825 protein-coding genes, 8 tRNA genes, 3 other RNA genes, 8 pseudogenes and 1 riboswitch (2 of these 845 only partly in view) are annotated in these 917108 nt (G+C 71.7%); of the genes and pseudogenes, 340 read left to right on the top strand and 504 right to left on the bottom strand.

What is annotated here, in order from left to right; genetic code table 11:
- Nucleotides 1-480: the 3' portion of a DUF2716 domain-containing protein gene (locus Actob_RS36535; protein WP_284922450.1), read on the top strand. 21 nt of this gene lie to the left of the window's left edge; only the last 480 of its 501 coding nucleotides appear in the window; its start codon lies beyond the left edge, outside the window; it ends in the stop codon at nt 478-480.
- 19 nt (nt 481-499) lie between these two features.
- Here Actob_RS36535 and Actob_RS36540 read toward each other — a convergent pair whose 3' ends face one another.
- Together Actob_RS36540 and Actob_RS36545 are read right to left on the bottom strand one after the other, a co-directional pair.
- Nucleotides 500-1060: an antibiotic biosynthesis monooxygenase gene (locus tag Actob_RS36540; RefSeq protein WP_284916517.1), complete on the bottom strand. Its 561-nt coding sequence runs from the start codon at nt 1058-1060 to the stop codon at nt 500-502.
- A gap of 49 nt (nt 1061-1109) precedes the next feature.
- Entirely contained in the window at nt 1110-1529 is a 420-nt protein-coding gene (locus tag Actob_RS36545; RefSeq protein ID WP_284916519.1) for a hypothetical protein, read from the bottom strand.
- On the opposite strand from Actob_RS36545, the gene Actob_RS36550 reads away from it, so the two are divergent.
- Nucleotides 1516-2370, top strand: a complete 855-nt coding sequence (locus Actob_RS36550) for a beta propeller repeat protein (protein ID WP_284916520.1) — start codon at nt 1516-1518, stop codon at nt 2368-2370. The two genes, Actob_RS36545 and Actob_RS36550, sit on opposite strands and share 14 nt — an antisense overlap.
- Before the next feature lie 193 nt (nt 2371-2563).
- Here the strand turns inward: Actob_RS36550 and Actob_RS36555 are convergent, their stop codons facing one another.
- Complete coding sequence (locus Actob_RS36555; protein ID WP_284916521.1) at nt 2564-3202, bottom strand: LuxR C-terminal-related transcriptional regulator; 639 nt, start codon at nt 3200-3202, stop codon at nt 2564-2566.
- The gene (locus tag Actob_RS36560) at nt 3154-4440 is read right to left on the bottom strand and encodes a sensor histidine kinase (RefSeq protein ID WP_284916522.1); all 1287 of its coding nucleotides are present in this window, start codon (nt 4438-4440) and stop codon (nt 3154-3156) included. The genes Actob_RS36555 and Actob_RS36560 overlap by 49 nt, the downstream gene beginning before the upstream one ends.
- Before the next feature lie 109 nt (nt 4441-4549).
- On the opposite strand from Actob_RS36560, the gene Actob_RS36565 reads away from it, so the two are divergent.
- Nucleotides 4550-5551: a fatty acid desaturase family protein gene (locus Actob_RS36565; RefSeq protein WP_284916523.1), complete on the top strand. Its 1002-nt coding sequence runs from the start codon at nt 4550-4552 to the stop codon at nt 5549-5551.
- Between the two features lie 53 nt (nt 5552-5604).
- On the opposite strand, the gene Actob_RS36570 is transcribed toward Actob_RS36565, so the two are convergent.
- Nucleotides 5605-6015: a hypothetical protein gene (locus Actob_RS36570; RefSeq protein WP_284916525.1), complete on the bottom strand. Its 411-nt coding sequence runs from the start codon at nt 6013-6015 to the stop codon at nt 5605-5607.
- A 400-nt stretch (nt 6016-6415) separates the two neighbouring features.
- On the opposite strand from Actob_RS36570, the gene Actob_RS36575 reads away from it, so the two are divergent.
- From Actob_RS36575 to Actob_RS36610, 8 genes are all read left to right on the top strand, one after another.
- Entirely contained in the window at nt 6416-11002 is a 4587-nt protein-coding gene (locus Actob_RS36575) for a type I polyketide synthase (protein WP_284916527.1), read from the top strand.
- 14 nt (nt 11003-11016) lie between these two features.
- Nucleotides 11017-13239 carry an MMPL family transporter gene (locus Actob_RS36580; RefSeq protein WP_284916528.1) on the top strand — a complete coding sequence of 741 codons (2223 nt, stop codon included), beginning with the start codon at nt 11017-11019 and terminating at the stop codon, nt 13237-13239.
- A 161-nt stretch (nt 13240-13400) separates the two neighbouring features.
- Nucleotides 13401-14285: a CDP-alcohol phosphatidyltransferase family protein gene (locus tag Actob_RS36585; RefSeq protein WP_284916529.1), complete on the top strand. Its 885-nt coding sequence runs from the start codon at nt 13401-13403 to the stop codon at nt 14283-14285.
- 81 nt (nt 14286-14366) lie between these two features.
- Nucleotides 14367-16046, top strand: coding sequence for an AMP-binding protein (locus tag Actob_RS36590; protein WP_284916530.1), 1680 nt, complete (start codon nt 14367-14369; stop codon nt 16044-16046).
- Nucleotides 16047-16067: 21 nt separating this feature from the next.
- On the top strand, nt 16068-17690 hold the full coding sequence (locus Actob_RS36595; protein WP_284916531.1) for a glycosyltransferase family 39 protein: 1623 nt from the start codon (nt 16068-16070) through the stop codon (nt 17688-17690).
- Nucleotides 17691-17735: 45 nt separating this feature from the next.
- Nucleotides 17736-19382 carry a GMC oxidoreductase gene (locus Actob_RS36600; RefSeq protein ID WP_284916532.1) on the top strand — a complete coding sequence of 549 codons (1647 nt, stop codon included), beginning with the start codon at nt 17736-17738 and terminating at the stop codon, nt 19380-19382.
- A 564-nt stretch (nt 19383-19946) separates the two neighbouring features.
- Nucleotides 19947-20294 carry a histone-like nucleoid-structuring protein Lsr2 gene (locus Actob_RS36605; protein ID WP_284916533.1) on the top strand — a complete coding sequence of 116 codons (348 nt, stop codon included), beginning with the start codon at nt 19947-19949 and terminating at the stop codon, nt 20292-20294.
- A gap of 696 nt (nt 20295-20990) precedes the next feature.
- Nucleotides 20991-22070: an NAD-dependent epimerase/dehydratase family protein gene (locus tag Actob_RS36610; protein ID WP_284916534.1), complete on the top strand. Its 1080-nt coding sequence runs from the start codon at nt 20991-20993 to the stop codon at nt 22068-22070.
- Nucleotides 22071-22090: 20 nt separating this feature from the next.
- Here the strand turns inward: Actob_RS36610 and Actob_RS36615 are convergent, their stop codons facing one another.
- A complete protein-coding gene (locus Actob_RS36615) occupies nt 22091-25114 on the bottom strand; it encodes a putative bifunctional diguanylate cyclase/phosphodiesterase (RefSeq protein WP_284916535.1) in 3024 nt (1007 codons plus the stop codon).
- Between the two features lie 80 nt (nt 25115-25194).
- On the opposite strand from Actob_RS36615, the gene Actob_RS36620 reads away from it, so the two are divergent.
- Complete coding sequence (locus Actob_RS36620; RefSeq protein WP_284916536.1) at nt 25195-25824, top strand: class I SAM-dependent methyltransferase; 630 nt, start codon at nt 25195-25197, stop codon at nt 25822-25824.
- On the opposite strand, the gene Actob_RS36625 is transcribed toward Actob_RS36620, so the two are convergent.
- The 4 genes from Actob_RS36625 to Actob_RS36640 form a co-directional block, all read right to left on the bottom strand.
- Entirely contained in the window at nt 25817-26533 is a 717-nt protein-coding gene (locus Actob_RS36625) for an HAD family hydrolase (protein ID WP_284916537.1), read from the bottom strand. The two genes, Actob_RS36620 and Actob_RS36625, sit on opposite strands and share 8 nt — an antisense overlap.
- On the bottom strand, nt 26530-27282 hold the full coding sequence (locus tag Actob_RS36630) for an ROK family protein (protein ID WP_284916538.1): 753 nt from the start codon (nt 27280-27282) through the stop codon (nt 26530-26532). The genes Actob_RS36625 and Actob_RS36630 overlap by 4 nt, the downstream gene beginning before the upstream one ends.
- Before the next feature lie 57 nt (nt 27283-27339).
- A complete protein-coding gene (gene bioD / locus Actob_RS36635; RefSeq protein WP_284922451.1) occupies nt 27340-28062 on the bottom strand; it encodes a dethiobiotin synthase in 723 nt (240 codons plus the stop codon).
- Between the two features lie 395 nt (nt 28063-28457).
- On the bottom strand, nt 28458-29594 hold the full coding sequence (locus Actob_RS36640) for an 8-amino-7-oxononanoate synthase (RefSeq protein ID WP_284916539.1): 1137 nt from the start codon (nt 29592-29594) through the stop codon (nt 28458-28460).
- Between the two features lie 85 nt (nt 29595-29679).
- On the opposite strand from Actob_RS36640, the gene bioB reads away from it, so the two are divergent.
- Nucleotides 29680-30675 (top strand): biotin synthase BioB, encoded by a 996-nt coding sequence (bioB, locus tag Actob_RS36645; protein WP_284916540.1) that lies wholly within the window; start codon nt 29680-29682, stop codon nt 30673-30675.
- A complete protein-coding gene (gene bsaP, locus Actob_RS36650) occupies nt 30675-30851 on the top strand; it encodes a biotin synthase auxiliary protein BsaP (protein ID WP_284916542.1) in 177 nt (58 codons plus the stop codon). The genes bioB and bsaP overlap by 1 nt, the downstream gene beginning before the upstream one ends.
- 52 nt (nt 30852-30903) lie before the next feature.
- Here bsaP and Actob_RS36655 read toward each other — a convergent pair whose 3' ends face one another.
- Together Actob_RS36655 and Actob_RS36660 are read right to left on the bottom strand one after the other, a co-directional pair.
- Nucleotides 30904-31947, bottom strand: a complete 1044-nt coding sequence (locus Actob_RS36655) for a GNAT family N-acetyltransferase (protein ID WP_284916544.1) — start codon at nt 31945-31947, stop codon at nt 30904-30906.
- A gap of 88 nt (nt 31948-32035) precedes the next feature.
- On the bottom strand, nt 32036-32746 hold the full coding sequence (locus Actob_RS36660) for an ACT domain-containing protein (RefSeq protein ID WP_284916546.1): 711 nt from the start codon (nt 32744-32746) through the stop codon (nt 32036-32038).
- A 2155-nt stretch (nt 32747-34901) separates the two neighbouring features.
- Here Actob_RS36660 and Actob_RS36665 point away from each other — a divergent pair.
- The 13 genes from Actob_RS36665 to Actob_RS36725 all read left to right on the top strand — a co-directional run bounded on the left by Actob_RS36665 (nt 34902) and on the right by Actob_RS36725 (nt 49736).
- Complete coding sequence (locus Actob_RS36665; RefSeq protein ID WP_407653736.1) at nt 34902-35606, top strand: pyrimidine reductase family protein; 705 nt, start codon at nt 34902-34904, stop codon at nt 35604-35606.
- A gap of 145 nt (nt 35607-35751) precedes the next feature.
- Entirely contained in the window at nt 35752-37539 is a 1788-nt protein-coding gene (locus tag Actob_RS36670; protein ID WP_284916547.1) for an ATP-binding protein, read from the top strand.
- A 15-nt stretch (nt 37540-37554) separates the two neighbouring features.
- Nucleotides 37555-38703 carry an exonuclease SbcCD subunit D gene (locus Actob_RS36675; RefSeq protein ID WP_284916548.1) on the top strand — a complete coding sequence of 383 codons (1149 nt, stop codon included), beginning with the start codon at nt 37555-37557 and terminating at the stop codon, nt 38701-38703.
- Nucleotides 38700-41198, top strand: coding sequence for an AAA family ATPase (locus Actob_RS36680; protein WP_284916549.1), 2499 nt, complete (start codon nt 38700-38702; stop codon nt 41196-41198). Before Actob_RS36675 ends, Actob_RS36680 begins: the two co-directional genes overlap by 4 nt.
- Nucleotides 41195-42163 carry a hypothetical protein gene (locus Actob_RS36685; RefSeq protein WP_284916550.1) on the top strand — a complete coding sequence of 323 codons (969 nt, stop codon included), beginning with the start codon at nt 41195-41197 and terminating at the stop codon, nt 42161-42163. Before Actob_RS36680 ends, Actob_RS36685 begins: the two co-directional genes overlap by 4 nt.
- A gap of 628 nt (nt 42164-42791) precedes the next feature.
- Nucleotides 42792-43472 carry a sigma-70 family RNA polymerase sigma factor gene (locus tag Actob_RS36690; RefSeq protein WP_284916552.1) on the top strand — a complete coding sequence of 227 codons (681 nt, stop codon included), beginning with the start codon at nt 42792-42794 and terminating at the stop codon, nt 43470-43472.
- A complete protein-coding gene (locus Actob_RS36695) occupies nt 43469-44239 on the top strand; it encodes an anti-sigma factor family protein (protein ID WP_284916553.1) in 771 nt (256 codons plus the stop codon). The genes Actob_RS36690 and Actob_RS36695 overlap by 4 nt, the downstream gene beginning before the upstream one ends.
- A 224-nt stretch (nt 44240-44463) precedes the next feature.
- Nucleotides 44464-45150, top strand: coding sequence for a hypothetical protein (locus Actob_RS36700; RefSeq protein WP_284916554.1), 687 nt, complete (start codon nt 44464-44466; stop codon nt 45148-45150).
- 11 nt (nt 45151-45161) lie between these two features.
- Nucleotides 45162-45926, top strand: coding sequence for a DUF4142 domain-containing protein (locus tag Actob_RS36705; RefSeq protein WP_328518401.1), 765 nt, complete (start codon nt 45162-45164; stop codon nt 45924-45926).
- 46 nt (nt 45927-45972) lie between these two features.
- Nucleotides 45973-47169 carry a Pecanex-like protein 1 gene (locus Actob_RS36710; RefSeq protein ID WP_284916555.1) on the top strand — a complete coding sequence of 399 codons (1197 nt, stop codon included), beginning with the start codon at nt 45973-45975 and terminating at the stop codon, nt 47167-47169.
- Nucleotides 47170-47461: 292 nt separating this feature from the next.
- Nucleotides 47462-48358, top strand: a complete 897-nt coding sequence (locus Actob_RS36715) for a DNA-3-methyladenine glycosylase family protein (protein ID WP_284922454.1) — start codon at nt 47462-47464, stop codon at nt 48356-48358.
- Between the two features lie 78 nt (nt 48359-48436).
- A complete protein-coding gene (locus tag Actob_RS36720) occupies nt 48437-49336 on the top strand; it encodes a diacylglycerol/lipid kinase family protein (protein ID WP_284916556.1) in 900 nt (299 codons plus the stop codon).
- 178 nt (nt 49337-49514) lie between these two features.
- Complete coding sequence (locus Actob_RS36725; RefSeq protein WP_284916559.1) at nt 49515-49736, top strand: hypothetical protein; 222 nt, start codon at nt 49515-49517, stop codon at nt 49734-49736.
- 698 nt (nt 49737-50434) lie between these two features.
- Here the strand turns inward: Actob_RS36725 and Actob_RS36730 are convergent.
- On the bottom strand, nt 50435-51541 hold the full coding sequence (locus Actob_RS36730; RefSeq protein WP_284916560.1) for an MBL fold metallo-hydrolase: 1107 nt from the start codon (nt 51539-51541) through the stop codon (nt 50435-50437).
- Between the two features lie 148 nt (nt 51542-51689).
- Here Actob_RS36730 and Actob_RS36735 point away from each other — a divergent pair, with 148 nt between their 5' ends.
- Together Actob_RS36735 and Actob_RS36740 are read left to right on the top strand one after the other, a co-directional pair.
- The gene (locus tag Actob_RS36735; RefSeq protein WP_407653737.1) at nt 51690-52208 is read left to right on the top strand and encodes an LURP-one-related/scramblase family protein; all 519 of its coding nucleotides are present in this window, start codon (nt 51690-51692) and stop codon (nt 52206-52208) included.
- Nucleotides 52209-52218: 10 nt separating this feature from the next.
- A complete protein-coding gene (locus tag Actob_RS36740) occupies nt 52219-53685 on the top strand; it encodes a deoxyguanosinetriphosphate triphosphohydrolase family protein (RefSeq protein WP_284916562.1) in 1467 nt (488 codons plus the stop codon).
- 4 nt (nt 53686-53689) lie between these two features.
- Here Actob_RS36740 and Actob_RS36745 read toward each other — a convergent pair whose 3' ends face one another.
- The 3 genes and pseudogenes from Actob_RS36745 to Actob_RS36755 form a co-directional block, all read right to left on the bottom strand.
- A complete protein-coding gene (locus Actob_RS36745; protein ID WP_407653738.1) occupies nt 53690-54298 on the bottom strand; it encodes a TetR/AcrR family transcriptional regulator in 609 nt (202 codons plus the stop codon).
- Nucleotides 54256-55560, bottom strand: a pseudogene (locus Actob_RS36750) (methyltransferase family protein). Before Actob_RS36750 ends, Actob_RS36745 begins: the two are co-directional and overlap by 43 nt.
- Nucleotides 55557-56432 (bottom strand): hypothetical protein, encoded by an 876-nt coding sequence (locus tag Actob_RS36755; protein ID WP_284922455.1) that lies wholly within the window; start codon nt 56430-56432, stop codon nt 55557-55559. Before Actob_RS36755 ends, Actob_RS36750 begins: the two are co-directional and overlap by 4 nt.
- Before the next feature lie 173 nt (nt 56433-56605).
- Between Actob_RS36755 and Actob_RS36760 the strand changes: the two genes are divergently transcribed.
- The 6 genes from Actob_RS36760 (at nt 56606) to Actob_RS36785 (ending at nt 61301) form a co-directional block, all read left to right on the top strand.
- Entirely contained in the window at nt 56606-57160 is a 555-nt protein-coding gene (locus tag Actob_RS36760; RefSeq protein WP_284916565.1) for a hypothetical protein, read from the top strand.
- A gap of 4 nt (nt 57161-57164) precedes the next feature.
- Nucleotides 57165-57887, top strand: coding sequence for a HipA family kinase (locus Actob_RS36765; protein ID WP_284916566.1), 723 nt, complete (start codon nt 57165-57167; stop codon nt 57885-57887).
- Nucleotides 57884-58255, top strand: coding sequence for a DUF3037 domain-containing protein (locus Actob_RS36770; protein ID WP_284916567.1), 372 nt, complete (start codon nt 57884-57886; stop codon nt 58253-58255). The genes Actob_RS36765 and Actob_RS36770 overlap by 4 nt, the downstream gene beginning before the upstream one ends.
- Nucleotides 58256-58289: 34 nt before the next feature.
- A complete protein-coding gene (locus Actob_RS36775) occupies nt 58290-58445 on the top strand; it encodes a hypothetical protein (protein WP_284916568.1) in 156 nt (51 codons plus the stop codon).
- Between the two features lie 155 nt (nt 58446-58600).
- Nucleotides 58601-59668: an ATP-dependent DNA ligase gene (locus Actob_RS36780; protein ID WP_284916569.1), complete on the top strand. Its 1068-nt coding sequence runs from the start codon at nt 58601-58603 to the stop codon at nt 59666-59668.
- Nucleotides 59669-59774: 106 nt separating this feature from the next.
- Nucleotides 59775-61301, top strand: a complete 1527-nt coding sequence (locus Actob_RS36785; RefSeq protein ID WP_284922456.1) for an alpha/beta hydrolase — start codon at nt 59775-59777, stop codon at nt 61299-61301.
- Here the strand turns inward: Actob_RS36785 and Actob_RS36790 are convergent.
- The gene (locus Actob_RS36790; RefSeq protein WP_284916570.1) at nt 61252-61707 is read right to left on the bottom strand and encodes a potassium channel family protein; all 456 of its coding nucleotides are present in this window, start codon (nt 61705-61707) and stop codon (nt 61252-61254) included. The genes Actob_RS36785 and Actob_RS36790 overlap by 50 nt on opposite strands.
- Nucleotides 61708-61762: 55 nt before the next feature.
- Between Actob_RS36790 and Actob_RS36795 the strand changes: the two genes are divergently transcribed.
- Both Actob_RS36795 and Actob_RS36800 read left to right on the top strand, forming a co-directional pair.
- On the top strand, nt 61763-62224 hold the full coding sequence (locus Actob_RS36795) for a GNAT family N-acetyltransferase (RefSeq protein WP_284916571.1): 462 nt from the start codon (nt 61763-61765) through the stop codon (nt 62222-62224).
- Nucleotides 62225-62372: 148 nt separating this feature from the next.
- On the top strand, nt 62373-64103 hold the full coding sequence (locus Actob_RS36800) for a serine/threonine-protein kinase (RefSeq protein ID WP_284916572.1): 1731 nt from the start codon (nt 62373-62375) through the stop codon (nt 64101-64103).
- 1 nt (nt 64104) lies between these two features.
- On the opposite strand, the gene ligD is transcribed toward Actob_RS36800, so the two are convergent.
- The 3 genes from ligD to Actob_RS36815 all read right to left on the bottom strand — a co-directional run bounded on the left by ligD (nt 64105) and on the right by Actob_RS36815 (nt 66310).
- The gene (gene ligD, locus Actob_RS36805) at nt 64105-65130 is read right to left on the bottom strand and encodes a non-homologous end-joining DNA ligase (RefSeq protein ID WP_284916573.1); all 1026 of its coding nucleotides are present in this window, start codon (nt 65128-65130) and stop codon (nt 64105-64107) included.
- Nucleotides 65131-65205: 75 nt separating this feature from the next.
- On the bottom strand, nt 65206-65724 hold the full coding sequence (locus Actob_RS36810) for an LPXTG cell wall anchor domain-containing protein (RefSeq protein ID WP_284916574.1): 519 nt from the start codon (nt 65722-65724) through the stop codon (nt 65206-65208).
- 100 nt (nt 65725-65824) lie between these two features.
- The gene (locus Actob_RS36815; protein WP_284916575.1) at nt 65825-66310 is read right to left on the bottom strand and encodes a hypothetical protein; all 486 of its coding nucleotides are present in this window, start codon (nt 66308-66310) and stop codon (nt 65825-65827) included.
- 63 nt (nt 66311-66373) lie between these two features.
- Between Actob_RS36815 and msrB the strand changes: the two genes are divergently transcribed.
- Entirely contained in the window at nt 66374-66778 is a 405-nt protein-coding gene (msrB, locus tag Actob_RS36820; protein ID WP_284916576.1) for a peptide-methionine (R)-S-oxide reductase MsrB, read from the top strand.
- 3 nt (nt 66779-66781) lie between these two features.
- Here the strand turns inward: msrB and Actob_RS36825 are convergent, their stop codons facing one another.
- The 5 genes from Actob_RS36825 to Actob_RS36845 all read right to left on the bottom strand — a co-directional run bounded on the left by Actob_RS36825 (nt 66782) and on the right by Actob_RS36845 (nt 70017).
- Nucleotides 66782-67756: a glycosyltransferase family 2 protein gene (locus tag Actob_RS36825; protein ID WP_284916577.1), complete on the bottom strand. Its 975-nt coding sequence runs from the start codon at nt 67754-67756 to the stop codon at nt 66782-66784.
- A 65-nt stretch (nt 67757-67821) separates the two neighbouring features.
- Nucleotides 67822-68313 carry a dihydrofolate reductase gene (locus Actob_RS36830; RefSeq protein WP_284916579.1) on the bottom strand — a complete coding sequence of 164 codons (492 nt, stop codon included), beginning with the start codon at nt 68311-68313 and terminating at the stop codon, nt 67822-67824.
- Nucleotides 68310-69107: a thymidylate synthase gene (locus Actob_RS36835; RefSeq protein WP_284916580.1), complete on the bottom strand. Its 798-nt coding sequence runs from the start codon at nt 69105-69107 to the stop codon at nt 68310-68312. Before Actob_RS36835 ends, Actob_RS36830 begins: the two co-directional genes overlap by 4 nt.
- Before the next feature lie 13 nt (nt 69108-69120).
- Nucleotides 69121-69726 (bottom strand): NAD(P)H:quinone oxidoreductase, encoded by a 606-nt coding sequence (gene wrbA / locus Actob_RS36840; RefSeq protein WP_284916581.1) that lies wholly within the window; start codon nt 69724-69726, stop codon nt 69121-69123.
- Nucleotides 69727-69762: 36 nt separating this feature from the next.
- Nucleotides 69763-70017, bottom strand: a complete 255-nt coding sequence (locus Actob_RS36845; protein ID WP_284916582.1) for an isoamylase early set domain-containing protein — start codon at nt 70015-70017, stop codon at nt 69763-69765.
- An 82-nt stretch (nt 70018-70099) separates the two neighbouring features.
- Here Actob_RS36845 and Actob_RS36850 point away from each other — a divergent pair, with 82 nt between their 5' ends.
- Nucleotides 70100-70546, top strand: a complete 447-nt coding sequence (locus Actob_RS36850) for a GNAT family N-acetyltransferase (protein ID WP_284916583.1) — start codon at nt 70100-70102, stop codon at nt 70544-70546.
- A 50-nt stretch (nt 70547-70596) separates the two neighbouring features.
- Here Actob_RS36850 and hemQ read toward each other — a convergent pair whose 3' ends face one another.
- From hemQ to hemE, 3 genes are read right to left on the bottom strand one after another with little or no spacing between them, the layout of a single operon-like run.
- A complete protein-coding gene (gene hemQ, locus Actob_RS36855; protein ID WP_284916584.1) occupies nt 70597-71298 on the bottom strand; it encodes a hydrogen peroxide-dependent heme synthase in 702 nt (233 codons plus the stop codon).
- A complete protein-coding gene (hemG, locus tag Actob_RS36860) occupies nt 71295-72689 on the bottom strand; it encodes a protoporphyrinogen oxidase (RefSeq protein ID WP_284916585.1) in 1395 nt (464 codons plus the stop codon). Before hemG ends, hemQ begins: the two co-directional genes overlap by 4 nt.
- A 56-nt stretch (nt 72690-72745) precedes the next feature.
- Entirely contained in the window at nt 72746-73780 is a 1035-nt protein-coding gene (gene hemE / locus Actob_RS36865) for a uroporphyrinogen decarboxylase (protein WP_328518402.1), read from the bottom strand.
- 81 nt (nt 73781-73861) lie between these two features.
- Between hemE and Actob_RS36870 the strand changes: the two genes are divergently transcribed.
- Nucleotides 73862-74431: a DUF3000 domain-containing protein gene (locus Actob_RS36870; protein ID WP_284916586.1), complete on the top strand. Its 570-nt coding sequence runs from the start codon at nt 73862-73864 to the stop codon at nt 74429-74431.
- Nucleotides 74432-75154: 723 nt separating this feature from the next.
- Here Actob_RS36870 and Actob_RS36875 read toward each other — a convergent pair.
- A complete protein-coding gene (locus tag Actob_RS36875; RefSeq protein WP_284916587.1) occupies nt 75155-76279 on the bottom strand; it encodes a S1C family serine protease in 1125 nt (374 codons plus the stop codon).
- A gap of 146 nt (nt 76280-76425) precedes the next feature.
- Between Actob_RS36875 and Actob_RS36880 the strand changes: the two genes are divergently transcribed.
- The 4 genes from Actob_RS36880 to Actob_RS36895 all read left to right on the top strand — a co-directional run bounded on the left by Actob_RS36880 (nt 76426) and on the right by Actob_RS36895 (nt 82068).
- A complete protein-coding gene (locus Actob_RS36880; protein WP_407653480.1) occupies nt 76426-77718 on the top strand; it encodes a ribonuclease D in 1293 nt (430 codons plus the stop codon).
- Between the two features lie 118 nt (nt 77719-77836).
- Complete coding sequence (locus Actob_RS36885; protein ID WP_284916589.1) at nt 77837-79033, top strand: thiolase family protein; 1197 nt, start codon at nt 77837-77839, stop codon at nt 79031-79033.
- Nucleotides 79030-81093 carry a 3-hydroxyacyl-CoA dehydrogenase NAD-binding domain-containing protein gene (locus Actob_RS36890; RefSeq protein ID WP_284916590.1) on the top strand — a complete coding sequence of 688 codons (2064 nt, stop codon included), beginning with the start codon at nt 79030-79032 and terminating at the stop codon, nt 81091-81093. Before Actob_RS36885 ends, Actob_RS36890 begins: the two co-directional genes overlap by 4 nt.
- Nucleotides 81094-81198: 105 nt before the next feature.
- Nucleotides 81199-82068 (top strand): hypothetical protein, encoded by an 870-nt coding sequence (locus Actob_RS36895; protein ID WP_284916591.1) that lies wholly within the window; start codon nt 81199-81201, stop codon nt 82066-82068.
- Here the strand turns inward: Actob_RS36895 and Actob_RS36900 are convergent.
- The 6 genes from Actob_RS36900 to dxs all read right to left on the bottom strand — a co-directional run bounded on the left by Actob_RS36900 (nt 82065) and on the right by dxs (nt 90053).
- Nucleotides 82065-83240 (bottom strand): sensor histidine kinase, encoded by a 1176-nt coding sequence (locus Actob_RS36900; protein ID WP_284922457.1) that lies wholly within the window; start codon nt 83238-83240, stop codon nt 82065-82067. The genes Actob_RS36895 and Actob_RS36900 overlap by 4 nt on opposite strands.
- 41 nt (nt 83241-83281) lie before the next feature.
- Nucleotides 83282-83944: a response regulator transcription factor gene (locus Actob_RS36905; protein ID WP_284916592.1), complete on the bottom strand. Its 663-nt coding sequence runs from the start codon at nt 83942-83944 to the stop codon at nt 83282-83284.
- A gap of 35 nt (nt 83945-83979) precedes the next feature.
- Nucleotides 83980-85266: an outer membrane protein assembly factor BamB family protein gene (locus tag Actob_RS36910; RefSeq protein WP_284916593.1), complete on the bottom strand. Its 1287-nt coding sequence runs from the start codon at nt 85264-85266 to the stop codon at nt 83980-83982.
- Between the two features lie 70 nt (nt 85267-85336).
- Nucleotides 85337-86692 (bottom strand): outer membrane protein assembly factor BamB family protein, encoded by a 1356-nt coding sequence (locus tag Actob_RS36915; protein WP_284916596.1) that lies wholly within the window; start codon nt 86690-86692, stop codon nt 85337-85339.
- Nucleotides 86693-86717: 25 nt separating this feature from the next.
- Nucleotides 86718-88025: an outer membrane protein assembly factor BamB family protein gene (locus Actob_RS36920; RefSeq protein ID WP_284916597.1), complete on the bottom strand. Its 1308-nt coding sequence runs from the start codon at nt 88023-88025 to the stop codon at nt 86718-86720.
- A 102-nt stretch (nt 88026-88127) separates the two neighbouring features.
- Nucleotides 88128-90053: a 1-deoxy-D-xylulose-5-phosphate synthase gene (gene dxs / locus Actob_RS36925; protein ID WP_284916598.1), complete on the bottom strand. Its 1926-nt coding sequence runs from the start codon at nt 90051-90053 to the stop codon at nt 88128-88130.
- Nucleotides 90054-90193: 140 nt separating this feature from the next.
- Here dxs and Actob_RS36930 point away from each other — a divergent pair, with 140 nt between their 5' ends.
- Both Actob_RS36930 and Actob_RS36935 read left to right on the top strand, forming a co-directional pair.
- The gene (locus tag Actob_RS36930) at nt 90194-91636 is read left to right on the top strand and encodes a cation:dicarboxylate symporter family transporter (RefSeq protein ID WP_284916599.1); all 1443 of its coding nucleotides are present in this window, start codon (nt 90194-90196) and stop codon (nt 91634-91636) included.
- Between the two features lie 284 nt (nt 91637-91920).
- A riboswitch (ZMP/ZTP riboswitch) is annotated at nt 91921-92003 on the top strand.
- A 16-nt stretch (nt 92004-92019) separates the two neighbouring features.
- On the top strand, nt 92020-92892 hold the full coding sequence (locus tag Actob_RS36935; protein ID WP_284916600.1) for a bifunctional 5,10-methylenetetrahydrofolate dehydrogenase/5,10-methenyltetrahydrofolate cyclohydrolase: 873 nt from the start codon (nt 92020-92022) through the stop codon (nt 92890-92892).
- 693 nt (nt 92893-93585) lie between these two features.
- On the opposite strand, the gene Actob_RS36940 is transcribed toward Actob_RS36935, so the two are convergent.
- The gene (locus tag Actob_RS36940; protein ID WP_407653481.1) at nt 93586-94911 is read right to left on the bottom strand and encodes a class I SAM-dependent RNA methyltransferase; all 1326 of its coding nucleotides are present in this window, start codon (nt 94909-94911) and stop codon (nt 93586-93588) included.
- A complete protein-coding gene (locus Actob_RS36945; RefSeq protein ID WP_284916601.1) occupies nt 94908-96947 on the bottom strand; it encodes an APC family permease in 2040 nt (679 codons plus the stop codon). Before Actob_RS36945 ends, Actob_RS36940 begins: the two co-directional genes overlap by 4 nt.
- A gap of 114 nt (nt 96948-97061) precedes the next feature.
- Between Actob_RS36945 and Actob_RS36950 the strand changes: the two genes are divergently transcribed.
- Nucleotides 97062-97727 carry a potassium channel family protein gene (locus tag Actob_RS36950; RefSeq protein WP_284916602.1) on the top strand — a complete coding sequence of 222 codons (666 nt, stop codon included), beginning with the start codon at nt 97062-97064 and terminating at the stop codon, nt 97725-97727.
- Nucleotide 97728: 1 nt separating this feature from the next.
- Nucleotides 97729-98397, top strand: coding sequence for a potassium channel family protein (locus tag Actob_RS36955; RefSeq protein ID WP_284916603.1), 669 nt, complete (start codon nt 97729-97731; stop codon nt 98395-98397).
- Here the strand turns inward: Actob_RS36955 and Actob_RS36960 are convergent.
- Genes Actob_RS36960 through dut form a run of 4 tightly spaced genes read right to left on the bottom strand, consistent with a single transcriptional unit; the run spans nt 98394 to nt 100683 of the window.
- Entirely contained in the window at nt 98394-99173 is a 780-nt protein-coding gene (locus Actob_RS36960; RefSeq protein ID WP_284916604.1) for a DUF3159 domain-containing protein, read from the bottom strand. The genes Actob_RS36955 and Actob_RS36960 overlap by 4 nt on opposite strands.
- Complete coding sequence (locus tag Actob_RS36965) at nt 99170-99547, bottom strand: OB-fold nucleic acid binding domain-containing protein (RefSeq protein ID WP_189336453.1); 378 nt, start codon at nt 99545-99547, stop codon at nt 99170-99172. The genes Actob_RS36960 and Actob_RS36965 overlap by 4 nt, the downstream gene beginning before the upstream one ends.
- Before the next feature lie 25 nt (nt 99548-99572).
- Nucleotides 99573-100220: a DUF3710 domain-containing protein gene (locus Actob_RS36970; RefSeq protein WP_284916605.1), complete on the bottom strand. Its 648-nt coding sequence runs from the start codon at nt 100218-100220 to the stop codon at nt 99573-99575.
- A complete protein-coding gene (dut, locus tag Actob_RS36975; protein ID WP_284916606.1) occupies nt 100207-100683 on the bottom strand; it encodes a dUTP diphosphatase in 477 nt (158 codons plus the stop codon). The genes Actob_RS36970 and dut overlap by 14 nt, the downstream gene beginning before the upstream one ends.
- A gap of 93 nt (nt 100684-100776) precedes the next feature.
- Between dut and Actob_RS36980 the strand changes: the two genes are divergently transcribed.
- Complete coding sequence (locus Actob_RS36980) at nt 100777-101304, top strand: DUF3093 domain-containing protein (protein ID WP_284916607.1); 528 nt, start codon at nt 100777-100779, stop codon at nt 101302-101304.
- On the opposite strand, the gene Actob_RS36985 is transcribed toward Actob_RS36980, so the two are convergent.
- Together Actob_RS36985 and Actob_RS36990 are read right to left on the bottom strand one after the other, a co-directional pair.
- Nucleotides 101240-102082 carry a hypothetical protein gene (locus Actob_RS36985; RefSeq protein ID WP_284916608.1) on the bottom strand — a complete coding sequence of 281 codons (843 nt, stop codon included), beginning with the start codon at nt 102080-102082 and terminating at the stop codon, nt 101240-101242. The two genes, Actob_RS36980 and Actob_RS36985, sit on opposite strands and share 65 nt — an antisense overlap.
- A 97-nt stretch (nt 102083-102179) precedes the next feature.
- Nucleotides 102180-102476: a DUF4193 domain-containing protein gene (locus tag Actob_RS36990; protein ID WP_189336448.1), complete on the bottom strand. Its 297-nt coding sequence runs from the start codon at nt 102474-102476 to the stop codon at nt 102180-102182.
- Nucleotides 102477-102824: 348 nt separating this feature from the next.
- Between Actob_RS36990 and Actob_RS36995 the strand changes: the two genes are divergently transcribed.
- Nucleotides 102825-103373 carry a LytR C-terminal domain-containing protein gene (locus Actob_RS36995; RefSeq protein ID WP_284916609.1) on the top strand — a complete coding sequence of 183 codons (549 nt, stop codon included), beginning with the start codon at nt 102825-102827 and terminating at the stop codon, nt 103371-103373.
- A gap of 2 nt (nt 103374-103375) precedes the next feature.
- Here the strand turns inward: Actob_RS36995 and Actob_RS37000 are convergent, their stop codons facing one another.
- A complete protein-coding gene (locus Actob_RS37000) occupies nt 103376-104197 on the bottom strand; it encodes an inositol monophosphatase family protein (protein ID WP_284916610.1) in 822 nt (273 codons plus the stop codon).
- Nucleotides 104198-104451: 254 nt separating this feature from the next.
- Here Actob_RS37000 and Actob_RS37005 point away from each other — a divergent pair, with 254 nt between their 5' ends.
- Both Actob_RS37005 and Actob_RS37010 read left to right on the top strand, forming a co-directional pair.
- Entirely contained in the window at nt 104452-106002 is a 1551-nt protein-coding gene (locus Actob_RS37005; protein ID WP_284916611.1) for an RNA polymerase sigma factor, read from the top strand.
- Nucleotides 106003-106246: 244 nt separating this feature from the next.
- Nucleotides 106247-106489: a DUF7455 domain-containing protein gene (locus Actob_RS37010; RefSeq protein WP_284916612.1), complete on the top strand. Its 243-nt coding sequence runs from the start codon at nt 106247-106249 to the stop codon at nt 106487-106489.
- Between the two features lie 280 nt (nt 106490-106769).
- Here Actob_RS37010 and Actob_RS37015 read toward each other — a convergent pair whose 3' ends face one another.
- The 4 genes from Actob_RS37015 to Actob_RS37030 all read right to left on the bottom strand — a co-directional run bounded on the left by Actob_RS37015 (nt 106770) and on the right by Actob_RS37030 (nt 111295).
- Nucleotides 106770-108470, bottom strand: coding sequence for a GGDEF domain-containing protein (locus Actob_RS37015; protein ID WP_284916613.1), 1701 nt, complete (start codon nt 108468-108470; stop codon nt 106770-106772).
- Between the two features lie 153 nt (nt 108471-108623).
- The gene (locus Actob_RS37020; RefSeq protein WP_407653740.1) at nt 108624-110291 is read right to left on the bottom strand and encodes a DEAD/DEAH box helicase; all 1668 of its coding nucleotides are present in this window, start codon (nt 110289-110291) and stop codon (nt 108624-108626) included.
- Nucleotides 110292-110448: 157 nt separating this feature from the next.
- Entirely contained in the window at nt 110449-111063 is a 615-nt protein-coding gene (locus Actob_RS37025) for a trimeric intracellular cation channel family protein (RefSeq protein ID WP_284916615.1), read from the bottom strand.
- A gap of 7 nt (nt 111064-111070) precedes the next feature.
- Nucleotides 111071-111295 carry a DUF3039 domain-containing protein gene (locus Actob_RS37030; RefSeq protein ID WP_284922459.1) on the bottom strand — a complete coding sequence of 75 codons (225 nt, stop codon included), beginning with the start codon at nt 111293-111295 and terminating at the stop codon, nt 111071-111073.
- Between the two features lie 116 nt (nt 111296-111411).
- Here Actob_RS37030 and Actob_RS37035 point away from each other — a divergent pair, with 116 nt between their 5' ends.
- Both Actob_RS37035 and Actob_RS37040 read left to right on the top strand, forming a co-directional pair.
- On the top strand, nt 111412-112362 hold the full coding sequence (locus Actob_RS37035; protein WP_284916616.1) for a pseudouridine-5'-phosphate glycosidase: 951 nt from the start codon (nt 111412-111414) through the stop codon (nt 112360-112362).
- A 130-nt stretch (nt 112363-112492) separates the two neighbouring features.
- On the top strand, nt 112493-113380 hold the full coding sequence (locus Actob_RS37040) for a carbohydrate kinase family protein (protein ID WP_284916618.1): 888 nt from the start codon (nt 112493-112495) through the stop codon (nt 113378-113380).
- 126 nt (nt 113381-113506) lie between these two features.
- Here Actob_RS37040 and Actob_RS37045 read toward each other — a convergent pair whose 3' ends face one another.
- From Actob_RS37045 to Actob_RS37110, 14 genes are all read right to left on the bottom strand, one after another.
- Nucleotides 113507-113869, bottom strand: a complete 363-nt coding sequence (locus Actob_RS37045) for a DUF3099 domain-containing protein (protein ID WP_407653482.1) — start codon at nt 113867-113869, stop codon at nt 113507-113509.
- 121 nt (nt 113870-113990) lie between these two features.
- Nucleotides 113991-114566 carry an HhH-GPD-type base excision DNA repair protein gene (locus Actob_RS37050; RefSeq protein ID WP_284916621.1) on the bottom strand — a complete coding sequence of 192 codons (576 nt, stop codon included), beginning with the start codon at nt 114564-114566 and terminating at the stop codon, nt 113991-113993.
- Between the two features lie 4 nt (nt 114567-114570).
- Nucleotides 114571-115083 carry a GAF domain-containing protein gene (locus tag Actob_RS37055; RefSeq protein WP_284922460.1) on the bottom strand — a complete coding sequence of 171 codons (513 nt, stop codon included), beginning with the start codon at nt 115081-115083 and terminating at the stop codon, nt 114571-114573.
- 2 nt (nt 115084-115085) lie between these two features.
- Entirely contained in the window at nt 115086-115358 is a 273-nt protein-coding gene (locus Actob_RS37060; protein WP_284916623.1) for a hypothetical protein, read from the bottom strand.
- Nucleotides 115359-115378: 20 nt separating this feature from the next.
- The gene (locus tag Actob_RS37065; protein ID WP_284916624.1) at nt 115379-116425 is read right to left on the bottom strand and encodes a methyl-accepting chemotaxis protein; all 1047 of its coding nucleotides are present in this window, start codon (nt 116423-116425) and stop codon (nt 115379-115381) included.
- Nucleotides 116426-116455: 30 nt separating this feature from the next.
- On the bottom strand, nt 116456-116827 hold the full coding sequence (locus Actob_RS37070; RefSeq protein ID WP_284916625.1) for a response regulator: 372 nt from the start codon (nt 116825-116827) through the stop codon (nt 116456-116458).
- On the bottom strand, nt 116824-117099 hold the full coding sequence (locus Actob_RS37075; protein ID WP_284916626.1) for a hypothetical protein: 276 nt from the start codon (nt 117097-117099) through the stop codon (nt 116824-116826). The genes Actob_RS37070 and Actob_RS37075 overlap by 4 nt, the downstream gene beginning before the upstream one ends.
- Nucleotides 117080-119476 (bottom strand): chemotaxis protein CheA, encoded by a 2397-nt coding sequence (locus Actob_RS37080; RefSeq protein WP_284916627.1) that lies wholly within the window; start codon nt 119474-119476, stop codon nt 117080-117082. Before Actob_RS37080 ends, Actob_RS37075 begins: the two co-directional genes overlap by 20 nt.
- Nucleotides 119473-119853 (bottom strand): response regulator, encoded by a 381-nt coding sequence (locus Actob_RS37085; RefSeq protein WP_185037344.1) that lies wholly within the window; start codon nt 119851-119853, stop codon nt 119473-119475. Before Actob_RS37085 ends, Actob_RS37080 begins: the two co-directional genes overlap by 4 nt.
- Complete coding sequence (locus Actob_RS37090; RefSeq protein ID WP_284916628.1) at nt 119853-120722, bottom strand: CheR family methyltransferase; 870 nt, start codon at nt 120720-120722, stop codon at nt 119853-119855. Before Actob_RS37090 ends, Actob_RS37085 begins: the two co-directional genes overlap by 1 nt.
- Nucleotides 120722-121336: a HEAT repeat domain-containing protein gene (locus Actob_RS37095; RefSeq protein WP_284916629.1), complete on the bottom strand. Its 615-nt coding sequence runs from the start codon at nt 121334-121336 to the stop codon at nt 120722-120724. The genes Actob_RS37090 and Actob_RS37095 overlap by 1 nt, the downstream gene beginning before the upstream one ends.
- A 15-nt stretch (nt 121337-121351) precedes the next feature.
- A complete protein-coding gene (cheB, locus tag Actob_RS37100; protein ID WP_284916630.1) occupies nt 121352-122413 on the bottom strand; it encodes a chemotaxis-specific protein-glutamate methyltransferase CheB in 1062 nt (353 codons plus the stop codon).
- 5 nt (nt 122414-122418) lie between these two features.
- The gene (locus tag Actob_RS37105; RefSeq protein WP_284916631.1) at nt 122419-123981 is read right to left on the bottom strand and encodes a chemotaxis protein CheW; all 1563 of its coding nucleotides are present in this window, start codon (nt 123979-123981) and stop codon (nt 122419-122421) included.
- A 22-nt stretch (nt 123982-124003) separates the two neighbouring features.
- Entirely contained in the window at nt 124004-125944 is a 1941-nt protein-coding gene (locus Actob_RS37110) for a methyl-accepting chemotaxis protein (protein ID WP_284916632.1), read from the bottom strand.
- 291 nt (nt 125945-126235) lie between these two features.
- Here Actob_RS37110 and Actob_RS37115 point away from each other — a divergent pair.
- Both Actob_RS37115 and dtd read left to right on the top strand, forming a co-directional pair.
- Nucleotides 126236-126430: pseudogene (locus tag Actob_RS37115) on the top strand (hypothetical protein); the annotation flags it as partial.
- 66 nt (nt 126431-126496) lie between these two features.
- The gene (dtd, locus tag Actob_RS37120; RefSeq protein ID WP_284916633.1) at nt 126497-126919 is read left to right on the top strand and encodes a D-aminoacyl-tRNA deacylase; all 423 of its coding nucleotides are present in this window, start codon (nt 126497-126499) and stop codon (nt 126917-126919) included.
- On the opposite strand, the gene Actob_RS37125 is transcribed toward dtd, so the two are convergent.
- The gene (locus Actob_RS37125) at nt 126916-127701 is read right to left on the bottom strand and encodes a sporulation protein (protein WP_284916634.1); all 786 of its coding nucleotides are present in this window, start codon (nt 127699-127701) and stop codon (nt 126916-126918) included. The genes dtd and Actob_RS37125 overlap by 4 nt on opposite strands.
- A gap of 236 nt (nt 127702-127937) precedes the next feature.
- Between Actob_RS37125 and sigB the strand changes: the two genes are divergently transcribed.
- Nucleotides 127938-128906 carry an RNA polymerase sigma factor SigB gene (gene sigB / locus Actob_RS37130; protein WP_284916635.1) on the top strand — a complete coding sequence of 323 codons (969 nt, stop codon included), beginning with the start codon at nt 127938-127940 and terminating at the stop codon, nt 128904-128906.
- 49 nt (nt 128907-128955) lie between these two features.
- On the opposite strand, the gene Actob_RS37135 is transcribed toward sigB, so the two are convergent.
- Both Actob_RS37135 and Actob_RS37140 read right to left on the bottom strand, forming a co-directional pair.
- On the bottom strand, nt 128956-131502 hold the full coding sequence (locus tag Actob_RS37135) for a bifunctional acetate--CoA ligase family protein/GNAT family N-acetyltransferase (protein ID WP_284916636.1): 2547 nt from the start codon (nt 131500-131502) through the stop codon (nt 128956-128958).
- Between the two features lies 1 nt (nt 131503).
- Nucleotides 131504-132688, bottom strand: coding sequence for an acetoin utilization protein AcuC (locus Actob_RS37140; protein ID WP_284916637.1), 1185 nt, complete (start codon nt 132686-132688; stop codon nt 131504-131506).
- 172 nt (nt 132689-132860) lie between these two features.
- Here Actob_RS37140 and Actob_RS37145 point away from each other — a divergent pair, with 172 nt between their 5' ends.
- Nucleotides 132861-133520: a metal-dependent transcriptional regulator gene (locus Actob_RS37145; protein ID WP_284922461.1), complete on the top strand. Its 660-nt coding sequence runs from the start codon at nt 132861-132863 to the stop codon at nt 133518-133520.
- Nucleotides 133521-133562: 42 nt separating this feature from the next.
- Here the strand turns inward: Actob_RS37145 and Actob_RS37150 are convergent, their stop codons facing one another.
- A complete protein-coding gene (locus Actob_RS37150) occupies nt 133563-134114 on the bottom strand; it encodes a hypothetical protein (RefSeq protein ID WP_284916638.1) in 552 nt (183 codons plus the stop codon).
- Nucleotides 134115-134203: 89 nt separating this feature from the next.
- Here Actob_RS37150 and Actob_RS37155 point away from each other — a divergent pair, with 89 nt between their 5' ends.
- Together Actob_RS37155 and Actob_RS37160 are read left to right on the top strand one after the other, a co-directional pair.
- Nucleotides 134204-135046 (top strand): hypothetical protein, encoded by an 843-nt coding sequence (locus Actob_RS37155; protein WP_284916639.1) that lies wholly within the window; start codon nt 134204-134206, stop codon nt 135044-135046.
- Nucleotides 135043-135948: an alpha/beta fold hydrolase gene (locus Actob_RS37160; RefSeq protein WP_284916640.1), complete on the top strand. Its 906-nt coding sequence runs from the start codon at nt 135043-135045 to the stop codon at nt 135946-135948. The genes Actob_RS37155 and Actob_RS37160 overlap by 4 nt, the downstream gene beginning before the upstream one ends.
- Before the next feature lie 447 nt (nt 135949-136395).
- On the opposite strand, the gene Actob_RS37165 is transcribed toward Actob_RS37160, so the two are convergent.
- Nucleotides 136396-137610, bottom strand: coding sequence for an MFS transporter (locus Actob_RS37165; protein ID WP_284916641.1), 1215 nt, complete (start codon nt 137608-137610; stop codon nt 136396-136398).
- Between the two features lie 328 nt (nt 137611-137938).
- On the opposite strand from Actob_RS37165, the gene Actob_RS37170 reads away from it, so the two are divergent.
- The gene (locus Actob_RS37170) at nt 137939-138469 is read left to right on the top strand and encodes a hypothetical protein (protein ID WP_284916642.1); all 531 of its coding nucleotides are present in this window, start codon (nt 137939-137941) and stop codon (nt 138467-138469) included.
- A 136-nt stretch (nt 138470-138605) separates the two neighbouring features.
- Here Actob_RS37170 and Actob_RS37175 read toward each other — a convergent pair whose 3' ends face one another.
- The 3 genes from Actob_RS37175 to Actob_RS37185 form a co-directional block, all read right to left on the bottom strand.
- Nucleotides 138606-141497: a vitamin B12-dependent ribonucleotide reductase gene (locus Actob_RS37175; protein WP_284916643.1), complete on the bottom strand. Its 2892-nt coding sequence runs from the start codon at nt 141495-141497 to the stop codon at nt 138606-138608.
- 47 nt (nt 141498-141544) lie between these two features.
- A complete protein-coding gene (gene nrdR / locus Actob_RS37180) occupies nt 141545-142066 on the bottom strand; it encodes a transcriptional regulator NrdR (RefSeq protein WP_284916644.1) in 522 nt (173 codons plus the stop codon).
- Nucleotides 142067-142363: 297 nt separating this feature from the next.
- A complete protein-coding gene (locus Actob_RS37185; RefSeq protein ID WP_284916645.1) occupies nt 142364-142504 on the bottom strand; it encodes a hypothetical protein in 141 nt (46 codons plus the stop codon).
- Between the two features lie 251 nt (nt 142505-142755).
- On the opposite strand from Actob_RS37185, the gene lexA reads away from it, so the two are divergent.
- Nucleotides 142756-143562: a transcriptional repressor LexA gene (gene lexA / locus Actob_RS37190; protein WP_407653483.1), complete on the top strand. Its 807-nt coding sequence runs from the start codon at nt 142756-142758 to the stop codon at nt 143560-143562.
- A gap of 184 nt (nt 143563-143746) precedes the next feature.
- On the opposite strand, the gene Actob_RS37195 is transcribed toward lexA, so the two are convergent.
- Complete coding sequence (locus Actob_RS37195) at nt 143747-145606, bottom strand: hypothetical protein (RefSeq protein ID WP_284916647.1); 1860 nt, start codon at nt 145604-145606, stop codon at nt 143747-143749.
- 103 nt (nt 145607-145709) lie between these two features.
- Complete coding sequence (gene hflX / locus Actob_RS37200; RefSeq protein ID WP_284916648.1) at nt 145710-147125, bottom strand: GTPase HflX; 1416 nt, start codon at nt 147123-147125, stop codon at nt 145710-145712.
- Nucleotides 147126-147322: 197 nt separating this feature from the next.
- Here hflX and Actob_RS37205 point away from each other — a divergent pair, with 197 nt between their 5' ends.
- A complete protein-coding gene (locus Actob_RS37205) occupies nt 147323-148783 on the top strand; it encodes an NAD-dependent malic enzyme (protein ID WP_284916650.1) in 1461 nt (486 codons plus the stop codon).
- Between the two features lie 144 nt (nt 148784-148927).
- Here Actob_RS37205 and Actob_RS37210 read toward each other — a convergent pair whose 3' ends face one another.
- Genes Actob_RS37210 through miaA form a run of 3 tightly spaced genes read right to left on the bottom strand, consistent with a single transcriptional unit; the run spans nt 148928 to nt 151498 of the window.
- On the bottom strand, nt 148928-149659 hold the full coding sequence (locus tag Actob_RS37210) for a glycerophosphodiester phosphodiesterase (protein WP_284916651.1): 732 nt from the start codon (nt 149657-149659) through the stop codon (nt 148928-148930).
- Entirely contained in the window at nt 149659-150603 is a 945-nt protein-coding gene (gene dapF, locus Actob_RS37215; protein ID WP_284916652.1) for a diaminopimelate epimerase, read from the bottom strand. The genes Actob_RS37210 and dapF overlap by 1 nt, the downstream gene beginning before the upstream one ends.
- 7 nt (nt 150604-150610) lie before the next feature.
- Nucleotides 150611-151498: a tRNA (adenosine(37)-N6)-dimethylallyltransferase MiaA gene (gene miaA, locus Actob_RS37220; protein ID WP_284916653.1), complete on the bottom strand. Its 888-nt coding sequence runs from the start codon at nt 151496-151498 to the stop codon at nt 150611-150613.
- A 203-nt stretch (nt 151499-151701) separates the two neighbouring features.
- Between miaA and Actob_RS37225 the strand changes: the two genes are divergently transcribed.
- Nucleotides 151702-152910, top strand: a complete 1209-nt coding sequence (locus tag Actob_RS37225; protein ID WP_284916654.1) for a DUF349 domain-containing protein — start codon at nt 151702-151704, stop codon at nt 152908-152910.
- Between the two features lie 85 nt (nt 152911-152995).
- Nucleotides 152996-153955 carry an NAD(P)/FAD-dependent oxidoreductase gene (locus tag Actob_RS37230; protein ID WP_284916655.1) on the top strand — a complete coding sequence of 320 codons (960 nt, stop codon included), beginning with the start codon at nt 152996-152998 and terminating at the stop codon, nt 153953-153955.
- 22 nt (nt 153956-153977) lie between these two features.
- Here Actob_RS37230 and Actob_RS37235 read toward each other — a convergent pair whose 3' ends face one another.
- The 4 genes from Actob_RS37235 to Actob_RS37250 form a co-directional block, all read right to left on the bottom strand.
- Nucleotides 153978-154508, bottom strand: a complete 531-nt coding sequence (locus Actob_RS37235) for a hypothetical protein (protein WP_284916656.1) — start codon at nt 154506-154508, stop codon at nt 153978-153980.
- Nucleotides 154505-156424, bottom strand: a complete 1920-nt coding sequence (locus tag Actob_RS37240; protein WP_284916657.1) for an NAD-binding protein — start codon at nt 156422-156424, stop codon at nt 154505-154507. The genes Actob_RS37235 and Actob_RS37240 overlap by 4 nt, the downstream gene beginning before the upstream one ends.
- A gap of 275 nt (nt 156425-156699) precedes the next feature.
- Nucleotides 156700-158199 (bottom strand): tRNA (N6-isopentenyl adenosine(37)-C2)-methylthiotransferase MiaB, encoded by a 1500-nt coding sequence (gene miaB / locus Actob_RS37245; RefSeq protein ID WP_284916658.1) that lies wholly within the window; start codon nt 158197-158199, stop codon nt 156700-156702.
- A gap of 21 nt (nt 158200-158220) precedes the next feature.
- Entirely contained in the window at nt 158221-158688 is a 468-nt protein-coding gene (locus tag Actob_RS37250) for a hypothetical protein (RefSeq protein WP_284916659.1), read from the bottom strand.
- A gap of 135 nt (nt 158689-158823) precedes the next feature.
- Here Actob_RS37250 and Actob_RS37255 point away from each other — a divergent pair, with 135 nt between their 5' ends.
- The 4 genes from Actob_RS37255 to Actob_RS37270 all read left to right on the top strand — a co-directional run bounded on the left by Actob_RS37255 (nt 158824) and on the right by Actob_RS37270 (nt 162154).
- Entirely contained in the window at nt 158824-159567 is a 744-nt protein-coding gene (locus tag Actob_RS37255) for an amino acid ABC transporter ATP-binding protein (protein ID WP_284916660.1), read from the top strand.
- A gap of 67 nt (nt 159568-159634) precedes the next feature.
- Nucleotides 159635-160573 carry a glutamate ABC transporter substrate-binding protein gene (locus tag Actob_RS37260; protein ID WP_284916661.1) on the top strand — a complete coding sequence of 313 codons (939 nt, stop codon included), beginning with the start codon at nt 159635-159637 and terminating at the stop codon, nt 160571-160573.
- A gap of 70 nt (nt 160574-160643) precedes the next feature.
- Entirely contained in the window at nt 160644-161300 is a 657-nt protein-coding gene (locus Actob_RS37265; RefSeq protein ID WP_284916663.1) for an amino acid ABC transporter permease, read from the top strand.
- The gene (locus tag Actob_RS37270) at nt 161297-162154 is read left to right on the top strand and encodes an amino acid ABC transporter permease (protein ID WP_284916664.1); all 858 of its coding nucleotides are present in this window, start codon (nt 161297-161299) and stop codon (nt 162152-162154) included. The genes Actob_RS37265 and Actob_RS37270 overlap by 4 nt, the downstream gene beginning before the upstream one ends.
- 75 nt (nt 162155-162229) lie before the next feature.
- Here the strand turns inward: Actob_RS37270 and rny are convergent, their stop codons facing one another.
- The 6 genes from rny to Actob_RS37300 form a co-directional block, all read right to left on the bottom strand.
- Nucleotides 162230-163954: a ribonuclease Y gene (rny, locus tag Actob_RS37275; protein ID WP_284916665.1), complete on the bottom strand. Its 1725-nt coding sequence runs from the start codon at nt 163952-163954 to the stop codon at nt 162230-162232.
- A gap of 1335 nt (nt 163955-165289) precedes the next feature.
- The gene (locus Actob_RS37280) at nt 165290-166018 is read right to left on the bottom strand and encodes a regulatory protein RecX (protein ID WP_407653741.1); all 729 of its coding nucleotides are present in this window, start codon (nt 166016-166018) and stop codon (nt 165290-165292) included.
- Between the two features lie 341 nt (nt 166019-166359).
- On the bottom strand, nt 166360-167406 hold the full coding sequence (gene recA, locus Actob_RS37285; protein WP_203684734.1) for a recombinase RecA: 1047 nt from the start codon (nt 167404-167406) through the stop codon (nt 166360-166362).
- Nucleotides 167407-167583: 177 nt separating this feature from the next.
- Nucleotides 167584-167784 carry a DUF3046 domain-containing protein gene (locus Actob_RS37290; protein ID WP_284916668.1) on the bottom strand — a complete coding sequence of 67 codons (201 nt, stop codon included), beginning with the start codon at nt 167782-167784 and terminating at the stop codon, nt 167584-167586.
- A 142-nt stretch (nt 167785-167926) separates the two neighbouring features.
- Nucleotides 167927-168592 carry a UdgX family uracil-DNA binding protein gene (locus Actob_RS37295; RefSeq protein WP_284916670.1) on the bottom strand — a complete coding sequence of 222 codons (666 nt, stop codon included), beginning with the start codon at nt 168590-168592 and terminating at the stop codon, nt 167927-167929.
- A 158-nt stretch (nt 168593-168750) separates the two neighbouring features.
- Complete coding sequence (locus tag Actob_RS37300) at nt 168751-170094, bottom strand: aminotransferase class I/II-fold pyridoxal phosphate-dependent enzyme (protein WP_284916671.1); 1344 nt, start codon at nt 170092-170094, stop codon at nt 168751-168753.
- A 64-nt stretch (nt 170095-170158) separates the two neighbouring features.
- On the opposite strand from Actob_RS37300, the gene Actob_RS37305 reads away from it, so the two are divergent.
- Complete coding sequence (locus Actob_RS37305; RefSeq protein ID WP_284916673.1) at nt 170159-171400, top strand: bifunctional pyridoxamine 5'-phosphate oxidase family protein/GNAT family N-acetyltransferase; 1242 nt, start codon at nt 170159-170161, stop codon at nt 171398-171400.
- 193 nt (nt 171401-171593) lie between these two features.
- Here Actob_RS37305 and Actob_RS37310 read toward each other — a convergent pair whose 3' ends face one another.
- The gene (locus Actob_RS37310) at nt 171594-174416 is read right to left on the bottom strand and encodes a serine/threonine-protein kinase (RefSeq protein WP_284916675.1); all 2823 of its coding nucleotides are present in this window, start codon (nt 174414-174416) and stop codon (nt 171594-171596) included.
- Nucleotides 174417-174536: 120 nt separating this feature from the next.
- On the opposite strand from Actob_RS37310, the gene Actob_RS37315 reads away from it, so the two are divergent.
- Complete coding sequence (locus Actob_RS37315) at nt 174537-179399, top strand: Lhr family helicase (protein ID WP_284916676.1); 4863 nt, start codon at nt 174537-174539, stop codon at nt 179397-179399.
- Between the two features lie 53 nt (nt 179400-179452).
- Here the strand turns inward: Actob_RS37315 and Actob_RS37320 are convergent, their stop codons facing one another.
- A complete protein-coding gene (locus Actob_RS37320) occupies nt 179453-180379 on the bottom strand; it encodes an LLM class F420-dependent oxidoreductase (protein WP_284916677.1) in 927 nt (308 codons plus the stop codon).
- 74 nt (nt 180380-180453) lie between these two features.
- Here Actob_RS37320 and Actob_RS37325 point away from each other — a divergent pair, with 74 nt between their 5' ends.
- Together Actob_RS37325 and Actob_RS37330 are read left to right on the top strand one after the other, a co-directional pair.
- Complete coding sequence (locus Actob_RS37325) at nt 180454-181245, top strand: SAM hydrolase/SAM-dependent halogenase family protein (RefSeq protein WP_284916678.1); 792 nt, start codon at nt 180454-180456, stop codon at nt 181243-181245.
- A 337-nt stretch (nt 181246-181582) separates the two neighbouring features.
- Nucleotides 181583-182572, top strand: coding sequence for an Fpg/Nei family DNA glycosylase (locus tag Actob_RS37330; protein ID WP_284916679.1), 990 nt, complete (start codon nt 181583-181585; stop codon nt 182570-182572).
- A 183-nt stretch (nt 182573-182755) separates the two neighbouring features.
- Here Actob_RS37330 and pspM read toward each other — a convergent pair whose 3' ends face one another.
- The 6 genes from pspM to rimO form a co-directional block, all read right to left on the bottom strand.
- On the bottom strand, nt 182756-183577 hold the full coding sequence (gene pspM / locus Actob_RS37335; protein ID WP_284916681.1) for a phage shock envelope stress response protein PspM: 822 nt from the start codon (nt 183575-183577) through the stop codon (nt 182756-182758).
- A gap of 37 nt (nt 183578-183614) precedes the next feature.
- Nucleotides 183615-184478: a PspA/IM30 family protein gene (locus Actob_RS37340; protein ID WP_284916682.1), complete on the bottom strand. Its 864-nt coding sequence runs from the start codon at nt 184476-184478 to the stop codon at nt 183615-183617.
- Nucleotides 184479-184800: 322 nt separating this feature from the next.
- Nucleotides 184801-185199: a helix-turn-helix domain-containing protein gene (locus Actob_RS37345; protein WP_284916683.1), complete on the bottom strand. Its 399-nt coding sequence runs from the start codon at nt 185197-185199 to the stop codon at nt 184801-184803.
- Nucleotides 185200-185358: 159 nt separating this feature from the next.
- Nucleotides 185359-185844: a CinA family protein gene (locus Actob_RS37350; protein WP_284922463.1), complete on the bottom strand. Its 486-nt coding sequence runs from the start codon at nt 185842-185844 to the stop codon at nt 185359-185361.
- 171 nt (nt 185845-186015) lie between these two features.
- Nucleotides 186016-186612, bottom strand: a complete 597-nt coding sequence (gene pgsA, locus Actob_RS37355) for a CDP-diacylglycerol--glycerol-3-phosphate 3-phosphatidyltransferase (protein ID WP_284916684.1) — start codon at nt 186610-186612, stop codon at nt 186016-186018.
- Nucleotides 186609-188069, bottom strand: a complete 1461-nt coding sequence (gene rimO, locus Actob_RS37360; protein WP_284916686.1) for a 30S ribosomal protein S12 methylthiotransferase RimO — start codon at nt 188067-188069, stop codon at nt 186609-186611. Before rimO ends, pgsA begins: the two co-directional genes overlap by 4 nt.
- Before the next feature lie 191 nt (nt 188070-188260).
- Between rimO and Actob_RS37365 the strand changes: the two genes are divergently transcribed.
- Genes Actob_RS37365 through Actob_RS37375 form a run of 3 tightly spaced genes read left to right on the top strand, consistent with a single transcriptional unit; the run spans nt 188261 to nt 190687 of the window.
- On the top strand, nt 188261-189448 hold the full coding sequence (locus Actob_RS37365; protein WP_284916687.1) for a glycosyltransferase 87 family protein: 1188 nt from the start codon (nt 188261-188263) through the stop codon (nt 189446-189448).
- A complete protein-coding gene (locus Actob_RS37370) occupies nt 189445-190194 on the top strand; it encodes a helix-turn-helix transcriptional regulator (RefSeq protein ID WP_284916688.1) in 750 nt (249 codons plus the stop codon). Before Actob_RS37365 ends, Actob_RS37370 begins: the two co-directional genes overlap by 4 nt.
- 31 nt (nt 190195-190225) lie before the next feature.
- Entirely contained in the window at nt 190226-190687 is a 462-nt protein-coding gene (locus tag Actob_RS37375; RefSeq protein WP_284916689.1) for a DUF3291 domain-containing protein, read from the top strand.
- A 163-nt stretch (nt 190688-190850) separates the two neighbouring features.
- On the opposite strand, the gene Actob_RS37380 is transcribed toward Actob_RS37375, so the two are convergent.
- Nucleotides 190851-193340, bottom strand: a complete 2490-nt coding sequence (locus Actob_RS37380) for an FtsK/SpoIIIE family DNA translocase (RefSeq protein WP_284916690.1) — start codon at nt 193338-193340, stop codon at nt 190851-190853.
- 95 nt (nt 193341-193435) lie between these two features.
- Here Actob_RS37380 and Actob_RS37385 point away from each other — a divergent pair, with 95 nt between their 5' ends.
- Nucleotides 193436-193843, top strand: coding sequence for a YbjN domain-containing protein (locus Actob_RS37385; RefSeq protein WP_284916692.1), 408 nt, complete (start codon nt 193436-193438; stop codon nt 193841-193843).
- An 80-nt stretch (nt 193844-193923) separates the two neighbouring features.
- On the opposite strand, the gene Actob_RS37390 is transcribed toward Actob_RS37385, so the two are convergent.
- The 5 genes from Actob_RS37390 to Actob_RS37410 form a co-directional block, all read right to left on the bottom strand.
- A complete protein-coding gene (locus Actob_RS37390) occupies nt 193924-195501 on the bottom strand; it encodes a S1 family peptidase (RefSeq protein WP_284916693.1) in 1578 nt (525 codons plus the stop codon).
- A gap of 94 nt (nt 195502-195595) precedes the next feature.
- On the bottom strand, nt 195596-197284 hold the full coding sequence (locus Actob_RS37395; protein ID WP_284916694.1) for a ribonuclease J: 1689 nt from the start codon (nt 197282-197284) through the stop codon (nt 195596-195598).
- 13 nt (nt 197285-197297) lie between these two features.
- Nucleotides 197298-198191 (bottom strand): 4-hydroxy-tetrahydrodipicolinate synthase, encoded by an 894-nt coding sequence (dapA, locus tag Actob_RS37400; RefSeq protein ID WP_284916695.1) that lies wholly within the window; start codon nt 198189-198191, stop codon nt 197298-197300.
- Nucleotides 198192-198217: 26 nt separating this feature from the next.
- Nucleotides 198218-198763, bottom strand: coding sequence for a DUF2752 domain-containing protein (locus tag Actob_RS37405; RefSeq protein ID WP_284916697.1), 546 nt, complete (start codon nt 198761-198763; stop codon nt 198218-198220).
- 17 nt (nt 198764-198780) lie between these two features.
- The gene (locus tag Actob_RS37410) at nt 198781-199998 is read right to left on the bottom strand and encodes a winged helix-turn-helix domain-containing protein (RefSeq protein ID WP_284916698.1); all 1218 of its coding nucleotides are present in this window, start codon (nt 199996-199998) and stop codon (nt 198781-198783) included.
- A 41-nt stretch (nt 199999-200039) separates the two neighbouring features.
- Between Actob_RS37410 and Actob_RS37415 the strand changes: the two genes are divergently transcribed.
- The 3 genes from Actob_RS37415 (at nt 200040) to Actob_RS37425 (ending at nt 202086) form a co-directional block, all read left to right on the top strand.
- Entirely contained in the window at nt 200040-200543 is a 504-nt protein-coding gene (locus Actob_RS37415) for a GNAT family N-acetyltransferase (protein WP_284916700.1), read from the top strand.
- Nucleotides 200544-200552: 9 nt separating this feature from the next.
- Complete coding sequence (locus tag Actob_RS37420; RefSeq protein ID WP_284916701.1) at nt 200553-201122, top strand: GNAT family N-acetyltransferase; 570 nt, start codon at nt 200553-200555, stop codon at nt 201120-201122.
- Nucleotides 201123-201831: 709 nt separating this feature from the next.
- Nucleotides 201832-202086, top strand: a complete 255-nt coding sequence (locus Actob_RS37425) for a hypothetical protein (RefSeq protein ID WP_284916702.1) — start codon at nt 201832-201834, stop codon at nt 202084-202086.
- 488 nt (nt 202087-202574) lie between these two features.
- Here Actob_RS37425 and dapB read toward each other — a convergent pair whose 3' ends face one another.
- From dapB to Actob_RS37455, 6 genes are all read right to left on the bottom strand, one after another.
- Entirely contained in the window at nt 202575-203279 is a 705-nt protein-coding gene (dapB, locus tag Actob_RS37430) for a 4-hydroxy-tetrahydrodipicolinate reductase (protein ID WP_284922464.1), read from the bottom strand.
- Between the two features lie 37 nt (nt 203280-203316).
- On the bottom strand, nt 203317-204210 hold the full coding sequence (locus Actob_RS37435) for a phosphatase PAP2 family protein (protein WP_284922465.1): 894 nt from the start codon (nt 204208-204210) through the stop codon (nt 203317-203319).
- 68 nt (nt 204211-204278) lie between these two features.
- Nucleotides 204279-205541 (bottom strand): M16 family metallopeptidase, encoded by a 1263-nt coding sequence (locus Actob_RS37440; RefSeq protein ID WP_284916704.1) that lies wholly within the window; start codon nt 205539-205541, stop codon nt 204279-204281.
- A gap of 72 nt (nt 205542-205613) precedes the next feature.
- On the bottom strand, nt 205614-207944 hold the full coding sequence (locus tag Actob_RS37445; RefSeq protein ID WP_284916705.1) for a polyribonucleotide nucleotidyltransferase: 2331 nt from the start codon (nt 207942-207944) through the stop codon (nt 205614-205616).
- A gap of 188 nt (nt 207945-208132) precedes the next feature.
- A complete protein-coding gene (rpsO, locus tag Actob_RS37450) occupies nt 208133-208402 on the bottom strand; it encodes a 30S ribosomal protein S15 (protein ID WP_284916706.1) in 270 nt (89 codons plus the stop codon).
- Between the two features lie 115 nt (nt 208403-208517).
- Nucleotides 208518-209450, bottom strand: a complete 933-nt coding sequence (locus Actob_RS37455; RefSeq protein WP_284916707.1) for a bifunctional riboflavin kinase/FAD synthetase — start codon at nt 209448-209450, stop codon at nt 208518-208520.
- A 91-nt stretch (nt 209451-209541) separates the two neighbouring features.
- On the opposite strand from Actob_RS37455, the gene Actob_RS37460 reads away from it, so the two are divergent.
- Nucleotides 209542-212286: an ATP-binding response regulator gene (locus tag Actob_RS37460; RefSeq protein WP_284916708.1), complete on the top strand. Its 2745-nt coding sequence runs from the start codon at nt 209542-209544 to the stop codon at nt 212284-212286.
- Complete coding sequence (locus Actob_RS37465) at nt 212283-212675, top strand: response regulator (protein ID WP_284916709.1); 393 nt, start codon at nt 212283-212285, stop codon at nt 212673-212675. Before Actob_RS37460 ends, Actob_RS37465 begins: the two co-directional genes overlap by 4 nt.
- 38 nt (nt 212676-212713) lie before the next feature.
- Here Actob_RS37465 and truB read toward each other — a convergent pair whose 3' ends face one another.
- From truB to rimP, 10 genes are all read right to left on the bottom strand, one after another.
- Nucleotides 212714-213559, bottom strand: a complete 846-nt coding sequence (gene truB / locus Actob_RS37470) for a tRNA pseudouridine(55) synthase TruB (protein ID WP_284922466.1) — start codon at nt 213557-213559, stop codon at nt 212714-212716.
- Nucleotides 213560-213976: 417 nt separating this feature from the next.
- The gene (locus Actob_RS37475) at nt 213977-215269 is read right to left on the bottom strand and encodes an MATE family efflux transporter (RefSeq protein WP_284916710.1); all 1293 of its coding nucleotides are present in this window, start codon (nt 215267-215269) and stop codon (nt 213977-213979) included.
- Between the two features lie 465 nt (nt 215270-215734).
- Nucleotides 215735-216754: a DHH family phosphoesterase gene (locus Actob_RS37480; protein ID WP_284916712.1), complete on the bottom strand. Its 1020-nt coding sequence runs from the start codon at nt 216752-216754 to the stop codon at nt 215735-215737.
- The gene (rbfA, locus tag Actob_RS37485) at nt 216751-217218 is read right to left on the bottom strand and encodes a 30S ribosome-binding factor RbfA (RefSeq protein WP_284916714.1); all 468 of its coding nucleotides are present in this window, start codon (nt 217216-217218) and stop codon (nt 216751-216753) included. The genes Actob_RS37480 and rbfA overlap by 4 nt, the downstream gene beginning before the upstream one ends.
- A 125-nt stretch (nt 217219-217343) precedes the next feature.
- Nucleotides 217344-217637, bottom strand: coding sequence for a DUF503 domain-containing protein (locus tag Actob_RS37490; protein ID WP_284916715.1), 294 nt, complete (start codon nt 217635-217637; stop codon nt 217344-217346).
- A 51-nt stretch (nt 217638-217688) separates the two neighbouring features.
- A complete protein-coding gene (locus tag Actob_RS37495; RefSeq protein WP_284916716.1) occupies nt 217689-218711 on the bottom strand; it encodes a TRM11 family SAM-dependent methyltransferase in 1023 nt (340 codons plus the stop codon).
- Nucleotides 218712-218784: 73 nt separating this feature from the next.
- Nucleotides 218785-221913 carry a translation initiation factor IF-2 gene (gene infB / locus Actob_RS37500; protein WP_407653484.1) on the bottom strand — a complete coding sequence of 1043 codons (3129 nt, stop codon included), beginning with the start codon at nt 221911-221913 and terminating at the stop codon, nt 218785-218787.
- Nucleotides 221914-222008: 95 nt separating this feature from the next.
- On the bottom strand, nt 222009-222395 hold the full coding sequence (locus tag Actob_RS37505) for a YlxR family protein (RefSeq protein ID WP_284922467.1): 387 nt from the start codon (nt 222393-222395) through the stop codon (nt 222009-222011).
- Nucleotides 222373-223389 (bottom strand): transcription termination factor NusA, encoded by a 1017-nt coding sequence (gene nusA, locus Actob_RS37510; RefSeq protein ID WP_284916718.1) that lies wholly within the window; start codon nt 223387-223389, stop codon nt 222373-222375. The genes Actob_RS37505 and nusA overlap by 23 nt, the downstream gene beginning before the upstream one ends.
- Nucleotides 223386-224021, bottom strand: a complete 636-nt coding sequence (gene rimP / locus Actob_RS37515; protein WP_284916719.1) for a ribosome maturation factor RimP — start codon at nt 224019-224021, stop codon at nt 223386-223388. The genes nusA and rimP overlap by 4 nt, the downstream gene beginning before the upstream one ends.
- Nucleotides 224022-224217: 196 nt before the next feature.
- Here rimP and Actob_RS37520 point away from each other — a divergent pair, with 196 nt between their 5' ends.
- Genes Actob_RS37520 through Actob_RS37530 form a run of 3 tightly spaced genes read left to right on the top strand, consistent with a single transcriptional unit; the run spans nt 224218 to nt 225832 of the window.
- On the top strand, nt 224218-224667 hold the full coding sequence (locus Actob_RS37520) for a hypothetical protein (protein WP_284916720.1): 450 nt from the start codon (nt 224218-224220) through the stop codon (nt 224665-224667).
- Nucleotides 224668-224677: 10 nt separating this feature from the next.
- Entirely contained in the window at nt 224678-225106 is a 429-nt protein-coding gene (locus Actob_RS37525) for a ferritin-like domain-containing protein (RefSeq protein WP_284916722.1), read from the top strand.
- Between the two features lie 15 nt (nt 225107-225121).
- Entirely contained in the window at nt 225122-225832 is a 711-nt protein-coding gene (locus Actob_RS37530; RefSeq protein ID WP_407653485.1) for a nucleotidyltransferase domain-containing protein, read from the top strand.
- Between the two features lie 19 nt (nt 225833-225851).
- Here Actob_RS37530 and Actob_RS37535 read toward each other — a convergent pair whose 3' ends face one another.
- Entirely contained in the window at nt 225852-226550 is a 699-nt protein-coding gene (locus tag Actob_RS37535) for a VIT1/CCC1 transporter family protein (RefSeq protein WP_284916724.1), read from the bottom strand.
- Nucleotides 226547-227404 carry a type I methionyl aminopeptidase gene (map, locus tag Actob_RS37540; RefSeq protein ID WP_284916725.1) on the bottom strand — a complete coding sequence of 286 codons (858 nt, stop codon included), beginning with the start codon at nt 227402-227404 and terminating at the stop codon, nt 226547-226549. The genes Actob_RS37535 and map overlap by 4 nt, the downstream gene beginning before the upstream one ends.
- 80 nt (nt 227405-227484) lie before the next feature.
- On the opposite strand from map, the gene Actob_RS37545 reads away from it, so the two are divergent.
- Nucleotides 227485-227805, top strand: a complete 321-nt coding sequence (locus Actob_RS37545) for an STAS domain-containing protein (RefSeq protein WP_284916726.1) — start codon at nt 227485-227487, stop codon at nt 227803-227805.
- Here Actob_RS37545 and Actob_RS37550 read toward each other — a convergent pair.
- The 15 genes from Actob_RS37550 to Actob_RS37620 form a co-directional block, all read right to left on the bottom strand.
- On the bottom strand, nt 227786-231307 hold the full coding sequence (locus tag Actob_RS37550) for a SpoIIE family protein phosphatase (RefSeq protein ID WP_284916727.1): 3522 nt from the start codon (nt 231305-231307) through the stop codon (nt 227786-227788). The two genes, Actob_RS37545 and Actob_RS37550, sit on opposite strands and share 20 nt — an antisense overlap.
- 77 nt (nt 231308-231384) lie before the next feature.
- Nucleotides 231385-232125 (bottom strand): gamma-glutamyl-gamma-aminobutyrate hydrolase family protein, encoded by a 741-nt coding sequence (locus tag Actob_RS37555; RefSeq protein ID WP_284916728.1) that lies wholly within the window; start codon nt 232123-232125, stop codon nt 231385-231387.
- A 16-nt stretch (nt 232126-232141) separates the two neighbouring features.
- On the bottom strand, nt 232142-232831 hold the full coding sequence (locus tag Actob_RS37560) for a gamma-glutamyl-gamma-aminobutyrate hydrolase family protein (RefSeq protein ID WP_284916729.1): 690 nt from the start codon (nt 232829-232831) through the stop codon (nt 232142-232144).
- A gap of 178 nt (nt 232832-233009) precedes the next feature.
- Nucleotides 233010-233774 (bottom strand): 3-oxoacyl-ACP reductase, encoded by a 765-nt coding sequence (locus Actob_RS37565; protein WP_284916731.1) that lies wholly within the window; start codon nt 233772-233774, stop codon nt 233010-233012.
- Entirely contained in the window at nt 233775-235136 is a 1362-nt protein-coding gene (locus Actob_RS37570) for an aldehyde dehydrogenase family protein (RefSeq protein WP_284916732.1), read from the bottom strand. It lies immediately after the preceding gene.
- A 16-nt stretch (nt 235137-235152) separates the two neighbouring features.
- Nucleotides 235153-236499, bottom strand: coding sequence for a glutamine synthetase family protein (locus Actob_RS37575; protein WP_284916733.1), 1347 nt, complete (start codon nt 236497-236499; stop codon nt 235153-235155).
- A 12-nt stretch (nt 236500-236511) separates the two neighbouring features.
- Nucleotides 236512-238068 (bottom strand): amino acid permease, encoded by a 1557-nt coding sequence (locus Actob_RS37580; protein ID WP_284916734.1) that lies wholly within the window; start codon nt 238066-238068, stop codon nt 236512-236514.
- Nucleotides 238069-239139: 1071 nt separating this feature from the next.
- Nucleotides 239140-240198, bottom strand: coding sequence for an ABC transporter permease (locus Actob_RS37585; protein ID WP_284916735.1), 1059 nt, complete (start codon nt 240196-240198; stop codon nt 239140-239142).
- Nucleotides 240195-241088 carry an ABC transporter ATP-binding protein gene (locus Actob_RS37590; protein WP_284916736.1) on the bottom strand — a complete coding sequence of 298 codons (894 nt, stop codon included), beginning with the start codon at nt 241086-241088 and terminating at the stop codon, nt 240195-240197. The genes Actob_RS37585 and Actob_RS37590 overlap by 4 nt, the downstream gene beginning before the upstream one ends.
- Before the next feature lie 61 nt (nt 241089-241149).
- Entirely contained in the window at nt 241150-241809 is a 660-nt protein-coding gene (locus Actob_RS37595; protein WP_284916737.1) for a response regulator, read from the bottom strand.
- Nucleotides 241806-243092, bottom strand: a complete 1287-nt coding sequence (locus tag Actob_RS37600) for a sensor histidine kinase (protein WP_284916739.1) — start codon at nt 243090-243092, stop codon at nt 241806-241808. Before Actob_RS37600 ends, Actob_RS37595 begins: the two co-directional genes overlap by 4 nt.
- Nucleotides 243093-243103: 11 nt before the next feature.
- Nucleotides 243104-243514, bottom strand: a complete 411-nt coding sequence (locus tag Actob_RS37605; protein WP_284916740.1) for a MerR family transcriptional regulator — start codon at nt 243512-243514, stop codon at nt 243104-243106.
- A gap of 766 nt (nt 243515-244280) precedes the next feature.
- Nucleotides 244281-244865 (bottom strand): TetR/AcrR family transcriptional regulator, encoded by a 585-nt coding sequence (locus Actob_RS37610; RefSeq protein WP_284922468.1) that lies wholly within the window; start codon nt 244863-244865, stop codon nt 244281-244283.
- 15 nt (nt 244866-244880) lie between these two features.
- Nucleotides 244881-247013 carry a YhgE/Pip domain-containing protein gene (locus Actob_RS37615; protein WP_284916741.1) on the bottom strand — a complete coding sequence of 711 codons (2133 nt, stop codon included), beginning with the start codon at nt 247011-247013 and terminating at the stop codon, nt 244881-244883.
- A complete protein-coding gene (locus tag Actob_RS37620; RefSeq protein WP_284916742.1) occupies nt 247010-247927 on the bottom strand; it encodes an ABC transporter ATP-binding protein in 918 nt (305 codons plus the stop codon). Before Actob_RS37620 ends, Actob_RS37615 begins: the two co-directional genes overlap by 4 nt.
- A 43-nt stretch (nt 247928-247970) precedes the next feature.
- On the opposite strand from Actob_RS37620, the gene Actob_RS37625 reads away from it, so the two are divergent.
- Nucleotides 247971-248960: an LLM class F420-dependent oxidoreductase gene (locus Actob_RS37625; RefSeq protein ID WP_284916744.1), complete on the top strand. Its 990-nt coding sequence runs from the start codon at nt 247971-247973 to the stop codon at nt 248958-248960.
- A gap of 336 nt (nt 248961-249296) precedes the next feature.
- A complete protein-coding gene (locus Actob_RS37630; RefSeq protein ID WP_284916745.1) occupies nt 249297-249995 on the top strand; it encodes an ArsR/SmtB family transcription factor in 699 nt (232 codons plus the stop codon).
- A gap of 557 nt (nt 249996-250552) precedes the next feature.
- On the opposite strand, the gene Actob_RS37635 is transcribed toward Actob_RS37630, so the two are convergent.
- Nucleotides 250553-251155, bottom strand: a complete 603-nt coding sequence (locus Actob_RS37635; protein ID WP_284916746.1) for a PadR family transcriptional regulator — start codon at nt 251153-251155, stop codon at nt 250553-250555.
- A 123-nt stretch (nt 251156-251278) separates the two neighbouring features.
- Between Actob_RS37635 and Actob_RS37640 the strand changes: the two genes are divergently transcribed.
- Complete coding sequence (locus Actob_RS37640) at nt 251279-252118, top strand: GNAT family N-acetyltransferase (RefSeq protein ID WP_284916747.1); 840 nt, start codon at nt 251279-251281, stop codon at nt 252116-252118.
- Between the two features lie 90 nt (nt 252119-252208).
- Here the strand turns inward: Actob_RS37640 and ispG are convergent, their stop codons facing one another.
- From ispG to Actob_RS37660, 4 genes are all read right to left on the bottom strand, one after another.
- Complete coding sequence (gene ispG, locus Actob_RS37645) at nt 252209-253381, bottom strand: flavodoxin-dependent (E)-4-hydroxy-3-methylbut-2-enyl-diphosphate synthase (protein ID WP_284922469.1); 1173 nt, start codon at nt 253379-253381, stop codon at nt 252209-252211.
- Between the two features lie 14 nt (nt 253382-253395).
- Nucleotides 253396-254682, bottom strand: a complete 1287-nt coding sequence (locus Actob_RS37650; protein WP_284916748.1) for a M50 family metallopeptidase — start codon at nt 254680-254682, stop codon at nt 253396-253398.
- Nucleotides 254682-255890 carry a 1-deoxy-D-xylulose-5-phosphate reductoisomerase gene (gene dxr / locus Actob_RS37655; protein WP_284916750.1) on the bottom strand — a complete coding sequence of 403 codons (1209 nt, stop codon included), beginning with the start codon at nt 255888-255890 and terminating at the stop codon, nt 254682-254684. Before dxr ends, Actob_RS37650 begins: the two co-directional genes overlap by 1 nt.
- Before the next feature lie 67 nt (nt 255891-255957).
- A complete protein-coding gene (locus Actob_RS37660; protein WP_284916751.1) occupies nt 255958-256113 on the bottom strand; it encodes a hypothetical protein in 156 nt (51 codons plus the stop codon).
- Nucleotides 256114-256163: 50 nt separating this feature from the next.
- Here Actob_RS37660 and Actob_RS37665 point away from each other — a divergent pair, with 50 nt between their 5' ends.
- Nucleotides 256164-257006, top strand: a complete 843-nt coding sequence (locus tag Actob_RS37665) for a YhjD/YihY/BrkB family envelope integrity protein (protein WP_407653486.1) — start codon at nt 256164-256166, stop codon at nt 257004-257006.
- A complete protein-coding gene (locus tag Actob_RS37670) occupies nt 257003-258574 on the top strand; it encodes a phytoene desaturase family protein (protein ID WP_284916752.1) in 1572 nt (523 codons plus the stop codon). The genes Actob_RS37665 and Actob_RS37670 overlap by 4 nt, the downstream gene beginning before the upstream one ends.
- 78 nt (nt 258575-258652) lie before the next feature.
- On the opposite strand, the gene Actob_RS37675 is transcribed toward Actob_RS37670, so the two are convergent.
- A complete protein-coding gene (locus tag Actob_RS37675; protein ID WP_284916753.1) occupies nt 258653-260215 on the bottom strand; it encodes a Rieske 2Fe-2S domain-containing protein in 1563 nt (520 codons plus the stop codon).
- A 145-nt stretch (nt 260216-260360) separates the two neighbouring features.
- Here Actob_RS37675 and Actob_RS37680 point away from each other — a divergent pair, with 145 nt between their 5' ends.
- A complete protein-coding gene (locus Actob_RS37680) occupies nt 260361-260597 on the top strand; it encodes a DUF2631 domain-containing protein (protein ID WP_284916754.1) in 237 nt (78 codons plus the stop codon).
- Nucleotides 260598-260649: 52 nt separating this feature from the next.
- Here the strand turns inward: Actob_RS37680 and Actob_RS37685 are convergent, their stop codons facing one another.
- The 7 genes from Actob_RS37685 to rpsB all read right to left on the bottom strand — a co-directional run bounded on the left by Actob_RS37685 (nt 260650) and on the right by rpsB (nt 267430).
- Nucleotides 260650-261897, bottom strand: coding sequence for a DivIVA domain-containing protein (locus tag Actob_RS37685; RefSeq protein ID WP_284916755.1), 1248 nt, complete (start codon nt 261895-261897; stop codon nt 260650-260652).
- 37 nt (nt 261898-261934) lie between these two features.
- On the bottom strand, nt 261935-263110 hold the full coding sequence (gene rlmN, locus Actob_RS37690) for a 23S rRNA (adenine(2503)-C(2))-methyltransferase RlmN (protein WP_284916756.1): 1176 nt from the start codon (nt 263108-263110) through the stop codon (nt 261935-261937).
- A gap of 43 nt (nt 263111-263153) precedes the next feature.
- Nucleotides 263154-264143: a phosphatidate cytidylyltransferase gene (locus Actob_RS37695; RefSeq protein ID WP_407653487.1), complete on the bottom strand. Its 990-nt coding sequence runs from the start codon at nt 264141-264143 to the stop codon at nt 263154-263156.
- Nucleotides 264143-264700, bottom strand: coding sequence for a ribosome recycling factor (gene frr / locus Actob_RS37700; RefSeq protein WP_284916757.1), 558 nt, complete (start codon nt 264698-264700; stop codon nt 264143-264145). Before frr ends, Actob_RS37695 begins: the two co-directional genes overlap by 1 nt.
- Nucleotides 264701-264757: 57 nt before the next feature.
- Complete coding sequence (gene pyrH / locus Actob_RS37705) at nt 264758-265510, bottom strand: UMP kinase (protein ID WP_284922471.1); 753 nt, start codon at nt 265508-265510, stop codon at nt 264758-264760.
- A 108-nt stretch (nt 265511-265618) separates the two neighbouring features.
- A complete protein-coding gene (gene tsf, locus Actob_RS37710) occupies nt 265619-266449 on the bottom strand; it encodes a translation elongation factor Ts (RefSeq protein ID WP_284916758.1) in 831 nt (276 codons plus the stop codon).
- Between the two features lie 75 nt (nt 266450-266524).
- A complete protein-coding gene (gene rpsB / locus Actob_RS37715) occupies nt 266525-267430 on the bottom strand; it encodes a 30S ribosomal protein S2 (RefSeq protein WP_284916760.1) in 906 nt (301 codons plus the stop codon).
- Between the two features lie 388 nt (nt 267431-267818).
- Here rpsB and Actob_RS37720 point away from each other — a divergent pair, with 388 nt between their 5' ends.
- From Actob_RS37720 to dprA, 3 genes and pseudogenes are all read left to right on the top strand, one after another.
- Complete coding sequence (locus tag Actob_RS37720; protein WP_284916761.1) at nt 267819-268178, top strand: YraN family protein; 360 nt, start codon at nt 267819-267821, stop codon at nt 268176-268178.
- Nucleotides 268178-269680 (top strand): annotated as a pseudogene (locus Actob_RS37725) (YifB family Mg chelatase-like AAA ATPase); the annotation flags it as partial. The gene Actob_RS37720 and the pseudogene Actob_RS37725, both read left to right, overlap by 1 nt.
- 134 nt (nt 269681-269814) lie before the next feature.
- On the top strand, nt 269815-270990 hold the full coding sequence (gene dprA, locus Actob_RS37730) for a DNA-processing protein DprA (RefSeq protein WP_284916762.1): 1176 nt from the start codon (nt 269815-269817) through the stop codon (nt 270988-270990).
- A 238-nt stretch (nt 270991-271228) separates the two neighbouring features.
- On the opposite strand, the gene Actob_RS37735 is transcribed toward dprA, so the two are convergent.
- Entirely contained in the window at nt 271229-271414 is a 186-nt protein-coding gene (locus Actob_RS37735; protein WP_185046227.1) for a DNA-binding protein, read from the bottom strand.
- A 1503-nt stretch (nt 271415-272917) separates the two neighbouring features.
- Between Actob_RS37735 and Actob_RS37740 the strand changes: the two genes are divergently transcribed.
- The 4 genes from Actob_RS37740 (at nt 272918) to Actob_RS37755 (ending at nt 276771) form a co-directional block, all read left to right on the top strand.
- Entirely contained in the window at nt 272918-273178 is a 261-nt protein-coding gene (locus Actob_RS37740) for a hypothetical protein (protein ID WP_284916763.1), read from the top strand.
- A gap of 453 nt (nt 273179-273631) precedes the next feature.
- A complete protein-coding gene (locus Actob_RS37745; RefSeq protein ID WP_284916764.1) occupies nt 273632-274036 on the top strand; it encodes a winged helix-turn-helix domain-containing protein in 405 nt (134 codons plus the stop codon).
- Between the two features lie 288 nt (nt 274037-274324).
- Nucleotides 274325-275554 (top strand): tyrosine recombinase XerC, encoded by a 1230-nt coding sequence (locus Actob_RS37750; protein ID WP_284916765.1) that lies wholly within the window; start codon nt 274325-274327, stop codon nt 275552-275554.
- A gap of 29 nt (nt 275555-275583) precedes the next feature.
- Entirely contained in the window at nt 275584-276771 is a 1188-nt protein-coding gene (locus Actob_RS37755; RefSeq protein WP_284916766.1) for an aminotransferase class V-fold PLP-dependent enzyme, read from the top strand.
- A 93-nt stretch (nt 276772-276864) separates the two neighbouring features.
- Here the strand turns inward: Actob_RS37755 and Actob_RS37760 are convergent.
- From Actob_RS37760 to proS, 13 genes and pseudogenes are all read right to left on the bottom strand, one after another.
- A pseudogene (locus Actob_RS37760) lies at nt 276865-277209 on the bottom strand (murein hydrolase activator EnvC family protein); the annotation flags it as partial.
- A 70-nt stretch (nt 277210-277279) separates the two neighbouring features.
- Nucleotides 277280-277603 carry a DUF2469 domain-containing protein gene (locus Actob_RS37765; RefSeq protein ID WP_020517955.1) on the bottom strand — a complete coding sequence of 108 codons (324 nt, stop codon included), beginning with the start codon at nt 277601-277603 and terminating at the stop codon, nt 277280-277282.
- Nucleotides 277600-278445, bottom strand: coding sequence for a ribonuclease HII (locus tag Actob_RS37770; RefSeq protein WP_284916767.1), 846 nt, complete (start codon nt 278443-278445; stop codon nt 277600-277602). The genes Actob_RS37765 and Actob_RS37770 overlap by 4 nt, the downstream gene beginning before the upstream one ends.
- A complete protein-coding gene (locus Actob_RS37775) occupies nt 278445-278930 on the bottom strand; it encodes an NUDIX hydrolase (RefSeq protein WP_284916768.1) in 486 nt (161 codons plus the stop codon). The genes Actob_RS37770 and Actob_RS37775 overlap by 1 nt, the downstream gene beginning before the upstream one ends.
- Nucleotides 278931-278974: 44 nt before the next feature.
- Complete coding sequence (gene lepB / locus Actob_RS37780; RefSeq protein WP_284916769.1) at nt 278975-279637, bottom strand: signal peptidase I; 663 nt, start codon at nt 279635-279637, stop codon at nt 278975-278977.
- Nucleotides 279634-280524 (bottom strand): signal peptidase I, encoded by an 891-nt coding sequence (gene lepB, locus Actob_RS37785; RefSeq protein WP_284916770.1) that lies wholly within the window; start codon nt 280522-280524, stop codon nt 279634-279636. Before lepB (Actob_RS37785) ends, lepB (Actob_RS37780) begins: the two co-directional genes overlap by 4 nt.
- A gap of 152 nt (nt 280525-280676) precedes the next feature.
- Complete coding sequence (gene rplS / locus Actob_RS37790) at nt 280677-281033, bottom strand: 50S ribosomal protein L19 (RefSeq protein ID WP_284916771.1); 357 nt, start codon at nt 281031-281033, stop codon at nt 280677-280679.
- A 123-nt stretch (nt 281034-281156) separates the two neighbouring features.
- The gene (gene trmD, locus Actob_RS37795) at nt 281157-281921 is read right to left on the bottom strand and encodes a tRNA (guanosine(37)-N1)-methyltransferase TrmD (protein ID WP_284916772.1); all 765 of its coding nucleotides are present in this window, start codon (nt 281919-281921) and stop codon (nt 281157-281159) included.
- The gene (gene rimM / locus Actob_RS37800; protein ID WP_284922472.1) at nt 281918-282484 is read right to left on the bottom strand and encodes a ribosome maturation factor RimM; all 567 of its coding nucleotides are present in this window, start codon (nt 282482-282484) and stop codon (nt 281918-281920) included. The genes trmD and rimM overlap by 4 nt, the downstream gene beginning before the upstream one ends.
- Nucleotides 282485-282490: 6 nt before the next feature.
- Nucleotides 282491-282748 (bottom strand): RNA-binding protein, encoded by a 258-nt coding sequence (locus Actob_RS37805; RefSeq protein WP_014447131.1) that lies wholly within the window; start codon nt 282746-282748, stop codon nt 282491-282493.
- The gene (gene rpsP, locus Actob_RS37810) at nt 282726-283250 is read right to left on the bottom strand and encodes a 30S ribosomal protein S16 (protein WP_284916773.1); all 525 of its coding nucleotides are present in this window, start codon (nt 283248-283250) and stop codon (nt 282726-282728) included. The genes Actob_RS37805 and rpsP overlap by 23 nt, the downstream gene beginning before the upstream one ends.
- Before the next feature lie 188 nt (nt 283251-283438).
- Complete coding sequence (locus Actob_RS37815; protein ID WP_284916774.1) at nt 283439-284092, bottom strand: DUF402 domain-containing protein; 654 nt, start codon at nt 284090-284092, stop codon at nt 283439-283441.
- A 2-nt stretch (nt 284093-284094) separates the two neighbouring features.
- Nucleotides 284095-285501: a proline--tRNA ligase gene (proS, locus tag Actob_RS37820; protein ID WP_284916775.1), complete on the bottom strand. Its 1407-nt coding sequence runs from the start codon at nt 285499-285501 to the stop codon at nt 284095-284097.
- A gap of 82 nt (nt 285502-285583) precedes the next feature.
- Here proS and Actob_RS37825 point away from each other — a divergent pair, with 82 nt between their 5' ends.
- Nucleotides 285584-286087 (top strand): SigE family RNA polymerase sigma factor, encoded by a 504-nt coding sequence (locus Actob_RS37825; protein ID WP_284916776.1) that lies wholly within the window; start codon nt 285584-285586, stop codon nt 286085-286087.
- Nucleotides 286077-287435, top strand: a complete 1359-nt coding sequence (locus tag Actob_RS37830; protein WP_284916777.1) for an outer membrane protein assembly factor BamB family protein — start codon at nt 286077-286079, stop codon at nt 287433-287435. Before Actob_RS37825 ends, Actob_RS37830 begins: the two co-directional genes overlap by 11 nt.
- 21 nt (nt 287436-287456) lie before the next feature.
- Here Actob_RS37830 and Actob_RS37835 read toward each other — a convergent pair whose 3' ends face one another.
- The 4 genes from Actob_RS37835 to Actob_RS37850 all read right to left on the bottom strand — a co-directional run bounded on the left by Actob_RS37835 (nt 287457) and on the right by Actob_RS37850 (nt 291067).
- Nucleotides 287457-288533 (bottom strand): amidohydrolase family protein, encoded by a 1077-nt coding sequence (locus Actob_RS37835; protein WP_284916778.1) that lies wholly within the window; start codon nt 288531-288533, stop codon nt 287457-287459.
- Between the two features lie 18 nt (nt 288534-288551).
- Nucleotides 288552-289160, bottom strand: a complete 609-nt coding sequence (locus Actob_RS37840; protein ID WP_284916779.1) for a Uma2 family endonuclease — start codon at nt 289158-289160, stop codon at nt 288552-288554.
- Nucleotides 289161-289226: 66 nt separating this feature from the next.
- On the bottom strand, nt 289227-290774 hold the full coding sequence (ffh, locus tag Actob_RS37845; RefSeq protein WP_284916780.1) for a signal recognition particle protein: 1548 nt from the start codon (nt 290772-290774) through the stop codon (nt 289227-289229).
- Nucleotides 290775-290839: 65 nt separating this feature from the next.
- The gene (locus Actob_RS37850; protein WP_284916781.1) at nt 290840-291067 is read right to left on the bottom strand and encodes a hypothetical protein; all 228 of its coding nucleotides are present in this window, start codon (nt 291065-291067) and stop codon (nt 290840-290842) included.
- Between the two features lie 219 nt (nt 291068-291286).
- Between Actob_RS37850 and Actob_RS37855 the strand changes: the two genes are divergently transcribed.
- Nucleotides 291287-293008 (top strand): stealth family protein, encoded by a 1722-nt coding sequence (locus Actob_RS37855; RefSeq protein ID WP_284916782.1) that lies wholly within the window; start codon nt 291287-291289, stop codon nt 293006-293008.
- Between the two features lie 28 nt (nt 293009-293036).
- The gene (locus tag Actob_RS37860) at nt 293037-294299 is read left to right on the top strand and encodes a nucleotide sugar dehydrogenase (RefSeq protein ID WP_284916783.1); all 1263 of its coding nucleotides are present in this window, start codon (nt 293037-293039) and stop codon (nt 294297-294299) included.
- Between the two features lie 174 nt (nt 294300-294473).
- On the opposite strand, the gene Actob_RS37865 is transcribed toward Actob_RS37860, so the two are convergent.
- A complete protein-coding gene (locus tag Actob_RS37865) occupies nt 294474-294878 on the bottom strand; it encodes a GtrA family protein (protein WP_284916784.1) in 405 nt (134 codons plus the stop codon).
- 49 nt (nt 294879-294927) lie between these two features.
- Nucleotides 294928-296559, bottom strand: coding sequence for a hypothetical protein (locus Actob_RS37870; protein ID WP_284916785.1), 1632 nt, complete (start codon nt 296557-296559; stop codon nt 294928-294930).
- Nucleotides 296560-296656: 97 nt separating this feature from the next.
- Between Actob_RS37870 and Actob_RS37875 the strand changes: the two genes are divergently transcribed.
- Nucleotides 296657-298648 (top strand): acyltransferase family protein, encoded by a 1992-nt coding sequence (locus Actob_RS37875; RefSeq protein WP_284916786.1) that lies wholly within the window; start codon nt 296657-296659, stop codon nt 298646-298648.
- On the opposite strand, the gene Actob_RS37880 is transcribed toward Actob_RS37875, so the two are convergent.
- On the bottom strand, nt 298631-299299 hold the full coding sequence (locus Actob_RS37880; RefSeq protein ID WP_284916787.1) for a hypothetical protein: 669 nt from the start codon (nt 299297-299299) through the stop codon (nt 298631-298633). The two genes, Actob_RS37875 and Actob_RS37880, sit on opposite strands and share 18 nt — an antisense overlap.
- A gap of 2 nt (nt 299300-299301) precedes the next feature.
- Nucleotides 299302-301476: a glycosyltransferase gene (locus tag Actob_RS37885; protein WP_284916788.1), complete on the bottom strand. Its 2175-nt coding sequence runs from the start codon at nt 301474-301476 to the stop codon at nt 299302-299304.
- A gap of 101 nt (nt 301477-301577) precedes the next feature.
- Here Actob_RS37885 and Actob_RS37890 point away from each other — a divergent pair, with 101 nt between their 5' ends.
- Nucleotides 301578-303881, top strand: a complete 2304-nt coding sequence (locus tag Actob_RS37890; protein ID WP_284916789.1) for a glycosyltransferase family 2 protein — start codon at nt 301578-301580, stop codon at nt 303879-303881.
- A gap of 594 nt (nt 303882-304475) precedes the next feature.
- Nucleotides 304476-304961: a CAP domain-containing protein gene (locus tag Actob_RS37895; RefSeq protein WP_284916790.1), complete on the top strand. Its 486-nt coding sequence runs from the start codon at nt 304476-304478 to the stop codon at nt 304959-304961.
- Nucleotides 304962-305123: 162 nt separating this feature from the next.
- On the opposite strand, the gene Actob_RS37900 is transcribed toward Actob_RS37895, so the two are convergent.
- The 7 genes from Actob_RS37900 to ftsY form a co-directional block, all read right to left on the bottom strand.
- Entirely contained in the window at nt 305124-306206 is a 1083-nt protein-coding gene (locus tag Actob_RS37900; RefSeq protein WP_284916791.1) for an O-methyltransferase, read from the bottom strand.
- 65 nt (nt 306207-306271) lie between these two features.
- Nucleotides 306272-308458, bottom strand: a complete 2187-nt coding sequence (locus tag Actob_RS37905; protein ID WP_284916792.1) for a glycosyltransferase family A protein — start codon at nt 308456-308458, stop codon at nt 306272-306274.
- A 30-nt stretch (nt 308459-308488) separates the two neighbouring features.
- Nucleotides 308489-310759, bottom strand: coding sequence for a [protein-PII] uridylyltransferase (locus tag Actob_RS37910; protein WP_284916793.1), 2271 nt, complete (start codon nt 310757-310759; stop codon nt 308489-308491).
- Nucleotides 310760-310764: 5 nt separating this feature from the next.
- The gene (locus Actob_RS37915) at nt 310765-311103 is read right to left on the bottom strand and encodes a P-II family nitrogen regulator (RefSeq protein WP_284916794.1); all 339 of its coding nucleotides are present in this window, start codon (nt 311101-311103) and stop codon (nt 310765-310767) included.
- A gap of 35 nt (nt 311104-311138) precedes the next feature.
- Nucleotides 311139-312464, bottom strand: coding sequence for an ammonium transporter (locus Actob_RS37920; RefSeq protein ID WP_284916795.1), 1326 nt, complete (start codon nt 312462-312464; stop codon nt 311139-311141).
- A gap of 233 nt (nt 312465-312697) precedes the next feature.
- Nucleotides 312698-313495: an aminoglycoside phosphotransferase family protein gene (locus Actob_RS37925; protein ID WP_122980938.1), complete on the bottom strand. Its 798-nt coding sequence runs from the start codon at nt 313493-313495 to the stop codon at nt 312698-312700.
- Nucleotides 313496-313572: 77 nt separating this feature from the next.
- Nucleotides 313573-314730 carry a signal recognition particle-docking protein FtsY gene (ftsY, locus tag Actob_RS37930; protein WP_284916796.1) on the bottom strand — a complete coding sequence of 386 codons (1158 nt, stop codon included), beginning with the start codon at nt 314728-314730 and terminating at the stop codon, nt 313573-313575.
- Nucleotides 314731-314807: 77 nt separating this feature from the next.
- Here ftsY and Actob_RS37935 point away from each other — a divergent pair, with 77 nt between their 5' ends.
- The gene (locus tag Actob_RS37935; protein WP_407653488.1) at nt 314808-316532 is read left to right on the top strand and encodes an alkaline phosphatase D family protein; all 1725 of its coding nucleotides are present in this window, start codon (nt 314808-314810) and stop codon (nt 316530-316532) included.
- Between the two features lie 43 nt (nt 316533-316575).
- The gene (locus tag Actob_RS37940) at nt 316576-317097 is read left to right on the top strand and encodes a DinB family protein (protein ID WP_284916798.1); all 522 of its coding nucleotides are present in this window, start codon (nt 316576-316578) and stop codon (nt 317095-317097) included.
- Here Actob_RS37940 and Actob_RS37945 read toward each other — a convergent pair.
- The 4 genes from Actob_RS37945 to Actob_RS37960 all read right to left on the bottom strand — a co-directional run bounded on the left by Actob_RS37945 (nt 317094) and on the right by Actob_RS37960 (nt 322781).
- Nucleotides 317094-317795 (bottom strand): hypothetical protein, encoded by a 702-nt coding sequence (locus Actob_RS37945; protein WP_284916799.1) that lies wholly within the window; start codon nt 317793-317795, stop codon nt 317094-317096. The two genes, Actob_RS37940 and Actob_RS37945, sit on opposite strands and share 4 nt — an antisense overlap.
- Before the next feature lie 77 nt (nt 317796-317872).
- On the bottom strand, nt 317873-318490 hold the full coding sequence (locus Actob_RS37950; protein ID WP_284916800.1) for an HAD family hydrolase: 618 nt from the start codon (nt 318488-318490) through the stop codon (nt 317873-317875).
- Nucleotides 318491-318519: 29 nt separating this feature from the next.
- Nucleotides 318520-322125 (bottom strand): chromosome segregation protein SMC, encoded by a 3606-nt coding sequence (gene smc / locus Actob_RS37955; protein WP_284916801.1) that lies wholly within the window; start codon nt 322123-322125, stop codon nt 318520-318522.
- Nucleotides 322126-322586: 461 nt separating this feature from the next.
- The gene (locus Actob_RS37960; RefSeq protein ID WP_284916802.1) at nt 322587-322781 is read right to left on the bottom strand and encodes a hypothetical protein; all 195 of its coding nucleotides are present in this window, start codon (nt 322779-322781) and stop codon (nt 322587-322589) included.
- 667 nt (nt 322782-323448) lie between these two features.
- Here Actob_RS37960 and Actob_RS37965 point away from each other — a divergent pair.
- Genes Actob_RS37965 through Actob_RS37975 form a run of 3 tightly spaced genes read left to right on the top strand, consistent with a single transcriptional unit; the run spans nt 323449 to nt 328485 of the window.
- Nucleotides 323449-324957: a DUF3492 domain-containing protein gene (locus Actob_RS37965; RefSeq protein WP_284916803.1), complete on the top strand. Its 1509-nt coding sequence runs from the start codon at nt 323449-323451 to the stop codon at nt 324955-324957.
- 1 nt (nt 324958) lies between these two features.
- Complete coding sequence (locus Actob_RS37970; RefSeq protein WP_284916804.1) at nt 324959-327919, top strand: hypothetical protein; 2961 nt, start codon at nt 324959-324961, stop codon at nt 327917-327919.
- The gene (locus Actob_RS37975; protein WP_284916805.1) at nt 327916-328485 is read left to right on the top strand and encodes a spherulation-specific family 4 protein; all 570 of its coding nucleotides are present in this window, start codon (nt 327916-327918) and stop codon (nt 328483-328485) included. Before Actob_RS37970 ends, Actob_RS37975 begins: the two co-directional genes overlap by 4 nt.
- A 1183-nt stretch (nt 328486-329668) precedes the next feature.
- Here Actob_RS37975 and mutM read toward each other — a convergent pair.
- The 9 genes from mutM to rsmD all read right to left on the bottom strand — a co-directional run bounded on the left by mutM (nt 329669) and on the right by rsmD (nt 335793).
- Complete coding sequence (mutM, locus tag Actob_RS37980; protein ID WP_284916806.1) at nt 329669-330511, bottom strand: bifunctional DNA-formamidopyrimidine glycosylase/DNA-(apurinic or apyrimidinic site) lyase; 843 nt, start codon at nt 330509-330511, stop codon at nt 329669-329671.
- A gap of 9 nt (nt 330512-330520) precedes the next feature.
- On the bottom strand, nt 330521-331714 hold the full coding sequence (locus tag Actob_RS37985) for a mannosyltransferase family protein (RefSeq protein ID WP_284916807.1): 1194 nt from the start codon (nt 331712-331714) through the stop codon (nt 330521-330523).
- Nucleotides 331692-332429 carry a ribonuclease III gene (rnc, locus tag Actob_RS37990; protein WP_284916808.1) on the bottom strand — a complete coding sequence of 246 codons (738 nt, stop codon included), beginning with the start codon at nt 332427-332429 and terminating at the stop codon, nt 331692-331694. Before rnc ends, Actob_RS37985 begins: the two co-directional genes overlap by 23 nt.
- Nucleotides 332426-333325: a phosphate acyltransferase PlsX gene (locus Actob_RS37995; protein ID WP_284922473.1), complete on the bottom strand. Its 900-nt coding sequence runs from the start codon at nt 333323-333325 to the stop codon at nt 332426-332428. The genes rnc and Actob_RS37995 overlap by 4 nt, the downstream gene beginning before the upstream one ends.
- A gap of 24 nt (nt 333326-333349) precedes the next feature.
- A complete protein-coding gene (gene rpmF, locus Actob_RS38000; protein ID WP_067685631.1) occupies nt 333350-333523 on the bottom strand; it encodes a 50S ribosomal protein L32 in 174 nt (57 codons plus the stop codon).
- A 5-nt stretch (nt 333524-333528) separates the two neighbouring features.
- Nucleotides 333529-334092 carry a YceD family protein gene (locus tag Actob_RS38005; protein ID WP_284916809.1) on the bottom strand — a complete coding sequence of 188 codons (564 nt, stop codon included), beginning with the start codon at nt 334090-334092 and terminating at the stop codon, nt 333529-333531.
- Between the two features lie 71 nt (nt 334093-334163).
- Nucleotides 334164-334661, bottom strand: coding sequence for an SPFH domain-containing protein (locus Actob_RS38010; protein WP_284916810.1), 498 nt, complete (start codon nt 334659-334661; stop codon nt 334164-334166).
- A gap of 92 nt (nt 334662-334753) precedes the next feature.
- The gene (coaD, locus tag Actob_RS38015) at nt 334754-335233 is read right to left on the bottom strand and encodes a pantetheine-phosphate adenylyltransferase (RefSeq protein ID WP_284916811.1); all 480 of its coding nucleotides are present in this window, start codon (nt 335231-335233) and stop codon (nt 334754-334756) included.
- Nucleotides 335230-335793 carry a 16S rRNA (guanine(966)-N(2))-methyltransferase RsmD gene (gene rsmD, locus Actob_RS38020; protein ID WP_284916812.1) on the bottom strand — a complete coding sequence of 188 codons (564 nt, stop codon included), beginning with the start codon at nt 335791-335793 and terminating at the stop codon, nt 335230-335232. The genes coaD and rsmD overlap by 4 nt, the downstream gene beginning before the upstream one ends.
- A 318-nt stretch (nt 335794-336111) precedes the next feature.
- On the opposite strand from rsmD, the gene Actob_RS38025 reads away from it, so the two are divergent.
- Entirely contained in the window at nt 336112-337056 is a 945-nt protein-coding gene (locus Actob_RS38025; RefSeq protein ID WP_284916813.1) for an LPXTG cell wall anchor domain-containing protein, read from the top strand.
- Nucleotides 337057-337135: 79 nt separating this feature from the next.
- A complete protein-coding gene (locus Actob_RS38030; RefSeq protein ID WP_284916814.1) occupies nt 337136-338383 on the top strand; it encodes an LAETG motif-containing sortase-dependent surface protein in 1248 nt (415 codons plus the stop codon).
- Between the two features lie 33 nt (nt 338384-338416).
- Here the strand turns inward: Actob_RS38030 and Actob_RS38035 are convergent, their stop codons facing one another.
- The 3 genes from Actob_RS38035 to Actob_RS38045 are packed head-to-tail and all read right to left on the bottom strand — an operon-like array spanning nt 338417 to nt 342503.
- The gene (locus tag Actob_RS38035; RefSeq protein WP_284916815.1) at nt 338417-338764 is read right to left on the bottom strand and encodes a DUF952 domain-containing protein; all 348 of its coding nucleotides are present in this window, start codon (nt 338762-338764) and stop codon (nt 338417-338419) included.
- The gene (recG, locus tag Actob_RS38040; RefSeq protein ID WP_284916816.1) at nt 338761-340938 is read right to left on the bottom strand and encodes an ATP-dependent DNA helicase RecG; all 2178 of its coding nucleotides are present in this window, start codon (nt 340936-340938) and stop codon (nt 338761-338763) included. The genes Actob_RS38035 and recG overlap by 4 nt, the downstream gene beginning before the upstream one ends.
- The gene (locus Actob_RS38045; RefSeq protein WP_284916817.1) at nt 340935-342503 is read right to left on the bottom strand and encodes a DAK2 domain-containing protein; all 1569 of its coding nucleotides are present in this window, start codon (nt 342501-342503) and stop codon (nt 340935-340937) included. The genes recG and Actob_RS38045 overlap by 4 nt, the downstream gene beginning before the upstream one ends.
- Nucleotides 342504-342660: 157 nt before the next feature.
- Here Actob_RS38045 and rpmB point away from each other — a divergent pair, with 157 nt between their 5' ends.
- Nucleotides 342661-342852, top strand: a complete 192-nt coding sequence (gene rpmB, locus Actob_RS38050) for a 50S ribosomal protein L28 (RefSeq protein ID WP_122980959.1) — start codon at nt 342661-342663, stop codon at nt 342850-342852.
- 49 nt (nt 342853-342901) lie between these two features.
- Here the strand turns inward: rpmB and Actob_RS38055 are convergent, their stop codons facing one another.
- Both Actob_RS38055 and Actob_RS38060 read right to left on the bottom strand, forming a co-directional pair.
- Nucleotides 342902-343366, bottom strand: a complete 465-nt coding sequence (locus Actob_RS38055) for a GNAT family N-acetyltransferase (RefSeq protein WP_284916818.1) — start codon at nt 343364-343366, stop codon at nt 342902-342904.
- 29 nt (nt 343367-343395) lie between these two features.
- Nucleotides 343396-344334 (bottom strand): thiamine-phosphate kinase, encoded by a 939-nt coding sequence (locus Actob_RS38060; RefSeq protein ID WP_284916819.1) that lies wholly within the window; start codon nt 344332-344334, stop codon nt 343396-343398.
- Between the two features lie 100 nt (nt 344335-344434).
- Here Actob_RS38060 and Actob_RS38065 point away from each other — a divergent pair, with 100 nt between their 5' ends.
- Together Actob_RS38065 and Actob_RS38070 are read left to right on the top strand one after the other, a co-directional pair.
- Nucleotides 344435-344668: an Lrp/AsnC family transcriptional regulator gene (locus tag Actob_RS38065; RefSeq protein ID WP_067685920.1), complete on the top strand. Its 234-nt coding sequence runs from the start codon at nt 344435-344437 to the stop codon at nt 344666-344668.
- Nucleotides 344669-344671: 3 nt separating this feature from the next.
- Nucleotides 344672-345310, top strand: coding sequence for a DUF3515 family protein (locus Actob_RS38070; protein ID WP_284916820.1), 639 nt, complete (start codon nt 344672-344674; stop codon nt 345308-345310).
- Nucleotides 345311-345318: 8 nt separating this feature from the next.
- Here Actob_RS38070 and Actob_RS38075 read toward each other — a convergent pair whose 3' ends face one another.
- Nucleotides 345319-346413 carry a D-alanine--D-alanine ligase family protein gene (locus Actob_RS38075; protein WP_284916821.1) on the bottom strand — a complete coding sequence of 365 codons (1095 nt, stop codon included), beginning with the start codon at nt 346411-346413 and terminating at the stop codon, nt 345319-345321.
- A gap of 162 nt (nt 346414-346575) precedes the next feature.
- Here Actob_RS38075 and Actob_RS38080 point away from each other — a divergent pair, with 162 nt between their 5' ends.
- Complete coding sequence (locus Actob_RS38080) at nt 346576-346968, top strand: hypothetical protein (protein WP_284916822.1); 393 nt, start codon at nt 346576-346578, stop codon at nt 346966-346968.
- A gap of 155 nt (nt 346969-347123) precedes the next feature.
- On the opposite strand, the gene Actob_RS38085 is transcribed toward Actob_RS38080, so the two are convergent.
- Genes Actob_RS38085 through Actob_RS38100 form a run of 4 tightly spaced genes read right to left on the bottom strand, consistent with a single transcriptional unit; the run spans nt 347124 to nt 350338 of the window.
- Nucleotides 347124-347483: a hypothetical protein gene (locus Actob_RS38085; RefSeq protein ID WP_284916823.1), complete on the bottom strand. Its 360-nt coding sequence runs from the start codon at nt 347481-347483 to the stop codon at nt 347124-347126.
- Between the two features lie 40 nt (nt 347484-347523).
- The gene (locus Actob_RS38090; protein ID WP_284916824.1) at nt 347524-348627 is read right to left on the bottom strand and encodes a cystathionine gamma-lyase; all 1104 of its coding nucleotides are present in this window, start codon (nt 348625-348627) and stop codon (nt 347524-347526) included.
- A complete protein-coding gene (locus Actob_RS38095; protein WP_284916825.1) occupies nt 348624-349616 on the bottom strand; it encodes an NAD(P)H-dependent glycerol-3-phosphate dehydrogenase in 993 nt (330 codons plus the stop codon). Before Actob_RS38095 ends, Actob_RS38090 begins: the two co-directional genes overlap by 4 nt.
- On the bottom strand, nt 349613-350338 hold the full coding sequence (locus Actob_RS38100; protein ID WP_284916826.1) for a lysophospholipid acyltransferase family protein: 726 nt from the start codon (nt 350336-350338) through the stop codon (nt 349613-349615). Before Actob_RS38100 ends, Actob_RS38095 begins: the two co-directional genes overlap by 4 nt.
- A 172-nt stretch (nt 350339-350510) precedes the next feature.
- Between Actob_RS38100 and cofC the strand changes: the two genes are divergently transcribed.
- The 4 genes from cofC to Actob_RS38120 are packed head-to-tail and all read left to right on the top strand — an operon-like array spanning nt 350511 to nt 354549.
- Entirely contained in the window at nt 350511-351146 is a 636-nt protein-coding gene (gene cofC / locus Actob_RS38105; protein ID WP_284916827.1) for a 2-phospho-L-lactate guanylyltransferase, read from the top strand.
- A 10-nt stretch (nt 351147-351156) separates the two neighbouring features.
- Complete coding sequence (locus tag Actob_RS38110) at nt 351157-351354, top strand: cold-shock protein (RefSeq protein WP_284916828.1); 198 nt, start codon at nt 351157-351159, stop codon at nt 351352-351354.
- A gap of 55 nt (nt 351355-351409) precedes the next feature.
- Nucleotides 351410-353671 (top strand): RNA degradosome polyphosphate kinase, encoded by a 2262-nt coding sequence (locus tag Actob_RS38115; protein ID WP_284916829.1) that lies wholly within the window; start codon nt 351410-351412, stop codon nt 353669-353671.
- Nucleotides 353671-354549 carry an NUDIX hydrolase gene (locus Actob_RS38120; RefSeq protein WP_284916830.1) on the top strand — a complete coding sequence of 293 codons (879 nt, stop codon included), beginning with the start codon at nt 353671-353673 and terminating at the stop codon, nt 354547-354549. Before Actob_RS38115 ends, Actob_RS38120 begins: the two co-directional genes overlap by 1 nt.
- Here Actob_RS38120 and Actob_RS38125 read toward each other — a convergent pair.
- The 4 genes from Actob_RS38125 to leuC form a co-directional block, all read right to left on the bottom strand.
- Nucleotides 354506-354916, bottom strand: coding sequence for a hypothetical protein (locus Actob_RS38125; protein ID WP_284916831.1), 411 nt, complete (start codon nt 354914-354916; stop codon nt 354506-354508). The two genes, Actob_RS38120 and Actob_RS38125, sit on opposite strands and share 44 nt — an antisense overlap.
- Before the next feature lie 89 nt (nt 354917-355005).
- Nucleotides 355006-355767, bottom strand: coding sequence for an HU family DNA-binding protein (locus Actob_RS38130; RefSeq protein WP_284916832.1), 762 nt, complete (start codon nt 355765-355767; stop codon nt 355006-355008).
- Between the two features lie 162 nt (nt 355768-355929).
- On the bottom strand, nt 355930-356520 hold the full coding sequence (leuD, locus tag Actob_RS38135; RefSeq protein ID WP_284916833.1) for a 3-isopropylmalate dehydratase small subunit: 591 nt from the start codon (nt 356518-356520) through the stop codon (nt 355930-355932).
- A gap of 17 nt (nt 356521-356537) precedes the next feature.
- Nucleotides 356538-357992, bottom strand: a complete 1455-nt coding sequence (gene leuC / locus Actob_RS38140; RefSeq protein ID WP_284916834.1) for a 3-isopropylmalate dehydratase large subunit — start codon at nt 357990-357992, stop codon at nt 356538-356540.
- 49 nt (nt 357993-358041) lie between these two features.
- Here leuC and Actob_RS38145 point away from each other — a divergent pair, with 49 nt between their 5' ends.
- Nucleotides 358042-358728, top strand: a complete 687-nt coding sequence (locus Actob_RS38145) for an IclR family transcriptional regulator (protein WP_071807642.1) — start codon at nt 358042-358044, stop codon at nt 358726-358728.
- Between the two features lie 950 nt (nt 358729-359678).
- On the opposite strand, the gene Actob_RS38150 is transcribed toward Actob_RS38145, so the two are convergent.
- Both Actob_RS38150 and Actob_RS38155 read right to left on the bottom strand, forming a co-directional pair.
- A tRNA-Glu gene (locus Actob_RS38150) sits at nt 359679-359754 on the bottom strand.
- A 640-nt stretch (nt 359755-360394) separates the two neighbouring features.
- On the bottom strand, nt 360395-361336 hold the full coding sequence (locus tag Actob_RS38155) for a 3-methyladenine DNA glycosylase (protein ID WP_284916835.1): 942 nt from the start codon (nt 361334-361336) through the stop codon (nt 360395-360397).
- Nucleotides 361337-361604: 268 nt separating this feature from the next.
- Here Actob_RS38155 and Actob_RS38160 point away from each other — a divergent pair, with 268 nt between their 5' ends.
- The 6 genes from Actob_RS38160 to Actob_RS38185 all read left to right on the top strand — a co-directional run bounded on the left by Actob_RS38160 (nt 361605) and on the right by Actob_RS38185 (nt 364857).
- The gene (locus Actob_RS38160) at nt 361605-362528 is read left to right on the top strand and encodes an ABC transporter ATP-binding protein (protein ID WP_284916836.1); all 924 of its coding nucleotides are present in this window, start codon (nt 361605-361607) and stop codon (nt 362526-362528) included.
- Between the two features lie 73 nt (nt 362529-362601).
- Nucleotides 362602-363441, top strand: coding sequence for an ABC transporter permease (locus tag Actob_RS38165; protein ID WP_284916837.1), 840 nt, complete (start codon nt 362602-362604; stop codon nt 363439-363441).
- Nucleotides 363442-363448: 7 nt separating this feature from the next.
- Nucleotides 363449-363691: a helix-turn-helix transcriptional regulator gene (locus Actob_RS38170; protein WP_284916838.1), complete on the top strand. Its 243-nt coding sequence runs from the start codon at nt 363449-363451 to the stop codon at nt 363689-363691.
- Between the two features lie 39 nt (nt 363692-363730).
- On the top strand, nt 363731-364525 hold the full coding sequence (locus Actob_RS38175) for a fumarylacetoacetate hydrolase family protein (RefSeq protein WP_284916839.1): 795 nt from the start codon (nt 363731-363733) through the stop codon (nt 364523-364525).
- A 132-nt stretch (nt 364526-364657) separates the two neighbouring features.
- Nucleotides 364658-364729: transfer RNA gene (locus tag Actob_RS38180), tRNA-Gln, on the top strand.
- A gap of 55 nt (nt 364730-364784) precedes the next feature.
- Nucleotides 364785-364857 (top strand) — tRNA-Glu (locus tag Actob_RS38185).
- Nucleotides 364858-365754: 897 nt separating this feature from the next.
- Here Actob_RS38185 and arfB read toward each other — a convergent pair.
- Nucleotides 365755-366165, bottom strand: a complete 411-nt coding sequence (gene arfB, locus Actob_RS38190) for an alternative ribosome rescue aminoacyl-tRNA hydrolase ArfB (RefSeq protein WP_407653742.1) — start codon at nt 366163-366165, stop codon at nt 365755-365757.
- Nucleotides 366166-366280: 115 nt separating this feature from the next.
- On the opposite strand from arfB, the gene Actob_RS38195 reads away from it, so the two are divergent.
- The 5 genes from Actob_RS38195 (at nt 366281) to thrS (ending at nt 371873) form a co-directional block, all read left to right on the top strand.
- A complete protein-coding gene (locus tag Actob_RS38195) occupies nt 366281-367603 on the top strand; it encodes a M16 family metallopeptidase (RefSeq protein ID WP_284922474.1) in 1323 nt (440 codons plus the stop codon).
- Complete coding sequence (locus tag Actob_RS38200; protein ID WP_284916841.1) at nt 367600-368940, top strand: M16 family metallopeptidase; 1341 nt, start codon at nt 367600-367602, stop codon at nt 368938-368940. Before Actob_RS38195 ends, Actob_RS38200 begins: the two co-directional genes overlap by 4 nt.
- 63 nt (nt 368941-369003) lie before the next feature.
- The gene (locus Actob_RS38205) at nt 369004-369999 is read left to right on the top strand and encodes an endonuclease/exonuclease/phosphatase family protein (protein WP_284916842.1); all 996 of its coding nucleotides are present in this window, start codon (nt 369004-369006) and stop codon (nt 369997-369999) included.
- The gene (locus tag Actob_RS38210; RefSeq protein ID WP_284916843.1) at nt 369996-370532 is read left to right on the top strand and encodes a GNAT family N-acetyltransferase; all 537 of its coding nucleotides are present in this window, start codon (nt 369996-369998) and stop codon (nt 370530-370532) included. The genes Actob_RS38205 and Actob_RS38210 overlap by 4 nt, the downstream gene beginning before the upstream one ends.
- 138 nt (nt 370533-370670) lie before the next feature.
- Complete coding sequence (thrS, locus tag Actob_RS38215) at nt 370671-371873, top strand: threonine--tRNA ligase (protein WP_284916844.1); 1203 nt, start codon at nt 370671-370673, stop codon at nt 371871-371873.
- Here the strand turns inward: thrS and cimA are convergent.
- On the bottom strand, nt 371852-373426 hold the full coding sequence (gene cimA, locus Actob_RS38220; RefSeq protein ID WP_284916845.1) for a citramalate synthase: 1575 nt from the start codon (nt 373424-373426) through the stop codon (nt 371852-371854). The two genes, thrS and cimA, sit on opposite strands and share 22 nt — an antisense overlap.
- 249 nt (nt 373427-373675) lie before the next feature.
- Between cimA and Actob_RS38225 the strand changes: the two genes are divergently transcribed.
- Nucleotides 373676-374419: a tyrosine-protein phosphatase gene (locus Actob_RS38225; protein WP_284916846.1), complete on the top strand. Its 744-nt coding sequence runs from the start codon at nt 373676-373678 to the stop codon at nt 374417-374419.
- Nucleotides 374420-374631: 212 nt separating this feature from the next.
- Here Actob_RS38225 and Actob_RS38230 read toward each other — a convergent pair whose 3' ends face one another.
- Nucleotides 374632-375729, bottom strand: a complete 1098-nt coding sequence (locus Actob_RS38230; RefSeq protein ID WP_284916847.1) for a branched-chain amino acid aminotransferase — start codon at nt 375727-375729, stop codon at nt 374632-374634.
- A 144-nt stretch (nt 375730-375873) separates the two neighbouring features.
- Complete coding sequence (locus tag Actob_RS38235; protein ID WP_284922475.1) at nt 375874-376899, bottom strand: 3-isopropylmalate dehydrogenase; 1026 nt, start codon at nt 376897-376899, stop codon at nt 375874-375876.
- A gap of 413 nt (nt 376900-377312) precedes the next feature.
- Here Actob_RS38235 and Actob_RS38240 point away from each other — a divergent pair, with 413 nt between their 5' ends.
- Nucleotides 377313-377648 carry a hypothetical protein gene (locus tag Actob_RS38240; RefSeq protein WP_407653743.1) on the top strand — a complete coding sequence of 112 codons (336 nt, stop codon included), beginning with the start codon at nt 377313-377315 and terminating at the stop codon, nt 377646-377648.
- A gap of 255 nt (nt 377649-377903) precedes the next feature.
- Here the strand turns inward: Actob_RS38240 and serA are convergent, their stop codons facing one another.
- The 5 genes from serA to Actob_RS38265 all read right to left on the bottom strand — a co-directional run bounded on the left by serA (nt 377904) and on the right by Actob_RS38265 (nt 385739).
- Nucleotides 377904-379478, bottom strand: coding sequence for a phosphoglycerate dehydrogenase (gene serA, locus Actob_RS38245; RefSeq protein WP_284916849.1), 1575 nt, complete (start codon nt 379476-379478; stop codon nt 377904-377906).
- Nucleotides 379479-379767: 289 nt separating this feature from the next.
- Nucleotides 379768-380781 (bottom strand): ketol-acid reductoisomerase, encoded by a 1014-nt coding sequence (gene ilvC, locus Actob_RS38250; protein ID WP_284916850.1) that lies wholly within the window; start codon nt 380779-380781, stop codon nt 379768-379770.
- Between the two features lie 27 nt (nt 380782-380808).
- A complete protein-coding gene (ilvN, locus tag Actob_RS38255; RefSeq protein ID WP_185037550.1) occupies nt 380809-381327 on the bottom strand; it encodes an acetolactate synthase small subunit in 519 nt (172 codons plus the stop codon).
- Nucleotides 381328-381418: 91 nt separating this feature from the next.
- Nucleotides 381419-383248, bottom strand: a complete 1830-nt coding sequence (locus tag Actob_RS38260; protein WP_284916851.1) for an acetolactate synthase large subunit — start codon at nt 383246-383248, stop codon at nt 381419-381421.
- A gap of 145 nt (nt 383249-383393) precedes the next feature.
- Nucleotides 383394-385739, bottom strand: a complete 2346-nt coding sequence (locus Actob_RS38265) for a putative bifunctional diguanylate cyclase/phosphodiesterase (RefSeq protein ID WP_284916852.1) — start codon at nt 385737-385739, stop codon at nt 383394-383396.
- A gap of 119 nt (nt 385740-385858) precedes the next feature.
- Between Actob_RS38265 and ilvD the strand changes: the two genes are divergently transcribed.
- Nucleotides 385859-387706, top strand: a complete 1848-nt coding sequence (gene ilvD, locus Actob_RS38270) for a dihydroxy-acid dehydratase (protein ID WP_284916853.1) — start codon at nt 385859-385861, stop codon at nt 387704-387706.
- Between the two features lie 472 nt (nt 387707-388178).
- Here ilvD and Actob_RS38275 read toward each other — a convergent pair whose 3' ends face one another.
- The 3 genes from Actob_RS38275 to Actob_RS38285 form a co-directional block, all read right to left on the bottom strand.
- Nucleotides 388179-393509 (bottom strand): peroxidase family protein, encoded by a 5331-nt coding sequence (locus Actob_RS38275; RefSeq protein WP_284916854.1) that lies wholly within the window; start codon nt 393507-393509, stop codon nt 388179-388181.
- Between the two features lie 201 nt (nt 393510-393710).
- Nucleotides 393711-394478 (bottom strand): hypothetical protein, encoded by a 768-nt coding sequence (locus tag Actob_RS38280; RefSeq protein ID WP_284916855.1) that lies wholly within the window; start codon nt 394476-394478, stop codon nt 393711-393713.
- Entirely contained in the window at nt 394478-396151 is a 1674-nt protein-coding gene (locus Actob_RS38285; RefSeq protein ID WP_284916856.1) for a multicopper oxidase family protein, read from the bottom strand. Before Actob_RS38285 ends, Actob_RS38280 begins: the two co-directional genes overlap by 1 nt.
- 125 nt (nt 396152-396276) lie before the next feature.
- Here Actob_RS38285 and Actob_RS38290 point away from each other — a divergent pair, with 125 nt between their 5' ends.
- Complete coding sequence (locus Actob_RS38290; protein WP_284916857.1) at nt 396277-398007, top strand: BTAD domain-containing putative transcriptional regulator; 1731 nt, start codon at nt 396277-396279, stop codon at nt 398005-398007.
- A 35-nt stretch (nt 398008-398042) separates the two neighbouring features.
- On the opposite strand, the gene Actob_RS38295 is transcribed toward Actob_RS38290, so the two are convergent.
- Nucleotides 398043-400172: a PKD domain-containing protein gene (locus Actob_RS38295; protein WP_284916858.1), complete on the bottom strand. Its 2130-nt coding sequence runs from the start codon at nt 400170-400172 to the stop codon at nt 398043-398045.
- A 359-nt stretch (nt 400173-400531) separates the two neighbouring features.
- Here Actob_RS38295 and Actob_RS38300 point away from each other — a divergent pair, with 359 nt between their 5' ends.
- Nucleotides 400532-401548 (top strand): LacI family DNA-binding transcriptional regulator, encoded by a 1017-nt coding sequence (locus Actob_RS38300; RefSeq protein ID WP_284916859.1) that lies wholly within the window; start codon nt 400532-400534, stop codon nt 401546-401548.
- A 59-nt stretch (nt 401549-401607) separates the two neighbouring features.
- On the opposite strand, the gene Actob_RS38305 is transcribed toward Actob_RS38300, so the two are convergent.
- Nucleotides 401608-404232 (bottom strand): putative bifunctional diguanylate cyclase/phosphodiesterase, encoded by a 2625-nt coding sequence (locus Actob_RS38305; RefSeq protein ID WP_284916860.1) that lies wholly within the window; start codon nt 404230-404232, stop codon nt 401608-401610.
- A 210-nt stretch (nt 404233-404442) separates the two neighbouring features.
- Here Actob_RS38305 and Actob_RS38310 point away from each other — a divergent pair, with 210 nt between their 5' ends.
- From Actob_RS38310 to Actob_RS38320, 3 genes are all read left to right on the top strand, one after another.
- Nucleotides 404443-404844, top strand: coding sequence for a PH domain-containing protein (locus Actob_RS38310; RefSeq protein ID WP_284916861.1), 402 nt, complete (start codon nt 404443-404445; stop codon nt 404842-404844).
- 70 nt (nt 404845-404914) lie between these two features.
- Nucleotides 404915-406075: a PQQ-dependent sugar dehydrogenase gene (locus tag Actob_RS38315; RefSeq protein WP_284916862.1), complete on the top strand. Its 1161-nt coding sequence runs from the start codon at nt 404915-404917 to the stop codon at nt 406073-406075.
- 50 nt (nt 406076-406125) lie between these two features.
- On the top strand, nt 406126-407763 hold the full coding sequence (locus Actob_RS38320; protein ID WP_284916863.1) for a metallophosphoesterase family protein: 1638 nt from the start codon (nt 406126-406128) through the stop codon (nt 407761-407763).
- 276 nt (nt 407764-408039) lie between these two features.
- Here Actob_RS38320 and Actob_RS38325 read toward each other — a convergent pair whose 3' ends face one another.
- Together Actob_RS38325 and gatB are read right to left on the bottom strand one after the other, a co-directional pair.
- Nucleotides 408040-409089, bottom strand: a complete 1050-nt coding sequence (locus Actob_RS38325) for a tetratricopeptide repeat protein (RefSeq protein ID WP_284916864.1) — start codon at nt 409087-409089, stop codon at nt 408040-408042.
- Nucleotides 409090-409223: 134 nt separating this feature from the next.
- Nucleotides 409224-410723 (bottom strand): Asp-tRNA(Asn)/Glu-tRNA(Gln) amidotransferase subunit GatB, encoded by a 1500-nt coding sequence (gene gatB, locus Actob_RS38330; RefSeq protein ID WP_284916865.1) that lies wholly within the window; start codon nt 410721-410723, stop codon nt 409224-409226.
- A gap of 128 nt (nt 410724-410851) precedes the next feature.
- Here gatB and Actob_RS38335 point away from each other — a divergent pair, with 128 nt between their 5' ends.
- The 5 genes from Actob_RS38335 (at nt 410852) to Actob_RS38355 (ending at nt 416849) form a co-directional block, all read left to right on the top strand.
- Complete coding sequence (locus Actob_RS38335) at nt 410852-412285, top strand: M1 family metallopeptidase (protein ID WP_284916866.1); 1434 nt, start codon at nt 410852-410854, stop codon at nt 412283-412285.
- Between the two features lie 87 nt (nt 412286-412372).
- Nucleotides 412373-413017, top strand: a complete 645-nt coding sequence (locus Actob_RS38340; protein ID WP_284916867.1) for a Crp/Fnr family transcriptional regulator — start codon at nt 412373-412375, stop codon at nt 413015-413017.
- A 103-nt stretch (nt 413018-413120) separates the two neighbouring features.
- A complete protein-coding gene (locus Actob_RS38345) occupies nt 413121-414023 on the top strand; it encodes a hypothetical protein (protein ID WP_284916868.1) in 903 nt (300 codons plus the stop codon).
- Nucleotides 414020-416071, top strand: a complete 2052-nt coding sequence (locus Actob_RS38350) for a hypothetical protein (RefSeq protein ID WP_284916869.1) — start codon at nt 414020-414022, stop codon at nt 416069-416071. The genes Actob_RS38345 and Actob_RS38350 overlap by 4 nt, the downstream gene beginning before the upstream one ends.
- Before the next feature lies 1 nt (nt 416072).
- Entirely contained in the window at nt 416073-416849 is a 777-nt protein-coding gene (locus tag Actob_RS38355) for a hypothetical protein (RefSeq protein ID WP_284916870.1), read from the top strand.
- A 46-nt stretch (nt 416850-416895) separates the two neighbouring features.
- On the opposite strand, the gene gatA is transcribed toward Actob_RS38355, so the two are convergent.
- From gatA to Actob_RS38400, 9 genes are all read right to left on the bottom strand, one after another.
- Nucleotides 416896-418359 carry an Asp-tRNA(Asn)/Glu-tRNA(Gln) amidotransferase subunit GatA gene (gene gatA / locus Actob_RS38360; RefSeq protein ID WP_284916871.1) on the bottom strand — a complete coding sequence of 488 codons (1464 nt, stop codon included), beginning with the start codon at nt 418357-418359 and terminating at the stop codon, nt 416896-416898.
- A gap of 2 nt (nt 418360-418361) precedes the next feature.
- A complete protein-coding gene (gene gatC, locus Actob_RS38365; RefSeq protein ID WP_284916872.1) occupies nt 418362-418661 on the bottom strand; it encodes an Asp-tRNA(Asn)/Glu-tRNA(Gln) amidotransferase subunit GatC in 300 nt (99 codons plus the stop codon).
- Nucleotides 418662-418706: 45 nt separating this feature from the next.
- Nucleotides 418707-420731, bottom strand: a complete 2025-nt coding sequence (locus Actob_RS38370) for a putative bifunctional diguanylate cyclase/phosphodiesterase (protein WP_284916873.1) — start codon at nt 420729-420731, stop codon at nt 418707-418709.
- Nucleotides 420732-420864: 133 nt separating this feature from the next.
- Nucleotides 420865-423192, bottom strand: coding sequence for an NAD-dependent DNA ligase LigA (ligA, locus tag Actob_RS38375; protein ID WP_407653489.1), 2328 nt, complete (start codon nt 423190-423192; stop codon nt 420865-420867).
- Between the two features lie 19 nt (nt 423193-423211).
- Entirely contained in the window at nt 423212-424207 is a 996-nt protein-coding gene (locus Actob_RS38380; RefSeq protein WP_284916875.1) for a methionine synthase, read from the bottom strand.
- Nucleotides 424200-425288 (bottom strand): tRNA 2-thiouridine(34) synthase MnmA, encoded by a 1089-nt coding sequence (mnmA, locus tag Actob_RS38385; protein ID WP_284916876.1) that lies wholly within the window; start codon nt 425286-425288, stop codon nt 424200-424202. Before mnmA ends, Actob_RS38380 begins: the two co-directional genes overlap by 8 nt.
- 9 nt (nt 425289-425297) lie before the next feature.
- Nucleotides 425298-426473: a cysteine desulfurase family protein gene (locus tag Actob_RS38390; RefSeq protein WP_284916877.1), complete on the bottom strand. Its 1176-nt coding sequence runs from the start codon at nt 426471-426473 to the stop codon at nt 425298-425300.
- A gap of 774 nt (nt 426474-427247) precedes the next feature.
- Complete coding sequence (locus Actob_RS38395) at nt 427248-428180, bottom strand: electron transfer flavoprotein subunit alpha/FixB family protein (RefSeq protein ID WP_284916878.1); 933 nt, start codon at nt 428178-428180, stop codon at nt 427248-427250.
- Nucleotides 428181-428200: 20 nt separating this feature from the next.
- Nucleotides 428201-428980 carry an electron transfer flavoprotein subunit beta/FixA family protein gene (locus Actob_RS38400; RefSeq protein ID WP_284916879.1) on the bottom strand — a complete coding sequence of 260 codons (780 nt, stop codon included), beginning with the start codon at nt 428978-428980 and terminating at the stop codon, nt 428201-428203.
- 363 nt (nt 428981-429343) lie between these two features.
- On the opposite strand from Actob_RS38400, the gene Actob_RS38405 reads away from it, so the two are divergent.
- The 3 genes from Actob_RS38405 to Actob_RS38415 are packed head-to-tail and all read left to right on the top strand — an operon-like array spanning nt 429344 to nt 430400.
- A complete protein-coding gene (locus tag Actob_RS38405) occupies nt 429344-429730 on the top strand; it encodes a YidH family protein (protein ID WP_284916880.1) in 387 nt (128 codons plus the stop codon).
- Nucleotides 429727-430029 (top strand): DUF202 domain-containing protein, encoded by a 303-nt coding sequence (locus tag Actob_RS38410; protein WP_284916881.1) that lies wholly within the window; start codon nt 429727-429729, stop codon nt 430027-430029. Before Actob_RS38405 ends, Actob_RS38410 begins: the two co-directional genes overlap by 4 nt.
- A gap of 38 nt (nt 430030-430067) precedes the next feature.
- The gene (locus Actob_RS38415) at nt 430068-430400 is read left to right on the top strand and encodes a PLD nuclease N-terminal domain-containing protein (RefSeq protein WP_284916882.1); all 333 of its coding nucleotides are present in this window, start codon (nt 430068-430070) and stop codon (nt 430398-430400) included.
- A 19-nt stretch (nt 430401-430419) separates the two neighbouring features.
- Here Actob_RS38415 and Actob_RS38420 read toward each other — a convergent pair whose 3' ends face one another.
- The 3 genes from Actob_RS38420 to Actob_RS38430 are packed head-to-tail and all read right to left on the bottom strand — an operon-like array spanning nt 430420 to nt 435014.
- Entirely contained in the window at nt 430420-432027 is a 1608-nt protein-coding gene (locus Actob_RS38420; RefSeq protein ID WP_284916883.1) for an acetolactate synthase, read from the bottom strand.
- A gap of 15 nt (nt 432028-432042) precedes the next feature.
- The gene (locus Actob_RS38425) at nt 432043-434199 is read right to left on the bottom strand and encodes an Hsp70 family protein (protein ID WP_284916884.1); all 2157 of its coding nucleotides are present in this window, start codon (nt 434197-434199) and stop codon (nt 432043-432045) included.
- Nucleotides 434200-434240: 41 nt separating this feature from the next.
- Nucleotides 434241-435014, bottom strand: coding sequence for an enoyl-CoA hydratase/isomerase family protein (locus tag Actob_RS38430; protein WP_284916885.1), 774 nt, complete (start codon nt 435012-435014; stop codon nt 434241-434243).
- Nucleotides 435015-435091: 77 nt separating this feature from the next.
- On the opposite strand from Actob_RS38430, the gene Actob_RS38435 reads away from it, so the two are divergent.
- From Actob_RS38435 to Actob_RS38450, 4 genes are all read left to right on the top strand, one after another.
- The gene (locus Actob_RS38435; RefSeq protein ID WP_284916886.1) at nt 435092-435553 is read left to right on the top strand and encodes a DUF6232 family protein; all 462 of its coding nucleotides are present in this window, start codon (nt 435092-435094) and stop codon (nt 435551-435553) included.
- A gap of 17 nt (nt 435554-435570) precedes the next feature.
- Nucleotides 435571-435951, top strand: coding sequence for a DoxX family protein (locus Actob_RS38440; RefSeq protein ID WP_284916887.1), 381 nt, complete (start codon nt 435571-435573; stop codon nt 435949-435951).
- A 63-nt stretch (nt 435952-436014) separates the two neighbouring features.
- Nucleotides 436015-436557 carry a PAS domain-containing protein gene (locus Actob_RS38445; protein ID WP_284916888.1) on the top strand — a complete coding sequence of 181 codons (543 nt, stop codon included), beginning with the start codon at nt 436015-436017 and terminating at the stop codon, nt 436555-436557.
- The gene (locus Actob_RS38450; RefSeq protein ID WP_284916889.1) at nt 436554-437447 is read left to right on the top strand and encodes a methyl-accepting chemotaxis protein; all 894 of its coding nucleotides are present in this window, start codon (nt 436554-436556) and stop codon (nt 437445-437447) included. The genes Actob_RS38445 and Actob_RS38450 overlap by 4 nt, the downstream gene beginning before the upstream one ends.
- A 7-nt stretch (nt 437448-437454) precedes the next feature.
- On the opposite strand, the gene Actob_RS38455 is transcribed toward Actob_RS38450, so the two are convergent.
- Genes Actob_RS38455 through Actob_RS38465 form a run of 3 tightly spaced genes read right to left on the bottom strand, consistent with a single transcriptional unit; the run spans nt 437455 to nt 440399 of the window.
- Nucleotides 437455-438309 (bottom strand): ribokinase, encoded by an 855-nt coding sequence (locus Actob_RS38455; RefSeq protein ID WP_284922476.1) that lies wholly within the window; start codon nt 438307-438309, stop codon nt 437455-437457.
- Nucleotides 438310-438344: 35 nt separating this feature from the next.
- Nucleotides 438345-439169, bottom strand: coding sequence for an ABC transporter ATP-binding protein (locus Actob_RS38460; protein WP_284916890.1), 825 nt, complete (start codon nt 439167-439169; stop codon nt 438345-438347).
- A gap of 51 nt (nt 439170-439220) precedes the next feature.
- Nucleotides 439221-440399: an ROK family transcriptional regulator gene (locus Actob_RS38465; RefSeq protein WP_284916891.1), complete on the bottom strand. Its 1179-nt coding sequence runs from the start codon at nt 440397-440399 to the stop codon at nt 439221-439223.
- Between the two features lie 172 nt (nt 440400-440571).
- Between Actob_RS38465 and Actob_RS38470 the strand changes: the two genes are divergently transcribed.
- Nucleotides 440572-442218 carry a glycoside hydrolase family 3 protein gene (locus tag Actob_RS38470; protein WP_284916892.1) on the top strand — a complete coding sequence of 549 codons (1647 nt, stop codon included), beginning with the start codon at nt 440572-440574 and terminating at the stop codon, nt 442216-442218.
- Between the two features lie 546 nt (nt 442219-442764).
- The gene (locus tag Actob_RS38475; protein WP_284916893.1) at nt 442765-443397 is read left to right on the top strand and encodes a type IV toxin-antitoxin system AbiEi family antitoxin domain-containing protein; all 633 of its coding nucleotides are present in this window, start codon (nt 442765-442767) and stop codon (nt 443395-443397) included.
- A gap of 340 nt (nt 443398-443737) precedes the next feature.
- On the opposite strand, the gene Actob_RS38480 is transcribed toward Actob_RS38475, so the two are convergent.
- Complete coding sequence (locus Actob_RS38480; RefSeq protein ID WP_284916894.1) at nt 443738-448681, bottom strand: NAD-glutamate dehydrogenase; 4944 nt, start codon at nt 448679-448681, stop codon at nt 443738-443740.
- Nucleotides 448682-448892: 211 nt separating this feature from the next.
- Between Actob_RS38480 and Actob_RS38485 the strand changes: the two genes are divergently transcribed.
- Nucleotides 448893-450797 (top strand): penicillin-binding transpeptidase domain-containing protein, encoded by a 1905-nt coding sequence (locus Actob_RS38485; protein ID WP_284916895.1) that lies wholly within the window; start codon nt 448893-448895, stop codon nt 450795-450797.
- A gap of 424 nt (nt 450798-451221) precedes the next feature.
- On the opposite strand, the pseudogene Actob_RS38490 reads toward Actob_RS38485, so the two are convergent.
- The 4 genes and pseudogenes from Actob_RS38490 to Actob_RS38505 all read right to left on the bottom strand — a co-directional run.
- Nucleotides 451222-452253, bottom strand: a pseudogene (locus Actob_RS38490) (arginase family protein); the annotation flags it as partial.
- 33 nt (nt 452254-452286) lie between these two features.
- A complete protein-coding gene (locus Actob_RS38495) occupies nt 452287-453225 on the bottom strand; it encodes a tetratricopeptide repeat protein (RefSeq protein ID WP_284916896.1) in 939 nt (312 codons plus the stop codon).
- 96 nt (nt 453226-453321) lie between these two features.
- A complete protein-coding gene (locus Actob_RS38500; protein WP_284916897.1) occupies nt 453322-454995 on the bottom strand; it encodes an acyl-CoA mutase large subunit family protein in 1674 nt (557 codons plus the stop codon).
- 170 nt (nt 454996-455165) lie between these two features.
- Nucleotides 455166-456353, bottom strand: coding sequence for an FAD-dependent oxidoreductase (locus tag Actob_RS38505; RefSeq protein WP_284916898.1), 1188 nt, complete (start codon nt 456351-456353; stop codon nt 455166-455168).
- A 56-nt stretch (nt 456354-456409) separates the two neighbouring features.
- On the opposite strand from Actob_RS38505, the gene Actob_RS38510 reads away from it, so the two are divergent.
- Nucleotides 456410-456991, top strand: a complete 582-nt coding sequence (locus Actob_RS38510) for a PadR family transcriptional regulator (protein WP_284916899.1) — start codon at nt 456410-456412, stop codon at nt 456989-456991.
- Nucleotides 456992-457825: 834 nt separating this feature from the next.
- On the opposite strand, the gene meaB is transcribed toward Actob_RS38510, so the two are convergent.
- On the bottom strand, nt 457826-458797 hold the full coding sequence (gene meaB / locus Actob_RS38515; protein ID WP_284916900.1) for a methylmalonyl Co-A mutase-associated GTPase MeaB: 972 nt from the start codon (nt 458795-458797) through the stop codon (nt 457826-457828).
- An 85-nt stretch (nt 458798-458882) separates the two neighbouring features.
- Nucleotides 458883-460022 (bottom strand): acetyl-CoA C-acetyltransferase, encoded by a 1140-nt coding sequence (locus Actob_RS38520; RefSeq protein WP_284922477.1) that lies wholly within the window; start codon nt 460020-460022, stop codon nt 458883-458885.
- Nucleotides 460023-460142: 120 nt separating this feature from the next.
- Here Actob_RS38520 and mce point away from each other — a divergent pair, with 120 nt between their 5' ends.
- The 4 genes from mce (at nt 460143) to Actob_RS38540 (ending at nt 465051) form a co-directional block, all read left to right on the top strand.
- Nucleotides 460143-460640 carry a methylmalonyl-CoA epimerase gene (gene mce / locus Actob_RS38525; RefSeq protein WP_284916901.1) on the top strand — a complete coding sequence of 166 codons (498 nt, stop codon included), beginning with the start codon at nt 460143-460145 and terminating at the stop codon, nt 460638-460640.
- A gap of 250 nt (nt 460641-460890) precedes the next feature.
- Complete coding sequence (locus Actob_RS38530; protein ID WP_284916902.1) at nt 460891-462192, top strand: coiled-coil domain-containing protein; 1302 nt, start codon at nt 460891-460893, stop codon at nt 462190-462192.
- 242 nt (nt 462193-462434) lie between these two features.
- Nucleotides 462435-463865 carry a Laminin subunit beta-1 gene (locus Actob_RS38535; protein ID WP_284916903.1) on the top strand — a complete coding sequence of 477 codons (1431 nt, stop codon included), beginning with the start codon at nt 462435-462437 and terminating at the stop codon, nt 463863-463865.
- Nucleotides 463866-463932: 67 nt separating this feature from the next.
- Nucleotides 463933-465051 carry an AI-2E family transporter gene (locus Actob_RS38540; RefSeq protein ID WP_284916904.1) on the top strand — a complete coding sequence of 373 codons (1119 nt, stop codon included), beginning with the start codon at nt 463933-463935 and terminating at the stop codon, nt 465049-465051.
- 580 nt (nt 465052-465631) lie between these two features.
- On the opposite strand, the gene Actob_RS38545 is transcribed toward Actob_RS38540, so the two are convergent.
- Both Actob_RS38545 and Actob_RS38550 read right to left on the bottom strand, forming a co-directional pair.
- On the bottom strand, nt 465632-466435 hold the full coding sequence (locus tag Actob_RS38545; RefSeq protein WP_284916905.1) for an alpha/beta hydrolase: 804 nt from the start codon (nt 466433-466435) through the stop codon (nt 465632-465634).
- Between the two features lie 43 nt (nt 466436-466478).
- Nucleotides 466479-466808, bottom strand: coding sequence for a hypothetical protein (locus tag Actob_RS38550; RefSeq protein WP_284916906.1), 330 nt, complete (start codon nt 466806-466808; stop codon nt 466479-466481).
- A gap of 53 nt (nt 466809-466861) precedes the next feature.
- Between Actob_RS38550 and Actob_RS38555 the strand changes: the two genes are divergently transcribed.
- From Actob_RS38555 to Actob_RS38565, 3 genes are read left to right on the top strand one after another with little or no spacing between them, the layout of a single operon-like run.
- Nucleotides 466862-468355 carry an aldehyde dehydrogenase family protein gene (locus tag Actob_RS38555; protein WP_284916907.1) on the top strand — a complete coding sequence of 498 codons (1494 nt, stop codon included), beginning with the start codon at nt 466862-466864 and terminating at the stop codon, nt 468353-468355.
- A gap of 9 nt (nt 468356-468364) precedes the next feature.
- Nucleotides 468365-469021, top strand: coding sequence for an ABC transporter ATP-binding protein (locus Actob_RS38560; protein WP_284916908.1), 657 nt, complete (start codon nt 468365-468367; stop codon nt 469019-469021).
- On the top strand, nt 469018-470508 hold the full coding sequence (locus Actob_RS38565) for a DUF6297 family protein (RefSeq protein WP_284916909.1): 1491 nt from the start codon (nt 469018-469020) through the stop codon (nt 470506-470508). Before Actob_RS38560 ends, Actob_RS38565 begins: the two co-directional genes overlap by 4 nt.
- On the opposite strand, the gene nucS is transcribed toward Actob_RS38565, so the two are convergent.
- Nucleotides 470505-471164, bottom strand: coding sequence for an endonuclease NucS (gene nucS, locus Actob_RS38570; RefSeq protein WP_284916910.1), 660 nt, complete (start codon nt 471162-471164; stop codon nt 470505-470507). The two genes, Actob_RS38565 and nucS, sit on opposite strands and share 4 nt — an antisense overlap.
- Nucleotides 471165-471307: 143 nt before the next feature.
- Here nucS and Actob_RS38575 point away from each other — a divergent pair, with 143 nt between their 5' ends.
- From Actob_RS38575 to Actob_RS38590, 4 genes are read left to right on the top strand one after another with little or no spacing between them, the layout of a single operon-like run.
- Nucleotides 471308-471928, top strand: a complete 621-nt coding sequence (locus Actob_RS38575) for a DUF4126 domain-containing protein (protein WP_284916911.1) — start codon at nt 471308-471310, stop codon at nt 471926-471928.
- On the top strand, nt 471925-473259 hold the full coding sequence (locus Actob_RS38580) for a hypothetical protein (RefSeq protein ID WP_284916912.1): 1335 nt from the start codon (nt 471925-471927) through the stop codon (nt 473257-473259). The genes Actob_RS38575 and Actob_RS38580 overlap by 4 nt, the downstream gene beginning before the upstream one ends.
- A gap of 47 nt (nt 473260-473306) precedes the next feature.
- Nucleotides 473307-475913 carry an FtsK/SpoIIIE domain-containing protein gene (locus tag Actob_RS38585; protein ID WP_284916913.1) on the top strand — a complete coding sequence of 869 codons (2607 nt, stop codon included), beginning with the start codon at nt 473307-473309 and terminating at the stop codon, nt 475911-475913.
- Complete coding sequence (locus tag Actob_RS38590) at nt 475900-476670, top strand: hypothetical protein (protein ID WP_284916914.1); 771 nt, start codon at nt 475900-475902, stop codon at nt 476668-476670. The genes Actob_RS38585 and Actob_RS38590 overlap by 14 nt, the downstream gene beginning before the upstream one ends.
- A 302-nt stretch (nt 476671-476972) precedes the next feature.
- On the opposite strand, the gene Actob_RS38595 is transcribed toward Actob_RS38590, so the two are convergent.
- Nucleotides 476973-477821: a 3-hydroxyacyl-CoA dehydrogenase family protein gene (locus tag Actob_RS38595; RefSeq protein ID WP_284916915.1), complete on the bottom strand. Its 849-nt coding sequence runs from the start codon at nt 477819-477821 to the stop codon at nt 476973-476975.
- A gap of 120 nt (nt 477822-477941) precedes the next feature.
- Here Actob_RS38595 and Actob_RS38600 point away from each other — a divergent pair, with 120 nt between their 5' ends.
- Entirely contained in the window at nt 477942-478274 is a 333-nt protein-coding gene (locus tag Actob_RS38600; protein ID WP_284916916.1) for a hypothetical protein, read from the top strand.
- 8 nt (nt 478275-478282) lie between these two features.
- Here the strand turns inward: Actob_RS38600 and murA are convergent, their stop codons facing one another.
- The gene (murA, locus tag Actob_RS38605) at nt 478283-479572 is read right to left on the bottom strand and encodes a UDP-N-acetylglucosamine 1-carboxyvinyltransferase (protein ID WP_284916917.1); all 1290 of its coding nucleotides are present in this window, start codon (nt 479570-479572) and stop codon (nt 478283-478285) included.
- Nucleotides 479573-480020: 448 nt separating this feature from the next.
- On the opposite strand from murA, the gene Actob_RS38610 reads away from it, so the two are divergent.
- Complete coding sequence (locus Actob_RS38610; RefSeq protein ID WP_284916918.1) at nt 480021-480593, top strand: cob(I)yrinic acid a,c-diamide adenosyltransferase; 573 nt, start codon at nt 480021-480023, stop codon at nt 480591-480593.
- Nucleotides 480594-480807: 214 nt separating this feature from the next.
- Here the strand turns inward: Actob_RS38610 and Actob_RS38615 are convergent, their stop codons facing one another.
- The 14 genes from Actob_RS38615 to Actob_RS38680 form a co-directional block, all read right to left on the bottom strand.
- Nucleotides 480808-481632, bottom strand: coding sequence for a PhzF family phenazine biosynthesis protein (locus Actob_RS38615; RefSeq protein ID WP_284916919.1), 825 nt, complete (start codon nt 481630-481632; stop codon nt 480808-480810).
- Between the two features lie 57 nt (nt 481633-481689).
- Nucleotides 481690-482157 carry a DUF2550 domain-containing protein gene (locus Actob_RS38620; protein ID WP_284916920.1) on the bottom strand — a complete coding sequence of 156 codons (468 nt, stop codon included), beginning with the start codon at nt 482155-482157 and terminating at the stop codon, nt 481690-481692.
- Nucleotides 482158-482165: 8 nt separating this feature from the next.
- Nucleotides 482166-482447 carry a F0F1 ATP synthase subunit epsilon gene (locus tag Actob_RS38625; RefSeq protein WP_014694384.1) on the bottom strand — a complete coding sequence of 94 codons (282 nt, stop codon included), beginning with the start codon at nt 482445-482447 and terminating at the stop codon, nt 482166-482168.
- 74 nt (nt 482448-482521) lie between these two features.
- Entirely contained in the window at nt 482522-483649 is a 1128-nt protein-coding gene (locus tag Actob_RS38630) for an LCP family protein (RefSeq protein ID WP_407653490.1), read from the bottom strand.
- Nucleotides 483650-483853: 204 nt separating this feature from the next.
- On the bottom strand, nt 483854-485296 hold the full coding sequence (atpD, locus tag Actob_RS38635; protein ID WP_407653491.1) for a F0F1 ATP synthase subunit beta: 1443 nt from the start codon (nt 485294-485296) through the stop codon (nt 483854-483856).
- A complete protein-coding gene (locus Actob_RS38640; protein WP_284916922.1) occupies nt 485296-486228 on the bottom strand; it encodes a F0F1 ATP synthase subunit gamma in 933 nt (310 codons plus the stop codon). The genes atpD and Actob_RS38640 overlap by 1 nt, the downstream gene beginning before the upstream one ends.
- A 2-nt stretch (nt 486229-486230) precedes the next feature.
- Nucleotides 486231-487796, bottom strand: coding sequence for a F0F1 ATP synthase subunit alpha (gene atpA, locus Actob_RS38645; protein WP_284916923.1), 1566 nt, complete (start codon nt 487794-487796; stop codon nt 486231-486233).
- A 102-nt stretch (nt 487797-487898) separates the two neighbouring features.
- Entirely contained in the window at nt 487899-488720 is an 822-nt protein-coding gene (locus Actob_RS38650; RefSeq protein WP_284916924.1) for a F0F1 ATP synthase subunit delta, read from the bottom strand.
- Nucleotides 488720-489283, bottom strand: a complete 564-nt coding sequence (locus Actob_RS38655; protein ID WP_284916925.1) for a F0F1 ATP synthase subunit B — start codon at nt 489281-489283, stop codon at nt 488720-488722. Before Actob_RS38655 ends, Actob_RS38650 begins: the two co-directional genes overlap by 1 nt.
- 33 nt (nt 489284-489316) lie before the next feature.
- Complete coding sequence (locus tag Actob_RS38660; protein WP_284916926.1) at nt 489317-489550, bottom strand: ATP synthase F0 subunit C; 234 nt, start codon at nt 489548-489550, stop codon at nt 489317-489319.
- Nucleotides 489551-489626: 76 nt separating this feature from the next.
- Nucleotides 489627-490415, bottom strand: coding sequence for a F0F1 ATP synthase subunit A (atpB, locus tag Actob_RS38665; protein ID WP_284916927.1), 789 nt, complete (start codon nt 490413-490415; stop codon nt 489627-489629).
- Between the two features lie 12 nt (nt 490416-490427).
- Entirely contained in the window at nt 490428-490661 is a 234-nt protein-coding gene (locus tag Actob_RS38670; protein WP_284916928.1) for an AtpZ/AtpI family protein, read from the bottom strand.
- 210 nt (nt 490662-490871) lie between these two features.
- Entirely contained in the window at nt 490872-491375 is a 504-nt protein-coding gene (locus Actob_RS38675; protein WP_284916929.1) for a hypothetical protein, read from the bottom strand.
- Between the two features lie 43 nt (nt 491376-491418).
- The gene (locus Actob_RS38680) at nt 491419-492708 is read right to left on the bottom strand and encodes a serine hydroxymethyltransferase (protein ID WP_284916930.1); all 1290 of its coding nucleotides are present in this window, start codon (nt 492706-492708) and stop codon (nt 491419-491421) included.
- 118 nt (nt 492709-492826) lie between these two features.
- Between Actob_RS38680 and Actob_RS38685 the strand changes: the two genes are divergently transcribed.
- A complete protein-coding gene (locus Actob_RS38685; RefSeq protein WP_284916931.1) occupies nt 492827-494281 on the top strand; it encodes an SDR family oxidoreductase in 1455 nt (484 codons plus the stop codon).
- 18 nt (nt 494282-494299) lie between these two features.
- Here the strand turns inward: Actob_RS38685 and Actob_RS38690 are convergent, their stop codons facing one another.
- Genes Actob_RS38690 through prmC form a run of 4 tightly spaced genes read right to left on the bottom strand, consistent with a single transcriptional unit; the run spans nt 494300 to nt 497446 of the window.
- Nucleotides 494300-495322, bottom strand: coding sequence for an L-threonylcarbamoyladenylate synthase (locus Actob_RS38690; RefSeq protein ID WP_284916932.1), 1023 nt, complete (start codon nt 495320-495322; stop codon nt 494300-494302).
- On the bottom strand, nt 495319-495882 hold the full coding sequence (locus Actob_RS38695) for an arsenate reductase/protein-tyrosine-phosphatase family protein (protein WP_284922479.1): 564 nt from the start codon (nt 495880-495882) through the stop codon (nt 495319-495321). Before Actob_RS38695 ends, Actob_RS38690 begins: the two co-directional genes overlap by 4 nt.
- A gap of 34 nt (nt 495883-495916) precedes the next feature.
- Nucleotides 495917-496561 (bottom strand): L-threonylcarbamoyladenylate synthase, encoded by a 645-nt coding sequence (locus Actob_RS38700; RefSeq protein ID WP_284922480.1) that lies wholly within the window; start codon nt 496559-496561, stop codon nt 495917-495919.
- Nucleotides 496562-496585: 24 nt separating this feature from the next.
- The gene (gene prmC, locus Actob_RS38705; protein WP_284916933.1) at nt 496586-497446 is read right to left on the bottom strand and encodes a peptide chain release factor N(5)-glutamine methyltransferase; all 861 of its coding nucleotides are present in this window, start codon (nt 497444-497446) and stop codon (nt 496586-496588) included.
- Nucleotides 497447-497530: 84 nt separating this feature from the next.
- On the opposite strand from prmC, the gene Actob_RS38710 reads away from it, so the two are divergent.
- The 3 genes from Actob_RS38710 to Actob_RS38720 are packed head-to-tail and all read left to right on the top strand — an operon-like array spanning nt 497531 to nt 501649.
- Nucleotides 497531-499027: a GGDEF domain-containing protein gene (locus Actob_RS38710; RefSeq protein WP_284916934.1), complete on the top strand. Its 1497-nt coding sequence runs from the start codon at nt 497531-497533 to the stop codon at nt 499025-499027.
- A 1-nt stretch (nt 499028) separates the two neighbouring features.
- Entirely contained in the window at nt 499029-500321 is a 1293-nt protein-coding gene (locus Actob_RS38715; RefSeq protein ID WP_284916935.1) for a PQQ-binding-like beta-propeller repeat protein, read from the top strand.
- 26 nt (nt 500322-500347) lie between these two features.
- Nucleotides 500348-501649, top strand: a complete 1302-nt coding sequence (locus Actob_RS38720) for an outer membrane protein assembly factor BamB family protein (RefSeq protein ID WP_284916936.1) — start codon at nt 500348-500350, stop codon at nt 501647-501649.
- Here the strand turns inward: Actob_RS38720 and prfA are convergent.
- Both prfA and rpmE read right to left on the bottom strand, forming a co-directional pair.
- Entirely contained in the window at nt 501633-502724 is a 1092-nt protein-coding gene (gene prfA, locus Actob_RS38725) for a peptide chain release factor 1 (RefSeq protein WP_284916937.1), read from the bottom strand. The two genes, Actob_RS38720 and prfA, sit on opposite strands and share 17 nt — an antisense overlap.
- An 83-nt stretch (nt 502725-502807) precedes the next feature.
- Nucleotides 502808-503032, bottom strand: a complete 225-nt coding sequence (rpmE, locus tag Actob_RS38730; protein ID WP_014694406.1) for a 50S ribosomal protein L31 — start codon at nt 503030-503032, stop codon at nt 502808-502810.
- Nucleotides 503033-503231: 199 nt separating this feature from the next.
- On the opposite strand from rpmE, the gene Actob_RS38735 reads away from it, so the two are divergent.
- The 3 genes from Actob_RS38735 to Actob_RS38745 are packed head-to-tail and all read left to right on the top strand — an operon-like array spanning nt 503232 to nt 505818.
- The gene (locus tag Actob_RS38735) at nt 503232-504302 is read left to right on the top strand and encodes an RNA ligase (RefSeq protein ID WP_284916938.1); all 1071 of its coding nucleotides are present in this window, start codon (nt 503232-503234) and stop codon (nt 504300-504302) included.
- Nucleotides 504299-505195 carry a phosphatase domain-containing protein gene (locus Actob_RS38740; protein WP_284916939.1) on the top strand — a complete coding sequence of 299 codons (897 nt, stop codon included), beginning with the start codon at nt 504299-504301 and terminating at the stop codon, nt 505193-505195. Before Actob_RS38735 ends, Actob_RS38740 begins: the two co-directional genes overlap by 4 nt.
- A 2-nt stretch (nt 505196-505197) precedes the next feature.
- A complete protein-coding gene (locus Actob_RS38745; RefSeq protein ID WP_284916941.1) occupies nt 505198-505818 on the top strand; it encodes an RNA ligase family protein in 621 nt (206 codons plus the stop codon).
- On the opposite strand, the gene Actob_RS38750 is transcribed toward Actob_RS38745, so the two are convergent.
- From Actob_RS38750 to Actob_RS38775, 6 genes are all read right to left on the bottom strand, one after another.
- The gene (locus Actob_RS38750) at nt 505815-506402 is read right to left on the bottom strand and encodes a hypothetical protein (RefSeq protein ID WP_284916942.1); all 588 of its coding nucleotides are present in this window, start codon (nt 506400-506402) and stop codon (nt 505815-505817) included. The two genes, Actob_RS38745 and Actob_RS38750, sit on opposite strands and share 4 nt — an antisense overlap.
- 9 nt (nt 506403-506411) lie before the next feature.
- A complete protein-coding gene (locus Actob_RS38755; protein ID WP_284916943.1) occupies nt 506412-507581 on the bottom strand; it encodes a nitric oxide synthase oxygenase in 1170 nt (389 codons plus the stop codon).
- Nucleotides 507582-507713: 132 nt separating this feature from the next.
- On the bottom strand, nt 507714-509852 hold the full coding sequence (gene rho, locus Actob_RS38760) for a transcription termination factor Rho (protein ID WP_284916944.1): 2139 nt from the start codon (nt 509850-509852) through the stop codon (nt 507714-507716).
- Between the two features lie 295 nt (nt 509853-510147).
- Nucleotides 510148-511092, bottom strand: a complete 945-nt coding sequence (gene thrB, locus Actob_RS38765) for a homoserine kinase (protein WP_284916945.1) — start codon at nt 511090-511092, stop codon at nt 510148-510150.
- A 25-nt stretch (nt 511093-511117) separates the two neighbouring features.
- On the bottom strand, nt 511118-512368 hold the full coding sequence (locus Actob_RS38770) for an MFS transporter (RefSeq protein ID WP_284916946.1): 1251 nt from the start codon (nt 512366-512368) through the stop codon (nt 511118-511120).
- 91 nt (nt 512369-512459) lie between these two features.
- Nucleotides 512460-515705, bottom strand: a complete 3246-nt coding sequence (locus tag Actob_RS38775) for an efflux RND transporter permease subunit (RefSeq protein ID WP_284916947.1) — start codon at nt 515703-515705, stop codon at nt 512460-512462.
- A 56-nt stretch (nt 515706-515761) separates the two neighbouring features.
- Here Actob_RS38775 and Actob_RS38780 point away from each other — a divergent pair, with 56 nt between their 5' ends.
- Nucleotides 515762-516289: a MarR family transcriptional regulator gene (locus Actob_RS38780; RefSeq protein WP_284916948.1), complete on the top strand. Its 528-nt coding sequence runs from the start codon at nt 515762-515764 to the stop codon at nt 516287-516289.
- Between the two features lie 25 nt (nt 516290-516314).
- On the opposite strand, the gene thrC is transcribed toward Actob_RS38780, so the two are convergent.
- The 5 genes from thrC to argS form a co-directional block, all read right to left on the bottom strand.
- Nucleotides 516315-517364, bottom strand: coding sequence for a threonine synthase (gene thrC, locus Actob_RS38785; RefSeq protein ID WP_284916949.1), 1050 nt, complete (start codon nt 517362-517364; stop codon nt 516315-516317).
- A 77-nt stretch (nt 517365-517441) separates the two neighbouring features.
- Entirely contained in the window at nt 517442-517813 is a 372-nt protein-coding gene (locus Actob_RS38790) for a VOC family protein (RefSeq protein WP_284916950.1), read from the bottom strand.
- Nucleotides 517813-519126, bottom strand: a complete 1314-nt coding sequence (locus Actob_RS38795) for a homoserine dehydrogenase (RefSeq protein WP_284916951.1) — start codon at nt 519124-519126, stop codon at nt 517813-517815. Before Actob_RS38795 ends, Actob_RS38790 begins: the two co-directional genes overlap by 1 nt.
- On the bottom strand, nt 519123-520508 hold the full coding sequence (lysA, locus tag Actob_RS38800) for a diaminopimelate decarboxylase (protein ID WP_284916952.1): 1386 nt from the start codon (nt 520506-520508) through the stop codon (nt 519123-519125). The genes Actob_RS38795 and lysA overlap by 4 nt, the downstream gene beginning before the upstream one ends.
- Before the next feature lie 2 nt (nt 520509-520510).
- On the bottom strand, nt 520511-522172 hold the full coding sequence (gene argS / locus Actob_RS38805) for an arginine--tRNA ligase (RefSeq protein WP_284916953.1): 1662 nt from the start codon (nt 522170-522172) through the stop codon (nt 520511-520513).
- Between the two features lie 86 nt (nt 522173-522258).
- Here argS and Actob_RS38810 point away from each other — a divergent pair, with 86 nt between their 5' ends.
- The 3 genes from Actob_RS38810 to Actob_RS38820 all read left to right on the top strand — a co-directional run bounded on the left by Actob_RS38810 (nt 522259) and on the right by Actob_RS38820 (nt 523858).
- Nucleotides 522259-523068, top strand: coding sequence for a DUF3105 domain-containing protein (locus Actob_RS38810; protein ID WP_284916954.1), 810 nt, complete (start codon nt 522259-522261; stop codon nt 523066-523068).
- Entirely contained in the window at nt 523068-523721 is a 654-nt protein-coding gene (locus Actob_RS38815) for a DUF305 domain-containing protein (protein WP_284916955.1), read from the top strand. Before Actob_RS38810 ends, Actob_RS38815 begins: the two co-directional genes overlap by 1 nt.
- Nucleotides 523722-523786: 65 nt before the next feature.
- Nucleotides 523787-523858: transfer RNA gene (locus Actob_RS38820), tRNA-Arg, on the top strand.
- Nucleotides 523859-524502: 644 nt separating this feature from the next.
- Here Actob_RS38820 and lepB (Actob_RS38825) read toward each other — a convergent pair.
- Complete coding sequence (lepB, locus tag Actob_RS38825; protein ID WP_284916956.1) at nt 524503-525120, bottom strand: signal peptidase I; 618 nt, start codon at nt 525118-525120, stop codon at nt 524503-524505.
- Nucleotides 525121-525248: 128 nt separating this feature from the next.
- On the opposite strand from lepB (Actob_RS38825), the gene Actob_RS38830 reads away from it, so the two are divergent.
- Nucleotides 525249-526286, top strand: coding sequence for a glycoside hydrolase family 18 protein (locus Actob_RS38830; RefSeq protein ID WP_284916957.1), 1038 nt, complete (start codon nt 525249-525251; stop codon nt 526284-526286).
- Between the two features lie 69 nt (nt 526287-526355).
- Here the strand turns inward: Actob_RS38830 and Actob_RS38835 are convergent, their stop codons facing one another.
- Complete coding sequence (locus Actob_RS38835; RefSeq protein ID WP_284916958.1) at nt 526356-527813, bottom strand: serine/threonine protein kinase; 1458 nt, start codon at nt 527811-527813, stop codon at nt 526356-526358.
- Between the two features lie 102 nt (nt 527814-527915).
- Between Actob_RS38835 and Actob_RS38840 the strand changes: the two genes are divergently transcribed.
- Nucleotides 527916-529547, top strand: a complete 1632-nt coding sequence (locus Actob_RS38840; RefSeq protein ID WP_284916959.1) for a CocE/NonD family hydrolase — start codon at nt 527916-527918, stop codon at nt 529545-529547.
- Nucleotides 529548-529753: 206 nt separating this feature from the next.
- On the opposite strand, the gene Actob_RS38845 is transcribed toward Actob_RS38840, so the two are convergent.
- Nucleotides 529754-530119 carry a nuclear transport factor 2 family protein gene (locus Actob_RS38845; RefSeq protein ID WP_284916960.1) on the bottom strand — a complete coding sequence of 122 codons (366 nt, stop codon included), beginning with the start codon at nt 530117-530119 and terminating at the stop codon, nt 529754-529756.
- A gap of 675 nt (nt 530120-530794) precedes the next feature.
- Here Actob_RS38845 and Actob_RS38850 point away from each other — a divergent pair.
- Nucleotides 530795-531253 (top strand): hypothetical protein, encoded by a 459-nt coding sequence (locus tag Actob_RS38850; RefSeq protein WP_284916961.1) that lies wholly within the window; start codon nt 530795-530797, stop codon nt 531251-531253.
- 40 nt (nt 531254-531293) lie between these two features.
- On the opposite strand, the gene Actob_RS38855 is transcribed toward Actob_RS38850, so the two are convergent.
- Nucleotides 531294-531623 (bottom strand): winged helix-turn-helix transcriptional regulator, encoded by a 330-nt coding sequence (locus Actob_RS38855; protein ID WP_284916962.1) that lies wholly within the window; start codon nt 531621-531623, stop codon nt 531294-531296.
- A gap of 69 nt (nt 531624-531692) precedes the next feature.
- On the opposite strand from Actob_RS38855, the gene Actob_RS38860 reads away from it, so the two are divergent.
- Nucleotides 531693-532502: an alpha/beta hydrolase gene (locus tag Actob_RS38860; protein WP_284916963.1), complete on the top strand. Its 810-nt coding sequence runs from the start codon at nt 531693-531695 to the stop codon at nt 532500-532502.
- A 130-nt stretch (nt 532503-532632) separates the two neighbouring features.
- Here the strand turns inward: Actob_RS38860 and Actob_RS38865 are convergent, their stop codons facing one another.
- Entirely contained in the window at nt 532633-532989 is a 357-nt protein-coding gene (locus Actob_RS38865) for an STAS domain-containing protein (protein WP_284916964.1), read from the bottom strand.
- A gap of 287 nt (nt 532990-533276) precedes the next feature.
- Here Actob_RS38865 and Actob_RS38870 point away from each other — a divergent pair, with 287 nt between their 5' ends.
- Nucleotides 533277-534275 (top strand): AraC family transcriptional regulator, encoded by a 999-nt coding sequence (locus Actob_RS38870; protein ID WP_284916965.1) that lies wholly within the window; start codon nt 533277-533279, stop codon nt 534273-534275.
- Between the two features lie 127 nt (nt 534276-534402).
- Here Actob_RS38870 and Actob_RS38875 read toward each other — a convergent pair whose 3' ends face one another.
- Complete coding sequence (locus Actob_RS38875; RefSeq protein WP_284916966.1) at nt 534403-534762, bottom strand: hypothetical protein; 360 nt, start codon at nt 534760-534762, stop codon at nt 534403-534405.
- A gap of 303 nt (nt 534763-535065) precedes the next feature.
- Between Actob_RS38875 and Actob_RS38880 the strand changes: the two genes are divergently transcribed.
- Nucleotides 535066-535254, top strand: a complete 189-nt coding sequence (locus tag Actob_RS38880; RefSeq protein WP_284922554.1) for a hypothetical protein — start codon at nt 535066-535068, stop codon at nt 535252-535254.
- A 246-nt stretch (nt 535255-535500) separates the two neighbouring features.
- Here the strand turns inward: Actob_RS38880 and Actob_RS38885 are convergent, their stop codons facing one another.
- Entirely contained in the window at nt 535501-536397 is an 897-nt protein-coding gene (locus Actob_RS38885) for a Gfo/Idh/MocA family protein (RefSeq protein WP_284916967.1), read from the bottom strand.
- Between the two features lie 80 nt (nt 536398-536477).
- Between Actob_RS38885 and Actob_RS38890 the strand changes: the two genes are divergently transcribed.
- Together Actob_RS38890 and Actob_RS38895 are read left to right on the top strand one after the other, a co-directional pair.
- Complete coding sequence (locus Actob_RS38890; protein ID WP_284916968.1) at nt 536478-536843, top strand: hypothetical protein; 366 nt, start codon at nt 536478-536480, stop codon at nt 536841-536843.
- Nucleotides 536836-537315, top strand: coding sequence for a hypothetical protein (locus Actob_RS38895; protein WP_284916969.1), 480 nt, complete (start codon nt 536836-536838; stop codon nt 537313-537315). The genes Actob_RS38890 and Actob_RS38895 overlap by 8 nt, the downstream gene beginning before the upstream one ends.
- A 247-nt stretch (nt 537316-537562) precedes the next feature.
- On the opposite strand, the gene Actob_RS38900 is transcribed toward Actob_RS38895, so the two are convergent.
- The 7 genes from Actob_RS38900 to Actob_RS38930 all read right to left on the bottom strand — a co-directional run bounded on the left by Actob_RS38900 (nt 537563) and on the right by Actob_RS38930 (nt 543804).
- Nucleotides 537563-537940 carry a nuclear transport factor 2 family protein gene (locus Actob_RS38900; protein ID WP_284916970.1) on the bottom strand — a complete coding sequence of 126 codons (378 nt, stop codon included), beginning with the start codon at nt 537938-537940 and terminating at the stop codon, nt 537563-537565.
- Between the two features lie 138 nt (nt 537941-538078).
- Nucleotides 538079-539545 (bottom strand): glutathionylspermidine synthase family protein, encoded by a 1467-nt coding sequence (locus Actob_RS38905; protein ID WP_284916971.1) that lies wholly within the window; start codon nt 539543-539545, stop codon nt 538079-538081.
- A gap of 3 nt (nt 539546-539548) precedes the next feature.
- A complete protein-coding gene (locus Actob_RS38910; protein ID WP_284916972.1) occupies nt 539549-539971 on the bottom strand; it encodes a hypothetical protein in 423 nt (140 codons plus the stop codon).
- A gap of 48 nt (nt 539972-540019) precedes the next feature.
- Complete coding sequence (locus Actob_RS38915; RefSeq protein WP_284916973.1) at nt 540020-540784, bottom strand: SDR family oxidoreductase; 765 nt, start codon at nt 540782-540784, stop codon at nt 540020-540022.
- 53 nt (nt 540785-540837) lie between these two features.
- A complete protein-coding gene (locus tag Actob_RS38920) occupies nt 540838-542484 on the bottom strand; it encodes an alpha-amylase family protein (protein WP_284916974.1) in 1647 nt (548 codons plus the stop codon).
- Complete coding sequence (locus tag Actob_RS38925) at nt 542477-543460, bottom strand: hypothetical protein (RefSeq protein ID WP_284916975.1); 984 nt, start codon at nt 543458-543460, stop codon at nt 542477-542479. Before Actob_RS38925 ends, Actob_RS38920 begins: the two co-directional genes overlap by 8 nt.
- A complete protein-coding gene (locus Actob_RS38930; RefSeq protein ID WP_284916976.1) occupies nt 543457-543804 on the bottom strand; it encodes a PadR family transcriptional regulator in 348 nt (115 codons plus the stop codon). The genes Actob_RS38925 and Actob_RS38930 overlap by 4 nt, the downstream gene beginning before the upstream one ends.
- Nucleotides 543805-543876: 72 nt before the next feature.
- On the opposite strand from Actob_RS38930, the gene Actob_RS38935 reads away from it, so the two are divergent.
- Complete coding sequence (locus Actob_RS38935; RefSeq protein ID WP_284916977.1) at nt 543877-544533, top strand: DedA family protein; 657 nt, start codon at nt 543877-543879, stop codon at nt 544531-544533.
- Here Actob_RS38935 and Actob_RS38940 read toward each other — a convergent pair.
- The 5 genes from Actob_RS38940 to Actob_RS38960 all read right to left on the bottom strand — a co-directional run bounded on the left by Actob_RS38940 (nt 544517) and on the right by Actob_RS38960 (nt 550068).
- Entirely contained in the window at nt 544517-545713 is a 1197-nt protein-coding gene (locus Actob_RS38940; protein WP_284916978.1) for a glycosyl hydrolase family 18 protein, read from the bottom strand. The two genes, Actob_RS38935 and Actob_RS38940, sit on opposite strands and share 17 nt — an antisense overlap.
- A 29-nt stretch (nt 545714-545742) precedes the next feature.
- On the bottom strand, nt 545743-547014 hold the full coding sequence (locus Actob_RS38945; protein ID WP_284916979.1) for a chitinase: 1272 nt from the start codon (nt 547012-547014) through the stop codon (nt 545743-545745).
- A 168-nt stretch (nt 547015-547182) separates the two neighbouring features.
- Nucleotides 547183-548616: a carbohydrate-binding protein gene (locus Actob_RS38950; protein ID WP_407653492.1), complete on the bottom strand. Its 1434-nt coding sequence runs from the start codon at nt 548614-548616 to the stop codon at nt 547183-547185.
- 353 nt (nt 548617-548969) lie between these two features.
- On the bottom strand, nt 548970-549689 hold the full coding sequence (locus Actob_RS38955) for a YidC/Oxa1 family membrane protein insertase (protein ID WP_284916981.1): 720 nt from the start codon (nt 549687-549689) through the stop codon (nt 548970-548972).
- Between the two features lie 106 nt (nt 549690-549795).
- A complete protein-coding gene (locus Actob_RS38960; protein ID WP_284916982.1) occupies nt 549796-550068 on the bottom strand; it encodes a DUF6412 domain-containing protein in 273 nt (90 codons plus the stop codon).
- Between the two features lie 69 nt (nt 550069-550137).
- On the opposite strand from Actob_RS38960, the gene Actob_RS38965 reads away from it, so the two are divergent.
- Together Actob_RS38965 and Actob_RS38970 are read left to right on the top strand one after the other, a co-directional pair.
- Entirely contained in the window at nt 550138-551298 is a 1161-nt protein-coding gene (locus Actob_RS38965) for a carboxylate-amine ligase (protein ID WP_284916983.1), read from the top strand.
- A gap of 253 nt (nt 551299-551551) precedes the next feature.
- Nucleotides 551552-552811, top strand: coding sequence for a polysaccharide deacetylase family protein (locus tag Actob_RS38970; RefSeq protein ID WP_284916984.1), 1260 nt, complete (start codon nt 551552-551554; stop codon nt 552809-552811).
- Here Actob_RS38970 and Actob_RS38975 read toward each other — a convergent pair.
- Complete coding sequence (locus Actob_RS38975; RefSeq protein ID WP_284916985.1) at nt 552801-553616, bottom strand: Fpg/Nei family DNA glycosylase; 816 nt, start codon at nt 553614-553616, stop codon at nt 552801-552803. The genes Actob_RS38970 and Actob_RS38975 overlap by 11 nt on opposite strands.
- Before the next feature lie 173 nt (nt 553617-553789).
- On the opposite strand from Actob_RS38975, the gene Actob_RS38980 reads away from it, so the two are divergent.
- From Actob_RS38980 to rocD, 4 genes are all read left to right on the top strand, one after another.
- A complete protein-coding gene (locus Actob_RS38980) occupies nt 553790-554395 on the top strand; it encodes an ATP-dependent Clp protease proteolytic subunit (RefSeq protein WP_284916986.1) in 606 nt (201 codons plus the stop codon).
- Nucleotides 554396-554515: 120 nt separating this feature from the next.
- Complete coding sequence (locus Actob_RS38985) at nt 554516-555154, top strand: hypothetical protein (protein WP_284916987.1); 639 nt, start codon at nt 554516-554518, stop codon at nt 555152-555154.
- A 290-nt stretch (nt 555155-555444) separates the two neighbouring features.
- Entirely contained in the window at nt 555445-556239 is a 795-nt protein-coding gene (gene ddaH / locus Actob_RS38990; protein ID WP_284916988.1) for a dimethylargininase, read from the top strand.
- Nucleotides 556236-557450, top strand: coding sequence for an ornithine--oxo-acid transaminase (rocD, locus tag Actob_RS38995; protein WP_284916989.1), 1215 nt, complete (start codon nt 556236-556238; stop codon nt 557448-557450). Before ddaH ends, rocD begins: the two co-directional genes overlap by 4 nt.
- Nucleotides 557451-557966: 516 nt before the next feature.
- Here the strand turns inward: rocD and Actob_RS39000 are convergent.
- Nucleotides 557967-559115 (bottom strand): FHA domain-containing protein, encoded by a 1149-nt coding sequence (locus Actob_RS39000; protein WP_284916990.1) that lies wholly within the window; start codon nt 559113-559115, stop codon nt 557967-557969.
- 176 nt (nt 559116-559291) lie between these two features.
- On the opposite strand from Actob_RS39000, the gene Actob_RS39005 reads away from it, so the two are divergent.
- Entirely contained in the window at nt 559292-560092 is an 801-nt protein-coding gene (locus Actob_RS39005) for a hypothetical protein (RefSeq protein WP_284916991.1), read from the top strand.
- A 13-nt stretch (nt 560093-560105) separates the two neighbouring features.
- Here Actob_RS39005 and Actob_RS39010 read toward each other — a convergent pair whose 3' ends face one another.
- Nucleotides 560106-561149 (bottom strand): 1-acyl-sn-glycerol-3-phosphate acyltransferase, encoded by a 1044-nt coding sequence (locus Actob_RS39010; protein ID WP_284916992.1) that lies wholly within the window; start codon nt 561147-561149, stop codon nt 560106-560108.
- Nucleotides 561149-562003, bottom strand: a complete 855-nt coding sequence (locus Actob_RS39015) for a patatin-like phospholipase family protein (RefSeq protein WP_284916993.1) — start codon at nt 562001-562003, stop codon at nt 561149-561151. The genes Actob_RS39010 and Actob_RS39015 overlap by 1 nt, the downstream gene beginning before the upstream one ends.
- Nucleotides 562004-562063: 60 nt before the next feature.
- On the opposite strand from Actob_RS39015, the gene Actob_RS39020 reads away from it, so the two are divergent.
- Entirely contained in the window at nt 562064-562447 is a 384-nt protein-coding gene (locus Actob_RS39020; protein WP_284916994.1) for a MerR family transcriptional regulator, read from the top strand.
- Nucleotides 562429-562776 carry a thioredoxin family protein gene (locus Actob_RS39025; protein ID WP_284916995.1) on the top strand — a complete coding sequence of 116 codons (348 nt, stop codon included), beginning with the start codon at nt 562429-562431 and terminating at the stop codon, nt 562774-562776. Before Actob_RS39020 ends, Actob_RS39025 begins: the two co-directional genes overlap by 19 nt.
- Before the next feature lie 20 nt (nt 562777-562796).
- Here the strand turns inward: Actob_RS39025 and Actob_RS39030 are convergent, their stop codons facing one another.
- From Actob_RS39030 to Actob_RS39060, 7 genes are all read right to left on the bottom strand, one after another.
- Nucleotides 562797-563012 (bottom strand): hypothetical protein, encoded by a 216-nt coding sequence (locus tag Actob_RS39030; protein ID WP_284916996.1) that lies wholly within the window; start codon nt 563010-563012, stop codon nt 562797-562799.
- A 17-nt stretch (nt 563013-563029) separates the two neighbouring features.
- On the bottom strand, nt 563030-566218 hold the full coding sequence (locus Actob_RS39035; protein WP_284916997.1) for a cyclic nucleotide-binding protein: 3189 nt from the start codon (nt 566216-566218) through the stop codon (nt 563030-563032).
- A 232-nt stretch (nt 566219-566450) separates the two neighbouring features.
- Nucleotides 566451-567983 carry a trypsin-like peptidase domain-containing protein gene (locus Actob_RS39040; protein ID WP_284916998.1) on the bottom strand — a complete coding sequence of 511 codons (1533 nt, stop codon included), beginning with the start codon at nt 567981-567983 and terminating at the stop codon, nt 566451-566453.
- Nucleotides 567984-568022: 39 nt separating this feature from the next.
- On the bottom strand, nt 568023-569579 hold the full coding sequence (locus Actob_RS39045) for a sensor histidine kinase (protein WP_284916999.1): 1557 nt from the start codon (nt 569577-569579) through the stop codon (nt 568023-568025).
- A 10-nt stretch (nt 569580-569589) separates the two neighbouring features.
- Complete coding sequence (locus Actob_RS39050; protein WP_284917000.1) at nt 569590-570303, bottom strand: response regulator transcription factor; 714 nt, start codon at nt 570301-570303, stop codon at nt 569590-569592.
- A gap of 114 nt (nt 570304-570417) precedes the next feature.
- Nucleotides 570418-571185: a lysophospholipid acyltransferase family protein gene (locus tag Actob_RS39055; RefSeq protein WP_284917001.1), complete on the bottom strand. Its 768-nt coding sequence runs from the start codon at nt 571183-571185 to the stop codon at nt 570418-570420.
- A complete protein-coding gene (locus Actob_RS39060) occupies nt 571182-571943 on the bottom strand; it encodes a GNAT family N-acetyltransferase (RefSeq protein ID WP_284917002.1) in 762 nt (253 codons plus the stop codon). Before Actob_RS39060 ends, Actob_RS39055 begins: the two co-directional genes overlap by 4 nt.
- Before the next feature lie 93 nt (nt 571944-572036).
- Between Actob_RS39060 and Actob_RS39065 the strand changes: the two genes are divergently transcribed.
- The 4 genes from Actob_RS39065 (at nt 572037) to Actob_RS39080 (ending at nt 576992) form a co-directional block, all read left to right on the top strand.
- Nucleotides 572037-572675: a hotdog family protein gene (locus tag Actob_RS39065; RefSeq protein WP_284917003.1), complete on the top strand. Its 639-nt coding sequence runs from the start codon at nt 572037-572039 to the stop codon at nt 572673-572675.
- Nucleotides 572676-572830: 155 nt separating this feature from the next.
- Complete coding sequence (locus Actob_RS39070) at nt 572831-576529, top strand: multifunctional oxoglutarate decarboxylase/oxoglutarate dehydrogenase thiamine pyrophosphate-binding subunit/dihydrolipoyllysine-residue succinyltransferase subunit (protein ID WP_284922481.1); 3699 nt, start codon at nt 572831-572833, stop codon at nt 576527-576529.
- Nucleotides 576530-576586: 57 nt separating this feature from the next.
- Nucleotides 576587-576763 carry a DUF6104 family protein gene (locus Actob_RS39075; protein WP_284917004.1) on the top strand — a complete coding sequence of 59 codons (177 nt, stop codon included), beginning with the start codon at nt 576587-576589 and terminating at the stop codon, nt 576761-576763.
- A 70-nt stretch (nt 576764-576833) separates the two neighbouring features.
- Nucleotides 576834-576992: a hypothetical protein gene (locus Actob_RS39080; RefSeq protein ID WP_284917005.1), complete on the top strand. Its 159-nt coding sequence runs from the start codon at nt 576834-576836 to the stop codon at nt 576990-576992.
- Nucleotides 576993-577013: 21 nt separating this feature from the next.
- Here the strand turns inward: Actob_RS39080 and Actob_RS39085 are convergent, their stop codons facing one another.
- The 5 genes from Actob_RS39085 to Actob_RS39105 form a co-directional block, all read right to left on the bottom strand.
- Nucleotides 577014-578129: an acetate/propionate family kinase gene (locus tag Actob_RS39085; protein ID WP_284917006.1), complete on the bottom strand. Its 1116-nt coding sequence runs from the start codon at nt 578127-578129 to the stop codon at nt 577014-577016.
- Nucleotides 578126-580198, bottom strand: a complete 2073-nt coding sequence (pta, locus tag Actob_RS39090) for a phosphate acetyltransferase (protein ID WP_284917007.1) — start codon at nt 580196-580198, stop codon at nt 578126-578128. Before pta ends, Actob_RS39085 begins: the two co-directional genes overlap by 4 nt.
- Before the next feature lie 184 nt (nt 580199-580382).
- The gene (locus Actob_RS39095; RefSeq protein WP_284917008.1) at nt 580383-581324 is read right to left on the bottom strand and encodes a zinc-binding dehydrogenase; all 942 of its coding nucleotides are present in this window, start codon (nt 581322-581324) and stop codon (nt 580383-580385) included.
- Between the two features lie 322 nt (nt 581325-581646).
- Entirely contained in the window at nt 581647-582804 is a 1158-nt protein-coding gene (locus Actob_RS39100) for an NAD(P)-dependent malic enzyme (protein WP_284922482.1), read from the bottom strand.
- A gap of 214 nt (nt 582805-583018) precedes the next feature.
- On the bottom strand, nt 583019-583279 hold the full coding sequence (locus Actob_RS39105) for a S24 family peptidase (RefSeq protein ID WP_284917009.1): 261 nt from the start codon (nt 583277-583279) through the stop codon (nt 583019-583021).
- Nucleotides 583280-583412: 133 nt separating this feature from the next.
- On the opposite strand from Actob_RS39105, the gene sodN reads away from it, so the two are divergent.
- Together sodN and Actob_RS39115 are read left to right on the top strand one after the other, a co-directional pair.
- Nucleotides 583413-583817: a superoxide dismutase, Ni gene (gene sodN / locus Actob_RS39110; RefSeq protein ID WP_185037706.1), complete on the top strand. Its 405-nt coding sequence runs from the start codon at nt 583413-583415 to the stop codon at nt 583815-583817.
- 97 nt (nt 583818-583914) lie between these two features.
- Entirely contained in the window at nt 583915-584322 is a 408-nt protein-coding gene (locus Actob_RS39115; RefSeq protein WP_185037707.1) for an ATP-binding protein, read from the top strand.
- Nucleotides 584323-584347: 25 nt separating this feature from the next.
- On the opposite strand, the gene Actob_RS39120 is transcribed toward Actob_RS39115, so the two are convergent.
- Entirely contained in the window at nt 584348-585049 is a 702-nt protein-coding gene (locus tag Actob_RS39120; RefSeq protein ID WP_284917010.1) for a FadR/GntR family transcriptional regulator, read from the bottom strand.
- 38 nt (nt 585050-585087) lie between these two features.
- Nucleotides 585088-585465: a hypothetical protein gene (locus Actob_RS39125; protein ID WP_284917011.1), complete on the bottom strand. Its 378-nt coding sequence runs from the start codon at nt 585463-585465 to the stop codon at nt 585088-585090.
- 70 nt (nt 585466-585535) lie between these two features.
- Between Actob_RS39125 and Actob_RS39130 the strand changes: the two genes are divergently transcribed.
- Together Actob_RS39130 and Actob_RS39135 are read left to right on the top strand one after the other, a co-directional pair.
- Nucleotides 585536-586486 (top strand): diacylglycerol/lipid kinase family protein, encoded by a 951-nt coding sequence (locus Actob_RS39130; protein ID WP_284917012.1) that lies wholly within the window; start codon nt 585536-585538, stop codon nt 586484-586486.
- A 412-nt stretch (nt 586487-586898) separates the two neighbouring features.
- Nucleotides 586899-587153: a WhiB family transcriptional regulator gene (locus tag Actob_RS39135; RefSeq protein ID WP_089291486.1), complete on the top strand. Its 255-nt coding sequence runs from the start codon at nt 586899-586901 to the stop codon at nt 587151-587153.
- Between the two features lie 690 nt (nt 587154-587843).
- Here the strand turns inward: Actob_RS39135 and Actob_RS39140 are convergent.
- From Actob_RS39140 to Actob_RS39160, 5 genes are all read right to left on the bottom strand, one after another.
- Complete coding sequence (locus tag Actob_RS39140) at nt 587844-588677, bottom strand: sirohydrochlorin chelatase (protein ID WP_284917013.1); 834 nt, start codon at nt 588675-588677, stop codon at nt 587844-587846.
- Entirely contained in the window at nt 588659-589426 is a 768-nt protein-coding gene (locus tag Actob_RS39145; RefSeq protein WP_284917014.1) for a phosphoadenylyl-sulfate reductase, read from the bottom strand. Before Actob_RS39145 ends, Actob_RS39140 begins: the two co-directional genes overlap by 19 nt.
- Nucleotides 589427-589613: 187 nt before the next feature.
- Nucleotides 589614-591305, bottom strand: a complete 1692-nt coding sequence (locus Actob_RS39150) for a nitrite/sulfite reductase (RefSeq protein ID WP_284917015.1) — start codon at nt 591303-591305, stop codon at nt 589614-589616.
- A gap of 504 nt (nt 591306-591809) precedes the next feature.
- On the bottom strand, nt 591810-593366 hold the full coding sequence (locus Actob_RS39155) for a sensor histidine kinase (RefSeq protein ID WP_284917016.1): 1557 nt from the start codon (nt 593364-593366) through the stop codon (nt 591810-591812).
- A 29-nt stretch (nt 593367-593395) separates the two neighbouring features.
- Entirely contained in the window at nt 593396-594412 is a 1017-nt protein-coding gene (locus Actob_RS39160) for an SIS domain-containing protein (protein WP_284917017.1), read from the bottom strand.
- Nucleotides 594413-594574: 162 nt separating this feature from the next.
- On the opposite strand from Actob_RS39160, the gene Actob_RS39165 reads away from it, so the two are divergent.
- Nucleotides 594575-596116, top strand: a complete 1542-nt coding sequence (locus Actob_RS39165; protein WP_284917018.1) for a tetratricopeptide repeat protein — start codon at nt 594575-594577, stop codon at nt 596114-596116.
- 78 nt (nt 596117-596194) lie between these two features.
- Here the strand turns inward: Actob_RS39165 and Actob_RS39170 are convergent, their stop codons facing one another.
- Nucleotides 596195-596410 carry a biotin/lipoyl-binding carrier protein gene (locus Actob_RS39170; RefSeq protein WP_284917019.1) on the bottom strand — a complete coding sequence of 72 codons (216 nt, stop codon included), beginning with the start codon at nt 596408-596410 and terminating at the stop codon, nt 596195-596197.
- A 132-nt stretch (nt 596411-596542) separates the two neighbouring features.
- On the opposite strand from Actob_RS39170, the gene Actob_RS44170 reads away from it, so the two are divergent.
- Nucleotides 596543-596617 (top strand): 50S ribosomal protein bL37, encoded by a 75-nt coding sequence (locus Actob_RS44170; protein ID WP_369700219.1) that lies wholly within the window; start codon nt 596543-596545, stop codon nt 596615-596617.
- A 189-nt stretch (nt 596618-596806) separates the two neighbouring features.
- Here the strand turns inward: Actob_RS44170 and rsrA are convergent, their stop codons facing one another.
- The 5 genes from rsrA to Actob_RS39195 form a co-directional block, all read right to left on the bottom strand.
- A complete protein-coding gene (gene rsrA, locus Actob_RS39175) occupies nt 596807-597094 on the bottom strand; it encodes a mycothiol system anti-sigma-R factor (RefSeq protein ID WP_284917020.1) in 288 nt (95 codons plus the stop codon).
- Nucleotides 597095-597098: 4 nt separating this feature from the next.
- Nucleotides 597099-597896, bottom strand: coding sequence for a sigma-70 family RNA polymerase sigma factor (locus Actob_RS39180; protein ID WP_284917021.1), 798 nt, complete (start codon nt 597894-597896; stop codon nt 597099-597101).
- A gap of 87 nt (nt 597897-597983) precedes the next feature.
- Nucleotides 597984-598592 (bottom strand): alpha/beta hydrolase family protein, encoded by a 609-nt coding sequence (locus tag Actob_RS39185; RefSeq protein WP_284917022.1) that lies wholly within the window; start codon nt 598590-598592, stop codon nt 597984-597986.
- 45 nt (nt 598593-598637) lie between these two features.
- Nucleotides 598638-599036: a WhiB family transcriptional regulator gene (locus Actob_RS39190; RefSeq protein WP_284917023.1), complete on the bottom strand. Its 399-nt coding sequence runs from the start codon at nt 599034-599036 to the stop codon at nt 598638-598640.
- Nucleotides 599037-599228: 192 nt separating this feature from the next.
- The gene (locus tag Actob_RS39195) at nt 599229-599906 is read right to left on the bottom strand and encodes an SOS response-associated peptidase (protein ID WP_284917024.1); all 678 of its coding nucleotides are present in this window, start codon (nt 599904-599906) and stop codon (nt 599229-599231) included.
- A gap of 148 nt (nt 599907-600054) precedes the next feature.
- On the opposite strand from Actob_RS39195, the gene aroA reads away from it, so the two are divergent.
- From aroA to Actob_RS39230, 7 genes are all read left to right on the top strand, one after another.
- A complete protein-coding gene (gene aroA, locus Actob_RS39200; protein ID WP_284922483.1) occupies nt 600055-601347 on the top strand; it encodes a 3-phosphoshikimate 1-carboxyvinyltransferase in 1293 nt (430 codons plus the stop codon).
- Between the two features lie 2 nt (nt 601348-601349).
- Entirely contained in the window at nt 601350-602420 is a 1071-nt protein-coding gene (gene rsgA / locus Actob_RS39205) for a ribosome small subunit-dependent GTPase A (protein ID WP_284922484.1), read from the top strand.
- A 33-nt stretch (nt 602421-602453) separates the two neighbouring features.
- Entirely contained in the window at nt 602454-603254 is an 801-nt protein-coding gene (hisN, locus tag Actob_RS39210) for a histidinol-phosphatase (RefSeq protein WP_284917025.1), read from the top strand.
- Nucleotides 603255-603399: 145 nt separating this feature from the next.
- Nucleotides 603400-604119: an ATP-binding protein gene (locus Actob_RS39215; RefSeq protein WP_284917026.1), complete on the top strand. Its 720-nt coding sequence runs from the start codon at nt 603400-603402 to the stop codon at nt 604117-604119.
- 44 nt (nt 604120-604163) lie between these two features.
- Nucleotides 604164-604721 (top strand): DUF5709 domain-containing protein, encoded by a 558-nt coding sequence (locus Actob_RS39220; protein ID WP_284917027.1) that lies wholly within the window; start codon nt 604164-604166, stop codon nt 604719-604721.
- Between the two features lie 115 nt (nt 604722-604836).
- A complete protein-coding gene (locus Actob_RS39225; RefSeq protein WP_284917028.1) occupies nt 604837-605559 on the top strand; it encodes a carbohydrate-binding protein in 723 nt (240 codons plus the stop codon).
- 107 nt (nt 605560-605666) lie between these two features.
- Nucleotides 605667-606905, top strand: a complete 1239-nt coding sequence (locus Actob_RS39230; protein ID WP_284917029.1) for a family 16 glycosylhydrolase — start codon at nt 605667-605669, stop codon at nt 606903-606905.
- Between the two features lie 182 nt (nt 606906-607087).
- Here Actob_RS39230 and Actob_RS39235 read toward each other — a convergent pair whose 3' ends face one another.
- Nucleotides 607088-608338 (bottom strand): chitosanase, encoded by a 1251-nt coding sequence (locus Actob_RS39235; RefSeq protein ID WP_284917030.1) that lies wholly within the window; start codon nt 608336-608338, stop codon nt 607088-607090.
- Between the two features lie 67 nt (nt 608339-608405).
- Nucleotides 608406-608663: a hypothetical protein gene (locus Actob_RS39240; RefSeq protein ID WP_284917031.1), complete on the bottom strand. Its 258-nt coding sequence runs from the start codon at nt 608661-608663 to the stop codon at nt 608406-608408.
- A gap of 92 nt (nt 608664-608755) precedes the next feature.
- Between Actob_RS39240 and malQ the strand changes: the two genes are divergently transcribed.
- Both malQ and Actob_RS39250 read left to right on the top strand, forming a co-directional pair.
- Complete coding sequence (gene malQ / locus Actob_RS39245; protein WP_284917032.1) at nt 608756-610666, top strand: 4-alpha-glucanotransferase; 1911 nt, start codon at nt 608756-608758, stop codon at nt 610664-610666.
- Complete coding sequence (locus Actob_RS39250; protein ID WP_284917033.1) at nt 610663-610842, top strand: antitoxin; 180 nt, start codon at nt 610663-610665, stop codon at nt 610840-610842. The genes malQ and Actob_RS39250 overlap by 4 nt, the downstream gene beginning before the upstream one ends.
- A gap of 273 nt (nt 610843-611115) precedes the next feature.
- Here the strand turns inward: Actob_RS39250 and Actob_RS39255 are convergent, their stop codons facing one another.
- From Actob_RS39255 to Actob_RS39265, 3 genes are all read right to left on the bottom strand, one after another.
- Entirely contained in the window at nt 611116-611490 is a 375-nt protein-coding gene (locus Actob_RS39255) for a hypothetical protein (RefSeq protein ID WP_284917034.1), read from the bottom strand.
- A gap of 85 nt (nt 611491-611575) precedes the next feature.
- Complete coding sequence (locus Actob_RS39260) at nt 611576-612823, bottom strand: DUF1501 domain-containing protein (RefSeq protein ID WP_284917035.1); 1248 nt, start codon at nt 612821-612823, stop codon at nt 611576-611578.
- Between the two features lie 5 nt (nt 612824-612828).
- The gene (locus Actob_RS39265) at nt 612829-614430 is read right to left on the bottom strand and encodes a DUF1800 domain-containing protein (protein ID WP_284917036.1); all 1602 of its coding nucleotides are present in this window, start codon (nt 614428-614430) and stop codon (nt 612829-612831) included.
- Nucleotides 614431-614512: 82 nt separating this feature from the next.
- On the opposite strand from Actob_RS39265, the gene Actob_RS39270 reads away from it, so the two are divergent.
- Nucleotides 614513-615364 (top strand): spermidine synthase, encoded by an 852-nt coding sequence (locus Actob_RS39270; RefSeq protein WP_284917037.1) that lies wholly within the window; start codon nt 614513-614515, stop codon nt 615362-615364.
- Nucleotides 615365-615523: 159 nt separating this feature from the next.
- Nucleotides 615524-616450 (top strand): translation initiation factor 2, encoded by a 927-nt coding sequence (locus tag Actob_RS39275; RefSeq protein ID WP_284917038.1) that lies wholly within the window; start codon nt 615524-615526, stop codon nt 616448-616450.
- Between the two features lie 216 nt (nt 616451-616666).
- Here the strand turns inward: Actob_RS39275 and Actob_RS39280 are convergent.
- Both Actob_RS39280 and Actob_RS39285 read right to left on the bottom strand, forming a co-directional pair.
- A pseudogene (locus Actob_RS39280) lies at nt 616667-617653 on the bottom strand (TerC/Alx family metal homeostasis membrane protein); the annotation flags it as partial.
- 18 nt (nt 617654-617671) lie between these two features.
- The gene (locus tag Actob_RS39285; protein ID WP_284917040.1) at nt 617672-618448 is read right to left on the bottom strand and encodes a pentapeptide repeat-containing protein; all 777 of its coding nucleotides are present in this window, start codon (nt 618446-618448) and stop codon (nt 617672-617674) included.
- A 250-nt stretch (nt 618449-618698) separates the two neighbouring features.
- Here Actob_RS39285 and Actob_RS39290 point away from each other — a divergent pair, with 250 nt between their 5' ends.
- Nucleotides 618699-619934, top strand: a complete 1236-nt coding sequence (locus tag Actob_RS39290; protein ID WP_284917041.1) for a lamin tail domain-containing protein — start codon at nt 618699-618701, stop codon at nt 619932-619934.
- Nucleotides 619935-619974: 40 nt separating this feature from the next.
- On the opposite strand, the gene Actob_RS39295 is transcribed toward Actob_RS39290, so the two are convergent.
- Nucleotides 619975-621276 carry an acyltransferase family protein gene (locus tag Actob_RS39295; protein WP_284917042.1) on the bottom strand — a complete coding sequence of 434 codons (1302 nt, stop codon included), beginning with the start codon at nt 621274-621276 and terminating at the stop codon, nt 619975-619977.
- A 138-nt stretch (nt 621277-621414) separates the two neighbouring features.
- On the opposite strand from Actob_RS39295, the gene Actob_RS39300 reads away from it, so the two are divergent.
- On the top strand, nt 621415-622203 hold the full coding sequence (locus Actob_RS39300) for an alpha/beta fold hydrolase (RefSeq protein ID WP_284917043.1): 789 nt from the start codon (nt 621415-621417) through the stop codon (nt 622201-622203).
- On the opposite strand, the gene Actob_RS39305 is transcribed toward Actob_RS39300, so the two are convergent.
- The gene (locus Actob_RS39305) at nt 622204-624144 is read right to left on the bottom strand and encodes a galactose oxidase-like domain-containing protein (protein WP_284917044.1); all 1941 of its coding nucleotides are present in this window, start codon (nt 624142-624144) and stop codon (nt 622204-622206) included.
- A 1369-nt stretch (nt 624145-625513) separates the two neighbouring features.
- On the opposite strand from Actob_RS39305, the gene Actob_RS39310 reads away from it, so the two are divergent.
- Nucleotides 625514-626299: a hypothetical protein gene (locus Actob_RS39310; protein WP_284917045.1), complete on the top strand. Its 786-nt coding sequence runs from the start codon at nt 625514-625516 to the stop codon at nt 626297-626299.
- A 7-nt stretch (nt 626300-626306) separates the two neighbouring features.
- Here Actob_RS39310 and Actob_RS39315 read toward each other — a convergent pair whose 3' ends face one another.
- Nucleotides 626307-626495: a DNA-binding protein gene (locus Actob_RS39315; RefSeq protein WP_328518403.1), complete on the bottom strand. Its 189-nt coding sequence runs from the start codon at nt 626493-626495 to the stop codon at nt 626307-626309.
- 146 nt (nt 626496-626641) lie between these two features.
- Here Actob_RS39315 and Actob_RS39320 point away from each other — a divergent pair, with 146 nt between their 5' ends.
- Complete coding sequence (locus Actob_RS39320; protein WP_284917047.1) at nt 626642-627187, top strand: class IV adenylate cyclase; 546 nt, start codon at nt 626642-626644, stop codon at nt 627185-627187.
- Here Actob_RS39320 and tmk read toward each other — a convergent pair.
- The 11 genes from tmk to Actob_RS39375 form a co-directional block, all read right to left on the bottom strand.
- Nucleotides 627163-627783 carry a dTMP kinase gene (gene tmk, locus Actob_RS39325; RefSeq protein WP_284917048.1) on the bottom strand — a complete coding sequence of 207 codons (621 nt, stop codon included), beginning with the start codon at nt 627781-627783 and terminating at the stop codon, nt 627163-627165. The genes Actob_RS39320 and tmk overlap by 25 nt on opposite strands.
- The gene (locus Actob_RS39330; protein ID WP_284917049.1) at nt 627780-629267 is read right to left on the bottom strand and encodes a B12-binding domain-containing radical SAM protein; all 1488 of its coding nucleotides are present in this window, start codon (nt 629265-629267) and stop codon (nt 627780-627782) included. The genes tmk and Actob_RS39330 overlap by 4 nt, the downstream gene beginning before the upstream one ends.
- On the bottom strand, nt 629251-630087 hold the full coding sequence (locus Actob_RS39335) for a DNA glycosylase family protein (protein WP_284917050.1): 837 nt from the start codon (nt 630085-630087) through the stop codon (nt 629251-629253). Before Actob_RS39335 ends, Actob_RS39330 begins: the two co-directional genes overlap by 17 nt.
- 119 nt (nt 630088-630206) lie before the next feature.
- A complete protein-coding gene (locus Actob_RS39340; protein WP_284917051.1) occupies nt 630207-630644 on the bottom strand; it encodes a hypothetical protein in 438 nt (145 codons plus the stop codon).
- A gap of 5 nt (nt 630645-630649) precedes the next feature.
- Entirely contained in the window at nt 630650-631546 is an 897-nt protein-coding gene (locus Actob_RS39345; RefSeq protein WP_284917052.1) for an endonuclease/exonuclease/phosphatase family protein, read from the bottom strand.
- A 142-nt stretch (nt 631547-631688) separates the two neighbouring features.
- A complete protein-coding gene (locus Actob_RS39350) occupies nt 631689-632540 on the bottom strand; it encodes an SAM-dependent methyltransferase (RefSeq protein WP_284917053.1) in 852 nt (283 codons plus the stop codon).
- Between the two features lie 5 nt (nt 632541-632545).
- Nucleotides 632546-633277 carry a hypothetical protein gene (locus tag Actob_RS39355; protein ID WP_284917054.1) on the bottom strand — a complete coding sequence of 244 codons (732 nt, stop codon included), beginning with the start codon at nt 633275-633277 and terminating at the stop codon, nt 632546-632548.
- On the bottom strand, nt 633274-633477 hold the full coding sequence (locus Actob_RS39360; RefSeq protein WP_284917055.1) for a hypothetical protein: 204 nt from the start codon (nt 633475-633477) through the stop codon (nt 633274-633276). The genes Actob_RS39355 and Actob_RS39360 overlap by 4 nt, the downstream gene beginning before the upstream one ends.
- A gap of 15 nt (nt 633478-633492) precedes the next feature.
- Nucleotides 633493-634197, bottom strand: coding sequence for a GOLPH3/VPS74 family protein (locus Actob_RS39365; protein ID WP_284917056.1), 705 nt, complete (start codon nt 634195-634197; stop codon nt 633493-633495).
- On the bottom strand, nt 634197-635180 hold the full coding sequence (locus Actob_RS39370; RefSeq protein ID WP_284922485.1) for an acetamidase/formamidase family protein: 984 nt from the start codon (nt 635178-635180) through the stop codon (nt 634197-634199). The genes Actob_RS39365 and Actob_RS39370 overlap by 1 nt, the downstream gene beginning before the upstream one ends.
- A gap of 10 nt (nt 635181-635190) precedes the next feature.
- The gene (locus Actob_RS39375; RefSeq protein ID WP_284917057.1) at nt 635191-636621 is read right to left on the bottom strand and encodes an APC family permease; all 1431 of its coding nucleotides are present in this window, start codon (nt 636619-636621) and stop codon (nt 635191-635193) included.
- Nucleotides 636622-637249: 628 nt separating this feature from the next.
- Between Actob_RS39375 and Actob_RS39380 the strand changes: the two genes are divergently transcribed.
- A complete protein-coding gene (locus Actob_RS39380) occupies nt 637250-638428 on the top strand; it encodes a hypothetical protein (RefSeq protein ID WP_284917058.1) in 1179 nt (392 codons plus the stop codon).
- Here Actob_RS39380 and Actob_RS39385 read toward each other — a convergent pair.
- From Actob_RS39385 to Actob_RS39555, 36 genes are all read right to left on the bottom strand, one after another.
- On the bottom strand, nt 638409-639068 hold the full coding sequence (locus tag Actob_RS39385; RefSeq protein ID WP_284917059.1) for an HAD family hydrolase: 660 nt from the start codon (nt 639066-639068) through the stop codon (nt 638409-638411). The genes Actob_RS39380 and Actob_RS39385 overlap by 20 nt on opposite strands.
- A 193-nt stretch (nt 639069-639261) precedes the next feature.
- The gene (locus Actob_RS39390) at nt 639262-639633 is read right to left on the bottom strand and encodes an RNA polymerase sigma factor sigma-70 region 4 domain-containing protein (RefSeq protein ID WP_284917060.1); all 372 of its coding nucleotides are present in this window, start codon (nt 639631-639633) and stop codon (nt 639262-639264) included.
- Nucleotides 639630-639956 (bottom strand): hypothetical protein, encoded by a 327-nt coding sequence (locus tag Actob_RS39395; RefSeq protein ID WP_284917061.1) that lies wholly within the window; start codon nt 639954-639956, stop codon nt 639630-639632. The genes Actob_RS39390 and Actob_RS39395 overlap by 4 nt, the downstream gene beginning before the upstream one ends.
- A complete protein-coding gene (locus Actob_RS39400; protein WP_284917062.1) occupies nt 639953-641134 on the bottom strand; it encodes a hypothetical protein in 1182 nt (393 codons plus the stop codon). The genes Actob_RS39395 and Actob_RS39400 overlap by 4 nt, the downstream gene beginning before the upstream one ends.
- Nucleotides 641124-641354, bottom strand: a complete 231-nt coding sequence (locus Actob_RS39405; RefSeq protein WP_284917063.1) for a hypothetical protein — start codon at nt 641352-641354, stop codon at nt 641124-641126. Before Actob_RS39405 ends, Actob_RS39400 begins: the two co-directional genes overlap by 11 nt.
- Nucleotides 641351-641968 (bottom strand): toprim domain-containing protein, encoded by a 618-nt coding sequence (locus Actob_RS39410; RefSeq protein ID WP_407653493.1) that lies wholly within the window; start codon nt 641966-641968, stop codon nt 641351-641353. The genes Actob_RS39405 and Actob_RS39410 overlap by 4 nt, the downstream gene beginning before the upstream one ends.
- Nucleotides 641850-642233: a CHC2 zinc finger domain-containing protein gene (locus Actob_RS44175; RefSeq protein WP_407653494.1), complete on the bottom strand. Its 384-nt coding sequence runs from the start codon at nt 642231-642233 to the stop codon at nt 641850-641852. Before Actob_RS44175 ends, Actob_RS39410 begins: the two co-directional genes overlap by 119 nt.
- Nucleotides 642230-642634 (bottom strand): hypothetical protein, encoded by a 405-nt coding sequence (locus Actob_RS39415; RefSeq protein ID WP_284917065.1) that lies wholly within the window; start codon nt 642632-642634, stop codon nt 642230-642232. Before Actob_RS39415 ends, Actob_RS44175 begins: the two co-directional genes overlap by 4 nt.
- Nucleotides 642631-643356: an AAA family ATPase gene (locus tag Actob_RS39420; protein WP_284917066.1), complete on the bottom strand. Its 726-nt coding sequence runs from the start codon at nt 643354-643356 to the stop codon at nt 642631-642633. The genes Actob_RS39415 and Actob_RS39420 overlap by 4 nt, the downstream gene beginning before the upstream one ends.
- Nucleotides 643357-643492: 136 nt before the next feature.
- Nucleotides 643493-643942, bottom strand: coding sequence for a hypothetical protein (locus tag Actob_RS39425; protein ID WP_284917067.1), 450 nt, complete (start codon nt 643940-643942; stop codon nt 643493-643495).
- Nucleotides 643943-644001: 59 nt separating this feature from the next.
- Complete coding sequence (locus tag Actob_RS39430) at nt 644002-644487, bottom strand: hypothetical protein (protein WP_284917068.1); 486 nt, start codon at nt 644485-644487, stop codon at nt 644002-644004.
- A gap of 34 nt (nt 644488-644521) precedes the next feature.
- A complete protein-coding gene (locus Actob_RS39435; RefSeq protein ID WP_284917069.1) occupies nt 644522-645310 on the bottom strand; it encodes a hypothetical protein in 789 nt (262 codons plus the stop codon).
- A 163-nt stretch (nt 645311-645473) separates the two neighbouring features.
- Complete coding sequence (locus Actob_RS39440; protein ID WP_284917070.1) at nt 645474-645758, bottom strand: hypothetical protein; 285 nt, start codon at nt 645756-645758, stop codon at nt 645474-645476.
- A gap of 330 nt (nt 645759-646088) precedes the next feature.
- On the bottom strand, nt 646089-646532 hold the full coding sequence (locus Actob_RS39445) for a hypothetical protein (protein ID WP_284917071.1): 444 nt from the start codon (nt 646530-646532) through the stop codon (nt 646089-646091).
- 412 nt (nt 646533-646944) lie between these two features.
- The gene (locus Actob_RS39450; RefSeq protein WP_284917072.1) at nt 646945-647241 is read right to left on the bottom strand and encodes a hypothetical protein; all 297 of its coding nucleotides are present in this window, start codon (nt 647239-647241) and stop codon (nt 646945-646947) included.
- 48 nt (nt 647242-647289) lie between these two features.
- Complete coding sequence (locus Actob_RS39455) at nt 647290-648054, bottom strand: peptidoglycan-binding domain-containing protein (RefSeq protein WP_284917073.1); 765 nt, start codon at nt 648052-648054, stop codon at nt 647290-647292.
- Nucleotides 648055-648136: 82 nt separating this feature from the next.
- A complete protein-coding gene (locus Actob_RS39460; RefSeq protein WP_284917074.1) occupies nt 648137-648481 on the bottom strand; it encodes a DUF2746 domain-containing protein in 345 nt (114 codons plus the stop codon).
- Nucleotides 648472-649530, bottom strand: a complete 1059-nt coding sequence (locus Actob_RS39465) for a fibronectin type III domain-containing protein (RefSeq protein WP_284917075.1) — start codon at nt 649528-649530, stop codon at nt 648472-648474. Before Actob_RS39465 ends, Actob_RS39460 begins: the two co-directional genes overlap by 10 nt.
- Before the next feature lie 13 nt (nt 649531-649543).
- Nucleotides 649544-650242 carry a hypothetical protein gene (locus tag Actob_RS39470; RefSeq protein WP_284917076.1) on the bottom strand — a complete coding sequence of 233 codons (699 nt, stop codon included), beginning with the start codon at nt 650240-650242 and terminating at the stop codon, nt 649544-649546.
- A gap of 24 nt (nt 650243-650266) precedes the next feature.
- Nucleotides 650267-651895: a Gp37-like protein gene (locus tag Actob_RS39475; RefSeq protein WP_284917077.1), complete on the bottom strand. Its 1629-nt coding sequence runs from the start codon at nt 651893-651895 to the stop codon at nt 650267-650269.
- Entirely contained in the window at nt 651895-652740 is an 846-nt protein-coding gene (locus Actob_RS39480; protein WP_284917078.1) for a phage tail family protein, read from the bottom strand. Before Actob_RS39480 ends, Actob_RS39475 begins: the two co-directional genes overlap by 1 nt.
- A 17-nt stretch (nt 652741-652757) precedes the next feature.
- The gene (locus tag Actob_RS39485; protein WP_284917079.1) at nt 652758-656093 is read right to left on the bottom strand and encodes a phage tail protein; all 3336 of its coding nucleotides are present in this window, start codon (nt 656091-656093) and stop codon (nt 652758-652760) included.
- Between the two features lie 4 nt (nt 656094-656097).
- Nucleotides 656098-656319 (bottom strand): hypothetical protein, encoded by a 222-nt coding sequence (locus Actob_RS39490; RefSeq protein WP_284917080.1) that lies wholly within the window; start codon nt 656317-656319, stop codon nt 656098-656100.
- 140 nt (nt 656320-656459) lie between these two features.
- Nucleotides 656460-656798 (bottom strand): phage tail assembly protein, encoded by a 339-nt coding sequence (locus Actob_RS39495; RefSeq protein ID WP_284917081.1) that lies wholly within the window; start codon nt 656796-656798, stop codon nt 656460-656462.
- 57 nt (nt 656799-656855) lie between these two features.
- On the bottom strand, nt 656856-657431 hold the full coding sequence (locus Actob_RS39500) for a phage tail tube protein (RefSeq protein WP_284917082.1): 576 nt from the start codon (nt 657429-657431) through the stop codon (nt 656856-656858).
- Between the two features lie 70 nt (nt 657432-657501).
- Complete coding sequence (locus Actob_RS39505; RefSeq protein WP_284917083.1) at nt 657502-657999, bottom strand: hypothetical protein; 498 nt, start codon at nt 657997-657999, stop codon at nt 657502-657504.
- Nucleotides 657996-658376, bottom strand: a complete 381-nt coding sequence (locus tag Actob_RS39510) for a DUF5403 family protein (RefSeq protein WP_284917084.1) — start codon at nt 658374-658376, stop codon at nt 657996-657998. The genes Actob_RS39505 and Actob_RS39510 overlap by 4 nt, the downstream gene beginning before the upstream one ends.
- Nucleotides 658376-658705, bottom strand: a complete 330-nt coding sequence (locus Actob_RS39515) for a phage head-tail adapter protein (RefSeq protein ID WP_284917085.1) — start codon at nt 658703-658705, stop codon at nt 658376-658378. The genes Actob_RS39510 and Actob_RS39515 overlap by 1 nt, the downstream gene beginning before the upstream one ends.
- A 223-nt stretch (nt 658706-658928) precedes the next feature.
- Nucleotides 658929-659384, bottom strand: a complete 456-nt coding sequence (locus tag Actob_RS39520; RefSeq protein WP_284917086.1) for a hypothetical protein — start codon at nt 659382-659384, stop codon at nt 658929-658931.
- Between the two features lie 35 nt (nt 659385-659419).
- Nucleotides 659420-660451 carry a hypothetical protein gene (locus Actob_RS39525; protein WP_284917087.1) on the bottom strand — a complete coding sequence of 344 codons (1032 nt, stop codon included), beginning with the start codon at nt 660449-660451 and terminating at the stop codon, nt 659420-659422.
- Between the two features lie 65 nt (nt 660452-660516).
- Complete coding sequence (locus Actob_RS39530) at nt 660517-661029, bottom strand: hypothetical protein (protein WP_284917088.1); 513 nt, start codon at nt 661027-661029, stop codon at nt 660517-660519.
- Complete coding sequence (locus Actob_RS39535) at nt 661026-662093, bottom strand: VG15 protein (protein WP_284917089.1); 1068 nt, start codon at nt 662091-662093, stop codon at nt 661026-661028. Before Actob_RS39535 ends, Actob_RS39530 begins: the two co-directional genes overlap by 4 nt.
- The gene (locus Actob_RS39540; RefSeq protein WP_284917090.1) at nt 662090-663505 is read right to left on the bottom strand and encodes a phage portal protein; all 1416 of its coding nucleotides are present in this window, start codon (nt 663503-663505) and stop codon (nt 662090-662092) included. Before Actob_RS39540 ends, Actob_RS39535 begins: the two co-directional genes overlap by 4 nt.
- Nucleotides 663506-663521: 16 nt before the next feature.
- Nucleotides 663522-664976: a terminase gene (locus Actob_RS39545; protein ID WP_284917091.1), complete on the bottom strand. Its 1455-nt coding sequence runs from the start codon at nt 664974-664976 to the stop codon at nt 663522-663524.
- A 332-nt stretch (nt 664977-665308) separates the two neighbouring features.
- On the bottom strand, nt 665309-665746 hold the full coding sequence (locus Actob_RS39550; protein ID WP_284917092.1) for a phage terminase small subunit: 438 nt from the start codon (nt 665744-665746) through the stop codon (nt 665309-665311).
- Nucleotides 665747-666073: 327 nt separating this feature from the next.
- The gene (locus Actob_RS39555; protein ID WP_407653495.1) at nt 666074-666313 is read right to left on the bottom strand and encodes a hypothetical protein; all 240 of its coding nucleotides are present in this window, start codon (nt 666311-666313) and stop codon (nt 666074-666076) included.
- 1086 nt (nt 666314-667399) lie between these two features.
- Between Actob_RS39555 and Actob_RS39560 the strand changes: the two genes are divergently transcribed.
- The 20 genes from Actob_RS39560 to Actob_RS39660 all read left to right on the top strand — a co-directional run bounded on the left by Actob_RS39560 (nt 667400) and on the right by Actob_RS39660 (nt 676901).
- Nucleotides 667400-667576 carry a hypothetical protein gene (locus Actob_RS39560; RefSeq protein WP_284917093.1) on the top strand — a complete coding sequence of 59 codons (177 nt, stop codon included), beginning with the start codon at nt 667400-667402 and terminating at the stop codon, nt 667574-667576.
- Nucleotides 667577-668649: 1073 nt separating this feature from the next.
- Nucleotides 668650-669429, top strand: a complete 780-nt coding sequence (locus tag Actob_RS39565) for a hypothetical protein (protein ID WP_284917094.1) — start codon at nt 668650-668652, stop codon at nt 669427-669429.
- Nucleotides 669430-669537: 108 nt separating this feature from the next.
- A complete protein-coding gene (locus tag Actob_RS39570) occupies nt 669538-669855 on the top strand; it encodes a hypothetical protein (RefSeq protein WP_284917095.1) in 318 nt (105 codons plus the stop codon).
- The gene (locus Actob_RS39575) at nt 669852-670193 is read left to right on the top strand and encodes a hypothetical protein (protein WP_284917096.1); all 342 of its coding nucleotides are present in this window, start codon (nt 669852-669854) and stop codon (nt 670191-670193) included. The genes Actob_RS39570 and Actob_RS39575 overlap by 4 nt, the downstream gene beginning before the upstream one ends.
- Nucleotides 670194-670275: 82 nt before the next feature.
- Nucleotides 670276-670599, top strand: a complete 324-nt coding sequence (locus Actob_RS39580; protein WP_284917097.1) for a hypothetical protein — start codon at nt 670276-670278, stop codon at nt 670597-670599.
- A gap of 3 nt (nt 670600-670602) precedes the next feature.
- An RNA gene (locus Actob_RS39585) (hammerhead ribozyme type II) lies at nt 670603-670663 on the top strand.
- 12 nt (nt 670664-670675) lie between these two features.
- Nucleotides 670676-671269: a hypothetical protein gene (locus Actob_RS39590; protein WP_284917098.1), complete on the top strand. Its 594-nt coding sequence runs from the start codon at nt 670676-670678 to the stop codon at nt 671267-671269.
- A 128-nt stretch (nt 671270-671397) separates the two neighbouring features.
- Nucleotides 671398-671715, top strand: coding sequence for a hypothetical protein (locus Actob_RS39600; RefSeq protein ID WP_284917099.1), 318 nt, complete (start codon nt 671398-671400; stop codon nt 671713-671715).
- A gap of 72 nt (nt 671716-671787) precedes the next feature.
- Nucleotides 671788-672135, top strand: coding sequence for a hypothetical protein (locus tag Actob_RS39605; RefSeq protein ID WP_284917100.1), 348 nt, complete (start codon nt 671788-671790; stop codon nt 672133-672135).
- A 2-nt stretch (nt 672136-672137) separates the two neighbouring features.
- On the top strand, nt 672138-672455 hold the full coding sequence (locus Actob_RS39610; RefSeq protein ID WP_284917101.1) for a hypothetical protein: 318 nt from the start codon (nt 672138-672140) through the stop codon (nt 672453-672455).
- A 27-nt stretch (nt 672456-672482) separates the two neighbouring features.
- Nucleotides 672483-672562, top strand: an RNA gene (locus Actob_RS39615) — hammerhead ribozyme type II.
- A 12-nt stretch (nt 672563-672574) separates the two neighbouring features.
- Nucleotides 672575-672805, top strand: coding sequence for a hypothetical protein (locus Actob_RS39620; protein ID WP_284917102.1), 231 nt, complete (start codon nt 672575-672577; stop codon nt 672803-672805).
- Between the two features lie 119 nt (nt 672806-672924).
- Entirely contained in the window at nt 672925-673302 is a 378-nt protein-coding gene (locus tag Actob_RS39625; protein ID WP_284917103.1) for a hypothetical protein, read from the top strand.
- A complete protein-coding gene (locus tag Actob_RS39630; RefSeq protein WP_284917104.1) occupies nt 673295-673897 on the top strand; it encodes a hypothetical protein in 603 nt (200 codons plus the stop codon). Before Actob_RS39625 ends, Actob_RS39630 begins: the two co-directional genes overlap by 8 nt.
- 19 nt (nt 673898-673916) lie before the next feature.
- The gene (locus Actob_RS39635) at nt 673917-674165 is read left to right on the top strand and encodes a hypothetical protein (RefSeq protein WP_284917105.1); all 249 of its coding nucleotides are present in this window, start codon (nt 673917-673919) and stop codon (nt 674163-674165) included.
- Nucleotides 674165-674243, top strand: an RNA gene (locus Actob_RS39640) — hammerhead ribozyme type II. Before Actob_RS39635 ends, Actob_RS39640 begins: the two co-directional genes overlap by 1 nt.
- 12 nt (nt 674244-674255) lie before the next feature.
- Nucleotides 674256-674516, top strand: coding sequence for a hypothetical protein (locus Actob_RS39645; protein WP_284917106.1), 261 nt, complete (start codon nt 674256-674258; stop codon nt 674514-674516).
- A gap of 220 nt (nt 674517-674736) precedes the next feature.
- Nucleotides 674737-675168: a hypothetical protein gene (locus Actob_RS39650; RefSeq protein WP_284917107.1), complete on the top strand. Its 432-nt coding sequence runs from the start codon at nt 674737-674739 to the stop codon at nt 675166-675168.
- Complete coding sequence (locus Actob_RS39655; protein ID WP_284917108.1) at nt 675165-675395, top strand: helix-turn-helix domain-containing protein; 231 nt, start codon at nt 675165-675167, stop codon at nt 675393-675395. Before Actob_RS39650 ends, Actob_RS39655 begins: the two co-directional genes overlap by 4 nt.
- A gap of 15 nt (nt 675396-675410) precedes the next feature.
- A complete protein-coding gene (locus Actob_RS39660) occupies nt 675411-676901 on the top strand; it encodes a tyrosine-type recombinase/integrase (protein ID WP_284917109.1) in 1491 nt (496 codons plus the stop codon).
- A gap of 66 nt (nt 676902-676967) precedes the next feature.
- Here the strand turns inward: Actob_RS39660 and Actob_RS39665 are convergent.
- Together Actob_RS39665 and Actob_RS39670 are read right to left on the bottom strand one after the other, a co-directional pair.
- Nucleotides 676968-677044, bottom strand: a tRNA-Met gene (locus Actob_RS39665).
- 138 nt (nt 677045-677182) lie between these two features.
- Nucleotides 677183-678655, bottom strand: coding sequence for an MFS transporter (locus tag Actob_RS39670; RefSeq protein ID WP_284917110.1), 1473 nt, complete (start codon nt 678653-678655; stop codon nt 677183-677185).
- 102 nt (nt 678656-678757) lie between these two features.
- On the opposite strand from Actob_RS39670, the gene Actob_RS39675 reads away from it, so the two are divergent.
- Entirely contained in the window at nt 678758-679141 is a 384-nt protein-coding gene (locus tag Actob_RS39675; RefSeq protein WP_284917111.1) for a MarR family winged helix-turn-helix transcriptional regulator, read from the top strand.
- On the opposite strand, the gene Actob_RS39680 is transcribed toward Actob_RS39675, so the two are convergent.
- Nucleotides 679131-680522: an MFS transporter gene (locus Actob_RS39680; RefSeq protein WP_284917112.1), complete on the bottom strand. Its 1392-nt coding sequence runs from the start codon at nt 680520-680522 to the stop codon at nt 679131-679133. The genes Actob_RS39675 and Actob_RS39680 overlap by 11 nt on opposite strands.
- Nucleotides 680523-680592: 70 nt before the next feature.
- Here Actob_RS39680 and Actob_RS39685 point away from each other — a divergent pair, with 70 nt between their 5' ends.
- Complete coding sequence (locus Actob_RS39685; RefSeq protein ID WP_284917113.1) at nt 680593-681180, top strand: helix-turn-helix domain-containing protein; 588 nt, start codon at nt 680593-680595, stop codon at nt 681178-681180.
- Between the two features lie 357 nt (nt 681181-681537).
- Here Actob_RS39685 and Actob_RS39690 read toward each other — a convergent pair.
- The 3 genes from Actob_RS39690 to Actob_RS39700 all read right to left on the bottom strand — a co-directional run bounded on the left by Actob_RS39690 (nt 681538) and on the right by Actob_RS39700 (nt 685792).
- Nucleotides 681538-681611: transfer RNA gene (locus Actob_RS39690), tRNA-Met, on the bottom strand.
- Between the two features lie 71 nt (nt 681612-681682).
- Nucleotides 681683-684637 carry a UPF0182 family membrane protein gene (locus tag Actob_RS39695; RefSeq protein WP_284917114.1) on the bottom strand — a complete coding sequence of 985 codons (2955 nt, stop codon included), beginning with the start codon at nt 684635-684637 and terminating at the stop codon, nt 681683-681685.
- A 126-nt stretch (nt 684638-684763) separates the two neighbouring features.
- Nucleotides 684764-685792: a YlbL family protein gene (locus Actob_RS39700; protein WP_284917115.1), complete on the bottom strand. Its 1029-nt coding sequence runs from the start codon at nt 685790-685792 to the stop codon at nt 684764-684766.
- Nucleotides 685793-685882: 90 nt separating this feature from the next.
- Here Actob_RS39700 and Actob_RS39705 point away from each other — a divergent pair, with 90 nt between their 5' ends.
- Nucleotides 685883-687145: a zinc-dependent metalloprotease gene (locus Actob_RS39705; RefSeq protein ID WP_284917116.1), complete on the top strand. Its 1263-nt coding sequence runs from the start codon at nt 685883-685885 to the stop codon at nt 687143-687145.
- A 3-nt stretch (nt 687146-687148) separates the two neighbouring features.
- Here the strand turns inward: Actob_RS39705 and Actob_RS39710 are convergent, their stop codons facing one another.
- Nucleotides 687149-687745 (bottom strand): hypothetical protein, encoded by a 597-nt coding sequence (locus tag Actob_RS39710; protein ID WP_284917117.1) that lies wholly within the window; start codon nt 687743-687745, stop codon nt 687149-687151.
- Nucleotides 687746-688229: 484 nt separating this feature from the next.
- Nucleotides 688230-688760 carry a M48 metallopeptidase family protein gene (locus tag Actob_RS39715; protein WP_284917118.1) on the bottom strand — a complete coding sequence of 177 codons (531 nt, stop codon included), beginning with the start codon at nt 688758-688760 and terminating at the stop codon, nt 688230-688232.
- A gap of 472 nt (nt 688761-689232) precedes the next feature.
- On the opposite strand from Actob_RS39715, the gene Actob_RS39720 reads away from it, so the two are divergent.
- From Actob_RS39720 to Actob_RS39730, 3 genes are all read left to right on the top strand, one after another.
- The gene (locus tag Actob_RS39720) at nt 689233-689400 is read left to right on the top strand and encodes a DUF5679 domain-containing protein (RefSeq protein ID WP_189328568.1); all 168 of its coding nucleotides are present in this window, start codon (nt 689233-689235) and stop codon (nt 689398-689400) included.
- A gap of 203 nt (nt 689401-689603) precedes the next feature.
- Nucleotides 689604-690683: a hypothetical protein gene (locus Actob_RS39725; RefSeq protein ID WP_284917119.1), complete on the top strand. Its 1080-nt coding sequence runs from the start codon at nt 689604-689606 to the stop codon at nt 690681-690683.
- 78 nt (nt 690684-690761) lie between these two features.
- Complete coding sequence (locus tag Actob_RS39730) at nt 690762-692108, top strand: ABC1 kinase family protein (RefSeq protein ID WP_284917120.1); 1347 nt, start codon at nt 690762-690764, stop codon at nt 692106-692108.
- 309 nt (nt 692109-692417) lie between these two features.
- Here the strand turns inward: Actob_RS39730 and Actob_RS39735 are convergent, their stop codons facing one another.
- The 3 genes from Actob_RS39735 to Actob_RS39745 all read right to left on the bottom strand — a co-directional run bounded on the left by Actob_RS39735 (nt 692418) and on the right by Actob_RS39745 (nt 695501).
- On the bottom strand, nt 692418-692780 hold the full coding sequence (locus tag Actob_RS39735; protein WP_284917121.1) for a WhiB family transcriptional regulator: 363 nt from the start codon (nt 692778-692780) through the stop codon (nt 692418-692420).
- A 146-nt stretch (nt 692781-692926) separates the two neighbouring features.
- Nucleotides 692927-693238 carry a hypothetical protein gene (locus Actob_RS39740; RefSeq protein ID WP_284917122.1) on the bottom strand — a complete coding sequence of 104 codons (312 nt, stop codon included), beginning with the start codon at nt 693236-693238 and terminating at the stop codon, nt 692927-692929.
- 118 nt (nt 693239-693356) lie between these two features.
- Nucleotides 693357-695501, bottom strand: a complete 2145-nt coding sequence (locus tag Actob_RS39745; RefSeq protein ID WP_284917123.1) for an ATP-dependent DNA helicase UvrD2 — start codon at nt 695499-695501, stop codon at nt 693357-693359.
- An 83-nt stretch (nt 695502-695584) separates the two neighbouring features.
- Here Actob_RS39745 and Actob_RS39750 point away from each other — a divergent pair, with 83 nt between their 5' ends.
- Complete coding sequence (locus Actob_RS39750; RefSeq protein ID WP_189328562.1) at nt 695585-695827, top strand: mycoredoxin; 243 nt, start codon at nt 695585-695587, stop codon at nt 695825-695827.
- A 57-nt stretch (nt 695828-695884) separates the two neighbouring features.
- Here the strand turns inward: Actob_RS39750 and Actob_RS39755 are convergent, their stop codons facing one another.
- The 4 genes from Actob_RS39755 to Actob_RS39770 form a co-directional block, all read right to left on the bottom strand.
- Nucleotides 695885-696766, bottom strand: a complete 882-nt coding sequence (locus tag Actob_RS39755; RefSeq protein WP_284917124.1) for a phytanoyl-CoA dioxygenase family protein — start codon at nt 696764-696766, stop codon at nt 695885-695887.
- A gap of 85 nt (nt 696767-696851) precedes the next feature.
- Nucleotides 696852-697817, bottom strand: a complete 966-nt coding sequence (gene nudC, locus Actob_RS39760) for an NAD(+) diphosphatase (RefSeq protein ID WP_407653744.1) — start codon at nt 697815-697817, stop codon at nt 696852-696854.
- Nucleotides 697818-697846: 29 nt separating this feature from the next.
- Complete coding sequence (locus Actob_RS39765; protein ID WP_284917126.1) at nt 697847-699166, bottom strand: M16 family metallopeptidase; 1320 nt, start codon at nt 699164-699166, stop codon at nt 697847-697849.
- Nucleotides 699163-700470, bottom strand: a complete 1308-nt coding sequence (locus Actob_RS39770) for a M16 family metallopeptidase (RefSeq protein WP_284917127.1) — start codon at nt 700468-700470, stop codon at nt 699163-699165. The genes Actob_RS39765 and Actob_RS39770 overlap by 4 nt, the downstream gene beginning before the upstream one ends.
- A gap of 166 nt (nt 700471-700636) precedes the next feature.
- Here Actob_RS39770 and Actob_RS39775 point away from each other — a divergent pair, with 166 nt between their 5' ends.
- The 4 genes from Actob_RS39775 to Actob_RS39790 are packed head-to-tail and all read left to right on the top strand — an operon-like array spanning nt 700637 to nt 703863.
- Nucleotides 700637-701050 carry an RrF2 family transcriptional regulator gene (locus Actob_RS39775; RefSeq protein WP_284917128.1) on the top strand — a complete coding sequence of 138 codons (414 nt, stop codon included), beginning with the start codon at nt 700637-700639 and terminating at the stop codon, nt 701048-701050.
- A gap of 11 nt (nt 701051-701061) precedes the next feature.
- Nucleotides 701062-702141 (top strand): ABC transporter substrate-binding protein, encoded by a 1080-nt coding sequence (locus tag Actob_RS39780; protein WP_284917129.1) that lies wholly within the window; start codon nt 701062-701064, stop codon nt 702139-702141.
- 26 nt (nt 702142-702167) lie between these two features.
- A complete protein-coding gene (locus tag Actob_RS39785; protein WP_284917130.1) occupies nt 702168-702944 on the top strand; it encodes an ABC transporter ATP-binding protein in 777 nt (258 codons plus the stop codon).
- A complete protein-coding gene (locus Actob_RS39790; protein ID WP_284917131.1) occupies nt 702934-703863 on the top strand; it encodes an ABC transporter permease in 930 nt (309 codons plus the stop codon). Before Actob_RS39785 ends, Actob_RS39790 begins: the two co-directional genes overlap by 11 nt.
- 70 nt (nt 703864-703933) lie before the next feature.
- On the opposite strand, the gene Actob_RS39795 is transcribed toward Actob_RS39790, so the two are convergent.
- On the bottom strand, nt 703934-704827 hold the full coding sequence (locus Actob_RS39795) for a hypothetical protein (RefSeq protein ID WP_284917132.1): 894 nt from the start codon (nt 704825-704827) through the stop codon (nt 703934-703936).
- 101 nt (nt 704828-704928) lie between these two features.
- Between Actob_RS39795 and Actob_RS39800 the strand changes: the two genes are divergently transcribed.
- The gene (locus Actob_RS39800; RefSeq protein ID WP_284917133.1) at nt 704929-705642 is read left to right on the top strand and encodes a lysophospholipid acyltransferase family protein; all 714 of its coding nucleotides are present in this window, start codon (nt 704929-704931) and stop codon (nt 705640-705642) included.
- Between the two features lie 712 nt (nt 705643-706354).
- On the opposite strand, the gene cspE is transcribed toward Actob_RS39800, so the two are convergent.
- Nucleotides 706355-706558 carry a transcription antiterminator/RNA stability regulator CspE gene (gene cspE, locus Actob_RS39805; protein ID WP_014447450.1) on the bottom strand — a complete coding sequence of 68 codons (204 nt, stop codon included), beginning with the start codon at nt 706556-706558 and terminating at the stop codon, nt 706355-706357.
- Between the two features lie 233 nt (nt 706559-706791).
- Here cspE and Actob_RS39810 point away from each other — a divergent pair, with 233 nt between their 5' ends.
- Entirely contained in the window at nt 706792-707202 is a 411-nt protein-coding gene (locus Actob_RS39810) for a pilus assembly protein CpaE (protein WP_284917134.1), read from the top strand.
- 23 nt (nt 707203-707225) lie between these two features.
- Here Actob_RS39810 and Actob_RS39815 read toward each other — a convergent pair whose 3' ends face one another.
- The 4 genes from Actob_RS39815 to Actob_RS39830 form a co-directional block, all read right to left on the bottom strand.
- Nucleotides 707226-710780 (bottom strand): ATP-dependent helicase, encoded by a 3555-nt coding sequence (locus tag Actob_RS39815; RefSeq protein ID WP_284917135.1) that lies wholly within the window; start codon nt 710778-710780, stop codon nt 707226-707228.
- On the bottom strand, nt 710777-714487 hold the full coding sequence (locus tag Actob_RS39820) for an ATP-dependent helicase (protein WP_284917136.1): 3711 nt from the start codon (nt 714485-714487) through the stop codon (nt 710777-710779). The genes Actob_RS39815 and Actob_RS39820 overlap by 4 nt, the downstream gene beginning before the upstream one ends.
- 161 nt (nt 714488-714648) lie before the next feature.
- On the bottom strand, nt 714649-715197 hold the full coding sequence (locus tag Actob_RS39825) for an LOG family protein (protein WP_284917137.1): 549 nt from the start codon (nt 715195-715197) through the stop codon (nt 714649-714651).
- The gene (locus Actob_RS39830) at nt 715197-715967 is read right to left on the bottom strand and encodes an LOG family protein (protein WP_284917138.1); all 771 of its coding nucleotides are present in this window, start codon (nt 715965-715967) and stop codon (nt 715197-715199) included. The genes Actob_RS39825 and Actob_RS39830 overlap by 1 nt, the downstream gene beginning before the upstream one ends.
- 197 nt (nt 715968-716164) lie before the next feature.
- Here Actob_RS39830 and Actob_RS39835 point away from each other — a divergent pair, with 197 nt between their 5' ends.
- Nucleotides 716165-716371, top strand: a complete 207-nt coding sequence (locus Actob_RS39835; RefSeq protein ID WP_284917139.1) for a hypothetical protein — start codon at nt 716165-716167, stop codon at nt 716369-716371.
- A gap of 10 nt (nt 716372-716381) precedes the next feature.
- On the opposite strand, the gene dapE is transcribed toward Actob_RS39835, so the two are convergent.
- A complete protein-coding gene (dapE, locus tag Actob_RS39840; RefSeq protein WP_284917140.1) occupies nt 716382-717452 on the bottom strand; it encodes a succinyl-diaminopimelate desuccinylase in 1071 nt (356 codons plus the stop codon).
- Between the two features lie 76 nt (nt 717453-717528).
- Between dapE and dapD the strand changes: the two genes are divergently transcribed.
- Nucleotides 717529-718476, top strand: a complete 948-nt coding sequence (gene dapD, locus Actob_RS39845) for a 2,3,4,5-tetrahydropyridine-2,6-dicarboxylate N-succinyltransferase (RefSeq protein WP_284917141.1) — start codon at nt 717529-717531, stop codon at nt 718474-718476.
- On the opposite strand, the gene Actob_RS39850 is transcribed toward dapD, so the two are convergent.
- Nucleotides 718477-719304 (bottom strand): LysR family transcriptional regulator ArgP, encoded by an 828-nt coding sequence (locus Actob_RS39850; RefSeq protein WP_284922487.1) that lies wholly within the window; start codon nt 719302-719304, stop codon nt 718477-718479. It lies immediately after the preceding gene.
- Nucleotides 719305-719373: 69 nt separating this feature from the next.
- Here Actob_RS39850 and Actob_RS39855 point away from each other — a divergent pair, with 69 nt between their 5' ends.
- The 5 genes from Actob_RS39855 (at nt 719374) to Actob_RS39875 (ending at nt 724308) form a co-directional block, all read left to right on the top strand.
- Complete coding sequence (locus Actob_RS39855) at nt 719374-719976, top strand: LysE/ArgO family amino acid transporter (RefSeq protein WP_284917142.1); 603 nt, start codon at nt 719374-719376, stop codon at nt 719974-719976.
- A 54-nt stretch (nt 719977-720030) separates the two neighbouring features.
- A complete protein-coding gene (locus Actob_RS39860) occupies nt 720031-721080 on the top strand; it encodes a DNA polymerase III subunit beta family protein (RefSeq protein WP_284917143.1) in 1050 nt (349 codons plus the stop codon).
- A gap of 104 nt (nt 721081-721184) precedes the next feature.
- Nucleotides 721185-721934 (top strand): class I SAM-dependent methyltransferase, encoded by a 750-nt coding sequence (locus Actob_RS39865; protein ID WP_284917144.1) that lies wholly within the window; start codon nt 721185-721187, stop codon nt 721932-721934.
- Between the two features lie 642 nt (nt 721935-722576).
- Nucleotides 722577-723191, top strand: coding sequence for a hypothetical protein (locus tag Actob_RS39870; RefSeq protein ID WP_284917145.1), 615 nt, complete (start codon nt 722577-722579; stop codon nt 723189-723191).
- A 121-nt stretch (nt 723192-723312) separates the two neighbouring features.
- Nucleotides 723313-724308 (top strand): SDR family oxidoreductase, encoded by a 996-nt coding sequence (locus Actob_RS39875; protein WP_284917146.1) that lies wholly within the window; start codon nt 723313-723315, stop codon nt 724306-724308.
- A gap of 225 nt (nt 724309-724533) precedes the next feature.
- On the opposite strand, the gene Actob_RS39880 is transcribed toward Actob_RS39875, so the two are convergent.
- From Actob_RS39880 to fdxA, 4 genes are read right to left on the bottom strand one after another with little or no spacing between them, the layout of a single operon-like run.
- Entirely contained in the window at nt 724534-725781 is a 1248-nt protein-coding gene (locus Actob_RS39880; RefSeq protein WP_284917147.1) for a DUF4407 domain-containing protein, read from the bottom strand.
- Nucleotides 725782-725826: 45 nt separating this feature from the next.
- Nucleotides 725827-726471, bottom strand: coding sequence for an SIMPL domain-containing protein (locus tag Actob_RS39885; protein WP_407653496.1), 645 nt, complete (start codon nt 726469-726471; stop codon nt 725827-725829).
- 10 nt (nt 726472-726481) lie between these two features.
- Nucleotides 726482-727534, bottom strand: coding sequence for a succinyldiaminopimelate transaminase (gene dapC, locus Actob_RS39890; RefSeq protein WP_284917148.1), 1053 nt, complete (start codon nt 727532-727534; stop codon nt 726482-726484).
- Nucleotides 727535-727575: 41 nt separating this feature from the next.
- On the bottom strand, nt 727576-727902 hold the full coding sequence (gene fdxA / locus Actob_RS39895) for a ferredoxin (RefSeq protein WP_106127678.1): 327 nt from the start codon (nt 727900-727902) through the stop codon (nt 727576-727578).
- An 82-nt stretch (nt 727903-727984) separates the two neighbouring features.
- Here fdxA and Actob_RS39900 point away from each other — a divergent pair, with 82 nt between their 5' ends.
- Nucleotides 727985-728965 (top strand): GNAT family N-acetyltransferase, encoded by a 981-nt coding sequence (locus Actob_RS39900; protein ID WP_284917149.1) that lies wholly within the window; start codon nt 727985-727987, stop codon nt 728963-728965.
- Here Actob_RS39900 and Actob_RS39905 read toward each other — a convergent pair.
- The 3 genes from Actob_RS39905 to mshB all read right to left on the bottom strand — a co-directional run bounded on the left by Actob_RS39905 (nt 728937) and on the right by mshB (nt 730843).
- Nucleotides 728937-729404 carry a hypothetical protein gene (locus tag Actob_RS39905; protein WP_284917150.1) on the bottom strand — a complete coding sequence of 156 codons (468 nt, stop codon included), beginning with the start codon at nt 729402-729404 and terminating at the stop codon, nt 728937-728939. The genes Actob_RS39900 and Actob_RS39905 overlap by 29 nt on opposite strands.
- A 96-nt stretch (nt 729405-729500) precedes the next feature.
- Nucleotides 729501-729950, bottom strand: a complete 450-nt coding sequence (locus Actob_RS39910) for a hypothetical protein (RefSeq protein WP_284917151.1) — start codon at nt 729948-729950, stop codon at nt 729501-729503.
- A complete protein-coding gene (gene mshB / locus Actob_RS39915) occupies nt 729947-730843 on the bottom strand; it encodes an N-acetyl-1-D-myo-inositol-2-amino-2-deoxy-alpha-D-glucopyranoside deacetylase (protein ID WP_284917152.1) in 897 nt (298 codons plus the stop codon). Before mshB ends, Actob_RS39910 begins: the two co-directional genes overlap by 4 nt.
- 93 nt (nt 730844-730936) lie before the next feature.
- On the opposite strand from mshB, the gene Actob_RS39920 reads away from it, so the two are divergent.
- The 8 genes from Actob_RS39920 (at nt 730937) to Actob_RS39955 (ending at nt 741015) form a co-directional block, all read left to right on the top strand.
- On the top strand, nt 730937-732751 hold the full coding sequence (locus Actob_RS39920; protein ID WP_284917153.1) for an alpha/beta hydrolase family protein: 1815 nt from the start codon (nt 730937-730939) through the stop codon (nt 732749-732751).
- Nucleotides 732752-732786: 35 nt separating this feature from the next.
- Nucleotides 732787-734214 (top strand): TldD/PmbA family protein, encoded by a 1428-nt coding sequence (locus Actob_RS39925; protein WP_284917154.1) that lies wholly within the window; start codon nt 732787-732789, stop codon nt 734212-734214.
- A 73-nt stretch (nt 734215-734287) separates the two neighbouring features.
- Nucleotides 734288-735721, top strand: a complete 1434-nt coding sequence (locus Actob_RS39930) for a TldD/PmbA family protein (RefSeq protein ID WP_284917155.1) — start codon at nt 734288-734290, stop codon at nt 735719-735721.
- 204 nt (nt 735722-735925) lie between these two features.
- A complete protein-coding gene (locus Actob_RS39935; protein WP_284917156.1) occupies nt 735926-736717 on the top strand; it encodes a hypothetical protein in 792 nt (263 codons plus the stop codon).
- A gap of 10 nt (nt 736718-736727) precedes the next feature.
- Nucleotides 736728-738623, top strand: a complete 1896-nt coding sequence (locus tag Actob_RS39940) for a fumarate reductase/succinate dehydrogenase flavoprotein subunit (protein ID WP_284917157.1) — start codon at nt 736728-736730, stop codon at nt 738621-738623.
- Nucleotides 738620-739648 (top strand): succinate dehydrogenase/fumarate reductase iron-sulfur subunit, encoded by a 1029-nt coding sequence (locus Actob_RS39945; RefSeq protein ID WP_284917158.1) that lies wholly within the window; start codon nt 738620-738622, stop codon nt 739646-739648. Before Actob_RS39940 ends, Actob_RS39945 begins: the two co-directional genes overlap by 4 nt.
- Nucleotides 739649-739747: 99 nt before the next feature.
- Nucleotides 739748-740326: a GNAT family N-acetyltransferase gene (locus Actob_RS39950; protein WP_284917159.1), complete on the top strand. Its 579-nt coding sequence runs from the start codon at nt 739748-739750 to the stop codon at nt 740324-740326.
- Nucleotides 740327-740382: 56 nt separating this feature from the next.
- Nucleotides 740383-741015, top strand: coding sequence for an alpha-ketoglutarate-dependent dioxygenase AlkB (locus Actob_RS39955; RefSeq protein ID WP_284917160.1), 633 nt, complete (start codon nt 740383-740385; stop codon nt 741013-741015).
- A gap of 148 nt (nt 741016-741163) precedes the next feature.
- Here Actob_RS39955 and Actob_RS39960 read toward each other — a convergent pair whose 3' ends face one another.
- The gene (locus Actob_RS39960) at nt 741164-742075 is read right to left on the bottom strand and encodes a DUF4328 domain-containing protein (RefSeq protein ID WP_284917161.1); all 912 of its coding nucleotides are present in this window, start codon (nt 742073-742075) and stop codon (nt 741164-741166) included.
- A 226-nt stretch (nt 742076-742301) separates the two neighbouring features.
- On the opposite strand from Actob_RS39960, the gene Actob_RS39965 reads away from it, so the two are divergent.
- The 10 genes from Actob_RS39965 to Actob_RS40010 all read left to right on the top strand — a co-directional run bounded on the left by Actob_RS39965 (nt 742302) and on the right by Actob_RS40010 (nt 751203).
- The gene (locus Actob_RS39965; protein WP_284917162.1) at nt 742302-743018 is read left to right on the top strand and encodes an ABC transporter ATP-binding protein; all 717 of its coding nucleotides are present in this window, start codon (nt 742302-742304) and stop codon (nt 743016-743018) included.
- Complete coding sequence (locus Actob_RS39970) at nt 743015-743731, top strand: ABC transporter ATP-binding protein (RefSeq protein ID WP_284917163.1); 717 nt, start codon at nt 743015-743017, stop codon at nt 743729-743731. The genes Actob_RS39965 and Actob_RS39970 overlap by 4 nt, the downstream gene beginning before the upstream one ends.
- A gap of 14 nt (nt 743732-743745) precedes the next feature.
- Nucleotides 743746-744624 (top strand): branched-chain amino acid ABC transporter permease, encoded by an 879-nt coding sequence (locus tag Actob_RS39975; RefSeq protein WP_284917164.1) that lies wholly within the window; start codon nt 743746-743748, stop codon nt 744622-744624.
- Nucleotides 744621-745631 carry a branched-chain amino acid ABC transporter permease gene (locus Actob_RS39980; RefSeq protein ID WP_284917165.1) on the top strand — a complete coding sequence of 337 codons (1011 nt, stop codon included), beginning with the start codon at nt 744621-744623 and terminating at the stop codon, nt 745629-745631. Before Actob_RS39975 ends, Actob_RS39980 begins: the two co-directional genes overlap by 4 nt.
- Complete coding sequence (locus tag Actob_RS39985) at nt 745628-746887, top strand: ABC transporter substrate-binding protein (RefSeq protein ID WP_284917166.1); 1260 nt, start codon at nt 745628-745630, stop codon at nt 746885-746887. Before Actob_RS39980 ends, Actob_RS39985 begins: the two co-directional genes overlap by 4 nt.
- A gap of 63 nt (nt 746888-746950) precedes the next feature.
- Nucleotides 746951-747676 carry an SDR family oxidoreductase gene (locus Actob_RS39990; RefSeq protein WP_284917167.1) on the top strand — a complete coding sequence of 242 codons (726 nt, stop codon included), beginning with the start codon at nt 746951-746953 and terminating at the stop codon, nt 747674-747676.
- Nucleotides 747673-748446, top strand: a complete 774-nt coding sequence (locus Actob_RS39995) for an SDR family oxidoreductase (RefSeq protein ID WP_284917168.1) — start codon at nt 747673-747675, stop codon at nt 748444-748446. Before Actob_RS39990 ends, Actob_RS39995 begins: the two co-directional genes overlap by 4 nt.
- Complete coding sequence (locus Actob_RS40000) at nt 748443-749423, top strand: phosphotransferase family protein (RefSeq protein WP_284917169.1); 981 nt, start codon at nt 748443-748445, stop codon at nt 749421-749423. Before Actob_RS39995 ends, Actob_RS40000 begins: the two co-directional genes overlap by 4 nt.
- The gene (locus Actob_RS40005) at nt 749423-750628 is read left to right on the top strand and encodes an acyl-CoA dehydrogenase family protein (RefSeq protein WP_284917170.1); all 1206 of its coding nucleotides are present in this window, start codon (nt 749423-749425) and stop codon (nt 750626-750628) included. The genes Actob_RS40000 and Actob_RS40005 overlap by 1 nt, the downstream gene beginning before the upstream one ends.
- Nucleotides 750625-751203: a TetR/AcrR family transcriptional regulator gene (locus Actob_RS40010; RefSeq protein ID WP_284917171.1), complete on the top strand. Its 579-nt coding sequence runs from the start codon at nt 750625-750627 to the stop codon at nt 751201-751203. The genes Actob_RS40005 and Actob_RS40010 overlap by 4 nt, the downstream gene beginning before the upstream one ends.
- 69 nt (nt 751204-751272) lie before the next feature.
- On the opposite strand, the gene Actob_RS40015 is transcribed toward Actob_RS40010, so the two are convergent.
- Together Actob_RS40015 and Actob_RS40020 are read right to left on the bottom strand one after the other, a co-directional pair.
- Nucleotides 751273-754839 (bottom strand): immunoglobulin-like domain-containing protein, encoded by a 3567-nt coding sequence (locus Actob_RS40015; RefSeq protein WP_284917172.1) that lies wholly within the window; start codon nt 754837-754839, stop codon nt 751273-751275.
- 178 nt (nt 754840-755017) lie between these two features.
- Nucleotides 755018-757612: an ATP-binding protein gene (locus Actob_RS40020; RefSeq protein ID WP_284917173.1), complete on the bottom strand. Its 2595-nt coding sequence runs from the start codon at nt 757610-757612 to the stop codon at nt 755018-755020.
- A 121-nt stretch (nt 757613-757733) separates the two neighbouring features.
- Between Actob_RS40020 and Actob_RS40025 the strand changes: the two genes are divergently transcribed.
- Together Actob_RS40025 and Actob_RS40030 are read left to right on the top strand one after the other, a co-directional pair.
- Nucleotides 757734-758099 carry a type II toxin-antitoxin system RelE/ParE family toxin gene (locus Actob_RS40025; protein ID WP_284917174.1) on the top strand — a complete coding sequence of 122 codons (366 nt, stop codon included), beginning with the start codon at nt 757734-757736 and terminating at the stop codon, nt 758097-758099.
- A gap of 2 nt (nt 758100-758101) precedes the next feature.
- A complete protein-coding gene (locus Actob_RS40030; protein ID WP_284922489.1) occupies nt 758102-758440 on the top strand; it encodes a helix-turn-helix domain-containing protein in 339 nt (112 codons plus the stop codon).
- 73 nt (nt 758441-758513) lie between these two features.
- Here Actob_RS40030 and Actob_RS40035 read toward each other — a convergent pair whose 3' ends face one another.
- From Actob_RS40035 to Actob_RS40045, 3 genes are read right to left on the bottom strand one after another with little or no spacing between them, the layout of a single operon-like run.
- A complete protein-coding gene (locus tag Actob_RS40035) occupies nt 758514-759602 on the bottom strand; it encodes an alcohol dehydrogenase catalytic domain-containing protein (protein ID WP_284917175.1) in 1089 nt (362 codons plus the stop codon).
- Entirely contained in the window at nt 759599-761008 is a 1410-nt protein-coding gene (locus Actob_RS40040) for an aldehyde dehydrogenase family protein (protein ID WP_284917176.1), read from the bottom strand. The genes Actob_RS40035 and Actob_RS40040 overlap by 4 nt, the downstream gene beginning before the upstream one ends.
- The gene (locus tag Actob_RS40045; RefSeq protein WP_284917177.1) at nt 761005-761634 is read right to left on the bottom strand and encodes a TetR/AcrR family transcriptional regulator; all 630 of its coding nucleotides are present in this window, start codon (nt 761632-761634) and stop codon (nt 761005-761007) included. The genes Actob_RS40040 and Actob_RS40045 overlap by 4 nt, the downstream gene beginning before the upstream one ends.
- 102 nt (nt 761635-761736) lie before the next feature.
- Here Actob_RS40045 and Actob_RS40050 point away from each other — a divergent pair, with 102 nt between their 5' ends.
- Nucleotides 761737-763290 (top strand): long-chain-fatty-acid--CoA ligase, encoded by a 1554-nt coding sequence (locus tag Actob_RS40050; RefSeq protein WP_284917178.1) that lies wholly within the window; start codon nt 761737-761739, stop codon nt 763288-763290.
- 15 nt (nt 763291-763305) lie between these two features.
- Here Actob_RS40050 and Actob_RS40055 read toward each other — a convergent pair whose 3' ends face one another.
- Nucleotides 763306-763728, bottom strand: coding sequence for a (deoxy)nucleoside triphosphate pyrophosphohydrolase (locus Actob_RS40055; protein ID WP_284917179.1), 423 nt, complete (start codon nt 763726-763728; stop codon nt 763306-763308).
- Nucleotides 763729-763911: 183 nt separating this feature from the next.
- On the opposite strand from Actob_RS40055, the gene Actob_RS40060 reads away from it, so the two are divergent.
- Nucleotides 763912-764226, top strand: coding sequence for a 4a-hydroxytetrahydrobiopterin dehydratase (locus Actob_RS40060; RefSeq protein WP_284917180.1), 315 nt, complete (start codon nt 763912-763914; stop codon nt 764224-764226).
- A gap of 24 nt (nt 764227-764250) precedes the next feature.
- Entirely contained in the window at nt 764251-764613 is a 363-nt protein-coding gene (locus Actob_RS40065) for a PH domain-containing protein (RefSeq protein WP_284917181.1), read from the top strand.
- A gap of 16 nt (nt 764614-764629) precedes the next feature.
- Here the strand turns inward: Actob_RS40065 and Actob_RS40070 are convergent, their stop codons facing one another.
- Complete coding sequence (locus Actob_RS40070; RefSeq protein WP_284917182.1) at nt 764630-765499, bottom strand: hypothetical protein; 870 nt, start codon at nt 765497-765499, stop codon at nt 764630-764632.
- A gap of 278 nt (nt 765500-765777) precedes the next feature.
- Here Actob_RS40070 and Actob_RS40075 point away from each other — a divergent pair, with 278 nt between their 5' ends.
- Nucleotides 765778-765984 carry a hypothetical protein gene (locus tag Actob_RS40075; protein WP_284917183.1) on the top strand — a complete coding sequence of 69 codons (207 nt, stop codon included), beginning with the start codon at nt 765778-765780 and terminating at the stop codon, nt 765982-765984.
- Between the two features lie 152 nt (nt 765985-766136).
- Here Actob_RS40075 and Actob_RS40080 read toward each other — a convergent pair whose 3' ends face one another.
- From Actob_RS40080 to Actob_RS40090, 3 genes are read right to left on the bottom strand one after another with little or no spacing between them, the layout of a single operon-like run.
- The gene (locus Actob_RS40080) at nt 766137-766883 is read right to left on the bottom strand and encodes a Type 1 glutamine amidotransferase-like domain-containing protein (protein ID WP_284917184.1); all 747 of its coding nucleotides are present in this window, start codon (nt 766881-766883) and stop codon (nt 766137-766139) included.
- The gene (locus Actob_RS40085; RefSeq protein WP_284917185.1) at nt 766880-767713 is read right to left on the bottom strand and encodes a DNA polymerase subunit beta; all 834 of its coding nucleotides are present in this window, start codon (nt 767711-767713) and stop codon (nt 766880-766882) included. The genes Actob_RS40080 and Actob_RS40085 overlap by 4 nt, the downstream gene beginning before the upstream one ends.
- 31 nt (nt 767714-767744) lie before the next feature.
- A complete protein-coding gene (locus tag Actob_RS40090; RefSeq protein ID WP_284917186.1) occupies nt 767745-768569 on the bottom strand; it encodes a G5 domain-containing protein in 825 nt (274 codons plus the stop codon).
- Nucleotides 768570-768778: 209 nt separating this feature from the next.
- On the opposite strand from Actob_RS40090, the gene Actob_RS40095 reads away from it, so the two are divergent.
- Entirely contained in the window at nt 768779-769243 is a 465-nt protein-coding gene (locus tag Actob_RS40095; RefSeq protein WP_284917187.1) for a MarR family winged helix-turn-helix transcriptional regulator, read from the top strand.
- A gap of 7 nt (nt 769244-769250) precedes the next feature.
- Here Actob_RS40095 and Actob_RS40100 read toward each other — a convergent pair whose 3' ends face one another.
- Complete coding sequence (locus Actob_RS40100; RefSeq protein ID WP_284917188.1) at nt 769251-769847, bottom strand: phosphoesterase PA-phosphatase; 597 nt, start codon at nt 769845-769847, stop codon at nt 769251-769253.
- 194 nt (nt 769848-770041) lie between these two features.
- On the opposite strand from Actob_RS40100, the gene Actob_RS40105 reads away from it, so the two are divergent.
- Nucleotides 770042-770623 carry a Uma2 family endonuclease gene (locus Actob_RS40105; protein ID WP_284917189.1) on the top strand — a complete coding sequence of 194 codons (582 nt, stop codon included), beginning with the start codon at nt 770042-770044 and terminating at the stop codon, nt 770621-770623.
- A 168-nt stretch (nt 770624-770791) separates the two neighbouring features.
- Here Actob_RS40105 and Actob_RS40110 read toward each other — a convergent pair whose 3' ends face one another.
- From Actob_RS40110 to Actob_RS40125, 4 genes are all read right to left on the bottom strand, one after another.
- Nucleotides 770792-771085 (bottom strand): HigA family addiction module antitoxin, encoded by a 294-nt coding sequence (locus tag Actob_RS40110; protein WP_284917190.1) that lies wholly within the window; start codon nt 771083-771085, stop codon nt 770792-770794.
- A 13-nt stretch (nt 771086-771098) separates the two neighbouring features.
- The gene (locus Actob_RS40115) at nt 771099-771380 is read right to left on the bottom strand and encodes a type II toxin-antitoxin system RelE/ParE family toxin (RefSeq protein ID WP_284917191.1); all 282 of its coding nucleotides are present in this window, start codon (nt 771378-771380) and stop codon (nt 771099-771101) included.
- A gap of 153 nt (nt 771381-771533) precedes the next feature.
- On the bottom strand, nt 771534-772619 hold the full coding sequence (gene ychF / locus Actob_RS40120) for a redox-regulated ATPase YchF (RefSeq protein ID WP_284917192.1): 1086 nt from the start codon (nt 772617-772619) through the stop codon (nt 771534-771536).
- Between the two features lie 22 nt (nt 772620-772641).
- Nucleotides 772642-773427 carry an alpha/beta fold hydrolase gene (locus Actob_RS40125; RefSeq protein WP_284917193.1) on the bottom strand — a complete coding sequence of 262 codons (786 nt, stop codon included), beginning with the start codon at nt 773425-773427 and terminating at the stop codon, nt 772642-772644.
- A gap of 129 nt (nt 773428-773556) precedes the next feature.
- On the opposite strand from Actob_RS40125, the gene Actob_RS40130 reads away from it, so the two are divergent.
- Both Actob_RS40130 and Actob_RS40135 read left to right on the top strand, forming a co-directional pair.
- On the top strand, nt 773557-775056 hold the full coding sequence (locus Actob_RS40130) for a DNA-3-methyladenine glycosylase 2 family protein (protein WP_284917194.1): 1500 nt from the start codon (nt 773557-773559) through the stop codon (nt 775054-775056).
- A gap of 127 nt (nt 775057-775183) precedes the next feature.
- Nucleotides 775184-775681 carry a methylated-DNA--[protein]-cysteine S-methyltransferase gene (locus Actob_RS40135; protein WP_284917195.1) on the top strand — a complete coding sequence of 166 codons (498 nt, stop codon included), beginning with the start codon at nt 775184-775186 and terminating at the stop codon, nt 775679-775681.
- Here the strand turns inward: Actob_RS40135 and Actob_RS40140 are convergent.
- Nucleotides 775624-776346, bottom strand: coding sequence for a hypothetical protein (locus Actob_RS40140; RefSeq protein ID WP_284917196.1), 723 nt, complete (start codon nt 776344-776346; stop codon nt 775624-775626). The two genes, Actob_RS40135 and Actob_RS40140, sit on opposite strands and share 58 nt — an antisense overlap.
- Nucleotides 776347-776473: 127 nt before the next feature.
- Here Actob_RS40140 and valS point away from each other — a divergent pair, with 127 nt between their 5' ends.
- Both valS and Actob_RS40150 read left to right on the top strand, forming a co-directional pair.
- Entirely contained in the window at nt 776474-778993 is a 2520-nt protein-coding gene (valS, locus tag Actob_RS40145) for a valine--tRNA ligase (protein WP_284917197.1), read from the top strand.
- 76 nt (nt 778994-779069) lie between these two features.
- The gene (locus tag Actob_RS40150; protein WP_284917198.1) at nt 779070-779651 is read left to right on the top strand and encodes a hypothetical protein; all 582 of its coding nucleotides are present in this window, start codon (nt 779070-779072) and stop codon (nt 779649-779651) included.
- Between the two features lie 254 nt (nt 779652-779905).
- On the opposite strand, the gene Actob_RS40155 is transcribed toward Actob_RS40150, so the two are convergent.
- Nucleotides 779906-780697 carry a hypothetical protein gene (locus tag Actob_RS40155; RefSeq protein ID WP_284917199.1) on the bottom strand — a complete coding sequence of 264 codons (792 nt, stop codon included), beginning with the start codon at nt 780695-780697 and terminating at the stop codon, nt 779906-779908.
- A 54-nt stretch (nt 780698-780751) separates the two neighbouring features.
- On the opposite strand from Actob_RS40155, the gene Actob_RS40160 reads away from it, so the two are divergent.
- Complete coding sequence (locus tag Actob_RS40160; RefSeq protein WP_284917200.1) at nt 780752-781885, top strand: DNA recombination protein RmuC; 1134 nt, start codon at nt 780752-780754, stop codon at nt 781883-781885.
- Here the strand turns inward: Actob_RS40160 and Actob_RS40165 are convergent.
- Entirely contained in the window at nt 781878-782861 is a 984-nt protein-coding gene (locus Actob_RS40165; RefSeq protein WP_284917201.1) for a 4-hydroxy-3-methylbut-2-enyl diphosphate reductase, read from the bottom strand. The two genes, Actob_RS40160 and Actob_RS40165, sit on opposite strands and share 8 nt — an antisense overlap.
- Before the next feature lie 204 nt (nt 782862-783065).
- Here Actob_RS40165 and Actob_RS40170 point away from each other — a divergent pair, with 204 nt between their 5' ends.
- Genes Actob_RS40170 through Actob_RS40180 form a run of 3 tightly spaced genes read left to right on the top strand, consistent with a single transcriptional unit; the run spans nt 783066 to nt 785128 of the window.
- Entirely contained in the window at nt 783066-783674 is a 609-nt protein-coding gene (locus tag Actob_RS40170) for a hypothetical protein (protein WP_284917202.1), read from the top strand.
- A 9-nt stretch (nt 783675-783683) separates the two neighbouring features.
- A complete protein-coding gene (gene xseA / locus Actob_RS40175; protein WP_284917203.1) occupies nt 783684-784928 on the top strand; it encodes an exodeoxyribonuclease VII large subunit in 1245 nt (414 codons plus the stop codon).
- Nucleotides 784925-785128, top strand: a complete 204-nt coding sequence (locus Actob_RS40180) for an exodeoxyribonuclease VII small subunit (RefSeq protein WP_284917204.1) — start codon at nt 784925-784927, stop codon at nt 785126-785128. Before xseA ends, Actob_RS40180 begins: the two co-directional genes overlap by 4 nt.
- A 111-nt stretch (nt 785129-785239) precedes the next feature.
- Here the strand turns inward: Actob_RS40180 and Actob_RS40185 are convergent, their stop codons facing one another.
- A complete protein-coding gene (locus Actob_RS40185; protein WP_284917205.1) occupies nt 785240-785791 on the bottom strand; it encodes a DUF4245 domain-containing protein in 552 nt (183 codons plus the stop codon).
- A 248-nt stretch (nt 785792-786039) separates the two neighbouring features.
- Here Actob_RS40185 and glpX point away from each other — a divergent pair, with 248 nt between their 5' ends.
- Nucleotides 786040-787080: a class II fructose-bisphosphatase gene (gene glpX / locus Actob_RS40190; protein ID WP_284917206.1), complete on the top strand. Its 1041-nt coding sequence runs from the start codon at nt 786040-786042 to the stop codon at nt 787078-787080.
- Between the two features lie 228 nt (nt 787081-787308).
- Here glpX and Actob_RS40195 read toward each other — a convergent pair whose 3' ends face one another.
- The 4 genes from Actob_RS40195 to Actob_RS40210 form a co-directional block, all read right to left on the bottom strand.
- A complete protein-coding gene (locus Actob_RS40195; RefSeq protein WP_284917207.1) occupies nt 787309-787920 on the bottom strand; it encodes a rhomboid family intramembrane serine protease in 612 nt (203 codons plus the stop codon).
- Between the two features lie 68 nt (nt 787921-787988).
- Complete coding sequence (locus tag Actob_RS40200) at nt 787989-788768, bottom strand: S1 family serine peptidase (RefSeq protein WP_284917208.1); 780 nt, start codon at nt 788766-788768, stop codon at nt 787989-787991.
- 63 nt (nt 788769-788831) lie between these two features.
- Nucleotides 788832-789533: an aggregation-promoting factor C-terminal-like domain-containing protein gene (locus Actob_RS40205; RefSeq protein WP_284917209.1), complete on the bottom strand. Its 702-nt coding sequence runs from the start codon at nt 789531-789533 to the stop codon at nt 788832-788834.
- 189 nt (nt 789534-789722) lie between these two features.
- The gene (locus Actob_RS40210; protein ID WP_284917210.1) at nt 789723-791141 is read right to left on the bottom strand and encodes a PhoH family protein; all 1419 of its coding nucleotides are present in this window, start codon (nt 791139-791141) and stop codon (nt 789723-789725) included.
- Nucleotides 791142-791414: 273 nt separating this feature from the next.
- Between Actob_RS40210 and otsB the strand changes: the two genes are divergently transcribed.
- The gene (gene otsB, locus Actob_RS40215) at nt 791415-792221 is read left to right on the top strand and encodes a trehalose-phosphatase (protein ID WP_284917211.1); all 807 of its coding nucleotides are present in this window, start codon (nt 791415-791417) and stop codon (nt 792219-792221) included.
- A 119-nt stretch (nt 792222-792340) separates the two neighbouring features.
- Here the strand turns inward: otsB and Actob_RS40220 are convergent, their stop codons facing one another.
- Complete coding sequence (locus Actob_RS40220) at nt 792341-793111, bottom strand: isoprenyl transferase (protein ID WP_284917212.1); 771 nt, start codon at nt 793109-793111, stop codon at nt 792341-792343.
- A 67-nt stretch (nt 793112-793178) separates the two neighbouring features.
- Nucleotides 793179-794984, bottom strand: a complete 1806-nt coding sequence (locus Actob_RS40225) for a phosphoenolpyruvate carboxykinase (GTP) (protein WP_284917213.1) — start codon at nt 794982-794984, stop codon at nt 793179-793181.
- 300 nt (nt 794985-795284) lie between these two features.
- Between Actob_RS40225 and Actob_RS40230 the strand changes: the two genes are divergently transcribed.
- Genes Actob_RS40230 through Actob_RS40240 form a run of 3 tightly spaced genes read left to right on the top strand, consistent with a single transcriptional unit; the run spans nt 795285 to nt 797160 of the window.
- Nucleotides 795285-796049 carry a sigma-70 family RNA polymerase sigma factor gene (locus Actob_RS40230; protein WP_284917214.1) on the top strand — a complete coding sequence of 255 codons (765 nt, stop codon included), beginning with the start codon at nt 795285-795287 and terminating at the stop codon, nt 796047-796049.
- Nucleotides 796050-796101: 52 nt separating this feature from the next.
- The gene (locus Actob_RS40235; RefSeq protein WP_284917215.1) at nt 796102-796602 is read left to right on the top strand and encodes a GtrA family protein; all 501 of its coding nucleotides are present in this window, start codon (nt 796102-796104) and stop codon (nt 796600-796602) included.
- A 9-nt stretch (nt 796603-796611) separates the two neighbouring features.
- The gene (locus tag Actob_RS40240) at nt 796612-797160 is read left to right on the top strand and encodes a GtrA family protein (RefSeq protein WP_284917216.1); all 549 of its coding nucleotides are present in this window, start codon (nt 796612-796614) and stop codon (nt 797158-797160) included.
- Here Actob_RS40240 and Actob_RS40245 read toward each other — a convergent pair.
- The 3 genes from Actob_RS40245 to Actob_RS40255 all read right to left on the bottom strand — a co-directional run bounded on the left by Actob_RS40245 (nt 797150) and on the right by Actob_RS40255 (nt 800145).
- Nucleotides 797150-797668 carry a PH domain-containing protein gene (locus tag Actob_RS40245; RefSeq protein WP_284917217.1) on the bottom strand — a complete coding sequence of 173 codons (519 nt, stop codon included), beginning with the start codon at nt 797666-797668 and terminating at the stop codon, nt 797150-797152. The two genes, Actob_RS40240 and Actob_RS40245, sit on opposite strands and share 11 nt — an antisense overlap.
- A 4-nt stretch (nt 797669-797672) precedes the next feature.
- Complete coding sequence (locus tag Actob_RS40250) at nt 797673-798527, bottom strand: biotin--[acetyl-CoA-carboxylase] ligase (protein ID WP_284917218.1); 855 nt, start codon at nt 798525-798527, stop codon at nt 797673-797675.
- Between the two features lie 118 nt (nt 798528-798645).
- On the bottom strand, nt 798646-800145 hold the full coding sequence (locus Actob_RS40255; RefSeq protein WP_284917219.1) for a hypothetical protein: 1500 nt from the start codon (nt 800143-800145) through the stop codon (nt 798646-798648).
- A gap of 121 nt (nt 800146-800266) precedes the next feature.
- Here Actob_RS40255 and Actob_RS40260 point away from each other — a divergent pair, with 121 nt between their 5' ends.
- A complete protein-coding gene (locus Actob_RS40260; RefSeq protein WP_284917220.1) occupies nt 800267-801838 on the top strand; it encodes an acyl-CoA carboxylase subunit beta in 1572 nt (523 codons plus the stop codon).
- Nucleotides 801839-801848: 10 nt separating this feature from the next.
- Here Actob_RS40260 and Actob_RS40265 read toward each other — a convergent pair whose 3' ends face one another.
- From Actob_RS40265 to Actob_RS40280, 4 genes and pseudogenes are all read right to left on the bottom strand, one after another.
- Nucleotides 801849-802508, bottom strand: coding sequence for a M50 family metallopeptidase (locus Actob_RS40265; protein ID WP_284917221.1), 660 nt, complete (start codon nt 802506-802508; stop codon nt 801849-801851).
- Nucleotides 802509-802557: 49 nt separating this feature from the next.
- Nucleotides 802558-803298: a M50 family metallopeptidase gene (locus tag Actob_RS40270; protein WP_284917222.1), complete on the bottom strand. Its 741-nt coding sequence runs from the start codon at nt 803296-803298 to the stop codon at nt 802558-802560.
- 36 nt (nt 803299-803334) lie between these two features.
- Nucleotides 803335-803550, bottom strand: a complete 216-nt coding sequence (locus tag Actob_RS40275) for a hypothetical protein (protein WP_284917223.1) — start codon at nt 803548-803550, stop codon at nt 803335-803337.
- A 1707-nt stretch (nt 803551-805257) separates the two neighbouring features.
- Nucleotides 805258-806487, bottom strand: a pseudogene (locus tag Actob_RS40280) (protein kinase domain-containing protein); the annotation flags it as partial.
- 101 nt (nt 806488-806588) lie between these two features.
- Between Actob_RS40280 and Actob_RS40285 the strand changes: the two are divergent.
- Complete coding sequence (locus Actob_RS40285) at nt 806589-806786, top strand: acyl-CoA carboxylase subunit epsilon (protein ID WP_284917224.1); 198 nt, start codon at nt 806589-806591, stop codon at nt 806784-806786.
- 280 nt (nt 806787-807066) lie between these two features.
- Here Actob_RS40285 and Actob_RS40290 read toward each other — a convergent pair whose 3' ends face one another.
- The gene (locus tag Actob_RS40290) at nt 807067-807642 is read right to left on the bottom strand and encodes a hypothetical protein (RefSeq protein ID WP_284917225.1); all 576 of its coding nucleotides are present in this window, start codon (nt 807640-807642) and stop codon (nt 807067-807069) included.
- 105 nt (nt 807643-807747) lie between these two features.
- Here Actob_RS40290 and Actob_RS40295 point away from each other — a divergent pair, with 105 nt between their 5' ends.
- The 3 genes from Actob_RS40295 (at nt 807748) to Actob_RS40300 (ending at nt 811497) form a co-directional block, all read left to right on the top strand.
- A complete protein-coding gene (locus tag Actob_RS40295; RefSeq protein ID WP_284917226.1) occupies nt 807748-809076 on the top strand; it encodes a hypothetical protein in 1329 nt (442 codons plus the stop codon).
- Between the two features lies 1 nt (nt 809077).
- Nucleotides 809078-810238: a S8 family serine peptidase gene (locus tag Actob_RS44180; RefSeq protein WP_407653497.1), complete on the top strand. Its 1161-nt coding sequence runs from the start codon at nt 809078-809080 to the stop codon at nt 810236-810238.
- A 644-nt stretch (nt 810239-810882) separates the two neighbouring features.
- Nucleotides 810883-811497, top strand: a complete 615-nt coding sequence (locus tag Actob_RS40300) for a Maf family protein (protein WP_407653498.1) — start codon at nt 810883-810885, stop codon at nt 811495-811497.
- A gap of 68 nt (nt 811498-811565) precedes the next feature.
- Here the strand turns inward: Actob_RS40300 and Actob_RS40305 are convergent, their stop codons facing one another.
- Nucleotides 811566-812345 carry an ArsR/SmtB family transcription factor gene (locus Actob_RS40305; RefSeq protein WP_284917228.1) on the bottom strand — a complete coding sequence of 260 codons (780 nt, stop codon included), beginning with the start codon at nt 812343-812345 and terminating at the stop codon, nt 811566-811568.
- A gap of 124 nt (nt 812346-812469) precedes the next feature.
- On the opposite strand from Actob_RS40305, the gene Actob_RS40310 reads away from it, so the two are divergent.
- Complete coding sequence (locus tag Actob_RS40310; RefSeq protein ID WP_284917229.1) at nt 812470-814221, top strand: acetyl/propionyl/methylcrotonyl-CoA carboxylase subunit alpha; 1752 nt, start codon at nt 812470-812472, stop codon at nt 814219-814221.
- A 125-nt stretch (nt 814222-814346) separates the two neighbouring features.
- On the opposite strand, the gene Actob_RS40315 is transcribed toward Actob_RS40310, so the two are convergent.
- The gene (locus tag Actob_RS40315; RefSeq protein ID WP_284917230.1) at nt 814347-814982 is read right to left on the bottom strand and encodes a TetR/AcrR family transcriptional regulator; all 636 of its coding nucleotides are present in this window, start codon (nt 814980-814982) and stop codon (nt 814347-814349) included.
- A gap of 300 nt (nt 814983-815282) precedes the next feature.
- Between Actob_RS40315 and Actob_RS40320 the strand changes: the two genes are divergently transcribed.
- Nucleotides 815283-815981, top strand: coding sequence for a DedA family protein (locus Actob_RS40320; RefSeq protein WP_284917231.1), 699 nt, complete (start codon nt 815283-815285; stop codon nt 815979-815981).
- Here Actob_RS40320 and Actob_RS40325 read toward each other — a convergent pair.
- Entirely contained in the window at nt 815908-817308 is a 1401-nt protein-coding gene (locus Actob_RS40325; RefSeq protein ID WP_284917232.1) for an NAD(P)H-quinone dehydrogenase, read from the bottom strand. The genes Actob_RS40320 and Actob_RS40325 overlap by 74 nt on opposite strands.
- Nucleotides 817309-817419: 111 nt before the next feature.
- Between Actob_RS40325 and Actob_RS40330 the strand changes: the two genes are divergently transcribed.
- Nucleotides 817420-817881, top strand: coding sequence for a gamma-glutamylcyclotransferase (locus Actob_RS40330; protein ID WP_284917233.1), 462 nt, complete (start codon nt 817420-817422; stop codon nt 817879-817881).
- On the opposite strand, the gene Actob_RS40335 is transcribed toward Actob_RS40330, so the two are convergent.
- A complete protein-coding gene (locus tag Actob_RS40335; RefSeq protein ID WP_284917234.1) occupies nt 817878-818846 on the bottom strand; it encodes a GNAT family N-acetyltransferase in 969 nt (322 codons plus the stop codon). The two genes, Actob_RS40330 and Actob_RS40335, sit on opposite strands and share 4 nt — an antisense overlap.
- Before the next feature lie 166 nt (nt 818847-819012).
- Here Actob_RS40335 and Actob_RS40340 point away from each other — a divergent pair, with 166 nt between their 5' ends.
- On the top strand, nt 819013-819750 hold the full coding sequence (locus Actob_RS40340) for an SCO6745 family protein (RefSeq protein WP_284917235.1): 738 nt from the start codon (nt 819013-819015) through the stop codon (nt 819748-819750).
- A 217-nt stretch (nt 819751-819967) separates the two neighbouring features.
- Here the strand turns inward: Actob_RS40340 and Actob_RS40345 are convergent, their stop codons facing one another.
- Nucleotides 819968-820882, bottom strand: a complete 915-nt coding sequence (locus tag Actob_RS40345; protein ID WP_284917236.1) for a hypothetical protein — start codon at nt 820880-820882, stop codon at nt 819968-819970.
- 1 nt (nt 820883) lies between these two features.
- Complete coding sequence (locus Actob_RS40350; RefSeq protein WP_284917237.1) at nt 820884-821519, bottom strand: MBL fold metallo-hydrolase; 636 nt, start codon at nt 821517-821519, stop codon at nt 820884-820886.
- 108 nt (nt 821520-821627) lie between these two features.
- Here Actob_RS40350 and Actob_RS40355 point away from each other — a divergent pair.
- Nucleotides 821628-822631: pseudogene (locus Actob_RS40355) on the top strand (DUF4349 domain-containing protein); the annotation flags it as partial.
- A 269-nt stretch (nt 822632-822900) separates the two neighbouring features.
- On the opposite strand, the gene Actob_RS40360 reads toward Actob_RS40355, so the two are convergent.
- Together Actob_RS40360 and Actob_RS40365 are read right to left on the bottom strand one after the other, a co-directional pair.
- A complete protein-coding gene (locus Actob_RS40360) occupies nt 822901-824157 on the bottom strand; it encodes an amidohydrolase (RefSeq protein ID WP_284917239.1) in 1257 nt (418 codons plus the stop codon).
- 186 nt (nt 824158-824343) lie between these two features.
- The gene (locus Actob_RS40365) at nt 824344-825909 is read right to left on the bottom strand and encodes an acyl-CoA mutase large subunit family protein (RefSeq protein ID WP_284917240.1); all 1566 of its coding nucleotides are present in this window, start codon (nt 825907-825909) and stop codon (nt 824344-824346) included.
- A gap of 171 nt (nt 825910-826080) precedes the next feature.
- Between Actob_RS40365 and Actob_RS40370 the strand changes: the two genes are divergently transcribed.
- A complete protein-coding gene (locus Actob_RS40370) occupies nt 826081-828003 on the top strand; it encodes a serine/threonine-protein kinase (protein ID WP_284917241.1) in 1923 nt (640 codons plus the stop codon).
- Nucleotides 828004-828026: 23 nt separating this feature from the next.
- Nucleotides 828027-829679 carry a phospho-sugar mutase gene (locus Actob_RS40375; RefSeq protein WP_284917242.1) on the top strand — a complete coding sequence of 551 codons (1653 nt, stop codon included), beginning with the start codon at nt 828027-828029 and terminating at the stop codon, nt 829677-829679.
- A 34-nt stretch (nt 829680-829713) separates the two neighbouring features.
- Here Actob_RS40375 and Actob_RS40380 read toward each other — a convergent pair whose 3' ends face one another.
- The 7 genes from Actob_RS40380 to Actob_RS40410 all read right to left on the bottom strand — a co-directional run bounded on the left by Actob_RS40380 (nt 829714) and on the right by Actob_RS40410 (nt 840858).
- Entirely contained in the window at nt 829714-830397 is a 684-nt protein-coding gene (locus Actob_RS40380) for a GOLPH3/VPS74 family protein (RefSeq protein ID WP_284917243.1), read from the bottom strand.
- 170 nt (nt 830398-830567) lie between these two features.
- On the bottom strand, nt 830568-832634 hold the full coding sequence (locus tag Actob_RS40385; protein WP_284917244.1) for a bifunctional glycosyltransferase/CDP-glycerol:glycerophosphate glycerophosphotransferase: 2067 nt from the start codon (nt 832632-832634) through the stop codon (nt 830568-830570).
- Nucleotides 832631-833734: a non-hydrolyzing UDP-N-acetylglucosamine 2-epimerase gene (gene wecB, locus Actob_RS40390; protein WP_284917245.1), complete on the bottom strand. Its 1104-nt coding sequence runs from the start codon at nt 833732-833734 to the stop codon at nt 832631-832633. The genes Actob_RS40385 and wecB overlap by 4 nt, the downstream gene beginning before the upstream one ends.
- Entirely contained in the window at nt 833731-835968 is a 2238-nt protein-coding gene (locus Actob_RS40395; RefSeq protein WP_284917246.1) for a bifunctional glycosyltransferase/CDP-glycerol:glycerophosphate glycerophosphotransferase, read from the bottom strand. Before Actob_RS40395 ends, wecB begins: the two co-directional genes overlap by 4 nt.
- Nucleotides 835969-836038: 70 nt before the next feature.
- Complete coding sequence (locus Actob_RS40400) at nt 836039-837748, bottom strand: stealth family protein (protein WP_284917247.1); 1710 nt, start codon at nt 837746-837748, stop codon at nt 836039-836041.
- Between the two features lie 345 nt (nt 837749-838093).
- Nucleotides 838094-839377: a nucleotide sugar dehydrogenase gene (locus Actob_RS40405; protein WP_284917248.1), complete on the bottom strand. Its 1284-nt coding sequence runs from the start codon at nt 839375-839377 to the stop codon at nt 838094-838096.
- Nucleotides 839374-840858, bottom strand: coding sequence for a glycosyltransferase family 4 protein (locus tag Actob_RS40410; RefSeq protein ID WP_284922490.1), 1485 nt, complete (start codon nt 840856-840858; stop codon nt 839374-839376). The genes Actob_RS40405 and Actob_RS40410 overlap by 4 nt, the downstream gene beginning before the upstream one ends.
- 154 nt (nt 840859-841012) lie before the next feature.
- Here Actob_RS40410 and Actob_RS40415 point away from each other — a divergent pair, with 154 nt between their 5' ends.
- Entirely contained in the window at nt 841013-842392 is a 1380-nt protein-coding gene (locus tag Actob_RS40415) for a glycosyltransferase family protein (RefSeq protein WP_284917249.1), read from the top strand.
- Nucleotides 842389-844572 carry a glycosyltransferase family protein gene (locus Actob_RS40420; RefSeq protein WP_284917250.1) on the top strand — a complete coding sequence of 728 codons (2184 nt, stop codon included), beginning with the start codon at nt 842389-842391 and terminating at the stop codon, nt 844570-844572. Before Actob_RS40415 ends, Actob_RS40420 begins: the two co-directional genes overlap by 4 nt.
- Here the strand turns inward: Actob_RS40420 and Actob_RS40425 are convergent.
- The 3 genes from Actob_RS40425 to Actob_RS40435 are packed head-to-tail and all read right to left on the bottom strand — an operon-like array spanning nt 844520 to nt 848240.
- Nucleotides 844520-846061: a glycosyltransferase family 2 protein gene (locus Actob_RS40425; protein WP_284917251.1), complete on the bottom strand. Its 1542-nt coding sequence runs from the start codon at nt 846059-846061 to the stop codon at nt 844520-844522. The two genes, Actob_RS40420 and Actob_RS40425, sit on opposite strands and share 53 nt — an antisense overlap.
- Nucleotides 846061-847086, bottom strand: coding sequence for a Gfo/Idh/MocA family protein (locus Actob_RS40430; protein ID WP_407653745.1), 1026 nt, complete (start codon nt 847084-847086; stop codon nt 846061-846063). Before Actob_RS40430 ends, Actob_RS40425 begins: the two co-directional genes overlap by 1 nt.
- A gap of 41 nt (nt 847087-847127) precedes the next feature.
- Entirely contained in the window at nt 847128-848240 is a 1113-nt protein-coding gene (locus tag Actob_RS40435) for a DegT/DnrJ/EryC1/StrS family aminotransferase (RefSeq protein WP_407653499.1), read from the bottom strand.
- Between the two features lie 126 nt (nt 848241-848366).
- Here Actob_RS40435 and Actob_RS40440 point away from each other — a divergent pair, with 126 nt between their 5' ends.
- Complete coding sequence (locus Actob_RS40440; protein WP_284917254.1) at nt 848367-848852, top strand: NUDIX hydrolase; 486 nt, start codon at nt 848367-848369, stop codon at nt 848850-848852.
- A gap of 31 nt (nt 848853-848883) precedes the next feature.
- Here Actob_RS40440 and upp read toward each other — a convergent pair whose 3' ends face one another.
- On the bottom strand, nt 848884-849516 hold the full coding sequence (upp, locus tag Actob_RS40445) for a uracil phosphoribosyltransferase (protein WP_284917255.1): 633 nt from the start codon (nt 849514-849516) through the stop codon (nt 848884-848886).
- A gap of 161 nt (nt 849517-849677) precedes the next feature.
- On the opposite strand from upp, the gene deoC reads away from it, so the two are divergent.
- From deoC to Actob_RS40475, 6 genes are all read left to right on the top strand, one after another.
- A complete protein-coding gene (gene deoC, locus Actob_RS40450) occupies nt 849678-850607 on the top strand; it encodes a deoxyribose-phosphate aldolase (RefSeq protein WP_284917256.1) in 930 nt (309 codons plus the stop codon).
- Nucleotides 850608-850666: 59 nt separating this feature from the next.
- Nucleotides 850667-852091 carry an aldehyde dehydrogenase family protein gene (locus Actob_RS40455; protein WP_284917257.1) on the top strand — a complete coding sequence of 475 codons (1425 nt, stop codon included), beginning with the start codon at nt 850667-850669 and terminating at the stop codon, nt 852089-852091.
- Complete coding sequence (locus Actob_RS40460; RefSeq protein ID WP_456319235.1) at nt 852084-852929, top strand: aldehyde dehydrogenase family protein; 846 nt, start codon at nt 852084-852086, stop codon at nt 852927-852929. The genes Actob_RS40455 and Actob_RS40460 overlap by 8 nt, the downstream gene beginning before the upstream one ends.
- 114 nt (nt 852930-853043) lie before the next feature.
- Entirely contained in the window at nt 853044-853928 is an 885-nt protein-coding gene (locus tag Actob_RS40465) for a DNA primase (protein WP_407653500.1), read from the top strand.
- Between the two features lie 64 nt (nt 853929-853992).
- Nucleotides 853993-856287, top strand: coding sequence for a transposase (locus Actob_RS40470; protein ID WP_284917258.1), 2295 nt, complete (start codon nt 853993-853995; stop codon nt 856285-856287).
- Nucleotides 856288-856403: 116 nt separating this feature from the next.
- Entirely contained in the window at nt 856404-857096 is a 693-nt protein-coding gene (locus Actob_RS40475) for an HAD family hydrolase (RefSeq protein WP_284917259.1), read from the top strand.
- Nucleotides 857097-857426: 330 nt separating this feature from the next.
- Here the strand turns inward: Actob_RS40475 and Actob_RS40480 are convergent, their stop codons facing one another.
- The 5 genes from Actob_RS40480 to Actob_RS40500 form a co-directional block, all read right to left on the bottom strand.
- The gene (locus Actob_RS40480; protein WP_043512997.1) at nt 857427-858017 is read right to left on the bottom strand and encodes a GTP-binding protein; all 591 of its coding nucleotides are present in this window, start codon (nt 858015-858017) and stop codon (nt 857427-857429) included.
- A gap of 1 nt (nt 858018) precedes the next feature.
- On the bottom strand, nt 858019-858399 hold the full coding sequence (locus Actob_RS40485) for a DUF742 domain-containing protein (protein WP_185046269.1): 381 nt from the start codon (nt 858397-858399) through the stop codon (nt 858019-858021).
- An 89-nt stretch (nt 858400-858488) separates the two neighbouring features.
- Entirely contained in the window at nt 858489-858893 is a 405-nt protein-coding gene (locus Actob_RS40490) for a roadblock/LC7 domain-containing protein (RefSeq protein ID WP_014447580.1), read from the bottom strand.
- Nucleotides 858890-862447 carry a sensor histidine kinase gene (locus Actob_RS40495; protein WP_284917260.1) on the bottom strand — a complete coding sequence of 1186 codons (3558 nt, stop codon included), beginning with the start codon at nt 862445-862447 and terminating at the stop codon, nt 858890-858892. Before Actob_RS40495 ends, Actob_RS40490 begins: the two co-directional genes overlap by 4 nt.
- Before the next feature lie 458 nt (nt 862448-862905).
- On the bottom strand, nt 862906-864027 hold the full coding sequence (locus Actob_RS40500) for an adenosine deaminase (RefSeq protein WP_407653501.1): 1122 nt from the start codon (nt 864025-864027) through the stop codon (nt 862906-862908).
- A 26-nt stretch (nt 864028-864053) separates the two neighbouring features.
- Between Actob_RS40500 and Actob_RS40505 the strand changes: the two genes are divergently transcribed.
- Entirely contained in the window at nt 864054-864878 is an 825-nt protein-coding gene (locus Actob_RS40505; RefSeq protein ID WP_284917261.1) for a putative RNA methyltransferase, read from the top strand.
- A gap of 1 nt (nt 864879) precedes the next feature.
- On the opposite strand, the gene Actob_RS40510 is transcribed toward Actob_RS40505, so the two are convergent.
- From Actob_RS40510 to Actob_RS40555, 10 genes are all read right to left on the bottom strand, one after another.
- Complete coding sequence (locus Actob_RS40510; RefSeq protein WP_284917262.1) at nt 864880-865560, bottom strand: DUF4272 domain-containing protein; 681 nt, start codon at nt 865558-865560, stop codon at nt 864880-864882.
- Nucleotides 865561-865566: 6 nt separating this feature from the next.
- Entirely contained in the window at nt 865567-866844 is a 1278-nt protein-coding gene (locus Actob_RS40515) for a thymidine phosphorylase (RefSeq protein WP_284917263.1), read from the bottom strand.
- A complete protein-coding gene (locus tag Actob_RS40520) occupies nt 866841-867554 on the bottom strand; it encodes a cytidine deaminase (protein WP_284917264.1) in 714 nt (237 codons plus the stop codon). Before Actob_RS40520 ends, Actob_RS40515 begins: the two co-directional genes overlap by 4 nt.
- Before the next feature lie 78 nt (nt 867555-867632).
- On the bottom strand, nt 867633-868901 hold the full coding sequence (locus tag Actob_RS40525) for an ABC transporter permease (protein WP_284917265.1): 1269 nt from the start codon (nt 868899-868901) through the stop codon (nt 867633-867635).
- Between the two features lie 4 nt (nt 868902-868905).
- Entirely contained in the window at nt 868906-870144 is a 1239-nt protein-coding gene (locus Actob_RS40530; RefSeq protein WP_284917266.1) for an ABC transporter permease, read from the bottom strand.
- Entirely contained in the window at nt 870141-871733 is a 1593-nt protein-coding gene (locus Actob_RS40535; protein ID WP_284917267.1) for an ABC transporter ATP-binding protein, read from the bottom strand. The genes Actob_RS40530 and Actob_RS40535 overlap by 4 nt, the downstream gene beginning before the upstream one ends.
- 50 nt (nt 871734-871783) lie before the next feature.
- Nucleotides 871784-872878 carry a BMP family lipoprotein gene (locus Actob_RS40540; protein WP_284917268.1) on the bottom strand — a complete coding sequence of 365 codons (1095 nt, stop codon included), beginning with the start codon at nt 872876-872878 and terminating at the stop codon, nt 871784-871786.
- 246 nt (nt 872879-873124) lie between these two features.
- Nucleotides 873125-873385: an SCO4848 family membrane protein gene (locus tag Actob_RS40545; protein WP_284922494.1), complete on the bottom strand. Its 261-nt coding sequence runs from the start codon at nt 873383-873385 to the stop codon at nt 873125-873127.
- Nucleotides 873386-873432: 47 nt separating this feature from the next.
- On the bottom strand, nt 873433-873831 hold the full coding sequence (locus Actob_RS40550; RefSeq protein ID WP_284917269.1) for a hypothetical protein: 399 nt from the start codon (nt 873829-873831) through the stop codon (nt 873433-873435).
- Nucleotides 873832-873839: 8 nt separating this feature from the next.
- On the bottom strand, nt 873840-874760 hold the full coding sequence (locus Actob_RS40555) for a YihY/virulence factor BrkB family protein (protein WP_284917270.1): 921 nt from the start codon (nt 874758-874760) through the stop codon (nt 873840-873842).
- Between the two features lie 584 nt (nt 874761-875344).
- Here Actob_RS40555 and Actob_RS40560 point away from each other — a divergent pair.
- Complete coding sequence (locus Actob_RS40560; protein ID WP_284917271.1) at nt 875345-875680, top strand: hypothetical protein; 336 nt, start codon at nt 875345-875347, stop codon at nt 875678-875680.
- A 424-nt stretch (nt 875681-876104) separates the two neighbouring features.
- Here Actob_RS40560 and Actob_RS40565 read toward each other — a convergent pair whose 3' ends face one another.
- Entirely contained in the window at nt 876105-876635 is a 531-nt protein-coding gene (locus Actob_RS40565) for a 2'-5' RNA ligase family protein (RefSeq protein ID WP_284917272.1), read from the bottom strand.
- 5 nt (nt 876636-876640) lie between these two features.
- Nucleotides 876641-877666, bottom strand: a complete 1026-nt coding sequence (trpS, locus tag Actob_RS40570; RefSeq protein WP_284917273.1) for a tryptophan--tRNA ligase — start codon at nt 877664-877666, stop codon at nt 876641-876643.
- A 176-nt stretch (nt 877667-877842) separates the two neighbouring features.
- On the opposite strand from trpS, the gene galE reads away from it, so the two are divergent.
- The 4 genes from galE (at nt 877843) to Actob_RS40590 (ending at nt 881698) form a co-directional block, all read left to right on the top strand.
- Nucleotides 877843-878817 carry a UDP-glucose 4-epimerase GalE gene (gene galE, locus Actob_RS40575; RefSeq protein ID WP_284917274.1) on the top strand — a complete coding sequence of 325 codons (975 nt, stop codon included), beginning with the start codon at nt 877843-877845 and terminating at the stop codon, nt 878815-878817.
- 31 nt (nt 878818-878848) lie between these two features.
- Nucleotides 878849-880057, top strand: a complete 1209-nt coding sequence (gene galK / locus Actob_RS40580; protein WP_284917275.1) for a galactokinase — start codon at nt 878849-878851, stop codon at nt 880055-880057.
- Between the two features lie 378 nt (nt 880058-880435).
- Nucleotides 880436-880645 (top strand): hypothetical protein, encoded by a 210-nt coding sequence (locus Actob_RS40585; protein ID WP_284917276.1) that lies wholly within the window; start codon nt 880436-880438, stop codon nt 880643-880645.
- A gap of 243 nt (nt 880646-880888) precedes the next feature.
- Nucleotides 880889-881698, top strand: a complete 810-nt coding sequence (locus Actob_RS40590) for an ATP-binding protein (RefSeq protein WP_284917277.1) — start codon at nt 880889-880891, stop codon at nt 881696-881698.
- Nucleotides 881699-881762: 64 nt separating this feature from the next.
- On the opposite strand, the gene cysN is transcribed toward Actob_RS40590, so the two are convergent.
- The 9 genes from cysN to Actob_RS40635 form a co-directional block, all read right to left on the bottom strand.
- Entirely contained in the window at nt 881763-883061 is a 1299-nt protein-coding gene (cysN, locus tag Actob_RS40595) for a sulfate adenylyltransferase subunit CysN (RefSeq protein WP_284917278.1), read from the bottom strand.
- On the bottom strand, nt 883061-883972 hold the full coding sequence (gene cysD / locus Actob_RS40600) for a sulfate adenylyltransferase subunit CysD (RefSeq protein ID WP_284917279.1): 912 nt from the start codon (nt 883970-883972) through the stop codon (nt 883061-883063). The genes cysN and cysD overlap by 1 nt, the downstream gene beginning before the upstream one ends.
- Before the next feature lie 51 nt (nt 883973-884023).
- A complete protein-coding gene (locus Actob_RS40605; RefSeq protein WP_284917280.1) occupies nt 884024-884920 on the bottom strand; it encodes a 3'(2'),5'-bisphosphate nucleotidase CysQ in 897 nt (298 codons plus the stop codon).
- Nucleotides 884921-884947: 27 nt separating this feature from the next.
- Entirely contained in the window at nt 884948-886624 is a 1677-nt protein-coding gene (locus Actob_RS40610; RefSeq protein ID WP_284917281.1) for a sugar transferase, read from the bottom strand.
- A 138-nt stretch (nt 886625-886762) separates the two neighbouring features.
- Nucleotides 886763-887374 (bottom strand): aminoacyl-tRNA hydrolase, encoded by a 612-nt coding sequence (gene pth, locus Actob_RS40615; RefSeq protein ID WP_284917282.1) that lies wholly within the window; start codon nt 887372-887374, stop codon nt 886763-886765.
- Nucleotides 887375-887448: 74 nt separating this feature from the next.
- Nucleotides 887449-888060, bottom strand: a complete 612-nt coding sequence (locus tag Actob_RS40620) for a 50S ribosomal protein L25/general stress protein Ctc (RefSeq protein ID WP_284917283.1) — start codon at nt 888058-888060, stop codon at nt 887449-887451.
- 358 nt (nt 888061-888418) lie between these two features.
- The gene (locus Actob_RS40625) at nt 888419-889399 is read right to left on the bottom strand and encodes a ribose-phosphate diphosphokinase (protein ID WP_189328397.1); all 981 of its coding nucleotides are present in this window, start codon (nt 889397-889399) and stop codon (nt 888419-888421) included.
- Between the two features lie 111 nt (nt 889400-889510).
- Complete coding sequence (glmU, locus tag Actob_RS40630) at nt 889511-890953, bottom strand: bifunctional UDP-N-acetylglucosamine diphosphorylase/glucosamine-1-phosphate N-acetyltransferase GlmU (RefSeq protein ID WP_284917284.1); 1443 nt, start codon at nt 890951-890953, stop codon at nt 889511-889513.
- A 105-nt stretch (nt 890954-891058) separates the two neighbouring features.
- Nucleotides 891059-891130: transfer RNA gene (locus Actob_RS40635), tRNA-Gln, on the bottom strand.
- A gap of 125 nt (nt 891131-891255) precedes the next feature.
- Here Actob_RS40635 and Actob_RS40640 point away from each other — a divergent pair.
- Nucleotides 891256-891861, top strand: coding sequence for a TetR/AcrR family transcriptional regulator (locus tag Actob_RS40640; protein ID WP_284922495.1), 606 nt, complete (start codon nt 891256-891258; stop codon nt 891859-891861).
- Between the two features lie 39 nt (nt 891862-891900).
- On the opposite strand, the gene Actob_RS40645 is transcribed toward Actob_RS40640, so the two are convergent.
- From Actob_RS40645 to Actob_RS40665, 5 genes are all read right to left on the bottom strand, one after another.
- Nucleotides 891901-892362 (bottom strand): DUF4383 domain-containing protein, encoded by a 462-nt coding sequence (locus Actob_RS40645; RefSeq protein WP_284917285.1) that lies wholly within the window; start codon nt 892360-892362, stop codon nt 891901-891903.
- Between the two features lie 79 nt (nt 892363-892441).
- Nucleotides 892442-894238, bottom strand: a complete 1797-nt coding sequence (locus Actob_RS40650) for an ABC-F family ATP-binding cassette domain-containing protein (RefSeq protein ID WP_284917286.1) — start codon at nt 894236-894238, stop codon at nt 892442-892444.
- An 8-nt stretch (nt 894239-894246) separates the two neighbouring features.
- Entirely contained in the window at nt 894247-895194 is a 948-nt protein-coding gene (locus Actob_RS40655) for a 4-(cytidine 5'-diphospho)-2-C-methyl-D-erythritol kinase (protein WP_284917287.1), read from the bottom strand.
- Between the two features lie 73 nt (nt 895195-895267).
- A complete protein-coding gene (rsmA, locus tag Actob_RS40660) occupies nt 895268-896155 on the bottom strand; it encodes a 16S rRNA (adenine(1518)-N(6)/adenine(1519)-N(6))-dimethyltransferase RsmA (protein WP_284917288.1) in 888 nt (295 codons plus the stop codon).
- A 45-nt stretch (nt 896156-896200) separates the two neighbouring features.
- Complete coding sequence (locus tag Actob_RS40665; RefSeq protein WP_284917289.1) at nt 896201-897124, bottom strand: TatD family hydrolase; 924 nt, start codon at nt 897122-897124, stop codon at nt 896201-896203.
- 71 nt (nt 897125-897195) lie between these two features.
- On the opposite strand from Actob_RS40665, the gene Actob_RS40670 reads away from it, so the two are divergent.
- A complete protein-coding gene (locus Actob_RS40670) occupies nt 897196-898230 on the top strand; it encodes a hypothetical protein (protein WP_284917290.1) in 1035 nt (344 codons plus the stop codon).
- 52 nt (nt 898231-898282) lie between these two features.
- On the opposite strand, the gene Actob_RS40675 is transcribed toward Actob_RS40670, so the two are convergent.
- Both Actob_RS40675 and metG read right to left on the bottom strand, forming a co-directional pair.
- A complete protein-coding gene (locus Actob_RS40675) occupies nt 898283-899518 on the bottom strand; it encodes a hypothetical protein (RefSeq protein ID WP_284917291.1) in 1236 nt (411 codons plus the stop codon).
- 240 nt (nt 899519-899758) lie between these two features.
- Nucleotides 899759-901561: a methionine--tRNA ligase gene (gene metG / locus Actob_RS40680; protein WP_284917292.1), complete on the bottom strand. Its 1803-nt coding sequence runs from the start codon at nt 901559-901561 to the stop codon at nt 899759-899761.
- A 132-nt stretch (nt 901562-901693) separates the two neighbouring features.
- On the opposite strand from metG, the gene Actob_RS40685 reads away from it, so the two are divergent.
- Nucleotides 901694-902743 (top strand): hypothetical protein, encoded by a 1050-nt coding sequence (locus Actob_RS40685; RefSeq protein ID WP_284917293.1) that lies wholly within the window; start codon nt 901694-901696, stop codon nt 902741-902743.
- Here the strand turns inward: Actob_RS40685 and rsmI are convergent.
- Entirely contained in the window at nt 902737-903594 is an 858-nt protein-coding gene (rsmI, locus tag Actob_RS40690; protein WP_284917294.1) for a 16S rRNA (cytidine(1402)-2'-O)-methyltransferase, read from the bottom strand. The two genes, Actob_RS40685 and rsmI, sit on opposite strands and share 7 nt — an antisense overlap.
- Before the next feature lie 60 nt (nt 903595-903654).
- Here rsmI and Actob_RS40695 point away from each other — a divergent pair, with 60 nt between their 5' ends.
- The 3 genes from Actob_RS40695 (at nt 903655) to Actob_RS40705 (ending at nt 909989) form a co-directional block, all read left to right on the top strand.
- Nucleotides 903655-905235, top strand: a complete 1581-nt coding sequence (locus tag Actob_RS40695) for a dolichyl-phosphate-mannose--protein mannosyltransferase (protein WP_284917295.1) — start codon at nt 903655-903657, stop codon at nt 905233-905235.
- A gap of 1689 nt (nt 905236-906924) precedes the next feature.
- Nucleotides 906925-907653: a hypothetical protein gene (locus Actob_RS40700; protein ID WP_284917296.1), complete on the top strand. Its 729-nt coding sequence runs from the start codon at nt 906925-906927 to the stop codon at nt 907651-907653.
- Between the two features lie 53 nt (nt 907654-907706).
- The gene (locus tag Actob_RS40705) at nt 907707-909989 is read left to right on the top strand and encodes a bifunctional polysaccharide deacetylase/glycosyltransferase family 2 protein (protein WP_284922496.1); all 2283 of its coding nucleotides are present in this window, start codon (nt 907707-907709) and stop codon (nt 909987-909989) included.
- 48 nt (nt 909990-910037) lie between these two features.
- On the opposite strand, the gene Actob_RS40710 is transcribed toward Actob_RS40705, so the two are convergent.
- Nucleotides 910038-911282 (bottom strand): GAF domain-containing sensor histidine kinase, encoded by a 1245-nt coding sequence (locus Actob_RS40710; RefSeq protein WP_284917297.1) that lies wholly within the window; start codon nt 911280-911282, stop codon nt 910038-910040.
- A gap of 140 nt (nt 911283-911422) precedes the next feature.
- Between Actob_RS40710 and Actob_RS40715 the strand changes: the two genes are divergently transcribed.
- Together Actob_RS40715 and Actob_RS40720 are read left to right on the top strand one after the other, a co-directional pair.
- Nucleotides 911423-911926 carry a DUF2199 domain-containing protein gene (locus Actob_RS40715; RefSeq protein WP_284917298.1) on the top strand — a complete coding sequence of 168 codons (504 nt, stop codon included), beginning with the start codon at nt 911423-911425 and terminating at the stop codon, nt 911924-911926.
- Nucleotides 911927-912192: 266 nt separating this feature from the next.
- Nucleotides 912193-913650 carry a hypothetical protein gene (locus Actob_RS40720; RefSeq protein ID WP_284917299.1) on the top strand — a complete coding sequence of 486 codons (1458 nt, stop codon included), beginning with the start codon at nt 912193-912195 and terminating at the stop codon, nt 913648-913650.
- A 530-nt stretch (nt 913651-914180) separates the two neighbouring features.
- Here the strand turns inward: Actob_RS40720 and Actob_RS40725 are convergent.
- The 4 genes from Actob_RS40725 to Actob_RS40740 all read right to left on the bottom strand — a co-directional run.
- Nucleotides 914181-914254: transfer RNA gene (locus Actob_RS40725), tRNA-Ala, on the bottom strand.
- Between the two features lie 85 nt (nt 914255-914339).
- The gene (sepX, locus tag Actob_RS40730) at nt 914340-915095 is read right to left on the bottom strand and encodes a divisome protein SepX/GlpR (RefSeq protein ID WP_284917300.1); all 756 of its coding nucleotides are present in this window, start codon (nt 915093-915095) and stop codon (nt 914340-914342) included.
- A 112-nt stretch (nt 915096-915207) separates the two neighbouring features.
- Nucleotides 915208-915843 carry a GNAT family N-acetyltransferase gene (locus Actob_RS40735; RefSeq protein ID WP_284917301.1) on the bottom strand — a complete coding sequence of 212 codons (636 nt, stop codon included), beginning with the start codon at nt 915841-915843 and terminating at the stop codon, nt 915208-915210.
- On the bottom strand, nt 915844-917108 hold the 3' portion of the coding sequence (locus tag Actob_RS40740; RefSeq protein ID WP_284917302.1) for a molybdopterin molybdotransferase MoeA. The gene runs 49 nt beyond the window's last position; 1265 of the gene's 1314 nt are visible here — the last part of the coding sequence; its start codon lies beyond the right edge, outside the window; the stop codon is at nt 915844-915846.

Raw genomic sequence — 917108 nt, forward strand, 5'->3', positions numbered from 1 at the left:
CCGGAAGACCTTTACAGGAAGTTCTGGGATGCCTTCGACAGAAAATTTGATTTCAGGGCCGGGTACGCAGAGCCTGACGCCGCCATCATTGAGCCAAGCCCATCAGTGACGTTCGACCTCCACCCGCTCTTCGCCGATCCAGGTGCCACGTTTGCAGCCGGACAAGCGGCAATCAATGCCATTACTCTTTTCTCAATGACACAAGCGTTCTCCGCCGAAGAACGCCTTCTCGTATTGGATTGGCAGCATTCCTGCCATTGGTTCTGGCCACATCGCCACGCTGTCGCGGACGACGAGACTTGGCCTGTCGAAGTATTCCCGGACGGGGATTACCACACCTTCCTCACCGAAGACATGACCGAGGGCACCTTCGGCCACCCTTGGGAACAAACACTTTGCGTTTTCGGTCCTCGATTGATGCCGAAACTTGGTCCGATACTGATGAGCTGGCTTCCCATCAAGCGCTCTCGTCCGCGCTGACCTCAACCCCTGCATCGGATCAGCGGCGGAGCCAGGGCTGGAGGGCTCGGGTGACGTGGGGCAGGACCAGGTAGGTCATGATCGGGGTCAGGACCAGCGTGCTGATCAAGGTGCGGAGCACCAGGTTCAAGGTGACCAGATGCGGGGCCAGCAGCCAGCCGGAGAGCAGGCTGACCGGGAAGAAGCCGAGCCAGATGGTGGTGGCCTGTTTCCAGCGGGGTGGGGTGGACGGGGGCTGGTGGTCGACCTTCAGCTCGCGGGGCGGGTCGAACCAGCCCTCGATGCCGGTGCGCTTCTCGACGCGGGTGTGCTCGACGAAGCCCTCGGCCGACGAGAGCCACCACTGGCGCTGCGGGGACTCCTCCCACTCGCGCAGGGAGGTGGCGTCGGCGAAGCGGTAGAGCATGTGCCATTCCGGGGAACCCGGCTCCGGGCGGACCCAGCCGGTGCCGAGGAAACCGGGGAAGTCTTCGGCGAGCGAGGCGCCGGCACGGACCCAGGCGGCCATCTCGGCATCCCGGGCCGGATCGGCCCGCCGGGTGATGGCGACGGTGACTGCTAGCTGCGGCGGAGACTCCATGTCCCACATTGTGGTAAGCCCGGAATTCTCCCGTGCGGCATCCCGCGGATCAGTGTCGTGCCACACGCTTGCCGGGGCGGGTAAGTTCTCCGGGCATGACGATCAAACGAAGGTTGTCGATTACTTCGCTGGGGCTGGCGGCGCTCACCGGCGCGGCGGTCGGCCTGCCGGCGGCGGCCACGGCCGCGGTTCCGGTCTCGGCGACGGGCACGGACTCCGCCGCACTGCCGAAAGTGAGTTCGGTCACGAACGGGACCTCGGCGGGCTCAGGCTCGGAAAGCTCAGGGTCGGACTTGGTGGGCTCGGGCTCGACGGCGGCGGGCTTGGGCTCGACGACGCCGGCCTCGATGGGGCGGCTGGGCTGGCGGCTCACCGATACCGGGACCACCGCGCAGTTCCGGGGGCTGTCGGCGGTCAGCGGGTCGGTGGCCTGGGTGGCCGGGAGCGCCGGCACGGTGTTGCGCACCATCGACGGCGGCCGCACCTGGTCCTCGGTCGGCCCGGCGGACGCCGCCGCGCTGCAGTTCCGGGACATCGAGGCGTTCGACGCGCGGCATGCGGTGGCGCTGACCATCGGCTCCGGCACCGACTCGCGGATCTACACCACCTCGGACGGCGGCCGGTCCTGGACCCGCGCCTTTCAGAACGAGGACGCCGCCGCGTTCTACGACTGCATGACGTTCCTCGACCGGCGGCACGGCCTGGCCCTCTCCGACCCGGTCGGCGGCAAGTTCCGGATCCTGGCCACCCGGGACGGCGGCCGGTCCTGGTCGGTGCTGCCGACGACCGGGATGCCGGCCGCCCTGGACGGCGAGTTCGCGTTCGCGGCCAGCGGGACCTGCCTGGTCTCGGCGGGTGGGCAGGCGTTCTTCGCCACCGGCGGCGGGGCGACCGCCCGGGTGTTCACCTCGCGTGACCTCGGGCGTTCCTGGCGGGTCACCGGTACGCCGGTCCCGAGCGGGCCGAGCGCCGGCATCTACTCGCTCGCCTATCGCGACCCGCACCACGGCCTCGCGGTCGGCGGCGACTACACCGTCCCGGCCTCGGCTCCGGCCGGCGCCGCCCGCACCAAGGGCCGCGACTGGCTGGTCGCCGCCGTGCCGCCGGGCGAGTACCGCTCCGGCGTCGCCTGGTCCGGCCCGCGCACCGCGATCGCCGTCGGCCCGACCGGCAGCGACTACTCCCCCGACGGCGGCGTCACCTGGCGCCGCTTCGACACCGGCAGCTTCGACGCGGTCGCCTGCGTGGCCCACGCTTGCTGGGCCTCCGGCGCACAGGGCCGAGTCGCCCGCCTGACCTGGACCCACTGACCCGCGGCGGGACCCCGGCGGACCGGCTGGCTGGGCGGGACCGCCGGGCGTCTCCACGGATACCGCCCGGCGGTCGCCGGGCGGTCTGGAGAGGCGCACCACCTCGCGAGGTAGCACGGGAGTCGCCGCTTGCGGTTGGTGCGGGGAAGGCGTACGAAATCGGGTTTGTCGTGGGTGGGCGGACCGTTACCGATCAGGCGTTCAGGTAGGTGAGGACGGCCAGGACCCGGCGGTTGTCGTCGTCGGAGACGGGCAGGTCGAGCTTGGTGAAGATGTTGTTGATGTGTTTGCTGACGGCTTTCTCGCCGATGAAGAGTTTCGTGGCGATGGCGCCGTTGGAGCGGCCCTCGGCCATCTGGCCGAGCACCTCGCGCTCGCGGGTGGTCAGCGCGGACAGCGGCGACTGGCGGCGGGCCAGCAGCTGGTAGACCACCTCGGGGTCCATCGCGGTGCCGCCGGAGGCGACGCGGCGGACCGCGTCGATGAACTGGGCGACGTGCGAGACGCGGTCCTTGAGCAGGTAACCGACGCCGCCGGCGCGGTCGGAGAGCAGCTCGCGGGCGTAGAGCGGTTCGACGTGCTGGCTGAGCACCAGCACCGGCATGCCGGGGATCCGGGTGCGGGCGGCGATCGCGGCCTGCAGGCCCTCGTCGGTGAAGGTCGGCGGCAGCCGGACGTCGACCACCGCCACCTCCGGCCGGTACTCGAGCAGGGCGGGCAGCAGCGCCGGTCCGTTGTCGACGGCGGCCACCACCTGGCAGTCGTGCGCGGTCAGCAGGCGGGTCAACCCGTCCCGGAGGAGGGCGTGGTCTTCGGCGAGGACGACGCGCAAGGCAACTCCATGGTCACGACAGTCGGTCCGCCCGGCGGGCTGGACAGGCTCATCGTGCCATCGAACGCGGCGAGACGGCGTTCGATACCGCGCAGGCCGCTGCCGGCGGACGGGTCGGCGCCGCCGAGGCCGTCGTCGCTGACCCGCATCACCAGTGTCGATCCGGTGTGCCAGAGCTCGACCCCGGCGGTCCGGGCGAAGCTGTGCCGGGTCGCGTTGGCCAGCGCCTCGGCGACCGCGAAGTAGGCAGCCGACTCGACCGGGGTGTCCAGGCGGCCGGGCAGCGCGGTCTCCACAGTGGTCGGAATCGGGACGGCGAGCGCGAGGGCCCGGACCGCGCCGTCCAGCCCGCGCTCGGCGAGCACCGGCGGGTGGATGCCGCGGACCAGGTGGCGCAGGTCGGCCAGGGCGGCGGAGCTGGTCTCCCGGGCCTCGGCGAGCAGCTTGCGGGCACCGGCCGGGTCGCCCTCGACCATCTCCTCGGCCAGCCCGATGGTCATGCCCAGCGATACCAGCCGGACCTGGGCGCCGTCGTGCAGGTCCCGCTCGATCCGGCGCAGCTCGGCGGCCTGCGCGTCGACAGCGTCGGCCCGGGTCACGGTCAGCTCGCTGACCCGCAGGAGCAGCTCGGCGCTGCGGGTCGGGCCGAGGAACAGCCGGCCGAAGGAGGCGTCGAAGCGGCGCAGGTAGGGCGCGACGGCGAGGCCCACCGAGAGGATCAGCGCGCCCTGCGGCAGGGACAGGAAACCCTCGCCGACGGTCTCGATCGGCCAGATCGCGCCGTAGCCGTACCAGTCGGAGCCCAGCGAGATCCACAGTGGGATGAGCAGCACGCCCTCCAGGCCGTAGACCGGGACGGCCAGGGTGAGCACGCCGAGACCGAGGCCGACGATCGCGCCGGGCAGCAGCCAGGCGAAGTCGCGCCAGGTGGCCGGGTCGGTGACGATCCACTTGTAGTGCCGCCAGCCGCCCACCGTCGCCCGCTCGGGCGCCGGGCGGTAGGGGCGGCGGATCGGCAGGCCGGCGCGCCCGGCCAGCCGGCGGGCGAGATCGGCCCGGGCCCGGACCAGCAGGGTCACGGCGGGGAAGATCATCAGTCCGAGGCCTGGCACGACGCTCAGCACCAGGGCGGACACCGAGAGCACGAACAGCGGCAGGTTGACGACGGCCAGCGGGATGGCGAGCAACCCGCTGAGCACTGCCCGCAGGCCGTCGCGGATCCAGTCACGCGAGTCCATGACACCATCCTGCCGATCCGGCCGGGCGTTGTCGGTAGGGCCAGCACTACCTCGCAGTCGCGGGCTGGCACTCCTGACCGGGCGCCCGCGTTCCGCGAGGCTGAAAAGCATGACGACGACGACGGAACGGCCGCGCGCCACGGGCAGCGACTTCGCCGAGCTCAACCGACGGATCAACGCGGCCGGACTGATGCGCCGGCGGCCCGGCTACTACGTCCTGCGCCTGAGCCTGGTCACCGCCGCGCTGATCGGCGGCTGGACGGCGTTCGTCCTGGTCGGCGCGTCGTGGTGGAACCTGCTGGTGGCGGCCTTCCTGGCCGTGGTGTTCGCGCAGGTAGCGCTGGTCGCCCACGACCTGGCGCACCGCCAGGTGTTCCGCACCAACAAGCCGAGCTCGCGGGCCGGCCTGCTGGCCGGCAACCTGGCGATCGGGATGTCCTACGGCTACTGGATGGACAAGCACACCAAGCACCACGCCAACCCGAACCACGACGATCTCGACCCGGACGTCGGCGCGGGGGTGCTGGTCTGGTCCCGGGAGCAGGCGCGCGGCGGCGGGTTCGTGCAGAAGCACCAGGCCTGGCTCTTCTTCCCGCTGCTCACCCTGCTCGGGATCTCGCTGAAACGGGACAGTGTGCGGGCCCTGCGCGCCGGGACGGTCAAGCAGCGCGGCCGGGAGTGGGCGCTGCTCGGCCTGCACTTCGCCGGGTACGCCGCGGCGCTGCTGCTGGTGCTGAGCCCGCTGCAGGCGCTCGCCTTCCTGGTGGTGCACCAGGCGCTGTTCGGGGTCTACCTGGGCATGACCTTCGCGCCGAACCACAAGGGGATGCCGCACCCGGACGGCACCGAGGACTTCTTCCGCAAGCAGGTGCTGACCTCGCGGAACGTGCGGGGCGGCCGGCTCACCGACGTCGCGCTGGGCGGGCTGAACTACCAGATCGAGCATCACCTGTTCCCGGCGATGCCGACGCCCAACCTGCCCAAGGCGCAGCCGATCGTGCGGGCGTACTGCGCGGAGGTCGGGGTGCCCTACGAGATGACCGGGCTGCTGGATTCCTATCGGCAGGCGCTGCGTCACCTGCACGAGGTGAGCGCGGACCTGCGGTCGTGAGGTGCGGCCCAGGGGCGCGCCGAGGCGCGCCCCATGGCCGTTCCTGATCGGCGTCAGCCGATGCCGATGTTGTTGTGCGCGCTCACCGGGGCGAACCGCCGGTTGCCCAGCCAGACGGCGTCGTAGCCGTTGACGAGGAGGTTGGCCAGCGAGACGGGCGGCGGGACCGGCCCGTTCTTGCACTCCGCCCAGCCACCGAAGTCGGTGGTCGCCTCGCAGAGCGGGAACCGCTCACCGGTGGTGGTGAACTGGATCGGCAGGCCGGCCACCGGGTGTCCGTCCCAGGTGGTGAAGTGGGCCTTGAGGCCCAGGGTCTCGCGCGCGATGACGTCGAGCGTGCCGTAGTAGGCAGTCGCGTTCATCCGGATCGGTCGGAAGTTCGGGGCGGCCTGGGCGGGGCTGGAGACGGCGATGCCGGCCAGCGCCACGGCCGCGGCGAGCCACCGCATGGTCGTGTGCTTCATAGGGCACGAAACTAGGCGAAGCGGGCGTTTTTCCCAAACCGACACACCAACGGGTGACGCGTGTCCTCCCCGGCCTGCACCGGAACAACGCCCGAAACCGCTGGAGGGGACACGCGGTTAATACTGGCGGGTGATCCCGAGGCAAAGATCACACAGGTGGGGACGGGAGTGCTTTAGCTTTGGCTGTGAAGCTGCGGAAGGTTTGGCGAAAACGCCGTAGCGGCTTCCATGGAAAATCCCCGGCGTGGGTTAGCCTCTGCTCACAAAGCGCATCCCGCCATCGGCCTGTTCCGCGCTTTATTTGGCCGCTCACCGCGGACCTTCAGGCACGCAAGCATGGGGAACTTCATTGGACATTGCCATCGTCGGCCTATCCTGCCGTTTTCCGGGGGCGCGCGACGTGGTCGAGTTCTGGGCGAACTCACTGGCCGCCGCTCATCAATTCCGGCCCGTACCGCCGGGGCGTTGGAATCACGAGACATTCTATTCCACGAATTTCCGTGACACCCATTCCACGTACACCGACCGGGTGGCCTTTCTTGACGAGGTCGAGAAGTTCGCCGCCCTGCACCACCGCATCCCGCCACGGCGTGCCAAAGCCATGGATCCGCAGCACCGGCTGCTCGTCGACCTGGCCCGCGAGGCCGTCCAGGACGCGGGCTGGGAGCGGCGGCCGTTCGACCGGTCGACCACCGGTGTCTTCGTCGGGCTGAGCACCGCCGACTACAAGGACATGACCGGGGCGCGGCTCACCGCGAGCATGCTGGCGGACGGCTCGCTCTCGCCGAACGCCAACGACCCCGAACTGCTGGCCGCCATCGCGGAGGCGGCCAAGGCGGCGATCGACCCGCCGCAGTCGTTCTCGATGGCCGGCTCGCTGCTCAACATGGCCCCGGCCACCGTCAGCGAGTTGCTCGACCTGGGCGGCCCGTCCTTCGCGGTGGACGCCGCCTGCTCGTCGGCGCTGGTCGCCATGCACGAGGCGGTCAACCATCTGCGTACCGGCTCGTGCAGCGCGGCCCTGGTCGGCGGGGTGTTCGTCAACCTCACCCCCAGCGCGCTGGTCGGCTTCTCCCGGGTGGGCGCGCTGTCGCCGGCCGGGGTGTGCCGGCCGTTCGACGCCCGGGCCGACGGCTTCGTCCTCGGCGAGGGCGGCTCGCTCGCCGTGCTGCGGCCGCTGGACGACGCGCTGGAGGCGGGCGACCGCATCTACGCGGTGCTCAACGGCATCGGCACCGCCAACGACGGCAAGGGCGCCGGGCCGATGACGCCGCGGGCGGAGGGCCAGGAGGCGGCCATGCGGGCCGCGTACCGGGACGCGCGGATCGAACCTGGGGCGATCGACTTCCTGGAGGCGCACGGCACCGGCACCACTGTCGGCGACAAGGTGGAGGTCGAGGCGATCCGCCGGCTGCGGGTCAAGTCGGCGGACCGGCCCTGCTACCTCTCGTCCGGCAAGGCGATCATCGGGCACACCCTGCCGGCGGCCGGCGCGGCCGGCGTGCTGCGCACCGCGCTGGCCCTGCACCACCGGACCGTGCCGCCGCAGCCGGCCGTGGCCGCCCACCCGGAGCTGCCGCTGGCCGAGGCGGGACTGGCGATCGCCACCGAGCCGGCGGCCTGGACACCACCGCCCGACGACCGGCGGCGGGCCGCGGTCAGCTCGTTCGGATTCGGCGGGACCAACGTGCACGCGGTGCTCAGCGAGGCCCCCGAGCCGGAGAGCGACGGCGAGGACGCGGACGGGGCGCGGCCCTGGGTGGTGCTGCTGACGGCGGACGGCGGGGAGCTGCTCGCGTCGTACGCGAAGCGGTTGTCGGGTCTGGTGGCGGCCGACCCGGCACTGACCCCCGCGGCGGTCGCCCGCACGATGGCCAGCCGCCGGCTGCTCGGCGCCCGCCTCGCGGTGATGTGCCGGACCCGGACCGAGCTGGCCGACCGGCTCGCCACCGCGGCCCGGGAGCTGGCCGCCGGCGCCACCGGCCGCCTCGCCCCCGGCGTGTACGCGGGCACCGCCCCGCTCACCCCGGAGCAGCGTTCGCTGGCCTTCCTCTACCCCGGGCAGGGTTCGCTGCGCCCCGGCGTGCTGCGTGACCTGGTGGCCCGCTTCCCGGCGCTGGCCGAGCACGTCCGGCCGCTCGCCGACCGGGTCGACGAGCGCACCGGGGCGCCGGTCACCGACCTGCTCTGCGACACGCCCGGTCCGGGCGCCGAGGAGCAGGTCAGCGCGACCCGGATCTGTCAGCCCGGCCTCGGCGTGGCCGGGATCGGGATGACCCAGCTGCTCGCCGAGCTCGGGGTGACCCCGCAGGTGACCCTCGGGCACAGCGTCGGCGAGCTGGCCGCGGCGGTCGCGGCCGGGGCGCTGACCCCGGACGACGGCATCGACTTCCTGATCGAGCGGGGCGCCGCCGTCACCTCGGGCGAGGAGCCGGCACCCGGCACGATGGCCGCGGTGCGGATCGACGCGGCCGGGTTCGAGCAGCTGCGGGTCGGCATCGCGGGGGTCTGGGCGGGCTGTTACAACCACCCGACGCAGATCGTGGCCAGCGGGCACCGGGACGCGGTGGGCCGGCTGGTCGACAGGTGCCGGGCCCGGGACGTGCCGGTGGCGCCGCTGCGCGTCTCGCACGCCTTCCACTCCCCGCTGATGTCCGAGGTCGACACCCGGGTCGCCGCGCACGTGGCCGAGCTGCCGGTACGCAAGCCGATCCGGACGCTGATCTCCAGCGTGGACCCGGCGGCGCCGGCCGATCCGGAGACGTTGCGCGCGCTCTGGAGCCGGCAGGGCTCGGCCCCGGTGCTGTTCCGCGACGCGGTGGACGCGGCGGTGACCGCCGGCGCCAAGATCCTGGTGCAGGTCTCGGCCGGGGACGCCCTGCTGGGCATGGCCGCGCAGACCCCGTCGGCGCGCGGGCTGGACTCGATCGCGCTGATGCCGGCCGAGCCGGACGACGGGTACGCCCTGCTCGAAGGGCTGGGCCGGTTGGCCGTGGCCGGGGTGCCGGTGGATCTCACGCCACTGTTCGAGGGACTCGGGGTGCCGCTGGCCACGCTGCCGCCGTCACCGCTGGCCACGCAGCACTACTCGATCCGGCGTACCGAAAAGAAAGCGGAAGCGGCCCGATTTGTCCGCAAACACGAAATTCCTTCCCCGGCCGTGCGCGAGGCGCAGCCGGCAGCCGTAACCAGGAACGGAGCGCCGATTCCGGTGAATGACGTCATCTCTCTGCTGCGGGAACAGCTCGCGGTCCTGCGCGACATCGGCGCCGAGCCGGCGGGCCCGCTGGACGGGCCCGCGGTCGCCGAGCGGCCCGCCGTCGCCGAGCGGCCCGCGGTCGCGGAGCGGCCGGCGGCCCTGGAAAAGGCTCCCGAGAAGCCGGTGGCCCTGGAGAAGCTCCCGGAGCGGCCGGCACCGGTGCCCGCTCCCCGCCGGACCGAGGACCCGAAGATCTTCAACGAGGTCGCCGCGATGGTCGGCAAGATCAGCGCCTACCCGGCCGACATGGTCCGGCCGGACCAGTCGTTCGGCGCCGACCTGGGCTTCGACTCGATCATGACGGCCGAGCTGATCGCCGCGGCCAAGCGCCGCTGGCCGGACCTCGAGCTGGCACCGGAGCAGGTGTTCGGCATCGCCACGGTGGGCGAGATGGCGCAGCTGCTGGCCGAGGCCCTGGGCGTCGCGGTCGCACCGGCGCCGGTCACCGCCCCGGCCGCCGCGCCGGTGCCGGAGCAGGCGCTCGTCCCGCGGGTGGACGCCAAGCGGGCCGAGGTCGCCGACGTGACGAAGCTCCCCGAGGTCGTCCAGTTCGAGGCGCGCGGCAACATCCTGGAGAAGGTCAAGGTCGCGAACCCGTACTACATCGTGCACGACTCGGTGATCAACGCCCGGACCTCGGTGCAGGGCCGGCAGCTGATCTCCTTCTCCAGCTACAACTACCTGGGCCTGTCCGGCCACCCGATGGTCAACTACGCGGTGAAGGAGGCGGTCGAGCGGTACGGCTCCTCGGTCTCCGCCGCCCGCATCCTCTCCGGCAACCGCGCCCTGCACGACGAGCTGGACCGCGGCCTGGCCGCCCTGGTCGGCGCCGAGGACGCGATCTCGCTGCTCGGCGGCCACTCCACCAACGTCGGGATCATCGGGCACATGGTCGGCCCGGAGGACCTGATCGTGCACGACGCGCTCGCGCACGACAGCATCCTGCAGGGCTGCCGGCTCTCCGGGGCCAACCGGCAGCCGTTCCCGCACCAGGACCTGGCCGCCCTGGACGCGCTGCTCACCCGGATCCGCGACCGGTACCGCCGGGTGCTGATCATCGTGGAGGGCGTCTACAGCATGGACGGCGACATCTGCGACCTGCCGGCCCTGATCGCGCTGAAGAAGAAGCACGGCGCGCTGCTGATGGTCGACGAGGCGCACAGCATCGGCGTGCTCGGCGCCCGCGGCGGCGGGGTCGGCGAGCACTTCGGGGTGGACCGCGGCGACGTGGACATCTGGATGGGCACCCTGTCCAAGTCGCTGGCCAGCTGCGGCGGCTACATCGCCGGCCGGCACGAGCTGATCGAGTACCTGCGGTACACCATGCCCGGCTTCATCTTCAGCGCCGGGATGAGCCCGCCGAACGCCGCCGCCGCGCTCGCCGCCCTGCACATCCTGCGCGAGGAGCCGCAGCGGCTGAAGGTGCTGCACGACCGGGCCGCGACCTTCCTGCGGCTGGCCAAGCAGGCCGGCCTGAACACCGGCCCGAGCGCCGGCACCCCGGTCATCCCGTGCATCACCGGTGACTCGGTGCAGGCGCTGAAGCTGGCCGACACCCTGCTCAAGAACGGGGTCAGCGCCAACCCGATCATGTACCCGGCGGTGAAGGAGAAGCTGGCCCGGCTGCGGTTCTTCGTCACCGCCGAGCACAGCACCGAGGACATCGAGACGACAGTGGACCTGGTGGCCCGGCACCTCGACCCGGCCCGCGTGCCGCAGCCGGCCTGAGAGCGCCACCGGCGATGACCTCTCTGACTACCAAGCCGCCCCGGGCCGGGGAAGACCAGCCGGTCGCCCCCGGCCCGGTGGTCCGGCTCACCACCCGCCGCCCCAAGCTCGTCCTGTTCCTCGCGTTGCTGCTGGCCGGGCTGGCGGTGGCGTTCAGCGGTGACGTGGTGACGGCGTTGAAGACCGGCGGCTTCGACGACCCGGACTCCGATTCGGTACGCGGCCGGCAGGTCCTCTCCGAGCGCTTCCGCACCGCGGACCCGAACCTCGTGGTGCTGATCGGCAAGCCGGGCGGCAGCGTCGACGACCCGGACGTGCGGGCCACCGCGCAGACCGTCACCCAGCGGCTCAGCGCCGCCGACGGCGTGACGGTCGCCGGGTCGTACTGGGCCGACCACCTGCCGCAGCTGGCCAGCCGGGCCGGTGACAAGGGCATGATCCTGGTCCACGTGGACGGGGACGAGGACGGCAGCGCGGACCGCGCCCGCACCCTGCACGACGAACTCGCCGCCGACGGGCCGGTAGCCGTCTCGTTCGGCGGGTTCACGCAGATCAACAACGACATCAACGAGCAGGTGACGAAGGATCTGGCGACCGCCGAGTCGATCGCCATCCCGATCACCCTGGTGCTGTTGCTGCTGGTCTTCGGCACGGTCGGGGCGGCCGGGGCGCCACTGCTGATCGGCATCTTCTCGATCGTCGGCACGCTCGGGGCGCTGCGGCTGCTGGCCGCGATCACCGACGTGTCGGTCTTCTCGGTGAACATGGCGACAGCGCTGGGCCTCGGCCTGGCGGTGGACTACAGCCTGCTCTTCGTCTCCCGGTACCGGGAGGAACGGACCAGGTCCGCGGACCTGGCGGCAGCGCTGGGCGCCACCATGCGGACGGCCGGCCGCACCATCCTGTTCAGCGCCGCGACCGTGGCGGTGGCGCTGTGCAGCCTGCTCGTCTTCCCGCAGTACTTCCTGCGGTCGTTCGCCTTCGCCGGCATCGCCGTGGTGCTCACCACCGTCGGCGCCGCGCTGTTCGTGCTGCCCGCCCTGCTCACCGTGCTCGGGCACCGGATCGACAGGTGGGCGCTGTGGCGGCCCCGTCCCGAGCGTCCCGCGTTCTGGGGCCGGTTCGCCGCGTTCGTGCTGCGCCGCCCGGTGCTCACCGCGGCCCCGGTGATCCTGGTCCTGGTCGTCCTGGCGCTGCCCTTCGGCCACGTGCGGTTCGGCGTGGCCGACGACCGGGTGCTGCCCCGGGAGGCGGAGAGCCGGGTCGTGGCGGACGTCGTCCGGACCGAGTTCGCCGACACCGGCAGCGGCGCCACAGTGGTGGTCGCCGAGCACTGGGGTACCGGGACGGACGCCCGGATCCGGGTCGCCGACTACGCCGCCCGGCTCTCCGAGGTGCCGGGCGTGACCCGGGTGGACAGCATGGTCGGCACCTACCAGCACGGGGTGATCGTGGTCGCCCCCGGGCACCCGGACCCACGCTTCGTGGCCGGCGACGCCACCTGGTTCTCGGTGGTCAGCGAGGTGGAGCCGTACTCCGGTGCGGGCGCCGACCTGGCCCGCGGGATCCGCGCGGTGCCGGTGCCGAGCGAGGTGCCGGTGCTGGTCACCGGCCCGGCCGCGCAGCTGGTGGACATCACCGGCTCGATCGGGTCCCGCCTGCCGATCGCCGCGATCCTGATCGCGGTCAGCACGTTCGTGCTGCTCTTCCTGCTCACCGGCAGCGTGCTGCTGCCGCTGAAGGCGCTGCTGCTGAACACGCTGACGATGGGCGCGGTGTTCGGCGTGGCGGTCTGGGTGTTCCAGGACGGGCACCTGTCGGACCTGCTCGGGCAGACCGGGGCGCCGCTCGCGGTGGCCATCCCGGTGCTGCTGTTCTGCGTGGCGTTCGGCCTCTCCATGGACTACGAGGTGTTCGTGCTGTCCCGGGTGATCGAGCGGCACGAGCAGGGCGCCGACCTGCACACCGCGGTGGTCGAGGGGATGTCCCGCAGTGTCCGGGTGATCAGCGCGGCGGCCGGCATCCTGTCGGTGTCGTTCCTGGCCATGCTCTCGTCCGGGGTGTCGCTGATCCAGTTCTTCGGCCTCTGCGCCAGCCTGGCGATCATCCTAGACGCGCTGCTGGTCCGGCCGGTCCTGGTGCCGGCGTTCATGCGGGCGGCCGGGCGGTGGAACTGGTGGGCGCCGGGCCCGCTGCGGGCCGTGCACACCCGGCTCGGGCTGCGCGAGAACGGCTGATCTTTTGTACCGATTCGGCGGCGCGCGGCGATGGCCGCGCGCCGCCGTACGGGTATCCTGGACCGACAATCGACTACCCGTTCACGCCACTTCGGTGACCCCTGGCCGCAAGCGCGGGGCCACTTGGCGTTTCCACACATTTAGGGTCTAGAGTGCCGCCCGTGAAGGTGACCTTGCAGGAAATCCGGGAGCGCACCTACAAGCCGATCGACGCGTGGTGGACCGTGCTCCTGGTCGACCCGCTGGCATCCCGGCTGGTGCGTATCGTGGCCCCGTACCGGTGGATCACGCCCAACGTGCTGACCTTGATCGCGACCATCATCGGCGCCGGCGCCATGGTCAGTTTCGCACAGGGCGACCAGCAGTGGCTGATCGTCGGCGCCATCCTGTTCCACCTCAGCTTCGTCGTCGACTGCATGGACGGCAAGGTCGCCCGGCTGAACGGGACCGGCACGATCTTCGGCCAGTGGCTGGACTTCGTCCTCGACCGGGTCCGGGTCTTCTTCTGCGCGCTCACCCTGTTCGGCGGGCAGTACGCGCAGCACCACGACGTCAAGTACCTCTGGCTGATGTCCGTCGCGATCTTCCTGGACCTGGTCCGTTACCTGAACGGCAGCCAGGTCGCCAAGGTCCGCCGCGGGATGACCGACAAGCTGGACTCGCTCAAGTTCCCGCTGGAGCTGCACCCGGAGCCGGCCCAAGACATGTCCGAGCCGGGCGACGAGGCCGCCGAGGAGAACCCGGAGCCGGTCGCCGGCGGCCGCCCGGCCTCGCTGAAGAGCCGCGTCGCGGCGTACCTCAAGCGCAACCGGATCCGCACCCACCTGTTCAGCGGCATCGAGTACGAGATGTTCGTCTACATCCTGGCCCCGCTGACCGGCCTGATCTTCCCGATCACCATCTTCTCGGGCGCGGCGATGCTCGCCTTCGAGTTCTTCCTGATCTACAAGCTGTACCGGACCGCCAAGGCGTACCCGGCGAAGCTGGCGGCCGCCCAGCAGAAGTTCGACGCGTACCAGGAGGGCCGCGTCGGCACCACCGTCTGAGCCACTCGTTCCGCACGCGACGCCCCGGCGGTTTTCGCCGGGGCGTTCCGTCGTTCCGGGGCGCGGCGCAGAATGGCAGTCATGGTCGAGAACGAGGCTCACGTCACCTTCCGCCGCGCCCGGGACTTCCTGCTCGACCATCGCGAGGACTACTCGGGCGCCTACGACGGCTTCGCTTGGCCCCGGCTCGACCGGTTCAACTGGGCGCTGGACTGGTTCGACGTGATCGCCGCCGGCAACGACAACCCGGCGCTGTGGATCGTCGAGGAGGACGGCAGCGAGCAGCGGCTCTCCTTCGCCGAGCTGTCCGAGCGCTCCAACCGGGTGGCGAACTGGCTGCGCGAGCAGGGGGTGCGCCGCGGTGACCGGATCGTGGTGATGCTCGGCAACCAGGTCGAGCTCTGGGAGACGGTGCTCGCCGGGATCAAGCTGGGCGCGGTGCTGATCCCGGCCACGCCGCTGCTCGGCCCGGCCGACGCCGCGGCCCGGGTGAGCCGGGGCGGCGCCCGGCACGTGATCGCGACGGCCGCCGCCACCGGCAAGTTCGACCAGGTGGATCCGGCGGTCACCCGGATCGCGGTCGGCTCGGCACCGGGTTGGCTCGATTTCGGTACGGCCTACGCGTCCAGCCCCGGCTTCACCCCGGACGGCGTGACCCGGGCCGGCGACACGCTGCTGCTCTACTTCACCTCGGGGACCACCGCCCAGCCCAAACTGGTCGAGCACACCCACGAGTCGTACCCGGTGGGGCACCTCTCGACGATGTACTGGATCGGCCTGCGCCCCGGCGACGTGCACCTGAACATCTCGTCCCCCGGCTGGGCCAAGCACGCCTGGAGCAACGTCTTCGCCCCGTGGAACGCGCAGGCCTGCGTGTTCATCGTGAACTACGCCCGGTTCGACGCGGGCCGGCTGATGGCCGCGATGCAGCGCTGCGGGGTGACCAGCTTCTGCGCGCCGCCGACCGTGTGGCGGATGCTGATCCAGGCCGACCTGACCGAGCTGAAGACGCCGCCGCGGGTCGCCGTCGGGGCCGGCGAGCCGCTCAACCCTGAGGTGATCGAGCAGGTCGCGGCCGCGTGGGGGGTGACCATCCGGGACGGGTTCGGGCAGACCGAGACGTCGGTGCAGATCGCCAACACGCCGGGCCAGCCGGTCAAGGCCGGCTCGATGGGCCGGCCGGTGCCGGGCTTCCGGATCGCGCTGCTCGATCCGATCACCGGGGCGCGGGCGCGGGAGGGCGAGATCTGCGTGGCGATGGAGCCGCGGCCGGTCGGGCTGATGGTCGGCTACCACGGCGACCCGGAGCTGACCGCCGAGCGGATGGCCGGCGGTTACTACCACACCGGCGACGTGGCGTCGGTCGACGCGGACGGCTACATCACCTACGTGGGGCGTACCGACGACGTGTTCAAGGCCTCCGACTACCGGATCTCGCCGTTCGAGCTGGAGAGCGTGCTGATCGAGCACGAGGCGGTGGTGGAGGCCGCCGTGGTGCCCTCGCCCGACCCGGTGCGGCTCGCGGTGCCGAAGGCGTACGTGCTGCTCGCCGAGGGCTGGCCGGCGGACGAGGCGACCGCGGCGTCGATCTTCGCGCACGCCCGGGAGCACATGCCGCCGTACGCCCGGATCCGCCGCCTGGAGTTCGCCGAGCTGCCCAAGACGATCTCCGGCAAGATCCGGCGGGTCGAGCTGCGCGGCGCCGAGCTGGACAAGCACGCCGATCCGGCGGCCACCCCGCCGGGCGAGTTCACCGGCTGAGCCACCGGATATCTTTGCCGGATGCCGCGACGCCGTCTGTTCTACCTGCTCGCCGTCGTCGCGATGATCGGGCAGATGGCGTTCGCCATGGTCACCACGGCGACCCAGCAGACCCCGACCATCGACGAGCCGGTGTACGTCGCGACCGCCGAGGTCTACGCCCAGCAGCACAGCCTGCGGTACAACCCGGAGCATCCGCCGCTCGGCAAGCTGATCCTGGCCACCGGGCTGGCGTTCGGCGGGGCGCACCGGCTGGACCCGGCGTTCTCCGGGAGTCAGACAGCGCTCGGGCGGCACCTGCTCTACGAGAGCGGGAACAACCCGTTCCGGCTGCTGGTCGCCGCCCGGCTGCCGGTCATCCTGCTCACGTGCCTGTTCGGGCTGGTGGTGCTGGCGTTCGGGCGGGACCTGGCCGGGCCGGTGGGCGGGTTGATCGCGCTCGGGCTCTACACGTTCTCCCCGGACGTGATCGCGCACGGGTCGCTGGCCACCCTCGACGTGCCGGCGGCCGGGCTGCTGCTGACGGCGTGCTGGCTGGTGTGGCGGGGACGGGACCGGCCGTACCGTTATCTCCCCCTGGCCGGGCTGGCCCTGGGCGGGGCGCTGGCCACCAGGGCGAGCGCGCTTCCCGCCGTACCGTTGATCGTCGGGTTGGCGGCCCTGTCCATGTGGCATGCGCGACGGACCCGCCCGCCCCTGCTGCCGACGCCGCTCCGGCGGCGTCTGGTGGCCGGCGCCGGGGCCCTGGTGGTCACCGGGCTGATCGCGGTGGCCGTGGTCTGGGTGGTCTACCTGATCGTGGACCCGCGGCTGCGCTGGACCACCCCGGCCGGGCTGCCGCACCCCGGCGGGCTCAAGGGGCTGGCCGTGGAGTGGTTGCCGGTCCCGCGCGCCTACCGGGACGGGCTGCTGATGCAGTTCCAGTTCGAGCGGCAGACGTTCAACGGTTTCCTGCTCGGACGGCCCTACCGCGGCAACCTCTGGTACTACCTGCCGGCCGCGCTGCTGATCAAGACACCGCTGGGGATGCTGGCGCTCTGGGTGGCCGGGGTGCTGACCATGCTGGTGCTCCCCCGGCTGCGGGCCGCCGCGCTCTACGTGCTGCCGATCTCGGCCGTGCTGCTGCTGGTCGCGATGACCGGCGCCCGTGATTACGGCACCCGGTACGCGATCTTCCTGCCGCTCTTCCTGGCCGTCGCGGCGGGCACGGTGGCGCTGCTCAGGATCCGCTTCGCGGTGCCGGTGGCGGCGCTCCTGGTACTGGTGACGGCGGTCAGCTCACTGCGCACCTTTCCGTACTATCTGCCCTACTCCAACGAGGCGTTCGGCGGTACCGCCAACACCCACCGCAACCTGCACGACTCGAACGTCGACTGGGGACAGGACCTGGCGCGGCTGTCCCGGAAGCTGAGAACCGACTACCCGGGTCAGCCGGTCTGGCTGATCTACAAGGGCAGTGGCGTGCCGGCCTACTACGGGATCACCGCGGCCGATCCGTACTCGGTGCCGTTCGACCGGGTGCACGGCATCCTGGTGGTGTCCGACTCCCGGGTCGCGCTGGCCTCGCCCAAGCTGAAACAGCTTCTCGACACCAGCACACCAATCGACCAAGTCGGATATTCCATGACGATTTACAAGCGATAAAATTCGGGTCTGGTGGTTACCGGCCGGTAATGCTTAGGTGATGCGATGACGGATTACGACATCGTGATCGTGGGCAGCGGCTTCGGCGGCAGCGTCAGCGCATTGCGGCTGGCGGAGAAGGGTTACCGGGTCGGTGTGCTGGAAGCCGGCCGCCGGTTCACCCCGGACACCCTGCCCAAGACGTCATGGGACCTGAAGAACTTCCTCTGGGCGCCGAAACTCGGGCTGCGCGGCATCCAGCGGATCACCCTGCTCAAGGACATCATGGTGCTGTCCGCGGCCGGGGTCGGCGGCGGCTCGCTGGTCTACGCCAACACGCTCTACCAGCCGCCCGCCCCGTTCTTCGCCGACCCGCACTGGTCCGGCATCACCGACTGGGCCGAGGAGCTGGAGCCGCACTACGACCAGGCGTCCCGGATGCTCGGCGTGACCGAGCAGCCCACCATGACCCCGTCCGACGTGGTGATCAAGCAGGTCGCCGAGGACATGGGCGTCGGGCACACGTTCCGCAGGACCCCGGTCGGCGTCTTCTTCGGCGAGCCGGGCAAGACCGTGCCGGACCCGTACTTCGGTGGCGCCGGACCGGACCGCACCGGCTGCGTCGAGTGCGGCAACTGCATGATCGGCTGCACGGTCGGCGCGAAGAACCGGCTCGACGTCAACTATCTCTACCTCGCCGAACGCCAGGGCGCGACGATCCACCCGGACACCGAGGTCACCGCCATCCGGCCGGACGGCGACCGCTGGCGGGTGGTCACCCGCAACGGCACGTTCACCGCCGGCCAGGTGATCCTCTCGGCCGGGGCGCTGGGCACCCAGCGGCTGCTGCACGCCATGCGCGACACCGGGGTACTCCCCCGGCTCTCCCGCCGGATCGGCGCACTGACCAGGACGAACTCCGAGGCGCTGCTCGGCGCGGAGACCAAGCGGGTGCCGGCCGAGCCGTTCAGCAAGGGCGTGGCGATCACCTCGTCGTTCCACCCGGACGCCAACACCCACATCGAGCCGGTCCGCTACGGGCCGGGCAGCAACGCGATGGGGCTGCTCTCCACGCTGCTGGTCGACGGCGGCGGCCGGGTGCCGCGCCCGCTCAAGTTCCTCTGGGAGTGCCTGCGGCACCCGATGGTCCTGGCGTACTCGATGTCGGTGCGCCGGTGGAGCGAACGGACCATCATCGCGCTGGTCATGCAGACCCTGGACAACTCGCTGACGGTACGGCGCACCAAGCGCGGGCGGCTCACCACCAGCCCCGGGCACGGCGACCCCAACCCCACCTGGATCCCGGTCGGGCACGAGGCGGTCCGGCGGATCGCGGACCGGATCGACGGCTTCCCGGGCGGCACGGTCGGCGACATCGCCAACATCCCGATGACCGCGCACATCCTGGGCGGGGCGACGATCGGGGCGACACCCGAGGACGGCGTGATCGACCCGTACCACCGGGTCTTCGGCTACCCGGGACTGCATGTGGTGGACGGCTCGGCGGTACCGGCGAACCTCGGCGTGAACCCGTCGCTGACCATCACGGCGATGGCCGAACGAGCCATGTCGCTGTGGCCGAACAAGGGCTCCGCCGACACCCGGCCACCGCTCGGGTCGGCATACCAGCGGGTCGAGGCGATCGCGCCGCAGTCGCCGGCGGTACCGGCCCACGCCCCGGCGGTGCTGCGGATCCGGTCCTCCCGCAACTGATCCCCGGGGCGGACGCTCACCGGGAAGACGGCGGGAACGGCACCGTGAACCGGCCGCACCGCCGACCGTCCGTCGCACCCCGCTGATCACCGCTGCGGCCCACCCCGGCATCTCCAGCGTCCCCGCCCGCAGCCAAGACGCCCGCTCGAAGGCCGCGGGCGGGACGGGGCTACACCTGGACCAGCGCTCGCCGGCGATACCACGGCCGGGCCGGAAGTGGACGAACCGCCCCGGCACCGGAGAGTCGGCGACGAGGCGGCTCGGGTCAACGGGGGGCGGACAGCCTCGGACATCAAGCCCCATGATGCCCTGGGAGCGCTCCCAGCTGCGACGTTACCGTACATTCACGAGTTCGAAAAGAGTCTCCGGGCAGCCATTACCGCCCGGGGCGACCACCCTCCGCTTCCGGGTGGATGCGCAGAGGAATTGCGACATGCCAAGGGGAGCAATTTGCAATAGCTACCGGTGGCGCGACACAATAATGCGACGACGACTAATCGCGGCACCCCCATCGCTCGCGTACAGCCGTCACCCGAATGACATCGCTGTAGGAGCGAACACAACATGGCCAAGCAGATAATTACCCTTCTGACCGACGACCTCGACGGCGGGGAGGCCGACCGCACTGTCGAATTCGGACTCGACGGCGTGAACTACACGATCGACCTGTCCGAGAAGAACGCCGGCAAGCTGCGCAAGGCTCTGGAGCCGTTCCTCTCCGCCGCCACCCGGCTGGGTCGTTCCGGGGTCACTCCGACGGTTGCCCGGCGGGCCGCGCCGGCCGCCTCCAGCCGGACCAGCCGTGACCAGAATCAGGCCATTCGCGAGTGGGCGAACAAGAACGGATACTCGGTTTCCGAGCGAGGCCGGATCCCGAGCAACGTCGTCGAGGCGTACCACGCCAAGCGCTGATTGACCGCATGCCGGGAAAACGGCGCCACCGGGTCACTCCGGTGGCGCCGTTTTCTTCGGTGAGCGCGGGTCACGGCCGCGCCGGCGCCTCGTCGGCGCAGGTCAGCGCGCTGCCGGTGGTGCCGATTCCGCCGGTTGGTGCGGGCCGGTGACCGCCGGACGGGGTCCGGGCGGTGCGGTTACCGGGTTGATCGCGGTCAATCCGCGACGTGCGCCGCCCACCGATCGGGACAACACGGGCCGGTAACGAAAGAACAGCCGGACCGCCGGCCCGGGACGATCCGGTGCGGATCGGGGACGAGCCACGACCGGATCGGCGACGGGACCGGATGATCAGCGGAATCGGCCGGCCGGATCGGCATCGACGGAACTCATTCGTGGCATTTCGAGCATCACCAAAGCAGCGGTCGCTCCCCTGTCCGGGCAACAGATTTCGGTAGAACGGTGCCGTACCGGCGCCTCCGGAAAGCGGCGGAACGACAATTGGCGTCGGGCCGGTACCGGGTCGGCCCGTCGTTGCGGCGAGCACGTCCGCCCGGCCGGAAACGCCGGGGCCGGGAAGGAACACCGGACCAGGCGAAACACCGGGCGCGCGGAAACGCCGGGTGGCCCGGAAACCGCTGCCGCAAAATCGGGGCCGCCCGAATAGTTCCGGGAATCTGATTCGATCGCGTGCCGCGGGGTACGCCATGCGACATGCGTGTCGTCATCGTGGGCGCGACCGGTAACGCCGGCACCGCGCTGCTGCGCCGTCTCCGTACCGAACCGGACGTCGAGGCGATCGGCATCGCCCGGCGCACCCCGCGGGACAGCGGCCCGTACGCCGACATGGAGTGGCACTCGGTCGACGTGGGCCGGGACGACTCCCTGGACCGGCTCAGCCAGATCTTCGACGGCACCGACGCCGTGGTGAACCTGGCCTGGCAGATCCAGCCCAGCCACGACGCCCGGCGGCTCTACCGGACCAACGTGCTGGGCAGTCGCACGGTGTTCCGGGCGGCGCTGCGGGCCGGGGTGTCCACGCTGGTGCACGCCTCGTCGGTCGGGGTGTACGCGCCCGGCCCGAAATGGGCGTACGTGAAGGAGACCTGGCTGCGCACCGGCGTACCGGAGTCGTCCTACAGCCGGCACAAGGCGCTGGTCGAGCGGATGCTCGACGAGATCGAGTCGGACCACCCGACGCTGCGGGTGGTGCGGCTGCGCCCGGGGCTGATCTTCCAGCGGGACGCCGGCACCGAGATCGGCCGGTACTTCGCCGGGCCGCTGGTGCCGGCCCGGCTGCTGCGGTTCGGCTGGGTGCCGGTGCTGCCGGCGAACCCGGGGCTGCGGCTGCAGGCGGTGCACGCGGACGACGTGGCGGACGCCTACCTGCGGGTGCTGCGCGCCGACGTGCGGGGCGCGTTCAACATCGCGGCCGGCCCGGTGCTCGATCCACCGGTGCTGGCCAAGGCGTTCCACGGGGTGCCGGTGCCGGTGCCCGGGTTCGCCCTGGAGGGTGCCGCCGCGCTGAGCTGGTGGCTGCGGCTGCAACCGGTCGACCGGGGCTGGGTGAAGCTGGCCCTGAAGGCGCCGCTGATGTGCTGCGACCGGGCCGCCGAGGAGCTCGGCTGGGCGCCGGCGATGGACGCGGTGGGCGCGCTGCACGAGGTGGTGGCCGGGTTGGCGGAACGGGCCGGCCGGCCGGAGAGCCCGCCGCTGAACGCGGGTGGGAGCCAGCCGGGACGACTCGGCGGGCTGTTGCGCGGGCGGTTGCCGGGGACGGGCGACCCGTACTGAAAAGCGGTCCGGAAAGGTCTTCAGGCGGCGATCTCGGAACGGGTCATCCAGGCCAGCACCTCCGTCGGGCCCAGCGGACTGGAGAACAGGAAGCCCTGCCCCAGCGGGCATCCGAGCTGGACCAGCAGGTCCCGGTGCGCCTCGTCCTCGATCCCCTCGGCGACCACCGTGAGATCGAGGTTGCGTGCCAGGCTGACGATGCCGCTGACCAGGGCGAGCGGCTGAGGGCTGGTCACCATGTCGTCGATGAAGGTCTTGTCGATCTTCACGACGTCGATCGGGCGCTGGCGCAGGTAGCCGAGCGAGGAGTACCCGGTGCCGAAGTCGTCGATGGCGATCCGGACGCCCATCTCGCGCAGCGTGCTCAGGTCGGCCCAGATCCGCTGCTCGTCGTCCTTCATCAGCAGCGTCTCGGTGATCTCCAGCATCAGCGACCGGGCCGGCACCCCGGTGTGCTGCAGCGCGTTGCGCACCTGGTCGACGAAGCCGGCCTCGCGGAACTGCCGGACCGAGACGTTCACCGTGACGTAGGGCGCCTGGCCGGGCGGCAGCACCCGGCGCCACTCGGAGACCGTGCGCAGCGCCTCCTCCAGGACCCAGCGGCCCATCGGCACGATCAGGCCGCTCTCCTCGGCGACCTCGATGAACTGGTCCGGGGTGATCACGCCGCGGGCCGGGTGGTGCCAGCGGACCAGCGCCTCGAAGCCGGCCGCGCGGCCGGACACCAGGTCCACGATCGGCTGGTAGTGCAGCAGGAAGTGCCCCTCGTTGACCGCGTGGTCGAGCGCCGAGCGCAGCTCCAGCCGCTCCACCATCTCGTCGTGCAGGTGCCGCTGGTAGCGCCGCCACTGGTTCTTGCCGGCGCCCTTGGCCACGTAGAGCGCCAGGTCGGCCTGGCGCAGCAGCTCGTCGGCGGCGCTCGCCTCCAGGGTGGTGGTGATGCCGATGCTGGCCACCGCGTGCAACGGCTTGGCGTCGGTGACGATCGGGGCGGCCAGCGCGGCCAGGATCCGGTTCGCGGTCTCCTCCACCGCGCCCGGGTCGTTGACGTTCTCCACCAGTGCGGCGAACTCGTCGCCGCCGAGCCGGGCCGCGGTGTCGTCGGCGCGCAGCGCGCCGGCGATCCGGTGGGCCACCGCGATCAGCAACTGGTCGCCGACCGCGTGACCGAGCGTGTCGTTGACGATCTTGAAGTCGTCCAGGTCGATGAAGAGCACGCCGACCACCGAGCCGTCCCGGGCGCCGCGGGCCAGGGCGTGCTTGAGCCGGTCGTGGAAGAGCACCCGGTTGGCCAGGCCGGTCATCGCGTCGTGGAACGCCTGATGGGTCAGCTCGCGTTCCAGCTGCCGCTGCTCGGTGACGTCCCGCATGGTGACCACCAGGCCGGCCACGCTGGCGTCGCCGCGCAGGTCCCGGCAGTGCATCTCCAGCAACACCTCGGTACGCCCGGCGCCGATCGCCCGGAAGTCCAGCTGCCGCATCTCCTCGCCGCCGCGGACCCCGGCGAGGGCCTCGGCCAGCCGGCTCTCGTCGCCGGGGTGGATCACGTCGGGCAGCCGGTAGCCGGTCGGGTCGGCGCCGAAGACGCCGAGCGCGGACGGGCTGGCGTACCGGATCCGGTCGTGCTCGTCGAGGATGGTGATCACGTCGGCGGTGTTCAGGATCAGCGTCCGGAAGTACGCCTCGCTGTTGCGCTGGGTCACCTCGTGGCTGAGCGCGATCCGCTCCAGCGCGAGGGCCACCTGCCCGGCCAGCACCTCCACCGAGCGTCGCAGCTCGCGCAGCGCCCAGGTGGGCGCGCCCACGTGCAGCACCCCGACCAGCGGATCGCCCGTCGGCCGGTCCTGGAGCACCATCGGGCAGCGCAGCGTCTCGGCGTACTGGGTGAGCCGGACCGCTACCGCCCAGTCCACGTCCCGGGTCTGCACCAGCCGGGCCGCGGTGCCGGTGGCCCGGTCGACCGCGGCCTGCGCGGCGGCCTCCGGCGACAGCGGCTCGGACTGGGTGATGCTGATCGCCAGCACCACACCGTGCGGCACGTCGCCGGGCAGCAGCTGGGCCACCGCGGTGCGGACCGCCAGCCCGACCGCCTCGGCGTCGGCCGCCGAGACCAGCGCCGCCGACGCCTCGCGCAGCGCGCGTTCCCGGGCCAGCGCCTGCCGGTGGCTGGTCATGATCCCGGCCATCCGGGCCAGCACCAGCATCAACATCAGCAGGCTGAGCACGGCCACCAGGAACAGCCCGGCCACCTGACCGTCCTGGAACATCCGGACCATCAGCACGGTCGGCGCGGCCAGGGCGGCGACCGCGAGCAGCGCGAGCCGGCCCCGGCCGGTCTCCGCGGCCGGCGCCACCGACGCCCGGGTCAGCTCGGCCATCGACGGGATCAGCGCGGCCATCCCGGCGGTGGCGTAGAGGGCGAGCTGCCCGTACGCCGAGGCCCGGAACACGTCGGCGATCAGCATCGCGCCGGTGCCCGCCCCCAGCCAGTACCCGGAGGCGACCAGCCGGCCGGGCACCGTGGCCAGCCGGATCAGCAGGCCCAGACAGAGCAGGTCGGCGACCGGCAGCAGCTGTTCCAGCCCGTTCACCGACGAGTCGGACATCCGCGGGCCGATCACGAACGTCCAGACCAGCAGCGCCACCCCGGAGGTGACGATGGCCGCGTCGAGCAGGCCCGGCACGTCCCGGACCGAGCCGGTGCGGCGCCAGATGAAGCCGGCCAGCGCGACCGCCAGCACCGGATAGGAGCAGAGCAGCAGGGCGGTGCCCAGCCCCTCCAGCCAGAGCAGCCAGTTGGTGATGAAGGCGGGCGCGTTGCCGATCGCGGCGCCCAGCCCGGACAGCCCGGTCGCGCCGGCCAGCAGCCACCAGGGCATCCGGTCGTCCGGCTGGCTGCGGTACGTGCCGACCAGCACGCCGATCAGCGCGGACAGGCCGCCGGCCAGGATCAGCCAGCCGTGCAGGGCGGGTTCCAGGGAGTAGAGGACGCCGAGTACCACGATCCAGGCGCCGAAAAGGGCCGCCGGCCACCGCGTCGGCATCCCGTTTCCCTCCCGCCCTCTCGTCATCTCCTTCTTCGGCTACCGGATCACGGTTCTGAGGGAAAGGGCACAATCGTCGGGTGCTACTCGATTTCGTACGCGCCCACACCGTCCTGGCGCCGGTTCCGTTCGTCCCGGAGATCAACCTCCGGCAGGCCGAGGAGCCGATCGCGCTCTGGGAGGCCACCGAGGCGGGCGGCGCCGAGCAGCCGCCGCCGTTCTGGGCGTTCGCCTGGGCCGGTGGGCAGGCCCTCGCCCGGCACATCCTGGACGAGCCGGAGCTGGTCGCCGGGCGCAGCGTGCTGGACCTGGCCACCGGTTCCGGGCTGGTCGCCGTCGCGGCGGCGAAGGCCGGGGCCCGGCCGGTGGTGGCCAACGACATCGACCCGCTGTCCCTGGCCGCCGCCGCGGCCAACGCCGCCGACAACCGGGTGGAGGTGGCCACCGTCGAAGCCGACCTGCTGGACACCGACGACCGGTACGGCGTGATCCTCGCCGGCGACGTGTTCTACAGCCGGGAGATGGCCGGGCGGGTGCTGCCGTACCTGCGGCGGGCCGCCGGCCGTGGCTCGCTGGTGCTGGTCGGCGACCCGGGCCGGGCGTACCTGCCGGAGGGGCTGGTGCGCCGGGCGACGTACGACGTGCCGGTCACCGAGGCGCTGGAGAGCTGCACGATCCGGCGTACGTCGGTGTGGCAGGTGGTCAGCTGAGCAGCGCGGCCAGGGCGTGCCCGTCCTCGACGAGCACGTCCGGCTCCGGGCTGCCCGGCGGGTCGGCGCGGCCGGACGGCATCAGGATGGCCCGGCCCACGTCGGCGCGGCGCGCGCAGGCGACGTCCCGCCGCCGGCTGTCGCCGACGAACCAGCAGCCGGCCGGGTCCACGCCGAGCGCGTCGGTGGCGTGCCAGATCATCTGCGGGTTCGGTTTCCGGACGCCCGCCTCGTCGCTGTAGACCTGCGTGCCGAAGTAGTGGCTCACCCCGACCTTGGCCAGATAGTCCCGGTGCGCGGCGCCGCTGAGCGTGTTGCTGACCACGGCCATCGGGACACCCGCCGCGGCGTAGGCGGCCAGCGCCTGCGGAATACCGGGGCGCAGCGCCCAGTCGTCGCGCCGGGCCCAGTCGTAGCTGAGCCTGGTCACCGCGCCGCGGACCGGCACCGCCGCGGCCGGCGGCCAGTCCTTGATCACGAAACGCTCCCAGACCTGCGCCTGGGGCAGCTCGTCCGGATGGTCCTCGTCCCGCCAGCGGGCGTAGGCCGCGGCGCCGTCGGTGAGCGCCCGCTGGATCCGCCCGGGCTGCAGCGCGCCCCCGGTCAGGTTGTAGATCCGCAGGACCAGCTCGGGCGGCGCGGCCCGGAACGGCCCGGTCGAGTCGGCGAGCACCCCGCCGAAATCGAGCAGCAGGGCCTGCGGTCTCATCGCTGGCCCAGCGTCCACGCGCGCACGCCCCCGACGATCCCCGCCGTGTTCGGTACCACCACCACGTCGTCGCCCATCCGGGCCAGCTGGGCCGGGGTGATCAACCGGGAGTTGCCGCCGCCCAGGTACACCCGGTCCCAGAGGAAGACCGGCCGGAGCCCCTCGATCACGTTGCGCACCCGGCGGGACCAGAGCGCGTCACCGAGCCGGCGGCGCTCGTGCTCGCCGATGTAGGTGTCGTAGGACATCCCCCAGCGCACCGGCGCCTGCGACATCTCCAGGTGCGGGGCCAGCTCGCCGCCGTCGAAGAGCGCGCAGCCCAGCCCGGTCCCCAGGGTCAGCACCAGCTCGCAGCCGGTGCCGGCGACCACCCCGGCGCCGTGCACCTCGGCGTCGTTGAGCACCAGCGTGGGCAGCCCGAACGCCTCGGCCAGCGCGGTCCGGGCGTCGAACCCGCGCCACGCCTCGACCAGCTCCGGATCCACCCTGGTCCGCGGGCCGCTCCGGGTCACGTAGTGCGGGGTCGCCACCACCACGCCGTGCCGGATCATCCCGGGCATGCCGACGGTGACCCGGTCCGCGTTCGGCAGCTGGGTGCCCAGATCGACGAGCGTCTTGACGAACAGGTCGGGCGGCAACGGGTACGGCGTGGGCACCCGGATCGGATGAGCGCGCATCGTGCCCGCGTCATCCAGCACGGATCCCTTGATCCCGCCGCCGCCACAGTCGATCGTCAGGGTGAAAGTCACGCCGCCAGTTTGCATGTCGACCACCTCCCGGCACCGCAATTGTGCCGGGACACACGGCTATCCCGCTTCTTCCGCCCAGACGCGCCAGTTGTCCAGAACGCCGTGCAGGGCCGGGGTCAGCCAGCCGGGCGCGGAACGACGGAAGACGCCGGGATCCATCGATCCGGCGCCGGCCGGCAGCGCGCCGACCAGATGCGGGACCAGCTCGCTGAGGTTGGCCCAGTGGACCAGCTCGGGATCGGCCGGCCAGGCGCCGAGGATCACCTTGGCCGGGACGCCACGCCGGCTCAGCGCCTCCAGGGTGAGCGCGGTGTGGTTCAGCGTGCCGAGACCGGCCCGGGCCACCACCAGCACGCTCGCCCCCAGGGTGGTGGCCAGGTCGGCGAACGTCCACGGCTCGCCGGACGGGCGCAGGCCCATCGGGACCAGCAACCCGCCGGCACCCTCGACCAGCACCAGGTCGTGCTTGTCGGCCTCGGCCCGGATCGCGTCGACCACCTCGTAGAGCTCCAGCGGCGGCAGCTCGGCGACCTTGGCGGCGGCCAGCGGGGCGAGCGGCTCCGGGTACTCCGCCAGGGTCCGCACGGTGTCCGGGCCGGCCAGGCGGGTGACCACCTCGGCGTCGGTCGGGTCGCCGGTGACGGTGCCGGTCTGGCCCGGCTTGACGACGGCGACCCGCAGGCCGGCCGCCTGCGCGGCGGCCGCGACCGCCGCGGTGGTGATGGTCTTGCCGACCTCGGTGTCGGTGCCGGTGATCAGGACGATCCCGTGCCACTCGATCGGGTCGGCGGCGCGGCGCGGCTGCGCCCCGGGCGCCTCGCCGGCTCCGGCCCGCGGCGTCGTCGTCTCCTCCGCCCGCGGCGAGGTCGTCCCCGCCGCCCGCGGCGTCGCGGGGTCGTCCGCCTGCGGCGTCGCATCGGGCCCGGCGGTGGCCGGGGTCGGCTCCTCGGCTGCCGGCTCGGTCATGTCATGTGACGGTACGCCCCCCGCGGCGTCCCCGGCTGGCTCCGGAGTGTGGTGCCCACCCCCGTGTGCGTGCAGCGGGTCGGCGGCCGGGCCGGGCACCCGGGCCGGCCGCGGGCCGGCGGGCAGCCCGTGCCCCCCGCTGCGCCAGCCGCGCGGCAGCGGGGTGACCGCGACGCCCGGGTAGGCGGCGGTCCGGAGAGAGTCGGCGTTCATGGTGCGCACTCCACGATCACATCCACGGCCCGGGCGAAGTCCGCCTCGGGCACACCCGCGTTGACGGTCAGCCGCAGCCGCGAGCTCCCGTCCGGGGTCGAGGGCGGCCGGAAACAGCCGACCGCCACCCCACGATCCCGGCAGTCCTCGGCCCAGCCGACCGCTGCCTCCGGGCCCGGAGCGGGCACCGAGAGGACCCCGGCGGCCGGGTCGGCCACCGGGAAGCCGGCAGCGCGCAACCGGCCCGCGATCCGGGCACCACGCTCGAACAGCGTGGCGCGCCGATCGCCGGCGGACCGGGCCAGCCCGATCGCGGCGTGCACGCCGGCCACCACGGCCGGCGGCGGGGCGGTGTCGTAGATGAAAGTGCGGCCGGTGTCGACCAGGTGACGGATCACCGGCTCGGCGCCGGCGATCACCCCACCCGCGCCACCCAACGACTTGGAGAGCGTGGCGGTGACGATGACGTCCGGCTGACCGGCCAGGCCGGCCGCCACCACGCCGCCACCGCCAGTCGGGCCGAGCAGGCCGAGCGCGTGCGCGTCGTCGACGATCAGCAGGGCGCCGCGGGCCGAGGTGACCGCGTGCAGCTCGGCGAGCGGGGCCAGGTCGCCGTCGACCGAGAAGACCGACTCGGTGACCACCGCCGCGGTCCGGCCGGGATGGGCGTCGAGGATGGCGGCGACGGCGGCCGGATCGTTGTGCGGCGCGACGGTCACCGGCAGCCCGGAGAGCTTGCAGCCGTCGATCAGCGAGGCGTGGTTGAACGCGTCGGACACCACCAGGTCGCAGACCGTGGCGGCAAGCCGGACGACGGCCAGGTTCGCCAAGTAGCCCGAGGAGAAGACCAGCGCGCCGGCCGTGCCCAGCCAGTCGGCCAGCTCACTCTCCAGGGCGGCGTGCGCGTCGGTGCTGCCGCGCACCAGGCGGGATCCGGTGGCGCCCAGACCGTACCGGTCAAGTGCCCGCCGGGCCGCGTCGACCACCGCGACGTGGCCGGCCAGCCCCAGGTAATCGTTTCCGGCCAGGTCGACGACCTGGTCGTCGGCCGGCCGCGGCCGCAGCTGACGGGTCAGCCCCGCCTTGGCCCGCTCGCGGGCCAGGCGATCGAGCGACACCAACCAGTCCGCCAAAACGCCCCCAGAGATCACGAGAACCGGAAACTACCACCCACCTCCGACAGTCCCCGCCGGGAAGGGAAGTCTGTAGGGTACGGACATGCCTCAGATCCTCGACCGGGCACGTGCCCGGGTTCTCGACGGCGGCGCCGGCCTCGATCAGGCCGAGATCCTCGAGATCCTGCGACTGCCCGACGAAGACCTGCCCGAGCTGCTGCAGCTCGCTCACGACGTACGGATGAAGTGGTGCGGCCCGGAGGTCGAGGTCGAGGGGATCGTCTCGCTCAAGACCGGCGGCTGCCCGGAGGACTGCCACTTCTGCTCCCAGTCCGGGCTGTTCGCGTCCCCGGTCCGTGCCGTCTGGCTGGACATCCCGTCCCTGGTGGAGGCGGCCAAGCAGACCGCCGCGACCGGCGCCACCGAGTTCTGCATCGTGGCCGCGGTGCGCGGTCCCGACCAGCGCCTGATGGACCAGATGCGGCAGGGCGTCAAAGCGATCAAGGAGGCGGTCGACATCCAGGTCGCCGCCAGCCTCGGCATGCTCACCCAGGAGCAGGTCGACGACCTCGTCGACATGGGCGTGCACCGCTACAACCACAATCTCGAGACCTGCCAGTCCTACTTCCCGAACGTGGTGACCACCCATTCGTGGGACGAGCGCTGGTCCACCCTGACGATGGTCCGCGAGTCCGGCATGGAGGTGTGCTGCGGCGGCATCCTCGGCATGGGCGAGACGATCGAGCAGCGCGCCGAGTTCGCCGCGCAGCTGGCCGAGCTCGACCCGCACGAGGTCCCGCTGAACTTCCTCAGCCCGCGGCCGGGCACCCCGTTCGCCGACCGGCCGGTGGTGGAGGGCAAGGACGCGCTGCGCGCGATCGCCGCCTTCCGGCTGGCCATGCCCAGGACCATCCTCCGGTACGCCGGTGGCCGCGAGCTCACGCTGGGTGACCTCGGCACCCGGGACGGGCTGCTGGGCGGCATCAACGCGATGATCGTCGGCAACTACCTGACCACGCTGGGCCGCCCCGCGACCGCCGACCTGGAACTGCTGCGGGATCTGAAGATGCCGATCAAGTCCCTGTCGGCGACGTTCTGATGTACTGCGACCGGTGCGGTGAGCCGGCCGCGACGGGTGATCACGCGGCGTGCGCGGCGGCCCGGCAGCTGGAGCCGCCGCGGTTCTGCCCGGACTGCCGCCGCCGGATGAAGGTGCAGGTGGTGCCGACCGGCTGGTCGGCCACCTGCGTCGAGCACGGCGAACGCCGGGGCTGACCCTGGGGGCGGCGGGCCTGAACCAGAACCCGCCGCCACCCCTCTCACCCGATCACCCCGAGGTGGCGGGAGCCTCGTCGCCGACCGGCTGTGCGGTGGCCGGCAGGGTCACGCTGACCAGCGCGCCGTCGCGCTCCAGCGGGCCGTGGCCGAGGCGGCGCAGGGTGCGCAGCATCGCCACGTTGTCAGCGCCGGTGTGCGCCACCAGGGCGGCGAAACCGGCCCGCTCGGCGTGGGCGCGCAGGCGGCGGAGCAGGGCGGTGCCCAGGCCGCGCCGCTGCCAGCCGTCCTCCACCAGCACCGCCACCTCGCCCAGGTCGCCCTCGGCGCACAGGCTGGCCATCGCCACCGCCCGGCCGGTCGGCGTGACGGCGAGCAGTGTCACCCCGCCGGCCGGCTCGAGCAGGCGGCGCAGCCGGGACTCGCCGGGCGCCACGCCCAGGTAACGCCGGCGCAGGGTGGCCGCGGAACAGTGGTCGTGCAGCTCGCGCACGGCCGGCAGATCGTCGGCGCCGGCCGGGCGGACGGTCACCTCGGCGCCGTCCGGCAGCATCAGGGTCACCGTCTCCCGCTGGTGACGGGAGACGCCGGCGGCGAGCTCGACCAGGGCCTGCGCCCGCGCGAACTCGGCCGGGGTGAACGCGGGCAGGGCCCGGAGCACCTCGTAGGACCCGCCGGCCGGGTCGGTCAGGGTCATCCGGCCGCCGTGCACGCCGGGCGGCTCGGCCGACAGCCGCGGGCGCCAGCGCACGTCGGTCGCGTCGAGCAGGGCGACCAGCGACTCGCCCAGCGCGTCCGGCTCGTGCACCAGGCGGCCGGCCAGGACCAGCGCGCGGGTGGGCTGGTCGGCCAGACCCTGCGCCTCGGCACGGGCCACGAACGCGTCCCGCCCGCGCCCCTTGGTCACCGCGGCCAGCAGGTCGGCCTCGGTCATCGCCTCCGGCGCGTCGACCAGGAAGTCGTCCACCGCACCGGCCTCGGTGGTGTGCACCTGCACGGCGAGGATGTTGACGGATTTCAGGGCGAGACTCGCGGTCAGCACGGACAGGTAGCCGGGGCGGTCGTCGACCGTGGCCCGGACACGCCACAGAGCCATGCGGGACACTCCTTTCGCTCTGCTTCCAGAGTGCCCCGCCGTTGTTGCCGCGGTATTGCCTGAGCTGCTATTTCCCGGGTTAGGACGGTCACACCTGGGCGATCGTGGCAGGCGTCACGGCGTCCAGCCGGTCACCCAGGATCACCGCGGCCGCGCGCACCAGCTGGGCCACCCGGTCCACCTCGGTGACGTGGAAGGCGGCGGCCGGCAGGTCGTCCTCGTCGGTCCGGGCGACCAGCAGCACCAGCCCACCCCTGCCGAACGGGGCCACCGCGTACCGCGCGCCACCCGGATCGGCGAACGGGCGCGCCCGCAGCGGCGTGACCTCGGGCAGGCGCAACGGCGACGGGGCACGCCAGCTCGCGTAGGCCACCCGCGGCTCGTTGCCGACCCCGTTCGCGCCGTTCCGCGCGGCCCAGTCGGCCGAGACCACCGCGGCGGCCGCCCAGTCGGCGGCGAGCAGCCCCGGCACCGCGTCGACCAGGGTGGCCAGCCCGTCCGCCGGGTTCGCCGCGACCTGGGCGAGCAGCTCGGCGTCGTACCCGCCGTTGACCGGCGCGCCGATCGCCTTCCACACCCCGTCGACCTGCACCCCGGGGATCGCGGCCAGCCCGGCGAGGAGCCGCTCCACGCGGGCCGCGCCCGGCCACACGACAGTGAAGTCGTCGACCGCCCGCCCACCGAGCCGCTCCAGCACCACGACCTGCACGATGTCGGCCCCGGCCACACCGAGCGTGCGCGCGACCTGGCCGAGAGCGCCGGGACGGTCCGGCAGGGTGACTCGAACCCGCAGCAACATGGAACTCCTCCCGTCGCGGACGGCCGGTGCCGGCGCCCTTGGGTGAACACCCTGCCCATCCGGCGTTTCCGACCCGTTGCGCGGCCGTGTCCCGACCGTCAAGCCGAGCAAGATATGCCGTAAGTCACAACTCACGGTAGGCAGATGAGGCTCCGGGATTCCCGCCCGCTGTCGGGTGTCGGACACTGGGCGCGGGGGCTGGGCGGGCGGCTCAAGCAGGGTTCGGCTTTGGCTTGGGGGCTGCTTTCCGGTTACGTCGGGGGCTTCGGCGGGCCGGCAGTCACTCCTTCGACTCGCCGGCCGAGCCCCACAACCCGACCGAGCCCAGCCCACAACCCGGCCAAGCCCAGCTCACAACCCGGCCGAGCTCAGTCCACAACAGCGCAGGCCCCGCCCACCCAGGGGGCAGCCCGCCTAAGACCAGTGTCCGAGAAAAACGCAAGATCGCCAGCGAGGCTGTGGACAACCCGCCGATGTGCATTCCCTCCTGAGGGAGATCGTCGAGCGCCTCGTCACCGTTGGCCGAGGTCCGCTGGTCGCCGCCACGGCCACCGGTCCACATCGCCGATGATCGCGACCAATGCGGATGCACCGCCGGTTACGGTCCGTGGTCACTTTTCCCGGTACGCCCGCAACGCCCACATCCGCCTGATCAGCCCACCCTCAAGATCAGTCCCGGCTGGCAGTGGCGGTGGTGTCGGGGGAGCTGACACCACCGTGAGCACCAGCCGCGAGACCTCGGCTGGCCGTCACGGTGCTATCCGGGGAACTGACACCACCGTGAGCACCAGCCACCAGACCTCGGCTGGCCATCACGGTGGTATCCGGGGAACTGACACCACCGTGAGCACCAGCCGCGAGACCTCGGCTGGCCGTCACGGTGCTATCCGGGGAACTGACACCACCGTGAGCACCAGCCACCAGACCTCGGCTGGCCGTCACGGTGCTATCCGGGGAACTGACACCACCGTGAGCACCAGCCACCAGACCTCGGCTGGCCGTCACGGTGCTATCCGGGGAACTGACACCACCGTGAGCACCAGCCACCAGACCTCGGCTGGCCATCACGGTGCTATCCGGGGAACTGACACCACCGTGAGCACCAGCCACCAGACCTCGGCTGGCCATCACGGTGCTATCCGGGGAACTGACACCACCGTGAGCACCAGCCACCAGACCTCGGCTGGCCATCACGGTGCTATCCGGGGAACTGACACCACCGTGAGCACCAGCCACCAGACCTCGGCTGGCCATCACGGTGCTATCCGGGGAACTGACACCACCGTGAGCACCAGCCACCAGACCTCGGCTGGCCATCACGGTGGTATCCGGGGAACTGACACCACCGTGAGCGCCAGCTGTGGTTTGTGGCTTGCGCTGGTCGGGACCGGTGTTGCCCTAGGCATCCCGCGGACCGCGACCCGGGTCGGGGACCGTGGGTGGCTACGAACCGCTGGCGGCTACGAACCGCTGGCGGCCACGGACCGCTGGCGACCGCGGACCGCTGGCGGTTACGGACCGCTGGCGGCGGCCGCGACGGTGACCAACAGCCCCCGGGCCTGGCATCCCCCACCGTGACCAGCCACGGACCGCAAGGGTGGAATCGGCGGACGAAGGCCGGGACGGCGGGACGCGGCGACGGCGAAGGCGCCAAGACAGCGGGGGCGACGAAACAGCGGGAGGCGACAAGAGGGCGGGAGGGGACGAGACAGCGGGAGAGCGAGACAGCGGGGGACGAAACAGCGGGAGGCGACAAGGCAGCGGGAGTGCAAGACAGTCGAGGGAGCGAGACGGCGGAGGGGACGAGACAGCGGGAGGGCAAGACAGTCGAGGGAGCGAGACGGCGGAGGGGACGAGACAGCGGGAGAGCGAGACAGCCGAGGGGGCGAGACGGTGGAGGGGCGAGACGGTGGAGGGTGGCTGGCGGCGGGACCTGGACGCAGCCGACGGCTCCGGGACGGGTGCGCTGGGCGTACCGGAAATCGGCGGTCCGGGGTGGAAGCGGGCCGTGCGTGCCGCCGTGGGCCTAAAGTCGAGGGATGATCTGCGAGCCTTGCCGGGAGCGGCGGCACGACGAGTGCAAGGGCGGATCGTGGTGCGACTGCCAGCACCGCGAGCCCGAGCCCGTCCCGCCGGTGACCGGGCCTCCCGGGCCGTGATCCCGCTGCCGGAGGACCGCGACGGCCTGGTCGCCGCCTATCCGCGGCAGGACCGGCCGGTTCTGCGGGCCAACTTCATCGCCAGCGCCGACGGCGCGGTCTCGGTCGACGGCCTCTCGGCGGGGTTGCAGGGGCCGGGTGACAAGGAGGTCTTCGACACGCTGCGGATGGTCTGCGACGGGCTGATCGTGGCGGCCGGCACGGTGCGCGCCGAGCGCTACGACGCGCTGCGGCTGACCGCTTCCGATCGGGCCTGGCGGCGGGCTCGGGGGCTGCCGGAGTTCCCGCTCATGGTGATCGTCTCGGGGTCGCTGGACCTGGACCCGGCTCAGCTGATCTTCTCGGACGCGCCGATCCGGCCGATCGTGCTGACCCACCGGGCCGCGCCGGTCTCCCCGATCGCCGAGGTGGCCGAGGTGATAGCGGTCGGCGACGAGCGGGTCGACCTGGCCGCCGGGGTGCGGCTGCTGCACGAGCGCGGGGCCACCCAGCTGCTCTGCGAGGGCGGGCCGGCGCTGCTCGGCTCGATGATCGCGGCGGATCTGGTCGACGAGTTGTGCCTGACCGTGGCGCCGCTGCTGATCGGTGGCCGCGCGGGCCGGATCGCGACCGGGCCGCCGGCGCCGCCGGTGTCGATGTCGCTGCGGCACGCCCTGGTCCGCGACGACATGCTTTTCCTTCGGTACGCCCGGCGCCGCTGATCCGTGCCCATCGCCGCAGGCATCAGGCGCGCCTCCGTCGATTGATCCAGATCTTGTGCATAACTCTGTGGATGGACACCAGAAGTTGTGGAAAACCCGAACGGGTGGCCCACCGGCGGGCAATTTGTCGTACCCCTGAGGCACCATGATCGGCGTGTCTGACGAAGCTGAGCCCGTCCGCGGCGGAAACCCGAAGGCCAACCCGGACCTGGATCCGGTCGGCCGGGTCCTCGGTACCGCCGACGCCACCCCGCTGCAGTTCTGGACGGCCGTCGCCCCGGGCAGCTACCTGCAGCTCGACGACGTCGTGGTGACCCAGCGCGAGCTGCCGGACCGCGAGCCGGTGACGATCGCCGGGGTGGTCACCCAGGTCCGGGCGCGGCACGAGGGCGCGCAGTTCGACTCGGACGTGTTCGCCATCGCCGACGGCACGCTGCCGGCCATGGTCCAGGAGGCGGCCGAGGTCACCACCACCCGCGTCGACCCGGAGCTCTACGTGCCGCCGGCGCCGGGCGCGGTCGTGCACCGGGCCTCCGGCGAGGACCGCGACGCCGCCCTGCACTTCGACCGGATGGAGCGCCGGGTGCCGATGGGCACCGGCCGCGACGGCGTCCCGGTGTTCCTGAACGCGGACTTTCTCGACGGCACCCGCGGCGCCCACGTCTCGATCTCCGGCATCTCCGGGGTGGCCACCAAGACCAGCTTCGCCACGTTCCTGCTCTACTCGGTGTTCCGCTCCGGGCAGCTGGGCGCCGACGGGGCGAACGCACGGGCGCTGATCTTCAACGTCAAGGGCGAGGACCTGCTCTTCCTGGACCACCCGAACACCAAACTGGACGAGCGGACCCGGGCGTACTACAAGCTGCTCGACCTGCCGGACAGCCCGTTCACCGACGTCCGGGTCTACGCGCCGCCCCGCCCCGGCGACCCGTCCGGCGCGCCCGACGTGAGCGGCCGGCTGACCGGGGTCGACGCGTTCTACTGGACGCTCGACGAGTTCTGCTCGGGCAAGCTGCTGCCTTATGTGTTCGCCGACGCCGACGACGAGCGCCAGCAGTACACCATGGTGGTCCACTCGGTGACCGCCCATCTGCACCGGTTCGCGGTGCCGGCCGAGGGCGGGATCAGCATCGACGGGCGGCGCATCGGGTCGTACGGCGACCTGGTCGACCACATCGTCGACCAGCTGACCGACGACGAGACCCGGTCGATCTGGGCCGGCAGCGCGATCAACATGGGCACGGTGAACGCGTTCGCCCGCCGGCTGATCGGCAGCAAGCGCGACCTGTCCCGGCTGATCCGCGGGGACCTGGCGCAGCGCCGCCCGCACCAGATCAAGACCGCGGACAGCGCCCAGGTCACCGTCGTCGACCTGCACAACCTGCCGGACCGGGCGCAGCGGTTCGTGGTCGGCGTGACGCTCAAGAGCGAGTTCGAGGAGAAGGAGAAGTCCGGCACCGGCCGCCCGCTGCTCTTCGTGGTCCTCGACGAGCTGAACAAGTACGCGCCGCGCGAGGGCTCCTCCCCGATCAAGGAGGTGCTGCTGGACATCGCCGAGCGGGGCCGTTCGCTGGGCGTGATCCTGATCGGCGCCCAGCAGACCGCCAGCGAGGTGGAGCGGCGGATCGTGACGAACTCGGCGATCCGGGTGGTCGGCCGGCTCGACCCGGCCGAGGCGTCCCGGCCGGAGTACGGCTTCCTGCCGCCGGCGATGCGACAGCGGGCGCTGCTGGCCCGGCCGGGCACGATGTTCGTCAACCAGCCGGACATCCCGGTCCCGCTCTGCGTGGAGTTCCCGTTCCCGGCCTGGGCCACCCGCAAGTCGGAGTCGGGCCCGCCGCCGGCCGAGTCGCTGCGCTCGATCGTGCAGTCCGCCGACCCGTTCGCCGTGATCGGCGGGCGGCCCGGTGGCGACGACGACATCCCGTTCTAGGTCTAAGGTTCTGCGATGCGCATCCTGCACACCTCCGACTGGCACGTCGGCAAGGTTCTCAAGGGCCGCGACCGGCGTGACGAGCACCGCCGGGTGCTCGCCCAGGTGATCGAGATCGCCCAGGCGGAGAAACCCGACCTGGTGATCGTCGCCGGTGACCTCTACGACACCGCGGCGCCGACGGCGGAGTCGACGAAGCTGGTCACCCGGGCGCTGTCCGCCCTGCGGCGCACCGGCGCGCGGGTGGTGGCGATCGGCGGCAACCACGACAACGGCCAGGCCCTGGACGCGCTGCGGCCCTGGGCCGACGCGGCCGGCATCGAGTTGCGCGGCTCCTTCGACAACCCGGCGGACCTGCTCATCGAGGGGACGACCGAGGGGGGCGAGCGCTGGCGGCTGGTCGCCCTGCCGTTCCTGTCGCAGCGGTACGCGGTCCGCGCCGTCGAGATGTACGACCTGACCGAGGCCGAGTCGAATCAGACGTATGCCGACCTGATCGCCCGGTTGCTCGGCAAGCTGAGCGAGCCGTTCGCCGAGCCCGGCGTGATCAACCTGATCACCTCGCACCTGACCATGGTCGGGGCGAGCACCGGCGGCGGCGAGCGGGAGGCGCACACGATCATGGGCTACGCGGTGCCGTCCACGGTCTTCCCGCAGAACACCCACTACGTCGCGCTCGGCCACCTGCACCGGTCGCAACGGGTGATCGGCCCCTGCCCGGTGCGGTACTGCGGTAGCCCGCTGGCGATCGACTTCGGCGAGGAGGAGAACGTCTGCTCGGTGGCGATCGTCGAGGTCGGGGTGGACAAGGCGGCCCAGGTCCGGGACGTGCCGGTGACCTCGGCGCTGACCCTGCGGACGGTCCGCGGCACCCTCGAGCAGCTCGCCACGGTGAACCTTCCGGAGGCCTGGCTGCGTGTCCTGGTGCGCGAGGCGCCCCGCCCCGGCCTGCGCGAGGACGTGCAGGAGCTCCTGCCGAACGCCTTGGAGGTCCGCATCGACCCGGACATGCTGCCGGACCGCGCCGGTGCCCGGTCGGCGGAACGCGCCGGTCGCTCCCCGCGCGAGCTCTTCGGCGACTACCTGGACAGCCGCGGCAACGCCGAGGAGGGCGTGCGCGAACTCTTCGACGAGCTGTACGACGAGGTGAGCAGCGACAAATGAGGCCCATTCGGCTGGACATGTCCGGTTTCACGGTGTTCCGTGAGCAGACCACTGTCGACTTCACCGACGCTGATTACTTCGCCCTGGTCGGCCCGACCGGCTCGGGCAAGTCGACGGTGCTCGACGCCATCTGCTTCGCGCTCTACGGCCAGGTCCCGCGCTGGGGCGGCGCCCGGGGCATCGGCAACGCGCTCGCCCCGTCCGCCGCCGAGGCCCGGGTCCGCCTGGTCTTCGAGTCGGCCGGCGACCGCTACGTCGCGACCCGGGTGGTCCGGCGCGACGGGCGGGGCAACGTCAAGACCTCCGGCGCCGGCCTGCAGCTGATGCCGCCCGGCTTCGACGTGACCAAGCTCGACACCGGCATGGACCTCGAGGACCTCGGTGAGGTGCTGGCCGGCGTCCCCGCCGAGATGGACGCCGCGGTGCTGCACGCGGTCGGCTTGCCTTACGAACAGTTCACCAGCTGCGTGGTGCTGCCGCAGGGCCAGTTCGCCGACTTCCTGCACGCCAAGCCGGCCACCCGGCAGCAGATCCTGGTCAACCTGCTGGGCCTGCACGTCTACGAGGAGGTGCAGGTCAAGGCGGCCGAGCGGGGCAAGGCGGCGGAGGCCAAGCTGACCGTCGTCGACCAGGCGCTGGCCGCGCTGGAGGACGCCACCGACGAGGCGGTCGCGGAGGCCGCCGGGCACCTGGCCCGGATGCGCGAGCTGACCGCCGCGGTGGAGGCCGCGATGCCGGGGCTGCGCGCGGCCCGGGCGGCCGAGGACGCCGCGCGGGACACCCGGGACACCCTCGACGCGGAGCTGCGGCTGCTGGCGTCCGTGCGTACCCCGGCCAACCTGGCCGAGGCGACCACCGCGATCGCCGCGGCCCGGACCGCCGCGACCGAGGCGGCCGAGGCGGTGCACGAGGCCGAGGAGGCCGAGGAGAAGGTCCGCGGCGAGCTGACCGCGGCCGGCGACGCCGGGTCGCTGCGGCTGGCCCTGGACCGGCACACCGAGCTGGAGCGGCTCATCGAGCAGGAGGGCTGGTTCGCCGGCAAGGTGTCGGTCGCCGAGGTGGAGTGCCGGGACGCGCGCGCCTCGGCCGACCTGGCCGAGTCCGAGCACATCGGCGCCCAGCAGTTGCTGGAGCAGGCCCGGCAGGACTACCGCGACGCCCAGCAGCGCGACCGGGCCGTCGCGCTGCGCGGGCACCTGACCCCCGGGGACGACTGCCCGGTCTGCGAACAGCCGGTCACCGTGGTGCCGGAGGTGCCGCGCGAGTCGGCGGTGCGCCTGGCCGAGGCGGCCGGGGCGGCCGCCCGGCAGGCCGCCGAGCAGGCCACCGCCCGCTGGCAGGAGCGCGACGCGGTGGCCCGCAACCTCGAGTCCGACCTGGAGCGCAAGCGCGGGCAGTACGAGCACCACCTCACCCGGCTCGCCGAGGTGCGCAAAGCCGTGCAGGGGCTGCCCGGGGTGGCCGCGATCCAGCAGCAGCTCGCCGAGTTCGGCCGGCTGCAGGGCCGGCTGGAGGACGCCACCGCGGCGGTCCGCACGGCCCGCGATCGGCTGCGGTCCGCCCAGACCGCGGTCCGCGCCGCCGAGGAGCAGCAGCGCACCGCGTGGCGCCGGTTCGACGAGGTACGCGACGGCGTGGCCCGGTTCGTGCCGCCGCCCGCCGACCGGGACGACCTGGCCGGCGCCTGGCGGACCCTGGTCGAGTGGGCCCGGGCCGAGCACGCCGCCCGCTCCACGGCCCGCACCGAGGCGGACGCCACCGTCGACGCCGCGCACGACGCCACGGCCGCCGCCCGCTCGGCGATCATGGCGCTGTTCACCGACGCCGGGGTCCAGCCGCCGGCCACCACGCCGGCCGACGCCGAGGCCACCCTGATCCGGGCCGCCGCGGTGACCGCCGAGCGGGCCGAGGCGGCCTGGCAGCGCCTGGTCGAGCGGCTCGCGCAGGCTCGCGAGATGCAGGACCAGCGGATGGCCCTGCAGCAGGCCGGCCGGGTGGCGAAATCGCTGGCCGGGCACCTGCGGGCGAACAACTTCGAGCGCTGGCTGCTGGAGGAGGCGCTGGACCTGCTGGTCGACGGCGCCTCCCGGATCCTGCGCGAGCTCACCGGCGGGCAGTACGAGCTGATGCACGACAAGGGCGAGTTCTTCGTGATCGACCATCACGACGCGGGACTGCGCCGGGGCGTGCGCACGCTCTCCGGCGGCGAGACGTTCCAGGCGTCGCTGGCCCTCGCGCTCGCCCTCTCCGAGCAGCTGGCCGGGATGAGCACCACGGCGGCCAGCCTGGAGTCGATCGTGCTGGACGAGGGCTTCGGCACGCTGGACGCGGCCACCCTCGACGTGGTCGCCGCCACGCTGGAGAATCTGGCCGCCCGCGGTGACCGGATGGTCGGACTGGTCACCCACGTGCACGCGCTCGCCGAGCGGGTGCCGGTGCGGTTCGAGGTGCGCAAGGACGCCCGGACCGCGCACGTCGAGAGGGTCGGCCTGTGACACGGATGTTCGTCGACGCGTGGGATCCGGCGTACGGCGCCTCGTTCGAGGGCGGCGACGGGGCGGGACCGGCCTCGCCCAGCAGCGCGCAGGTGGACGTCGACGTGGAGGTGCCGGCCGCCGAGTGGGCGCCGGTCGACGTGCCGCGCGGCGCCCGGCCGCCGGACGTGGTGTTCCTGGTCGACGGGGTGCGCCGCAACGACGCCCAGATCTGGACCGCCGAGGACGACGGGACCACGTTCGCCGGGCTGGCCGCCTCGTTCGCGGCCGGCGTGGTGCGGTGCGACCTGGCGCACGGCGCGGCCGAGCTGGTCGCGGCCCGGGTCGGCCGGGGGCTGTTCACCGCGAGCCCGTCGGTCGCCGGCGTGCAGGCCGGCTCGGTGCACTACGAGATCCACCGGATCGCGGGCACCGGCGAGGCGAGCAAGCTGCAGGCCGCCGTGCAGGGCCCGCTCACCGCGCTGGAGATCGACATCTCGGCGGAGGCGCGGACCGGCGGCTCGGACGGCGCCGACCTGCTGATCGTGGACGGGCCGCTGCGGGACCGGCGGCAGCTGCCGCGCACCATCGGATACATCAAGACTCAGCAGAGCCGCTATCTGCCCGCCGCCCAGGAGGCGATAGTGCCCCGGCTGCGGGCCGGCCAGCGGACCCCGGTCTTCCATCTGGGCACCCGCTGGGGCGGCTGGTCGTGGTACCTGCGACTGCCGAACGGGACCGGCGCGCCGTGGTCCGGGATCGTCCGGGTGGAGTGCTCGCCGGAGCTGAGCGTCGAGCAGGCGATCGAGCTGGCCGGGCTGTCCGGGGCGACGCTGCCGCGGTTCGCGTCGGCGTCGTACAAGGATCCGCGGGCCCCGCAGAACCTGGTGCCGATCGCCGGGCTGGAGCGGCGGCTGCGCGGGATGCTCGGCGATTCGCGGGTGCTGCACCGGGCGCTGGCACTGGCGTCGGCGCGCTCCCGCTGACGCCGTCGGCGCCGGCCGCTCTCACATCCTCCGCGGGTTTCCCATTTGCCGGGATGTCCGACCGCATTCCGGTACCCGATCGCGAATTCGGCGGAGGCGGTCGAAGCGCTTGCGTCACAGGTCCGGACCATCGCGCACAAGATCCGTGGCGACGGGTCACCGCATCGTGTGGTAAACAATTGCTTACCGGATCGGCATGCGCCCCATCAGCAAGATCAAGAATTGGGAGCGCTCCCCACCGGGTGTCGCCCGAAAGAGTCCGAGAGATATTCGGGCATCCCCCGAACGGTTCGGTGAGCCGGTCATTCACCGCGCAATACTCGGCCGCCGACACCGAGCGGAATGGATCGCTCACGGAGCGAGATCACGCTCTCCTGGGTTGGGCGAAATTATTTCCAGAGCCGTGTCTCGACACCTGGGCGACTGAGTATCATTCCGCCTTACCTGGCGTCCGAATCGGCGCAGATCAATCCCCCCATGATCCGCGACCGGCACGCCGTCACGATCGTCACCACAGCGGAGGACCCTTGAGACCGAGTGTCCCGGAAAATCTCGCGCCGGCTTTGATCCCGGCCGGGCCCCCCAGCCGTATCTCAGGCGACGGGGAAAGGTCCGGGCGGAGGTATCGATGCATGCGGTGGCCGAGAAGCGGCTCACGCCGGAGAGGGTGCGTGTGATGGCGCGACACTCCGGAAACAGGTGGCAGGCACTCGACGGAGGCCGTGGTGCGCAGGATGACGGTTCGGTGATCCCCCGCCAGTCGGCCCGGCACGAGGCGCCGGCCAGCAAGGGCCCGAGCCACGAGGACACGCTGGTCAAGCTGCTCTACGAAGAGCACGCCGGACCGTTGCTGATGTTCGTGCTCCGGCTCACCGGCGGCGACCGGCAGCGGGCCGAGGACATCGTGCAGGAGACCCTGCTGCGGGCCTGGCGCAACGCGCACCGGCTCGGCGCCCAGGGCCAGCAGTCGCTGCGCCCGTGGCTGGTCACGGTGGCCCGGCGGATCGCCATCGACGAGCACCGCAGCGCCAACGCGCGGCCCGCCGAGACGTACGACCGGGAGCTGGAGAGCTTCCCGACCACCTCGGACGAGACCGACCGGGTCCTGCAGTCCATGACGGTGTCGGACGCGCTCCGCCAGTTGAGCCACTCGCACCGGGAGATCCTGATCGAGACGTACTTCCGGGGCCGTACGGTGCCCGAGGCGGCCGAGGTCCTCAACCTTCCGTTGGGTACCGCCAAGTCCCGGGTGTACTACGCTCTGCGTGCGCTGCGTACCGCTCTGCAGCAGCGGGGGGTGACGGAATGACACAGGAAGAGCACTACGACGTCGCGTCGTACGCCCTGGGCGTGCTCGACGCCCACGACGCCGCCCGGTTCGAGGACCACCTGATCGAGTGCCCGCAGTGCGCCCTCGAGCTGGAGTCCTTCGTCCAGGTGGCGGACGCGCTCGCCGACGTCGACGCGGAGGCGCTGATCGCCGCGGAGAAGTCCGAGAAGGACGGCGTCCTGCTGAACAAGATGTTCCGCGAGGTGAAGGTGGAGCGGCAGCGGGCCAACAGCCGCCGGCTCTACTCGCTCGCCGCCGCCGTGGTCATCTTCGCGATGCTGTCCATCGGCGCGCTCTTCGCCGGCGGCAAGTGGCTCGGCCCGGACTCCGGCACCCGGAACCCGGGCACCACCGCCAGCGACAAGCTCGACCCGTTGCCGGACAGCGACGGCGTCGGCATCGGCGGTGACCCGCTGCCCGGGCAGAACTACAACGGCACCGACTCCCGGACCGGCGTGGCCACCGTGGTCGGCCTGGAGAAAAAGGACTGGGGCACGCAGATCTCGTTCGCGGTCTCCAACATCAAGGGCCCGAAGACCTGCGGTCTGGTCCTGGTGCACACCGACGGCACCTCGGAACGGGTGGCCACCTGGACGATCGGCGAGAAGGGCTGGGGAACCGCCACCAACCCGTCGCCGCTGCTGCTGCAGGCGGTGACCGGCACCCCGCGTGAGGACATCGCCCACGTGCAGGTGCAGGAGCTGACCGCGAGCGGGACCGGGGAGACGCTGATCAGCGTTCCGTAATCGACCGAACACGAATAGGGCCCAGCCGACCCCGGCTGGGCCCTTTTTCGCTGCTTGGGCCTTTCCTATACGCATCCGGCCACGAGCAGGGTTCAAACAAAAATTCCCCAATTTGATCGAGCCGAATGTTCAACCGCCGCCGCCCGCGTCCCGTACTACTGCGCGGAAATGGTAGAGGTATCGATCAGCTGGAGGACCCAGTGGTACCGGAGAAGCGCAAGTTGATGGTCGCCGTTGCGGCGCTGGCTGCGATGGTCGCCCTGCCCGGCTGCGCTCCGGCCGGATACAACGCGGCCGACTACGGCAACGCGGCTGAGCCCGCCGCGGCCGACGTGGCGGTCACCCCGGGCGCCGCGGCGACCGACGGGGCGGTCGACCCGAACGCCGCGGACCCCACGGCCGAGTCGACGGCACCCGCCGACCCGGGCGACGGTGACGCCGCCGAGGTCGGCGACGACCGGCTGACCAAGTCGCTCACCGGCGCCTCGGTGGCCCGGATGGGCAAGGTCGTGGAGGACCAGAACGGCTTCGTGCTCTACCGGTTCGACAACGACGGTGACGACCCGGCCAAGTCGAACTGCAACGGCGACTGCGCCAAGGTCTGGCCGCCGGCCCTGACCAACGACGGCAAGCCGACGCTCAAGGGCGTGAACCAGAAGCTGGTCGGCACGGTGACCCGGGCGGACGGTACCAAGCAGCTCACCCTCAAGGGCTGGCCGCTCTACCGCTACGTCGGTGACAAGAAGCCGGGCCAGTGGAAGGGCCAGAACGTCAACGGCAAGTGGTTCGTGATCACCCCGACCGGCACCAAGAACCTCACCTGCCTGCCCAAGGTCTCCAAGCCGGTCGCGCCGCCCGCTGACGACGCCGGCGGCGCCGCGGGTGACTCCGGTGACGACTACAGCTACTGAGGAAACGGCACATGACGAAGATGAAGTCCTGGCTGATGGGCGCCGCGGCCGTCACGTTGGCCTTCATGCTGACGCCGGCCGGCGCCGCACGGGCCGACGACGCGGTACCGGTGCCCCCGAACACCGGGCTCACCGACACGGCGCGGGGCACCGTCAGCGCCGCTGACGCCGACTTCGTGATCAAGGTGCGGCTGGCCGGCCTCTGGGAGATCCCGGCCGGCAACATGGCCCAGGAGAAGTCGGACGACCCGAACATCGTCAAGATCGGAAAGTCGATCGCGGCGCAGCACGTGTCGCTCGACAGCCTGGACCGGCAGGCCGCCAAGAAGCTCGGTATCGACCTGCCCAACAAGCCCAACGGCGACCAGCTGGGCTGGCTGAACGAGATGAAGAACGCCGAGGGGAAGCAGTTCGACCAGATCTTCGTCGACCGGCTGCGGGCCGCGCACGGCAAGATCTTCCCGGCCATCGGCACCATCCGGGCGACCACCCGCAACGACACCGTCCGGAAGCTCGCCCAGCAGGCCAACCAGTTCGTCATGACGCACATGACCCTGCTGGAGAGCAGCGGCATCGTCGATTACGCGGCACTGCCCACCGCCGCGGCGCCGGCCACCGGCCAGAAGGGCCCGGTGCCGATCGACAACCAGATGATCGCCGCCGCCAGCAACGGCGGCGGAGTGCCGGGTCTCAGCAACACAGTAATTCTGCTCGTCCTTGCCGCCGCGCTGGTGATCGGCGTGATCACCACCATGCGGATCTTCCGCGCGCGGTAGCCCCGAGAGACATCGCCCCGAACGGCGACGAAGAAAGGTGTCACCCATGCGAAGGTCCAAGTACCGGCGCGCCAGTAACCCCACGTGGTTCAGCGGGCGTCGCCGGATCATCGCCGTGGCGGCCACGCTCGCGGCGTTCGGCGGCATCGTGACGGTCACCCAGATTTCCAGCGCCAGCACCAACAACAACACCGGCGACAACACCAAGGCGGCGCTGGCGGCCTGCGACAACCTGCGGGCCGGCGGTCAGACCAGGCTGTCCACGAACACCCGGCGCGGCACGTACACCACCAACAACGGCACCGTCACCCAGCACCCGGACGACGGGGCCGGGGACGTGGCGACCACCGAGCAGGTGCGCGCCCGCTGCCGGGACTGGGTGATGAACAACGTCGCCAACACGCAGAACCAGACCACCCGGCGCCGCGACCGGGGCAGCGGCTGGAACAACAACACCGGCGGTGGCGGCAACAACACCGGCGGGAACAACAACAACGGCGGTGGCGCGAGCAACGCCCCCGCCACCGGCGACGCTTCCCAGGGTGCCTCCGCTCCCGCTTCCACCGAGCCGACTCAGGGCCAGAACAACGGTGGGAACAACGGCGGCAACAACGGCGGCAACAACGGCGGGAACAACAACGGCGGAAACAACAACGGCGGTGGCGCGAACACCCCGCCCAGCACCGCCCCGCCCGGCGCCGGCCTCGGCATCCTGACCAACAGCTGCGCCACCAGCAACCTGCCGGCGCACGACGGTTTCCAGAAGGGCGACCGGTGCGTCTCCACCGAGTTCGGTGAGGTCGGCTCGGCGGCGAACAACCCGTCGCTGCTGATCACCGGCGCGCCCCGCCAGGTCAACCGGAACCAGGCCTTCACCCTGCAGGTCAGCACCCGCAACCTGATCCGCGACCGGTTCCTCGCGGCCGGCCAGGGCGGTTACTACGTGGAGTCCAGCGTCCTGCAGAACGGCCTGGTCCGCGGCCACTTCCACACCGCGTGCCGGATGCTGGCCAACACCAACGAGGCGCCGACCCCGGAAGGCGTCCCGGCGTTCTTCGTGGCCACCGAGGACAGCAAGGGCGGCCGCACCCCGGACACGGTGACCATCCAGGTCCCGGGACTGCCGCAGTCCGGGCTCGCGCAGTGCGCGTCGTGGGCCGGTGACGGCTCACACCGCATCCCGATGATGGAGCGCGCCAACCAGACCCCGGCCTTCGACGTGGTCCGGATCCGGGTGCGCTGACCCTGTAGAACCACGCTCGCGGAGCACAGTCGCCCGGCGGACCCGAACCGGAGAGGCACATTCCCACGGTGCCTTTCCGGGACCCCCCTTCGGGTCCGCCGGCTCGTCCTTTCCCCTGCCGGACGAGAACAGCGACTGCCCGGCCTCCACCCGGGGCGCCGCTCCGCAACCGGGTGATCGATCCGATCACCGTCCGATGGCCCTGACCCCCGCACCGGGGACAGGGCCATCGGCTTGTCCGGGCTCGTCAAAGCCGCCGGGACATGGCACAGTTTCTCCGGTGACCGCCGAGGTGAGCCGCCGTCTGACACCGCCGGAGCGGTATCAGTTCGCCGCCTCGGTGCGGTCGCTGCTGGTGCCGAAACACGACCCGTGCGGCCTGCTGCGCGACGGCGAGCTGTGGCTCGCGGTCCGTTCCCCCGCCGGCCCGGCGACCCTGCACCTGGCCCGGGTGGCCGGCGAGCTGGTCGCCACCGGGCACGGCGCCGGCGCGGACTGGGTGGTCGAGCGGGCCGACGCGATCGCCGGACTGCGCGACGACCTGCGGGGTTTCACCGAGCTGGCCCGGCGCCATCCGCTGGTCGCCCGGCTGGCCACGACCTTCTCCGGGGTACGCATGCCGGCCACCGGCCAGGTGTTCCACCGGCTGCTGCGGGCGATCCTGGAGCAGAAGGTGACGGGTACCGAGGCGCACCGGTCGTACCGGAAGATCTGCCGTCACCTCGGCGAACCCGCACCCGGGCCGGTCGCCCTGGTCCTGCCGCCCGATCCGGCCGCCGTGGCGGCCCGGCCCTACTGGGAGTTCCATCCGCTCGGCGTCGAGCAGCGGCGCACCCAGGCGTTGCTGCGTGCCGCGCAGGCCGCCGCGCGGCTCGCCGAGTGCGCCGACTCGGCCGAGGCCACCCGGCGGATGACGGCGCTGCCCGGGATCGGGCCGTGGGCCGCGGCCGAGGTGGTGCGGACCGCTTTCGGCGACCCGGACGCGGTGAGCGTCGGCGACTTCCACATTCCCAACACCGTCGCGTACGCCCTGGCCGGCGAGCCCCGTGGCACCGACGACCGGATGCTGGAGCTGCTCGAACCGTTCCGTGGCCACCGCGGCCGGGTCTGCGACCTGCTCGCCATGGGCGGGGTGACGGCCCCGCGGTACGGGCCGCGGATGCCGGTGCGCTCCTTCGCCCGGTTCTGACGTTAGTCGATCTTCATAATCGGGCATCAGCCGGTCACCGGTGGTTGGAAGAGCTCCGGTTCGGGTAACGGCGGCGACATGCGAACCCCCCGCAAAATCGCCGTCGTTGCCCACCAGAAGAAGACTCTCGGTGGCGGGCTGGACGAGCTGCGCCGCCGCCTCACCGACCACGACATCAAGGACCTTTTCTGGTACGAGGTACCGAAGAGCCGCAAAGCGCCCGGCAAGGTCCGGCAGGCGCTCGCCGAGAAGCCGGACCTGCTCGTGGTCTGGGGCGGTGACGGGATGGTCCAGCGCACCCTGGACGTGGTCGCCGGAAAACCCGTCCCGGTCGCGATCATGCCGGCCGGCACCGGCAACCTGCTCGCCGGCAACCTCGGCATCCCGACCGACCTGGAGCAGGCCGTCGAGATCGCCTTCACCGGCGCCCGGCGGCGGCTCGACCTGGGCAAACTGGGCGGCGAGCACTTCGCTGTGATGGCCGGCGTCGGCTTCGACGGCGCGATGATCAAGGATGCCGACGGTGCGCTGAAGGATCGGCTGGGCAAGCTCGCCTACGTCTGGACCGGCATCCGGCACGTCGACGGCGAGGCCCCGCGTACGAAGATCAAGGTGGACGGCGTCCCCTGGTTCGACGACGAGGCCAGCTGCGTGCTGATCGGCAACGTCGGGACGATCACCGGCGGCGTCCGGGCCTTCGACGACGCGGCGCCCGACGACGGCTGGCTGGACGTCGGGGTGGCGACCGCCCAGGGCGCGCTGCAGTGGGCCCGGGCGCTGGGCACGATGGCCGTGAAGCGGTCGGACAGCTCCCCGTTCGTCCGGACCACCCGGGCCCGGAAGGTCTCGGTCAAGCTGGAGTCGAAGCTGGAGTACGAGCTCGACGGCGGGGCCCGGACCCGGACCAAGAGCTTCCAGGCGTCGGTCGTGCCCGGCGCGGTGGAGGTCTGCGTTCCGCGATCCGACGGCGCGGCCTGAGGGGCCGCACCGGGCCCATCGGTCCGACGCTTCGAGTGACCGATAGGCGACAGGAGACTTCGTCGCCATCCGTCCCGCACCGCGCGGTTATTGCCCGGATAGGCCCCGGAATCCTCTGGATTGACCATGGTTGCGGCACCCAGACTGGCGGTTCACCCATCGACACGGGAGGTCCGCCATGTCCCCACAGCTCATCGGTGCCGCGCTGGCCGTCGCCGCGGTCCCGGCCATCGCCTACCGCCTCGGCCGCACTCACGCGGCCTGGCAGGACGTCCGCTCCTCGAGGCGCTCGTTCCGCCGCGACCGCCGCACGGCCTGGTCGCACACCGCCCGATTAGCCGTCGGCGCCGTCCTGGTCCTGCTGAGCCTTACTGTCGCCGCTTTCGATCTGGCCCGCTGAGCCGTTTGGGGATCCCGGTATGCCGGCACCCGGCCGGGGTTACCGCATCCGGCCGGGTTGCCGCACCCGATCGGGTTGGTGCACCCGGCCGGGTTGCCGCACCCGGCCGGGTTGCCGCACCCGATCGGGTTGGTGCGCCGGGCCCGGGGTTGATGCGCCCGGCTTGGGTTGGTGCGCCGCGGCCGGCTGTCCGCGATCAATGTTGCCTGAACTCGCTGTGCCGCGCTCACAGCCCGCGCTCACAGCCCGCGCTCACAGCCCGCCCTCCCAGGGGGATCCCCCTTGAGCAGTGTGGCGGATCTGGGGAGTCGCGGCGGGGCGGGCTGTGGACAACGCGGTGCTGTGGACGATGCAGCGGTCTGGACGACGCGGCTCCAGCGACAACGCGACGTCGTGGGCAACGCAATGCCGTCGACCACGGCTCCGTGGACAACGCGGCACCCTCAACAACACGAAACCGTCAACAACACCGGCACCGTCAACAACACGAGACCGTCAACAACACGACGCCGCCCACAACACAACGCCGCCGACAACACTCTTCCAGTGACCCCCCACGGACCGTGCGGGCAGCGGCGATCGCTGTGGACACGCAGCGGCCAGATCGCCGCTCCCGGCCCGGGACCATGCGATCCGCACCCCGGCGGACGCACGTGAATGCGGATCGTGACCTTGACCGCTCGACGGCACGGAGATCCTCAGGCGATCTGCTGCCACCAGCCGTCCACCGGGGGCGGGTTGTCGACGTCGACGCGTTCGCCGGGGCGCGGGATGGCCAGGCGGACGCCGCGGGCCTTGGCTTCGCGCCAGGTGCGGTCGGCCGGCTCGGACCAGTCGTGCAGGGCCAGGTTGAAGGTGGCCCAGTGGACCGGGATCATGAGGCCGCCGCGGACGTCGGCGTGGACCGCCACGCCGTCCTCCGGGAACATGTGGATGTCGGGCCAGGCGTCGCCGTAGGCGCCGACCTGGACCAGTGTGACGTCGAACGGGCCGTGTTCCGCGCCGATCTCGGCGAAGCCGGGGAAGTAACCGGTGTCGCCGGAGTAGAACGCCTTCCGGGTCGACCCCTTGATCACCCAGCTGGCCCAGAGGGTCTCGTCGCGGTTGAGGCCGCGGCCGGAGAAGTGCCGGGCCGGGGTGGCGATCAGCTCCAGGCCGCCGATCTTGTGGGACTCGTGCCAGTCCAGCTCGACGATGCGGGACTCGGGGACGCCCCAGCGCTCCAGGTGCGCGCCCACGCCGAGCGGCACCAGGAACGGGGCGGCCTGCAGGTCGACGAGGTTCTGGATGCTGACCATGTCGAGGTGGTCGTAGTGGTCGTGGGAGATCACGATGGCGTCCAGCGGGGGCAGCTCGCGCAGCGGGACCGGGGGCTCGTGCAGGCGGCGCGGGCCGGTGAGCCGGGACGGGGAGCAGCGGTCGCTCCAGACCGGGTCGAGCAGGACGCGGCGGCCCTCGATCTCCACCAGCGCGGACGAGTGGCCGTACCACGTCACGTGCAGGCCGTCGGTGGTGGCGGCGGCCGGGGCCGGGGTGACGACCGGGACCGGCAGGTGCGGGCGGCGCGCGTCGCGGTCGGTCATCGCGGCGACGAACAGCCGGGGCATGGACGCCGCGGCGACCTCGGTGGCCGGCACGGTGTTGCGGAACTTGCCGCCGGAGAACTGTGGGGAGGCCTCCATCCGGGCCCGGCGCGCACCGCGCGCCTTCGCGCCGATCTGCGCGGGGAGGTCGCGAGCGGCCCAGACCGCCGCCGCGCCGAGTGCCAGAGCCACTGCCGTACGGGTAGGAAGACGCTTCGCCATGCGCCCAGTCTGACCTGATCGGGCCGTCCGCGCCCACCGCCTCCCTGAGCCGGTGCTCAGCAAGTGAGCGATATGACACACTGCCGCGGTGACGATCGAGATTCTTCAGGCTCAGCAACAGCTCATCGTGCGTCAGCGCGTGCGTTTGATGGTCAATCAGTACGAGGTCCACGCCGCCACGCCGGACGGCCAGGAGGCCGGCCTGCTCGCCTTCGCCCAGCAGAAGCGGCTGGCGTTCAAGGAGCAGGTGACCCTCTACACCGACGACACCAAGCAGGTACCGGTGCTGGGCTTCAAGGCCCGTCAGGTGATCGACCTGGGTGCCACCTACGACGTGACCGACGCGGTCGGCGCCCCGATCGGCCTGTTCCGCAAGAAGTTCGGCGCCTCGCTGCTGCGTTCCACCTGGGTGCTGGAGCAGCCGGGCTACGCCGAGCTGGTCGGTCAGGAGCGGAACCTGTTCGTGGCGCTGTGCCGCCGGTTCGTGGACTACCTGTCCTGGCTGCCGTACCACTTCGACTTCGAGATCAACGGACACGTCGGGTTCTCGGTGGAGCGCAAGTGGGGCTTCCGGGACACCTACCGGGTCACCATCCACGACCCCAACCTGGACCGCCGCCTGGTGATCGCGATGGCGGTGGCGCTGGACGCGCTGCAGGCCCGGTAATTTGCTCCACATGGACGATCCACGTGCCCTGCGACTCTTCGGCGACAGCACGGTAGCCCCGGGCGACCTCGCTCTCAGCCCGTTCCGCGTCGACCGGGACCGGATCGTCAGCTCACCCTTCTTCGCCCGCCTCGCCGGGGTCACCCAGGTGATCAGCCCCGGCGGGGCCGGCCTGCTGGTGCACAACCGGCTGACCCACAGTCTCAAGGTGGCCCAGGTGGCCCGGGCGATCGCCGAGCGGACCCAGGCCCGGGACGCCGACCTGGCGGAGAAGCTGGGCGGCTGCGACCCGGACGTGGTGGAGGCCGCCGCGCTCGCCCACGACCTGGGGCACCCGCCGTTCGGGCACCTCGGTGAGCGGGTGCTGGACCGGCTGGCCCGGCAGCGGCTCGGGCTGCGGGACGGGTTCGAGGGGAACGCGCAGTCGTACCGGATCGTCACCAGCACCGAGATCCGCGGGCAGGCCACCATCGGGCTGAACCTGACCAACGCCACCCGGGCGGCGATCCTGAAGTACCCGTGGACCCGGCACGGGCATCCGGAGCCGCACCCGCGGTTCATGGATCCGCCGCCGCGCGGGGCGGCGCCGCACGCCGACGATCCGGACGGCGGGTCGGCGAAGTTCTCCGCGTACTCCACCGAGATCAACGACGTGCGGGCGGCGCGGGCGCCGTTCGCCGGGCGGGTCGCCGACTGGCAGCAGACCGTCGAGGCCTCGGTGATGGACACCGCCGACGACATCGCCTACGCGATCCACGACCTGGAGGACGTGCACCGGGTCGGGGTGCTGCAGCAGGGTGCGGTCGCCACCGAGCTGATGGCCTGGCAGCGGTGGGGCACCGCGACCGATCTGAAACGGTCCGGCGGCGCCATCGAGTCGCTGCGGCGCAGCCTGCACCGCAAGGAGGGCTGGATCGCCGACGACGACGCCTTCGCCGACGCGGTCGAGCTGGTCCGGGCCGAGCTGGTGGACGGGTTGCTGGCGCAGCCGTTCGACGGCTCGGTGGCGGCCGAGGCGCGGGTCGCGGCGTTCTCGGCGACCTGGACCCAGCGGCTGGTCGACTCGGTGGTGCTGACCGAGCAGGCGGCGGTCCGCAGCGGGCACGCGCAGCTGTCCGTGGCGCAGTGGCACGAGGTGCAGGTCCTCAAGTTCGTGCAGAACCGGTTCGTGCTGGCCCGGCCGGATCTGGCGCTGCACCAGCGTGGGCAGGCCCGGTTGCTGGCCTCGCTGGTGGAGGCGCTGCTGGCCTGGCTGACCGACCCGGACGAGGAGAACCGGCTGCCGCGCCGGCTGCGCGACCTGGTCGAGCTGGCCGAGGCCGAGCTGCCCGAGGGCACCCCGGAGCGGATCGGCCGGGCCCGCGGGCGCGCGGTGATCGACTTCGTGGCCGGGCTGACGGACGGGCAGGCGGTCGGCCTGATGGAGGCGCTCTCCGGCCGGTCCCGGCAGCTCTGGACGGACGCGTTCGTCCTCTAGGCGCCTATGTCCGGCCGGCCTTCTTGATCCGGGAGCGCAGCACCCGGGTGGCGAGCGGGCCCAGCTCGTCCATCACCTCGACCAGCACGGCCAGCTGGTCGATGGCGTCCATCGCCCGCCGGCCGCCGGCCGGGTCGATGCCCTCGAACAGCTCCAGCCCGACGAACGCCGACGAGATCGCCTGTGCCAGCCCGGGCACGTCGGCGACCTCGGCGATCGGCGAGCCGGCCAGCACCCGGCGCAGCACGGTCTCGATCTCGTCGGTCCAGAGCTGGAAGGTGGCCCGGATCGGCTCGGCCAGCCGCTCGTTGCTCTGCGCCGCGGCCAGGGTCTGCGCCAGCACCGACACGTTGCCCTGGGCCAGCTCGGCGGCGTGCAGCTCGCGGCCCACCTGGAGCAGCTCGCGCAGCGAGGTGACGGCGGCGAACCGGTCCGAGTAGTGCGCCACCCGCTGCTCGGTGGCCTGCCGGCAGGCCGCGCCGACCAGCTCGTCGACCGAGCCGTAGTGGTAGAAGACGAGCGCCTGGTTGACCCCGGCCGCGGCGGCGATGGTCCGCGCCGAGGTGCCTGTCACGCCGTGGTCGCGCAGGGCGTCCAGGGCCCCGTCCAGCAGGCGTTGCTTGGTGTCGCTCACCGTTGTCCTCCGGCGGGGTGGGGTGGGGCGATCTGGGCGTCGGTGATCAGCTGGGCGAGCCGGTCCACCGCGGGGAGGCGGAGGAACCAGCCGAGGTACGCCCAGCCGATGCCGAGATGATCGAACGCGGACGCGACTGCCGCCACCCCCGTAGCGGAGTATCCGTCGGCCGCCGCGTACCTCGCCCGCCACAGGGTGGTCGGGTGGGTCGCGGCGGGCACGAGATCCAACCGTACGGGCGAGCGGGCCGCCACGAAGTCCCGGGTCGCCGCGCACGGGCCGCAGTCGTCGTCCAGCCAGATCCGGGCCGGCGCGAGCGCCGGGTAGGGCCGGGCCCGGGGCAGCCAGTCGCGCACCCGGCGGCGGTAGGCGAGCCAGCCGTCGCCGTGGCGGGCGCCCAGGTCACCGCGCTCGTGCGGGGCGGCCACGCCGGCCGAGAAGGCGACCGCGCCCAGCGTGGCGGCGGTCAGCGCCAGGCTGCGCGTGGCGGCGGCCAGCAGGGCGAGCTCGGCGACCATGCTGAGCTGCATCGGGTTGGCGACGTACGCGTACGGCCCGGTGGTGACCAGCCGGCGCGGCGGGTCCCAGGGGAACGGGGTGCCACCGCCGCGAACCGCGAACTCGCGGACCGCCGCCACCGCCGGCAGCCCCAGCAGCGCCGCGACCTGGACGAGCAGGGCGAGCGGGGTGCCGGACAGGCGCGACCAGGAACCGTCGCCGAGGGTGAAGACGGCTGTCGGCAGCAGCCAGAGGATCAACCCGGTGAACACGATCATCTGGAGCACCACCCGGCGGTACAGGTGACGGTCGGCGGCGGTCCAGCGGCCGAGCAGCTGGGCCGGGAGGGCGACGGCGACCAGGCCGAGCAGCTCGCCGCGCAGCCACTGCGGGCCGAGGGTGAGCAGCGGCTCGAGGCGGGGCATCGCCAGCAGGTCGAGCCAGAGCAGCAGGGCGAGCGTGGCCGGCAGCCGCAGGTGGCGGCGGAGCAGGACGGGGATCGGCCCCCAGAGGGCGGCCCAGCCCAGCCACAGGTCGATCGGCATGCCCCGGTAGGCGCCGTCGACCGGGGCGAACTCCCACCAGCCGCCGGCCCGGGCGAGCTCGTGCAGGGCGGCGACGCCGGTGACGGCGGCCAGGAAGGCGAGGAAGGCGCCGGCCCGGTCGCGACGCTCCGACCCCGCCCCGGCCGCGAGCAGGGCGGCGGCGGGCAGCAGCAGGGACAGGTAGCGGACGAGGGTCATCGCAGCGCGAGCATGTCGAGGACGTGACCGGCGCCGGCGTGCATCAGGCCGTCCTGCAGCGGCCCGAAGTACCACGACGGGTCGAGCCCGCGCCGGTAGTCGACGCGCAGCGTGACGGCCGTCCCGCCGGGCACGGTGTGCCAGCTGAGCGTGGCGTCCCGCATGCCCACCCAGCGGTGGGTGATCGAGCTGTCCTCGACCACCGTCCAGCTCACCCTGGCCGGGCCGGCGTCCCGGACCTCGGTCACGATCTCCCCGCCGGGGCCGTGCGAGCTGCCGTGGTAGACGAACGTCCAGCGGTCGCCCGGGGTCAGGCCGGCGCCGTGCACGTGCTGCGGCATCGGCACGCCGAGCAGCCGCAGCGGCAGCGACCGGGTGCCGGTCGGCTGCGGTCCGGCCGCCAGCGTCGCCCGCACTTGTTCCGGGCCGAGCGCGACCACCCGGGTGACCTCGACCGACTGGTCCGGATGCACGCGCCAGTCGGCGGTGGTGCCCTCGGCGCCGCCGGCCAGCAGCAGCGGCAGCGGCAGGAGCGCGAGGGCGGACCGGCCGCCGCGGCGGGCCAGCCGGACCAGGGCGGTCACCGCGTGCGCGACCAGGTAGACCAGCGGCGCGGCGAGGAGCACGCAGATCGCGCCCTCGTGCAGGACCACGGCGGCCAGCAGCAGGGCGATGGTGGTCAGCCGGAACACCCGCCCGTGCGTGGACCGGCCGGAGCTGAGGGCCAGCCCGGCGGCGAGCACCGCCGGGAGCGCGACGAAGAAGAGCGCGCTGTCGGCCCGGCCGGTCGTCACGGCGACGGCGAAGCTGGCCACCCCGACGACGGCGACCAGTCCGGCCAGGAACAGGTTGGCCGGCTGGACTTCTCTGATCTTCACGCTGTTCCTCCCAGGTAACGGAGCGATCGCCCCCCGTTTGAGCGACCGCTCAAACGTACGGTAGACGGATTTGAGCGATCGCTCAAGTCGCGCTGTCGAGGCGTCATTGGCCACTTACGCGATTGCGGTGTAAGCATGTAATCAAGGCAATGACCGAGGAGGTCGTCATGCGCTTTCGTCCCGCCCCGCCCGGGGCACGCACCGAGCCGCCGCCCGCCGACGACGCCGCCGCCGCCTGGGTGACCGGAGCGGTGCCGGACGGGTGGTTCACCGAGCCGCCCGAGGTCGTGGTGGACCGCGACGAGATCATCATCTGGGGCCGGCTGCCCGAGCCGGACCTGCCGGCCGAGGCCACCGACGCGGACCGGGCCACCGCGCACGCCGGGCGGATCGCCCAGTTCCGGGCGAACACCCGGGACGACCGGATCCGGATCGCCCACCAGGTCGAGCACCGCTACCAGCGCAAGGTCGCCTGGGGTGCGCGCTGCGGCGACGCGTCGGAGCTGTGGACGCACCTGGCCGCCCCGGTGATGACCCGGCTGCGCCAGCCCGAGCGCCAGGTGCTGGACACCCTGGTGGACGCCGGCGTGGCCCGTTCCCGGTCGGACGCGCTGGCCTGGTGCGTCCGGTTGGTCGGGCAGCACACCGAGGAGTGGCTGGCCGACCTGCGCACCGCCATGACGAAGGTGGACGAGCTGCGGAAGCAGGGCCCATTAGGGTGATCACGTGCTATCCGAGGTCACCGCGATCCGTTACGTCACCCCGCTGAGGGAGGGCGGCTCACTTCCCGGGGTCGTCGAGGCCGACGACCTCGGGACGTACGTGGTCAAGTTCCGGGGCGCCGGCCAGGGCCCGAAAGCCCTGGTCGCCGAGGTGATCGCCGGAGAGCTGGCGCGCCGCCTCGGCCTGCCGGTGCCGGAGCTGGCCCGGGTCGAGCTGGACCCGGTGGTGGCCCGCGCCGAGCCGGACGAGGAGGTCCAGGAGCTGATCAAGGCGAGCGCCGGCGGCAACCTGGGGATGGACTTCCTGCCCGGCGCCCTGGGCTACGACCCGAACGCGCACCCGGTCGAGGCCGGCCTGGCCAGCCGGGTGCTCGCCTTCGACGCCTTCGTGGAGAACGTGGACCGCAGCTGGCGCAATCCCAACCTGCTGATCTGGCACGGCGGGCTGTGGCTGATCGACCACGGCGCCACGCTGTACTTCCACCACAACTGGGCGCGGGCGGAGAGCGTGGTGCACCGGCCGTACCGATGGGACGACCACGTGCTCGAGCCGTACGCCACCGAACTCGCCACCGAGGGCCCGGCGCTGGCCGCCCGGATCACGCCGGAGCTGCTCGCCGAGGTGGTCGCGCTGGTCCCGGCGGACTGGCTGGACGACGGCGACCGGGACGCGTACCAGCGGCATCTCGCGGCCCGCGCCGCCCGGCCGGAGGCGTGGCTGCCATGACCCGGACCCCTTACGAGTACGCGCTGGTCCAGGCCATGCCCCGGATCGAGCGTGGCGAGCTGATCAACGTCGGGGTGCTGCTCTACTGCCAGCGCCACGACTTCCTGGCCGCCCGTACCCACCTCGACGAGGCCCGGCTGCTGGCCCTGGACCCGGCGGCCGACGTGCCGGCGGTGCGGGCCGCCCTGGACTCCTGGACGGCGACCTGCCGGGGCGGCGGCGCGGCGGCCGGGATGAAGCTGGGCGAGCGCTTCCGCTGGCTGGTCGCCCCGCGCAGCACCGTCCTGCGGGCCGGCCCGGTCCACATGGGGCTGGCCGCGGATCCCGCCGCCGAGCTGGAAAGGCTTGTCGAACTGCTGGTCCGCTGATACAAACCTCCGACCACGAGGTTGCGAGGTTGCCATGGACAAGATGGAGCAGAACACCGCGAAGCGGGCGGACCGGCCGGTCCTGCTGGGCGTCGGGCGCGGGCTGCTGCCGCGGCAACGGTCAGCGCGGGTCCAGCCGGTAGCGGACGCCGCGCGGCGCGACACCGAGGGCGCTCGCACCGAGGCGTAGCCCGGCATCCTCGGCATACCGGACAGCCGGCCCGGCGCCGGCGCGGCGCCGGACGAACCCGTCTGTCGAGTGTGGTCCGGGCCATCGATGACCTGGTCCGTGCCCGGGGCCGGGTAACGGGCCTCGCCCGGCCGATTTTCCGGCAGACTGGGCGGATGCAGCTGCCGATCCAGCATCCGGTCAAGCCGATGCTCGCCAAACCCGTCGCGGAGATCCCGGCCGGCCAGATCTACGAGCCGAAATGGGACGGCTTCCGGTCGATCGTCTTCCGGGACGGCGACGAGGTGGAGATCGGCAGTCGCAACGAGAAGCCGATGACGCGGTACTTCCCCGAGGTGGTCGAGGCGGTGCTGGCCAACTTCCCGGAGCGGGCGGTGATCGACGGGGAGGTGATCGTCGCCGACACCGAGCGCAACACCCTGGACTTCGAGGCGCTCCAGCAGCGGATCCACCCCGCGGCCAGCCGGGTCAAGCTGCTCGCCGAGCAGACCCCCGCCGCGTTCGTCGCCTTCGACCTGCTGGCGCTCGGTGACGAGGATCTCACCGAGCTGCCCTTCGAGCAGCGGCGGGACCGGTTGCGGCAGGCGCTGGCCCAGGCGAAGGCTCCGGTGTACGTCACTCCGGCCACCGACGACCTGGAGACCGCCCGGCGGTGGTTCGCCCAGTTCGAGGGCGCCGGGCTGGACGGGCTGATCGCCAAGCCGCGCGATCTGACCTACCAGCCGGACAAGCGGGTGATGTTCAAGGTCAAGCACAAGCGGACGGCGGACTGCGTGGTGGCCGGCTACCGGGTGCACAAGTCCGCGGAGAACCGGATCGGCTCGCTGCTGCTCGGCCTCTACGACGAGCGGGACGTGCTGGTCTCGGTCGGGGTGATCGGCGCGTTCCCGGTGCAGGTGCGCGAGCAGCTGTTCGAGGAACTGCAGCCGCTGGTCACCGGCTTCGAGGGGCACCCGTGGGACTGGGCGGCGCACCTGCAGGGCGAGCGCACCCCGCGGAAGAACGAGGTGAGCCGGTGGAACAACGGCAAGGACCTGTCGTTCACCCCGCTGCGCCCGGAACGGGTGGTCGAGGTCCGCTACGACTACATGGAGGGCCTCCGGTTCCGGCACACCGCCCAGTTCGAGCGCTGGCGGCCCGACCGGGAGCCGCGGACCTGCACCTACGACCAGCTGGAGCGGCCGGTGCGGTTCGATCTGGCCGAGGTGCTCACCAGCCGCTGAGCGGTGGTGCCGGAGGCACCGGCTAGCCTGGGTGCCCTGCCGTCGAAAGGTCCGAGCCGTGCCCCGTCGTCCGCGTTCGGTGATCGCCCTGCTGACCGTGCTGGTCATGACCGCCGGGGGCTGCACGCTGCCCGCGTTCGCGCCGGACGGCGCCGACGACCCGGCCGATCCGGCCGGCGGCGCTGCCCCGGGCACCGCCTCGACACCGGGTGCGGCCGCCCATTGGACGCCCTGTGCCGGCGTGCCGGAGAAACTGGTGGGCAAGGGCGCGGCCGGGATGACCTACGACTGCGCCTCGGTGGCGGTGCCTCGCGACTGGGCAAAACCGGACAGCGGCGCCACCTATGACGTCGCGATGATCCGTATCCGGTCGAAAACCCAGAAGAACCGGATCGGGTCCCTGCTGATCAACCCGGGCGGTCCCGGCGGGTCCGGCATCGACACCGCCGTCTACCTCTCGTTCGGCCCGACCTTCGGCGGCCTGCCCACCGAGGTCACCGACAGGTTCGACCTGATCGGGTTCGATCCGCGCGGCGTGGGCCGGTCCAGCCCGATCAAGTGCATCAGCGACAGCGACCAGGACGCCAGCTTCGCGGCCGACCCGGATCCGGTCGGCCAGGCCGAGTTCGACAGGGTCGCCGCGCTGAACAAGCGGATCGCCGACGGCTGCGGCCGCAAGTACGGCGACCAGCTGCCGTTGTTCTCCACCGAGCAGGCCGCCCGGGACATCGACGCGCTGCGCGCCGCGGTCGGCGACAGCAAGCTGAGCTACCTCGGCTTCTCCTACGGCACCCTGCTCGGCGCCACCTACGCCCAGCTCTTCCCGACGAACGTGCGGGCCCTGGTGCTGGACGGCGCCGTCGACCCCACGGAGAACTACGTGCAGGGCTCGGAGTCGCAGGCCAAGGGCTTCGAGCGGGCGTTCCGCAACTTCACCGGGTGGTGCACGAAGCATCCGGCGAAATGCCCGATCTCCGCCGACCCGCGCGGCGCGGTCACCGACGCGATGGCCAAGGCGGAGAACTCCCCGGTGCCCTACACCGACGGGCGCAAGGCCACCGCCGGCTGGATCTTCGTCGGGCTGATCTCGTCGCTGTACACCGAGGACGGCTGGACCAGCCTGGCCAGGGCGATCGACGAGCTGCAGACCGGTGACGCCAAGGGCATCATGGATTTGGCCGATCAGTACGCGGAGCGCAAGCCGGACGGCAGCTACTCCAACCTGTTCGACGCCAACCTCGCGGTGAACTGCGCGGACACCGACGACGCGCCGACCGCGGCGCGGGTGCGTCAGCTGCAGTCGCAGTGGCGCAAGAAGTACCCGATCTTCGGGGCGCCGCTGGCGATGGGGATGCTGCCGTGCACGTACTGGCCGGGCAAGCGGGACCCGTACCCGGCCGGCAAGGCGGCCGGCGCGCCGCCGATCGTGGTGGTGGGCACCACCGGCGACCCGGCCACGCCGTACGAGAACACCGCCGACCTGGCCACCATGCTGGGCACCGGGCACGTGCTGACCTGGGAGGGCGAGGGGCACACCGCGTACCCGTCGACCCCCTGCGTGGTCAAGGCGGTGGACGGGTACCTCATCGGTCTGACGGTGCCACCGGAGGGGCTGCGGTGCCCGGCGAAATGATGCCCTCCCGCGCGGCCAGCTCCTCCAGCAGCCGGCGGACCTGACGCAGGTTGTCCTTCAGCTCCTCCTGCTCCTCGTGCCGGAAGGCGTCGTGGTCCACGATCAGCTTGCTGGCGAAGTGCGCGGTGATCAGCGGGATCACCAGCAGCACCATGACCGAGATGAGCAGCACCGCCATGATCCGGGCCGGCCAGCCGTGCGGGGAGATGTCGCCGTAACCGACGGTGGACGCGGTGACGACGGCCCACCAGAGCGAGTCGCCCATCGTCTTGCCCTCGAAGAAGGAGTAGAGACAACCACAGACGAAGATCAGGACCGCGTACGCGAGAACCAGCGTCTTCGGCGAGTTGGCCAGCCAGACCATTCCGCGGTACACCGCCCGCGGCACCCTGAGCAGCACGTTCATCAGATCATCGTGCCGGGACGGCGGGCTTCCGGAAAGCCCTGACAGACTGACGATCATGGAGTTCCGGATCGCCACCCGTGCCGACGTCCCCGCCGTGCTCGCCCTGCTCGCCGACGACGACCTGAGCCGGGAGCGCGGCTTCGGCGAGGTACCGGCGGAGGCCGGCCCGGAGATCTGGGCGGCCTTCGCGGCGATCGAGGCCGACCCGAACAACGAACTGATCGTCGCCGTCGAGGACGGCGCGGTGACCGGCACCTGCCAGCTCACCTACCTGCCCGGCCTGAGCCGGGGCGGCGCGTGGCGGATGCAGATCGAGGCGGTCCGGATCCAGGCCGGCCGGCGCGGCCACGGGCTGGGCGCCGAGATGATGCGCTGGACCATCGAGCGGGCCCGCGAGCGCGGCTGCCGACTGGTCCAGCTCACCTCGGACAAGAAGCGGGCCGACGCGCACCGGTTCTACGAGAGGCTCGGCTTCGTCCGCTCGCACGAGGGCATGAAGCTGGACCTGGAGAGGTAACGAGCCGTCCGGCGCACCGGTGACGAGGCCGCGACAAGCCTGGCATTTACTGACGGTTCGGGCGCGGACACGTTGCCGCGGGACCGGGTTGCCACGACTATCGGCGTCGCTCCCCTCCCGGCCCCGGCGAAGAAAGGACACGGCACCCGTGCAGCCGTCCCTCTCCATGAACGGCCCCCGCTCCCATCCCGGCGAGCCCAGCACCGTCGACCTGAGCGGCAGGTGCGTCGGCAACTCGTACGTCCTGGTCTGCCCGGTGGGCCAGGGCGCCACCGGGACGGTGTGGCGGGGCATCGACCGAGCCACCGGGGAGCAGGTCGCCGTCAAGCTGCTGCACGAGGGCCTGCTGCGGCAACCGAAGCTGGTCACCCGGTTCGTCCAGGAACGGACCATCCTGATGATGGTCCGGCACGAGAACATCGTCGGTGTCCGCGACCTGTTCAGCGCCGGCGAGTCGATCGGCCTGGTGATGGACTTCGTGGCCGGCGGCAGCCTGCGGGACCGGCTGCGCGAGCGGGGCACCCTGCCGGCCGCCGAGGCCGCGTCGCTGTCGGCACAGGTCGCCGCGGCGCTGACCGAGACCCACGCGCTGGGCGTGGTGCACCGGGACGTGAAGCCGGACAACGTGCTGCTCAGCGAGGACGACGACGGCGTACGGGTACGGCTCACCGACTTCGGCATCGCCCGGGTCCTGGACACCGCCGGCCTCACCACCCCGCACGCGATCATCGGCACGCCGCGCTACATGGCGCCCGAGACGATCAGCGGGGGCGAGGCCACGCCGGCTGCCGACGTCTACGCGCTCGGCATCATGCTCTACGAGCTGGTCTGCGGCTATCCGCCGTACGACGGCGAGCCGTTCGCGGTGCTGCACGGCCACCTGGAGGAGCCGGTGCCCCGCCCGCCCGGGATGCCCGAGCCGGTGTGGTCGGTGGTGCGGGACTGCCTCGACAAGGACCCGGAACGACGCCCGGCCGCCGCCCGGCTCCAGGAGGCGCTGCGCGGGCTGGCTCGCGACATGGCCGGGATGCCGGCCCTGCCCGCCCCGGCCGAGCCGCCCGGCGTCGACCCGCCGGTCCTGCCGGCGAGCCCGGCCCGGCCCGCTCGCCGGGCGCCGCGCAACCGCCCGCGGAGCTGGCTGTGGGGACGGCACGGCCTGGTGATCACCGCGGTCTGCGGCGTGCTCGCGGCCACCGGCTGGGGCGGTTACCACGCCTGGCAGCTGCTGGACGGGTTCGGGCGGGCACCGGCCGCCGCGCAGCCGGCACCGGATCGGGGCATCGCCGCCGGCCCGATGCCCTCGGTGACCGTCGTACCGCCGCTTCCGCCGGCCGCCGTCGCCGGCCGGGGGCCGGACACCGCCGCGGCCGGGCCCGCCCCGATCGAGCACGCGAGTTCCGGCCGCACCGCGCCGCGGGCCGGGGCCACCCCGATCGCCCGGGGCGCCGGGATCGGCGTGACGGCCGGGCCCGCCCAGATCGGCGCCTCCGCCGGTCCGGGCCGGGTCGGCGGCTCGGTGGCGTTCCACCCCTGGGTGTGCAGCGACAAGTACTCCTTCGACCTCGGCCATCCGATGCTGGTCCAGCCGTGTCACGCCCTGGGCCCGGCGATCCGCGCGGTCGGCCGGATGGAGGCGGTGCCCGGCGTGCAGGCCGACATCTCGCTGACCGTCCGGGACGCCGAGACCGACGAGGTCGTCGCCGGCCCGTACACCTGCTCGGCGCAGATGTTCACCGACGCGGTCCTGCAGCACACCTGCGGGCCCGTCGAGTTGCAGGCGCCGCACGGCGGCCGCTACGTCGTCGAGCAGAGCTGGGAGTACACCAACCGGCCCCTGCTCCCCGGCGGGTCGGTCCGCGGCCCGCAGTTCACCTGGTGAGTCAGGCCTCCCAGTTCGCCGGGTTCTTCTTGCTGGGCTGGACGCGGGGCGGCTCGCCCGGCATCTTCGGGTGGTCGGGCGGATAGGGCAGGTCGCCCAGCCCGGCCCTCTCGTCCCGCTCCACCCACTCCAGCAGCGGCGTCAGGTCGTGTGCCACGTCGTCGATGGCGGCGTGCGGGTCGCCGATCTCGGCGATCCTTTTCGGTACGGTGCGCAGGTCGAAGTCGTCCGGCTCGACCCGGGTCAGCTCATCCCAGGTGACCGGGGTGGAGACGGTGGCCCGCGGGTTGGCCCGCAGCGAGTACGCGCAGGCGATGGTCCGGTCCCGGGCCATCTGGTTGAAGTCCAGGAAGACCCGGTCGCCGCGCTCCTCCTTCCACCAGGCGGTGGTGATCGCCGACGGGTTGCGCCGCTCCACCTCGCGGGCCAGCGCGATGGCCGCCCGGCGCACCTGGACGAAGTCCCAGCGCGGGGCGATCCGGACGTAGACGTGCACGCCACGCCCGCCGGACGTCTTCGGGAAGCCCACCCAGCCCAGGTCGGCGAGCACCTCGCGGACCACGCCGGCGGCCGCGGTGACGTCGCCGAAGCCGAGGCCGGGCTGCGGGTCCAGGTCGATGCGCAGCTCGTCCGGGTGGTCCGGGGCGGCGGCGCGGACCGGCCAGGGGTGGAAGACCACGGTGCCCATCTGGGCGGCCCAGGCCACGTGGGCGAGGTCGGCGGGGCAGAGCTCGTCCGCCGTACGCATGCTCGGGAACCTGATCTGAGCGGTGGTGACCCACTCGGGCACGCCGCGGGCCGGGATGCGTTTCTGGAAGAACGTCTCGCCGTCCAGGCCGTCCGGGAAGCGTTGCAGCGTGGTGGGGCGGTCCCGCAGGGCGCGCAGGATGCCGTCGCCGACCGCGAGGTAGTACTCGAAGACGTCGCGTTTGGTGTAGCCACGCTCGGCGAAGACGATCTTGTCGGGGCTGCTCAGGCGCACGGTGTGGCCGGCGATCTGATGCTCTTCCGCGGCGGCTTTCGGCATACCCCGAGGTTATGCGAAAAGGCGAGGGTCACCCGACAAAGTCGGGTGACCCTCACAAATCGGACATGTTGTCGATCAGGCGGTCTTCCGCCGGCGGGTGTACCAGAGCGCGCCCGCGCCACCGGCCACCAGCATCGCGCCGACCGCGACCGTCGCGCCGACCGGGCCACCGGTCAGCGGCAGCGAGCCGGAGCTGACCCCGCTGCCCTTGGTGGTGACCGGCGACGGCGCGTTCGCCGAGCTGACGCCACCCGGCGCGGACTGGGCGCCACCGGTCGGCAGGCTCGGCGTCTCGGCCGGGCTCTCCCCGCCGTAGCCGGCGTGCCCACGGGTGCCGCCGGTGGTGGCCGGGCTCGCGGTGGCCGCCGTGACGGCCGCCGGCGGAGTGGTGGGCACCGCGGTGGCCGGCGCGGTGGTCGCCGCCGGCTGCTCGGCGCCGTAACCGGCGCTGCCCCGGTCCGGGCTGGCCATCACGACCGGGTGGCCCGCCTGAGCGGTGTCGGCGGCGAGAACCGGCGACGAGATGGCGAGCGCGGCGAAGGCGGTGACGCCGGCCGCGGGCAGTCCCACGGCCAGCCGACGAACAAAGCTCATGAGGAGTATCCGTTCTGTTGCGATTGCGTACGGTTGCATGGTCGCACGGGAGCTTAGCGGGGATTGCCCGTTTTACCCGAAAAGCACGCCCGGCGCGTCATCAGCTCGGAAGTCCACCGAAACGGTGACTACGCCACAAATGCGACAAAGCGAACACCTTGAGCTCGAACTGCGGGTCGGCCGCGAACAGGCCCCCGCTGTACGGCGCGTGCAACTGCACACTGGCCCCCGAGTCCAGGTAGACCGAGACCACGTTGCGCCGCCCGCGCCGTTCGGCGCGCAGGTCCACCACCCGGTTCCAGGGCGCCTCGCCCTCGCCGAGCAGCGACGACGTCCGGATCCCCCGGGTGCCCACCTCGACCCCGGTACGCCGTCCCGACATGATCCCCAGCGCGACCCCGAGCAGCAGCGGCGCCAGCACCAGCACCGCCCACGACCAGCCGGGCGGCCCCACCGGCCCGGGCCAGAGCAGGGTCGCGATCACCCCCGTCGTGACACTCGCCACCGCGCTCAGCGCGCCGAGATAGAGGCCGTGGCCGAGCGCTTGCTGGAAGGTCGGCCGGAACGTCGGGGATGCAGCTTCCATAGACGGCTCAACGGCCCAGCCAGGCGCCGCGCCGCACCGTCGGTGCGACGTACTTTTATAGGCATGGCAACCGAAGAGACCACGCTGCCCACCACCGAGGACGAGTGGCGGATCCGGCTGAACCCGGAGGAGTTCCGGGTGCTCCGCGAGGCCGGCACCGAGGCGCCCTGGAGTGGTGAGTACGTGAACACCAAGACCGAGGGGATGTACCGGTGCCGCGGCTGTGGCGCGGAGCTCTACCCGAGTGACACGAAATTCGACTCGCACTGCGGCTGGCCGTCCTTCGACGACGCCATCCCGGGCGCGGTCAAGGAGATCGAGGACCGCAGCCACGGGATGGTGCGCGTGGAGATCCGGTGCGCCCGCTGCGACGGGCACCTCGGTCACGTGTTCCGGAGCGAGGGCTTCACCCCGAAGGACACCCGGCACTGCGTGAACAGCCTGTCGATCAGGCTGGACCCGAAATAGGGGTCAGGCCCGGCCCGAGGTGAAGGCGGGCGCCGGCAACTCCACGTCCCCGGCGCCGGTGTCGAAGGCCACCAGGAACTGTGGCCGGTTCTGCGTCGCGGCGTAGATCCGGCCCACGTACTCGCCGAGCATGCCGAGGCAGATCAGCTGGACCGCGCCGAGCAGCAGCATCGCGATGTAGAGCGAGGTCCAGCCGGGCACCACCACGCCGAACGCCCAGGCCGCCAGGCCGCTGACCACCAGGCCCAGGCACACCACGAAGGTGACCAGGCCGAGCCAGGTGGCGATCTTCAGCGGCGCGGCCGAGAAGCTGGTCACGCTGTCCAGGCTCAACTTGATCATCTTGGTGAGCGGGTACTTCGTCTCGCCGGCCACCCGCTCGGCCCGCACGTAGGTGACCTCGCCGGCCGGGAAGCCCAGCGACGGCACCACCAGGCGATAGACCGGGCGCTGCTCGGGCAGGTCGTTCAGGGTGTCCACGACCGGGCGGCTCATCAGCCGGAAATCGCCGGCCTGGCCGCTCACCCACGGGCCGACCAGCTTGCGCATCAGCCAGTAGTAGGCCCCCGCGGTCTGCCGTTTGAACACCGTGTCGGTGCTGCGGTCGCTGCGCACGCCGTAGACCACGTCCAGGTCCTCGGTGGTGGCCTTGGCCAGCATCTCCCCGATCACCTCGGGCGGATCCTGCAGGTCGGCGTCGATGCTGACCACGTAGTCGCCGGCGGCCGCCCGCAGGCCCGCCGCCAGCGCGGACTGGTGCCCGACGTTGCGCCGCAGCTTCACCACCCGCAGCTGTGGCCAGGTGGCCCGCAGTTCCAGCAGGCGCGGCACGGTGCCGTCCGAACTGCCGTCGTCGACGGCGACGACCTCGTAGGTGACTTTCAGTTCGTCCAGCACCGGCCGGAGCCGGGCTACGAAGTGGTCCACCGCCGCACGCTCGTTGTACATCGGCGTGACGACGGAAAGGGTGACCATCATCGTCCCCCATAAGAACGATAAGCGCGAATGTGTCGGCAAACGACGCTAGTCACCGCTGGTAAAACTCACGTGTCCTGGCGCTGTGCCCCCGGGGAACAAAGGAGATCCTGGACCTCGTACCGGACACCGTTCGGCGCGGTCAGCCAGCCGGTCGAGGCGCTGACCGTCCACTCGGGACCCAGTTCCGGGGCGTAGACGTCACCGGTCACGTCCAGGTCGATCACCGTGCGTACGATATGGCCGGCCCGCGGCAGGAAGGCGGCGTAGACCGCGGCACCGCCCATCACCCAGAATTCACTTTCTCCGATCCGGTCAGGGTCGTGGACGACCTCGGCGCCGTCGGCCCGCCACGACGGGTCCCGGGTGAGCACCAGGTTGCGCCGGCCGGGCAGCGGGCGGCGGGGCAGCGAGTCCCAGGTGGCCCGGCCCATCACCAGGGTGGCGCCCATCGTCCGGTCCTTGAAGATCTGCTGCTCACCGGGCACCCGCCAGGGGATGTCACCACCGGCGCCGATCACCCGGCCGTGCGCCTCCGCCCAGATCATGTGCACCGTCATACCGCCACCGGAGCTTTGATCGCCGGGTGGTGCCGGTAGTCGACGACGGTGAAGTCCTCGTACGCGTAGTCGAACAGGCTGGGCCTCGGGGCGATCTCCAGCGACGGGAACGGGTAGGCCTCCCGGGAGAGCTGCTCGCGCACCTGGTCGACGTGGTTGTCATAGATGTGGCAGTCGCCGCCGACCCAGATGAAGTCGCCGGGGATCAGCCCGACCTGGTCGGCGATCATCCGGGTGAGCAGGGCGTAGGAGGCGATGTTGAACGGCACGCCGAGGAAGAGGTCGGCGCTGCGCTGGTAGAGCTGGCAGGAGAGCCTGCCGTCGGCGACGTAGAACTGGAACATCGCGTGGCACGGCATGAGAGCCATGTCCTGGAGATCGCCGACGTTCCAGGCCGAGACGATCATGCGCCGCGAGTCCGGATTCTTCCGGAGGGTGTCCAGAACCTCGGAGATCTGGTCGATGTCGCCGTTCTTCCCGGGCCAGGACCGCCACTGGAAGCCGTAGACCGGGCCCAGCTCCCCGTCCGCCCCGGCCCACTCGTCCCAGATCGTCACACCCTGCTCCCGCAGCCACCGCACGTTCGTCTCGCCGCGCAGGAACCAGAGCAGCTCCACGGCGATCGACTTGAAGTGCACCCGCTTCGTGGTGATCAGCGGGAACCCCTGGGACAGGTCGTAGCGCAGGCGCTCACCGAAGAGGCTGCGGGTGCCGGTCCCGGTCCGGTCGCTCTTCGGGGTACCGGTCTCCAGCACCCGCCGGAGCAGTTCTTCGTATTGGGTGTCAACGGCCATGCGCAGAAACTTACTAGGCGCGCAGCTTGCCGCCGATGGTGACGACGCGGCGCGCCAGGTGATCCAGGGCGGCGTACTGCACGTCGGTCAGCGGCGCGTCGTTCGAGCCGCCGGTGACGTGCGAGACGCCGTACGGGTTGCCGTCCGCGAACTTCAGCGGATCGGTGTACCCGGGCGCCACCACCACCCCGCCGAAGTGGTAGATCGTGTGGTACAGGGCGAGCAGCGTCGACTCCTGGCCGCCGTGCTCGGTCATCGAGGCGGTGAACCCGGCGTACGCCTTGTTGGCCAGCAGCCCCTGCGCCCACTGCGGGCCCAGCGTGTCGAGGAACTGCTTGAGCTGGCTGGCCACGTTGCCGTACCGGGTCGGGGTGCCGAACAGCACCGCGTCCGCCCAGACCACGTCGTCGGCGGTGGCCCGCGGCTCGTCCTTGGTGGTGTCGAAGTGCTGGCTCCACGCCGCGTTCGAGGCGATCGCCTCGGGCGGGGCCAGCTCGGCGACCTGCCGCAGCCGCACCTCGGCGCCGGCCTTCTCGGCAGCCTCCCCCAACCGCTGCGCCATCGCGTGCAGCGTGCCGGTGGCTGAGTAGTAGATGATGGCGAGCTTGACGTCTGTCACGATCAGGCAATCCCCCGGGGCGGCCCGGCGAAACGCTTATAGGCGCAGTTCACTGCCTTCCGGATCGTCGAACCAGACACCGCCGGTGGCCAGGTAGCGGAACTGGTAGTGCCCGGGTTCCAGGGGCACGCTGACCGTCCGGGTGCCGTTCCGGCGCACCTGCATCTCGTGTCTGCCGGGCTGCCAGTCGTTGAAGGTGCCCACCACACTGACCACCCCGGACGGCTCGTCCGCCGGGAGGGAGAAGGTCACCCGGGTCTTGCTGCCGAACAACTTGCTGCGCTTGATCATGGCGTCCTCCACAGGCCGTAGCCTCATGACTACAACGGCGGCACCGGCGGCGCGGTGACGACGCGCCGCATACGCTGTGCCGATGCACCCGCTACCGCACGACGAGTTCCGCGTGGCCTCGTTCCGCGACCTGCCCAGCACCACGCTGTACGACATCCTGCGTCTGCGCAGCGAGGTGTTCGTGGTCGAGCAGGAATGCGCCTACCTCGACCTGGACGGCCGCGACACCGAGCCCGGTACCCGACACCTATGGTTCTCCCATGATCGGGAGATTCGGGCCTATCTGCGGATTCTCGATGACCACGGGACGGAACGCATCGGCCGGGTGGTGACCGCCAGGAGCGCCCGCGGGGCCGGTCTGGCCGGGCGGCTCATGGAGCACGCGCTGGAGATCGTCGGCCATCGGCCCGCGGTGCTGGACGCCCAGTCGTACCTGGTGAGCTTCTACCGCAAGTACGGTTTCGAGCCGGCCGGGCCGGAGTACGTGGAGGACGGCATCCCCCACGTACCCATGGCGCGGGAGATCTAGCCCGTGTTTCGGAGTCCGACCGGGGCTGCGGCCGGACTCCGAAACACGGCCTAGGGAAGCGCGGCGACGATCTCGGCGACCGAGCGGCGCCGGCCGGTGTAGAACGGCACCTCCTCGCGCACGTGCCGGCGCGCCCGCGAGGCCCGCAGGTCCCGCATCAGGTCGACGATCCGGTGCAGCTCGTCGGCCTCGAAAGCGAGCATCCACTCGTAGTCCCCGAGAGCGAACGACGCCACCGTGTTGGCCCGCACGTCCGGGTACCCCCGCGCCTGCCGGCCGTGCTCGGCGAGCATGTCGCGGCGCTCCTCGTCGGGCAGCAGGTACCACTCGTAGGAGCGGACGAACGGGTAGACGCAGAGGTACGGCCGCGCCTCCTCACCGGCCAGGAACGCCGGCAGGTGGCTCTTGTTGAACTCGGCCGGCCGGTGCAGCGCCATCTGCGACCAGACCGGGGTCAGGTGCCGGCCCAGCGCGGTCCGCCGGAACAGCGCGTACGCCTCCTGCAGCGCGTCCGAGTCGCTGGAGTGCCACCAGACCAGCAGGTCCGCGTCGGCCCGCAGCCCGGACACGTCGTAGGTGCCGCGGATCGTCACGTCTTTCGCCGCCAGCTGCTCGAACAGCGCGTCGACCTCACCGGCCAGCTCGTCCCGCAGGGCCGGCAGCGGGCTGGACGCCCGGAACACCGACCACATCGTGTAGCGGATGGTGGCGTTCAGCTCGTTGATCCGGGCCGCGTTGGTCTGCTCGCTCATGCACTTGCCTCCAGGTAATCACTCACATCGTCCGCCGCCCGCTCGCCGCTGGCCACACACACCGGGATCCCGACGCCGTCCAGGGCGGCACCGGCCAGCGCGATCCCCGGGGGCAGCGCGGCCCGGGCCGCCGCCACCCGATCCGGGTGGCCCGGCGCGTACTGCGGGAGGCCGCCACCCCAGCGCTGAATCCAGGCCGCGGCGGGCGGCGGCAGAGGCCCGCCGGCCAGCTCGCCCAGCTCCCGGTGGGCGATCTCCACCAGCACCTGGTCACTGAGCTGCAGGCGGTCCTCCTCACCGGCCCGGCCGAGCGAGGCCCGGACGATCACCGGACCGTCCGGGGTGGCCAGGTGCGGCCATTTCCTGGTGAAGAAGGTGGCCGCCTTGACCAGGGTGCCCTCGCCCGGCGGCACCAGGAAACCGGACAGCTCGGGCAGCGGGGTGCCCGGCGGCAGCGCCATCCCGACCAGGGCGACACTGGCGTAGTCCAGCTCGCCGACGGCCCGCGCGGCGTCCGGCGCCGCCCCGGCCAGCAGGCGGGCCGCCGGTTTCGCCGGCACGGCCAGGACCACCGCGTCCACGTCGTCGGTCTGCGGCTCCGGTGCGGGGCCGAGCACGAGATGCCACCGGTCCCCGGCACGCACGATCTCGCGCACCGGCAGCCCCAGGCTGATCCGCGCCCGGGCCGCCATCGCCGCCGCGCCGACCAGCCGGCTCATCCCGCCCGCCACGGCCGCGAAGACCGGCTGGCCGGGCGTCCGCTTGCTCAGCGCCTGGGCGGCCCGGACCGCCCCGCGCAGGGTGTGCTCGGTCTCCGCGGTGCGGGCCAGCTGCGGCATCGTGGCGCGCAACGAGAGCCGGTCGGCCCGGCCCGCGTAGACCCCGCCGAGCATCGGGTCGACCAGCCGGTCCACCACCTCGGCGCCGTACCGCGCGCGGACCAGCTCACCGACCGCGACGTCCTGGCCGGGGGCGAGCAGCGGCCGGCCGGTGTCCCGGTCGGCGCCGGTCGCCGGGAGGGCCACGCCGTCCAGCGCGGACAGGTCGCCGGGCACGCCGACCAGGGTGCCGGCCGGGATCCGGGACAGCGTGCCGCCGATCGCCAGCGCGGCCGGCTGGGCGGCCGGGTGCACCAGGGCGTCGCCGAGGCCGACGCGACGGGCGAAGGTCACCGCCGCGGAGTCGCCGCCGTCGGGCGAGGAGCTCAGGAAGGACTCGGCGCCGCGCTCGACGGACACGCCGGCCAGCTCGCCGGTGCGCAGTTTGCCGCCCAGGGCGCCACCCTGCTCGTACACGATGATCTCGGTGTCCGGCGGGCAGACGTCCCGCAGGCGCACGGCGGCTGCCAGGCCGGCGATGCCGCCGCCGATGACCGCGATCCGCTTTCGCACGCTCCCACCCTCCCAGGCCGCGCCCCCGCCCGCTCAGCGGGGTCCGCGGGTGTGAGCTACCGAGCCGACGCCTCGTGGACCAGCGCCACCAGCCGGGTGAGGATCTCCGGGTCCGTCTCCGGCAGCACGCCGTGCCCGAGGTTGAACACGTGGCCCGGCGCCGACCGGCCCTGCGCGAGCACCCGCCGGGCCTCCCGCTCCACCACGTCCCACCCGGCGAACAGGATCGCCGGGTCCAGGTTGCCCTGCACCGCCCGGTCCGGGCCGATCCGCTTGGTGGCCACGTCCAGCGGGGTCCGCCAGTCGACGCCGACCACGTCCGCGCCGGCCTCGCCCATCGCCTCGAGCAGCACCGCGGTGCCCACCCCGAAGTGGATCCGCGGCACGCCAGCGTCCCGCAGGCCGCGCAGCACCCGCGCCGAGTGCGGCATCACGAACGAGCGGTAGTCCGCCTCGGAGAGCGCGCCGGCCCACGAGTCGAACAGCTGCACCGCGCTGACCCCGGCGTCGATCTGCGTGCGCAGGAAGGTGAGGGTGATCTCGGCGAGCCGGTCGAGCAGCGCGTTCCACAGCTCGGGCCGGTCGTACATCATCGCCTTGGTCTTCAGGTAGGTCCGCGACGGGCCACCCTCGATCAGGTAGCTGGCCAGCGTGAACGGCGCGCCGGCGAAGCCGATCAGCGGGGTCCGACCCAGCTCGGCGACCAGCAGCCGGACCGACTCGGCGACGAAGTCCACGTCGTCGGCGGTGATCGGCCGCAGCCGGTCCAGGTCGGCGGGCTCACGCACCGGGGCGGCGACGACCGGACCGGTGCCGGCCACGATGTCCAGGTCGATGCCGGCCGCGGCGATCGGCACCACGATGTCGCTGAACAGGATGGCGGCGTCGACGCCGTGCCGGCGGACCGGCTGCAGGGTGATCTCGGTGACCAGATCGGGCCGGCGGCACGACTCCAGCATGCCGATCCCCTCCCGGATCTTGCGGTACTCGGGCAGCGAGCGCCCGGCCTGCCGCATGAACCAGACCGGCGTGTGCGGACCGGGCAGGCCGCGACACGCACGAACGAACGGGGAATCCTCGAGAACGGTCACCGGGCCATGGTGCCACGTGACTGCTGACGCCCGGCGGCGCGGCGACGGCTGCCCGGGCGTAGATCGGCATACTCTTCCCCCATGGCGTCCCCCTCCGCTGTTCCCGAGCCGTTCACCCGCGCGGTGGCCGGGTTGCGCGCGGACTCGCCCCGGCCGGAGATCCTGCTCGAGGAGATCGCCGCGCCGCAGAAGCTCGCGCCCTACTCGTTCGCGCTCAGCGCCACCGTGCTGCGCTCCGGCGACGAGGTGGCCAGCGGCCGCCTCATCCTGCTGCACGACCCGGACGGCCACGACGCCTGGCGCGGCGACCTGCGCCTGGTGACACTGGTCACCGCCGAGCTGGAGCCGGACCTGGCCACCGACCCGCTGCTGCCCGCCGTCGCCTGGACCTGGCTCACCGACGCCCTCGACCAGCACGCGGCCGCCTACACCGCGATCGGCGGCACGGTCACCCAGACCGCCTCCACCCGCTTCGGCGAGTTGTCCGGCCCGGCGCCCACCGCCGACCTGGAGGTCCGCGCCTCCTGGACGCCGACCTCCGACGACTTCGCCGCCCACCTGTACGGCTGGTGCGCCATGCTGGCCTCGACGGCCGGCCTCCCGCCGCCGGGCGTCTCGTCCCTCGACCGCCACCGCGCCTCGGCCTCCTGAGCCGCACCTCGGCCTCCTGAGCCGCGCCTCACTCGCCTCCTGAGCCGACCTCCCGGGCCGCGCCTCACCCGCCTCCTGCGCCGCCGCCCCTCTGGACCACCTGCGCCGCCAGGCACACCGACCTCCCGAGCCGCCACCTCCAGCGGCCTCCCGGCACGCCTTTCCGCGCGCCCGAACCGCATCAAAACCACCCTCGCTGCCGCGATGCCGCCCGCTCGTCTCCGGATCCTTTTCCGGTACGACTCGGAGTCCCGTGCGAATCGGCTCGCGATGTAGCGGCCCACTCCGGACCGCGGCGCGTGTCGTGCGGGTCCGCTCGGTGCACGCGACGACCCGGCGCACTCACGACCACGACGCGTCGTGCGGGTCCGCTTGGCGCGCGCGACGCTCCGGCGCACTCACGACCACGACGCGTCGTGCGGGTCCGCTCGGCGCACGCGACGACCCGGCGCACTCACGACCGCGACGCGTCGTGCGGGTTCGCTTGGCGCGCGCGATGACCCGGCGCACTCACGACCGCGGCGCGGGTTCCGGCACCGGCTGGTTCCTGCGGTGGTGTCAGGCGTGCGGAGAGGGTCCTGAGGACCAGCCGGTGAGGCACGGCGGACCCGCACGACACGCGCCGCGGTCCGCCAGGGGCCGCGGCCTCGCGAGCCGACTGCCACGGTGCTACGAGTCGTACCGGAAAATGATGCAACCCATCCCCGAGACTGCCGGAAGTGATCAGCAGATCTTGAAGGTGGCGCACGCGGTGGCGATCGGGATGGCCAGGCCGATGCCTTCGGCGTCGCGGGCCTTGGCGGTGGCCAGGCCGACCACCTGCTTGCTGGTGTTGACCACCGGGCCGCCGGAGTTGCCGGGGTTGATCGGGGCGTCGAACTGGATGGTCGGACCGTCCGCGTCGTCCTCCCGGAAGGCGCTGATCACGCCGGTGGTGACGGTGTCGTCGAGGCCGAGCGGCGCGCCGACGACGACCACCTGCTGACCGGGTTTGACCTGTCCACCGGCCACCCCGAGCGGCTTGATCTCCTGCTTGGCGCGGAGCAGGGCCAGGTCCTTGCCCTCGCTCACCTTGACGATGGTGGCGTTGATCCGGGTGGAGCCGCGTTCCAGGGTGACCCCGCGGTCGCCGGCCTTCCAGACCGATTCGACGACGTGGAAGTTGGTGAACAGGTTCGCGGTGCCGTCGGCCGCCTTGGTGCCGACCGAGAACGCGGTGCCGGTGAAGTCGCCGGCCCGCACCCGGAAGACGCTGGGCAGGGCCGCCGCCGAGATGCCCTCCGGATCGAAGACGTTGGTGAGCGCCTTCTCCAGGTCGGCGCTGTGGTTCTGCGCGGTGGAGACGGCGGAGGCCAGGTCGTTACTGCTTTTGATCACCGACTCGATCCGGTAGGCCTGCCATCCGGTGACGCCGAGCAGCACCGCCACCAGGGCGATGACCAGCGGTTTCACCCTGCCCCTGGACCGTGCCGGGCGCGGATCCGCGAAGGCGGGGGCGGCCGACGCGGGCTGCTCGTAACCAGGCTGCTGATAGGCGGGCTGCGCATAGGCGGGCTGCTCATGGGCCGGCTGCTCGTAACGCGGCTGGTCGTAACCGGGCTGCTCGTAACGGGGCTGGTCGGGCTGGGGCTGGTGCGGGACGCGCGGCTCGGCGAAGCTCGTCTCGGTCCAGACCGGGCCCGGCTCCCAGGACCGCTGTTGCTGGCCGGCCCACGGGTCCTCCGGCCGGCGGTATCCGTCGCCGTACCGGTCCTCCGCGTACCGATCCTCCGGGTACCGATCGGCGTAGCGGCTCCGGCGCGGCTCGGGTGAACCGGCGGGCGTGAAGGGCTCGTAGGTGGCGGTCATGCGGCACGGCCTCCCGGGTGGCTTCGGCGTGGCACCCGGGTATACGGAGCAAACCGCGCAATGGTTGAACGCGGAAGTCGATCGAGAATCGGCGCGCCGGGACCCGGCTGCGCGCGGCAGGGGGGCGACCCCCGTACGGTTACGGAGTGACCGACGAAACACCCCTGCGCCGTCGGGACACGCCAGAGCCAGCAGGGGACGGACCGCACGCAGTGCCGCCCGACCCGAGTTCTGGCGGTTCCGAGGCTGTTCCCCTGACGGCGCCCCGCGATGGCACCCCGGCTCCGGTGGAGAGCGCTGCCGACCTGGCCGAGATCGTCGCCCGGATGGCGGCGGGCACCGGGCCGGTGGCCGTGGACGCCGAGCGCGCCTCCGGCTACCGCTACACGCAGCGGGCCTACCTGGTGCAACTGCGCCGGGCCGGGGCCGGCACCGTGCTGATCGACCCGCTGCCGCTGGACGACCTGCGCACCCTGGACGCGGCGCTGGCCGACACCGAGTGGGTGCTGCACGCCGCCAGCCAGGACCTGCCCTGCCTGGCCGAGCTCGGGATGAAACCGCGCCGGCTGTTCGACACCGAGCTGGCCGCCCGGCTGGCCGGTTTCGAGCGGGTCGGCCTGGCCGCGCTCACCGAGCAGCTGCTCGGCTTCTCGCTGGAGAAACACCACTCGGCGGCGGACTGGTCGACCCGGCCGCTGCCGGAGTCCTGGCTGACCTACGCGGCCCTGGACGTCGAGCTGCTCACCGACCTGCGGGACATCCTCGCCGCCGAGCTGGACCGGCAGGGCAAGGCCGGCTGGGCGGCCGAGGAGTTCGCCTCCCTGGTGGCCAGCGCGGACCGGCCACCGCGGGTGCGTCCCGACCCGTGGCGCCGCACCTCGGGCATCCACCGGGTGCGTGGCGCGCGGGCCCAGTCCCGGGTCCGCGCCCTCTGGTACGCCCGGGACGGCGTGGCCGCCCGCCGCGACTCGGCGCCCGGCCGGGTGCTGCCCGACTCGGCGATAGTGGCAGCTGCCGAGGCCGACCCGAAGGACGAGCGGACCCTGCTCGGCATCCCCGGGTTCGGCGGCCGTTCGGTGCGCCGGCTCGCCAAGATCTGGCTGGACGCGCTGGACCAGGCCCGGTCGCTGCCGGACGACGCGCTGCCGGTGAACCAGCCGGTGGAGGGCCCGCCCCCGCCGCACCGCTGGGCCGAGCGGGACCCGGTGGCCGCGGCCCGGCTGGCCCGCTGCCGGCAGGTCGTGGTGGGCACCGCGGAGACGCATCGGCTGCCCCCGGAGAACCTGATCAGCCCGGACTTCATCCGCCGGCTGGCCTGGTCGCCGCCGGACGAGATCAGCGCGCAGACGGTGAGCGACACGCTGCGCGGCTTCGGCGCGCGCAACTGGCAGGTCGGCCTGATCGCCGGCCAGCTGGCGGCGGTGCTGCCGGCGGAATAGCTCAAGGCGGGGCGGCCAGGGCCGATGTGTGAAGTTCCCGGTGGCCCTGGCACCCGCTAGTTACTGGCGAGTAGCATGGCCGACACATTTGGGTTCACGCCCGCATTGGAGGCTTGCTGTGCCCCGTGAAGTACGCGAGGTCGTCTTCGTCGACGGCGTCCGCACCCCGTTCGGCAAGGCGGGCGGCATGTACGCCGAGACCCGCGCCGACGACCTGGTGATCCGCTGCATCCGAGAGCTGATCAAGCGGAATCCCCAGCTCCCGACGGACCGGGTGGACGAGGTCGCGATCGCGGCCACCACTCAGACCGGCGACCAGGGCCTGACCATCGGCCGGACCGCGGCCCTGCTGGCCGGCCTGCCCAAGACGGTGCCGGGTTACGCCATCGACCGGATGTGCGCCGGCGCGATGACCGCGGTGACCAACGTCGCCGGCGGCATCGCGATGGGTGCGTACGACATCGCCGTGGCCGGCGGCGTCGAGCACATGGGCCGGCACCCGATGGGTGAGGGCGCCGACCCGAACCCGCGGATCCTGACCGAGAAGCTGGTCGACCCGTCCGCCCTGGTGATGGGCGCGACGGCGGAGAACCTGCACGACCGGCTCCCGCACATCACCAAGGAGCGGACCGACGCGTTCGCGCTGAACTCGCAGATCAAGGTCGCCAAGGCGTACGCCAACGGCAAGCTGCAGCCGGACCTGGTCCCGGTCGCCATCCGCAGCGCCGAGCTGGGCTGGGGCCTGGCCACCGTGGACGAGGCGCCGCGCGAGACCTCGATGGAGAAGCTCGCCACGCTGAAGACCCCGTTCCGCCCGCACGGCCGGATCACCGCGGGCAACGCGGCCGGCCTCAACGACGGCGCCACCGCGGCGATCCTCGCCGACGAGGCGACCGCCCGTGAGCTGGGCCTGCCGGTCGCCATGCGGCTGGTGTCGTTCGCCTACGCCGGCGTCGAGCCGGAGATCATGGGTTACGGCCCCATCCCGTCGACCGAGAAGGCCCTGAAGAAGGCCGGCCTCACCATCGACGACATCGGCCTGTTCGAGCTGAACGAGGCGTTCGCCGTGCAGGTGCTGGCCCTGCTGGACCACTACGGCATCGCCGACGACGACCCGCGGGTCAACCCGTGGGGCGGCGCGATCGCCGTCGGTCACCCGCTCGCCTCCTCCGGCGTGCGCCTGATGACCCAGCTGGCCCGGCACTTCGAGGAGCACCCCGAGGTCCGGTACGGCATGAACGCGATGTGCATCGGTATCGGCATGGGTGGCACCGTGATCTGGGAGAACCCGAACTGGGAAGGCTTCACGAAGTGATCGAGAACCCGAACGAGGTAGTGACCAAGGCGCTCGTGCGCTCCGTCCGGGTACCCGGGCTGGACAAGCCGGTCGCGCTGATCACCCTGGACAACGGCTTCGACCACAAGAAGCCGAACAGCTTCGGCCCGGCCGGCCTGAAGTCGCTGGACGACGCGATCACCGCGGCCACCGCGGCGGACCCGGCGTTCATCGCGATCACCGGCAAGCCGTACATCTTCTGCGTCGGCGCGGACATCACCGGCATGCCGCTGCTCAGCTCGCGCGAGCAGGCGGTCGAGCTGGGCGAGCTGGGTCACCGGGTCTTCGCGCGGCTCAAGGACAGCACCATCCCGACCTTCGCGTTCGTGAACGGCGCGGCGCTCGGCGGCGGCCTCGAGGTCGCCCTGCACTGCCACTACCGCACCGTCTCCTCCGGTGCCGCCGCGCTCGGCCTGCCCGAGGTCGCGATCGGCCTGATCCCCGGCTGGGGCGGCTCGCAGCTGCTGCCGAACCTCATCGGCATCGCCGGCGCGGCCCAGGTCATCCTGCAGAACCCGCTGACCCAGAAGGTGCTGCGCCCCAAGCAGGCCAAGGAGATGGGCGTCGCCGACGCGCTCTTCGAGGCCGCCGACTTCCTCGAGGACTCGCTGGCCTGGGCGGCCGGCGTCGTCAAGGGCGAGGTCACCGTCGAGCGCCCGGAGATCGACCGGGACATGTGGGACGGCGTGCTCTGGTTCGCCAAGAACCAGCTCGACGAGAAGCTGCACGGCGCGGTCCCGTCCGCCAACAAGGCGCTGGAGCTGCTGGCCCTGGCCAAGGAGGCGTCCTTCGCCGACGGCACCGCGGCCGAGACCGAGGCCCTCGCCGACCTGATCATGGGGGACGAGGCGCGCGCCAGCCTGTACGCGTTCGACCTGGTCCAGCGGCGCGCCAAGCGCCCGGTCGGGGTGCCGGACAAGTCGCTGGCCCGCAAGGTCACCAAGGTCGGCATCGTCGGCGCCGGTCTGATGGCGTCCCAGCTGGCCCTGCTCTTCCTGCGCCGCCTGCAGGTCCCGGTGGTGCTCACCGACCTGGACCAGGAGCGCGTCGACAAGGGTGTGGCGTACGTCACCGGCGAGATCGACAAGCTGGTCGGCAAGCGCCGCCTGGACGAGGGCACCGCGGCCAAGCTGCGCGGCCTGATCAGCGGCTCGGTCGACAAGTCGGTCTTCGCCGACGCCGACTTCGTGATCGAGGCGGTCTTCGAGAACCTCGAGCTCAAGAAGAAGATCTGGGCCGAGTTCGAGACGATCGTCAAGCCGGAGGCGATCCTCGCCACCAACACCAGCTCGCTGTCGATCACCGAGATGGCCGCCGACCTGGCGCACCCCGAGCGGGTCGTCGGCTTCCACTTCTTCAACCCGGTCGCCGTCCTCCCGCTGCTGGAGATCATCAAGGGCGAGAAGACCGACGACGCGACGCTGGCCACCGCGTTCGCCGTCGGCAAGGAGCTGAAGAAGTCCTCGGTGCTGGTCAAGGACGCCCCCGCGTTCGTGGTCAACCGGGTGCTGACCCGGTTCACCAGCGAGGTCTTCAAGGCCGTCGACGCCGGCACCCCGCTGGACGTGGTGAACGAGGCGTTCGACCCGATGGGCCTGCCGATGCGGCCGATCGCGCTGCTCCAGCTGGTCGGCCCGGCGGTCGCGTACCACGTGGGCGAGACCCTGCACCGCGCCTTCCCGGACCGGTACGTGGACAGCCCGAACCTCAAGCGCATCGTCGAGGCCGGCCTGCCGCTGCTGGTCGACGACGAGATCAACACCGAGGTCGTGAAGGTCCTCGAGGTCGGCGACACCGTGCTCACCGGTGACGAGGTGCGGGCCCGGGCCCTCGCCGCGCTGGCCGAGGAGATCCGGATCATGCTCGACGAGGGTGTGGTCGCCGAGGCGCAGGACATCGACCTGTGCATGATCCTCGGCGCCGGGTACCCGTTCCACCTGGGCGGGATCACGCCGTACCTGGACCGCAGCGGCATCGCGGAGCAGGTCACCGGCAAGCGGTTCCTGCCGTCCGGCCTGGCGAACGTGCGCCGCGCCTGACATCGGTTCCACCGACGCCCCCGCCCGGATGCCGGGCGGGGGCGTCTTCTTGTCAGACCGCACGGATAAGCTGCGCCGCACTACAACTGATCGTGGAGCCCGTCGATGTCGCAGGACCCTTACTCCGGCCAGCCCTTCCCCGGCGTGCCGAACCCGGACGTTCCGGGCTCGGTGCCGCCCGCCTACGGCGCGCCGCCGCCCGGTTACGGCCCGGCCCCGGAGCAGCCACCCACCCAGCCCTTCACGCCGGGTTACGCCCAGCCCGGCTACTCACCGCCCGGCTACGCTCAGCCCCAGTTCGGCCAGCCCGGATACGGCCCGCCCGGCTTCCCGCCGCCGGCGCCGAAGAAGTCCCGGGTCCTGCCGATCGTGCTGCTCTCCATCGCGATCGTGCTGGTGCTCTGCGTCGGCGGCATCGTGGCGATCGCCGTGCTGGCCGACAAGGAGGACACCGACGCCCGGTCACCGAAACCCGGGGTGTCGGCGACCACCGGCCGGGACACCGCACCGGCCGCGGACATCACCGTGGTCGAGCCGAAAACCCTCGGTGGCCGGCCGAAACTGACCACCGCCGAGTTCGCCGACATCACCAAGACGATGGAGGACGGCCTGCTCACCGGTTACCCGGGGGCCACCACCTCGTTCGGCGCGTTCTACGGCACCCCGGCCAAGAAGAACATGGTGATGGCGATCGGCGTGGCCGCCCCGATCCCCAACCCGGAGCTGGAGCTCAGCAAGAACATCACCAGCATGAGCCTGACCGGCATCTCGGTGGACGACATCGTCGCGGTGGACACCGGCTCCTACGGCGGCGCGGCCAAGTGCGGCAGCGGCAAGACCTCCGGCGTCGACCTCGCCGTCTGCATCTGGAGCGACAAGGGCAGCGTCGGCATGCTGGTGTGGTACTACACCTCGGTCACCAAGGCGAAAGCCGAGCTGCCCAAGCTCCGCGCCCAGATCGAGCAGGTGGGCTAACGCCCGATCCGGGGCACGCTGGCGGTCGCCGCCACCACCGGTGTGGTGTCGGCGGCCGGCAGCGAGACGGTGACCTCCAGGCCGCCGTCGGCCAGCGCGATCGCCGAGACCGTGCCGCCGTGCGCGTCGCAGACCGCCCGCACGATGGAGAGCCCGAGGCCGGAGCCGCGCGACCCGGTGCGTTCCCAGCCACCCCTGCGGAACGGCTCGAACAGGCCCGGCACCTCGGACTGCTCGACCTCGTGGCCGGTGTTGCCGACGATCAGCCGGGCCTGCCCGTCCACCGACGCGGTGCGCAGCCAGAGCCGCCCGAGCAGGTGGTTGTACCGGATCGCGTTCTCGATCAGGTTGCCGGCCAGCCGGTCCAGCAGGCTCGGGTCGCCGACCACCGGCGCCGCGCCCAGGTCGGTGGTCACCTCCAGCTTCATCCGCTCGGCCTCGGTCTTCACCGCCGACAGCGCGTTGTAGACGCTGGTGGCCAGGTCGGCGGGCACCTTGCGGACCAGCCGCCGGCCGGACTGCGCCTCCGAGCGGGCCAGCACCAGCAGCGCGTCGACCAGCCCGTTCGCCCGGGTCGAGGCGTCCCGGACCACCCGGGCCATCCGGCGGTACTCGGCGACGTCGGCGTCCGGGTCGCTGAGCGTCACGTCGATCTCGGTGCGCATCACCGCGAGCGGGGTGCGCAGCTCGTGCGAGGCGTTCGCGACGAACCGCTTCTGCGACTCGAACGCACCGGCCAGCCGGTCCAGCATCGCGTCGAACGTGCGGGCCAGTTCGGCCACCTCGTCGTCCGCCCCGGCGTACCGGATCCGCTGGTCCAGGGTCTCCTCGCCGAGCCGCTGGGCGGTCTGGGTGACGGTGTGCAGCGGGCGCAGCGCCCGCCGGGTCACCAGGTATCCCCCGGCGGTCCCGATGATGCCGATCGCCACCAGCGCGCTCAGGCCTTTCACCAGCAGCTCGTCCGAGGCCTGGTCGACCATCTCGGCCTGCCAGCCGCGCGCCTCCTCGACCCGGCCGTCGTTCAGCGTCACCGTCGAACCGGCCAGCAGCTCGTCGGCCGGGTGCAGCGACTCGTCGACCAGCAGCCAGGCCAGCACGACGAGCACCGCGCCGGCCGCGACCAGCAGGATCCCGTTCAGCAGGGTGAGCCGCAGCCGCAGCGTGGGCCGCATCAGCCGGCGCAGCAGTGCCGGGTGCTGCCCCTGATAGATCGTCACCCGGACACGACCCGGTAGCCGGCCCCGACCACGGTGTCGATCAGCGGCGGATCGCCGAGCTTCTTCCGCAGGGTCATCACCGTCACCCGCACCGTGGTGGTGAACGGGTCGGTGTTCGCGTCCCAGACCCGCTCCAGCAGCTCCTCGCTGGACACCACGGCGCCACTCGCCTTGAGCAGCACCTCCAGCACACCGAACTCCTTGTTCGTCAGGTCGACCGGCAGGCCGCCCCGGGTCACCGCGCGGCGCGCCGGGTCGAGCACCAGGTTGCCCACGCTGAACACCGGCGGGGCGGGCGGGGTGGCCCGCCGGCCCAGCGCCTGCACCCGGGCCACCAGCTCGTCGAAGGCGAACGGCTTGGGCAGGTAGTCGTCGGCGCCGAGCTGCAGACCCTCGACCCGCTCGGCCACCGAGCCGCTGGCGGTCAGCATCAGCACCCGGGTCAGCGCGCCGGACTCGACGAGCGCCGCGCAGATCTCGTCGCCGTGCATGCCGGGCAGGTCCCGGTCCAGCACCACCACGTCGTACCGGGTCACGTAGGCCATCTCGTGGCCCTGCAGGCCGTCGTACGCCACGTCCACCGCCATGCCGTGGCGCCGCAGCCCGCGCGCGATCGCGTCGGCCATCGTCCGTTCGTCCTCCACCACCAACACGCGCACCGCAGTTCCTCCGTCAAGCCGTCGGTAGGTGCAGGCTAGCTCAGCCGCCACACCCCGACGGTGGCGTCGATCCGGCGGCAGACCAGCGCACCGGTCGCGAACGCGCAGTCCCCGGTGACCCGGTCGGCCACGCCGAGCAGGCTGACCCGGCGGCGGGCGGGATCGAGCACGCCGTACCAGACCCGATCCTCGCCCGGCACGCTGCGGATCACGTAGGCCCCGGCTCCCACCGTCCGCCACAGCCCCGCCGAGCCCAGCACGTCGCCGGTCTCCGCCCGCACCACCAGCAGCTCCGGTTCGGCCACGTCCGGCCGGCCGACCAGCAGATAGTCGCCGGTCCGGGCGGCGTACTCCCAGCGGTCCGAGGACCAGCGCTCCCGGCCGGTCCGCGGGTCGATCACCAGGATCCCGCGCTGCGGCAGGTACGCGCAGATCAGGTCCCCGCAGGCGGCCGGGCCGCGGTACCAGCTCAGGTTGAGCCCGCTGTGCCAGATCGGGGCCAGCCCGGCGGCCGCGTCGTACCCGGTGGTGCCGGACGCCCCGGCGCTGATCAGCACCAGCTCGCCGGCCGGCCAGAGGCTGGTGTTCATCCCGTCCCGCCGCTGCGGCACCAGGGTCCGCGCGGTCCGCTGCCCGGTCCGGGTCCGGTACGTCGCCAGCTGCCCGCCGGTCGTCAGCGCGTACAACCGCTCCGGGAAGGCGCCGCCGGTGTCCCCGACCGCCACGTCGTCCCCGGCCGGCTGGTGCAGCGTCCAGCGCGGCCGGCCGGTCGCCAGGTCGAGCCCGTGCCAGTCGGCGTCCCGGAAGGTCGCGCTCTCCTCCCGGACCAGGGCCAGCCCGGCCGCCGGGTCGACGCCGAAGATCTGCGCGGGACGTTCCCAGAGCGGCTCGCGCACCCCGGCGCGCAGCGCGACGGTGGTGAACGTGGCGGTCCGCTCGTCCTGGTAGTTCACCAGCAGCCGGTCGTCCCCGGCGGTCAGCACCGACCGGACCTCACCGTGCACCCGGACGGTGTTGCTGGCCAGCAGCGTGGCCGAGGGCAGCGCGTAGGTCCGGACCGTCTGCTCCCGGACCGGGGCGCCCACCGGCAGCCCGGCACTGACCACGTAGAGCCGGTCGCCGGCCACCTCCATCAGGTAGCCCAGCCCGGCCGGGACGATCACCGGCGGCATCTGCGGCCGGGCGGAGGCGGCCCCGCCCAGCACCACCGTCAGCACCCCGGTGAGCAACGCGAGCAGGACCCGGCCACGGGCCGGCGGCGGCGGGTCGGGCACCCGGTCGCCGGTCCGCGCATCGCCCAGGTCGATCAGGACATCGCGCACGCCGCGCCCCCTCGTGGGACACCCTCAGTGTGCGCGCCCGCCGGACCGGACCGGTAGGTCCCCGCGCGGATCAGACGCGGAAGGCCCAGATCCGCAGGCCGGCCGCCGACCGGCAGGCCAGCAGGCGCCCGTCCGAGTCGCAGTCGCCGAGCCCGGTGCCGGCCACCCCGAGCCGGCGGATCTCGGCGTGCCCCGGCACCACCGCGGCGAACGCCTGCCCGCCCCGGCCCTCCGTGCGGCGCAGCAGCAGCGGCTGGTCGGCGGCCCCGGTCACCTGCCCGGTCCAGCCGCTCAGGTCGACCCGGGTCGCCCCGGTCCGCGGATCGCTCAGCCGCACCGGCTCGCCGGAGGCCGCGTCGGTCTCCAGCACGTACCCGGCGCGGACGGCGAGGTCGACGTCCTCCTGGACCTGCCACCGGGCCCGGCCGGTGCCCGGGTCGAGCACCCGCAGGTCGCCGTGCCCGCCGTCGCAGAGCACGCCCTGGCAGTCGGCCGGGTCGGCGAGCAGCTCGGCGTCCCGCGTGGTGCGGCTCCAGAGCTGCCGCAGGGTGCGCGCCTGGAAGGCCACCTGCCGGCTGGGCTCCCGGTAGCTGACCAGGGCGACGTCGCCGAGCAGCGACGAACTGGCCGGGCCGTGCCCGCCGAGCTGCGGCACCGCGGTCTCCCGCAGCACCGCGCCGCTGACCCCGGCCACCAGGGTGAGCGACCGGGACGAGGTGATCAGCACGGCCGGCTCGTCGCCGGCCAGCACGTCGACGGTCACCGAGCCGCCCGGCGTGGCGGTCCACAGCGTCCGCCCGCCGGCCAGGTCCAGCCCGCGGACCTCGGTGCGCAGCGGCGGCTCGGTGTGCGGCTCGCCGGTCGCCGAGAAGTAGAGCGGTCCCGGGTCGCCGGACTCCTGGTCGTACTCGGTGCCGGGGCGGAACACCCGGTCCACCGTGACGCCGGCGCCGCTGCCCGCCAGCACGCTCACCGCGATCGGCGACGACCAGCGGATCCGCCCGGTGGCCGCGTCCACGGCGGTGGTGGCCACCCCGGCGGTCAGCAGCACCACCTCGCCGGCCGGCCGGATCGTCACCGAGCCGGCCGGGATCACCCCCGGGTCGTCGCCGACCGGCACCCGGGTGGTCCACAGCCGGGCCGGCGGGCGGTCCGGGCTCCAGGCGCTCACCGTGGGCAGCGTCCCGGTGGTGTCGACGGTGTAGAGGCGACCGTCGGCCAGCTCGATCGGCCCGTCCGGGACGGCCGCGGCGGGCACCGCGCCGAGGTAGCGCCAGACGATCCCGGCGGCCGGGGCCGCGCCGCCCAGCACGGCGAGCAGAACCAGGGTGAGCAGCAGGCCGGTCCGGCGATAGGCGGCGAGCGGCGGGCGCGAGGTGGGCAGCGGGTCGAGCGGGGCGTCGCGGTCCAGCTCGATCAGCGTCAAGGCCACACCCTTTCCGGTACGGCGGTCAGCTCCCGCCGGCCGCCTCGTCGTACGCCCACACCACCAGGTCACCCGAGACGGAACGGCAGACCAGCCGGCTCGGGGCTGCCTCGCACCCGGTGACGCCGGTGGGCAGCTCGCCGATCGGGCGGAGCCGGCCGACGTCCGGGTCGGCGACCGCGACCATGGTACGCGCGCCGCCGTGCACCTCCCGGGCGACCAGCAGCCGGCCGGCGCCGGTCAGCCCGGCGAGCGGCCGCCAGCCGGTCACGTCGGCGAGGGTCCGGCCGGTCGCCGGGTCGACCAGGGCGGCCGGCTTGCTCGTGTCGGTGCCGTCCGGATACGTCAGCAGGGCCTCGCCGCGCCCCTCGACACCCTGCCATCCGCGGTGCGTCCACCGGTCGTCGCCGGTGGCCGGGTCGACGGCGCGGACGCCCTCGGCGCCCAGGAAGCAGGCGAGCGGACCGCAGGCGTGCACCTCGAGGGTGCCGTCGGCCGGCTCGGTCCAGAGCGGACGGAGGGTGACCGGGTCGAACGCCGAGACCTCCATCCCGTCGGTGCCGGGATGCCGGAGGATCAGCACGTCACCGGCCACCACCGGGTTGTCCGGCGCGTAGGTCGCCGCCGGCAGCACCCGGGTGGCCAGCGGCTGACCGGTGGCCAGGTCGTACAGGGCGGCGGTGCGGTCGTCGCGGATCAGCAGCATCCGGGCGCCGGTGTCGGCCGGGCCGGGCACGCCGGTCACCACCGCTGTGGACGGCACCCGGACCTGCCAGCGGGCCATCCCGGTGACCGGGTCGAGCACGTCGACCATCCCCTGCACCCGGCGGCCGGTGCCGGAGAGGCTGCGCACCCCGTTCACCGCGAGCAGCGCGTCACTGCCGGCGAAGGTGATCACACTGCGCCCGTTGCGCCATTCCCGGGCGCCGGTGGCCAGCGAGAACGCCGTGGTGCCCGGCTCGACGGGCCCGGTGCTCCACGGCCGCATCAGCACCAGCCCGCCGGAGGTGCGCAGCCGGAACACCGGGATCGACTCGCCGGCCCGCCAGCGCGCCGCCCCGCTCCCCAGGTCGTACGCGGTGAGCAGGCCGTACGACTGGACGAGCAGCCCGCCGCCGGTGATCAGGTACGGGTCGGCCGGACCCATCGGCACCCGCAACAGCTCGGTGAACGGCGGTCTCGGCGGGGCGGCCGAGGCCGCCGAGCCGGCCAGCAGCAGGATCACCAGCGCGACGGGGGCGAACCAGGCCGGGACGGTGGAACGCCGCGGTCGCTCGTAGGACTCCGGGACTCCCCGGTCGAGGCCGAGGTCGATGACCGTCTCCGCACCCATCCGTCAAAGATAACGGTTGGATAACGGAGACGCTCGTCAATCCTCGTCGGCGCACCCGGGTGCGACAGCTGCCGCCGCCGCGGTGTTCCCGGCGCGCTCCGGTCAGAGCACCGGCTCCCGCACCGCGTCACCGGCGTCCAGCCGGGACACCCACTCGGTCACCTCGCGGGCGATGTCCTGCGCGGTCAGCCCGAGCGACGCCAGGATCTCGGCCCGGGTGCCGTGCGGGTGGAATCCGGCCGGCACACCGAAGTCACGCAGCGGCGTGGTCAGCCCGGCGTCACGCAGCGCGGCGGCCACCGCGTCACCCACCCCGCCGGCCCGGATGCCGTCCTCCAGGGTCACCACCAGGCGGTGGGCGGCGGCCAGCCCGGTCAGCTCGGCAGGCACCGGGCGCACCCAGCGCGGGTCGGCGACCGTCACGCCGTACCCCTGCTCGGCGAGCCGCTCGGCGGCGTCCAGTCCGAGGCCGGCGAACGAGCCGACAGCGACCAGCAGGATGTCCTTCTTGGCGTCCTCGCGCAGCACGTCGACCTGGCCGACCCGGCGCAGCGCCGGGGTGTCCGGGGCGACCGAGCCGGTCGGGAAGCGGACGATGGTCGGGCCGTCGTCGACAGCGACCGCCTCACGCAGCTCCTCGCGCAGGGTGGCGGCGTCGCGCGGGGCGGCGATCCGCAGGCCGGGGACCACGCCGAAGACGCTCATGTCCCAGATGCCGTAGTGGCTCGGGCCGTCCGGCCCGGTGATGCCGGCCCGGTCCAGCACGAAGGTGACCGGCAGCCGGTGCATCGCCACGTCCAGCAGGACCTGGTCGAAGGCCCGGTTCAGGAACGTGGCGTAGACCGCGACCACCGGGTGCAGGCCACCCATCGCCAGGCCGGCGGCGCTGGTCGCGGCGTGCTGCTCGGCGATGCCGACGTCATAGGTCCGCTCCGGGTACTTCTTCGCCAGAGCGGCGATGCCGGTCGGCTCGGCCATGGCGGCCGTGATGCCGACCACGTCGGGCCGCTCGTCGGCGATCGCGACGAGCTCCTCGGCGAACACCTTGGTCCACTTCAGCGTCGGCGCGGCCAGCAGCTTGCCGGTCTCCACGTCGAAGGCGCTGCCCGGGCCGTGCAGGCAGTCCGCCTCGTCCTGCTCGGCGGGGCGGTAGCCGTAGCCCTTGCGGGTCACCGCGTGCACGATGACCGGGGCGTTGAAGCCCTTGGCTCGGCGCAGCGCCGACTCCATCGCCTGCTGGTCGTGCCCGTCCACCGGGCCGATGTACTTCAGGCCCAGGTCCTCGAACATCGGCTGCGGGCTGATCGCGTCCTTGATCCCGCGCTTGACGGCGTGCAGCACCTCGAAGACCGGCTTGCCGACCACCGGGGTCTGCCCGAGCGCGTCCTTGACCAGGTCGAGCACCTTCTCGTAGCCCGGGTTGAGCCGCAGGGTGGAGAGGTGGTCGGCCAGGCCGCCGATCGTCGGCGCGTACGACCGGCCGTTGTCGTTGACCACGATGACCAGCTTGTTCTTCGTGGCCGCGATGTTGTTGAGCGCCTCCCAGCACATGCCACCGGTGAGCGCGCCGTCGCCGACCACCGCCACCACGTGCCGGTCCTCGCCGCGCAGCGCGAACGCCTTGGCCAGGCCGTCGGCATAGGACAGCGCGGTGGAGGCGTGCGAGTTCTCGATCAGGTCGTGCTCGCTCTCCGCCTGGCTCGGGTAGCCGGTGAGGCCACCCCGCTGGCGGAGCAGGTCGAAGCCGTCCTGCCGGCCGGTCAGGATCTTGTGCACGTACGCCTGATGGCCGGTGTCGAAGAGGATCTTGTCGCGTGGGGAGTCGAAGACGCGGTGCATCGCGAGGGTCATCTCGACCACACCGAGGTTCGGACCGAGGTGACCACCGGTCCGCGACACCTTGGCCACCAGGAAGTCACGGATCTCGGCCGCGAGCAGGGTCAGCTGCTCCGCGGTCAGTCGCTTGAGGGCACCGGGGTCGGTGACGCTCGCCAGCAGGCCGGCCGGGGTCGAGGGGGAGTCGCTCATAGGCCGGAAGTCTATCGGGACACCGCGCGGAGGCGACCTGGAGCGAACGGACAGCCTGGATTCCTCCACAGCTCCTGCACATTCCGCCCTTCCGGTGAAGTCGTGTGATTCGCTTCACAGAATCGGGTAACCAGGGGCGCATGTCCGTCGATACCGAGTCCCCGCGACGCCGAGACCGCAGCCACTTCCTCTACCTCGCCGTGCTGCTCGCGATGATCCTCGGGATCACCGTGGGCTTCGCGTTCCCGGACTTCGCGGTGAAGCTGAAGCCGCTGGGCACCGGGTTCGTCGACCTGATCAAGATGATGATCTCACCAGTGATCTTCTGCACCCTGGTGCTGGGCGTCGGCTCGGTCCGCCGCGCCGCCCAGGTCGGCCGGGTCGGCGGGCTGGCCCTCGGCTACTTCCTGATCATGTCGACCGTGGCGCTGTCGATCGGCCTGGTGGTCGGCAACCTGCTGCACCCCGGCTCCGGCCTGCACCTCAGCGACGAGCTGGCGAAGACCGGCGCGGCCCAGGTCAGCAAGCAGGCCGAGGGCGGTGTCGACTTCGTCCTGGGCATCATCCCGGACACCCTGTTCTCCGCGCTGACCAGCACCCAGGTGCTGCAGACGCTGCTGGTCGCGCTGCTCGTCGGTTTCGCCGTGCAGTCGCTGGGCGAGCGCGGCGAGCCGGTGATCCGGGCTTTCGGCCTGCTCCAGCGGATCGTCTTCAAGATCCTGTCGATGATCATGTGGCTGGCCCCGATCGGCGCGTTCGGCGCGATGGCCGCGCTGGTCGGCGCCACCGGGTTCGACGCGCTGAAGAGCCTGGCCGGCATCATGCTCGGCTTCTACACCACCTGCGTGCTCTTCGTCTTCGTGGTGCTCGGGCTGCTGCTCCGGCTGGTCGCCGGGGTGTCGATCTTCCGGCTCTTCCGCTACCTGGCCCGGGAGTTCCTGCTGATCCTGTCCACCTCGTCGTCCGAGTCGGCCCTCCCCCGCCTGATCGCCAAGATGGGCCACCTGGGGGTGAGCAAACCGGTGGTCGGCATCGTGGTGCCCACCGGTTACTCGTTCAACCTGGACGGCACCGCCATCTACCTGACCATGGCGTCCCTGTTCATCGCCGACGCGATGGACCGGCCCCTCTCCGTCAGCCAGCAGATCGGCCTGCTCCTCTTCATGATCGTCGCCTCCAAGGGCGCCGCCGGCGTCACCGGCGCCGGACTGGCCACCCTCGCCGGCGGCCTGCAGAGCCACCGCCCCGACCTGGTGCCCGGCGTCGGCATGATCGTCGGCATCGACCGCCTGATGTCCGAGGCCCGCGCCCTCACCAACTTCGCCGGCAACGCGGTCGCCACCGTCCTGATCGGCACCTGGACCCACGAGATCGACCGCGACCAGGCCAAGCTGGTCCTCACCGGAGCCGCCCCCTTCGACGAGTCCACCTTCGACGACGACCCGCACTCCACCGAACCGGCGGCAGCCATGGCCTCCACCAGCCCTGGCACCAGCCCCGGTGCCACCACCGGCAACGGCCTCGGCACCAGCACCGGCTCCGGCCCCGACGCGCCGCCCGCGCACCGGTCGGAGACCCCCTGACCGGACGCCCCCGCTCGCTCGCGAGGAACCACCCGGGCCGAGCCCACCCTCGGCCCAGCCCCGGCCGGACCCCACCCCAACCGGGGGCAGACCACCCACAACCCACGATCCCGAAAAACCACCAGCCCCGCCGCCCCGGCTGTGGACAACCCGGCGCTGTGGAAAACGCCCCCGGCGTACCGAAAACCGCTTCCCACCCCGCTCCCCCGCACCCACCGGCTGACGACCGCACCGGAAACCCGCCCACCCCGCCGCCCGGCCGGACCCGCACATCGGGCATCCTGGGGGTAAGCAGCGACTGGCGGCACGAGGATGGTCCCAACCATCGGGGAGCTCGTCACGGGAGTCGTCCGCCTGGGCTCCCCGTCCGAGGAGCAGACAGCATGACCACCGAAACCACCGGCGCCCGCCTCCTGCCCGGAGCGCCGGTCGCCGAGGCCGTCCTGGCCGACGTCCGGGACCGGGTCGCCCGGCTCAAGGAGCGCGGCGTCCAGCCCAGCCTGGCCACCATCCTGGTCGGCGACGACGACGCCAGCGCGGGCTACATCCGGATCAAGCAGAAGCAGGCCGGCGAGCTCGGCTTCGAGTCCCCGCACCGGCACCTCTCCGGCGACGTCACGCAGGCCGACCTGCTCAAGGTGATCGCCGAGTTCAACGACGACAAGAGCGTGCACGGCGTCCTGATCCAGTACCCGATCCCGGGCCACCTGGACTACGACGCCGCCCTGCAGACCCTCGACCCGGACAAGGACGTCGACGGGATGCACCCGCTCAACATGGGCCGGCTCGCTGTCGGCCTGCCCGGCCCGCTGCCCTGCACGCCGGCCGGCATCGAGGCGCTGCTCGCCCACCACGGCATCGAGGTGGCCGGCCGCGAGGTGGTCATTCTCGGTCGCGGCGCCACGCTGGGCCGCCCGCTCGCGATGCTGCTCGCCCAGAAACGCCCGACCGCGAACGCCGCCGTCACCGTGGTGCACACCGGTGTCAAGGACTGGCCGCGCTACACCAAGCGCGCCGAGATCCTGATCGCCGCCGTCGGCGTCCCGCACATCATCCAGCCGGAACACGTCAAGCCGGGCGCCACCGTCATCGGCGCCGGCGTCCGCTACGAGGGCCGCCGCCTCCTCCCCGACGTCGACGAGTCCTGCGCCTCGGTGGCCGGCGCCATCACTCCTCGGGTCGGCGGCGTCGGCCCCACCACCGTCGCCATGCTGTTCCGCAACGCGGTCGCCGCCGCCGAGCGCGCCAACCCGTGATCAGGCCCGCCGCGTAGGTAGCACCCACCGCACACTCCCGCGCCCGGCGCCCTCCAGGAAAACCATCCTGCCGGCGCCGGGCCGCCCTTTCCCAGGCCGATTTCCGGTACGGCCGGAGCCGCGCCGAACTACCGGCCTTTTCCACAGTCCCGCGCTGTCCACAGCCCGCCCGCGCGCCCCCGCCCCCACCCGCCACACTGTTCAGCGGGGGCCTCCCCCAGGGAGGGTGGGCCGGCGAGCGCGGGCCTGCGAGCGCGGGCAAGCCGGACGATCCCGCACGAGGACCCCAAGCCGGCGAGCCCCCGAACAAGCCCTGAGCCCGGCAAGCCCACAAGCAGGCCGCGCAGTCCTGCGAGCAGGCCGCACACCGAGCAGTCCAGCGCGCAACCCGCAGGCCGCGCAGTCCAAAGCGCAGGCCGCACGCCGCCCAGTCCTGCGAGCAGGCCGCACACCGGGCGATCACGAAGCAGGCCGCAGACCGGGCACCTTGAAGCCCATCCCGAACCAGGCAAGCCGCAAACGCGCCGCAAGCCGGACCGCCCCCACAAGCACCCCAGGCCGACCAAGCCTTCGGCGCCCCAACCGGGCAACCCCACAAGCCGAGCGAGCCTGTCAGCGGCTCACCAGCACACCCGAGACACCCGCCGGCGAGCAAACCCACCCGAAGCAGGCCGGCCCGACCGACAACCGGGTTCAGGCCGGCAGCAGCAGGGCCACGCACTCCACATGCTGCGTCATCGGGAAGCAGTCGAACGCCCGCAACTCCGCCAGTTCCCAGCCGAGGGAGCGGAACGTCTTCACGTCCCGCGCCAGCGCCGCCGGGTCGCAGGCCACGTACGCGACCGCCCGGGGCTCGGCCGCGACGATGCCGCGGACCACCTTGGCGCCGGCGCCGGACCGCGGCGGGTCGAGCACCACCAGGTCCACCGGGCCGGTGACCCGGCGGCGGCTCAGGGCCGTCTCCACCCGGGCCGCGACCACCTCGACCTGCGGCAGACCGGCCAGTTCGGCGCGGGCCGCGGCGACGCCGAGCGGTGACGACTCGACCACGGTGGTCCGGGCGCCGGTGCGCTCGGCGACGGCGGCGGCGAAGAGGCCGGCTCCGCCGTACAGGTCCCAGGCGATCTCGCCCGGGGCGGGACGCAGCATCGCCAGAACCGCCTCGGTCAGTGTCGCGGCGGCGGCCGGGTGCACCTGCCAGAAGCTCTCCGGGGCGATCGCCCAGGAGCGCTCGCCCACGACCTCGGTGATCTTTTCCGGACCGGAGAGCCGGACCAGCCCGGCGCCGCCCATCTCCTCGGTGGGGTCGTCGGCGGCCGATCCGGACGTTCCGGCGGGGCGGTCGAGGACCGCGACGTCGCCACCGGTGGCGGCGACCGCCTGCACCGCGTTGCTGGCCGGCCACTGGTGCCGGAGCAGGTCGAGCTCCTGGATCGCCGGGTGGGCGATCAGGCAGCGGTCGATCGGGACCACCTGGTGCGAGCGGTGCTGGAGCAGGCCGGGGCGGCCGGCCGCGTCGATCGCGTAGCGGACCCGGGTACGCCAGCCGAGCAGGCCGGCTTCGCCCGGGGTGAGCGGCTGCACGCGTACCGAAAGCCGGTCCTGGTCCTCGGGGGTCAGTCCGGCCAACCGGCTGAGCTGTTCGCGGACCACCTCCGTCTTCCACCGCAGTTGCGCGTCGGCGGAGACGTGTTGCAGGTCGCAGCCGCCGCAGCCGCCCGGATGGGCGAACCGGCAGGGAGCCTGGACCCGGTCCGGCGACGGCTCGTGGATCTCCACCGCGTCGGCTCGCAGGTAGCCGCGGTGCCGCTCGGTGATCTCCGCGGTGACCCGCTCACCGGGCAGCGCGTGCCTGACGAAGACGACCCGGCCGTGCGGACCGCCGAACCTGGCCACGCAGTGCCCGCCGTGCGCCGGCGCACCCACCGTCAGCTCGATCCGGTCACCCTCGACAAGATCATCCGCAGGTGAGGCGGGAACCACGCCGGAGACCGGAGCGGCGGAGGCCGGGGAGGTCACGACTTCTCCTCGATTGGCTGATCGGAAACGGCCTTGGTCTCGGTCGGGTGAAAGCGCGGCCCGCGCGCCGGCGCCCGGCTCAGCCCACGATCCAGCCGGTCCAGGTCGCGGTCCTGGCTGGAGCGCAGCTGCCACGGCACGCTGGTCACCATCACGCCGGGCTCGAAGAGCAGCCGCCCTTTGATCCGCAGCGCGCTCTGGTTGTGCAGCAGGTTCTCCCACCAGCGGCCGACCACGTATTCCGGGACGAAGACGGTGACCACGTCGCGCGGCGACGCGCGGCGCACGCTCTTCACGAAGTCGATGATCGGCTTGGTGATCTCCCGGTACGGCGAGTCGATCACGGTGAGCGGGACGGGCAGCTCCCGGCGCTCCCACTCGGCCTGGATGTTGCGGGTGTCCTTGTCGTCGACGTTCACGGTCACCGCCGTGATGGTGTCCGGCCGGGTCGCCTGCGCGTAGGCGACCGCCCGCAGCGTCGGCAGGTGCACCTTGCTGACCAGGATCACCGCGTGGTTGCGGGACGGCAGCACCGGGCGCTCCTCGGTGGGCTGCAGTTCCTCGGAGACGCGTGTGTAGTGCCGGTGGATGGCCAGCATCAGGACGTAGAACACGACCATCGCGGCGATCGCGATCCAGGCACCGAGCATGAACTTGGTGATCAGTACGACGATGAGCACCGCTCCGGTCAGGCCCATGCCGAACGCGTTGATCGACCGGGAGCGGATCATCCGGCGCCGGCGTTCCGGGTCGCGCTGGATCCTGAGCAACCGGTTCCAGTGCCGGATCATGCCGCCCTGCGACAGGGTGAACGACACGAACACGCCCACGATGTAGAGCTGGATCAGCCGGGTGGTCTCCGCCTGGAACGCCAGGATCAGCACGATAGCGGCGGTGGCCAGGAAGACGATGCCGTTGCTGAACGCCAGCCGGTCGCCGCGGGTGTGGAACTGCCGGGGCAGATAGCGGTCCTGCGCCAGGATCGAGCCGAGCACCGGGAAGCCGTTGAACGCGGTGTTCGCGGCGAGGAACAGGATCAGCGCGGTGATCCCGCCGGTCACCAGGAAGAGCAGCGAGCCCTCGCCGAACACGGTCTGGGCGAGCTGCGCGGTGACCGTCTTCTGCTCGTAGAAGCCCGGGTTGGTGACGATCTGCGTGGTGGGGTCCTCGACGTACTGCAGATGGGTCATCCGGGCCAGCAGCACGATGCCGGCGAGCATCACGATCGCCAAGGCGCCCAGCAGCAGCAGCGTGGTGGCGGCGTTCTTGCTCTTCGGCGGCTTGAAGGCGGGCACGCCGTTGGAGATCGCCTCCACGCCGGTGAGCGCGGCACAGCCCGAGGAGAACGTCCGCAGCAGCAGGAAGACGAACGCGAAGCTGGTCAGGTGGTGTTCCTCGGCGGTGATGGTCAGGCCGGCGCTGGGCGCCCGCAGGTCCTCGCCGAGGATGAAGATCCGGAACAGGCCGGTCCCGATCATGCCGAGGATGACCAGGATGAACAGGTACGTCGGGACGGCGAACGCCACCCCGGCCTCGCGCAGGCCGCGCAGGTTGAGCGCGGTGAGCAGGACGACCGCCCCGATCGCGACGCCGACCCGGTTGTCGGCCACCCAGGGCAGGACCGAGCCGAGGTTGTTCACCCCGGAGGAGACCGACACCGCGACGGTGAGGATGTAGTCCACCAGCAGTGCGCTGGCCACCCCGAGCCCGGCGCGCGGCCCGAGGTTGACCGTGGCCACCTCGTAGTCACCGCCGCCGGAGGGGTAGGCGTGCACGTTCTGCCGGTAGCTGGCGACCACGGTCACCATCACCACGGCGACTGCCAGCGTCACCCACGGAGAGATCGCGAAGGCCGCGGCCCCCGCGATGGAGAGAGTCAACAGGATCTCGTCGGGCGCGTACGCCACGCTGGACAGCGCGTCGCTCGCGAAGACCGGCAGGGCGATCCGCTTGGGCAGCAGCGTGTGCTGCAGCTTGTCCGAGCGGAACGGCCGGCCGAGAAGCAGCCGCTTGGCTAGGGAGGTGGTACTTGCCACGACTGCCAAGAGTACGACCGGGCGTGATCCGGCGCCGCCCGCCCCGGACGAACCGCGGCAGAGAGGCATGGGAGGCTCAGCAAGGACGGTAGGCGAACGGGAGGACACGTAGCCGTGCACGTGGTGATCATGGGGTGTGGCCGGCTCGGTTCCACGCTGGCGCAGAACCTCGACGCACGGGGCCATCAGGTCGCCGTGATCGACCAGAACGCCGACGCGTTCCGGCGGCTGGGCTCGGACTTCGGCGGTCTCACCGTCAACGGGATCGGCTTCGACCGGGACGTGCTGCGGGCCGCCGGCATCGAGCGGGCGGACGCCTTCGCCGCCGTCTCCAGCGGCGACAACTCGAACATCATCTCGGCCCGGCTGGCCCGTGAGACGTTCGGCGTCTCCCGGGTGGTCGCCCGGATCTACGACGCCAAGCGCGCCCAGGTGTACGAGCGGCTCGGCATCCCGACCGTGGCGACCATCCGCTGGGCCGCCGACCGGATGTTCCGCTACCTGGCGCCCGAGGAGCGCTTCGAGGTGTTCCGCGACCCGACCAGCGTGGTCAGCATCGTCGAGGTGCCGCTGCACCGGGACTGGGTGGGCCGGACGGTGAAGAGCCTGGAGGAGGGCACCGGCGCCCGGGTGGCCTATCTGATGCGCTTCGGGATGGGCTCGCTGGCCCAGCCGTCCACCGTGCTGCAGGACGGCGACCAGGTGTTCATGCTGGTCACCGACGACACTGTGAGCAAGGTTCTGGACATCGCCGGGCGCGCCGGAAACGAAGGGCACTGACATGCGCATCGCCATCGCGGGAGCCGGCAACGTGGGCCGGTCGATCGCTCAGGAACTGATCGGCAACGGGCACGAGGTGATGCTGATCGAGCGGCAGCCGCGTCAGCTCTGCCCCGAGCGGGTGCCCGAGGCGCAGTGGATCCTCGCCGACGCCTGCGAGCTGAGCAGCCTGGAGGAGGCCGACGTCGCGTCCTGCGACGTGGTGGTCGCGGCCACCGGCGACGACAAGGCGAACCTGGTGGTGTCGCTGCTGGCCAAGACCGAGTTCGCGGTCGGCCGGGTGGTGGCCCGGGTGAACCGGGCGGAGAACGAGTGGCTGTTCACCGAGCAGTGGGGCGTCGACGTGTCGGTCAGCAAGCCGCGCCTGATGGCCGCCCTGGTCGAGGAGGCGGTGACGGTCGGCGACCTGGTCCGGCTGATGACGTTCCGGCAGGGTGAGGCCAACCTGGTGGAGATCACCCTGCCGAAGAACGCGCCGTACGAGGGCAAGCCGCTGCGCTCGGTGCCGATGCCCCGGGATGCCGCGCTGGTGGCGATCCTGCGCGGCAAGCGGGTGGTGGTGCCGACGCCGGACGACCCGTTGGAGGCCGGCGACGAGCTGATCTTCGTGTGCACCACCGAGGTGGAGGATCAGATCCGCGCCGTGGTCCTGGGCAGCAGCCCGGCCTAGGCCTCTTGCAGGTCGGGCCGCTGGGTCGAGGTGACCCGGTGGATGGCCCAGGCGGTGAAGGCGAACGTCGCGGCGTAGATCGGCCAGCTGATCAGGATCCGGACGATGCCCAGGGCGTTCGCCTCGCCGAGCCGCCACAGGTAGAACTGGATCCCGGCGCGCAGGGCCAGCGACGCCACCCAGAGCAGGGTGAGCCACTGGAAGGTCCGGAACAGCCGGGTGTTGCCGAACCAGTCCTGCCGGCCCTTGTTGGCCATGATGCCCCAGGCGTACCCGATCAGCGGTTTCCGGAACAGCACCGAGAGCAGCAGCGCGGCGGCCTGCCCGAAGGTGAGCAGGATGCCGGGCAGGTAGAAGTTCTTCGCGTCGCCGCTCTTCCAGGCGAAGTAGGCGCCGAGCGCGATGCCGAACAGCCCGTTGACCGCGTGCCGGACCGGCTGCTTGCGGGCCAGCCGGACGCCGCCGATGGCGAGCGCCGAACCGACCGACCCGATGATCGCCCAGAGCAGGGCGGTCTGTTTGTCCAGACCCGCCACCGACTCGCCGAGCAGCACGTTGAACAGCACGAAGGCGAGCACCGGGATGCTCGACTCGATCAGCCCGCGCACCCCGCCGAGCTGCTCGGCGATCTGCTCGCTGAGCGGCGGGAGGGCCTCCTCGTCGTCCGCCTCGGCGGCCGGCACCGGGTGCAGATCGAGCTCCTCGACGATGTCCTCGGCGAGCCGCTCCTCAACGGTTTCGTGCGCCACATGGCGCGGCTCGTTGCCGGGTGTCACCGGGGCGCCTCCAGCTCGTAGAACGGGTTGTAGATGACCTTGCGGTCGTCCCGGATCGCGATCCGGCCACGCGCGGTGAGCTGGCGCCCGGGCTCGATGCCGGCGATCGACCGGCGGCCCAGGAACACCAGCGTGACCACGTCGCTGCCGTCCCAGAGGTCGGCCTCCAGGGTGGGCAGGTTGGTCCGTGGAGTGTACGCCACGGTGCGCAGTCGCCCGGACACCGAAACGACCTGTCCCCGCCGGCACTGGCCGGCGGGCATCGCGCCACATTTCGCCGAGTCCCGCTGCAGCTCCCGAGCGTCGAGCTCGGAATCGGTGGCGGTGAGCCGGTCCAGGAACCGGCGCAGGCCGGTCCGCTCCTCCGTGGTCATGACTTCACGGTAACCCCATCCGGTCTCAAACTTGCTGTCCGGGGCCCTGCTCGGCCATCTCCTTCGGCAGCCGCAGCGGGAGCGGCTCCCGGACCGGCCGGGGTTCGTTGTCGCGGACCACGACCAGGCCCTCCAGCGCCTCGCCGAGCACACCCTCGCGGGACGTGTCGGCGGCCGCGGCGCCCTGGAACAGCGCCCGGACCATCCAGCGCGGGCCGTCCACGCCGACGAAGCGCACGTCGGCCTGGCCCTCCGGGGTGTTCACCCGGGCCAGCAGCTCGGTGCCGTACCGCCCGGTGAGCTCCTGCGGCTGGACGCCGTCCTCGCGCATCGCGACGGCGATCTCCTCGCGGACCTCGTCCCAGATGCCCTCGGTCCGGGGCGCCGCGAACACGCCGAGCTGCAGGGCGCTCTCGCCGTCGACCAGGACGACCTGCTCGACCCCGCCCTCGGGGTTGGCCTGCACCCGCACCTCGACGCCCTCGATCGCCGGGATCTGCAGGCTGCCCAGGTCGAGCCGCTGCACGCCGGCCGGGGCGTACTTGAGGTCCCACGGGCCGTACTCGGGCGCCGGGGCTTCCCCGTCGGCCGCCAGGCTCTGGGCGAGCGCCTTGGAGGGCGGCGCGTCGGCCGCGCGTACGTGCTTGGCGCCCTCGCGCTTACGGGAGAACATCACTGCCAGCCTTTCCTTCACCAAAGCCACCGGTCGAACCGTGCCCGCCGGCGCCCCGCGCGGTGTCGTCGAGGGTCTCCACCAGGTGGAACACCGCTCGCTCCACCCGCTGGACGACGAGCTGGGCGATGCGGTCACCACGGGAGATCTTCACGGTCCGCGCCGGGTCATGATTGATCAGGTTGACGAGAATCTCGCCACGGTAACCGGCGTCGACCGTACCGGGCGCGTTGAGCACCGTCACGCCGAGGCGAGCGGCCAGCCCGGAACGCGGGTGGACCAGCCCGACGAAGCCGTCCGGGATGGCGACCGCGATACCGGTCCGGACCTTGACCCGGGCCCCCGGCGCGATCTCCGCCTCCTCGGCCGCGACCAGGTCGGCGCCGGCGTCACCGGGGTGCGCGTAGGCCGGCAGCGGCAGGTCCGGGTCGATCAGGCGAACCTGAATGACTACGTCGCTCAACGGAAGATTCCTTCACTTCTGTACGGCTCCGGGCGGTGCTTACCCTGCCATCCTGCCGCGCCTCGCAGCGGAGGCGCGCCGTACCCTTCGAGGGTGACACCCCAGCCCCCGGCCCGCACCGACCAGACCCATCAGGAACGCCTCGGCCTGCCGTGGTGGGCGTGGCCCGCCGGGCTGCTGGTCGGCGCCATCCTCGCCACCGAGCTGACCCTGGGCATCCCCGAGCTGCCCGCCTGGCTGCCCTACGCGGTGCTGCTCCCGCTCTCGGTGCTGCTGCTGCTCCCACTGAGCCGGCTGCGGGTCGCGGTGCGCGACGGCGCGTTCCTGGTCGACGACGCCCGGCTCCCGGTCGAGTTCATCGCCGACGTGGTGGCCCTGGACGCGGCCGGCAAGCGGGAGGCGCTCGGGGTGGGCGCGCACCCGACGGCCTTCGTGGTGCAGCGGCCGTGGATCGGCACCGCCGTGCAGGTGCTGCTCGACGACCCGGCCGACCCGACGCCGTACTGGGTGGTCAGCACCCGGCGGCCGGTCGAGCTGGCCACCACGCTGCTCGCGGTCAGTCGCCGAGCTCGCGCCGCCCGGAACCCTTCGACAGCTGCGGATCCGGCCGGCCCCGCCTGAGGTCGTCGCGCACCCGTTCGCCGACGGCGCGGGTGGCCCGCCTGTTCAGATAACTGGCGACTGCGGCGCCGGTCAGCATCGGGCCGAACGAGGTCAGGTTGCGCCCGAACCGGTGCAGCAGCCTCTTCTGCAGGTCGCGGCGGGTGGCCGTGCTCAGCACGGTGGCCAGGCCGACCCCGGGCAGCATCGGGTTGATCCCGCGCTGGCCGGCCCAGGACTGGACCAGGCTGACCGCGCGCTCGGTCCCGTTGCCGGCGATCGACGCGCCGTACAGCTCGTGCAACTCGCCGATCAGCTTCATCTCGATCGCGACCACGCCGATCGTCTCGGCGGAGAGCAGCACCGGCGCGGAGAGCAGGGTGGGCGTCGCGGCCCACTCGATCGACGCGACACCGCCACCGGCCGCGCCGACACCGGCCGTCGCCCGGGCGGCGTTGCGGATCAGACGCTCGGCCAGGGCGTCGTCGTCCATGCCGGGGAAGTGCCGGCGCAGTGTCTCGCGGCTGCGCACCGGGACGTGCGGCGCCACGTCGGCGACCACGTCGGCCATCCAGCGCAGCGCGGCGCGCGGCTTGAAGACCTGGCTCAGCCCACGCCGGCGCACGTCACCGACCAGGCGGCCGAGCAGCCGTCGCCGGCCGGACGGCTCCAGGTCGTCGGCGGTGAGGGCCGCGACGGTACGGCCCAGCTCGTCGTCGGCCGGTGCCTCGGCCGGAGTCCCCAGCGGGTCGGCGCCGGTGCCGGCCGCGGAGTCGGGTTCGCGGTCCGGTTGACTCATCGTCGTCCTCCCCCTCGTCGTCACCGGTACAGTGCCCGGCTCCGCATCAGGGTCAAACCCCGTGTAGGTGAAACGCGCTGCGCGCGAGCACGCCCTCTCAGGCGCACTCGCGGCAGATCAGCTCCCCGTTTCGCTCCGCGGCCAGCTGGCTGCGGTGGTGCACGAGGAAACAGCGGGAGCAGCGGAACTCGTCGGTCTGCATCGGCAGCACCTTGACGGTCAGCTCCTCGTCGGCCAGGTCGGCGCCGGGCAGCTCGAAGCTCTCCGCGACCTCGACCTCGTCCACATCAACAGAACCCGACTGCGAGTCGGTACGACGGGACTTGAGCTCCTCGAGGCTGTCCTCGCCGAGGTCGACCTCATCGCGACGCGGGGCGTCGTAGTCGGTGGCCATCGGTCTTCACTCTCCTGTATCGATGTGTCACTTGGCGTTAGTAACGCCGATGACATGGTTTCGGTTCCCGGTTCCGCCAGACGATTTCTGACACTCGTTCGGACACCGAGTTCGAGCCCGGCGAGCGCGGAACCTTACCGCTGTCGCGGCAGAGTTGTACGCCCACTGACGGCACATTGTTCCCGATGTGATTGAGGCGACATCAAAGTAGGGGTCCCGACCTCTGGATCATCGTCGGCGCGCCGGAAGCATTCCCTGTTTCCGCGCGCCTGGCGGACAGACGCTAACCTCTCGACAGGCCCGGCGACCTCACCGGGGCCTCTCGTTCGATCCTGGAGAGCCAACCCCATGAGCTTTGCGCGCGTCCGAGCGCTCGTCGTCGTCGGCGTGCTCGCCGTGGCCGCGATCGTCTTCGTCATCGTCGCGCTGGTTCGCGACAAGCAGTCGGATGTCGCGAACGGTGCCAATTGCCCCGACGGTGCCCCGCTCGCGGACGTGCAACTGCCGGACGATCCCGCCGAGGTGACCCTCAAGGTGTTCAACGGCACCAAGCGGGCCGGCCTGGCCGACCAGGTGAGCACGGAGTTCAAGAACCGCCGGTTCACCGTACAGCCCACCGGGAAGGGCAAGGCCAAGTTCGACGGGGTCGCCGAGATCCGGTACGGCCCGGACACCGTGGGCAAGGCCCAGCTGGTCCGGGCGTACTTCCTCGCCCAGTCGAAGATGGTCTACAACGCGAAGCGCAAGGGCTCGGTCATCGAGATCGTCATCGGCGACAACTTCCAGCAGCTGGCGACCACCACCGAGGTGAACCAGTCGCTGGTCGAGATCGGCGAGCCGGAGGTGCCGCCGGGCGCCTGCGTCAAGCCGGTGACGAAGAAGCCCGAGGCCGACTGAGGCTACGGGCCGCCCGCGGCGTCCAGCTCGACCAGCAGGTCGTGCAGCGCCGGGAAGAGCGCGGGCGGGGCCAGGAGCACCATCTCCGGTCCCGCCGGAGCGCCGCCCAGCCCGGCCACCACCATCCCGGCCTCGGCGGCGATCAGGCCACCGGCCGCGTGGTCCCACGCGTTGAGACCCTTCTCGAAGAACGCGTCCAGTTTGCCCTCGGCGGCCAGGCAGAGGTCGAGGGACGCGGCACCGAGCCGCCGGATGTCACGCACCCGGGTGATCATCTGGGCGAAGACCCGGCCCTGGTGTGCCCGGCGCCGCGGGTCGTACCCGAACCCGGTGCCGACCAGCGCCTGACCCAGGACGGTCTCGGTGGAGCAGGCCAGCCGCCGCCCGGCCCGCCAGGCGCCGCCGCCGCGGGTCGCGGTCCACTCGTCGCCGGTCGCCGCGTTCACCACCACGCCGGCCACCACCTCGCCGTTCACCTCGGCGGCCAGCGAGACCGCGTACTGCGGCAGGCCGTAGAGGTAGTTCACGGTGCCGTCGATCGGGTCCAGGATCCACCGGACCGCGCCCGGCTCGGCGGTGCCGTCGTCGCCGTACTCCTCGCCCAGCACGCCGTCGCCCGGCCGCTCGGCCCGCAGCGCCTCCACCACCTGGCGCTCGACCGCCTTGTCCGCCGCCGTGACGACGTCCGTGTCGGTGCTCTTGGTCTGCACGTCACCGATCGCCTCGTCGCGCATCCGGCGCGCGGTGGCCGCCGCCTCCCGGGCCACCCGGACGGCGATCGCCAGCAACTCGCCGGGCGACGTGCCCGGAGAAATCTCGCTCACGTTTGGGTCCTTTCCGCCGATACGATTCTCGCCCGAAGCGTCCTTGACGAGGTCGTCGGCCCCCGGCGGCGTGCTGCGGGGGGAGGATCTCGTCGGACGGCGCTACAATTCACCCCTGCCCACGCTTCACGGACGTTCACTGCGGGACGCGTCGTGACCCGGGGGCTCCCAAAATCGACTCCGGCGAGACTCGCCCCCGCGTGCTGCGCTGGACCACGGCCGTGCCCAAACTCATCGCCTCCGGAAGGTCATTCGTGACAGAAGCCCACCAGAACGGTGCCGACGTTCGCTCTATCACCGAGGCCTTGATCACCCATGCTCAGGGTGCGGGCGGGCAACTGACTTCGGCCCAGGTCGCGCACACGCTCGAGTCCGCCGGCGTCAACCCGGCGCAGGCCAAGAAGATCCTGCGCGGCCTGGTGGACGCCAACATCGTCGTCGTGGTCGACGGGTCGGCCAGCACCCGCCGCAAGGTGTCCGCCGCCCGGTCCGCAACCCCGGCGTCGAAGGCGACCACCGCCAAGACGGCTCCGGTGAAGAAGGCGACGCCCGCCCCGAAACAGGCGACGCCGGCCGGTGACGCCACCCCGGCCGCCAAGAGGGCCGCTCCGGCCGCCAAGAAGGCCGCTCCGGCCAAGAAGGCGGTCACCGCCAAGGCCGCGCCCGCCAAGGCCGCCAAGCCCGGCGAGGAGGGCCCTGAGGGCGAGGAGATCGATCCCGAGGAGCTCGCCGCCGAGATCGAGGACGTCGTCGTCGAGGAGCCGCCCGCGCTGGTCGCGGCCGCCGCGACCGATGCCGCCAGCTCGGCCACCGACGGCGACTTCGAGTGGGACGACGAGGAGTCCGAGGCTCTCAAGCAGGCTCGCCGCGACGCGGAGCTGACCGCCTCGGCCGACTCGGTCCGGGCGTACCTCAAGCAGATCGGCAAGGTTCCGCTGCTCAACGCGGAGCAGGAGGTCGAGCTCGCCAAGCGGATCGAGGCCGGCCTCTACGCCGCCGAGCGGCTGCGCGCCGCCGAGGAGGGCGAGGAGACGCTCGAGCGCAACTTCGAGCGCGACCTCAAGTGGATCAACCGGGACGGCGAGCGGGCCAAGAACCACCTTCTCGAGGCCAACCTGCGGCTCGTGGTCTCGCTGGCCAAGCGCTACACCGGCCGGGGCATGGCGTTCCTGGACCTGATCCAGGAGGGCAACCTGGGTCTGATCCGCGCGGTCGAGAAATTCGACTACACCAAGGGCTACAAGTTCTCGACCTACGCGACGTGGTGGATCCGGCAGGCCATCACCCGCGCCATGGCCGACCAGGCCCGCACCATCCGCATCCCGGTGCACATGGTGGAGGTCATCAACAAGCTCGGCCGCATCCAGCGCGAGCTGCTCCAGGACCTGGGCCGCGAGCCCACCCCGGAGGAGCTGGCCAAGGAAATGGACATCACGCCGGAGAAGGTGCTGGAGATCCAGCAGTACGCGCGTGAGCCCATCTCGCTGGACCAGACGATCGGCGACGAGGGCGACAGCCAGCTCGGTGACTTCATCGAGGACTCCGAGGCGGTCGTCGCCGTCGACGCGGTCTCCTTCTCGCTGCTGCAGGACCAGCTCCAGCAGGTGCTGCAGACGCTCTCCGAGCGGGAGGCGGGCGTGGTCCGGCTGCGCTTCGGCCTGACCGACGGCCAGCCGCGCACGCTGGACGAGATCGGCCAGGTCTACGGTGTCACCCGGGAGCGGATCCGCCAGATCGAGTCCAAGACGATGTCGAAACTGCGGCATCCGTCGCGGTCCCAGGTTTTGCGCGACTACCTGGACTAAGCCGTTCAGTCAACATTACGTGTCCGTTTGGTCACCACCCGTACATCAACGGGTGGTGATCAGACCGTTGTGCAGAAGTGATCGTTGACGTGGCACCCTGGGATCACGGCACACTAGTCGGAACCGGTGTGACCTCGGTCCCCCCGGGGCACTCTGGGAAGGCTGCAACGTCGCAGGGTGTTGCACGATGTGTGAGCAGTAGCCGAGGAACATGTTCATCGGTGACGAACAGAGGAGGAAGGCGATGACCCCGACCCTCACGCCGCCGGCGGGAAATCTGTCCGGCCTAGCAGCCGATGAACGGTGCGACCGCTGCAATGCAGCCGGGAAGCTCCGTTTGACACTGGCGGGCGGTGGCGATCTGGTCTTCTGCGGCCACCACGCCAACCGTTACGCCGAGGACCTGGTGAAGATCGCGGTGCAGTTCTCCGCCGATCCGGAGTTCACCTGGCGAGGCGCAAGCATGATGTCGAACTCCAGCAACTAACAGCTAACAGCGGTCCCCCAACTAAAGACGCGTGACGAAAGGGCGCCTCCTGCGGGGCGCCCTTTCCGCGTGCCCGTCTACCGCCGCCCGCCCACCCGCGGTATGGGCCGGGACAACGGCGGGGACCGGGCTGCCGCGGGTCCGGCGGCGCGGTCGGGCAGCCGGAACGAACCAGGCCGGCGCTGCCCGCCACGACCGTCGCGCGGGCAGAGACGACCACACGAGTCAGGCGGCGGCGCTGCCCGGGACAGGACGGGCCCGCGCGGGGTGCTCAGGTGGATCAGGCGGCTGCTCGGAGGGCCGGGGCAGGTGCCAGCTCGACGTTGTCGCCGCCTTGGCGTTTGGCTCGGTACATCGCCTCGTCGGCACGGCACAGGGCTTCGGTGACGGTGGCGGCCGGGGCGACAGCCACACCGATGCTGACCGTGGCGACGCAGTCCGGGATCTCGCGCACCGCGCGGACCATGCGGGTCGCCACCGCGGCGGCCTCGGCCGGGCCGGCCCCCGGCAGCAGGGCGGCGAACTCGTCGCCGCCGAGGCGGACCACCAGATCACCGGGGCCGACCTGGGCGGCGAGCGCCGCGGCGATCGAACGCAGCGCGGCGTCGCCCGCGGCGTGACCCCGGGTGTCGTTGATCAGCTTGAACTTGTCGGTGTCGACCAGCAGGACCGCGACACTTCCCGGGCGGTCGGCGGCCGACCGCACGGCACTGTCGAACGCCCGCCGGTTGGCGATCCCGGTCAGCGGGTCCGCCTCGGCCGCCCGGGCCACCTGCTCGTGCTGGGCGCGCAGCTGCTCCAGGTCGTACCGGGTGCGTACGGCGTGCAGGGTGTTCAGGCGCTGGCGCCAGAGGGCAGCGGCCAGGCTGTCGCCGTAGGCAAGGGTGGCTTCGGCGTCCCGGGACCCGCGGTGGGCGAGTAGGACGGCACGGGTGCGGTGGGTGCTGGCGACCACCAGCCAGTCCGCGTCCGGCGGCAGGTCGTCGGCGGCAGCGGCCATCACCGCCAGGGCCTCGTCGGGGCGACCGGAGCGGAGCAGCGCCACCCCGTGGAACGGCCGGCTGATGGCCAGGGCCTCGGCCGGGAAGCCGCGGTCGCGCAGCCGCCGGGTGTAGTACTCGATGTCCGAGGCGGCGCCGGCCGGGTCGTGCCGGTCGGCGCGCGAGCAGGCGGCGTAGAGCAGCGCGTTGTCCCGCCAGGTGACCGCGCCGGCGCCGGAGACCTCGGCGGCGGCCCGGGTGGCGTACCGCTCGGCTTCGGCGGTGTGGCTCTCCGCCTCGGCGACCCGGTGGATCTGATAGAGCTCCAGGGCCCAGCGCAGGTGCATCTCGGCGAGGTTGAGCAGCCACATCGCGCGGTTGCCGTTCTGCGCGCCGTCCGCGGTGCTCATGTCGTACGCGCTCTGGAACTGCGGCTCGACCAGCTCGTAGAGGCGGAGTTCGTACCAGCCGATGGCGACCGCGACCCGGGAGTTGACGGCCGCCACCGGGTCCGGCTCGCCCTCGACCAGCATCTCTGCGGCGACCAGGTCGCGCAGCACCTCGTCGATGTCGCGGTCGCCGTCGACCGGCCCGGACGAAGCCGACGGCCCGAAAGAAGCCGACGGCCCGGAAGAAACCGATGGTCCGGAAGAAGCCGACGTTTCCGGAGCGGTGGGGAGGGCGGGAGAAGCGGACGGTCCCGGCGACTCGGCCAGGCGAAGGCGCTGCCAGGCGCGGCTGGCCAGGGCCGCGGCCTGCCAGCCACGGCTGCCCTCCCGCTCGGCGGCCCGCAGCATCGGCTCGGCCGCCTCGATCGCGGCCCGCTGGTCGCCCCGCGCGATGAAGGCCACCACCCGGACGAAGTGCATGCAGGCCGGCCCGTCGGCGAGGTCGCCGGTGGCCGCCCGGAGGGCCGTCTCCGCCTCGGCCAGCACGGCGGCCGCGTCACCGGTCTGCGCCCGTTCCAGCAGGCGCACGGCGTGCAGTGTGGTCTCGCGCATAGAAAACACCCCTCCGGGGGCACTGATCGGCCGCCGGAGGGGCGAAGCGAGGGAAACCCGGGATCGGAAGCCGGGAAAGGGGCGTGGGACCGAGCAAGCAGCGAGCGCCGGCCGGGAGCGGGCCGGGAGGCCGCTCAGGCGGCCCGGAGGGGGCTAGAACGTCTGGATGGTGGCGATCCGCTCTTCCAGCTGCTCGATGGTGGCCTGCGCGCTCGGCGGCCCCCCACAGAGCCGCCGCAACTCCGCGTGGATCTTCCCGTGCGGCAGGTTGGTCCGGTGGTGGTGCGCCGCGACCAGGGTGTTCAGCTGGCGGCGCAGGGTGGCCCGCCGCTCCCCCGCGCTCATCTGCACGACCGGCTCGCGCGGGGCCGGCTCCGGCGCGTTCTTCGCCGCCTCCTGCTCCAGCCTCTTCTGCACGGCGAGCTGCTCGGTCTGCCGCTTGTTCAGCAGCATGGTCACCTCGTCCGGGGTGAGCAGGCCGGGCAGGCCGAGGTAGTCGGCCTCCTCAGCGGTGCCGGTCCGGGCCGGCACGCCGAACGAGGTGCCGTCGTAGATGACCTCCTGCAGCTCCGCCGTCGCCGACAGCGCCTCGAACTGCTTCTCCAGGTCGCCGATCGCGTCCTCGGACTTCTGCGCCCGCTCCAGCAGCTCGTCGTCGAGGCCGTCCTTCTCCTTGGGCGCGCCCAGGACGTGGTTGCGTTCCGCCTCCATCTCGCTGGCCAGCCCGAGCAGGTGCGGGACGCTGGGCAGGAAGACGGTGGCGGTCTCGCCGGGCTGCCGGGACCGGACGAACCGGCCGATCGCCTGGGCGAAGTAGAGCGGCGTGGAGGCGCTGGTCGCGTAGACACCGACGGCCAGCCGCGGGATGTCGACACCCTCGGACACCATCCGGACCGCGACCATCCACAGCTTGTCCGACGCGGAGAACTCGGCGATCCGGCCGGAGGCGCCGTCGTCGTCGGAGAGGACCACGGTGGGCGACTCGCCGGTCAGGTCGTGCAGCAACTTCGCGTACGCCCGGGCGGCCGTCTGGTCGCTGGCGATGACCAGCCCGCCGGCGTCCGGCATGCCCTCACGGACGCGCAGCAGCCGGTTGTGGGCGGCCTGCATCACCTGCGGCATCCACTCGCCCCGGTGGTCCAGGGCGGTCCGCCAGGCCTGTGCGATCAGGTCCTTGGTCATCGGCTCGCCGAGCCGGGCGGCCAGCTCGTCACCGGCGTTGGTGCGCCACCGGGTCTCCCCGGAGTACGCCATGAACATGACCGGCCGCACGACCCGGTCCTTCAGCGCGTCCGCGTAGCCGTAGACCGAGTCGGCCTTGGACCGCTGGATGCCGTCCATGCCGCGCTCGTACTGCACGAACGGGATCGGGTTCTCGTCGGAGCGGAACGGGGTGCCGGTCAGCAGCAGTCGCCGCTCGGCCGGTTCGAACGCGTCCTTGACCCCGTCACCCCAGGTCCGCGAGTCGCCGGCGTGGTGGATCTCGTCCAGGATCACGAAGGTGCGCCGGGTGACGGTACGCCGCTTGTGCACCTGCGGAGCCATGCCGACCTGGGCGTACGTCACCACCGCCCCGTGGAAGTCACGCGACGAGTGGATCTCGGAGTTGCGGAACCGGGGGTCGAGCTGGATGCCGACCCGGGCCGCCGCCTGCGCCCACTGGGTCTTCAGGTGCTCGGTCGGGCAGACCACGGTGACCGCGTCCACCGTGCCGTCGACCAGCATCTCCGCGGCGATCCGCAGGGCGAACGTGGTCTTGCCGGCGCCGGGCGTCGCCACGGCCATGAAGTCCTCGGAACGGCGGCGCAGATATTCCACCATCGCCTTGCGCTGCCAAGCCCGCAGCGGCGGGAAGATCTCCAGGTTCGGCAGAGGCGGGCTCAAGCTCCGGTGATCCCTTCATCCATGGAAAAACCCCCGCGGCGTAGGTCGCGGAGGCGAGGTACCAGCATAGCCGCGGACCGGGTCGATCCGTGGGTTACGGCACGGCGACCGGGGCCGACCACCGGCGGTAGAGCGCCAGCAGGCGCACCCCGGTCATCAGCGCCGCGGCGGTGACCAGCGGAAGCAGGCCGGTGACGCCGAGCCGCTGCAGAATGGTGACAAGAATCGCGCCGCCGAGGGCGACGATCGCGTAGATGTCGCGTTGCAGCACGATCGGGATCTCCCCGGTGAGCAGGTCGCGGGTCAGACCACCGCCGATCGCGGTGAGCATGCCGAGCAGGCAGGCGCCGACCGGCGGCACCCCGGCGGCCAGCGCCTTGAGCGTGCCGGTCGCGGTGAACAGGCCGAGCCCGGCCGCGTCCAGGACCAGCACCGCCCGGCGCACCCGGTTCAGCCGCGGGTGCAGCCAGAAGACCCCGACCGAGGCGAGCACCGCGGTCACCGCGTAGCGCCAGTCGGCGAAGGCCAGCGGCGGGACGGCACCAATCGTCAGGTCGCGCAGGATCCCGCCACCCAGGGCGGCCGCGAAACCCACGAACGCCACCCCGAACAGGTCGAGGCGTTTCGCGACGCCGGCCGAGGCGCCGGAGGCGGCGAACACCGCGACCCCGATCAGATCCGCGACGAGCAGTCCATATCCGCCCGTCACGCCCCGGTCAGGCCTTCATGGCTTCGTAGATCTCCTTGCACGCCGGACACACCGGGGAACCCGGTTTCGGCGTTTTGGTCACCGGGAAGGTCTCCCCGCACAGCGCGATCACGTAGGTGCCCATCACGGCACTTTCCGCGATCTTCTCCTTGCGCACGTAGTGGAACATCTCCGGACCGGTGTCGGCGTCCTTGGTCTCCGGACGCTCGAGGATCTGGGTGCTCACAGGTATCTGCCCTTCGAAGATCACTAAGTCGGTGGAGGGAAAGCTCCAGCCGACAAGTCTGACACCTCACGCCTGGTCGGTCCAACGACAACGCAGCAGGCCCGGGCCGTACCGTTGGCGGCGTGACTGACTTCGCTATTCGCTTCGGCGACCACGTGACCCGTGCGCGCCGCGACGGCCGGCCGGTGGTGGCCCTGGAGAGCACGATCATCTCGCACGGGCTGCCGCATCCGGACAACCTCCGGGTGGCCCGGGAGATCGAGCAGACCGTCCGGGACAACGGCGCCGTGCCGGCCACCATCGGCATGATCGGCGGCGAGCTCGTCGCCGGTCTCGACGACGCCCAGATCGAGCATCTGGCGCTCGCCGGCGACGTGGCCAAACTCTCCGTCCGCGACCTGGCGATCGCCGCGGCCAAGCGGGCGGACGGCGCCACCACTGTCGCCGCGACCAGCGCGGTCGCCGCCGCGGCCGGGATCGGCGTGTTCGCCACCGGCGGCCTGGGCGGGGTGCACCGGGAGGCGAACCTCACCTTCGACGAGTCGGCCGACCTGACCGCGCTGGCCCGCACCCCGATCGTGGTGGTCTGCGCCGGGGTCAAGTCGATCCTGGACGTGGGCGCCACCCTGGAGCGGCTGGAGACCCTCGGGGTGTCGGTGGCCGGTTACGGCACCCGGCGCTTCCCCGGCTTCTTCATCACCGACGGCGGCTTCGACGTGGACTGGCAGCTCGATTCGCCGGAGCAGGTGGCCGACTTCATCCGGGCCCGCCGCGACCAGGACGTGACGACCGGCGCGCTGGTGCTGGCCAACCCGCTGCCGGCCGACGAGCAACTGGACCCGGCGCTGCACGACCGGACCCTGGAGTCCGGGCTGGCGCTGCTGGCCGAGGAGGGCATCACCGGCAAGGCGGTCACCCCGTTCCTGCTGGCGCACTTCCACTCCAGCACCGAGGGGCAGAGCCTGGCGACGAACGTCCGGATCATCCTGCGCAACGCCGCCCTGGCCGCCCGGATCGCGGTGGCCGAGAGCGGCGGCACGGCAGCGCCGGTGGGCTTCTCCGTCTCGGCCTGACATGCGCCGGGCCGAAGCGGACCGGGTCCCGACGGACCCGGCCCAGACGAGCCACGCGCAGGCGGACCACGCTCGGACGGGCCGGGCGCAGACCGGCCGGGCCGGCACGGACCGGGTTGAGACGGGGCCGGTGATCGTCGTCGGGGACCTGGTCACCGACGTGCTGGTGGAGCACGACGGGCCGATCCGGCCGGGCTCGGACACCGCTGCCGCGATCCGGGTCGCTGGTGGCGGCCAGGCGGCCAACACGGCCGCCTGGCTGGCCTCGGCCGGGCGGCGGACCACACTGGTCGCGGCGGTCGGCGACGACCAGGCCGGCCAGGACCGGGTGGCCGAGCTGGCGGCGGCCGGGGTGGGCGACGCCATCCAGGTGCTCCCGGGCGCCGCGACCGGCAGCGTGGTGGTCCTGACCAGCGGCGACGAGCGCACGATGATCACCGATCGGGCGGCCTGCCTGCTGCTCGGCCCGGCACACGTGACGGCGGCGATCGCCGCCGCGCCGCCCGGCGGGCACCTGCACCTCTCCGGCTATCCGCTGCTGCACGCCGGTTCCCGCCCGGCGGGCCTCGCGGCCCTGGCCGCCGCGCGGGACCACGGACTCACGGTGAGCGTCGACGCGGCGTCCGCTGCCCCGTTGCGCGACGCCGGACCCGAGGTCTTCCTCGCTTGGGTACGCGATGCCGACCTGCTCCTGTGCAACGCCGACGAGGCCGACGTGCTGGCCGGCGAGGGGTCCGCCGTCGAGCAGGCGCGCCGGCTCACCGCGCACGTCCGCAACGCCGTGGTCAAGCGGGGTGCCGGCGGAGCCGTGTGGGCGGCGCGGGACGGTGCCTCGTGGTCCGCCCCGGCCGTCCCGGTGCCGGTCAAGGACCCCACCGGCGCGGGCGACGCGTTCGCGGCCGGCCTGCTCGCGTCGTGGCTGGCCGGCGGGTCACCGGGCACGGCATTGGCGGCCGGCGCCACGCTCGGGGCGGCGGCGGTGCGGCTCCTGGGTGCCCGGCCGCGGTCTTCCCGGTGACCACCCACGGGCCGTGCAGGGTGGGCTGATCGTCATGGACGCGCAGCGGCCAGATCAGCCCGCCCGGCCCGCGCGGGAGCATGCGATCCGCACCACAGCGGACGCGCGTAAATGCGGATCTTGATCTCAGGGGTTCTTGTCGGTGCGGAGCGGGTCGACGACCTCGGCGTCGATGGTGACCGGCTCCTCCTCGACCGGAGCCGCCTCGCTGAGGGCCATCTGGTGCCGCTCCCGGGCGGCCGCGTCGGCGGCCCGTTCGGCCTTGCTTTTCGGCGCGCGGTCGTTCGCGATCAGCACCGCGGCCCAGGGCAGGAAGACCATGCCGGCCGCGCAGAGGACCAGCCAGAGCGGCAGCAGCGGCACCTGCGCGCTGATCAGGACGCCGCCGAGGATGAGGCAGCCGACCCGGGCGCTCATCATGGTGACGTAGCGAATCTCCCGGCTGCGGAGCTGATCGCCAGGACTGCGCGCGGCATCGGTGATCAACACTGAGGGCTGCTTCTTCACGGGGGTCTCCGTCCGACCCCGCCATCCTCGCACCGGTCCGCCCACCATGGCCAACCGGACCGAACTTTCCCGGCCCCGGCCGCCGCGCACCGGGCCGGCCGGACTACGCCTTCGCGGCCTTCGCCTCGGCCTTGGCCGCCTTCTTGTACTCGCGGACCTTGGCCAGCGACGCGTCGTCGACGATGTCGGCGACCGACCGGTACGCGCCGGCCTCGCCGTAACCACCGGCGGCCGCCCGCCACCCGGCCGGCTCGACACCGAGCTGCTTGCCCAGCAGGGCCACGAAGATCTGCGCCTTCTGCTTGCCGAACCCGGGCAACGCGAAGATCCGCTGATACAGCTCGGCACCGGTCGGCACGTCCCGCCAGAGCGCCGCGACATCACCGTCGTACCGATCGGCGATCACCCGGCAGACGTCCTGGACCCGGGCCGCCATCGCCTTCGGGAAGCGGTGCAGGGCGGGCGGCGTCGCGAAGATCTCCAGCAGCGCCGCCGGGTCGAAGTCGGCGAGCTCGGTGGCTGTCGGCTCGTGCCCCAGCCGCTCGGCCAGCACCAGCGGCGAGGTGAACGCCTTCTCCATGGTGATCTGCTGGTCCAGGACCAGGCCCAGCAGGACGGCGAGCGGGTCGCGGTCCAGCAGGGCGTTCGCCTCGGCGGGAATGGGCAGGGAGAAGCTCATGGGGTCATGATGCCGGGTCGGCGTGTTCCTCGATGCGGCGGACCGTCTCGGCGGCCATCCGGGACAGGTACGCGAGGTCGGCCTCGTCGAACTGCCGGGGCCGCACGTCGAGCGCGCACAGGCCGCCCAGCATGTGGCCGTTCGAGGAGATCAGCGGCGCGCCGATGTACGACCGCACGCCCTCCACCCGCACCAGCGGGTTCTCCCGGTGCTCCGGGTCCTCGGTGAGGTCCGGGATGAACAGCGGCCGGCCGCCGGGCAGCAACCGCGTGCAGAACGCCCACTCGATCGGGGTGCCGTTCACCTCGCCGACCCACGCCGGTACCGGCCCGCAACCGGCCAGGAACACCTGGGCGTCGTTGAGCAGCGCGTCCGCCAGCGCGAACGGGGTGCCGATCCGGCCGGCCACCTCCTCGACCATGCCGGCCAGGTACTCGCGCGGCGCCTCCCGATCCAGGCCGAGCCGGGCCACTTCACGCAGCCGGGCCGGGTCGTGCAGCTGCGGGTACTGCGGCATCCTCACGGCTGGACCGTCCGGGCCAGTGCCTCGTACGTGATCAGCCGGACTTTCAGCGACCGGCCGGCCACCCGGCTCAACTCGCCCACCTCCATCATGTGCTCGGCCACCCGGCGCAGGTCGGCCGGGTCGCTGATCGGCCGCTGCAGGCCGAGCGACTGCACGGTGAGGTTCCACAGCCCCTCGGCCATCTTCGGTCCGAGGAGCTCGCCGAAGGCCTTCACCGCGTCCTGCTCGGTCGGCCGGTCCTGGCCGTAGTCCTCGATGCGCGCCATCGCGCTGACCTCTTCCCTGCTCAGAACAACTCGATCAACGGTTCGTTCGCTGCCTCGGCATCCGAGCCGGTCTGTGCGGCGTGGGTGAACCGCTGGCGGGCCATCACGTGCTTGGCGCGCAGGTCCTCTACGTTGATGGCCTGATCCCGGATCTCTTCGGCGCTGCTCTCACCCCGGGCGTACCCGGCGACCGCCGTGGCCTGACGGCTCACGTCGGCGACGGCTTCCGCCACATGTTCCAACATCTGGCGGCTGATGTCCTGGAACTGGACATGTCCGACCGCTCCGGTGGTCTCCTTGACCAGTTCGTCGGAGCTGCGCTGCACCTGCCGGGCGGCGTCGACGGTGTCCCGCAGGATGCCGCTGACCATCTCCGACATCTCCCGCTGGGCGTTCGCGATACCGCCCAGCCGGCGGGTCATCGCGGTCTCCTCGGACGCCGGCGGGAACTCCTGGGCCCTGTCGAACTGGGTGTCGTCGGAGAGCACCCCGTCCAGCTTGGCGGTCAGGTCGGCGATGTTGCTGCCGATGCCGTGCGCCGCCTCCGACGAGCGGTGGGCGAGTTTGCGCACCTCGTCGGCGACCACCGAGAAGCCCTCACCGGCGTCGCCGGCCCGGACCGCTTCGATCATCGCGTTCAGGGCGAGGATGTTCGTCGCCCGGCTGACCTCCTCGATCTGCTTGACGTGCTGATCGAGATCACGCATCTGGTCGACGAGCGCCCGGATCTGGTGGTCCCGGTAGAGGAAGTAGGCGATCAGGCGCCCGACGAGCTGGTCGTTCGACGAGCTGACCTCGCCCAGCTCCCGCTCGGTGCGGCTGAGGGTGCCGGCGAGCTGGGACACGTCGCCGGCCATCACCTCCGCCAGCGCATCGACCTTCACCAGCTGCTGGATGATCGCCTGCGCGGCCTCCCCGGTCTGGTCGATGACGTCGTTGACGTGGCCGTCGATCACGTCGCAGTACGCCGGGATCGGCTCCAGGGCCTCGGCCACGACGTCCCCCCGAACGCCCTGCTCCTCCGGTTGTTCGGGGGTGAGCGAGAGCCTGCGGAGAAGGCTGGGCATCCGATACCTCCGTTGCGATGGAACGGCCTGTCAGGCTCCGGGCAGGACCTGCTTGATCACGCCGAGCAGCTGGTCCGGTCCGACCGGCTTGACCAGCCAGCCGGTGGCTCCGGCGTTCTTCGCCTCGGCCCGCTTGGACTGCTCCGACTCGGTGGTGAGCATCAGGATCGGCGTGAACCGCATACCCGGAGCCTTGCGCGCCTCACGCGCGAAGGTGATCCCGTCCATCTGCGGCATGTTCACGTCGCTGATGATCAGGTTCGGCTTGACCCCCTTGCCGAGCTTGTCCAGCGCCTCCTTGCCGTGTGCGGCGGTCTCCACCGCGTACCCGGCCTTGGTGAGGATGGACTTCAGGCTCATCAGCATGGTGGCGGAGTCGTCGACGAGCATCACGGTGGTCATGGTGGTTCGGTCCCCTGTCGGCTGGTGTCTCCGCAGCTCCCGGTGAGCAGCGGAAGTACCTGCGACGCCAAGAAGGCGTCTTTCGGTGCCGAGGTAATCTTCGGCCGGAACAGCAACATGGCCTGGAGCGCACCGGTGTGCAGATGGTTGCATCGGCGCAGGCTCACCTTCGGCCGCTGGCAGGTGCGCAGCCAGCCGACCAGCTGTTCCACCTCGTCGACGGTGACCACCCCGACCAGCGAGATGCTCTCGTCACGCAACTCGAGCGGCAAGGCCGAGCACCTCCTTCAGGTTCAGCACCAGCAGCACCAGGCCGTCGCCGAGCAGGGCGGTGCCGGAGAACTCCGCGGCGTACGCGAGCAGTCCCTCCATCGGTTTCAGGATCACGTCGACCTCGCGGTGGAACTGCTCGACCAGCAGGCCGATCCGCTGCCCGTTCACCGAGACCACGAGCACCGCGAGGTCCCGGGCCGGGTCCGGCGACCAGGGCATCTCCAGCGCCCGGGCCAGGTCGATCACCGGCACCACCTCGCCGCGCATCACCACCACGTCCTGGTGCAGCACCCGGCCCATCTCGGCGGCCGGCACCCGGACCGTCTCCACCACCAGGTCGACCGGGACGCCGAAACGCTGCCCGGCCACGCTGACCACCATCACCTGGGTGACCGCCATGGAGAGCGGCAGCCGCAGCCTGGTGACAGTGCCGGTGCCCAGTTCGGAGCGCATGGTGACGCTGCCGCCGAGCTTCTCCACGCTGGCCCGGACCGCGTCCATCCCGACACCGCGGCCGGACAGGTCGGAGATCTGGTCGGCGGTCGAGAAGCCGGGGCGGAAGACCAGATCGACAGCGTCGCTGTCGCTGAGCGACTCCAGCTCCTCCTCGCTGATCAGACCCTTCTCGTACGCCTTCCGCTTGACCCGCTCCGGATCGACACCGCGCCCGTCGTCGGAGACCTCGACCAGCACCGCGTCGCCGTCGGCCACCGCGGCGAGGGTGAGCCGGGCGGCCGGCGGCTTGCCCGCCGCCACCCGCTCGTCGGAGGTCTCGATCCCGTGGTCGAGGCTGTTGCGCACCAGGTGCACCAGCGGGTCCCCGAGTGCCTCGATGACGTCCTTGTCGGCCATCGTGTCCTCGCCCTCGGTGACCAGCTCGATGGTCTTGCCGAGCCGCCGGCTCAGGTCCCGGACCAGGCGCGGGAAACGACCGAAGGCGACCGAGAGCGGCAGCATCCGGACGTCCATCACGGCCGCCTGCAGCTCCTCGGCGATCCGGTGCAGGCCGGCGTACTGATCCTTGATCCGGCGGCTGAGCGCCCGGCTGCCGAACTCCTCCTCGGCCGCGGCGGCCAGGAAGGTGAGGCCGTTCTTGGCCACGTTCAGCTCGCCGACCAGCTCCATCAGCCGGTCCACCTTCTCCTGGTCGACCTTGAGCACCCGGGTGCCGACCTGCCCGCCCGGGTCGTCGGCCCGGCCCGCCGGCTCGGCGGCGGCACCGGTCGCGGTGGGCACCGGCGCGGGCGGGGCGGCCAGCGCCGCCACCACCGGATGGTCGACGCCCGGCGGTTCGGCGGCCGGCTCCACCGGGGCGCGGCCGAGCACGCCCTCGATCGCGGCGTTCACCGCCGCCGGATCGGCGCCGGTCAGGTCCAGCGGGACACCGAGGGCGAGGGCGGCAGCGGTGACCGAGGCGGTCAGGGCGACCAGCTGGGTGCCGGCCGGCTCGCCGACGGCGAGGGTGCGGTGCGCGGCGGTGAGCACGGCCCGCGCGTCGGCGGCCAGCTCCGGGTCCACGTGCAGGGCGTCCGGGCGGGGCGCCGGGGCCGCGACGGCGAACTCCTCCTCGTCCTCGCCCTCCAGGTGCCGGTGGATCGCCGCGGCGTCCAGCTCGACGACGGTGATCTGGTCGGGGACGTACCGGAACAGGTAGTCCAGCTCGCCGACGGCGGCCCGGGTGGCGACCACGAAGGAGAGCAGGCAGACGTACTCGTCGTACTCCTCGGCCGGGGGCCAGGTCTCCGGCTGGACCACCGCGAGCCGGTCCAGGCCGGGCACCTGACGGACCAGGTGCAGCGGGTCCTCGGCGCGGAAGAAGCAGTCCTGGTCCGGCAGGTAGCGGACGAAACGCATGGTGGACGAGGTGGTGGCGAGCCAGTTCGCGGTCTCGATGAGCCAGTCGGTGCCGAGATGCGCCAGCCACTCCGGGGGCGGGTCGATCGGGCGTACCGAAAGCGGGGTCTCCTGATCGGCGGCCGGTGACTCGCCGCCCCCGCCGAGCGGGGCCCGCAACTTGGTGATCAGCCCGCCGGCGTCCTGGCCGGCCGTGGCCGGCAGGCGCTCGTGCGCCGTGACGTGCGCGAGCCAGCCGCGGATCAGGTCGAACGCGGCGAGCAGGTCGTCGGCCATCCCCGAGTCGAGCGCCAGCCGGCCGCCGCGGACCGCGTCCAGCAGGTCCTCGGCGGCGTGGGTGAGCCGGGTCAGCTCCGGGAAGTCGAAGAGCCCGGACGAGCCCTTGAACGTGTGCGCGGCCCGGAACACCTCGTTGACCAGCTCCGGGTCGCCGGGGTTGCGCTCCAGTTGGAGCAGGCCGTCGTCGACCGAGGCCAGCAGGTCGTTGGCCTCCGCGAGGAACTGGGCGAGCAACGGGTTCATGCCGCCGGGTCCTTCCCCGTGGTCAGCATGGTGGCGACCCGGACCAATCGCTCGGCGGCCACCGGCTTCACCAGGTAGAGGTTCGCCCCCGCCTGATAGGCCCGGTCGGCGTCGCCGGGGCGGTCCTCGGTGCTGATCATCAGCACCGGGGCGGCCGTCCCGACGGTCTCCGAGCGCAGCGTCTCCACGCAGGCGTACCCGTTCATCTTGGGCATGTTGACGTCCACCACGAACAGGTCGAAGGGCGTGGTCATCGCCGCCTCCACGGCCTCCAGGCCGTTCGCCGCCTCGGCCACCTCGAACCCGGCCTCGCGCAGCAGGCTGGTGTGATAGAGCCGCACCGTGGCGGCGTCGTCGACTACTAAAACCCGGGTCATCACTTCGCTCCGGTCGGTCGCTGATAGACGATGCCCTCCGGCAGGCGGGCCGGGGTGAAGATCGGCGAGATCCGGCTCATCGACTCGGAGTGCCCGAGGAACAGGTAGCCGCCCGGGCGCAGCGCGCCGTACAGGTTCTCGGCGGCCCGGCGGCTGGACAGCTCGTCGAAGTAGATCAGCACGTTGCGGCAGAAGATCACGTCGAACTCCCGGAACCGGCGCATCTCGGCGGTGTCGCAGACGTTCATCCGGTGCAGCGTCACGGCGCTGCGGATGCCCTCGTCGACCTGGTAGCGGCCGGCGCCGACCGGGGTGAAGTACTTGTTCACCCAGGCCTTCGGCACCCGCTGCAGGGACCGCTCGCCGTAACTGGCGTGCGCGGCCTTGTCCAGCACGTCACTGTCGATGTCGGCCCCGTGGATCTCCACGTCCACGTGGTCGATGTGCTCCCACTCCTCGAGCAGGCGCAGCGCTATCGAGTACGGCTCCTCGCCGGTCGAGCAGGGCAACGAGAGGATCTTGATGGGGCCGACGATCCGGTTCACCCCGCCGCGGGCGGCGAGCACGTTCGGCAGGACGGTGCCGAGCATCGCGTCGAACTGGTAGTCCTCGCGCAGGAAGTACGTCTCGTTGACGGTCAGCTGGTTGATCAGCTCCTGCAGCATCGCCTGGTCGTTCATCCGGAGCGCGGCGAACCAGCTCGCGAACGTGTCGTACCGGGAGCCGCGGATGCAGTTGTCGATCCGCTTGTCGACGAAGTACCTCTTGCCCGGGCTGAAGTGGATGCCGGTGCGCTTGTAGAAGTACTCGGTGAATCGTGCGAAGTCGGCGTCGGACAGGGCCGAGCCGCTCGTGGTCGCGCCGGCCATCACGCCGTACCGGTGAGTCGGGGCAGGGCCGCGCGGACCGTGAAGGCCAGGAACGGGTCGTCCGGGAAGCGCAGCACCGCCGCTTCCAGGACCGGGCGGTGCTCGGCCGAGGCGGCCGGCAGCAACGCGTCGATGGCGGCGGTCACCACGTTCGGGTGCGGGTCCTCGGCGATCATCCGGACCAGCCAGGACTTCGCCTCCGGGTGGGGCAGGTCGGCCAGCACCATCGCGGTCATCACCCGTACGTCGTGGTCCGGCGCCGCGAGCAGGCTGGGCAGCAGCGCCGGCACCGAGCCCGGCATGGTCGCCAGCGCCTCCGCCACCGCGGTCCGCAGCCCGGCCTCGTCGCTGGCCAGGTGCACCGCCAGGCCGGCCGCCACCGCCTCGGAGTCGTGTGCGGCCAGGGTGGTGAGCACCGCGTCGCGGACCCGCGGCTCGGTCTCCAGCCCCACCCGGGCCAGCAGCTCGGGCACCGCCGCCGGGATCCCGGTCAGCTCCAGCGCCGCCTCGCGGCGCAGCTCCGGATCCGGGTCGTCGAGCCGGCGGACGAGCTCGTCGGTATCGAGAACCTGTGGCGCCTCAGGTTCGGGGGCCTGCTTGCGGACCAGTCCCATAGTGATCAACCCTTCTCAGCACACCCAGTCGGCCAGCCGGTCGGGAATCTCGTACGCCGGCAGCACCTCGGTCGCGCCGCCCCGGCGGGCGAGCTCGCCCGGCATCCCCCAGACCACAGCGGTCTCCTCGGCCTCGGCGATGGTCCGCCCGCCGGCCGCCTTGACCGCGCCCATCTCCTTGGCGCCGTCGTCGCCCATCCCGGTCAGCAGCACGCAGACCAGCCGCGCCGGGTCCAGGTAGCGGGCCGCCGAGGCGACCATCCGATCCACGCTGGGATGCCAGCGGTACTCCTCGGCGGCCGGCACGCTCTTGACGATCAGGCCGTCGCTGCGCCGGGCCACGACGACGTCGGCGCCGCCCCGGCCGATGTAGATGTTGCCGCGCCGCACCGTCATGATCCGGTCGACCTCGTGCACCCGCAGCGCGCACTCCTCGTCCAGCCGGCGGGCCAGCGGGCCGGTGAACGACGCCGGGATGTGCTGAGCGAGCACCACCGGGGCGCCGAGCGTGGCCGGCAGCTGCGGAAGCAGGTCGGAGAGCAGCGCCGGGCCACCGGTGGAGGAGCCGATCAGCACCAGGTCGACGGTGCCCGCCGCGGTCGACCGGCGGCGCGGCGGCGCCGCCGCGGCCCGCTCGCTCTGCGCCCGGATCCGCGCGCTCAGGCCGCCGGCCCGCTTCAGCCTCGCCGTCGCCGCGCCCCGCACCTTGCGGATCAGCTCGGTCGAGACCTCGTCGATGTTGAGCGACACCGTGCCGCCGGGCTTGGGCACGTAGTCGATCGCGCCCAGTTCCAGCGCCTCCAGGGTGACCAGGGCGTTGTGCTCGGTCAGCGAGGAAACCATGACCACCGGGGTGGGCCGCTGCTCCATGATCTTGGCCAGGCAGGTGAGCCCGTCCATCTCCGGCATGTTCACGTCCAGGGTCACCACGTCCGGCTGGACGCGGTCCAGCTGCTCCAGCGCGTCCACCCCGTTGCGAGCGGTGTGCACGTCGAAGTCACCGGCGTCGGTGAGCATGCCCTTCAGGGCCCGGCGCATCAGCGCCGAGTCGTCGACAACGAGGACCGAGGTGGACACTCTTCTCAAACCCCGGCGAGAGCCTCGTCGACGGCGGCCTCGCAGAGCTCCGCCGCCACCTCGGCCTGACTGGCCTCCAGCAACTGGTCCACCTGGACCAGCAGCAACATGCGCTGCTGGTCGGGCAGGTTGGCGACCCGGGAGACCACCCGGGCCTGCTCGGCGGAGAGCTCCGGGGCCGGCTCCAGCACGTTGCGGCCGACCCGGGCCACCTCGGCCACCGAGTCGACGATGAACCCGGTCCGGGCCCCGCCGATGATCAGCACCACGATCCGCTGCCGCTCGTCCCGTTCGGCTCGCCCCAGGCCCAGCCGGGTCCGCAGATCCACCACCGGCAGCACGGTGCCCCGCAGATTGACCAGACCCTCGACGAAATCGAAGGACTTCGGTACGCGGATCAGCGCCTCCGGCACCCGGATGATCTCCTGCACCGTGTCGACGTCGACCGCGTACTCCTCGTCGTCCAGCCGGAACACCACGAACAACTCCTCGTCGCCGCGGCTGTCGTCGGGCTGGCCGGCTCGTTCCGTAGTCATCTCCGCGTCGTCCTCCCGGTAGTCGGCGATCTCGTCGCGCACCTCGGGCGAGTCGAACATCCGGTTCACGCTCAGCACCGAGACCAGCCGTTTGCCGTCCTCCAGCCGGACCACCGACTCCACCTCGGTGGCCCGCCCGTCGCCGGTCACCACGCTGGGCAGCGGGGCCACCAGCTGGTGCGGCACCCGCAGCACCTCCCGCACGGTGTCCATCACCACCCCGACCACGCCGTCCTCCAGCGAGACCACGACGATCCGGTTCTGCGGCTCCAGCGGCGTCACCGGCAGCCCGAAGACCTGGCGCATGCTCACCACCGGCAGCAGCCGGCCGCGCAGGTCGATCACGCCGAGCACCCGGCTGCCCGCGTTCGGGACGCGGCTCACCGACTCCGGGGCCTGCACGATCTCCTGCACCTGGTCGATCGGCAGGGCGTACTCCTGCCCCTCGACCGCGAAGCTGACCAGCTCCAGGGTGTCGTCCGACTCGCCGTCGCGGTCCTCGTCACCGGGTATCCGGGACGCCGCGTCCCGGCCGCCACCGACCCGTTTCTCGGCGAGCCGGGCGAACTGGCTGCCGATCAGCTGATCCACGTCGAGCACCGTGGTCATCTCGCCGTCACCCGACTTGATCACCCCGACCAACACGTCCGAGCGGACCGTGGCCTGCACCGCGTCGGCCGGCTCCAGCGCCTGCGGGTCGATGCTGATCACGCTGGCCACCCGGTCCACCACGAAGCCGAGCGGCACCCCGCCGTCGACCACTATCACCCGGGTGGTCTCGTCGTGCTCGGCCTGCTCCATCGAGCAGCACTGCCGCAGGTTGACCACCGGGAGGACCCGGCCGCGCAGGTTGGCCAGCCCCTCCAGGGACGGCGGCCCGAGCGGCACCCGCACCACGGCGGGCATCCGGATGATCTCCTGCACGCGACGCATCGGGAAGGCGTACCGCTCCCCCAGCATGTCGAAGGTGACATAGTCCGCGTTGTCCTCGTCGAGGTCCGCCGCGGCGGCCTCGTCCACGTCCACGCTCATCGACGTCTCCTCCCCGGCCGGCTCAGCCGGCGTTCTGCAGCTCGTCGGCGAGCGCGGCGATCTCCTCCACCGCGGCTGCCAACTCCTCGGCGCCCTGCGCCTGCTCCCGGGCCGCGGTCGAGGCCTGCCCGGCCAGCTGCTCGGCCTGGCTCGCAGACGAGGCGATCTGCTCCAGCCCGATCTTGACCTCGCCGAGCACCTTGGCGATCGCCTCGGCGCCCTCCTGGACCTCGAGGTTGCCGCCCCGGACCTGCTGCATGTCCCGCTCGATCTCCTCCAGCCGGGCGGTGGTGGCCTTCGCCGACTCCACCTCGGCCAGTGACATCCGGCTGGTCTCCTCCAGGTCGCCGCGGACCTCGACGATCCGGTCCTGCACCGACTTGACCAGGTCCTTGATCCGGTCAGCGTTCTCCGCCGAGTCACGGGCCAGGTTGCGGATGTCGGTGGAGACCACCGCGAAGCCCTTGCCGAACTCGCCGGCCCGGGCCGACTCGACCGAGCCGTTCACGGCGAGCATGTTGGTCTGGATCGAGACGTTCGCGATGGCGTCGACGATCTTGTCGATCCGGCGCGAGATCTGCTCCAGCTCGGTCACCTTCCGGACGTTCTCGATGCCCTCCCGGGCCGCCGTGCCGATCGCGTCGATCATCGAGTCGACCGACTCCTTGTTGGTGACCAGCAGATCCAGGATCGCGTCCGAGCGCTCCACCGCGGCGCCGCCGCGCTCCGACGAGAGCTGGGCGCCCCGCTCGATCTCGGACACCGCCACGGAGGTCTGCTCACCCTTCTCGGCCGCGGTCCGGGCGCCGGTGTTGATCTCGTTGATCGCCACGTTGATCTGCGTGGCGGCCCGGTTGATCTCCTCGACGGCCGCGGACAGCTCCTCGGCGGTCGAGGCCACATCCTCGGCGCTCTTCGCGATGTCGGTGCTGCTGCGCAGCGTCTCGGCCACCTCGGCGAGCGCCTCGGCCGCCTGCTCGCTCTGCCGCAGCGCCTGGGACTGCTGGCTGACCGTCTGCAGCGACTCCTCGCACGCCGCCGACTGCTGCTCGGCCGCCGCGGCGATCTCCTCGGACCGCTGCTTGGCGTTGCCCGCGGAGCGCTTGGCCTGCTCGGCGGCGGTGGCCATCTCCATCGCGCCGGCCATGATCGAGCCCATGTCGGCCCGGATGGTCTCCAGCTGCGAGGTGATCGTCTTGCCCTTCTCCACCTCGTTGCGCGCCGCCTCCGCGGAGGTCTGCACCGCCCCGGCGATGTCGGTCACCGAGTTGCGGACCTCGTCGATCAGGTCGCGGATCTGCCGGGCGCTGCGCTCGCTGGTCTCGGCGAGCGTGCGCACCTCGTCGGCGACCACCGCGAAGCCCTTGCCGTGCTGCCGGGCGCGGGCCGCCTCGATCGCGGCGTTGAGCGCGAGCAGGTTGGTCTGGTCGGCGATGTGCGCCACGGTCTTGACGATCTCGCCGATCTCGTCGGCCTGCTTCTCCAGTTCGGTGATGGTGACCACCGAGGTGGTCTGCCGGGCGGACGCGCTGTCCACGTTCGCGAGCAGGTTGCTGATCCCGGTCCGGGTCTCGTTCAGCAGGCCCTGCAGGGCCTGGGAGAGGTCCGCTACCTGGGTGGTGGTCTGCTGCTGACGGTTGACCCGGTCCTCGATCTGGTTCATCGCGGCCAGGCTCTGCTGGGTCGCGCCGGACGCCTCCTCGGCGCCCGCGGCGATCTGCTGCATCGACTCGGTGAGCTGACGCGACGCCTCGGCGGCCTCGGCGTTCTGCGCGGAGATCTCCGCGGTCGCGGTGGCGATCCGCTCCGCCGCCTGCTGCTGTTTGGCCACCGACCGGGCCTGCCGCCGGTTGGCGTCGCCGTCCGCGCCGGGCCGGGCCGGCCGCGCGGCGGCGGCCGTGGCCACCGGCCGGGCCGGCCGTGTTTCGGTGGTACGCCCGCCGGTGGTGCTGGTGAGGGGCATGGGTGCTTCTCCCGTCTGGGTACGGTCGGGTCCGGCGCACCACGGCGCACGGCTCCAGGTCCACCTCGGTCGCCGGGGCGCGCACCCGGCCGGGTGCCGGGCTCGATACCGCCTCCGACCTGCAAAATCCTGGCATCGAAAGGCCCGCCATCGGCGCGTATTAACGCCTTTCGATGCAATTGGGCCGGCGTTTGACGCCGCGTCCGGTGGGCATTCCGGGACGACCCGACACGGAGGTGGACGATGAGCGACCTAGAGCCCGAGCTGTCCAGCACCATCGACGCCGGTACCGATCCGGAGGAACTGCGCAACGGCGGCCCGGCGACCGAGGGCGTGATGACCACGACCGGTGGCACCGCCGGACCGGCCAGCTTCCCGGATCGGCCGCGGACCGGCCCGGGGGTGGCGAACACCACCACCGGCGACGCCACCACCGGCGCGATGCGCACCCCGGCCGACGAGTACACCAGCGACGCGGCCGGCTGAGCGGTCCGATACCGTCCGTACCCGGATCGCCGCGGGCCCCGCGGCGACCGGGACGGCGGGGGCGGCATGCGGGCTCTGGTGCAGACGGTGAGCCGGGCGAGTGTCACGGTCGGCGACGAGGTGGTCGGCGAGATCGGTGACGGGCTGCTGGTGCTGGTCGGCGTCACCCACGACGACACCCCGGCGAAGGCTGCCGAGCTCGCCCGCAAGACTTATGAGCTGCGCGTGCTGGACGACGACCGGTCCGCTTCGGACGTCGCCGCGCCGCTGCTGGTGGTCAGCCAGTTCACCCTGTACGGCGACGCGCGCAAGGGCCGCCGTCCGACCTGGAACGCGGCGGCGCCCGCCGAGGTGGCCGAGCCGCTGATCACCGCGTACGTGCAAGCGCTGCGCGCCCGGGGAGCGACGGTGGAGACCGGCCGCTTCCGGGCGCACATGCTGGTGGAGAGTGTGAACGTGGGACCGCGCACGGTCCTGCTGGAGCTCTAGAAGATCCCCCGGCGGCGGGCGGACTGCTGCAGCCAGTTGTCCAGCTGCGCGGTCCAGTCCACCTGGTCCACCGTCGCGTAGTCCACGTCGAAACTGCCGAACGCGTCGTGCCCCTCGGTGAACAGCCCGCCGCGCTTGTCCAGCTCCAGCACCACCTGCAGCTTGCGCGGCGTGGGCAGGAAGGTCAGCTCCAGCTGGTTGATGCCGTGCGCGTACCGGGCCGGCGGGTAGAACTCGATCTCCTGGTAGAACGGCAGCTCCTGCTCGACGCCGTACACCCGGCCGCGCTCCACGTCGGCCTTGTGGAACCGGAAGCCGAGCCGCAGCAGCGCCTCCAGGATCCGCTCCTGGGCCGGCAGCGGGTGCACCTGGACCGCGTCCAGGTCGGACTTGTCGACCGCGCGGGCCACCTCCAGCTCGGTGGCCAGACCCATCGTCATGCCATGCAGGTGCTGGCCGTACACCTCGGTGATCGGCGTCTGCCACGGCACCTCGAAGCGGAACGGCACGTCGTGCCGGGCGCCGGCCTCCAGCCGGAACGAACCGGTCAGCCGCTGGCGGTGGAACTCCTGGTTGGTCTGGTACTCGTTGTCGCCGCTCTCCACCTCGACCCGGGTCATCAGGCCGACGGCGACATATTCGACGTCGACCGCGTGGTCGCCGCCGACGATGTGCACCTGGCCCTCCAGGAATCCGCCGGGACGGCAGTTCGGGTTGGTCAGCACGGTGTCGACGGACGGCCCGCCCACGCCGAGCGCCTGCAGCATCTTCTTGAAGACCACGTTCACTCCTTCTTCGGTCCCGCACATTATCTCCGCGTGGCAAGGCTGATCGTCCGTTTCACCCGAGCTTGTCGGCTTGCCGACGTCAGGGTTCTCCCTGATTCATGCCACCTGGACGCTGGCCTCACCTCCGCTTAACGCGCGGGCGACGAAGCTTCTCGTCACCGGCACGGAAGCGGCTGGTAGGCACGGATAACGGGGAGGGGATCCAAGTGGTCCTGGAGACGAAGGCGACGATGGCTGAGGACATCATGACCGACGAGGTCGAGCCGCTGGCCGATCTCGACGCGACGGACGAGCGGGGCGTCTCCGCCGACCTGGTCCGGGCCTACCTCAACGGCATCGGCCGGACCCGCCTGCTCACCGCCGTCGAGGAGGTCACTCTCTCGAAGCGGATCGAGGCCGGCCTCTACGCCGAGGAGAAGCTTCCGGCGGCCGACGCGGACCTGGCTCCGCTGCTGCGGGTCGTCGTCGCCGAGGGCAAGGCCGCCAAGAACCACCTGCTCGAGGCGAACCTGCGGCTCGTGGTCAGCATCGCGAAGCGGTACACCGGCCGGGGCATGGCGTTCCTGGACCTGATCCAGGAGGGCAACCTGGGTCTGATCCGCGCGGTCGAGAAATTCGACTACACCAAGGGCTACAAGTTCTCCACGTACGCCACCTGGTGGATCCGCCAGGCCATCACCCGCGCCATGGCCGACCAGGCCCGCACCATCCGCATCCCGGTGCACATGGTCGAGCAGGTCAACCGCATGGTCCGGGCCCGCCGCGACCTGGCCACCCAACTCGGCCGGGAGCCCAGCATCGCCGAGATCGCCGAGGCGATGAGCGTGCCGGAGTTCCAGGTCATCGAGCTGATCTCGTACGACCGCGAGCCGGTCAGCCTGGACCAGGCGGTCGGTGAGGACGGCGAGAGCGCCCTCGGTGACTTCGTCGCCGCCGTCGACCCGAACCAGCCCGGCGAGGGTGTCTCGCAGGGCGAGCTGCGCAGCGAGGTGGAGATCGTGCTGGCCACGCTCTCCGAGCGCGAGTCCGCGGTGATCCGGCTGCGCTTCGGCCTGGACGACGGCCGCCAGCGCACCCTCGACGAGGTGGGCCGCGAGTTCGGCCTCAGCCGCGAGCGCATCCGCCAGATCGAGAAGGTGACGATGCTGAAGCTGCGCGACCCGGAGCGGGCCTCCCGCCTCGAGGCCTACGCGGTCTGATCCACGATCGTCACCGACGGCCCCGGCTCCTCGAGCCGGGGCCGTCGGCTCATCTCAGGCGTCGCGGGCCGGTGTCCGGTCGCACGCCCGGATCGCCGAACTCGATGGCGGCGTGCAGCACCGAGAAGCCGTCCGGCCGGACCAGCACCGGGTTGAGCAGCAGCGAGCGCACCCGCGGATGCTCGTCGGCGAGCCGGCCGACCCGCAGCAGCAGGTCGATCAGCGCGTCCCGGTCGACCGGGGTGGAGCCGCGGTAACCGTGCAGCAGCGGGGCCGCCCGCGGCTCGTCGACCAGCGCCTCGGCGGCCCGGTCGGTCAGCGGGGCGGCCCGCCAGGCCAGGTCGCCGAGCAGCTCACTGGCCACGCCGCCGAGACCGAAGCCGACCACCGGGCCGAAGGCCGGATCCTCCACCACCTCGACCACACACGCCACGCCCGGCGGAACCATGGTCTGCACGAGCACGTCCGGGCCGAAGGTGGTGTCCAGCTCGCGGTAGGCCGTACGCAAGGAATCCTCGTCGCCCAGCGCCAACCGCACCGCGCCGAGATCGATCCGGTGGCGCAAGCCGCCGCCGGCCGCCTTGAGCGCGACCGGGTAACCCAGCGTCGCCGCGGCGGCGACCGCCTCGTCCACCGAGCGGGCCAGCGTCGACGGCACCACCGGGATCCGGTACGCGTCCAGCAGGCCACCCGTCGTCTCGGCGGCCTCCGCCGCGGCCGGGTCCACTCCGGACAGCGCGGGCATGGTGCCCGGCGGGCGGCGCAGCCACTCCGCGTAGTTGACCACCCGGGCCAGCGCGCGGACCGCCTCCTCGACCGAGGAGTAGACCGGGACGCGCGGCGGCACCCGGCCGAAGACCAGTGTCGCCACCGTCGGTTTCTCCCCGGCGAGCGCGACGCTGGCCAGCGCCGCGGCGAAGTCCGCGTCCTCCTCGGAGAGCTGCTGGCCGGGCACCACCGGGGCGAAGACCACCACCAGCGCGTCCACCCGGTCGTCGACAGCGGCGTCGGCGAGCGCGTCGGCCAGGTCGTGGGCGGTGGCCATCGGGCTCAGGTCGTGCGGATATCCCTCGGCGACCACCAGTCCGGCCGCCCGGCAGGCCACCTCGGCGAGCGCGGCCAGCGCCGACGAGTTGCCGACCACGGCGACTCGCCGGCCGGCCGGCAGCGGCTGGTGGGCCAGCAGGATGCCGACGTCGAAGAGCTCCTGCACGGTGTCCACCCGGATCACCCCGGAGCGGGCGAACAGCGCGGTCACCGCGTGCGCGTCCGGACCGGGCAGGTCGCCGGCCAAGCCCGGCGGACGGGTCGCCGAGGCCACCGCGACCACCGGTTTGACCCGGCTCATCCGGCGGGCCAGCCGGGCGAACTTGCGCGGGTTGCCGAACGTCTCCAGATAGAGCAGCACCACGTCGGTGCCGGGGTCGTCCTGCCAGTACTGCAGCAGGTCGTTGCCGGAGACGTCGGCCCGGTTGCCGGCCGAGACGAAGCTCGACAGGCCCAAGCCGCGCCGGTCCGCCTCGGCCAGCAGCGCCACCCCCAGCGCGCCGCTCTGCGCGAAGAAGCCGACCCGTCCGGCGGCCGGCAGCCGCGGCGCCATCGTCGCGTTCAGCCGGACCGCCGGGTCGGTGTTGGCGATGCCGAAACTGCTCGGGCCGATCACCCGCAGGCCGGCCGCGTGCGCGGTCTCGATCAGGGCCCGCTGCCGGTCCGCGCCAGCCGCGCCGGCCTCGGCGAACCCGGCCGAGCCGATCACCACGCCGCCGGCGCCCGCGGCCGCCGCGTCGGCCAGGGCCGCCGCGACCTTCTCCGCCGGGACCGCGATCACGGCCAGGTCGATGGGGGTTCCGGCATCAGACGCTTTCCGGTACGCCGTGAGCCCGGCGACCCGATCGGCGGACGGATGCACCGGTACCACCGCGCCCGGGTAGCCGCCGTCGCGCAGGTTGCCGAGCATGGCGGCGCCGATCCCGTGGCCGCTGGCGCTCGCCCCGTAGATGGCGATGCCGCGCGGGGCGAGCAGCCGGGCGATCGACCGGGCCTCGGTCAGGTGCTCCCGGGACTCCTGCACCTCCCGTGACTTCTCGGTGGGCGCGATCGGGAAGCTCAGGTGCACCACGCCGTCCGCGTAGCGGCGCTGCACCTGGTAGCCGGAGTCGCCGAAGACCCGCAGCATCCCGCCGTTCTCCGGGAGCACCTCGGCGACGAAGCGCGAGATGCCGTGCTCGCGGGCCGCCTCGGCCAGGTGCTCCAGCAGCACCGAGCCGATCCCGCGGCCCTGCTGCGCGTCCTCCACCACGAAGGCGACCTCGGCCTCGGGCGAGTCCAGGCCGAGCCGCTCGTAACGCCCGACCGAGGTGATCCGGCCGTCGGCGGCGACGGTGACGAAGGCCTCCCGGTCGCGGTGGTCGACGTTGACGAACCGGTGCAGGTCACGCTCCGGGATCCGCGGGTAGGGCGAGAAGTACCGCAGGTAGCGGGTGCGGTCACTCATCCGGGAGTGGAACTCCACGATGGCCGGGGCGTCCTCCGGCCGGATCTGCCGCAGGTGCACCGCGGTGCCGTCGGCGAGCAGGACGTCTGCGCTGCGTCCCATGTCAGTCGCGGGGGTCGTGGGGGTCGAGGCCGTGCAGCGGGAAGACCGCGAGCCGGGCGGCCAGGATCGCCCGGTCGACCGGGTCGCTCTCGGTGCCCGGCGACCAGCGCTCGACCGCCGGCTCGGCGCCGTCGGTCATCGTCTCCGGGATCGTGGTGCCGGGGCGGCGCTCGGCGGCCAGCCGGCGCCAGCCCCGCGGGGTCGGGGTGCCCGGGTCCAGGGGCCGGCCGGTGGCCACCGCGAGCAGGTGCGTCCACGCCCGGGGAACCACCTCGACCAGCGCGTACCCACCACCGCCCAGGGCCACCCAGCGGCCCTCGCAGAGCTCGTCGGCGAGCGCCCGCATCGCCAGGTAGGCGGCGCGCTGGCCGTCGACGGAGAGCTTGAGATCGGCGAGCGGGTCGAGCCGGTGCGCGTCGGCACCGCACTGGCTCACGATGATCTCCGGAGCGAACGCCCGGACCACCGACGGGACCACCGCGTGATAGGCCCGCAGCCAGGCGGCGTCGCCGGTCCCCGGGGGCAGCGGCACGTTCACCGCGGTGCCCTCGGCGCCCGGGCCGCCGGTCTCGTCGCAGAACCCGGTACCCGGGAAGAGCGCCAGCGGCGTCTCGTGCAGGCTGACCGTGAGCACCCGCGGATCGTCGTAGAACATCGCCTGCACGCCGTCGCCGTGGTGCACGTCGACATCGATGTAGGCCACCCGCTGCGCGCCGTGGTCGAGCAGCCAGGCGATCGCCACCGCCGGGTCGTTGTAGACACAGAAGCCGGCCGCCCGGGCCGGCATCGCGTGGTGCAGGCCGCCGGCCACGTTCACCGCCCGGCGGGCGACGCCGTGCCAGACCGCCTCGGCGGCCGCGATGCTCGCCCCGCAGATCCGCGCCGAGGAGTCGTGCATGCCGTCGAAGACCGGGTTGTCCGGCGTGTTCAGCCCCCAGCCCAGGAAGAACGGATCGATCGGCGCCTGGCGCACGGCCTCGAGGTAGTCCGCCCGGTGCACCCGGGTTAGCTCGTCCGCGCCGGCCGGCCGCGGCGTGATCAACTGCACACCCGGGCGGTCGAGAACGCCCAGCTCACGGGCGAGCGCCATGGTCAGCTCGACGCGCACCGGGTTGAGCGGGTGATCACCCATGTCGTAGTCGAGCAGAGCCTTGTCCCAGACCACCGCCGTCGTCTCGTCCGCCATGCGGAACATGCTCCCACGTTCGCCCCGCCGGGGTACCGGCCAGAAGACCCGTCGGTCTCTACTCCGGTAGGGTCTCTTGGCACTTGCTCGGGGCGGATGTCAACCCCCCGCCGCGCGGTAACATCGCAGCTGGGAGGACCGCATCGTGAACGACCTTGTCGACACCACCGAGATGTATCTCCGGACCATTCTCGAACTCGAAGAAGAAGGCGTGCCTCCGCTCCGGGCCCGCATCGCCGAGCGCCTGCACCAGAGTGGCCCCACGGTCAGCCAGACGGTCGCCCGCATGGAGCGGGACGGTCTGCTCACCGTCGAGGGGGACCGGCACCTCGTGCTGACCGAGGAGGGGCGGACCACCGCCGTCTCCGTCATGCGCAAGCACCGGCTGGCGGAGCTGCTGCTGGTCAACGTCATCGGCATGCCGTGGGAGGAAGCCCACGAGGAGGCCTGCCGGTGGGAGCACGTGATGAGCGACTCGGTCGAGCGCCGGGTCTACGAGCTGCTGAACAAGCCGACGCGCTCGCCGTACGGGAATCCGATCCCCGGCCTGGAGCACCTCGGCCTGCCCGAGGACGACGTCACCGAGCAGGCCGCCCTGGGTGAGCGCAACCTGGCGTTCCCCGGCCTGACCGGCAGCGTCGTGGTCCGCCGGATCTGCGAGAGCGTCCAGACGAATGCGGATGTGCTGCGTCAGCTGCACGCGGCCGGCATCGACCCGGGGACCACGGTGACTGTCGCGCAGGAGCGCGACGGGGTGACCATCGACAAGTCGGGCGACAAGATCCGGCTGCCGCGGGAGGTCGCGTCGCGGGTGTTCGTCGCCGCGCGCTGAGCTCGACTTCGGGTCCCGGCCCCGGCCCAGCCGGCGGGGCCCTCAGCTGTCCGTGGTGTCCATCGCCTTGGCGAGCTCCAGCAGGCCGGCGTTCATCCTGGTCACCGAGGCGGTCGGCGCCCCCTTGGCGAAGGTGAACTTCAGCGTCTGCAGCTGGGCCGCCTCACTCAGCCAGCCGATCTCCACCGAGGGACCGTGCCCGCCGGTCGCCGCGGCGTTCAGCCGGTAGGCCGCCCGGCCCAGGCCCTTGAGCTTGACCGCCTTCTTTGGCATCCGCTCGGCCAGGAAGATCTTGCTGTCCGCCTTGGTCTGCTCGACCACGGAGAGTGAGAGGTCGGGCCACGGAGCGCTCTCCGTCTGCACCACGCAGGTGGAGGTGTCGTCGACCTGGTCCGAGGCGGCCACGGTGAACCTGACGCCGATCTTCTCCTGGATGAACTTCCAGTCCCACAGGATGCAGGCGCCGCCCGCCGAGGCGGCCGGCACCTCGGCGACCTTGACCGGGGGCAGCGTGACGGGGGCCTCGTCGCGCTCCTTGCAGCCGGACGCGGCGAGCAACGCGACGACGCCGAGCACGGCGGGAACCGTACGCACGAGTGATCCTCCCCGGGGTCGGGCCACACCCTATTGCGCCGTGGACGGGAGCGGAAGTGGTGGGGCTGTTGTATACGGGGAGTAGCCACGTGGAGGGCTTGACGGATGGCGTCAAGTCGGTGCTTGACAGGCGCTGTCAAGGGGCGGAGGATGGCGTCATGACGGGGTCCGACGCGCTGGCGGAGCAGCTGATCAGGCTGCTCGACGTGCGGCTGACCGATCCGCTGGAGATCCTGCTCGACGGGGACGACAGCGTGGCGGTGGTGCGCGGGCGGCTGCGGCGGCGGGCGCTCGACTGGGCCTTCGCCATCGAGCACGGTTCGAGTTCGGAGGCGGTGCACACCCTCGCCCGGTTGATGGCGACGCTCTATCCGGACGATCACGCGTTCGCGCCGCCGGTGGAGTGGTGGCGCACCCCGCTCGGGCAGGCGGTGGCGCGGCGGGTGGGGCATCCGTTCGCCGCTTCGGTGTCCTATGCGATGGCCGGCGCGATGCTCGGCATCACCCGGCAGGGGGTGCACGACCTGGTCCGCCGGGGGAAGCTGCCCCGGCACCCGGAGGGCGGGGTGCCGGTGAGCGCGGTGCGTGAGCGGTTGCTCGCCACCGGACCGCTGGGCGCGATTCCGGAGGAGTCTTCGGTCCTGGACCGGCCTTTTCCCGAGGAGCAGCCCTTCCCCGACGGCCGGCCCTCTCCCCACGGTCAGCCCTTCCTTCACGGCCAGCCTTCTCCTGACGGCCGGCCCCTCCCTCACGGCCAGCCTTCCCCTGACGGCCAGGCCTCCCCCCACGAGCAGCCCTCTCCCCACGGTCAGCCTTTCCCTGACGGCCAGACCTCCGGGGGAGCGGACTTCGCGTGGCCGGCGGAGGACATTCGGGCTGTGGGCAATTTCGGTCATGAGTCGCAGACCGGCAACGACGAGGAGCAGCAATGATCAACGACACTCTGGTCGACGCGGGGAGCGTGCAGATCGCCGTCCGGGACTTCGGCGGTGACGCGCCGCCGCTGCTGCTGTTGCACGGGGCGGGCGGCAACCTCGCACAGATGACCACGCTGGCCCGGGCGCTGCGCCCGCACCACCGGGTCGTCACGCTCGACCTGCGCGGGCACGGCAGGTCCGCGGACGGGCCGTGGACGTGGGACGCCGCCCTGGGTGATCTGGCCGCCGTCTGCGTGGAGCTGGAGTTGGAGCGGCCCGCGGTGGTCGGCCACTCGCTGGGCGGCATGCTGGCCGCGCTCTGGGGTGCCCGCCATCCGGAGTCCCCCGGGGTGGTCAGCCTGGACGGCAACCCGCCACCGACCCGCTCCGACCAGCTTCCCGGGCTGGACCCGGCCAAGGCGGCCGCCGAGCTGGAGCGGTTGACCTCGGTCTTCGACATGATGCAGGCCGCCGCCGGCCAGACCGTCGAGGCCGCCGAGCTGGCCGACCTGGTGGAGCGACAGCGGATGGCCGCCCGCGACATGGGTGCCAACGAGAAGGTGTGGATCGAGGGCTTCCGCCGCAACCTGGTGCACGGCCGGGACGGCAGGACCACCTTCCGCCCGTCCTTCGAGACCACCACGCAACTGCGCACCCTGATGAACGAGCTGGACCTGGCACCCGTCTACGCCGGCACCACCTGCCCCGAGTTGCTGGTGCTGGCCACCCGCGACTTGCCGGAGCAGGAGCCGTTCGCCGACCTGTACGCCGCGCACCGCCGCTACCTGCTGACCCAGGCCCAGGCCGCCCCGCACCTGCGTCACCTGCAGTTGGCCGACGCTTCCCACGCCATGGTGATCGAACACCCCACGCTCCTCGCCTCCCTGATCACCGACTTCCTCGCCGAACACCGCTGACCACCGACCCGGCCCGCCAACCACGACCCGCCCCCGCTACGAACTTTCAGCGCCGCCACCAACCCGTTCCGACCGACCACAAGCCACCAACGCCACAGCCAGACACCAGGGCAGGCAAGCTCTGGCCAGCAATGACCGTGGCGCATCCGGGGAGTGACCTGCGACCTCCACGGGCCTGATCCAGAACGGACCCGCCGGCCGCTCCGTCGGAGGAGGACCGGAACTTCGGGCGCGGCGCTGGGGGACCCGGGACCGGGGCGGCGGTGCGGGAAGCGGCGGCCCGGGCGGCGCCGGGCGTCCGGAGTGGTCCGGCGGTGCGGGAGTTGGCGACCCCGAGCACGACACCGCAAACCGGACGCGGCTCAGCGATGCGGAAGGCGGCGACCCCGAGCACGGCGCCGGAAACCGGACGCGATTCAGCGGCGCGGGAGGCGGCGACCCCGGGAGTCAGGAATGGGGCGGCGGCGTGGGCGGGGTGGCGCCGGCCGGTAGGAGTGGTTTGGCGGCGTGGGAGGCGGCCAGGCCGATGACGAGGGCGCCGAAAACGCAGAGCAGGCCGTTGCGGATGCCCAGGTGCTGGGACAGGACGCCGATCAGCGGAGGGCCGGCCAGGAAAGCGGCGTAACCGATGGAGCCGGCCACCGAGACGCGGATGGCGGCTCGGACCGGATCGTCGGCGGCGGCGCTCATGCCGATCGGGAAGCCCAGGGAGGCACCGACACCCCAGAGCAGGGCGCCGGCCAGGGCGAGCGGCACCGTGCCACCGAAGACGACCAGGAGCAGGCCGGCCGTGGCGGAGACGGCGGTGAGGCGCAGCACCGGGACCCGGCCCCAGCGGTCGGTGGCGGGGCCGCCGTACATCCGGCCCAGGGTCATCGCCGTGACGAAGACGCCGAAACCGACAGCACCGACGGTGTCGCCGGCGTGGTAGCCGTCCACCAGGCTGATCGCCAGCCAGTCGTTGGCGGAGCCCTCGGTGAAGCCGAAACCGAGCAGGATCAGGCCGATCAGGAGGGTGCGGGGTTCGCGCCAGGCCTGACCGGCGGTCATCGCCGGTTTCGCGCCCGGCTCCGGGTCGGCGTGCGGCAGGAAGCGGCGGACCACAGCGGTCTGGACCGCGACGACGACAGCGGTGGTGAAGTAGAGCTGCGCCCAGACCGGTACGCCGGCCGCCGCGGTGACCGCCCCGACGCCCGCGCCGGCAACCGTGCCGAGGCTGAAGCCGGCATGAAAGCGGGGCATGACGGTCCGTCCCAGCCGGCGCTCCACGTCGGCCGCCTCGACGTTCATCGCGACGTCCCAGGTGCTGGTGCCGAACCCGCAGAACAGCAGCGCCGAGCCGGCCAGCACGACCGAGCCGATCAGCGTGGCGGTGCCCAGCACGGCCAGCCCGAAAGCCATCGACATGCTGGCCGCCAGCACCGCCCGGGCCGGGCCGACGCGCTGCACCAGCGGGCCGGCGAGCGGGATCGAGGCGACCGAGGTGCCCGACATGCAGAGCAGCAGCAACCCGAAACCGGCGACCGAGAGGTCCAGCCCGTCCCGCACGGCGGGCGCCCGGGCCAGCCACCCGGCGAGAGCCAGCCCGTTCATCCCGAAGGTGACGCCGACAGCGATCTTGGCCGTGTTCAGCCGGGCGGGCCGGACGTCGATGCTGCTCACCGCCTCAACTTACACGTTAAAGCCCTGGTGGTCATCGAGGCTGCCCGGGCGGCCCTGCCACGGGCCGGCACCGACGGCGGCGGAGGCCGGCACCGACGGCGGCTAGGAACCGCACGGGCGGCGACCGAGACCGGCACCGACGGCGGCTAGGAACGGCACGGGCAGCGACCGAGACCGGCACCGACGGCGACCGAGACGGGCACGGGTGCTGCCACGAGGCGGCGACGACGGCCACCGACCCCTTCACGCGGGCCCGGCCACGAGCCGGTTCGGAGCACGTCCCACAATGAACACCGGGAGAGCGTCGATGGACACGGAAGGAAGGCACATGGGCCGCCCCGAGGAACTGCAGGTGGAGGCACGTTCCGTGCTGGCGCTGCTGGAGCCGCTGGGATCGCTCACCCCGACCGGGAGCTTCGTGTCCGGGCTGATGGTGCGGCGCGAGCTCGACGTGATGCTGCTCGGCGGCCCGGACTTCGGTCCCGCCGACGTGCTCGCCCTGCTCGGCAAGGCGGTCGAGATCCCCGGCCTGACCGGCTTCTCCTGCGCGGACGAGCGCGGCGACCGCTCACCCACCGGCGAGAAACGCGACGAACGCTTCCACGTGCTGCTGACCGTCGGCGAGTGGCAGGCCGACCTGTCCATCTGGCTGCACGACGACCACGCGGACGTCAGCGAGTGGCACCGCGAGCTGGTCACCCGGCTCACCGGCGAGGAGCGCCAGGCCATCCTCGCGATCAAGACGATCTGGCACGAGCGCCCGGAGTACCCGGGCAGCTTCGCCGTCTACACCGCGGTCCTGGAGCACGGCGTCCGCACCGCCGTCGAGTTCGGCGTCTGGCTACGCGCCGGCGGCTGAGGGCCGCGGCCCGCGATCACCGCTTTCCGGTACGCCGTGAGCACGCTCACCGGTCGCCCGGGGGTGCCTGCTCCCGGCGTACCGGAAAAGCGAGACGGGCCGAGCGCACAGCGCGCCCGGCCCGTCTCGGCGAACCTCAGCTGCAGCCCGACGTGGAGCCGCAGCCCTCGCAGACGTAGCAGCTACCGGCGCGGCGCATCTTGGTGCCGCAGGTGAAGCAGAGCGGCGCGTCAGCGGCGTGCCCGGTGACCAGCTCGAGGAGCTCGGTGGACGAGCCCGCCGGCTTCTCCGCGGTGGTCGCGGCCTTGACCTCGGCGACGGTGACCGCCGACGCCGCCGGCGTGACGGCCGGGGCCGACTCCGCCATGTCGGTCACCGCGAGGTCGGCTGCCGCGGCCTCGGCCGCCGCCTCCGCCTGTGCCTGCGCGGTGCGCTCCTTCGCGGTGAAGATGCCCAGCTCGGCACGGGTGTCGTAGGGCAAGAAGTCCAGCGCCAGGCGACGGAAGATGTAGTCCATCACCGAGGACGCCATGCGCACGTCCGGGTCGTCGGTCATGCCGGCCGGCTCGAAGCGCATGTTGGTGAACTTGCTGACGTACGTCTCCAGCGGGACGCCGTACTGAAGGCCTATCGAGATGGCCACCGAGAAGGCGTCCATCACGCCGGCCAGGGTGGAGCCCTGCTTCGACATCTTCAGGAAGACCTCGCCGAGGCCGTCGTCCGGGTAGGACGACGCGGTGAGGTAGCCCTCGGCACCGCCGACCGAGAAGGAGACCGTCTCGGAGGGGCGCTTCTTCGGCAGCCGCTTGCGGATCGGGCGGTACTCGACCACCTTCTCCACCACCTTCTCGACCGCCTTCTCCTCGACCTCGGCAGCGGCCGGCGCCGCGGCCTTGGCGGTCTTGCCCGCCGACAGCGGCTGGCCGACCTTGCAGTTGTCGCGGTAGATCGCGAGCGCCTTCAGGCCGAGCTTCCAGCCCTGGTAGTGGATCTCCTCGATCTCCTCGACGGTCGCCGTCTCCGGCATGTTGACCGTCTTCGAGATCGCGCCGGAGATGAACGGCTGCACCGCGGCCATCATCCGGACGTGGCCGAGCGGGGCGATCGACCGCTCGCCCATGGCGCAGTCGAAGACCGCGTAGTGCTCCGGCTTGAGGCCGGGGGCGTCGACCACGTTGCCGTGCTCGGAGATGTGCTCGACGATCGCCTCGACCTGCTCCTCGGGGTACCCGAGGCTGCGCAGGGCGCGCGGCACCGTCTGGTTGACGATCTGCATGGAGCCGCCGCCGACCAGCTTCTTGAACTTGACCAGGGCCAGGTCGGGCTCGATGCCGGTGGTGTCGCAGTCCATCATCAGGCCGATGGTGCCGGTCGGGGCGAGCACCGACGCCTGGGCGTTGCGCCAGCCGTTCCTCTCACCGATCTTGTTGCCGGTCTTCCACTGCTTGGTGGCCTCCCGGACGATCTCGGTGGCGACCACGCCCTGCGGGCGGATCTCGTCGTTGGCGGCGGCGTGCTTGCGCATGACCCGCTGGTGCGCCTCGGCGTTGCGGGCGTACCCGTCGTACGCGCCGACGACGCCGGCCAGCTCGGCCGAGCGGCGGTACGCCGTCCCGGTCATCAGCGAGGTGATCGCCGCGGCGACGCTGCGGCCGCCCTCGGAGTCGTACGGCAGGCCGGAGGCCATCAGCAGCGCGCCGATGTTCGCGTACCCGATGCCGAGCTGCCGGTACGCCCGGGTGGTGATCCCGATCTTCTCGGTCGGGAAGTCCGCGAAGCAGATCGAGATGTCCATCGCGGTGATGATGAACTCGACGCTCTTGACGAACTTCTCCACCTCGAAGCCACCGTCGGCCTTGAGGAACTTCATCAGGTTCAGCGAGGCCAGGTTGCAGGACGAGTCGTCCAGCGACATGTACTCCGAGCACGGGTTGGACGCGGTGATCCGGCCGGTCTCGGGGTTGGTGTGCCAGTCGTTGATGGTGTCGTCGTACTGCAGGCCGGGGTCGGCGCACTCCCAGGCGGCCTTGGCGATGTCGCGGAACAGCTTCCTGGCGTCGATGGTCTCGATGACCTCGCCGTTGAGCCGGCCGCGGAGACCGAACTCGGTGCCGTTCTCGTACGCCGTCATGAACTCGTCGCTGACCCGCACCGAGTTGTTGGCGTTCTGGTACTGCACCGAGACGATGTCGGCGCCGCCCAGGTCCATGTCGAAGCCGGCGTCCCGCAGCGCGCGGATCTTGTCCTCTTCGCGCGCCTTGGTGGAGACGAACTCCTCGATGTCCGGGTGGTCCACGTCGAGGATGACCATCTTGGCCGCGCGCCGGGTGGCGCCACCGGACTTGATGGTGCCCGCGCTGGCGTCCGCGCCGCGCATGAAGCTGACCGGGCCGCTCGCCGTCCCCCCGGACGACAGCAGCTCCTTGGACGAGCGGATGCGGGAGAGGTTGACGCCCGAGCCGGAGCCGCCCTTGAAGATCAGGCCCTCCTCCTTGTACCACTCCAGGATGGAGTCCATGGAGTCGTCGACGGAGAGGATGAAGCACGCGCTGACCTGCTGCGGCGACTTGGTCCCGACGTTGAACCAGACCGGCGAGTTGAAGCTGAACACCTGGTGCAGCAGCATCCAGGTGAGCTCGTGGTCGAACACCTCGGCGTCGTCCACGGAGGCGAAGTAACCGTGCTCCTCGCCCGCCTTGCGGTAGGTCTGGACGACCCGGTCGATCAGCTGCCGCAGCGACGTCTCCCGCTCGGGCGTGCCGACCGCGCCCCGGAAGTACTTGGTCGTCACGATGTTCGCGGCGTTCACGCTCCAGAACGCCGGGAACTCCACGCCGCGCTGCTCGAAGTTGATCGAGCCGTCCCGCCAGTTCGTCATGACGACGTCGCGGCGCTCCCACTCGACCTCGTCGTACGGGTGGACGCCCGCCGTCGTCCACACCCGCTCCACCCGCAGCCCCCCGGTCGCCGCGCCGGTCGCGTTTGCCCGGCTGCGCTGGCGACCCGCAGTGATGCCGTCTCCGGCCATATGAACGTGCTCCCCCTCGTAGATACCGCGGAAAGTGTGGCTGGTTCTCAGCCGTTGATCTTGGGAACGCGGGCCGAGCCGGACCGCGGCGCGACGGCGTGTCGCGTCCCGGCGTCCCGGACGGGCGGCGCCTCCCGGAGCGAGGCGATCTCCTTCTCGAACTCGTCGAGCGAGTCGAAGGACTTGTAGACGCTGGCGAACCGCAGATAGGCGACCTGGTCGAGTTCACGCAACGGCGTGAGAATCGCCAGGCCCACCTCGTGGCTCGGAATCTCGGCAGCGCCCCGCGCCCGGACGGTCTCCTCGACCCGCTGCGCGAGCAACGCGATCGAGTCCTCGTCGACGGGCCGGCCCTGGCAGGCCTTGCGGACCCCACTCATGATCTTGGTGCGACTGAAGGGCTCGGTGACGCCGCTGCGCTTGACCACCGCGAGCACCGCCTCCTCGACCGTGGTGAACCGCTTGCCGCACTCCGGGCACGAGCGGCGCCGACGGATCAGCTGACCGTCGTCGGCCTCGCGCGAGTCCACGACACGCGAATCAGCGTGCCGGCAGTACGGGCAACGCACCGCGATCTCTCCCTTCGCCCCTCACCCGGACACGCCGAAGCACAGCCCCGCCGTATGGAGAAACATCGGCGCGACTGTGAACGAACCTGCGGAAAACCGGGGAGGAGAAACCCAACCTGTGGATGGCTTACATCTCTGTAACCACTAGATGTTGGGGAAGACGCTATGCCGCGTCGGACGCCGACGCAAGTTTGACGACGTGCCGACGCGCCGTATTTTGCACCTCAACACGCAGGGGTGATCGCATGATCACAGGCCGCGTCGGGAAACCTCGGGACGCACCGGCAGGAGGGCGCGTCAACCCCGCGAGGCGGTCACGAACAAGACAACGCTCGCCAGCACGGCCATGGCGAAGAAGAGGGCCAGAACCACCACCCGGCCGCGCCGGGTCAGCCGCAGCGGCGGGGCCACGTGTCGCGCGCCACCGGTGACCACCATGACAGGACCCCTCCCTCGGACACCCGTTCGATAGAACGCCCGTACGACGGTCTATCAGAACGGGAGTACGAAAATCCAGTCCCGACGAGCGACACGCCGGTGAAACCTCGTACAGATGTTTGAATATGTCGCACCCGCCCATTACGGTTTGCTGTCAAGAGGGGTCAGCCGGACAAACGCCATCCCCACGGCGCGTCCGGCTCCGCGACGCACCACGTGCCGACAGGCACTGGCCGACAGGGAGGGCGGACGTGTCGACCGACGACCGCACGAGCCAGCAGCAACCGATCCAGCGGCAGCCGAGCAGATCGTCCGAGGCCGGCGGCGCCGCGGCCGCCATGCGGCGGCGCACCCCCAGCCGGGCCCGCTCCGCCGACGCCCCGCAGCTGCGTTCGGTCACCGCGGTCGGCAGCCTGGCCGAGCCGATCGCCACCGACCTGACCGCCCGGCAGCGGCGGATCCTCGAGTTCATCAGGGAGTGGGGCGAGAAATACGGTTACCCGCCCAGCGTCCGGGAGATCGGCGAGGCCGTCGGCCTGGTCTCCCCGTCCAGCGTGGCCTACCAGCTGAAGGCCCTGGAGACCAAGGGCTACCTGCGCCGCGACCCCAACCGGCCGCGTGCCGTCGACGTCCGCTCCCCCGGTGAGCTGGTCGACGACGAGGCGCTGCGGGCCGCCCGCCCGCAGCCGGCCTACGTGCCGCTGGTCGGCCGGATCGCGGCCGGTGGCCCGATCCTCGCCGAGCAGGCGGTGGAGGACTTCTTCCCGCTGCCGCGCGAGCTGGTCGGCGAGGGCGAGGTCTTCATGCTGGAGGTCAAGGGCGACTCGATGATCGACGCGGCGATCTGCAACGGCGACTGGGTGGTGGTCCGCCAGCAGCCGACCGCCGAGGCCGGCGACATCGTGGCCGCCATGATCGACGGCGAGGCCACGGTCAAGAGCTACCGTCAGCGCGACGGCCACGTCTGGCTGATGCCGGCCAACCCGGCCTTCGACCCGATCCCGGGCGACGACGCCACCATCATGGGCCGCGTGGTCGCCGTCCTGCGCCGCGTCTGACCGCTGAGATTCCGCGGACCCTTTCCGGGGTACGCCCTGAGCCGTCCCGGCCGGCGCAAGCGCCGCTCCGGGCCGGCTGAGAGCGGCGAAGCGAAGAGCCGGCTCGCGGGAAGCGAAGGGCGACCGCTCGATTCGTGGAAAAGCCGAGGGCCGGCACCCACCGGGTGCCGGCCCTCCGACGTGCTCAGCGGCGGTCGAAGCCGCCCTCGTCCCGTCCCTGCGGCGGGCGGCCACCGCCGCCGTAGACCCCGGGGCCGGACGGCCGCGGCTGCCCACCGGCCTGCGGCGGCCGCGGCGGGCGCTGCTGGCCCTGCCCCTGGGGCCGCTGACCCTGCCCCTGCGGTCGGCCCTGTCCCTGCGGCCGTTGCTGACCCTGTCCCTGCGGCCGGGGCTGGCCCTGTCCCTGTGGCCGCGGCTGGCCGCCGCCCTGCGGTCGCGGCTGGCCCTGCCCCTGCGGACGCGGCTGGCCGCCGCCCTGCGGACGCTGCTGCCCACCACCCTGCGGACGCTGCTGGCCACCCTGCGGCGGGCGGGGCTGGCCACCACCCGGCTGGCCGCCGTACACACCGCCGCCGGCACCGGCACCGCGGCCGGGCTGCTGCGGACCACGCGGCGGCTGCTGCGCGCCGCCCCGGCCGGGCTGCTGCCCGCGCTGCGGCTGCTGCGGCGGGCGCTGCTGCGACCCACCGGCCGGCGGACGCTGCTGGGGACCGCGCTGACCCTGCGGCGGCGGGGCGGCGGGGCGCGCGTACTGCGGGGTGGCGGCCGGTGGGCCGGACTTGGCGCCGTACACCGGGCCGTTGCCGCCGCCACCGTTGTAATCGGAGCCGGACCGCTGCGGGAGGCCCCCGCTGCCCACGCCGATCAGCTCGGTCGCCGGGTCACCGGCGGCGATCCCGCCGCTCGGCGCGTCGTCGACGCTCGCCCCGCGCGGGTGCTGCTTGCGGAACCGGACGATGCCGAACACGCCGACCCCGACCAGGAGCAGACCGAGGATGCCGACCCCGGCGACGGCGTTGGTGATGTCGCTCACCTCGAGGTCCGAGTACCACGATTTCGCAGCGGCGCCGCCGGACTGTTTCTTGGAGACCACCGCGACGGTGGTGGCCGGCTCGTACGACCGGATGTAGTTGGCCGTCTCCTTGTCCCCGTTCATGTCGGAGACGGTGAGGAAGCTCTTGCCGTCCGCGCTGTACGCGATCGCCTCGCCGTACTGCTCGTTCGGCAGGCCGGTGGTGCGCGGCTTGCCCTTCAGGGCGCCGACGACGTCACCGTTCTTGACGTCCCACTCCATCGCGTCGGTGTAGGTGCGCAGCACCACCTTCGACCCGTCGGCGGAGACGGCGCCGCCGGTGACCACCCGGTTGAACGTCTTGGCGAACGCGTTGCTGGCGGTCTCGGTGGCCTGGATCGACACCTCACCGACCCGGGTCATCGGCACCGGCGTCTTGTTGTTCGCCTTCAGCGGGCCGGACGGCTTGTAGATGAACGCCGCGCCGGACACCTCCTTGGTGACGAGGTACGGCGTGCCGTCGGGGGCCATCAGCAGCGCCTCGGCGTCGTGCCTGTCGCCCTCCGGGTAGCTGAGCCGATAGATCACCGGCGCCTTCTTCCCGCTGGCCGGCATGCTCCACAGCGCGACGTGCGGGCGCGGCTCCTCACCCTTGAGGATGGCGTTGTCGCCGGTGTCGGCGATCCAGACGGAGCCGTCCTTCGGCGAGACGATCATGTCTTCGGTGTCGAGGGGATTGCTCGGGTACGAACGCGGCGTCCCCTTGATGTTGCACGACGAGTCCAGGAAGAAGACCCTCTTGTGGTCGTCGCTGGTCGAGCTGTCGTCGATGGCGATGAAGCCTCCGCTCTTCGTCGCCACCAGGCCGGAGACCTCGTCGAGCAGGGGGTCCTTGACCTTGCAAACCTTCTTACCGGGCGTCGCCTTGGCACTGACCGTCGCCGTCGGGGTCGGGTCAGCGGCGGACGCGCCGGTGCCACCGATCGCCACCAGGCCCAGACCCAGCACGATCGAGAACACGAGACGCCGCATCCGCACAGTGTCGCATGCGGCGTCCCCCATCGGTGTAACGCGTGGATCAACCCTGGTCAAAGGTCACCAGGTGTCTGTTTTCACGGCTCGACACAGGTAACTCTCAGCAACGGAACTGTTCCAGGTCGGCCGCCAGCCGCTCGTCGACGAGAACGTGGAACTCGGTGCCGTCGTCGAGGTGCCGGGACTGGAGCACCTTCCCGGTCCGGTGCACCCGGGCGACGAGGTCGGCCCGGTCGTACGGCAGCAGGATGCGCAACTCCACCGCCGGGCGGGGCAGCCGCGCCGCGATGGCCGCTTTCAGCTCCTGGACGCCCGAACCGGTGCGCGCCGAGACGAACACCGCGTCCGGCCAGGTCCGCTTGAGCCGCAGCACGGTCTCCTCGTCGGCCGCGTCCATCTTGTTGATCACCAGCAGCTCGGGGACCCGGTCGGCCTCGACCTCGCCGAGCACCTCGCGGACCGCGCTGACCTGACCCTCCGGGTCCGGGTGCGAGCCGTCGACGACGTGCACCAGCAGGTCGGCGTCGGCCACCTCCTCCAGCGTCGAGCGGAACGCCTCGACGATCTGGTGCGGCAGGTGCCTGACGAACCCGACGGTGTCGGAGAGCGTGTAGACCCGGCCGTCCTCCGCCGAGGTGCGCCGGGTGGTCGGATCCAGGGTGGCGAACAGCGCGTTCTCCACCAGGACGCCGGCCTCGGTCAGACGGTTCAGCAGGCTGGACTTCCCGGCGTTGGTGTAACCGGCGATGGCCACCGCCGGCGTGCCGCTGGCCTGCCGGCGGGACCGCTTGGTGTCCCGGGCCGTCCGCATGGCCTTGATCTCGCGCCGCAGCTTGGCGATGCGGTGGTTGATCCGCCGGCGGTCGGTCTCCAGCTTGGTCTCACCGGGACCGCGCGTGCCCACGCCGCCGCCACCGGAACCGCCGCCACCGGCGCCACCGCCCTGCCGGGAGAGCGACTCACCCCAGCCGCGCAGTCGCGGCAGCAGGTATTGCAGCTGGGCCAGCTCGACCTGGGCCTTGCCCTCTTTGCTCTTCGCGTGCTGGGCGAAGATGTCCAGGATCAGGGCGGTCCGGTCGACCACCTTGACCTTGATCTGCTGCTCCAGGTTGCGCAGCTGGGACGGGGAGAGTTCGCCGTCGCAGATGACGGTGTCGGCGCCACTGGCGACGACCGCGTCCCGCAGCTCGTCGACCTTGCCCCGGCCGATGAACGTGGCCGCGTCGGGCTGGCGACGCCGCTGGATCAGGCCCTCGAGGACCTGGGAGCCGGCGGTCTCGGCGAGTTGGGCGAGCTCGGTCAGCGAGTTGTCCGCGTCCTCCACGCTGCCCTCGGTCCAGACGCCGACCAGGACGACTCGTTCGAGTCGCAACTGGCGGTACTCGACCTCGGTGATGTCGGTCAGCTCGGTGGAGAGTCCGGCCACCCGCCTGAGCGAGTGCCGCTCCTCCAGCTCGAGGTCGCCGGTCGTCAGGTCCGGCTCGTCAAGGACGGGTGTCTGGTACGTGTTTCGCAAAAGTGACCTCCTCGACCCGATCGTGGCACGTCACGGTTGCGAGCGCATCCACATAACCGGGTCCGACTCACCAGTAACCACCGCACAGGTATCGAACATTCCGGTCGAGCGACAATTCGAGGGTCTGCCCGGCGGGTCACGTGGAAGCGAGGCGAGGGCAGACCCTCAACTCACCCACCAACGTCGGAGGGACCACCGTGGTGACCACCCGCCTGCCGAGCGCAGGATTCTCGATCACGATCCGCATCGCCGTTACCGCGGACGCCTCGTCCATCGGCCGGCTCACCACCTGCGTGGGCGAGGCCGGGGCCATCGTGACGGCACTGGACGTGGTGGACTCCGACCCCACCCGGGTGCTCGTCGACCTGACCTGCGACACCGCCGACTCCGCACACGCCGACCAGGTCGTCAAGCAGCTCGAGGAGCAGGACGGGGTGGACGTCCGGAAGGTCTCCGACCGGACCTTCCTGCTGCACCTGGGCGGCAAGATCGAGGTCAACTCGAAGGTCGCGCTGCGTAACCGGGACGAGCTTTCCCGGGCGTACACCCCGGGCGTGGCGCGCGTCTGCATGGCGATCGCGGAGAACCCGGCCGACGCCCGCCGGCTGACCATCAAGCGCAACACGGTGGCCGTGGTCAGCGACGGCTCCGCGGTGCTCGGCCTGGGCAACATCGGCCCGGCCGCGGCGATGCCGGTGATGGAGGGCAAGGCCGCGCTCTTCAAGCGGTTCGGCGGGGTGGACGCCTGGCCCGTGGTGCTGGACACCCAGGACACCGACGAGATCGTCAAGATCGTCAAGGCGATCGCCCCGGCCTACGGCGGCATCAACCTGGAGGACATCGCCGCGCCGCGGTGCTTCGAGATCGAGGCGCGGCTGCGCGAGCAGCTGGACATCCCGGTCTTCCACGACGACCAGCACGGCACCGCGATCTGCGTGCTGGCCGCGCTCACCAACGCGCTGCGCGTGGTCGGCAAGCGCATGGAGGACGTCACGGTGGTGGTCTCCGGCGCGGGTGCGGCCGGCACCGCGATCATGAAGCTGCTGATGCGGCAGGGCGTCGGCGACATCATCGCCTACGACCGGAACGGCGCCCTGCACCGCGGCATGCCCGGCCTCAACGAGTCGATGCAGTGGCTCGCCGACCACACCAACAAGGCGAACTACTCGGGCGACCTGCCCGGCGCGATCGTCGGCGCCGACGTCTTCATCGGCGTCTCCGCGCCCAACCTGCTGACCGGCGACGACATCGCCAAGATGGCGGACAAGTCGATCGTCTTCGCGATGGCCAACCCGGATCCGGAGGTGGACCCGCGGGAGGCCCGCAAGCACGCCGCGGTCGTCGCCACCGGCCGCTCCGACCAGCCCAACCAGATCAACAACGTGCTGGCCTTCCCCGGCGTCTTCCGCGGCATGCTGGACGTCAGCGCCGAGGAGTTCACCGAGGAGATGGCTCTGGCGGCCGCCCGCGCGATCGCCGACGTGGTGGGCGAGGACAAGCTCAACCCCACGGTGATCATCCCCAGCGTGTTCGATCCCCGGGTGACCCCCGCTGTCGCTGCCGCGATCCGCGCGGTGGTCCGCGGCGTCCCGGCTCCGGCGAACCCGTCCGCCACGCCCGCGTCCGAACTCGACCAGGCGCCGGAGGGGATCTTCTAGGGCCGACAACGATCACAACCGTCATCGACGCGGGTCCGCGCGGGTGCGGATCGCATGCTCCCGCGCGGGCCGGGCACGGAGATCTGGCCGCTGGCGCGTCCAGAACGATCTCCGTGCCCTTCACTGCCCGTGGCTGGTCACCGTCTACATCGCGAGATCAAAGGCCCAACCGGCCAGCTCGCCGACGTAATCGGTGATCAGGCCGGCCACACCGGCGTCGACCAACGGGCGCCACCGGGTCAGATCGTTGGCGGTCCAGGGCATGACGCCGACACCCACCTCGGTGAGGGCTGCCATCGTGTCCGGTCCGGTGAGGACGTCGGCGACCGACGGGTTGCAGTAGGTGACGCCGAGCTCGCGGCAGAGCTCGACGGTTTCGGCGTCGAAGCGGAACAGGAGCAGGCCGCGACGGACCTCGGGGGCGAGCTGGCGGGCCTTGCGGACCACGTCGGCCTCGAAGCTCTGCACGACGGTCCGGTCCAGCAGGTCGTACTCGGCGAGGGCGGCGATCACCGCTTTCACCTCGTCGAGCGTGGCCGGGGGCTTGATCTCCAGGAGGATCTCGGCACTGGTCGGCTGGAGCAGCGCCAGCGCCTCGGCGAGGGTGGGCACCCGCAGGCCGGCGTGCCCGGGCCCGAACCAGGAGCCGGCGTCCAGCGTGGCGATCTCGTCGGCGCGCAGGTCCCAGACCCGGCCGGAGCCGGAGGTGGTGCGGTCCACGGTCCGGTCGTGGATCACCACCGGGACGCCGTCGGCGGTGCACCGCACATCGAACTCGACGAAGGTGGCACCGGCCCGCGCCGCGGCGGCCAGGGCGGGCAGGGTGTTCTCCGGAGCCACCGCGGAGTATCCACGGTGGGCGACGCGGTGCAGCATCAGCCGGCCACCGCCCGGCCCGCGCCAGCAGTGCCCGGCGCGGTGCCCACTGCTGCGCCCGGCGCGGTGCCCAGTGCGGTGCCCGGAGCTGCCGGGGACGCGGCGCACACCGCCGGATCCACCTCGCCCGAGGCGACCAGCACGGCGGGACCGGCCAGCCACCAGGCGCCCCGCTCGTCGCAGGTGATCACGAGCCGGCCGCCCAGCACGTCGACAGCGACCGAGCCGCGCTCCAGGCCCGCCTCGCGCAGCGCGACCGCGCCGACCGCGAGCGCGCCGGTGCCGCAGGACATGGTCTCGCCGGAGCCCCGCTCGTGCACCCGCATCCGCACGTGCCGGTCCGCCCCGGCCACCGCCTCGGCGGCCTCGACGAACTCCACGTTCACCCCGGCGGCGAACAGCGACCCGTCGACCATCGGGGCGACGGTCAGGTCCAGGCCGCCCAGCTCGACCCCGTCGTGCAGGCCGCAAACCAGGTGCGGGTTCCCGCAGTCGACGGCGATGCCGGGGACGGTCAGGGCACCCACGGTCGCGGTGCTCGCCGCGTAGACCCGGGGCGTGCTCATGCGTACCGAAATCGTGTCGGTCCCGACCACGGCGACCATGACGCCGGCCCGGGTCGCCACCGGCAGGCCCGCCGGGTCGGCCGTGGCCAGGCCCCGCTCGACCAGGTAGCGGGCGAAGACGCGGACGCCGTTGCCGCACATCTCGGCGATGGAGCCGTCGCTGTTCCAGTAGTCCATGAACCACTCGGCCTCGGTGGCGTGCCCGGCCGCCGCGGGGTGTTTCGCCGCGCGCACCACCCGCAGCACGCCGTCACCGCCGATCCCGCGCCGCCGGTCGCAGAGGGCGGCGACCAGCGCCGGCGTCAGCTCCAGCTCGCCGTCGAAGTCGGGGAGGATGACGAAGTCGTTAGCAGTGCCGTGACCCTTGGTGAAAAACACGCCGCCATCATCCCGCAACCGCCAGCGCGTCGGCTACCAGCGTCGGGGCGGCGCCGTCCAGCCAGGTGACCGCCGGGTCGCGGCGGAACCAGGAGCGCTGCCGCCGGACGAACCGGCGGGTGCCACGCACCGTCTCCTCCTTCGCCTCCGACTCGGTCATCGTGCCGTCCAGCTGGGCGATGGCCTGCTGGTAGCCGAGCGCCCGGGAAGCCGTCCGGCCGTCCCGGATCCCGGCCGCGTCCAGCGCGCGCACCTCGTCGAGCAGCCCGGCCGCCCACATCAGGTCGACCCGCAGCGCGATCCGCTCGTCCAGCTCGGCGACGTCCCGATCCACGCCGATCTGCACCGACGGGTAATGCGGTCGCGGATCCGGCAGGGCGGCGGTGAACGGCCGGCCGGTCAGCTCGATCACCTCCAGGGCCCGGACGATCCGCCGGCCGTTGGACGGCAGGATCTTGCCGGCGGCGACCGGGTCACGCTCGCTCAGCCGGGCGAAGAGCGGCGCCGGGCCGGTCTCGGCCAGCTCGGCCTCCAGGCGGGCCCGGATCGCCGGATCGGTGCCGGGGAACTCGAACTCCTCCAGCACCGCCCGCACGTAGAGCCCGGAGCCGCCGACCAGCAGCGGCACCCGCCCCCGGGCCAGGATGTCGTCGATCGCCGCGCGGGCCAGCGCCTGATATTCGGCGACGGCGGCGGTGACCGAGACGTCCCAGATGTCGAGCAGATGGTGCGGCACGCCCTCGCGCTCCGGCACGCTCAGCTTGGCGGTCCCGATGTCCATCCCGCGGTACAACTGCATCGAGTCGGCATTGACCACTTCACCCCCCAAGGCGTGGGCGAGTGCGATGCTCAACGCGGACTTGCCCGCCGCCGTCGGCCCGACAACGGTGACCACGCGGGGACTGGGACTCGACGGCACAAAGCAACCGTAGGACAAGGTTGTGTCACGGTCGTCGGCGGGAGCTTTCCCCTAACCGGGTTGGACCTGTGACAATGCGCGAGAAAGAATGCCCCTGAGAAGGGTGGCATTCCACTGCGCTGTGGCGGTGGCCGGGGACCGGGCTGGTCCTTCGGCGCCGGGAGAACGAGGATGAGCTCATGAACGACTGGACGGCCTTCGGGCGCGTGGATGCCGACGGCACCGTGTACGTGAAGACCGCCGAGGGCGACCGGGTGGTCGGCTCGTGGCAGGCCGGGACCCCGGAGGAGGGCCTGGCCCACTTCGCCCGGCGATTCGAGGACCTGGTGACCGAGGTCGACCTCGTCGAGGCTCGCCTCAAGTCGGGCGCGGCCGACGCGTCGCACTCGCTCACCAGCGTCAAGCGGCTGCGCACGCAGCTGGACGAGGCGCACGTGGTGGGCGACATCGACGGTCTCGCCGCCCGGCTCGAGAAACTGGCCGCCCTGGCCGAGGAGAAGGCCGGTGAGGCCCGCGCGGCCCGCGAGGTCGCCCGGACCGAGGCCCTCGCGCGCAAGACGGCGCTGGTCGAGGAGGCGGAGACGATCGCCGCCGAGGCCACCGGCTGGAAATCGGCGGGTGACCGGCTCAAGGAGATCCTCGACGAGTGGAAGACCATCCGCGGCGTCGACAAGAAGACCGACGGTGAGCTGTGGAAGCGGTTCGCCGCCGCCCGCGACGGCTTCACCCGCCGCCGGGGTGCGCACTTCGCCACCCTGGACGGGCAGCGCAAGCAGGCCCAGACGGCGAAGGAGGAGCTGGTCAAGGAGGCCGAGGCGCTCTCCTCCTCGGAGGAGTGGTCCAGCACCGCCAACCGGCTCAAGGAGCTGATGACCGAGTGGAAGGCGGCGCCGCGCGCCGCCAAGGAGGCCGAGCAGCGCCTCTGGGAACGCTTCCGGGCCGCTCAGGACGCGTTCTTCACCCGGCGCAGCGCGGTCTTCTCCGCCCGCGACGCGGAATACCAGGGCAACCTGGAGCGCAAGCAGGCGATCCTGGCCGAGCTGGAGGCCATCGACGTCGACGCGGACGCCCGCGGCGCGCAGAACAAGCTCCGGGACGCCCAGGCCGCCTGGCACGACGCCGGCCGGGTCCCGCGCGAGGCTGCCGCCGGCCTGGACCGCCGCTGGCGGGCCGCCGAGGAGCGGATCCGGGTCGCCATGGACTCGGCGTGGCGCAAGACCAGCCCGCAGGACAACCCGCTGCTGCGCCAGATGCGCGACCAGGTCGCCGAGGCCGAGCAGCGGCTCGAGCGGGCCAAGGCCGCCGGCGACAACCGCCGGATCAAGGAGGCCGAGCAGGCGCTCGCCTCGAAGAAGCAGTTCCTGGCCCTGGCCGAGCAGGCCAGCTGAGCGACGCTCCACAACGGAGGCGGTGGTCCCTGGTGGACCACCGCCTCCAGCGTTTCCGGTGTGCCGCGCCGTTATGCTCGCCGGCATGGCCGCTCAGCAGGCACCCGTCGTCGTGGTCGGTGCCGGGATCATCGGGTTGACCACCGCCGTGCGACTGGCCGAGCTGGGCCTGCCGGTGCGGATCGTGACCGACCGGCCGCCGGCCCGCACCACCTCCGCGGTGGCCGGCGCGCTCTGGGAGCCCTACCTGGTCGAGCACCCCGACCAGGATCGCTGGGGCCGGGTGGCGTACCGGCGGTTCGCCGCGGAGGCGGCCGACCCGGGCACCGGGGTCCGGATCGTGAGCGGGGTGGACGCGATCCGGCAGCCCCGACCGGCGCCGGCCTGGCTGCGGGCGATGCCGGGTTTCGCCGAGGCGGATCCGGCGGGCCTGCCGGACGGCTTCGCCGGCGGCTGGCGGTTCACCACCGCGCTCATCGACATGCCGGTCTACCTCGGGTTTCTGGGCGACCGGCTGGCCCGGCTCGGGGTGCCGGTCGACCAGGCGCACGTCACCGACCTGGGCCTGCTGACCGCTACGGCGCCGGTGGTGGTCAACTGCACCGGGCACCGGGCCGGCGCGCTGACCGGTGACGCCGCGGTACAGCCGGTCCGCGGACAGATCGTGGTGGTCCGCAATCCCGGGATCACCGAGTTCTTCACCGGCACCGACGCGTCGGGCGGGCTGACCTACCTGCTGCCGCACGGCGACCGGCTGCTGATCGGCGGCAGCGCGGAGGCGGGCGCCGACCGGCCGGAGCCGGACGAGCGGCTCGGCCGGGAGATCCTGGACCGGGCGATCGCGCTCTTCCCCGAGCTCGCCGGGGCGGAGGTGCTCGGGCAGCGGGTCGGGTACCGGCCGTACCGGGCGCCGATCCGGGTGGAGCAGGAGGAGTGCGGCGACGGGCACGTGATCCACAACTACGGGCACGGCGGGGCCGGAGTCACCCTGTCCTGGGGGTCGGCCGAGGACGTCTGCGCGATGGCGCGGGAGCTGCTGGGCTAGGTGCCGTCTCGGGCACCGGTGGTCAGCCGACCGGGAGCGGGACCGCGGAGAGGGTGCTGCGGCGGGCGCCGGCGGGCCAGACCCGGCGGACCTGCCTGCCGTGGGCGACCGCCCAGGCGACGGTTTCGGCGGTGCCGCCGCGCAGGCCGACGCCGCTGCCGTCCCAGACCGCGATCAGCAGGTCGCAGCGCTCCACCACCTCGCGGCTGGCCGCCTCGTAGGAGCCCTCGGGCGGACCGGGGACGGTGAGACGGGTGACGTCGGTGGCGTGCCGGAGCAGGCCGCACAGGTCGCGGTCGTTCTCCGGGGCGGCGGAGTGCTCCGGCACCGGAAGCACCACCTCGAAGGTGCCGCGGCAGGCCCGGACCGCCTCGGCGAAGATCCGGTCGGCGCCCTCGGCCAGGCAGGTGACCCCGTGGACGCCCTTGTGCGCGCGCAACTCCTTGACGAGTTCGCGGTAGATCAACCGGCGGGCGGACGGTTCGAGCCGGATGTGGCCCGTCACCCCGATGCGCATCATCGCTTCTCCCTCGCCGTCCCGCCGTCCGTTCATGCCGGGAAAAGTGCCCGGTTCGCTCCAGTGTCCGACAAACGGACGACTTGGAAGCCCGCCTCGCCCAGAATTTCCGGAATGTCGCGAATTGCCGCTCGGCAGCGCTCCTTGCCCTCGGGCGGCAGATCGTCCCATTCTCGCAGGTAGGCGCGGTATCGGGCGGCCACCGGCAGCCCGGTCGCGGCCGACTCGGCAAGGGTGGCCGCCACCCAGCGCCCGGACTCGCGTCGCGCCAGCTCCTCGACCTCGTCACCGGTGAACCGGAAATCGTCGCCGGCGGCGTCACGCGGCACTATCGCGCAGTGCACCTGGTGCAACTTCGGGCCGATGTCGGCGGCCTGCAGCAGGTTGGCCCGGCGCAGCGCGTGATCCAGATCGGACCAGGGTGCCATGGCGGCGGCGGAACCCATCGCGTCGCCGCGGGCCAGCCGGGCCACCAGGTAGCGCTCGTGGATCAGGCGGGCCAGGCGCTCGGACAGGTCCTCGGTGATCAGCGCGGGATCACCGCCGGCCGCCACCGGGGAGAAGAGCCGGAGCCGGCCGTTGAGCGGGTCCAGCAGCGGCGGCGCCTGCTCCGGGCGGAACGCGTCGGCCAGCTCGGCCAGCCCGTCCACGGCCACCACCAGGTCACCGTCGACGGCGTGCCAGAGGCGGTACTCGGAGAGGGCGAGCTGGAGACCGTACTTCTCGTCGGTGAAGCAGAGGAAGGCGTGGTCGTACCGCGGGGTGGCGGCGTCGAGCAGGTCACCGACCGTGCCGTCGTACGGCGTCACCCGGCAGGCGTCGAGCAGGGCCGGGCGGCGCCGGGCCAGCCGCTCCAGCACCCGGGCGGCGTTCGGGGCGACCAGGTCCACCTCGACCCGGGCGCCCGGGTCCGGCCGGTGCAGCCGCCAGTGCCGGGCCAGCTCGGCCAGCAGCGCCCGGGCCAGCGTCGAGTCACCGGCCAGCAGCAGCCGGGGCGCCCCGCCGCCCGGGCGCGACAGCGGCGGCGACGGTCCGGGCGGCACGGATGGTGCAGGCGGCGAGGCCGGCGAGGGGGACGGCGGCCCGGACGCGGCTTCCGGCGGGGACGGCGGCTCGGAGGCTGATGGCGGCGGGGGCGCGGCGGGAGCGGTCAGCAGGGGGCGTTCGGCGAGCAGCACGCGGACGGCGAGGTCGTCGAGGTGGAAGAAGTCGAGCCGGTGGGCGGTCGCCTCCGGCACGCTGAGCCGGCGGGCCTGCAGGGTGAGCGCCCAGTCCGGCTCGTGGATCTGGGCGTAGACGGCCATGCCCGGCCTGCTCGACGGGGCCAGGCGGGCGACCGCGGCGGCGATGGTCAGGTTGGCGGCGCTCTCGCCGGTGCACGCGTACACCACCGCGGCCCGGCCGGCGGCGGCACCGCGCAGCACGTCCGGGTCGCGCGGATCGCCCTGCACGCCGAGCAGGGCGCGGTGGCGCAGCTCGAGGGGGCCGATCGGCCGGCTGCGCACCCAGACCACCCGCTGTCCCGCCTGGTACAGCCGGTCGGCGAGGGTCCGGGCCACCGAGGTGTCCCCGCAGATCACCACGTGGTCGCGGGAGCGGCGGGCGCGCCACCGGCGCCACTCGGTGGCCAGCAGCAGGCGGCCGGCCTCGAAGAGCGCGTAGAGGGTGACCGCCGGCGCGACGAACCGGGCGACCTGGAGGGCCGGCGGCAGCCGCACCGCCTCCTGGAGCGGGTCGGCGCCGAGCACGAAGAGCTGGAGCGTGTGGTACGTCAGGTTGAGCGGGTCCCGGGTGGCCGGGTCGGGGGCGGCGGCCAGGTACTGATCGAAGCCGAGGTAACCCAGCGCCAGCGCGGCGAGGCCGGCCAGGGCGAACAGCAGCCGGGTGGCGGTCACCGCCGGCTGGCGCTGCTCACCGCGGAACGGCCGGGACGCGCGGGGGAAGCTGGCCATCGACACCTCTCGACGAGTCCGACGGCCCCAGTGTGGCACGTCGATCACTCATCGCGACGACTGCGGTACTCCCGGCGCACGCGTCCGCCGTCTCCCGGCCCGGCCCACCGAGCGGGGCACCACCGCCATGCCGGCGAAGTCCGTACCGGGCGGCGCCGCGGCGGGCGGGCGCTGGGCGGTTCCGGACGGCGGGCGGCTCCCCGGCGTACCGAAAGCGGGGTCTGAGGTGGCCGGGCGAACCGGCACGCGGCAGGCGTGCCGGACCACAGCGGATCTCAGAGGGCGCAGCCGTCGGCGGCCGGCGGCAGCGGAGCGGGGACGCCGATCGTGGGCAGGCCCAGCGAGACACCCTTGAGTTTCGGGGTCCGGCCGGCCGCGAAGGCGTCGCCGGCGCGGGTGCGGCGGTGCGCGAGCGGGGCGCCGTCGGCGTTGAGGTGGTGCGGCGCGGCGTAGGTGATCACGGTCTCGACGATGTCGCCGGGGCGCGGGGCCCGGTCGCCGACGAGGTCGCCGGTGGCGAAGTGGACCAGGCGGCCGTCGCGGGCGCGGCCGCTCATCCGGCCGGTGCGCTCGTCCTTGCGGCCCTCGCCGACAGCGACCAGGACCTCGACCCTCTCCCCGACGAGTTTCTTGTTCTCGGCCCAGGTGATCTCTTCGAGGGTGCTGATCAGGCGGTCGTAACGCTCCTGGACGACCTTTTTCGGCACCTGCTCGTCCATCGTCGCGGCGGGGGTGCCGGGACGCTTCGAATACTGGAACGTGAAGGCGCTGGAGAAACGGGCCTGACGGACCACCTCGAGGGTCTGCTCGAAGTCCTCGTCGGTCTCGCCGGGGAAGCCGACGATGATGTCGGTGGTGATCGCGGCGTCCGGCATGGCGGCCCGGACCTTCTCGATGATGCCCAGGTATTTCTCCTGGCGGTAGCTGCGGCGCATGGCCTTGAGCACCCGGTCGGAGCCGGACTGCAGCGGCATGTGCAGCGAGTGGCAGACATTCGGCGTCTCGGCCATCGCGGCGATCACGTCGTCGGTGAAGTCCTTCGGGTGCGGGCTGGTGAAGCGGACCCGCTCCAGGCCCTCCACCTCGCCGCAGGCGCGCAGCAGCTTGCCGAAGGCGAGCCGGTCGCCGAACTCGACGCCGTAGGAGTTCACGTTCTGCCCGAGCAGGGTCACCTCGAGAACGCCCTCGGCGACCAGGGCGCGCACCTCGGCCAGGATGTCGCCGGGGCGGCGGTCCTTCTCCTTGCCGCGCAGCGCCGGGACGATGCAGAACGTGCAGGTGTTGTTGCAGCCCACCGAGATGGAGACCCAGCCGGCGTAGGTCGACTCGCGCTTGGTGGGCAGGGTGGACGGGAAGACCTCGAGCGCCTCGAGGATCTCGACCTGCGCCTCCTCGTTGTGCCGGGCGCGCTCCAGCAGCGCCGGCAGCGAGCCGATGTTGTGGGTGCCGAAGACCACGTCGACCCAGGGCGCCTTCTTGACGATGTCGCCCTGGTCCTTCTGCGCCAGGCAGCCGCCGACGGCGATCTGCATGCCGGGGTTCTTCAGCTTGGTCGGGCGCAGGTGGCCGAGGTTGCCGTAGAGGCGGTTGTCGGCGTTCTCCCGGACCGCGCAGGTGTTGAAGACCACGACGTCGGCCGCCTCGGGGTCGGCGGCCCGCACGTAGCCCGCGTCCTCCATCAGGCCGGAGATCCGCTCGCTGTCGTGCACGTTCATCTGGCAGCCGTAGGTGCGCACGTCGTACGTGCGGGAGGCGCCCGGGATTTCAACAGTCATGGCAATTGACCAGGGTACTGCTTACGCCGCGGCGGGTCGCTCGGGCGTCGGGGCGGGTTTCCAGCGCGATCGGTGGCAACCGGGGTGGGCCGCGCAGGCCGGATCGTCGCCGGTGCACGGGCGCAGGTGCCGCCGCTCGGCGCCGTCGTCGGTCTCCCGTTCGTCGACGTGCACCGGGCGCAGGGTGCCGTCCGGCTCGGCACAGATGTACCGGGAGGGGTTGAGGGTGTCGTCGGGAACCAGGACCGCGGCCGCCAGCCGGACCGCGACGGCGCTCGCGACGGTCTCCTCGGCGATCTCCTCGGGCGCCAGGTACACGTCGACGAGTGTCGGAAAGTCGCCACCGACGTGATACACGTCGCAGAGCATGGCGTCCGGGCCGGCCTGTCCGATCTCGGTCACACCGCGTTCCAGCGCCCCGGCCAGGGCATCCCGCACCCGCTCGGGCTCGATCCGGCTCGCGACGGACCAGTTCCAGAGGCCAGTCATACCTGCCATCGTGTCCGTTTCTCTCCCTGGGTGGCGACTGCGTTACTGCTCCGTGACCATTCTCGTCACTATCCGATACCTAGGCCGTCCTAGGGTGTCTCCCATCGAGTGACCCGACTAGCGGATGGACACGGGGTGGCAGGCGAGGCTCTCATCGTTCTGGAGAACGTGAACAAGTGGTTCGGCCCGCTGCACGTGCTGCAGGATGTGGATCTGTCTGTCGCGCGCGGCGAGGTGGTCGTCGTGATCGGACCGTCCGGGTCGGGCAAGTCCACGCTGTGCCGGGCGATCAACCGGCTGGAGCCGATCGACTCCGGGACGATCACTTTCGACGGCCGGCTGCTGCCCGCCGAGGGCCGGCCGCTCGCGCAGCTGCGCAGCGAGGTCGGCATGGTCTTCCAGTCCTTCAACCTGTTCGCGCACAAGACCATCCTGCAGAACGTGATGCTGGGCCCGGTCAAGGTGCGCAAGGAGAAGGCGGCCACCGCCCGGGACCGCGCGATGTCCCTGCTGGAGCGGGTCGGCATCGCCAGCCAGGCGGACAAGTTCCCGGCTCAGCTCTCCGGCGGCCAGCAGCAGCGGGTGGCGATCGCCCGGGCGCTCGCCATGCAGCCCAAGGCGCTGCTCTTCGACGAGCCGACCAGCGCGCTCGACCCGGAGATGGTCGGTGAGGTGCTGGACGTGATGACCTCGCTGGCCAAAGAGGGGATGACCATGGTGGTGGTCACCCACGAGATGGGCTTCGCCCGGCACGCGGCGAACCGGGTGGTCTTCATGGCCGACGGCCAGCTGATCGAGCAGGCGCCTCCGGCGGAGTTCTTCGCGAACCCGAAGAGCGACCGGGCCAAGGACTTCCTTTCCAAGATCTTGACGCACTGAACACCCCCGATGACCGGCCCCCAAGCCAATTCCAGGGTCTGAACTGGAGCAGAGGAGAGAGTTGATCATGGGTATCAAGCGGGTAGCGGTGTTCGCCGCCACGGCGGCGTTCGCCTTCACGCTTACCGCATGTGGTGAGGAGGGCACCCCGACTCCGAGCGGCGCCGGTAACGGCAGCGGCGCGGCGCCGGCCTCGGACACCTGTAAGTCCTCGGGCGTCACGTTCACCGCCGACACCGCCGCCGCGGTGAAGGGCAGCCCGACCTTCGACAAGATCAAGTCGGCCGGCAAGGTGACCGTCGGGGTCAAGTTCGACCAGCCCAACCTGGGCTACAAGGACACCTCCGGCACCCGGTGCGGCTTCGACATCGAGACCGCCCAGTACATCGCGTCGAAGCTGGGCGTCGACCCGGCGAAGATCGAGTACAAGGAGATCCCGTCGGCCAACCGGGAGACGGCGATCAAGGGTGGGGAGATCGACTACTACGTCGGCACCTACTCGATCACCGACAAGCGCAAGGCGGACGTCTCGTTCGCCGGGCCGTACTTCGTCGCCGGCCAGGACCTGCTGGTCCGCAAGGACGAGACGGCGATCACCGGCAAGGACACCCTCAAGGGCAAGAAGGTCTGCTCGGCCCAGGGCTCCACGCCGATCCAGCGGGTCCGCGACGAGGGCCTGACCGAGCCGGAGAACATCGTCGAGTTCAAGACCTACTCGGAGTGCGTGTCGCAGCTGCTGGACAAGAAGGTCGACGCCGTCACCACCGACGACGCGATCCTCAAGGGCTACGCCGCGCAGAACCCGACCGACCTCAAGGTCGTCGGCAAGCCGTTCAGCACCGAGAAGTACGGCATCGGCCTGCCGCGCGACGACAAGGCGCTGCGTGACTACGTGAACAACCAGCTGGAGGCCGCGTTCAAGGACGGCACCTGGCAGAAGATCTACGACGGCACGCTGGGCAAGTCGGGCTCGACGGCCACGCCGCCGGCGCTCGAGCGCTACTGATCCACATCTGCTGAACCGAGGCCGGGCGGATGATCCGCCCGGCCTCGGCCGGTACGGCTTAGGACGGGGAATGACGGAGTTCCTGCACGTACTGACCGACCACTGGGACCTGTTCCTCAAAGGTTTCGGGAACACGGTGAAGCTGTTCCTCGTCGCGGCGGTCGGGAGCCTGCTGCTGGGCACGCTGCTCGGCGCGTTCCGGGTGTCACCGATCCCGGCGCTGCGCTGGTTCGGCGGGGCCTACGTGAACATCGTGCGCAACACGCCGTTGACGCTGGTCTTCGCGTTCCTGGTCTTCGCCGTCCCGAAACTGGACGTCAACCTCGAGTACCAGACCGCCGCCTTCACGGCGCTGACCGTCTACACCGCCGCGTTCATCTGCGAGGTGGTGCGGTCCGGCGTCAACACGGTCGCCCCCGGGCAGGCCGAGGCGGCGCGCGCCCTGGGTCTCACCTTCGACCAGGTGCTCCTGCAGGTGGTGCTGCCGCAGGCGTTCCGCTCGATGGTGCCGCCGCTGATGAGCGTGCTGATCGCGATGCTGAAGAACACCACGGTGGCGGCAGGCTTCTCGGTGCTGGAGGCCGGTGCGATTCCGTCGTACATGTCGGAGTTCGGTGAGCCGCAGTTCTACGTGCTGATCTGGATCGTCGTCGGCTTCCTGATCCTGATCACTCCCCTGGTCCTGCTGCAGCGGTTCCTCGAGCGGAAGTTGACGGTGGCGCGATGAGTTCCTCGGTGCTGTACGACCTGCCCGGCCCGCGCGGCCGCCGGCGCAACCAGATCATCGGTGTGCTCGCCACGCTGGCGATCATCGGCCTGCTCGCCTGGGTGATCTACCGGTTCTACAAGACCGGCCAGTTCGAGCCGCGGCGCTGGGACCAGTTCAAGTTCAAGGCCGTCCAGCTGGAGATCGTCCACGGCCTGGTCGCCACGCTGAAGGCGGCCGGCCTCGCGACGCTGCTGGCGGTGCCGTTCGGAGCGATCTTCGCGGCCGGCCGGCTCAGCGACCACCGGATCCTGCGGGTGCCGTCCAGCTGGGTGGTGGAGCTGTTCCGGGCCATCCCGCTACTGATCCTGATCTTCTTCGGGTACTACGTCCCGCTGCAATACGGCTGGTCGATCAGCAACCTGTGGGCGCTGGTGATCGGCCTGACGCTGTACAACGGGTCGGTGCTCGCCGAGATCTTCCGGGCCGGCGTCAACGCGGTGCCGCGCGGGCAGTCCGAGGCGGCCTACGCGATCGGCATGCGCAAGAACCAGGTGCTCCGGCTGATCCTGCTGCCGCAGGCGGTGCGCTCGATGCTGCCGGCGATCGTGAGCCAGCTCGTGGTGCTGCTCAAGGACACCGCGCTCGGCTTCATCATCACCTACCCGGAGCTGCTGACGGTCGGCAAGACGATCGGCGGGCGGCTGGCGTTCGGGTTCCCCTACGTGCCGGCGTACCTGGTGATCGGCACGATCTACATCAGCATCTGCGGGATGCTCTCGTTCTTCGCGTGGTGGCTGCAGCGGCGGATGACCCGGGTGCGGACCACGGCGGCCAAGCCGCTGCCGCTGACCGATGTGAACCGGCAGGTCTGAGGCCGGTCACGACCGCCGCTTCACGGTACGACGGGATCTCCCGTCGTACCGTGATCGGGTCTTGATCGTGATGGTCTAGCGGGCCAGCTCGGTGACGCGGGATTCGCGGACGACCGTGACGCGGATCTGACCGGGGTAGGTGAGCTCCTCCTCGATCTGCTTGGCCACGTCGCGGGCCAGGACGGCGGCGCCGATGTCGTCGATGTCGTCGGGGCGGACCATGACGCGGATCTCCCGGCCGGCCTGCATGGCGAAGACCTTCTCGACGCCGAGCTTGCCGCCGGCGATCTCCTCGATCCGCTCCAGGCGCTTGACGTAGGCCTCCAGGCTCTCCCGGCGCGCACCGGGCCGGCCGCCCGAGCAGGCGTCCGAGGCCTGGGTGAGCACGGCCTCGATGGTCTGCGGCGGCACCTCGTTGTGATGGGCCTCGATGGCATGCACGATGTCCTCGTGCTCGCCGTACTTGCGAGCGAGGTCCGCGCCGATCAGCGCGTGACTGCCCTCCACCTCGTGGGTCAGCGCCTTGCCGATGTCGTGCAGGAACGCCGCACGTTTCATGGTCGGCACGTCCAGGCCCAGCTCGGCGGCCATGATCCCGGCGATGTGCGCGGTCTCCACCAGGTGCTTGAGCACGTTCTGGCCGTAACTCGTGCGGTAGCGCAGCCGGCCCAGCAGTTTCGCCAGCTCCGGGTGGATGCTGGTGATCCCGACGTCGACCAGCGCCTCCTCGGCGGCGCGGTCACAGAGCCGCTCCACCTCGTTCTTCGCCGAGTCGAAGACCTCCTCGATCCGGTGCGGATGGATGCGGCCGTCCAGCACCAGCTTCTCCAGCGTCAGCCGGCCCACCTCGCGGCGCACCGGGTCGAAGCAGGAGAGCAGCACCGCCTCCGGGGTGTCGTCGATGATCAGGTTGACCCCGGTGGTCGACTCGAAGGCCCGGATGTTGCGACCCTCCCGGCCGATGATCCGGCCCTTCATCTCGTCACTGGGCAGGTGCAGCACGCTGACCACGCTCTCCGCGGTCTGCTCGCTGGCGATCCGCTGGATGGCGTCGACAACGATGTGCCGGGCCCGGGTGTCGGCGGTGTTCCGGGCGTCCTGCTCGATGTCCCGGATCAGGATCGCCGCCTCGCGCTTCGCCTGCCCCTCGATCGCGTCGATCAGCTCGGTCTTCGCGGTCTCCGAGGTGAGCCCGGCGATCCGCTCCAGCTCGCGGCGCTTCGTCTCCTCGGCCGCCTTGATCTCCGCCTCGCGGGCCCGCAGGTTCGCCTCCCGCTTCGTCAGGTCGGCTTCCAGCGCGCCCAGCCGGCGCTCCCGCTCGACCAGCCGCTCGACCTCCTCGGCGTGCAGCCGCTCCCGCTCGTCGATCCGGGCGGCACGCCGCTCCACCTCCGCCGACTGCTCCTTGACCGTGGCGTTGAGCAGCGCGATCTCCCGCTCGCCGGAGCGGCGGGCGGCGGTCCGCAACTGCTCGACATCCGCCTCGGCCTGCCGGTGGGCGTGCTCCAGGATGGTGTCGGCCTCGCTGTGCGCGTTCTCCAGCACCCGGCGGGCCTCGGCCCGGGCGGCGGCGGCCTCGGCCTTCGCGGCGGCTGCCTCGGCACGCACCGAAGCGGCCTTGGCGTTCGCGTCGGCGACCTTCGCCTGAGCGTCACCGACCTCCTGCTCGTGCCGATCGTGGGCATCCTGCCGTTCGGTCCGCAGCTGACGCAGCGCGCGGGCGCCCAGCGTCATCCCGACGATCACCGACACGGCGAGCACGACGATCGCTACTACCAGCACCCATTCTTGGGGGGCCATCTCGCCGCGTCTCCCTTCGCCGCCGGCGCGGTGTGCACGCGCGCGGGCTCTCTGCGGGATGCCCGACCAAGGCAGATGACCACAGGCGGCACCGGGCCCCGGCTCACACGCTCCGCCGTACGGCTACCAGCTTCGCCTTTCGGGAAGGCTGGATGCCGCCTGTTCCGGCTTCCTGACCTCTCCGGGCCGGCAAACGGGGTGGCTTTCGGCCTCCCGGTCCGGTTCGGCGACTCAGTGGTCCGGATCGTCGGTTCTGGTCCGGGCCCTTCGACGGTGCGGGATCGCCGCGGGCCCGGCCCTGGTGGGGTCGGGTCCATGGGTCATCGGCATCGGGGGTGGCTGACGGGGCGGCGGCATCGGGGAAGCGCTGGCTCGGCCGGCTCCCCGCGTGGTTCCGCATTGCCGGTCGGGTCACTCCCGCTGCCCGTCGCTGTCCGCTCCGCGCCGTCCCTCGGCCTGTGGCGCCTCGGCGAACCGGCATCGTCGCGGCCGATTCGGGTGCCTCGGCCGGCTCGCGAATGTCGACGGAGTGTGACAACACCGGGAACGGTCCTCGTCCCTCAGGCTCTGTCGGTCCGCCGGCGCCGCGGTCGGCCTCCGCATCCGGGTCAGCCGCTGATGGCTCGGATCAGAGTGTGTGTAGTTGTGGGGTCGACCGCTGCTATGTCGCGCCGCCCACCGCGCGGTCAGCGGTCGGCGGAGCCTGCGGCGGGCGGGACCCGCCAAGTGATGCCGTAATGTAATGCGATCTATGTTGTGTGTGTTGCTTGCGATGGTCGAGCAAACCTTGTGTAACGCGAGGCTAGGTCGCAAGTGCCGCTTCGGTCAAGGACTCATGATTCGGCAGCGGATAGGACGTACGGCACAGACGTGCTTACGCCCAGCTCACGATAACGCCCGGATATTTCCGACGTGCCGGGGCATCGAGCACTTTCATCCCCGGGTCGTGGTCGGCGGTTTCCGGGCGCCGATCCCATTATCCGCCCGCCGACAACCGGACAGCCACCGCACGGTGCGTGACGATGGCCGGCCTGGCGAGTGCCGATCAGGAGAATCTCGTCGAATGGGGGGCGTCCTCACATCAGGACTATATCGGGGTGAGTGGGTGCGATCCGGACCAATGCCATCAGGAGGTTTCGCGGTTCGCGGGGTGGTGGAGCGGGCCGCACCAGTGGTCCGGCGGGTTCTCGCCGTTCATGGGACGTTGTTACCAAGCGCAACCATGGGCGGGCTCGCGGCCGGCCGCGAGTCGGCGGGCCTCGCCGGGCACGCCGCGCAGCCAGGTGCGGGCGTGCTGGGGTGGCTCCCTGTGCCGCCGGGATCCTGTGCCGGCGGTCAGGAGGTGGCGTCCTCGGCCTGGTCGGCCAAGGCGTCGGCGTCCACGCCGTCGGCGAACTCGGCGGCTTCCGCGTCGCGGGCGGCCAGCGCGTCCTTCACCGCGCGGATGGCGACACCGGCCGGATAGCCCTTGCGGGCGAGCATCGCCACGAGCCGCCGGAAGACCGCCTCCGGCGTCCCGGTGGCCGTGCGCAGCTTGCGATCGACCAGGGCACGTGCGGCCTCGGCCTCCGCCTCCTCGTCGACGGCCTCCAGCGCCTCGCCGGCCACCTCGGCATCGACCCCGCGCTGCCGCAGCTCGTTGGCCAGGGCTCGGCGGGCCAGGCCACGGCCGTGATGCCGGCTGGACACCCAGGCCCGGGCGAACGCCGCGTCGTCGATGATGCCGACCTCGTCGTAGCGGTCCAGCACCTCCGCGATCACTTCCTCGGAGATCTCTTTCCGGGCCAGCACCCTGGCCAGCTCGGCTCGCGTGCGCGGACGGGCGGCAAGCTGCCGCAAGCAGATCTCCCGGGCCCGCTCGGACTCGCTCTGCCGCGGACCGGCTCGCCGGGGCTCCTCGCCACCACCGCCGAACCCCGCGGGGCCGCCGCGCTCCCGACCGGCTCGCCGGGGCTCCTCGCCACCACCGCCGAACCCCACCGGGCCGCCGCGCTCCCCCGCACGGCCCGGACCGGCTCGCCGGGGCTCCTCGCCACCGTCACCACCGCTGCCGAACCCCGCCAGGCCGCCACGCTCTCTCGCCCGGCCCGGACCGCCTCGGCGGCCCCAGGCACCGGTGGCACCCGAGGGCTGCTCACCAGGTGCGTCATCGGCACCCACCGGCTCCTCCGGCTCCGGCGGGCCCTCGCTGGAGGAACCGAAGGTCTGCCAGAGACCTTCGTCGCTCTCGGAACGGCTCCGGCGCGCATAGCCGCCCCGCCGGCCACCACCCCGGCGAGCGGAGCCCGGGGCACGGTCGTCCGGAGTGCCGTCATCCGGCACGTCGGCGCCGGCCCGGGGCGGGATGGCATCCCACCCGCGCCCGGACCGGGCACCACGTCGTCCGGCCATCGTGGCTTACCGGATCAGAAGTCGACCGGCGGCAGCTCGGGGCCACCGGCGGCGTCCCCGGTGGTCTGGCCGACACCGAGTTTCTCGAGGATCTTCTTCTCGATCTCAGCGGCGACGTCCGGGTTCTCCTTGAGGAACTCCCGGGCCTTCTCCTTGCCCTGGCCGAGCTGGTCGCCGTCGTAGGTGTACCAGGCGCCGGACTTGCGGATGATGCTCTGCTCGACGCCGACATCGATGAGCGAGCCCTCGCGGGAGATGCCCTTGCCGTACATGATGTCGAACTCGGCCTGCTTGAACGGCGCGGCCACCTTGTTCTTCACGACCTTGACCCGGGTGCGGTTACCGACCACGTCGGTGCCGTCCTTCAGGCTCTCGATGCGGCGCACGTCGAGCCGGACCGAGGCGTAGAACTTGAGCGCGCGACCACCGGTCGTGGTCTCCGGCGAGCCGAACATGACGCCGATCTTCTCGCGGAGCTGGTTGATGAAGATCGCGGTGGTGCCGGTGTTGTTCAGCACGCCGGTGATCTTGCGGAGCGCCTGGCTCATCAGGCGGGCCTGCAGACCGACGTGGCTGTCACCCATCTCGCCCTCGATCTCGGCACGCGGCACCAGGGCCGCCACCGAGTCGATGACGATGATGTCCAGCGCGCCCGAGCGGATCAGCATGTCCGCGATCTCCAGCGCCTGCTCACCGGTGTCCGGCTGGGACACCAGCAGCGCGTCGGTGTCGACGCCGAGAGCCCGTGCGTACTCCGGGTCGAGCGCGTGCTCGGCGTCGATGAACGCCGCGACACCGCCGGCCTTCTGCGCGTTCGCCACAGCGTGCAGGGCGACCGTGGTCTTACCACTGGACTCCGGCCCGTAGACCTCGATGACCCGGCCGCGCGGCAGGCCGCCGACGCCGAGGGCCACGTCCAGCGCGATCGAGCTGGTCGGGATGACGGCGGTCTGCACCACCGGCCGCTCCCCCAGCCGCATCACGGAGCCCTTGCCGAACTGCTTGTCGATCTGTGCCAGCGCCAGTTCGAGCGCCTTTTCCCGGTCCGGTCCTGCCACCATTGCCGCCACCCCTGTATTCGACTTCGCGTTCTTCGCCACGGCCGACACGGTATGCGGTGGGTATGACAAAAATCCTCCGCCCTACCGAGAGCTGTGGATAGCCGAGCCGCTGTGGACAATAGCCGAACACTTGTACGACATCGAGCGACACGCCAGAACAAGCGTACGAAAAATGACTCAGTGCAGCTGGGCGGGCACCCGATCGGGGTACGTGGCGACCACCGCGCGCCAGATCGTAGCGGTGTCGACACCCTGCGCGATCGCCTGATCAATGGTCCGGCCACCCAGCGCCGCGAAAGCGTGATCGGCCGCGATGCTGTGGGCGTAGGCCGCCCCGAACGCCTGCTCCAGGCGCCCCCAGAAGTCCGTCAATCGCACGTCACGAGCGTACCCATGCGGTAGGGGGACGGCCCGCTTCGCGAAGCCGGCCGCCGTACGGAAATCGGTTTGTGACGTGCGGCACGGGCCGCTGGGCCGTCGGCCGTTCGATCGGTGGGGAAAGGCGATCGGCTCGGAGAACTCAGGCGGTGATCGCCGCGGCCGCCACCTTCAGGTCGTCGACCAGACCCTGATAGGCGATGTCCCGGTTGTCCGCGCGCAACACCGCCGACGGATGGATGGTGGCCAGCGCCCGGATCTCGGCGACCGGGAAGTCCGCCGGGTGCTCGGCCGAGGCCGGCCACGGCATCAGCTGGCCCCGGGATCGGGTGACCCGGAACGACGGGCCCAGCAGCGCCTTGCCCGCCGTCGCTCCGAGCAGCACCACCAGCCGCGGTTTCAGCAACGCGAACTCGGCGACCAGCCATGGGCGGCAGGCGGTGATGTGCGCCGGGCCGGGCGTCTGGTGGATGCGGCGCTTCCCCCGCAGCTCGAAACGGAAGTGCTTGACCGCGTTGGTGATGTAGAGGTCGCCGGGGTCGATCCCGGCGTCGTCCACGGCGTCGCGCAGCAACCGCCCGGCCGGGCCGACGAACGGCAGGCCCTTCTGGTCCTCGACATCGCCGGGCTGCTCGCCGACGAAGACGATCTTGGAGTGCGGGGCACCCCGGCCGAAGACCGTCTGGGTGGCGTCCTCGTAGAGCTCACAGCCCCGACAACCGGACGCGGCCTGCTTGAGCTCATCGATGCTGTGCGGCTGCGGCGGCACCCACTGCTGCGCGCCGACCGGTGCTTCGGTCCCTGGCATGACTACGTTCTACCCGCGGGCACCATGGTCACGCCGACCGGGCCACCCTCCCGGAGGACGGCCGCTCTCGCCCTCAACCGCGGCGGGCCCTCCCCGCGAGATCGCGATCTCCTGGTCACCATCGCACCCCAGCAGCGCGGCCGGCGCGGTGGCGTCGCTCATCGCATCAGCCCGGCGGCGGTGGGCCGGATCGCGGCCGCGACGGCCTGGGCCAGCGCCGGCAGCTCCGGCTCGGTGAGGGTGCTGATGGTGATCCGGATGCCGGGCGGCGAGGCGACGCGGAACAGCGCGCCGGGCGCCACCGCGTAACCCGCGTCGCGAAGCACCGCGACAGCGTGGGTCTCGTCGGGCACCGGCACCCAGACGTTGATGCCGGTGTCACCGAACGCCGGGACGCCGCGCTCCCGGAGCCGGTCGCGCAGTGCGGTGCGCCGGGTCGCATAGGACCGGGCCGCGGCCGTCACCAGCTCGGTGACCTCGGGATCGCGCCAGAGCTGGAGGAGCAGCCGCTGCGACAGGGTGGAGACCCAGCCCATGCCGATCCGCATCCGGCCGGCGACCCGGGCCACCGAGGTCTCGTCGCCGGCCAGCACGGCGATGCGCAGGTCCGGCCCGAAGGGTTTCGAGGCCGACCTGATGAAGGCCCACCGTCTGGTCACCGGGCCGACGCAGCACGGCGGCTGCTCGGCCAGCTCGGCGGCGTGATCATCCTCCATCAGCAGCACCTCGGGATGCGCCGCGAGCAGCTCGCGGAGGACCGCGGCCCGGGTGGCGCCGACCGCCGCACCGGTCGGATTCTGTGCGCGCACGGTGATGACCACGGCCCGCGCCCCGGCCCGCAGGGCGGCGGCGAGCGACTCCGGGTCGGGACCCTGCTCGTCCATCGCGACCGGCAGTGGCCGCATGCCCAGGGCGGCGATCAGATCCAGCAGATTGGCCCAGCCGGGATCCTCGACGGCGACCGCGTCACCCGGTTTCAGGTGGGCGACCAGCAATCGCTCGATCGAGTCCAGCGTGCCGGCGGTGACGGCGATCGCCGCGTCGCCGACCGGGACGCCCTCGGCGAGCAGGCGCGGACGCGTCGCCTCGATCAGCTCCGGCATGGTGACCGCCGCGGTGTAGCCCTGCGGCGGGCCCACCCGCTCGGCCACCGCTCGCAGCGCCGGTCCCAGCGGGGGCAGAAGCCCGAGGTCGGGCTCGCCGGTGGAGAGATCTCGCAGGCCGGCCGGCACCGGAAGCCGCAGCGCGGACCGGGAGGGGGCCACCGGGGGACGGGACCGGATCCGGGTGCCGCGCCGGCCCTCGGTCTCGACCACCCCTCGCTGCCGCAGCTCCTGATAGGCCTTGGCGACCGTGGCGGGGCTGACATGCAGAGCGCCGGCGAGGACCCGCACCGGCGGGAGCGCCGCGCCGAAGACCCAGTCGCCACGCACCACGCCGGCCTCGATGCTCGCCGAAATCGCGGCGGCGGTCTCACCGGTGACCTGATATTGTTCTGCCACAGCTCTTATTTTGTACTAGTACACGATCGAGCGCAAGCCGAGCGGCGCCACCGGGGAGGCCCTGATGACCGACGTCTACACCAAGACCGACCGCACCACCGCGACCCGCTATCGCGACCGCATGCACTACGACCGGGACAAGGCGCACGCCATCCTCGACGAGGCGTTCGACTGCTCGGTCGCCTTCGTGGTGGACGGCGAGCCCCGCCTGCTGCCCACCCTGCACGTGCGGGTCGGCGAGACGCTCTACATCCACGGTTCCACCGGCGGCCGGATGGCGCTGGCGGCACGGGCCGACGGCATCCCGGTCTGCGTGAGCGTCACCCTCCTCGACGGCCTGGTGTTCGGGCGATCCCAGTTCCACCACAGCGCCAACTACCGCTCGGTGGTCGCCCACGGTGTCGCCCGGCCGGTCACCGACCCGGCGGAGAAGTCGGAGGCCATGCGCGCCCTGGTGGAAAAGGTCGGCACCGGCCGGGCCGCGGACAGCCGGCCACCGACCAGGCAGGAGCTGGCGCAGACCAGTGTGCTGGCGCTGCCCCTGGTGGAGGTGTCGGTCCGGACCCGCGAGGGCGGGGTGGTGGACGACCCAGCCGATCTGGCCCTGCCGCACTGGGCCGGCGTGCTGCCGCTCCGCCGGGTCGCCGGCCCGCCGGAGACCGACGCCGGCGTCCCGGTCCCGCCCCCGGCCTATCTACCCGGCCGCACGTCGGCCGAGTGGCAGACGCCGGTCCGGCTCGAGGGCCGGCACGTCCGGCTGGAGCCGCTCGCCCCGTCGCACGCCGAGGGCATGTTCGAGGCGCTGGACGACGAGGAGGTCTGGCGGCACATCCCGATGCCGCGGGCGCGCACCGTGGCGGACATGGCGGCGGACATCGCCGAGGTGATCCGCGGGCAGTGGCGCGGCGACCGGGCCGGGTGGGCCCAGGTGGACCCGACGACCGGGGCCGTCATGGGGATGACCACCTACCACGACGTCGATCCGGACCGGCGTTCGGTCGGGATCGGGCACACCATGCTCGGCCGCAAGTGGTGGCGGACCGGCGTCAACACCGAGGCGAAACTGCTGTTGCTGGAGCACGCCTTCGACGTGCTGGGCGCGGTCAAGGTGTTCTGGTACACGGACATCCGCAACGAGCGTTCCCAGGCGGCGATCGCCCGGCTCGGGGCCAGCCGGGACGGGGTGATCCGCCGGCAGCGGCTGCGTCCGGACGGCAGCTGGCGCGACACCGTCGTGTTCGCGATGACCGCGGACGAGTGGCCGGCCGCAGCTCAGCGGCTGCGGGATCGCCTGGCCGCCGGTTGATCGCGGGCGGGACGGACGCTGTCCGCCGGGGTCAGGCCGGGGCTGGGCGCTGGTTCCGGCGGGATCGACCGGGGGACGGCCGCGGGTGCCCGGCGGGATGGGCCAGGACCGGCAGCGGGTGCCGACGGGATGAGCCGGGGCGACAGCGGGTGCCGACGGGATGAGCCGGGCGCGGGTTCTCTGCTGGATCGGGTCAGCTGCGGCGGGCGGCGTTTGACGGGGTGTGCGTGTCGGCGTAAAAGGTGCTCCGGACCATTTGGACTTTGCTGAACTCGGCGGCCCAGACCGCGTCCGGGGTGGACCAGCCGAGGGCATAGGGGCGGCCGCCGGCCGTGAACCAGCGGGTGGTGGCGCGGCGGAGGATCCCGGTGTCGCCGCGGTACCGGTACTCCCAGTCGGCGGCCTTGTGCAACAGCGTGACCGGGCCGATCGCGATCAGGGCGTAGTCACGGACCCGGCCGCTCAGCCGGAGGCGGCGATCCTCCGCCCGGCATCCCTTGAGCGGGTCGGTCCGGGGTTCGCGGCCCACGTCCAGGCTCAGCACCCGAGCCGTACGCGGGTCCCGGAAGCAGTAGGTGCTGCCCAGTCGCTGGTACGTCCAGCCGTCCGGGACCGGGAGGTGAAACCCGGTCCCGTCGGTGAAGTAGGACCACCCGGCCTGCAGGGTCCAGCCGTTGACGCCGCGGGCCGCGCCGTCCTTCGGGGCGACCGGTACGCCGGCGGGTGGCGGCGCGTCGCAGACGATCGGGGAGAAACCGCCCGGCCGAGGCGCGGCGGGAGTCACCGGCGAGGCGCGGGACGTGGACGGGGAGACCGCCGGGACATGGACCACCCCGGGCGCGGAGTCGCTCAGCCGGATGAGGTGGACCCCGAGCAGGGTGCCGCCGACCATCGCGACCAGGAGCAGGCCGGCGATCACCAACCGGGTCCGGGTGCGGTTCATCACCGGGGACCGCAGGTTCCAGCGGGGCGGCATCCGGTCGCCGGCCAGCCGTCCGGAGAGCGGCTGGCGGGGTGCCGGGATCACCCGCGCCGGCGCCTGGTTGCCGCGCCGGAACGATCGGCCGGCGGCGGCCGGTGCGCGGTTCGGCCGGAACCGGGACGATCCCGAGCCGGTCGAGCCACGGTTGCGGCCGGGGCCCGGACCCGTGGCGGCACGGTTGCCGGTGGAGGCCAGGCCCGGGGCACGGTTGCCGTCGGCCGGGGCGCGGTTGCCGTCGCCGACCGGGCCGGCCGGGGTCCGGCTGCCGTCGGTATTCCGCTCGTCGGTGTCGTAGTGGCCGCGTCCCGCGGAGACCGGCGAGGCGTGGTGCTGGTCCTCGTCGTCGTTCGTGGTGAAGGTGCCCTCGATGTAGCCGCGGTCGGCGAACTCGCTGATCGGGCCGCTGTCCTCCGGGTCGTTCGCGGCGTATCCGGAAGTGACGGCGGACGGTGGACGGGTCTTCGGATCCGGTTTCCGGCTGTCGCCGGGCGGCCAGTGTCCGGACGGAAGCCACCAGCCACCGGAGTCCTGGAGGTCACCCGTGTCCGCGGCGTCCGCGGTGTCCGCCTTGTTCCCGGTGTCCGTAGTCGCCGCGGTGTCCGGCTTGTTCTCGGTGTTCGTTGTCGCCGCGGTGTCCTCCGTGTCTCCCTCGTCTCCCGGCAGGTCCTTGCCAGGCATCGCCGGCTCGCCGTCCGTCATCGGTGGCAAGGGCACCGCGCGGGGCGAGCCGCCGGCGACCGGGGCGGTGTCGACCAGCAGCGGATCAGAGGCCGGCGGACTCGTCCCGGGTGCCGCCTCCAGCCTCGGCCGGTCGGCCGGCGGGCTGGTCCGGCGATCGATCTCGGTCAGGTTCGGGGTATCTCCGTCGTCCGTCGACGGTGCGGACCGATCCGGCGAATCACGAGCGACCGTCGGCCCCGGGGAGATCGGCCACGTGGCGGAAGCCGGCGACGGAGAAGGTGCGGCAGCGCCGGCCGGCGGACCGTGCCGCTCCGCTGCCGTCGACCCGGTGATCGCAGGTCGATGCCGCCCCGGCAGGCCCTGCTCGGCGTGCGCGGAATGCCGCTCCGGTGCGACCGGCTCCGCGGCTGGCCGACCATGCCGCTCGTGCTCGGCCGCACGCCGCTCCCGCGCGGCAGGTGCGGGAACAGGCCGCGCCGGGCTGACCGGGTTGGCCGGCGCGGGCCGGTGACGCTGCGCGGGCACCACGGGTTCGGCGTCTTCGAGGATCCGGCGGAGCTGCCGTTCCGTCTGCTCGGCGGTGAGGCGCTCCTTGGGTTCGTACCGAAGAAGGGCTTGCAGGACGGGGGCGAGCGGTCCGGCGCGGGACGGCGGATCCGGTGGCTCGGTGGCCAGCGCGGCGAGCGTCGCCATCGCGCTGTCGCGGGCATATGGCGACTGGCCCTCGACCGCCGCGTACAGCGTCGCCCCGAACGACCACAGGTCGGACTCCACGGTGGAGGCGCCGTCGCGGGCGCGTTCCGGCGAGACGTACTGCGGCGAGCCGACGATCAGGCCGGGCGTGGTGACCAGCCCGTCGTCGACGAAGGTGGCCAGACCGAAATCGGTCAGCAGCACGCGACCGTCGGAGCCGATCAGCACGTTGTGCGGCTTCACGTCGCGGTGCAGCACGCCGGCCCGGTGGGCGGCGGTGAGCGCGTCGAGCACCGCCAGGCCGATCCGGGCCGCCTCCACCGGCGGGTACGGACCCTTGGTGAGCAGCACCTGGTAGAGCGAGCGGGAGGCGACGTACTCCATGACGATCCAGGACAGCCCCTCGGCGTGGACCACGTCGTAGACCCGGACCACGTGCGGATGCGTCAGCCGGGCCGCACTGCGGGCCTCGCGCAGGGTCCGGTTGTGCAGCCGGTCCTTCTCCGCGTCGCTCATCCAGTCCGGCGGGACGATCTCCTTGATCGCGACGTCCCGGTCCAGCATCTGATCCCGGGCCAGCCAGACCCGTCCCATCCCACCCGCGCCGACCGGTTCCAGCAGACGGTACCGGCCGGCGACGAGCATCTGCCTGACCGCCATCGGCACCTACCCATCACGTCGGCTATCAGGATAATCACGTACAGACCGCCCAAGGAATGACGATCACCCGGTGCCCGCGTGGGTCGCGGCGGCGGTTTTCTGTCGTACCCCCGGGGGAGGATGGGTGACGTGCGAGAGGTGCTCGAGAGATTCGGACCGGCCACCCGGGAGTGGTTCACTGCCGCGTTCGCCGCGCCCACCGCCGCCCAGGACGGCGCGTGGCGGGCGATCGGCGCCGGTCGGCACGCGCTCGTGGTCGCACCCACCGGTTCCGGCAAGACGCTTGCCGCCTTCCTCTGGTCGCTCGACCGGCTGGCCCGCGAGCCGGTGCCCGAGCAGGTGCGGCGCCGCTGCCGGGTGCTCTACGTGAGCCCGCTGAAGGCGCTGGCGGTCGACGTCGAGCGCAACCTGCGGGCGCCGCTGACCGGCATCCGCCAGGCAGCGGGCCGGCTCGGCCTGCCACCGCCGGAGATCACCGTCGGGATGCGGACCGGGGACACGCCCGCTGACGAGCGGCGCGGGTTCGCCCGCACGCCGCCGGACATCCTGATCACCACGCCGGAGTCGCTGTTCCTGCTGCTCACGTCGGCGGCGCGGGAGTCGCTGCGGGGCGTCGAGACGGTGATCATCGACGAGGTGCACGCCGTCGCGGCCACCAAGCGGGGCGCGCATCTGGCGCTCTCCCTGGAGCGGCTGGACGCGCTGCTGGAGCGGCCGGCGCAGCGGATCGGCCTGTCCGCGACGGTGCGGCCGATCGAGGAGACGGCCCGGTTCCTCGGCGGGTCGCAGCCCGTCGAGATCGTCCGGCCGCCGAGCGCCAAGACGATCGAGGTGTCCGTCGAGGTGCCGGTGGAGGACATGACCCGGCTCGACGAGGCGCCCGCCGGCGACGACCTGGAGGGTGGGCGGCACACGCCGTCGATCTGGCCGGCGGTCGAGGAGCGGGTGCTCGACCTGATCGAGGGGCACCGGTCGACGATCGTCTTCACCAATTCGCGGCGCGGGGCGGAGCGGCTGTGTGCCCGGCTCAACGAACTGGCGGCGGAGCGGGCCGAGCTGGCCCGGCTCAACGAGCAGGCCGCCGCGCTCGGGCAGCCGGTCTGGCGCGGAGATCCGGAGGGCGCGGAGCGGGACGGCCACGGAGGCCCGGGAGCGGACGGCGGCCGGGACTCCGAGGCGACGGAGGGCGACGGAGGGCGGGACGACCACGGAGGCCCGGGAGCGGACGGCGGCTGGGACTCCGAGGCGACGGAGGGCGACGGCGGGCCGGGCTCCGGGCGTACCCCAAGAGGGGTCTCGGCCGGCGGCGACCCGGCGGCGATCGGCGATCTCCTGGCCGGCGGACCGCCGGGGTTCCCGCGGCGGTCCGGCGCGATCCGGGGAAACGGCGACGGCGGGATGCCGGCCGCGGTCATGGCGCAGTCCGGCGCGGCGTCGGGAGCGCCCGCGGTGATCGCCCGGGCGCACCACGGCAGCGTCTCGCGGGAGGAGCGCAAGCAGATCGAGGAGGCGCTGAAATCCGGCCGGCTGCCGGCCGTGGTCGCGACCTCCAGCCTGGAGCTGGGCATCGACATGGGCGCTGTCGACCTGGTGGTGCAGATCGAGGCGCCGCCGACGGTCGCGGCCGGGCTGCAGCGGATCGGGCGGGCCGGGCACCAGGTGGGTGCCGTCTCGCGCGGCGTGGTCTTTCCCAAGCATCGCGGTGACCTGCTCTCCTGCGCGGTGGTCGCGGAGCGGATGGCCGACGGCGCGATCGAGGAGCTGCGCTACCCGCGGAACCCGCTCGACGTGCTGGCCCAGCACGTGGTGGCGATGGTGGCGCTGGATCCGTGGCCGGTGGACGAGCTGGCCGCGCTGGTCCGGCGGGCCGCGCCGTTCGGCGAGTTGCCCGAGTCGGCGCTGCACGCGGTGCTGGACATGCTGTCCGGGCGGTACCCGTCGACGGCCTTCGCCGAGCTGCGGCCGCGGCTGGTCTGGGATCGCGGCACCGACCTGCTCACCGGCCGGCCGGGGGCCCAGCGGCTCGCGGTGACCAGCGGCGGCACCATTCCGGACCGGGGCATGTTCGGTGTCTTCCTGGCCGGTTCGGAGCGCGCCTCCCGGGTCGGCGAGCTGGACGAGGAGATGGTCTACGAGTCGCGGGTCGGTGACGTCTTCCTGCTCGGCTCCACCTCGTGGCGGATCGAGGACATCACCCCGGACCGGGTGCTGGTCTCCCCCGCCCCGGGCGCGCCGGCCCGGATGCCGTTCTGGAAAGGCGACTCGCCGGGCCGGCCGATCGAGCTGGGCCGGGCGATCGGGGCGCGGCTGCGCGCGCTGGCCAAGGCCGGTGACGAGCCGGCCACCGCCGCGCTGCGCGAGTCCGGCCTGGACGAGTGGGCCGCCGGCAACCTGGTGAACTACCTGCGCGAGCAGCGGGAGTCGACACGTCACCTGCCCGACGACCGGACGATCGTGGTGGAGAAATTCCGCGACGAGCTCGGTGACTGGCGGATGACCGTGCACTGCGTGCTCGGCGCCCGGGTGAACGCGCCGTGGGCGCTGGCGATCGGCCGGCGGCTCAGCGAGCGCTACGGCGTGGACGGCCAGGTGATGCCCTCCGACGACGGCATCGTGGTGCGGCTGCCGGACACCGCCGACGAGCCGCCCGGCGCCGACCTGGTCGCCTTCGAGCCGGAGGAGATCGCGCAGCTGGTCGAGGAGTCGGTGGGCACGTCGGCGCTGTTCGCCTCACGGTTCCGGGAGTGCGCGGCCCGGTCGCTGCTGCTGCCGCGCCGGGACCCGCGCCGCCGCCAGCCGCTCTGGCAGCAGCGGCAGCGGTCGGCGCAGCTGCTCGACGTGGCCCGCGAGTTCGCCGACTTCCCGGTCACCCTGGAGGCGGCCCGCGAGTGCCTGCAGGACGTCTTCGACGTGCCCGGCCTGACCGGGCTGATGCGGGAGATCGCGGGGCGCAAGGTCCGCCTGGTCGAGGCGGAGACCCAGCGACCGTCCCCGTTCGCCCGATCGCTGCTGTTCGGATACGTCGGCGCTTTCCTGTACGAGGGAGACGCCCCCCTGGCCGAGCGGCGCGCCGCCGCCCTGGCCCTGGACGCCACCCTGCTCGGCGAGCTGCTCGGCCGGGTCGACCTGCGGGAGCTGCTCGACCCGGCGGTGGTGACCGAGACCGAGGCGCAGCTGCAGTGGCTCACCACGCAGCGCGCCCCGCGGGACGCCGAGGACGCCGCCGAGCTGCTCCGGCTGCTCGGCGACCTCTCCGCCGCCGAGCTGGCCGAGCGCGGCGTGCCGGAGGACTGGGCGCGCTCGCTGGAGGCGGCCCGCCGGGCGATCCGGGTGCGGGTGGCCGGCGAGGAGCGCTGGATCGGCATCGACGACGCGGGACGTTATCGGGACGCGCTCGGCGTGGCGTTGCCGGTCGGGGTGCCGGAGGCGTACCTGGAACCGGTCACCGATCCGCTCGGTGACCTGGTCGCCCGCTACGCCCGGACGCACGGGCCGTTCCCGGCGGCGACCTGCGCGGCCCGGTTCGGGCTCGGCGTCTTCGTGGTGGAGCAGGCGCTCAAGCGACTCAGCGCGACCGGCCGGGTCACCTCCGGCGAGTTCTCCCCGGAGGGCGCCGGCACCGAGTGGTGCGACGCCGAGGTGCTGCGGATGCTGCGCCGGCGCTCCCTCGCGGCGCTGCGCCGGGAGATCGAGCCGGTGCCGCCGCGGGTGCTCGCCGCGTTCCTGCCCCGCTGGCACCAGGTGGGCGGCAACGCGCGCGGGGTGGACGCCCTAGCCGCCACGATCGAGCAGGTCCAGGGCGTGGCGGTGCCGGCCTCGGCGTGGGAGCGGCTGGTGCTGCCGGCCCGGGTCGCCGACTACACGCCGCCACAGCTCGACGAGCTGTGCGCGAGCGGTGAGGTGTTGTGGGCCGGGTCCGGCTCGATCGCCGGTGGCGACGGCTGGGTCACCCTGGCGTACGCGGACAGCGCTCCCCTGCTGCTGCCCCCACCGGACGAGGAGCTGGCGCTCACCCCCGCACACCAGGCGGTGCTGGACGCGCTCGCCGGTGGGCAGGCGCTGTTCTTCCGATCACTGTCGGACCGGGTCGGCTCCACCGACGACACCGAGCTGGCCGCGACCGTGTGGGACCTGGTCTGGGCCGGGCACCTGACCAACGACACGTTCGCCCCGCTGCGGGCGCTGCTCGGCGGGGCCGGCGCGCACAAGGCGAAGGCGACGCCGGCCCGTACCCGCTATCGGCGGCCGGGTCGCCCGAACATGCCGTCCCGGACCGGGCCGCTGCACATGGCCGGCCGCTGGTCCCGGCTGCCGGACCGGGACCTGGACCCGACCCGGCGGGCGGCGGCGCTCGCCGACCTGCTGCTGGAGCGGCACGGGGTGGTGACCCGCGGCGCGGTGCTGGCGGAGGGGGTGACCGGTGGCTTCGCCGCGGTCTACCCGGTGCTCGGCGCGCTGGAGGAGCGCGGGGCGGCGCGGCGCGGCTACTTCGTGGAGGGTCTCGGGGCGGCACAGTTCGCGGTGCCCGGCGCGGTGGATCGGCTGCGGGCCCTGGCCGAGCCCGCCGAGCTGGCCAAACGCACCGGGACGGGTGCGCTGGTGCTGGCCGCCGCGGATCCGGCCAACCCGTACGGCGCGGCGCTGCCGTGGCCGGAGCGGATCGTGGACAGCGGCGACGGGGAGCCGGTGGCCAAGGCCGGTCATCGGGCCGGCCGCAAGGCGGGGGCGCTGGTCGTGCTGGTCGGTGGCGAGCTGGTGCTCTATGTGGAGCGGGGCGGGCGGACCCTGCTGTCGTTCGCGGACGACCCGGAGGCGCTGACCGCCGCCGGGCAGGCGCTGGCGGCGTCGGTGCGATCCGGGGCGCTGGGCACGATGTCGGTGGAGCGGGCCGACGGGGAGTCGGTGCATTCGTCGCCGCTGCGGGAGGCGCTGACCGCGGCGGGGTTCCGGGCGACGCCACGGGGGCTGCGGCTGCGCGGGTGAGCGGCGGCCGCCACCCGGGGCGGCCACCACCCGGGGCGGCCGCCACCCGGCGCTCAGAGCTGCGGCAGGACTTCCGCCGCGACGAGGTTCACGTGATCGATGTCGGACAGGTCCAGGACCTGCGTGAAGAGCCGGGAAGCGCCCGCCTCGGCGTACCGCCCGATCGTCTCGACGACCTCTCCCGGGGTGCCCACGATCCCGCCGTTCTCCCGCATCTCCTCGACCTCGCGGCCGATCGCCGCGGCCCGGCGCCGCACCTCGGCGTCGTCGCGGCCGACGCAGAGCACCGCCGCCGCGGAGAACGCCGGCGGCTCGGCACGGCCGACGGCCTCGCTGGCCGCGCGGACCCGCGCGAACTGCGCCGGAAGGTCCTCGATCTTGGAGAACGGCACGTTGAACTCGGCGGCGAACCGGGCCGCCAGGTCCGGCGTCCGCTTCTTGCCGTGCCCGCCGATGATCACCGGGACCGGCGACTGCACCGGTTTCGGCAGCGCCGGCGAGTCACTGAGCTGGTAGAACTTGCCGTCGAAGTCGAAGGTCGAGCCGACCGGCGTCTTCCACAGCCCGGTGATGATCTCGAGCTGCTCCGTCAGCCGGTCGAAGCGCTCGCCGACCGCCGGGAACGGGATGCCGTACGCCTTGTGCTCCGCGTCGAACCAGCCCCCGCCGAGCCCGAACTCGATCCGCCCGCCGCTCATCGCGTCGACCTGGGCGACCGCGACGGCCAGCGGCCCGGGCAGCCGGAACGTCGCCGAGCTGACCAGCGTGCCGAGCCGGATCCGGGAGGTCTGCACGGCCAGCGCGGCCAGGGTGATCCAGGCGTCGCTCGGGCCGGGCCGGCCGGACACGTCGCCCATCTTGAGGTAGTGGTCGGATCGGAAGAAACCGTCGAACCCGCCGTCCTCGGCGGCCTTGGCGACCCGCAGGAGGTCATCGTGGCTGGCGCCCTGCTGGGGTTCGGTGAAGATCACGAGACGCATGCGATCAACCCTGCCAGATCGGCGCGGCGTGCCCGGGCCGCATCCGGCGACAACTCGCAGTAACGTTGGCCACCATGGGCGGCTATGGATGGGTCAGCTTCACCACCGACTACGGCACCTTCGACGGCTTCGTCGCGGCCTGCCACGGCTCGATCGCCCGGATCGCGCCCGGTCTTCGCGTGATCGACGTCACGCATCACGTGCCGCCCGCCGACGTGACCCGCGGTGCCGCCGTGCTGGCCCAGACCGCGCCGTACCTTCCGCCGTCGGTGCACCTCGCGGTCGTCGACCCCGGTGTCGGCACGGCCCGCCGCGGCGTGGTGCTGACCACCCCGGACGGGCTGCTCGTCGGCCCGGACAACGGCCTGCTGATCTGGGCGGCCGAGGCGCTCGGCGGCATCGTCGCGGCGCACGAGCTGAGCAACAAGGACTGGATGCTGGGCGACGTGTCGCGCACGTTCCACGGGCGGGACGTGTTCGCCCCCGCCGCGGCCCGGCTGGCTGCCGGTGCGCAACCGGCCGAGGCCGGCCCGCCGGTCGACCCGGCCTCGCTGGTCCGCCTGCCCGACCCGGTGGCAGCGGTCGGTGACGGCTGGCTCGAGGCCGAGGTGCTGACCGTGGACCGGTTCGGCAACGTGCAGCTGGCCGCCGAGGGCGCCACGCTCACCGGGCTCGGACCGGAGCTCGTGGTCAACGGGACCGTGCGGGCCCGCCGTGGTGGCACCTTCGCCGACGTCAACGCGGGTGAGCTGCTGGTCTACGCCGACTCCGCGGACCGGGTGGCGATCGCGGTGAACAACGGCCGCGCCGTTGTCGTCCTCTCCGTCGTCCCCGGCGACGTCGTCCGGATCGCCGAGCGCCGGTAAGGAGCCGGACGCCGCCGTTTCCGGGGATCCGCGCGCCCGGCGGCGGGTCCGCCCGCCGGATCCGGCGTACCGGTCGCGGGATCTCCCGCTCGCCACCGAGCCCGCCGGCACGCCGCGGAGGGGATCGGGACAGGCGAATCCCGCCATGAAACGCCGTGCCGCTCCATTCCAAGATCAAGACATTCCTTCACGCCGGTCCGCCGGGGTACGGATCGCCTGCTCCCGCGCGGGCCGGGCACGGCGATCTGGCCGCTGGCGCGTCCAAAGCGATCGCCGCGCCCTTCGTTGCCCGTGGGTGGTTGCGGAAGATCAAACCCGCGCACGGCAGGATGGAACCATGCCGGAAGGGGACACCGTCTGGAACACCGCCCGCGTCGTGGAGCGAGCTCTCACCGGCGAGGTGCTGACCGGCTCGGACTTCCGGGTGCCGCAACTGGCCACCACCGACCTGACCGGTTGGACCGTCGCCGAATCCGCGAGCCGTGGCAAACACCTCCTCCTCCGCCTCACCCGGGACACTCCTCGGGCCGCCGCGGAGCCGCCGAGCAACGCCGAGCCCGCACGCGGGACGGAACCGCGACGCGGACAGGACGGGCCGCGCCGGATGCAGCCATCACGCGGAGCCGAACCGCCGCACGCAGTGGAGTCTTCACGCGGGGCCGAGCCGCCGCGCGGGATGGCATCGCTCACGTTGCATTCGCATCTGCGGATGGACGGGGCCTGGCGCGTCTATGCGCCAGGTGAGCGGTGGACCGGACGGCCGGCGCATCTGATCCGGGTGGTGTTGCGGACCGCGCGCTCGGTCGCCGTCGGCTACCACCTGCACGACCTGGCGCTGATCCCGACCGAGCAGGAGGATCGGCTGGTCGGGCACCTGGGACCGGACCTGCTGGGTGCGGACTGGGATCCGGCTGAGGCGGTCCGCCGGATCGCCGCCCACCCGGACGTCACCATCGCCGACGCGCTGCTCGACCAGCGGAACCTGGCCGGGGTCGGCAACCTCTACAAGGCGGAGACGCTCTTTCTCCGCGGGCTCTGGCCGTGGACCCGGGTGGCCGACGTCCCCGACCTGACCGGGACCGTCGAGCTGGCCCAGCGGCTGGTCGCCTCCAACCGGGGCCGGTGGACCCAGACCACCACCGGCTCGCTGCGCCGAGGCGAGACCAGCTACGTCTACGGCCGGCGCGGCCAGCCCTGCCGACGCTGCCGGACACCGGTCCGCAAGGTCGAACGCGACCCGACCCGTGACCGCGCGGAGGTGGAGGACCGCATCACGTATTGGTGCCCACGCTGCCAACCGCAGCCCGCCGGCACCGCACCGCTCTGACCCCACCGCAACGACCGGAGCCGCGCGGCGGGATCGGCGCCGGCCGAGGCCGCTCGGCGCGGTGAACTGACGCGCACCCGCCATGCGGTCCGCTCGGACGTAACCGGGCCGCGAGCGGCCGAGGCCACCAGGTCCGCCCCGACCAGCCGAGCCGGCGAGGAGCGGCCGAAGCACGAGGTCCGATCAGCCGAGCTGGCGGGAACGACCCGGGGTCAGGTCGCTCGGCTCGGTGGGCTGGCGAGGTGGGGTCGAGGCGAAGCGGGCCGTCTGGTCGCGGAGCTCGGCCAGGCCCTCGGCGATGCCGCGCAACCGCTCGGTGGCCTCGACCAGGCCGAAGTAGGCCGGGTGGCGGGTGTCGGTCATCGGCTGGCCGTCCTCGGCCACGTAGCCCGCGGCGGCGGCGACCAGCTCCTCGAAGGCGGTGACGCCCTCGGTGAACTGCTCCGCCAGCGCGGCGTGGGACTGCTCCAGGGCGGCACGCCGGTCGGGCTGGCCGAGCGGGATGGCGCGCTCCACACTGGCCACCCGCTGACCGAGGTCGCGGAGCCAGCGCTCGGCGGTGGCCGCCTCCAGAGCCGCGGTCTCGCCGGCGCCGCTGAGCCGGCCGGCCAGGCCGGTCATGGTGGCCGACGCGCGCTCCAGCCGGTCCCAGGCGTCGGCGATCACCGAGCCGCGCAGCACATACCGGTTCTTCTGCCGGCGGACCTCGTTGAGCACCGTGCGGCCCACCTCGGTGCGCTCCAGTGCCTTGGCCAGCCGCGGGCCGGACAGGCTGGGCTCCGGCGTGGGCTGCGCGTCCAGCTCGCGATAGTCCCGCCAGCGCCAGCGGGCCAGGACCACCGAGGCGCCCGCCCCGGCGGCCCAGACCGCGTCCGCGACGCCGAGACCGGAGTAGGGCACGAGCACGATCGTCGCCGCGGTCAGGCCGCCGCCCAGCACGCTCCACCGACGCGCTGAGCCGCGCAACCGCTTCAACCGGCGGAGGTATTTCCCGCGTTCGTCCACGTCTCGCCTCCCGCCGCTCGGAGCTGTTCGAAAGGGGTCAGCCGGCCGCTGTGGTGTCGCCGCGCTTCTGGTTCATGCTGGCGCGGATCTCGTCCAGCCGGGCCACGCTGGCCGGGTCGGCGGCCGGCGCCGCGGAGCCCTGGCCGACGGCGGGCTGCGCCGGGCTGCCGCCCAGCTTCTCCCCCGCCATGCTGGCCCGGATCTGCTCCAGCCGGGACGAGCCGGCCAGGTCCAGACTGGACTTCTGCACCTCGAGCATGCGGCCCTCGACCGAGTTGGAGGCCAGCTCGGCGCGACCCATCGCGTTCGCGTACCGCTGCTCGATCTTGTCGCGGACCTGGTCCAGCGACGGCGTGTTGCCGGGCGCCGCGAGCTCCGACATGGACTCCAGCGACCTGGCCACGGTCTCCTGCATCTTGGCCTGCTCGAGCTGGCTGAGCAGGCGGGAGCGCTCGGCGATGCGCTGCTGGAGCACCATCGCGTTGTTCTCCACCGCCTTGCGGGCCTGGCCGGCGGCCGCGAGAGCCTGGTCGTGCAGGGTCTTCAGGTCCTCCATCGACTGCTCGCCGGAGACCAGCTGGGTGGCCAGGGTCTGCGCGGTCTGCTCATACTTCTGGGCCTCGGCCTCGTCGCCGCCGGACCGGGCACGATCGGCCAGCACCAGCGCCTGACGCGCCATGCCCTGCAGTTTCTCGACCTCGGACATCTGCCGGGACAGCTTCATCTCGAGCTGCCGCTGGTTGCCGATGACGGCGGCAGCCTGCTGCACGAGCGCCTGGTGCTGTCGCTGGGCGTCCTCGATGGCCTGCTGGATCTGCACCTTCGGGTCGGCGTACTCGTCGATTTTCGCGCCGAAGAGCGCCATCATGTAATGCCAGCCCTTGACGAACGGGTTCGCCATCTCGCGGTATCCCCTCAATGTCGCTCGGTCGGACGCGTCGTTGCCGAGGCAATCTCGTCGCCGACGCGAAACCATCGTGTCAGCCCGACGCCAACGGCGTCACGTGACCTACGGGGGATCTCAGGGTCTCCCCTGGCATCGAGCCTGAGAACGAGGCTACGCCCCGGAGGGGTACAGCCGCGACAGCACGGGACCCGGAACGATCCCGGGGCCGCGGCGCGACGACGGCGAAGGCCCGGAGCGACCGGCATGGTGCGGCCGGATCCGGGCCTTGCGAAGTGGCACGCCGAAGACCGGCGGGAGATCGCTGGACGGTGAGCAGCTAGGCCGCGTAGACCACGTCACGTTTCTTGTTGCGGGTGGCGTGCAGTGTCGCCTTGAGCGGCGAATCCTGGCGGACCGACACCGAGACGCTGCCGTCGGTGGCGACCTGGCGCGCGGGCTCGGCCGGCTGGCCGTCGACCGGGACGAGCACACCCTCCATGTTCTCCGCCAGGGAGAGGGTGTTGCTCACCTCACCGAGCAACTCGGAGAGGCGGGCGCCGAGCGCGTCGCAGATGGCCGCGAGCAGTTCGCTGGAGGCCTCTTTCTGTCCACGCTCGATCTCGGACAGATAACCCAGGCTGACGTTCGCGGCGGTCGACACCTCGCGCAGCGTGCGGTGCTGTCCCTGCCGGCGCGCGCGAAGTGCGTCGCCGATAACCCGGCGTAGCAGGACCATGGCACCTCCTCCTGCGGGCGGGGCCGCCGGCACACGCCGGAGGCTTCCCGCAACCGTACCTGCCGCGAGCGACGGCGACATCCCGCCCCGCCGAATTCCTCGGCGGGCCCACCCGCGGCACCATCCGGCAACCACTCCGGTCCCGGTGGTATTCCCAGGTCACACCGGAGCCGGTGCACTACGGAGAACGTCGGTGAACAATTGCAGGACGGCCGTCACACTTTCGGTACGGATTGCCGCCCGGTTACCGGTCAGTGTCAGTTCCCGCACCTCCGTCCGGTCCGGCCCGGCAACCGCCACATAGACCAGCCCGACCGGTTTGCCGGCCTGCGGCTCCGGACCCGCGACGCCGGTGGTGGCCAGGCCCCAGTCGGCACCGCACCGCTCCCGGGCGCCCTCGGCCAGTTTCCCCGCGACGTCCCCGTCCACCGGGCCTCGCTCGGCGAGCAGATCCTCCGGTACGCCGGCCAGCACCGCCTTCAGCTCGGTGGCGTACACCACCAGCCCGCCCCGATAGACAGCGCTCACTCCGGGGATCTCCACGATCGTCGCGGCCACCAGCCCACCGGTCAGCGACTCCGCCGTCGCCACCGACTCGCGCCGCTCGACCAGCATGTGGACGGCCGCCGCGGCGGCCACCTCCATCTCCACCGGCTCCTCCTCAGACGCACACACTGCGGACCCCGCCGAGGGTGCCCGTTTCGACGGCATTCATGCAGCCCCGAGCTGATCGCTCCCGCCGCCGGAACCGGCGAGTCGGCCGGGACCCCGCGAGCCGGGCGACGGAGACCGCCACAGCGGGCGGCCGCCGAGCGGTCACGAGCCGGACCGGGCCACCCGTCGCAGGCGCAGCGCCTCGATCACGTAGTCGGCGCCGGTGACCACCGTCACGATCAGGGCGGCGTACATCACCCAGGTGCCGACCACGTCGAAGGGCTCCGGAACGGGCCACAGGTACCAGGCGATCGCCAGGGTCTGCAGCCCGGTCTTGAGCTTGCCGCCCCGGGAGGCCGGAATCACGCCGTAGCGGATCACCCAGAAGCGGAGCGCGGTGACGCCCCACTCCCGGGCCAGGATCACCACGGTGACCCACCAGGGCAGCTGGTCGTAGGCGGAGAGCAGGACCAGCGCGGTGCCGGTCAGCGCCTTGTCCGCGATCGGATCGGCGATCTTGCCGAACGAGGTGACCAGCTGCCAGCGCCGGGCGATCCAGCCGTCCACGAAGTCGGTCGCCGAGGCCACGCAGAACGCCAGGCAGGCGCCGATCCGCCAGTCGTGGTCGGTCATCTGCGAGGCGACCACCAGGGCCAGGAAGACCGGGACGAGAATGAGCCGGAGCACGGTCAGCGCGTTGGCCGCGTTGTAGAGCGACACCACTCGGGGTGCGGCCACCGGAACCGGCTCGTCGGTCACCGGTCGACCCGCGCTGCGGAGATCATCTCGATCGGAACGGCGACCAGGTCGACGCCCTCGGTGCCGGTGACCCGGGCGCGGACGAGGTCACCGGGGCGCAGCGCGGCCAGGTCGACACCGTGCTCGCCGGCCACCAGCGTGGTGGAACCGTCGACCTCGGGGGCCTGGTGCTCGGCACGGCCCTCGATCTCGCCGTCCTCGATCGTGTCGACCAGCACCTCGACGGTGCTGCCCAGCCGGTCCTCGGCACGCTGGGCGCAAAGCTCCTCGGCGAGCGCGACGACCTTGTCGTACCGCCGCTTGATGGTGTCCGGGCGGACCTTGCCGGACAGGCCGGCCGCCTCGGTGCCGTCCTCGTCGGAGTAGTCGAAGATGCCGATCGCGTCGAGCCGGGCCTCGGTCAGGAAGCGGATCAGCTCGTCCACGTCCTGCCGGGTCTCGCCGGGGAAGCCGACGATGAAGTTGCTCCGGGCGCCGGCCTCCGGGGCCAGCTGGCGGGCCGAGGCGAGCAGCTCCAGGAACCGCTCGGTGGAACCGAACCGGCGCATCCGGCGCAGCACCGGCTCGCTGGAGTGCTGGAACGACAGGTCGTAGTAGGCCGCGACGCCGGGCGTGGTGGCGATCGCCTCGACCAGGCCGGGGCGGGTCTCGGCGGGCTGCAGGTAACTGGCCCGGACCCGGACGATGCCGTCGACCGCGGCCAGCTGCGGGAGCAGTTTCTCCAGCAGGCGCGGGTCGCCCAGATCCTTTCCGTACGACGTGCTGTTCTCACTCACCAGCACCAGCTCGCGCACGCCGGTCTTGGCCAGCCACTCCGCCTCGGCGAGCAGCTCCTGCGGGTCGCGGGAGACGAACGCCCCGCGGAACGCCGGGATGGCGCAGAACGCGCAGCGCCGGTCGCACCCGCTGGCCAGCTTGAGCGAGGCCACCGGGCCGGAGTCGAGCCGGCGGCGCAGCACCTTGCGCAGGTGGGCCGGGGTGTGCTCGTCGACGGTGGCGTGCCCGGGCACCACCACCTTGCTGGTGTGCCGCTGCACCGGGGTGATCGGGAGCAGCTCGCGGCGGTCCCGCGGGGTGTGCGCGTCGAACGTCTCACCGTTCAGCACACCGGTGAGCCGGTCGCCGATGTCGGTGTAGTCGTCGAAGCCGAGCACGGCGTCGGCCTCGGGCAGGCTCTCGGCGAGCTCCTTGCCGTAGCGCTCGGCCATGCAGCCGGCGGCGACCACCTTGGCACCGGTGTCGGCGGCGGCCAGCAGCGTGTCGATCGAGTCCTGTTTCGCCTTCTCCACGAAGCCGCAGGTGTTGACGAGGACCACGTCGGCCTGGGCGGCGTCGGTGCCGACCTGCCAGCCGTCGGCGTCGAGGCGGGCGGCGAGCTCCTCGGAGTCGACCTCGTTTCGGGCACAGCCCAGGGTGAGAAGAGCGACACGGCGAGAAGGCGGAGGAGTCACTGACACGCTGCAAGGTTACCGGGCTCGGGTGGGACGGCCTTCCACCGCTCGGCCGGTACCCCGTCGCCCGTACTTCACCATCTGTTCAGCGAATCCGGCAGTGGAGAGGGAAACTCGCGTACACCTCGGGTCGTTACGATCCGGCGCTCGTGACGAGATTCCGTACACGGGGGTTGAATCCCGATTCACTGCTCATCGTGGCCCTGATCATCGTGGCCGCGCTGTTGCGGTTCGCCGGACGGGACTGGGTGGCCGGGGACTTCGCGAAGTTCATCAGGCCGTGGAGCCAGTACATCGCGACGCACGGCTACTTCGCGTCGATGGGCGACGACTTCGCCAACTACAACGTCCCGTACCTCTATCTGCTGAGCGTGCTGACCTGGCTGCACGCGCACACCTCGATCAGCCTGCTGCACCTGGTGAAGGGCCTGTCGGTGGTGTTCGACGCGCTGCTCGCCTGGTACGCCGCCCGGCTCGTCGGCCTGCGCTGGTCCGACCGGCGGATCGTGGCGCTGGCCGGCGTCCTGGTGCTGCTGCTGCCGACCGTGGTGCTGAACAGCGCGTACTGGGCGCAGTGCGACTCGATCTACACCACGTTCACCATGGCCGGGCTGTACTACCTGCTGCGCGAGCGGCCCTGGGTGTCGATGGCCCTCTTCGGGCTGGCGATCACCGTCAAGCTGCAGGCGATCTTCGTGTTCCCGGTGCTGTTCGTGCTGCTGCTGGCCGGCCGGATCAAGCTGCGCCACCTGGCGCCGATCCCGGCCGTCTACGTCGCCCTGGCGATACCGGCCTGGGTGGCCGGCCGGCCGCTCCGGGACCTGATGCTGATCTACGCGAACCAGAGCGACCAGTACACGTCGCTGTCGATGAACGCGCCGACCATCTACACGTTCATCCGGCCGCGGACCGAGGTGATCGCCGACTTCCGCACCGCCGGGGTGCTGTTCACCGCCGCCGCCGTGCTGGTGCTCGCCTACCTGGTGCGGGTCCGGCGGATCCCGCTCGACCGGGAGCGGATCGTCCTGCTCGCCACCGCGTACAGCATCCTGGTGCCGTTCCTGCTGCCCGGGATGCACGAGCGGTACTTCATGCAGGCCGAGGTGCTGGCCGTGGTGGCGGCGCTGTACCTGCCGCGGCGGCTGTGGCCGGTGCCGGCGCTGGTGCAGATCGCCTCGCTGATGAGTTACCTGCCGTACTTCCTCGGCGCCAAGCGACCACAGCCGATGGACTTCCGGCTGCTCGCCGTGCTGATGGTCGCCGCGCTGCTGCTGACCGGGTGGCAGCTGCTGCGTCCGCCTCCGGCGCCGGAGGTGGAGCGGGCGGAACGCGACGAGACAGCCTTTCTAGTGCCAAATCAGGTTGGCAATACGATTGCCGTGTGACGACTTCGAAAGACCTGGACGACCTGGACGACCTGGACGCCCTCACCGCTCTCGCCGACGGCGTGCGGCGGCGGGCGTACCGGGTGGTGGCCGACGGGGCCGGGCCGGTCGGGCGGGACGAGGTGGCCGAGGCGCTCGGCATCGGCCGCACGCTGGCCGCGTTCCACCTGGACAAGCTGGTCGCCGCCGGGCTGCTGGCGACGTCCTACGCGCGACGGTCGGGCCGCAGCGGGCCGGGCGCCGGGCGGCCGGCCAAGCTGTACCACCTGGCGCCGGCGGAGCACGCGGTCAGCGTGCCGCCGCGGGCCTATCGCACCGCCGCCGAACTGCTGGCCGAGACGCTCGACGAGCTCGGCGCGGAGAACGCGCTGAACGAGGTGGCCCGGCGGCACGGCCGGCGAGCCGGCGCGGCGGGAGGCGGGCAGCGAGCCGTCGTGGCCGACGGCGGGCCACCGGACGCCGGCACGGGCGGGGACGGGCCACGAGACGCCGGCGAGCAGGGCGTGCACGCGCTGCTCGCCGGGCACGGGTACGCGCCGGTGGCAGCCGGGCCGGGTCGGATCGAGCTGCGCAACTGCCCCTTCCACCGGCTGGCCGAGCAGTTCCCCCCGGTGGTCTGCGGGATGAACCTGGCGCTGGTCAGCGGCCTGCTGACCGGAGCGGGCCAGGACACGGCGTGGACCGCCCGGATGGACGCGGCGCCCGGCCGGTGCTGCGTCAGCCTTTCTAAAACAAATCTTGATTGACAATAGAGACGGGAGTTGGTGAGCTGGTGCCATGAGCGCCTTCCACCTCGCCCAGATCAACACCGCCCGTCTGAGAGCCCCGCTGGACGATCCGTCGATGGCCGAGTTCGTGGCCGGCCTGACCCTGATGAACGAGCTGGCCGACCGCTCACCCGGCTTCGTCTGGCGGCTGGCCGGCGACGACGGGGACGGCACGATCGCCGCCCCCGCCGATCCGAGCCGGATCTACACGCTCTCGGTCTGGGAGTCCCCCGCGCACCTGCGCGCCTACGCCTACCAGAGCCAGCACCTCGACTACCTGCGCCGCCGCCGCGAGTGGTTCCACCCCAACGGCCCGGAGGCCGCCCTGGTCCTCTGGTGGCTCCCGGCCGGCGAGATCCCCACCCTGGACGAGTCCATCGCCCGCCTGGACCGGCTGCGCGCGGACGGCCCCACTCCCGAAGCGTTCACGTTCCGTGACGTCTTCCCGGCCCCGGCGTCAGTGGCGCGCTGACACGCCGGTCTTGATCTCCGGAACCACCCACGGACAGTAAAGGGGCCGGCGATCGCTTTGGACGCGCAGCGGCCAGATCGCCGGCCCCGGCCCGCGCGGGAGCATGCGATCCGCACCCCAGCGGACCCGCGCACATCAAGAATTTGATCTTCATCGGGGAAGATCAGTCGACGCGCAGGGCTGCCAGCGATTCTTCCAGTTCGTCCGGCTTGATGAGAACGTCGCGCGCCTTCGACCCCTCGGAGGGGCCGACGATGCCCCTGGTCTCCATCAGGTCCATCAGGCGGCCGGCCTTGGCGAACCCCACCCGCAGCTTGCGCTGCAGCATCGACGTCGAGCCGAACTGGCTGGTCACCACCAGCTCGATCGCCTGGATCAGCAGCTGCAGATCGTCGCCGATCTCCTCGTCGATCTCCTTCTTCTTGCTCGGCGGCGCGTCGGTGACGCCCTCCTGGAACTCCGGCTCGCGCTGGTCCTTGCAGAACTTGACGACCTTGGCGATCTCTTTCTCGTCGACCCAGGCGCCCTGGATACGGGTCGGTTTCGAGGCGCCCATCGGCAGGAAGAGACCGTCGCCGCGGCCGAGCAGTTTCTCCGCGCCCGGCTGGTCCAGGATGACCCGGGAGTCGGCCAGCGACGAGGTCGCGAAGGCCAGCCGGGACGGCACGTTCGCCTTGATCAGGCCGGTCACCACGTCCACCGAGGGGCGCTGGGTGGCGAGGACCAGGTGGATGCCGGCCGCGCGGGCCAGCTGGGTGATCCGGACGACCGAGTCCTCGACGTCGCGCGGGGCGACCATCATCAGGTCGGCCAGCTCGTCGACGATCACCAGGAGGTACGGGTACGGCTTCATCACCCGCTCGCTGCCCGGCGGCGCGGTGATCTCGCCGCTGCGGACCTTGCGGTTGAAGTCGTCGACGTGGCGCACCCCGTTGGCGGCCAGGTCGTCGTAGCGCATGTCCATCTCGCGGACCACCCACTCCAGGGCGTCCGCCGCCTTCTTCGGGTTGGTGACGATCGGCGTGACGAGGTGCGGGATCCCCTCGTACGCCGTCATCTCCACCCGTTTCGGGTCGACCAGCAGCAACCGGACCTGCTCCGGGGTGGCCCGGGTGAGCAGCGACACCAGCAGCGAGTTCAGACAGGAGCTCTTGCCCGCGCCGGTGGCGCCGGCGATCAGGATGTGCGGCATCTTGGCGAGGTTCGCCACCACGAAGCCGCCCTCGATGTCCTTGCCGAGCGCGACGACCATCGGGTGGTGGTCGGCGGTGGCCGCACGGGAGCGCAGCACGTCGCCGAGCGCGACGTTCTCCGGGTCGGTGTTCGGGATCTCCACGCCGACCGCGCTCTTGCCCGGGATCGGGGAGAGGATGCGGACGTCGGGGGACTTCACCGCATACGCGATGTTGCGCGACAGCTGGGTGATCCGCTCGACCTTGGTGCCCGGGCCGATCTCCACCTCGTACCTGGTGACTGTCGGGCCACGGGTGAAGCCGGTGACCGCGGCGTCCACGTTGAACTGGTCGAAGACGCCGGTGAGCGCCGCCATGATCTCGTCGTTGGCGCGGCTGCGGGATTTCGGCGGCGTGCCGGTGCCGAGCAGGTTCGCCGGGGGCAGGCGGTAGTCGCCGCTGTCCACCGACGAGATGTCCAGCTGCTCGGCGCGCACCGGCGGCTCAGAGTGCTCCGGCGGCGGCGGCTTCTTGCGGGTGGCCGGCAGTTTCGGCAGGGCGACCGTGTCGTGCAGGATGAGGTCCTCGTCCGGCTCGACCGGCTCGACCGGCTCGTCCCCGGGTGCCGGGATCGGGATCGGCGACGGCCGGCGACGGCGCGGCTTGACCGGCGCCACCACCTCCTCCACCTCGTCGATCTCGTCCGGGAGGATCGCCGGGGCGCGCGGGGCGGACCGGCCGAGGACCAGGTCGCCGAGGAGCGCGAACCGCTCCGGGATCTTCGCGATCGGCGTCGCCGTGATCACCAGAAGACCGAAGACGAAGAGCAGGATCAGCAACGGTACGGCCACCCAGGCGCTCACCGCTCGCTCCAGCACCGAGCCCACGCCGTAACCGAGCAGGCCGCCGTTGCCGGTCAGCGCGACGTCCGGGGTGGGGTCGTCGGAGAGGTAGAGCAGGCTGGCGGTGGCGACGATGACCGCCGACCAGCCGACCGGGTTGCGGCCCCGGTGGTCCGGGTCGACCGGCTCGCGCATCAGCCGCACCGCGCCGTAGAAGAACAGCAGCGGCAGGAAGACGCCCAGCCCGCCGAAGAACAGGTGGATCGCGTCGGCCAGGCGCTGGCCGAGCGGGCCGGCGCCGTGCGCCCAGACGGCGACCGCGGTCAGGATCGAGAAGCCCAGCATGAGCAGCCCGGCGCCGTCGCGGCGGTGCTCCGGGCCGATGTTGCGGGCGTTACGCCCGGCGCCCCGGGCCACCCAGCCGACGCTGTGCGCCAGGCCCATCCAGAGGGCGCTGACACCGCGGCTCACGCCGGGCCCGATCGCCGGCGGCCGGTTCGCCGCGGCACGCTTGCGGGCGGCCGGCTTGGCGGCCGCCTTCTTGACCGGCCGGGCCGGTTGCCGGGCACGCGAGGTCGCGGCGCCGCGCGACGTGGACGCGGCACGGCCCCGGCTCGCCGGAGGAGTTCGGCCCGCCATGGATGACACCGTATCGGTAAGGATCCAAAGCATCGAGCAGGCGCACCGTGACCCATCCTCGCTTTTGCCGGGTGCCCGGCGCTTAAGCTCACCACGTGCAACCACTCGACAACGAGATGATCAAGGCAGCCCTGGACGCGCGCGGGTTCGCGTACTTCGTCGACGCGGACGGTGACATCGCCGGGAACTTCCAGGGGAACCTGATCTATTTCTTCCGGCTCGGCGAGAACAAGGAGATGCTGCAGATCCGGGCGATGATGCAGCATGTCTTCACTGTCGAGGACGTGCCGAGACTCTACGAGTTCTGCAACACCTGGAACCGCGACCAGCTCTGGCCGAAAGCGTATGTGCAGGTCACCGACGACGGCGCGGTCGTGGTGGTGGGCGAGGTGTCGACCGACTGGGAGCGCGGCGTGACCCCGGAACAGCTCGACCAGGTGCTGATCTGCGGGATCGCGACAGGGTGCCGGCTCGGCGAGGCGCTCGGCGAGCTGAAGAACTAGAGACCACCCGTCGCCCGTCCGGAAAGACGGAAAGGACCGGGGCCGCTGCCGGCCCCGGTCCTTTTTCGCGTACGCCGTGACTACCGCACGTCGAAGCCCAGCGAGTAGGCGCCGCTGCCGGAGGTGGCTACCACCACGTACCGGAAGGTGCCGGAGCCCTGCTCGACGCTGAGCGTCTTGACGCCGTCGCCGGTGGCCTGCGCCACGGTGCGGAAACCGTTGCGGGTCAGCCGCTGCAGGACCAGGCCGAAGTCGGCGCCGTCGGGCGACTGGAGGCAGGCGGTGTGGGTGCCGGCCCGGGCCCGGAAGCTACCGCCGTCCGGCTGCGCCTGCGCCTTGCCCGCCTTGCTGAGCGAGCCGTCGCGCTGCACCGGCAGGTCGCCGCAGGCGGCCGCGTCGCCACCGTCACCGGCGTCGCCGCCGTCGCCGGCCGCCGGAGCGCTCGCCGCCGGATCGGCGGTGTCCCCGGCCGCGCCCCCGCCGCCGCTGGTCACCAGCGTCAGGTTGTTCGCCGCCAGGATCTCGTTGACCGGCTGGAAGAACGTCTCGCCGCCGGCCGTGCAGTCGCCGGAGCCACCCGAGGTGACGCCCTGCGCCTGGTCGCCGGAGAGCCACGGGCCACCCGAGTCGCCGCCCTCGGCGCAGACGTCGGTGCGGGTCAGGCCGGTCACGGCGCCCTCCGGGTACCGGACGGTCTGGTTCTTGGCCAGGATGGTGCCGCAGAACGTGCCGGTGGTGGAGCCGGACCGGCAGACCGCGGCGCCGACCGGCGCCTCGGTGTTGCCGGCCACCGGGAGCTCGTTGCCCTTGAAGTCGTTGACCACCGGGCGCGGCGTCCAGTCGCCGTTCACCTCGACGAAGCCCATGTCGGCGTTGCCCGGGAAGACCGAGGCCTTCACCACGCCCTGGGCCTTCTGGTTGAAGCCGGTGGTCGTGGTGCCCGGCGTGCCGCAGTGGCCGGCGGTCACGAAGCCGCCCTCCACCGAGAAGCCGATCGAGCAGCGGGCGGTGCCGCCGTCCAGCGAGATGAAGTACGGGTCCGCGCCGCGCACGTCGAACAGCGGCTTCGGCTGCCGGTTGCTGACCTTCACGGTGACCGCGTCGGCCGGGATGCCCGCCCGGCGCGCGAACGCCGCCGGATCGGTCTTGGCGTCCGGCTGCGCGACGATGACCAGCTTGTTGGTCGGGGCGTCGACGTACCAGCCGGTCAGCCCGCTGGCCGACTTCACCTTCGCGTCCAGCTTGCTCTTGGCCTGGTCCAGGTCGGCCTCGCTGCGCTCGACCAGCACCGGTACCGCGCCGGCCTTCTTGACCTGGGCGGCCGCGCCGGAATCGGTCACCGCGACCTTCAGCGTGGTGCCGTCCTTGGCGAGCCACGCGCCGGCGTAGCTGTCGCCGGTGGCCGCGGCCAGGGTCGCGGTGACCCCGCCGGCCCACTTCGACCGGTTCAGCCGGGTCGTCGCCTGCTGCGCGTCGAGGCCCAGGTCACGCTTCATCGCCGCGAGCAACTGCGGGGACACACCCCCGTCTCCGCCCGCTCTCGTCGTGCCGCGGTCGCCGGCCGGCGTGGTGCCGGCCAGCGACGGCAGGGTGAAGGCGACAGCTGCCGCGGTCGCCGCCACCACCGCTGCGGCAACGGCGATCGATCTGCGCTGCATCTGGAGTACTCCCTCCGCCACGGGTGCCGTGGGGGCGGCACCGTGCCCAGGAGTACGCAGTCTGACCGAAAACGGTTGAGTCGTTAAGCCAGCCTTAAACCTCGACCACCGTCGGGACGATCATCGGGCGGCGCCGGTACGCGTCGTTCACCCAGCGGCCGACCGTCCGGCGGACCACCTGCTGGAGCTGGTGGGTGTCGGTGATGCCGTCCTCGGCCGACCGGTGCAGGGCGGCGGTGAGCAGCGGGATCACCGGGTTGAACGCGTCCGGGTCCTCGGAGAAGCCCTTGGCCGACACGCTCGGCTCGCCGACCACCTTGCCGGTCACCGAGTCGATCACCACGGTGGCCGCGATGAACCCGCCGTCGCCGAGGATCCGGCGCTCGGTGAGCAGCGACTCACTGACGTCGCCGACCGCGAGGCCGTCCACGTAGACGTACCGGCTGCGGACCCGGCCGACCACCCGGGCGTGGCCCTCGACCAGGTCGACCACGTCGCCGTCCTCGCAGAGCACCACCCGGTCCGGCGCGACGCCGGTCTCGATGCCGAGCTGGGCGTGGGCGCGCAGGTGCCGCCACTCGCCGTGCACCGGCATCAGGTTGCTGGGCCGGGTCACGTTCAGCAGGTAGCGCAGCTCGCCGGCCGGGGCGTGCCCGGAGACGTGCACCTTGGCGGTCTCCTTGTGGACCACCGTGGCGCCGGCCCGGGACAGCTGGTTGATCACCCGGTAGACCGAGGTCTCGTTGCCCGGCACCAGCGAGCTGGCCAGCACGACGGTGTCCCCCGGCGCGATGGTGATGTGCCGGTGATCACCGGTGGACATCCGGCCCAGGGCGCTCATCGGCTCGCCCTGCGACCCGGTGGACATGAAGACGATCTCGTCGGGCGGCAGGTGGGTGGCCTCGTCCAGGCCGACCAGCAGGCCGTCCGGGATGCGCAGCAGTCCCAGGTCACGGGCGATGCCCATGTTCCTGACCATGGACCGGCCGATCAGCGCGACCTTGCGCTCGTACTCCCAGGCGGCGTCCATGACCTGCTGGACCCGGTGCACGTGGGAGGCGAAGCTGGCCACGATGATCCGGCCCTTGGCCTTGCCGAAGATCGAGCTGAGCACCGGGCCGATGTCCCGCTCCGGCGCCACGAACCCGGGCACCTCGGCGTTCGTCGAGTCGGACAGCAGCAGGTCGATGCCCTCGGCGCCGAGCCTGGCGAAACCGGCCAGGTCGGTGATCCGGCCGTCCAGCGGGACCTGGTCCATCTTGAAGTCGCCGGTGTGCAGGACCAGCCCGGCCGGGGTACGCACGGCGACCGCCAGCGCGTCCGGGATCGAGTGGTTCACCGCGAAGAACTCGCACTCGAACGGGCCGAGCCGCTCGATGCCACCCTCGCGCACGGTGAGGGTGTACGGGTCCAGGCGGCGCTCGGCCAGTTTCGCCTCGACCAGCGCCAGGGTGAACTCCGAGCCGACCAGCGGGATGTCCGCCTTGTGCGCGAGCAGGTAGGGCACCGCGCCGATGTGGTCCTCGTGCCCGTGGGTCAGCACGATGGCCTGAATGTCGTCGAGCCGGTCCAGGATCGGCGCGAAGTCCGGCAGGATCAGGTCGACACCGGGCTGCTCGACGTCGGGGAAGAGCACCCCGCAGTCGATCACCAGCAGTTTGCCGTCGAACTCGAGGACCGTCATGTTGCGGCCGATGGCGCCGAGCCCGCCGAGCGGGATGACGCGCAGGGCGCCCTCCGGCAGCGGCGGCGGCGGACCCAGCTCCACGTGAGCGTTAGTCATTCGCCTCTTCCTGTCAGAGCACGATGCCGGCCGCGGCGGCGTCCTGGCGAAGTTGGTTCAACTCGTCGTCGCTCGCGTCGACCAGTGGGGACCGGACCGGGCCGGCGGGCAGTCCGGACGCGTTCAGCCCGGCCTTCACCAGGATCGTCCCCGGGGACCGGAAGATGCCGGTGAACAGCGGCAAAGCCTGGCGGTGCAGGCGCAGCGCGGTGGCCGTGTCACCGGACTCGTACGCCTCGATCAGGCTTTTCGCCAGCACACCGGTGAAGTGCGAGGAGGTGCCGACCAGGCCGACGCCGCCGATCGACAGCAGCGGCAGGGTGGCCGCGTCGTCGCCGGAGTAGAACGCCAGGTCGGTCCGGCTGAGCACCCACGAGCTGGCGATCAGGTCACCCTTGGCGTCCTTGACCGCGACGATCCGCTCGTGCTCGGCCAGCCGCACCAGAGTCTCGGTGGCGATCGCCGTGCCGGCCCGGTGCGGGATGTCGTAGGCCATGATCGGCAGGCCGGACGCGTCGGCCACCGCCAGGAAGTGCCGCAGCACGCCGGCCTGCGGGGGCTTGTTGTAATACGGCGTCACGACCAGCAGGCCGTGCGCGCCGGCTTTCTCCGCGGCGTGCGCCAGCTCGATGGTGTGCGCGGTGTTGTTGGTGCCGACCCCGGCGATCACCTTGGCCCGGTCGCCGACGGCCTCCACCACGGCCCGCAGGAGCGTCTCCTTCTCCGCGTCGGTCGTGGTCGGGGACTCGCCGGTGGTGCCGCTGATCACGAGCGCGTCGTTGCGCTGCTCGTCGACGAGGTGGACGGCCAGGCGGGCCGCGCCCTCGGTGTCCAGGGAGCCGTCCGGGGTGAACGGTGTCACCATGGCGGTCAGCAGCCGGCCGAAGGGCCGCGGGTCGTGCGTCATACCTGACAACCTATCGGACGCGCTCGTCACACGTAGAAAGCGGTGAACGGGGCCCAGGGGAGGTTACGCAGGATGCTCCAGACGCCCCAGACCGCCATGAATGTGATCATGACGGCCGGACTGATCGTGAGTTGCCGGATCCGCCACCCGAAGAGCTTGCGGCCGGCCCAGGACAGGTACATGTACAGCAGGAACGGCACCGCGAAGACGAAGACGGCGTGGTGCCGGGCGGCCGCCGGCAGGTCGCCGTGCAGCAGGAACCACGCGGCGCGGGTGCCGCCGCAGCCCGGGCAGACGAAACCGGTGACATATTTCAGCAGGCAGGTGGGCTCGGCGCCGGCCTCGGCCCGGGTCGGGTCGGTGAGCAGGGTGTAACCCACCGCGCCGCCCATGCAGGCCAGCACGGCCAGCGGGGCGAGCCAGGCCGGCGAGCGGGTGGCCAGCCGGTCGAAGAAACGGGTCAGCCGGTCCGGGTGGGCGGGCTGGTAGGCCCGATAGGCCGGCCAGTCCGGGGGCACCTGCGGGCCCTGCGTCGGCTGGCTCTCCAGCCAGGGCGGGAGGGCGGTGCTCATGGCCGTCACGGTACACCTCAGGGCGCTTTCAACGCCGCTGTCAGCGGGCCGGCGAAGTCACCCGCCGCCGGGGCCGCGATGGTGTCCAGCCCCAGCCAGCCGGCCAGCCGGCGCAGCTCGGCGGCCAGCGCCTCGGCGGTCTCGTCCTGGTCGGCGGACGGCTCCAGCCAGGCGGCCGGCACCTCCAGCACCCCGGTCTGCCGGTTCGCCTTGAGGTCGAGGCGGGCGGCGAACCGGTCGCCGAGCAGGAACGGCAGCACGTAGTAGCCGTAGAGCCGCTGCGGCTTGGGCACGTAGATCTCGATCCGGTACGTCATGTCGAAGAGCCGCTCGGTGCGCTCCCGCTGCCAGATCAACGGATCGAACGGGCTGATCAGGGTGGCCACGTCGACCCGGCGCGGCAGTTTCGCCTCGTGGTGCAGGTAGGCCACCGGTTTCCAGCCGGGGACGGCCACCGGGCGCAGCACACCCGCCTCGACCAGCTCGGCGATGGCGGCGCGGCACTCCCTGGTCGGCAGCCGGAAATAGTCGCGCAGCTCCGGCTCGGCGGCCACGCCCAGTGCCCGCGCGGAGAGCTCGACCAGGGCGCGGAAGGCATCCGCCGGCTCCGGGGTGGGCGCGTCGACGATGGCGGCCGGCAGCACCCGCTCGGTCAGGTCGTAACGCCTGGCGAAGGAGGTGGTGCGCTCCGCGGCGCTCACCTGGCCGGTGTAGAACAACCACTCCAGCGCCTGCTTGACCACCGACCAGTTCCACCCCCAGTGGTCCTTGCGGCGCGGCACGTCGTGCTCGATCTCGGCCGCGGTGAGCGGACCCCGGCCGCGGACCTCGTCGAGCACCCAGGCCACCAGGTCGGGCTGCTCGGCGGCGACCCGGCGCATGCCGCCCCAGGCCAGCTCGTGCGCCTTGGCCATCCGCCAGCGGAAAAGCGGCTGCAGGTCGACCCGGATCAGCGAGGCCTCGTGGCCCCAGAACTCGAACAGCTCCCGGGGCTTGCGATAGGCCGCGCGCTCCAGCAGGGCCGGCGGGTAGGGGCCGAGGCGGCTGTAGAGCGGCATGAAGTGGGCGCGACGCAACACGTTCACCGAGTCCATCTGGATCAGGTGCAGGCGGCGCAGCACCCGGCGCAGGTGGCGCAGGTCGGTGGCGCCGCCCGGCTTGGGATCGGTGAAACCCTGCGCGGCCAGGGTGACCCGGCGGGCCTGGGCGACGGAGAGCGTCTCGAGACTGGTCATCGATCAGCAGACTAGGACAGGGGTATGACAGAGTTTCGCGGGTGGGGACCGTGATCCGGGCACAGACCGCGGACGACATCGACGCGGTCGCCGCCGTGCACGTGCGCAGCACCCGGGCCGGCTATGCCGGCATCATGCCGGCCGGGCACCTCGCGGCCCTGGACCCGGCGGTCTTCGCCGCCCGGCGCCGCAGCGTGCTGGCCGAGAGCGACCGGCACACCCTGGTGGCCGAGCGGGACGGGCGGATCGTCGGCTTCGTCAGCTTCGGGCCGGACCGGGAGGTGGCGACGCTCGGCGAGCTCTACGCGATCTACGTGGCACCGGATGCGTGGGGCACCGAGGCGGGCCGGCTGCTCTTCGAGGCCGCGCGGGACGCGCTGCGGGACCGGCACTACCCGGAGATGCGGTTGTGGGTGCTGGCCGCGAACGAGCGGGCCCGGCGGTTCTACGAGCGGGCCGGGATGACCACCGACGGGGTGGCCGTGACACACCGCGCGGCGGCCGGGATCGAGCTGCCGAAGCTGCGCTACCGGCGTCCTCTGTAGGCTGCCGCCATGGCTCTCGGCTTCGTCCGTACCGCGCGTCCCGAGGACGCCCCGGAGATCGCTCGCATCCAGCTGACCACCTGGCGCAGCGCGTATCGGCGCATGTTCCCGGCGCACGTGCTGGCCCAGCTCGACGAGGGGATGCTCGCCGCGGGCTGGGCCGAGGCGGTCACCGCCCCGCCGTCGCCGCGGCACCGGGTGCTGATCGCTGTCGAGCAGGGGGAGACCGCCGAGCACGTGGTCGGCTTCGCGGCCGCCGGGCCGGCCGACGAGCAGGCCCTGGCACCCGAGGAGCCGCCGCTGCCGCCCTCGGTCGCGGCGGTCACCGACCTGCTGGTCGAGCCGCGCTGGGGTCGCCGCGGGCACGGCAGCCGGCTGCTCGCCGCCGCCGTCGACCTGTGGCGCGAGGACGGCTTCACCTCGGCCGTGGCCTGGGCTTACGACTCGGACGCGGTGATGCGGAAGTTCCTGGGATCGGCGGGCTGGGAGCCGGACGGCGCGGGCCGCGCCCTGGACGTCGAGGACCTGCTGGTCCCCCAGTTGCGCCTGCACGTCGACCTCACCCCGGTGAGCGTCTGAGAGGCAGCGGCTCGCCCGGGACGTTGACGGCAGTCGCGCTCACGGCCGTTCCGCATGCTGGCGGCAGTGGCGCTGATGGCCGTTCCGCATGCTGGCGGCAGTGGCGCTGATGGCCGTTCCGCATGCTGGTGGCAGTGGCGCTCCCGGCCGTTCCGCGCGCAATCGTGCTCACCCGCCCGCTCCGCACGCTGACCGCAGCCGCGCTCACGGCCCGCCCTCCCTAGGGGGATCCCCCTCGGACAGTGTGACGGATTCCGGAGTGGCTCGGCGGGAGGGCTGTGGATAACCCGGATGGGTGCGTTTCCTCCGGAGGAGATCGTCGAGGCGACTCGTCCCCGTAAGCCGAGGTCCGCTGCTCGTCGGCGCTGCCGCCGGTAGCGGTATTCGCCGGCTCTGGTTGCGGTGTGTGCTGGCCGCGGTTGCGCCCCGGGCCAGGGGTGCCGCAGCCGCGGTCGCGGCTGCCGCTGCCATCCGCCGATGATCACGGTCAATGCGGGTCTGCGGCCGGTCATGGTCCGCGGTCCGCTCCGGGCCGTGGTCCGCTTTCCGGTACGCCCGCAGCACCCAGTCCCGAGTAACCAACCCCGCCCCGTCAAGATCAGTCCCGGCTGGCCGTGACGGTGGTATCCGGAGTGCTGACACCACCATGAACGCCAGCCCCGAGATCCGAGCTGGCCGTGACGGTGGTATCCGGGGTGCTGACACCACCATGAACGCCAGCCCCGAGATCCGAGCTGGCCGTGACGGTGGCATCCGGGGTGCTGACACCACCACGAACGCCAGCCCCGAGATCCGAGCTGGCCGTGACGGTGGCATCCAGGGCACGGACACCACCACGAACGCCAGCCCCCACACCCTGGCTGGCCGCGACGGTGGCATCCACGGCACGGACACCACCACGAACGCCAGCCGCGAGACCCGGCTGGCCGTGACGGTGGCATCCGGGGTGCTGACACCACCATGAGCGCCAGCCACGGTTTTCTGGCTTGCGCTGGCCGGGGCCGGCACCGCCCTGGGCATCAGTGGACCGCGACCCGAACCGCGTGCCGTGGCGACCAGCCACCGGCCGCAGGGGCGGCCACCGACCCGGGGGACCACCGACCACGGGGGCGGCCGCGACGGTGGCCGACAAGCCCCGCGGCTGGCACGCCCACGACCGCTACCAGCCACCGAGCGCGATGACGCGACATCCGCAGCTTGCCGGAGCCGGTCAGCGGTGCCGCCCTATGCGCCCCGGCCAGCAAGGACACGAACCGGCCAGGCGCGCTCGCCGGCCCACGCGGTGACGCGGACGACGGGGTTTCGGTGACCACCCGCGGACAGTGCAGGGCGGGCTGATCGTTCTGGACGCGCAGCGGCCAGATCAGCCCGCCCGGCCCGCGCGGGAGCATGCGATCCGCACCACAGCGGACGCGCGTAAATGAAGATCTTGAAAGGAGGTGCGGGCCGGGATCAGTCGAGCAGCTCGTCGAGGCCGAGGGTCAGGCCGGGCCGCTTGACCACCTCGCGGATCGCCAGCAGCACGCCCGGCATGAACGACGAGCGGTCCAGCGAATCGTGCCGGATGGTGAGTGTCTCGCCCGCCGTGCCGAACAGCACCTCCTGGTGCGCCACCAGGCCGGACGCGCGCACCGCGTGGATCCGCACGCCCTCGATGTCGGAGCCGCGGGCGCCGGCGAACTCGTCCTCGGTGGCGTCCGGCATCGGCGGGCAGTTCGCCGCCTTGCGGGCCTCGGCGATCAGCCGCGCGGTGTGCATCGCGGTGCCGCTGGGCGCGTCCAGCTTGCGCGGGTGGTGCTGCTCGATGATCTCCACCGACTCGAAGTACCGGGCGGCGCGGGCGGCGAACTGCATCATCAGGACGGCGCCGATCCCGAAGTTCGGCGCGATCACGACGCCGACCCCGGGCTTGGCGGCCAGCCAGCCGCGGACCTGGTCGAGCCGCTCCGAGGTGAAACCGGAGGTGCCGACCACCACGTTGAGGCCCTGCTCGATCGCCCAGCGCAGGTTCTCCATCACCACCGTGGGGTTGGTGAAGTCGACCAGCACCCGGGCACCGGCCTCGACCGCGGAGGCGCGGGTGTCGTCGTGGTCGAGCAGCGCGACCAGGTCGAGATCGGAAGCGGCGTCGACCGCCTTGCACACCTCGAGGCCCATGCGGCCCCGGGCGCCGAGAACACCGACACGGATGGGTTCAAGAGTCACCCGGTGAACCTAACCTAGCCGCCCACCGGCGCTCGGCCCAGCCCACGATGAGGAACACCGCCGCCACGTAGAGCCAGCCGACCAGTACGTCGATCATGTAGTGCTCACCGGTGTAGACCAGCGTGAAGGTCATCGCCAGCGGGTACGCCAGCAGCAGCGGCCACCAGCGCTTGCGCACCATCGGCAGGAAGAACGCGACGGCCATCATCGCCCACGCGGTGTGCAGCGACGGCATCGCGGCGACCGGGTTGGACTGCTCGACCTGCAGCGCGTTCAGCGTGTTGCCGGCGCCGTGCAGACCGAGCACGTCCCAGCCGTTGGTGGAGATGCGGGCCACCGGCTCGGTCAGGTGACCGTGCTCGTGCGCCCACCACGGCGGGGCGGCCGGGAAGAGGAAGTAGGTGGCCAGGCCGAACACGCACAGGGTGAACCAGCGGCGCATGAACCGGGCCCACGGCGCCCGGGCGCGCACCCAGAGGATCACCGCGATGGTCGGCACGGTCAGGAAGTGCGAGACGTAGATCAGCGTGACCACCGCGAGCCACCACGGCGTCTCGCCGGGGTGGTAGAGGTGCTGCTGCAGCCAGGTGGTCGGCACCTGGCCGCCGGTCAGCCAGCCGAACATCGCCTTGTCGGCGTCGATCAGCGGGGTCACGTGCGGGGCGAAGAAGTCGTCGGCCCAGCTGCGCGAGACGTTGTAGACCACCAGCAGCAGGGCGATCGGCAGCCAGTCGCGCAGGAAGAGCAGGTGGGTCCGCCACGGTTCGTGGTTGCGCCAGGCGATGGTGGCCAGCCACAGCCAGCCGAACGCGATCAGCGGGTCACTGGTCGGCACGCCGACGAAGTACACCCCGACGGCGAAGACCACCCCCCAGACCAGCATGCCGACGGTGCGTCGCCGCCGGAGCGAGAGGGTTGGGGGGTCGTCCACCGTTGTCACGGGTCCCAAGGTTAACCAGGGGGAAACGCGCCCTCGTCGAACGGCCCCACCACTGCCAGGGAGTGTCGATGTGCGAGGAGGTCGGCGGCGACCCGGCCGACATCGGCGACGGTCACCGCGTCCACCCGGCCGAGCAGCTCGTCCACGCCCATGAGATGGCCGTGCAGCAGCTCCGACTTGGCCAGCCGGCTCATCCGGGAGCCGGTGTCCTCCAGGCCCAGGACGTACGACCCCTTGACCATGCCCTTGCCCCGGACCAGTTCCTCGGCGGTGATCCCGCTCTCCGCCACCCGTGCGAGCTCGGTGCGGATCAGGTCGAGCACCTCGCCGGCCTTGCCCGGGGCACAGCCGGCGTAGACGCCGAACAGGCCGGAGTCGGCGTACTGGGCGGCGTACGAGTACACCGAGTAGGCCAGGCCCCGCTTCTCCCGGATCTCCTGGAAGAGACGGCTGGACATGCCGCCGCCGAGGATGTTGTTGAGCACGCCCATGGCGAAGCGGCGTTCGTCGTACCGGCTCAGGCCGGGACCGCCGAGCACGATGTGCGCCTGCTCGGTGTCCCGGTGCAGCACCACGGTGTGCGCTTTCTGCACCCGGACCCGCTTGTCGCCGTCCCGCGGCCCGGCGGGCGCGGCGGTACCGGTGTCCAGCGGGCTGCCGGCCAGCGCCTTGCGCACCAGCCGGACCACCGTGGCGTGGTCCAGGTTGCCGGCCGCCGCGATCACGATCTCCGGCGGCTGGTACCGCTTCCGGTAGAAGTTGTTGATCTGGTTCCGGGTCATCGGGGTGACCGACTCCGGGCTGCCCGAGATCAGCCGGCCCAGCGGGTGGTTGCCGTAGATCGCCTCGGCGAAGACGTCGTGCACCTCGTCGCCCGGCTCGTCCTCGTGCATGGCGATCTCCTCGAGGATCACGCCACGTTCGGTCTCCACGTCCGCCGGGTCGAGGATCGAGTCGGCCACCGCGTCCACCAGCACGTCCACCGCGAGCGGCAGGTCGGCGTCGAGCACCCGCGCGTAGTAGCAGGTGTATTCCTTGGTGGTGAAGGCGTTGGTCTCGCCGCCCACCGCCTCGATCTGCGCGGAGATCTCCAGCGCGGTGCGCTTGTGGGTGCCCTTGAAGAGCAGGTGCTCCAGGAAGTGCGAGGCGCCGGACATGGCCGGGGTCTCGTCCCGGGAACCGATACCGACCCAGACGCCCAACGCGGCGCTGCGGGTGGTCGGGATCGCCTCGGTGATGATGCGCAGGCCGCTGGGCAGGACGGTCTTCTTCACGCCGTCCTGCAGCGTCGTGGTAAGGGAACGGGCCGGCCGCGAGGCCGGCCCGTTCACACTCTGCGAGATCACTTAGTCGCGGCGCTCGCCACGGTCACCGGACGGCCGGGACCGGCGGCGACGGGGCTCGCCGCCACCCTCCCGGTTCTCCCGGGGGGCGCGCTCCTCGCGCGGCTTGCCCTCGGCGTCGGCGGCGGCCGGCGCGGCGGCCGGGGCCTCCTCGCCCTCCGGGCGGACCTTGTCCAGGTAGATCTTGCCGCGCGCGTCGATGTCCGCGATCTGGACCTCGACCTTGTCGCCGACGTTGAGGAAGTCCTCGACCTTGTCGACCCGCTTGCCGTCGCCCACCTTGGAGATGTGCAGCAGGCCGTCGCGGCCGGGCAGCAGCGAGATGAACGCGCCGAACGCGGCCGTCTTCACCACGGTGCCGAGGAACTTGTCGCCCATCTTCGGCAGGGTCGGGTTGGCGATCGCGTTGATCCGCTCGACCGCGGCCTCGGCGGCCGGACCGTTGGTCGCGCCGACGTAGATCGTGCCGTCGTCCTCGATGGAGATGTCGGCGCCGGTCTCGTCCTGGATCGCGTTGATGGTCTGACCCTTGGGGCCGATCACCATGCCGATCTTGTCGACCGGGATCTTCACGGTGGTGACCCGCGGGGCGTGCTCGCTCATCGCGGCCGGGGCCTCGATCGCGGCGGTCATCACGCCCAGGATGGTCGCCCGGGCCTCGTGCGCCTGCTGCAGCGCGCCGGCCAGCACGTCCGACGGGATGCCGTCGAGCTTGGTGTCCAGCTGCAGGGCGGTGACGAACTCGCTGGTGCCGGCGACCTTGAAGTCCATGTCGCCGAACGCGTCCTCGGCGCCCAGGATGTCGGTCAGCGCGATGTACTGCGTCTTGCCGTCGACCTCGTCGGAGATCAGGCCCATCGCGATGCCGGCGACCGGCGCCTTCAGCGGCACACCGGCGGCGAGCAGGGACAGCGTCGAGGCGCAGACCGAGCCCATCGAGGTGGAGCCGTTGGAACCGAGGGCCTCGGAGACCTGGCGGATCGCGTACGGGAACTCCTCGCGCGAGGGCAGCACCGGGACCAGCGCGCGCTCGGCCAGCGCACCGTGGCCGATCTCACGCCGCTTCGGCGAGCCCACCCGGCCGGTCTCACCGGTCGAGTACGGCGGGAAGTTGTAGTTGTGCATGTAGCGCTTGGTCTTCTCGGGGGCGAGAGTGTCCAGCGCCTGCTCCATGCGCAGCATGTTCAGCGTGGTGACGCCCAGGATCTGGGTCTCGCCACGCTCGAACAGCGCCGAGCCGTGCACCCGCGGCAGCACGCCGATCTGCGCGGTCAGCGGGCGGATGTCCCGCGGGCCGCGGCCGTCGATGCGGATCTGCTCGCGCAGCACCCGCTGCCGGACCTCGGACTTGGTGATCGAGCGGAACGCCGCGCTGATCTCCTTCTCCCGGCCCTCGAACCGCTCGCCGAGCAGCTCGTGCGCCTTCGCCTTGACCAGGTCGAGGGCTTCCTCGCGCTCCTGCTTGCCGGCGATCTTCAGGGCCTCGGCGGTCTCGCCGCGGACCGCGTCGCTGACCGCCGCGAGCACGTCGTCCTGGTAGTCCAGGAAGACCGGGAACTCGGCGACCGGCTTGGCGGCGACGTCGGCCAGCTCGCTCTGCGCGCGGCAGAGCTCGCGGATCGCCGGCTTGGCGGCCTCCAGGCCGCTGGCCACGATCTCCTCGGTCGGCGCGACGGCACCGGCCGCGATCAGCTTGACCGCCTGCGGGGTGGCCTCGGCCTCGACCATCATGATCGCGACGTCGCCCTCGGCGGTGACGCGACCGGCGACCACCATGTCGAAGGTGGCCCGCTCCAGCTCCTCGATGGTCGGGAAGGCCACCCACTGGCCGTCGATGTGCGCGACCCGGGTCGAGCCGACCGGGCCGCTGAACGGCAGGCCGGAGAGCTTGGTGGACATCGACGCGGCGTTCATCGCGACGACGTCGTACGGGTGCGCGGGGTCGAGGGCCAGCACGGTCTCGACGACCTGGACCTCGTTGCGCAGGCCCTTGGTGAACGACGGGCGCAGCGGCCGGTCGATCAGCCGGCAGGTGAGGATGGCGTCCTCGCTGGGACGGCCCTCGCGCCGGAAGAACGAGCCGGGGATGCGGCCCGCGGCGTACATCCGCTCCTCGACGTCGACGGTCAGCGGGAAGAAGTCGAAGTGCTCCTTCGGCGCCTTGCTCGCCGTGGTGGCGGAGAGAACTGTGGTGTCGCCCAGCTGGACGATCACGGAACCGGCGGCCTGCTGGGCCAGCCGGCCGGTGGAGAAGACGATCTCGCGGGTGCCGAACGACCCGTTGTCGATGACGGCGGTGCGAGATTCGGTGCCAAGAGCGGTCTGCTCTGTCAAGTGAGGTACTCCTCTTCGTCGAGGACCCGGCGGTCTACAGCGCGTTTCAACAAGGCCGGTCTTCGATCGAAGTACCCAGGTAGACATGCCTGGGAACCACTACCGGAGACCGGTGCTGCCGGTGTGAGCCGCGCGGGTCCGTGGGGTGGTGTTGCGCGGGGAGCGGCCGAAGCCGCTCCCCGGTCGAACTATCGGCGCAGGCCGAGACGCTCGATGAGCGTCCGGTAGCGGGCGATGTCCTTCTTCTGCACGTAGTTCAGGAGGCGGCGGCGCTGACCGACGAGCAGCAGCAGACCACGACGGCTGTGGTGGTCGTGCTTGTGCTGCTTGAGGTGCTCGGTCAGATCGGCGATCCGCTTGGTGAGCATCGCGACCTGGACCTCGGGCGAACCGGTGTCGCCCTCCTTGGTCGCGTACTCGCTCATGATCTTGTTCTTGGTCTCTTGATCGAGCGCCATGATCTCCGTACTTCTGTGTTGCCGCTTCAACGGATTCCCGCGACCCGCGGCGTCGGGCAGGCATGGCGGGACCGGTGTCGAATGAAGGATTCGACAGTCAAACCCTACCAGGGGGTTACCGGAGCAACACCCGGGTCTCTTCCACGTCGGCCCGGATCTGCGCGACCAACGGCTCGATGGCATCGTATTTCCGCTGTTCACGGAGGTGCGCAACGAAGTCGAGGCTGACCCTTTCGCCATACAGGTCACCCGAGAAGTCGAGGGCGTACGCCTCCACTCGGCGCTCCCTGCCGGAGAACGTCGGATTGGTGCCGATCGAAACACTCGCCGGCCAGCGGCCGGCATTCTCCCCGCCCCGGGTGAGCCACGCGGCATAGACGCCGTCGGCCGGCACCGCCGCGTAGCGATGGGTCATCAGATTGGCGGTCGGGAAACCCAGCTCGCGCCCGCGCTGGTCGCCCCGGATCACCACGCCGGAGAGCCGGTGCGACCGGCCCAGCGCCGCGGCCGCCGCGTGCACGTCCCCGGCGTCGACACAACTGCGGATGTACGTCGAGCTGAACACCACCCCGTCCGCCGAGACCAGCGGTGCCTCCTCGACGGTGAAGCCGAACGTCCGCCCCAGGCTCTCCAGCAGCGTCACGTCACCCGCCGCCCGGTGCCCGAACCGGAAGTTGTCACCGACCACCACGTCCGCCGCGTGCAGTTTCTCCACCAGCACGTCGTGCACGAACTCGTTCGGATCGAGCTGGGAGAACGCCGGGGTGAACGGGACCACGCAGAGCGCGTCCACCCCGAGCTGCTCGATCAGCTCCGCCTTGCGCACCGGCTCGGTGAGCACCGCCGGGTGCGAGCCCGGCCGGACCACCTCGGCCGGATGCGGATCGAAGGTCAGCACCACCGACTGCAGGCCCATGTCCCGGGCCCGCTTCACCGCGTGCCCGATGATCGCCTGGTGGCCGCGGTGCACGCCGTCGAAGACGCCGATGGTCACAACGGACCGGCCCCAGCCACTGGGAACCGACTCCAATCCCCGCCACCGCTGCATCGAAAAGCTCCTCAGCCTCGTCGTCAGCGCCTAGCGTATCGATCGCGTATCCCACCTGCGACGCGCCCGGATCGGTACGATTGGCACCGATATGAGCGTCGAGTGGACCCGCCTCGTCCTGCTCGCTGCGGAGATCACCTTCGCGGTGCTCTTCCTGCGCGCACTCGGCGGCTGGCTGCGCGGCCGCGACCCACTGCAGCGTGACGTGACACTGGTCTTCGCCCCGTGCGCGCTGGTCTTCGGGTTCGACGTGCTGTTCCAGACCATCGGCGACCGGCCCGCCTGGACCGGCTCGCTGACCGCCGTCCCGCTGATGGCCCAGCCGTACCTGACGATGCGCCTGGCCGCCCGCCTGCGGCACGTCGCGCCGGTCCTGATCCGCGGCACCCTGACCGGCTACGTGCTGCTGGCGATCCCGCTGGTGATGGCGCCGCGCCCGCTGCCGCTCGGACTGATCGCCGCCGAGGTGGCCTACTTCCTGGCCGCCGAGATCACCGCCGGGGTGCTGCTGTTCGGCAAGGCCCGCACCCGTACCGGCACCAACCGGGCCCGGCTGATGGCCGCCGCGGTGGCCACCCTCACCTTCGGCGTGATGATCATGATGATCGGCGCGGCGTCCAGCGGTCACCAGGGCCTGCGCGCCGCGAGCCGGGTGCTGGCCCTGGTCAGCGGGCTCGGCTACCTGGTCGCGTTCACGCCGCCGCGGTGGCTGCGCCGGGTCTCCTCGGCCGCCGCCGCCCAGTCGATCACCGAACGGCTGCTGCGGGCGCCGGCCGAGTCGCCGGAACAGATCTGGCAGACGTACGCCGACCTGATGCGGGTGCAGACCGCCGCCGACGCGGTCGTGGTGCTGCTCCCCCGCCCGGACGGTCGCCTGGAGCAGGCCGGATACGCCGGCCCGCCGCTCGACGTGCCGGGCGAGCCGATCGACGCCGACCCGGCCGGGCTGGTCCGCCGTGGCCGGCCGGCCCGGCTGCGCGAGGGCGGCCCGGCGCTGGTGCGGCACTTCGGCCAGGCGCTGGCCAACGACTTCGTCACCGTGCTGCCGATGCCGGTGCCACCCGACGTCGAGGGCTGGGTGCTGCTGCTCAACCGCTATCGCAACCTGTTCAGCGACGACGACCTGAGCCTGCTGGCCGAGCTCGGCGGGCAGGCCGGACTGCTCGCCGAGCGGCAGGCGGCGATGGTCCGCGAACGCCGGCTGGCCACCGAGCTGAGCAACTCGGTCGAGGCGCTGACCCGGGCGAACGAGGCGAAGAGCAACTTTCTGGCGAACATGAGCCACGAGTTGCGTACCCCGCTCAACGCGATCATCGGGTTCAGCGACCTGATGCGCCTGGAGGAGCCGGAGGGTGACCGCCGCCGGGTGCCCGCCGACTGGGTCGACCACATCCACGGCAGCGGCCGGCACCTGCTCGGCCTGATCAACGACATCCTCGACCTGGCCAAGGTGGAGGCCGGCCGGATGGACCTGCGGGTCGCCCCGGTGCGGGTGGACAGCGCGGTCGAGGAACTGCTCACCGGGCTGGCCCCGCTGTTCGCCGAGAAGCGGCTGACCGTGATGACCGAGCTGGCCCCGGTGACCGCCCTGGCCGACCGGCTCCGGCTGCGGCAGATCGTGGAGAACCTGCTGTCCAACGCGATCAAGTTCACCCCGGCCGAGGGCACCATCTCGATCACCGTGAGCGAGTCGGGCGACGACGTGGCGGTGACCGTCGCCGACACCGGGGTCGGCATCGCCGACCACGACGCGGAACGCGTTTTCGAGGAGTTCCAGCAGGTCGGCGACCCGGATCGGCGCGCGGCCGGCACCGGACTGGGCCTGGCGCTGACGCGCCGGCTGGTCGAGGCGATGCGCGGCGAGATCACCCTCCGGTCCGCTCCGGGCCAGGGCAGTTCATTCACGGTACGCCTACCCGCCGCCCCGGTGGCCCAGCCGAGTGCGGCGGGTGCCGCGAACGCCCCGTACGTCCTGCTCGTCGAGGACGATCCGCACTCGGCCGAGCTGATGCAGACCCAGCTGAGCAACGCCGGCTACCGGGTCGAGGTGGCCGGCACCGGCGAGAGCGGCCTGGCCGTGGCCCGCGCCCACAAGCCGGACGCCATCGTGCTGGACGTGGAACTGCCCGGGATCTCCGGCTGGGAGGTGATCCGCCGGCTCAAGGCGGACGCCGCGCTGGCCACCGTACCGGTCTTCTTCGCCAGCATCCTGGACGAGGCGCCGGCCGGCCTGGCGCTCGGCGCGCACGACTACTTCGTCAAGCCCGTCGACCAGCCGGCCCTGCTCAGCGCCCTGTCCAACGCGATCGCCGCCCGCCCCGCCCCGCGGGTGCTGGTGGTCGACCACGACGACGCGATCCGCCAGGCGATCGAGGACGGCCTGCGGGCCGGCGGCGCCGACGTGGTGGCCTGCGCGGACGGCCGGGACGGCCTGGCCCGCAGCCGGGCGGAGAACTTCGACCTGATCGTCTGCGACATGCAGTCGCCAGCCGCCGACGGCTTCAGCCTGCTCGCCGAGCTGGAACAGGACCCGTCCGGGCGGCACACCCCGGTGCTCGGGCTGAGCGCCGCCGCCCTGGCCGAGCGGGCGCCCGGCGACACCGCCCCGCTGATCGCCACCGCGATGGCCGGCGGGGTGGTCGCCGAGGCGATGGCCGGCGGCGCCGGATGGGACAGCCTGGCTCCGCTGCTCGGGCACCATCCCGCCACGCACCATCCGGGGATCCCGTACCACCCGGCGCATCCGGCGGCGTGGCGGACCGCCGGTGGCGCCCACCCGCCGGCCGGCACGGTTCAGCTGCGCAGCTCCGTCCCATCGGCTTTGGAGGACCAGTGAGCCACCGCATTCTCCTGGTGGAGGACGAGGAACTGAACCGGATGCTGGTCAAGGCGGTGCTCTCCCGGGCCGGCGTGGACGCCGTGCGCGACGCCGAACTGGTCGACGCCACCACGCTGACCGAGGCCCGCAACCGCCTGCGGGACGGCGGCTACGACATGATCCTGCTCGACCTCAACCTGCCCGACGGCAACGGGCTCAGCCTGGCCCGCGAGCTGAAGGCCGGCGAGCAACCGGCGGACCGGCCGAGGCCGGTGGTGGTCGCGGTCACCGCGTCGGTGCTGCCGCAGGACCAGAAGGCGGCGCTCGACGCCGGTTGCGACGACTTCCTGGACAAGCCGTACGCGGCGGCCGACCTGATCGCGACGGTCGCCCGGCACCTCCACTAGGCGGGTGCTCCCGCTCGTCGAACCAGGCCCGCCCGGTCTCACGCCGGGGCCAGCACGATCTCCGCCCGGGCGCGGCCGCCCCGCTCGCTCACGATCGCCAGCACCTCGCCGGCCTGGTCGAACACCGCGTAGGGCCCGTCGATCCCGACCGTCGGCAACGGCCCGCCGTGCCGCAGCACCTTGGTCTCCTCCTCGGTGGCCACCCGCTGGGGGAACGCCCGCCGCGCCGCCTCGGACATCGGCAGCCCGACCACGTCCGGGGCCCGCTCGGCCAGCTCCTCCAGGGTGGACGCCACGTCCAGCGTCATCTCGCCCACCGCGGTCCGCCGCAGCGCCGTGAGGTGGCCGCCCACCCCGAGCGCCGCCCCGAGATCCCGCGCGATCGCCCGGATGTAGGTCCCCGACGAACAGCTCACGTCGATGTCCACGTCGATCACGTCGAGCCCCTCGGGCCGCCGGATCGCCAGCACGTCGAGCCGGTGCACGGTCACCCGCCGGGCCGGAATCTCCACGGCCTCACCGTCCCGGACCCGCTTGTAGGCCCGCTGCCCGTTGATCTTGATGGCGCTGACCGCGCTCGGCACCTGGTCGATCTCACCGACCTGCGCCGCGAGCCCGGCCCGGATCGCCTCCTCGGTCACCGAGGAGGTGGAAGCGGTAGCGGTCACGTCGCCCTCGGCGTCGTCGGTGACCGTCGACTCACCCAGCCGGATCGTGGCGGCATAGCTTTTCGCCGAACCGATCACGTAGGTCAGCAGACGGGTCGCCCGGTTCACCCCGATGATCAGCACCCCGGTCGCCATCGGATCCAGCGTCCCGCCGTGCCCCACCCGCCGAGTCTTGGCCAGCCGCCGGATCCGCGCCACCACGTCGTGCGACGTCATCCCCGCCGGCTTGTCCACCACAATCAACCCATCCACCAGCCCACCCTATGCGCGGACCCACACCCGGAGAACACGCCCTCCCGGTGACCGCCGGTCCCCTCACCGCTCGCGGGTGGTCACGAAATCCGCGACGGTCGACCACTGTTCGTTGTCCGCGGCCGGTCGCCAGGGCCGTTTTCCACACGAACGCGTTGTCCACAGCCCACCCACCACGCCCCGCGAAATTCCGCCACACTGCCCAAGGGAGGTCCCCCTGGGAGGGTGGGCTGGGAGCGCGGGCCGGGAGCACGAGCCGGGAGCACGAGCCGGGAGCACGAGCCGGGACCGGCCGGGGCCCGCGATCACGACCCGCGGACCCGTCTGCGGGATCCCGCTGAGCCACGGGCAGCCGGCCCCCGGAGACCACGAACGGACCGATCAGCGGGTAACCCCAACCACCGCCCACCGAGCCGACCGCCACCGCGACACCGTCGCGACCAGCCGGACGAAGGTGAACAACCCCAGCCCGGCCCACACCCCGCCGAGCCCGAGATCCAGGGCATAGGCCAGCCAGATCATCGGGAGGAACCCGAGCAGGGCGGCCAGGATCGTGGTGGTGCGGAGGTAGGCGACGTCGCCGGCACCGATCAGGACGCCGTCCAGGGCGTAGACCACCCCGGCGAACGGGAGCAGGGCGACGAACCACGGCCAGACGATCGCGGTCTGGCCGAGCACCGACGGGTCGTCGGTGAACAGCGCGGGGATCACCGTGGCGCCCGCGCCGACCAGCGCCGCGAAGGCGACGGCGGCCAGGCCACCGGCGACGGTCACCCGGCGGGCCACGTCCCGGGCCTGGCCGGCGTCGCCGGCTCCGAGCGCGGCACCGACCAGCGACTGCGCGGCGATCGCGACGGCGTCCAGGGCGAGCGCGGCGAAGAACCAGAGCTGCAGCGCGATCTGGTGGGCGCCGACCGCGGCCACCCCGAACCGGGACGCCACAGCGGTGGCGGAGAGGAAGCAGGCCTGGAACGCCGCGCCGCGGATCAGCAGGTCGCGGCCGAGCACCACCTGCCGGACGATCACCGACGGCACCGGGCGCAGCCGCCGGGTCTCCCGGACGAGCGCCAGCAGGAACAGCCAGCCGCCGACCGTCTGGGCGGTGACGTTGGCGATCGCCGACCCGGTCAGGCCCAGCCCGGCCGGGTAGACCAGCAGCGGGCAGAGGATCGCCGACAGTACGTTGGCGCCGAGCACGATGAACAGCGGCCGGCGGGTGTCCTGCACGCCGCGCATCCAGCCGTTGCCGGCGGCGGCGAGCAGCAGCCCCGGCACGCCGAGCGCGGCGATCCGCAGCCATCCGGCGGCGGCCTCGGCGGTCGCCGGGTTGCCGGCCAGCGCGTGCGCCAGCGGACCGGCCAGGGCGACGCCGAGCAGTCCGAGCACCAGGCCGAGCCCGAGGGCCAGCCAGGACGCCTGAACGCCCTCGGCGACGGCGGCCGGACGGTCCCCGGCGCCGAAGCGGCGGGCGGCGCGTCCGGTCGTCCCGTACGCCATCAGCGTCCCGAACCAGACCGCCACCGACATCACCGTGCCGCCGATCGCGACCGCGGCCAGCGGAATCGGCCCGAGATGGCCGACCACCGCGGTGTCCACCAGGACGTAGAGCGGCTCGGCGGCGAGCACCACCAGGGCGGGCAGGGCCAGCTTGGCGATCTGGGCGGACGGGCTCATGGTCTCCCATGATGCCCGCCCAGCGGTAAGGGATACAACACGGGCCGGTGCCTTACACCGGCGGAGTTCCTACTGACGTGTGTCGAGCGAGGTCTGCAGCGCGCGGCGCGCCTGCTCACGGGCGTCTTCGGAGGGCTGGGGCTTCGGCTTGGCAGCCATCAGAGGTTCCTTCCACTGCGTGGTGGGGCGCTCGCGCCTGCGAAGCGCCCGGAAGCGGTCGAGCGGGGCGTCACTGGCCGGTCCGGGATCGCCGGACGCGTGGCAGAGGTGACGCGACCCGGGGCGGTGGACCCGGGCGGCTCGCGGTCTCACGGGAGGCGGAGGTGTCAGCCGCGCGAAACCAAATCACCGTTCAGATCTCAAACTAACGTTCAGTCAGCACCGCGCACCGGGGATCCCGGGATCCGAGACGAAAAGAAGGGGGCCACCCGTTCGGATGACCCCCTATGAGCTGTTGAAACAGCGTCAGCTCAGATAATCGTCAAGAAGCCGACGCACCGTGTCCACCACGTCACCGGCCTCCCCATGACCGGTGAACCCGGCCGCCAGGCGGTGACCCCCACCACCCTGTGAGATCGCCAGCCGGCTCACGTCGACAGCGCCCTTGCTGCGCAGCGACACCGCCCACTCCCCCGCGGCCACCTGTTTCACCAGCAGCGTCACGTCCGCCTCGGCGACCGAGCGGACCGGGTCGATCAGGGTGTCCAGCACGTACGGCGGCTGCTGGTGCCGGTCCAGGTCGGCCAGCGTGGCATAGGTCCAGACCAGCCCGCGCCCGCCGGCCGCGGCCGGCTCCAGCACCGCCCGGCCGAGCACCTCGCCGGCCAGTTTCATCGCCCCGAACGGCCGGGTGTCGAAGATCCGCCGGGAGATGTCGCCGGGCCGCAGCCCGGTGGCGATCAGCCGGGCGGCCAGCTCGTGCACCGCCACCGTCGTCGCGTCGAACTTGAACGACCCGGTGTCGGTGGCCAGCGCCACGTAGAAGCACTCGGCGATCTCCGCGTCCAGCGGCACCCCGAGGCGGCCGATCAGCTGCTCGGCGAGCACCGAGGTGGCCGCCGCGCGCGGGTCGACCAGCCGGATCGTGCCGAACCCGGTGTTCGACGCGTGGTGGTCGAGGACCACGCTGACCGGCGCGGCCGCGACCAGGGCGGCTAGGCCGCCCAGACGCGACTCGGCGGCCACGTCGAAGATCATGATCAGGGCGGGCGCCGGGTAGGCCTCCGCCTCCGGCACCAGCAGCTCCAGGCCCGGCATCTCCGCGTACGGCGTGGGCACGCTGAACTCGCCGGGGAAGGTGGCCCGCACCCGGCTGTGCCCGAGGCGTCGCAGCCCCAGCCCGAACCCGAGCATGCTGCCCAGCGCGTCCCCGTCCGGGCTGACGTGACAGATCAACTGGATCTCGGCCTCGCCGCCGAGCGCGCGGACCGCCGCGACGGCGGCGTCCCACTGCCCGGCGGCGGGCCCGTCTGACGGCAGCGTCACCCGAGGTCCTCGCGGGCCCCCACCCGCTCGGCCTCGTCCTCGTCCTCCGGCTCCTCGACCTTGTAGGGGTCCGGGTCGCCGGCGTACTTCTTGCCGGCCGCGAGCCGCTGGACCTCCTCGTCCCGGTGCCGCGCGGCGGCCAGCAGGTCGTCGATCTCCTTCACGTTGTCCTGCACGCTGTCGAGCTTGAACGCCAGGCTCGGCGAGTGCCGCAGCCCGAGCGCGTGGCCGACCCGGCTGCGCAGCATGCCCTTGGCGCTCTCGAGCGCCGCCGCCGTGGAGGACTGCTCGGTCGCGTCGCCCAGCACGGTGTAGAAGACGGTCGCCTCCCGGAGGTCACCGGTGATCCGGGCGTCTGTGACCGTCACCATGCCCATCCGGGGATCCTTGATCTCCCGCACCAGCGAGGCCACCAGCTCACGGACACGCTCAGCGTGCCGACGCGTCTTGGCCGGATCCGACATCTCGCCCACCTCCGACTGTGTAACCCGCGGGTCAACGTTGCCCCCGCCCAACTTGGTGAAGCGTACCCAGCCCCTATGACAGAACCATCATTCGGTTTTGCCGGACCGGCCGGTGTGAAACCCGATCAGTCGTCGTCGCCGTAGAGCCGGCGCCTGACCGACAACAGCTCGATCTCCGGGCGACCGGCCACCTGGTGCTCACAGGTGTCGATCACGGCGCGGGCCTGCGCCGGGTCGGGCGCCACCACGGCCACCCCGATCTGGGCCCGGCCGTGCAGGTCGTGGAAACCCACCTCGGCGACGCTCACCTCGAACTTCCTCAGCATCGCGATGATCGGGCGAACGTACGAACGCTTCTGCTTCAGGGAACGGGAGTCACCGGGCAGGAGCAGGTCGAAGACTGCGGTCTCGGTATACATCAGCGAGCAGGCTACGCCCACCGAAGCCGCTGGTCAGCTCCTTTTCCGCGGTCAGCGCCGCCGCGCGACGACGACGTCCCGCTCGATGCCCTGGTCGACGCGGTGCGCCAGATCACCCTGCTCCACCAGCTCCAGGCCGGCCGCCAGCAGGATGTCCTCGGCCAGCTCGCGCCGGGCGACCTTGGTGTTCCAGGACAGACCCACGGCGCCACCGGGCCGCAGCAGCGGCAGCCACTCCGGCACGGCCCGCTCCAGCAGGTCCAGCGGCCGGCGGGAGATGCCGCCCTGGTCGTCGTAGGACCCGTGGGCCACGCCGTAGGGCAGGTCGGCCACCAGCACGTCGGCCACGTTGCCCCGGATCAGGCCGTCCAGCGCCGTGGTGTCGGCGTGCAGCACCGTCAGCTTCTGCACCGCCCCGGCCTTGTGGTCGTCCTTGCTGGCCGCCATCGTCACCTCCAGGCGGCGGGCGGCCCGGCGACCCTGGCGGCGCACCGGCACCAGCTCGGCGGTGTGCTTGAGCCGCTTGCGCTTCAGCCAGGTCTGCAGGAACAGCTTGTACGCCTCCACGTCCTTGCCGTCGATCTCCACGCCCAGCGCGTCGTAGCCGTACATCAGCGCCTGGTTGAGGGTGGTCCCGCGGCCGCACAGCGGGTCGAGCACGGTGAGGTGCCCGTCCAGCATCCGGTCGGCCGAGGCCGAGGCGAGCACGGTGAGGTTCAGCACCAGCTTGGTGAACTGCTCGTTGGTCTTGCCGGCGTACTTCGGGATGGTGATCAGGTCGCTGTCGTACCGGGCCAGCGGGGTGAGCGTGGCGGGCCGCAGCAGATCGTCGCCGACCAGCTCGAACAGGGCGTACGCGGCGGACAGGTTCGAGACGAAGGCGATGTCCCGCGGGCTCAGGGTCGCGGTGAACGTCAGGTACTCCACGCCGCCGATGACGGTGGTCCCGATCTCCTCCGGGGGCGAGGAGAGCACCGGCGCGAACGCGGCCAGCTCCGCCTGGGAGATGCGGGACGCCTGGTCGGCGTAGACGCGGTTGGCGGACGGGGCGAGCAGCATGGCGTAACGGGACATGCCGCCATCCTCCCAGCGCGGAAAAGGAACGGCCCCGGCGGGTAACCCGCCGGGGCCGTCGATGAGCCGGGGATCAGGCCCGCGGCTTCTCGCGCATCTCGAAGGTCTCGATCACGTCGCCGATCTGCGGCGTGCCGAACCCACCGAAGGTCAGACCACACTCGAAGCCCTCGCGGACCTCGGTCGCGTCGTCCTTGAACCGCTTGAGCGAGCTGATCGTGACGTTCTCCGCCACGACAGTGCCCTCGCGGATGATCCGCGCCTTGGAGTTCCGGCGGATGAGCCCGGAGCGGACCATACAACCGGCGATCAGACCGATCTTGGACGAGCGGAAGACCTCGCGGATCTCCGCCGTGCCCAGCTCGACCTCTTCGTACTCCGGCTTGAGCAGGCCCTTGAGCGCCGCCTCGATCTCCTCGATGGCCTGGTAGATCACGCTGTAGTAGCGGATCTCCACGCCGGCGCGGTCGGCCATCTCCTTGACCTTGTTCGAGGCCCGGACATTGAAGCCAATGATCGTCGCGGTCTGCTCCGACGAGGCCGACGCCAGGTTGACGTCGCTCTCGGTGATCGCACCGACGCCGCGGTGGATGACCTTGAGCTGGATCTCGTCCGGAATCTCGATCTTGAACAGCGCGTCCTCGAGGGCCTCGACCGAGCCCGAGCTGTCGCCCTTGATGACCAGCGTAAGGGAGGTCTTCTCGCCCTCCTTGAGCTGGGCCATGAGCGTCTCGAGAGTGGCCTTGGCACCCGAGTTGGCGAACGCGGCCGCACGACGGCGGGCCTGTCGCTGCTCGGCGATCTGGCGGACCGTGCGGTCGTCCTCGGCGGCCAGGAACGTGTCGCCGGCGCTGGGCACCGACGTCAGACCCAGGACCAGGACCGGACGGGCCGGACCGGCCTCGGCGACCTGCTTGCCGTTCTCGTCGAGCATGGCGCGGACGCGGCCGTGCGCGCCACCCGCCACGATCGAGTCGCCGGCCCGCAGCGTGCCCTTCTGCACCAGGACGGTCGCGACGGCGCCGCGGCCCTTGTCCAGGTGCGCCTCGACCGCGACACCCTGAGCGGGGCCGTCGATCGGAGCGGTCAGCTCCAGCGACGCGTCGGCGGTCAGCAGGATGGCCTCGAGGAGGTCATCGATGCCGAGCCCCGGCTTGGCGGCCACGTTGACGAACATCGTGTCGCCGCCGTACTCCTCGGCGAGCAGGCCGTAGTCCGTCAGCTGCTGCCGGACCTTGTCCGGGTTGGCGTCCGGCTTGTCGACCTTGTTCACCGCGACCACGATCGGCACCTCGGCGGCCTTGGCGTGGTTGAGCGCCTCGACCGTCTGCGGCATCACGCCGTCGTCCGCCGCCACCACGAGGATGACGATGTCGGTGACCTGGGCACCACGGGCACGCATGGCGGTGAACGCCTCGTGACCCGGGGTGTCGATGAAGGTGATCGCGCGCTCTTCACCCTGGTGGGGGACGACGACCTGGTAGGCGCCGATGTGCTGGGTGATGCCACCCGCCTCGCCGGCCACCACGTTCGTCTTGCGGATCGCGTCGAGCAGCTTCGTCTTACCGTGGTCGACGTGACCCATCACCGTCACCACCGGGGGACGGGTGACCAGCCGGTCCTCCGCCACCTCGGCGTCGAGGTTGATGTTGAACTGCGCGAGCAGCTCACGGTCCTCGTCCTCGGGGCTGACGATCTTGACGTCGAAGCCGAGGTGCTCACCGAGCAGCAGCAGCGTGTCGTCGGAGACCGACTGCGTCGCCGTGACCATCTCACCCAGGTTGAACATCTCCTGGACGAGCGAGCCCGGGTTCGCGTTGATCTTGTCGGCGAAGTCGGACAGCGAGGCACCACGCGACAGCCGGATCTCCTGACCCTGACCGCGCGGAGCGCCCGAACTCATCTGCGGAGCCGACAGGTTGTCGAACTCTTGACGCCGCTGCTTCTTCGACTTGCGGCCACGCGTCGGCCGGCCGCCGGGACGCCCGAAGGCACCCGCCGCGCCACCGCCGCGGCCACGGCCACCGGCGCCACCGGGACGACCCGGAGCACCCGCGCCGACCGGACCGCCGCCACCGCCGCCGGGGCCACCGCCACCGGGACGGAAACCGCCACCGCCGCCACCGCCGGGACGGAAGCCGCCACCGCCGCCGCCCCCACCGGGACCGCCACGGAAGCCACCGCCACCGCCGCCGCCACCGGGACGGAAGCCGCCACCGGCACCACCGGGGCCGCCACGGCCGCCACCGGGACCGCCGGGACGACCGGCACCGCCGGCGCCACCACGGCCGCCGGGACCGGCGGGACGCTGCGAGGGCATGGACGCGGGGCTGGGCCGCGGCGGCATCGACGCCGGGCTCGGCCGCGGCGGCATGCCGGGCTGGTTGGGACGCGGCATCGAGGCCGGCGACGGACGCGGACCGGCCGCGGCGTTACCGGAGACACCGAACGGGTTGTTGCCGGGACCACGCGCGGGCGGACGCGGCGCGCCGCCGGCCGGACCCGGACGGGGACCGCCTTGACCCGGGCCACCCTGGTTGCCACCGGCACGGCCGGCGGCGGGGGAACCCGGACGCGGCGGCATGCCGGCCGGACCGGGGCGCGGGCCACGCGGGCCGCCCTCGGACGGACCGGCGGGACCGCGACGCTCGGCATCCCGGGTGCGGGCGGCCTGCGCGGCCTGGGCCGCCTTGACGGCGGCCTCCTGCTCGGCCTTCAGCGCCGAGGCGCGCGCCTCGGCGGCCGCCACCTCGATGTCGTGCGCGCTGGCCGGCTTCGCGATCGGGCCGGGCCGGGGGCCCGGACGGCCGGGAGCCGGCGGGTTCGGCCGGGCGGCCGGCCCGGGCGACGGAGCAGGGGAGGTCGGTGCGGCCGACGGGCCGGGACCGGGCGTGGGCCCGGGACGGCGCGGGGGCTGCGGACGGACCGCCGGCGGGCCGGGACGCGGCGACGCGGACGGAGTGGAGGCGCCACCGGACGGGGCGGGAGCGGGCGCGGCCGGAGCGGACGGAGCCGCCGGGACGCTGCCGCTCGCCTCGAGGGCGCCACGCAGCCGCCGGGCCACCGGGGCCTCGACGGTGCTGGATGCGGACTTAACGAACTCGCCCATGTCCTTCAATGTGGCGAGCACGGTCTTGCTGTCGACCCCGAGCTCTTTCGCGAGCTCGTGTACGCGGGCCTTGCCTGGCACTGCACTCCTCATCTCGAGGTCGTGCGAGCAGTACCCGCATCGACCTCACTCGTGCACTAGAAGCCTGGTCATTTCAGGGACTTCATCGAGTGCTCATCTGGGTCGTCCTACCTTGCTGGGTCGTGACGGGGCGGCAACGCCTCGTCATCGGTGGTTCCGCACGGCACGGAGACCGTACGGATGTGCTCGGCAAGCAGTCCGGCGTCAGCAACACCGGTGAGACGCAACGCACGCCCGAAGGCGCGACGTCGCTCCGCCTGCTCGAAGCAGGCCGGATCGGGATGCAGGTGTGCTCCCCGGCCCGGCAGTCGGCGGCTTGGATCGGGCAGAAGCCGGAGGTCTCCCCCGGATCCAGCCGCGACGAACCGCAGCAATGAAGCGGCCGGCGCGCGGTTGCGGCAGCCGACGCAGGTTCGCGTCGGGCCGACCAAGGGGAAGTCTACCCCTCGATCGCGGCGACCGCGTATCCGGTCAGTTCCCCGCCTCGGCCGCATCACGGTCCGCGACTGGAGCGGGTTCGTTGTCCGGGCGGATGTCGATGCGCCAGCCGGTGAGCCGGGCGGCGAGCCGAGCGTTCTGCCCCTCCCGGCCGATGGCCAGGGACAACTGGAAATCGGGCACGGTCACCCTGGCCGTCCGGGTGGCCGCGTCGACGACCTCCACACGCAGGGCTTTCGCCGGGGACAGCGCGTTGCCGACGAACTGGGCCGGGTCGTCGGACCAGTCGATGATGTCGATTTTCTCGCCGTGCAGCTCGCTCATCACCGCGCGGACCCGCTGGCCCATCGGGCCGATGCAGGCGCCCTTGGCGTTCACGCCCTGGACCGTGGAACGGACCGCGATCTTCGTACGGTGACCTGCCTCACGTGCGATCGCGGCGATCTCCACGGTGCCGTCGGCGATCTCCGGCACCTCCAGCGCGAACAGCTTCTTCACCAGCGCCGGGTGCGAGCGGGACAGGGTGATCTGCGGACCGCGGAACCCCTTGGCCACGTGCACCACGATGCACCGGATCCGGGATCCGTGCTCGTACGACTCCCCGGGCACCTGCTCGGACTGCGGCAGCACCGCCTCCAGCTTGCCCAGGTCGACGATCACGATGCCTTTCTCGGCACGCGCGGCGTCGGCCTGCACGACACCGGTGACCAGGTCGCCGTCGCGCCCCGCGTACTCACCGAAGTGCTGCTCGTCGGTGGCCTCCCGGAGCCGCTGCAGGATCACCTGCTTGGCGGTCATCGCGGCGATCCGGCCGAAGTCGTGCGGGGTGTCGTCCCACTCCCGGACCACCGTGCCGTCCGCGTCCAGCTCCTGCGCCAGCACCGAGGCGACGCCGGTCTTGCGGTCGATCTCCACCCGGGCGTGGCTCTCCGCGCCGTCGGTGTGCCGGTACGCGGTGAGCAGCGCGGTCTCGATGGCCGCGAGGATCGTCTCGAACGGGATCTCCCGCTCGCGCTCCAGGGCGCGCAGCGCCGCGAGGTCGATGTTCACTCCTCGCCCTCCCCTTCGTGGTCGTCATCGTCATCGTCGAGGTCGTCGGTCTCGTCCTCGTCGCCGAAATCGGCTTCGTCCATGCGCTTGAACTCGATCTGGACCTTGCCCGCGCCGAGGTCGGCCCACGCCACCTCGCGCGGGGCGCCGTCCACCTCCAGCGTCACGCCGCTGTCGGAGGTGCTCAGCACCCGGCCGGTCACCCCGTTCACCGCGACCAGGCGGCCGACGTTGCGGCGCCAGTGTCGCGGCTCGGTCAGCGGCCGATCCACGCCGGGCGAGCCGACCTCCAGCTGATACTCCCCCGAGAGGAGCTCGCCGCCCTGCTCATCGGCGGTATCCAGGGCCTCGGAGATCTCCCGGGAGACGACCGCCACGTCGTCCAGGCCGATCCCGCCGTCGGCGTCGATCAGCACCCGGACCACGAACCGGCGACCGGCCCGGGACAGGGTGAGATCCTCCAGGTCGTATCCGGCCTTGGTGACCACCGGCTCGACCACCTCGCGCAACCGGGCGCGGGCCGCGGTCAGATCGATCCGCGGGGCGAGGGGGGTACTCCGGGTGTCCGGCTGGGTCCGCCGGCCACCGGGGCGACCACCGGGCCGGGCCCCGGCGCGACCACGCTGCGTCATCGGGCTCGACCTCTCGCTAGTTTTTACGCTGCAACGACTATATGCCGCCGGGCAGTTCTCGGCCCCGCGGCTGACGCAGAGCGTAACGCGCCGGTCGTCCGGACGAAGCGGCGCCGCACCAAAACCACCTGATCCGCAGGTCAGCGCTCCCGGACATCATCCGGTAGAGGGGATGGTGTTGACTGGCGCGGTGCGGATGAGCGATTCGGGACACACCCGCAGGCGGGTACTGGGCGCCACCGGTGGGCTCGCCGGGCTGGTCACGCTGGGCGGTTGCGGGCTCTTCGACGACGAGCCGGAGCCACCCCCGGCACCGGACGCGCTGCAACCGGTGCTGGACGAGGCGCTGGCGCTCGCCGGGTCCTACGAGCGGCTCGCGGTCACCCAGCCCAGGCTCGCCCCGTTCGGCCAGGCACACCGGGCACACGCCACGGCGCTGGCCGATGTGATCGGTACCACATTGCCCGCCGGCTCGGCCGCCCCGTCGGCAGCGGCCACCGCGGACACCGTCGCCGCGCTGCGCAAGGCTGAGCTGGCCGCACAGAAGACCGCGGTGGCCGCGTGCAAGGCCGCCCCGGCCGCCCGGGCCGCGCTGCTCGGATCGATCGCCGCCGCTCGGGCAACCCACGCGGAGGCCCTGCGCTAGTTTCTCGAACGTGAAAGAGGAACTGGCCGGAGCACTGGCCGCCGAGGAGGCGGCCATCTGGGCGTACGGGCTGATCGGCGTGCACCTGCCGGACGAGGCCGAGCAGGACCAGGCGCGGGCCTGCGAGGACGTGCACCGGCTGCGCCGGGATTTCCTGGTCGGCCGGCTGGCCGGGCTGAAGGCGAGCACCGCGCCGACCCCGCCCGGCTACCAGCTGCCGTTCCCGGTCACGGACCGCGCCTCGGCGCTCAAGCTCGCCGTCCACGTCGAGGACGGGGTGGCCCAGGCCTGGCGGGTGGTGCTGCCGGTCACGGAGAGCGCCGAGCGGGTCGACGCGCTGTCTGCTTTGACCGACTCCGCAGTTCGTGCGACGAAGTGGCGGAAACTCGCCCAGCTCAGCCCGCTGACCCTGATCTTTCCGGGCCGGCCGACCGCCTGAGCGGGACAGAATGAGGTGGTGATCGAGGAGATCGACACCACGTCCCAGCGGGCCGCGCTGGCCGGTCGGCTCTGCGACGCGATCCAGCACCGCTGGTCGGCCGAGGTGCGAGCGGTCGGCGTGTGCGGCTCGGTCGCGCACGGCGACGACAACGAGAGCAGTGACGTCGACCTGGTGGTGATCACCTATCGGCCGCGGACCGGCCCGAAACCGGCCATGCGCAAGGTCGACGGCATCCCGGTCGACCTGCGGGTGCTGTGCGCCGAGGAGGCGCTGGCCGGGGCACGGCAGCTCACCGCGCGCTGGCCGCTGCTGGCCGACCGGTACATGACCACGTTCGGGCTGCACGACCCCAAGGACTTCTTCAAGGAGTTGCGCGAGGCGCACCAGCACCTGCTCACCGAGGCCCGGCCGGCCGAGTTCAGCCAGCTGGCCCGGCACAACTGGGCCGTCGCGAACGGCGCCCGGCAGCGGGCCGTCCGGCTCACCCAGTGGTACGACACCGACGCCGCGCTGGTCACCATCGCCGAGGCCCGGGTGCACGCCGCGCTGGTCGCCGGCTTCCTCACCCGGACCTGGTTCCGCAACCCGGCCGACGCGGTGAAACGGACCGGGGTGGCCGCCGCCGACATGCAGGAGCTGGGCGCCATCCTGAAATACCAGGCGGACGAGCTGGCCGCCCGCGGCCGCCCGGTGGACGGCACGCTGGGCGCGCTCTTCGACTAGACCCTTCTCCGGTACGCCGTCAGGTGACGTCGACGCCGATCACGGTGCCCACGGCGTACGTCAGCAGCGCCGCCAGCAGCCCGAGCAGCAGCTGACGCAGGCCGCCCAGCCACCACGGCCGGGCGGTGAGCCGGGAAACGATCGCACCCGCGGCGAACAGGCCGAGTCCCCCGACAGCCAGGGCGGCCCACAGGTCGTCGTACCCCAGAAGCAGCGTGAGCAGCGGGATCACCGCGCCCACCGCGAAACAGACGAACGACGAGCCGGCCGCCGTCCAGGGACTGGGCAGCTCGTCCGGCACCACGCCGAGCTCCTCCTGGGCGTGCACCCGCAGCGCCTGCTCGGGATGCTTCTTGAGCACCTCGGCGACCTGGCGGGCCAGATCCGGCGGCAGGCCGCGGGCGGTCCACATCTCGACCAGCTCGTCGGCCTCGCCCTCCGGGTTGACCCGCAGCTCGTGCAGCTCCTTGCCGAGTTCCGCGGCGATCTGCTCGTTCTGCGTGCGGACGCTTGTCCACTCGCCGATGCCCATCGAGATCGCGCCGGCCACCAGGCCGGCCATCCCGGTGAGCACCAGCAGGTGGCGGTCGGTGCTGGCGCCACCCACCCCGGCGATCAGCGCGATGTTGGTGACCAGGCCGTCCATCGCGCCGAACGTCGCGGCGCGCAGCCAGCCGCCGGAGACGTCGGCGTGGTGGTGCTCGATCACGGCGGTCACGGCAGCGTGAGGATCTCGACGCCGTCCTCGGTCACCACCAGGGTGTGCTCGAACTGGGCGGTCCACTTGCGATCCTTGGTCACCACGGTCCAGCCGTCTTTCCACACCTCGTACTCATGGGTGCCCAGGGTGATCATCGGCTCGATGGTGAAGGTCATCCCCGGTTCCATCACGGTGTCCAGCCGGGGGTTGTCGTAGTGCGGCACGTAGAGGCCGGAGTGGAACGCCTCGCCGATGCCGTGCCCGGTGAAGTCGCGGACCACGCCGTACCCGAACCGGCGCGCGTAGGCCTCGATCACCCGCCCGATCGCGTTGATCGGCCGGCCCGGGGCGACCGCGCGGATGCCCCGCATCATCGCCTCGTGGGTCCGCTCGACCAGCAGCCGGGCCTCCTCGCTCACCTCGCCGACGCAGAACGTGGCGTCGGTGTCGCCGTGCACGCCGTTCAGGTACGCCGTGACGTCGACGTTGATGATGTCGCCGTCCTCCAGCACCGTGGAGTCCGGGATGCCGTGGCAGATCACCTCGTTCAGCGAGGTGCAGCAGGATTTCGGGAAGCCCTTGTAGCCCAGCGTGGACGGGTACGCCCCGTGGTCCAGGATGAACTCGTGCACCACCCGGTCGATCTCGTCGGTGGTCACGCCCGGCTTGCAGTGCTCGCCGGCCAGCTGGGTGGCCTGCGCGGCGATCCGCCCGGCGATCCGCATCTTCTCGATGGTCTCCGGGGTCTGCACGTGCGAGCCGCGCCATTCCCGGGGACGTTTCTTCCCGACGTATTCGGGGCGGACGATGGCGGCCGGGACCGATCGCTCACGCGACTGCTTACCCGGCACGAGCGGCGCACGTACGGTCATGCGCACAGCCTATCCGCCGGGTGACGGCACGACCGGAGCCATCCTTGCCGCCCGCGGACCCACTGTGAAATCGTGTTCTGGTGGATCTAGACGGCCAGGACCCGACTTTCTCGGCCACCGGCGCCGTGGACGGCGACCGGGTCACCGTCACGGTGACCGGCGAGGTGGACATGGCCACCGCCGACGCCCTCTTCGAGGCGGCCACCCCGGCCGGCGTCCGCGGCGCGACGATCGACCTGCGCGCCGTGACCTTCTTCGACTCGGCGGCCATCCACACCCTGATCCGGCTGGCCGAGCGGTTCCCGGGGACGCTGCGGGTGATGCCGTCCGGCCGGGTCCGCCGGGTGCTGGACATCTCCGGCCTGAGCGGTCAGCCCTGGCTCAAGCCGGATCAGGACTGAGCGGCCGGCGCAGGGTGACAGCGGTCCCCGCCGGGGACCGGTGCACCGACAGCTCGGTCAGCGCCCCGATCAGCGCCAGCCCCCGCCCGCGGAAACCGGCGTCGGAGGCCGGCCGCCACCGCCCGGTGTCCCGCACGGTGACCACTATCGCCGCCGCCTCCACCGAGGTCGCCACCTCGATCACCGGCTCGGCCGGGTCGATCGGGTGCTCGATCGCGTTCGCCGCCGCCTCGGAGACCGCCACGGTCAGGTCGAACACGTCCGGCTCCGGCACGCCGTGCCCGGCCAGGAAGTCCTCCAGCCGTTTGCGCAGCACGCTGAGCCGGTTCGGGTCGGCGGGCAGCCGCATGACCAGCTCGCGCGGATCGGTGGCCTCCAGCGCGATCAGCGCGATGTCGTCCCGGCGGGCCTGCCGGGCGGCCTTGGCCAGCAGCGCGTCCAGCAGGTCCTCGACGTGCTCGGTGGGCCTGGCCACCTCGGCGGTCAGCTCGGCCAGGCCGGTGTCGATGCCCTGCTTGCGGTCCTCGATCAGCCCGTCGGTGTAGAGCAGCAGCCGGTCGCCGAACGCCAGCCGGGCCTCCCGGGTCGGATAGGGCACGTCGCCGAGCGCCCCGATCGGCGGGCCGAGCGCCACCTGGTGGAGGAACGTCCCCGGCTCGCCGGGGGTGACCCGGATCGGCGACGGGTGCCCGGCCGAGGAGTAGCTCAGCACCCGGGTGCCCGGGTCGAACCGCACCACCAGCACGGTGGCGAACTGCCGCCGGCCCAGCGTGTCCACCAGGCGGTTGAGGCGGCTCAGGGCCGATCCGCAGTCGAAACCCTCCAGGACGTACGCCCGGAGCGCGTTCCGCAGCTGTCCCATGGTGGCGGCGGCCTGCACGCCCTTGCCCACCACGTCCCCGATGACCAGGTACAGCTGGCCGTCCGGGCCGGCGATCACGTCGTACCAGTCGCCGCCCACCCGGGCCTCGCTGCTGCCCGCGACGTACCGGCTGGCCACCACCGCGCCGGGGACCCGGGGCAGCGACTGCGGGAGCAGGCTGTGCTGCAGCGTCCGGGCGATCCGGTGCTCGCTCTCGTAGAGCCGCGCGTTGGCCAGCCGCAACCCGACCAGCCGGGCCAGCTGGGTGAGCAGCTCCGGCTCGACCGGCCCGCCCGGCCCGGACCAGACGCGCAGCTCGCCGAGGGCGGTGCCGGCCGTGTCCGGCAGCGGCAGCACCAGGTCGGGCTCGGTGCCGGCCGCGGCGCCGCCGTCCCGCTCGGCCCGGGCGTCCGGTGCGGCCACCACCACCCGGCCTGCCGAGGTCATCGCCAGCACGTGCCGGGCCGCCAGGTCGAGCACCTCGGCGGTGCCGGCCACCGCGTTCAGCGCGACAGCGGCGTCGACCAGCCCGCCCAGCCGGCTGACCGTGGCCCGGCGCAGCTGGCCCAGCTCCAGGTTGGCGCGCACCCGGGCGGTCAACTCCCGGGTGGAGAACGGCTTGACCAGGTAGTCGTCGGCGCCGGCGGCCAGGCCCTCGACGGCTGACTCCTCGCCAGCCCGGGCGGAGAGCACCACGATCGGGACGTCCCGGGTACCCGGGTCGGCGCGCAGTGCGGCGATCAGCCCGAAGCCGTCCAGCCGGGGCATCATGATGTCGGTCAGCACCAGGTCGAACTGGCGTTCCCGGGCCAGTTCCAGCGCCGCCGCCCCGTCCACCGCGCCGACCACCTGCCAGTACGGGCTGAGCAGCCGGCTCACGTGTTCCCGCAGGTCGGCGTTGTCGTCGGCGAGCAGGATCCGGCCGGCGCCGGCCGCACCCACCACCGGCCCGGTGCCGCCGCCGGTGCCGTCCCCGGTCCACCAGACCGCCTCGTCGACCCAGGGCCGCGGGTCGGTGGCGCCGGACGGGGCCGGTTCGTCGCTGACCCGGTCGGCCGGCAGGTGCGCGGCGCCGAACGGGATCCGGACCAGGAACTCGCTGCCGGTCCCCGGCTCGCTGCGCACCGAGACCGAGCCGCCGTGCAGCCCGGCCAGCTCGCGGACCAGGGCCAGCCCGATGCCGGTGCCCTCGTGGCTGCGCGACCAGGCCCCGGTGACCCGGTGGAAGCGGTCGAACAGCAGCGGCTGCTCGGCCGCCGGGATGCCCACCCCGGTGTCCCGTACGACGAGTTCGGCGTGCTCACCGGTCACCCGGACGTGCACCTCGACGCGCCCCTGGCGGGTGAACTTCACGGCGTTCGAGAGCAGGTTGAAGACGATCTTCTCCCACAGTTCGTGGTCGACGTACACCCGGACCGGTGACGGCGGCGTCTCGATCACCAGATCCAGCCCGGCCCGCTCGGTGGCCGGGCGGAACGAGCCGGCCAGCCGCGCGGTGTGCGCCGCCAGGTCGGTGGGCCGGTAGACGGCGCGCAGCCGGCCGGACTCCAGCCGGGAGAAGTCCAGCACCGTGTTGACCAGCTTGAGCAGGCGCAGGCCGTTGCGGTGCAGCGGGAGCAGCCGGTCGCGCAGCCCGGGACCGGCCGCCGCGTCCTCGATCAGGTCCTCCAGCGGGCCCAGGATCAGGGTCAGCGGGGTACGGAACTCGTGGCTGACGTTGGAGAAGAAGTCGGTCTTGGCCCGGTCCAGGGCGGCCAGCTCGGCGGCCCGGCGGCGCTCCTGCTCGTAGGCCCGGGCGTTGGCGACCGCCCGGGAGATCTGCGCCGCGGCCAGCTCCAGGAAGTCGCGGTAGCCGCCCTCCAGCCGGAGCAGCCGGCTGACGCCGACCACCAGCGCGCCGACCGTGTCGGTGCCCACCCCGATCGGCAGCACCAGCGCCTCGTCCGCGGCGTTCACCGGTGGATCGGTCAGCTCCCGCAGCGGGAGCCGGGAACGGCGGGCCGCCGCCGGGTCGTCCAGGATCAGCCGGGCGAACGGCACGTCCGCCGGGTTCTCCCCGAGCACCGCCACCGCCTCGGCGGCCAGCACGGCCGGCTCGGACAGGTCGGCCAGCCGCCGGCCGAGCGCGGAGAGGGTACGCACCCGCCGCTCGCCGAGCACCCGCCCGGTGGTCTCGGTGACGATGCACATCGTCCCGGTGACCGAGCCGTCCGCGCCCCGGACCGGGTCGTACGAGATGTCGAAGTACGTCTCCTCCAGGAAGCCGTACCGGTCGAGGGTGAAGAGCATGTCGTCGGCGTAGAACGCCTCGTCGGTCTCGGCCACCCGGCGCAGCAGACCGCCGATCAGGTCCCACGCCTCGGCCCACAGCTCGCGGCCCGGCCGGCCCAGATAGGCCGGGTGCTTGGCGCCGACCACCGGGATGTACGCGTCGTTGTAGACGACCACGTGCTCCGGGCCCCAGAAGATGCAGATCTGGGTCTTCGAGGCGAGCGCCGTGAGCACCGCGTCGACCAGCTCCGGCGGCCACTGCCCCGGGTCACCGGCCGGCGAGGCGGACCAGTCGAGCTCGGCCATCCGGCGGCCCATCTCGCCGCCGCGCTCGAAGGCGGTGCGCAGGCGAGCCGGAAGGGCGCCCATCGAAGCCTCCCGTGGGGGTCGGTGACCGGGAGCCCGGCCCGGACGCACGTTAACACCGGCCCGCCGGAGCCGCCCGGTCACACGGCGGCGGCGACTTCCCGGGTCAGCGAGGCGGCCCGGGCGAGGGCGGCGAACACCCGCAGGTCCGCGGTGCGCTCCGGGTGCCACTGCACGCCGAGCGCGAAACTCCGCCCGGGGTGCTCGATGATCTCCACGACCCGGTCGTCCGGGCACCAGCCGGTCGCCACGAACTCGCCCGGATCGGCCACCGCCTGGTGGTGGAACGAGTTCACCGTGGTGTGCCTGCCGAACAGCTCGTGCGCCCGCGAGTTCTCGGCGGTCACCACGTCGTGCCGGCCGTAGTCGCCGGCCCCCGCGGCGAGCGGGTCGGTGCCGGCCGCGGCGCGGTGCCGGTCGTGCCCGATCACGTCGGGCAGGTGCTGGTGCAGCGAGCCCCCGGTGGCCACCGCCATCACCTGGTGTCCCCGGCAGATCCCGAGCACCGGCAGGTCGGCGTCGAGCGCGGCGCGCATCAGCATCAGCTCGGCGGCGTCCCGCTCGGCGTCCACCTCGGTGCTCGGGTGCGGCTCGGCGCCGTAGTGCGCCGGGTCGATGTCGGCGCCGCCGGTGAAGACGATCCCGTCCAGGGCCTCCAGCACGTCGGTCCCCGGGTCGTCGGGGGTGATCAGCACGGCTCGTCCGCCGGTGGCGTGCACCGCTCTCACATACGTCATCGGGAGCATCCCGGCCATCATGTCGTTGCGGCCGTAGTGCACCTGCTGGGCGTACGCGGTGAGGCCGATCAGCGGTCTGCGCATGGGGGTGTGGTCCTCCTCAGCTCCGTTCGGCCGCCGCCACCAAGGCGCCGAAGATCCGTTTGTCGCGGCCCACCTCGGGATGCCACTGCACGCCGAGCAGGAAGCGCCGGCCCGGGTCCTCGACCGCCTCGGGCAGGCCGTCCTCGGCCCGTCCGGTGACGATCAGCTCTCCGGGGTCGGCGACACCCTGGTGGTGGAAGCAGTTGATGGTCAGGTCCTCGCCCATCAATCCGGCGATCCGGCTGCCCGGGGTGAAGACCGCCTCGTGCCGGCCGTAGGCCCCGGGCCCGGGGCGGTGCCGCTGGTGGCCGAGCACGTCGGGCAGGTGCTGATGCAGCGACCCGCCGGCCGCGGCGACCAGTAGCTGCATGCCCCGGCAGACGCCGAGGACGGGCAGGTCACTGTCGAGAGCCGCGTGCACCAGCCGTATTTCGGCTTGGTCCCGTTCCGGGTGGGTTGCGGTGTGCATGCCCGGTTCGGCGCCGTACAAACGCGGCGAGATGTCCGGGCCGCCGGCGAGCACCAGGCCGTCCAGCGCCCGGAGCACGTCGGCGTCCAGGTCGTCCGGGGGCAGCAGCACCGCCCGGCCGCCGGCCAGGGTGACCGCCGCGGGGTAGTCGGTGGGGACGAAAGTGGTGGGGAGATCACGCCACACGCCCCAGGACGCGGGCATCTCGTACGTCGTTATCCCGATGATCGGACGCATCGCACCACCGTAGCCACCGCCCGCCGGTTCGCCTCGCACAGGCGCGCGGCGCCGGTGATCCGGCGCCGCGCGACGGGCCCCTTCCGACCTGCCTCAGACGAGGAGCGATGCCCGCCTGAACAGGGATTCGACCCCTGTAGTAGAGATCCCGTTCCCCGGGCGGCCGGTGGTTAAACGTCTACAGCGGGGTGACATACGCGCCGGTGATGCCACCGTCGACCACGAACTGCGAAGCGGTCATGAACGACGCGTCGTCGCTGGCCAGGAACGCCACCGCGGCGGCGATCTCGGCCGGTTCGGCGAACCGGCCCATCGGCACGTGCACCAGGCGGCGGGCGGCCCGTTCCGGGTCCTTGGCGAACAGCTCCATCAGCAGCGGGGTGGCCACCGGGCCGGGGCAGAGCGCGTTGATCCGGATGCCCTCCCGGGCGAACTGCACGCCCAGCTCCCGGGTCATCGCCAGCACCCCGCCCTTGCTCGCGGTGTACGCGATCTGCGAGGTCGCCGCCCCGAGCAGGGCCACGAACGAGGCGGTGTTGATGATCGAGCCCGTGCCCTGCCGCCGCATGTGCGGGATCGCGTACTTGCAGCAGAAGAAGACGCTCGTCGTGTTGACCTTGATCACCCGCTCCCACGCGTCCAGGCCGGTGACCAGGATCGAGTCGTCGTCCGGCGGCGAGATGCCGGCGTTGTTGAAGGCGATGTCGACCCGGCCGTGCCGCTCCACGACCCCGTCGAAGAGCGCCTTGACCTGCTCCTCGTCGCTCACGTCGCAGGCCACGAACTCGCCGCCGACCTCCTCGGCGACCGATTTGCCCGCGTCGGCGGAGATGTCGACGCAGACCACGAAGGCACCCTCGGCGGCGAACCGCCGGGCGGTGGCCAGCCCGATCCCGCTGCCGGCGCCGGTGATCACGGCCACCCGGTCCTGAAGACGCTCCACTTATGCCCCCATCGAGATGAACACGTTCTTGACATCGGTGAACGACAGCAGCGCGTCCGGACCCAGCTCGCGGCCGAGGCCGGACTGCTTCATCCCGCCGAACGGGGTCCAGTACCGCACCGACGAGTTGCTGTTGACGCTCAGCGCGCCGGTCTCCACCGCTCGGGAGACCCGCAGGGCGCGGCCGACGTCGCGGGTCCAGATCGAGCCGGAGAGGCCGTACTCGGTGTCGTTGGCCAGCCGGATCGCCTCGGCCTCGTCGCGGAACGGGAGCACGCTGACGACCGGGCCGAAGATCTCCTCGCGCCAGTGCCGGTCGGCGGGCGAGCCGGCGAGCAGGACGGTCGGCGGGAACCACCAGCCGTCGGTGAGGCCGGCGGAGCCACGGAAGGCCACGTCGACGCCGTCCACATAAGACGCCACCGCGTCCCGCTGACCGGAAGAGATCAGGGGACCCATTTCCGACATCTCATCGGACGGGTCCATCACCCGAAATTTCGTGACCGCCGGCTCCAGCAGGGCGAGGAACTTGTCGTACACCGAGGCCTCGACCAGCAACCGCGACCGGGCGCAGCAATCCTGACCCGCGTTGTCGAAGACCGCGCCGGGCGCGGCGGCCGCCGCGGCCTCGAGATCGGCGTCCGCGAAGATCACGTTGGCGCTCTTGCCGCCCAGTTCCAGGGTCACCCGTTTGACCTGTTCCGCACACCCCGCCATGATCGACTTTCCGACCTCGGTGGAGCCGGTGAAGCAGACCTTGCGGACCGCCGGATGCGTGACGAACCGCTGCCCGACCACACTCCCCTTGCCCGGCAGCACCTGGAAGACACCCTCCGGCAGCCCCGCCTCCAGGGCCAGCTCGCCGAGCCGGATCGCGGTCAGCGGGGTGAGTTCGGCCGGCTTGAGCACCACCGTGTTGCCGGCCGCCAGCGCCGGCGCGAACCCCCAGCCCGCGATCGGCATCGGGAAGTTCCACGGCACGATGATGCCGACCACGCCGAGCGGCTCGTGGAACGTCACGTCCAGGCCGCCGGGCACCGGGATCTGCCGGCCGGACAGCCGCTCCGGCGCGCCGGCGTAGTAGTTCAGCACGTCCCGGACGTTGCCGGCCTCCCAGCGCGCGTTGCCGATGGTGTGACCGGCGTTGCGCACCTCCAGCCGGGCCAGCTCCTCCAGGTGGTCGTCGACCACCGTGGCGAAACGGCGCAGCAGCCGCGCCCGGTCGCCGGGCGCCACCGCGCGCCACCCCTCGAACGCCGTCCGGGCCCGGTCGATGGCCGCGTCGGTCGCGGCCAGGTCCAGCGACGGCACGGTCGTGAAGACCCGCCCGTCGGCCGGGTTGATCACATCAGTAGTCCGCACGCCAAGATCCTCACACTCAGAGGCGTTCGAATCCACGACGCAGTTCCCAGTCGGTCACCGCGGCGTCGAACGCGGCCAGCTCCACCCGGCCCATGTTGGCGTAGTGCGCCACCACATCGGGCCCGAACGCCGCCTCCGCCACCTCCGAGGCGGCCCAGAGGTCGGTCGCCTCGCGCAGCGTCCCGGGCACCCGCCCGGCGGACGAGTCCAGGTACGCGTTGCCGGTGAACTCGTCCTCCAGCGACAGCTCCGACTCGATCCCGTGCACCGCCCCGGCCACCAGCGCGGCGATCGCCAGGTACGGGTTCACGTCCCCGCCCGGCACCCGGTTCTCCACCCGCATGCCCTGCCCGTGCCCGGCGATCCGCAGCGCACAGGTCCGGTTGTCCACCCCCCAGCGCAGTGCCGTCGGCGCGAACGATCCCGGCTGGTACCGCTTGTACGAGTTGATGTTCGGCGCGAACAGCAGGCTGAACTCGCGCATCGTGGCGAGCAGTCCAGCGATCGCCCGCTGCCCGGTCACGCTCAGGTGGGCCGGCCCGTCGCCGAGCATCGCCGACCGGTCGTCCGCCCCGCGCAGCGAGAAGTGGATGTGGCAGGAGTTGCCCTCCCGCTCGTTCGGCTTCGCCATGAAGGTCAGCGCCATGCCCTCCTGGGCGGCGATCTCCTTGGCCCCGTTCTTGTAGATCACGTGGTGGTCGGCGGCGGCCAGCGCGTCGGCGTACCGGAAAGCGATCTCATGCTGACCGAAATTGCACTCGCCCTTGGCGCTCTCCGGGAGCAGCCCCGCGCCGTACATGTCGTTGCGGATCCGGCGCAGCAGCGGCTCGACCCGCGCCGTCCCGAGCAGCGAGTAGTCCACGTTGTACTGATTGGCCGGGGTCAACCCGCGATAGCCCAGGGCGTGCGCGTGCTCGTAGGTGTCCCGGTAGAGCACGAACTCCAGCTCGGTCCCGGCGAAGGCGGTCAACCCGTGCGCCGCCAGCCGCTCCAGCTGGCGGCGCAGGATCTGCCGCGGCGACGCCGGCACCGGCGCCCCCGCCGTGTCGAACAGGTCGGCCAGCACCAGCGCGGTGCCCGGCTGCCAGGGCACCGGGCGCAGCGTGCCGAAGTCCGGCCGCATCACGAAGTCGCCGTACCCGGTGGACCAGGAGGACATCTCGTACCCGTCCACGGTGTTCATGTCGACATCCACCGCGAGCAGGTAGTTGCAGCCCTCGCTGCCGCCGCCGACCACCTCGTCCATGAAGTACCGCCCGTGCAGCCGCTTGCCCTGCAACCGGCCCTGCATGTCGGTCAGCGCCAGCAGCACCGTGTCGATGCTGCCGTTGCCGACCGCGACGTCGAGGTCCTCGAGATCCATGTGTCAGTCCTATCAGTCGTTGGCCGCCGGCATGGTCTGCTCGCCGTGCGCCGCCTTCTCCAGCAGGTTGGAACGCGGTCCGGTGAACCACTTCCGGGCGCTCGCGAACCACCAGATCGTCGCGCCGCCGAGCACCACGGCCACCGCGAAGATCGTGTAATTGAAGTTCTTCGCCGTGATCGGACCGGCGGTCGGCAGCACGAACAGCACGCAGATGACCCCGACCCAGACGATCGCGGTCCAGCCGACCACGGCGCTCCACCGGCCGAGGTGCCACGGGCCGGGCTGGAACCCGGTGTCGCGGCGGCGCAGGAAGACCGGGCCGACGTACGCGATGTACAGCCCGATCACCGCGATCGAGGTGGCCGCCAGGTACGCCGTGGTGTTCCAGAGCGACGGCAGCACCAGGAGCGTGGAGATCGTCACGCACAGCCAGATCGAGTTGGTGGGGGTGCCGGTCCGCGGGTTGACCTTCTTCCACAGCCGGGAGCCGGGCAGCGCGCCGTCCCGGGCGAACGCGTACGACATCCGGGAGTTCGCGGTGACCGAGGCCATCCCGCAGAACCACTGCGCCACCATGCAGATGAACAGCAGGAACGTGCCGGTGTCGTGGCCCGCCGCGTCGATGAAGATCTGCGCCGGCGGCAGCCCCAGCGAGGTGGTCGCCGACCCCTCGTAGTCCTGGATGGACCAGGTGATCGCGAACAGCAGGACGAAACCGGCGAGCACCGAGACCACCACCGACATCACGATGCCCCGCGGCGCCGCGTTCGCCGCGTCGTGCGTCTCCTCCGCCACGTGCGCCGACGCGTCGTACCCGGTGTAGGTGTACTGCGCCATCAACAGTCCGATCAGGACGGCGTAGACGGTCGCCCCGGTGAAGTCGAACCCGGTCGCGTTCCGCACCTCGAAGAACACCTCGGAGATCGGCTTGTGCTGGTCCGGCAGCACGGCCAGCAGCACCACGATCACCGCGACACCGATCAGGTGCCACCACGCGCTGACGTCGGAGAGCACCCGCACCAGGTTCACGCCGAAGGTGTTCAGCAACCCGTGCACCACGATGATGACCAGGAAGATCAGGAAGGTCCGCGGCGTGGTGACGGTCATGTCGAAGGTCAGGCTGAGGAACGCCGCAGTGGTGATCGCCGCGCCGAAGTCGATGGCCGCGGTCACCGCGACCTCGCCGAGGAAGTTGAACCAGCCGATGAACCAGGCCCACGCGGCCTTGTTCCGCTTGGCCAGCGCGGCGGCCCACCAGTAGAGCGCGCCGGCCGTCGGATAGGCCGAGCACACCTCGGCCATCGCCAGCGCCACCAGGGTGACCATGCCACCCACGAAGAGCCAGCCCAGCGTGATGGCCATCGGCCCGCCGGCGTTCATCGCGATGCCGTAGGAGGTGATCGCGCCGGCCAGGATCGAGATGATCGAGAAGGAGACGGCGAAGTTGGAGAAGCCGGAGAGCCGGCGGTGGAGTTCCTGCTTGTACCCGAGTTGTGCCAGTCGTTCCTCGTCGGTACCGGGGCCGGCTGGTTCATTGTTCCTGTTGACGGCTGGTTCAGTGCTCATGTGCGAGCTCCCTTGCCGAAGGTGTGACGTGAGCCACGGGTATCGGTGATGATCGCTCCGCTGTGTTACGGCCGTCAATGATCAGCGTTAATTGCGTTGCCGGTTGTCCTGCCCGGTGCGAACCTTGGTGCCAACGGGACGTTCGCGAAGCTCTCGGCAAGCTCCTTACGTCCAGGTTGTCGACAACCTTCCCGCGGTGGTGCGGGGCGCGGTCACCTCTCTCTTCCCGCACGCGGCCCCGCCGCGAGCGCCCGCCCCGCACCATCGCCATCCTGCTTCCCCGCACCACTCGCCGCCCGCCACTCGCCGCTCTCCCCCGCTCCGCCGCTCTCCCCCGTTCTCCCGCAGTCGTTCCTCCCCGCCGTTCCCTCCCGGCCAGCCATTCCCCCGGCCAGCCATTCCCCCGGCCCGCCGTTTCCTTCCGGCCGCGCGCCCTTACTGACCCAGTGGCCCTCTCCTCAGACCGCTTGTTCACCGGCCGGTTAAACCCATTTTGTACGTTCTACGCAGACTCCCCGTGGCTAAGCGCCAGGCACGCTTCCCGTCCGGGCCGCGAGGCCCCGCCGGGCTGATGCGTCCCGTCACGGTCCAGGCAGCCCGCCCAGCCCGTCCACATCAGCCGGACTGCGGTGCCGGCTGGCCGTCACGGTGGCCTCCAGACCCCTGACACCACCGTGACCACCAGCCCCAAGCACCGGCTGGCCGTGGCGGTGGCCTCCGCACCTCCGACACCACCGTGAGCACCAGCCCGAAAGCACCGGCTGGTCGTGGCGGTGGCTTCCAGACCCCTGACACCACCGTGACCACCAGCCCCAAGCACCGGCTGGTCGTGGCGGTGGCCTCCAGACCCCTGACACCACCGTGAGCACCAGCCGCACGATGCCGGCTGGCTGTGACGGTGGTCTCGACTTCCCTGACAGCACCGTGAGCGCCAGCCGGCGTTTGTGGAACGGGGCTCGGCGTACTGGGGCCGGTGACCATCCCGGGGAGCTTCCGGGGTCGTCGGCCCGGGGCATGCAGAACGCCCGCTCCCCGTGGCCGGGGAGCGGGCGTCCGGGCGTACCGAAGGAATCAGGCCTTGCGGAGAGCGGCCAGGAACGAGGTCTTGACCTGGGTCCGCAGCAGTGACCCGGAGTAGATCCGGGCGCCGATCGCGAGCAGTACCGCCGCGGTCACCACCAGCAGCAGCAGCGCCACCACCGGCTCCCAGAGCGCGACATCCCCGTTGAACAGCCGGATCGGCATGGCCAGCGGCGACGAGAAGGGCACGAAGGAGAGCACCTTCATCGCCACGCCGTCCTTCGGCACACTGACCGCGAGGAAGAACGGGATCAGGACCAGCATCTGCGCCGGCATCGTGGTGCTGGCCAGCTCCTCCTGGCGGGAGGCGAGCGCGCCGACCCCGGCCCACAGCGAGGCCAGCATCAGGAAGCCGAGCACGAAGAACGGCAGGAACCAGCCGATCGCCGGGGCCACCGCGTTGAGCAGTCCGGGCGCCGCGTCGGCGAGGGTCATCCCGACGACGGCGACCACCGCGAGCAGGGCCACCTGGGCGAACGCCAGCAGGGTCAGCGCCGCCACCTTGCCGGCCAGCAGGGCCCGGATCGGGACGCTGGAGACCAGGATCTCCACGATCCGGGTCTGCTTCTCCTCGACCACGCTCTGCGCGATCTGCATGCCGAAGGTGAACGAGGTGAAGAAGAACAGCATCGCGAACGCCAGCGGCACCAGCACCCGGGCGACCTCCTGCACCTCGCTGGGCTCCAGCAGCTTCACCTGCGGCTCGGTGCTGAGCGCACGGACCACGTCGTCCGGGTTCTCGTCCAGGCCGACCACCACCGGGCCGGGCAGCACCGCCGCGTCCACCTCGCCGTCGCGGACCAGCCGCTCCGCGGTGGCGGTGTCCGGCACCTGCCGCACCCGCATCCCCTCCGCCTGCTGGAGCACGCTCACCGAGGCGGGGTCGGTGACCGCGACGGTCGTCGGCCCGCCGTTGATCAGGGACGGCAGCACTATCGACGCCAGCACGATGACCAGGAAGATCGCCGTGCTGTAGAGGAAGGCCTTGTCGCGCAGCTTGACCCGGAGCTCCCGGGCGGCGACCAGTTTGACGGCGTCGAAGGTGCTCACTGGATGACCTCTCGGAAGATCTCGGCGAGGGACGGGCGGACCGGGCCGAACGCGTGCACCGGCCCCCGGGCCAGCGCGGCTCTCAGGATCACCTGATCGTCGGCCCCGGGGTCGAGGTCGAACGTCGCGTGCCGGCCGTCCAGGTCGATCAGGGTGACGCCGGGCTCGTCGCGCAGCCAGCCGGCGTCCCCGCCGACCTCGACCTGGTAGCGCGGCTGGGTGAACTGGTCGCGCAGCGTGGCCCGGTCGCCGGCCGCCCGGATGGTGCCGTCCGCGATGATCACCAGGTCGTCGCAGAGCCGCTCGACCAGCTCCAGCTGGTGGCTGGAGAAGAGCACCGCGGCACCCGAGGCGGCCCGCTCGCGCAGCACCCCGAGCACGTTCTCCACGGCGATCGGGTCGAGGCCGGAGAACGGCTCGTCGAGCACCAGCAGCTCCGGGTCGTGCACCAGCGCGGCGGCGATCTGCGCCCGCTGCTGGTTGCCCAGCGACAGTTTCTGCACGTGGTCGTTGGCGCGCTCGGCCAGCTCCAGGCGCTCCAGCAGGGCCGTCGTCCGGCGGCGGGCCTCGGCCGCGCCGAGCCCGTGCAGCCGGCCCAGGTAGACGAGCTGCTCCAGCACGCTCATCTTCGGGTAGAGGCCGCGCTCCTCGGGCATGTAGCCGAACCGCTGCCGGGTCTCCCGGGTGAGCTGCTGGCCCCGCCAGGTCACCGTGCCCGCGTCGGCGGCCAGAACCCCGAGGATGATCCGCATGGTGGTGGTCTTGCCGGCGCCGTTGGCGCCGACGAATCCGGTCAGCCGACCGGCCGTGACGGTGAACGACACGTCCTTGAGGACCTGCCGCTCCCCGAACGACCGGTTGACCGCGTCGACGGTGAGGACGGTGTTCATGGGGTCAACGCTAGAGATCACGGCCGCTCACGGCGTCCGGCGCGCGACGGACCACGGCGGGTCATTCGCGCGACGGACGGACCACCCCCATCTCGTACGCGAGGACCACGGCCTGCGTACGGTCGCGCGCCCCGAGCTTCATCAGCACCCGGCTGACGTGCGTCTTCACCGTCGTCTCGCCGAGGTGCAGGGCCGCCGCGATCTCCGCGTTGGTGGCCCCGCCGGCCAGCTGGACCAGCACCTCGTGCTCGCGCGGGGTGAGCTCGTCGAGTCGCACGCCCGGCTCCGGGGCCCGCTGGCGTGGCGCGCTGAACTCGGCGATCACCCGCCGGGTCACCGCCGGGGCGAGCAGCGCGTCGCCGGCCGCGATCACCCGGACCGCCTCGGTCAGCGCCTCCGGGCTGCCGTTCTTCAGCAGGAACCCGCTGGCCCCGGCCTGCAGCGCGGCGAACAGGTAGTCGTCGCGGTCGAAGGTGGTCAGGATCAGCACCGACGGCCCGCCCTCGGCGGTGATCCGCCGGGTCGCCTCCAGGCCGTCCATCACCGGCATCTCCACGTCCATCAGCACGACGTCGGGCCGCAGCCGCAGCGCCAGCTCGACCGCCCGGGCGCCGTCCGCGGCCTCGCCGACCACGCTGATCCCGTCCTCCATCTCGAGGATGACCCGGAACCCGGAGCGGACCAGCAGATGGTCGTCCGCGAGGAGGACCCGGATGCTCACGCGGCGCTCCCGATCGTCGTCGGCGCGTAGGGCAGCCGGGCCCGCACCCGGAACCCGCCCCCGCCGCGCCGCCCGTGCTCCAGGGTGCCGTCGTGCACCGCCACCCGTTCCCGCATCCCGATCAGCCCCATCCCGCTGCCCCGCTCGCCGGTCCCGCCCCGGCCGTCGTCGGTGACGTCCAGCTCCAGCTCGCCGGCCAGATAGCGGACCCGGATGTCCAGCGTGGCGGCGTGCGCGTGCTTGAGCGTATTGGTCACCGACTCCTGCACGATCCGGTAGGCCGCCTGGGAGAGCGAATCGGGCAGCGGGGCCGGGTCGCCGTACGTACCGAAATGCACCTCGAGCCCGGCCTCCCGGGCCCGTTCGGCGATCTCCTCGATCCGGTCGATCCCGGCCCCCGGTGTCGCCGCGGCCTGCGGGCCGCTGGCGCGCAACGCGCCCAGCATGCGGCGCAGCTCGTCGACGGCGGTACGCGCGCCGTGCTCGACGGCGGTGAGCGCGGTGACCGCCTTCGCCGGGTCCTTGTCGAGCGCCCGGCGGCAGGCGGACGCCTGGATGCCCATCACCGAGACGTGGTGGGCGACCACGTCGTGCAGCTCCCGGGCGATCCGCACCCGCTCGTCCAGGACGGCCCGGCCGGCCGCCGCCTCCTGGGCCGCGCGCAGCTGCTCGGCCTGCTGCTCCAGCTGGTGCTGGCGCCACACGCCGCGCCAGGCCGCGTCGCCCATCAGGTAGGTGAAGCCGAAGTAGACGATGTTCTGCAGGTAGGCGATGAAGACCGCGGCCCACAGCCGGGGCAGCCAACCGGCGGCGTCGGCGACACCGGAGTACATCGCCGCCAGCACGGCGTCGTGGTACAGCGCGAACGAGAGGGTCAGCCAGCCGAACATCACCGCCACGATGATCAGCCGCAGGATCCGGGCGCGCTGCCGATCCCGGCCCCAGGCGCCGAGCGTGTAGATCGCCGAGAACAGCGCGTAGTTGGCGACGATCTGCTCCTCGGTGGAGCGGACCTGCCCGGCGATGAAGACCACCGAGATCACCACGGCGACCGCGTCGGGGTACCGGCGGCGCCAGGCCAGCGGCAGCGTGGTCGCCACCGCCCAGAAGATCTCCTCGGCGAACGCCGGATTGCGGTGGCTGTGGTGGTACCCGGTGCTGCGCAGCAGATAGAGGCTGACCACGGCGAGGGCGGCGACCCCCAGCCCGGTCCACAGATCGTTCCGGCGCTGCTCGCGGGTGGGTCCCGGCCGCCGCCATTCTTCGACGTTCCACGATGGCATACGGAGAACGATTACATGTTCCGCCGCTCGGTGGTATCTCGCCGGTCCCGCGCCGGGACGCCGGCATCCCGGCGCGCGGTGACGCCTCGCCGGGTCTGTGTCGGGATGCTGGCGTCCTCGCCGGGACCGAGCTTGCCGCCCAGCTCGCGGATCCGCCGGTGCGCGGCGGCCAGCCGGTCCTCCAGCGTGACGATCCGGACCGCCGCGGCGAGCAGGAAACCCTCGTCGAGCAGCACGCGTACCCGGGCGGCCAGGTCCAGCTGGTGCCGGGAGTACCGCCGGTGCCCGCCGGCCGAGCGGCCCGGCTCGATCAGGCCGGTGCCGTCGAGACTGCGGAGGAAGGCCGGGGTCACGCCGATCAGCTCGGCGGCCCGGCCCATCGTGTACGCCGGGAGGTCGGCGTCGGCCGCGTTCCTGGGCATGGTCCCCTCATGCACAGAGTCCAGGGCCCCGGCGGGTAACCGGGGCCCTGGCTTTTCAATTCTGTTGCCGACTCTACTGGCCGGCGGATGTGGTCGACCGGCTGCGTGCCGCTAGCAGTCGACCGGAGTGATGGGCATCGGCTGCGATCACCTCTTGTCGGGTCGGGGACGTCGTGACTTCGCGTTGCTGCGGTATCTCGTCCTCCTTAACCAAACTCAGCGTCTGTGCCAGTTGCGATGCCGGCCGTAGCCGACCCCACGAACATATGCCTGTTCGGCGCCGATTTCTAGAGTCGCCGCTGTAGATTTTTTAGCCCGACCCGCGAGCTGACCTGCGGCAACGCAAGAAACCGTCAATCCCTGCAAGAAGATCGGCTGGATCTTGCCGCGACCCGGCAAACCATGCCCGGCTCCTTCGCCGCCGTCCGCTCAAGCCTTCCAGGACCCGCTTTCGGTACGCCACGAGCGCCCCGCCGCACGGAAATCCCGCCATTCCCTTTCACGCCTCGGTCTGACCGATTCCGCCCGCCGCGGGCCACCCTCCGAAGCCCGTCACCCAAAGCCCGCCGCCCGAGACCCGTCGCCCGAGACCCTCGGGTGACCGGACCGGGTCGCGGGCTGGGCGGGCCGCATGAACAGTGCGGGGACGCATCAGCCCGGCGGTGCCTCGCGGTCCGGACGGACGGCGGGCCTGGCGCTGTAGCCACGGGAGTCTGCCCAGAACGTACAAAATGGGATTGAAAGGAAGGAAAGCCGGAAGGAGCGGTCAGGCGACGCGCCTGACGATCGCCAGCAGGGACTCCTCGACGTCCTCGATCGGGCGGTCCGGCTGGAAGACCAGCCAGTCCACGGCGACCACCAGGCCGACGCCGAACAGAGCCGACGAGGCCACCCGGACGTCCAGGTCGGCCGGCAGGTCGCCGGAGTCGACGCCGGCCTGGACGGTCTCGGCGATCACCCCGATCGCCTCGGCGCGGAGCAGGACCAGGGTCTGCTGCCACTCCCGGTTGGTCCGCCACATCTCGGAGAGCAGCAGCTGGGCGAAGGCCTGGTAGCGCTTGATGAACTCCAGCTGGGCGCGGATCAGGGCGCGCACCGCCTCGCGCGGCGGCAGGTCCGCCACGGCGGCGCGGAACTCCGCGGTGAGCAGGCCGACCCCGTGCCGGAGCAGCTCCTCGAAGAGGTCGGTCTTGGATTTGAAGTTGTAGTAGACGGTGCCCTTGGCGACCTTGGCGCGCAGCGCGATGTCGTCCACGGTGGTCGCTGAGAAACCCTGCTCGGCGATCAGCTCCACCGCGGCCTCGTAGAGTCGCTGCCGGGTGTCCTCGCGCCGGCGGCTCCGCCCGTCCATCGCCACGAGCACAGGTTAAAGGACCAGCTCGGGGTGCAGGTCCCCGGTGCGCATCCGGCGCTGCCGGCCGGCGACCAGCGTGGTGAGCAGCAGCGCGATCACACCGAAGCCGGCCAGCACCAGGGCGCCGTGCACGACCGGGCCGGCGCCGCCGCCGTCGATCGCGTGCCGCATCGCCTCGACCACGTAGGTCATCGGCAGCAGCGGGTGGATAGCCTGGAAGATCCTCGGCGTGGTCTGCACCGGGTAGGTGCCGCCCGACGAGGTGAGCTGGAGCATCAGCAGGACCAGCGCGATGATCCGGCCGGGCGCGCCGAGCGCGGCGCCGATCAGCTGCATGATCGCGGCGAACACCGCGGCGGTGCCGAGCAGCAGGCCGAGGCTCGCCCACTGGTGCACCGGGGACAGCCCGAGACCGAATCTGACCACCACGAACAGCAGCGCCGCCTGGACCAGCCCGATCAGCACGCCGGGCAGCAGACCGGCCAGCGCCACCCGGTGCGGGGGCCCGCCGGACATCAGGTGACGCCGGTTCAGCGGGCGCAGCAGCATGTAGTTGATCATCGCGCCCACCCAGAGGGCCAGCGCCAGGAAGTACGGCGCGAAGCCCACGCCGTAGGTGCCGGCCGGGTTGCGCACCACCCGGTCCAGGCTCACCGGGTCGGCCAGGATGCCGGAGCGGGCCGACGCGTCGTCGTACGCGGGGATCTGGTCGGCGCCGTCGGCCAGCTTGCCGGCCAGCTCGCCCGCACCGTCCTGCAGGTCGGCCAGACCGTCCGCGATCCGGTGCCCGCCGGTGGAGAGCTTGCCCAGGCCGGAGTTGATCGCGCGGGCGCCGGTGGCCAGCTGGAAGACGCCGTCGCGCAGGTTGGCGGCGCCGTCAGCGGTCTGCCCGAGGCCGGTCTTCAGCCGCTTCGCCCCGGAGGCGAGCTGGTTCAGGCCGTCGGCCAGCCGGTCGACCCGGCCGCGGGCGCGGGCCACGTCGTCGGCCAGGTGCGGTGCGTCGTCGGCGACCGAGCGGGCGGTCTTCGCCACCTCGCGGAGCCGGTCGCGCAGCCCGTCCAGGTCGGCGGCGCGTACCCCGTTCCGGATCCGCACGGCGTCCCTGACCAGCTGGTTGGCCAGGTGCTTCGCCCTGGTCAGGCCGGGGGTGTCGGCAGGCATCCGGTTCAGCGCGGCGCGCAGCTCCCGGGCGTTCCGGACCGCCTGGTCGGCGGCGGTGTCGATGGCGCCGACGTTCGAGGCGAGCAGGTCGGCGCCGCGGGCCACCCGGTTCGCCGCGTCCTCGATGGTCTGCGCGTTCTGGCGGAGCAGCGGCTCGACCTTGTCGGCGGCGCCGTCGACCGCGGTGGCCAGCTGACGACCGCCGGCCGCGGCCCGCGCGGTGCCCGAGGCCAGCTCGCCGGCGCCGTCCTCCAGCTGGTACAGCACGTCGGCGAGCCGGTCCGCGCCGCGTCCGGCGGTGCCCAGCTTGCCGGCCAGTTTCCCGGTGGAGTCGTGCGCCTTGTCGATCCCGGCGCTCTCCTTGGCCATCGCGCCGTGCAGGGTGCCGGCGCCGTCGGTGATCTCCCCGGCACCGTCGGCGGCCTTCTGGGTCTGCGCCTTCAGGTCGGTGAAACCGATCAGCATCTTGTCGTAGTACTTCGCCGAGGCGCCGGCCGAGGCGGCCGCGCGGACCTCGTCGAAGGCGGTGCGGGCGAAGACCCCGGAGAGGTAGTTGGTGGCGTCGTCGCTGACCGCGCTGAGCCGCGCGTTCTCCGGGGTGGCGCCGGCCTTCGGCGCCGTCGCGAGATCACTGGAGAAGTCGGCCGGGATGCGCAGCATGATCTGGTACTTGCCGTCGCGCACGCCCTTCTCGGCGGTCGGCGCGTCGACCTGGTCCCAGTCGAAGACCTGCCGGTCGATCAGCTCGCGGGCCAGGTCCTGCCCGGCGTGCACGGGTTTGCCGTCCTGGTCGGTGGCCGGGCGGTCCTCGACCACCAGGGCGGCCGGGATGTGGTTGAGGTGGCCGTAGGGATCCCAGAAGGCGTAGAGATAGAGCGCGCCGTAGAGCAGCGGGACGACGGCGAGGACGGCGAGCGCGGCGGCGGTGAGGCGGCTGCGCAGGAAGCGGCGGATCTCCAGGCCCGCCAGTGCGAAGGCTTTCACTGTTTGCCCCGTTCCTCGTTCGCGCCGGCCTGGTCTGTCACTTCTTCTCGCTCCGGTTCCTTCTCTTCCGCTTCCTCTTGCTCCGGCTCCTCTTGCTCCGGTTCTTCTTTCTTTGGCTCCTCTTGCTCCGGTTCTTCCTGCTCCGGTTCGCCTTGCTCCGGTTCTTCTTGCTCGGCTTCGACCGCTTCCGCCGCCGGCTCCGCCTCGGATGCCGGTGCCGGTCCGGGCTGGGGCGTGCTCTCCACGACGGCCCGGCCCGGCTCGCCGGTCTGCGGATCGCTCAGGTGCACCACCCGGGTGACTCGTGACGGATCCACCTCCCGCGCGGTGACCAGAACCGTCACCCCGTTGCCGGCGAGCTCGCCGAGCATCTCCCACAGCTCGGCCCGCTCCCGCTCGTCCAGGCCGGCGTCCACCCCGTCCAGCGCGATCACCGCGGGCCCCGCCAGGCCCGCCAGGACCAGACCGAGGACCTGCTTCTGGTACGGCGTCAGGTCGCGCCCCCGCAAGCCCGGGTCGAGCCCGCGCAACGGCACCGCGCCGGCCTCCCGCCGTGGCCGCCCGAGCAGCGCGAGCCGCTCCTCGACGTGCTCCCGGACGGTGAACACCGGCTCCGGGTCATTGACACCCGTCACATGGGCGAGTGCCGCCGTACCGGACAGGGAAAGCGTGCCCTCGGACAACCGCAGCCGGCGCGCGAGCATCAGCAGCGTGCTGGTCCGGCCGCTGCCGGGCGGACCGACCACGGCGACCGTCTCGCCGGGCTCGACCGTCAGGTCGAGGCCACGCACCAGCCAGCGCCGGTGGTGCCGGACCCCGGCGCCCCTCGCGCTCAGCACCGACATGATCGCTCCTCGTTTAGACTGACTGGTCAGTTCAAAAACATACCCGGGTTTCCGGCGGTGATAATTCACAGGTGGTGGACATCACGCCGAACCGGACGGCAGGATCAAGGGCATGTCGATGCGCTGGGGCATGACCGTGCCGCTCGGCGGCGTTCCGCTGGCCGACCACGCCGCCGTCTTCACGGCACTGGCCGATGCCGGGTTCACCGACGCGTGGACCGCCGAGGTGGCCGGGACCGACGCGTTCACCCCGCTCACCCTGGCCGCCGCGTGGGAGCCCCGGCTGCGGCTGGGCACCGCTATCGCGCCGGTCTACACGCGCGGGCCGGGGCTGCTGGCGATGACCGCCGCCGCGCTCGCCGAGACCGCGCCCGGCCGGTTCCAGTTCGGCATCGGCGCGTCCTCGCCGGTGGTGGCCGGCGACTGGAACGCCGCCGACTTCGTGAAACCGTTCGCCCGCAGCCGCGACACGCTGCGCTTCCTGCGCGCCGCGCTGGCCGGCGAGATGGTCGACCGGGAGTTCCCCACCTTCACCGTGAAACGCTTCCGGCTGGAGCGGCCGCCGGCCGTCCCGCCGCGGCTCATGCTGGCCGCGCTGCGCCCGCAGATGCTGCACCTGGCGGCGGCCGAGGCGGACGGCGTGATCCTGAACTGGCTGGCCGCCACCGACGTGCCCACCGCGCTGGCCGAGACCAAGGAGGCCGGGCCGGACTTCGCGGTCGCCACCCGGATCTTCGTGGTACCGACCGACGACGCGGGCTACGCGCGGACGCTCGGGCGGCGACTGATCACGTCGTATCTGACGGTTCCGGCGTACGCGGCGTTCCACCGCTGGCTGGGCCGCGAGGAGATCCTGGCGCCGATGTGGGCGGCGTGGGAGCGCGGCGACCGGAAGGCCGCGCTGGCCGCGATCCCGGACTCCCTGGTGGACGAGCTGGTGGTGCACGGGACGCCGGAGGTGGTGCGGAGCCGGGTCCAGGCGTACGCGGAGGCCGGCGTCACCATCCCGGTGATGGCCCTGCTGCCGACGCCGGAGCTGGAGCGGGGCGGTTTCCCGGCCCTGACCGAGCTGATCGCCGCCCTGGGCCGCCCCGGCCGGTAACCCGCCTTACGCCGCTGCTCTCCCGCGCACGCACACCCTCGCGCACCGTCACTCACCATCGCGCCAGCTCTCCTCACCGCCGCACGCCCTCACCCGGCCACCGCGCCCTCGCCACCGCCGCCGCCCACGCCCGGCCACCGCTTCCCTTCCCACCACCGCCACGCGCCCTCACCCCTCCCCGCACCACTCCACCACGGCCACCGCTTCCCTTCCCGCCACCGCTGCGGGCCCTGACCCGGCCGCCGCACCACCGCTCCTCTGCCCCGCGCCCTCACCCCGTCCCGACCGCGAGTCAGTTCGGTGCGGGCCGAAGTCTCCGGCCGCGACAATGGGCGGATGACTGATGCGGCGGGATTGGCGGCGTTCGCGGCACTCCTGGCCGACCGGACCCGGGCGGCCATGTGCCTGGCCCTGCTCGACGGCCGCGCCTGGACCGCCGGCGAACTGGCCACACACGCCGGCGTGGCCCGCTCCACCGCCACCGAGCACCTGGACCGCCTGATCGCCGGCGGCCTGCTGACCGAGGCACGACAGGGCCGGCACCGCTACGTCCGGCTCGCCGGCCCCGGCGTGGCCGGCCTGCTGGAGGACATCAGCTCCCGGCTGGAACCCGGACTTCCACCGGCTCGCGGCCTACGGGCGGCCACCGCCGACGCCGCCCTGCGCCGGGGCCGGACCTGCTACGACCACCTGGCCGGCCGCCTGGGCGTCGCGGTCACCGACGCCTTGACCGAGGCCGGCCTGCTGGATCAGGCCAACGGGTTCGCCGTCACCGACTCCGGCCTGGCCTGGCTGACCGGCGCGCTCGGGGTGCCGGGCGACCAGCTCCGGCCCGGCCGCCGGCCCCTGGCCCGAGCCTGCCTCGACTGGACCGAGCGGCGTCCGCACCTGGGCGGCCTGGCCGGCGCCCGGCTCTGCGAGACGTTCCTCACCCGCCAGTGGCTGACCCGCATCGGGTCCGGCCGCGCGGTCCGGCTCACCCCGGCGGGCCGCTCCGCCCTGCGCGATCTCCTCCACCTGACCGACCTCGACTGACCCCGCCCCACCCACGCCAGTCCTCCGGCTGGTCGTCACGGTGGTCTCCCGCCCCCGGAGACCACCGTGACGACCAGCCACACCACCGGGCTGGCACCCACGGTGGTGTCACGAGCACGGACACCACCACCACGACCAGCTACACCACCGAGCTGGCACCCACGGTGGTATCACCAACCCCGACACCACCACCACGACCAGCCGCGACGCCGAGCTGGCACCCACAGTCGTGTCACGAGCACGGACACCACCACCACGACCAGCCACACCACCGAGCTGGCACCCACGGTGGTATCACCAACCCCGACACCACCACCACGACCAGCCACACCACCGGGCTGGCACCCACGGTGGTGTCACGAGGGCGGACACCACCGTGACGACCAGCTGAGGACGGGACGGGCCGCGCGGGGCAGCGGGCCCGCACGAGCCGCGCAGCGGTCGTCAGGGGGCCGGGCCCGGCGAGCCGATCGCCACGGGGCTGCCGGTCGTACCGAAAAAGCAAGGACCGCAACCACGAGGGTTGCGGTCCTTGACAGCGGCCTGGGCGAAGCGGCTCACTCGCCGTCGGCGAGGATCGCGTAGAGCTTGCGCTTCGTGTCGTTGAGGACCTGGAGCGCCTTGTCCCGCTGCTCCGGCGTGCCGTTGAAACCGACCTGCTTGAGCGCGCTGAAGATGCCGACCGCCGCGTCGCGGAAGTCCTGCACCTGGTTGAGGGTGTCGTCGCCGAACTGGGCCCACGGCGGGTTCTGCGCGGCGGTCTCGGCCTCGGGGCGGCCGTCGGCGGTGAGCTGGTAGCTCTTGCGGCCGCCGCCCGCCGTCGCCTCGATCAGGCCCTCGTCCTCCAGGAGCTGGAGCGTCGGGTAGATCGAGCCGGGGCTGGGACGCCAGATGCCGTTGGTCCGGGCGTCCAGCTCCTGGATCATCTCGTAACCGTGCATGGGGCGCTCCAGGAGCAGCGCCAGGACGGCCGGGCGGACATTGGGCCGGCCGCGACCGCCGCGACGGCCACCGCCGCCGCGACCGCCGAACTCACCCGGGCCGAACGGGCCGCCGGGACCGAAACCGCCGGGGCCGCCGGGACCGCCGAAGGGGAATCCGGGCGGGAAGCCGAAACCGCGCATGCGACGTCCGTGGTGCCCCTCGTGCTGGAACCTCATGATCTTCTCCGTTCTGTTGTCGATAGTCAGACGATATATCGGCAACGTGTCGGTCGCAAGGCTTTCTGAACTCGTGGGGTTGCCATGCGTGTCGGGGGCCGCGGATCTGGCAATGTGGTAGCTGTGTTGACGGTGCCCATTCGCCAGCTCGGAGAGCCCGAGCGTGCTGCTGTCGAGCGGATCCTGGACGCCGACCCCTACGCGGGCGCACAGATCGCCGAGCGCGTGGCCGCCCACGGGCTGAACTGGTGGCGTTCCGACGGGCGGATCTACGGCTACGACCCGGGCCGCCGGGTCGAGTCGATCATCTGGTCCGGCGCGCATCTGGTGCCGGTCGGTGCCACCGCGCCCGCCGTGGCGGCCTTCGCCGACCTGCTCGGCGCCGAGCCGCGGATCTGCTCGTCGATCATCGGACGGGCCGAGGCGGTGCTCGACCTGTGGGACCGGCTGGGCCCGCACTGGGGTGCGGCCCGCGACGTCCGGCCGAACCAGCCGCTGCTGGTCACCGACCGGGCGCCGATGGTGCCGGCCGATCCCGAGGTGCGCCTGGTCCGGCCGAGTGAGGTGGATCAGCTGTTCCCGGCCGCGGTGGCGATGTACACCGAGGAGGTCGGGGTGTCACCGCTGCAGGACGACGGCGGGCGGGGCTACCGCCGGCGGGTCGCCGAGCTGGTGAAAGGCAAGCGGACCTACGCGCGGTTCGCCGGCGACCAGGTGATCTTCAAGGCCGAGCTGGCGATCATCACGCAGCGGACCACGCAGGTGCAGGGCGTCTGGGTGCACCCGGAGTGGCGCGGGCGGGGCCTCGGGACCGGGGCGATGGCCGCCGTGGTGAGCGACGCGCTGCGGCGGGTGGCGCCGACGGTGAGCCTCTACGTGAACGACTACAACGCCGCGGCCCGGCGCGTCTACCAGAGGTGCGGCTTCGTCTCGGCCGGCTCCTTCGCCACAGTCCTCTTCTGACCCGCCGCGGCAGGCCGCGATCATGCCGGAGGCCCGGGTCCGCCGCGCGGGCCCGGGCCTCCGATCGAACAAGACCGGTTTTCGGTACGGTCAGTGCACCGTGACAGTGGGCCCGGGGAGCAGCTCGCGCAGCTCGTCCGGAAGCTCGGCACCCATCTCGTCGGCGAGCCGGAGCGCCTCCTCGACCAGCGTCTCCACGATCACCGCCTCCGGCACCGTCTTGATGACCTTGCCCTTCACGAAGATCTGGCCCTTGCCGTTACCGGACGCCACGCCGAGGTCGGCCTCGCGGGCCTCGCCGGGACCGTTCACCACGCAGCCCATGACGGCCACCCGCAGCGGCACCGGGAACCCGTCGAGGGCAGCCGTCACCTGCTCGGCGAGGGTGTAGACGTCGACCTGGGCGCGGCCGCAGGACGGGCAGGAGACGATCTCCAGGCCCCGCTCGCGCAGGCCGAGCGACTCCAGGATCTGCTGACCGACCTTGATCTCCTCGACCGGCGGGGCGGAGAGCGAGACCCGGATGGTGTCGCCGATGCCCTCGGCGAGCAGCGCGCCGAACGCGACAGCGCTCTTGATGGTGCCCTGGAAGGCCGGCCCGGCCTCGGTCACGCCCAGGTGCAGCGGGTAGTCGCACTGCTCGGCGAGCTGCCGGTAGGCCCGGATCATCACCACCGGGTCGTTGTGCTTGACCGAGATCTTGATGTCCCGGAAGCCGTGCTCCTCGAAGAGCGAGCACTCCCAGAGGGCCGACTCGACCAGCGCCTCGGCGGTGGCCTTGCCGTATTTCTCCAGCAGCCGCTTGTCCAGCGAGCCGGCGTTGACGCCGATCCGGATCGGGACGCCGGCGCCGGCGGCCGCCCGGGCGATCTCCTTGACCTTGTCGTCGAACTGCCGGATGTTGCCCGGGTTGACCCGGACCGCGGCGCAGCCGGCGTCGATCGCGGCGAACACGTACTTCGGCTGGAAGTGGATGTCGGCGATCACCGGGATCTGCGACTTCTTGGCGATCGCGGGCAGCGCCTCGACGTCGTCCTGGGACGGCACCGCGACCCGGACGATCTGGCAGCCGGCCGCTGTCAGCTCGGCGATCTGCTGCAGCGTCGCGTTGACGTCCGAGGTGAGCGTGGTGGTCATCGACTGGACGCTGACCGGGGCGCCGCCACCGACCAGGACACCACCGACGTTGATCTGGCGGCTCTGGCGGCGCGGGGCCAGCGGCGGCGGGGGGACAGCCGGCATTCCAAGACTGATCGCGGTCATTGAAGTCTCGCCACTCACTTGAAGATCGTAATCGGGTTGATGATGTCTGCGGTCGCGGTCAGCAGGGTGAACGCACCGCCGATCAGGATGACCGCGTAGGTGAGCGGCATCAGCTTGTAGTAGTCGACACGCCCCGGGTCGGGGCGACGGAACCGCTGGTAGAGCCAGGAGCGGGCGCGCTCGAACCAGGCGATCGCGATGTGCCCCCCATCCAACGGCAGCAGGGGCAGCAGGTTGAACAAACCGATGAAGATGTTCAGCGAGATGAAGATCTGCCAGAAGATCTCCGGTACGCCCTTCTCGATCGCCTCGCCGCCGAGCCGGCTCGCGCCGATCACGCTGATCGGGGTGTCCGGGTCGCGCTCGTCGCCGGTGATCGAGTTCCACAGGGCCGGGATCTTCTGCGGGATCCGGGCCATCGCGTGGAACGAGTTCTCCACCATGTACCAGGAGAAGTCGCCGGCGCCCTTGACGGCGGTGACCGGCGTGTAGTGCAGCACGTAGGGCTGATCGGTGTTCCATCCGAGGCCGGCCACCGAGACCGGCGCCGGGGTGCCGTCCGGGTCGTCGAGCGGGGCCCGCTCGTCGGTGATCAGGTTGACCTTGGCGGTCCGGGTCTGACCGTCGCGCTGGAACTCGAAGACGGTCTCGCCCCGCGCCGCCCGGATCGCCCGGGTGAGGTCACCGTAGGTGGCGACCGGCGTGCTGCCGACCTTGGTGATCAGGTCCTGGTCCTGCAGACCGGCCTGTTTCGCGGGCGGCACGACGGCGCCGTTGACGCCCGGCTCGCACTTCTCGCTCGCGGCCTTCTGCGCGGCCTCGTCCAGCGTCTTGAGCACCGACTGCATCGGCAGGCAGTCGCCGACCGAGATGAACGCCGGGGCTTTCGCCTGGTCCTCGGTGGTGGACGGGATGTCGGTGTTCGGCAGGCCGACCGAGATGGCCATCACCCAGGCGCCGGCCAGGGCCAGCATGAAGTGGGTGATCGAGCCGGCGGACATCACGATGGTCCGTTTCCAGACCGGGAACCGCCACATGGCGCGGGGCTGGTCCTCCGGCGCCACGTCGTCGTCCTGCGGCGTCATCCCGACGATCTTGCAGAAGCCGCCGAGCGGGATGGCCTTCAGGCCGTACTCCGTCTCGCCTCTGGTGAACGAGAAGAGTGTCGGGCCGAAGCCGACGAAGTACTTCGTCACCTTCATGCCGAAGCACTTGCCAGTGATCATGTGACCCAGCTCGTGCAGGCTCACCGAGATCAGGATGGTCAGCGCGAAAGCCGCCGTACCAAGCCAGAACGCCATCAGGCTCCTTCAGCCACAGTCGCGATCGTCCGCTGCGCTTGGGCGCGCGCCCAGGCCTCCGCGGCCAGCACGTCATCGACGGTACCCGGCTCCGCGAAATCGGGAGCCGCCGCGAGCACGCGCTCGAGGGTGTCGACGATGCCCAGAAACGGTAGCCGACCGGCGACGAAAGCGGCCACACACTCCTCGTTGGCCGCGTTGAAGATCGCCGGGCGGCAGCGGCCGGCCCGGCCCGCCTCCTTGGCCAGCTCGACCGCCGGGAACGCCTCGTCGTCCAGCGGGCGGAACTCCCAGTTGTGCGCCATCGTCCAGTCGACCGCGGCGGCCGCCCCCGGCACCCGGTCCGGCCAGGCCAGCGCGAGCGCGATCGGCAGCCGCATGTCCGGCGGGCTGGCCTGCGCCAGCGTCGAGCCGTCGGTGAACTCGACCATCGAGTGGATCACCGACTGCGGGTGGACGGTCACCTCGATGTCGTCGTACGGCACCGCGAACAGCTCGTGCGCCTCGATCACCTCGAGCGCCTTGTTCACCATCGTCGCGGTGTTGATCGTGACGACCGGGCCCATGTCCCAGGTCGGGTGCTTGAGGGCGTCCTCGGGCGTGACGTTCGTCAACTCCTCGCGGCGGCGCCCGCGGAACGCCCCGCCGCTGGCGGTCAGCACCAGCCGGCGCACCTCGGCGGCCCGCCCGCCACGCAGGCACTGGGCCAGCGCGGAGTGCTCCGAGTCGACCGGGACGATCTGCCCCTCCTTGGCGATCCGCCGGACCAGCGGCCCGCCGGCGACCAGCGACTCCTTGTTGGCCAGGGCGAGGATCCGGCCGGACTCCAGGGCGGCCAGGGTGGGCCGCAGCCCGAGGCTGCCGACCACGCCGTTGAGCACCACGTCGCACGGCCACCTGGCCAGCTCGGTCATCGCGTCCGGACCGGCCACGATCTTGGGGAGCTTGAAGTCGCCGGAGGACCAGCCCCGCTTCTGCGCCTCGGCGTAGAAGGCCAGCTGCAGATCCTGGACGACGGAGGCCGCCGCGACCCCGACCACCTCGACGCCGAGTTCCAGCGCCTGGGCCGCGAGCAGCGCGACGTTGCCGCCACCGGCGCCGATCGCCACCACCCGGAAGCTCTCCGGGTGGCGACGGACGATGTCGATGGCCTGGGTGCCGATGGATCCGGTCGAGCCGAGCAGGACGAGGTCTCGCATGCCGCCCATCTTCCCGGACCGCCCCGGCTCCGGCGCACTCAGCCTCGGCCGCCCACCCTCGCCAGCGCGAACGCGGTCAGGGCGGTGGCACGATCAGCAGGCCGAGCGGGGCGAGGATCACCTCGAGGATCCGGATGAACCGGAGCCGGCCCCGGAGGAACCGCCGCGCCGCTGTCCGTAGCCGCCGTTCGTCGGCCTCGGCGGTGAACGCGAACAGCGGATCGGCGCTCATGAGATCGCGATCTTAGTGAGCGCGGCGTCGCGGCGGGGTATCTGACGACAGTGCGAATCAGGGTGCCGTCGTTCCGGCTGCTGCGTGGGCGTGATCTGGCGCTGCACGCCGCCGCGATGACCTTCTACAGCGGGATCGCGGTGGTGCCCATCGCGCTGCTGGGCATCTGGCTGACCGGGCTGATCGCCGGCGCCGACCGGGTGCGGAGGCTGACCGGCCGGACCATCGCGGCCCTGCCGGACGAGATCGGCGCGCCGCGGGCCCTGGCCGCGCTGATCGACGCCGGGCTGCATCTCACCCCGCTGCTGGCGCTGGCCAGTCTGCTCCCGGCCACGCTCTACGGCGAGGGGCTGCGCCGGGCGTTCGTCTCGATCTACAAGACGAGCGGCGAGTCGCTGGTCGGCTGGCGTGGCCGGGTGCTCTGGCTGCCACCGCTGGCCGCCACCCCGGCCCTGCTGCTCGCGCTCTTCCTGGCGCTGCCGACGACCAGCTCGCTGTGGATCCGGGGCGGGTGGTGGTCGGTGCTCGGGGTGGTGCTCTCCTTCCTCGCCACCTGGCTGCTGCTCACCCCGGTGGTGATCTGGGTGTTCCGGTACGTCGCGCCGGGCCGGCCGCCGTGGCTGCCCACGGTGCTGATCGGCTCGTTCACCGCCGCCAATCTGGCCGGCTTCCTGCACGGTTTCGTGCTGTTCTGCGCCCTGCCGCTGGACCTGGGCGCGCCGTTCGGTGGATTCGACGCGATCGGTGGGACGATCGCCGTCGGCCTGTGGCTCTACCTGTTCCATACGATCATCCTTGTCGGATTCGCTGCCACACACGCCGTCAAGCCACGGTTATCGGGCGAATCGTCTAGGGCGGTGGACACCAAGGCGAGGTACCGTCGCTCGGCATGACCCCCATTCCCGACCGCGCCGACGTGGTGATCATCGGAGCCGGTCACAACGGCCTGGTCTCCGCGATCCTGCTGGCCCGCGCCGGGCTCGACGTCGTCGTGCTCGAGGCGGCCGGCGTGCTCGGTGGCGCGACCCGCACCGAGCGCCCCTTCCCCAAGGTCCCCGGCCTCGGCCAGTCCACCGGTTCCTACCTGCTCGGCCTGATGCCGCCGGAGCTGCTGCGCACGCTCGACGTGGACATCCCGGTACTGCGCCGGGACCCGCACTACTTCCTGCCCACGCCGGGTCCGGCCGGCTCGCCGTACCTGTTGTTCGGCAGCGACCGCGAGGCCACCCGGCAGCAGTTGGAGACGTTCTTCTCGGCCCGGGACGCGGCGGCCGACGAGGCCCTGGCTGTGGAGATCGGCGCGATCCGGGCCGACCTGGCCCCGGCCTGGCTGGAGGCGCCCGCACCGGTCGAGGAGATCGCCGACCGGCACATCCGGCCGCAGCTGCAGAGCACGTTCCTCGACCTGGTGCGCGGCTCGGTGGCCGACTACCTGGCCCGGTTCGGCTTCAAGAGCGAGCTGCTGACCAGCATGTACGCGGTCACCGACGGCCTGTCCGGGCTGACCGCCGGCCCGGACGACCCGGGCACCGGGCACAACTTCCTGGTGCACAACATGTGCCGGCTGCCCGGCGCGGACGGCACCTGGCTGATCGCCGAGGGCGGGATGGGCACCGTCGCGCGCGTCTTCGCCGACGCGGCGCGGGCCGCCGGCGCCCGCCTGTACACCGGCGCCGAGGTGACCTCGGTGACGCTCGACGGCGGCGCGGCGAGCGGTGTGGTGCTGGCCGACGGGCGCACGGTCGGCGCCCGGGTGGTGCTCGGCAGCTGCGACCCGTACCGGCTGATGTCGCTGGTCCCGGCCGGCACGCTGCCCGCCGACCTGACCGCGCGGATGGCCTCGGTGCGGCGCCCGGGCAGCACCCTCAAGGTCAACCTCGCGCTGCGCGACCTGCCCCGGTTCAGCTGCCTGCCGGCCGGTGCGCCGTCCCCGTTCGGCTCGACGATCCACCTGCTGCCGGGTGCCGGCGAGTCGCCGATGGCCGCGCTGCGCGCGATGTGGGCCCAGGTGCAGGCCGGGGAGCTGCCCGCCACGCCGACCATCGAGTGGTACCTGCACACCACCGTCGACCCGTCGCTGCGGGACGCCGCCGGGCACCACTCCTCCGCGCTGTTCGTGCAGTCGGTGCCGTTCGAGCCGGCCGGCTCATCCTGGGAGGCCGAGCTGCCCGGTTACGTCGAGCGCCTGCTGGCGATCTGCGACAGCTACGCGCCGGGCACCTCCGACCTGGTCGCCGACGTGTTCCCGCTGACGCCGCCGGGCATCGAGCGGCACTTCGGCATCACCGGCGGCCACATCCACCACGTGGACAACACCGTCGCCTTCGACCAGCGGATGCCGTACTTCACCGGCGTCGACGGCCTCTACGCGGGCTCGGCCGGCACCCATCCGGCGGGCAGCGTGATCGGCGCCGCGGGACACAACGTCGCCGTCCGCATCCTCAAGGACCTGGCGACCTGAGACCCTTTTTCGGTACGCGACGAGCCCCGTCCCTGGCTGCCGGCCGGGGACGGGGCTCATCGCGTACGCGAAGGGCTGTCAGTTTTCGGTCTTGTGTGCCCGGATCTTGTGGCCGACGCCGGTGAGGCAGCGGCCGGTGGGCAGGTCGAACTTCCAGCCGTGCAGCTGGCAGGTCAGGACGTCGCCGTCGAGCACGCCGAAGCGGGACAGGTCGGCCTTGAGGTGCGGGCAGCGGCGCTGCACGGTCCAGTCGCCGAACTGGGTGTCCTCGGCGTCGACAGCCTTCTCGTGCTCGTCGTACCAGCCCTCCGCGTACTGCAGGCGCTCCTCGGAGAGGCACTTGAAGAAGGCGTAGACGAACTCGTTGTACTGCCCGATCCGGGCCGCGGAGAAGCGGCAGGAGAGGAAGAGCGAGTTGACCCAGTCGCCCTCGTCGATGTGGATCAGGTGCTCGATCAGGGCGCGGCCGGTCTTGAAGCGGTACCGCACCTTCTCGTCGGCGTAGGGGCGGACCTGCTTGCCGGGGAAGTCGACCACGATGGACTCGACGACCTCGCCGTCCGGGCCGAACGAGTCGGTCAGGTCGAAGCGGACCGGGCCGCCGACGCCGTTCGCCAGATAGATCGACTCTTCGAGCAGGGGCTCGATCCGCTTTTTCAGCTCACCCAACACGTCGATCTCCGGGTGCCGCCAGGACGCCTTCTCCGCCTCGATGATCGGGGCCTTGCGCCGCCGCATCTCCTCGAGGTGGGCGGTCTTGCCGGCGAAGAACTCCTCGATCGGCACCGGGTGCTCGGTCGTCGCCGTCGCGCCGCCGTCGGATAGCTCGGTCACGCTGCCGGGCAGCAGGACGATGCCGTTGGTGCCGCCGACCTTGGCGTACTCCGCCAGGAAGACCGACTGGTCGGGGAAGATGTTGCCCTCGTCACCGTGGATGTCGTTGAACTGCCAGAGGCTGTCGTCGAGGAAGCACGGCGGGCCGGCGATCGGGAAGACGTGGTCGGCCTTCAGGTCGTCGATGTAGCGCCAGGTGCGGTCGAACTGCCGGTCCCGCTTCTGCTTGCCGAACGCGGTCTTCGCGGAATCGGGCAGCTCGTAGACCATCGGGTACCAGATCGCGCCGGAGAACTGCAGCATGTGCGCGTGCACGTGGCCCAGCTCGTTGAACCGGGTCAGGTCGGCCGGGCGGGCGTCGTTCTGGTTCAGCACCCGGATGCCGTCGTGTTCCACCCAGAGCGACGAGTCGCCGATCGGGCCGTCGGTCGGGCTGATCAGCGCCTGGATCATCACCTTCAGGCCGCCGTCGAGCTCGTGCACCTCGTCCGACTTCGTCCGCAGGAAGCTGGTGAAGCCGAGCTCACGCAGCTCGTCCTCAAGCTGGCTGGTCGGGTACTCCGGCAGCAGGACGGTGGCCTTCTTGCTGATGAAACGCTTGAGGTGCTCGGCGTCGAAGTGGTCCCGGTGCAGGTGCGAGACGTACAGGTAGTCGACGTCGCCCAGGGTCTCCCAGTCCAGCTGCGAATTGTCCGGGAACGGGAACCACGAGGCGAAATACGCCGGATTCACCCACGGATCGCACAGAATGCTGCCCGCGGCCGTGTCGATCCGCATGCTCGCATGGCCGGTGCCGGTGATCCGCACTGTGTCGCTCCTCTGGTTCGGCGCTCATCTGTTCGGCAGCGCTTGGTGACCGCATCGAAAGTACAGCCGGGTTGCCGGGTTCCGCCCGGCGACCCCGTGACACACTGAGGAGCGAATCACCGGAAGATCGACGAGGAGGGCCGACGTGTCGGCGTTGGAAGAGCACGAGGACGTCTACGCTCCGGACCAGCTGAAGCCGACCAACCGCCGGCGGGCCCAGCGCGGCGCGATCATCTCGGCGGTGGTCCTGCTGATGTTCTTCTGGGGCAACCAGGAGGGCAACACCGAGAAGGTGTGGCTCGTCGTGATCGCGGTCCTGCTGATCGCCGCCGTGATCGGCGACATCGTCCTGCGTAAGGCCGGTCTGCGGCCGAACGACTGAGCTTGCTAAAGAGGAGGGCCCGCCGGGAGCGGGCCCTCCTCTTTTGTGACCTTTACCGGCGGCCGCCGCGCAGCAGGATGTCCTTGACCTCGCGCAGGGCCGCGTCGACCTCGGCCTCGAAGTACCCGTTCGGCACCAGGCCGAACTGGAGCATGTCGAGGTCGTTCTCGTTCACCGGCATCGGGCCGCGGCCGGTCATCGCCTGCAGGATGCCCTCGAAGAGCCGGTCCACCTGCATCGGGTCGTAACCACTGCCGAACCGGCGCGGCTGGAACGTGCGGCGCAACTGGTCCACCCGGTACAGCTCACCGCCGGGCTCGCCGATCGGCGGGCCCAGGTGGGACTGCTGGGGCGGCTGCGGCTGACCGTAGGCACCGCCGGGCGGTCCCATCGGCGAACCGGGCATGCCGGCCGGCGGCTGCTGCATCGGGCCGGGCATCTGCGGGGCGCCGTAGGGATCGCGCTCCGGCATCCGGATCTCGGCGGTCATGTCCGACCGGCCGTGCCGACCCGGCTCGAAGCCGCCGAACGTGGTGGGCTCGTCGTAGCCACCCTGGTCGTAGCCCTGCGGGGCGTTGCGCTGCGGGAGCTGCGGCTGCGGTGGCTGCTGGGGCTGCCCGCCGTACGTGGTGGGCTCGTCGTACCGGCCGGCGTACGGGTCGGGCTGGGGCATCTGCTGACGCTGCGGCATCTGCGGGGCCTGCGGCGGCATCATCCGGTCGTCGCGGATCGGGGCGGGGATCCGCTCGGTCTGCGCCATGCCCGGGTTGCTCATCGGCGGGCCGCCGAACTGCTGCTGGCCGGGGCCACCGAACTGCTGCTGACCCTGGTTGCCGAACTGCTGCTGGGGCTGCTGCGGGCCGCCGAACTGCGGGCCGCCACCCATACCGGCGCCGGCCATCCCGTTGCGCGACATGCCGCCGCCGGGACCGCCCGGGCCACCCGGCAGGGCCGGCGGGCCGGATCGCTCGATCGAGCCACGGTCGATGGCACCGGACCGCTCCGCGGACAGGCCACCGCGCATCGAGTCGCGCATCGGGTCGACCGGGCGGCCGCCGCGCTCCTCGAACTCGGCGAGCTGCCGCTCGACCCGGTCGAGGTGCAGGTCGACCTGCCACTCGTCATAGCCGCCGAAGCGCACCCGGAAGACGACGTCGTGCACTTCCTGCGCACCGACCGGCGGGCCCACCTGCTCACCGGCCAGGGTCGCCTCGACCCGGTCCAGGAAGGCGTCCACCTCGTCGACCTTGTAGCCCCGGCGCAGTGCGCGCCGCCGGAAACGCTGTCCCTGACTCGTCACAACGTCTCCCACTCCGCTCGCTGGGACCTGCGCCCAGTCACTGTGCCACCTCCGCGTCGGCTGCGACGCCCGCGCCCACCTGCGTCAACTCCCCCGCGGCCAGCTGCCCGCAGGCACCGTCGATCTCCCGGCCCCGGGTGTCGCGCACCGTGGTCGACACTCCGGCCTCCCGCAGCCGCCGGACGAACTCGCGCTCGACCGGTTTCGGGCTGGCATCCCACTTGCTGCCCGGGGTGGGGTTGAGCGGGATGAGATTCACATGGGCCAGCTTGCCGTGCAGTAGGCGGCCAAGCAGGTCGGCACGCCAGGGCTGATCGTTTACGTCCCGGATCAGGGCGTATTCGATGGAGACCCGGCGACCGGTCTGCGCCGCGTAGTCGAACGCGGCATCGAGCACCTCGGCCACCTTCCAACGCTGGTTGACGGGCACAAGCTCATCGCGCAGATCATCATCGGGGGCATGCAGTGACAGCGCAAGAGTCACGGAGAGCTGTTCGGCTATCAACCGGCGCATTGCGGGCACCAAACCCACCGTGGACACCGTGATGTGCCGTTGTGAAAGACCCAGGCCCTCCGGAGCGGGGGTGGTCAGGCGCCGGACGGTCTCGATCACCCGGGGATAGTTGGCCAGCGGCTCGCCCATCCCCATGAAGACCACCCGGGACAGGCGCGGCGGCGAGCCGGTGACCGCGCCCGAGGCGGCCACCCCGGCCAGATAGACCACCTGGTCGACGATCTCGGCGACCGACAGATTGCGGGTCAGGCCCTGCTGTCCGGTCGCGCAGAACGGACACGCCATGCCGCAGCCGGCCTGGCTGGACACGCACGCGGTCACCCGGTCGGGGTAGCCCATCAGCACGCTCTCGACCAGGGCGCCGTCGTGCAGCCGCCACAGCGTCTTGCGGGTGGCGCCGTCGTCGCAGGCCTGCTCGCGGATCGGGGTCAGCAGCGTGGGCAGCAGCTCGGAGGTCAGCTTGTCGCGGGTGCCGGCCGGCAGGTCGGTCATCGCCGCGGCGTCGCGCACGAGCCGGCCGAAGTAGTGGGTGGAGAGCTGCTTGGCCCGGAAGGCGGGCTCGCCGAGGTCGGTCACGGCGCTCTTGCGCGCGGCGAGGTCGAGGTCGGCGAGGTGGCGGGGCGGCATGCTGGGACGGCGACGGGTGGTTACCGCGTCGGGCTGGTCGGGACTGATCGGGATGACCGGAAGAATCGTCATGGCGTATCCAGTCTCCCACGCGCTTCGGCTAGGTCGCCCATGGCTAGTTCGGCGCGATGATCGCGAAAAGCAGGTAGGCGGTGGGGACCGCGAAGAGGATGGAGTCCAGCCGATCCATCAGTCCGCCATGGCCGGGCAGCAGGTTGCTCATGTCCTTGATGCCGAGGTCGCGCTTGAGCATCGACTCGGCCAGGTCACCCAGGACCGCGACGATCGAGAGCACCGCGCCGAACAGCAGGCCGTAGTAGACCGGCACGTCCATCAGGAAGTACAGCAGGGCGCCGCTGCCGATGGCGGACGCGGTGATCGAGCCGGCGAAGCCCTCCCAGGACTTCTTCGGGCTGATCTTCGGGGCCATCGGGTGCTTGCCCAGGAAGACGCCGGCCGCGTAACCACCGGTGTCGGAGAGCACCACGGCGACCACGGTGGCCAGCACCCGCCAGGCGCCGTCGTCCTCGGGGGCCACCAGCATCGCGGCGAAGCTCAGCAGGAACGGCACGTAGATGGCGATCAGGGCGATCGCGGTGAAGTCGCGGCGCAGCGCCTGGACCCCGTCGGCGAGGCGCCACAGGGCCGCGGCGCCGATCGTCACGGCCAGGCCGACGGTGAGCGCGTCGGTGCCCTCGTACCAGGCCAGGCCGGTCATCAGCGCGCTGCCGGCGATCAGCGGGACCAGCGGTGGCCGGGCGCCGATCACCGCTACCGCGCGGGCGGTCTCCCAGACGCCGACCCCGGCGGCGACCACCACCACGCCGAGCAGGGCCGGTGGCCAGACCAGCAGCGAGGCCAGCACCACCAGGCCGAGGCTGAGGCCGACCGCGATGGCGGCGGGCAGGTTACGCCCGGCGCGGCTCTTGCCCTTGTTGTCGCCGCGGCCGGCGCGGCGCTTCCCGGGACCACGCTTGCCCGGCGATTCCTCGGTCATCTTGTCGGGTTCCTGCTCGTCCGCGTGCCAGGCGGGACTCTGGTACGCCGGTGTGGCTGCGGTGTCGTAGCCGGGGGTCTGACCGGCACGCGGATCGAGGTAGGACATCAGACTTCGAGCAACTCGGCTTCCTTGTGCTTCACCAGCTCGTCGACGATCGCGACGTACCGGTGGGTGACGTCGTCGAGCTCCTTCTCCGCCCGACGGCCCTCATCCTCGCCGGTCTCGCCGTCCTTGACCAGCTTGTCGATCTGCTCCTTGGCCTTGCGGCGCACGTTGCGCATGGCGACCCGGCTCTCCTCCGCCTTGGAGCGCGCCACCTTGATCATCTCGCGGCGGCGTTCCTCGGTCATCTGCGGAAGGTGGATGCGCAGCTGGGTGCCCTCGTTGTTCGGGTTGACCCCGAGGTCCGAGTCACGGATGGCGCGCTCGATCGGGCCGAGCTGGGTGTTGTCGTACGGCTTGACGATGACCATGCGCGGCTCCGGGATGCCGACCGAGGCCATCTGGGTCACCGGGGTGGGCGCACCGTAGTAGTCCACCACAATCTTGGAGAACATCGCCGGAGTGGCCCGCCCGGTCCGGATGGCCGCGAACTCCTCCTTCGCGTGCTCGACCGCGCTGTCCATCTTCTCTTCGGCCTCGAAAAGGATTTCCTCGATCACCGGCTCTCCTCGCTCTCTTCAATGGTGCGGAATGTGGCTTTCAATGCGAGCGTGAGCTCAGGCGGTGATCAGCGTGCCGATCTTCTCGCCCGCGCACGCGCGCACGATGGTGTCGTCGCCGTCCGCGCCGAAGACGAGCATCGGCAGCTTGTTCTCCTCGCAGAGGCTGAACGCGGCCTGGTCGGCCACCCGCAGCCCACGCTGGAGGATCTCCTGGAACGTGATGTTCTCCAGCTTGCGCGCCTGCGGATCGATCCGCGGGTCGGCGGTGTAGACGCCGTCGACGCCGTTCTTGCTCATCAGCACCATGTCGGCGTGGATCTCCAGCGCGCGCTGGGCGGTCACCGTGTCGGTGGAGAAATACGGCATGCCGGCGCCGGCGCCGAAGATCACGACGCGGCCCTTCTCCAGGTGCCGGATCGCGCGCAGCGGGATGTACGGCTCCGCGACCTGGGCCATGTGGATGGCCGTCTGCACCCGGGTCTCGATGCCCTCCTTCTCCAGGAAGTCCTGGAGGGCCAGGCAGTTCATCACCGTGCCCAGCATGCCCATGTAGTCCGCGCGGTTCCGGTCCATGCCGCGTTTCTGCAGCTCGGCACCGCGGAAGAAGTTGCCGCCACCGACCACCACGGCCACCTGGATGCCCCGGCGGTTCACCGTCGCGATCTGCTTGGCCAGCGCCTGCACCACGTCCGGGTCGACGCCGACCGCGCCGCCCCCGAACACCTCGCCGGACAGCTTGAGCACGACCCGGCGCGGCCGCATGGCCGGCGGGTTCTCGTCAGCCGCGGCGGACTGCTCGGTCACCATCGTCATGAGACCCGCCTTCCCTTCACTTTCTGCAGGAGACCTTATGCGACCGGGAGGCCGGACGCTCAATCGCGTACCCGACCTCCCGTGCCATTGCCTTGCGGAGCCTTACTCCTGGCCGACCTCGTACCGGACGAACTTGGTGAGCTCGATCCCGGCCTCGGTGGCGATCTGCTTGACGGTCTTCTTGTTGTCGACGACCGAAGCCTGCTCGAGCAGGACGAAGTCCTTGAAGAAGGAGTTCACCCGGCCCTCGACGATCTTCGAGATGGCCTGCTCGGGCTTGCCCTCCTCGCGAGCGGTCTGCTCGGCGATCCGGCGCTCCGACTCGACGACCTCGGCCGGAACCTCGTCGCGGGTCAGGTACTTCGGCCGCATCGCGGTGATCTGCATGCCGATGCCGCGGGCGTCCGAGTCGGCCGCCTCGTCGTCCTTGCCGGTGTACTGCACCAGGACGCCGACCTGCGGCGGCAGGTCCTGCGCCTTGCGGTGCAGGTAGACCGCGACGGTGCCGTCGAGGATCGTGAAGCGGTTGAGAACGATCTTCTCACCGATCTTGGCGGCGTAGTCCTGCACCAGGTCGGCGACGGTCTTGCCGTCCTCGATCGTCGCGGCCAGCAGCGCCGCGGCGTCGGCCAGGCCGTTCTGCTCGCCGAAGGTCACCAGACGCTGGCCCAGCTCGACGAAGTCGGGGGTCTTGGCGACGAAGTCGGTCTCGCAGTTCAGCTCGAGCAGAGCCTTGCCGGAGTGGCTGACGATGCCGTTGGCGGCGGTGCGGCTGGCCCGCTTGCCGACGTCCTTCGCACCCTTGATGCGCAGGAACTCGACGGCCTTGTCGAAGTCGCCCTCGGACTCCTCCAGCGCCTTCTTGCAGTCCATCATGCCGGCACCGGTGAGGTCGCGGAGCTTCTTCACGTCCGCGGCGGTGTAGTTAGCCATGACTCTTCTCTCGATGTCAGTCGGGAAAGCGGCCGCCGCCTTGTCATGACGGCGGCCGGAAGCGTGTCGGTTGACTTACTCGGCGGGGACGGCAGCCGGCTCGGCAGCGGCCGGGGCGGCAGCGGCCGGCTCGGCAGCAGCGGCGGCCGGCTCGGCAGCGGCGGCCGGGGCAGCCTCGTCGGCCTTCTTGTCGGCGCCCTCGTAGAGGTCCCGCTCCCACTCGGGCAGCGGCTCGCCGGCGGCGACGGTGCCGGCCTCGGGCTTCGCGTCGGCGTCACCGCGGTTGCGGCCGGACCGGGCGATCAGGCCGTCGGCGACGGCGCTGGCGATGACCTTGGTCAGCAGCTCGGCCGAGCGGATCGCGTCGTCGTTACCCGGGATCGGGAAGTCGACCTCGTCCGGGTCACAGTTGGTGTCCAGCACCGCGATGACCGGGATGCCCAGCTTGCGGGCCTCGTCGACGGCGATGTGCTCCTTCTTGGTGTCCACGACCCAGATCGCCGACGGCGTCTTGGTCATGTCACGCAGACCACCGAGGGTCTTGGTGAGCTTGGTCTTCTCCCGGTAGAGCTGGAGGGTCTCCTTCTTGGTGTAACCCGCGGCGGTGCCGGTCAGGTCACCCAGAGCCTCGAGCTCCTTCATCCGCTGAAGGCGCTTGTACACGGTCTGGAAGTTGGTCAGCATGCCGCCGAGCCAACGGTGGTTCACGTACGGCTGGCCGACCCGCGTCGCCTGCTCGGCGATGGCCTCCTGGGCCTGCTTCTTGGTGCCGACGAAGAGGATGTGGCCACCCTCGGCGACGGTCGTCCGGACGAAGCTGTACGCCTTCTCGATGTAGTCGAGGGTCTGGCGCAGGTCGATGATGTAGATACCGTTGCGCTCCGTCATGATGAATCGCTTCATCTTCGGATTCCAGCGACGGGTCTGGTGCCCGAAGTGGACACCGCTCTCCAGCAGCTGGCGCATGGTCACGACGGCCATGGTGGTGCTCCCTGATCTTCCCTGGTTGTCACGCCCACCAACGATGGGCGTCCTGGTGCCTGGTCGCCGGCCGCAGTGGTGACCCGAAGATCATCGGGACCAGGGAGGGCCGTCGCCGCCGGCTGTCGCTGAGGAACCAGCACTGAAAACCGGCGGAGGGCACGCGAGGTCGACCGCATGGGCGGTCGCCAGGGACCAGCATACGCCAACCCGTTTTTCCTCGGGTGACGGCCCGTTCCTCGGAAACCGGCACCGCGGGCAATCCGGCGGCCGGAGCGACAAGCGAGCACATATCACGCCGCGCCGGCCACGGTGGGGATTTCCACAGTCACGCGATGTCCACAGCCGCCGCGCTCCGGGCCGGCCGATCCTGCCACCGTCCGGCGGCATGACGACTCAGCGACGGGCGGTCGGGGCGTACGGCGAGCGGATCGCCGCCCGGCATCTGGAGGACCACGGGCTGGTGGTACTGGCCCGCAACTGGCGATGCGCCGAGGGCGAGGTCGACCTGATCCTGCGGGACGGCGACGAGGTCGTGTTCTGCGAGGTGAAGACGCGGCGGACGGCGACCTTCGGGCCACCGGCCGGCGCTGTCGACCGGCGCAAGGTGCGCAAGCTCCGGCAACTGGCGGCCCGGTGGCTGGCCGAGTCCGGGACGCACGCCCCGCAGATCCGGTTCGACGTGGTGGAGGTGTACCCGCAGCCGCGCGGGGCCAGCCGGGTGGTGCACCTGCGGGCGGCGTTCTGATGAGCTACGCCCGAGTGCTCTGCGTGGGCCTGGTCGGGATGGCGGGCCGGCTGGTCGAGGTGGAGACCGACCTCTCCGTCGGCCTGCCCGCCGTGGTGCTGACCGGCCTTCCGGACACCGCGCTGCACGAGGCCCGGGACCGGGTCCGCGCCGCCGTGGTGAACAGCGGCTGCGACTGGCCGAACCGCCGGATCACCGTGAACCTGCTGCCCGCCGCCCTGCCCAAGCACGGCAGCGCCTTCGACCTCGCGATCGCGGCATCCCTGCTGACCGGGGCCGGTGACCTGCCGGCCACCCCGCTGGAGGGTGTGGTGCTGCTCGGCGAGCTGGGCCTGGACGGCACGGTCCGGCCGGTGCGCGGCGTGCTCCCGATGGTGGCCGCCGCGGCGCGGGCCGGGATCACCCGGGTGATCGTCCCGCTGGCCAACGCCCGGGAGGCGACAGTGGTGCCCGGCGTGACGGTGCGCGCCGCCGACTCGCTGCGCCGGCTGGTCGACTTCGTCCGCGGCGCCGACCGGCTGCTCGACCCGCCGCCGGAGTCGCCGCCCGTCGCCCGCCCCGGCCCCGACCTGGCCGACGTCGCCGGCCAGCGGTTCGGCCGGTACGCGTTGGAGATCGCCGCCGCGGGCGGGCACCACCTGGCCCTGCTCGGCCCGCCCGGCGCCGGCAAGACGATGCTCGCCGAGCGGCTCCCGTCGATCCTGCCCGAGCTGGGCGACGAGGCGGCGCTGGAGGTGACCGCGCTGCAGTCGATCGCCGGGGTGCTGCCGCCGGGCAGCGGGCTGATCCGGCGGCCGCCGTTCCAGGCGCCGCACCACACGTCCAGCACGGCGGCGCTGATCGGCGGCGGGAGCGGCCTGGCCCGGCCGGGCGCACTCAGCCTGGCGCATCGGGGTGTGCTGTTCCTGGACGAGGCGCCGGAGCTCTCCCGGGTGACGCTGCAGGCGTTGCGGCAGCCGCTGGAGAGCGGGCGGGTGGTGCTCGCCCGGGCCCGGGGCACGACGGAGTACCCGGCGCGGGTCCAGCTGGTGCTGGCGGCGAACCCGTGCCCGTGCGCGACGACGGACGAGCGATGCACCTGCAGCCCGATCGTTCGGCGGCGCTACCTGGGGCGGCTCTCCGGGCCGCTGCTGGACCGGCTCGACATGCGGGTGGACCTGCTGCCGATGCGGGCCGCGCAACTCATGACACCGGAGACGCCGGCCGAGTCATCGACGGTGGTGGCCGCTCGCGTGCTGCGGGCTCGGCAGGCCGCGGCGCAACGATGGGGGCGGGAGGGCTGGGAGGTCAACGCCGCGGTACCCGGGCCGCATCTCCGGCGCCGGCCGTGGCTGCTGCCGGCGAGCGACACCGCGGCCTTGCGCGTCGCGCTGGATCGCGGCGTGGTCTCGGCACGCGGTTTCGATCGGGTGCTCAGGTTGTCCTGGACCATCGCGGATCTCGACGGGCGCGACCGGCCCGGCGAGCAGGACGTCGCGGAGGCGCTGCAACTGCGGACCGGGAATCTGGGTGCCTCCGCCTCCCGGAGCCTCGACGTCGCCCCCGCGCGCAGCGCCGGTGCGTTCCCCCGCCGGAACCTCGACGCTCGTCCCTCCCGGAGCCCGGATGCCTCGCCCTCCGCGATCGGAGACGGACGATGAGCGGGCCGGGCAGTCACGCCGATCGGGTCGCGCGGGCGGCGCTCACCTGGTTGGTCGAGCCGGGGCACCGGGTCGTCTGGACGCTGGTGCAGCGGGCCGGCGCGCCGGCCGTCCTGGACCGGCTGCTCGCCGGCGACATCCCGGACCGCTCCCTGCGGAGCGCGGTCGCCGCTCGATCCGCGGCCGGCGACGCCCGCCGGGTCGCGGAGCTCGGGTTGCGCCAGGCGGCCCGGATCGGCGCGCGCTTGGTGGTGCCCGCCGACCCGGAGTGGCCGGCCCGGGTCGACACGCTGGCCCGGCTGGAGCTGGACACCGCCGGGCGGATCAATCAGGACACCCGGCCGCCGCTCTGCTTCTGGGTGCGCGGGGACCTGCCGCTCGGCGAGACGCTGGACCGCTCGGTGGCGGTGGTCGGCGCGCGGGCCGCGACGGAGTACGGCGAGCACGTGACCCTGGGCATCGCCGCCGGGCTGGCCGAGCGAGGCTGGACGGTGGTGTCCGGCGGTGCCTTCGGGATCGACGCGGCGGCCCATCGCGGGGCGCTCACCGCGAACGGCGTCACCGTCGCCGTGCTGGCCTGCGGGGTGGAACGGCCGTACCCGATGGGCAACGCGGCGATGTTCGACCGGATCGTCGAGCGCGGACTGCTGATCAGTGAGTGGCCGCTGGGCTCCGAGCCGCTGCGGCACCGCTTCCTGATCCGGAACCGGGTGATCGCCGCGGCCACCGCCGGAACCGTGATGGTGGAGGCCGCCGCCCGCAGCGGGGCCACCCAGACGATGAGCCGAGTGCTCGCCCTGGACCGGCCCGCGATGGTGGTGCCCGGGCCGGTGACCTCGGCCATGTCGGTCGGCTGCCACGGGCTGCTGCGTAGCCACCCGGCCACCCGGCTGGTCACCTCGGTCTCCGACGTGCTGGAGGAGGTGGGCCGGATCGGCGAGTACCTGGAACCGCTGCCGCGCGGGCGGGAACGGGTCCGGGACCGGCTGGACGAGGAGTCGGCGCTGATTCTGGAGGCGTTCCCCGGGCACGGGAGGGCGACTCCGGAGGAGCTGGCCGCGGAGGCGCGACTGGACCTGCGCACCGTGCTCCGCCGGCTGTCCCTGCTGGAGGCGGCCGGGCTGGTGGCCCGCACCGAGTCCGGGATCAGGCTGGTGCGCCGGGATGGCTGAGAGCCGGTCACCCGTACGGGTGAATGATCCGGCGGTCCGTCCGGTGCCGGCGACCGCGACCGGTGACCCTCCGCTATGGAGGGTGGCGACACCGGAGCCCTTTGCCGGCACCACATCCGCCGCACGACCGCGGAGACTCGTCGCCCGGCACGCCGGCCCGGCGACGCCGTCGTGGGCCAACCGGATGATCCGGCACCGAGGCGGCACGCTGACGCCACCCCGGACCGGGCCGGGACGGTCAGTCCTCGGATTCGTCCAGGTCACGGCGATGGACCTTCATCCACGCCTCGACGTCCTCGGTCAGCCACACCTTGCCCTGCGCAAGATCGGCGATCGGCTTCGGAAAGTCCGCGCGACTGGTGATCTGGTACGCGCGCTGGCGGCTCACACCACCCAGGCGAATGCGGATCTCGTGTGCGCCCATGAGGCGGATCGGCTTCACTCCCACGTGATCGACCGTAGGCGCGAGACTATTAGGCATTCGGCAACTTGGCGGGAGACAGCTAGTCGCCGATCCATTACTATCGGGCTCATGACTAGATGTCGAACGACTAGTAAGCAAGTTCCCTATTCCCCTGTTCACCGCCGTGACTGGCGCACCCTGTGGCGTCGCTGCCGGTGCGGCTTACCGGCACCGTGCGTCGATCGGAAGGTGCCTTCGACGCCCAGGCCGTATCCGGCGCCGGGCTCGCCGGTGCTTCCCGACACCACTCCGCCGGGTTCTCTGGCGTCACCTGACAACACACCGCCGGGTTCGCTGGCGACACCTGACACCACTCCGCCGGGCTCGCTGGCGACACCTGACAACACACCGCCGGGCTCGCTGGCGACACCTGACAACACACCGCCGGGCTCGCTGGCGCCACCTGACAACACGCTGCCGGGTGACCGGGCGCCGCACATGGCGGCCGCACCCCGGGTCGGGATTCCGCGGCAGCGCCGGCCCATCGGCGGCCCGGCCGCGCCACCGAACCGGCCGCTCGATCCCACCGCCCACGGAGGAGTCACATCAAACAGCGGCCGGCCGGGAGATGGCCGGCCCGACGCAGCCGCCGAGAGCGAGTTGCGGCACCCGGAGGGGAATGCGGGCAGGGCGGGAAACCTGACACCGGGACAACGACATCGCACCCGCCGCAACGACCCGTTCGAATACCACCTGCAACGCCGCCGCGATGATCGCTGACAGCGGGCCGCACCACTGAAGATCCAGCCGGAAGAGCCGCCGGATATCGAGCCGAGCAACGCAACCAACGATGCATACGGCAGACCGGCGCGACCGGCGCTGAACCATGGCAAGAACGATAAGACCGCAGCGTGCTGAGGTAATCGCCGCCGCGAAGGGCCAGGAACACGGCCGCAGTCAAGTGCCTACCTGAGCGCCCGATGACTCCACACGCCGGAAGGCTGTGCGACCGGCGACGCCATCGGCACCACACCACACGAACCGCGAGAGCGTCACTGGCCGACCCACGCCGGCCGGTGGAGGCACCGCTCATAGCGACAGCACGGACCGCGAGCACACAACGAACCGCCAGGCGCCACCGGCCCACACCGGCCGGCGGAGGCACCGCCCACGGCGACAGCACCACAAACCGCGAACACACAACGAACCGCCAGGCGCCACCGGCCCACACCAGCCGGCGGAGGCACCGCCCGGCGGCGGCACCACGAACCACTAGGGCGGCACTGGTCACCAACTCACTGGCCGGTGGAGGCGCCGTCCACGGTGACAGCGCGAATCGCGAGCACACAACGAACCGCCAGGCGTCACCGGCCCACACCAGCGGCGGAGGCACCGCTCGCGGCGGAAGGCACCACGGAGCGCGAGCGGGTTGCTGGCGTTGCGCTGCTGGAGGACGCCATCGCTTGGCGGGCTCGGGGTTCGGGACTGGACGTGATGGTTTTGGCCGGATCCGGGGGAACTTTGTTGACCAGCGCACAGGAAGTCGAACACCTGCACCAACGGCCGGACTGGGACTGCCTGGCCTGTGGTTCGCCATGGCCGTGCGCCATTGCCCGGGGGAAGCTGCTGCACGAATACCGCGCTTTTCCGTCGCTGCTGCGGATCTATCTGTCCACGCAGATGTACGAGGCACTCCAGGACATGACCGCCGCCGGAGAGGCGCCTCAAGTAAACCTCTACGAGCGCTTCCTCGCCTGGGCAAGAAGCAGCCCATCATCGTCGTGACGCGGCGTGGTGCTGGCGGGTATGCCGCATCCAGTCCTCCTCGGCATCCGGGCCCCCACCCAGGAACTCGCCATCGCAGCCTGGACCACGGTCGCGAATCGGATGCAGGAGGCGGTCACGGCTGGGGCCCGGCCGGATGCGGCCGCCGACCGAGAGGCAAGACGCGGTCGCGGCGGGGGCATGGTCGGGTCCTGGTCACGGACCGCGAGAGTGGAAGCGGCAGCGAGCGGGCGGCCCGGGCACTGCGATCACGGGCCGAAGAGCGGCCTCAGAGAACGGCCTCGAGGAACGGGCGGCGGTCGCGCCCAGCAGTCTTCCGACCGGCCTGGCAAAACCGCCGCCCGCTCTGCCGCCTGGATTGGCTGGGCCTTTCCGGGGCGACACTGTCATCATAGTTATATCGGTCTGTAGGTACAACGTGATGGAGGATCGTGGTCACGTAAAATAATCGCCATGATCGATCACTCGGCGGACCGCGCGGTCTTTCGGCAGCTCGCTGACCTGCTGCGCGATCAGATCAAGTCGGGTGAGCTCGGGCCCGGGGAGCCACTGCCCAGTGAGCTGCGGCTGGCGCAGGATTACGGGATCAGCCGGACCACGGTGCGCCAGGCGATCGGGCAGCTGCGGACCGAGGGGCTGGTCACGGTGGACCGGCCACGTGGGACCTTCGTCCGGGTGCCGGAGCCGGTGGAGGTCGTCCCGCTCGCTCGCGGCGAGCGCGTGAGCGCCCGGATGCCGACCGACGCCGAGCGCCGGAAACACCGTCTCGGCGAGGGCACCCCGGTCCTGGTGGTGACCGCACCGGACGGCACCGAGACGGTCCACCCCGCAGATCGCGTGCACCTCACCCGTCCCTGACCCAGCGCACCACAAACAGCCGACCGGCCCGCGGTGAGCCGCGGAAAGACGCACCCCGCAGACCGCCTGCACCTCACCCGCCCCTGACCCAGCGCACCACAAACAGCCGACCGGCCCGCGGCGGGCCGCGAAAAGACGCACCCCGCAGACCGCGACATCCCGGTTGACCGGCAGGGCCGGCGTCGGTCCCCCGAGCGGTGACACCGGCACATGCGGGGGCCGGCAGACGGGATTCCAGCGGCGCGCCATGGTGGGAATCTATGGGTGGGGTATGACAAGAATGGCGGCATGGACGCCTATCGACGACGGCCGGTCCGCAAGAGCGTGCGGGGGCTGCACGAGTCGCTTCCGCTGCAGCTGCGTGAGGCCGTGGACCGGTTCGGGCATCACCTGGCGGTCGTCGAGGGACGGTCGGCGCACACCGTACGGGCCTACCTCGGTGACGTCGTCTCGCTGCTGGCACACGCCGCCGACCAGGGCTGTTCGACGGTCGGCGAGTTGGACATCGCGGCGCTTCGCGGGTGGCTCGCGGCGCGGTTGAGTGAGGGCGCCGCGCGGACGTCACAGGCTCGCCGCGCCGCAGCGGCCCGGGCCTTCACCGGGTGGGCGCATCATGCCGGCCTCACCGCCGCCGATCCGGGCGCCGGGCTGGCCAGTCCGCGCGCGTATCGGGACCTTCCCCACGTGCTCCGCGCCGACCAGGCGGCCGCCCTGGTCACCGCCCCGGGACAAGACCCGGCACGGCCGGGCGCCGACCGGTCCGGAGACCAGCCAGCCGAAAGGGCCGCGGCCGGCAGGGCAACCGGGCCGGACAGCGAGGCCGCGGACAGCGGAACGGTCGGACACAGCAGGCGGCCCCACGACGAGGCGGCCCCGGGCAGCGACCAGGCGGAGGGCCGCAGAACCGCCGAGGACGGCAGCCGGGCAGGACGCGGCAGCATGACCGGCGACGTGGTCGCGATCCGGGATCGGGCGGTCCTGGAGCTGCTCTACGCCACCGGCATCCGGGTCAGCGAACTCTGCGACCTCGATCAGGCCGACATCGACCACGTCCGGCAGGTGGTCCGGGTCTTCGGCAAGGGCGGCAAGGAACGCGCCGTCCCCTACGGCCACCCGGCCCGCGACGCCCTCGCCGCCTGGCTCCGAAACGGGCGCCCGGCCCTGGCCGCGAACGCCGCCGGCAACACGAGGGCCGCCGCCGGCAAGCCCCGGGCCATCACGAGGGCCGGCACGAAAACGAGAAGTGACCCCCTGTTCCTAGGGCTCAAGGGTGGCCGCCTCCAACCCACCGTGGTCCGCCGGATCGTCGCCAACGCCGCCCGCGCCGCCAACCTCCCGCACACCAAACCGCACGACCTGCGTCACTCCGCCGCCACCCACCTCCTGGACGGCGGCGCCGACCTCCGCGCCGTCCAGGAGCTGCTCGGCCACAGCTCGCTGTCCAGCACGCAGATCTACACCCATGTCTCCACCGAGCGCCTGCGCGCCGCCTTCAACCAGGCGCATCCACGAGCCTGACGCCGCCTCCGGCACGTACGATCCTGAGCATGAGCGCCGAAGATCCGCCCCTTCCCATCCCCGGCGCCCGCCTGCTGTTCTCGCTGGATCCGGCGGTGTCCTATCTCAACCACGGGTCGTTCGGCGCGCTCCCGATCAGCGTGCAGCGCGCCCAGCAGCGGCTGCGCGACGAGATGGAGCTGAACCCGATGCGGTTCTTCGGCACCGGGCTGGCCGATCGGGTCGTCCACACCCGACGGCATCTGGCCGGCTTCCTGGGCGCCGACCCGGAGGGCAGCGCGCTCATCTCGAACACCACCGCCGCGGTCAGCCTGGTGCTGCAGTCGGCGACCCTGAGCCGGTCGGACGAGGTGTTGCTCACCGACCACGCCTATGGCGCGGTCGCGATGGCGGTGCGGCGGGAGTGCCGGCGCACCGGCGCGACCGCCCGGACGGTGGCGGTCCCGCTCGGCGCCTCCGGACCGGAGATCATTTCCCGGGTACGCTCCGCCCTCCGCCCCGACCGCACCCGCCTGCTCATCGTCGACCAGCTGACCTCGGCCACCGCCACCCTGCTGCCGGTCCAGCAGATCGTGGCGGCGGCCCGCGCCCAGGGCATCCCGGTGCTCGTCGACGCGGCGCACGTGCCGGGCATGCTGCCGGTCGACGTCACCGCGATCGGCGCCGACTTCTGGGTGGGCAACCTGCACAAGTGGGCCTGGGCGCCACGCGGCACCTCCCTGCTGGCGGTGGCGCCCGCGTGGCGCCGGCGGATCGACCCGCTGGTCGTCTCCTGGGACCACGATCAGGGCTTCCCGCTGTCGGTGGAGTCGCAGGGCACTCTCGACTACACGCCGTGGCTGGCGGCTCCGGCGGGCGTCTACGCCATGCGCACGCTCGGACTGGACGCGATCCGGGAGCACAACGCGGCGCTGGCGGCGTACGGTCAGCGGGTTGTCGGTCGCGCCCTCGGCCTGACGCCGGCGGACCTGCCGGACCCGGGCGGACCCGGGGTCTCGATGCGGGTCGTGCCGCTGCCCGCCGGGGTGGCCACCACCACTCCGGAGGCACACGCGCTGCGCCAGCACATCGCCGACAAGCTGGGCGTGGAGGTCGCGGTGAACGCCTGGGGCGGCCGCGGCCTGCTGCGGCTGAGCGCGCAGATCTACAACGTGCCGGAGGAGTATCACCTGCTCGCCGAGCGACTGCCGAATCTGCTCACCAGCGGGCAGTGGTAACAACCGGACCCGGCCCCGGCCGAGCAGGGTCAGCGGGTCGAGGTAGCCACCGGCCTGCCGCAGACCCCAGTGCAGGCAGGCCGCGGCCGGGCAGCCCGGATGACCGGCGTCGAGGGTGCCCAGCGGATCACCGGCGGCCACCCGGTCGCCGGCCCGGACGACGGCCGTCACCGGCTCGTACGTGGTGCGCAGCCCGCCGGCGTGCGCGACGCTGACCACCCCGCGCCCGGCCAGCGTCCCGGCGTAGACGACGGTGCCCGGACCGGCGGAGCGGATCGTCGCGCCGGGTGGCGCGGCCAGGTCGACGCCGCGGTGCCCGGCCAGCCAGGGCTGCGGCGGCGCCTCGAAGCGCCGGGTCACCCGCGGCGGCGCGACCGGCCAGCGGTACGGACCGGGGACCGGGAGCGCGGCCAGCACGAGCGTGAGGAACAAGAACATGCGGGCGAGTCTGGCCAGCCGTCAGCCGGCCGGCGACCCGCCCTGTGGACAACCGCGGGCTGTGGAAACCTCAGCTGCCGAAGCCGGCGTCGTCAGGCAGCGAGATGTCCGGTTTCTCCAGCTCCTCGACGTTCACGTCCTTGAACGTCATCACCCGGACGTTCTTGACGAACCGGGCCGGACGGTACATGTCCCAGACCCAGGCGTCGTGCATCTCGACCTCGAAGTACACCTCGCCGTCGGAGTTGCGCACGTGCAGGTCCACCTGGTTGGCCAGGTAGAACCGGCGCTCGGTCTCCACCACGTAGGAGAACTGGCGGACGATGTCGCGGTACTCCCGGTAGAGCTGCAGCTCCATCTCGGTCTCGTACTTCTCGAGATCCTCTGCGCTCATCGTGTTTCGCCCTCCATGGCCTCATCTTCCCCCACCGACGGCGACGGCTGAGGCTGCTCGCCCGACGCCACGCCGACGGTACCCTCAGCCGCCCCCGGAAGCAGCAGCGGCTCGGTAACGGATACGTCGAACAATGACGGCACCGGGTCCGCCGGCCGGGTCACCGGGCGGCGCGCCCGCGGCGGCACGTTGCCGCGCCCGGAGGCTGCGGCCACGTTCACGTAGGAGAACCGGTGCTCGGCGCAGGGACCGTGCTTCGACAGCGCAGCGCTGTGCTCGTCCGTTATATAACCTTTATGTACCGCGAAACCGTAATCCGGAAACTTCTCGTCCAACTCCACCATCAGCCGGTCCCGGGTGACCTTGGCCAGGACGCTGGCGGCCGCGACGCAGGCCGCCACCCGGTCGCCCTTCCACACCGCGAGCCCGGGCACACCGAGCCCGTCCACCGGGAAACCGTCGGTCAGCACGTAGTCCGGGCGGACGGTGAGCGAGGCGAGCGCGCGGCGCATCGCCGCCAGGTTGCACACGTGCAGGCCGCGCGCGTCCACCTCGGTGGGCGGGATGATCATCACGGACCAGGCCAGGGCACGGGCGACCACCTGGTCGTACACCCGCTCCCGGGCCGCGGCGGTGAGCAGCTTGGAGTCGGCCAGGCCGGGCACCTCGCCGCGCTTGCCGGCCGGCAGGATCGCCGCGGCCGCCACCAGCGGGCCGGCGCAGGCGCCCCGGCCGGCCTCGTCGGCGCCGGCGACGTGCGCGAAGCCGCGCCGCTGCAGTGCCTGCTCCAGGGCGTAGAGGCCGGCTTCCCGCCGGACCACGGTGCGCGGTGGGGCCAACATCACAGACCCGTTTCCGGTACGCCGTCGACCTGCTCACCCAGCAGGACCGCCAGGTCAGCCGGGTAGATCAGCTCGTCGCTCGCCTCGATCTCGGCCGCCGACCACCAGCGGTGCTCGGTGATGGTGAGCCGCTCCTGCGCGTCCATCCCGGCCATGTCGACCTGCCAGCCGGCGACCCGGAGCAGGAAGAAGTCCTGGGCCTGCCGGTAGTCCCGGCTGTCGAAGGAGAACTCGGTCCGCTCGTGCCGGATCGGCCCGGCCAGCTCGGCCGGCTCGACCCGCAGGCCGATCTCCTCGAACAGCTCCCGCGCGGCCGCCTCGACCGGGCTCTCCCCCGGCTCCAGCCCGCCGCCCGGGGTGAACCACCAGTGGAGCCCGGGCCGGGCCGGGTCACCGCCGCGCAGGAGCAGCGCGCGGCCCGCCTGGTCGACCAGGAGAACCCGGCCGGCGCGGCGGGTTATCACGTGCTGGTTCGCGTCGGACACGGTTCCAGCCTAAGCGCCCGGAATCGATCTTCCGAACCGCCCTCTCACCGGCCGGCGGCGTCCGGGATGTCGTCGTACGTGTCCGGAACGGTCAGCCAGGTCGCGCGACCGGCCGGCCAGAAGATGGTGAACGCCCGCCCGACCACCGAGTCGACGGTGATCGTCGAGTCGGCCATCTTGCCGGCCTCGTCGGCGGCGGTGCTCTGCTCGTAGTGCTCCAGCGAGTCGCCGGACGCCTCGCGGTGGTCACCCATCACCCAGATCCGCCCGGCCGGAACGGTGATGTCGAACTTCTCGTCGGCCACCTGGTTCCGGGTGCCGTCGGCGTCGGTGTAGATGTACGGCTCGTCCAGCGAGTGTCCGTTGATGATCAGCCGGTTCTGCGGGTCGCAGCAGACCACGTGGTCACCAGCGGTGCCGATCACCCGCTTGATGAAGTCCTCGCCCTCGGCACCGGACTGCCATTCCTTGGGCGCCTTGAAGACGATGATCTCGCCGCGTTTCGGGTCACGGAAGTCATAGACGAGCTTGTTGACCAGCACCCGGTCCCACACGTTGAGCGTGTGCTCCATCGACGGGGACGGGATGTAGAACGTCTGCAGCACGAAGGCGCGCACCAGGACGGCGACCAGAATCGCCACGCCCAGCAGGATGGGAAGCTCACGCCAGAAGGAACCGCGGCGTTTTTCGGTCTGCTCGTCAATCACGCTCGGAGCCTACGTCGTCGAGTCACGAACGACATGCCGGAACGCGCGGATAACGCCGCACTCAGCAGCAGCGGGAAAAGGTTGCCGGCCACCTCGGGATCCTGTCGCGGCTGGGGCACCGGGGGGCCGGCGGCCGCCGTCGGATGATCCTCGGCGAACTGTTTCCAGACCGGCGGGACGTCGAGGCTCTTGAATCTGTCGCTCGGCCAGACGGTGACGAACGCGCGCCCGATCACGTTCTGGATCGGCACCGGACCCTGGCAGCGCGCGTCCTGAGACACCAGGCGGTGGTCGCCCATCACGAACATCTGCCCGGCCGGCACGGTGATCTCGGCGAATTTCCGGCTGGTGCACTGGCCGGCGATCGGCGGCTGGCTCAGGTCGGAGTTGAAGCCGTCAGCGATGTAGGCCTCATCGATACCGACGCCGTTCACCGTGATCCGGCCCTGGTCGTCACAGCAGGCGACCTTGTCACCCGGAAGGCCGATCACCCGTTTGATGAAGTCGCGCTCCCCGGGTCGGCTGACCCCGACCAGGTCACCGATGGTCCGACCGAGTTTCGCGCCGAAGGTGTTGCTGACCGGTTCGGTGGTCTCCGGCGCCCAGTTGTCGGTACCGCGGAACACCACGATCTCGCCGCGCAGCGGGTCGCGCATGTCGTAGACGACCTTGTTGACCAGCACGCGGTCCTTGAGTTCCAGCGTCTTCTGCATCGACCCGGAGGGGATGTAGAACGCCTGGACCAGGAAGGTGCGGATGAGCACGGCCAGGCAGAACGCGACCACCAGCAGCAGCGGGAGCTCCTGCCAGAGGGGCATTTCCTTACGCCGTATCACCGACCGCCGCCGGGCCGGACGATAGCCTTCCATCGGATCCACGCTTCGCATCTCCTGACGCTCCCGGCCGAACCGCCCCCGGATACAGCACTACCGCCCGAGTTTCCCGGCTAGGGGAAGTTACGAGCGGTAGGACTGGAATGGTTCATCATCCGGCACAGCCGCCAGCCTAGGCCCTCGCGGCTGTGCCGAATCTGAGAGGCTCAGACGGTCTGCTTCTCGCGAAGCTCCTTGATCTTGGCCTTCTTGCCCCGCAGCTCACGCAGGTAGTAGAGCTTGGCGCGGCGGACGGCACCACGGGTGACGACCTCGATCTTGTCGATCGCCGGGCTGTTGAACGGGTAGGTCCGCTCGACACCGACGCCGAAGCTGATCTTGCGGACCTTGAAGGTCTCCCGCAGGCCGGAGCCCTGGCGGGCGATCACGACGCCCTGGAAGACCTGGACACGGGAACGGTTACCTTCGACGACCCGGGCGTACACCTTGAGGGTGTCACCGGCGCGGAAGTCCGGAATGTCGGTGCGCCGCGACTGGGCGTCGAGCTCGTCCAGCGTGTTCATCGCTGCATCCTCGTAGAACTAAGCGCACCGTGAGTTCGGTGACGCGGTGGGTGATTCTGACCTTCCGCCACTCCAGAAGGTCCTCGTCCCACCCCACGGCGCGGGGTGGAGACGGCAACCTCCCTACTTTGCCACACCGGGTGGCGGGAGCTCCAATCCGGCCTCGTCGAGGGCCTTGCGGTCCTTCTTGTCGAGCGCCTCCGGCGGGTAGGCGGCGAAGAGGTCCGGCCGCCGGGCCGCGGTCCGCAACAGGCTTTCGGTACGGCGCCAGCGCGCGATCCGCCCGTGGTCACCCGACCGCAGCACGTCCGGCACCTCCCGGTCCCGCCAGGACGCCGGCTTGGTGTAGACCGGGGCCTCCAGCAGGCCGGCCGCGTGCGACTCCTCGGTCAGCGAGTCGGCGTTGCCCAGCACACCGGGCAGCAGCCGGGTGATCGCCTCCATGATCACGATGACCGCCACCTCGCCACCGAACAGCACGTAGTCGCCGAGGGAGACCTCCCGCACCGGCATCCGCGCCGCCGCGTCGTCGATCACCCGCTGGTCGATGCCCTCGTAGCGCCCGCACGCGAAGACCAGGTGCGGCAGCGCGGCCAGCTCGTACGCGTCGGCCTGGGTGAACGGCTTGCCGACCGGGGACGGGATGACCAGCGTCGCGTCCGGCGTGCCGACGGCGTCCAGCGCCTCGCCCCACGGCTCCGGACGCATCACCATGCCGGGACCGCCGCCGTACGGGCTGTCGTCGACGGTGCGGTGCACGTCGTAGGTCCAGGTGCGCAGGTCGTGCACGGACAGATCGAGCGTCCCGGTGGTCCGCGCCTTGCCGATCAGCGAGAGGTCGAGCGGGGCGAAGTAGTCCGGGAAGATCGAGATGATGTCGACCTTCACAGGTCCAGCAGTCCTTCGGGGAGATCGACGACGACACGGCCACCGGCGATGTCGACCGTCGGGACCATCGCCGTCACGAACGGGATCAGCGCGGTCCCCCCGGCGGACTTGGCCAGCACGATCAGGTCCGAGGACGGGGCGTGGTCGATCCGCTGCACGGTGCCCAGCTCGACGCCGTCGAGCGACTCGACCCGCAGCCCGATCAGCTGGTGGTCGTGGAACTCGTCCGGGTCGTCCGGCGGGGTCAGCTCGGAGCTGTCCACCTGCAGGAGCACGCCGCGCATCGCCTCGGCGACGTTGCGGTCGTAGATGCCCTCGAAGAGCGCGATGCCGCGGCCCTGATGCCAGCGGATCTGCTCGAGGGTGAGTTGTTTCGGAACTTCGAAGCGAGCGCCGGGAGCGGGGGTGCCCGCCGGGCCGGTGCTCACCCGGCGGTCCCGGGGGACCTCCGTGATGAACACCGACCCGACGGTGAAGCGTTCCTCGGGCTCGTCGGTCCGCACGACCACCGAGACCTCGCCCCGGATGCCGTGCGGTTTACCGATCTGGCCGACGACGAGCAGCATCGGTCAGTACGCGTCGACGATGTCGACGCGGATGCCGCGCCCACCGATCGACCCGATCACCTGACGCAGCGCCTTGGCCGTGCGCCCGCCGCGCCCGATGACCGTTCCCAGGTCCTCGGGGTGCACGCGGACCTCGAGCCGCTTGCCGCGGCGCGAGTCGACCAGACGGACCCGGACGTCGTCCGGGTTGTCGACGATGCCCTTGACGAGGTGCTCCAGCGCCGGCCGGAGCGCCCCGTCAGCTCGCGTCGGCGCCGGCACCGGCCGGGTCCTCTGCCGTCTCGGCGACAGCCTCGCGGTTCGGCTCGGCGGGGTCGGCGGCCTTGGTCTGGGCCGGCTTGGCCTCGGCGGCCTCCGGCGCAGCGGCGACCTTCTCGGCCTTGGCCTTCTTCGGCGTGGCGGCCGGCTTGGTGTCGGCGAGACCGGCGGCAGCCTTGGCCTCGGCCTCGTACACCTCGGTCTTGTTCTGCTTGCTCGGCGCGACCAGCAGCGGCGCCGGAGCCGGCAGGCCCTTGAACTTCTGCCAGTCGCCGGTCTTCTCCAGGATCCGCTGCACGGGCTCGCTCGGCTGCGCGCCGACGCCGAGCCAGTACTGCACGCGGTCGGACTTGACCTCGATCAGCGAGGGGTGTTCCTTCGGCTGGTAGATGCCGATGTACTCGATGGCGCGGCCGTCGCGCTTGGTGCGCGAGTCGGCGACGACGATGCGGTACTGCGGGTTGCGGATCTTGCCCATCCGCAGGAGCCGGATCTTAACGGCCACGGTGTATTCGCTCCTGGTGACTGCGTGGGTGAGCCGACCGGAACCCGCGTGGGGATGCGGGGCCGATGCCTCGTGGATTGGCGGTGCGTGCGGGGTTAGAGGGCGCCACACGACATGCCGGATACCAACAAGCCATTCTGCCAGACCGGACCGCCGGAAGCCCAACCGCCCCCGCCATCCGGCGCCGGCTACCGCCTGGCCACCACCGGCCGGTCCCAGCCGGCGGGCAGTTCGGTCGGCGTCGGCCAGGCCGGATCAGGGCGGAAATCGGTCCAGGTGCCGTCGAACGGGAACGCCCCGGCCTCGATCGCCGCGATCACCCGGCGCCCCTCCGCCCAGACCGCCGCCTCGTCGGGCACCCAGTAGTGCTCCGGCGCGGCGAGCCGCTCGGCGAAGTCGTCCTCGTCCTTCCACCGCCAGGTGCGGTCGGCGGCGGCCACGATGTCCAGGTCCTGGTCGATCACGTCGATCCCGGCGACCTCGCCGTCGTCCCAGCGGACGCCGGCCTCCTCCAGGTTGACGTACCAGTTGGTGAAGTCACCCCGGTCGTCCCGGAAGAACCAGACCGAGTGGTTCGCCCCGGGCGGGAACAGGCGCAGCACACCCGGCCCCCGCCACCGCTCGGACCGGGGCGCCCGCTCGGCGGTCATCCACTCGACGAACGGCAGGTCCCGCGGGTACCGCCCGTCCAGCGTGGTCTCGACGGCGATGGCCGAGCCGCGGGCCACCCAGAGGAGCAGCCCGCGCTCGTCGTCCGAGACCACCCGGCCGGGATGCGCGAAGGCGATCCGGCCGTGGTGGGTGTCGCGGTGCAGGACGAGACGACCCGGTTTGAAGATCACGCTCAGTAGGAACGACCGAGGTAGGCGATCAGACCCGGCTCCTCGTCCGACTCCGGCATGCTGCCGTCCTCGCGGGTGAGGCAGCGGACCGTGACGGCCTTGCCGTTGGCCTCCTTCTCGCCGGCCTCGCCGACCGCCGACCACGGCACCCGCGCCCAGCCGGTCTGCGCCGCCTCGATCGCCTCGCCCAGCGTCTTCACCTCGACGGTGCGCTCCACCCGGAACGCCAGCGCGTCGTCGTAGAGCCGCTGCTGGTCGGCCTCGAGCGCGGCGACCACGGCGCCGGCCACCTGGGCCAGGGCGACCGGCGACTTCGAGCCGTCCACCCGGCGGGCGATCACCGCGTTACCGTTGGCCAGGTCACGCGGGCCGACCTCGACCCGGATCGGGATGCCCTGCAACTCGGCGTCGACGGCGCGCCGGCCGAACGGGATGTCGGCACGGTCGTCCAGCTTCACGCGTACGCCGGCGGTCTTGAGGTCGTCGCGCAGCTGCGCCGCGGCCTCCGCGACGCCCTCGCCCGCCTTGACCACCATGATCTGCACCTGGATCGGCGCGAGCCGCGGCGGCAGCCGCAGGCCGTTGTCGTCGCCGTGCACCATGATGAGGCCGCCCAGCATGCGGGTCGACGTGCCCCAGGAGGTGGTCCAGGCGTGCTCGACAGTGCGCTCCGCCGAGGAGTACGTGATGTCGAACGCCTTGGCGAAGTTCTGCCCGAGCTCGTGCGAGGTGCCCATCTGCAGCGCCTTACCGTCGCCCATCATGGCCTCGACGGTCATCGTGTTGGTGGCGCCGGCGAACCGCTCGCCCCGGGTCTTGCGGCCGGGCACCACCGGGATGGCCAGCAGGTCGGTCATGAACGCCTCGTAGACGTTCTTGTGGATGTCCCGCGCGTGCTCCCGGGCGTCCTGCTCGGTGGCGTGCGCGGTGTGCCCCTCCTGCCAGAGGAACTCGGTGGTCCGCAGGAAGGTCCGCGGCCGCAGCTCCCAGCGCACCACGTTGGCCCACTGGTTCAGCAGCAGGGGCAGGTCACGGTACGAGTCGACCCACTTGGCCATGAACTCGCCGATCACGGTCTCGCTGGTGGGGCGGACCACCAGCGGCTCGGCGAGCTCCTTGCCGCCGGCGTGGGTGACCACGGCCAGCTCCGGCGAGAAGCCCTCCACGTGGTCGGCCTCGCGGCGCAGGTAGTTCTCCGGGATGAAGAGCGGGAAGTACGCGTTCTGCACGCCCTGCTCTTTGATCCGGGCGTCCATGTCGGCCTGCATGCGCTCCCAGATGGCGTAGCCGACCGGCCGGATCACCATCGTGCCGCGCACCGGGCCGTTGTCGGCGAGCTGCGCCTTGGCGATGAGGTCCTGATACCAGCGGGGGAAGTCCTCCGCACGGGGAGTGAGCACGCGAGCCATGACCACGCATCCTAGTCGCGGCCACCGCGCAACCCGCCGGGTGGGCATCCCGTGTCCCTCAACGAGACGAACGGGGTGATGAATGGACTTCGACGGGTTCTACCGGGACACGTCCCGGCGGCTGATGCGATACGCCTACGGGCTGACCGGGGATCCCGGCGAGGCCCAGGACCTGGTGCAGGAGGCCTACGCCCGGGCCTGGCAACGATGGCGGCACGTGTCCGGGTACGAGGATCCGGAGGCCTGGCTGCGACTGGTGGTGAGCCGGCTCTCCACCGATCGATGGCGCCGGCTGTTCGTGCGCCGCAGTCACGCCGCCGCCGAACGGCCGCGGCCCCCGGTCGCGCCGCCCTCGGAGGACACCGTCCTGCTGGTCCGCGCGCTGCGGATGCTGCCGGCGACGCACCGCAACGCGCTCGCCCTGCACTACCTGCTGGACCGTTCGGTCGCCGAGATCGCCGCGGAGACCGGCGCGTCCATCGGCACCGTCAAGTCCTGGCTGTCCCGGGGCCGGGCCGGCCTCGCCACGGCGCTCGGCGCGCTGGAACCAACCCTGCTCGCGGAGGGAACTACCGATGCCCACTGACCTCGACGACCTGTTCGCGGCGCTCGGCCGCCAGGCCGACGCGATAGCGATCGCGCCGGCCGAGCAGGCCCGCCGGCGCGGGCGGCGGCGCGGCCGGAACCAGGCCGTGGTCGCCGCCGCGGTGGCGGTGTGCCTGGTCGCGGGCGCGGTCGGCGGGCTGCTGCACCGATCCGGGCACTCGACGGCCCCGGCGGTGACCCCGTCGAGCCGGACGCTGTCCGAGATCGGCCGGCCGGTCGGGCTCGACGGCACGCTCACCACGTCGACGACGGTGGCGAGCAACGGCCGGGTCTTCACGCTGTGGCAGGAGCCCAACGGGGAGTTCCGGGTGCTCGCCGCCGACCTGGAGACCGGTGCCGAGGCGTGGGCGGTGCAGCACCGGGGCGAGCCGGACGAGCTCGCCACGCTGTCCCCGGTGGCCCAGGCGGTGGTGCTGAGCACCGACCGGACGGCCACCGCCTACGACCCGGCCGACGGCCACCGGCTCTGGGAACTGCCGCTCGCGACGTCGGACGTGCTGACGGTGCACCGCCGTGCCCTGGTCCGCTGGTCCAGGGACACCGGGGAACTCGCGGCGCTGGACTGGCGCAGCGGCGAGCAGCGGTGGTCGTTGCCCGGGCTCGGCGACGGGCCGGTGTGGTCGCTCGCGGTCCACTCCGTGGACCAGATGCGCGCGGACGGCGGCACCGACGACCGCCTGGTCCAGGTCACCGGCAAGGGCCAGGTCCGGGTGGTGAACGTCGACACCGGAACGGTGAGCCGGAGCCTGACCGTCCCGGCGCCGGACGGGAGCGGGATGATGCGGGCCGACAACGGCTGGCTGATCACCTCCGAGACGAGCGGCACGGGCTATCGGGTGCGCGCCACCGATCTGCGCACCGGCGACTCGACAGTGGTGTTCACCGGGCCGCCCGGCAATGCCCTCACCGCGGTCGCCATGTACCTGGAACGGCTCTTCGTGCTCGACACAGGCCCCACCGGAACCAGGGTGGTCGCGATCGACCTCAGACAGAGCCGACGCCTCTGGGAGGTCCTCGACGATCACCCGATGGACGGGATCTCCGCGATCGGTGGCCATTTGCTGATCGGCGGCCAGGGGATCACCGAGCTCTACGACCAGAACGGGCTGCTGGTGTACCGGACGCCGGACAGCTACCTCCACTGGCTCACCACCGAGACGCTGCTGCGGCTCACCATGAGCGGGACCGTGGAACGGATCCGGGTCGCGGACGGGCGCGTCGAGCCGCTCGGCCAGATCCCGTTGCAGCTCGGGCCGTGTGACAGCACCCCGGACCGGCTGGCCTGCCCGGTCGCCGACGGGCTGCGGATCTGGCGCCTGCCCGGCTGACCGGGCCGGCGCTCGACCGGATTACCTGATGACGGCGCCGCGCAGCACGATCCGGCGCGGCGCCTTCACCACCCGCAGGTCGGCGCGCGGATCCGCGTCGTAGACCACCAGGTCGGCCAGCCCGCCCTCGACCAGGCCGGGGAAACCCAGCCACTCCCGGGCCCGCCAGGACGCGGCGGCCAGCACGTCGGCCGCCGGGATGCCGGCCTCGTGCAGGTAGAGCATCTCGTCGGCGGCCAGCCCGTGCCGGATCCCGCCGCCCGCGTCGGTGCCCACGTAGATCGGCACACCGGCCTCGTGCGCGGCGAGCACCACCTCGGGGAAGTTGTCGCGCAGGGCGATCATGTGGTCGGCGTATCCGGCGAACTTCTCCCGGGCCTGGTCGGCGATCTTCCCGAACGTCCGAATGTTGATCATCGTGGGCACCAGGGCGGTCCCGCGCCGGGCCATCTCGTCGATCAGCTCGAGGGACAGGCCGGTGCCGTGCTCCACCGAGTCCACCCCGGCCTTCACCATGATCTCCACGCCCTCCTCGGAGAACGTGTGCACAGCGGCCCGCGCGCCGGCCGCGTGCGCCGCCTCCACCGCGGCGGCCATGGTCGCCGCGTCCCAGCTCGGGGCGAGGTCGCCGACCTCCCGGTCGATCCAGTCGCCGACCAGTTTGACCCAGCCGGTCCCGGCCTTGGCCTGCGCGGTCACCGCGGCGGCGACCTCCTCGGCGGCCACCTCCACGCCGATGTCCCGCAGGTAGCGGCGCGGGGCCGCGACGTGCCGCCCGGCGCGGGCGAGGCGGGGCACTCCCGGTTCGTCGTCCAATTCGGGGTACGGGTACGGCGAACCCGCGTCGCGCAGCGCCAGCACCCCGGCGTCCCGGTCGATCGTCGCCAGCTCCCGGGCCTGATCCAGTCCCGTGATCGGCTTCGCCCCGTAGGCGATCCCCAGGTGGCAGTGCGCGTCGACCAGCCCGGGCACGATCCACCCGCCGTCACTGATCGTCTCGGCCTCGCGCACCGGCTCGAAGGTGACCCGGTCCCCCACCAGCCAGATGTCCCGGACCTCGCCGTCCGGCAGGACAGTCCCACGCACATGCAACGCCATGGGAACAGTCCTACCGGATCAGCTCTCCTCCTGCGCAGCGAGGTACTTGTCGCGCAGCGCGGTCAACGCCGAAACATTGATCTTCATCGGATAAGGGACTTCCGTCTCGAAGATTCCGCTGGTGCTGGTGATCAGGTCATAGCCGTTCTCACCCAGCCGGAACTCACTCAACTCGATGCCATGATCGAAGGTAACCGGATCAACGATCAAGTAGGTGGGAACGCCCGCCTCAGCGAAGACTCTGATCTTGCCCAACGTGTCACGAATATGAGAGCTCGGCGAGACGATCTCGACCACGAGAATTGCCTTCTCGATGGGAGCCGGCGTGCGCGCGAGAACGCTGTCATGGACAACCACAACGTCCGGCCTCGGCTCGTTTTCGTGATCAACCTTCATCGAGTAGTCCGTCACCGGCGAATACCCCTTGGGGCAGTTCCGCTCCAAGGCCGCAGCCAGCTTCTGACCCAGAATCTGATGGATGCCAGTAGGGGATGGCAAGACGAGCCTTCCGTCGATCAGCTCATAACGGAGATCCGGCGGAAGGCTGGCCAGGTCGTCGACGGTCCAATCCTGCTTGTCGGGTGGGAAAAGGCGCGGGTCGACAGGCGCGTGAAGGACAGCGGTCACGAGCTCCTCCTCATGGGGATCGACACTCATACTATTGTCCCGCGACTAGATGCGCCATGCCTAGATTCAGCGATCCTTGTCCTTCGGCTTGTTCAGCTTGTTGAAGTCGAGTTTCGGCAGCTTGAAGCCGGGCGGCATGCCGCCACCGGCAAGCGCGTTCGGGTCCAGGCCGGCCGGCAGCTGCGGCATCCCACCCGGGAACCCGGCCGGCATCCCACCCGGCATCCCGCCGCCCCGCGGGCGGTTGTTCTTGCCCTTGCGCTTGTTCTTCGAGCTCTTGGTCGCCGACCGGCGGCCACCCGGCAGGCCCATCATGCCGCTCATCTGCTTCATCATCTTCTGCGCGTCGGCGAAGCGGTTGAGCAGCTGGTTCACCTCCATCACGGTGACCCCGGAGCCGTTGGCGATGCGCAGCCGGCGGGACGCGTTGATGATTTTCGGCTCGGTGCGCTCTTTCGGCGTCATCGAGCGGATGATCGCGGTGACCCTGTCGAAGTGGCTGTCGTCCAGCTCGGCCAGCTGGTCCTTCATCTGGCCCATGCCGGGCATCATGCCCAGGATGTTGGCGATCGGGCCCATCCGGCGGACCGCGATCAGCTGGTCCAGGAAGTCCTCCAGCGTGAACTGCTCGCCACCGAGCAGCTTGCTGGTCATCTTCTCCTTCTGATCCTCGTCGAAGGCCGCCTCGGCCTGCTCGATGAGGGTCAGCACGTCACCCATGCCGAGGATCCGGCTGGCCATCCGGTCCGGGTGGAAGACGTCGAAGTCCTCCAGTTTCTCACCGGTCGAGGCGAACAGGATGGGCTGGCCGGTGACGTGCCGGACGGAGAGCGCGGCACCACCGCGGGCGTCGCCGTCGAGCTTGGAGAGCACCACGCCGGTGACGCCGACGCCGTCCCGGAACGCCTCGGCGGTCTGCACCGCGTCCTGGCCGACCATGGCGTCGATGACGAAGATGACCTCGTCCGGCTGGACCGCGTCCCGGATGTCCCGGGCCTGCTGCATCATCTCCTCGTCGATGCCGAGCCGGCCGGCGGTGTCGACGATCACGATGTCCTTGGCGGTGCGCCGGGCGACCTCGATCGAGTCCTTGGCGACCTTGACCGGGTCACCGACGCCGCTGCCCGGCTCCGGCGCGTAGACGTCGACGCCGGCCCGGCCGCCGACGACCTGCAGCTGGTTCACCGCGTTCGGCCGCTGGAGGTCGGCGGCGACCAGCAGCGGCTGGTGCCCCTGGCCCTTGAGCCAGCGGGAGAGCTTGCCGGCGAGCGTGGTCTTACCGGCGCCCTGCAGACCGGCCAGCATGATCACGGTGGGCGGCTGCTTGGCGAAGACCAGCCGCCGCCCCTCGCCACCGAGCGTGTTGATCAGCTCTTCGTGAACGATCTTGATGATCTGCTGCGCGGGGTTCAGCGCCTGGGAGACCTCGGCACCCCTGGCGCGTTCCTTGAGGTTGGCGATGAATGCCTTGACCACCGGCAACGCGACGTCCGCCTCGAGCAACGCGAGGCGGATCTCGCGCGCGGTGGCGTCGATGTCGGCATCGGTGAGCCGGCCCTTGCCGCGGAGCTTGGTGAAGATCCCGGACAGGCGGTCACTCAGGGTGTCAAACACGGTGCGACTTCCCGTTGGTCGGTGGTGGAGGCGTAGACCGCAAGCCTAGCTGTAGCGGCGAAAGCTCACCGGTTCCGCATCCGGTACGTCTTGGTCGCCGCCTCGATCCGCCGCTGGGTGCGGGTCCCCGGGGCGATCTCCTTCTTGACCTTTCCGTAGAGCCACAGTCCGCCGCCGACCACCAGCGCGGCCACGACCAGGTAGAAGAACGCACCGAACAGCGCGTGGGCCACCCAGCTCACCACGACCACGCCGCCGATCAGCGCCAGCACGTACATCACTGCCTTGCCCATCCCGACCTCCCGGTCTTCGACTGCCTTCCACCATGCCGTGCCCGCGCAACGACCCGCATCGGCCGGACCCCTGAGACGTTCCCCTAGGGGTGGGACTTCCCGGATAACCCCCGACGGTGGGTCAACCGGCATATATCGCTGGTTAACGGTATAGACCGCAACTTCCCTCTCAGCCCCGGCGTTAAGGCTCGGGTGGACCTGCGGCGAAAGGACCAAGGCGTGACCCTGCGGCGGCTTCTCCGGCAGACGCCCTGGCCGATCCGGCGACGGATCTTCCAGGCGGCCGAGAACACGGTTCTGCCGCGCGTCGCGCCGGAACGACGGCTCCGGCTGGCCCGCACGCTGATGCCGCTCGGCCCGGTTCGCCGGGACCGGCCGGCCACCCCCGGCCGGGTGATCCGGGTGCGCACCCCGCACGGCCGGCTCGGCGCCCGGGTGGTCACCATCACCAGCCCGGTCGAGGTACGCCGGGCCAACCTGGACCGCGTCGCCGAGGCGCTCGACGAGGCCGGCGTCGACTGGTTCCGGGTGCCCGCCGCGGAGCCCGGGCGCACCGCTGTTGGCGTACCGGAAACCGATCGCGACCTGGTGCTGAGCGTCCTGGCCGGCGCCGCGGGCCGGGACCGGGGGATGGTGCGCCGCAGCGGCCCGAAGGGGCGCGAGGACGCGGTGATGGCCGCCTGCTGGCCGGTCAGCGACCCCGGCGGCAGCCTGGTGCTCGGGCCGGACCACGCCTGCGAGGTGGAGTTCTGGCGGGCCGAGGGCGGTGGGCTGGTGGCCCCGCGCCGCAACCCGGTCGCCGCCGTGATCCCGGCCGACGAGCCGGTGGTGACCGCGCCGGAGCCGGTCTTCGGCGCGTTCTGCGCGCCGGACGACGTCACCGGTTACCGCACCCGGCGGACGTTCACGGCGCTCGGGCCGGACCGGATCGGTTTCCCCGTCGACGTGGTCTACACCTGGGTGGACGGCAGCGACCCGGCCTGGCAGCGGCGCAAGGCGCGGGCGCTGGCGGAGAACCCGTGGGTCAACCGGGTGAACGGGCAGGCGGCCAACGACTCGCGCTGGATCAGCCGGGACGAGCTGCGCTACTCGATGCGCGCGCTGCACTGCTTCGCCCCCTGGGTACGGCACGTCTACCTGGTCACCGACGACCAGACGCCGGCCTGGCTGAACCGCTGCCACCCGCGGCTGACGGTGGTCAGCCACCGGGAGATCTTCGGCGACTCGGGACGGCTGCCGACCTTCAACTCCCAGGCCATCGAGTCGAAGCTGCACCGGATCCCGGGGCTGGCCGAGCACTTCCTCTACCTCAACGACGACGTGATCCTGGGCCGGCCGGTCACCCCGGACCTGTTCTTCACGGCCGGCGGGCTGACCAAGTTCTTCCCCTCCGCCTCCCAGGTCGACCTGGCGCCGCGCGGGCCCGGCGACCGGCCGGCCGACTCGGCGGCGAAGAACAACCGGCGGCTGATCGAGAAGACCTTCGGCCGGGTGCTGACCCGCAAGATGATGCACGCGCCGCACCCGTCCCGGCGTAGCGTCCTCGAGGAGATCGAAGAGCGGTTCGCCGAGCCGCTGCGGAGCACCGCCGAGCACCAGTTCCGGCACCCGGACGACGTGTCGCTGCTCTCCTCGCTGCAGCAGTACTACGCCTACCTGACCGGGCTGGCCACCCCCGGAGCGCTCCGCTACCGGTACACCGACCTGGCCGACCCGGTCACCCCGTTCCGGCTGGCCCGGCTGCTGCGCTCGCGCGACGTGGACGCGTTCTGCCTCAACGACGTGGACACCGCCGGGGCCGCGGTGGCCGAGCAGGAGGCGCTGCTGGCCGACTTCCTGCCGGCGTACCTGCCCTTCGCCTCGCCCTTCGAGCTGCGGGTGCCGCACCTGATCGCGCCCCGGCAGCCCGCCGGGGCGCTGGCCCTCCCGCCGGCTGCCTGATCAGACACACCATCACAAGGAGAGTCCCTTGAGCTACGACGTGGTCATCCTCGGCCTGGGGTATGTCGGGCTGCCCCTGGCGCAGCAGGCGATCCGGGCCGGCATGTCGGTGCTCGGCTTCGACGTCGACGAGAGCGTGGTCAAGGCGCTCGGCAACGGCTGGTCGCACGTCGACGACCTGAGCGACGCCGACATCGCCGAGATGCTCGCCGCCGGGTTCCGGCCGACCGCCGACGAGACCGAGATCGCCCAGGCCCGGACCGCGGTGATCTGCGTGCCCACCCCGCTCGCCGAGGGCGACGGGCCGGACCTGCGGGCGGTCACCGGCGCGACCAGCTCGATCGGCCGCAACCTGCGCCCCGGGATGCTGGTGGTGCTGGAGTCGACCACCTATCCGGGCACCACCGACGACGTGGTCCGGCCGCTGCTCGAACAGCTCTCCGGGCTGACCGCCGGCATCGACTTCCACCTGGCCTTCTCGCCGGAGCGGATCGACCCGGGCAACGCCGCCTACGGCGCGCACAACACCCCGAAGGTGGTCGGCGGCTACACCCCCGCCTGCACCGAGGCGGCCGCCGGTTTCTACGGGCGGTTCATCGAGCAGGTGGTCCGGGCGCACGGCACGCGGGAGGCGGAGACCGCGAAGCTGCTCGAGAACACCTACCGGCACGTCAACATCGCGCTGGTCAACGAGATGGCCCGGTTCTGCCACGAGCTGGACATCGACCTCTGGGACGTGATCAACGCGGCGTCCACCAAGCCGTTCGGCTTCCAGGCGTTCTATCCCGGGCCGGGGGTGGGCGGGCACTGCATCCCGATCGACCCGAACTATCTGAGCCACAACGTGCGCAGCAAGCTCGGTTACCCGTTCCGCTTCGTCGAGCTGGCCCAGGAGATCAACGCGACGATGCCGGCCTACGTCGCCCGGCGCGCGCAGAACCTGCTCAACGCGGACGGCGAGGCGGTGCGCGGGGCCACGGTGCTGCTGCTGGGCATCACCTACAAGGCGAACATCGCCGACCAGCGGGAGTCGCCGGCCACGCCGCTGGCCCGTCAGCTGGCGGCGCTCGGCGCGACCGTCGCCTATCACGACCCGCACGTGCGGACCTGGGACGTCGCCGGGGTGCCGGTGTCGCGCACCGACGACCTGGAGGCCGCTGTCGCCTCGGCGGACCTGGTCATCCTGGTGCAGAACCACCGCGAATACGACGCCGACCACCTGGCCCGGCTCGCCAAGCGCTTCTTCGACACCCGCGGCGTCACCACGACCCGCGAGGCACACCGCCTCTGACGCCCGGCCCCACCAACGATTTCTTCCGGTACGCGGGTCCGCCGGGGTGCGGACCCGACGCTCGCCGCACCACGCCTGACGGCCGGTGACGAGGCAGCTGATTCCTCGTCACCGGCCGTCAGGCGTGGTGCCACGGAGCCGGTCGGCTCGGCGTCCGGGGCGATCGGCCCGCCGTCAGGCGAAGGTCCAGCGGGCGTTGAGCGAGTAGTTGACCAGCGCGATCAGGGTCAGGGCGAGCGGCTGGACGATCGGGTACGGCACGGCGAGGACCTCGGTGCCGAGCCACAGCACGAGCGTGTTGACGGTGACCGCCACTCCGGTGACGACCAGGAATTTCGAGCCGGCCAGCGCGTGACCCGCCGCCGAGCGGAAGACCCAGCCGCGTTGCAGCAGGTAGGAGACCACGACGCCGGCCAGGAAGCCGGCCGTCGAGGCGACCACCGGGCGCAGGTGCAGCAGGTGCACCCCGAGCAGGCCGATGCCGAAATGAGTGACGGTGCTGGCCGCGCCGCTCAGCCCGTACCGCACCAGGCGCGCCAGGGCCGGGCCGCGCCGGCCGACCGCATCGCTCACCGGCATCGGACGACGGTAACCGGTCCGCGCCACGAGACGGCGGACCAGCGGCTCGTCAGGGCGCCTTCGTGCAGAACGGCCGGCCGGCGAGCCGCTGGGTAGCGGTGTCGACGGCCTGGTCGAAGCGCCGCAGCTCGGGCGGGTACCCGGTACGGCGATCGCGCGGCAGGCCGGCCCAGAACTGGTCACGCAGCGTGCAACGGCGGGCGTCGCCGGCCGCGGACCTGTCGAAGTCGACGATCTCCTGGGCCACCCGGTCGTGCACGAACGCCGGCTTCTCCGCGGCGGCGGCCGCCCGGTAGTCCCTATTCGCGCTGGTGGCGACGGCGGCGACGACCACGAGCAGCAGGACGCCGCCGAGCACGCCCCGGCGGTGCGCCCGGGCGCTCCGGTGACTGCGGGCGAACACGCCGGTCAGCAGCGCCACGGTCAGCAGCGCACCGGCCGCCCCGGCCAGCGCGCTGTCCCGCCAGCCCAGCCCCCACCAGCCGGCCGCGGCGAGCCGCTGCATCTGGAGGTTGAGCGCGCCCATCGTGGCGGCCGGCAGCAGCACCGCGAAGCCGGTCCCGGCGAGCGCCCAGGCCTGCCGCCGGTCCGGGGTGTCGCAGCGCGGCAGGTCCCGCCAGAACCGGCGGACCAGCAGGAGCAGCACCAGCAGCGCGAGCGGCAGCGCCGCCGTCAGGGTGTGCCCGTACGGTCCCTCGGTGGCGCGCTGCCAGGTCATCGGCGGCATCCACGAGGTCAGCCGGTTGGGCAGCGCCGCGAGCGCGCCGGCCGGCGCCACGTCGGAGCCGGAGTAGCAGCCGCCGGCCGCGCACTTCACCGCGATGATCGCCCGGACCGGCACCGCCACCGGCAGGAACCCGGCCCAGAGCAGGCCGGCGAACCGGGCCCCGGCGCCGAGCGCGGCCTCCCGCCGGGACAGGCCGAGCAGCCAGGCCCGGATCGGCACGACCAGGGTGGCCAGCGGTACCGCCAGGCAGGCCATCTCGTTGAAGGCGGCCAGCACCGCGCCGAGCAGCACGGCGATCACGCCGAGCCGGACACCGAGCCGGATCCGGCCGACCGTCCGGGCGGCGGCCGCGCCGACCAGCAGCACCAGCGCGGCGGTGACGAAGTACAGGCCGCCGAAGAGCACCGTGGTGCTGGTCCGGCCGGCCGCCACGAAACTCCCGCCGACAGCGAACGGCAGCACCGCCGCGATCAGCGAGGGCGGCCCGGCGAACGGGCGGCCCCGGCTCACCACGCACTCGGCGAGGACCACGGCGGCCAGGGTCAGCACCGTCGCGGCGGCGAACGAGACCAGCCGCAGCGAGACGTTGGCGGGCAGCCCGAACAGCTCGGTGAGCCCGAACGTGACGGCGTCCAGCAGCCACTCCACCATCCGGCCGAGCGGGCGGAAGTTGCCCAGCTCCAGGTACTGCGGGACGGACCGGACCGCGGCACCGGCCAGCTCCCACGGGCGGACCAGGTAGCGGGCGCCGTTCGCGTAGACGTTGAACCGGTGGTCGGCGCCGGGCTGCAGGGCGACCAGCGGGGACAGCACGATCAGCGGGACCAGCACGCAGCGCAGCACGATGCCGCGCCAGACCGGCCGCCAGGGCCGGGGTGGCGCCGGCTCCGCGACGGGCCGCCGCCCGGCGCCGGTGTCCGGCCGTGCGGTGGCGTTCCGAGCCTCGGCAGTCACACCAAGGGCAACGACCCCGCCGGTGCCGGGTTGCGACGCACCCGGCGGACGCACCGACCGGCCGACACCCGATCGCGGTGCGGCGCGTTAGAGGGCGATGAGCCTGTCGCCGAAGTTCCGTTCCGATCTCGAGGGCCTGCGCGCGGTCGCGGTCCTCCTGGTCGTGCTGGGCCATGCCGGGGTGCCGTTCGCCGCGGGCGGCTACGTGGGCGTGGACGTCTTCTTCGTGATCTCCGGATTCCTGATCACCTCGCTGCTGCTGCGCGAGAGGGCGGCGACCGGGCGGGTGTCGATCCGCCGGTTCTACGCCCGGCGCGCGCTACGGCTGCTCCCGGCCGCCGCGCTGGTGCTGGTCACCACGCTGCTCGCGGCCCGGCTGTGGCTGCCCGCGATCCGGCTGGGCGAGCTGTCCAAGGACGCCCTGTCGGCCGCCGGGTACGTGGCGAACCTGCGGTTCGCGCTCACCGGCACCGACTACCTGAACGCCGACGCGCCGCCGTCGCCGTTCCAGCACTTCTGGTCGCTCGCCGTGGAGGAGCAGTTCTACCTGCTCTGGCCGCTGCTGCTGATGCTGCCGCGACGCCGGCCGGTGCTGATCGGACTGGTGGCCACCTCGTTCGCGGCAGCGGTGTGGGAGACCGGGCGGTCCGCCCCGTGGGCGTACTTCGGCCCGCACACCCGGGCGTGGGAGCTGGGCGCCGGCGCGCTGATCGCGATCTTCGCCCCCGGGCTCAGGGCCACCGGGCCGACGAGTTCCGGGCGGGCCGGCGCGTGGCTCGGCGGGGCCGGGCTGGCCGCGATCCTGGGCGCGGCGCTCTGGCTGGACGGCGGCACCGCGTACCCCGGCTTCTTCGCCCTGCTCCCGGTCGCCGGCACCGCGGCCGTGCTGATCGGCGGTTGCCGGCCGCTCGCGGCCCGGCCGTTGCCGGCCGTCGGCCGGCTCTCCTACGGCTGGTACCTGTGGCACTGGCCGGTACTGCTGATCGCCCCGGCCGCGCTCGGCCGCGACCCGTCGGTTCCGCTCGGCCTGCTGCTGTCGGCCGCCGCGCTGGGCCTGGCCTGGGTCACCTACCACCTGGTGGAGAACCCGCTGCGGCAGCACCCGCGGCTGCGGGTGATGCCGGTCCGGGCGCTCGGCCTGGGCGCCGCGCTGTCCGGGGTGGTGGCCGCCACCGCCGTCACCATCGCGCTGCTGCCGCATCCGGTGCCGGCCGGCGCGGCGATCCGCGACCTGCGGGTGGCGGCCGCGCGTGCCACCGACCCGTACGCGGTGATCACCCACGCCGTCCGCGCCGGCCGCCGGACCCGGGAGCTGCCCGGCAACCTGGCGCCGACGCTGACCACGGTGAACGCGGACAAGGCCCGGGTGTGGGCGGACGGCTGTCACGTCGAGGCACCGGTCACGGTGGCGCCGGACGGCTGCGTCTACGGCGACCCGGGCGCGGCGACGACGGTGGCGCTGTACGGCGACTCGCACGCCGCCCAGTGGTTCCCCGCCCTGGAGCGCCTCGCGAGGCAGCACCACTGGCGGCTGGTCTCGCTGAGCAAGTCCTCCTGCTCGGCGGCCGACCTGCGGCTCTGGCACGACGGGCTGAAGCGCGAGTACACCGAGTGCGCCGCGTTCCACGCCTCGGCGGTGGCCCGGATCAGGGCGTTGCGGCCCGCGCTCGTGGTGATCGGGTCGAGTTTCAACTATCGGCCGGTGGACACCCGTACCGAAGAGACCGCCCAATGGCGAGCGGCCTGGCAGCGCACCGCGGCCTCGCTCGGGGGAAGGGTCGCGCTGATCCTCGACACGCCCTACTTCGCGGAGCGGATCCCGGTCTGCGTGGCCCGGCAGGCTCGCCTGAAGCGCGTCAACCGGTGCGGGAAGAGCGCCTCGGTCGCCCTGCGCGGGCCACTGCAGAGAGCCGCTGTCACCAGCCTGACCGGCGTCACCGTGATCAACCCGGTCCCGTGGCTGTGCACCGACTTCTGCCCGCCGATCATCGGCAACGTGCTGGCCTACCGGGACTCCAACCACCTGACCACGACATACGCCCAGACGGTGGCCCCGCTGCTGGACGCGGCGCTACCGAGGATCGAGTAGGTCGGCGAGGACCGGCGGATGCCGCCGGTCCACCACCACGGTCCGCTCGGTGGCGTGGTCGCGGCACAGCTGGGCCAGCCGCTCGGCGAGCAGGTCGTCCCACGCCCGGTCCGGCCGGTGCCGCTCCCAGGTGGCCCGGTCCGGCAGGTACTCCAGCAGCACCCCGAGCTTGCGCAGCAGCGAGAACGCCGGATCGTCGGTGAGCACCACCGGCCGGTGGTCCGGCGTCACCAGCAGCCGCTGGTTGACGGTCACCAGGAAGTCGCGCAGCCCATCGTGGTCCAGGCCGATCGCGACGTACAGGTGGGCGGGCCGCCGTTTCCCGGCCGGCTGCCGGGTGACCTGCTCCGGTACGACGGTCGTACCGCCCGAGCCGGGCCGCAGCCGCCGGAGCAGGCCCCGGAGCAGCCGGGGCGAGGTGTGCCACGGGTCCTTGACGAACGACACCAGCGCCCGCCCGAGCCGGTACGAGCCGCTGCTGCGCAACCGCCGGCTCTTCTCCCGTTCCCGGTCGCGCTGCTCGGTGAGCCGCTCGCAGCGGGCCCGCCAGGAGTCCCGCTCCAGCTCCACCGAGCGCATCCGCCCGGTCAGCGCGGCCAGCTCCCACTGCAACTTCTCGAATTCCGGCTTAACTACCGATAAGTCGGACATGTTCACGCTCCGCTTCGTACGTTCTCGGCCGCCAGCCCCGCCAGCCAGCGCGCCGCCGCTTCCGCCCCGTTGCCGAACCCGACCTCCGCGCAGCGCCGGGCGAGCTGGGCGCGCACCTCCGGCCGGACCGCCTCGGCCAGCACCCGGTCCAGCTCGTCGCTCTCCGGGTCCTCGACGCACAGGGCCGCGCCGGTCGCCGCGGCGAACCGGGCCCGGGCCACCTGGTCGTCCAGCGAGGTCTGCCGGTTCGGCACGAACACCGTGGGCACCCGGAAGGCGAGCAGCTCGTGGAAGGAGTTGTATCCGGACGCGGCGACCACCAGGTCGACGCCGCGCAGATATCGGCTGATCGGGTACACCTTGACCACCCGGGCACCGGGCACCGGCGGCATCGGCTCGGTCGCGATCATCGACTCGGCGAGCAGCACCTGGAAGCCGGCCTCGCGCAGGTACTTCGCGATCCGGCCGACCGGTGAGGCGATGTCGTTGATGTTGCCGGCACCGAGCTGCAGCAGCGCCGCCGGCCGGCCCTCCTCGACGCCCAGCACGGCCCGCGCCTCGTCCGCCCCGACCAGGTCGGACCGGTCCAGCAGCATGATCGGGTCGACCGGGTGCACGCCGGTCCGGTCGGCGACGGTCGGGCCCTCGTCGGCCGGCGCGGCGAACTCGCCGGGCTCCAGGATGCCGTCGAACGCGTCCCGCCTCGCGATCCACTCGGTGCCGGTCGCCCGGCGCCACATCGGGCGGCGCACCCAGACCCAGGTGACGTCCGGGCGGGCCGCGGCGGCCGCGACGATGCCCTCGTGCGGGACGCTGTCCACCGCGACCACGGCCGGGCGGTGCAGGTCGACCAGGTGCTCGAGGCGGGACCGCAGGAAGCCGGCCCAGCGCTGCTTGGGCAGGCCGAGCACGGCCCGGGACGGCAGGTACTCGGTGAGGAAGCCCTCCCGGTGGGCCACCGACGCCCCGTACGACTGGGTGGCGATCACCGCGGGATGGCTCTCCGGCAGCCGCCGGCCGATGGCCATCAGCCGGGACAGGTGACCCAGGCCGGCGCCGTTGTCGCTGAGCATCAGCACCGGGCGGGGCCGGGGCGCGGCCGCGCGGCGGACCCGCGCCGGGGCGCGGTGCGCCGCCGGCCTGGCCCCGGCACCACGGGCGGCCAGGCGGGCCAGGTGGGACGGGACGCCGTACCGGGTCTCGACGAACTCCCGGGCCTTCGCGGCCACCGCGCGGTACCGCTCCGGGTCCGCCCAGAGGGCGCGGACCAGCGGCTCCACCCCGGCCGGGGTGGTGTAGAGGGCGGCGTCGCCGAAGATCGGGCGGAAGTGCTCGCCGATGATCGCCGGCACCCCGGCGGCCATCGCCTCCAGGATGGTCCGGCCGAACGCCTCGACCAGGTCCGGGTCGTGGAAGTACACGAAGAAGTCGATGGAGCGCAGAAAGTCCACGGGTTGTTCGCCGCCGAACGGGATGACCTCCCAGTTCGCCGGTTGCCGGCCGAGCAGCCGGGTGGCGATCTCGCCGCCGCCGAGCACGCGTACCCTCAGGTCTGGTTTGTCGGGGTAGGCCTGGAGCAGCTGCTCGGCGGTGCGGGGCCACTTCACCGCGTCGGCGCGCCCGTGCCTGCCGATGACCGGCAGATCACCTGTCACCCGGTGGTCCGCCGCCCATTCGGACCCGTCGATGATCTCGTGCCAGTCCTCCCGGCCCAGGCCGGTCAGCTGACCACGGATCTGCGGGCTGATCGGCGCCCACTCGATGTCCGGGCCGAAGTACAGCTCCACCCGGTCCCGGACCTCGGCGAAATCGTAGTAGCGGCGCGGATCGGCGGCGTCGCCCGGCGCCTGGTTGAGGACCATCACGGTGTGCTCGGCGTGCACCCGCGGCACCACCGCCAGGTCGGCGGTGAAGATCCGGGGCTGCCGGATCACCAGCAGCCGGGCGTTGACGACGGCGTCCGGGGTGGCCAGCTCGGCCAGCCGGTCCCGGAGCAGCTCGGCGATCCGCGGGCTGAACGGCAGGCCGTCCCGGTTGTGCGGGGACGGCACGTGCACCAGGATCGTGCGCAACCCAGCCTCGGCCTGGGCCCGCACCTCGGCCGCGATGGCCGCCGAGTTGCCGCCCGGGTACCGGAAGTCCGAGAGGATCGCCACGTCATGGACGGTCGCGGTCATGATCGTGTACTCCGTTGCTCGACGACCGGGTTCTCCGCCGGGCACAACGACCCGCGAGGCGATCACGTCACGCCGGTGCGGGGCGGGGCGTTGGGCAGACCATGCGTACGCACATCACCCCGGCCTCCTACGGATCCGCCCTGCTCGAACGGCATCTGCGGGTCCTGCGCAGAACCGGGCCCGACGGGCCCGCGACGGCCGCCATCCAGGCACGGTCCGCCGACGCCAGGGTGCTTGTCGCGTACGCCGCCGGCGTCACCGATCTGGACGGCCTGCTCACCGCGGTCCGCGCCGGCCGCCCGGTGCTCGCCGAGCTGGACCCGTGGGCGGTCGGCGAGCTGGCCCGCACGATCGCGGTACAGGACCTGGACCCGGAGGACCGCGCCGACGGCCTGGCGCTGCTCGACGGCCTGCTCCGGGCGCACGGGCCGGCCGCGATCGCCCCGGAGCACCAGGGGCTGCACGCGCAGCTGGCGTTCCCGGTGGGCCGGGCCGCCGACCTGCTCGGCCGGTACCCGAAGATCCCGAAGCCGATCCGGCAGGCGCTCGCCGTCGACCTGGCCGAGCCGGACGAGTGGCTCGCCCGGTTCAACGCGCTACTGCCGGCGCCCGGGCTGCGCCTCGCCGACGGGACCGGCCCGCGGTTCGACCGGATCCAGCCGGGCGAGGTCACGAAGGTCGGCGACCCGCACCGGATCACGACCATCGTCACCACGTACCGGCCCGGGCCGGCGCTGCTGGTGACGATCCGGTCGCTGCTCGCGCAGAGCTGGACCAACCAGGAGATCCTGGTCGTCGACGACGGCTCCGGGCCGGCCCCGGTGCTGGACGGGCTGGCCGCCCTGGATCCGCGGATCCGCGTCCTGCGGCTGCCGGTGAACGGCGGCACCTACCTGGCCCGCAACGCCGGGCTGGACGCGGCCACCGGCGACTTCGTGACCTTCCAGGACTCCGACGACTGGTCGCACCCGCTGCGGCTGGAACGCCAGGTGGCGCCGCTGCTCGCCGATCCGGCGACGGTCGCGACCACCTCGGCCGGGATGCGGGTCACCGGCGACCTGGTGGTGACCCGGCCGGGCCATCCGCACCACCGCTCGTACAACCTGTCGTCGCTGATGCTGCGCCGGCCACTCGCCCTGGCGCGGCTCGGCTACCTGGACACCGTCCGCAAGGGAGCCGACGCGGAATACGTGGAGCGGGCCCGCGCCGTGTTCGGCCGTCCGGCGGTACCGCACCTGGGCGGCCAGACGCTGGCCCTGATCCGGCTCTCCGGCACGTCACTGTCCAGTGCGGACATGGCGGCGGGGTGGATGCACCCGGCCCGGCACGCCTACCTCTCCGCGTTCCAGGCCTGGCACACCCGGGTGGCCGCCGGCCGCGAACCGGCCGTCCGGCCCCGCCGGCCGCGTCGGCGGGCGTTCGCCGCCCCGCACCGCCTCACCGGCATCGGCCCGGCCGAGACCGCGACCTTCGACCTGATCCTGGCCGCCGACTTCACCGTGCCGGAGAACGCGACAGCCCTGAAATCCCTGCTCACACCGGCCCACCCGGTGACGATGGCGCTCCTGCACCTGCCGGTCATCGGCGCCGCCACCCGCAACCTCGATCCGGACGTCCAGCGCCTGATCAACATCGGGGCGGTACCCCAGCTCCAGCTCGCCGACCCCGCCCACGCGGAACTCGTGCTGGTCCGGGGCCCCGCACCGCTCGCGTTCGCGCCCAGCCTGCCCAGCGCCATCCGCGCCCGCCGGGTGGTGATCGAGGAGGAACCCGGCTGGTCCCCGGCCACCGAAGCGTGCGCGGCAGCGGCCCGCCGGCTGTTCGGCACCGCGCCGACGCTGCTGCCGCTGCCCTCCACCGTGGACGGCCGGCGCTGGCGGACCACGCGCCGGGAGCCGGCCGCCGACCGGCCGATCCTCGGCCGCTACCTGGACCTCGACCGCACCCCCTGGCGGTCCCTGCGCCAGTCGCTGCGCGATTCCGCCGACTTCGACGTACGCCTGCTCGACCGCGCCGCCGAGCCCACCCCGCGCCCCCCGCTGAACTGGCTGATCTACCGGTCCACCGACGTCACGCCCCGCTCGTTCCTGCACCAGCTCGACTTCTACCTGGGCTTCACCGACCCGCCCGGCGATCTGCTGGCCCCCCTGGCCGCCGGTTGCGTGCTGCTCCTGCCCCCGGACCGCGAACCGGAATACGGCCCCGCCGCCGTCTACTGCACCGCCGCCGACCTGCCCCGGACCCTGCGGCGCTTGCATCGCGACCCGAAGCGCTACGCCGCCCAGTCGGCGCGCTCGACGGCCTTCGCCCGCCGGCACCACCCCGGCCGGTACGCCGAGGCCGTCCGCGCCCTCCTCGACCCGCCCGCGGTCCCCTGTCCACGCCCCCAGCCCGACCCCACCTGACCCGCCGCCGCACTCCCGGCTGGCCGTGACGGTGCTGTGCGGGCTCCTGACACCACCGTGACGGCCAGCCGCCACACCCGGCTGGGCGTGACGGTCCCCTCCCAGCCCGGGACACCACCGTGACGGCCAGCTGCCACACCCGGCTGGGCGTGACGGTCCCTTGCGAGCCCGGGACACCACCATGACGCCCAGCCGCCACACCCGGCTGGGCGTGACGGTCCCTTGCGAGCCCGGGACACCACCATGACGGCCAGCTGCCACACCCGGCTGGGCGTGACGGTCCCTTGCGAGCCCGGGACACCACCATGACGACCAGCCGCCACACCCGGCTGGCCGTGACGGTGCTCGAGACAGGACCGTGAGGGCCAGCCCGTGACTTCCGGGCGGGGCGGGAGCTGGGGCCGTACCGGAAACGGGTGAGCAGGACCCGGAGCGGACCTCGCGCGGACCGGGCGACCGTGAGCGGGCGGCGGGCCCGGCAACCGAACAGCGACGCATCGACACCCGCACGGCGATCATGCCGGGCGGGCGGACGGCCGAAGGGAACGGTGAGCCTGGCGATGACCCAGGCGCCGCTTACCGAAAGGGTCCGCTTTGCGCTCGCTGTTCCGTCGCCTCGCCGTTGCCGCCGCTCTCGCCCCTGCCGCCGCCTTCGGTGTGGCGCTCGTCGCGACCCCGGCCGACGCCGCGCCGGTCTCCGAGGCCACGCTGCAGGCCGACATCGTGCGGCTGACCAACGTGCAGCGTGCCGCCCACGGCTGTGGCGCGCTCCAGCTCGACGCGCGGCTGACGACCGCCGCCCGGGGGCACAGCGCCTACATGGCGCAGTCCGGGGCGTTCAGCCACACCGGCAAGGGTGGGTCGAACTTCGTCGCCCGGGAGAAGGCGGCGGGTTACGCGAAGCCGTCAGCGGAGAACATCGCGTGGGGTTACCGCACCGGCAAGGACGTGGTGACCGCCTGGATGAAGAGCCCGGGGCACCGCGCCAACATCCTGAACTGCAAGTCCAAGACGGTCGGCGTGGGCGCGGTCTACAGCAAGGGCGGCGCCCCCTACTTCACCCAGGACTTCGGCTACTGAATCTATGGCCTCGCTTCGCTCGGCGGGCATTTCGCCCCTTTGAGTCGTTGTCGAGGGCACGGAAATGACCGACGCTTCGCTAGCGTTTTTCCGCACCCTCGACAACGACGGGCGAAATGCGTGCTGGGCGCGGTATTGGAGACGGCCCGCTTGAAGCGGGCTTCAGATGAGCGCCCCCGCCGATCCCCCTGCGGCGGGGGCGTTCGCTGTGCTCGCGGTGTGCCGCGTGTACGCCAGCACGGCGTGCCGTCCGAGCAGCTCGCCCTCGCGGCTGAGCCCGTCGTCGGCCGCCAGCCATCGCTCGATGGCCGCCTGTTCGTCGCGGCGGTTCGCGTCGTCGAAGACGATGGTGGCGCGGTCCGCGAGGCGCGGGCCGATCACCGGCAGCGCCGGGTATCGGCTGTCCGGCCCGACCGCCGCGGGCGGCCCGTCGACCAGCAGGAAGTCGACACCCTCCAGGTCTTCCAGGGCTGCCGGGTCGTACCAAGAGAAGGTGCGGTCGCCGAGCGGCACGTCGGCCAGCGGGGCGTCGCGCACCTCGGCCACCCCGGTCAGCCCGTGCGCGGCGAGGGCGGCACGGGTCCGGTTCGCGTACTCCGGCTCGTGGTCGAGCGAGATCAGCCGGCCGCCGGTCTGCTCGAGGACGTAGCCGAGCCAGATCGTCGAGGTGCCGCTACCCAGCTCCAGCACCAGCCTCGGCCGCCGGGACCGGACCAGGAAGAGCAACTCCAGCAGGTCTGTCGGGTTCAGCGCGTAGTCACCCGAGGACGGCATCGGGGCGCGTGGCGTGAACCCCTGGAAGAGCTGGACGGTGGCTTCCACCTCGCGGGGCACGGTCTGCTGTACGCCGCGCAGGCCACGGTCGGCGATCCGCTGCACCCGGGCGATCGCCTCGGTCAGCTCGCGGTGCCGGTCGTCGGCGGCGAGCCGCTGGCGTTCCACGGCGGACACCACCCGGCGCTGGGTGGCGTCCAGCACCACCCGCAGCTCGCGGATCTCCCGGCGGTCGCCGCGGAGCGCGAGCAGCCGCCGGTTGAGCTGCAGCACGCCGGCCAGGACCAGAGCGAGCAGCAGGGCCAGCAGGCTGACCGCGACCCGTGCCGAGTCGAGCACGGCGGCGGTCGCCACGCCGGCCATCAGCAGCGCGGTGAGCCCGGCGGCGGCGACCGTCCGCGGGCCGAGCGCGCGGGCCCGGCCGGCCACGGTGCGAAGCCTTGCCCGGCCGGCCAGTGTGCGAAGCCTCATGAACTGCCACCTCCGGTACCTGCGGTGGCCGCGGGGGCGACCACACCAAGCCCTAACGGCGCAAGCTATTCGGCGTTACGCGCGATCGCGGCCACCCGATCCACGAACGGATCCGGGTGGTGGTCCTGCCGGATCCGCCGCCGGTCCTGCCGGCGCCGCTCCGCCACTAGCCGGGGCTCCGCCTGGTATCGCCGCAGCACGTCGACCGAGCCGGGCGGCACCGTGATGCATCCGGTGACCGCCGCGTCCAGGGCCGCCCGTTCCGAGGGCCCGGTCCGCAGCGCGAAGTCGAGCTGGCCGTAGAACTCCAGCGGATCCACCTCGGCGGCCCGGTAGACCAGCCGGCCCGCCGGTTGCCGGGGCAGCCGCAGCCCGTCGGCCGCCCGGATCCGCACATCGAAACCGGTCAGACCCTCGAGCGCGGCGAGTTCCCGTGGGTCGTTCACCTCGGCACCGATCACCGCGTTCCGCGAGATCGGCGCGCGCCGGGCCGGCACGGGCAAGGCCACAGTGGGCAGATCAAAGGCAGTCAGCGGCAGGTCGCTGAGGGCGGCCCGGACAGCCGGCGACTGCGGGCACCAGAGTGCCGGCACCCGGAACATCCGCTCGGCCGCGGCACCGCACGGCCGCAGCGCGCCGCGTGGCATCTCATCGACCAGGATCATGACGGTACGCGGACGGAGCCCGGTCCCTCCGGCGGGCGGGTGCCGCACCACCTCGGCCTGCCGGATCAGCAACAACCCGCAGTCGACCCGATCGGGGAGGGTCACCGCGCCGAGCCGGCCGGCGTTCACCAGTCGCTGCACCGCCGGGTGCACCGGGAGCCGTCGCACCACCGGCCGCCGCCAGTCCTCCAGATGCAGGATCGCCACCCGTAGCCCCCGGCCGAGCAGCGCCTCGATCTCGGCCAGCCCGGATCGCTGGGACTCCCCCGCGAACCGCCAGTCGGCCGCGACGACCACGTCGTACGCCGCAGTCGTCTCCCGATCGGAAGCGGACCGCAGCAGGTGAGCGGGGGCGGGGAAGGGCCGGTCCGCGCCGTCCCGCGGCCGGAAGGCCGGCGCGCCGGCCGCGATCCGGGCGTGCCAGGTCAGGTAGGCGGACCGGTACGCGGCGCGGGCCGGGTGCAGCCAGTACGGGAGGATCTCGGCGCGGGACAGCGATCCGGTGGAGAGCCGGATCAGCGCCAGGTGCACGGGCAGGTGGCGCACCGCCCGCTCGCCGAAGGCCGCGGTGATCCGGTCGATGTACTCGGAGTCGCCGCCCTTGCGGACCACGTCGAAGTAGCCGGCCCGGCGCAGGACCGCCGCCTTGCGGATGAGCAGCGCGGACGGGTTCAGCTTGCCGCCGCGCCGGCCCAGCCGGGTCAGCGTCAGGTCCTCGGTGACCCGGCGTCCGTCCGACGTGGAGGCCACCAGTCCCGGGTCGTCCAGCAGCGGCGTCACCTGCAGTTCCAGGCGGCGCGGGTGGGACCAGTCGTCGGAGTCCTGAAAGGTCACGAAGTCGCCGGCGGCGGCGTCCAGGCCGGCGTTGCGGGCCACGTAGGTGCCGCCGTTCACCGGCTGCCGCAGCAGCCGGACCCGCGGGTCCAGGGCCACCGCCCGGGCCAGGACGGCGTCGAACTCCGGCGGCGACGCGTCGTCCACGACCAGCACCTCCAGGTTCCGCCAGGACTGCCGCAGGATCGAGCGGACCGCGGTGAGCAGCCCCTCGCCGGGCCGGTGGGCGGTCACCACCACTGTGATCAGTTCCGGTCGCTCCACCGGGGTCGGGTCGTCGGTGCACAACCTGTCGAAGGGCGGCAGGTGCGCGCTGCCGGCCAGCCGGAGCGCCGGCCCCGGCAGCCCGGCGCCGAACCGCCGCAGCCAGGGCCGCAGCGGGCGGCCCGGCTCGCGGAACGGGTTGGCCAGATCGGTGGCGATCTCGTGGCGCACCTGCCGGTCCACCGCGATCCGCGGCGAACGGGCCAGTTGGGCGTAGACGTTGCGCTGCCGGGCCGGGACCCGCCGGGCGCCGAGCATCTCGAACAGGGCCAGCGCGTCGGCGCGGTCGCTGGGCAACACGTCCTGCAACGCCATGACCTGGGCCAGGACCGCCACCAGATCTGGCCTCGCCAGAGCGGGCCGCCGGCCGGTCCGGGCCGCGTGCAGCAGGCCGGCCAGGTCGCCGGACGCCAGTTCCTCCCGCACGCCTATCGCACGGTTGCGTACCGCGGCGGCGACCAGCGCCGCCGGATTCTCCTCGCCGATCATCGGTGTTTCAACGCGGCTGCCCGCCGGGAGTTACACGGCGGCGAGCACCGCGTCACGCACCCGATCCCGCTCGGCCGCGTCGGCCCACGCCCCGACCAGGTAGAACGCGTCGACCACGTCACCGCCGAGGGTGGAGATCCGGGCCGCCCGGATCTCCGCGCCGGCCTCGTCGAGCGCGTGCGTCACCCGGTAGAGCAGGCCCGGCGAGTCCGCCGCGCGCAGTTCCAGGACCACCGCGTCGGTCGCCGCGGCCCGCTGCCAGATCACCTTGGGCGAGGCGGTGCCGCCGCGCGCGCTCATCGCGCGGGCGCGGACCCGCTGGGTCACCGAGACGTCGCCGGCCGCGACGCGGCGCAGGTCCGCGGTGAGGGCCACCGGATCGTACGGCGTCCCGTACCGCGGCGACGTGTAGAACTCGACGATCGCCCGCCCGTCCACCGTCGTGGTGTTCGCCGCGACCACGTCCAGCCGGTGCATGGCCAGGCAGGCGGCCACCCCGGCGAGCAGTCCCCGGCGGTCGGCGGCGGCCACCGAGACCTGATCGCCGTCCAGGTGCACCACCGGCAGGGTGCCGCTGAGCAGTTCCGGGTCCGGTTCCGGTGGCTCGGGCAGCGCGCCGGTGTCGAGCAGCGTGTGCACCCGGCGGACCAGCTCGGCCATCAGCCGGCCCTTCCAGTCCGACCAGGCGGCCGGACCGGTGGCGTGCGAGTCGGCCCGGGCCAGGGCGTGCAGCAGGTCCAGCGTGGCCGGGTCGCCGACCTGCTCGGCCACCGTCGAGATGGTCACCGGGTCGTCCAGGTCACGCCGGGTGGCGATGTCCGGCAGCAGCAGGTGCAGCCGGACCATCTTCTCGACGGTGGCCACGTCGCCCGGGGGCAAGCCGATCCGGGTGGCGATGTCGGCGGCGATCGGGGCGCCGACCAGGCTGTGGTCGCCGGGCAGCCCCTTGCCCACGTCGTGCAGGAACGCGCCGATCAGCAGCAGGTCGGGGCGGTCCACCTCACGGGCGTACTTGGTGGCCTCGTAGGCGGCCTGGACCAGGTGCCGGTCCAGGGTGAACCGGTGGATCGGGTGGTGCTGCGGGAGGCTGCGCATCCGGGCCCACTCGGGCAGCCAGGCGTCGATCAGGCCGTACCTGTCGCAGGTCTCCCAGGCCGGCAGCAGGCCGGGGCCGGCGCCGAGCAGCGAGACCAGCGCGGCCCGGGCGGCGGCCGGCCACGGGTGCGGCAGCGGCGGGCAGAACGCGGCGAGCCACTCGCAGGTGGCCCTGGCGATCGGGAGTTGCACGGTGGCGGCCGCGGCGGCCACCCGCAGGGAGAGGCTGGGGTCCGGGACCGGGCCGATCGCGGTGCGGGCCAGGACCAGCTCGCCGTCCTGCTCGACCACGTCCCGGGCGACCGGGCGGCGGGGCGGCACGGCCGGGGCGCCGGGGCGGCGGCGGGTGCCGCGGAGCCGGTCGACGGCCCGCCAGGCGTCGTCGACGGCGTGCGCGACGGTCCGCGCGTCGCCGGAGACGCGGCGCAGCAGGGTGTCCGGGTCCTCGGCCGCCAGCAGGCCGGCGACAGCGGCGCGCTCCTGGGCGACCAGCCGGTCGACCCGGCGGCCGACAGCGAGGTGCAGGGCGTCCCGGGTGTCCAGCAGCCGCAGGGTGGCGGCGCGCACCGCGGGGCGCATGGTGTCGGCGATCCCGGCGCGGCCGATGCCGCGCAGCAGGGTGAGGTCGCGCAGCCCGCCGGCCGCCTCCTTGAGGTCGCCCTCGAGCAGGAAGGCCAGCTCGCCGTGGCTGGCCCAGCGGGTCTCGGTGAGTTCCTTGAGCTGCGGCATCAGCCGGACCGCGGTGCGCCGCCACTGGTCGGCGGCGGCCGCGACGAGGTCGGCGGAGAGCGCGGCGTCGCCGGCCACGTGCCGGGCGTCGAGCAGGCCGAGGGAGACCTTCACGTCGTCGTGGGCGACCGAGAGCGCCTCGGGCAGGGTGCGCACCGAGTGGTCCAGGCCGAGCCGGGCGTCCCAGATCGGGTACCAGAGCGCCGCGGCGATCCGGTCGATCCCGGCCGTCCCGTTGTGCAACAGCACCAGGTCCAGATCGCTGTACGGCGCGCAGTCCCGCCGGCCCAGCCCGCCCACCGCGAGCAGGCTGACGCCGGGCAGGTGGCTCGGGAAGAGCTCGCCGAGCCAGACGTCGAGTGCCGCGGCGCGCTTCTCGCGTGCCGCGGCCCCGATGTGTTCCCTCAGCTTGTCGAGCGAGTCGCCGGCTGCCGGGCGGGCCGGCGGGGCCGGCGGCTCACTCAACGGGTTCGTCATCGTCGTTACAGGGCGTCGAGGCCGCGCTCGCCGGTGCGGACCCGGATGACGTCGTCGACCGTCGTCACCCAGACCTTCCCGTCACCGATCTTGCCGGTCCGCGAGGCCGTCACCACGGCATCGACGATCTTCTCGACGTCGAGTTCGTCCGTGATCACCTCGACCTTGATCTTCGGGAGGAACTCGACGGTGTACTCGGCGCCCCGGTACACCTCGGTGTGCCCCTTCTGCCGGCCGTAACCCTGTACCTCGCTCACGGTCAGCCCGGCGACGCCCAGGGCGTGCAGAGCCTCCTTCACCGCGTCGAGCTGGTACGGCTTGATGACCGCGGTCACCAGCTTCATGCTCAGTCCTTCCACTTCAGCAGCCATGGGGAAGATTAACCGGCGACCTTCTGGCTGGTGTCAGCCTTGCCGTCAGCGTCGATCGGGGCGCTCGGCTTGAGGCCCGCCATCGCGAAGGCGCCGCCGCCACCGGAGCCGGCCGCCGGGGTGTTCTCGTACGCGGTCTCGCCGTGGTCGGCGATGTCGATGCCGCCGATCTCGGCCTCCGGGTTGACCCGCAGCAGCTTGACCGACTTGAGGATCAGGGCGAGCACCGCGGCGATCACGAAGGAGTAGACGGTGACCGAGAGGCTGCCGGCGAACTGCCGGCCGAGCTGGGTCAGGCCGCCGCCGTAGAACAGGCCGTTGCTGGCGTTCAGGATCTTCCCGTCGGTGATGCCGGAGTTCACCGCGTCGGTGGCGAACAGGCCGATGCTCAGCGAGCCGATCCACCCGCCGACGAAGTGCACGCCGACCACGTCGAGCGAGTCGTCGTAGCCCAGCTTGTACTTCAGGCCGACGGCCAGGGCGCAGACCGCACCGGCGACCAGGCCGAGGATCGCGGCCGGCAGCGGGGCGATGAAGCCACAGGCCGGGGTGATCGCGACCAGACCGGCGACCGCGCCGGAGGAGGCACCGACCAGCGTCGGCTTGCCGTCCCGCAGCCACTCCACGATGACCCAGCCGACGAGCGCGGCGGCCGTGGCGACCTGGGTGTTGACGAAGGCGAAGACGGTGGTGCCGTCGACGGTCAGCTCGGAGCCGGCGTTGAAGCCGAACCAGCCGAACCAGAGCAGGCCGGCGCCGAGGGCGACGAACGGCACGTTGTGCGGCCGCATGTTCTCCTTCGGCCAGCCCACCCGCTTGCCGAGGACCAGGGCGAGCGCCAGGGCCGCGGCGCCGGCGTTGATGTGCACGGCGGTACCACCGGCGAAGTCCAGCGCGCGGATCTTGGCGCCGATGAAGCCGCCGCCCCAGACCCAGTGCGCGACCGGGACGTAGACGATGGTGAACCAGGCGATGGCGAACAGCACCCAGCCGCCGAACTTCATCCGGTCCGAGACCGAGCCGCTGATCAGGGCCACCGTGATGATCGCGAACATCATCTGGAAGACCAGGAAGGCGTACGTCGGGATGCCGGTGTTGGCCCCGAAGAACAGCCACTCCTCAGTGATCTTGCCGACCGGCGTACCGAGGTAGTCGAAGTTGCCGAGAATGTTGTTCAGGCCGGCGCTGCCGTTGACGCCGAACGCCAGGGTGAAGCCGTAGATGATCCACAGAACGCTGACGAGCCCGATGCACGAGAAGCTCATCATCATCATGTTCAGAACGCCCTTGGACCGGTTGAGGCCACCGTAGAACAGCGCCAGACCGGGTGTCATGAGCAAAACGAGCGCAGACGACAGGAGCAACCAGGCGGTATTGCCGGTGTTGATCTCCACGCTGCCTCCTCTCGGATTAGGTGTCCTCACACCCGACCGAGAGGGCGGCAATGCCGTGTCGGCCGGTTCGACGCAGAGGTTTCCGGCTGGCTGTTTCGGCTACGGTCTACGCGCGATTTCCGGCGCGTCACGGGTTGTTTCCGACGTGTGAAGAAACTCTCACAGTCGATGTCTCAGCGGAGGGCGTACTCCAGGGTGTGCCGCTCGTAGTCGAGCAGCCGCAAGTCACGCATCGGCCGGCGTAGATGACCCTTGTGCACGATCCGGACGAAGGCCGGGTCGCCGGCCGCCGCCATCCGCCGGATCCCCTCCACGTGATCCACGATCCGTTTGCGGATCGTGCGCACCAGCCGGTGCCGGTCCCGCGGGATCAGCCCGTAGGCGTCGGCGAACAGCCGCAGCCGCCGCGGCCGGTTCGGCCGCTTCCAGCCCAGGGTGTAGGAGTCCCGGTCGCTGAAGAGCGGCACCCAGGTCCACGCGGCGTACGCCACGTCGTAGATCCGCGAGCCGGGCGAGGCCAGGTCGAAGTCGATCAGCGCGAGGGTGCCGTCCGGCCGCCAGACCACGTTGTGCGGGGCGGCGTCGTGGTGGCAGATCACCTCGGTGTCCGGCGGCGGCGGGCCGAACGAGCGCCAGACGGCGCCCGGCGGCGGCACGAAACCGTACTGCGCGTCGTGGAACATCCGGAGCATGGTGGCGACGGTGACCAGCGCCTCCTCGGTCACCCAGTGCGGGGCCAGCGGGTACTCCCCGCACTCGCCGTCGAGGTAGGTGAGCACCTCGCGGCCCTTCTCGTCCATGCCCAGCGCGCTGGGCGAGCCGGTGAACCCGACCCGCTCCAGATGGTTGAGCAGCGCGTGGACGGCCGGCGTCCACGGTCCGGCGTTACGCCGGACCGTGTCGCCGATCCGGGACACCGTGCTGACGTTGCCACCGTGCAGCGGTATCTCGCGCAGCGGCTCCTGCGTCACTCACAGCCTCCCTGACCTATCCGCGAAGCTGTGCCGGCCCCGCAGCGGAAAACCCATGCAAAATCGTTGAATGGAGCCTACGCGGTCTCCCCCAGCAGAGCCTCGACGAAGGCCACCGGCTCGAACGGCGCCAGGTCGTCCGGGCCCTCCCCGAGCCCCACCAACTTGACCGGGATGCCCAGCTTGCGCTGCACCGCGATGACGATCCCGCCCTTCGCGGTGCCGTCCAGCTTGGTGAGCACCACACCCGTGACATCCACCACCTCGGTGAACACCCGGGCCTGCTCGAGTCCGTTCTGTCCGGTGGTGGCGTCCAGCACCAGCAGTGTCTCGTCGACCGCTCCGTGCTTCTCCACCACCCGCTTGACCTTGCCCAGCTCGTCCATCAGGCCGACCTTGTTCTGCAGGCGGCCGGCGGTGTCCACCACGACGGTGTCCACCCCGGTGTCGATGCCGCGCTTGACCGCGTCGAACGCCACGCTCGCCGGGTCACCGCCCTCCGGTCCGCGGACGGTCTCGGCGCCGACCCGCTCGCCCCAGGTGGCCAGCTGCTCGGCGGCCGCCGCCCGGAACGTGTCGGCCGCGCCGAACAGCACGCTGCGGCCGTCCGCGATCAGCACCCGGCCGATCTTGCCGCAGGTGGTGGTCTTGCCGGCGCCGTTGACGCCGACCACCATCAGGACCGCCGGGCGGCCGTCGTGCGGGGTGGTCCGGAGACTGCGGTCCAGATCCGGCTCCAGCGCCGCGACCAGCTCCTCGGCGAGCTGCTCGCGCACCTCGGCGACGGTCCGGGTGCCGAGGATCCGGACCCGCTCCTTGAGCCGCTCGACGATCACCTGGGTGGCCTCGACGCCGACGTCCGCGGTGATCAGGCTGTCCTCGATCTCTTCCCAGTCGTCGTCCTCCAGGTGATCCCGGGAGAGGACGCTGAGCAGCCCCCGGCCGAGCGCCGACTGCGAGCGGGCCAGCCGGGCGCGCAGCCGGACCAGGCGGCCGGCGGTCGGCTCGGGCTTCTCCAGGACCTGTTGCGGCTCTTCCTCGACCACTACCGGCTCGGGCTCGACGGGAGCCTCGACCCGGTCGATGAGCGGAGGAAGCTCCTCCTGCACCGCGGGCACCTGAGGAACCGGCGGCGGCGGAAGCTCCTTGCGGCGCATCCGGGGCACGACCAGCCCGACCGCGCCCACGACCAGGACGACGAGCAGGATCACTGCGGCGACCACGTATTCCACCATGCCGAAATCCTGACAGATGAGTCGTCCGGTCGTGGCGTGGGCCACGTACTGGCGAATCCGGGCACCGATTGGGAAGGATGTGGGCACCCTCGAGAACCAGCTTGGAAGGCCGGTGCCGTGCAGTGACCGCGCAACTTCTCATCGGCCCCGTGCTACGCCGGGTGGTCGGTGATCGCGCCACCGTCTGGGTGGAGACCAGCGAGCCCGCGCGCGTCCGGATCGAGGCGGGCGGCGGGGCCGCCGGGTCCGCTGCGACGTTTTCGGCGTACGGCCACCACTACGCCCTCGTCGTGGTCAGCGGCCTGGCCCCCGACTCGGCACACGCGTACCAGGTGCTGCTGGACGACCAGCAGGTGTGGCCGCCGGCCGGTTCGCCCTATCCCCCGTCGGTGATCCGCACCCGGGCCGCCGACGACGCGGAGCAGCCGGTCTCCCTGCTGTTCGGCTCGTGCCGGCAGGCCACCCCGCAGGACACCGGCCGGCAGCTGCCCCCGGACGCGCTCGACGCGTACGCCCGGCGGCTGATGGCCGAGCCGGAGCACCGCCCGGACCTGCTGGTCCTGCTCGGCGACCAGGTGTACGCCGACGAGACCTCGCACAAGGTGCGGCGGTTCCTGCGCCGGCGCCGGGCGGCCGGGCACGAGGGCCCCGCCGACCAGGTGGTGACGTTCGAGGAGTACACGAAGCTCTACCTGGAGTCGTGGCGGGACCCGGAGGTGCGCTGGCTGTTCGCCACCGTGCCGAGCGTGATGATCTTCGACGACCACGAGCTGGTCGACGACTGGAACACCTCGGCGTCCTGGCGGGCCGACATGGCCGCGCGGTCCTGGTGGCGGGAGCGGATCTCCGGCGGGCTCGGGTCGTACTGGGTCTACCAGCACCTGGGCAACCTGAGCCCGGACGAACTGGCCGCCGACCCGCTGTTCTGCAAGGTGGCGTCCGCCGGGGACGCCACCGACCTGCTGCGTGACTTCGGTCTCCAGGTGGACGACCCGGGCTCGGCGGAGAACACCGACGTTCCCTATCAGTGGAGCTTCGCCCTCGACCTGGGCCGCACCCGCCTGGTGGTGCTGGACAACAGGTGCAACCGGGTGCTCACCCCGGGCGCCCGGGCGATGCTGCCGGCCGCCGAGTGGGACTGGTTCCTCGACCAGGCCCACGGCGCGTACGACCACCTGGTGGTGGGCTCGTCCCTGCCGTGGCTGATGCCGCCGGCCATCCACCACCTGGAGGCGTGGAACGAGGCGGCCACCGAGTCCCGCCGGCCCGGCTGGGCGGCGTTCGCGGAGAAGGTGCGGCGGGCCTTCGACCTGGAGCACTGGGCGGCGTTCGGGAAGTCGTTCACCGCGCTGGGCGAGCTGTTCCGGCGGCTGGGCGAGGGCGGGGTGGGCGCGCCCGGGCACCGGGTCGGCGCGGGCGGGGCCTACGCCGCGCCGGCCTCGATCAGCGTGCTGTCCGGGGACGTGCACCACTCGTACGTGGCCCGGGCCGACTTCGGGCACCCCGTCGCCACCCCGGTGATGCAGCTGACCTGCTCGCCGATCCACAACGAGGTGCCGCTGCCGCTGCGGCCGCTGATGCGGGGGTCCTGGCTGCCGCCGGTCGCCCGGCTGGCCCGGGCACTGGCCCGGTCGGCCGGCGTGGCAGCCCCGGCGATCCGGTGGAAACGGCTGTCCGGGCCGTACTTCGGCAACGCGGTGGGCACCCTGCGGCTGGACGGGCCCACCGCGTCCGTGGTGATCGAGGGCACCACCAGGGACGGCCGGCTGCACGAGGTGGTGGCGACGACGTACCAGCCGTGAAATGCGTGGCGGGGGACGCGCGGCTGGACCAGGATGAGCCCCGATGACTACCTGGACCGCGCCCGAGGCGCATCGCGTACCCGAACCGCAGACCGGCGACGAGCGCGCCATGTTGCGGGGCTGGCTGGATTACCACCGGCAGACCCTGCTGCTCAAGTGCGCCGGCCTGACCGCCGAGCAGCTGCGACTGGCCAGCGTCGAACCGTCGAGGCTCACCCTGCTCGGCCTGGTCCGGCACATGGCCGAGGTGGAGCGCTGGTGGTTCCGGACCAACGCGGCGCAGGACAAGTCGGCGGGCGACCTCTACTGCACCGAGGCGAGCCCGGACGGCGACTTCGACGACGTGGCCGGGGCGGACGCCGAGGCCGACTTCGCCACCTTCCGGGCCGAGATCAGGGCCTGCGACGACGCGGTGGCCGCGCTGCCGCTGGAGCACGAGTTCCCCGGCCGGCGCGGCCCGATCAGCCTGCGCTGGGTCTACACCCACATGATCGAGGAGTACGCCCGGCACAACGGCCACGCCGACCTGCTCCGCGAGCGCGTCGACGGCGTCACCGGCGACTAGTCACCGAGGTGCGGCAGGGTGGACTTGCCCTCGTCGCGGACGGTGAAGGCGGTCATCGCGTCGCCCTCACCGCTCTCCTGCACGATCACCTCGTCGTCGTCGCCCTCGGCGTAGACGTAGAGGCCGCCCACCTCGATCAGCCGGCCTTTGCCGGTCCGGGTCTCCGGGTACGTGAAGATCTGGTCCCGCTTCCCGGCGTCGCAGGCGTCGATCTTGAGCTGCAGCGCCTTGCCGGCACCGGGCGAGTGCACCGCCAGGCACCACGGCTCGCCGCCCTCGGTCATCTTGGCGGTCTGCATCAGGTACTTCGCGCTGCCGGGCTTGATCGGGGTGAGCACGAACATCGCCCGGTCGGTGCGATGGTCGGTCAGCTCGACGACGCCGTCCGCGCCGACGGTCAGCATCTTGCGACCGCCGGACGGGACGGTGGCGAAGACCAGCTGGCGTCCCGGCCGGATCGCGGCACCCGGGCCGACCGGCGCGATCCCGGCCGGCGTGCTGCTCGCCGTGGGCGTGCTGCCGGCCGGGGACGCGCTGCTGGACGTGGTGGCGCCGCTCGCCGTGGGCGCGCTGCTCGCCGCCGGGGTGCCACCGGACGGCCCGGACGAACTCGCCGCGGAGGACTCCGGTGATCCGGACGAGCAGGCGGCGAGGCTCAGCGTGAGGGCGCACAGGCCGATCTTGGCGGCAGCAGACATGACGTTCCTTTCCGGCGGACGTCCACCCATTCTGGACGGCGGCGCCCCGGCCGGGGCTCAGGATCGTCGATCCGGCATCAATCCGGGAGATCGAGAGCCTTGCGCAGGTAGGCGACGTGCTCCGGTCCGGTCCAGCGGTAACCAGCCAGCCCGGCCGCGCGGGCGCCGCGGATCACCCGGTCGTCGTCGTCCACGAAGAGCACGTGTTTGGGCAGCTCGCCGAGCTCCTGGCAGGCCTGCTGGAAGTACTCCGGGGCGGGCTTGTGCACCTTCATCTCCCACGAGCTGAGGACGAGGTCCACCTCGCCGGTCAGCCCGAGCGCGTCCAGGTCGGCGCGCAGCCGATCGGTGGCGTTGGTGGCCAGGCCGACCTTGCGGCCGGCGGCACGCACGCCCCTGACGAACTCCAGGGCCGCCGGATCCACCTCGCCGAGCCGGCCCGGCTGCCACTCGGCCACCGCGGCGGCCGACGCCGCCTCGTCCAGCGGCAGCCGGTCGGCCACCAGCTTCATCCACTCGTCGTCGGTGATCTCGCCGGCCATCGCGGGCCGGTAGATGTCCCACGACATCGCGGTCTCCAGCAGGGCGGCCGGCTTCAGGCCGTACTTCACCTCGACGGCGATCATCGGGGCCGGGTCGAAGCGGCGCAGCACGCCGTCCAGGTCGATGAGCAGGGCCCGGGCGCGGTCGCGCATGGTGTCCTAGTCCTCCGCTTCAGGTGCCTTCAGTCCGCCTCAGGGGTGGCGGGTGGGGCAGTCGGCTCGGTGTTGAGCCGCTGGCTGATCACCTGCGTGACGCCGGCTCGCATAGTGACGCCGTACAGGGCGTCGGCGACCTCCATCGTCCGCTTCTGGTGCGTGATGATGAGCAGCTGGCTCTTCTCCCGAAGTTGCTGGAAGAGCGTAATCAACCGGCCCAGGTTCACGTCGTCGAGGGCCGCCTCGACCTCGTCCATGATGTAGAAGGGCGAGGGGCGGGCCCGGAAGATGGCGCACAGCATCGCCACCGCGGTGAGCGAGCGCTCACCGCCGGAGAGCAGCGACAGCCGCTTGATCTTCTTGCCCGGCGGGCGGGCCTCCACCTCGACACCGGTGGTCAGCATGTCCTCCGGGTCGGTCAGCACCAGCCGGCCCTCGCCACCCGGGAAGAGCACCTGGAAGACGGTCTGGAACTCGCGGGCGGTGTCCTCGAACGCCGAGGTGAACACCTCGAGGATCCGGTCGTCCACGTCCTTGACCACGGTGAGCAGGTCCTTGCGGGTGGCCTTGAGGTCCTCGAGCTGGTCGGAGAGGAACTTGTAGCGCTCCTCCAGCGCGGCGAACTCCTCCAGCGCCAGCGGGTTGACCTTGCCGAGCATGGTCAGGTCGCGTTCCGCCTTGTTCGCCCGCTTCTCCTGGGTGGCCCGGTGGAACGGGACCGGCTCCGGGACCGGTTTGCCGTCCTTCTCGGCCGCCGCCACCTCCGCCTGGGTGGGTGGTACCGGCTGCTCCGGGCCGTACTCGCTGATCAGGGTCTCGACGTCGAGCGAGAAGTCCTCGGCGGCCTTGGCCTCCAGCTGCTCGATGCGCATCCGCTGCTCGGCCCGGGCCATCTCGTCCCGGTGCACCTCGCTGGTGAGCCGCTCCAGCTCGGTGACCAGGCGTTTCGCCGTCGCCCGGACCTCCTGGAGCTCGGCCTCCCGGCTGGTCCGCTCCTGCGCGATCCGGTCCCGTTCCTCGGCCGCGGCGGCCACCGAGACCCGCACCCGGGCGAGCGCGGTGCTCGCGCCGGCCGCCACCGCGCGGGCGATCTCGGCGCCCCGGGCCCGGGCGGCCCGGCGGGCGGCGGCCCGCTCCCGGGCCTGCCGCTCCTGATTGGCCTGGCGCATCAGCGAGTCGGCGCGCCCGGCAATGGAGGAGACCCGCTCCTCCGCGGTACGCACCGCCAGCCGCACCTCCATCTCGTTCTGCCGGGCCTGCGGGACCAGCGCGGCCAGCCGGTCGCGTTCCTCGGTCGACGGCTCCTCGTCGATCGGGGTGTCCTCGGCCAGCCGCAGCCGCTCCTCCAGCTCGGCCACCCGGATCAGGTCGGCCTCGCGGGCCGCCTCGGCCTTCTGCCGGGAGGCGCCGAGCCGTTCGCTCTCCGCCTTCGCCGAGCGGGCCGCGGCGCCCAGCTCGGCCAGCCGGCGGGCGGCCGCGTTGCGTTCGCCCTCGGCGGCCCGCTTGGCCGCGGCCGCGACCTGCACCGCCTGCTTGAGCTCGGCGACCTGGGCACGTACCTCGGCGAGACGCTCCTTGAGCTCGGCGATCCGCTCCTCGGCGGCGGCGCGTCCGGCCTTCGCCTCGTCGACCGCCGCCTGCACCTCGATGTAGCTGGTCGCCTTCGCCGAACCACCGGCCGCCGCGTACGTCCCGAGGACGTCGCCGTCCGGCGTCACCGCCCGCAGCTCGGCGTTCTCGGCGACCAGGGCGACGGCCGCGGCCAGGTCGGCGACCAGCACCACGTCACGCAGCGCGCGGTTGAGCGCCGGCCGGATCTGCTCCGGGCAGTCGATCACGTCGGGCGCCCAGACGGCGCCCTCCGGCAGGGCCGGCCGCAACGCGTCCAGCGACCCCCGCAGGCCCGGCCCGGCCGGGGCCGCGATCACCAGCGAGGCCCGGCCCGCGTCGGCGATCTTGAGGGTACGGACGGCCTCCACCGCCTCGTCCAGACTGGCCAGGGCGACCGAGTCGGCGAGCGAGCCCAGGGCCGCCGAGAGCGCCGTCTCGTGGCCGGGCCGGACGGTCAGCATCGACGCCAGGCTGCCCAGCAGACCGGGCACCTGGCCGGTCCTCGCCAGCAGCGCGCCCGCGCCGTCCTTGCGCCGCAGGCCGAGGGCGAGCGCCTCCTCCCGCGCCTTGAGGCTGGCCGCGTCCTTCTCGGCGGCGCGTTCCGCGTCGGAGAGCTCCCGGACCACGGCGGCGGCCTTGTCGTGCGCGGCGACCGCCTCGTCGTGCCGCGCGTCCAGGTCGGCGTTGTCCCGGTCGGCGTCCGACGACTCGGCGGAGACCACGTCCACCTCGGCCTGCGCCGCCTCGGCCCGCATCAGCGCGTCCTCGTGCGCGGCCGCCAGGCGCTCGATCTCCTCGGCGGCACTGCTGGTCCGGGCCCGCGCCGCGTTCACGTTGCCGACCAGCTTGGCCAGGCCCTCACGGCGGTCGGCGATCGCCTTCGCGGCCGCGCGCAGCTCGCCCTCCGCGGCGGCCAGCTGACGTTCCAGGTCCTGGCGGTGCTCGACCGCCTCGGCCAGCCGCATCTGGTCCTCGGTGAGCGCCTCGCGCAGCTCCTCCTCCTGCTCGCGGACCCGCTCGGCCTCGGCCTCCAGCATCTCCGGGTCGCGGCCCGGGCGCTCGTCGTCCGGGGTGGCGGCCAGGTGCCGCAGCCGCTCGGTGGCCAGCTGCTCGGTGGAACGGAACCGTTCCTGCAGGGCGGAGAGCTTGTACCAGGTGTCCTGGGCGGCCTGCAGCAGCGGCGCGTCCTCGGCGTGCGCGAACTCCAGGTCGGCGAGCATCCGCTGGACCTCGCGGTTCTCCTCCTCCACCTCGCCCCGCCGCTGCCGCATCGCGGACTCGTCGGCGATCTCCTTGTCCAGCGTCGTCCGCAGCGTGAACAGGTCGTCGGCGAGCAGCCGGAGCCGGGCGTCGCGCAGGTCGGCCTGGATGCCGGCGGCCCGCCGGGCCACCTCGGCCTGCCGGCCCAGCGGCTTGAGCTGGCGCCGCAGCTCCGCGGTCAGGTCGTTCAACCGGTTCAGGTTGACCTGCATCGCGTCGAGCTTGCGGATCGCCTTCTCTTTGCGCTTGCGGTGCTTCAGGACACCGGCCGCCTCCTCGATGAACGAGCGGCGGTCCTCCGGCTTGGCGTGCAGCATCGCGTCCAGCCGGCCCTGGCCGACGATGATGTGCATCTCGCGGCCGATGCCGGAGTCGCTGAGCAGCTCCTGGATGTCGAGCAGCCGGCAGGAGTTGCCGTTGATCTCGTACTCGCTGGCGCCGTCCCGGAACATCCGCCGGGTGATCGAGACCTCGGTGTAGTCGATCGGCAGGGCGCCGTCGTTGTTGTCGATGGTGAGCGTGACCTCGGCCCGGCCCAGCGGCGCCCGCCCCGCCGTACCGGCGAAGATGACGTCCTCCATCTTGCCGCCGCGCAGTGCCTTCGCGCCCTGCTCGCCGAGCACCCAGGCGATGGCGTCGACGACGTTCGACTTGCCGGACCCGTTCGGCCCCACCACACAGGTGATGCCCGGTTCCAGCCGCAACGTGGTGGCGGAGGCGAAGGACTTGAAGCCCTTGACCGTCAGGCTCTTGAGGTGCACGGATCTCCGGTAGGTCGGGTCGGCGGTGGTCTGCTGGGTGGCAGGCTACCCGCAAGGGTCAGGTGGGACGGCGTTACGCCGCGCCCGCGCCATCCCCGCGTCCGGAATATCCGCCTCGGCACGCCTCGCTGGGTCGCCCAGCCGTTTCGCTGGTCACCCGGCCCGCTACCGGCTCGCTTCGCCGGTCGCCCGGCCCGCTACCGGCTCGTTTCGCCGGTCACCCGGCTCGCCACCCGCCCCGTTTCGCCGGTCACCCGGCCCGCCGCCCGGCCGGTTTCGCCGGTCGCCGCCCTGTTTCCCGGGGCGGCCGGGACCGGCATGCTCGCGAGGCCGGCGGTGGCGGACAAAAAACTGCGCGCCGCCACGGATGTGGAGGCGCGCTTTTCTTTGGTGCGTTGTGGTGCGAGGGGGGATGAACGCCGGTCAGCCACCCCGCAGCGACGTCCCGGCGGTCGTGGAGCTCAGGTCAGAGCAGGCTCGCTCAGCCGCAGGAGGTCGTCCGCCTCGGCAGCCGCCGCCGCCAGGCGATCATTCTCCGCCCGGAGGCGGGTGACCTCGAACTCCAAGCTCTGCACCCGGGAACGCAGTCGGGTGACCTCGTCGAGCAGGCGCCGGTCGGGCGCCGCACCTACGTGGCCGTAGAGGGCCTTCGCCATCTTGACTCCTTGTGACGCGGTGCGTCTCGTATGTGTTTGCTTCGCCGGAACGGCCGGCCAACGTGCACCCAGCGCGCGAAGTGATCGCACCAAGAAGCTCACGGGCACGCGTGAGCACAGAATTCCCCCACTGAAGCGGTGGAACTCTCTTGGGTGCGGATGCTCAAGCCACGAAGGGAGCCGGGGCGTGAGTGGGCGCGACTGGCGACATCTCCATAGTCCGCCGATACCCATGCTCCGTCAAGCCGAGCGCACGCAGCGGCACGGCCGACGTCAGTGAATCACGCCACCAGGTGGTCTTGAACTGCGATTATGCACGTTCCCAGCGGCTTGTCGATCTCGGCGGAGATCGGGCGATCAATTCACTCGACGAAGTTCGATCAACACCCTACGCACGGACACCACCCGAAGGCCACTGATTTGATCAACAAGATCGGCTTATGTGATCAACAGGATCGGCGGCCCGCGTGGCTCAAGGACAGCATGCAATGCCCGCCGCGGGCTGCCCGGCAAACCACGGGGCGGGCCGCGAGTGCCTTTCGAACACCGTGGCCTTTCGGGCAAATTCGGGCAAACGTGGGCGACAAATTAGGGCAAAGGGGGCGTATTTCTGTCGCCTAGCTGACATGCCTCGCTAGGCCGGGGTCCCTCTGTCGTTGCCTCCAGCGTGAATCCGACCCCGTCCCGCGAGCGCATCTGTCTGCTCACCGGCGGCGGATACCCGTACCGCCGGGACGCCCTCGGAGGTTGGTGCCGGTCGCTCGTCGAGAACTTGCACCGGTTCCGCTTCGAGCTGCTCACCGTCACGGACCGGGAACTGCCGTCCGCGCCCGCGTACCCACTTCCGTTCAATGTCGGCTCGGCGCGCGCCGTCGCGCTGGGCCGCGAACCGGCCCGCTCCGAGCGGCGCCGCGCCCAGCTCCCGGAGGGTGCCGCCGACGCCGTCGCCCGGTTCTGCCGGGGGATGCTCGACGAGACCGCCACCGAGGAGTTCGCCGACGGGCTGCGGTGGATCGCCGAACTGGCCGGGAACCGGCCCAGCCCGCTGACCCGGCTGCCACTGGCCGAGAAACTGCTCGACGCGTGGCGGGGGCGGGCGGACGGCGTACCGGAAGCGCCGCCTCCGCCGAAGCTCAGCGTGCGCGACGCGCGGACCGCTGCCACCCTGCTGCGGCACGCCATGCGGGCCCTCGCCGTGCCGGTCCCGGAAGCGGACCTGGTGCACTGCGTGGGCGGCACGACACCGCTGCTGGCCGCGCTCGCCGGGCGGTGGCGCAGCGGCACACCGCTGCTGCTCACCGAGGCGCGCACGCCGGTCACCCGGCAGCGGCCGGCCGAGGAACGGCTGTCACCGGCGGTCCGGCTGATCCTGCGGCGGTTCCGGAGCGCGGTGGCCCGGACCGGGTACGCCGAGGCGGAGCTGATCGCGCCGTTGAGCGCCTACCACCACGGCTGGGCGCTCGACCACGGAGCGGAGCCGACCCGCCTGGTCCAGGTGCCGGCCGGGGTGGATCCGAAGGAGTACCCGGGCGCCGCCGAGCTGGACGCGCCACCGACGGTGGTGTGGGCCGGCAGCGGTGGACCGGACAGCGGGCTGACCCTGGTGCTGGACGCGTTCACCGAGGTCGCGGCGGCCCTGCCGGGTGCCGTGCTGCACCTGGTCGGTGTCACCGCGACGCACGAGGAGCACTGCGCCGACCAGATCGAGCGGACCGGGCTGGGACGTGCGGTACGGCTGCACCCGCTGCCCGCCGACCCGCGCGAGCGATTCACCGTCGGGCAGGTGGTGGCGCACGTGCCGGGACCGTCCGATCCGCCGTACCGGCTGGTCGAGGCGATGATGTCGGGCCGCCCGGTGGTCGCCGTGGACATCGGGCCGGCCGGCGAGACGCTCGGCGAGACCGGGGTGGTGGTCCCCGCCGACGACCCGTCCGAGCTGGCCATCGCGATCGTCGACCTGCTCCGGGCCACCCAGCGCCGGCGCACGCTGGGCGACGCGGCCCGGCAGCGCGCGCTCAGCCACTTCACCGTCGACCGGGTGGTGCGGGTGTACGGCGCCCTCTACACCGATCTGGCCGCGCCACCGCCGGCGCCGGCCTTCGAACTCGCGCTCGCCGTGCCGGCGCCGCGGACTCCGATGCCGGCCACACTGCGCTGGCTGACCAGGGAGGACTGAAATGACGATCACTCCCCCGCGCGGGAACTCCGGGACCTCCCGGACGGCGTCCCGCAACCGGCGCCGCCGGCCGCAGGTGCCCGGCGAACCGCGGCACGCGGCGAACGGCGGGCCCGGGTTCGACGAGGCGCCGCGACGGCGGCCGTCCCCGGTGTCCGCCGTGCCGATGGACGCGGAAGGGCTGGGTGCGCGGCTCTACGAGGTCATGTCGGAGTCCGAGCGGGAGACGGCGGTCGCCGAGACCCTGCTCTTCGTGAAGCCGGACTTCGACGCCGGGCCGCCGGCTGAGCCGGTGGCCGGGGCGGCCGAGCCGGGTGAGACGCAGGTCTTCTCCCGGATCCCGCTCGCCGAGACGGAACTGGACGGGGCGGACCTGCCCGGCACGACGCCGCTGGTCTCCCTCGCCGAGGCGGAGCGGGCCGGCGCGGACCTGCCCGGCACGACGGCGACAACCGCCCCGGGCGGCGCCGAGCCGCCGCCGGCCGCCGAGACGATTCTCTTCACCCGGCCCCCGGACTGGGAGACGGCGGCGGAGCGGTACCTCGCGGGGCGGCGGGCCGGGCCCGCGCCGGAACCGCCGGCGCCGGTCCTGCGGGAAGTCAGTCCGCTGACCGAGACCTTCCTGTTCGGGCCGCCGGGCAGGCATGCGCAGGAACCGCGCTCGCCGATCGACGGGGCGGCGGAGACGCTGCTGTTCGCGGGGCTGGCCCGGACGCTGGCGACCGGGCTCGACGAGACCGGGAGCGAACCGGAGCGGGACACACCGGCCCCGGGCGGCCTCTGGACGGATGCCGCGGCGCAGGTGGCACCGGCCCACGACGCTGACTGGGCGGACGGTCCGGCGCCGGGCACACCGGCCGAGGCGGCTGACTGGGCGGACGTCCCGCAAGCCACACCAGGTCTGGACACTGACTGGGCGGACACTCCGGCGCAGGCCACACCAGGTCTGGACGCTGACTGGGCGGACGTTCCTTCTGGCACACCGGCTGTGGACGACGGCTGGGCGGGTGCTCCGGCGTACGGGAAAATCGCGGACCGGGGGCAGCGCGGACCGGGACGCCGGCGGCGGGCCTGGGCGGACCTCGATCGCGATGACCCGCAGCCGTGGCCGGACCGCGCGAACAGCGAATCCGCTCGGGCGTTTTCTGCCGGTTCGGCGGACTTTGAGCGTTCCGGGCGGGTGGTCAACCGCAGGCGGTCCCGGACCGCCGACGCCGATCCGCAGCGCGGCGGAGAGGACGTGCGTGACCTGGGCCGCGAATGGCTCGCGGCGGACCTGGCGGCCCGGCCACATCCCGCCGAGCCGGACGTGGACGGCCCGGAACCGGAGTGGGCCGCGGACGGCCACGAGTGGATCACGGACGATCCGCAGGGTCCGAGCAGCGGCTGGGGTGCGGACTGGGAAACCGACTGGGCCACGGCCGCCGCGCCGGGGTGGGAGACCGACCCGGAGGCCGATCCGGATGCGTACCTGGAGGCGGACTCCGCGACCGGACCGGACGCCGACCCGGCGGCGGACCTGGAAGCGGACTTCCAGACGGACTTCCAAGCGGACTTTCAAGCGGACCTCGAAGCGGATTTCGAGGCTGACTTCGATACGGACCTCGAAGCGGGATTCGGGGTCGGGACGTCGCTGGAGCTGAGCCCGGAACGCCGCGCCAAGGCCGCCGCCGCCGAGGCCGCCTGGCGAGCCTTCGCCGAAGGCGACCGGGAGACCGAGATCCGCACCGGCCGGCGAGCCAAGAGCCGCTGGCTGAGCACTCTCACCGGCAGCCGGAGCACCGGCGACGAGCAGGACCCGCCGAAGCGGCCGTTCTTCCTGTGGCCCGTCCTGCTGCGCTGCCTGCTCTACCTCGGGCCGCTCAGCGTGGCCGTCGCCGGGGTCGGCGCGCTGGGCCGGGTCGCCTGGCCGGTGCCGGCCGTCACGCTGCTGCTCGGCTGGGCCGCGGCGCAGGCACTGACCAGCGTCGGCGTCACGGTGTCCCGGCGGGCCGGGGCGGAGGCAGCGGTCCGGCTGGTCGGCGCCGGGTTCCTGACGGTGACCGGGGTGTGGTGCGCGCTCGTCTGGATCGCGCCGGACGCGCTGCTCGGACCGGACCGGCTGCTGGCCGCCTCGGTCGGGGCGGGCGGGCTGGCCACCCTGGCCACCGTCACCGCGGCGCTGGTGACCCGGTCGGAGACCGCGCTGATCCGCTGGTACCTGCCCTGCTGGCTGCTCGCCGGCCTGGCGCTGGCAGCCGCGGGCGGGGTCGGCTGGGCCGGATACGTCCCGGTGGAGACGCTGCTGCCGGCCGCGATCGTGGCGGCGCTGGTCCGGGCGTTCCGGCCGGCGGTGCTGCTCGGACGGGAGTGCCGGATCCCCCGGCTCACCGCGGTGGAGCGCCGCCGCGGCCTGGCCTACCTGGTCGTCGGGGCCTCCCAGGCGATCTGCGTGGCGCTGCTCTGGCAGGCCGGGCCCGCCGTGACCCCGGCACCGGCCGCGCTGCCGCTGCTGCTCGCGGTGCCGATGCTGGAGGCGCTGATCGGCTGGCACACCGATCGGATCGACGCCGGGCTGGACTCCGCGGAGAGCGCCGCCGAGCTGGACCGGCACGTCCGCAACGTCACGGTGATCACGCTGGCCGGGCTGATGCCGCCGCTGGCCGCCGGCGGGGCGCTGGCGCTGGCCGCGTACCGGCTGCCCGGTGGCCTGTCCAGCCCGCACGGCGCGGTTCTCGCGCTCGCCGCCGGGACCCTGCTCGGCGGGGTCTTCGCGGTCACCTTCCTGCTGGCCGCGCGGGCCCGTACCGGGTTCGCCGCCGCCCTGGCCGCCGCGCCGCCGCTGGCCACGCTGGCCCTGCCGCTGCTGCCCCAGTCCACGGGCGGGCCGTTGCCGGTCGCCGTCGCCGTACTCGCCGCGACGCACGTGGCCGGCCTGCTCATCGTCGCCCTGACCGCCGCCGATCTTCGGAGGACCTCGTGAAGACCCTGTTTCCCGCGTACGCCCATCCCGGCCCCGAGCTGGAACTGGACGCCGACACCTGGATCGTCCGCGAGCATCCCGGCGACCGGCGCACCCTGCACCAGTCGCTCGGCCGGATCGACCTGGACTGGGGCAGCCGCTCGCTCGCCGACGTACTCTCCGACGTGGACGCCTGGCGGGCCGACGGCGTGGAGGGCCTGTTCCTGGACCGGGCGCCGGCCGGGTCCGGGGGTGTCGGCCCGGTCGCGCTGACGGTCCGGCTCGCCGCCCGCCGCGGCCTGCACCGGGTGGTGCTGAACCCGGGCGTGCCGACCCATCCGCTGTACCGGGATCTCGGGGTGCGGATCTGCACGTTCGAGGGGCCCTGGTCGGCCTATCAGAGCTGGGACGGCGACGGCACCCGGCCGGGGGACGGGCACATCGTGCACGGGGTGCCGGCGGCGCTGCTCACGGCCGCGCGGCGGCTGATGGGGCGGCGCGGGGCCGGTTTCGGCCTGGCCACCGATACGAGTCCGGATCTGGCTCCGGCTGGGGCTCCGGGGGGTGGCGCTCACAGCGCCGATTGAGACCGGTTCGGGGTAGGGCGGGTGATGCGGCTCTGACCGGGTTGGGCGCTGCGGGTCTCCCGGTGGGGTGCGGCGGCATCGGCAACCTCTCGTTGCGGAACGTACGTCTTGCCGCTGCCTGGGCCGCTGGGTCACCGGGGGCAGGTGGTCATGGTCTGGGCGCCAGGCGACGGGGGCTCGTCTCGGCCGCCGCCTGCGGGCCGCTCTTGGTCGCGGTCCGGCCGCCGCCCCACGGGCCGCTATTGGTCACGGTCCGGCCGCCGCCCCACGGGCCGCTATTGGTCACGGGTTTGGACGCCAGGCCACGTAAGCTGCCCGTCACCGTCCCGGCCGCCGCCCACGGGACGCGGCCGGTCACGGTCTGGACGCCAGGCCACGGAAGCTGCCGGTCACCGTCCCGGCCGCCGGTCACGGTCCGTCGACGACCTGGTCAGATCCAGCGCGCAACGGGTTCCGGTCCGCCGCCCGCTCTCCGGCCGCAGTCCGACATTCCCGGTACGCCCCGGGCCCGGGCAACGCCGTCTGCCCGCCCGGCTGGTCGTGATGGTCCTGTCCAGGACCGGGACACCACCGTGACCACCAGCCCACGACACTCGGCTGGTCACCAGGACCCTCTCGGCGCCCGGGACACCACCCTGACCACCAGCCCACCACACTCGGCTGGTCACCAGGACCCTCTCCGCGCCCGGCACACCACCGTCACCACCAGCCCACGACACTCGGCTGGCCACCACGACCCACTCCGCGCCCGGCACACCACCGTCACCACCAGCCCAGCACACCCGGCTGGTCACCACGACCCACTCCACGCCCGGGACACCACCGTGACCACCAGCCCGGCTCTTGGCTTGCGCGATGGCTCCCGGCCGAGACAACGCCCCACGAGGGCCTGGGGCTGCGAGCGCCCGGGATGTATCGGAAAAGTCGGACTGCGTCCGAGGCGAGCTTCGGCCCGCGCCGCCGGCAGCCGCGGACCGAGGGCGGCCGCGACAACGACCCCAATCCCGAACAGGCCGTGACCGGCAGCAGGCCGCGACAACGACCCCAACCCCGAACAGGCCGTTACCGGCAGCGGGCCGGGACAACAGCCCCAACCCCGAACAGGCCGTTACCGGCAGCGGGCCGGGGCCCGGACAACGACCGGCAACCCGTCACTTCGGAAGGGACGGCAGGGCGGGCCGGCTCAGCGGGGCCGGGGTTGGCAGCGGGGGCAGCTGAACGACGACCGGTTCATGAAGCTCTCGCGGCGGATCGGGGCGCCGCAGCGGTGGCACGGCTCCCCTTCGCGGCCGTAGGCGTTCAGTGAGCGGTCGAAGTAGCCGCTCTCCCCGTTCACGTTGACGTAGAGCTCGTCGAAGCTGGTCCCGCCCGCGCGGATCGCCTCGGCGAGCACGTCGCGTACGTGTCCGAGAACCCGGCCCACGGCGGGCCGGGTCAGTTTGTCGGTCGGGCGGGTGCCGTGCAGCTTGGCCCGCCACAGTGCCTCGTCGGCGTAGATGTTGCCCACCCCGGAGATCAGGCTCTGGTCGAGCAGGGCCCGTTTGATCTCGGTGTGCCGGCCCCGCAGCCGGGCCGAGAACGCGTCGTCGTCGAAGAGCGGGTCCATCGGGTCGCGGGCGATGTGCGAGATCTCACCGGGCAGCTCGGCGCCGCCCTCGGAGACCGACAGCCCGCCGAAGGTCCGCTGGTCGACGAAGCGCAGCTGCGGGCCGCCGTCGGTGAAGGTGAACCGGACCCGCAGGTGTTTCTCGTCCTCGGCGGTGGCCGGCTGCATCAGCAGCTGGCCGCTCATCCCGAGGTGGGCGATGATCGCGTCCCCGGAGTCGAGCGGCAGCCACAGGTATTTGCCGCGGCGGGACACGTCGAGGATGGTGCGGCCGGTGAGCACGGCGTTGAAGTGGACGTCACCGGGCAGGTGCCGGCGGATCGCCCGCGGGTGGTGCACCTCGGCGGTGGCGATGGTGCGGCCGGTCACCCACTTGGCCAGTCCGATCCGGACGGTCTCGACCTCGGGCAGCTCAGGCAAGGGGGGTCCTCACATCGTGTAGGGCCAGACGGTGATCAGGTAGGCGCCGTACCAGAGACCGAAGAGCGCCCAGGCGCCGATCGCCAGGATCGCCACCCGGGGGCGGGCGCGGGCCGCGGCGACGACACCGGGCAGGAGCGTCAACAGTACGGGCAGCAGCAGCCGTGGCTTGGAATGGTAGAAGCCGGCCTGCCCGTAGACCAGGATCATCGCGATCACCCCGTAGACGGCGAGCGGCAGCCACGGTTTGCCGGCCAGCGCCACGCCGGCGGCGGCGAGCGCGGCCAGCAGGATCAGCGCCACGCTGATCTGCACCCAGCCGTCGCCGGAGGTGAACGCGTCGTCGAGGAACTTCAGCGTGCTGCTGCCGTAGTCGAACGAGGTGCCCCAGCCAGCCGTCTGGATCTTGAACCAGGCCGGCCAGTCGCCGACCCGCCAGCCGACCCAGCCGAGGAAGAGCGGGACGCCGGCGAGCGCGGTGGCCGCCGCGGCCAGCGGTTTGATCTTGTTGCCGGGCTCGCGGAGCGCCATCAGCGCGGCGACCGCCAGGGCGATGGCGGCGGCCGCTCCGGTCGGGCGGGTCAGCGCCGCGCCGAGACCGAGCAGACCGGCCGGCAGCCACGCCTTGCGGTGCGCCGCGGCCAGCATGCCCGCGACCATGGCGAGGAAAAGGCTTTCCGAGTACGCCATGGAGAGCACCACGGAGACCGGCGCCGAGCAGCAGATCGCCACCAGCGCCCAGCCGGCCCGCTTGCCGTAAAGGCTGGTCCCGAGCAGGTGCAGGGCGACCGCCGCGCCGATCGAGGCGATCCAGGCCACCCCGATCGCGGCGTTGCCGGGGGTCGCGCCGAGCAGCGTGACACCGCGGATCAGCATCGGGTAGAGCGGGAAGAAGGCCAGTTCGTTGGCCTGCAGGACGTGGTTGGCGTCGTACGTGTAGCCGTGCGGGTACCCGTCCATCGCGACCCGCAGGAACCAGCCGCCGTCCCAGACCAGCAGTCGCTGGAAGACGCCGTTGTCCGACGCCGAGGCGCCGCCCAGCCACCAGATCATCAGCAGCTGGGCGACCCGGGTCAGGGCGAGCAGGCCGACCGCGACGGCGATCCCGCGACCACCGCCGGCCTTCTCCCAGAGGGACTCCCCGGGCTCGCTCTCCCGGTCCGCGGCCACCGGCGCGGCCTCACTCGGGCTTGTCGTCGCCATCGGCCTCGGTCCGCTCGCTGAGGGTCCGCCAGGCAGCCGCGGCGGCACGCTGTTCGGCTTGCTTCTTGCTGCGTCCTTCGGAGCCGCCGTACCGGACGCCGGCCACCACCACCCAGGCGGTGAACGTCTTGGCGTGGTCCGGGCCGGAGTCCTCGATCACGTAGTCCGGCACACCCAGCCCGAGCGCCGCGGTCAGCTCCTGCAGGCTGGTCTTCCAGTCCAGCGCCGCGCCCCGGCCGGCCGACTCGGCCATCAGCGGGTCGAACAGCCGGTGGATCACCTCGCCGGCCGTCTCCAGGCCGTGCTCCAGGTAGATCGCGCCGAGCAGCGCCTCCAGGGTGTCGGCCAGGATGCTGGCCTTGTCCCGGCCGCCGGTGGTCTCCTCGCCCTTGCCGAGCAGCAGGTGCGGGCCCAGCCCCTCGTCGCCCAGGCCGCGGGCCACGTCGGCGAGCGCGTGCATGTTGACCACGCTGGCCCGCAGCTTGGCGAGCTGCCCCTCGGGCAGGTCGGGGTGGTTGTGGAACAGCGCGGAGGTGATCACCACGCCGAGGACCGAGTCGCCGAGGAACTCCAGGCGCTCGTTGGTGGGCAGGCCGCCGTTCTCGTACGCGTACGAGCGGTGGGTCAGCGCACGTTCCAGCAGGTCTGCCTCGAACGGGACACCAAAGGCCTCTTCCAGGGGGAGGGTGGGGGGACGGCGGCGCTTGTCATTCATGCGATACCTCGTTGTACGACATCAATCCGGCGATGGCGGTGCAGGTCGGCGGCGAAGGCGATGCCCCTGGCGAGGTCGGGGCCGGTGGCGGCGCCGTGGCAGACCACCACGATGCCGCCGACGCCGAGCAGGACGGCCGCGCGAGTTTCGTCAGTGTTCTTGGCCACGTGGGCCGCTTCCAGGGCCTTCAGAAGGACATTTCCGGTGAAACCGTCGGTGACCACGACGTCGGCGGCCGCACCCAGCACCACGTCGCTGCCCTCGACCAGGCCGACGTAGCGAAGGGGCAGGTCCTCCAGGAGCCGCGCGGCGGCACGGCGCAGCTGGTCGCCCTTGCCACGCTCGGTGCCGATGGTGAGCAGGCCGACCCGGGGCTCGGGGAGATCGTGGATCGCGGCGGCGTAGGCGGCGCCCAGCCGGGCGTGCGTGGCGAGCGTCTGCTCGTCCGGGTCGACCGTCGAACCCACGTCGAGCAGGACGAGGCGGCCGGCGGCGGTGGGCAGCACGGCGGCGAGCGGCGGGCGGCGGACGCCGGGCCAGCGGCCCAGGGCACGTGCGGCGGAGAGCACCGTCACGGCGGTGTCGCCGGCGGAGACCAGGGCGTCGGCCCGGCCGGCGGCGACGGCTTCGGCGGCGGTGCCGCCGAGCACTGTGGTGAGGCGATGGCGCTGCGCCGGATGAACGGCAGCGAGCACCGCGTCGGCGGCTTCGGCCGGGCCGACGAGAGTCAGGTGCAGGGACGGGTCGTCGTCGACGGCACGCAGAGCGCCGTCAACCACGACGGCGGGAGCATGGTCCCCGCCGAGGAGGTCGACGGCGATCCGCGCGGTGCCCGGCTCCCTGTGGGGAGCCGGGACACCGGTGGGACGCCACTGCTCGGGAACGACCCGCCCGATGATCGGGCGCGTCACTCGGCGACGTCAGACCTCGAGGACCTGACGGCCGTTGTAGGTGCCGCAGACCGAGCAGGCGGCGTGCGGCAGCTTCGGCGACTTGCACTGGGGGCAGGCCACGGTCGAGACCGCGGTCGCCTTCCAGTTCGCCCGGCGCGAGCGGGTGTTGCTGCGCGACATCTTGCGCTTGGGGACGGCCACGGTTCCTACTCCTCGTTTTTCGGTAGATTGCGCAAAGCGGCCCAGCGGGGGTCGACTTCCTCGTGGCTGTGCTCAGCCGGAAGATCGTCGAAGTGCACCCCGCAGTCGGGGCACAGCCCTGGGCAGTCCGGCCGGCAGAGCGGGTTGGTCGGCAGGGTCAGCACCACCGCGTCCCGCACCACCGGCTCCAGGTCGATCAGGTCGCCCTGCATCCGGCCCACCTCGTCCTCGTCGGTGGTCTCCTCCGTGGTGCTGTCCTCGTAGGCGAACATCTCCCCGAGGGACACCTCGAACGACTCGTCGATCTCGTTGAGGCACCGGCCGCACTCGCCCTTGAGCGAACCACGCACGGTGCCGCTGACATAGACCCCCTCGGAGACCGACGTCAGGCTCAGATCGAGCTCGAGGTCGGAACCCTCAGGGACCGAGATCAACTCCAGGCCGAGGTCCGCCGGCGCCGGGGCCACCCGTTTCAGGGCACGCGTCGCACCGGGCTGCCGGGGTAGTTTCGTCGTGTCGACGACCAGCGGCTGCCTGGGGTCCAGGTGACTCTGCGGTGACTTGGGCATCATGATCCTCAGCCATGGGTAGGCCGACCGAAAACATTACCTGAGCTTGCGGGACGTCGTCGAATCGGGCTCTAGAACGGGAGGGGCCTCTCGGCGTCCTCACCCTGGAAGGTGCCGATCTCCCGGAGCGCGTGCATCTTGTCACGGCCACGTTCGATCGACGCCAGCGCCCGGGTCAGGAACTGCTCGAAGTTGGCCAGGGCGGTGTCGACGTAGTCGTCGACCTCCTCGCGCAGCCGCTGCGCCTCGGTCCGCGCCTCGGCGATGATCCGGGCACCCTCGTGCTCGGACGAGACGGTGATCTCGTTCACCGAGACCAGGCGGGCGTGCTCGGCCTCACCCTCGCTGACGATCCGGTCGGCCTCGCGGCGGCCGGCCTCGACGATCCGGTCCCGCTCGTCCAGGACCGCTGCCGCCTTGCGCAACTCGGAGGGGAGCTCGGCACGGAGTTCCTCGAGTCGCTCGATCATCTCGCCGCGGTCGAACATGAAGTTCGTCCGCGACATCGGCACGGAGCGCGCGTCCTGGACGAGCTCGATGAGCTCGTCGATACGGTCGAGCGGATCCACCGGTGTCACTCCCGTCGTCGAACCGCCACCCAGCGTGGTGCGATCACGTTACTGTGCCGCCGCCCGGCCGGATCCCGGCGCGCCGGTGGCTCCTAATTCTGCTTCAACCGGCTCACCAGCCGGGCCAGCACCGGGTCCGGGAGGTACGCCGAGGCGTCGCCACCCCACTTGACCACGTCTTTGACCAGGCTGGAGGAGAGGAACGAATAGAGCGGGTTGGTCGGCATGAACAACGTCTCCACAGCGGAGAGCCCGATGTTCATCTGCGCCATCTGCAACTCGTAGTCGAAGTCGCTCACCGCGCGGATGCCCTTGACCACGACCTCGGCGCCCTGATCCCGGCAGAAGTCGACCAGCAGCCCGTGGAAGGCCATCACGCGCACGTTCCGGTACGGGGCCGTCACCTCACTGAGCATCTCGAGGCGCTCGTCGATGGTGAACAGCCCGGACTTCGACTGGTTGATCAGGACTCCGACGATCACCTCGTCGAACAATCGGCTGGCCCGCCCGACGATGTCGAGGTGACCGTTGGTGACCGGGTCGAAGGAGCCGGGACACACCGCTCGTCTCATGATCGGCGACCGTACCAAAGTGTGGTCTCGCCATACCGCCGGGTGCGGTCCTCGGCGAGCCCATCCACCCAGCTCAGGCGTCCTGTCCGGGTGGATCGCTCGAACACCACCACGGCGTCCGGGGACAGCCAGCCGTTGGCCAGCAGTTCCTGTTGCACAGTGTCGACCTCCTCACTACCCAGCGCGTACGGCGGATCGGCGAAGACCACGTCGTACGGTCCACCGTCCGGGGGATCGGCGAGCACCTGCAGCACCTTCGCGGTCACCAGGCGTGCCGATGTGCCTACTTTGAGCATCGCGATGTTGTCGCGCACGACGCGGCTCGCCCGGGCGTCCGATTCGACCAGGAGCGCGTGCTCCGCCCCGCGGGACAGGGCCTCCAGGCCGATCGCCCCGGACCCGGCGTACAGGTCGGCGAACCTGGCGCCGGCCAGCTCGGTCATCGAATCCAGCGCACTGAAGAACGCCTCACGCACCCGGTCCGATGTGGGCCTGGTCTGCGCGCCGGACGGAGCGGACAGGCGCCGCCCGCCGTGCACTCCGGCGATAATCCTGGTCATCACCCCTGACGCTACTTGACTCCACCTGATCGACTACGAGCGCGTGAACAATTCCCTCGTCACGGGCACTACGCGCGACGGGACCGTTTCGTTGCGGTAATGGAAGATCACAGATTGATATCAACAGGCTTAGGTCTCGCTGAGACGTTTCTTTGCCGAGTCGGAATGGCTAGTGTCGGGCGGCGTTGCGGGTGTCCCAGTGGGACGGTCCGCAGACGACGTGGGGAGGCGTCGTCGCAGCTCTCGCTTGTTTCCCGGCGAAAGCCGCGTGGCTTCCTCGCGCTCTTTTCTCCTTGACCCCCGTTCCCAGGAGTAGGCGTGAAACTGTCCAAGTCCCCGCTCCGTCGTGTGGCCACCGTCGCCGCCGGCGCGGCCCTCGGCCTGGGCGGCCTCGCGGTGTTCGCGGCGCCCGCGTCGGCCCACCACAGCGACATCGAGGCCGGCACGACGTGTGACACCGAGACCGGCAACTGGACGGTGAAGTGGACCGTCTTCGGCTACGCCCCCGAGGGCGTCCCGACCTACCACTTCGAGACCCTGGAAACCGCCGCCATCGGCGGCAAGGCGGGCGAGCTCGTCGGTCTCCACAAGGGTGAGGAATACAAGACCAACACCCCGACCGAGGGCACCCAGGCGCTCTCCGCCGACGTCACCTCGATCACCCTGACCGAGACCGTCCGGTTCTCGAACAACGTCGGCGACACGATCCACACCAAGACGGTGTCCCGCCCGGAGGACTGCAAGAAGGTCGAAGAGACCAAGTCGCCGTCGCCGACCCCGACGACGACCGCGCCGTCCAGCCCGACCGTGACCCCCAGCACCACCGCCAGCGCTCCGGAGGAGCCGCTGCCGGACGACCTGCCGGGTGAGCCCACCCCGATCTACAAGGTCACCTGCGACAGCATGACCTTCGGCTTCGACAACCCGGCCGACGGTGTCGAGATCAAGCTGCACTTCAAGCCCAGCTCGGGCGCCGAGAAGGACCTGGTCATCGCGCCGGGCGAGAAGAAGAGCATCACCCTCGACGCCAAGGCGGGCTTCACCGTCGACGTGACTATCACCCTGAACTACAAGGGCAAGACCTACACCGACACCGAGACCGTCAAGTTCGACGACGAGGCCCCGGCCGACTGTGACAAGGACAGCCTCCCGGTCACCGGTGCCGCCGCGGGCAGCATCGCGGGTGGCGCGGCCGTCCTGCTGATCGGTGGTGGCGCCCTGTTCGTCATGGCTCGCCGTCGCAAGCTCCGCTTCACCGCCTGATAACAGCAGCACCTAGGGCGCGCCGACTCACATGGGTCGGCGCGCCTTTTTCACCCCCCACCCTTTTCCAGGAGCACCCATGAAGAAAGCGCGTTTCCTTCGCGCGGCCGTCGTGCTCGCCAGCGCCCTCCTCGGCGCCGGCGTCATGGCCACCCCGAGCTACGCCGACGAGCCCAACACCGGCGGCACCGGCACGACGAACAACTGCAAGGCGACGGACTTCGACAACGCCGGCTGGGACTTCAAGTCCGAGCCGGGCAAGGCCAAGATCACGGCCAGCCTGAAGAGCACCAGCACCTGTGAGAACGACGTCACGCTGGTCAGCTACCTCGCGCCGCGGCCGGACTTCGCCGTCCCGCAGTACCTCTTCGCGCAGGAGACGTACCACTTCGACGGCAAGCACACCAGCCACGAGTTCGTGGTCGACGTGCCGGACTGCAACACCCAGGTCGACCTCTTCGTGGGCGGCAAGGACGTGGTCATCCCGGAGCTCAAGGAAGGCGGCTCCCGGTACAACGACCTGAAGATCAACTGGAAGAACTTCGGCACCAGCAAGTGCGTCCAGCCGGCCGTGCAGCACACCGAGGCCTGCAACGGTGACGTCACCCTGAACCTGAGCAACAACGGCAAGCTGAGCGGTTACGACGTCACGTTCGTCGTCCGGTACGGCTACCAGACCAAGATGGTCACCGTCGGCAAGGGCAAGAGCGAGGACCTGCTCGTCCCGGCCGGCAGCGGCGCGATCACGGTGACCGCCGACAAGCTCGCCGAGACGAAGATCGAGTGGTCGCGGCCGGCCGAGTGCAAGCCCACCGCCACCGCCACCAACGACTGCAAGACCACCGTCGTCACGGTCAACAACCCCAAGGGCAACGGCGAGGTCCCGGCCAAGGTGACCTACAACGGCGAGACCCAGACCGTCACCGTGCCGGCCGGCAGCTCGAAGGACGTCACCTTCAAGTCCGCCGACGCCACCGTCGACGCCAAGGTCGAGTTCCCGGACACCAGCCTCGAGGGCATCACCGTCCAGGTCGAGCTGGGCAAGTGCTCCACCCCGGAGGAGCCCACCACCCCGGTGACCACCAGCCCGGCGGCCACCCCGTCGGCCACCACCTCGGCGACCCCGTCGCAGACCGCGTCGGCCTCGGCCTCGGCCTCGACGAGCCCGGCCGCCGCGACCCCGAGCACCAGCGAGACCGAGGGCGGCGCCCTGGCGCTGACCGGTTCGAACTCCAGCACCATCGCCGGTGGCGCGGTCGTGCTGCTGCTGGTCGGCGCCGGCCTGTTCTTCATGGCCCGTCGCCGGAAGCTGAACTTCAAGGCCTGATCACCACCGGGCCCTGAGTGAGGGGGCGTCGGCCTAACGGCCGGCGCCCCCTCTCCATGGGGCGAAGGAGCCGTCGGGCAGCGGCGGGAACTCGTGGACGGCGACCACCGCGGAGACCGGCAGAGGGCCGTACACATGGGGGAACTGCCGGCCCGAAGGGTCGGGTGGGCTGCCGTCCTCCCAGACCACCGGGACGTCGACAGCGGTCTCGTCGATCTCCAGGAGCACGAGGTCGGTCCGGCCGCGGAACCGCAGCGTGGCCGGCACGTGCACCCACTCCGGATCGGAGCAGTGGAGGAACCCCTCGCTCGCCAGCGTGTCGCCCCGGTAACTGTCCGAAACCGACTCCCACACGGAACGTGGGCAGAGGTGCAGGATCATCCCTTCTCCAAATACTCGGCGCGGTCCTCGTCGACCAGCGCGGCCACCGAGGCGGCCAGCGCCGGGTGCCCGGTCAGATCGGGGTCGTCGCCGACCAGCTCGGCCGCCTCGACCCGGGCTTCCTTGATCAGTTTCTCGTCCCGCAGCAGCGAGAGCAGCCGCAGGTGCGAGTGCTTGCCGGACTGCGAGGCGCCCAGCACGTCGCCCTCCCGGCGCTGCTCCAGGTCGATCTCGGAGAGCTTGAAGCCGTCGGTGGTGGAGGCCACCGCGTCGAGCCGCTCGCGGGCCGCCGAGCCCTCCACCGCCTCGGTGTGCAGCAGGCAGATGCCCGGCGCCGAGCCCCGGCCCACCCGGCCGCGCAGCTGGTGCAACTGGGACACTCCGAACCGGTCGGCGTCCATGATGATCATGACGGTGGAGTTCGGCACGTCCACGCCGACCTCGATCACCGTGGTGGCCACCAGCACGTCCACGTCGCCGGCGGCGAACCGGCGCATCACCGCGTCCTTGTCCTCCGGTGGCATCCTGCCGTGCAGCATCTCGATCCGCAGGCCCTTGAGATATTCCTGCTGGAGCGCGGGGAGCACCTCGGTCACCGCCAGCGGCGGACGGCGGGCGGACTCCCCCTCGTCCTTCTCCGGCGAGGAGTCCTCGTCGCCGATCCGGGGACACACGACGTACGCCTGATGGCCCGCCGCGACCTCCTCCCGCACCCGTTTCCAGGCACGATCGAGGTAGGCGGGTTTCTCCAGGGCCGGCACCACGTGCGAGGCGATCGGCGACCTGCCCCGCGGCAGCTGGGAGAGCACCGACGTCTCCAGGTCGCCGTAGACGGTCATCGCCACCGTGCGCGGGATCGGGGTCGCCGTCATCACCAGCACGTGCGGCGGGCGCGCCGCCTTGGCCCGCAACGCGTCCCGCTGCTCGACGCCGAACCGGTGCTGCTCGTCCACGACCACCAGGCCGAGGTCCCGGAAGTCGACACCCTCGTACAGCAGGGCGTGCGTGCCCACCACGATGCCGGCGGTCCCGTCGGCGACCTTGGCCAGCGCCGCACGCCGGGCCGCCGCGCCCAGCGAACCGGTGATCAGGGTCAGCTGCGTCCCGGCCGGGTCGCCGTCCAGCTCGCCGGCCCGGCCCAGCGGGCCGAGCTGCGCACCGATCCCGCGGTAGTGCTGGGTGGCGAGCACCTCGGTGGGCGCGAGCAGCGCGGCCTGCCCGCCGGCGTCCACCACCTGGAGCATGGCCCGCACCGAGACCAGCGTCTTGCCGGAGCCGACCTCGCCCTGCAGCAGCCGGTGCATCGGGTGCGCCCGGGCCAGGTCGGCGGCGATCTCCTCGCCCACCGAGGCCTGGCCCTCGGTCAGCTCATAGGGCAGGGTGGCGTCGAACTTGTCCAGCAGGCCGCCCTCGACGCGCGGCCGGGCGGTGCCCGGCGCTGCCGCGGCCCGGGCCCGGCGCTGCGCCAGGGTGAGCTGCACGGCGAACGCCTCGTCCCATTTCAGCCGGTGTTTCGCCGAGTAGAGCGCGGCCTCGGAGCTGGGCCGGTGGATCTCCCGCAGGGCGGTGCCGATGCCGACCAGGTTCCGCGCGGCCCGGACCGAGGCGGGCATCGGGTCGGTCGGCGGCTGGAAGGTGTCCAGCAGCGTCCGCACGCATTTGGCGATCACCCAGGTGGGCACCGCCTGGGCGGCCGGGTAGACCGGGATCAGCGCACCGGCGAACTCCTCGATCTCCTCGGCCGCCTCGTCCTGCGTGGCGTCCGCCTTGAGCAGCTGATAGGCCGGGCCGTTGAGCTGACGCTTGCCGCGGAACTCGGTCACCTTGCCGGCGAACAGCCCCCACCGGCCGCGCAGCAGCTCCCGCTCGCGCCAGGCCTGGTTGAAGAACGTGCAGGTGAGGGTGGCCCCGGAGCCGTCCCCGATGGTCACCTCGAGCATGTTGCCCTTGCGCGCCCGCATCGGTTTGACGCCGATCCCCCGCACCTGGGCCAGCACGGTGACCTGCTCGCCGACCTGCAACTGGCGCAGGTCGGTGTGCTCGCCGCGCTCGTCGTAGCGCCGCGGGAAGTGGTAGATCAGGTCACCCGCGGTGTGCAGGTCCAGGTGCTCGGCGAGAGCCTTCGCCGTCTTGGCGCCGAGCACCTTGTCCAACGGGGTGTCGGTCGTGGTCATTCGACTCCTGCCAACAGGTGGTAACGGGGCTGGCCGCCGGCGTAACACTGCAACTCGATGAACGGCCAGGTGCGGTGCACGTGACCACGCAGGTCGTCCTCCAGCTCGGGGGACGCGTCGGCGCCGAGGACCAGGGTGACCAGCTCGCCGCCGCCGCCGAGCATCCGGTCGAGCAGGCGGTGGCTGACGTCGGCGAGGTCGGTGCCGATCACGTGCACCTCGCCGTCGACCAGGCCGAGCAGGTCACCGGCGCGGCACGGGCCGGCCACGGTGAGGGCGTCGCGCTGGGCGGTGCAGACCTCGCCGTACCGGCACGCGCCGGCCGCCTCGGCCATCGCGATCACGTCATCGGCGAACGGGCGGCCGTGGTCGCGCACCGCGAGCGCGGCCAGCGCCTGCACCGGCGAGCGGGTGGGCACCACGCTGACGTGCATACCCGCCGCCTCCGCCTCGCGGGCCGCGGACACGGCGACGGCGTGGGTGTTCGCGTCGTTGGGCAGCAGGACGACCGAGGCGGCGCCGCAGGCGTGCACGGCGGCCAGCATCTCGGCGGTGGACGGGTTACGGCCGACCACGACGGCGCCCTCGGCCTCGAAGAGCGCGGTCAGCCCGTCGCCGGCGGCGACCACGACAGCGCCGCGGTTGCCGGGGTCGGGGCGTCTCTCGCCGAGCGGGGTGACCCGGATCTGGTAGGGGCGGCCGGCCTCGATGCCCGCCTCGATCGCCGGGCCGATCTCGGTGACGTGAATGTGCACGTTCCAGGTGGGCGGGTCGCCGACCACGACCAGGGAGTCGCCCAGGCCGGCCAGCTCGCCGCGCAGTCGCTCCACCGACTCGGGGGTGGCGTCCAGCAGATACTGCACCTCGTAGCCATACCCCTCGCAGGGCTCGGCCGCCCGGTCCGGCCGCTCCGGGACGGCCAGCGGGGGCGGCGGCTCGAACTCGCTCTCCTCCACCGTGTCGACCAGGGCGTCCAGCAGCAGGCAGAGCCCGCGACCGCCGGCGTCCACCACGCCGGCGCGCGCCAGCACCGGCAACTGCTGCGGCGTCCGGTCGAGAGCCTCGGCGGCGGCCCTGGCCGCCGCCCGGGCGACGGTCACCAGGTTGTCCGACTTGATCCGGCCGGCCCCCTCGGCAGCGGCCGCGACCACCGAGAGCACGGTGCCCTCCACCGGCCGGGCCACCGCCGCATAGGCCGCGTCGGTGGCCTCGCGCAGCGCGCGGGCCAGCTCGGCGCCGCGGACCGCCACCGCGCTGGCGAACGAGTCGGCCATGCCGCGCAGGATCTGCGACACGATCACCCCCGAGTTGCCCCGGGCGCCGAGCAGGGCGCCACGGGCCATCCGGGCCATCAGCCGGCCGAGCGGGGTGCGCGGCTCCTCGTGCAGCGCCGACTCGACCGCCTCCTGGGCGGCGGCCAGGGTCAGCACCAGGTTGGTGCCGGTGTCGCCGTCGGGAACGGGGTAGACGTTCAGGTCGTCGATCTCACGCTGGTGGGCACGGAGCGCCTCCAGCCCACCGTCGCACCAGCGGTGCACAGCGGCGGCATCGAGGGTCTCCAGCACGCGAAAATCGTACTAACCACCCCCGACAATCGCCGGGCACGCACCCTGACCGGGGGCGATTGGCTGTCCCCGGGTCTGATCGGGTAAGCTCGCCGGGTTGCCTGGGCGGTTCTTCCCTGGGCGCCATCAAGTTTTTCTTCAAACCCAGGAGTATCCCGTGGCTAGCGTGTGCGACGTCTGTGGCAAGGGACCGGGCTTCGGCCACAACGTGTCCTTCTCGCACCGGCGGACCAACCGCCGCTGGAACCCGAACATCCAGTCGGTGCGCACGCCGGCCGGTGGCGGGACGACCAAGAAGCTCAAGGTCTGCACCTCGTGCATCAAGGCCGGCAAGGTTACCCGCGCCTGATCTTCTCAACGAGGAGCCGCCGAGTCGCTGACTCGGCGGCTTTTCGTCGTCAGATCTCCTTGGCGTACGACAGCACGCCCGGGTGCCCCTTGTAGTACCCGAAGTCCGCGATCCGCCGGTATCCCGCGGACTCGTAGAGCGCGATGGCCTCCGGCTGCTTGTCACCCGTCTCCAGGATGACCCGGGCACAGCCGGCCGCCCGCGCCGACTCCTCGATCGCGGTCAGCATCCGCCGGGCCAGTCCCCGGCCCCGCGCCTCGGCCAGCGTGAACATCCGCTTCAGCTCGGCGTCCGGGCCGTGCCGCCGCCAGCCCGCACTGGCCACCAGGCGGCCGTCGGCGACCCGGACGGCCACCAGGAAGTCGCCGTCCGGTGGCCGGAAGTCGGCAGCCTCGATCGGGGTGTCGTCGCCGGTGCCGCCGTATCGCTCGGAGAGGTCGCGCATGTTGTGCGCGACCAGCTCCCTCACCTCCGGCTCGTCGAACCGAGCCGATCTGATCTTGAACTCAACCACGCGGCCAGCGTAATCAGCGACGGTGCCGGCTAACGAAAGTGATCCCAGCCCATCGGACCGCTCCACGGCTTGCGGTCCACCGTCACCCCGGCGCCGTCGTGCACCGAGCCGATCTCGGTCCAGCCGTCCGGCAGCCGCGTCCCGGCCGGGAAGGTGGCGGCCAGTGGGTGATCGTCGCCACCGGCGAAGATCCACTGGTACGGGTCGACGCCGAGCGCGGTGGCCGCGTCCCGCATCTGATCGGGCACCTCGAAGGCGTCCGACCGGATGTCGATCCCGACCACGCTGGCCGCCGCCAGGTGCCCGACGTCCTGCAGCAAGCCGTCCGAAACGTCGATCATGGCGGTGGCGCCGAGCCGGGCCGCCTCCGGTCCGGCGGCATACCTGACGGCCGGCCGCCGGTACGCCTCGACCAGCATCTTCGGCGTCCGGAAGCCCCGGGACAGCACGGTGTACCCGGCCGCCGCGTAACCGATCCGCCCGGCGAGCGCGAGGATGTCCCCCGGCTGGGCGCCGGTCCGGCGGACCGGGTCGAGGCCGCCCAGGTCCCCCAGCGCGGTGACCGCGACGGTGAGCGTCGGGCTGGCCGACATGTCGCCGCCGACCACGCCGGCCCCGCACCGCGCGGCCTCCGCGGTCAGCCCGTCGGCCAGGCCCTCGGCCCAGGACGCGTCCAGGTTCGCCGGGACGCAGAGGGCGACCAGCAGCGCGGTCGGGGTGGCGCCCATCGCCGCGATGTCGGCCAGGTTCGCCGCGGCGGCCCGGTGCCCGACGTCGGCCGGCCCGCACCAGTCCCGGCGGAAATGGCGCCCCTCGACCAGCACGTCGGTGGAGGCCACCACCCGTCCGTCGGCGGCCCGGACCAGCGCGGCGTCGTCACCGGGGCCCAGCAAGGTCGCCGAACCCGCGTCGAGCCGTGACACGATTCGACCTATCAGTCCGAATTCACCGGACTCTGCGATACTCACGTCCACGCCCTTCGATGGTGGCGTCCCGCTGCCGGGCTGCTTCGTACGGTAGTTTCACTTTTCGGGGATCACCGACGCGGTGGCGGATAGGAGTCGGATCGTGGTCCAGGCATACATCCTTATTCAAACGGAGGTCGGGAAGGCCCGTGACGTGGCCGCCGCGATCGAGAAAATACCGGGAGTGGTCCGGGTCGACGCGGTGACCGGGCCGTACGACGTCGTCGTGCTCACCGAGGCACACACCGTCGACGAGCTCGGCAGCCTGATTGTGAGCAAGGTCCAGTACGTGCCGGGTATCACCCGGACACTCACCTGCTCCGTGGTAAACCTCTGAACCATGGTCGACGTCGACAACCCGCCGAAACCAGCCACCGAGCCGGACAACACCACACGGATCGCCGCCATCTGGGCGACAGCTGTGGCCGTGCCGGTGGTGGTGATCGTGGGTCTTGTCGCCTTCCTCATGGTCAAGCCGGAGCCGGCGGCCGACCCGGCACCGGCCGCGAGTGGCCCGATCGCCGTGCCCGGCACGGCGGTCGAGGTCGCCGCGCCCGCACTCGGCGAGCGCTCCGCCCGGGTCTGCCTGGCGGTCACCTCGCAGCTGCCCACCCAGGTGCGTAACCTGCCGGCCCGCAAGGTCAGTGCCGGCCCGGAGCAGAACGCGGCGTACGGCGAGCCGCCGATCACCCTCTCCTGCGGTGTCCCGCAGCCCACCATGTGCGCCACCGCCGACGACACGTCGGGGACGTGCGTGCCGCTGGTCGCCGACCTGCTGCTGATGAACAGGGTGTGCTGGTACTCCGCGGAGTCCGCCGGGCAGACCACGTTCACCACGATGGACCGTGAGGTGCCGGTGCGGGTCGTCGTGCCGACGGCCTACCAGAACCGGGCACAGTGGGCCAACGAGTTCTCCGACATCGTCGTGGAGACCGACAAGTCGATCACCAAGGGCGTGCCGAGCGGCTGCCGGCCCTAGGCCTAGGCCTAGTGGAGCCCGGTCCCGCGCCGCAGGGCGGTGCGGATCAGCCGGTCCACCACCTTCGGGTACTCCAGCCCGGTGGCCGCCCACATCTGCGGGAACATCGAGGTCGGCGTCATCCCCGGCATGGTGTTGATCTCGTTGAGGAAGATCTCGCCGGCGGCGGTGACGAAGAAGTCGACCCGGGCCAGGCCGGCGCAGTCCAGCGCGGTGAAGGTGCGCAGCGCGTACTCGCGGACCTGCCTGGTCAGCTCCGGGGAGAGCTCGGCCGGGATGGTGTAGCGGCTGCCCACCAGGTATTTCGTCTCGAAGTCGTACCAGTCGGCGTCGTCCATGTGGATCTCGGCGAGCAGCGACGCCTCGGGCGTGCCGCCGGCCTCCCCCTCGAGCACCCCGCACTCGATCTCGCGACCCACGATCGCCGCCTCGACCAGCACCTTCGGGTCGATCTGCCGGGCCTTGGCGATCGCCGCGTCCAGGTCGGCCCAGTCGGTGACCTTGCTGATGCCGGTGGACGAGCCGGCCCGCGACGGCTTCACGAAGACCGGCAGCCCGAGCCGCTCCTTGTCCTCCTCGGCGAGCTCGGCGCCGGCCCGCAGGACCGCGTACGGCCCGACCGGGATGCCCTCGGCGGCGGCCAGCTTCTTGGTGAACTCCTTGTCCATCGCGGCCGCCGAGGCGAAGACGTTGGCGCCGACGTACGGAATCCCGGCCATCTCCAGCATCCCCTGGATGGTGCCGTCCTCACCGTAGGCGCCGTGCAGCACCGGGAAGACCACGTCCACCCCGGCCAGCTCGGAGACGCCCTCGGCCGGGTCGCGCACGATCAGCTCGGTGGTGGTCGGGTCGGCCGCCAGCACCACCGAGTTGCCGGAGTTGGCGGTGATCTCGGGCAGCCGCGAGTCGGCGATGGCGAGCTGCGCGGGGTCGCCCGCGGCCAGCACCCAGCGACCCTCCCGGGTGATTCCCACCGGGACGGTCTCGTACTGGTCGGGGTCCAGCGCACCCAGGATGGCCCCCGCGCTCACGCAGGAAATGGCGTGCTCAGTGCTGCGACCGCCGAACACGATCGCCACGCGGGTCTTCCGGGGGGTTGTCACTCTTCTTGCGCCTCTCGCTAGCGGGTTTGCCGGGGGTGACCCTACTCTGCGTAAGCCAGATATGGGATCGCGGCGGCCGCTGCCATGGCAGGGGGAGACGAACAGTTCATGGGTCCAGCACTCCACGTGATCGCGGGTCCGGGACCGGGCCAATTGGCCACGATGGCCCACCCTCGCGACGAGCCGTGGTCACCGCAGGAGTTGGGCGCGCTGGCCCGCGCCGGCGTGCAGATCCTGGTGTGCAGCGAGCGGCACCATCCGGGCACACCGGACAGCTCCGGGATCGAGCTGGTCGCCTACCCCGATCCGGACGAGACGGCCCCGCGCAAGGAGGCCACCGAGATGGTCGCCCTGGCCGCCCGGCTGGCCCGGGAGGTCCGTTCCGGTCGTTTCGTCGTCACCCAGTCGAGCGCCGAACTCGGCCGCACGACCCTGCTCGCCACCATGACCCTGGCGCTGCTCGGCATCCGTCCGGGTGAGGCCCTGCGCCGCATCGGCGCCGCGCCCACCCAACCGGTCCCGCGGAACTGGCTGCACGACTTCGTCGCCCGCTGAGCGGACCATCCTCGCTGCCGCGATGCCGCCGGTCCGCTTCCGGTTCGTTTTCCGGTACGACCCGCGGCACCGTGGCAGTCGGCCCGCGAGGCCCGGCCCCCGCACGACCGCTGCGCGTGTCGTGCGGGCCCGCTCCCCCGCACGGCGGCAACCGGTCAGGCGGCGAAGGTCTGCGGCAGGACCCCGGTGTCCCAGAGCCGGTCCAGGTGGGCGAGGAAGCCGGTCAGGCTGCGCTCCAGCTCGCGGCGTTCGGCGGCGGGCAGGGCGGCCAGCGGGTCGGCGAAGATCAGGCCCTCCGGGTGCCTGGCCCGGGTGCCGACGAACTTGCCGCAGGCGGTGCACCAGACGTAGCTGACCAGGGTGGGGCGTCGCGCGGTGGCCGGCGCGGTGAAGTACGCGCGCAGCCGCCGCTCCCCGCAGGCCGGGCAGTCCCGCTCGCCGGGCGCGGCGAAGAAGCTCTCGCCGCGGGTCAGGGCCGCCACCTCGTCCGCGCTGAAGGTGTCCCAGGAGGTCACGAGCGGCCGCCCGCCGCGCCGCCGGAGCCGGGCCGGGCGGTCACTTCGAGGCGTCCAGGGCGCGGGTGACGTCCTCGACCAGGTCCGCGGTGTCCTCGATGCCGCAGGAGAAGCGGACGAAGCCCGGGGCGGTGTCGTCGCCGAACTGGGCCCGCCGGTCGGCGGTGGTGTGCACGCCGCCGAACGAGGTGGCGGCGAACACCAGTTTCGCCGTCGCCAGGAAACGGGCCACCCGCTCGGCGCTGCCCAGGTCGAACGCGACGATGCCGGGGATGCGGCGCATCTGCCTGCTCGCGACCGGATAGGACGGGTCGGTGGGCAGCCCCGGCCAGCGCAGGCCGGTCACGTCGGGACGGCCGGCCAGCAGCTCGGCGAGGGCCGCCGCGTTCTGGGTCTGCCGGGCGAGCCGCAGGTCCATGGTGGCCATCGAGCGGTGCGCCAGCCAGCAGTCGAACGCGCCGGGCACGCCGCCGGTCAGCTTCCGCCAGTTCTCGATCCTGTCGAGAAGCTCGGGATCGCGGGCCGCCACGTAGCCGAGCAGCAGGTCGGAGTGCCCGGTCAGGGCCTTGGTCCCGGACGCCACGACCAGGTCGGCGCCGAGGGCGAGCGGGTTCTGCCCGAGCGGGGTGGCAGCGGTGTTGTCGACGGCCAGCAGCGCGCCGGCGGCGTGCGCGGCCGCCGCCAGGGCGGCGATGTCGGCCACGTCCAGGCCGGGGTTGGCCGGGGTCTCCAGCATCACCAGCCGCAGCCCGGTGAGGTCCGGGTACGGCCCGGCGGTGGGTACCAGGACGCTCTCCACGCCGAGGTCGGCCAGGGCGCCGCGGGCGAACGCGCGTACCGGGAAATAGCCGTCACCGGGGAGCGCCACCCGATCCCCGGCCTTGACCAGCGCGAGCAGCATCGCGCTGATGGCCGCCTGCCCGCTGGCGAAGGCCAGCGCGGGCCCACCCTCCAGCTCGCCGATCGCGGCCTCCAGGGCTTCCCGGGTGGGCTGCTCGGTGCGGGCGTAACCATGGGTGCCGGGCCCGGTCACCGGGTCCAGGTGGTAGGGCGCGGCGAAGACCGGCCCGGGCAGGAACGGCTGCCCGACCTCGGGCTCCGGCAGGCCGGCGTGAACGGATCGGGTCCCGTCGGAATAGCTCACTCGGGTTTCATCTCTCGTGTCATCAGCAGTTTCACCGCGACTCGCGGGTCGGCGCCCTCGTGGCACACCTTCTCCACCTGCTCGACGATCGGCATCTCGACGCCGTGCGCGCGGGCCAGGTCGCGGATGGACAGGCAGCTCTTCACACCCTCGGCGGTCTGCCGGGTCGCCGCCTGGGCCTGCTCCAGGCTCTCGCCGCGACCCAGGTGCTCGCCGAAGGTGCGGTTGCGGGACAGCCGGGAGGAGCAGGAGGCCACCAGGTCGCCGAGACCGGCCAGGCCGGCGAAGGTCAGCGGGTCGGCGCCGAGCGCCACCCCGAGCCGGGACGTCTCGGCCAGGCCGCGGGTGATCAGCGAGGCCTTGGTGTTGTCGCCGAGGCCGATCGCCGAGGCCATCCCGTAGGCCAGGGCGATCACGTTCTTCACCGCGCCGCCGAGTTCGCAGCCGAGCACGTCGTCGCTGGTGTAGGGGCGGAAATAGGGGGTGGCCAGGGCGTGCTGGACCTGCCGGGCGCGGTCCTCGTCGGTGCACGCCACCACGGTCGCGGTGGGCTGGTCGGCGGCGATCTCCGGAGCCAGGTTGGGCCCGGAGACGACCACCACCCGCTCCGGGGCGACACCGGCGGTCTCCACGATCACCTCGCTCATCCGCTTCAGCGTGCCGAGCTCGATGCCCTTCATCAGGGAGACCACCGTGGCGTCGCGCGGGAAGAAGCCGGACCAGTCGGCCAGGTTGCCGCGCAGCGTCTGGGACGGCACCGCGATCGCGATCAGCTCGGCGCCGTCGACCGCCTCGGCCAGGTCGGTGGTCGCGGTGACCAGTTTCGACAGCCGGACGCCGGGCAGCGAGCCCTCGTTGCCGTGCTGGTCGCGGATCTCCGCGGCGACCGTCTCCCGGCGCGCCCGGATGGTCACCTCCGAGCCCGCGTCGCCGAGCACCTTGGCGAACGCGGTACCCCAGGCGCCGGATCCGATGACGGCCGCTTTCATGACGCGTCCTCCGAGGTCGAGGCCCGCCGGGCGGGCCAGTCGTAGAGCGCCGGCGGTTCGCCGTCGCGGATCGTGCCGAGCAGGTCACGGATGGCCAGCATGATCTGCTCGGTCATGTCGTCGAGCACCTGGCGGGTCGGCTCGGCGCCGGCCCAGCGGCTCAGGTCGACCGGATCGCCGGTGGTGACGGTGACCGCCGCCCGGGTCGCCTTGAGCCGGTTGGTCCGCGGGTCGAAGACCGTCTGCGCGCCCCAGTTCGCGATCGGGATCACCGGGGCGCCGGTGAGCAGGGCCAGCCGGGCCGCGCCGGTCTTGCCACGCATCGGCCACAGGTCGGGGCTGCGGGTGGTGGTGCCCTCCGGGTAGATCACCACGGCGCCGCCCTCCCGCAGGGCCTGGACCAGGGTCTCCAGCGATTTCACCGCCTCGACGCTGCCCCGTTCGACGGGGACCTGCTTGGTCCTGACCAACAGGGGCCCGATGATCGGCACCCGCCAGATGCTGGCCTTGCCGAGGAACCGGGGCCAGCGGCCGGCCTTGTAGATGTAGTGCGCCACGACCAGCGGGTCGAAGTGCGACACGTGGTTGGGGACGAGGATCACACCACCCGACTGCGGGAGCTTCTCCATCCCGAGCCAGGTCCGCTTCGTCCAGCAGGTCATGACGGGGACCACCAGCATCACCGCGAAACGCTGCCAGAACCCGAGCCTGTGCTGCGCCACGGCATCCCCCGTCCCTCGATCGGCGACCATGTCGCCGGTGCACCTGCGACGAAATCATGCCCCCTCCCAGCCCGCCGTACCAGGTAGGGGTATTTCCAGTGGTACCGCGAACCGCCGGAGCGGGGCGGGCCCGGGTGTGCGGCAGACTTGCGGGGTGGCAGTGCGGAATTGGATGACGGTTATCCCGGTCAAGCGGCTGGACGCGGCAAAGAGCCGGCTGCGCGGCGCGGTGGCGCGGGACAGGCATCCGGAGCTCGTGCTGGCCATGGTGTGCGACACCGCCGCCGCCGTGCTGAACGCCAGCACGGTGGCCGGGCTGATCGTGGTCACCGACGACCCGGTGGTGGCCGGGGCCGTACGCGACCTGGGTGCCAAGGTGGCGCCGGACCCGGGCGCCGGGCTGAACGCGGCGCTGCGGTCCGGCGCCGAGGAGATCGCCGGGCTCGGCACGCATCGCGCGGTGCTCACCGGTGACCTGCCGGCCCTGCGGTCCGGGCAGCTGGACGCGGCCCTCGCCGCGGTGTCCGGGCGGGGCTTCGTGCCGGACGCCGCCGGGACCGGCACCGTGCTGCTGGCCGCGGCGCCCCGGGTGCCGCTCGACCCGCGGTTCGGCCCCGGCTCGGCGGCCGCCCACCTGGCCTCCGGCGCGGCCCCGCTGACCGGTGACTGGCCGGGCCTGCGGCAGGACGTGGACACCGCCGCCGACCTGGACGTCGTGCTCCGCCTGGGCGCGGGTGACCGGACGCACACCCTGCTGCGTGATGTCGGACTCAGCCAGGCGTGCACACCGGCCGGCTGCGCCAGGTAGCGTCTCTGGCATGCAGGGCACCATCGCCACCTTCGACCCCGGCACCCGCAGTGGCACGCTGCTCCTCGACGATGGCTCTGAGCTGGCCTTCGGGGCGGACGCGTTCGCCCGCTCCGGGCTGCGGCTGCTCCGGCTGGGTCAGCGGGTCTCGATCGAGGCCGAACCCGGCGGCGAGGTTCACCGCGTGGTAATTCCTGGAATCGCCTAAGTTGATCATTGGGTAGTTCGTTTCACGTTCCGCTCGAAGCGGCAATGATGGACCCATGCACACCCCGCCCCGGACCCCCGAGACCCGCCGGCGTGGCCCGAACGGCCGCTTTCTCCCGCAGACGCCCGCCGACGTCGTCGCTGTAACTGAACCGGTCAAGCCTGTGGTGGAGGATGCGGTGCCGAAATCGAAGCCGGTGGCCCTGCCGGTCGAGCCCCGACCCGTCTTCGAGGAGGATCCGGACCAGGGCTACTACCTCCCCGACGACCGCTTCGCGAACCGCGAGCTGTCCTGGCTCGATTTCAACGCGCGGGTGCTGGCGCTCGCCGAGGATCCGGGCACCCCGCTGCTGGAACGGGCGAAATTCCTGGCGATCTTCGCGAGCAATCTGGACGAGTTCTACATGGTCCGGGTCGCCGGGCTGAAACGCCGGTTGAGCGCCGGCCTGCCGGTGCGCGGCGGTGACCGTTCCCCGCTGCGGCAGCAGATCGAGATGATCACCGAGCGCACCGCCGACCTGGTGACCCGGCACGCCGCCTGCTTCGCCGACGAGGTCCGGCCGAAACTGGCCGCCGAGGGCATCGAGCTGGTCAGCTGGAAGGAGCTGGACGAGCCGGAGCGGGGCCGGCTGCGCGGCTTCTTCCGGGAGCAGGTCTTCCCGGTGCTCACCCCGCTGGCGGTGGACCCGGCCCACCCGTTCCCGTACATCTCGAGTCGCTCGCTCAACCTGGCGGTGGCGCTGCGCTACCCGGACGGCGACAACCCGGAGCTGTTCGCCCGGATCAAGGTGCCGAACAACGTGCCCCGCTTCGTGACGGTGCAGAACGACAGCCGCGGGGTCCGGTTCCTGCCCATCGAGGACCTGATCGCGAACCACCTGGACCAGCTGTTCCCGGGCATGCAGATCCTGGAGACGCACGCGTTCCGGGTGACCCGCAACGCCGAGCTGGAGGTCGACGAGGACCGCGACGAGGACCTGCTGCAGGCGCTGGAGCGGGAGCTGGCCCAGCGCCGGTTCGGCCCGCCGGTCCGGCTCGAGGTGGCCGCCTCGATCAGCGACCACGTGCTCGACCTGCTGGTCCGCGAGCTCGACATGGACAGCCACGACGTGCTGCGGGTGCCCGGCGTGCTCGACCTGTCGGCGCTCTGGCAGGTCTTCGGCGAGTGCGACAGGGACGACCTCAAGGACCGCCCTTTCGTCCCGGCGACCCACCCGCAGCTGGCCGACGGGGAGGTGCCGCGGAGCGTGTTCAATCGGCTGCGCGAGTCGGACATCCTGGTGCACCACCCCTACCACTCCTTCTCGACCAGCGTGCAGCGCTTCATCGAGCAGGCGGCCGCCGACCCGAACGTGCTGGCCATCAAGCAGACCCTCTACCGCACCTCGGGTGACTCGCCGATCGTCGACGCGCTGGTGGACGCCGCCGCGGCCGGCAAGCAGGTGGTGGTGCTGGTCGAGGTGAAAGCCCGGTTCGACGAGGTGGCCAACATCGCCTGGGCTCGCACCCTGGAGCGGGCCGGCTGCCACGTGGTCTACGGCCTGGTCGGGCTCAAGACGCACTGCAAGACCGCGCTGGTGGTCCGGCAGGAGGGCAACCAGCTGCGGCGGTACTGCCACATCGGCACCGGCAACTACCACCCGAAGACCGCCCGGCTCTACGAGGACTTCGGCATGCTGACCGCCGACCCCGAGGTGGGCGCGGACGTCACCGACCTGTTCAACGTGCTCACCGGGTACAGCCGGCAGACCACCTTCCGGCGGCTGCTGGTCGCCCCGCACGGGGTGCGCCGCGGCCTGCTGGACCGGCTGGCGGAGCAGGCCAAGATCGCCCGGGCCGGCGGCGACGCGCTGGTCCAGATCAAGGTGAACTCGATGGTCGACGAGGAGACCGCCGACGCGTTGTACCGCGCCTCGCAGGACGGCGTGAAGATCGACCTGGTGATCCGCGGGATGTGCACGCTGCGCCCGGGCGTCCCCGGCCTGTCGGAGAACATCCGGGTCCGCTCGATCGTCGGCCGGTTCCTGGAGCACTCCCGGGTCTTCCGGTTCGGCAGCGGTGACGACGCGGAGTACTGGATCGGCTCGGCCGACCTGATGCACCGCAACCTGGACCGCCGGGTGGAGGCGCTGGTCAAGGTGACCATGCCGTCCGCCCGCGAGGAGTTGCGCAACGTGCTGGAGCTGTCGATGGCCGAGGGCACCGAGGCTTGGGACCTGGGTGGCGACGGCGTCTGGCGGCGCAACACCGGCGAGCCGACCGGCAAGCAGGTGCATCTCCAGGAGGCCCTGCTGCGGCGGGTCATCAAGGCCGGCTGATGCCGGCTCCGGCACACGCCGCGGGCGGCGTCCTCTACCGCCCGGGCCCGGACGGCGCACCCGAGGTGTGCCTGGTGCATCGCCCGCGGTACGACGACTGGAGCCTGCCCAAGGGCACCGTCAAGCGCGGCGAGCCGGCCCTGGCCGCGGCGATCCGCGAGGTGGCCGAGGAGACCGGCGCGCAGGGCATCCCGGAGTTCGGCCTGCCCGAGGTGGCCTACCGGCTGCCCGACGGCCGGCCGAAGACCGTGCGGTTCTGGCTGATGCGGGCCGCCACCGGCGGCCCGGTCCGGGACACCGGCGAGGTCGACAAGCTGACCTGGCTGCCGGTGCCGGAGGCCGCCGAGCGGCTGACCTATCCGGACGAGCGCCCGCTGCTCGACCTGGTGGCCGGCCTGCCGCCGATCACCTCGGTGGTGGCGCTGGTCCGGCACGCGCACGCCGGCGAGCGGAAACACTGGTCCGGCCCGGACTCACTGCGCCCGATCAGCGCGAAGGGGCAGCGGCAGGCCGGCCGGGTCGCCGAGCGCCTGGCCACCTTCCGGCCGCAGCGGATGGTCGCGGCCACCCCGTTGCGCTGCTCGCAGACCCTGCAGCCGCTGGTCGCGGCGACCGGGCTGCCGCTGGTGGTGGACGCCGCGTTCGCCGAGCCGGACGAGCCGTCCGAGCTGCCGGCCACACTGCGGGCCGCCCGGGAGCGGCTGGCCGAGCTGCGGGCCGCCGGGCGGGTGGTGGTGTGCAGTCAGGGCAAGGTGATGCCGCCGCTGCTGGCGCAGCTCACCGGGGCGGCGGACGCCGAGCCGTACCGGACGCGCAAGGGTGACGGCTGGCTGCTCACCTGGTCCGGCGCGACGCTACTAGGGGCCTCGCGCTGGTGACCGGCTCGATCCGCCAGTGCCCGACCAGGTCGCCGGTGAGCCAGCGGGCCCGCCACAGCTCGTCGCGGCGGGGCTCCCAGTCGCGGTAGGGCAGGAGCGCCAGCCGCCAGCTCAGCACCCCGGCCAGGTACCAGCCGTACAGCGGGACGGCGCCGGCCAGGCCATCCCGGACGCGATAGGAGGTTCCGGGGGCGTACCCGGCCACCGCCAGGCCGCACCAGCCGCAGGTGACCAGCCAGTCCAGCGCCGGCCAGCCGGTGGCCTGCTCGGCCAGGTCGCCGAGCGTCCACCCGGGCACGACAGCCAGCGCGAACAGGCCCGCGGCCAGGCTCGCGCGGGCCGTCAAACCTCTCGGTCTGCGTTCCATGCCCGGACGGTAGGCCCGGGGCTCGGTCTGCTCGCGGCAAACGAAAAGGCGTCCACCGTACGGTGGACGCCCCTGTCGCCGTCGTGAGCTCAGCGTGCCTTGCGGTTGGCCGCCGCCTTGGCCGTCGCGGCGCCCTTGGCCCGGGCCGGAGCCGCGGCCGGGGTGGCGGTCTTGCGCGCCGTGGTCTTCTTGGCCGCGGCGGTCTTGGTCGTCGCCTTCTTGGCCGGCGCGGTCTTCGCCGCCGTCTTCTTCGCCGTCGCCGCCTTCGTCGCCGGCGCGGTCTTCGCCGCCGTCTTCTTCGCGGTAGCGGCCTTGGTCGCGGCCTTCGTGGCGGTCGCGGCCTTGGTGCCGGTCGCGGCCTTGGTGGCGGTCGTGGCCTTGGTCGCCGGCGCGGTCTTCGCCGCCGTGGCCTTCTTGGTCGCGGCCGTCGTCGCGGTCTTCTTCGCCGTGGCGGTGGCCTTGGTGGCTGTCGCCTTGGCCGCCGTCTTGGTGGCCGTCGTCTTCTTCGCCGGCGCCGCCTTGGTCACCGCGGTCTTGGCGACAGCGGTCTTCTTGGCGCCGGCCGCCTTCGCCGGTTTCCCGCTGGCGACCAGTTCCCGGAAGGTGTTTCCGGGCCGGAATGCGGCGACTGACGTCTTCTTCACCTTCACCGGCTCGCCGGTTCGCGGATTCCGCGCTGTTCGCGCATTGCGCGACCGCTTCTCCCACGATCCGAAGCCGGTGAGGGACACCTTGTCACCCTTGGCGACGGCGTTCTGCACCTCACTGATGAACGCGTCCAGCGCAATCGTCGCCGTCTTCTTGTCGCCCAGCTTGACGGCGAGCGCCTCAATGAGCTCGGCCTTGTTCACGGTTTCCTCCCGGACGTGAGAACTGGCCCGTCGCAGGCCATTCTGCGCGCACGGTATGCCCTCTGACCTGGAGACACAAACATTCGGGGCAAAAATCCGTTGTGTCCCAACGAAATTCGCCCCCATCGGCGACACCGACGGGGGCGAATTCCTGACCTCGAGTTAAAGAGTGACCACCGGCTTGAAAGCCGGACGACCCTTCTCGTACGCGCTAATCGCGTCCTCGTGGCGCAACGTCAGTCCGATGTCGTCGAGCCCCTCCATGAGGCGCCAACGGCTGAAATCGTCGATCGGGAACGAGTACGCCGCGTCGTCCACCCGGACCACCCGGTCGGCCAGGTCGACGGTGATCTGCTTCTCCGGCTCGCTCTCGGCGAGATCCCAGAGGCTCTCCACCACCTTCTGGTCGAGCTGGACCGGCAGCAGGCCCTCCTTGAGCGCGTTGCCCCGGAAGATGTCGCCGAACCGGGCCGCGATCACCGCCTTGAAGCCCCAGTCGCGCAGCGCCCAGACGGCGTGCTGGCGGGACGAGCCGGTGCCGAAGTTCGGCCCGGCCACCAGGATGGTGGCGCCGGCGTGCGCCGGGTTGTGCAGCACGAAATCCGGGTCCTCGCGCCAGGCGCTGAAGAGACCGTCCTCGAAGCCGGTGCGGGTGACCCGCTTCAGGTAGACCGCCGGGATGATCTGGTCGGTGTCCACATCGGAACGGCGGAGCGGCATGACCTTGCCGCTGTGCGTGACGAACTTGTCCATGAGTTGATATCCCCTACTCAGAGGTCGGCGGGGGCGGCCAGCTTGCCGACCACAGCGGTGGCGGCGGCGACCTGCGGCGAGACCAGGTGGGTACGCCCGCCCTTGCCCTGCCGGCCCTCGAAGTTGCGGTTGGAGGTGGACGCCGCGCGCTGCCCGGGGCTCAGCGTGTCCGGGTTCATGCCCAGGCACATCGAGCAGCCGGCGAACCGCCACTCGGCGCCCGCGTCCGTGAAGATCTTGTCCAGGCCCTCGGCCTCGGCCTGCTCCCGCACGACGTAGGAGCCCGGCACGATCATCATCCGGACGCCGTCGGCGACCTTGCGACCGCGGATCACGTCGGCGGCGGCCCGCAGGTCCTCCAGCCGGCCGTTGGTGCACGAGCCGACGAAGACCACGTCCACCGGCACGTCCCGGAACGGCGTGCCCGGCGTCAGGTCCATGTACGCCAGGGCCCGCTCGGCGGCCCCGCGCTCGACCTCGTCCAGGAAGTCGTCGGGGTTCGGCACCACGCCGTCGAGGGCCGCGCCCTGTCCGGGGTTGGTGCCCCAGGTGATGAACGGGCTGATCGCCGACGCGTCCAGGATGATCTCGGTGTCGTACTCGGCGTCCTCGTCGGTGGCGAGGGTCCGCCAGTACGCGACGGCGGCATCCCAGTCGGCACCCCGCGGGGCGTGCTCGCGGCCCTTCAGGTACGCGAACGTGGTCTCGTCCGGCGCGATCATGCCGGCCTTGGCGCCCCACTCGATCGACATGTTGCAGATGGTCATCCGGCCCTCCATGGAGAGCTTGCGGATCGCCTCGCCGCGGTACTCCACGATGTGGCCGTTGCCGCCGCCGGTGCCGGTCTGCGTGATCAGCGCGAGGATCAGGTCCTTCGCGCTCACGCCCGGGCGCAGCTCGCCGACGACGGTGACGGCCATCGTCTTCGGCTTCGACTGCGGCAGCGTCTGGGTGGCGAGCACGTGCTCGACCTCGCTGGTGCCGATGCCGAAGGCCAGCGCGCCGAACGCGCCGTGGGTCGCGGTGTGCGAGTCGCCGCAGACGATGGTCATGCCCGGCTGGGTCAGGCCCAGCTGCGGGCCGATCACGTGCACGATGCCCTGGTTCACGTCACCGAGCGGGCGGATCTCGACGCCGAACTCCGCGCAGTTCTTCCGCAGCGTCTCGATCTGGGTGCGGGAGACCGTGTCGGCGATGGTCAGCAGCTCGCCACGGCGGGTGTTGAACGACGGGTCCGCGTAACCGGTCGGGGTGTTGTGGTCCTCCGTCGCGAGCGTGAGGTCGGTCCGGCGCACCGGCCGGCCGGCCATCCGCAGCCCGTCGAACGCCTGCGGGCTGGTGACCTCGTGCAGCAGGTGCAGGTCGATGAAGAGCAGGTCGGGCTCGCCCTCGGCCGTGCGCACCACGTGGTCATCCCAGACCTTCTCGGCCAGGGTCCTGGGTTTCCCGCTGTCGGGAGTGACTCCCACCATCTGGACATCCTAAATTCTGGAATGTATGTTTCGGCTTGTGGGACACAGTATGAGCGGTGTAGGCGTTCTCGACAAGGCGGTTGTCATCCTCGCCGCATGTGTCGACGGCGCCAGCCTGGCCGAGTTGGTCGAACGCACGAAGCTTCCCCGGGCGACCGCACATCGCCTGGCCCAGGCTCTGGAGATTCATCGGATGCTGGTCCGGGACACTCAAGGAAGATGGCGCCCCGGACCTCGCCTGGGCGAGCTGGCGAACGCCGCGCCGGACGTTCTGCTGACCGCCGCCGAGCCCCTGCTTTCCGCATTGCGGGACGCGACCGGCGAGAGCGCGCAGCTTTACTTGCGCCGCGCGGACGAGCGGATCTGCGTCGCCGCCGCCGAGCGGGCGAGTGGCCTTCGCGACACCGTCCCGGTCGGCTCGGTGCTGCCGATGGTGGCCGGCTCCGCCGCCCAGATCCTGCTCGCCTGGGAGCCGCCGGAAGCGGTCATGCCGCTGCTGCCCCGCTGCAAGTTCACCGGCCGCACCCTGGCCGAGGTGCGCCGCCGCGGCTGGGCGCAGAGCGTCGCCGAGCGCGAGCCGGGTGTGGCGAGCGTCTCCGCCCCGATCCGCGACCGCACCGGACGGGTCATCGCCGCCATCTCGATAAGCGGTCCGATCGAACGCCTCGGCCGCCGCCCCGGCGAGCGCCACGCCATGGCCGTCGTCCGCGCCGGCCAGCGCCTCTCCGGCCTCTGACCCCGTCCGCACCCCTCGCGCCCGATGGCCGCTCCGCGCCATCGGGCGCGCCTCATTTCCGAGGCCCACCACCTGATTTCGGTACGCCCAGCAACCGCACCGCCGCTCCGACCTCGATCGGAGCCCCGGGTCCGGCGAGGTCGCAATCCGCGAATGGCCGTAAAAGCCCCACCAAGCCCACAGCCGGCCACCACGGCGCCCTCCAGCCCACCGACACCACCCCCAGCACCAGCCCGAACCCGCAGCTGGCCACCACGGTGGTGTCCAAGCCGCTGAGACCACCATGAGCGCCAGCCCACCCCGCGGCTGGCCACCACGGTGGTCTCCAGACCGCTGAAACCACCACCAGCACCAGCCCGGAACCGGCGGCTGGTCACGGCGGTGGTCTCCAAGCCGCCGAGACCACCATGGGCGCCAGCCCAGCGCGCGGCTGGTCACCACGGTGGTGTCCAGACCGCTGAGACCACCACCGACACCAGCCCGGAACCGGCGGCTGGTCACGGCGGTGGTCTCCAAGCCGCCGAGACCACCATGAGCGCCAGCCCACCCCGCGGCTGGTCACCACGGTGGTGTCCAGACCGCTGAGACCACCACCAGCACCAGCCCGGGACCGGCGGCTGGTCACGGCGGTGGTCTCCGAGCCGCTGAGACCACCATGAGCGCCAGCCCGGCGCGCGGCTGGTCACCACGGTGGTCTCCAGACCGCTGAGACCACCACCAGCACCAGCCCGGAACCGGCGGCTGGTCACGGCGGTGGTCTCCGAGCCGCCGAGACCACCATGAGCGCCAGCCTGGGCCTGCGGCTGGTCACGGCGGTGGTGTCGCTGCCACGGGACACGTGGATGGGGCGGACTCTTGGTGGGTGGCGAGCGGGTTAGCGGGGCGGCTGAGCCGGAGACGGGCGGTAGACGAAAGTGGCCCGCACCGTAATCGGTGCGGGCCACTTCTCCTGGTAGTCCCGAAGGGATTCGAACCCTCGCTACCGCCTTGAGAGGGCGGCGTCCTAGGCCGCTAGACGACGGGACCAGAACTTGCCTTGCACCGCCCGTTCCTGCGGCGGCGCGGTGAACTCTATCAGCACCTTTGACGAATCCCCGCATCGGCTGCCCCGCCCCGAACCGGCTCGTGACCGGCCCCACAACGACGGCGGAAGCAGGGCGGGCGAATCAGGACGGACGGGTCACCCGGCTGCGCGACGAAACGCCGGCGGCTGACTGGCCCGGTGAGCACGGCGCCCCGGCTGGACAGCGAACGCGGCCTGCGGAACGCCGAGTGGCACGGCACATCGCCGGCGGCGGGCACAAGCGACCCCGGCCGGGCGGAGGGCCGCAGCGGCGGGTTGGTGCGGCGGGAAAGTGCGGCGGCGAGGTGCAGCGGGCCGCCGGGCAGCGGGGATGCGCGGCAGGCCGCGGGGCGGGGAGGTGCGGCAGGCCGCCAGGCGGCGGGATGCGCGGCAGGCCGCGGGGCGGGGAGGTGCGGCGGGTCGCTGGACGGCGGGGAGGTGCGGCAGGCCGCCGGGCGGCGGGGAGGTGCGGCTTGGCGGGGCGGGGCGCGGGGGCTTCGCTGGGCGGCTGGGCTCCGGGCGTACCGAAAGGGTGACGCAGCGGCCCGGAAGGGGCGGCGGACACCGGGAGTGCGGCGGATCCGGCGTTTCCCGGAAAACCGGTCAGCGGTGATTGAACGGGGCGACGGCCTCACGGTTGCGCGCGGCGTCCTCCGGACCGAGCAGCGCCTCGCACACCCGGATCAGGCGGCTGCGCAGGCCCGCGGCGCGGCGGGCGAGCTCACGCTGGCGGGCCACGTACTCCGCCTTGCCCTCCGGGGTTTCGATCTTCACCGGGGGGTGGCCGTAGGACTCCAAGTCGTAGGGGCTGGCCTGCATGTCCAGCAGGCGGATCTCGCCGGCCAGGGCGAAGCAGTCCAGGGCCAGCGCGCCGGGGACGGCCGGACCGAGTTTCTGCGCCCACTTGTGCACGTCCATCGCGGCGTGCAGGCAGCCGGGCTGGTCCAGGTCGACCTGGGTGGCCCGGGTCGGCTGCAGGCGGTTGAGCCCGACGGCCTCCGGGGTGAAGAAGCGGAACGCGTCGAAGTGGGTGCAGCGGATGGTGTGCTGCTCGACCACCTTGTCGGTCTCGGACTGGCCGAGGCGCAGCGGCAGCGGGTGCCGGTGCTCCGGGTCGCGGTAGACCATCGCCCACTCGTGCAGGCCGAAGCAGCCGGAGAAGACCGGGCGGGACGCGGTGGCGGTGAGCAGGCCGTGGATGTACCGCACGCTCTCGCCCCGGGCGTGCAGGAACGCGTCCTCGTCCAGCGAGACGATGCCGTCCTGGCTGGTCGCGTAGAACTTCCAGCCGGCGTGCTCGGCCAGGCCGTCCGGCGCCGGGGCGAGGCCCGCGCCGACGCCCGGGTGCCAGCGGCGCAGCATCGCCGGGCGGGTGCCGTAGTAGTCGTAGAGGAAGTCCTCGATGGCGTGTTTCTCACCCGTCGCCCGGCGGGCACGGTGGCCCGCGGTCATCTGGTCGGCGCGCTCGGCGTGCGCCCGGGCGAGGGGTATCCAGGTGACCGAGGGCAGCGTGGTGGTGAGTGCCCTCACCTGCTTGATCCCCATCGCACCAATGTATCTAGCCGAAGCGATCAACACGATCACCGTTAGGCGCGAATGAGGTCCGCCACGGCGTGTTCTTCCGGCTCGGCCGGGGCGCCATCTCGGGTTTCACCAGATTTGAGTGGTTTGTGGAGCGTCCGGGGCCAGCCGAGCCCGGGCGCGCCGGGCAGCGCGAACCCCCACCGGGGTCCGAGCCCCAGCGTCAGGGAAACGACAGAAGCCATACGAAGCAATGTAGTACACCTACTACAAGTTTGATAGCGTGGTAGACATGGCGGAGGCGGTATTGCAGAGCACCGGCACGGACCCGCTGGTCGGCGAGCCGGTCATCGAGGTTCGTGACCTGCGGATGCGCTACGGGCCCAAGGAGGTCCTGGACGGCATCGGCTTCTCCGCCCGCCCCGGCGAGGTGATCGCGCTGCTCGGGCCGAACGGGGCGGGCAAGACCACCACCATCGAGATCCTGGAGGGCTTCCGGCGCCGGTCAGCCGGTCACGTCCGGGTGCTCGGCAGCGACCCGGAGCACGGCGACGAGCGCTGGCGGGCCCGGCTCGGCGTGGTCCTGCAGTCCTGGCGGGACCACGGTAAGTGGCGGGTGCGCGAGCTGCTGGAGCACATCGGCGGGCACTACGCGCCGTTCGGCACCGCCCGCACGCCCCGGCCGTGGCCGGTCGACGAGCTGCTCGCCGCGGTCGGCCTGACCGCCGCCGCGCGGACCCGGGTCAGCCGGCTCTCCGGTGGCCAGCGGCGCCGGCTGGACGTGGCGATGGGCATCGTGGGCCGGCCCGAGTTGCTCTTCCTGGACGAGCCGACGGTCGGCTTCGACCCGGCCGCGCGGCGCGAGTTCCACGACCTGATCCACGAGCTGACCGACATGGCCGACACCACAGTGCTGCTCACCACGCACGACCTGGACGAGGCGGAGAAACTCGCCGACCGGATCCTGATCCTCTCGGCCGGGCGGATCATCGCGAGCGGCTCGGCCGACGAGCTGTCCCGGCAGGTGGCCGGCGAGACCGAGATCCGCTGGACCCGTGACGGGCAGCGGTTCGTGCACGCCACCGCGGACGCGACGGCCTATGTGCACCGGCTCTTCCTGCAGCACGGCACCGCCATCGGCGACCTGGAGGTGCGCCGCTCCAGCCTGGAGGACACGTACATGAAGCTGGTGCACGAGACGGAGGGCCCGCGATGAACCAGCTTGCGAGCGAATCCATGAGCCCGGTCGTCGAGTCATCGCGGCGCCGGAGCGCAGCGGAGGTGACGCGATGACCCCGATCACGATGGGCCTGCGGCGCGGCTGGACCGAGCTCCGGCACACCTGGACCACCCCGATGGACCTGTGGGCCTACCTGTTCCCGGCGATCCTGCTGCTCGGCACGGTCTTCTTCATGCGCGGCTCGACGGTGCCCGGCACCTCGTTCTCGCTCGGCGCCCGCACGCTGCCCAGCGTCTTCGGCATGGGCCTGGTGATGGGCGGCCTGATGACCACGGCACAGCAGCTGATCGTGGACCGGGAGGACGGCACCCTGCTGCGCGCCAAGGCCGTGCCGAACGGGATGACCAGCTACCTGTCCGGCAAGGTGGTGCTGGTCGGCGGGATGACGCTGATCGGCTTCCTGCTCCAGCTGATCCCCGGGCTGTTCCTGGTGGACGGCCTCGCGGTGGACGGCGGCGGCTGGCTCACCCTGGCCTGGCTGGTGCCGGTCGGGTTCGTGGCCACCCTGCCGCTGGGCGCGGCGATCGGCGCGCTCTTCGACGACCCGCGCAACATGGGCCTGGTGATGATGCCGCTCTTCGGGCTGATCGCGGTCTCCGGCATCTTCTACCCGATCGGCGGCATGCCCGGCTGGCTGCAGGGTCTGGCGCAGCTCTTCCCGCTGTACTGGCTAGGGTTGGGCATGCGCTCGGTCTTCCTGCCCGACTCCCTGGCGGCCGTGGAGATCGGGCATTCCTGGCGGCACCTGGAGACGTTCGGGGTGCTGGTCGTCTGGGCGGCGATCGGGATGGTGCTGGCTCCGGTGCTGCTGCGCCGGATGGCCCGGCGGGAGTCCGGCTCGGCGGTGGCCGCCCGGCGGGAGCGGGCCCTGACCCGGATCGGGCGCTGAGGGAGCGATGGCAACCGAGATCACGTACAACCGGATCGCGATGCTCCGCGCCGAGCGGGGCATCTCGCGGCGGCAGCTGGCCGACGCCCTCGGCGTGCACTATCAGACAGTGGGCTACCTGGAGCGCGGCGAGTTCAGCCCGAGCCTGCACCTGGCCCTGCGCATCTGTCAGTACTTCGAGGTTCCGGTCGAGGTGGTGTTCGCCCTGGAGCCGTTCCCGCGACTCGGTGCCACCTCCCAATCGGCGTAGATTTCAGGGGTCCGTCCATTACGAAGATGGGGATTACCCGTGCGCTTCGCCCGTTTTGTTCATGCCGCTGGAGTGTCGTTCGGCGTCGTCGAGGGTGACGGCGCCTCCGGCCTCACGGTGGCCGAGATCAGCAGCCTGCCCTTCGAGAAGGTCGTCCGCACCGGCCAGCGGTGGGCCCTCCCGGACGTCCGGCTGCTCGCGCCGATCTTCTCCAGCAAGGTGATCGGTGTCGGCCGCAACTACGCCGAGCACGCCGCCGAGCTGGGTAACGAGGTGCCCAAGGAACCGCTGATCTTCATCAAGCCGTCCACCTCGGTGATCGGCCCCGGCGACGCGATCCGGATCCCCTCGGTCACCACTCAGGTCGAGGAGGAGGCCGAGCTCGCCGTGGTGATCGGCGCGACCGGCGCCCGCCGGGTCGACCGGGCCGGCGCCGCGAAAGCGATCTTCGGCTACACCTGCGCCAACGACGTCACCGCCCGCGACCTGCAGCGCAAGGACCCGCAGTGGACCAGGGCCAAGGGCTTCGACTCGTTCTGCCCGCTCGGCCCGTGGATCGAGACCGAGCTCGACGTCAGCGACCTGGAGGTGCGCTGCGAGGTGGGGCGCAACCCGGAGAGCATGGAGGTCCGGCAGATCGGCCGGACCAAGGACATGGTGTTCGACATCCCGGGCCTGGTCTCGTATGTGTCGCACGTCATGACGCTGCTGCCGGGCGACGTGATCCTCACCGGAACGCCGGCCGGGGTGAGCCAGATCGTGCCCGGCGACACGGTGTCGGTGAGCGTGCAGGGCATCGGCGAGCTGCGCAACACCGTGGTCGCGCAGGACTGAGCGCCGGACGCTCGCTTCCGGCCACCGCCGGTGAGCTGCGCCGACGCCGGCGGGGAGCAGTTTGGGTAACCCGATTTGGCGGCCGGGGAGGGCTCGGGTAAAGTTCTCTCCGGCGCGGCAAGCCGGGCCAAATGGGGTATGGGGTAATTGGCAGCCCGACTGATTCTGGTTCAGTTAGTCTAGGTTCGAGTCCTGGTACCCCAGCGTTACCAACCTCCGGGTTGGTGCCGCTGGAGCGCTTCGGCGCAGCAGCAGTTCTGGTCCCGTCGTCTAGCGGCCTAGGACGCCGCCCTCTCAAGGCGGTAGCGAGGGTTCGAATCCCTTCGGGACTACTTCAGAGCAACGGCTCGCATCCATCGGATGCGGGCCGTTTCGCGTTTCCGCGGCTTTTTTCGGTACGACTGGGAGCCCCGTGGTGGTCGGCTCGCGATGCCCGGCCCCCTAGCGGCCGCGGCGCGTGTCGTGCGGGTCCGCCTGCGTGTCGCGCGGGGCCGCCCCGGCCCGTGTGCGTCACCACGGCTGGCCTTGACGGTGGTGTCCCGGCCGACGGCCCTGGGCTGGTGCTCACGGTGGTCTCCGGGGCCCGGAGACCACCGTCACGACCAGCCGCCATCCCCCGGCTGGCGCCCACGGTGGCATCGCCAGGCCGGAGACCACCGTCACGACCAGCCGCAGACCCGGGCTGGTGGTCACGGTGGTATCCCGCGGCCGGACACCACCACCACGACCAGCCGGCAAACCCCGGGCTGGTAGTCACGGTGGTATCCCGCGACCGGACACCACCACCACGACCAGCCCCAGACCCGGGCTGGTAGTCACGGTGGTATCCCGCGACCGGACACCACCACCACGACCAGCCCCAGACCCGGGCTGGTAGTCACGGTGGTATCCCGCGACCGGACACCACCACCACGACCAGCCCCAGACCCGGGCTGGTAGTCACGGTGGTATCCCGCGACCGGACACCACCACCACGACCAGCCCCAGACCCGGGCTGGTAGTCACGGTGGTATCCCGCGGCCGGACACCACCACCACGACCAGCCCCAGACCCGGGCTGGTAGTCACGGTGGTATCCCGCGACCGGAGACCACCACCACGACCAGCCGCAGGCCCGGGCTGGTGGTCACGGTGGTGTCGCGCGGCTGGAGGCCACCACCACGACCAGCCGGCGAGCCCCGGCTGGTGGTCGCGGGGGTGCGGGGTGGGCGTACCGGAAAGGGTGGGTGGTCAGTCGGTGGGGAAGGAGCGGCGGTTGCGCTTGGTCTGGGCGCGCTGCTTCTTGGCGGTGATGCGGCGTTCGACGGAGCCCTTCGTCGGGCGGGTGGCCCGGCGGGCCCGGGGTGGGGCGGCGACGGCCGAGGCGACCAGGTTGCCCAGGCGGGCCGCGGCGGCCTCGCGATTGCGCAGCTGGGAGCGGTGTTCGGAGGCGGTGACGGTGAGCACCCCGGACACCAGGCGGGTGCCGAGGCGCTCGGCGGCGCGCTCCTTCAGCGTGGTGGGCAGCAGGTCGGAGCCGAGCAGGTCCCAGGACAGCTCGACCCGGGAATCGGTCGTGTTGACGCCCTGACCACCGGGGCCGCCGGAACGGGAGAAGCGCCAGGCGAGCTCCGCCGCCGGAATGGTCAGGCGATCGTTCACCCGTACGTCCTCAAGCACGCGGCAAGCATGGCACCCGGACGGCAAGCGCGCCACGGGGTTGTCAATCGATCCGGACCTGGGTGCCCGGGCGGTTTTCGAAACGGGAAGGGGCATGATGGTTCGGGTGACGTCCCCATCCGCACCGGTCGCCACGACCGGGTATCCGTGGCCCATCGAAACCACGCGGCTGGCGAACGGCCTCCGGGTCGTCGTCAGCGAGGACCGGACCGCACCGGTCGTCTGCGTCAATCTCTGGTACGACGTCGGCTCCCGGCACGAACCGCCCGGCCAGACCGGTTTCGCCCACCTCTTCGAGCACCTGATGTTCGAGGGTTCGCAACACGTGAAGAAGACCGAGCACATGAAGCTCGTGCAGGGCAACGGCGGCTCGCTGAACGCCACCACCAACCCGGACCGGACGAACTACTTCGAGAGCATGCCGGCCGAGCACCTGGAGCTGGCGCTGTGGCTGGAGGCCGACCGGATGGGCGGCCTGGTCCCGGCGCTCACCCAGGAGACCCTGGACAACCAGCGCGAGGTGGTGAAGAACGAGCGCCGCCAGCGGTACGACAACGTGCCGTACGGTGACGCGTGGTTGCGCCTGTTGCCGCTGCTCTACCCCGCCGGGCATCCGTACCACCACGCCACGATCGGGTCGATGGAGGATCTGAACGCGGCCGGCCTGGACACCTTCAAGGCGTTCCACCAGCAGTACTACGCGCCGAACAACTGCGTGCTCACGGTCACCGGGGACGCCTCGCCGGCCGAGGTGTTCGCGCTGGCCGAGAAGTACTTCGGGGCGATCGACCCGGTGCCCGACATCCCGGCGGCGCCGCCCGGGCACCTGGCCGGTCCGGCCACCGAGCCGGTGCGGGAGACGGTCACCGCCGCGGTGCCGGCCGCGCGGCTCTACGTGTCGCACCGGACGTACCCGTTCGGCACGGCCGGGTACGACGCGGTCACCGTGCTCGCCACCGTGCTGGGCAGCGGCCGTGGCAGCCGGCTCTACCAGCGGCTGGCCGACGGCAAGCGGATCGCCCAGCCGGACTACATCGGGGCGTACGGGGTCGACCTGGCGCACGCCCCGGCGCCGCTGATCGTCACCGCCACCGCCAAGGACGGCGTCCCGGTGGAGACCCTGGAGGACGGGCTGACCGAGGTGCTGCAGAGCCTCCTCGACGAGCCGGTCACCGACGACGAGCTGAACCGGGCCAAGGCGCTGCTGACCACCAGCTGGTGGCGGCAGGTGTCGACGGTCGGCGGGCGGGCCGACACGCTCGGGCGCTACGCCACCCAGTTCGGTGATCCGGCGACTGCCGGGTACCGGCTGCCGGCCTGGCAGGCGGTGACCGCCGACGACATCGCCGAGGCGGCCGCGCGCACGCTGCAGCCCTCGTCCCGCGTCACGCTGACCTACCTGCCAGGGGAAGAGAAATGAGCCTCGTCACCACCCGCCCGGAGCCCGGCACCGCCCGGCCGTACGCGTTCCCGGCCGTCCGCCGGGTCACCGCGCACGGTGGCACGGTGATCGCCGCGCACCTGCCCGGCCAGGTCCTGGCCACCGCGATGCTGCTGCTGGACGCGAGCGCCGCCCGGGAGGCCGAGGGCCGCGAGGGCACCGCCACCGTGCTGGCCAAGTGCCTGGAGGAGGGCACCGAGAAACGGGACTCGGCGGCGTACGCGCTGGCGCTGGAGGGGCTCGGCGCCGAGCTCGTCCCGTCGGTGGACTGGGACACGTTCCGGGTCGGCGTCTCCGCCCCGGCGCCGCGGCTGGCCGGCGCGGTCCGGCTGGCCGCCGAGGCCGCCCGCACCCCGAAACTGGATCCGGCCGACGTGTCCCGGGTCCGCGACGACGAGGTGACAGCGCTGCGGATGGACTGGGCGCAGCCCGGCCCGCGGGCCGACGCCGCGCTGCGCGCCGACCTGTTCGGCGCGGACGGGCGGTACCGCCGCCCGCTGCACGGCGATCCCACCTCGCTGGCCGCGGTGACCGTCGACGACGTGCTCGCCTTCCATCGGGAGTGGATGCTCCGGCCGGGCGTGCTGCTGGTCGCCGGTGACCTGGACGGGCTGGACCTGGCCGAGCTGGCCGAGGCGGCGTTCGCCGGCACCACCGGGCAGGCGCTGGCGCTGGACGCGCCGCTGGGCCTGGCGATCCCGGAGCGCCCGCACGTGATCCTCGTCGACCGGCCCGGGTCGGTGCAGTCCACGCTGCGGATCGGGCACCGCTCGCCGGAGCGCGCCACCCCCGACTACGTGCCGATGACGCTGGCGGCCACGGTGCTCGGCGGGGCGTTCACCTCCCGGCTGAACCATTTGATCCGGGAGGTGAAGGGGTACACGTACGGCATCCGCGGGTCGTACGCGATGACCCGCCGGGCCGGGCGGTTCGAGGTGGCGGCCGGGGTGCAGACGGCGGTGACCGCCCCGGCGATCCGGGACACCCTCGGCGAGATCCGGCGTACCCAGCAGGACGGGGTCACCGAGGCGGAGCTGGCGGTGGCGCGGTCCTGGCGGGCCGGGCAGCTGTCGGTGGAGATGCAGACCCCGGGCGCGATCGTCGGCGCCCTGGCCACCCTGGTGGTGCACGGCCTGCCGGACGACTACTACGAGACGCTGCGCCGGGAGTACCTGGGGGCGACCGTCGAGCAGGTCTCCGCGGCCGCCGCCCGGCACCTCGCCGTCGACGGCCTGAGCCTGGTCGTGGAGGGCGACGGCGCCGCGATCCGGGACGAGCTGGCCGAGTTCGGCGAGGTGACCGAGGGCCGCGTCTAGGTACTGGTGTGAGCTGGGCCGCGTCTCCGCCTGCCGGTGGCGCGGCCCGGCTAACGTCGCCGCATGACGATCACCGACGAGCCGGTCGAGACGCGGCCGGCCCGCCGCGGAGTCGGCACGGTTCTGCTCTGGCTGCTGCTGATCCCGGCGCTCTGCTGGGCGGTGCTCCGGCTCGGCGGGTGGGATCGGGGGCCGCTGATCCCGCTGATGGCCTTCACGCCGTACGTCGCGGTCTGGTCCCTGGTTCCGCTGCTCCTGACCTTGGTCCTCCGGCGCCGGGCGGCGGCAGCGGTGGCTGCCGTGGTCGCCGCGACGCTCGCGGCGTGCGTGCTGCCGCGCGCCCTGCCGGACCTCGACAGGGGTGCCACCCGGGGTGTCACGCTGCACGTGATGACGTCGAACCTGCTGTTCGGCGGCGCCGACGCGAGCGAGGTCGTCCGGCTGGTGCGGGAGAACGACGTGGCGGTGCTGGCCGTGCAGGAGTTCGCGCCGCGGGCGGAGACGTCGCTGGCCGCGGCCGGTCTCGGCGAGCTGCTCCCCTACCACCAGCTGGCGCCCGAGGAGGGGGCCAGCGGCACCGGGCTGTACTCGCGGTACCCGTTGGCCGGGCCGGACGCGAAACGCAACAGCGGCGGCTTCCAGCAGACCTGGGGGACGATCCAGCCGCCCGGCGCGGTCCCGGTCCAGATCGAGTCGGTGCATCCGCTCGCACCGTCCGCTCCGGACACCTACCACGGCTGGCGCACCGACCTGGCGAACGAGCCGAGGTCGGACGGCGACAACCCGCGGCGGGTCCTGCTCGGCGACTTCAACGCGACGCTCGACCACGGCCCGCTGCGTGAACTGATCTCGCACGGGTACCGCGACGCGGCGGACACCGTCGGCAAGGGCCTGATCGGTACCTGGGGACCCTACGACGGGGACCCGATTCCGCCGGTGACCATCGATCATGTACTGGTCGACGAAGAGATCGGGGTACGAGACGTGTCGGTGCACGACGTACGGAACTCCGACCACCGCGCGGTGGTCGCCGAACTGACCCTGCCGGCGGCGTCATGACCGCCGTCGTCCGCGCGCTGACCCTGGAGGACGTGCCGGAGCTGACCGCGGTGCTGGTCGGCACCCGGGACTACCTGGCGCCCTGGGACCCGATCCGGGACGAGAGCTTCTACACCGAGGCGGGCCAGCGCCAGGTGATCACCGACCTGCTGCGCGCCGGCAACGCGCTGCCGCACGTGATCCTCGACGAGGGCCGGATCGCCGGCCGGATCAACCTGAACAGCATCATCCGCGGCCCGTTCCAGTCGGCCAGCCTCGGGTACTGGGTGGCGGAGCGGCACGCCGGGCGGGGGCTCGCCTCGGCCGCCGTCGCCGAGGTGCTGCGGCTCGCGTTCACCGAGTACGGGCTGCACCGGGTGGAGGCGGGCACGCTGCTGCACAACGAGCGGTCGCAGCGGGTGCTGCTGAAGAACGGGTTCGAGCGGTTCGGGATGGCGCCCCGCTACCTCCACATCGCCGGTGAGTGGCAGGACCACTACCTGTACCAGATCGTCGCGGAAAACTGGTTGGCCGCCAAAAACCGTGCCGTCTAGTCTCTGCGGCATGCACAGCAGCGTGAACACGACCACGCCGGGACACCCCGGCGTCGAGTCGCGCTGACTTCACGACCCCGGGCGATCCGCTCGGGGTCTTCTGGGTCGATCGCGCGGGGCCTCACCAAGGAGACCCTGATGATCGACCATCGCCGGCTCGGCCGCGAACTGGACCTCTTCGACTCCGATCCGCTGATCGGCGCCGGCCTGCCGTTCTGGCTGCCGGCCGGCGCGGCGGCCCGCCACGAGGTGGAGTCCTATCTCCACGAGCTGGAGCGCCGCAACGGCTACCAGCACGTCTACTCCCCCGTCATGGGGAAACGGCAGATGTACGAGTTGTCCGGCCACTGGGCGAACTTCGCCGACGACATGTTCCCGCCGATGCCGGTCGGCGACGACGAGCTGGTGCTGCGGCCCAGCATGTGCCCGCATCACGCGCTGATCTTCAAGGCCCGCCAGCGGTCGTACCGGGACCTGCCGTTACGCGTCGCCGAGCTGGGCCAGATGTACCGGCAGGAGCGCTCCGGCGTGCTCGGCGGGCTGTCCCGGGTCCGTTCGATAGCGCTCAACGACGCGCACCTGTTCTGTGCTCCCGAGCAGGCCGCCGCGGAGGTCGCCGGGGTGCTGCGGCTGATGCGGGAGGCGCACGCGGCGCTCGGCCTGCGGCCGGCCTCCTACCGGCTGTCGCTGCGCGGGCCGGGGAAGGACTACGGCGGTTCGGAGCAGGGGTGGGCGGCATCGGAACGGTTGCTGCGGGGCGCGCTCGCTGACGAGGGCTTCGCGTACGCGGTGGCGCCCGGTGAAGCCGCCTTCTACGGTCCGAAGATCGACGTACAGGTACGGGACGCGGCCGGCCGGGAGTGGACCATCGCCACCGTCCAGATCGATGACCACCAGCCGCAGCGGTTCGGGCTGTCGTACATCGACGCGTCGGGGGCGAAGGCAAGGCCGGTGATGGTGCACCGGAGCCTGGCGGGATCGATGGAGCGCCTGTTCGGGCAGCTGATCGAGGAGCACGGCGGGGCGTTCCCGGTCTGGTACGCCCCGGTCCAGGTGGCCGTGCTGCCGGTCGGCGCCGAGTCGTCGTTCGCCGCGTCGGCCGTCGCCGCGGGACTGCGCGCCGCGGAGTTGCGGGACGGCTCGCTCGGTGCCCGGATCAGGGCGGCGGCGAAGGTGCCGTACCTCGCGGTGATCGGCGCCCGGGAGGCCGAGGCGGGCCTGGTGTCGCTGCGGCTGCGGGACGGACGGCGGCTGGACCCGATGCCGGAGGCGGCGGCGATCGCCCTGATCAGCGCGGTCGCCGCCGCCCGGAAACCGGATCAGCTCCTGCTCAACCCGTAGGTAAGCGCGTCCACGAGGGCGGTCCAGCTCGCCTCGACGACGTTCTCGTGGACGCCGACGGTGGTCCACTCGCGGGCGTGGTCGCCGGTCTCCACCAGCACCCGGGTGATCGCGTTGGTGCCGTGGCTGCCCTCCAGGATCCGCACCTTGTAGTCGTTGAGCTCGAACGACTTCAGGGCCGGGTAGTGGTTGGCGAGCGCGGTGCGCAGCGCCTCGTCCAGGGCGTTGACCGGGCCGTTCCCCTCCGCGGTGGCGATCACCCGCTCGCCCTTGACCCGGACCTTGACGGTCGCCTCGGAGATCACCTTGCCGTCCTCGCGGTGCTCGACCAGCACCCGGTACGACTCCAGCTCGAACGGCCTGGCGACGTCGGCGCCCGGCAGCTCGCCGCGGACCAGCAGCTCGAACGAGGCGTCGGCGGCCTCGAACGACCAGCCGACCGCTTCCAGGTCCTTCACCTTCCGGGTGACGGCGGAGAGGGTGTCCGGATGGCCGGCCAGGTCGATGCCGAGCTCGCGACTCTTGAGCTCGATGCTGGCCCGGCCGGCCATCTCGGTGACCAGGATCCGCATGTCGTTGCCGACAACCGACGGGTCGACGTGGTTGTACAGCAGCGGATCCACCTTGATCGCGCTCGCGTGCAGGCCCGCCTTGTGGGCGAACGCCGCGGCCCCGACATAGGCCTGGTGGGTGTCGGGGGCGATGTTGGCGATCTCGGCGAGCGCGGTGGAGACCCGCGTCGCCTTCTCCAGGCATCCGTCCGGTAGGACCTTCAGCCCGAGCTTGAGTTGCAGGTTGCTGACCGTGGCGAACAGGTCGGCGTTGCCGGGGCGCTCGCCGTACCCGTTCGCGGTGCACTGGAAGTGGCGTACGCCGGCCTCCACCGCGGCGACCGTGTTGGCGACCGCGCAGGCGGTGTCGTTCTGGCAGTGGATGCCGAGCCGGTCCGCGCTCACCCCGGTACGCTCGACGACCTCGGTGATCGCCTTGGTGACCATCGAGGGGAGCATGCCGCCGTTGGTGTCGCACATGACCACCCGCTCGGCGCCGGCGTCGATGGCGGTCTTCACCACGCTCGCCGTGTAATCCGGGTCGAAGCGGAAACCGTCGAAGAAGTGCTCACAGTCGACGAACGCCCGGCGCCCGCTGGCGACCAGGTGCCGCACCGTGTCCCGGACCATCGCCAGGTTCTCCTCGCCGGTGGTGCGCAGCGCCCGCTCCACGTGCCTGATGTCCGACTTGGCCACCACGCAGACCACCGGGGTGCCGGCGTCCAGCAGCGCCTGGACCTGCGGGTCGGCGGCCACGTCCACGCCGGCCTTGCGGGTCGCGCCGAAGGCGACCAGCACCGCGTGCTTGAGGTCGAGCTCGGTCTTCGCCCGTTCGAAGAACTCGGTGTCCTTGGGCATGGCCCCCGGCCAGCCGCCCTCGATGAAGCCCACACCGAACTCGTCCAGCAGGCGCGCGACCGCGAGCTTGTCGGCGACCGTGTAACTGATTCCCTCGCGCTGCCCACCGTCGCGCAGCGTCGTGTCGAACACCTGGTAGTCCATGGGGGAGTCCTTTCCGTCGGTCACCCACACAACAACAAAAAGACCCCCCGCGGATGCGGGAGGTCTGCGCGTCGGCGAGGAGTCAGCCGGCGCGCTAGGTGCGAATAATCAGCACGAGGTGGGTCACGGTTGCAGCATGCCACGCGCACGCCGCGTGAGACGGGAAAACCCAAAACCTGGGACGGTACGGCGAGCCGCTGTGCCCGAGGCCACGGCCGGACGATCGACGGCGGAAGATAGGTTGGGCACGTGGTTGCCGAACAGTACTCGCGAAACCTGGGCTTCTCCGCGACCTACAACTTCCGCGACGTCGGCGGATACCGCGGCCTCGACGGCCGCCGGGTGCGCTGGCGCCGGCTGTTCCGGGCCGACTCGCTGCACCGCATCGGCGAGGAGGACGCGGCGGCGTTCACCGCTCTCGGCGTCCGGACCGTGATCGACCTGCGCCGTCCCACCGAGGTGGAACGCTTCGGCCGGGTGCACGACAGGTACGGCGTCGACTACCGGAACCTGGTGCTCAAACACATCGACTGGGAAGAGGTCGAGCACCCGGAGGGCACGGCGCACGAGCGCTGGCTGGCCGACCGCTACCTGAACTTCGCCGAGGACGGCCGGGAGGCGATCCTCGACTCGCTGCGCCTGATCGCCGACCCGGTCGCCGCGCCGGTGGTGGTGCACTGCATGGCCGGCAAGGACCGGACCGGCACCATCTGCGCGCTGACCCTGTCCCTGCTGGGCGTCTCCGACGAGGACATCGCCGCGGACTACGCGCTGACCACCGAGGCGATGGCCCCGCTCACCGCCTACCTGCTGAAGACCAGCCCGGAGGCGGTGCGGGGCAACGAGCACATGTTCGACTCCCCGCCCGCGGCCATGCTGATGTTCCTCGACGACTTGCGCGCCCTGCACGGCTCGGTCGAGGGTTACGTCCGCGAGATCGGCCTGACCGGCACCGAGATCGCCGCCCTGCGCCGCCACCTGCTGGAGGACTGAGCGCGGCTGAGCAGACCGCCACCACCCTGCTGGCGGACCGAGCGCGGCTGCGCAGACCGCCAGGACGAGCGGGCCGGGGCGCCGGTGGTCGCGCGGGGCGGGCCGCTCGTACCGGAAATCGGGCGGACCGGGAGGACCGGCGGCCGGAAAGGCAGAAGCCTGCCGCGACCGCTGGTGGGCGGCCGGGGCAGGCTCCGGCGGGAAAGGGCGGGTCAGGAGACGCGGTGGACCCAGCCGAAGGTGTCCTCGGCGCGGCCGCGCTGGATGTCGACGAGCTCCTTGCGCAGGCCCATCGTCACCTCGCCGGGGCCGCCGTCGGCGACGGTGAAGTCGCCGTCCAGGCTCCTGATGGTGCCGATCGGGGTGATGACGGCGGCGGTGCCGCAGGCGAACGCCTCGCGGACCCGGCCGGAGGCGGCGCCGTCGCGCCACTCCTGGAGGCTGATGGCCCGCTCCTCGACGCGGCGGCCGGCCCGCTCGGCCAGCTTGATCACCGAGTCGCGGGTGATGCCGGGCAGGATGGTGCCGGTCAGCGGCGGGGTGACCAGGGTGCCGTCGTCGAGGACCAGGAAGACGTTCATGCCGCCGAGCTCGTCGATGTACTTGCGCTGCACCGCGTCCAGGTAGACGACCTGGTCGCAGCCGTGCTCGATGGCCTCGGCCTGGGCGGAGAGGCCGGCCGCGTAGTTGCCGCCGCACTTGGCCGCGCCGGTGCCGCCGGGGGCCGCGCGGGTGTAGTCGGGGGTGACCCAGACGGACACCGGCTTGACGCCACCGGAGAAGTACGGCCCGACCGGGGAGGCGATGACCAGGAAGAGGTACTCCAGAGCCGGGCGGACGCCGAGGAAGACCTCGCTGGCGTAGGCGAACGGGCGCAGGTAGAGGCTGCCGTCCTCGTCCTCCGGCAGCCACTTGCGGTCGATCGCGATGATCTCGTGCAGCGACTTGAGGAAGATCTCCTCGGGCAGCGCCGGCATCGCCATCCGCTGGGCCGAGAGCTGGAACCGGGCGGCGTTCGCCTCCGGGCGGAACATCGCGACGCCGCCGTCCGGCAGCGTGTACGCCTTCAGCCCCTCGAAGATCTCCTGCGCGTAGTGCAGGACCGCGCTGGCCGGGTCCATCGGGATCGGCGCGCGCGCCTCGACCCGGGGCTCGTACCAACCCTTGCCGTCGGCATAGCGCACGGTGACCATGTGGTCGGTGAAGATCCGGCCGAAGCCCGGGTTGGCCAGCAGCGCGGCGCGCTCGGCGTCCGCCACGGGCGCCGGGTTCGGACGGATCTCGAATTCGAGGCTGTCACCACCGCTCATGACAACAGGACCTGCTTTCTGCGGAAACGATGAAGAGGGGCACCCGTAGTGCGCCCATGAATGTACCCCGAACGGTCGTTAACACAACGGCCGCGAGGTTGACGCCCGAGTAACCAGAGACTCGGGCGTTCCAGGGAGAAGGCGTCAGAGCGCGGCGGCGACCCGGTCGCCGACCTCGGCGGTCCGCAGCGGCGCACCCGGCACCCGGGACGCGACCTCGGCCGCGACCGCCTCGGTCACCCGGGCCGCCTCGGCGTGCCTGCCCAGGTGCTCCAGCAGCAGCGCGCCGGAGAGGATGGCGGCGGCCGGGTCGGCGATGCCCTTGCCGGCGATGTCCGGGGCGGAGCCGTGCACCGGCTCGAAGGTCGACGGGAACTTGCGCTCCGGGTTGACCGAGCCGCTGGCCGCCATGCCGATGCCACCGGTGACGGCGGCGGCGATGTCGGTGAGGATGTCGCCGAACAGGTTGTCGGTGACGATCACGTCGTAGCGCTGCGGGTTGCTGACCATGAACATGCTGGCCGCGTCGATGTGCTGGTACTCCGTGGTGACCTCGGGGTACTCGGCGGCGACAGCGGCGAACGTGCGGGCCCACAGGTTGCCGGCGTGGGTCAGCACGTTGGTCTTGTGCACCCAGGTGAGGTGACGGCGGTCGCGGCGCTGGGCGCGCTCGAACGCGTCCCGGATCACCCGCTCGACGCCGTGCCGGGTGTTCAGGCTCTCCTCGGTGGCGATCTCGGCGGGGGTGTCCCGGTGCAGGACGCCGCCGGCGCCGACGTAGAGACCCTCGGTGCCCTCGCGGACCACCACCATGTCGATCTCGCCGGGCTTCACGCCGGCGAGCGGGCTGACGGTGCCGGGCCAGAGCTTGGACGGGCGCAGGTTCACATACTGGTCGAACTCGAAGCGGAGCTTGAGCAGCAGGCCGCGCTCCAGGATGCCCGGCGGGACGCTCGGGTCGCCGATCGCGCCGAGCAGGATGGCGTCGTGGCCGGCCAGCTCGGTCTGGACCGAGGCGGGCAGCACCTCGCCGGTGCGGTTGTAGAGCCGGGCGCCCAGGTCGTACTCCTGGTAGTCGACGCCGGGGAGGACGGCGTCAATGACCTTGCGGGCCTGCGCGGTCACCTCGGTACCGATGCCGTCGCCGGCCACCACCGCGATCCGCGCCACGCTCACGTTCGTCTCCCTGCACACGTCCGGATAATCAGCACTCACGGTAACGCTTTATCCCGAAGCCCGGAACGATGGTCCCAGCTTTTGAGCGGCGGCGACGTTTTCGCTGGAGGTGCCCGGGCGTTCCCCGCAAAGGGCCCGGACGCGAACAACCCCCGGACCGCGGCAAACGGTCACGGGGGTTGATGCGACGAGTACGCGTGGCTCGGTCCCGCCGGAACGCGCGACCCGACGGCGGACTTCGTCACCCGAAGACGTGCCCACCCGGGACGCGCGGCTGGGGACAACGCTAGCGATGCGGACTAAAGACGCGCAAGACGCATCCCCGCGTGTCGGCCCACGGGTTCGCACTCCGGGGGCGGCGGTGATGGCACCATGCGCCGGTGAGTTTCGACCTAGTGGTGTGGGCGATGGCCCCCGCGGCGGCGCCGGATCAGGTGCGGGCCGCCAACGCGCGGTGCGCCGAGGGCGTCCACCCGCAACGCCCGGCCGACCCCCGCGTCGTCGCCTTCTACGACGCACTGACCAGCAGTTACCCGGATCGTGGCCCGCGCGCGACGGGGCCCGGCTCGCCGTGGGCGAGCGCGCCGCTGCACGCCGCCGCGGACCACATCCAGATGCGGCTGGACGAGAACTGCCCGGACGTGGTGCTGGAGACGATCGAGCGGCTCGCCGCCGAGCTGAACCTCGACCTGCTGGACCTCCAGGACGGCACGGTCTACCCGCCGCCGGTCCGCGCCCACTGACGGCCCGCGGCCGGGGCCCACGGTGGTCGTCCGGCGCCGGCCGCCGGTCCGGGCCACCGGCAGCCCACGAGCCGGGCCCCACGGTGGTCATCGGGTGGCGACCGCCGGTCCGGGCCCGCAGGCAGGCCACGGGCTGGTCCGTACGGTGCCATCGGGTGGCGACCGCCGGTCCGGGCCCGGAGGCAGGCCACGGGCTGGTCCGTACGGTGGTCTCGGGCGCCGGGACACCACCGTGCGGACCAGCCGCTGAGGGGGTCAGACGGTGCGCAGGTCGACGGCGGCGGAGTTCGAGGAGCCGATCTCGGCGGCGACCGTGGCGAGCAGGTCCGGGTCGACCGACGAGTCGATGGTCAGCGTCATCAGCGCGTCGCCGCCGGCCGCCCGCCGGGAGACCCGCATCGCGCCGATGTTGACGCCGGCCCGGCCGAGCGTGGTGCCGATCCGGCCGACCACGCCCGGGTGGTCCCGGTAGCGGAACAGCAGCAGCACGCCGTCGGCCGGCAGGTCCAGCTCGAAGCCGTCCACCTCGACCAGCTTGCCCGCGGCGCCGGCCACCGCGACCCGGCGGCCGTCCGGCAGGGCACCCCGTACGGTGATCAGGCTGGAGTGTTCGCCGGCGTCCTCCGACGTCGCCAGCTCCACCTCGACGCCCCGGTCGGCGGCCAGCTGCGGGGCGTTCACGTACGTCACCCGCTCCGCCACCACCGACGCGAAGAGCCCCTTCGTGACGGCCAGCCGCAGCACCGTGACGTCGTGCGCGGCGAGTTCCCCGGCCACCTCGACGGTCACCCCGGCGGCCACTCCCCCGGCGACCGCGGTGAACACCCGGCCGAGCTTCTCGGCGAGCGGCAGCAGCGGCGTGACCTCCTCGTCGACCGCCCCGCCGGCCCGCACGTTCACCGCCTCCGGGACGAACTCGCCGCGCAGCGCCAGCCGTACGCTGCGGGCCACCGCGAGCCCGGCCTTGTCCTGCGCCTCGACGGTGGACGCGCCCAGGTGCGGGGTGACGGTGACGGTGTCGAAGGCGAACAGCGGCGACTCGGTGAGCGGCTCGGTCGCGAACACGTCCAGCCCGGCACCGGCCACCCGGCCGTCGGCGAGCGCCTCGGCCAGCGCCCGCTCGTCGACCAGGCCGCCGCGGGCCGCGTTCACGATCCGTACCCCGGGTTTGACCTCGGCCAGCTCCTTCTCACCGATCAGGCCGACCGTCTCCGGGGTACGCGGCAGGTGCACCGAGATGAAGTCGCTCTCCCGGATCAGCTCGGGCAGGGTGACCAGGCGGACGCCGAGCTGGGCGGCACGGGCCGGCTGCACGTACGGGTCGTAGGCGATCAGGGTGGCACCGAACGCGGCCATCCGCTGCGCCACCAGGACGCCGATCCGGCCGAGGCCGACCACGCCGACGGTCTTGCCGTAGATCTCCACGCCGGTGTAGGCGGAGCGCCGCCACTGTCCGGCCTTGAGCGCGGCGCTGGCGCCGGCGGTGTGCCGGGCGGTGCAGAGCAGCAGCGCCACCGCCTGCTCGGCGGCCGAGATGATGTTGCTGGTCGGGGCGTTCACCACCAGGACCCCGCGGGCGGTGGCGGCCGGGATGTCGACGTTGTCCAGGCCGACCCCGGCCCGCGCCACGACGCGCAGGTAGGGAGCGGCTCGCAGGGCCTCGGCGTCGATCCGGGTGGCGCTCCGGACGATCACCGCCTCGGCCTCGTGCAGGGCGTTCAGCAGCGCGGGCCGGTCGGTGCCGTTCACCGTGCGAACCTCGTGTTCGGCGGTGAGCACCTCGATCGCGGCGGGCGCCAATTCCTCAGTTACCAGGACGACGGAAGTCATCGACTCTCCATCCGGGTTCATCGGATCGACGGACTCAAATGGTACGAAGATTCCCGGATGCCGGTTCAGTTCACTCACGTGACCGGGTTTCGATCTCCGGAACCACCCGCGGGCAGTGCAGGGTCCGGCGATCGCTTTGGACGCGCCAGCGGCCAGATCGGCGGGCCCGGCCCGCGCGGGAGCATGCGGTCCGCACCCCGCAGGGCCCGCGTACAGGAAGAATGTGACCTTGATTTTGGGTACGAAAAAGCGCCCGGTCACGATCGACCGGACGCTATTTCCAAAGAAACTACGCCGTCTCGGTGATCGGGCGGTCCACCCAGCTCATCATGCCGCGCAGCTTCTTGCCGGTGACCTCGATCGGGTGAGCGGCGCCCTCCTCGCGGAACTTCTTGAGCTCCGGGCCGCCGGCCTCGTCGTCGGCGATCAGGCGGCGGGTGAACTCGCCGGACTGGATGTCGGACAGGATCGCCTTCATCTCCTTCTTGGTCTCCGCGTTGATCACGCGGGGGCCGGAGACGTAGTCACCGAACTCGGCGGTGTCCGAGACGCTGTAGCGCATCCGGGAGATGCCGCCCTCGTACATCAGGTCGACGATCAGCTTGAGCTCGTGCAGGCACTCGAAATACGCGATCTCCGGGGCGTAACCCGCCTCGGTGAGCACCTCGAAACCGGTCTGCACCAGCGCCGCGGTGCCGCCGCAGAGAACTGCCTGCTCGCCGAAGAGGTCGGTCTCGGTCTCCTCCTTGAACGTCGTCTTGATGACGCCGGCGCGGGTGCCGCCGATCGCCTTCGCGTACGACAGGGCGAGCGCCTGGCCGGTGCCGTCCGGGTCCTGCTCGACGGCGATCAGGGCGGGCACGCCCTTGCCGTCCACGTACTGGCGGCGGACCAGGTGGCCGGGGCCCTTCGGGGCGACCATCGCGACAGTGACGTCGGCCGGCGGCTTGATCAGCTCGAAGCGGATGTTCAGGCCGTGGCCGAAGAAGAGCGCCTTGCCCGCGGTCAGGTTCGGGGCGATCGACTCGGCGTAGATCTTGCGCTGCGCGGTGTCCGGCGCCAGCACCATGATCACGTCGGCCCAGGCGGAGGCCTCGGCCGGAGTCTTCACCGTGAGGCCCTGCTCCTCGGCCTTCGGCCGGCTCTTGGAGCCCTCCTGCAGACCGACCACGACCTCGACGCCCGAGTCGCGCAGCGACAGCGAGTGGGCGTGGCCCTGGCTGCCGTAGCCGATGACGGCGACCTTCTTGCCCTGGATGATCGACAGGTCGGCGTCGTCGTCGTAGAAAACTTCGGCGGTCATGACTTCCTTCTTCTCTGGTCGGGAAAACTAGGCGGCACGGAGGGCGGGGCCCGTGGTGATGGAACGGGAACCGCGGCCGATGGCCACCAGACCCGACTGAACCATCTCTTTGATGCCGTACGGCTCGAGGTCGCGCAGCAGCGCATCCAGTTTGTCGGGGTTACCGGTGGCCTCGATCGTCAGGGTGTCCGGAGCGACGTCGATCACGCGCGCCCGGAACAGCTCGACGGTCTCCAGCACCTGGCCACGCTGCGCCCGATCAGCACGCACCTTGACCAGCAGGAGTTCACGCTGGACCGACTGCGCCGGGTCCAGCTCCACGATCTTCAGGACATTGACCAGCTTGTTGAGCTGTTTGGTGACCTGCTCCAGCGGGGACGACTCGGCGTCCACCACGATCGTGATGCGGCTGACGTCCGGGTTCTCCGTCTCGCCGACCGCCAGGGAGTCGATGTTGAAGCTCCGCCGGGAGAACAGGCCGCTGACCCGGGCCAGCACACCGGGCTTGTTCTCGACCAGCACGCTGAGCGTGTGCTTGCTCGTCAACTGAGTTCTCCTTCGTCATGTCCTTCTGGCCCTCGCGCGCAAGGCCGTTCGTCCGCCGCGGGTGGGTACGGCTCGGTGCGGGCGGCCATGACTAGAGGTCGTCCTCATCGAACGTGGGACGCACGTCCCGGGCGAACATGATCTCGTCGTTGCTGGTGCCGGCCGCGACCATCGGCCACACCATGGCGTCCTTGCCGACGGTGAAGTCGATGACCACCGGGGCGTCGTTGATCTCCATGGCCTGCTGGATGACCTTGTCGACGTCGTCCTTCGACTCGCAGCGCAGGCCGATGCAGCCGAGTGCCTCGGCCAGCTTCACGAAGTCCGGGATGCGGTGCTTGTGCGTGCCCAGCTCGGTGTTGGAGTACCGGCCGTCGTAGAACAGGGTCTGCCACTGCCGGACCATGCCCAGGTTGCCGTTGTTGATCACGGCGACCTTGATCGGGATGCCCTCCAGGGCACAGGTGGCCAGCTCCTGGTTGGTCATCTGGAAGCAGCCGTCACCGTCGATCGCCCAGACCTGGGTGTCCGGCTGGGCCACCTTGGCGCCCATCGCGGCCGGGACGGCGTACCCCATGGTCCCGGCGCCGCCCGAGTTGAGCCAGGTGCCCGGCTTCTCGTACTTGATGAACTGGGACGCCCACATCTGGTGCTGGCCGACGCCGGCACAGTAGATCGCGTCCGGGCCGACCAGCGCGCCGATCCGCTCGATCACGTACTGCGGGGCGAGGGTGCCGTCGGTCGGCTCCTCGTAGCCCAGCGGGTAGCGCTCGCGGATGTCGTTGAGCGTGTTCCACCAGGTCGGGTACTGCTCGACGCCGCCGGCGGTGGAGGACACCGCGGCGATCAGCTCGTCGATCACGTGCCGGGCGTCACCGACGATCGGGACGTCGGCGTGCCGGTTCTTGCCGATCTCGGCCGGGTCGATGTCGGCGTGCACGACCTTGGCGTCCGGCGCGAACGAGTCCAGCTTGCCGGTGACCCGGTCGTCGAAGCGGGCACCCAGGGTGACCAGCAGGTCCGCCTTCTGCAGCGCGTAGACGGCGGGCACCGTGCCGTGCATGCCGGGCATGCCCAGGTGCTGCGGGTGCGAGTCGGGGAACGCGCCGATGCCCATCAGCGTGGTGACCACCGGCATGCCGGTCAGCTCGGCCAGCTTGCGCAGGCCGTCGGTGGCGCCGGCCTTGAGGACGCCGCCGCCGACGTAGAGCACCGGGCGTTTGGCCGCCGCGATCAGCCGGGCCGCCTCGCGGATCTGCTTGCCGTGCGGGTGCAGGGTCGGGCGGTAACCCGGCAGGTCCAGGGTCGGCGGCCAGGAGAACGTGGTCTGCGCCTGCAGCACGTCCTTCGGGATGTCGACCAGGACCGGGCCGGGCCGGCCGGTGGCCGCCAGGTGGAACGCCTCGGCGACGATCCGGGGCAGCTCCTCGGCCGTCTGGACCAGGAAGTTGTGCTTGGTGATCGGCAGCGTGATGCCCTGGATGTCCGCCTCCTGGAAGGCGTCGGTGCCGATCGCCGGGCGGGCCACCTGGCCGGTGATCGCCACGATCGGGACCGAGTCCATGTAGGCGTCGGCGATCGGGGTGACCAGGTTCGTCGCGCCCGGGCCGCTGGTCGCGATGCAGACCCCGACCTTGCCGGTGGCCTGCGCGTACCCGGTGGCCGCGTGCCCCGCGCCCTGCTCGTGCCGGACCAGGATGTGCCGGACCTTCGAGTCGTACAGCGGGTCGTACGCCGGCAGGATGGCCCCGCCCGGGATGCCGAACGCGACCTCGACGCCGAGCGCCTCGAGCGAGCGGACGAGCGCGCCGGCACCCGTGGTGGCTACCGGCGTCGTGACGGCCGGAGCGGTGTTCACGGCCGCCGCGACGGTGGCCGGAGTGGCTCGATGGGCGAGGGTTTCAGGCGTGGGTCTCGTCATGGCAGTTCAGACCTTTTCGGGTTGGCGTCCAGCACTTGAGCAACAAAAAAGGCCCACGTGCAGAAAGCACGGGACCTAGCGCACCCTCCTGGTGGTCAGGAGCGGTGCGCTTTAGATAAGTACTCGGGACGCGAAGCACATGCGGCTAACCTTGCCTCATCTCACGGTCCGAGTCAACTGATCCCACATTTTGATCACCAGCCGGCGCGGTGAATCCCGGATCGGTCGGCAGCAACGCTCTGAGCTGCCGCATTCCGGGACCGAGCCGCACCAGCTGACTGCGGGCCGGCGCGGTGGCGGTGGGCGCCGGGCGCGGCGCCGGGAGCGGCCGCGGGCCGGTCGGGCGCAGCGCTCTCAGGCGGGACTCGAGGTGCTCGGCCGGGACGCCCCAGCCGAACAGCGAACCCTGCCCGAGCCGGCAGCCCGCCTCCTCGACCACCCCGCGCTGGGCAGGCGTGCCGATCCCCTCGGCCAGCACCTCCAGCCCGAGCCGGTGACCCAGCCGGACCACCACGTCGACCAGCGGGGCGGCGGTACCGGTCCGGGACTCCGGCTCGGCCACCAGGGCGTGATCGATCTTGAGAATGTCCACCGGAAGAGTGCGCAACTGGGTGAGCGACGAATAGCCGGCGCCGAAGTCGTCGAGCGCGATCCGCACCCCGGTCTCGCGCAGCTCGGCCAGCCGGCGGACCAGCTCCTCCATGTCGGTGGCGACCGCGTGCTCGGTCACCTCCAGCACCAGCCGCTGCGGCGGGACGCCCAGCTCGGTGAGGATGTCGGCGACCTGGGCGGCGTAGTCGGCGTTGTGCAGCTCCTTGGGCGACAGGTTCACCGACATCCAGATGTCGTGACCGGCCGCCAGCCAGTCGGCGAGCTGCCGGCAGGCGTTCTCCAGCACCCAGGCGCCGATCCGGTTGATCAGGCCGGACTCCTCGGCCACCGGGATGAACTCGTCGGGCCGGACCGGGCCCAGCTCCGGGTGGGTCCAGCGGAGCAGCGCCTCGCAGCCCACCGGGCGCATCGACGGCAGCGCCACCACCGGCTGGAAGACCAGGCGCAGCTGGTCGCGGTCGATCGCGTGGCGCAGCTCGCCGGTCAGCGTGCCGCGGCGGCGCAGCAGCTCGTCGTAGCCCGCCTGGTACTGCTCGACGCGGTTCTTGCCGCGCTGTTTCGCGTAGCGCAGCGCCAGGTCGGCGTCGTGCAGCAGCTCACCGGTGGAGGCCACGCCGACGCTGGCGGAGAGGAAGATCTGGCCGCCGTCCACCTCGTAGGGCTCGCCCAGCACGGCGAGCAGCCGGTGCGCGGCCAGCACCGCCTCGTCGTCGTCGCCGTGCATCAGCACCGCGAACTCGTCGCCGCCGAGCCGGGCCGCCACGTCGCCGGCCAGCAGGTTGCGCCGGAGCCGGGCGCCCACCTCGGCCAGGACCGCGTCGCCGACGTCGTGGCCGCGCAGGTCGTTGACGGTCTTGAAGCCGTCCATGTCGATGCCGATCAGCGCCCGCGGTCCGCCGTCGGCCTTCAGCGCGAGTTGCAGGCCGCGCCGGTTCGCCAGGCCGGTGAGCGGGTCGGTGTGCGCCAGGTCGCGGAAGTGCTTCTCGCGCTGGCGCAGCTGGACCGTGTAGCGCCGGACGTCGTCCAGGGCGAGGAACTGCCGGGCCACCAGGGCCAGCCCTTCCACGCTGATCCCGAAGTATCCGTACGCGTCGAGCGTCCCGCCCCGCGCCAGATGCCAGCCGAGCGCGGCGACCACGCCGAGCATCGGGACCACCGCGTACGCCCCGCCGCGCTCCAGCACGTCGCCGGTGACCTGGACCGGCCGGTCGGCGGCGCGCACCGCCCAGGCCACCAGGATCAGCCCGGCGCCGAGCAGCAGCACCGAGGTGAGCACCAGCTCGTCGCCCCGCCGGCAGATGCCGCCGGACACCCCCGCCGAGGCGATCGCGGTCAGGCTCACGCCGGCGCCGACGCGGACGCTGTGCCGCCGCGGCCGGTGCCCGTGCAGCGCCAGCACCCCGGTCAGGCCCAGCCCGACCACGGCGAGCAGGGCCGGCAGGATCACCGCCGCGCACTGGTACGGCGTGGCCGAGCCGAGGATCCGGATCGGCCGGGCCAGCAGCACCCAGCCGACGAACCAGATCGCCGCGGCGATGACCAGCCCGTCCAGCACGTGCCGGAGCGCGGCGGCCGGGCCGCGGGCCGCACCGGGCAGCGCGACCGTGCCGGCCAGCAGCGTGACGGTGCCGAACGCCATGCCGACCGCCATCAGCGTGGCCAGCGTCCGGCTGCCCGTGACCAGGTCGTCGTGGTGGTGGTGCGCGGTGAGCAGTGCGGTGGCCAGGCCGGCCAGCGCGGCCGCGGTGACCAGCGCCCCACCGGCCGCCAGCAGCAGGTGGGCGCGGCGGGCGGCGCCGGTATGCCGGCGTCCCGACTGCCCGAGCAGGGCGACCGCCGGGACGGCGGCGAGCAGGCCGGCGAGGCCCGCAAGCTCCATACCGGACGGTGAGTGCACGGACACACTTTGCCGGATCTCCCTCGATCGCGAAACCCTTCGCGTCCCGCGCTGTGGACGTCCCTGGCTATCGACGCCCTGGCCGGTGGCACTATGGGGAAATGCCTGAGCTGCGCTCCCGGACCTCGACCCACGGTCGAACGATGGCCGGTGCCCGCGCCCTGTGGCGCGCCACCGGCATGACAGACGACGACTTCGGCAAGCCGATCGTCGCCATCGCCAACAGCTACACCCAGTTCGTACCGGGGCACGTGCACCTCAAGGACCTCGGCGGCCTGGTCGCCGAGTCGATCGCCGCGGCCGGCGGCGTCGGGCGCGAGTTCAACACCATCGCCGTCGACGACGGCATCGCGATGGGTCACGGCGGCATGCTCTACTCGCTGCCCAGCCGCGAGCTGATCGCCGACGCGGTGGAGTACATGGTGAACGCGCACTGCGCCGACGCCCTGGTCTGCATCTCGAACTGCGACAAGATCACCCCGGGCATGCTGATCGCCGCGCTGCGGCTGAACATCCCGACGGTCTTCGTCTCCGGCGGCCCGATGGAGGCCGGCAAGACCGTCGCCATCGAGGGCATCGTCCACGAGAAGCTGGACCTGGTCGACGCGATGAGCGCCGCGGCCAACGACAACGTGACCGACGCCCAGCTGGACACCATCGAGCGTTCGGCGTGCCCGACCTGCGGTTCCTGCTCCGGCATGTTCACCGCCAACTCGATGAACTGCCTGACCGAGGCGATCGGCCTGTCGCTGCCCGGCAACGGCTCGACGCTGGCCACGCACGCCTCCCGCAAGGCGCTCTTCACCGAGGCCGGCCGGCTGATCGTGGAGATCGCCAAGGAGTACTACGAGAAGAACGACGAGTCGGTGCTGCCGCGCTCGATCGCCAATCGGGACGCCTTCGAGAACGCGGTGGCCCTGGACGTGGCGATGGGCGGCTCCACCAACACGGTGCTGCACCTGCTGGCCGCGGCCCGCGAGGCCGGCCTGGACTTCAGCGTCGCCGACATCGACGCGATCTCCCGCCGGGTGCCCTGCCTGTCCAAGGTCGCGCCGAACAGCCCGAAGTACCACATGGAGGACGTGCACCGGGCCGGCGGCATCCCCGCCCTGCTCGGTGAGCTGCACCGCGGCGGGTCGCTGCGCCCCGGCGTGCGCGCGGTGCACGCACCGTCGCTGGACGCCTGGCTGGCCAAGTGGGACATCCGGGGCGGTTCGCCCTCGGAGGAGGCTCTGGAGCTCTTCCACGCCGCGCCCGGCGGGGTGCGCACCACCGAGCCGTTCAGCACCACCAACCGGTGGGCGAAACTGGACACCGACGCCGCCGAGGGCTGCATCCGGTCCGTCGAGCACGCGTACACCGTCGACGGCGGCCTGGCCATCCTGTTCGGCAACCTCGCCCCGGACGGCTGCGTGGTCAAGACCGCCGGCGTCGACGAGTCGATCTGGAAGTTCACCGGGCCGGCCCGGGTCTACGAGTCCCAGGACGACGCGGTCACCGGCATCCTCGGCAAGGAGGTCGTCGAGGGCGACGTGGTGGTCATCCGCTACGAGGGCCCCAAGGGCGGGCCCGGCATGCAGGAGATGCTCTACCCGACCTCGTTCCTCAAGGGCCGCGGCCTGGGCAAGGCGTGCGCGCTGATCACCGACGGCCGCTTCTCCGGCGGGACGTCCGGGCTGTCCATCGGGCACGTCTCCCCCGAGGCGGCGGGCGGTGGCCTGATCGCCCTGGTCGAGACGGGTGACGAGATCACCATCGACATCCCGGGGCGGAGCATCACGCTGAACGTGCACGACGACGTGCTGGCCCAGCGGCGGCACGAGCAGGAGCGGCGGCCCAAGCCGTACTCGCCGGCCAACCGGCAGCGGCCCGTGTCGGCGGCGCTGCGGGCCTACGCGTCGATGGCGACCAGCGCGAGCGACGGGGCGTACCGGCGGGTTCCCGAGTAAGGATCGGTTCCGGTTCTTCGCGGCCGGTGCCGGGCAGGGTGGGATTTCGGTTCCGCGCCGCTGCCCGGCACCGGCCGCTGTCTTTTGCTTTCGGTACGGCCGGGGCGCCCGCCGCCCGGCTGGTCACAGTCCCGGGCGGCTGGTCAGAGTCCCGGGTGTCCGGGCACAGGCCTCGCCCAGTTGGTCGCGGTCTCGCCCGCCTCGTCGCAGTCCCGCCCACCTCGTCGCAGTCCCGGCCACCCAGTCGCAGTCCCACCCACCCAGGGGGTAGCCCCCGTTGGCCAGTGTGGCGGAAATGCGCCGGGCCGACCGGGCAGCCTGTGGACAAGTCGCCGCTGTGGAAAAGCCCCCAGGGGCGAAACGGAGCCAGCGCCCGAAACCCAGAACACCACCGGCTCGAGGTGCACAGATGCGAAAGAGGTGATGCCGGCACCTCCGAGGAGGGCCGGCATCACGAGGCGGTTCGGTCGGGTCAGCGGACCGTGGCGGTGCCGGATCGCGACGGACCGGCGCCGGCCGCGCCGACGGCCCGCAGCGTGAAGCGGTACCTGGTGTTCGACCGGACGCCGGCGGGCGCGACGAACTTCGCGGACCGGGTCCCGGCGGAGAAGGCCAGGACCAGCGGAGCTCCGGCGGCCTTGCCCGTTGCGGTGAGGCGCTGGGCGGTCAGGCGGTAGGCGGTGATCGCAAGGCCGCCGGAGGTGGCGGGGGCGGTCCAGCTCAGGGTGGCGGTCAGGGCGCCGCCGACACGGCCGGAGGTGGCCGTGAGGGAGCGCGGGGCGGACGGGGTGGTGTGCGGGGTGACCGGCCTGCTCGAGGCCGACCAGGAGGCGGCGCCGATCCGGTTCACGGCGCGGACCTGGAAGTGGTAGGCGGTGCCGTTGGTCAGGCGGGTCACGGTCTGGGCCGAGGCCGCGCCGGGGGCGGTGCGGAGCGGACCGACCTGGTGGTTCCTGGCATCCAGGACTCGGATCTCATAGCGCAGGATCGGCGAGCCGCCGTTGCCGGCCGGGGCGGTCCAGCGGACCACGGCCAGGGACTTGCCGGCTGCCGGGGTGCCGATGCGGGCGACGCCGGGGACGGTTCGCACGGTGGCCGGCGGGCTGGTCGGACCGGTGGGATGCCGCGGGAAGGGCGGAGTCGGGCCAGCGGTCGGCGAGGTCGCCGGGGAGCCGGTGGACGGGGGCTTGGCAGGCGTCGCGGCCGGGCCGCCGGTCGGGGACGCCGTGGGGACGCCGGTGCCGGGGGTCACCCCCGAGCCGCCGGAACCAACGCCGGTCCCGGAACCAACGCCCGTCCCGGAGCCGGAGGACGGCGGCGGGTTGGTGCCGGCGACGGCCGGGGCGGGGATGACACGGTTCGAGATCGCGGAGAACTCGCTGGCCCCGGCCGCGTTGACGGCGCGGACCCAGAAGGCGTACGGCAGGCCGTTGGTCAAGCCCGTGAAGGTCAGCTCGGTGGCGTCCGGCCCGGCCGCGTCCACGCCCACCACGATGCCGGTCTCGTCGTCGAGCACCTGCACCTCGTAGCCGTAGATCGGGCTGCCGCCGTCACCGGCCGGCCCGGTCCAGCGGACCACGGCGCTCTCGTCCCGAGCGGTGGCCACGCCGATGACCGGCGCGCCCGGCGCCACCGGGGCCACCGGCGTGGTCGGCGCCGCCGTCGGAACAGCGATCGTGGGCCCACCGGTAGCGGGCGGAACCGTCGTCGGACCGGCGATCACCGGCGAAACGGTCGTCGGACCAGGGATCGTCGGCGGAACGGTCGTCGGACCGGCAATCACCGGCGGAACGGTCGTCGGATCGACGGCCACCGGCGGCACGGTCGTCGGATCGGCGGTGACCGGCGGGTTGGTGGCCGTCGTGCCGCCGTCGCCCGGTTCGGTCGTGGCCGCCACCGGGGTCACCGGCTCGGACGGCTCGCTGTAGACCCCCGGCCCGGCCGCCGTCTCGCCGCGGACCCGGAAGGTGTACGCCACCCCGTTGCTCAGCCCGGCCACCTCGACGCTGCGGGTGCCGGCCGGCAGCGTGGTGGTCACGGTCCCAGCCACGCTGACGCGCTGCAGGGTCAGGCCGGTAAGCCCGGCGCCGTCCGGCACGGTGATCAGCACGGTCGCCGAGGCGTCGCCGGGGAACGCCGACACACCGAGGAAGGCGGAGAGGCCGGTCACGTCCACCGTCTGGTCGTCGAACCGGAGCAGTTCGACGTTGCGCACGGTGTCGGTGCCGTCCGGCCCGGCCACCTGGACGCCGCCGGCGATCGGTGTGATCGCGTACGCCGCCCGGTTCCCCGCGAAGACCGCCGTGTCGGTGCCCGGGGTCACCGACGTGACGATCTCCCGTACCGTACTGATGTCCTTGGGGTTGATCTTGCCGGCGAAGACGTCGGCTCGCAGCTCGGTGAGGCTCCGGGCCGAGCGGATCTCGTTGCCGTCCGCGTCGCGGACGCTGAGGCGGACGGTGAGCCAGCGGTCGCCGTCCAGGATGTCGTCGCCGCCACGCCCGCGCAGGATGTCGTCGCCCGGCCCGCCGAGCAGGATGTTGCCCGCGCCCCAGACGTTCCCGTGCAGGTCACAGGGCCGGCCGGTCTGGTTGCCGACCGCCGAGACCGGTGTGGTCAGCGACGTGACGACCTGGTCCAGGCCGTGGATCCGGGCGACGCCCGCGGCGTCCAGGGCGTCGCAGCCGAGGAAGCCGCCACCGCCCACGTCCGACGGGGTGACGTCGTCGCCGCTGAGGACGTCGTCCTGGGTGCCGCCGGAGAGGGCCTCGACCTCGTTGTAGCGGTCCCGGACGCCGATCGTGAGGTTGTTCAGCGGCGCGAGCGGCAGGGCCAGATCGGAGTCGGCCTTCTCCGAGGCGGCGATCGACCAGTCGTAACCCGAGCCGCCGGCGTTCTTCTCGATGCCGGGGCCCTGCACGCCGATGTCGTCGCCGCCCTCCATGTCGTAGTCGTCGTCGCCGCCCTGGCCGATCAGCACGTCGTTGCCGGGCTTGTTGGCGTCGTCCAGGAAGAACAGGTTGCCGCTGTCGCCCTGGAGCAGGTCGGGCGAGTTGCCGCCCTCCTGCCAGTCGTCGCCGGAGTCACCCCAGACGCTGTCCTCGCCGTCCCCGGCGATCACGAAGTCGTCGCCCTCGCCGGCGAACGTCTCGTTGGCGTTGGCGCCGCCGTCGGTGAAGTCGTCGCCGTCGCCGGCCAGCACGATGTCCAGGCCCGGACCGCCGTCGATGGCGTCGTTGCCGGGGCCGCCGCGGGGCAGGTCGTCGCCGCCGGCGTCGGTCAGCACGTCGTCGCCCTCACCGCCGATCACCGAGTCGTTGCCGGGGCCGCCCTCCAGCACGTCGTCGCCCTCGGCGCCCCAGACGGTGTCGTCGTCGTTGCCGGCGCCGACCCGGTCGGTCCCCTCGGTGCCGAGCCACACCGTCTGCGGGTTGGCGACGGACCGGTCCCGCTGCTTGACCGTGCCGTCGGCGAGGCGGAGCAGCTGCGCCGACTCGTCGCATCCGGAGAGCGGGTCGTCGAGGACGCGGTTGCCGGAGAAGTGCAGGCGGGACAGGTCGTAGACGCAGTCGGCGGTGGCGAACACGTCGGCACGCAAGCCCTGGACGCCGGTGTTCCGCGTGATCAGCTCGGCGAACGTGCCGCCCTCCAGCTGGGTGCGCAGGTTCATGCCGGGCGTCCGGGCCAGGTAGTAGAACCGGTCGCCGTTCTGCAGCGCGGTCAGCTGGGTCTCGAAGACGTAGTCGAAGGTGCTGCCGAGCAGGCCGCCGAACGGGTCGTTGGCCTCGGCGAGCCCGCCGATCCACAGGTCGATGTCGTCGACGCCGGAGTTCGCCGCGGGTGCGTTCAGGAAGGCGGCGCCGGCCGGGGTGTCGAGCAGCTCCTGGGCCGCCGCGCGCTTCGCCGCCACCCCCGGGGCGGCCAGGATCGACGGGTCGGTTCCGTAGGCGGCCACGAAGTTCACCAGCGAGGCCGGGTGCTTCAGGTGCTCGCCGAAATCGACCCAGCTGACGTACGGCCTGAGCCGCCCGTCGTTCGTCGTGTCGTGCAGCGCCCGGCGGAACACGTTGAGCGGCGGGACCCCCTCGGACCGGCCCCGGGCGATGTTGATCGCGGCCAGGTCGGTGGGCAGGCCGAGCAGCTTGTTGCGCAGCGTGTCGGTGACGAACTCGTCGATGTCGTTGCCGACCTGACCGGACATCCCGGCGACCACCTCGCCGGCGGCCTGCTCCGGGCCGAGCGTGCCGTCGTTGGTGAACGCGGCCGGGTCGAGGAAGCCGTCGAGCAGCGGCAGCGAGTCGTCGGTGCCGTCGGCGGCGGTCCGGGCGATCGTCTCGGTCAGCATCGAGTGGCCGAACCGGTAGACGGCGTGCGCGAACTCCGCGTAGATCGCCGGGTTGATCTCGGTCTGGGTGAACGCGAACGGCTGGAACGGGTTGATCGCCGGCTGGATCTTGCGGGCGAACTCCTCGAAGACGAGGTGCTGGTACTCCATCTCGTTGATGAACTTGGCGCCCTGGAAGAGGCGCTCGCCGGTCCAGTCGGCGGTGACGCCGGCTTCCTCGGCGACCCGCTGCAGGTCGCCGACCAGGCGGTTGTGCTCGGAGTGGAAGATCTGGTGCACCGCGGTGAGGCCGATGTTCTCGTTGACCCGGCCGTCGCCGGCCACGTAGTGCCGGTCGAGCAGGGCGGCGTCGTAGCCCGGCTTCGACGGGTCGGCGGCGTGCGCGATGTCGGTGAGGAACGGCGTGTCGAAGCGCAGCACCCCGGCGGGCACCGCGACCGGGGCGGCGGTGTCGCCCTCGACCAGGCCGGTCGCGGTGACGAACTGCGGCAGGCCGCGGGCCGGGCCGGGGACGAAGTCGCCGTACGCGTCGGCCAGCACCGTCGGCACGCTCAGCGCGTCGGCGTCGGTGAGCCGCAGGCCGAGGGTGGTGGCCGCCTGCCGCTTCACGTCGGCCCAGGTGGGCAGCCCGCCGTCGGCGCCGGTCAGCAGCCGGCCGGTGTCCTGTGCCCGCGCGTCGTATTCGCGCAGGAAGACCTGGTGCGCGGCGTGCGACGTGTAGGTCTGCGAGTTGTCGACGTACGGGGTGTCGGTGTTCTTGGCGTTCGCGCCGCCGGCTGCCCGGCTGAGCACCATGAACCGCAGCGACGGCGGCAGGTGCTCGCTGATCACCAGCGGGTCGTCGGCGGCGAGCGGGATGATCACCGCGGTGTTCCCCTTGACCGTCTGGTCGACGCCGTGGTCGAAGAACTGGCCGAACAGGGTGAACCAGGAGTTGTAGGGCGCGGAGAGCCCGGCGTCCGGAGTGACGTTCGGGATGCCGGCGGCCGGGTCACCACCGTGCGCCGCCGCCACCGCGGCCGGATTCGCCGCGCTCTGGTCGGCGATCAGGTTGCTGATCGTCCGGGGCTGCGCGTCGGTGGCGTTCGCGCCGGTGTAGCCGGTCCGGTACCGCGCCGGGACCAGGCGCGGGAAGGTCTGGTCGGCCGCGCCGTCACTCTGCTGGCCGGCGGTCAGGTGGTTGCAGCTGCCGTCGACGGTCCGCAGGCCCATCGAGAGCAGCGGGCTGGCCAGCTGGTGGGGTCCGGTGCCGAGCAGCGCGCCGCACGGGCCGGTCGCGCTGGTCGTGTTCGCTACGTGTGCCTCAGCGATCTTGATCTGCTTGAGGAGGTAGGCCAGGTCGGCGGCGGTGACGGTGAATCCCTGACCGATCGGGGCGGCGCGCCCGGCGGCGGGCGCGACGAGGACCGCGGTGACCAGTACGGCCACCATGGCGACGACGGAACGGAGCTTCGGCAACGGACGCCCTCCCAGGACGACGCGAGATGCCCGTTTAGCACGGGTATTTCGTACATGTTGGGATGGCTGGCTGAGGTCCGGCTCTAGCCCGACTGAGGCAGGCCACCCCGCAGTCGCGAGATGGCCTGTCTCAGGTGCGCCGGTCGGTCGCCGTCCGCCGCACGCACGGTTCGCCCGCTGCTTCCGTACGCGAAAGCGGGGTCAATGTCCGTGGTGTTCGCCGGCGGTGTCGAGCTCGGGCACGCCGCCGGCGAGGTCGACACCCGCCCCCGGTGCGGTGGCCGAGACGGTCACCCGGTCGGCGGTGGTCCCGGCCGCGCGGGCCATCGCCTCCCGGACCGCGCCGATCCGCCCGTCGCTGAGCAGCGCGCCGAAGTAGCGCACGGTCAGCCCGGCCGGCTGCACGGTGGTCACGTAGTGGTTCAGTGAGTCGCTGAGGATGCCCTCGGCGTCCTCGCGCTGCCTCGCCTGCTCGGCGGTCACCCCGTTGGTGACCACGGCGAACGTGAGGTCGTGCACCAGCACCGTCTGGGTGAGGTAGAAGGCCACGTCGGCCGGCTGGTGGTCGCGCATCAGCGCCTCGGCCCGCCGCACCGGCACGCCCTCCGGCAGCACCAGCGTGATCTCGGGCACCAGGTAGGCGAGCATCTCCTCGCTGAACACCGCGAACGAGGCGTCGGTCAGCTCGCCGAGCCCGTCCGCCCTGGCCGCCGCCCGCAGCTCGCTCCGCACGTGCGCACGGTCGGCGTTCCGGGCCGGGCGCACCGCGATCGCCGCCCGCTCGCGCACCATCGGCCCGTCGAAGGTGGTGGTGGCCCAGCCGTCGCCGGCGTCGTCAGTGATCGTGGCGGCCTGGGCCGGGGTCCCGGCCGGGGGCGTGGCGAACCAGCCACCCGACCAGGCCGCCACCGCGACCGCGACCAGCACCAGGGCCAGGCTCAGCGCGGCGCCCCGCAGTCGTCCGCCCATCAGGTGCCCAGCGGGTAGCTCGGCGCGTACCCCACCGGCATCTCCGGCTCGGTCTCGTCCCAGGCCGGGTCGGCGGTCATCGGGTTGTTGGTCTCCAGGTCGCCGACCGCGAACTGGATCATCATGTCGCTGTCCTCGTGGACCAGGTTGTGGCAGTGCGTCATGTACCTGCCGCCGGCGTTGCCGTCGCCGGTGGTGAACTGCATCAGCGCTGTCACCGTCTCGTTCTCGCCCAGGTAGAAGACGTCCTTGCCGCCGCCCTCCCACGGGTGCGCCTTGCCGTTGGCGGTGGTGTTGCGCCCGATGATCTGGGCGTCGATCAGGTGGATGTGGAACGAGTGGAACCAGCCACCGGACTCGTTGACCAGCTCCCAGATCTCCACGTCGTAGGGCTTGGGATTGCCCAGCACCCGGGTGAAATCGGAGTGCTCGACGTCCGCCCAGGTCTCCCCGTTGACGGTCCACAAGCTGTTCTTGCGCTCCACGCGCAGCCGGCGCCGGGCGGTGGCCATGTCCGGGGTCAGTTTGTTGACCTCGATCGCGCCCCGGTTGGCGAACGGCTGCGGGCCCAGGTCCAGCGTCGCCGGGATCCGGTACGTGTCGGCCGGGCCCGAGTCGGCGACCACCTCGAACTGCATGATCTTGCCGGTGTTGGCGAAGTCGACGTTGTTCTTGTTGCTCAGGTTCTTCAGCTCGATCTTCGTGCCGGGCTGGTACTTCCGGAAGTCGATCAAGATCTCGTAGCGCTCGGCGCCGCCCTGCCGGAACGACGGCACGGCGTTCACCTTCGGCGTCATGCCCGCGTCGTTGCCGACGATGTAGATCGGGTCGCCGGTGCTCAGCGCGTACCGGAAGGACCGGGAGATGGAGGCGGCCAGCACCCGGAACCGGTACACCCGCGGCTTGACCTTCATCTTCGGCCACGGCACGCCGTTCACCAGGATCACGTCGCCCATGTAGCCGGCGTTGCCGTCCGGCTCGAACGAGGCCGAGCCGTCGGCGTTGAACGAGATGTCGCTGACCACCAGCGGCACGTCGAACTCACCCTGCGGCAGTTGCGCGGTCTCGTAGGGATCTTTCAGGTGGTACTGGGCGGCCAGGCCGGAGTACACGTTCTGCGCGGTGTCCCCATGGTTGTGGTCGTGGTACCAAAGGGTCCGGCCCTGCTGCCAGTTCGGGTACTTGTAGGTCTTCACCTGACCGGGTTTCGTCTGATCATTGGCGTAACCGTCGTACTGCGGCAGGGAGGCCGACCCGTGCAGGTGGGTGACCGTGCTGAACGGACGCCCGTTCAGGGTGTTCGTGCTCGGCAGGGCGTTGCAGATCCGGACCTCGGTCCGGGTGCCCTGCTGGACCCGGATGGTCGGGCCCGGGAAGATGCCGTTGTAACCGGCGACGGTGGTGGTCAGGCCGGGCAGGATGCTCGCCCTCCCGAGCTTCTGGGTGAGCCGGTACTTCTGGTACGGCCCCTGCTCGTCCACGCCCTCCGCGACCGGCAGCAGCACCGGCGGCCGCCGGAACAGGTTCGTGTACGGCGTCGGCATGTTCTTGGCCGCGAGCTTGCTGGACGACGCCACCACCTCGCCGCCGGCGGTCATCACGATCAGGCCACCGCCACCGACAGCGAGCGCACCCTTCAACAGGTCGCGCCGACTCAGACTCCCGCGTGCCATCGGACACCTCTTCTTCCCAGGGGTTGCACAGGGAGACGCAACCTAGAAACACGCACTGAGGGGTTCCAGTGGCGATGCTGAGGCCGTCCGCTCAAGTCCGGCGCGAATCGGGCGATCTCCAGAACGTGGGACTGCGCGTCAGCGTTCTGGGACAACTCACCGTCACCGACGGTGCGGGCGGCGTGCTGCCCGCCGGCGAGCTGCCCCGCCGGGCCCGCCAGGTGCTGGCCGTGCTGGCCGCCCGGCACGACCGGATCCAGTCCAAGGACGCGCTGGCCGACGCGGTCTGGGGCGAGGACCTGCCCGGCAACCACGCCGGCGCGCTGGAGCACTACGTCTCGGTGATCCGCCGCCGGCTCCAGCCCCAGGGCTCCCCGGCGAGCTGGTTCATCGTGACCCGCAGCGGCGGCTACCTGTTCGACACCTCGCGCGCCGGCCTCGACCTGGCCGACCTGCGGAACCTGCTGCGCAAGCTGGACTCGCTGCCACCCGGCGACCCCCGGCTGCCGGTGCACGAGCAGATCCTCGAGCTGGCCCGGGAGCTGCCGTTCCCGGAGGACCCGTACGCCGACTGGGCCGGCCCGGTCCGCGCCGAGGTCTCCGTGGCCGCGGTGAACGCCCTGCTCAAGCTGGCCGCCGCGGCCCTCGCCGAGGACGCCGCGCGGTCGTTGCGGCTGGCCCAGGAGGCGATCGAGCTGAACCCGTTCCTGGAGTCCAGCTACCAGGCCGCGATGGCCGCCGCGGTGGCGATGGGCCGCCCGGACGACGCGCTGCGCATCTTCGAACGCTGCCGGCAGGTGCTGGACAGCGAGCTGGGCGTGGCGCCCTCGGCCGAGCTGGCCCAGATCAAGCGAGCCGTGCTGGCCAGCCGGTCGGTGGAGATCCCGCTGCCGGCCCCGCAGCCGGTCACCGCACCGGTGCCGGTGCCGGTGTCGCCGGTGGTACCCACCGAGCGCTTCCTCGGCCGGGTCGCCGAGATCCGCCTGATGCTGGAGCCGGAGACGCCCCCGGTGGTGCACATCGTCGGGCCGAGCGGCTCGGGCAAGTCGGCCTTCCTGGCCGAGCTGGGCCGGCACGCGCCGGGCCGGATCGGGATCGGCGCCGCCGGCCCGGCCGTCGGGGTGCTCCGCCTGTCCTGGCTGCGCAACGCGCTGACCGGCCTGGAGGCGAAACCGGAGGCGATCGAGGCGGTCGAGCGGGCGCTGCCCGGCCAGCCGCTGGACCAGGCCGCCCTGGAGCTGATCGCCACCACCTTCGACCGGCCCGAGCAGGTCTACCTGGCGGTGGACGACGCCCGGGACCTGGACGCGGCCAGCGTCGCCGAGCTGGCCTGGCTGAGCCGGCACTGCCCGGCGCTGCGCCTGGTGCTGGCGTACGACTATCCGTCGCAGATCACCGGGCGGCCGCTCGCCGGCCTGGGCACCCCGGTGGTGCTGCGGCTCACCCCGCTCACCGCCGAGGAGTTGGAGCCGCTCGGCGACCCCGGCCTGCGTGACCTGACCGGCGGCATCCCGGCCCTGGTCGCGGTGGCCCGCCGGCCGCACGAGGTGGCCAGCGCGGTGGCCATGCAGATCGCCCGCCGGCGGACCGAGTGGATGCCGCCGCTGGCCTGGGAGGTGCTACGGGTCACCGCGGTGCTCGGCGACCTGGGCGCCACCGAGCTGGCGGCGCTCACCGGGCAGCCGGTGACCGACGTGCTGGCCGCCGTCGACGCGCTGGTGCACGCGTGCCTGCTGCGCGAGGGCCCGAACGGGCAGGTCGGGCACGCGAGCACCCTGGTACGCACGGCGGTGGGCGCCCAGGTCTCCGCCGCGACCAGCCTCTACCTGCGCAAACAACTGACGGCGGCCTCCTGAGTCAGGAGACCGCCGCCGGTGCGGGTGGTGCGTCGTCAGTTGGTGACGGTGACCGCCTGGGCGAGGGCCACGCCACCGGTCGAGGTGACCAGGCTGACGGTCCGCACGGTGCCCGGCACGGGGCCGGTCACCCGGATGCTGAAGGCGCCCGTCGCGTCCACCGGTCCGGTGCCGATCACCCGGCCGGTGAGCGTGTCACCGAGCACCGCGGTGATCCGCTGACCGGCGATCAGGCTGCTGGTGCCGCTGATCCGCCATTCGTTGTTGCCGGTGCGGTAGCGGACGGTGATCCCGCCGGGGAAGCTCTCCGCCACCGGCCGGACGGTGACCCGGTCGGTGGTGACGCCGTTCGGGTTGGTAGCGGTCAGCTCGAGCACCACCGGGTCGTTGGTGTAGACGAACCCGGCGTTCGGGCCGGGCGAGGCCGGCAGCGCCTGCGCCGGGTAGGTGAAGGTCGGCTTGGCCGAGGTGGCGCCGGCCAGCGTCACCGCCGGGCCGGAGACCTGCTTCCAGGCGTACGACTCGACACCGGTGGACGCGGACCCGTCCAGGGTGACCGCCTTGCCGCGGACCACGGTCTGGTCCGTCCCGGCCTCGGCCACCGGCAGGGCGGCGGCGACCACTGTCACCGGCACCTCGACCGGCGCGCTCACGCCGCCCGGACCGGTCACCACCAGCTGGAACGCGTAGTCGCCCGGCTGCTCCGGCGTGAACGACGCGGAGGCCGTGGTGCCGCCGGTCAGGGGCACCGCCGGGCCGGCCGTCTGGGTCCACCGGTACGTGTCGATCTCGCCGGTCGATCCGGTGCCGTCCAGCTTGACCAGCTGCTTGACCACCGAGATCCGGTCCGCGGTGGGGCCGGCGACCGGGGCGACCGGGCCGAAGACGGCGCCCGAGCCGATCAGCGGGGCGGTGGCCGTACCGCCGCCCGACGAGGTCACGGTGATCGCGGCCGGCGGCGCCACCACGCCGGTGAACGGCTGGCCGGTGATCGGGCCGTATCCGGTCACGCTCAGCACGCCCGGGGTGGCGTCCCGGTCGCTGCTGGTGGCGGCCACGGTCAGGGTCTGCGCGTCGGCGTCGTACTCGGCCTTGGTGACCTGCACGACGTCGACCAGCTTGCGGGTCTTCGTGGCGACCGGGCGGTCCGAGGCGTTGAGCACCTGGACGCTCGGGGCGGCCGGCAGCGGGCCGGTCAGCGGGAAGCGGCCGTAGTAGTGCCCGTTGCCCGAGCCGCGCAGCCGGGTGCCGCGGATGCCGAGCGCCGGGTTCGCGGCGATCTCGATGGCCTGGCCGGGCTCGCTGGTCGCGTACACCTCGACCACGCCGTTGCCGTCCGAGCCGGTGGTGTAGGTGGCCTGGTCGACGTCGACGCCGGCGTTGGTGGCGTACCGGCCCTGGACGCTGAACGTGTCGGTGAACCCGACCTGGGACAGCACCGCGCCGGACTGCGGGTCGAGCTCCTCGATCCGGACGAAGTTGGTGCCGTACGGGCTGCCCACCACCCTGTGCTCGACGCCCGGGTCACCGAGGTAGCCGGCCGGGGCGGCCGGCGCGACCGACGGGTCCCACTTGAGGAACGGGCCGACCCGGCCGCTCAGCACCTGGCCGAACACGCCGGGCGTGGTGCCGACGTCCTCGGTCATCCGGACGCCCTTGTCGTCGGCGGTGAGGTCGTCGATGCCGTACGGGTGAGTGATCTTGAAGCGCTTGCCGGCGGCGGCCGGGAACCGGATGCGGACCCGGCCGAAGACCATCTGGTCGCCCTCGACGACCGCGTCGTTGGCCCAGGCACCCTCGACGTTGAGGCCGATCACGGCCTTGGAACCGTCGGCGAGCGTCAGGGTGGCGTCGGCGAGCTGGTAGAAGAACTCGCCCGGGAAGTTGGCCGGGTACGAGACCGGCAGGTCGGGGTTGGGCACCTCGTCCGGCAGGGTGGCGCAGAGCGGGTCGTCCAGGGTGGTGCAGGCCTCCAGGCGGGCCCCGGTGCTGTCCCGGTACCAGGAGGGGAAGCCGTGCTCGGCGATCGGGCCGACCTGGGTGAGCCGGCCGTCACGGGCGGTCGGCGGAGTGACCACCGTCGCGGCGGCGCTCCCGGCAAGCGGCGCGATCACCGCCAGCGTCACCCCGGCGGTGATCGACCATCGCAGGAGATGGTTTTTCATCGGACTCCTCGGTTGTGTCAAGGTGCGCCACCCTGACGGCCGGCACCGAGGACCGGCTCACGGAAAACTGAGTGATTCCTGAGTCTCGTCCGGCACATCCCGCGAGGCCGGAAATTCGTATCGTTCCGACTGGGCGATGACCGCCCGGCCCCGCTCCTCGATATCGAGTGCGGAGACCGCCGTGGGGAGGAGCCCGACGAGTGCGGAGAACGGCGCGTCGCCGACCCACCGTCAGATCCCGCGGGTGCTCTCCGGGCCGCGGGACGGCTCCTGATTGATCTCCCACTGACTTAACCGGTCAAGTACACTGACTACCGCCACGTCGGCTGGCTAGACTCGGCGGGACCCTAGGAGACTGAGTGAAACGGCCCACGATCGCCGACATCGCGCGGCGCGCGGGAGTATCCAAGGGCGCCGTGTCCTATGCGCTGAACGGCCAGCCCGGCGTTTCCGAGGCGACTCGCAAACGGATCCTCGCCATCGCGCAGGAGATCGGCTTCAACGCCAACAGCGCGGCCCGCGCCCTGTCCGGCGCCCGCGCCCGCGCCGTGGGGCTGACCCTCTGCCGGCCCGCCCGGATCCTCGGCATCGAGCCCTGGTTCATGGGCCTGATCAGCGGTTTCGAGGCCGAGCTCGGTGCTCAGTCGTACGCGCTCACGCTGCAGGTGGTGGCCTCCCCCGAGCAGGAGGTGGAGGTCTACCGCCGCTGGTGGGGCGAGCGCCGGATCGACGGCGTGATCGTCACCGACCTCCGGGAGAACGACGTCCGGATGCCGGTGCTCCAGCAGCTGCAGCTGCCCGCCGTGGTGATCGGCGGCTCCGGCGAGGCCGGCACGGTGACCCAGATCTGGTCCGACGACGGCGGCGCGATCACCGAGGCGGTGCGCTACCTGGTGGCGCTCGGGCACTCCCGGATCGCCCGGGTCAGCGGCGTGCCCGACCTGCTGCACACCCAGGTGCGGACCAAGGCGTTCAACGAGGTGTGCGCGTCGCTCGGGCTCGGCGAGGCGCTGACCGTGCCGGCCGACTACACCGGCGAGGAAGGCAGCCGCGCCACCCGCCGGCTGCTGATCGGCGGCGACCGGCCCACCGCGATCATCTACGACAACGACGTGATGGCGGTGGCCGGGTTGGCCGTGGCCCAGGAGATGGGGCTGTCGGTGCCGGGCGACCTGTCGATCGTGGCCTGGGACGACTCGCCGCTGTGCAGCCTGGTGCACCCGTCGCTGACCGCGCTCAGCCGGGACGTCTCGGGTTACGGCGCGCAGGCCGCCCGGGAGCTGCTGAACGCCATCGACGGCAAGAAGGTGGGCAACGTCAAGGCGCAGACCGCGCATCTGACGCCGCGCGGCAGCACGGCACCGCCGCGCTCCTGACCGCCCTCCCGGGCGGCCCGCTTCTCTCCCCCACCCCACGCCTTCCGGTCACGGTCCGCTCACCAGCCGCGGTCCGCTCGGTGGCTTTCGAGGTACGCCTCGACGCGCTCGGCCGGCGCCGGGCCGGCCAGCGCGAACCCTTGCCCGAGCCGGCAGCCCGCCGCGACCGCCCGCTCGATCTGCTCCGGCGTCTCCAGTCCCTTGGCCACGATCTCCAGTCCGAGCCGCCGGGCCAGCCCGACCACCACCTGCAGCACCCCGGCCTCGGACGCCTCACCGGCCAGCGCGGCGTTCAGCTTCAGCATGTCCACCGGCAGCCGCCGCAGGTGGGACAGCGACGTCTGCCCGGACCCGAAGTCGTCCAGCGCGGCACGCACCCCGAGCCGCCGCAGCCCGGTCAGCGCCGCCACCACGGCCGGCACGTCCTCGGCGATCCAGGTCTCGGCGACCTCGACGACCAGGCGCTCCGGGGCGATGCCGTGCCTGCGCAGGCTGCCCGTCACAAGCTCCGGGAACCGGGCGGTGAGCAACTCCCGGGGCCGGACGTTGACCGACAGCCAGAAGTCCTCGTCGCCACCGGCCCAGGCGCTCAGCTGCCGGCAGGCCGCGTCCAGCACCCACTCGTCCAGCTCGGCGGTGACGCCCAGCGCCGCGGCGATCGGCATCAGCTCACCGGGCAGGATCGTGCCGAGTTCCGGATGCCGCCAGCGCAGCAGCGCCTCGACCCCGGCCGGGTGGCCGTCGCGCAGCCCGGCCACCGGCTGGAAGACCAGGTCCAGCTCGCCCCGGCCGGCCGCGCCGGGCAGCTGGCGCTCCAGCTCCATCCGGCGGTGCAACTGGAGCTCGACGTCCGGGTCGTACCACTCCACCCGGTCGCGGCCGAGCTGACAGGCCCGCTGCCGGGCCAGGTCGGCCTGCCGCAGCACCTCGTCCGGGTCGGCCGCCCCGGCCAGCTCGGCCAGGCCCACCGCGGTGTGCAGCACCACGCCGGCGCCGGGCAGCGAATACGGCTCACCGAGGGTGGTCACGATCCGGGTGGCCAGCGCGTAGGCCGGCACCGCCGAATCCGGGGTGAGCACCGCGAACTCGTCGCCGCCGAGCCGGGCCGGCACGTCCTCGCCGCCGAGCAGCCCGCGCAGCCGGCGGGCCACCTCGGTCAGCACGGCGTCGCCGACCGCACGGCCCCGGGTGTCGTTCACCCGGGCCAGCCCGTGCAGGTCGACCACCAGCAGGGTGCCGCGCCGCCCGGACCGCTCGTGGCAGGCGTGCAGCTCCCGCATCAGCGCCCGCCGGTTGGCCAGCCCGGTGAGCTGGTCCAGGTAGGCCAGTTTGTGCAGGGTGCGCTCCAGGTGCCGGCGCTCGCCGACGTCCCGCACGTGCACCACCAGCGCGGCCACCTCGGGCACCGCGCGCTGGTCGGAGATGGTCGACTCGGTGTCCCGCCAGAGCTGGGCGCCGTCCCGCATCCGGGCGCTGACCAGCACCGGCGGCCCACCCTCGTGCTCACCGGCGAGCACCGAGCCGATCACCGCGAGCGCGTCCCCGGCGTCGTCCGGGTGGATCAGCTCGCCGAACGGCCGGCCCACCACCTCGGCCTCGCGCAGTCCGAACAGCCGGGCCGCGGCGGGTGACTGCCACCGCACGGTGAGCTGCTCGTCGAGCACCAGGGTCAGGTCGGTGGCGCCGGCCACCAGCGACCGGAAGTGCGCCTCGGCCACCCGCAGCCGGCCCGCGTACCGCCGGATGTCCCGGACCACCAGCAGCTCCCGCAGGACCAGCACGGTCACCATCACCAGGCCGAAGACGGTCGCCTCGGTGTCGAAACCGGGCGCTGTCGTCAGGTGCCAGACCGCGGCGATCACGCCGACCGCGGCCGGGATGCCGAGCAGCGGATAACTCGCCAGGTACTGGTCCGGATTGCGCGGGGTGGCGGGCGGCGGTGGCAGGTCCCGGCGGGAGCCGCCGGCTGCGGCCGCGGCCAGGCCGGCCACCATCGGCAGGCCCAGCAACGGCACGGCCGGACCGGTCACGCCCAGCGCCAGCAGCTCGGCCAGCGCGGCGAGCGCCGCCAGCACCACCGCCGCGCCGAGCCCGCACCACACCGCCGGCACCGGCCGGGGCCGGGCCCGCAGCACCACCACTGTCACGATCGAGACGCCGCCGGCGGCGATCAGCACGGCGGGCAGCGCGGCCGGCCGGGACTGCCCGTCCGGCGGGACCAGATAGGCGGCGAAGCCCAGGCTCACGCCGAGCCCCAGCCCGTCGAACCCGCGGCGCAGCCGGACCGGCCAGGTGCGCGCGGCGCCGGGCAGCAGCGCGGCGCCCACCACGTAGCAGCCGGCGGCCAGGCCCAGCCCGGCGCTCACCCAGGCGACCGTCGAGGGCGGGGACCACCACGGCACCAGCACGGTCAGCGCGGTGGCCAGCGCGCCCATCCCGACGAAACCGGCACCCCGGCAAGCCGCGAACGCCCGCTCGGTGTGATGGATGGCGAGGGCGGTGTCCACCAGATAGGCCGCGGCGCAGAGACCGGTGGCGCCGACCGCCACGGCCAGCGCGACCGGGCCGGGCAGCAGGCCGCCGGCCCCGGTGAGCAGCACCAGCACGGCCACCGGCGCGACGGCGAGCAACACCGCCCGGCCGGTGTCCCGGTGCCGGACCGGCACGAGGGGCGGCACAGTCACGACGAGTCCTCCGCGTTCGTGCCCGGGGGAAGGCGGCTCCCGGCGGGCGGGGGCGGAACAAGAGGTCGGTGCACCCGGTCAACGAGCGTGGCCGGATGGGGTTACGGGCCGGTAGGAATCTGGCCTCTTCCCGGATCGTCGAGCATGGACGGACCCCGGTCAACTCGGGCCTGTGGAAAACCGGCGCTCCATGGGTGGGAAGATGAGAAGGTGAGCCAACGTCCCGTACTCCGCGTCCGCAAGTCCGGCACCGCCCTGGTGGCCGCCGTGATCGCGTTCGTCAGCGCCGTGCCGCTGGCCGGCGCGTCCTGGGCGCTCACTCCGGTGCTGCTGATCCCGATCGCGGTGTTCGCCTGGGCCTGGCGGGCCGGCACCGACGTCTACTCCGACCGGCTGCGCGTCCGCGCCCTGTTCGGCGGCAACGTCGTGCCCTGGAGCCGGGTCGTCGAGCTCGCCCCGGACCAGCGCGGCCGGGTCTCCGCGCTGCTGGACAACGGCAACGTGATCCGGCTGACCGGGATCACCCGGGAGAATCTCCCCGTGGTGCTGGAGGCCGTGGACAACGCCCCGGTCGCCGAGACCGCCGAGGACGCCGCCGGCGCGGAGTCGTAACCGGCTCCCCGGGAGTTGTCAGGGGCCACGGTTACCCTGGTCGGCAGACAAGGTAGGGGGTGGTTCAGCCGTGCGTTCCCGCCGGGGCCGTGCCGCGGTCGCGACACTCGCCGTGCTGGCGCTGACCTCGGGGTGCAGCTTCGGCCCGCCCGGCCCCGAGCAGGCCGGCACCGCGCCGAACCTGCCCGGTCCGTCGATCGCCGCGACCGCGAGCGCCGCCCCGGGCGGCGAGCAGGAGGTCGCCGTCACCGTGCTGGCCAAGGGTCTCGAGGTGCCGTGGGGCATCGCCTTCCTGCCCGACGGGTCCGCCCTGGTCACCGAGCGGGACACCGCCCGGATCCTGCGGGTCGGCCCGGAGTCGGACGCCGACGGCCTGGCGGTCAGCGAGGCGGCCCGGCTGGCCGAGGTGCGCGCCTCCGGAGACGGCGGCCTGCTCGGCATCGCCGTCTCGCCGAAATACGCCACCGACAAGACCGTCTTCGTCTATTACTCCACCGCCACCGACAACCGCATCGGCAAGCTGGTGCTGGGCAGGCCGGTGCAGCCGATCCTCACCGGCATCCCCCGCTCGGTCCAGCAGAACGGCGGGGCCCTGGCCTTCGGCCCCGACGGTTTCCTCTATGCCGGCACCGGTGACGGCACCGCCGCCGGCACGCAGGCCCAGGATCCGAAAAGCCTCGGCGGCAAGATCCTGCGGATGACCACGACCGGCAGGCCCGCCCCGGGCAACCCGGTGAGAAGTTCGCTGGTCTGGTCCTCCGGGCACCGCAACGTGCAGGGCCTGACCTGGGACAAGACCAAGCGGATGTTCGCCACCGACAACACCCAGCCCAAGTTCAGCGAGCTGAACGTGGTGCGGAAGGGCAAGAACTACGGCTGGCCCGCGGCCGACGGCGCCGCCACCGGCAAGAAATTCGCCAACCCGCTGGTCAGCTGGCCGACCGGCACGTCCTCGTGCGGCGGGGTGGGCGCGCTGGAGACCCTGGTGGCCACCGCCTGCCTGCTCGGCGAACGCGTCTACCTGATCGACGTCACCGGCAACGGCACCGTCCTGGGCAAAGCGCAGGAACTGCTCACCGGCAAGTACGGACGGTTGCGCGCGCTGGTCGCCGCGCCGGACGGCTCGCTCTGGGTGAGCACCTCCAACCAGGAGGACGCCGGCGAGCCGGATCCGGAGGACGACCGCCTCATCCGGCTCGTCTTCTCGGACGGCGGCGCCGGCCGGAGCTGAGACGGTCATGACTGTTTCACCACCGGCCGGGCCGGGCAGGGTGAGCCGCGATGAGTGAGCTCCCGGCCCCGGCCGTCACCTCCTGGCGGCGACGCCTGCACGCCACGGCCGCGCGAAGTGGGCGGGTGTGGCGGCACCGCTGGTTCCGGCGCGTCCGGGTCGCTGCCGCTGTCGGCCTGGTCGGCATCACCGCCGCGATGATCGGGGTGATGCTGTTCGCGCACACCGGCATCAACGTGGGCCCGTTCCGCGCCGAGATGTCGATCAGTCCCAGCCTGGCCGGCGGCACCGAGGTGGACATCCCGCCGCTCGGGTCGCTGCACCTGGACAGTCACCGCGGCACGCTGCACCTCAAGGTGGCGCTCGGCTCGCTCGACCAGAGCCGCACCGAGGAGCTGATCGACAACCCGACGGCGATCAGCTCGGCCGGCGACCGCGCCGTCGACGAGGTCACCGCCGGGGTGACCCGGCTGGCCCTGCGGACGGTCGCGCTGGCCGTGCTCAGCGCGATCCTGGCCGCCGCGCTGATCTTCCGCAGCGTCCGGCGCACCGCGGCGGCCGGGCTGACCGCGCTGGTCGCCAGCGCCGGCAGCCTCGCGCTGGCGGCGGCCACCATCCGGCCCGACGCGATCAGCGAGCCGCGTTACGAGGGCCTGCTGGTCAACGCGCCGGCCGTGGTCGGTGACGCCCGCCGGATCGCCGACAACTACGGGCGCTACGCCGACCAGCTGCAGCAGATCGTCAGCAACGTGAGCCGGATCTACACCACCGTGTCGGCGCTGCCGGTCTACGAGCCGGCCGGCAACACCACCCGCCTGCTGCACGTCTCCGACCTGCACCTGAACCCGGCCTCGTGGGGCCTGATCCGCACCGTGGTGGACACCTTCGACATCGACGCGGTGATCGACACCGGCGACATGGTCGACTGGGGCAGCAGCGCCGAGACGGGTTACGTCGCCTCCATCCCGTCGATCAAGGTGCCGTACGTCTACGTCCGCGGCAACCACGACTCGGTCGGCATCCAGTCGGCGGTGGCCCGCCAGCGCAACGCGATAGTCCTGGACGACAAGATCACCACGGTCGACGGGGTGACCATCGCCGGGATCGGTGACCCGCAGTTCACCCCGGACAAGAGCGAGACCAACAAGGCCGGCGACAACTCCGGCTCCGAGCTGCTCACCGCGACCGGGCGGCGGCTGGCCACCACGATCAGCGACTCCGGCAAGAAGGTGGACATCGCCCTGGTGCACGATCCGGAGATGGCGCCGCCGCTGTCCGGGGTCGTTCCGCTGGTCCTGGCCGGGCACAAGCACCAGCGCTCGGTGGCCATGCTGCCGGCGCCGCCCGCTCCAGACCCGTCCGGCTCGGCGTCACCGTCCCCCGCCCCGTCCGCCTCGGCCGCGGTCGAGGGCCCGATGCCGACCCGGCTGATGGTGGAGGGTTCCACCGGCGGCGCCGGCCTGCGCGGCCTGGAGCACGAGGAGCCGACCCCGCTGTCCCTCTCGGTCCTCTACTTCGACGAGAACCACACACTGAAGGCCTACGACGACATCCAGCTGGGCGGCACCGGCCAGTCCAACGTCGAGATGCAGCGCAACGTCGTCGGCCTCGGTGACGACGAGCCGGCCATCGCACCGACGCCGTCCGGCCCGGCCGCGTCCACCCCGGCCGGCCAGCCGAGCCGCTGACCCGGCGCACTTCGCCAGCCGCGTCCACCCGCCCTCCGACGGCCGCTCCGCCGGACCGGGACCGCCCGCCCGGCCGCGGCTCACCCCGGTCAGCGACGGGCCGCTGTCTCCTCCCGATCAGCGGCGAGCGGCGTGGCCGGCGGTAGGCGGTATGGCCGGCAGCAGACGGCGTGGGTGGCGACGGACGGCGTGGGTGGCGACGGACGGCGTGGGTGACGGCAGGCGGCGGCGGACGGCGACGGACGGCTTGGTGCCGGCGGGCGGCACGGGTAGCGCTTAGCGGTGGATCAGCAGGCGGCGCTGGACACCGACGGCGCAGGCGGTCGCGAAGAAGACGGTCAGGAGCAGGACGCAGACGGCTCCGCGCCAGCCGGTGCCGGTGACCAGCAGCGGGGCGGCCACGAAGGCCGTCGCGGCCAACGGCAGGGTGAGGAAGGCGCGGTTCGGCAGCGGCCGGGTCACCGCGCCACGGCTGCCGACCGCCCACCGCAGGATCGCGGCGAACAGCGGCAGGCAGGCCGCCACCGCGAACCCACCGAAGACCGGGGCCGCCGGCGAACCCGCCAGGATCAGCGCGAGGACGCCCAGCACCACGGCGACCGGGAACGCCACGGCGGCGACCGGCGCCATCCAGCGGGCGGCCGGCGAGGCGGTCCCGGCGATCACGCGCAGGGCGCCCGGATGGCCCGGTGCGATGGCCAGGGCCGCGCGGGCGGCGGCCAGAGCGGCTTCGGTACGCCCCTGCCGCCGCAACGCCTCGGCGAGCAGAGCGTGCCCGTCCGCGTTGCCCGGAGCCAGCTCGATCGACCGGATCGCGGCCTGCTCGGTCTCGACCGGCCGGTCGAGGAAGTTCAGGGCGAGCCCGCGCATCTGGTGCGCCGGCGCGCACGCCGGGTCCAGTTCGACGGAGCGCTCCGCGTCCGCCAGCGCCGCCGCGTGGTCGCCGAGCCCGATCCGCGCGCCGGCCAGCCGATGCCACGCCCGCACGTCCGCCGGATGCTCCCGCAGGAACTCCTCGATCAGCCGGACCGCGTCGGCGAACCGTTGCTGATGCACGGCGACGTGCGCCGCGGCGATCAGCGGCGGCTCCCCCGCCGCCTGCCAGTGGGCCTGGTCCGCCACCGGCACGGGCTCCGGCGGCCCGTAGGGCACCGGCAGGACCGGCACCTGCTCGACGGCGGGCGGCACCGCGGGCATGCCGGAGGGCGCCGGCCAGGCGAGCACCTCCGGCCCCTCCCCGGCGGGCGGCACCCCGGTCATGCCGGAGGGCGCGGCCGGGACCGGCGCTCCGGGAGCGGCTCCGGCGGGCGGCGTGGCGTCAGTCATCTCGGATTCCCCGTGATCGATGCGATCCAGCGAGCGGCGACTGACTCTAATCGACGGTCACGACTGGCTCCAACGGGCACCGCCCGGTCCCGTGGAGCCACGGGACCGGGCGGTGAGCGTACGCCAAAAGGGTTTCAGGAAACGCCGAGCCGGGACAGGATCAAGTCGCGGACGGTCTTGGCGTCGGCCTGGCCTCGCGTGGTCTTCATGACCGCGCCCACCAGCGCGCCGGCGGCGGCGACCTTGCCGTCACGGATCTTGGCGGCGATGTCCGGGTTCGCGGCGATGGCCTCGTCGACGGCGGTCTGCAGCGCGCCGGTGTCCGAGACGACCTCGAGGCCGCGGGCGGCCATCACCTCGGCCGGGGAACCCTCGCCGGCCACCACGCCCTCCAGCACCTGGCGGGCCAGCTTGTCGTTGAGCTTGCCGTCATCGACGAGTTTCTGCAGCTCGGCGACCTGCGCCGGGGTCGCGCCCACCGACGACAGCTCGATGCCCAGTTCGTTGGAACGGCGGGCCAGCTCGCCCAGCCACCACTTGCGGGCGCCGGCCGGGGAGGCGCCGGCCGCGATCGTCTCCTCGATCAGCTCGATGGCACCGGCGTTGACCGCCGACTGCATGTCGATCTCGGTCATCCCCCACTCCTCGCGGAGCCGGGCACGCTTCACGCTCGGCTTCTCCGGCAGCTCCGCCTTGAGCTGCTGGACCCAGGCCGGGTCGGGCGCGATCGGGACCAGGTCGGGCTCGGGGAAGTAGCGGTAGTCGGTAGCGGTCTCCTTGGAGCGGCCCGGGCGGGTGTCGCCGGTGGTCTCCTGGAAGTGCCGGGTCTCCTGGAAGATCCGGACGCCCTCGTCGAGCAGGCCGGCCTGGCGGATCACCTCGGAGCGGACCGCGCGCTCGACCGAGCGCAGCGAGTTCACGTTCTTGGTCTCGGTACGGGTGCCCCACTCCTCGCCCGGCTTGTTCAGCGAGGTGTTGACGTCGCAGCGCAGGGAGCCCTGCTCCATCCGGACGTCGGAGACGCCCAGCGCGCGGATGATGTCGCGCAGCTCGGCGACGTAGGCCTTGGCGACCTCGGGGGCGAGCGCGCCCAGGCCGGGGACCGGCTTGGTGACGATCTCGACCAGCGGGATGCCGGCCCGGTTGTAGTCGACCAGCGACTCGGTGGCGCCGTGGATGCGACCGGTGGCGCCGCCGACGTGCAGCGTCTTGCCGGTGTCCTCCTCGATGTGGACGCGCTCGATGCCGATCCGGTACTCCTTGCCGTCGACGGTCACGTCGACGTAGCCGTCCACACAGAGCGGCTCGTCGTACTGCGAGGTCTGGAAGTTCTTCGGCATGTCCGGGTAGAAGTAGTTCTTCCGGGCCATCCGGCACCACGGGGCGATCGCACAGTTCAGCGCGAGGCCGATCCGGATGGTGGCCTCGATGGCGGCCCGGTTCATCACCGGGAGGGCGCCGGGCAGGGCCAGGCAGACCGGGCAGACCTGGGTGTTGGGCTCGGCGCCGAACTCGGTCTTGCAGCCGCAGAACATCTTGGTCTGGGTGCCCAGCTCGACGTGCGTCTCCAGGCCGATGACCGGCTCGTAACGGCTGATGGCGTCGTCGTAGGACGGCAGCGCGATGGTCGTCATGTGGTTCGGCTCCGGCTCACTGCGGCATCGGGTAATCGAAGTCCTAGCCTAGTCGCCCGGTATGACGCTCCGTCGGCGGGTTTAGGCACGCCGCCCACGTCGCACGATCTTCGCGATAGCGTCGGCGCATGCATCGATCTCTCGCCGTCGTGGCGCTGGCCGCGACGGTCGCGTGCCCGGCTTGCACGGATGACCAGGCGAAACCCGCGGCCTCGGCCGCGCCGTCGGTCGCCCCCGCCGCCGATTACTCGGCATGGCGGGCCGGCCGGTCCACCCCGGTCGCCGACACGCTCTACCCGGAGCACGGCAATTCCAGGATCGACATTCTGGCGTACGCCCTGAAGCTCGACTGGCGGCCCGCGGAGAAGCTGCTCACCGGTACCGCGACGATCCGCCTGCGCCCGGTCGCCGCGGCCACCGAGATCAGCCTGGACTTCGCGCACCTGACCGTCGACAAGGCGACCGTGGACGGGGCACCGGCCACCTTCGCCGTCGCCGGGCAGAAGCTCACCGTCCCCGCCACGCTCGTCGCCGACCGGCCGGTCACCCTGGTGGTCGACTACCACGGCACCCCCGAGCAGGTCAGCTACCCATCGCATCGCGACGACGCCAAGGAGGGCGTGGGCCTGCGCCCCGCCACGACCGGCGGCGCGTGGACCATGCAGGAGCCGTGGGGCGCGATGACCTGGTACCCGGCCAACGAACTGGTCTCCGACAAGGCGCTCTACGACATCGCGGTGACCGTCCCGGCGGGCTGGGCCGCGGCGGCGAGCGGCACGCCCGGGCCGGTCGAGGGCAACACGTACCACTACACCTCGACGGTTCCGGTCGCCGCCTACCTGACCACGCTGGCCGTGGACAGGTACCGGAAGGTGACCCAGACCGGCCCGCACGGGCTGCCGCTCACCTACTGGGTGCTGCCGAAGACCGACGACAAGCTGCTGCCGTCGCTGAAGAAGTCGCCGGAGATCCTCACCTGGCTGGAGCACAAGCTCGGCAGGTACCCGTTCGAGACGGCCGGCGTCCTGATGAACGGCTCGGCCTCGGCCATGGAGACCCAGCAGATGCTGAGCATGGGCCGGTCGCTGAAGTGGGAACCGCCCTTCTTCGAGGAGACCCTGGTCCACGAGTACGCCCACCAGTGGTTCGGCGACGCGGTCACCCCGAGCACCTGGACCGACCTCTGGCTCAACGAGGGCTTCGCGCAGTACATCGAGTTCCGGTGGGAACAGGAGCTGCGGAAGTTCAGCGACGCCGACCTGGAGCGCTTCCTGCGCCGGCGGGACGCCGAGCTGCGCGAGAAGGTCGGCCCGCCCGGCAAGCCGAAGGCCGCCAACTTCGCCGAGAGCAACGTCTACGTCTGCGGCGCGGCGATGCTGAAGGAGCTGAACGACGCCCTGGGCGACGCGAGGTTCTTCGCGCTGATGCGGGCGTGGGTGGCCGAGCACCGGGGGACCAGCCAGGACCGGGCGGCGTTCGTCGCCTTCGTCGGGACGAACACCGGCAAGGACTTCAGCAAGCTGATCGACGCCTGGCTGGATTCCCCGAAGACCCCGGAGTAGGTACGGAGATCCGGGCTTGTCGGCACCCCCGATCATCCACGATCATGACTCGATGTGAGTGATGAGGCACGGAGAGTCGCCCCCTCGATGGCGTCCTGGTCCACCGCCGACTGGACGGCTCTCGTCGAGTGCGGCGTCCGCCGTTCCTTCCGGCCCGGCCAGCACCTGCTCCGCCAGGGCGAGGAGGGCAGCTGGGTCGCCGCGCTCCTGCACGGCAGGGTCCGGGTCACCTACGCCGCGGCACCCGGTCAGGAGATCCTGCTCGCCGTTCGCGGCCCGGGAGACCTGCTCGGCGAGTTCGGGTACGGCGACCGCGAGCCTCGCTCCGCCTCCGCGCTGGCGCTCGAACCCTGTGTCGCCAGCCTGGTCACCGACCAGCGCTTCACCGCCTGGCTCACCACCCGGCGCATCCGTGCCCACCTGGACCGCTACGTCCTCGCCAAGACGCGCGAGGCGGCCGACCTCGCGTGGCGGCTGACCAGGTGCCGGCCCGCCCAGCGGCTGGCCGCGCTGGTGCTGACCATCGTCGCCGCGGACGGTGCCCGGTCCGGTCCCGCGACCGTACCGATGTCGCAGGCCGAACTCGCTGAGGCGATCGGGGTGGCGCGCAGCTCGGTCACCCCGATCCTCGCGGACTGGAAGGCTCGCGGGCTGGTCGCGATCGAGCGGTCGCACATGACGGTCCTGAGCCTCGACGCGCTGCGCCGGGAGCGAACGGCACCGGACATGTGACCGGCGACCCACTCCCCGCGATGTGTCCAGATCTGGACCTTCCGTACCCGGCCGCGTGCCGACCATCGAGGTGAACCGATCAGCACTACGACTGGAGGAACCGATGCTGGAGCAGGAGCACGCGGAAGCCGGCGGCCTTCCCGACCTCACCGCGATCATGGTGGTCGACACCGTGAAGTTCAGCCGCCACAACGATCCCCAGCAGGACGAGCTGGCGGTGCTGATCCCGGAGGTGCTGGAGGAGGCGTGCGACCGCGCCGGGCTCGAGGACCTGTGGGCAGCCAGACAGTTCCCGGACAGCACCGGTGACGGCTACCTGATCGGCTTCGCGCCCGGTTTCCTGATCCGGGTCGTCGACCGGTACTTCGACGCGTTGCAGGAGGCGCTGAGGGCACGGGTGCCCCGGCTGCGGGCCCGGAACATGCGGCTGCGGCTGCGGCTGAGCCTCGACGTCGGACCGGCCCGCCGGCTCGGCGACCCGCGGGTCGGCTCGCCGGTCGGCGCCGCGATGATCGGCACTCATCGGCTCGTCGACGCCCGGCCGCTGCGGGCGCTGCTGGAGCACTCCGACCCGGACGTCACCCTGCTCGCCGTGGCGCTGTCCGACCGGGTGATGACCGACGTGGTGGCCGCCGGGCACACCCGCCGGCACGTCGCCTCCGAGTTCGCACCCTGCCGGCTGGACATCGCCGAGAAGGACTTCAGCGCCACCGCGCACCTCTACGTGCCGGCCCTCTCCGGCGACATCCTGCGGCACGGCCTGCTCGGCGTCCTCGACCGGCCCACCACCGATCCGGAACCGGCCCCGGCGCCCCGGCCGCCCCGCCAGCCGCGGGCCCGCGGCGGCGTCGGTCAGGTCGCCGGGCGCGGCAACGTGGTGGCCGGCCGGGACGTCGACAATGTGGTGGCCGGCCGGGACGTCGACCGGTCCCGGCACGACACGACGGTGCACGGCGACCAGTACACGGCGCACCGTGACATGTCGATCCGCCGGGACGCGCGATGACCGCGCCGGACGACTGGCCCACCGAGCCACCGGACCCGGACGCCGGCCCGGAACCCGCGGATCCCGGCCCGGAGCCCTCCGTCCACGCCGGCCGGGACGTCGATCAGAGCGTCAACCGGACCTGGGTGCACGGCGACCAGTACACCGCCGAGTCCATGACGATCAACCACAGTGTGGTCACCCAGCAGGTCACCAGCATCATGCGGAGGCGGCACACCAGCGCGCCGACCCTCGCCGAGCAGGTACGCCACTACGTTCCCCCACCCGGCCTGGACGAGTGCGTGAGCCGGCTGGCCACCGGACGGTCCCTGGTCCTGCTCTGCCCCGGCGGCGTACCGCGGAGCGGGCAGCGCGCCGCCGCCGCGTACCTCATCCACCGCCTGGACCGGTTCCGGGCGGCGGCCGAACACCTGAGTTTCCAGGAACCCCTGCTCGACCGGGACGACGAGGCGGCGGACGCGCTGCGCGACGCCAAGGACGTCGGGCTCTACCTCAACGTCGCCGACCTGGACGACGGCCCCGACGCGGTCGACCGGCTGCGCCAGTTCGGGGTGCTGGAGGACGGTCTCCCGGAGACGGGTGCGTACGCCGTCCTCGCGGTCTCCGACCGGCTCGCCGAGGAGGCGGAGAAGTACTTCCCCGGCCGGCTGCACCGGTTGCGCCGGCCCAGCGCCGAAGCGGTCTTCCGCTCCTGGGCCGCCGAACTGCCCGCACCACTGCTCGACGCTCTCACCAGCCACCCGTGGATCCGCGAGAACCTGCGGGGGAAATGGCCGCCGGACGCCGCTGACCTGGCGAAATTCGCCGTCCGGGCGTACCGGGCCGGCGTGCGGGAGCCGGCCGGGCTGGTGCGACAGGTCGAGGGCGCCTCGACGAACTGGCGGGACCAGGCGCGCAACGACCTGCAGCGCTACGGCAGCGCTCCGCAACGTGCCCTGCTGCTCGCCGCGGCGATGGTGGAGGGCGCGGAGCCGGCCACCGTGGTGGCCGCCCGGGACCTGCTGCTCGACGTCGCCGGGCGCACCGCCGAACTGCCCAACGCGCTGGAGCGCACCGACGTGGTGACCGAGCTGCAGGCCCTGCGGGAGACCACCTTCGACACCGGCACGAGGGAATTCGCCCGTTCCGGCTACGGCACCTCGGTGCTCCACCTGGCCTGGCGGGACTATCCCGGCCTGCGGGACGTCCTGCTGCGCTGGCTCGGCCGGCTGCCCTCGGTCCTCGGCGCGGACCCGGCCGGCATCGGCGAGCTGACCAGCCGGATCGTCGCGCTCTCCGCCGAGGAACGGTCCGACCAGATCGCCTGGCGGGTGACGCGCGAGTGGGCCACCGACCGCCGGCTCGGCACCACCGGTTCGGTGGCCGCGATCCTGCTGCTGCGCGACGCCTGCCTGCACCCCCGGATCGGTGCGGACAGCAGGCGCCGGGTGTACCAGCACGCGTACTGGACGCGGTCGCCGGCCGCCTTCCGGGTGGTCCTCGCCGAGGCGGTCGGCGCTTTCGACAGGTCGCACCAGACCACCGCGATGACCCGCCTCAAGCATCTCGCCCGGAGCCCGGAGGACGAGGTGCGAGCGGCGGTGACCCGGGCGGCGACGCGCCTCGCCCGGGACACCGGCATGAGCCTCGACCAGCTCCTGAGCTATCTGACCGGCTGGCTCTCCGCGGCGGAGGCCCGCCGCTGCGAGGTCGCCGCCGCGGTGGCGACGCAGGTGCTGGCGGGACCGGACGGCGACACGCGGATCAGGCCGGCCGCCGGCTCCCTGCGGTTCTGGCGGGCGGCGCTCGGCACCCTGTCACCCGCGACCTCGGCCGCCCTGATCCGCGGCTGGCTCCGCTCGGCCGGTCCGCGCGGACCGGACCGGGTCATCGCGATCGGGATGCTGCTCGACGCCGCCGGGAACGACGTCCGCCGGCTCGGTCAGCTGCTGTACGCCGCCCGGTCGGGGCCCGGTGCCGACGAGGAGATGGACGACCTCTACCGGCACGTACGACTACAGCTCGGCAAGACCTTGGCACCACCGTCCCGGACCGGCTCGGAGGCTTGACATGTTGCGTTATTTCCAGCAGATGGCGGACGGTCTGCGGGAGGCCGAGGAGCCCGCCCGCTTGCCGCCGCCACCACCCTCGCAGCCGAACCTCACCGTCCAGGTGGAGAGCCGCGACGCGTGCTTCCCCTTCGAGGTGCGGCTCCTCGTCCGCTACGCGGTGCTCGATCACGCGGTCACCGAGAATCCGTTCGCCGTGGCGACGGCCGGGGTGCTCCGCCGGGCCCGGACGGTCGCCCGTGACCACAAGATCACCGAGACTGTCCTGCTCAGCGGCGAACTCGAGATCGCGTTGAGCAAGCGGCTCGAGGTGGACGCGACGGGCGTCGTCGCCTGGGCCTCCTGCCTGCAGGTCTCCGCCAACGAGCAGTTGCGCGAGGCCGTCTGGCGTTACGAGGCGCTGCGCCGGCAGGAGACGATGCGGGTCTGGAGCCGCGAGGCGGAGGAGGCCGAGATCGCCTACCTCGGCCGGCTGCTCGACGACCCGTCCCGCGCCACGGCCTGGTGGTTCCGCCGGAATCCGGAGGCGATCCAGCAACTGCCGGAGATCGCCCGGACCTTCAAGGCGCTGCGCGCGGAACTGGCCGGGAGCGACGACCTCGGGACCGGCGACGGTGGCGACGGCTGGGACGGGATCTTCGCGGATTTCCAGCGCCGGGCCGATCCGGCGGCGCGGCTGCTCCTGGCCCATCAGCTGCACCAGGTCTTCGTCGAGCATCAACTGGCGGACCTCGCGGATCGGGCCCGCCTGCTCGACGGGAATCCGCCCGTCCGGTGACGGATGGTGCCGGCGCGACCTTCGGGGTCACGCCGGCACTCCGGTCTTACAGCGCGGGCGGGGTCAGCGTGCCGACCGCCGACTCCAGCGCGCCGGCGACCCGGTACATCCGGTCGTCGGCCATGGTCGGGGCCATGATCTGGAAGCCGACCGGCAGCCCCTCCGACAATCCGCACGGGACCGAGATGGCCGGGCCGCCGTACAGGTTGGTCGGGATGGTGAACAGGTCGGCCAGGTACATCTGGTACGGGTCGCCGGTCCGCGAGCCGAACGGGAAGGCGACGAACGGCGTGGTCGGCGAGACCAGCACGTCCACCTTCTCGAAGGCGGCTTGGAAGTCGCGGGTGATCAGGGTGCGGACCTTCTGCGCCTGACCGTAGTACGCGTCGTAGTAACCGCTGGACAGCGCGTACGTGCCGATGATGATCCGGCGCTTGACCTCGGGACCGAAACCGGCCTCGCGGGTCAGCGACATGACCTCCTCGAGCGAGCGGCTGCCGTCGTCGCCGGAACGCAGGCCGTACCGCACGCCGTCGAAGCGGGCCAGGTTGGAGGAGGCCTCGCTCGGGGCGATCAGGTAGTAGGCCGGCAACGCGTACTGGAAGTGCGGGCAGGACACCTCGACGATCTCGGCGCCCAGTTTGACCAGGGCCTCCAGCGACTCCTGGAACGCGGCGAGGACGCCGGGCTCGGAGCCGTCGCCGGCGAACTCCTTGACGATGCCGAGCTTGACGCCGGTCAGGTCGCCCCGCAGGCCCTGACGGGCGGCGGCGACCACGTCCGGCACCGGCTGGGCGATCGAGGTGGAGTCACGCGGGTCGTGACCGGCGATCACCGCGTGCAGCAGGGCGGTGTCCTCGACGGTACGGCCGCACGGGCCCGGGGTGTCCAGCGACGAGGAGAAGGCGATCAGCCCGTACCGCGAGGTGCCGCCGTAGGTGGGCTTGGCGCCGACGGTGCCGGTGACCGCACCCGGCTGGCGGATCGAGCCGCCGGTGTCGGTGCCGATCGCGAGCGGCGCCTCGTAGGCGGCCAGGGCCGCGGCCGAGCCACCGCCCGAGCCGCCCGGGATGCGACCGAGGTCCCAAGGGTTGTTCGTCGGGCCGTACGCGCTGTACTCGGTCGACGAGCCCATCGCGAACTCGTCCATGTTGGTCTTGCCGAGGATCGGCATCCCGGCGGCCTTGAGGCGCTCGACGATCGTCGCGTCGTACGGCGGCTTCCAGCCCTCGAGGATCTTCGACGCGGCGGTGGTCGGGATGCCCTTGGTGGTCACCACGTCCTTCACCGCGATCGGCACCCCGGCCAGCGGCCCGGTGATCTCGCCGCTGTCCACGCGCGCCGCGGCGGCCAGCGCACCCTCGCGGTCCACGTGCAGGAACGCGTTGACGCGGGACTCGACGGCCTCGATGCGGTCCAGGTGAGCGGTCGCCACCTCGACGGCGGAGACCTCCTTCGCGTCGAGCAGGCTCCGCAGCTCGACCGCGGTCTTCCTGGTCAGGTCGCTCACGATCAGTCCTCCTCGTCCAGGATGCGCGGCACCCGGAACCGGCTCTCGTACGCGTCGGGCGCCCCGGAGAGGGCGGCGTCCTGCGTGAGGCTCGGCTGGGGAACGTCGTCGCGGTACACGTTGGTCAGCGGGACCGAGTGCGAGGTCGGCGGAATGTCGTCCGCTGCCACCTCACCGACCCGGGCGACCGATTGCAGGATCACGTCGAGCTGTCCCGCGAATCGATCGAGCTCCTCTTCGGTCACGGCGAGCCGCGACAGGCGCGCCAGGTGCGCTACCTCTTCGCGGGAGATGGCGGCCATCCTGCCCCCTCGTAATGTTTGTGCGTCCGCTTGCAAAGCCCGAGTCTATTTCGCCGGGATCCACGGGCCGCGAAGAACCCCTGGCCGCACCGGCCGATAGCGGGAAAGCCAGTCCGCCAGCTCGGCCGCGGGCATCGGCCGGGCGTGGAACCAGCCCTGCGCGGTGTGGCAGCCGGCGGCCGCGAGCAGCCGCCAGGTCAGTTCGTCCTCCACCCCCTCGGCCACCGCTCGCAGGCCCAGCGACTCGGCCAGGCCGATCACCGACCGGACGATCGCCGCGTCCCCGCGATCGTCGGCCATGCCCAGCACGAACGAGCGGTCGATCTTCACCTCGGTCAGCGGGAGCCGGCGCAGGTGCTGCAACGACGAGTACCCGGTGCCGAAGTCGTCCAGCGAGATCGCCACGCCCATCCGGTCCAGCCGGGTGATCGTGTCCAGCACCCGGTGCGGGTCGGCCATCAGCGCACTCTCGGTGATCTCCAGCTGGAGCAGGTCGGCCGGCACCTCATACTCGCGCAGCAACCGGCCGACCCGGTCGGCGACATCGCCGGCGTGCAGATCGCGGGCCGACACGTTGACCGCTGCCCGCAACGGCCTTCTTTCGGTACGCCACACCGCCAGTTGCGCCACCACCTGGTCCAGCACCCGCGCCGTGAGCAGCCGCATCACCGGGGTCGGCTCGGCCACCCGGAGCAACTCCTCCGGCCCGACCAGTCCCCGCCGTGGATGCCGCCAGCGCAGCAGCGCCTCCACCCCGACCACCTCGCCGGTCGCGATGGCGATCTGCGGCTGGTAGTAGAGCACTATCCCGTCGTCGGGCGGGTCGTGCCGCAGCGCGTCGCGCAGGTCGGCGAGCAGCGCGAGCCGATCCGGGGCGGTGTGCGGGGCGTCCGGGCCGTGCACCGCGACCTGGTCGCCGCGCTGTTTCGCCTCGTACATCGCGGACTCCGCCTCGCGCAGCAGGGTGGCGCCGTCCCGGCGGCCGGACTGCAGCGCGATGCCGATCGAGGCGGTCAGCTCGACCGGGGTGCCGTCCAGCCCGAACGGGCGGCTCAGCGCCTCGCTCAGGTGCTCGGCGATCCGGCGGGCCGAGGCGGCGCCCTCGACCCGGGTGGCGAGCACCGCGAACTCGTCACCGCCGAGCCGGACCACCAGGTCGTGCCGGGGCACCGCGGCGGTCAGCCGGTCGGCGACCCGGGCCAGCAGCCGGTCGCCGGCGCCGTGGCCGAGCGCGTCGTTGACCGTGCGGAACCGGTCCAGGTCGAGCAGCAGCAGGGCGCGTTGCCGGTCCGCGCCGCGTTCGGACATCGTGGACTGCAGGGCGCGGCGGTTCGGCAGGCCGGTGAGCGGGTCCATCCGGGCGGCCTGCTCGGACTCGCCGGCCCAGCGGACCATCCGGTGCACGGCGTGCAGCGCCAGCAGCGCCATCGGCAGCAGGGCCGGGCTGACCCGGGCGGCGACCAGCAGGACCGGGGCGAGCAGCAACAGCGCCGCGGTCGCCATCAGGTCGGCGCGGGCGCGGCGCCGATGACGGGTACGCCGCTCCGACGCCCATCGCCCGACGACGGCCGCCACCGTGTACCGGGCGGCGATCCAGGCGGCCGCCGCGGCACAGGTCAGCGCCGCGTCCCGGAGGTCCGGGCGGGGGTCGATCCGCCAGCCGGCCAGGCCGGCCACCAGCGCCGCCGCGCCCAGCCCGGCGGCGTGCTGCACGGCCAGGTGGATCGTCCGCGGCACCGGATGCCGCATCCGCACCCCGGCGACCGTCACGGCCACCAGCTGCACCGCCAGCGCCGGCGCGAATCCCCAGGCCAGCGCGATGGCGAAGGTGAAGCAGATGGACGGCAGGATGACCCGGCTGGCCCGTCGCCCGGGCAGCGGGTGCGGCCGGGCGTCGGCGATCACGGCCAGCACCGCCATGATCCAGTACGCCGGCGGCAGCCCGCGGAACGTCCCCGGGGCGACCGCCCAGAGCACCAGGTCGGCGCTCACGGTCAGGCACCCGGTGACGATCAGCGCGCGCCGCCGCCGGGGCCCGGAGACAGCCGTACGCGGGCGAACGGCATCCATGCGACCTCCAGGCTGGCCTCGATCACCGATCGCCTACACCATAGATCCACATGGTCCGAATGCCGTGAAACCGCTTACTCGTTATTGAAACGGCATAAGGAGTCAAACCCCCATTTCACCCATTCGAGTGAGGTCATCCTTCCGGTGCCACCTCCGCTACCGCGCGGGCGGCGTCCGGGCCCTCGGTGAGCAGGACATTGAAGGCCGCCTCGTCGAGCACCGAGACCTTGAGGGCGATCGCCTTGTCGTACTTGCTGCCGGGGTTGTCGCCGACCACCACGAAACCGGTCTTCTTCGACACCGAGCCGCTCACCTTGCCGCCGCGGGTGGTGACCGCCTCGGCGGCCTGGTCGCGGGTGAAGCCGGCCAGGGTGCCGGTGACCACCACGGTCAGGCCCTCCAGCGGGCGCGGCCCGCTCTCCGCCCGCTCGTCGGCCATCCGCACGCCGGCCTCGCGCCACTTGCGGACGATCTCCCGGTGCCACGGCACGGTGAACCACTCGCGCAGGCTGTCCGCGATGATCGGCCCCACCCCGTCCACGGCGGCGAGCGGATCGACCGCCTTGGCCTTCCGCTTGGCCTGCTCGACGACCGCACCCGAAGCGACGCCGGCGGCCTCCGGAACGGCACCGGCCGCGTCCGGCGAAGCGGCATCCGAGGGCGCGGCCGAGGCGTCGCCGGAAGCGGACGGGTCGCCGGCATCCTCGGCGAGGGCTGCCGCCGCCGCGCTCGCCGCCACCGCCTCGGGGTCCGCGGCGGTCCGGGCGAGCACCTCCTCCAGCGCCGTCATCGACCCGTACTCCAGGGCCAGGGCCGCGGCGGCGGTCGGCCCGACGTGCCGGATCGAGAGCGCGACCAGCACCCTGGCGAACGGCCGGAGTTTCGCCTCCTGCAGGCTCTGCAGCATCTTGCCGGCGTTGCTGCCCAGCCTGCCGTCCTGGTTGACGAAGAACGGGACGCGGAGCAGGTCCTCCTCGGTCAGCGAGAACAGGTCGCCCTCGTTCTTGATCACGCCGGAGTCGAGCAGCGCCCACGCGGCTTTCTCGCCGAGCACCTCGATGTCCAGCACGGTCCGGCTGCCCAGGGTGGCCAGCCGCTCGCGCAGCTGCCCGGGGCAGGACTCCGAGTTGGGGCAGCGGATGTCGACGTCGCTCTCCTTGGCCGGGGCCAGCGGCGTGCCGCAGGCCGGGCACTCGGTGGGCATCACGAACGCCCGCGCGTCGGCCGGGCGCAGGTCGACCACCGGCCCGAGCACCTCGGGAATCACGTCACCGGCCTTGCGCAGCACCACGGTGTCGCCGATCAGGACACCCTTGCGGGCCACCTCCTGCGCGTTGTGCAGGGTGGCCTGGGCCACCGTGGACCCGGCCACCTGCACCGGCTCGAGCACCGCGAACGGCGTCACCCGGCCGGTGCGCCCCACGTTCACCGCGATGTCGAGGAGCTTGGTGGTGACCTCCTCGGGCGGATACTTGAACGCGATGGCCCAGCGCGGCGCCCGGCTGGTCGAGCCGAGCCGGCCCTGGATCGCCACCGAGTCCACCTTGACCACCACGCCGTCGATCTCGTGTTCGACGTCGTGCCGGTGCTCGCCGTAGTAGTCGATGAACTCGCGGACGGCGGCCATGTCGTCGACCAGTCGCCACCGGGTGCTGGTGGGCAGCCCCCAGGAGCGCAGCGCCTCATAGGCGTGCGACTGCGAGGTGGGACCGAACCCCTCCCGCGCGCCGATGCCGTGCACCACCATGCGCAGGCCGCGGGACGCGGTGACCCGCGGATCCTTCTGCCGGAGGCTGCCGGCCGCGGCGTTGCGCGGGTTGGCGAACGGCGCCTTGCCCTGCTCCACCAGCGACGCGTTCAGATCGGCGAACGCCTCGCCGGGAAAGTAGATCTCGCCGCGCACCTCGAGCAGGTCGGGCACGTCGTCGCCGGTCAGCCGCTCCGGGATCTCCCGGATGGTGCGCACGTTGGGCGTGACGTCGTCGCCGGTGCGGCCGTCGCCACGGGTGGCGCCGCGGACCAGCTTGCCCTTCTCATAGGTCAGGTTGATCGCGAGGCCGTCGACCTTGAGCTCGCAGAGGAATCGCACCGGGCCGCCGGCGTCGCGGACGGTGCGCTCGGCCCAGGCGTTCAACTCGTCGACATTGAACACGTTGTCCAGCGACATCATCCGCTCGAGGTGCCGCACCGAGGCGAAGTCGCTGGAGAACGTGCCACCGACCGTCTGGGTCGGCGAGTCCGGCATGCGCAGCGCCGGGAACTCGGTCTCCAGCGCCTCCAACTCGCGCAGCAGGGTGTCGAACTGGCCGTCGGAGATGATCGGGGCATCGAGAACGTAGTAACGATACTGATGATCACGGATCTCGTCGGCGAGCTCGGCGTGCCGGGCACTGGCCTCTGGGCTGGGTGAAGTCACCGGAACCTCCGTGTCGTACGAACCTACGAGGCACGGTAGTCGCACCCACCGACAAAACCGGGCCTCACACCTCGGAGATCCGGCGTCCCGCCTCGTGACATGCCGTGAGCAGCGCCCGCGCGTAACCCGGGGTGGCGCCGGCGAGCCCGCAGGCCGGCGTGACGACGACCTGCTCGCTCAGGCGCGCGGCCGGGAAGCCGAGACGCTGCCAGAGGCCCCGCACCCGCTCGGCGATCTGCTTGGACTCCGGCCGCCGGCCGGCCACCGGCCGGGTCGGCGCGGCGCCGACGAAGAGGCCCAGCCCCGCCTCGATCGCCTCGCCGACCGGGTCCAGGTCCTTGATCAGTGCGAGGTCGAAGGCGGCGGCGACGGCTCGCGAGTCCCGGATCACCTGCCACGGCAGGTCCGGCGCGCAGCAGTGCAGCAGCACCGGGGCGCCGGCCGCCTCCACCACGGTCCGCAGCCGGGTGGCGGCATCCGGCCCGTCCACCGGCTTGTACGCGCTCAGCCCGCTCTCCGTCGGCACGTGCCCGGCCAGCACGGCGGGCAGCGACGGCTCGTCCAGCTGGAGCAGCACGGTGGCGCCGGGCAGCCGCTTGCGGACCTCGGCGACGTGCCGGCGCAGCCCCTCGGCGAGCGAGTCGGTCAGGTCGCGGACGGCACCCGGATCGCGCAGCATCCGCCCGCCGATCGGCAGGTCGAGCGAGGCCGCCAGGGTCCACGGGCCGGCCGCCTGGATCTTGATGGTGCCGGTGAAGCCGTCGCCCTGCTCGGTCAGCTGGTCCAGATCGCGCTCCAGCAGGTCGGCGGTGCGCCGCAGGTCCTTGCCCGGGCGGCCGGCGATCTGCCAGCTGCCGGCGTAGAGCTGGACCGGCAGCTCGACCAGGAACCCGGCGCCGCGGCCGATGAGGTCCGCGCCCGGGCCCCGCTCCGGCAGCTCCGGCAGGTGCGGCAGATCGGGCAGCTCACCCAGGACGATCCGCTGGGCCTCGGCGACGTCGGTGCCGGGCAGCGAGCCGATGCCGGTGGCGGCCCCGGCCGGCCAGGGGAAGTCAGGCATGGGCCGACGCCCGGGTGCCGGCGGTGATGGTGGCCGAGCCGAGCACGACGTCGCCGTCCGGGTCGGGCCGGTAGGCGACGATGGCCTGGCCCGGGGCGACGCCGCGGGCCGGCGCCGCCAAGGTCGCGGTCAGCGCGGAGGCGGAGACGGTCACCGTCGCCGGCACCACCTCACCGTGCGCCCGGAGCTGCACCTCGCAACGGACGTCCCCGGACGTCTCGTGCCAGATCGGCCGGGTCGCCGTCACGGTGTCCACCTCGAGGTCCTCGCGCGGCCCCACGGTCACCGTGTTGGTCACCGGAGTGATGGACAACACGTAGCGCGGGCGACCGTCGGCCGCCGGGACCCGCAGGTCGAGACCCTTCCGCTGCCCGATGGTGAACCCGTAGGCCCCGTTGTGCGTGCCCAGCTTGGCCCCGGTGCGCCCGTCCACGATGTCGCCGGGCGCCGACCCGAGCCGGCCCTCCAGGAACCCCCGGGTGTCACCGTCGGCGATGAAGCAGATGTCGTGCGAGTCCGGCTTGTCGGCGACGGCCAGCCCGCGGGCGGCCGCCTCGACCCGCACCCGCTCCTTGGTCCAGTCGCCGAGCGGGAACATCGCCCGGTCCAGCTGCTCGCGGGTCAGCACGGCCAGCACGTAGGACTGGTCCTTGGCCAGGTCGACGCTGCGCCGCAGCAGGCCGTCGGCGCCGAGGCGGGCGTGGTGCCCGGTGACCACCGCGTCGAAGCCCAGGGCCACCGCGCGGTCCAGCACCGCCGCGAACTTGATCTTCTCGTTGCAGCGCAGGCACGGGTTCGGCGTGCGGCCGGCGGCGTACTCGTCGACGAAGTCGTCGACCACGCTGGCGTGGAACTCGTCGGCCATGTCCCACACGTAGAACGGGATGCCGATCACGTCGGCCGCCCGCCGGGCATCCCGCGAGTCCTCCAGGGTGCAGCAGCCGCGCGCGCCGGTCCGGTACGTCTGTGGATTACGCGCCAGCGCCAGGTGCACACCGGTGACGTCGTGCCCGGCCTCCTTGGCGCGGGCAGCGGCGACCGCGGAGTCGACACCGCCGGACATGGCCGCAAGAACTCGCATGCCTCCAGCCTATCTGGGGCTCTTCCAGGCTCCGGCCCGGCGGGCGCGCTCCACCGCGCCGGGCAGGGCGCCGAGCAACGCGTCCAGGTCCGCCTCGGTGCTGTCGTGACCGAGCGAGAACCGCAGCGAGGACCGGGCCCGGGCGTCGTCCGCGCCCATCGCCAGCAGCACGTGGCTGGGCTGGGCCACCCCGGCCGAGCAGGCCGAACCGGTCGAGCAGTAGATCCCCTGCGCGTCCAGGAGCAGCAACAGCGCATCGCCCTCGCAACCGGGGAAGGAGAAGTGCGCGTTGCCGGGCAGCCGGTGCTCCGGATCACCGTTGTAGATCGCGTCCGGGACCGCCGCGAGCACCCGCCGGACCAGCTCGTCACGCAGCGCGGCGACCCGGCCGGCATAGTCCAGCCGCGCCTGCACGGTCGTCTCGACGGCCACCGCGAACGCCACCACACCCGGCGTGTCCAGGGTCCCGGACCGCACGTCGCGCTCCTGGCCGCCGCCGTGCAGCAGCGGGGTGCAGCGCACGTCGCGGCCCAGCACCAGCGCGCCGACGCCGACCGGGCCACCCAGCTTGTGCCCGGTCAGGGTGAGCGCGGCCACCCCGCTGCCGGCGAAGTCCACCGGCACCTGCCCGACCGCCTGCACCGCGTCGGTGTGGAACGGGACGCCGGCGCCGGCCGCGACCGCCGCCAGCTCCGGGACCGGCTGCACCGTGCCCACCTCGTTGTTCGCCCACTGCACGCTGACCACCGCGATCTCCTGGCCGTGGGCCCGCACCAGCTCGGCGAACCCGGCCGGATCGACCCGGCCGGCGCCGTCCACCGGGAGATAGGTCACCTCGGCGCCCTCGTGCCGGCCCAGCCAGTCGACGGCGTCCAGCACCGCGTGGTGCTCCACGGCCGAGGCGACCACCCGGCGCAGGCGGGGCTCGGCGTCGCGCCGCGCCCAGAACACACCCTTGGTGGCCAGGTTGTCCGCCTCGGTCCCGCCACCTGTGAAGATCACTTCGGAGGGGCGGGCGCCGATCACCGCGGCGATCCGCTCCCGCGACTCCTCGACCATCCGGCGGGCACCCCGCCCGGCCGCGTGCAGGGAGGACGGGTTGCCGATCTCCCGGGCCGCTGTCGCGTAGGCGTCCAGCGCGGCGGGCAGCATCGGCGTGGTCGCCGCGTGATCGAGGTAGGCCATTTTACCCACTCTAGAACCTGTTTCCCGAAGCAAGCACCAACGGCCACCAGCGATCAACGCCAGCAAGATCATCGGAATCCGCGCGGCCCGAAGGATCACCGTCGAAAATCCGATATACGCGCGTTCGCTGTGGTGCGGATCGCATGCTCCCGCGCGGGCCGAGGCCGGCGATCTGGCCGCTGCGCGTCCAGAGCGATCGCCGCCCTCTTCATTGTCCGTGGCCGGTCACCGAAACCCACAACCCACCACGGGTGCCGCGTTCCGGACGAGTCGCCGCCCCGGCCGCTCGGCTGGCGCTCACGGTGGTGTCCGCGGCCCGGAGACCACCACCACGACCAGCCCACACCACGGCTGGCACCCACGGTGGCATCAGCCGCCCGGAAACCACCACCACGACCAGCCCGCACCGCGAGCTGGCACTCACGGTGGTAACAGCGACCCGGAAACCACCACCACGACCAGCCCACCCCACGAGCTGGCACCCACGGTGGCATCAGCCGCCCGGAAACCACCACCACGACCAGCCCGCACCGCGGGCGGGTGCCGATGGGTTGCTCGCGGGCGCCGGCGCGCGGACCGCGACCCCCCGCGATGGGCGGACCACCGTGCGGGGCCGCTCCGCCCGGATGCGGCCCCGCGGCCGCGACGGGCCGCCCACCGGGCGCTCAGCCACGGGACGGGCCGGTGCGCTGGGTGCGGTGGCGGGCGTACCGGAAAGGTGGTGAAAAGAGCACGGCCCGGCGGAGAACCGCCGGGCCGTGACCAGGGACTGCCTTACTTGCGCTTGCGGATCTCGTCGGCGGCCTGCGGGACGACCTTGAACAGGTCGCCGACCACGCCGAAGTCGGCCAGCTCGAAGATCGGGGCCTCGGGGTCCTTGTTGACCGCGACGATCGTCTTCGAGGTCTGCATGCCGGCCCGGTGCTGGATCGCGCCGGAGATGCCCAGCGCGACGTAGAGCTGCGGGGAGACGGTCTTGCCGGTCTGGCCGACCTGGAACTGGTGCGGGTAGTAGCCCGAGTCGACAGCCGCGCGGGACGCGCCGACCGCGGCGCCGAGCAGGTCGGCGAGCTCCTCGACCAGCTTGAAGTTGTCGGCGTTGCCGACGCCGCGGCCACCGGAGACGACGATGCCGGCCTCGGTGAGCTCGGGGCGCGAGCCCTTCTGCTCGGCGACCCGCTCGACGACCGTGGTCAGCTTGTCCGAGTCGCTGACGGTGACCGAGAGCGCCTCGACCGCGGGGGTGGCCGGAGCGGCGACCGGGGTGGTCGAGTTCGGCCGGATGGTGACGATCGGCAGGCCCTTGGTGACCTTGGACTTGACGATCGTGGAGCCGGCGAAGACCACCTGGGTGGCGGTGCCGTCGGCGGCCAGGTCGACCGCGTCGGTCAGCAGGCCGTTCTCCAGCTTGACCGCCAGGCGACCGGCGATCTCCTTGCCCTCCTGGGTGGAGCCGAGCAGCACGGCGGCCGGCTGCACGCTCTTGACCAGCTCGGCGATCGCGGTGGCCTTGGGGGCGGCCCCGTGGTCCTCCACGTCCGCGCCGGTCGCGGTGTAGATCTTCTCGGCGCCGAACTCGGCGAGCTTGTCGGTGTCGGCGTTGCCGAACACCACAGCGGAGACCGACCCGAGCCCGCGGGCGATGGTGAGCATCTCCAGCGTGACCTTCTTGACGCCGGCCTCGACGACGACCAGTACCTCAGCCATGTCTAATCAACCTCTCCGGCTCAGACGAACTTCTCGGTGGTGAGGTACGCGACGAGCTGCTCGCCGCCGTTGCCCTCGTCGGTGACCTTCGCCCCGCCGGAGCGGGCCGGACGCTTCGACCACTCCAGCACCTGGCTGGTGGCTCCGGCGAAGCCGACCTCGTCGCTCGCGACGCCCAGGTCGCCCAGGGTCAGGCTCTCCAGCGGCTTCTTCTTGGCGGCCATGATGCCCTTGAAGGACGGGTACCGCGGCTCGTTGATGGTGTCCCAGACGCTGACGATCGCCGGGGTTGCGGCGGTGACCACCTCGTAGCCCTCGTCGGTCTGCCGCTCGATGGTCAGCTGCGAGCCGTCCACGGTGAGCTTGCGCGCACCGGTCAGCGCGGCCACGCCGAGGCGCTCGGCCAGCATGTGCGGGATGACCTGGACGCGGCCGTCGGTGGACTCGGCGCCACAGAGGATCAGGTCGGCGTTCAGCCGGCCCAGAGCGGCGGCGAGCACCTTGGAGGTGGCCACCGCGCAGGAGCCGTGCAGGGCGTCGTCCTGCACGTGGACGGCCTTGTCCGGGCCCATGGACAGCGCCTTGCGGATCGACTCGGTGGCGCCGGACGGGCCGACCGTCAGCACGGTCACCTCGCCGCCGTGCGCCTCCTTGATCTTCAACGCCTCCTCGATGGCGTACTCGTCCATCTCGTTGATGACGTTGCTCGCCGAGCCACGCTCGACGGTGTTGTCGCTCGCGCTCAGGGTGCGCTCGGCACCGGAGTCGGGCACCTGCTTCACCAGTACGACGATATTCATCGCGCTATTGACCCTCCTGTATTGAACGCACCGTTGCGATCGAGCCGATCCGTCGGCCGGCCCCGCCTGGCCGCGGACATGCCGGCAAGGTTACCCGCCAGTAGCTTTGCTGTTGCCGGCCACCCAGAGTGACACACCTCACTAGCATCCCCAGGAGGAGGTGTCATGACATGTCCGGCGCGGTGAACCTGACCGGTCCCCATCCTCTCGCAAACCGCGGAGAAGCGGAGCCGCACTCCCACGGCCGATCCGGCCCCGACTCCCCCTGGTGCCGCTGCGGCCACCTCCGGGAGGCCTGCGTGAGTGACGAAGTACGCAATCTCTGGCACCACCTTCTTGACCCGTCCAGTCAATAATCGGCGGGTGTTCGGAGGCCTGCGACAGTGGTTCGACCCGGAGAGCGCCCACACCGAGGGCACCACTCCGGACTACCGGTTCTCGCTGGCCAACGAACGGACCTTTCTGGCCTGGATCCGCACCGGGCTCGCGCTGATCGCCGGTGGACTGGCCTGTGCCCAGTTCCTGCCGCCGCTGCCGATCGCCCGGTTACGGGAAATCATCGCGATCGCGCTGCTGGTGCTCGGCGGCATGGTCGCGTTGCGTGCGGTGGATCACTGGGCGCGGGCCGAGCGGGCCATGCGGCTCGGCATCGACCTGCCCCGCTCCCGCTTCCCGGCGGTCCTGGCGATCGTCGTGGCGATCGGCGCGGTGGTGCTGGTCGGCACGGTCCTGCACGGGATCGTCACGTGACCCGGGACCCGGGCGCCTCGCCGGAGCGCACCCGGCTCGCCTGGCGGCGCACCGGACTGTCGGCGGCCGCCGTCGCCCTGCTCGCCACCCGCCCCGCCGTCCGTCCCGGCGCGGGCCCGGCCGAGTGGCTGATCGCCGCCGCCACGATGGCCGGCTGGGCGGCCCTGGTGGCCCTGGCCCTGCACCGCGCGCCCGGCCTGCGGGCCCGCCCGCCCCGGCCCGCACCCCGCTCGATCCGGGCCTACGCGCTGATCACCGCCGCTCTCGCGGTCCTCGGCGGGTTGGTTGTCATGCTCTGATCGTCGCCGGAGGCCGCCGGGCGGGGCATCATTGCCCCATGGTCCGGTTGTTCATCTTCTTGGCCGCGGTCGCGCTGGTCATGCTGATCCTGGCGCTCATCGCCTGCCTGTCGGCGGAGCGCGTGCGCGCCATGCCGCGACTGCTGTGGGTCCTGGTCGTGCTGTTCATCCCGCTGGCCGGGTCGATCGCCTATTTCCTCTGGGGCCGTCCGGCGAGCCCGGCGGTCCGGCGCCCGGCGGCGCGCCCGTCCTCGCCGGACGACGATCCGGACTTCCTGCGCTCGATGGACACCGAGCAGTCGCGGCGGGATCGGGAGATGCTCGCCCGGTGGGAGCGGGAGCTGCGTCAGGACGACGAGCAACAGCCGTGACTTTTGGCAGATCGCGCCATCAGGCGAGGACCGAGCTCCGCGGATAGGCGTCGGCCGGGTCGGTCAGCACGTTGACCAGATAGGGCACCCCGGCGTCGAAGGCGCGGCGCAGCGCCGGCCCGACCTCGGCCGCCCTCGTCACCGTCTCCCCCGCCCCGCCGAGCGCCCGGACCACCTCGTCGTACCGGATCCCCGGCTGCAGGTCGGCGGCGACGTCGAAGCCGTACAACGCGCGCATCGGGTGTTTCTCCAGCCCCCACATGCCGTTGTTGCCGACCACGAGCACCACCGGCAACCCCTGCCGGACCAGTGACTCCGCGTCCATCAGCGAGAACCCGGCGGCGCCGTCGCCGAGCAGCACGCAGACCTGCCGGTCCGGATAGGTGACCCGGGCACCCATCGCGTAGCCCAGGCCGGTGCCGAGACAGCCGTACGGCCCGGGGTCGAGCCAGGTCCCCGGCTGGGCCGGCTCCAGGAAGCGGCCGGCGTACGACACGAAGTCCCCGCCGTCCCCGATCGTCACCGCGTCCGCCGCCAGGATCCCGCGCAGCTCGCCGTAGACCCGGGCCGGCTTGATCGGATCGCCGTCGGCGGCCATCAGCGCGGCGTCGCGGGACCGGGCGGCGTCCTCGGCCGCCCGCAGCGCGGCGGTCCACTCCTCGTGGCCGCCGCCCGACGCGGCCAGCCCGGCCAGGATCAACCGCAGGTCCCCGGCCGGGGAGACCTCCGGGGTGACGTGCGTCGCACGCTGCTCGGCCGCGTCGACGACGTGCACCACCCGGGCCGCCCCGAAGTCACCGAAACCGAGCCGGAAGTCCAGCGGGGTGCCCACCACGGCGACCACGTCGGCCTGGGCGAGGGCGACCCGGCGGGCCCGGGAGAAGGCGAGCGGGTGCCCCGGCGGCAGCGCGCCGCGGCCCATCCCGTTGGTGAAGACCGGGACCTGCAGCGCCTCGGCGGCGGCCCGCAGCTCGGCGACGGCGTCACCGGTCCAGACGTCCGAGCCGGCCACGATCACCGGGCGGGCCGCGTCGCGCAGCAGCGCCGCCGCCCGGGCCACCTCGTCCGGATCGGGCTCGACCACCGGGATGGCCGGGCCGGCCGGCGCGGCCGCCGCCGAGCTGGCGAAGACCACGTCGAGCGGCAGGTCGAGGAAGGCCGGGCCGCGGTGCGGGGTGAGCGCGGCGGTCAGCGCCCGGTGGATCTGGTGCGGGATCTCGGCGGTGTCGGTGACCGTGGCGGCGTACTTGGTGACCGGGGCGACCAGCGGGACGTGATCCAGCTCCTGGAGGCTGCCCGCGCCCCAGCGGAAGGCCGGCGCCCGGCCGCCCAGCACCAGCACCGGGGAGCCGTTGAAGTGCGCGCTGGTCAGGCCGGAGATGCCGTTGGTGACGCCGGGACCGGCGGTGAGCACGGCCAGGCCGGGGCGGCGCCGCAGCTTGGCCACCGCCTCGGCGGCGAAGACCGCCGACTGCTCGTGCCGGACGTCGTAGAGCCCGAAACCGGACTCGTGCGCGGCCGCGTAGAGCGGGAAGACGTGACCGCCGGAGAGGGTGAACATCTCGGTCACCCCGAACGCCCGGAGCGCGGCCAGCGCCAGCTCCCCGCCGTGCCCCTCGATCGGCATGACCCACCCCTGTGGCTAGCTGTGCACCAGGCTCGCGATGTCCCTGAACACGTTGACGGCGTCCTGCTGCCAGGTCCCCGGCTTGCCGTATCCGTACGCCGCGACCAGCGCGGCCATCGGCACACAGATCATCGTCAGCAGCGCCAGCAGCAGCTGGAAGAAGCGGAGCAACCGGCTCTTGCGCCGTTTCGGCCGTCTCGTGGACTGCTGCTCCGGGGCCGGCTTCGGCGCCGGCCGGGGCTGCTGCGGCACGCTCGGCGGACGCGGCGCGGCGACCACGGCCCGCCCGGAGACCGGGCGCGCCTGCCCGGTGACCGGGGAGACCGGACGGGCATGCGCCACCACCGGATTCGCCGGCCGGTTCGGCGCCGTCTCGGGCCGGGACTGCTTTTCCCGTACGCCCGGAGTGCGCACCTCGTGCCGCGGCGGACTGGTCGGCATCGTGGCGTCCGGATCGTGCCGCCAGTGCGGCGGCTCGGCATCCGGCCACGGGTCGACCGGGGGCCGCATGTGCGGTGGCACGACGAGCTCCGGGCGGATCTCGGTCTCCCGATTGTCCACATGGGGCTCGGCGGTGGTGGCCGGTTCACCGGCGCCGGCGGGGCGGGGTGTGCCGTGGTCGAGGGAGCGGTCGGCCGGCTCGGCCTCGCGCTCCGGCAGCGACCCGGCGGCGGCACCCGGAGTCCGGGCGGCCAGCGGTCCGGCGGCCGCGCCCGGCACCCGGGCCGGCAGCGGTCCCCCGGCCGGGCCCGGCCCGTGCTCCGGCGGCGTTTCCCCGGTCGCGCCCGGCCCGCGGGCCGGCAGCGTTTCGGCGGCACCCGGCACCGGCCGTGGCTCGGCGGCGGCACCCGGCACCGGCCGTGGCTCGGCGGCGCCCGGCACCGGCGGTGTCTCGGCGGTGCCGCCCGGCGCGTGGGCGGGCAGGGCGGAGCCGGCGGCCTCCGGGATGGACTGCGCCGCGACCGGCTGGGTCATCACCGGCAGATCGGACCTGTCGGAGTGGTGCGAACGGGGTACCGGCGTCGGCTCACCGAACTCCGGCAACGACCGCGACGGCAGCCGCAACTCGGCGGTCGGCCCGGGCGCGGCCGGCTCGGACGCCAGCAGCGCCGCCCCGGCCAGGATGCTGCCCTCGGCCACCACCAGCTCGGGCTGCTCGATCACCACGGGCGGCTCGCCCAGCTCCCGGTGCAGCAGCGTGGCCACCAGCGGGATCCGGCTCGCCCCGCCCACCAGGAACACCCCGGCCAGCCGCCCGGCCGGCAGATCGGCGAAGGCCAGCAGGTTCCGCGTGATCCGGACGGTCTGCTCCAGCACCGGGCGGGCGACCTGCTCCAGCTCGTCCCGGGTCAGATGCACCTCGGTGTCCAGCAGCGGCACCACGAAGTCGGCGGACTGCGCCCGGGACAGCCGCTCCTTGGCGATCCGCACGTCGTCCCAGAGCTGCCGCCGGGCCCGGCGCTCCTCGACCGTCGACGGCTCCAGCAGCCGCTGCCAGTCGTCCGTCCGCAAGTGCTCGACCAGGGCCGCGTCCACGTCCAGCCCGCCCAGATCGTCACGCCCGTCGACGGCGAGCACCTCGAACCCGGTCGCGGTGCGGGCGACCAGGCTGGCGTCGAACGTGCCCGCCCCGAAGTCGTGCACCATCAGCACCGAGCCGATCGGCACCTCGCGGCCGAGCACCTCGGCGAAGTAGGTGGCCGCCGCGACCGGCTCGGCGACCAGCCGGACGCCGGACAGCCCGGCTCGCGCGGCCGCCTCGGCCAGCAGCGTGCGCCGGGCCGCGCCCCAGGTCGCCGGGCAGGTCAGCGTGGTCTCCGGCCGGTACGGCCCGACCGCCCGGTGCCACTCCTCAACCACCCGGGCCAGCACCGCGGTGATCAGGTCGACGACGTCGAATTCCTGCTCGCCGAGCAGGACCAGGCCGTCGTCGACCCGGCGTTTCGGGTTCGGCTCGAAGCGGGCGGGCTCCAGCCGGGCGCTGTGCACCGCGTCCCGGCCGACCAGCAGGGTCCCCTCCGGCTCGGCGAAGACGGCGGACGGCAGCAACGGCGAGCCGTCGACCAGGATCGGGCGGGCGCGCCCGTCCGGCCACCGTGCGACGGCGACGGTGTTCGACGTGCCGAAGTCGATGCCGAGGGCGTACTTCGGACCACCCTGGTCGATGGACATGCCGGCAGTCTAGGCGGTCCCGGTGACAGGTAGGGCCGCCGTCACTGTCCGGTGAACTTGGGCTTCCGCTTCTCGACGAAAGCGGTGGTGCCCTCCACCCGATCGTCGGTGGCGAACAACCCGGCGAACAGGTGCGACTCCAGCGCCAGGCCGGCCGCCAGGTCCATGCTGAGCCCGGCGTCGATGGCCTGCTTGGCGGCGCGCAGCGCGAGGGCCGGACCGGTGACGAACGGCTGGACCAGCTCAACGGCGGTCTCGTACACCCGGTCGGCCGGGACGACCCGGTCGGCGAGCCCGATCCGCTCCGCCTCGGCGGCGCCCACCATCCGGCCGGAGAAGATCAGCTCCTTGGCCCGGGCCGGGCCGATCAGCCGGGCCAGCCGCTGGGTGCCGCCGGCCCCCGGGATCAGGCCCAGCTTGATCTCTGGCTGGCCGAGCTTGGCGTCCTCGGCGACCACCCGCCAGTCGCACGCCAGAGCCAGCTCGCAGCCCCCGCCCAGGGCGAACTTGGTGATCGCCGCCACCACCGGCTTGGGGATCCGGGCGACCGCGTCGAACGCCCCGGAGAGCGCCGCGGCCCGGGCCACCATCTGCTGGTAGCCGATGGTGGTGAACTCGTGGATGTCGGCACCGGCGGCGAACACCTCCGGCCCGCCCCAGACGATCACCGCGCGGACCTCGGGATCGGCGGCGGCGTCGGTGGCGGCCGTCCGCAGTTCCTCCTGCACCTGGGTGTTCAGCGCATTCATCGGGGGCCGTTCCAGCCGGATCGTGCCGATCCCGTCCGCGATCTCCAGCCGTACGAACTCGCCCACGCCGACCTCCGTTGGTTGCCGTTTCGACGCCAGCCTACGACGGGTACCAACTAGATTGGGACCCTTGGGGAGGAGAGATGACCACGTACTACCGGGATCCGGACGTACTGATCACTTCGTCCGGGGTCCATATGAACGGCCGCGATTTCCGCCTGCCCGAGCTGGTCCAGGTGTGGCACACCAGGGGCGCCCGGTCCTGGTCGGTGATCGCCAAGCGGGGCGCGCTCGGCCTGGCGATCCTGATGCCGCTCGTGCTCGGCGCGCTGGCCATCGGGCTGGCCCTGCTCATCGACGCCAGCACCGCGAACACCGTCGCGCTGGTGATCGGCGGGCTGCTGATCGGGCTGGCCGTGGTGCCGGCCGCCGACCTGCTGCTGGAGCGCGTCGACAGGTCGTACGACCTGGGCAGCCGGACCATCGAGATCTGGGGCCGGGTGCGCGGCGGCGAGGTGCTGCTGCTGCGGACCACCAACGCGCAACGGTTCGGCCGGATCTACCGGGCGCTCCAGCGGGCCATGGAGCCGGCCGTCCGCCGCTGAGTGGTTAGAGTGCCCGGATGAAGAAGGACGCCGCCGCCCTGGCCGGGCTGCTCGCCACGACGGGCACGCTGCATTTCGTGGCGCCGCGACCGTTCGACGCCATCGTGCCGGGCGGGTTGCCCGGGCCGGCGCGGCGATGGACGTACCTCAGCGGGGTCGCCGAACTGGCGGTGGCCGCGGCCGTCGCGCATCCCCGCACCCGGCGGATCGGCGGCTTGGCCGCCGCGGCGCTGTTCGCTGCGGTCTTCCCGGCCAACGTGAAGATGGCCTGGGACTGGCGGCACGCCTCGCCCGCCAGGCGCGCGATCGCCCTCGGCCGCCTCCCGTTGCAGGCCCCGTTGATCGCCTGGGCGCTGTCGGTGGGCCGTGGCGCCGGCTCGGCGGCACCGCGCACCTAGAACGCGGGTTTCTCGCTGATTCAGCCGAAAAACGTCGGCTGACTTCGGCACGATCAAGACACCATGAGAGCGACCCGGGTACGCCCCACCGGCATCGAGCGCAGCTTCGGCGACCACGAGATGATCGTCACGAAGACCGACCCGCGCGGTGTGATCACCTACGCGAACGACGTCTTCCTGCGCGTCTCCGCGCTGACCGAGGCCGAGGCGGTCGGGCAGCCGCACAACCTGATCCGGCATCCGGACATGCCGCGCGCGGTGTTCAAGCTGCTCTGGGACGTGCTCGCCGAGCGGCGCGAGATCTTCGCCTACGTGCTCAACCTGGCCGCCGACGGCGCGCACTACTGGGTCCTGGCGCACGTCACGCCGAGTTACGACGGCGGCGGCCGGGTGGTCGGTTACCACTCGAACCGGCGCCGCCCGGCGCCGGCCGCGATCGCCGCGGTCAGCGACCTGTACGCGATCCTGCGCGCCGCCGAGGCCCGGCACCACCACACCCCGGACGCGGTGGCGGCCGGTCACCAGGCCCTCCAGGACGTGCTCGCCGAGCGCGGCATGGCGTACGACGAGCTGGTCTGGTCACTGACCAACGGCAGCGGCCGATGAGGGCCGCTGACGATCCCCTCGTCGTGATCGCCGAGACCTGCCGGCGGATGACGGCCGGTGACTTCGAGGCGCGGCTTCCCCCGATCGGCGGCGACGAGGCCGCGCTGGCCGCCCGGACCGCGCTGAACGGCCTGCTCGACCGGCTGGACGCGTTCGCCCGGGAGGCCGGCGCCGCCTCCGCCGCGGCCGCCGACGGTCGCTTCTACCGGCGCTTCCTGACCACCGGGCTGCAGGGCACGTTCCGGCTGGCCGCCGAGCAGATCAACGAGTCGGTGACCGCGATGCGCCGCAACGCCGACCAGATCGCCGAGGCGACCCGGGCCCGGCACGCGCTCGCCGACGAGCTGGAATCGGCGGTGCTGACCGTTTCCGAACAGGTGGCGACGGCGGCCACCGAGATGGGCGCGTCGGCGAACGGGCTGGCCACCTTCGCCCGTGGCGCGGTCACCGACGCCGAGCGCGGGCTGGGCACCGTCACCTCGCTGCGTACCGCGTCCGAGGAGATCCGGCAGGCCGTCGACCTGATCAACCAGGTGGCCTCGCAGACCCGGCTGCTGGCGCTGAACGCCACCATCGAGGCGGCCCGGGCCGGCGAGGCGGGTCGCGGCTTCAGCGTGGTGGCGAACGAGGTGAAGACCCTCGCCAACGAGACCAGCGCGTCCAGCGAGGAGATCATGGGGCAGGTCAACACGGTGCAGCAGGCCGCCGCCGACGCGGTGGGCGTGCTCGAGGCGGTGAGCCGCAGCTTCCGCGAGATCAACAACCTGATCGACGGCATCGCCGTCGCCGTGGACGGTGGCGGCGCCTCCGGAACCACCGGGTTGTCCCAGCTCGCCGAGGTGCTGCGGGCCGAGGTCACGAGATTCCTCACCACCGCCCGGCAGTCCTGACCGGCGATCAGCCGCGGAAGATCTCGTCGATCTCGTCGCGGGACGGGAGCGCGTTGCTGGCGCCGACCTTGCGGACACAGGCCGCCCCGGCGGCGTTGGCCCAGCGCACCGCCTCGACGAGGTCGCGACCCTCGGCCCAGGCCACGGCGAGCGCGCCGCAGAACGCGTCGCCGGCCGCGGTGGTGTCGGCGACCGCCACCCGGAACGGCGGCACCCGCACGTCCCGCCCGTCCCGGTCGGCGTAGCGGGAGCCGTCGCCGCTGAGCGTCAGCACCACCCGGGGCACCAGGGCGAGCAGCGCCGGCATGTCCGAGGCCGATCCGCCGGTGATGGCCCGCGCCTCGGTCTCGTTGACCACCAGCAGATCGACCTGGTCGAGCAGGCCGGGCGGCAGCTCCATCGCGGGCGCGGCGTTCAATATCGTCCGGGTGCCGGCGGCTCGGGCGGCGGTCAGCGCCGCCGCCACCGTGGCCAGCGGGATCTCCTGCTGGCAGAGCAGCACGTCGGCGTCGGCCACGCAGGCCCGCTCCGCCTCGGTGAGATCCAGGAACGTCCGGTTGGCGCCCGGGCTGACCAGGATCGAGTTCTCGCCGGCCCGGTCGACCATGATCACCGCGACGCCGGACGCGCCGTAACTGGTCCGCAGGTGTCCGGTGTCCACTCCGGTCGCGGCGAGCCGGGAGCCGAGGGTGACCCCGAACGAGTCGGACCCGATGGCGCCCAGGAACGTGGTCGCCGCACCGGCCCGGGCAGCGGCGATCGCCTGGTTGGCACCCTTGCCGCCCGGCGTCATCACGAAGTCGTCACCGAGCACGGTCTCGCCCGGCCGGGGCAGTTTCTCGGCCAGCCCGACCAGGTCCATGTTGGCGCTGCCGACGACGGCGACGCTCGGCACCGTCACGCGGCCCGTGCCGTGTACCGGTCGCCGAACCGGTCCACGACCAGCGGCAACCCGAACGTCTTCGTCAGGTTCTCCGCGGTCATCACCTCACCGAGCAGGCCGGCCGCGACAACGCTGCCCTCACGCAGCAGCAGCCCGTGGGTGAAGCCCGGCGGGATCTCCTCGACGTGGTGGGTGACCAGCACCATGGCCGGCGCGTCCGGGTCCAGGGCCAGCTCGGTCAGGTGCCCGATCAGCACCTCCCGGCCGCCCAGGTCGAGCCCGGCGGTCGGCTCGTCGAGCAGCATCAGCTCGGGGTCGGTCATCAGCGCGCGGGCGATCTGGGTCCGCTTGCGCTCGCCCTCGGAGAGGGTGCCGAACTCACGGTCCACAAAGTTGCTCATACCCAGCTGGGCGAGCAGCTCCCGGGCGCGCGCCACGTCCTGCGGGTCGTACTCCTCGCGCCAGCGGCCGACCACCGACCAGGCGGCGGTGACCACGACGTCGAGCACCTTCTCCTCCGGCGGGATCCGGTCGGCGAGCCGCCCGGTGGTGATCCCGACCCGGGTACGCAACTCGTTGACGTCGACCCGGCCCAGCCGCTCGCCCAGCACCCACGCCTGACCGCGGGTCGGGTGCAGCCGGCCGGACGCGATGTTGAGCAGGGTGGTCTTGCCGGCCCCGTTCGGGCCCAGCACCACCCATCGCTCGTCCAGCTCGACCTGCCAGGACAGGCTGTTGATCAGGTGATTCCCGCCGCGGACGACGCTGACGCGGTCGAACGCGATCACGGTGTCCTCGTCGGGCGGAACGGTTACGGCAGCCTCAACCACGCCGTCCATCCAACCATGTGCCCGCGCCACCGCTCCCTCGGCGTGCCGCCGATCACCCGGTCAGTCGGTGGTGGATCCGAACACCTCGTCGCGCACCGCGTCCAGGGCGGTGTGCAGGGCGCCGAACAGCACCGGGTCGGTGTTCACGCCGGTCACCACGACCTTGGGCGAGACCAGGGTGATCTCGGCGACCTCCCGCTCCACCCGCTCGGCCAGCGCCGGACCGCCGGCCCGGCCCACCTCGCCGGCCAGCACCACCAGCGGCGGATCGAGCACCAGGCAGGTGGCGGCGACGCCGAGGGCGAGCCGGCGGGCCAGCTCGTCCAGCACCGGCTCACCGGCCGGACCGGCGGCGACCGCGGCACGCACCACGTCGGCGGCCTCGGCGCCCCGGAACCCGTACTGCTTGCCGATCGCCTTGACCGCCTCGGCCGCGGCCAGCGTCTGGAAGGCGCCCTTCACCCCGCGCTTCGAGGCGTTGTGCGGCACGTCGGCGCCGCCCACCGGCAGGTAGCCGATCTCACCCGCGGCGCCGGTGGCGCCCTGGTGCAGCCGGCCGTTGATCACGCTGGCCAGACCCACGCCGCGACCGATCCAGACCAGCGCGAAGTCGGACACTCCGGTAGCCGCGCCGGTGCTCTGCTCGGCCACCGCCGCCAGGTTCACGTCGTTGCCGAAGACGACCGGGGTGCTCAGGTCCCGGCGCAGGTCGGCGAGCAGCCCCCGATGCCAGCGCGGCAGGTCCCAGGCGAACGAGATCTCACCGGACTGCGGGTCGACGAGGCCCGGGGTGCCGAGCACGACCCGGCGTACCGAAGTGATGTCGGTCCCGGCGTCGCTCGCCGCCTGGACCACCGCCTGGTGCACCACGCCGACCGGGTCGTCGGTGTCCTTGGTGCTCAGCTCCGCCCGGCCGATCACCGCGCCGGTGATGTCCGCGCACGCGGCGACCACGGTGTCCGGGCCGACCTCGACACCGATCACGTGCGCGCTGCTCGGGGTGACCGCGTAGAGCTGTGCGTTCGGGCCACGGCCACCGGCCTGCTCACCGACCCGCCGGACCAGGCCCCGCTCCTCCAGCCGCTCCACCAGCTGCGAGGCGGTGACCTTGCTGAGGCCGGTCAGCTCGCCGAGCTGGGCCCGGGTCAGGGGACCTCGGGTGAGCAGCAGGTCCAGCGCCGCGCGGTCGTTGAGGGCGCGCAGCAACCGGGGGGTGCCCGGAAGGCGAGTGGCGGCCATGACTCGTTCCCCTAATACTAAAGATTCTTTCCTGTTACAGTGTCGGCGCTCGAAACGCAGCCGCAGCGTAACGGTCGGCAATGTTGCTCGCCCGTACGGTGGCTATCGACTCCGAGCGATCATGGCAGCTCGCCGCCACAGGTGGCCAGAGCCGCGTCATCGAGAGGACACCATGGCCATCGACCCCGGGCTACGCCGACTCGCCCTGCGCACCCTCCTCGCCGCCTTCCCCGGCACATCCGCGCCGGGCTGGGCGCTCGACCTGCTCGCCGACGGGCTGGCCGGGCACACCCTCTTCGGCACGAATGTAGAGGACCCCTTTCAGTTGGCGCAGCTCACCGCGCGTTTACGGTCCGCCCGCCCGGACGTGCTGATCGCGATCGACGAGGAGGGCGGCGACGTCACCCGGCTGGGTCATCGCACCGGCAGCCCGTACCCCGGAAATTCCGCTCTGGGCGCGATAGACGACCCGGATCTCACCCGTCGGGTGTACGCCGCCATGGGCGTCGACCTGGCCACCGCCGGCGTCAACCTGGACCTGGCACCGACCGTCGACGTCAACACCGCCGCCGAGAACCCGATCATCGGCACCCGCTCGTTCGGCGCGGACCCGGCGCTGGTCGCCCGGCACACCGGCGCCGCCGTCGAGGGCCTCCAGTCGGCCGGGGTGGCGGCCTGCGCCAAGCACTTCCCCGGCCACGGCGCCACGGTCACCGACTCGCACCTGGAACTGCCCACCGTCGACGCGCCAGTGGACCTGCTGCGCTCCCGCGACCTGCCGCCCTTCGCCGCCGCGGTGGCCGCCGGCGCGAAGGCCGTGATGAGCGCGCACATCCGGGTACCGGAGCTGACCGGCGACGGGCCGGCGACGTTCAGCCGGGTCGCGCTCGAAGGCCTGCTGCGCTCCGAATACGGCTTCACCGGCGTGATCGTCACCGACGCGCTGGAGATGCGCGGCGCCGCGGGGGCGGCCGGGGGCATCCCCCAGGCGGCGGTCCGGGCGCTGTCCGCCGGGGCCGACCTGCTGTGCATCGGCGCTCTGGTGGACCGGGAGCTGGTCCTCGCGGTGGCCGACGAGATCGCCTCGGCGGTCCGGGACGGGCGCCTTCCGCTGGCGCGGCTGGAGCAGGCCGCCACCCGCAACGTCGAGCTGGCGTCGTGGGCCGCCCTCAGCCGCATCACCGGGGCCCCCACCCCACCCCTCCCCCCACCCGCCTCGCTTGCCGCGGCGACCGCGGTCCGCACCCCGCCCACCGCGACACCTGCCGCCGCGACCGACGCCTCGACCGCAGCCCGCACCCAGCCCACCGCCACACCTGCCGCCGCGACCGAGGCCCGCACCTCGCCTTCCGTCGCCGACCTCACCTCCGCCGAGCTCGGGCTCCACGCGGCCCGGCTCGCCCTGCTGGTCGAGGGTGACCCGGCCGCTGTCGCCGGCCCGCTGATCGTGCAGCTCTCCAGCGGTTACTCGATAGCCGAGGGCAAGGTGCCGTGGGGACTGCGGCCGTTCGCCGGCGAGGCCGAGCAGATCGACGTGCCCGCCGCCGGGACCACCGCCGACGAGCTGATCGAGCGAGCCGCGGGCCGGCCCATCGTGCTGGTCGGCCGGCGGGTCCATCAGTCGCCGGCGAGCCGTGAGCTCGCCGAGAAGCTGGCCGCGACGTGGCCGACGGCGATCGTCGAGATGGGCTGGCCGTCGACCTGGCGCCCGCAGGAGGCCCGCGCCTTCCTGGTCACCCACGGGGCGAGCCTGGCCAGCAGCCGGGCCGCCGCCGAAGCCATGGGGCTGATTACTGAACGTAACGCAGATGCACGGTAACTCCCTGTAGCTATTGCCCGAAAAACCCGATACCTGACGGATCGATCGGCTCATACGAACGGTCAGAGCACACGCTCGGCACTTCTCAGCCCGAGCGCGAGTCACGTAGCGTCATGTCCGCAGGTGGATCTGGGGAAGTCGCGGGATTCGCCTCGGGAAAAGTGCGACCCGCGACGTGGAGGGTGAGCCGGGCACGGCGGACTTCGGGAGCAGTCCGCCGCCGCCCGGCCCACCATGCCTCCGCCCGCACGCCATCCCCACCTCTCCCGGCCGAGCTGCCGGCCACCTCGCCTCAGCGACGATGCGCCACGACCCCGCCCACCGTCGGCGCCGCGACGACCGGACCCCGGGAATCGCCCGGCAAGACGCCGGCAGGTCCGCACGCTCCTCTGTGACGACCACCTGTCGCACCTCACCCCTCCCGCGCCGACTTCTCGCCTGCCCCCAAGTCTCCGCCCGCGAATTTCCACTGACGGGTTATCCACACTGCGCGTCTGTCCACAGGCTCCGAAGCATCCGGCGAGCCGCGGCGGCAGCGTGCCGGGCATGGCACATCTCGACGACATCAGCGGCCGCCAGTGCGGGGTGGTGAGCCGCGAGCAGGCTCTCCAGGCCGGCATCGGCGCCGAGACCGTGCGCCGCCACCTGCGGTCCGGTCGCTGGCAGCGGATGATCCCGGGGATCTACGCGACCTTCGCGGACCGCCCGCCACCCGGCGCCCGGCGGTGGGCCGCGGTCCTGCACGCCGGTTCCGGAGCGATGCTGTGCTGCCGCTCCGCGGCCGAGGAGGCCGGCCTTGCCGCACCCGGCCGCGAGGCCATCCACGTGCTGATCCCGGACACCCGGCGGATCAGTCCGGTCCGGGGCCTCGTCGCGCACCGTTCCCGGCACGCCGCCGACCGCCGCGATCCGCTCCGGCTCCCGCCGCAGACCCGCGTCGAGGAGACCGTCCTGGATCTGGCCTCGACGGCCGGCGACCCGGCGGAGGCCCTGCACTGGATCAGCACGGCCTGCACCCGGCGGCTGACCACCCCGAGCCGGCTGACGACGGCGCTGTCCGCCCGTCCGCGCCTGCACCGCCGCGGGGCAATGCACACCCTGCTCGGCGCCGTCGCCCGCGGATACCCCGCGCCGCTGCCGGACTGGCCACCACTCCCGCACCGGTGGGCCCTCCGCTGACCACCACGGCGGGCCATCACCGCAGGTGACCGCCACCCACAAGCCGCCGCGCTGCCGAACGCCCCCAGGGCATCGCGGCCGTTCCGAAAGTCTCGGGAAAGGAGCGAGAAAGGCTGCCGGCGGCAACCGGCAGGCCCGGTGTTCCGTGCGCCGGGCCGCCCAGGATCGGGACTGGTCCCGGGCGGAGTCGGCCGGGGCGATGCCGCCCCGGCCGACTCGTCACAGGCCGCGGCCACCCGGCCGCGCACGGGCTCGGGCCGCGGATCCACCCGAGGCCGCGGACGGCCTCAGGCCGCGGATCCACCCGAGGCCGCGGACGGCCTCGGGTAGCGGATCCACCTCAGGCCGCGGACGAGGTCTTCACCAGCGTGCGGATCTGGCGGAGCAGGACCGACAGAGCCGCCAGGTCGGCCGGCGACTCGTCCACGTCGCCCATCGCGTTGGACGCGCGGGCGATCGACGCGGCGTTGACCTGCTCCCACTGGGACACCCGGTCCTCCGGGGCCGCCGACTCCGGCGTCGACTGCAGCACCTCCGCGGTGAGCGCGGCCAGCGCCGCGTACAGGTCGTAGCGGAGGGCCATCCGGGCCAGGGTCTGCCACCGGTCGCCGCGCGGGAGGCGGGAGATGTGCGACAGCAGCGCGTCCACGCCGAACCGCTCGGAGAGCACGAAGTAGACCTGCGCCACCTCCGTCACGTCCCGGTCGATGGCGGCCGCCGTCTCCAGGATGTCCAGCAGGCCGAAGCCGTAGAACACCCGGCTCACCGCGTCGGCCAGATCGTCCGGTACGCCCTTGCCCGCCAGCATGGCGACACGTTCCTCGAACGACCGGCGTTCCGCGCCGACCAGCACCTGCGGCAGCTGTGGCAGCAGGGTGGCCACCCCGGGACGCAGCTTGGCGATCTCACCGACCACGTCGATCGGCGAGCGCCGCGTACTGACCAGCCAGCGGACCGCCCGGTCGAGCAGCCGCCGGGTCTCCAGCAGGGCCAGCGTCTGCGCCGACGTCGGCACCTTGTTGTCCAGCGCCTCGGCGGCCTTCCAGATCTCGGCCAGCCCGTAGACGTCCCGGACCACCACGAAGGCCCGGATCACGTCGGCGGCGGACGCCCCACTCTCCTCCATGGCCCGGAAGACGAACGACGTGCCACCCCGGTTGACCACCTCGTTGACCAGCGCCGTCGAGATGATCTCCCGGCGCAGGCGGTGCCCGGCCATCCGCGCGGCGTAGCGCTCCCGCAGCGGCGTCGGGAAGTACCGGTGCAGCACCTGGTTGGTCCACGCCTCGTCGACCAGCTCGTCGGCGAGCACCTCCCGCTCGAGGCTGATCTTCACGTACGCGAGCAGCACCGCGAACTCCGGCGCGCTGAGCCCCTCCCCGTTCTCGTACCGAAGAGCCAGCTCCTTGTCGGTGGGCAGCGCCTCCAGCTCGCGGTTCAGCTCGCCGCGCTGCTCCAGCGTGGTGAGCATCCGCCGGTGCACCGGCAGCAGCGAGTGGGCCTGCGCCCGCGCGTTGCCCAGCGCCATCGCCTGCTCGTAGTTGTCCCGCAGCACCAGCGCGCCGACCTCGTCGGTCATCGCCGCCAGCAGCTCGTCCCGCTCGGGCAGCCCGAGCTCGCCGTCGGTGACCGCCCCGCCGAGCAGGATCTTGATGTTGACCTCGTGGTCGGAGCAGTCCACGCCGGCCGAGTTGTCGATGAAGTCGGTGAACACCCGGCCGCCGGCCCTGGCGAACTCGATCCGGCCACGCTGGGTCAGGCCCAGGTTGCCACCCTCGCCGACCACCTTGACCCGCAGGTCCGTCCCGTTCACCCGGATCGCGTCGTTGCCCTTGTCGCCGACGTCGGCGTGCGACTCGGAGGCGGCTTTCACGTAGGTGCCGATGCCGCCGTTGAAGAGCAGATCCACCGGCGCCTTGAGGATGGCCCGCATCAGCTCGCCGGGGCTGACCGCGGTGACCGACGCGGGCAGGTCCAGCACGGTACGCACCTGCGGGCTGATCGGGATCGACTTGGCGCCGCGCGGGTACACCCCGCCGCCCTCGCTGATCAGCTTGGTGTCGTAGTCGGCCCAGGACGAGCGCGGCAGGTCGAACAGGCGCCGGCGTTCGGCGTACGAAACGGTGGGGTCCGGGTCGGGATCGAGGAAGATGTGCCGGTGGTCGAAGGCGGCCACCAGTTTGATGTGCTCGGACAACAGCATGCCGTTGCCGAAGACGTCGCCGGACATGTCACCCACGCCGACCACCGTGAAGTCCTCGGTCTGGGTGTCCTTGCCCAGGTCGCGGAAGTGCTTCTTGACCGACTCCCAGGCGCCGCGGGCGGTGATCCCCATCTTCTTGTGGTCGTAACCGGCGGAGCCGCCGCTGGCGAACGCGTCGCCGAGCCAGAACTCCTTGCCGACCGAGATCTCGTTAGCGATGTCGCTGAACGTCGCGGTGCCCTTGTCCGCGGCCACCACCAGGTACGGGTCGTCGCCGTCGTGGCGCACCACGTCCTTCGGCGGCACGATCTTGCCGCTCAGGATGTTGTCGGTGACGTCCATCAGCGCGGTGACGAAACGCTTGTAGCACTCCACCGCCTCGTCCCGGTCGCCCGGCTTCTGCTTGAGCACGAAGCCGCCCTTGGCACCCACCGGCACGATCACCGAGTTCTTCACCATCTGGGCTTTCACCAGGCCGAGCACCTCGGTGCGGAAGTCCTCGCGCCGGTCCGACCAGCGCAGGCCGCCCCGGGCGACGGCGCCGAAGCGCAGGTGCACGCCCTCGAAGCGCGGCGAGTAGACGTAGATCTCGTACTTCGGGCGGGGCTGCGGCAGGTCCGGGATGGCCTCCGGGTTCAGCTTGAACGCCACGTAGGACTTCGGCCGCCCGTCGGCGCCGCGCTGGTAGAAGCTGGTCCGCAGGGTCGCCTCGATCAGCGTCAGGTAGGACCGCAGGATCCGGTCCTGGTCCAGGCTGTCCACCTGGTCGAGCAGCTCGGTGATCCGGCCGGCCACCTCGCCCGCCCGCCGGGCCCGTTCCGTCTCGCCGATCTGCAGCGCCGGCGAGAAGCGGGCCTCGAAGAGCTCCAGCAACAGCCGCGCGATCTCCGGGTAGGCGATGAAGGTCGACTCCACGTACCGCTGGGAGAAGACGTTCCCGGCCTGGCGCAGATATTTCGCGTACGCCCGCAGCACCACCACCTGCCGCCAGGTCAGCCCCGCCCGCAGCACGAGCTCGTTGAACCCGTCCACCTCGGCCTCGCCCCGCCAGGTGGACGCGAACGCGTTCTCCACCTGCGGGCGCACCTCGGCCAGCTCGCGGTGCACCTTCGGCGGGCGCAGGCCGAAGTCGTACAGATAGATCAGTCCGTCGTCGCGCCGGATCTCGTACGGCCGCTCGTCGCTGACCTGCACGCCGAGCGAGTGCAGCACCGGCAGCACGGCGGAGAGCATCATCGGCTCGCCGAACCGGTACACCTTGAAGCGGATGTCGTGCTCGTCCGGCTGTGGCGCGCCGTCCGGGCCGAGCTTGCGCCGCCGGTACAGGTGCATCTCCAGCTGGCCGGGCTCCTCGAGCAGCTCCAGCTTGGCCAGGTCCTGCATGCCCTCGTACGGCGTGTGCCCGTTCTTGTAGCTCTCCGGGTACGCGTGGGCGTACCGCCCGAACAGCTCCTTGGCCGGCTCGTCGCCCAGCTTGCGCTCCAGGACCAGGGAGAAGTCGTCGTCCCACATCCGGGTGGCGTCGGCCAGCTGCTCGGCCAGCGTGTTCGGGTCCAGCTGACCGGGCGGGTCGGCCGGGTCGGTACGCACGATGAAGTGCACCCGGGCCAGCATCCGCTCGGTCACCCGGGTGGTGTAGTCCACCCCGACGCCGTTCAGCTCGCGCAGCAGGATCTCCTGCATGCGCAGCCGGTTGCCGGTGGTGAACCGGTCCCGGGGCAGGTAGATCAGGCACGAGATGAACCGGCCGTACCCGTCGCGGCGCAGGAACAGGCGCAGCTGCCGGCGGCCGGCCATCCGCAGCACGCCGATGACCGCCTCGTACAGGTCATCGGTCTTGATCTGGAAGAGCTCGTCGCGGGGGTAGGTCTCCAGGATCTGCAGCAGGTCCTTGCCGGAGTGGCCGCGCGGCGACAGGCCGGAGCGGTCCATCACCTCGGTCACCTTGCGCTTGACCACCGGAAGTTCCCGGACGCTGGTGCGGTAGGCCGAGCTGGAGAACAGGCCCAGGAAGCGCCGCTCGCCGACCACGTCGCCGTTGCTGTCGAAGACCTTGACGCTGATGTAGTCGAGGTAGGCGGAGCGGTGCACGGTGGCCCGCGAGTTCGCCTTGGTGATCACCAGGAGGCGCTTCTCCATGGCCCGCTCGTACGCCTCGGGCGCCATGGTGTCCAGCCGGCGCGGCCGGCTGTCGCCGCGCAGGATGCCCAGGCCGGTGCCGTGCACCGCGCTCAGGACCCCGTCGTCCAGCCGGTACTCGCGGTAGCCCAGGAAGGTGAAGTGGTCGTGCGCGAGCCACTTGAGCAGCTCGATCGAGTCGGTGACGTCCTTCTCCGGGACCGGCAACCGCCGGTCCGACCCGCGGGCGGCGGCCAGCTCGTCCGCGATGACCAGGGCCCGCTGCCGCATCCGCGGCCAGTCCTCGACCGCCTCGCGCACGTCGGTGAGCACCCGGCGCACCTCGTTCAGCAGCTGGTCGCGGGCGTCGGCGCGGCGGACCGGGTCGATCTCGATCCGGATCCAGCTCTCCACCAGGTCGCCCTCGATGGCGTCGTCCGGCTCGACGTCCGCCTCCAGCTCGCTGAGCGCGCCCAGCGGCTCCCGGCGCACCACGATCAGCGGGTGCACCATCAGGTAGACCTGGAGGTTGTGGGCGGTGAGCAGGGCGATCACCGAGTCGACAAGGAACGGCATGTCGTCGGTGACGATCCGCAGCACGGTGTGCGCCTGCGGGCCACGCGGCTCGGTGAGGGCCAGCTTCAGCTCGCCGGGCAACCTGTTCCGGGCCAGCTCGCGGTGCTCGACCGCGGCCGTGAACATCTCCTCCGGGGTGTACCCGACCAGCTCCTCGTCGGGGGCGAACCGCCAGAAGCGGTCGACCAGCGACGCGGTGGTGTGGTCCTCGCCGGCTCGCTCCACCGCCTGAGCGACCAGGCGCTCGGCGTTCGGAAGCGGCTCGTCGAGCTCGCCGGATTCGGTGGACGCACCGAGCCGCCCGGTGAGGGCCAGCCCGGGTCCGGAACCCGGTGAGTCGGGCACGGTCTGATCAGAATCGGTCGCTGCCTCGTCGGCGACAGGCATGGTCCGGCGCTCCCCTCACCCACGACACTGTGGGTTCGAACGTGTCGGGCACAGCCTAGAACGCCCGGGCGCGGCAGCTTCACACCCAGGGTGTGCCAGCCCGACTGGTGGGCTGATATGCGAGCTTTCGACCGGTGCGGGGCGGCGGAACTGGCTCCCGGCGACTACCGTGCGATCAGCCCAGCAAGACGTACCCACAGGGGGAAACCTCATGCGCCGCGCCACCGTCGGATTGACCACGCTGCTCCTGCTGTCCACAGCGGGGCTGGCCGGGTGCTCCGAGGACGAGCCGCAGGACACCGTCGTCGACTTCCTCAACGGGTGGAAGAGCGGCGATCTCAGCAAGGTGGGCTTCGTCACGGCCGCCGGCGGCAAGATCGCCGCGGCCGACGTGCTGACCGGCATCCAGGGCTTCTACGGCGACCTCAAGGACCAGCCGCTCACCGTCTCGGTGGCCGGCGACCCCAAGGTGGCCGGCGACATCGCCACCACCCCGATCGACGTGCGCTGGACCCTGCCCGGCAACGTGGTGTGGGACTACAAGTCCAGCGTCCGGATGACCAAGCAGAGCGGCGACGGCTGGCAGGTGATCTGGGAGCCGGCCGTGCTGAGCCCCGAGCTGGAGGAGGGCGAGAAGTTCCGGCTGCGCCGGGTGCCCGCCCAGCGCGGCACGATCCTGGACGCGAGCGGCAAGGCGCTGGTCGGCCCGCAGAAGGTGGTGATCATCGGGGTCAGCCCGGAGAAGATCAAGGATCTGCCGTCGCTGTCCAAGTCGCTGATCGCCGCGTTCAAGCGGGTCGGCGTCGACGTCGACCTCAAGGACCTCAAGGACCGGGTCACCAAGGCCGATCCGGGCGCCTTCCTCGATCTGGTCATCCTGCGCCGGGCCGACTACGACAAGATCAGATCTACGGTACGCCCGTTGCCCGGCACCGTGTTCCGCGAGGAGACGCGTCAGCTCGGCCCGACGCGCGCGTTCGCCCGGGCGCTGCTCGGCACCGCCGACGCGGCCACCAAGGAGGACCTCGAGAAGCGCCCCGAGGAGCTGGTCGCCGGCGACGTCGTCGGGCACGGCGGGCTCCAGGAGAAGTACGACCAGCGGCTGCGTGGCGCTCCCGGACTGTCGGTGGTGGTCTCCGCCGAGGCCGCCGACGAGTCGACCGAGGAGAAGCCGATCTTCACGTCCAAGCCGGTGGACGGCAAGGACCTCAAGATCACCATCGACACCGCCACCCAGAACGCCGCCGACCGGGCGCTCGCCAAGGAGAAACGGCCCAGCTCGATGGTGGCGCTGCGGATCAGCGACGGCGCGGTGCTCGCGGTGGCGAACGGGCCGGAGGCGGGCGGGGTGAACACCGCGCTGACCGGCCAGGTGCCGCCCGGCTCGACATACAAGATGGTGTCGGCGTACGGGTTGCTGTCGTCCGGGAAGGTCGCCGCGGACACCGTGGTGGAGTGCCCGAAGACCCGGGCGGTCGAGGGGCGTACCTTCAAGAACTCGCACGACGAGGCACTCGGCAAGGTCCCGTTCCACGTCGACTTCGCCAAATCCTGCAACACCGCCTTCGTCGGCCTGGCGCCGCAGCTGGGCGCGGACGGCCTCGGGCAGGCGTCCCGCACGCTGGGCATCGGCGGCGACTGGAACATCGGGGTCGACGCGTTCACCGGGAAGGTCTCCGACGGCGCGAGCCCGGCCGAGCTGGCCGCCGCCACCTTCGGCCAGGGCAGCACCGCGGTCAGCCCGATCTCGATGGCGGTCGCCACCGCCGCCGTGGCCAAGGGCGGCCTCCAGCCGCCCAAGCTGGTGCTCGACCCGGCCCCGGCCACCGCCGGCAGCACCGGCACGCTGGACGCGAAGGCGGTGGCGGCGCTGCGGTCGATGATGCGCGAGGTGGTCACCGGCGGCACCGGCACCGCGCTGAAGGGCGTCCCGGGCGGCGCGGTTTACGGCAAGACCGGCACCGCCGAGTTCGCCGACGACTCGGACGAGACGCACTCCTGGTTCATCGGGTACCAGGGCGACGTGGCCTTCGCGGTGATGGTGCAGAAGGGCGGGGCCGGCTCCGAGGCGGCCGTCCCGATCGTCAAGAACTTCCTCACCACCCTGGCGGGGTAGGTCAGGCGACGCCCATCGGGCCCGCCGGCCCGAGACCCGGGGGGTACGACGTGAGCGCCCCGGCGGCCGGCGGATCGGCCGGCGGCCGGGGACGCAGCATCCCGGGCCGGGTGGCCGGCAACGGCTCCGAGTCGAGCAGCGGCGCGGAGCCCAGCGGGCGGGTGAAGAGCCGCACTCCGGGGTCCGCCTCCTCCGGCTCGTGCTCCGGTTCGGCCTGCTCCGGCTCGGCTTCCTCCAGCTCAGCGTCCTTCAGCTCGGCTTCCTCCAGCCCCGCGCGCTCCAGCCCGGCTTCCTCCACCCCGGCGTGCTCCGGCTCGGCATGCTCCAGCCCGGCGTGTTCCGGCTCGGCGTGCTCCAGCCCGGCGTGTTCCGGGACCGATTCGGGGACGAGCTCTTCGAGGACGGGTTCCTCGACGTCAGGGGCGAGGGCCGGCTCCTCGGCGACCGGCTCGGGCGCCGTGACATCGGGCGAAATCGGCACGGAACCGGCATCCGGCTGGTTGGCCAGATCCCGGCGAGCCGCGATCAGATCCGGTCGCGGCGTCACCGTCCGCACCGGCGCCAGCCCGCTCACCAGCGCCGACGTTATCTCCCCGGCGTAGCGACCGTCCGGATCGTAGTCCGGGTCGAAGACGGTGATCTCCACCCCGAGGCAGTGCGGCGACTCCACCAGCCCGGTGAGCAGCAGCTCCAGCTCCGGGAAGGCGATGCCACCGGGATCCGGCGCGTCCACCGCCGGCATCACCGCGGGATCGAGCACGTCGACGTCCACATGCACCCAGTAGCCGGCGCAGTCCACCAGTTGATCGCGGGCCCACTGCGCGCTGCGCGCCGCCCCCTCGACCCGCAGCATCGGCACCGGGCGGGTCACGATCCCGGCGGCCTGCAGGTCCAGCCGGTACTCGTCCTGGGCCCGGATGCCGAGCACCACCACGTCGACGTCCCGGAAGTAGGGCCGGCGGCTCTCGATCGCCGCCAGGTCGGCCTGCCCGCGACCGGTGACCAGGGCCAGGTCCTCCCCCGCGGCGGCGCCCACATAGGACGCGTTGCCGGGGTGCCGGAAGTCCGAGTGACCGTCCACGAAGACCAGGCCGATGCGCCCGCCGACCGCCTCGCCGAGCCGGTGCATGGCCAGCCCGGAGCCGATCAGGATCGAGCAGTCCCCGCCGAGGATCACCGGGAACTCGCCGCCGTCGATGATCGCGCCGATCCGGTCGGCGAGTGCCCGCGAGTACGCCGCGATCTCCGGGGCGTGCGCGACCCCGTCGCCGGGGCGCCAGTCGCCGGGGTCGTAGCGCGGCGGGGTCAGGCAGCCGGCGTCCCGGGCGCCGAGCCGGGGCAGCAGGCCGTGGTCGCGGAGGGCGCCGGGCGCCTTGGCACAGCCCGGCACCGACGTCGCGGTCGGCGGGCGCAGGCCGAGATTGGACGGCGCGTCCAGAACGGCGATGCGTCGCACGACGCCCTCCCGCTTCCTCGAGAACTGTGGGGTCTAGAAGAGTGCGCTGGCCAGGGCGCGGCGCGCGCCCGCCACCGCCGGGTCGTCCGGCCCGGCCACGGCGAACAGCGACAGCAGGTGCTTGCGCACCACGTCCCGCTCGTCGCCGGTGGTCCGCTTGATCAGGGCGACCAGTCGCGCGTACGCCTCCTCGGCCTGCCCGCTGAGCACCTCGACGTCGGCGGCCAGCCGCTGCGCCTCCAGATCGTCCGGGTCGGCCGCGGCCCGGGCCAGGATGGACGCCGGGTCCTGCCCGTTGATCCGCCGGTACAGCTCGACCTGCGCCAGCCCCGCCTCGGCGGCCGCGTCGGCCGGCGACTCGGCCAGGATCTTCTTGTACGCCGCCTCGGCCGCGTCCAGGTCGCCGACCATCAGCGCGTCGTCGGCCGCGTCCAGTCGCGGGTCCTCCGCCGCGGCCGCACCGGAGTCGACGCCGGCGGCCTTGAGCACCGCGTCGATGTACTGCTTGATCTGGGACTCGGGCAGCACGCCGGTGAAGCCCTCGACCGGCTGCCCGCCGATCACCGCGAGCACCATCGGGATGCCCTGCACCCGGAACGCCTGGGCGAGCCGCGGGTTGGCGTCCACATCGACCTTGCCGAGCACCCAGGCGCCCTGGCCCTCGGCGGCGAGTTTCTCCAGCACCGGGGAGAGCTGCTTGCACGGCCCGCACCAGTCGGCCCAGAAGTCGAGGATCACCGGGGTGGTGAGCGACCGCTCCAGCACGGCGCTCTGGAAATTGCTCTCGGTGACGTCGATGATCGTCTCCGGCGCCAGGCCCGGCAGGGTGCCGGGCGCCGCGCCGGACGGGGCGCTGTCGGAGGCGGTGGGACGGCTCGGCGCGGCCGGCTTGGCCGGCGCCGGGGAACGCAGCGCGCTGAGATCGACCGCGCCGCGGGTGAAGATCGACGGAGTGGTCCGTGGGTCGCTCATGGTTACCTAGTCTCGCACGCTGTCCGGCCTGTTCGCGCCGCCGCCGGGCGGCCGATATCGGACGTCACAGGGCGACCCCCGGACCCTCCACGACGGTCAGAACCGGGCCGGCTCCCGATACACGCCCCACTCGCCCCGCAGGGCGTCACAGATCTCGCCCAGCGTCGCCTCGGCGCGTGCCGCCTCCAGCATCGCGGGGATCATGTTGTCCGAGGTCCGGGCCACCGCGACGAGATCCTCCAGGGCGCTCTTCACCCGGCCCGCGTCGCGCTGCTCCCGGCGCGCGGCCAGCACCCGCCGCTGCTCCACCTCGACCTCGTGCGAGACGCGGAGGATCTCCAGCTCCTTGGCGACCGTGCCGGTGTGCGCGTTGACACCGACGATCCGCTTCTCGTTCTTCTCCAGGGCCTGCTGGTACGCGAACGCGGCCTCGGCGATGTGCGCGGTGAACCAGCCGTCCTCGATGCCGCGCAGGATGCCCGCCGTGATGCTGCCGTCGTGGCCCAGCCCGCGGATCCGCTCGAAGATCTCCTCGGCCTCCGCCTCGATCCGGTCGGTGAGCGCCTCCAGGTACCACGAGCCGCCGAGCGGGTCGGCCACGTTGACCACCCCGGTCTCCTCCATCAGCACCTGCTGGGTGCGCAGGGCGATCTCGGCGGACTCGTCGGTGGGCAGCGCGAGCGTCTCGTCCAGGGCGTTGGTGTGCAGCGAGTTGGTGCCGCCGAGGACCGCGGCGAGCGCCTCGACAGCGGTGCGCACCACGTTGTTCACCGGCTGCTGGGCGGTCAGCGAGACACCGGCGGTCTGCGTGTGGAACTTGAGCCACAACGCCTTCTCGCTGGTCGCCCCGTAGTCGTCACGCAGGTGCCGGGCCCAGATCCGCCGGGCGGCACGGAACTTGGCGATCTCCTCGAAGAAGTCGATGTGCGAGTCGAAGAAGAAGCTCAGCCCGGGCGCGAACTGGTTGACGTCGAGCCCCCGGGAGAGACCCAGCTCCACGTAGCCGAAGCCGTCGGCGAGCGTGTACGCCAGCTCCTGCGCGGCGGTCGCCCCGGCCTCGCGGATGTGGTAGCCGCTGACCGAGAGCGGCTTGTACTTCGGGATCTCCCGCGCGCAGTACTCCATCAGGTCGCCGATCAGGCGCAGGTGCGGCTCCGGGGCGAACAGCCACTCCTTCTGCGCGATGTACTCCTTGAAGATGTCGGTCTGCAGCGTCCCGTCGAGTTTGCTCAGATCGGCGCCCTGCCGCTCGGCGGCCACCAGGTACATCACGAAGATCGGGACGGCCGGACCGGAGATGGTCATGCTGGTCGTCACGTCCTGCAGCGGGATGCCGTCGAACAGCACGTCCATGTCGGCCGCCGAGTCGATCGCCACCCCGCAGTGGCCGACCTCGCCGAGCGCCTGCGCGTCGTCCGAGTCGCGGCCCATCAGGGTCGGCATGTCGAAGGCCACGCTGAGCCCGCCGCCGCCGGCGGCCAGGATCATCTTGTACCGCTCGTTGGTCTGCCGGGCGTTGCCGAAGCCGGCGAACTGCCGGATCGTCCAGGTCCGCCCCCGGTATCCGGTCGGGTAGAGCCCGCGCGTGTACGGAAACTCGCCGGGCCAGCCGATCCGCTCGAAACCGGGATGGGTGGCGCCGGCCGGCGGGCCGTAGACCGGCTCGACCTGGTTACCGGAGAGCGTGGTGAAGTCGGCGTCCCGCTTGCGGGCGGCGTCGTAGCGGCGCTGCCAGCGCTCGCGTCCGGCCTCGATGTCGGCTGCGTCCATGCGCCCCATACTAGAGGCAGAACTGAACGATTACTAAGGTCGCGATGGACAACAGGACAAGGGTTTTCCCTACTACCGCCAGGTAACCGCAGCGGGAAGAGTCGGCAGCGGAACCCTTTCCATCCCCACCAGCCCCGGCAGCGCCCGCCACGCTGCCGGGGTTGCCCGGTTCAGGCCCCGGCCGCCAGCCGCGGCAGCCGGTGCTCGAAGATCCAGGCCTGCGGGTCGCCCCGGCGCTGGAGCAGCCGGAAGACCAACGGCAGCATCGCATCCCGGATCGCCGCGCCGACCGGACCCTGCACCTTGCCGCTGTTGCCCCGCCGGCCGTGCGCGGCGACCTTCTCCACCCGGGAGCGACGAGCCTTCTCGTACGCCGCCAGCCCCGCCCCGATCGACGCGTTGTCGCGCAGGCTGTGCCCGAGCACCACGGCGTCCTCCACGGCCTGCGAGGCACCCTGCCCGGAGGTCGGCGCCAGGGCGTGCGCGGCGTCGCCGACCAGCACCATCCGCTCGTCGCGCCAGACCCGGACCGGCCCCATGTCCTCGGTGCTCCACGGACCCACCACCTCGTCGCTGAGCCGGATCAGCTCGGCGGCCGGCGACGAGGGATCCCCGTCGAACAGCTCGACCAGGTGCGCCTTCCAGGACTGCGGGGTGAACGCGCCCGACTCGACCGGCCGCTTGCTCGGCGGGTTCGCGAACCACCAGACCGACCCGTCCGGCGCGGTCGCCCACCCGAAGAACGCCTTCCGGCCGAAGGCCATCTGCATCACCCCCGGAGGCGGCGCCAGCCGCGGCTCGACCGGCCCGGCGGTGAATCCGCCGGCATTGAGCAGACCCAGGTAGTGCGGCGCGGCCGCCGCCGGATCCAGGCATTGCCGGGTACGCGACCGCAGCCCGTCCGCCCCGACCAGCAGCTCGGCACGCACCCGGCGGCCGTCGGCGAACTCCGCCTCGACCCCGTCCGGCCCGGACACCGCCCGGGTCAGCGCGGCGCCGTGGACCACCGGGATGCCGCACGCCTCGGCCTCGGCCAGCATCGCGGCGTAGAGGTCGGCGCGCCGGACGGTCCGCGTCTCCCGGCCCAGCGACATCTCGGCCAGCACCCGCCCGGAGGCGCCGCGCAGCGCCATGACCGGCGTCGGGAAGCCCTTGGCCAGCACCTTCTCCGGGTCCAGGCCGAGGGACCGGAGCGCGGCCAGCCCGTTCACCGCGACGGTGAGGAACGCGCCGCGCTCGTCGGCGACGCCGCGCTGGTGACGCTCGTGGATCACCGGATCGAACCCGGCGTGTCGCAGGGCGATGGCCGCCGCGGTGCCGGCGATGCCACCCCCGATCACGGCTGCTGTCTTAGTCATAAAATGACTATCCATAAAATGACTAGGATCCGTCAAGAGATCGTAGGCTGCTTGGCATGAAGCGCTCCCCACTGGCGATGCTGCTGCTGGCGCTGCTGATGGAGGCGCCGATGCACCCGTACCGGATGCAGCAGGTGATCAAGGAGCGCGGCCAGGACCAACTGGTCAACGTGGCCCAGCGCAACAGCGTCTACCAAGCCCTGGACCGGCTGGTCCGGGAGGGACTCGCCCGGGCCGGTGAGACCACCCGGGAGGCCGGCCGGCCGGAGCGGACGGTCTACGAGATCACCGAGGAGGGCTCCGCGACACTGCGCCGCTGGCTGCTGGAGATGCTGCCGGCCCCGGCGCGGGAGTTCCCCGAGTTCCCGGTGGCGCTGTCCTTCCTCGCCATGCTCACCCCACCGGAGACCAGGGACCTGTTGAGCCGCCGGATCGAGACGGTCACCGAGCGGCTCGCGGGGATCGAGGCCCAGGCACCGCCCGGCCTGCCCCGGCTGTTCCTCCTGGAGGACGAATACCGCGCCGCGCTGCTCCGCGCCGAGCTGGAGTGGCTACGGGGTGTCGTCCGCGATCTCGACGACGGCAGGCTGACCTGGGACCTGGCCCTGATCCAGGCGACCCTCGCCCAGTTCCGCTGAGCAGCCCCGGATCCGCAGCCCTGGTTCGCAGCCCCGGATCCCGCCCAACACGCCCAGCCCGCCCACCCTTGGGGGGCCACCTCCATGGGGCAGTGTGACGGAACAAGGCCGCGCGAAAGCGCGCCCTGTGGACAAGCCGGAATTGTGGATAAGCCGGAACGGATGCGTTCCTTCTGGAATGACCCACGCGGCTGTTGGTCACCGTCCTGGAATGCCCCACGCGGCTGTTGGTCACCGTCGCGGCCGCCACTCACGGTCCGCCGCTGGTTGCCGTCCGCGCGCCAAGCCACCGAGCTGCGGATCACTGTCGCGGCCGCCGCTCACGATCCATGGCTGGTTTCGGGTGGCGTGCGGTCCGCGGTCCGGGTTGCGGTTGATCGATGTCAAAGCGGCACAAGTTCCCGGTACGCCCACGTGCCCGCTTCGCACTTGAAAGTCGCTAGCCCACCGGACGACCGTCAGCGCAAACACGACCCGGGCTGGCGCTCATGGCCCTATCCCAGGCCGGGACAGAACCACCACGACCAGCCGAGACCAACGAGCTGGCGCTCATGGCCCCATCCCAAGCCGGGACAGAACCACCACGACCAGCCGAGACCAACGAGCTGGCGCTCATGGTGCTATCGCAGGCCGGGACGGGACCAGCCGGGTCACCAGGGCTCGGGGCTGCGGGCGTACCGGAAAACGCCGACCGCGGCCGGCGAGTGACCCGCGGACCGTGACCGGTTGCGGATCGGCTCTGGCCGGGCCATCAGGCGGCCGTAACCGACGGCCGCGACGGTGAGCAGCACCTCCCGCCGGCCGCGACCAGCCATCGACCGGCCCGGGACGGCGTCAGCGGGAGACGCCCACCTCCAGCCCAGCGAGCAGCGCGTCAGCCGCCGCATAGGGGTCGATCGCGCCGTCCGCCACCCGGGCCGCCAGGTCGGCCAGCGCCGTGCCACCGCGCAGATCGCCCATCCGGGCGCGGAGCGTGCCGAGCGCCAGTGCGGAGATCTCGGCCTCGGCGCGGCGCTCCCGGCGGGCTCGCAACTCGCCGTTCGCCTCCATCCAGTGGCGGTGCTTCTCGATCGCGGCGACCACCTCGTCGACGCCCTCGCCCTTGACCGCGACCGCGCGGACCACCTGGGGACGCCACTCGCCGGCGCCGCGCTCGCCGAGCGCCAGCATGCCCTGGATGTCGCGGTAGGTGTTGTCCGCGCCCGGCCGGTCCGCCTTGTTGATCACGAAGACGTCGGCGATCTCCAGGACGCCGGCCTTGACCGCCTGGATCGCGTCGCCCATGCCGGGGGCGAGCAGCACCAGCGTGGTGTCGGCGAGCGAGGCGATCTCCACCTCGGCCTGGCCGACGCCGACCGTCTCGACCAGCACCACGTCGCAGCCGGCGCCCTCGAGGACCCGGACGGCCTGCGGGGTGGCCGCGGACAGCCCGCCGAGCTGTCCGCGACTGGACATCGAGCGGATGTACACGCCGGGGTCCGCGGTGTGCTCCTGCATGCGCACCCGGTCGCCGAGGATCGCACCACCGGTGAACGGGCTGGACGGGTCCACGGCCAGCACCCCGACCCGGTGGCCGGCCAGGCGCAGGGCGCGGACCAGCTCGTTGGTGGTGGTGGACTTGCCGACGCCCGGCGCGCCGGTGAGACCGACCACCTGGGCGCGGCCGGCGTAGGGCGCCATCGCGGCGGCGACCTCGGGCAGCGCCGGGTCGCCGTTCTCCACCAGGCTGATCAGCCGGGCCACCGACCGCGGATCGCCCTCCCGGGCTTTACTGACCAGAGAGGGCACATCGCGGAAACGGCTCATGCGGGATCTCCGTTGTCGTGCCCACCCGGCCCTCGCCTGCGCGGGCGCAGCTCAGGGCCGGGTGGTTGGCGCTCGGTGCGGTCGTTCACGACGGTACTTCAATGATCAGAGCGTCGCCCTGACCGCCTCCGCCGCACAGACCCGCCGCACCGGTGCCGCCACCGCGCCGCTTCAGCTCCAGCGCCAGGGTGAGCACCAGCCGGGCACCTGACATCCCGATCGGGTGACCGAGAGCGATCGCCCCGCCGTTGACGTTGACCTTGCTCCCGTCGACCTTCAGCTCGCGCATCGACTGGATGACCACCTGCGCGAACGCCTCGTTGATCTCGATCAGGTCGAGGTCCTCGACGCTCATCCGGGCCTTCTCCAGCGCGTGCTTGATCGCGTTGGCGGGCTGGGACTGCAGCGAGCTGTCCGGGCCGGCCACGTTGCCGTGCGCGGTGATCTCGGCGAGCCAGCTGAGGCCGAGCTCCTCGGCCTTGGCCTTGCTCATCACCACGACCGCGGCGGCGCCGTCGGAGATCGGCGACGCGGTGGCCGCGGTGATCGTGCCCTCCGGGGTGAACGCCGGGCGCAGCTTGGCCAGCGACGCGCCGGTGGTGCCGGGGCGCACGCCCTCGTCGGTGTCGATCGGGCCCTCGGCCTTCTTGTCACCGGACGGCAGCGGCACGATCTCCTCGGCGAACCGGCCCTCGGTCTGCGCGGCGGCGGCCCGCTGGTGGCTCAGCGCGGCCCACTCGTCCTGCTCGGCCCGGGTGATGTTCAGCCCGGCGCCACTGGTCTCGGTGGACTCGCCCATCGAGATGCCGGCCCACGGGTCGGTCAGGCCGTCGAGGGACATGTGGTCGCGCACCGTCACGTCGCCGAACTTGGTGCCCTGCCGCTGGTTGATCAGGTGCGGCGCGTTGGTCATCGACTCCATGCCGCCGGCCACCACGATCTCGCACTCGCCGGCCCGGATCAGCTGGTCGGCCAGGGCGATGGCGTCCAGGCCGGAGAGGCACACCTTGTTGATGGTGAGCGCCGGGGTGGTCATCGGGATGCCGGCCGCGACGGCCGCCTGGCGGGCCGGGATCTGCCCGCAGCCGGCCTGCAGCACCTGGCCCATAATGACGTACTGCACCTGGTCGGGAGAGACACCGCCGCGGGCCAGGGCGGCGGCGATGGCGTGCCCGCCGAGCGCGGTGGCGGGCAGGTGCTTGAGGTTGCCCAGCAGGCGCCCCATCGGGGTACGAGCGCCACTGACGATCACGGAGCTGGTCACGGTATGTCCGATCTGCGACGGCTGGGTACGGAGCGGGTACCCGGGCAGCCTTAACGATGGGTCAGGTCAGAGACTAACGTCATGACGGACCACACATCGAGTGCCACCCATCCAGAAAATGTCACATTCTCCGGCGTCGAATTGCTCCGGATCGACCACGTCGGCATCGCCGTACCGGATTTGGACGAAGCGATCCGCTTCTACCAGGAAAACCTCGGTTTGCGATGTGTGCACCAAGAGACCAATGACGAACAGGGTGTCCGGGAGGCGATGCTCGCCGTCGGCGACGGCAGCGGCCCGCGGATCCAGCTGCTCGCCCCGGCCCGGCCCGACTCGGCGATCGCGAAGTTCCTCGACCGCGGCGGCCCCGGCCTGCAGCAGCTGGCCTACACCGTGGCCGACGTCGAGGCCGCGGCGGACGCCCTGCGGGCCCGCGGCATGCGGCTGCTCTACGACAGCCCGAAACGCGGCACCGCCGGATCACGGATCAACTTCGTCCACCCGAAGGACGCCGGCGGGGTGCTCGTCGAGTTGGTGGAGCCGGCCGAGCCGGTACACCGGTCGGGTGAATCAGCCTGACTCGGAGGCCGGCCGGCTGGCAGGATCGGCGGTATTGAGCAGCGCCGACGACCCCGTCGGCCGAGTGCCGATCGACCGAAGCCCCGACTCAGCAGGTAGCGACGGGCGGAAACCGCGCCCGCCGGTGAGTGACCGCCGTCGCCCGAACGGGTCGGCACCCCCCTCCGCTCCAGGTCAAAGCTGATCTACATTGGGGTTCCACAGCCACACGGCCCTTGCATCCCCGCCCCCTTCTCGCCAGGATGGCGCAATGCCCCAGCAGCAGGATCAGTCCATGGACTTCTTCGACACCGCGAATTCCCAGCACGACTTCACGGTCGTGCTTCGTGGTTACGATCGTCAGCAGGTCGACGGGCACATCGGCCGCCTGCTCGCCGCTCTCAACCAGGCCGTCCAGGCCCGCGGCGAGGCCGAGCAGCGGATGAACGACGCCCAGCGCCGGCTGCGCCAGTCGGAGCAGCGGCTGAACGTGCTGGAGCAGAAACTCGCCGACAGCAACAAGCTGCTGGAGGAGAACAATCGGCCGACGCTCTCCGGGCTGGGCACCCGGGTGGAGCAGATCCTGCGGCTCGCCGAGGAACAGGCGAACGATCACCGGAGCGAGGCCAAGCGGGAGAGTGAGGGCATCCTCTCCGCGGCCCGGCTCGAGGCACGGGAGATCACCGACAAGGCGCGTGCCGAGGCCGCCGCGATGAAGGCGACCGCCGAGCGCGAGGCCGGGCAGGTGCGCACGCACGCCGAGCGGGAGGCGGCGGAGACCCGGGTGCAGGCCCGGCGCGAGGCCGACACGCTGCGCTCGGACGCCGACCGGGAGACCAAGCAGCTGCGGACGGTCACCGCGCACGAGGTGGCCGAGCTCAAGTCGACCGTCGAGCGCGAGGTGTCCTCGCTGCGCGCCACCGCCGAGCGGGAGATCACCCAGGCCCGGGCGAAAGCCGGCCGGGAGGCCGAGGAGAAGCGCGCCGAGGCCACCAAGATGCTCAGCGACGCCCGGGACAAGCGGGACAAGGACCTCCAGGCGCTGGCCCTGGAGATCGCCGAGCGCCGGGAGAAGGCCGAGGCCGAGGAGTCGCAGCGGCACGCCGCCCAGGTCGCCGCCACCCAGAAGATGGTGGCCGAGGCCGAGGAGCGGGCGCGCGCCGCCGAGGACCGGGCCAAGGAGATCGAGCAGCGCGCCGAGAGCCGCCGGGTCGAGTCCGAGCGCACCTCCGCCGAGACCGTCGAGAAGGCCCGCGCGCTCGCCGAGAAGACCGTCTCGGAGGCCCGTGCCGAGTCGAACCGCCTGCTCAGTGAGGCGCGTACCGAGGCCGAGCTGACCACCCAGGCGGCCCGCCGCGAGGTCGAGGACCTCACCCGGCAGAAGGACGCGGTCACCAACCAGCTCGGGCAGATGCTGTCCGGCCTGTCCGGCCTGGTGCCCGGCGTCGGCGGGGCCGCCCCGGCGGCCGTGGCCCAGGCGGCGAAAGCCGCCGAGAAACCGGCGGAGAGCCCGGCCGAGCCGGCCGACGCCGAGGCCGGCGAGGAGCCCGTCGCCGCCAAGACCAACTCGTAACAGCACCGCCCGATCGCTCCGGTTGCGTACTCCTGAGGAGTACGCAACGGTGGAATCGGGCCGGTTGGCTTTGTGAATCAGGCCGTACCGGAGTTTCTCCGGCACGGCCTGACTCGTTTTGGCGCGTAGCCTGGGTTCCACACGGGAGCCCGGTCGGACAATTCGCTACTACCCGCGCAGTCCCACCCAGCCCGGTGTGTATCGACACGCCGCAGGACTGTGCGTATGTGAGGATGGAGAGCATGTCGCACGGCGGTGAAATCTTCGGCCTTGGCGGAGACTCGGCCACCGAGCCCAGCTTCGAGACCGCCCTCCGGGGGTATGAGCGGAAGCAGGTCGAGCGGTACGTAGCCCGCGCCGAGAACGAGATCGCCGCCCTGGCCGCCGAGCGCGAGCAGGCGTATTCGCAGATCCAGGCGATGGCGGCGCAGATCGAGCGGCTCCAGCAGGAGATCACCCAGACCCGCCGCAACTCCGGCGTGGTGGGCGAGGTCTCGTTCCGGCACCTGGGCCCGCGGGTCGAGCAGATCCTGGCGCTCGCCGAGGAGCAGGCCGAGGCGATCAAGGCGTCGGCCACCGACGACATCGCCGGCCGGCTCGCCGAGGCGGAACGCATCCGGGCCGAGGCCGAGGCGCACGCGCACGACGCCGTCCGGGACTTCGAGGTGGCCCTGGCCGCTCGCCGGGCCGAGGAGGAGAAGGTCGACGCCGCCAAGCGGGCGGCCGGGGAGAAAGCCGTCGCCGCCGCCCGGCAGACCGCCGAGCAGATCCGCGAGGAGAGCGAGGCCATGCTGGCCCGGGCCCGGGCCGAGGCGCAGCACCTGGCCGACACCGCGGCTCAGGAGAGCCAGCGGGCGCGCGCCGAGGTGGACGGCTACGTGCAGTCCACCCGGATGCAGGCCGAGCAGGAGGTGAAGGCGCTGTGGGAGAAGACCAACCAGGAGATCGCCACCCGCCGCGCCGACGCCGACCGTGAGCACGCCGATCTCAAGGCGGCCGTCGAGCATGAGCTGGCGCTGCGCCGGCACGCGGTGATCGAGGAACTCGGGCAGATGCGCGCCGGTGTCGAGAAACAGTGCGCCGACCTGCGCAGCGAGGCCGACAAGTACGCGGAGGAGGTGCTCCGCCGCTCCGACGAGCAGGCCACCGCCACTCGCAAGGAGATGGCCAGCCAGCAGGAGAAGATCGCGCAGGCCGGCCGGGAGCTGGAGGCCGCCCAGGCCAAGGTCGTCGAGGCGGAGCGCCGCCTGGCCACCGCGCAGGAGCAGGCGCTGGCCGGCGAGCAGGAGACCGAGCGGGTCAAGCAGCGGCTGGCCGAGGTCAGCCAGCAGCTGGAGGCCGAGCTGCAGCGGGTCAGCGAGGCGCAACGAGCCGGCGAGGCCGCCGAGCGGCATGCCGCCGACGTCCGCCGCCAGGTGCAGCAGGAGGCGAAACGGGTGGCCGAGCTGGCCGCCGCCGCGGTGCTGGCGGCCGCCGCCTCGCCCGACGAGCCGGAGCCGGACGGCATCCCAGGGCCGGCCACCAAGGTGACCGCCACGGCGGAGGCGCCCCTCAAGGCCGAGCCGCCGGTCAAGGCCGAGGCCCCGGTCAAGACCGAGCCGCCCGCCAAGGTGAGCGCCTCGGCGAAGGTGACCGTCCCGCAGGCGAGCCGAGTGCCGGCCGACGCGGAATAAAAGGCCAGCGGCCGGCTGGCGGCCGGTTGATAACCTCCGGACTTCCCGTCCGCTGTGGAGGTCCCGCATGTCATCGGAACCCGTCGAGGAGCCGGTGGACGCCCCGGCCACCGAGGACGACACTGCCGAGGAGGGCAGCCGCTTCGGCGCGCCCGGCCGCCCGCTGAACCGGCGCAGCCCGTTCCTGTTCGGCTTCCTGTTCGGGCTGGGCGTGATCGTGGCGTACGCGCTCTTCCTGGGCATCCGCAACGCGGCCTCGATCCTGGTGCTGATCTTCATCGCGCTGTTCCTGGCGATCGGGCTGCACCCGGCGGTGGTCCGGCTGCGCCGCTGGGGCCTGCCGCACGGCCTGGCCGTGACGATCGTCTCGCTGACCGTTGTCGGTCTGCTGGCCGGCGGGATCATCGCGCTGATCCCGCCGCTGGTCACCCAGACCACCGAGCTGATCAACAACGCCCCCGAGACGATCGAGAACCTGCGCCGCAGCGAGACGGTCAACGACCTGGTGCAGCGCTACGACATCGTGAACAAGGTGCAGAGCGCGGTGAACGCGGGCACCATCGGCGGCGCGGTGGGCGGCGTGGTCGGCGGCGCCAAGCTGATCTTCGGGACGATCTTCAACGTCCTCACCGTGCTGGTGCTGACGATCTACTTCATGGCCTCCTTCGACAGGCTCAAGGAGGCGGGTTACTCGCTGGTCCCGTCGTCGCGCCGGGCCCGGGTGCGGCTGCTCACCGACGAGATCCTGACCAAGGTGGGCGCGTACATGGTGGGCGCCATCGCGATCGCCATCCTGGCCGGGCTGAGCACCTTCGTGCTGGCCATGCTGCTGGACCTGCCGTACCCGTTCGCCCTCGCGGTGGTGGTCGCGGTCTGCGACCTGATCCCGCAGATCGGCGCGACCATCGGCGCGGTCATCGTCAGCCTGGTCGGCCTGGCCTCCTCGGTGCCCGACGGCATCGTCTGCATCGTGTTCTTCATCGTCTACCAGCAGATCGAGAACTACCTGATCTACCCGAACGTGATGCGCCGCTCGGTCAAGGTCAGCGATGTGGCCGCGGTGGTCGCCGCCCTGCTCGGCGTGGCCCTGTTCGGCGTGGTCGGCGCGCTGGTCGCCATCCCGATGGTCGCCGCCGTCCAGCTGATCATGCGAGAGGTCCTGGTCCCCAGCATGGACCAGCGTTGATTCATTTTCGGTACGCCCGCGGCACGCCCCGAGTCTGGTGACGGGTCCACCCCTCACCCCGCCAGCCCGGCCTGATGCCCGAGCGGCGGAGACCACCGTCACGCCCAGCCCAGCAGCGCGGCTGGCCGTGACGGTGGTCTCCGAGCCCGCGACACCACCACCAGCACCAGCCCAGCACACCCGGCTGGCCGTCACGGTGGCCTCCCCGCCCACGACACCACCACCAGCACCAGCCCAGCACACCCGGCTGGCCGTCACGGTGGCCTCCCCGCCCACGACACCACCACCAGCACCAGCCCAGCACACCCGGCTGGCCGTCACGGTGGCCTCCCCGCCCACGACACCACCACCAGCACCAGCCCAGCACACGCGGCTGGCCGTGACGGTGGTCTCCGCGCCCACGACACCACCACCAGCACCAGCCCAGCAGACAGGGCTGGGCGTGACGGTGGTGTCCCTGGTTCGGACAGCACCATGACGGCCAGCCGCGGGACAGCGGGCTGGGCAGGGGCGTTGCCAGGGTTCGGGGGGCACGGACGCGCGGGCGGGACCGGCGAGTGCCGGGTCGCCTCGCGCGGGGTCAGTTCTGGAGGGGCTTGGGGACGTCGACGTCGGCGAACGCGGCGACCGTGCGATCGGCGTAGGCGTTCATGTCGCCGGTCTCCATCGGGCCGTCCCAGGTGCGCGGCAGCGGGGTCGGCACCCCCGGCGCGACCCGGCGGACGACCTCGTCGAGCACCTTCTCCGCGTCGCCGACCCAGAGGTGCTTGGCGCCGGCCATCGGGACCACCTCGGCCTGCGGGATCGCGGCGAACCGCTCGGCGGCCTCGGCCGGGCGCAGGTAGTCGTCGAACTCCGGGATCAGGGCGGTCACCGGCTTGCCGTCGGCGGCCCAGGCGGCCAGGTGCTCCGGGCGGGAGAAGCGCAGCGGCGGGGAGAGCAGGACGGCGCCGGTCACCACGGGGTCGAGGCCGTACATCAGGGTGAGGTCGGTGCCGAACGACCAGCCGAGCAGCCAGATGTCGGGCAGGTCGGCGAACTCCGCGTACTCGATGGCGGCGGCCACGTCGTAGCGCTCGTCGACGCCGGCCGAGAAGGCGCCGCCGCTGGTGCCCCGGACGCTGCCGGTGCCGCGGGTGTTGAAGCGCAGCACGGCCAGCCCGGCCAGCGCGGGGAGCCGCCAGGCCGCCTTGCGGTAGACGTGGCTGTCCATCATCCCGCCGTGGGTGGGCAGCGGGTGCAGGCAGACGAGGGTGGCCACCGGCGCGCGGTCCAGCGGCACGGCCAGCTCACCGACCAGGGTGATCCCGTCGGCGGTGTGCAGCTCGATGTCCTCCCGTTTCGCGGGGAGGATCGAGTTGGCCCGGATCTGGTTGCTCGGCATGAGAAGAGGATGCCCTCATTCCGTCACGGGGTGGTGGGCGGGTTCACCCATAGCGCGGGGCGTTACGCGAGCGCTCCACGCCGGGGCCGCGGCGCTCCCGGGCACGCCAGCAACCGGTGTGCCAGTGGCGGCGGTCGGCGCCGTCGCCGAAGTCGCCGGCCGGCCACGCCACCACGTGCGCGACACCGGGGCGGATGTCCTGCAGGCAACCGGGGCACCGGTACGTCTTGAGGGCCGCCGCGCCGAAGATGTTGCGCACCAGCCACTCGCCGTCCTGCCACTGCTGGACGCGCTGCTCGGTGATGCCCGGACGGTCCCGGGGCGGCTCGTCGTCAACCGGGGGACGGCGGGGGCGATTGCGGCGGGGGCTCACAAGGTTAAGAGTACGTAGTGACTCATCGGTAACATTGCGCCTAGACTCCGGACATGACGGCGACTCACGTTCCCGGCCTGCCCGTGATCGAGGACGGCCAGCTGATCTCCACGAACCCGGCCACCGGCGCGGAAGCGGGCCGGGTGCCCACCGCCGACGAGAAAGCGGTGCTCGCCGCCGTCGAGCGTGCCCAGGTGGCCGCCGCCTGGTGGCAGGGCCTCGGCTGGGAGGGGCGCAAGACCCGGCTGCTGCGCTGGCGCACCCTGCTGGTCGAGCGGATCCAGGAGCTGGCCGAGCTGACCCAGCGGGAGAGCGGGAAGCCCCTCAACGACGGCATCATCGAGATCACCGCCGCCGTCGAGCACCTGGACTGGGCGGCCCGCCACGCCAAGAAGGTGCTCGGCCCGCGCCGGATGCGCACCCGGCTGCTGCTCGCCGAGCACGTCGGTCACCTCGAGTACCAGCCGTACGGCGTGGTCGGCGTGATCGGCCCGTGGAACTACCCGATCGTCACCCCGATCGGCCCGATCTCCGGCGCCCTGGCGGCCGGCAACGCGGTCGTCTTCAAGCCCAGCGAGTACACGCCCGTCGTCGGCCAGTGGCTGGTGGACTCGTTCGCCGAGATCGTCCCGGAGCACCCGGTGCTGCAGGCGGTGCACGGGCTGGGCGACGTCGGCGGCGCGCTGTGCCGCTCCGGCGTCGGCAAGGTGAGCTTCACCGGCTCCACCGCCACCGGCAAGAAGGTGATGGCCGCCTGCGCGGAGAACCTCGTACCGGTGGTGATCGAGGCGGGCGGCAAGGACGCGCTGATCGTGGACGCCGACGCGGACGTCACGGCGGCCGCCGAGGCGGCGGTCTGGGGCTCGATGACCAACGCCGGGCAGACCTGCATCGGCATCGAGCGGGTCTACGCGGTCGATCCGGTCTACGACAAGTTCGTCGAGGCGGTGGTGGAGAAGGCCGGGAAGCTGCGCACCGGCGAGGAGATCGGCCCGATCACCATGCCCAAGCAGCTGGACATCATCCGCGACCACATCGAGGACGCGCTGGCCAAGGGCGGCCGGGCGGTGCTCGGCGGTGCCGATGCCGTGCGGGCGCCCTACGTGGCGCCGACCGTGCTGGTGGACGTGCCGGCCGACTCGTCGGAGATCCGCGAGGAGACGTTCGGGCCGACGCTGACCATCACCCGGGTGCGCGACGCGGACGAGGCGGTGCGCAAGGCCAACGACACGCCGTACGGGCTGGGCGGCTCGGTCTTCGGGAAGAAGAACGCGATCCGGATCGCCCGCCGGCTGCGGTCCGGCATGGTCGCGGTGAACGGCACGCTGACCTTCGTCGGGATGGGCAACCTGCCGTTCGGCGGGGTCGGCGAGTCCGGCTTCGGCCGGATCCACGGCGAGGACGGCCTGCGCGAGTTCGCCAGGGCCAAGGCGATCACCGTACGCCGGGCGAGGTCGCTGCTCCCGGCCATGACCTTCGAGCGCACCCCGGCCCAGGTCCAGCAGATCGTCAAGGCCCTGCGCCTGCTCTACGGCCGTAAACCGTAGGCTGTGCGGGTGGCCGACCACCCCGCGGTTGAGGTAAGCGATCTCACGGTGAGCTACGGCTCGACACCGGTGCTGGCCGGTGTCGAGCTGACCGTCCCGGCCGGCGCCGGCGTCTGCGTGACCGGCGAGAACGGCATCGGCAAGTCCACCCTGCTGCGCTGCGTCAGCGGCCTGCAACGCGCCGACTCCGGCCGGATCCGGGTGTTCGGCGGCACGCCCGGCGGCGGCCCCGAGTTCTGGGCCGCCGTGGTCACCACGGTGGAGCCACCGACCTGGTACCCGGGGCTGACCACCAGGGAGCACGCCGAGCTGATCTGCCGCGCGCACGGGCAGGACCCGGACGAGGCCGGGGTCGGCGAGGCGCTGGAGCGCTTCGGCCTGGCCGGGCACGCGGACGCCATCCCGCCGTCGCTCTCCTCCGGACAGAAGCAGCGGCTCACCCTGGCGATGGCGCTGCTGCGGCCGAGCGCGCTGCTGATCCTGGACGAGCCGGAGCAGCGCCTCGACCCGGAGGGCCGGATCGCGGTGGCCGAGATGCTCGCCGACTACCTGCGCGGCGGCGGATCGCTGCTGATGGCCAGTCACGACGACAAGTTCGCGGTGGCCTCCGGCGCGGAGCTGACCACGATGACGGCACTCGTCGCCACCGCGCCGGACCCGTCATGACCACCGTGATACCGCTGCGCCCGGTCCGCCGCTGGATCCACCGGCGGCAGGTGTCGCATCGGGAACGCGGCGCCACACTGGGCAACCTCTACTTCGCCGTGCTGCTCGGCGCGGTGCTCGGCGCGATGCTGCACAAGCAGCTCGCCAAGATCTTCTGGCCGCCGGTGGCCGACCTCGGCGCGCTGCCGGCCCTCGCGCTGGCGCTACTGGGCGCCGGCTTCCTGCTGCTGGCGCTGCGCGCGATCGGCCCGGTGACGCTCGGCCGGCCGGCCGCGTACTTCCTGCTCACCGCGCCGGTCAGCCGGCGCCGCCTGCTGCTGCCGTCGCTGCGCCTGGCGGCGGCCGGGGTGGCGGTCGCCGCCGCGCTGCTGGCCACCGGGATCGCCGGGCACGCCGCGCCGCACGACCGCGCGCCGGCCCTCATCCTCGGCGGTGCGCTGCTCGGGATCGGGTTGCTGCTGGTCACGGTGGTGGCGCAACGGGTGCGGGGCTGGGCGACGGCCGTCGACCTGCTGGCGAAACTCGCGCTCGTGGCGGGCCTGGGGCTGCTGGTGGCCGACACGATCGGCGTCGCCCACGCGGCCCCGCCGGGCGCGTGGCCGTCGAGGCCGGCGCTGCTCACGGTCGCGGCGACGCTCGCGGTGGTGGTCACGGCGGGGACGGCGCTGATCGTACGCGAGTTGGCTCTGACCCCGGCCGATCGCGTCCTGGACGCCGCGAAGCTCACCGGAACCCTCTTCGACAGCGCGTTCGGTGTGGAACCGTCCTTCCTCACCGACATGGTGGAACGGCGCTACTGGTCGCACCGGCGGCTGACCACCGCCCGACCGCCGGCCCGCCTCCCGGTGCTGACCGGGCAGGACTTCCTGATGGCCCGCCGTCGGCTGCCCCGGCTGCTCTGGCTGCTGGCCGCGACCCCGGTCCCGCTGCTGCTCGCCGGGGCGCCGGCCTGGGTCACCGCCGTCGCGCTGCCGCTCGGCGCGATGGCCGCCGGGCGCACCACGACCGGCACGGTGAACACCGACTCCGGCAATCCGGTGCTGTCCCGGCTGCTCGGGATCGGCTCCCGGCAGGCGCTGCTGCAGCGGCTCTGGATCCCGGGCGGGCTGGCGTTCCTCTGGTCCCTGACCGCCCTGCTCCTGCTGCAGTTCGCCGGGAAGCTGCCGCCCGGGCAGTGGTGGGTGCTCAGCCTGCCGCTCGGTGTCGCCGGCGGGGTGGCCGCGGTGCGCCGGGCCCGGTCCGGGTTCGTCCGCAACGATCTGCTGCCGCTGGACACCCCGATGGGCACGGTGTCCACCGGCCCACTGGTGTACGCGTTCGCCGGCCCGGACGCCCTGATCCTCGCCGTCCCGACAGTGGTCGGGCTGATCCAGGGCGCGCCGCTGAGCCTCACGCTGGTCGTCTTCCAGTACGCGCTGGCCCTGATCGGCACCCGCGCCTACCTGGTCGCCACCACCGACCCGGACCGCGTCGAGTTGAAGCCCTAGAAGAGCGTGAGCTCGTCGCGCTCCATGCCGCGCAGCTTGTCGTAGTCGACGACCACGCAGCGGATCCCGCGGTCGGTGGCCAGCACCCGGGCCTGCGGCTTGATCTCCTGAGCCGCGAAGACGCCCTTGACCGGGGCGAGCAGCGGATCCCGGTTCATCAGTTCGAGGTACCGGGTGAGCTGCTCGACGCCGTCGATCTCGCCGCGGCGCTTCACCTCGACGGCCACCGAGCCGCCCTCGGCGTCCTTGAGGAGCAGGTCGACCGGGCCGATGGCGGTCATGAACTCGCGCCGCACCAGGGTGTGCCCGGCGCCGAAGGTCTCCGGGTGCTCGGCCAGCAGCTCCTGCAGGTGCGCCTCGACGCCGTCCTTGCGCAGGCCGGGGTCGACGCCCAGCTCGTAGGAGTAGTCCTGGAAGACCTCCTCCAGGGTGATCCGCAGCTCCTCGCCGGCCTTGTTCACCACTTTCCAGACGCCCTCCGACTCCTGCAGCTTGCAGGGCGGACTCATCCAGTTCAGCGGCTTGTAGGCACGGTCGTCGGCGTGGATCGACACCGAGCCGTCGGCCTTGACCATGAGCAGCCGGGTGGCGAGCGGGAGATGAGCGGAGAGCCGTCCGACGTAGTCGACGGAGCATTTCGCGATGACCAGACGCACCGGGGAACACTACCTGACGTTCTTCCCCGCGGTTTCCCCCCCGCGGGGACGGCGCGGCTGTGCCGTCCCCGGGTTTTCCCCCGGGGACGGCACAGCGGACCGCTCGGCGAGCGGGACGTGCACGCCGGTGCCATGCTGACTTCGTGTTCGAAGCATTGACCGGCACCGGCCTGGCGGCGTCCGCCGGCCTGAACGCGTACATCCCCCTGCTGACCATGGGCCTGCTGGCCCGGTACACCGACGCGATCGACCTGCCGTCCGGCTGGTCGTGGCTGGCCAACGGATGGACCCTGCTCATCCTGGCGATCCTGCTGTCCATCGAGGTCGTCGCCGACAAGGTGCCGGTGGTCGACCACCTGAACGACGTGGTGCAGACGGTCGTCCGGCCGACAGCGGGTGGCCTCGCCTTCGGCGCCGGTTCCGCCTCGCAGACGGTGACCGTCGCCGATCCCGGCTCGTTCTTCACCTCGCACCAGTGGGTCCCGGTCGCCGCCGGCGTGCTCATCGCGCTCTGCGTGCACGGGGTCAAGGCGGCCGCCCGCCCGGTGGTCAACGTCACCACCGCCGGGTTCGGCGCGCCGGTGGCCAGCACCGCCGAGGACCTGAGCAGCGTCGTGATGTCGGTGCTGGCGATCGTGCTGCCGTTCCTGGTCCTTATCGGACTCGGGGTCATGGTGTGGGCCACCATCTGGGTCTTCCGCCGGCGCCGGCTGCGCAAGGAAGCGAAGCTGGCGACTGTCGAAACGCGTCGCCTGTTTGGTTGACTCTGCGGGTGCCCGCGCTCGCCGTACCCCTTTTCGCCCTCTGCTGGTGGCTCGCCGGCTATCTGATCGGCCGGGATCCGGGGCGGCCGGCGCTGCGCTGGGCGGCCGCGGCGCTCGTCGCGTACGCGGCCGGCCTGGTCGCCTGGACCGTCGCCCCCGGCGGGCGGACCGCCGGGATCCTGGTCTGCCTGCCGGCCCTGGCCTGGGCCGGCAGCGTGGTGGCCCTGCTTCCGCTGGCGCCGGCCGAGCGGCGCCCGGTCGACGTGGGCGCGCTGGTCCTCGGCGTGACGTTCCAGGTGCTGGTGATCGCGCTGCCGGGGGCCGGCAAGCTGGTCGGCCTGACCCCGCTGGCCGGCACCCTGGTCCTGCTCTGGCGGGTGCGCGCCGAGGTGGTGCCGCGCAGCCTGACGCCGGCGCTGACCATGATGGCCGGGCTGTACGCGGCGAGCCTGGCCGTGCTGCTGGTCCCGGTGGACACCGGCGGTCCCGGCCCGGTGCTCGCCGCGGCCGGGGTGGATCTGCTCGTCTTCGGTTACCTGATCGCCGTGGCGCACGCGATGGCCGGCGGCGAACGGCTCCGGCCGGACCTGCGCCGGGCCCTCGCGGCGGCCGTCGGCGTGTTGATCCTTATCGGTCTCCCGGTGGTATTGACCATGTACGCCGCGGACACCCGGGGCACCGTTGTCGTGCTGCAGTTCGTGGTGCTCGCGGTGGCCTCGGCGGCGGCCGGGCTGACCGGCCGGCTGAGCCGGCTGCTCGACCGGGTGGCGCTGGCCGGCGACAACCGGCTGCGCCACGACCGGGCGGCGCTGTTCGTCAACGCGGACGCGCTGCTGCGCCGCCGCGAGCAGCGCAAGCTGACCGAGATCGGCGAGCCGGAGTTCCTCCGGCTGACCCGCCGGGCGCTCGCCGACTTCAACGACCTGAACCGGCTGTCCCGCAGCCCGCTGACCGACCTGCCGGTGGTGGCCCGGCGGATCGCCGGGCGGGGCGACGACCAACCCCGGGCGCGGGCCCGGGAGCTGCGCGCGGTGCTGCGCGAGGCGGTGTCGGCGCTGCGCCCGACCGGGCCGTTCGGCACCACCGAGGAGTGGCGGTACTACAACACGCTGCAGTTCGTCGGGGTGCTCGGGCTGAACCCGTACTCGCGGCGGCAGCGGATGGACGGGCTGAGCCGGGAGGCGCGGATGGCGCTCGACTGGTTCCGGCGCAACGTGCCGCGGGACACCATGCGGCAGTGGCACCGGGAGGCCGCCATGATCGTGGCGGCGCAGCTGTGGGAAGCCCTTTCTGACGACAGATCACGACACGCAATGGCTAATCCGTCTTAATGATGGAAAATCGCTAAAATCCCCCCACATGGAGTCCGGGGGGTCGCGTGGGTAGTCACCGCAACGCGCTGGTCGCCGCGGTTCGGCAGGAACTGGCCGAGGCCCGCGGCTCCGCTCGGGCCGTGCTGGCCGCCGCCGAGTCGGCCCGGGGCGAGGCGCAGACCCGCCGGCGGCTGGTCCGGGACGCGTACGCCACCTGTCTGAGCCAGCTGGCCGCCGCCCGGGAGGCCGCCCGCGACGACATCCAGCGGCGGTTCCGCGGCGAGGCCACCCAGCTCGCCGGACACCTGCGCGGCCTGGCCACCTCCAGCGCCACCGGCGCGGCCGGCGCGCCCTGGCGGCTGTGGTCGCCCAGCGAGCCGGACCCCGGCGCCCGGCCCGGGCTGCTGCGGATCGGCGCCATCACCTTCGACGACACCGCCGCGCTGCCCGGCCTGATCCCGCTGCTGGACGCCGTGCACCTGCACGTCTCCGGGCCGTCTCCGCAGGTGGACGACCTGATCACCGGGGTGCTGCTGCGAGCGCTGGGCAGCACCCGGCCGGGCGACGTACAGCTGACCGTCTACGACCCGGAGAACCTCGGCGGCACGCTCGCCCCGTTCGCGCCGCTGAACCCGACCTTCGTCGGGCCGGGCGGCCTCGGCTCGCTCCTCGACGAACTGGCCGAGCACATCTGCCGGGTGAACGAGTCGCTCGGCGGGCAGTACCCGTCGCTGGCCGACCTGGCCGCCGCCCGCCCCGGCCCGCGCCCGGAGCCGTGGCGGCTGGTGGTGCTGCTCGCCGACCGGGCCACCTCGGTCGAGATGACCACCGGGCAGCGGGCGCAGCTGGGGCGGATCGTGCGTACCGGGGTGGCCTGCGGGGTGCACCTGGTGGTGCGCGGGCTGGACCTCGACGACGACCCGACGGTGGAGCGGATCACCGTGCTCCGCGACCAGCTGGCCACCTGCGACTCGCTGGGCAAGCTGGAGATCCGGCTGGACCCGCCACCGCCGCCGGAACGGATCGCGGCGTTCTGCCGGAGCAGCGCCGAGCGGCTGCGGGCCGGTCCGGGCCCGGCCAACCTGGCCGACCTGGAGCCGGCCCGGCACTGGACCGAGTCCTCGGTCTACGGGCTGGTCGCGCCGATCGGCGACAGCACCGACGGGAGCCTGGTCGAGGTGCCGCTCGGGGACGACCCGCCGCACGCGCTGATCGGCGGCCCGTCCGGCTCCGGCAAGACCAACCTGATCTACGCCTGGCTGGGCTCACTGGCCACCCGGTACGGCCCCGAGGAGCTCGCGCTCTACCTGCTGGACTTCAAGGAGGGCGTGTCGTTCGCCAGGTACGCCCCCGGCCCGCGGGACCCGAGCTGGCTGCCCCAGGTGCGGCTGGCCGGCATCAACGTCAACGGCGACCGCGAGTTCGGCCTGGCCATGCTCCGGCACCTGGGCGAGGAGCTGCGCACCCGGGCTCAGGCGGCGAAACGCCACGACGCCGGCAAGCTGGCCGAGCTGCGCGCCGAGGACCCGGCCGGGCACTGGCCGCGGATCGTCGCGGTGATCGACGAGTTCCAGGTGCTGCTGGCCGGCCGGGACGCGGTCGCCGACGAGGCGGTCGCCCTGCTCGAGGACCTCGCCCGGCGGGGCCGCTCCCAGGGCATCCACCTGATCCTGGCCAGCCAGGACGTGGCGGGTATCCAGGCACTGTGGGGCCGGCCCGGCCTGATCGCCCAGTTCACCCTGCGGATCGCGCTGCCCAAGGCGCGCCGGATCCTGGCCGACGACAACCTGGCGGCGGCGGTCATCCCGCGCTTCCACGCGGTGGTGAACACCGAGTCCGGGATGTCCGGGGCGAACCGGATCGTGCGCCTGCCGGACGCCGGCGACCGGACGGTGTGGCGCACCCTGCAACGCCGGCTGTGGCGGGCCCGGCCGGCCGGCTGTGCCGAACCGCGGCTGTTCGACGGCGACGCGGTGCCCCGGCTGCCGGCCGCGTTGCGCCCCGCCGGGCGGGTGCCGTCCGCCGACGCGCCGGTCGGCTCGTCGCCCGGCGCGGTGCTCGGCGAGCGGATCGACGTGGCCGCCCAACCGGCCCGGCTCCGGCTCGGCCGGATGCCGGGACGCAACCTCGCGGTCCTCGGCACCCGCGCCGACGAGGCGTGCGACGTGCTGGCGGCGGCCGCGCTCAGCCTGGCCGCGCAGGGGCCGGCGCACTTCAGCGTGATCTGCCTGGACCCGGGCGCCACGCCGGCCGCCGCGCGGCTCGTCGCCGAGCTGCCGTCGGCGGACTGGTACGACGCGACCGACGCCCGCTTCGACCTGAGTCACCTGGACATCCCGCACTATGTCGTCGGCTACGCGCTGGACGCGGCCCGTGACCCGGCCCTCAGGAAGCTGCTGACCGAGGGCCCGGAACAGCGCACCCACGTGCTCGGCTGGTGGCGCTCGGTGGCCCGGCTCCGCGACGACCTGGGCGGCATCGGCGCCCGGTTCGACGCGATCGGCGCCTGGGTCGCGCTCGACGTGCACGGCGCCGACCTGGCCCCGCTGCACCCGCAGCCCGGTGGCCCGGTCTGGTACCCGCGACCGCGGCGCGCGCTGTTCTTCGACCGCTCGGTGCACCGCACACCCGAAGTGATCATCCCGTACGAGGTGAACAGTGACCACACGTGACCGGCAGCCGCCCAGCCGCGACTACCAGTTGATGGTGAGTGCCCTGGCCGAGGTGACCCGGCGCCGCGACGCCGAGCTGGACCAGGCGGAGCAGGCGTATCAGGACAACGCCGCGCGCGCCGCCGGCGAACTGGCCCGGGCCGAGAACGACGCCCTGGCCGCCGATCGCTGGGCCGGCGCGGCCGCCGCGCAGGTGCTGGACGTGGACCGGGAGGCGGCGCGGCTCTGGGCCCAGCTGCGCCGGGCGCGCGGCCTGCGGGTCCGGGCGCTCGGCGAGGTGCCCGACCCGGCGCCGGTCGAGGCCCTCCCCCGGGTCGCCCTGCAACGCCGCCCGTCCTCGCTGGACGGCCTCGCCGAACCGGGCGGCGCCGGGCCCGGCCGGCAGTCGCCCCGGGCGCTGCTCGCCCGGGCCGCCGACCGCATCGACGACCGGATCCGGCCGAACGGCCGCCGCGCGCTGCCCCGCTGGTCGCTGCCGCTGCTCCCGCTGATCGGCGCGGCCGCCGCGGCCCTGGCCGGGCTGATCGCCGCCGGGCTGGTCACGTTCGGGCACGAGGCGGTCTGGGGCGGCGCGATCATCCGGGGGCTCGGCTGGCTGGCGTTCCTCATCGCCCCGTCGGCGGGCGTGCCGGCCGCGGCGGTGCTGGCGCACCGCCGGCTGCGCGCCCGGCTGGACGTCGGCGGCATCGGCCTCACCCTGCTCGGCGGCATGATCGCCGCCACGGCCCTGTCCCTGACCTTCGCCGCCTCCCACTGACCCCGCGGCAGCCGCAACGACGAGCGCAGCCCGTTGCGGCCGGGCGCCCACGCGCGGCCCAGCGGCGCGCCGCGGTCCGGACCGGCGCCGGCCTCGCGGCCGCGAGCAACAGCTCCCGCCCGGAACGGCGAAGCGATCCGGCACCGGGACTACATCGCGCTGCGGCCACGGGACGATCGATTGCGGTTGGGGCAGCCCGAGACCGTACAAAATCGGGTTCGAAAAGCGACGCCTACCCGAAGCCCAGAAGAGAGCCCCAGGCCGAAGCGGCCCGGGGCTCCTCTCCCGAATGACCCAACAGATCAGTAGCTGTAGAAGCCCTTGCCGGTCTTGCGGCCCAGGTCGCCCGCCGTGACCATGCGCTGCAGCAGCTCCGGCGGGAAGAACTTCTCGTCCTGGGTGTCGCGGTAGATGTTGCCGGCCGCGTTCAGCATCACGTCGAGGCCGGTCAGGTCGACGGTGGCGAGCGGGCCCATGGCGTGGCCGAAGCCGAGCTTCATCACCGTGTCGAGGTCGGCCGCGGAGATCACGCCGGACTCGACCAGCTTGATCGCCTCGACCAGCAGGGCGGAGAACAGCCGGTTCGAGACGAAGCCGGCGACGTCCCGCTTGACCTCGACGCAGGTCTTGCCGACGCCCTCGGCGAAGTCGCGGGCGGTGGCCAGCGTCTCGTCCGACGTCTGGTAGCCGCGGACCAGCTCGACCAGCTTCATCATCGGGACCGGAGAGAAGAAGTGGATGCCGACCACCGACTCCGGCCGCGAGGTGATCGCCGCGATCTGGGTGATCGGGATGGCCGAGGTGTTGGTGCCCAGCACCGCGCCGGCCTTGCAGATCTTGTCGAGAGCCTTGAAGACCTCGTGCTTGGCCTCCACCTTCTCGTAGATCGCCTCGACCACCACGTCGGCCTCGGCGACCGCGTCGAGGTCGGTGGTCGGGCTGATCCGCTGCAGGGTGGCCTCGACCTCCTCCTCGGCGATCTTGCCCTTGGCCGCGAAGCGGGTGAGCGAGTCGCGGATCGCGGCGAGCCCGCGCTTGAGCGAGGCGTCGTCGACGTCCCGCATGGTGACCTGCCAACCGGCCTGCGCCGAGACCTGCGCGATGCCCGAACCCATCAGTCCGGACCCGATGACCGCGAGACGACCCGCCATGCTCCACTCCTTCGTTAGAGGCGGGGTCATTCTAACGGGGTTACTTAACGGAAACTTAGGCCCGGCCTCGATCGGGGCAAAGCCGGAGAAAACCGCCTGGCACGGTGCCAGACTGTGCGCATGGCCACGAGCGACGGCTGGTACCTCATCGGACCGTTGATCGCCGTCGGTCTGGTCGGCTTTCTCGGCGCCGTGTTCTGGCGCATGGGCCTGCAGCCAGGTCCCCCGGACGGTCTGGCGGACGGCCTGGCGATCTTCGGCGAGCAGGAGGACTACGGCCTCCTGTGGCCCGCCGCGGTCACCGACGAGCCCGAGATCGCCGACGAGATCCGGCGGTTGCTCTCGGACGCGGGCATCCGGGCCACCAAGGCGACCCGGCGGGACGGCCGGGTCTGCGTCCTGGTCTTCGCCGAAGAGGTGGAGGAGGCACGCCGCCTGGTCGGCTCCGCCTAGGACGAACCCTAGAAGTCGAAGGTCGGCTCCGGGACGTCCGTCCGCTCCACCTCGACGCCCAGCCGGGCCAGGTCGTCGACGAAGTTCGGATAGCCCCGGTCGATGTGGTGCACCTCGCCCACCTCGGTCACCCCGTCGGCGCACAGCCCGGCGATGACCAGGCCGGCCCCGGCCCGGATGTCGGTGGCCCGGACCGGGGCGCCGGAGAGCCGCTCCCGTCCGTTCACCACCGCGTGGTGCCCGTCGGTGCGGATGTCGGCGCCCAGCCGGACCATCTCGTTCACGAACATGAACCGGCCGTCGAAGATGTTCTCGGTGATCAGCGAGGAGCCCTCGGCGACGGCGGCCAGCCCGAGCGCCATCGGCAGCAGGTCGGTGGCGAACCCCGGGAACGGCAGCGTGACGATGTCGACGTGCCGCGGCCGCTCGGCCATCCGGACCCGGAACCAGTTGTCCCCCGGGTCGACGGTCGCCCCGGCCGCCACCAGCTTGTCCAGCGCGATGTCCAGGAACTCCGGGCGCACCCCGTGCACGGTGACGTCGCCCCGGGTCATCGCCGCGCCGTAGGCCCACGTCCCGCCGACGATCCGGTCGCCGATGGTGGTGTGCCGGACCGGCTTGAGCGGCCCGTCCACCCCCTCGATGACGAGCGTCGAGGTGCCGGCCCCGTGGATCCGGGCGCCCATCGCGGTGAGCATCTGGCAGATGTCCACGATCTCCGGCTCCCGGGCCGCGTTGTCGATCTCCGTGACGCCCTTGGCCAGGACCGCGGCCATCAGCAGGTTCTCGGTGGCGCCGACGCTCGGGAAGTCCAGCCAGATCTTGGTCCCGCGCAGGCCGGCCGGAGCCGAGGCGATCACGAAGCCGTGCTCGTTGGAGATCTCCGCGCCCATCCGGGCCAGGCCGGAGACGTGCATGTCCAGGCCACGGGAGCCGATCATGTCGCCGCCGGGGAGCGCGACCCGCACGTAGCCCCGGCGCGCCAGCAGCGGCCCGAGCACGCAGATCGACGCGCGCAGCCGCCGGACCAGGTCGTAGTCGGCCTCGGCGCCCGGCTCGAAGGGCACGTCGATGACCGCCTCGGTGCCGTCCAGCGCCACGGTGCAGCCGAGCCGGCGCAGCACCTCGGCCATGATCGCGATGTCGGTGATCCGGGGCACGTTGGAGACCACGCTGCGCCCCTCACCCAGCAGCGCGACAGCCATCAGCTTGAGTGCCGAGTTCTTCGCGCCGCCGACCGAGACGTCACCGGTGAGCGGGTTGCCACCCTTTACCCTGATCACATCCACGCGGGCCATCGTAGGGTCCGGAACCCAGATCCGGCGCACGGGGCGGGTCACTCGTCGCGGCTTCCCCTGGCCCCTCGCCTCCGGGCGCTCGATTCCGCCCAGGCCGCCTATCTCGGGTCGGGCCGCCTATCTCGGGTCGGGCCGCCTCTCCCGGGTCGGCCTGCCGACGATCAAGATCAAATTCGGGACAATCCGATACGCGCGTCCGCTGTGGTGCGGATCGCATGCTCCCGCGCGGGCCGGGTCCGGCGATCTGGCCGCTGCGCGTCCATAGCGATCGCCGGACCCTTCATTGTCCGTGGATGGTCACCGAAACCCCGGCGCGCCCCCGTGCGGCGGCGAGCGGACCAGCGGCGGGGCCCGTGCGACCGCCGGTGGCCGGCACCACCGCGACGCCCCCACCACGCGCCGACCACCGCGGCTCCGTACCCGGCGAGGTGGCCACTAGGCTCGGGGCATGGCTGTGCATCTGACGCGGATTTACACCCGTACCGGCGACGCTGGGCAGACTCGACTGGTCAACAACGAGGTGGCGGCGAAGACGGATCCGCGGATCGCGGCCTACGCCGACGCCGACGAGTGCAACGCGGCGCTGGGGGTGGCGCTCGCGCTGGGCGCTCTGCCGGAGGACGTGCGGGCGGTGCTGGCCCGGATCCAGAACGACCTGTTCGACCTCGGGGCGGATCTCGGCAACCCGCTCGCCGAGAACCCGCCGTACCCCCCGCTGCGGATCACCGAGGACTACGTCACCCGCCTCGAGGGCTGGTGCGACGAGTTCAACGAACGGCTGGCCGCGCTGGACAGCTTCATCCTTCCGGGTGGCACTCCGGGCGCGGCTCTGCTGCACGTGGCCCGCACTGTCGCCCGCCGGGCGGAGCGGTCCGCGTGGGCCCTGATCGCGGCCGACCCGGACCGCACCTCGGTCCTGCCGGCCAAGTACCTGAACCGCCTGTCCGACCTGCTCTTCATCCTGTCCCGGGTGGCCAACCCGGACGGCGACGTGAAATGGGTCCCCGGCGGCTCACGCTGAACATCAGTCCCCGCGCGACCGACTCACGCTGAGCATCAGTCCCCGCGTGACCGGCTCACGCTGAGCATCAGCCCGCGCGTGACCGGCTCACGCTGAGCATCAGCCCGCGCGCGAATGGCTCAGGCGGGCTGACCTCTCGCCCGGGCCGGCACGACGGCCGCATCTCGCGGGGCCGACACACGGAGTCCCACGCGGGCTGACGCTCTCCCGCGGGCTAGGCGTCCGGCAGCGCCACCTGGAGCTCACCGTCGATGGTGGTGACGGCGGTGCCGGCCAGATCCACCCGGTCACCCCGGAGCGTCACTCGCACCAGACCGCCGCGCCGCGAGGCCTGGTAGCCCACCAGCGAGGTGCGCCCGAGGCGCTCGCTCCAGAACGGCGTGAGCGCGGTGTGCGCCGACCCGGTCACCGGGTCCTCGTTAACGCCGACCGCCGGGGCGAAGAAACGGGACACGAAGTCGTAGCCGGCCGCCGGGTCCTCCGCGCGGGCGGTGACGATCACGCCGCGGCCGGTGACCCGGGCCAGTGCGGTGAAGTCCGGGGTGAGCGCCCGGACCGTCTTCTCGTCGGCCACCTCGGCCAGCACGTCGTCGGTGTTCGGACCGGTCCAGAAACTGGTGAGCGGTTCGGCTCCGAGCGCCGCGGCCAGCGCCGGATCGGGGTCGACAGCGCTGAGCGGCGCCGCCGGGAAGTCCAGCGTGATCAGGCCGTCGCCGGCCACCGTGGCGGTCAGGACGCCGCTCCTCGTGGCGAATCGAGCCGGCCCCTCGGCCAGCCCGGCGTGGTGCAGCACGTGCGTGCTGGCGAGGGTCGCGTGCCCGCAGAGTGCCACCTCGGCGACCGGGGTGAACCAGCGCAGCGCCCAGTCGGCGTCACCGCCGGCCGGCAGGCGGTGCAGGAAGGCCGTCTCGGCGAGGTTGACCTCGGCGGCGACCTGCTGCATCCAGTCGTCGGCCGGGAAGGCGTCCAGGATCAGCACCCCGGCCGGGTTGCCGGCGAACGGGCGATCGGTGAAGGCGTCGACGATACGAATCCGCATGCCGCCGACGCTAGGCGCCGGGCCGGGCGGGCGCGACTGCCAATCCCGGAACCGTGGTCAGCTCTCCATCGGGCGGGGCCCGAAGATCGACCGGCCCGGCACACTGCCCGGGTCCCGGGGCGGGCCGGCCTCGAGCCAGGAGAGGAAGCCGGTCACCGTGGTCTCGGCCATCGCGATGTCCAGCTCGGTGCCGCCCATCGCGCAGCGCAGCACCACCCAGTGCCCGGGCATGGTGAGACGCTCCGGCCCGGTGGGCAGGCGCCGCTCGGCGATGGTCAGCACCCGCCGGTCGAGCACCCGTTTCGGGCGGATGGCGAGGCTGAACATCTTGTGGAAGCGGAGCTCGTCACCGACGAACTGGCCGAGCCCGGGCGACCAGCCGCGGCCCGGCACCAACGTGTTGGTGCGGACCTGCAGCCGGATGGTGCCGCCGCCGAGCATGAGCAGCCGGCGGCGGAAGAAGATGGCGAACAGTAACGCGAGCAGCGCGACGAGGCAGATTCCGACGACTTCCAGAACCCGCATCGCCGGTGTCAGTGCTGCTCGGGCGTGGCCGGCGTCGCGCTCTCGGCGAGCACGGTGACGCCGTTCGCGTCGATGGAGAGGAAGCCACCCGCGACGTCGTAGGTGAGCTGCTCGCCACCGGCGAGTTTCACCCGGACCTGGGACGGCTCCTTGAGCAGGCCGAGCAGCGGAGAGTGGCCCGGCAGCACACCGATCTCACCCTCGGTGGTGCGCGCGACGAGCATCTCGGCCTCACCGGCCCAGACCTTCTCCTCGACGGCGACAACCTCGACGTGAAGCTGGTTGGCCACGCTGTCTCCCTTTGACGCTGCGAACCGAATGGGTGAAAGTCTAATCGGCGCCGCCGACCGGCGGCCGACCGGGGCTAGCTGTTCCTGTTCACGAACTCCGGGTGGGCCAGCAGAAACTCCGGGATCCTGTCGTTCCGCACCGCTTCGAAGAACTGATCGGAACCCGCGCCGAGGCCTTCACCCAGGTATCTCCCGCCGTCGTAGACGCCGCCGCCGGGCAGTTTGATCGACACCATGTTGTCGGTGTTCAGCCCCTGCAGGGCCAGACCCCAGTCGAGGATGCTGTGGCCGTTGCCGTCGAAGGTCAGCGCGTCGCCGCCCGCGTCCAGGATCTTCAGCATCTTGCTCGGGTTGGTCACCACGCCCTTGCTCATCGCCTGCTTGGCCATCGCCTTGATGAACTGCTGCTGGTGCCGCTGGCGGTCGTAGTCGCTGTGGGGCAGGCCGTACCGCTGCCGGACGTAGTCCAGGGCCTCCCAGGCCTTCAGGTGGTACGTCCCGGGCCGGTAGACCTTCTGCTCGCCGATGTACGGGTGCGCGCAGGTGTTGTCGGCGCACTCCGGCCGGCGGTCACGCCGTTCGCCGTTCGGTTTCAGGTGCTCGGACTTGACCACCATGTCGACGGTCATGGTGACCCCGCCCATCGCCTCGACGATCTTCTTGAAGCCGCCGAAGTTGATGATCGCGCCGGCCTGGAAGTCCTTGATGCCGGTGAGCTGGCCGACCGTCTTGGCCAGCAGCTGGAAGCCCTGCTTCACGTCGTGCTTGCCGTTGCCGACCGAGCTGCCGTACGACATCGCCGCGTTGATCTTCGACTTGCCGCCGCCGAAGCCGGTCGGCGGGAACGCCGGGATGTCCACGTAGAGGTCGCGCGGGATGGAGAAGAGGTAGACCTGGTCCATCGTCGCCGGGATGTGCGCCACGATGATCGAGTCCGAGAGCGGCGCGGTCTTGTCGTCGCGCGGGTCGATGCCGGCCATCAGGATGTTGATCGGGCCCTTGATGTCCTCGGCGACCGCCTTGGTGGCGCCCTCCGCGGGCGCGCCGATCAGGCCGCCGTCGGCGTCGATCGCGCCGGTGTACTTGGCGATCAGCGCGTTCCCGCCGACCAGCACGACACCGCTGGTCACCATCAGCACCGCACCGCAGACGGCGGTCAGCCGGGCCCACAGCGGTGCCCGGCGCTTCGCAGACTTAGCCACCCGATCCCCAACTCTGCCGGTCCAACACCCACGTCAACGCGGGACCCGCCTCCCAGGCGGCGGCCAAGCATACCCAAGGAAAATACGAGGTCCCTGGGTGCGATGCCCACGTTCACACCTGTCGAACTGCCGGTGAACGAGGGAAGCCGTGCCGGTGTGAACCGGCACGGCTTCCTGTTCGTCAGAACCGCGGGAGGGCTGAGGTCAGCCCTTCATCAGCTCGTGCGCGTTCTTCTCCAGATCCTCGAGACCGCCGCACATGAAGAAGGCCTGCTCCGGGTAGTTGTCGTACTCACCCTCGGCGATCTTCTTGAACGCCTCGATGGTCTCCTTCAGCGGGACCGTCGAGCCGGGAACGCCGGTGAACTGCTCCGCCGCGTAGGTGTTCTGCGACAGGAACCGCTCGATGCGGCGGGCCCGGGCGACAGTGACCTTGTCGACCTCGGAGAGCTCGTCCATACCGAGGATGGCGATGATGTCCTGCAGGTCCTTGTACTTCTGCAGGATCCGCTGGACCTCACGGGCCACCGCGTAGTGCTCGGCACCGACGAACTCCGGCGCCAGGATCCGCGAGCTGGAGGCCAGCGGGTCCACGGCCGGGTAGATGCCCTTGTCGGAGATCGACCGCTCCAGGTTGGTGGTCGCGTCCAGGTGGGCGAAGGTGGTGGCCGGCGCCGGGTCGGTGTAGTCGTCGGCGGGCACGTAGATCGCCTGCAGCGAGGTGATCGCCTTGCCCCGGACCGAGGTGATCCGCTCCTGCAGCTCACCCATCTCGTCGGCCAGGGTGGGCTGGTAACCCACCGCGGACGGCATCCGGCCGAGCAGGGTGGAGACCTCGGAACCGGCCTGGGTGAACCGGAAGATGTTGTCGATGAAGAGCAGCACCTCCTGGTTCTGGACGTCCCGGAAGTACTCCGCCATGGTCAGGGCGGTCAGGGCGACCCGCAGACGGGTGCCCGGCGGCTCGTCCATCTGGCCGAAGACCAGGGCGGTCTTGTCCAGCACGCCACCCTCGTCCATCTCCAGGATGAGGTCGTTGCCCTCACGGGTGCGCTCGCCGACACCGGCGAACACCGAGGTGCCACCGAAGTTCCGGGCGACCCGGATGATCATCTCCTGGATCAGCACGGTCTTGCCCACACCCGCGCCACCGAACAGACCGATCTTGCCACCGCGCACGTACGGCGCGAGCAGGTCGAGCACCTTGATGCCGGTCTCCAGCATCTCGGTCTTCGGCTCCAGGTCGGCGAACGCCGGGGGCTTGCGGTGGATCGACCAGCGCTCCTGGATGTCCAGCGTCGACGGGTCGACGTTGAGCACCTCGCCGAGGGCGTTGAACACGTGGCCCTTGGTCACGTCGCCGACCGGCACCGAGATGGGGGCACCGGTGTTGACGACCTCCTTGCCGCGGACCAGGCCGTCGGTCGGCTGCATCGAGATCGCGCGAAGCAGGTTGTCACCCAGGTGCTGGGCGACCTCCAGGGTCAGCTTCTTGGTGCCCTCGGAGAGGGTGACCTCAACGTGCAGCGCGTTGAAGATCGCGGGCATGGCGTCGCGGGGAAACTCGACGTCGACGACCGGGCCGATGACCCGGACGACACGGCCGACAGCGGTCTCCGCCTTGGTGGGCTCAGCAACAGCAGTCATCACACATCACTTCCCGCCGCGGCCAGCGCGTTGGCGCCGCCCACGATCTCACTGATTTCCTGGGTGATCGCAGCCTGCCGCGCGGAGTTCATCTCGCGCGTGTACCGCTTGAGGAGGTCGTCGGCGTTGTCCGACGCGCTCTTCATCGCCCGCCGGCGAGAGGCCGACTCGCTCGCCGCCGAGTCCAGCAACGCCGCGTAGATCCGCGTGTTGAGGTACTTCGGCAGCAGCGCGTCGAGCAGCTCGTCGGCGTCCGGCTCGAACTCGTACGCGGGCCGCAGGCCCTGGTCCGACTCGTCCGCCTCGTCCTCGACCCGCACCGGCGCGAGCGGCTTCGCGTTCGCCGTCTGGGTCATCAGGGACTTGAACTCGGTGCTCACGATGTGCAGCTCGTCCACGCCCGCGATGCCCTCGGGGCCGAAGGTCCCCTCGGTCTCCGAACCCGCCGCGAACGCCTCGATCAGACCGTCGCCGATCCGCTTGGCGTCCTCGAACGACGGGCGCTCGGAGAAGCCGGTCCAGCTGGCGTCGACGGTCCGGCCGCGGAACCGGTAGTAACCGGTGCCCTTGCGGCCGACGACGTACAGCGCCACCTCCTTGCCCGCCGCACGCAGCTCCTCGATCAGCTGCTCGGCGGCGCGGATGGCGTTGGCGTTGTAGGCGCCGGCCAGGCCCCGGTCACTGGTGATCAGCAGAACGCCCGCCCGCTGGACGCGCTCACGCGCGACCAGCAGCGGGTTGTCGACCGAAGCGTTCGACGCCAGGGCGGCCAGCACCTTGGTGATCGCCACCGAGTACGGCCGGGACGCGTTGACCCGCTCCTGGGCCTTCGCGATCCGGCTGGTCGCGACGAGCTCCTGCGCCTTGGCGATCTTCTTGGTCGACTTGACCGTCTTGATGCGCCGACGCAGCGCCTGTACCTGACCGGCCATGACTAGCTACCGCTTTCGCCGGTCGCGCTGCCCTGGAAGACCTTCTTGAACTCGACGACGCCCGACTTCAGGCTCTCGATGTTGTCGTCGCTCAGCTGGTCCGTCGACTCGATCGCGGTGTAGACGTCGCTCTGGTGCTGCTTGAACCACTGCAGGAATTCCTGCTCGAAGCGGCGCACGTCGGCGACCGGGACGTCGTCCAGCTGACCGGTGGTGCCGGCCCAGATCGAGATGACCTGCTCGACGGTCGAGTACGGCGAGTACTGCGGCTGCTTGAGCAGCTCGACCAGGCGGACGCCCTTCTCCAGCTGCGCCCGCGACGCGCGGTCCAGGTCGGAGGCGAAGGCCGAGAAGGCCTCCAGCTCACGGAACTGGGCCAGGTCGAGCCGGAGCCGGCCGGAGACCGTGCGCATCGCCCGGACCTGCGCCGAACCGCCCACCCGGGACACCGAGGTGCCGACGTTGATCGCCGGGCGGACACCCGAGGCGAACAGGTCGGACTCCAGGAAGATCTGGCCGTCGGTGATCGAGATGACGTTGGTCGGGATGTAGGCCGAGATGTCGTTGGCCTTGGTCTCGATGATCGGCAGACCGGTCATCGAGCCGCCACCCAGCTCGTCGGAGAGCTTGGCGCAGCGCTCCAGCAGGCGGGAGTGCAAGTAGAAGACGTCGCCCGGGTACGCCTCGCGGCCCGGCGGGCGGCGCAGCAGCAGCGACACGGCGCGGTACGCCTCGGCCTGCTTGGTCAGGTCGTCGAAGACGATCAGGACGTGCTTGCCGTTGTACATCCAGTGCTGTCCGATGGACGAGCCGGTGTACGGGGCGATGTACTTGAAGCCGGCCGGGTCGGACGCCGGAGCCGCGACGATCGTCGTGTACTCCAGCGCGCCCTGGGCCTCGAGGACGCCGCGGATGCTGGCGATGGTCGAGGCCTTCTGGCCGATGGCGACGTAGATGCAGCGCACCTGCTTCGCCGGGTCGCCGGACTCCCAGTTGGCCTTCTGGTTGATGATCGTGTCGAGCGCGACAGTGGTCTTGCCGGTCTTACGGTCACCGATGATCAGCTGGCGCTGGCCGCGGCCGATCGGCGTCATGGCGTCGATCGCCTTGATACCGGTCTGCAGCGGCTGCTTCACCGGCTGGCGGGCCATCACGTTCGGCGCCTGCAGCTCGAGCTCGCGGAAGCCTTCGTTGGCGATCTCGCCACGGTCGTCGATCGGGTTACCCAGGGCGTCCACGACGCGACCCAGGAAGGCGTCGCCGACCGGCACCGAGAGCACCCGGCCGGTGCGCTTGACCGGCTGGCCCTCCTCGATGTTCGCGTAGTCACCCAGGATCACGGCGCCGATCTCACGGACGTCGAGGTTCAGGGCGACGCCCAGCGTGCCGTCGGCGAACTCCAGCAGTTCGTTCGCCATCGTCGAGGGCAGGCCCTCGACGTGCGCGATACCGTCGCCCGCATCGGAGACGATGCCGACCTCCTCGCGGGAGACCTCGGGCGAATAGGACGAGACGTAGCGCTCTAGCGCCCCCCGGATCTCGTCCGAGGAGATGGTCAGCTCGGCCATCCTCTGCCTTCTCTGTCTAGCTCGGGACGTCGCCGCCACCGAGGGGCTTCTCGATCAAGGGATCGAGGGGAAAGGACTATGTAGCGAACGCCTGCGCGGCGCCTATTTCGCGAACGCCTGCTTCGCGGCGTTCAGCCGGCGCAGGATCGTGCCGTCGTAGAGGTCGGAGCCGACCCGGACGCTGACCCCGCCGATGATCGCGGGATCGACGTCCACCTTCAGCGAGACCTCGCGGCCGTAGATCGCTGCCAGCTTGCCGGCCAGGGCCGTCTCCTCGGCGTCGGCGAGCGGCTTGGCAACCGTCACATACGCCACCTCGCGGTCACGCCGCGCGGCGGTCAGCTCGACCAGCCGGCTCAGCGAGGCCTCGAAGCCACGGCCACCGAAACCCTCGAGCGCGACCTGGACGAGCCGGACCGTGATCGCCTGGGCCTTGCCGTCGAGAAGATCCCCGACCAGCTTAGCCCGCGGGGCCACCGGGGCACCGATGTCACTGAGCGTGGCCGCGAGCTGCGGGCTGCCGGCGACGATCTGCGTGAACCGGAAGAGTTCGTCCTCGATCTCCGCCAGCGTGCCGTCCTTCTGCGCCGAGGCGAGCAGGGTGCCGACACCCAGCCGCTCGGTCGCGTCCAGCAGGTCACTGGGCTTGGAGAACCGGCCGCCCACCAGGGTGGCCAGCGCGTCGACGGTCACCTCGGCGACCTTGCCGGACAGCAGCGAGCGGAGCAGGTCGCCACGGTCGTCGCCGGGCCGCGACGGGTCGGTCAGCGCCCGGCGCAGCCGGGGCTGGCCCCGCAGCAGGCCGGCCACCGTGAGGATCTCATCGGCGACCGTGGCCAGCTGCGCACCCGTAGCCGTGGCGGTGTCGGCGGAGAGCCGCTCCGCCGCGTCCGCGTAGGCCTGGTTGGTGACGCCCGACGCCATCAGCGCCCGCCAGCCGTGCCGGCGGCGTCGAGGTCCGCGATGAAGCGCTCGACGGTGCCGCGGGTGCGGGCCTCGTCGGCCAGCGCCTCGCCCACGATCTTGCCGGCCAGGTCGACCGCGAGGGTCCCGACCTCGGCACGGAGCTCCCGGACGATCGACTCACGCTGCGCCGCGAGCTGCTCGTTGCCGGCCGCGATGATGCGGTCCGACTCCTCGCGAGCCTTGGCGAGCACGTCCTGCCGGATGCCCTCGGCGTCGGCCCGGGCCTCGTCGCGGATGCGAGCGGCCTCGGTCCGTGCCTCGGCGAGCTGCGCGCGGTACTGCTCGAGCAGCTCGTTCGCCTCGGCCTGCGCGGTCTCGGCGCGCTTGATGCCGCCTTCGATCGCGTCCACGCGAGCGCGGAACGTCTTCTCCATCTGCGGGAAGACGAACTTCATCAGTACGAAGCAGAGCACCGCGAAGGCGACCGACCCGACCACGATTTCCTGCCAGGCAGGGAGGATCGGGTTGTGCGGCTTATCGTCGGCGGCAGCCTCGGCCAGAACAACAAACGTGTTGATCATGAGAACCTCCTGTCGAGGTCAGCTATGCCTGGATCAGCCGAGCGGGTTTGCCCAGATGAAGCCGAACGCGATGCCGAGCAGCGCGAGCGCCTCGACGACGGCGAAGCCGATCCAGACGTACGGCAGGGTCAGGCGCGACGACTCCGGCTGGCGGGCGGTCGACTGGATGTAGGCCGAGAAGACGAGACCGACACCGATACCCGGGCCGATGGCAGCGAGACCGTAACCGATGGCGGCGGTGCTACCAACAACTTCGGAGAGCAGCATTCTCAGTTCCTCCTGGTATCTCGCGTGACTGTCACGCGGGACGACAAACGGGGTGGTACTTCGTGCGGGATGAAACTCAGTGCTCGTCGGCGAGCGCGCCCTGGACGTAGCTCGCGGTCAGCACCGTGAAGACGTAGGCCTGGAGACAGATCACCAGGAACTCGAGGAAGGTCAGCGCGATGGTCAGCGCCCAGGACAGGATCGAGACCGGGGCGAGCAGCCCGTTGGCGCTGATCATCGCGAAGCCGCCGAGCGTGAACACCAGCAGCAGCATGTGCCCGGCGAACATGTTGGCGAACAGACGGACGGCCAGCGAGAACGGGCGGACCAGGAAGTTCGAGAAGAACTCGATCGGGATCAGCAGCGGCAGGATGAACCACGGCGCCGGCGGGACCAGAGCGGTCTTGAAGTACTTCACGAAGCCGTGGTGCCGGATGCCGACATAGATGAACATCACGTAGCTGATCAGCGCGAGAATCGCCGGGAACGCGATGTGCGAGTTCGGCGAGATCTGCACGAACGGCACGATGCCGAAGAAGTTGTTCACGATGATGAACATGAACAGCACCGTCAGGTACGGCGCGAAGGCGACACCGCGCGGACCGATCATCTCGATCGCGACGTTGTTCCGCACGAAGCCGTAGACGCTCTCGGCGATCCACTGCTTCTTCGTCGGAACGAGCTGCGGCTTCCGGTACGAGACCAGGAAGAAGATGATGATCGCCGCTACCGCTACCCAGACCAGGAACGTGATCTTGGTGAACCAGTAGTTGTTCTCGACGTTCCACGGCAGGATGCTGGGCAGGTAGAAATCCTCGACGCTGGGCGGGAACTCCGCCGCGAGGATCGTCTGACTGATCACCATGGCCCTTTCCTGTCAGGCGCCGAGCCGGCGCACGATGAGGTACACACCCAGGCCGATGCCGAGGACGGCGCCGATGCCGGCGAAGATGCCCTTGGTCCCGACCCAGTGGTCAACCAGCCACCCGATCCCGCCCCAGGTCAACATGCCCGCGATGAGGTAGGTGACTGCCGTCATGCCCGCACCGGAATCCGGCGGGGTCGGGCCTTCGTCACCGCGTTTGTCGTGGGGAGGTTCTTGGCCGGTCATGACGGCCCGAACGATATCAGCAGGTGATACGAAGCTAAGCGGGACCCCCCGCACAACCGCAGTTGTCCAGGCGTCAGGGGTCTCGCAACTGGAAGCACACGGTACTCCTGTCCCGCCAGAACGGAACAAGGCACGAGCGGACACATCACCGGATCGTGGCAGTTGATCAGCCATACCTCCATTGAGCTGGAGGAACGCGCGTGCCTCAGATCACTTCCGGAGTGTCCGGCGAGTCACCCACCAGGCCTGGACCGCGGTCCAGATCACCACACCCGCCACCACGCCAAGCCCCAGCGCTTTCTTTCCCGGCCAATCGGACGAGACGCCAACAGCCAGGATAATGCCAAGCAAAGAATATTTGACGACATACGTCAGCATTCCCAGCGGCATGACCAGGGCCGGCCGGACCGTGTCCGCCCAGGCGACCACCAACGTGGTCAGCGTGTGGCTGACCGTCACGATCAGCACGCCGCCGGCCGCGGCCAGCGCGGCGGTCGGCCCGCTGACCAGGAAGCCGATCGAGGCGGCGCAGGTGAGCAGCAGGAACGACACAGCGGTCAGGAAGCCGAGGTGCTCGGTCTTCCACCGCGGGTCCGCCGGCAGGGGCGGCAGGTCCGGCAGCGGACCATCGAGATCTTTTTCCGGTACGCCGGGAAGCTCCCCGAACGCGCCGGGCGTCACCGGTGTGGGGGTGCCACTCGCGCTGTGGCTCACCGGGCACGCCCTCCCGGCCCTCGCTGCGCCGCGGTGCGGTCGCTCATGCCATGACCTCCTGGTCGACGTAGAACGGGAAGCGCCGCACCAGGCAGGTCACCTCCTCGCGGACACCGGCCAACCGGGACTTCCCGCCGGCCGTCTCCGGGTCGCACCGCACCGCCACCCCGATGAGTTCCGCGGCCCGGCGCATCTCGGTCTCCCCCATGCCCTGCGAGGTGACACCGGGCGCGCCGACCCGGATCCCGGACGCCACGGCGGGTTTCTCCGGGTCGTACGGAATGGGGTTCTTGTTCAGAGCGATCCCCGCGGCGGCACAGCGCGCCTCCGCCTCCCGGCCACTGACCCCCAGCTCGCGCAGGTCGAGCACGGCGAGATGGGTGTCGGTGCCACCGGTGACCGGGCGCATCCCCTCGGCGGCCAGCCCAGCGGCCAGCGCCTGCGCGTTGCGCACGGTCTGGGAAGCGTACCTCCGGAAGGCCGGCAGGGCCGCCTCGCGCAGGGCCACCGCCTTGGCCGCCACCGTGTGCATCATCGGACCGCCCTGGGCGAACGGGAAGACCGCCTTGTCCACCCGCTGGGCCAGGTCGGCCCGGCAGAGGATCATGCCGCCGCGCGGGCCGCGCAGCGCCTTGTGGGTGGTGCAGGTGACCACGTCGGCGTACGGGACCGGGGACGGGACCGCCCGGCCGGCCACCAGGCCGATGAAGTGCGCCGCGTCGACCAGCAGGTAGGCGCCCACCTCGTCGGCGATCTCGCGGAACCGGGCGAAGTCGATCAGCCGGGGGTAGGAGATCGAGCCGCAGATGATCAGTTTCGGCCGGTGCGCCAGGGCCAGGTCGCGCACCTCGTCGTAGTCGATCAGCTCGGTCCCGGGCGTCACCCGGTACGCGATCGGATGGAACCACTTGCCGGAGAAGTTCGCCCGGCTGCCGTGTGTCAGGTGCCCGCCGTGCGGCAGCCCCATGGCCAGCACCGGGTCGCCCGGCTCGGCCAGGGCGGCGTAGGCGGCCAGGTTCGCCGACGCGCCCGAGTGCGGCTGCACGTTGGCGTGGTCGGCGCCGAACAGCTCCCGGGCCCGCTCGACGGCCAGTTCCTCGGCGCGGTCGGCCTGGGCGCAGCCGCCGTAGTAGCGGTGCCCCGGGTAGCCCTCGGCGTACTTGTTGGCCAGCGTGGAGCCGAGCGCGGCCAGCACGGCCGGCGAGGTGAAGCTCTCGCTGGCGATGAGGGTCAGCGTGTCGCGCTGGCGGGCCAGCTCGCCGAGGAGCACGTCGGCGATCTCCGGATCGTCGCGCTCCAGCGCGGTGAAGTCCGGCCCCCAGAAGGTGCTCACCCTGGGCCTCCCCGAGCTGGTGTGACGCGGCCAGAAATGAGCATATGGCTGAATGACCCCCGTTCGGGGCACAGTCTTCAAGTAACGGGTTTTCGGGTTCTTTCCTGAAAGGCTCAGCATGCGCTGTCTTGTCACAGGAGCGACCGGGTACATCGGCGGCCGGCTGGCACCCCGCCTGGTCGAGGCCGGCCATCACGTGCGCTGCCTGACCCGCAGCGCCGGTCGCCTGCGGGACGTCCCGTGGGCCGGCCAGGTGGAGATCGTCGAGGCCGACCTGGCCGACCCGGCCAGCCTGCGGCCCGCCTTCGACGGCGTCGAGGTCGCCTACTTCCTGATGCACTCGCTGGGCCAGCCGGACTTCGAGCGGCGGGACCGCGAGGCGGCGGCGAACTTCGCCGCCGCGGCGCGCGCCGCCGGCGTACGCCGGATCATCTACCTGGGCGGCCCGGAGCCGCCCCCCGGCGACCGCCCGTCCCCGCACCTGCGTTCCCGCGCCGAGGTCGCCCGGATCCTGCTGGCCTCCGGCGTGCCGACGGCGGTGCTGCGCGCCCCGGTGATCATCGGCTCCGGCTCGGCCTCGTTCGAGATGCTGCGCTACCTGACCGAGCGCCTGCCTGCCATGATCACCCCGCGCTGGGCGGAGAACCTGATCCAGCCGATCGCGGTCCGCGACGTGCTGCGCTACCTGATCGACGCGGCCGGCCTGCCGCCGGAGGTGCACCGCGGTTTCGACATCGGCGGCGCCGACGTGCTCAGCTACGCCGACATGATGCGCCGCTACGCCCGGGTCGCCGGCCTGCCCCGCCGGATCATCCTGCCCACCCGGGTGCTCAGCCCGTGGCTGTCGGCGCACTGGGTCGGCCTGATCACCCCGGTGCCGAACGCGATCGCCCGCCCACTGGTCGCCAGCCTGGTCCACGAGGCGGTGGCCCGGGAGAACGACCTGGCCGCGCTGCTCCCCGGCCCGGCCCCGCTCGGCTTCGACGAGGCGGTCCGGCTGGCCCTGGGCCGGATCCGTGACGCCGAGGTGGAGACCCGCTGGTCCACCGCGTCCGGCCGGGACGCCGCCGCCGAGCCGCTGCCCAGCGACCCCAAGTGGTCGGGCGGCAGCGTCTACCTCGACGAACGCTCCCGCGAGGTGCACGCCCCGGCCGACCGGCTGTGGCGGGTGATCGAGGGCGTCGGCGGCGAGAACGGCTGGTACTCGTTCCCGCTCGCCTGGTCGGTGCGCGGCTGGCTGGACCGGCTGGCCGGCGGGGTCGGCCTGCGCCGCGGCCGGCGCGACCAGCACCGGCTGCGGGTCGGCGAGGCCCTCGACTGGTGGCGGGTCGAGGAGCTCGAGCCCGGCCGGCTGTTGCGCCTGCGCGCCGAGATGCGGGTGCCCGGCCGCGCCTGGCTGGAGATGCGCGCCGAGCCCGACGGCGACGGCGGCTCGGTCTACCGCCAGCGGGCCGTCTTCCTCCCCCGCGGCCTGGCCGGCCACCTCTACTGGGCGTCGGTCCGGCCGTTCCACGGCATCGTCTTCAGCGGCATGGCCCGCAACATCGCCCGCGGCGCGGAAACCATCGGCTGATCGAGAACGGACGGATGCCTAGGCGGCGGCGCGCGAGAGGCGGTCGCGCACGGCGAGCCAGTCCTCGGTGTCCGGCGGCTCCTGCACGAAGATGGTGGCCACGCCGGCGTCGTCGAGGCGGTGCAGCGCGGCGTACAGGTCCGCCGCGTACTCCCGCGGGTCCGCGGAGAGGACTTCGACGAGCTCGGTGCCGGGTGCGCCGGCAACGGCCGGGGAGGTCTCGGTGCCGGGTTCGCCCGCTTGCCGGTACGCCGGCGGCGCGCTCCCCTCGTACGTCAGAATCGCCGCGGGTGCCGGCGACCCGGACCGGTCGGCCTCCCGCACGTCGGGGGTCAGCACGACCTTGGCGCGTGGCGCGTAGTGCCGCCGGCTCATCCCGGGCGACGGCCGGGCCGCGCCGTCAGCGGTCTCCGTGTCCCGCAGCGCGATCGCCCCCGTCGCGTCCCGCAGCACGCGCAGGCTCAGCGCGCCCGGGCGCAGCAGCGTCGGCACCGGCGTGGTCAGGTCCAGCACGGTCGACTCGATGCCCCACGAGCACGGGCCGCCGTCCAGCACCAGCGGCACGTCCGGCAGGCTGCGCACCACGTGCCCGGCGGTGGTCGGCGAGATCGACTCGGACCGGTTCGCGCTGGGCGCGGCGAGCGGCAGGCCGGACGCCTCCAGCAGGCGCAGTGCCACCTCGTGCGCGGGGATCCGGATGGCGATGGTGTCGTTGTCGGCGCCGACGCCGGCCAGGTGCCCGGCCCGGCGCACCACCAGGGTCAGCGGGCCCGGCCAGAACCGCGCGGCCAGCTCGTCGGCGACGGCCGGCCACTCCTCGGCGAGCGCGCGGGCCGCCTCGACCGAGGCGACGTGCACGATCAGCGGGTTCCAGCTCGGCCTGTTCTTCAGCCGGTAGACCTCGCCGATCGCCTGCTTGGAGAAGGCGTTGGCGCCGAGGCCGTAGACGGTCTCGGTGGGGAAGGCGACGACCGAGTCGGCGCGCAGGATCTCGACGGCCCGGCGCAATCCCTCGGCGTCGGGCGGAACGACACGGCTCACGGAAGCAACAACGCGGCGAGCGGCATCGTGGCGTCCTCGATCTCGTCGGCGACCCGCTGGAAGGTCTGGTCGCCGCGGCCCCACGGGTCGTCCAGATCATCGGTGAGCAGCGGCGTCTCGCCGGCACGCAGCCGGTGCACGGCGGCGACCAGGGCGGTGCCGCGCTGGCGCACCGCCTCCGGCTCGGGCTCGGCCGGGGGCAGCGTGGCCTTGTCGACGGCGCCGAGCAGCCGGCCGAACTCGCCGAGCACGAAGGTGCGCTCGGCGGCGGCCGGGCGCAGGGCGACCACGTAGTCGTACTGGTCGGCGGTGGCGGTGAGGATCAGGTCGGCCTCGTCGATGAAGTCGCCGCGCAGCTTGCGGGCCAGGAAGCCGTCGTCGGAGCCGCGCCGGGCGCGCACCAGCCGGGCGGCCGGCGGGTTCATCTCCTCGCCCTCGTGCCAGCCGCCGGTGCCGGCGCTGACGCTGCGGACCAGCTGCTCCGCACCGCTGCCGGAACGGTCGCGGACCGCCCGGGCGAGCAGGCGCTCGGCCATCGGGGACCGGCAGATGTTGCCCATGCAGACGTGCAGGACGGTGAACGGCGCCGCCACCTCAGGCCTGCCCCTCGACGATGTCCGGCACCACGTCGCGCAGTTTCTCCAGTGGGATCGAGCCGGTGCGCAGCAGGCGCGGCACGTCACCCGTCACGTCGACCACCGAACTCGGCCACGGGTCGACCGCCGGGCCGGCCTCCAGATAGACACGCACCGCGTACTCCAGCTGGTCGCGGGCCTCCTCGGCGGTCAGCGGCGACGGCGAGCCCACCTTGTTGGCGGTGGTCACCGCCATCGGGCCAACCTCCCGCAGCACCTCCAGGGCGACCGGGTGCAGCGGCATCCGCACCGCGATCACGCCGCCGGTCTCGCCCAGGTCCCACTGCAGGCTCGGCGAGTGCTCCACGATGATGGTCAGCGCGCCCGGCCAGAACGCGTCGGCCAGGTCCCGCGCGGCCCGGGGCAGCGAATAGACCAGCCCGTCCAGGGTGTGCCGGGAGCCGACCAGCACCGGCGGCGGCACCCGCCGGTCGGAGCCGCGCGCGTGGTGCAGCTGGGTGATGGCGTGGGCGGTGAAGGCGTCCGCACCCACGCCGTAGACCGTGTCGGTGGGCATCACCACGAGCTCACCGCTCTTGGCCGCCTCGACGGCCGCGGCGACGCCGCGATCACGATCGGCGATGGCGGTGCAGTCGTAGAGCATCACGACGTGCAGTCTGCCATGCCGTCACCCGCGACGGGCGGTCGCGTATCGCGGGCGGCCGGTGAGATCGGCGTGGGCGGTCACCTCGATGAACCGGCCGTCGGCGCGGAGCAACGCGGGCACCGCGGCGCCGTGCACGTCGTCATGCTCGATACCGACCCATCCGCCCGGTTTGAGCAGTACGGCGGCGAGCGCTGTCACCGGCCGGATGACGCTCAGGCCGTCGGCTCCGCCGAAGACCGCCTCGGCCGGGTCGTGATCGGACACCTCGGGCGGGACCGGGGTGCCGTCCGGCACGTACGGCGGGTTGCAGAGCAGCACGTCGACCTGACCGTGCAACTCGGACAGCAGCCGCGGATCGGTCACGTCGGCCTCGACGACCTCGACGGTCCGGTACCCCGACGCGTTGCGCCGCAGCCAGGGCAGCGCGGCCGGCGAGCGTTCCACCGCGATCACCCGGCCGGCCCGCGACTCGTCGGCCACCGACACCGCGATCGCCCCGCTGCCGCTGCACAGATCGACAACTGTCGCGCCGGGCGTGGTCCGCTCGATGCCCCAGCCGGCCAGCAGCTCGGTCTCCGGGCGGGGCACGAAGACGCCCGGGCCCACCGCGAGTTCCACATGGCGGAACGCGGCAGTGCCGAGCAGATGCTGCAACGGGACCCGCCCGGCCCGCGCGGCGACCAGCTCGCGCAGCCGGGCCGCCTCGTCCTCGCGCATGGTGTCGGTCAATATCAGCCGCCCGCGCGGCACGTCCAGCACGTGCGCGGCCAACAGCTCGGCGTCGACGCGCGGCGAGGACACCCCGGACGCCGCGAGTTCGGCGGTCGCCGATGCCAACTCGGGTGCCAGACGGATCCGGCGGGGGTGTTCGTCAGGCGGCATCACGGCATAATCATGAGACGTCGCGCACGCCGGGGATCGGCCGGGTCACCCAGCGATCGCGCCGAAGGCCGTGGGAGGCGCCTGGTGGGTTGGTTGGACCAGCTCGCGGAACATGTCGACGACCTGCGCCGGGCCGGGCGGCTCCAGCAGGACGGACGCTCCGCCCAGGCCCTGCCGATCCTGGACGCCGTGCTGGCCGCCGGCACCGATCCGACCATCCGGGCGTACGCGCTGGTCCAGCGGTTCGGCGCGCTGATCAACCTGGGCCGGGTGGCCGAGCTGGCCACCGCGATGGCGGCGGCCGCCGAGGCGGTCCGCGAGGTGCCCGACCCCTACCTGCGCGGCCAGTTGCACGCCTTCGCCGCCCTCGGCGCCCACCTGCAGAGCAATCTGGACCGCGGGGTGACCCACCTGGTGCAGGCGTCCCGCGCGCTGGCCGCGGTGCCGGACCGGGACGAGGAGACCGCCTGGGGCTGGCACGACCTGGCCATGGCGTATTCCTATCTCGGCTTCCACGGCCAGGCGCTGACCGCTATCGAGCAGGCCCGGGAGGTGGGCGCGAGCGCCGGGCTGGCGCCGGAGGTGTTCGCCGCGCCCGGCATCCGGCTGCGCAACGCGGTCTCCCTCGACCACCAGGGCGACACCGACGGCTGCCTGCGGGTGCTCCGCGACATCGACGCCGAGCTGTCCCGCTACCTGGCGACCGACCAGCTGCGCCCGGGCAGCCGCGCGGTCTACGGCTACGCCCTGGCCCGCCGGGCCGCCCTGGGCGAGCCGACCGAGGCGGGCGCGGCCACCTGGCTGACCGGCGGCGGCGACAGCGTCCGCACCCGGGACCTGCAACACCTCGGCGCGGTCTGCCTGACCATCGCGGCCGGCAAGCCGGAGCGGGCACTGACCATGCTGGAGGCGATCCCGGTCTCCGCCGAGGTGCTCGGCGCCCCGGAGCCGGCCCGGCTGCGCAGCATCTGCCACGCCAGCGCCGGGGACCACGCCGCCGCGCACGCCGCCGACCGGTACGCGTTCCGCCTCGCCGCCCAGCGCATCGACCAGCTCCGGGACGGCTACCTGGACGGCGTCGCGGCTCGCCTGGACGCCCAGGAGACCCAGCGCGACCCGCACCGCTACGGCGACGAGACCCTGACCGACCCGCTCACCGGCCTGCCCAACCGCCGCGCCCTGGAGCACTATGTGGACGGCCTGCTGGCCCGCGGCGAGCGCGCCGCGGTCGGGGTCTGCGACATCGTCGGCTTCACCACCGTCAACCTGCGGCACGGCCGGCACTGCGGCGACCTGGTGCTGCAGCGGATCGCCGGGGTGCTGGCCCGGGTGATGCGCCGCGGCGACTTCGTGGCCCGGTTCGCCGGCGACGAGTTCGTCCTGGTCCTGCCGGGGGCCGGCCCGCACCACGCGGCCGAGGTGGCCCGCCGGATCGGTGCCGCGGCGGCGGTGGAGAACTGGCAGGTGCTGGTCCCGGGCACGCCGATCGGGCTGGCCGCCGGCTGGTCCGAGGTGGGCGTCAACGGCCGAGGGCTGAGCGCCGCGCTGGCCGCCGCGGCGGCCAGCCGGAAACCCGCCTGAGATGGCCCTGATCGACCTCGGTGACCTCAGCGCCGGGCCCGGCGAGCCGCCGGCGCCACCACCACCGGTCCGGCGGGTGCGCCGCCGGCCGGCCGGGGCCGCGCTGGTCGCCGTGCTCTGCGCGCTCGCCCTGGGCGCGGCCGCCGTCCCGGAACCGTCGCTGGTGCACGACGCGTGGAGCGTACCGGCCGGCCAGACCGACAGCCTGGCCACCGACGGGGACACCGTCTACCTGGCCCGGGCCACCGACGGGCGGACCGTGCTGACCGCGTACGCGGTGGCCACCGGGACCCCGCGGTGGAGCCGGGACCTGCCCTGGGTCAGCGGCGCCGGCGGCCTGATGACCTTCCTGGCGGGCGACGGCATGGTGCGGCTCGCCGACACGCCGCGGGTGGCGATCCACGCCCCGCCCGACGCACCCGTCCACCCGGGCAGCGCGACGGTGCTGGACGCGGCCACCGGCGCGGTGCGCTGGCGGTCCACCAGCGAGATGATGCACGCCACCCGGGACACCGTGCTGCTCGCCGACCGGGACGACCGCGGCGAGCTGCGGACGCTGCGGCTGGTCGGGGCACGGGCCGGCGAGACGCGCTGGACGCGGCAGGTGCGGCGGGTGGCCGGCCTGGAGGTGGACGGGACCCGGATCGTCACCACCACCCTGGCCGGCGACGCCGGGGTCTACCGATACACCGACGGCAGCCTGCTCAGCAGCGGGCGGGTGGCCTGGAGCACCGGCGACGAGCTGGGCACCCAGGCGCTGATCCACGACGGGCGGTTCGTGGTCACCCGGACCGACCCGCTGGGCGCGACGATCATCGCGTACCGGCTGAGCGACCTGGGCCGGGACTGGAGCGTGCGGACGCTGCGCTCGTCGCTGGTGACCGGCTGCGGCCCGGTGCTCTGCCTGGCCCGGGGAGCCGACGTGGCCGGGCTCGAACCGGCCACCGGCGCCATCCGCTGGGTGCGCACCGGGCAGGGCGTCGCCAGCCCGGCCGGCGCGGATCGGCTGATCGCCGCCGGCACCGACGCGAACGAGCCGGTCCAGACACTGCTCGACGCGGCGACCGGCCGGGTCCTGGGCAACCTCGGCGCCGGTTGGCCGGACGGCGACCTGATGGTCCGCACCGCCACCACGCCGCCGTTGCGGACCGTGCTCAGCCGGATCGACCTGCCGGCCGGCCGGGCCGTCACGCTCGGCACCGTCGAGTCGATCGAAGGCGCCTACTGCGCCGTCACCGGCCGGTTCCTGGTCTGCCAGCGGACCGGCCGGATCGTGGTGACCACCACCGGGTGACCCGGACTCCTAGGATCGGCGACACCATGACGATGATCGAACTGGGCGACGTCAGCGAGCCCGCCGCACCCGGGCCGGAGGGTGCCGCGCCGTTCCGGCGCCGCACCCGGTCCCGGGCCGCGGCCGCGGTTCTCGCGGTGCTCTGCGCGATCGGCCTGACCGGCTCGGTGCGGCCCGGCCCGCCCACGGTCCGGCAGCTGTGGTCGATGCCGGTGCCCGACGGCGGATACCCGGACTACGTCGACGGGCAGGCGGTGCTGTTCCGGACCGAGCCGGGCGGAGCGGTGCTGACCGCCTACGACCTGGCCACCGGCAAGGTCCGCTGGGCCACCCCGATGGGACCCGAGCCGACCTGGACGATGCCGCGCGAGGCGGCCCACCGGCTCTACGTCGCCGATCACCTGAACACCCTGCTGGAGGACGGCAGCCCCGCGTTCTTCGCCTCGGCGACCGCGGCGCTGGACAGCCGCACCGGGGCGGTCAGCTGGCGGCACTCCGGCCAGATGATGGCCGGTGACGCGACGACCGCCCTCTTCGCCGACTGGGACGGCCGGGGCCGGATCGCCTCGCTGCACCTGGTCCGGGCCGCGGACGGGGTCCCGATCTGGGACCGCGCGATCGACCCGGCGCAGGCGCTGGTGGCCCCGGACTACCCCGCCGCGCCCGATCAGGTCGTCGCGGTCACCGCGGCCGGGACGCTCACCACGTTCCGGTACGCCGACGGCGAGCCGCTGGCCACCCGTCGGAGCAGCCCGCTCGCCCGCGAGCCCTGGATGGCGCTGATGACCGACGGCCGCCTCATCGACATCAGGTACGGCGCCGACCCCTCGGTGACCGCGTACCAGGCCGGCACCCTCACCGAGTTGTGGCACAGCTCCGGCCTGGGCCCGGACGTCAACGTGAACACCTGCGACCCGACGCTCTGCCTGGCCGACCGCGAGGTGCTGCACGTGCTCGACCCGCGGACCGGCGAGGAGCACTGGACGGCCCGGCAGACCGGCGCGGTGCCGATCGGCGCCGGCCGCCTGCTGGTCAACAGCAGCGGGATGAGCAACTCCCGGATCGTGGACGCGACGACCGGCCGGACCCTGACCGGCGTCGTCGACGGCACCGCGCTCTTCCCGCCCCGGGACGACGGCGCCCTGCTGGTGTTACGTCCATGGGGTTACCCGGACCTGCGAACGGCGGTCCTGCGACTGGACCCGGCCACCGGACGGACCACGCTGCTCGGCACGCTCCAGCGGCTGGCCGGCGACTGCCGGCCCGTCGGGCGTTACCTGACCTGCGTCGACGCCGACACCGTCCTGAGTGTCACTGACGTCGGCTGAGCTCGGTGTCCCCGGCCAGCCGGGCCTCCCGGTCGGCCGCGGCCAGCGCGTCCAGCACCCCGTCCAGCTCACCGCCGAGCACCAGGTCGAGGTTGTACGCCGTGTAGCCGATCCGGTGGTCGGTGATCCGGTTCTGCGGGAAGTTGTAGGTACGCACCCGCTCCGAACGGTCCACCGTCCGCACCTGCGCCTTGCGCGCGTCGCCGGCCGCCGCGTCCGCCGCCTCCTGGGCCTGCGCCAGCAGCCGGGAGCGCAGGATGCGCATCGCCGACTCCTTGTTCTGCAGCTGGCTCTTCTCGTTCTGGCAGCTCACCACGGTGTTGGTGGGCAGGTGCGTGATCCGCACGGCGGAGTCGGTGGTGTTCACCGACTGACCGCCCGGCCCGGACGACCGGTACACGTCGATCCGCAGGTCGCCGGGCTCGATCTGGACCTCCACGTCCTCCGCCTCGGGCAGCACCAGCACACCGGCCGCCGAGGTGTGGATCCGGCCCTGCGACTCGGTGACCGGGACGCGCTGCACCCGGTGCACGCCGCCCTCCCACTTCATCCGGGACCAGACGCCGTGGCCGCCCTCCGGCAGGCCCTTGGTCTTCACCGCTACCGAGATGTCCTTGACGCCGCCCAGGTCCGACTCCTGCGAGTCGATCACCTCGACCACCCAGCCGCGGCGCTCCGCGTACCTGGTGTACATCCGCAGCAGGTCGCCGGCGAACAGCGCGGACTCCTGGCCGCCCTCGCCCGCCTTGATCTCGATGATCACGTCCTTGGCGTCGCTGGGGTCGCGCGGCATCAGCATCTCGCCGAGCTTCTCCTCCAGCGCCGGGAGGGTGGCGGCGACCGCCTCGGCCTCACCGGCGAACGCCGGGTCCTCGGCCGCCAGCTCCCGGGCGGCGGCCAGGTCCTCGCGGGCGGCCTCCAGCTCGGCGTGCGCCGAGTAGATCGGCGCCAGCTCGGCGAAGCGCCGGCCGACCCGCCGGACCAGCGCCTGGTCGGCGTGGATCGACGGATCCTCCATCCGCTTCTCCAGGTCCGCGTACTCGGCGAGAAGCATGTTCAAACGGTCGTTGCTCATCGATCTCTCCAAGGTCTGCGGAAAAGCTGCCCCATGCGAACGGCGCCCGCCCCGGTTTCCCGGGACGGGCGCCGTTGAAGCAGTTACTTCTTCTTCGCGGCGTTGACCTTGGCGTACTTCGCCTGGAACTTCGCGACCCGGCCCGCGGTGTCGAGGACGCGCTGCTTGCCGGTGTAGAACGGGTGGCAGGCGCTGCAGGTCTCGACGCGGATCTCGCCGCCCTTGGCGGTGCTGCGGGTGCTGAAGGTGCTGCCGCAGGAGCAGATGACCTCGGTGGTCGTGTACTCCGGGTGAATGCCGCTCTTCATGTCTTCTCGGTCCCTCTCGATGGTGCGGGTCGCCGGGTCGCCCTGTGATGAGTGAGGACGGGAACCGGAACCCTTGCTGGCCGATGTACCAGTCTGCCAGATCCCGGTAGCCACCGGAAATCAGGAGGTGCAACTGGTTTCGCCATCGATAACGTGAGCGCCCTTCCCGGAATTCCCACCCCTGAAAGGCGCTCTGGCGATGACGCTCCTGCACGATGTCGTCGATCCGGTCATGCTGGCCGAAGCGGTCGGCAACGGGCTGATCCGGACGCAGCGCCACCCGCGCCTGCCGTTCACGATCTACAACTACACCGAGGCCTGTCAGTACAGCGGGGCGTGGACGCCGGTCACGCTCGCCTGCCGGGGCCTGATCGTGGACGCCGCCGGGCGCGTCGCCGCCCGGCCGCTGCGGAAGTTCTTCAACCACACCGAGCCGCAGGCGCCGGCCCTGGACGCCACCGCGAAGGTCACGGTGACCGACAAGGCGGACGGCAGCCTCGGCGTGATCTATCACGACGGCTCCGGCTACGCCGTCGCCACCAGGGGATCTTTCGCGTCCGACCAGGCGATCCATGCGACGGACATGTTGCGTACGCGATACCCGTCGTTCGTGCCACCGGCGGGCCTGACCGTGCTCGTCGAGATCATCTACCCGGGCAACCGGATCGTCGTGGACTACCGGGGGCTCGACGACCTGGTGCTGCTCGGCGCGGTGGAGATCGTCACCGGGCGCTCGCACGGGCCGGACGCCGTGCCCGGCTGGCCGGGTCCGGTGGTCGAGACGTTCGGTTACGCGACACTGGCCGAGGCGCTCGCCGCGCCGCCGCGCGACGGGCGGGAGGGCCTGGTCGTGCACTTCACCGACGCCGACCAGCGAGTGAAGATCAAGTACCCGGACTACGTACGGCTGCACCGCCTGGTGACCGGGCTGACGCCCCGTACCGTATGGGCGGTCCTGGCGACCGGCGGCGACCTGGACGTGCTGCTGGAGCCGTTGCCGGACGAGTTCCACGCCTGGGCCCGCGGGGTGGCCGCGGAGTTGACCGCCGAGGTCGACGCGCGTGCCGCTGCCGTCGAGGCGGCCTTCGCGGAGATCGTCGGCGGGCTGCCGGACGGGTGGGGCCGCAAGGAGTTCGCGCTCGCCGCGGTGCGCAGCCCGCACCGGGGTGAGCTGTTCCAGCGCCTGGACGGTCACGACTACCGTCCGGGCTTGTGGCAGCGGGTCCGGCCGTCGGCCGACCGGCCCGCTGCCGGAGGAGCCGGGGAATGACACGACTGTTGATCACGCGGGGCCTGCCCGCGTCCGGGAAGACCACGTTCGCCCGCAAGCTGCAGCCGGGCGTGGTCCGGGTCAACCGGGACGACCTGCGCCGGATGCTGCACGGCGAGCGCCTCTTCACCCAGTGGGCGGAGGCGCAGGTGACGCACGCGCAGCGGGCCACCGTCGAGGCGCTGCTGCGCGCCCGGGCGAGTGTCGTCGTCGACGACACCAACCTGCGGGCCAAGGTGGTCCGCGAGTGGGCCGAGATGGCCGCCCGGTTCGGCGCGTCGTTCGAGGTGCACGACTTCACCGACGTCCCGCTGGCGGAGTGCCTGCGGCGGGACGCCGACCGGCCGGAGGGCGACCGGGTCGGCGAGGGGGCCATCCGCCGGATGCACGAGCGCTACCTGGCCGGCCGGAACGTGCCGCTGCCGGTCCCGTTCGTCGACCCGGGCGGGCCGGGGCTGGTGTACGAGCCGGATCCGGAGCTGCCACCGGTGGTGCTCGTCGACATCGACGGGACCGTCGCGCTGATGACCGGGCGGAGTCCGTACGACTGGAGCCGGGTCGGCGAGGACGCCCCGAACCCGGCGGTGATCGCGGCGGTCCGGGCGATGCACGCGGCCGGGCACGCCATCGTCTTCTGCTCGGGCCGGGACGCGGTGTGCCGGGAGGAGACGGAGGCGTGGCTGGAGTTGTTCGTCGGGGTGCCGTACGAAGCCCTGTTCATGCGCCCGGAGGGCGACAGCCGCAAGGACGCGGTGGTCAAGCGTGAGATCTTCGACCAGGAGATCCGGGACCGCTGGCGGGTCGTCGGGGTGTTCGACGACCGCCGGCAGGTGGTACGCATGTGGCGTGCGCTCGGCCTGACGGTGTTCCAGGTGGCGGAGGGGGACTTCTAGAGGTGAGGAAGTATCCGCGGACGTTCCATCTACCCGATTCCCCGGGTGCCTCGGCCGACGACCGGATCCAGCCGGACCTGTCGTGGCTGGACGGCGAGCTCGTGGTGACCGAGAAGATGGACGGCGGGAACCTCACCTTCACCCGGGACGCGATGTACGCGCGCTCGGTCGACTCCGGCACCCAGCCCTGGGACCGGCCGGCCAAGGCGCTGTGGGCGATGACGTCCTGGAAGATCCCGGACGGCTGGCGGGTCTGCGGCGAGTCCATGTGGGCCCGCCGCAGCGTCGCCTACACCGACCTGCCCGGGGTGTTCCTGGTCTTCGGCATCTGGGACGAGACCGACACGCTGCTGGGCTGGGACGACACCGTGGACTGGGCGCGCCGGCTGGAGCTGCCGATGGTCCCGGTGCTGTATCGCGGGGGCAGCCTCTCCGAGGCCCGCGCGGCCTGGGCGGCGCAGCGCGGCGCGGACGACTCGGAGGGGTTCGTGGTCCGGGCGGCCGGGCGCATCCCGGTCGCCGAGTTCCCGGTGAAGGTGCTGAAATGGGTTCGCGCGGACCACGTCCGCACCGAGGCGTCCTGGCGCCACCGCGACGATTTCGCGGTGAACGAGTTCGCCTAGGCCGGCGGCCACTGGGCGGCCAGCGCGGCCCACCAGGCCTCCGACTCGGCCAGCGTGGTGGCGCGGAACGATGCGGCCCGCGGTTCGCCGTTCAGCCAGCAGATCTCGTAGCCGGAGTCCTCCTTGTCGAGCAGGCAGCAGGCCGCCCCGGCCTCCTCCGCCAGGCCGGTGAACAGGCGCCGCACGCTGGGCGAGCGTTCGAACAGCAGGCTCATCCCGGTGGTGGCGGCGGTGAAGTTCAGTTCGGCGTATCCGGGGCGGTGTCCGCCCGCGAAGTAGACGGTCAGGTAGATGTAGCCGATAGCGGCCCGGTCACCACCCGGCTCGTCGAGGAACTCGCGGATCTCGTCGTCGCCGACCTCGAACATCAGCGAGGTGTCCAGGTTCAGGTTGCGCCCGTCCGAGCAGTCGACCGGATCGCCCCGGAAGTTCGAGGTGAACGGAACGGTGAGCCGGGCGCCGCCGGGCAGGACGATCGGCGTGGCCGCCTTCTCCCCCGGTGGCGCGAGGTCCACGACGGCTTCCAGGGCGCGGCGGACCCGGGAGGCCGGGAGGTGGATTTCGTACGCATAGTCCAAACCCATCCGGACAAACTACTGATGATGCGGGCATCTCCGCATACCCTCCCGCGCCAGCGCGGCCGCCTCGTCGTCCAGATAGAAGTTCGGCCGCAGGTCGAGCTCCTGGTAGTAGCGGTGGAAGACCGGAGTGATCCCGCCGGACATCGGCGGCACGATCCAGGTCCAGTCGGCCGGCACCGGGCGGCCGGCCTTCTCCTCGTTGCTCAGGTGCTTGAGGAAGCGCTGCGACTCGGTGTGGTGGTCGCTCATCTTCACCCCGGCCTGCTCGAAGCTGTGCAGCACGGCCCGGTTCAGTTCGAGCAGCGCGGTGTCGCGCCACAGCGTGGACTCCCGGCTGGTGTCCAGGCCGAGCCGGGCGGCCAGCAGCGGGAGCAGGTCGTACCGGTCGGCGTCGGCCAGGTTCCGGGCGCCGATCTCGGTGCCCAGGTACCAGCCGTTGAACGGGGCGAGCGGATAGTGCACGCCGCCGATGGTCAGCCGCATGTTGGAGATCGCCGGTACGGCGTGCCACCGCAGCCCCAGCTCGGTGAACCAGGCGTACTCGGGGTGGGTGATCGGCACCTCGCGGATGGCGCGCTCGGGCAGCTCGTAGAGCCGGATCCCGTCCGCCGGGGTCTCGATCACCAGGGGCAGCACGTCGAACGCCTCCCCCTTGCCCTGCCAGCCGAATGCCCGCACGGCGGTGGTGAACTCGCGCAGCCGCGGGTCGCCGACCGACTCGCCGTCCTCGGTGCGGTACCCGGCGTACCGGATCAGCTGCTCGTTCCACACCCGGGCGTACGGCCGGCCCGGCTGGGCCGGTGCGAAGACGCTGATCACCGGCCGGATCTGGGTGTCCCCGGCGGTCCGCAGGTGCTGCACCAGCAGCGAGTAGATCTCGTCGGCGGTCCGGGCCCGGCGCCGGTCCAGCACCAGCAGGCTGCGCCAGTACAGCCGGCCGATGCACCGGCTGGCGTTGCGCCAGGCCATCCGGGCGCCGTGGGTCAGCTCGTCCGGGGTGTGCGCGTAGGTGCCGGTCGCGGCGATCTGCGCGCGGACGATGGCCAGGCGTGCCTCGACCGGGCCGAGCCGGGGGTTCTCGGTGTAGCACCGGCGCAGGAAGTCCTCCGCCTCACCGGGGTCGACGGGGGCGTCCGGATCCCACGGCTCGGTCGGGTGGTCCCGGTAACCGGGCACGATCATCGGGTCCTCCGGCGGATCGAGGGATGGGGATACCGGAGGTTCGCACGACCGCGTATGGGCCGAATCAGACAACCTGTGCGATAAAAGCCGCGAGGCCCACCCGATCGGGTGGGCCTCGCGGCTTTTACGCGTTTACTCGCCTGGTGTGGACTTGGCGATCTGCATCAGGAACTCGATGTTGGTCCGGGTCTGCTTGAGCCGGTCCAGCAGGAGGTCCAGAGCCGCGCCGGACTCCAGCGAGCTGAGCACCTTGCGGAGCTTGTGGATGATCGCCAGCTCCTCCTTGCCCATCAGGATCTCTTCCTTACGGGTACCGGAGGCGGAGACGTCGACGGCCGGGAAGACCCGCTTGTCGGCGATCTTCCGGTCCAGCTTGAGCTCGGCGTTGCCGGTGCCCTTGAACTCCTCGAAGATCACCGTGTCCATCATGGACCCGGTCTCGACCAGCGCGGTGGCGAGGATGGTGAGCGAGCCACCATTCTCGATGTTGCGCGCCGCGCCGAGGAACCGCTTCGGCGGGTAGAGCGCCGTCGAGTCGATACCACCCGACATGATCCGGCCGGAGGCCGGCGCCGCCAGGTTGTACGACCGGCCCAGCCGGGTCACCGAGTCGAGCAGCACGACCACGTCGTGGCCCAGCTCGACCAGCCGCTTCGCCCGCTCGATGGCGAGCTCGGCGACGGTGGTGTGGTCCTGCGGCGGCCGGTCGAACGTGGCCGCGACGACCTCGCCCTTCACCGAGCGCTGCATGTCGGTGACCTCTTCCGGACGCTCGTCCACCAGCACCACCATCAGGTGGCACTCCGGGTTGTTCCGGGTGATGGCGTTCGCCAGGGCCTGCAGCACCATCGTCTTACCGGCCTTGGGCGGCGAGACGATCAGCGCGCGCTGGCCCTTGCCGATCGGCATGACCAGGTCGATGACCCGGGTGGTGAGGATGTGCGGCTCGGTCTCCAGCCGCAGGCGCTCCTGCGGGTAGAGCGGGGTGAGCTTGTAGAACTCGGGACGCCGGCGGGCCTCCTCGGGCTCCATCCCGTTGATGGTGTCCAGGCGGACCAGCGGGTTGTACTTGTCCCGCCGCTGCTCGCCGTCGCGCGGGGCGGAGCGCACCGCGCCGGTCACCGCGTCGCCGCGGCGCAGGCCGTACTTCTTCACCTGCGACATCGACACGTAGACGTCGTTCGGGCCGGAGAGGTAACCGGTGGTCCGGACGAACGCGTAGTTGTCCAGCACGTCGAGGATGCCGGCCACCGGCACGAGCACCTCGTCGTCGGCGACGTGCGGCTCGCGGCCACCGTCGCGCCGGTTGTCCTCGCGCGGGTTCTCGTCCCGGTCGCGGCCCCGGCGGCGGTCCCGGAAGCGGCTGCGCCGGCTCCGGCGGCCACCCTCGCCGTCGTTGTCGTCGTCATCGTGACCCTGGTCGGCGCGCGGACCGCGGTCGCCGGACCGGTCGTTGCGGTCGTTGCGGTCGTTGTTCCGCTCACCGCGCTCGGCCCGCTCACCGCGCTCGCCACGCTCGGTGCGCTCACCGCGCTCGGTCCGCTCACCGCGCTCGGTCCGCTCACCGCGCTCGGTCCGCTCGACCCGCTCGGTGCGCTCGGTCCGCTCGCCACGCTCGGCACGCTCCCCGCGATCGCCCCGCTCGCCGTCGCGCTGGTTGCGCTGCCGGTCACGGTTCCGCTCGCCGCGCTCGGGGCGGTCGCCCCGCTCGGTGCGCTCGGTGGTGTCGGCCGGGGCGGCCTCGGTGGTCGCGACGGCCGGAGCCGGCGTGACCGCGGCGGCCGGAGCCGGGGCGGTCTCGACGGCCGGTGCGGCGGCTGCCGGGGCGGTCTCGCGCGGCGCCGGCTCACGGACGGCCCGGTCACGGCTGCGCCGGGACGGGCGCTCCGCGGCCGGAGCGGCCTCGGTCGCCGCGGCGGCCGGAGCGGCGGCTGGGGCGGTCTCGGCCGGGGTGGCTGCGGTCTGCGGCTTCTCGGCCGGGGCCGGCTGGGCGGGGGCGGCGGCCGGGGCGGCCTCGGTCCGCGGCCGGGGAGCCGGCTCGGCGGCGGCGGAGCCACCGCTCTGCCGCTCGGTGATCGCGGTGATCAGCTCGCCCTTGCGCATCCGGGCGGTGCCGGAGATGCCCAGGGAGGCGGCGAGGCTCTGCAACTCGGGCAGCAGCATCGCGGACAGCCCGGTGCCGCCTCGGCGGCGCTTCGTGGCGGTCGCGGTGGTGCCGGCGCCGTCAGCGACGTCAGAAACACCCGACGTCACGTCGGTGGTGTCGCTCAATGGATTCCTTCCGTCGGAAAAACCCGAGTCCACCCGGAACTGCAGCCTGGGCCGGGTGCCCTCGGAACCCGCTTCGCAGCAGCGTCGCGGGAGTTTCGTGCAGCACGGCAGCTCGACGGTTTCCCTGCCTGCCGGACTGTGACAGGTAGGTCTCGGCGAGTGCAGCGATCTATGACTGCTGAGCGGCGTAAGCCTTGGTGAGAGCTGAGACGAGCCTGCACGGCCCAGAAATCTCGGGGGTGCGCCGAACCGCAGAGATCGCTTGCTTCGCGGCTGTGCTAGGTCTAGAGCGTAATCAACTCTTGCGACCTGCGGCAACAGGACCCCGCTCGGCGTGTTCCACCATACCCCCTTTCACAACAGCACCGGCACCGTCCACGCCCAGCACCTCGCTGTGCCAGTGCGCGCCCGGGTGGAAATCGCCCGGGACCTCGGTCAATGCCAGCACGGTCGGCCCCGCGCCACTGACCACCGCGGCGACACCCACCGACCGCAGCGCCGCCACCAGGGACGCCGTGCCCGGCATCCCCTCGGCCCGGTAGCCCTGGTGCAGCCGGTCCTCGGTGGCCGGGAACAGCAGGGACGGATCAGTCGTCAGGGCATGGACGAGCAGCGCGGACCGACCGGCGTTGAAGGCGGCGTCCCGGTGCGGCACCTCGGACGGCAGGGCGGCGCGCGCGGTCGCGGTATACCCTCGCTCGGCCGGGACGAAAACCGTCGGGCGTACGCCGTCGGCCGGCGCCAGCCGCACCGCCCGCGCGCCGTCCGGCCCGGTCCAGGCCACCGTGAAGCCACCGAGCAGGCAGGGCGCCACGTTGTCCGGATGGCCCTCGAGGCGCGCGGCGATCCGCAGCGCGGCAGCGTCGTCGATCAGCTCCGTGCCGCCCACGACCAGGCCGCGGGCCAGCTGCACGCCGCCCACGATGGCCGCCGAGGAGCTGCCCATGCCCCGCGCCTGCGGGATCCGGTTGACGCAGGAGACGGCCAGGCCGGCGGGCCGCTCGCCGAGCTCGTCGAAGGTCGCCAGCATGGCCCGCACGACCAGGTGCGTCTCGTCGGCCGGCAGCTCACCGGCACCCTGGCCGCTGACCTCGACGGTGCACCCGGACCCGGTCACCCGGGCGGTCAGGTCGTCGTAACGGGTCAGCGCGAGGCCCAGCGTGTCGAACCCCGGACCCAGGTTGGCGCTGGTGGCCGGGGTGCTGACGGAAACCGGTGCGGTGACGAAGGTCAGGCCCATCGCCACATGCTAGAACTTGATCATCTCAGGGCGACTGCCGCGCCCCGGGTATCTCATTCCCGGCCACCGATCGGCGGGCCAGGCCGCGGGTGGCCAGCCACCAGCCGATCGCGTACCCCACCGTGATCAGGCCGCACACCGCCAGCACCACGGACTGGTCGACGTGGTCGACGACGGCGCTCGCGCCCAGCTGGCTGACCGCGATGGCCAGCGTCGCCAGCATCATGTCGGTGGCGAAGACCCGGCCGCGCAGCCGGTCGGGCACCTCGGCCTGCAGCGCGTAGTTGCTGAGCACCCAGTTGGTGCCGCCGGCGAAGTGCGCGACGAAGACCAGCAGCAGCACCAGCGGGAACCACGGGGCCCAGGCCACCCCCAGGTAGCCGAGACCGTACAGGCTCATCGACAGGGCCAGTCCGGTGAACATCCAGGCCGGGCGGGCCAGCACCGGCCGCATCACGAACGGGCCGACCAGCGCGCCCAGGCCGCGGACCGCGAAGAGCAGCCCGGCGCCCAGCGGGCCGACCCCGTGCGCGGCCGCGATCAGCGGGAACACGGTCAGCACGCCGTTGCCCAGGCCGACCGCCGACTTCACGGTGACCAGGGCCCGGATCCGGGGCCGGGCGGCGATGTAGCGCAGCGCCTCGCGCAGGGCACCCCGCGAGGCCGCCGGCGCGCCCACGGCGGCGCGCTCCGCCTGCAGCGGGCGGCGGACCAGCGCGGTCAGGAGGCTGCCCGCCAACAGGCAGACGGCGGTCACGGTGAAGCTGGCGTACGGCCCGAACGCGCTGCTCACCACGCCGCCGAGGGATGCCCCGAGAACGGTCATGGTGCCCCACGCCGAGCCGGCGATCGCGTTGGCGGCCGGCAGGTCGGCCGGATCCACCACGTTCGGCAGGGCGGCCGAGCTGGCCGGCTGGTAGAACGCCTTGGCGACGGCCATCGCCCCGATGGCGACCAGGGCGAGCGGGGCGGTGGCCGCCGACCGGACCGCGAACAGCAGCAACACGGCGAAGAAGGCGGCCAGGTTCGCCGCGATCAGGATCTTCCGCCGGTCCAGGCGGTCGGCGACGGTTCCGGTGTACGGCAGCAGCAGCGCGTTGATCCCGGTGTCCACGGCCAGCACCAGGCCGCCCCAGAAGCCGCGCCCGGTGAGCTCCGGGAGCAGCACCAGCAGGGGCACCATGACGAACCAGTCGGCCCCGAAGACCACCAGCTCAGCGGCGAACAGACGGCGGAAGTCGCGATTGCGGGTAAGGACCGAGAGCGTTGCTGGCACGTACAGAATCTACGACGCGCGGAAACAGCGGGTGCCCGGCGGGAGACGCCGGGCACCGCTCTTCCTTATTTCTTGCTTATTTCTGTACGCCCTACTCCGGCTTCGCCGGGCCCTTCGGCATCTTCAGCACCTCGAACTGGTCGGTGTACCCGCGCAGCGCGCCGTTCCCGGCCGGCGTCGCGTCGTCCGGCACGGTGACCGGCTCCTCGGCGGCCGGCCCCGGCACGGCCGGCTCCCCGGCGGCCGGCGGCGTGGCCGGGGCGCCGCCCCGGGCGATCCGCTTGGCCTCGCGCTTCGCCTTCCGCCGCTCCTTGCGCCGCTCGACGATCGTGTAGAGCGCCGGGACCAGCACCAGGGTGAGCAGCGTGGAGCTGACCAGACCACCGATCACCACGATCGCCAGCGGCTGCGAGATGAAGCCGCCCTCGCCGGTCAGGCCGAGCGCCATCGGGATGAGCGCGAAGATCGTCGCGATGGCGGTCATCAGGATCGGCCGCACCCGGTGCCGGCCGCCCTCGATCACCGCCTCCTGCACGCCCATGCCGGCCGCCCGGTAGTGGTTGATCAGGTCCATCAGCACGATCGCGTTGGTGACCACGATGCCCACCAGCATCAGCACGCCGATCAGGGCCGGCACGCCGAGCGGGGTACCGGTGGCCAGCAGCAGGCCGATCGCGCCGGTCGCCGCGAACGGGATGGAGACCAGCAGGATGATCGGCTGCAGGATGCTGCGGAACGTCGCCACCATGATGATGAAGACGATCGCGATGGCCGCCAGCACGGCGAGGCCGAGCTGCTTGAACGCCTCCGCCTGGTCGGCGCTCACGCCGCCGATCGAGTACGAGGCGCCGGGCGGCAGGGTCAGCGCGTCCAGCTTCGTGGTCAGGTTCTTGGTGACCTCGGTGAGGTTCGAGCCGGTGACCGTGCCGGTGACCGTCACGGTGCGGTTGCCGTCCGTCCGGGTCACCTGCTCCGGGCCGTTGACCTGCTTGACCTCGGCGACCCGGCTGAGCGGCACCGGACCCTTGGCGGTGGTCAGCGGCAGGTTCTCCAGCGCCGCGGTGTCGGCCGGCGCGGCACCGAACGAGATCACCACGTCCTGGCTGGTGCCGTCGATCGAGATCTGACCGGCCGGCGCGGAACGGAACATCCCGGCCACGCTCTGGCCGATCTGCGCCTCGGTGAGCCCGGCCTGGGCGGCCGCCTTGCGGTCCACCACCACGTCCAGGCGCGGGACGCTGGCCGCCAGGCTGCTGTCCACGTCGGCGACCCCGCCGACCTCGGACATCGCCTTGCTGACCTGCTCGGTGGCGCCGCTGAGCGCGTCGCTGTCGGCGGCGGTGACCTCGACCGACAGCTGGTTGCTGCCCAGGCCGGAGCTCTCCTCACCGATCTTGATCTCGCCGGCGCCGGTCAGCTTGGCGAACTCGTCGCGCAGCTGGTCGGAGACCTCCTCGGCGTCGGCGTCCTCGTCGAGCGCCACCTGGAAGCTCGCGGTACCGGCGCCGCCGCCCCCGGCGAACGGGTTCGCCGAGTTGCCACCGACGGTGACCTGATAGGTGGTCACCTCGTCGCGGTCGGCGAGAATCGCCTCGACCTTCTTGGCCGCCTCGTCGGTGGCCGCCAGGCTGGTGCCGACCGGCATCTCCTGGTTGATCGTGATGCTGTCCTGGCCGGAGGAGTCCAAGAAGTTCGTCTTCAGCGCCGTCGAGAGGCCGAACGTGCCGATCAGCACCGCGATGCCGATCAGCACGGTGGTCCAGCGGCGGGTGGTGGCGAACCGGATCACCGGCAGGTAGGAGCGCTGCAGCGGGCTGCGCGCCTCCTTCTCCTCGGCCGCCTTGCGGATCGCCTCGTTGTCGGCGTCCGCGGCCGGCGGCTTGAGGAACCAGTAGGCCAGCACCGGCACCACTGTCAGCGACACGAACAGCGAGGCCAGCAGGGCCACCGTCACGGTGATCGCGAAGGACGCGAAGATCTGCCCGACCAGGCCGCCGACCAGCGCGATCGGAGCGAAGACGGCGACCGTGGTGAGGGTCGAGGCGGTCACCGCGCCGGCCACCTCACGGACCGCCGCCAGGATGGCGTGGACCTTCTCCTCGCCGTACTCCAGATGTCGTTTGATGTTCTCCAGGACGACGATCGAGTCGTCCACCACCCGGCCCACCGCGATGGTCAGCGCGCCGAGGGTGAGCAGGTTCAGGGTGAAGTCGCCGACCCAGAGCGCGATCAGCGCGATCAGCACGGAGAGCGGGATGGAGACCGCGGTGACCAGCGTCGAGCGGACGCTGAGCAGGAAGATCAGGATGACCACCACCGCCATCGCCAGGCCGAGCAGGCCCTCGGTGGTCAGGCTCTTGATCGACCGCTCCACGTAGGGCGCCTGGTCGGTGATCACCGTGAGCTTCGCGCCGGTGTCCTTCTCCAGGTCGTCGAGCATGTCCCGGACCTGGTGCGAGATCTCCACCGGGTTGCCGTCCGGCCGCGCGGTGACGGCGATGCCGAGGCTGTCCACGCCGTCGGTGCGGGTGTACGACTCGGCGGCCGGCAGCTTGCTCTCCACCTTGGCGACGTCACCGAGGCGGACCGGGCCACGCGAGCCGGTCAGGTAGACGTCCTGCAGCTGCGCGACGGTGGTGATCGGGGTGCCCACCTGCACGGTCAGCGACTTGGTGCCGTCGGTGACCGCGCCGGCCGGGATGGAGACGCCGTTGGCCTGCAGCACGGTGGTCAGCGAGGCGGGGCTGACGCCGGCCGCGCCCATCTTGGCCAGGTCCGGCGTGATCACCACCTGCTTGGCACGGGCGCCGGTGACCTGGGTGTCGCGGACCCCGGTGATGCCGTTCAGCTCCGGGACCACTGTTTCGTTCAGCTTGCCGAGCAGGTCGTTCTCGTCGGTCCCGCCGGAGGCGGCGAGCACGATCGCCGGGATGTCGTCGGTACCGCCGGCGAAGACCTGCGGGTCGACGTCGTCCGGCAGCTGTGACTGGATCCGGTTGATCGAGGTGGTGACCTGGTTGACGGCGGATGCGATGTCCGTGCCGTACTCGAACATCACCACGACGCTCGACACGTTCTCCCGCGAGGTGGAGGTGACCGTGTCGATGCCGTCGATGCCTTTCACCGCGTCCTCGAGCGGCTTGGTGACCTGCTCCTCGACCGTCTCCGGCGAGGCGCCGGGCAGCACCGCGCTGACGAAGGCCGCGGGCAGCTCGATCGACGGGAACAGCTGCTGTTTCAAGGACGGGATCGCATAGAGGCCGAAGCCGCTGATCACTATCGCGATCAGGGCGACGAGACCTCGGTTGGCAAGGCTGAGCCGTGTCAGAGCTGACATGGGCGCTCCCCCGAGATAATTTCGTCCGACACTGATAGTTTGCCTGACGCGAACAAATGGTTTTCGATGGGGGCCTCTTGGTACCGTCCGTCATCGGACCGACCCACCACGGCCATCAGCACGTCACTAAGGAGCGGGCGCTGAGCGAGAAGGAAAAGCTCATCGCGGAGATCATGGGTGCGCAGATCCGTTTGCAGCACCTGTTCGCGGACGATCGGTCCGATCCGCTCTTCTCGTCACATCTGACGATGTCCCAGTTGAAAATACTCTTGCTGCTGTCCCGCCACGGCACGTTGGCGGGCGGTGAGCTGGCCCGGATGGTGGGGGTCGGCGCCGCCGCACTGAGCGGCATGATCGACCGCCTGGTGGTGCAGGACCTGGTGACGCGCACGGAGGATCTGCACGACCGGCGGATCCGCCGGATCGGGCTGACGAAAGCGGGCACCAAGCTCATCGACGGCATCATCACGGCCGGCATGACGAAACACCGCCAGCTCCTCAGCCGGCTCACAGCCGAGGAACTGACGGTGGTGTCCCAGGCGATGGAGATCCTGGTCCGCGAGGCGGGATCGGGCCAGGTCTAGGACCTTCGCGACGACCCCTTTGATCTCAGGCCAGGTCGAGGGCCTTCGCGGCGATCAGGGCGTCGTTGGCGATCACGGTCGGCGACGGCGCGGTGGAGATCGCCCACTCCGGGTCCTTGAGCCCGTGCCCGGTGACCGTGCAGACCACCCGGGACCCGGCCGGGATCTTGCCGGCCGCCGCCTGCTGGAGCAGGCCGGCCACGCTGGCCGCGCTGCCCAGCTCGACGAAGACGCCGACCTCCCGGGCCAGCAGGCGGTACGCGTTCAGGATGTCCCGGTCGGTGACCGCCGAGATCAGGCCGCCCGAGGCGTCCCGGGCGTCCAGCGCCTTGGTCCAGCTCGCCGGGTTGCCGATCCGGATCGCGGTGGCGATGGTGGACGGCTGCTCGACCACCTTGCCGGTGACGATCGGGGCCGCGCCGGAGGCCTGGAAGCCGTACATCCTCGGCAGCCTGGTGCTGTTGCCGGCGTCCTTGTCCTCCTGGTACCCCATCCAGTACGCGGAGATGTTGCCGGCGTTGCCGACCGGCAGGCAGTGGATGTCCGGAGCGTCACCGAGCGCCTCGACGATCTCGAAGGACGCCGTCTTCTGCCCGTGCAGGCGGAAGATGTTCACCGAGTTGACCAGGGCGACCGGGTAGTCCTGGGACAGTTTCGAGGCGAGCGCCAGGCAGTCGTCGAAGTTGCCGTCCACCTGGAGCAGCCGGGCCCCGTGCACCAGGGCCTGGGCCAGCTTGCCCAGCGCGATCTTGCCCTGCGGCACCAGCACGGCGCAGGTGATCCCGGCGCGGGCAGCGTACGCCGCGGCCGACGCCGAGGTGTTGCCGGTGGACGCGCAGATGATCGCCTTGGCGCCCTCCTCGACCGCCTTGGAGACCGCCATGGTCATCCCCCGGTCCTTGAACGAACCGGTCGGGTTGGCGCCCTCCACCTTCAGGTAGACGTCGGCGCCGATCCGCTGGGAGAGCACCGGCGCCGGCACCAGCGGCGTGTTGCCCTCGTGCAACGTGACCACCGGGGTGGCCTCGGTCACCGGAAGCCGGTCCCGGTACGCCTCGATCAATCCCCGCCACATGGCCGCACTCCCTCACTCACACCGGGCAATCGCGCACAGCGTGCCCGAGACATCCGGTCTCTGGGACCGGAAGTCCATTATTCAGGACGGTGACACACCGCTTCGACGTTGTTGCCGTCCGGATCGCGGACAAAAGCGCCGTAATAGTGCTCGTGGTACTCCGGGTGCAGCTTCGGCGTGTGCAGCACCTCGGCACCGGCGGCGGTGGCGGCCGCGAAGAACGCGTCGACGGCGGCCCGGTCGGCGGCCGCGAACGCGATGTGGCTCTCCCGGAACCCGTCGCCCTCGTTCAGCTCGCCGAGCCAGAAGTCGGCGTGGTCGCCCGTGCCGTACCCGATGGCGACCCCGAAGTCCATCAGCCGCCGGCCGCCCAGCGGGGCCAGCACCGCGTCGTAGAACGCGGCGCTCGCCGCCAGATCGGCACACTGGAAACCCACGTGGTCGAGCATCAGCCGGCTCCTCCCTCGACCCGCAGCACGCTCGCGATCGAGCGGACGATGTCCAGACCCGCCAGCGACTCGACGGTCGCCGCCAGCGCCGCGTCCGGGGCGCTGTGCGTCACGATGACCAGCTTCGCGTCGTCCGCCCGGCCGGACTGGCGGACCGTGGCGATGGACACCTCGTGCTGGGCGAAGACCCCGGCCACGGTGGCCAGGACGCCCGGCCGCTCGGCCACGTCGAGGCTGATGTGGTACCGGGTCATCGACTCGCCGATCGGGCGGACGGTCAGCTCGGCGTAGTTGCTCTCGCTGGGCGCCCGGGTGCCGGTGAGCTTGTTGCGGGCCGCCGCGACCAGGTCGCCGAGCACCGCGCTGGCGGTCGGGCGGCCACCCGCGCCGCGGCCGTAGAACATCAGCGGACCGGCCGCCTCGGCCTCGACGAACACCGCGTTGAACGCGTCGCCGACGCTGGCCAGCGGGTGGGTCAGCGGGATCATCGCCGGGTGGACCCGGACCGAGACGGTGCCCTCCCCGTCCGGGCCGTTACGCCGCTGCGCGATGCACAGCAGCTTGATGGTGCAGCCCATCTCCTTGGCGCTGGCCATGTCGCCGGCGGTCACCCCGGTCATCCCCTCGCGGAACACGTCCGCCGCGGTGACCCGGGTGTGGAACGCCAGCGAGGCGAGGATGGCGGCCTTGGCGGCGGCGTCGAAGCCCTCCACGTCGGCGGTCGGATCGGCCTCCGCGTACCCCAGCTCGGTGGCCTCCTCCAGCGCCTCGTTGAAGCCGGCGCCGGTGGCGAACATCGAGGAGAGGATGTAGTTGGTGGTGCCGTTCACGATGCCGGTGACAGCGGTGACCCGGTCGCCGTGCAGCGACTCGCGCAGCGGGCGCAGCAGCGGGATGGCACCGGCCACGGCGGCCTCGTAGTAGAGATCCGCCCCGCCCTCGGTGGCCGCGTCGTGCAGCGTGCCACCGTCCTCGGCGAGCAGCGCCTTGTTCGCGGTGACCACGCTCTTGCCAGCCCGCAGCGCCTCGACCAGCCAGGTCCGGGCCGGCTCGATGCCGCCCACCACCTCGATCACCACGTCCACGTCGTCCCGCTTGATCAGGCCGAGCGCGTCGGTGGTGAACAGCGCCGGGTCGATCGGCAGGTCGCCGCGCTCCCGGCCGAGCCGGCGCACGGCGATGCCGGCGATCTCGAGCGGAGCGCCGATCCGGGCGGTCAGGTCGCCGGCCTGCTCGTGCAACAGCCGGACCACTTCAGTGCCGACGGTGCCGCAGCCGAGCAGGGCGAGGCGGACCGGTTTGACTGCGCTCATCCAACATCCAATGCAAGCAGGTCGTCCTCGGTCTCGCGCCGCACGATGACGCGGGCCGCGCCGTCGCGCACGGCCACCACGGGCGGCCGAGGAACGTGGTTGTAGTTGCTGGCCATGCTCCGGCAATAGGCACCGGTACCCGGCACGGCAACAAGATCTCCGGGCTGCACGTCGCTGGGCAGGAATTCATCCTTCACGACGATGTCCCCGGACTCACAATGTTTTCCCACAACGCGGGCGAGCATCGGCTCGGCGTCGGAGCGCCGGTTCGCCAGGGTGGCCGAGTACGACGCGTCGTAGAGGGCGGTCCGGATGTTGTCGCTCATCCCGCCGTCCACACTCACGTACGTCCGGATCCCGTCCACGTCCTTGACCGTGCCCACCTCGTAGAGGGTGAAGACGGCCGGCCCGACGATCGCCCGGCCCGGCTCGATGGACAGGTGCGGCACCCGCAGCGAGGCCAGCTCGCACTCCGACTCGACGATCTTGTTGATCCGCTTGGCCAGGTCGCCGGGCGTCGACGGGTCGTCCTGCGTGGTGTACGCGATGCCGAACCCGCCGCCCAGGTCGAGTTCCGGCAGCTCCACCCCGCGCGCGTCGCGGACCTGCGCCTGCAGTTCCAGGATCCGCCGGGCGGCCACCTCGAACCCGCTGGTGTCGAAGATCTGCGAGCCGATGTGCGAGTGCAGCCCGCGCAGGTCCAGCACGCCCTCGTCGAGGATCTGCGCGCAGGCCGCGAACGCCGCGCCACCGGCGAGCGAGAAGCCGAACTTCTGATCCTCGTGCGCCGTCGCGATGAACTCGTGGGTGTGCGCCTCGACGCCGACCGTGACCCGGACCAGCACGCCCGGCCGCTTGTTCAGCTCGCGGGCCAGCTCGGTCAGCCGGGCGATCTCGTGGAACGAGTCGACGATGATCCGGCCGACGCCGGCGTCCAGCGCCCGGCGCAGCTCGGACTCCGACTTGTTGTTGCCGTGGAAGCCGAGCCGCTCCGGCGGGAAACCGGCGGCCAGCGCGACGGCCAGCTCGCCGCCCGAGCACACGTCGAGGAAGAGACCCTCCTCCTCGACGATCCGGACGACCGCTTTGCACAGGAACGACTTGCCCGCGTAGTAGACGTCCGCGCCGGCGAACGCGGCGGCGAACTCACGGCAGCGGCCCCGCAGGTCGTCCTCGTCGAGCAGGTAGGCCGGGGTGCCGTAGCCGGCCGCCAGCTCGGCCACCTGCACGCCACCGACCTGCAAAGCGCCGGCATCGGTGCGGGTCACGGTCCGCGGCCAGAGTTGCGGCACCAGGGCGTTGACGTCCTCCGGGGTACGCAACCAGGCCGGCCCGCGGTTGCCGAGGTCGCCGTGCAGCGCCCCGGCCTCGTGTGCGCGCATGCTTACATCCTCTCCGGAGCGGAGACCCCGAGCAGGGCCAAACCGTTTGCGATCACCGTACGGGTGGCCTCGACGAGCCAGAGCCGCGCAACGTTCACGTCGGTGGCCGGCTCCTCGCCCTTCGGTACCACCTGGCAGGCGTCGTAGAACCGGTGGTAGTCGGTGGCCACCCGCTCCTCCAGGTAGACCGCGATCCGGTGCGGCTCGCGCAGCTCGGCGGCGGTGGCCACCACTGCCGGGAACTGGCCGAGCGTCTTGAGCAGGTTGTTCTCCCGCTCGTGGGAGAGCAGCGCCGGGTCGTAGGTCTCGCCGCGGGTGATCCCCTTGTCGGCGGCGTTGCGCAGGATCGAGCAGATCCGGGCGTGCGCGTACTGGACGTAGAAGACCGGGTTGTCGCTGGAGTGCCTGGTGATCTCCTCGATGTCCAGGGTCAGCATCGAGTCGGTGGAGGAGCGGGCCAGCGAGTACCGCGCGGCGTCCGCGCCGACCGCCTCGAGCAGCTCGTCCAGCGTGATGATGTTGCCGGCCCGCTTCGACAGCCGCACCGGCTGGCCGGCCCGGACCAGGTTGACCAGCTGGCCGATCAGGATCTCGATGTTCTTGTCGGGGTCGTCGCCGGCACACGCGGCGATCGCCTTGAGCCGCCCGATGTAGCCGTGGTGGTCGGCGCCGAGCAGGTAGACGCAGCGGTCGAAGCCGCGCTCCCGCTTGTTGATGTAGTACGCCGCGTCGGCCGCGAAGTAGGTCTTCTCCCCGTTCGACCGGATCAGCACCCGGTCCTTGTCATCGGTGAAGTCGGTGGTGCGCAGCCAGATCGCGCCACCGTCCTCAAAGATATGGCCCTGCTTGCGAAGCTCGTCGATGGCGTGCTCGACGGCACCGCCCTCGTGCAGCGTCTTCTCCGAGAACCAGACGTCGAAGTGCACCCCGAAGCGCTCGAGGCTCTCCCGGATCTCGGTCAGCATCAGCGCGTAGCCCCGGGACCAGAAGATCGGCAGCGCGGTCTCGGCGGGCTGCCCGGCCAGTTCCGGCTGCTCGCCGAGGATCCGCTGGGCGATCTCGCCGATGTAGTCGCCGCCGTAGCCGTCCTCCGGCGCCGGCTGGCCGTTCGCGGCGGCGAACAGCGACCTGGCGAACCGGTCCACCTGGGCGCCGGCGTCGTTGATGTAGTACTCGCTGGTCACCTCGGCGCCCGCGGCGGACAGCACGCGGCGCAGCGAGTCACCGACCGCCGCCCACCGGGTGTGCCCCAGGTGGATCGGGCCGGTCGGGTTCGCCGAGACGAACTCCAGGTTGATCTTCTGCCCGGCGAGCTGCTCATTGCTGCCGTAGGCGGCCCCGGCGGCCACCACCAGGCCGGCGACGGCACCGGTGACGGCGGCGTCCAGCCGGATGTTCAGGAAGCCCGGGCCGGCGATCTCCACCGCCTTGATCCCGTCACGCCGGCCCAGCTCCTCGGCGAGCGCGGCGGCCAGCTCACGCGGCGCCACCCCGACCTTCTTGCCCAGCTGCAGGGCCAGCGTCGAGGCGTAGTCGCCGTGCTCGGGGTTGCGGGGCCGCTCCACCGCCGTGGTCGCGGGCAGCGCGGCCAGGTCGAGGCCACGCGTCTCGAATACGGCACGAGCAGCTGAGAGAACGGTGTCAGCAAGGTTGGCGGGAGTCACCGGGCCATGCTATCGGGGGTAGACTTCAGCGTTCGGCGGCCACCCGAGCCCCGCCCTTCCCCTTTTTGACGAATCGACGAGGCACGATGAGCATGAGCACGCCGGGGCCCGAACGGGTCCCGTCCTCCGTGAAGGTCGGCAAGACCACCGGCCAGGGTAAGCCGCCCACCGGTAAAACCACCGGAAACACCACCGCTTCCGACCGGCAGGGCGCCAAGAGCGGCAAGAAGGGCCGCAAGCCGGTCTCGCCGGTCAAGGTGTCAGGCGGGCGCAACTGGGGCCCGATCGCGGTGGCCGCTGCCGTCGTCCTGATCGCCGCCGGCATCATCGGCTACGGCGTGTACGCCTCCGTCCAGGGCTCCCGCGACTGGACCGACAAGCTCGCCGACATCTCCGGCGTGGTCAACTACCGCGCCCAGAAGAACCCGAAGATCGACGACCGGACCCACAAGGACGGCGCGCAGACGTACGTGACCAGCCCGCCGGTCGGCGGCGCGCACAACCAGAGCTGGCAGAACTGCATGGGCGACGTCTACACCGAGCCGATCGCCAACGAGCACGCGGTGCACAGCCTCGAGCACGGTGCGGTCTGGATCACGTACAAGCAGGGCCTCGCCGCCGACCAGGTCGACGTGCTGAAGAAAAAGGTCGAGGGCAAGGACTACATGCTCATGTCGCCCTACGCCGGCCTCGACAAGAACGTCTCCGTCCAGGTCTGGGGCTACCAGCTCAAGACCGACGACGTGAACGACGACCGGATCGACGACTTCATCTCGGCCGCCCGGATCAAGGCCTCGATGGAGCCCGGTGCGGCCTGCTCCAGCGGCAACACCACCACCGGTCCGATCACCGCGGGCGCCGGCAACGGCACCGGCATGGACTCGGCGGGCAGTTGATGGTTCAGGACGTCGCCTCTCCGGACGCCGCCCCGGCGTCCGGAGAGGCGCCGGCGCTGCGACGATTCGGTTACGCCGCCGTCGCCGTACTCCTCGTCGGCATCCTGCTCGGCACCGCGATCGGCCTGGTCGTCCCGCGATTCCGGACGCCTGCCGACGACTCGGTCGAAGCCGGCTTCTTCCGCGACATGTCCAGCCACCACGCCCAGGCCGTCGAGATGGCGATGGTGGCGCACGCCGCTTCGGGCACCCCGGGCATCGTCACCCTCGCCGCCGACATCGCTACCACCCAGCAGGCCCAGATCGGCTACATGCAGGCCTGGCTGCGTGACTGGGACCTCAGTCCGACCAGCGACCAGCGGCCGATGGCGTGGATGCCCGACTCGGCCGGCTCGGTGGTCAACGGCCTGATGCCCGGCATGGCCACCCCGGAACAGCTCGCGTCGCTGCGCCGAGCCACCGGTAAGCAGCTGGACGTCCAGTTCCTGACCCTGATGCGGGCCCACCACCTGGGCGGCATCCACATGGCCCAGGAGGCGGAGAAACTCTCCGACGACAAAGACGTCGACTGGCTCGCCGACAGCATGGTGACCGCCCAGCAGGGCGAGATCCAACTCATCGACGACCTGCTCAAGCAGGCCCAATCCGGCTGACCGCCGACACGGCGGTACCGATTGGCGGTGGCCCCAGAGGGCCTGCTAGGCTTCTGAACCACTGGGCCCCCGTAGCTCAGGGGATAGAGCGTCGCCCTCCGGAGGCGAAAGCGCAGGTTCGAATCCTGCCGGGGGCACAAAGCAATAGGTTCCCCCCATGTTCCACTGAGAGCATGGGCCGCGTGGCCGGTGCCGTCGAGTTCGACGGGCTGAGAAGCCACGGTCGGCATCCTGAATGGGTTCCCGGCATGGGGCGACAGCTATCCGAAGATGACTTCTGCCGATGAGCCCGATGTGTTGGGGTCCGTGCAGCTAGAAATATCTCACGCCATTCGGCATCGGCAATTTCGTCGACCGGTAGCGGCTGCACGGACCGATTTCCTCGACCGGTAGCGACTGGTCCTGCACCGGCCCGGTTTCCCCGACCGGGTAGCGACTGTAGCGACTGGTCCTGCACCGGCGTGGTTTCCTCGACCGGGTAGCGACTGGTCCTGCACCGGCCTGGCTTCCTCGGTCAGCAACCGGTGCCCGCGCCGACCGGTCAGCACCAGCCCGATCCAACACCCAGCGCGCCCCGGCCCACGCCTGCCGCCTCACCGGCCAACCGGGATGCCCGGCAGCCTCACCGGCCAGCTGAGAGATCCCGGCCGCCTCACCGGCCATCTGAGGGGCCCGGCCACCTCACCGGCCAGCCCAGAGGACGGCCCGGCGATGGACATGAGTAAGGTCACCCGCGCGAAAACAGCAGTCAAGCAATTCCGTACATTGCCTTGACTAAATGTCAGCCATTCCCGGGGAGGTCACTGAACGTGGCCGGAACGGAGAGTGAGCGCCAGCGAGAAGTGGGCCAATAGATGGCGAAGGCCCGGCCGGCCACCCGGTTCACCGGGATGGTGCCCTGGTCGGATTCCATGTGGGCTCGCGAGTCGGCGGAGTCGGAGCGGTGGTCGCCCATGACGAACAGGCGGCCCGCCGGGACGGTGACGTCGAACTCCTCGTCGGAAGGCGCGTCGCCGGGGTAGAGGTAGGTCTCGTCCAGCGGGTGGCCGTTGACGGTGATGCGCTTCTGCGGGTCGCAGCAGATGACGTGGTCGCCGCCGACGCCGATGACGCGCTTGATGTAGTCCTGCTCGCTCGGGCCGGCACCCCAGCCGATCGGCGGCTCGAAGACGATGATCTCGCCGCGGTGCGGATCGCGGAAACGGTAGACCGCCTTGTTCACCAAAACCTTGTCGTTCAGGAGCAGGGTCTGCTCCATCGAGCCGGACGGGATGAAGAAGGTCTGCACCAGGAAGGTTCGCACGCCGGCCGCGACCACCACCGCCACGACGAGCAGGATCAGGAATTCGAGCGGCTTCGACCGGGGAAAACGGCGAGCATTGATCTTGTCGTCGGGCACGGGCGGAGCGTACAACAGCCGGGGCACGGGTGCGGGGACACGCCGGGAGGGTCACGACGTACGGTAGATGGTCCGTCGCGTCCGTGAATCCACCCACCCGCGGCTTTTGCCGATGCGATAGTTCACGGGTGCGCCTCCACCGTCTCACCTGTGCCACCGCGGCCCTGCTCCTGCTGCTCGGCGGCTGCTCCGGGGACGGCGAACGGGATGCGAAGCGGGCGGCGGAGCCGGCCGTCGGCGCCGCGCCGAGCCCGGAGCCGACCGGCAACGCCCTCGGCAGCACCACGATCCCGGAGGTCCTGCCGGTCGCGCCCTACCTGGACCCGGCGAGCGGCACGGCCGACGCCGGCGACGTGGCGAAGGCGACCGGGCAGAAGGACTTCACCCTGGCCTACGTGCTGGCCCGCGGCGCCGGGGACTGCACCGCCACCTGGGGCGGCACGAAGCCGCTCACCGACCCGGCGGTGGCCGCCCAGGTCGCGAGGATCGAGGCGCTGGGCGGACGGACGGTGGTGGCCACCGGCGGCGAGGCCGGCACCTACCTGGAGAGCACCTGCCGGGCCGACCAGCTGACCGCGGCGTACGCCTCGGCCCTGGACGCGGCCGGTGCCAACCGCCTCGACGTCGACATCGAGCAGGAGGTCACCATCGACACGGTGGCCGAGGCGCTGGCCACGCTGCAGAAGGACCGGGGCACCGCGATCACCGTGACCCTGCCGGTGGCCGGCGTGACCGAGGGTCTCACCGGACCCGGCATCGCCCTGCTCAAGGGGATCAAGGCGGCCGGCGCGCGGGTCACCGTCAACGCGCTGACGATGAACCTCGACGCGGCCGGCGGCGGCTGGGGCCGGGCGATGACCCTGGCCGCCGGCGCGGTGGGTGACGACCTGGCGGCGATCTGGCCGGACACCGGGTCGGCGGCGATCTACCGGATGCTCGGCGTCACCCCGATGATCGGGGTGAACAACACCGGTGGCACCACCGCGCCGGACGACGCCCAGTACCTGCTGGACTGGGCCCGGCACAAGGGACTGGGCTTCGTCCGGTTCCGGTCGGTGAACCGCGACGACGGCGACTGCGGCAACGGCACGGTGGCCGCCGACTGCAGCGGTATCACGCAGACGAAGTATCAGTTCACCGCGGAGTTCCGGAAGTTCGCGAGCTGAGCGCGTCGAGTTCCCGGTGGGAGCGGCCGGCTGCCGCTGAACTCCCGCACCGACGCCGCGGAACCCTCGTCACAGCGGCAGCACCACGGCCGACGGCTTTCCGGCGAAACACGTGACGGACATCCGGTAGCGGCTGAGCTCGCCGGCGAAGACCACGGACGCGGTCAGGCCCGGCCCCGGGTCGGCGCGCTCCACCTCGAAGCCCTCGGCCGGCTGCCAGTCCAGCAGCCGCGCGTTGCCGGCCTCGCAGACCGCGCGAACCATCCCGCCCTTGGACTCCAGCCAGGTGCCCACCGCGCCCGGCGCCGAACCGCTGGGCGCCGCGCTGACCCCGCTGGGGCTCGGCACGGGCACCGAGGAGAGGGCCGGGGACGGCACCGACGCCACGGCCGGCCCCACCGGCGAGACCACAGCGGCCGGCCGCTGCGAGATCCGGGTGCCGGTCGGGGCGGGCGACCCGCCCGGCGACGGGTGCGCGGAGCCGGACGGCTCGGCGCTGTCCCGGCTGACCGGCGGCACGGCGTCGACAGTGGTCGATCGAGGTTCACCCGATCGGGTCAGCCACCAACCGCCGGCGGCGAGCACCAGGGCGGCCAGCACACAGCCCAGGACGAGCCGGCGGCGGTCAGGCGGCGCAGCCGGCACCCGCGCCGGGGTGATCGCCTCGGTCGCCTCGTCGAAGCGGGTGGGAGCCGGTGGCGGCGGCACCGGCTCGCGGATCACCGACGCCTCCACGGCGTCGGCCAGCACCGCCGACACCTCGGCCGCGTCCGGCCGGTCGGCCGGCTCCTTGGCCAGGCAGCGGTCGACCAGGTCGGCGACCGCTTCCGGCACTCCGGGCAGCTCGGGCAGCGGCATCGGCTCGACGTACATGTGCGCGCTGAGCATCTGCGTGGTGGTCTCCACCGTCCACGGCGACTCGTCGGCGAGCAGCCGGTAGAGCAGCACGCCGAGCGCGTAGACGTCGGAGGCCGGCTCGATCGCCCCACCGGTCAGCCGCTCCGGGGCCAGGTAGGCGGGCGTGCCGAGCAGGCCCTCCTCCGGCTCGGCGGGCCCGGCCGCCGCCGCGATCCCGAAGTCGACCACCTTGGCGCCGGCCGGGGTGACCATGATGTTGGCCAGCTTGATGTCGCGGTGCACCAGGCCGTCCTGATGCGCCGCGGCGAGCGCCGCGGCCACCTCGCCGCAGATCCGGAATACCCGCCGGGGCGGGATCGGGGCATCGGACAGCAACTGCTGCAGCGTCGGCCCGTTGATCAATTCCATCACGACGTAGGGGATCTCGTCCGATTCCCCGAAGTCGTAGATCTGCGCGATGTTGGGATGCGAGAGGATCGCCGCCGCGCGCGCCTCGTGCAGGATCCGGGAACGGAACCGCTCGTCGTCGGCGTACCGCCCGGCCAGCACCTTCACCGCCACCGGGCGGTTCAGCACCTCGTCGGCGGCGCGCCAGACCACTGCCATCCCGCCGCGACCGAGCTCGTCCAGCAGCCGATAGCGGCCCCCGAGTTTGCTTCCCACGTCCACCCGACGCAGTGTGCCGAAATGCTCGCCGATTCGCACATCCGAGAACTGCGCGAATGCCATTCATCTTTCATATTCGCCGGCTCGCCGATATGGTCTTCAGGCATGAAACGTCAGCGGCTGGGCGACGCGGTATTGAGCCGATTGCTCGGCCAGGCGCCGGTGTTGAATCACTACTCGGTGGAGTCCGTCCGGACCCCGATGCGGGACGGTGTCCGGTTGCTCGGCGATCACTTCGTCCCGCACACCGACCGGCCCGGCGGGACCGTGCTGATCCGTACGCCGTACGGCCGCAACCTGCTCACCTCGGCGCTCAACGGCCGGATGTTCGCGGCCCGCGGCTACCACGTGCTGTTGCAGAGCGTGCGCGGCACGTTCGGCTCGGAGGGCACTTTCACCCCGATGGCCCAGGAGGCCGCCGACGGCCTCGACACCGTCGCCTGGCTGCGCGAGCAACACTGGTTCGACGGCCGGCTCGCCACCCTCGGGGCCTCCTACCTGGGCTGGACCCAGTGGACGCTGCTGCGGGAGCCGCCGCCGGAGCTGCGTGCCGCCGTCGTCTACGTGGCACCGCACGACTTCCGCGAGGCGACCTACGGGACCGGCGCCTTCACCCTCGGTGACTTCCTCGGCTGGAGCGACCAGATCGTCCACCAGGAGGACGGCGGCCTGCGCCGGGTGCTCAGCGTGGCCACCGCCCCGCGCCGGCTGCGGCCCGCGCTCGGCGGCCTGCCGCTGGCCGACAGCGCCCGGACGGTGCTCGGCGACCGGGCTCCGTGGTTCGCCGAGTGGGTCGGTCACCCGGACGGCGACGACCCGTGGTGGGAGCCCTATCGGGCGGGTGCCGCGCTGACCAACGTCGACGCCCCGGTCCTGCTGATCGGCGGCTGGCAGGATCTCTTCCTGGACCAGACCCTCCAGCAGTACGCGACGCTGCACGAGCGCGGCGTCGACGTCGCGCTGACCGTCGGCCCGTGGACCCACCTGCAGGTCGGGCTGCACGCGGCGGGTCTGGTCGCCCGGGAGAGCCTGGCCTGGCTCGATCAACACCTGGCCGGTGGCGCGGCGGCCCGCAAGTCACCCGTCCGAGTGCACCGGACCGGCGAGAAGGCCTGGCACGAGCTGCCCGCCTGGCCGCCACCGGCCGAGCCGGCCACCCTGCACCTGCGGGCCGGGCGCCGGCTGACCACCACCGCGCCGGACGGCTCGGAGGGCGTCGCCGAGTTCCGCTACGACCCGGCCGACCCGACGCCGTCACTGGGCGGCCGCACGCTGACCGGCTCGATGGGCGTGAAGGACAACCGGCCGCTCGAAGCCCGCGCCGACGTGCTGGTCTTCAGCACCGATCCGCTGCCCACCGCGGTCGACGTGATCGGCTCGCCGGTGCTCGACCTCACGCTGAGCGTCGACAACCCGCACGCCGACGTCTTCGTCCGGCTCTGCGACGTCGACCCGCACGGCCGCTCGCACAACTTCACCGACCGGCACCAGCGGCTCGACCCGGCGGCCCCGGCCGGCGAACCGCAGCGGCTCACCCTCACCCTGGACGCGTGCTTCCACCGGCTGCTCGCCGGTCACCGCCTGCGGTTGCAGATCTCCGGCGGCGCGTTCCCCCGGTTCGCCCGCAACCCGGGCACCGACGGCCCCGGCCTGGCCGCCTCCCGGCACACCGTCGACGTCGCCGCGTCCCGGCTCACGCTGCCGGTGGCCACCGCCCCGCCCGCCGTCATCCGATGAGCCGGCGCCCCACCGTCATCCGATGAGCCGGCGCCCTACCGTCAACAGCCCCTCATCCGGCGAACCGACACCCCGCCTCCGACACCCCCTCATCCGGCAAACCGACACCTCGCCTCCGACACCCCTCATCCGGCAAACCGACACCCCGCCTCCGACAGTTCCACCCATCCGGCGACCGCCGTGCCGGCATGCCGCGACCTCCCGGCTCACGCCTCGGGTCGCGGCGCCTCCATCCACCACTCGGTGAACTGGCGGGCCTGCCCGGTGTGGTCCAGCCGCAGCACCCACAGATTGCGGTACTCCCGGTCCGGATAGCCGGTGCGCCCCTCGATCACCGCCAGCTCGTCGGTGATGATCAGCGGCTGCCAGGCGAACGTGGTGGTGCCCGGCTCGTCCCGATGCTCCAGCCATCCCCGCACGATCGCCTCGCGACCGATCCACGGCTGCGCGTAGGGCTCGGTGAAATAGGCGGCGTCGTCGGCGAACAGGCTTCGCACCTGGTCGGGATCATTCGTCTCCCACGCCCTGCGGTAGCCGTCGACCCACGCCGTCACCGCGTCCAAGCTGGTCATTGCCCCCTCTTCCCCTCTTTTCCGCAAGATCAAGATCAAGAGATTGCTGACTCGGATCCGCGCTGATCACCGATCGTCGCTCCCGCCAGGGACCCTTCCGGGCTTCGCAGGGCGCTGGCGCGCCCAGAACGCGAAACCCGAAAGGGCGACGCCCGCGTGTGCTCACGATCCGCCAACCCCAAACCCGAGCGGCCCCGCCACGCCACCCCAAACCGCGCCACCCCAAACCGCGCCGCCCCAAACCGCGCCGCTCCAACCGCGCCGCCCCAAACCGAGCCGCGCCGCCCCGAACCGAGCCGAGCCGCCCGAACCCGGCTGGTCGTGCCAGCCCACCGAAGCAGCCCGTGCCACCCAAAACCCGATGTCGTGCCACCCCGAACCGCAATAACGGTGTCGGACCGCCCCGCAGTGGCCGTGCCGGACCGCCCCGCCGTGATCGTGCAGGACCGCCCCGCGGTGGTCGTGCCGGATTGCCCGGCGATGGTCGTGCCCGCGGCCGAGGTGGAGCCGATCCTCGACGCCTCCTGCGGCCCGCCCGGGACCGGGCCTGGCTGGTCCCGGCCGCCCCGATCCGCAGGTGACCGTGCGGCCCACGCCCGGCTGCTGCGGGACGGCTCGATTCGGGGGTGGCCGCGACGTGTCAGCGCCGGGACTGGGTGCCGATAGGGTCGCGGGATGACTGCGAACTGGCGGCATCTGCCGGCGCCGGCCCGGCCCGTGGCGGCGGCCACCACCGCGGCGGTCGACGCTGTCCGGACCCACGACGAGGCGGCGCTGGACGAGGCCGCCGGCGACCTGGCCGGGCTGGATCCGGCGCACACCGGGCTGATCCTGGGCACCACGGTGCGGCTGCTGCTGGAGGACGGGCACCCCGACGGGCTGACCGCCGACGACATCCGGGACGCGCTGGCCTCCTGCGTGCGCGCGCACCCCGAGGCACATCCGCAGGTGGTGCTCTGGCTGCTGGCCGGCGCGCTGGGCGTGCTGGACGAGGACGGGATGCCGGCCCCGAAACCGGACGCGCTGGCCCGCAACGCCGCCCTGCTGATCACCGATCTGCTGGCCAGGCGCGACCTCCGCCCGTGGCTGACCGCCGCGCTCACCGAGATCCAGCACACCCAGCTGAACGACTGAGCACGCCCCGCCCCGGACCCTGCCCGCCCAGCTTTCGCTGTCATGGGCCGTGCTCCCGGGCCCAGGCGCAGATCGCGGCCAGCGGCTCGCGCAGGGTGCGGCCCAGCTCGGTCAGCTCATACTCCACGTGCTGCGGCGGGTCCGCTTTGTACACCCGGCGGACCACCAGGCCATCCGCCTCCATCCCGCGCAGCGTCTCGGTCAGCATCTTCGGGGTGATCCCGGGGATGCGCCGGCGCAGCCGGGCCGGCCGCTGTGCCCCGTCGGCCAGTGCGTAGATCAGCAGCACCCGCCACTTGACCGCCAGCCGCTCCAGGGCCTGCCTGGTGACGCAGTCCTCGGCCAGCACGTCCGGTACGAAAAGGTCCACAGCCCGGCCCCCATGGGTACTCCGAAGTGCCTTCTGTCCGCCGTTGCCCCCGCAGCCTAACGTCGGCCTGTGACAGAAACAGTGACGTTCTTCAGCGAGGGACTGCGGCTCTCCGGCGTCCTGCGGACCGCCCCGGGCACCCGTGCCGCGGTGCTCACCGGCCCGTTCACCGGCGTCAAGGAGCAGGTCGTGGCCGATTACGCGGAGCGCCTGACCGCCGCCGGGATCACCACCCTGACGTTCGACCACCGTGGCTTCGGTGCCAGCGAGGGGCGCCGCGGTCACGAGGACAGCCAGGGCAAACTCGCCGACCTGCGAGCCGCCGTCGGGGTGCTGGACGGGTACGACCGGGCGGTGGTCGGTGTCTGCCTCGGCGCCGGTTACGCGATGCGCGCCGCCGCCACCGACCCCCGGGTGCGCGCCGTGGCCGGGATCGCCGGTGCCTACAACAGCCCGGCCTGGTTCGCCGAGCGGATGGGCCTGGAGGCGTACCGAAAAGCCCTGACGGACATGCTGGACCGTTACGACGAGGAGATCCCGGCGGTCGCCGAGTCCGGTGAGGCCGCGATGCCCGGCGAGGAGCCGTGGTCCTATTACTCCCGCTGGATCGGCCGTGGCACCTGGGAGAACCGGGTGACCCGCGGCTCGCTGCACAGCCTGATGACGCTGGACGTGCTCGGTGTCCGCCCGCTGCTGCCGCCCAGCCTGATCGTGCACGGCCGGGTGGACGAGTACTGCTCACCCGAGCTGGCCGAGGCGATGCACGCGGACGAGACCCGCTGGCTGGACTGCACCCGGCACGTCGACCTCTACGACAACGACGAGTACGTCAGCCAGGCCGTGGCCGCCACGGTGGACTTCCTCGACCGCCCACGCTGAGCCGTGTTTCGGATCCGGACAGCGAGGTGGCCCGTCACCCCCGAGGGGATGACGGGCCACGCCGTCGGTGCTCAATCGGATTCGGTCGGCCGCCACCCCCGCTGGGGTGAACCGCGGCGAGGACCGCGCGTCAGGAGGGCCGGAGCCCCACCGAGGTGCGCGGGGAGGGTGGCTCGGCACAGCCCAGAAGGCCGACCAAGCCGGACACCCACAGTTGCCGGTAGACAGTGGCACTGGGGTGGCTCACCACCAGCTTGATACCGCTGGCGGCGGCGGTGTGGAAACACGCCACCAGAATCCCGATCCCGATGCTGTCGATCAGCATGACGCGCTGGAGATCCAAACAGATCTTCAGGGGTGTCATGGTGGTCAGGACGTCGTTGACGGCGTCCCGCATGACGTGCGCGTTGTCCAGATCGATCTCCCCGCTCGGGGCGATCTCGACAGTGCCGTCGGCCAGCTGGCGGGTCGTGATCGGCAGATACACAGCTGCCCTCTCTTCTGGCGTCGGGAGGTCCGACGCCGACTTGCCGCGGGACACGGTGCGCCCGGCCGGAGAAGGGTCGTCCGCACGCGGCGTTCGCTGGGACACGCCACAAGGAACCCGCGTTCCTACAACAATCCGCTGGTCTGCAAGTTACGCCACGTAGGCGCGGAACGCCAGAGTAGTTCATATGGCCGGAATGTGCTGGAACGGTCACTGCGTGGCGACCACGTTGACTGTCCACTGAATCGGACCGAATACTCACCGTATGCGATGGAGCACCGGACGGCATGTCTGACACGGCCCCCACCGTGAGCACCGGCCCGTTGTCCACGGGCGCCGTGCACTTCGACAGCGTCGGAGTCCGGGAGGCCCGTGATGTCTTGAATCGTTTCTACCACCCGGTGTCGCTCGGAGCGCCGGAGAGCGCGGAGGTGGTGGTCGGCGCCGAGGTGATCCAACTCGGACCCCTCACCGTCGGTCATCTCACGTTCGCGGGGCGCGTAACTCTGGTCGCCCCCGAGGCCGACGCCTACCACCTGACCCTGCCGACCGCCGGGCGGGTGCTGGCCCGGCGCAACGGCCGGGAGGTGACCGCCGGGCCGGCCACCGCTGTCGCCTTCCGCCCCGGCGATCCGGTCTACCTGCGCCCGGAGACCCCGTCCGCGGAGATCGACGTACGGATCGAGCGATGGGCCCTGGAGAACGAACTCGCCGCGCTCCTCGGTCACCCGGTCGAGGGACCTGTCGACCTGCCGGCGGCCTTCGACCTGACCTGCGGGCCGGCGCACAGCTGGAGCCGGCTGATCCGGCTGCTGCACGACGAGCTGGAGCACGAGAGCAGCCTGATCTACCAGCCGCTGATCGCCGAGCACCTGTGCAGCAGCGTGCTCAGCGGACTGCTGCTCAGCGTCCCGCACCGGTACCGCGACGAGTTGGTCGCGCCGGCCACCGCCGGGCCGCCGCGGGCGATCCGGCGGGTGCTGGACATCATCAACCAGGAGCCGGACCGGCCGTTCACGGTCGCCGACCTGGCCCGGGTGGCGCGGATGAGCGTGCGCTCGCTGCAGGAGGGGTTCCGGCGGCACGTCGGCTGCACGCCGATGGCGTATCTGCAGGAGACCCGGCTGACCCGGGCGCACGAGACGCTGCGCCGCGCCGACCCGGCCGCTGTCACCGTGGCCGCGGTGGCGCACCGCTGGGGTTTCGCCCACCTGGGCCGGTTCGCCTCGGCCTACCGGGCGCGTTTCGGCGCCGCACCCTCCGAGACCCTGCGCCGCACCGGCTGACCAGCGCTTCCCCCATCGCCCGGCCGGGGTGCCGGCCGCACCTGACCGGCCATCGGGCGGACCTGGACCGGCCGCCGGGCACGAGCCCGCCGAGGCACACTGGGACTCGCCACCGGCGGGCCGGGATTCACTCTCCCGGGTCGCACCGGCGCGGCTGCGGCACCTCGTTGATCCGGCGCATCGTGCGAGCACCATGCCCCCGGCCGGTCCCGAAGAGATGGCCGCGCGACGGCACCCACTCGCGCCACGGGGCCAGCGACGACGGCACCGCGGCGGCCTCGCCGTCACCGGCGCCACCTCGCTCGTGCAGGTAGGCCTGCACCCGGGCGGCCGAGGCCGCGCCGTTCGCGACCAGCTGCCGCACGATCCGAAGAGTGTCCTGGTCCGGGCCGGGGTCCGCGGCGTCGCGCCCGAGCAGGGCGGCCAGGCCGGTCAGTGCCCGCACCACCTCACCCGCGTCGCGCTCGGCGTCCCAGAGCCCGGTCACGCCGAGCCTCCACGATCGATCCGTCGGCCGGCTGGCATTCGTTTCGCTGCGGTGCGGTGCGTCATGCAGATTCGTCCCCTCACCTCACGCGCGCCGACGACCCCGCCGGGGCCGTTGTCGGGACGATACGCCCCGGGCACTCGTGACACGCGAAAATGTATTCGGCTCGCTACTTTGCGTCCATCCGTAACGCGCAGGTTCTGTCCAGTTAGCGCTCAGTTCGGGCGTCGTTGCCCCTACCCGGCGTACAGAATGAGAAACCGGATACCGGAACAACCGGTCGATCACCTGGAAGGGGCACCCATGAGCACTGTCCGGACCTCGTCGGAGGCCGCCACGCCACCCGTCTGGCGCACCGGCGCCGAGCAGCCCTGGGATCCGGAGGACCTGGCCGTGGCCCAGGGCAAGGACCCGACGCCGGCGAACATCGCCCGGGCCCGAGCCGAGCTGGAGCGCGACGGCGCCGCGGCGATCGAGCGCACCGTCCCGTGACGCCGGCGCCGCTTTGGGCGCTCACGTCACTTTCCGCGGCCGGCATCATTTCGCGTTTCCGATTACTTTGAGCGACCACCGCCGCCGGGCCCGGCTCCCGGCGACGACGCATGATCGCGTCCCGGTCCGGCTCCGTCGAGCCGGACCGAGCGATCGCCGGCCACCACCCGATGACGGCGGGCGGCGACGGCGACGAGCACGAATCAACCGAGCCGGACGGCAGGCGGGGACGGTGCCGAGCACAGCTCAACCGAGCCGGACGGCGCGCCCCTCCCGGATCGCCCGATCGGCCGCCTCCAGCACCTCGGTCACCCGCTGACCGAAGGCGACATCACAGGCCGGGCGCTCCCCACCGGCCGCCGCGGCCAGCAGCTGGTCCACCGCCCGGGTGAAACAGTCCACCGCGGAGAACTCCACCTCGGGCAGCACCCGCACGCCGGCCTCCCCGGCGAACTCGGCGCCCGCCCGCACCGTCGCCGCCGGCGCGTCCAGCGACAGGGTGAGCCGGCTGATCGCGCCGCCCTCGTGGCGCAGCACCAGCGCGGTCAGATCCCGCGCACCGGTCAGCCCGGCCACCTCGACGACCGGCCCGAGTACCGGCAGGACCAGCGACAACGCGTGCGGGCCGACGTCCCAGAGGCCGCCGCGCTCGCGCCGCCAGGGCGACGCCCCGAACGGGTTGTCCGGCGTGAAGATCGACCCCAGGTGGTCCACCCGCGCCTCGGTCCAGCCGCCGGTCGCCACCGCGTCGGCGAGGAACGTCGCGCACTCCGGCACGAACCGCCGGGTGAAGAAGACGACCGACGCCACGTCGCGGTCCGCGACGGCCGAGGCCAGTTCCCGAGCTTCTTCGGTACGCAGGGACACCGGCTTGTCCAGCGCCAGGTGCCGCCCCGCCCGGGCGGCCCGGATGGCGATCGGCGCCTGGACGTCCGGCGGCAGCGCGATCGCGACCGCGTCCACCGCGGCGATCAGCTCGTCCGGGTCGGCGTATGCCCGGGTTCCGTGCTCACCGGCGAGTTCCGCGGCCTTCTCCGGGTTCCGCCCCCAGACCCCGGCGAGTTCGACCCCGGGATGCCGCGCCAGGGCCGCCGAGTGCACCATCCGAGCCCAGGGACCGGTACCGAACAATCCGAAGCGCACTGATTCGCCCACCTCTCCGCCAGCGTGATCTCCGGGGCCGGAAGTTACCAGCCCAGCGACCCCTCAGTAACCTGTGCCGGGTGAACGGTCCCCTCTCGGTGACGACGATCGTCGTCGCTCTCCTCCTGGCGGCGTGGTTCTTCCTGCGCAGCGCGCTCGACCGCGCGCCGAGCCGCGCCGACCTGCTCGCGATGGGCGTGCTGAGCGCGCTGGGCGCGGTCCTCGTGGTGGTGGCGGTGATCGGCCTCTTCGACGGCTCCCGCCCGTCGGACACCACCACCTTCGCCGGCTACCTGGTCACCACCATCGCCTTCGCCCCGGCCGCCCTCTGGCTGGCCAAGCTGGAGCCGACCCGCTGGGGCACCCTGATCCTCGGCGTCGGCGCCGTCGTCCTGCCCGTCCTGGTGCTGCGCCTGCAGCAGATCGCGTCGGTGACCGGTGCCTGAGCAGACCCCCACTCCCCCGCCCGGCGACCCGGCACCGGTCCGGACCGCCGGGCGGCCGCGCGACGCGGCCCTCGGCACCGGCCTCGGCCGGGTGCTGTTGCTGGTCTACGGCACGTTCGCGCTCTCCGCCAGCGCCCGCGCCCTGGTCCAGATCAGCACGCACTTCGCCGAGGCCCCGCTCGCCTACCTGCTGTCCGCCCTGGCCGGCGCGGTCTACCTGGCCGCCACCGTCGGCCTGGCCGTCGGCGGTTCCCGGGGGCGGCTGATCGCCCTGGTCAGCTGCACCGTCGAACTGATCGGCGTGCTGCTCGTCGGCACTCTCAGCATCGCCGACCGGGTCGCCTTCCCGGACGACACGGTCTGGTCCCGCTTCGGCAGCGGTTACGGCTACGTCCCGCTGATCCTGCCCTTCGTCGGCCTCTGGTGGATCTGGCGCCACCGCCCGCAGACGACCGATTCCGCCCAGTCCTGAACGCACCCGGCCCGGCCGCCCACGGGTAACCACCGCGGCCGGTGGACCGGCGGGTCGCGGATCGGAGACGGACGCTCGACCGGGCCGGGGCGCGGGACGAACCGGAGAGCGGGGACGCGTCGCGAGCGGGACGCGCCGCACGCTGACCGGCGGGGCGGCGAGGGGACGGGCGTGGGGCGCGGGCTCCGGGCGTACCGGAAATGGCGAAGCGCGCGGGGAAGCGGACCCGGCGCGGGCCGGCGGTCCGTCAGGCGCGGGGCGGGAGCGGCGTCTCGTGGTTCAGGTAGAGGACGATCTCCAGGCGGGTGCCGTCGTCGTGCAGCAGGTACGACGAGACCATCGGGACCGGGGCGCCGCCGGACAGCCGGGGCGCTGCCCACTCGGTGCGGACCAGCACGTAGTTGTCGTCGAGGCGGTCGCTGGTCAGCCTGGTCAGTTCGGCCCGGCCCACGCCCAGCGCGGCGAACATCGCGGCCCGCCGGGGCAGGGCCCGCAGGAACTCCGCCCGGGAGACCGGCCGCGCCCCGGTGGCGTCCGCGGACAGGAACGAGTCGGCGAAACAGCCACCCACCTCCTCGGGGGCGAGTGCCGTGAACGTCTGGAAGAACTGCTCGACGCGGTCCACCGGGTACCTCCGGAAATGCGAACGGCGCCGCACCTGCTGGCGCGGCGCCGACCACATTAGGCAGCTTCCGGGTGCATTATACCATTTTGTCTATTTTGATGCCAGTACTCGACGGGTCGGCCAGGGTCGGCCGAACGGTCAGTAATCGGTCTCGATCGCGTGCGGCAGGAAGTTGCAGCTGTTCTTGGTGACCAGGCCGGCCGTGCCGAGGTCCTCCCGGATGCCCATCCCGGCCGGCTCCCCGTCGATCAGCCAGGCCCCGATCACCGGGTGCACGGTGCCCTCCAGCCCTTCGAAGGACGGCAGCTCGCAGAGCTGCTGCACGACGTAGAGCCCGTCCGAGCCGTACTCCGAGGGGTTCTCGGCGATCGGCGTCCCGTCCCGGACCAGGGTGACCGAGCCGCCCTCCCGGCCCCAGACGGGCTTTTTCGCGTACGACGTGAGCGTCTTGGCGCCCGTGGAGTCGGCGAAGAACGCCGGCAGCAGGTACTTCCCCCGCTCCGGGTCGTCGCCGAAGAGTTTCCACAGCACCGGGAGCAGCGCCTTGTGCCCGAGCAGCGCCGCCTTGTAGGGCGGCTCGATCCACACCGTCCCGCGTTTCGCCGGGTCCGCCATGTTCCGGAAGAAGGCCTTGCCACCCTCCTCGTGCCAGAACCACTCCCACGGGTAGAGCATGAAGATCACATCGATCGGCTGCGCCTCGTGCTCGCGCCCCGGCCCGGGCACGTAGACCACCCGGTCGTCGCTGACGTCCCAGCCGATCTGGCTCATCGCGATCAGCTCGACCGGGAAGCCGGCCTCCTCCGCGGTGGACATCAGGTACGCGACGTTCATCCGGTCCTCGCCCGAGGTGTCCGACGTCTCGTACGCGAAGTAGATCTTCGGTTTCTCCGGGAGCCAGGGCCGGGCCTCGCGCAGCTTGGCGATGTTGCGCCGCCAGGCGCCGAGCTCGGCCGGCTCGCCGTCCGGAGTCGCCTCCCAGCCGACCAGCCGGTCGTGAATGGAGTTCCACTGCCGCCACGGGTGCTTGCTGATCCCGGTCTGGTCCATCCAGTGCCACTGGATGACCGCCGCCTCGACCAGCGCGGTCGGCGTCTGCGCGTTGAACTCGAGCAGCTTGGGCGTGGTGCCGGCGCCGTTGTACCAGAGGTCGAAGCGGCCGTAGACGGACGGCGAGAAGTCCGGGGTCTGCAGCGGCACCCGCCCGTCCGGATCCTTGTCGCGGTGCGTCCAGGTGTCCGCGTCGCCGTCGAACCAGGTCCGGATGATCTGCTCGTGGGTGTACTCGGGCACGCCGATCCGGGTCAGGAAGCAGACGTCAGGCGTGCACACCGAGTCGAAGTAGCCGCGCCGGCGACCCTCGGCGGTGCGCCGGGGGCACTGCTCGACCATCCAGTCGCCGGCCTCCAGGCACATCGCGTACAGCGTCGCGGTGGCCGCCTCCAGCTCCTCGATCTCGGCCGCGGAGAAGTCGTAGTACGGCCCCTCCTGCCAGTACGAGTACATCGACCCGTCCGGCAGCACGTCGTCGTTGTACGTCAGCCCGAGACTGAAGTTGGTCAGTCGCCAGCCGTCCCGGACCGGCCCGTACGGAATTCGTTTCATCGGTCAGCCGCCGGACGAGCCGTGGCCGCTGCTGCCGTGCCCGCCGCTGCCGCCCTTGCCGACCACGCTGGTCTTGACCGTGCCGTTGCCGACCCGGCCCTTGCTGGGCAGCCCGTACGCGCTGCGCGACGCCGCGTCGTTGTAGGCGAACCGGCTGCCCCCGGAGGGCAGCTTGTAGCCCACCGGATAGCCGGAGCGGTAACCGGACGAGTGGTAGATGTAATACACCCCACCGCCGTGATAGCCGCCGCCGTTGTCGTCGTCGTCGCAGTAGTCCTCGGGGACCACCACGCCGTTCTCGTCGGCGCAGTAGAAGCCCTCGTCGGTGTATTGGTACGAGTAGTCGTCGTCGTTGTCACAAGCCGCCGCACCGCCCGCGGCGAGCAGCAGAAATGTGCTGGTCAACGACACGCTGCGGGAACTCATGCGCCGATTCATCACTTCTTTGTAGCCGTTCTCAGCAAGTTGCCAGCATCAGTCTCTGGGCCCACCGGCCACGTAGATCACCTGTCCGGACACGAATCCGGCACCCTCGCTCACCAGGAACGAGACGGTGTTCGCCACATCCTCGGGACGGCCCGCGCGGGCCACCGGGATCTGACCGATCATCGCCTTCTCGAAGTCGGCGAAGTCGACGCCCATCCGGGACGCGGTGGCCCGGGTCATGTCGGTGACGATGAAGCCGGGGGCCACCGCGTTCGCCGTGATGCCGAACTTGCCGAGCTCGATCGCCAGGGTCTTGACGAAGCCCTGCAGGCCGGCCTTGGCCGCCGCGTAGTTCGCCTGTCCGCGATTGCCCAGCGCCGAGGTGCTCGACAGGCTGACGATCCGGCCGTAGCCGGCGTCCACCATGTGTTTCTGCACGGCCTTGGTGAACAGGAACGAGCCCTTCAGGTGCACCGACATCACGGTGTCCCAGTCGTCCTCGCTCATCTTGAACAGCAGGTTGTCACGCAGCACGCCGGCGTTGTTGACCAGCACGGTCGGCGCGCCGAGCTCGGCCACCACCCGCTCCACGGCGGCGCTCACCTGCGCCGCGTCGGCGACGTCGGCGCCGATCGCGACGGCGGTGCCGCCGGCGTCGTGGATCGCGGTGACCGTGTTGGCGCAGGCGCCCTCGTCCAGGTCGACGACCGCGACGGCCAGGCCGTCGGCGGCGAGTTTGAGCGCGATGGCCTCACCGATGCCGCGCGCGGCTCCGGTGACGATGGCGACCCTGGACGATGCGGACTGCGACACTGCGGCCTCCGGTTGTGATCTTCGCTGCTCCCGGAGGCCGATGCTAGTCGCGCCTACGCCGTTCTGCGCAGCCGGATCCACCGGTATCCGTACCCACCCACCGGAAGGTCGGCGAGTTTGCCCGGATCCGGGTATTCCGCGTCGGCCAGCACGTCGTTGGGCATCTCCGCCTCGCCGGCGATGCTGCTCAGATCGACGGTCACCTGATCCGGCCCGAGGTTGTGCAGGAAGAGCATGGTCCCGGTGCCGTCGTCGGCGCGGTGCACCAGCAGGCCCCTCGGCGCCGGCACGTCGACGTGGGTGCACTGGCCGCTGCCGATCTCCGGCGCCTCGCGCAGCGTCCGGATCATCCGCTCGAACCAGGACAGCAGCGACTTCGGGTCGTGCCGTTGCAGTGTCACGTTGACCCGCTGGTAGCCGAAGCCGTCGTCGGTGACCACCGGCCGGACCAGGTCGCCCGGATCCGCGGTGGAGAAACCGGCGTTGGGCAGGGCGGACCACTGCATCGGGGTACGGATCGCGTCCCGGCCCTCCAGTGCTAGATCGTCGCCCATCCCGATCTCCTCGCCGTACCGCAGCACCGGGGTGCCGCGCAGGCTGAACTGCAACGCGTACGCCAGCTCCAGGCGGCGGCGGTCGTTGCCCAGCATCGGGGCCAGGCGGCGGCGGATGCCCCGGCCGTACAGCTGCATGTTCTCGTCCGGGCCGAACTTCGCGAAGACGTCCGCCCGCTGCTCGGCGGTGAGCCGGGACAGGTCGATCTCGTCGTGGTTGCGCAGGAACGTGGCCCACTGGCCGCCGGACGGCAGCTTGGGGGTGTCGCGCAGGCCGTCGATTATCGGCTCCGGGTCCTCGCGGGCCAGCGCCAGGATCATCTTGGCGTTCAGCATGAAGTCGAACAGCATGTGGATCCGGTTGCCGGAGCCGCCCTCGTCGCCGAAGTAGGTGACCAGCTGGGCGGGCTCCACATTGGCCTCGGCGAGCAGCACCGCGTCGCTCTTGCGCCACTGGACGTGCTGGCGCAGCTCGGTGAGGAACTCGAAGTTCTTCGGCGAGTCCGGGTTGCCCGGGTCGGTCTCCTCGATGATGAACGGCACCGCGTCCATCCGGAACCCGGCCACCCCGAGCTGCAGCCAGAACGCGCAGATCTTCTTGATCTCCTCGCGCACCTCGGGGTTCTTGATGTTGAGGTCCGGCTGGAACCTGTAGAACCGGTGGTAGTACCAGAGCTTCGCGGTCCGGTCGTAACTCCAGGTCTCCGCCTGCTCGCCGGGGAAGACCATGCCCTGGTTGCGGTCCGCCGGAGCGGTCTCGCTCCAGACATACCAGTCACGGTACGGCGAGTCCGGTGACGACCGCGCGGAGACGAACCACGGGTGCTTGTCGGAGGTGTGGTTGACCACCAGGTCGATGATCACCTTGATGCCCCGGTTGCCGGCCTGGTGCAGCAGCTCGGCGAAGTCCCCGAGGTTGCCGAACCGCGGATCGACGTTGTAGAAGTCGGCGACGTCGTAGCCGTCGTCGCGGTCCGGCGAGGGGTGGATCGGATTCAGCCACAGGCAGGTGACGCCCAGCCGGGCCAGATAGTCGAGCCTGCCGATCAGCCCGGGGATGTCTCCGCACCCGTCACCGTTCGAGTCGGCGAAGGTGTCGATGTCGAGGCAGTACACGACCGCCTTCTGGTACCACCGGTCACTCATGCTCCCTTACTTGTCCGCGCCTCCGGGCCACAAAACGTATGCCGGCCCAGAGCCCCGCGACCGCGGTGACGACGATGGCGACCGGGGCCAGCGAGAGCGCCGACTCCCGCGCCGTGACGACCTGCGGGACGAGGCCACCGGAGTAGCCCGCCAGCACGGTCGAGTCCCACGCCTGCAGGAAGGCGACCGGCCCCAGCAGCGTCACCGGGAAGAGTGGCACCACCCGGCGGCGCACCGGTGGGTCGATGCCGATCACCACGCCGGTGAACAGGGCCAGCGGCAACCAGACCGACAGATCGTCGATCTCCAGGACGGATGACTCCGCCGCCCAGGCCGCGGCGGCCGACCCGATCGCCGCGACGGCGAGCAGGGCGAGGCCGAAACCACCCAGCATGCTCCGGATCGGACGGGCCGTGCGAGCCGAGACGAACGCGGCGGTCACCAGGATCGCCACGATCGGTGTCCAGGCCAGGCGCAACGACTGCCACGGGGTGAGCCCCAGCCAGAAGGCCAGGGTGCCGAGCTCGGTCAGGAGCGCGACGCCGGACAGCACGGCGGCGGCGCGCCGGCGGCCGGTCACCGCCACGGCGGCGACGGCCAGCCAGGCCACGGCCCGAAGCCCCGGGTCGATCAGGCCGCGCACGCCGGCGAGTTGCCGCGCGTCGCCCCGCACCAGGTCGATCAGCGTCTCCGCGAACGTCGCCAGGGCGAAGCCGCCGAGGAGCAGGGCGGCGAGCAACCCGGTCACGGCGGCGGCGTCGCGCCACGGCGTACCGGAAGCGGGTGCCGGTCGCCGGGTGAAGCGGGCCGTGAGGCCGGCGCGGAGCAGGTCCAGCGCGTCGGCCGGGGTGGGGAACCGGCGGCCCGGCGGCGAACCGGCCAGCAGCACCCCCAGCATCTCCTCCTGGTAAGCGGCCCGGTGGGCGGCCGGGTAGATCCGCAGGAGGCGACGGTAACGACTCTCCAAAGTGCTCACGTGGTCGCCCCTCCGAGGCTGGTGCGGCGGGCGCGCAGGCGGCGCTCCGCGATGGTGGCCTGGGCGCGCAGGCGGGCGGTCTCGACGGCGAGGCTCCGCTCGCCGGCCCCGGTGAGCCGGTAGTAGCGCCGCAGCCGGGACTGCACGACCTCCTCGCGATCGACCTCGATCAGGCCGTCGGCGCGCAGGCGGTCGAGGGCGGCGTAGAGGGTGCCGGCGCGCAGCCGGACCCGTCCGCCGGTCATCTCGGCCACGTCCTCGATCACGGCATAGCCGTGTCGTGGCTCCGCGGCCAACGCGGTGAGCACCAGGAACGTGGGCTCCCGTAGAGGGGCGTCGGTCATGATCGAGGAATATACCGGTCATCGGTATATACGGGAAGGGTTGCCCCGCGGCCGGCCGGGTAGGAGGGGTGGATGGCAGAACTGAGTGGGCTGGCCGGCTGGGTGGCCTCGGTCATCGACGCGCTGGGCGCGGCCGGCGTCGGCCTGCTCGTCGCGCTGGAGAACCTGGTCCCGCCGATCCCCAGCGAGATCGTGCTGTCGATGGCCGGCTTCCTGGCCGGCGAGGGACGGGTCAACCTGGTGCTGGTCTGGGCCGCCGCGACGCTCGGCGCGCTGGCCGGCGCGCTGCTGCTCTACTGGCTGGGCCGCGGTCTCGGTGAACAACGGCTACGGCGCTGGCTGGACCGGATCCCACTGGTCGACGTGAGCGACCTGGACAAGGCGGACCGCTGGTTCGAGCGGCACGAGAACGCGGCGGTGCTGTTCGGCAGGTGCGCGCCGGTGGTGCGCAGCCTGGTGTCGATCCCGGCCGGGGCGAACCGGATGCCGCTCGGGCGGTTCGCGCTCTGCACCGCGGCCGGCAGCGGGGTGTGGAACGCGATCTTCGTGGGCGCCGGGTACGCGCTCGGCTCCCGCTGGCAGGACGTGCAGCGGTACAGCCACTGGTTCGACTACGCGGTCTGGGCGTTCTTCGCGGTGGCGATCGGGTGGTGGATCGCGAAAAAGGTGCGCGGCCGCTCGAAGAACGAGCGACCGCGCACCGATGATCAGGTCAGAAGCCCGCGCTGACCTTGGTGAACGCCCAGGTGTCCTGCGCGATGCCGGAGCAGTCGGAGACCACGCCGCCGCCGGCGCAGCCACGGTCCCGGTTGACCGCCCAGAAGGTGAAGCGGGCCAGGCCCTTGCTCTTGGCGTAGTCGCGGATCCGGGTCCAGGTGTCGACCGTGGTGACCTCCTGCTGGTCGGAGAGACCGTTCATGCCGGAGATGCCGATGTGCGAGTACGCCTGCGCGTCGGTGTACCCGAAGGTGGTCTTGACCAGGTTCTTCAGGCCCTCGGTGGCGCCGGTCGTCGCGGCGTACATGTCCGAGCCGCCGCCGAAGTCGAACGGCATCTGGGTGAAGATGTCGATGTTCGCGCCGAGCGCCTTGGCCTGCTGGACCAGCCGGGTGCCGTAGTAGCTCGGGCCGGTCGGCGTGGTGCCGAAGGTGACGATCGTCTTCACCGACGGGTTGTTCGCCTTGACGATCTTCAGAGCGGTGAGCACCCGGTCCTGGACCGTGGTGTTCTCGAACTCGTCGGTGTTCTCGATGTCGATGTCGATCGCCTTCAGGCCGAAGGCGTCGATCACCTTCTGGTACGCGCCGGCGAGCGCCTCGGCGGTCGAGCAGTTCGGGCCGAGCTTGTTGCCGCTCCAGCCGCCGATCGACGGGACGACGTCGGCGCCGGCCGCCTTGATCTGGCTGAGGTAGCTCGCGTGCACGCCGCCGGTCAGGCCGGACTCACCGTCCCACGCCGGGTTGCAGCCACCGCTGGCCAGCACGAACGCCATGGTGAAGGACCTGATGCCGGTGGCGCTGACGACGGTCGACGGGGCCGGCGGGTTGCCCCAGCCCGGGTAGACGTACGGCGCCGAGGCCATCTTGGTGCCGGTGGTCGGCGGCTGGGTGGTCGGCCCGGTCGGCGGGGTGGTGGTCGGCGGCGTGGTGGTGCCACCACAGGAGCCGTTGTCGATCCAGACGTCCCACTGGCCACTGTGGGTGGCCGGCGACTCGTTCTGGGTCCACCACTTCGCCGTGTAGTTGTGGCCGCTCTGCGAGGCCACGTTGTCCTTGACGTAGGTCGCCGACGCGCTCCACGCCGGGGCACACGCCGCGGCGGCGCTGGCGAAGGTCATCGGGAGCACTGCGGCGCCGGTCCCGGCCGCGAGAACCGCGGAGACCAGGGCGATCTTCCTACTCGTACGCATGGGGGATGTCTCCAGGGGGTGAGAGGGGATCAGGGAAGGGTGGCGAGGTGCGGGTCGATGGTGCTGGCCCAGCCGCCGCCGTTGGCGACGTCCCAGTTGATCGACCAGGTCATCGCGCCGCGGATGCCCGGGTAGGTGGCCGGCGGCTTGAACGTGCCACAGTTGGTGCCGCGGGCCAGGCAGTCCAGGGCGGCGTTGACCACCGACGGGGCGACGTAACCGCCGCCGGCGGCCTTGGTGCTGGCCGGCAGGCCGAGCGAGACCTGGTCCGGCCGGAGGCCGCCCTGGGTCTGGATGCAGGCCAGCGCGGTCAAGAAGTTCTCGGTGCCCTGGCTGTACGCGTTCATCTGGTCGCAGCCGAGCATCGCGCCGGAGTTGTAGAACTGGGTGTGGACGACGGTCAGGATGTCCTTGATCGACAGTGCCAGCGCGAAGTACGACGACCCGGTGCTCTGCATGTCGATCGTCTGCGGCGCCATCGTGATGATCAGGCCGGCCCCGGCCTTGGCCCGCAGGCTGCGCAGCGCGCTCGCCATGTAGGTGGCGTTCAGCCCGTTCTCCAGGTCGATGTCCACGCCGTCGAAGCCGTAGTTCTGGATCAGCGAGTAGACCGAGTTGGCGAAGTTGGCAGCGGCGTCGGCACTGGCCACGGCGACCGAGCCCTTCTCGCCGCCGACCGAGATGACGACCTTCTTCCCGCGCGAGTGCAGGGTGGCGATGTCCGCCTTGAACTGCGCGTCGGTGTATCCGCCGACAGCCGTGGCCAGGCCCGGGTCGAGGGTGAAGGAGACGGCGCCGGGGGTCGCCGTGGCGTCCGCGAAGGCGACGGCGATCAGGTCGTAGGCGGCCGGGACGGCGGCCAGCTTGAGCGGGGTGGCGCCGTTGTCGAAGTTCTGCCAGTACCCGGTGAGGAAGTGCGCCGGAAGGTTCCCGGTACCGGTCGGCTGGGTGGTGGGCGTCGTCGTGGGCGGCGTCGTCGTCGGCTGCGTGGTCGGCGGCGTCGTCGCGGGCGAGCTGGTCGGGGACGAGGTCGGCGTGGTGCCGCCGCCGCACGTCCCGTTGTCCGCCCAGACGTCCCACTGCCCACTGTGGGTGGCCGGCGACTCGTTCTGGGTCCACCACTTCGCCGTGTAGTTGTGGCCGTTCTGCGAGGCCACGTTGTCCTTGACGTAGGTCGCGGACTCACGCCACGCCCCGGCACAGGCCGCGGCGGCGGACGCGTCGCCCGCGAACCACGTCGCTGTGCCGGCGGCGGCCACCGCGGTGACCGTCGCGAGAAGTACCGATCGGGAGCGCTTCATCGCTGTCCTTCCCTGCGCCTCCGGTGAGATACGTCAATCTTTAGGACTGTTAACAGTAAATGTAAAGGGGTGGGGAACCTTAAACATCTTTAAAACTCGATCCGTGACGACAGCGCGACGATCGGCCGTGCCCGCAGGTCAGCGGACACGGCCGATCGATAAAAATGATTACCGGCGGAACTGGAACCAGTTCACGTTGACGAAGTCGGCCGGCTGGCCGCTGGTGAAGGTCAGATACACCGTGTGCGTGCCGGACACGTTCGACACGTTGCCCGGTATCGACGTCCAGGCCTGCCAGCCGCCGGTGTTGCCCACCGCGAAACTGCCGATCGGGGCGTTGCTCCGGCTGTCCAGGCGTACCTCGACCAGCCCGCTGACCCCGCCGCCGGCGCCGGAGGCGACCCGGGCCACGAAGTCCCGCACCCCGCCGGTTCCGAAGTTCACGCCGGTGAACTGCAGCCAGTCACCGTTGGCGAGGAACCCGACGTCCTGCCCGCCCTCGGAGCACGTCTCCACCTGCACACCCCCGGCGGCGTCGAACGACTCGGCCTGGATGACCGAGAAGGCGTCCCGGCTGTTCCCGGGAGGCGGCGTCGTCGGCGTGGCCGGCGTGGTCGGCGTCGTCCCGCCCGAGGACCGGTAGACCGCCACGTAGTCGACGAGCATCGGCACCCCGGACTGGGTGGCAGCGGTCGGGCCGCCGCCGAAGGCCGCCGGGAACCCGCCGCCCATCGCCACGTTGAGGATCACGAACATCCCGTGGTGGGTGGCGTTGTTCCAGGTCGTCGCGTCCACCTGGGACGAGTTCAGGGTGAAGTAGTTGGCGCCGTCCAGGTACCACCGCAGCTGCTCCGGGGACGTGCCGCGGTCGAGCTCCACCGCGTACGTGTGGAATCCGGTCTGGCAGCCGGAACAGGCGCGCTCGCCGCTGGACAGGCCGGTCGTCTCGTTGCAGACGCCGCCCGGGTTGGTGCCGCAGTGCAGCGTGGCGAAGAGCGAGGACCGCCCGTTGATGTCCTCCATGATGTCCCACTCGCCGATGCCGGGCCAGTTCGTCGCGCCGACCGGACGGGCCGCGTCACCGAGCGCCCAGAACGCCGGCCAGTAGCCCGCGGCCGCCGCGCCGCTCACGTTCGGCTGCTGCAGCCGGGCCTCGATCCGCACCCGGCCACCGGCCGGCGCGGCGAAGTCGGTGCGCTGCGTCTCCACCCGGCCCGAGGTCCACCGCCCGGACGAGTCCCGGATCGGCTTGATCACCAGGTTGCCGCCGCCGTCCTGGTAGACGTTGGCGGTGGAGTCGGTCATCGTCTCGACCTCGCCGGTGCCCCAGTTGGCGGCGCCGCCGGGGTAGCTGGTGCCGATGTCGTAGAGCCAGTTCGACCTGTTCAGGCCGGTGCCGGCCGCGCCGGTGAAGTCGTCACCGAAGACCAGCGACAGGCCGGCCGGCGGGGCGGGGACGGCCGCTTGGGCCTGCGTCACGACGGTTACCGACGCAACGACCGCCAGTAGAGCCGCGCCCAGCGCGAGAAGCCGCCGCGGAGCGATGGAGAGCCGTGGAGCGATGGAGAGCCGTGGAGCGATGGGGAGCCTTCGTGGGGCCATGGGGACACGCCTTTCCTGGGGGTGGGTAGACGTGAGAGCGCTCTCAGAAAGATTGCACGCTTGTTTCCACAACTTGTCAATATCGATGCCCTACGTTGCCTCGCCGGGTTCGGCATCGAGGTCAATTCAAGATCAAAAGATGGCTGACTCGGATCCGCGCTGATCACCGATCGTCGCTCCCGCCAGGGACCCTTCCGGGCTTCGCGGGCGCTGGCGCGCCCAGAACGCGAAGCCCGCAAGGGCGACGTCCGTGGGTGGTCGCGACCCGTCAGATCAAAACCAGTAAGCCGGTCAGGTTTCCGGGGCTTGTGGGGGCGCTGGGCCGGCTCGGAAGGGGACGGGGGCGCGGTGTCTCAGGCGAGGGCCGGTTGCGGGGCGGGGACCAGGCGGCGGCGGACGGTCTGTTCGGCGGCGGACCAGGCGGAGGAGGTGACCAGGTAGAGGGCGCCGGCCAGCGGGAGCCAGGCGACGGCCAGGACGCTCAGCCAGGGCAGGTACTTCACCATCGTGGCGGTGAGAGCGGCCGCCTGCCGCATGTCCGCCGAACCGGACGCGGCGGACAGGGCCGAGGGGGTGGACGCGGCCAGGACGGCCGCGCGGCGGGAGGTCCACCAGGCGATCGCGGCGGACAGGGCGAGCAGGGCGGCGAAGACCGGCACGCCCGCGGAGAGGTGCGCGGTGAGCGGCACCCCGGCGATCGCGCCGGCCGGCGGGTTCAAGGCGACCCGGTACATGACCATGAAGAACGGGGCCTGGGCCAGCGCGGGCAGCAGGCCGGCGAACGGGCCGATGCCGTGCTCGCGCTGCAACGCGAGGGTCGCGGTGGCCAGCTCCATCGGATCCCGGTGCTTCGTCCGGAGCCTCGCCATCTCCGGGGCCAGGGCCGCGCGGCGGCGTTCGGTGCGGATCTGCAGGTAGGTGAGCGGGGTCAGGCAGGCGCGGACGAGCAGGGTGAACAGCACGATGGCGAGTGCCGGGGCCAGGCCGCCCACCGGCTCGAGGCCGGCGGCGAGAGCGGTGATGGCGGTGTGGGCGGCGTCGACGACGGCGTGGAAGGGACCGGTGACGGACATGGGCGTACCCCAAGGGTTCGTAGCGTTAGGGACGACGAACCGGCGGCGAAGCGCTCACCAGGAAGGTGATGGCGGGCGCGATCGACGATCGCGGGGTGGAGCGCTGTTACGCCGCCGCGGGGCGCGCGGTCGGTGCTCTGGGGCGGGGGCGACCGGCGGCGTCCGGGTCCAGCAGGCGCGGGGCCGACTCGCGGAAGCGGCGGGTGAACGCCCGCATGCCGGGAATCAGTCCGCGGATCAGCACCGGGAGGGCGACCGCGGCTACGACCAGCAGGGCCGCGGTGACCAGGGCGAGCGCCAGCACCAGGCGCGGGCCGCTGCTGAGGCCGGGCTCGAGCAGGGCGGAACCCGCCAGTGCCCACAACCCGAGAAGCAGCATGGCGCCCAGCCTAGCTCGCCGTCGCCACTACCGGTTTTCCGGCGAGAGCGGGCGGGTAAGCCCGCACCCATGACAGCCGCTGCCGAGGGCACCACGACGATCTCCCCGGAACTCGCCGCGCGCGCCGAGCAGCGCGATCTGCTCACGCTCGGGATCGAGGAGGAATACCTACTGGTCGACGCGGTCGAGCCGCGCGGCGTCGAGACGGTCGAGGCGGTGCTCGCCGAGGTGCCGGAGGACTTGCGCTCCGGGGTGCAGCACGAATACCTGCGCAGCCAGATCGAGGTGGCCAGCCCGCCGCAGCTGGAGCTGACCGGGCTGCGCGAGGCGATGGTGAGACTGCGCACCGGGCTGGCCGACGCGGCCGAGCGGGCCGGATCCCGGCTCGTCGCGGTGGGCTGCGGACCGGCCGCCGGGCCGAACACCCGGCTGGTCGACGAGCCGCGGTACCACCGGATGCGGGAGCGGTTCGGTGACCTCTCCCCCGGCCAGGGGGTCTGCGGCACCCACGTGCACGTGAGCATCCCGGACGAGGAGACCGGGGTGCGGGTGCTCAACCTGCTCCGGCCGTGGCTGCCCACCCTGCAGGCGGCCACCGCGAACTCCCCGCTGGTGGGTGGCCGGGACACCGGTTACGCCAGCTGGCGCTCGATGATGTGGGAGCGGTGGCCGACCGTCGGGCCGACCCCCTTCCTCCGGTCGCACGAGCACTACCTGACGCTGATCGCGGACCTGCAGGCCAGCGGCGCGATGCTCGACGAGGGCATGCTCTATTGGTACGCCCGGCTGTCCGCGCGCTACCCGACCGTGGAGATCCGGATGGGCGATGTGATGCCCACTCTGGACGACGCGATCCTGCTCGCCGCGCTGGCCCGGGCACTGGTCGCGACGCTGATCGCCGAGGTGCGGGCCGGTGGCGAGGGGCCCGAGGTGTCGTACCCGCTGCTGACCGCGGCCCACTGGCGGGCGGCGAAGGACGGCCTGGAGGGGCTCGGCCTGGACCTGGCCACCCGGGAGACCCGGCCGGCCTGGCGGCTGCTGCGGCAGCTGGTCGACTACGTCCGCCCGGAGCTGGAGCGGCACGGTGACGCGGAGGTGGTGACCGAGCTGCTGGAGCGGTTGCGGTCGCGAGGCACCGGCGCCGCCCGGCAGCGCGCACTGCTGGCGAAGGGCACGCCGGTGGCCGGCGTGGTGGACTGGCTGGCCCGGACAACTCGTGGCGAGATGTGACGTAACGAGAATCCGGGATGAATCACAACCGATATTGCACACGTCGATATGGCGGGTGACCAGCCGATACCACCATAGGTGACGGCGCGATGACCGATCTGGTATCGCGCTGGATCTTGCTGCACGGTAGGCATGACGGATGCCGCCGTACAACTCGCCGTACCTGACGAGCTCCGGCGACGCAGCCGCGACGGGTGGGCGGCACCGTCGGCCGGATTCCGGGCCGGAACAGGGCACGTTCCCCGGTTCCGCAGTGGACTCCGCCGCCGTGCCCCGGGCCCGGTCCGCCCGGCATCGTGCGGGTGGCGACACCGGGTCGTGGAGCACCATCCGTGCCCAGGCCGGCACGCAGCCCGACGCGGGCGCCCGCCGGTCCCGCGCGCATCGCCCGGCCGTCGGCTCGCACCGCGCGCCCGGCACGCTGCCGCTGGAGTCCTGGCTGCGGGCCGCGCGGAACCGGCCGACGACGACAGTGCTCGGCACCCTGGTCGTGGCGGGTCTGTTGATCACCGCGGTGCCGCTGTCCCAGCCCGGCCCGAGCGACCCGGGCGCACTGACCGCCGCCGCGCAGGCCGCGGCCTCGGCCCAGGCGGCTGCGCAGCGCAACAAGGCGGCGCAGGCCGGTGGGCGGCAGCAGAGCGACGGCGGCACGCCGCCGCAGCCGGGGCAGCCGGTCACCGGCGGCTCGGCCAGGCCGACGCCGGCGGCGACCGTGACCGGGCGTCCGGCCGAGGACACCCCGGTGCGGGCCGTGCCGGCCGGTGCCGGACCGGGCAAGTCGCTGCTCACCACCGGCGGGCGGCAGGTCGCGCTGAGCTTCGACGACGGCCCGGACCCGGAGCAGACCCCGAAGATCCTGGCGATGCTCGACAAATACCAGGTAAAGGCGACGTTCTGCCTGGTCGGCTCGCAGGCGCGCAGGCACCCGGAGCTGGTCCGGCAGATCGTGGCGGCCGGGCACACGCTGTGCAACCACACCTTCAACCACGATCTGACGATCGGGAAGAAGAACGCCGCGCAGATCCGGGCCGACCTGGCGAAGACCAACAAGGCGATCCGGGACGCGGCGCCGGGCGCGGCGATCCCGTTCTTCCGGGCGCCGGGCGGCAACTTCAGCGACAAGCTGGTGAAGGTGGCGTACGCCGATGGGATGTCCTCGCTCTACTGGGCGGTGGACCCGCGGGACTGGGAGCACCTGCCCGGCGAGAGCGACGCCGCGCACGTCAAGCGGGTGATCGCCACGGTGCGGAAGCAGACCACGCCGGGGTCGATCATCCTGTCCCACGACTTCAACCAGCCGGACACCATCGCGGCCTACCGGGAGCTGCTGCCCTGGCTGGTGGAGAACTTCGAGCTGGGCGTCCCGTCCGGGACCGGCGAGACCCCGGTCACGCCGGCCAGCACCGCGCCGACCCCAGCCTCGCCGTCGCCGTCGGCCGGCGCGAGCACCGAGCCGGCCGCGGAGCCGACCCCGGCCGCCAGCGCCTCGGCGACCCCGGCCGCTACGCCCTAGCGGGCTGGCAGGTCGGGCACCAGTAGAGGTTGCGGCCGGCCAGCGGACCGATGGCCACCGCGGTGCCGCAGACCAGGCAGGGCTGGGCGGTGCGGCGGTAGACGTAGACCTCGCCGCCGTGCCTGTCGACACGCGGCGCCCGGCGCATCGCCTCCGGCGTGTGCTGGGTGTGCACGGTGTCGATCCGGCCGCGGGCCACGCCCTCCTTCATCAGGGCGCGCAGGTCGTCCCAGAGCGCGGTCCAGCACTCCCGGCCGATCGCGGTGCCCGGGGTGAGCGGCGACAGCCCGGCCCGGAACAACACCTCGTTCGCGTAGATCAGACCGCAGCCGGCCACGATGGACTGGTCCAGCAGCAGGGCGAAGAGCGGCTTGGTACTGGAGCGCACCCGCCGGTACGACAGATCCGGGTCGGCGTCGTCGCGCAACGGGTCGGCGCCGAGCCGGGCCCGCAACGCCTCCACCGCCGGCGGCTCGAGCACCTCGCAGGCGGTCGGGCCGCGCAGGTCGAGCCAGTGGCCGGGACCGATCAGCCGCATCCGGACCTGGCCCACCGGGTCGGGCAGCGGCGGCTCGCCCTCGGTGAACTTGCCGTACAGCCCCAGGTGCACGTGCAGGGTGCGGTCGCCCTCGTAGTGGTGCAGCAGATGCTTGCCGTACGCCTCGGTGTCGCGCAGCACCCGGCCGTCGAGCAGCGCGGCGCCGCTGGTGAATCGGCCCTGCGGGCTGGAGACCGCCACCGGATGGCCGGCGAACAGCTCGCGATGGCGGGTGGCGAGGCGGTGAATGGTATGTCCCTCCGGCACGAGCCAAAGGTAACCGCCGCCGCCACGCCGCCCGGCCGGGCGTGATCAGCGCCACCCGGGCGGCCCGTCGTTCTGCCGTGAGCGGATTCGCCCTGAGGGGAATCGCTGGGTTTCGACACGCCCTGTGAGAGAAGGTGTGAGACGTAGAAGAGCGGATGCGAAAGGGTTGACCCATGAGTGTTGAACCGACCATGCGCGGCGGCGGCGCGTCCTTCGACGACCAGGTCTTCGAGCGTCTGCTCCGCGAGCGGATCATCTTCCTCGGCAGCGAGGTCAACGACGAGGTGACCAACCGGATCTGCGCGCAGATGCTGCTGCTGGCCTCGGAGGATCCGGAGCGCGACATCGCGCTGTACATCAACTCCCCCGGTGGCTCGATCAGCGCCGGGATGGCGGTGTACGACACCATGCAGTACATCAAGAACGACGTGGCCACCATCGCGATGGGCATGGCCGCCTCGATGGGCCAGTTCCTGCTCTGCGCCGGCACCGCCGGCAAGCGGTACGCGCTGCCCCACGCCCGGGTGATGATGCACCAGCTCTCCGGCGGCATCGGCGGCACCGCCGCCGACATCGCCATCCAGGCCGAGAGCATGCTGCACATCAAGCAGGTGATGAACGAGCGGATCGCCTTCCACACCGGGCACACCCCGGAGGAGATCGAGCGCGACTCCGACCGGGACCGCTGGTTCACCGCCCAGCAGGCCAAGGACTACGGCATGGTCGACCACGTGATCAGCAGGGCCTCCGACGTGAACGCGGTCTCCTCGCTGGTCTGACACCCCGATACGCCGAGGGATGCACAGCCGCTGTGCATCCCTCGTGTCGTTTTCCGGCGGGGCGGGTATGTAACCGGGGCACGACATCCCCCCGAGATCCCCGCCAAAGGAGGTGCTGACGTGAGGATTCCCAGCTTCTCGCGTGCGGCCACGACCGATACCGCCGAGACGGCACGGGTTCCGGTGCAGCCCCGCCGGGACGACGACACCACGCAGGACATCACCACACCGCGGACCGGTGACACCCCGCGGGACGTCACCACACCGCGGACCGGCGACACCCCGCGGGACGTCACCAGGCCGCGGACCACCGACCCCGCCCGGGACCTCAACACGCCGCGGGCCGGCACTGTCACCCCGCCGACCGAGGCGGAGCGCAAGCCGGTCCCGGTCGGCCGGCCCGCCACCCCGGCCGCCGAGCCCGCCCCGGCCCGGCGTCCGCGCGCCAGCCTGCTCGCCACGCTCGGCCTGATCGCCAGCGTGGCCGGCATCGCGCTGGTGCTCTCCGGCCCGCTGGCCGGCTGGGGCATCGGCGTCGCCGCGCTCGGCCTGGTGCTCTCGCTGGCCGGCCTGAGCGCCACCCGCAAGCAGCACGTGGCGGGCAAGACCGACGCGCTGATCGGCCTGCTGGTCGCGCTCGGCGCGATCGCGCTCGGCGTGCTGGCCCTGACCGGCTCGCTGAGCTGGCTGGGCACCGACACCCAGCCGGCGTCGGATCTGCGCGAGTGGCTTGACGCACAGTTTGCCAACCGCTTCTGACGGGTACCTGACATTTACCGGCAGCGATGCGCTGAGCGGTAGCCCTTCGGAACCGGGACGACCCTCGTCGGCCCGCCCCGAGATTTCCCGGCGGTTCGCCGGTCGGTTCCGGCGGTTCGCCGGACTGCCGCACGGGCGCCCGGGAGTGACGTGAAAACGCCGCTCCCGGGCGCCCGTGCGGCGTGTGCGCAACGAATCGCCGTGCCGCTTCGTGATCACGCAACGATCCTGCGCGGTACGCATGGTCGAACCAGCGCGGACGAAACCTTCTCGCACCTACCGTTTCCTGCATGACCGCCAAGCGCTACCTGATGTGCCGGCCCACCCACTTCGCCGTCACCTACCGGATCAATCCGTGGATGGATCCCACGGCGCCGTACGACAACGCGCTCGCCGTCAGCCAGTGGGAGAACCTGCGCCGGGTCTTCCTCGAGCTGGGGCACACCGTCGAGCTGATCGAGCCGCTGCCCGGCCTGCCGGACATGGTGTTCGCCGCGAACGGCGGGACGATCATCGACGGCCGCGCGCTGGGTGTGCAGTTCCGGGACGCCGAGCGGGCCGACGAGGCACCGGCGTACGCCGCCTGGTTCCGGGAGAACGGCTTCGACGTGACGATGCCGAAGCACGACAACGAGGGCGAGGGCGACATCCTGCTCGCCGGCGGGCTGCTGCTGGCCGGGACCGGGTTCCGTACCGCGCACGCGTCGCACGCCGAGACGCAGGAGTTCCTCCGCCGTCCGGTGATCACCCTGCAGCTGGTCGATCCGGCGTACTACCACCTGGACACCGCGCTCTGCGTGCTGGACGAGCGGAACATCGCGTACCTGCCGTCGGCGTTCTCGCCGGGCTCGCAGGCCGTCCTGCGCCAGCTCTTCCCGGACGCGATCATCGCCACTCCGGAGGACGCCGCGGTGCTCGGCCTCAACGCGGTCAGCGACGGACGTAACGTGGTGCTTCCGGTGCAGGCCACGCACCTGACCGAGCAGCTGCGCGCGGCCGGTTACCACCCGATCGGGGTCGACGTCTCCGAGCTGCGCAAGGCCGGCGGCGGACCCAAGTGCTGCACGCTGGAGGTGCGCTCGTGACGACAGTGGAATTCCGTACGCCCGCCGCGCTCGCCGACGCCGAGCGCTGGACCGCGCACAACTACCACCCGCTGCCCGTCGTCGTCGCCGAGGCCGACGGCGCCTGGGTCACCGACGTCGACGGCCGCCGCTACCTGGACATGCTCGCCGGATACTCGGCGCTGAACTTCGGGCACCGGCACCCCGGCCTGATCGCCGCCGCGCACGCCCAGCTGGACCGCCTCACGCTGACCAGCCGCGCGTTCGTGCACGACCAGTTCGCCGCGTTCTGCCGCGGCCTGGCCGAGCTGTGCGGCAAGGACCTGGTGCTGCCGATGAACACCGGCGCCGAGGCGGTGGAGACCGCCATCAAGGTCGCCCGTAAGTGGGGTTACCAGGTCAAGGGCGTGCCGGACGGGCAGGCCGAGATCATCGTGGCGGACGGCAACTTCCACGGCCGGACCACCACCATTGTCAGCTTCTCCACCGACCCGGAGGCGCGGGCCGACTTCGGGCCGTACACCCCGGGCTTCGTGGTGGTGCCGTACGGCGACGCGGCGGCGCTGGCCGCCGCGATCACGCCGAACACGGTCGCCGTCCTGGTCGAGCCGATCCAGGGCGAGGGCGGCGTGCTGATCCCGCCGGCCGGGTACTTCACCGCGGTCCGCGAGGCCTGCACCGCAAACAACGTGCTGCTGATCGCCGACGAGATCCAGTCCGGCCTGGGCCGCACCGGCAAGACCTTCGCGATCGAGCACGAGAACGTCGTCCCGGACATGTACGTGCTCGGCAAGGCACTCGGCGGCGGCATCGTGCCGGTCTCCGCTGTCGCCGCGAACCGTGACGTGCTCGGCGTCCTGAAGCCGGGCGAGCACGGCTCCACCTTCGGCGGCAACGCCCTGGCCTGCGCGGTCGGCGACGCCGTCGTCGGACTGCTGCGCACCGGCGAGTTCCAGGAGCGGTCGGCCCGGCTCGGGCAGCGCCTGGAGGCGGGCCTCTCGGCGCTGATCGGCAAGGGCCTGGTCGCGGTACGCTGCCGCGGCCTGTGGGCGGGCGTCGACATCGACCCGGCACTGATGACCGGACGGCAGGCATGCGAGCGCCTGGCCGAGCGTGGCGTCCTGGCCAAGGACACCCACGGCTCGACGATCCGCCTCGCGCCCCCGCTGGTGATCACCGAGGAGGACCTGGACCACGCGATCGCCCAGCTCGCCGCGGTCCTGGCCGCCTGAGCCCGAACGAAGCCCCACCAGGCAATCCCCACCCGCCCTGGGGGCTGACCCTGGCTCAGTCTGACCGAGTTCCGCCGTCTCCCGCGGGTGGGCTGTGGACAACCCGTGACTGTGGAAACGCGCGGGTGGCCGTTCGGCCGGGAATCGCCTGAGATCGGAGGCGCCGCTGCTGGAAGGTTCCAGCGGCGGCGCCTTCGGTGTTTCCGGGACCACCCACGGGCCGTGAAGAAGGTTCCAGCAGCGGCGCCTTCGGTTTTTCCGGGACCACCCACGGGCCGTGAAGGGTGCGGGGATCGCTCTGGACGCGCAGCGGCCAGATCACCGCGCCCGGCCCGCGCGGGAGCATGCGGTCCGCACCCCGGCGGACGCGCGTCAAGGAATGTTCTGAAATTGATCTTCAGCTGCCGGAGGGATCGAGGGCGGCCCGAGCGGTGCGGATCACGGACGGGCCGAGCGGTGCGGGACTCCGACCCGCCCCGAGCGGTGCGGATCACCGGCCGCCCGGGCGGGCCGGTGTCACCTGCCGACGGGACGAATCGCCATGGTCGGGGCCTCGGCCATCACCGACTGCGGCTGGATCACGCCGCCGTTGTTCCACAGCTTGGCGCGGCCCACGTGCACCCCGGCATACAGCTCGACGACGTCGTCCGGCCCGAGGATCCGGCTCTCGTCGCGGTGCAGGGTGACTCGCTGGTCGTCGTCGGGTGAGCCGCCCGGGCGCACGCCGGTGCCGTTGGTGCTGATGTCCTTCACGGTGATCTCGCCGGCGCGCAGCGCGAACCGGACGTGGCCCCGGCTGATCCACTTGCGAGCGTCCTGGGTGAGCCACTGGCCGAGCATCACCCCGCCACCGCCCTCCGGCGCCCGGCCGACCACCACCGGCTGGTCCTCCGAGACGGTGAAGCGCTGCCGGATCACGCCGTCGATGCGCACCGAGAGCACCTCGGTGGCCGGGCGCGGGCCGGCGTCCTTGAGCCGCTCGCCGTGCCGCGGGCAGGTCGGCACGCCGGCCCGCAGAGCCGGCGGCGGCTGCGCCACCGGGCTGGTGAACGTGCGCATGTCGGCGAACGGGCTGTCCGAGTCGCCGCCGGTGCCGAACGTGGTGCAGTTGAAGTCCGCGCACTTCCAGATCCGGGCGAGCAACCGCTCGCCGAGCGGCGAGCGCGGGGTGGGCGGGACCGCCTCGCCCCGGCCGACCCGGGCCACCAGCGTGGGGCCGCCCTGCTGCGAGACCAGGGCGAGCAGCCGGCCGGGCTCGGCCACCCACGGGCGGCTGGCACGGAACCGGTCCTCCCGGTCACGGGTGAGCACCGGCAGGCCGAGCATCTCGGCCACCTCCAGCACCCGGTCCTCCATCTGCGGGACCACCTCGACCTTGCCGTCGTCGGCCCAGCGGCGGACCACCATCCGCTCGTTCGAGGTGAGGTCGGTGTCGGAGAGGAGACCGCGCGGGGCGATCACGTAGACCGGGACGTTCTCCTCGGCGACGTAACGGCCGAGGGCGTCGACCAGCAGACCGAGCCGGACCAGGCTGGCCGGGCGACCACCGTCGAGGTCGGCATAGCGCACCACCTCCGACAGATCGACCACGGCCCGGGCGAGAGCCGGGTCCGTGGTGAGCCGGGCCTCGATGGCGTCGAGAACCTTGCTGACCTCGAATCTCACGAGTCCTCCCCTGTGCTGTGTGCACGGATGACAACGACTCATCATGCCCCGGCCATGATCTGCGCGACCAACCGGGCGGACGTCCCGCCATGGTTTGCCCGCGGGTGTCCGTTTGCCGATTCCCACGTTCGGGAAATCCCGCTATCGACGAGCGTTGACGAGAAGGAGAGACGATCATGCGGACACCCCGGCTCGCGGGACTCGGCCTCGCGGCGGCCACGGCCACGTTCGCGGTGGTCGGCTGCGCCTCGCAGAACACCCCGGCGACTTCGGCCTCGAGCGCCCCGCCGGTGTCGGCGGTGCCCTCGACCAGCGCCGACCCGGCGGCGGTGGGGGCGCTGTCGGACGCCGCCACCGCGCTCGGCAACACCAGCTTCAAGATGACCATGACGAGCGGCGCCGGCTTCCAGCTGACCGCGAACCTGGACGCGCCGCACGGCACCGGGAACGCGGAGATGACCGCCAAGGGCGCGAACACCGCGCTCACCGTCAGGACGCTGCTGGCCGGCCAGGACCTGTACGCGCAGATCCCCGGGGTCACCCAGGGCACCACCTGGACCCACCTGGACATGGCCCGGCTGCCGGACGGCGCGAACTTCGGGCTCAAGCCCGGCCAGATCGACCCGGCGAACACCGCCGAGCTGCTCCGCGCCACCACCGACGTGACGAAGAGCGGGGAGAACTCGTACGCCGGGACGCTCGACCTGACCAAGGCGGCCGGCGTGGCCGGGATCAGCAAGGTCACCGTCGACGGGTACGGCGCGGACGCCCAGAAGGTCCCGTTCGAGGCGACCCTGGACCAGCAGGACCGGCTGGAGCAGCTCACCCTGCGGCTGCCCGCGGTGGACAACCGGGAGGCCCAGCCGCTGGTGATCAAGTACAGCGATTACGGCCAGACGGTGAGCGCCGAGCGCCCGCCGGCCGGTCAGGTCACCGAGGCGCCGGACAACGTCTACCAGGCGCTGGGCGGCAAGTAGGCGACAGATCGAGTCAGCCGGCGCCGCGGTCGATCCACAGTGGCCGCGGCGCCGGCCGGTTCTCCTCGATCCACGTGTCGATCCGCGCCCACCAGGCGTAGAGCCAGTCGATCCGGTCCTGGTCGTCGGCCGGCACCTCCTCCGGCGGCACGCTCCAGAAGCGCATCACCAGCCGCTTGTCCATCGGCAGCTCGCGCCACACGTCGCCGACCGTGATCATCCGGTCCAGTCCGGTGTGCGCCACGAAGATCACGCCGGCGTCCGGGGCCGCGTCGATGGCGGCGAGCAGGCCGCCCGGTTTCGGCGGCAGCAGGTTGCGCAGGCCCTCCGCCTTGGTGGCCATCTCCTCATGGCCGCCGGCGCGCAGCCGGGCGATCGCGTTGATCTTGCGGTGCGGGGTGAAGTTACCGCCCTCCGGGAAGATCACGAAGGCGTCGTTCTCGTCCAGGCCGGTGGCCAGGTCGCCGATCTGCTCCTCGAGCGTCGCGGTGGTGGTCCGGCCGGGCGTGATGAACCTGTTCGGCAGGCGGTTGAGCAGCACGTCGACCGCCGGGTCCCACTGCAGCGCGGCCTTCAGCACGATCCGCGGCTCCCGGGCGAACCAGTTGACCAGCGCGTGGATCAGGGTGAACGAGTCGCCCGGGCCGGCGTGCCGGCTCACCACGATCTCCGGCCGGCCCGGCTGCGCGGTGTCCGGGTCGGTGCCGACCACGTCGATCGCCAGGTGCAGCGACCAGCGGGCGAACCAGAACAGCGTACGCAGGAACCAGCCGGTCACCACGTAGTGCGCGCGCTGGAAGGCCGGGCCGCGGATCCACCGGCCGCAGCCCGAGGCCAGCCAGAGCACGGCCAGCGTGAGCAGCGCCGCGGCGTCCCAGACCAGATAGACGATGAGCAGGAAGACCAGCCGGGGCACCCGCAGCCGGCCCGGCACCAGTGGGGAGACCGCCAGCGCGAAGAGCAGCCAGACCGGCAGGGTGGTGAGCAACGTCACGGCGAGCAGCACGACGGCCGGGGCGATCACCAGGCGACGGACCCAGGGCGGCGGCAGGCTCATCAACGGCCGCCCGGCTCCGGCAGCGGATGCACGTTGGCGGCCAGGTAGCGCCGGGAGGCGGTGTACGCCCGGCTGATCCGGCGGCCGACCAGCGCCATGTCCCGATAGGCCCAGGGCGAGTCGTCGCGGCTCTCGCCACCGCCGCTGGGCAGCACGTGCACCCGGACGCCGCCGGGCAGCGAGGACATCTCCCGCGCGAACCGATGGCGACGGGCGATCTCGAACGCCACCTGTGCCACCTCCCACGGCCGTCGCGGCACGCTGAGCTGCCGCTCCACCCGGCCCACCTGGAGCACGAAGACGAGTCGCGCGCCGAGCCGGACCGCCTCACCGATCGGGATCGAGTTGACGATCCCGCCGTCCACGAAGTGCTCCCCGCCGATCTCCGTCGGCGGCAGCAGGCCGGGCACCGCCGACGAGGCGAGCACCGCGTCGACCAGCGGCCCACTGTCGAACCAGTGCTCGGCGGCCCGCTCGATGCTTGCCGCACAGCAGTGGAACGGCACCTTCAGGTCGGCGAAGGTGGCGTCCTCGCCCAGCTCACCCTCCAGCAGCCGGCGCAGCGGGAGCGGCGAGTGCAGGTGGGTACGGGCCGCGAACCGGCGCATCTGCCTGCCGATCGAGTCGCCGTAGACGGCCGCCGCCTCCGGCGACGTCCAGAGCCGGACCAGCCGGTCGGTGACCGCCTCGCCCGGCTCGGCGGCGACCAGGGCGCCGTTGACCGCGCCGATCGACGTGCCGACCACCACGTCCGGCCGGAACCCGGCCCGGAACAGCGCGCGGAGCATGCCCACCTCGACCGCCCCGAGCACACCGCCACCGCCGAGCACGAACGCCACCGGACCGTCGACCATGTGATCCATCGTTCCACGGGCCTTGCCTTGACGCCGGTGTCAAGCCGTACCGTCGGCGCCATGCTGCTGATCGGAGAACTGGCCGAGCTGGCCGGGACCAGTCCGCGGACGCTGCGCTACTACGAGGAGCACGGCCTGGTCCGCGCCAGCCGGGACGCGAACGGCTACCGGCAGTACGAGGACGGCGAGCTGCGCGTGGTGCACGAGATCCGCACCCTGCTGGCGTCCGGGTTCGGCCTGGACGACATCCGGCCCTTCGTCGCCTGCCTGCGGGCCGGCAACAGCGCCGGTCACGTCTGCCCGGACTCGGTGGCGGTGCTCCGCCGCAAGATCGCCGAGGTGGACGACTACCTCGGCCAGCTCACCGACGTCCGGGAGCGGCTGCACGACCAACTGAGCCAAGCCCTCGAGCACCGGGAGACGCGATGCCGGATGACGCCCTGATCACCATCACCGACGCCACCTTCGACGAGCTGGTCCGCCAGGCCCGGCTGCCGGTGGTGGTGGACTTCTGGGCACAGTGGTGCCCGCCCTGCGGCCCGATGTCACGGCTGCTCGCCGAGCTGGCGCCGGAGTTCGCCGGGCAACTCGTGATCGGCACCCTGGACGCCGACGAGAACCCGGTCGCGGCACGTACCTACCGCGTCCTGGCCATGCCGACCCTGCTGTTCTTCCGGGACGGTGTGGTCACCCAATCGATCGTCGGCGCGCGGCCGAAGTCGATGCTGCGCTCGGCGCTGACCAGCGCGCTGACACCGTACGCGAATCTTTGAGGCCTTTCGGTACGCCCTAGCTAGTCGAGCTCGGGCATGGCGACCGGCTGCGGCCTGGGGTGGCAGGTGCCGCACTGCACGGCATCCTCCACCACCAGCGCCTCGGCCCGGTCCCGCAGCACCGACCGGCTGATCTCCAGCAGGTAGGGCCCGAACCGGGCGTGTTCCGCGCACACGCCCCGTCCGCAGAAGCGGCAGGTGGCGCGTGCCTCCTCGGCGCAGAACCAGCACAGCATGCGAGCCCCTCCCTGGATCAACTCGGCCCGGTCGTCCCCTCCGGCGGCGAGGTGGTCTGCTCCGGCGCGGGCGACGTCGTGCTCGACGTGGCGGTCGGCGTCGAGCCGGTCGTCGTCGGCGCTGTCGGTTGCGACGTGGTCGAGGTCGCCGTCGGTCGCGTCGGCGGCCTGGTGGTGGTGGTCGGTCGCGTGGTCGGCCGGGCCGTCCGGGTGGTCTGACCGTTCGGCCTGGTGGTCTCGTCCGGGTCCGGTGTGGCGCTGGTGCTCGGCGACGCCGAGGCGCTCGGCGACGCGCTGCTCGGGCTGCCGCTCACGCTCGGCGCGGTGGTGGCCGGCGTGGTCGGGGCGGACGGGAACGGCGCCTCGGACGCGTCGTCGCCCTCGCTGACCGACGGCTGGGTCACCTTGACCCCGTCGCCACAGCTCAGGTCGCCACCGCTGGGCTGGCTGGTCACGCCGCCCGCGGTGACGGTGCCGTTGGCCACCGCGATCGACGCCAGGTCGACGGAGTACCAGGCCTTGCCGGTGTTGGTGACGTCGCCCTGCACCCGGGCGATGGTCAGGCCGAGGGGCTGGAACGCGCCGCTGGTGCCGGCCGTGCCGGCGAGCACCCGCCCGCTCTCCAGGGTCAGCCGGCCGGACGGGGCCGGCTCCCGGCCGGACGCCACCGCCGCCGCGTTCAGGGTGATCCGGGCGCCCGGGCAGAGCAGCACCGCGCCGCCACCCGGGAAGGTCAGCCGGGCCCGGCTCCTGGCCGGCGCCTCGACCTGCGTGCCGGCGCTCAGGTAACGCTGGTCGTCGACGTCCAGGGTGGCCGCGGCGCCGCCGCCCCCGCTGGTCACCGCGGTGCCCCGGTCGACGGTGAGCAGCACCCGCTCGGTCGGCATCTCCGCCCAGGCCGGACCGGTGCCCAGATCCAGGGCCAGGCCGGCGACGCTGACCACGACCAGCAGGCTGACGAACACCCACATCCGCTTCTCGAAGTGCCTGTCGACGTCGAACTCCTCGTCACCCTCCGGTGGCGGGCCGGGCGGCACCGCCAGCGGCGGGTGCACCGCGCCGGGCCGGACCGCCAGCGGGGCGCCGGGCCGGACGCTGGGCATCGGCGCGCCCGGCCGGGCCTCGACACCGATCAGCGGCGGCAGGTCGGAGGCGTCCGGGATGATCCAGAGCCGGACCGGGGTACGGGTCTGCGCCACCATCCCCGGGTTACCGTCGCCGACCGGGCCGACCAGCGTGCCGCGGCGCAACTCGGTGCCGTCCGCCATGGCGATCACACCGGACTCGACCACCACCGCGTGGGTCGGCCCGTGCAGCATCACCGGGGCGCCCGGGTCCAGGTCGACCGGGTGGGCCGCGGCGATCAGCGCGAGCTGCTGGTCCTCCTCCAGGCCGGCCAGCGCCGGGGTGTCGGCGAACAGCGCCTCGGCCTCGGCCCGCTCCATCGGCGGCGGGCCGGGCAGCGGGCCGATCACGGTGGCCACCGTCGAGGTGGGCACGGCGAGCAGGGTGGCACCGGCGGCGGCGTGCCAGTCCAGGGAGGCGGTACGGCCGGTGAGCGCGGCGGCCAGGCCGACCACGCTGCCCGGGCCGGCGTGGTGCCGGATGCTGCCGCCCGGGTCGCCGGGCCGGCGGCCGTGCAGGGCGCCCTCGACCACCACGTAGACGGCGGCCTGGTGCTCGGCGGCCAGCACCAGCTGGCGGCCGGTCGGCGGGTGCTCCCAGCGGGCCCGGGCGGCCAGCGACTGCAGTGCCGGCTCGGGCAGCCCGCCCAGGTCGGACGCGTGGAGCGCGGCCAGCCGGCGGGGCATGTCCTTCTCCTGGTCGCGCTCGGCGGCCCGCCGGCGCCAGCGCCGCCAGCCGGCGCCGAACCGGCCGAGCAGGAAGTAGAGCGGCGGGGCGGCGAGGCCGAGCAGCATCACGGCGAGCAGCAGGCGGGCGGCGACGCCCTCGTACCAGAGGCCGATCACCAGGCCGTGCACCCGGTCGGTCCACAGCCGGTAACCCAGGACCACGGCGGCGGCCGCCCAGAACAGGGCGAGCACCCCGTAGAGCCCGATCAGGCGCCCCTCACGGTCCAGGGTCGACCAGCGCGGGCCGCGCCGGCGCAGCCGCCCGCCCAGCCAGGCCAGGCCGCGGGCCCGCAGGTCCGGGATCTCCAGCCAGTCCATCAGCAGATAGTGCCCGTCGAGCGGCAGCAGCGGGCTGAGGTTGAAGAAGGTGTGCAGGTAGAACAGGAAGGCCAGTTTGAAGGCGAGGCCGCCGGTGATCGGTACGGCCAGGCCGATCAGCTGGGCCAGCCCGGCCAGCGCCAGGCCGGTGGCCGGCCCGGCGGCGGTGACCGCGATCCGGGCCCGGCGGCCGGCCATCCACACGTCGCTGGTGTCGACGAAGACGGTCGGCAGGCCGAAGTGCAGCATCAGCCCGGCGGACGGCACCTCTCGGCCGACCCGTTTGGCGGCCAGCGCGTGGCCGAGCTCGTAGAGCCCGTGGGCGACCACGTTGAGCAACAACAGTGCGATCGCGCCGAGTAGGTACGAGTCACCCGTCAGGAACAACGCGCTGCTGCCCCGCTGCCAGGTGAACAGGAACAGCACCCCGCCGGCCAGCGCCAGCAGTGTGCCGAGCCAGACCGCCGGGCGGGTGAAGAGCAGCTTGCCGGCGCCGTTGTAGAGGCCGGTGAGCAGGCCGTCGGCCGGCACCGAGAGGATCCGGCGGCCGCGGACGGCGGCCAGCAGCGAGCTGCCCGCCCGTTTCGGCAGCGGTTCCTGGTGCAGCTCGCGCAGCGGGCGGAAGGCGTCCCGCGGGAGGTCCTCCAGCATCCGGTTGCCGGCCAGGTCGGCGACCACCCGGCGGACCTGGTCCGGGGCGAGCCGCCCGGCGATCCGGGCGAACTCGGCGACCAGCCGGGCCACCGTGCTGGTCCCGTCCATCATCAGGGCCAGCTGGTACTCCTCCGGAGCCAGCCGGAGGTAGCGGCTGCGGCCGCCGTCCTCGGGCGAGCGGAGCATCACGTACCGCCCGCCACGGACCGTGGTGCGGTGCCGGACCTCGATACCGCCGCGCAGCTCGGGGCGGGCGCTGGCCGGGTTCAGGCGGTCGGCGACGGCGTGCCAGAGACCGGCGTCGGCGGGACCCGCCGGGGCTCCCGGCGCCCGGCCGGCCAGAGCTTCCCAGACATTGGTCCGGGTTTCGACGTACGTCAACTCGCTGGGCCTCTCACTCCGCGCCTCTCACTCCGCCGAAGCGAAACCGCGCCACCGGCATGGCGCTGCCCATGGCGAAAGGAGATTAGAAGGAAGCCTGGGCAAACGCGAGTCCCCGCCGCCGAAACCTAGCCGTTCGTCAGGAAAGTCCAGAATCACGGCATAGATAGGAATACGGCGGGTGACGTGCCCACCCGGTCACGTCACCCGCCGTAGCGAAAGGAGCGGTGGCTTACCGAGACTCTTGGAGCGTCACGGTCACCGACTTGGCGGCACCGTTGCGGGTGAAGCTGATGGTCATCTTCTGACCGACCTCGCCGGTCTGGACCGCTGCCACCAGGTCGTCGGACTGGGCGATCTCCTTGCCGTCGACCTTGGTGATCACGTCGCCCTGCTGGATCCCGGCCTTGGCCGCGGCGCTGTTCGCCACCACCTGGCTGACCAGGGCGCCGCCGTTCTCCGCGGTGGTCACGCTGACGCCGAGCGCCGGGTGGCTCACCTTCTTGCCCTCCATCAGCGCCTTGGCGACGGCGGTCGCCTTGTTGCTCGGGATGGAGAAGCCCAGGCCGATGTTGCCGGAACTCTGTCCGGAGGTGGCGATCGCCGAGTTGATCCCGATCACCTCGCCGTTCGTGTTGACCAGCGCGCCGCCGGAGTTGCCCGGGTTGATCGGGGCGTCGGTCTGCAGCAGGCCGGTCATCGTGGTGGTGCCCGACTGCTGTTGCTGCTGCTGCGAGCCGCCGAACGGGTCCTGGCCCTGGCCCTGCTGGTCCTCGCCACCGGACTCGATGGTGCGGTCCTTGGCGCTGATGATGCCGGCGGTCACCGAGCCCTCCAGGCCCAGCGGGCTGCCGAGCGCCAGCACGGTGTCGCCGACCTCCATCTTCGAGCTGTCGCCGAAGGTGGCGGCCTTCAGCCCGCTCACCCCGGAGGCCTTGACCACTGCCAGGTCGGTCCGCGGGTCGGTGCCGACGATGGTGGCGGTGGCCTTCTTGCCGTCCGCGAAGATGATGTTCACGGTGTCACCGGTGGCGCTGGCGACCACGTGGTTGTTGGTGACGATGTAGCCGTCGGCGCTGAGCACCACGCCGGAGCCCTCACCCGACTGGGTGGTGATCGACACCACGCTGTCCTGCACCGCGGAGGCGATCTGGGCCAGCGACGAGCGGTCCACCACCCGGGTGACCGAGGAGTTGCCGGACTGCAGCGCGGGAGCGCCGTTGTCGTCGTGCATCGCCAGCGCGGTGGCGGCGCCGACCCCGCCGGAGAGCAGCGCGACGAGCACCGCCGCGGCGCCGGCCAGGATGAACTTGCGACCGCGGCCGGGGCGGGGCGGCTCGCCGGCGGGCGGCTGGGCCCAGACCGGGACGACGCCCTCGGGGTTGGCCGGCTGGTGGTACTGCCCGTAACCGGGCTGCTGCTGGTGGCCGAAGGGCTGGTAGCCACCGGAGGTCGGCACCCCGGAGACCGGCTGCTGCCACGGCGACTGCGGCACCTGGGGCGGCTGCGGGGCGGCCGGGTGGTAGCCGGTGGGCTGGTAGCCACCGGGCTGGGCCCAGGGGTTGTGCGGCGGCTGCGGGCCGGCCGGTGGCGTGGGGTGCGCCGGGTGCTGGGCACCCGGGGTGGGGGCCGCGGACTGATGAGCGGCGACGTGCGGGGCAACCGGCGGCTGCGCGGCAGTCGGCTGCTCAGACTCCACCCGCTCCGTGCTGCTGTGCTCAGCGCCGGCGTCCGCGGGCCGCGGGTTGGTCTCGTTCTCGTTCATGTTTCTTACTCTGCCCCGTGCGACTCGTACCGAACTGTGCTAGTCCTGAAGGTTTTCTGTGAACCCTTTATCCGGATTTATGGTGGGCAAGGTGACGCGGAAGGTGGCGCCCTCGCCGGGCTCGCTCACCACGTCGACGGTACCGTTGTGCGACCGTACAAGAGCCGCCACGATGGCCAGCCCGAGGCCGGTCCCGGTGGCCGCCCGATCGGTGTTGCGGGTCCGCGCGCCGTCCACCCGGTAGAACCGCTCGAAGACGTGCGCCCGCTGCTCCGGGGTGAGGCCGGGGCCGGTGTCGGCCACCTCCACCACCGCGTGGTCCTCGCCCTCGGCGTAGAGCCGCAGCGTCACGGTGGCCTCCGGCGGGGTGTGCACCAGCGCGTTCGTCATCAGGTTCCCGATCACCTGGCGCAGCCGGCCGTCGTCGCCGAGCGCCACCAGCCGCTCGTGCTCGTCGCGCACGTCCAGCTCGATCACCCGGTCCGGGGCGGTCGCCTGGGCGGCCTGGACCGCGTCCATGGCCAGCACCGGCAACTCGACGGGCGCCAGGTTGAGCGGCCGCTCCCGGTCCAGCCGGGCGAGCAGCAGCAGGTCCTCGACCAGCAGGCCCATCCGGGCCGCCTCGTCCTCGATCCGGCGGACCAGCCGGGCCACCGCCTCCGGATCGGAGACCGCGCCCTGACGGTAGAGCTCGGCGAACCCGCGGATCGTGGTCAGCGGCGTCCGCAGCTCGTGCGAGGCGTCCGCGACGAACTGCCGCATCTTCTCCTCGGAGCGCACCGCGCGGCCCTCGGAGGCCTGGGCCGCCTCGGCCGCCTCCATGGCCCGCTGCTCGGACGCGGCCCGGGCGTAGAACGCCGTCTCGATCTGGGCGAGCATCGCGTTCAGCGCGCTGGAGAGCCGGCCCAGCTCGGTGGTCGGCTCGCCGCCGTCCACCTCCGGGTCGGGCACCCGCTGGCTGTAGTCGCCGGCGGCGATCCGGCCGGCGGTCCGCTCGATCTGCAGCAGCGGGACCAGGCTCTGCCGGACCAGCGCCGCGCCGACGATCGCCAGGGCCAGCAGCACACCGACACCGACCAGCACGTCCGCCCAGATCAGCCGGGCGATGACGCCGTTCACCCCGTTCATCCGGGCACCGACGTGCACCAGGGTGTCGCTGTCGTCCAGGCGCTCGACCACCAGCCGCCACATGTACTTGCCGTTCTTGGAACGCACGGTGTACGGCTTGTCGAGTTTCGCCGCGACCGCGTCCACCCCAGCGGTGAGCGGCGGCAGGTCGTCCCCGCGCACCCGGAACCCGGAGACCGTGGGACCGATCCCGTCGATCCCGGTGAAGGCGAGCATGTAGTCGCTCGTCGTGTACACCTTGAAGTTGGCGGTGGCCAGCGCGCCCAGGTCGGTGTAGGTGTCCTTCAACTGGGTGTCCAGCTGGTTGACCATGTACGTGTGCAGGGCGATGGTGCTGGCCGAGCTGATCAGGGTCAGCGCGGCGAACACCAGCACCAGCACCGAGGCGACGAGCTTGGTGCGGAGCGAGACCTTGCGCAGGCTGGCCTGCGGCGGGAGCGAAACGCGTACCCGCTCGGAGATCGACATCACGGGATCCCTAGACGGCTGGCTTGCGCAGCACGTAACCCACCCCGCGCAGGGTGTGGATGAGCCGCGGCTGCACGTTGTCCACCTTGCGGCGCAAGTAGGAGATGTACGACTCGACGATGTTGTCGTCACCGCGGAAGTCGTACTTCCACACGTGGTCGAGGATCTGCGCCTTGGAGAGCACCCGGTTCGCGTTGAGCATCAGGTACCGCAGGAGCTTGAACTCGGTGGGCGAGAGCTGCACCCGGCTGCCCGCGCGGTACACCTCGTGGGTCTCCTCGTCGAGCTCCAGATCGGCGAAGACCAGCCGGGACGGCTGCTCCTCGCCGGCCGAGGTGCGGCGCAGCACCGCGCGGATCCGGGCGGTGAGCTCCTCCAGGCTGAACGGCTTGGTGACGTAGTCGTCGCCGCCCAGGGTGAGCCCGCGGATCTTGTCGTCGGTGCCGTCCCGGGCGGTCAGGAAGACCACCGGGGTGCGCTGGCCGCCCTCGCGCATCAGCCGGATCACCTCGAAGCCGTCGAGGTCGGGAAGCATCACGTCGAGCACGACCAGATCGGGCGCCGCGCTGCGGGCCGCGCTGACCGCGGCGCTGCCGCTGGTCGCGGTGGTGACGTCGAACCCGGCGAAGCGCAGGCTGGCGGAGAGCAACTCGAGGATGTTCGCGTCGTCCTCGACGACGAGCAGCTTCGCCTCACTCTGCTTGGGCTGGGTCTGAGCGGCCATGCGGCCATCCTCTCCCCGGCCGCTGCGCCTCTGCTGCAGGCTTGCTGAAAATTTTCTGTGAGCAGCGTTTCCCACCCGGACGGGCTCAGCCGATTCGCAGCCGCCGGGCAGCTCTCATGCGGCCAGCCGGTAGCCGTGCCCGGCCAGGCTGCGCTGCGCCGCCCGGGCCAGGGCCCGCCGGTCCGCGCCGGGCACCGGCCGCAGCGCCGGCGCGGTGATCACGGTGATCGTCGTCCGGCGCACCCGGGCGATCCGGCGGATCGACTCCAGCAGCGTGTCCTCGCCGATGAAGGACGCCTCGGTGGTGTCGTAGGAGATCGAGGTCGGCACCACCGGAGCGCCCGCGTCGATCGCCGCCTGGAAGAACGCGGGCCGGAAGTCGCCGCGCTCGGCCCCGCAGTACGTGGTGCCCTCCGGGAAGACCGCCACCGACCGGCCGGCCCGCAGCGCGGCGGCCACCTCGCCGACCGTCGCCGGCAGTGCCCGCGGCCGAGTGCGGTCGACGAAGATCGTGCCGATCCGACCGGCCAGCTCGCCCACCGCCGGCCAGGCCCGTACGTCGTGCTTGGCCACCAGGCTCGTCGGCGTCACCGCCACCAGGGCCAGGATGTCCGTCCAGGAGATGTGGTTGGCGACCAGCAGGCTGCCCGGGCGCGGCGCCGGCCCGCGTACCACCAGTCGCACCCCGAGCACCGCGAGCAGCGCGCGGGCCAGGGCACGCGGCATGGCGCCGCCCAGCATCGCCGGCAGCAGGCCGGTCAGCAGCACGCCGAACACCGCCGCCACGCGCAGGCCGGCCGCCCATCGGGTGGCGCGCGGCCCGGCGCCGGGCCGGCACCGGTCGCCGCAGCCGGAGGCCGGCTGCCACAGCGTGGCGGTCATCGGGTGGCTCCGAGGAAGTGCCGCCGGTACCGCGGGTCCAGCCGGTCCATCGAGAACAGCACGTAGAAGTCCGCGCAGTCGAAGTCCGGGTCGTACGCCGGCTCGCCGCAGATCCAGCTGCCCAGCCGCAGGTAACCCCGGAGCAGCGGGGGAACCGCCACCTTCGGGTCCGGGACCAGGCCGGCCGGCACCGACCACGGGCGGCGCGGGCGGATCCGCAGCGCCGGCGGGGCCAGGTGCTTGCCGTTGATCCGCTCCCGCACGCCGGCCGCGGTGATCCCGCCGTCGGCCAGCGGCACCGAGGCGCAGCCGCCGAGCCAGCGCAGGTTGTTCAGGTGCAGGTAGCGGGCGATGCCGCTCCACATCAGGTTCATCACCGCGCCGGACCGGTGGTCCGGGTGCACGCAGGAGCGGCCGATCTCCACGAGCTGGTCGCGCAGCGGGCGCAGCGCGCTCATGTCGAACTCGGTGTCGGCGTACCGCCGGCCGGCCAGCTCGGCGGCGCGCGGCGGCAGCATCCGGTAGGTGCCGACCACGTCGCCGGTCGCGTCGTCGCGGACGATGAGGTGGTCGCAGTGCGCGTCGAACTCGTCGACGTCCCGGCCGTCGGCCGCGGTGGTGAGGGTGGCCCCCAGCTCGCCGGCGAAGACCTCGTGACGGAGTCGCTGCGCGGCCTCGACCTGACCGGTCTCGTCCGCGATGAGGAGGGTGTAGCCGCTGGTCCCGGTGGGTGCGGCGGCCGTCATCAGAACTGCCATGTGATCTGTGTAAGGGTGACACCTGCCGATGGCGTGTCGCTCCAGGTGGCGATGCGTGTCCGGTGGGTGAACGGCTTGTGCGATGGTCGGGGGATGCGAATCCCGGCACGGTTCAACGGTCCGCCCGGCACCGGCAACGGCGGGTGGTGTGCGGGCGTCTTCGCCGCCGCCGGCGGCGCGGGTCAGGTGACCCTCCGCCAGCCGCCACCCCTGGAGACCGACCTCGAGATCAAGGACGAGGTGGTGTACGCCGGCGACCGCGTGATCGCCGAGCTGGGTGCCGGCGACCCCGGCCCGGGCGTCGACCCGGTCCCGTGGGACACCGCGGTCGCCGCCGCCCGCGACTACCCCGGCTTCACCGCCCACCCGTTCCCGGCCTGTTTCGTCTGTGGCCCGGAGCGCGCCGAGGGCGACGGCCTGCGGATCTTCCCGGGCCCGCTGCCGGACGGCCGGATGGCGGCGCCGTGGACCGCCCCGGACGAGGTGTCGCTCCCGCTGGTCTGGGCGGCCCTGGACTGCCCGGGCGGCTGGACCGTGATCCGGGACGGCCTGGTCTTCGTGCTGGGCCGGATCGCGGCCGCCGTGGACGAGCTACCCGTCCCGGGTGACCACTATGTGATAACCAGTGCGGTGAAGGATGTCACCGGACGCAAGGCGCTGGTCGACTCGGCGCTCCACGATCGCGGTGGCCGGCGGCTCGCCACCGCCCGCGCCACCTGGATCCGCCGCTGAAGCGCGAGCGGATCACGGGGCGGAGCTAGGTCACAGAGCGGACGTCCGGGCGGACGGCGCTCGCGCACGGCGTAGCCTGGTACCGGATCCTAGCCCGTCCCGCGTGACGGAGAAGTCACGTGATGACAAACACGGTGAAAGAGGCGAACGCGGCAGTGTCGACGCAGCAGACTTCGCAGGACAATCCACTCGCGGATTTCGGTCCCAACGAGTGGATCGTCGACGAGATGTACCAGCGATACCTTGCCGATCCGTCCAGCGTCGACCCCGCTTGGCACGATTTCTTCGCGGACTACAAGCCGGCGATGGCCTCGGGCTCGATCGCGACGCCGGACGAGGCGACGGCGGCCAACGCGACGAAGTCGGCCGCCAAGGCCGGCACCGACGCGCCCGCGGCGGCCACGGTGGCGCCGGCCAAGCCGGTCACCCCGTCCGCCCCGGCGAAACCGGCGGAGTCGGCCAAGGCCGCGCCCAAGCCGCAGGTGCAGGCGGCGCCGGCCGGTGCCAAGACCACTGTCCTGCGCGGCGTGGCCGGCAAGATCGTGCAGAACATGGAGGCCTCGCTCCAGGTCCCGACCGCCACCTCGGTGCGTGCGGTGCCGGCGAAGCTGATGATCGACAACCGCATCGTGATCAACAACCACCTCTCCCGCGGGCGGGGTGGCAAGGTCAGCTTCACCCACCTGATCGGCTGGGCCCTGGTCCGCGCCGTCGTCGCGCACCCGGAGATGAACAACATCTACGCGGAGATCGACGGCAAGCCCACCCTGGTGCAGCCGGAGCACATCAACCTGGGCATCGCGATCGACCTGGCCAAGAAGGACGGGTCGCGCACCCTGGTGGTGCCGTCCATCAAGAACTGCGAGGAGATGGACTTCCGGCAGTTCCACCAGGCGTACGAGGACGTGGTCCGCCGCGCCCGGCGCAACGAGCTGACCATGGACGACTACTCCGGGACGACGATCTCGCTGACCAACCCCGGCGGCATCGGCACGGTCCACTCCATCCCCCGCCTGATGAACGGGCAGAGCGCGATCATCGGCGTCGGCGCCCTGGAGTACCCCGCGCCGTACTCGGGGATGAGCGACGAGACCCTCACCGACCACGGGGTCAGCAAGGTCACCACGCTGACCAGCACCTACGACCACCGGGTCATCCAGGGCGCGCAGTCCGGCGAGTTCCTCAAGGTGATGCACGAGCTGCTGCTCGGCGGGCACGACTTCTACGATCAGATCTTCACCTCGCTGCGGATCCCGTACGAGCCGGTGCGCTGGGTGCGCGACGTGGCCCGGACCTCCGAGGGCCAGATCGACAAGGCCGCGCGGGTGATCGAGCTGATCCACGCGTACCGGGTGCGCGGGCATCTGATGGCCGACACCGACCCGCTCGAGTTCATCATCCGCAAGCACCCCGACCTGGACGTGCTCCAGCACGGGCTGACCCTGTGGGACCTGGACCGGACCTTCCCGGTCGGCGGCTTCGCCGGCAAGCAGAAGATGAAGCTGCGCGACGTGCTCGGCGTGCTGCGGGACACCTACTGCCGCCGGGTCGGCATCGAGTACATGCACATCCAGGACCCGGAGGAGCGCCGCTGGATCCAGGAGCGCATCGAGGTCAAGTACACCAAGCCGGACACCGACGAGCAGAAGCACATCCTGCTCCGGCTCAACCGGGCCGAGGCCTTCGAGACGTTCCTGCAGACCAAGTACGTGGGCCAGAAGCGGTTCTCGCTGGAGGGCGGCGAGTCGCTGATCCCGCTGCTGGACGCGGTGCTGCAGTCGTCCGCCGAGGCGGGGCTGGACGAGATGGTGATCGGCATGGCCCACCGTGGCCGGCTGAACGTGCTCACCAACATCGTCGGCAAGCCGTACGAAAAGCTCTTCAACGAGTTCGAAGGCTGGATGGACCCGAAGTCGGCGCACGGCTCGGGCGACGTGAAATACCACCTGGGCCAGACCGGGAAGTACACGACGCCGGACGGCGAGCACTCGACGACGGTCAGCGTGGTGGCCAACCCGTCCCACCTGGAGGCCGTCGACCCGGTCCTGGAGGGCATCGTCCGGGCCAAGCAGGACCGTCTGGACCTGGGCCTGCACGGCTACACGGTGCTGCCGGTGCTGGTGCACGGCGACGCCGCGTTCGCCGGCCAGGGCGTGGTCGCCGAGACGCTGAACCTCTCCCAGCTGCGCGGTTACCGCACCGGTGGCACGGTCCACGTGATCGTGAACAACCAGGTCGGCTTCACCACCGCGCCGGAGTACAGCCGCTCCTCGATGTACTCGACCGACGTGGCCCGGATGATCCAGGCCCCGATCTTCCACGTGAACGGCGACGACCCCGAGGCCGTGGTGCGGGTCGCGAAACTCGCGTTCGAGTACCGCCAGGCGTTCAACAAGGACGTCGTGATCGACATGATCTGCTACCGCCGCCGCGGTCACAACGAGGGCGACGACCCGTCGATGACCAACCCGCGGATGTACCAGATCATCGACACCAAGCGCAGCGTGCGGAAGCTCTACACCGAGGAGCTGATCGGCCGCGGCGACATCACCGTGCAGGACGCCGAGGAGCAGCTGCGCGACTACCAGTCCCGGCTGGAGGAGGTCTTCAAGGCCACCCGGGACGCGGTGAAGAACCCGCCGCGGCCGCACATCATCGCCGAGGAGCCGGAGCCGGAGACCGAGACCAAGGTCGACGCCGACACGGTGCGGGCGGTCGGCCAGGCGCACGTCGAGCTGCCCGAGGGCTTCACCCCGCACAAGCGGGTCCAGCAGCTGCTCGACCGGCGCGCCAAGATGTCCACCGACGGCGGCATCGACTGGGGCTTCGGTGAGCTGATCGCGTTCGGCTCGCTGCTGGCTCAGGGCGTCACCGTCCGGCTCGCCGGGCAGGACTCCCGCCGGGGCACGTTCACCTCGCGGCACGCCGCGATCGTGGACTCGAAAACCGGCAAGGACTTCCTGCCGGTCAGCACGCTGGCCACCGGCAACGCCCGGTTCTTCGTGCACGACTCGCTGCTCTCCGAGTACGCCGCGATGGGCTTCGAGTACGGCTACTCGGTGGAGAACCCGGACGCGCTGGTCCTCTGGGAGGCCCAGTTCGGTGACTTCGTCAACGGCGCCCAGTCGATCGTCGACGAGTTCCTCTCCTCCGGCGAGGTGAAGTGGGGCCAGCAGTCGTCGCTGGTGCTGCTGCTCCCGCACGGCATGGAGGGCCAGGGCCCGGACCACTCGTCCGGCCGCCCGGAGCGGTTCCTGCAGCTCTGCGCCCAGGACAACATGCGGGTGGCGAACCCGACCACCCCGGCGAACTACTTCCACCTGCTGCGCCGCCAGGCCCTGTCCAGCAAGCGCAAGCCGCTGGTGGTCTTCTCGCCCAAGTCGCTGCTGCGGCACAAGCTGGCGGTCTCCGCGGTGTCCGACTTCACCGAGGGCACCTTCCAGCCGGTCCTCGGCGACGCCGGGGTCAACGGCCAGCCGCTGGACGCCGGCTCGGTGAAGCGGGTGCTGCTCTGCTCCGGCAAGGTCTACTACGACCTGTTCCAGGCCCGGGCCGACCGCGGCGTCACCGACACCGCGATCATCCGGATGGAGCAGATCTACCCGCTGCCGGTGGAGGAACTCAAGGCCATCCTGGCGCAGTACCCGAACGCCGAGGACTTCGCCTGGGTCCAGGAGGAGCCGGCCAACCAGGGCGCCTGGTCGTTCGTGGCGCTCAACCTGCTGGAGCACCTGGAGGGCGTCCGGCTGCGCCGGATCTCCCGCCCGGCGGCGGCCGCTCCGGCGGTCGGCTCGGCCAAGATGCACGAGGCCGAGCAGCAGGCGCTGATCGAGGCGTCGCTGCCGCGCCCGTAAGGGTTCATCGGACGGGGCGCTCCGCGGCGGCGGGGCGCCCCGTCCTACTATCCGGGCATGTACTTCACCGATCGGGGCATCGAGGAGCTGGTCCAGCGGCGCGGCGAGGAGACCGTGACCCTGGAGTGGCTCGGCGAGCAGCTGCGCACCTTCGTCGACATGAACCCGGAGTTCGAGACGCCGATCGAGCGTCTCGCCACGTGGCTCGCCCGCGACGACGAGGACGACGACTGACGCACACGGTGTCCGTCCCGGCGTGATCGTCCTTGGCGGAAGCGTGCACGGCTTGGCTAGGGTCGGGCGCATGTCTGATAACCGCGTCGACCCGGGTGGCAACACCGAGGCGTTCCGGGCCTTCACCCGCACGCCGGAAACCCCCGCGCCGTCCAAGGCGCCCTACGTGATCGGCGGTGTGGTCGCCGTCGTCCTCATCGCACTGGTCGCCTGGCTGGCCTTCGGCTGATCGAGCCCCGCCCGGCGCTGTTCAGCCGTTCGGCGACAGCGCCCGGCGGGCCTCGTTGGCGATCTCCAGCTCCTCCTCGGTGGGCACCACGCAGACCGCTATCGGTGCCCCGTCCGGCGAGATGATCGGCTCGTGGGCCGCGTTGCGCGCCGGGTCGACGCTGATCCCGAGCGGGGCCAGCCCCTCCACGGCGGCCGCCCGCACCTCAGCGGAGTTCTCGCCGACGCCGGCGGTGAAGGTGATCGCGTCCACCCGGCCCAGCACCGCGAGGTAGGACCCGATGTACTCGCGCAGCCGCCGGGAGTAGATCGCGAAGGCCAGTGCGGCGTCCTCGTCGCCGGCCGCCCGCCGCTCCAGCACCGACCGCATGTCGTTGGCCCCGGTCAGGCCGGCCAGGCCGGCCCGGCGGGTCAGCGACTCCTCGATCTCGTCCAGGCTCAGGCCGCCCACCCGGTGCAGGTGGAACACCAGGCTCGGGTCGATGTCGCCGGACCGGGTGCCCATCACCAGGCCGGGCAGCGGGGTCATCCCCATCGAGGTGGCCTCGCACCGGCCACCACGCACCGCGGCGGCGCTGGCCCCGTTTCCCAGGTGCAGGGTGATCACGTTGGTGTCGGCCACCGGCCTGCCGAGGACCCGGGCGGTCTCCCGGGAGACGTACGCGTGCGACGTACCGTGAAAGCCGTAACGCCGCAGCCCGAACCGCCGCGCCAGGTCCCGGTCGATCGCCCAGAGCACCCCCTCCAGCGGGATCGTCGCGTGGAACGCGGTGTCGAAGACCGCCACCTGCGGCACGTCCGGCAGCAGCTTGCGCGCCACCCGGATGCCGGTCAGCGCGCCCGGGTTGTGCAGCGGCGCCAGCGGGATCAGCTCCTCGACGGCGGCCACCACGTCGTCGGTGATCACCGTGGCCTCGGTGAACCGGTCGCCGCCGTGCACCACCCGGTGCCCGACCGCCGCCAGCCCGGTCAGGTCCAGCCGGTCCATCAGCCCGCGCAGCGCCGACAGGTGGTCGGCCGCCTCGCCGCCGTCCTCCCCGATCCGCTCGACGTGGCCTTTCGCGGCGACGGTGGCACCGTCGAAGAGCTTGTAGCGCACCGACGAGGAGCCGCAGTTGAGCACCAGTACCCGGGTCATTCGGCTCCCGCCTGGATCGCCGTGATCGCCACGGTGTTGATGATGTCCTTGACCGTCGCGCCGCGCGACAGGTCGTTGACCGGGCGGCGCAGGCCCTGCATGACCGGGCCGACAGCCACCGCGTTGGCCGACCGCTGCACGGCCTTGTACGTGTTGTTCCCGGTGTTCAGGTCGGGGAAGACGAACACCGTCGCCTGCCCGGCCACCGCGCTGCCCGGCAGCTTGGCTGCCGCCACCGCGGGGTCGATCGCCGCGTCGTACTGGATCGGGCCCTCCACCGGCAGGTCCGGACGGCGTTCCCGGACCAGGGCGGTGGCCGCCGCGACCTTCTCCACGTCGGCGCCGGCGCCGGACTTGCCGGTCGAGTAGGACAGCATGGCGACCCGCGGCTCGATGCCGAACGCGGCGGCCGTCGTCGCCGAGGAGAGCGCGATGTCGGCGAGCTGGGCGGCGTCCGGGTCGGGGTTGACCGCGCAGTCGCCGTAGACCAGCACCCGGTCGGCGAGCAGCATGAAGAACACGCTGGAGGCGACGGAGACGCCGGGCACCGTCTTGATGATCTCGAAAGCCGGCCGGATGGTCGCCGCCGTGGTGTGCACCGAGCCGGAGACCATGCCGTCGGCCAGCCCGGCGGCCACCATCATGGTGCCGAAGTAGTTGACGTCGCGGACCACGTCGTACGCCAGGTCCAGGGTGACCGCCCGGCCCTTGCGCAGCTCCGCGTACCGGGCGGCGAAGTCGTCCCGCCACTCGCTGGTGGCCGGATCGACCAGCCGGGCGTCGCCGATCTCCACACCGAGCTCCCGGGCCCGCCGGGTGATCTCGGCCGGGTCGCCGAGCAGGGTCAGGTCGGCCACCCCGCGCCGCAGCAGCGTCTCGGTGGCCCGCAGGATCCGCTCCTCGGTGCCCTCCGGCAGCACCAGGTGCCGGCGGTCGGCACGGGCCCGGTCGATCAGGTCGTTCTCGAACATCAGCGGGGTGACCCGGGCCGACCGCGCCACGTCGAGCACCCGGGAGAGCGCCGCGGTGTCCACGTGCCCCTCGAACGCGCCGAGCGCCGCCTGGACCTTGCGGGGCGTGCCGAGCCGCGCCTGGACCCGGTCGGAGAGGGCGATGGCGTGGAAGCTGTCCGACTTGGTGACCAGCATGGCCAGGCCGGTGTTGAGCCGTTCGATGACGCGTACGGCCCGCGGGTCGGGCGGCTCGCCGAGGGTGAGCACCAGGCCGGCCAGCGTGACGGTGCCGGCCGCGTGCGCCGCGCTCGCGGCGACCAGCAGGTCGGCCCGGTCGCCCGGGGTGATCATCAGCGCCCCGTCGGTCAGATGCTCCAGGACGGTGGGCACGTGCGCGGCGCCCACCACGTAGTCCAGGACGTCCCGGTCCAGGGCGCCGGGCGTACCGGACAGCACTGTGGCGTCGAGCGCCTCGGCGACCTCGCCCACCGTCGGCGCCGCGATGACCGGCACCTCGGGGATCGCCCAGTAGGGCACCGGCAGGTCCGGTGCCGGCCCGCCCGCGGCGGCCGGCGGCACCCGGTTGGCGATCACCGCGGCGACCGTCGCGCCGAGGTCGGCGAGCGAGTGGTAGGCGCTGCGGGCCGCCGCCGCGAGCGCCTGCCCGCCGCGGCCCTCGCCGCTCACCACCGGGATCACCACGCTGCCGAACTCGGTCGCCAGCCGGGCGTTGAAGGCCAGCTCCCGGGGCAGCCCGTCGCGGCTCTCGTCGGTCTTGTCGGAGAAGTCGCTGCCGATGATCACCACGGCGGTGCTGCGCCGCTCGACCGCCCGGTACCGCTCCACGATCCGGCCGATCAGCTCCTCCCGCCGCCCGTCAGCGACCAGCGCGGTCGCCTCGGCGAGGGTGACACCGTAGGACTCCGCCACCGGCACCGGGCCGGGATAACGCTCCCGCAGGCCGGTCAGCAGCGGATCGGGGTCGGCGCCCGCCACCAGCGGCCGGAACACCGACACCCCGGCCACCTGCCGGGAGAGCAACTCCACGATCCCCAGGGCCACCGTGCCCTTGCCGACACTCGGGCCCAAGCCCGCTACATAGACACTGCGCGCCACGACCTCAACCTACCGGCAGTCGAGGACCACCGCCGGGCCGAAAGTCCCCCGGCCACCCGTCCTCAGGTCACCTCGCCGGTCCCGGTCGGCTTCGCTCCCGGTCCGCCGCTTTCCGGTACGCCCGGCCAGCCGTGCCCAGTGCTCCGGGACCAGCCCGCGTTCAGTGCTCCAGAACCGCCCGCGCTCAGTGCTCCAGGACCACCTTGCCGAACAGCTCGCCGGACATCAGCCGGGCGAAGGCGTCCGCCGCCCGGTCGAACGCGAAGCTGGAGTCGACCACCGGGCGGATCTTGCCGGCCGCGCACATCCGGAGCAGCTCGCCCAGCTCGGCCGGGGTGCCCATGCTGCTGCCCAGGACGTCCAGCTGCATCGCGAAGACCCGGCGCAGGTCCACCCGCGCCAGATGGCCACCGGTCGCCCCGCACACCACGATCCGGGCGCCCGGCGCCGCGCACTTCATCGAATGCTCGAAGGTCGGCTCGCCCACCGACTCGATCACCACGTCGACCCGTTCCGGGAGCCGCGCCCCCGGCTCCACCGCGACCGCGCCCAGCTCGCTGACCCGGTCACGTTTCCACTGCTCACGGCTGGTGGCGTAGACCCGCTTGCCGAGCGCCACGCCGAGCGCCACGGCGGCCGTGGCGACCCCGCCGCCGGCGCCCTGCACCAGGATCGCCCCCGCCTCGGCGGCCCGGCCCCGGGTCACCAGCATGTGGTAGGCGGTCAGCCAGGCCGTCGGCAGGCACGCCGCCTCGGCGAACGACACCCCGTCCGGGATCGGCAGCAGGTTCTGCGGTGGCGCGGCCACCCGCTCGGCCAGCGTGCCCGGGTGACGCTCGGAGAACAGCGAATAGCCGCGCGGATCGGCCTTGTCCTCGACCACCGGGTAGACCAGCACCGGCCGCCCGTCCGGGTCCACGCCGGCGGCGTCACAGCCGAGGATCATCGGCAGCCGGTCGGCGGGCAGGCCGACGCCGCGCAGCGACCAGATGTCGTGCTGGTTCAGCGAACTGGCCCGGACGGTGACCGGCACCCAGCCGTCCGGTGCGGAGAAGGGCAGGTCACCGACGGTCAGGCCGCTCAGCGGGGCGTCGGGCTGAAGCGAGGAGACATAGGCGGCGCGCATGATCCGACCCTAGTCCCGGATTCCCACCGATCAAGACCCGCTTCCGTACGACCAGCCGCACCGCCGGGCTGGCACCCACGGTGCTATCCCGCGACCGGAGACAACCACCAGCACCAGCCACCCCCACCGAGCTGGCACCCACGGTGGTGTCCCGCGACCGGAGACCACCACCAGCACCAGCCACCCCCACCGAGCTGGCACCCACGGTGGCGTCCCGGGGCTGGGCGGCCGGAGCGTGCGTACCGAAAGAATGTCGTGGGAAACGGCGCGCGCCGCCTCACCCGGGGGTGGAGCGGCGCGCGACCGGTCAGGAAACCGCGGTTCAGACGGGCTGGCGGGCCTGGGCCGGCGCGGGCGCCGGGGTGCGGCGGGCCACCCCGTCACGGAGCGCCGCGGCCGCGACCGCCGCCGCGACGGCCGGAGCGACCCGCGGGTCGAGCGGCGACGGGACGATCGCTTCCGGACGCAGGTCGTCAGCGACGATCGCCGCGATGGCGTCGGCCGCGGCCACCTTCATGGCGTCGGTGATCGTGGTGGCGCGGACGTCGAGCGCCCCGCGGAAGATGCCCGGGAAGGCCAGCACGTTGTTGATCTGGTTGGGGAAGTCGCTGCGGCCGGTGGCGACGATCGCGGCGTACTTGTGCGCGGTCGCCGGCGGGACCTCCGGGGTGGGGTTGGCCAGCGCGAAGATGATCGCGCCCGGCGCCATGCCGGCCAGGGCCTCCTCCGGGATGTTGCCGCCGGAGACGCCGACCAGGACGTCCGCGCCGATCAGGGCCTCGGCGATGCCGCCGGTGCGGCCGGAGATGTTGGTGGCGGCAGCCAGCTCGGCCTTCATCCCGCTGAGGTCGCCGCGCTCGGCGTGGATGATGCCGCGCGAGTCGACGACGATCATGTTGGCGCCCTGGACCCCGGCCGCGATCAGCGTGTTCGTGATCGCGACCCCGGCCGCGCCGGCGCCGCTGATGACCACCCGCAGGTCGCCGAAGGAGCGGCCGAGCAGCTTGGCCGCGTTGCGCAGCGCGGCGAGCGTGACGACAGCGGTGCCGTGCTGGTCGTCGTGGAAGACCGGGATGTCGAGCGCGGCGTCGAGGCGGCGTTCGATCTCGAAGCAGCGCGGCGCGCTGATGTCCTCCAGGTTGATCCCGCCGAACGACGGCGCCATCGCCTTGACCGCCGCGATGATGCCCTCGACGTCCTGGGTGTCCAGGCAGATCGGGATCGAGTCGACCCCGCCGAACTGCTTGAACAGCACCGACTTGCCCTCCATGACGGGCATCGCGGCCTTCGGCCCGATGTTGCCCAGGCCGAGCACCGCGGAGCCGTCGGTGACGACCGCGACGGTGTTGGACGTCCAGGTGTAGTCGGGGTAGAGCGACTCGTCGGCCGCGATGGCCTCGCAGACGCGGGCGACGCCCGGCGTGTACGCCAGCGACAGGTCGTCCCGGCTGGCCAGCGGAACCGTCGCGCTCATCGTCATCTTGCCCCGCCGGTGCAGGTCGAAGACGGGATCGGCGGCGAGGGCGGGATCGAGCTCGAAACTGAAGAATGACACGGTGAACTCCACACGGCATCGACATTGATACGTGGCACCTGGCGCTGGCCTGGTCGCGAGTATGCGCCAGGAGGCGGTGCAAGCGGGGATCACCCGGGAAAGCGACCGCAGCGCGGGTGTGCGCTGGGGATACTGGAGACTAACGTAACCGCCCTGGGCTGGGGTAGTAGCGAAACGCCACGCGTCCGATGACATCTGCCACCCCGTAGGCCCGCGAGTCGTCCTGGACGAACTCGTTGTCACCCTGGAGCCACCAGCCGTCATCCTGTCGCCTGATCGCCCGCTTGACCACGAGCAGGCCGGGTCGGCTGCGGAAGCGGGCGACCACGATGTCGCCGGTCCTTACCCGCGCGCCGCGCCGGACGATCAGCGCGTCTCCGTGACGCAGCGTGGGGACCATCGACGGACCGCTCACCAATACGGCGAACAGTGGTAAGTGCCACCTCAAGGCATCAAGCCTCCGTCGCGTTAGCCCATGGGTGTAAGGGGTAGTGTCAAGCCCGGATCATCGCAAACTCTATGGAGGAGTCCTGATGCGACTTCCGCGTTTCCTCATGCCGAGCACCGTGGTCAGCGCGCACTGCGACCTGCCGTGCGGCGTCTACGACCCGGCCCAGGCCCGGATCGAGGCCGAGTCGATCAAGGCCATCGCCGAGAAGTACCAGGGCAACACGGACCCCGAGTTCCGCACCCGGGCCATCATCATCAAGGAGCAGCGGGCCGAGCTGGTCAAGCACCACCTGTGGGTGCTGTGGACCGACTACTTCAAGGCCCCGCACTTCGAGAAGTACCCGAACCTGCACCAGCTCTTCAACGAGGCCACCAAGCTCGCCGGCGCGGCCGGCGCCAAGGGCTCGGTGGACCCGGCGATCGCCGACCAGCTGCTCGGCAAGATCGAGGAGATCTCCAAGATCTTCTGGGAGACCAAGCAGGCCTGAGTGCCTCAGCCGGCGCGCCCCCGTCCGGGGGCGCGCCGGCCTCTGCCGTAACAGGCGGTAACCGGTTAGAGTCCCCACCGACAGGAGGAGGTCGCGGGTGTCTCAGCTGACCCACGCGGAGCCGGAGATCGGGGACGACGTCGTTCTCCTGACGGTTCCCGCCGACGGTGGTTACCTCGGTGTGCTCCGCACGGCCACGGCCGGTCTCGCGGCTCGCCTGCACTTCGCCCTCGACGAGATCGAGGATCTGCGCATCGCCGTCGACGAGGCGTGCGCCATGCTGCTCGCCATCGCCACCCGCGGCGCCGAGCTGGAATGCCGGTTCGCGGTGACCGACGACGCGCTCACCGTCGAGGTGACCGTCGCGACGGTACGCGGCGCCCGGCTGCCCTCCGAGTCGTCGTTCGCGTGGAAGGTGCTGACCGCGCTCACCACCTCCGCCGCCGCCGAGGCGAACGGGCAGCACGCGACGATCCGCCTGCTCACCCGCCGCACCGAGTACTGACCGGCGGCCCACGTCCGCCGGGCCCTCATCTGACGACGGTCGCGGTCAGCGCGATGTAGTCCAGGTGCTCCGCAGCGGCCCGGGTGGCCGCCTCGGCGTCCCGTGCCGTCAGGTGGTCCAGCAGATCCCGGTGGTCCGCGTCGATCCGCGCCCAATATCCCTCGGGCAGGTCGGCGACCACCTCCTCGCCGTACGACGCCTGGTACAGCGGCCGCCCCACCAGCTCGAACAGCGGATTGCCGGTGGCCTTGGCGAGCACCCGGTGGAACGCCGCGTGCGCGGTCAGCATGGTGTCGAAGTCGTCGAGCGCCGGATCGAAGAGCGTGCCGCGCAGCTCGACCAGATGCGCCTCGGTACGCCGGACCGCGGCCAGCCCGGCGGCCGGCACCTCCAGCGCCCGGCGCAGCTCGAGCAGGTCGGCCAGGCCCACCCCGGCCGAGTGCGCGAGCAGCGCGAACCCGGTGGAGAGCCCCTCGGCCAGCTGCCCGGCATCCGGGTGCGCCACGAAGCTGCCGCCGGTCACCCCGCGGGTCGTGACGATCAGATGCTGGCTCGCGAGCAGGCGTAACGCCTCCCGCACCGTGCTGCGGCTGACACCGATCTTCACGCACAACTCGGGCTCGGGTGGCAGCCGCTCACCCGGCTGCAGTCGTCCCGAAGTGATATCCGCCCGCAAATCGTCCGCGAGTTGCTGATAGGCGGGCGGGCGCACCGTTGAGCCGGTCACCCGTCCAGGTTAGGCCCTGATCGGCTGGACGGAACCCGCTAATCGAGACCCAACGCTCGGCCGCTTGCCGGGAGCAGCACCAGCAGCGCGGTGACGGCGGCCAGCACGAGCAGCGCCACGCCCAGCCAGAGCGGCCCGACCTGGACCAGGAACCCGCCGGTGGCCAGCGCGAAGAGCTGCACCACCACGGCCGGGCCGCGGGCCCGGACCTTGCGCCGGCCGAGCGAGCGCGCGACGAGGAAGACCACCACGGCGGCGAGCGCGGCCAGGACGGTGAGCGAGGCCGCCACGCCGATGTCGGCGCCGGCGCTGGTCAGATCGAGGACGACCAGGTACACGGTGAGGGCGGCCAGCCCCACGCTCTGCAGGTAAAGCAGCCGGACCCCCCAGTCGAGGGACGGGGCCGCGGTAGTCACGGGATTCTCACCGGTCACGGCTGCACCATACCGACAGCCAGAACCGGTTCCGGCGGGTAAGGTGCCGCCCATGCGTGCCTTGCTGGTGGTCAACCCCCGGGCGACGGCGACCACTGAGCGCAGCCGCGACGTTCTGGTCCGGGCGCTGGAGAGCGCCACCGAGCTGACCGTCCGCCACACCGAGCGGCGCGGGCACGCCACCACGCTGGCCCGGGCGGCCGCCGAGAGCGGCGTCGAGGTGGTGGTCACCCTGGGCGGCGACGGCACCGTCAACGAGGCGGTCAACGGACTGATGACCGCCCGCGCCGCGCTGGCCGGGCTGCCCGGCCCGGCGGCCCACCGGCTGCCCGCGCTGGCCGTGGTGCCGGGCGGCTCGACGAACGTCTTCGCCCGCGCGCTCGGCCTCCCCCGCGACGGGACCGACGGGACCGGCGTGATCCTGGACGGGCTGCGCGACGGCCGGCACCGGGTGATCGGTCTCGGACGCGCCGACGACAGGTACTTCACCTTCGCGGCCGGCCTCGGCCTGGACGCCGCGGTGGTCCGCCGGGTGGAGCAGGCCCGGCTGCGCGGCCGGACGTCGACCCCGGGTCTCTACATGCGGGCGACGGTCGGCCAGTTCTTCACCGGCATCGACCGCGCGGATCCGCCGATGGCCCTGGAACGGCCGGGTGAGACGACCGACACCGGGCTCGGCACGGTCATCGTGCAGAACACCGCCCCTTGGACGTACGCGGGTGACCGTCCGGTGGACCCCAATCCGGACGCTTCGTTCGATCTCGGGCTGGATGTCCTCGCCCTGCGCCACCTGAGGATTTCCAGCACAGCGAGGACCGTGACACAACTCGCGTGGCGCTCCGGCGAACCGCACGGTAAACAGGTCTTACGGCTGCATGACGTCGCGGATTTCACCGTGATCTCGTCCCGACCCCAGGCATTCCAGCTGGACGGTGACTATCTCGGTGAGCGGCAGAAGGTGCACTTCGTGTCCGTCCCCTCAGCGCTGCGTGTGATCTGCTGACGGCGGGGTACGTCGTTTCCGTACGTGCTCACGATCCGTTACAGAAACACGGGCAAAAGGTCGGCGAAGTGGCCGGGACCGTACTACATTGATGGGAGCGTTCGTCAACCGGCTCTGGCAGCAGCGGCGGAACCGGACATAAGGGTGCGTGAGCCACCTCACCCGCTGGAAGAAACTTCCAGCGCTACCCTTGACATCGCGAGAGTTCGTGAAAGCATTCACAAGCGATAAGAAGTAACCGGTAGCGGCTTGTGCGCGTTCCTAATCCAGAAGCGCAGAACAGCTACCAAACACAAAGGCTTGCTGACGCTCCGGTGAGTGTACGGGTACAACCCGTCGGCACTGCGGGCGCATGCATATAGGTAAACAGCACTGTTTTCATTACCCCATCCGAAACAAGGAGTTTGCCGCCATGGACTGGCGTCACGATGCGATCTGCCGCGACGAGGACCCGGAGCTGTTCTTCCCGATCGGGACGTCCGGCCCCGCGCTCCTGCAGGTCGAGCAGGCCAAGGCCGTGTGCCGGCGGTGCCCAGTGACCGAGTCGTGCCTTTCTTGGGCGCTCGAGTCCGGCCAGGACGCCGGCGTATGGGGCGGGATGAGCGAGGACGAGCGCCGCGCGGTCAAGCGTCGCGGCGGCCTTCGGGTGTCCGCGCCTACCGCCTGATTCAATCCCCCACACAGCATTTGCGCCCCGGGCCCACCGGCTCCGGGGCGTCTTGCTGTTTCGGGACGCTTACCCACCGCTCCCATTCCACAGTGCGTTAATTCGATCACGGTGGGTTTACCCGTACCCCGAAATGATCTCGAAATGGCCCTCGATCGGTTTCCGTCGCGACTCCGGCACCCTCCGCTGTGGACGCTCCTCGGCGACCCGCGGAATCATCCTCATCATCGCCTAGCGCAGAGTGATCGTCACGATCAGTAGTCAGTGGACGCTCGGTTGGCGCGCGCACGAGAGGAGTCGGCAGGATTTGTCCCACTCGCCGGGTCGAGCCCACCGACACCAGCCGCGGAGACGCGCACGATCCACTGATCGGGCGGCGGCGGTGAGTGGGCGCGACATCCACCGCCCACCGGACGGGCGACATCATGCGGTGGGCGGCTGCTGCCGGATGCCACCGTCGGATGAACGAGCGGGGTGCCACCGGGCGGACGCCACTATCGGCTGAGTGAGCGGGCAGCTACTCCAGTGGACGCCATCGTCGGCGGAACGAGCGGGCAGCCACGGGTGAACGACGCCAACCCGCAGACCGGCAGCGGACGGCGTACCGGAAATCAGCGAGCAGCAGGCCACAGCGAACCGCGCGGCCGCGGCGAGCAGCAGCCACAGCGAGCAACACGGCCGCAGCGAACATCAAGCCGCGGCAAGCCTCCGGCCCTCAGCCGCAGCCACCCGCTCCGCGATCAGCCCGACCAGCTCCGGGGCATCCCCGAGCGGCTCCGCCACCCCGGCCGCACCGGCGTCCCGAGCCGACTCCGCCGCCTGGTCGTAGAGAAGACCTGGCGCCAGGAAATATCCAGCGACCACGACCCGCCGAGCGCCGGCGGCCCGCAACGCCCGCACGGCCTCCCCGGCACGCGGACCCACCCCCGAGGCGTAGGACACCGCCGAAGGAACCCGCAGCCGCTGCCCCAGCGCCTCCGCCGCGTGTCCCACGGTCTCCCGCGCCACCGCGTCCCGGGTGCCGGCCGCGGCCAGCACCACCGCGTCGTAGTCGTCCACCGGGAGCCGGCGCGTCAAAGCCTCCAACAGCAGCCGCGGCATCCGAGCCCCCCGCACGCCAGCCGGCGGCAGCGCCCCGGGAATCCCGGCAGACGGCAGGGCCAACGACACTCCGGCGGCCGGCACGGCCACCCGCCGCGGCCCGAGCACCCCCGCCATCGTCACCTCGACCGGCAGGTCAGCCGCCGACGCCACCACCGCGGGAAGATCGACCCGCCCGTGGTAGGCCTCGGTGAGCAGCAGCGGCACCAGCACCGCCCGCCCCCCGCCCAGCGACCCCAGCACGTCCAGCGGCCGCGGCCCGGCATGATCCAGATACGCGGCCCGGACCACCCCGCCCGGCCGGGCCCGGCGCACCGCCCGGGCCAGCGCCTCGGTGGACGCGGCGGCCCGCGGGTCGCGGCTGCCGTGGGCGACGAGCACCACGGCCGGCCGCGGCGGCGCGCTCAGACGTGCAGACCGCATTCTGTTTTCTCGAACATCGCCCAGCGGCCCGCGCGCGGGTCCTCGCCGGCCTTGGTACGCCGGGTGCACGGCCAGCAGCCGATCGACCCGTAGCCCTTCTTGAACAGCTCGTTGACCGGGACGTTCCACCGGCTGATGTAACGGTCCACGTCCGCCTGGGTCCAGGCCGCGATCGGGTTGACCTTGACCTTGCCCTTCTTCGCGTCGAACGCGACGACGGGCGTGTTGGCGCGGGTCGGCGACTCGTCACGGCGCAGGCCGGTGGCCCAGGAGTCGTAGTCGGACAGGGCCCGCTCGAGCGGCTCCACCTTGCGCATGAAGCAGCACTCGTCCGGGTTACGGGCGAACAGCCGGGGGCCGTACTCCCCGTCCTGCTGGCCGACGGTCATCCGCGGGCGGATCGAGCGGACGTTCACGTTCATCGTGCGGGCCACCGTGTCCCGGACCTTGAGGGTCTCCGGGAAGTGCAGGCCGGTGTCCAGGAAGACCACGTCCACCCCGGGCGCGACCCGGGAGAACAGGTGCGCGACCACCGCGTCGGCCATCGAGCTGGTGACACAGAACCGCGCGCCGAAGGTGTCGGTCGCCCACTTGGCGATCTCCTCGGCGGGCCGGCCCTCGAGGTCGCGGGCGGCCTGAAGGGCCAGCTCCCGCAGCTCCTCGGGACGACGACGGGCGGGGTCAGCGGGGGCGGCGGGAGCGCCGCCCAGGTTGATCAGGCCCAGGCCGGAGGCGTTCAGGATGCTCATTGCGTGGCTCCCTTTTCCGCGATGTGTCCGGTGTTCGAACCAACTGACGAAGGCAACAGCCCGAGGAACTTGACGGAGAAGACCCGGGCGCAGGAGTGGCACTCCCAGGCGCCGTGCGAGGACTCGTTGGGGCGGAGGTCCTCGTCACCGCAATAGGGGCAGTAGAGCGGGGCGGATCTGGCGTCGCTCATTTCAGGAGCTCCTCTTCGGCCCGCATCACCCAGTTGGCGAACGTCTCACCGGAGGTGCGCCCGTCCAGGTAGTTGCGAGCCACCCGCTCGACGTACTCGGGAAGCTCCTCGGCGGTGGCCTTGAGGCCGCGCAGCTTGCGGCCGAACCCGGCGGTCTCGCCCTTGGCCATGCCGAGGGCGCCACCGAGGTGGATCTGGAAGCCCTCGACCTGCTCGCCGCGCGCGTTCAGCATCAGCTGGCCCTTGAGGCCGATGTCGGCGACCTGGGTGCGGGCGCACGCGTTCGGGCAGCCGTTGAGGTGCACCGAGATGTCCGCGTCGAAGTCGCCCAGCCGCTCCTCGAGCCGGGCCACCAGCTCCTCGCCACGCGCCTTGGTCTCGACGATGGCCAGCTTGCAGAACTCGATGCCGGTGCAGGCCATCGTGCCGCGCCGCCAGGACGACGGCCGCGCCTCCAGCCCGATCTCCCGGAGCCCGCCGATCAGCGACTCCACCCGGTCGTCAGCGACATCGAGGACCAGGAGCTTCTGGTACGCCGTGAGCCGCACCCGATCCGACCCGTGCTGCTCGGCCAGGTCGGCCAGCCGGCTCAGCTGGGTGCCGGACGAGCGGCCGACCACCGGGGCGGCGCCCACGTAGTTCCGCCCGTCACGCTGCTTGTGCACGCCGATGTGGTCGATCGGCTTCTCCGGCAGGTCCGGCGCCGGCCCGTCGAGCATGGTGCGGCCCAGGTACTCCTTCTCCAGGACCTCCCGGAACTTCTCCACGCCCCAGTCGGCGAGCAGGAACTTGAGGCGGGCCCGGTGCCGCAGCCGGCGGTAGCCGTAGTCGCGGAAGACCCCGACGACACCCGCCCAGACGTCCGGGACCTCGGCGAGCGGCACCCAGACGCCGAGCCGCTCGGCCAGCCGCGGGTTGGTGGACAGGCCGCCGCCGACCCAGAGGTCGAAGCCGGGACCGTGCTCGGGGTGCTCGACGCCGACGAACGAGACGTCGTTCGCCAGGTAGGGGCCGTCGGCCAGCCAGGAGATCTGCGTCTTGAACTTGCGGGGCAGGTTCGAGTACTGCGGGTCGCCGATGTAGCGCGCCAGGATCTCGTCGATCGCCGGGGTCGCGTCGATCACCTCGTCGACCGAGATGCCGGCGACCGGGCTGCCCAGCACGACGCGGGGACAGTCGCCGCAGGCCTCGGTGGTCTGCAGCCCGACCGCCTCCAGCCGGCGCCAGATCTCCGGCACGTCCTCCACCCGGATCCAGTGCATCTGGATGTTCTGCCGGTCGGTGATGTCGGCGCTGTCCCGGGCGAACTCGGTGGAGATGCCGGCGATGGTGCGCAGCTGGGCCAGGTTCAGCGCGCCGCCGTCGATCCGGACGCGGAGCATGAAGTACTCGTCCTCGAGCTCCTCCGGCTCCAGCACCGCGGTGCGGCCGCCGTCGATCCCGGCCTTGCGCTGGGTGTAGAGCCCCCACCAGCGGAACCGGCCGCGCAGGTCGGACGGGTCGATCGAGGCGAAGCCGCGGTGGGCGTAGATGTTCTCGATGCGCGCCCGGACGTTGAGCGGGTTGTCGTCCTTCTTGTTGCGCTCATTGGGGTTGAGCGGCTCGCGGTGTCCGAGCGCCCACTGACCCTCGCCGCGCGCCTTGCGGGGGCGGGCGGTCGGCGTTGCGGGAGTGTTGCTGGGCGCCATGGCGGCGGTCCTCCGGGTTTCGTGGGCACCGGAGGACAATCGCGGCCGTGTGGAGGCTCCGCGACATCAGCGTCGGGAGAGGGCCGGCTTGTCGTCCGCGCCCGAAATAAAGGGGGGCGGCGTCAGGAAGCCGGACACATCGCGCTGAAGACACGCCCGTAGTCGACGTGGCGGCGGGCCACGAAGCGGCGGTCGATTGCAGCGGTCATGCCGGTAAGCCTCTCACGCGAACCGAATGTGGGCCAGTGAGGTCCAGAATCCGGGAGTGTGGTTCACGGCACTTGACGGGTTCTCCTACTGCCGTTACGAAGTCGTTACATCGCAGGTCGGAGACTGCCGGACATCGACACATGAAGATCAACGAGCAAAGTCTTCATTCACGCGCGTCCGCTCGGGTGCGGATCGCATGCTCCCGCGCGGGCCGGGTGCGGCGATCTGGCCGCTGCGCGTCCAGAGCGATCCCCGCACCCTGCACGGCCCGTGGGTGGTCACCGGAAAACCGGGTCAGCGCTTGCCGAGCGGGACCACCAGCACTGCTTCCGTGCCGCCGCCCGCCCGGTTGCGCAGCTCGATGCTGCCGCGCAGCTCGCCGGTGGCCAGCGCGCGGACGATCTGCAGGCCCAGCCGGCCACCGGCGTCCGGCCGGAAGCCGTCCGGCAGGCCCTGACCGTTGTCGGCCACCGTGACGTGCAGCTGCTTGCGGAACCGGTGCGCCGAGACGACCACCTCGGCGGCCGGCTGACCGGGCGCGGGCTGCTGCTCCTCGGCGTCGTCCTCGCCGGCCGGGAAACCGTGCTCCACCGCGTTGATCAGCAGCTCGTTGAGGACCATGACCAGCGAGGTGGCGATCTCGGCCGGCAGGATCCCGAAGGTGCCCTCGCGGCGCATGTGCACCGGGAAGCTGGTCGAGGCGACCTCGGTGGCGGCGGTGGCCACCCGGTCGACGATCCCGTCGAACTCGACCGCCTCGTCGCTGGACATCGAGAGGGTCTCGTGGACCAGGGCGATCGAGGCGACCCGGCGGACCGACTCCTCCAGGGCCATCCGGGCCTCCGGGGCGTCCACCCGCCGGGCCTGCAGCCGCAGCAGCGCGGCAACGGTCTGCAGGTTGTTCTTCACCCGGTGGTGGATCTCCCGGATGGTGGCGTCCTTGGTCATCAGCGCGCGGTCCCGGCGGCGCACCTCGGTGACGTCCCGGACCAGCACCAGCGCGCCGATCGGCACGCCGGCCGGGAGCAGCGGCAGCGAGCGGGTGAGCACTGTGGCGCCGCGTGCCTCGAACTCCATCCGGGGCGGGAACTCGCCGCGCAGCGAGGCCCGGATCCGCTCGGCGACGTCGTTGCCCTCGAGCGGGTCGGCGGCCAGCCGGGTGGAGAGGTGGGCCAGCTCCTCACCGACCAGGTGCGCGTTGAAGCCGAGCCGGCGGTAGGCCGACTGCGCGTTCGGGCTGGCGTAGGTGACCTTGCCGGAGGCGTCCAGCCGGATCAGGCCGTCGCCGACCCGGGGCGCCGAGGTGGTCATCTCGCCGGGCTGCCGGGCCGGCGGGAACGTGCCGTCGGCCACCATCTGGGCCAGGTCGTCGGCGGTGGTCAGATAGTTCAGCTCGAGCTGGCTGGGGGTGCGGGCGGTGCTCAGGTTGGTGTCGCGGCCGATCACCGCGATCACCTCGCTGTAGCCCTCCTCGTGATCGTTCTCGTCGCGGCGGCGCACCGGGATGGCCTCGTGACGGGCCGGGGTGTCGCCGTACCAGACCGGATCGCCCTCGCGCCAGATCCGCTCCTGGGTGAAGGCCACGTCCAGGTGCGCCACCTCGGGACCGCCGAAGATCTTGCCGACCTGGTCCTCCTGGTACGCCGTCGGCGCGGTGCTCGGGCGCACCTGGGCGACGCAGAGGAAGTCACGCGGCTTCCGGGCCTCTCCCTTGATCGGCACCCAGAGGAGCAGATCGGCGAAGGAGAGGTCGGAGAGCAGCTGCCAGTCACCGGCGAGCCGGTGCAGGTGGTCGATGTCGGCGGAACCCAGACCGGTGTGTTCCTCGACGAGATCGCGCAGGGTGGACACGGTCCAAGCCTGCCATGCCGATGTTTCGGCTAGAGGGTGCTGGTCACCTTCTTCAGGCCGCGCGGCGCGTCCGGGTCCTCGCCCTTGGCCAGAGCCAGCGCGAGGGCCAGCTTCTGCAGCGGCAGGATGTCCAGCAGCGGGCTGTACCGCTCGTCCACCGACGGCACCGCCAGCCGGCCGGCCGGGCCGATGGTCAGCACGTCGGCCTTGCGCTCCCGCAGCCGGGCCAGCACGTCGAGCATCGACCTGCCGCCGGGCCCGTCGCCGACCACGGCCAGCACCGGCACGTCGGTGTCGGTCATGGCGAGCGGGCCGTGCAGCAGGTCCGCGCCGGAGAACGCCAGCGTCGGCACGTACGACGTCTCCATCAGCTTGAGCGCGGCCTCCCGGGCGGTCGGGTAGGCGTAGCCGCGGCCGGTGGTGACCATGTGCGGGGCGAACCGGTAGCGCTGCGCGATCTCGTCGGCGGTCCGGTCGGCCAGGGTGGCCTCGGCCAGCTCCGGCAGCGCGGCCAGCGCGGCCCGCTCGTCCGCGGGCAGCCGCCCGTCGCCGGCCCGGATCCCCTCGACCAGCAGCAGCAGCGCGAGCAGCTCGGCGGTGTACGTCTTGGTGGCGGCGACCGCCCGCTCGTGCCCGGCCGCCACGTCCACCGACAGCTCAGCGGCCCGGGCCAGCGGCGAATCCGGGTTGTTGGTCACCGCGAGGGTGAGCGCGCCGGTCTCCCGGGCGGCGGAGAGCACGCCGGTCAGGTCGGGCGAGCCGCCGCTCTGACTGACCCCGACGACCAGGGTGCCGGTGAAGTCGGGGCGCGCGCCGTACAGCGTGATGGCGCTCGGCGAGGCACTGGCGACCGGCAGGCCCAGGCGGATCTCGGCCAGGTACGCGCCGTACAGCGCGGCGTGGTCGGAGGTGCCGCGGCCGACGAACAGCACGTTGCGCGGACGGCGGGCCGCGATCTCGGCCGCCACCGCGGCGATCGCCGCGGCGTGCGAGCCCTCCAGCAGCCGGGCGAAACCGGCCGGTTGCTCCGCGATGTCCGCTGCCATCCCATGGCCTCGCTGTGTCACGTCATCCTCCCCAGATGAGCAGTTCTCGCGCAATCGATGCGCAGTCTTGCAAGAAAAAGCTTAGTACGTCAATCTTTCGCGCACTACTGCGCAAGCTTCCAGGACTGACAGATCGTCCCGGTGCCCGTACTGTCTTCACTCGTGGATGCCCAACCCCAGGTCTCCCACGACCTCACCCTCGCCCGCGCCGCCCTCGACCGCGGGGAGATGAGCCAGGCCGCCCGGCACCTGGCCGGGGCGCTGCCACACGCACCCACCCTGCCCGAGATCCACGAGTTGCTCAGCCGTTTGGCGGCCGGCGCGGACGACGCCCTCGACCTGTTCCCGCTGGAGCCGCACGCGCCGGCCGGCCGGGTGGCGGCGCACGCCCACCTGCTCGCCGCGGCCGGGCGCCCGGAGGATGGGTTGCCGCTGCTCGCCGCGGCCAGCGGGCACACCCCGGGGGTGGACTGGGCCGGCGTCCCCTGGGTCAGCGACCCGGTGCTCGGTGACCGGATCGACCCGGACGCGCTGGCCCGCACCGTGATGCGACTGTGCACCGCGGTGGGCGACCCGGCACCGCGGACCGCCGCCGCCCCGCTGCGCCCCTACCTCACCGTGGTCCGGCACACCGTGGCCGCGCACGGCGAGCACGCCATGCTGCTCGGTGCCGGCTCGGCCCTGGCCCGGCGGCTCGGCGAGGCGCGACTGGCCGTCGACTGGGCCAGCCGGGGCACCCGGTCCCGTCCGTCCAAGCTCGGCGAGATCTGGCTGGGGTACGCGTACCGCAGCGCCGGCCGCATCCCGGAGGCCCTCGCCGCCCTCCGCCGCGCGGTCACCTACGACCCGGACGACCTCTCGGTCTACGCCGACGTCGCGGCCACCCTGGCCGACCTGGGCCGGCTCGACGAGGCACTGGACTGGACCGACCGCGCCATGGAGCGCGACCCGATGTTCGACTGCGTGGTGCACACCGCCCAGCGGCTGCGCTACCGCGCCGACGGCGAGGTGCGGCACCTCGTCACGCTCGCCGACTACATCCGCGACCACCCGGACGACACCCACGAGCACACCGACCTGGCCGACTGCTGCCGCCACACGCCGTGGCTGAGCGGCACCCCGGCCGGGCTGGCCCGGCTGGGGCCGGGCGGGGTCCCGGTCAACGCCGAGCCGTCGGCGGACGCGCGGGACCGGCTGCTGCGGGTCGCCTCGGGCGGCTGGCCGCACCCGCCGGCCGCCTACGACAGGGCTCTCGGCCTGGTGCTGGTCGAGCCGTGGGAGCTGCTCGCCCTGCTCGGGCATCCGGCGGTGACCGGCGCCGAGCAGCCGGGCGCCGCGGAGGTCTGGGCCTGCCTGGGCCTGCTGCACCACGGGACCGAGGAGCCGTGGCTGGACTCCGGCCGGCGACGGCTGCTGCTGGGGCTGCTCGACGGCGACGTCGACCGGGTCGCCCAGGCGGCACTGTTCGCGCTGATCACGTACGCCTGGGTGGATCCGGAGGCGCGCCCGGACGTGGCAGCGGTGGTGGCCGGGCGGTTCGCCGAGGTGGCCGGCGGGCCGTTCGCCCGGGCGGTGGCCGAACTGGCCCTGATCACGCCCGAGCTGGACCGGGCCACCCGGGAGCTGGCCGCGGCGACGATCCGGGTGCCGGTCGTGCCGCGCCAGCGCCGCCGGTCATACCTGCTGCGCTGGCTGCGCAAGTGACAAACGCGTGCCGCGCCGGCGCCGCCGGTCGTGCCGCCGGGCTGGCGGCGCGAACGACAAGCGCTCGAGGAGAGCCGCTCAGTTGATGACGGCGATCAGGTCGCCTTCCTGGACCACGTCGCCCTCGTTCACGGCCAGCTGACCGACAGTGCCGTCGGACTCGGCCAGCACCGGGATCTCCATCTTCATGGACTCCAGGATCACCAGCGTGTCGCCCTCGGCGACGGTGTCACCCACGCCGGCCACGACCTTCCACACGTTGGCCACCATCTCGGCCCGGATCTCATCGGACATTCCTGATCGCCCTCCTTCGTCACCCTTTTGGGAACGTCATCAAATCACGGATCCCGCGCGGGTAGGTCCAGGCCCGCGAGAAGGGCCGACTACCATCGGCGACTGAGCAACGCGTGAGGAAGGAGGCCCCTTATGGCCAAGAAGGCTCGCAAGAAGAAGGCCCGGAAGAAGAGCGGCGCGAACCACGGCAAGCGCCCCAACTCTTAAACATGGCCTCGCTCCGCTCGGCGGGCACTTCGCCCCGTTGAGCTGGTGTCGAGGGCACCGAAAACGGCTAGGCGAAGCCGTGGCCGTTTTCGGCACCCTCGACACCAGCGGGCGAAGTGCGCTGTGGTGCGGTTCGAGACAGCGAAAGACCCGGCAGCTCGCGCTGCCGGGTCTTTGGCTTTCCGGGCGTCAGGGGAGGTATTCGCGGGTTTCGGTCTGGACCTCCAGCTGGTCGAGCTTGTGCCGGAGCCGCTCGCGCAGCTCGGACGGCGCCCGCTCGTCGCCGCAGCAGCGGCTGACCAGAGCTTTCACGTCGTGCTCGATGCCGAACTCGCGCAGGCACCCGGCGCACTCGTCCAGGTGTTTCTGGATCAGCCGCCGGCGGTCCTCACTGCACTCCAGGTCGAGGTAGAGGTAGACCTCGTCGAGCACCGCGGAGCAGTCGGTGTGGTGTGACTCGTTCTCGGACGTCGACATCGGGTCACGCCTCCTGCGGCTCGGACGCGGTCCGGGTGATGCCCCGGTCGACGGCGTACTCCTCGAGGAGCTTGCGCAGGTTACGCCGGCCGCGGTGCAGCCGGGACATGACGGTGCCGATCGGCGTGCCCATGATGTCGGCGATCTCCTTGTACGAGAAACCCTCGACATCGGCGAGGTAGACGGCGAGCCGGAAGTCCTCCGGCAGGGACTGCAGCGCTGCCTTGATGTCGCTGTCCGGGAGCCGGTCCAGCGCCTCGGTCTCGGCCGAGCGCAGACCCTGGGAGGTGTGCGACTCGCTGGAGGCCAGCTGCCAGTCGGTGATCTCCTCGGTCGGCGCCTGCACCGGCTGCCGCTGCTTGCGCCGGTACGAGTTGATGTAGGTGTTCGTCAGGATCCGGTAGAGCCACGCCTTGAGGTTGGTGCCCTCCTCGAACTGGTGGAACGCGGAGAACGCCTTCAGGAACGTCTCCTGCACCAGATCCTCGGCGTCGGCCGGGTTACGGGTCATCCGCAGTCCGGCGGCATACAACTGATCCACGAACGGCAGCGCGTCACGCTCGAAACGTGCGCGGCGCTCGTCGGTCCGCTCTTTCTGGGCCACCCTGGACTCTCCCCTCGACCGCCCCGCCGAGGATACGGGTAGTGCCCCAGTCACGCTCTCGAAAACCGGTGTGCTCACGCTCACCGCGGCGGTGGCCGGCGCCGGCTCGGTGGCCGGCCAATCCGGAGAGTCCAGGAGCTCCCGCACCCGGGTAGCCTCCCGGCGCTCGTGTTTCACGAACTCGGTACCGGCACGCACTACAGATTCCCCTTCCGGCGGACAAGTCTCCGAGTCCTGTAACGCCCGGGTCCCGGCCAGAAATTCCGGTGCCGTCCGGTGGCCTCGCTACCGCGCCCAGCCGAACCGCCGGAGCCAGGAGATCGCGAGATGCACGGTGCCGGGAAGGTCCTTCTTCAGATCGTGCACCGCGCCGGGTCGCACCATCACCTCGACCAGGCCGCCGGGCTCCGGCATCCCGAACGGATCACGGTCACCGTTCAGCACCAGCGTGGGGATGCCGGCGGGCAGCTCGGCGGCCCGGGTCTTCGCCGGCTTGCCCGGCGGGTGCTGCGGGAACGCGAGGGCCAGGACCCCCGCGGCGCCCAGCGGGGCCGCGGTCCGCGCCGCGACCCGCGCGCCGCTGCTGCGCCCACCTGAGATCAACGGCAGTTCCGGTACGGCCTCCGCGCGCACCACCGCCATCCACGCCTCGTCGAGCTGCCCGGCCGGCGCGGGCGCGCGCCGACCGGCCACCCGGTAGGGCTGGGTGACCAGCACCACACGCACCCCGGCGTCGACCGCGGCGTCGTGCAGCGCGGCCAGGTCCGGGGCGTCCACGCCGCCCCCGGCGCCGTGGCCGAGGAACAGCTGGCTGTGTGGCGGGCCGGCGGGCCCGGTCACCCGGACCCGGGCCGGCCCGCGCGGCGTCTCGACGGTTCTCTCGGAGCTGGACACAAGCTCCGTTTCTATCAGCGCCGTCCCGCGGCTCGACCGGAAAGGTCAGCGGCTCACCGGGCTGAGCGTCAGGAACCGCCGGTCCTCCTCGTCGGAGGACTCGTCCTCGACCGGATCGCCGTTGGCCTGGACGCGCTCACGCCAGGCCACCAGCATGGCCCGCCGCTCGCGTGGCGTGGTGCCACCCCAGACCCCGTGGCAGTCGCCCACCTGCAACGCCCAGGCCAGGCACGGGCCCTGCACCGGGCAGGTACCGCAGAGGGCGACCGCGCCGCCGGACGGCTCGTTCGGCGCGGGAAAGAACGTCTCCGGATCAACGGTCCGGCAGGCTCCCCGAGTCCGCCAGGCCTCATCGGTCCGGCGTTGCGCAATTGCTTCGAGCAACCGCGGGTCGCGTCGCGCGATGGCCACCTCGTGCGGACGCGGCATGCGTGCTCGTGTCATCAGCCCACCTCCCCCGTGGGACCGGAAAAGCTGCGGCGGTCGTTCCCGCACCTTGCGGATCGACACCACTCCGGCGCTGGTTTGTACCGCACGGTACAAGATCAGAACAAGGGGTTGATCTATCTTGAAGCAAAGTTGTCGATTCAGAATCCGCGCATACTCCGACAAAGAACAACGTTGATCTTCGTCAGTTCAGAAAAGCGTCACCTCTACGGGAGCGTCCAGTAACTCGGGACCGTTGTTGCGCACATTGCCGACCGCCGGGCCGACCGGGCGCACCTCGATCGCCGCCAGCGCCGCCTCGTCGAGCGGGCGCAGCAGCGGCTCCGGATCGCCCCCGCCGGCCAGCCAGCCGGCCCAGCGATCGGGCGGCAGGATCAGGGGCATCCGGTCGTGGATCCGGGCCAGCCCGCCGAGCGCGGCGGTGGTGATCACGCTGCAGGTGAGCATCGACTCCGGACCCCAGGCCGACCAGATCCCGGCGAACGCGAGCGGGGCGCCGTCCGCCGGGGTCATGTAAAAGGCCTGCTTACGCTTGCCGTCGCGGACCCACTCGAACCAGCCGTCGGCCGGAACCAGGCAGCGGCGGCGGGCGAAGGACGACGCGAACGCCTTCGAGGTGGCCACCGTCTCGGCACGTGCGTTGATCATGCGGGCGCCCTGGCGCGGGTCGGCGGCCCAGGGTGGGACCAGGCCCCAGCGGGCGGTGTCCAGCACCCGGGCGGCGTGCGACTGCGACTCGCGGACCAGCGGGACCGGGTCGGTGGGCGCCACGTTCCAGCTCGGCGGCAGCTCCGCGGTCAGGTCGGCCGCCTCGAAGAACTGGCTGAGATCCGCGTTGCTCCGCGTGGTCGCGTACCGCCCGCACATGGGGTGCAGCGTACGCCGCCGGAAACAATGCCAGGGGGCACCGGGCACCGGGGAAAAGCGGGTGGTGGAACGCGCCCGGATCACGAATCGGCCGGCTCGTCCCGGGAGCCGGAACGGTCCGCGGAAAATGTCGGTGGCCACCGGCAGAATGGCGGGCATGGCTGCTGAACTCCGCCCCTGGCTCGCCCCGACGGCCACCGGCCCGATCACCACCACCGTGCGGCTGCCCGGCTCCAAGTCGATGACCGCCCGCGCGATGGTGCTGGCCGCGCTGGCCGACGCGCCCTCGGTGGTCGAGGCGCCGCTGCGGGCCCGGGACACCACGCTGATGGCGGCCGCCCTGCGCGCGCTCGGCGTCGCGGTGGACACCTCGGCCGACGACCGCTGGGTGTTCGAGCCCGGCCCGCTGCGCGGCCCGGCCCGCGTCGACGTCGGCCTGGCCGGCACGATCATGCGCTTCCTGCCGCCGGCCGCCGCGCTGGCCGACGGCACCGTCGAGTTCGACGGCGACCCGCACGCGCGCACCCGGCCGATGGGCCCGATCCTGGACGCACTGCGCTCGCTCGGGGTTCGGCTGGAGGCGTCGCCGACCGGCGGCCTGCCGCTGACCGTGCACGGCACCGGCCTGGTCGAGGGCGGCGAGGCGGTGGTCGACGCGTCCGGCTCCAGCCAGTTCGTCTCCGGCCTGCTGCTCTCCGCGGCCCGGTTCACCAAGGGGCTGCGGCTGCGGCACCAGGGCCCGCCGGTCCCGTCCGCCCCGCACCTGCGGATGACCACGCACATGCTGCGGGCCGCCGGCGCCGTCGTCGACGAGAGCGTGCCCGACGTCTGGGTGGTGGAGCCGGGCCCGCTGCGCGGCCGCACCTGGGTGATCGAGCCGGACCTCTCCGGCGCTCTGCCGTTCTTCGCCGCCGCCCTGGTCACCGGCGGCGCGGTCACCCTGGCCGGCTGGCCGGCCGCGAGCTGGCAGCCGGTCGGGCAGCTCAGCGAGTTGCTCACCGCGCTGGGCGGCGAGGTGACCCGCTCGGGTGACGGGCTGACCGTGCGCGGCACCGGCAGGCTGCGCGGGATCACCGCCGACCTGTCCGAGGTGAGCGAGATGACGCCGGTGGTCTCGGCGCTGGCCGCGCTCGCCGACGGGCCGTCCGAGCTGCGCGGGGTCGCGCACATCCGGGGCCACGAGACCGACCGGATCGCCGCGCTCGCCACCGAGCTGGGCCGGCTGGGCGCCGGCGTCACCGAGTTCCCGGACGGGCTGCGGATCGAGCCGCGCCCGCTGCACGGCGGCTCCTTCGGGACGTACGCGGACCATCGGATGGCGCACGCCGCCGCGGTGATCGGACTCTCCGTCCCGGGCGTTCAGCTCACCGACGTAGGTTGTACGTCGAAGACGTTGCCCGAGTTCCCGGAACTCTGGGCGGGACTCACCACGAGGAGCTAGATCTGCCAGGGCGCAAGCGGGAGTACGACGAGGACGACGTCCGGGTCCGGCCGGGGCGGTCGTCCCGGCCGCGCACCCGGACACGGCCGAAGCACGACGACGCCATCGACGCGCTGGTGATCACCGTCGACCGCGGGCGGTACGGATGCGTCCGCGAGGACGATCCCGACGTCGAGGTGATCACCGCGATGCGGGCCCGGGAGCTGGGCCGCAAGTCGGTGGTGGTGGGCGACCGGGTGGCGCTGGTCGGTGACGTGTCCGGGGACGCCGGGTCGCTGGCCCGGATCGTCCGGATCGGCGAGCGCACCTCGGTGCTGCGCCGCACCGCCGACGACGACGACACCACGCCCGAGGGCCGGCTGGAGCGGGTGGTGGTGGCCAACGCCGACCAGCTGGTGATCGTCAGCGCGCTGTCCGACCCGCCGCCGCGCACCGGTTTCATCGACCGCTGCCTGGTCGCGGCGTACGACGCCGGCATCGAGCCGCTGCTCTGCCTGACCAAAGCCGACCTGGCCGGCCCCGAGCAGGTGCTCGACTACTACGCCGAGCTGGACCTGCCGCACGTGCTGATCCGCCCGGGCAGCGACCTGGCCGACCTGCGCGAGCGGCTGGCCGGCCGGATCTCGGTGCTGGTCGGCCACTCCGGGGTGGGCAAGTCGACGCTGGTCAACCGCCTGGTGCCGGACGCGCTGCGGGCGGTCGGCGCGGTCAGCGCGGTGGGCAAGGGACGGCACACCTCGACCAGCGCTGTGGCGCTGCGGCTGCCGCTCGTCGGGAAAGCCCGCAAGGACCCCGGCTGGATCATCGACACTCCGGGCATCCGGAGCTTCGGGCTGGCGCACGTCAGCGCGGAGAGCCTGCTGCACGGCTTCCCGGACCTGGTCGAGGGCACCCTCGAGGACCAGCCGAACTGCGGGCACACCGCCGCCGACGCCGGCTGCACGCTGGACGCCTGGGTGGCGGAGGGCAAGGCCGATCGGCGGCGGCTGGAGTCGTACCGCAGGCTGTTGTCCTCGCGGGCCGGCGAGCCGGACGCGCGTGATCAACAGGCGGACAGCGGACCCAGCGCCTGACTCGCGACAGCGAGCCGTCAGTACAGTTTTCGCATGGCCGGATATGCCGACGATCTCGCTCTCGCCCACACGCTCGCCGACTCGGCCGACGCCATCGCGATGGCCCGGTTCCGCTCGCTGGACCTGAAGGTCGAGGCCAAGCCCGACCTGACGCCGGTGTCCGACGCGGACACCGCGGTGGAGAGGGCGATCCGCGCCACCCTGGCCCGCGCCCGGCCGCGCGACAGCGTGCTGGGCGAGGAGTTCGGCAGGTCCGAGGCGGCGGCCGGGCCGGGCACCCGGCACTGGGTGATCGACCCGATCGACGGCACCAAGAACTACGTGCGCGGCGTGCCGATCTGGGCCACCCTGATCGCGCTGATGGAGGGTGACACCCCGGTGGTCGGGCTGGTCTCCGCCCCGGCGCTGGGCCGGCGCTGGTGGGCCGGGCGCGGCCTGGGCGCGTTCGCCGGCAAGCACCAGCACGCGGCGACCCGGATCGAGGTCTCCCGCGTGCGCCACCTCGCCGACGCGAGCTTCTGTTACGCCAGCCTGAACGGCTGGCAGGACAACGGCCGCCTGCCGCAGATGCTGGACATCCTGCTCGGCACCTGGCGCAGCCGGGCCTACGGCGACTTCTACGGCTACATGCTGATGGCCGAGGGCGCGCTGGACGCGATGGTCGAGCCGGAGCTGTCGCTGTGGGACATGGCGGCGCTGATCCCGATCATCACCGAGGCCGGCGGCAAGGTGACCGACCTGGACGGCCGGACCTGTGCCGACAAGTCCTCGGTGATCGCGACCAACGGCCTGCTGCACGAGAGCGTGCTGACCGCCCTCACCCCCCGGGGCTGATCCCCGGCCCGGACGCCGCATGGGAGCACCCATACGGGGTACTCCCCATACCTAGCCGCTAGGGGCATTTGCCCGGTTCGGCGAGAGCCGGCCCATCGCTCGCCGGCGTGCGGGACGGCGAGGCGTTATGCACAATGGAGCGATCATGCCGAGCGAGGTTCGTCACCTGGTGGACCGCGGCCAGAGTTTTCCCCTGGTCCGGCTGACCGGGGTGCTCGACGCGGAGAGCGCCGGGCCGGTCCGTTCCACCCTTCTCGACGTGCTGGCCGGTCAGCCCGAGGCGGTGGTGGTCGACGTCGGCGGGCTGCGCGTTCCCCGGCACGAGACGCTGTCCGTGCTGCGTGAGGTGCGCGACGCGACCCGGGACTGGCCGGCCACCCGGCTCGCGCTCTGCTGCGCCGAGGACGGCAACGGCACGGCCTGGGAGTCCACCGGCTGGCCGATCTGGCCGGACCGGGACGGCGCGTTCGCCTCGCTGGGCCGGCCCGACGCCGGTCGCCGGGTCAGCCTGGATCTGGAGCCGGTGGTCGGCGCGGCCCGGCGCGCCCGGGAGCTGATCACCGAGACGTGCCTGCGCTGGGAGCTGTCCGAGGTGGCCGGCGACGCGTGCATCGTGGCCACCGAGATGGTCAACAACGTGGTGGCGCACGCCCGCACCCCGATGTCGGTGCTGCTGGCCCGGCACGGCGAGACGGTGAGCGTGGCGGTGCGGGACGGATCGCCGGTGCTGCCCCGGTTCACCGGGCCGGTGGCGCCCACCGCGTACGGCGGTCGTGGCCTGCTGCTGATCGATGCGGTGGCGGCCCGCTGGGGCCGGCTGGCGCTGTCCGGCGGCAAGGTCGTCTGGGCACATCTGAACCCTTGACGGATCACGGTATGACCAGCCCGGCACGTGGGTAAACGACGCACATGCGAGACAACGACTACCCCACCGAGGTGACCGATCCGGAGGCCTCCGGCCTGCCGGACACCGCCGACGACGACTCCACCGCCTACGACGAGGTGGACAGCGGCCGCTGGAGCGACGGCCCGGACCCGGCCGCGCTGGCCGGGGTCGGCCCGGGCGGTTCCAACCGGTTCGGCGACACCGCGGAGGAGGCCCGCCAGGGCGAGGGGCTCGACCGGCGGCTGCGCCAGGAGGAGCCGGACTTCGGCGCGGAGGACCAGGCCGCGGCGCGCCGCGATCCGATCGACGAGACTGTCGACGACCCCGAGCGGGAGCGGTTCGACAGGGACGTGTGGGGTGACAGCCCCACCTCCGACCCTGACTCGCCGGTCTCGCTCTACGACGACGGCCAGCTCGACGAGGACAGTCCGGGCCGGGTCGGCCGGCTGGTCGCGCCGGACGCCGGCGCCGGCGTCGACGACGAGCCGGACAGCGTGGCGTGGGACGCCGGTGCGGCCGGCGGCGGCGCGAGCGCCGAGGAACTCGCCATGCACGAGACCCGGGCCCCGGACTACGACTGAGGGTTCCGGTCGCGGGCCCGCGCGTAAGGGATCTATAAAGACTGCGCCACGACCTTGCCCGCACCGCCCGGCTCTGTGCAGAGTCGGTGCGGCGGAATCGAGGCGGGGGTGGGCGATGGGGTACGGCGCACGGTGGCTGCGGTCGTTGCTGGTGGTCGCGGTCGCCGCCGCCGGACTGACCGTGTCCGGCGTCGCGCGCGCCGAGACGGTCAGCAGGACGGTGTTCAGCGACGGGTTCGACGGCCCCCGGGGCACCGGCGTGGACACCGCCAAGTGGGCCGGTGACACCGGCGGCCCGTGGCTGGACGGCGACGGGCACCTGGTGCTGGGCTCGTGGCTGTCCAGCACGACGACGTTCACCCAGGCCGGCGGGCACGCCTCGGCGCGGATCCGGGCCGGCCGGACGGACGGCCCCTGGGCCACTTTCGGCATCCTCGGCGATCGCGGGCAGTTCCTCTCCGGCTCGGTCGAGACGCTGGGCGGCGACGAGGCCGGCGACTACGACTTCCACACCTACGCGATCGACTGGACGCGCACGTCGTTCGTCTGGTCGGTGGACGGCAGGCAGGTGCTGCGGCTGACCCCGGACGTCGCGGGCCAGCCGTTCCGGCTCGCGCTCAACCTGGGCGGCGGCGGACAGTACTCGAGCGGGATCCTGGTCGACTCGGTGAGCGTCACGGTCCCGACCGTGGTGGCCAAGCCGTGGAAGAAGTACACCACCTATCAGGTCGGCGACCACGTCTCCTATCGCGGGGCGACGTACCGGGTGAAAGCCGTGCACACCGCGCTGCCGGGCTGGCAGCCGGGCCGGGTGCCGGCCCTCTTCGAAAAACTCTGAGCGAATCTCCGTTATCCGGGGTTCCGGAACCCGTCTCCATTGACCAGTGACAGTCGCTCTCTAAAGACTGTTTGGAGTAACGGCATCCTCTCCCCGGAGGTCCCCCCATGCGCAAGTCCCGATTTCTCCTGGCGGCGGCCGTCGTCGTCCTGACCCTGGGCGCCGGTCTGACCGTCGCCTCCCGCGGCGACCGGGCCGAAGCGGCAGTCGTCTGGAACGAGGATTTCAACGGCGCGGCCGGCACCGGCGTCGACACGTCCAAGTGGAACTTCGACACCGGCGGCAGCGGCTTCGGCAACCAGGAGCTGCAGTACTACACCAGCGGCACGAACAACGTCGCCATGGACGGCCAGGGTCACCTGGTCATCACCGCGCGCAAGGGCAGCGGTGGGCACACCGACTGCTGGAACGGCACCTGCCAGTTCACCTCCGGCCGGATCCAGACCGCCGGCAAGTTCACCCAGCAGTACGGCCACGTCGAGGCCCGGATCCAGGTACCGAACGGCTCCGGCCTGTGGCCCGCGTTCTGGATGCTCGGCGGCGGCAACTGGCCGACCGACGGCGAGATCGACATCATGGAGGTCGTCGGCCGGGACCCCAACCGGCTGTTCGGCACGCTGCACGGCCCGGGCTACTCCGGCGGCAACTCCTACGGCGGCCAGCTCGTCGCCGGCTCGCCGTGGTACCAGGCCTTCCACAACTACGCGGTGGACTGGTCGCCGAACCTGATCGTCTGGACCGTCGACGGCCAGGAGTACTTCCGGGCCACCCCGGCCTCGCTGAAGGCCGCCAAGGGCAACGTGAACTGGGTCTACGAGCACCCGTTCTTCATCATCCTGAACCTGGCCGTCGGCGGTAACTTCGGTCAGGGCAACCCGGCGGGCCTGCCCGCCGAGAGCAAGATGCTGATCGACTACGTGCACGTCAACACCTCGACCGGCAGCACCACCCCGCCGCCGTCCACCGGGAACGCGCTCAAGAGCAACCTGAACGGCCGCTGCGTCGACATCCCCGGGGCGAACCCGGTCGACGGCGCCCGGCTGCAGATGTGGGACTGCAACGGCACCGCCGCGCAGAGCTGGAGCTTCAACGGCGACGGCACCCTGCGGGCGATGGGCAAGTGCATGGACCCGGCCGGCGGCGCGCTGACCAACGGCACGCCGATCCAGCTGGTCACCTGCAACGGCAACCCGGTCCAGCGGTTCACCCTGTCCGGCGCCGGCGACCTGGTCAACGTCTCGGCGAACCGGTGCGTCGACATCAAGGACAACAACGCCGCGAACGGCGCCCAGCTGCAGCTCTGGGATTGCGCCGGCACGGCCAACCAGAAGTGGAGCAGAGCCTGATGGCCTCGCTCCGCTCGGCGGGGATTGCGCCCCTTTGAGGCGATGTCGAGGACACCGAGAACGACCACGCTTCGCTAGCCGTTTTCGGCACCCTCCACATCGACGGGAGCCATCCGGTCCGTTCAGCGACGTCTGACGGTTTGGGTATGCCGGGAGTGCTCCGGGCGTACCCAAATCGGGTTTTAATGCTTGATGGTGTATTTGTCGCCGTAGACGTGCCAGGTCAGCGGCGCCACCAGGTCGAGGTTGCTCCCGCGCAGGAAGACGCGCTGGGCGGTGTCCACCCGGGTGGTGTCGCTGTGCGCCGCCTCGCGCCGCATCTCGGCGTCCCGCGCGTCCAGGAAGGCGCCCAGGTACGCGATCTCGTCCCCGCCCTGGGACGGCGTCTCGCGCACCCGGACCGCCCGCTCGCGGATCGCCCGCAGCCCGGAGACGCCGTGCATCACCGCCGCGTCGTAGTACGCGAACTGGCCCAGCGCCCGCAGCCCGTCGGCCTGCGCGAGCCGGACCGCCGGCGCGAAGTACATCCGGTCCCGGGCGTCCTGCTGCGCCCTCTGGAAGACCGGGTCCTTCGCGGCGGCCCGCCAGGCGGCCACGAAGCCCGGGTCGAGTCCCCGGTGCGAGTCGGTGCCGTCCACCGTCCGCAGCGCCGGCAGGTAACCGGCCAGCCGGTTCGAGGGTGACCGGCGGGTGTAGTCGGTGATCAGGTCGAGCATGTCGCCGGTGCCGGAGCAGAACCCGACGATCCCGGCGGTGTAGCCCCGCCCGTCGCCCAGGTCCTCGATGTAGTCGAACTCGCCACGCCAGTTCAGCGTCGAGTTCTCCGCGCTGGAGACCAGCTCGAACGCGGTCTCCCGCTTGCCGCTCACGGTCAGCCCGGCCGCCACCGCGGGGATCGCGGCGCTCGGCGCGGCGCCCGACTCGGGCACCCGGGCCGCCGGACCCGGACCGTACGCCCGCACGTCCCACAGCGAGTACCCGCCCGGCGTCGCCCGCTGGGTGGCCAGCACCCGGAGGTACCGCCCGTGGCCGCCGAGCGCGCGCAGGTCGTCCACCCCGCCGTTGCCGGCCGCGGTCCGGTACGCGTCGGTCCAGGTCGCCCCGTCGTCGGAGAGCTGCACCCGGTACCCCTTGGCGTACGCCGACGCCCAGTGCAGCCGCACCCGGCTCACCTGCTGCGCCGCGCCCAGGTCGATCCGCAGCCACTGGGTGCCCGGCCCGGCGCCGCTGGCCCACCGGGTGCCGGTGGCACCGTCCACCGCCGCCGAGGCCGTCCAGGCCACGCTCAGCGTCGACGAGGCGAGCGCCGGGCGGCCCCGGCTGAGCAGCACGTCGGCCGACGCGTTGGCGGCCACCGAGATCGCCGGCGGGACGCCGAGCAGCACGGCGATCCCGCCACCGAGCGCCATCGATCGCCTGCTACCCGTTCGCATCATCCCAAGCTAGGCAGGCGACCGCCGGCACCGCTCGGGATTGCCGGAAATCAACACCGGGGCGCGTTCAGCGCCGCCGCTTGCGGCTGCGGGAGATCAGCAGCACCACCAGGACCACCGCCGCCACCACGAACAGGCAGCACAGCCCGCCGACGAAGAAGAAGCCGAAACCGCCGCGGCTCCGGGTGCGGCGCCTGGCCGCCTCGATCATCACGTCGTCCACCCCGTTGCTCGCCGCCCAGGCGTGCGCCGGCACCACCAGGGCCAGCACCGCGCCGGTCAGCGCCGCGGTCAGCCGGGACCACCACTTCACCACGTCAGCCATGTGCCCCATGCTGGCCGATGGAAGCAACGAACGCACCCGGAGTAACACCGATCAACCCGGGTAATGATCCGGCACCGACGGGAGGGGTACGCATGGATGCGCGGCTGGAAGCCCTGGCCACCGCACACGGGGTGGCCACCTGGTACGAGAACTACCAGCGCCGGCGTACCGAGGTGTCCCCGGAGTCGGTGATCGGCGTGCTGGGGCTGCTCGGCGTGGACGCCACCGGCGGGCCGGCCGAGCCACCGGCCCCCGCCCCGGACCAGCCCGGGACCATCGTGCTGCGCGAGGGACAGAGCCGTGACCTGCCCGCCCCGGCCGAGCTGACGCTGGAGGACGGCACCACCCGTACGGTCGCCAGGCTGGAGAATCTGCCGCTGGGCTGGCACCGGCTCGGCGACGCCACCACCGTGGTCGTGGTGCCGGTGGAGCTGCCGAAAGCGCCGGTGACCTGGGGCTGGATGCTGCAGCTCTACGCCCTGCACTCGGCCGAGTCGTGGGGCATCGGCGACCTCGGCGACCTGCGGACCTTCGTGGCCGGGTGCGGGGACGCCGGGCTGGTGCTGCTCAACCCGCTGCACGCGATCACGCCGGTGCCGCCGGTCCCGGCCTCGCCGTACTCACCGTCCAGCCGGCGCTTCGCCAACCCGATCTACCTGCGGATCTCCGACACTGTGGAGTATCAGCGCGCGGACGAGTCGGTACGCCGCCGGGTCGACGCGCTCAAGCCGGCGACCGGGGAACTGATCGACTACACGGCGGTCTGGTCCGCCAAGCTGGCCGCCCTCGAACTGCTGTGGCCGCTCGCCGAGCCGGTCGACCTGGCGGCCGACCCGGGCCTGACCGACTTCGCCAGGTTCTGCGCGCTGGCCGAGATCCACGGACCGGACTGGCAGAAGTGGCCCGCCGAGCTGCGCCACCCGGACTCCCCGCGGGTCCGGGAGTTCCGCAGCGACCGGATCGCCTTCCACGTCTGGATCCAGCGCCTGGTCGAGCGCCAGCTGGAGCAGGCCCGGGAGGCGGCCGCCGGGATGCCGGTCGGCATCGTGCACGACCTCGCGGTCGGCATCGACCCGTCCGGCGCCGACGGCTGGCTGCTGCAGGACTCGCTCGCGCCGGGCGTCTCGGCGGGCGCCCCGCCGGACGCGTTCAACCAGCTCGGCCAGGACTGGGGACTGGCCGCCTGGCGCCCGGACCGGCTGATCGCCACCGGGTACGCGGCCTACCGCGACATGCTGCGCCGGATCTTCCGGCACGCCGGCGGCCTGCGGGTGGACCACGTCGCCGGACTGTGGCGGCTCTGGTGGGTGCCGCCGGGCATGGGCCCGGCCGAGGGCACCTATGTGCACTACGACCCGGAGGCGATGCTCGGCATCCTGGCCCTGGAGGCGCGGCGGGCCGGCGCCGTGGTGATCGGCGAGGACCTGGGCACCGTGCTGCCGGAGATGACCGAGACCCTGGAACGCATGAACATGCTCGGCTCGTCGGTGCTGTGGTTCGTCCGGGACTGGGACACCGGCGAGTTCCGCCCCGCCGCCGACTACCGCCGCAACGCGCTGGCCAGCATCTCCACCCACGACCTGCCGACCGCCGCCGGCTTTTTGGCCGGCGAGCAGGTCGAGGTACGCGCCGAGCTGGGCCAGCTGGCCGGCACGGTGGAGGAGGAGCGGGCCACCTGGCAGGCGGACAAGGCGGCGCTGCTGGCGCTGCTGCGCGCCGAGGGACTGCTCGACTCCGAGCGGACCGAGGACGTCGTCGTGGCGATGCACGAGTTCCTGGCCCGCACCCCGTGCCGGCTGGTCACCGCCTCGCTGTACGACGTGCTGCTGGAGAAGCGCCAGCCGAACCTGCCGGGCACCTTCGACGAGTACCCGAACTGGCGGATCCCGCTCGGTCCCGACCTGGCCGGCATTCTCGATGACCCGCTGTTCCGCAAGGTTGCCGGAATTCTGGGTAAGCGGAACAGCGAAGTGGACGAACCAGCGAAGGGATCCGCACGATGAGCTTCCTCGACAAGGCCAAGGACTTCGCCGACGAGCACGACAAGCAGGTGGACCAGGGCCTGGAGAAGGCCGGCGAGCAGGTGGACCAGCGCACCGGCAACAAGTACTCCGACCAGGTCGACCGTGGTGTCGACGAGGCGCAGAAGCGGACCGGGGCCGGCGACACCCAGCCCTGAGCGGCGGTTCGCGGGCCGGGCGGTCGTCACCACGCGGCCCGGCCCGTCCGGTCAGCCCCCGGCTGGGCGTGACGGTGGTATCCGGGGTGCTGACACCACCACCAGCGCCAGCCCGAGGTCGCGGCTGGGCGTGACGGTGGTATCCGGGGTGCTGACACCACCGCGAGCACCAGCCCGAGGTCGCGGCTGGGCGAGACGGTGGTATCCGGGGTGCTGACACCACCACCAGCGCCAGCCCGAGATTCCGGCTGGGCGGGACGGTGGCATCCTCGTTCAGACGTTGAGCGGCTCCGGCGGCGGGTCGTCGTCGAGGGCGTACAGCATCGGATGCAGCGGCAGGTACGTGTCCGGCTGACGGCACGACGCCGGCGGCAGCAGCGACGACCGGTGCTCCGGGTGCTCGTGGCAGTGCCGCATCGCCCGCAGGATCGCGTCCGGGTGGTGCCGACCGCCGCCGTACTCGCCGCAGCTCTCGCAGTCCCACCGCCAGAACGGCAGGCCCTCCTCCGAGGTGTGCCGGCGGATCCGCAGCGGCGGCCCGGCGCGATGCCGGGCCGCGTTCAGGATCGCCGGCATCTCCCGGGCCGGCGGTGGGCCGGGCGGGCGGCGCTGCCCCCCGATGAGCTCGGCCAACACGTTGCTGGTCACCGTCACCTCCGTACGTCGGATGTCGGTGACAGTGTGAAACAGCGGCCTTGCGCTCGATGTGGGTTTTGTGAAATAACGACCGGTTCTAGCGAGCGGTGACCAGGCCGAGCGCGGACGCCGCGACGCCCGGGAAGACGGTTGCCAGGTCACCGACCCCGCACCGGGCGCGCAGGATCTCGCCGATCACCGCGCGGTAGTCGGTGGTCACCGCCAGGTCACCGTCCCGCAGCTGGCCGGCGGCCAGCCCGGGCCAGCTCCCGTAGACCTGACCGCCGCGCACCCCGCCACCGAGCACGAACATCGCGTTGCCGTACCCGTGGTCGAGCCCGCCCGACCCGTTCTGGGTCACCCGCCTGCCGAACTCGCTGATCGTGATCAGGGTCACCCGGCGCAGCCCGTCGGTCCCGAGGTCGGTGGCGAACGCGGCGATCGCGGCGGCCAGCTTGGCCAGCTGGTCGTGCATCCGCCGGCCGGGCGCCGCGATGCCCAGGTTCTCGTGCATGTCCCAGTCGCCGGAGTCGACGGTGGCGGTCATCAGGCGCGAGTCCGCCTTGATCAGCCGGGCCACGTCGCGCAACGCCCGGCCCAGCTCGGTGTCCGGGTAGACGGCGCCACCGGCCGGGGTGTAGCCGGCCGCCCGCAGCGCCCGCCCCCGGTCGAGCGCGCCGGTCAGCTGCCCGGCGGTCCGGGCCAGCGCCGGTGGCGCGTCCCGGTACAGCGCCGCCATCGTGGCCGCCACCGGCTTCGCCGCGTCGTCCCCGGTCAGCGCGAGCCCGTCGATCGAGGTGAGGCTCAGGCTGGGCGCCGGGCCGGCGAGCACCCGGGCCGGCCGGGCGGTGCCCATCGCTATCGCGTCGAACGGGTCGTTCGCGCCGAACGAGCCGAGCATCCGGCTCAGCCAGCCGGTGCGCAGCGAGGTGCCGGGCGCGGCCCGTTCCAGCTCCTCCATCGCGGAGAAGTGCGACCGGTTCGGGGCCGGCTGCCCGACCGCGTGCACCGCGGCCAGCCGGCCGGACGTCCAGTACGGCAGCAACGGCGCCAGCGCCGGGTGCAGCCCGAAGAACGTCCCGCCGCCGATCAGCTGCGACTTCGGCACCGCGATCGTCGGCCGGGCGGCGTAGTAGGCCGGGTCACCGGCGGGCACCACGGCGGACAGCCCGTCGAACCCGCCGCGCAGCGAGAGCAGGACCAGCACGTCGCCGTCGTAGGCCGGGTCGGCCGCGTACGCGAGCCTGGTGTCGAGCAGCGAGCCGGCCAGCCCGGCGAGCGCACCCGCCCTCAGCACCGACCGTCGGGACAGCCGGTTGTCGTCGCAGCAGGTCACCGCTCGCATGGTCCTCATCTCAGCGCGAAGTTCGGCGAATTCAGCAGCATCGCCATCAGGTACGGGTAGGTCCAGCCAACCGCGGGATCGTTGGACTTCAGTTGCGACGCCGGTGTCTTGCCGTAGAAAGCGGCCAGCGCCGCCGTCTGGGCCGGTCCGAGCCGGACCCCGAGCAGCCGCTCGGCGGTCGCGTCGATCAGCGCGCCGTAGCCGGCCGGCCGGCCGCCGATCATCCCGGTCAGCAGGTCAGCCGGCCTGACCAGGTCGGCCGGCCAGGTCCCGGCGGCGATCGACAGGTGGAAGTTCCACCGGACCAGCAGCCCGGACGGCGACGCCCAGGCGGCGGCCACGTCCGGATAGCCGTTCGGCGGCCCCCAGTTCATCGGCGCCTGCCCGGCGTTGCGGGCCATCCAGTAGAGGCTCTCGAAGGTCTTGGTCCCGCTGGGCGGCGGGCCGTAGCCGAGGATCCGGACGGTGGCCGCCAGGTCCTCCAGCGGCGTCCGGGTCTTGGCGCCGGCCGAGGCGGCGAACTCCACCGAGGTGAACAGCGCGCGCAGCACCGGGACGATCGCCGACCGGTTGTCCAGGTAGACCTTGACCAGCTTGGTGACCAGGCCGGCCGGCGGCTCGTCGGCGACGAACCGGACGCACAGCTTGGTGGCGATCCGGCGGGCTGTCGACGGGTGCAGGGCCAGGTGGTCGAGCAGGGCCAGGGCGGCCGCCTCGCCACCGGTGGTGGTCGCGTTGTCGTGGGTGAAGCCGAGGATCCGGACCGGGCCGGTCACGTGGTTGGCCGCGTCGTACCGGTACGCCCCCGTCGCGTTGTCCACGGTCAGCCCGGTGAGCAGCTTCGCCGCGTCCTTGACGTCGGACTCGGTGTACTCCAGCCCGACCGTGTGCAGCTCCAGCAGCTCCCGGCCGTAGTTCTCGTTGGGCGCCAGCCGGGTGGAGAACCGGTTGTCCAGGTAGGTGAGCATCGCCGGGTGCCGGGCCGAGGCCTTGAGCAGGCCGGCGAAGGTGCCCAGGGCGTGCTCGCGGATCACCGTGCGGTCGTAGTCGGTACGGCTGTCCCAGACGTCGCCGAACGGGCAGGTCACGTTGAGGTGGTTGGCCCAGAAGTCGACCATCACCTCGGCGAGCTGCCGCTCGCTCCAGATCGCCCGGGCCGCTGCGGCGAAGCTGAGCTGCCACATCGGGGTCCAGTCGTACTGTTTGAGCTGGCCGGCGGCCACCCGGGCGCGGATCTCGGCGATGCTCAGGCCGCTCAGCGGCAGACGGGCGAGCAACTCGTCGGCCACCGGGTCGGCGATCGAGGCCGGGTTCAGCTGCCGGTCCAGCCAGGCGTCGGCGCCCAGCCGGCGGATCTCGGCGATCGAGGCCGGGCTGGGGCCGTAGGTGGCCCGGCGCAGCAGGTGCAGCAGCGGGTCGGCGGGCAGCAGGCCGGCCGCCGGGTCGGTCGCCGGCTCCTCGACGAACTCGACGCCGGGCTCGACAGCGGGGTGGAACTTGGTGTCGGCGCGGGCGGGCGTTCCGGTGGCGAGCACGGCGGCGGCACCGGCCGCGGCCGCGCCGCCGATCGCGGTCCGCCGGCTCAGGGTCTGCTCGAATACCGTCACGGGGAAGAGGTCGGAAGTTTCCCGCGCCACCATCGGCTTCCCGCCGCGGTGCTACCGATTCGCTCCCGGCGACAATGGTCGGATGGCACAGCGCAGGGCGTCACGACGACGGGTGGAGACGGTCGCCTCGGGCGTCGCCGAACTGGTTCCGGACCCGGACCGGGACACCGCCTTCACGCTGCTGCTGGACGGCGCCCCGCAGTCACACGTGGATCTGGCCGACCCGACATACCTGCAGTTCGAGTACGTCCGGCGGATCGCCGCCGCGATCGACCTGGTGGCCCCGGCCGGCCGGCCGCTGCGCACGCTGCACCTGGGCGGTGGTGCGCTGACCCTGCCGCGCTACCTGGCGGCCACCCGGCCCGGCTCGGCGCAGCGGGTGGTGGAGATCGACGGTCCGCTGGTCGAGCTGGTCCGCCGGGAGCTCCCACTTCCGGAGCGGGCGAACATCCGGGTCCGGGTGGGCGACGCGCGCGAGGCCGTGACCGGCATGCGCGACGCCGGGTACGACGTGGTCGTGCTGGACGTCTTCGCCGGCGCCCGCACCCCGGCGCACCTGGCCTCCGTCGAGTTCGCCGCGCAGGTGGCCCGGGTGCTGGCCCCGGACGGCTGGCTGGTCGCCAACGTCGCCGACGGCCCGCCGCTGCGGCACGCCCGCGCCCAGGTCGCCACGATCCGCGCGGTGCTGCCCGAGGCCTGCCTGGTCGCCGACGCCGCCGTGCTGCGCGGCCGGCGGTTCGGCAACGTGGTGGTGCTCGCCGGGCGGACCCCGCCGCCGGTGGCCGAGCTGACCCGGCGGGCGGCCGGCGACTGGTTCCCGGGACGGGTAGAGACGGACCTCGATCGGTTCGCGGCCGGCGCGACCCCCGTGCCGGATGTCTCCGCGGTGGCCTCCCCGCTGCCACCGGCTACCCTTTTCGGTAACCGAAAGTAGTGGTTTAATCGGCCGAAGGTGCATCGGTAATCACTGTCCGGTGTCATTTTCGGAAGTCCCGGTGTGATTCACGTCGGGTCACTGGCGACCCCTGGTAGGAGAAGGCTGTAATCGTTTCGGCCGCGTTTACCGACCGCGGCGTGAACAGGGAAGGCAACCATGTTCCACCAGCACTTCCTGTCCGCACCGGGCACCGACCTCGGACCGCTGGACAGCGGCGAGCGGGTCTTGTGGCACGGCCGCTGCGCCGTCGCCGAGTACGCGTTCGACGAGGCCTCGTCGCTGCCGCGGTGGACCCTGCCGGAGGGCGCCGAGGTCCTGGTCACCGACCGCCGCGTTCGCTATACGTATGCTGACGAAAGCACGCTCAGTAGTGGTGAGCTGTTCTGGTTGTGGCCACAGCACCTGCGCGTGCAGCCGGGCAACCGGGACGTCGGCCGGAACGCCACCGTCACCCAGATCCAGCTGGTCTGCAACGGCCCGGAGGGCAGCTACCCGGCCCTGGTCTTCGCCGGCGGCGACCTGGCCACCGTCGGCGACGCCGACCGCCTGGCCAACGTGCTGCGCCAGGCGATCGCCCGGTTCCGGGTGGAGAACGCCACCGAGATCGGGGTGGCGCCGGCCCACGCGCGGATGCTGTCCCGGCAGGTGATCGGCCCGGAGTTCACCAACTACCAGGGCGGTGAGGGGCAGACCGTGACGCTGCTCGGCGCGGTCCCGGTGCCCGCCCCGGAGCCGGCGGAGCCGATCTACGCCGAGGCCTCCTACGACGAGCCGGCTTACGACGAGCCCGTCTACCAGGAGCCGGGCTACCCCGAGCCGGTGCACGCGGAGATGCCGACGTCGGGCCCGCGCGCCTACGCGGACCGGCCCGGCCGGGACGCCGACGCTGAGCGTGCTGAGCAGGCGCTGCGCGCCGAGCGGGACTCCCGGTACGCGGAGCCGGACCTGGCCTCGCGCGCCTCCAGCTTGGCCGCCCGGGTGGCCAGCCTGGTCTCCGGCGGCGGTGACGACCGGTCCATCGGCCAGTTCACCAACCTGTCCGCGTACCTCGCCCCGGCGGAGGAGCAGCAGTCACGCCGCTGATCGCTCCGGCCGCACGAAACAGCGGCCGGCCGCGACCCGCTCGGCGTGCACCCGGTGCGCCCGGTCCAGCAGCTCCCGCAGGTCGGTGTGCCGCTGGACCCGGTCCTGGTACCGCTCCGGCAACCCGTTGAGGTGCGTCTCGTCGTCGAGCAGCTGGTGGTAGAGCTCGTCGCAATACTCCGGGTCGGTCTCCACGTCGAGGAACTCGGTGGCCCGGCGCCGGGCACCCGCCACATAGGCCCGGGCCCGGCCTTTCGGGCTGAGCACCGACACCACGACGGTGAGCAGCAGCACCCCGACGATGATCCCCAGGGAGGCCAGGGTCGGGATCTCGGTGACCCCGATCGGCTCGCCGCCGTTGATGAACGGCACGTTGTTCTGGTGCATGGCGTGCAGCACCAGCTTGACGCCGATCAGGGCGAGGACCGCGGCCAGGCCGTAGGAGAGGTAGACCAGCCGGTCCAGCAGGCCGTCGATCAGGAAGTACAGCTGCCGGAGGCCGAGCAGCGAGAACGCGGTGGCGGTGAAGACCAGGTAGACGTTCTGGGTGAGGCCGAAGATGGCCGGGATCGAGTCCAGCGCGAACAGGATGTCGGTGCCGCCGATCGCCACCATGACCAGCAGCATCGGGGTCAGCACCCGCTTGCCGTCGCGATAGGTGACCAGCTTGTCCCCGTCGTAGGTGTCCGAGGTGCGCAGCACCCGGCGGGCCAGCCGGATCACGAGGTTGTCCGGGGCCTCGTCGCCCTCGTCGCCGTGGCCGCGCACCAGGTTGCCGGCGGTGATCAGCAGGATCGCCCCGAACAGGTAGAAGATCCAGGCGAACGAATTGATCAGCGCGGCGCCCAGGAAGATGAACGCGGTCCGGGCCACCAGCGACACCGCGATCCCGACCAGCAGCACCTTCTGCTGGTCGGCGCGAGGCACCTTGAAGCTGCCGAGCAACAGCAGGAAGACGAAGAGGTTGTCGACCGAGAGCGCCTCCTCGGTGACGTAACCGGCGAAGTACTCGGTGCCCATCGTGGACCCGCCGAACATCCAGACCCCGGCGCCGAACAGGATCGCGAACGACACGTAGATCGTGGTCCACAGTGCCGCCTCGCGCAGCCGCGGCACGTGCGCCCGCCGGACGTGGACGAAGAAGTCGAAGAGCAGCAGACCGACGATGCCCAGAACGGTCAGCAGCCACACCACACCGGACACATCCCGCATCGGTCCAGCTTAAGGGTGATCAGCGTCGGTCACTGCGGCGCGCAACTGTGATCTCGTCAGGAACAGCGCCCCGGTCAGGTCGGCACCGCGCAGGTCGGCGCCGCGCAGGTCGGCACCGGTGAAGTCGGCCCGCCGCAGGTCGGCGTCGCGCAGGTCGGCGCCGATCAGCAGCGCGCCGCGGAAACTGGCGCCGCGCAGGTCGGCACCGCGGAGTCGGCGGCCGATCAGGTGCGCGCCGCTGTGGTCCGGGCGGCGTCCGCCGGCACCGGCCCGGGCCAGCTCACTGGCCCGGCGCAACAGGGGCACCACCGATTTCCGGTACGCCTCGACGTCCAGCCCCCGCAGCGCCCCGGCGTCTCCCCCGGCCACCGCGTCGATCTCGTCCCGCGCCGCGCGCAGTTTCGGGTGCAGCCGCCGGGCCTCGTCCAGGGCCAGCGCCTCACCGAGCAGCCAGAGCAACTCGTGCAGCTGACGCATCACCGGCAGGGTGGCGAACATCGCACCGGCGATCTCCGGGGTCCGCCGCCAGTCCCGCCCGCCGAACGTCTCCTGGGTGATCCGCTGCCCGGCCCCGAAGCAGTCGAAGACCACGCAGCCGCGGAACCCGCGCGCGGGCAGCTGCTCGTGGATCTGGCAGCGGAAGTCGTCGCCCAGGTTCCGGCAGGGCTGCCCGGCCGGCTTGTCGATGGCGAAATCCGACGACTTGGCGAAAGCGGGCGCCACGCAGCACAGGCCCGCGCACTGGGCGCAATCCGCTTCCAGCCGGACCGTTTCAGGCTTCTCCATAGGACCGCAAGTGTCCCGCACCGGGCCGCCGGCGAGAAATCGGACCCCCGGCGGAAAACCGTGCGACAGGGCCGGAAGGCACCCTCTCCATCCCGTAAAAACCGCCTCTGACCTGCGAGTACTATCCAGCCGGACGACACCGCACCGGCGGGACGACCGATGATCATGAGGCCGGATCCCCGGGTGGCTCGAGCGTTCGCAGACGCCGGCGGGCCGGCCACCGCGGCTCCATGACGGAGGACCATTTTTCATGCAGGGACGAATTCTCGGGCTGAGTAGCGCCTTCGGGGTGCTCACCACGGCGACGCTGCTGGCACCCGCGCCGGCGTTCGCCGCACCGGCGCCGACCTTCGACCGGATCGCGGTGGCCAACGGCTACGACGACCGGAACCCGACAACGCTCTCCGGCACCGCCCAGGCCGGCGACACGGTGACGCTCTACGAGGAGGCGTACCTCTTCGGCGCCGGTCACAGCGTGGCCGAGCTGGCCCAGCACCCGGCGAACGACTACAGCCGGCCGGAGACCGCGCCGAACGTGTGGCCGGCCCTGACCACCAAGGCGGACAGCACCGGGCACTGGACGCTGAAGCGGGCACTGGACTCCGGGCACATCATGATGGTCGGCACCGACGACGGGTACTCCAACCGGCGGTACGCCGCGGTCCGCGTGCAGGCGGACCTCACCGCGACAGCGACCGGCGCCAACACGGTCGCCTTCACGGTGAGCACCAACCCGGGTCAGCCCGGCCTGCCGGTGGCCGTCCAGCGCTACACCAGCGGCGGCTGGACCACTGTCGCCTCGGGCACTGTCGGCGAGAACCCGATCCAGTACTCCGGCGAGGCCACCGGCCAGCCGGGCGGCACCCCCACCTACCGGGCCTGGGTCAGCCGCAACGGCACCGAGTGGGCCGACCCGGACAACTTCGTGATCGCCAACTACTCGGCGAACGTCACGGTGACAGTGCCCGGCACGGCCGGCTCCGCGCCGGCGCCGGCCGCTGCCAACCCGGTGCCGAACCCCGCCTGGAGCGACCCGGACGGCGGATCGACGCCGGCCACCCCGACGCCGAGCGAGCCGGCGCCCGCCAAGCCCACGCCGGCGCCGGCCACCCCGGCTGTCGGCTCGGTCCAGTTCACCCGGATCCAGTACAACGCCCCGGGCCGGGACAAGCGGACCAACGCCAGCATCGTCGGCGAGTACTTCCGGCTGACCAACAAGACCACCAAGACGGTCACGCTGACCGGCTGGACGGTCCGCGACCGGGCCGGCAACACCTACCAGTTCGGCACCTACGCGCTGGGCGCCGGCAAGAGCGTGGTGGTCCGCACCGGCAAGGGCGGGAACAGCACGTACACGCGGTACTGGGGCAAGACGTACCACGTGTGGAACAACTCCGGGGACAGCGCGACGCTGCGTACCGGCAGCGGCAAGACGATCGACTACTGCACGTGGCGTTCGGCCGGCAAGGGTTACACGACCTGCTGATCACTGGGCGGTGGGCGCTCCGGGCGTACCGGAAAAGCGCTCACCGCTCGCCGGAGCGGCCCGGCACCTGCCGGATCACCCGCACCCCGGTCCGCGGCCGGGTCGACGGCGCGGCGGCCCGCGCCTCCCGGGCGGGCGCCGCGCCCGGAACCGGCGCCGCCTCCCCGGCCGGCGCCGCGTCCCGGGCCGACGCGGCGCGCAAGTCGGCGAAGGCCTGCCGCAGGCCGGCCCGCATCCGCGCGGCCAGCGGCTTCTCGACCAGCCGGTAGACCAGCCAGGCCAGGCCCAGCGTCAGCAGCATCGCGCCGGGCACCAGCACCGCGGCGGGCAGCCGGGTGGCCTCGTAGGTGTGCCTGATGACCGTGTACCCGATCCGCTGGTGCAGCAGGTAGAACGGGTAGGTGAGGGCGCCGGCGGTGGTCAGCCAGGCCCAGCGGATCCGGTCGGTCCAGCCCAGCGCGATCGCCAGCAGCGCGGCGTAGGCCGCCGTGATGATCACCGGACCGGGCCAGGTCGGCACCGGGAAACCCGGGTTCACGTCGCTCACCCGGCCGATCACGTGCTGGAGGCTGATCAGCCAGGCCATCCCGACGATGCCGAACAGCAGCGGCGACCTGCCGAACCGGTGGATCAGGAACGCGGCCACCCCGGCGATGAAGTACGGCGCGTAGCCCGGGATGGCGAGCACCTCGATCGCCTTGCTGCCGAGCATCGGGCTGATCACCGCGACGGTCATCCAGGCCGCGCAGAACAGCACCACCCGCCGGTAGGTGAGCCCGAACGCGGCCAGCGCGGCGAACAGCAGGTAGAACCGCAGCTCCACGAAGAGCGTCCAGTAGACGGTGTCGACCGAGCCGATCCCCATCGGCTCCTGCAGCATGGTCAGGTTGGCCGCGATCTGGAGCAGGCCGGGCGACCCGGTGACCGGGACGCCGCCGGTGATCGGCGCGATGGTGACGACCGCCGCGGTGATCAGCAGGCAGACCCAGTAGGCCGGGTAGAGCCGGCTCACCCGCGAGGTGAAGAAGTCGCCCAGGCTGCGGTTCCAGCTGCTCATGCAGATGACGAACCCGCTGATCAGGAAGAACAGCTCGACACCGAGGAAACCGTAGATGGTGACGTGGGACACGTGCGGCAGGAAGTGCTCCGGCTGGCGGTGCCCGTCGATCCGCCACGAGACGGTCAGGTGGTAGGCCGCGACGGCGAGCGCGGCGACCAGCCGGAGCGCGTCGAGGGTGGCGAGCCGCACCGGCCGCCGGGTGCCCGACGCCGGAACCACCAGCGCCGTCTTCTGGGTTGTCGGCCCGGTTCGCACCCGTGGGGCCAGGGTCTCGTTCGTCATCGGTGCGCAGGATAGCCGTTCCGGTCAATATCAAATAACCGCATCGATTCCAAGGGCATCAATTCTTACGGTACGGGCGGCCACGTCCCGTTTAAGATCCACGCCGGATGTGCCGTCACCAACCGTGAGGAGTGACCGATGGACCCCCGGCCACTGCCCGTGCGCTACAGCCGGCGCGAGGCGCTCCGGCACAGCGCCGCCCACCCGCGCGGCCTGCCGCCCGGCGCCCGCCGTCCGGACCCCGGGGCCGCCCCGGACCCGGCCACCGTCCCGGTGATCCTGGTGCACGGCACCAACGGCCGGTCCGCCGCCGACTGGTTCACCCTCGCCCCGCTGCTCGCCAACCAGGGCCGCACCGTCTACCCCTTCGACTGGCGCCGGACCCGCCCGGACGAGACCGCCAGCGCCACCCACCGCCACGCCCTGGAGCTGGCCGCTTTCATCTCCTCGACCGGCGCCTCCCGGGTCGACGTGGTCGGCCACTCCTGGGGTGCGGTGCTCGCCCACTACCTGGTCCGCTGCCTGCCCACCGAGCCCGCGGCCCACGCCGTCCGGTCGGTGGTCGGACTGGCCCCGACCTACGGCGGCACCACTCTGCACGGGTTGTTCCGCCGCCCGCACCGGCTGCCGGCGAGACTGCGGCACTGGCTGGACGCGAAGATCCCCACCTGGCGCGAGCAGCTGCCGGGCTCGCCGGTGCTCCGCGCGATCGAGGCCGCCCCGCCGGCCCCGGCCACCCGTTTCACCACCATCGTCACCCGGTACGACCAGCTGGTGACCCCGTACACCGCCTCGCTGACCGCCCTGCCCGCGGCCACCCCCGTCGTGCTGCAGCGGCACGCCCCGCGAGCCGTGGTCGGCCACCTCGGCATCCTGCACCACCCGGTCGCCCTGACCCAGGTGGTGCGGGCGCTCACCGTGGCCTGATCACCAGGTCCACTTCTGCAACGCGTTGCCGTTGCAGGTGTTCAGCTGAAGGGCGGCGTTGTTCGCGGTGGACGCCGCGGCCAGGCACATGGTGCTCCCGCCGATCGGCCGGATGGTGCCGTCGGTGCCGAACCGCCAGGTCTGCGCCACCGTGTTGTTGCACCGGTAGGCCCAGATCTTCTGGCCGTCGACGAAATGCCGGGACGGCACGTCCAGGCAGTTGCCGAGGACCCGCAGCGAGTTGTCGTTCGGCAACCGGACCAGCGCCTGCGCCTTGGTGCCGTTGCAGTTGTAGATCTGCAGGTAGGTGCCGGACGCGGTGTTGGAGGTCGGCACGTCCACACAGCGCGCGGCGCTGGTGTTCTTGACCGGGGTCAGCACCGGGTTCGGGCCCTTCGCCACCTGCACCATCCTCGCGACCGAAGGGACACCGTTCGCGAGCACGAAGAGCATGTAGTAGCCGGGCGGCGCGACGCCGCCGTTCGGCGGGCCGGTGACGGTCAGCGTGGTGCCGGCGACCGAGAACTTCAGCGGGATGTATCGCTGCCCCTGGTCGATGCTGTGCGTCACATCGCCGAGCCCGACCAGGGCGACCTTCGTGATGCTCGACGCCTGCGCCGAGGTGATCGTGAAGTTCGTGTTGATCGCGACGCCGGTCGGCGCCGTGCCGATCACCGGGCGGGCCGCGAGGTCACCGCTGCCGTCCGTCTTGAACAGGTACGGCGGGGTGAAGTACTCGACGTTCTTCTCCAGGTAGCCGGTCGTCATGCAGATGGCGCAGATCCCGCCGCCACCGGTCATCACCCGGCCGTCGGGCAGCAGGATGGCCGTCGAGTGGTACTGCCGGATGCGGCTCGCGCCGGCCAGCTCGGTCCACTGCCCGGTCGCCGGGTTCCACAACTCGGCCGCCGTGGTGGCGTGGTTCAGGTCGACGAGGGTGGACGGTGCCGAGGTGGCCATCCCGCCGGTGGCCAGCACCGAGCCGTCGGCGAGCAGCGTCGCGTTGAGCTGACGGCGACCGGTGGGCAGCGACGCCGTGGTGGTGACCACCGGGCTCAACCCGGTGGTGCTGTTCAGCGTCACGGCGGTCTTGGTCGGGACGTTCGCGGTGCCGCCCTCGGTGACGTTGCCGCCGCCGACCACGAGCGTCTTGCCGACGTCGTAGGTGGCGAAGCTGCCGTACTCCCGGGCGACGGCGTCCCGGGTGCTGGTCGCGGTGATCACCCCGTTGCCGGCGGTGGCGATCGTGTAGCCGGTCGCGTACGGACCGAAGAGCCCGAGCTGGGCGTCCGGGCGGGAGCCCAGGAACGGGTAGATCCGCGCGCTGTACTTGGTGAAGCCGGTGAGCGAGCGGAGCGCCCCGTTGGCCTGGTAGACCTCGGCGGTCGTCGGACCACCGCCGATGATGACCTCCTCACCGTTGGCGGTCTCCGCCACCGCCGGGTACCAGCGGGCGCCGGCCATGTCGTTGCCCTGGGTCCAGGTCTCGGTCCGCCAGTCGAAGACGTGGGTGTGCACGGTGCCGTCCAGCTTGTTGCTGGCGTTCCCGCCGGCCACCAGGATGTTGCCGTTGGCCAGGTGGGCGAACCCGGCGCAGAAGATGTTGGAGCCCTGCACGTCGACCCGCTTGTAGGTGTCGTCGGCCGGGTTCCACACCATCGCCCGGGTGAAGCTGTGATCCGGGTACGACTCGGCCGCGTTGTCGCCTACCGAGTCCCAGATCAGCACCTTGCCGTTCGGCAGCATCGCCTGGAAGACCGGGACGACCGGCGTGTCCACGACGGAGCCCCAGGCGCCCGACCGGCCGGGATCCGCCACCACGTTGGCCCGGGTGCGTGCCACGCCCGGGCGCACGCCGGTCTGCTTCTGGATCCGGTTCGCGGCCGCCGCCGTCTGCTTCTCGATCTCCGACATCGGCGTCCCGACCAGGTCCTCAGCCATATGCTCGTCCCGATCGTCCCGCCCTTCGGCATGCGCGTGTCCCCCACCACGCCCCGCCGCCGCCAGCCCTTGGCCCGCCGCCGGCACCTGCTCCGCCGCCAGCCTTTGGCCCGCCGCCGAGACGTGCCCCACCGCCGGAGTGCCGGCCTTGTTCGCCGGCACGGACCCACTGGCCGCGGAGGCCGGGTCGACCGCGGAGGCGCCGAACCCGAAGAGGAGAAGCGCGGACAGTGCCCCAGAAGCGATGTAACCACTACGCGTACGCATGCCGAAGTCCTTTCGCCGAATTAGGACAGCGGCTGCCGCCTGCGGCGCATCGGCACCATTTCGCTATAAATCAAGCCGCCAGACATCCCGCCATATCGGGATTTCCCGCATGGCACCTGCCGAGCCGCGACCGCACCGGTCGCCACGCTCGGACGAGCCTGACTAGCTCCGAAAAGGCTTACCGCATCGTCGCTCCTGGACTCCCCCGCCTCCTGTGGCCAGTGCGGTCACCCTAATACTTACTAAGGCGCCCTTCAATGCCTGCCACCCTCCCGGCACCCTCAAGTCGGGTAATAGGCACAAACAAAACGCCTCTGTCGGTAACGAAAAAGTAACGCCCCAAGAATCACAACAAAAGATCCACTCCGGCCCACCCCCAAAAAAACGCAGCCCGAACTTGATCCACCACTAACGACAACGAACCCAGGAAAGTCGGCGCGACCCGCCCCCGCAGTCCTCACCGCAACCAGGAGCGGGTGTCAAGCAACCCGCCAGTTACGGCCCACCGCCACCACACGTGGGGTCCGGGAGTAACCCGCCAGTTGCGAACCACCGCCACCACACGTGGGGTTCGGGGGTAACCCGCCGGTTGCGGCCCACCGCCACCACACGTGAGGTTCGGGGGTAACCCGCCGGTTGCGGGCCTCCGCCCCCACCGGAACGTGGGGTTTCCGGGGCTCGGCCCCGGAGCAGATATGCGAAGAGGGGCCCCGGTCCGCGCATTCCGCGGACAGGGACCCCTCGCCACTCGTAGCGGGGACAGGATTTGAACCTGCGACCTCTGGGTTATGAGCTGGCCGGCACCCGTCCCACTGGTCTCATGACGGCTCATGGGTGCACCCCTGGCTCGCGTAACGGCTGAAAGTCGTCCCAACCGTGCCACCCAAGTCTCAGCAGCTTCGGTGTGTTTCTACTGCCGCCGTACTGCCCCCAAGAGAATCGCCGGGCGGCCTGCTGACGACTCTACTGCCATCCGTACTGCCATCCGTACTGCCATCAGGATCGCCCCTGACGTGCAGAAACACGCACTACCGCTTCCGCGCCCGACCTGGCGCGGATGCCAATGCCCGGCCGGGTTGTGCCTACATTCCTGGAGGGCTCCTTGAACACCAGCATCCCGCCGCAGTCTCGCAGCCACCGGTTCTTCAACTGGGTCGAGCGCGCCGCGTTGTTCGTCATCCTCGCCGCCGTCGCCTTCCTTGCCGGCAAGGTGGCGTTCGGGCGCGTCGTGGACTGGACGATGGCCAACAGCCCGGACGCCACCCCTCGCTACGCCGGCTGGACGAACGGCGTGATCAGCGAGCTACTGCCGATCGGTGTCCTGCTGTTCATCCGGCACCAGAAGCGGCACGGCAGGACCCCGGGCGCTCTCGCCTGGTCGGCACTCGTCGGCGCCGTCCTCTTCTCGCTGATCGCCCAACTCGCACAGGCGGTGCCAAGCGTCGGCGGCTGGATCGTCGCGGCCCTACCGTCCGTGGCGTTCGCGGTACTGGGCAAGCTGGTCGTCTCGATGCGGCCGGAACAGCAGCCGAACGAGTCACCAGAGGCCCGGATCAAGGCCAGCGTCGTAAGCGATCGACCGACCGAGACGCCAGCATGCAGCGGGCTGGAGGAGATCCCGGCGCCTCAGCCGGAGTTGACATCAGCGCCCGAGCTGGCGCACGAGCCAGAGCCCGCCACTTCGCCAGAGCCGCAACCGGAAGCGCAAGCTGAGCCGACGCCAAGGAATCCGCGCCAGCATCGGGTACATCCCCGCTCGCTGACAAGCCGAGCAGCCGTTGAGAAGGCAGCGAAGGAGCTGGGCTCGATGGCGAGCACGACCGCGGTTGCCGCCCGCGCCAAGGTCAGCGAGAGCACGGCCCGGCGGTACATGCCGAAGGCGGCGTAGCCGACGCCTAGTCGGACTCTGGCCGGTGGGTCTTCTGCCAGGCTGCAACATCGTCGGCGAGCCAGACGCGCCCTTGCGCGAGTTCGGCCAACGGTTTCGGGAAGCCGGGCTTTCTGGTGATTTGGTCTACGCGCTGGCGGCTGATGCCGCCGAGGCGGACGCGGATCTCGTGGGTGCCGACCAGCATTACAACCATACCCATGACTATAGGCGTTAGACATCTAGCGCCTCAACTAGATGACCCTGTGCCGTCGCCGGATCCAGCGACTCTGCCGGTCGCGTCGTGACCGCCGCTGGCGCCGGAGCCGATAGGGTCTGGCGTGGCCAACAGAAGGAGAAGCAGTGAGCGGTGAGATCGAGGTCAAGTACCGGGTGCTCGACCGCGACGGCTTGTTGAAAGCCCTTGCCGCCGAAGAGATCATCCTGTCTCCTGGCTCTTATCAGGATGATCAGGCATACGCTCCGACAGGATGGCAGCCGGGGCAACCGCGTATCGGCGTGACGTTCGTGCGGCTGCGGACGCAGGACGGCCAGTGCACGTTCACGACCAAGACGCCAGTGGACAACGTCCTCGCGTGCCAGGAGCACGAAACGGTCGTGGCGGACCGCGAGGCGATGCATCACGCCATCATGGCGATGGGCTACAGGCCGACCGTGCGCGTCGCGAAATCGCGGCGTACCGCCCGGGTCGGCGCCTACTCCCTCTGCCTGGACGAGGTGGACGGCGTAGGCACCTTCATGGAGGTCGAAGCCGTCAGCGCGCACGTCGAGGGCATGGCTGAGGTGCAGGCGGAGTTGTCGGCGTGGGTCGACAGCCTCGGCGTGGACGTTGAGCGCACTGGCGCGACGTACGACCAGCTCGTTCAGTCCGCGTCGGTGCGCGCGTAGTTCAGGGAATGCCAGACGTTGACGATGTTGTGGAGCGCTTCCGCAACGTCGTCAGCGCCCTGGTCGCCGATGTCGTAGCTGCGGGCCGGATGGTTGCCGGCGTTGAGGATGCCGACCAGATCCCGGTATCGCTCCGCTTCTCCGGGTAGACCGCCATGAAATCGGCTGTAGTTGCCTCGGTGGGCTGCTCGGGCTCGTGAGCTGCTGGGATCGCCGTCGAGAAGGATGGTGAGATCCGGCCGCTCGATCTCGGCGTTGAGTTTCCAAATCAGCTCATCAGGTACCCCGTCGAGGTGTTGCAGGACCAGCGACGAGGATAGGTAGCGGTCGCAGATCACGATGTTGCCGGAGGCGAGCGCCGGTCTGATCTCTGTCTCGATGTGGTGGTAGCGGTCAGCAGTGACCAGGCAGGCCAGGGCTACACCTCGGAACTGCTGAGTGCCGCCGCGCGCCAGGACGCCGATTGGCCCGGACGACGGCTCCCGGGTGACCACCACGCGGTGCCCGTTGTCGGCGAGCCGCCGCGCCAGCAGTTGCACGATGGTGGTCTTACCGATACCGCTCGGGCCGTCAATGACCACGAAGAAGCCGGTCATGCCGCGACCCGGCGAGCGTGCTGCTGGTGGGTCAGCTCGGCCAGGTGCCGCCGGATCTCGGGCACGGGAACGCCGCCGAACTGGATGCCGACGGAGAAGTTGAACTCGTCGCGTTCGCGCATGGCTTCGTCCGCGCCGCCGCTGGTGAGGTCGACCGCGCCATAGGCGAGCAGGTCGGCGGGCTGGTAGCGCCCGGTGGCCATGAGGCGAGCCCACTCCGGGGTGCCGGGGTAGGGCCGGAACTCGAAGACACTGGCGCGGAACCGGCCGGGCACGCGATCGGTGATGTCCCACAGTTCGTGGACCAGCCGAACGGTCTGGTTCAGTTCGTCGGCGGTCTCGCCGGGGAAGCCGAGGATGAAGTAGCCCTTGACTCCGATGCCGCGTTCAGTGAGCCGGCGTACCACCGAGCGGATCATGTCAGGGTTGATGCGCTTGTCGATGTACTCCAGCACCCGCGAACTGCCGGACTCGATACCGAGGGCAACTTCCCGTAGCCCGTTCGCGGCGAGTAGGTCAAGGGTGGCATCGCTGGCCCGGTCGAGAATGTTGATGCGGCCGGTGGCATCCCAGGCGGCCCACAGACCGACCTGATCGGCGGTGAAGGCGGTCGTCATCGTGTCGATGACGCGGCGCGCACCCAAGAACAGGTCATCGACGAACCGGAACGCCGTGACGCCATAGTCCTCGTGGAGCTTGTGCATTTCGCCGAGGATGTTGTCCGGCTGGCGGACGCGGATCGTGATGTCGGGGTTCGCGCTGACGGCGGCACCGCAGAACGAGCAGTCGTAGGGGCATCCACGGGCGCCGACCATGTTGGCCTCGATCCGGCCGTCTTCCGCCACTCGGGGGTCTTGGGTGAGGAAGCGTCGGTCGACGTACGGCAGGGCGTTGATGTCCGGGGCAAGGTGACGCTCCATGCCGGGACGACCACCTGTTACCGGGGTTCGCAGGATCGGATCGAGCCACATCACGCCCGGGAGGTCAGCACGGTCGCGGTGATCTTGCAGCAGCGTGACTACCCGGGTCTCGCCTTCTCCCAGGACCAGCGCAGCGGCGTGGCGCATGCGGGTGTCCATCAGGATTTCGGTCGGCATGGCCTTGGCCTGGTGGCCGCCGAGCATGATCTTGATGCCGGGGTCGAGTCCGTCGGCGATGCGGGCGCTGATCTCGTAGGTGGGGGCGAGCAGATTCAGCCCCACCCACCGCGGCCAGGTCTGGTTGATAGTCGCGACGACCTGGGCGACAGGGATGCCGTGCGCCTCGGCATCGAGTACACCGACGTTGTAGCCGTGCTTCGCGGCGTAGGTGGCGATGTAGGCCATGCCCAGCACAGGAAGGGTGAAGTCGTTGACCCGAGGCCGTACTGCGTAGTCCCGCAAAGGCGCGTTGACGAACAGCAGATCGATCTCGCGCGTCGGGTCGTGGCCGGTGATGCAGCGCGCCAGAGCAGGGATTGCGGTCGGGTCAGGGTGAACGGACATGGGTGCCTCCCCAGGCGAGAACGAGTTGCGTGAGTGCAGACAGGTCCTTTCCAGCGGTCTCGCGCCAGCGCATGGCGAAGCTGGGTTCGTCTTCCGGCCACTCCGTGGCCGGCGCAGCGCGACGGGCCCAGGTCCGGACCGCGAGATCGGCGTACGGGTAGACGGAGAAGTCACCAGACCAATCGGCGACGGCCGCACCAGCGGTCCACGGGCCGATGCGCGGTACCGCCTGGAGCGCGGTGACTAGGGCTGGTGGGTCGAGTTGCTCCCAGGTCTGCCGGTGCGTGAGATATGCGGTAGCTGCGGCTGCGAGCGCCGGCTGCTTGAAGGTCATGCGCAGCTCGGCGAAGTCGGCCGGCGAGAGATCCAATACCCGCTCGGGTGACGGGAACAGGCGATGGACCGCGGCCGGGGCGACGGTTGTGCCGTGGGCTAGGCAGAACCTGGCGTACATCTGCCGCGCCTGAGCCGCGCGGATGACCTGGCGGATGATTGCCGTGCCGATCGCGTCCCACAAGTCGCTGTTGCGGACCCGGCACACGGGGCCTAGCGCCTGCACGGCGGTCGCAATCTCCGACGTACCCTCGCCGCTCAGAACGACGTGATCGATCACCGGGCCGGCACCGGGGCCGCCCTGATCCGCATCGACCATGGGCCGCCTACCGGCAACGTCATGGCTCTGAAGCCGTATAGCTTCCACGCCGTCGGGTTGGTCTGCCGTCCAGGTCAGCAGCCAGGGCGCTGCACGGCAACGCATGACCCGCTCCGCGCCGTTGCTCGTAGTGATCCACGCCGGATGATCTTGCATGATGGTCGCCATGACGGTCTCCTCGTTGTGAGCCTGCGGGGGCGTCGCCGCCGAAGCAGTCTGCCTCCTTGCTGCATCAGGCACCGTGAGGAGCGGAGTCCGCGAGTGTCGTGGCCCGACGGGGGCGGCGATCATGGCTTGTCCGTCGGAGGACCGGGATTGCGACTCGGCCCGGCAATGATCGCGGCCCGGGTGCGGCGTCGCGGGCGTTGGGACACGGGCCCACGTGTCCGCCTTGCCGGCTGCTCTGCGGTCAGCCGTTCCGGCGTGGCCGCAAGGTGCAGGGCGATGAGCAGCTTGGCCCAGTTGCCCGTTTCCCACATCGCCGACGCGGCGAGGGAAAATCGCACCTGGTAGCCGTCTTGCGGGTCGTCGTAAGCATCAGCGAGATGGTCGACCAACCTGTCGCTCAGCGGCTCAATACCGCAGGCACGACACGCCTTGGCAAGCAGTTGGAGGAACCTGTCGCCACGGCCTGTATGCCACGCCTCGCTGGCATGGCGGGTGACCACCTGCATATATGCCAGGCCCAACAGTTCCTCATCAAGCTGCGGCGGCGGCTCGCTCATCGGCTTCACGTGGCTTTCCGATCGCGGCCGAAGCGCAGAGCGAAGGAGATCCGCCGGTGATCGGAGGGCCACCGGGAACTGCCTCCGGTCGGGATGTGGACTTGGAATGAGCCCGCCACGACGTCCGCGGCCTGCCGCATAGCGTCGTTGATCAGGACGTGGTCGACGTGCAGGTTCCGCACGTTGCTGGTTGCCGGGAACGGGCGCACGGCTTGCGGGTCCAGTTCAGCCACGGTGTGAAACCCGGAGCCCAAGATCCGGCCGCCGGCCACGGCATCGTAGGGGCCGATCAGCCGGTCGAGGGCGCTGCTCTGGCGTACCCAATCGCCATGCTCGTTGCGGTAGGCGACGTAGTCCCGTACCGAGAGGGGGACCGTGCCCCAGTCGAGATCCGGGAAGTCGGGGCCACTCGCGCTTTCGTTCAGGTCTCCCATGATCAGTGTCGGGATTTCGCTGCCGCCGTATTGCGCGAGGCGCTGGGCGCGGGCAAACCGTTCGCTGCTGTCGGAGTATGACCAGTGCTCCGTGCGCAGCTCGAATTGGAGCATGTCGTCGGCGCACAGCGCGAACCTGGCGCGGTTGCGCCGGTCGGGGTATCGGAGATCTTCGCCTTGGAGCAGGCAGAGAACGGTCGGGTCATAGATGATCGCCGTGGCCAGCGGCCCGGCATGCAGTTCGCCGACGTACGGTCGGCCACACAAGACGCGGAGTTCGCGCATAGCCGTCAGGAAGGGCTTTTCTCCGTCCCGGTGCCAGTCCTTGGCCTCGCAGAGCGCGATGACGTCGGGCGAAGGATCGTCCAGGAACGCGCGGGTCAGCCCGTCGAAATGGTGGACTCCGTCCGCGCAGAGTCCACCTGCCTCGAAGTTCAGCAGCGATCCCGTCAGTTCGACGACCGTCACGATGCTCGCGACCTTTCGCTTCGGAGGTGTTTGGAGTGACCGGCGGGCAAGGGCCCCGGAATCGGAGGGTGTGGAGGCATTGCCCGCCGGTCGTCCCGTCCGACACGGCGTCCGTACCGTGACGGCGTCTTAAGGGAGCCGGTCAGACTGGCGGGGACCTCTCCGCCGCGGGCAAGAGGGCGACCTTCTTGGCTACGGCCCCGTACACGTAGGCCCGTTTGGCAGGGCGTTCGTGTGGCTCGGCAAGGTCCACACGCCAATCGGAGACCAGGCGGACGCCCGGCGCCGCGATTTCAAGCCCACTGAAGAAGTTGGTGAACTGGCGGCGTGATCGTGGCCGGATCTGCCCGTCCGGCGGCAGTTTCTTCATGAGCCGCTTGATCTGCCACCGCCTCCACAAGCCGACACCATCAAGCGTGAAGTTCGAGATCGCGACATAGCTGCCCGGCGGCAGTGATTCAAGTGTTCGGGCGACCAGTGCGTACGCCTGCTCATCGTTGTCCACGAAATGCAGGACGGCGCAGAATAAGACCGCGACGGGCCTGGTGAAGTCCAGCGTGTCCTTTGCCTCGGCGAGCATCCTGGCCGTGTCGTGCATGTCAACCTCGGCGTAGCCGGTGGCGCCCTCCGGCGTGCTAGTCAGCAGAGCCCGCGCATGCACCATTACCAGCGGGTCGTTGTCCACATAGACGACCCGGGCGGCAGGGTCGATGCCCTGCGCGACTTGGTGCACATTGGGCTCTACCGGCAGGGATACGCCGACGTCGAGGAACTGCGTCACTCCGTGCTCGGCGACGAGGCATCGCACAACTCGATGCATCCACTTACGGTTTGCCCGTGCATCCACCACAACCTGCGGATATGCCTTGGCGATTCGGTCGCCGGAGGCCCGGTCCGCGGCGTAGTTGTCCTTGCCGCCCAGCCAGTAGTTATACCGCCGGGCCACATGCGCGACCGTCGAGTCGATCTTGGGCTTGTCGTCGAAGGCTGCCATCCGAATCACCCCGCCGTGGATGAGCAGTCATGCACGCCGGGCCAGCGCAGGAAACGATCAGGCAAGAAGGGTGCGGTGAGGGCGGGCTGGACCAGTCCTCCTGCGGTGATGACCGGCAGCTTGGGCGGTGGCCAGTGTGGCTGCCCTCGGCGGGCGCAGCAGGCCGTGACGGTGTCGCACGCCAGCGAAATCGCGGTCACGATTACGCCGTCGGTGCAGGTGTGGCCGATTTGGTCGAGCAGATGCCGGGCCTCGCGGCAACTGTGTTGCTGAAAGACTGCGACCGCATGCAGCCCGGCGGCCACGATCAGCCGGTGTTGGTCGCCGAACTTGCTCGCCAGGCCGGCGAGGTCCATACAACTGCGGACGGCGTCCGGGGCGCCGGCCACCACGGCGGCGTCAGCCAGCACGGTTACGGCGGGAAGCAATCGGCCCGGGTCGACTGGCTCCTCCCGCATAGCGTGATCCACCGCAGCCGACGCGAGGGTCATGGCTTCGCGGAGACTGTCGAGGCGCAGCGCCGCCTCCGCGCGCAGCGTGTACCGCACTACCGCGTCCGGCGCGTGACGCTCGTTCAGGAGCCGGTGGGCGGTTCGCGGGAAGGCAAGCACCATGCCGCGCAACCGCTCCAGCTCGGTGTTCCCGAACAACTCCGTCACCGTGCCACTGGGCGGCGCGGCGGTCGCCTCGATGCACGGCTCGGCGAGCATCGGCCCCGACGCGCGGTGCCGGCTCATCGCAGGCCACCCCCGTTCGGCTCCCTCGGGGCCGCGCCTTCCGGCTGTGTGCCGGCCGGCAGCTCGGATGAGGTCTTGCTGTGCAGGATGCCGAGATTGGCTACCACGCCGTCCAGCTTGGACCGCGAGACCTGGACGGCTGCGTGCCGGAAGCGTGCGCCGAACCAGCCGGTGCCGGTGCGTAGAGTGCGATTCGTCATGGTCGACTCCCCGAGTTAGAACGCGGCGGTGGCGAGGTCGCCGACGGCGTAGCGGACGACCTGAACGAGGTGGGGAAGGATGGTCAGCGGCGCGTCTTTGCCTGCACGAGCGGGAATCCTGCCGGTGATGTCGAGGAGAATTGGCTCGGCCTCTTCGGTACTGAAGGGAAAGACCATGGTGCTGTGCAGGTTCAGCGACAACACCAGGGCGCACAGACAGTCCATAGCCGGGTCACATTTCCCCCGCGGGTGCCTCACCAACTGGCTGCGCAGGTCCGCGCGGATCGAGGTGACAAGGTGCGAATCGGCGAGCTGGTAGCGGGTGCTGCGCAGCCGGCGGTGTTGTTCGAGCAGGTGCCCGCCTGCGACCAGCCCGGCGAGGGTGCGTTCGTGGAGCCGCTGGTACGGGTTGTTCCCGTCGTCGACTAGATCGACGCGGGCGCCCCGCACCACTTCCGCGATGCGTGGAGCGGGTTCCTCGGTGATCGCAGCGAGGATGTCGGTGGCGATCGGATCTGCGGCCGGGCCAGTGCGCTCACGGTTCGTGTGGATCAGCCCGTGCTTGACGTAGATGCGGTCCTGCAACAGCAGGTCGGTGAGGGTCGCGGCGGCCAGGCCGATCCCGAGCGCGCGGACGTCGATAAGGGGACGCAGGTCGTTTTGCTCGTCGTGGGCGAGCAACCACACCTTTTCTCGCAGGCTGGAGATACGCCGGACCATCAGCCGGCCCTCCCGATCTCGCGGAGCGCCCGGTGGACGCCGTAGTACGGCTGTGCCCCGATGATGTGATGCTTGGCGATGGACGCGACGATGGTGTACTCGGCGTCCACGACGTTGCCGATACGTGCATGGTTGACTTGCGACACGAACTGGTACGCGTCGAGCGGGTCGATCCCGTTGAAGGCGGCCAGGTCGTTCACCAGGCGAAGGTTGGCGCCCCGGTAGGCGTCTTCCAACGGCCGAGCGATCCCAAACGCCCCCACCCGATCGTCGGTTTCGAACCGCGGCCACCCGGCGACCCCGGACAGCACCTCCACGACCAGTGTCACGTCCATCGGGACCTCGACCCCGACGCCACACAACTCGCCCTCGCCCTGCAAAGCGTGCCCGTCCCCGACGGCAAGCAGTGCACCGTCGACATTGACTGGCAGATACACCGTCGTTCCCGCACACACCAGCGGAGAGTCGAGGTTCCCGCCATGCGCGCCCGGCACAATCGACATCCGCACTTCGCCACCAGCCGGGGCAACCCCGATGGTGCCGAGCATCGGCGCCAACTCCAGGTCTCGCGCGAACCCGTTCTCCGACCGACGCGAGACAAACCGCACGGTCCGCTGCTCCAGGTCGATCGGATACTCCCAGACCACCTCGTCCAAGGCCGGATGCAGCATCGCGGTCGCTTCCGTGGCCGTCAGGGCGCCGAAGTGCGGGAAGGTCGCGGAGAAGCCGACCTCTGCCGCAGGGGTGAGATCCACCAGATGCACCGCGAGAGCATCCCCGGCACGCGCTCCACGCACATACAAAGGGCCCGTGACCGGGTTCAGCTCGGGCCAGCGGCACACCTTGCTGGGCAGGTCGTCCACCGACTGGACCCTGCTGTTGAAACAGTCCCTGGTGCGGATCCGCACCAGTTCGCCCGGTTCGATCTCCGCGATCGGCTTCCGCCCGCCGAACGTGTATCCAACGTTGCCCGGGACGTCCATGAAGGTGGAGTCAGCCACGGTGACCCACCACCACAGCGTCGTCGACCGACGGTGTGACGGCCAAACTCGGCATCGACGGTGAGCGGCCCCTCGCCCACTTCACCAGCAAGATGACCCCACCGATCCCGAGCCAGAACAGACCGAACCGAGCGGCGAGGACGTTCTGATTGATCATGACGTACACCAGGCTGGCGATCCCGACGACCGGCAGCACCCAACAGCGAAACCACCCAGCGATCCGGCGCTCCCCTGCCCGGAAGTTACGCACCAGCACGGACAGGTGCACCACCACGAAACTGGTCAGCGCACCGAAATTCACCAGCGACAGCAGTTCCGTGATGCCGTTCTTGCGCAGCGACATCCCCACACAGATAGACAGCGACAGCCCGGCGGTGACCAGGATCGCGCGGGTCGGCACCAATCGCGTCACCGAAATCTTCCCCAACCACTTCGGCAACGCCCCATCCCGCGCCATCACATGCAACAACCTGCTGAGCGCGACCTGGGCCACCATGTTGTTCGCGACACCCCATGCCAACGCCGTCGCCAGCGCCGTCAGCGTCGCCAGCCACGGCCCTACCGCAGCGCGGACGGTGTCGTAGAACGCCGTCCCGGCCGGATCACCGTTCGCAATCAGCGCGGCAGGGTCCTTGACCAGCAACGACGCCAAGTACATCTGCGCGGTGAACGCGATCCCGACAATGCACAACGACACGATCTGCGCCCGGCCGACCTGCCGGCCACCGCCCTTGGCGTCCTCGGCCATCGCGGCGAGCGTGTCATAGCCCAGATACGACAGGCACGCCACGGAGACCCCCGTGCCCAGCACCGCCAGAGTGAAGTGACTGTTGTAGAACGGATCGAGCGAGAATCCACGGCCGGCGCCCGACGCCAGCGCCGCGACCGCGGCCACGACGAAGATGCCCAGCACCACAGCCTGGAGCGCGAGGAACACCCAGCCCGCGATCCTGGTCGTCTTGAGCCCCCGCAAATTGATCCCGGTGTTGATCAACACGAACACCACGATCCATCCCCATGGCGGCAACCACGGCGCGAACGCTGCCATGTTCGTTGCAGCCACCAGCGACAACAGCGGAGGTACGAGGATGTAATCGAGTTGCAGCATCCAACCGGCCAGCCACCCCACCCAGGCGGAGATCGCCCGACCCGCATACGTGAAGACCGACCCCGCCGCCTGATACGCCTGCGCCAGGATCCCGAACGACGACGCAGTCATCATCATCACGACCACCCCGACCAGATACGACAACGCCGCCATCCCACCGGCCGACTGGAAGGCGTTGCCGAAAATCCCCATCGGCGCAATCAACACCATGAACACCACGGCGTGACGAACCATGTCGCCGAGGCTGTACGTACGTGTCAGCCGGCGTTCGACCTGTTGTTCGCCGCTACGGCTATCGAGGGCTTGCGCAGTCACGGACTGGCCTTTCTCATCGAGGGGAGGTCAACTACGAGGGATGGCGTGGGGGTGGGCTGGGCGTGCCGACTGCCGTGGTGGGACCGGCGGCACGCCCAGCCCAGAACCTGGCCGCGGTGTGCCAAGGCCATCGAAGGGCCCGCGACCAGGTCGTTGATGCCTCGCCCGCCGCACCGCATGGGGGCAGGTACGACAGGCGAGGAGTTCATCGGCGGCCAGCGTTACGGAGAGAGCGCCATCGGATCGGCGGTAGCAGCCGCGTGTAGGGCGCACACACAGTGATGGCAGTGAGGACCAGTGCCTCCATGATGGCTTCCTCCCGCGTCTGTCAGGGATGCGCTGTCAACACCGCGTAGCGCATCCGATGCGTTACCGTCCGATGTCCATGACAATGTCGCAGTCGCGCGGCAAGTAAAAGGCCCTTAACCGGACGCTAAGAGGACTTCTGGGTGATCGCAGCGTGCCGCGGCGGCCGGTGAGTCCTCGGTGAGGCCGTCGGTCTACCATCGGACCAACGAGTAGTCTTCCGGAGGAACACATGTCCCCTCGATCTACCGGCAACGCTCGGCTGAAGGCCGCACGGCAGCACGCTGGCTACGCGTCCCAGCAGGCGTTCGCGAGCGCGTTGATGGACGCTGCGCCGCGGATCGGACTCGGCCATATTGAGGTAAGCCTGCGCCAGATCCGCCGCTGGGAGTCGCCGACACCGCCTTGGCCGCGTGCCGATCACCAGCGCTTGCTCACCCATCTCCTTAGGCAGCCGATCGAGCAGCTCGGCTTCACTCCGCCGTGGGATCCCGTCGACAGGACTTCCGTCGATCCCGAGTCCAGCTCCGCGCCGAGGCAGTTCCCGGCGGGCCTACCGCTACCTCAAGCCGAGGTCTCGGTCCAGCCGTCAACGATCGGTGCTGACTACAACGCGATCACTGTTGCCCATCGCCGCATGTACTGGAGCGTCCAGCCGACCCACCTTCACCCGACGGTCGTTGAGCACACACGACTCGGCCTTCACTTGCTCTCAGAAACAAGTGGTGTTGCCCGCCGTTTACTGGCGACGGCCTTGGCTGAGTCGCTGTTGCTCGCGGGACGCATCGAATTCTTCGATATCCGCCTAGTTAACGAGGCAGATGCCACCTTCGTCCGCGCGCTTCAGGCCGCGGGGGAAGCTGACGACGCTCTCCTCGGAGCTGCAATTCTTGCTCACGCAGCATTCATTCCCGGATGGGCGCAACGCTACAACGAAGCTGCCGACCGACTGCGTGCCGCACGCACATATGCCCGCCGCGCTCCTGCGTCTGCCGAATTTCTAGCATGGATCGACGCTGTTGATGCAGAGTGTCAAACTCTCTGCGGACGCCCAGCAGATGCGCTCCATATCATTTCCCGCGCCGAGGAAATCATCAAGAAACCCAACGATCATAGGTCACCTGAATGGTTCACATGGTTTTCTCCAGCAAGGCTGGCTGCATTTAAGGGGAACACCCAACTCAAGACCGGTCGGTACGCGCAGGCGCGCGATTCCCTGATGGCCGCCTTGTCTGGCGTCCCCGCCGACGAGGGCAAACAGCGCACCGTCATCTTGGGTGATCTTGCGGCTGTTGAAGTGGCTCAAGAAAAGCCGCAGGAAGCCTGCATGCGCATCGAAGAAGCCCTCGACCAGCTCGCGATCACTTGGTATGCCACGGGCATGGAGCGCATCCGTGAGGTTCGTCACGAGTTACAACCGTGGGCGGATACCGAGCATGTCAGGCGGGTCGATGATCGCCTATATAGCTGGCAGACAACGCTCAGCGTGTTGCAGCGTTAAAGGCAGCGATTTTCTCGGGCAGCTCGACCAAAGAATCTACCCTAATTGTAGCTAACTGGCTCGCTGCCGGGTCATGCTGTTGTATGGTCGCCCATGGACCTCGGCGAATCAACCCGGTCTTAAATCCCGCAGCCGCCGCTGGCCGGATATCGTTATCCAACCTGTCTCCTACGTACAATATCTCCGCTGGCTCACATGGTGCCTCCTCTGCTACGGCCTTGAAGAATTTTGGGTCGGGCTTGGATACGCCCCAGTCGTCGGATGTTGCGAGCATGTCACAAGGCAGCTCCAGGGAACGTAGAATCCCGCCTGCTCGAACGGTCTGGTTCCCTGCGATCCCGATCCAGAATCCAGACTCGCGAAGGCTGCTGAGCGCCGGTCGCACGTCTGCGTACAGATCGTTCTCGCCGAACGACTCCGGTTGGCCCGCTGCCGCTCGCTTCTCTCGCTCGTCCGCAAGATTAAAACCGGGGCGAAGCACTTGAAACGTCTCCAGATAGTCCCGCCCCTGCGCGATCACAGCGCCGAACACGGCCGAAAACGTGTGCCGTGGCACCCCGAGCCAGTCGGCCCACGTGCCATATTCCCGCGTCTCGTTCACTAGGCACTCGCCGACGTCAAAGACCACTGCACGGATCATGATGCCGAGCCTAACGCAGGCATTCCGCGACATCGATCACGCCCACCCTCCTCGCGGCCCCAGCCTTGGGTGTCGCGAGCACAGCCGCGGGCAGTCCTCCACTCCCGCGAGAGCGCCTGACTCAGTCCGCGCTGACGCAAAAGAAAATGACGCCCCGCTCCATCGCGTGATGGAGCGGGGCGGTATTGCTGGATCAGGCGGCTGGCTCTGGTTCCCCGACCGGTTCGCCGTTGAGAGTGTCGACAATGCGGCCGACGCCGCGTGCGAGGCGTTCTGAGGTGGTGGACGCGGCTACGCGTTCGTGGCGGGCAATGATCTTCTGTGGCCAGTCCAGGCCGAAGCGCATGACCAGTGCACGGCGTTCCGGCTCGGTCAAAGGTGCACTGGTCCAGCCGGTGTGGATGTCGGCGAGGTGGGCGTAGAGGGTGCCGGCGTGGGCCGGGTCGGCTGCGGCGCGCGGCATGTCCGGGTCGGGTGCGCTGGGGTTTTCCATGCCGTACGCGAAGCCGGTGTCCCAGACGGCCGGCAGGAGCTGTTCGACCAGTTCGCGGGTGTAGGTGCTCACGCGGCCTCCGCTCGGATCTGCTCGTAGGAGACGTGGCGGGTCCGGCGGTTGGCGTCGGTCTTGACCATGTCGACCAGGTCGCACCACAGCCGGTGGTGCAGCATGCCGAGGCCCTTGCCGAGGTCGGCGAGGTAGTCGCGGACGATCTCGGCGTCCTCGGCGAGGCGGATGAGGGCTTCCTGGTAGAGGTCGTCGTACTCGGCGGTGTGCTTGTACTGGGCGGCGACTCTGATGGCCGCGCTGCGGGCGACGTCGGTGACGCCGTCGATGTCCAGGACCGTCCAGTCGACCGTGGTCGACAGTTCCCCCGTGGTCATGGTCAACGCACTACCTCCTTGATGTTGGTGTTGCCGTCTTTGGTGATCGCGACGATGAGTCCGGGAGCGCCGCCGGTGCCGTGGGCGTGGCGCCACCAGGTGGATTCGGCTTCCATGGACGGGACCTGGATGAAGGTCCGCGGCCCGTCGGTGTCGACCAGCTCGTGGTGCAGGTGGCCGGCGACCAGGAGATCGGCCTGGTGCATCGCGGAGTCCTTGTTGAAGGCTTGGCCGCGCCACCAGTCGAAATGCCGGCCCGGTTTCCACTGGTGTCCATGGGCGTGGGCTACGACGGTGCCTGCGATGTCCAGGACGACAGTCAGTTCGTCGGTGCCCGGGGTGTAGAACTCGACGTGGCCGAACGCGGCCGGGTTGAGCTGCACGGCGTCGTGCACGGCGATCAGCGCATCGGTGTCGTGGCTGTCGTCGTATCGGGTGAGGCCGCGGCCGGCGATCCGCGCTGCTTCGCCGTGATTGCCTGGCACCGCAGCCATGGACACCCGCTCGGCGAGCGGGGCGAACAGCTCCACGGCGTGCAGCATCACGCGTCGGGTGAGCCGAAGCTGATCGGTCAGCGGCAAGGAGGTCCGCCACGTGTTGGCGCCGGCCTGCGCGGTGTAGCCCTCGATGTGATCGCCGAGCCAACCCACGTGGACGCGGCCGATGTCGCACCGCTTGCGGTACTCCACCAGCAGGTCCGCGGCTCGGTTGAGGCAGCCGATCGTGCGGTGCAGCGCGCCGGCCGCACCGTCGCCGTCGATCTTGCCGAACTGCATGTCGCCGAGCAGCACCAGGAAGCCGTGGTCGCCGTCGGGCCGGCGCGGTGCCGGCTCGTGTGCCTGGACCTGGGCCAGTAGTTCGTCCAGCGGCACGCCATCTGTGCTGGTGCGATCGGTGCGGGTGAAGGCGTAGCGGGTGCTGACGCCTTCGCCGCCGCCGGCCATGGTCCAGGTCGATGAACGGAACCCGGTGACCGTCCAGCCGGCAGGGTCAAGGCCCTGGGCGCGCAGGTAGGCGCTGGCGGCGTCCTCGGTGACCTCGTCGCTCTGGCCGCGGACGGTGACCGTTGCGGTGTCGCCGCGGACTTCGAGCTGGCGGGTGAAGTCCCGCTCGGTGGTCAGCCGCGCAGGGATGCTCAGGCCGACGGGCTTGGCCAGCAGCTCGGCCAGAAGGTCATCGGTCATCGCGATCTCCTGAGGAGCGCAGCGAGCGCCGGTAGGTGCGGATGGTTGACGCGGACACCGCTGTACCGGACCGGCCGAGCCAGTCGGCGAGGTACTCGGCGCTGGTGTTGCCGAGCAGGTGCACGCGGAATACCGCCCGGGTTGGCTCGTTCATGGCGTTCCAGGCGGACTGGAGCCGCGGGCCGGGATTGCCGGGCAGGCTGGTGGTTGCCACGGTCATGCGGCCTCCTTGGTGATCAGGGCGTGCAGGGCTGCTGCGCCGCCGGCCAGGTAGGTGTCCGTGACGTCGCCGCGCCGCAGCCGCACGCCCTTCGCGCTGCGCAAGGCGCGGCAGACCCGCGCGGTGAAGTCCGCTCCGGCGTCGTCCGGGTCGCCCCAGACCCAGACGCGGGAAAAGCCGGCCAGCATCCGCCGGTGATGTGACTGCCAGCCGTTGGCGCCGGGGATTGCGACCGCGGGCAGGTGGGCAGCGAGGGTGAGCACCTGGGCGTCGAACTCGCCCTCGGCCACGTGGATTTCATCGCCGGCCTCGTGGATGGCGCGCACGTTGTAGACCCGGGCCGGCTCGCCGGTGATGGACATGTACTTGCCGTGCCCGTGCGCCCGGTGGTCGTGTTCGGCCAGGCACCGGAACCGCATGCTCAGCGGCTGCCCGGTGCGATCCAGGTACGGAATGGCGAGGAAGCCGCGGAAGCGTTCGTGGCCGGGCAGCGGGTCAGCGACGACGCCAAGCCGGAACGTACGTGCCGTTTGCTGGTCGATCCCGCGGGCGCGCAGGTACCTGACGGCGTCGTCCGTAACGGCTGCCTGATAGGCCGCTGTCGCTTCCTCCATCGCCTCGCGTTGCGAGGCCGACAGAGGCTGCAAGGGCTCTGGCTCGGACAAAGTCGACGCCCTCCTTTTCCATGATCAAGCTGTATGAGTCGCCGCCCTTGCCACAGGAGTGGCAGCGCCACAGGTCGCGGTCGGTGTCGATCGAGCAGGACGGGGTGTGGTCGTCGTGCAGCAGGCAGGCCACCATCTGCGTCACCCGGACCGGGTCGACGGTGATGCCGTAGTGCTCCAGCACCGCGACCAGCGATGGTTTCGACTGCGTCATCGCCTCCCCGGGGTCGGCAGGTCCAGGCCGAAGTAGTCCCGGACCGTGGTCAGCACGTACGCGTCACGCCAGTTCGCCCCGCGCCGCTTGACCACGGCGATGCCGGTCACCTCTGCCAGGGACAGCCCCCGGTGGAAGGCGAAGTGCGCGGCTTCCTCGCTGGCCTGGCGGACGAACTCAGCGGGATGCAGCACGCCGGCCTTGGCCTCGATGACCACGAACCGGCGGGCCGGCAGGACAACGGGATCAACCCGAACGACGTGGTCGCCCTCGTCCTCGGCCCCGGTCAGGGCGAGGCGTTCGATGTCGAAGCCGGACTCACGCAGACCATCACGGACGACGGTTTGCCAGCGCGCGCCGGCCCGCCGGTTGCGCTTATTGCGCGCAGCAATATCGGTCATGACGATGGCCTCACAAGCGTCGGCTGCGCACGGCGCAGCGGAGAGTTGGCGTGGAAACGCGTGCGCTCCGGCTCGCACCACAGCACCGCGTACTTCCTGGCTGTCGGGTCCGACGGCCCCATCCGCTGCTTGATCACCGCGATGCGGAACTCCAGGGAATGCGGATCCAGCGCCACGCTTAGGCTCAGCTCCGGCTTCTCCGACAAGCCGCCCTTGACCTGGTCGCGGGAGGGCGGCGCCCACGGATCGGTCTTCGCTTCCCACGACTTGTCGCTTGCGTGATGCAGCACGATCACGGTGGCGCCGGTGGAGCGGGCCAACTCGGTGAGCCCGGACATGACGGCCATCTGCGCGGTGTAATCACTCTCGGCTGCGTCGAAGTCCATCAAGTTGTCGCAGACGATCACCTGCGGATATGCGTCCCAAAGCTCGACGTAGGCTTTCAGCTCCTCGTCCAGGGCCTGCCACGTGATCGGCGAACCGAACGCGAACGTGATCTTCGACGGCGCCAGCGCCGACATGTACCGCGCCCGGGACTCGCCGCCCGCCGCCATGCCGGCCTCCACCTGTTCGGTGGTGTCGCCGGTGACCATTGACGCCAGCCGCGAGCTGGCCGTGAACGGGGACATGTCGGCCGAGTAGTACAGGGTCGGCAAGCCCATCTGCGCGACCCAGAACAGCGCGAGGCCACTCTTCTGCGTGCCTGAACGGCCGGCGATCATGACGACTTCCCCGTGCCGGGGCCGGCACCCGCGCGCATACAGCGCAGCGAATGCCGGCACCCGCGGAAGTTCGCGACCGGACTCGGCGTGCAGGCTGAGCGACCGTCGAGGCGTCAGCATCTGCCACCAGCCCCGATCAGTCGAAGCTCGGCATAGCGCCGGACGCGCGGGCCGCGTCCACGGCGGCTTCCCGCTGCTCCCAGTAGGCGCCCACGACGGCTTCGACCTCCCACTCCACGTCCCGGAACGCGTAGCCCGAGCCGTTCTTGGTGGGGATCTTGCGGACCACGGCGACCATCGCGCCGCCCATGACCCGCTCCAGGGTGGAGGTCAGCATGCCGTGCACCACCCGGGCACCCTTGATGACCTCGGTCGGCTCGCCCTTCTCCAGGGCCTCGCTGGTGCCGAACACGGTCACGTCGGCGGTGACCTCGTCGCGCAGGGTGGTTCGACCCTGGTAGGTGTTCTCGACGCCCTTGGTAATGCTGGTCGGCTCGATCAGCAGGGCGAGATCGTTCATGTGATCGATGGGCTTGAAGAAGGTGCCACCCGAGATCGAGGACGGCTTGGCGAACGAAAAGCTCACGGTTGAGCGGTCTCCCTAGACAGAGGTTGACTACATTTACACGTGCAGGTGTGGAGCGTTCAGTGGGCCTGGCTCAGTGCCCGTCCGCGGGCCTTCCAGGCGGTCATGATCGCCGGATCGGCGAATGCGTCCTGGTTCTCCAGCCACAGTCGCTCCAGGCTGCGCACGTCCGGCGCCTGTTCGATGAGGGCCAGCAGTGGATTGACTGCGGGCGGCTCGGGCGCCGGTTGTGATGCCGCACGCTCCCAGGCGTCGGACCCCGCAGGGGTTGCAGGGGCTGGCTCGCGCTCCGCCGAGGCGATGACCATGCCGCCGAGGCCGGCGGCGATATTGCCGACGCCGTGGGCGACGCCGGTGGCGTTGACGACGAGATCGGACAGGGTCAGGTTGACTACATTTTCACGTGGAAGGCCGAAATAGTCGACGATGTCCTCGCGGATCTCCGCGGCGAGCCCATGGAAGACGACCCAACTCTCCTCGTAGCCCTTGCCGTATTTGATGGTGACGGTGATTCCGCGGCCTTTGGGGTCGCTGGTGATGCCCACCGGTCACGCTCCTCTCGATCTTGAGCGACTCAATTTACACATGGGTGTCCAGCGATGCCGGCCCGGGGGTGTCGCGGATGCCCCCAGGCCGGAACGGCACAAGGATGTTGCGGGTGGACCGGAGCTGGCGGATCTGGTGTGCGACCTGAACGGCGCCCCAACCGATCGTGAGGTCGATCCAGTGAACCGTGCACTGCCCGGTGCCCGCGGGTAGGTGGATGATCAAGCCCCACTCCTGGCTCACCTCGGGCAGCGGTGACCTCGCCTGGGTGGCGTGGTCGTAGAACAGGCCGCGGGAGTAGACGGCCAACTGCATGGCCATTTTCAGGCTGCCGCGGTCGACCGAGCCTGTCTTGAGGTCGGTGATGAGGTTGCCGGCGAACGGGCTGCCGGCAGGGCCGGGGCCCTCGTAGTAGCAGATGCGGTCCGGCGTGCCGGCGACCTTCAGTGCGTCCACCACGACCAGGCGTTCCACGTGGACTACGTCGAGGTGCACGGTGGCGGTCTTGTATGCCGCCATGTCGGTGACGTCCTGCGCCGTTCCCGGCGGGAGTGGTTCGCCCCGGTCGACGTGTTCGGACAGCTTGTGCAGGTAGGTGCCCTTGTCCCGCTTGGCGCTGCCACCGGCCAGATCGGCAGCGCGGTCGGCGAGGCGGTTGAGTGTCTGCTTGTCGGCCCGGTCGAGGGGGTTCAACCGTCGTGCCTGGTCGACCAGCCGCGGGTCACGGGCGGCCCCGACCAGGACCATGCGCTTTCCCCAGGCGCCGAGAGCGGTCTTGTCCTCGATGCAATCCACAAAGGTGGTGCAGCGCGTGTAGGCCACCAACTTGGCGGAACCGGGAACGTGGATCAGGGGCCTGTCGTACCGGTCCCGCGGAACGCTTGCCGTGGCAGTGCTTTCAGGCGGGTCTTCCACCTGGCTGGGCCGGGTCCATCGATGGGCCAGCGTGCTTGCCTCCCTGGGTTTGCGGTGTATGTGTACGCGGCTACCGCAAGGGGTTGCGGTCGTCATCGAGCGAGTCCAGGGGCGCCAACCAGATACGGATCATCTGATCGGTGAGGAACTCAACCTCGTCCTCAAGCACCTCCAGGCCAAGCTGATGCGCCTGCTGGAGCACCTCGCTCATCGAACCAGGCGGGTGACCCAAGGGCGCGTCGATGTAGAACTCGTAGGCGTCTGCGTCGCAGACCAGCAGCACGCCTTCCTGCCGCTCGATGCGGCGATCGGCAGGGAACACACTGGCGCTGCTATCGCGTGAGACTTGGTCCATGCCGGGAGTCTCACTTCCGTCGAGGGTTAACGTCTCGGAAAGTGGCCCCCGCTTGTTCCCGGATCATCTCGTTGTCTCACCGTCCCTAAAGCACAAAGAGCCCCCCGTGCAGCCGAACGGCCGCAGAGAGGCTCCACCTCTGCTGTGAGGAATGCTCGCATTTGCAAGTTGGTTGATCACCCTAGTCGGCTCGCATCGATTGCATAGACCTCCATGCCGCCTGGCCGGCTTCAATGGCCGAACGGATGATCAACGGCGTCCGAACGGTTGATCTTGTCCGCCTAGCAAAGGCTGACCGACTCGCACCGGTTCATGCCGGAACGCACCCAGTCAGTCGACGGCGAGTCGCTTACCGGTGGCGTGAGCGGGGCGACGAACGATGTCGGTGTCGCCAGGCTCCCGAGGCACAAGCTCGAAGCCCTTCTCGGGGCTGTAGGCCACGACCTCATTGTTGTCATGAAGCTTCTTGAGGAAGCCGTTCACGCGGCCAAGATCTTCGGGGCGGACGTCCTTGCCGGCACGCCGCCGCGCCTCCGCCCTGAGCATCAGGGCCGGATAGTCGAAGCGGTGATCCTCCTCCAACCGCCACGGCATCAGGTCGTCATCCTGCACGGTGCGCCGGTCGAGGCCATGCCGACTGCGGAAGTTGCCCCACATGCTGATGGAGGTCTTGATGCCACGTCTGAGGTACTGATCGCGCATCCACCTGAGACTGCGCCCCTCCTCGAACCACCGACGCACCTCACCTTCATCGGTGATCTTCGTGGCCACCATCGCGTGCCCTCCGCCCAGCGCTCGACCAAATGGGGCCGCTAGTCCCGCACTCAATGTGTAATTGATAGCGGAGGGCGTGGGGTTCGGTCAACTCGACCGAGGAGCCACAACGATCACTTAAGCCGAAGGAAAGAAACCCAGACACCCACACCCGCCTCGCAGCCGGTCAAATCAGGGCTGACCTGCGAATAGCCACACCAGCGGGAAGGGATCAGGAGTGGTGCACTCCTGCATGGTCATCGATCCCAGTTCTTCGAACATATGTTCGAGAAATGGTCGGCTACCGACTCGCGGAACCGCCGTTCAGTGGCCGCAATTGCCACCGAACAGCGCAGGTGTGTTCGGGTTCGTGACCGCATCGCCACGCTGGGAAAAGGCCCGGCGTAGCGATACGGACCGGTGTGCTTCGGGCCTACTCGACGATGCTGTCCGCAGCGTGCTCGGGCGGCTCACCGGTCGACAGCCACGGCGTGTACGTGTCGATGAAGCCGATCACGGCGGGCAGCGCCATGATCCGGGTGATGAGGGTGGCGCCGGCGGTGATGCCGGCCGCGATGCCGGCGAGGGTCGCGTACTGCTGCGCGGTCAGGTGCTCGCTGGCGGTCTGAAGCACGACGGGGATGACAACGAGCAGCACGCCGGCTGCGGAGACGAGGGTCTGCACGGCGGTGCGGATGGTACGCCGCCGCGCGTCGATGGTCGGGGTCACGAGTTGTTTGCCTCCTGGTGATTGGTAGGGGTCAGTGCCGGTGGTGGTTCACATGCGGTCGATGGACCGCCAGGTGGGCGGGCCGGCGATGCCGTCCACGGTGAGGCCGCGCATCTTCTGGTACCAGCGCACCCGGGCCTCAGTCTTGGCGCCGAACTCGCCGTCGGGCTTCGCGCCGATCATGCGCTGGAGGAACAGCACGTGTTCGCCCTTGGCGCCGCGCCGCAGGACGGGGCGCAGTTTGCCCTTGCACATGGTCCCGCTCGGCGCGGGGGTTCCTGCCGGCTTTCCGGTGCGCTTGCGCCAGGCCGCGAGGGACTCGCCCTTGAGAACGCTGATCAGCGCGTCCTTGTTGGCCCAGCTCTCGGCGTGCTCGCGGTTCTCGGAAAAGTGAATGTGCCATAGGTGCGAGGAGTCCGAGGTGACTGCGCGGTGGTAGCGGCAGTCCCAGCCCTCCACGTCGCGGTCGTGGTCGGCCTGGCCGTAGAACTCGCGCCAGCCGTTCAGGCGTTCGTCGCGGTTCTGGCCGGCGGTCAGGATCCGCGACGTGTACTTGTCGATCAGCGTGTAGTCGCCGCGCTGCGCGGACGGAAAGGTCCAGTCCAGGGCGGCGGCCTTGTCGCTAGGGCCGCGCTTGTCCTGGGCGTCGCGTACGGAGTAGTTGCTCTTGGCGTTGTTGTTGCGGGTGTTGTGGTAACCGGGCTTGTTGGCGTAGATGCCACCGAGCTGCGTGCTCGGTTCCAGCTCCTTCAGGGCCAGCCAGAGCTTCCACATGGCGTCGGTGATGCGGGCCGGGTTGGGGTTGCCAGACACGAAGCGGTGACCTCCTAGAAATGGCGAAAGGCCCGTCCCCCGGGCGGGGAAAGGGCCTGAAGGTGGCGACAGATGGGGTTGGTCAGCCCTCGTCGAGGTGCTTGGTAAGGCGGCGCTCGACGTCCAGGCGTTCGGCGCGTTCGTGACGCAGCTCGGCGCGCAGGTCAGTGATGCCGGTGGTGTGCAGGGTTTGAGTCGCTTCGATGCGGGCGACCGCCGCGATGACCTTGTCGATGTCGTCGCGCAGGTTGCTGCCGTGGGAGTTCTCGACCTGGTTGCGGACCTGACCGAGCCGCCGATGCGAGCGGCGGAGCAGTTCGAGGGCGACGCTGACGAGGGCGACGATGATCGTGCCGGCGGCGGTGACCACCGCTGACTGGACGGGGGTTTCGAGGGCGAGGATGTGCAAGGGGCGAGTCACTTCCATGCTGTCCCGTTGCCGACCTTGACCAGGGCGAGCACCCACGACGATCCGTTGCCGACCCACACGATGGCGTCGCGCCACGTCGTGCCGTCACCGACCTTGACGCCGGACAGCGTGGTGAAGGTGGCGGTCGTCGACCAGGCGCCCGACCCGGCAGCGTTGATGGCACGGGTACGGACGTAGTAGATGGTGCCCGGCAGCAGTCCTGTCAGGGCGCCGGGCGATGAGGGGTCGGTAACTGACGCGACGTTCGTGGTGAAGCCGGCATCGGTGGCCCGCTGGATCTCGTAGTTCGTGATGGCCGCACCGCCGGTGTCCGATGGCGCGTTCCACGTCACGTTTGCCGAGGTCGGCCCCACGTCACTGATGCCAGGAAGGCCAGGCCCGGACGGTGTGGTGATGGCAGTCGTGAAGGTCCGGGTGCCGGACCAGCTCGACCAGCCAACGCGGTTGTGCGCCCGCACCCGGGCGTAGAGCACCGTGCCCTTCGGCAGGCCGGTGACAGTCCTGCCGGCCCACCCCTCCACGTCCCAGCTCGCGATCACATCGGTGAAACCGGAGTTACGTGACACCTGACCTGCGTTGCGGTCTAGGGCTGCTCCGTTAGTCGCGCCGGCCGACCAGGTCAGGTTCACGCTGGTCGCGGTGATGGAGCCGGCGGTCGGTACGGACGGCGCGGCCGGCACGGACGGGGGACGTTTCGGCAGGGTGATCGTGCGGGAGTGGGTCGGGCTGGCGCCGTTGAAGGCGCCGGACAGCCGGGCCGAATACGTCATCGTGCCGGTGCCGTCGTAGTCGACGGCCGCGCTCACGGTGACGGTCTCCAGGAGCTTGCTCGCGCCATTGGCGAGCGAATTGTGGAACGAGCCGGAACCACCGCCGTTGCCGCTCAGCGTCCAGGTCTGATCGTCATCGAAGTCGAAGTCGTCGGAGCACTGAATGTAGAGCTTGCAGGTCACCGTGACGCTGGTGCTCGATGTCGATGGCGTGCTGGTGGTCAAGTCAATGCCGAGCCGAAGGTGGCCGTCATAGGAGCCCCAGGTGATTGCCACTGCGGGACCTCCTTTACTGCGTCGGCTGAATCCAGATCCGGTTCGCCAGCGGCGTGACGCCGGGCTGGGTGGGAGAGACGATCAGCTCGTAGCCGCCCCATTGGCTGGTGTTGTCGGCCTGGCCAGCGGACAGGTTCTGCCAGGCCGCGCCATTCCAGAATTCCCAGCGCTGGGTGTCGACGTTGTAGCCGAGCTTGAACCGCCGGGGCATCTTCGGCCGGGAGTAGTTACGCCAGACGCCGGTCCGACTGCCGGAAAAACGCCGATCGTCGTAGACCATCGCGGCGTCGATGGTGGTGACGTTCGCCTGCACCGTGACGATCGCCAAGGCGTCCTCGAAAATGCCGGTGTCGGTCTGTGTCAAGTCCGGGACGGCAGTGTCCCCACCCGCGCCCGGCGTACCCTTGAGCACGGCGATCTCGCCGAGGTTGGTCGACGGGTTGATACGCAGCACCACGCGGTCGTAGCGGGTTGCGGTGTTGGCGGCCTCGATGGTCCGGGTCTCTACGGCGGTCGACGCGAGGGCGTGCCCGCGGAGCAGGGCGAAGCCGGGCTGGATCTGCACGGCCATGCCGCCTCCGCCGCCGGACACCTGGAAGCCGCTCCCGCCGTAGCCGTCAGCGACACCAGAGTCCTGAAGCTCCCGCGCCCAGGCACTGAACTGGGCCTCGCTGGTGTCTTGATCATCAAAAGGGAAGGCGGTGATCGCCACAGGGGAAAACCTCCACAGGGAAAGTCAGCCAAGAGGCCAGGAGATACCGGCCAGGGAGACCCAGGTGTCGTTGGCTGAGGCCGTAGCCGCCTGCTTGGCGCGAACGTTGAGTTGGCCGCTGCTGGTCACGAGAATGTCGAAGGGGACGCCAGTCCCGTTATCTGCCGGGAAGAACCAGTCTCGGTCTGGGCGGACGTCTGTCGACAGGCCGAAGCCGAGGACGTAGAAGGCGTGGGCGGCCATGCTCAGCGCCGCCGGTCCGCGCTGATAGATGCCGCGCAGGTAGACAACGCCGTTGACGACCCGGTAGGCAGGGGTCTGTAGGGCGGAGTAGGACTTCCAGGCTGAGTCGATGCCGAGCGGTATCCAGGCAGTTGTGTCCTTCGCCGTGATCGCGGCGACCTGCGCGGCGGTCTGCTTGGCCATCACCGCAGTGGTCCCGGCGGTGGCCGCGGTCGTGCGTTCCAGCGCCGAGACGCGGCTTTCCACGGTGGCGATCCGGGCGGCCGTGGCCCGGATCCGGTTGAACCCGGTCGGGTCGCCGACCAGCGCGCCGAGGCGGACACCGTCAGCGCCGGCCTTGAGGACGTAGCCGGTCACGGTGCTGGACAGCTCCTGGCCTTCCACGACCACAGCTACCTTGTCGCCCATCTGCCAGGCCGGGCCGTAGGGCATCGAGCTGTCGTCCATCGGGACCGCCTGCACCGCCAGGCTGGTGAAGCCTTCGCGGGCCAATTCCTCCAGTCCGGCTTGGTCCAGTTCGGCGTGGGTCTCTCGCGAGGAGTTGTCCTTGAACGTCTCGATGCGGCGACCCCATTCGGCCTCGGCCGCCAGCGAGGTGGGGGTGGTCGAGACCACGAAGTTGCGGATCGTGACCTTCGCGTCGTCGACCAGATCCTTGCCCTGCACCAACACGCGGGTCGCGCCCGGCGGGCCGACGATGACCTTGTGACCCGCGAGGGTGCTGTTGGCGATGTCGAGGCGCACGACGTCCGTGCGGTCGCGCACGGCGTAGGTCTCGAAGACCAGGCCGGTGCCGCGCTGCACGATCCGGAAGCCGAGGCCGGCGGGGACGGCCAGCTCGGTGAGTAGCTTGCCGAGCTGGTCGTATCGCGCGCTCTTGGTGGTGGTTGGGCCGCGGGCGGCGTTCGCGCCCATCGTGAGCCGTTCCAGGAAGGTGCCCTGGCGGCGCAGAGCGGGTGCGGCCGGGCCGATGTTCGCCGAGACGAAGGCATGCAGCAGCGTCTCGACGGGGCCGGTCCGCTTGTCCTCGACTGCGCCGACGCTGAACGGGAACGGCCGGTTCGGGTCGTAGGTGGCGGGGTCGGCGTAGGCGAGGGAGTCCAGCAACAGGACCGAGTCGGTGACCCCGTGGATTTGCAGGGTGCCGACCGGGTCTGCCGCGGTCGCCTCGCTCTGCGACTCGGTGACCGGCCCGGAGAACAGCACGTCCGTCTTACCGGTCACGATGATGCCGGCGCCTGGAGTGCGCAGCAGCCCGGCGAGCGGGTGCTCTACCGGAAGCCGCAAGGTCCACGCGCCGACGTTGTTGTGGTTGACCTCGGCTGCAAGGTCGAGGTCCTCCGGGCGGATCTGCCCGACCCGGTCAAGGGTGCGGTTGCGTACCTCGACGGTCAGATCATCGAGCCGCACTAGATCACCACCCGCTTTCGTGGCTGGAAGGTGCACGTGATCGAGCTGGCCGTGGTCACGCCATCCAGCGAGGCGACCGCGACGCTGGTGCCCGGCGGCACGGGCCAGAACTTCGGCGCGGTTGTCAGCGCGGCGTACCGGTTCGCGCCGGTGCCGTCGGTGACCGAGGCCGTCCGGCAATCCAGGATCAGCCGCTCACCAGCGGCCAGGGTTCCCGTCCAGCGAAGCTGCTGGCCGGTAGGTGACCGGGCGATGAAGTTGCCCCCTGGCCCTGCCACGGTCCACACCGGGTAGGCGGGGGCCGTGCCGATGTTGTTGAGCCGGATCGAGCCGATCGCCTGCGAGGCCGTAACTCGCAACCGGGTCAGCGACCCGTTGAGCAGGCCGCGGCCGGCGCCGGTGTTGCGGACCATCTCGGAGGTAGACACGCTGTACGTCCAGTACGGCGAGCCGGCCCGCAACGTGATGACGGTGGTCAGGTCGCGTTCGCCGATCGTGTCCGCGCCGTACGTCCAGGAGCCGCCGCCTTGCCAGGCGACCTGGGTCGACCAATAAGTGCCGTCGTCCTCATACCAGCGCAGTTGCACCGGGCCGGAAGCCAGCATCAGTTCCAGCCGGGCGACCAGCTCCTGAAGGCGGGGCCGGCTGTCGGCGACCAGGTGGATCGGCAGGTCGATGTCGCGCGAGCGAAGACGCGAGCCACGATAGACCGCGCCGTCGCCCGCGCCTTCCATCCACTGCGCGCTCACCTCGGGGAAACCCAGGCCGGTCGCACCAGACAACGCCTGCATGCCGGTCCCGAAGAGCAGCACGTCATCGAGGTTGATCGTGTCGGTGCTGCTCACGAGGGTGAGATGCCGCATTACCAGCCCACCATCCTTGCCCGCGAGGCTGCCGCGAACAGGTCTTCCTCGCTGTCGAGGGAGTTGTTCGGGGCCGCGTAGTAGTTCAGGACCTTCGTCAGGCCCGCCTGCCCAGTGCCGTTGAGAGCGCCGGTCACCTGCGCCGCCAACCCGGCGGTATCGAAGCCGGCAATGCTGGGCGGCTGGATGGTCATCGCGCCGATCTCGCGGGTGAACCCGGTCAGGGACTTGCGCACCGTGGCGTACCGGGATTCCAGACCGGACAGGAAGCCCTCGATCACGAGCTGCCCGGCGTCGACCAGCAACACCCGGTCGGTGCTCGCTGGTCCCTTCCAGTCGGTGAGCTTCGAGGTGAGGTTGCCGAGAGTGTCCTTCACCTTGCCGAACATGCTCATGATTCCGTTGATCAGCCCCTGGATCAGCTTCACCCCCGCGCTGACCAACACGGCGCCGAGGTCGCCGAGCGCGGCCTTGGCCTTGCCCGGCAGTTCTCTGACCACGGTGATGGCGTTGCTCACGCCGGTCGAGAACGCGGCCTTGATCGCCGACCACGCCGCTCCCGCGGCGTCCTTGATCGCCGTCCAGGCCGCGGAGAACAGCGACCTCAGCCCCGACAATGCCGAGCTGCCGATGGAGCCGAGCGCCCCGGTGAACGCCGACCAGGCACCCTTGAGCCCAGCCCAGATCCCGTCGACCAAGGCTTTGATACCGGTCCAGGTGGCGTCCCAGGCGCCCTTGAGCAGGGCCAGGCCCTTCTTGGCGACACCGAGAATCCCGACGTTGATGATCACATCGAAGGCGCCGACGATGACGTCCCAGATCCCGGTGAAGACCTGCTTGACGCCCTCCCACACCCGCGACCAGTCACCGGTGAAGATCCCCGCGAGGATGTTCCAGAGACCCTTGATCACGTCGACGACGCCGGTGAAGACCTTCGCCACGCCTTCGATCGCCGTGATCAGGCTGTCGACTAGCACGGTGGCGACCCACTTGATGGCCGGCACCAAGTACGGCATCAGGAAGTCGACGACGGCTTGCAGCGCCTGAAGGAACGGTTGCAGCGCCTGCGCCACCTTCGCCAGCGCTTCGCCCAGGCGGGGCAGCGCCGCCGCGATCACTTCGCCGAGCGCGGTCAGAATCGGCGTCAGGATCGACGTGATGAGCTGGAGCAGCATCGTGATCAGTGGCGTCAGCGCCTGCACGATGACGCCAAGCGTGGGCCCCAGCGCCGCAAGGATCTGTTGCACGATCGGCGCCAGTGACGTCAGCAACTGGGCGATGACCGGCGCAATCGCCGCGATCAGTTGCGCGATGATCGGCAGCAGCGGGGTGATCGCCTGCAATGCCGTCACCAGCACCGTGCCCACCAGTCCGCCGAGCGAACTGACCACCGGCGCCAACGCGGTGAAGGCTGACGTCAGCGCGGGCACCAACCCACCGGAGATCATTGACGCCAACGCGCCCGCGACCTGGCCGATGACCGGCGCCAGTGCCGTCATCGCCGCCCCGAGCGCACCGCCCAAGGTGGAGATCAGCGGTTGCAGGGCCGGGGCGAGCGTGGTCACCGCGTTCGCAAGAGCGGTGAAGACGGTCGCCAGGGTCGGACCGAGGGTGGCGATGAACGTGCCCAGCACCGAGGCGAGCGCCCCGAATGCCTGCCCGACCGGGCCGATCGCCGGCGCGAGCGCCTGGACCGCGGTCTGGATCCCGCGGAACAGGTCGACGATCCCGCCTTGCACTGCCGGGCTGGCCAGCGCGGACGCGACCGCGCCGAGGAGTTGCCCGATCGCCTGCCCCGCCATCGGCAGGACCGTTTGCAATGTGCCGGCGAGCTGGGTGAACAGGTTCTCGACCGCGGGCCCGGACTGGGTCGCAATCAAGTTCATCGCGTTGTGCGCCGCAGCGAACACCCCGGTCAGCCCGGCCTGGAAGCCGGGGCTGTTGACCACCTCGGCGATGTGCTGGAGCGAACTGGCGAGGGTGGCGAGGGCGGAGCCGCCCGCATTGGTGGCCGCCTGAGCGACGCCGGCCAGGATCTGCCCGACCGACAGCAGCACCGTGCCCAGGTCCCGCAGCGCGGCAAGCGCGGTGTCGATCCATGCCTTGAGCCGGCCGTCCGCGGCTGCCGCGGAAAGCCAGGTGTTGAACTGCGTAGCGATGTCGACGAACCAGCGCGCGAGGGCGGGCAGGTAGCCGGCGCCGACCTCGCCAAGGATCCGGATGCTGTTGGCCAGCGCGCCGGTCGCGCCGGTCGCGATGGTGATCGAGGTTGAGAGGTCGGCGAACATGCCGGCCAGGGCGCCGTCGAAACTGCCGGTCAGGGCGGTGGCGAGGCCGCCGAAGAAGCCGCCCAGTTCGGTGCTGACCTTGCCCATGCCGGCGGAGAACTGCGGGAGCAGTGTGTCGATTAGGCGCCGGATCGGCTGCTCGGCCGCCGCCCAGAAGTTCGTCGAGATCGTCGCCTTCAGCGTGGTGAGCTGGGCCTTGACCTCGGGGATGACCTTGTTGAAGTCCTTGAACGCGACGATCGAGGCGCCCAGCCCGATGACGAGGCCGCCCAGCAGGCCCGGCAACCCGAGCACGGCCGGCGCGATGCTCGCCAGGGATGCCGACAGCGCGGCGAGGTTGCTGGCCGCCGCGATCCCGACCCCGGACAGCCCGGCAATCGCGAGGGCGAGACCGCCGATGATCGGCGCCGCTTTGTCGAGATTCTTGATCGATTGCCAGAGGTTGTCCAGGAGGTTCCCGACCGCGCGGGCACCGGACAGCGCCGCCAGGGCAGTGGCCGCGCTTGCCAGCGCGCCCTGGTTGACGGTGGGAATGATCGGGACGGTCCGCGGGCGGGTCAGCACCGCGAGCCGGGCGTTTACCGCAGCGCCGGCCCCGTTCGCGAAGTCCACCTTGACGGGGATCTTCAGCGGGCTGATGTCGCTGGCCCAGTCCTTCAGCTTGTGCTCGACCTGCCGCAGCGATTCCTCGTCCAACTCGGTGGCGAGCACCGCCCCGACCAGGTCCGCGTGGATGCGCAGCTTGCGACCGTCGGCCTTCTCTTGCAGCTTCCGGAGGGCTTTGGTGATCTCCTCGTCCATGGTGGACGTGGCGATCGTGGTGTAAATCCGCATCTTGCGGCCGTCGTTGGTCCGGTTCTCCTGGTTGATCCGCCGCAACTCGGTGAGCGCGTCCCGCAGGCCGCTGGTCAGGTCGATCTTCGCCTGGACCTTGACCTCAAGCTGCTTCTCGATCCGGTCGAGATCCTTCTGCGCCTGCCGGCGGAACTGGTCGGTGTCCGGCAGTACCCGCACCGACACCCGGCCGATCACCTGACCAGCGGGCATGCGATCACCTCCGCTGGAATCGCTGATAGAGGTCGGCGACCGTGACCGGCCGCGTGGCCTGCTCCGGTGCCGTCGTCGGGCGTGGCCAGGCCGGCAGCGTCGGCGCCTTGCCTTTCCACTGGCCGGACGCGCGGGTGTTGAGGTTCACCGCGTCGTAGGTCGCGGCCAGCACATGCCGGTCGACGCCCCAGCCGAAGTGGTCCCGGCTGCCGGCTGCGAGCGCCACCGTGAGAGAGGTGTCGGGCAGCCGGCGCACGAGCAGCAGGACCAGCGACGGGGCGGGACCGTGCCCGCCGATGACGTCGGCCAGGTCGATGCCGTAGTGGAATCGCAGGTCGGGGTAGATGCCCTCGCCGTACTGGTCGATCAGTCGGCAGAGGGCGAGGCTTCCCCCGCCTGCGTGCCCTCCGTGTAGCGGCTGAACACCTCGACCAGCACGGCCAGGTCCCCGCCGATCGACGCGAGCAGCGCCTTGGCCGCAGTCGGGGACTCGGCGACCAGGGTCAGGGCCTCGGCCAGCAGCGCCTCCTGATCGGCGCCCTCAGCGTTCAGCTTGTCCTGCACGGCCATCAGCGCGTCGCGCTGCTTCTTGCCCAGGCGCAGCGGGTTGAGCAACTTCACCGTGCGGGTTCCGGTGTCGATGTTGGTCGAGCCGTACTTGCGCTCGGCCGCCGCGCGGATGTCGTCGAGCATGATCGTGGACATGGAAAGCGAGACCTCCAAGGTCAACAGAAAAGCGGGAGGGCGCAGCGCGGCGAGCCGCTACAGCACGGTCGAGGGCTCCGGGGCCGGCTCGACGGTGCCGCCCAACGGGGTGACGGCGTACGTCCAGCCATTCGAGCCGTGCACCATGGGCTTGACTCCCAAGGGCAACCCGGCCAGGGACTCGGTGTCGGAGATCGACATGTCGTCGGCCCGGTACACCTCGGCGCGTGGGGCGTAGAAGCCGAAGTGATTGCTTCCGTCGATGAACACGATCAGGAAGGCGCACTCGGTCGGCACCGGCTCGGCCGGCACGCCCAGCAGCCCGGACGGCAACAGCGGAGCGTTCGCACCGTAGAACAGCCGCAAGCCGTCGATGTCGAACTGTTGCAACGTGAACGTGAGCGTTTCGGTCCTGGCGCTGTACTTCGTCCGCAGGCTCTTGTTCTGCAACGTGCCGAGCACGGTGGCCTCACCGCCTTCGGAGCTGACTCCAAAGATGTCTTCGAGGGAGGTATGCCCGACGTTGCCCCACGGGCTGGAGGGGGCGAGCAGGTCCGCCGGGAACGCCGTTCCGGTCGGCGCCTTGAAGTAGTTGCCACTGCCGATGACCAGCGTGGCGGCATCATTAATCACGAATATGGGCTCCTCATGGACACGCCGAAAGCCCCGCCACCGCTACGGGCGACAGGGACGGCAGAACAGGTCAGGCAGAGGGAAGGGGCCGCGCGAACGGCTTGCGGATCGCGACGCGGTACAACGTCTCGTACCGCCACACACCGGTAGGCAGATCCGCGAACTGCACCGGGCCGGTGGCGGTGGCCCAGTCGGTGACCCGCCGCGGGGCCGAGGTCATGGTGACCCGAGTGAGATGGCCGCGCTGCGGCACCGACCGGTACATCAGCCACGCGTCGCGCAGCGCCACCCGGACCGCCTCGGCCAACAGCGCCGCATCCTCGTCCCCGTTCGGGTCCGCGCAGAAGGTATGGATAGCGACGTCCGCGGAGTCAACAAAGCGGGGATCACCCATCCACTCGCCGAACGACGGCTGCCGGCGCACCAGCACCATCGGAAACGTTTGGTTGTCCCAGATCAGCGACTGCACGCTGATCCCCGCCAGGGCCTCGCGCAACAGCACCAGGAGCAGATCCTCCACCGGGCTCAACTCGACCATCGCACGGATGTGCGCCGGCAAGCCACTCATCGGCGACCACCCCGTTTCCGTTTACGCAACTCGGGAACGCGGATCTTCGGATGCGACTTCTTCGGCAGGTGGGCGGCGCGGTGCAGGATGAACAGGCCATCCATCGCCGCATACCGCTCACCGGTCTCCGGGTCGATGTAGCCGGCCCGACCGAACTCGATGCTCATGGCGGCCTTCTGACCGCGCTCGTCGGACAGCACCACGAACCAGTCAACCCGGCCGTGCTCGATGTCGATCTCGGCGTGGCCGTCCTGCCGGTGAGCGATCAGCTCGACTTCGGCGCGAGCGGCGATCTCAAACGTCCGTGCCTCCAACGCGGCCTGCACACCCTCGATCACGGCGACCCGCTTGGGAGCAGCACGGAAGATCTTGGCCATCAGGGACGCTCCCGAATGTCGATCGACCAATGCCGTGTGCGGCGGGTGCCGTGGTGGTAGGCCGGCGGCGTGACCACATCCCACTGCCGGCCCGCCCACGCAACCCGCGACCACAGGTTCACGTCTGGCAGGTCCGCGGCGACGATCATCCGGGTGACGTTGATCTGCGCCTGGCCCGGCACTTCCGCCCGCGCGGACCGCTGGGGAATGAACGCGGCCCGAACCTCGTGTGGCCCGTCCGCGTCGGCCACCACGACCTCGTTGCCGCGGTTGTCGACGATGGTCTTGGCCTTCCAGATGCGCGCCGCTTGGCCGCGCCGACGTTGCATGCTCAGCGCTTCACCTCCGCTCCGGACCGCCATCGGCGGACGATTGCCCGGAACTGCCGTTCGACGAATACGGCGTCACGCCACCGGGTCCGCGCAACGACGAACTGCGCGATCCCGTCTGGGCCGGTCGTGAAGTCGCAGCGCCGGGGCGATGGCCCGGCCGCACCAGGCCCGAGCGTCGATATCCGTGCGACGCGGGCCACCCAGATGTCATCGCCGTGCGCTACCACGGGTGGACCTCGTCCGCGAACAGTGGGAACGGTTTGCCGGTGTCGACCGGCACGTACCCGGCACCGGGCCGGCGTTGCGGGCCCCACGCCGTGATCGGTGCCGAGACCAGCCCGGCCGCCTTGCCGGCGAGGCCCTTGAGCAGCTTCTGTTCCTCGGCGGTGAAGAACACGGTGCCGGCGTCGGTGCCGGCTGCGTCGTTCCAGGACAGGGTTTCGTCGCCGGCCCTGGATTGGGTGTAGCCGTCGGGGTTGCGCAGGTAGCGGACCGCGGCCTTGAGCACCAGCGTGCGCACCAGCCGCGGAGCCGCCTCGGGTTCCCAGTCCCGGCCGTAGCCGCGGGCCAGGTCCGAGGCGTCCTCCAGCGCGCCGGCCGCAATCCGCAGCTCGTCCGCGTCAAGGGCCCAATCGAGACGGTCCAACAGGTCGGTCAGGGTCGCGTACGCCTGCACGCCTCACCTCCCTGTGATCTCGTGTGCAGCGGCTCCTACTTCTTGGGTGCCGGCGGCCACGGCGCGGCGTCGGAGATCCCGGTCATGGTGGCCAGCTCGCCTGCGGCCGGCGGGTACACCGACGCGCCGTCGAGCGACAGCTTGATGCCGCGGACGAAGTGTTCCTTGGTCGAGACGACCTCGGACTGCTTCGCCTCGTCCCAGCCGACCAGCACGTCCGTGACCGACCGGAACCCGGCGTAGGTGTTCACCACGGAGCGGTCGTGCATGTAGGTCGGGTCGTAGTCGCGCACCCAACGCAGCGCGATGTCCTCGAACGAGGTCGTGGCGCCGTACGGGACCGACTGCGGCACGGACGGCGCCGCGGACAGGAAGATGAACCCGGACGAGGAGAACGCGAACGCGGCGTCGCCCGGGATCTCCAGGGCCTTGATGACGGTGAACCCGTACCGGCTGCCGATCGTCGCGGTCCGCAGCGCGCTCTGGGCCTCGCTGTCGCCCACGTTCTGCGCCAGGTTCAGCTTGTCGTCACCGAGAAGCGCCGCGTGGTAGTCCGAGCCGACCAGCATGTACCGGCCCTCCGCCGGAGCGTGGAAGGCATCCAGGACCCGCTGCGCCTCGATGAACGCGCCGCGCAGGTTGCTGGCCGCCTTGCCGATCGTGACGTTGTACTGCGCCGAGGTCAGCGTCCGCACCGCGCGCCGGCCGAGGCCGCGGGCGACGGCCTTGACCTGTGGGCGCAGTAGCTTGCCCCAGCCGTTGAGGTCGAAGTCGTTCTGTTCGTCGGTGACCTTCACGGCGCTGTAGACGTTCCCGCCGAACGCGACCGGGACTTTGCGTTCCTTGTACTCGTCAAACACGATCGGCTTCGACCGGTCGTTGCGCCACTCGTAGTCGTGGAACGGCAGAACGCCCTCCACGGGAACGCTGATCGTGTCGTTCTCGGCGCCCTTGAACTGGTCGACGCCCTGCTTCTGGAACAGGTTCGGGATGACCAGTTCCTGCTCCAGCATGCCGACCGCGGTAGCGACCAGCTTCTCAGGCTTGACGATCTGGTGTTCTGCCAACGTGTGCCCTCCGGGCATAGAAAAGGCCCCCGCGCATCGCAGGGGCCGAACAGGTCAGGGGATCCTCAGCGCCGGCCGCCGTAGCGGCGCGCGAGGGTGCGCGGATCGGTTTCGGTGTCGCCGTCGTCGGCCGGGTCCAGGCCGCCGCGCAGGACGACCGGCTCGGCCGGGGCCGCGTACTTCTGAAGTGCCTTCGCGTCGGCCTCCAGCTCGGCGACGCTCGCGCCGCGCAGCCGTTCAGCGAGGTCGTCAGGAAGGCCGTACTTTCGGGCGACGCGTTCGCGGGCGACCTGCTGTTCCAGCTCGGCGTTGCGGGTCTTGATGTCGGCCACGGCCTGCTCGTACTCTTCGGCTGTCTTCGCCCCGTCCAGGCGGGCTTCGGCCTCGCGCAGCCGAGTGCGGTAGTTGGCCGCTTCGGCATTGGCCTTGGTGAGCCGCTTGCGGGCCCACTCGGGCAGCTCGTCTACCTGGCCGCCGCCGTCATCGGAACTCGGGTTCTCCGTGGTCGGGGTGTCGGTGTCCGCGTTGGTCGGATCCTGCGGCTGCTCGGTGGTGTCGTCGGTGACCGGTGCGGTCATGGTGCTTGCGCCTCCTGGGCAGTGCGGGCAGGCAGCGCCTCCCGGGCGTCGGCCTGCTGTTGACGGATGAAGCGCCGCCACGCGCGAAGGGCGGCCTTGCCGGACAGCCCCTTGGTGACCTTCGGCCACAGCTCCTGGTATTCGCGGTTCAGCGCGTACAGGCGGGAGCTGGCGTACTGGCCGCGGTCGAAGACGGGCTCGGCGTAGCAGTGACAGTTGTCGTGGTACCGATCGCCGTCCGCATACTCGGCGGAGCGCTGTGACCGGTAGACCGGACCGCGGGAGATCAACATGGCGCACCAGCCACACGGCGTACCCGTCCGCGACAGCCGGATGTAGCCGATCGCCCGCCGGTCGCGTTCAGCAGCCGACCACATCGTGCTGCGTGCGCCGTTCATCACGAGACGTTCCGCGGTGGCGGCCTGCCTCGTGCCGGCCCGTCGGTGCGCGTCGTCGCGCAGGTCGTCGACCAGCTCGGCGGGCTGGCTGGTGTCGATGTCGGCGAGCTTACGATCGAGGTTGCGCGGCCCCAGCTCCTCCAGGGCGATGCGCGCTTCCTTCTCGGCCGCCTGCTCCAACCGCTCCAGGTCGCGGTCCAGGGCGTCGAGCTGCTCGACCAGAATCCGATCGTCGTCATCATCGCCGGCCCGGCCGCCATCCAGCGCCGGCACATCCGCGGCCGTCCGCGGTGCGGCATCGTCCGCCGCCGGGGCGGGCGCCGCAGGTGCCGGGCCGGTGAGAGCAGCGAACTCGTTGCGCAGCATGCCGAGCGTGACGTACGGCGGGTCCGGACGCCGCGGGTCAGCGACCGTCGTACCGGTGCGCAGCGCCCGGACCAGGCGGTAGTAGGCCATGGCCAGGTCCCGGCCGCGGGCGCGGCGGGTCATCACCAGGTGAATGGCCCGGCGCAGCCATGCCGCGCTCAGCGCGGCGGTGCGGGTAGGCGGTACGCCGGCCCACAGCGTCAACGCGTCGCCGATGGTGGCCACGCCGAGCTGCGTCAACGCGAGGTGGAAGGCGGTCGACGCCTGGTCGGCCTCCGCCGCGCGGACCGGGCTCGTCACGCGGCCACCGGCTCCGCGGCCGGCTCGGGCGTGGCTCGGCGGATGGACTGGGCAAGCTGGAGTTCCGCGTCGTCGTCCTCGCGGATCTGCTCCCACTCCCTGATCTCCGTCGCGGTCACCCCGGGCACCCTCGACCACAGGCCGCGCTTCGGAATGCTCAGCGACTCGGCGAGCTTGCCCAATCCGTCAGCGGACTGCGCGAGCGACCGCATTTCCATGTCGCGCCACAGCACTTCGCCCGCGTAGTCCTCGGCCGCGGCCGTGTCGCCAGCCAGCTCCGCAGCGACCCTGAACACCCTTTCCCACGCCTCACCGAACATCGCCCGGAACTCTGCGATCTTGCGGCTGAGGGCGGTCTCCGCGGCCAGCAGCGCCTCCGCACTGAGGTTGGCGATCTGCCCGAGCAGGTGGTGCGGAGGGGTCTGGCTGATCGCGGACAGGTGCCGGATGCTCATGTCAATGCTGTCGATGAACCCGCCCAGCGGTGTCTCCGCGAGGGAGTCGAACTTGACGTCCGGATCCTCCGCGAACAAGAACCTCTTCGCGTTGACGTTGACCGGCAACGGGATCGGCTGCCCGTTGTCGTCCAGGATCGGTTCACCGTCCGCGTCGCGCTTGATCGGCGGGGCCATACCCGTCGCCGTCCGAACTTTGAACGACGCGTAGGTCTGCGCAACCAACAAGTCAAAAATCGTCTGATTGATGCGGTTCTGCAAGGCGATCATCGGCTCGATCACACCGACCGTGCGGCCCTCCAGATCCACCGCAGCGCAAAACCGGGTGACCGGACACTCGGAACAGCCATGCCGGCGAACCCGGCTCACGCGGACACTGGCGGCGTCGGTGAAGCTCTTGAACGTCACGCGGTACTCGCTGGCGGCGTCCCACATCCGCGCTACACCCGGCAGATCACCGGTCGGCCGACGGGTCACCGTCAGCGCCGCGTACGGCACGAGGTCGTTCGCCGGGTCCTCGTACACCGCCGAAGTGCGCATCGCGGACAGCCCCTTGGTACGCACCTTCCCCTTGACTTTCTCGGTCAGGGCGAAGCTGTGCCCGAACGTGAGGGCCCCGCGGTGAATGGCGGCCTGGCGTGCGTCCAACCTGGACTGCTGCCAGTGCCGCCACTCCGGAAGCTGCGCCGCCGGCTGCGTATCCACAGTCCGGCCGCGACGGAACGAATCGACGTACAGGGCTTGCGCCGGCGTACCGACCAGCAGAGGCATCCAGTTCGAGATCGCCCGCTTCGCGAGCAGCCGGTACTCGTCGTCGGCGAAGGCCGGCATATACGGGTCATCGTGCTTGCCCTGCACGTAGTTGTCGATGCGCTCCAGCCGAGGCGTGTCCCGATCGAGGGTCGCCAGGAGCTGGCGGGCCAGAGCGCGCGGGGCGCCGTCCACCAGGTCAGTCACATTTACACACCCCCGGTTAGAGGAAGTAGCCGCGACCGGTGCGCGCCCGGGTCTTCTTGCCGCGGGTGCGCAGGTCGTACAAGGCTTCGTGAGCGAGCATCAGCGCGGCATAGAGATCGACCTTGCGCGGCGATTCACGCCCACCGGCCTTACCGAAGGAGATGCCGTAGTTGTTGACCCGCCGGTGCGCGTTGAGCACATGCCGGCGCAAGGCCAGGTCCCCGTCATGGCCGAGCTTGCCATCGAAGATCGAGCGCATCAGCCGCTCGTGCGCCCGGGTGACCCGCTGCAAGCTCTGCCGCATGTCCCAGGCGATGGCGTTGCGGCCCTCGGCCTTGACGGTCAGGCCCTCGCCGTAGGTGGCGGCCCAGTCCTCGATGAAGGACTCCCACAAGGCGACATCGGCGTAGAAGCCCTGCACGTTGAACACGCGGAACGCGTCGTGCACCGCGGAATCCACCGCGGAACGATCGACTTCCCAGCCGTCGCCAGCCGGGCCGTCCGGTCGTTCCCACAGGCCGAGCACGAACGCAACGCGATCCGACGTTCTGATTGCGACGATTCCGGTTGAATCATCTGATTTCCCGCCATCGAAGCCCATGACGATCTCGTCGCCCGGCTTCAGAGTGGCGCCCTCGACGTACAGCGGCACCCAGTTCTCTGGGCCGAACAAGGCGTCTTCATCGGCCACGATTTGGTTGAGCCACATCCGCCGCGACCGGGCCGGCGACAGCGTGATGTCGAGAACCGATTGGATGATCGTGTCGACGCGCAGCCAGACCGCGTCCCCGCGGATCTTCGGGATGACGATGCGCAGCGCCTCGGGCGTCAGCGGTGTCTTCGGGTGCGCCTCCACGCTGTCGTAGAGGAAGCCGACGTCGAGCGCGCGGCCTTCGCGGATCTTGTCGAATGCCTCGCGCATCCGCTCGCCGACACTGTCTTCGCCGGGCAGGTAGGCGTTGGTGATCGCCAGGTAGCGCGAGTCCTTCTTGGTGGCGTTGCCGTCGATCGTCTCGTACATCTGGTGGCCGTTGTTGCCACGGATCCAGTGGTGCGTCTCGTTGAGCACGACGAACGTGCTTCGGCCACCTTCCAGGGCTCGGTACGAGCTGGTGACCGCCTCCAGGCGCTGCCGGCCGCCGTTCGCACGGATCAGCTCCGCGCCGGCCTTGATCCCGTACGTCGCGATGAAGTGCTTGCTCATCAGCGACGGGAACAAGGTCATGGTGTTGCGGGTCTGCTCCCGGCTCACGGCGGCGACCTGCACCCACGCCTGCGGATGCGGCGCCCCGACCGGGTCACCGGTCTTCGGATCGAAGTGGATGAAGCGGCTGGGGCCGACCAGCTCGATCAGGCACATCACCGCGACGAGGGGATCCTTGCCCCAGCCCTTGAGGCGCTGGAGCACGCCCTTGCGGTAGATGAACCGGCCGCGGTGACCGACGGCGTACCACCACAAGATGAACCGCAACTGTTCCTTGGTGAATCGCCACGGCTTGCCGTCCTCGCCGAGCAGGTATTCCGCGCACCAGCCGGCGATCTGCCAGCCGAGCGTGAAGACGGGCAGCCGCCAGGAGCCGTCGTCGTTGCGTTCCCAGGTCGGCCCGAGGTAGGTCGGTTCGAGGGCTTCGATCTCGGCGGCCTCGATGCGCGATCACCTCCCCCGCTTCGGTGGCCATCCCTTCCGCGGAGCAGGCCGGTCCGCCGGGCGTGGGCGCAGCGAGCGCACCCAATCGATCAGGGCGTGATCGGCGTAGCTCATCGAGCAATGGCCCATACGGCAGGCGCGGCACCAGTGCCGCTTCACTGCGCCACGCCCAGTTCGCGGCGGTAGTCCTCGATCGCCACCACCGACGCCGGGGTGGAGTCGTCATCCGGCTCGTGCAGCTCGATGCGCACCCGGCGCCGGTCGCCCTCGGTAACCAGCAGCCGTTCCAGCGCCGAGTAGATCGTCTGGAGCATCTGGCCGCTGCGCTTCATAGACTTCTTGTAGTGCGACAGGTCGTCGCACACGCTCATCGCAAACGCCCAATCGGAGTTCTGGTAGAAGTCCGCCTGGCCGGACGAGCGCAGCGACTCGTAGAGCCGAGCGGCGATTGGATGCCAGCCCGGGTCGGGCTCGGGCACGGTCACCGGCCGCAGCTCGCCCTTGGTAACCGGTTGCACCTGACTGCCGCCACGTTCCCGCGGCCGGGCAAGGTCCGCTTCCCGGTTCGGGATGGGTCCAGGCACGTCGATCACCTCGCATACCACAGGTCGAGCGGCATCGCGGGTTATCCACAGACGGTGGATATCCACAGGCCGGCAGGTGTTGGGTCGCGCTCACGGCGCAGTAGCGGGCACGCTGCCAGGGTCGGCGAAGGACACTCCCTCACGGCGCCGGCCGCGGCCTTGGGCAGGTGGGGCGCGGCGAGCAGCAGATCCGCCGACGGCTCCGGGGCGGCCCGCGTAACAGCAGGCCGCCCCCGGGTTTGAGGAAGAGGCCGGAACCACCACACGGGGGAATGGCGGTCCCGGCCTCGACAGCGTAGAAGATCAACAGCGCAGATGGATCGCCTGTCCGGACGGCTAGAACAGGCCGCCGGTCAGGAAGTGCAGCACCAGCCAGGCCAGGCCGGCGAGCAGCGCGAACCGCCGTAGCCGCACCCAGCCGGTCACCCGCGGACGCTTGCCCGGCTCGCCGATCGCGAACCAGCGCCACACGTGCTCCGACAGCGTGTCGCCCGGAGCCTTGCGCGCCAGGGCGACGCCTTCAACGAGGGCGAAGAGCGCGAGCCAGCCAATCCATAGCCAGGCCCAGATGTCCACGGCACCTCCCGGTGAGAGCGGTCGAAGGTGGCCCCCGCCCCAGGGCTGTATGCCGGCTGAGGCGGGGGCCACGCAGAGGGGGCTCTCAAACAAGGCCGGGGTGGGCCTCGGAGCGCCGATACCTGCGGTCATGCCGGCGCCGTTGGGCAGCTCGGGCCGCAGCTCCCTCTCGTGAGGATTTGCGCTGGTGATGCCACCCGCAGAGCGAGGCCAGGTTGGCGTCTCGGTGGTCGTCACCAGCGACGATGTGATCCACGTCTGTGGCCGGCTCCGCGCACCGAAGACGGTTGACGTCTTTCGCGGTGCAGCGATATCCATCGCGACGCAGGATCCGCGTACGGATTGCCGGCCAGTCCGGGGGGAGCCGGTCACGTCGATCTGATCCTTCCCAGCTCGACATCCGGCTCCCCCTTTGCGGTGCGGAGTATTGGCCCCGACGACGTGTGCGCGGACGCGTGCCGACCCAGGGCCGAGACTTGGGGAGATCGTGAAGGCTCCACTGCAATACAGCGTGGCTGCCTTATCGGTTCGCCGGTTGACTTGATTACCGGCCCCGGAGGGGCCCTTACCGGCGTTGCCGTTTCAACCTCACACTATTAATACGCAGCGGCGAAGGAGAAACTTCGACGATCTTGCGAGTGAGCCACACCACACGCCCTGCGGGCGGTTGTTTGCGACGGCGGAAGGGCAGCCAACGGGATCGCCAGCAAGGCAGGCGACACAGTATTACTGCGCTGCCGGGAAGCGGCGACCGGTAACAGCTTTGCCGGCGATGCAGCTAACAGGCCCCTCCGGGGCCTCGATGTCAAAGGTTTAGCGGCGACGCTTCATCATGGCCCCTCCGGGGCCTTATGGCTTGCCGTAAACAGCTTCACAGTATTAATACGCTCCCGGCGTCCCGGAAGTTCGGCAAGTTCGAGAGTTGCCTAGATCACAACACGATCCGCTACGGGGGATCGCCGGCTTGACCAGGCTTCGACATCATGCCAGCGGTGACGGCGATCACGTCCGCCGAAGAAGCTTCTCCACGCCAGCGAATTACTAGAAGAGAGGTTTTCCGCAGGCCCGTGGAGGTGGTCACGCCCAATGACGATGACAGCGACCGTGATCGACGACCAGGAGCGCGAGCGCCGGCTGCGCGAAGCGCTGTGCCTCTGGTGCTCTGTGCCGCTCCCCGCCGATGCCTCCTACCAGCGGGAGTTCTGCGGCGCTACCTGCCGGCAGCGCAACCACCGCGCCCTAAAGCGCGCCGGGCTGCGATAAACGGTCACGCGGACCGCCGAATATCCTCATTCATCCGCCGCCGGAATGGCGTCACAACGGCCCTGGAACCTTGGCATTCTGCGAGCTGCTAAGACGTACCGGTCTTCGCGTTTCTTAGTAAGAGGTATTACCCCCTCCCCACCCTTCCGCCGACGCGATTTCAGTGGGTACAAAACTGCCCCTGAGCAGCGCAAACACGCGCCGCAGCAACGCTGTAGAGCGGCCCGAAAAGGAGCCCCTGAGGACAGCTCAGAGCGACCCATCAACCCGCGCAGCGACGCATTTAGAGCCATTGACCAGCGCATTTGACAATGAGTTGGTGCATGGCCTAGCTTTTGACGCGTCACCGCAACCGAGCAACACAGCGGAGACAAGCGACAAACCCGAATACGGGGGTTGCGAGAACCAAAGCGAATAGGCTAGGTTCAATCGCAGAACGGAACGCAGCGCCAGACAGTGAACACCTAAGCCATACCGGGTGCGAACGGGGCGGACGGCAACTGACCGGCTGTCAGGCAAGCGTTACGGACAACGCGAACTCGCATCCCACGAACACGGGAATGCAACACAGCACCACTGCATGACAGCAACAGGGCAACCCAGCGTGGCCCAGAGGCTGGGAACGGAACGGAAAGCGGTTGGGTTCTTAGCGGAACCTGTCCGGCGACATGTTCATTGTGAATTCCATATTGGGCTAGCGGTTGATACTCCGCGCTGCCGATACAGGCACCACCTTTCGGGGTGGGTCCTGGAAATCGCGAGGCAGGGCGAGCGAACCGGACGCGACTGCCGCCCCCTGTAGCGGGGGGCCGGGGCTCCGAGGAACGCGCCGCTACCGGCACGATTGTCAACACCTGTGGACTATCCACGGGGGTAGACGCCGCGCCGTTCAAAGACGACCCGCGACCCACTACCCACCTGCATCACGGGATGAGTGGCACAGCGTCATGGCTGATCGCGGGTGCTTGTCACGACACGATGTGTAAATGTAGTCAATGCCCCATTGCCCCTGAGGTGCGGTCCGCGAATTGGACAACCTCAGAGGCAGGGCCTCATGTGTAAATGGAGTCAAGATGGACGATGGCGACGAGACCCGCGATAGCGCGGGACTGTTGAACGACCTCACGGAGTACAAACCGCTGGTCTACGTCTGGCGCGGTCAGACGTTGCAGGGCTCGATGTGGGTGCCGGCGGATCCGCCCGAGGGCGGGGACTCGATCAGGCTCGGTGCGCTGGACATGCGAGAGCAGAGCAGCGTGTACGACCTGACCGACGATGACGTGCGGTACCTGGAGATCCGCGCGACCGCGTGGGGCGACTACACCGGCTCGACGTACGACCGGAGCAACGCCCGATCCATCCGCCGCGACTTCGGCGACCACGTGATCACGCTCCGGGCCGACTTCGGGTTTGAAGTGCTGCTCGTGCGGATCGGTGTCGACATCCCCGAAGGGTTGTACGACGCAATCGTGGGCCTGCGCGAGTGCTCGCTGTACGACGAGTCCGACCTGTCCGACCTGGAATCCGAGCTGGAATCCGAGGACTGGGCGAACTGGGGTCGCAGCGACTGGACGGGCGAGGTCCGCAAGCTCGCGCAGCAGCTCGACCAGGACGACGACGTGACCGAGCTGCACGACGACGCGTACGCCGATGACCTGTTCTGGGCTGTGTGCGCCGACGGTGAGGCCGGCTACTGGCAGGCGGAAACCGCCGTGTCCGGCTACTGGTCCGACTTCGAGCGGGCCGCCAAGCTGGCCTGGCAGGAGATCGAGCGCCGCCGCATGGCGGCGTTAGAGGAATGGGCGCGCGAACTGTCCGCGCCGATCCCCGGGCAACTCGCCCTCGCAATCTGAAATGCCGAAACCCCTTCGGGGGTCGCGTGGATTGGCATTCCACGCCTGATGACGGCTGCCCTTGGCGCTGACTGATTGCTTAAATCAAATCTCCCGATGGGACGACCTATGCCCGTGGAACCGATTCACCCGAACCCGCACGTCGTTGCCGCGCTGGCGGCGCTGTCGGACGCGCTGGACCACCTAAACATGGCTGGCTACCCATATGCCGTGGGCATCAAGGGGGTCGATGAGCCGTACGGCATGGTGCAGCGTGCCGCCGATCGCACGCTCGTGCACGCATTCCCTGACCTGGACTCCGACGAGATCCAGTACGCACGGGCCGACAGCGGCGAAAGCTACGAGCACGTGGTTCGCGCGCTGCGGCACGAGCGCGCTGGTTGCATGCAGGACGTGTCTACGGCCGAGAACGGGCAGACCCCGTGAGTCGGCAACCCGACGCGCGGAGCGTCGTCACGTACCGATGGCAGCACTGCAAAGGCGGATACGACGTCACCGATCAGTCGTTCTGCGAGGCGAACGCCGACAGGGTCCGCGCGTGGGACGGCGCGCACGGCGATCTCTGCCTTGTGGAGGTCATCCGCACCCCGCGGGGCCGCTGGCGGATCACGTCAACCGAATGCGCGGCCGGCATTCCGATCAGCGGTTACGACCGTCGGTTCCCCTCGCCGCTGGATGCACTGGGTTACGTGCTCAAACGGTCAAGCCGGCGTCCCGTCGAGGCTGTCTGCCGGTGCGGCACTCCCGGCGCCGAATGCGACTAGTGGTTCGCCGAAACCCCTTCGGGGGTCGGGTGGATTGGCATTCCACCCCTGACGATGGCTGCCAAACGCAGGAGGACACCAAATGCCGAAGGTCATTGACGAGAATTCGTACAGCGAGGCGCACCACACGATTTACGGGAGCATCGAGGATGCCGACCCGATCACCGTCGAAAAGCGCCGCTTCCTGCCGTCCCGTTTCTCGGTGACGTACGACTACCGGACGCACGTCAATCCGGTCGGCTGGTCACCGCGCCTGATCGACATCAGCGGCCCGTGGATCGACGAGGACGGCATCGCCACAGGCGACGGATCGGGACGGGTCCTGTTGCCGCCGAGCCAGGCGCCGCAGTGGGCGCGCGACTTCGTCACGGCGAAGGTTCCGAGCCTGCGGCTGGTCGATCAGTGAGAACGCCGAAACCCCTTCGGGGGTCCGCCGGCCTGGCATGCCGGCGCTGATGAGGCTGCCACTTGGGGAGGAAACCTTGAGCAACAACACGGTCGAGCGCGTTCGGGTGCTCGCGGGACACACCAGTCCGGAGACCGCGTACCTGGTGGAGGACTACCCGTACGGGCGGGTGCTGCGTTGCCAGATCCGCTATTGGATCGAGACCGCGAGCAAGGGTGCAAAGAAGGGGATGCAGCGGTTCGTCCGGCAGACCACCAATCCGAAGGTCGCGGGTGAGCCGTGGAACAAGCCGCACGCGGGGCAGTACGCGCCGCTGGTGTTCCTGTACCTCGACGGCGATGACTATGTGCAGCACATCGGCGTGTCGGAGTACGGCATCGATCCGCACGCGGACGCCCGGCTGCGGCTGATGGGCATCTACGAGCAGATGAGTACCGAGCAGCGCGCCCGCTATGACGCCCTGCTTGCGGTGTCGCGCCGGTACGAGGAGCCGTGGCAGCAGTGGGAAGCGACCATCGCGGCGATGGCTGAGCACATCCGCAGCACCGGTGAGGATCCCGTCCTGACTAACGGTCTCTGGGAGTGGCCCGCTGGGCGGGCGTACGTCACCGATCACAACCTGCCGGTGTACGTTACCGCCGCTCGACAGCAGCTCACCGCCGAGCAATAGCCCAATTCCCTCGATCACTCCCGTTGAGCCGAAACCGCGTCCGGCTCAACGCGGGCCGGGCTCGGTCCGCCGGATTGGCATTCCGGCGCTGACGATGGCTGCCAATCACCCGTGAAGGCGATGACGCGATGAACTTTGAAGAAGTCACTGATCCGGCCGCGTTCCTGAAGCCCACGTTGCGCGACGCCGCCCGCCGATTCGGCGTGAAGCGCTATTCGGATATGACCAAGGCCGATTTGGTCGAAGCACTGGGACACACCGCCTGGTCGCCGGCTGCTGAGGCGATCCACACCTACCTGAACGAGCACCACCCGAAGAACGGCCAGCCGCCGCAGACCTGCGCCGTGTGCTTCCGCCCGAGGGACAGGCACTCCCTGCCGACCCCGAGCCGCTTCGGTTGGCCCAGCGAGTGGCGTTGGCCGCTGGGCGAGCCCTTCCGCCGCTGACCTGCCGAAACCCCTTCGGGGGTCCGCCGGCCTGGCATGCCGGCGCCGACGAGGCTGCCAATGGAGGAACGAATGGAAGCGGAAGAACTCACCAGGGAGGATCCCGGTCCGGCATTGATTCCGCTGAACACGCATGAGCTGCGCGTCGGCGACATCGTGCACCTGTTCGGCATGCGCGTGCATCTGTCCCGCGAGCCGCACATCGAGAAGCGTCAGCGTGTGGTCTACGCGTGGGATGGCGACGTGCTGAACCCGGAAGAAGCCATCGCGTACGGCATGGTCCCTCGCAGCTTCCTCGGCGACAACCGATGGCACGAGGAACACGGCTGGGTCTGGGAGCAGACCAACCGATGGCTCGTCCAGGGTAACGACCTGGCGATGTGGGCGGTCGAGCGTCCCGCTGAGGCGGAGGCGAGCTGACGATGGCCACCAAGCTGTCACAGCGGCTCTCCGACGGCACGACGATCACGGTTCGCCGTTCCCGCACGCTGATCGGTACCCAGTTCGTCGAGGTCCACTCGGTGCGCGGCGTGGCCAAACACGCGCTGTTGTGGATGGACGGCGGCATGTACGTGCTGTACGGCAAGGGCGACATGATGCGGATCCGTCACCCGGACTACAGCTTCGCCCCGACCGAGGCCGAGGCCGGGCGCAAGGCTCTCGCGTTCTTCGTCGACAGCGCGGAGAGCGTGATCGAGCACGCGAAGAGCGAGGGCATTCCGGTAGCCGACTGCTACTGAACTCGCCTGCACCCCGATCCCCCGTTGAGCCGAAACCGCGTCCGGCTCCATCGGTCGGGCTGCGGTCCGCCGGATTGGCATTCCGGCGCTGACGATGGCTGCCACAAAGGAGCGCGGACATGGACGACGACCAGATGGTGTACGTCAACTTCACCGAGACCACCGAATACAGCCTGGAACTGGAACTCGTCGAGATGGCGAAGGTTCTCGGGATCGGTAAGAAGAAGCTGGCCACGATGATCGAGAACGGCGAGGACTTGGAGCCGTCCGACGCGGCCGTGGCGCGGATGCGCAAGCAGGCCGAGGTCACCGACGGACAGGTGACGGTCGACGACTTCGGCGAAGCCTGATTGCACGCCGAAACCCGCCCCGGCGCGACGCCGGGGCGGGTCGCGTGGACTGGCATTCCACGCCTGATGACGGCTGCCACATTCCCTGACGAAAGGTGCGGGCGATGGACCCTGCCCTGATGAACGACGACCAGCGCCGCGACCACTTCCGTGGCCTCGCGCAGGACTACGCCCGCCGGTACGCGCAGCTCGTGATTGATGCGCTCGGCGGGCAGGTCTCCAGCAACGCCGCTGCGGTCCTGCATCGCATGGGGTTCGAGCTGGGACACGACGCGTGCCAGATCTTGGCCAACGAGATCCGGCCTCGCGTCGCCCCGGCCTCTGTCGACGACCGGCCCACCGTGACGATCACCCGGGAACAGGTCGAGTGCTGGGCCGGACGCACGCTCACCGACGACGAGGTGTACGTCCTGGACGGCTGCATTCCGAACTCGTCGATCCCGGACGCCGTCGGAGACATCGTCGCCAGCTTCCCCGAGGACAGCGACGATGAGTGACGTCCTGGAGATCCGAGGCGACCTGCGGGTCCGGCTCGCGCACGACGGCTGCGCCGCCGAGCCGTACTTCGAGGGGCGTAGTCCGATCCTGCGGCTCTACCCGTCGCGCTCGTGGGGCGGCTGGCGAGGCGAGTACATCGACAGCATCGGCGCATACACGCCGACCGCGGCCGACGACATCCTGACCGCTGCGGAGAAGTGGGCCGGCGGGCCGGACCTGTTCGAGCGGTACCTGCGGATGTTCCACGGGACCACCGCGGTCGAGTGGTACGACGGGCGCCCGGGTGGCGGGGACTTCGTGTACGTCACGTTCGACACCGCGGGCTGGCGCGCTCGCTACGACCTGCCGGATGACGTCGCCGGCATCGTCGATCTCAGCGAGTGGCGTGCGTACTGCGAGGGCGACGTCTACGGCTACGTCGTCGAGGAGCGGGCGACCTGGCAACGCACCAACGGGGCCGGCGAGGTGGCCGAGACCCGCGAGACGTGGGAGCCGGTCGATTCCTGCTGGGGCTTCTACGGCCACCAGTACGCCGAGACAGCCGGCCGCAGCGTGCTCGACGCCATGACCTCAGCGCTTCCCGCTGCGGCCTGATCACGACAGGAGAGCAGTCATGCAGTTCCCGCAACGAATCGGCCCGGACCGTGTCGTCGCCTTCATCCAGATCGGGTCGGCGCCCGGCACTCAGGCCCATCAGGGCGTCGCGATCACCAAGGACAAGGACGGCTTCAACGTCCATTCCGTCTGGCTGGCAGACGCCGAAATCGGTCGGTGGGAGGCGCAGAACGGCCGATACGGCGTCACCTGGCAGCGCGCCCTTGACGCGATGGTCGATCGCGCCGCCACCTCACCCCCGCCGTAAGCCGAAACCCCGCCCCGGGCTGCCGGTGGTGCGGGTCGCCAGGGCGTGGCGTCCCTGGCCTGACGATGGCTGCCAATCAAGGAGATCTACGTGGACGAATACGTTCGAGCGGACGCGACCGTGACGGTCACGCTCGATGCGAACCTGGCCCTGCTGCTCATGTCCGGCATCCGCCGGATGGACGCCGCCTGGACCAAGGCGCTGACCAAGGAGGAAGCCGGCAGCAAGATCGAGCCCGACATCCGCGCGGCTCGTAACCTGCCCAACCACATTGCCCGCGCCCTGCGGGACCTGGGCGAGAAGGTCAGCACGGCCGAACTCAGCTTCGGCAAGGTCGAGATCATCAAGTAGTGCCGAAACCTGCGTCCCGGCCAGCGCCGGGGCGTAGGTCGTGTGGGCGGCATCCTACACCTGACGATGGCTGCCACCAGGGGATACGCGCGTGACGGGCGCCCCGTGTGGGCGGCCATCACGCATTTCTGACCCGCCCGCGTAGCGCTGTGGTTGAGGGACCTCCCACGGCTGCCGGATCGCGGGGCGGCAACGCCGAAGGCGAGGAGGCAAATCCCTGGTGCGTTTGACACCACGCAAGGAAGAGATCGACGGCGTCAAAGCCATCCTGGAAAGCGACGCCTACACCACCGCCGACCAGATGGCCAAGGCCCTGATCAAAGAGGTCGCCGACATGCTGTGGATGCGCGACTGGTTCGCGCTCGTCCACCTCAACGAGGCAGGAAGCGGCGGGCTGAACTGGGCGCCGTTCGCCAGCCCGATCGAAGCACTGAACACCGCCGAGAAGATCGCCATCGGCGGACGCTTCGGCACGGTCAAGCTCTACAGCCCCGGCGCCCTGCTCGGCAACGCCCTCGGCAAGAAGGGCTGGAAGGGCTTCTGCCAGGACCCGGGATGCGGTCACGCCCCGTTCCTGCACCTCATGGACGGCAGCGCCCGCGGCGCCTGCGGCCTCGCCTCCATGTGCACCTGCAAGAAGTACATCAAGTGACACGGCCGACGGGGGACGACACCATGCCGCATCCGCACCCGCTTGACGAGCTGCCGGCGCTGATCTCCGTGCCGCACGCCGCGAAGCTGCTCGGCCTCGCGCGGGCCTCCGCGTACCGCTACGCCGCAGCCGGCGAACTGCCGGTCCACCGGATGGGCGGACGCGTGTACGTGATCACCGCCAAGATCCGCCCCCTCATCGACGGCAGCGAGGAGCTGGCCGCCTGACACGAAAGGAAGATGATGCCGAGCAAGACCACGAAGGCCAGCGGCGCGGAGCAAGGCGGTCAGCCGAAGATTCCCGGGATCTCGGTCTACCAGCGGCGCGGACGGTGGACCTTCATGGTCTACCTCGACAAGGACCCGCTCACCGGCAAGCGCCCCTCGATTCAAGGACCGGTCTTCGACACCGACGCCGAGGCGTTCCAAGCGGCCGTCCTCGCCAAGGCGAAGGCCGAGGAGAACGGCGGCAAGAAACTGGTCCTGCCGACCGACACGGTCGAACAGGTCGTCTCCAAGTGGCTGGTGGCCGTCAAGGACTCCGTCAAGCCGAGCCAGTACGCGAACTGGGAGACCAACGCCCGCGCCTACGTGTACCCGCTCATCGGGCATCTCCCGTTCCGCAAGGCCGACGTGACGGTCCTGAACGCGTTCTACGCACGGCTGTCCAACAACGGGCGGATCAAGCCCGACAACAACCTGAAGATGTACCAGTACTGGTCGAAGCACCGCGACCAGCGCGACGGCCAAGGCCCCACGTCCCGCGAGATCGCCGAAGCGTGCGGGGTCACCATCCACGCCGCGAAGGCCGCCGTCACCCGCTACCGGCGCGGCCGGGTGGCCGAGGCGAAACCGACCGGCCTCGCCCGCAAGTCGATCAAGAACATCCACGGGATGCTCTGCCTGGTCTGGGTCGACGTCATCGGCCAAGGGTTCAAGGTCGACAACGCCACCACCAACGCGCGGATCCCGAAGCAGCCAGGCCGGCGGCGATCGAGGACGCGTGAGGCGACCTGGACCGTCGAGCACCTGGCCCGGTGGCTGGCCTTCGCGCTGCGGGATCGGTTCTACGGGCTGTGGGTGCTCGAAGCCACCACCGGGATGCGCCGCTCCGAGCTGGCCGGCGCGGATGAGGTCCGCCTCGACCGCGAGAAGAAGATCCTGCACGTCCACGAGACCCGCGTGGTGGTCAACGGGCGGGCGGAGGACTCCGACGGCAAGACCGATGCCGGGTGGCGGGCGATCAGCTTGGACGACTTCACGTTCGAGGTGATCTGCCGCTACATCGACATGCTCCACGAGGAGGCGAAGAAGTACGGCAAGGGCTACGAGAACCCCGGCAAGCTGGCCGTCTGGCCGGACGGCAAGCTCGTCCACCCGGACACCCTCACGCGTCGCTTCAACAAGCTGGTCGACCTCGCCGGAGTCCCCAAGATCCGGCTGCATGACGTGCGTCACGCGTACGTGACCCTCGCTCGGATCCTCGGAGTCAACCGAAAGATCCTCGCGGACCGCGTCGGGCACGCCAACGAAACGGTCACCGACACCGTTTACACCCACGTCAGCGTCGGACATGACCGCGAGCTGGCGGACAAGATCGGCGGGGCAATCCTGGAAGCCCTGAAGGAAGCGGCCGGATCTGAGTTGAAGGTGGAGCTGGAAGCCGGCCGCGTGTACGAGTTGGAGGCCGGCGCCGCCCCGGTCGATCAGCGCGGAGAACTTTTCGCGGCCTGACCCGGGTTTACTGCCATTCTTACTGCCAAACGCCCTCCCAGACAGTGTCTGGGAGGGCGTTTTCCCTGGTAGCGGGGACAGGATTTGAACCTGCGACCTCTGGGTTATGAGCCCAGCGAGCTACCGAGCTGCTCCACCCCGCGTCGGTAGATAAAGCTTAGCTCGCCGCCCCCGGGGGCCTGCAACCGGGTTCCTCCCGGCCACTTTCGCCTGGTCAAGCGCCTGGACGCAGCGCGCCCGGCCGGGGTGAGCCGGCCGGGCGCGGTATCCGTGCGGCAGGTTCAGTGCGACCCGATCTCCGCCGGGACGCGGTGGCGGCCCCGGGAGCGGGCCGCGATCAGGGCGACGACGTTCAGCAGCAGGCCGGCGACGGCCACCCCGGTGACCAGGTTGACGCCGGGCCGGAACGGGGTGAAGTCGGCGGAGGCCGCGGTGGTCGCCGAGGCCACCAGGCCGGTCACCACGGCCAGTACCAGCGCGGTGCCGACCTGGCCGGACGACTGGACCAGGCCGGATGCCAGGCCCTGCTCGGAGTCGTCGATGCCGTCGGTGGCCTGCGCCATGATCGAGCTGAAGCCGAACGCGAAACCGCCGCCCAGCAGCAGCATCGTCGGCAGCACGGTGACCAGGTAGTCGGGGCGGGTGCCGGCGGTCGCCAGGAACCACACGTACCCGGCGCTGAGCGAGGTCATCGCGGCCACGATCAGCGGCGCGGTGCCGTGCCTGTCGATCAGCCGGCCCATGAACGGCGAGCTGAACGCGACCAGCAGGCCGGCCGGCAGCAGGGCCAGCGCCATGCTCAGCGGCGACCAGTGCAGCACGTCCTGCAGGTAGAGGGTCATCATGAACTGGAAGCTGACGTACGAGCCCATCAGCGCGATCATGCTGGCGTTGGCCCGCACTATCGACCCGATCCGGAAGATGCTGAGCCGCACCAGCGGGTGCCGGACCCGGCTCTCCGCCGCCACGAAGGTGGCCAGCAGCACCACCGCGAGCACGGCGGCGGTGACGGTCAGCGCGCCGAGGCCCCGCTGCGGCGCGGTGACCACCGCGTACACCGCGAGCAGCATGCCGCCGACCAGGGTGACCGCGCCGATCAGGTCGTGTCCGCCCTCGGCGGCCGGCTTGTCCCGCGGGATCAGGTAGATCCCGGCGATCAGGGCGCCGAGCGCGAGCGGCACCGGGACCAGGAACGTCCACCGCCAGCCGAGGCTGGTCAGCAGGCCGCCCAGGATGAGGCCGGAGGAGTATCCGCTGGCACCGAAGACCGTGAAGATGGACAGCGCCCGGTTGCGGGCCGGGCCCTCGGCGAACGTGGTGGTCAGGATGCTCATCGCGGTCGGCGCGGTGAACGCCGCGGCCAGGCCCTTGACGAAGCGGGTGGCGATCAGCAGGCCACCGTCGTCGACCAGGCCACCGACCAGCGAGGCGACGGTGAAGACGCCGAGCGCGATCAGGAAGACCCGGCGCCGGCCGAGCAGGTCGGCGGTGCGGCCGCCGAGCAGCAGCAGGCCGCCGTAGCCGAGGACGTAGCCGTTGACGATCCACTGCAGGGAGGTGGTGGAGAGGCCGAGCTCGGAACCGATCGAGGGCAGCGCCACCCCGACCATCGAGACGTCGAGGCCGTCGAGGAAGAGGACCGCGCACAACACCGCGAGCACGCCCCAGAGCCGGAGTGTCCAGCGCTGCTCCGCTGCGGTGCGCGGCTCCGGCGCACCGCTCGCGGACTGGGTCAGGGATTCGGTGATAGTCACGGCGCCGACGTTATATGCGCACGCATCTAATGTCCACGCATTCGATGACGCTGCATTTATTTCAGGTGCATCGACCGCCTGGTGCGGAGTAGGATGCCCGGCATGGAGCCGGAAGTAGTTCTCGTCGAGCGCTGGCAATCGCTCCTGACCTGCTACAACGAGGTCGCGTGCCACCTGGAGCGGGCCCTGCAGGACACCCATGGCCTCACCCTGAGTGAGTACGAGACGCTGGACCGTCTCACCACCCAAGAGTGTGACAAGCGCCGCATGCAGGACCTTGCCGACACCATGTATCTGAGCCAGAGCGCCCTGTCCCGCACGGTGAGCCGCCTGGTGAAAGAGGGGCTCGCCGAGCGCACGCACTGCGAGGTCGACCGCCGCGGCGTCTTCGTGGCGATCACCACAGCGGGCCGTGCGCGGTGGGCCGAGGCGCGCAAGACCCAGCTGGCCGTACTGGCCGAGCACCTTTCCCCGGCTAACGCCTGACCGGCTCCGGCGCCGGCGCGCCGGTCCCCGCCCGGAGCACCGGGGCCACCCGGGCGATCAGCAGCACGGTCAGCCCGCACCCGGCGACCAGGAGCCAGCCCGGCCGGCTCGCGGCGGCCAGGGCGCCCGGTGCGGTGTCCGCGACCAGGCCACCGGCGAGCGCGATGCCGAGCGCCGCGCCGATCTGCCGGGCGGTCGAGGCGATCCCGCCGGCCACCCCGGCCCGTTCCGGCGGCAGTCCGCTCACCGCCGTGTTGGTGATCGGCGCGTTCGCGAAGCCGATGCCGATCCCGGCGCACAGGTACGCGGTCAGCAGCACCGGCAGCGGGGTCCGGTCGGTCAGCCCGGTCAGCAGCAGCCCGCCGAGCAGGGTGCTCGTGCCGGCCAGCAGCAACGGCAGGCGGGGACCGTACCGGCCGACCAGGTGACCGGAGAGCGGCGCGCAGACGGTGGCGGCGAGCGCCATCGGCAGGGTGACCGCGCCGGCCGCCAACGGGCTCAGGCCGCGGACCCGTTGCAGGTAGAGGGTGCCGAGCAGGAGCGTCACGTTCAGTGCGACGAACATCACCACGGCACCGCCGACCGCCGCGCTGAACGGGAGGCGGCGGAACAGGCGCAGGTCCATCAACGGTTCGGCCCGGCGGCGCTCCACCCCGGCGAAGGCGAGCGCGGCGGCGGCGATCACGGCGTACGCCAGCAGTGCCCATCCGGACCCGAAGCCCACCCGCGGCCCTTCGATGAGCACCGCTACCACCGTGCCGACCAGCACGATCAGCAACGCCTGGCCGAGCGGGTCCAGCCGGCGCGGGCGCGGTGACCGCGACTCGGGCACGACGACCGCGGTCAGCACCAGCACCACCGCGATGATCGGAAGGTTGGCCCAGAACACCGGGCGCCACCCGGCCCCGGTGATCACCGCCCCGCCGAGCACCGGGCCGGCGGCCATGCTGAGCCCGAAGACCGCGGCCCAGACGCCGATCGCCCGCGCCCGCTCCCGTGGCTCGGTGATCGCGCCGACCACGATGGCCAGCGCCACCGGGCTCAGCATCGACCCGCCGACCCCCTGCACCACCCGCGCCGCGACCAGCGCGTCCAGCCCGGGTGCCAGGGCACAGCCCGCCGATCCCACGGCGAACAGGACCAGTCCGATCCGGAAGACCCGGCGCCGTCCCACCCGGTCCGCCAGCGCCCCCGAGCTGATCAGCAACCCCGCCAGGACCAGCGTGTACGCGTCGACTGCCCACTCCAGCTGCCGCACGCCGAGCCCGAGGTCCCGGCCGATCGACGGCAGCGCCACGTTGACCACCGTCGTGTCCAGCCCTACCAGGAAGATGCTGGCGCAGCAGACCGCCAGCACCATCCACCGATGCGTTTTCTCCATCACGCCGGTGATGCTCCCGCCCGGACCCGCGCCCTTCCCAGCGAACTTGCGAAGACCGCAAACTGTTCGGGTGGACCACGAACTCGCCGCGCTGCTCGATGGCATCGGCCCCCACCTGCGCCGGATCCGTCAGGACCGCGGCCTGACCCTCGCCGACCTGGCCACCGCCACCGGCCTCTCGGTCAGCACCCTCTCCCGCCTGGAGTCCGGCCACCGCCGCCCCACCCTGGACCTGCTGCTCCCGCTGGCCAGGACGCACCGGATGGCGCTGGACCACCTGATCGGCGCCCCGCCCACGGGCGACCCGAGAGCGCACCTCACGCCGCACCGCACCGACCCCCGGACCGGCAACCCCAGCGTGGTGGTCCCGCTCACCACCTACCCCGGCCGCCTGCAGGTCTTCAAACAGATCCTCGGCCCCACCGCGACCCCGCCCGAGCTGGTCACCCACCCCGGCCACGCCTGGTTCCACGTCCTCTCCGGCACCGTCCGGCTGCTGCTGGGCCCCCGCACCCTGCTCCTGCACCCCGGCGACACCGCCGACTTCAACACCGAGGAGCCCCACTGGTTCGGCCCCGCCGACACCCACCCCGCCGAGATCCTCCACCTCTACGGCCCCCACGGCGACCGCCCCACCCCACCCCAGAACCAGAGCTGACGCCGTACCCAAAGCCCGCCCCCGTCCCACCCCACGGCCCGCGGCCCGAGGTAAAGCCGTCAATTGCGCCTGGGATCCCGGGCTAACCCGCCAGTTCCGGCCCACCGCCACCAAACGCGGCCCGAGGCCGAGGTAAGCCGCCAGTTGTGGCCCACCGCCACCAAACGCGGCCCGGGGCCCGAGGTAACCCGCCAGTTGCGGCCCACCGCCACCAGACGGGGAGTTCCGGGGTAACCCGCCAGTTGCGGCCCACCGTCCCCACCGGAACGTGGGGTTTCCGGGGCTCGGCCCCGGAGCAGATATGCGAAGAGGGGCCCCGGTCCGCGCACTCCGCGGACAGGGACCCCTCGCCACTCGTAGCGGGGACAGGATTTGAACCTGCGACCTCTGGGTTATGAGCCCAGCGAGCTACCGAGCTGCTCCACCCCGCGTCGGTAGATAAAGCCTAGCGCACCCGCTCCGGGAGCCGCAAAGCGGCCCCCGGAGACGGCGTCGGTGCTGGTCAGCCGCCCGCGCTCGGGGTCGGCGACACGCTGGCGGACGGTGCGGCGGACGGTCCCGCGCTGGGTGCGACGGTCGGTCCGGCTCCGGTCGCCTGGGCCTGCTGGAAGCGGTTCATCGCCTCGTCGAGGTCCTTCAGCGCCTGGCCCTGGGCCGCGAAGTCGCCGGCTTTCTGCGCGGTCCGGAGGGCTTCGATGGCCTTGTCCACGTCGGCGGCGGCCGCGGCCAGGTCCGGGCTGAGCTGCCCGGACGGCGTGTTGGGCTGGGTCGTCGTCGGCGGGGTGGTGGTGCCGTTGTTGTTGTTGCCGCTCTTGCCGAGGGTGGCGAGGGCCTTCAGACCGTCGGTGAGGTTGTTCTCCAGCACCACGTCGGAGCCGTCACCGTACGACATCAGCACCTTCTGCAGCAGCGGCGGCGCGTTGGCCTGGGTGCTCTTCACGTAGACCGGCTCGACGTACAGGATGTCGTTCTTGAGCGGCAGTGAGATGAGGTTGCCGTAGAGCACCGTGGCCTGGCCGTTGCGGTTCAGCCCGAACAACTGTTGCGAGATGCTCGCGTTGTTGACCATGAGCCGGTGGACCTGGATCGGGCCGGCCGACACCGACTGGTCGGGTAGTTCCAGCACCTCGATCTTCGGCCGGCCGTCGTCCTGGTAGGAGGCGGAGATCAGCGCGGCCATGTTCTCCCGGTTGGCCGGAGTGACCCCGGAGGTGAGCTGGAATCTGGTCCCGCTCTGCTCGGGCAGCTTCACGTTCAGGTAGAACGGCGGCTGCTTGACCCCGGTCTGCGGCTGGTCGGGAGCGTTCGGCACCTGCCAGAAGTCGTCACCGTTGAAGAACGTCTGCGGGTTGGTGACGTGGAACTTGGTCAGCAGGTTGCGCTGCACCTTGAACAGGTCGGCCGGGTACCGGAAGTGCGCGGCCAGCTCGGCGGGGATCTCCGACTTGGGGATCACCAGGTCGCCGCCGAAGGCCTGGTTCCACGCCTTGAGCACCGGGTCCTGGTCGTCGAACTGGTAGAGCTTGACCGTCCCGTCGTACGCGTCGACGGTCGCCTTCACCGAGTTGCGCATGTAGTTGACGTCGTCCCGGGCCAGCGCGAACGAGCCGGTCCCGGTCAGTTCGTCGCGGGTCTCGGTGGCCAGGTTGATCTTCTGCGCGTACGGGTAGGTCTGCGCCGTCGTGTAGCCGTCGAGGATCCAGGTGATCCGGCCGTTGATCACCGCCGGGTACGGGTCGCCGTCGATGGTGAGGAACGGCGCGACCTTCTCCACCCGCTCGCGCGGGGTGCGGATGTACATCAGCCGGGACTTCTCGTTGACCGCGTCGGAGAGCAGGAAGTTGCTCTCGGTGTTCTTGATCGCGAACACCATCCGGCGGAAGAACGAGCCGATCGGGACGCCGCCCGTGCCGTCGTAGGTGTAGTTCACCGACGCGTCGGTGTTCTGCTCCTGCGGCCTGTCGAACTCCACGTTCTTGTTCTTGTCGGCCTGGCCGACGATGGCGTACTCGGTGGACTGCTCGCCGAAGTAGATCCGCGGCTGGTCGGCCTCGAGCTCGTCGCTCGGCGCGGAGCAGGTGTTGGTCTGGCTCTCACCGAGGAAGCCGGAGACGAAGTACGGCAGGCCGGTGCCGCCGCACACCTTGTTGGCCGGGGCGGCGACCAGGCCGTACCCGTGGGTGTAGACGGTGTGCCGGTTGAGCCAGTTCCGCTGCTGGGCGGAGAGCTTCTCGTCGTTGATCTCCCGGGCGCCGACCACGTAGTCCTGCGCCTTGCCGTCGATCGTGTAGCGGTCGACGTCCAGTTTCTCGCCGAAGTCGTAGAAGCCACGGGACTGCTGCGACTGGGTGAAGGCCTGCGAGACCAGCTGCGGGTCGATCAGCCGGACGTTCTGCGCGCTGGAGTCCTGCGGCAGGTCGGCCGGTGGGTTGGTGTTCGTCGGCTTGTACTCGTTGACCTCGGTGTCGGTCAGGCCGAACGCCGCCCGGGTCGCCTCGATCGACCGCTGGATGTACGGCCGTTCCTTGTCCGAGAGGCTCGGCTTGACCTGGAAGTTCTGCACCGCGAGCGGGTAGATCCCGCCGATCGCCACGGCCGAGATGGCCAGCAGCGCGAGCGAGACACCCGGCCAGACCAGGTTCCGCATCACCGCGTTGGAGAACACGATGATCGCTACCGCGACCACGATCGAGATGTACGCCAGGATCTCCTTGGCCGGCAGCAGCGCGTGCACGTCGGTGTAGCCGGCGCCGTACAGCCCCGGCGAGACGTGCTGCTCCAGCAGCAGAGCCCGCTGGTCGAGCACGTACGCCACCGCCTTGAGCAGCACGAACACGGCGACCAGGGAGGTCAGGTGGGCCCGCGCGGCGGTGGTCATCCGGTCGCCGACGCCCTGCAGGCGCACGCCGCCGAAGATGTAGTGCACGGCGAGCGCGCCCAGCACCGACAGCACCACCGCGGTGAAGCCGACGCCGAGCAGGTAGCGCAGCAGCGGGTAGTCGAAGATGTAGAACCCGATGTCCACGTTGAACTGCGGGTCCTTCTGGCCGAACGGCTGCGCGTTGCGGAACAGCATCCAGTCGCCCCACCGGCCCTGCGCGGAGAGACCCGCGAAGAAGCCGATGATCACGCTGAGCACGGTGATCCACAGACCCAGTCGAGGCGCCAGCACCATCCGGTAGCGCTCGAGCGTCGCCTGTTCCGCGGAGTGCGGCCGCAGCAGCGGCCGCAAACGGTACGCCAGGTAGAGGTTGCCGCCCACGATCAGGGCCATCACCGCACCGATCACCAGGAACAGCGTCAGCCTGGTGAGCAGGACTCCGGAGAAGACGCTGGTCTTGGCGACCTCGGAGAACCACAGATAATCGGTGTACGCGTCAATGCCCCAGCCGAGCAGCGTGAAGAGTATGAAGACCCCGACCAGGACGCCGACGGTGACGCGACCGCGCCGGCTCATCCTCGGCAGGGGACTGTTTCGCATTGCCAACGTTGGCTCCACACTTCGTCGGGCCGGTGTTTCACCTTAGATTGTCGTATCCAGCTTCGATACGCGGCGGTACGTGTTCGATTACGGCCGGTGGCGTCACTTCGCCGTGCAGGGCGTCGGGGTGCCACCGGACGTGAACGTCTTGAGAGCGGTGAGCGCGTCGTCCACGGTGGCCACCTTCGCCATCGGCAGGCCGCTCACCGCGTTGCGCAGCGCTTCCGCGCAGTTGTCTTTCGGAACCAGGAAGAGTTTCGCGCCGGCCTCGCTCGCGCCGGCCAGTTTCTGCGGGATGCCACCGATCGGGCCGACGTTGCCGTCGTCGTCCATGGTGCCGGTGCCGGCGATGACCTTGCCGCCGGTCAGGTCCTCGTCGCGGACCTTGTCGATGATGCCCAGGGTGAACATCAGCCCGGCGCTGGGGCCGCCGATCTTGTCAAGGTCGATCTTGATGGTGAACGGGTGCGGCTGCTTGGTGTCGATCTCGATGCCCAGGCGCGGGGTCTTGCCGTCCTCGCCCGCCTTGGTGGTGACCTCGACGGTGCCCGGCTTGCCGTCGCGGGTGTAGCCCACGGTCAGCGCGCTGCCCACCGGCTGCGCCCGGACCAGCTCGGTGAGCTGGGTCGGCCCGGTCACCGCCGTGCCGTCCACCGAGGTGACCACGTCGTCCGCCCGGAGCCGGCCGGCCGCGGCACCGCCGGGGGTGACCTTGCGCACGTAGGTCTGCACCGGGTAACCCAGCTCGCGCAGCGCCACCGTCTCGGCGCTGCTCTGTGACTGCTTCCACTCCTGCGCGTTCTGCTCCTGGACCTGCTTCTCGCTGCGGTCCGGCGGATAGATGAGCTCGCGCGGGACGACCGCGTCCTCGTGGCTCAGCCAGCCCTGCACCGCCGCCACCAGCTCCACCTGCGACTGCACGTTCACCGTGGTGAGCCGCAACTGACCGGCCGAGGACGAGGTCTTGGTCCCGGTCACCTGGATCACCTCGGTGCCCTGGGAGGAGCCGAGGGTGTTCACCGTCGGGCCGGGCTTGAGCACCACGTAGGGCAACGGGGCGATCATGACACCGGCCGCCAGCAGGGCGGTTATCAGGGCGCCCAGGATGACGGTGACACCGCGTCGTCTCATGCGCGTGAGACTACCGACCCTGTCTGAGTTCTCTCTGAGCTGACACCTCCATCAGTCCGCCGGGAGCTTTTCACGCGTACCGTTGGGGTCGTGCCTGATATCCCGTTCGGCTTCTCCCTGCCGGGCGCACAACCGCCCGACCCATCCGACCCGCAGCAGATGCAGCAGTTCATGGCGCAGCTGCAGCAGATGTTCGCTGCCCCCGGCAGTGGCCCGGTGAACTGGGACCTGGCCCGGCAGGTCGCCGCCAGCCAGCTCTCGGCCAGTGGCGACCCCGCGGTGAACATGCACGAGCGCCACCACGTCGAGGAGTCGCTGCGACTCGCCGACCTGTGGCTGGACCCGGTCTGCGCGCTGCCCACCGGTATCCACAAAGCCGTCGCGTGGAACCGCAACGAGTGGATCTACAACACCCTGGACGTGTGGAAGAAACTGTGCGAGCCGATCGCCGGCCGCATGGTGGGCGCCATGGGCGACCTGGTGCCCGAGGAGGCTCGGGCCCAGCTCGGCCCGATGCAGTCGATGGTCGCCACGCTCGGCGGGGCGCTCTTCGGCGGCCAGCTCGGGCAGGCGTTCGGCCAGCTCGCGGCCGAGGTCCTGTCGGCCGGTGACATCGGGCTGCCGCTCGGCCCGGCCGGCACCGCGGCGCTCATTCCGGCCAACATCAAGGCGTACGGCGAGGGGCTCGAGCTCCCCGAGGACCAGGTCCGGCTCTACGTCGCCCTGCGCGAGGCGGCCCACCAGCGGCTCTTCGGGCACGTCCCGTGGCTGCGCGCCCACGTGCTGAACGCCGTCGAGACCTACGCCACCGGCATCACCGTGAACCGGGAGGCGATCGAGGAGGCGATGAGCCGCGTCGACCCGACCGATCCGGAGTCGATGCAGGCCATGGCCCTGGAGGGGATCTTCACTCCGGAGGACACCCCGCAGCAGAAGGCCAGTCTGGCCCGCCTGGAGACCGCGCTCGCGCTGGTCGAGGGCTGGGTCGGCCACGTGGTCGACGACGCGGCCGGCGACCGGCTGCCGTCGGTGGCCGCGCTCGGCGAGGCGTTCCGCCGCCGCCGGGCCGCCGGTGGCCCGGCCGAGCAGACGTTCGCCGCTCTGGTCGGCCTGGAGCTGCGGCCCCGCCGCCTGCGTGAGGCGGGCGCCCTGTGGTCGGCGGTCACCGAGCACCGCGGCATCCAGGGCCGCGACTCGCTCTGGGACCACCCCGACCTGCTCCCCACCGACGAGGACTTCGCGCACCCGGAGGTCTTCGCCCGCAGCCAGTCCGACTGGGACATCAGCGAGCTGGAGGGCCTGGAGAGCAACCCCGAGCCGGGCTCCGAGGAGCCGGGCGAGCCGGAGAGATGACTCTCAGCCGCCCAGGAGGGCCCGGGTGTTGTCCCAGCCCTCCAGGGCGACGTCCAGCGTCGCCAGGTCCGCCGGCCCGCGCAGCCGGCGCCACTGCGGGGTCGAGGTGACCTCGCCGGGCGCCGGCGCGGTCCGGCGCAGTTGCTGCGCCGAGGCGGTGTCCAGGTCGTGGTCGGCCAGCCAGTCCGGGGCGGGCAGACCGGTGGCGACCCCCAGCAGGCCGCCGGACGGGCCGCCCGGGGCGACGGCGACCGCCTTGCCGTCGAGCGGGCGCAACAGCTTGCCGAGGATCATCCCGGGCACGTCCGGGGCGTCGGCGGCGATCACCGCCGCCTGGTCGAAGCCGTCCGCGGCGGCCGCCGCCAGCACCGGCAGCACCGTGGCCCGCGGGATCTCGTAGATCCGCATCCCCGGCCAGGCGATCTCCTCGGCCAGCGCACGGTCGGCCGGGGTGGCGGCGATCGCGGCCTCGGCCTGGGCCAGCCGGGCGAGCAGGTCGACGACGTCCTCGGCGAGGGCGGCACGCCAGGCGGCCGGCTCCACCCCCGGCGGGCTCCACGGCACCGGGACCAGCATCGCCACCACCACACGCCGCGTCACAGGAGCACCCTACCCAGGCTCCGGTCCCAGCCAGCCCCCAGCGCCAGCCCACCCGTCCCTGGGGGCTCCCCCGCTGAACAGTGTGGCGGAGGGCCGCATGATCACGGTGGGGGGCTGTGGACAAGCGGGGATTGTGGAGAACGGGCTCCGGGCGTACCGGAAAATCGCCGGAGGCGCCGGACCAGCGTGACCTGCGGGCGGACGCCGGGTTGAGCGGACCCGCGGAAGCAGCAGACCAGCGGAACTGCCGGGCAGACGCCGGGTTGAGCGGACCCGCGGAAGCAGCAGACCACCGGCACCGGCAGGCAGACGCCCGGGTTGAGCGGACCACGCAAGCGGCAGATCAGCTGACCGGCGGCCGGAACCCAGGCCGAGCTGACCCCCGCGAGCGCCGGATCAGCGGGCGGACCTCACGCCGAGCGCATCCGGAGCGATGCTGCGGACGGCACCGCGGGCGACGCCGCGGTTGGTCACCCGGGACGAGTCACTCGGCCATGACCAGGGAGCCCGCCGCGGAGACGCCCTCCAGATAACCCCGGGCCCGCTCGGCCTTGGGGAAGCGGTTGACCAGCTCCCAGAAGTGGGCGTTGTGGCTGGGGACGATCAGGTGGGCCAGCTCGTGCAGGAGGACGTAGTCGATCACCCAGTCGGGCATCTCCTGGATGCGGTGGGAGATGCGGATCGTGGCGTCGTCCGGGGTGCAGGAGCCCCAGCGGCCGTTCTGGTTGGTCACCCAGCGGACGCTGGCCGGGGCGACCAGGTCGGCGAAGTCGTCAAGGTAGCGCGCGGTGAGCCGGCGGGCGCGGAGGAGCAGCTCGGCGTCGGTGTGCTGGAGGCGCTCCTCGCGGGCGGCCAGCCGGGCCAGCATCCGCTCGACCCACTCGGTCTCCTCGGCGCGCGAGAACCGGTCCGGGATGAGCACGACCACGCGCTCGCCGTCGCGATAGGCGGACACCGTCCTGCGGCGACGCTGACTGCGCCGCACTTCCACGACAGGTTTGCGCACGCGGGCCATTACCGGCTCGCGCGGCCCAGATTCGGGTTCACGTTGAGACGCTAATCCGCGAGACCCTGGTCACCGCAAGAGTACGCCCAATGACTGTCACGGAATACGAGTGTTACGTCCGCATATACCCGAAAAAATTTTCCCCAGCGGCAACATCTGAGACAGCGGTCAACCTAGACCATCGTCGACTCAGTGGGCCACTCGGGTAGCGACTCCCTTTCGTGCCGTTATGAAGGCAATCACCGGCGTGTCCCGGCAAATCTGGGCGAAAAGGGCACTTCCTCCCGGCACACTCACGTCGTCGGCGACACCGCCGACGCCGCGCTGACATGGAACCGGCCTGACCTGGGTAAGTCCACGCCCCGGACGGAGGCCGCATCCACGTGGCCGCCTGGCGGTTCAGCGCCGCAGACAGGTTCGCGCCCGTCGCCGCGAGACAGGCACGGGGCCCAGCGGCCGACGACACGAACGAGGAGGAACCGTGGCCGACACCACATACAACGGCTACTGCGTCAAGTGCAAGGAGAAGCGTGACTTCCAGGGCAACGTGGAGGTCTCCAAAACCGGCATGAACATGGCCAAGGGCAAGTGCCCGGTCTGCGGGACGACGATGAACCGGATCTTGGGGAAGGCCAAGCCGGCCAGCTGACGAGCGCCCTGGGGAGGCCGGCCACCCGGCCGCCCTCCCCGGCGGACCGTAACCGTGTCCGAGTCGGCACGTTGAGTTATCAGGAGGCTGGTGTATCCACCTGTGGATAACTCACTCCGGCTTGTGGATAACGCTGCGGAGTAAACCGCGGGGCTGTGGATAACCAACTCGCTCCGCAGCCCGACAGTGACACGCTGTCACTCATGACTCTCCCGCCCCGGACGTCCCCACGCACCCCACTGCCCCGGCCGATCCTGATCCCGGGACTCGCCCGGGTCTGGCGCGGGCCGGTGGAGCTGCAGCTGGGGCTGGACCCGGCTCACGCCGTACGGCTGGAGCTGCCCGATCCACGACTGGCCCGGGTGCTCGACCTGCTCGACGGCAACCGCCCGGAGCGACAGGTCCTGCTGCACGCCGCCGAGCTCGGGGTGCCGCCGGACGACGCCCGCCAACTGCTCGACCTGCTGCACCGCGCCGGCCTGGTGCTGCCGTCGGCGTCGCTGCTGCCCGCCGGACTGCCGAGCGCACAGCGGCGGAGGCTGACCGGCGAGGCCGCCGCCCTGGCTCTCGGCACCCCGTTCTCCGCACCGGCCCGCACCCTGCGGCGCCGGCAGACCGCCCGGGTGGTGGTCGCCGGGCGCGGGCGGCTCGGCGCGACCATCGCTGTCGCCCTGGCCGAGGCCGGGGTGGGACACGTCCACCCGGACCTCTCCGGCATGGTCGGGCCGGGCGACCTGGCCGGCAGCCCGCTCACCACCGCCGACCTGGGGGCGCCGGCGCACGCGGCGGTGGCCGCCGCGGTCTGCCGGGCCGCACCCGGCACCGAGGTCCGCGAGCTCCGCCGGGCGGCCGCCGACCTGGTGGTCCAGCTCGCCCACGACCAGCCGGTCGGCCTGATCGCGGCCGGGCACGCCGCCCGCCGGCAGCCGCATCTCGCGGTCCGCATCCGGGACGGCGCGGCGGTGATCGGCCCGTTCGTGCCGGCCGCCGGCCGGCCCTGCCTCAACTGCCTGGAGCTGCACCGGCGGGAGCGCGACCCGGACTGGCCGGGCCCGCCCGCGCCGCCCGGCCCGGCGGCCGGCGAGCCGTGCACGGTGGCCACCGTGCTGACCGCCACCGGGTTCGCCACCGCGGAGGTGCTGACCTTCCTGGACGGCGGCACTCCGGAGACGCTGGGCGCGGCCGTCGAGATCACCGCACCCGGCCGGTCGCGCCGCCGGAGCTGGCCACCGCACCCTAATTGCGACTGCCGCCGCCGTAGGCGCCGAAATGCCGATCCATAATCGAACCTTTGTCGCATAACCCAGCAAACCAGCGCTCGACGGGCAGAGGAACAGCCGAGCGTCGGTCACAATGATCTGGTGACGGACATACCGCGCCGCGCGGCCTCTCGGACGGCCAAGCTGGCCGCACTGCCCCTCGGCTTCGCCGGCCGCACCGCGCTGGGCCTCGGCAAGCGAGCCGTCGGGATCGCCGCCGACGTCATCTCCGCGGACATCCAGCAGCGCACCGCCGAGCAGCTGTTCAGCGTGCTGGGGCAGCTCAAGGGCGGGGCGATGAAGTTCGGCCAGGCGCTGTCGGTCTTCGAGGCCGCGCTGCCCGAGGAGATGGCCGGGCCGTACCGGCAGGCGCTGACCAAGCTCCAGGAGGCCGCGCCGCCGATGCCGGTGGCCAGCGTGCACAAGGCGCTGGCCGAGCAGCTCGGGCCGGACTGGCGGGACAGCTTCGCCGAGTTCGACGACAGCCCGGCCGCCGCGGCCAGCATCGGCCAGGTGCACCGCGCCGTCTGGAAACTGCCCCCGGCCCGGAAGAACGGGAAGCCGAAACTGCTGCCCGTCGCGGTCAAGGTGCAATATCCGGGTGCCGGCGAGGCGCTGGTCGCCGACCTCAAGCAGCTCTCCCGGCTGGCCGGCATGTTCAAGATCATCCAGCCCGGGATCGACGTCAAGCCGCTGCTCGCCGAGCTGCACGAGCGGGTCGTCGAGGAGCTGGACTACGAGATGGAGGCGGCCACCCAGCGGGCGTTCGCCGAGGCGTACGCCGACGACGAGGACATCTTCGTGCCGCGGGTGGTGGCGTCCGCGCCGCGGGTCCTGGTCACCGAGTGGGTCGAGGGCACCCCGCTGGCCAGCGTGATCGCCGGCGGCAGCGTGGCCGAGCGGGACGAGGCCGGTCGGCTGATGGCGCTCCTGCACTTCTCCGCGCCCGCCATGGCCGGGCTGTTGCACGCCGACCCGCACCCGGGCAACTTCCGGATCCTGCCGGACGGCCGGCTCGGCGTGATCGACTTCGGGGCGGTGGCCCGGCTGCCCGAGGGCCACCCCGAGCCGATCGGGCGCCTGGTCCGGCTCGCGCTGGAGGGCGACGCCCAGGCGGTCGCCGACGGGCTGCGCGACGAGGGCTTCATCAAGCGGGACGAGCAGATCGACGCGGAGGCGGTGCTGGCCTTCCTGCGCCCGATGATCGAGCCGGTGGCCGTCGAGCGGTTCCGTTTCACCCGCAGCTGGCTGCGCGGCGAGGCGGCCCGGCTGGGCAATCCACGGTCGCCCGCCTACCAGCTCGGGCGCAAGCTCAACCTGCCGCCGTCCTACCTGCTGATCCACCGGGTGACGCTGGGATCGATCGGCGTGCTCTGCCAGCTGGAGGCGGAGGCGGCCTACCGGGAGATCCTGGAGGAGTGGCTGCCCGGCTTCGCGCCGGTCGACTGAGCACCCCGCGGCGGAAATGACGGAAGCCCGGCCGCAACGGCGGCCGGGCTTCGTCATTCCCTGGGTAGCGGGTCTACATCGGGGGATCAGTAACCGCCGACGCCGAGTTCACGGGCGGCCTGCTTGCGGCTTTCCATGGCAATGCGGCGGGCGGATCGGTAAGCCTCAGGTGCGTTGTCACTCTGAGGCCGACGCATTCGAGCCCTCGACAACGCTTCGTGGATGAGTCTCACTTTGCTTGCTCCATTCGGGCGCACGGTTACGGTGCTCGGTTTGCGGATCTCGGCGGGGAGGGTCAGGTCGGTCATCTCAGGCCGCCAGCCGAACGCTGTTGCGGGTGTCGAGACCATTGGCGGCGAGCCGCTCCTCGACCTCGACAGCGAGCTCGGCGTCGCGAGCGACGTCGACCTTGCGGGGACGGCCACGGGGCCGCTTGCGCGGAACCACGGCGCCGCGCTCGAAGATCTCGCCGCCCCAGACACCCCAGGGCTCGCTCCGCTCCACCGCGCCGGCGAGGCACTCGACGCGCAGCGGGCAGTCCCCGCAGAGCGACTTGGCCAGCTCCAGCTGGGCCGGGGAGTCGGAGAACCACAGGTCCGGGTCGAACTTCCGACAGGGCAGGTTCGCCTCGATCTCGACGGTGATGTCGATCGGGGCCAGCGCCAGACTCATAAAGCCCGGTCACCTCTCTCTTCTCATCGATCTTCTGGATCGCGTTCCGGGGTGGTGCACCGGCTTGGTGAGCCGGCAAAAAAATTAAGGCCGCGGATCCCGGTTACGGGTTCCGCGGCCTCGAGGTGAGCCGGAGGTCTGGTCTGTCAGACCGGCCTTCCTCGAGGCGGGGCGCCGTCACCATCCGTGTAACGCTTGCTGGAGATGCCGTTGCCCGTGAACCCAGTGGTGCCATTGGTGCCAGTGCTGCCCTTGACGCCGCCGACGAGCACCTGCTCGACAACCCACGCGCCCAGCTCGGCCTGGGACGGGATGACGACCTGGTGCGCCTGCGGAGCCAGAACCCGCTCAGCGGCCAGCAGCGCCGACGGAGCGGCGATGACGGGCAGCGAAGCGGACGGAGCGCAGGCAGACGGCAGCATCGACGGACGACGCATCAGCATGTCGTTGAGCCTCATCGGTGCCACCTCCTCCGTAAAACTGCGCTCGCATGTGAATCCCGCCCGGGATGATCCCCGGCGAGGTGTGTTCTGAGGCTATGCCTGCCCTACAGGGGAGGGCAAACGAATTAACGCACTAGTTTTCAAAGTTTTTTCGGCCAAGGTCATCGGGGCTCGCGCCGCCCACCAAGGCGAAGACGGCGTCGCCGTACTGGCCCAGCTTTCGCGGACCAATGCCGGCGATCGCCAGCAGCTGGGCCGGATCGGTCGGGCGGCGTTCCGCGACGGCCACCAGGGTGGCGTCGGTGAACACGACGTACGCAGGGACTTTCAGCTCCGCGGCGGTGCTCGCCCGCCAGGTCTGAAGCCGCTCGAACAGGTCCTCGTCCATGTCCGACGGACAGGTCGGGCAGCGGCCCAGTTTGCGGTCCGCGCCGGCCAGCAGCGTCGCACCGCAGACCCGGCAGGAGGAGATCTTCGGCGGGCGGCGGTCGGGTTTCTGACTTCGCTCGGCCACAGTGGTTTTCGAGAAGCTCGCGCCGGAACGCTCCAGCTGCGGCAGGAAACGGCACGGCCGGCGAGCCCGGCCGCCCGGCGCCCGGGACTGGCCGAGGGAGAGCCAGAGCAGCTGGCGGGCCCGGGTCACCCCGACGTAGAGCAGGCGGCGCTCCTCCTCCAGCTGGTCGGGGGTTTTCGCGTACGTGGTGGGCAGCGTCCCGTCCGCCAGCCCGACCAGGAAGACGGCGTCCCACTCCAGTCCCTTGGCGGCATGCAGGGACGCCAGGGTGACGCCGGCCACGGTCGGCGCGTGCTGCTGCTCGGCCCGACGGGCCAGCTCGTCGTTGAAGGCGGCGAGGGAGATCTCGCGCTGCACCCGGCCGGCCTCGCCGATCGGCAGGATCTCCGGCTCGGCGGCGTACTCCTCGGCGAGGGTGACCAGAGCCGCCAGCGCCTCCCACTGCTCGCGGGCGGCACCGCCGGGCGGTGGCTGCGAGCGGTTCCAGCCGGTCGCCGACAGCCCCTCCACGACCGCTTGGACCAGCGGGGTCTCGCCTGGGATGGAGCGCACGGCGGCGCGCAGCGCGACCATCGCCTGGCGGATCTCGGGGCGCTCGAAGAAGCGTTCGGCACCGCGGACGACGTAGGGGACCTCGGCCTCGGCCAGGGCCTTCTCGTACGACTCGGACTGCGCGTTGGTCCGGAACAGCACAGCGATCTCGTTGGCCGGGGTGCCCGCCGCGATCAGCTCCCGGCAGCGCCGGGCCACCGCGTTCGCCTCCCCCGGTTCGTCCGGGAAGATCTTGAGGGCCGGCTCCGGGCCGGGCGGCCGCTGACCCTGCAGCTCCAGCCGCAGTTTCGCCTCGGTGCCGCGGGCCTGCCGGATCACCGCGTTGGCCAGGCCGACCACCTGCGGGGTGGAGCGGTAGTCGCGGACCAGGCGGACCACCACGGCGCTCCGCCAGCGGCGCGGGAAGTCGATCAGGTACGACGAGGTGGCGCCGGTGAACGAGTAGATCGTCTGGCTGGCGTCACCGACCACGGTGAGGTCGTCCCGGCCGCCCAGCCAGGCCTCCAGCAGGCGCTGCTGGAGCGGGTTGACGTCCTGGTACTCGTCGACCACGAAGTGCCGGTACTGCGCCCGGATCTGGTCGGCGACGTCCTGGTGCTCCTCGATGCCCCAGACCGCGGCGCGCAGCAGGTCCTCGAAGTCGATCACGCCCTGCCGCCGTTTGAGCGACTCGTAGGCGGCGAACACCTCGGCCACCCGGGCCGGCTCGAACGGGGGCTCGCGGAGCGCCTTGGCGGCGGCGACGGCGTACTCGGACGGCTCGACCAGCGACGACTTGGCCCATTCGATCTCGCTCGCCAGGTCGCGGGCGATCGCCCGGTCGGCGCGCACCCCGGCACGCGCGGCGGCCAGGCCGACCACCCGGATCTTGCTCTCCATCAGCTCCGGCATGGCCCGGCCCTCGAGCAGGCGGGGGGCGAAGTAGCGCACCTGGCGCAGCGCGGCGGCGTGGAACGTCCGGGCCTGCACCGCGCCGGCACCCAGCCCGGTGAGCCGGGCGCGCATCTCGGCGGCGGCCCGGGCGGTGAAGGTGACAGCGAGCACGTGCCGTGGGTTGATCTCGCCGGACAGGGTCCGGTGCGCGATCCGGTGGGTGATCGCCCGGGTCTTGCCGGTACCGGCGCCGGCCAGGATGCAGACCGGACCGGCCGGGGCCGTCACCGCCGTACGCTGGTCCGGGTCGAGCCCGGCCAGCACCGATTCAGTCCGCACGGTAGGGAATCATGACACCCTCGCGCGGCGTTGTGCTTTTCAGCCGCACCGCCGTGTGACCTGGATCGAAGGAGCCCTGACCGATGCTGACCATGTACTCGACGTCCTGGTGTGGGTATTGCCACCGGCTGAAGAGCCAGCTCGACCGCGAGGGCATCGCCTATGACGTCGTGGACATCGAGCAGGACGAGGCCTCGGCCGCGTTCGTGCGCAGCGTGAACGGTGGCAACCAGACCGTTCCCACGCTCAAGTTCGATGACGGCTCGGCGTTGACCAACCCGTCGATCGTCCAGGTGAAGCAGCACCTGGCAGCGATCTCCGCCTGAGTCCCGACAACGAGGAAGGGCCGTCCATCCGGACGGCCCTTCCTCGTTGTCAGCGGATCACGGGATCAGCGCGGGGATGCTGGAGTCGAGCAGGCCCCGCTCCTTGAGCGCGCCGTAGAGCGGCGTGGTCTCCGGGTAGTGACCCCACTGGTGGTCACCGTCACCGTTGCCGAACCCGCCGAGCAGCTGCTTCTGCACCTCGGTCAGGGTCGCCCACTCGGGCTTGTTCGGCAGGTCGGCGACCTCGTCGCGGATGGCGATCCACCGCGGGGTGTAGCCGAAGAACGCGCCGACACGGGTGATGTCGGAGTAGTTGTCCGACCGGGCGTGCCAGATGCGGCGGTCGAAGACGACCAGGTCACCCGGGTTCGCGGTGATCTGGACGGCACCCTCGGGCTGCGGCCACGGAACGCCACGGCTCGGCGGGCCGGGCAGCCAGTTGGTCTTGTGGCTGCCGGGCAGCACGGTGAAGTTGCCCCGGCCGGTCTCGCTGACGTCGGAGAACCAGTACGCCAGCTTCACCGACAGCATCGGGCGCGGGTCGGTCTCGATCTCCCGGTTCTGCCGGCCGCCGTCCTGGTGCCAGTGCCACCACTGCTTCTGCTGCTCGTGCAGCTGCGGGTGCACATCAATGTGCGAGTGATACACGTGGACGTTCCACCCGAGCAGCGACCAGATGTACTTGAAAGCCTTGGGGTGGTCGAGCAGGAAGGCCAGCTCCGGCACGTAGTTCACCGGGGAGAGCTGGTGCAGGGCGCCGGTCGCGCTCAGCTTGCCCTCGGCCTTGGCCTTCTCGTAGTACCCCAGGATCGCGGCCCGGCCGGCCTCGATCTCGCTCTCACTCAGCACCGACGGCACGATGATGTAACCATCGCGGTCGAACGCCTCCCGCTCCTCCGCGGACATCGGCGTCCACGCCGGCGCTTCCACCTGGGTCATCGGATCCCCTCTCGTCTTTATAAGCATGACGTACCGGGACGGTATCCAGGTTGCCTGCTAAACGAGAAATTCTCTGATCAGCCGGTTAAACGTGATCTTGAACACTGCCGCCGCGGAGCCACATCTCGATCAGATAGAACGCGATCGACGAGCTCATCGGCACGCTCATCGGGACGCCGGTCTCCGGGTGCACGAAGCCGCCGGCGATCATCTTGGCGATCTCCTCCCGGGAGAACCAGCGCGCCTCGTCGATCTCCTCCGGATCCAGCCGCAACGGCTGCTCCGGATCGGCGGTGGCCAGGAAACCCAGCATCAGCGAGCCCGGGTAGGGCCAGGGCTGGCTGGCCGCGTAGCGCAGCGAGGTGAGCCGCAGGCCGACCTCCTCGGCGACCTCGCGGGCCACCGCCGCCTCGGCGGACTCGCCGGGCTCGACGAAACCGGCCAGGCAGGAGAAGCGGGTCAACCCGTCCGGGCCGCGTCCCCAGGCCGCGTTGTGACCGAGCAGACAGCGACCGGCCGGACCGGCCACGCCGTCGTGCACCACCACGATCATCGCCGGGTCGGTCCGCGGCCACATCAGCGCGCCGTCCGGATCGGCTCTGGCCCAGCCGGCCTCGACCACGACCGTCGGCTTGCCGGAGCGCGGCGAGAACCGGTGGCTGGCGTGCCAGTTGGCGAGCGCGGCGGCGGCCGTGAAGAGCCCGGCGTCCCGGTCGTCGAGCAGGTGGCCGATCTCGCGCAGGGTCACCGGCCGGGACCCCTCGGCGGCCGGCAGCGCGGTGTCCATGGTCCAGAGCGGGGTGCCGTCGGTGTCCACCCCGAGGAACCAGCGCTCCGCGTCCGGCGCGTCGGCCGACGGCACCAGGACCAGCGTGGCACCGCCGTCGTCCCGGTCGGTGACCAGCGCGCGGCCGCCCGCGGCCAGGTCGACGAGCACCACCTGACCGCGTGGCCAGGCCTCGGCCAGCCAGGCCTCGTCCTTGCGCCGGTGCGCGGCGCGGTCCAGGGTGGTCCGCGCCAGCGGCGGGGTGCCGGGTTGCTCGCCGCCCAGGTCGGGCTGCTCCGGCTGCTCGGTGCTGGTCACTGCGCGCTGCGCTCCACCACGGTCAGGGCGGCCAGCTGGCCCTCGATCTTCTCGGCGTCGCCGAGCACCACGATCACCGCGCGGGACGGGGCCAGGTGCCTGGCCGCCACCTCGGCGACCTGCTCGCGGGTGGCGGCGGCCAGCGCGGCCGAGTGCTCGCGCAGGTGCTCGAGGCGCAGCCCGAACCCGGCGTAGACGCTGGCCACCCCGGCCAGGCCGGCCTGGGTGGACATGCCCAGCCGGAGGGTGCCCAGGGCGTAGCGCCGGGCCTGCTCCAGCTCCTCCTCGCCGGGCGGGAGGCTGGCGATGCGGCCCAGTTCGTAGCTGGTCTCGAGCAGCGACGGGCCGGTCACCTCGGTGGCCACGTCGGCCGCGGCGAGCAGGGCGGAACCGGCCACGAAGTGCTCGACCACCGAGTGGGAGCCGTAGGTGTAGCCCTTGTCCTCCCGGATGTTCTCCACCCAGCGGGACGAGAAGTAACCGCCGAAGACCAGGTTGGCCAGGGTGAGGGCGGCGTAGTCCGGATCGGTGCGGGTCAGCGCGGGCAGCGCGATCCGCAGCGAGGACTGCACCGAGCCGGGCCGGTCGACCAGCAGCAGCGGGCCGGGCTGGAGCGCCGGGGTGGGCGGGATGTCGCCGTCGCGCGCCTCGCCGGTCCAGCCGCCGAGGGTCTTCTCCGCCACGTCGATGGCCTGCTCCGGGTCGATGTCGCCGACCAGGACCAGGACGGCGCCGCCCGGGCGGACCCGGTCGGCGTGCAGCTCGCGCAGGGCCTCCGGCTCGACGGCGCGGACGTCCTCCGGCGCCGGGGTCTGCACCGCGTACGGATGGGTCAGGTACATCCGCTTGAGCAGGGCCACCCGGGCCAGGTGGGCGGGCTGGCTGAGGGCGACCTGGATGTTGTCGACCAGGCGCTCCCGCTCGGTGACCACCTCCTCGCCCGGGTACGCCGCCCCGGTCAGCACCCCGGCCAGGATCTCCAGCGTCCGGGGCAGGCCGTCGACCAGCGCGTTGCCGCTGATCTGCAGCCGGTCCGGGTCGGTCCCGGCGGCCAGGCCACCGCCGACCGCCTGCAGCTCGGCGGCGATGTCCAGCATCGTCATCGTGGCGGTGCCGGTGAACAGCGACTGGGAGAGCAGGGTCGCCGCGGCCAGCGGGGCCCGGCCGAACGGGATGCGCAGCCGCACCTCGACCAGCGGCACCGACTCGCGGCGGATGGCGATCACCGTCAACCCGTTCGGCAGCTTGCGCTCGGCCTGGCGGGGCAGGGTCAACTCGGCGTCCGGAACCAGGTCCGGCAGGGTCTTGGTGGTCACGCTCCGGCTCCCGGCTTCACTTCGACGGTGGCGCGGCGCTCCGGCCGCAGGGTGGCCGCGGCGGCGACGATCTGCTCCGCGGTGACCTCACTGATCAGTTTGGGCAGTTCGTTGAGCAGCTCGGGGCGGCCGCGCTGCAACTCCAGCACGGCCATCGGCAGCGCCCGGCCGAGCACCTCGTCGGTGCCCTGCAGCAGGCGGGCGCCCATCCGCGCCTGGGTGCGCTCCAGCTCGCCCGGCTGGAGGCCGTCGGCGGCCAGCCGGTCCAGCTCCTCGTCGATGGTGCTGAGCACCTTGCCGGCGTCCCCGCCGGGCGGCATGTGCGCCTGGAGCAGCAGGGCGGTCGGGTTGCGCACCTGGTACTCGTCGCCCATGAAGCCGAGGTAGCCGCCGACGTTGGTGACCGAGCGGTCGCGCTGGACCAGCCGCTCGACCAGGCGGGACGCGTCACCGTCGGTGAGCACCTCGGCGAGCACCGAGAACGGCAGGTAGGCGTCGAAGGCCCCGATCGGGTCGGGCACCCGGTAACCGGCGGCGACGGCGGGGAGCGGGGCGATCCGGTCGACGTAGGACTCGCGGCGCTCGCCGTCCAGGTCCGGCTCGGCGAAGTCGGGCAGCACCGGGGCCGGGCGGGCCGGCACGTCGCCGAAGTGCCGCTCGATCATCGCGGTCGCCTCGGCCACGTCGAAGTCGCCGGCGACCGAGAGCACCGCGTTGCCACAGGCGTAGTAGCGGTCGAAGAAGCCCTGCGCGTCGGCGACCGTGGCGCTCTCCAGGTCCTCGAACGAGCCGTAGCCGTCGTGCGCGTTGGGGAACGTCCGGAACATCACCGGGGGCAGCTTCAACCAGGGGAAGCCGCCGTACGGCCGGTTCAGCACGTTGACCCGGATCTCCTCCTTGACCACGTCGACCTGGTTGCGCAGGTTCTCCTCGGTCAGGCGGGGGCCGCGCATCCGGTCGGCCTCGAGGAACAGGGCCCGCTCCAGCGCACCGGCCGGGAGCACCTCGAAGTAGTCGGTGTAGTCCAGGTGGGTGGAGCCGTTGAAGCTGCCACCGGCACCCTGCACATGCCGGAAATGAGCCAGTTTCTCCAGATTTTCCGAGCCCTGGAACATCAGGTGCTCGAAGAGGTGGGCGAAGCCGGTCCGGCCCTCCGGCTCACTGCGGATGCCCACGTCGTAGACGACGGCGACACCGACGACCGGAGCGCTGCGGTCCGGCGAGAGGACCACCCGCAGACCGTTGGCGAGGGTGAACCGTTCGACCGGATATTTCGTCGCGGGGATCTGGATTCTGGACGCCACCAGGTGACATTAGCGCGCTGCGTGACCGCCCGCGCCACTACGTGTGGCGGTCCGGCCGGGTCCCGTCATCCGGTAGCCCACTTGACTCATCAAACCCATCTGATCCAGTATTCCCATCCAACAGATAGATTTAACGAAGTTTGATCCGCCGGGAGGAGGCTCCGCCGTGTACGTCTCGGCACGCACCGACTACGCCGTCCGCGCCATGCTCGCCGTCACCGCGGCGCATCCACGTCTGGTCAAGGCCGCCGGGCTGGCGGCCGCGCAGGACATCCCGCTGAGCTTCCTGCAGGGCATCCTGCTCGACCTGCGCCGCGCCGGCCTGCTGCACAGCCACCGCGGCGTGGACGGCGGGTACGCCCTGGCCCGCGCCGCCGAGGAGATCACCGTGGGCGACGTGGTCCGCGCCGTCGGCGGCGCGCTCACCACGGTCCGCGGCCTCCCCACCGCCACCGCCACCTATCACGGCGCGGCGACCGCACTGCACGACGTCTGGATCGCCGTCGAAGCCGCCATCGAGGGTGTGGTCGACCACCGGACCCTTGCCGAACTCTCCACCATCGCCACAAAGCAGAACTAGGAGTCCCGAGCATGCGTTCCCGCACCCTTCGTGCGCTCGCCCTTGGCACCGCCGCCCTCGCGGCCACGACCGCGCTGACCGCCTGCGGATCATCCGACGACGACAAGAAGTCCGACACCGCGGCCGGCGCCGCGGCCGAGGCGAAGACCCTCAAGCTGGGCTATTTCCCGAACATCACCCACGCGCCGGCCCTGGTCGGCGTCAACAAGGGCCTGTTCGCCGACGCCCTGACCGGCACCGAGCTGAAGACGCAGACCTTCAACGCCGGACCGGCCGCGATCGAGGCGCTGCTCTCCGGCGCGATCGACGCCACCTACATCGGCCCGAACCCGGCGATCAACGGCTGGGCCAAGTCCGACGGCCAGGCCCTGAAGATCATCGCGGGCAGCACCTCCGGCGGCGCCGGCCTGGTGGTCAAGGAGGGCATCAACAGCCCGGCCGACCTCAAGGGCAAGAAGATCGCCACCCCGCAGCTGGGCAACACCCAGGACGTCGCGCTGCGCGCCTGGCTCAAGGAGAACGGCCTCAACGCCGACACCAACGGCGGCGGCGACGTCTCGATCCTGCCGCAGGACAACGCCACCGCGGTGCAGGCCTTCGCCCAGGGCTCGATCGACGGCGCCTGGGTGCCGGAGCCGAACCTGAGCAAGATGCGGCTGGAGTCCAAGGGCAAGCTGCTGGTCGACGAGAAGACCCTGTGGCCGAACCAGGACTTCGTCACCACCCACCTGATCGTCAGCCAGAAGTTCCTCAAGGAGTACCCGGGCACGGTCAAGAAGCTGCTGCAGGGGCACATCGCGGCGGTCAAGTACATCAACGACGACAAGGCCGGCGCGCAGAAGGCGGCGAACGACCAGATCAAGGCGCTGACCAGCAAGCCGCTCAAGGACGAGATCCTGGCCGCCGCGTTCGGGAATCTCAAGTTCACCAACGACCCGATCGCCGGCTCGCTGTTCACCAGCGCCAAGCACGCGGAGGAGGTCGGCCTGCTCAAGCCGGTCGACCTGAAGGGCATCTACGACCTCGGCCCGCTGAACGAGCTGCTCACGGCGAACGGGCAGCCCGCGGTCAGCGACGCCGCGGCATCCTGACGGACCGACGGGAGGGCGAGTAGAGCATGAGCATCCTCGAGACCACCGGCGTCGCCACCGACGCGGTGGTGCGCATCGAGAACGTCTCCAAGACGTACGGGTCGGGGAGCAACGCTCTGCTCGCCCTCGACCGGGTCTCCCTGGACGTCCGGCGCGGCGAGTTCGTCTGCCTGCTGGGCGCCTCCGGCTGCGGCAAGAGCACGCTGCTCTCGCTGGTGGCCGGCCTCGACAGGATCAGCGGCGGCACCCTGGACACCGGCGGCCACCAGGTCGCGCTGATGTTCCAGGAGGCCGCCCTCTTCCCCTGGCTCTCGGTCTCCGGCAACGTCGAGCTGCCGCTGCGGCTGCAGGGCGTCGGCAAGGCGGAGCGCCGCCGGCGGGCCGGCGAGCTGCTGGAGATCGTCCGGCTGGGCGGCTTCGGCGAGAAGCGCCCGCACGAGCTCTCCGGCGGCATGCGGCAGCGCGTCGCGCTGGCCCGGGCACTCGCCCAGGACGCCGACGTGCTGCTGATGGACGAGCCGTTCGGCGCGCTCGACGCGATGACCCGGGACATCCTGCACGACGAGCTGGAGCGGATCTGGCGCGAGCAGGAGCTGACCGTGCTCTTCGTGACCCACAACGTGCGCGAGGCGGTCCGGCTGGGCGACCGGGTGATCCTGCTGAGCAGCCGGCCGGGCCGGGTGATCGAGGACTTCCCGATCAAGCACCCGCGCCCCCGGCGCATCGACTCCCCCGAGGTCTCCGGCCAGGCCGCCGAGATCACCGACCGGCTCCGCGCGGAGGTCGCCCGTCATGCCCACTGATCACCACGCGCCGAGCGCCCCGGTCGGGCTCGGCGACGACGGCATCGGCCCGGCCCCCCAGAAGATCAAGGTGCTGTCCTCCGCCGAGGTCAGCGGCCTGGACGCGCTGGAGCTCGGCCCGAAGCGGGAGAAGGGCCGGCTCGGCCTGCGGATCTGGCGCAGCGCCTGGCCGAAATTGCTGGCCATCGCGATCGTGCTGCTGGCCTGGGAGCTCGCCTACCTGAGCGAGTGGAAGCCGGCCTACGTCTTCCCCTCCCCCGGCAAGGTCTTCCCGCAGCTCTGGGACCTGGTCACCACCGCGGACTTCTGGGACGGCGTCCGGCTGACCATGACCCGGGCGATCACCGGCTTCGCCCTGGCGGTGACCATCGGCACGGTGATCGGTGCCGCGGTGTCCCGGTTCGCGCCGCTGCGCGCCGCGATCGGCTCGCTGATCACCGGCCTGCAGACGATGCCGTCGATCATGTGGTTCCCGCTCGCCATCCTGCTGTTCCAGCTGGGCGAGAAGGCGATCATGTTTGTGGTCATCATCGGTGCCGCGCCGTCCGTGGCGAACGGCCTGATCAGCGGCATCGACTACGTGCCACGAACCTGGCTGCGGGTCGGCCAGGTGATGGGGATGACGGGCCTGGACCGCTACCGGCACCTGATCCTGCCGGCCTCGCTGCCCAGCTTCGTCTCCGGGCTCAAGCAGGGCTGGGCGTTCTCCTGGCGCAGCCTGATGGCGGGTGAGCTGCTGGTCATCGTGCCCGGCACGGTCTCCATCGGCGTCCGGATGCAGAACGCCCGCGATCTGACCGACACCCCGCTGGTGATCTGCTACATCCTCGTGGTGCTGGTCATCGGCATCGTGATCGACCAGCTCTTCAACGTCGCCGACAACGCGCTGCGCAGGCGCTGGGGCCTGACCGGAAGCTGACGGGTCCGCTCCGGCTTGCGAGAGACGATTTCCGGTACGCCCACCGCGTACCGGAAATCGTCTCGATGCCTCAGAGCGGGCGCACCGACTCGAGCACTTCCTCGACCACGTAGTCGAACTGCTTGTGGGTGCCGGGGATCGAGACGTAGAGCACCGCGGCGGTGGTCTTGCCGACGTCGATGACGGCCACCCCGGAGTACTCCTCGGTGGCGGTCAGCCCGGCCGCCTTGAAGTGCAGCCGGAACTCGCTCACGTAGGCGGGACGCCCGCCCAGCGTGGTCAGCTCGTCGCGGATCGGGTCCAGCGTGTTCGGCTGAGGGTAGTACTCGGCGCGGACGTCGGCCGCCACCTGCCGGCCCACGCAGCGCAGGTCGAGGGTGACCGCGTCGTTGTCGGCGGCCGGGACCGCGGCGGACAGGATCGAGGCGTGGTACTGCCCGCCGCTGTAGGTCTCGGTCACGAAGTGCTGGCCGACCTTGTAGGGCACCTCCAGGGTGCCGGCCTTCCACACCTGGTCCCAGGTGGTCCAGGGAGCGCCATATCGCTGGTAGGAGATGCCGGCGTCCTGGTCGACGGTGCGCGCGCCGGTGACCGGTGGCAGCGCGGCGGGCGGCCTGGTGGTCTGCTCGCCCGGCGACGAGGTGGGCGCGGGGCAGGCCTGGGCCAGCGGCGGGCGGACATCGGTGGGCGCCGACGCCCGGTCGCGGAACGGGTTGCCGGTCCCGCTGAAGGTCAGCACCAGGAGCACGATCAGGCCACCGGCCAGGATCAGGCCGGCCACCCCACCGAAGATCAACAGCTGTCGCCGGCGCTGCTCGGGACCGGTCCGCGCGGGCGCCACCGGCGGGTCGGGCGCCGGTGGCGGCGGCACCAGCGACGGCACGCCGGAAGCGGTCACCGTGCCCGACGACCACGTCCCGCCCGGCCGGGACCAGACGGGCGGCTGCGGCTGCGGCTCGGACATGCCCACCAGTGAACACCACGTCACCGACAAGCGCCGAAACGCACCTGTGGAAAGTGTCCCCGACCCAGTCGTTTCCCAGCAATGTCCGCTACCGTGCTGCCATGGAACTGGTGTATCCCCCGGTCGTCGCCTTGGCCAAGACGATGTTCCGCGTGCTCGACCTCAAGATCGAGGTGACGGGCGGCGAGAACATCCCGACCACCGGCGGGGCGGTCCTGGCCAGCAACCATTCGAGTTACCTGGACTTCATCTTCTGCGGTCTGGGCGCCCAGCCCGCCAAGCGGCTGGTCCGCTTCATGGCGAAGAAATCGGTCTTCGACCACAAGGTCAGTGGCCCGCTGATGCGCGGCATGCGGCACATCCCGGTCGACCGCAAGGCCGGCACCGGCGCGTTCCGCGAGGCCACCACCGCGCTCGAGCGCGGCGAGGTGGTCGGCGTGTTCCCGGAGGCGACGATCAGCGAGTCGTTCACCGTCAAGGAGCTGAAGACCGGCGCCGCGCGGATGGCGCTGGAGGCCGGCGTCCCGCTGATCCCGATGGCGGTCTGGGGCCCGCACCGGCTGTGGACCAAGGGCCGGAAGAAGGAGCTGACCAAGCGCCACGTGCCGGTCCTCATCAAGATCGGCGAGGCGATCACGATGCCCGAGGGCGCGACCCCCGAGGCGGTCACGGCGGCCCTCAAACAGCGCCTGTCCGCGCTGCTCGACGCGGTCCAGCGGGCGTACCCGGAGAAGCCGGCCAACGACGACGACCGCTGGTGGCTCCCGGCGCACCTGGGCGGCACCGCCCCGCTGCCCCGCCCCGCCGCCGTCTGACCGAAAGAGATCGCTGAGGGCTCCGGGCGCGCCCGGGGCCCTCGCTTTTCTCCGAGACCGCTCCCCTACAGCCGGCCCCTCACGGCCGCGCCGCTCGCCCGGCCCGCACCACCGTCACCGCCGCCGCTCACACGGGTGGGCACCACCCTCACGGCCGCGCCGCTCACACAGGCCGGCACCACCCTCACGGCCGCGCCGCTCACACAGGCCGGCACCACCCTCACGGCCGCGCCGCTCACACAGGCCGGCACCACCCTCACGGCCGCGCCGCTCACACGGGCCCGCACCACCCTCACGGCCCGCCCCATCTCACGGCCGGGCGATTCTCACGGTCGCGGGTGGAGACGTTCGACGGTTTTCGGTACGTCGTGACGAGCGCTCTGACTGATCACCGCGCCGGGCGCGGTTGATCTTGGGGTTGGCGGGTCGTCACCACACGCGGACGCCGCCCCGGAGGGTCTCGCGTTCTGGACGCGCAGCGGCCAGCGAGGCCCGCAGGGGTCCCTGGCGGGAGCGACGATCAGTGATCAGCGCGGATCCGAGTCAGCAATCCCTTGATCTTGAACTTGCTCTTGAACTTGCTCTCGAAGTCGTTCTCGAAGTCGCTCTCGAAGTCGCTCTCGGAACGGCAAAGTGCCGCACCCAGGGGGTACGGCACTTTGTCACGCGCTTTCGGCAGCCGCCGGGCGGCGACTGCCGAGGAGGGCGCGAATCAGACGGAGCGGATGTTCGCGGCCTGCGGGCCCTTCTGGCCCTGGGTGACCTCGAACTCAACCCGCTGGTTCTCCTCCAGGCTGCGGTAGCCCGACATCTGGATCGCGGAGAAGTGGGCGAAGACGTCGGCGCCGCCGTCGTCGGGGGTGATGAACCCGAAGCCCTTGTCCGCGTTGAACCACTTCACAACGCCGGTAACCATGATCGTCTCCTCGACGGTCGATCGTTCTCGCCCATTATGGACGGGAACGAGGTAATAAGACCCGCATTCTGCGGGACTCGTGTCGCCGTACTGATCGCCCGTACCGGAGAAACCCGGGTTACGACAAAGAGCGCCTGGGGCAGACTTCCCCACAGGCGCTCCTGAGTACTTGGGAACCAAACTGACAACGCTGGTTAGCCTACCACGGGTACGGAGGTCAAAAAGTGCTCGGCATGCACATGGCGCGGCTGCTCAAGGCTGCCGGGCTGATCTGGAAGCCCCGCCCCGGCGACCGGTTCGCGATCCCCGATCGGGACCTCGACGACGAGTTGTTCGTGCTCAGCAACATGACGATCCAGGTGCACGACCGGCCGGAGGGACGGATCATCGGCTTCAACGGCACTACCGAGTGGGCCCTCGACGACGTGGAGATCGACGAGACCGTGTGGCTGCCCCGGGAGGACCAGTTGCGGGAGTTGCTCGGCGGGACGTTCCGGTCGCTCGAGCGGGAAGCGGCGGGTCATCGGGTACGCGTGGACCTGCTCGGCGTGGCGCTCAGCTTCGCGGCGGACTCGGCGGAGGAGGCCTACGCGGCGGCGTTGCTGCACCTGCTCAACGCCGCGGGGGCCCGGGACGGCGGATGAGCAGCACCTGACGGGCCGACGGGTCAGAGGGCTTCCTCGGGGATCTCGGTGATCAGGGCGGTCAGCGACGCCACGTCCATCAGGTCGGTGGGGCGGACGGTGACCTGCTCACGGACATAGTGGAAACCGGCCCGGACCCGGGTGACCGGGACGCCGGCCAGGCTGGCCCAGGCGATCCGGTACGCGGAGAGCTGAACGGCGGCGGCCTCGGCGGCGGCGCCGGTGGGGCGGCGGCCGGTCTTCCAGTCGATCACATCGAAGCGGCCACCGGGGTCGGCGAAGACCGCGTCCATCCGGCCGCGGATCACCACACCGGCGACCGTGGTGGCGAACGGTACCTCGACGTCGATCGGGGTCCGGCCGGCCCACTCGCCGGTGAGGAACGCCTCCTGCAGCTCGGCCAGTTCCTCGTCGCCGGCCGCCTGGTCGTCGGCGGCGCCAGGCAGTTCGTCGATGTCGATCAGGCGGGCCGCGCCGAACCGCTGCTCCAGCCAGACATGGAAGGCGGTGCCGCGGCGGGCGTGCGGTGCCGGGCGCTGCGGAAGCGGGCGGCGCAGTGAGCGGGCCAGGGCCTGCGGATCGCGCCGCAGGACCACCAGCTGGGAGACCGAGAGGTGCGGGGGCAGGGCGACCTCGATCGGGCCGTCGTGGCGGGTGCGTTCGGCGCGCTCGGCCAGCAGGAGCTGGGCCTCGCGGCGCCAGCGGGCGATGTCCGGGTCGACGGCGGCGGTGACCCGGTCCGCGGCGGTCGCGGCGGCCAGCAGGGTGTCCCGGTCGAACCCGGCGGGGGCGGCGGGCTCGGGGGCGGCGTCCTGGGCGGGGACGGGCTCGGCAGGAGCCGGGGGTTCGGCGTCGGCGGGGGCTGGCGGAGCATCCGTGGGCGCCGAGGGCTCCGGGCGTACCGGAATCGGGCGATCCGGGGAAGAGGCGGCCGGGCGGGAACCGGGGGCGGCGAGGCCCGCCAGGTCGGCCGCCAGGCCGGCGCGGGCCGCGACCTCGGGATGGGCCGTCGCGAGGTCGGCGAAGGCCTCGGCCGCCGAGGCGTCCGGGTTGGCGATCATGCGGCGGATCAGGTCGGCGGCCGCGGCCATCGGCGGGCGGCGCACGCCGAGCGGGTCGGCCGGCCACTCGGCGGTGGCGACCAGTTCCTCGCTCGGGTTGGTCTCGCCGGGGGCCGGCTCGGGCGCCCAGGTCGTCACCACGCCGGCGCCCGCCTCACAGGTGGCGCGGACCTCGTCGAGGAAGACCGACGGGCCGCGCGGACGTTTCACGCCGTCGCCCCACCAGTAGCCGGAGCAGAGCAGCAGGCGGCGCGGGCGGGTCATCGCGACGTAGGCCAGGCGGCGCTCCTCGCGCTCGTCGTGCTCGCGCCAGGCACGGGCGAACTCGCCGAGCGCGCGGTTCACGTCCTTCTGCTCGACAGCGTCGCCGAGATTCAGCTCGGGCAGCCCGGCCGCGTCGCCACGCAGCGGGAACGGCAGCACGCCGATGCCGCCGAGATAGTGGTCGGACCCGCGGACCAGGCCCGGCCAGACGCCACGGCACAGGCCGGCCACCGAGACCACGTCCCACTCCAGGCCCTTCGCGGCGTGCGCGGTGAGGATCTGCACGGCGCCCTCGGCCACGTCGACCTGGCCCGGTTCCAGCCCGCGCTCCTCCTCCTCGGCGGCGGTCAGGAACGCCAGGAAACCGGCGAGAGTGCTGGTCTCGTTCTCGCTGGTGTAACGGGTGGCGGCCGCGCCGAGCGCGTCCAGGTGACCGCGGGCCAGGCCGGCGTCACCGGCCACCCAGCCGCGGACCGCGACCTCGACGTCCAGCCCGATGGTCCGCTCGATGTCCGCCAGCAGGTCGGGAAGTGGCTGGTCGAGGCGCTGCCGCAGGGCGCTCAGCTCCCGGCTGTAGGCGGCGAGCCGGGCGAATCCCGCCACCGAGAACTGGTGCGGGCTGCCCAGATCGGCCATCGCCTCGATCAGGGTGGCGTCGTCGAGCCGGTCGGCCATCACCTCGTCCGGCGAGTCGGCGGTCCGGGCCTGCTCGGCGGCACGGTCGGCGGCCAGCGCGCGGGCCCGGCGGTGCAACGCGACCAGGTCGCGCGGGCCGATCCGCCAGCGGGCGCCGGTGAGCAGCCGCAACAGGGAGGCGCCGTCGGTCGGGTCGGCGAGCACCCGCAGCGTGCACACCACGTCCCGGACCTCGGGGGTGTCGAGCAGGCCGCCCAGCCCGACCACCTCGACCGGCAGGCCGCGGGAGCGCAGCGCCTCCTCGATCACCGGGATCTGGCTGCGCACCCGGACCAGGACCGCGCTGGTCGGGCGCCGCTCCAGGGGGATCTCCTCGGGCAGTGCCTTCGGCATGCCGGCGACCAGGCGCCAGGCGGTGAGGATCGAGTCCGCGATCCACGAGGCCTCTTCGGCGTACGACCTGAGCAGCGCACAACTGACCGTCCGCCCGCCCACCGCCTCGGCGACCCGATCCGCGGGTCGCAGCGTCCCCACCCGGGCCCGCAGCGGGGCGGAGATCACGTTCGCCACCTCGAGGATCTCCGGGCGATTGCGCCAGCTGCGGGTCAGGCTCCGCACCCAGGCCGGGTGGCCCTCGGCGTCCGGGAACTCGTCGGGGAACCGGTCCAGGGTGCCGGCCGACGCGCCCCGCCAGCCGTAGATCGACTGGCACGGGTCACCCACCGCGGTCACCGGGTGCCCGCCACCGAACAGGTTGTTCAGCATCGTCACCTGGGCGTGGCTGGTGTCCTGGTACTCGTCCAGCAGGACCATCCGGAACCGGCCACGCTCGATCCGGCCGACCTCGGGGTGGTCCCGGGCGACCAGCGCGGCGCGTGCCATCTGGTCACCGAAGTCCATCGCCTCCAGGTCGAGTTTGCGCTGCTCGTAGAGGCGGACCAGGGGCAGCAGGGTGAGCCGGTGCTGCTGGCGGCGGAGCATCTCGGCGACGTCCGAGTACATCCGCCCCGGGAAGGACTGCACCTCGGCGAAGAACCGGCCGGTCCAGGCGGCCAGGTCGTCCGGGGACCTCAGGTGCTCGGCCAGCTCGGCGGAGAGCGCGAGGACGTCGTCGGTGACCGTGCCGGGCGCGCGGTTCAGCCCGGTCATCTCCCCGGTGTACGACCGGACCAGGGAGTCCACGATCTGCCAGCGGGCCGCCTCGGTGAGCAGCCGGGCGGACGGCTCGAACCCGCCGCGCAGGCCGTGCTCGGTGACCACCCGGGCCGCGTAGGAGTGGTAGGTGGCGATGGTGGCCTCACCGGCCAGCGCGTCGTCCCGGCCCAGGCGGCGGATCAGCTGGCCGAGCCGGGTGCGGACCCGGTGGGCCAGCTCGCCGGCCGCCTTGCGGGTGAAGGTCAGGCCGAGGATCTCGCCGGGGTGGGCGTACCCGTTCGCCACCAGCCAGACCACCCGGGACGCCATGGTCTCGGTCTTGCCGGAACCGGCGCCGGCGACCACGAGCAGCGGTTTCACCGGGTGGGCGATGATCGCGGCCTGCTCGTCGGTGGGCGGCGGCAGGCGCAGCAGGCGGGCCAGCTCGACCGGGGTGAAGCGGGGGCCGGCGTCTGCTCTCATCGTTGGTCCTTCGGTGGTTCCACTACCTGGCGGCCCTTGCCGGAGACCGGGCAGCTGGTGCGCACCGGGCAGACCCGGCAGCGGCTGTTCGCCACCGCGGAGAAGGTCGCGGCGGCCATCGTGTCGGCGGTGCGGCGAACCATCTGATAGGCCCACTGCGGGTCGGTGGCCTCGGTGATCGGCACCTGCATCTGCTCCCGGGCGTCCTTGCCCGGGCCGAGCTGGACCAGGGCGGCGCCGCCGCTGTCCGCGCCGAAGTCGCCGAACGCGCCCGCGTCGACAGCCGCCTGATAGCCGGCGAGCTGCGGGTTCTCCGCCACTTCGGCGGAGAGCGCGGTGGACTTGCCGGTCTTCAGGTCGATCACCACGAGCCGGCCGGCCTCGTCGATCTCCAGCCGGTCGACCCGGCCGGTGAGCTGGACCGGGCGGCGCTCGTCCTCCAGCCGGACGGTGAACTCGTGCTCGATCGCCAGCAGCCGGCGCGGGTTCGCCGCCAGCCAGCGCAGCAGTTTGTCCACCATGGCCTGGGCGCGCTCCTGCTCGGGCCCGGCCATCCAGCGGGCGGCCAGCTCGATCGAATCGAACCGGGCGGACACGTACTCGACGAGTTTCTCCCGGTCGGCGTGGGCGTCCTCGGCCAGCATGGCGGCGGCGTGCACCAGGTTGCCGATGCCCTGCGCGGGGCCGGCCGGTGCCGCGCCGCCGTGCCGCTCCAGCAGCCAGCGCAGGCTGCAGCGGAGGGCGCTCTCCATCGCCGACGGGGTGACCTTGACCGGCTCGCCCTCGTCGACCAGGGGCCGGTCGTCGGAGAGCGGCCGCAGCCCCCACCACTCGTCCGGATGCGCGCCGGGCACGCCGGCGGACGCGAGGCGGGCCAGCTCAGCGGCCGCGGCGCGCCGCCGGGCAGGCGTTTCCGCGGCGGAGACGACTACGGTACGCAACTCGGCGACGAGCGCGGCCAGGGTGAGGGCTCGGGGCGCCCGGCCAACGGTCAGCTCGTCGGCGTCGGCCTCGGCGTCGGGGGCGGGGTCGGCGTCGGGATCGGGGTCGGGGTCCGGATCGGGGTCGGGTTCGTGGTCGGGCTGCTCATCGATGTGTTCGGCGCCGGCGGGCGGCGCCTCGTCGGCAGGATCGGGAGTGCCGGCGGGGCCCGGATCGTCGGGCTCCGGGGGCTCGGGGGGCAGCGGGACGTCGTCCGGGCCGGGCGGCTCCGGCGGGAGCGGGCCGCCGGACTCCGGACCGTCGCCGCCCGGGCGCGGCGGCTGGGGACCGCGGGCGGCCAGCTCGGTGAGGAAGCGGCTGGGCTGCTCCTCGATCGCGGCGCCGCCCGCACTGGCGGAGGCGACAGCGGTGACCACCAGGCGGCGGCGGGCACGGGTGGTCGCCACGTAGAAGAGCCGGCGCTCCTCGTCGAGCAGGGCGGACGTCTCGGCGACGATCGCCTCCGAGCCGGTCGCGGGACGGCCGGCGACCGCGTCGACCAGGCGTTCCGATCCGAGCAGGCTGCCGCGCAGGCGCAGGTCCGGCCAGAGGCCCTCCTGCACGCCGGCCAGCACCACGACGTCCCACTCCAGGCCTTTCGCCGCGTGCGCGGTGAGCAGGCGGACCGCCTCGCCGCGGTCGGCGGTGGGCGCGATGGTGTCGGCCGGCAGGTCCTGGCCGAGCACGTGGTCGAGGAAGACGCGGACGCCGGCGCCGGGCAACCGATCGACGAACCGGGCGGCCGCGTCGAAGAGCACCACCATGGCGTCCAGGTCACGGTCGGCGGCCTCGGCCCGCCACTGCCGGGCCCGGGCGGCCTGCGCGGGGTCGGCGATCCGGAGGTTTCCGGTGCTCATCGCGTACCACCTGTCGGCCAGGCCACTGGCTCGCCAGACGGTCCAGAGCACCTCCTCGGCGGAGGTGCCGGGCTCGGCGGCGGCGGTGCGGGCCACGGTGAGCAGGCGGGCGATGGTCTGCGCCGGACGGGCCCAGCGACGCTCCACCAGGTCCAGGCCGGCCGGGTCGCGGACCGCGTCGACCAGCAACTCGCCGGAGGGCCGCCGGTCGCCGGCGGCCACCGCGAGGGCCCGCAACCCCTGGCGCAGCCGGCGCTCGGCGAGCGGGTCGGCTCCGCCCAGCGGCGAGTGCAGCAGCGCGACGGCGGCCTCCTCGTCGAGCAGGTCCGGATCCAGCGCGCAGCGCAGCAACAGCAGGAACGGGGCCACCGCGGGCTGCAGGTGCAGCGGCAGGTCCTCGGCGTGGATCACGGTCGGCACGCCGGCGGCGGCGAGGGCCCGCTGGACCGAGGGCTGCTGGAGCGTGGCGGAACGCATCAGCACCGCCATCCGGGACCAGGGCACGCCGTAGAGCAGGTGTGCCTCGCGCAGGGCGTGCGCGATGAAGGCGGTCTCGGCGGCCGGCGAGCGGAAGGTGCGCACCACGGCCTCGGCGACCGGCCCGGTCGGCGCGATCTCGTCCCCGGTGACCTCCGGAGCGGACGCGCGGGCCGGCCCACCCGACGTGGCGGCGGATCCCGGCGAGCCGACGGCCGGGGCCGGCGGCGACTCCGGAGAAACGCCTCCGGCCGGCGCGGACGACGGAGCCGCGGGAGGCTCGGCCGGCGGGGGCGGGGGGAACATCGGGCGGTGGGCGAACGGGCCGCGCATCCGGCGGGCCACGCCGGACGTCGCGGTGAGCAGGGGTGGGGCGGCGCGGTAGTTGGTGTGCAGGGTGACGGTCTCGGCGGGGGCGCCGGCCGGGGTGCGGAAACGGGCCGGGAAGCCGGCCACCACCTCGGGGTCGGCGCCGCGGAAGCCGAAGATGGACGAGTCCGGGTCGGCGAAGGCCACCAGTGACCTGCCGCCGCCGGCGACCTGGGCGAGCAGGTCGACCTGGGCCGGGTCGGTCTCGGCCAGCTCGTCGACGAACACGTGCGCCAGGCGGCGGCGCTCGGCGGCCAGCAGGCCGGGCTCGTCGGCGAGCAGCCCGGAGGCGGCCCGGACGAGCTCGGCCGGGTCGTAGGCCACCGAGCCACGGGTGGTGGCGTCGCGCAGGGAGAGCACCGCGACGTACTCATCCAGGAAGCGGGCGGCGGCGGCCCAGTCGTCGCGGCCCAGCCGGGCCGCGTAGCGCGCCAGCTCGATGGCGCCGACGCCGCGCTCGGCGGCGCGCTGCATCAGGTCACGCAGCTGCTGGGCGAAGGCGCGGGTGGGCAGGGCCGGCCGCAGGGACTCCGGCCAGCCGATGGTGTCGGCGGCCTCCGGATCCTCCACGACGGCGAGCAGCTCCCGGATGATCAGGTCCTGCTCGGGGCCGGTGAGCAGCCGTGGGGCGGGCTCACCACGCTCGGCCGCGGCCCGGCGGAGCAAACCGAACGCGTACGCATGGAAGGTCCGCACCAGCGGCTCGTGCACGATCCGGCCGGGGGTGCCGGCCACCCGCGCCTCGATCCGGTCGCGGAGCGCGGCGGCGCCGCGGCGGCCGAAGGTGAGCACCAGGATCCGCTCCGGGTCGACGCCCTCGGCGATCCGGGCGGCGACCGCCTCGACCAGCACCGTGGTCTTGCCGGTGCCGGGACCGCCGACCACCAGCAGCGGACCGGCGGTGTGCGCCACCACCCGGGCCTGCACCGGGTCGGCGCGCAACTCGGGCGCGGCCGGGCGGGGGCGCCGGACCAGGCGATAGGCCGGCCGGCGCACCGGGGACTGGGGGGCCGGCGTGCTCACGGCATCTATGAGAGCACGCCGGTATGACGTTTCCGCCAGGTCACCCGGCCGCTCCCGGCGCGGGAGTAACCGGCGTCACCCGGCGAGAGGCGCGACGGAAGCCGCGTCACCCGGCGAGAGGGCGCGAGGCAACCGGCGTCACCCCGCAAGGAGCGTGAAGCTCACCCGGCGAGGGCGGCCTCGATCGCGTCCAGCGCCTCCGGCACCGAGCGGGCCACCAGCACCGTCTCCATCGCGCCGGCCCGGACGAACTTGGTGCCGACCAGACCGTTCAGCCAGGTGAGCAGGCCGTCGTAGAAGCCGTCCGGATCGAGCACGACGATCGGCTTGCGGTGCACGCCGAGCGTCGACGTGGTCCACACCTCGAACAGCTCGTCCAGGGTGCCGAGGCCGCCGGGCAGGGTGAGGAAGGCGTCCGACCGCTCGATCATCAGGTTTTTCCGGGCGGCCATGTCGGTGGTGACGACCAGCTCGTCCGAGGCGGTGTCGGCGACCTCCCAGTCGACCAGGCACTGCGGGATGATCCCGAGGGTGTGCGCCCGGCCGGCCCGGGCGCCCTCGGCCAGCGTGCCCATCATGCCGACCCGGCCACCGCCGGAGACCAGCGTGTGCCCGCGCTCGCCGAGCGCCCGCCCGGTCGCCGCGGCCAGGTCGAGCCAGCGCTGCTCCAGCGTGTCGGAGGAGCCGCAGAACACGCAGATCGCGGCCATCAGCCGGCCGCCACCTGCGCCGTGCCGGCCTCGGTGATGATCCGGACCGCCTCGGCGACGTCGTCGGTGACCTGGATCAGTTCGAGATCCGCCTCGCTGATCTTGCCGTCGTCGAGCATCCGGCGCTTGATCCAGTCGAGCAGGCCGCTCCAGTAGTCGACGCCCATCAGGATCACCGGGAACCGGGTCACCTTCCGCGTCTGCACCAGGGTGATCGCCTCGAACAGCTCGTCCAGCGTGCCGAAGCCGCCGGGCAGCACCACGAACGCCTGCGCGTACTTGACGAACATGGTCTTGCGGACGAAGAAGTACCGGAAGTCGATGCCGATGTCGACCCAGTCGTTGAGGCCCTGCTCGAACGGGAGCTCGATGCCGAGCCCGACGGACATCCCGCCGGCCTCGGTGGCGCCCCGGTTCGCCGCCTCCATCACGCCCGGCCCGCCGCCGGTGATCACCGCGTAGCCCGCCTCGGCGAGCGCGGCACCCAGGCCGGCCGCCAGCTCGCACTCCGGGCTGTCCGGCGCGCTGCGGGCCGAGCCGAAGACGCTGACCGCGGGCGGCAGGTCGGCCAGGGTGTCGAAGCCCTCGACGAACTCGGAGAGTATCCGCAGCGCGCGCCAGGCGTCCTTGGTCTTCCACTCACCGCGATGGTGGGAATCCAGAAGTTTCTCGTCAGCGGTGCTGGGCGGCACTGCTTCTCGACGCAGCGTGACCGCACCTCGATGACGTTGTGGCGTGGCCGATGGTCGCCCGTTGGTGCTCTCCGTCATGCGTCCAAGGTAGTGCGGACGGTCAGTACGAGGTGAATAACCGGCTGCGTTTCGGCAAGAGGATTGCGACTCGGAGACCTTTTTGCCAGATTGAAGCAACGGACGGTAGCTCTGGTGCGTCTATCCGGTTACCGAACCGCGTCCACACGGCAGGCACGGCACCCGCGTCGGGGTGTCCCGGTGAAAGGGCGGCCACCGTGACGAATCGCTACGAGCGTCTCAAGATGCACCGTCGCATGCAGCGGCGGATCCAGCTGGTGGTGGAGGAGCGCCGCGTCGCGTTCGCCGCCCGCCATGACGAACCCGCCGCCGACCTGGAGACGACGATGGAGATCCCGCCGCCGGAACTGCCACTGGTGCTCCCGCAACGAGCCGTCGGCCGGGTGGCCCTGCCGCAGACCTGAGACCGGGGAGTCACCCCGCCAGCCAGCGGTGCAGGGTGGCGGCGCCGTCCCGGATCTGCCCGATCTCCACGTGCTCGTCCGGCGCGTGCGCCAGCGCCGGATCGCCCGGGCCGTAATTCAGTGCCGGGATGCCCAGCGCCGCGAACCGGGACACGTCGGTCCAGCCCAGCTTGGCGGCCGGGGCCACGCCGACAGCGGTGAGGAACTCGCGGGCGGCCGGCGCGGACAGCCCGGGCAGGGCGCCCGGCGCCGAGTCGGTGACCTCCAGGTCGAAGCCGTCCAACACCTCGCGCAGGTGGGCGAGGGCCTGCTGCTCCGACCGGTCCGGGGCGAAGCGCAGGTTGACCTCGACAGCGCACTCGTCCGGGACGACGTTGCCGGCCACGCCACCGGAGATCCGTACGGCGTTCAGCCCCTCCCGGTACGTGCACCCGTCGATGGTCACCGTCCGCGGGTGGTAGTCCTCCAGCCGGCGCAGCACCTCGCCCGCGGCGTGGATCGCGTTCACCCCGCGCCAGGCCCGGGCGGTGTGCGCGCGGCGCCCGTGAGTACGCACCAGCGCCCGCATGGTCCCCTGGCAGCCCGCCTCGACCACCCCGTACGTCGGTTCGAGCAGCACCGCGAAGTCGGCGCGCAGCCACTCCGGGTGGGAGCCGGCGACCAGGTTCAGCCCGTTGTACTCGGACTCGATCTCCTCGGCCTCGTAGAACAGGTAGGTCACGTCGTACGCCGGGTCGGGCAGGGTGGCCGCCAGGTGCAGGGCGACGGCGACCCCGGACTTCATGTCCGACGTCCCGCAGCCGTAGATCAGGTCGTCGACGACAGTGGACGGCCAGTTGTCGTTGATCGGCACCGTGTCCAGGTGGCCGGCCAGCACGACGCGCTGGTCCCGGCCCAGCTCGGTGCGTGCCATCACCGTGTTGCCCACGCGCTCGACGGTCAGGTGACCGGTCCGGCGGAGGACGTCCGCCACGCAGTCGGCGATCACCTTCTCGTCGCGGGACACGGACCGGATGTCGACCAGCGCACGGGTCAGCTCGACCGGGTCGACAAGCACGTCCGGGGTCAGCGGGTTGGCCATGAGCGCACCTTACAAGGCGTCCCGAGCCCCGGACTCCGCACGATCCGTGACCCACATCTTAGGTAGGGTCACCCCCGTGGATACCGCGATCTCGACCTCGCCCGCCTGGGGCATCGGCCTCGCCACCGTCACCGCCGAGGGGCAGGTGCTCGACGCCTGGTTCCCGGCCGGATTCCTGGGCCTGGGCGACGAGCCGGCCGAGCCCCCGGTTCTGCCGGCCGGCCTGACCGGCCCGAAACTGCTGCCCGGACTCTCGACCGTCGAGGTCCGCGCCACGATCAAGTCGCTGGCCGAGCCGATCGCCGACACCGCCGAGGCGCACCTGCGGCTGCACCTGCTCTCGCACCGGCTGGTCCGGCCGAACGAGCTGAACCTGGACGGCATCTTCGGCCTGCTGGCGAACGTGGCCTGGACCTCGGCCGGCCCGTGCCCGCCGGACCGGGTCGACGAGCTGCGCTTCCTGGAGCGGGCCGCGGGCCGGCACCTGGCCGTCTACGGCATCGACAAGTTCCCGCGGATGACCGACTACGTCGCGCCGGCCGGCGTCCGGATCGCCGACGCGGACCGGGTCCGGCTGGGCGCCCACCTGGCGCCGGGGACCACGATCATGCAGGAGGGATTCGTCAACTTCAACGCCGGCACGCTGGGCACCTCGATGGTCGAGGGCCGCATCGTGCAGGGCGTGGTGGTCGGCGACGGCTCGGACATCGGCGGCGGTTCGTCGATCATGGGCACCCTCTCCGGCGGCGGCAAGCAGAAGATCCGGATCGGCGAGCGCAGCCTGCTCGGCGCGAACGCCGGTGTCGGCATCTCGCTCGGCGACGACTGCGTGGTCGAGGCGGGCACCTACATCACCGCGTCGTCGAAGGTCGCGCTGCCCGACGGCCGTGTGGTGAAGGCCATCGAGCTGTCCGGTGTGAACAATCTCCTGTTCTGGCGGAACTCGGTGAGCGGCGCCCTGGAGGCCCGCCCCCGCAAGGGCACCGGCATCGAGCTCAACAGCGCCCTGCACGCGAACGACTGATCAGAGACGCAACGCCGAGGCGGCCGCCGTGCGAACGGCGGCCGTCAGCGTGTTCAGTGACGTCGACTCGATCCGCCAGCACTGCCAGTAGAGCGGGATGTCCAGGTACCTGTCCGGGAACATCTGGACGTATTCACCGGAGGCGAGCAGCGGGCCGGCGTTCTGCTCCGGAACCGTGCCCCAGCCCAGGCCGAGCCGGATCGCCTCGTTGAAGGCCGCCGCGGCCGGCACATAGTGGATCGGCCGCGCTGCCGGTGACTCCCCCAGCAGGCCGAGGAACCGGTGCTGCAACTGGTCCTTGCGGTTGTAGACGATCATCGGCGCCGACGCGAAGGACACTCCGGGCGCGGCGACGGCAAGGTAGCGCATCGAACCCAGCCGCTCCACCCGGCATCCCTGGACGGCGACGTTCTCGGCGGTGACCGCGGCCATCGCGGTACCGGATCGCAGCAGGTCGGCGGTGTAGTCCTGGTCATCGGTGTGTATCTCGAAGGTGGCACCCGGCACCCGCGCCAGCACCGGCAGGAACCAGGTGTTCAGCGAGTCCGCGTTCACCACTATCGAGATCCGGGTGCCGCCCCGGGCCTGGGCGAGGGCCTCCCGCTCCAGCAACGCGACCTGCCCGGCGAACCGGATCAGCGCCTCACCGGCCACCGTCGCCGTGCACGGCTTGGCCCGGCGGACCAGCACCTGGCCGACCGCCCGTTCGAGTGCCTTGATCCGCTGGCTGACCGCCGACGGGGTGACGTGCAACACCCGGGCCGCCGCCTCGAAACTGCCCTGTTCCACCACTGCCTGGAAGGTCTCCAGCTGTACCTGGTCCACGATTAAGTATCGCTAATTCATCCTGAAAATCTTTAGCTGGCTTAACACTGACCGGAACCTTAGCTTCGGGACGTGCTCACCTCCGCCATCGCCGGCTTCGTCGCCGCGGCTGTCCTGATCGTCGCCATCGGTGCCCAGAACGCGTTCGTCCTGCGCCAGGGACTGCGCCGGGAACACGTCGTCCCGGTCGTGCTCACCTGCGCGCTCTCCGACCTGGCGCTGATCTCGGCCGGCATCGCCGGCCTCGGCGCGATCATCGCGGCGCAGCCCGGCCTGGTCACCGCGATCCGCTGGATCGGGGCCGCCTTCCTCTTCGGGTACGCCGTGCTCGCCGCCCGCCGCGCGCTACGTCCCACCGGCAGCCTCGACCCGGCCGGCAAGGCACCCGCCACGCTCCGCGCCACCCTGCTCACCACGCTCGCCCTGACGTACCTCAACCCGCACGTCTACCTGGACACCGTGCTGCTGCTCGGCTCGGTCGCCCAGCAGCACGCGCACCGCTGGCTGTTCGGACTGGGCGCGGCGGCGGCCAGCTTCACCTGGTTCGCCGGGCTCGGGCTCGGCGCGCGCCGGCTCGGCCCGCTGCTCGCCCGGCCCGGCGCCTGGCGGATCCTGGACGGCCTGATCGCGGTGGTGATGGCGGTGGTCGCCGCGACACTGCTGCTGGGCGACTGACGCTTGACCCTCCACCTGGTCGAGGGACCAGGGTCGGTGGGTGTGAGGAGCGAGATGCGGAACATCGGCGAGACGGCCCGGGCCAGCGGCCTGACGGTCAGCGCGCTGCGCTACTACGACGGCGCCGGCGTGCTGGTCCCGGCCGTGGTCGACCCGGTGACCGGCTACCGGCGCTATGCCGCCGAGCAGATCAGGGCGGCTCGGCTGATCGCCGGGCTGCGGCGGGTGGGCATGCCGGTGGCGGAGATCGCCCGGGCCGTGCGCGAGCTCGAGCACCCGGCCGCCGTACGCAAAAGGCTTGATGATCATCTGGTCCGGCTGGAAGCCGGCCTGGCCGATGCCCGCCGCGAGCTCCTCCGCCTGCACACCCTGCTCGATCTGGAGGAGACCCCGATGACCCGAGTGACACTGTCCGCCGCCGATCTCACGGCCGCGCTCGACGCGGTCCGGTTCGCCGCGACCGACCCGATCCCCGATGCGCCGTTCCCGGGCGGCGTGCTGTTCGAGACCGGCGACGGCACGCTGACCGTGGTCGCGACCGATCGCTACCGGCTCGCCGTGGCCACCGCCCCGGCCACCGTCGACGGCCCCGCGGCGCGGCAGTACCTGCCGCTGGCCTTCGCCGACCAGCTCCGGCGGATCGGTTCCGGACCGCTGACCCTCGAGATCGATCCGGCTTCGGTACGCGTCGAGCACTCCCGCCTCGAGCTGCGGACCACACCGCTGGAGGTGGACTTCCCGGACTATCGCCGGCTGATCGGGCCCGGCGGCGCGGCCACCCGCCGGATCGCCGTCGACCCGGATCGGCTGCGCGAGCTGGTGACCGGAGCCCCCGAGGTGCGCCGGGAGCACGCCGGCGCGGACTACCCGGTCACCATCCTCGCGGTGGGCCCGGCGGGCGAGCTGCGACTGGCCACCGAGGACGAGTGGACCGCCGGCGACGACGCGCACGTGGCGGTGAACCGGGAGTTCCTGCTCCAGGCGGTGGACGCCGGCGGCTCCGGTCAGCTGCTGCTCGACCTGGATGGTCCGGTCCACCCGCTGACCATCCGCAGCGCCGCCGACGACTCACGTTTCTCCCTGCTCATGCCGGTCCGCGCCTGACCGGGCCGCGCGTTTAGTCGCGGATTGAACACGGTTCAGCCACGACTTCTGTGAACGGTGAGACCGCCGCGACTTTGCGCGACCACTCTGGTTACCGTCGGCGTGTGCGCAACAGCCCGCCGGATGACGACCTCAACGCCACGGCGGCCGGCGCGTCCATGACCGGGTGGGAGTTCGCCTGGCTGGACGGGCTGGCCGTCGCGTCCGAGCCGTCCTGGTCGTTCCCGGAGATCGCCCGCCCGCTGGTGCGCACCGCCGGCAGCCTGCTCGACCTGGACACCGGCGGCGGCGAGCTGCTCGCCGAGTTCGTCCCGCTGCCGGCGCACACCGTCGCGGTGGAGAGCTGGGCGCGCAACACGCCGGCCGCCCGGGAGCGGCTGGCTCCGTTCGGCGTCGAGGTGCTCACCGAGCTGCCCGCCGGGGAGGACGAGTTCGACCTGGTGCTCAGCCGGCACGGGCGGCTCCCCGCGGCGGACATCGCCCGCCTGCTCAAACCCGGCGGTGTGCTGCTGACCCAGCAGGTCGGCAGCGACGACCTGGCCGAGCTGAACGACGCGCTCGGCGCTCCGCCGCCGCACCCCCGGCGCTGGGACGCCGAGGTCGCGGCGAACGCGCTGACCGCGGCCGGCCTGCTGGTGACCGACGTCCGTGAGGAGCACCCGGGGCTCGCGTTCCGGGACATCCGGGCGGTGATCCACCACCTGCGCACGGTGCCCTGGCAGGTCCGCGACTTCAGCCCGCAGAAATACGAACGGGAGCTGGCCCGGCTCACCGCGGTGATCCGGGCGCGGGGCGAGTTCACCGCCCGGGCACACCGGTTCCTGGTCCAGGCCCGCCGCCCGGCGCAGGCGTGATCGGCGCGCGCCCGGGCGAGCCGCTCTGGACAGAGGCGTAACCGGAAAGCCCCTTTCAGGCGACGGGCCCTCGGACTCACCGCCGGCGGCGTCGCCTGGGCCCGGTGGCGCGTCGGCACCACCGGGCAGGCCACGGCCGGGACGGTGGTCGCCCCGCCGCTGTCCGGCCGGCCCGAGACGGCGCTGTACCCCGCAGCCGGCGCCGAGCGCGACGGACGTGGCACCCGCACCGCCTCCACCGAGACCGTCGACCCCCACATCCGCGCCCGCCGTGGTGCCGGCGCTCGAGCCTCCACGGCCGGACCGAGCGCCGGTCAGCTCGACGGTCACGGATTTGAGGACCGGCGCGAGGGCCGCTAGGGGTACGTCAGCGCAGGTCATGGGCGTGTCAAACGGCAACATGGACGGTGCGGCGAGGACTCTGGGAGGTGACCGATCCCTCGGCCGGGGTCAACCGGTTGGGTAGATCGTTCCGATTTATGCGCCTACAACGGCGGACGGAAAACCGATCACATCGGACATCTCGATCAGGGAACGTTGTATGAACGCCAGCCCGGCCTTTTCCACCGGCGTCCGAGGAGGAACGAGCCGCATGCCACACCTGAGCGACCCGCCCGCGGCCGCCGCCTCGGGGGCGGCATCGTGATCCGGCGTGACGTCCTGACGAACCATCCCGGGGGCGATCCCTGGGACGGGAGACCGGAGGCACGGATCGAGCTGGAGCCGGCCGACCACGAGGAACCCACCTGGGAGGTGCGGGGGCCGCGCAGACGCCGGTTCGACAGGCGGTCACGGACCATCCTGGGGCTGGCCGCCGTCGCCGCCATGCTGGCCAACGCCGGTGCGGCGTGGGCCTACTGGCGCCTCACCCAGCCGGACCCGGCCGCCGCGCCGCAGCCGGTGACGATCGAGATGGTGCTGCGCGGGCGAAACGACCTCGGACAGGTCATGCGGCCCGGCGACAACGGGAACCTGCTGGTCACCGTCACCAACGACCGGAACGTGCCGATCCGGATCACCTCGATCGGGATCGGGCCGGGCAACGTGGTCGCCGACCCGGAGCATCGGGACGCCGGCTGCACCGCGCCGCGCGTCCGGGTCGCGCGGACGTACTACCCGGTCTCCTGGGAGGTCGCCAAGAACACCGTGGGCGCGTTCACCCTGCCCCGGGCGCTGTCCATGGAACACGGCACGGCGAAGGCCTGCGTCGGCGCGGACTTCACGGTGCCGCTGCGAGCGCGGGGCACCGAGCGCTGAGATCGCCGTGAGCCGGCGGGACCGGACGCCGGCGTCGCGTGGGCCCGGGCCTCGGAGCCGGCGACGCCGTGCGTGGGCGCGTCGAGGTTTCCCGGCGCGGGATCCGGGTCAATCACGGGACATGACCAGGATTTCGGTAGTGACCGGCGCGAGCGGTGGAATCGGCCGGGCGGTCGCCCGGCGCCTGGCGGCCCGGGGCGACGCGGTCGCCCTGCTGGCCCGCGGCGAGGAGGGACTGGAGGGGGCGGCCGAGGACGTCCGGCGAGCCGGTGGCACCGCGTTGCCGATCACCGTGGACATGGCCGACCACCAGGCGGTGGAGGCGGCGGCGGATCAGGTGGAGAAGGAGCTCGGTCCGATCGGGCTCTGGGTCAACAACGCGTTCTCCAGCGTCTTCGCCCCGTTCGTGGAGATCGAGATGCCGGAGTTCGTGCGCACCACCGAGGTCAGCTACCTGGGTTACGTCTACGGCACCCGGGCCGCGCTGTCCCGGATGCGAACCCGGGACCAGGGCGCGATCGTGCAGGTCGGCTCGGCGCTGGCGTATCGCGGGATCCCGTTGCAGAGCGCGTACTGCGGGGCCAAGCACGCGATCCAGGGGTTCACCGAGTCGCTGCGGGTGGAGCTGCTGCACGAGAAGAGCAACGTGCACGTGACAATGGTGCAGATGCCGGCGGTGAACACCCCGCAGTTCGGCTGGGTGCTGTCCCGGCTGCCGAAGAAGGCACAGCCGGTCGCGCCGATCTACCAGCCGGAGATCGCGGCGCGGGCCGTCGAGTACGCCGCCGACCACCCGAAGCGCCGGGAGTACTGGGTGGGCGGGTCGACAGCGCTGACCCTCGCGGCGAACGCGATCGCGCCCGGCATCCTGGACCGCTACCTGGCCCGGACCGGCTTCAAGGGTCAGCAGACCGGCGAGCCCCGGCCGGCCGACCAGCCGGCCAACCTGTGGCACCCGGCCGACCAGCGGACCGACGAGGGCGCCCACGGCGACTTCGACGACCGGTCCACGCCGCGGAGTCTGCAGCTCTGGGCCTCCCAGCACCACGGCGTGCTGGCCGCGGCCGGCGCCGGCCTGGTCGCCGCCGGAGCCGCCTGGGCCTTCGGCCGCCGCTGAGCTCTCCCGCACGGGGCGGCTTCCGGCCTGGAGAGGCTTCCGGCGTGCAGCGCCGGGGGCCGGCACGCTGGGGTTGATCTCCGGAACCACCCACGGACCGTGCAGGGCACGGCGATCGCCCTGGACGCGCAGCGGCCAGATCGCCGGGCCCGGCCCGCGCGGGAGCATGCGATCCGCACCACGGCGGACGCGCGTCTATGAAGATCTTGAAAGCGACCTCGGTCCTCAGGCGTCGACGCGGGACCGGTAGTAGCTTCCGTCGAGATCGGCGGGGTCGACGACCACCGCGGTGTGCAGGACGGCGCGGGCGCGGTCGGTGGCGGCGCGGGCCAGCCGCACGTCGTGGCTGGCGGCTTCGATGCCGTCGGCGACCACCTTCGCGGTGGCGTCGCCATAGGTCCGCGCGTCGTGCACCTCGCGCTCGTGGATCAGCGCGGCCTCGTGCTCGCGGAGCCGGGCCGCGCGGGCCTCGTTGCGCTCGTAGGCGTTGCCCCGGGACGCGAACTTGAGGCCGATCGCGGCGCAGTCGAGTGCCACCATCAGCAGCGCTATCCCCAGGTAGTAGACGCCGACACCCCAGAAGTCGGCGGTCACCAGACGCCACATCGCGGCGGTCCGGGCGCCGAAGCCGGAGTCACCGCGCACCACAGCGGCGTTGGCGGCCCGCTCGGCGGTGGCCAGCGAGGCGAGCCGGGACTGTTCGGTGGCTCGCGCGGCGCGTTCCGGGCGCTGGTCGCGCTGCAATCGGGCGGCCTGCCGGTCGAGCGCGGCGGCCTGGGTGTCCAGCGACCGGGAACGGCGGACCAGGTCGGCGCAGTAGCCGCCGGGCGGGCAGCCGGGGCTGTGCGTGACACCGGAGCCGCGGGAGTCGGCCAGGGCCTGGCGGTAGAGCGTGCGGGCGTCCCGGCGTTTGCCCGCCGCCCGGTCGGTGAGCGAGCGGACCGCGGCGTCGTCGGCCCCGGTCTGTGCCCGCAGCTCGGCCAGCCGCGCCTGGTACCCGGCCACCGCGCCGCCCGCGTCCAGCCGGCTGAGCTGGGTGTTGTGGATCTCGGCGAGCCGGGCGTCGATCTCACCGCGGTACCGGGCGAGCATCAGCGGTTCGGTCACCACCACGGCGAACAGCAGTGCCAGCCCGATCCGCCCCAGGTAGAGGCCGACCGTGGGCGGGCGGAGCAGCAGGTGCGGGTCGGTGGAGTCGAGGCGCTCGTAGTTGACCCCGACCCGGCCGACCACGGCCCGGTCGTAGGCGACCACCCCGACCGCCACCAGCGGCCCGACCAGCCACTGGTACCAGGGATGCCGGTAACCGCTGCTGGCGTCGACGAAGGCCGCGCCGCCGAGGGTCGCGTAGAGGAAGTAGAGCAGGATGAAGACGCCGATCGAGCGATACAGCACGCGATCCGAGTGCGTCGTCACGCTGCGCGGATTCACGTTCGCCACCCGCAGCAGCAGGTGCCCGAGGCCCGTGCGCATGCGGTCGAGTCTGGCCGACCGGGACGCGACGCGTGCCCGGAACGCTCAGATCGGCAGCGTCGGCTCGCTGGTCGTGACGGTGACCCGGACCCGGGCGTGCACGGTCTGCGGCTCGGGCTCCAGCTCGAGGGTGCCCGAGTCGCTCATGGCCCGGCCGCCGACCGCCATCGGGAAGCCCTCGGCCGGGAACACGTCGCTGATCTCGATCAGCCGGTCCACCCGGGCGCCGACCGCCGCCGCATACTCAGCGGCCTGGACCAGCGCCTCGGTGACCGCCGCCCGGCGCGCCTCGGCGCCGGCCCGGCTGCCCGGGCGCAGCTGCCAATACGGCCCGGAGACCGAGGTCAGCTCCTCACCGGCGAGCCGCAGCAGCAGATCGCCGAGCACGGTGAAGTCGGTGACCAGCACCCGGGTGCCGACGCTCCCGTGATATTCGGCCACGCCCTCGCCGCGCCGCTTGGTCTGCGGGTGGACCTGGACGCCGGTGGTCTCCCGGCGCTCGATCGCGGCGGCGAACTCGTCGAGCACCGCCCCGGCGGCCGCCGAGCGCTCGGCCAGCCGCCGCAGGACCGCCTCGCGGTCCCGGCCCTTGGCGACCGTGTGCACGTGGACGGTCGCCAGCTCGGGCGGCACCTCCCGGACGGCCTCGCCGGTGGCGACGACGATCGGGAGGCGCTCCACACTGCTCATCCGTCAGTTCTTACCAGCCGTCGGCAAGCCGGTCGGCGGCCGCGGCCACCCGCTCGTCGGTGGCGGTCAGCGCGATCCGGACGTGCCGGGCGGCGGCCGGGCCGTAGAACGCGCCGGGCGCGGCCAGGATGCCCCGCTCGGCCAGCCGGTCGACGGTCTGCCAGCAGTCCTCCCCGCGGGTCGCCCACAGGTAGAGCCCGGCCTCCGAGTGACTGATCTCGAAACCGGCCTTGACCAGGGCGGACCGCAGGATCTCCCGGCGCGCCGCGTAACGCTCGCGCTGGACGGCCACGTGCTCCTCGTCGGTGAGCGCGGCGGCCATGGCGGCCTGGACCGGGGCGGGCACGATCATGCCGCCGTGCTTGCGCACCGCGAGCAGCTCGCCCACCAGGGCCGGGTCGCCACCGACGAAACCGGCGCGGTAGCCGGCCAGGTTGGACCGCTTGGAGAGCGAGTGCACGGCCAGCACCCCCGTGTAGTCACCGCCGGTGACCTCGTCGGAGAGCACCGAGACCGGCTCGGTCTCCCAGCCGAGCGAGAGGTAGCACTCGTCGCTGACCACGACGGCGCCCCGCTCGCGGGCCCAGGCGACCACCTTGCGCAGGTGCTCGACAGGCAGGACCCGGCCGGTCGGGTTGGACGGCGAGTTGATCCAGACCAGCTTCACGGGCGCCGGCCCGACCGCGGTGAGCGAGTCGGACCGGATCACCTCGGCGCCGGCCAGGCGCACGCCGACCTCGTAGGTCGGATAGCAGACCTGCGGGATCACCACCCGGTCGCCCGGACCGACGCCGAGCAGCGTCGGCAGCCAGGCGACCAGCTCCTTGGAGCCGATGGTGGGCAGCACCCCGAGGTCACCGGAGGCGCGACAGGCCCGGGCCAGCCAGCCGGTGATCGCGGCCCGCAGGGTCGCGGTGCCGGCGGTCAGCGGATAGCCGGGCGTGTCGGCGGACCCGACGAGGGCCTGCCGGATGACCTGCGGGACCGGATCGACCGGCGTGCCGACCGAGAGGTCGACGATGCCGTCCGGGTGGGCGGCGGCGCGGGTCTTGGCCGGCTCCAACAGGTCCCAGGGGAAATCCGGCAGGGCCGACGACAGAGCGCTCAGTGTGCGTCCCCACGCGGCGGCTGAGCGGCGACGAACGTCGCGTCCTTCTCGATCTTGCCGACCTTGGAGGCGCCACCGGGCGAACCGAGGTCCTCGAAGAACTCGTAGTTCGCGTTGGTGTAGTCCTTCCACTGCTCCGGGACGTCGTCCTCGTAGAAGATCGCCTCGACGGGGCACACGGGCTCACAGGCCCCGCAGTCCACGCACTCATCGGGGTGGATGTAGAGCATCCGGTTGCCCTCGTAGATGCAGTCGACCGGGCACTCTTCGATGCATGCCTTGTCGAGAACATCGACGCAGGGCTCAGCGATGATGTAGGTCACGGGTCTTTCCCTTCAAAGCCACGCCGCGTGGACCGCCGACGACAAATGCAGAGCCTAGTATTCCCGCCGAAGGAGGTAATACGTGCTCCGACAGCAGGATGTGGGACACCGGGTGGTGGTACGGCGAATTGTAGGCGTATCCGGGGATCGGCCGCTGTACACGGATGCGCTCGGTGAGCTCGTGGACCTCAGCGAGACGGATCTCACACTCGCCACCGACAAGGGCACCCTGCGAGTCCCGCTGCGCGACGTGCACCGGGCCAAGCGGGTGCCACCGGCCCGCCGCCCGCACGCGGCCGCGGTGATCGCCCTGGAACTGGCCGCCGACGCGGCCTGGCCGGCCCCGACCCGCGCGACGCTGGGCAGCTGGCTGCTGCGCGCGGCCGGCAACTGGACCGGCCGGGCGAACTCGGCGCTCGCCGTCGGCGACCCGGACCGGCCCCTGGAGGCGGCGATCGACGCCGTCGAGCGGTGGTACCTGGAGCACGGCCAGCGCCCGCTGATCAACGCGCCGATGCCGCTGGCCGCCCCGGTCAACGCGATGCTGGACGAGCGGGGCTGGACGGCCCGGCCGCTCACCCTGGTGCAGACCGCGCCGCTGGCCCCGATCCTGGCCACCACCGGCGCCGCCGACCTGCCGCCGGTCGACCTGGCCGACTCCCCCGGCGACGACTGGTTCACCATGGTCGCGGCGCACAAGGGGGATCTGCCGCCGGTGGCGGTGCGGATCCTGACCGGCGTACCGGAGAAGGTCTTCGCTCACGTCCGGGACGCGGACGGTGAGCTGATCGCCGTCGCCCGCGGCGCGATCACCGGGCCGGACCGCTGGCTGGGGATCTCGCTGCTGCAGACCGTGCCGGCCGCGCGGCGGCGCGGCCTGGGCCGGCACGTGGTCCGCGGCCTCGCCCAGTGGGCCGCGCAGCACCGCGCGACGCGGGCCTACCTGCAGGTGGAGGAGCGCAACACGGCGGCCGTGGCGTTGTACGGCAGACTCGGCTTCAGCACCCACCACACCTACCTGACCAGGGAAGCGCCTAGCGGCGGACCACCCGGCGAGGCTTGACCACGCGGCGCTCGCTGAAGGCCTTGAGGGAGCGGGAGCGGTAGTCCTTGCCGAGCAGCACCGCGGTCCAGTAACCGAGCAGGGTGCCGACGATCGCGCAGCCGGCGTACAGCCAGATCTGGGCGAAGAAGTCACCCGACCCGTTCGCCAGCGGGCGGCTGCCGCTGAGGAACGGTCCGGCCAGGACGGTCAGCAGCATGCCGCCGAACGCGCCGAACCCGAGGTCGGGCAGCCAGTCGGTGAGCCGCCGGCGCAGCGACCAGGTGAACGCGAGACCACCCAGCACCAGCGCGACCAGCCCGAACATGACGATCGAGCCGCGGGTCTGCGCGGCGTCCGAGCTGTCGAATCCGAAGCGGACGACCAGCCTGGTCACCGCGTTGATCGCGAACAGGACGACCGCCAGCACCGTGCTCCGGAACCAGCGCTGCTGCCTCATCAGATCCTCCCGGGAACGAAACAATGCTCGATTCCCGGTCATCTTGACCCATGGCACGCCACAGTTCCTAGAGGCGGGCTGAGAGTCGCCTGACAATCAGCTCGGCGTCGGGTCCGCGGTGAGCGGGTTCATGATCATCCGGTACGCGTAGACGGCGAACGTCACGCTGCCGACCAGGATCACCACCAGGGCCACCCAGTTGTCCCCGCCGAGCAGGTAGTCGCCCTCGGTGGTGCGGGTCCCGGCGGCGCCCAGGGTCAGCAGCGTCCACAGCGCCCACGGCACGCCGATCGCCCAGCTCCGGCCGATCGTGGCGACCGCGAACCGGGCCAGCGCCAGGTTGACCGCGACGGTGACCGGGATGGCCAGGCCGATCAGCCGGCCGGCACCGGTCCAGACGTCGGTCTCCCCGTGGAACAGGCCGGTCAGGCCGCCCACCCGCAGCGAGGTCAACTCGACCTCGAGCAGCGTGGTGACCACCGTGGCGAGGACGGTGACCAGCACGGCGGCCGCTCGCAGGGCGGAGTCCCGCCGGGGCGCGGTCATCGATCCGCCACGTCGAGCCCGGCGAACAGGTCGCTCTCCCACTTGTGCGGGCCCTCGCCCGGGCCGCGCTCGCCCTTGACCAGCGTGTAGTACTCCACACCCATGAACTCGCCGCCGAAGTCGCCGGCCATCCCGTAGAGCCAGGAGTTGTCCGGGATCTGGGTGGCGTGCGCCCGCATCGCGGCGGTCTTTCTCGCATAGTGCTCGGTGCCGTCGATCCGGGCGGCGATCTCCTCGTCCGGCGTGCCGAACGGCAGGTCCTCGACGCTGTCGACGTCGGCGAACGGGTTGCTCTCCGACTCCCGGAACGCCTCCATGCCGTCGCGCAGCACGCTCAGCGGCTGGGCCGTCCAGTAGATCTTGGCGGGGCCGTCCGCACCGGCCAGCTCGGCGGCGCGCATCGCCACCCGGTGCGCCTGGATGTGGTCCGGGTGACCGTAGAACCCGTTCTCGTCATAGGTGATCATGACCTGCGGGCGGATCTCCCGCATGATCTCGACCAGGTGCGCGGCGGCCTCGTCCAGGTCGGCACCCCAGAACGCGCGGGGATGCCGGTTGGTCTCCAGGCCCATCATGCCGGAGTCCCGGTAACGCCCCGGGCCGCCCAGCATGCGCCGGTCGGTGACGCCCAGCGCGTCGCAGGCCCGCTCCCACTCGACCAGCCGCCAGCCACCGAGCTGGTCGGCCTGCCCGGCGGCGAGCTGCGACAGGGCCGGGACGTGGATCTCGCCCTCCTCGCCGAGGGTGCACGTCACCAGTGTCACGTGGGCGCCTGTGGAGGCGTAGTGCGCCATGGTCGCGCCGGTCCCGATGACCTCGTCGTCGGGATGGGCGTGCACCAGCAGCAGTCGGCGGGCGGGCAGCGAATCGGGTGCGGTCTGCTCGACGGTCACGGCGGATACTGTACGCGCGACCACCGACGACTTCGCTCGACGAGCCCACCGGTTACCCGGCGGGAGTCGCCCTTGATCAGCGATGCTGGGATCGTGGACTACCCCGGACTCGCCGGGCGCACCGGCGGTTTCCGCCACGGCGCCCCGCATGCCGTCGAGGTCGGCGCCGACGGGGCGCGGGCCGCCTTCCTGCGCTCGCCCGGCGCCTTCGACCCGGATCCGGCGCTCTGGGTGCTCGACCTCTTCTCCTTCGAGGAGCGGCTGATCGCCCCGGGGCCGATCGCCTCGTACGCGGTGGACCGCGACGCCCGGGTGGCCGCGTTCGCCCGCGGTGGCCGGCTGTTCCGGGCCGACCTGCTCACCGACGCGGTCACCGCGATCCCGACCAGTGATCCGGTGCACGACCCGAGACCCGACCCCCAAGGCGTACGCGTCGGCTACGTCACCGACCCGGACCGGTCGGCGACGCTGCGGGTGCACGGGCCGGACGGCGACCGGCTGCTGGCCGGCGAGCCGGGCAACGCCTGGCGGGAGCACGGCGGCAGCATCGCCTGGGGCGTGGCCGGCTCCGGCGCCGGCGAGTTCGGCCGGACCCGGGGCTGGTGGTGGTCGCCGGACGGGAGCCAGGTGCTGGCCGTCCGGACCGCCGGGTCGACCAGCCTGCACCTGCTCGACCTGGACGACGGCTGGGTGGACGTGCACTGGGACCGGGAGACGTACCCGCACCTGGCCCAGGTGCGCTGGGCCGGCGGCGGTCCGCTGATCACCGTGCTGCGCCGGATGCAGCAGCACGGCCTGGTCCTCTCGGTGGACCCGCGGACCGGGGAGACCCAGGTGCACGCGGAGCTGGCCGACGCCCGCTGGGTGGAACCGATCCCCGGCACGCCCCGGCACCTGCCGGACGGGCGGGTGCTGGTCGGCGGCGAACTGGCCCACGACGGCTTCGACGCGCGCTGCCTGTTCGCCGACGGCAGCCTGCTCACCCCGCCCGGGCTCTACGTCCGGCGGGTGGCCGGCACGCTGCCCCGCGCGACGGGACCGGCCGGGGCGCCGGACCTGATCGTCGAGGGGAGCCTGGGTGATCCGGCGGTGCGGGAGGTGTTCCGGGTGCGTACCTCGCTGGGCGGGGGCGGCCCGGAGGTGACCCGGCTGACCGGGCGGTACACCGGTGAGCCGGTGGCCGGCGGGGACGTGCTGATCGCCGGCGACCAGGTGTGGCGGGGCGACCGGCGGGTGGGCACGGTGCGGTCGCTGGCGGCCGCGCTGCCGTACCGGCCGGAGCCGGTGTTCGAACGGGTCACCGACCGGCGGCTGCCGGCCGGCGTGCTCTACCCCACCGGGCACCTGGGCGGCAGCCTGCCGGTCCTGGTCACCCTCGGCGACGGGCCGGGACACCAGCAGGTCCGCTCGGACGACCACGCCTGGCAGGAGCGCCAGTGGTGGGCCGACGCCGGATTCGCCGTGCTCAGCGTCGATTCCCGGGGCACGCCCGGGGTGGCGCCCAGCTTCGAGAAGGCGGTGCACCGGCGGCTGGCCGATCTGGCCCTGGCCGACCAGGTGGACGCGCTGCACGCGCTCACCGGCAAGCACCCGGACCTGGACCTGAGCCGGGTCGTGGTGCGCGGGCGGGGGCTCGGTGGGTGGCTGGCCGCGCTCGCGGTGCTGCGCCGGCCGGACGTGTTCCGCTGCGGGGTGGCCCGCGACCCGGTGCTGGACTGGTCGCAGCTGCCGCCGCCGATCGCCGAGCGGTACCTGGGCGATCCGGCCGACTCGGCGCACATCTACCGCAACCACAGCCTGAGCGACGCACTCGCCGAGGCCGACCCGCACGGTCCGCTGTTGCTGGCCGGAGCCGAGTTGAGCCTGCCCGGGGAGCGGGACTGGTTCCGGGAACAGTTGGCCTCCTGACCGGTTTTGTCGCACCGGGCCCATAGGGTCGGGGCATGAGCCACTTCGATGAGGCGGGCGCGGCGGTCCAGGCCGCGCTCGACGCCGGAGCCCGCTACGCGGATGCCCGGGTCATGGTCTGCCGCACCGAGTCGATGACGGCCCGCGACGGGGCTGTCGAGGATCTCGGCTCCGACGAGAGCGCCGGCTTGGGGGTTCGTGCCCTGGTCGGCTCGAGTTGGGGCTTCTACGCCGTTCCCGATCTCGCCGAGCCGGCCGCCCGCGCCGCCGGCCGGCGCGCCGCGCAGATCGCCGCGGCCAGCGCCCAGGTGGCCGGCCCGCCGACCGAGTTGATGCCGTCCGCACCGGTGACCGCGAGCTGGGCCAGCGACTGCGTCGTCGATCCGCTGTCGGTGCCGCTGGCCGACAAGGGCGACCTGCTGGTCCGGGCCACGCTCGCGGCCAAGGAGGCGGGCGCCGACCTGGCCCAGGCCAACTACGCGATCTGGGACACCCACAAGTGGTTCGTCTCCAGTGAGGGCCACCGCGTCGACCAGCACATCCGGGAGTGCGGCGGCGGGGTGACAGCGCACGCCATCGGCGACGGCGAGGTCCAGCGCCGGTCCCTCCCGGGGCAGTACGGCACCCGCGGCTGGGAGCTGATCGACGAGCTCGACCTGGTCGGCAACGCGCCCCGCCTGGCGCAGGAGGCGCGCGAGCTGCTCACCGCCCCGCTCTGCCCGGCCGGCGAGACCACCCTGATCCTCGGCGGGTCGCAGCTCGCCCTGCAGATCCACGAGTCCGTCGGGCACGCCATCGAGCTGGACCGGATCCTCGGCTGGGAGGCCGCCTTCGCCGGCACCAGCTGGCTCGACCTGGCCGGCCTGGGCTCGCTGCGGTACGGCTCCGAGCTGATGAACATCACCATCGACCCCACCTTCCCGGGTGCTCTGGGCAGCTTCGGCTTCGACGACGAGGGCACCCCGGCGGTGAAACGGCACGCGGTCCGGGACGGCATCTGGGTGGGCGTGCTGGCCGGGCGGGACTCGGCCGCCGTCGCCGGGCTGGACTACGCCGGCAGTGTCCGGTCGGACGGCTGGGCCCGGCTGCCGATGGTGCGGATGACGAACGTCGGCCTGGAGCCCGGGCCGCACACCCTCGACGAGATCATCGCGGCCACCGACGACGGTGTGTTCATGGACGTCAACCGGTCCTGGTCGATCGACGACCGGCGGCTGAACTTCCAGTTCGGCTGCGAGATCGGCTACGAGATCAAGAACGGGAAGCGCGGCCGGATGCTGCGCAACCCGACCTACACCGGGATCGGTCCGAAATTCTGGCAGTCGATGGACATGCTGTCCGCCGAGACGATCGCCTGGGGCACGCCGAACTGCGGTAAGGGTCAGCCCGGCCAGGTCGGGCACACCGGGCACCCGGCGGCGCCGGCCCGGTTCACCGACGTCAGGGTGGGGGTGCACGGATGAGCGGGCTCGCGAGCGGATCAGCCGGCCCGGTCGCCGGCCCGGGCCGGCACCGGAACGCGACGGAGGTGGCGGCATGAGCGCCGAGCTGCAGATCGCGGCGAAAGTGGTGGAGCTGGTCCGCGAGCTGGCCGGCCGGTCCGCCGAGGCCGAGGTGACGGTCCGGCACCACGCCCTGGCGCTGACCCGGTTCGCCAACTCGGCGATCCACCAGAACGTGGCCGACGCCACCACCGGGGTCCGGCTGCGGCTGCATCTGGACGGCCGGACGGCCTCCGGCTCCAGCACGCTGACCGGCGTCGACGGCCTTCGGTCGCTGGTCGAGCGGACCATCGCGGCGGCCCGGGTCACCCCGCCCGACCCGGCCTGGGCCGGTCTCACCAAACCGGCCGCGCTGCACATCTCGGCCGCCCACCCGGGCTCCGGCGAGCACTCCGGGCTGGCCTTCGGCTTCGACGAGGCGACCGCCCGGGCCACGCCGGCCGAGCGGGCCGCGCGGGTCCGCGCCTTCGTCGACGCGGCCGGCGGCCTGGAGACCGCCGGTTACTGCCGCACCGTCTACGTCTCCGCCGCGTTCGCGAACACCGCGGGCCAGGCCGTCGAGGGCCGCACCGCGGAGGCCGCGATGGACGGCATCGCCCGGGACGCCGGCGCCGACGGGGTGGCCCGGCTGGCCGCGTCCCGGCTCGCCGACCTGGACGGCGCCGAGCTGGGCGCCCGCGCGGCGGCCAAGGCGCGCGCCGCCACCGGCCCGGCCGAGCTGCCCCCGGGGCAGTACGAGGTGGTCCTGGAGCCGACCGCGGTCGCCGACCTGCTGCAGAACTTCGCGGTCTTCGGCTTCAACGGCAAGTCGTTCGTGCAGAAACAGTCCTTCGCCGAGCTGGGCAAGGAGCAGTTCGACCCGTCGGTGACCATCGTGGACGACCCGCTGGGCAGCCGCGGCGAGCCGGCACCCGGGCTGCCGTTCGACGACGAGGGCACCCCGGCCCGGTCGCTGGTGCTGGTCCGCGACGGGGTCACCCAGGCGGTGGCGCACGACCGGACGTCGGCGGCCGCGGCCGGCGCCGAGTCCACCGGGCACGCCGCGCCCGCCTCGCGCTCCTGGGGACCGTTCCCGTCGCACCCGCGGCTGGAGGCCGGTCCACCGGCGCCCGCCGGCAGTCCGGAGGCGTCCGCGGCGGTCGCCGGGTCGGCCCGCCCGCTGGTCGCCCGGATGCGCCGCGGCCTGCTGGTCACCGACCTCTGGTACACCCGGGTGCTGGACCCGAAAACGCTCGTGGTGACCGGGCTGACCCGCAACGGGGTGTGGCTGGTGGAGGACGGCGAGATCGTCCGGCCGGTGAGCAACCTGCGGTTCACCCAGTCGTACCCGCAGGCGCTGGGCCCGGGCCGGGTGCTCGGGATCGGCGCCGAGTCGGTGCTGCTGCCCGGCTCCTGGGAGGACGCCCGCTACGCCGCGCCGGCACTGCACCTGGCGTCCTGGAACATCACCGGCAACGCGTCGGGATAGATCCACTAGTTCATCGGTGATCGTCTTTGCGGGCCGGGATGATGTTTTTGTGACCTACTTGGCATCCCCGGCCCGCAAACTGTCGGACCTTCGGCGTAACGTGTGCCCCACATCACCGTCGCGCGAGGACGGCTGACGGCGGGCACCCGTGTGTCCGCTTCCGGTCGGCCCGCGCACCTGACGCGGCACCGGCAGGGGGATGGCATGACGACGACGGCATCGGGGCCGGGCGTGGGGCAGGCCCGCGCGGCGATCTCGGCGCGGACACTGCGCAGCGACCGATGGTGGCTGGCGCCACTGATCACGTTCCTCGGGCTGACCGCCTGGGTGGCGTACGCGACGGTCCGGGTCTTCCTGCACAAGTGGTTCTATGTGGCGGACTACCACTACCTGACGCCGTTCTACTCACCGTGTCTGACCGACCGGTGCGGCGACGCGGCCGAGTTCGGCACTCCGCTGCCCAGCTTCTGGCTCATCCCGGAGGCGGCGTTCACCCTGCCGTTCCTGCTGCTCTTCCGGTTGACCTGCTATTACTACCGGAAGGCGTACTACCGCTCGTTCTGGCTCTCGCCGCCGGCCTGCGCGGTGCCGGACGGTCACAAGTCGTACTCCGGCGAGACCCGCTTCCCGCTGATCTTCCAGAACGCGCACCGGTACGCGTTCTACGCGGCCTTCCTGATCTCGATCGTCAACACCTGGGACGCGATCCGCGCGCAGACCACGGGTCTCGGTCTCGGCAACCTGATCCTCTGGATCAACGTGATCATGCTGTGGGCCTACACGGTGTCCTGCCACTCCTGCCGGCACATCGTCGGCGGCCGGCTCAAGCACTTCTCCAAGCACCCGGTGCGATATCGACTGTGGACCTTCGTGTCGAAGCTGAACGCGCGGCACATGCAGCTGGCCTGGATCACCCTCGGGACGCTCGCGCTGACCGATTTCTACATCATGGCGGTCAGCGCGAACTGGATCTCCGACCTGCGGATCATCGGTTAGGGGCACGATCATGACGACCACTACCGAACGCCATCTGTACGACGTCGTGGTGATCGGCGCCGGCGGTGCCGGGCTGCGCGCCGCGATCGAGGCGCGACTGGCCGGCAAGCGGACCGCGATCATCTCCAAGTCGCTGTTCGGCAAGGCGCACACGGTGATGGCCGAGGGCGGCGCCGCGGCCGCGATGGGGAACGTGAACAGCCGGGACAACTGGATGGTGCACTTCCGGGACACCATGCGCGGCGGCAAGTTCCTGAACAACTTCCGGATGGCCGAGCTGCACGCCAAGGAGGCCCCGGAGCGGATCTGGGAGCTGGAGACGTACGGCGCGCTCTTCGACCGGACGAAAGACGGCAAGATCTCGCAGCGCAACTTCGGCGGGCACGAGTACCCGCGGCTGGCGCACGTCGGCGACCGCACCGGCCTGGAGCTGATCCGCACCCTGCAGCAGAAGATCGTCTCGCTGCAGCAGGAGGACTACGCCGAGACCGGCAGCTACGAGTCGCGGATCCGGGTCTTCCAGGAGACCACGATCACCGAGCTGCTGCTCGACGGCGACCGGGTGGCCGGCGCGTTCGGCTACTACCGGGACTCCGGCGAGTTCCTGCTCTTCGAGGCGCCCGCGGTGGTGCTCGCCACCGGTGGCGTCGGCCGCAGCTACAAGGTCACCTCGAACTCCTGGGAGTACACCGGCGACGGCCACGCGCTCGCGCTCCGCTCCGGCGCCACCCTGATCAACATGGAGTTCCTCCAGTTCCACCCGACCGGCATGGTCTGGCCGCCCAGCGTGAAAGGCATCCTGGTCACCGAGTCGGTCCGCGGCGACGGCGGCGTTCTGCGCAACTCCGAGGGCAAGCGGTTCATGTTCGACTACGTCCCCGACGTCTTCCGCAAGCAGTACGCGGAGACCGAGGAGGAGGCGGACCGCTGGTACACCGATCCGGACAACAACCGCCGCCCACCCGAGCTGCTGCCCCGCGACGAGGTGGCCCGCGCGATCAACAACGAGGTCAAGGCGGGTCGCGGCAGCCCGGCCGGCGGCGTCTTCCTGGACGTCTCCACCCGGCTCCCGGCCGAGCAGATCATCAAGCGGCTCCCGTCGATGCACCACCAGTTCAAGGAGCTGGCCGACGTCGACATCACCAAGGAGCCGATGGAGGTCGGGCCGACCTGCCACTACGTGATGGGCGGAGTGGAGGTCGACCCGGACACCGGTGCCGCGGCCGGCTCGGTGCTGGGCCTGTTCGCCGCGGGCGAGGTGTCCGGCGGCATGCACGGCTCCAACCGGCTGGGCGGCAACTCCCTCTCCGACCTGCTGGTCTTCGGCAAGCGCGCCGGTGAGCACGCCGCCGCCTACGTCGACACGCTGCCCCGGCGGCCCAAGGTCAGCCGGGTCGACGTGGCCGCCGCCATCGAGGTGGCGCTCGCCCCGCTGGTCCGGGCGCAGGGCGAGAACCCGTACACCTTGCAGCAGGACCTGCAGGCGGTGATGGGCGACCTGGTCGGCATCATCCGCCGGGAGGGCGAGCTCAGCGACGCGCTGAAGAGGCTGGCCGATCTGCGGCTGCGGGTGGCGAACGTCGCGGTCGGCGGTGGCCGGCGCTACAACCCGGGCTGGCACCTGGCCCTGGACCTGCGCAACATGCTGGTCGTCTCGGAGTGCACGGCGAAAGCCGCGCTGGAGCGGGAGGAGTCGCGCGGCGGGCACACCCGGGAGGACTTCCCGCGGATGAGTCCGGAGTGGCGGCGGCTCAACCTGGTCTGCTCGCTCGACGAGGCCGGCGGGGTGCACCTGGAGCGCAAGCCGGTGCCCACCATGCGATCCGAGCTGCTCGCCCTCTTCGACCGCAGCGAGCTGGCCAAATACCTGACCACAGAGGAATTGACAGGGCTGGGGGAAGAGTGAAACGCCACTTTCGTGTCTGGCGGGGCGACTCGTCCGGCGGCTCCCTGGAGGATTTCGACGTCGAGGTGAACGACGGCGAGGTCGTCCTGGACATCATCCACCGGTTGCAGGCCACCCAGGCGCCCGACCTGGCCTGCCGGTGGAACTGCAAGGCCGGCAAGTGCGGCTCCTGCTCGATGGAGATCAACGGCATGCCCCGGCTCGGCTGCATGACCCGGATGTCCACGTTCACCGCCGACGAGACGATCACGGTCACCCCGTTGCGCACCTTCCCGGTGATCCGCGACCTGGTCACCGACGTCTCCTTCAACTACCAGAAAGCGCGCGAGACGCCGGCCTTCGCCCCGCCGGCCGGGGTCGCCCCCGGGCAGTACCGGATGCAGCAGATCGATGTGGAGCGCAGCCAGGAGTTCCGCAAGTGCATCGAGTGCTACCTCTGCCAGAACACCTGCCACGTGGTGCGCGATCACGAGGAGAACAAGGAGGCGTTCTCCGGGCCGCGCTTCTTCATCCGCGCCGCCGAGCTGGACATGCACCCGCTCGACGACCGCACCGACCGCAAGCAGTACGCCCAGCAGAGCCAGGGCCTCGGCTTCTGCAACATCACCAAGTGCTGCACCGAGGTCTGCCCGGAACACATCAAGATCACCGATAACGCCATCATCCCGATGAAGGAGCGCGTCGTGGATCGCCGGTACGACCCCCTGGTCCGACTCGGCCGCAAGATCTTCCGCCGCGACCAGCTGGAGAGCGCCCAGCCGGAGAGCATGGCCCCGTCCACCAGCGAGGGCGTGTCCGGCGTCGGGTCGGGCATGACCTACACCAGCGCCCGCCTCCCGGAGGGCCCACCGGTCGGCCCGGACGGCCGCCTCGACATCGCCGAACTGGCGGCGCCGCTGCAGGGCGGCCTCTCGCCCTACGGCGAGGACATGGACTTCCCGCTGCCCCCGGAGCGGGTCGCCTACCACCACCCCGAGGCCGATCCGTCGGTGCCGCCCGCCGGCGAGGTCCCGGACCGGCGCTGAGCCTGCTCACGGCCGGGTCCCGGGTGCGAGGCGAGGCCCACCGTGTGGCCGGGTCACGCCGCTTCGCCCGGATGCCGGCACGCGGCCTAGGGTCGGTGCATGCCGTCGCTCGTCACGCCCGCCCTGGCCGCTGGGACGCTGGCCGCCACCGCGCAGCCGGAGATCGCCGGGGACGGGGTGCTGCTGCGGCCCTGGCGGGAACCGGACCGGGCGGCGGTCGTCGCCGGGTACGCGGATCCGGCGATCCAGCGCTGGCACTGCCGGACCATGACCGAGGACGAGGCGGCGGCCTGGATCGCCGGGTGGCCACACCGCTGGCGGGACGAGACGGGCGCCGGTTGGGCCGTGGTGGACACCCGCGCGGCGGGCCGGGTCGCCGGGCAGATCAGCTTCCGGCGGATCGATCTCGGCGAGGCGGCTGCCGAGCTGTCCTATTGGGTGCTCCCTGAGTTCCGCGGCCGGCAGCTCGCACCGCGGGCACTGGCGGCGCTGACCGGCTGGGCGTTCACCGATCTGGGCCTGTACCGGCTGGAACTGAACCACTCGACAGCCAACACCGCGTCCTGCCGGGTCGCCGCCCGGGCGGGTTATCCGGCCGAGGGCACGAAGCGCGGCGAGGCTCGCCACGCCGACGGCTGGCACGACATGCACCAGCACGCCCGGCTCGCCGTCGATTGACGCGGAGTCGCACGGCCCGGCCGCGCAGACTCGAACATCAGTACTAGAATCGCGGGATGAGCAGCGCCTATCAGCCTTCGATGCTCGACCTGATGGCCGGCCCGGTGCCGGCGCCGGCGTCGCTGTCCGGGCTGACCCGGCACCGGCTCACCGCCGGGGCCTGGGTGGATCTGCTGCCCGGGTGGCTGCGCGGTTCGGACGCGGTGTTCGAGACGCTGCTCGGCATCGACTGGCGTGCCGAGCGGCGGAAGATGTATGACGACGTGGTCGACGTGCCCCGGCTGCTGCGCTGGTACCGGGAGGGTGAGCCGCTGCCCCACCCGGCACTGACCGAGGCGCGCGACGCGCTGAACGCGCACTACGCCGAGGAGCTCGGCGAGCAGTTCGTCACCGCCGGGATGTGCCTCTATCGGGACGGGCGGGACAGCGTGGCGTGGCACGGGGACACGATCGGGCGGTCGGCCACCGAGGACACCATGGTGGCGATCGTGTCGGTCGGCTCACCACGCCATCTGGTGCTGCGGCCGCGGGCGGGTGGGCACGAGACGGTGCGCTTCCCGCTCGGGCACGGGGATCTGATCGTGATGGGCGGGTCGTGCCAGCGGACCTGGGAGCACGCCGTGCCCAAGACGGCCCGGGCGGTGGGGCCGCGGGTGAGCGTGCAGTTCCGCCCGCGCGGCGTGGCGTGAGCGGCCACGGGTGAGTGCGCGGGTTCCGCCCGCGCGGCGCGGCGTGAGCGGCCACGGGTGAGTGCGCGATTCAGCCCGCGGCGTGGCGTGAACGGGCGCGGGTGAGTGCGCGATTCCGTGGAGTGGGTGGCCGCGTGCCGGTGCGCTGTCAGAACGGCGAGGGCTGGACCAGCCGCTCCTGATCGGCGGTGATGCGGCGGACCAGGAGGATGGCGGCGACCGCGGCGACCGGGGTGCTGATGAGCGACAGCGCGTGCGCGTCGCCGGACCGGGTGACGTCGCCGTGGTAACTGTCCAGCAGGATGTCGAGCGTCCAGGCGACCGCCCAGACGGCGAAGAGGCCGGAGCCGTGGTCGCGGCTCTCCCGGTCGATCTCCCGGAAGACCAGCAGCGGGAGCACCAGGTTGGCGACCGGGATCAGCCAGGCGCCGACGGTCCAGCCGGGGCGCCACTTGAGCCGGTGACCGGTGTTCCAGAGGTTTGTCGAGGCACGGTGCAGCCAGCTCAGGAACGCCACGACGGTGAAGACGAAGACGCCGAGAACGCCCAGCGACACGATGCCCAGGCCGTCGCCGTCGAGCAGGGCCCGGGACCGGGTCAGCGACTCCAGGACCAGCGAGCTGACCAGGCTCAGGCCCAGGCCGGTGGTGGCCAGGATCGCCGGGCCGCGCAGCGACCTGGCATGCCCCGGGGCGGGCGGATAGGCGTAGGGCGCGGGCGGGACGCCGGTGGCGGACGGGGGCAGGTAGGCGGAGACCGGCGCCGGGTAGACCGGCCGTGCCGGCGCCGGGGCGGGATAAGCGGGCGGCGCGGGTGCCGCGGCCGGCGCGGGATAAACGGGCGGCGCGGCCGGCGCGGGATAAACGGGCGGCGCAGCCGACGCGGGGTGAACGGGCGGCGCGGCCGACGCGGGGTGAACGGGCGGCGCCGTCGGATCGGTGTAGGCCGGCGGCGGGTAGGGCGACGGCGGGGACCAGATCTCGGTGGAGGCCTCGGCGGACCACGGATCGACGGCCGGCGGCGGGTCGTCCGGGACGGGCGGGGGCTGCTGGGCGCTCATCGGTCTCCTCGCGGGTCGATGGACTCCCGCAGGGTATCCGGACCGGACAACGCCGCGCGCGCGGGCGTTTTCGCTGATCACGCATGGGATAGCGGACGTAACGGTCGCGTCAGGTAACGGAGACGTTGCGAGTAGTTGACGCGTCCGATCAGAAAGTTACACTCCTAGTGTAAATAGTTGACCATCACGCTCCACTGTGGACCTCTGCTGTCCAGACGAGGTGGCCATGTCGACGGAATCCCCTGCTCATGAGCTCGCGCTCGACCACATAACGGTTCGCTTCGGCGGCCTTACCGCACTCGACGACGTCTGTCTGCGGGTGCCCGCCGGACGGATCGTCGGGGTGATCGGGCCGAACGGCGCCGGCAAGACCACCCTCTTCAACGTGATCTGCGGTTTCGTCACGCCGACCACCGGGGCGCTCACCCTGGACGGCCGGGCCTGGCGGCCGCGACCGCACCACCTCAACCGGCTCGGCATCGCCCGCACCCTGCAGGGCGTCGGCCAGTTCGCCGGCCTCACCGTGCTGGAGAACGTGCAGGTCGGCATCCGGGCCGGCCGGGAGCGGCAGTCCGAGCGGGACGCGCTCGCCGCCCTGCGGCGGTGCGGCGTCGACGAGTACGCGTACGCCCCGCCCGGCGCGCTGCCCTACGCGATCCGCAAGCGGGTCGAGCTGGCCCGCGCCCTGGCCGCCCGGCCACGGATCCTGATGCTCGACGAGCCGGCCGGCGGCCTGGACGCCGACGAGATCCAGTGGCTGGCCGGCCTGATCCGGGACGCCGGCACCACGGTCCTGCTGGTCGAGCACCACATGGATCTGGTCATGTCGGTCTGCGACGAGATCCTGGTGCTGGACTTCGGCAAACCGATCGCGCTCGGCTCCCCCGCCGAGATCAGCGCGGACGACAAGGTCACCGAGGCCTACCTGGGGGCGGCCGCATGAGCGCGCTGCTCGAGGTGGACGACCTGACCGCGGGTTACGGCGCCGCACCGGTGCTGCACGACGTGCGGTTCAGCATCGAACCCGGTGAGATCATCGCGGTTCTCGGGGCGAACGGGGCCGGCAAGACCACCCTGCTGCGCACCCTGTCCGGCCTGGTCCGGCCGACCCGGGGCAGCGTCGTCTTCGACGGCGAGGACCTGCGCGGCGTACGCGTCGAGCACCTGGTCCGCCGCGGCATCGCGCACGTGCCGGAGGGCCGCGGCGTGGTCACCGAGCTGACCGTCGACGAGAACCTGCGGCTCGGCGGGCTGTGGCGGCGCGACCGCGGGGACGCGGCGCGCGCCCTGGACGAGGTCTACGACCTCTTCCCGGCGCTGGCACAACGACGTGCCAGCGCCGGGCACCAGCTCTCCGGCGGCGAGCGGCAGATGCTCGCGCTGGGGCGGGCGCTGATCGGCCGTCCCCGGCTGCTGCTGCTCGACGAGCCGTCGCTGGGCCTGGCCCCGAAAATCACCGCACAGATCCTGTCCCTCCTGCGCGACCTGCGGGAACGCACCGGGCTGGCGGTGCTGCTGGTCGAGCAGAACGTGCGCAGCGCGCTGTCCGTCGCGGACGAGGGCATCGTGCTGGCGCTCGGCCGGGTGGTGACCCGCAACAACGCGGTCGAGCTGCGCGACGACGCCGATCTGCGGCACGCCTACCTCGGCTTCTGAGAGAGCGGGTTCCGATGGACAGATTCGTTTACCTGACCTTCGACGGGCTCAGCCGGGGCGCGGTCTACGCCGCATTCGCGCTGGCCCTGGTGCTGATCTGGCGGGCCGCCCGGATCGTCAACTTCGCACAGGGCGCGATGGCCGTCGCCGCCGTCTACGTGGCGTACTCGGTGACCGGCGCGACCGGCTCCTACTGGCTCGGCTTCCTCGCCGCCATCGCGTTCGGTCTGCTGCTCGGCGTCGCCGTGGAGAAGACCGTGATGCGCTTCGTCGACCACTCCTCCCCGCTCAACGGCGTGGTGGTGGCGCTCGGCCTGGTCCTGATCGTGCAGGGCGTGCTCGGCATCGTCTACGGCAACGAGTACCGGCCGGTGGCGACGCCGTTCCGGCGGGACGCGTTCGAGGTCGGCGGCATCGCGCTGCTGAGCCGCTACGACGTCTTCGTCTTCGCCGCGGTGGGCACCGTGGTGGTCGCGCTCACGCTGCTGTTCACCCGGACGGCGGTGGGCCTGCGGATGCGGGCCGCCGCGTTCGCCCCGGACGTCTCGCGACTGCTCGGGGTGCCGGTCGGCGGGATGCTGACGCTGGGCTGGGCGCTGGCCGCCGCGGTCGGGTCGCTGGCCGGGATGCTGGTCGTCCCGACCGAGCTGGGACTGCACCCGACGGCGATGGACGTGGTCTTCGTGTCGGCGTTCACCGCGGCCGTGGTGGGTGGGCTGGACAGCCCGATCGGAGCGGTGACCGGCGGGCTGGTCGTCGGGCTGCTGCTCTCCTACGTCAGCGGCTACCTGGGCGCCACCGTCGCCCCGATGGCGGTACTGCTCCTGCTCGTGGTGGTGCTGCTCGGCCGGCCGGGCGGACTCTTCTCCAGTTCGAAGGCGAGGCTGGCGTGACGGACGTAGAAGAGAAGCGGGCGGCGGCCGCCGTACCGGAAATCGTCCGGCGGCGGAAGCGGATCTGGCCGGTCGTGCCGATCGTGATCGGCGCCCTCCTGGTGGTGCTGCTGACCTACACGCTGCCGCCGTTCCGGAACTACCAGCTGGCCACGATCGGCGCCTACTTCACGGTGACGGCCGGGCTGACCGTCCTGACCGGACTGAACGGGCAGCTGTCGCTGGGGCACGGCGCGCTGATGGCGACCGGGGCCTACACGTTCGCGCTGACCCAGAACCGGTGGCTGCACACGCCGGTCAGCTTCGTGGCGGCGATCCTGGTCACCACCCTGGCCGGTGTGGTGATCGGGCTGGCCGCGGCCCGGCTGCGCGGACCCTACCTGGCCGGCCTGACCCTGGCGGTGGCGGTCGTGGTGCCGTCGGTGACCAGCACGTTCGACGAGACGTTCAACAGCGACATGGGACTGTCGGTGGCGCTCGACCCGCCGCCCGGGACCATCCCGATGGAACGCTGGCAGGCCTGGCTCTGCTGGACGGGCGCGCTGGTCACCGTGCTGTCGCTGGCCACCCTGGTGCGCGGGCGGTTCGGGCGGGACCTGCGCGCGGTGCGGGACGACGAGACGGCGGCCCGGCTGGCCGGGGTCGACGTCGCCCGTACCAAGGTCCTGGCCTTCGTGGTCAGCGCGGCCTGCGCCGGTCTGGCCGGCGCCCTCTTCGCGGTGCTGGCGCAGAGCGTCTCACCCGGCGCCTTCCCGCTGACCCTGTCGCTGTTCCTGGTGATGGCGATCGTGATCGGCGGCCTGGGCCGGCTGGTCGGCGCGTTGCTGGGAGCGGTGCTGCTGGTGGCGCTGCCGGCGCTGGCGCAGTCGGCCGGGGAGAGCTCCGGATCGCAACACCTGGAGGGGAACCTCGCCCTGGTGGTCTTCGGCGTGGTGCTCGTAGTCGTCATGCTCGCCGCCCCGGGCGGGCTCGCATCGATTCGATTCAATCTGTGGAGGAAGCGATGAAACGCACCACGGCGGTGTTCCTCACCGTCCTTCTCTTCGCCGGGGCCTGTGACGGCTCCTCTTCGACGAGCGGATCCGGCAGCAGCGTTCCGGGGGTGACCGACAGCGAGGTGGTCGTCGGCACGCACATGCCGCTGACCGGCCCGGCCGCGGCCGGCTACTCCAAGATCGCGCCGGCCACCAAGGCCTACTTCGACTTCGTCAACGCGAACGGCGGGATCAACGGCCGGAAGATCACCTACAAGGTCAAGGACGACGCCTACAACCCGGCGACCACCCAGCAGGTGGTGCGGGAGCTGGTGTTGCAGGACAAGGTGTTCGCGATCCTGAACGGCCTGGGCACCCCGACGCACACCGGCGTGCTGGACTTCTTGAAGACCAACAAGGTGCCGGACCTCTTCGTGGCCAGCGGCAGCCGCAACTGGAACCAGCCGGACAAGTATCCGGGCACCTTCGGCTTCAACCCGGACTACACCGTCGAGGGCAAGATCCTCGGCACCTACGTGAAGCAGAACCTGGCCGGCAAGAAGGCCTGCTTCCTGGGCCAGGACGACGATTTCGGCAAGGACAGCCTGGCCGGGATCGAGAAGACCCTGGGCCCGGTGGCGGCCAAGCAGAGCTACGTGACCAGCAACCCGAACGTCGGCCCGCAGATGGGCGCGCTCAAGGCGGCCGGCTGCCAGGTGGTGCTGATGGCCACCATCCCGGGCTTCACCGCGCTGTCGATCGGCACCGCCGCCAAGATCGGCTTCAAGCCGCAGTTCGTGGTCAGCAACGTGGGCGCCGACCCGGCCACCGTCAGCAAGGCGCTGGGGGCCGCCGCGCCGCTGCTGGAGGGCGTGGTCTCGACCAACTACCTGCCGCTCACCACCGACGACGCCAGTCCGTGGATCCAGCTCTACAAGAAGGTCAACGCCCAGTACAACAACAACGCGGAGTTCGACAACAACGTCGTGTACGGGATGTCCGTGGCGTACCTGTTCGTCCAGTCGCTGCAGAACGCCGGCAAGGACCTGACCCGTGACTCGATCATCGACGCGGTGCAGAAGAACGGGTTCAAGGGTCCGGGCCTGGTGCCGCTGCGGTTCTCCGCCACGGATCACGCGGGGTACGGCGGGGAGCAGCTCACCACCGTCAAGAACGGCAAGGCGGAGTTCTTCGGGCAGGCGTACACCACCGACGACGGGGACGGTGCGGTACAGCCGTACACCGCGCAACCCGTGACACCCCCGCAGAACGGAATCCCGGCAGCGTAATATCCGCACACTGAGTGCATAAATTTTCCAGGAGGTAGTGCGATGGCGGATCAGGTGGCAGTCGTGACGGGGGCCAGTCGCGGTATCGGGTTCGCCATCGCGCAACGCTTCGTCGCCCAGGGCGCGAAGGTCGCGATCACCGGGCGGGACGCCGACGCCCTCCAGGCCGCGGTGAAGGAGCTGGGCGGCTCCGAGGTGGCCATCGGGGTGGCCGGCAAGGGCGACGACGCCGGGCACCGGACGGCCGTGGTGGAGGCGGTGACCGCGAAGTTCGGGCCGGTCACCACGCTGATCAACAACATCGGGATCAACCCGGCGTACGGGCCGCTGGCCACCCTCGACCTGAACGCGGCGCGCAAGATGGCCGAGGTCAACCTGATCGGCACGCTCGGCTGGGTGCAGGAGGCGCTGCGCGGCGGGCTGGCCGAGAACGGCGGGTCGGTCGTCAACATCTCCTCGGTCTCCGGGGTACGCCCGGCGCCCGGTATCGCGTTCTACGGCACCACCAAGGCCGCGCTGATCCACCTCACCGAGGAGCTGGCGGTCGAGCTGGCCCCGAAGATCCGGGTGAACGCGGTGGCACCGGCGGTGGTCAAGACCCGGTTCGCGGCGGCGCTGTTCGAGGGGCGCGAGGAGCAGGTGACGGCGACGTACCCGCTGAAGCGGCTGGGCGCCCCGGAGGACGTGGCCGGCACCGTGGCGTTCCTCTGCTCGCCGGACGCCTCGTGGATCACCGGGCAGACCATCGTGCTCGACGGTGGCGTGACGCTGACCGGGGTGGTCGAGTGAAGCGGGTGGTCGTCACCGGCGCCGGTGGCGGGATCGGCGCGGCGCTGGCCCGGCGGTTCGCCGCCGACGGCGCCCGGGTGATCGTCAGCGACCTGAACGCGGACGCCGCCTCGGCGGTCGCCGCGGACATCGGCGGTCTCGCGATCACCGCCGACGCGGCGTCCGAGGCCGACACCCGGCGCCTCGTCGACGCCGCTTTCTCGGAGCTGGGCGACATCGACCTGTTCTGCTCGAACGCCGGCGTGCTCTCGCCCGGCGACGAGAACACCCCCGACCGGTTGTGGGAACGCGACTACGGCGTGAACGTGCTGTCGCATGTCTACGTGACCCGCGCGCTGCTGCCGAGGTGGCTCGACTCGGCGACGCCGAAGCGCCTGCTCGTCACGGTGAGCGCGGCCGGTCTGCTGACCCTGCTGGGCAGCGCGAGCTACTCGGTGACCAAGCACGCGGCGCTCGCCTACGCCGAGTGGCTGCGGGCCACCTACGCCCACCGTGGCCTGGTCGTCCAGGCGCTCTGCCCGCAGGGCGTCCGCACCGACATGCTGACCGGCGACGACGCCCGGGGCAGCGGCAGCGCGGCACTGCTCGCCGAGGGGGCGCTGGAACCGGCCGCGGTGGCCGACCTGGTCGCCCGGTCGCTCGACGGGACCGGGTTCCTGATCCTGCCGCATCCGGAAGTCGCCGACTACTACCGCTTGCGCGCGACCGATCCGGACCGTTGGCTAGGCGGCATGAACAAGATGCAGCGCGGATTCGAGGCGGCCCGATGAAGGGCCTGGACCTGGCGAAGCTCCAGGCGTACCTGGACAGCCCGCCGCTGACCGGGACCATGTTCGCCGGTGGCCGGTCGAACCTGACGTACGCGGTGACCGACGGGACGAACCGCTGGGTGCTGCGCCGGCCGCCGCTCGGGCACGTGCTGCCCACCGCGCACGACATGGCCCGCGAGCACCGGGTCCTGGCCGCGCTCTCGCAGGCCGGTTTCCCGGTGCCCAGGCCGGTCCTGCTGTGTGCCGACGCCTCGGTCATCGGCGCACCGTTCTACCTGATGGAGCACGTCGACGGCACGATCTACCGGGATGCCGGCCAGTTCGCCGGGGTCGACCTGCGGGAGCTGACCTTCACCCTGGTGGACACGCTCGCCGACCTGCACTCGCTCGACCCGGAGAAGATCGGGCTGGGCGATTTCGGCAAGCCGGAGGGCTTCAACGCCCGTCAGGTGCGCCGGTGGAAGCAGCAGCTGGACGCGAGCCGCAGCCGGGAGCTGTCCGGCATCGAGGAGCTGCACGCCCGGCTCGCCGCGGACATCCCGGCCGGCGGCCCGGGCGCCGTCGTGCACGGCGACTTCCGGCTGGACAACGTGCTCATCGGCGACGACCTCGGGGTCAACGCGGTGCTCGACTGGGAGATGTCGACGCTCGGCGACCCGCTCAGCGACCTCGCCCTGATGCTCGTCTACGCCGGCCGCCCGCTGCTGGTCAAGGACGGCAAACCGGTCGCCCCGGCCGACCTGCCCGGCCACCCGGCGCTCGACGAGATGGCCGCCCGGTACGCCCAGCGCAGCGGCCGCGACGTCGGCGACCTGCACTGGTACGTCGGCTTCGCGGCGTTCAAGCTCGCCGTCATCCTCGAGGGCGTGCACTACCGCTACACCAAGGGACAGACCGTCGGCGCCGGCTTCGACACCGTTGGCGCGATGGTGCCCGAGCTGATCGAGCAGGGCCACCGAGCGCTGGAAGGACACTGATGGACTTCGAGTTCGACGCGACGACCGAGGACTACCGCAAGCGGTTGCTCGGGTTCATGGACGAGCACATCTACCCGTTCGAGAAGGACTTCCACGCCGCCGGGGACGGGTGGGAGCCGCCCGCCGTGCTGGCCACCATGCAGGCCGCCGCGAAGGAGGCCGGCCTGTGGAACCTGTTCCTCCCGGGTTCGCACGGCGCCGGGCTGACCAACCTGCAGTACGCGCCGCTGGCCGAGATCATGGGACGCAGCCCGGCGATCGCACCGGCCGCGTTCAACTGCAACGCGCCGGACACCGGCAACATGGAGGTGCTCGCCGAGTTCGGCACCCCGGAGCAGCAGGAACGCTGGCTCAAGCCGCTGCTGGCCGGGGAGATCCGGTCCGCTTTCGCGATGACCGAGCCGCAGGTGGCCTCCTCGGACGCCACCAACATCGGCACCCGGATCGAGCGGGACGGCGACGAGTACGTCATCAACGGCCACAAGTTCTTCATCACCGGCGCGATGAACCCGAACTGCAAGATCTTCATCGTGATGGGCAAGACCGACCCGGACGCCGACCGGCACGTGCAGCAGAGCCAGGTCCTGGTGCCGCGGGACACCCCGGGCCTCACGGTCAAGCGCGGGATGACCGTCTTCGGGTACGACGACGGTGACCACGGCGGTCACGCCGAGCTGATCTTCGAGAACGTCCGGGTGCCGGTGAGCAACCTGATCGGCGTGGAGGGCGGCGGCTTCGCGATCTCCCAGGCCCGGCTCGGCCCCGGCCGGATCCACCACTGCATGCGGCTGATCGGCATGGCCGAGCGCGGCCTGGAGCTGATGTGCCGGCGGGCGCTGGCGCGCACCCCGTTCGGCAAGCCGCTCGCCGAGCAGGGCGTCGTCCAGGACTGGATCGCCGAGTCCCGGGTGCGCATCGAGCAGGCCCGCCTGCTGGTGCTCAAGGCCGCCTGGCTGATGGACACGGTCGGCAACAAGGGCGCGCACACCGAGATCCAGGCCATCAAGATCGTGGTGCCGCAGACCGTCGAGTGGATCCTGGACAAGGCGATCCAGGCGCACGGCGCGGCCGGCACCAGCCAGGACACCCCGCTCGCCCAGCTCTGGGTGGCGGCCCGGACGCTGCGGCTCGCCGACGGCCCCGACGAGGTGCACAAGCGGTCGCTGGCCCGGCGGGAACTGCACCGCTACCGGAGCCGTCCGTGACCCAGCCGCCGCGCGTCGACGGTCGCACCGCCCGGTCCGAGCGGACCCGCAACGCGATCGTCGACGCACACCTCCGGCTGATCCGGGACGGCGACCTGCGCCCCACGGCGGACCGGATCGCCAAGCTGGCCGGGGTCTCGCTGCGCGCGCTGTGGAGCCACTTCGCCGACATGGAGTCGCTGATGGCGGCCAGCGGGCAGCGGGTCCTGGACGAGCGGGACGCGTCCTACCGGCAGATCTCGCCGGAGCTGCCGCTGGCCGAGCGGATCGACGCGTTCTGCCGGCAGCGGGCCCGGATGCTGGAGGAGATCGGGCCGGCCGCTCGCGCCTCGGCGCTGAAGGAACCGTTCTCCATCGGGTTGCAGCGGTACCGCAGGCTTCACGTCGCCCGCGTGCGCGACGAGCTGACCAGCACGTTCCCGGAGGAGATCGGGTCCGACGAGGAGTTGCTCAACGCGCTGACCACGATCAGCCTCTGGCCGGCCTGGTCGACGCTGCGGGAGGCGATGGAACTGCCTGTCGAGTCCGCGCGGGCCGCCCTGGCCCGCGGGATCCGGGCCCTGCTCGGCGGCTGAGCCGATCGGGACCGGCCGGCGGCCGCGGCGCTCCACATCGGATGCCGCGGCCGCCGGCCGGTCAGCCGATCACCGGACCACCCGGATCCTGAGCACCGAGCTGGCGGAGCCGGTGACCGTGCCCGACCCCGAGTACCGCGCCTCGATCCGGTAGGTGCCCCTCCTGGTCAGCGGACCGAGGTCCAGGACGGCCCGGCCGCCGGTCAGGGTCGCGGTGACCCGGATCCGGGATGTGCCGTTGACCGCGAGCACCCGCACCGTTCCGTACGCCGGCGCCCCGGACACGCTGCGCACCCGGACGGTGAGGTGCGTCTTACCGCCGGCGCGGACCCGGCCGGCCGTCGCCGACACCGTCGTCCTGGACGACGCGGCGACGACCTCGAGGGTCAGCCCCGCCGAGGAGCCGGCGTACCTGTCGTCGCCGGCGTAGACCACGCGCAGCTTCCTGGTTCCCACGCCGATGGTGTTCGCCAGCTGGATCCGGGCGTGGCCGCCGGACAGCACACCGTCGCCCACCGAGGTGGCGCCGAGCAGCACCCGCACGACGCCCGAGGGCTTCGCCGCGGACGCGCCGGCGACCGTCACGTCGACCACCGGCGAGGTGCCGTAGGTCGCCTTCGCCGGCCGCACCGTGGCCCTCGTGGTGGTCGGCGCCGGCACGACACCCACGGCCGGCACGACGACCCGGTTCGCCGTCTCGACGTTCCCGGCGACGTCGGTCGCCCGGTAGAGCAGCGCGGTCGCGGCCCGTCCCACGCGCACCGGCCCGGTGTACGCCCACCAGGTCGCCCCGCCGTCCAGCGAGTACTCCAGGCCGCGGACGCCGGAGTGGCCGTCGGCCGCCCGCAGGCTCACGGTACGGGCGTCGGCGTCCACCGTCGCCTGCGAGACCGGCGCGGTCGTGTCGACCCGTACGGTCACCGAGCCCGTGCCGGAGCTGTTGCCCGCGGCGTCGGTGGCGGTGTACTCGACCACGTGGATGCCGTCGGCGCCGAGGGTCAGCGGCTGGGCCTGGTCCACCCACGGACCGGCCGGCTCGCCGGCGCGGGTGACCCGGACCTTGGGGACCACGGCACCGTCCACGGCGTCGGTGGCGGTCACCGTCACCGTCGCCGGAGTCCGGAACCAGCCGGTGCCCGGCTCGGCCGGCGACACGACGGCGCCCACGGTGGGCGCGTCCACGTCCGGGACGGTGACCACGGCGGTGGCCTTGACGTTCTGGCTCTCGGCGATGGTGCCCGAGACGGTGAACGTGCCGGGCCGGGCGTACGCCGCGGGCGGCACGGCGTCCCACACCACCGCGACACCGGCCGACGAGCCGTCCGCGTGCCGGGCGGTGACCCGCGCGGGCAGGGCCGGCGCGGTGCCCGCCGGCGTGGTCAACGGAACCGGGTCCACGGCGGTGACCAGCAGGTTCGGCTGGTAGGTGGCGAGCAGCCGGTCGTACTCCCGCTGGGTGACCGGCAGGACGGTGCCGTGCCGGGGGCTGGCCGGCAGCGAGTACGACGAGACCTTGGTCCAGAGGCCTGCGGCCAGGTCGGTAGTGGTGAACGGTACGTAGCCCTGGCCGCCGAACTCGTCGATGAACAAATACCAGCGGTCCTCGGTGTTCGACTTGAACACCAGCGGCCCCTCACCGGCGCTGACCGCGCCGGAGCCGATGCACTCCCGGACGAACTGGTAGTCGGTGCTCATGATCGAGGTGGACTTCTCCTCGATCAGGAACTTGGCGCACGGCGTGCTGGACGTGTTGTTGCGCTCGTCCTTGGTGAACCGGTAGTACGTACCGTCGTGCTCGATCATCGTCGAGTCGATCACCGAGTACCCCGGGTCCTTCCACACCCTGGGCTCGCTGAACGTGTAGAAGTCCCGGGTGGTGGCGTACATCATCCGGTTGTACGTGCTCCCCGCGTGCGCGGTGTCCGCCGGGTCGTAGAGCTTCGAGGCCCAGAAGACGACGTACGCGCCGATCGAGCGGTCGTAGAACGCCTCGGGCGCCCAGGTGTTGCCGGCGGTGTCCGGGGAGATCTTCACGAGCCGCTGGTTGGTCCAGGTGACCAGGTCGGTGGACTCCCACACCATGATCGACTTGCTGCCGCGACGCTGCGAGCCGTCCCAGTCGCCGTTGCCGTTGATCTTCAGGTCGGTGGCGATCTGGTAGAACTTGTCGCCCTCCGGCGAGCGGATGATGAACGGGTCGCGCAGGCCCTTCGTGCCCAGCTCCGACGTGAGAACCGGCTTGGCGTCGTTGACCTCGCGGTAGGACAGCGGGTCGTTCGCCTTGCTCACCGCGAAGTAGAGCTGCTCGCCGTTCGCGGTGCCCTCACCGGTGAAGTAGCTGAACAGATAGCCGGTCTTGGCGGCGGCGGCCGGCAGCTCGGGCACCGTCGCCGTCATCGTCCGGGTGGCCGAGGCCTCGCCCACCCGCGCCGTCGCGGTCAGGGCCACGGTGGCCGGCCCCTTGCCGGCCGCCGGCCGGTGCACGACACCGGAGCCGTCGATCACGTCCGGCCGGTCCGAGGACCAGGTGACCACGGCGCCGTTGTCGCCGGTGGCCGGCAGCGTCAGATTTCCCCGGACGTCGTCGATGTCGTGCACGACGAGCGCGGCGGCCGCCGCCTTCGCGGCCTCCCCGTCGCCGAGCTTCGGCAGCACCGTGACGGCGAAGGTCTTCGTGGCGGTCGACGCGCCGCGGGTGAGGGTGGCGGTGAGCGTCGCGGTGGCGGCCGGCTGCCCGGCCGCCGGCCGGGTCACCACGCCGCCGGCGGTGACGACCGCCGGGTCGCTGGTCGACCAGGACAGGGCGGACCCGTGCGGCGCGGTCGCCGGCAGGCTGAGGTCGGCGGCCAGGGCGGACGTGTCGCCCAGGGTCAGCGCGGCCCGGTCGGCGGCCAGTTCGTCGGCGACGACCGGGCCGGCCAGGGTACGCACCTCGGTGTCGCCGAGCGCCCGGTCGTACACCCGGAAGTCCTTGATCTTGCCCTTGAGGAGCCGGTCACCGCTGTAGTCGGACTTGCCGAGGTAGTTCGCCGTCGTCCTGCCGCCACCGATGTCGCCCGGCTTGATGGTGACCGAGGTGTTGGTGGCGATCGGCACGCCGTCCTCGAACAGCCGTCCCGTGGTGCCGGTCTGGGTGTACGCGAGGTGCTTCCAGGTGCCACGGGCGAGCGACTCGGCCGCCGCGGGCTGGGTGCTCTGCTCCTTGGTCCAGTTCGCCGTGGAGATCGCCGCGCGGAGGGAGTTGCCGGTGGCGAACAGGTAGCCGTTGCCGTACCCGGTGGCGTTGTCGGTGTTGCCGAAGCCGTACAGGAAGTACGGCGTCGGCTGGTCGGCGTCGAGGTACACGTCGAAGGACACCGAGATCGAGTCCAATCCGGACATGATGTCGTCCGGCAGCTTGACGTACGTGTTCGACCCGTTGAAGGCCAGTCCGTCGTCGCCACCCCAGGACGGGGTCCCGCTCACGCTCCCGTTCCGGCCGTTGCCGGAGGAGTCGGTGGCCACCGTGCCCGACTTCTCGTCGAGCTTGTACCACAGCATCAGGCCGTCGGCGGCTACGGCGGGTGACGGCACGACCAGAGTGGACAGCACCACAGCGGCCGCGCTCAGCGCGGACCAGCGCGCGGTTCTTCGCATGGACGTATTCCTTTGGGGGGAAGGGAACGGAGACAGCGCGCCGGAGGACGGTTCCGGCGGGGGAAGGCGCGGTCAGAACCGGGATGAGTGTGAGCGCTAACACTCGCGCCGGTCAAGAACATCAAGCGTCATCGCTGAGAATTTTTCTCATCTCACGGCACGCCCCCATCGGGTGCGGCTAAGGAGTCAGCCCCAGACGGGCTGCCTCGGCCACGGCCTGGCCACGGCGGGACACCCCGAGTTTGCGCAGGATCGCGGAGACGTGGTGGTGCACGGTCTTGGTGGACAGGAACAGCCGCTCGGCGATCTCCACATTCGACAGGCCGCGCCGGATCAGGGCCAGCACCTCGACCTCGCGCCGGGTCAGCTCGGCCGGGTTCTCCCGGGTCCGGCGCTGCGGGCCCCGCGGGATGTCCCGCACTCCGCGGGAGCGCAGCCGGCGGGTGACGATCGTGGCGGCCGGACGGGCGCCCAGCCGCTGGAACTCGGCGAGCGCGGCCCGCAGCCCGGCCTCGTCGCCGGCGCCGGCCAGTGCCAGGGCGGCGTCGTACGAGCAGTCCCGCTTGCGCCAGCACTCCGCGGCACCCGCCACGTCGCCGGCCAGCTGCGGGGCGTACGGCTCCAGCAGCCGGACCCCGGCCAGATCGGCGTCCGGTCCCCCGGCCAACCGGCGCAGCCAGGCCAGCTCGCCGAGCACCCACGCGGCCCGCCGCCGCAGCGCCAGCTCCCAGGTCTCGGTGAGCTCCGGCTCGACCGGGACGCCGGCCAGCCAGGCGGCCTCGGCCCGGGCGGTCGCCACCGGGGCCAGGTACTGCAGCTCGCCCTTGCCGGCGGCCAGGTCACGGGCCTCGTCCAGGGCCGGCCACGGGTCGGCGTCACCGCCGCGGGCCCGGATCAGCCCGAGCACGGCGAGCGCCATGAGCCGCAGCAGCGGCACCGGCTTGGCGTCGCGCAGCACCTCCCCGGCGTCCGCGGCCGCCTCGCCCCAGCGGCCCATGTCGAGGTGGTAGCGCGCCCGGTAGGCGAGCACGTAGTGCTTCCACGCCTCCAGCCCCAGGTCGGCGCAGGCGGTCACGCCCCGGTCCAGCCAGGACGACAGGTGGTACGACCGGACCCGGGTCATCGACCAGCCGGCGTGGATGTACGCCCGGCCGATGTGCTCCTCCAGCCCGGCCTGCTCGGCCAGCGCCAGGCTGCGCTCCAGCTTGCCGATCCCCGCCGGCTCCCCGGCGAGCAGCTGCATGGTGCCGAGGTTGTTGAGGCTGTGCACCACGATCTCGACGCTGCCGTGCCGCTCGCCCAGGCGCAGCGCCCGGCCGCCCAGCTCCATGGCGTCCGGGTAATCCTCGATGTTGAGCGCTATCGACGCCTGGTTGGTGCAGGCCATGGCGTATTCCGGGCCGGTCGGCACGTCGTCGAGGAGCCGCAGCGCCTCGCGGCCGGACGCGGCGGCCTCCTCGAGGTAGCCGCCGCACCACTGGCGCCGGGACAGCAGGGAGAGCGCCGTCGCCTCCCCGTGCCGGTCGCCGATCCGGCGGCGATGCCGGATCGCCTCCCGCAGCGCCACTATCGACTCGTCGGTCTGCTCGGTCAGGTAGCACTCGTAGGAGCGGCGTTCCAGCAGGCCGGCCCGCTCGGCCGGGGCGAGGCCGGCGGCGAAGCGCAGCGCCCGGGCGTACTGCGCGGCGGCTTCCCGGTGCGCGCCCGACCCGGCGGCCTGCTCGGCGGCGCGCGGCGCCCAGGTGAGCACCACGTCGGTGGCGCCGGCCGCCTCGGCGTGGTGGGCGACCCGGCTCGGGTCGGCCCGCTCCGGCTCGGCCAGCAGCGCCCGCAGCACGCCGCGGTGCAGTTCCAGCCGCCGGTGCGGGGCGAGCGACTCCTCCACGGCGATCCGGGCCAGCTCGTGCCGGAACGCCACCCCGCCCGGCACGCTCTCCAGCATCCCGGCCCGCAGCGCCTCGTCGAGCCCGGGCATGCCCGCCAGCAGGTGCAGCTCGGCGTGCTGCGGGACGACCGAGACGGCGTCCAGCACCGCCGTCGCCTCCGGGCCGAGCCGGGCGGCCCGGGCCAGCACCGCGTCGCGCACGGTCAGCGGTACGTCGCCGTCGTCGCGGGCCAGCACCTCGGTGACGAAGAACGGGTTGCCCCCGCTCACCCGGTGCAGCGCGCGCCCGTCACGCCCGTGCGGGGCGGCCAGCTCACCGACCGCCTCCGGGGACAGCGGCGCGACGGCCATCCGGTGGATCGCGTCGCCCTGCAGCTCGCCGAGCAGCCGGCGCAGCGGATGCCGCCGGTCGGTCACCTCGTCGCTGCGATAGGTCGCGACGATCAGCGCGGGCATCGCCTCGATGCGCCGGCCGAGCACGCTGAGCACGTCGAGGGTGGCCTCGTCGGCCCAGTGCAGGTCCTCCAGCACCAGCGCCAAGCCGGGGCGTTCCCGCACGTCGCGGATGATCCCGGTGGCCAGCTCGTAGGACTTCGCGCCGCGCTCGACCAGGCCGGCGATCGGGCCGCCGTCGTGCGCGATCTCCAGGAACGGCCCCAGCGGTCGCGGCGTCCGCAGTGGATCGCAGGCGCCCCACAGCACCGGGCGGGTCGCCCGGCACTCCGCCCGGAACCGCCGTACCAGCGCGGTCTTACCGCCGCCGGCCTCCCCGCCGAGCAGCACGAGGACCCCACCGCGCCCGCCGCGCACCGTCTCGTAGGCCTGATGCAGCGCGCCGAGCTGCCCGGACCGCTCCAGCAGCCGGGGCCCGGCAGAGATCTCCCCCATCGCCGCACCATGTCACCGGTCTCCCGCACCCTCCATCACCTATCCGACATCCGAGCATGCCGATCAACCTCGCACCTCCGGTCCGGCTGGTCAGGTGTAGAATTTTCTAAACTCCAGGCTCGTGAAAGAATGGGAGATCTTCGCAACCGACGAGTTCTATGCCTGGGCAGACACTCTTGATCGGGCATCGCTGAGACATCTCGTGCAAGCCATTGATCAGCTCGCTGAGGTGGGCCCGGGATTGGGACGACCACTCGTCGACCACATCGAGGGTTCACGGGTGCACAACATGAAGGAGCTACGGCCCGGTTCATCGGGACGGAGCGAGATTCGTGCCCTTTTCGTCTTCGACCCCTGGCGATCAACGATCCTGCTCATCGGCGGAGACAAGTCTGGTAACTGGTCCGGGTGGTATCGCACGGCGATCCCGGCGGCCGAGGAGTTGTACGCGCGGTACCTGAAGGACCGCCAGAACGAGGAGGCGTGACCGTGCCCGGATACCACAAGTGGAGCGACATCCGAGCCGAATTCGTCGAGAAGGCCGGCGGCGAGGAGGCCATCGCTGAGGCGCGCCGGCAGAGTCAGGCGTATGTCAACGGATACCGACTGGCTGAGCGACGGAAGTCGATCGGGCTGACCCAGGCCGAGGTCGCCGAACGGATGGGCGTGACCAAGGGCCGAGTCTCCCAGATCGAGCGTGGCGAGGTCGCCACCGTCGACGCCATCGCCCGCTACGTCCACGCGCTCGGGGGCTACCTCCAGATCTCCGCCGTTTTCGGCGACGACCAGTACATCCTGCGCGGCACCGACCCGCAGGCCGCCGCCTGAGCACGATCAACCCCGTTTCCGGTACGGCGGCGGCCGGCTCACCGCGTACCGGAAACGGGGTTGATCGTGGTGATCAGAGGCGGACGACGGAGCGGGCGCCCTCGCCCCGGGCCATGCGGTCGAAGGCGGCCGGCACGTCGGCCAGCCCGATCCGATCGGTGATCAGGTGGTCCAGCGACAGCTTCCCGTCGAGGACCTCGCGGGCCAGGGCCGGCACCTCGACGTCCGGGTCGGCCTGGCCGTAGACCGAGGCGCGCAGGGTCCGCGCCGAGGAGAAGATGTCCAGCGCGCCGAGCTGCACCATGTCGTCGGCCGCGCCCATCCCGACCACGGTGACCTGGCCGCCGCGCCGGGTGGCCCGCCACGCCGCCCGGATCGTCGACGCCCGGCCCACGCACTCGATGGCGTGGTCGGCGCCGCGCCCCTCGGTGCGCACCCGGACGTCCTTGGAGAGCGCGTCCGAGGAGACCACGAAGTCGGTGGCGCCGGCCGCCTCGGCCAGCCCCTTCTTCGCCTCGGTGACGTCGACAGCGATCACCTGCCCGGCGCCGGCCGCCCGGGCCGCCGCGACCACCGACAGCCCCACCCCGCCGAGGCCGATGACCAGCACCGACTCGCCCGGCTGCACCCGCGCGGTGTTGCGGACCGCGCCCGAGCCGGTCAGCACCGAGCACCCGAGCAGCGCGGCGAGTTCGAAATCGAGCTCTTCCGGTACGCCGATGACAGCGTTCTCCGGCGCCACCACCTGCTCGGCGAACGCGCCCAGCCCGAGGCACACGTGCACCGGCGCCCCGTCCAGGGTCATCCCGTTCTCCAGCGCCGCCACCCCGGAGGAGGTGGCGCAGAGCCACGGCTGAGCGTGCTCGCAGAACCAGCAGCTCCGGCACGGCGGCTGCCAGTTCAGCACCACGTGGTCGCCGACCGCGGCGCGGGTGACGTGCTCGCCGACCTCGACCACCTCGCCGGCCGCCTCGTGCCCGAGGACCAGTGGGTGCGGCGGGCGCAGCGTTCCGTTGATCATCGACAGGTCGGAGTGGCAGACGCCGGCCGCCCGGATCCGGACCCGCACCTGGCCGGGACCGACCTCGGGCAGCCGCAGCTCCTCGACGGCGGCCGGGACACCTGCCGTCCGGACCACCAGTCCGGGAATGTAGTGGCTCATCGCTGGATCGCCTTCACCTGCTGGAACTCCTCCAGACCGAACCGGCCCAGCTCGCGGCCGACGCCGGACTGCTTGTACCCGCCGAACGGGGCGAACGGGTTGAACGCGCCGCCGTTCACGTCGACCGCCCCGGTACGCAGCCGCCGGGCCACCGCGAGAGCCCGCTCGTCGCCGCCCCAGACCGCACCGGCCAGGCCGTACTTCGAGTTGTTGGCGATCGCCACGGCCTCGTCGTCGGTGTCGAACGGGATGATCGACAGCACCGGCCCGAAGATCTCCTCCTGGGCTAGCTCGCTGTCCGGGTCGACGTCGGCGAAGACGGTCGGCGCCACGAAGTGCCCGGTCGCCGGCACCGGGGCGTCCAGCCCACCGGCCACCAGCCGGGCCCGCGCCCGCTCGATGAAGCCGCGGACCCGGTCCCGCTGCCCGGCCGAGACCAGCGGGCCGAGCCGGGTGCCCGGGTCGAACGGGTCGCCGACGGTGTAGCCGGCCGCGGTCTTGGCGGCCAGCTCGACCGCCTCGTCGTAGTGGCTGCGGTGCACCAGCATCCGGGTCCACGCCGTGCAGGTCTGGCCGGAGTTGAGGAACGCGTTGCCGACCCCGACCTTGACGGCCTTGACCAGGTCGGCGTCCGCCAGGATCAGGTTCGCCGACTTGCCGCCCAGTTCCAGGGAGACCTTGGCGATCCGGTCGGCGGCCGCCTTCGCGATGGCCCGGCCGGTGGCGGTGGAGCCGGTGAACGAGATCATGTCGACGTCCGGGTGCCCGGCGATGGCCGCGCCGACCACCGGGCCGGTCCCGGTGACCAGGTTCAGCACGCCGGCCGGCAGCCCCGCCTCGTGCGCCGCGTCGAACAGCAGGTACGCCACCAGCGGGGTCAGCTCGCTCGGCTTGAGCACCACCGTGCAGCCGGCCGCCAGGGCCGCGCCCACCTTCGCCACCACCTGGTGCAGCGGATAGTTCCACGGGGTGATCGCGCCGACCACGCCGGCCGCCTCCCGGACGATCAGCGAGTTACCCACCGTCTCCTCGGTCACCGGCTGGGCGGCCAGCTCGGCGTACCCCTTGAGCACGGCGAGCGGCAGCCCGGCCTGGACCGCCTGAGCGACCTTGAGCGGGGTGCCGAGCTCCAGCCCGACGGTGCGGGCGATGTCCCCGGCCCGGGAGGCGAGCGCCTCGTGCAGCCGGCCGAGGGCCGCGCCGCGCTCGGCCATCGGCAGCCCGGCCCAGCCGTCGAAGGCCCGGCGGGCGGCCGAGACGGCGAGGTTCACGTCCTCGGCGGTGCCGGCCGGCACGTGCCCGATCACCTGCTCGGTGTACGGGTTCTCCACCTCGATCCGGTCGCCGGAGTCCGGCGGCACCCACGCGCCTCCGATGTAGAGCTGTTCGCGGAATTCCGACGTCATCGGCGTACCCCCTGGTCGTAGTGATCGGACAGACCGGCCAGGAGCAGGTCCAGCCCGAGTTCGAAGGCGCCCTCGTCGACCGCGGCGCGGTGGGCCGGCAGCTCGTGGGCGCGGTGCAGGTGCGGATAGGTGTCGTAGAGCCCCGGGTCGTCAGCGAAGCCGAGCGCGAACGAGCCGAGCGCCGACCCGGTGATCAGGTAGCGCATCAGCGCGCCGATGTGGGTGGCCCGCGACCGGGACCAGCCGGCGTCGATCAGCGCGCCGTAGACCGCCTCGGCCATGGCCAGCCCGTGCGGCCGCCGGCCGGGCCCGGTGGCCAGCACCGGGATGATGTGCGGATGGGCGGCCAGCACCGCGTGGTACGACTTCGCCCAGAGCCGCAGCCCCTCGCGCCAGTCGCAGTCGGCGAACACCCCGATGTCCACCCGCGCCACCACCGCCTCGGCGACCGCGTCGACGATCTCCGCCTTGGTGGCGAAGTGGTTGTACAGCGACGGGCCCTGCACGCCCAGCTCGGTGGCGAGCCGCCGCATGGAGAGCGCGTCCAGGCCCTCGGCGTCGATCAGAGCGGACGCGGCCTCGACGATGCGCTCCCGGGTCAGCAACGCCTGCCGGGGCCGAGCCATATGGCAACTCCCTGGAAATCCGGAATCAGCACTGGACGCGCAAAAACTTACGCCGCTAGTTTATGCGCTAGCTGCGACGTACATCACTCGGAGGGGATCCGCATGACGACTCTGTCCCTGGCCACCGTGCTGGCCGAGAGCGCGCGCCGTTATCCGGACAAGGTCGCGGTGATCGACGCGGGCGCCCGGATCACCTACCGCGAGCTGTGGCAGCAGACCCGGGAGTACGCCGCCGGGCTGCGCGAGCTGGGTATCGGCGCCGGCCACACGGTCGCCGTGATGATTCCGAACGTCGCCGACTTCCCGCGGGTGTACTACGCGGCGCTGGCCGTGGGCGCCCGGGTGGTACCGGTCTCGCTGCTGCTGACCGCCGAGGAGGTCGGCTACGTGCTGACCGACAGCCAGGCCGACCTGCTCGTCACGCACTCGGCGTTCCTGCAGGTGGGCGCGGCGGCGGCGGGGCTGTCCGGCACCCCGCTGGTGAACGTCGGCCCGCTGCCGGCCGAGCTGCCGAACCCGCCCCGGCGGCTGGAGGACGTGGCCGCGTCGGTGCCGGCGCTGCACACCTACGTGACCCGGGAGGCCGAGGACGTCGCGGTGATCCTGTACACCAGCGGCACCACCGGCAAGCCGAAAGGCGCCCTGCTCACCCACCTCAACCTGGTGATGAACGCCGCGGTGAACGTGTTCGACGTGCACCCGATCACCGGCGACGACGTGGTGCTCGGCTGCCTGCCGCTGTTCCACACGTTCGGCCAGACGGTCGGGATGAACGCCACCTTCCGGCTCGGCGGCACGCTGGTGCTGCTGCCCCGGTTCTCCGGCGAGGCGGCGATCGAGCTGATGCTGCGGGAGAACGTGTCGATCTTCCACGGCGTGCCGACCATGTACATCGGCCTGCTCGAGGCGGCCGGGCGGGCGGAGCAGCTGCCCAAGCTCAAACTCTGCGTCTCCGGTGGCGCGTCCCTGCCGGTCGCCGTGCTGGAACGGTTCGCCGAGGCGTTCGGCTCGCACATCTGGGAGGGTTACGGGCTGTCCGAGACGTCGCCGACGGCGACGACCAACCAGCCGGCGTACGGCGCCAAGCCGGGCACCGTGGGACACCCGATCTGGGGCGTCGAGGTGGAGATCGCCCGCCCCGAGGTGCCGGAGCGCATCGAGTTCCTGTCGGCCGGCGAGCTCGGCGAGATCGTGGTCCGCGGGCACAACGTCTTCGCGGGTTACCTCAACCGGCCGGAGGCGACCGCCGAGGCCATCGTCGACGGCTGGTTCCGCACCGGCGACCTGGGCGTCAAGGACGACGAGGGGTTCATCAGCATCGTCGACCGGACCAAGGACCTGATCATCCGGGGCGGCTTCAACGTCTACCCGCGCGAGGTCGAGGAGGTGATCGCCCGCCACCCGGCGATCCAGCAGGTCGCGGTGATCGGCGTGGCGGACGAGACGCACGGCGAGGAGATCTGCGCGGTGGTGGTGCTGGACGACGCGAAACCCGACGAGAACCGCCTGACCGAGCAGGAGCTGATCGACTGGTCCCGGGAGCGGCTGGGCAAGCACAAGTACCCGCGGCAGGTCCGGTTCGCCGAGGCGCTCCCGCTCGGACCCAGCATGAAGGTCCTCAAGCGGGAGCTGCGCAAGCAGTACTCGAGCAAGTAGGAGCGAAGTACTCGGCTAGCCCAGAAGGGCGGGAAGTTCCGAGACGATCGGGACGTCGGCGGGCAGCCACGGGACGCTGTCCAGCTGGTCGGCGGCCAGCCAGCGCAGATCCTTGTGCTCCAGCGCCGCCGGCTGCCCGCCGTCGAGCACCTCGACGGCGTAGACCCGCAGCACGGCCCGGCCGTGGGCCAGCGGGACGTCCGGCCCGACCCGGCCGCCGACGACCACGGTGATGCCGAGCTCCTCGGCACACTCCCGGGCCAGGGCCTGCTGCTCGGTCTCCCCGCGCTCGACCTTGCCGCCGGGGAACTCCCATTTTCCGGCCGCCTCGGGCGGCGCGCTGCGCTGGCAGGCGAGCACCCGCCCGCCCTCGATGATCACCGCTGCGACAATCACCCTGGGTGATGGCGGCGCCTTGACGTATTGTTCCGACGGCATGAGAACCAAGATCGCACAAAACTCCGCCGATCAGGTTGCCCGAGCCGCCCCGATCGTCCCCCAAACACGGATATGTGGGCGTGGACATCACTGTCCCAACGGACGAGACTAGGTCTACCGACCATGACGACACGGCGACAGTTCGGCCACAAGCCGGCAACAACGCTTTGGGGGGGTGCGGCCATGCGGGCTAGGAAACGCCGGGACAACCACGGCTCCGACTATCTGAGCGACGCCCTCGCGCTGCTGGGCGGCTGGACTCGCGACGGCGTCCAGCTACGCCGCGATCTCGCGTGCGACGACAGCCAGCACGCCGCGCTGACCGAACGGATCCAGGTGGCCGCGGACACCCTGTCAATCCGGCCGAGCATCAGGCGCATCGAGGGGCACACCCAGATCTGCCTGGGTGACCGGGACGGTGACGCACTCACCGACCGTGACGTCACGCTCGCCGCCCGGATCGAGGACTTCTACCGCACCGTGGTCGGCCGTTCGTAGTCCCGCCGGACTACGCTGCGCCGCATGACTGACGTCGCTTACGACAACAAGGGTCAGCTGGAGCAGATCCAGAGCGGCCTGCTCGACGGGGAAACCATCATCGCCGTGTACGACGCGATCGGCGCCGGCACCGGCTTCATCGGCCTGACCAACCGGCGGATCATCATCCAGGACAAGTCGTTCGTCGGGAAGAAGTTCGCCATCACCAGCATCCCGTACGCCAAGGTGAGCTCGGTGAGCGTGGTCAGCAACAAGAGCTGGGCCGGCCAGTTCTTCTCCAGCGGCGAGATCGCGATCACTGTGGGCACCCACGTCTACGAGATCGAGTTCCGCGGCTCGGACAAGGCGCACCACGTGCACCAGGTCATCCTCGGCTACGCCTCCTGACGCCGGGTCACCGGCGTCACGGCTCGCCGACGGGCTGCGTCAGATCCCAGACGTACCGCCGGCCGGCGGGCCGTTCGTCCTTCCAGACCACCTCCCAGCGGCCCCGCTGGTCCCGGACCGGCTCACTGAGCACGCCGTACCCGGCCCGCTCCTTCACGCTCGGCGGCTGGTCGCTGTCCGGGAACGTGAACGTGACGACGAACCGGGTGAACGCCGACGGCGTACCGCTCGCTGTCGGCAGCCGGTCGTCCCAGACCAGCTGGTCCCAGCCGCGCTCGCGCAGCGGCCGCCACAGCCCGCGGGGCCGGTACGCCACCTCCCACTCGGTCGGCACCGTCATCGCCGGGTCGAAGATCAGCCACACCCGCAGCAGCCGGGTCTGCTCCAGCGGCAGCGGCGTGATGGTCCCGCCGACCGGCCGCACCGCCTTGAACTCGATCCCGTCGAGCCGGTTCAGCCCATCGGTGTCGGTCGGCACGATCGGCCGCATGGTCCGGTGGGTGACCAGCGGTTCCGGGGTGGTGGTCCGCCGCTCCACGATCCGGTCGGTCTCGTCGTCGTCGCCGACCGCGACGATCACCTCGAGGGTCTCGCTGAAGAGCGGCTTCTCCCGGTCGCTGATCCGCTGGATGGCGTCCAGGTAGTGCTGGTGCCCGGCCCGCTGCAGGGCCAGCGCCCGGGTGGCCTCGAGCAGCTCGGCGCGCAGCTGGCGGATCTTCAGGACGAAGGCGATCTGCCAGAACCGGATCACGAAGTAGAGCAGGCAGGCGAGGAATACCGCGGTCAGTGTCCCCTGGGCGGCCCGGGCCGGGATCTCGGCGAGCTGGGCGACGCCGGAAGCCAGGCCGATGAGCATCATCAGAACGTTCAGGGTGCCCCTGAACACGGTCTGATACTGGGACGGCGTCGCTGGCATCATTCCTCATGATCCCGAGCCGTTCCGATCGGATAAATCCCGTTAAAGAGTGACGCACCCCGATCCGGTGCGGCTGTTCGACCGATGTTCGACAGCCGAACGGACGAGGGAGCATGCCACCCCGGCCGCCCGGCGAACGGTTACCGGCGGGTAACCGTTGCCGCCCGCCGGAGCCGCGCCGCATGCTACCCGGAGGCCCGAAACACCGCCGTCCATCAATGCCGCTGCCCCCTCGGAGGCGATCACCGGTGCTGGCTCACCTGCAGAAGCCGCTGACCCGGAAGCCGAGCCGCGACATGCTCGGCAGCGATCTCGAACCGGCGCCCGCGGGCGGCGGCGGGGAAGGGGGCCAGCCACACCGGCTGGCGGTGCTGCTCGGCGCGAACGCCGCGTTCGCGATGGCGCTGCTGCTCTCCGCCGTCCTGGTCGGACTGGCCACCGTCGCGTTGCACTGACCCCCGCGCCGGTCCTACCGGAAGCTGCCGCCCTCGCCGCCACGCTTCGCCATCGTCTTCATCGCTCTCCCTCTGCCGTTGACTCCGCAGGGCCCAACGGAATCGATAGCGGTGCGGTTGTGATTCGCGGGTAGTTTATTCCGATACGCCGGTCAGTTCGGGTATTCCGGGAGAATCCGGGTCGGCAGCGGCGTCTCGGTCACCGTGCCGTCGGCGGCGCGCTTGAGCTCGTACCCCAAAGCTCCCTCGCGGTCCGCGACGACCTCCTCCAGTGACGTGCCGCGGAACACCAGCCCCGCGCCGTCGTCGGTGGCGTAGCCATCCGGCAGCGTGCCGTCGCCGATCAGCTCGTGCATCTTCGGCCGGCGCTCGCCCTCCCCGTCGTAGTGCACCCCGTTGCTGTACGGCAGCCAGCCCAGCCCGTCGGTGAAGCCGCGCAGCCGCAGCCCGAAGCTGTCCGTGGTGCCACCCCGGTGCCAGCAGATGGAGCCGGCCGACGAGCCACTCATCACCACGCCGGCCTGCCACGCCTCGTGCAGGATCTCGTCCAGCCCGTGCACCCGCCAGAGCGCGCAGAGGTTCGCCACACTGCCGCCGTCCACCCAGACGACGTCCTGCGCCAGCAGGTGCCCGCGGATGTCCTCGATGTTCGGCATCGGGAAGAGCTGCAGGTGCGACATGGTGAACCGGGTGCCGGCGAAGGCCGAGTAGAACGCGCCGATCCGGCTGTCCGGGTCGCCGGTCGCCTGGGCCAGCACGCAGATCTTCGGCGCCTCGGTCGCGTTCGCCAGCTCGGCCGCGAAGTGGTGGATCCGGCCGGGCCGGATGTCGAAGTTGCCCCGCCGGCCCCGCTCGAAACCGGCGCTGGTGGCGAGAATGGTGGGAATGTCCGCGGTCATCGCAACATCATCGCGCACGCCTCGGTGGTCTCCAGCACGAGATCGGCGGCGATGTCGATGGCCAGCGTGAGGTGCAGCGGATCGTTGTTGATCGCGGAGAACGCGGCGTCCACCCGCTCCTGGAACTTCGCCGGCGCGCCCGGCAGCCGCCCGGCCGCGGCCACCGCGCCCTTCTCGTTGATCAGCCACCGGCCGGCCGCGCCGTGCAGCGCGTGCGCGCACACCCCGGCCAGCCGGAACAGGCAACCGGCGACGTAGCCGGTGTCGAACCGGGAGACGCCCTTGCGGGCCAGGCCGACCAGGAAGTCGGCCTCCCAGAGACCGGCCACCAGCGCCTCGGACAACTGCCGGGGGAAGACCTGGAAGCGCCGGCGCAGGGCGGCCAGCTCACCGGTCGGGTCGGCCAGCACGCGGCTGACGGCCAGCTCGCCCGGGTACGCGAAGTCGGGCACCCCGAGCGGATGCCCGGCCTGCGCGTGGAACGCGTACCGGCCGTGCTCGGCCTCGTCCCAGCAGCGGAGCACCCGGTCCAGGTCCCGGTAGATCCAGTCGACCGGGTGGTCACCGATCCGCAACCAGCCGCCGCCGTCCACCCACGGTCCCCACTCGCCGACCGCGGTGACCCGGGCCTTCTCCCCGGCCACCGCGACCGCCAGCTCACCGAGCCGGCCGGTGTCGAACGGCGCCCGGTAGTACAGGCCCAGGTCGGTGTCGGACTCCGGCGCGTGGGCCTGCCGGGCCCGGCTGCCGCCGAGCACCACGCCGACCACTCCCGGGACGGTGACCAGGCGCTCGGCCATCTCGGTCAGTACGGCGTCGGTGAGAGCCATGCCGTCACCCTATGTCGGCCGGTGGCCCGATTCAGCACAGAGTGGCCGGTTCCAGCCGGACGTCGGCCAGCGACTCCGGGCCGAGCAGCGACAAGCCCTCGTCCGCCTCGGTCGACGGCGCCGGCTCGGGTTGCGTGCTCGCGCCCGGGCAGGCGGTCCGGCCCAGCGGGACGCAGAGGTTCAGGGCGCACGACGCGTCCCGCGCCGCGCCGAAGACCACCACCCGCTGCTGCGGCTGCCGGGTCACCGTGGTGTCCAGCAACCGCCGGCCGGACGGCTTGCCGTCGACCAGGGTGACCAGGTAGCGGACCAGTTCCTCGCCCGGAGCGCCGGGTGCCTGCACCTTGCGGACGCCGCGCGGCAGGGTCTCGTCGCGGACCACCCGGGTCGGGAACGGGACGGGCCGGGTCTCCACGTCGGTCCGGGTGGTGATCACCGGCTCGGCCCGCGGCCGGCTCCTGGCCCGCTTCTTCGACGGGCGCGGCGACCGCGCCCCGGTCCGGTCGGCCGGGTCCTCGGCGCGGGCGCGGCTCAGCTCGGCCCCGGTCGCCGCGGCGGACCGGTCCCGGCGGCCGGCGGCCGGTGGCGCCGGCTGGACCGGGGCGTGCACGTGCCGCCGCGGCACCGGCTCGGCGGCGGCCGCCTCCCGGCTGACGATCTCCGGGTCCTCCTCCAGCCGGGCGGCGCCCGGATCGTCGGCGATGGCCTGCTCGGCGGCCGCGGCGGACGGCTCGTCGCCGCCGGTCAGCACGGCCGCGCCGGCCACCCCACCGGCGACGACGACCAGCAGCGCGCTGGTGCCGGCGGCCATGCGGACACCGAACGGCAGCCGGGCCCACCAAGACTTTCGTGGCATTTCGAGCAGATGCTGCAGAGAGTCACTAGTTGTCTGGTTTTGCACCAAAGCATTGTGGCTTGTCCGGCTTGCTAAGCAAGCACGCGACGGTCACCCGAAAAGCTGACCGGGGGTGCCCGTCACCCGGGCCGGCGCGTTCCTCTTCGGGGCGAAATATCACCATTTCTGCCCCGCTCGCCCGCGTGCGCGCCCGCCGTACGATCACAGGCATGTCACCACCAGCCTCCGGACCGCTCGACCCGCTGAGCCCAGCCGAGGAGGCGGTGATGCGGGCACTGGGCCGCTTCCTGCTCGTCATACCCCGAGCGCTGGACGCCGACCTGATGCGCGAGCAACGCATGTCGGCCAGCGAGTACCACGTGCTGCGTCACCTCTCGGAGACCCCGGACCAGCGGATGCGGATGAGCGAGCTGGCCGCCGCCTGCGACATGTCGCTGAGCGGGATGACCCGGCTGGCGGCCAAGCTGGAGTCGCTCGGCTACGTCGAGCGGATCAGGTGCGAGGAGGACGCGCGCGGGGCCAACGCGGTGCTCACCGAGCGCGGCCTGGCCCGGCTGCGGGAGGCCTGGCCGACGCATCTGGCCAGCGTGCGGCGGCACATCTTCGACCACCTGGGTGATCTCGACCTGGACCAGCTGGCCAGCGCGTTCTCCGCGATGGCCACCGAGCCGTAGCCGCGGCTCAGCGCAGCGCCGGGAACACCGTGCCCGCGACGATCGCGCCGGCCAGCGCGCCGACCACCACCTGCGCCGGCGTGTGCGCCGTCAACCGCACCCGGGCCCAGCCGCCGAGCACCACCAGCGGCGCCCCGAGCAGCGCCGGCGGCCCGTAGATCGCCGTCATGGTGGCCAGCGCCCCGGCCGCCACCCCGGCGTGGATCGACATCTTCCACCAGTGCGTCACCAGCGCGAACACCACCAGCCCGAGCCCACCCGCGACGAGCAGCGCCAGCACCTCCCGGGGTGCCCCGAGCAGCACCATCAGCACCAGCCCGGCGCTCAGCGACCCCACCCCGAACAGCAGCGGCACCCGCCGCGCGGCCCGATCCGGGATGTGGTGGTCGGTGAGCCGCCCGGTCCGTACGCCGTGCAGCACGTACCCCAGCGGGATCACCGCCGCGAAGACCGCTCCGGGCAGTCCCCACCAGCGCGACACCCCGGGCGCCTCGCCGGCATGCCAGCCGACCGCCACGAGCAGTGCCGCCACCAGCACCGCCGGCGCCAGCACCTCCGAAACGACGTGAGCGATCCGGTCACCCACCCGCCCTGCGTTGATCACGCCTCATTCTGGCAGGCGGTATCCCGGTTTCCCCGCCAGCGCCCCGCACCCTTATACACATGCCCATCGCCGAATAGCGGGAAATAGCGATGAATTTATCCACGGGTGTCGAGACAGCAATTGCTCGTGGCGACAGTTCCGGCATGCATTGTCCGCACAGCCGAACCGCCCTTGTGGAGTGTTACGGTGACGGCATGACCGCGGTGCCCGAGTGGATGCGCCCGCCCCGCGCGGAGGGCTGGTTCGCCGATGATCTCGATCATCTTCCCGAGGCGCCGAGTCATACCGAGCTTATCGACGGAGCTCTCGTCTTCATGATGTCCCCCCAGCGTGCCTGGCACGGCCGCATCCTCACCGCCCTGGTGAACGCCCTTACCGAGCAGGCGCCAGCAGGTGTCGAGATCGAGCGGGAAATGACGATCCGGCTCGACGAGCGGAACCGCCCCGAGCCCGATCTCCTCGCGACAACGGCACCTTTCCAACCGGACCGCACGCTCTACACACCCGACCAGGTACTTTTGGTCGCCGAGGTGGTCTCGCCGGAGTCAGCGGAGCGTGACCGCACGGTCAAACTGCGGAAATACGCGGAAGCCGGCATCGCGCATTACTGGATCGTCGAGGAAGAGGACGGGGAGCCGGTCGTCCACGCCTACGAACTCGACCGGCCGACGCGCGCCTACGTGGCGACCGGAATCCACCGCCGGGAATTGCGCAGCCCGGTGCCGTTCCCGGTCCGGATCGACCTGACCGCGCTGGTTCCCGGCCGCCGGAGCTGAGCCGGGAGGACTCCGCGTCCGCGTGGCGAGCGGGCTGCCGTGAGTCCCACGACTGCACCTCGGAGGAGACCTTCGTCCCGGCGCGTGACCTGAGCCAGGTCGACGCGGCCCTGGCGAAGCAGAACCGCCCCCACGCCGGGGACATCGGGCTCCCCGGGCATGGCCGCCTCACGCCGATTGAAGCGGCCGGATGCTGTCGAGGGAGTCGCCGAGGGCGTCCTTCTCGACTTCGAGGTCGTAACGGTTCTGCAGATTGATCCAGAACAGATCCGTCGTGCCGAAGTAGCGCGAGAGACGAAGAGCGGTATCGGCCGAGATGCGCCGCTTTCCGTGGACGATCTCGTTGATCCGCCGTGGCGGCACACCAATGGCGACGGCAACCTTGTGCTGGGTGATTCCGAGCGGGGTGATGAAGTCCTCCATCAGCACCTCGCCGGGGTGGATGGGAGCTAGCTTGGTCACGGCGTTCACCTCCCTAGTGGTAGTCCACGATCTCCACGTCTTCTGGACCGGTCTCGGTCCAGACGAAGCAGATCCGCCACTGGTCATTGATCCGAATGCTGTGCTGACCTTTGCGGTCGCCGCTGAGCGCTTCCAACCGATTGCCTGGCGGAACTCGTAGATCGGCCAGGGCCATCGCAGCGTCGAGCAGCGCGAGCTTGCGCAACGCCGTCCGGAGGACCCGGGTGTCGAGCGACCTGACGTGCTCGCGTTGCCAAAGCCTCTCGGTCTCCCGGTTTCCGAAGGATCGGATCACCGGCTAAGCATAACGCGCAGCGTTAATAACGCAATCCGTTATTTCATGGCCGGGCGGCGGGAGCAACGCCACCCGCCAACCGCGGACCAGAGCGCCTGAACGCTCCGCGTACCGCGTCGAGGAGCGGTTGCGACCGCAGACGTTGAACCGGAATCAGACATTGAACCGGAACTCGACCACGTCGCCGTCCTTCATGATGTAGTCCTTGCCCTCCATGCGGACCTTGCCGGCCGCCTTCGCCGCGGCCATCGAGCCGGCCGCGATCAGGTCGTCGTAGCTGACGATCTCGGCCTTGATGAAGCCGCGCTGGAAGTCGGAGTGGATCACCCCGGCCGCCTCCGGGGCGGTCGCGCCGACCGGGACGGTCCAGGCGCGGGCCTCCTTCGGGCCGGCGGTGAGGTAGGTCTGCAGGCCCAGCGTCTCGAAGCCGACCCGGATCAGCCGGTTCAGGCCGGGCTCCGACTGGCCGGTGGACTGGAGCAGCTCCAGCGCCTCCTCGTCGTCCAGCTCGATCAGCTCGGACTCGATCTTCGCGTCCATGAAGACCGCCTCGGCCGGGGCGACCAGGGCACGCAGCTCGTCCAGGAACGCCTCGTTGCCCAGCTCGGCTTCGTCGACGTTGAAGACGTACAGGAAAGGTTTGGTGGTCAGCAGGTGGAGCTCACCCAGAAGCGACAGGTCGACGCCGGCCGCGGCGGCACCCTGGTAGAGCGTGACACCGTCGTTGAGCAGCTTGAAGGCGGCCTCGGCGGCGGCCACCGCGGCCGCCTTCTCCTTCTTGAGCTTGGCTTCCTTCTGCAGGCGCGGCAGCGCCTTCTCGACCGTCTGCAGGTCGGCCAGGATCAGCTCGGTGTTGATCGTCTCGATGTCGTCGGCGGGTGACACCTTGCCGTCGACGTGCAGCACGTTCGGGTCGGAGAAGGCCCGCACCACCTGGCAGATCGCCGACGCGTCGCGGATGTTCGCCAGGAACGCGTTACCCCGGCCCTGCCCCTTCGAGGCACCGCGGACCAGCCCGGCGATGTCGACGAAGCTCACCGGCGCCGGCAGGATCTTCTCGCTGCCGAACAGCTCGGCCAGTTTCCCCAGCCGCTCGTCGGGCAGGCCGACCACGCCGACGTTGGGCTCGATCGTCGCGAACGGGTAGTTCGCGGCGAGCACGTCGTTCTTGGTCAGGGCGTTGAACAGGGTGCTCTTGCCGACGTTGGGCAGGCCGACGATTCCGATGGTGAGGCTCACGGAACGCCAGTCTACGCAAGCCTCATCGGAAGAACTTCCGCAGTTCCGCGGCGACCAGCGCGGGCTTGCCGCTGTTGTCCGCGGCGAGATGCCCGACGCCGCTCAAGGTGACCCGGCGCACGCGCGGCAGCACCGGCTCCAGACCGAGCAGAACCGCTTTGAGGTACGCCGGGGAACGCTCGCCACCCAGCAGCAACGTCTCCGCCCTGACCGTCGCGTAGGTGCTCAGCGGGCCGGCCGCGTCCTCGACCACCGCCGCGTCGAGCCGCATCGTCGGCACCAGCGCGGCGATCTCCGGGTTGCGCACCGCGAGCCCGGCGAGCGGCAGCAGGGCGGGCCGGGGCAGCAGCCGCGCTCCCCCGGTGCCCTTCACCACCGTGGTGAACGCGGCGGCGGTCCGGCCACGGGACAGCTCGGCCTCGTACCGGGAAAGCCAGGCGACCGGATCGTGCCCGCCGTGCTTGAGCGGCGGCTCGTAGAGCGCGAGGCGCTCGATCGGCAGCTCCATCGCCGCACGCAGCGCGACGACCGCCCCGGAGCTGAGGCCGAACACGTTGCGCGCGCCCGTCTCGTCGAGCACCGCCGCCAGATCCGCGATCTCGGCCCGCAGCCCGTGCCCGGCCGCGGCCGGACCGCTGAGCCCTCGCCCGCGCCGGTCCGGCACGTAGACGGTGAACTCGCCGGCCAGCGCCGCGGCCAGCCGGGAGAAATTCGCCGCACTCTGCAGTCCGCCGTGCAGCAGCACGACCTTGGGGCCGCCGTCTCCGAAGGCCCGCCACCGGATGTCCGTCCTCGCCAAAGCCATCATGCGTCAACCGTAGTTGACACATCGGTCACCCGTCAACTGGAGTTGACAACTCTCCCGGCTCCGGGGCGGCGACGGTCATGTCCGAAACCCGCCAGCCGACGCCGGGGTGCGCGGAGCAGACTCGACGGCATGGAGCTGGACTTCGAGCGTTGCTACCGCGCTGTCGACAGCCGCGACCAGCGGTTCGACGGGTGCTTCTACACCGCGGTGCGAACCACCGGCATCTACTGCCGGCCGTCCTGCCCGGCGGTCACGCCGAAACGGCAGAACGTCACGTTCTACCTGAGCGCGGCGGCCGCCCAGCGGGGCGGCTTCCGGGCCTGCCGCCGGTGCCGGCCGGACGCGGCGCCCGGCTCCCCCGAATGGGACGCGCGGGCCGACACGGTCGGCCGGGCCATGCGGCTGATCGGCGACGGCGTGGTCGACCGGGAAGGCGTGGCCGGGCTGGCGTCCCGCCTCGGCTACACCGAACGGCACCTCAACCGGATGCTGACCACGGAACTCGGCGCCGGGCCGCTCGCCCTGGCCCGGGCGCAGCGGGCGCAGACCGCCCGGATCCTGGTGGAGACGACCGACCTCGGACTCGCGGAGATCGCGTTCGCGGCCGGGTTCGGCAGCGTGCGGCAGTTCAACGACACGATGCTCGAGGTGTACGCGCAGGCGCCGGGCCGGCTGCGGGAGACCCGGCGGGCGGTCCGGGGCGAGGCGGGGACGATCAATCTCCGGCTGGCGTACCGGGCGCCGCTGCACGTCGAGTCGCTGCTCGGGTTCCTCGGGGCGCGGACCCTGCCCGGGGTGGACGAGCTGGACGGGGACACGTACCGGCGGGGGCTGGTGCTGCCGCACGGCGGCGCGACCGTCGCGCTGCGGCCGGCCGAGCGGTGGGTGTTCGCGACGTTGCGGCTCAGCGACGTCCGGGACCTCGCGCCGGCGGTGGCACGGTGCCGGCGGCTGCTGGACCTGGACGCGGACCCGGATGCGATCGACGGCACGCTCGGCGGGGATCCGGCGCTCGCGGCGGGTGTGGCGGCGGAGCCGGGGGTGCGGGTGCCCAGGGCGGTGGACGGGTTCGAGATGGCGGTGCGGGCGGTGGTGGGGCAGCAGGTGAGTGTTTCGGGGGCTCGGACCACGTTGGGGCGGATCGTGCGGGCTGCCGGGGTGGCCGGGGCGTTCGGTGATCGCGGTGTGTCGGGTGGGTCTGCGGATCTCGGCCCTTCGGGCCCCGCCCCCGCCCCCGCCACCACCTCCGAACTCACCGGCTTCCCGCCCGCCGACGTCGTAGCCACCCTCCCGGATTCCGCCTTCGGCATGCCCACCGCCCGCCGAGACACCATCCGGGCCCTCGCCACCGCCGTGGCCGACGGCAAACTCGACCTCGACCCCGGCGCCGACCGAGCCGAAACCACCGCCCGCCTCCTGGAGCTCCCCGGCATCGGCCCGTGGACCGCCGGTTACGTCGCGATGCGCGCCACCGGCGACCCCGACGTCTTCCTCCCCACCGACCTGGCCGCCCGCCGCGGCGCGGCCGCCCTCGGCCTCCCGGACACGGCGAGGGCGCTCGCCGCGCATGCCGAACGCTGGCGCCCGTGGTGCTCGTATGCCCTGGTCCGGCTGTGGCGAGCCGCCTGATCCCGAACCTACTCCGCCGATCCACCCGCCCGCCGGTTGTCCACAGGCGGCCCACTGTCCACAGGCGACCGGAGAAGCCGCCGGAAATCCGCCAGGCTGTCCCCCCAACTCAAGGAGCTGATGAGCGATGTTGCGTCATTCGACGATGGACACTCCGACCGGCCCGTTCACCCTGGTGGTCGCGGATTCCGGCGCGGTCCGCGCGGCCGGTTTCACCACCGACGTGCCGGAGCTGGTCCGGCTGGTCCACCCGGCGCTGCGGGAGCCGATCGAGCCGGCTGACGACGTCGGCCCGGCTCAGGCGGCGGTCCGGGCGTATTTCGACGGCGACCTGCTGGCCCTGGACACGATCGCTGTGGAGCAGCGCACCGGTGGCGGGTTCATGGGGCACGCCTGGGAGGTGATGCGCGAGATCAAGCCGGGCGACCCGGTGACGTATGCGAGGTATGCGGTGCTGGCCGGCCGGCCGGCGGCGATCCGCGCGGCGGCCGCGGCGTGCGCGCGCAACGCGGTGGCGCTGATCGTGCCGTGTCACCGGGTGTTGCGGACGGACGGGTCGCTGGGCGGCTATCGCTGGGGCCTGCCGGTGAAGTCGTGGCTGCTGGAGCACGAGTCGGCGGGCTGAGCCCACCGAAGCGAAGCCGGTTGGCGCGCGCCCCGGCCGGCAGGCGACCGGGGTGGCGGACGGGCGGCACACTGGGGCGTGTTGCTCCCCCGCTGTGCCGCCTGCGGCCGGATCATGACGCTGACCGGTTTCCGCACGGCGAACGGCGAGCTGATCTGCCAACGGCACACCGGCACCCGCCCGTCCGTCTGTTGTGGTCTGCCGGCCGATCCCACGCTCGGCACGGACCGCCCGCTGTGCCGGCGGTGCGCGGTGACGGCGGTCCGCACCCAGCAGGACGTGAACCGCCGGTAGACGAGTTGCCCAAGGGCCGGGGCGAGGCCCGGCGCCACCGCGCGGTGCACGTCGGTGTGCGGGGCGTGCCGGCGCAGCGCGGTCAGGGCGGCGCCCAGCCGGGCCGGGCCGGTGGCGGGTGTGGTGATCCGGGGTGGCCGGATCGCGGCGTCGGCCTGCTGCAGCTGGAGCAGCGGGACCAGGTCGTCGGCGCCGGTGTGCAGCTCGACGCTCCAGCGGACCGCGGCGGCCAGCTCCGGGTCGGCGGTGAGCTGCCCGGCCAGGTGGACCAGGAGCAGGTCGACGGTGGCGCGCCGGTCGGACGGGCCGCCGGCCACGTCGCAGAGCAGGTACAGCGGCTGAATGGTCAGCCGCTCGGATTCATCGCCCACCGGATCCCCCGGCCCGACGTTATCCGAGCCGGGCCACCCGCCGCGCCGGTCGTCCACAGGCGAGAGTTGTCCACAGGTGCCGGAAACGCTGGTGCGAGCGCGCCCCGGCGTCCCTAGGCTGACCGGCATGACTGATACGGGAACCGGGCGCCCCGGCCTTCCCGAGCGACCGTCGCTGGACGGGCTCGAGGACAAGTGGGCGCCGCGCTGGCAGGAGGAGGGGACGTATGCGTTCGACCGCTCGAAGGAGCGTGCGGACGTGTTCGCGATCGACACACCGCCGCCGACCGTATCGGGCGAGTTGCACGTCGGGCACGTCTTCTCCTTCGCGCACACCGACCTGGTCGCGCGGTTCCAGCGGATGCGCGGCAAAGCCGTCTTCTACCCGATGGGCTGGGACGACAACGGCCTGCCCACCGAGCGCCGCGTGCAGAACGTGTTCGGTGTCCGCTGCGATCCCGCACTTGCCTACCAGCCGGGCTGGGAGCCGCCGGCCGATCCGCCGCGGCCGCCGGTCGCGATCTCCCGGCGCAACTTCGTCGAGTTGTGCGGGCGCCTGACCGCGCACGACGAGCAGGCCTACGAGGCGGTCTGGCGGCGGATCGGGCTGTCCGTCGACTGGGGACTGGGCTACACCACGATCGGCGACCGGGCGCGGGCCGTCGCGCAGCGGGCGTTCCTGGCGAACCTGGCTCGTGGCGAGGCGTACTCGTCGGAGGCACCGACCCTGTGGGACGTCGGCTATCGCACCGCCGTCGCGCAGGCCGAGCTGGAGGACCGGGAGCAGCCGGGCGCGTTCCACACCTTGCGCTTCCACGGGCCGGCCGGGCCGATCGAGGTGGACACCACCCGGCCGGAGCTGCTGCCGGCCTGTGTCGCGCTGGTCCATCATCCCGGCGACGAGCGGTTCGCCGGCGTGACGTCCGCGCGCAGCCCGCTGTTCGGCGTCGAGGTCCCGGTGCTGCCGCATCCCCTCGCCGAGCCGGGCAAGGGCACCGGCATCGCGATGGTCTGCACGTTCGGTGACCTGACCGACGTCACCTGGTGGCGCGACCTGGACCTGACCACCCGGGTGGTCCTGGGCCGCGACGGCCGGTTCCTGCCGGAGGCGCCGGCCGGCGTTCCCGGCGAGGTCTATCGCCGGCTGGCCGGGCGGGAGGTCGAGGACGCCCGGCGGGAGACGGTGCGGCTGCTGCGCGCGTCCGGGGAGCTGATCGGGGAGCCACGGCCGGTCCGGCATCCGGTCAAGTTCTACGAGAAAGGTGACGCGCCGCTGGAGATCGTCACCAGCCGGCAGTGGTTCATCCGCAACGGCGGCCGGGACCCGGAGCTGCGCGAGCGGCTGCTGGCGCGGGGCCGGGAGTTGCGCTGGGTTCCGGAGCACATGCGGCACCGTTTCGAGCACTGGGTCACCGGGCTCACCGGGGACTGGCTGATCAGCCGGCAGCGGTTCTTCGGCGTGCCGTTCCCGGTCTGGTACCGGCTCGACGACGCTGGCGAGCCGGACCATGACCAGCTTCTCATACCGGACGATTCGGCACTGCCGATCGACCCGACTTCGGACTGCCCGCCCGGGTTCGACGAGTCGGCGCGGGGCCGGCCGGGCGGCTTCGCGGCCGACCCCGACGTGATGGACACCTGGGCCACCTCGTCGCTGACCCCCTGGATCGCCGGCGGCGACCTGGTCGACAAGGTCTTCCCGATGGACATGCGGCCGCAGGCTCACGAGATCATCCGGACCTGGCTGTTCGCCACGGTGCTGCGCGCCGAGCAGCAGGCCGGGGTGCTGCCCTGGCACACCGCCGTCCTCTCCGGCTGGGTGGTCAACTCCGACAACAAGAAGATGTCCAGTTCCCGGGGCCGGCTGGTGGCCGCGAACGCGCCGATCGAGCAGTTCGGGGCGGACGCGGTGCGGTACTGGGCGGCGAGCGGGCGGCCGGGCGTCGACACGGCGTACGACCCGGCGCAGCTGAAGATCGGGCGACGGCTGGCGACGAAACTGCTCAACGCGTCGAAGTTCGCCCTGGGCCTGGGCGCGGAGCAGGCGCTGCGGCAGCCGGTCACCGAGCCGCTCGACCGGGCGATGCTGGGCCGGCTCGCCGAGGTGGTCACCGCGGCCACCGAGGCGTTCGACGGCTACCAGCACACCGACGCGTTGCAGGCGGCCGAGACGTTCTTCTGGACGTTCTGCGACGACTACATCGAGCTGGTGAAAAACCGGGCGTACGGGTCCGGGCCGGCCGCGGACTCGGCGCGGGCCGCCCTGGCCGCCGGGCTGTCGGTGCAGTTGCGGCTGTTCGCCCCGTTCCTGCCCTACGTGACGGAGGAGGTCTGGTCCTGGTGGCGCTACGGCTCGGTGCACCGGGCCACCTGGCCCACGAGATACGAGCTGACCCGGGTGGCACCGGAGGCCGACCCGGAGCTGCTGGACCTGGCCGGCGACGCGCTGCGCCAGGTGCGCCGGGCGAAATCGGACCGCAAGCTGTCGATGCGGGCCGAGGTGCCGCTGGCCGAGGCGCTCGGGCCGGGCCCGCTGCTCGACCGGCTTCAGCTGATCGACGGCGATGTCCGGGCGGCCGGGCGGATCGCCAAGCTGGATCTGCTGCGGGACCGGACGCCGGAGTTGGTGATCGCCTGCGCGTTCTGATCCGGTGGGGCGTTCCGGCCCGGCAAAAGCCGGGATCCCCGGAGCCGGGGGCATGGTTCGGTCCACCATAGGAGGCATGCCGATCGCCCCGGAGGAGGTCGAGGCGCCGGCCGGTGACACCGTGCTGTTCCGGTCGTCGCCGGCCCGGACGTTCATCGCGGTGTTCGCCGTGCTGATGGTGTCGTACCTGCTGGTCTCCCCGATCGTGGGGCGGCTCGCGCGGGGCAGCGGCGATCCCTGGTGGGTGACCACGCTGCAGGCGGTCGTCGTCGGCGCCACGGTCGCCGCGGGCTACTCGCTGTCCGCCCGGGCCGCGCTGACCACCTGGGTCCGGGTGTCCGCGGGTGGCCTGGAGCTGGCCGCGCAGGGCAGCGACCCGGTGCTGCTGGCCTGGTCGGACGTGGCAGCGGTGACGGTGCGGCGCAGCGGCCTGCGCACGGTGCTCGAGGTGACGCCGGTGGACATGGACGCCGTCCACCCGGTGCAGGGCTCCGGCGCGGGCTGGCCGGCGGTCACCGTCACGCCCCGGGGGCAGGCCTTCGTGGCCGACCTGACGCAGATCTGGCCGAGCCCGCGCGCGCTTCGCCACGAGCTGACGCGACGGCTGCACCCGTACCCCAAACCGGCCGCCACCGTCCGCCCACCGCAACCTTGGTGACAGACGCCGAGGCGGGCCCGAGGGCCCGCCTCGGCGTTCCGGTCCGCTTCTCGCGCCGGCCTTTCACAGATCGCCGTTGGTCACCGATACCGCCGATCGCATCCACATCGCCGCCGCTCGGTGACCGCCGCGAGCCGGGTCGGAAAACTCCGCCGATCGGTGACCGCCGCGGGTGGGTCGGAAAACTCCGCCGGTCGGTGACCGCCGCGGGTGGGTCGGAAGACTCCGCCGGTCGGTGACCGCCGCGGACCGGATCAGAAATCGCCGCCGAAGTCGCCGCCACCGAAGTCGCCGCCGCCCCAGTCGCCGCCGCCACCCCAGTCACCGCCGCCGCCGGTGTCGCCACCACCGACGTCGCCGAGGCTGTTCACGTCGCCGCCGTCGAAGTCGCCGCCGTCCTGGAAGCCGTCCTGGTAGCCGCCGGCGTAGCCACCGACGTCGCCGAACGCGGGCGAGAAGAGCGCGTCGAAGATCAGCATGCCGCCCAGGACGCCGGCGCCGGCGCCGAGCGCCGTCTTCCAGACCGGCGTGGAATACCAGCCGGCCGGGACCGGACGGCCCTGCACCCGGCCACCCGGGTAGTAGTAGGGCGTCTCCGGGCCGGGGCGCGGCCCCGCCTTGTAAGCGTGGCCCTGCACGCTGACCTCGCGCTCCTGGGTGAGCTGCCCACTGCCGCGGGCGGCGGCCAGCGGGGGCAGGTCGGGGCCGGGGTCGAGACCCATCGCGAGCCGGGCGGCCCGCACGTAGGCCAGGCCCTCCAGAGCGGACTCGCGGGCCAGCTCGAACTGGCGCACCGTGGTGGCCTGCTGGAGCTGGCCGCCGGCGGCGTTGTACCGCTCGCTGGCGTCGGCCAGGGCCTGCCGGGCGGCCGGCTCGTCGGCGTGCAGGTTCATCACCTGGCCGCCCAGCCGCTCATACCACCGCTGCGCCTCGGCGCGGGCGTCCGCCAACTGGGTCTGCTGGATTCGGCCGCCGCCGCGTTGAACGCCGACGACGATCAGGGCGGCGATCGCGACGATGGCCAGGATGAGCAACACGCCGTTCATGTTTCCCAAGGTACCCCCGGTGGTCTTGTCGCACTCTTCTGGCAATCTGCGGTGGTGACGTTCTCGACGCTCGCTGTGATCCTCGCCTGCCTGCTGGCCGGCGCCGCGCTGGGCTGGCTGGCCGCCCGGGCCCGCGCCGCCGCCGACATCGCCCGGCTGGAGGCGACGGTGGCCGCGGCCCGCGACGGCGAGCAGCGGCTGGAGCAGTCGATGCGGGCGCTGTCCTATGAGGCGACCGCGCAGTCGCAGGAGGCGGTGGCCCGGGCGGTCGCGCCGCTGCAGGACACCCTGCGGCGCTATGAGCAGCGGGTCGCCGAGCTGGAGCGGGACCGGGTGGACGCCTATGCGGAGCTGCGCGAGCAGGTCCGGGCGATGGGCGCGGTCTCCACCGAGCTGCGCGGCGAGACCCGGCAGCTGGTGTCGGCGCTGCGCACCCCGCAGGTGCGCGGCCGCTGGGGCGAGCACCAGCTGCGCCGGATCGTGGAGGCGGCCGGGCTGCTGGAGCACTGCGACTTCGCCGAGCAGGTGACCGGCGAGACCGACGTCCAGGGGGTGCGGCCCGACCTGGTGGTCCGGCTGCACGGCGGCCGCACCGTGGTGGTCGACGCGAAAGCGCCGCTGGAGGGCTATCTGTCCGCGATGGAGGCGCGCGACGAGCGGGACCGCGACCTCTATCTGGACCAGCACGCCCGGCACCTGCGGGCGCATGTGGACGCGCTCTCGGCCAAAGAGTATTGGACTGCGTTCGCGTCGAGCCCGGACTTCGTGGTGCTGTTCGTGCCGGCCGACCCGTTCCTGGACGCGGCCCTGCAGCGCGACCCGGTCCTGATGGAGTACGCGTTCCGGCGCAACGTGGTGCTGACCACCCCGGCCACGCTGATCGCGATGCTGCGCACCGTGGCGTTCTCCTGGCGGCAGGAGACGCTGACCGGCAACGCGGTGGCGGTGCACACCCTGGCCCGGGAGCTCTACGGCCGGTTGGCCACGCTGGGCGACCACGTGGGCCGGCTCGGGGTGTCGCTGAACGGTGCGGTCAGCGCGTACAACAAGGCGGTCGGCTCGCTGGAGTCGCGGGTGCTGGTCAGCGCCCGCAAGCTCGCCGAGATGGGGGTGTCGGACGAGGAGCTGGCCCAGCCCCCGCAGATCGAGATCGCGCCGCGCCAGCCGCAGGCCCCGGAGTTCAGCTAGCCGCGGCCGCCTTGGCGGCCTCCGCCGCCTTCATGTCCTTGCGCAGCTCCTGCGGCAGGGAGAAGGTGAGCCGCTCCTCAGCCGTGGTGAACTCGGTGACCTCGCCGAAACCACGCTCCGCGAGGTGCGCGAGGACCTCCATGACCAGCTCGTCCGGCACGCTGGCGCCGGAGGAGACGCCGACCGTCGTCGCGCCGTCCAGCCACTCGTCGCGGATCTCCGAGGCGTAGTCGACCAGGTGCCCGGCCCGGGCGCCGGCACCGAGCGCCACCTCGACCAGGCGCACCGAGTTCGACGAGTTCGTCGAGCCGACCACGATCACCACGTCGCACTCCGGCGCGATCTCCTTGATCACGTGCTGCCGGTTGGAGGTGGCGTAGCAGATGTCGTCGCTGGGCGGCGACTGGAGCAGCGGCAGCCGGGTCTTGAGCCGGGCCACCGTCTCCATCGTCTCGTCGACCGACAGCGTGGTCTGCGACAGCCACACCACCTTGGCCGGGTCGCGGACCACCACGTTGTCCACGTCGTCGGGGCCGTCGACCAGCTGGATGTGCGCGGGCGCCTCACCGGACGTACCGATGACCTCCTCGTGCCCCTCGTGACCGATCAGCAGGATGTCGTAGTCCTCGGCGGCGAACCGTTTCGCCTCGTGGTGCACCTTGGTGACCAGCGGGCAGGTCGCGTCGATCGCCTTCAGGCTGCGCTCGCGGGCCTGCTCGTGCACCTCGGGCGCGACGCCGTGCGCGGAGAACACCACGGTGGCGCCCTCCGGCACCTCGTAGTTCTCCTCCACGAAGATCGCGCCGCGGGCCTCGAGCGTGCTGACCACGTGCTTGTTGTGCACGATCTGCTTGCGCACGTAGACCGGGGCGCCGTACAGCTTCAGCGCCTCCTCGACGGTCTGCACGGCGCGGTCGACACCGGCGCAGTAGCCACGCGGCTTGGCGAGCAACACCCGCTTACGAGGTTCAGTCACCCGGCCATGGTACGTGCCCCGTTCCGCCCGCCGCCCGTCTGCGACCAGTGCCACAACCCGCCCGCGAGCGCCGCCGCCACCCACGGCCTGCCGCGCGGTCACCGGTTCGTCCAGGATCTTTCGGTACGCCCGGCCGGGCGCACCCGGTGACCGAATGATCCGTTTCCGCCCGTAACGGGGATTACCGGCGGAATAATCGTGATCATGAGTGCCGACCGGGACGACGGGTGGCCCCCGATCTCCACGGTGCTGCGGGTGATGGCCGGCTGGTTCCTGTTCGGCATCGGGCTGCTCGACCTGGCGTGCGGCGGGGACGGGCCGGCGTACCTGGTGTTCCACGTGACGGTGACGCTCGGCGGGATGATGCTGCTGGCCCTGCACCGGGTCCGGCCGAACCGGGCCGGGTACCTGATCGCCGCCGTCGCCGGGGTGGCCGGGCTCGGGCTGAGCCTGCTCCCGGTCACCGACCGGTGCTGCCTGGCCGGGTATCCGGAGCGGCGCGGCTATCCGTACCCGTTCCTCGGCACCGGCGGCGGGGTGCACGCCGAGCCCCGCTACCTCGCCTACGACCTGGTGTTCTGGCTGTGCGCCGGGGCGCTGGCCCTGCTCGCGGTACGTCTGGTCGAGCGCTCCCTGCCGGAGCGCCGCACCCCGGTGGACCTGACCGATTACGTCGGCCGGCACATGCAGGCGCCGGCCGCGCCGGGCGAGACCGGCCGGTACCCGGCGGCCGGCGACCCGGGCCGGCACGCGGAGGCACACGCGTACGTGGCGCAGCATCGGGCGGACGAAAATGTCGGTGGGCTGACCTAGTCTGGCCGGGTGACTGAGACCCAGGCCGCCGCCGGACCACCGAAAAGCTCCGCCGAGGAGCCGTGGCCGGTGCGCGTGGTCAGTCAGAAACTCGGCGCCTGGATCAGCAAGCTCGGCTGGGTCTGGGTGGACGGGCAGGTGGCCCAGATCAGCCGCCGGGCCGGCTCCGGGGTGGTCTTCCTGACCCTGCGCGACCCGTCCGCCGACCTGAGCCTGACCGTCACCGTGCACCGTGACGTGCTGGAGACGGGCGCGCCCGAGCTGTCCGAGGGCGCCCGGGTGACGATGCACGCCAAGCCGGAGTTCTACCCGGCCCGCGGCACGCTGAGCCTGCGCGCCGACGAGATCCGCCAGGTCGGGCTCGGCGAGCTGCTGGCCCGGCTGGAGCGGCTGAAAAAGCTGCTGGCCGCCGAGGGCCTGTTCGCCCGGGAGCGCAAGCGGCGGCTGCCGTTCCTGCCCACCCGCATCGGCCTGATCACCGGGCAGAACACCGCCGCCGAGCGCGACGTGCTGATGAATGTGCGGCGCCGCTGGCCGGCCGCCCAGTTCCGGGTCGCGCACGCCACCGTGCAGGGACCGAACGCGGTGCCCCAGATCGTCAACGCGCTCAAGGTGCTCGACGACGACGAGACGGTCGACGTGATCGTGATCGCCCGGGGCGGCGGCAGCGTGGAGGACCTGCTGCCGTTCTCCGACGAGGGGCTGTGCCGGGCGGTGTTCGCCGCGCGCACCCCGGTGGTCAGCGCGATCGGTCACGAGACCGACACCCCGCTGCTGGACTACGTCGCCGACCTGCGCGCCTCCACCCCGACCGACGCGGCCAAGCGGATCGTCCCGGACCTGACCGACGAGCTGCGGCTGATCGGGCAGGCCCGGCAGCGGCTGGACCGCGCGGTGCTCACCATGATCGACCGGGAGGAGCACCGGATCGAGGCGTGGCGGTCCCGGCCGGTGCTGGCCCGGCCGGAGACACTGCTGGAGCAGCGCGCCGACGAGGTGATCGCGTTGCGCGACCGGGCTGGGCGCAGCCTGGAGCACCGGGTGCGCCGGGCCGACGACGAGCTGCGGCACACCCTGGCCCGGCTGCGCGCGCTGTCGCCGCTGGCCACCCTGCAGCGGGGTTATGCGATCGTGCAGCGCGGCGACGGGCACGTGGTGCGCGCGTCGGCCGAGGTGGGCGAGGGGGACCCGGTGCGGGTCCGGCTGGCCGAGGGTTCGGTGACCGCGGTGGTCACGGCGGGAGAGGGCGCATGAGCGACGAGAGTCTGAGCTACGAGCAGGCACGCACCGAGCTGGCCGAGGTGGTGTCCCGGCTCGAGCAGGGCGGCGGCAGCCTGGAGGAGTCCCTGGCCCTGTGGGAGCGCGGCGAGAAACTCGCCGACGTCTGCCAGCGCTGGCTGGACGGCGCCCGCGAGCGCATCGACGCGGCCCGCGCCGCCCGCACCGCCGACTGAGGCCGCCCGCACCGCCGGCTGATCCCGCCCGCCCCGCCGCACAACCGCGACTACAGCGCCGCGCAAGTGGCACGCCCCGATGACCGCCGCGCCGGGACGCGGGGCCGCCGGTCACCTCAGGGAGGCGGCGAGCTTTTCGAGGTTCGCTTCGGAGGACTTGCCAACGATCAGGACGGTGCGGTCACCCTCGGTGAGGATCAGTGCGGTCTCGCCGGGGCGGCCGGAATAGACCATCCACGCGTGCGCGTCGGTGCGGAAGGCGCCGGTCCGCTTGCCCTCCCGGCCGACCTCGGCCGGGACCAGGGTGTCCGCCGGGACGGTGCTCTCCACCAGCTGGACCGGGTCGTCGGCCGGGTCGACGTAACCGATGCGCAGGGTGGCCCCGCCGCTCTCCCGTTTGAAGGTGGCCGCCGAGACCCGCCAGTCGTCGCCGAGGCCGGTCGGCTTCAGCACGGTGAACTCCTTCGACGCGACCTCGATCGAGGAGCCCGGGTCGACGGTCAGGGGTTCGTCACCGCTGAGCACCACCCGGTAGAAGACGAGCAGCAGCGCGATCGGCACGATCAGCACCAACAGTGACAGCGCCATGTCGCGCGGTGACCGGCCTTCCCGCTTGGTCAGGCGCGGCTGGGCGGGTGCGGTCTCGGTAGCAGCGGGTTCCACGTGGCCATTGTCGCCCATGTCAACGAACCCGGGTCCGGCACGTCCAGGCCAGCGGCCACCACCGACGACCGCTCCACACAACTTCAGCACGCCCGCACCGGCGGCCACCACCGACGACCGCTCGACGGAACTTCGGCACGCCCGGACCGGTGGTCACTGTTAACCATGTCGCTGAACCGGGACTTGGCACGTTCGAGATGCCAGGATCGGGGGATCCACCAGCCCCGCAACGATGCGAGGAGGCCGACATGCCTGCCCGGGTTCCCCAGGATCTCGACCGCAACATCGCCCTTGACCTGGTCCGCGTGACCGAGGCGGCCGCCATGGCGGCCGGCCGCTGGGTCGGCCGCGGCGACAAGAACGGCGGTGACGGTGCCGCCGTCGACGCCATGCGCAAGCTCATCAACTCGATCCAGATGCGTGGCGTCGTGGTGATCGGCGAGGGTGAGAAAGACGAAGCGCCGATGCTCTTCAACGGGGAGCGGGTCGGCGACGGCACCGGCCCGGAGGTGGACGTCGCCGTCGACCCGGTCGACGGCACCACCCTGATGAGCAAGGGCATGCCCGGCGCTGTCGCGGTGCTCGCGGTCGCCGAGCGCGGGGCGATGTTCGACCCCTCCGCGGTCTTCTACATGGACAAGATCGCGGTTGGCCCGGACTGTGCCGACGTGATCGACATCAACGCCGGCACGGCGGAGAACCTGCGCCGGATCGCCAAGGCGAAACGGTCCAGCGTCTCCGACGTGACCGTCTGCATCCTGGACCGGCCGCGGCACGCGAAACTGGTCGAGGAGGTCCGGCAGGCCGGGGCGAACATCAAGTTCATCTCGGACGGCGACATCGCCGGGGCGATCTCGGCGGCTCGGGCGGAGTCCGACGTCGACGTGCTGATGGGCATCGGCGGGACGCCCGAGGGCATCACCGCGGCCTGCGCGATCAAGTGTCTCGGCGGCATGATCCAGGCGAAGCTGTGGCCGCGCGACGAGGCCGAGCGGCAGAAGGCGATCGACGGCGGGCACGACCTGGACCGGGTGCTCACCACCGACGACCTGGTCACCGGGGACAACTGCTTCTTCGTGGCGACCGGTGTCACCTCGGGCGACCTGCTCAAGGGGGTGCGGTACCGCGCGGGCGGCGCGCACACCCAGTCGATAGTGATGCGCTCGAAGAGCGGCACGATCCGGGTGATCGACTCTTACCACCGCCTGGAGAAACTGGCGCTCTACTCGGCTGTCGACTTCGACGGGCACCTGCCCACCGTGCCGATGGGCGACGACCCGATCATCTGACCCGGCTTCCCGGCGAGCGCGGCGACGGCCCGGCCACCGGACCGTCGCCGCGCTCCGGGACGCACCCGGACCGGGCACCGGAGCGCCGCCGCGCTCCGGGACGCCCCCGAACCGGGCACCGGACCGGCCGGTCATGGCGAGCGGAGACGGCGTGCGTGACGGGTGACCGAACCCGGCGAACGCTGTTTCCGCGCACGTGTGCACAGTGGAGACGAGCACGTCGCCGGATCAGCGGCGCCGGAACAGGAAGGCGGCCACGAAGCCGCCGACCAGGCCGAGCAGGTGACCCTGCCAGGAGACGGCGCGGTCGGTCGGGAGGATGTTGTAGATCTGGTACCAGTAGAGCAGGCCGATGAAGGCGGCCACCGCCAGGTTCCACCAGCTGCGCTCGACCAGGCCACGGCCGACGAGCAGGCCGAGGTAACCGAAGATGACGCCGCTGGCGCCGACCACCACGGTGCCCGGGTCGCCGATGAACCAGACACCGATCCCGCTGATCAGCATGATGGTCAGCGTCGACCAGATGAACCGGCGCCCACCGCCGGCCAGCGCGAACGTGCCGACCAGGATGAGCGGCACCGCGTTGCCGTAGAGGTGGTCCCAGCCCGCGTGCAGGAACGGGCTGAACAGCACGCCGTCCAGGCCGTCGAGGTGGTGCGGGAGGATGCCGCCGGCCAGGTCCAGGGTGCCGGACCCGATGGCGACGTCGAGTGCCTCGATGAGGAACAGGATCGGGATGATCGCGCACATGGTGACGAACGCGCGACCCAGGGAGGCGTAGAAAGCCTCGGTGCCGAACTTCGCAGCCGTGTCGGCGCGCGTCTCGGGGGCCCAACTCATCTCTCGATGCTCGCAGGTGGCCGCACCCCCGGCCAGTCGACGGCGGGACCGGCCGCGCGGGTGACGGGTCAGGACAGCTTGCGGGTGGCGGCCAGGATCGCGGTACGGAACCTGGAGATCTGCGTGTAGACCCCGGGATACGCGTCCCGGGCGCAGCCCAGTCCCCAGCTCACGATGCCGACCTGGGCCCACCGCCCGTCCCGGCCGCGCCGCACCATCGGGCCGCCGGAGTCACCCTGGCAGGTGTCCACCCCGTGCCGCCCGGCGCAGATCGAGTCCGTGGTGACCAGGGTGACCTTCGCCGCGAGGTAGGACTTCGCGCACGCGGCGTCCGGGATGGTCGGCACCGTCGCGTAGTGCAGCTTGCGTTCCTGCCGCAGCGAGCCCTCCCGGGTCTGCCCCCAGCCCATCACGGTGACGTCGCCGTGGTCGCTGCTCGCGTCCGGGACCAGGGCGAGGGTGGGCAGGGTGAGCACCCGGTCGAGTTTGATCACGGCCCAGTCGTCGCCGCGGGTCTCGGTCTGGAAGCCGGGGGCGCGGATCACCTCGAGCGAGTGCGCGGTGACCGCGTTCCTCGCCTTCAGGTCGGTCACCCCGGCGGTCACCGTGATGTTCCTGGCCGGCCCGGTGCCGTCGACGCAGTGGCCGGCGGTGAGCACCACCCGGGGCGCGGTCAGCGCCCCGCCGCAGCCCATCGAGAGGCGGACCACCCAGGGGAACTCGCCGGCCTTGGCGACGTTACCGCCGACCACCTCGAGAACCGGCCGGCCGCTCGCGTCCGCGGCACCCGGCGCGATCGCCACCGCGACGGCGACAGCCAGCACGAGCGAAGCGACATTCCGGACCATATGGACATTTGATCACAGCAAAAAGGACCGCACGGCATGCCGCGCGGCCCTTGCTGCCGGGTCTTAGTACCAGCCGACGCTCTCGGAGTGGTTCCAGGCGCCGCAGGGAGTGTCGTAGCGGCCCTCGATGTACCCCAGGCCCCACTTGATCTGGGTGGCCGGGTTGGTCTTCCAGTCGTCCGCGACCGAGGCCATCTTGCTGCCGGGCAGCGCCTGCGGGATCCCGTACGCCCCGGAGCCGCTGTTGGTGGCCTTGTAGTTCCAGCCGCTCTCCCGGTCCCAGAGTTTCTCCAGGCAGGGGAACTGGTCGATCTTGAAGCCGGCGTCCAGCATCAGCGCGCAGCCGGTCTTCTTCGCGCCCGAGTACTCGCTGCAGGAGGACGGGACCGGCCCGGTGTACGCGACCGGCCCACCCGACTCCTCGGCCTTCTTCTCCGCGGCGGCCTTCTCCTCGGCCGCCTTCGCGGCGATCGCCTTCTTCTCCAGCGTGTGCGCCTTGGTCGCGGCGGCCTTGGCCTCGACCGCGGCCTTCGCGGCGGCGGCATCCTCCGCTGTGGTGCGGTAGGCGCGGGCCGCGGCGTGCTGCGCCTGGCGGGTCTTCAGCAGCTGCAGCTCTTCGGCGTCGGCCTGCATGACCAGCTGCGACTGAGCGCTCTGCCGCTGATCGTCGCGGTCCTGTCCGAGGTACACACCGCCGCCGAGACCCGCCACCAGCAGACCGACAGACGCCGTGCGAACTCCGAGCCGGCTCCAGAGCCGATTCACGAAGGATCCCTTCGTCGGGGGCAAGAACGGGCACCTCGACGACGCGATCGTCAACGTCCACCACCGCACGGTGCCCGCCAGACACCATGGCGCAGGGTGACGGGGATGTGAAATGCCAGCGCGGATCTGTGATTTTAGTCACCGACTTTTTTACTACATTCGGGACAAAAGATCCGCGCTGGCGTCACCTCACAGGGGAATGTCCTCCAGTAGGTCGGTAACCACCTCGGCGATCGGTGACCGCTCCGAACGGGTGAGGGTGACGTGGGCGAAGATCGGATGCCCCTTCAGCGCCTCGATCACCGCGGTCACCCCGTCGTGCCGGCCGACCCGCAGATTGTCCCGCTGGGCCACGTCGTGGGTGAGCACCACCCGCGAGCCCTGGCCGATCCGGGACAGCACGGTGAGCAGCACGTTGCGTTCCAGCGACTGCGCCTCGTCGACGATCACGAACGCGTCGTGCAGGCTGCGGCCGCGGATGTGGGTCAGCGGCAGCACCTCGAGCATGCCGCGCGCCAGGACCTCCTCGACCACGTTGGCGTGCACCACGGCGCCGAGCGTGTCGAAGACCGCCTGCGCCCAGGGCGACATCTTCTCCGCCTCGCTGCCGGGCAGGTAGCCGAGCTCCTGGCCGCCGACCGCGTAGAGCGGACGGAACACCACCACCTTCTTGTGGCGGTTGCGCTCCATGGTGGCCTCCAGGCCGGCGCAGAGCGCCAGCGCGGATTTGCCGGTGCCGGCCTTGCCACCCAGCGACACGATGCCGATCTGCTCGTCGAGCAGGATGTCCAGCGCCACCCGCTGCTCGGCGGACCGGCCGCGCAGGCCGAAGGCGTCCCGGTCGCCGCGGACCAGCTTCACCGTCTTGTCCGGGGTGACCCGGCCCAGCGCCGAGCCGCGCGACGAGTGGATCACCAGGCCGGTGTGGCAGGGCAGGTTCTCCGCCGCCTCGGCCGCCAGCTCCTCGCCGCCGTAGAGCGCGCTCACCTCGTCCTCGCCGAGCTCCAGGTCGGCCATGCCGGTCCAGGTGGGATCGCTGGCCTGGCCGTGCCGGTACTCGTCGGCGGTCAGGCCGACCGAGGCGGCCTTGACCCGCAGCGGCATGTCCTTGCTGACCAGTGTGACGTCCCGGCCCTCGGCGGCCAGCCCGAGCGCCACCGACAGGATCCGGGTGTCGTTCGAGTCGTTGCGGAAGCCGTGCGGGAGCACGCTCTGGTCCGCGTGGTTGAGCTCGACCCGCAGCGTGCCGCCCTCGTCGTTGCAGAGCACCGGCTGGTCCAGGCGACCGTGCTTGATCCGCAGCTCGTCCAGCATCCGCAGGGACTGCCTGGCGAACCAGCCGAGCTCGGGGTGGTGACGTTTGCCCTCCAGTTCGGAGATGACCACGAGGGGCACGATCACCTCGTGGTCGGTGAACCGGCGGAACGCCGCCGGGTCGGACAGCAGGACCGAGGTGTCCAGGACGAAGACCTTGCCAGCGGGGGCGGGCTCGGCGTCGGCGTGCCGGTCGCGCACCCTGCGTCGGGTGGCGGTGGCACGGGTCTTGGTCACCTTGTCGGCCGGGTCGGATGAGGGGGCGACACCGGCATCGGTACGGCGAGATGTCACAGGCCTGCTCCAGCGGGCGTGCAACCCGCCACCCGCGGTCCGCCACCTCCGGCCGCCGGCACATGCACAGGGTCGGATTGCGGGCCCTGTGGCGCAAGTTGTCGCAGGTCCGGGCCGGCCGGCTGGCTCGGGATGACCCCGTGCCATGACTCAAACGCTAGCGGTCAACAGCCTCTCGCGGTAGTGCGCAAAATCGGGCACCCCCGGGTGACGCTCGCCCCAAGCGAATTCCGCCTGGCATAAAAGAGGACCTTCCGCGGGTAGTCTGACGTCGTGGCAGAGACCCCGCGTCCGACCCATCCCGCGACCGCCGACCACGCGTGGGCGCGCACCGTCGAACACGCTTCCCGGACCACGTTCTTCTTCGACTTCGACGGGGTCCTCTCCCCCGTCACCAAGGACCCGTCGGCCTCCCAGCCGGTGGCCGAGGTGCCCGCCGTGCTGGAGCGGCTGGCCGCCAGGGTGGGCCGGGTGGCGATCGTCTCCGCCCGTCCGGTGGACTTCCTGCGGTCCCGGTTCGCCGGCCTGGAGCACGTCGACCTCTTCGGCCTCTACGGCCTGGAGGTGCTGCACGAGGGCGAGGTGGTGACCAAGCCGGCCGCCCTGGAGTTCGAGCGGCCGATGGCCGAGTTGGCCGCCGAGGCGCAGGACGCGCTGGCCAAGCCGGTCTTCGTGGAATACAAGCGGCTCTCCGTCGCCCTGCACTACCGGGAGTGCCCGGAGCGCGCCGCCGAGGTCGAGCAGTGGGCCCACGAGCGCGCCGAGCGGGCCGGCCTGGCGATCCAGCGCGGGCGCATGGTGGTCGAGCTGAAGCCGCCGGTCGACCAGGACAAGGGCATGGTGATCACCGAGGCCCTGCGCGACGCCGGTTGCGCGTGGTATTTCGGGGATGACATGTCCGACATCAAGGCCTTCGACGCGTTGCGCGCGCGGGAGGCGGTCGACCCCGGCTTCTTCGGGATGGCGATCGCCGTGGCCAACGACGAGACCGGCGCCGAGGTGTCCAGCGCCGCCGACCTCACGCTCGCCTCGCCGGCCGCGGTGGCCGCGTTCCTCACCGAGGGCCTGACCCGCTTCTGACCGCTTCGGGCCACGGCCCGCACTGTCACTTTCGGCCGCTCCGGCTCCCGGTCACCACGATTTCGGTACGCCGCGAGCGCTCCCGGCGTACCGAAATCGGATCTTGATCTTGGGCGGCGTCAGGCGCCGTAACGGCGCTGGCGGTTGCCGTAGGAGCGCAGGGCGCGCAAGAAGTCGATCCGGCGGAAGTCCGGCCAGTTCGCGTCGTGGAAGTAGAACTCCGAGTGCGCCGACTGCCAGAGCAGGAACCCGGAGAGACGCTGCTCGCCGCTGGTGCGGATGACCAGGTCGGGGTCGGGCTGGCCGCGGGTGTAGAGGTGCTCGGCGATGTGCTCGACGTCGAGGATCTCGGCCAGCTCCTCCAGGGTGCCGCCGGACGCCGCGTGCTGCTGCAGCAGCGAGCGGACCGCGTCGGTGATCTCGCGCCGGCCGCCGTAGCCGACAGCCATGTTGACCTCGACGCCGCCGCTGCGGTCCTGGGTCTTCTCCTGCGCGGCCTTGAGCGTCGCGGCGGTCGTGGCGGGCAGGATGTCCAGCGCGCCCACCATCCGCAGCCGCCAGGGGTTGCCCTCCTCGGCCAGCTCGGTCGCCAGGTCCTCGATGATCTTGACGAGCGGGTCCAGCTCGGCGGCCGGGCGCTGCAGGTTGTCGGTGGCCAGCAGGTAGAGCGTGACGTGCTCGATGCCGGACTGGTCACACCAGGTGAGCAGGTCCTTGACCCGGACGGCACCGACCCGGTGGCCGTCGTTCGGGTCGACGAAGCCCATCTCCCGGGCCCAGCGGCGGTTGCCGTCGCACATCACGCCGACATGGCGGGGCACCGGCTTGCCGACCAGTTTCCTGGCGAGCCGGCGTTCGTAGAAGGAGTAGACCAGCGAGCGCACACTCATCACCGGCAAGGGTAGCCCGCGTGCCCGCGCCCGCCTCGGCCGGAGGCGGGTGCGGGCAGGGCGGCCCTCAGGCGTCGGCGAGGCGGGCGCGCAGCGCGTCCAGCTCGGCCCAGAGCACGGCCGGCAGCTTGTCGCCGAACTTCTCGAACCACTCGGTGATCTGCGGCAGCTCGGCCAGCCACTCGTCGGTGTCGACGCGCAGCACGGCCTCCACCGCGGCCGGGTCGATGTCCAGGCCGGTCAGGTCGAGCGACGCCGGCGTGGCGACGTGCCCGATCGGGGTCTCCACCGCGTCGGCCTTGCCGTCCAGGCGCTCGACGACCCACTTGAGCACCCGGCTGTTCTCGCCGAAGCCCGGCCAGAGGAACCCGCCGTCGGCGTCCCGCCGGAACCAGTTCACGTAGAAGACCTTGGGCAGCTTGGACGCGTCGCCGGAGGCGCCCTTGGCCATGTCGATCCAGTGCTGGAAGTAGTCGCCGGCGTGGTAGCCGATGAACGGCAGCATCGCCATCGGGTCGCGCCGGACCACGCCGACCTGGCCAACCGCGGCCGCGGTGGTCTCACTGGACAGGGTCGCGCCCAGGTAGACGCCGTGCACCCAGTCGCGAGCCTCGGTGACCAGCGGGATGGTGGTCTTGCGCCGGCCGCCGAACAGGATGGCGTCGATCGGCACGCCGCGCGGGTCGTGGTACTCGTCGGCGAGGATCGGGCACTGCTCGATCGGGGTGCAGAAACGGCTGTTCGGGTGGCTCGACGGCGCCTCCGACTCCGGCGTCCAGTCCTGGCCCTTCCAGTCGGTCAGGTGCGCGGGCGGCTCGCCCATGCCCTCCCACCAGATGTCGCCGTCGTCGGTCAGTGCCACGTTGGTGAAGACCGAGTTGCCCTTGGCGAGCGTGCGCATCGCGTTCGGGTTGGTGTGGAAGTCGGTGCCGGGCGCGACGCCGAACAGCCCGAACTCCGGGTTGGTCGCCCAGAGCCGGCCGTCCTCACCGAACCGCATCCAGGCGATGTCGTCGCCGACGGTCTCCACCTTCCAGCCCGGCAGGGTCGGCTCGAGCATCGCCAGGTTGGTCTTGCCGCAGGCCGACGGGAACGCGCCGGCGATGTACCTGACCTGGCCCTCGGGCGAGGTCAGCTTCATGATCAGCATGTGCTCGGCGAGCCAGCCCTCGTCCCGGGCGGCGACGCTGGCGATGCGCAGCGCGTAGCACTTCTTGCCGAGCAGCGAGTTGCCGCCGTAGCCGGAGCCGAACGACCAGATCTCCCGGGTCTCCGGGAAGTGCGAGATGTACTTCGTCTCGTTGCACGGCCAGGCGACGTCCCGCTGGCCCTCCTCGAGCGGCGCGCCGATCGAGTGCAGGCACGGCACGAAGTCCGCGTCGTCACCCATCGCGCTCAGGACCTCGGCCCCCATCCGGGTCATGATGCGCATGCTGGCCACGACGTACGGGCTGTCGGTCAGCTCGACGCCGAACATCGGGTTCTCGGCGTCGAGCGGGCCCATGCAGAACGGGACGACGTACATCGTCCGGCCCTTCATCGAGCCGCGGTACAGCTCCGTCATCAGGGTCTTCATCTCGGCCGGCGCCATCCAGTTGTTGGTGGGACCGGCGTCGGCCTCGTCGGCCGAGCAGATGAAGGTGCGTTCCTCGACGCGCGCCACGTCGGACGGGTCGGTCCGCGCCCAGAACGAGTTGGGCTTCTTCTCCGGGTCCAGCCGGACCAGCGCGCCGGACTCGACGAGCTCGTCGGTCAGCCGGGTCCACTCGGCGTCCGAACCGTCGCACCAGACGATCCGGTCGGGCGTTGTCAGGGCGGCGACCTCGTCGATCCACGCCAGCAGGCGGGGGTGCGAGGTGTGGGGGTGAGACAAGGTGAAGCTCCTTCGGTCGGCACTGACCAATGACTGACCGCCCGGATATTCCGGCTGTAGTCATGGGAGTCACATCAGGTTAAGCCCCATACCCATGCAGTTCATCGGTTGAACCTGTGGACAACCGCACAATCTTTGGCCGCCTTGCGCGATGACGATTGATTCTTCGCCTCTTGGCGCACGAGCGCGCACTCGCGCCGGCCGAACCGCCACTCCCGACAACTTTCGCAAATTGGACTTAACGCCTTAGACTTTCACCTAATCGGGCTTACCTCGCAGTTCCGGCCAAACGGAGGCGGAATGACGACCCCGGGCAACGACGTGGACTCGGACACGGATCTGCTCGCCGCCGTCCGGGCCGGCGACACCGCCGCGTACGGGACGCTCTACGAGCGGCACCACGCGGCGGCACGACTGTTCGCGTACGGCCTGGCACGCGACCCGTCCGACGCCGACGACCTGGTGGCCGAGACGTTCGCCAAGGTGTTCGCGTCGCTGCGGGCCGGCCGCGGTCCCCTGGTCGCGTTCCGCGCCTACCTGCACACCACCATGCGGCACGTCTGCTACCAGCGCGCCCGCTCGGACCGCCGGCTGGAGTTCACCGACGACCTGAGCCGTTACGACGCCGGCGAGCCGTTCACCGACCCGGCCCTCGACCAGCTGGAGCGCAGCTTCGCGGCGGCCGCCTTCCGGCAGCTGCCACCCCGCTGGCGGGACGTGCTGTGGCAGACCGAGGTGGAGGGCAGCACCCCCGCCGAGCTGGCCCCGCGGATGGGCCTGACCCCGAACGCGGTGGCGGTCCTCGCCCACCGGGCCCGCGAGGGGTTGCGCAGCCTCTATCTCCAGCAGCACGTCACCGCGGCCGAGCACCCGGAGTGCCGGTGGGCCGGCGAACGGCTGGGCAGTCAGCTGCGCGGCCGGCTCGCCGTCCGCGACGCCCGCCGGATGCGCACCCACCTGGGGCGCTGCGCGGAGTGCCGGAACCGGCTCGCGGAGATCCGGGAGATCGACGGCTTTCGACACGGTCCGTACCGGCAGCGTAACCACGCCGGCACCGCGGGTTGAGGTTGTGCAACGAGATCAGCGGTCCGAGCCCGGCGGCGGTACCCTCGCTTGCGTGCCCCCGATCACACCGCGGCCGTCCGGATGGCGCGCCCGGCTGCGGGCACTGGTCCGGGAGCTGGGCAAGTTCGGCACCGTTGGCAGCACCGCGTTCGCCGTCGATTTACTCGTATTCAATCTGTTGCTGAGCAACGGCAGCGAGACTTTGACAGCCAAGACGATCTCCACGGTCGTGGCGACCACACTGGCCTTCTTCGGCAACCGGTACTGGACCTGGCGCCACGGTGAGCACACTCACCTGGCCCGCCAGTACACGACGTTCTTCGTGCTGAACGCGGTCGGCCTGGGCATCACCCTGGCCTGCCTCGCGATCAGCCATTACGTGCTGGGCGACATCTGGCCGGCGCTGCGGAGCCAGGCGGCCGACAACGTCGCGGGCCAACTCGTCGGCACCGCGTTGGGTACCATATTCCGATTCTGGTCGTACCGAAAATTCGTCTTCCGGGCCACCGACGTCCCGCATCGTGATCCGGCGTACTCGCCCCCGTCCCCATAAGGTTGCCCTATGCCCTCAGCCCCTTCGCTGACGGAACGCCTGCGTCGCCTCGCTCCCGAAGCCATCGCCTTCGGCATCATCGGAGCCGGCAACACCCTCCTCTACATGGCGATCACCTACGTCGCGCTGCCGATCGGCGCGGTCAAGGCGAGCGTCATCGGGACGGTCATCACCACCACGCTGGCGTACCTGGCCAACCGCTACTGGACGTACCGGCACCACACGCGGACCGCGCTGCGCCGTGAGTACACCCTGTTCTTCGGGTTCAACCTGATCGGCATGGTGATCCAGTCCGGCATGGTGGCGATCGGCAAGTACGGGTTCGGCCTCACCGAGGAGCACGACGAGCTGCTCTTCCTCGGCGTCACCCTGATCGGCATCGCGATCGCCACGGTCTTCCGGTTCTGGGCGTACCGCACCTTCGTCTTCCTCAAGCCGCCGGTCGACGGGCACGAGGGCGCGATCACCGAGATGGACGCGACCGCCGGGTTCGCCGAGCTCAGCGCGGCCGACGTGCCGGGCAGCGCGGCCGAGCTGGACACCCGGCTCAAGCGCTGACCTCGTCCTGGTCGGGCTCGTCCGCCGGGCTCAGCTCGATCAGCTCGTACAGCCTGGTCTGCACCTGCTGGGCGCGCGGCACGCCGGACAGCCGTGCGCTCTGCTCGCCGATCGAGTCGATCACCAGCGTGCCGGTGCCGAAGATCCGGTCGAGCAGGGACTGGGTCAGCGCGTGGTCGTTCACCCGGTTCAGCGGCAGGTCGCGCCGCTCCCGGACGAGGACGCCGGACTGGGTCAGCAGGCGCTCGCTGGTCAGCACCCAGTGCGTGCAGCGCCAGGCGACCAGCGGGACCAGGCCGTAACGCACCGCGTGGTACAGCATGATCGCGGCGACCAGGGCCAGCCCGATCCGGCCGCCCTCGTTGCCGGGCAGCAGCACCCAGGCCATGGTCAGGCCGGTCAGGGTCAGCAGCAGCACCACGACCGGGCCGACCACCGACTTGCCATGGGGACGCAGGTGGAGGATTACCTCCTCCTGCTCGGAGAGCACTTCCGCCGGGAACGCCACCCGGTCAGCGTACGTGCAGCACGTCACCCGCCGAGACACGATGTTCCGCGGCATCCACCGTACGGATCACCAACTGACCGTCCCGGTCCACCGCCACCGCCTCGCCGGTCAGCTCACCGCCGCCGGGCAACAGCACCCGGACCCGCCGGCCGATCGTCGCGCACCGGCGCTGGTACTCGCCGAGCAGTCCGCACATCTCGGCGTCGCCGCCGGCTTCCCGCCAGCCCGCGTACCACCGCTCCAGGCCACGCAGCAGCGCCCGCAGCAGCGGATCGCGGTCCAGCGTCCCGGCACCGGACAGCCCCAGCGAGGTGGCCGGCACCCCGGTGGTCGCCGGCAGCTCGTCGGCCCGGGTGCTGACGTTGAGTCCGATGCCGACGACCACCGCGTCGCCGGCCATCTCGGCCAGGATCCCGGCGCACTTGCGGTCGCCGACCAACAGGTCGTTGGGCCATTTCAGGGCCGCCTCCACGCCGGCCACCCGGGACACCGCGTCGGCCAGCGCCACCCCGGCCAGCAGCGGCAGCCAGCTCAGCGTCCTCGGCTCGGCGGCCGGCCAGCCGCGCTCCGGGTCGGCGACGCCGGGGCGCAGCAGCACGCTCTGATAGAGCCCGGCCCGGGCCGGGCTGACCCACTGCCGGTCGCGCCGGCCCCGGCCGGTGACCTGCCGCTCGGCGACGATGACCAGGCCCTCGGGGGCGCCGTCGCGGGCCGCGTCGGCGACGTCGGCGTTGGTGGAACCGGTCTCCGGGCGGACCTCCAGCCGGGTCCAGAGGGCGCCGGGCTGGATCAGGGCCCGGGACAGGGCCCGCTCGGACAGGGGCGGGCGGTCCAGATCGGTGTACCCGGAAGCGGCCATTGCGGCAGCCTATGCTCCGCTCCCCCGCGGTCCAGCCGCCGGGCCCCGCCCACCCCGTGCGTTCCGCGCCGCACGGTGCCGGCGCTCGTCGCCGGCTGCGCCCGGCGCCGGCCCGCGGTCAGCGGTGAGGGCCGGCCGCGTGGCGGCTGATGTAGGCGGAGTCCGACTCGGCCGCTGCCGCCGGGCGCGGGCGCGGCCTCGGGCGCGGACCGCGATCGCGGTTGCGGCGTGGTTCGGCTTCGGCCTTTCCGGTACGACCCGGCACGGCTTTTTCGGTACGCCCGCCCTGTCCCGCCGTCTCGGAACGCGCGCCCTGTCCCGCCGTCTCGATACGGCCCTGCCCCGCCTTCTCGGCGCGGCTCTGCCCCGGTGCCGTGCGCGGGCGCTGCTCACCGGTCGCCCAGGAGCGCGGCAGCCGGATGCGGCGGTCGTCCGGGGCCGGCGGCGGCCAGCTGGGCACCAGCGTCGTCGGCTCGGCGGCCTGCACCGGGGTCAGATCAAAACCGGTCGCCGGCTCGTAGTCGGGGACCGCGGGCAGGCGCTCCACCGGGATCGGCCAGCCGTATCCGCGAGCCGACGGCTCCGGGTCGGCGTAGAGCTCGCCGGGGACCGGGGTCCAATAGTCGCCGGACGGCGGCCGGTCGTCGAGATCGCGGTAGTGCGGGCGGACCCAGCCATTGATCCGGTCACCGTAGCCACGGTCGGAACGGTCGATCGGGGCGGTGGGGGACGGCCGGGCGCCGGTGTAGCCGTGATTGACGGCCGGCCGGTCCTCGGCCACGGCGGGCTCCGGTGGCGGGGTCGCCCGCCAGGGGGCGCTGTCGATGAACCGGGACTCCTCGCCGGCCGGGTCGTCCTCGAGGCACTCCTCGTGGACCTCCGGCGGGTAACCGGCGGCCTCCACCTCCGGGTAACCGACGGCCTCCTCCAGGTAACCGACGGCCTCCACCTCCGGGGGCCAGGCCGCCGCGGCCGGCCAGGGCTGCTCGCCGTTCCAGGACTGCCCGCCGTTAGCCGACTCGTCGGCGTTCCAGGGCTGCTCGGCGCTCCAGGATTCCTCGTCGTTCCAGGGCTGCTCACCGCTCCAGGACTCGTCGGCGCTCCAGGGCTGCTCGCCGTTCCAGGACTGCTCGCCGCTGCCGGTCGGGTAGGCGAGCTCGTCGGCGGCGGGTGCCGGCGGGTCCGCGTAGACGTCGCCCGGCTCGCCGTCGGCGTACGGGAAATCCTGGTCCTCCGGCGGCGGCCGCTCGCCGTGCTCGACCTCGTCGGCCAGGCCGATCGAGGCCAGGCCGCTGGCTCGCTCGGCGCGTGCCGCGGAGCGGCCGCTGAAGGCGGCGGCCAACCGGCGCCGGCGGCCGGGCTGGTCAGCTTCCCAGGGCGGCTCGGCGGGGTTTTCCACAGGCTCGGCGGCAGCCTGGGGAAACTCGGGTTCCGGCGGCACGGCGCGCCGCGGGTGGGCCGGCTCGCCGGAGCGGCGGCGGCCGGACGGCGTGGCCGCCCGGGACCGGCGGCGCTCCCCGCCGTCGCCGCCGCCGAACAGCACGGCGCGGAAACTGATCAGTGTGGCGAGGCCCCCCGCGATGAAGGCCAGCCCGGCCGCGGTCATCCAGTTCGTCACGAGAGGCGTAACGAATGGGACAACAGGTATGAAACGGACCCGTAGCGACGCCCCCTGTGCGCCGTCGGTGGACGGCTACGATCATCGTGAGTGCACCGCCGCCTCGAACGTGGAGACCACCGTGACAACGCAGCCCGACATCCACACCACCGCCGGTAAGCTCGCCGACCTCGCGAATCGCTCGGAGGAGGCAGTCCACGCGGGTTCCGCGCGAGCCGTCGAGAAGCAGCACGCCCGCGGCAAGAAGACCGCCCGGGAACGGATCGAGCTGCTGCTCGACAAGGACTCCTTCGTCGAGCTGGACGAGCTGGCCCGGCACCGCTCCACCGCCTTCGGCCTGGACCGCAACCGGCCCTACGGGGACGGCGTGGTGACCGGTTACGGCACCGTCGACGGCCGGCAGGTCTGCGTGTTCTCGCAGGACTTCACGGTGTTCGGCGGCTCGCTCGGCGAGGTCTTCGGCGAGAAGATCGTCAAGGTCCTCGACCTGGCCATGAAGATCGGCTGCCCGATCATCGGGATCAACGACTCCGGCGGCGCCCGGATCCAGGAGGGCGTGGTCGCGCTCGGCCTGTACGCCGACATCTTCTTCCGCAACGTCCGGGCCAGCGGCGTCATCCCGCAGATCTCGCTGATCATGGGCCCGTGCGCGGGCGGCGCCGTCTACTCCCCGGCGATCACCGACTTCACCGTGATGGTCGACCAGACCTCGCACATGTTCATCACCGGACCGGACGTGATCAAGACGGTCACCGGTGAAGAGGTCGCGATGGAGGAGCTGGGCGGCGCCCGCACCCACAACACCCGCAGCGGCAACGCGCACTACCTGGCCTCCGACGAGGAGGACGCGATCGACTACGTCCGGGCGCTGCTGTCCTACCTGCCCAGCAACAACCTGGACGAGCCGGTCGCCTACGAGGAGCCGGCCGACCTGTCCGCCGGCAACGCCGACCTGGCCCTGGACACCCTGGTGCCGGACTCGCCGAACCAGCCGTACGACATCAAGACCGTGGTCGAGACGGTGGTCGACGACTTCCTCGAGGTGCAGCCGCTCTACGCGCAGAACATCGTGGTCGGCTTCGGCCGGGTCGAGGGCCGGCCGGTCGGCGTGGTGGCGAACCAGCCGATGCACTTCGCCGGCACCCTGGACATCGCGGCCAGCGAGAAGGCCGCCCGGTTCGTGCGCACCTGCGACGCGTTCAACATCCCGGTCCTGACGTTCGTCGACGTGCCCGGCTTCCTGCCCGGCACCGGCCAGGAGTGGGACGGGATCATCCGCCGGGGCGCCAAGCTGATCTACGCGTACGCCGAGGCCACGGTGCCGAAGGTCACGGTGATCACGCGGAAGGCGTACGGCGGGGCGTACGACGTGATGGGCTCCAAGCACATCGGCGCGGACATGAACTTCGCCTGGCCGACGGCGCAGATCGCGGTGATGGGCGCGCAGGGCGCCGTCAACATCCTGTACCGGGGCGAGCTGGCGTCCGCCGAGGACCCGGCGGCGCGGCGGGCCGAGCTGATCCAGGAGTACGAGGACACGCTGGCCAACCCGTACATCGCGGCGGAGCGCGGCTACGTGGACGCGGTGATCCGGCCGTCGGAGACACGGGCGCAGGTGACCCGGGCACTGCGGATGCTGCGCAGCAAGCGGGAGACGCTGCCGCCGAAGAAGCACGGGAACATCCCGCTCTGACCCCGGCTCCTCAGAGGGGGTGCCGGAGCATCAGGGCACCCCCGTACAGCAGCGCGCTGATCGAACCGAGCCAGAACACGAAAAGCCACACCACGTCGCCGATGTGGGTGTGTGACTGGAGCATGCCCGCGTCGTTGTGCGCCCCGGCTCGCATCCCCCAGAACAGGTTGGGGATCTGCCGGGTGCCGCCCATCAACATCATCCAGACCCAGACGTACGCCACACCGAGCTGCACCGGCTCGTCGGCCTTCGTCACCATCAGCCAGAGCAGGGCGACGGTCCCGGTCGCGACCAGCAGGCCGAAGGCGTTGCGGGTGAGGATCAGGACGAAGCCGGCGAAGACCAGGCCGAGGATCAGCACCGCCCGCGGCGAGAAGTCGTGCACCAGCATCTCCGCGCCGGCGAAGCCGACCGCGGACGGCCCCAGATAGCCGGCGAGCAGGCTGAGGAAACGACCGAAGCCGGCGATGTCCAGGTGCGTCGCGCCGGCACCGTCGCGGTACAGATGGATCTTCTTTTTCTCCAGCTTGCCGCCGGTGAGCAGCCCGATCAGCGCGTGGGCACCCTCGTGCGCGAGCGTGATGGCGTACATGGAGAAGCGCCACAGCGGCAGGACCAGGACCGCCGCGAGCACCGCGGTGGTCCAGGCGAGACCGGAGGTGGTTTCCACAAACGGACAGTATCGGCAGACACCGATGCGTCGGCACCGCCCGAACGGGCTACAGCGAGACGCCCGCCGGCAGCCACTGGCCGGCCAGCAGGAAGGCGCCGGCGACCAGGGCGGCCAGGTCGACGATCAGGAAGACGCCGACCCAGAAGAGCGCCGGGACGTGGGTGATCCGGGCCAGCTGGTCGGCGTCGGAATCACGCATCCGGCCGCGGTTGCGCAGGGTCTGCAGCTCGAAGACCGGGCGCACGCCGCCGAAGAGCAGGAACCACACGCCGGTGTAGGCGAAGGCGGACTGGACCTCGGGGGACGCGTACCAGGAGACGGCGAACACGATCGCGCCGGTGACCAGCAGCGAGATCACGCCGAACGCGTTGCGGATGTTGATCAGCATGAGGAGCAGCAGGACCACTGCCAGCCAGAGCAGCAGGGTGATCCGGTTGCCGCCGAGCAGCCACGCGCCCAGCAGGCCGACCAGCGACGGCGCCAGGTAGCCGCCGAGCAGGGTCAGGATCATGCCGAAACCGGTCGGCCGCCCGGCTGAGAGGGTCAGGCCGGACGTGTCGAACTCCAGCCGGATACCGCGCAGCTTACGACCGGTCAGCAGGGCGAACAGGGCGTGCCCGCCCTCGTGGGCGATGGTCACCGCGTTGCGGGCCACTCGCCAGACCGGCCGGAAGGCCACCGCCAGGAACCCGGCCACCGCAGTCAGCAGAACCAGCAACCCGGGCGGGTCGGGCTGTGCGCCCAGCAGCTGGTCCCAGAGGTCGCTCACACCGTCGATCGACAACACGCCGGGGACTGTAGCCGATCTCGCTGTCTACATGAGTTACGCGCGTCGCCTGATCGGGGTCTCGGCGGTCGTTGCGGCACGGTTCGGCAGGTTTCGGGCCACGTAGACGCCGCCGGCCAGCACCATCAGGCCGACGACCACCAGCAGCATCGTGATCGGTCCCGCGGCGGTCGCGACTATCGCGAGATCCGCCAGGGCGACCAGCATCCACAGCGCCAGGGTGGGCTTACTGCCGTGCGTTCGGCAGTTCATGACGCACCTCCATTCGTGATTCTCGACAACTACCCGCGTTGCCGAGGAATCACTCATGAAGTTTCGCGTTCAGTCCACCTTGAAGCCGGCGAAGAGCGCTTCCCGCTCCTTCTTCGCCGCCTCCCAGTCGTCCGGCTCGGTGTACCAGCAGATCTGGTACGTCTTGCCACCGACCGCGAAGCCACGCTTGACCACGTGCATGCGGGTGCCGCTGGGCGCGTTGTAGTAGTACTCCCAGTCGGCGGCGGGCCGGCCCTGGTAGGTGACCGGGGTGATGCCGATCTTCTGGTACCCGGACGGGCGATCGGCCTCCTCCCACGCCTGCACCGGGTCGTCCATGTCGCCGTCGAAGCGGAAGACGTAGACCAGCCGCTTGGGCCACGTGATCTTGACCGCGCCGTCCCGGTCGTTCTCGACGTCGGCGCCCGGCGGCAGGGCCAGTGAGTAACCGGAGAAGCTGGTGGACTTCCAGTTCGCCGGGACCGCGCCGATGGCCGGGGCACTGGACTTGGCGGGTGTCACGGACGGCGACGGCGTGCTGGTGGCCGCCTTGCCCGGCTGCTGGACGGCCGGCGACTTGCCGGTGGCCACGGCCGCCGGGGTGGTGCCGGACGCCTTGTCGTCGTCCTTGCCGAACGCCTGCACCAGGATGATGCCGACGAGCAGCACGAAGGTCAGCACGATGGCCGCGCCGACCACCGCCTGGCGCCGGGTCAGCGTGGTGCCGAACACGGTGATGCCGTTGACCCGGCGGACCACCGGACGCACCGGCATCGGCGTCCAGGCCGGACGCTGCGACGGGGCAAACCCGCCGGCCGTGGGCAGCGTGGTGACCACCCGGGTCGCGCCGTCGGCGTCACCGGCGGCGACCGGGGACTGCGGGACGATCGCGGTGAAGTCGACGACCGAGGTCTTGTCCTGGTCCGGGACCGGGATGGTGGGGGCGGGCCGCTGACCGGGGGTCAGGGGGGTGGCGGGCCGCTCGATGGGGACCGGAGGCGCGACCGGCTCGGCCTTCGCCTCGGCTTCCTCGGTTTCCCGGCCCTCATCGGCATCCGCGGTTTCCCCGGCCATCTCGGCGGAGGGTTCCGCGGCGGCCTTGACCGGTTCGGCCCGCTTCTCGTCCTGGTCTGCCTGATCGGCCTCGGCCTGGCCGGCCTCAGCCTGGCCCGCTTCGGCTTCGCCCGCTTCCGCCTCGCCCGCTTCCACCTCGGCGGCCTCAGCCTCGGCGGCCTGGTCGTCAGCCTTGTCGGCCGGGCTCTCCGTCCGGGCCTCGGCCTGGTCCTCGGCCGGCGCGTCCTCGGCCTCGTCGGACCCTGTCCCGGCGGCCTCGCCGACCGCGGGCTCCTCGGTCTCGGCGCTCGCCGCGGGCTTCGCTTCCGGCTCGGCCGGCTCGGACTCGGCCACGACCGCCGGCTGCTCCGGAGCCTCGGCCGGCGTCTCCACGGCCTCGGGCTCCGGCGTCGCCGGGGTGGCCTCGACGGCCTCCGCCGGCTCGGGCACCACCGGGTACGCGCCGGTGGCGGCGGCCAGCGAAGCCTCGTGCTCGGGCGCCGCCTTCTTCCGCCGGTTGGCCGCCACGTCGGCGGCGGTGAACCCGACCCGGGCGGTGTTCACCACCGGGCTGGACGGCGGAACGGCACGCTGCGGCTCGACCGGGGTGGCCCGGCCGGCCGGCGTGGTGCCGGAACCGGGACGGGTGCCGCGGGGCGCGGCCGGGGGTGGAGTACGCGTACCGAAAGCGGTGGGGTTGGCCGGCTCGTCGCGGACCGGAGGCCCGTCGACCTTCGTCCGGTCCAGCGGCCTCGGGGGTTTCGCCTGGTCCTGCGGGCGCTGACCCGGGCGGGCCGGGGCGGTGGGCGGCACCGGGTTGCCGACGGTGGCCTTGCCGGGGGTGAAGACCGGACGGCCACCGGGCTGCTCCGGGCCGCCGGCGGCCGGCGCGTCGGCCGGGCGGGGGCGCGGCGTGGGCACCACCGGGGCCGAGCCGGTGGCGGTCACGAAACCGCTGCCGGGCAGCACCGGCGGACCACCCGGACCACTGGGCAGCGACGGCCGCTCGCGGCCCACACCGGGGCGGCGCATGGTCGGGCTCATCGGGAAGCTGATCTTCGAACGCCGCCCGGCGGCACGCGCCAGCAGCCGCTCCGCCTCGTCGGCGTCGATCCGGTGGGCGGGATCCTTGCGCAGCAGGCCGTTGAGCACCGGCTTGAGCGGTCCCGCGTTGCGCGCCTGCGGCACGTTCTCCGTGGCCAGGGCGGCGAGGGTGGCGATCGCCGACGGGCGGGCGAACGGGGACTGGCCCTCGACCGCGGCGTAGAGAGTGGCGCCGAGCGACCAGAGGTCGGCGGCCGGGCCGGCCGTCCCGTCCCGGGCGCGCTCCGGAGCGATGTACGCCGGGGAGCCGAGCACCAGGCCGGTACGCGTCACGTTCGGGTCGCCGGGGACGGTGGCGAGGCCAAAATCGGTCAGCACCACCCGGCCGTCGCCGCCCATCAGCACGTTGCCCGGCTTGACGTCGCGGTGCACGACGCCGGCGCGGTGCGCCGCCTTCAACGCGTTCAGCACGCCGAGGCCGATCTCGGCGGTGCGGACCGCGTTGAACGGGCCGTCCTTGGCGAGCGTGTCCTGCAGCGAGCGGGACGGCACGTACTCCATGACGATCCACGGGTCGGCGTCCGTGCGCAGCACGTCGAAGACGCGGACCACGTTGATGTTGTTGAGGCGGGCGATGGCCCGGGCCTCGCGCAGCGAGCGCTCGCGCATCTCCTGCCGCTCGGCGGGGGTCAGCCCGGGCGGCGGGACGAGTTCCTTGATCGCCACCTCGCGGTGCAGGACGACATCGGTCGCCCGCCAGACGCGACCCATCCCGCCCTGACCGAGCGGCGCAACCAGCCGGTACCGATCAGCGACAATGAGCGGGGGAGAAGAAGACATCACGCAGAAAATACCTGGTTCTGTCGAGCGGCCGCGAATTGATCAGCCGAGTGTGGGACACGTGTCACCGGAAGCCGGGGCACCCGTCGTACGCTCGGCCAATGAACGATGAACCGCTGGTCGGAGTCGTACGTGGAAGCCTAGACGATCATGAGCTGGCCGCCCTGGTCGCCATCCTCGCAGTCCGATCAACCTCGGTCAATGACGCCACACCGCCCCGGAGCGGCTCGGACTGGATCCGATCAGGGCGTCCGTCCGCCGGGCCGCGCTCCTGGAAGTCGTCGGCACTTCCCCGCTGAGCGCTTGTCCACAGGGATTTCCACAGGGGTCGATGTCGCATGCTGTGAGCGGTTAGCCTCGCTGCGTGGCCCCGAATGACGACCCGGGCTCCTCCATCGCGGCCGACATCACCGCGATGGAGGAGTTCGCCGAGCGCTTGCTGGCGGACGTCGACAACGAGTACGCACCACACGCGGACACCCTGGCCAATCAGATGCTGTCCCGGCTGCCGGCGCCGGCGGGCGGGTTCGCGGAGCTGTCCGCGTTCGTCACGGTGCTGGAGTCGGCGCAGGACAGCTGTCAGCAGAACATGTACAACTTCGCGAACGGGACGCATGGGTTCGCGAAGGCCGCGGAGCAGGTCAGTGGGATGTACCGGGGGGCCGACGCGTTCGCCCGGGCCCGGCTGGGGGATGTCGAGGCGGCGCTGATCACGGCGGGGTTGTTGCCGCCGTCCGGGGATTCGCCGGTCGCGGCAGGTTTGGCGGCTGGGGATTCGTCCGGCGCTTTCAGCCCTTCGGGTTCGTCGGGCTCGCCCGCTTCGTCGACTGTCCCGTCTTCCACGGCCGATTCGTCTTCCGCACCTGCCGCAGCCGATCCACAGCCCGCTTCGCCTTCGGCACCCTTCGCGGCCGATCCGCAGCCCGCTTCGCCGTCCGCTACCGGCTCCCCTTCCGCTGCCGGATCGCCTTCGGGTGCCGGCTCCCCTTCCGCTGCCGGGTCGCCTTCGGGTGCCGGCTCCCCTTCCGCTGCCGGGTCGCCTTCGGGTGCCGGCTCCCCTTCCGCTGCCGGGTCGCCTTCCGCTTTGCCTTCGGCGCCTGGCTTGTCGCCCGCGACCGCTGTGCCCTCCGGGTCCGACTTCTTGCCTACGCCCACGGAGCCTTCCTCAGCTCCGGCGCCCGCCGTGGCCTCCTCGCCCTCGGCGAACCCGTGGGATTGGAACACCCCACCAGCCTCGCCCTCCCGAAAGGGGGATGCCTGATGTTCGCGGACACCGACCACGGCGGCGGCACCGACTGGTCGATGCAGTCAGTCCCACAGATGTGGTCGATGCTGCAGAACCAGGACGGCACCGCCCACAAGGACCTGCTCGTCACGTGGAAGAAATCCGCCGACCTCTTGGTGGACCACCTGTCCCGGGTGAAGAACTACCGCGACAACCTGGCCGAAGCCTGGCCCCCGGAGAAGAGCGCCGCCTCCGCCAAGTACCTGGATCGCCTGGACGACCTGATCAAGCACTTGAGCGACACCTATCACGCCTCGGTCCAGAACCACCACGCCTTGGGCGCCGCGACGTCAGCGTTGGTACTCGCCCGCAAAAAGCTGGCCGCGATCTATCAGGAGTACATGGCCAACCAGCAGGAGTTGGATGCCTACGCCCTCAAAAAGCAGGCGCCAACCCAGCCCTTGAGCAAATGGCGAGCCATAACCATCAGCCCACCGCCCGCCACGGAGTCACGCCAGCTCGAGCTGCAGTTGCAGGCCCAGTCAGTGATGTCGACCTTAAGCACGGACTTGGCCGAGGCCCAACTAAATCTCGCTACTCCGAAGCTCTACAACCCGCAAAATAGACTTCAGGACAGCGAGCCTTTCAAGCCGAAGGGCCCCGACGCCGCCTCGGCAGAACCATCAAAAACGGGGCGAGAACTCGGCCTGATAAAGACTAGCGGAGGCAACTCCCCCTCAGGGTTCAACCCCATTGATGCCAGAACCGCTAGCTCCAACATTCAACCGTCAACCGCATTGCAGGGATCGGAGCAAGGGTGGCGATATTCAGAACATCCCTCACTCCGACACACCGCGCCGATCTTTAGTGGGATCTCTCCGTCTACAGGTGCAATGACACCCCAGACCTCAACAGCAATCCCCGCCGGAAAAATCTCCGACACCGAAAATAATCACGATATTTCCGCCATCGCAGGATCCATACCGCCGCCTTCCAGATTAGCTGGCTCGCGAACAGACTCCGACGTTAGATCAAATCCCGGAGGGGTCATACCGCGCGAGACTGGCAGCGCAGTGCCAGGAAAGATAATAGGTCATCTCCCCGCAGAGAGCAATAGCCAGCAGCCAGCAGCAGGCCCGTCGAGAATGCAGAAAGTTAATCCGCCCGGCGGGATTATCGGCCCCCTAGGATCCCCCAGAAACCCCTCCAGGCAACAGCGCCCTGAGAAATCAGGTAGCGACGAATCCAGGAATAAAGACTGGGATCTCGACAATCCATGGCTGACCGCCGAAGGAGTCGCTCCGGTCATCCTTCCACCGGAGAAGCAGAAGATCGACCCCGGCCCCGTCATCGGATTGTCCTAGAATGACTAGAAATGCCGGACGCCAAACGCTAATAGCCCTTCTCTCCCTCGTGTCAACATTCCCGGCAACAGCAGTAGCATACGCAGACGCCATTCGAGATTCAGAATGGCACCTTGCCTACCTGCAAATCGAAGCGGCACACGCAATCAGCACTGGAGCTGGTGTCAAGATAGGCCTGCCGGATACCGGCACCTACCCTCATCAAGATATTAAAGAGAATCTAGATCCGGGTGTTGACCTAACAGAAACCAGAGGCAATCGAGGAGAGAACGACAAGGATGGGCACGGAACTGAGTTAGCCGGGATTATGGTCGGCCATGGTCACGGAAGGGGCTCAGCGGACGGCATCCTTGGCATCGCCCCCTCCTCACACATAATCCCAATCAAGGCATACGAGGCCGGCCAGCAGAATTCAAGGTTAGTGAACGGAATATCACTAGCCGCACATTTGGGAGCGGAGGTAATCAACGTCTCCGCAGGCACTAGCCCTTCGAGAGAACTCAGGAAAGCAATAGATGATGCCCTGAAGGCAGATTCCGTGGTCATTGCCGCGTCAGGAAACGATTCCAATACTGCCATATTCTCTTACCCGGCAGCCCTGCCAGGAGTTCTCGCCGTCGGCGCCATCGACGAGACGGGTAACCATGCCTCGTTCTCGATAGCGGGACCACAAATGGGAATCTGCGCCCCTGGCGATGACATCGTTACAACAGGCTTGAAATCTACATATCGGAAAGCTAGAGGAACATCTGCTTCCACCGCTATTGTTTCGGGGGCAGCGGCCTTGGTTCGGGCTCGGTTTCCGGGGCTTTCGGCTCGGGAAGTGGTTCATCGGCTTACTGCTACGGCTACGGATATTGGGGCGCCGGGGTGGGATGAGCAGTGTGGCTATGGGGTGCTGAACATCGTGAAGGCTTTGACGGCGGATGTGCCTCCTCTGGACGGCGGCTCGGGGCCAAAGGGCGGGACAGGGGGCGCTTCCAACGGAACGAGCGCAACCGCAAGTGATTCGCACAGTGCGGGTGGAAGTCGGGCGGATGGGCGCGATGGCGGGGGCGCAGGTCGGCGAGTCGGTGTGCTCGGGGGGACTGCGGCAGTGCTGCTAGGCGGGGTTCTCGTTGGATTCTTCGCTGCTCGACGGCGTAGTCGAAGACGGCCATAACTGGCACGTTCCACGAGACGAGACCGGACGAGACGGCACGAGGCCGACGGGCGGAGACGGAACAGGTCGGGACGAGACGGCACGAGGCGGATGGGCCGGGACGAAACGAGACCGAACGCGACGGGACGGGACGCGAAGAGACCGAGCGCGACGGGACGGGACGGACGGGAGGACTGCAGGATTTCGACGCCGAGGGCCTGCGGCTGGCGAATCGGGCGACATTCGTGGCTGGGCTCCGATACAGATCGCTGCGGCGGACAGCCCGAACGTGGATGGGCGAGACGGTTCGGGCGCGGCTTCGGTGACGCAAACGGCGCCTGCGCCGACTGGCCGTCCCAACAGCGACTGGCCGTCCTATCAGTAAGGACACCGACCTAGCAGTAAGGACACAGAGCCCGGTGGCCTGAGGGCAACGATGCCGGCGGTCCGGGCGCAGAGCCGGTCAGGCAGATCGACACCGACACCGGCTGGCGGCGGCCCACAGCACGGAAGCAGACGCATTGCGACTGGCTCGAACGTGAGCCACCTGGAGCCTTGGGAATCGGGCCCCAGGTGGCCGACGGAGGGGCCTTTGTCAGCTTTCCCGGCGGAACATGGGGCTTGCGGGCACTTTTGGGTGTGCCGGGCTTGTAGTCTCGCTTTTTGTGCAGAGTGACAACGTGTATCGGCTGATTCTTGCCTCCGCCAGCCCTGCTCGGCGGGCGCTGCTCACCGGGGCCGGGATTGACGCGGAGGTCATCGTCAGTGGCGTCGACGAGAGTGTCGTGGAGGCTGAGGACGCTTACACGTTGAGTCTGGCGCTCGCACGGATGAAGGCTCGGACGGTGGCGGCGGAGCTGCCCGCGGATCCCGGGGCGCTGGTGCTCGGATGTGATTCGGTGCTGGCATTCGAGGGGGAGATCTTCGGGAAGCCGGCGAGCCCGCAGGAGGCGGCGCAGCGCTGGATGGCGATGCGGGGGAAGTCCGGGGTGCTGCACACCGGGCACCATCTGACCGGGCTGGTCAGCGGGCGCCAGGCCGAGGCGGTCGGGACCACGGTGGTGCACTTCGCCGAGGTGACCGATGCGGAGATCGAGGCCTATGTCGCTTCCGGCGAGCCGTTGCAGGTGGCCGGGGCGTTCACGCTGGACGGGCGCGGCGGCGCTTTCGTCGAGCGGATCGAGGGCGATCCGGGCAACGTGATCGGGCTGTCGCTTCCGCTGTTGCGCACACTGCTCGCCGAAATGGACGTGCCGATCACGGCGCTCTGGCGCAACTGACGGACTCCTGCCGCCCGGGAAGCACGACGACAACCGGCCCCACCGAGACCACACGCCGCCGAGAGCGACTACTCCCCCGGCAACGGCGACCCCGTCTCCAGGAACGTCTTCAAGCCGGACAGGATCGCCGGCCACCCCTCACTCACCTGCTCCAGAACCGTGCTCCCCGGCTCGAAGTCGTCGTGGGTGACGGTGAGCCGGACCAGTTTCCCCCGCTGCTCGATGTCGAACGTCACCTTCGACCGCCCCTCCGCGGTCACCGTCGTCAGCCACTCCTCGGAGAAGCCGTGCTTCGCGGCGAACTCCGGGGTGAACGTGTGCCAGGTGTAGGAGAGCCGCCGGTGTGGCACCGCCTCCAGCACCACCTGCTCCGGGTCGGTGATCTCCAGCCCGCTGACCTTCCAGGTGACCGGCGCGCCGGCCGACCAGTCGCTGGCGAACTCGACGCCCCAGTACTGGCTGGTGAACGCCGGGTCGGTGAGCGCCTGCCAGAGTTTCTCCGGGGTGGTCGCGATGTACGTGGTGTAGACGAAGCTCATCGGTGAACCCTCCAACGCGGTCTTCAGGTCGGCGAGCGCCTGAACGCGCCCGCGGTGATACCGGCTGATCCAGCGGTCGGCGATGGCGTTGACCGGTTCGACGTTGAGGTGGTGCAGCTTCTCCCGGCCCCGCCAGGTGGTGGTGACCAGTCCGGCGGCCTCCAGCACCGCCAGGTGCTTGCTGACCGACTGCCGGGCCATGCCCAGCCCGGAGCAGAGTTCGCGCAGCGTCTGACCGTTCTGCCGGTTCAGGCTGTCGAGCAGGTGGCGCCGGCTCGGGTCGGCCAGCGCCTTGAACACCTCGTCCATCTCGCCATCATCCCGACGCAGGAAATGCAGCCGTTTGGCTACATGAAGCATAGGCAGCCCTATGGCTGCATTTCAAGACGGGAGAGGTAGCGACTACGGACTGAACTCCCGTTAGGCTCTAGCCGTGCGGAAGATATTGATCGCCAACCGCGGCGAGATCGCCCTCCGGGTCATCCGGGCCTGCAAGGACGCCGGCCTCACCAGCGTCGCCGTCTACGCCGACAGTGATCGCGACGCGCCACATGCCCGGCTCGCCGACGAGGCGTACGCACTGGACGGCGAGACCGCCGCCGACACGTACCTGCGGATCGACAAGCTGATCGAGGTGGCGCGCAGGTCGGGAGCCGACGCCGTCCACCCCGGCTACGGCTTCCTCTCCGAGAACGCCGAGTTCGCTCAGGCCGTACGGGAAAATGATCTGACCTGGATCGGGCCGAGCCCGCAAGCGATCCGCGACCTGGGTGACAAGGTCACCGCGCGGCACATCGCGCAGCGCGCGGGTGCGCCCCTGGTGCCGGGGACTCCCGAGCCAGTGGCGGACGCCGCCGAGATCGTCGCCTTCGCCACCGAGCACGGTCTGCCGGTCGCCATCAAGGCGGCCTTCGGCGGTGGCGGGCGCGGGCTCAAGGTGGCGCGGACGATCGAGGAGATCCCGGCGCTGTTCGAGAGCGCGACCCGGGAGGCGGTGGCCGCGTTCGGTCGCGGCGAGTGCTTCGTCGAGCGGTACCTGGACCGCCCGCGGCACGTCGAGGCGCAGGTCATCGCGGACACGCACGGCAACGTGGTGGTGGTCGGCACCCGAGACTGCTCGCTGCAGCGCCGGCACCAGAAGCTGGTCGAGGAGGCGCCCGCGCCCTTCCTCAGCGACGAGCAGCGCGCCAAGATCCACGAGAGCGCCAAGGCGATCTGCCGGGAGGCCGGTTACTACGGCGCCGGGACGGTGGAGTACCTGGTCGGCCAGGACGGGACGATCTCGTTCCTGGAGGTGAACACCCGACTGCAGGTGGAGCACCCGGTCAGCGAGGAGACCACCGGCATCGACCTGGTCCGCGAGCAGTTCCGGATCGCGGCCGGCGAGCGGCTGGCGATCACCGAGGACCCGGAGCCGCGCGGGCACGCCATCGAGTTCCGGATCAACGGTGAGGACGCCGGTCGCGGCTTCCTGCCGGCGCCGGGCACCGTCACCGCGCTGACCTGGCCGGCCGGGCCGGGCGTGCGGGTCGACTCGGGCGTCGAGCAGGGCAGCGTGATCGGCGGCAACTTCGACTCGATGCTCGCGAAGATCATCGTCACCGGCGCGACCCGCGAGCAGGCCCTGGAGCGCGCCCGCCGGGTGCTGGACGAGACGGTGATCGAGGGCATCGCCACGGTGCTGCCGTTCCACCGCGCGGTGATCCGCGACCCGGCGTTCACCAGCGAGCCGTTCACCGTGCACACCCGGTGGATCGAGACCGAGTGGGTCAACGAGGTGGCGCCGTCCGCCCCGCCGGCGTCCGCCGACGGCGAGACCGCCGAGCGCGAGACCGTCGTGGTCGAGGTCGGCGGCCGGCGCATCGAGGTCCGCCTCCCCAAGAACCTGATTTCCGGTACGCCCGGAGCACCGTCCCCGAAACGCCCGGCCGCCCGCTCCCGTGGCGGCGCGACGAGCGCCGCGGCCGGCGGGGACAGCCTCACCGCCCCGATGCAGGGCACCATCGTCAAGGTCGCCGCGCAGAACGGTGACCAGGTCAACGAGGGTGACGTGATCGTGGTCGTGGAGGCGATGAAGATGGAGCAGCCGCTCCCGGCGCACAAGTCCGGGACCGTCGCCGGGCTGTCGCTGGAGGTCGGTGCGACGGTCACGGCCGGCGCGGTGATCTGCACCATCGAGGGGTAGCCGGCGGGCGGGGTTTTCCACAGTGCCGGGTTGTCCACAGGGCCCCCGCCTGATCTTCCGGGGTGCCGCGACAATGGTGTCGGGGTCGCCCCCCGAGGAGGGCGGGGGCTGTTCAGCGGCCGGGATCACGCACCCATCTGCCGCACCCGCCCCAGGATCAGCCGAGCCGCCTCCTCCGGATCCTCCTGCGCACTGTCCGGAAATGCCCCACTGAGCCACAACACCGCGAACCCGTGCACCATCGACCAGGCCGCCAGCCCCACCTCCCGCACCTCGTCCGACACCAGCTCGGAGGCCCCTTCCCGAGCCGGCCGGGCCGGCACCTCCACCCCGGGCCCGGCCAGCGGCGCGTCCGGCAGGTCCGTCATCCCGGCATAGAGCGCGTCCGCCGCCTGCCGCCGGGCGGCCAGCAGCTCCGGATCGTCGGCGTGGTACAGATCCGTCCGGAACATCACCTCGAACACCGCCCGGTTCGCCAGCGCGAACCGCAGGTAGGTCACCCCGAGTTCGAGCAGACTGCTGCTGGCCAGCCGGGAGGTCGCCAGCGCCTTGGCCAGCTGCTCGAATCCGTCGGTCGCCAGGGCGGTCAGCAGCCCGGCCCGGTCCGAGAAGTGGTGCGCGGGCGCGGCGTGCGACACGCCGGCCCGGCGGGCCAGGTCGCGCATGCTGAGCGCGGCGACACCGGCCTCGGTGATCGCCTCGGCGGCCGCTTTGAGCAGGGCGCGACGCAGGTCGCCGTGGTGATAGCTCTGCCTGGGCATGGACCGAGGATAACTAGGCATCGACAAGATGCACCGAGGCGGGCCGCCAGTACGGGACCTACCGGCGGCCCGCGGCCGCGGCGTCGGAGCGGGGGATCCGGCGCCCGCGGGCACCGCCAACGGTACGCCCCGCGCCTGCGGACACCGGGAAAACCAGGGGCGGGACCGGACCTTTCGGCCGTAGCGTGGCGGGCATCACCGTCTGTCCGAAGGCTATCCGGCGCATGCTGAACACAGCGCCCTCTCAGCAGTGTTCGCGCAGAATGCCGTGAACCCCGAGCCCACGAGGTGGCACCTGCGATGACCGAGCTGCTGACCATGTTGGCCTCGCCGGCGTGGGTTTACCTCGCGCTCTTCGGCTTTCTCGCGGTGGACGCCCTGATCCCGGTGGTACCCATCCAGGCCATCATGATCACCTCCGGCGCGCTGACCGTCTACGGCGATCTTCACCTGGCCGTGGTGATCCTGGTCGGGGCGATCGGCATGTTCACCGGCGACGCGATCGCCTACACGCTGGGCCGGTCGACCGGGCATCGGCTGGGTGCCCTGCGCGCCCGCTTCGCCCCGCGGAACGAGGAGGGCGGCAATTCCCGGACCCGGCAGGCGGCCGAGCGCTTCACCCGCGGCCTGCGCCGGCCCGGCCCGCTCGTGGTGCTGCTTTGCCGGTTCGTCCCGGGCGGCCGGATGGCCTCCGGCTACCACGCCGGCCGCAGCCACTATCCGATCAAGCTCTTCGTCGGTTACGACGGGGCCGCGGCGGTCTGCTGGGCCAGTTACGGCGGGCTGGTCGGGCATCTCGGCGGCACCGCGATCACCCAGTCCGCCTGGCGGCTGTTCGCGATCGCAGCCGGCGCCGCCGTCATCTTCGGCACCGCCGGCTGGATCCTGGCGCTGTTCGGCGGCAAGCCGCCGGACGAGGCGCCGGTTACTGCACCTCGTGCTGCATCAACTGACGTGCCGCCTCCGCGATCGACCCCGACAGCGACGGATAGATCGTGATGGTGTGTGCCAGCTGGTCCACCGTCAGGTTGTTCTCGATCGCCATGGTGATCGGCAGGATCAGCTCGCTCGCCTTGGGCGCCACCACCACACCGCCGATCACCTGACCGGTCGCCGGGCGGCAGAACAGCTTGACGAACCCGTCGTGCAGGCCGGCCATCTTGGCCCGGGCGTTGCCGGTCAGCGGCAGCATCACCTGGCGGGCCGGGGTACGCCCGGAGTCCACCTCGTTCTGCGAGACGCCGACGGTGGCCAGTTCCGGGTCGGTGAACACGTTCGCCGAGACGGTACGCAGCCGCAGCGGGGCGACCGCCTCGCCCATCGCGTGCCAGATCGCGATCCGGCCCTGCATGGCGGCGACGCTGGCCAGCGGCAGCACGCCGGTGCAGTCGCCGGCCGCGTAGATGCCCGGCACGTTGGTGCGCGACACCCGGTCGACGGTGACGTAACCGCCGTTCCCGACGGCCACGCCGTACTCCGCCAGGCCCAGGTCGGCGGTGTTCGGGACGGCGCCGACAGCGATCAGCGCGTGCGAGGCGTCGATCACCTTGCCGTCGGACAGGGTCACCCGTACGCCGTCGCCGGTGTTGACCACCGAGTCGCCGCGGGACTGGCTGAGAATGGTCATCCCACGGTCGCGGAACACCCGCTCGATCGCCATCGCGGCGTCCGCGTCCTCGTGCGGCATCACCCGTTCGCGGCTGGAGACCAGCGTCACCTTCACGCCCATCGCCAGGTACGCGCTGGCGAACTCGGCGCCGGTCACGCCGGACCCGATCACCACCAGGTGCTCGGGGAGCTCGGTCAGGTCGTACACCTGCCGCCAGTCCAGGATGCGCTCGCCGTCCGGGCGGGCGGTGGACAGCACCCGCGGGGTGGCGCCGGTGGCCAGCAGGACGGTGTCGGCCTCCACCGCGTACTGCGCGCCGCCCTCCGGGGTGATCAGCACCTGGTGGGTGTGCCCGAGCCGGTCCTCGCCCATCCGCGCGCGGCCGCGGACCACGTCCACCCCGGCCTTGACCAGCTTGGTCTGGATGTCGCCGGACTGCGCGAGAGCCAGCTTCTTCACCCGCTCGTTGACCGCGACGGCGTCGACGCTGACCCCGTCCAGGCCGCTGGAGCGGATCCCGAAGGCGTCGTTGTTGCGGTACCCGGTCATCACCTCGGAGCTGGCGATGAAGGTCTTGGAGGGCACACAGTCGGTCAGCACGCAGGCGCCACCGGGACCGTCCGCCTCGACCAGGGTCACATCGGCGTCGAGCTGCGCGGCGACCAGAGCCGCCTCATAACCGCCCGGTCCCCCACCGATGATCACGATCCGACTCACGATTCTCCGACCTCCAAAAGAGCGGCTCTGGTTAGCCGCGGCGAAAAGCGGTTGTGCCGACACGCACTCCTCATATTCTCACCACCCGCTCATACGACTATCGTCGTCGCCGTGCGTCATTACGCCGCGTATGGCTCGAACCTGGACCCAGCTCGCATGCTGGCCTACTGTCCGCACTCGCCCATGGTTGGCGTGGGGTGGATCGAGGGCTGGCGTCTCACCTTCGCCGGAGAGGGGGAAATGGGCTGGGAGGGTGCGGTGACGACGATCGTCGAGTCGCCCGGTGACCGCGTCTTCGTCTCGCTCTACGACGTGCATCCGTGGGATGCGACACAGCTCGACGAGGTCGAGGGGGTGTCGGCCGGCACGTACCAGAAACTCACCGTGCGTGTATCGACGCTCGACGGTGAGGTGCCCGCCTGGGTCTACGTCTTCGCCGGCTACGAGGGTGGCCTGCCCACCGCGTGGTACCTCTCGGAGATCGCCAGCGCGGCCGAGAAAGCCGGCGCGCCCGACGATTACGTCAGCGAGCTGCGACGCCGCCCGACCGGGACGGCGTCGCCGGAAGCCTAGTCGCCGGCCGCCGCCACGGTGGTCTGGTAGACGTTCGCCCGGTAGAGCGGGGTCATCCCGACCTTCCGGTAGAGCCGTGCCGCCTCGGTCGGGTTCGCCATGTCGACCCCCAGACCGACCTGCGGCCGGCCCTTGCCCGCGTAAACGGCAAAGGCCCGGCGCAGCAAGGCTTCCCCCAAACCCCGCTTACGGTACGCCCTGAGCACCGCCAGGTTCCGTACCCAGGCCTCGCCGGTCCCCTCCTCCGGGTCGGCCGACTGGAGCACGCCGGCCAGCTCGCCCCCGGCCTCCGCGACGAACCACTCGTCGAAGGAGACGCCGGACTCGCCCTCGAAGTGCCGCCGCCAGTCCGGGTAGTCCATCGCCGGGTGGTCGGAGTCGCGGAACGCCTCCTGGATCACGGCGTGGAAGCGGCGCATCTCGCCCTCGTCGTCGTGCCGCACCGGCCGGATGGTCACGCCGGCCGGCGGCGCCGGCACCTCGGGCGAGACGCCGTCCAGCGACATCCGCATCCGGGCGTGCTGCTTGAGGAACGTGAAGCCGGCCGCGGTGAGCAGCTCGATGTAGCGCTCCTCGGTCGGCAGCGCGGCGGCCCGCACGGCGTACGGGTCGTGGCCCAGCTCGGCGGCCCGCCCGGCCATCCGGGCCAGCATCAGGTCGAGCAGCGGGCGCTGCGCGGGCAGGCCACGCTCCGGCCAGACGTAGACCTCCAGGAAGTCGCGGGCCGCGCCGGTCGCATTCCGCGGATAGGTCCACCCGGCGATCTCCCCGCTCGGGTCGAACGCCAGCCAGGAGTCCCGGGCCATGTCCGTGTTCGGGCCGGTCAAATCCGCGCGCACCTCGTCGGCGGTGCAGTCGGCCTCGCCCATCGCGGCGATGTCGCTGGCCCGCACCAGCGACAGGATCAGCGGCACGTCGTCGAGGGTGGGCCGGCGGATACTCCAGCCGGGCGGCAGCGCAGTCATCCGGGCATCGGATCATGCCGGCCCCGCGCTGCCAACCCCTTTTGCCGCTGCCGGGCCGGGCCCGCGAGCGGGGGCGGTAGGTGCTGTGGCCGGTATCTCACGGCTGAACGGCCATCAATCCAGGGAGCGTTTTCCTTAATCGGTCAGGGAGAGCAGAATCGGGCAGGTGACCCCGGAACAGGCAGCCGCCAACGCCAAAGCCGGCCTCGCCACCATCGTCGGAGCCTTCGCCGAGTCGCCGCAGACCCTGCGCCGGGCCCGGTTGCTCGGGCTCTCCGGCTGGGCGTACCACGTCTCGGCCCGGGCCGGCGCGCTCGGCGACGTCCGGCCGGAGACGGTGGCCGCGGCACTCGCCTTCATCGCGCCCGAGGCGGTCACCGAGGGCTGGGAGTCGACAGCGAAAAGCTCGCATCCGGCCGAGGTGGCCAGCTGGCACCTGCGGGAGCTCTGCTCCTGGGGAGAGAAACAGGTCGGTGGCTTCCCGCGGCTGGCCCGGCTGGTCGAGCTGGCCGGGCGGGTGGTGGACGCGGTGGACCCGGCCGGGCTGCCGCTCTTCGCCGCCTGGCGGGCCATGCCGATGCCGAGCCAGGAGCCCGGTGCGCAGGCGGCGGTGCTGCTGCACCTGCTGCACGAGCACCGGCAGGGCGTCTACGTGATAGCGGTCCGGGCCGGTGGGCTCACCCCGCTGGAGGCAATCATCGCGGGCCCGGAGGGCGAGACCGGCGCGGTGGCGTTCGGCTGGCAGCCGCCGTACCCGCCGGCCGGCCCACTGGTGCGCCGGCTGATGTGGGCCGAGGCCGTGGCGAATTCCCTTGCCGGCCAGGCCTACGAGGCGCTGGACCGGCCGGAGCGGGTGGAGTTCGCCGGGCTGCTGGAGTCCCTCACCCACCGCTTCGCCCGCTGACCCGCCGTCCCGTCCAGCCCCCGCCCAGTGCCGCGGCTGGCCGCGAGAGTGGTCTCCAGGGCACGGACACCACCGTAGGCACCAGCCCAGTGCCGCGGCTGGCCATGAGAGTGGTCTCCAGGGCACGGACACCACCGTAGGCACCAGCCCAGACCCGCGGCTGGCCGTGACGGTGGTCTCCGGGGCGCGGACACCACCATGAGCGCCAGCCGAGGGGTTACTGCTCGGACAGGTCGTCGAGAGCGGCCTGGACGTCGCCGACCCGGCGGCGGGCGGCGGCCGACTCGCGCTCCGCGGTACGCCGGGCCTGCTTGCGGCGAGCCACGTCGGCGACCGCCTCGGTGCGCCGCCGTTCCAGCTCGGCCAGCTCCGCCTCCAGGTCGTCGACCAGGTTCGAGGCGTCCAGCTCGGCGATCTCGGCCCGGTGCAGCTGCTCGTCGGCGCGCCGCTCGGCGGCCTCCGCGGCGGCCAGGTCGCGCTCCAGGTCCCGGCGACGCCGCTCGATCTCGCGGCGCCGGCGTTCCTGGGCGGCCCGGTCCTGGGCGGCGCGATCCCGGTCCGGGCCGCGCGCCGGCTCGGCGTCGCCGGCGTCCGGGCCCTCTTCGGCGTCCTCGGCGTCGCCGCCGGTGATCAGGCGCAGCCGGGGACGGGGCACCTCCCCGAACCCGGCGTAGGCCGCCGACCTGATCAGCCGCCCGGTGCGTACCTGCGCGGCGATCTCCGGGTCGGCGAGCGCCGCGGTCAGCGTCGCCTCCACCTCTCCCAGCGGCAGTTTCCCGGCACCGGCGCCGGCCGCCACGGCCAGCTTGCGGGCCGCCGCGACCAGCGCCGAGACGAACTGCCGGCGCTGCTGGGAGAGCTCGCGCAGCTGGTCGCCGTGCAACTCTCGCTGCGCCGCCCGGAGCGCCTCGGAGAGGTCCACCAGCTCGCCGATCAGGTCCGGCCGCTTGCGGGCCAGCAGGTTGACCACCCAGGCGGCCACGGTCGGCTTCTTGCAGGCGGCGAGCCGCTTGGCGGCCTCCCGGTCACCGGCCGCCCGGGCCTCCTCGATCGCGGCGGCCCGGGTCGCCACGAAACCGTCCGGCGGCTCCTCGTAGAGCCGCCGGACCACGTCGTCGGTCAGGCTCGGCACGTCAGTCGAGCGTGGTGCCGGGAGCCAGGTGCCGGTACTTCGTCTCGGCGAAGCCCTCCAGGTGCTTGTCCGAGACGGCCGCGCCGCGCTCGTTGAGCAGCCCGTCGTGGATCGCGAAGGCCCGGCCCGGCTTGACCGCCCGGGCGAACGCGATGGCCTCGGCCACCTTCATCCACGGAGCGTTGAGCGGGACGCCGAGGGTGTCGACGGTGACGTCCTCCGGCACCACGAACGAGTCGCCCGGGTGATACACGTTCGTGGCGCCGTCGCTGATCAGGAAGCCCAGGTTGGCGAAGCGCGGCACGTACGGATGGATGATCGCGTGCTGGCCGCCGTACGCCCGGAGGTTGAACCCGGCGGCCTCGAACTCCTGCCCCGCCGTCACCGGCGTGGTCGCCTCGGCCACCTCGCCGAGCAGCTTGAGCACGTCCTCGTGGGCGAAGACGCGCAGGCCGGGACGGCGCCGCACGGCGTCGGTGACCGCCGCGACATCCACGTGGTCGGCGTGCTCGTGGGTGATCACCACGGCGTCCGCTCCGTCCAGCACGGAGTCCTCGGAGAACTCCCCCGGATCGACGACGAGCACCCCCGACCCCTCGATCCGTAGACAGGAATGAGTGAACTTCGTGATACGCACGGTGCTCCTCCGTCGCTGAATCGTGACCGCTCATATCGCAGTCTGCCGGAACCGGGCAGAGCCCACCGTACGTCTCAGCCGTCAGACGACCGAGGACAGGGAGTGCTCATGCGGAAACGGGGATATTCGGCGCTCGGCGCCGTGCTGATCGCCGGCGCGCTGCTGGCCGGCTGCGGCAGCGCGGGGGACGGCGCGTCGTCCGACAGTGGCAAGGCGGCGCCCGCCGCCGGTGGGGCGAACCCGGCACCGGCCGAGCAGCGGGCCGAGGGGCAGGCCGCCGACTCCGGCGCCCTGGGCGGCAAGGACACCGCGGCCGAGGCGCCGGACCTGCGCGTGGACCAGCGGTCGATCATCTACACCGGGACGATCACGGTGCAGGTGAAGGACGTCAACGCGGCGGCCGCCCAGATCACCGGAATCACCGCCGGGTCCGGTGGGTTCCTCGGCGGCGACGAGCGGCAGAGCGGCGACGGCGGTTCGGACACCGCCACCATGAAGCTGCGGATCCCGGCCGCCAAGTTCGACGCCGCGCTCAAGCAGATCGCCGGTCTTGGCGATGAGAAGAGCCGGGAGATCAGCACCCAGGACGTCACCGAGGAGGTGGTCGACCTGGATGCCCGGATCGCGGTGCAGCAGGCGCGGGTGGACAGCGGCCGCCGGTTGCTCGGGCAGGCCAAGTCGCTCAACGACCTGGTGATGCTGGAGAAGGAGGTCGCCACCCGGGAGGCCGACCTGGCGTCGCTGCAGGCCAAGAAGCGGCGGCTGGCCGACCTGACCGCGCTCAGCACGGTCACCGTGGTGCTGCTCGGCCCGGAGGCGCCGTCCCCGATCGCCGACGACGAGCCGAGCGGCTTCCTGGGCGGGCTGGCCAGCGGCTGGAACGCGCTGGGTGACTCGCTCGCGGTGCTGCTCACCATTCTCGGCGCGCTGCTGCCGTGGGTGGTCGCGCTGGGCGTCCCGGCGGGTGCGGTGTTCTACCTGCGTCGCCGCTACCGGCGCGGCCGGGGCGACAAGGAGCTGCCGGCCCCGCCCGCCGAGGCCCCGGCGACCCCGTAACGACCAGCGTGGATCCGGGGCGCCCGGCCGACGATCCGGTCGGGCGCGCCCCGGGGAAACCCGATCCGTGGCGCCCGCCCGACGACGCGGGCCCGCCCTCCCAAGGGGGAGCCCCCTCGAACAGTGTGGCGGAAATTTCGGGTGGGGGCCGACGGGGCTGTGGACAAGCCGCTGGTGTGGATTTCCGGGGTGACCGCGCCCACCCACGGGCCATGAAGGGCGGGCTGATCGCCCTGGACGCGCAGCGGCCAGATCAGCCCGCCCGCCCCGCGCGGGAGCACGCGATCCGCACCCCGGCGGACCCGCGCAAATATCTTTCGCGCTCCTAAAAAGCGCCGGTAGAGAGCGCCGCCAGCGCCGTGTGCGTCATCACCCGGATGCCATGCCCGATGCAGTTCTCGTCCACGTCGAAATCCCCTTGGTGCAGATCGTGGCGGACGTCCGAGCCGGCCACCCCGGTGCCGAGCCGGATCATCGCACCCGGCACGTGCTCCAGGTAGAACGAGAAGTCCTCGCCGCCCATGCTGATCTCCGCCTCGACCACCCGGTCGGCGCCGAGTGCCGCCCCGGCCGCGCCCGCGATGATCGCGGTGGCCATCCGGTCGTTGATCACCGGGGGGACGCCGCGCTTGTATTCCACCTCGACCTCGGCGCCGGTGGCGGCGACCACGTCACGGATCAGCTTGGTGATCATCTCGGGGGCCTCGCGCCAGGCGTCCCGGTTGAGGATCCGGACCGTGCCGCTGACCTCGCCGGAGCCGGGGATCGCGTTGAACGCCTGGCCGGCGTGCACCGAGCCCCAGACCAGCGAGACGCCGGCGCGCGGGTCGACCCGGCGGTCCAGCAGGGCCGGCACGTCGACGATCACCCGGCCCAGCGCGTGCACCAGGTCGGCGGTCAGGTGCGGGCGGGCGGTGTGCCCGCCGGGGCCGGCGAGCTTGACCCGGACGGTGTCGGCGGCCGCGGTGAACGGGCCGGAGCGGACCCCGACCAGGCCGGCCGGCAGCTGCGGGTAGCAGTGCAGGGCGTAGATCGCGGCGACGTCCTTGAGGGCGCCGGCGGCGATCACCTCGGGTGCGCCGGACGGGATCGCCTCCTCGGCCGGCTGGAACAGCAGCCGCACCCGGCCGGGCAGCTCGCCCTGCTCGTCGAGCTGGGCCAGGGCCATGCCGAGGCCGAGCAGCACGGTGGTGTGCACGTCGTGCCCGCAGGCGTGGGCGAGCTTGTCCACGGTGCTGCGGTACGGCACGTCCTTGAGGTCGTGCAGCGGCAGCGCGTCCAGGTCGGCCCGGAACGCGATCACCCGGTCGCCCTGGCCGACGTCGCAGATCACCCCGTTGCCCCGGGGCAGCATCCGCGGTTGCAGGCCGGCCAGGGTGAGCTCGCGGGCGACCAGCGCCGCCGTCTCGAACTCGGAGTGTGACGGCTCGGGGTGGGCGTGAATGTGCCGACGAATCGCTACCAGTTCGGCTCCCCGGGCGGCGAGCCAGCGGTCCAGCTGGCCGGGAAGGGGATCGGCGCCGGGCAGCGGCCCGGGCCATGCCGTATCGGCGCCCTCCGGCGCCGTCAGTGCAGTGGTCACGTCGGGTTCCAGATCACTCGCGAAGAATTTCGTCGGGTTTTGCGACGCGCGACAGCTTAGTCCGTTTTTGGTCACGCTGTGTAACGGTCAGGTAAATAAGCCGGGAGGTCGTCCCGGGCCGCCATCCCATCAACGGGTAGTGAATCGCGGAGGTGACGCGACACACCACGAGTGCGTTTCGCGGCTTCAGAACCGTTCGACCGGTCGGTAGACGCCCCACACTCCACGCAACGTGTGACAGACCTCTCCCACGGTCGCACGGAGCCGCAACGCCTCCTTCATCAACGGTAGGACGTTCGTGCTTCCGGCGGCGGCCTTCGCCAGATCCGCCAGCGCGCGTTGCACCGCCGGGTCGTCCCGCTCGGCCCGGAGGCGGGCCAGCCGCGCCGCCTGGGCCGCTTCGATGGCCGGATCGACGCGCAGCGGCTCGTACTTCTCCTCGGCGTCCATGGTGAACCGGTTGACGCCGACCACCACCCGGTCACCGTTGTCGATCTCATTGGCGATCCGGTACGCCGATTGTTCGATTTCCGCTTTCTGGAAGCCCTGCTCGATGGCGTCGACGGCGGAGCCGTACTCGAAGACGCGCTCGATCAGGGCGGTCGCCTCGCGCTCCACCTCGTCGGTCATCGCCTCCACCGCGTACGACCCGGCGAACGGGTCGACAGTGCCGGTCAGCCCGCTCTCGTAGGCGAGCACCTGCTGGGTGCGCAGGGCCAGCCGGGCGGATTTCTCGGTGGGCAGGGCGATCGCCTCGTCGTACGAGTTGGTGTGCAGCGACTGGGTGCCGCCGGCCACCGCGCCGAGCGCCTGGATCGCCACCCGGATCAGGTTGACCTCCGGCTGCTGCGCGGTGAGCTGCACGCCCGCGGTCTGGGTGTGGAACCGCAGCATCATCGACTTGGGGTCCTTGGCGCCGAAGTCGTCGCGCATGATCCGGGCCCACATCCGGCGGGCGGCGCGGAACTTGGCGATCTCCTCCAGCAGCGTGGTGCGGGCCACGAAGAAGAAGCTCAGCCGGGGCGCGAAGTCGTCGACGGCCAGGCCCGCGGCGATCGCGGCGCGGACGTACTCGATGCCGTTGGCCAGGGTGAAGGCGATCTCCTGCGCGGGCGTGGCGCCGGCCTCGGCCATGTGGTAGCCGGAGATCGAGATGGTGTTCCACTTGGGGATCTCGGCCCGGCAGTAGGCGAACGTGTCGGCGACCAGGCGCAGCGACGGCTTGGGCGGGAAGATGTAGGTCCCGCGGGCGATGTACTCCTTGAGGATGTCGTTCTGGATGGTGCCCTGCAGCGCGGCGCCGGGCACGCCCTGCTCCTCGGCGACCAGTTGGTAGAGCAGCAGCAGCACCGAGCCGGGCGCGTTGATCGTCATCGACGTGGAGACCTGGTCGAGCGGGATGCCGTCGAACAGCCGCCGCATGTCGTCGATCGAGTCGATCGCCACGCCGACCTTGCCGACCTCGCCGTGCGCGATCGGGTCGTCCGAGTCGTAACCCATCTGGGTGGGCAGGTCGAAGGCCACCGACAGGCCCATCGTGCCGGCCTTGAGCAGCTGATGGTAGCGGGCGTTGGACTCGGCGGCGGTGCCGAAGCCGGCGTACTGCCGCATGGTCCAGGGCCGTTTCGTGTACATCGTCGGGTACACGCCGCGGGTGTAGGGGAACTCACCCGGCTGGTCGCTCCCCGCGCTCGGCGGCACGTCGCCCGGACCGTAGACCGGCTTGATGGTGAAACCCGACTCTGCGTTCACGAGGTGATCCTAAGGCTCGTTCAGGCGAGATGGTGTCCACCGTCGGCCACCCGGCCGCTACCCTGGGTCGTTTCCTGGCGAACAGTGCGGGCGTGACTTTCGTTGCGGCTGGCGACCGGGCAAGATAGCTGAGTTGGCCCAGCCCCCTAGACCCCCTCGGTGGCATTCTCAGTGACTCAGATTCCGACGTGGAGCAGCGGTGACGCGGCCTCCCTCAGCGGACGCGCGGCCCCGGGCACGCTGATCGGCGGGCGGTACACGCTGCGCGCCGCGGTGGGTCACGGCGGCATGGGCACGGTCTGGCGCGCGGCGGACACGCTGCTGCGCCGCGACGTGGCGATCAAGGAGGTCATCCTCCCGCCGGGTCTGGCCCCGAGTGACCGCGACGCGATGTACGAGCGCACCATGCGCGAGGCCCGGGCCGCCGCCGCGCTGCAGCACCCCGCCGTCGTCCAGGTCTACGACGTCGTGCACGAGAACGGCCGGCCGTGGATCGTGATGGAGCTGCTGGAGGCGCGCAGCCTGGCCGACATGGTGATCGAGGACGGGCCGGTCGCGTCCCGGGTGGTCGCCAAGATCGGCATCGCGCTGCTGGGCGCGCTGGAGGTGGCGCACGCGCACGGCGTCCTGCACCGCGACGTCAAGCCGGCGAACGTGCTGATCTGCTCGGACGGCCGCTGCGTGCTGACCGACTTCGGCGTCGCCCGGATGCCCACCGACGTGCAGCTGACCACGCCGGGCATGGTGCTCGGCTCGCCGCACTTCATCTCGCCGGAGCGGGCCATGGGCCACGAGTTCGGCCCGCCCAGCGACCTGTTCTCGCTCGGCGTCACGCTCTACACCGCGATCGAGGGCCGGCCGCCGTTCGACAAGGGCGATCCGATCGAGACCATGCACGCGGTGGTCGAGGACCCGCCCGCGCCGGTGGTCCGGGCCGGCTCGCTCACCCCGGTGCTGATGGGCCTGCTGGAAAAGAACCCGGCCCAGCGGATGGACGTGCAGACCGCCCGCACCCTGCTGCGCCAGCAGCTGGCCGGCCCGCTGGCCAGCAAGAACCCGCCGCACATGATGACCGACCCGTACTCGGTCGTCCCGTCGCCGCGGCCCGTCTCGCCGCCACCGGCAGCGGCCGCCGAGACCCAGCAGATCCCGCCCAGCGGCCAGATCGGCGGCCGGGCCATGCTCGCCCCCGGCGAGTCGCTCACCGACCACCTGAGCAAGCTGGAGCAGCAGAACGCGCCGGGCGGCCGCCGCCGGGCGCCGGAGCCGGCGGACCCCGGGTTCCCGACCGGCGCCTTGCCGGCCCACCAGATCCCGCAGGCCGCCGCCACCGGCGCGACGAGCGTCATCCCGCCGCAGGGCGCCTGGCAGCCGGGCGGCGCCCGGCAGGGCACCGTGGTGACCAGCCCGGCCGCGAAACGCCGGATGGCGCTGCAGAACGCGGCACAGACCGCGCGAGCGGCCACCAGCCGGGCGGTGACGACGTTCCGCGGCTGGCCGCGCAACAAGCAGCTGGCGGTCGGCGGCGGTGGCGTGGCCGCGGTGCTGGCGCTGATCCTGGTCGTCTCGCTGACCGGTGGTGGCGACGCGCCGGCCGCGACGCCGACGGCCGCGCCGGCGACCAGCGCGCCGGCCACCGCGGTGGCCGGCGACACCCAGGACTACCGGGGCAACAAGACCATCTCGGTGAAGGTGCCGGCCGGCTGGAAACGCAACGCCGGCAAGACCTACGTCGACTACATCGACCCGGACGACAACCTGCGCAAGGTGCGGGTGCTGGCCGAGGAGGGCAAGGCCTCGCCGACCCGGTTCGTCAGCGAGATCGCGCCGAACGGGTTGAAGAAATCGGCCAACTGTCCCAAGCCGTTCAAGTCGCTGGGCAGCACCACCGACGGCGTGCAGATCGCCGGCCACCCGGCCGCGCAGTTCGAGTACACCTGCGGCTCGGGTGACGCGATGCGCCACGGGATCTGGCGGATGACCCAGGTCGACGGCACGATGTACTCGTTCTTCCTGACCACGCCGGCGGCCGAGTTCGACGGTAGCAAGAAGTACTTCGAGGCGATGGCGCAGAGCTTCCAGCTCAACCTGTGATCGCTCTGTGCTATCAATCCGGAATGGCACCAGAAGTTGATATTGACCTGAGAGCGGCGGCGGAGGCCTGGCTCACGGACGATCCGGATCCGTCGAGCCGCTCCGAGCTGCGTGAGCTGATCGACGGGCTGCCGGCCACCGCCGCGGAGCTGAGCGATCGGTTCGCCGGACCGCTCACCTTCGGCACCGCCGGCCTGCGCGGCCGGCTGCGCGCCGGCCCGAACGGGATGAACCTCGCGGTGGTCACCCGGGCCGCGGCCGGCCTGGTGGCCTGGCTGGCCGAGCAGGGCGGCGAGGGGCCGCTGGTGATCGGTTACGACGCCCGGCACGGTTCCCGCGAGTTCGCCGAGCGGACCGCCCGGGTGGCGACCGGCGCCGGGCGGCCGGCGCTGCTGATGCCCGGGGTGCTGCCCACCCCGGTGCTGGCCTACGCGGTCCGCGCGCTCGGCGCGGTCGCCGGCGTGATGGTCACCGCCAGCCACAACCCACCGCAGGACAACGGCTACAAGGTCTACCTGGGCGCGGCGCTGGGCGGTCCGGCCGGCGACGGCGCGCAGATCGTGCCGCCCGCCGACGCCGGCATCGAGGCGGCCATCCGGGCGGTCGCGAGCGCCGCCGCGGTGCCGCTGGGCGACGCGGGCACGGTTCTCGACGACACGATCGTTTCTTCGTACGTCGGGAGTGCTGCCGCCGTGGTGGCCACCGGCGGTCCTCGCGACCTGGTGGTGGCGTACACCCCGCTGCACGGGGTCGGTGGCGACACGCTGGCCACGGCGTTCACCGCCGCCGGGTTCGGCCGCCCGGCAGTGGTGGCCGACCAGGCCGAGCCGGACCCGGAGTTCCCGACCGTCGCGTTCCCCAACCCGGAGGAGCCGGGCGCGATGGACCACCTGGTCGCGCTGGCCGGCAGCACCGGCGCCGACCTGGCGATCGCCAACGACCCGGACGCGGACCGCTGCGCCGTGGCGATCCCCGGGCCGGACGGCTCGTGGCGGCCGCTGCGCGGCGACGAGCTCGGCGTGCTGCTCGCCGATCACCTGATCCGGCGCGGGACCCCCGGCACGTACGCCACCACGATCGTCTCGTCCAGCCTGCTCGGCCGGCTGTGCGCGGCGCGGGGTGTGCCGTACGCGGAGACGCTCACCGGCTTCAAGTGGATCGTCCGGGCCGCCGAGGAGCTGGCGTTCGGTTACGAGGAGGCGCTCGGCTACTGCGTCGCGCCGGGCATGGTGCGCGACAAGGACGGCATCACCGCGGCGCTGACGGTGGCCGAGCTGGCCGCCGGGCTCAAGAGCGAGGGGCGCACCCTGGCCGACCGGCTGGACGAGCTGGCGGTCGAGTTCGGCGTGCACGCCACCGACCAGCTGTCGGTGCGGGTGGAGGATCTGGCCGAGATCGGCGTGGCGATGGGCCGGGCGCGCGGCAACCCGCCGGGCACGCTGCTCGGCTCGCCGGTGAGCGAGGTGCTCGACCTGCTCCCGGAGAACGACGTGCTGACGTTCCGCACCGCCACGGTTCGGGTCGTCATCCGGCCCTCGGGGACCGAGCCGAAGCTCAAGGCGTACCTCGAAGTGGTGGAACCGGTCGGCGACGGCGACGTGGCGGCGGCTCGGAGCCGCGCCTCCGCCGGGCTGGGGGCCCTGCGCGCGGAGATCGCGGCTGTCCTCGGCGTCTGATCCCTGATCGTCCGGGGAGGGCGTCCCCGAGGTCTCAGGAGACCTTGGGGGCGCCCAGGGCGGCCGAGATGGCCTTGCCCAGGGTGGCGACCACCAGCGCGACGCTGGGGCGCACAATCGAGTCCTCCATCGACGCGCCGCCGGCGAACCCGGCCCCCGCGGAGATCGCCTCGAGCCGGCGGTGTGCCTGCTCGGCCTGCTCGGCGGGGAGTTTCAGGGCCGGCTCCATGCGGGCCGCGCAGAGCAGGGTGGCCAGCGCCGCGGTCCGCTCGTCCGGGATCTTGTCGGTGGTCAGCGCCTCGGCGAGCCGGCTGCGGATCTCCGTCTCGAACGCCGGGTCGGTGGTCGGGTAGCGGTGCACGTGGATGAACTCGAGCTGGGTCTCGTCCACGTCCTTCACCACGCCGCGGGCGCACAGGTCCTCCAGGACCCGGGTGCGCAGCCGGTGGCGCAGCCGCTGCAGCCACTGCGCGGGGGTGTGCGGCGGATCGCCGGCGATCTTGGTGAGCACCGCGTCGGCGATCGTGTCCCCGATCGGCGACGGGTCGGTGACCTGCAGGTAGCCGTCGACATAGGCGACTCGGCCCGCCAGCGCGAGATCGATCAGCACAGCCGCGGCCATGCCGAGATCGAGCCCGATCCGGGAGCCGGTCGCTTTACCCGTCTGATCGTCGTACGAGAGAAGTAGAAGTTCCTCGGCGAGCGGAATGGAGGTCATGGAGACAAAATAACGGCTAAGCGCTCCACCGCCAGTAGCCAGGCGACCGGCTTGCTGACCGCTAGCCACCGGTTAGTCCGCGGTGACCGGTTCGCTGTCGGGTGGCGGCAGGCACGGCGCGGAGCTGACCGCCGAAGATGTCGGAAAAATCCGCTGTTCGGGTGGCCCGGTCATCCGCCGAAGACCCGACGGACCACCCGCTCGCTGGCGTGCCCGTCCTCCAGCGAGCAGAACCGCTCCCGGAACCGGGCCCGCATCGCGGCCGCGCCGGCGCTCGTCACCTGCCCGCCGCGGAACGCCTCGACCAGTTCCGCGAAGGACGTGGCGAACGTGCCGGCGTGCTCGGTGGCCAGATCGAAGGAGACGCCGCGGACCGCGCGGTAGACCTCCCAGTCCGGCGCGAAGATCACCAGGGGCCGGTCCAGCACCGCGTAGTCGAACATCACCGAGGAGAAGTCGGTGATCATGACGTCCGAGGCCAGGCTGAGCCGCTCGATCGACGGGTGCCGGGACACGTCGAGCACCCGGGGATGCCGGGGCGGGAAGCCCAGCGAGTCGTAGAAGTAATGCCCGCGCAGCAGCACCCGGGTGTCCGGGCCGAGCGCCTCGGCCAGCTCGTCCACGTCCAGCACCGGGGTGAAGACCGGATGCCACTCGCGGTGCGTGGGCGCGTAGAGCACCACCCGTTCGTGCGGGGCGAGGCCGAGCTCGGCCCGGGCCGCCGCGGTGTCCTCGGCGGTGGCCAGCGCCAGCCGGTCGTTGCGCGGGTAACCGGTCTCCAGGGTCTCCCCGCTGATCGGGAACTGCCGGTCCCAGAGCAGTGTGGTGTGCCGGTTCGCGGTCACGCTGAAGTCCCACTTGGCGATGTTGCGGCGCATCCGCTCGATGTCGAAGCCGCCCAGCGAGGCCGGGAACCGCGGCTGGTCCAGGCCCATCGTCTTGAGCGGGGTGCCGTGGTGGGTCTGCACGTGCACCTGGCCGCGGCGCTTGACCACGTACGGCGGGAAGGTGGCGTTGTTGATCAGGTACTTGGCGCGGGCCAGGGCGCGGTAGTACGCCCGGGTGCCGGGCCGGACCACCGGCACGCCATCGGGCACCTCCCGGCCGCCGCGCCGGACCACCCAGACGCCGCGGACCCGCGGGACCAGCTCGGCGGCCTTCTCGTAGACGGCCGCCGGGTTGCAGGCGTAGCCGCGGTACCAGTACGCGGCGTACACCGCGAGGTTCTCGTCGATCGGGCGGCGCAACTGGGCCTGGTAGTAGAGCCGGAGCAGGGCCTTGCGCAGGGTGCGGCGGCCGCGGCCGAGCGGGCCGCGCAACCGGCCCGGCAGCGCGTGGAGCGCCCGCCACAGCCGGTACGTCCGGTAGGCGTCCCAGGCCAGCAGCCGCAGGCGCACGCCGTCCAGTGGGCCGACCCGGTGCCGGCGCAGCAGGGCGGCGATCCGGCCGAACAGCGCGCGCCGGTCGCCGGGCGGGACCATCCCGCGCCCCAGCACGCCGAGCAGGTCGTCGACCGCCCGGACCAGCGTCCGGGGGCCGGCGCCGGGCAGGGCCAGCACGTGCTCGTACTGGGTGACCGCGTCGGCGTGCGCCGGGGACGGGGTGCCACGCAGCGCGCCCGGCCGGTCCGGGCGGAACACGTAGCAGGCGTGCTCGACGGTGCCGGCGGTCGTGGCGGCGGCCAGCACCTGGTAGGCGAAGGCGACGTCCTCGTAGCGGCCCGGCCGGAACCGGATGCCGGCGTCGAGCAGGAACTGCCGCCGCACGATCAGGCCGCCCAGCGGGACCGGTGGCGCGGCCAGTGCGGCCGGCCCGACCGGCACCCCGGCCGGCGCCGTCCACCGGCGCACCGTGCGGTTCCACAGCTCCCGGGCCACCCCGACGACGAGCAAGTCGGGTTTCTCCGCGGCGAGCCGCTCGGCGATCACCGGGAGGGCGCCGGGCACCACCCGGTCGTCGCCGTCGACGAACCACACGTAGTCGCCGGTGGCCCGGTCGAGGCCGGTGTTACGGGCCTCGCCGGGACCGCCGGTGCTCGCCCGGTGCACGACGACCAGGCGCGGTTCGCCGGCCGCGCGCTCGTCGAGCAGGGCGCCGCAGTGATCGGGTGACGCGTCGTCGACGGCCACCAGCTCGAGCGCCGCGCCGTGCTGGTGACACAGCAGCGAGTCCAGGCACTCGGTGAGGTATCCCTGAACCCGCCACGCCGTGGTCACCACGGTGAGCGCAACGCTCATCCGGCGTCCGCGATCACCTTGTCCATCACGTCCATGATCTGCTGCGAGGTGGTGCCGTCGCCGTACGGGTTGGCGATGGTCGCCATCCGCTGGTACTCCTCCGGGTCGTCGAGCAGGCGCGCGGCCTCCCGCACGATGTCCTCGCGGCCGGTGCCGACCAGGCGCAGCGTGCCCGCCGCGACGCCCTCCGGGCGCTCGGTGGTGTCCCGCAGCACCAGCACCGGCTTGCCGAGGCTGGGCGCCTCCTCCTGGATGCCGCCGCTGTCGGTCATCACCAGGTGCGAGCGGCTCAGGATGTTGTGGAAGTCGGTGGTGCCGAGCGGCTCGATCACCCGGATGTTCGAGGAGGTGAGGTACTCGTCGGCGGCCCGGCGCACCACCGGGTTCATGTGGATCGGGTAGACCAGCCGGTGCGTCTCGGCGTAGCGCTCCGCGACGTCGTTGATCGCCGAGAACATCTGGCCGAGCTCGGAGATGTTCTCCCGGCGGTGGACCGTGATCAGGACCAGCTTGCGGTCGCCGACCTCGTCCAGCACCGGGTGGGTGTAGTCGTCGCGGACCGTGTAGCGCAGCATGTCGATGGCGCTGTTGCCGACCACGAAGATCCGCGACGGGTCCTTGCCCTCGCGCTCCAGGTTGCCCCGGGTCACCTCGGTCGGGGTGAAGTGGTAGTCGGTCAGCACCCCGGTGAGCTGGCGGTTCATCTCCTCCGGGTACGGCGAGTACTTGTTGAAGGTGCGCAGCCCGGCCTCGACGTGGGAGAGCGGCACCTGCCGGTACAGCGCGATCAGGCTGCCGGCCAGGGTGGTCGAGGTGTCCCCGTGCACGAACAGGTGATCCGGCTTCACCTGGGCGACGACCTGGTCCAGCGGGCTCAGCGTGCGGGCCAGGATGTCGGCCAGCGTCTGCTGCTGCGTCATGATCTTCAGGTTGAAGTCGGCAGCCATGCCCATCTCGTCGAGCAGCTGGTCGAGCATCTCCCGGTGCTGGCCGGTGTTCACCACGACCACGTCGTGCGAGCGGCGGCGCGCCTCCATGATCACCGGGTACAGCTTGATGAACTCCGGGCGCGTCCCGAAGACGAACATCAGCTTGCTCACTTGGCGGTACCCTCCAGGACGGCGTCGATGATGCGCTTACGGTTCTGCCGGTCCTCGTACGCGAAGAACCCGTCCGCGGCGCGGACCTTCTCGTCCTCGTTCCGGAAGCCGCGCTCCGCGGCCGCCACCAGCGCCGCCACCGCGGCGGCGGGGTCCTCGACCCGGGTGCCCAGCTCGGCGTAAAGGTCCAGGTCGGCGCCCGTGTTGGTGCTGTGCTTCTGCAGCTCCGGGAACGTGTAGTAGACCACCGGGCGGCGCAGGTACAGCATGTCGAACGAGATCGTCGAGTAGTCGGTGACCAGCATCCGGGCCGCCGACAGCAGCTCGGCGAAGCTCGGCACCTCGCTGAACTTGACCACCTCGACGTGCTCGTCCTCGTCGAAGCAGTGCGCGAACTGGCTGATGCTGGAGTGCAGCACGAGCTTCAGGCGCACCCCGGCCGCCGTCATCGCGTTCCGGACCGCCGGGTCGTGGATCAGCTGGTGCCAGTTGCGGAAGAACTCCGAGTCCCGGAACTCGGCCTCGGTCGCCTCCGCCAGGAACGACCGCCAGGTCGGGCTGACCAGCACGTAGTCGCCGTCCTTGGCCTCCAGCAGGTCGTGCCGGGCCAGGCCGGTGAGCTTGACCTGGTTCGGCCCGAGGCCGTAGCGCACGTTGTTGATCACGCTGTCGAACTCGCGTTTCGCCGACGCGCAGAACAGGTGGTACTTCTTGGCGCCGAGCCAGCCGGACAGGTCCGAGCGGATGATGCCGTGCTGCAGGAAGACCAGCTTGTAGCGCGGCTTGCCCTCGTTCACGCCGTACGAGGCCCACGGCTTGATGATCACGTCGTCGACGTGCGAGGCGAAGAAGTACTCGCAGTTGTAGTGCAGCCGCCAGTGCTCCAGCGAGTTGTACGCGATCACGTTGAAGCCGTCGGCGATCAGCCGCTGGTAGTCCGGGCTGTCCTGGCGGATCACGAAGGCGATCTTGTCGTGGATCCGGTTGTCCCGGACGTACCGGTAGAGGGCCTCGCCGTTGTCGGCGGCCTTCTCCCGGCGGTCCATGAAGACCCAGTACCCGTTCGGGGCGCCGGCCAGGTTCTTCCGGATCCGGGTGGCCCACAGCTTGCCCAGGCCACCCTCCTCGCGGGCCGCCTTGCGGCTGAGGCCGACCAGGTTCGACGCCTTCAGGGCCAGCTTGACCGGGCGGCGCTCCATGTCCTTGAGGCGCTTGGCCTGCACCCGGTTGCGGCGGTTGGCGGCGCCGGTGCGCAGGTTCATGAAGAACAGCATCAGCTGGCTGTACTGCCGGTCGCGGATCAGCTCGACGATCCGCCGGTCGTTGTTGTTGGCGGTCAACAGCAGCCGGTCGAAGCCGAACGCCTCGCAGGCCTCGCGGCACAGCTCCAGCGCCTGGTCGGTCAGGCCCGGGTCCAGCAGCAGCAGCTTGGGCAGGTAGAAGGTGCGCAGCAGGGCCGCCACCCGGTACGCCACGATGGCCTCGTTGAAGTACACCGAGAGGGCGTCGTCGAGGCCCGCGAAGATCGGCACCAGGTCCTCGTAGACCTTGATCCGGATCTTGCTGGTGATGCTGCCGGTACGCGCCACCGTGTACAGGTAGACCACGTCGTTGATCTTGGTGATCTTCTGCGAGAGCAGCAGGTACTTCTTGTCGAAGATCTCGTCCTCGCTGCTGCTGACGCCCTCCAGGAAGCGCAGCCCGTACTGCTCGATCAGGTCACGCCGGTAGATCGTCTTGAGGATGACCGGGCGCTGCGAGAGCAGGTCCAGCTTGACCTCGTACGAGTTCTGGTTGACGTACGGCTTCTCGGCCATCCAGTCGACCCAGACCGGGTTCTTCCCGTCGGACTTCTCCTTGACGCCGTACCGGGTGGCGATGACGACGTCGCTGCCGTACTTCTCGATGCTCTGCAGCAGCTTGCTGTAGCCGTCCTTGTAGATCCGGTCGTCCGGGTCCATGAAGATGACGTACTCGCTGGTGGCGCGCTCGAGACCGGCGTTACGCGGCCGGCCGGGGCCACCGGAGCCCTTGTCGAAGGTGATCGGGAAGAAGTTGTCCGGGTACCGCTTCTGGTACTCCTGGATGATCTCCCAGGTCCGATCCGTGGAGCCGTCGTTGACCGGGATCACCTCGAACTGGGCAAACGCGGATTGCCGGACGATGGACTCGAACGCGTCCTCGATGAAGGCATCGACGTTGTAACACGCCATGATGATCGAAACCTTGAACAACGAAACTCCTTGTACCCGATCCGACCGGGTAGACGTTGATGGCCTGGGCCTCACCGGGAGGCGCGCACCGTCACGGCAGCTCGAAGGGAGACCGGAAGGGATAGTACGCGCTCAGGAAGCCGGTCAGCAGATTCGCCTGCTGTTCCGGTGACACGTCGCTCTCCACCGTGTCGTTGAGGCAGAACACCTGGTATGGCCGCTTCTTCAGGGTCATCGCGAAATGCTCGTCGGTGTGCGGCTGGGACAGGTCCCGGTACATGAACTTGATCTCACCGATCACCGCGCGACCGGTCAGGTACGCCCAGTGTTGCTGCAGCGAGGAGAGCACCGCCACGTCGTCGGGGTGGCGGAACTGGTGTGCGGCGGTGGCCGCCAGCGCCTCCGGGTAGCGCTCCTCGATCTCGGCGAGCACGCTGCGGCGCGCGGCGTGCGGCGTGTGCTTCATCTTGTACGCGGTACGCCGCCCGAACTCCCGCTCGATGATCGCCCGGTTGTTCTTGCCGGCCGCCATCACCGGCGGCTCGTCCGGGTCCGGGGACCCGCCGTCCACCCGGAAGGTGGAAAGGAAGAACCGGCTCTGCCCGGACGCGGTGAAGAAGAACCCGGGCTGCAGCGGCTGGCCCAGGAAGACGTCGTCGTTCATGTAGATGAAGTGCTCGGCGAGACCCTCGATGCGGTGCAGCTGGGTCTCGATGGCCATCGAGTTGAACGTCGGCAGCTTCCCGGCGGTCCCGAACAGCTCCTTGTGGCTCACCACGGTGACCTTGGCGTTCGTGGTGTCCAGCCAGGCCGGCACCTGGTCGTCGGTGACCAGGAAGATCCGGCGCACCCAGGGCGCGTACATGTGCAGCGAGCGCAGCGAGTACCGCAACTCGTCCCGGGAGATGTAGCGGGCCAGGTTGGCGGCCTGGTCGTTGCCGCCGGCCCAGCCGTTCTCGCCGAGCGCCGCGTTCTTGCGCGCCAGCCAGGCCGGGTCACCGCCGTCCACCCAGGTGTAGACGACGTCGATCGGGAAGTCGACGTGGTCGATCGGCGGCGTCAGGAACGACTGCCTGGTCGGGTAGCGCCGGGACGCTCCGGCGCCGATCTCCCGGAAGTCGCTGAAGGTGCTCTCGTCCGCCTCGACCACCGGGTCGGCGATCGGGACCACCTCGGTGGACCGGTTGTACCGCGGGCCGGCCAGGTGGTCCGGGAACTCCGCCCAGAACTCCACCTCGCAGGCGTGCTGGCGGCCCAGCAGCAGGCTCCGGGACGCGTCGGTGACCGGCCAGTAGACGGCGGTCGCCACCGGCTCCGGCGCGAGCTCCTCGGCCGGGCCCCCGGCGTTGTCGGCGCGGGCCGGCCCGGGCCGGGTCGGCGCGTTGATCGCGCGGCCGGTCGGCACCTTCTTGTTCGCCGGCGCGACCGGCGGGATCGGCGAGCCGGGCACCATCGCGGTCACCGTCCAGCGGCGCTCCGGCAGCACCGGCTGCACCTCGGCACCGGACGCGGCCAGCTCGGCCAGGACCCGCTCGGCCCGCGGCCGGAACGACTCGGCGACGGCCACCACGGTGCGTTCGAACTGGTTGGCCGGCACCCGGAACCAGGGCACCCCGGCGGCGTCCAGCGCGTCGGCCACCCGGTCCAGGTTGGCGGCGCGGACCGACACCGGGGTGGCCTCGGGCTCGATCCGGGCCAGGTCGATCTGCCGGGGACCACGAGACTGGGGCGGTGCGAGCTTGTTACGCGCCGCCTCCGGGAGGACCCGGCCGAGCCAGCGGCGCACCGGACGGGGAACCACCGTCCGCGCAACAGTGATGGGGCGCAGCACCTCTGTCGTCCTCTCCCCCGACCACGACGGGGTCCCGTTCACGGGTGACCGGCACTCGATCCGCTGGGGCGGTTGCCCGGCAGATCGACGAGTCTACGGTCGTCGCGGGCCACCGCGCCTCGCGAGCATGACGTCGAGACCGGATGGCAGGGAGCGCCACCCCCGATCACCCCGCGATCATCTCATCCGTCGGCAACCCCCCGGCAGGACCCCCTTGGGGTGCAGTTAATCGGCTCTTCGCCGCGCCTGACCAGTCTTGCGATAAAATCCGACCCTCGCGTACGCCCTGCTCACGGTGCCCGCCGCCGACGGTGGTCAACCGCCGATCACGAGGCGCCGGATGCCCGGCAGATTCGCCGGATCGGTGACCCGCCGGCCGTCCACCAGCACCCGCACGCCGGGCAGGTCGGCCGGGGTGAGCGCGCGGTACTCGGCGTGGTCGGCCTGCACGATCGCCGCCTCGGCCGCCTCCCCGGTCCAGGGCGGCAGGCCGAGGGCGGTCAGCTCGGCGGCCGAGAACATCGGATCCGACACGTACGGCGTGGCCCCGCGCCGCCGCAACTCCGCCACCGTGGGGAACACCCCGGAGAACGCCGTCTCCTTCACCCCGCCCCGGTACGCCGCCCCGAGCACCAGCACCGTCTGGCAGGCCAGGTCACCCACGGCGGCCTCGAGCAGGTCCACCGCGTACCCGGGCATCCCGGCGTTCGCCTCCCGGGCGGCCCGGACCACCGTGGCGGCCGGGTCGTTCCACAGGTACAGCCGCGGGTAGACCGGGATGCAGTGCCCGCCGACGGCGATCCCCGGCGTGTGGAGGTGGCTGTACGGCTGCGTGTTGCACGCCTCGATCACGGTCTGGACGTCGATGCCGAGCGTGTCGGCGTACCTGGCGAACTGGTTGGCCAGCCCGATGTTCACGTCCCGGTACGTCGTCTCGGCCAGTTTCGCCAGTTCGGCGGCCTCGGCGCTGCCCAGGTCCCAGACACCGTTGGGCCGGGGCAGACCGGCGCGCTCGTCGAAGTCCAGCACCGCCCGGTAGAACGCCACCCCGCGCGCCGCCGACGTGGCGTTCACCCCGCCCACCAGCTTGGGATACCTGCGCAGGTCGGCGAAGACCCGGCCGGTGAGCACCCGCTCCGGGCTGAACACCAGGTCGAAGTCCTCCCCGGCGACCAGGCCGGAGCCCTCCCGCAGCAGCGGCGCCCAGCGCTGCCGGGTGGTGCCGACCGGCAGCGTCGTCTCGTAGCTGACCAGCGTCCCGGGGCGCAGCCCGCGGGCGATGTCCCGGGTGGCCGACTCCATCCAGCCGAAGTCCGGCTGCCCGGCGACGTCCACGAAGAGCGGCACCACCACCACGACCGCGTCCGACTCGGCGACCGCCGCGCTGGTGCCGGTGGTCGCGGTGAGCAGGCCGGCGCTGACCGCCTCCTTGAGCCGCACGTCCAGGTCGGCCTCGCCGGGGAACGGGACCAGGCCGTCGTTGACCGCCCGGACGGTCGGCTCGGCCACGTCGGCGCCGAACACGGTGTGCCCCTTGCCCGCGAACTGGACGGCGAGCGGCAGCCCGATCTTGCCCAGGCCCACCACGCAGATCCTCATCCGGCCCTCTCCTCCAGCAGTCCCCGGTAGACGTCGATCAGCACCTCCGCCTGGGTGTCCCAGGTCCAGGTGTCGAGCAGGCCGGGCTTCTCGTACGCCGCCCGGTAGCGCACCGGGTCGGCCAGCACCTGCCGCACCGCCCGCAGGTAGTCGTCGAGTTCCCGGGCCTGGAAGACCTCGCCCTGGCCGGTCTCGCGGACCGTCGCGGCCATCGTCCGCACGTCGCTGACCACCAGCGGCAGCCGGGCGTGCGAGTACTCGAAGAACTTGGTGATCAGCGCGATCTCGTGGTTCGGCCAGTGGTGGATCGGGATCACCCCGGCGTCCGCGCCGGCCAGCATCGGCACCACCTGCCAGTGCGGCACGTAGGGCAGCACGTGCACCCGGTCCCGGACGCCGAGTTCCTCGGCCCGCCGGCCCAGCCCGGTCAGGTACGCGCCGTGGTGGTTGTTGGTGACCAGCGCGACGTGCACGCCGGGCTGCCGGGGCAGCGCCTCGACCATGATGTCCAGCCCGCGCTGCGGTGCCGCGGCGCCGCTGTAGACCAGCAGCGGGGTGTCCGGGCCGATCCCGCACGTCGCGCGCAGGTCGGCACCCGGCTGGCCGGCGGGCTCGTCCGGCCCGTGGTCGACGGCCGGCGCGTTGAGGATCACCCGTGGCCGGCGAGGCAGGTCGTGCGCGGTGCGCAGCATGCCGGCCAGGTCGTCGGAGACGGTGGTGACGGCGTCGGCGTACGGCGCGTACTCCCGCTCGTGCGCCATGTGCCCGAGCCGCCAGCGGGCGTGCTCGGTCCACGGCCGGACACCCGGCAGGAACTCGTGCGCGTCCCAGACCAGCTTGACGTCCCGCCCCCCGGCCCGCGCCCGGATCTTGGCCCGGGCGCCGACGCCGAGCATCCGGAAGTCGTTGGCGTGGATCAGGTCCGGCGCCAGCTCGTCGACGACCTTTCCGTACGCCAGCTCCCAGTCCCACAGCCCGGGCTCGATCCGCCGCCACGACCGATCGCCCAGCGCGGCCCGCCAGAACCAGGTGTACAGCCGGTCCACCGGGGTGTCCAGCCGCTTGCGGGCGGCCCGCGACCGGGTGGTCTGCCGCCGTCGCAGGCTCACCCACTTGCCGGTGGCCCGGGCCGCCAGCGACTCGGCGCGCAGCAACGCGGCGGGCAGCCCGCGGGGCTCCATCGCCCGGCGTACCCGCAGGTCGGCCCGCCACGCCTTGATCGCCTGGGCCCGCCGCGCGCCCACCCCGGTCGGCGGGTACGCCAGCGGCGCCACCACCCAGCGCCGGCGGAACTCGTGCGGGCGCTTGTGCAGCGGGGTGGGCATCGGCAGCAGCCGGACCCGGGCCGGGCCGAGGGTCCAGGTGTGCTCCGCGCCGTCCGGCGAGCGGCCCAGCAGGATCACCTCGAAGCCGGCCTCGGCGGCCGATCGGGCCTGCTTCTGCACCCGCGAGTCGCCGTTCACCCCGTTGTCGACGAGCATGACGATCCGCCGTCCGGCCGGGCCGGTCGCGGCCAAGTCCATCGCGCTCTCTTTCCGTCGAAAAACCGCACGGGGCTGCGTAAAACGTATGATTCTGGAACAAAGGTAACCGCCGAACAGGGCACCCTCCGGCTACGACATGAGCTGAACCACGATGGAAAAATCGCACCACTCGATCGGCCGGCGCTGGGCCCGGGTGACCGGGCCGCGCCGGCGCCCCGGCCACGGCCGGCCGCACGCGTACTACCTGGCGATCGGGTTCCCGCCGGCCGCCAAGAGCTCGGCGTACCGGATGCGCGAGACCGCCAACCAGCTGTACGCGCACGGCTGGGACGTGACGGTGCTGACCATCTGCCAGGAGGCCTGGGAACGCGAGTTCGGCCTGGACCACAGCCTGTCCGCGGACGTGCACCCGGCGATCCGGGTGGTCGAGCTGCCGCTGCGGCGCGAGGAGCTGGACACCGAGATCCGCCACTTCTCCAGGGCCCGCTCCCTCGACCCGGCGGCCTGGGCGGCCGAGGTCCGGCAGCGGCGCCTGGCCGTCTTCCCGGAGCCGTCGTTCGGCGGCTGGGCGCCCGCGCTGACCGAGGCGATCCTGCGGCTGCACCGGCGCGACCCGGCCGACCTGCTGGTCACCACCTGCGCGCCGTACGTGACCCTGGCACCCACCTGGGCGCTGTGGGAACGGCACCGGGTGCCGTACGTGGTGGACTTCCGGGACGGCTGGTCGATCGACGTGCTCGGCGGCGAGGTGGCCTTCCCGCCCGGCTCGATCGCCGGGCGCTGGGAGAGCCGGGTGCTCGGCTCGGCCCTGGAGGTGTGGACGGTCAACGACCCCATCGCCGGGCACTACCGCCGGCGCTACCCGGCCGTCGCCGCCCGGGTGCACGTGGTGCGCAACGGGTACGACGACGACAGCGTGCCGCGCGGGTTCCGTGCCCCGGACCCGGAACGCGGGCTGCGCTTCGGTTACCTGGGGACGATCACCTTCCCGGTGCCGCTGCTCGGCGCGGTGCTGGACGGCTGGCGGATCGCCCGGGCGGAGGACCCGCTGCTCGCCAACGCCGGCTTCGAGCTGCGCGGGCACATCGGGGCCGGTGCGGCACGCGAGGACAACGCGTACGCGGAGATGCTGCGCGCGGCCGGGCCGGACGGCGTGCGGTTCGGCGGGCCGGTGCCGAAGGCGGAGGTGGCCGCCGTCTACGGCGAGTGGGACGCGCTGGTCCTGATCGTCCCCGGCGGCCGGTACATGACCTCGGGGAAGGTGTACGAGGCGTACGCCAGCGGGCTGCCGGTGGTCTCCGCGCACGAGCCGGAGCACGACGCGTCGTTCGTGCTGGACGGCAACCCGCTCTGGACCGGCGCGGCCGGGCCGGACGCCGACCGGCTGGCCGAGTCGTTCAAGACCGCCGCCAAGCTGGCCCTGACCGCCACCCCCGGGCAGCGGGCGGCCACCCGGGCGGCGGCCGCCCGGTTCGCCAGGGCCGCGCAGCTCGCGCCGGCCGTCCGCCGGGTCACCGAGGCGGTCCGGTGACCCGGGTCCTGATCGTCAGCAACGGGGTGCCCGGTCGGCCCGCCGTGCTCGCCGACACCCTGCGGCGGCTGCGCGCGTCGGGCGCCCTGATCACCCTGGCCGCCGGCGCCCCGGCCGAGCGGATCGCGCTGCCCGGCGGCGGTGCGACGGTGCACGCCATCCGCACGGCCAGACAGCTGCCCCGGCCGGACAAGCGGGCGTACCCGGACGCCGGGAAGGGCCGCAAGCTCTGGCTGCGCGCCCGGCACGACCGCCGGCTGCGGTCCCTGGCCCGGGCGGCCGACGTGCTGGTCGCGCTGGATCCGCACGCGGTGCACACGGTCTGGCAGCTCGCCCGGCGCCACCGGGCCGCCGACGCGGTCAACGGGCTGACCCCGGCGCTGCGGGCGGTGGCCGCGCGGGCCGGCGCGCCCGGCCGGTACCGGCTGCGCCGATTGCTGCGCCCGGGACCGTCCCCGGCGGTGGCCGCCGAGGCACTCGGCGAGCGGGCCGACCGGCTGGTGGAACGGGTGGCCCGGAAGGGATCCGGGCGCCGGGTGCTGCGCGACCCACACGGCCGGCGGGCCTGGCGGCTGCTGCTCGGCGCCCCGCTGCTCGGCGACGCACGGCGGCTGCGGTGGACCGAACGGGTCGCCGGGCGGCTCGTGGAGCTGGGGCTGCCGGACGAGGCGGGACTGGTCCGGGCGGCGGCCGCCCGGCGCGCCCGGCCCACCGTGGCCGTCGCCGACAGCCTGGAGACGGCGGCACAGGCGGAGTTCGCGGCCGGCCGGATCCCGGTGTTCCTGCGCGCCGCGGCGGCCGCCCAGCTGCGCCTGGCCGACCTGGCGCTGGCCCGGGACGACCTGACCGAGGCGACCCGGCGGTTCGCCAAGGTCATTCCGCTGCTGTTCCACCGGGCGGTGCACTTCGACTCGCTGGAGTCGCCGAGCGCGCGGGATCCGTACCGGAATCTCGGCGATCTGCACGCCAGCGCGACCGGGAGGGCACTCGCCGCCCCGCGCGGCCGGCGGGTCCCGGCGGCGCCGCCGCCGGACGGACGGCCGCACCGGCTGCTCTTCGTCACGCACACCAACGTCTACTTCCTCACCGAGATCATCGAGCGGTACCGGGCCCATCCGGACGTCGAGGTGCGTCACCTGGAACTCACCGCCGATCCGGCGGCCACCCTGCTCAGCAAGCGGACCGGCCGGCTGATCCGGCACCAGCTCGGCGGCGCCTCGGACTACGGCGACGCGCTGCGCGAGGTGTTCGCGCCGGACCTGGCGTGGGCCGACACCGTCTTCGTCGACTGGTGCCTGGGCCACGCCGCGATGCTGGCCACCCTCGATCCCGGCCCGGCCCGGGTGATCGTCCGGCTGCACAGCTACGAGGCGTTCACCGTCTTCCCGCACCTGCTCGACCTGTCCCGGGTGGACGACCTGGTGTTCGTCTCCGAGCCGCTGCGCGAGTTCGCCACCGCGGCGATCCCCCGGCTGCGGCAGCCGGGCGCACCGCGTACCCCGGTGCTCACCAACGCGGCCCGGCTGGACCGGTACCGCCTGCCGAAACCGGACACCGCCCGGTTCACCCTGGGCCTGGTCGGGGTGGGCGCGATCGCCAAGGACCCGCGCTGGGCCCTGCGGGTGCTGCGCGAGCTGCGCCGGCACGACGAGCGGTACCGGCTGATGCTGATCGGCAAGGAGCTGGACGAGGGACCGAACGCGGTCTCGGCCGCCTACTTCGCCGGGTACGCCGCCGAGCTGGCCGAGCTGGACGGGCGCGGCGCGCTGGTGCGTGCCGGACAGACCGACGACGTGCCGGGCGCGCTCACCGAGGTCGGCGTGGTGCTGAGCACGTCGGTCCGGGAGAGCTTCCACCTGGGCCTGATCGAGGGGGCGGCCAGCGGGGCGGTGCCGGTGGTCCGGGACTGGCCGTTCTTCGCCGGGCAGCGGGCCGGCGCGCGGAGCATCTTCCCGGCCGGCTGGGTGGTGCGCGACCCGGCCGAGGCGGTCCGGCGGATCCTGGCCGAGACCGCCACCGCGGCGATCTGGCGGGCGGCCGGCGCGGCCGCCGCCGAACACGCCCTGGCCACCTGGGACTGGTCGGTGACCGCCGGCGGCTACGACGAGCTGATCCTGGGTACCCGGCTCACCCGCGCCGCAGCGTCCGGCGCAGCCGGGCGGCCACCCGCCGCACGGTGATCGGCCGGACCTCCACCCCGACCCGGTCGTCCGGCCCGCGCACCACGGCGACCAGGAAGAACCGCCCGCCGACCCGGTGCAGCCGGCGGCCCGCCGCGGAGACGTCGGCGGCGGTCACCGGGTACTTCAGCGTTCCCCGCCGGAACGTGATGTCCCGGAACCGGCCGTGCGACTCGCCGCGTACCAGGTCGTCGACCGGGATCACGGCGCCGGCCGTGGCCCGGCTCAGCTCGGCCGGCACGCTGGGCCCGCGCCGCACCTTCACCACCGGCGCCGGCTCGCCGGCCTGCCGCGGGATCCAGGTGGGCCAGCGCAGCAGCAGCGCCGGGCGGCCGTCCGGGCCGCGGCCCCAGCCGACCACCGCCGGGCCGTCCTGCCGGTCGATCGCGAGGACCTCGGCGGTGGCGTCGAACCACTCGTCCGGGAAGTCCCGGCCGGCGGCCCGGAAGCCGGGGAACGCCACGTAGTAGCGGCCGGCCTCGGCGACCGCCGGGCGCAGCCGGTGCTCGGCGTAGTGCCGGGCCACCGCCAGCACGTCGGCGACGGTGCCGTGCTGGGCCAGGCTGATCGCCGCCCGGTGCCGGACCGGCAGGGCGCGCCGGGCCTCCTCGGTCAGGTACGCGCCGGCCAGCGCGCCGACACCCCGGTGGACGGCCTCCCGGTCGGCCGGGCCCGCCGCCAGGAAGCGCTCGCCGAGCAGTTTGCCGACCTCCCAGGAGAAGTGCCGGACCAGCAGGTTGTGCCGGGCGCGCGGCTCGGTGACCAGATCGGCGGCCCGGGCCAGCAGCAGCGCGGTGTCGTGCAGCAGCCGGGTGACCGGGGTCCGGAAGGTGATGTTGCTGGCGTCGGTGCGGCGGATCGCGTAGTAGAAGTCGTAGCCGGTGCGCACCGCGATCCGCCGGGCGGCGAGCACCGCCCGGATCGTGAACGGCTGGTCCGAGCAGGACGCCATGTCCTCCGGGAACCGGATCCGGTGCTCCTCGATCAGCGCCCGGCGGAACAGCTTGGTGTTGGAGAGCGCCCAGGCCAGCGGCGAGCCGGCCAGGGTGATCGCGTCCCGGTCGCCGCCGGCGAAGACCGACTGGTCGACGCGCCGGCCGCCGGCCCCGACCAACCGGCCCAGCACGATGTCGGCGCCCGTCTCGTCGGCCGCCGCCACCAGCCGCTCCAGGGCCTGCGGGCCGAGCCGGTCGTCGGCGCCGACGAAGAAGACGTAGCGCCCGGTGGCCCGCTCCAGCGCCCGGTTGCTGGGACCGGCCGGCCCGCCGGAGTTCGGCTGGCGCAGCACGGTCAGGGTCCGCGGGAACCGGGCCGCCCAGGCGTCCAGCTCGGCACCGCCGCCGTCGGTGGAGCCGTCGTCGACGGCGATCACCTGGAGCCGGTCGGTACCGATGGTCTGGGTGAGGATCGACTCCAGGCACCCGGTCAGATAGGGCATCGTGTTGTAGACCGCGACCACCACCGTCACGTCCGGAACCGGTGCGGTCACTAGCTCACGCGTTCCGTGAGCCATTCCCGCGGCGACGGCGACCGGTGCGGATGCGCGGCGACCGGGTCCGGCGCCTCGACCGGCACGTCCACGGTGCCGCCCTCGCGGGCCGAGCGCAGCAGCGCCTCGGCCACCTCCACGGTCCGCGTCGCCTGGCGCAGGGTGACCGTGTCCCGGGATTCGCCGAGCACCGCGTCCCGGAACCGTTCGTGCTCCACCAGCAGCGGCTCCCGCTTCGGGATGGCGTAGCGGACCATGTCGCCCTCGGCGACGCCCCGGAAGGTGCGCAGCGCCTCCCATTCGGTACCGATCGCGCCGTTGGCGTAGAAGGTGAGGTCGGCGGTGAGCGTGTCGGCCACGAAGCTGCCCCGCTCGCCGGTGATCACGGTGAACCGCTCCTTGAACGGGCTCAGCCAGTTGACCAGGTGGTTGGCCATCAGGCCGCCCGCCAGGCCGGCCACCGCCGACACCATGTCCTCGTGTGGGCGGCCGCTGCGGGCGGCGGTCCGGGCCGCCACCTGCAGGTAGGACCGGCCGGTCACCCAGGCGGTCAGGTCGATGTCGTGGGTGGCCAGGTCCATCACCACCCCGACGTCGGCGATCCGCCCCGGGAACGGCCCCTGCCGGCGGGTCACGATCTGATAGATCTCGCCCAGCTCGCCGCCCTCCAGCCGGGCCCGCAGGCTCTGCAGGGCCGGGTTGTAGCGCTCGATGTGCCCGACCGCGCCGACCAGTCCCCGGCTCGCGAACGCGTCGGCCAGCCGCCGGGCGGCCGGCACCGACGGCGCCAGCGGCTTCTCGATCATCGTGTGCACGCCGGCCTCGGCCAGCCGCAGGCCGATCTCCTCGTGCAGCGCGGTCGGCACGGCCAGCACCGCGTAGTCGATGCCGAGCGCGAGCAGATCGCCCAGCTCGCGGACCACCGGTACGCCGTAGGGCCCGGTCGTCGCGGGCGCCGGGTCGAGCACGCCGGCCAGTTCGACGCCGGCCAGCGCGTGGAGCACCCGGGCGTGGTGGCGGCCCATCGCGCCCAGCCCGATCAGGCCGGCCCGCAGCGCCGGCCGGCTCACGCCGGCACCGCGGCGCTGTTCACGGCCTCGGCGATCCGCTCCAGCTCGGCCCCGGTCAGGGTGGGGAAGACCGGCAGGGAGACGACCTCGGCGGCCGCCAGGTCGGTTTCCGGCAGGTGGGTGGTGCCGTTCGCGTACGGCCGGAGCCGGTGGATCGGCGTCGGGTAGTACACCGCGTTACCCACCCCACGCTCGGTGAGCGCGGCCCGGAACGCGTCCCGGCTCCCCGGCACCCGCACCGTGTACTGGTGGTAGACGTGCCGCGCGCCGGCCGCCACCGGCGGGGTGAGCACACCGGCCAGGTGCTCGTCGAGGAACGCCGCGTTGGCCCGCCGCCGCTCGGTCCACCCGGCCAGCCGGCCCAGCTGCACCCGCCCGATCGCCGCGGCCACGTCGGTGAGCCGCAGGTTCGCGCCCACCACCTCGTTCTGGTACCGCTGCTCCATCCCCTGGTTGCGCAGCAGCCGCAGCCGCCGGGCCAGCTCCGGGTCGGCGGTGGTGATCATGCCGCCTTCCAGCGAGTGCATGTTCTTGGTCGGATAGAAGCTGAAGCAGCCGGCCACGCCGAACGCGCCGGCCGGGACGCCGTGCAGGGCGGCGGCGTGCGCCTGGGCGGCGTCCTCCACCACGGCCAGGCCGTGCCGGGCGGCGAGCGGCATGATCCGGTCCATCGCGGCCGGGTGGCCGTACAGGTGGACCGGCATGATCGCGACGGTCCGGCTGGTGATCGCCGCGGCCGCCGCGGCCGGGTCCAGGCAGAACGAGCCGGGCTCGATGTCGGCGAAGACCGGGGTGGCGCCGGCCAGCCGGACCGCGTTGGCGGTGGCGGCGAACGAGAACGACGGGACGATCACCTCGTCGCCCGGTCCCAGGCCGAGCGCCAGCAGGGTCAGGTACAGCGCCGAGGTGCCCGAGTTGACGGCGACGCAGTGCCGCCCGGCGACCACCGCGGCGAACTCCTCCTCGAACGCGGCGACCTCCGGCCCCTGCACGACCAGCCCACTGCCGAGCACCCGGACCGCGGCGGCGATCTCGTCCGGGCCGATCACCGGGCGGGCCGGTGGAATGGACGCCGTCACTCGTGCTCCCTCACCAGAGGCAGGCGGCATCCGCCCCGTCCGTGACGGGGCGATCACCTGCTGTTACCTGGGGGTGGCGCGAGTCACATTACCGCACCAACCGGTGCTTTTCGCCTAAGGTGCGCTGCTGTCACTTCATGTCGACAGGAGACGCGCATGCGGGCGGTACTCGCCACGCTGGGTTACGTTTTGTCGCCCGATTCCGCACGGGTGCTGATGATCCGCCGGGACACCCGGCCGGACGACATCCACTTCGGCTACTACAACGGGCTCGGCGGGAAGCTGGAGCCGGACGAGGACGTGGCCGGCGGGATGCGCCGCGAGATCGCCGAGGAGGCCGGGCTGGCGTGCGGCCCGCTCGACTTCGCCGGCACCATCTCGTGGCCCGGGTTCGGGCGGGGCGGGGAGAACTGGTTCGGTTTCCTGTTCCGGATCCCGGTCTGGACCGGGACGCCGAGAACCGCCAACGACGAGGGGTCGCTGCACTGGGTGGAGCGGGCCGACCTGCTCGCCGGGAAACTGCCGATGTGGGAGTCGGACCGGCATTTCCTGCCGTTGGTGTTCGCCGACTCCCCGACCGTCTTCCACGGCGTCATGCCGTTCGCCTCCGGCAAGGCGGTGTCCTGGTCCTACACCACGTGACCGGTGCTCGACGCGTACCGGAAAGGGGTTCTCAGAATCTCCGCATGCCGCCGAACTGGCGGTCGCCCGCGTCGCCGAGGCCCGGCACGATGTACGCCTTCTCGTTGAGGCCCTCGTCGATCGAGGCGGTGATCAGGCGCAGCGGCAGGCCGGAGTTCCGCAGGCGCTCGACGCCCTCCGGGGCGGCCAGCACGCAGCAGACGATGATGTCGGTGCAGCCCCGGTCGGCGAGCAGCTCGCAGCAGTGGATCAGCGAGCCGCCGGTGGCCAGCATCGGGTCGAGGACCAGCACCGGCTGCCCGGAGAGGTCGGCCGGCAGCGACTCCATGTAGGCGCGCGGCTCGTGGGTCTCCTCGTCGCGGGCCAGCCCGACGAAGCCCATCGACGACTCGGGCAGCAGCGCCAGGGCGGCGTCCGCCATGCCCAGGCCGGCCCGCAGCACCGGCACGATCAGCGGCGGGTTGGCCAGCCGGGTGCCCTCGGTGCGCGCGACCGGGGTCTCGATCGGGTACTTCTCGATGGCGAAGAGGCGGGCGGCCTCGTAGACCACCATGGTGGTCAACTCGTGCAGGGAGGCGCGGAAGACACCGGACTCGGTCTCGGTCCGGCGCATCGCGGTGAGCCGGGTCTGAGCCAGCGGGTGATCTACGACAAGGACGTCCACGGCCCCCAACCTACCGTTCCTCCAAGATCAACTCCCGCCGGGTCGGCAAGGTTCTGTCTCGTGGGTCGGGTGGGGCTGCGGCGGGGCCCCAGCCGGCACCCGACGCCGGGACCTCGCCTCACTCCCACGCGATCCACGAGACAGAACCTAGAATCGCTTTCATGACTGCGACAGCGCCCATCGGGCTGTCCGATCTCCGCTCCTTCCTGCACGGCCTCCCCGGGGTCGACAAGGTGGGCGTGGAGGCGAGGGCGGCCGCGCTCGGCACCCGATCGGTGAAGACGAGCAGCAAGGCGAAAGCCATCGACCTGGCGATCCGGATGGTCGATCTCACCACTCTCGAGGGCGCCGACACGCCCGGCAAGGTGCGCGCCCTGTGCGCCAAGGGGCGGCGGCCCGACCCGGCCGACCCGAGTTGCCCGCCGGTCGCCGCGATCTGCGTCTACCCGGCCATGGTGCCGGTGGCCGCGGCCGCGCTGGCCGGCTCCGGGGTGCACCTGGCCAGCGTGGCCACCGCGTTCCCGTCCGGCCAGGCCCCGCTCGAGGTGAAACTGGCCGACACCCGGGCCGCGGTGGCGGCCGGTGCCGATGAGGTCGACATGGTGATCAGCCGGGGCGCGTTCCTGGCCGGCGACTACGCCAAGGTGTTCGACGAGATCGTCGCGGTCAAGGAGGCGTGCGGCGGCGCGCACCTCAAGGTGATCCTGGAGACCGGCGAGTTGGCCACCTACGACAACGTCCGGCGCGCCTCGTGGCTGGCCATGCTGGCCGGCGCCGACTTCATCAAGACCTCCACCGGCAAGGTCGCGGTGAACGCGACGCTGCCGATCACGCTGGTGATGCTGGAGGCGGTGCGCGACTTCCGGGAGCGGTACGGCCGGCAGATCGGCGTCAAGCCGGCCGGCGGGATCAAGAACACCAAGGACGCCATCAAGTACCTGGTGCTGATCAACGAGACCGTCGGCGACGACTGGCTGAGCCCGGACTGGTTCCGGTTCGGCGCCTCCTCCCTGCTCAACGACCTGCTGATGCAGCGCACCAAGCTGACCACCGGTCACTACGCCGGCCCCGACTACTTCACCCTGGACTGAGGGACCGTGCTCGCCAAGGCGGCTCCGCCGCGGTTCAAAAGCAGAAAATCGTGGTGACAATGTTCGAATACGCACCGGCGCCCGAATCCCGCTCCGTCGTCTCCCTCGACTCCTCCTACGGACTGTTCATCGACGGCGCCTTCGACCCGGCCCGGGAGGGTGGCACCTTCAAGACGGTGAACCCGGCCTCCGAGGAGGTCCTCGCCGAGGTCGCCTCGGCCGGCCCGGAGGACGTCGACCGGGCGGTCGCGGCGGCCCGCCGCGCCTTCGGGCAGTGGTCCGCCCTGCCCGGGTCCGAACGGGCCAAGTACCTGTTCCGGATCGCCCGGATCATCCAGGAGCGATCCCGCGAACTGGCCGTCCTGGAGTCGCTGGACAACGGCAAGCCGATCCGGGAGTCGCGCGACGTCGACCTGCCGCTGGTCGCCGCGCACTTCTTCTACTACGCGGGCTGGGCCGACAAGCTGGCGTACGCCGGCTTCGGCCCGGACCCCCGCCCGATCGGCGTGGCCGGCCAGGTCATCCCGTGGAACTTCCCGCTGCTGATGCTGGCCTGGAAGATCGCACCGGCGCTGGCGACCGGCAACACCGTGGTGCTCAAGCCGGCCGAGACCACCCCGCTCTCCGCGCTCTTCTTCGCCGACGTGTGCCGGCAGGCCGAGCTGCCGCCGGGCGTGGTCAACATCGTCACCGGGGCCGGCGACACCGGGGCCTACCTGGTGGCCCACCCGGACGTCGACAAGGTGGCGTTCACCGGCTCGACCGAGGTGGGCCGGGAGATCGCCCGGACGGTGGCCGGCACCGGCAAGCGGCTCAGCCTGGAGCTGGGCGGCAAGGCGGCGAACATCGTCTTCGACGACGCGCCGATCGACCAGGCGGTCGAGGGGATCGTCAACGGGATCTTCTTCAACCAGGGTCACGTCTGTTGCGCCGGGTCGCGCCTGCTGGTGCAGGAGTCCGTCGCCCAGGAGCTGCTGGAGTCCCTGAAACGGCGGATGAGCACGCTGCGGCTGGGCGACCCGCTGGACAAGAACACCGACATCGGCGCGATCAACTCAGCGGCGCAGTTGGCGCGCATCACCGAATTGACGGAAATCGGTGGGCAGGAGGGCGCGGAGCGCTGGTCGCCGGCCTGCGAGCTGCCCGACCGCGGGTTCTGGTTCGCGCCGACCATCTTTACCGGCGTGACCCAGGCGCACCGGATCGCCCGGGAGGAGATCTTCGGGCCGGTCCTGTCGGTGCTCACCTTCCGCACCCCGGCCGAGGCGATCGAGAAGGCGAACAACACGCCGTACGGGTTGTCCGCCGGCGTCTGGACCGAGAAGGGCTCCCAGATCCTGGCCGTCGCCGACAAGCTGCGCGCCGGGGTGGTCTGGGCCAACACGTTCAACAAGTTCGACCCGGCGTCGCCGTTCGGCGGTTACAAGGAGTCCGGTTACGGCCGGGAGGGTGGCCGGCACGGCCTGGAGGCGTACCTTGCCTAAGACATCGAAGACGGCAGTGGTCGCGGAACCCACGCGACTGACCGTTCGCAAGACCTACAAGCTCTACATCGGCGGCAAGTTCCCGCGCAGCGAGTCAGGACGGACCTTCGTGGCAGACGGCGACAACGTGGCCCTCGCCTCGCGCAAGGACGCCCGTGACGCGGTGGTCGCGGCCCGGGCGGCGCAGGGCGGGTGGGCCGGTGCGACGGCGTACAACCGCGGCCAGGTGCTCTACCGGGTCGCCGAGATGCTGGAGGCGCGCCGGGCCGAGTTCGTCGCGCTGGGCGTCTCCGACACCGAGCTGAACGCCGCGGTGGACCGCTGGGTCTGGTACGCCGGCTGGTCCGACAAGATCGCCCAGGTGGCCGGCGGGGCCAACCCGGTGGCCGGGCCGTTCTTCAACATCTCCGCGCCCGAGCCGACCGGCGTGGTCGCCGTGGTCGCCCCGGCCACGCTGCTCGGCCTGGTCAGCGTGATCGCCCCGGCGATAGTGACCGGGAACACCGCGGTGGTGCTGGCCGCCGACCCGCAGATCGCGATCACGCTGGCCGAGGTGTTCGCGACCTCGGACGTACCGGGCGGGGTGGTGAACATCCTCACCGGGCGCTACGCGGAGACCGCACCCTGGCTGGCCGCGCACGCCGACGTGAACGCGCTGGACCTGACCGGGGTGGAGCACCCGGAACTGGCCGCCGAGCTGGAACGGGCCGCCGCCGGCACGCTGAAACGGGTGATCCGGCCCGCCACCGGTGCGGTGGATTTCTTCGCCGACCCCGGTCTGCAACCCATCACCGCGTTGTTGGAGACCAAGACGGTCTGGCATCCGAAGGGTTACTAGACCCGCGCTGAGGAAAGTGGAGGGGACGGGGCCGCTGTCACACAGCGTTGCGGACTAGGGTATGTGCCCGTAGTCACCCGTCCGCCCACCCCCAGATCAACCCGGAGGTCAACCGTGACCAGCCAGTCCGACGAGCCCGAGGCGTCCGCGCCGGTGGCCGAGAAGTCCTCAGCGGAAGGACTCAACGGGCGTGAGCTCTGGGACGAGGTCCGCGTCGAGCCGGTCGAGATCGCTCTCCCCGGCAGTGTCGGCCTGACCCTCCGGGCGTACCGGAAGGTCTCCGAGCTGACCCCGACCGAGATCGAGGCCGAGGAGGACGACCTCTTCGACGCGCGCAAGCGCGCCGCCCTCGACGAGGACGGCGAGGAGGGGATCATCGTCGACGAGGAGTACGAGGCGCTCCTCTCCGATGACGACGACGCGGACGCGAAGTCCGGCGACGAGACGTCCGAGAAATCCGAAGGTTCCGACGCCGCCGACGAGACGGAGGAGGCCAAGGCCCAGCCGGATGACGAGGAAGTACCCATGTTCCTCAGTCACAAGGGCCGGTTGCTCGCCTTCAAGAACGCCGAGTCGCTGGTCTCCTTCATTCGTTCGGGTGCTCCGCACGATCTCGCACAATTGGACACCTGGGGCGACCTCGCGGAGCGGGTACAGTCGAGCGACATCGACCCGCTGCCGGAGGAGCGCTACGAACTCGACCTCGTGGTGGAGAACCTGCGCGGCGGGCACGACACGTGGGATCTGCCGTTGCTGATCGCCGCCGGCGAGGTGGCCCGGGATCTGGGGTATGCCCTCCGGCTCAAGCCGGTGATCCTGGCGCTGTCCCCCGGCTCCCCGCTCGACGACCTGGACGAATCGCTGCGTGCCGCGCAGACCGGTGGGATGGGCGGTTTCTTCGGTCGCCGGCGACTGAAGAAAATCGGGGCACAACAGGCGAGTCTCGGCTGGCGTTCGGTGATCGGCAAGATCTCTGCTGCTGTGGACTGGCGTGACTGACCGATTACCAGGGAACATCAGTCCTTGGCCACAGAGAAGCACTCCCGGGGAGGAGGACGACGCCGTGGCGCTCGTGCGCGTGTACTGCGGTCTGGCGTCGGCTGATGATTCGGTGCGTTCGGCCTCGGCCGCGCCGCTGACCATCGCCGTGGTGGATGACGCGGGCCGGCTGCTCGGCGTCCACGAGATCAGCGACGATCCGGCGGGTTATGCCTCGCTGGGGACGCTCCTCGTGGAACGGACGACGGGTTTCGGCGACGCGGCGGTGGCCGCCGACAGTGACGACCACGTCGTCACCTCGCTGCTCACCGCCGCCGGCCGGCCGCTGGTCGTGGTCGACGACGACGACGCGGACGACTTCGCCGAGCGCTTCTCGGACGACGACTCCCCGGAGGAGATGAACGCCCCGGCCGCCGCCCGGCGGGCGGTCGGGCTGGCCCGGGCCTTGCAGGCCGGCGCGATCGCCGCGGTGACCCTGCCCGCGCCGCGCGAGCTGGTCAGCTACAAGCCGGTGCTGGCCGCCCACGTGGCCATGCTGGTCGGGCGGAACGCGGCGGCCGTCGCCCTGCGCGAGGTGCTCCGCGAGCTCTACCCGGCCGCCCTGCGCGCCTACCCGGATCCGGCGCACCCGCTGGCCATGGCGGTCCTGGAGGCGATCCCCGAGCCCGGCCGGCTGACCGGCCGGGGCGGTGACCCGGCGCACGCCGCGCAGGAGATCGCCGGCACGCTGACCCGGTCCGGCGCCGGCCACGAGGACCAGGTGGTCGCCGCGGTCACCGCGCTCCAGGTGGCGATCAGCGAGTCGCCGCGCCGCGGCGGCGTCAACAAGTCGCTGGCCCCGGCCGCCGCCGAGGCGGTCCGGCATGCCATCGCCGCGGTCCGCACCTGCGACGAGGCGTGCTCGGCCCTGGTCGGCACACTCACCGCCCGGACCGGCCTCCCGGCCACCGAGCCGAACGTCGGCCGTCGCGCCGCTCGCCGGGCCGCCGAGCCGGCCGGGCTGCCGCCGGCGCCCGCCGCGGCGCCGGAGACCCCGTCCCGGTTCGGCCGTCGCGGCCGTCCCGAGCCGGCCGTCGCCGGCCTGGGCAACGGCCCGGCCACCCCGCAGCCGCTGAACGCTCCGCCGGTCGCCCCGGACCCGATCGCGCCGCCGCCGGTGGCCCCGGCCGCGGCCAACGGGCTTCCCGGCCGGGCCGGCACGCCGGGCAACCGGCCGGTGTCGGTGCCGCCGCCCCCGCCGGGCATGACGCCGATCACCCCGGGGACCCGGCCGGTGCCGGGCACCCGGACCCCGGCCATCCCGTCGACACCGGTCTCGCCGGCGGCCCGCAACCCGATCTCCCCCGCGGCCCGCAACCCGATCTCGCCGGCCGGCTCGCCGAGCCCGGCCGACGCGGGCGAGCCGTTCCGCGCCACGCTCACCCACGCCGAGCTCAACCGGGCGCGGGCCGAGCGGCAGCGCACCGTCATCCCGGCCCGGCCGAACACGCGGACCACCCCGCCGCCCGCCGCGGCGAACGGGACACCCGCGAGCCCGACCGACTTCAGCCTGCCGATGCCGGCGCCGCGTCCCGCCCAGGAGACCGCGGAGCCGGGTTCCCGGGCGAACTGGCCGCTGCTCAACAACGGCGGCGACGACGCGGCGCTCACCCCGCCGCCCGTCTCGGCCGCCGCCTCGGTCAGCCCGGCCGGTGACGGCGAGAGCCGGGTGCGCCCGCCGTGGCAGGACATGCCGAAGGAGCCGCCGGCCCTGCGCCTGGTGGAGTCCCAGCTCAACGGTGGTGGCCGAGCCAAGCTGCCGGGTCTCGACCAGATCGGCGAGCCGCCCTCGCTGCGGGTCGTCGACGGTGGCGGCCGCGGTGTCGACAGCCTGCCGACCCGGGTCACCGCGCTGGACCGGAGCGCCACCCCGCCGGTCCCGTCGGACAGCAGCGACGGCGATCTGCTGATCTTCGCGGCCGCCCGGTCCGCCTGGTTCACCGGCGGCCCCGGCGACTCGGGCAGCGTCGACTGGGCCAACCCGAACGACAGCGGCTGGCGTGCCGCGGAGAAAGCGGCCACCCCGGCCGTCGCCGCGGAGACCTCAGCCGGCCTGCCCAAGCGGGTGCCCCAGGCCAACCTGGTGCCCGGCTCCCCGCTGCGCGAGGAGCGCCCGCTGCGGATCGTCCGGGACGCGGCGTCGATCGCCGCGCACACCACCGGCTACTTCCGCGGCTGGCGGCGTGGTCAGGAGATCGGCGGGTTCGCGATGGGTGGCCGCCCGGGGCGCGAGGCGGCCGGCGGGTGGGACTTCACCCGGGACCGCGAGGGCGCCGACGAGTACCGCAACAACGGCGCCGGTTACGGCGGCGGTCGCTGAGGGACCGACTCCACGAGGCCGGGTCCGCCTTCGGGCGGGCCCGGCCTCGTTGTTCGTCACGGGACGGCAGCCACCCGCCGGAACGCTGCCGCTTCGTCGCCCGGCAGGCTTCCTCCATGCGAGCCATCGTCTTCGATTTCTTCGGTACGCTCACCGACCCGGCCGCCGAGAGGGACCGGCTAGCCGCGTTCGCCGCGACCGCGCGGTCCCTGGGCGTGCCGGTCGACAGGTTCACCGCCGCGATGACGGGTTCCTTCCCGCGGCGGATCGTCGGCGCCCACGGCGGTACCCGGGACACCCTGCTGGCGATGGCCCGGTCCTGCGGGGCGGAACCGAACGACGACCGCCTGACGGCCGCGGTCAGCATCCACCACGCGGGCGCTGAGATCGTTCGCAGGCCCCGTCCGGAGGCCCTGGGGGTACTGGATGGGCTACGGGCGGAGGGGTATCTTCTCGGGCTTCTGAGCGACTGTTCGAGTGAGCTCGTCGAGGCGTGGCCGGCGACGCCGTACGCGTCCCGGATCGACGTCCCGGTCTTCTCCTGGCGGGAGCGGTGCCGCAAGCCGGACCCGCGCCTCTACGCGACGGTGGCCGAGCGGCTCGGCGTCCGGGCCGCGGAGTGCTGGTTCGTCGGCGACGGGGGCAGCCGGGAGTTGGACGGCGCCCGCCGGGCCGGGATGCGACCGGTGCTGGTGACCAACGTTGCCTACCCGGACGCCCGGCAGCTGCGCACCGACCCGGACGCCTTTCTCCCGGATCATCGGATCCCGGACCTGTCCGCCCTTCCGGCGCTGTTCACCCATCCCTGACCGCCAGCCGAACCGGCGGCCGGGCTCGGGGCTCGGGGTCTGGAGGCTGGCAGCCGAGCGCCGGAGCCCGGGGGACGGAAACCGGGGGCCGAGGTTCGGGGGGCCGAGGTTCTCGGCGGCCGAAGTTCGAGGGCCGAGGCCGAGGGCCGGGGTTCGAGGGCTGCGGGCCGAGGTTCGAGGGCCGGGAGCGGGGTCCGGGTCGGAGCCGCCTGTCCACCGCCGACCGCCCCCATTCGTCACGCAGGGTCGTCGATCGGATGCGGGAAGTGCCTGTCCGAGAGCGCGCGAAAGCCCCGCTCCGACCAGCGGAGCGGGGCTTTCACCGATTCGTCAGGCGGGGGCGACCGCGCGCGTGCGACGCATCGTCAGCACATACTCCACCAGGGAGATGAGGACGTTCTTCGTCGACTCACGGTTGCGGGCGTCGCAGCTCACCACCGGCACGTCGCTCGAGATCGCCAGCGCGTCCCGAACGTCCTGCGGGTTGTGGTACTGCATGCCGTCGAAGCAGTTGATCGCTACCAGGTACGGCAGGCGACGGTGTTCGAAGAAGTCGATGGCGGCGAAGCAGTCGGCGAGCCGACGCGTGTCCACCATGACCACCGCACCGATCGCACCCCGGACCAGCTCGTCCCACATGAACCAGAACCGGGTCTGGCCGGGGGTGCCGAACAGGTACAGGATCAGGTCGCGATCGATGCTGATCCGGCCGAAGTCCATGGCGACGGTGGTGGTCATCTTGCCCGGCACCTGCCGGTTGTCATCGACGCCCACACCGGCCGAGGTCATGATCGCCTCGGTGGTCAGTGGGGTGATCTCCGAGACCGAGCCCACCAGCGTCGTCTTACCGACGCCGAAGCCACCGGCGATGACAATCTTCGCCGATGTCACGCGTCCGCCCGCAGCGGGACGTTGCGACATGTCAGAGCCTGCGAAGTCCACTCAGCACCCTTTCCAGCAGTTCCGTGCCTACCGCGTCGGTCTCGTCCTCTAGCGAGGTGGGCTCGTACACCGCGAGCAGGCCGTCAGAGGCCATGTCGGCGACGATCACACGTGCCACACCGAGCGGCAGTTGCATGCGTGCGGCGATCTCGGCCAGCGACTGAACTCTGCCGCCGTCGCACATCGCCGCGATGTACTGATGCTCGCTTCCACCCTGCCCGCCGCGGATCATCCCAGATCGGCCGCGCACGGTTGTCTCGACCAGCGCTTCCAGCGCTATCTCAAGTTTGGGCCGGGTTCGACCACGGGTCACGGCATACGGCCTGACCAGCGCGCCGGTCGGCTCATCGCGTTCAGGCATTGTCACCGTCAACCCCTCCCTCGGCCACTCGAAGTGTATTGGTTCTCAAGTTTTTGGACAGTAGCCGGATGGGCCGGCTCACCGCGCCTTCAGCCCAGCACCCCGGCCGCCGACCGCGGCGCGGGGGTCAGCGCCTCACCGACGCGGTCGACCAGCAGGGCCATCTCGTAGCCCACCTGACCGACGTCGCAGCTGCGAGCCGCGAGCACCGCGAACGAGGAACCATCGGAAATGGACATCAGGAACAGGAACCCATTGTCCATCTCCACGACCGTCTGCAGAACAGCACCACCCTCGAAGCACCGGGCGGCGCCCTGGGTCAGGCTGACCAGCCCGGACGCGATCGCTGCGAGCTGGTCCGCACGGTCCCGGGGGAGGTCCCGCGAGGCCGCCAGGAGCAGGCCGTCGGCGGAGACCGCGATCGCGTGCGCGACCCCGGGAACGCGGTCAGCAAAGTTGGCCAGAAGCCAACCGAGATCCTGCGTAGATGTCATGCCTCATGCTCCTTGCCAGCCTGCGAGGGCTGCTGCCCTCCCGGAGTCTCCTCCAGGTTGGTCGATTGTTCCTTGGTGCGACCGCGCTGCACACCCCGGTGGTACGCGGACAGCAGACCGCGCACCCCCTCAGGCGTACGGCGCTGGACGGAGTTACCGCCCCGGTCAACACCGCCGGGGACGAGTTGCGCCATCGGCGTGCGCTTGGGAAGGCCCGCCGTGGTGGTCGTGTCGATGGAGACTTCGGACGCCTTGCGAGCCGCTGACCAGCCCTCGTCAGCAGCGGTCTGCCACGGGCTGGAGGCCGGAGCCCCGCCGCCGCCGTAGGAACCGGCCGCCGCCGCGGAGGCACCGATCGTAGCCGTGTCGAGCTCCCGGGCCTCCGGGGAGGCCGCCTGCTGCGGGACACCGGCGGTCCGGGTGGGCTCGCCGGTCGGGATCCGCTGGGAGACCACCGCCTCCTCCCCGCTGCCGGAGACGGAGGGCTTGCCGCCGGTCGCCTGGGTCGTGGTGAACCAGGCCGACTCGAGCTCCCGGAAGATCGGCAGCTCCATGGTCTCGTCGGCGAACGGCATCGCGCCCTCACGGGCCGGGGCCTGCGCCGCAGCGATCTGGGCCGCCGCGGCGGCCTGCGCGTCGGCTGCCGGAGCGCTCACCGGGGCGACCGCGTCGTAGGCCGGCGGGGCCGACGCCGGCAACGCCGCCATCGGCGGGTTGACCGGACGGGCCACCTCGGGCTGCGGCTCGGCGTTCTCCGGGCGGTACCGCGGGATCTCGGCGGTCATGTCGAGCGCCGCGGCGAGGTTCTCCGGCACGTGCGGGGTGGCACTCTCCCGGTCACCGGCGACCGGCGGCCAGGCCGGCGGCGCCGAGGCGAACGGGTTCGCCGAGACCGGGTCGGCCGGGGCCGCGGAGACCGGCGGCGCGGACGGCACCGGCGGGGCCGAGGTCACCGGCGGGGCCGAGGAGACCGGCGGGGCGGACGGCACCGGCGGCGCGGACACCGGCGGCATGAACGGGGTCCGGCTCTGGCTCTCCGGGTTCGCCGGGAGCTGGCGCGGGATGGTCGCGCCGAAGCCGTTCAGGTCCCCGTCGGGGCGCTGGTAATCGTTGCCGTTGCGGCGCTGGGCCAGCTCGTCCAGCCCGGCGAAGCCCTGCGGGCCGGTGCTGAGCGGGCCGGACGGGAGCGGCGGCATCGGCTCGTTGCTGCGCGGGCCGAAGCCGTTGGCGGAGCCGTTGCCGTTGACGCCGCCGCCGAAGCCGTTGGCCGAGCCGTTGGCGCCGCCGCCGAAGCCGTTGGCCGAACCGTTGAACCCGTTCATCCCGCTGCCGCCGAAGCCGTTGGACGGCGCGGCGCCGGTCAGGTCGGACCAGGCCGGTACGCCACCGTTGGTGCCGTTCACCGCCGGGTCGTACGGCCGGTTGCCGGGGAAGCCACCGCGGCCGCTCTCCAGGGCCAGCGGCTCGCCGAACGACGGCATCGCGGCCGGCGGCGGCGCGTCGTAACCACCCGGCACCCGGGCGGATCCGCCGGCGGCCAGGACGGTGACGGGCAGGCCCACCTCGGCGACGGTGCCGCGCTCGCGGTCGGCCGGGCGGAGCTCGACCCGGACCGTGTGCCGGTTCGCCAGCCGGGCGACCACGACCAGGCCCATCATCCGGGAGACGGCGACGTCGACGGTCGGCGGGTTGGCCAGCCGCTCGTTCAGGTCACGCAGCTGCTCGCGGCTGATGCCGATGCCGTGGTCCTCCACGGTGAGCACCGCGTTGTCGCCGACCCGGCGGGCCTCGACCAGCACGTTCGAGTTCGGCGGGGAGAAGGCCGTCGCGTTGTCGAAGAGCTCGGCGACCAGGTGGACCATGTCGTTGACGGCGTGCGCCGCCACCTCGATCTCCCGGTCGATGACGCCGAACTCGATCCGGGTGTAGTGCTCGACCTCGGACTGCGCGGCGCGCAGCACGTCGATCAGGGCGGCCGGCTCGCGCTGCACACGGGTGGAGTCGGCGCCGGCGAGAACCAGGAGGTTCTCGTCGTTGCGCCGCATCCGGGTGGCCAGGTGGTCGAGCTGGAAGAGCTCGGCCAGCCGGTCCGGGTCCTCCTCGCCGCGCTCCAGCCGGTCCAGGTGACCGATGAGCCGGTCGACCAGGATCTGCGAACGGCGGGCGAGGTTGACGAACATGGTCGCGACCGAGGCCCGCAGGGCGGCCTGCTCGGCCGCGGTCCGGACGGCCTCCAGGTGGACCGCGTTGAACGCCTCGGTCACCTGCCCGAACTCGTCCCGGCTGCGCACCGGGAGGGGCTCGGCGATCTGGTCGGCGACCTGGGCCGGGGTGAGCGACGCGGAGAGCGACGGGTCACGCAGCCGGGACACCGCGTGCGGCAGGCCGAACTGGGCCACCGCGAGCGCGCCCTGGCGCAGCTCGCGCAGCGAGCGGGCCATCGACCGGGCGACCAGCCAGGCGAACAGGATGGCCAGCAGCAGCATGCCGAGCAGGATGCTGGTCTCGACGAACACCCGGCGGTTCGTGGTGTTCCGCAGGTCGGTGGCCTGGGCGACGATGTCCTTGTCGAGTTTCGACTCGACCTGGCGGAACGTGTCGTTGTACCCGTTCATCGCCTTTTCGTACTTGTCCGTGGTGTACACGGACTTGTCGATGGTGGTGCCGCCGTTGCCGAGCAGCGGGCCGGTGAGGTCGGTCGCCGCACGCTGCTGCGCGTTGAAGTCGGTGGTGTTCTTGAAGTACTCGAACTCACCCTGGGTGGAGACCGACTCCAGCGTGCTGCGAGCCAGGTCGAAGCCGGTGTCGGCGGTCAGGAACGCCTGCCGCAGGGTTGGCGAGAACGAGCCCTCGGCGATCACCTGGTGACCGAGGTAGCGCTCGACCGAGATGTACTCCTTGGCGCGGGCCACCTCGGCGACCGCGCGGAGCCGGTCGCTCAGGGCGGTCTCGCTGGCCTGCTGCGCCGCGACGTCGCGGACCGCGAGCAGGTCGGCGATCAGCTTGGTGTACGTCTCGTTGACGCTCGTCGTGGTCTTTTCCTTGTTGCCGACCCCGCTGCGGAACGCCGGCAGGTCGGCCAGGTTGTGGTCGAGCCGGGTGAGCAGGATGTCGACCCGGGACGGGACGTCCTCCAGCGCGGCACGCTGCTGCGCGTACGGCTGGATGGCCGCGTCGACCTTGACGTGCTCGGCGCTGTACTTGTCGCTGCCGTACTTGAGGAGAGTCGCGTTCGTCTTGCCGCCGTTGACCCGCTTGTTGAGGTCCTGGTCGGTCGAGACCGCGATCATCATCGCGTACGCCCGCTCGGATTGAAGCTGGTCGACCAGCCCGCCGGCGGCCTCGGACAGCGCAGCCAGCGTCCGGGCGTTCTCGGCGTTGTCGGCCTCGTCGATGTGGTCGACCAGGCCGTTGACGCCGACGATGATCGTCGCCACGGTCGGGACCAGCATGATGAGGCCCAGCTTGGACCAGATGGGAAGGTCTCGCAGTCGACCCGTGGGTCGCCGCAGACGCGACATGACGCCGTCCGCCTCACTTGGGCGCTTGCTCACGTCACCGTCCTCCTGATTCGGGCCCGGCATTCGGCTCGCCGGGCTCCGCGCACAACCGACTCGCCGGGTCGGGCCCCCGAGATTCCATCACGACGAGTGTCAAAGAGAAAGACCAGGCGGACACGGACCGGTTGTGTGACGCGATGTTGCAACGTCGTAGTTGGACATCGCCGGTCTGAAATCACTACCTGTAGAGGTGCAGGTCTCTCAAGGTCACTCGAGGATGTCGGCGCGGCGTTGGGGGGTGGGCGCAGGCCGACGGTCAGATCGTAGTCGATCGCGACAGGAACGACGATGGCTCGGTCCACCGCGATCGGCAAGGCGAGATGCCGGATTATGCCGAGTTTGTAGGCGGCAGTGTAGCCGAACGGTGGACCCTCGGAACCGGACAGGTAATTTCGACCGACGTACGTTCGCCCGTTTCCCAGAAAAGCGGAATGTCGGGAAAAGGGCCGATTTCAGCCGAGCAGTTTGGCGTACGCCGGCTTGATCACCTCGTTGATGAACACCAGTCGCTCGTCGTACGGGATGAACGCCGACTTCATCGCGTTGATGGTCAGCCACTGCATCTCCGCCCAGCCCCACCCGAACGACTCGGCGAGCAGGCTCATCTCCCGGCTCATCGAGGTACCGCTCATCAGCCGGTTGTCGGTGTTGACGGTGACCCGGAAGCGCAGGTCGCGCAGCAGCTTGATGGGGTGCTCGGCGATCGAGGCGGCGGCACCGGTCTGCACGTTCGACGACGGGCACAGCTCCAGCGGGATCCGCTTGTCCCGCACGTACGACGCGAGCCGCCCGAGCACCGGCGGCGCCGCCTGGGTTCCCCCGGTCGGGGTCACCTCGCTCGGCCCGGAGGCACCCAGCGCGATGTCGTCGACCAGCCGTACGCCGTGCCCCAGCCGGTCGGCGCCGCACCACTGGATGGCCTCCCAGATCGACGGCAGCCCGAACGCCTCACCCGCGTGGATGGTGAAGTGGAAGTTCTCCCGCTGCAGGTACTCGAACGCGTCCAGGTGCCGGGTGGGCGGGAAGCCGGCCTCGGCGCCGGCGATGTCGAACCCGACCACGCCGGCGTCCCGGAACCGGACCGCCAGCTCGGCGATCTCCTGGGACCGGGCGGCGTGGCGCATCGCCGTCAACAGGGTGCCGATCCGGATCGGGGTGCCCTGCGCGGCCGCTTCGGCACAACCCGCACGGAACCCGGCGTGCACCGCCTCGACCACCTGATCCAGCGTGAGACCGCGCTCCAGGTGCTGCTCCGGGGCGTACCGGATCTCGGCGTACACCACGCCGTCGGCGGCCAGGTCGAGCGCGCACTCCTTGGCCACCCGGTGCAGGCCCTCCTCGGTCTGCATCACCGCGACAGTGTGCGCGAAGGTCTCCAGGTACCGTTCCAGCGAGCCGGAGTCGGCGGCCGCGACGAACCAGTCGCCCAGCCGGGCCGGATCGGTGTCCGGTAGCTCGTGCCCCACGGCCGCGGCCAGTTCGACGATCGTGGCCGGGCGCAGACCGCCGTCCAGGTGATCGTGGAGCAGAACCTTGGGAGCCTTGACGATGTCCGAGTGTGCGATACCTGCCATCAGCGAAGCGTAGAGGGAATCCCCTGATGATCGATGGCGCATTGCCGTTCCTGAGGTGCCCAGTGTGTCGACTGCCACTGGATCGGCTCGACCGGACGCTCCGCTGCCCCGCCGGGCACAGCTTCGACATGGCCCGGCAGGGTTATGCCGACCTGAGCGCCGGCCGCCTCCCGCACACCGGCGACAGCGCCGAGATGATCGCCGACCGCGCCGGCTTCCTCGCCGCCGGTCACTACCGGTTCATCGCCGAGGCGCTCGCCAAAGAGGCGGACCCGCTTACGGTACGCCCGGAGCCGTCCCTGATCGTGGACGCCGGCACCGGCACCGGGGACTACCTCGCCCACGTGCTCGACGCCTGCCCGGCCGCCGTCGGCCTGGGTCTGGACGTGTCGAAACCGGCGCTGCGCCGGGCCGCCCGGGCGCACCCGCGCGCCGCCGCGGTACTGGCCGACCTGTGGCGCCCGCTCCCGATCGCCGACGACGCCGCGACGGTGATCCTCAACGTCTTCGCCCCGCGCAACGGCGCCGAGTACCACCGGGTGCTGCGCGCGGACGGCCGCCTGCTGGTCGTCACCCCGGCCGCCGACCACCTGGCCGAGCTGGTCGCGGCACACGGCCTGATCCGGGTCGACCCGGACAAGGCGGCCCGGGTGAGCGGCGCGCTGGAGGAGCACTTCGAGCCGGTGGCGAGCGCCACCCACCGGCAGGTGATGCGGCTGACCGCCGCCGAGGTGCGGACCCTGGTCGGGATGACGCCGAGCGCCCGGCACGTTCCGGTGGCCGAGCTGCCCACGCGCGAGCTGGCGGTCACCGCCGTCGTGGAGCTCACCGCGTACCGGAAGAGGCTCTGACCTAGACCGACAGGTCCACCTCTTCCCATTCGGGTGGTTTGTCGTGGTAGGGACCGTGGAAGATGACCGCCCACTCGAGCGCCCACCGCCGCTGCCCGATCGCGTTGCTGTCCACCTCGCCGGGCAGCGGCAGCCCGGCCTGCTCCGCCTCCTGGTAGGCCCAGTCGAGGCAGTAGTACAGATCGAGCAGCACCGCCGCCTCGGCCGCGTCCCGGACCGCGACCAGCGACCGGGACCGCCACCGGCCGAAGGTCTCGCCGGCCGGCAGGTCCGGCATCTGGGCCATCAGGTGGTCGTCCGGCGGCACCGTCGGGTCCAGGTGCCGGCCCAGGCCGAGCAGCCAGGCCAGCGCGAACACCGCGTCGTGGTGCAGCACGAACGAGCGGTGATCGCCCTTGGCCCCGATCACGAACTGCCACTCCGGCGGGGTCACCAGCTCCACCAGGTGCGAGGCGAGCAGCCAGCTCATCGCCGCCTCGGTGGGCATCCCGAAACAGCGGGCGACCACCACGTGCAGCACCGCGGCGCGCGCCTCCAGCTCGGCGACCGGCCGTAGTTCGACAGTGTCGCCGAGCTCCCAGACCAGCGGAAAGCTGGGCGGCGGCAGCGGGAGCCCGAGCCGGGACAACTCGTCCAGGCTGGCCTCGCGAACCGCGCGTGGGTCGGGGGCGGCCTTCGTCATGGTGCGTCAGGCTATGCGGTCCAGCAGCAGACCGGCAGAGGCGGGGGCGGCCGAACCGATCTTGATGGCGGCGACCGCGTCGGCCCGGGCCGCCTCGATCCGCGACGCGTCGTCGGTACGCAGCTCGAGCAGCACGTCGCCGGCCGTCACCCGGTCCCCCGGCTTGACCTTGAGCTGCACGCCGGCGCCGAAGCTGACCGGGTCCTCCTTGCGGGCCCGGCCGGCGCCGAGCCGCCAGGCGGCGATGCCGATCCCGTACGCGTCCATCGTGGTGACGACACCGTCGGTCTCGGCGCGCAGCACCTCGGTGTGCGCCGCCGTCGGCAGCGCCGCGTCCGGGTCGCCGCCCTGCGCCCGGATCATCGCCTTCCAGCTGTCCATCGCCGCGCCCGAGGCGAGCACCTTCTCCGGGTCGGCGTCCACGCCGGCCGCGGCCAGCATCTCACGGGCCAGCGCGAGAGTGAGTTCCACCACATCGGACGGTCCACCGCCGGCCAGCACCTCGACCGACTCGGCCACCTCGTTGGCGTTGCCGACGGCCAGGCCGAGCGGGGTGCTCATGTCGGTGAGCAGCGCGACCGTGTTGACCCCGCTGTCCTTGCCCAGCCGCACCATGGTCCGGGCCAGCTCCCGAGCCTGGTCCAGGTCCTTCATGAACGCGCCGGACCCGACCTTGACGTCCAGCACCAGCGCGCCGGTACCCTCGGCGATCTTCTTGCTCATGATCGAGCTGGCGATCAGCGGGATGGCCTCGACGGTGCCGGTGACGTCGCGCAGGGCGTACAGCTTGCGGTCGGCCGGGGCCAGCCCCTCGCCGGCCGCGCAGATCACCCCGCCGACGTCCCGCAGCTGCGCGATGAACTCCTCGTTGCTCAGCCGGGCCCGCCAGCCGGGAATCGACTCCAGCTTGTCCAGCGTGCCGCCGGTGTGGCCGAGACCGCGGCCGGACAGCTGCGGGACGGCCACCCCGCACGCCGCGACCAGCGGGGTCAGCGGCAGCGTGATCTTGTCACCGACGCCGCCGGTGGAGTGCTTGTCGGCGGTCGGCCGGGACACCGCGGACAGGTCCAGCCGCTCGCCGCTGGCGATCATCGCGGCCGTCCACCGGGCGATCTCCGCGGCGCTCATGCCGCGCAGCAGGATCGCCATGGCCAGCGCGGACATCTGCTCGTCGGCGACGACACCCCTGGTGTACGCGTCGACCACCCAGTCGATCTGCGCGTCGGACAGCGCGTGCCCGTCCCGCTTGGCCCGGATGACGTCGATAGCGGTGATCCCGCTCATGATTCCTCTTTCCACCGCTGCGGGATACCCTCCGGCAGCTCACCCTCGCCCGCCCAGGACAGTCCGCCCTCGGCGTCCACCACCACGATCCGTGGGGTGCGTACCAGGCCCCAGGCCACCGCGGCGGAGGCGGTCGGGAAGTTCGGCCCCTCCTCCAGGATGCCCTTGTCCTCACCGGCGTCCGGGGCGCCGGACGAGCGCTCCCAGTACCCGGTCCAGATCGTCGCGCCGCCGGACAGGTCCGGATGCACGAAGACGGTGCCGCGGCCGCGCCACTTGGCCAGCTCGGCCGGGACCTCCGGGCCGCCGGCCGGGCCGGTGACCTTCTCCATGTCCACCCAGCCGAACGCGTGCGGCAGCAACTCGTCCATCCGCAGCGGCCGGGGCAGCGCCTCGACCAGCATGTCCGGGCCGCCGTGCTCCCAGAGCAGCTGGCGGCAGCGCCCGCACGGCATCAGCGGCGCCCCGGTGGCATCCACGCAGGACATCGCCACCAGCTTGCCGCCACCGCTCGCGTGCAGCGCGCTGACCAGCCCGCACTCGGCGCACAGGGTCATACCCAGGGAGGCGTTCTCGACGTTGCAGCCGACGATGACCCGGCCGTCGTCGACCAGGCCGGCCACGCCGACCGGGAAGTCGGATGCGGGCACGTAGGCACGGCGCATCACCTCGATGGCGGCCGCTCGTAGCGCCGCCCAGTCGATCTCCATGATCTCGATTCTGCCCCACTGTCAGGTCCGTCAAAGACGGATGCCCGGGCCAGGCCCGGGCATCCGTGTGGAATGAACTCAGCTCTTCACGTACGGGATGCCGTCCGCGGCGGGCGCGCGCACCCGGCCGACCAGGCCGGCCACCGCGATGATCGTGGCGATGTACGGCAGCATGCTGAGGAACTGGTTCGGCACCGGGCTGCCGATGGCGGCCAGGTAGAACGCCAGCTTCTGGGCGAACCCGAAGAACAGCGCCGCGCCGAACGCCCCGATCGGCGAGTACCGCCCGAAGATCAGCGCGGCGAGCGCGATGAAGCCGGCGCCGGCCGTCATGTTCTTGGTGAAGCTGCCGGTCGCCACCAGCGTGAAGTACGCCCCGCCGAGGCCCGCCACCACGCCGCCGAGCAGCACGTTCAGGTAGCGCAGGCCGCGCACCCGGATACCCACCGTGTCGGCCGCGGTGGGGTGCTCGCCGACCGCCCGGGTCCGCAGGCCCCACCGGGTCCGGTTGAGCCCGAAGTAGATCACCAGGACCAGCGCCAGCGCGATCCAGAGCAGCAGCGTGGCGTGGAAGAACACCGGGCCGAGCACCGGGATGTCGGCCAGCCCGGGGATGCGCCACCTGGGCATCTGCGGCGGGGTGTTGTACTTCGCCGCGTCGGGCTGCATCAGCCGCTCGTAGAGGAAGCCGGTGACGCCGAGCGCGAACAGGTTCAGCACGATGCCGACCACTGTCTGGTCGACCAGGTAGCGGATCGACAGCACGGCCAGGATCGCCGCGATGATCACGCCGCCGACCGCGGCGCTGATCAGGCCGGCCCAGACGCTGCCGGCCATGGTGCCGATCAGGGCGCCGCCGAACGCGCCCATCAGGAACTGGCCCTCGATGGCCACGTTCACCACGCCGGAACGCTCGCCGAGCACGCCGGCCAGGGCACCCAGGATCAGCGGCAGGGCCAGGTCCATGGTGCCGCTGAGGGTGTCCTCCAGGGCCAGGAACTGGCCGGCCACCTGCCAGCACAGGAACGACAGCACGAAGGTCACGATGCCGGTCACCAGCAGCGCGTTCGACCAGCGCTTGAGCAGACCGGCCACCAGCAGGCCGCCGGCGACCAGGGTCAGCACGCCGAACAGCACCGCGCCGAGCTGCCCGTTGATGGCGAGCGCGGCGCCGCTGGCGTCCTCGGTGAGCGTGAAACGGGCGTCCTTGCTCGGGGCGAGCGCGCCGAACAGGGCGGCGGCGACGGCGCCGAGCAGGATCAGGGCCACCCCGAGGCGGCGCTGCCGGGTCCAGAACGGCTCCGGCGCGGCGACCTCGGCCAGCTCCTCCACAGTCGTGGTCGACATGTCCTCAGCCCTTCGCCGTGGTGCGGGCGGCACGAAGTTGGAAGATCGCCTTCACCAGTGCGGGGGCGGCGATGAAGATGACGATCAGGGCCTGCAGCACGGTGACCAGCTCCAGCGAGATGCCGGTGAACGACTGCATCCGGTTGCCACCGGCCCGCAGCGCGCCGAACAGGATCGCGGCGAGCAGGGTGCCCCACGGGCGGTTACGGCCGAGCAGAGCGACCAGCAGGCCGTCGAAGCCGATGTTGCCGGCCACCGACGGGGTCAGCGCGTACGCGGTACCCAGCACCTGGGTCGCGCCGCCCAGCCCGGCCAGCGCGCCGGCCACCGCCATGAGCAGCGTGTACGTCTTGGCCACGCTGATCCCGGCGGTCCTCGCGGCGGGCGCGTTGGAGCCCACCGCGCGCAGCTCGAAGCCGAACGCCGACCGGTTGAGCAGCCAGGCCACGCCGGCGGTGACCAGCACCGCCAGCACGATGCCGAGATTCACCCGGAGCGCGCCGCCGAACGACGGCAGCTGGGCCGACTCGGCGACCACCTTGCTGATCGCGTCGGACCGGCCGGGCTGCTGGACGACCTTCTGGATGACCAGCCAGGCCAGGAACAGGCCGGCGATGTAGTTGAGCATGATCGTGGTGATCACCTCGTGCGCGCCGGTGCGCGCCTTGAGCAGGCCCGGCAGGAAGCCCCACAGGGCACCGCCGAGCGCGCCGGCGACCAGCGCCACGATCAGGTTCAGCACGATCGGCAGGCCGAAGGTGAACCCGGCCGCGCCGGCCGCGATGCAACCGAGCACCGCCTGGCCCTGCGCGCCGATGTTGAACAGGCCGCCGCGGAAGGCGAGCGACACCGACAGGCCGGTGAACACCAGCGGTGCGGCGTAGGTGAGCGTCTCGGAGATCGGCGAGAACGCGTCCTGCCAGGTGCCACCGCCGGAGAGCCAGGCGCTGATCGCGTCCGGGTCGCCGAACGCGCCCTTGAGCAGGTCGGCGTAGGCCGAGCTGACGAGCGTCCAGCTGGCCTGCAGCGCGTCGCCCGGGCGGGCGGTGAGGTAGCCGAACTTGGCCAGCACCGCCGAGTCGGAGATCACCACCAGCACCGCACCGATCACCATGGCCAGGACGATCGACAGGACGGTGACCGTGACGCTGTTCGACGCCCAGAGGTGGCGCGTGAAGGCGCTGAGGAACGTCTCCTTCGCGGCCGGTTCGGTGTCCTTCGGCTTTGTCGCTTCGGCGGTCACTTCTTCTCCTCGTTGCCGCCGGTGATGCCGGCCATCAGCAGGCCGATCTCCTCGCGCGGGGTGTCCGGCGAGACGACGGCCAGGATCCGGCCGCGGTACATCACCGCGATCCGGTCGGCGAGGCCGACCACCTCGTCGAGCTCGCTGGAGACCACCAGCACCGCGGTGCCCTGGTCCCGCTCGTGGATGATCCGGCCGTGGATGAACTCGATCGAGCCGACGTCCACGCCCCGGGTCGGCTGGGACGCGATGAACAGGCGCAGCGGGCGGGACATCTCCCGGGCGATGACCACCTTCTGCTGGTTGCCGCCGGAGAGGGTGCCGACCGCGGACTCCGGTGACTGGGTCCGGATGTCGAACTGCGCGACCCGCTCCTTGGCGTTGCCGGCGATCTTCGCGATGTCCAGGCGGAACGCGTTGCCGTACGGCTCCCGGTCGTACATGTCGAGGATCAGGTTCTCGGCGACGCTGAACTCCTTGACCACGCCGTCGTGGCTGCGGTCCTCGGGGACGTAGCCGACGCCGGAGCGCAGGATCTTCTTGGTGCTCTGCCCGGCCAGGTCCTCGCCGTCCAGCTGGACCGTGCCGGCGCGCACCTCGCGCAACCCCATGATCGCCTCGACCAGCTCGGTCTGCCCGTTGCCCTGCACGCCCGCGATGCCGAGCACCTCGCCGGCGCGGACCTCCAGGTCGACGCCGTCGACCGCGCGGATCCCCCGGTCGTCGTCGACGACCAGGCCGGCCAGCTGCAGCACGGCGCGGCCCGGATCGGCCGGTTGTTTCGCCACCTCCAGGCTGACCGCGCGGCCGACCATCAGGGCGGCCAGCTCCTCCTCGCTGGTGTCCGGGCTGGCGGTGCCGACGATCTTGCCGCGGCGGACCACGGTGATCCGGTCGGCGATCGCCTTGACCTCTTTGAGCTTGTGGGTGATGAAGACGATCGACTTGCCCATCTCGGTGAGCGAGCGCATCACCGCGAGCAGTTCCTCGGTCTCCTGCGGGGTGAGCACCGCTGTCGGCTCGTCCAGGATCAGCAGGTCGACGTCGCGGGTCAGCGCCTTGACGATCTCGACCCGCTGCTGGGCGCCGACCGGCAGGTCCTCCACCAGGGCGTCCGGGTCGACCGGCAGGCCGAACTTCTTCGAGGTCTCCAGAACGTCGCGGCGGGCGCGGCGACGGTCCAGCCAGCCGAGCGGGCCGCCGCGGGTCTCCTCGGCGCCGAGCGCGATGTTCTCCGCCACGGTGAAGACCGGGACCAGCATGAAGTGCTGGTGCACCATGCCGATGCCGGCCGCGATCGCGTCGCGGGGGCTGCGGAAGACCTGGGGCTCGTCGTTGACGACGATCTGCCCCTCGTCCGGCTGCAGCAGGCCGTACAACTGGTTCATCAGGGTGGACTTGCCGGCGCCGTTCTCGCCCAGCAGGGCGTGCACCTCGCCGGGCTCGACGGTGATGTCGATGTGGTCGTTGGCCACCAGGTCGCCGAAGCGCTTGGTGATGCCGCGCAGTTCCAGTTTCAGCGGAATCTCCCGAGTCTCGGTGCTGGTCCTGGTGGAGGGAAGGGTGAAACGCGAGCCGCCGCCGACCACGGATCGTGAATCCGCGGCCGCGCGGCGGCCGACATGCTACTACCGGAAGGTCACTTCGGCGCGCTGGCCGACTCGGCCTTGACCGTACCGGCGATGATGTCCTTCTTCAGCTGGTCGAGCTCCGACTTGAGGGTCGCGTCGACCTTGCTGTCGAACTGGTTGAACGGCGCCAGGCTGACACCGTCGTTCTCCAGGGTGCCGATGTAACCCGGGGTGGCCTCGAGCTTCTCGCCCTTGGCGCCCTTGACCACGGACTCCTTGACGGCTTCCTCGACGTTCTTCACCACGGTGCTGAGGAAGACGTCGCAGTACTGCGCGGCGCTCTTGCAGCCGTCCTGGTCGACCCAGACGACCGAGACCTTGCCGGCCGAGTCCTTGGCGACCTGCGCGGTGCCCAGGCCGGTGCCGCCGGCGACCGGCATGACCACGTCGGCGCCCTGCGAGACCAGGGTCTGGGTGATGGTCTTGCCCTTGTTCTGGTCGATGAAGCTGTCCGCGAAGGTGCCGTTCTGCTTCGCCTTGTCCCAGCCCAGGACCTGGACGGTCTTGCCCTTCTTCTGGTTGTAGTAGGCCACGCCGTCGGCGAAGCCGTCCATGAAGATGGTGACCGGCGGGATCTTCAGGCCGCCGAAGGTGCCGACCTTGCCCGACTTCGAGTAACCCGCCGCCAGGTAACCGGCCAGGAACGCGGCCTGCTGGGTGGCGAACTGCATCGGGTAGACGTTGGCGCCGGTGCTGCCGCTGTCCACGATGGCGAACTGCGAGCCCGCGCTCGCGCCGGACACCTTCTTGGTGGCGTCACCCATCAGGCCGCCGACCGCGAGGATGTAGTCGCACTTCTGCGACACGAAGTTGCGCAGGTTCGGCTCGTAGTCCGCCTCGGAGGTCGAGGCGACGTACTTCGGGTCGACGTTGCTGGCCTCACCCTGGGCGGCCTTGATGCCGGCCCAGGCGGACGCGTTGAACGACTTGTCGTCGATGCCGCCGGTGTCGGTCACCATGCAGGCCTTGTAAGCGGCGGCGGCGCTGGCGCTGGCGCTACCGGACGAGGTCTCCTCCGGGGCCTTGCCACAAGCAGCGGCCGCGAGCGTCAGCCCACCTGCCGCGAGAATCGCCACGATCCGCTTCCCACGTACTGGGCGCAAGACGCCCTCCTTCCACTGCTCACCGCACTCTCGGCAAGTCTCAGGTCGGCAGCGTATCCGGGGCCCATGGGGTCGTCAGGCGTTCGGTACGGACTGTTGGCGCACCGTTATCGCGCCGCAATCACCAGGGATTTCGCCTGCCCGCTTTCGGTGGGATCCCCACTGAATTGCCCGGTGGCCGCGTAACGAGCGGTTAATCTCGGCGGCCCCGCAACCCCCTCCGGTCACGATTCGCTCCGGGTGCGGTCACTTTTCGGTCACGGCCGTCTTTTCCGGCAAGACTCTTTCCGGTACGGCCCGCCAGGCGCGCACGCCGAGCCCGCCGACGACCGTCCCGATCAGCAGCGACGCTCCGATCAGCAGCGCGTGCACCCAGAGGAACGAGGTGGGCGTCCCGCCGTCGAAGGACCGGTCGTCCCGGTAGATCGCCAGGCCGAACCGGGGCCAGATCACCCAGGTCCACACGCCGACCGCCATCAGGAAAGCCGCCCACCGACGCGTGATCATCACGGCACCAGTATCGCAGCGGCCCCCGCGGCCCGGCGGCGGCCGGCCTAGTCACGACGCGGCGAGGTGAGCCGCTCCGCTATCCGGCGCCACCCGGCGAGCACCTCGGCCGGCTCCGGGGCGGCCGGCGGCGGCCCGGCGCCGGCCGGCTCGGCCAGCAGGTCGTCGACCGGGTCGGTGTCGTCCTCGGACCGCGCCCGGATCGACTCGATCTCCTGGCGGATCGCGTCCACCCCGGCCAGCGGCAGCATCGGCTCGACGACCGCCATCAGGTCGTCGTCGGCCACCACCGCGCGGGCCAGCGCCACCGCGTGGTCCCGCTCGTACGGCCCGCAGACCACCGGATCCCAGTCCTCCCGGTCGCCCAGCGAGCCGATGGTGATCACCCAGGGCTGGCCGGCGAGCGGTGAGCCGGGTGGCAGGCGCAGCGTGACGAGAGTCCCCACGCAGCACATCATCGCGGCCGGGCGTCCCGGATCCACAGGTTTTGCCCGACCGGGGCGGTCTTGTCGTCGGCCGACAGGTCCACCACCCGGCCGTGCGGGCTGGTGGCCGCCCAGGCCGCGCCGAACAGCAACAGCTGGTGAAAGACGTACAGGTAGACGAGCGCGCCGACGGCCGAGCCGACCAGCCCGTAGGCCGGGTTGCGCTCGACCATCGCGACGAACGACTTGCCGACCGTGTTGAGCAGCATCAGGCCGATCCCGACCTGGAGCACCGGCGGCGTCATCCGCCGGGCGGTCATCCGCAGCCGGGGCACCGCGGCCAGCAGCGCCGCGGCCAGCAGCATGTTCACCGTCAGCGTCAGGAGCAGGCTGACCACCGACAGGGTGCGCTGGAAGCCGCCGTCGGCGAGCCAGTCGAGCAGCGTCTCGAGGCCGTAGACGGCGAGCTGGGTGAGCGCCAGCAGGGCGAGCACGCCGATCAGCACCAGCAGGTCCAGCACCTGCCGGATGCCGAAATAACCGGGCTGCTCGCGAAGCCGCCAGATGTGCCGCTGCGACGAGCGGATCGCCTCGACCCAGCCGATACCGGTGAAGGTCAGACCGATGATGCCGACGATCCCGACCGTCTTCTTGCTGTCCAGGATGGCCTTCACATCGAGGAACGGCAGGTTCTGCCGGAGGAAGTCCTGCACCGCGTCGAACAGCTGGGTGTTGCTGGTGAGCAGGAACCCGAAGACGGAGTAGCCGATCAGCAGCAGCGCGAAGAGCGCGAAGAAGCCGTAGTAGGCGCTGGCGGCGGCCAGCCGGCCGCCCTGGACCCCGTCGTAACGCAGCAGGGCACGGCACAGGTGGTCGAAGTACCGGGACCGGTACCGGATGGCCATGATCCGCGCGGCAACTGCGTCGTACGCCCGGTCGACAGGGTTCACTGGGCGACCGTAACGGACAGCCCGGCCGGGGAGTGGAACCTTCTCGGCCGGTCGGCGTCAGGACCGGCGCAACCCGCGCGGCACCTCGCCCGGCCCGCGCGGTTGTCGTAGCCGCCGGCACCGATACCGGCCCGCGTCCGTGCGGCCGACCGCGAACGCGGGGGACGCCGGCGTCACCACGACACCGGACCCGGTCACTGCGAAAGCCGCGATCAGACGACGAGTTTGTGCGCAGCGGCATTCCCATGAAGGTTTCCCTGGCCGAAGGTCACCGGGTCCACAAAAAGGAATCTCCGAGAATTACCGGCGGCGGCGCGTGAAGCGCAATACCCGACAGGATTCGTCAATGTGCTGGCCTGCGTGGACACCCGTTCGCCGCACGGCGCCCGACCGGCACGCCCCCCTGTCGACGCGGAGTTCGAGCAGCTCATCGACAATCGGCGGGAATCCCGGCGAAGAAGCCGCTCGTCGCGGTTCCGCCGGCATTCGCGGCGCCTGCGATCGAGCGGGGTAGCGTGCTCGGACAGCCCTGAAGTAGAGTCCCGGAAAAACGATTCACGGCGCTCCCAGAATGAGGAATCCGCATGGACGAGGTGCGATTGCGGAAACTCGCGGTACCTATCGGAGTGAACGCACTGCTGGGGATTCCGGCCCTGGTTCCGATACACCTGATCTGGTACATCCTGGCCAACGGGCCGCTGGCGGATCTCGGGTGGACCCAGCGGTCCTGGAGCTGGAACCCGAACGACGGGCTGCTCCCCCTGGTGATCATCGCCGCGCTGGTGCTCGTGGTCTTCGGTGCGATCTGGGGCGGCGCCAACGCGTTCCTGCGCCGCCGGACAGACCTCCCGGCCGCTCAGTACTGGCTCATCTGCTCGGCCGCCACGCTCGTTCCGCTATGCGTCGACGCCGTTCGCTGAACACCGGGAAAAATAGGGACGCATGAAGCTCCTGTGACGCGACGATCAGTTCTCCGCGGCGCGGCGCCGGCCGGCGCCGCCACCACTGTCGGCCGAGGAGGGCCGGGAGCAGCCGGCTCCGGAGGAATCGGCGAACGGGTGGCCGACCCAGTCCACCGTGGACCCGGAATTCTCTGGCCTGGCCCCGCGCGGTGTCCGGCACGGGCTTGAGCGTGGCGATGCGGATCGGCCCCGTCGAGGCAATCCCCCTCGCACCCGGCGGAGGTGAGCGCCGGCTGCCGCCGCTCTCCCTGCGACCCGGGCGGGGCCGGATCCAGGTGGATCCGGCCGTCTCCGACCGGTACGGAAGGCTCGCGCGAAGCGCGATAGCGCGCCGGCGGTGTGCCGCGGCGGTCGCCTCGGTCACCCGCTCCGCGAGCCGGGCTCAGCCGCCGAGGGGGAAGTCACGGCGGGGACGCCACGGCCCCTCGCCGCCGTGCGAGAACAGGGTGAACGACGACACCGGGAAGCGGGCGGAGAAATCGGCCAGGTCGTCGAAGACCGCGTCCAGCGCCGCCGGCGACACGTCCTGCGCCACGGTGACGTGGGGATGATAGGGAAAGCGGCTGTCCCGGCTGATGTCCTCGGACCGCGTGATCGCCTCGGCGAGCAGCTCACACTCGCTGATGCCCATCGCCAGGCTGACGAAGACCACCTCGGTGACCGGCCGGAACGTCCCGGTCCCGCGCAGGTGGATGGTGAACGGCGGCTGGGCCGAGGCGACCGACTCCAGGTGTTTCTCCACCGCCGGCAGCGCGTCGGTGTCGACCTCGGTCGGGCCGAGGAGCGTGACGTGCGCCGGCGTCCAGGCGGCCTGCGGGTCGCCGGCCTCCGCGCGCCGCCGGGTCAGCGCCGCGCCCCATGGCTCGGGGATGTCGATGGCCACACCGATCCGGGTGCGGGCAGGCTCGGCCACCGGGCTCAGGCTCCGCGGGCGGGGCTGAGGAAACCCACGTTCTGGTACGTCTTGGCGAGCGTCCGGGCGGAAACCGCGCGCGCCTTCTCCGCGCCGATCGTCAGGAGCTTGTCCAGCTGCGCCTTGTCGTCCAGGTACTCCTTGGTCTTCGCCTGGATCGGCTTGACGAACTCGACCAGCACCTCGGCCAGATCCTTCTTCAGGTCGCCGTAACCGCGGCCGTCGTACTGCTCCAGCAGCTCGTCGATGGTGCGCGTGGTGAGCGCCGCGTACATGGTCAGCAGGTTGCTGATGCCGGGCTTGTTCACCTCGTCGTAGAGGATCTCCCGGCCGGTGTCGGTGACCGCCGACTTGATCTTCTTGGCCGACCGGGCCGGGTCATCCAGCAGCTCGATGATCCCGTTCGGCGAGGAGGCCGACTTGGACATCTTGATCGTCGGGTCCTGCAGGTCGGTGATCTTCGCGGTGTCCTTGACGATGTACGCCGAGGGCATGGTGAAGGTCTGGCCGAACCGGGTGTTGAACCGCTGCGCCAGGTCGCGGGTCAGCTCCAGGTGCTGCCGCTGGTCCTCGCCCACCGGGACCTGGTCGGCCTGGTAGAGCAGGATGTCCGCGGCCTGCAGGATCGGGTAGGTGAACAGGCCGACGCTGGTGCTGTCCTGGCCCGCCTTGGCCGACTTGTCCTTGAACTGGACCATCCGGCCGGCCTCGCCGAACCCGGTGATGCAGCTGAGCACCCAGGCGAGCTGGGCGTGCTCCGGCACGTGCGACTGGACGAAGAGGGTGCACCGCTCCGGGTCGAGCCCGACCGCGAGGAGCTGGGCGACCGACACCCGAGTACGGTTACGGAGCGCGACCGGATCGTGGCCCATGGTGATCGCGTGCAGGTCGACAACGCAGTAGAACGCGTCGTGGGTCTCCTGCATCGCCACCCAGTTGCGCACCGCGCCCAGATAGTTGCCGAGGTGGAAGGAATCGGCGGTCGGCTGGATGCCGGAGAGCACTCGCGGGCGGCGGGCAACGTCGGACATGAGGGTCATTGTGTCAGTCCCGGCCCGGATCCCGCGAACCCCCTCACCGCCTCGCGCTTATGTTCGAACCTGTTGACTCATGAGCGATTCTGAGAGATTCTAGGATCGCGTCCGCGGAGTATGCCCGCGGTAGAAGAACAACAGGACACCCGCACCTTTCAGAAAGGGCCTGAGCCGTGAAATTGCTCGTCACCGGCGGCGCCGGATACGTCGGCAGTGTGACCAGCCGGCTGCTGCTCGACGCCGGCCACGAGGTCGTGGTGCTGGACAGTCTCCGGACCGGATTCCGCGAGGCGGTCGCCCCGGACGCCACCTTCGTCGAGGCGGACATCGCCGACGCCGCGCGGGTGCTCACCCCGGACGCCGGCTTCGACGCGGTGCTGCACTTCGCCGGGCTGATCGCGGCCGGCGAGTCGATGGCCAAGCCGGAACTGTACTGGCACGAGAACGTGGTGAAGTCGCTCGCCCTGCTGGACGCGATCCGGGCCGCCCGGGTGCCCCGGGTGATCTTCTCGTCCACCGCGGCGGTCTACGGCAATCCGGTCGAGATCCCGATCAGCGAGACCGCGGCCAAGGCGCCGACCAGCACGTACGGGTCCACCAAGCTGACCTTCGACCTGGCGCTGACCTCGGAGACGTTCGCGCACAACCTGGCCGCCGTCTCGCTGCGCTACTTCAACGTGGCAGGGGCGTACATCGCCGGCGAGCACGAGATCGGCGAGCGGCACGACCCGGAGACCCACCTCATCCCGATCACCCTGCAGGTGGCCGCCGGCAAGCGGGACAAGCTGCAGCTCTTCGGCGACGACTACCCGACCGTCGACGGCACCTGCGTGCGCGACTACATCCACGTCGAGGACCTGGCCCGGGCGCACCTGCTGGCCCTGGAGGCAGCCACCCCCGGCGAGCACAAGATCTACAACCTGGGCAACGGCAACGGTTTCTCCAACCGCCAGGTGGTCGAGGCGGCCCGCGAGGTGACCGGCGCGGCGATCCCGGTGGAGATCGCGCCCCGCCGCGACGGCGACCCGGCCACCCTGGTCGCGTCCGCCGACCGCGCCCGCACGGAACTGGGATGGGTGCCCCGGAAGAACACCCTGCAGGCGATGATCGGCGACGCTTGGACCTTCTACCGCAAGCACGTGGCATGAGCTACGCCGACCGCCCCGAGAGAGGCACCCGATGAGCGACATCTCCGCCGAGGCCGCCGCCTCCCCCAAGGCCGGCGCCTCCCCCGAGGCCGGCGGTATCGCCGCCGAGGCCGCCGCCGCCTTCGCCGAGGCCTACGGCGGGCAGCCGGCCGGCCTGTGGGCGGCGCCCGGCCGGGTCAACCTGATCGGCGAGCACACCGACTACAACGACGGCTTCGTGCTCCCCTTCGCGCTGCCGCAGCGCACCGTCGCGGCGGCCGGCCCGTCCCCGGACGGCACCTTCTCGATCTGCTCCACCCTGGCGCCGGAGCCGGTGACCTTCGGCCTGGAGACCGCGCCCGGCGAGGTGACCGGCTGGGGCGCGTACGTCGCCGGGGTGGTGTGGGCGCTGCGTGACGCCGGCTTCGAGCCGCCGGCCGCGCGCCTGGCGATCGCCTCCGACGTGCCGCTCGGCTCCGGCCTGTCGTCGTCGGCGGCACTGGAGTCGGCGGTGCTCACCGCGCTGGTCGAGCTGGGCGGCCTGGACGTGCCGCTGGAGCGCCGGCCGGCGATCGCCCAGCGGGCCGAGAACCTGTACGTCGGCGCGCCCACCGGCATCCTCGACCAGTCCGCGTCGATCCGCTGCGAGGCCGGCAAGGCGCTGTTCCTGGACTGCCGGTCGTACGCCGTCGAGCAGATCCCGTTCGACCTGGCCGCCGCCGGCCTGGCCATCCTGGTGATCAACAGCAACGCCCCGCACCAGCACGTCGACGGCGAGTACGGCGCCCGCCGCAAGAGCTGCGAGGAGTCCGCCGCGATCCTGGGCGTGCCCGCGCTGCGCGACGTCGGCGTGCCCGAGCTGCCGGCCGCGCTCGACCGGCTCGGCGACGAGGTGCTGCGCAAGCGCACCCGGCACATCGTCACCGAGAACCAGCGGGTGCTCGACACCGTCGAACTGCTCCGCGCCGGCCGGGTCCGCGAGATCGGGCCGCTGCTGACCGCCTCACACGCCTCGATGCGCGACGACTTCGAGATCACCGTGGCCCAGGTCGACGTGGGCGTGGAGTCGGCCCTCGCCGCCGGCGCCCACGGCGCCCGGATGACCGGCGGCGGCTTCGGGGGCTGCGTCCTGGCCCTGATCGACGCCGACCGTGCCGAGGCGACCGCCGCCGCGGTGGCCGGCGCCTATGCCGAGCGAGGCTTCGCCGCCCCGACCAGCTGGGTCGCCACGGCCGGCCCCGGAGCCGGAAGACTACGGTGACACCGCCCGCCGGTCCGGGCCGCGGACGAACCCACCCCGGACCGGATCGGTAACGGCGAGCCGCACCACGCCGGCCGGACACCACGGGCGTGCGGAATGCCGGCGACCGGCCACGGACACTCCCACGCCGGCCGAGCACGGTGGGCATGCGGGATGCTGGTGACCGGCCACGGACACCCCACGCCGGCCGAGCACCGTGGGGGTTCGGGGTGACAGTGACCAGCCACGGGCAATGAAGGGGCCGGCGATCGCTCTGGACGCGCAGCGGCCAGATCGCCGGCCCCGGCCCGCGCGGGAGCATGCGATCCGCACCCCAGCGGACGCGCGTAAATGACGATCCTGATTTTGATCTTGATGCTGTCCGGGTATGGCTCGGCTATGACCACTGAGCCCACCACGCGTGACGAAGAGAACGAGCCGAACGAGTTCGGCTTCTCCGGCGAGCCGAGCCTGCCCGAACCGCACCAGGCCCCGCACCTGGCGGAGGGCGAGGGCGAGCGGATCGCGGTCCCCTCCGGCGACCTCACCGGCGCCATCACCGAGGCGATCGAGGAGGCCTCCGAACAGCGCCGCCACGACGAGGACTGAGCGCCCGCGGCGACCCGCCCGAAGCCGGCCGGACTCGCGCCGGTGATGCCCCGCGGCGACCCACCCGAAGCCAGCCGGACTCGCGCCGGTGATGCCCCGCGGCGACCCGCCCGAGGCCGGCCGGACTCGCGCCGGGGGATGCTCGAAGCGACCGTTCGGGCATCCCCCACCTGGCCTTTCACCCGATCACCCGCAGGAGCGAGACCAGGGGGGCGGCAGCCGGGCGGCCGCTATCGTGAGCGCATGGGGTTGAGCCCACCGGATCTTCACGATGACACCGAGCAAGGCGTCTCCGTCCACGTCGACATCGGCGCCGACGCCGCCGTCTCGCTGCTCACGGTTCGCGGCTCCTGGGACGACCGGCTCCGCCGGCACACCTCGGTCTCGCTGCGTCAGTGCTTCACCGAGCATCCGGACGCGCTGATCGTCGACCTCAGCCGGCTGCTCGACCCGCACAGCGCGAGCGTGCCCACCTGGACCACGGCGCGGGCGGTCGCGGCCACCCTGCGGCCGCCGGTGCACCTGGCCCTCTGCGTGCCGCCGGATCTCCCGCTGGCCGACCGGATGCAGGGTCTGGGCGCCGGGCGGTTCCTGCCGGTCTACGCGAAGGTGCGCCAGGCCCGGGTGGCGGTGGCCGGCCGGATTCCGGACGGCGAGCGGCTGGTCGCCACGCTGCCGCCGGACACCGACGCGCCGAGCGCGGCCCGCAACCTGGTCAGCGACGCCTGCCTGGCCTGGGGACTGACGACGCTGCTGCACCCCAGCCGGCTGGTGATGTCGGAGCTGGTGACGAACGCCGTGGAGCACGCCGGCACGGAGATCCGGGTGGTGGTGACCCGGCGTGGCGCCGGCCTGCACCTGTCGGTGGGCGACGGCGACCCGCGGATGCCGCGGATGCTGCGCCCGGCCCGGCCACGCAAGGGCATGCCGCTCGACGAGCGCGGGCGCGGCCTGCGGACGGTGAGCGAGACGGCCGAGCTGTGGGGCGCGGTGCCGACCGAGAACGGGAAAGTCGTGTGGGCGACGGTCCGGGAGCGCCGGACCGTCGCCTGAGGCGGTGCCGGGTTGCGGAGTCCGACCGGGGCCTCGGGCACCCGGCCGGACTCCGTGCCTCCGCCTAGGACGCCTCGATGATCATGCCGGCCGCGACCGTCCGGTTGGTGGCCTCGTCGATCAGGATGAAGCCGCCGGTGGTGCGGTTGCGCCGGTACTCGTCGGCGAGCAGCGGCACCGTGGTGCGCAGCCGGACCCGGCCGATCTCGTTGAGCCCGAGCGCCTGCGCCGACTCGTCGCGGTGCAGCGTGTTCACGTCGAGGCGGTACTGCAGGCCGCGCACCACGGTCCGGGCGGTCCGGGTGGTGTGCTTGATGGTGTACTTGCCGCCGACCCGCAGCGGGGCGGTCTCGTCCATCCAGCAGACCATCGCCTCGATGTCCTGGGCGGGCGTCGGCGCGTTGTGCGGCCGGCAGATCATGTCGCCGCGCGAGATGTCGATCTCGTCGGTCAGCCGGACCGTCACCGACATCGGCGGGAACGCCTCGTCGACCGGCCCGTCGGCGGTGTCGATCGAGGAGATCTTGCTGGTCAGCCCGGAGGGCAGCACCATCACGTCGTCGCCGGGCTTGAGCACGCCGGAGGCGACCTGACCGGCGTAACCCCGGTAGTCGGTGACGGTGGTGGACTGGGGACGGATCACGTACTGCACCGGGAAGCGCACGTCGACCAGGTTGCGGTCGCTGGCGATGTGCACGTGCTCCAGGTGGTGCAGCAGGGACGGGCCCTCGTACCACGGCGACTTGTCCGAGCGGGAGGCGATGTTGTCGCCGTTGAGCGCGGAGATCGGGATGATCGTCAGGTCGGGGGCGTCGAGCTTGGCCGCGAACGAGGTGAACTCGTCGGCGATCCTGTCGTACACCTCCTTGTCCCAGTCGACCAGGTCCATCTTGTTGATGCAGAGCACCAGGTGCGGGACCCGCAGCAGGCTGGTCAGGAACGCGTGCCGGCGGGACTGCTCGACCAGGCCCTTGCGCGCGTCGACCAGGATCAGCGCCAGGTCGGCGGTGGAGGCGCCGGTGACCATGTTCCGGGTGTACTGGATGTGCCCGGGGGTGTCCGCGATGATGAACTTGCGCTTCGGCGTGGCGAAGTAGCGGTACGCCACGTCGATGGTGATGCCCTGCTCCCGCTCGGCGCGCAGGCCGTCGGTGAGCAGCGCGAGGTTGGTGTACTCGTCGCCGCGAGACGCGCTGGCCGCCTCGACCGCCTCGAGCTGGTCCGCGAAGATCGTCTTGGTGTCGTAGAGCAACCGCCCGATGAGCGTGGACTTGCCGTCGTCGACGCTGCCGGCGGTGGCGAACCGCAGCAGGTCCATGTTGCGCGCGGCAGCGGCGTCCGGTTCCAGAACTGCCTGGCTCATCAGAAGTAACCCTCTCGCTTGCGGTCTTCCATCGCGGCCTCGCTGACCTTGTCGTCGCCGCGGGTCGCGCCGCGCTCGGTGATCCGGGTGGCGGCGACCTCGTCGATCACCTTCTCGACGGTGTCCGCCTCGGAGAGCACCGCGGCGGTCTGCGACGCGTCACCGACGGTGCGGTACCGCACCCGGCGGACCTGCGAGGTCTCGCCGTCGCGCAGCCGGATGAACTCGTTGACCGCGTAGAACATCCCGTCGCGCTCGACGACCTCGCGGTCGTGGGCGTAGTAGATGCTCGGCAGCGGCACCCGCTCCTTGGCGATGTAGTGCCAGATGTCCAGCTCGGTCCAGTTGGACAGCGGGAAGACGCGGATCGACTCGCCCGGGTGGTGCCGGCCGTTGTAGAGCGCCCAGAGCTCGGGGCGCTGGTTCTTCGGGTCCCACTGGCCGAACTCGTCGCGGAAGCTGAACATCCGCTCCTTGGCGCGCGCCTTCTCCTCGTCGCGGCGGGCGCCGCCGAAGAGGGCGTCGAAGCGGTATTTCTCCACCGCGTTGAGCAGCACCGGGGTCTGGATCCGGTTGCGGGTGCCGTCCGGCAGCTCGCGGACCAGGCCGGTGTCGATCGCCTCCTGCACACTGGCGATCACCAGGTTCAGTCCGAGGGCGGCGACCCGGCGGTCCCGGTACTCCAGCACCTCGGCGAAGTTGTGCCCGGTGTCGACGTGCATCACCGGGAACGGGATGCGCCCCGGGGCGAACGCCTTCTCCGCGAGGCGGAGCATGACGATCGAGTCCTTGCCGCCGGAGAAGAGCAGCACCGGGCGCTCGAACTCGGCCATGACCTCCCGCATGACGAAGATGCTCTCGGCTTCGAGAGCATCCAGATGCGAGACGCGATAGTCCTTCGTCTGGCTCATCAGTTCAAACCCCAGCTCATTCTGCGATTTTCCACGGCCATGGCCGGTTCGTCATTGTGGCGGAAGATGCTTGCTGATCGCAGCAAGCAACCGAGGAGCGAGATCTTTGCGACAAACGACCAGGTCAGGCAACTTCGGATCGGCCTCGTTATAGCGCAGCGGCGAGCCGTCGATGCGTGACGCGTGCAACCCCGTGGCTAACGCCACAGCGACCGGTGCCGCGGAGTCCCACTCGTACTGGCCGCCGGCGTGCACGTAGGCGTCCGCCTCACCGCTGATCACCGCGGCGATCTTCACCCCGGCCGAGCCCATCGGCACCAGCTCGGCGCCCAGGTCCTCGGCGAGCGCGGTGACGAAGGCCGGCGGGCGGGTGCGGCTGGCGGCGATCCGGATGGCGCCGCCGGTGGCCGACTCGAGCGGCATCGGCGGGTAGGCCGGCGGGTTGTCGGTGGCGATGGTGCGGTGCCGGGCCGGCATGGCGACCGCCCCGGCGGACAGACAGGACGCGTCCGACTTGCACGAGTCGGCGGTCCACAGCGCCACGTGCACCGCCCAGTCGGTACGCCCCTCCTCGGAGAACTCCCGGGTGCCGTCCAGCGGGTCGACGATCCACACCCGCGACGCGCTCAACCGGTCCGGGCGGACCACGTCCGGCTCACCGTCGCGCCAGGCCATCCGGGAGTGCTCGTCCTCCTCGGAGAGCACCGCGTCGGCCGGGCGCCAGCGGGCCAGCTCGGTGCGCAGCAGCTCGTGCGCGGCCTTGTCGCCGGCCGCTTTGAGCGCCTTGCCGTCGGCGTGCCCGAGCTCGGCGCGGACCCGCATCAGTTCCTGGCCGGCGCGGTCGGCGAGCCACCGGGCGAACGCGGCGTCGATCACCGGTGGTGCGCCGCCCTCGACGCCCTCCCGGGGCGTCGCCGCGCGCGCGGACGCCTTCGTCTGCTCGCCCATCGTCTCGCTCCTTCGTCCAACCGAACGTCAGTACGCTCCCGACGAGCGCACCACCGCTGTCATGGTGCGCAGCAGGATCACCAGATCCAAACTGAGCGACCAGTTCTCGACATAGCGCAGGTCGAGCCGGACCGCTTCCTCCCAGGAGAGGTCCGACCTGCCGGACACCTGCCACAAACCGGTCATCCCCGGCTTGACGGCCAGCCGGCGCCGCACGTCGTCGGCGTAGGCGGCAACCTCCGTCGGCAACGGCGGCCGCGGTCCGACCAGCGACATCTGCCCGGACAGCACGTTCAGCAGTTGCGGGAGCTCGTCCAGCGAGAACCGGCGCAACCACCGACCGACCGGGGTCACCCGCGGGTCGTCGCGGATCTTGAAGAGCACACCGTCGTGCTCGTTCAGATGCCTCAGCTCGGTCAACCGGGCCTCGGCATCCAGGTACATGCTGCGGAACTTGAAAATCCGGAACATCTGCCCATCGCGTCCCACACGTACCTGGCGAAAGAGTACCGGGCCGCGTGACGTGAGTCGCACGCAGAGCGCCACCCCGATCAGCACCGGGGCGAACAGAATCAGCAGCAGCAGCGCGCCCACCCGGTCGACCAAGTCCTTCACCAGGCGGGATCCGCCGTGCAGCCGGGGATGCTCGACGTGCAGCATGGGCAGCCCGTCGAACGGCCGGATCGTGGTGCGCGCCCCGGCCACGTCCACCAGCGCGCTGGCCACCACCAGGTCCACCTCGTCGCGCTCCAGGCGCCAGGCCAGCCGGCGCACCGCCGCGCCGTCCAGTTCCGGACAGCTCAGCACCACCACGGTGTCCGCGTCGGCCTGCTCGACAGCCGCCGCCACGTCCTCGAAGCTGCCGTAGACCGGCAGGTCCACCTCGATCCCGTCGGCGCCCGGCGGCAGGCAGGCGCCCACCACCTCGAGGCCGTGGTACCGCTCGCGGCGCAACTGGCGGGTGATGCCGATCACCGACAGCTCGTGCCCGACCACGATCACCCGGCGCAGCGCGTCGCCCCGGGCGCGGGCCAGGTGCAGCCGTTTGCGCAGACCGAACCGCAGCACCAGCACCGCGGCGACCGCGGCCGGCAGCGCGGCCAGCACATAGGACCGGGCCAGATCCAGATTCAGGGCGTACGAGAGGAGCGCCACCCCGGCGATCAGCCCGACCCCGCCGCGGATCACCCGCTGGTACTCGTCGGTGCCGACGAACAGATAGCGCCGCTCGTACGCCCGGGACACCGCCAGCACCGCGAGCAGCACCACCGGCAGCAGGGCGGACAGGAGCAGATACGCCCGGTGGTAGCTCGCCACGCCGGCGCCGACTCCGGCCGTCAGGTCGGCCAGCACCAGGGAGCGGACGTACCGCTTCTCCCACCGCTGCCGCCGGGACAGCACCGCGTGCCGGCCCCGGGGCCGGATGAACGGCCGGGTGGCCGCGGACCGGTTGCGCCGCTCGGACCAGTGCCGGTCCATCGCCTGATTGCGCTCCCGGCCGGCCGCGCCGGGCACCGACGCGCCGGACGGCGGCGGGCTCAGCGGCGCCACCGGCACCGGGATCCGCGCGTTGCGGCCGGAGGTGTGCCGCAGCGGTGGCTGCTGCGGGCCCTGATTGACCGGGGACTCGGCCCGGATGGCCGGTAGATCGAGGGTGGGCTCGGTCAACGCGTCCAAACGGCTTTCGGACACGTCCTGCGACATCCCACGAACCCCCCGTCACGTCGGCGGCGCGCCGGGAAGCGGGCGCCTGTGGTGACCAACGGACGGACGGCGGAGCCGTCACGGCATGACTAGGCGTACAAATCGACCCAAACGGTCATGCCATTCCAGCCCGGACCATCAGCTTCCGTGGTATTTGTTCTGTGCCCACTCGACACCCTCGAGCACGATCGCCTCCACCACGTCGGCCGCCCGGTCCACCAGGAAGTCCAGCTCCTTGCGCTCCGCCGAGGAGAAGTCGGCGAGCACGTAATCCGCCGGATCCTGCCGTCCCGGAGGCCGTCCGATGCCGAAACGCACCCGCGCGTAGTCCTTGCTCGCCAGCGACTTCGACATCGAGCGCAGCCCGTTGTGGCCACCCTCGCCGCCGCCGCGCTTCGCCCGAACCTGACCGAACGGCACATCCAGCTCATCATGCACCGCGATCACATGAGCCACTGGCACTTTGAAGAACTGTGCCAGCGACACCACCGGGGCACCGGACAGGTTCATGTAGGTCAGCGGCTTCACCAGCACCAGCTTCGGGCCACCGAAACCCAACCGGCCCTCGCCCGCCTCGGCCTGCGCGCGCTTGGCCCGGCCGAGCTTCGTCCCGAGCCGGGACGCCAGCAGATCGGCCACCATGAAGCCCACGTTGTGCCGGTTGCCGGCGTACTCCCGGCCCGGGTTACCCAGGCCCACCACCAGCCACGGCGCGTCGTCCGACACCCCAACCGCCTTCCGGATGCACATCAGGGAAAGTGCCGGCCGGCACTTTCCCTGATGACTGGTTTACCGCGTTGCCTCGACGCCCGCGAGCGCCGGAATTACTCCGCCGCGGCGGCCTCGGCGGCCTCCGCGTCAGCGGCGTCCTCCTCGGCCGTCTGGACGCTCTGCGCGGCGTTGATGATCGCCAGCACGGTGTCCGCGTCGACAGCGAGCTCCACGCCCTGCGGCAGCTGCACGTCGCCGGCGGTCAGCTGGGTGCCCGCCTCGAGGCCGGCGATCGGCAGCTCCAGCTCGGCCGGGAGGTGCAGCGCCTCGGCGACCACCGCGACGGTGTTCGACTCGTGCACGATCAGGGTGTTCTTCGCGGCCTCGCCGACCAGGGTGACCGGGATGTCCACCTGGACCTTCTCGCCACGCTTCACGATCAGCAGGTCGATGTGCTCGTAGGTGTCCTTGATCGGGTCACGCTGGATCGCCTTCGGCAGGGCCAGGGTGGCGCCCGGGTTGCCGGCGATGTCGATGGTGAAAATCTGGTTCATGCCGCCGTGCCGGATGGCAGCGGCGAACTCACGGGCCGGCAGCGCGATGTGCTGCGGCGCCTCGCCGTGCCCGTACAGCACGGCCGGCACCAAACCAGCCCGGCGCGTGCGGCGGGCACCACCCTTGCCGAACTCGGTGCGGGGCTCGGCGCTGATCTTTACCTCGGACACGGGGAAACTCCTGAAACTCTTCGATGCGGGCTGCGGCTAAGTCTGCGGCTGCGGTATTCCGGCAGTGCTTCAGTGGTGATCTGCGACGGCTCGAAGCCGACGCCGCGCTGCCGGGCAAGGGGGCGCGCTGGGCACAGGCCCGGAGCACCGCGTCGATCACGGAGCCTCGAGCGGACTGCGAACCTCAGCAGACCGCGGGGCACCCTCGCCGTGGCAACCGCACTAGCTTACCTGCTTCGAACCGGCAGAAATCAGCGGGTCGGGCGTGCCGGTGACGCACGCGAAAAAAGTGACCCGGGAAACGGAGAGCGCCCACCACCGGCGACAGCCGGCGGCGGGCGCTCTCACCCCTCGTGAATCAGCTCAAACCGCCGAACAACGTGGTCACCGACCCGTCGTCGAACACCTCGCGAATCGCCCGCGCCAGCAGCGGGGCGATGGACAACACAGTGATCTTGTCGAGCCGCTTCTCCGGGGCCAGCGGCAACGTGTTCGTCACCACCAGCTCGGAGATCCGGCTGTTCTTCAGCCGCTCGGTCGCCGGGTCGGAGAGCAGCGCGTGCGTGGAGGCCACGATCACGTCCGCGGCGCCCTCGTCGAACAGGATGTCGGCGGCCTTCGCGATGGTGCCACCGGTGTCGATCATGTCGTCGACGATCAGGCACACCCGGCCCTCGACCTCACCCACCACGCGGTTCGCCACCACCTGGTTCGGCTTCAGCGGGTCGCGGGTCTTGTGGATGAACGCCAGCGGGCAGCCGCCCAGCCGGTCCGTCCACCGCTCGGCCACCCGGACCCGGCCGGAGTCCGGCGCGACCACCGTCATCGGGCGGCCGGCGAACTTCTTCTCCACGTACTCGGCGAGGATGTCCATCGCGAACAGGTGGTCCACCGGGCCGTCGAAGAAGCCCTGGATCTGCGCGGTGTGCAGGTCGACGGTGAGGATCCGGTTGGCGCCCGCGGTCTTCAGCAGGTCGGCGACCAGCCGGGCGGAGATCGGCTCGCGGCCGCGGTGCTTCTTGTCCTGCCGCGAGTACGGGTAGAACGGCAGCACCACGGTGATCCGCTTGGCCGAGCCACGCTTCAGCGCGTCGATCATGATGAGCGTTTCCATCACCCAGCGGTTCACCCCCTCGGTGACCGACTGCACCACGAAGGCGTCCGAGCCGCGCACCGACTCCTTGAACCGAACGAAAAGTTCACCGTTGGCGAACTCGTAGGAGTCCGACGGCGTCGGCGCCACGCCGAGCACCTGACCGATCTCCTCGGCCAGCTCCGGGAAGCCCTGGCCGGAAAAGAGCATCAAACTCTTACGGTTCTCCGCGACGATGCTGCCCATCGGATCGCTGCTCCCGTGGATTAGGGGGTGGGGTTCCCGTGAAGTATCCCTGCCGGACACGTAACCGCCATGTTTCCAGGGCACTACGTGGGATGCCTCACCCCCGCTGGATTAGTCCTGATCAGGGGTGATATCCGCGGCCCGCTCGGCCGCCTCGGCGGACACCGTGCCGGGCCGCTTCATCGCCACCCAGCCCTCGATGTTGCGCTGCTGCGCGCGGGTCACCCCGAGGTGGCCCGCGGGGACGTCCTTGACCACCGCGGAACCGGCCGCCACGTAGGCGCCCGGCCCGATCTCCACCGGCGCGATGAGCACCGAGTCGGATCCGACGAACGCCGCCTCGCCGACCACGGTGCGGCTCTTCCGCACCCCGTCGTAGTTGGCGAAGATGGTGCCGGCGCCGATGTTCGCCTTCGCGCCGATCTCGGCGTCGCCCACGTAGGACAGGTGCGGCACCTTGGCACCCTCGCCCAGCACCGCGTTCTTGGTCTCCACGAAGCCGCCGACCTTGGCCTTGCGGGCCAGCCGGGTGCCCGGGCGCAGGTAGGAGAACGGGCCGACGGAGGCGTCCGGGCCGATCTCGGCGCCGATCGCGTGGGTCCGCAGCACCGTCGCGCCCTCGGCCACCACGGTGTCCACCAGAGTGGAGTCCGGGCCGACCACGGCGCCCGTCGCGACCGACGAGGTGCCCAGGATCTGGCAGTTCTGGTCGACCACGGCGTCCGGCTCCAGGGTGGCCGTCACGTCGATCCAGGTGGTCGCCGGGTCCAGCAGCAGCACCCCGGAGCGCATCCAGGCGTCGTTCACCCGGTCACGCATCAGCACCCGCAGCCGGGACAGCTCGGCGCGGTCGTTGCAGCCCAGCGTCTCGTGGGCGAACTCGGCGACCTCGATCGCCACCGGCTGGCCCTGGCCCGCCAGGATCGCGAAGACGTCGGTCAGGTACTCCTCGCCCTGCGCGTTGTCGGTGGAGAGCTTGCCCAGCGCCTCGCGCAGCAGCGCCGCGTCGAACGCGTAGATCCCCGAGTTGATCTCCCGGATCGCCAGCTCGGCGGCCGACGCGTCCTTGGCCTCGACGATCCGCTCCAGGTTGCCGGCCGCGTCCCGGACGATCCGGCCCAGCCCGCCCGGCACCGCCACCTCGGCGCTCAGCACGGTCGCCGCCGCGCCGGTGCGCTCGTGCGTGGCCAGCAGCGCCTCGACCGTCTCCGGGCGCAGCAGCGGCACGTCGCCGCTGAGCACCACGACGGTGCCGGTCAGCTCGGGCGCGGCATCCAGCGCGATGCGCACCGCGTGGCCGGTGCCGTTCTGCTCGGCCTGCAGCACCGGGGTGGCCGCCGGCGCGGCCTCGGCCAGGAACGCGCCCACCTGGTCGGCCTTGTGCCCGACCACCACCAGGGTGCGGTCCGTCTTGATCGCCGCGGAGACGGCCAGCACGTGGCCGAGCAGGGTGCGCCCGAGCAGCGGCTGCAGGACCTTGGGCGTCGCGGACTTCATCCGCTTGCCCTCCCCCGCGGCGAGGACGACAACGGTACGGCTGGGGGCCTGGCTCACGCGGCAACTCCATCGTTCGCAGTGGCATCTTGTCGACGGCCGCGCACGGCTCGGCGCGGCCCGCCCGATGAGCCACCGAACGGGCGACTCATACCACAGAAGTTGCTCGGCCGCCAGGACTCGAACCCGGAAAACTAGGACCAAAACCTAGGGTGTTGCCAATTACACCACGGCCGAATGTTGCTGAGCACAGCCTAGCGAACCGCGGCGCTCTCTGAGAAAGCGGACGATGCCCGACGGGTGATGGCCCGGCCCGCTGGCAGGATGGCGAGGTGACCGAGGAGACCAAGCGCCGGCAGCGGATGTCCGGCGCCCAGCGCCGCGAGCAGCTGATCACGATCGGCCGGCAGCTCTTCGCCGAGCGCGGTTTCGACGGCACCAGCGTCGAGGAGGTCGCGGCCCGCGCCAAAGTGTCGAAACCGGTGATCTACGAGCACTTCGGTGGCAAGGAAGGCCTGTACGCGGTGGTCGTCGACCGCGAGGTGCGGGCCCTGCTGGAGCGGATCACCGCCGCGCTGACCGCCGGGCACCCCCGGGAACTGCTGGAGCAGGCCGCGCTGGCGCTGCTGGACTACATCGAGGAGGAGCCGCACGGCTTCCAGGTGCTGACCGCGCGGCAGGCGCCGGTGCTGGCCCCGGCCGGCACGTTCTCCAGCGTGATGAACGACGTGGCGCACCAGGTCGAGCACATCCTGGGCGCCGAGTTCACCCGCCGCGGCCTGGACCCGAGGCTCGCCGAGCTCTACTCGCAGGCGCTGGTCGGGATGGTGGCGCTGGTCGGCCAGTGGTGGCGGGAGGCGCGGCGGCCGAAGAAGGAGATGGTCGCCGCGCACCTGGTGAACCTGGCCTGGAACGGCCTGTCACACCTGGAGGCGAAGCCGGAACTGCTCACCCGGAAAACGCGATGACCGCCGCGATCGCGGCGGTCATCGTGGAACCGGCAGGTCTCAGGCGGTGCGACCCTCGCGGACCTGGCGGGGCGCGCCGGCCTTGCCGGGGTCCGCGACCTTGCTGTAGAGGCTGATCGTGATCAGCAGCAGGCCGACCAGGTAGGTGACCACCACGGTGGCGATGCTGTAACCGAAGAAGTTGGCGTCGGTGCGGATGGTGGCCAGCGCGTAGCTGCCCACCACCAGCAGGCCCCAGCCGACCAGCTTGTCGACCTGCACGTCGACGTTGCGGCCGACAGCGGTGCCGAGCAGCACCAGGCCGCCGCCGACCAGCGCGACGATCGAGCCCAGCAGGTTGACGCCCTGGCCGAGCACGTGGTCGGCGGGCTCGCCGCCGAACCCGTCGCCGGCGGTGGCGATCAGGCCGAGGACGCCGAAGACCACCAGGTACGCGCCGGCGACAAAACCGGCCAAGCGGTACATCGGCCGAAGGGGGTGGTTGACCGGAATATGCGCCATGCTGTCCGTCTCCAAGGTCAGGTGTTGTCGTCCCGATTCTCGCGTATCCGCGACAAGCGGCGCAGGCACACCCCCCGGATCAGTTTCCGGGCACCTGCTCGGCCAGCTCCAGCCAGGCCATCTCGACCTCTTCCCGTTCCTGGCGGACGGCCTTGAGCTGGGCTTCCAGCTCTACGATTTTGTCGTAGTCGCTGCCGTGCTCGGCGAGACTCTCATTGATCCTGGCTTCTTTCTCGGTGAGCTTGTCCATCTGGCGTTCCATCCGGGCAAGATCCTTCTTGGCCTGGCGGAGCTCCCCGGCGGACAGGCCCGGCACGGCCGGGGCCGCTTCCCTCCCCGGCGCGACGGGCGCGGCCGGCACGGCACCGTGGATCCGGTCGAGGTACTCGTCGATCCCGCCGGGCAGGTGCACCAGCCGGCCGTCGCCGAACATCCCGTACGCCTGATCGGTGACCCGCTCGACCAGGTACCGGTCGTGACTGGCCACGATCATCGTGCCCGGCCAGGAGTCGAGCAGGTCCTCCAGCGACGCCAGGGTGTCGGTGTCCAGGTCGTTGGTCGGCTCGTCGAGGAGCAGCACGTTCGGCTCGGTGGCCAGCAGGCGCAGCATCTGCAACCGGCGGCGCTCACCACCGGACAGGTCGCTGACCGGCGTCCAGATCCGCTTGTCGGTGAAGCCGAACACCTCGGCCAGCTGACCGGCCGACAGCTCCCGGTCGCCGAGCTGGACGCGCTTGGCGACCTCCTCGACGGCCTCGAGCAGGCGCAGGTGCCCGGGCAGCTCCTTGAGCTCCTGGGAGAGGAAGGCCGGGCGCACCGTGGAGCCGGTGACCAGGCGGCCGCCGTCCGGCTCGGTGATCCCGGCGAGCAACCGCAGCAGGGTGGTCTTGCCGGCCCCGTTGGCGCCCAGGATGGCGATCCGGTCACCGGGGCCGACCTGGAAGGTGAGGTCCCGGAAGATCGGCTTGGGCCCGGCGTTCAGCGTGACCCGCTCCAGGTCGTAGACCTGCTTGCCGAGCCGGGTGGTGGCCAGCCGCTGCAGGCTGACCGTGTCCCGGACCGGCGGCACGTCGGCGATCAGCTCGTTGGCCGCGTCGATCCGGAACTTGGGCTTGGAGGTGCGGGCCGGCGGGCCACGGCGCAGCCAGGCGATCTCCTTGCGGAGCAGGTTCTGCCGGCGGGCCTCGACGGCGGCCGCGACCCGCTGCCGCTCGGCGCGGGCCAGGATCCAGGCGGCGTAACCACCCTCGTACGTGTGCACCTGCTCGTCCACGACCTCCCAGGTCATGGTGCAGACCGCGTCGAGGAACCAGCGGTCGTGGGTGACCACGGCGAGCGCGCCCTTGCGGGTGAGCAGGTGTTTGGCCAGCCAGTCGACGCCGGCCACGTCCAGGTGGTTGGTGGGCTCGTCGAGGATCAGCAGGTCGCTCTCGCGGACCAGCAGGGCGGCGAGCGCGACCCGGCGGCGCTCGCCACCGGACATCGGGCCGACCGGGCTGTCCAGGCCGAGATGACCCATGCCGAGGCCGTCGAGGATGGTGCGCACCCCGGCGTCACCGGCCCACTCGTGCTCGGCGCCCATGCCCTGGGCGAGCCAGGCGGTGCCGAGCACGACGTCGCGCACGGTGGCGTCGGCGGCGAGGTTGAGGGTCTGCGGAAGGGTGGCGACCCGCAGATCACGGCGGTGCGTCACACGTCCGGAGTCCGGCTCCTCGATTTTCGCCAGCATGCGCAGGAGGGTGGACTTGCCCGCCCCGTTCAGGCCGACGATGCCGACGCGGGCGTCGTCGTCCAGGCCGAGGGAGACATCGGTGAGCAGCTGACCGGCGGCGCCGTAACCCTTGTTGACCCGGTCCAGGTTAATGATGTTGGCCACGATGGGACCTAGATTACCCGGGCCCCCGGCTGCGGCCCCCGCGCGGTGATCGCGGCCCGGCAGACGCCGGCCGCGGTGAGCCCGTCGGCGACCCGCTGGGCGTGCGCCGCGTCGGCGGCCAGGAAGACACAGGTGGGGCCGGAGCCGGAGACGAGCCCGGCGATCGCCCCCGCCTCGGCGCCGGCTTTGAGCACGTCGGCGAGCTGCGGGCGGAGCGCCAGGGCGGCCGGTTGCAGGTCGTTGCCGAGGGCGGCGCCGAGCACCTCCGGGTCGCGCTGGCGCAGCGCGGCCATCAGCCGGTCGGCGCTGCCCAGCGGCGGGGGCGGCCAGGAGCCGTCGCGCAGCACGTCGAGCTCGCGGTAGACCGCCGGGGTGGACAGGCCACCGTCGGCAGCGGCGACCACCCAGTGCCAGATGGTCGGGCGGGCCAGGATCGGGCTGACCGCCTCGCCGTGCCCGGTGCCCAGCGCGGTGCCGCCGTGCAGCAGGAACGGCACGTCCGAGCCGAGCTGGGCGCCGACCTCGGCCAGGTCGTCCCGGGACATGCCGAGACCCCAGAGCAGATCGCAGGCGATCAGCGTGGCGGCGGCGTCGGCGCTGCCCCCGGCCAGGCCGCCGGCGAGCGGGATCGCCTTTCTCAGGTGCAATCTCGCGTACGCCGGGACGCGCGCCCGGGCCGCCAGGGCCCGGGCCGCTCGGATGATCAGGTTGGTCTCGTCCAGCTCCAGCTCGCCGGTGCCCTCACCCTCCATGGTGAGCGTGAGCGTGTCGCCGTGCCGGGCGGTGATCTCGTCGAACAGGCTGATCGCGTGGTAGACCGTGTTCAGCTCGTGGTAGCCGTCCGGGCGCAGCGGGCCGACCCCGAGATGCAGGTTGATCTTGGCAGGCACCCGGACCTTGACCGGGCCGCTGTGCGGGCGAGGCTCGTCGTCGTCCGGACCCCAGGCCTCGGTCACGGAGTGAGGTCCCGGATCGGCGGCCGGCTGTCGATCGGCGCGCTCACCACCAGCTCGGGATCCTGTGCCGCGGTCACGAGTCCACCTCCTCGGGCTGTGCGCCGGACGGGCTGAGCTTACCGCCGTACCCTGACGTTTTCGCCGCCGCGGCGATCGCGGCGAACTCCCCCACCGTCAGCGATTCTCCCCTGGCCTGCGGGTTCACCCCGGCCGCCAGCAGGACCCGCTCCGCCGTCGCGGGTCCGCCGGCCCAGCCGGCCAGCGCGGCCCGCAACGTCTTGCGCCGCTGGGCGAACGCCGCGTCCACCACCGCGAAGACGTCGGCCCGCGAGGCGCCGGCCGGCGGCTCCCGGCGGGTGAAGGCGACCAGCCCGGAATCCACGTTGGGCACCGGCCAGAACACCGCGGGCGGGACCTTCCCGGCCGGCTTGGCCTCGGCGTACCAGGCCAGCTTGACCGACGGGATGCCGTACACCTTGGAACCGGGACCGGCGGTGAGCCGGTCGGCGACCTCTTTCTGCACCATCACCAGGCCGCCGCGCAGCGTCGGCAGCTCGGCGAGCAGGTGCAGCACGACCGGGACGGCCACGTTGTAGGGCAGGTTGGCGACCAGCATGGTCGGCGGCGGGTCGAACCGGTCGCCGCCGACCCGCAGCGCGTCGGCCGGGTGCACGGTGAGGTGCGCCGCGGTGACCGTGCCGGGCAGGGCGGCGGCCAGGACCGGGTCGATCTCGACGGCGTGCACGTGCCGGACCGCGCCGACCAGGCCCAGGGTGAGCGAGCCGAGACCGGGGCCGACCTCCAGGGCGACGTCGTCGGGGCGCAGGCCGGCCGCCGCCACGATCCGGCGGATCGTGTTCGGGTCGTGCAAGAAGTTCTGGCCGAGCTTCTTGGTCGGCGCCACGCCCAGGCGGGCAGCGAGTTCCCGGATCTCCGCCGGGCCGAGAAGTCCATCAGCCATGGGAGCAGCCTAGGCGGCCGACTACTCCGCCACCCGGGCGGGCAGTCACTTCCAGGCGCCGAAGACGCGCTCACCGTTCGCCGAGATGCGCGCGCAGAGCTCGTCGGGATCGATGCCGCGGGCCGCGGCGAGAGCCCGCACGGTGATCGGGATCAGATAGGAGGCGTTGGGCCGCCCCCGGTGCGGGGCCGGCGTCAGATACGGCGCGTCCGTCTCCACCATCATCAGCTCGGGCGGGGTGATCGCGGCGGCCTCGCGCAGGTTGCCGGCGCTGGCGAAGGTGATCGTCCCGGCGAAGCTCAGGTAGTAGCCCCGGCGTACGCACTCGGCGGCGAACTCGGCGTCACCGGAGAAGCAGTGCAGCACCACGGTGCCGGGCGCGCCCTCGGAGTCCAGCACGCGCAACACGTCCCGGTGGGCGTCGCGGTCGTGGATGATCAGCGCCTTGCCGTGCCGCTTGGCGATCTGGATGTGCGCCCGGAAGCTGGCCTCCTGCGCGGCCCGGCCCTCGTCGCCGGTGCGGAACGTGTCCATCCCGGTCTCCCCGATGCCGCGCACCCGCGGCCGGCCGGCGAGCTCGTCGATGACCCGCAGCGCCTCGTCCAGGTCGGCGAGCCGAGGCGCCTCGTTGGGATGCAGGGCCACCGCGGCCAGCACCGCCTCGTTGCGCTCGGCCAGCTCGGCGCCCCAGCGCGAGGAGTCCACATCGACACCGACCTGGACCAGCCGGTCGACGCCGTTCTTGGCGGCGGCGGTGATCAGCGCCTGGACCGGGTCGGCGACGCCCTCGGCGCCGCCCGGCACGCCGGCCTCCCGGACCGTCAGGTCGAGGTGGGTGTGGCTGTCGAAGACCGGCACGGCCAGCGGTTCCGGTGCGGGCGGGAACTCTCCCGCCCGGCGCGCGGCCCGGTCCCGGCGGTTCTGCGATGGACTGGGCGACTCGGGGGGCGTAGAAGGCATGTGAGACATTCTGCACGTCGCATGTACCGGTAACCGCACGTTCATCCGGCATCCATCAACGTCACTTAGGTTCACGCACCGTGACCGTGACCGGTGAGGACAGCGAGCTGGGCGCCGACCCGCTCGACCCACCCCTGATGGCACCGCTGCGCCGCGAGCTGACCTGGCAGCACGTGCAGGCGATGAGCCAGTCCGCGGCGTACCGGGACAATGCCACGCTGCGCCGGATCCGGGCGACGGCGGCGGTGCGCCGCGGCACCCGGATGACCAAGATCTTGTCGCCGGCCCAGGTGGCCGGTCACCTCGCCGGCTGGCTGCCCTACGGCTTCTGCTACCGCTCCTGCGACCTCGCGCACCTGACCGGGCCGGAGCAACTCGCCCTGCTGCGCACCGACGGGGCGACCGACGGGCAGGTGGCGTTCGCGCTGCGCTGGCGGGCCACCGACCCGGCCGACTACGAGGTGCCGGCCACACCCGCCCAGCCGGGGCTGGCCGTGCTGCCCGCGCATTCCCGGGTCGGGGCGATGGTGCTGGGCACCGGGTTCACGCCGAGCACCGACGACCTGATCCCGGAGTACGTCACGGCCGGGTTCGCCGATCTGCCGATGCCCGCCAACGCGCAACTGCTGGCGTACGTGCCGGGTGGCGACGAGGTGGTGCTCTACACGTACCAGCCGGAGCAGCACGGGTGGCTGCGGCTGGCCGGGCCACGCTGGCGCGGGCTGCTGGGCGAGCTGCCCGGGGTGAGCCCGGACCGGGAGTACCTGCCCTGCACCGCCGCCGGCACCGCCCGGCTGGTCGGCTCGATCGACGGCAAGGAGTACGAAGCCGTCGCCGACCCGCCCGGCGAGTTCCGGGTGCGGGCGCTGACCCGGGCCGCGCGCTATCCGGTGCGGACGCTGAGCCGGCGGGCCGAGCAGGCGCTGTGGCGCGGGGTGCCGTGCTGGGTGCTGCAGCGGGACGAGTCGTGGGCCCGGCTGCGGCTGCTGCGGCCGGATCAGGACGGGCTCGCCGCGACCGGGGCCCGCTGTTACGAGCGCGGCGTCTACGAGGCCTGGGCGCCGGTGGACGAGCTGGCCGACCACCACATCGCGGACCTGGCCTACCAGCTCTGACCATGCGAAAGCGGGGCCGGATCACTCCGGCCCCGCCACACGTCATCCTCGATCAGCTACGGGTGATCTTGGCTTCGACGGTCTTCCACTTGCTGCGGTGGTCCGCCCAGTCCACGGCGTAGGCGCTGGCCCAGAAGTAACCCTTGCCCAGGCCGGCCGGGACCTTGAACTTCCACTTGCCCTTGACGGTCGGAGCCCAGAAGGAGTAGCAGACGCTGTCCCAGGTGGACTCGTTGACCCGCTGCCACTTCCGGTTCTTGTTGAGGCAGTAGTCCTTGCCGTTGCTGTACTTCTCCAGGAAGACCCAGACGCCCGGCGCGCCGGAGCCCTTGTCGGACGCCGTCCCGGTGACGTACTTCCAGGACTTCAGCCGGTTCGAGCTGGACGGCTTGTTGATCTTGACAGTGGGCGTCCAGCTGTCCTTCTTCACGTAGATCGTGGCGCCGGTGACCGGAGTGCTCAGGCCGTTGGCGTTGCGGTACGCGATCTGCGTCGGGCGGTAGCCGGTGACCACCGAGCGGGTGCCCTTGTAGTGGTAGTAGTGGCCCGGGAACGACCGCTTACCGGTCCACCGGTACTCGTTGTAGAAGCCGTCACCCCAGTACAGGACGTACGAGGTGGTGCCGGCCGGCACCGCGCGCACGGTGACGTTGTAGCGCTCGCCGTTCCAGACGCTCTTCTTGTCGAGGCTGATCGCGGTGGGCGCGGTCCGGACCGAGACGGCCCGCTTCAGCTCGGTGAAGTTGCCGGCGGCGTCGGTCAGGCGCTCGGCGATGGTGAACGAACCGGCCCGCTTGTAGTTGTGCCGGACCCAGGTCGTGGTGGCCGACGCGAACCGGCTCGAGGTGCCGTCGCCCCAGTTCACCACCCGGGTGACGGTCGAGTCGGCATTGGCGCCGTCGCCGTACTCGGAGGTGTTCTGGTTGACCGTGATGCCCTGGCCGGTCCAGATCGAGGTCGCCGAGAGACGGAACGAGCCGGTCGGCTTCTGGGTGTCGCCCGGGTCGGTCGTCTGGGTCGGCGTGGCCGAGGTGGTCTCGGACGGCGTCTGGGACGGCGTCTCCGAAGGCGTCTCGGAGGGGGTCTCCGACGGCGTCTCGGACGGGGTCTCCGACGGCGTCTCGGAAGGCGTCTCGGACGGGGTGACGACCGGCGAGGGCGAGGACGACTCGTCAGCGGTGACCGGGACGTCGCGCGCGTATGCCGGGGACGCGGCGACCGCGCCACCGGCGGCGAGGGCGCCGCCCACGATGGCCGCGAGCAGCGGCCGTGCCAGGCGAGGTTTCAAGGAAGTCCAACTCCTTCGAGGGGTGAGAAGACCACATGAAGGGCAGTTGGACGACCTGGTGCGTCGGGACGCATCCGTATCGACAAAACGCCAACGTTCCCCCGTGGCGTCGATCAATGTAACCGCCGAGCCGCTGCCTGATCAATGACAAATCTGTGAAGAGTCCGTGGTGATCTAGGTAACCCCCGCGACAACGCGAAAGGCCCGGCCGAAGCCGGGCCTCGCACACGGGACGACAGCTCAGGAATCGCCGCCCAGCCGGGCCAGCTCCTCCTCCACCACCGACGGGTCGAGCTTGCGGAACACCGGCTTCGGCGCGCTCAGCGGGGTCCCGGCCACCAGCGGCACCGACTCCCACCGCGCGCCGACCGTGTAGTCGCCCATCAGCACCGGGTAACCCGGGCCGCCGTCCAGGTCCTCGACCTCGACGATCTCCGGCATCGGCGCGTGCACCCCGGTCCCGCCGAGCAGCTCGTGCACCTTCTGCGCGGAGTGCGGCAGGAACGGCGTGAGCAGCGTGTTCGCGTCGCGGACCACCTGCAGCGCGACGTGCAGGACGGTGCCCTGCCGCTCCTTCTGCGACTCGTCCTTGAGCTTCCACGGCGCCTGCTCGGAGAGGTACTTGTTCGCCTCGGCGACCACCCGCATCGCCTCGCCGATCGCGGCTTTCTGCCGATGCTTGCCGATCAGCTCGCCGACCGTGGCGAAGCCGGCCTTGGCCACCTCCAGCAGCGCCAGGTCCGCCGGCGTCAGGTCGACGGCCGGCGGGATGGCGCCGAAGTTCTTCGCGGCCATCGAGATCGACCGGTTGACCAGGTTGCCCCAGCCGGCCACCAGCTCGTCGTTGTTGCGCCGGACGAACTCGGCCCAGGTGAAGTCGGTGTCGTTGGACTCCGGGCCGGCCGCCGCGATGAAGTAGCGCAGCGCGTCGGCGTCGTAGCGCTCCAAGAAGTCGCGCACGTAGATGACCACCCGGCGGGACGAGGAGAACTTCTTGCCCTCCATCGTCAGGTACTCACTGGAGACCACCTCGGTCGGCAGGTTCAGCCTGCCCAGCGAGCCGGCCTGGCCGCCCTTGTCGCCCTCGCCGGAGTAGCCGAGCAGCAGTGCCGGCCAGATCACCGAGTGGAAGACGATGTTGTCCTTGCCCATGAAGTAGTAGCCGAGCGCGTCCTTGCCCTGCGCGTCGGCCGACCACCACTGGCGCCACGCCTCCGGGTCGCCGGTGCGCCGGGCCCACTCGATCGACGCCGAGAGGTAACCGATGACCGCGTCGAACCAGACGTAGATCCGCTTGTCGGCACGGTCCCGCCAGCCGTCCAGCGGGATCGGCACGCCCCACTCCAGGTCCCGGGTGATGGCCCGGGGCTGCAGGTCGTCGAGCAGGTTGCGGGAGAACTTCAGCACGTTGGGCCGCCAGTTCTCCCGGCGGTCCAGCCAGGAGCCGATCGCCTCGGCGAAGGCCGGCAGGTCGAGGAAGAAGTGCTCGGTCTCGACGAACTGCGGGGTCTCCCCGTTGATCCGGGACTTCGGGTCGATCAGCTGCTCGGGGTCGAGCTGGTTGCCGCAGTTGTCGCACTGGTCGCCGCGGGCGCTGTCGTAGCCGCAGATCGGGCAGGTGCCCTCGATGTAGCGGTCGGGCAGGGTCCGGCCGGTGGACGGGGAGATCGCGCCCAGGGTGGTGCGGGCCACGATGTACCCGTTCTCGTGCAGGCCCTCGAAGAGCTGCTGCACCACCGCGTAGTGGTTGCGGGTGGTGGTCCGGGTGAACAGGTCGTAGGACAGGCCGAGACCGTGCAGGTCCTCCACGATCACCCGGTTGTACCGGTCGGCGAGCTCGCGCGGGGTGACCCCGTCGGCGTCCGCCTGGACCTGGATCGGGGTGCCGTGCTCGTCGGTGCCCGAGACCATGAGCACGTCGTGGCCGGCCATCCGCATGTACCGGCTGAAGACGTCGGACGGCACCCCGAAGCCGGAAACATGACCGATGTGGCGCGGGCCGTTGGCGTAGGGCCAGGCGACCGCGGCGAGAACGTGACTCATGACGTACAAGCGTAGTGACCCGCCCGGGTGCCCTGCGAACGGATTGGCGCCCTGCATGCCAGCCGACCGATTTGTCCCGACACGCCCGATCATTGCCCGGCCCGCCGCCGAGCCGCGTAGTTGACTGGGTCAGTGACGGGAAACGCGCCGCAGCCAGGGGAAACGCCGACGGGTAACCCGTGGGTCCGGGTCGATCCGGACACCACGTGGTGGCACGGCGACGCCGATCGGGAGCCGGACTCCGTGGAGTGGGCCGACCGGGCCGCCGACCAGGCCCGCGCGGCCGGCGCCGACGACCTGACCCAGCAGCTGCACTCCGGCGACAGCGAACGGCTCGCCACGGCCGGCGAGCTGATGATCATCGAGCCCGGCCAGACCGACGAACCGAAGGACCCCGAAAGGGTGGAGAACACCCCGAGAACCGATCTGGAGTACGCCGAGGCGACCGCCGTACCGGAAGTCATGGTCCTGCCGGAGCCCAGCGACCGCAACCGGCCCACCATCGTCCTCGACCAGCAGCGACCGCCCCGCGGACCGCTCCCGCCGCTGCCGGAGGGCGGCGTCTCGCCGGCCACCGCGACCCGGCTGGAGCGGATGGAGAACTCGCCGTTCTGGGAGACCGACGAGGCGCGCATCGCGGCCGAGGCGCGTCGCGACCGGCGCCCCGGGCGGCGTCGCCGGCCACCGGCCACCAACCCGGTCGGCGCGCTGTTCTCGCTGATCGCCCTGAGCCTCGTGGCGGCGTTCTTCGCGTGGGTCAGCGCGGAGCCGTTCTGGCTGGCCACCGGCCACGGCGACGCCGGGTACGCGACCACCACCCGCTGCCGGGGCGACGGTCTCACCCAGCGCTGCACCGGCCGATTCACCGCCGCCGACGGACGGTTCACGGCCGGGCGGGTGACGCTGCTCGGCATCTCCGGCGACGCCCGCGAGCCGGGCGCGGTCAGCGGCGCCCGGATGGTCAGCGCGGACAGCCGGCAGGCCTACACCGCGCCGCCCGGGCTGCTCATGCACCTGCGCTGGACGCTCGGTTTCCTGCTCGTGCTGATCTGCGGATACGGCATCGCCGGCGCGACCGGCGCCCGGCGGCTGGAGTCCCCGCGAGCCCGCCGGTACGCCCTGCTCGCCAGCGTGGCCGGGCCGCTGCTGCTGCTGGCCGGGTTCCTGGCCGCCGCCTACTGAGCCTGGTGCACGAGGGCGTACACGTCCCGCTTCTTCAGGCCGTACTGATCGGCGACCGCCTGGATGGCGTCGCGCCGCGAGTCGCCGGCGGCCTCCCGCCCGGCCACCGCCGCGCGCAGCTCGTCGTCCGCCGGGCGCTCCACCGGCCCGGCCGGCGCGCCGCCCACCACCAGGGTGATCTCGCCGCGCGGCTCGCCGTCCGCGGCCCACCCGGCCAACTCGGCCAGGTCGCCGCGGCGGATCTCCTCGTACGTCTTGGTCAGCTCCCGGCAGACAGCGGCCGGCCGGTCCCCGCCGAACGTGGCGGCCAGGTCGGCGAGCGCGCCGGCGATCCGGTGCGGTGCCTCGAAGAAGACCAGCGTGCGCGGCTCGGCGGCCAGCTCGCGCAGCCGGGACCGGCGGTTCGACCCGGTGCGCGGCAGGAACCCCTCGAAGACGAACCGGTCGCTGGGCAGCCCGGACAGCGCCAGGGCGGTGGTCACCGCGCTCGGGCCGGGCGCCGCGGTCACCGGGTACCCGGCGTCGAGTGCCGCCTTCACCAGGCGATACCCGGGGTCGGAGACGCTCGGCATGCCGCCGTCGGTGATCACCGCGACGGTGGCGCCGTCGGCCAGCGCCGCCACCAGCTCCGGGGTACGCCGGTCGTCGTTGCCCTCGAAGTAGGAGACGACCCGGCCGCGCACGGCGACGTCCAGGTCCTTGGTGAGGCGGGACAGCCGCCGGGTGTCCTCGGCCGCGATCACGTCAGCGGTGGCGAGCACCTCCCGCAGCCGCGCCGAGGCGTCACCGATGTTGCCGAGCGGGGCGCCGACCAGGATCACGCGGCCGGAGCCGGAAGTTTCACGAGACACCGGAAAAGTCCATCACACGCCCGGCCGTCACTTCAAAGCTCCGCAGCCTACGATCGCGGGGTGACAACGGCGACAGCTGAGACAGACCTCACCACCGCGGACTCCCCCGCCGAGGCGGAGTCGTCCCGGGGCGTCCGGGACGTACCCGACCTCGTCCGGCGACGCCTGTCGACGCTGGACGCCCGCTTCGACCCGTACTCCTGGCTGGTCACCCTGGTGATCGTGGCCGCCGCCGCGATCCTGCGCCTGGCCGGGGTGGACAAGCCCAAGGGCTACATCTTCGACGAGGTGTACTACCCGACCGACGCCTGGGACATGCTCCAGCACGGCGTCGAGTGGGACGAGAAGACCAACGGCCCGGCGTACGTGGTGCATCCCCCGCTCGGCAAGTGGCTGATCGCGCTCGGCGAGCAGGTGTTCGGCAACCGGGAACTGGGCTGGCGGATCTCGGCGGCGATCGCCGGCACCCTGATGATCCTGATCCTGATCCGGGTCGCCTACCGGATGTTCCACTCGATCGTGCTGGCCGGGACGGCCGGCCTGCTGATGACCCTGGACGGGTTCCAGCTGGTGCTCTCCCGCACCTCGCTGCTGGACATCTTCCTCGGCCTGTTCATCCTGCTGACCTTCGCCTGCATGCTGCTGGACCGCGATCACTACCGGCGGCGGTGGACGCGGGCGCTCGCCGACGGCTTCGACTCGGCGGCCACCTACAAGATCCCGCGGATCGTGCCGTGGTGGCTGCTGGCCGCCGGCGTCTGCTTCGGCCTGGCCTGCGGGGTGAAGTGGAGCGCGCTGTTCTTCGCGCCGTTCTTCGCCGTCCTGGTGGTGGCCTGGCGCTGGCAGGCGCGCCGGTCGGCCCGGGTGCGCGGCCCGTTCGTGGCCGGCATCCTCGGCGACTTCGGCTACCTGATCCTCAGCTTCGTCCTCAGCGCCATCTTCTACCTGGCCACCTGGACCGGCTGGTTCGTCACCGACACCGGATACTTCCGGCACTACCGGGAGGCGAACGGGCTGAGCGAGCCGCCGATCCTGGGCGCGCTGCTGAACCTGATGCACTACCACCACGAGGCGTACAGCTTCCACAGCGGATTGACCGAGAAGCACACGTACCAGTCCTGGCCGTGGCAGTGGCTGCTGCTCGGGCGGCCGGTGGCGTTCTACTGGAACGGCAACGGCAACTGCGGGGCGCCCAGCTGCGCCGCCGAGATCCTGCTGCTCGGCACGCCGATCCTGTGGTGGTCGTTCCTGCCGGCGCTGATCGCCCTGGTCTGGTTCGGCATCGCACGGCGCGACTGGCGGGCGTACGCGATCTTCGCCGGCGCGGTCGGCAGCATGCTGCCCTGGTACTACTACGCGGTCGCCGACGGCCGCACGATGTTCTCCTTCTACCTGCTGCCCGGCCTGCCGTTCCTGATCCTGGCGGTGGTCTACACGCTCGGCGCGATCATGACACCGGTGGGCGGGATGGTCGCCGGCGCGGCCCGCACCGACCGGCAACTGATCGGCACGGTGGTCGCGGCGACGTACGTGGTGCTGGTGGCGCTCTGTTTCGCCTACTTCTATCCGGTCTTCGTCGGCTCGACCATGCCCTACGACGACTGGTCGGTCCGCATGTGGCTGGGCGGCCGCTGGATCTAGCACCCCTTTCCCGCGCGTCCCGCCACTCCCACCGGCCCGGCCACCTGCTACCGGCCCGGCCACCTGCCACCGGTCCGGCCGCCTCCCAACCGGTCCGCCGCTGTTCGGACGGTCCACCGGATCCGCCGGGATCCGCCGTCGTCCGAGCGGCTTCTCGCCATCCGAGCGGCCCGCCGTCGTCCGCAGGATCCGCCGTTCCCGCACAGTCCGCCGCTCCCGCACAGTTCACCGCTCCTGCACAGCCCGCCGTTCCCGCACAGCCCGCCGTTTGCGCACGGTCCGCCGTTGCGCACCGTCTACTGCACTCGCCGGGGGCCTCCGCTGTCCGAGCGGCCGCCGGTCCCGGTGGCCCGCCGCCGGGCCGAATCGTCCTTCGATGTCCGGATCGTTCTCCCTGTTCAGGTCGTCCTCGCTGTTCGGCACGGCCGAACGAGGCTTCCTCGTCGAACTCCGGGTCAGATCAACATCAAGAGATCGCTGACTCGAATCCGCGCTGATCACTGATCGTCGCTCCCGCCAGGGACCCTTCCGGGCTTCGCAGGGCGCTGCGCGCCCAGAACGCGAACCCCTCCAGGGCGACGTCCGCGGCTGGCAACGACCGCCAAATCCAACCCGCTCGGCCCTCACTCAGGCTGGCGCTCACGGTGGTATCCCAACTCCCGACACCACCGCCCCCACCAGCCCAGACCGACCGGCTGGCACTCACAGTGGCATCCCACACCCGGACACCACCACCACGACCAGCCGCGACAGGCAGGCTGGCACCCACGGTGGCATCCCACACCCGGACACCACCACCACGACCAGCCGGGACAGGTGGGCTGGCACTCACGGTGGCATCCCGCGCCCGGACACCACCGTCACGACCAGCCAAGACCGACGAGCTGGCACTCACGGTGGCATCCCACACCCGGACACCACCCTCACGGCCAGCCGGGACAGGTGGGCTGGTGCTCGCGGTGGTATCCCGCGGGCGGACACCACCGTCAGAGCCAGCCGGGGCGGGGTTTGGGCGGGCCACCGTGCGGGGCGGCGTCAGCCCGGATGCGGCCTCGCGGCCGGGAGGGACAGCGGGCCTGGCGTCGAGGCACGGGACACGACGGTGCGGTTGGGGCGGTCGCCGGGCGTACCGAAGGCTGGTTTTGATCTTCAGGGTGGGGCGCGCGGACCGCTGCGACGGCCCCAGATGCGATGAAGCCCGGCGATATCGCCGGGCTTCGCCGTTTTGGCGACTTTTCGCTGATCATGACCTAGACAGGTCCGAAAAATAGGGCGCGCCCCGATCGCCTGCCACGGGGGAAGCGGGCGATAGGGGCGCGCAAGATGCAGCTTAACGAGCCTGGATGAGCGGCACAACGGGTGTCGCCCACGGATTGCCGTGTCGATCCCAGCATCCCAGCGATTCGGACATTATGCTCTTTTAGTCTTTACCGCGCATATCGTCTCATGAATACGATTCAACTTGACGGTCGGGAATGCGACACGAATTAGATGCCCATTCTGGCGTAACGTATTCCGACTACCGACCGCACCGCAGCTCAGCGGATTCGCCTTTCGTCGCGGACAGTTCACCGCCATCGGGTCAAACTCCAGGGGTCATCATTTCGTCCCTTTTCGGGGGATCAGTCGGCCATCCCCCGAGAAGGTGACAAGTGCCAAGATCGCGGTAAATGTTCTTAAGCTCGCCGCGTGACAACGCAGGAGCACCAACACCCGCAGACCGCCGACCAGCGAATTCCGGACACGGAAGTCATCGCCGTCGCGCCACCCGCCCCGGTGTTCGTCGACTCCACCGGGCGACGGAGTCGACTGCTCCGCCGGATCGCGCTGGCGTTCGGCATCCTCGTCGTCTCCTACGGCGGGCTGCTCGGCGTCAGCCTGGCCGGTGGCCCGGTGAACTCCAGTGCCGTGCTGCCGCTGCCCGGCCTGGACGACGGTGACGAGAAGACCGTGGCGCCGCCCCAGCCCAGCCCGGCCCCGGAGGTGAGCCCGTCGAGCGGCCCGGCCCAGCGCCCGGTGATCGAGTCGGTGGACCAGCCCCGGCGGGCGCAGCCCCGGCAGACGACCGCCGTCGCGCCGAAGCCGGCCGGCACCACCGCGGCGGCCAGGACCACCACCACGCCGGCCAAGGCGCCGACGAAGGCGACGGCCACCAAGCCGACGCCCGCGCCGACCACACCGAAGCCCGCGGTCACCACCACCAAGCCGACCGAGTCGACCACCACCACACCGGCCCCCGGCCCGACCACCACCGTCGCGCCGAACCCGCCGACCGTCGCGCCGAAGCCGCCGGCCGACGAGCCCAAGTCCCAGCCGACCGCGCTGCCCACGCTGGCGCCGGTCACCGGTGACGACCCGGCCGACACCGACGCGCCGACCACCGGCCCGTCGCCGTCGCGTTCCGGGGAGCCGGTGTGAGCAGCCGCAACAGGGGGCGCAGCCGGCGCCGCATCCTGCCCCGGCCGCGGGTGATGCTCGGCTCGCTGGTGCTGGGCTTCTTCATCGCCGTGCTGGTGGTGCAGGCGTACATCAACGCCGAGTTCACCGCCGACCACAAGGAGACCGAGGTCGGCGACCAGGACGGCGTGCCGCTGTCGATCCGCGGCGGGGGGCCGATCGTCAACACCACCGGCGGGCAGGAGACCACCAGCCGGCTGCCGGACCGCACCATCGCGCTCACCTTCGACGACGGCCCCGACCCGACCTGGACCCCCAGGGTCCTCCAGGTGCTCCGGGAGAACGACGCGCACGGCACGTTCTTCGTGGTCGGCTCCCAGGTGGCCCGCCAGCCGGCGCTGACCAAGAGCATCGTCGACGACGGCAACGAGCTGGGCCTGCACACCTTCACCCACCCGAACATGCAGCTGCTCGCGCCGTGGCGGCGGCACCTGGAGCTGTCCCAGACCCAGGTGGCCATCGCGAAGGCCACCGGCGTGCACACCAACCTGGCCAGGTTCCCCTACTCGTCGAAGGCCAACGCCATCGACGACGTCAACTGGAAGATCGTCAAGGAGGCCGGCCGGGCCGGCTACCTGGTCGTCGTCAACGACACGGACAGCGAGGACTGGCAGCGGCCCGGCGTCGACCGGATCATCCACAACGCGATGCCGACCGGCGACAGCTCGGCGATCATCCTGTTCCACGACGCCGGCGGCGACCGCTCGCAGTCCGTCGCGGCACTGGCCAAGTTCATCCCGATGATGAAGGCCCGCGGCTACCGGTTCACCACCGTCACCGAGGGCCTGAACCTGGGCATCGAGGAGCAGTCCGCGGCGGTCAAGTCCGGCCGGGCCCCGGAGAGCGCCTCGGTCATCCCGGCCCTGCCGCTGAACCCGGCCGCCGCTCCCGGCGACGAGTGGCGCGGGATGGCGCTGATCTGGACCGTACGCCTGGCCGACGGCCTGGTCACCGTGGTGGCCGCGCTGTTCGTGGTGGTCGGCGTGCTGACCGTGGGCCGGACCGCGCTGCTGCTCACGCTGGCCAGCCGGCACGCCCGGCAACGGCGGAGACCCGGCTGGCGCTGGGGTGAGCCGGTCACCGACCCGGTGTCGGTGATCGTGCCGGCCTACAACGAGAAGGAGGGCATCGAGGCGGCCGTCCGGTCGCTGGCCGGCGGCGACTACCCGGAGATCGAGGTGGTGGTGGTCGACGACGGCTCGACCGACGACACCGCCGAGATCGCCGAGGGGCTGGGGCTGCCGAACGTCCGCGTGGTCCGGGTGCCCAACGGCGGCAAGTCCAACGCCCTGAACGCCGGCATCGCGCTGGCCAAGCACGACCTGATCGTCACCGTGGACGGCGACACCGTCTTCGAGCGGGACTCGATCCAGAAGCTGGTGCAGCCGTTCGGCGACCCGGCGGTCGGGGCGGTGGCCGGCAACGTCAAGGTCGGCAACCGCGGCACCCTGGTCTCCACCTGGCAGCACATCGAGTACGTGATCGGCTTCAACCTGGACCGCCGGCTCTACGAGACGCTCAACTGCATGCCGACAGTGCCCGGGGCGATCGGCGCGTTCCGCCGTGCGGCCCTGGCCCAGGTCGGCGGGATCAGCGACGAGACCCTGGCCGAGGACACCGACGTCACCATGGCGCTGTGCCGGCAGGGCTGGCGGGTGGTCTACGAGGAGCACGCCAAGGCGTGGACCGAGGCGCCGACCACCCTGGAGCAGCTGTACCGGCAGCGCTACCGGTGGAGTTACGGGACCATGCAGGCGATGTGGAAGCACCGCCGGGCGCTGTTCGACAAGGGCCCGTCCGGGCGCTTCGGCCGGGTCGGCCTGCCGTTCCTCGCGCTGTTCGGGGTGGCGCTGCCGATGCTCGCCCCGGTCGTCGACATCATGCTGGTCTACGGCCTGGTCTTCTGGGAGCTGACGGAGACCGTGATCGCCTGGCTCGGGATGCTGGCCCTGCAGCTGTTCACCGCGCTGATCGCGTTCCGGTTCGACAAGGAGCCGATCAAGGCGCTCTGGCGGCTGCCGCTGCAGCAGTTCGCCTACCGGCAGCTGATGTACCTGGTGCTGATCCAGTCGGCGACCACGGCGCTGACCGGTGGCCGGTTGCGCTGGCACAAGCTGAACCGGGCCGGGCTGGCCCCGCGCTCGGCCACCCCGCCGCCGCGGAGTGCGAAGGTGGCGCCGGCCGTCGACACCTGGCCGCCCAGCGTGCCGGAGGTGCCCCGGCAGCAGCAGCCGGTCGGGCGGGCGGTCGCCCCGCCGACCACCCCCGCGGTGCCCTCCCCGGTCTACCGCGACTGAGGAACGGACCCGCGTCCCGCCGAACCACAGCCGGCGGGACGCGGGTTGTCAGGCCACTGCCAGGTCCCTGATCAGCTCGTCCGGCGTCAGATCGGCGTACGGGAAGACCACGTGCAGCGACGTCCCGTCGCCGGGCCGGTCGGAGAGCGCCACCGTGGCGTGGTGCGCGTCCAGGATGCGCTTGGCCACCGCCAGCCCGCGGTCCGGGCCGGGCACGTCCGCCGGGTTCGCTATCGCCCCGTAGTACAGGTGCGGGAACAGGTCCGGGCGCATCCCGTCGGGCAGGTCCATGTCGTCGAGGTGCACCGTCGGCCCGGACTCCATCTCGGTGCCGACCCGCACCCGGCCGCCCTCCGGCGTGTACTTCACCGCGGCGAACAGCAGGTGGGTCAGCACCTGCTCGAGCCGCACCGGGTCGGCGATGATCGGCAGCGCCGGGCCGCCGGCCTGGTTGAGGATCCAGATGTGCTTGCTGGCCGCGATCGGGCGGACCGCCTCGACCGCCCGCTGGGTCACCCGGGTCAGATCGCACTGCCGCATGTGCAGGCTCTCCCCGCCCAGGCCGGCGTCGGCCATCTGGGTCAGGTGGTCGACCAGCTCCCGGAAACCGCGCACGTGCGCCGCGGTGGCCCGGCCGACCAGGTCGGCCAGCTCGAAGTCGTGGTAGCCGGTGTCGCCCAGGCTCTCCAGGTACGTCGACATCAGCCGCAGCGACGACCGCAGTTCCCCGCCGACCAGGCCGGCCAGATCGTCCTTGCGGCGCTCCAGCTCCTGCAGCCGGGCCGTGGTGTTGGCCAGCGCGTACGCGTACCGCCGCAACTCCAGCTGCGCGGTCACCTGGCGGGCCAGCGCCCGCAGCGCCTGTTGCTGCTCCATCCCCAGCCGCCGCGGCTCGGTGTCCATCACGCAGAGCGTGCCGAGCGCGAACCCGTCGGTGGTCATCAGCGGCGCCCCGGCGTAGAACCGGGTCCCGTCCGTGGCGGTCACCGCCGGATTGTCGGCGAACCGTGGATCCTGGGTGGCGTCCGGAACCATCAGCAGGTCCCGGCCGAGGATCGCGTGCGCGCAGAACGACAGGTCCCGCGGTGTCTCCGTGAAATCCGGGCCGGTGCTGGCCTTCGCCCACTGCCGGTCCGCGTCGACCAGGCTGACCATGGACATCGGGGTCTCACAGACCCCGGCGGCCAGCGCGACGATGTCGTCGAAGTCCTTCTCCGGCGGGCTGTCCAGGATGTCGAGCGAGTAGAGCGCGGCAAGCCGCTCGATCTCGTTGTCGGGTAGGGGTGCTTTCATGACGGTCACCTCCGAGACTTGCTTCAGAGATACCAGGCAAAAGTAGCCACCTTCGCATTTCGCCCAAATCCCGTACGGCTGGTGTGACTTCCGCGGCGTGCCGCTGATCACCGCGCCGCGCGGCCGTATGCTTCGCGGCCATGAACACCGACGAGTTCGCGTGCGGCACCTGCGGCTCGACACACAGCGGTCCGCCGCTGAGCTTCGCCGCGCCGGCCCCGGACCTCTGGCTGCCGGAGATGGCCGACACCGAGGGCTGCCTGCTCGACTCCGACCTGTGCGTGATCAGCGGTGAGCGGTTCTTCATCCGCGGCCTGATCGAACTGCCCGTCTGGGACACCGGCGAGATCTTCACCTACAGCATGTGGGTGTCCCTGAGCCGCCCCAACTTCACCCGCGCCGTCGACATCTGGGAGCAGCCCGGCCGCGAGGACGAGCCGCCCTATTTCGGCTGGCTCTCCAACGAGATCGCCGGTTACACCCCGAGCACGCTCAACCTGAAGACGAACGTACACACCCGCCCGGTGGGCCAGCCTCCCTACATCGAGCTGGAGCCCACCGGCCACCCGCTGGCCATCGAACAGCGCGCCGGCATCTTCCGCTCCCGGGTCGAGGAGATCGCCAGCCTGCACCTGCACCGCTGACCACCCGGGATCAAGATCAAGAGATCGATGACTCGGATCCGCGCTGATCACTGATCGTCGCTCCCGCCAGGGACCCTTCCGGGCCGGGCTGGCCGCTGCGCGTCCAGAACGCCCGGCCCGCAAGGGCGACGTCCGCGGGTGGTGGCGACGCGCAAAAAGCGCATCGTCCGGATTGTCGGCATTGCGACCGGCCGGGCAGCGTGTCCGGCTCACCCGTTGTTATCGTGCTGATCTTCTCTCACCCCCCACTCGTTAACGGGAGCGATATGCGCCGCACCGTCCGCGCCGTCCTGGGGCTGCTGGCCCTCGCAGCCATGACCGGCGCGTTGCCCGCCTCCTCGGCACAGGCCGCCGTCCCACCGGACCCGATCTGGATGTACTACAACCTTCCGGACCAGGACGCGGCCACCGAGATCCGGCTCCAGGACGGCGTCGGTGAGCCTCAGTTCAAGATGATCAACGGCGGCACGTCGGACACCGGGGAGGCCAAGAACGTCGTCATGACGCTCGACCTGTCCGGCCTGCCGAGCGCCGTCAAGGTCACCGGGGTGGACGACCGCTGCACGATCAGCGGCGCCACCGTCCGCTGTGCCCTCGGCGACATCATCGCGGCGATCCAGTCCGTCGAGTTCAAGCCGTTCCGGCTGGTCGCCACGGGGCAACCGGTCGGCCCGCTCGGTTCCATCGAGGGCCGGGTGAGCTGTACGGGCTGCGTCGGCGACGCCCACCGATCGATCCCGGTCTGGGTGACCGCGCCGGGACCGGACCTGCAGCTCTACGTCGACCAGCGCGGTTTCCAGAACGGCCGCAGCTCGCTCATCGTCGGCGCGCGGAACTACGGTGACGCCCCGAGCCGGTTCAAGCAGGTGGTGATGCGCGTACCGGCAGGCGTGGCGATCGGGGACCTCAACCCGAACCCGGCCTGTGCGTACGACGGCGGGACCGCGCAGGGCGCCACCCGTCTCGGACCGTTCACGATGACCTGCTCGGTGGACGTGACGGTCGCGCCGTACCAGTCGCTCTCGTTGCAGGCGGCCGCCGGCTCCGGCGCACCGGACCGATTCTTCGCGACCTTCCCGGCGAGCACCCCGGGACCGGCCGAACTCAAGGTGTCGGTCGAGGCGGTGGTGGACGGCGCCGAGGCCCGCCCGGCCGACAACACCCAGACCCTGGTCCTCACCACGCCGGCGAACAAGCTCGACGCGCGACTGAGCGCGAAGACCGTCCGCCAGGGTGACACCGCCACGGTGACCTGGACCCTGCTCAACGCCGGCCCGTCCGACACCACCGGGCACACCCTGACCGTGGTGGCGCCGAGCGGCACCGAGGTGCTGCCCACCGAGGGCTGCACCGTCTCCGCTGACAAGAAGCGCCTGACCTGCGTCGTCAAGGAGCCGCTGGCCGCCAAGGCCACCGCGACCGGCACCGTGCGCCTGCACATCGTCGGCACCCCGGGCCGCGGCGGCTCGATCACCGTCGCCGGCACCGGCCCGTCCGCGGACACCACGACCGCCAACAACAAGGCGGCCATCACGGTGCCCACCACGTCCACCGCGACCACTTCGCCCACCGCGACCGCAGCGCCCACCGCAACCACCACCCCGGGCAACGACGGCACCAGCCTCCCGATCACCGGCCCCGGCAGCGGCCTCCTCAGCGCCGGCACCCTCCTGCTGCTCCTCGGCACCGCAACCCTGTTCCTAACCCGCCGCCGCTCCGCCTGACCCACCCCCACCCCGGCCACGGCTCGCCGTGGCCGGTCTCCAAGCCCCACCCCCCAACACCCACCCACCGTCCTCACCCGCAACTAACGGCTGGCAGCTGGCAGGCGGCGTCGGCAGTCGGCGGCAGTCGGCGGCAGCTCGCGCTGACGGTTGGCAGCTGACGCGGACGGCTGGCGGCTCGGCTCGCGGCTGGGCTGGCGGCTCGGCTGGCGGCTCGGCTCGCGGCTGGGCTGGCGGCTGGGCTGGCGGCTGGGCTGGCGGCTCGGCTCGCGGCTGGGCTGGCGGCTCGGCTCGGCTCGCGGCTCGCGGCTCGCGGCTCGCGGCTGGGCTGGCGGCTCGCGGCGTACACAAATCCCAACCCGAACCACAAACAACCCGATCCCAACCGCAACAGCACCCAACGCACTAACCGCGACCGCCACCCCCACCGCAACCACCGGAACGCGGGGCGTCCGGGGGCTCGGCCCCCGGAGCAGACAATGCGAAACACCCCCTGTCCGCGCGTTTTGCGGACAGGGGGTGCCTAGGTGTGGAGCTGAGGGGATTTGAACCCCTGACCCCCTCGATGCGAACGAGGTGCGCTACCAGTCTGCGCCACAGCCCCTGGTCGGCTCTCCGGTGAGGCCTTCACCGTGGAACCTCCGAAAGGCTAACAGGTCTGTCCGCCACCTCGCGAACCACCCCTCCCATCAAGCGGTGTGATGGCGCCCCCCGGCCTCGTAGGCGCGCCCGCGCAGGCCGCCGCGGCGGCGGTAGCTGACCGATCCGCCGTTGGCGGCGACCGGCAGGTCGGACGGCTCCCGGTCGAGGCCCATCGCCGCGCGCCGGACCGCCTCCTTCTGCGCGGCCAGCCGGCGTTGGGCCTCGCGGCGTGCCGCGGCCCGGCGGGCCTGCTCCCGGCGTACCTCGGCCTGCCGCGCGGCCAGCCACGCCGCCTCGCGGGCCTGGATCCGGCGGCGGCGCCGGTCGGCGATCGCCCGGTTGCGCAGGTGGACCAGGTAGCTGCCGAGCAGCGTACCGGTCACCGCGAAGCTGATCCAGAAGCCGGGGCCGACGGCCAGCACCCCGACCAGTTCGATGACGTTGAGCAGGACCAGCGCGGCGAAGACCCGGCGGCGGCGGACGACCGCCGGAGCGCCTCGGCGGCGCGGCGCGCGGCGGACCGGCCGGCGGCCGGTGACCAGGCGCAGCCGGCGCTGTGGCGGTGGCGACTTTTCACCCGATGGGGCGGGCAGCGTAACCGTAACCCGGCGTCCGGGGTTGATCGGTCGGCGTCCGGGCACGGTGCGGCGACGGCGGTGGCGTTGTAGCACCCGCGCCGTCGACGACGCCCGCTCCGCGGCGAGGCGCTCGGTGGCGTCGTACCGGCGGACCAGCGCCGGGGCGAGGGCGAGCAGCCCGGCCGCGGCGAGGACGGCGAGGAGCACCGAGGTCGGCACCCTCACCCCTCCGTTCCGCCACGACAGATCACATGACAAATGACACGACGAATGCGAGGTTACGGGCGGTAGCGGTGATATTTCGCGCGCCGCGCCGACGGCAGTCGCCCGCCCAAGATCATTTAGTCGAGCGAACCCGTTTCCAGCGGGACAGCAGACCGCCCTCGGCGGCCACCTCCTCGCTGGTCAGCGCATAGCCCAGATGGTCGCGCCAGCCACCGTCGATGTGCATGTACCGCTGGTGGTACGCCTCCTCGCGGAACCCCAGCTTCTCCACCACCCGGCGGCTCGGCCCGTTCTCCGGCCGGATGTTGACCTCGATCCGGTGCAGGCCACCCGGCCCGAACGCGTGGTCCACGGCGAGCGCGAGCGCGGTCGGGATCACCCCGCGACCGGCCACCCGCTGGTCCACCCAGTAGCCCGCGTACGCCGAGGCGAACGCGCGCCGCACGATGTTGCCCAGGTTGACGTGCCCGACCAGCCGTTCCCGGCCGTCCTCCAGCAGGCAGACGGCGAACGGCATGCTGTCCCCGCGCCGGGCGGCCCGCCTCATGTCGCGGTAGACGTACGAGTACGCGCGGATCGAGTTCATCTCCGCCCACGGGCCGGGCGGCGCCGACTCCCACGGCGACAGCCAGGGCTGGTTGGCGATCCGCACCTCGGACCAGGCCCGGGCGTCACCGCGCTTGTACGGCCGCAGCAACACCGGCCCGTCCGCCAGCACAGCGGGCCAGCCGGGGGTCGCCCCGAGCATTCATCGCCTCCGGTCGAGCAGCAACACGTCCACGGTGGAACCGGCCGCCGCCGTGGTGACCCGCTCCCCGAGCACCAGCAGTCCGTTGGCCTCGGCCAAACCGGAAAGAGTGTACGGCCCACCGGCGAGCGGCTGCACAGTGTAGCCGCCACCACGTCGCTCGGCGACGTGCGCCGGGCGGAACTCCCGCAGGCCGCCCGGCGACGAGACCGTCTCCAGCAGGTGTGCCTTCACGCTCGGCCGGAACACCGGCTCGGCGCCGGCGAGCAGCTGGATCGCCGGCCGAGCCAGCACCTCGAAGCCGATCAGCGCGGCGCCCGGCTCGCCGGGCAGGCAGACCACCGGAACCTCCTCGCCGCCGACAGTGCCGAACCCGAGCGCGGTACCCGGGCAGAGCGCCACGTCGGTGAACTCGACGGTGCCCCGCCCGGTCCCGGGCCGGGACAGCACCCGGCGCAGCATGTCGCCGGGCCCGGTACCGGTGCCGCCGGTCGTGATGATCAGGTCGGCGCGCAGTGTCTGATCCTCCAGCAGGCCGCGCAGCCCTTCCGGATCGTCGTCACAGATGCCGATCCGGTACGCCAGCGCACCCGCCTCCACCGCCGCCGCGGTCAGCGCGTGCGAGTTCGCGTCCACCACCTGCCCCGGCTGGCTGGGCCGGCCCACGTCGACCAGCTCGTCGCCGGTCGCCACGACCACCACCCGCGGGCTGGGCCGGACCAGCACGTGCCCGATCCCGGCGGCGGCGAAGGTGGCCACCATCGGCGGTGTCACGTACGACCCGGCGGTGGCGAGCACCTGGCCGACGGCCAGCTCCTCACCGGCCCGGCGCACCCCGGAACCGCGTTTCGGGGCGTGCAGGATCTCCACCGCGGCCATGCCCTGGTCGGTCCAGTGCACCGGGACCACCACGTCCGCGCCGATCGGCAGCGGCGCGCCGGCGGCCACCGAGAAGCAGGTGCCGGCGGTCAGCCGGACCGGCCGCCAGCTGGCCGCACCCAGGTCGCCCACCACGTTCAGCCGGACGCTGCGGGTGGGTCCGGTGTCGAACTGGCCGAACGCCGGGTGCGCGCCGAGGCGCCCGGCGCCGGCCAGATCCTCCCACCGGGCCGCGTATCCGTCGATCGCGGCCTGGTCGAACGCCGGGAACGGGTGCGGCGCGATCACGTCGGCCGCCAGCACGTTCCCGTGCGCCTGGGTGAGGTCGAGGTCGAGCGGAGGCAGCGCCCGGAGCCTGCGCAGCGTGCTGCCCAGGTACTCGGCGA

Source organism: Actinoplanes oblitus (assembly GCF_030252345.1).
Lineage (GTDB): Bacteria > Actinomycetota > Actinomycetes > Mycobacteriales > Micromonosporaceae > Actinoplanes > Actinoplanes oblitus.

Bases quoted from the DNA above. Each gene is read 5' to 3' on its own strand.
- Actob_RS36725 (WP_284916559.1), top strand. From the start codon at position 49,515: ATGTCCCCACAGCTCATCGGTGCCGCGCTGGCCGTCGCCGCGGTCCCG.
- Actob_RS40625 (WP_189328397.1), bottom strand. From the start codon at position 889,399: ATGGGCAGCATCGTCGCGGAGAACCGTAAGAGTTTGATGCTCTTTTCC.
- murA (WP_284916917.1), bottom strand. From the start codon at position 479,572: ATGGCCCGCGTGGATGTGATCAGGGTAAAGGGTGGCAACCCGCTCACC.
- tsf (WP_284916758.1), bottom strand. From the start codon at position 266,449: ATGGCTAACTACACCGCCGCGGACGTGAAGAAGCTCCGCGACCTCACC.
- Actob_RS39380 (WP_284917058.1), top strand. From the start codon at position 637,250: ATGGACGCTGCGCCGCGGATCGGACTCGGCCATATTGAGGTAAGCCTG.
- recG (WP_284916816.1), bottom strand. From the start codon at position 340,938: ATGACCACGACCGACACCCCGTTGGACAAGGTGCTCGGCGCCAAGACG.
- Actob_RS39960 (WP_284917161.1), bottom strand. From the start codon at position 742,075: ATGAGCGCCCAGCAGCCCCCGCCCGTCCCGGACGACCCGCCGCCGGCC.
- leuD (WP_284916833.1), bottom strand. From the start codon at position 356,520: ATGGACAAGTTCGTCACGCACAGCGGCAAGGTCATGCCGCTCCGCCGT.
- Actob_RS39230 (WP_284917029.1), top strand. From the start codon at position 605,667: ATGCGCAAGTCCCGATTTCTCCTGGCGGCGGCCGTCGTCGTCCTGACC.
- Actob_RS38965 (WP_284916983.1), top strand. From the start codon at position 550,138: ATGACAGCCGCTGCCGAGGGCACCACGACGATCTCCCCGGAACTCGCC.
- Actob_RS37210 (WP_284916651.1), bottom strand. From the start codon at position 149,659: ATGCTGCACCGCGTCGCCCACCGTGGATACTCCGCGGTGGCTCCGGAG.
- Actob_RS37340 (WP_284916682.1), bottom strand. From the start codon at position 184,478: ATGGCGAACCCGTTCGTCAAGGGCTGGCATTACATGATGGCGCTCTTC.
- Actob_RS38435 (WP_284916886.1), top strand. From the start codon at position 435,092: ATGACCACGTACTACCGGGATCCGGACGTACTGATCACTTCGTCCGGG.
- Actob_RS39620 (WP_284917102.1), top strand. From the start codon at position 672,575: ATGGACGACGACCAGATGGTGTACGTCAACTTCACCGAGACCACCGAA.
- Actob_RS39910 (WP_284917151.1), bottom strand. From the start codon at position 729,950: ATGACCGCGCCCCGGCGGGACTCCGCCCTGCGAGCGGCCGCCGTGCTG.
- Actob_RS37475 (WP_284916710.1), bottom strand. From the start codon at position 215,269: ATGAGCCCGTCCGCCCAGATCGCCAAGCTGGCCCTGCCCGCCCTGGTG.
- Actob_RS36775 (WP_284916568.1), top strand. From the start codon at position 58,290: ATGGACAAGATGGAGCAGAACACCGCGAAGCGGGCGGACCGGCCGGTC.
- Actob_RS39365 (WP_284917056.1), bottom strand. From the start codon at position 634,197: ATGGTCCGGCGTATCTCCAGCCTGCGAGAAAAGGTGTGGTTGCTCGCC.
- Actob_RS39570 (WP_284917095.1), top strand. From the start codon at position 669,538: ATGCCCGTGGAACCGATTCACCCGAACCCGCACGTCGTTGCCGCGCTG.
- bsaP (WP_284916542.1), top strand. From the start codon at position 30,675: ATGTACTGCGACCGGTGCGGTGAGCCGGCCGCGACGGGTGATCACGCG.
- sigB (WP_284916635.1), top strand. From the start codon at position 127,938: ATGGCTGAGGACATCATGACCGACGAGGTCGAGCCGCTGGCCGATCTC.
- Actob_RS40380 (WP_284917243.1), bottom strand. From the start codon at position 830,397: ATGACCTCCATTCCGCTCGCCGAGGAACTTCTACTTCTCTCGTACGAC.
- Actob_RS40065 (WP_284917181.1), top strand. From the start codon at position 764,251: ATGACTGACGTCGCTTACGACAACAAGGGTCAGCTGGAGCAGATCCAG.
- serA (WP_284916849.1), bottom strand. From the start codon at position 379,478: ATGACTTCCGTCGTCCTGGTAACTGAGGAATTGGCGCCCGCCGCGATC.
- Actob_RS36970 (WP_284916605.1), bottom strand. From the start codon at position 100,220: ATGTTCTCCCGTAAGCGCGAGGGCGCCAAGCACGTACGCGCGGCCGAC.
- Actob_RS40475 (WP_284917259.1), top strand. From the start codon at position 856,404: ATGCGAGCCATCGTCTTCGATTTCTTCGGTACGCTCACCGACCCGGCC.
- Actob_RS39240 (WP_284917031.1), bottom strand. From the start codon at position 608,663: ATGGCTGACGTGGTGAAGTGGTGGTCCCGGCTGACCGCGGCGCTGACC.
- Actob_RS38775 (WP_284916947.1), bottom strand. From the start codon at position 515,705: ATGTCAGCTCTGACACGGCTCAGCCTTGCCAACCGAGGTCTCGTCGCC.
- Actob_RS38380 (WP_284916875.1), bottom strand. From the start codon at position 424,207: ATGCCTGACTTCCCCTGGCCGGCCGGGGCCGCCACCGGCATCGGCTCG.
- Actob_RS39675 (WP_284917111.1), top strand. From the start codon at position 678,758: ATGGAGCCGGAAGTAGTTCTCGTCGAGCGCTGGCAATCGCTCCTGACC.
- Actob_RS39755 (WP_284917124.1), bottom strand. From the start codon at position 696,766: ATGACCCAGGTGGAAGCGCCGGCGTGGACGCCGATGTCCGCGGAGGAG.
- Actob_RS39330 (WP_284917049.1), bottom strand. From the start codon at position 629,267: ATGTCCGTTCACCCTGACCCGACCGCAATCCCTGCTCTGGCGCGCTGC.
- Actob_RS37605 (WP_284916740.1), bottom strand. From the start codon at position 243,514: ATGCCCAGGAACGCGGCCGACGCCGACCTCCCGGCGTACACGATGGGC.
- Actob_RS37240 (WP_284916657.1), bottom strand. From the start codon at position 156,424: ATGGCCAGCTTCCCCCGCGCGTCCCGGCCGTTCCGCGGTGAGCAGCGC.
- Actob_RS40505 (WP_284917261.1), top strand. From the start codon at position 864,054: ATGATCGATGGCGCATTGCCGTTCCTGAGGTGCCCAGTGTGTCGACTG.
- Actob_RS37325 (WP_284916678.1), top strand. From the start codon at position 180,454: ATGGGCGGCTATGGATGGGTCAGCTTCACCACCGACTACGGCACCTTC.
- Actob_RS38095 (WP_284916825.1), bottom strand. From the start codon at position 349,616: ATGAAAGCGGCCGTCATCGGATCCGGCGCCTGGGGTACCGCGTTCGCC.
- Actob_RS38795 (WP_284916951.1), bottom strand. From the start codon at position 519,126: ATGAGCGCAGTCAAACCGGTCCGCCTCGCCCTGCTCGGCTGCGGCACC.
- Actob_RS39040 (WP_284916998.1), bottom strand. From the start codon at position 567,983: ATGAACGAGAACGAGACCAACCCGCGGCCCGCGGACGCCGGCGCTGAG.
- Actob_RS39885 (WP_407653496.1), bottom strand. From the start codon at position 726,471: ATGAGCAGTGTGGAGCGCCTCCCGATCGTCGTCGCCACCGGCGAGGCC.
- Actob_RS36870 (WP_284916586.1), top strand. From the start codon at position 73,862: ATGGCGTCCCCCTCCGCTGTTCCCGAGCCGTTCACCCGCGCGGTGGCC.
- Actob_RS39725 (WP_284917119.1), top strand. From the start codon at position 689,604: ATGACTCTCCCGCCCCGGACGTCCCCACGCACCCCACTGCCCCGGCCG.
- Actob_RS40090 (WP_284917186.1), bottom strand. From the start codon at position 768,569: ATGCCACGAAAGTCTTGGTGGGCCCGGCTGCCGTTCGGTGTCCGCATG.
- cofC (WP_284916827.1), top strand. From the start codon at position 350,511: ATGACGGTTATCCCGGTCAAGCGGCTGGACGCGGCAAAGAGCCGGCTG.
- sodN (WP_185037706.1), top strand. From the start codon at position 583,413: ATGCGACTTCCGCGTTTCCTCATGCCGAGCACCGTGGTCAGCGCGCAC.
- Actob_RS37160 (WP_284916640.1), top strand. From the start codon at position 135,043: ATGATCAACGACACTCTGGTCGACGCGGGGAGCGTGCAGATCGCCGTC.
- Actob_RS40375 (WP_284917242.1), top strand. From the start codon at position 828,027: ATGGCACCAGAAGTTGATATTGACCTGAGAGCGGCGGCGGAGGCCTGG.
- dtd (WP_284916633.1), top strand. From the start codon at position 126,497: ATGCGGGCTCTGGTGCAGACGGTGAGCCGGGCGAGTGTCACGGTCGGC.
- Actob_RS37960 (WP_284916802.1), bottom strand. From the start codon at position 322,781: ATGGCGAAGGCCCTCTACGGCCACGTAGGTGCGGCGCCCGACCGGCGC.
- Actob_RS38610 (WP_284916918.1), top strand. From the start codon at position 480,021: ATGGCTGTGCATCTGACGCGGATTTACACCCGTACCGGCGACGCTGGG.
- Actob_RS40490 (WP_014447580.1), bottom strand. From the start codon at position 858,893: ATGACATCTACGCAGGATCTCGGTTGGCTTCTGGCCAACTTTGCTGAC.
- Actob_RS40275 (WP_284917223.1), bottom strand. From the start codon at position 803,550: ATGAACTGCCGAACGCACGGCAGTAAGCCCACCCTGGCGCTGTGGATG.
- Actob_RS37140 (WP_284916637.1), bottom strand. From the start codon at position 132,688: ATGGCGGACGAGACGACGGCGGTGGTCTGGGACAAGGCTCTGCTCGAC.
- Actob_RS38115 (WP_284916829.1), top strand. From the start codon at position 351,410: ATGCACACCCCGCCCCGGACCCCCGAGACCCGCCGGCGTGGCCCGAAC.
- Actob_RS39305 (WP_284917044.1), bottom strand. From the start codon at position 624,144: ATGGCTGAGGACCTGGTCGGGACGCCGATGTCGGAGATCGAGAAGCAG.
- Actob_RS38555 (WP_284916907.1), top strand. From the start codon at position 466,862: ATGACGGCGACTCACGTTCCCGGCCTGCCCGTGATCGAGGACGGCCAG.
- Actob_RS39495 (WP_284917081.1), bottom strand. From the start codon at position 656,798: ATGTCCACGATCATGCTCGACGACATCCGCGCGGCGGCCGAGCGCAAG.
- Actob_RS38750 (WP_284916942.1), bottom strand. From the start codon at position 506,402: ATGGGTTTGGACTATGCGTACGAAATCCACCTCCCGGCCTCCCGGGTC.
- Actob_RS37395 (WP_284916694.1), bottom strand. From the start codon at position 197,284: ATGACTAACGCTCACGTGGAGCTGGGTCCGCCGCCGCCGCTGCCGGAG.
- Actob_RS40735 (WP_284917301.1), bottom strand. From the start codon at position 915,843: ATGCTCGGGGCGACCCCCGGCTGGCCCGCTGTGCTGGCGGACGGGCCG.
- Actob_RS39215 (WP_284917026.1), top strand. From the start codon at position 603,400: ATGCCGAGCGAGGTTCGTCACCTGGTGGACCGCGGCCAGAGTTTTCCC.
- Actob_RS38005 (WP_284916809.1), bottom strand. From the start codon at position 334,092: ATGCCCAAGTCACCGCAGAGTCACCTGGACCCCAGGCAGCCGCTGGTC.
- Actob_RS37695 (WP_407653487.1), bottom strand. From the start codon at position 264,143: ATGTCCTACCTCGATCCGCGTGCCGGTCAGACCCCCGGCTACGACACC.
- rlmN (WP_284916756.1), bottom strand. From the start codon at position 263,110: ATGACGATTCTTCCGGTCATCCCGATCAGTCCCGACCAGCCCGACGCG.
- Actob_RS39860 (WP_284917143.1), top strand. From the start codon at position 720,031: ATGCGGAACATCGGCGAGACGGCCCGGGCCAGCGGCCTGACGGTCAGC.
- Actob_RS40515 (WP_284917263.1), bottom strand. From the start codon at position 866,844: ATGAGCGGGATCACCGCTATCGACGTCATCCGGGCCAAGCGGGACGGG.
- Actob_RS40545 (WP_284922494.1), bottom strand. From the start codon at position 873,385: ATGATCACGCGTCGGTGGGCGGCTTTCCTGATGGCGGTCGGCGTGTGG.
- Actob_RS38335 (WP_284916866.1), top strand. From the start codon at position 410,852: ATGCATCGATCTCTCGCCGTCGTGGCGCTGGCCGCGACGGTCGCGTGC.
- Actob_RS37185 (WP_284916645.1), bottom strand. From the start codon at position 142,504: ATGGTGGTCACCGGTGGCGCGCGACACGTGGCCCCGCCGCTGCGGCTG.
- Actob_RS39170 (WP_284917019.1), bottom strand. From the start codon at position 596,410: ATGTCCGATGAGATCCGGGCCGAGATGGTGGCCAACGTGTGGAAGGTC.
- Actob_RS36695 (WP_284916553.1), top strand. From the start codon at position 43,469: ATGACACAGGAAGAGCACTACGACGTCGCGTCGTACGCCCTGGGCGTG.
- Actob_RS38910 (WP_284916972.1), bottom strand. From the start codon at position 539,971: ATGAGTTCCCGCAGCGTGTCGTTGACCAGCACATTTCTGCTGCTCGCC.
- Actob_RS37390 (WP_284916693.1), bottom strand. From the start codon at position 195,501: ATGCAGCGCAGATCGATCGCCGTTGCCGCAGCGGTGGTGGCGGCGACC.
- Actob_RS38715 (WP_284916935.1), top strand. From the start codon at position 499,029: ATGGCCCTGATCGACCTCGGTGACCTCAGCGCCGGGCCCGGCGAGCCG.
- Actob_RS36610 (WP_284916534.1), top strand. From the start codon at position 20,991: ATGCGTGTCGTCATCGTGGGCGCGACCGGTAACGCCGGCACCGCGCTG.
- Actob_RS39935 (WP_284917156.1), top strand. From the start codon at position 735,926: ATGACGACGACGGCATCGGGGCCGGGCGTGGGGCAGGCCCGCGCGGCG.
- Actob_RS38850 (WP_284916961.1), top strand. From the start codon at position 530,795: ATGACTGCGAACTGGCGGCATCTGCCGGCGCCGGCCCGGCCCGTGGCG.
- Actob_RS40485 (WP_185046269.1), bottom strand. From the start codon at position 858,399: ATGCCTGAACGCGATGAGCCGACCGGCGCGCTGGTCAGGCCGTATGCC.
- rsmD (WP_284916812.1), bottom strand. From the start codon at position 335,793: ATGACCAGGATTATCGCCGGAGTGCACGGCGGGCGGCGCCTGTCCGCT.
- Actob_RS36600 (WP_284916532.1), top strand. From the start codon at position 17,736: ATGACGGATTACGACATCGTGATCGTGGGCAGCGGCTTCGGCGGCAGC.
- Actob_RS38455 (WP_284922476.1), bottom strand. From the start codon at position 438,309: ATGGACCTGGTCGGGCTGGCCGAGAAACTGCCCCGGCCGGGCGAGACC.
- Actob_RS37635 (WP_284916746.1), bottom strand. From the start codon at position 251,155: ATGAGGTTCCAGCACGAGGGGCACCACGGACGTCGCATGCGCGGTTTC.
- Actob_RS36835 (WP_284916580.1), bottom strand. From the start codon at position 69,107: ATGGCCGTTGACACCCAATACGAAGAACTGCTCCGGCGGGTGCTGGAG.
- Actob_RS39715 (WP_284917118.1), bottom strand. From the start codon at position 688,760: ATGGCCCGCGTGCGCAAACCTGTCGTGGAAGTGCGGCGCAGTCAGCGT.
- Actob_RS39905 (WP_284917150.1), bottom strand. From the start codon at position 729,404: ATGAGGCAGCAGCGCTGGTTCCGGAGCACGGTGCTGGCGGTCGTCCTG.
- rplS (WP_284916771.1), bottom strand. From the start codon at position 281,033: ATGAACACGCTGGACGAGCTCGACGCCCAGTCGCGGCGCACCGACATT.
- thrS (WP_284916844.1), top strand. From the start codon at position 370,671: ATGATCGACCATCGCCGGCTCGGCCGCGAACTGGACCTCTTCGACTCC.
- Actob_RS40080 (WP_284917184.1), bottom strand. From the start codon at position 766,883: ATGACCGCGGACATTCCCACCATTCTCGCCACCAGCGCCGGTTTCGAG.
- Actob_RS36770 (WP_284916567.1), top strand. From the start codon at position 57,884: ATGACCCGGACCCCTTACGAGTACGCGCTGGTCCAGGCCATGCCCCGG.
- Actob_RS37825 (WP_284916776.1), top strand. From the start codon at position 285,584: ATGGACTTCGACGGGTTCTACCGGGACACGTCCCGGCGGCTGATGCGA.
- dprA (WP_284916762.1), top strand. From the start codon at position 269,815: ATGAGCGGGCCGGGCAGTCACGCCGATCGGGTCGCGCGGGCGGCGCTC.
- mce (WP_284916901.1), top strand. From the start codon at position 460,143: ATGACGGACCACACATCGAGTGCCACCCATCCAGAAAATGTCACATTC.
- Actob_RS39350 (WP_284917053.1), bottom strand. From the start codon at position 632,540: ATGGCAGCCTTCGACGACAAGCCCAAGATCGACTCGACGGTCGCGCAT.
- Actob_RS38070 (WP_284916820.1), top strand. From the start codon at position 344,672: ATGGTCGACGTCGACAACCCGCCGAAACCAGCCACCGAGCCGGACAAC.
- Actob_RS40135 (WP_284917195.1), top strand. From the start codon at position 775,184: ATGTTGCGTCATTCGACGATGGACACTCCGACCGGCCCGTTCACCCTG.
- lepB (WP_284916770.1), bottom strand. From the start codon at position 280,524: ATGCGAAGCGTGGATCCGATGGAAGGCTATCGTCCGGCCCGGCGGCGG.
- dxr (WP_284916750.1), bottom strand. From the start codon at position 255,890: ATGGGCGGCATGCGAGACCTCGTCCTGCTCGGCTCGACCGGATCCATC.
- Actob_RS37575 (WP_284916733.1), bottom strand. From the start codon at position 236,499: ATGGATCTCGAGGACCTCGACGTCGCGGTCGGCAACGGCAGCATCGAC.
- Actob_RS39400 (WP_284917062.1), bottom strand. From the start codon at position 641,134: ATGACCGATGACCTTCTGGCCGAGCTGCTGGCCAAGCCCGTCGGCCTG.
- Actob_RS37985 (WP_284916807.1), bottom strand. From the start codon at position 331,714: ATGGCGACGACAAGCCCGAGTGAGGCCGCGCCGGTGGCCGCGGACCGG.
- Actob_RS38640 (WP_284916922.1), bottom strand. From the start codon at position 486,228: ATGGCCGGTCAGGTACAGGCGCTGCGTCGGCGCATCAAGACGGTCAAG.
- Actob_RS37630 (WP_284916745.1), top strand. From the start codon at position 249,297: ATGACTGATGCGGCGGGATTGGCGGCGTTCGCGGCACTCCTGGCCGAC.
- Actob_RS39750 (WP_189328562.1), top strand. From the start codon at position 695,585: ATGCTGACCATGTACTCGACGTCCTGGTGTGGGTATTGCCACCGGCTG.
- cspE (WP_014447450.1), bottom strand. From the start codon at position 706,558: ATGGTTACCGGCGTTGTGAAGTGGTTCAACGCGGACAAGGGCTTCGGG.
- Actob_RS39300 (WP_284917043.1), top strand. From the start codon at position 621,415: ATGGACCCCCGGCCACTGCCCGTGCGCTACAGCCGGCGCGAGGCGCTC.
- Actob_RS38495 (WP_284916896.1), bottom strand. From the start codon at position 453,225: ATGAGCGACCCACGGACCACTCCGTCGATCTTCACCCGCGGCGCGGTC.
- rsmA (WP_284917288.1), bottom strand. From the start codon at position 896,155: ATGGCTGATGGACTTCTCGGCCCGGCGGAGATCCGGGAACTCGCTGCC.
- Actob_RS38755 (WP_284916943.1), bottom strand. From the start codon at position 507,581: ATGATCGTGCCCGGTTACCGGGACCACCCGACCGAGCCGTGGGATCCG.
- Actob_RS40150 (WP_284917198.1), top strand. From the start codon at position 779,070: ATGCCGATCGCCCCGGAGGAGGTCGAGGCGCCGGCCGGTGACACCGTG.
- Actob_RS37265 (WP_284916663.1), top strand. From the start codon at position 160,644: ATGACGGAGTTCCTGCACGTACTGACCGACCACTGGGACCTGTTCCTC.
- Actob_RS38905 (WP_284916971.1), bottom strand. From the start codon at position 539,545: ATGAAACGAATTCCGTACGGGCCGGTCCGGGACGGCTGGCGACTGACC.
- Actob_RS38285 (WP_284916856.1), bottom strand. From the start codon at position 396,151: ATGGCACGCGGGAGTCTGAGTCGGCGCGACCTGTTGAAGGGTGCGCTC.
- Actob_RS40315 (WP_284917230.1), bottom strand. From the start codon at position 814,982: ATGCCCAGGCAGAGCTATCACCACGGCGACCTGCGTCGCGCCCTGCTC.
- Actob_RS38735 (WP_284916938.1), top strand. From the start codon at position 503,232: ATGACGCTCCTGCACGATGTCGTCGATCCGGTCATGCTGGCCGAAGCG.
- Actob_RS40590 (WP_284917277.1), top strand. From the start codon at position 880,889: ATGGGGTTGAGCCCACCGGATCTTCACGATGACACCGAGCAAGGCGTC.
- Actob_RS39045 (WP_284916999.1), bottom strand. From the start codon at position 569,579: ATGTCGATCTCCGAGCGGGTACGCGTTTCGCTCCCGCCGCAGGCCAGC.
- rpmE (WP_014694406.1), bottom strand. From the start codon at position 503,032: ATGAAGAGCGGCATTCACCCGGAGTACACGACCACCGAGGTCATCTGC.
- Actob_RS38155 (WP_284916835.1), bottom strand. From the start codon at position 361,336: ATGGGGATCAAGCAGGTGAGGGCACTCACCACCACGCTGCCCTCGGTC.
- Actob_RS37170 (WP_284916642.1), top strand. From the start codon at position 137,939: ATGGGCCGCCCCGAGGAACTGCAGGTGGAGGCACGTTCCGTGCTGGCG.
- Actob_RS39260 (WP_284917035.1), bottom strand. From the start codon at position 612,823: ATGCGAGCGGTGACCTGCTGCGACGACAACCGGCTGTCCCGACGGTCG.
- Actob_RS36625 (WP_284916537.1), bottom strand. From the start codon at position 26,533: ATGAGACCGCAGGCCCTGCTGCTCGATTTCGGCGGGGTGCTCGCCGAC.
- Actob_RS40000 (WP_284917169.1), top strand. From the start codon at position 748,443: ATGAAGGGCCTGGACCTGGCGAAGCTCCAGGCGTACCTGGACAGCCCG.
- Actob_RS38540 (WP_284916904.1), top strand. From the start codon at position 463,933: ATGTCATCGGAACCCGTCGAGGAGCCGGTGGACGCCCCGGCCACCGAG.
- Actob_RS36560 (WP_284916522.1), bottom strand. From the start codon at position 4,440: ATGGACTCGCGTGACTGGATCCGCGACGGCCTGCGGGCAGTGCTCAGC.
- Actob_RS36815 (WP_284916575.1), bottom strand. From the start codon at position 66,310: ATGGAAGCTGCATCCCCGACGTTCCGGCCGACCTTCCAGCAAGCGCTC.
- Actob_RS37225 (WP_284916654.1), top strand. From the start codon at position 151,702: ATGAACGACTGGACGGCCTTCGGGCGCGTGGATGCCGACGGCACCGTG.
- Actob_RS40045 (WP_284917177.1), bottom strand. From the start codon at position 761,634: ATGGCTCGGCCCCGGCAGGCGTTGCTGACCCGGGAGCGCATCGTCGAG.
- Actob_RS38080 (WP_284916822.1), top strand. From the start codon at position 346,576: ATGGCCCACCCTCGCGACGAGCCGTGGTCACCGCAGGAGTTGGGCGCG.
- Actob_RS37145 (WP_284922461.1), top strand. From the start codon at position 132,861: ATGTATCTCCGGACCATTCTCGAACTCGAAGAAGAAGGCGTGCCTCCG.
- Actob_RS38475 (WP_284916893.1), top strand. From the start codon at position 442,765: ATGGCACATCTCGACGACATCAGCGGCCGCCAGTGCGGGGTGGTGAGC.
- Actob_RS38240 (WP_407653743.1), top strand. From the start codon at position 377,313: ATGGCCCCCGCGGCGGCGCCGGATCAGGTGCGGGCCGCCAACGCGCGG.
- Actob_RS39085 (WP_284917006.1), bottom strand. From the start codon at position 578,129: ATGACCCGGGTACTGGTGCTCAACTGCGGCTCCTCGTCGGTGCGCTAC.
- Actob_RS37260 (WP_284916661.1), top strand. From the start codon at position 159,635: ATGGGTATCAAGCGGGTAGCGGTGTTCGCCGCCACGGCGGCGTTCGCC.
- Actob_RS38505 (WP_284916898.1), bottom strand. From the start codon at position 456,353: ATGACTAAGACAGCAGCCGTGATCGGGGGTGGCATCGCCGGCACCGCG.
- Actob_RS37755 (WP_284916766.1), top strand. From the start codon at position 275,584: ATGAGCGCCGAAGATCCGCCCCTTCCCATCCCCGGCGCCCGCCTGCTG.
- Actob_RS37745 (WP_284916764.1), top strand. From the start codon at position 273,632: ATGATCGATCACTCGGCGGACCGCGCGGTCTTTCGGCAGCTCGCTGAC.
- Actob_RS40195 (WP_284917207.1), bottom strand. From the start codon at position 787,920: ATGAGTTGGGCCCCCGAGACGCGCGCCGACACGGCTGCGAAGTTCGGC.
- Actob_RS39810 (WP_284917134.1), top strand. From the start codon at position 706,792: ATGCACATGGCGCGGCTGCTCAAGGCTGCCGGGCTGATCTGGAAGCCC.
- Actob_RS37020 (WP_407653740.1), bottom strand. From the start codon at position 110,291: ATGGTGGAATATCTGCGCCGCCGTTCCGAGGACTTCATGGCCGTGGCG.
- Actob_RS38030 (WP_284916814.1), top strand. From the start codon at position 337,136: ATGAAGAAAGCGCGTTTCCTTCGCGCGGCCGTCGTGCTCGCCAGCGCC.
- Actob_RS40155 (WP_284917199.1), bottom strand. From the start codon at position 780,697: ATGAACGGCGTGTTGCTCATCCTGGCCATCGTCGCGATCGCCGCCCTG.
- Actob_RS40480 (WP_043512997.1), bottom strand. From the start codon at position 858,017: ATGTCGCAACGTCCCGCTGCGGGCGGACGCGTGACATCGGCGAAGATT.
- Actob_RS38205 (WP_284916842.1), top strand. From the start codon at position 369,004: ATGACGATCACCGACGAGCCGGTCGAGACGCGGCCGGCCCGCCGCGGA.
- Actob_RS40230 (WP_284917214.1), top strand. From the start codon at position 795,285: ATGACGACCCCGGGCAACGACGTGGACTCGGACACGGATCTGCTCGCC.
- Actob_RS36875 (WP_284916587.1), bottom strand. From the start codon at position 76,279: ATGACCGCCACCTACGAGCCCTTCACGCCCGCCGGTTCACCCGAGCCG.
- Actob_RS38695 (WP_284922479.1), bottom strand. From the start codon at position 495,882: ATGGGCAACATCTGCCGGTCCCCGATGGCCGAGCGCCTGCTCGCCCGG.
- map (WP_284916725.1), bottom strand. From the start codon at position 227,404: ATGACCGTACGTGCGCCGCTCGTGCCGGGTAAGCAGTCGCGTGAGCGA.
- Actob_RS39290 (WP_284917041.1), top strand. From the start codon at position 618,699: ATGCAGGGACGAATTCTCGGGCTGAGTAGCGCCTTCGGGGTGCTCACC.
- Actob_RS37885 (WP_284916788.1), bottom strand. From the start codon at position 301,476: ATGACCGCGACCGTCCATGACGTGGCGATCCTCTCGGACTTCCGGTAC.
- rsrA (WP_284917020.1), bottom strand. From the start codon at position 597,094: ATGTCGACGTCCGAGAACGAGTCACACCACACCGACTGCTCCGCGGTG.
- Actob_RS38950 (WP_407653492.1), bottom strand. From the start codon at position 548,616: ATGGCCCCACGAAGGCTCCCCATCGCTCCACGGCTCTCCATCGCTCCA.
- Actob_RS39055 (WP_284917001.1), bottom strand. From the start codon at position 571,185: ATGACCGCCACGCTGTGGCAGCCGGCCTCCGGCTGCGGCGACCGGTGC.
- Actob_RS37110 (WP_284916632.1), bottom strand. From the start codon at position 125,944: ATGCCCCTCACCAGCACCACCGGCGGGCGTACCACCGAAACACGGCCG.
- Actob_RS36570 (WP_284916525.1), bottom strand. From the start codon at position 6,015: ATGAAGCACACGACCATGCGGTGGCTCGCCGCGGCCGTGGCGCTGGCC.
- Actob_RS37425 (WP_284916702.1), top strand. From the start codon at position 201,832: ATGAACGCCAGCCCCGAGATCCGAGCTGGCCGTGACGGTGGCATCCGG.
- Actob_RS38260 (WP_284916851.1), bottom strand. From the start codon at position 383,248: ATGACGAGACCCACGCCTGAAACCCTCGCCCATCGAGCCACTCCGGCC.
- msrB (WP_284916576.1), top strand. From the start codon at position 66,374: ATGGCAACCGAAGAGACCACGCTGCCCACCACCGAGGACGAGTGGCGG.
- Actob_RS39130 (WP_284917012.1), top strand. From the start codon at position 585,536: ATGCGTGCCTTGCTGGTGGTCAACCCCCGGGCGACGGCGACCACTGAG.
- meaB (WP_284916900.1), bottom strand. From the start codon at position 458,797: ATGAGCCGTTTCCGCGATGTGCCCTCTCTGGTCAGTAAAGCCCGGGAG.
- Actob_RS39680 (WP_284917112.1), bottom strand. From the start codon at position 680,522: ATGGAGAAAACGCATCGGTGGATGGTGCTGGCGGTCTGCTGCGCCAGC.
- Actob_RS38685 (WP_284916931.1), top strand. From the start codon at position 492,827: ATGCGCTGTCTTGTCACAGGAGCGACCGGGTACATCGGCGGCCGGCTG.
- Actob_RS40605 (WP_284917280.1), bottom strand. From the start codon at position 884,920: ATGGGCGAGCAGACGAAGGCGTCCGCGCGCGCGGCGACGCCCCGGGAG.
- ftsY (WP_284916796.1), bottom strand. From the start codon at position 314,730: ATGGTGGAATACGTGGTCGCCGCAGTGATCCTGCTCGTCGTCCTGGTC.
- Actob_RS37600 (WP_284916739.1), bottom strand. From the start codon at position 243,092: ATGCCATCGTGGAACGTCGAAGAATGGCGGCGGCCGGGACCCACCCGC.
- Actob_RS37460 (WP_284916708.1), top strand. From the start codon at position 209,542: ATGAGCGTCGAGTGGACCCGCCTCGTCCTGCTCGCTGCGGAGATCACC.
- Actob_RS39635 (WP_284917105.1), top strand. From the start codon at position 673,917: ATGCAGTTCCCGCAACGAATCGGCCCGGACCGTGTCGTCGCCTTCATC.
- Actob_RS37105 (WP_284916631.1), bottom strand. From the start codon at position 123,981: ATGAGCGTGGACGTGGACGAGGCCGCCGCGGCGGACCTCGACGAGGAC.
- Actob_RS40710 (WP_284917297.1), bottom strand. From the start codon at position 911,282: ATGAAAGCACCCCTACCCGACAACGAGATCGAGCGGCTTGCCGCGCTC.
- Actob_RS39630 (WP_284917104.1), top strand. From the start codon at position 673,295: ATGAGTGACGTCCTGGAGATCCGAGGCGACCTGCGGGTCCGGCTCGCG.
- Actob_RS37830 (WP_284916777.1), top strand. From the start codon at position 286,077: ATGCCCACTGACCTCGACGACCTGTTCGCGGCGCTCGGCCGCCAGGCC.
- Actob_RS38480 (WP_284916894.1), bottom strand. From the start codon at position 448,681: ATGCCTGTCGCCGACGAGGCAGCGACCGATTCTGATCAGACCGTGCCC.
- Actob_RS39015 (WP_284916993.1), bottom strand. From the start codon at position 562,003: ATGGTCGACGGTCCGGTGGCGTTCGTGCTCGGCGGTGGCGGTGTGCTC.
- dapA (WP_284916695.1), bottom strand. From the start codon at position 198,191: ATGACGCACGACCCGCGGCCCTTCGGCCGGCTGCTGACCGCCATGGTG.
- Actob_RS39830 (WP_284917138.1), bottom strand. From the start codon at position 715,967: ATGACGGAGAGCACCAACGGGCGACCATCGGCCACGCCACAACGTCAT.
- Actob_RS38940 (WP_284916978.1), bottom strand. From the start codon at position 545,713: ATGCGTACGAGTAGGAAGATCGCCCTGGTCTCCGCGGTTCTCGCGGCC.
- Actob_RS38620 (WP_284916920.1), bottom strand. From the start codon at position 482,157: ATGCGGGTTCTGGAAGTCGTCGGAATCTGCCTCGTCGCGCTGCTCGCG.
- Actob_RS37590 (WP_284916736.1), bottom strand. From the start codon at position 241,088: ATGAACACCGTCCTCACCGTCGACGCGGTCAACCGGTCGTTCGGGGAG.
- Actob_RS39875 (WP_284917146.1), top strand. From the start codon at position 723,313: ATGACCAGGATTTCGGTAGTGACCGGCGCGAGCGGTGGAATCGGCCGG.
- atpA (WP_284916923.1), bottom strand. From the start codon at position 487,796: ATGGCCGAGCTGACCATCTCCTCGGACGAGATCCGGGGGGCGCTAGAG.
- Actob_RS36545 (WP_284916519.1), bottom strand. From the start codon at position 1,529: ATGGTGCGCAACACCGTGCCGGCGCTCCCGGCCACCCAGGCCACCGAC.
- Actob_RS38325 (WP_284916864.1), bottom strand. From the start codon at position 409,089: ATGACTGACGCCACGCCGCCCGCCGGAGCCGCTCCCGGAGCGCCGGTC.
- Actob_RS37235 (WP_284916656.1), bottom strand. From the start codon at position 154,508: ATGAACGGACGGCGGGACGGCGAGGGAGAAGCGATGATGCGCATCGGG.
- Actob_RS39025 (WP_284916995.1), top strand. From the start codon at position 562,429: ATGCCGGATGACGCCCTGATCACCATCACCGACGCCACCTTCGACGAG.
- Actob_RS39225 (WP_284917028.1), top strand. From the start codon at position 604,837: ATGGGGTACGGCGCACGGTGGCTGCGGTCGTTGCTGGTGGTCGCGGTC.
- Actob_RS37900 (WP_284916791.1), bottom strand. From the start codon at position 306,206: ATGAGGCTTCGCACACTGGCCGGCCGGGCAAGGCTTCGCACCGTGGCC.
- cysN (WP_284917278.1), bottom strand. From the start codon at position 883,061: ATGAGCCAGGCAGTTCTGGAACCGGACGCCGCTGCCGCGCGCAACATG.
- Actob_RS38510 (WP_284916899.1), top strand. From the start codon at position 456,410: ATGAAGCGCTCCCCACTGGCGATGCTGCTGCTGGCGCTGCTGATGGAG.
- Actob_RS39950 (WP_284917159.1), top strand. From the start codon at position 739,748: ATGCCGTCGCTCGTCACGCCCGCCCTGGCCGCTGGGACGCTGGCCGCC.
- Actob_RS40105 (WP_284917189.1), top strand. From the start codon at position 770,042: ATGACCGCGGTGCCCGAGTGGATGCGCCCGCCCCGCGCGGAGGGCTGG.
- Actob_RS39955 (WP_284917160.1), top strand. From the start codon at position 740,383: ATGAGCAGCGCCTATCAGCCTTCGATGCTCGACCTGATGGCCGGCCCG.
- Actob_RS36900 (WP_284922457.1), bottom strand. From the start codon at position 83,240: ATGCGGCCCACGCTGCGGCTGCGGCTCACCCTGCTGAACGGGATCCTG.
- Actob_RS39065 (WP_284917003.1), top strand. From the start codon at position 572,037: ATGCGAATCCCGGCACGGTTCAACGGTCCGCCCGGCACCGGCAACGGC.
- Actob_RS40385 (WP_284917244.1), bottom strand. From the start codon at position 832,634: ATGAGCGTTGCGCTCACCGTGGTGACCACGGCGTGGCGGGTTCAGGGA.
- Actob_RS38120 (WP_284916830.1), top strand. From the start codon at position 353,671: ATGCCGGCTCCGGCACACGCCGCGGGCGGCGTCCTCTACCGCCCGGGC.
- pth (WP_284917282.1), bottom strand. From the start codon at position 887,374: ATGTGCATCCGGAAGGCGGTTGGGGTGTCGGACGACGCGCCGTGGCTG.
- Actob_RS40050 (WP_284917178.1), top strand. From the start codon at position 761,737: ATGACGACTCTGTCCCTGGCCACCGTGCTGGCCGAGAGCGCGCGCCGT.
- Actob_RS38415 (WP_284916882.1), top strand. From the start codon at position 430,068: ATGGTCCGGTTGTTCATCTTCTTGGCCGCGGTCGCGCTGGTCATGCTG.
- Actob_RS37950 (WP_284916800.1), bottom strand. From the start codon at position 318,490: ATGCGCGACCGCGCCCGGGCCCTGCTCATCGACCTGGACGGCGTGCTG.
- Actob_RS39275 (WP_284917038.1), top strand. From the start codon at position 615,524: ATGTTCCACCAGCACTTCCTGTCCGCACCGGGCACCGACCTCGGACCG.
- Actob_RS38350 (WP_284916869.1), top strand. From the start codon at position 414,020: ATGACCGCGCCGGACGACTGGCCCACCGAGCCACCGGACCCGGACGCC.
- Actob_RS38370 (WP_284916873.1), bottom strand. From the start codon at position 420,731: ATGGATGCCGTTCGCCCGCGTACGGCTGTCTCCGGGCCCCGGCGGCGG.
- Actob_RS36810 (WP_284916574.1), bottom strand. From the start codon at position 65,724: ATGAGCTTTGTTCGTCGGCTGGCCGTGGGACTGCCCGCGGCCGGCGTC.
- Actob_RS39880 (WP_284917147.1), bottom strand. From the start codon at position 725,781: ATGCGCACGGGCCTCGGGCACCTGCTGCTGCGGGTGGCGAACGTGAAT.
- trpS (WP_284917273.1), bottom strand. From the start codon at position 877,666: ATGTCCGACGTTGCCCGCCGCCCGCGAGTGCTCTCCGGCATCCAGCCG.
- Actob_RS39560 (WP_284917093.1), top strand. From the start codon at position 667,400: ATGACGATGACAGCGACCGTGATCGACGACCAGGAGCGCGAGCGCCGG.
- Actob_RS37970 (WP_284916804.1), top strand. From the start codon at position 324,959: ATGACGATCACTCCCCCGCGCGGGAACTCCGGGACCTCCCGGACGGCG.
- Actob_RS39625 (WP_284917103.1), top strand. From the start codon at position 672,925: ATGAACGACGACCAGCGCCGCGACCACTTCCGTGGCCTCGCGCAGGAC.
- Actob_RS38600 (WP_284916916.1), top strand. From the start codon at position 477,942: ATGGCCACGAGCGACGGCTGGTACCTCATCGGACCGTTGATCGCCGTC.
- rbfA (WP_284916714.1), bottom strand. From the start codon at position 217,218: ATGTCGGATCCGGCCAAGACGCGTCGGCACGCTGAGCGTGTCCGTGAG.
- Actob_RS39100 (WP_284922482.1), bottom strand. From the start codon at position 582,804: ATGACGATGAGCGCGACGGTTCCGCTGGCCAGCCGGGACGACCTGTCG.
- Actob_RS37875 (WP_284916786.1), top strand. From the start codon at position 296,657: ATGAGCCTGTCGCCGAAGTTCCGTTCCGATCTCGAGGGCCTGCGCGCG.
- Actob_RS38195 (WP_284922474.1), top strand. From the start codon at position 366,281: ATGGTTCGGGTGACGTCCCCATCCGCACCGGTCGCCACGACCGGGTAT.
- Actob_RS40085 (WP_284917185.1), bottom strand. From the start codon at position 767,713: ATGGCTCTCACCGACGCCGTACTGACCGAGATGGCCGAGCGCCTGGTC.
- deoC (WP_284917256.1), top strand. From the start codon at position 849,678: ATGACTGCGACAGCGCCCATCGGGCTGTCCGATCTCCGCTCCTTCCTG.
- miaB (WP_284916658.1), bottom strand. From the start codon at position 158,199: ATGACTGTTGAAATCCCGGGCGCCTCCCGCACGTACGACGTGCGCACC.
- Actob_RS40520 (WP_284917264.1), bottom strand. From the start codon at position 867,554: ATGGAGATCGACTGGGCGGCGCTACGAGCGGCCGCCATCGAGGTGATG.
- Actob_RS37560 (WP_284916729.1), bottom strand. From the start codon at position 232,831: ATGCGTCCGATCATCGGGATAACGACGTACGAGATGCCCGCGTCCTGG.
- Actob_RS39740 (WP_284917122.1), bottom strand. From the start codon at position 693,238: ATGAGGCTCAACGACATGCTGATGCGTCGTCCGTCGATGCTGCCGTCT.
- Actob_RS40645 (WP_284917285.1), bottom strand. From the start codon at position 892,362: ATGGCGCATATTCCGGTCAACCACCCCCTTCGGCCGATGTACCGCTTG.
- Actob_RS38465 (WP_284916891.1), bottom strand. From the start codon at position 440,399: ATGGCCGCCACTCGCCTTCCGGGCACCCCCCGGTTGCTGCGCGCCCTC.
- Actob_RS37935 (WP_407653488.1), top strand. From the start codon at position 314,808: ATGTGGGCACCCTCGAGAACCAGCTTGGAAGGCCGGTGCCGTGCAGTG.
- Actob_RS39790 (WP_284917131.1), top strand. From the start codon at position 702,934: ATGCCCACTGATCACCACGCGCCGAGCGCCCCGGTCGGGCTCGGCGAC.
- Actob_RS44175 (WP_407653494.1), bottom strand. From the start codon at position 642,233: ATGACGCAGTCGAAACCATCGCTGGTCGCGGTGCTGGAGCACTACGGC.
- Actob_RS40295 (WP_284917226.1), top strand. From the start codon at position 807,748: ATGTTCGCGGACACCGACCACGGCGGCGGCACCGACTGGTCGATGCAG.
- Actob_RS37880 (WP_284916787.1), bottom strand. From the start codon at position 299,299: ATGTCCGACTTATCGGTAGTTAAGCCGGAATTCGAGAAGTTGCAGTGG.
- Actob_RS39075 (WP_284917004.1), top strand. From the start codon at position 576,587: ATGTACTTCACCGATCGGGGCATCGAGGAGCTGGTCCAGCGGCGCGGC.
- Actob_RS37080 (WP_284916627.1), bottom strand. From the start codon at position 119,476: ATGAACCCGTTGCTCGCCCAGTTCCTCGCGGAGGCCAACGACCTGCTG.
- Actob_RS40610 (WP_284917281.1), bottom strand. From the start codon at position 886,624: ATGTCGCAGGACGTGTCCGAAAGCCGTTTGGACGCGTTGACCGAGCCC.
- Actob_RS39105 (WP_284917009.1), bottom strand. From the start codon at position 583,279: ATGGTCCCCACGCTGCGTCACGGAGACGCGCTGATCGTCCGGCGCGGC.
- Actob_RS39405 (WP_284917063.1), bottom strand. From the start codon at position 641,354: ATGACCGTGGCAACCACCAGCCTGCCCGGCAATCCCGGCCCGCGGCTC.
- Actob_RS37250 (WP_284916659.1), bottom strand. From the start codon at position 158,688: ATGACTGGCCTCTGGAACTGGTCCGTCGCGAGCCGGATCGAGCCCGAG.
- Actob_RS39295 (WP_284917042.1), bottom strand. From the start codon at position 621,276: ATGACGAACGAGACCCTGGCCCCACGGGTGCGAACCGGGCCGACAACC.
- Actob_RS39010 (WP_284916992.1), bottom strand. From the start codon at position 561,149: ATGAGCCTGCCGCCGCCCTGGGTCCGTCGCCTGGTGATCGCCCCGGCC.
- Actob_RS37270 (WP_284916664.1), top strand. From the start codon at position 161,297: ATGAGTTCCTCGGTGCTGTACGACCTGCCCGGCCCGCGCGGCCGCCGG.
- Actob_RS40285 (WP_284917224.1), top strand. From the start codon at position 806,589: ATGAACGATGAACCGCTGGTCGGAGTCGTACGTGGAAGCCTAGACGAT.
- Actob_RS39940 (WP_284917157.1), top strand. From the start codon at position 736,728: ATGACGACCACTACCGAACGCCATCTGTACGACGTCGTGGTGATCGGC.
- Actob_RS40405 (WP_284917248.1), bottom strand. From the start codon at position 839,377: ATGAGGATCTGCGTGGTGGGCCTGGGCAAGATCGGGCTGCCGCTCGCC.
- Actob_RS40020 (WP_284917173.1), bottom strand. From the start codon at position 757,612: ATGGGGGAGATCTCTGCCGGGCCCCGGCTGCTGGAGCGGTCCGGGCAG.
- Actob_RS38650 (WP_284916924.1), bottom strand. From the start codon at position 488,720: ATGGCGTCGGGCGTCACCAACCAGGCCTACGCGGACGCGGCGGAGCGG.
- coaD (WP_284916811.1), bottom strand. From the start codon at position 335,233: ATGAGACGAGCGGTGTGTCCCGGCTCCTTCGACCCGGTCACCAACGGT.
- lysA (WP_284916952.1), bottom strand. From the start codon at position 520,508: ATGCGCGCACACGAGGCCGGGGCGCTGCACGGCGACCTCGGCAACCGC.
- Actob_RS37090 (WP_284916628.1), bottom strand. From the start codon at position 120,722: ATGGCCGGCGCGACCACGAGCGGCTCGGCCCTGTCCGACGCCGACTTC.
- Actob_RS39370 (WP_284922485.1), bottom strand. From the start codon at position 635,180: ATGGACGTCCCGGGCAACGTTGGATACACGTTCGGCGGGCGGAAGCCG.
- Actob_RS40435 (WP_407653499.1), bottom strand. From the start codon at position 848,240: ATGCCGCCTGCCTCTGGTGAGGGAGCACGAGTGACGGCGTCCATTCCA.
- Actob_RS36730 (WP_284916560.1), bottom strand. From the start codon at position 51,541: ATGGCGAAGCGTCTTCCTACCCGTACGGCAGTGGCTCTGGCACTCGGC.
- ilvD (WP_284916853.1), top strand. From the start codon at position 385,859: ATGCCTGAGCTGCGCTCCCGGACCTCGACCCACGGTCGAACGATGGCC.
- atpD (WP_407653491.1), bottom strand. From the start codon at position 485,296: ATGACTGCTGTTGCTGAGCCCACCAAGGCGGAGACCGCTGTCGGCCGT.
- Actob_RS37435 (WP_284922465.1), bottom strand. From the start codon at position 204,210: ATGCTGGTCTGGGGGGTGGTCTTCGCCGTCGGGGTGTACTTCGTCGGC.
- Actob_RS38420 (WP_284916883.1), bottom strand. From the start codon at position 432,027: ATGCCGATCGAGGGGCACGGCGGGGAGCTGGCGCTGGCCGCGCTCCGG.
- recA (WP_203684734.1), bottom strand. From the start codon at position 167,406: ATGGTGGCAGGACCGGACCGGGAAAAGGCGCTCGAACTGGCGCTGGCA.
- aroA (WP_284922483.1), top strand. From the start codon at position 600,055: ATGGCGGGCATGGCTGCTGAACTCCGCCCCTGGCTCGCCCCGACGGCC.
- Actob_RS36995 (WP_284916609.1), top strand. From the start codon at position 102,825: ATGAGCTTTGCGCGCGTCCGAGCGCTCGTCGTCGTCGGCGTGCTCGCC.
- Actob_RS38535 (WP_284916903.1), top strand. From the start codon at position 462,435: ATGTCGCACGGCGGTGAAATCTTCGGCCTTGGCGGAGACTCGGCCACC.
- Actob_RS36955 (WP_284916603.1), top strand. From the start codon at position 97,729: ATGCGCATCGCCATCGCGGGAGCCGGCAACGTGGGCCGGTCGATCGCT.
- Actob_RS39270 (WP_284917037.1), top strand. From the start codon at position 614,513: ATGGCACAGCGCAGGGCGTCACGACGACGGGTGGAGACGGTCGCCTCG.
- Actob_RS38200 (WP_284916841.1), top strand. From the start codon at position 367,600: ATGAGCCTCGTCACCACCCGCCCGGAGCCCGGCACCGCCCGGCCGTAC.
- Actob_RS37375 (WP_284916689.1), top strand. From the start codon at position 190,226: ATGAGCGCCTTCCACCTCGCCCAGATCAACACCGCCCGTCTGAGAGCC.
- Actob_RS40170 (WP_284917202.1), top strand. From the start codon at position 783,066: ATGAGTGCCGACCGGGACGACGGGTGGCCCCCGATCTCCACGGTGCTG.
- Actob_RS39975 (WP_284917164.1), top strand. From the start codon at position 743,746: ATGGACAGATTCGTTTACCTGACCTTCGACGGGCTCAGCCGGGGCGCG.
- Actob_RS37580 (WP_284916734.1), bottom strand. From the start codon at position 238,068: ATGAGCACTGAACCAGCCGTCAACAGGAACAATGAACCAGCCGGCCCC.
- Actob_RS39140 (WP_284917013.1), bottom strand. From the start codon at position 588,677: ATGCGGTCTGCACGTCTGAGCGCGCCGCCGCGGCCGGCCGTGGTGCTC.
- Actob_RS36825 (WP_284916577.1), bottom strand. From the start codon at position 67,756: ATGATGGTCACCCTTTCCGTCGTCACGCCGATGTACAACGAGCGTGCG.
- Actob_RS38840 (WP_284916959.1), top strand. From the start codon at position 527,916: ATGAAACGTCAGCGGCTGGGCGACGCGGTATTGAGCCGATTGCTCGGC.
- Actob_RS38980 (WP_284916986.1), top strand. From the start codon at position 553,790: ATGAGTGTTGAACCGACCATGCGCGGCGGCGGCGCGTCCTTCGACGAC.
- Actob_RS36935 (WP_284916600.1), top strand. From the start codon at position 92,020: ATGACCACCGAAACCACCGGCGCCCGCCTCCTGCCCGGAGCGCCGGTC.
- Actob_RS36965 (WP_189336453.1), bottom strand. From the start codon at position 99,547: ATGACCACGGAGGAGCGGACCGGCCTGCGCCGGTTCCTGGACCGGCTC.
- prmC (WP_284916933.1), bottom strand. From the start codon at position 497,446: ATGCCGCCTGACGAACACCCCCGCCGGATCCGTCTGGCACCCGAGTTG.
- Actob_RS38545 (WP_284916905.1), bottom strand. From the start codon at position 466,435: ATGCCGAGCAACCAGATCCGGGCCAACTCGATCCTCCCCGCGAAACGG.
- Actob_RS39030 (WP_284916996.1), bottom strand. From the start codon at position 563,012: ATGCTGTGCTGGTTCTGCGCCGAGGAGGCACGCGCCACCTGCCGCTTC.
- Actob_RS37520 (WP_284916720.1), top strand. From the start codon at position 224,218: ATGAGCGATTCGGGACACACCCGCAGGCGGGTACTGGGCGCCACCGGT.
- valS (WP_284917197.1), top strand. From the start codon at position 776,474: ATGACTGATACGGGAACCGGGCGCCCCGGCCTTCCCGAGCGACCGTCG.
- dapB (WP_284922464.1), bottom strand. From the start codon at position 203,279: ATGGGCCTCGAGGTGTGCAAGGCGGTCGACGCCGCTTCCGATCTCGAC.
- Actob_RS38230 (WP_284916847.1), bottom strand. From the start codon at position 375,729: ATGAGCGGTGGTGACAGCCTCGAATTCGAGATCCGTCCGAACCCGGCG.
- pyrH (WP_284922471.1), bottom strand. From the start codon at position 265,510: ATGGTGACCGAGCAGTCCGCCGCGGCTGACGAGAACCCGCCGGCCATG.
- Actob_RS38145 (WP_071807642.1), top strand. From the start codon at position 358,042: ATGAGCGGTGTAGGCGTTCTCGACAAGGCGGTTGTCATCCTCGCCGCA.
- Actob_RS39095 (WP_284917008.1), bottom strand. From the start codon at position 581,324: ATGCGCGCCGCCTATGTCTCCTCGCTTCAGCCCGACGCCCCGCTGAGC.
- Actob_RS36930 (WP_284916599.1), top strand. From the start codon at position 90,194: ATGTCCGTCGATACCGAGTCCCCGCGACGCCGAGACCGCAGCCACTTC.
- truB (WP_284922466.1), bottom strand. From the start codon at position 213,559: ATGACGTCGCACGACGTGGTGGCGCGGATCCGGCGGCTGGCCAAGACT.
- Actob_RS40410 (WP_284922490.1), bottom strand. From the start codon at position 840,858: ATGCTCGTCGACAACGGGGTGAACGGCGACTCGCGGGTGCAGAAGCAG.
- Actob_RS38320 (WP_284916863.1), top strand. From the start codon at position 406,126: ATGAGTGAGCTCCCGGCCCCGGCCGTCACCTCCTGGCGGCGACGCCTG.
- thrC (WP_284916949.1), bottom strand. From the start codon at position 517,364: ATGTGGCGGGGATTGATCGAGGCGTACCGGGACCGGCTTCCGGTGACC.
- Actob_RS37940 (WP_284916798.1), top strand. From the start codon at position 316,576: ATGACTACCTGGACCGCGCCCGAGGCGCATCGCGTACCCGAACCGCAG.
- Actob_RS39530 (WP_284917088.1), bottom strand. From the start codon at position 661,029: ATGACCGCACCGGTCACCGACGACACCACCGAGCAGCCGCAGGATCCG.
- Actob_RS37010 (WP_284916612.1), top strand. From the start codon at position 106,247: ATGACCCCGACCCTCACGCCGCCGGCGGGAAATCTGTCCGGCCTAGCA.
- Actob_RS38445 (WP_284916888.1), top strand. From the start codon at position 436,015: ATGAGAGCGACCCGGGTACGCCCCACCGGCATCGAGCGCAGCTTCGGC.
- Actob_RS37295 (WP_284916670.1), bottom strand. From the start codon at position 168,592: ATGCCAGGGACCGAAGCACCGGTCGGCGCGCAGCAGTGGGTGCCGCCG.
- Actob_RS37905 (WP_284916792.1), bottom strand. From the start codon at position 308,458: ATGATCGGCGAGGAGAATCCGGCGGCGCTGGTCGCCGCCGCGGTACGC.
- Actob_RS39195 (WP_284917024.1), bottom strand. From the start codon at position 599,906: ATGTGCGGGCGGTACGCGACCACGCGGAGCAACGCGGATCTCAGCCAG.
- hisN (WP_284917025.1), top strand. From the start codon at position 602,454: ATGGCCGGATATGCCGACGATCTCGCTCTCGCCCACACGCTCGCCGAC.
- Actob_RS36990 (WP_189336448.1), bottom strand. From the start codon at position 102,476: ATGGCCACCGACTACGACGCCCCGCGTCGCGATGAGGTCGACCTCGGC.
- Actob_RS37945 (WP_284916799.1), bottom strand. From the start codon at position 317,795: ATGTCTGCTGCCGCCAAGATCGGCCTGTGCGCCCTCACGCTGAGCCTC.
- Actob_RS39420 (WP_284917066.1), bottom strand. From the start codon at position 643,356: ATGATCGCCGGCCGTTCAGGCACGCAGAAGAGTGGCCTCGCGCTGTTC.
- Actob_RS37015 (WP_284916613.1), bottom strand. From the start codon at position 108,470: ATGCGCGAGACCACACTGCACGCCGTGCGCCTGCTGGAACGGGCGCAG.
- Actob_RS39150 (WP_284917015.1), bottom strand. From the start codon at position 591,305: ATGGCGCCCAGCAACACTCCCGCAACGCCGACCGCCCGCCCCCGCAAG.
- Actob_RS38790 (WP_284916950.1), bottom strand. From the start codon at position 517,813: ATGCTCGACCACGTGGGTTTCCAGTGTGCCGATCTGGCGGCGAGCGCC.
- Actob_RS40180 (WP_284917204.1), top strand. From the start codon at position 784,925: ATGAGCGACGAGAGTCTGAGCTACGAGCAGGCACGCACCGAGCTGGCC.
- Actob_RS38355 (WP_284916870.1), top strand. From the start codon at position 416,073: ATGTTGCGTTATTTCCAGCAGATGGCGGACGGTCTGCGGGAGGCCGAG.
- Actob_RS39315 (WP_328518403.1), bottom strand. From the start codon at position 626,495: ATGGTTGTAATGCTGGTCGGCACCCACGAGATCCGCGTCCGCCTCGGC.
- Actob_RS39080 (WP_284917005.1), top strand. From the start codon at position 576,834: ATGTCTGATAACCGCGTCGACCCGGGTGGCAACACCGAGGCGTTCCGG.
- Actob_RS38345 (WP_284916868.1), top strand. From the start codon at position 413,121: ATGCTGGAGCAGGAGCACGCGGAAGCCGGCGGCCTTCCCGACCTCACC.
- Actob_RS37315 (WP_284916676.1), top strand. From the start codon at position 174,537: ATGGGTGACGTGCGAGAGGTGCTCGAGAGATTCGGACCGGCCACCCGG.
- Actob_RS38530 (WP_284916902.1), top strand. From the start codon at position 460,891: ATGCCCCAGCAGCAGGATCAGTCCATGGACTTCTTCGACACCGCGAAT.
- glpX (WP_284917206.1), top strand. From the start codon at position 786,040: ATGCCTGCCCGGGTTCCCCAGGATCTCGACCGCAACATCGCCCTTGAC.
- Actob_RS37310 (WP_284916675.1), bottom strand. From the start codon at position 174,416: ATGGCGGTCAGGCAGATGCTCGTCGCCGGCCGGTACCGTCTGCTGGAA.
- Actob_RS36605 (WP_284916533.1), top strand. From the start codon at position 19,947: ATGGCCAAGCAGATAATTACCCTTCTGACCGACGACCTCGACGGCGGG.
- Actob_RS39605 (WP_284917100.1), top strand. From the start codon at position 671,788: ATGGAAGCGGAAGAACTCACCAGGGAGGATCCCGGTCCGGCATTGATT.
- Actob_RS40525 (WP_284917265.1), bottom strand. From the start codon at position 868,901: ATGTCGACCACGACTGTGGAGGAGCTGGCCGAGGTCGCCGCGCCGGAG.
- Actob_RS38160 (WP_284916836.1), top strand. From the start codon at position 361,605: ATGGCGGAGGCGGTATTGCAGAGCACCGGCACGGACCCGCTGGTCGGC.
- thrB (WP_284916945.1), bottom strand. From the start codon at position 511,092: ATGGGCCTGACCTTCGTCACCGCACCGGTTTCCGTCAGCACCCCGGCC.
- Actob_RS36740 (WP_284916562.1), top strand. From the start codon at position 52,219: ATGGACGATCCACGTGCCCTGCGACTCTTCGGCGACAGCACGGTAGCC.
- Actob_RS40715 (WP_284917298.1), top strand. From the start codon at position 911,423: ATGAACACCGACGAGTTCGCGTGCGGCACCTGCGGCTCGACACACAGC.
- cimA (WP_284916845.1), bottom strand. From the start codon at position 373,426: ATGGACTACCAGGTGTTCGACACGACGCTGCGCGACGGTGGGCAGCGC.
- Actob_RS37175 (WP_284916643.1), bottom strand. From the start codon at position 141,497: ATGGCCGGAGACGGCATCACTGCGGGTCGCCAGCGCAGCCGGGCAAAC.
- Actob_RS39485 (WP_284917079.1), bottom strand. From the start codon at position 656,093: ATGCCCGCTGGTCAGGTGATCGGCCGGGTGTCGGTGCGGGTACTGCCG.
- Actob_RS40250 (WP_284917218.1), bottom strand. From the start codon at position 798,527: ATGGCCGCTTCCGGGTACACCGATCTGGACCGCCCGCCCCTGTCCGAG.
- Actob_RS39965 (WP_284917162.1), top strand. From the start codon at position 742,302: ATGTCGACGGAATCCCCTGCTCATGAGCTCGCGCTCGACCACATAACG.
- Actob_RS38700 (WP_284922480.1), bottom strand. From the start codon at position 496,561: ATGCTCTACGACTGCACCGCCATCGCCGATCGTGATCGCGGCGTCGCC.
- ligD (WP_284916573.1), bottom strand. From the start codon at position 65,130: ATGCCGAAAGCCGCCGCGGAAGAGCATCAGATCGCCGGCCACACCGTG.
- bioB (WP_284916540.1), top strand. From the start codon at position 29,680: ATGCCTCAGATCCTCGACCGGGCACGTGCCCGGGTTCTCGACGGCGGC.
- Actob_RS39355 (WP_284917054.1), bottom strand. From the start codon at position 633,277: ATGAGCCGGCACCGCGCGTCGGGGCCGATGCTCGCCGAGCCGTGCATC.
- Actob_RS39250 (WP_284917033.1), top strand. From the start codon at position 610,663: ATGAGCTTCCTCGACAAGGCCAAGGACTTCGCCGACGAGCACGACAAG.
- Actob_RS37505 (WP_284922467.1), bottom strand. From the start codon at position 222,395: ATGCGGCCGAGGCGGGGAACTGACCGGATACGCGGTCGCCGCGATCGA.
- Actob_RS36785 (WP_284922456.1), top strand. From the start codon at position 59,775: ATGACCGCCGGGGGCTGCACGCTGCCCGCGTTCGCGCCGGACGGCGCC.
- Actob_RS37490 (WP_284916715.1), bottom strand. From the start codon at position 217,637: ATGTATACCGAGACCGCAGTCTTCGACCTGCTCCTGCCCGGTGACTCC.
- Actob_RS38955 (WP_284916981.1), bottom strand. From the start codon at position 549,689: ATGTCCGTCACCGGTCCCTTCCACGCCGTCGTCGACGCCGCCCACACC.
- Actob_RS37890 (WP_284916789.1), top strand. From the start codon at position 301,578: ATGCGTACGCACATCACCCCGGCCTCCTACGGATCCGCCCTGCTCGAA.
- Actob_RS36615 (WP_284916535.1), bottom strand. From the start codon at position 25,114: ATGCCGACGCGGTGGCCGGCGGCCCTTTTCGGCGCCTGGATCGTGGTA.
- Actob_RS39700 (WP_284917115.1), bottom strand. From the start codon at position 685,792: ATGAGACGACGCGGTGTCACCGTCATCCTGGGCGCCCTGATAACCGCC.
- Actob_RS37720 (WP_284916761.1), top strand. From the start codon at position 267,819: ATGACGACTCAGCGACGGGCGGTCGGGGCGTACGGCGAGCGGATCGCC.
- Actob_RS39360 (WP_284917055.1), bottom strand. From the start codon at position 633,477: ATGACGAATCGCACTCTACGCACCGGCACCGGCTGGTTCGGCGCACGC.
- Actob_RS38660 (WP_284916926.1), bottom strand. From the start codon at position 489,550: ATGCTGCTCTCCGAAGTTGTTGGTAGCACCGCCGCCATCGGTTACGGT.
- Actob_RS39145 (WP_284917014.1), bottom strand. From the start codon at position 589,426: ATGAGCATCCTGAACGCCTCCGGCCTGGGCCTGATCAACCTGGGCGGC.
- Actob_RS37770 (WP_284916767.1), bottom strand. From the start codon at position 278,445: ATGTTGGCCCCACCGCGCACCGTGGTCCGGCGGGAAGCCGGCCTCTAC.
- Actob_RS36675 (WP_284916548.1), top strand. From the start codon at position 37,555: ATGCGCATCCTGCACACCTCCGACTGGCACGTCGGCAAGGTTCTCAAG.
- Actob_RS39335 (WP_284917050.1), bottom strand. From the start codon at position 630,087: ATGGCGACCATCATGCAAGATCATCCGGCGTGGATCACTACGAGCAAC.
- prfA (WP_284916937.1), bottom strand. From the start codon at position 502,724: ATGAGCAACGACCGTTTGAACATGCTTCTCGCCGAGTACGCGGACCTG.
- Actob_RS39440 (WP_284917070.1), bottom strand. From the start codon at position 645,758: ATGGACCAAGTCTCACGCGATAGCAGCGCCAGTGTGTTCCCTGCCGAT.
- Actob_RS37060 (WP_284916623.1), bottom strand. From the start codon at position 115,358: ATGGCGCGCATCGAGGACTACGGCCAGGACCGGCCGACCGAGCAGGAC.
- Actob_RS40585 (WP_284917276.1), top strand. From the start codon at position 880,436: ATGACCACTGAGCCCACCACGCGTGACGAAGAGAACGAGCCGAACGAG.
- Actob_RS37230 (WP_284916655.1), top strand. From the start codon at position 152,996: ATGGCCGCTCAGCAGGCACCCGTCGTCGTGGTCGGTGCCGGGATCATC.
- Actob_RS39780 (WP_284917129.1), top strand. From the start codon at position 701,062: ATGCGTTCCCGCACCCTTCGTGCGCTCGCCCTTGGCACCGCCGCCCTC.
- Actob_RS37420 (WP_284916701.1), top strand. From the start codon at position 200,553: ATGGCTCTCGGCTTCGTCCGTACCGCGCGTCCCGAGGACGCCCCGGAG.
- Actob_RS38390 (WP_284916877.1), bottom strand. From the start codon at position 426,473: ATGGCCTACCTCGATCACGCGGCGACCACGCCGATGCTGCCCGCCGCG.
- dapE (WP_284917140.1), bottom strand. From the start codon at position 717,452: ATGGCCAACCCGCTGACCCCGGACGTGCTTGTCGACCCGGTCGAGCTG.
- Actob_RS39815 (WP_284917135.1), bottom strand. From the start codon at position 710,780: ATGAGAGCAGACGCCGGCCCCCGCTTCACCCCGGTCGAGCTGGCCCGC.
- Actob_RS38035 (WP_284916815.1), bottom strand. From the start codon at position 338,764: ATGATCCTGCACCTCTGCCCACGTTCCGTGTGGGAGTCGGTTTCGGAC.
- Actob_RS40220 (WP_284917212.1), bottom strand. From the start codon at position 793,111: ATGAGTGTGCGCTCGCTGGTCTACTCCTTCTACGAACGCCGGCTCGCC.
- Actob_RS40335 (WP_284917234.1), bottom strand. From the start codon at position 818,846: ATGACTGCGCTGCCGCCCGGCTGGAGTATCCGCCGGCCCACCCTCGAC.
- infB (WP_407653484.1), bottom strand. From the start codon at position 221,913: ATGAGGAGTGCAGTGCCAGGCAAGGCCCGCGTACACGAGCTCGCGAAA.
- Actob_RS38655 (WP_284916925.1), bottom strand. From the start codon at position 489,283: ATGATCAACACGTTTGTTGTTCTGGCCGAGGCTGCCGCCGACGATAAG.
- Actob_RS37850 (WP_284916781.1), bottom strand. From the start codon at position 291,067: ATGGGCAAGGCAGTGATGTACGTGCTGGCGCTGATCGGCGGCGTGGTC.
- Actob_RS39660 (WP_284917109.1), top strand. From the start codon at position 675,411: ATGCCGAGCAAGACCACGAAGGCCAGCGGCGCGGAGCAAGGCGGTCAG.
- Actob_RS38615 (WP_284916919.1), bottom strand. From the start codon at position 481,632: ATGCGGATTCGTATCGTCGACGCCTTCACCGATCGCCCGTTCGCCGGC.
- Actob_RS37135 (WP_284916636.1), bottom strand. From the start codon at position 131,502: ATGGGACGCAGCGCAGACGTCCTGCTCGCCGACGGCACCGCGGTGCAC.
- Actob_RS40560 (WP_284917271.1), top strand. From the start codon at position 875,345: ATGGACGAGGTGCGATTGCGGAAACTCGCGGTACCTATCGGAGTGAAC.
- Actob_RS37625 (WP_284916744.1), top strand. From the start codon at position 247,971: ATGTCGATGCGCTGGGGCATGACCGTGCCGCTCGGCGGCGTTCCGCTG.
- Actob_RS38265 (WP_284916852.1), bottom strand. From the start codon at position 385,739: ATGGAGCTTGCGGGCCTCGCCGGCCTGCTCGCCGCCGTCCCGGCGGTC.
- Actob_RS37320 (WP_284916677.1), bottom strand. From the start codon at position 180,379: ATGCGTCTCGTGATCTTCACCGAACCCCAGCAGGGCGCCAGCCACGAT.
- Actob_RS37405 (WP_284916697.1), bottom strand. From the start codon at position 198,763: ATGAGCACCGCCCTCCCGCCCTGGCTGGAGAGCCAGCCGACGCAGGGC.
- Actob_RS37410 (WP_284916698.1), bottom strand. From the start codon at position 199,998: ATGACCAGTCTCGAGACGCTCTCCGTCGCCCAGGCCCGCCGGGTCACC.
- Actob_RS38395 (WP_284916878.1), bottom strand. From the start codon at position 428,180: ATGGCTGAGGTACTGGTCGTCGTCGAGGCCGGCGTCAAGAAGGTCACG.
- Actob_RS37380 (WP_284916690.1), bottom strand. From the start codon at position 193,340: ATGGCGGGCCGAACTCCTCCGGCGAGCCGGGGCCGTGCCGCGTCCACG.
- Actob_RS38210 (WP_284916843.1), top strand. From the start codon at position 369,996: ATGACCGCCGTCGTCCGCGCGCTGACCCTGGAGGACGTGCCGGAGCTG.
- Actob_RS37915 (WP_284916794.1), bottom strand. From the start codon at position 311,103: ATGAAGCTGGTGACCGCGGTCATCAAGCCGTACCAGCTCGACGCGGTG.
- leuC (WP_284916834.1), bottom strand. From the start codon at position 357,992: ATGGTGGGAGTCACTCCCGACAGCGGGAAACCCAGGACCCTGGCCGAG.
- Actob_RS38440 (WP_284916887.1), top strand. From the start codon at position 435,571: ATGAAGAAGGACGCCGCCGCCCTGGCCGGGCTGCTCGCCACGACGGGC.
- Actob_RS40415 (WP_284917249.1), top strand. From the start codon at position 841,013: ATGGAAAAATCGCACCACTCGATCGGCCGGCGCTGGGCCCGGGTGACC.
- Actob_RS38450 (WP_284916889.1), top strand. From the start codon at position 436,554: ATGAGGGCCGCTGACGATCCCCTCGTCGTGATCGCCGAGACCTGCCGG.
- tmk (WP_284917048.1), bottom strand. From the start codon at position 627,783: ATGACCGGCTTCTTCGTGGTCATTGACGGCCCGAGCGGTATCGGTAAG.
- Actob_RS36660 (WP_284916546.1), bottom strand. From the start codon at position 32,746: ATGTTGCTGCGGGTTCGAGTCACCCTGCCGGACCGTCCCGGCGCTCTC.
- Actob_RS37920 (WP_284916795.1), bottom strand. From the start codon at position 312,464: ATGACACCCGGTCTGGCGCTGTTCTACGGTGGCCTCAACCGGTCCAAG.
- Actob_RS39785 (WP_284917130.1), top strand. From the start codon at position 702,168: ATGAGCATCCTCGAGACCACCGGCGTCGCCACCGACGCGGTGGTGCGC.
- Actob_RS36670 (WP_284916547.1), top strand. From the start codon at position 35,752: ATGATCGGCGTGTCTGACGAAGCTGAGCCCGTCCGCGGCGGAAACCCG.
- Actob_RS38520 (WP_284922477.1), bottom strand. From the start codon at position 460,022: ATGGGGCGCCTGCTGGGCAACCTCAAGCACCTGCCCGCCACCGCGCTC.
- Actob_RS39985 (WP_284917166.1), top strand. From the start codon at position 745,628: ATGAAACGCACCACGGCGGTGTTCCTCACCGTCCTTCTCTTCGCCGGG.
- proS (WP_284916775.1), bottom strand. From the start codon at position 285,501: ATGGCTCGCGTGCTCACTCCCCGTGCGGAGGACTTCCCCCGCTGGTAT.
- Actob_RS40005 (WP_284917170.1), top strand. From the start codon at position 749,423: ATGGACTTCGAGTTCGACGCGACGACCGAGGACTACCGCAAGCGGTTG.
- Actob_RS38845 (WP_284916960.1), bottom strand. From the start codon at position 530,119: ATGACCAGCTTGGACGCGGTGACGGCGTGGGTCGACGGCTACCGCAGG.
- Actob_RS40705 (WP_284922496.1), top strand. From the start codon at position 907,707: ATGCTCGGCTCGCTGGTGCTGGGCTTCTTCATCGCCGTGCTGGTGGTG.
- Actob_RS38780 (WP_284916948.1), top strand. From the start codon at position 515,762: ATGGTTTTCGATGGGGGCCTCTTGGTACCGTCCGTCATCGGACCGACC.
- Actob_RS37650 (WP_284916748.1), bottom strand. From the start codon at position 254,682: ATGGCGTTCTGGCTTGGTACGGCGGCTTTCGCGCTGACCATCCTGATC.
- Actob_RS39060 (WP_284917002.1), bottom strand. From the start codon at position 571,943: ATGGCAGTTCTGATGACGGCCGCCGCACCCACCGGGACCAGCGGCTAC.
- Actob_RS36720 (WP_284916556.1), top strand. From the start codon at position 48,437: ATGCGAACCCCCCGCAAAATCGCCGTCGTTGCCCACCAGAAGAAGACT.
- Actob_RS38670 (WP_284916928.1), bottom strand. From the start codon at position 490,661: ATGACCGGCCAAGAACCTCCCCACGACAAACGCGGTGACGAAGGCCCG.
- dxs (WP_284916598.1), bottom strand. From the start codon at position 90,053: ATGAGCGACTCCCCCTCGACCCCGGCCGGCCTGCTGGCGAGCGTCACC.
- ispG (WP_284922469.1), bottom strand. From the start codon at position 253,381: ATGACCGCGATCAGTCTTGGAATGCCGGCTGTCCCCCCGCCGCCGCTG.
- Actob_RS38400 (WP_284916879.1), bottom strand. From the start codon at position 428,980: ATGAATATCGTCGTACTGGTGAAGCAGGTGCCCGACTCCGGTGCCGAG.
- Actob_RS36595 (WP_284916531.1), top strand. From the start codon at position 16,068: ATGCCGCGACGCCGTCTGTTCTACCTGCTCGCCGTCGTCGCGATGATC.
- Actob_RS40640 (WP_284922495.1), top strand. From the start codon at position 891,256: ATGTCCGGCGCCCAGCGCCGCGAGCAGCTGATCACGATCGGCCGGCAG.
- galK (WP_284917275.1), top strand. From the start codon at position 878,849: ATGAGCGACATCTCCGCCGAGGCCGCCGCCTCCCCCAAGGCCGGCGCC.
- Actob_RS38920 (WP_284916974.1), bottom strand. From the start codon at position 542,484: ATGAGTGACCGGTGGTACCAGAAGGCGGTCGTGTACTGCCTCGACATC.
- Actob_RS39610 (WP_284917101.1), top strand. From the start codon at position 672,138: ATGGCCACCAAGCTGTCACAGCGGCTCTCCGACGGCACGACGATCACG.
- Actob_RS38295 (WP_284916858.1), bottom strand. From the start codon at position 400,172: ATGAAAAACCATCTCCTGCGATGGTCGATCACCGCCGGGGTGACGCTG.
- Actob_RS37670 (WP_284916752.1), top strand. From the start codon at position 257,003: ATGACCCCCATTCCCGACCGCGCCGACGTGGTGATCATCGGAGCCGGT.
- Actob_RS39970 (WP_284917163.1), top strand. From the start codon at position 743,015: ATGAGCGCGCTGCTCGAGGTGGACGACCTGACCGCGGGTTACGGCGCC.
- Actob_RS37050 (WP_284916621.1), bottom strand. From the start codon at position 114,566: ATGAGCTTCTCCCTGCCCATTCCCGCCGAGGCGAACGCCCTGCTGGAC.
- Actob_RS37195 (WP_284916647.1), bottom strand. From the start codon at position 145,606: ATGCGGCGTCTCGTGTTCTCGATCGTGCTGGGTCTGGGCCTGGTGGCG.
- Actob_RS37865 (WP_284916784.1), bottom strand. From the start codon at position 294,878: ATGCCGGTGAGCGATGCGGTCGGCCGGCGCGGCCCGGCCCTGGCGCGC.
- Actob_RS39415 (WP_284917065.1), bottom strand. From the start codon at position 642,634: ATGACCGATATTGCTGCGCGCAATAAGCGCAACCGGCGGGCCGGCGCG.
- Actob_RS38740 (WP_284916939.1), top strand. From the start codon at position 504,299: ATGACACGACTGTTGATCACGCGGGGCCTGCCCGCGTCCGGGAAGACC.
- Actob_RS39925 (WP_284917154.1), top strand. From the start codon at position 732,787: ATGAGCCACTTCGATGAGGCGGGCGCGGCGGTCCAGGCCGCGCTCGAC.
- Actob_RS39505 (WP_284917083.1), bottom strand. From the start codon at position 657,999: ATGAGTGGCTTGCCGGCGCACATCCGTGCGATGGTCGAGTTGAGCCCG.
- Actob_RS39510 (WP_284917084.1), bottom strand. From the start codon at position 658,376: ATGGCCAAGATCTTCCGTGCTGCTCCCAAGCGGGTCGCCGTGATCGAG.
- Actob_RS37765 (WP_020517955.1), bottom strand. From the start codon at position 277,603: ATGAGCGCAGAGGATCTCGAGAAGTACGAGACCGAGATGGAGCTGCAG.
- Actob_RS39580 (WP_284917097.1), top strand. From the start codon at position 670,276: ATGCCGAAGGTCATTGACGAGAATTCGTACAGCGAGGCGCACCACACG.
- Actob_RS39410 (WP_407653493.1), bottom strand. From the start codon at position 641,968: ATGGAGGAAGCGACAGCGGCCTATCAGGCAGCCGTTACGGACGACGCC.
- Actob_RS38110 (WP_284916828.1), top strand. From the start codon at position 351,157: ATGCAGGGCACCATCGCCACCTTCGACCCCGGCACCCGCAGTGGCACG.
- Actob_RS39020 (WP_284916994.1), top strand. From the start codon at position 562,064: ATGCTGCTGATCGGAGAACTGGCCGAGCTGGCCGGGACCAGTCCGCGG.
- Actob_RS37350 (WP_284922463.1), bottom strand. From the start codon at position 185,844: ATGGAGGTGGCCGCCGCGGCGGCCGTCCACATGCTGGTCGAGCGGCGC.
- Actob_RS39050 (WP_284917000.1), bottom strand. From the start codon at position 570,303: ATGGCCGCTCAGACCCAGCCCAAGCAGAGTGAGGCGAAGCTGCTCGTC.
- Actob_RS38565 (WP_284916909.1), top strand. From the start codon at position 469,018: ATGACCACCGTGATACCGCTGCGCCCGGTCCGCCGCTGGATCCACCGG.
- Actob_RS37555 (WP_284916728.1), bottom strand. From the start codon at position 232,125: ATGCGCAGACCGCTGATCGGCCTCACCGCGTACGCCCAGCAGGTGCAC.
- Actob_RS37085 (WP_185037344.1), bottom strand. From the start codon at position 119,853: ATGACCCGGGTTTTAGTAGTCGACGACGCCGCCACGGTGCGGCTCTAT.
- Actob_RS36700 (WP_284916554.1), top strand. From the start codon at position 44,464: ATGGTCGCCGTTGCGGCGCTGGCTGCGATGGTCGCCCTGCCCGGCTGC.
- Actob_RS39340 (WP_284917051.1), bottom strand. From the start codon at position 630,644: ATGAGCGAGCCGCCGCCGCAGCTTGATGAGGAACTGTTGGGCCTGGCA.
- Actob_RS40015 (WP_284917172.1), bottom strand. From the start codon at position 754,839: ATGCGAAGAACCGCGCGCTGGTCCGCGCTGAGCGCGGCCGCTGTGGTG.
- Actob_RS40320 (WP_284917231.1), top strand. From the start codon at position 815,283: ATGACCGAGCTGCTGACCATGTTGGCCTCGCCGGCGTGGGTTTACCTC.
- Actob_RS38470 (WP_284916892.1), top strand. From the start codon at position 440,572: ATGGCCATCGACCCCGGGCTACGCCGACTCGCCCTGCGCACCCTCCTC.
- Actob_RS37660 (WP_284916751.1), bottom strand. From the start codon at position 256,113: ATGAGCGCCGATCCGCTGTTCGCGTTCACCGCCGAGGCCGACGAACGG.
- hemQ (WP_284916584.1), bottom strand. From the start codon at position 71,298: ATGAGCGAGCAGACCAACGCGGCCCGGATCAACGAGCTGAACGCCACC.
- Actob_RS36985 (WP_284916608.1), bottom strand. From the start codon at position 102,082: ATGAGTCAACCGGACCGCGAACCCGACTCCGCGGCCGGCACCGGCGCC.
- Actob_RS36760 (WP_284916565.1), top strand. From the start codon at position 56,606: ATGCGCTTTCGTCCCGCCCCGCCCGGGGCACGCACCGAGCCGCCGCCC.
- Actob_RS38960 (WP_284916982.1), bottom strand. From the start codon at position 550,068: ATGCTGCTTCTCGGGTTGTGGGCACTGGCGGGTTCCGCCCTGCTCGAG.
- Actob_RS37910 (WP_284916793.1), bottom strand. From the start codon at position 310,759: ATGACGAACCCGTTGAGTGAGCCGCCGGCCCCGCCGGCCCGCCCGGCA.
- Actob_RS39235 (WP_284917030.1), bottom strand. From the start codon at position 608,338: ATGCGAACGGGTAGCAGGCGATCGATGGCGCTCGGTGGCGGGATCGCC.
- Actob_RS38595 (WP_284916915.1), bottom strand. From the start codon at position 477,821: ATGGCGGGTCGTCTCGCGGTCATCGGGTCCGGACTGATGGGTTCGGGC.
- Actob_RS40665 (WP_284917289.1), bottom strand. From the start codon at position 897,124: ATGTCTCACATGCCTTCTACGCCCCCCGAGTCGCCCAGTCCATCGCAG.
- Actob_RS40455 (WP_284917257.1), top strand. From the start codon at position 850,667: ATGTTCGAATACGCACCGGCGCCCGAATCCCGCTCCGTCGTCTCCCTC.
- Actob_RS36795 (WP_284916571.1), top strand. From the start codon at position 61,763: ATGGAGTTCCGGATCGCCACCCGTGCCGACGTCCCCGCCGTGCTCGCC.
- atpB (WP_284916927.1), bottom strand. From the start codon at position 490,415: ATGGTGATCAGTCAGACGATCCTCGCGGCGGAGTTCCCGCCCAGCGTC.
- Actob_RS38170 (WP_284916838.1), top strand. From the start codon at position 363,449: ATGGCAACCGAGATCACGTACAACCGGATCGCGATGCTCCGCGCCGAG.
- Actob_RS39735 (WP_284917121.1), bottom strand. From the start codon at position 692,780: ATGAGTCTGGCGCTGGCCCCGATCGACATCACCGTCGAGATCGAGGCG.
- Actob_RS39460 (WP_284917074.1), bottom strand. From the start codon at position 648,481: ATGGAAGTGACTCGCCCCTTGCACATCCTCGCCCTCGAAACCCCCGTC.
- Actob_RS39930 (WP_284917155.1), top strand. From the start codon at position 734,288: ATGAGCGCCGAGCTGCAGATCGCGGCGAAAGTGGTGGAGCTGGTCCGC.
- Actob_RS40055 (WP_284917179.1), bottom strand. From the start codon at position 763,728: ATGCCGTCGGAACAATACGTCAAGGCGCCGCCATCACCCAGGGTGATT.
- Actob_RS36850 (WP_284916583.1), top strand. From the start codon at position 70,100: ATGCACCCGCTACCGCACGACGAGTTCCGCGTGGCCTCGTTCCGCGAC.
- Actob_RS38125 (WP_284916831.1), bottom strand. From the start codon at position 354,916: ATGGAACGCAGACCGAGAGGTTTGACGGCCCGCGCGAGCCTGGCCGCG.
- ddaH (WP_284916988.1), top strand. From the start codon at position 555,445: ATGACCGCCAAGCGCTACCTGATGTGCCGGCCCACCCACTTCGCCGTC.
- Actob_RS40430 (WP_407653745.1), bottom strand. From the start codon at position 847,086: ATGGGCCGCCACCACGCCCGGGTGCTCCACGCGCTGGCCGGCGTCGAA.
- Actob_RS39220 (WP_284917027.1), top strand. From the start codon at position 604,164: ATGCGAGACAACGACTACCCCACCGAGGTGACCGATCCGGAGGCCTCC.
- Actob_RS36735 (WP_407653737.1), top strand. From the start codon at position 51,690: ATGGTCAATCAGTACGAGGTCCACGCCGCCACGCCGGACGGCCAGGAG.
- Actob_RS36705 (WP_328518401.1), top strand. From the start codon at position 45,162: ATGACGAAGATGAAGTCCTGGCTGATGGGCGCCGCGGCCGTCACGTTG.
- Actob_RS37550 (WP_284916727.1), bottom strand. From the start codon at position 231,307: ATGGGCGCCCTTCCGGCTCGCCTGCGCACCGCCTTCGAGCGCGGCGGC.
- Actob_RS38485 (WP_284916895.1), top strand. From the start codon at position 448,893: ATGCGCCGCGCCACCGTCGGATTGACCACGCTGCTCCTGCTGTCCACA.
- Actob_RS40200 (WP_284917208.1), bottom strand. From the start codon at position 788,768: ATGGTCCGGAATGTCGCTTCGCTCGTGCTGGCTGTCGCCGTCGCGGTG.
- Actob_RS40040 (WP_284917176.1), bottom strand. From the start codon at position 761,008: ATGACGTCGGAATTCCGCGAACAGCTCTACATCGGAGGCGCGTGGGTG.
- Actob_RS37345 (WP_284916683.1), bottom strand. From the start codon at position 185,199: ATGGTCCTGCTACGCCGGGTTATCGGCGACGCACTTCGCGCGCGCCGG.
- Actob_RS36895 (WP_284916591.1), top strand. From the start codon at position 81,199: ATGTCGCAGGACCCTTACTCCGGCCAGCCCTTCCCCGGCGTGCCGAAC.
- Actob_RS38500 (WP_284916897.1), bottom strand. From the start codon at position 454,995: ATGGACGCAGCCGACATCGAGGCCGGACGCGAGCGCTGGCAGCGCCGC.
- Actob_RS38930 (WP_284916976.1), bottom strand. From the start codon at position 543,804: ATGACCGACGCCCCTCTACGGGAGCCCACGTTCCTGGTGCTCACCGCG.
- Actob_RS37330 (WP_284916679.1), top strand. From the start codon at position 181,583: ATGCCGGAAGGGGACACCGTCTGGAACACCGCCCGCGTCGTGGAGCGA.
- Actob_RS38945 (WP_284916979.1), bottom strand. From the start codon at position 547,014: ATGAAGCGCTCCCGATCGGTACTTCTCGCGACGGTCACCGCGGTGGCC.
- Actob_RS36655 (WP_284916544.1), bottom strand. From the start codon at position 31,947: ATGGCTCTGTGGCGTGTCCGGGCCACGGTCGACGACCGCCCCGGCTAC.
- Actob_RS36690 (WP_284916552.1), top strand. From the start codon at position 42,792: ATGCATGCGGTGGCCGAGAAGCGGCTCACGCCGGAGAGGGTGCGTGTG.
- metG (WP_284917292.1), bottom strand. From the start codon at position 901,561: ATGAGTCACGTTCTCGCCGCGGTCGCCTGGCCCTACGCCAACGGCCCG.
- malQ (WP_284917032.1), top strand. From the start codon at position 608,756: ATGGATGCGCGGCTGGAAGCCCTGGCCACCGCACACGGGGTGGCCACC.
- Actob_RS38720 (WP_284916936.1), top strand. From the start codon at position 500,348: ATGACGATGATCGAACTGGGCGACGTCAGCGAGCCCGCCGCACCCGGG.
- Actob_RS39385 (WP_284917059.1), bottom strand. From the start codon at position 639,068: ATGATCCGTGCAGTGGTCTTTGACGTCGGCGAGTGCCTAGTGAACGAG.
- Actob_RS39135 (WP_089291486.1), top strand. From the start codon at position 586,899: ATGGACTGGCGTCACGATGCGATCTGCCGCGACGAGGACCCGGAGCTG.
- Actob_RS37455 (WP_284916707.1), bottom strand. From the start codon at position 209,450: ATGCAGCGGTGGCGGGGATTGGAGTCGGTTCCCAGTGGCTGGGGCCGG.
- Actob_RS40500 (WP_407653501.1), bottom strand. From the start codon at position 864,027: ATGGCAGGTATCGCACACTCGGACATCGTCAAGGCTCCCAAGGTTCTG.
- Actob_RS38815 (WP_284916955.1), top strand. From the start codon at position 523,068: ATGGTTCAGGACGTCGCCTCTCCGGACGCCGCCCCGGCGTCCGGAGAG.
- Actob_RS40240 (WP_284917216.1), top strand. From the start codon at position 796,612: ATGCCCTCAGCCCCTTCGCTGACGGAACGCCTGCGTCGCCTCGCTCCC.
- Actob_RS38280 (WP_284916855.1), bottom strand. From the start codon at position 394,478: ATGGGCGGACGACTGCGGGGCGCCGCGCTGAGCCTGGCCCTGGTGCTG.
- rpsO (WP_284916706.1), bottom strand. From the start codon at position 208,402: ATGGCGCTCGATCAAGAGACCAAGAACAAGATCATGAGCGAGTACGCG.
- Actob_RS37610 (WP_284922468.1), bottom strand. From the start codon at position 244,865: ATGGACGGGCGGAGCCGCCGGCGCGAGGACACCCGGCAGCGACTCTAC.
- rny (WP_284916665.1), bottom strand. From the start codon at position 163,954: ATGGCCCCCCAAGAATGGGTGCTGGTAGTAGCGATCGTCGTGCTCGCC.
- Actob_RS36845 (WP_284916582.1), bottom strand. From the start codon at position 70,017: ATGATCAAGCGCAGCAAGTTGTTCGGCAGCAAGACCCGGGTGACCTTC.
- Actob_RS37750 (WP_284916765.1), top strand. From the start codon at position 274,325: ATGGACGCCTATCGACGACGGCCGGTCCGCAAGAGCGTGCGGGGGCTG.
- Actob_RS38810 (WP_284916954.1), top strand. From the start codon at position 522,259: ATGAGCATGAGCACGCCGGGGCCCGAACGGGTCCCGTCCTCCGTGAAG.
- Actob_RS39825 (WP_284917137.1), bottom strand. From the start codon at position 715,197: ATGGCCGCGATCTGCGTGTTCTGCGGCTCCTCCGACACGCTGGAGCAG.
- Actob_RS38460 (WP_284916890.1), bottom strand. From the start codon at position 439,169: ATGGACGGCGTGGTTGAGGCTGCCGTAACCGTTCCGCCCGACGAGGAC.
- Actob_RS40305 (WP_284917228.1), bottom strand. From the start codon at position 812,345: ATGGACGAGGTGTTCAAGGCGCTGGCCGACCCGAGCCGGCGCCACCTG.
- Actob_RS37065 (WP_284916624.1), bottom strand. From the start codon at position 116,425: ATGCCCAGCCTTCTCCGCAGGCTCTCGCTCACCCCCGAACAACCGGAG.
- Actob_RS36565 (WP_284916523.1), top strand. From the start codon at position 4,550: ATGACGACGACGACGGAACGGCCGCGCGCCACGGGCAGCGACTTCGCC.
- Actob_RS39190 (WP_284917023.1), bottom strand. From the start codon at position 599,036: ATGACACGAGCACGCATGCCGCGTCCGCACGAGGTGGCCATCGCGCGA.
- Actob_RS36540 (WP_284916517.1), bottom strand. From the start codon at position 1,060: ATGGAGTCTCCGCCGCAGCTAGCAGTCACCGTCGCCATCACCCGGCGG.
- Actob_RS39005 (WP_284916991.1), top strand. From the start codon at position 559,292: ATGCGGACACCCCGGCTCGCGGGACTCGGCCTCGCGGCGGCCACGGCC.
- rimP (WP_284916719.1), bottom strand. From the start codon at position 224,021: ATGACGCAGCGTGGTCGCGCCGGGGCCCGGCCCGGTGGTCGCCCCGGT.
- rnc (WP_284916808.1), bottom strand. From the start codon at position 332,429: ATGAATGACAAGCGCCGCCGTCCCCCCACCCTCCCCCTGGAAGAGGCC.
- Actob_RS40510 (WP_284917262.1), bottom strand. From the start codon at position 865,560: ATGACGAAGGCCGCCCCCGACCCACGCGCGGTTCGCGAGGCCAGCCTG.
- Actob_RS36580 (WP_284916528.1), top strand. From the start codon at position 11,017: ATGACCTCTCTGACTACCAAGCCGCCCCGGGCCGGGGAAGACCAGCCG.
- gatB (WP_284916865.1), bottom strand. From the start codon at position 410,723: ATGACGACCATCGCGCTGCCGTCCTACGACGACGCCATCAGCCGTTAC.
- Actob_RS37305 (WP_284916673.1), top strand. From the start codon at position 170,159: ATGACCGACGTCTACACCAAGACCGACCGCACCACCGCGACCCGCTAT.
- Actob_RS40095 (WP_284917187.1), top strand. From the start codon at position 768,779: ATGTCACCACCAGCCTCCGGACCGCTCGACCCGCTGAGCCCAGCCGAG.
- Actob_RS36710 (WP_284916555.1), top strand. From the start codon at position 45,973: ATGCGAAGGTCCAAGTACCGGCGCGCCAGTAACCCCACGTGGTTCAGC.
- Actob_RS37735 (WP_185046227.1), bottom strand. From the start codon at position 271,414: ATGGGCGCACACGAGATCCGCATTCGCCTGGGTGGTGTGAGCCGCCAG.
- Actob_RS39795 (WP_284917132.1), bottom strand. From the start codon at position 704,827: ATGTCCGAGCCGCAGCCGCAGCCGCCCGTCTGGTCCCGGCCGGGCGGG.
- Actob_RS36680 (WP_284916549.1), top strand. From the start codon at position 38,700: ATGAGGCCCATTCGGCTGGACATGTCCGGTTTCACGGTGTTCCGTGAG.
- Actob_RS38165 (WP_284916837.1), top strand. From the start codon at position 362,602: ATGACCCCGATCACGATGGGCCTGCGGCGCGGCTGGACCGAGCTCCGG.
- rpsB (WP_284916760.1), bottom strand. From the start codon at position 267,430: ATGGCCGTCGTGACCATGCGCCAGCTGCTGGAGAGCGGTGTCCACTTC.
- Actob_RS37495 (WP_284916716.1), bottom strand. From the start codon at position 218,711: ATGTCCCGTTACGCCATGCTGCTCGCCCCGTCCGCCAACCGCGTCTAC.
- Actob_RS37095 (WP_284916629.1), bottom strand. From the start codon at position 121,336: ATGGGACTGGTCCGCAAGCAGGCCCCCGAACCTGAGGCGCCACAGGTT.
- Actob_RS38880 (WP_284922554.1), top strand. From the start codon at position 535,066: ATGAGCACTGTCCGGACCTCGTCGGAGGCCGCCACGCCACCCGTCTGG.
- cysD (WP_284917279.1), bottom strand. From the start codon at position 883,972: ATGAGCCAGACGAAGGACTATCGCGTCTCGCATCTGGATGCTCTCGAA.
- Actob_RS38870 (WP_284916965.1), top strand. From the start codon at position 533,277: ATGTCTGACACGGCCCCCACCGTGAGCACCGGCCCGTTGTCCACGGGC.
- Actob_RS40720 (WP_284917299.1), top strand. From the start codon at position 912,193: ATGCGCCGCACCGTCCGCGCCGTCCTGGGGCTGCTGGCCCTCGCAGCC.
- Actob_RS39565 (WP_284917094.1), top strand. From the start codon at position 668,650: ATGGACGATGGCGACGAGACCCGCGATAGCGCGGGACTGTTGAACGAC.
- Actob_RS36590 (WP_284916530.1), top strand. From the start codon at position 14,367: ATGGTCGAGAACGAGGCTCACGTCACCTTCCGCCGCGCCCGGGACTTC.
- Actob_RS40130 (WP_284917194.1), top strand. From the start codon at position 773,557: ATGGAGCTGGACTTCGAGCGTTGCTACCGCGCTGTCGACAGCCGCGAC.
- Actob_RS40440 (WP_284917254.1), top strand. From the start codon at position 848,367: ATGCGGGCGGTACTCGCCACGCTGGGTTACGTTTTGTCGCCCGATTCC.
- Actob_RS39800 (WP_284917133.1), top strand. From the start codon at position 704,929: ATGGAACTGGTGTATCCCCCGGTCGTCGCCTTGGCCAAGACGATGTTC.
- Actob_RS38425 (WP_284916884.1), bottom strand. From the start codon at position 434,199: ATGTCCATCGACCAGGGTGGTCCGAAGTACGCCCTCGGCATCGACTTC.
- Actob_RS40060 (WP_284917180.1), top strand. From the start codon at position 763,912: ATGCGGGCTAGGAAACGCCGGGACAACCACGGCTCCGACTATCTGAGC.
- mnmA (WP_284916876.1), bottom strand. From the start codon at position 425,288: ATGCGAGTTCTTGCGGCCATGTCCGGCGGTGTCGACTCCGCGGTCGCC.
- Actob_RS36790 (WP_284916570.1), bottom strand. From the start codon at position 61,707: ATGAACGTGCTGCTCAGGGTGCCGCGGGCGGTGTACCGCGGAATGGTC.
- Actob_RS39160 (WP_284917017.1), bottom strand. From the start codon at position 594,412: ATGGCAGCGGACATCGCGGAGCAACCGGCCGGTTTCGCCCGGCTGCTG.
- ilvC (WP_284916850.1), bottom strand. From the start codon at position 380,781: ATGACCGCCGAAGTTTTCTACGACGACGACGCCGACCTGTCGATCATC.
- Actob_RS37055 (WP_284922460.1), bottom strand. From the start codon at position 115,083: ATGCCGCAGTACCCGCAGCTGCACGACCCGGCCCGGCTGCGTGAAGTG.
- Actob_RS39695 (WP_284917114.1), bottom strand. From the start codon at position 684,637: ATGAGCCGGCGCGGTCGCGTCACCGTCGGCGTCCTGGTCGGGGTCTTC.
- gatC (WP_284916872.1), bottom strand. From the start codon at position 418,661: ATGGCCGCCATCTCCCGCGAAGAGGTAGCGCACCTGGCGCGCCTGTCG.
- Actob_RS37835 (WP_284916778.1), bottom strand. From the start codon at position 288,533: ATGGCGTTGCATGTGCGTGGGACTGTCCTGCCGGACGGCGAGGTCCGG.
- Actob_RS38340 (WP_284916867.1), top strand. From the start codon at position 412,373: ATGGCGTCCTGGTCCACCGCCGACTGGACGGCTCTCGTCGAGTGCGGC.
- Actob_RS37070 (WP_284916625.1), bottom strand. From the start codon at position 116,827: ATGACCACCGTGATGCTCGTCGACGACTCCGCCACCATGCTGATGAGC.
- Actob_RS36830 (WP_284916579.1), bottom strand. From the start codon at position 68,313: ATGACGGTGCACATGATCTGGGCGGAGGCGCACGGCCGGGTGATCGGC.
- Actob_RS36780 (WP_284916569.1), top strand. From the start codon at position 58,601: ATGCAGCTGCCGATCCAGCATCCGGTCAAGCCGATGCTCGCCAAACCC.
- Actob_RS38935 (WP_284916977.1), top strand. From the start codon at position 543,877: ATGGCAGAACTGAGTGGGCTGGCCGGCTGGGTGGCCTCGGTCATCGAC.
- Actob_RS39445 (WP_284917071.1), bottom strand. From the start codon at position 646,532: ATGGTGGCCACGAAGATCACCGATGAAGGTGAGGTGCGTCGGTGGTTC.
- Actob_RS44180 (WP_407653497.1), top strand. From the start codon at position 809,078: ATGACTAGAAATGCCGGACGCCAAACGCTAATAGCCCTTCTCTCCCTC.
- Actob_RS39285 (WP_284917040.1), bottom strand. From the start codon at position 618,448: ATGGAGAAGCCTGAAACGGTCCGGCTGGAAGCGGATTGCGCCCAGTGC.
- Actob_RS40035 (WP_284917175.1), bottom strand. From the start codon at position 759,602: ATGAGCCACTACATTCCCGGACTGGTGGTCCGGACGGCAGGTGTCCCG.
- Actob_RS40125 (WP_284917193.1), bottom strand. From the start codon at position 773,427: ATGATGGCTTTGGCGAGGACGGACATCCGGTGGCGGGCCTTCGGAGAC.
- Actob_RS39515 (WP_284917085.1), bottom strand. From the start codon at position 658,705: ATGCAACGTCGGCGCGGCCAAGCGGCGCGCATCTGGAAGGCCAAGACC.
- Actob_RS39600 (WP_284917099.1), top strand. From the start codon at position 671,398: ATGAACTTTGAAGAAGTCACTGATCCGGCCGCGTTCCTGAAGCCCACG.
- Actob_RS36920 (WP_284916597.1), bottom strand. From the start codon at position 88,025: ATGGGTGCGGAGACGGTCATCGACCTCGGCCTCGACCGGGGAGTCCCG.